The sequence below is a fragment of the Streptomyces viridifaciens genome (genome assembly GCF_001888885.2).
Classification (GTDB): domain Bacteria; phylum Actinomycetota; class Actinomycetes; order Streptomycetales; family Streptomycetaceae; genus Kitasatospora; species Kitasatospora aureofaciens.
The window spans coordinates 287,142-1,209,887 of the sequence record NZ_CP090840.1; the positions used below are offsets into that span (position 1 = coordinate 287,142).

The 922,746-nt window shown below is 71.3% G+C and carries 697 protein-coding genes, 68 pseudogenes and 1 riboswitch (1 of these 766 cut by a window edge); of the genes and pseudogenes, 341 read left to right on the forward strand and 424 right to left on the reverse strand.

What is annotated here, in order from left to right; genetic code table 11:
• Together BOQ63_RS01185 and BOQ63_RS01190 are read left to right on the forward strand one after the other, a co-directional pair.
• Nucleotides 1-459 carry the end of an NsdA family TPR-like regulatory protein gene (locus tag BOQ63_RS01185; RefSeq protein WP_465398220.1) on the forward strand. Its footprint begins 894 nt before the window's first position, so 459 of the gene's 1,353 nt are visible here — the last part of the coding sequence; its start codon lies beyond the left edge, outside the window; it ends in the stop codon at nucleotides 457-459.
• A 33-nt stretch (nucleotides 460-492) separates the two neighbouring features.
• A complete protein-coding gene (locus BOQ63_RS01190) occupies nucleotides 493-1,398 on the forward strand; it encodes an aminoglycoside phosphotransferase family protein (RefSeq protein WP_072653100.1) in 906 nt (301 codons plus the stop codon).
• An 825-nt stretch (nucleotides 1,399-2,223) separates the two neighbouring features.
• Here the strand turns inward: BOQ63_RS01190 and BOQ63_RS01195 are convergent.
• Both BOQ63_RS01195 and BOQ63_RS01200 read right to left on the reverse strand, forming a co-directional pair.
• Entirely contained in the window at nucleotides 2,224-2,913 is a 690-nt protein-coding gene (locus BOQ63_RS01195; RefSeq protein ID WP_465398219.1) for a hypothetical protein, read from the reverse strand.
• Nucleotides 2,910-3,476 carry an RNA polymerase sigma factor gene (locus BOQ63_RS01200; RefSeq protein WP_072653102.1) on the reverse strand — a complete coding sequence of 189 codons (567 nt, stop codon included), beginning with the start codon at nucleotides 3,474-3,476 and terminating at the stop codon, nucleotides 2,910-2,912. The genes BOQ63_RS01195 and BOQ63_RS01200 overlap by 4 nt, the downstream gene beginning before the upstream one ends.
• Before the next feature lie 381 nt (nucleotides 3,477-3,857).
• Between BOQ63_RS01200 and BOQ63_RS01205 the strand changes: the two genes are divergently transcribed.
• The 8 genes from BOQ63_RS01205 (at nucleotide 3,858) to BOQ63_RS01240 (ending at nucleotide 17,907) form a co-directional block, all read left to right on the forward strand.
• Nucleotides 3,858-4,700 (forward strand): SAM-dependent methyltransferase, encoded by an 843-nt coding sequence (locus tag BOQ63_RS01205; RefSeq protein ID WP_072653103.1) that lies wholly within the window; start codon nucleotides 3,858-3,860, stop codon nucleotides 4,698-4,700.
• Nucleotides 4,701-5,227: 527 nt separating this feature from the next.
• A complete protein-coding gene (locus tag BOQ63_RS01210; protein ID WP_499503267.1) occupies nucleotides 5,228-6,100 on the forward strand; it encodes an aminoglycoside phosphotransferase family protein in 873 nt (290 codons plus the stop codon).
• A gap of 364 nt (nucleotides 6,101-6,464) precedes the next feature.
• Nucleotides 6,465-6,938, forward strand: coding sequence for a hypothetical protein (locus BOQ63_RS01215; RefSeq protein WP_072653105.1), 474 nt, complete (start codon nucleotides 6,465-6,467; stop codon nucleotides 6,936-6,938).
• A gap of 564 nt (nucleotides 6,939-7,502) precedes the next feature.
• A complete protein-coding gene (locus BOQ63_RS01220; protein ID WP_072653107.1) occupies nucleotides 7,503-7,904 on the forward strand; it encodes a hypothetical protein in 402 nt (133 codons plus the stop codon).
• A 560-nt stretch (nucleotides 7,905-8,464) separates the two neighbouring features.
• Nucleotides 8,465-9,976, forward strand: coding sequence for a DUF2397 family protein (locus BOQ63_RS01225; RefSeq protein ID WP_072653108.1), 1,512 nt, complete (start codon nucleotides 8,465-8,467; stop codon nucleotides 9,974-9,976).
• Nucleotides 9,976-11,286: a DUF2398 family protein gene (locus BOQ63_RS01230; protein WP_454129674.1), complete on the forward strand. Its 1,311-nt coding sequence runs from the start codon at nucleotides 9,976-9,978 to the stop codon at nucleotides 11,284-11,286. The genes BOQ63_RS01225 and BOQ63_RS01230 overlap by 1 nt, the downstream gene beginning before the upstream one ends.
• Nucleotides 11,286-16,652: an SbcC/MukB-like Walker B domain-containing protein gene (locus BOQ63_RS01235; protein ID WP_143174580.1), complete on the forward strand. Its 5,367-nt coding sequence runs from the start codon at nucleotides 11,286-11,288 to the stop codon at nucleotides 16,650-16,652. Before BOQ63_RS01230 ends, BOQ63_RS01235 begins: the two co-directional genes overlap by 1 nt.
• Nucleotides 16,645-17,907 (forward strand): DUF2399 domain-containing protein, encoded by a 1,263-nt coding sequence (locus tag BOQ63_RS01240; protein ID WP_072653110.1) that lies wholly within the window; start codon nucleotides 16,645-16,647, stop codon nucleotides 17,905-17,907. The genes BOQ63_RS01235 and BOQ63_RS01240 overlap by 8 nt, the downstream gene beginning before the upstream one ends.
• Before the next feature lie 47 nt (nucleotides 17,908-17,954).
• Here BOQ63_RS01240 and BOQ63_RS01245 read toward each other — a convergent pair whose 3' ends face one another.
• The gene (locus BOQ63_RS01245) at nucleotides 17,955-19,187 is read right to left on the reverse strand and encodes a hypothetical protein (protein WP_072653111.1); all 1,233 of its coding nucleotides are present in this window, start codon (nucleotides 19,185-19,187) and stop codon (nucleotides 17,955-17,957) included.
• Complete coding sequence (locus tag BOQ63_RS01250) at nucleotides 19,184-20,335, reverse strand: HesA/MoeB/ThiF family protein (RefSeq protein ID WP_072653112.1); 1,152 nt, start codon at nucleotides 20,333-20,335, stop codon at nucleotides 19,184-19,186. The genes BOQ63_RS01245 and BOQ63_RS01250 overlap by 4 nt, the downstream gene beginning before the upstream one ends.
• A gap of 314 nt (nucleotides 20,336-20,649) precedes the next feature.
• On the opposite strand from BOQ63_RS01250, the gene BOQ63_RS01255 reads away from it, so the two are divergent.
• Nucleotides 20,650-21,960 (forward strand): M14 family zinc carboxypeptidase, encoded by a 1,311-nt coding sequence (locus tag BOQ63_RS01255; protein WP_072653113.1) that lies wholly within the window; start codon nucleotides 20,650-20,652, stop codon nucleotides 21,958-21,960.
• 103 nt (nucleotides 21,961-22,063) lie between these two features.
• Nucleotides 22,064-22,363: a hypothetical protein gene (locus tag BOQ63_RS01260; protein WP_072653114.1), complete on the forward strand. Its 300-nt coding sequence runs from the start codon at nucleotides 22,064-22,066 to the stop codon at nucleotides 22,361-22,363.
• Nucleotides 22,364-23,508: 1,145 nt separating this feature from the next.
• Here BOQ63_RS01260 and BOQ63_RS01265 read toward each other — a convergent pair.
• Together BOQ63_RS01265 and BOQ63_RS01270 are read right to left on the reverse strand one after the other, a co-directional pair.
• Complete coding sequence (locus BOQ63_RS01265) at nucleotides 23,509-24,513, reverse strand: IS3 family transposase (protein WP_072653115.1); 1,005 nt, start codon at nucleotides 24,511-24,513, stop codon at nucleotides 23,509-23,511.
• 20 nt (nucleotides 24,514-24,533) lie between these two features.
• Nucleotides 24,534-24,917 carry a transposase gene (locus BOQ63_RS01270; protein WP_072653116.1) on the reverse strand — a complete coding sequence of 128 codons (384 nt, stop codon included), beginning with the start codon at nucleotides 24,915-24,917 and terminating at the stop codon, nucleotides 24,534-24,536.
• A 173-nt stretch (nucleotides 24,918-25,090) separates the two neighbouring features.
• On the opposite strand from BOQ63_RS01270, the pseudogene BOQ63_RS01275 reads away from it, so the two are divergent.
• Nucleotides 25,091-26,063: pseudogene (locus BOQ63_RS01275) on the forward strand (winged helix-turn-helix domain-containing protein).
• Nucleotides 26,064-26,379: 316 nt separating this feature from the next.
• On the opposite strand, the gene BOQ63_RS01280 reads toward BOQ63_RS01275, so the two are convergent.
• The 4 genes from BOQ63_RS01280 to BOQ63_RS01295 form a co-directional block, all read right to left on the reverse strand.
• On the reverse strand, nucleotides 26,380-27,723 hold the full coding sequence (locus BOQ63_RS01280) for an allantoate amidohydrolase (RefSeq protein WP_072653117.1): 1,344 nt from the start codon (nucleotides 27,721-27,723) through the stop codon (nucleotides 26,380-26,382).
• Nucleotides 27,720-33,326 (reverse strand): non-ribosomal peptide synthetase, encoded by a 5,607-nt coding sequence (locus tag BOQ63_RS01285; protein WP_072653118.1) that lies wholly within the window; start codon nucleotides 33,324-33,326, stop codon nucleotides 27,720-27,722. Before BOQ63_RS01285 ends, BOQ63_RS01280 begins: the two co-directional genes overlap by 4 nt.
• An 86-nt stretch (nucleotides 33,327-33,412) precedes the next feature.
• Complete coding sequence (locus BOQ63_RS01290) at nucleotides 33,413-35,203, reverse strand: non-ribosomal peptide synthetase (protein WP_072653119.1); 1,791 nt, start codon at nucleotides 35,201-35,203, stop codon at nucleotides 33,413-33,415.
• Nucleotides 35,200-35,421, reverse strand: a complete 222-nt coding sequence (locus BOQ63_RS01295) for an MbtH family protein (RefSeq protein WP_072653120.1) — start codon at nucleotides 35,419-35,421, stop codon at nucleotides 35,200-35,202. The genes BOQ63_RS01290 and BOQ63_RS01295 overlap by 4 nt, the downstream gene beginning before the upstream one ends.
• A gap of 516 nt (nucleotides 35,422-35,937) precedes the next feature.
• Here BOQ63_RS01295 and BOQ63_RS01300 point away from each other — a divergent pair.
• Nucleotides 35,938-36,873: a hypothetical protein gene (locus BOQ63_RS01300; protein WP_143174581.1), complete on the forward strand. Its 936-nt coding sequence runs from the start codon at nucleotides 35,938-35,940 to the stop codon at nucleotides 36,871-36,873.
• On the opposite strand, the pseudogene BOQ63_RS01305 reads toward BOQ63_RS01300, so the two are convergent.
• The 4 genes and pseudogenes from BOQ63_RS01305 to BOQ63_RS01320 all read right to left on the reverse strand — a co-directional run bounded on the left by BOQ63_RS01305 (nucleotide 36,856) and on the right by BOQ63_RS01320 (nucleotide 44,135).
• A pseudogene (locus BOQ63_RS01305) lies at nucleotides 36,856-37,682 on the reverse strand (transposase). The gene BOQ63_RS01300 and the pseudogene BOQ63_RS01305 overlap by 18 nt on opposite strands.
• 109 nt (nucleotides 37,683-37,791) lie before the next feature.
• Nucleotides 37,792-42,345, reverse strand: coding sequence for a non-ribosomal peptide synthetase (locus tag BOQ63_RS01310; RefSeq protein ID WP_072653123.1), 4,554 nt, complete (start codon nucleotides 42,343-42,345; stop codon nucleotides 37,792-37,794).
• 269 nt (nucleotides 42,346-42,614) lie between these two features.
• A complete protein-coding gene (locus tag BOQ63_RS01315; RefSeq protein ID WP_079183330.1) occupies nucleotides 42,615-43,499 on the reverse strand; it encodes an AfsR/SARP family transcriptional regulator in 885 nt (294 codons plus the stop codon).
• Nucleotides 43,500-43,556: 57 nt separating this feature from the next.
• Complete coding sequence (locus BOQ63_RS01320; RefSeq protein ID WP_072653125.1) at nucleotides 43,557-44,135, reverse strand: LOG family protein; 579 nt, start codon at nucleotides 44,133-44,135, stop codon at nucleotides 43,557-43,559.
• A gap of 1,589 nt (nucleotides 44,136-45,724) precedes the next feature.
• Here BOQ63_RS01320 and BOQ63_RS01325 point away from each other — a divergent pair.
• Nucleotides 45,725-45,841 (forward strand): transposase, encoded by a 117-nt coding sequence (locus BOQ63_RS01325; protein ID WP_072653807.1) that lies wholly within the window; start codon nucleotides 45,725-45,727, stop codon nucleotides 45,839-45,841.
• A gap of 386 nt (nucleotides 45,842-46,227) precedes the next feature.
• Here the strand turns inward: BOQ63_RS01325 and BOQ63_RS01330 are convergent, their stop codons facing one another.
• The 5 genes from BOQ63_RS01330 to BOQ63_RS01350 all read right to left on the reverse strand — a co-directional run bounded on the left by BOQ63_RS01330 (nucleotide 46,228) and on the right by BOQ63_RS01350 (nucleotide 52,954).
• Nucleotides 46,228-47,565, reverse strand: a complete 1,338-nt coding sequence (locus BOQ63_RS01330) for an MFS transporter (RefSeq protein WP_072653126.1) — start codon at nucleotides 47,563-47,565, stop codon at nucleotides 46,228-46,230.
• Entirely contained in the window at nucleotides 47,562-48,227 is a 666-nt protein-coding gene (locus BOQ63_RS01335; RefSeq protein WP_072653808.1) for an ArsR/SmtB family transcription factor, read from the reverse strand. The genes BOQ63_RS01330 and BOQ63_RS01335 overlap by 4 nt, the downstream gene beginning before the upstream one ends.
• Nucleotides 48,228-48,375: 148 nt before the next feature.
• Nucleotides 48,376-51,054, reverse strand: coding sequence for a DUF4365 domain-containing protein (locus BOQ63_RS01340; RefSeq protein WP_072653127.1), 2,679 nt, complete (start codon nucleotides 51,052-51,054; stop codon nucleotides 48,376-48,378).
• 320 nt (nucleotides 51,055-51,374) lie between these two features.
• On the reverse strand, nucleotides 51,375-52,274 hold the full coding sequence (locus tag BOQ63_RS01345) for a DUF1963 domain-containing protein (RefSeq protein WP_072653128.1): 900 nt from the start codon (nucleotides 52,272-52,274) through the stop codon (nucleotides 51,375-51,377).
• A gap of 98 nt (nucleotides 52,275-52,372) precedes the next feature.
• A complete protein-coding gene (locus tag BOQ63_RS01350; protein WP_072653129.1) occupies nucleotides 52,373-52,954 on the reverse strand; it encodes a hypothetical protein in 582 nt (193 codons plus the stop codon).
• Nucleotides 52,955-53,323: 369 nt separating this feature from the next.
• On the opposite strand from BOQ63_RS01350, the gene BOQ63_RS01355 reads away from it, so the two are divergent.
• Nucleotides 53,324-53,656, forward strand: coding sequence for a CPCC family cysteine-rich protein (locus BOQ63_RS01355; protein WP_454129558.1), 333 nt, complete (start codon nucleotides 53,324-53,326; stop codon nucleotides 53,654-53,656).
• Nucleotides 53,657-53,707: 51 nt separating this feature from the next.
• On the opposite strand, the gene lexA (BOQ63_RS01360) is transcribed toward BOQ63_RS01355, so the two are convergent.
• From lexA (BOQ63_RS01360) to BOQ63_RS01385, 6 genes are all read right to left on the reverse strand, one after another.
• A complete protein-coding gene (gene lexA / locus BOQ63_RS01360) occupies nucleotides 53,708-54,394 on the reverse strand; it encodes a transcriptional repressor LexA (RefSeq protein WP_072653130.1) in 687 nt (228 codons plus the stop codon).
• 111 nt (nucleotides 54,395-54,505) lie between these two features.
• Nucleotides 54,506-57,784 carry an error-prone DNA polymerase gene (locus BOQ63_RS01365; RefSeq protein WP_079183331.1) on the reverse strand — a complete coding sequence of 1,093 codons (3,279 nt, stop codon included), beginning with the start codon at nucleotides 57,782-57,784 and terminating at the stop codon, nucleotides 54,506-54,508.
• Between the two features lie 81 nt (nucleotides 57,785-57,865).
• Nucleotides 57,866-59,407, reverse strand: coding sequence for a DNA polymerase Y family protein (locus BOQ63_RS01370; RefSeq protein ID WP_454129561.1), 1,542 nt, complete (start codon nucleotides 59,405-59,407; stop codon nucleotides 57,866-57,868).
• Nucleotide 59,408: 1 nt separating this feature from the next.
• Nucleotides 59,409-59,567, reverse strand: coding sequence for a hypothetical protein (locus BOQ63_RS01375; RefSeq protein WP_454129562.1), 159 nt, complete (start codon nucleotides 59,565-59,567; stop codon nucleotides 59,409-59,411).
• Nucleotides 59,536-60,090 carry a DnaE2-dependent mutagenesis accessory factor ImuA' gene (gene imuA' / locus BOQ63_RS01380; protein ID WP_454129563.1) on the reverse strand — a complete coding sequence of 185 codons (555 nt, stop codon included), beginning with the start codon at nucleotides 60,088-60,090 and terminating at the stop codon, nucleotides 59,536-59,538. The genes BOQ63_RS01375 and imuA' (BOQ63_RS01380) overlap by 32 nt, the downstream gene beginning before the upstream one ends.
• A 224-nt stretch (nucleotides 60,091-60,314) precedes the next feature.
• On the reverse strand, nucleotides 60,315-60,713 hold the full coding sequence (locus BOQ63_RS01385; RefSeq protein ID WP_072653133.1) for a hypothetical protein: 399 nt from the start codon (nucleotides 60,711-60,713) through the stop codon (nucleotides 60,315-60,317).
• 155 nt (nucleotides 60,714-60,868) lie between these two features.
• Here BOQ63_RS01385 and BOQ63_RS01390 point away from each other — a divergent pair, with 155 nt between their 5' ends.
• The 4 genes from BOQ63_RS01390 (at nucleotide 60,869) to ku (BOQ63_RS01405) (ending at nucleotide 67,437) form a co-directional block, all read left to right on the forward strand.
• Nucleotides 60,869-61,780, forward strand: coding sequence for a DNA-3-methyladenine glycosylase family protein (locus BOQ63_RS01390; protein ID WP_072653134.1), 912 nt, complete (start codon nucleotides 60,869-60,871; stop codon nucleotides 61,778-61,780).
• A 116-nt stretch (nucleotides 61,781-61,896) separates the two neighbouring features.
• Entirely contained in the window at nucleotides 61,897-62,298 is a 402-nt protein-coding gene (locus BOQ63_RS01395; protein WP_072653812.1) for a trypco2 family protein, read from the forward strand.
• Nucleotides 62,299-62,346: 48 nt separating this feature from the next.
• Nucleotides 62,347-65,892, forward strand: coding sequence for a tetratricopeptide repeat protein (locus BOQ63_RS01400; RefSeq protein WP_072653135.1), 3,546 nt, complete (start codon nucleotides 62,347-62,349; stop codon nucleotides 65,890-65,892).
• Nucleotides 65,893-66,390: 498 nt separating this feature from the next.
• Entirely contained in the window at nucleotides 66,391-67,437 is a 1,047-nt protein-coding gene (ku, locus tag BOQ63_RS01405; RefSeq protein ID WP_454129567.1) for a non-homologous end joining protein Ku, read from the forward strand.
• A 404-nt stretch (nucleotides 67,438-67,841) separates the two neighbouring features.
• Here ku (BOQ63_RS01405) and BOQ63_RS01410 read toward each other — a convergent pair whose 3' ends face one another.
• Both BOQ63_RS01410 and BOQ63_RS01415 read right to left on the reverse strand, forming a co-directional pair.
• A complete protein-coding gene (locus BOQ63_RS01410) occupies nucleotides 67,842-68,609 on the reverse strand; it encodes a hypothetical protein (RefSeq protein WP_072653136.1) in 768 nt (255 codons plus the stop codon).
• A gap of 462 nt (nucleotides 68,610-69,071) precedes the next feature.
• On the reverse strand, nucleotides 69,072-70,418 hold the full coding sequence (locus BOQ63_RS01415; protein WP_072653137.1) for an NsdA family TPR-like regulatory protein: 1,347 nt from the start codon (nucleotides 70,416-70,418) through the stop codon (nucleotides 69,072-69,074).
• Nucleotides 70,419-70,617: 199 nt separating this feature from the next.
• Between BOQ63_RS01415 and BOQ63_RS01420 the strand changes: the two genes are divergently transcribed.
• The 4 genes from BOQ63_RS01420 (at nucleotide 70,618) to BOQ63_RS01435 (ending at nucleotide 73,842) form a co-directional block, all read left to right on the forward strand.
• On the forward strand, nucleotides 70,618-71,217 hold the full coding sequence (locus BOQ63_RS01420; RefSeq protein ID WP_079183333.1) for an ATP-binding protein: 600 nt from the start codon (nucleotides 70,618-70,620) through the stop codon (nucleotides 71,215-71,217).
• 500 nt (nucleotides 71,218-71,717) lie between these two features.
• Nucleotides 71,718-72,695, forward strand: a complete 978-nt coding sequence (locus BOQ63_RS01425) for a hypothetical protein (RefSeq protein ID WP_143174584.1) — start codon at nucleotides 71,718-71,720, stop codon at nucleotides 72,693-72,695.
• Nucleotides 72,692-73,294, forward strand: a complete 603-nt coding sequence (locus BOQ63_RS01430; RefSeq protein WP_072653140.1) for a helix-turn-helix transcriptional regulator — start codon at nucleotides 72,692-72,694, stop codon at nucleotides 73,292-73,294. The genes BOQ63_RS01425 and BOQ63_RS01430 overlap by 4 nt, the downstream gene beginning before the upstream one ends.
• A complete protein-coding gene (locus tag BOQ63_RS01435; protein WP_072653141.1) occupies nucleotides 73,291-73,842 on the forward strand; it encodes a helix-turn-helix transcriptional regulator in 552 nt (183 codons plus the stop codon). The genes BOQ63_RS01430 and BOQ63_RS01435 overlap by 4 nt, the downstream gene beginning before the upstream one ends.
• Before the next feature lie 14 nt (nucleotides 73,843-73,856).
• Here BOQ63_RS01435 and BOQ63_RS01440 read toward each other — a convergent pair whose 3' ends face one another.
• Entirely contained in the window at nucleotides 73,857-75,167 is a 1,311-nt protein-coding gene (locus BOQ63_RS01440) for a M14 family zinc carboxypeptidase (RefSeq protein ID WP_167395625.1), read from the reverse strand.
• A gap of 375 nt (nucleotides 75,168-75,542) precedes the next feature.
• On the opposite strand from BOQ63_RS01440, the gene BOQ63_RS01445 reads away from it, so the two are divergent.
• A complete protein-coding gene (locus BOQ63_RS01445) occupies nucleotides 75,543-76,145 on the forward strand; it encodes a PqqD family protein (protein WP_454129570.1) in 603 nt (200 codons plus the stop codon).
• 46 nt (nucleotides 76,146-76,191) lie between these two features.
• Here the strand turns inward: BOQ63_RS01445 and BOQ63_RS01450 are convergent.
• From BOQ63_RS01450 to BOQ63_RS01465, 4 genes and pseudogenes are all read right to left on the reverse strand, one after another.
• Nucleotides 76,192-76,602 (reverse strand): annotated as a pseudogene (locus BOQ63_RS01450) (type I-E CRISPR-associated protein Cse1/CasA); the annotation flags it as partial.
• Complete coding sequence (gene casA, locus BOQ63_RS01455) at nucleotides 76,559-77,200, reverse strand: type I-E CRISPR-associated protein Cse1/CasA (protein ID WP_072653143.1); 642 nt, start codon at nucleotides 77,198-77,200, stop codon at nucleotides 76,559-76,561. The pseudogene BOQ63_RS01450 and the gene casA, both read right to left, overlap by 44 nt.
• Nucleotides 77,201-77,263: 63 nt before the next feature.
• Nucleotides 77,264-77,884 (reverse strand): hypothetical protein, encoded by a 621-nt coding sequence (locus BOQ63_RS01460; RefSeq protein WP_072653144.1) that lies wholly within the window; start codon nucleotides 77,882-77,884, stop codon nucleotides 77,264-77,266.
• Between the two features lie 145 nt (nucleotides 77,885-78,029).
• Entirely contained in the window at nucleotides 78,030-79,232 is a 1,203-nt protein-coding gene (locus BOQ63_RS01465; RefSeq protein WP_072653145.1) for a hypothetical protein, read from the reverse strand.
• Nucleotides 79,233-79,621: 389 nt separating this feature from the next.
• Here BOQ63_RS01465 and BOQ63_RS01470 point away from each other — a divergent pair, with 389 nt between their 5' ends.
• On the forward strand, nucleotides 79,622-80,227 hold the full coding sequence (locus BOQ63_RS01470) for an SMI1/KNR4 family protein (protein ID WP_072653146.1): 606 nt from the start codon (nucleotides 79,622-79,624) through the stop codon (nucleotides 80,225-80,227).
• 86 nt (nucleotides 80,228-80,313) lie between these two features.
• Nucleotides 80,314-80,574 carry a hypothetical protein gene (locus BOQ63_RS01475; protein ID WP_072653147.1) on the forward strand — a complete coding sequence of 87 codons (261 nt, stop codon included), beginning with the start codon at nucleotides 80,314-80,316 and terminating at the stop codon, nucleotides 80,572-80,574.
• Between the two features lie 63 nt (nucleotides 80,575-80,637).
• On the opposite strand, the pseudogene BOQ63_RS01480 reads toward BOQ63_RS01475, so the two are convergent.
• Nucleotides 80,638-80,904 (reverse strand): annotated as a pseudogene (locus BOQ63_RS01480) (SDR family oxidoreductase); the annotation flags it as partial.
• Between the two features lie 337 nt (nucleotides 80,905-81,241).
• On the opposite strand from BOQ63_RS01480, the gene BOQ63_RS01485 reads away from it, so the two are divergent.
• Nucleotides 81,242-81,469, forward strand: a complete 228-nt coding sequence (locus BOQ63_RS01485; protein ID WP_107488399.1) for a hypothetical protein — start codon at nucleotides 81,242-81,244, stop codon at nucleotides 81,467-81,469.
• 10 nt (nucleotides 81,470-81,479) lie between these two features.
• On the opposite strand, the gene BOQ63_RS01490 is transcribed toward BOQ63_RS01485, so the two are convergent.
• From BOQ63_RS01490 to BOQ63_RS01520, 7 genes are all read right to left on the reverse strand, one after another.
• Nucleotides 81,480-82,049 carry a hypothetical protein gene (locus BOQ63_RS01490; RefSeq protein ID WP_072653148.1) on the reverse strand — a complete coding sequence of 190 codons (570 nt, stop codon included), beginning with the start codon at nucleotides 82,047-82,049 and terminating at the stop codon, nucleotides 81,480-81,482.
• Complete coding sequence (locus tag BOQ63_RS01495) at nucleotides 82,046-83,005, reverse strand: hypothetical protein (protein WP_143174585.1); 960 nt, start codon at nucleotides 83,003-83,005, stop codon at nucleotides 82,046-82,048. Before BOQ63_RS01495 ends, BOQ63_RS01490 begins: the two co-directional genes overlap by 4 nt.
• A gap of 797 nt (nucleotides 83,006-83,802) precedes the next feature.
• Nucleotides 83,803-84,036 (reverse strand): hypothetical protein, encoded by a 234-nt coding sequence (locus tag BOQ63_RS01500; protein ID WP_072653151.1) that lies wholly within the window; start codon nucleotides 84,034-84,036, stop codon nucleotides 83,803-83,805.
• Entirely contained in the window at nucleotides 84,033-84,881 is an 849-nt protein-coding gene (locus BOQ63_RS01505; protein WP_072653152.1) for a hypothetical protein, read from the reverse strand. The genes BOQ63_RS01500 and BOQ63_RS01505 overlap by 4 nt, the downstream gene beginning before the upstream one ends.
• Nucleotides 84,882-85,097: 216 nt before the next feature.
• Complete coding sequence (locus tag BOQ63_RS01510; RefSeq protein WP_072653153.1) at nucleotides 85,098-85,847, reverse strand: hypothetical protein; 750 nt, start codon at nucleotides 85,845-85,847, stop codon at nucleotides 85,098-85,100.
• A 319-nt stretch (nucleotides 85,848-86,166) separates the two neighbouring features.
• Nucleotides 86,167-86,571 (reverse strand): site-specific integrase, encoded by a 405-nt coding sequence (locus BOQ63_RS01515; protein WP_072653154.1) that lies wholly within the window; start codon nucleotides 86,569-86,571, stop codon nucleotides 86,167-86,169.
• A gap of 26 nt (nucleotides 86,572-86,597) precedes the next feature.
• On the reverse strand, nucleotides 86,598-87,638 hold the full coding sequence (locus BOQ63_RS01520; protein ID WP_072653155.1) for a hypothetical protein: 1,041 nt from the start codon (nucleotides 87,636-87,638) through the stop codon (nucleotides 86,598-86,600).
• Between the two features lie 131 nt (nucleotides 87,639-87,769).
• Between BOQ63_RS01520 and BOQ63_RS01525 the strand changes: the two genes are divergently transcribed.
• The 3 genes from BOQ63_RS01525 (at nucleotide 87,770) to BOQ63_RS01535 (ending at nucleotide 89,772) form a co-directional block, all read left to right on the forward strand.
• Nucleotides 87,770-88,537, forward strand: a complete 768-nt coding sequence (locus tag BOQ63_RS01525; RefSeq protein ID WP_072653156.1) for an AbrB/MazE/SpoVT family DNA-binding domain-containing protein — start codon at nucleotides 87,770-87,772, stop codon at nucleotides 88,535-88,537.
• 90 nt (nucleotides 88,538-88,627) lie between these two features.
• Nucleotides 88,628-89,488, forward strand: a complete 861-nt coding sequence (locus tag BOQ63_RS01530; protein WP_072653157.1) for a hypothetical protein — start codon at nucleotides 88,628-88,630, stop codon at nucleotides 89,486-89,488.
• Nucleotides 89,485-89,772 (forward strand): hypothetical protein, encoded by a 288-nt coding sequence (locus tag BOQ63_RS01535; RefSeq protein ID WP_072653158.1) that lies wholly within the window; start codon nucleotides 89,485-89,487, stop codon nucleotides 89,770-89,772. Before BOQ63_RS01530 ends, BOQ63_RS01535 begins: the two co-directional genes overlap by 4 nt.
• A gap of 86 nt (nucleotides 89,773-89,858) precedes the next feature.
• Here the strand turns inward: BOQ63_RS01535 and BOQ63_RS01540 are convergent, their stop codons facing one another.
• Nucleotides 89,859-90,929 (reverse strand): DUF8094 domain-containing protein, encoded by a 1,071-nt coding sequence (locus BOQ63_RS01540; RefSeq protein WP_465398234.1) that lies wholly within the window; start codon nucleotides 90,927-90,929, stop codon nucleotides 89,859-89,861.
• A 726-nt stretch (nucleotides 90,930-91,655) separates the two neighbouring features.
• Here BOQ63_RS01540 and BOQ63_RS01545 point away from each other — a divergent pair.
• Nucleotides 91,656-92,111 (forward strand): hypothetical protein, encoded by a 456-nt coding sequence (locus tag BOQ63_RS01545; RefSeq protein ID WP_072653160.1) that lies wholly within the window; start codon nucleotides 91,656-91,658, stop codon nucleotides 92,109-92,111.
• Nucleotides 92,112-92,124: 13 nt separating this feature from the next.
• Here the strand turns inward: BOQ63_RS01545 and BOQ63_RS01550 are convergent, their stop codons facing one another.
• The gene (locus tag BOQ63_RS01550; protein WP_072653161.1) at nucleotides 92,125-92,307 is read right to left on the reverse strand and encodes a hypothetical protein; all 183 of its coding nucleotides are present in this window, start codon (nucleotides 92,305-92,307) and stop codon (nucleotides 92,125-92,127) included.
• 185 nt (nucleotides 92,308-92,492) lie between these two features.
• Nucleotides 92,493-92,777: a hypothetical protein gene (locus BOQ63_RS01555; protein WP_046385941.1), complete on the reverse strand. Its 285-nt coding sequence runs from the start codon at nucleotides 92,775-92,777 to the stop codon at nucleotides 92,493-92,495.
• A 243-nt stretch (nucleotides 92,778-93,020) separates the two neighbouring features.
• Here BOQ63_RS01555 and BOQ63_RS01560 point away from each other — a divergent pair, with 243 nt between their 5' ends.
• A complete protein-coding gene (locus BOQ63_RS01560) occupies nucleotides 93,021-93,197 on the forward strand; it encodes a helix-turn-helix domain-containing protein (protein WP_465398236.1) in 177 nt (58 codons plus the stop codon).
• A gap of 61 nt (nucleotides 93,198-93,258) precedes the next feature.
• Here the strand turns inward: BOQ63_RS01560 and BOQ63_RS01565 are convergent, their stop codons facing one another.
• Nucleotides 93,259-93,702, reverse strand: a complete 444-nt coding sequence (locus tag BOQ63_RS01565; RefSeq protein ID WP_143174586.1) for a hypothetical protein — start codon at nucleotides 93,700-93,702, stop codon at nucleotides 93,259-93,261.
• Between the two features lie 119 nt (nucleotides 93,703-93,821).
• Between BOQ63_RS01565 and BOQ63_RS01570 the strand changes: the two genes are divergently transcribed.
• The 6 genes from BOQ63_RS01570 to BOQ63_RS01595 all read left to right on the forward strand — a co-directional run bounded on the left by BOQ63_RS01570 (nucleotide 93,822) and on the right by BOQ63_RS01595 (nucleotide 99,376).
• Nucleotides 93,822-94,085, forward strand: coding sequence for a hypothetical protein (locus BOQ63_RS01570; protein ID WP_143174587.1), 264 nt, complete (start codon nucleotides 93,822-93,824; stop codon nucleotides 94,083-94,085).
• A 52-nt stretch (nucleotides 94,086-94,137) separates the two neighbouring features.
• Nucleotides 94,138-94,455 carry a hypothetical protein gene (locus tag BOQ63_RS01575; RefSeq protein WP_072653164.1) on the forward strand — a complete coding sequence of 106 codons (318 nt, stop codon included), beginning with the start codon at nucleotides 94,138-94,140 and terminating at the stop codon, nucleotides 94,453-94,455.
• Nucleotides 94,456-95,124: 669 nt separating this feature from the next.
• On the forward strand, nucleotides 95,125-96,366 hold the full coding sequence (locus BOQ63_RS01580) for an IS110 family RNA-guided transposase (protein WP_072653165.1): 1,242 nt from the start codon (nucleotides 95,125-95,127) through the stop codon (nucleotides 96,364-96,366).
• 183 nt (nucleotides 96,367-96,549) lie between these two features.
• Nucleotides 96,550-97,755, forward strand: a complete 1,206-nt coding sequence (locus BOQ63_RS01585; RefSeq protein ID WP_072653166.1) for an IS110 family RNA-guided transposase — start codon at nucleotides 96,550-96,552, stop codon at nucleotides 97,753-97,755.
• A gap of 103 nt (nucleotides 97,756-97,858) precedes the next feature.
• Nucleotides 97,859-98,212: a hypothetical protein gene (locus tag BOQ63_RS01590; RefSeq protein ID WP_143174588.1), complete on the forward strand. Its 354-nt coding sequence runs from the start codon at nucleotides 97,859-97,861 to the stop codon at nucleotides 98,210-98,212.
• Between the two features lie 9 nt (nucleotides 98,213-98,221).
• Nucleotides 98,222-99,376, forward strand: coding sequence for a site-specific integrase (locus BOQ63_RS01595; RefSeq protein WP_072653168.1), 1,155 nt, complete (start codon nucleotides 98,222-98,224; stop codon nucleotides 99,374-99,376).
• A 61-nt stretch (nucleotides 99,377-99,437) separates the two neighbouring features.
• Here BOQ63_RS01595 and BOQ63_RS01600 read toward each other — a convergent pair whose 3' ends face one another.
• The 3 genes from BOQ63_RS01600 to BOQ63_RS01610 all read right to left on the reverse strand — a co-directional run bounded on the left by BOQ63_RS01600 (nucleotide 99,438) and on the right by BOQ63_RS01610 (nucleotide 101,132).
• Nucleotides 99,438-99,638, reverse strand: coding sequence for a hypothetical protein (locus BOQ63_RS01600; RefSeq protein ID WP_072653169.1), 201 nt, complete (start codon nucleotides 99,636-99,638; stop codon nucleotides 99,438-99,440).
• A gap of 457 nt (nucleotides 99,639-100,095) precedes the next feature.
• Nucleotides 100,096-100,818, reverse strand: coding sequence for a DnaE2-dependent mutagenesis accessory factor ImuA' (imuA', locus tag BOQ63_RS01605; protein ID WP_072653170.1), 723 nt, complete (start codon nucleotides 100,816-100,818; stop codon nucleotides 100,096-100,098).
• A complete protein-coding gene (locus tag BOQ63_RS01610; protein WP_143174589.1) occupies nucleotides 100,815-101,132 on the reverse strand; it encodes a hypothetical protein in 318 nt (105 codons plus the stop codon). The genes imuA' (BOQ63_RS01605) and BOQ63_RS01610 overlap by 4 nt, the downstream gene beginning before the upstream one ends.
• A 204-nt stretch (nucleotides 101,133-101,336) precedes the next feature.
• Here BOQ63_RS01610 and ku (BOQ63_RS01615) point away from each other — a divergent pair, with 204 nt between their 5' ends.
• From ku (BOQ63_RS01615) to BOQ63_RS01625, 3 genes are all read left to right on the forward strand, one after another.
• Nucleotides 101,337-102,272 carry a non-homologous end joining protein Ku gene (ku, locus tag BOQ63_RS01615; RefSeq protein WP_465398237.1) on the forward strand — a complete coding sequence of 312 codons (936 nt, stop codon included), beginning with the start codon at nucleotides 101,337-101,339 and terminating at the stop codon, nucleotides 102,270-102,272.
• A 1,194-nt stretch (nucleotides 102,273-103,466) separates the two neighbouring features.
• Nucleotides 103,467-103,715, forward strand: a complete 249-nt coding sequence (locus BOQ63_RS01620) for a hypothetical protein (protein WP_072653172.1) — start codon at nucleotides 103,467-103,469, stop codon at nucleotides 103,713-103,715.
• Between the two features lie 9 nt (nucleotides 103,716-103,724).
• Nucleotides 103,725-104,549: a helix-turn-helix domain-containing protein gene (locus tag BOQ63_RS01625; protein ID WP_072653173.1), complete on the forward strand. Its 825-nt coding sequence runs from the start codon at nucleotides 103,725-103,727 to the stop codon at nucleotides 104,547-104,549.
• Between the two features lie 105 nt (nucleotides 104,550-104,654).
• Here BOQ63_RS01625 and BOQ63_RS01630 read toward each other — a convergent pair whose 3' ends face one another.
• The 11 genes from BOQ63_RS01630 to BOQ63_RS01680 form a co-directional block, all read right to left on the reverse strand.
• Nucleotides 104,655-104,810 (reverse strand): hypothetical protein, encoded by a 156-nt coding sequence (locus BOQ63_RS01630; RefSeq protein ID WP_167395626.1) that lies wholly within the window; start codon nucleotides 104,808-104,810, stop codon nucleotides 104,655-104,657.
• Between the two features lie 212 nt (nucleotides 104,811-105,022).
• Nucleotides 105,023-105,175: a hypothetical protein gene (locus tag BOQ63_RS01635; protein ID WP_167395627.1), complete on the reverse strand. Its 153-nt coding sequence runs from the start codon at nucleotides 105,173-105,175 to the stop codon at nucleotides 105,023-105,025.
• Between the two features lie 417 nt (nucleotides 105,176-105,592).
• Complete coding sequence (locus tag BOQ63_RS01640) at nucleotides 105,593-106,477, reverse strand: hypothetical protein (RefSeq protein ID WP_072653174.1); 885 nt, start codon at nucleotides 106,475-106,477, stop codon at nucleotides 105,593-105,595.
• A 1,152-nt stretch (nucleotides 106,478-107,629) separates the two neighbouring features.
• Nucleotides 107,630-107,794: a hypothetical protein gene (locus BOQ63_RS01645; protein ID WP_167395628.1), complete on the reverse strand. Its 165-nt coding sequence runs from the start codon at nucleotides 107,792-107,794 to the stop codon at nucleotides 107,630-107,632.
• A 120-nt stretch (nucleotides 107,795-107,914) separates the two neighbouring features.
• A complete protein-coding gene (locus BOQ63_RS01650; RefSeq protein ID WP_072653177.1) occupies nucleotides 107,915-108,685 on the reverse strand; it encodes a hypothetical protein in 771 nt (256 codons plus the stop codon).
• Entirely contained in the window at nucleotides 108,682-109,350 is a 669-nt protein-coding gene (locus BOQ63_RS01655; RefSeq protein WP_143174591.1) for a sigma-70 RNA polymerase sigma factor region 4 domain-containing protein, read from the reverse strand. The genes BOQ63_RS01650 and BOQ63_RS01655 overlap by 4 nt, the downstream gene beginning before the upstream one ends.
• A gap of 586 nt (nucleotides 109,351-109,936) precedes the next feature.
• Entirely contained in the window at nucleotides 109,937-110,785 is an 849-nt protein-coding gene (locus BOQ63_RS01660; RefSeq protein WP_072653179.1) for an SDR family oxidoreductase, read from the reverse strand.
• A 159-nt stretch (nucleotides 110,786-110,944) separates the two neighbouring features.
• Nucleotides 110,945-111,280, reverse strand: a complete 336-nt coding sequence (locus BOQ63_RS01665) for a hypothetical protein (RefSeq protein WP_072653180.1) — start codon at nucleotides 111,278-111,280, stop codon at nucleotides 110,945-110,947.
• Between the two features lie 52 nt (nucleotides 111,281-111,332).
• Complete coding sequence (locus BOQ63_RS01670) at nucleotides 111,333-112,670, reverse strand: UDP-glucose dehydrogenase family protein (RefSeq protein WP_072653181.1); 1,338 nt, start codon at nucleotides 112,668-112,670, stop codon at nucleotides 111,333-111,335.
• Between the two features lie 71 nt (nucleotides 112,671-112,741).
• Nucleotides 112,742-113,020, reverse strand: coding sequence for a hypothetical protein (locus BOQ63_RS01675; RefSeq protein WP_465398239.1), 279 nt, complete (start codon nucleotides 113,018-113,020; stop codon nucleotides 112,742-112,744).
• Entirely contained in the window at nucleotides 113,017-114,072 is a 1,056-nt protein-coding gene (locus tag BOQ63_RS01680) for a hypothetical protein (RefSeq protein ID WP_499503298.1), read from the reverse strand. The genes BOQ63_RS01675 and BOQ63_RS01680 overlap by 4 nt, the downstream gene beginning before the upstream one ends.
• Nucleotides 114,073-114,300: 228 nt before the next feature.
• On the opposite strand from BOQ63_RS01680, the gene BOQ63_RS01685 reads away from it, so the two are divergent.
• A complete protein-coding gene (locus tag BOQ63_RS01685; protein WP_072653182.1) occupies nucleotides 114,301-115,062 on the forward strand; it encodes a GntR family transcriptional regulator in 762 nt (253 codons plus the stop codon).
• 187 nt (nucleotides 115,063-115,249) lie between these two features.
• Here BOQ63_RS01685 and BOQ63_RS01690 read toward each other — a convergent pair whose 3' ends face one another.
• Nucleotides 115,250-115,447, reverse strand: coding sequence for a hypothetical protein (locus BOQ63_RS01690; RefSeq protein WP_072653183.1), 198 nt, complete (start codon nucleotides 115,445-115,447; stop codon nucleotides 115,250-115,252).
• A gap of 145 nt (nucleotides 115,448-115,592) precedes the next feature.
• Nucleotides 115,593-115,751 (reverse strand): hypothetical protein, encoded by a 159-nt coding sequence (locus BOQ63_RS01695; protein WP_167395629.1) that lies wholly within the window; start codon nucleotides 115,749-115,751, stop codon nucleotides 115,593-115,595.
• Between the two features lie 109 nt (nucleotides 115,752-115,860).
• Here BOQ63_RS01695 and BOQ63_RS01700 point away from each other — a divergent pair, with 109 nt between their 5' ends.
• Entirely contained in the window at nucleotides 115,861-117,534 is a 1,674-nt protein-coding gene (locus BOQ63_RS01700; RefSeq protein WP_072653816.1) for an IS1182 family transposase, read from the forward strand.
• Here BOQ63_RS01700 and BOQ63_RS01705 read toward each other — a convergent pair.
• Together BOQ63_RS01705 and BOQ63_RS01710 are read right to left on the reverse strand one after the other, a co-directional pair.
• Nucleotides 117,443-118,405, reverse strand: coding sequence for an IS3 family transposase (locus tag BOQ63_RS01705; protein WP_499503646.1), 963 nt, complete (start codon nucleotides 118,403-118,405; stop codon nucleotides 117,443-117,445). The genes BOQ63_RS01700 and BOQ63_RS01705 overlap by 92 nt on opposite strands.
• On the reverse strand, nucleotides 118,336-118,647 hold the full coding sequence (locus BOQ63_RS01710; protein WP_030558521.1) for a transposase: 312 nt from the start codon (nucleotides 118,645-118,647) through the stop codon (nucleotides 118,336-118,338). Before BOQ63_RS01710 ends, BOQ63_RS01705 begins: the two co-directional genes overlap by 70 nt.
• A 69-nt stretch (nucleotides 118,648-118,716) precedes the next feature.
• On the opposite strand from BOQ63_RS01710, the pseudogene BOQ63_RS01715 reads away from it, so the two are divergent.
• Nucleotides 118,717-119,480, forward strand: a pseudogene (locus BOQ63_RS01715) (IS630 family transposase); the annotation flags it as partial.
• On the opposite strand, the gene BOQ63_RS01720 reads toward BOQ63_RS01715, so the two are convergent.
• The 3 genes and pseudogenes from BOQ63_RS01720 to BOQ63_RS01730 all read right to left on the reverse strand — a co-directional run bounded on the left by BOQ63_RS01720 (nucleotide 119,472) and on the right by BOQ63_RS01730 (nucleotide 121,966).
• Entirely contained in the window at nucleotides 119,472-120,503 is a 1,032-nt protein-coding gene (locus BOQ63_RS01720; protein ID WP_072653184.1) for a tyrosine-type recombinase/integrase, read from the reverse strand. The pseudogene BOQ63_RS01715 and the gene BOQ63_RS01720 overlap by 9 nt on opposite strands.
• Before the next feature lie 158 nt (nucleotides 120,504-120,661).
• Nucleotides 120,662-120,853 (reverse strand): annotated as a pseudogene (locus BOQ63_RS01725) (hypothetical protein); the annotation flags it as partial.
• A 141-nt stretch (nucleotides 120,854-120,994) separates the two neighbouring features.
• Complete coding sequence (locus BOQ63_RS01730) at nucleotides 120,995-121,966, reverse strand: TetR/AcrR family transcriptional regulator C-terminal domain-containing protein (protein WP_072653185.1); 972 nt, start codon at nucleotides 121,964-121,966, stop codon at nucleotides 120,995-120,997.
• A gap of 178 nt (nucleotides 121,967-122,144) precedes the next feature.
• Here BOQ63_RS01730 and BOQ63_RS01735 point away from each other — a divergent pair, with 178 nt between their 5' ends.
• A complete protein-coding gene (locus BOQ63_RS01735; protein ID WP_072653186.1) occupies nucleotides 122,145-123,254 on the forward strand; it encodes an FAD-dependent monooxygenase in 1,110 nt (369 codons plus the stop codon).
• Between the two features lie 284 nt (nucleotides 123,255-123,538).
• Here BOQ63_RS01735 and BOQ63_RS01740 read toward each other — a convergent pair whose 3' ends face one another.
• The 14 genes and pseudogenes from BOQ63_RS01740 to imuA' (BOQ63_RS01805) all read right to left on the reverse strand — a co-directional run bounded on the left by BOQ63_RS01740 (nucleotide 123,539) and on the right by imuA' (BOQ63_RS01805) (nucleotide 140,203).
• The gene (locus tag BOQ63_RS01740) at nucleotides 123,539-125,446 is read right to left on the reverse strand and encodes an AAA family ATPase (RefSeq protein WP_072653187.1); all 1,908 of its coding nucleotides are present in this window, start codon (nucleotides 125,444-125,446) and stop codon (nucleotides 123,539-123,541) included.
• A gap of 435 nt (nucleotides 125,447-125,881) precedes the next feature.
• A pseudogene (locus BOQ63_RS01745) lies at nucleotides 125,882-126,856 on the reverse strand (IS630 family transposase); the annotation flags it as partial.
• Between the two features lie 27 nt (nucleotides 126,857-126,883).
• Nucleotides 126,884-127,702, reverse strand: coding sequence for an IS21-like element helper ATPase IstB (gene istB, locus BOQ63_RS01750; protein ID WP_223886207.1), 819 nt, complete (start codon nucleotides 127,700-127,702; stop codon nucleotides 126,884-126,886).
• Nucleotides 127,702-128,970, reverse strand: a complete 1,269-nt coding sequence (gene istA, locus BOQ63_RS01755) for an IS21 family transposase (RefSeq protein WP_072653819.1) — start codon at nucleotides 128,968-128,970, stop codon at nucleotides 127,702-127,704. The genes istB (BOQ63_RS01750) and istA (BOQ63_RS01755) overlap by 1 nt, the downstream gene beginning before the upstream one ends.
• A gap of 104 nt (nucleotides 128,971-129,074) precedes the next feature.
• Nucleotides 129,075-129,230, reverse strand: a pseudogene (locus tag BOQ63_RS01760) (helix-turn-helix domain-containing protein); the annotation flags it as partial.
• 320 nt (nucleotides 129,231-129,550) lie between these two features.
• On the reverse strand, nucleotides 129,551-129,835 hold the full coding sequence (locus BOQ63_RS01765; protein ID WP_465398271.1) for a hypothetical protein: 285 nt from the start codon (nucleotides 129,833-129,835) through the stop codon (nucleotides 129,551-129,553).
• A gap of 194 nt (nucleotides 129,836-130,029) precedes the next feature.
• Entirely contained in the window at nucleotides 130,030-130,197 is a 168-nt protein-coding gene (locus BOQ63_RS01770) for a hypothetical protein (protein WP_167395631.1), read from the reverse strand.
• 219 nt (nucleotides 130,198-130,416) lie between these two features.
• The gene (locus BOQ63_RS01775; protein WP_072653189.1) at nucleotides 130,417-131,160 is read right to left on the reverse strand and encodes a hypothetical protein; all 744 of its coding nucleotides are present in this window, start codon (nucleotides 131,158-131,160) and stop codon (nucleotides 130,417-130,419) included.
• Entirely contained in the window at nucleotides 131,157-131,825 is a 669-nt protein-coding gene (locus tag BOQ63_RS01780) for a sigma-70 family RNA polymerase sigma factor (protein WP_072653190.1), read from the reverse strand. Before BOQ63_RS01780 ends, BOQ63_RS01775 begins: the two co-directional genes overlap by 4 nt.
• 910 nt (nucleotides 131,826-132,735) lie before the next feature.
• The gene (gene ligD, locus BOQ63_RS01785) at nucleotides 132,736-133,680 is read right to left on the reverse strand and encodes a non-homologous end-joining DNA ligase (RefSeq protein WP_072653191.1); all 945 of its coding nucleotides are present in this window, start codon (nucleotides 133,678-133,680) and stop codon (nucleotides 132,736-132,738) included.
• A gap of 129 nt (nucleotides 133,681-133,809) precedes the next feature.
• The gene (gene lexA, locus BOQ63_RS01790; protein ID WP_072653192.1) at nucleotides 133,810-134,502 is read right to left on the reverse strand and encodes a transcriptional repressor LexA; all 693 of its coding nucleotides are present in this window, start codon (nucleotides 134,500-134,502) and stop codon (nucleotides 133,810-133,812) included.
• Between the two features lie 110 nt (nucleotides 134,503-134,612).
• Nucleotides 134,613-137,906, reverse strand: coding sequence for an error-prone DNA polymerase (locus tag BOQ63_RS01795; RefSeq protein ID WP_072653193.1), 3,294 nt, complete (start codon nucleotides 137,904-137,906; stop codon nucleotides 134,613-134,615).
• Nucleotides 137,907-137,979: 73 nt separating this feature from the next.
• The gene (locus tag BOQ63_RS01800) at nucleotides 137,980-139,515 is read right to left on the reverse strand and encodes a DNA polymerase Y family protein (protein ID WP_465398272.1); all 1,536 of its coding nucleotides are present in this window, start codon (nucleotides 139,513-139,515) and stop codon (nucleotides 137,980-137,982) included.
• 1 nt (nucleotide 139,516) lies between these two features.
• Complete coding sequence (imuA', locus tag BOQ63_RS01805) at nucleotides 139,517-140,203, reverse strand: DnaE2-dependent mutagenesis accessory factor ImuA' (protein WP_454129573.1); 687 nt, start codon at nucleotides 140,201-140,203, stop codon at nucleotides 139,517-139,519.
• Nucleotides 140,204-140,378: 175 nt separating this feature from the next.
• Between imuA' (BOQ63_RS01805) and BOQ63_RS01810 the strand changes: the two genes are divergently transcribed.
• Nucleotides 140,379-141,290, forward strand: a complete 912-nt coding sequence (locus BOQ63_RS01810; RefSeq protein WP_072653194.1) for a DNA-3-methyladenine glycosylase family protein — start codon at nucleotides 140,379-140,381, stop codon at nucleotides 141,288-141,290.
• Here BOQ63_RS01810 and BOQ63_RS01815 read toward each other — a convergent pair whose 3' ends face one another.
• Complete coding sequence (locus BOQ63_RS01815; protein ID WP_454129575.1) at nucleotides 141,291-141,758, reverse strand: hypothetical protein; 468 nt, start codon at nucleotides 141,756-141,758, stop codon at nucleotides 141,291-141,293.
• A gap of 133 nt (nucleotides 141,759-141,891) precedes the next feature.
• On the opposite strand from BOQ63_RS01815, the gene BOQ63_RS01820 reads away from it, so the two are divergent.
• The 3 genes from BOQ63_RS01820 to ku (BOQ63_RS01830) all read left to right on the forward strand — a co-directional run bounded on the left by BOQ63_RS01820 (nucleotide 141,892) and on the right by ku (BOQ63_RS01830) (nucleotide 144,469).
• Nucleotides 141,892-142,008, forward strand: a complete 117-nt coding sequence (locus BOQ63_RS01820; RefSeq protein ID WP_318277768.1) for an ATP-dependent DNA ligase — start codon at nucleotides 141,892-141,894, stop codon at nucleotides 142,006-142,008.
• Nucleotides 142,009-142,158: 150 nt separating this feature from the next.
• Nucleotides 142,159-143,163, forward strand: coding sequence for a hypothetical protein (locus tag BOQ63_RS01825; protein WP_454129577.1), 1,005 nt, complete (start codon nucleotides 142,159-142,161; stop codon nucleotides 143,161-143,163).
• A gap of 247 nt (nucleotides 143,164-143,410) precedes the next feature.
• Nucleotides 143,411-144,469 (forward strand): non-homologous end joining protein Ku, encoded by a 1,059-nt coding sequence (ku, locus tag BOQ63_RS01830; RefSeq protein WP_454129579.1) that lies wholly within the window; start codon nucleotides 143,411-143,413, stop codon nucleotides 144,467-144,469.
• A 240-nt stretch (nucleotides 144,470-144,709) separates the two neighbouring features.
• Here ku (BOQ63_RS01830) and BOQ63_RS01835 read toward each other — a convergent pair whose 3' ends face one another.
• Both BOQ63_RS01835 and BOQ63_RS01840 read right to left on the reverse strand, forming a co-directional pair.
• Complete coding sequence (locus tag BOQ63_RS01835; RefSeq protein ID WP_072653196.1) at nucleotides 144,710-145,249, reverse strand: hypothetical protein; 540 nt, start codon at nucleotides 145,247-145,249, stop codon at nucleotides 144,710-144,712.
• Between the two features lie 327 nt (nucleotides 145,250-145,576).
• The gene (locus BOQ63_RS01840; RefSeq protein WP_167395633.1) at nucleotides 145,577-145,747 is read right to left on the reverse strand and encodes a hypothetical protein; all 171 of its coding nucleotides are present in this window, start codon (nucleotides 145,745-145,747) and stop codon (nucleotides 145,577-145,579) included.
• A gap of 295 nt (nucleotides 145,748-146,042) precedes the next feature.
• On the opposite strand from BOQ63_RS01840, the gene BOQ63_RS01845 reads away from it, so the two are divergent.
• Nucleotides 146,043-147,287, forward strand: coding sequence for an outer membrane protein assembly factor BamB family protein (locus BOQ63_RS01845; RefSeq protein ID WP_143174592.1), 1,245 nt, complete (start codon nucleotides 146,043-146,045; stop codon nucleotides 147,285-147,287).
• 3 nt (nucleotides 147,288-147,290) lie between these two features.
• Here the strand turns inward: BOQ63_RS01845 and BOQ63_RS01850 are convergent, their stop codons facing one another.
• From BOQ63_RS01850 to BOQ63_RS01860, 3 genes are all read right to left on the reverse strand, one after another.
• Nucleotides 147,291-148,058 carry a hypothetical protein gene (locus tag BOQ63_RS01850; RefSeq protein WP_072653198.1) on the reverse strand — a complete coding sequence of 256 codons (768 nt, stop codon included), beginning with the start codon at nucleotides 148,056-148,058 and terminating at the stop codon, nucleotides 147,291-147,293.
• Nucleotides 148,055-148,732 carry a hypothetical protein gene (locus BOQ63_RS01855; RefSeq protein WP_072653199.1) on the reverse strand — a complete coding sequence of 226 codons (678 nt, stop codon included), beginning with the start codon at nucleotides 148,730-148,732 and terminating at the stop codon, nucleotides 148,055-148,057. Before BOQ63_RS01855 ends, BOQ63_RS01850 begins: the two co-directional genes overlap by 4 nt.
• Nucleotides 148,733-148,825: 93 nt before the next feature.
• Nucleotides 148,826-150,253 carry a helix-turn-helix domain-containing protein gene (locus BOQ63_RS01860; RefSeq protein WP_072653200.1) on the reverse strand — a complete coding sequence of 476 codons (1,428 nt, stop codon included), beginning with the start codon at nucleotides 150,251-150,253 and terminating at the stop codon, nucleotides 148,826-148,828.
• 93 nt (nucleotides 150,254-150,346) lie between these two features.
• On the opposite strand from BOQ63_RS01860, the gene BOQ63_RS01865 reads away from it, so the two are divergent.
• Nucleotides 150,347-151,261: an ATP-dependent DNA ligase gene (locus BOQ63_RS01865; RefSeq protein WP_167395634.1), complete on the forward strand. Its 915-nt coding sequence runs from the start codon at nucleotides 150,347-150,349 to the stop codon at nucleotides 151,259-151,261.
• Between the two features lie 15 nt (nucleotides 151,262-151,276).
• Here BOQ63_RS01865 and BOQ63_RS01870 read toward each other — a convergent pair whose 3' ends face one another.
• Nucleotides 151,277-151,450, reverse strand: a complete 174-nt coding sequence (locus BOQ63_RS01870; protein ID WP_167395635.1) for a hypothetical protein — start codon at nucleotides 151,448-151,450, stop codon at nucleotides 151,277-151,279.
• A 405-nt stretch (nucleotides 151,451-151,855) separates the two neighbouring features.
• Between BOQ63_RS01870 and BOQ63_RS01875 the strand changes: the two genes are divergently transcribed.
• From BOQ63_RS01875 to BOQ63_RS01900, 6 genes and pseudogenes are all read left to right on the forward strand, one after another.
• Entirely contained in the window at nucleotides 151,856-152,020 is a 165-nt protein-coding gene (locus BOQ63_RS01875; protein ID WP_167395636.1) for a hypothetical protein, read from the forward strand.
• 118 nt (nucleotides 152,021-152,138) lie between these two features.
• Nucleotides 152,139-152,264 (forward strand): annotated as a pseudogene (locus BOQ63_RS01880) (HU family DNA-binding protein); the annotation flags it as partial.
• An 86-nt stretch (nucleotides 152,265-152,350) separates the two neighbouring features.
• Nucleotides 152,351-153,432 (forward strand): IS630 family transposase gene (locus tag BOQ63_RS01885; protein ID WP_454129583.1). Its coding sequence is split into 2 segments (ribosomal slippage): nucleotides 152,351-152,836 and nucleotides 152,839-153,432, totalling 1,080 coding nucleotides; the frame shifts between segments, so codons are not numbered across the junction.
• Nucleotides 153,433-153,439: 7 nt separating this feature from the next.
• A pseudogene (locus BOQ63_RS01890) lies at nucleotides 153,440-153,595 on the forward strand (HU family DNA-binding protein); the annotation flags it as partial.
• Between the two features lie 386 nt (nucleotides 153,596-153,981).
• Nucleotides 153,982-154,278, forward strand: a complete 297-nt coding sequence (locus BOQ63_RS01895) for a hypothetical protein (protein ID WP_072653201.1) — start codon at nucleotides 153,982-153,984, stop codon at nucleotides 154,276-154,278.
• The gene (locus BOQ63_RS01900) at nucleotides 154,278-155,735 is read left to right on the forward strand and encodes a hypothetical protein (protein WP_072653202.1); all 1,458 of its coding nucleotides are present in this window, start codon (nucleotides 154,278-154,280) and stop codon (nucleotides 155,733-155,735) included. Before BOQ63_RS01895 ends, BOQ63_RS01900 begins: the two co-directional genes overlap by 1 nt.
• Before the next feature lie 296 nt (nucleotides 155,736-156,031).
• Here the strand turns inward: BOQ63_RS01900 and BOQ63_RS01905 are convergent, their stop codons facing one another.
• A complete protein-coding gene (locus BOQ63_RS01905; RefSeq protein WP_072653203.1) occupies nucleotides 156,032-157,192 on the reverse strand; it encodes a MalY/PatB family protein in 1,161 nt (386 codons plus the stop codon).
• Between the two features lie 112 nt (nucleotides 157,193-157,304).
• On the opposite strand from BOQ63_RS01905, the gene BOQ63_RS01910 reads away from it, so the two are divergent.
• Nucleotides 157,305-158,060, forward strand: a complete 756-nt coding sequence (locus BOQ63_RS01910; RefSeq protein ID WP_072653204.1) for an AraC family transcriptional regulator — start codon at nucleotides 157,305-157,307, stop codon at nucleotides 158,058-158,060.
• A gap of 97 nt (nucleotides 158,061-158,157) precedes the next feature.
• Here BOQ63_RS01910 and BOQ63_RS01915 read toward each other — a convergent pair.
• The 3 genes and pseudogenes from BOQ63_RS01915 to BOQ63_RS01925 form a co-directional block, all read right to left on the reverse strand.
• Nucleotides 158,158-159,688, reverse strand: a pseudogene (locus BOQ63_RS01915) (ISL3 family transposase).
• Nucleotides 159,689-159,839: 151 nt separating this feature from the next.
• Nucleotides 159,840-160,754, reverse strand: coding sequence for an alpha/beta hydrolase (locus BOQ63_RS01920; RefSeq protein ID WP_072653824.1), 915 nt, complete (start codon nucleotides 160,752-160,754; stop codon nucleotides 159,840-159,842).
• 161 nt (nucleotides 160,755-160,915) lie between these two features.
• Nucleotides 160,916-161,233 (reverse strand): putative quinol monooxygenase, encoded by a 318-nt coding sequence (locus BOQ63_RS01925; protein ID WP_072653205.1) that lies wholly within the window; start codon nucleotides 161,231-161,233, stop codon nucleotides 160,916-160,918.
• 150 nt (nucleotides 161,234-161,383) lie between these two features.
• Between BOQ63_RS01925 and BOQ63_RS01930 the strand changes: the two genes are divergently transcribed.
• The gene (locus BOQ63_RS01930; protein WP_072653206.1) at nucleotides 161,384-162,289 is read left to right on the forward strand and encodes an AraC family transcriptional regulator; all 906 of its coding nucleotides are present in this window, start codon (nucleotides 161,384-161,386) and stop codon (nucleotides 162,287-162,289) included.
• A gap of 157 nt (nucleotides 162,290-162,446) precedes the next feature.
• Nucleotides 162,447-163,205, forward strand: a complete 759-nt coding sequence (locus BOQ63_RS01935; protein WP_072653207.1) for an SDR family oxidoreductase — start codon at nucleotides 162,447-162,449, stop codon at nucleotides 163,203-163,205.
• A 2,016-nt stretch (nucleotides 163,206-165,221) separates the two neighbouring features.
• Here BOQ63_RS01935 and BOQ63_RS01940 read toward each other — a convergent pair.
• Nucleotides 165,222-165,686, reverse strand: a complete 465-nt coding sequence (locus tag BOQ63_RS01940) for a hypothetical protein (RefSeq protein ID WP_141763891.1) — start codon at nucleotides 165,684-165,686, stop codon at nucleotides 165,222-165,224.
• A 771-nt stretch (nucleotides 165,687-166,457) separates the two neighbouring features.
• On the opposite strand from BOQ63_RS01940, the gene BOQ63_RS01945 reads away from it, so the two are divergent.
• The gene (locus BOQ63_RS01945) at nucleotides 166,458-166,883 is read left to right on the forward strand and encodes a hypothetical protein (protein ID WP_143174593.1); all 426 of its coding nucleotides are present in this window, start codon (nucleotides 166,458-166,460) and stop codon (nucleotides 166,881-166,883) included.
• A 992-nt stretch (nucleotides 166,884-167,875) separates the two neighbouring features.
• On the opposite strand, the gene BOQ63_RS01950 is transcribed toward BOQ63_RS01945, so the two are convergent.
• Entirely contained in the window at nucleotides 167,876-168,673 is a 798-nt protein-coding gene (locus tag BOQ63_RS01950) for a hypothetical protein (RefSeq protein WP_454130771.1), read from the reverse strand.
• Nucleotides 168,674-169,275: 602 nt separating this feature from the next.
• Between BOQ63_RS01950 and BOQ63_RS01955 the strand changes: the two genes are divergently transcribed.
• On the forward strand, nucleotides 169,276-170,472 hold the full coding sequence (locus BOQ63_RS01955) for a HEAT repeat domain-containing protein (protein WP_072653210.1): 1,197 nt from the start codon (nucleotides 169,276-169,278) through the stop codon (nucleotides 170,470-170,472).
• 196 nt (nucleotides 170,473-170,668) lie between these two features.
• On the opposite strand, the pseudogene BOQ63_RS01960 reads toward BOQ63_RS01955, so the two are convergent.
• Nucleotides 170,669-171,271, reverse strand: a pseudogene (locus BOQ63_RS01960) (IS5 family transposase); the annotation flags it as partial.
• Between the two features lie 70 nt (nucleotides 171,272-171,341).
• On the opposite strand from BOQ63_RS01960, the gene BOQ63_RS01965 reads away from it, so the two are divergent.
• The gene (locus BOQ63_RS01965; RefSeq protein WP_454130951.1) at nucleotides 171,342-172,040 is read left to right on the forward strand and encodes a hypothetical protein; all 699 of its coding nucleotides are present in this window, start codon (nucleotides 171,342-171,344) and stop codon (nucleotides 172,038-172,040) included.
• On the opposite strand, the gene BOQ63_RS01970 is transcribed toward BOQ63_RS01965, so the two are convergent.
• From BOQ63_RS01970 to BOQ63_RS02020, 11 genes are all read right to left on the reverse strand, one after another.
• On the reverse strand, nucleotides 172,041-173,936 hold the full coding sequence (locus BOQ63_RS01970; protein ID WP_072653826.1) for a tyrosine-type recombinase/integrase: 1,896 nt from the start codon (nucleotides 173,934-173,936) through the stop codon (nucleotides 172,041-172,043). It abuts the gene before it with no gap.
• Nucleotides 173,937-174,361: 425 nt separating this feature from the next.
• Nucleotides 174,362-175,396 carry a tyrosine-type recombinase/integrase gene (locus tag BOQ63_RS01975; protein ID WP_454130954.1) on the reverse strand — a complete coding sequence of 345 codons (1,035 nt, stop codon included), beginning with the start codon at nucleotides 175,394-175,396 and terminating at the stop codon, nucleotides 174,362-174,364.
• The gene (locus BOQ63_RS01980) at nucleotides 175,285-175,674 is read right to left on the reverse strand and encodes a transposase (protein WP_454130947.1); all 390 of its coding nucleotides are present in this window, start codon (nucleotides 175,672-175,674) and stop codon (nucleotides 175,285-175,287) included. Before BOQ63_RS01980 ends, BOQ63_RS01975 begins: the two co-directional genes overlap by 112 nt.
• A 269-nt stretch (nucleotides 175,675-175,943) precedes the next feature.
• A complete protein-coding gene (locus tag BOQ63_RS01985; RefSeq protein ID WP_454130945.1) occupies nucleotides 175,944-176,306 on the reverse strand; it encodes a hypothetical protein in 363 nt (120 codons plus the stop codon).
• Between the two features lie 399 nt (nucleotides 176,307-176,705).
• Nucleotides 176,706-177,650, reverse strand: a complete 945-nt coding sequence (locus BOQ63_RS01990) for a phosphotransferase family protein (protein ID WP_072653214.1) — start codon at nucleotides 177,648-177,650, stop codon at nucleotides 176,706-176,708.
• Complete coding sequence (locus tag BOQ63_RS01995; RefSeq protein WP_072653215.1) at nucleotides 177,647-178,720, reverse strand: hypothetical protein; 1,074 nt, start codon at nucleotides 178,718-178,720, stop codon at nucleotides 177,647-177,649. The genes BOQ63_RS01990 and BOQ63_RS01995 overlap by 4 nt, the downstream gene beginning before the upstream one ends.
• 51 nt (nucleotides 178,721-178,771) lie before the next feature.
• Nucleotides 178,772-179,506 carry a methyltransferase domain-containing protein gene (locus BOQ63_RS02000; protein ID WP_079183346.1) on the reverse strand — a complete coding sequence of 245 codons (735 nt, stop codon included), beginning with the start codon at nucleotides 179,504-179,506 and terminating at the stop codon, nucleotides 178,772-178,774.
• A gap of 26 nt (nucleotides 179,507-179,532) precedes the next feature.
• Nucleotides 179,533-180,804, reverse strand: coding sequence for an MFS transporter (locus tag BOQ63_RS02005; protein WP_072653217.1), 1,272 nt, complete (start codon nucleotides 180,802-180,804; stop codon nucleotides 179,533-179,535).
• Nucleotides 180,801-183,080: a lantibiotic dehydratase gene (locus tag BOQ63_RS02010; RefSeq protein ID WP_072653218.1), complete on the reverse strand. Its 2,280-nt coding sequence runs from the start codon at nucleotides 183,078-183,080 to the stop codon at nucleotides 180,801-180,803. The genes BOQ63_RS02005 and BOQ63_RS02010 overlap by 4 nt, the downstream gene beginning before the upstream one ends.
• Before the next feature lie 337 nt (nucleotides 183,081-183,417).
• Nucleotides 183,418-184,317, reverse strand: a complete 900-nt coding sequence (locus BOQ63_RS02015) for a PHP domain-containing protein (protein WP_072653220.1) — start codon at nucleotides 184,315-184,317, stop codon at nucleotides 183,418-183,420.
• Nucleotides 184,314-186,851 carry a lantibiotic dehydratase gene (locus BOQ63_RS02020; protein WP_079183348.1) on the reverse strand — a complete coding sequence of 846 codons (2,538 nt, stop codon included), beginning with the start codon at nucleotides 186,849-186,851 and terminating at the stop codon, nucleotides 184,314-184,316. Before BOQ63_RS02020 ends, BOQ63_RS02015 begins: the two co-directional genes overlap by 4 nt.
• A gap of 1,070 nt (nucleotides 186,852-187,921) precedes the next feature.
• Between BOQ63_RS02020 and BOQ63_RS02025 the strand changes: the two genes are divergently transcribed.
• Both BOQ63_RS02025 and BOQ63_RS02030 read left to right on the forward strand, forming a co-directional pair.
• Complete coding sequence (locus BOQ63_RS02025; RefSeq protein ID WP_454130941.1) at nucleotides 187,922-188,260, forward strand: tyrosine-type recombinase/integrase; 339 nt, start codon at nucleotides 187,922-187,924, stop codon at nucleotides 188,258-188,260.
• Between the two features lie 20 nt (nucleotides 188,261-188,280).
• The gene (locus BOQ63_RS02030) at nucleotides 188,281-188,571 is read left to right on the forward strand and encodes a tyrosine-type recombinase/integrase (protein ID WP_072653222.1); all 291 of its coding nucleotides are present in this window, start codon (nucleotides 188,281-188,283) and stop codon (nucleotides 188,569-188,571) included.
• 271 nt (nucleotides 188,572-188,842) lie between these two features.
• Here the strand turns inward: BOQ63_RS02030 and BOQ63_RS02035 are convergent, their stop codons facing one another.
• Both BOQ63_RS02035 and BOQ63_RS02040 read right to left on the reverse strand, forming a co-directional pair.
• Complete coding sequence (locus BOQ63_RS02035) at nucleotides 188,843-189,211, reverse strand: transposase (protein ID WP_499503320.1); 369 nt, start codon at nucleotides 189,209-189,211, stop codon at nucleotides 188,843-188,845.
• Nucleotides 189,147-190,064, reverse strand: coding sequence for an IS701 family transposase (locus tag BOQ63_RS02040; protein WP_499503322.1), 918 nt, complete (start codon nucleotides 190,062-190,064; stop codon nucleotides 189,147-189,149). Before BOQ63_RS02040 ends, BOQ63_RS02035 begins: the two co-directional genes overlap by 65 nt.
• A 211-nt stretch (nucleotides 190,065-190,275) precedes the next feature.
• Here BOQ63_RS02040 and BOQ63_RS02045 point away from each other — a divergent pair, with 211 nt between their 5' ends.
• The gene (locus BOQ63_RS02045; RefSeq protein WP_370863245.1) at nucleotides 190,276-191,562 is read left to right on the forward strand and encodes an IS256 family transposase; all 1,287 of its coding nucleotides are present in this window, start codon (nucleotides 190,276-190,278) and stop codon (nucleotides 191,560-191,562) included.
• Nucleotides 191,563-191,759: 197 nt separating this feature from the next.
• Here BOQ63_RS02045 and BOQ63_RS02050 read toward each other — a convergent pair.
• Together BOQ63_RS02050 and BOQ63_RS02055 are read right to left on the reverse strand one after the other, a co-directional pair.
• A pseudogene (locus BOQ63_RS02050) lies at nucleotides 191,760-192,521 on the reverse strand (IS630 family transposase); the annotation flags it as partial.
• Nucleotides 192,406-193,041: pseudogene (locus tag BOQ63_RS02055) on the reverse strand (helix-turn-helix domain-containing protein); the annotation flags it as partial. The pseudogenes BOQ63_RS02055 and BOQ63_RS02050, both read right to left, overlap by 116 nt.
• Nucleotides 193,042-193,063: 22 nt before the next feature.
• Here BOQ63_RS02055 and BOQ63_RS02060 point away from each other — a divergent pair.
• Nucleotides 193,064-194,212: an IS630 family transposase gene (locus tag BOQ63_RS02060; RefSeq protein WP_454130939.1), complete on the forward strand. Its 1,149-nt coding sequence runs from the start codon at nucleotides 193,064-193,066 to the stop codon at nucleotides 194,210-194,212.
• Here the strand turns inward: BOQ63_RS02060 and BOQ63_RS02065 are convergent.
• A complete protein-coding gene (locus BOQ63_RS02065) occupies nucleotides 194,193-194,696 on the reverse strand; it encodes a P-loop nucleotide/nucleoside kinase family protein (RefSeq protein ID WP_454130937.1) in 504 nt (167 codons plus the stop codon). The two genes, BOQ63_RS02060 and BOQ63_RS02065, sit on opposite strands and share 20 nt — an antisense overlap.
• Nucleotides 194,697-195,273: 577 nt before the next feature.
• Here BOQ63_RS02065 and BOQ63_RS02070 point away from each other — a divergent pair.
• The gene (locus BOQ63_RS02070; RefSeq protein ID WP_072653224.1) at nucleotides 195,274-196,512 is read left to right on the forward strand and encodes an IS110 family RNA-guided transposase; all 1,239 of its coding nucleotides are present in this window, start codon (nucleotides 195,274-195,276) and stop codon (nucleotides 196,510-196,512) included.
• A 10-nt stretch (nucleotides 196,513-196,522) separates the two neighbouring features.
• Here the strand turns inward: BOQ63_RS02070 and BOQ63_RS02075 are convergent, their stop codons facing one another.
• A complete protein-coding gene (locus BOQ63_RS02075; RefSeq protein WP_072653225.1) occupies nucleotides 196,523-196,942 on the reverse strand; it encodes a hypothetical protein in 420 nt (139 codons plus the stop codon).
• Between the two features lie 374 nt (nucleotides 196,943-197,316).
• On the opposite strand from BOQ63_RS02075, the gene BOQ63_RS02080 reads away from it, so the two are divergent.
• From BOQ63_RS02080 to BOQ63_RS02195, 24 genes are all read left to right on the forward strand, one after another.
• On the forward strand, nucleotides 197,317-197,460 hold the full coding sequence (locus tag BOQ63_RS02080) for a hypothetical protein (protein ID WP_454130936.1): 144 nt from the start codon (nucleotides 197,317-197,319) through the stop codon (nucleotides 197,458-197,460).
• Nucleotides 197,461-197,466: 6 nt separating this feature from the next.
• Complete coding sequence (locus BOQ63_RS02085) at nucleotides 197,467-198,015, forward strand: transposase (RefSeq protein WP_079183350.1); 549 nt, start codon at nucleotides 197,467-197,469, stop codon at nucleotides 198,013-198,015.
• A 567-nt stretch (nucleotides 198,016-198,582) separates the two neighbouring features.
• Entirely contained in the window at nucleotides 198,583-200,145 is a 1,563-nt protein-coding gene (locus BOQ63_RS02090; protein ID WP_167395637.1) for a class I adenylate-forming enzyme family protein, read from the forward strand.
• 99 nt (nucleotides 200,146-200,244) lie between these two features.
• On the forward strand, nucleotides 200,245-201,267 hold the full coding sequence (locus BOQ63_RS02095) for a radical SAM/SPASM domain-containing protein (RefSeq protein ID WP_072653227.1): 1,023 nt from the start codon (nucleotides 200,245-200,247) through the stop codon (nucleotides 201,265-201,267).
• Between the two features lie 80 nt (nucleotides 201,268-201,347).
• Nucleotides 201,348-202,322: an NAD-dependent epimerase/dehydratase family protein gene (locus BOQ63_RS02100; protein WP_072653228.1), complete on the forward strand. Its 975-nt coding sequence runs from the start codon at nucleotides 201,348-201,350 to the stop codon at nucleotides 202,320-202,322.
• A gap of 525 nt (nucleotides 202,323-202,847) precedes the next feature.
• Nucleotides 202,848-204,188 carry an ABC transporter ATP-binding protein gene (locus BOQ63_RS02105; protein WP_167395638.1) on the forward strand — a complete coding sequence of 447 codons (1,341 nt, stop codon included), beginning with the start codon at nucleotides 202,848-202,850 and terminating at the stop codon, nucleotides 204,186-204,188.
• Nucleotides 204,185-205,993: an ABC transporter ATP-binding protein gene (locus BOQ63_RS02110; protein WP_072653230.1), complete on the forward strand. Its 1,809-nt coding sequence runs from the start codon at nucleotides 204,185-204,187 to the stop codon at nucleotides 205,991-205,993. The genes BOQ63_RS02105 and BOQ63_RS02110 overlap by 4 nt, the downstream gene beginning before the upstream one ends.
• A 36-nt stretch (nucleotides 205,994-206,029) precedes the next feature.
• Nucleotides 206,030-207,481 carry an AMP-binding protein gene (locus BOQ63_RS02115; RefSeq protein WP_072653231.1) on the forward strand — a complete coding sequence of 484 codons (1,452 nt, stop codon included), beginning with the start codon at nucleotides 206,030-206,032 and terminating at the stop codon, nucleotides 207,479-207,481.
• On the forward strand, nucleotides 207,482-208,021 hold the full coding sequence (locus tag BOQ63_RS02120) for a phosphopantetheine-binding protein (RefSeq protein WP_072653232.1): 540 nt from the start codon (nucleotides 207,482-207,484) through the stop codon (nucleotides 208,019-208,021).
• A complete protein-coding gene (locus BOQ63_RS02125; RefSeq protein ID WP_079183354.1) occupies nucleotides 208,018-208,893 on the forward strand; it encodes a tyrosine-protein phosphatase in 876 nt (291 codons plus the stop codon). The genes BOQ63_RS02120 and BOQ63_RS02125 overlap by 4 nt, the downstream gene beginning before the upstream one ends.
• Complete coding sequence (locus BOQ63_RS02130; protein ID WP_072653234.1) at nucleotides 208,890-210,254, forward strand: glycosyltransferase family 4 protein; 1,365 nt, start codon at nucleotides 208,890-208,892, stop codon at nucleotides 210,252-210,254. The genes BOQ63_RS02125 and BOQ63_RS02130 overlap by 4 nt, the downstream gene beginning before the upstream one ends.
• Entirely contained in the window at nucleotides 210,254-211,234 is a 981-nt protein-coding gene (gene galE, locus BOQ63_RS02135) for a UDP-glucose 4-epimerase GalE (protein WP_072653235.1), read from the forward strand. The genes BOQ63_RS02130 and galE overlap by 1 nt, the downstream gene beginning before the upstream one ends.
• The gene (locus tag BOQ63_RS02140) at nucleotides 211,231-211,845 is read left to right on the forward strand and encodes a histidine phosphatase family protein (RefSeq protein WP_072653236.1); all 615 of its coding nucleotides are present in this window, start codon (nucleotides 211,231-211,233) and stop codon (nucleotides 211,843-211,845) included. The genes galE and BOQ63_RS02140 overlap by 4 nt, the downstream gene beginning before the upstream one ends.
• Nucleotides 211,842-213,401, forward strand: coding sequence for an alkaline phosphatase family protein (locus tag BOQ63_RS02145; protein ID WP_072653237.1), 1,560 nt, complete (start codon nucleotides 211,842-211,844; stop codon nucleotides 213,399-213,401). Before BOQ63_RS02140 ends, BOQ63_RS02145 begins: the two co-directional genes overlap by 4 nt.
• 80 nt (nucleotides 213,402-213,481) lie before the next feature.
• Nucleotides 213,482-215,572 carry a S9 family peptidase gene (locus tag BOQ63_RS02150; RefSeq protein WP_167395639.1) on the forward strand — a complete coding sequence of 697 codons (2,091 nt, stop codon included), beginning with the start codon at nucleotides 213,482-213,484 and terminating at the stop codon, nucleotides 215,570-215,572.
• A complete protein-coding gene (locus BOQ63_RS02155) occupies nucleotides 215,569-217,197 on the forward strand; it encodes an AMP-binding protein (protein WP_072653239.1) in 1,629 nt (542 codons plus the stop codon). Before BOQ63_RS02150 ends, BOQ63_RS02155 begins: the two co-directional genes overlap by 4 nt.
• Nucleotides 217,198-217,255: 58 nt before the next feature.
• Nucleotides 217,256-218,182, forward strand: coding sequence for a transglutaminase-like domain-containing protein (locus BOQ63_RS02160; protein ID WP_072653240.1), 927 nt, complete (start codon nucleotides 217,256-217,258; stop codon nucleotides 218,180-218,182).
• 39 nt (nucleotides 218,183-218,221) lie between these two features.
• A complete protein-coding gene (locus BOQ63_RS02165; protein ID WP_072653241.1) occupies nucleotides 218,222-219,220 on the forward strand; it encodes a biotin synthase BioB in 999 nt (332 codons plus the stop codon).
• Between the two features lie 71 nt (nucleotides 219,221-219,291).
• Complete coding sequence (locus BOQ63_RS02170; protein ID WP_499503332.1) at nucleotides 219,292-219,771, forward strand: NUDIX hydrolase; 480 nt, start codon at nucleotides 219,292-219,294, stop codon at nucleotides 219,769-219,771.
• 50 nt (nucleotides 219,772-219,821) lie between these two features.
• A complete protein-coding gene (locus BOQ63_RS02175) occupies nucleotides 219,822-221,126 on the forward strand; it encodes a condensation domain-containing protein (RefSeq protein ID WP_072653243.1) in 1,305 nt (434 codons plus the stop codon).
• A complete protein-coding gene (locus BOQ63_RS02180) occupies nucleotides 221,123-222,745 on the forward strand; it encodes an amino acid adenylation domain-containing protein (protein ID WP_079183355.1) in 1,623 nt (540 codons plus the stop codon). Before BOQ63_RS02175 ends, BOQ63_RS02180 begins: the two co-directional genes overlap by 4 nt.
• A 22-nt stretch (nucleotides 222,746-222,767) precedes the next feature.
• Nucleotides 222,768-223,007, forward strand: a complete 240-nt coding sequence (locus tag BOQ63_RS02185; RefSeq protein ID WP_072653244.1) for a phosphopantetheine-binding protein — start codon at nucleotides 222,768-222,770, stop codon at nucleotides 223,005-223,007.
• A gap of 55 nt (nucleotides 223,008-223,062) precedes the next feature.
• Nucleotides 223,063-223,449, forward strand: a complete 387-nt coding sequence (locus tag BOQ63_RS02190) for a cysteine peptidase family C39 domain-containing protein (protein WP_499503651.1) — start codon at nucleotides 223,063-223,065, stop codon at nucleotides 223,447-223,449.
• A gap of 8 nt (nucleotides 223,450-223,457) precedes the next feature.
• Nucleotides 223,458-224,129 (forward strand): PIG-L deacetylase family protein, encoded by a 672-nt coding sequence (locus BOQ63_RS02195; protein ID WP_072653829.1) that lies wholly within the window; start codon nucleotides 223,458-223,460, stop codon nucleotides 224,127-224,129.
• Between the two features lie 863 nt (nucleotides 224,130-224,992).
• On the opposite strand, the gene BOQ63_RS02200 is transcribed toward BOQ63_RS02195, so the two are convergent.
• From BOQ63_RS02200 to BOQ63_RS02220, 5 genes are all read right to left on the reverse strand, one after another.
• A complete protein-coding gene (locus tag BOQ63_RS02200) occupies nucleotides 224,993-225,790 on the reverse strand; it encodes a PIG-L deacetylase family protein (protein WP_072653246.1) in 798 nt (265 codons plus the stop codon).
• On the reverse strand, nucleotides 225,787-227,619 hold the full coding sequence (locus tag BOQ63_RS02205) for a carbamoyltransferase C-terminal domain-containing protein (RefSeq protein WP_072653247.1): 1,833 nt from the start codon (nucleotides 227,617-227,619) through the stop codon (nucleotides 225,787-225,789). The genes BOQ63_RS02200 and BOQ63_RS02205 overlap by 4 nt, the downstream gene beginning before the upstream one ends.
• A gap of 550 nt (nucleotides 227,620-228,169) precedes the next feature.
• On the reverse strand, nucleotides 228,170-228,424 hold the full coding sequence (locus BOQ63_RS02210) for a hypothetical protein (protein WP_072653248.1): 255 nt from the start codon (nucleotides 228,422-228,424) through the stop codon (nucleotides 228,170-228,172).
• Nucleotides 228,425-228,600: 176 nt separating this feature from the next.
• Nucleotides 228,601-228,855 carry a hypothetical protein gene (locus tag BOQ63_RS02215; RefSeq protein ID WP_454130929.1) on the reverse strand — a complete coding sequence of 85 codons (255 nt, stop codon included), beginning with the start codon at nucleotides 228,853-228,855 and terminating at the stop codon, nucleotides 228,601-228,603.
• Between the two features lie 233 nt (nucleotides 228,856-229,088).
• On the reverse strand, nucleotides 229,089-229,427 hold the full coding sequence (locus tag BOQ63_RS02220) for a hypothetical protein (protein ID WP_072653250.1): 339 nt from the start codon (nucleotides 229,425-229,427) through the stop codon (nucleotides 229,089-229,091).
• Between the two features lie 22 nt (nucleotides 229,428-229,449).
• Between BOQ63_RS02220 and BOQ63_RS02225 the strand changes: the two genes are divergently transcribed.
• From BOQ63_RS02225 to BOQ63_RS02235, 3 genes are all read left to right on the forward strand, one after another.
• A complete protein-coding gene (locus BOQ63_RS02225; protein WP_072653251.1) occupies nucleotides 229,450-230,790 on the forward strand; it encodes an IS630 family transposase in 1,341 nt (446 codons plus the stop codon).
• Between the two features lie 78 nt (nucleotides 230,791-230,868).
• Nucleotides 230,869-232,209 carry an IS630 family transposase gene (locus tag BOQ63_RS02230; RefSeq protein ID WP_072653251.1) on the forward strand — a complete coding sequence of 447 codons (1,341 nt, stop codon included), beginning with the start codon at nucleotides 230,869-230,871 and terminating at the stop codon, nucleotides 232,207-232,209.
• Nucleotides 232,210-232,428: 219 nt separating this feature from the next.
• The gene (locus tag BOQ63_RS02235) at nucleotides 232,429-232,632 is read left to right on the forward strand and encodes a hypothetical protein (RefSeq protein ID WP_499503653.1); all 204 of its coding nucleotides are present in this window, start codon (nucleotides 232,429-232,431) and stop codon (nucleotides 232,630-232,632) included.
• Here BOQ63_RS02235 and BOQ63_RS02240 read toward each other — a convergent pair.
• The 7 genes from BOQ63_RS02240 to BOQ63_RS02270 form a co-directional block, all read right to left on the reverse strand.
• Nucleotides 232,550-233,110, reverse strand: a complete 561-nt coding sequence (locus BOQ63_RS02240) for an ATP-grasp domain-containing protein (RefSeq protein WP_465398274.1) — start codon at nucleotides 233,108-233,110, stop codon at nucleotides 232,550-232,552. The genes BOQ63_RS02235 and BOQ63_RS02240 overlap by 83 nt on opposite strands.
• The gene (gene rfbB / locus BOQ63_RS02245; protein ID WP_072653254.1) at nucleotides 233,107-234,078 is read right to left on the reverse strand and encodes a dTDP-glucose 4,6-dehydratase; all 972 of its coding nucleotides are present in this window, start codon (nucleotides 234,076-234,078) and stop codon (nucleotides 233,107-233,109) included. The genes BOQ63_RS02240 and rfbB (BOQ63_RS02245) overlap by 4 nt, the downstream gene beginning before the upstream one ends.
• 36 nt (nucleotides 234,079-234,114) lie before the next feature.
• Nucleotides 234,115-234,669, reverse strand: coding sequence for a dTDP-4-dehydrorhamnose 3,5-epimerase family protein (locus BOQ63_RS02250; protein ID WP_072653255.1), 555 nt, complete (start codon nucleotides 234,667-234,669; stop codon nucleotides 234,115-234,117).
• Entirely contained in the window at nucleotides 234,666-234,887 is a 222-nt protein-coding gene (locus BOQ63_RS02255; RefSeq protein WP_072653256.1) for a hypothetical protein, read from the reverse strand. The genes BOQ63_RS02250 and BOQ63_RS02255 overlap by 4 nt, the downstream gene beginning before the upstream one ends.
• Nucleotides 234,888-234,989: 102 nt before the next feature.
• Nucleotides 234,990-236,303 (reverse strand): helix-turn-helix domain-containing protein, encoded by a 1,314-nt coding sequence (locus BOQ63_RS02260; protein ID WP_072653257.1) that lies wholly within the window; start codon nucleotides 236,301-236,303, stop codon nucleotides 234,990-234,992.
• A 310-nt stretch (nucleotides 236,304-236,613) separates the two neighbouring features.
• The gene (locus tag BOQ63_RS02265) at nucleotides 236,614-237,099 is read right to left on the reverse strand and encodes a hypothetical protein (RefSeq protein WP_072653258.1); all 486 of its coding nucleotides are present in this window, start codon (nucleotides 237,097-237,099) and stop codon (nucleotides 236,614-236,616) included.
• A gap of 195 nt (nucleotides 237,100-237,294) precedes the next feature.
• Nucleotides 237,295-237,777 (reverse strand): ATP-binding protein, encoded by a 483-nt coding sequence (locus tag BOQ63_RS02270; protein WP_072653259.1) that lies wholly within the window; start codon nucleotides 237,775-237,777, stop codon nucleotides 237,295-237,297.
• A 266-nt stretch (nucleotides 237,778-238,043) separates the two neighbouring features.
• Here BOQ63_RS02270 and BOQ63_RS02275 point away from each other — a divergent pair, with 266 nt between their 5' ends.
• The gene (locus BOQ63_RS02275) at nucleotides 238,044-239,234 is read left to right on the forward strand and encodes an IS110 family RNA-guided transposase (RefSeq protein WP_072653260.1); all 1,191 of its coding nucleotides are present in this window, start codon (nucleotides 238,044-238,046) and stop codon (nucleotides 239,232-239,234) included.
• A gap of 41 nt (nucleotides 239,235-239,275) precedes the next feature.
• On the opposite strand, the gene BOQ63_RS02280 is transcribed toward BOQ63_RS02275, so the two are convergent.
• A complete protein-coding gene (locus BOQ63_RS02280; RefSeq protein WP_072653261.1) occupies nucleotides 239,276-239,647 on the reverse strand; it encodes a hypothetical protein in 372 nt (123 codons plus the stop codon).
• Nucleotides 239,648-239,905: 258 nt separating this feature from the next.
• On the opposite strand from BOQ63_RS02280, the gene BOQ63_RS02285 reads away from it, so the two are divergent.
• The 6 genes and pseudogenes from BOQ63_RS02285 to BOQ63_RS02310 all read left to right on the forward strand — a co-directional run bounded on the left by BOQ63_RS02285 (nucleotide 239,906) and on the right by BOQ63_RS02310 (nucleotide 244,407).
• Nucleotides 239,906-241,180, forward strand: coding sequence for an NsdA family TPR-like regulatory protein (locus BOQ63_RS02285; protein ID WP_072653262.1), 1,275 nt, complete (start codon nucleotides 239,906-239,908; stop codon nucleotides 241,178-241,180).
• Nucleotides 241,165-241,689: a GNAT family N-acetyltransferase gene (locus tag BOQ63_RS02290; protein ID WP_072653263.1), complete on the forward strand. Its 525-nt coding sequence runs from the start codon at nucleotides 241,165-241,167 to the stop codon at nucleotides 241,687-241,689. Before BOQ63_RS02285 ends, BOQ63_RS02290 begins: the two co-directional genes overlap by 16 nt.
• A gap of 159 nt (nucleotides 241,690-241,848) precedes the next feature.
• Nucleotides 241,849-242,400 (forward strand): GNAT family N-acetyltransferase, encoded by a 552-nt coding sequence (locus BOQ63_RS02295; protein ID WP_454130923.1) that lies wholly within the window; start codon nucleotides 241,849-241,851, stop codon nucleotides 242,398-242,400.
• 313 nt (nucleotides 242,401-242,713) lie between these two features.
• Nucleotides 242,714-243,804, forward strand: a pseudogene (locus BOQ63_RS02300) (integrase core domain-containing protein).
• A 32-nt stretch (nucleotides 243,805-243,836) separates the two neighbouring features.
• Nucleotides 243,837-244,001 (forward strand): hypothetical protein, encoded by a 165-nt coding sequence (locus tag BOQ63_RS02305; protein WP_167395641.1) that lies wholly within the window; start codon nucleotides 243,837-243,839, stop codon nucleotides 243,999-244,001.
• A gap of 52 nt (nucleotides 244,002-244,053) precedes the next feature.
• The gene (locus BOQ63_RS02310) at nucleotides 244,054-244,407 is read left to right on the forward strand and encodes a hypothetical protein (protein ID WP_072653265.1); all 354 of its coding nucleotides are present in this window, start codon (nucleotides 244,054-244,056) and stop codon (nucleotides 244,405-244,407) included.
• Here BOQ63_RS02310 and BOQ63_RS02315 read toward each other — a convergent pair whose 3' ends face one another.
• Complete coding sequence (locus BOQ63_RS02315; RefSeq protein WP_072653266.1) at nucleotides 244,408-245,646, reverse strand: RNA polymerase sigma factor; 1,239 nt, start codon at nucleotides 245,644-245,646, stop codon at nucleotides 244,408-244,410.
• Nucleotides 245,643-245,999 carry a YciI family protein gene (locus BOQ63_RS02320; protein WP_072653267.1) on the reverse strand — a complete coding sequence of 119 codons (357 nt, stop codon included), beginning with the start codon at nucleotides 245,997-245,999 and terminating at the stop codon, nucleotides 245,643-245,645. Before BOQ63_RS02320 ends, BOQ63_RS02315 begins: the two co-directional genes overlap by 4 nt.
• Before the next feature lie 1,741 nt (nucleotides 246,000-247,740).
• On the opposite strand from BOQ63_RS02320, the gene BOQ63_RS02325 reads away from it, so the two are divergent.
• Complete coding sequence (locus tag BOQ63_RS02325) at nucleotides 247,741-248,001, forward strand: hypothetical protein (RefSeq protein WP_143174596.1); 261 nt, start codon at nucleotides 247,741-247,743, stop codon at nucleotides 247,999-248,001.
• Between the two features lie 744 nt (nucleotides 248,002-248,745).
• On the opposite strand, the gene BOQ63_RS02330 is transcribed toward BOQ63_RS02325, so the two are convergent.
• The 4 genes from BOQ63_RS02330 to BOQ63_RS02345 all read right to left on the reverse strand — a co-directional run bounded on the left by BOQ63_RS02330 (nucleotide 248,746) and on the right by BOQ63_RS02345 (nucleotide 251,164).
• Nucleotides 248,746-249,171 carry a helicase-related protein gene (locus BOQ63_RS02330; protein ID WP_072653269.1) on the reverse strand — a complete coding sequence of 142 codons (426 nt, stop codon included), beginning with the start codon at nucleotides 249,169-249,171 and terminating at the stop codon, nucleotides 248,746-248,748.
• Between the two features lie 350 nt (nucleotides 249,172-249,521).
• Nucleotides 249,522-250,253, reverse strand: coding sequence for a hypothetical protein (locus tag BOQ63_RS02335; RefSeq protein WP_143174597.1), 732 nt, complete (start codon nucleotides 250,251-250,253; stop codon nucleotides 249,522-249,524).
• A 55-nt stretch (nucleotides 250,254-250,308) separates the two neighbouring features.
• Nucleotides 250,309-250,911 (reverse strand): hypothetical protein, encoded by a 603-nt coding sequence (locus BOQ63_RS02340; protein ID WP_079183362.1) that lies wholly within the window; start codon nucleotides 250,909-250,911, stop codon nucleotides 250,309-250,311.
• Between the two features lies 1 nt (nucleotide 250,912).
• Nucleotides 250,913-251,164, reverse strand: coding sequence for a hypothetical protein (locus tag BOQ63_RS02345; protein ID WP_143174598.1), 252 nt, complete (start codon nucleotides 251,162-251,164; stop codon nucleotides 250,913-250,915).
• Nucleotides 251,165-251,234: 70 nt separating this feature from the next.
• Here BOQ63_RS02345 and BOQ63_RS02350 point away from each other — a divergent pair, with 70 nt between their 5' ends.
• Together BOQ63_RS02350 and BOQ63_RS02355 are read left to right on the forward strand one after the other, a co-directional pair.
• The gene (locus BOQ63_RS02350; RefSeq protein WP_370863245.1) at nucleotides 251,235-252,521 is read left to right on the forward strand and encodes an IS256 family transposase; all 1,287 of its coding nucleotides are present in this window, start codon (nucleotides 251,235-251,237) and stop codon (nucleotides 252,519-252,521) included.
• Nucleotides 252,522-252,559: 38 nt separating this feature from the next.
• Nucleotides 252,560-252,766, forward strand: a pseudogene (locus BOQ63_RS02355) (IS630 family transposase); the annotation flags it as partial.
• A 28-nt stretch (nucleotides 252,767-252,794) separates the two neighbouring features.
• On the opposite strand, the gene BOQ63_RS02360 reads toward BOQ63_RS02355, so the two are convergent.
• The 3 genes and pseudogenes from BOQ63_RS02360 to BOQ63_RS02370 form a co-directional block, all read right to left on the reverse strand.
• Nucleotides 252,795-256,595, reverse strand: a complete 3,801-nt coding sequence (locus tag BOQ63_RS02360; protein WP_072653273.1) for a WD40 repeat domain-containing protein — start codon at nucleotides 256,593-256,595, stop codon at nucleotides 252,795-252,797.
• Entirely contained in the window at nucleotides 256,592-257,011 is a 420-nt protein-coding gene (locus tag BOQ63_RS02365; protein ID WP_072653274.1) for a hypothetical protein, read from the reverse strand. The genes BOQ63_RS02360 and BOQ63_RS02365 overlap by 4 nt, the downstream gene beginning before the upstream one ends.
• 1,203 nt (nucleotides 257,012-258,214) lie before the next feature.
• Nucleotides 258,215-258,694, reverse strand: a pseudogene (locus BOQ63_RS02370) (transposase); the annotation flags it as partial.
• Nucleotides 258,695-259,023: 329 nt separating this feature from the next.
• Between BOQ63_RS02370 and BOQ63_RS02375 the strand changes: the two are divergent.
• A complete protein-coding gene (locus BOQ63_RS02375; RefSeq protein WP_454130918.1) occupies nucleotides 259,024-259,863 on the forward strand; it encodes an IS5 family transposase in 840 nt (279 codons plus the stop codon).
• Here the strand turns inward: BOQ63_RS02375 and BOQ63_RS02380 are convergent.
• Nucleotides 259,860-260,054 (reverse strand): hypothetical protein, encoded by a 195-nt coding sequence (locus tag BOQ63_RS02380; RefSeq protein WP_143174601.1) that lies wholly within the window; start codon nucleotides 260,052-260,054, stop codon nucleotides 259,860-259,862. The genes BOQ63_RS02375 and BOQ63_RS02380 overlap by 4 nt on opposite strands.
• A gap of 95 nt (nucleotides 260,055-260,149) precedes the next feature.
• Between BOQ63_RS02380 and BOQ63_RS02385 the strand changes: the two genes are divergently transcribed.
• A complete protein-coding gene (locus BOQ63_RS02385) occupies nucleotides 260,150-260,926 on the forward strand; it encodes a helix-turn-helix domain-containing protein (protein ID WP_232543272.1) in 777 nt (258 codons plus the stop codon).
• A gap of 162 nt (nucleotides 260,927-261,088) precedes the next feature.
• Here BOQ63_RS02385 and BOQ63_RS02390 read toward each other — a convergent pair whose 3' ends face one another.
• The 3 genes from BOQ63_RS02390 to BOQ63_RS02400 form a co-directional block, all read right to left on the reverse strand.
• Nucleotides 261,089-262,027: a sigma-70 family RNA polymerase sigma factor gene (locus tag BOQ63_RS02390; protein ID WP_030556381.1), complete on the reverse strand. Its 939-nt coding sequence runs from the start codon at nucleotides 262,025-262,027 to the stop codon at nucleotides 261,089-261,091.
• Between the two features lie 10 nt (nucleotides 262,028-262,037).
• On the reverse strand, nucleotides 262,038-263,228 hold the full coding sequence (locus BOQ63_RS02395; protein WP_072653276.1) for an NAD(P)/FAD-dependent oxidoreductase: 1,191 nt from the start codon (nucleotides 263,226-263,228) through the stop codon (nucleotides 262,038-262,040).
• Between the two features lie 124 nt (nucleotides 263,229-263,352).
• Entirely contained in the window at nucleotides 263,353-263,496 is a 144-nt protein-coding gene (locus tag BOQ63_RS02400) for a hypothetical protein (RefSeq protein ID WP_167395642.1), read from the reverse strand.
• Between the two features lie 344 nt (nucleotides 263,497-263,840).
• Here BOQ63_RS02400 and BOQ63_RS02405 point away from each other — a divergent pair, with 344 nt between their 5' ends.
• Nucleotides 263,841-264,458 carry a hypothetical protein gene (locus BOQ63_RS02405; protein WP_454130915.1) on the forward strand — a complete coding sequence of 206 codons (618 nt, stop codon included), beginning with the start codon at nucleotides 263,841-263,843 and terminating at the stop codon, nucleotides 264,456-264,458.
• A gap of 490 nt (nucleotides 264,459-264,948) precedes the next feature.
• Nucleotides 264,949-265,800, forward strand: a complete 852-nt coding sequence (locus BOQ63_RS02410; RefSeq protein ID WP_167395643.1) for a helix-turn-helix domain-containing protein — start codon at nucleotides 264,949-264,951, stop codon at nucleotides 265,798-265,800.
• Between the two features lie 81 nt (nucleotides 265,801-265,881).
• Here BOQ63_RS02410 and zwf read toward each other — a convergent pair whose 3' ends face one another.
• From zwf to BOQ63_RS02445, 7 genes and pseudogenes are all read right to left on the reverse strand, one after another.
• Nucleotides 265,882-267,327, reverse strand: coding sequence for a glucose-6-phosphate dehydrogenase (gene zwf, locus BOQ63_RS02415; RefSeq protein WP_046385940.1), 1,446 nt, complete (start codon nucleotides 267,325-267,327; stop codon nucleotides 265,882-265,884).
• A gap of 35 nt (nucleotides 267,328-267,362) precedes the next feature.
• Nucleotides 267,363-268,169, reverse strand: a complete 807-nt coding sequence (locus BOQ63_RS02420) for a Cof-type HAD-IIB family hydrolase (RefSeq protein ID WP_072653277.1) — start codon at nucleotides 268,167-268,169, stop codon at nucleotides 267,363-267,365.
• A 162-nt stretch (nucleotides 268,170-268,331) separates the two neighbouring features.
• Nucleotides 268,332-268,637, reverse strand: a complete 306-nt coding sequence (locus tag BOQ63_RS02425) for an RNA-dependent RNA polymerase family protein (protein ID WP_072653278.1) — start codon at nucleotides 268,635-268,637, stop codon at nucleotides 268,332-268,334.
• 115 nt (nucleotides 268,638-268,752) lie between these two features.
• Nucleotides 268,753-269,961 carry a cytochrome P450 gene (locus tag BOQ63_RS02430; RefSeq protein WP_072653279.1) on the reverse strand — a complete coding sequence of 403 codons (1,209 nt, stop codon included), beginning with the start codon at nucleotides 269,959-269,961 and terminating at the stop codon, nucleotides 268,753-268,755.
• Between the two features lie 39 nt (nucleotides 269,962-270,000).
• Complete coding sequence (locus BOQ63_RS02435; RefSeq protein WP_072653280.1) at nucleotides 270,001-271,395, reverse strand: NAD(P)/FAD-dependent oxidoreductase; 1,395 nt, start codon at nucleotides 271,393-271,395, stop codon at nucleotides 270,001-270,003.
• Nucleotides 271,385-271,612 carry a ferredoxin gene (locus BOQ63_RS02440; RefSeq protein WP_030556398.1) on the reverse strand — a complete coding sequence of 76 codons (228 nt, stop codon included), beginning with the start codon at nucleotides 271,610-271,612 and terminating at the stop codon, nucleotides 271,385-271,387. The genes BOQ63_RS02435 and BOQ63_RS02440 overlap by 11 nt, the downstream gene beginning before the upstream one ends.
• Before the next feature lie 250 nt (nucleotides 271,613-271,862).
• Nucleotides 271,863-272,036, reverse strand: a pseudogene (locus BOQ63_RS02445) (glutathione-dependent formaldehyde dehydrogenase); the annotation flags it as partial.
• Between the two features lie 533 nt (nucleotides 272,037-272,569).
• Here BOQ63_RS02445 and BOQ63_RS02450 point away from each other — a divergent pair.
• From BOQ63_RS02450 to BOQ63_RS02460, 3 genes and pseudogenes are all read left to right on the forward strand, one after another.
• Nucleotides 272,570-272,854 carry a hypothetical protein gene (locus tag BOQ63_RS02450; RefSeq protein ID WP_454130910.1) on the forward strand — a complete coding sequence of 95 codons (285 nt, stop codon included), beginning with the start codon at nucleotides 272,570-272,572 and terminating at the stop codon, nucleotides 272,852-272,854.
• A gap of 233 nt (nucleotides 272,855-273,087) precedes the next feature.
• Nucleotides 273,088-273,507: a hypothetical protein gene (locus BOQ63_RS02455; protein WP_072653282.1), complete on the forward strand. Its 420-nt coding sequence runs from the start codon at nucleotides 273,088-273,090 to the stop codon at nucleotides 273,505-273,507.
• A 73-nt stretch (nucleotides 273,508-273,580) separates the two neighbouring features.
• Nucleotides 273,581-274,581, forward strand: a pseudogene (locus BOQ63_RS02460) (IS5 family transposase).
• Nucleotides 274,582-274,943: 362 nt separating this feature from the next.
• On the opposite strand, the gene BOQ63_RS02465 reads toward BOQ63_RS02460, so the two are convergent.
• Complete coding sequence (locus BOQ63_RS02465; RefSeq protein ID WP_072653283.1) at nucleotides 274,944-275,147, reverse strand: hypothetical protein; 204 nt, start codon at nucleotides 275,145-275,147, stop codon at nucleotides 274,944-274,946.
• Between the two features lie 690 nt (nucleotides 275,148-275,837).
• Between BOQ63_RS02465 and BOQ63_RS02470 the strand changes: the two genes are divergently transcribed.
• Nucleotides 275,838-277,406, forward strand: coding sequence for an IPT/TIG domain-containing protein (locus BOQ63_RS02470; RefSeq protein WP_454130908.1), 1,569 nt, complete (start codon nucleotides 275,838-275,840; stop codon nucleotides 277,404-277,406).
• Between the two features lie 922 nt (nucleotides 277,407-278,328).
• On the opposite strand, the gene BOQ63_RS02475 is transcribed toward BOQ63_RS02470, so the two are convergent.
• The 3 genes from BOQ63_RS02475 to BOQ63_RS02485 form a co-directional block, all read right to left on the reverse strand.
• On the reverse strand, nucleotides 278,329-280,509 hold the full coding sequence (locus BOQ63_RS02475; protein WP_499503351.1) for an IPT/TIG domain-containing protein: 2,181 nt from the start codon (nucleotides 280,507-280,509) through the stop codon (nucleotides 278,329-278,331).
• Between the two features lie 65 nt (nucleotides 280,510-280,574).
• Nucleotides 280,575-281,318 carry an IPT/TIG domain-containing protein gene (locus BOQ63_RS02480; protein ID WP_030556430.1) on the reverse strand — a complete coding sequence of 248 codons (744 nt, stop codon included), beginning with the start codon at nucleotides 281,316-281,318 and terminating at the stop codon, nucleotides 280,575-280,577.
• Nucleotides 281,319-281,446: 128 nt separating this feature from the next.
• A complete protein-coding gene (locus BOQ63_RS02485; RefSeq protein WP_454130904.1) occupies nucleotides 281,447-282,127 on the reverse strand; it encodes a hypothetical protein in 681 nt (226 codons plus the stop codon).
• 458 nt (nucleotides 282,128-282,585) lie between these two features.
• On the opposite strand from BOQ63_RS02485, the pseudogene BOQ63_RS02490 reads away from it, so the two are divergent.
• Nucleotides 282,586-283,174, forward strand: a pseudogene (locus BOQ63_RS02490) (transposase); the annotation flags it as partial.
• Nucleotides 283,175-283,837: 663 nt separating this feature from the next.
• Here the strand turns inward: BOQ63_RS02490 and BOQ63_RS02495 are convergent.
• The 3 genes from BOQ63_RS02495 to BOQ63_RS02505 form a co-directional block, all read right to left on the reverse strand.
• Nucleotides 283,838-285,430 carry an IPT/TIG domain-containing protein gene (locus BOQ63_RS02495; RefSeq protein WP_046385673.1) on the reverse strand — a complete coding sequence of 531 codons (1,593 nt, stop codon included), beginning with the start codon at nucleotides 285,428-285,430 and terminating at the stop codon, nucleotides 283,838-283,840.
• A 239-nt stretch (nucleotides 285,431-285,669) separates the two neighbouring features.
• Nucleotides 285,670-285,975, reverse strand: coding sequence for a hypothetical protein (locus BOQ63_RS02500; protein WP_030556434.1), 306 nt, complete (start codon nucleotides 285,973-285,975; stop codon nucleotides 285,670-285,672).
• A 141-nt stretch (nucleotides 285,976-286,116) separates the two neighbouring features.
• Entirely contained in the window at nucleotides 286,117-286,314 is a 198-nt protein-coding gene (locus BOQ63_RS02505; protein WP_030556436.1) for a hypothetical protein, read from the reverse strand.
• Nucleotides 286,315-286,319: 5 nt separating this feature from the next.
• On the opposite strand from BOQ63_RS02505, the pseudogene BOQ63_RS02510 reads away from it, so the two are divergent.
• Nucleotides 286,320-286,533: pseudogene (locus BOQ63_RS02510) on the forward strand (transposase); the annotation flags it as partial.
• A gap of 635 nt (nucleotides 286,534-287,168) precedes the next feature.
• On the opposite strand, the gene BOQ63_RS02515 reads toward BOQ63_RS02510, so the two are convergent.
• On the reverse strand, nucleotides 287,169-287,588 hold the full coding sequence (locus BOQ63_RS02515; protein ID WP_030556438.1) for a MarR family winged helix-turn-helix transcriptional regulator: 420 nt from the start codon (nucleotides 287,586-287,588) through the stop codon (nucleotides 287,169-287,171).
• A gap of 62 nt (nucleotides 287,589-287,650) precedes the next feature.
• Here BOQ63_RS02515 and BOQ63_RS02520 point away from each other — a divergent pair, with 62 nt between their 5' ends.
• Nucleotides 287,651-288,445: an alpha/beta fold hydrolase gene (locus tag BOQ63_RS02520; protein ID WP_079183473.1), complete on the forward strand. Its 795-nt coding sequence runs from the start codon at nucleotides 287,651-287,653 to the stop codon at nucleotides 288,443-288,445.
• 534 nt (nucleotides 288,446-288,979) lie between these two features.
• Here the strand turns inward: BOQ63_RS02520 and BOQ63_RS02525 are convergent.
• From BOQ63_RS02525 to BOQ63_RS02535, 3 genes are all read right to left on the reverse strand, one after another.
• Nucleotides 288,980-289,225, reverse strand: coding sequence for a hypothetical protein (locus BOQ63_RS02525; RefSeq protein ID WP_305953113.1), 246 nt, complete (start codon nucleotides 289,223-289,225; stop codon nucleotides 288,980-288,982).
• 400 nt (nucleotides 289,226-289,625) lie between these two features.
• Nucleotides 289,626-290,057, reverse strand: coding sequence for a hypothetical protein (locus BOQ63_RS02530; RefSeq protein WP_143174603.1), 432 nt, complete (start codon nucleotides 290,055-290,057; stop codon nucleotides 289,626-289,628).
• Nucleotides 290,058-290,175: 118 nt separating this feature from the next.
• On the reverse strand, nucleotides 290,176-290,418 hold the full coding sequence (locus tag BOQ63_RS02535; RefSeq protein ID WP_030556446.1) for a helicase associated domain-containing protein: 243 nt from the start codon (nucleotides 290,416-290,418) through the stop codon (nucleotides 290,176-290,178).
• Between BOQ63_RS02535 and BOQ63_RS02540 the strand changes: the two genes are divergently transcribed.
• Complete coding sequence (locus BOQ63_RS02540; protein ID WP_072653287.1) at nucleotides 290,417-291,163, forward strand: phosphotransferase family protein; 747 nt, start codon at nucleotides 290,417-290,419, stop codon at nucleotides 291,161-291,163. The genes BOQ63_RS02535 and BOQ63_RS02540 overlap by 2 nt on opposite strands.
• Nucleotides 291,164-291,433: 270 nt before the next feature.
• Here BOQ63_RS02540 and BOQ63_RS02545 read toward each other — a convergent pair whose 3' ends face one another.
• The gene (locus BOQ63_RS02545) at nucleotides 291,434-292,051 is read right to left on the reverse strand and encodes a TetR/AcrR family transcriptional regulator (RefSeq protein ID WP_072653288.1); all 618 of its coding nucleotides are present in this window, start codon (nucleotides 292,049-292,051) and stop codon (nucleotides 291,434-291,436) included.
• A 154-nt stretch (nucleotides 292,052-292,205) separates the two neighbouring features.
• Between BOQ63_RS02545 and BOQ63_RS02550 the strand changes: the two genes are divergently transcribed.
• Together BOQ63_RS02550 and BOQ63_RS02555 are read left to right on the forward strand one after the other, a co-directional pair.
• On the forward strand, nucleotides 292,206-293,066 hold the full coding sequence (locus tag BOQ63_RS02550) for an enoyl-CoA hydratase/isomerase family protein (RefSeq protein ID WP_072653289.1): 861 nt from the start codon (nucleotides 292,206-292,208) through the stop codon (nucleotides 293,064-293,066).
• 299 nt (nucleotides 293,067-293,365) lie between these two features.
• Nucleotides 293,366-294,207, forward strand: a pseudogene (locus BOQ63_RS02555) (IS5 family transposase).
• Between the two features lie 34 nt (nucleotides 294,208-294,241).
• Here BOQ63_RS02555 and BOQ63_RS02560 read toward each other — a convergent pair.
• Nucleotides 294,242-294,620, reverse strand: a pseudogene (locus tag BOQ63_RS02560) (transposase); the annotation flags it as partial.
• A 343-nt stretch (nucleotides 294,621-294,963) separates the two neighbouring features.
• Here BOQ63_RS02560 and BOQ63_RS02565 point away from each other — a divergent pair.
• Nucleotides 294,964-295,251 carry a hypothetical protein gene (locus BOQ63_RS02565; RefSeq protein ID WP_143174604.1) on the forward strand — a complete coding sequence of 96 codons (288 nt, stop codon included), beginning with the start codon at nucleotides 294,964-294,966 and terminating at the stop codon, nucleotides 295,249-295,251.
• A 71-nt stretch (nucleotides 295,252-295,322) separates the two neighbouring features.
• On the opposite strand, the gene BOQ63_RS02570 is transcribed toward BOQ63_RS02565, so the two are convergent.
• The 6 genes and pseudogenes from BOQ63_RS02570 to BOQ63_RS02595 all read right to left on the reverse strand — a co-directional run bounded on the left by BOQ63_RS02570 (nucleotide 295,323) and on the right by BOQ63_RS02595 (nucleotide 300,607).
• Nucleotides 295,323-295,850, reverse strand: a complete 528-nt coding sequence (locus tag BOQ63_RS02570) for a hypothetical protein (RefSeq protein WP_072653291.1) — start codon at nucleotides 295,848-295,850, stop codon at nucleotides 295,323-295,325.
• Complete coding sequence (locus BOQ63_RS02575) at nucleotides 295,847-296,458, reverse strand: hypothetical protein (RefSeq protein ID WP_030556453.1); 612 nt, start codon at nucleotides 296,456-296,458, stop codon at nucleotides 295,847-295,849. Before BOQ63_RS02575 ends, BOQ63_RS02570 begins: the two co-directional genes overlap by 4 nt.
• Nucleotides 296,455-298,737 (reverse strand): hypothetical protein, encoded by a 2,283-nt coding sequence (locus BOQ63_RS02580; protein WP_072653292.1) that lies wholly within the window; start codon nucleotides 298,735-298,737, stop codon nucleotides 296,455-296,457. Before BOQ63_RS02580 ends, BOQ63_RS02575 begins: the two co-directional genes overlap by 4 nt.
• 13 nt (nucleotides 298,738-298,750) lie before the next feature.
• Nucleotides 298,751-299,185: a hypothetical protein gene (locus BOQ63_RS02585; protein WP_072653293.1), complete on the reverse strand. Its 435-nt coding sequence runs from the start codon at nucleotides 299,183-299,185 to the stop codon at nucleotides 298,751-298,753.
• Nucleotides 299,186-299,444: 259 nt separating this feature from the next.
• Nucleotides 299,445-300,032 (reverse strand): annotated as a pseudogene (locus BOQ63_RS02590) (transposase); the annotation flags it as partial.
• Between the two features lie 83 nt (nucleotides 300,033-300,115).
• Nucleotides 300,116-300,607 carry a carboxylesterase family protein gene (locus BOQ63_RS02595; protein WP_072653294.1) on the reverse strand — a complete coding sequence of 164 codons (492 nt, stop codon included), beginning with the start codon at nucleotides 300,605-300,607 and terminating at the stop codon, nucleotides 300,116-300,118.
• A gap of 110 nt (nucleotides 300,608-300,717) precedes the next feature.
• Here BOQ63_RS02595 and BOQ63_RS02600 point away from each other — a divergent pair, with 110 nt between their 5' ends.
• Nucleotides 300,718-302,175 (forward strand): FtsX-like permease family protein, encoded by a 1,458-nt coding sequence (locus tag BOQ63_RS02600; protein ID WP_072653295.1) that lies wholly within the window; start codon nucleotides 300,718-300,720, stop codon nucleotides 302,173-302,175.
• A 284-nt stretch (nucleotides 302,176-302,459) separates the two neighbouring features.
• On the opposite strand, the pseudogene BOQ63_RS02605 reads toward BOQ63_RS02600, so the two are convergent.
• Nucleotides 302,460-302,804, reverse strand: a pseudogene (locus tag BOQ63_RS02605) (helicase associated domain-containing protein); the annotation flags it as partial.
• Nucleotides 302,805-303,125: 321 nt separating this feature from the next.
• Here BOQ63_RS02605 and BOQ63_RS02610 point away from each other — a divergent pair.
• Together BOQ63_RS02610 and BOQ63_RS02615 are read left to right on the forward strand one after the other, a co-directional pair.
• Nucleotides 303,126-303,920: a MerR family transcriptional regulator gene (locus tag BOQ63_RS02610; protein WP_030556469.1), complete on the forward strand. Its 795-nt coding sequence runs from the start codon at nucleotides 303,126-303,128 to the stop codon at nucleotides 303,918-303,920.
• Nucleotides 303,917-305,155 carry a glycosyltransferase gene (locus tag BOQ63_RS02615; RefSeq protein ID WP_072653297.1) on the forward strand — a complete coding sequence of 413 codons (1,239 nt, stop codon included), beginning with the start codon at nucleotides 303,917-303,919 and terminating at the stop codon, nucleotides 305,153-305,155. The genes BOQ63_RS02610 and BOQ63_RS02615 overlap by 4 nt, the downstream gene beginning before the upstream one ends.
• Nucleotides 305,156-305,472: 317 nt before the next feature.
• On the opposite strand, the gene BOQ63_RS02620 is transcribed toward BOQ63_RS02615, so the two are convergent.
• Nucleotides 305,473-305,637 (reverse strand): hypothetical protein, encoded by a 165-nt coding sequence (locus BOQ63_RS02620; protein ID WP_157881776.1) that lies wholly within the window; start codon nucleotides 305,635-305,637, stop codon nucleotides 305,473-305,475.
• A 543-nt stretch (nucleotides 305,638-306,180) separates the two neighbouring features.
• Between BOQ63_RS02620 and BOQ63_RS02625 the strand changes: the two genes are divergently transcribed.
• Nucleotides 306,181-306,579 (forward strand): hypothetical protein, encoded by a 399-nt coding sequence (locus tag BOQ63_RS02625; RefSeq protein WP_072653298.1) that lies wholly within the window; start codon nucleotides 306,181-306,183, stop codon nucleotides 306,577-306,579.
• Nucleotides 306,580-306,855: 276 nt separating this feature from the next.
• Here the strand turns inward: BOQ63_RS02625 and BOQ63_RS02630 are convergent, their stop codons facing one another.
• The 4 genes from BOQ63_RS02630 to BOQ63_RS02645 form a co-directional block, all read right to left on the reverse strand.
• A complete protein-coding gene (locus BOQ63_RS02630; RefSeq protein WP_360466502.1) occupies nucleotides 306,856-307,425 on the reverse strand; it encodes a DUF3159 domain-containing protein in 570 nt (189 codons plus the stop codon).
• A 41-nt stretch (nucleotides 307,426-307,466) separates the two neighbouring features.
• A complete protein-coding gene (locus tag BOQ63_RS02635) occupies nucleotides 307,467-307,793 on the reverse strand; it encodes a hypothetical protein (protein WP_030556478.1) in 327 nt (108 codons plus the stop codon).
• A 46-nt stretch (nucleotides 307,794-307,839) separates the two neighbouring features.
• Nucleotides 307,840-308,520 (reverse strand): DJ-1/PfpI family protein, encoded by a 681-nt coding sequence (locus tag BOQ63_RS02640; protein WP_030556481.1) that lies wholly within the window; start codon nucleotides 308,518-308,520, stop codon nucleotides 307,840-307,842.
• A 206-nt stretch (nucleotides 308,521-308,726) separates the two neighbouring features.
• The gene (locus BOQ63_RS02645) at nucleotides 308,727-309,680 is read right to left on the reverse strand and encodes a GlxA family transcriptional regulator (protein ID WP_030556483.1); all 954 of its coding nucleotides are present in this window, start codon (nucleotides 309,678-309,680) and stop codon (nucleotides 308,727-308,729) included.
• A 193-nt stretch (nucleotides 309,681-309,873) separates the two neighbouring features.
• Here BOQ63_RS02645 and BOQ63_RS02650 point away from each other — a divergent pair, with 193 nt between their 5' ends.
• A complete protein-coding gene (locus tag BOQ63_RS02650) occupies nucleotides 309,874-310,986 on the forward strand; it encodes an FAD-dependent oxidoreductase (protein ID WP_072653300.1) in 1,113 nt (370 codons plus the stop codon).
• A gap of 479 nt (nucleotides 310,987-311,465) precedes the next feature.
• Here the strand turns inward: BOQ63_RS02650 and BOQ63_RS02655 are convergent, their stop codons facing one another.
• Nucleotides 311,466-312,272 carry an SDR family oxidoreductase gene (locus BOQ63_RS02655; protein ID WP_030556488.1) on the reverse strand — a complete coding sequence of 269 codons (807 nt, stop codon included), beginning with the start codon at nucleotides 312,270-312,272 and terminating at the stop codon, nucleotides 311,466-311,468.
• 63 nt (nucleotides 312,273-312,335) lie between these two features.
• Between BOQ63_RS02655 and BOQ63_RS02660 the strand changes: the two genes are divergently transcribed.
• On the forward strand, nucleotides 312,336-313,121 hold the full coding sequence (locus BOQ63_RS02660) for a helix-turn-helix domain-containing protein (RefSeq protein WP_030556490.1): 786 nt from the start codon (nucleotides 312,336-312,338) through the stop codon (nucleotides 313,119-313,121).
• A gap of 615 nt (nucleotides 313,122-313,736) precedes the next feature.
• Here the strand turns inward: BOQ63_RS02660 and lspA are convergent.
• From lspA to BOQ63_RS02680, 4 genes are all read right to left on the reverse strand, one after another.
• Nucleotides 313,737-314,324 (reverse strand): signal peptidase II, encoded by a 588-nt coding sequence (gene lspA / locus BOQ63_RS02665; protein WP_030556492.1) that lies wholly within the window; start codon nucleotides 314,322-314,324, stop codon nucleotides 313,737-313,739.
• A gap of 245 nt (nucleotides 314,325-314,569) precedes the next feature.
• Nucleotides 314,570-314,701 (reverse strand): helicase associated domain-containing protein, encoded by a 132-nt coding sequence (locus BOQ63_RS02670; protein ID WP_232543270.1) that lies wholly within the window; start codon nucleotides 314,699-314,701, stop codon nucleotides 314,570-314,572.
• Between the two features lie 46 nt (nucleotides 314,702-314,747).
• Nucleotides 314,748-315,218: an HIT family protein gene (locus BOQ63_RS02675; protein WP_072653301.1), complete on the reverse strand. Its 471-nt coding sequence runs from the start codon at nucleotides 315,216-315,218 to the stop codon at nucleotides 314,748-314,750.
• 152 nt (nucleotides 315,219-315,370) lie between these two features.
• Nucleotides 315,371-315,589 carry a hypothetical protein gene (locus tag BOQ63_RS02680; RefSeq protein WP_141763729.1) on the reverse strand — a complete coding sequence of 73 codons (219 nt, stop codon included), beginning with the start codon at nucleotides 315,587-315,589 and terminating at the stop codon, nucleotides 315,371-315,373.
• 4 nt (nucleotides 315,590-315,593) lie between these two features.
• On the opposite strand from BOQ63_RS02680, the gene BOQ63_RS02685 reads away from it, so the two are divergent.
• The gene (locus BOQ63_RS02685) at nucleotides 315,594-315,752 is read left to right on the forward strand and encodes a DUF1330 domain-containing protein (RefSeq protein WP_232543274.1); all 159 of its coding nucleotides are present in this window, start codon (nucleotides 315,594-315,596) and stop codon (nucleotides 315,750-315,752) included.
• A gap of 12 nt (nucleotides 315,753-315,764) precedes the next feature.
• Here the strand turns inward: BOQ63_RS02685 and BOQ63_RS02690 are convergent, their stop codons facing one another.
• Nucleotides 315,765-315,974, reverse strand: a complete 210-nt coding sequence (locus BOQ63_RS02690; protein ID WP_046385670.1) for a hypothetical protein — start codon at nucleotides 315,972-315,974, stop codon at nucleotides 315,765-315,767.
• Between BOQ63_RS02690 and BOQ63_RS02695 the strand changes: the two are divergent.
• A pseudogene (locus tag BOQ63_RS02695) lies at nucleotides 315,894-316,301 on the forward strand (NUDIX hydrolase); the annotation flags it as partial. The gene BOQ63_RS02690 and the pseudogene BOQ63_RS02695 sit on opposite strands and share 81 nt — an antisense overlap.
• A gap of 125 nt (nucleotides 316,302-316,426) precedes the next feature.
• Here BOQ63_RS02695 and BOQ63_RS02700 read toward each other — a convergent pair.
• From BOQ63_RS02700 to BOQ63_RS02730, 7 genes are all read right to left on the reverse strand, one after another.
• The gene (locus BOQ63_RS02700) at nucleotides 316,427-317,608 is read right to left on the reverse strand and encodes a serine hydrolase domain-containing protein (protein ID WP_454130891.1); all 1,182 of its coding nucleotides are present in this window, start codon (nucleotides 317,606-317,608) and stop codon (nucleotides 316,427-316,429) included.
• A 114-nt stretch (nucleotides 317,609-317,722) separates the two neighbouring features.
• Entirely contained in the window at nucleotides 317,723-318,793 is a 1,071-nt protein-coding gene (locus BOQ63_RS02705) for a serine hydrolase domain-containing protein (RefSeq protein WP_079183474.1), read from the reverse strand.
• A gap of 479 nt (nucleotides 318,794-319,272) precedes the next feature.
• Nucleotides 319,273-319,863, reverse strand: a complete 591-nt coding sequence (locus BOQ63_RS02710; RefSeq protein WP_465398261.1) for a ribonuclease FAU-1 family protein — start codon at nucleotides 319,861-319,863, stop codon at nucleotides 319,273-319,275.
• A gap of 1,519 nt (nucleotides 319,864-321,382) precedes the next feature.
• Nucleotides 321,383-321,853 carry a GNAT family N-acetyltransferase gene (locus tag BOQ63_RS02715; protein WP_072653840.1) on the reverse strand — a complete coding sequence of 157 codons (471 nt, stop codon included), beginning with the start codon at nucleotides 321,851-321,853 and terminating at the stop codon, nucleotides 321,383-321,385.
• Between the two features lie 20 nt (nucleotides 321,854-321,873).
• A complete protein-coding gene (locus tag BOQ63_RS02720) occupies nucleotides 321,874-322,230 on the reverse strand; it encodes an arsenate reductase ArsC (protein ID WP_232543275.1) in 357 nt (118 codons plus the stop codon).
• A gap of 103 nt (nucleotides 322,231-322,333) precedes the next feature.
• A complete protein-coding gene (locus BOQ63_RS02725) occupies nucleotides 322,334-323,086 on the reverse strand; it encodes an aquaporin (RefSeq protein ID WP_030556510.1) in 753 nt (250 codons plus the stop codon).
• Nucleotides 323,083-323,475, reverse strand: a complete 393-nt coding sequence (locus BOQ63_RS02730; protein WP_030556512.1) for an ArsR/SmtB family transcription factor — start codon at nucleotides 323,473-323,475, stop codon at nucleotides 323,083-323,085. Before BOQ63_RS02730 ends, BOQ63_RS02725 begins: the two co-directional genes overlap by 4 nt.
• An 89-nt stretch (nucleotides 323,476-323,564) precedes the next feature.
• Between BOQ63_RS02730 and BOQ63_RS02735 the strand changes: the two genes are divergently transcribed.
• The 4 genes and pseudogenes from BOQ63_RS02735 to BOQ63_RS02750 all read left to right on the forward strand — a co-directional run bounded on the left by BOQ63_RS02735 (nucleotide 323,565) and on the right by BOQ63_RS02750 (nucleotide 326,505).
• On the forward strand, nucleotides 323,565-324,071 hold the full coding sequence (locus BOQ63_RS02735; protein ID WP_030556514.1) for an ArsI/CadI family heavy metal resistance metalloenzyme: 507 nt from the start codon (nucleotides 323,565-323,567) through the stop codon (nucleotides 324,069-324,071).
• 696 nt (nucleotides 324,072-324,767) lie between these two features.
• Nucleotides 324,768-325,909 (forward strand): annotated as a pseudogene (locus BOQ63_RS02740) (IS701 family transposase); the annotation flags it as partial.
• Between the two features lie 323 nt (nucleotides 325,910-326,232).
• Nucleotides 326,233-326,331 (forward strand): annotated as a pseudogene (locus BOQ63_RS02745) (transposase); the annotation flags it as partial.
• Between the two features lie 39 nt (nucleotides 326,332-326,370).
• Complete coding sequence (locus BOQ63_RS02750) at nucleotides 326,371-326,505, forward strand: hypothetical protein (RefSeq protein ID WP_267885578.1); 135 nt, start codon at nucleotides 326,371-326,373, stop codon at nucleotides 326,503-326,505.
• Nucleotides 326,506-326,726: 221 nt separating this feature from the next.
• On the opposite strand, the gene BOQ63_RS02755 is transcribed toward BOQ63_RS02750, so the two are convergent.
• Together BOQ63_RS02755 and BOQ63_RS02760 are read right to left on the reverse strand one after the other, a co-directional pair.
• Nucleotides 326,727-327,644, reverse strand: coding sequence for a CAP domain-containing protein (locus tag BOQ63_RS02755; protein ID WP_072653303.1), 918 nt, complete (start codon nucleotides 327,642-327,644; stop codon nucleotides 326,727-326,729).
• Between the two features lie 2 nt (nucleotides 327,645-327,646).
• Nucleotides 327,647-327,815: riboswitch (cyclic di-AMP (ydaO/yuaA leader) on the reverse strand.
• Nucleotides 327,816-328,405: 590 nt separating this feature from the next.
• Nucleotides 328,406-329,866, reverse strand: coding sequence for an RICIN domain-containing protein (locus tag BOQ63_RS02760; protein ID WP_072653304.1), 1,461 nt, complete (start codon nucleotides 329,864-329,866; stop codon nucleotides 328,406-328,408).
• Nucleotides 329,867-329,953: 87 nt separating this feature from the next.
• Here BOQ63_RS02760 and BOQ63_RS02765 point away from each other — a divergent pair.
• Nucleotides 329,954-330,387: pseudogene (locus BOQ63_RS02765) on the forward strand (NF041680 family putative transposase); the annotation flags it as partial.
• A gap of 27 nt (nucleotides 330,388-330,414) precedes the next feature.
• A complete protein-coding gene (locus BOQ63_RS02770) occupies nucleotides 330,415-330,945 on the forward strand; it encodes a CbrC family protein (RefSeq protein WP_499503657.1) in 531 nt (176 codons plus the stop codon).
• A gap of 73 nt (nucleotides 330,946-331,018) precedes the next feature.
• Here BOQ63_RS02770 and BOQ63_RS02775 read toward each other — a convergent pair whose 3' ends face one another.
• The 5 genes and pseudogenes from BOQ63_RS02775 to BOQ63_RS02795 form a co-directional block, all read right to left on the reverse strand.
• Nucleotides 331,019-331,606 (reverse strand): SMI1/KNR4 family protein, encoded by a 588-nt coding sequence (locus BOQ63_RS02775; protein WP_050366990.1) that lies wholly within the window; start codon nucleotides 331,604-331,606, stop codon nucleotides 331,019-331,021.
• Nucleotides 331,607-331,642: 36 nt separating this feature from the next.
• The gene (locus BOQ63_RS02780; protein ID WP_030550132.1) at nucleotides 331,643-333,118 is read right to left on the reverse strand and encodes an NF041680 family putative transposase; all 1,476 of its coding nucleotides are present in this window, start codon (nucleotides 333,116-333,118) and stop codon (nucleotides 331,643-331,645) included.
• A 140-nt stretch (nucleotides 333,119-333,258) separates the two neighbouring features.
• Nucleotides 333,259-333,585, reverse strand: a pseudogene (locus BOQ63_RS02785) (site-specific integrase); the annotation flags it as partial.
• 217 nt (nucleotides 333,586-333,802) lie between these two features.
• Nucleotides 333,803-334,492, reverse strand: coding sequence for a hypothetical protein (locus BOQ63_RS02790; protein WP_143174606.1), 690 nt, complete (start codon nucleotides 334,490-334,492; stop codon nucleotides 333,803-333,805).
• A gap of 658 nt (nucleotides 334,493-335,150) precedes the next feature.
• The gene (locus BOQ63_RS02795; RefSeq protein ID WP_030556529.1) at nucleotides 335,151-336,233 is read right to left on the reverse strand and encodes a peptidoglycan-binding protein; all 1,083 of its coding nucleotides are present in this window, start codon (nucleotides 336,231-336,233) and stop codon (nucleotides 335,151-335,153) included.
• Between the two features lie 1,185 nt (nucleotides 336,234-337,418).
• Here BOQ63_RS02795 and BOQ63_RS02800 point away from each other — a divergent pair.
• The 4 genes and pseudogenes from BOQ63_RS02800 to BOQ63_RS02815 form a co-directional block, all read left to right on the forward strand.
• A complete protein-coding gene (locus tag BOQ63_RS02800) occupies nucleotides 337,419-337,811 on the forward strand; it encodes a peptidoglycan-binding domain-containing protein (protein ID WP_030558375.1) in 393 nt (130 codons plus the stop codon).
• Between the two features lie 737 nt (nucleotides 337,812-338,548).
• Nucleotides 338,549-339,697 carry an SMI1/KNR4 family protein gene (locus tag BOQ63_RS02805; protein ID WP_072653308.1) on the forward strand — a complete coding sequence of 383 codons (1,149 nt, stop codon included), beginning with the start codon at nucleotides 338,549-338,551 and terminating at the stop codon, nucleotides 339,695-339,697.
• Nucleotides 339,698-340,460: 763 nt separating this feature from the next.
• A complete protein-coding gene (locus BOQ63_RS02810) occupies nucleotides 340,461-341,258 on the forward strand; it encodes a DUF1963 domain-containing protein (RefSeq protein ID WP_072653309.1) in 798 nt (265 codons plus the stop codon).
• A gap of 377 nt (nucleotides 341,259-341,635) precedes the next feature.
• A pseudogene (locus BOQ63_RS02815) lies at nucleotides 341,636-341,734 on the forward strand (transposase); the annotation flags it as partial.
• Nucleotides 341,735-341,902: 168 nt separating this feature from the next.
• Here the strand turns inward: BOQ63_RS02815 and BOQ63_RS02820 are convergent.
• Complete coding sequence (locus BOQ63_RS02820) at nucleotides 341,903-342,289, reverse strand: DoxX-related protein (protein WP_072653310.1); 387 nt, start codon at nucleotides 342,287-342,289, stop codon at nucleotides 341,903-341,905.
• 3 nt (nucleotides 342,290-342,292) lie between these two features.
• Here BOQ63_RS02820 and BOQ63_RS02825 point away from each other — a divergent pair, with 3 nt between their 5' ends.
• Both BOQ63_RS02825 and BOQ63_RS02830 read left to right on the forward strand, forming a co-directional pair.
• Nucleotides 342,293-343,030, forward strand: coding sequence for a helix-turn-helix transcriptional regulator (locus tag BOQ63_RS02825; RefSeq protein WP_360334661.1), 738 nt, complete (start codon nucleotides 342,293-342,295; stop codon nucleotides 343,028-343,030).
• Nucleotides 343,031-343,109: 79 nt separating this feature from the next.
• Nucleotides 343,110-343,358: pseudogene (locus BOQ63_RS02830) on the forward strand (glycoside hydrolase family 15 protein); the annotation flags it as partial.
• A 51-nt stretch (nucleotides 343,359-343,409) separates the two neighbouring features.
• On the opposite strand, the gene BOQ63_RS02835 reads toward BOQ63_RS02830, so the two are convergent.
• Nucleotides 343,410-343,952, reverse strand: a complete 543-nt coding sequence (locus tag BOQ63_RS02835) for a CGNR zinc finger domain-containing protein (RefSeq protein ID WP_043481032.1) — start codon at nucleotides 343,950-343,952, stop codon at nucleotides 343,410-343,412.
• Between the two features lie 80 nt (nucleotides 343,953-344,032).
• Between BOQ63_RS02835 and BOQ63_RS02840 the strand changes: the two genes are divergently transcribed.
• A complete protein-coding gene (locus BOQ63_RS02840; protein ID WP_072653311.1) occupies nucleotides 344,033-346,153 on the forward strand; it encodes an FAD-dependent monooxygenase in 2,121 nt (706 codons plus the stop codon).
• Nucleotides 346,154-347,189: 1,036 nt separating this feature from the next.
• Here BOQ63_RS02840 and BOQ63_RS02845 read toward each other — a convergent pair.
• Entirely contained in the window at nucleotides 347,190-347,510 is a 321-nt protein-coding gene (locus BOQ63_RS02845; RefSeq protein WP_072653313.1) for a hypothetical protein, read from the reverse strand.
• 383 nt (nucleotides 347,511-347,893) lie between these two features.
• On the opposite strand from BOQ63_RS02845, the gene BOQ63_RS02850 reads away from it, so the two are divergent.
• The 3 genes from BOQ63_RS02850 to BOQ63_RS02860 all read left to right on the forward strand — a co-directional run bounded on the left by BOQ63_RS02850 (nucleotide 347,894) and on the right by BOQ63_RS02860 (nucleotide 350,308).
• Nucleotides 347,894-348,061 (forward strand): hypothetical protein, encoded by a 168-nt coding sequence (locus BOQ63_RS02850; RefSeq protein WP_157881751.1) that lies wholly within the window; start codon nucleotides 347,894-347,896, stop codon nucleotides 348,059-348,061.
• Nucleotides 348,062-348,208: 147 nt separating this feature from the next.
• Nucleotides 348,209-349,684, forward strand: coding sequence for an NF041680 family putative transposase (locus BOQ63_RS02855; protein WP_030550132.1), 1,476 nt, complete (start codon nucleotides 348,209-348,211; stop codon nucleotides 349,682-349,684).
• Nucleotides 349,685-349,720: 36 nt separating this feature from the next.
• On the forward strand, nucleotides 349,721-350,308 hold the full coding sequence (locus BOQ63_RS02860) for an SMI1/KNR4 family protein (RefSeq protein WP_050366990.1): 588 nt from the start codon (nucleotides 349,721-349,723) through the stop codon (nucleotides 350,306-350,308).
• Between the two features lie 300 nt (nucleotides 350,309-350,608).
• Here the strand turns inward: BOQ63_RS02860 and istB (BOQ63_RS02865) are convergent, their stop codons facing one another.
• Nucleotides 350,609-351,427 carry an IS21-like element helper ATPase IstB gene (gene istB / locus BOQ63_RS02865; protein WP_223886207.1) on the reverse strand — a complete coding sequence of 273 codons (819 nt, stop codon included), beginning with the start codon at nucleotides 351,425-351,427 and terminating at the stop codon, nucleotides 350,609-350,611.
• Entirely contained in the window at nucleotides 351,427-352,695 is a 1,269-nt protein-coding gene (gene istA, locus BOQ63_RS02870) for an IS21 family transposase (RefSeq protein WP_072653819.1), read from the reverse strand. Before istA (BOQ63_RS02870) ends, istB (BOQ63_RS02865) begins: the two co-directional genes overlap by 1 nt.
• Nucleotides 352,696-352,939: 244 nt before the next feature.
• Between istA (BOQ63_RS02870) and BOQ63_RS02875 the strand changes: the two genes are divergently transcribed.
• Entirely contained in the window at nucleotides 352,940-353,308 is a 369-nt protein-coding gene (locus tag BOQ63_RS02875; protein WP_030555073.1) for a hypothetical protein, read from the forward strand.
• A 954-nt stretch (nucleotides 353,309-354,262) separates the two neighbouring features.
• On the opposite strand, the gene BOQ63_RS02880 is transcribed toward BOQ63_RS02875, so the two are convergent.
• Together BOQ63_RS02880 and BOQ63_RS02885 are read right to left on the reverse strand one after the other, a co-directional pair.
• On the reverse strand, nucleotides 354,263-354,829 hold the full coding sequence (locus tag BOQ63_RS02880; RefSeq protein ID WP_030555075.1) for a Uma2 family endonuclease: 567 nt from the start codon (nucleotides 354,827-354,829) through the stop codon (nucleotides 354,263-354,265).
• A 438-nt stretch (nucleotides 354,830-355,267) separates the two neighbouring features.
• Nucleotides 355,268-355,543, reverse strand: coding sequence for a hypothetical protein (locus tag BOQ63_RS02885; protein ID WP_454130830.1), 276 nt, complete (start codon nucleotides 355,541-355,543; stop codon nucleotides 355,268-355,270).
• Between the two features lie 269 nt (nucleotides 355,544-355,812).
• On the opposite strand from BOQ63_RS02885, the gene BOQ63_RS02890 reads away from it, so the two are divergent.
• Both BOQ63_RS02890 and BOQ63_RS02895 read left to right on the forward strand, forming a co-directional pair.
• Complete coding sequence (locus tag BOQ63_RS02890; RefSeq protein WP_072653842.1) at nucleotides 355,813-356,448, forward strand: PadR family transcriptional regulator; 636 nt, start codon at nucleotides 355,813-355,815, stop codon at nucleotides 356,446-356,448.
• Nucleotides 356,445-357,863: an FAD-dependent monooxygenase gene (locus BOQ63_RS02895; RefSeq protein WP_079183370.1), complete on the forward strand. Its 1,419-nt coding sequence runs from the start codon at nucleotides 356,445-356,447 to the stop codon at nucleotides 357,861-357,863. The genes BOQ63_RS02890 and BOQ63_RS02895 overlap by 4 nt, the downstream gene beginning before the upstream one ends.
• Here BOQ63_RS02895 and BOQ63_RS02900 read toward each other — a convergent pair.
• The 3 genes from BOQ63_RS02900 to BOQ63_RS02910 form a co-directional block, all read right to left on the reverse strand.
• Nucleotides 357,758-358,111 carry a hypothetical protein gene (locus BOQ63_RS02900; protein ID WP_072653316.1) on the reverse strand — a complete coding sequence of 118 codons (354 nt, stop codon included), beginning with the start codon at nucleotides 358,109-358,111 and terminating at the stop codon, nucleotides 357,758-357,760. The genes BOQ63_RS02895 and BOQ63_RS02900 overlap by 106 nt on opposite strands.
• Before the next feature lie 280 nt (nucleotides 358,112-358,391).
• Nucleotides 358,392-358,622, reverse strand: a complete 231-nt coding sequence (locus BOQ63_RS02905) for a GNAT family N-acetyltransferase (protein ID WP_197697932.1) — start codon at nucleotides 358,620-358,622, stop codon at nucleotides 358,392-358,394.
• Between the two features lie 4 nt (nucleotides 358,623-358,626).
• A complete protein-coding gene (locus tag BOQ63_RS02910) occupies nucleotides 358,627-359,574 on the reverse strand; it encodes a LysR family transcriptional regulator (protein WP_072653317.1) in 948 nt (315 codons plus the stop codon).
• 70 nt (nucleotides 359,575-359,644) lie between these two features.
• Between BOQ63_RS02910 and BOQ63_RS02915 the strand changes: the two genes are divergently transcribed.
• Both BOQ63_RS02915 and BOQ63_RS02920 read left to right on the forward strand, forming a co-directional pair.
• Entirely contained in the window at nucleotides 359,645-360,379 is a 735-nt protein-coding gene (locus BOQ63_RS02915) for an SDR family oxidoreductase (RefSeq protein ID WP_072653318.1), read from the forward strand.
• A 268-nt stretch (nucleotides 360,380-360,647) separates the two neighbouring features.
• Nucleotides 360,648-361,103 carry an alpha/beta fold hydrolase gene (locus tag BOQ63_RS02920; RefSeq protein ID WP_465398270.1) on the forward strand — a complete coding sequence of 152 codons (456 nt, stop codon included), beginning with the start codon at nucleotides 360,648-360,650 and terminating at the stop codon, nucleotides 361,101-361,103.
• Between the two features lie 247 nt (nucleotides 361,104-361,350).
• On the opposite strand, the gene BOQ63_RS02925 is transcribed toward BOQ63_RS02920, so the two are convergent.
• Both BOQ63_RS02925 and BOQ63_RS02930 read right to left on the reverse strand, forming a co-directional pair.
• Nucleotides 361,351-361,914: an MFS transporter gene (locus BOQ63_RS02925; protein WP_072653320.1), complete on the reverse strand. Its 564-nt coding sequence runs from the start codon at nucleotides 361,912-361,914 to the stop codon at nucleotides 361,351-361,353.
• Between the two features lie 10 nt (nucleotides 361,915-361,924).
• Complete coding sequence (locus BOQ63_RS02930; protein WP_454130833.1) at nucleotides 361,925-362,050, reverse strand: hypothetical protein; 126 nt, start codon at nucleotides 362,048-362,050, stop codon at nucleotides 361,925-361,927.
• 174 nt (nucleotides 362,051-362,224) lie between these two features.
• Between BOQ63_RS02930 and BOQ63_RS02935 the strand changes: the two genes are divergently transcribed.
• The gene (locus tag BOQ63_RS02935) at nucleotides 362,225-362,935 is read left to right on the forward strand and encodes a DUF1062 domain-containing protein (RefSeq protein ID WP_078938426.1); all 711 of its coding nucleotides are present in this window, start codon (nucleotides 362,225-362,227) and stop codon (nucleotides 362,933-362,935) included.
• 80 nt (nucleotides 362,936-363,015) lie between these two features.
• Here BOQ63_RS02935 and BOQ63_RS02940 read toward each other — a convergent pair whose 3' ends face one another.
• The 3 genes from BOQ63_RS02940 to BOQ63_RS02950 all read right to left on the reverse strand — a co-directional run bounded on the left by BOQ63_RS02940 (nucleotide 363,016) and on the right by BOQ63_RS02950 (nucleotide 366,411).
• A complete protein-coding gene (locus BOQ63_RS02940; RefSeq protein WP_072653321.1) occupies nucleotides 363,016-363,501 on the reverse strand; it encodes a hypothetical protein in 486 nt (161 codons plus the stop codon).
• Between the two features lie 505 nt (nucleotides 363,502-364,006).
• On the reverse strand, nucleotides 364,007-364,135 hold the full coding sequence (locus BOQ63_RS02945) for a hypothetical protein (protein WP_454130835.1): 129 nt from the start codon (nucleotides 364,133-364,135) through the stop codon (nucleotides 364,007-364,009).
• Between the two features lie 200 nt (nucleotides 364,136-364,335).
• The gene (locus BOQ63_RS02950; protein ID WP_079183371.1) at nucleotides 364,336-366,411 is read right to left on the reverse strand and encodes a hypothetical protein; all 2,076 of its coding nucleotides are present in this window, start codon (nucleotides 366,409-366,411) and stop codon (nucleotides 364,336-364,338) included.
• Nucleotides 366,412-366,760: 349 nt separating this feature from the next.
• Between BOQ63_RS02950 and BOQ63_RS02955 the strand changes: the two genes are divergently transcribed.
• On the forward strand, nucleotides 366,761-367,117 hold the full coding sequence (locus BOQ63_RS02955) for a hypothetical protein (protein ID WP_141763726.1): 357 nt from the start codon (nucleotides 366,761-366,763) through the stop codon (nucleotides 367,115-367,117).
• A gap of 103 nt (nucleotides 367,118-367,220) precedes the next feature.
• Here BOQ63_RS02955 and BOQ63_RS02960 read toward each other — a convergent pair whose 3' ends face one another.
• A complete protein-coding gene (locus BOQ63_RS02960; protein ID WP_030555101.1) occupies nucleotides 367,221-367,619 on the reverse strand; it encodes a hypothetical protein in 399 nt (132 codons plus the stop codon).
• A 254-nt stretch (nucleotides 367,620-367,873) separates the two neighbouring features.
• On the opposite strand from BOQ63_RS02960, the gene BOQ63_RS02965 reads away from it, so the two are divergent.
• Complete coding sequence (locus tag BOQ63_RS02965) at nucleotides 367,874-368,044, forward strand: hypothetical protein (RefSeq protein WP_167395645.1); 171 nt, start codon at nucleotides 367,874-367,876, stop codon at nucleotides 368,042-368,044.
• A 266-nt stretch (nucleotides 368,045-368,310) separates the two neighbouring features.
• On the opposite strand, the gene BOQ63_RS02970 is transcribed toward BOQ63_RS02965, so the two are convergent.
• The 4 genes and pseudogenes from BOQ63_RS02970 to BOQ63_RS02985 form a co-directional block, all read right to left on the reverse strand.
• Nucleotides 368,311-368,664 (reverse strand): hypothetical protein, encoded by a 354-nt coding sequence (locus BOQ63_RS02970; RefSeq protein ID WP_030555103.1) that lies wholly within the window; start codon nucleotides 368,662-368,664, stop codon nucleotides 368,311-368,313.
• Nucleotides 368,665-368,935: 271 nt separating this feature from the next.
• Nucleotides 368,936-369,406, reverse strand: coding sequence for a VOC family protein (locus tag BOQ63_RS02975; RefSeq protein ID WP_030555105.1), 471 nt, complete (start codon nucleotides 369,404-369,406; stop codon nucleotides 368,936-368,938).
• A gap of 311 nt (nucleotides 369,407-369,717) precedes the next feature.
• The gene (locus BOQ63_RS02980) at nucleotides 369,718-369,999 is read right to left on the reverse strand and encodes a hypothetical protein (protein WP_143174608.1); all 282 of its coding nucleotides are present in this window, start codon (nucleotides 369,997-369,999) and stop codon (nucleotides 369,718-369,720) included.
• Between the two features lie 214 nt (nucleotides 370,000-370,213).
• Nucleotides 370,214-370,654: pseudogene (locus tag BOQ63_RS02985) on the reverse strand (alpha/beta fold hydrolase); the annotation flags it as partial.
• Between the two features lie 114 nt (nucleotides 370,655-370,768).
• Here BOQ63_RS02985 and BOQ63_RS02990 point away from each other — a divergent pair.
• A complete protein-coding gene (locus BOQ63_RS02990) occupies nucleotides 370,769-371,560 on the forward strand; it encodes a maleylpyruvate isomerase family mycothiol-dependent enzyme (protein ID WP_072653324.1) in 792 nt (263 codons plus the stop codon).
• A gap of 531 nt (nucleotides 371,561-372,091) precedes the next feature.
• Here the strand turns inward: BOQ63_RS02990 and BOQ63_RS02995 are convergent.
• The 3 genes from BOQ63_RS02995 to BOQ63_RS03005 form a co-directional block, all read right to left on the reverse strand.
• On the reverse strand, nucleotides 372,092-372,625 hold the full coding sequence (locus tag BOQ63_RS02995; protein WP_143174609.1) for a hypothetical protein: 534 nt from the start codon (nucleotides 372,623-372,625) through the stop codon (nucleotides 372,092-372,094).
• 1,030 nt (nucleotides 372,626-373,655) lie between these two features.
• Nucleotides 373,656-373,811 (reverse strand): hypothetical protein, encoded by a 156-nt coding sequence (locus BOQ63_RS03000; protein WP_157881747.1) that lies wholly within the window; start codon nucleotides 373,809-373,811, stop codon nucleotides 373,656-373,658.
• The gene (locus tag BOQ63_RS03005) at nucleotides 373,784-374,167 is read right to left on the reverse strand and encodes an NUDIX hydrolase (RefSeq protein ID WP_050366280.1); all 384 of its coding nucleotides are present in this window, start codon (nucleotides 374,165-374,167) and stop codon (nucleotides 373,784-373,786) included. Before BOQ63_RS03005 ends, BOQ63_RS03000 begins: the two co-directional genes overlap by 28 nt.
• A gap of 298 nt (nucleotides 374,168-374,465) precedes the next feature.
• Here BOQ63_RS03005 and BOQ63_RS03010 point away from each other — a divergent pair, with 298 nt between their 5' ends.
• On the forward strand, nucleotides 374,466-374,885 hold the full coding sequence (locus tag BOQ63_RS03010) for a hypothetical protein (RefSeq protein WP_072653326.1): 420 nt from the start codon (nucleotides 374,466-374,468) through the stop codon (nucleotides 374,883-374,885).
• A gap of 41 nt (nucleotides 374,886-374,926) precedes the next feature.
• Nucleotides 374,927-375,266, forward strand: a pseudogene (locus BOQ63_RS03015) (IS5 family transposase); the annotation flags it as partial.
• Nucleotides 375,267-376,386: 1,120 nt separating this feature from the next.
• On the opposite strand, the gene BOQ63_RS03020 reads toward BOQ63_RS03015, so the two are convergent.
• Nucleotides 376,387-377,319, reverse strand: a complete 933-nt coding sequence (locus tag BOQ63_RS03020; RefSeq protein ID WP_072653328.1) for an alpha/beta hydrolase family protein — start codon at nucleotides 377,317-377,319, stop codon at nucleotides 376,387-376,389.
• A gap of 132 nt (nucleotides 377,320-377,451) precedes the next feature.
• Between BOQ63_RS03020 and BOQ63_RS03025 the strand changes: the two genes are divergently transcribed.
• Nucleotides 377,452-378,069: a TetR/AcrR family transcriptional regulator gene (locus BOQ63_RS03025; RefSeq protein ID WP_030555122.1), complete on the forward strand. Its 618-nt coding sequence runs from the start codon at nucleotides 377,452-377,454 to the stop codon at nucleotides 378,067-378,069.
• A 111-nt stretch (nucleotides 378,070-378,180) separates the two neighbouring features.
• Here the strand turns inward: BOQ63_RS03025 and BOQ63_RS03030 are convergent, their stop codons facing one another.
• The 3 genes from BOQ63_RS03030 to BOQ63_RS03040 form a co-directional block, all read right to left on the reverse strand.
• Complete coding sequence (locus BOQ63_RS03030; protein WP_072653329.1) at nucleotides 378,181-378,600, reverse strand: hypothetical protein; 420 nt, start codon at nucleotides 378,598-378,600, stop codon at nucleotides 378,181-378,183.
• A 366-nt stretch (nucleotides 378,601-378,966) separates the two neighbouring features.
• Nucleotides 378,967-379,335, reverse strand: a complete 369-nt coding sequence (locus tag BOQ63_RS03035) for a hypothetical protein (RefSeq protein ID WP_435823448.1) — start codon at nucleotides 379,333-379,335, stop codon at nucleotides 378,967-378,969.
• 49 nt (nucleotides 379,336-379,384) lie between these two features.
• Nucleotides 379,385-379,978 carry a hypothetical protein gene (locus tag BOQ63_RS03040; RefSeq protein ID WP_030555126.1) on the reverse strand — a complete coding sequence of 198 codons (594 nt, stop codon included), beginning with the start codon at nucleotides 379,976-379,978 and terminating at the stop codon, nucleotides 379,385-379,387.
• 46 nt (nucleotides 379,979-380,024) lie between these two features.
• On the opposite strand from BOQ63_RS03040, the gene BOQ63_RS03045 reads away from it, so the two are divergent.
• The 3 genes from BOQ63_RS03045 (at nucleotide 380,025) to BOQ63_RS03055 (ending at nucleotide 385,034) form a co-directional block, all read left to right on the forward strand.
• Nucleotides 380,025-380,549: a hypothetical protein gene (locus BOQ63_RS03045; protein ID WP_072653330.1), complete on the forward strand. Its 525-nt coding sequence runs from the start codon at nucleotides 380,025-380,027 to the stop codon at nucleotides 380,547-380,549.
• A gap of 1,580 nt (nucleotides 380,550-382,129) precedes the next feature.
• Entirely contained in the window at nucleotides 382,130-383,488 is a 1,359-nt protein-coding gene (locus tag BOQ63_RS03050) for a M48 family metallopeptidase (RefSeq protein WP_079183372.1), read from the forward strand.
• Nucleotides 383,489-383,747: 259 nt separating this feature from the next.
• On the forward strand, nucleotides 383,748-385,034 hold the full coding sequence (locus BOQ63_RS03055) for an IS256 family transposase (RefSeq protein WP_370863245.1): 1,287 nt from the start codon (nucleotides 383,748-383,750) through the stop codon (nucleotides 385,032-385,034).
• 71 nt (nucleotides 385,035-385,105) lie between these two features.
• Here the strand turns inward: BOQ63_RS03055 and BOQ63_RS03060 are convergent.
• Both BOQ63_RS03060 and BOQ63_RS03065 read right to left on the reverse strand, forming a co-directional pair.
• Nucleotides 385,106-385,463, reverse strand: a pseudogene (locus tag BOQ63_RS03060) (integrase core domain-containing protein); the annotation flags it as partial.
• Between the two features lie 292 nt (nucleotides 385,464-385,755).
• Complete coding sequence (locus BOQ63_RS03065; RefSeq protein WP_072653844.1) at nucleotides 385,756-386,454, reverse strand: SDR family NAD(P)-dependent oxidoreductase; 699 nt, start codon at nucleotides 386,452-386,454, stop codon at nucleotides 385,756-385,758.
• 105 nt (nucleotides 386,455-386,559) lie between these two features.
• Between BOQ63_RS03065 and BOQ63_RS03070 the strand changes: the two genes are divergently transcribed.
• The 3 genes and pseudogenes from BOQ63_RS03070 to BOQ63_RS03080 form a co-directional block, all read left to right on the forward strand.
• Nucleotides 386,560-387,438, forward strand: coding sequence for a helix-turn-helix transcriptional regulator (locus BOQ63_RS03070; protein WP_030555136.1), 879 nt, complete (start codon nucleotides 386,560-386,562; stop codon nucleotides 387,436-387,438).
• 90 nt (nucleotides 387,439-387,528) lie between these two features.
• Nucleotides 387,529-387,843 (forward strand): annotated as a pseudogene (locus BOQ63_RS03075) (IS110 family transposase); the annotation flags it as partial.
• A 791-nt stretch (nucleotides 387,844-388,634) separates the two neighbouring features.
• A pseudogene (locus BOQ63_RS03080) lies at nucleotides 388,635-389,404 on the forward strand (IS110 family transposase); the annotation flags it as partial.
• A gap of 31 nt (nucleotides 389,405-389,435) precedes the next feature.
• Here BOQ63_RS03080 and BOQ63_RS03085 read toward each other — a convergent pair.
• The 4 genes from BOQ63_RS03085 to BOQ63_RS03100 all read right to left on the reverse strand — a co-directional run bounded on the left by BOQ63_RS03085 (nucleotide 389,436) and on the right by BOQ63_RS03100 (nucleotide 395,260).
• Nucleotides 389,436-390,029, reverse strand: coding sequence for an NADPH-dependent FMN reductase (locus BOQ63_RS03085; RefSeq protein WP_030555141.1), 594 nt, complete (start codon nucleotides 390,027-390,029; stop codon nucleotides 389,436-389,438).
• Between the two features lie 178 nt (nucleotides 390,030-390,207).
• Nucleotides 390,208-391,677, reverse strand: a complete 1,470-nt coding sequence (locus tag BOQ63_RS03090) for an MFS transporter (RefSeq protein ID WP_072653332.1) — start codon at nucleotides 391,675-391,677, stop codon at nucleotides 390,208-390,210.
• A 485-nt stretch (nucleotides 391,678-392,162) separates the two neighbouring features.
• Nucleotides 392,163-393,938: a S9 family peptidase gene (locus BOQ63_RS03095; RefSeq protein ID WP_030555145.1), complete on the reverse strand. Its 1,776-nt coding sequence runs from the start codon at nucleotides 393,936-393,938 to the stop codon at nucleotides 392,163-392,165.
• Nucleotides 393,935-395,260, reverse strand: coding sequence for a M20/M25/M40 family metallo-hydrolase (locus BOQ63_RS03100; protein ID WP_078938418.1), 1,326 nt, complete (start codon nucleotides 395,258-395,260; stop codon nucleotides 393,935-393,937). Before BOQ63_RS03100 ends, BOQ63_RS03095 begins: the two co-directional genes overlap by 4 nt.
• An 83-nt stretch (nucleotides 395,261-395,343) precedes the next feature.
• Between BOQ63_RS03100 and BOQ63_RS03105 the strand changes: the two genes are divergently transcribed.
• The 5 genes from BOQ63_RS03105 to BOQ63_RS03125 all read left to right on the forward strand — a co-directional run bounded on the left by BOQ63_RS03105 (nucleotide 395,344) and on the right by BOQ63_RS03125 (nucleotide 400,011).
• Nucleotides 395,344-395,886, forward strand: coding sequence for an ArsR/SmtB family transcription factor (locus BOQ63_RS03105; protein WP_043481043.1), 543 nt, complete (start codon nucleotides 395,344-395,346; stop codon nucleotides 395,884-395,886).
• A gap of 236 nt (nucleotides 395,887-396,122) precedes the next feature.
• Nucleotides 396,123-396,794 (forward strand): SDR family oxidoreductase, encoded by a 672-nt coding sequence (locus BOQ63_RS03110; RefSeq protein ID WP_030555151.1) that lies wholly within the window; start codon nucleotides 396,123-396,125, stop codon nucleotides 396,792-396,794.
• A 466-nt stretch (nucleotides 396,795-397,260) separates the two neighbouring features.
• The gene (locus BOQ63_RS03115) at nucleotides 397,261-398,529 is read left to right on the forward strand and encodes a helix-turn-helix domain-containing protein (protein WP_030555153.1); all 1,269 of its coding nucleotides are present in this window, start codon (nucleotides 397,261-397,263) and stop codon (nucleotides 398,527-398,529) included.
• Nucleotides 398,526-399,341, forward strand: coding sequence for a class I SAM-dependent methyltransferase (locus BOQ63_RS03120; RefSeq protein ID WP_050366205.1), 816 nt, complete (start codon nucleotides 398,526-398,528; stop codon nucleotides 399,339-399,341). Before BOQ63_RS03115 ends, BOQ63_RS03120 begins: the two co-directional genes overlap by 4 nt.
• Before the next feature lie 7 nt (nucleotides 399,342-399,348).
• Nucleotides 399,349-400,011 carry an O-methyltransferase gene (locus BOQ63_RS03125; RefSeq protein ID WP_072653333.1) on the forward strand — a complete coding sequence of 221 codons (663 nt, stop codon included), beginning with the start codon at nucleotides 399,349-399,351 and terminating at the stop codon, nucleotides 400,009-400,011.
• Nucleotides 400,012-400,219: 208 nt separating this feature from the next.
• Here the strand turns inward: BOQ63_RS03125 and BOQ63_RS03130 are convergent, their stop codons facing one another.
• The 14 genes and pseudogenes from BOQ63_RS03130 to BOQ63_RS03195 all read right to left on the reverse strand — a co-directional run bounded on the left by BOQ63_RS03130 (nucleotide 400,220) and on the right by BOQ63_RS03195 (nucleotide 419,095).
• On the reverse strand, nucleotides 400,220-401,317 hold the full coding sequence (locus BOQ63_RS03130; RefSeq protein ID WP_030555159.1) for an HAD-IIIC family phosphatase: 1,098 nt from the start codon (nucleotides 401,315-401,317) through the stop codon (nucleotides 400,220-400,222).
• Nucleotides 401,314-402,450, reverse strand: coding sequence for an acyl-CoA dehydrogenase family protein (locus BOQ63_RS03135; protein WP_072653334.1), 1,137 nt, complete (start codon nucleotides 402,448-402,450; stop codon nucleotides 401,314-401,316). Before BOQ63_RS03135 ends, BOQ63_RS03130 begins: the two co-directional genes overlap by 4 nt.
• Nucleotides 402,443-402,739 carry an acyl carrier protein gene (locus BOQ63_RS03140; protein ID WP_030555163.1) on the reverse strand — a complete coding sequence of 99 codons (297 nt, stop codon included), beginning with the start codon at nucleotides 402,737-402,739 and terminating at the stop codon, nucleotides 402,443-402,445. Before BOQ63_RS03140 ends, BOQ63_RS03135 begins: the two co-directional genes overlap by 8 nt.
• Nucleotides 402,736-403,590, reverse strand: a complete 855-nt coding sequence (locus BOQ63_RS03145) for a 3-hydroxyacyl-CoA dehydrogenase family protein (protein ID WP_030555165.1) — start codon at nucleotides 403,588-403,590, stop codon at nucleotides 402,736-402,738. The genes BOQ63_RS03140 and BOQ63_RS03145 overlap by 4 nt, the downstream gene beginning before the upstream one ends.
• Nucleotides 403,572-406,058 carry a type I polyketide synthase gene (locus tag BOQ63_RS03150; protein ID WP_072653335.1) on the reverse strand — a complete coding sequence of 829 codons (2,487 nt, stop codon included), beginning with the start codon at nucleotides 406,056-406,058 and terminating at the stop codon, nucleotides 403,572-403,574. The genes BOQ63_RS03145 and BOQ63_RS03150 overlap by 19 nt, the downstream gene beginning before the upstream one ends.
• Nucleotides 406,059-406,131: 73 nt before the next feature.
• A complete protein-coding gene (locus BOQ63_RS03155; protein WP_454130843.1) occupies nucleotides 406,132-410,514 on the reverse strand; it encodes a MupA/Atu3671 family FMN-dependent luciferase-like monooxygenase in 4,383 nt (1,460 codons plus the stop codon).
• Nucleotides 410,511-415,493, reverse strand: a complete 4,983-nt coding sequence (locus BOQ63_RS03160; protein WP_072653338.1) for a non-ribosomal peptide synthetase — start codon at nucleotides 415,491-415,493, stop codon at nucleotides 410,511-410,513. Before BOQ63_RS03160 ends, BOQ63_RS03155 begins: the two co-directional genes overlap by 4 nt.
• A gap of 14 nt (nucleotides 415,494-415,507) precedes the next feature.
• Nucleotides 415,508-415,732 carry an MbtH family protein gene (locus BOQ63_RS03165; protein ID WP_030555172.1) on the reverse strand — a complete coding sequence of 75 codons (225 nt, stop codon included), beginning with the start codon at nucleotides 415,730-415,732 and terminating at the stop codon, nucleotides 415,508-415,510.
• A gap of 903 nt (nucleotides 415,733-416,635) precedes the next feature.
• Nucleotides 416,636-417,034, reverse strand: coding sequence for a hypothetical protein (locus tag BOQ63_RS03170; RefSeq protein ID WP_360465738.1), 399 nt, complete (start codon nucleotides 417,032-417,034; stop codon nucleotides 416,636-416,638).
• Nucleotides 417,034-417,207: a hypothetical protein gene (locus tag BOQ63_RS03175; protein WP_359795737.1), complete on the reverse strand. Its 174-nt coding sequence runs from the start codon at nucleotides 417,205-417,207 to the stop codon at nucleotides 417,034-417,036. The genes BOQ63_RS03170 and BOQ63_RS03175 overlap by 1 nt, the downstream gene beginning before the upstream one ends.
• Entirely contained in the window at nucleotides 417,123-417,536 is a 414-nt protein-coding gene (locus tag BOQ63_RS03180) for a helicase-related protein (protein WP_079183375.1), read from the reverse strand. The genes BOQ63_RS03175 and BOQ63_RS03180 overlap by 85 nt, the downstream gene beginning before the upstream one ends.
• Before the next feature lie 131 nt (nucleotides 417,537-417,667).
• Nucleotides 417,668-418,093, reverse strand: a complete 426-nt coding sequence (locus BOQ63_RS03185) for a DUF4267 domain-containing protein (protein ID WP_030555275.1) — start codon at nucleotides 418,091-418,093, stop codon at nucleotides 417,668-417,670.
• Nucleotides 418,094-418,264: 171 nt separating this feature from the next.
• Nucleotides 418,265-418,612: pseudogene (locus BOQ63_RS03190) on the reverse strand (VOC family protein); the annotation flags it as partial.
• A gap of 132 nt (nucleotides 418,613-418,744) precedes the next feature.
• The gene (locus BOQ63_RS03195; RefSeq protein WP_030555175.1) at nucleotides 418,745-419,095 is read right to left on the reverse strand and encodes an antibiotic biosynthesis monooxygenase family protein; all 351 of its coding nucleotides are present in this window, start codon (nucleotides 419,093-419,095) and stop codon (nucleotides 418,745-418,747) included.
• Nucleotides 419,096-419,224: 129 nt separating this feature from the next.
• Between BOQ63_RS03195 and BOQ63_RS03200 the strand changes: the two genes are divergently transcribed.
• Entirely contained in the window at nucleotides 419,225-419,806 is a 582-nt protein-coding gene (locus BOQ63_RS03200; RefSeq protein ID WP_030555177.1) for a TetR/AcrR family transcriptional regulator, read from the forward strand.
• 12 nt (nucleotides 419,807-419,818) lie between these two features.
• Here BOQ63_RS03200 and BOQ63_RS03205 read toward each other — a convergent pair.
• Nucleotides 419,819-420,105, reverse strand: a pseudogene (locus tag BOQ63_RS03205) (ATP-binding protein); the annotation flags it as partial.
• Between the two features lie 875 nt (nucleotides 420,106-420,980).
• On the opposite strand from BOQ63_RS03205, the gene BOQ63_RS03210 reads away from it, so the two are divergent.
• From BOQ63_RS03210 to BOQ63_RS03220, 3 genes and pseudogenes are all read left to right on the forward strand, one after another.
• On the forward strand, nucleotides 420,981-421,856 hold the full coding sequence (locus BOQ63_RS03210; RefSeq protein ID WP_072653339.1) for an alkaline phosphatase family protein: 876 nt from the start codon (nucleotides 420,981-420,983) through the stop codon (nucleotides 421,854-421,856).
• 2 nt (nucleotides 421,857-421,858) lie between these two features.
• Nucleotides 421,859-423,166, forward strand: a complete 1,308-nt coding sequence (locus tag BOQ63_RS03215) for an MFS transporter (RefSeq protein ID WP_454130847.1) — start codon at nucleotides 421,859-421,861, stop codon at nucleotides 423,164-423,166.
• Nucleotides 423,163-424,181: pseudogene (locus BOQ63_RS03220) on the forward strand (TolB family protein). The gene BOQ63_RS03215 and the pseudogene BOQ63_RS03220 overlap by 4 nt, the downstream one beginning before the upstream one ends.
• A 96-nt stretch (nucleotides 424,182-424,277) precedes the next feature.
• On the opposite strand, the gene BOQ63_RS03225 reads toward BOQ63_RS03220, so the two are convergent.
• Nucleotides 424,278-425,267, reverse strand: coding sequence for a helix-turn-helix domain-containing protein (locus BOQ63_RS03225; protein ID WP_072653846.1), 990 nt, complete (start codon nucleotides 425,265-425,267; stop codon nucleotides 424,278-424,280).
• A 325-nt stretch (nucleotides 425,268-425,592) separates the two neighbouring features.
• On the opposite strand from BOQ63_RS03225, the pseudogene BOQ63_RS03230 reads away from it, so the two are divergent.
• Nucleotides 425,593-425,715, forward strand: a pseudogene (locus BOQ63_RS03230) (DIP1984 family protein); the annotation flags it as partial.
• An 801-nt stretch (nucleotides 425,716-426,516) separates the two neighbouring features.
• On the opposite strand, the gene murJ reads toward BOQ63_RS03230, so the two are convergent.
• Nucleotides 426,517-428,199, reverse strand: a complete 1,683-nt coding sequence (gene murJ / locus BOQ63_RS03235; protein ID WP_030555190.1) for a murein biosynthesis integral membrane protein MurJ — start codon at nucleotides 428,197-428,199, stop codon at nucleotides 426,517-426,519.
• Nucleotides 428,200-428,389: 190 nt separating this feature from the next.
• Nucleotides 428,390-428,974, reverse strand: a complete 585-nt coding sequence (locus tag BOQ63_RS03240; protein ID WP_079183379.1) for a TetR-like C-terminal domain-containing protein — start codon at nucleotides 428,972-428,974, stop codon at nucleotides 428,390-428,392.
• Between the two features lie 104 nt (nucleotides 428,975-429,078).
• On the opposite strand from BOQ63_RS03240, the gene BOQ63_RS03245 reads away from it, so the two are divergent.
• Nucleotides 429,079-430,305, forward strand: a complete 1,227-nt coding sequence (locus BOQ63_RS03245) for an alpha/beta hydrolase family protein (protein WP_030555194.1) — start codon at nucleotides 429,079-429,081, stop codon at nucleotides 430,303-430,305.
• Nucleotides 430,306-430,771: 466 nt separating this feature from the next.
• On the opposite strand, the pseudogene BOQ63_RS03250 reads toward BOQ63_RS03245, so the two are convergent.
• A pseudogene (locus BOQ63_RS03250) lies at nucleotides 430,772-431,104 on the reverse strand (zinc-binding dehydrogenase); the annotation flags it as partial.
• 385 nt (nucleotides 431,105-431,489) lie between these two features.
• On the opposite strand from BOQ63_RS03250, the gene BOQ63_RS03255 reads away from it, so the two are divergent.
• From BOQ63_RS03255 to BOQ63_RS03265, 3 genes and pseudogenes are all read left to right on the forward strand, one after another.
• The gene (locus BOQ63_RS03255) at nucleotides 431,490-433,697 is read left to right on the forward strand and encodes an MMPL family transporter (RefSeq protein ID WP_072653340.1); all 2,208 of its coding nucleotides are present in this window, start codon (nucleotides 431,490-431,492) and stop codon (nucleotides 433,695-433,697) included.
• A gap of 5 nt (nucleotides 433,698-433,702) precedes the next feature.
• Nucleotides 433,703-434,890 (forward strand): sensor histidine kinase, encoded by a 1,188-nt coding sequence (locus tag BOQ63_RS03260; RefSeq protein WP_072653341.1) that lies wholly within the window; start codon nucleotides 433,703-433,705, stop codon nucleotides 434,888-434,890.
• Between the two features lie 4 nt (nucleotides 434,891-434,894).
• A pseudogene (locus BOQ63_RS03265) lies at nucleotides 434,895-435,215 on the forward strand (response regulator); the annotation flags it as partial.
• Nucleotides 435,216-435,246: 31 nt separating this feature from the next.
• On the opposite strand, the gene BOQ63_RS03270 reads toward BOQ63_RS03265, so the two are convergent.
• A complete protein-coding gene (locus BOQ63_RS03270; RefSeq protein WP_370863245.1) occupies nucleotides 435,247-436,533 on the reverse strand; it encodes an IS256 family transposase in 1,287 nt (428 codons plus the stop codon).
• 50 nt (nucleotides 436,534-436,583) lie between these two features.
• On the opposite strand from BOQ63_RS03270, the pseudogene BOQ63_RS03275 reads away from it, so the two are divergent.
• Nucleotides 436,584-436,937 (forward strand): annotated as a pseudogene (locus BOQ63_RS03275) (LuxR C-terminal-related transcriptional regulator); the annotation flags it as partial.
• Between the two features lie 244 nt (nucleotides 436,938-437,181).
• Here the strand turns inward: BOQ63_RS03275 and BOQ63_RS03280 are convergent.
• The 5 genes and pseudogenes from BOQ63_RS03280 to BOQ63_RS03300 all read right to left on the reverse strand — a co-directional run.
• Nucleotides 437,182-437,346 (reverse strand): annotated as a pseudogene (locus tag BOQ63_RS03280) (IS630 family transposase); the annotation flags it as partial.
• 14 nt (nucleotides 437,347-437,360) lie between these two features.
• Complete coding sequence (locus BOQ63_RS03285; RefSeq protein ID WP_072653342.1) at nucleotides 437,361-438,419, reverse strand: MerR family transcriptional regulator; 1,059 nt, start codon at nucleotides 438,417-438,419, stop codon at nucleotides 437,361-437,363.
• A complete protein-coding gene (locus BOQ63_RS03290) occupies nucleotides 438,413-438,631 on the reverse strand; it encodes a DUF6480 family protein (protein WP_030555207.1) in 219 nt (72 codons plus the stop codon). Before BOQ63_RS03290 ends, BOQ63_RS03285 begins: the two co-directional genes overlap by 7 nt.
• Nucleotides 438,632-438,892: 261 nt before the next feature.
• On the reverse strand, nucleotides 438,893-439,324 hold the full coding sequence (locus tag BOQ63_RS03295; protein WP_359795719.1) for a DUF427 domain-containing protein: 432 nt from the start codon (nucleotides 439,322-439,324) through the stop codon (nucleotides 438,893-438,895).
• Nucleotides 439,325-439,374: 50 nt separating this feature from the next.
• A complete protein-coding gene (locus BOQ63_RS03300) occupies nucleotides 439,375-440,046 on the reverse strand; it encodes a sigma-70 family RNA polymerase sigma factor (RefSeq protein ID WP_107488457.1) in 672 nt (223 codons plus the stop codon).
• Between the two features lie 217 nt (nucleotides 440,047-440,263).
• On the opposite strand from BOQ63_RS03300, the gene BOQ63_RS03305 reads away from it, so the two are divergent.
• A complete protein-coding gene (locus BOQ63_RS03305; protein WP_043481050.1) occupies nucleotides 440,264-440,797 on the forward strand; it encodes a DUF4383 domain-containing protein in 534 nt (177 codons plus the stop codon).
• Nucleotides 440,794-442,320: a cryptochrome/photolyase family protein gene (locus BOQ63_RS03310; protein WP_030555215.1), complete on the forward strand. Its 1,527-nt coding sequence runs from the start codon at nucleotides 440,794-440,796 to the stop codon at nucleotides 442,318-442,320. The genes BOQ63_RS03305 and BOQ63_RS03310 overlap by 4 nt, the downstream gene beginning before the upstream one ends.
• Before the next feature lie 36 nt (nucleotides 442,321-442,356).
• Here the strand turns inward: BOQ63_RS03310 and BOQ63_RS03315 are convergent, their stop codons facing one another.
• A complete protein-coding gene (locus BOQ63_RS03315) occupies nucleotides 442,357-443,709 on the reverse strand; it encodes a glycosyltransferase family 4 protein (protein WP_072653344.1) in 1,353 nt (450 codons plus the stop codon).
• Here BOQ63_RS03315 and BOQ63_RS03320 point away from each other — a divergent pair.
• From BOQ63_RS03320 to BOQ63_RS03350, 7 genes are all read left to right on the forward strand, one after another.
• Nucleotides 443,642-444,091 carry a glycosyltransferase gene (locus tag BOQ63_RS03320; RefSeq protein ID WP_454130854.1) on the forward strand — a complete coding sequence of 150 codons (450 nt, stop codon included), beginning with the start codon at nucleotides 443,642-443,644 and terminating at the stop codon, nucleotides 444,089-444,091. The two genes, BOQ63_RS03315 and BOQ63_RS03320, sit on opposite strands and share 68 nt — an antisense overlap.
• 111 nt (nucleotides 444,092-444,202) lie before the next feature.
• Entirely contained in the window at nucleotides 444,203-444,505 is a 303-nt protein-coding gene (locus tag BOQ63_RS03325; RefSeq protein WP_454130856.1) for a DUF3040 domain-containing protein, read from the forward strand.
• A 157-nt stretch (nucleotides 444,506-444,662) separates the two neighbouring features.
• Nucleotides 444,663-444,944 carry a hypothetical protein gene (locus tag BOQ63_RS03330; protein ID WP_030555224.1) on the forward strand — a complete coding sequence of 94 codons (282 nt, stop codon included), beginning with the start codon at nucleotides 444,663-444,665 and terminating at the stop codon, nucleotides 444,942-444,944.
• Nucleotides 444,945-445,509: 565 nt separating this feature from the next.
• Complete coding sequence (locus tag BOQ63_RS03335; RefSeq protein ID WP_079183382.1) at nucleotides 445,510-447,165, forward strand: molybdopterin-dependent oxidoreductase; 1,656 nt, start codon at nucleotides 445,510-445,512, stop codon at nucleotides 447,163-447,165.
• 71 nt (nucleotides 447,166-447,236) lie between these two features.
• Nucleotides 447,237-447,902 carry a fasciclin domain-containing protein gene (locus BOQ63_RS03340; protein WP_030555227.1) on the forward strand — a complete coding sequence of 222 codons (666 nt, stop codon included), beginning with the start codon at nucleotides 447,237-447,239 and terminating at the stop codon, nucleotides 447,900-447,902.
• Nucleotides 447,903-448,489: 587 nt separating this feature from the next.
• The gene (locus tag BOQ63_RS03345; protein ID WP_072653346.1) at nucleotides 448,490-449,173 is read left to right on the forward strand and encodes a GNAT family N-acetyltransferase; all 684 of its coding nucleotides are present in this window, start codon (nucleotides 448,490-448,492) and stop codon (nucleotides 449,171-449,173) included.
• A 300-nt stretch (nucleotides 449,174-449,473) separates the two neighbouring features.
• Nucleotides 449,474-449,776, forward strand: a complete 303-nt coding sequence (locus BOQ63_RS03350) for a hypothetical protein (RefSeq protein ID WP_143174611.1) — start codon at nucleotides 449,474-449,476, stop codon at nucleotides 449,774-449,776.
• Nucleotides 449,777-449,835: 59 nt separating this feature from the next.
• On the opposite strand, the gene BOQ63_RS03355 is transcribed toward BOQ63_RS03350, so the two are convergent.
• Nucleotides 449,836-450,117: a hypothetical protein gene (locus tag BOQ63_RS03355; RefSeq protein WP_072653347.1), complete on the reverse strand. Its 282-nt coding sequence runs from the start codon at nucleotides 450,115-450,117 to the stop codon at nucleotides 449,836-449,838.
• Nucleotides 450,118-450,136: 19 nt separating this feature from the next.
• On the opposite strand from BOQ63_RS03355, the gene BOQ63_RS03360 reads away from it, so the two are divergent.
• From BOQ63_RS03360 to BOQ63_RS03370, 3 genes are all read left to right on the forward strand, one after another.
• Nucleotides 450,137-450,268 carry a hypothetical protein gene (locus BOQ63_RS03360; protein WP_360465773.1) on the forward strand — a complete coding sequence of 44 codons (132 nt, stop codon included), beginning with the start codon at nucleotides 450,137-450,139 and terminating at the stop codon, nucleotides 450,266-450,268.
• A gap of 252 nt (nucleotides 450,269-450,520) precedes the next feature.
• Complete coding sequence (locus BOQ63_RS03365; protein ID WP_051835596.1) at nucleotides 450,521-451,288, forward strand: hypothetical protein; 768 nt, start codon at nucleotides 450,521-450,523, stop codon at nucleotides 451,286-451,288.
• A 45-nt stretch (nucleotides 451,289-451,333) separates the two neighbouring features.
• Entirely contained in the window at nucleotides 451,334-453,496 is a 2,163-nt protein-coding gene (locus BOQ63_RS03370; protein ID WP_454130859.1) for a bifunctional polysaccharide deacetylase/glycosyltransferase family 2 protein, read from the forward strand.
• 182 nt (nucleotides 453,497-453,678) lie between these two features.
• Here the strand turns inward: BOQ63_RS03370 and BOQ63_RS03375 are convergent, their stop codons facing one another.
• Complete coding sequence (locus BOQ63_RS03375; protein WP_157881900.1) at nucleotides 453,679-453,834, reverse strand: hypothetical protein; 156 nt, start codon at nucleotides 453,832-453,834, stop codon at nucleotides 453,679-453,681.
• A 31-nt stretch (nucleotides 453,835-453,865) separates the two neighbouring features.
• Here BOQ63_RS03375 and BOQ63_RS03380 point away from each other — a divergent pair.
• Together BOQ63_RS03380 and BOQ63_RS03385 are read left to right on the forward strand one after the other, a co-directional pair.
• A pseudogene (locus BOQ63_RS03380) lies at nucleotides 453,866-454,711 on the forward strand (helix-turn-helix domain-containing protein); the annotation flags it as partial.
• Between the two features lie 686 nt (nucleotides 454,712-455,397).
• On the forward strand, nucleotides 455,398-456,309 hold the full coding sequence (locus BOQ63_RS03385; protein WP_072653348.1) for a ribosome-inactivating family protein: 912 nt from the start codon (nucleotides 455,398-455,400) through the stop codon (nucleotides 456,307-456,309).
• 318 nt (nucleotides 456,310-456,627) lie between these two features.
• Here the strand turns inward: BOQ63_RS03385 and BOQ63_RS03390 are convergent, their stop codons facing one another.
• The 3 genes from BOQ63_RS03390 to lanKC form a co-directional block, all read right to left on the reverse strand.
• On the reverse strand, nucleotides 456,628-458,388 hold the full coding sequence (locus BOQ63_RS03390; protein WP_043481053.1) for an ABC transporter ATP-binding protein: 1,761 nt from the start codon (nucleotides 458,386-458,388) through the stop codon (nucleotides 456,628-456,630).
• A gap of 219 nt (nucleotides 458,389-458,607) precedes the next feature.
• On the reverse strand, nucleotides 458,608-458,745 hold the full coding sequence (locus BOQ63_RS03395; protein ID WP_094743007.1) for a SapB/AmfS family lanthipeptide: 138 nt from the start codon (nucleotides 458,743-458,745) through the stop codon (nucleotides 458,608-458,610).
• Between the two features lie 124 nt (nucleotides 458,746-458,869).
• On the reverse strand, nucleotides 458,870-461,431 hold the full coding sequence (gene lanKC / locus BOQ63_RS03400) for a class III lanthionine synthetase LanKC (protein ID WP_072653349.1): 2,562 nt from the start codon (nucleotides 461,429-461,431) through the stop codon (nucleotides 458,870-458,872).
• A 948-nt stretch (nucleotides 461,432-462,379) separates the two neighbouring features.
• Between lanKC and BOQ63_RS03405 the strand changes: the two genes are divergently transcribed.
• From BOQ63_RS03405 to BOQ63_RS03415, 3 genes are all read left to right on the forward strand, one after another.
• Nucleotides 462,380-462,898, forward strand: coding sequence for a MarR family winged helix-turn-helix transcriptional regulator (locus tag BOQ63_RS03405; RefSeq protein ID WP_030555244.1), 519 nt, complete (start codon nucleotides 462,380-462,382; stop codon nucleotides 462,896-462,898).
• 119 nt (nucleotides 462,899-463,017) lie between these two features.
• Nucleotides 463,018-463,461: a hypothetical protein gene (locus tag BOQ63_RS03410; protein WP_360334195.1), complete on the forward strand. Its 444-nt coding sequence runs from the start codon at nucleotides 463,018-463,020 to the stop codon at nucleotides 463,459-463,461.
• 31 nt (nucleotides 463,462-463,492) lie between these two features.
• Nucleotides 463,493-464,359 (forward strand): NmrA family NAD(P)-binding protein, encoded by an 867-nt coding sequence (locus BOQ63_RS03415; RefSeq protein WP_030555247.1) that lies wholly within the window; start codon nucleotides 463,493-463,495, stop codon nucleotides 464,357-464,359.
• A gap of 1,073 nt (nucleotides 464,360-465,432) precedes the next feature.
• Here the strand turns inward: BOQ63_RS03415 and BOQ63_RS03420 are convergent.
• From BOQ63_RS03420 to BOQ63_RS03440, 5 genes are all read right to left on the reverse strand, one after another.
• Nucleotides 465,433-465,999 carry a hypothetical protein gene (locus tag BOQ63_RS03420; RefSeq protein WP_072653351.1) on the reverse strand — a complete coding sequence of 189 codons (567 nt, stop codon included), beginning with the start codon at nucleotides 465,997-465,999 and terminating at the stop codon, nucleotides 465,433-465,435.
• Nucleotides 466,000-466,212: 213 nt separating this feature from the next.
• Nucleotides 466,213-467,427: an aromatic acid exporter family protein gene (locus BOQ63_RS03425; protein WP_030555254.1), complete on the reverse strand. Its 1,215-nt coding sequence runs from the start codon at nucleotides 467,425-467,427 to the stop codon at nucleotides 466,213-466,215.
• A gap of 89 nt (nucleotides 467,428-467,516) precedes the next feature.
• Nucleotides 467,517-467,912: an SsgA family sporulation/cell division regulator gene (locus BOQ63_RS03430; protein ID WP_359795419.1), complete on the reverse strand. Its 396-nt coding sequence runs from the start codon at nucleotides 467,910-467,912 to the stop codon at nucleotides 467,517-467,519.
• 209 nt (nucleotides 467,913-468,121) lie between these two features.
• Nucleotides 468,122-468,508 (reverse strand): hypothetical protein, encoded by a 387-nt coding sequence (locus tag BOQ63_RS03435; protein ID WP_072653353.1) that lies wholly within the window; start codon nucleotides 468,506-468,508, stop codon nucleotides 468,122-468,124.
• Between the two features lie 755 nt (nucleotides 468,509-469,263).
• Nucleotides 469,264-469,836 (reverse strand): PH domain-containing protein, encoded by a 573-nt coding sequence (locus BOQ63_RS03440; RefSeq protein WP_072653354.1) that lies wholly within the window; start codon nucleotides 469,834-469,836, stop codon nucleotides 469,264-469,266.
• A gap of 227 nt (nucleotides 469,837-470,063) precedes the next feature.
• On the opposite strand from BOQ63_RS03440, the gene BOQ63_RS03445 reads away from it, so the two are divergent.
• Nucleotides 470,064-471,332, forward strand: a complete 1,269-nt coding sequence (locus BOQ63_RS03445; protein ID WP_072653355.1) for a YncE family protein — start codon at nucleotides 470,064-470,066, stop codon at nucleotides 471,330-471,332.
• Nucleotides 471,333-471,889: 557 nt separating this feature from the next.
• On the opposite strand, the gene BOQ63_RS03450 is transcribed toward BOQ63_RS03445, so the two are convergent.
• From BOQ63_RS03450 to BOQ63_RS03460, 3 genes are all read right to left on the reverse strand, one after another.
• Nucleotides 471,890-472,471 carry a TetR/AcrR family transcriptional regulator gene (locus tag BOQ63_RS03450; protein ID WP_033355760.1) on the reverse strand — a complete coding sequence of 194 codons (582 nt, stop codon included), beginning with the start codon at nucleotides 472,469-472,471 and terminating at the stop codon, nucleotides 471,890-471,892.
• Between the two features lie 9 nt (nucleotides 472,472-472,480).
• Entirely contained in the window at nucleotides 472,481-473,431 is a 951-nt protein-coding gene (locus BOQ63_RS03455) for an SDR family NAD(P)-dependent oxidoreductase (RefSeq protein WP_079183383.1), read from the reverse strand.
• Nucleotides 473,432-474,335: 904 nt separating this feature from the next.
• Nucleotides 474,336-474,650, reverse strand: a complete 315-nt coding sequence (locus BOQ63_RS03460) for a barstar family protein (RefSeq protein ID WP_030555268.1) — start codon at nucleotides 474,648-474,650, stop codon at nucleotides 474,336-474,338.
• A 351-nt stretch (nucleotides 474,651-475,001) separates the two neighbouring features.
• Between BOQ63_RS03460 and BOQ63_RS03465 the strand changes: the two genes are divergently transcribed.
• Nucleotides 475,002-475,154 (forward strand): hypothetical protein, encoded by a 153-nt coding sequence (locus BOQ63_RS03465; protein WP_360467006.1) that lies wholly within the window; start codon nucleotides 475,002-475,004, stop codon nucleotides 475,152-475,154.
• 32 nt (nucleotides 475,155-475,186) lie between these two features.
• Here the strand turns inward: BOQ63_RS03465 and BOQ63_RS03470 are convergent, their stop codons facing one another.
• From BOQ63_RS03470 to BOQ63_RS03490, 5 genes are all read right to left on the reverse strand, one after another.
• Nucleotides 475,187-475,480: a hypothetical protein gene (locus BOQ63_RS03470; protein ID WP_072653356.1), complete on the reverse strand. Its 294-nt coding sequence runs from the start codon at nucleotides 475,478-475,480 to the stop codon at nucleotides 475,187-475,189.
• Nucleotides 475,477-475,758: a hypothetical protein gene (locus tag BOQ63_RS03475; protein WP_072653357.1), complete on the reverse strand. Its 282-nt coding sequence runs from the start codon at nucleotides 475,756-475,758 to the stop codon at nucleotides 475,477-475,479. The genes BOQ63_RS03470 and BOQ63_RS03475 overlap by 4 nt, the downstream gene beginning before the upstream one ends.
• Nucleotides 475,759-476,176: 418 nt before the next feature.
• Nucleotides 476,177-476,572: an aggregation-promoting factor C-terminal-like domain-containing protein gene (locus tag BOQ63_RS03480; protein ID WP_030598418.1), complete on the reverse strand. Its 396-nt coding sequence runs from the start codon at nucleotides 476,570-476,572 to the stop codon at nucleotides 476,177-476,179.
• A gap of 782 nt (nucleotides 476,573-477,354) precedes the next feature.
• The gene (locus BOQ63_RS03485) at nucleotides 477,355-477,759 is read right to left on the reverse strand and encodes an STAS domain-containing protein (protein ID WP_072653359.1); all 405 of its coding nucleotides are present in this window, start codon (nucleotides 477,757-477,759) and stop codon (nucleotides 477,355-477,357) included.
• Between the two features lie 175 nt (nucleotides 477,760-477,934).
• Nucleotides 477,935-478,495: a MarR family winged helix-turn-helix transcriptional regulator gene (locus BOQ63_RS03490; protein WP_072653360.1), complete on the reverse strand. Its 561-nt coding sequence runs from the start codon at nucleotides 478,493-478,495 to the stop codon at nucleotides 477,935-477,937.
• A gap of 81 nt (nucleotides 478,496-478,576) precedes the next feature.
• Between BOQ63_RS03490 and BOQ63_RS03495 the strand changes: the two genes are divergently transcribed.
• The 3 genes from BOQ63_RS03495 to BOQ63_RS03505 all read left to right on the forward strand — a co-directional run bounded on the left by BOQ63_RS03495 (nucleotide 478,577) and on the right by BOQ63_RS03505 (nucleotide 481,132).
• On the forward strand, nucleotides 478,577-479,770 hold the full coding sequence (locus BOQ63_RS03495) for a PP2C family protein-serine/threonine phosphatase (protein ID WP_359795424.1): 1,194 nt from the start codon (nucleotides 478,577-478,579) through the stop codon (nucleotides 479,768-479,770).
• A 368-nt stretch (nucleotides 479,771-480,138) separates the two neighbouring features.
• Nucleotides 480,139-480,663 (forward strand): AAA family ATPase, encoded by a 525-nt coding sequence (locus BOQ63_RS03500; RefSeq protein ID WP_072653361.1) that lies wholly within the window; start codon nucleotides 480,139-480,141, stop codon nucleotides 480,661-480,663.
• Between the two features lie 217 nt (nucleotides 480,664-480,880).
• Nucleotides 480,881-481,132, forward strand: coding sequence for a hypothetical protein (locus BOQ63_RS03505; protein ID WP_072653362.1), 252 nt, complete (start codon nucleotides 480,881-480,883; stop codon nucleotides 481,130-481,132).
• A gap of 276 nt (nucleotides 481,133-481,408) precedes the next feature.
• On the opposite strand, the gene BOQ63_RS03510 is transcribed toward BOQ63_RS03505, so the two are convergent.
• Nucleotides 481,409-481,915, reverse strand: coding sequence for a DUF308 domain-containing protein (locus tag BOQ63_RS03510; protein ID WP_499503410.1), 507 nt, complete (start codon nucleotides 481,913-481,915; stop codon nucleotides 481,409-481,411).
• Between the two features lie 329 nt (nucleotides 481,916-482,244).
• Between BOQ63_RS03510 and BOQ63_RS03515 the strand changes: the two genes are divergently transcribed.
• The 4 genes from BOQ63_RS03515 (at nucleotide 482,245) to glpK (ending at nucleotide 489,077) form a co-directional block, all read left to right on the forward strand.
• Nucleotides 482,245-483,828 carry an FMN-binding glutamate synthase family protein gene (locus tag BOQ63_RS03515; protein WP_072653365.1) on the forward strand — a complete coding sequence of 528 codons (1,584 nt, stop codon included), beginning with the start codon at nucleotides 482,245-482,247 and terminating at the stop codon, nucleotides 483,826-483,828.
• Nucleotides 483,829-483,847: 19 nt separating this feature from the next.
• The gene (locus tag BOQ63_RS03520; protein ID WP_030558185.1) at nucleotides 483,848-485,575 is read left to right on the forward strand and encodes a thiamine pyrophosphate-dependent enzyme; all 1,728 of its coding nucleotides are present in this window, start codon (nucleotides 483,848-483,850) and stop codon (nucleotides 485,573-485,575) included.
• A gap of 1,040 nt (nucleotides 485,576-486,615) precedes the next feature.
• Entirely contained in the window at nucleotides 486,616-487,470 is an 855-nt protein-coding gene (locus BOQ63_RS03525; RefSeq protein ID WP_072653366.1) for an MIP/aquaporin family protein, read from the forward strand.
• A gap of 77 nt (nucleotides 487,471-487,547) precedes the next feature.
• Nucleotides 487,548-489,077: a glycerol kinase GlpK gene (gene glpK, locus BOQ63_RS03530; RefSeq protein WP_072653367.1), complete on the forward strand. Its 1,530-nt coding sequence runs from the start codon at nucleotides 487,548-487,550 to the stop codon at nucleotides 489,075-489,077.
• Nucleotides 489,078-489,185: 108 nt separating this feature from the next.
• On the opposite strand, the gene BOQ63_RS03535 is transcribed toward glpK, so the two are convergent.
• Entirely contained in the window at nucleotides 489,186-490,001 is an 816-nt protein-coding gene (locus BOQ63_RS03535) for a helix-turn-helix domain-containing protein (protein WP_030558190.1), read from the reverse strand.
• 151 nt (nucleotides 490,002-490,152) lie between these two features.
• Here BOQ63_RS03535 and BOQ63_RS03540 point away from each other — a divergent pair.
• The 3 genes and pseudogenes from BOQ63_RS03540 to BOQ63_RS03550 all read left to right on the forward strand — a co-directional run.
• A pseudogene (locus BOQ63_RS03540) lies at nucleotides 490,153-490,818 on the forward strand (alpha/beta fold hydrolase); the annotation flags it as partial.
• Between the two features lie 235 nt (nucleotides 490,819-491,053).
• Complete coding sequence (locus tag BOQ63_RS03545) at nucleotides 491,054-492,886, forward strand: glycoside hydrolase family 15 protein (RefSeq protein ID WP_046385551.1); 1,833 nt, start codon at nucleotides 491,054-491,056, stop codon at nucleotides 492,884-492,886.
• Nucleotides 492,887-492,975: 89 nt separating this feature from the next.
• Nucleotides 492,976-493,410, forward strand: a complete 435-nt coding sequence (locus tag BOQ63_RS03550; protein ID WP_072653368.1) for a MarR family winged helix-turn-helix transcriptional regulator — start codon at nucleotides 492,976-492,978, stop codon at nucleotides 493,408-493,410.
• A 119-nt stretch (nucleotides 493,411-493,529) separates the two neighbouring features.
• On the opposite strand, the gene BOQ63_RS03555 is transcribed toward BOQ63_RS03550, so the two are convergent.
• Nucleotides 493,530-494,813, reverse strand: a complete 1,284-nt coding sequence (locus BOQ63_RS03555; RefSeq protein WP_079183385.1) for a vanadium-dependent haloperoxidase — start codon at nucleotides 494,811-494,813, stop codon at nucleotides 493,530-493,532.
• A 417-nt stretch (nucleotides 494,814-495,230) separates the two neighbouring features.
• Between BOQ63_RS03555 and BOQ63_RS03560 the strand changes: the two genes are divergently transcribed.
• From BOQ63_RS03560 to BOQ63_RS03575, 4 genes are all read left to right on the forward strand, one after another.
• Entirely contained in the window at nucleotides 495,231-495,833 is a 603-nt protein-coding gene (locus BOQ63_RS03560) for a sigma-70 family RNA polymerase sigma factor (RefSeq protein WP_167395647.1), read from the forward strand.
• Nucleotides 495,834-495,858: 25 nt separating this feature from the next.
• Nucleotides 495,859-496,665: a zf-HC2 domain-containing protein gene (locus BOQ63_RS03565; protein WP_072653854.1), complete on the forward strand. Its 807-nt coding sequence runs from the start codon at nucleotides 495,859-495,861 to the stop codon at nucleotides 496,663-496,665.
• 176 nt (nucleotides 496,666-496,841) lie between these two features.
• Complete coding sequence (locus tag BOQ63_RS03570) at nucleotides 496,842-497,963, forward strand: PP2C family protein-serine/threonine phosphatase (protein ID WP_072653369.1); 1,122 nt, start codon at nucleotides 496,842-496,844, stop codon at nucleotides 497,961-497,963.
• Nucleotides 497,964-498,323: 360 nt separating this feature from the next.
• Nucleotides 498,324-499,253 carry an NmrA family NAD(P)-binding protein gene (locus tag BOQ63_RS03575; RefSeq protein ID WP_030556549.1) on the forward strand — a complete coding sequence of 310 codons (930 nt, stop codon included), beginning with the start codon at nucleotides 498,324-498,326 and terminating at the stop codon, nucleotides 499,251-499,253.
• 459 nt (nucleotides 499,254-499,712) lie between these two features.
• Here BOQ63_RS03575 and BOQ63_RS03580 read toward each other — a convergent pair whose 3' ends face one another.
• The 8 genes from BOQ63_RS03580 to BOQ63_RS03615 form a co-directional block, all read right to left on the reverse strand.
• Nucleotides 499,713-500,540 (reverse strand): alpha/beta fold hydrolase, encoded by an 828-nt coding sequence (locus BOQ63_RS03580; RefSeq protein ID WP_072653370.1) that lies wholly within the window; start codon nucleotides 500,538-500,540, stop codon nucleotides 499,713-499,715.
• 455 nt (nucleotides 500,541-500,995) lie between these two features.
• Nucleotides 500,996-501,187: a peptidoglycan-binding domain-containing protein gene (locus BOQ63_RS03585; protein ID WP_078938496.1), complete on the reverse strand. Its 192-nt coding sequence runs from the start codon at nucleotides 501,185-501,187 to the stop codon at nucleotides 500,996-500,998.
• A gap of 49 nt (nucleotides 501,188-501,236) precedes the next feature.
• Nucleotides 501,237-501,602, reverse strand: a complete 366-nt coding sequence (locus BOQ63_RS03590) for a peptidoglycan-binding domain-containing protein (RefSeq protein WP_050366104.1) — start codon at nucleotides 501,600-501,602, stop codon at nucleotides 501,237-501,239.
• Nucleotides 501,603-501,649: 47 nt separating this feature from the next.
• Nucleotides 501,650-502,021 carry a peptidoglycan-binding domain-containing protein gene (locus tag BOQ63_RS03595; RefSeq protein ID WP_030556556.1) on the reverse strand — a complete coding sequence of 124 codons (372 nt, stop codon included), beginning with the start codon at nucleotides 502,019-502,021 and terminating at the stop codon, nucleotides 501,650-501,652.
• A 146-nt stretch (nucleotides 502,022-502,167) separates the two neighbouring features.
• Nucleotides 502,168-503,244, reverse strand: a complete 1,077-nt coding sequence (locus BOQ63_RS03600; RefSeq protein WP_030556558.1) for a C40 family peptidase — start codon at nucleotides 503,242-503,244, stop codon at nucleotides 502,168-502,170.
• 84 nt (nucleotides 503,245-503,328) lie between these two features.
• Nucleotides 503,329-503,721: a peptidoglycan-binding domain-containing protein gene (locus BOQ63_RS03605; protein WP_030556559.1), complete on the reverse strand. Its 393-nt coding sequence runs from the start codon at nucleotides 503,719-503,721 to the stop codon at nucleotides 503,329-503,331.
• Between the two features lie 25 nt (nucleotides 503,722-503,746).
• Nucleotides 503,747-504,163 carry a peptidoglycan-binding domain-containing protein gene (locus BOQ63_RS03610; RefSeq protein WP_030556561.1) on the reverse strand — a complete coding sequence of 139 codons (417 nt, stop codon included), beginning with the start codon at nucleotides 504,161-504,163 and terminating at the stop codon, nucleotides 503,747-503,749.
• A gap of 25 nt (nucleotides 504,164-504,188) precedes the next feature.
• A complete protein-coding gene (locus tag BOQ63_RS03615) occupies nucleotides 504,189-504,605 on the reverse strand; it encodes a peptidoglycan-binding domain-containing protein (RefSeq protein ID WP_030556563.1) in 417 nt (138 codons plus the stop codon).
• A 422-nt stretch (nucleotides 504,606-505,027) separates the two neighbouring features.
• Between BOQ63_RS03615 and BOQ63_RS03620 the strand changes: the two are divergent.
• Nucleotides 505,028-505,189 (forward strand): annotated as a pseudogene (locus BOQ63_RS03620) (IS5/IS1182 family transposase); the annotation flags it as partial.
• 152 nt (nucleotides 505,190-505,341) lie between these two features.
• Here BOQ63_RS03620 and BOQ63_RS03625 read toward each other — a convergent pair.
• The 6 genes and pseudogenes from BOQ63_RS03625 to BOQ63_RS03650 form a co-directional block, all read right to left on the reverse strand.
• Nucleotides 505,342-505,746 (reverse strand): peptidoglycan-binding domain-containing protein, encoded by a 405-nt coding sequence (locus tag BOQ63_RS03625; RefSeq protein ID WP_078938495.1) that lies wholly within the window; start codon nucleotides 505,744-505,746, stop codon nucleotides 505,342-505,344.
• 69 nt (nucleotides 505,747-505,815) lie between these two features.
• Entirely contained in the window at nucleotides 505,816-506,187 is a 372-nt protein-coding gene (locus BOQ63_RS03630; RefSeq protein ID WP_072653371.1) for a peptidoglycan-binding domain-containing protein, read from the reverse strand.
• Between the two features lie 121 nt (nucleotides 506,188-506,308).
• The gene (locus BOQ63_RS03635) at nucleotides 506,309-506,707 is read right to left on the reverse strand and encodes a peptidoglycan-binding domain-containing protein (protein WP_030556571.1); all 399 of its coding nucleotides are present in this window, start codon (nucleotides 506,705-506,707) and stop codon (nucleotides 506,309-506,311) included.
• Between the two features lie 347 nt (nucleotides 506,708-507,054).
• Nucleotides 507,055-507,405, reverse strand: a pseudogene (locus tag BOQ63_RS03640) (ATP-binding cassette domain-containing protein); the annotation flags it as partial.
• Entirely contained in the window at nucleotides 507,402-507,824 is a 423-nt protein-coding gene (locus BOQ63_RS03645; protein WP_072653372.1) for a GntR family transcriptional regulator, read from the reverse strand. The pseudogene BOQ63_RS03640 and the gene BOQ63_RS03645, both read right to left, overlap by 4 nt.
• Before the next feature lie 458 nt (nucleotides 507,825-508,282).
• Complete coding sequence (locus BOQ63_RS03650) at nucleotides 508,283-508,789, reverse strand: anthrone oxygenase family protein (protein ID WP_072653373.1); 507 nt, start codon at nucleotides 508,787-508,789, stop codon at nucleotides 508,283-508,285.
• A 316-nt stretch (nucleotides 508,790-509,105) separates the two neighbouring features.
• Between BOQ63_RS03650 and BOQ63_RS03655 the strand changes: the two genes are divergently transcribed.
• A complete protein-coding gene (locus BOQ63_RS03655; protein ID WP_079183388.1) occupies nucleotides 509,106-510,104 on the forward strand; it encodes an AraC family transcriptional regulator in 999 nt (332 codons plus the stop codon).
• Nucleotides 510,105-510,238: 134 nt separating this feature from the next.
• Here BOQ63_RS03655 and BOQ63_RS03660 read toward each other — a convergent pair whose 3' ends face one another.
• Nucleotides 510,239-510,601 carry a carboxymuconolactone decarboxylase family protein gene (locus BOQ63_RS03660; protein ID WP_030556579.1) on the reverse strand — a complete coding sequence of 121 codons (363 nt, stop codon included), beginning with the start codon at nucleotides 510,599-510,601 and terminating at the stop codon, nucleotides 510,239-510,241.
• A 134-nt stretch (nucleotides 510,602-510,735) separates the two neighbouring features.
• On the opposite strand from BOQ63_RS03660, the gene BOQ63_RS03665 reads away from it, so the two are divergent.
• The 3 genes and pseudogenes from BOQ63_RS03665 to BOQ63_RS03675 form a co-directional block, all read left to right on the forward strand.
• Nucleotides 510,736-511,698 carry a LysR family transcriptional regulator gene (locus BOQ63_RS03665; RefSeq protein ID WP_063737849.1) on the forward strand — a complete coding sequence of 321 codons (963 nt, stop codon included), beginning with the start codon at nucleotides 510,736-510,738 and terminating at the stop codon, nucleotides 511,696-511,698.
• Nucleotides 511,699-511,922: 224 nt separating this feature from the next.
• Nucleotides 511,923-512,246: a hypothetical protein gene (locus BOQ63_RS03670; protein WP_232543203.1), complete on the forward strand. Its 324-nt coding sequence runs from the start codon at nucleotides 511,923-511,925 to the stop codon at nucleotides 512,244-512,246.
• A gap of 26 nt (nucleotides 512,247-512,272) precedes the next feature.
• Nucleotides 512,273-512,591 (forward strand): annotated as a pseudogene (locus BOQ63_RS03675) (ISKra4 family transposase); the annotation flags it as partial.
• A 114-nt stretch (nucleotides 512,592-512,705) separates the two neighbouring features.
• Here the strand turns inward: BOQ63_RS03675 and BOQ63_RS03680 are convergent.
• The 5 genes from BOQ63_RS03680 to BOQ63_RS03700 form a co-directional block, all read right to left on the reverse strand.
• Nucleotides 512,706-513,611, reverse strand: coding sequence for an endo alpha-1,4 polygalactosaminidase (locus BOQ63_RS03680; protein WP_072653375.1), 906 nt, complete (start codon nucleotides 513,609-513,611; stop codon nucleotides 512,706-512,708).
• Between the two features lie 200 nt (nucleotides 513,612-513,811).
• The gene (locus tag BOQ63_RS03685; protein ID WP_360331547.1) at nucleotides 513,812-515,071 is read right to left on the reverse strand and encodes a sensor histidine kinase; all 1,260 of its coding nucleotides are present in this window, start codon (nucleotides 515,069-515,071) and stop codon (nucleotides 513,812-513,814) included.
• A complete protein-coding gene (locus BOQ63_RS03690; protein WP_030556589.1) occupies nucleotides 515,068-515,742 on the reverse strand; it encodes a winged helix-turn-helix domain-containing protein in 675 nt (224 codons plus the stop codon). The genes BOQ63_RS03685 and BOQ63_RS03690 overlap by 4 nt, the downstream gene beginning before the upstream one ends.
• 741 nt (nucleotides 515,743-516,483) lie before the next feature.
• Nucleotides 516,484-517,440 carry an AraC-like ligand-binding domain-containing protein gene (locus BOQ63_RS03695; protein ID WP_030556591.1) on the reverse strand — a complete coding sequence of 319 codons (957 nt, stop codon included), beginning with the start codon at nucleotides 517,438-517,440 and terminating at the stop codon, nucleotides 516,484-516,486.
• Between the two features lie 85 nt (nucleotides 517,441-517,525).
• Nucleotides 517,526-520,252, reverse strand: a complete 2,727-nt coding sequence (locus BOQ63_RS03700) for an AAA family ATPase (protein WP_454130585.1) — start codon at nucleotides 520,250-520,252, stop codon at nucleotides 517,526-517,528.
• 586 nt (nucleotides 520,253-520,838) lie between these two features.
• On the opposite strand from BOQ63_RS03700, the gene BOQ63_RS03705 reads away from it, so the two are divergent.
• On the forward strand, nucleotides 520,839-521,012 hold the full coding sequence (locus tag BOQ63_RS03705) for a CsbD family protein (protein ID WP_030556595.1): 174 nt from the start codon (nucleotides 520,839-520,841) through the stop codon (nucleotides 521,010-521,012).
• Here BOQ63_RS03705 and BOQ63_RS03710 read toward each other — a convergent pair.
• The 3 genes from BOQ63_RS03710 to BOQ63_RS03720 form a co-directional block, all read right to left on the reverse strand.
• Nucleotides 521,002-521,412: a hypothetical protein gene (locus tag BOQ63_RS03710; RefSeq protein ID WP_072653377.1), complete on the reverse strand. Its 411-nt coding sequence runs from the start codon at nucleotides 521,410-521,412 to the stop codon at nucleotides 521,002-521,004. The two genes, BOQ63_RS03705 and BOQ63_RS03710, sit on opposite strands and share 11 nt — an antisense overlap.
• 535 nt (nucleotides 521,413-521,947) lie before the next feature.
• Nucleotides 521,948-522,691 (reverse strand): anti-sigma factor, encoded by a 744-nt coding sequence (locus BOQ63_RS03715; RefSeq protein WP_072653378.1) that lies wholly within the window; start codon nucleotides 522,689-522,691, stop codon nucleotides 521,948-521,950.
• A complete protein-coding gene (locus BOQ63_RS03720; protein ID WP_232543206.1) occupies nucleotides 522,688-523,272 on the reverse strand; it encodes a sigma-70 family RNA polymerase sigma factor in 585 nt (194 codons plus the stop codon). Before BOQ63_RS03720 ends, BOQ63_RS03715 begins: the two co-directional genes overlap by 4 nt.
• Before the next feature lie 169 nt (nucleotides 523,273-523,441).
• Between BOQ63_RS03720 and BOQ63_RS03725 the strand changes: the two genes are divergently transcribed.
• Nucleotides 523,442-523,570 carry a hypothetical protein gene (locus BOQ63_RS03725; protein ID WP_267885580.1) on the forward strand — a complete coding sequence of 43 codons (129 nt, stop codon included), beginning with the start codon at nucleotides 523,442-523,444 and terminating at the stop codon, nucleotides 523,568-523,570.
• Between the two features lie 376 nt (nucleotides 523,571-523,946).
• On the opposite strand, the gene BOQ63_RS03730 is transcribed toward BOQ63_RS03725, so the two are convergent.
• Nucleotides 523,947-524,930: an aldo/keto reductase gene (locus BOQ63_RS03730; protein ID WP_030556604.1), complete on the reverse strand. Its 984-nt coding sequence runs from the start codon at nucleotides 524,928-524,930 to the stop codon at nucleotides 523,947-523,949.
• 71 nt (nucleotides 524,931-525,001) lie between these two features.
• Entirely contained in the window at nucleotides 525,002-525,847 is an 846-nt protein-coding gene (locus BOQ63_RS03735) for an SDR family NAD(P)-dependent oxidoreductase (protein WP_030556606.1), read from the reverse strand.
• 129 nt (nucleotides 525,848-525,976) lie between these two features.
• Between BOQ63_RS03735 and BOQ63_RS03740 the strand changes: the two genes are divergently transcribed.
• Both BOQ63_RS03740 and BOQ63_RS03745 read left to right on the forward strand, forming a co-directional pair.
• Nucleotides 525,977-526,567 carry a TetR/AcrR family transcriptional regulator gene (locus tag BOQ63_RS03740; protein ID WP_072653379.1) on the forward strand — a complete coding sequence of 197 codons (591 nt, stop codon included), beginning with the start codon at nucleotides 525,977-525,979 and terminating at the stop codon, nucleotides 526,565-526,567.
• 806 nt (nucleotides 526,568-527,373) lie between these two features.
• Nucleotides 527,374-527,520 (forward strand): annotated as a pseudogene (locus BOQ63_RS03745) (LLM class flavin-dependent oxidoreductase); the annotation flags it as partial.
• Here BOQ63_RS03745 and BOQ63_RS03750 read toward each other — a convergent pair.
• The 8 genes from BOQ63_RS03750 to BOQ63_RS03785 all read right to left on the reverse strand — a co-directional run bounded on the left by BOQ63_RS03750 (nucleotide 527,519) and on the right by BOQ63_RS03785 (nucleotide 538,438).
• Entirely contained in the window at nucleotides 527,519-528,001 is a 483-nt protein-coding gene (locus BOQ63_RS03750) for a hypothetical protein (protein WP_050366167.1), read from the reverse strand. The pseudogene BOQ63_RS03745 and the gene BOQ63_RS03750 overlap by 2 nt on opposite strands.
• Before the next feature lie 332 nt (nucleotides 528,002-528,333).
• The gene (locus BOQ63_RS03755) at nucleotides 528,334-530,031 is read right to left on the reverse strand and encodes a Vgb family protein (RefSeq protein WP_107488412.1); all 1,698 of its coding nucleotides are present in this window, start codon (nucleotides 530,029-530,031) and stop codon (nucleotides 528,334-528,336) included.
• 494 nt (nucleotides 530,032-530,525) lie between these two features.
• Nucleotides 530,526-530,981 (reverse strand): hypothetical protein, encoded by a 456-nt coding sequence (locus tag BOQ63_RS03760; protein ID WP_030556612.1) that lies wholly within the window; start codon nucleotides 530,979-530,981, stop codon nucleotides 530,526-530,528.
• 320 nt (nucleotides 530,982-531,301) lie between these two features.
• On the reverse strand, nucleotides 531,302-532,486 hold the full coding sequence (locus tag BOQ63_RS03765; RefSeq protein WP_030556614.1) for a cytochrome P450: 1,185 nt from the start codon (nucleotides 532,484-532,486) through the stop codon (nucleotides 531,302-531,304).
• 30 nt (nucleotides 532,487-532,516) lie between these two features.
• Nucleotides 532,517-533,872, reverse strand: coding sequence for an NAD(P)/FAD-dependent oxidoreductase (locus BOQ63_RS03770; protein ID WP_030556616.1), 1,356 nt, complete (start codon nucleotides 533,870-533,872; stop codon nucleotides 532,517-532,519).
• Nucleotides 533,862-534,071, reverse strand: a complete 210-nt coding sequence (locus BOQ63_RS03775; RefSeq protein ID WP_030556618.1) for a ferredoxin — start codon at nucleotides 534,069-534,071, stop codon at nucleotides 533,862-533,864. The genes BOQ63_RS03770 and BOQ63_RS03775 overlap by 11 nt, the downstream gene beginning before the upstream one ends.
• A 177-nt stretch (nucleotides 534,072-534,248) precedes the next feature.
• Nucleotides 534,249-535,535, reverse strand: coding sequence for a hypothetical protein (locus BOQ63_RS03780; protein ID WP_499503661.1), 1,287 nt, complete (start codon nucleotides 535,533-535,535; stop codon nucleotides 534,249-534,251).
• A 509-nt stretch (nucleotides 535,536-536,044) separates the two neighbouring features.
• On the reverse strand, nucleotides 536,045-538,438 hold the full coding sequence (locus tag BOQ63_RS03785; protein ID WP_072653381.1) for a phosphoketolase family protein: 2,394 nt from the start codon (nucleotides 538,436-538,438) through the stop codon (nucleotides 536,045-536,047).
• A gap of 606 nt (nucleotides 538,439-539,044) precedes the next feature.
• On the opposite strand from BOQ63_RS03785, the gene BOQ63_RS03790 reads away from it, so the two are divergent.
• Together BOQ63_RS03790 and BOQ63_RS03795 are read left to right on the forward strand one after the other, a co-directional pair.
• Nucleotides 539,045-539,320, forward strand: a complete 276-nt coding sequence (locus BOQ63_RS03790) for an HU family DNA-binding protein (protein ID WP_030556625.1) — start codon at nucleotides 539,045-539,047, stop codon at nucleotides 539,318-539,320.
• 58 nt (nucleotides 539,321-539,378) lie between these two features.
• Nucleotides 539,379-539,576: pseudogene (locus tag BOQ63_RS03795) on the forward strand (transposase); the annotation flags it as partial.
• 168 nt (nucleotides 539,577-539,744) lie between these two features.
• Here the strand turns inward: BOQ63_RS03795 and BOQ63_RS03800 are convergent.
• The 3 genes from BOQ63_RS03800 to BOQ63_RS03810 form a co-directional block, all read right to left on the reverse strand.
• Nucleotides 539,745-540,095, reverse strand: a complete 351-nt coding sequence (locus tag BOQ63_RS03800; protein WP_050366168.1) for a hypothetical protein — start codon at nucleotides 540,093-540,095, stop codon at nucleotides 539,745-539,747.
• A gap of 232 nt (nucleotides 540,096-540,327) precedes the next feature.
• The gene (locus BOQ63_RS03805) at nucleotides 540,328-540,927 is read right to left on the reverse strand and encodes a hypothetical protein (protein WP_030556629.1); all 600 of its coding nucleotides are present in this window, start codon (nucleotides 540,925-540,927) and stop codon (nucleotides 540,328-540,330) included.
• A gap of 9 nt (nucleotides 540,928-540,936) precedes the next feature.
• A complete protein-coding gene (locus BOQ63_RS03810) occupies nucleotides 540,937-541,371 on the reverse strand; it encodes a hypothetical protein (RefSeq protein ID WP_030556631.1) in 435 nt (144 codons plus the stop codon).
• A 133-nt stretch (nucleotides 541,372-541,504) separates the two neighbouring features.
• Here BOQ63_RS03810 and BOQ63_RS03815 point away from each other — a divergent pair, with 133 nt between their 5' ends.
• The 4 genes from BOQ63_RS03815 (at nucleotide 541,505) to BOQ63_RS03830 (ending at nucleotide 545,219) form a co-directional block, all read left to right on the forward strand.
• On the forward strand, nucleotides 541,505-542,116 hold the full coding sequence (locus BOQ63_RS03815) for a DJ-1/PfpI family protein (protein ID WP_072653382.1): 612 nt from the start codon (nucleotides 541,505-541,507) through the stop codon (nucleotides 542,114-542,116).
• Between the two features lie 66 nt (nucleotides 542,117-542,182).
• A complete protein-coding gene (locus BOQ63_RS03820; RefSeq protein ID WP_232543208.1) occupies nucleotides 542,183-543,472 on the forward strand; it encodes a lycopene cyclase family protein in 1,290 nt (429 codons plus the stop codon).
• A complete protein-coding gene (locus tag BOQ63_RS03825) occupies nucleotides 543,469-543,666 on the forward strand; it encodes a hypothetical protein (RefSeq protein WP_360331527.1) in 198 nt (65 codons plus the stop codon). The genes BOQ63_RS03820 and BOQ63_RS03825 overlap by 4 nt, the downstream gene beginning before the upstream one ends.
• A complete protein-coding gene (locus tag BOQ63_RS03830; protein ID WP_454130587.1) occupies nucleotides 543,663-545,219 on the forward strand; it encodes an FAD-dependent oxidoreductase in 1,557 nt (518 codons plus the stop codon). Before BOQ63_RS03825 ends, BOQ63_RS03830 begins: the two co-directional genes overlap by 4 nt.
• Nucleotides 545,220-545,293: 74 nt before the next feature.
• Here the strand turns inward: BOQ63_RS03830 and BOQ63_RS03835 are convergent, their stop codons facing one another.
• Genes BOQ63_RS03835 through BOQ63_RS03850 form a run of 4 tightly spaced genes read right to left on the reverse strand, consistent with a single transcriptional unit; the run spans nucleotide 545,294 to nucleotide 549,219 of the window.
• Nucleotides 545,294-546,307, reverse strand: a complete 1,014-nt coding sequence (locus BOQ63_RS03835; protein ID WP_030556639.1) for a DUF5914 domain-containing protein — start codon at nucleotides 546,305-546,307, stop codon at nucleotides 545,294-545,296.
• On the reverse strand, nucleotides 546,304-547,311 hold the full coding sequence (locus tag BOQ63_RS03840) for a phytoene/squalene synthase family protein (RefSeq protein ID WP_030556641.1): 1,008 nt from the start codon (nucleotides 547,309-547,311) through the stop codon (nucleotides 546,304-546,306). The genes BOQ63_RS03835 and BOQ63_RS03840 overlap by 4 nt, the downstream gene beginning before the upstream one ends.
• Nucleotides 547,298-548,893: a phytoene desaturase family protein gene (gene crtI / locus BOQ63_RS03845; RefSeq protein WP_078938773.1), complete on the reverse strand. Its 1,596-nt coding sequence runs from the start codon at nucleotides 548,891-548,893 to the stop codon at nucleotides 547,298-547,300. Before crtI ends, BOQ63_RS03840 begins: the two co-directional genes overlap by 14 nt.
• The gene (locus BOQ63_RS03850; RefSeq protein ID WP_030556643.1) at nucleotides 548,890-549,219 is read right to left on the reverse strand and encodes a histone H3 family protein; all 330 of its coding nucleotides are present in this window, start codon (nucleotides 549,217-549,219) and stop codon (nucleotides 548,890-548,892) included. The genes crtI and BOQ63_RS03850 overlap by 4 nt, the downstream gene beginning before the upstream one ends.
• Before the next feature lie 571 nt (nucleotides 549,220-549,790).
• Here BOQ63_RS03850 and BOQ63_RS03855 point away from each other — a divergent pair.
• Complete coding sequence (locus tag BOQ63_RS03855) at nucleotides 549,791-551,608, forward strand: glycoside hydrolase family 15 protein (RefSeq protein ID WP_072653857.1); 1,818 nt, start codon at nucleotides 549,791-549,793, stop codon at nucleotides 551,606-551,608.
• A gap of 43 nt (nucleotides 551,609-551,651) precedes the next feature.
• Here BOQ63_RS03855 and BOQ63_RS03860 read toward each other — a convergent pair whose 3' ends face one another.
• Nucleotides 551,652-552,491 (reverse strand): SDR family oxidoreductase, encoded by an 840-nt coding sequence (locus BOQ63_RS03860; RefSeq protein ID WP_234355612.1) that lies wholly within the window; start codon nucleotides 552,489-552,491, stop codon nucleotides 551,652-551,654.
• Nucleotides 552,492-552,925: 434 nt separating this feature from the next.
• Here BOQ63_RS03860 and BOQ63_RS03865 point away from each other — a divergent pair, with 434 nt between their 5' ends.
• From BOQ63_RS03865 to BOQ63_RS03875, 3 genes are read left to right on the forward strand one after another with little or no spacing between them, the layout of a single operon-like run.
• Nucleotides 552,926-553,153, forward strand: coding sequence for a ferredoxin (locus BOQ63_RS03865; RefSeq protein WP_072653384.1), 228 nt, complete (start codon nucleotides 552,926-552,928; stop codon nucleotides 553,151-553,153).
• Entirely contained in the window at nucleotides 553,150-554,541 is a 1,392-nt protein-coding gene (locus BOQ63_RS03870; RefSeq protein WP_072653385.1) for an NAD(P)/FAD-dependent oxidoreductase, read from the forward strand. The genes BOQ63_RS03865 and BOQ63_RS03870 overlap by 4 nt, the downstream gene beginning before the upstream one ends.
• A gap of 13 nt (nucleotides 554,542-554,554) precedes the next feature.
• Nucleotides 554,555-555,781: a cytochrome P450 gene (locus BOQ63_RS03875; protein WP_072653386.1), complete on the forward strand. Its 1,227-nt coding sequence runs from the start codon at nucleotides 554,555-554,557 to the stop codon at nucleotides 555,779-555,781.
• A gap of 10 nt (nucleotides 555,782-555,791) precedes the next feature.
• Here BOQ63_RS03875 and BOQ63_RS03880 read toward each other — a convergent pair whose 3' ends face one another.
• Together BOQ63_RS03880 and BOQ63_RS03885 are read right to left on the reverse strand one after the other, a co-directional pair.
• Entirely contained in the window at nucleotides 555,792-556,535 is a 744-nt protein-coding gene (locus BOQ63_RS03880) for a GAP family protein (RefSeq protein WP_454130588.1), read from the reverse strand.
• 747 nt (nucleotides 556,536-557,282) lie between these two features.
• On the reverse strand, nucleotides 557,283-558,494 hold the full coding sequence (locus BOQ63_RS03885) for an alpha/beta hydrolase family protein (RefSeq protein WP_072653388.1): 1,212 nt from the start codon (nucleotides 558,492-558,494) through the stop codon (nucleotides 557,283-557,285).
• A 251-nt stretch (nucleotides 558,495-558,745) separates the two neighbouring features.
• Between BOQ63_RS03885 and BOQ63_RS03890 the strand changes: the two genes are divergently transcribed.
• Nucleotides 558,746-559,285, forward strand: a complete 540-nt coding sequence (locus BOQ63_RS03890) for a hypothetical protein (protein WP_454130589.1) — start codon at nucleotides 558,746-558,748, stop codon at nucleotides 559,283-559,285.
• Nucleotides 559,286-559,436: 151 nt separating this feature from the next.
• The gene (locus tag BOQ63_RS03895) at nucleotides 559,437-561,110 is read left to right on the forward strand and encodes an IS1182 family transposase (protein ID WP_072653816.1); all 1,674 of its coding nucleotides are present in this window, start codon (nucleotides 559,437-559,439) and stop codon (nucleotides 561,108-561,110) included.
• A 153-nt stretch (nucleotides 561,111-561,263) separates the two neighbouring features.
• On the opposite strand, the gene BOQ63_RS03900 is transcribed toward BOQ63_RS03895, so the two are convergent.
• From BOQ63_RS03900 to BOQ63_RS03910, 3 genes are all read right to left on the reverse strand, one after another.
• The gene (locus tag BOQ63_RS03900) at nucleotides 561,264-561,713 is read right to left on the reverse strand and encodes a nuclear transport factor 2 family protein (RefSeq protein WP_030556660.1); all 450 of its coding nucleotides are present in this window, start codon (nucleotides 561,711-561,713) and stop codon (nucleotides 561,264-561,266) included.
• A 525-nt stretch (nucleotides 561,714-562,238) separates the two neighbouring features.
• A complete protein-coding gene (locus tag BOQ63_RS03905; protein ID WP_050366170.1) occupies nucleotides 562,239-562,862 on the reverse strand; it encodes an LppU/SCO3897 family protein in 624 nt (207 codons plus the stop codon).
• Between the two features lie 305 nt (nucleotides 562,863-563,167).
• Nucleotides 563,168-564,244 carry a PP2C family protein-serine/threonine phosphatase gene (locus BOQ63_RS03910; protein WP_043388132.1) on the reverse strand — a complete coding sequence of 359 codons (1,077 nt, stop codon included), beginning with the start codon at nucleotides 564,242-564,244 and terminating at the stop codon, nucleotides 563,168-563,170.
• A gap of 323 nt (nucleotides 564,245-564,567) precedes the next feature.
• On the opposite strand from BOQ63_RS03910, the gene BOQ63_RS03915 reads away from it, so the two are divergent.
• The 4 genes from BOQ63_RS03915 to BOQ63_RS03930 all read left to right on the forward strand — a co-directional run bounded on the left by BOQ63_RS03915 (nucleotide 564,568) and on the right by BOQ63_RS03930 (nucleotide 567,259).
• Entirely contained in the window at nucleotides 564,568-564,999 is a 432-nt protein-coding gene (locus tag BOQ63_RS03915) for a hypothetical protein (protein ID WP_072653389.1), read from the forward strand.
• A 77-nt stretch (nucleotides 565,000-565,076) separates the two neighbouring features.
• On the forward strand, nucleotides 565,077-565,562 hold the full coding sequence (locus tag BOQ63_RS03920) for a hypothetical protein (protein WP_232543212.1): 486 nt from the start codon (nucleotides 565,077-565,079) through the stop codon (nucleotides 565,560-565,562).
• A gap of 562 nt (nucleotides 565,563-566,124) precedes the next feature.
• Nucleotides 566,125-566,778: a TNT domain-containing protein gene (locus tag BOQ63_RS03925; RefSeq protein WP_050366172.1), complete on the forward strand. Its 654-nt coding sequence runs from the start codon at nucleotides 566,125-566,127 to the stop codon at nucleotides 566,776-566,778.
• Nucleotides 566,779-566,851: 73 nt separating this feature from the next.
• Nucleotides 566,852-567,259, forward strand: a complete 408-nt coding sequence (locus tag BOQ63_RS03930) for a hypothetical protein (RefSeq protein ID WP_072653390.1) — start codon at nucleotides 566,852-566,854, stop codon at nucleotides 567,257-567,259.
• 151 nt (nucleotides 567,260-567,410) lie between these two features.
• Here the strand turns inward: BOQ63_RS03930 and BOQ63_RS03935 are convergent, their stop codons facing one another.
• From BOQ63_RS03935 to BOQ63_RS03950, 4 genes are all read right to left on the reverse strand, one after another.
• The gene (locus BOQ63_RS03935; RefSeq protein WP_030556673.1) at nucleotides 567,411-567,776 is read right to left on the reverse strand and encodes a hypothetical protein; all 366 of its coding nucleotides are present in this window, start codon (nucleotides 567,774-567,776) and stop codon (nucleotides 567,411-567,413) included.
• 642 nt (nucleotides 567,777-568,418) lie between these two features.
• Complete coding sequence (locus tag BOQ63_RS03940) at nucleotides 568,419-568,664, reverse strand: hypothetical protein (protein ID WP_030556675.1); 246 nt, start codon at nucleotides 568,662-568,664, stop codon at nucleotides 568,419-568,421.
• Nucleotides 568,661-569,812, reverse strand: coding sequence for an inorganic phosphate transporter (locus BOQ63_RS03945; protein ID WP_072653391.1), 1,152 nt, complete (start codon nucleotides 569,810-569,812; stop codon nucleotides 568,661-568,663). Before BOQ63_RS03945 ends, BOQ63_RS03940 begins: the two co-directional genes overlap by 4 nt.
• 243 nt (nucleotides 569,813-570,055) lie before the next feature.
• A complete protein-coding gene (locus BOQ63_RS03950) occupies nucleotides 570,056-570,451 on the reverse strand; it encodes an aggregation-promoting factor C-terminal-like domain-containing protein (RefSeq protein WP_046386667.1) in 396 nt (131 codons plus the stop codon).
• A gap of 690 nt (nucleotides 570,452-571,141) precedes the next feature.
• Between BOQ63_RS03950 and BOQ63_RS03955 the strand changes: the two genes are divergently transcribed.
• Entirely contained in the window at nucleotides 571,142-571,906 is a 765-nt protein-coding gene (locus tag BOQ63_RS03955; protein ID WP_030555668.1) for a maleylpyruvate isomerase family mycothiol-dependent enzyme, read from the forward strand.
• A gap of 67 nt (nucleotides 571,907-571,973) precedes the next feature.
• Here the strand turns inward: BOQ63_RS03955 and BOQ63_RS03960 are convergent, their stop codons facing one another.
• The 7 genes from BOQ63_RS03960 to BOQ63_RS03990 all read right to left on the reverse strand — a co-directional run bounded on the left by BOQ63_RS03960 (nucleotide 571,974) and on the right by BOQ63_RS03990 (nucleotide 582,383).
• Complete coding sequence (locus BOQ63_RS03960; protein ID WP_046386666.1) at nucleotides 571,974-572,903, reverse strand: acetoacetate decarboxylase family protein; 930 nt, start codon at nucleotides 572,901-572,903, stop codon at nucleotides 571,974-571,976.
• Nucleotides 572,900-573,970, reverse strand: a complete 1,071-nt coding sequence (locus BOQ63_RS03965) for an alpha/beta fold hydrolase (RefSeq protein ID WP_030555672.1) — start codon at nucleotides 573,968-573,970, stop codon at nucleotides 572,900-572,902. Before BOQ63_RS03965 ends, BOQ63_RS03960 begins: the two co-directional genes overlap by 4 nt.
• Complete coding sequence (locus tag BOQ63_RS03970) at nucleotides 573,967-575,808, reverse strand: hypothetical protein (RefSeq protein WP_072653392.1); 1,842 nt, start codon at nucleotides 575,806-575,808, stop codon at nucleotides 573,967-573,969. Before BOQ63_RS03970 ends, BOQ63_RS03965 begins: the two co-directional genes overlap by 4 nt.
• 13 nt (nucleotides 575,809-575,821) lie before the next feature.
• Nucleotides 575,822-578,254 (reverse strand): GMC oxidoreductase, encoded by a 2,433-nt coding sequence (locus tag BOQ63_RS03975; protein WP_046386665.1) that lies wholly within the window; start codon nucleotides 578,252-578,254, stop codon nucleotides 575,822-575,824.
• 1,172 nt (nucleotides 578,255-579,426) lie between these two features.
• Nucleotides 579,427-579,978 (reverse strand): hypothetical protein, encoded by a 552-nt coding sequence (locus tag BOQ63_RS03980; RefSeq protein ID WP_046386664.1) that lies wholly within the window; start codon nucleotides 579,976-579,978, stop codon nucleotides 579,427-579,429.
• A 527-nt stretch (nucleotides 579,979-580,505) separates the two neighbouring features.
• The gene (locus BOQ63_RS03985; protein ID WP_030555681.1) at nucleotides 580,506-580,784 is read right to left on the reverse strand and encodes a hypothetical protein; all 279 of its coding nucleotides are present in this window, start codon (nucleotides 580,782-580,784) and stop codon (nucleotides 580,506-580,508) included.
• 423 nt (nucleotides 580,785-581,207) lie between these two features.
• On the reverse strand, nucleotides 581,208-582,383 hold the full coding sequence (locus tag BOQ63_RS03990) for a glutathione-independent formaldehyde dehydrogenase (protein WP_030555682.1): 1,176 nt from the start codon (nucleotides 582,381-582,383) through the stop codon (nucleotides 581,208-581,210).
• A 571-nt stretch (nucleotides 582,384-582,954) separates the two neighbouring features.
• Here BOQ63_RS03990 and BOQ63_RS03995 point away from each other — a divergent pair.
• Together BOQ63_RS03995 and BOQ63_RS04000 are read left to right on the forward strand one after the other, a co-directional pair.
• Nucleotides 582,955-586,983 (forward strand): DNRLRE domain-containing protein, encoded by a 4,029-nt coding sequence (locus BOQ63_RS03995; protein WP_072653393.1) that lies wholly within the window; start codon nucleotides 582,955-582,957, stop codon nucleotides 586,981-586,983.
• The gene (locus BOQ63_RS04000; protein WP_072653394.1) at nucleotides 586,983-587,435 is read left to right on the forward strand and encodes a hypothetical protein; all 453 of its coding nucleotides are present in this window, start codon (nucleotides 586,983-586,985) and stop codon (nucleotides 587,433-587,435) included. The genes BOQ63_RS03995 and BOQ63_RS04000 overlap by 1 nt, the downstream gene beginning before the upstream one ends.
• A 205-nt stretch (nucleotides 587,436-587,640) precedes the next feature.
• On the opposite strand, the gene BOQ63_RS04005 is transcribed toward BOQ63_RS04000, so the two are convergent.
• The 4 genes from BOQ63_RS04005 to BOQ63_RS04020 all read right to left on the reverse strand — a co-directional run bounded on the left by BOQ63_RS04005 (nucleotide 587,641) and on the right by BOQ63_RS04020 (nucleotide 592,497).
• Complete coding sequence (locus BOQ63_RS04005) at nucleotides 587,641-588,453, reverse strand: C1 family peptidase (RefSeq protein WP_030555689.1); 813 nt, start codon at nucleotides 588,451-588,453, stop codon at nucleotides 587,641-587,643.
• A 196-nt stretch (nucleotides 588,454-588,649) separates the two neighbouring features.
• Entirely contained in the window at nucleotides 588,650-591,307 is a 2,658-nt protein-coding gene (locus tag BOQ63_RS04010; protein ID WP_141763720.1) for a DUF6185 family protein, read from the reverse strand.
• Complete coding sequence (locus BOQ63_RS04015; protein ID WP_030555694.1) at nucleotides 591,277-591,663, reverse strand: hypothetical protein; 387 nt, start codon at nucleotides 591,661-591,663, stop codon at nucleotides 591,277-591,279. The genes BOQ63_RS04010 and BOQ63_RS04015 overlap by 31 nt, the downstream gene beginning before the upstream one ends.
• A 252-nt stretch (nucleotides 591,664-591,915) precedes the next feature.
• Nucleotides 591,916-592,497, reverse strand: coding sequence for a PASTA domain-containing protein (locus BOQ63_RS04020; RefSeq protein WP_072653396.1), 582 nt, complete (start codon nucleotides 592,495-592,497; stop codon nucleotides 591,916-591,918).
• Nucleotides 592,498-593,364: 867 nt separating this feature from the next.
• On the opposite strand from BOQ63_RS04020, the pseudogene BOQ63_RS04025 reads away from it, so the two are divergent.
• From BOQ63_RS04025 to BOQ63_RS04040, 4 genes and pseudogenes are all read left to right on the forward strand, one after another.
• A pseudogene (locus BOQ63_RS04025) lies at nucleotides 593,365-593,700 on the forward strand (protease pro-enzyme activation domain-containing protein); the annotation flags it as partial.
• A 97-nt stretch (nucleotides 593,701-593,797) separates the two neighbouring features.
• Nucleotides 593,798-594,463, forward strand: a complete 666-nt coding sequence (locus BOQ63_RS04030) for a phytanoyl-CoA dioxygenase family protein (RefSeq protein ID WP_030555701.1) — start codon at nucleotides 593,798-593,800, stop codon at nucleotides 594,461-594,463.
• A gap of 299 nt (nucleotides 594,464-594,762) precedes the next feature.
• Complete coding sequence (locus BOQ63_RS04035; RefSeq protein WP_030555703.1) at nucleotides 594,763-595,224, forward strand: hypothetical protein; 462 nt, start codon at nucleotides 594,763-594,765, stop codon at nucleotides 595,222-595,224.
• A gap of 378 nt (nucleotides 595,225-595,602) precedes the next feature.
• Entirely contained in the window at nucleotides 595,603-596,064 is a 462-nt protein-coding gene (locus tag BOQ63_RS04040) for a hypothetical protein (protein WP_465398251.1), read from the forward strand.
• Between the two features lie 232 nt (nucleotides 596,065-596,296).
• Here BOQ63_RS04040 and BOQ63_RS04045 read toward each other — a convergent pair whose 3' ends face one another.
• The gene (locus BOQ63_RS04045) at nucleotides 596,297-596,578 is read right to left on the reverse strand and encodes a helix-turn-helix domain-containing protein (protein ID WP_078657083.1); all 282 of its coding nucleotides are present in this window, start codon (nucleotides 596,576-596,578) and stop codon (nucleotides 596,297-596,299) included.
• 909 nt (nucleotides 596,579-597,487) lie between these two features.
• Here BOQ63_RS04045 and BOQ63_RS04050 point away from each other — a divergent pair.
• On the forward strand, nucleotides 597,488-597,694 hold the full coding sequence (locus BOQ63_RS04050; protein WP_030555711.1) for a hypothetical protein: 207 nt from the start codon (nucleotides 597,488-597,490) through the stop codon (nucleotides 597,692-597,694).
• 234 nt (nucleotides 597,695-597,928) lie between these two features.
• Here the strand turns inward: BOQ63_RS04050 and BOQ63_RS04055 are convergent, their stop codons facing one another.
• Complete coding sequence (locus tag BOQ63_RS04055) at nucleotides 597,929-599,182, reverse strand: alpha/beta hydrolase family protein (RefSeq protein ID WP_107488415.1); 1,254 nt, start codon at nucleotides 599,180-599,182, stop codon at nucleotides 597,929-597,931.
• A gap of 42 nt (nucleotides 599,183-599,224) precedes the next feature.
• On the opposite strand from BOQ63_RS04055, the gene BOQ63_RS04060 reads away from it, so the two are divergent.
• The gene (locus BOQ63_RS04060; protein ID WP_030555715.1) at nucleotides 599,225-599,794 is read left to right on the forward strand and encodes a helix-turn-helix domain-containing protein; all 570 of its coding nucleotides are present in this window, start codon (nucleotides 599,225-599,227) and stop codon (nucleotides 599,792-599,794) included.
• Between the two features lie 229 nt (nucleotides 599,795-600,023).
• Here BOQ63_RS04060 and BOQ63_RS04065 read toward each other — a convergent pair whose 3' ends face one another.
• Complete coding sequence (locus BOQ63_RS04065) at nucleotides 600,024-600,410, reverse strand: hypothetical protein (protein ID WP_072653401.1); 387 nt, start codon at nucleotides 600,408-600,410, stop codon at nucleotides 600,024-600,026.
• Between the two features lie 122 nt (nucleotides 600,411-600,532).
• On the opposite strand from BOQ63_RS04065, the gene BOQ63_RS04070 reads away from it, so the two are divergent.
• The 3 genes from BOQ63_RS04070 to BOQ63_RS04080 all read left to right on the forward strand — a co-directional run bounded on the left by BOQ63_RS04070 (nucleotide 600,533) and on the right by BOQ63_RS04080 (nucleotide 602,540).
• Nucleotides 600,533-601,129, forward strand: a complete 597-nt coding sequence (locus BOQ63_RS04070) for a TetR/AcrR family transcriptional regulator (RefSeq protein WP_030555719.1) — start codon at nucleotides 600,533-600,535, stop codon at nucleotides 601,127-601,129.
• A 4-nt stretch (nucleotides 601,130-601,133) separates the two neighbouring features.
• The gene (locus tag BOQ63_RS04075; RefSeq protein WP_030555721.1) at nucleotides 601,134-602,312 is read left to right on the forward strand and encodes a GDSL-type esterase/lipase family protein; all 1,179 of its coding nucleotides are present in this window, start codon (nucleotides 601,134-601,136) and stop codon (nucleotides 602,310-602,312) included.
• A gap of 93 nt (nucleotides 602,313-602,405) precedes the next feature.
• Nucleotides 602,406-602,540: a hypothetical protein gene (locus BOQ63_RS04080; protein ID WP_267885574.1), complete on the forward strand. Its 135-nt coding sequence runs from the start codon at nucleotides 602,406-602,408 to the stop codon at nucleotides 602,538-602,540.
• Nucleotides 602,541-602,750: 210 nt separating this feature from the next.
• Here the strand turns inward: BOQ63_RS04080 and BOQ63_RS04085 are convergent, their stop codons facing one another.
• Nucleotides 602,751-603,533, reverse strand: coding sequence for a type IV toxin-antitoxin system AbiEi family antitoxin domain-containing protein (locus BOQ63_RS04085; protein ID WP_454130591.1), 783 nt, complete (start codon nucleotides 603,531-603,533; stop codon nucleotides 602,751-602,753).
• Nucleotides 603,534-603,850: 317 nt separating this feature from the next.
• Here BOQ63_RS04085 and rfbB (BOQ63_RS04090) point away from each other — a divergent pair, with 317 nt between their 5' ends.
• On the forward strand, nucleotides 603,851-604,873 hold the full coding sequence (gene rfbB / locus BOQ63_RS04090) for a dTDP-glucose 4,6-dehydratase (protein ID WP_072653403.1): 1,023 nt from the start codon (nucleotides 603,851-603,853) through the stop codon (nucleotides 604,871-604,873).
• Between the two features lie 170 nt (nucleotides 604,874-605,043).
• On the opposite strand, the gene BOQ63_RS04095 is transcribed toward rfbB (BOQ63_RS04090), so the two are convergent.
• The 6 genes from BOQ63_RS04095 to BOQ63_RS04120 all read right to left on the reverse strand — a co-directional run bounded on the left by BOQ63_RS04095 (nucleotide 605,044) and on the right by BOQ63_RS04120 (nucleotide 612,616).
• On the reverse strand, nucleotides 605,044-605,424 hold the full coding sequence (locus tag BOQ63_RS04095; protein ID WP_030555728.1) for a DUF6009 family protein: 381 nt from the start codon (nucleotides 605,422-605,424) through the stop codon (nucleotides 605,044-605,046).
• Between the two features lie 217 nt (nucleotides 605,425-605,641).
• Entirely contained in the window at nucleotides 605,642-607,186 is a 1,545-nt protein-coding gene (locus BOQ63_RS04100; RefSeq protein WP_072653404.1) for a DNA primase family protein, read from the reverse strand.
• 1,120 nt (nucleotides 607,187-608,306) lie between these two features.
• Nucleotides 608,307-608,978 (reverse strand): VC0807 family protein, encoded by a 672-nt coding sequence (locus tag BOQ63_RS04105; protein ID WP_143174616.1) that lies wholly within the window; start codon nucleotides 608,976-608,978, stop codon nucleotides 608,307-608,309.
• Nucleotides 608,979-609,175: 197 nt separating this feature from the next.
• A complete protein-coding gene (locus tag BOQ63_RS04110; protein ID WP_033354673.1) occupies nucleotides 609,176-609,829 on the reverse strand; it encodes a response regulator transcription factor in 654 nt (217 codons plus the stop codon).
• Nucleotides 609,793-611,826, reverse strand: coding sequence for a sensor histidine kinase (locus tag BOQ63_RS04115; RefSeq protein WP_360465183.1), 2,034 nt, complete (start codon nucleotides 611,824-611,826; stop codon nucleotides 609,793-609,795). The genes BOQ63_RS04110 and BOQ63_RS04115 overlap by 37 nt, the downstream gene beginning before the upstream one ends.
• 166 nt (nucleotides 611,827-611,992) lie before the next feature.
• Nucleotides 611,993-612,616, reverse strand: coding sequence for a helix-turn-helix domain-containing protein (locus BOQ63_RS04120; RefSeq protein ID WP_232543214.1), 624 nt, complete (start codon nucleotides 612,614-612,616; stop codon nucleotides 611,993-611,995).
• 119 nt (nucleotides 612,617-612,735) lie between these two features.
• On the opposite strand from BOQ63_RS04120, the gene BOQ63_RS04125 reads away from it, so the two are divergent.
• Nucleotides 612,736-613,725: an alpha/beta fold hydrolase gene (locus BOQ63_RS04125; RefSeq protein WP_030555733.1), complete on the forward strand. Its 990-nt coding sequence runs from the start codon at nucleotides 612,736-612,738 to the stop codon at nucleotides 613,723-613,725.
• Between the two features lie 176 nt (nucleotides 613,726-613,901).
• Here BOQ63_RS04125 and BOQ63_RS04130 read toward each other — a convergent pair whose 3' ends face one another.
• Nucleotides 613,902-615,995 carry an APC family permease gene (locus BOQ63_RS04130; RefSeq protein ID WP_454130592.1) on the reverse strand — a complete coding sequence of 698 codons (2,094 nt, stop codon included), beginning with the start codon at nucleotides 615,993-615,995 and terminating at the stop codon, nucleotides 613,902-613,904.
• 513 nt (nucleotides 615,996-616,508) lie between these two features.
• Here BOQ63_RS04130 and BOQ63_RS04135 point away from each other — a divergent pair.
• Both BOQ63_RS04135 and BOQ63_RS04140 read left to right on the forward strand, forming a co-directional pair.
• Nucleotides 616,509-617,162 carry a DUF4232 domain-containing protein gene (locus BOQ63_RS04135; RefSeq protein WP_030555737.1) on the forward strand — a complete coding sequence of 218 codons (654 nt, stop codon included), beginning with the start codon at nucleotides 616,509-616,511 and terminating at the stop codon, nucleotides 617,160-617,162.
• A gap of 140 nt (nucleotides 617,163-617,302) precedes the next feature.
• Nucleotides 617,303-618,613, forward strand: a complete 1,311-nt coding sequence (locus tag BOQ63_RS04140) for an alpha/beta hydrolase family protein (protein ID WP_030555739.1) — start codon at nucleotides 617,303-617,305, stop codon at nucleotides 618,611-618,613.
• Nucleotides 618,614-618,638: 25 nt separating this feature from the next.
• Here the strand turns inward: BOQ63_RS04140 and BOQ63_RS04145 are convergent.
• Nucleotides 618,639-619,501 (reverse strand): annotated as a pseudogene (locus BOQ63_RS04145) (cytochrome P450).
• 107 nt (nucleotides 619,502-619,608) lie between these two features.
• Nucleotides 619,609-620,223: a TetR/AcrR family transcriptional regulator gene (locus tag BOQ63_RS04150; protein ID WP_030555740.1), complete on the reverse strand. Its 615-nt coding sequence runs from the start codon at nucleotides 620,221-620,223 to the stop codon at nucleotides 619,609-619,611.
• Between the two features lie 155 nt (nucleotides 620,224-620,378).
• Between BOQ63_RS04150 and BOQ63_RS04155 the strand changes: the two genes are divergently transcribed.
• The 3 genes and pseudogenes from BOQ63_RS04155 to BOQ63_RS04165 form a co-directional block, all read left to right on the forward strand.
• Nucleotides 620,379-621,830 carry an amidase gene (locus BOQ63_RS04155; RefSeq protein WP_072653408.1) on the forward strand — a complete coding sequence of 484 codons (1,452 nt, stop codon included), beginning with the start codon at nucleotides 620,379-620,381 and terminating at the stop codon, nucleotides 621,828-621,830.
• Between the two features lie 178 nt (nucleotides 621,831-622,008).
• A complete protein-coding gene (locus BOQ63_RS04160; protein WP_030555743.1) occupies nucleotides 622,009-622,263 on the forward strand; it encodes a hypothetical protein in 255 nt (84 codons plus the stop codon).
• Between the two features lie 137 nt (nucleotides 622,264-622,400).
• Nucleotides 622,401-622,499 (forward strand): annotated as a pseudogene (locus BOQ63_RS04165) (DUF1048 domain-containing protein); the annotation flags it as partial.
• An 11-nt stretch (nucleotides 622,500-622,510) separates the two neighbouring features.
• Here the strand turns inward: BOQ63_RS04165 and BOQ63_RS04170 are convergent.
• The gene (locus BOQ63_RS04170; RefSeq protein WP_072653409.1) at nucleotides 622,511-623,152 is read right to left on the reverse strand and encodes a nucleotidyltransferase domain-containing protein; all 642 of its coding nucleotides are present in this window, start codon (nucleotides 623,150-623,152) and stop codon (nucleotides 622,511-622,513) included.
• Nucleotides 623,153-623,212: 60 nt separating this feature from the next.
• Nucleotides 623,213-624,034, reverse strand: a complete 822-nt coding sequence (locus tag BOQ63_RS04175) for a MurR/RpiR family transcriptional regulator (RefSeq protein ID WP_167395649.1) — start codon at nucleotides 624,032-624,034, stop codon at nucleotides 623,213-623,215.
• A gap of 64 nt (nucleotides 624,035-624,098) precedes the next feature.
• On the opposite strand from BOQ63_RS04175, the gene thrC reads away from it, so the two are divergent.
• The 5 genes from thrC to BOQ63_RS04200 all read left to right on the forward strand — a co-directional run bounded on the left by thrC (nucleotide 624,099) and on the right by BOQ63_RS04200 (nucleotide 630,030).
• Nucleotides 624,099-625,184 (forward strand): threonine synthase, encoded by a 1,086-nt coding sequence (thrC, locus tag BOQ63_RS04180; RefSeq protein WP_050366247.1) that lies wholly within the window; start codon nucleotides 624,099-624,101, stop codon nucleotides 625,182-625,184.
• A 307-nt stretch (nucleotides 625,185-625,491) separates the two neighbouring features.
• Complete coding sequence (locus tag BOQ63_RS04185) at nucleotides 625,492-626,679, forward strand: methyltransferase domain-containing protein (RefSeq protein ID WP_360466968.1); 1,188 nt, start codon at nucleotides 625,492-625,494, stop codon at nucleotides 626,677-626,679.
• 387 nt (nucleotides 626,680-627,066) lie between these two features.
• Nucleotides 627,067-627,726: a ParA family protein gene (locus BOQ63_RS04190; RefSeq protein ID WP_046385887.1), complete on the forward strand. Its 660-nt coding sequence runs from the start codon at nucleotides 627,067-627,069 to the stop codon at nucleotides 627,724-627,726.
• Nucleotides 627,726-628,922: a ParB/RepB/Spo0J family partition protein gene (locus BOQ63_RS04195; RefSeq protein WP_072653412.1), complete on the forward strand. Its 1,197-nt coding sequence runs from the start codon at nucleotides 627,726-627,728 to the stop codon at nucleotides 628,920-628,922. The genes BOQ63_RS04190 and BOQ63_RS04195 overlap by 1 nt, the downstream gene beginning before the upstream one ends.
• 436 nt (nucleotides 628,923-629,358) lie before the next feature.
• The gene (locus BOQ63_RS04200; RefSeq protein ID WP_072653413.1) at nucleotides 629,359-630,030 is read left to right on the forward strand and encodes a hypothetical protein; all 672 of its coding nucleotides are present in this window, start codon (nucleotides 629,359-629,361) and stop codon (nucleotides 630,028-630,030) included.
• Nucleotides 630,031-630,366: 336 nt separating this feature from the next.
• On the opposite strand, the gene BOQ63_RS04205 is transcribed toward BOQ63_RS04200, so the two are convergent.
• The 3 genes from BOQ63_RS04205 to BOQ63_RS04215 all read right to left on the reverse strand — a co-directional run bounded on the left by BOQ63_RS04205 (nucleotide 630,367) and on the right by BOQ63_RS04215 (nucleotide 633,737).
• Nucleotides 630,367-631,218 (reverse strand): polysaccharide deacetylase family protein, encoded by an 852-nt coding sequence (locus tag BOQ63_RS04205; protein ID WP_046387215.1) that lies wholly within the window; start codon nucleotides 631,216-631,218, stop codon nucleotides 630,367-630,369.
• 527 nt (nucleotides 631,219-631,745) lie between these two features.
• Nucleotides 631,746-632,489: a dienelactone hydrolase family protein gene (locus tag BOQ63_RS04210; RefSeq protein WP_072653414.1), complete on the reverse strand. Its 744-nt coding sequence runs from the start codon at nucleotides 632,487-632,489 to the stop codon at nucleotides 631,746-631,748.
• 336 nt (nucleotides 632,490-632,825) lie between these two features.
• Nucleotides 632,826-633,737, reverse strand: coding sequence for a S41 family peptidase (locus BOQ63_RS04215; protein ID WP_046387214.1), 912 nt, complete (start codon nucleotides 633,735-633,737; stop codon nucleotides 632,826-632,828).
• A gap of 57 nt (nucleotides 633,738-633,794) precedes the next feature.
• Here BOQ63_RS04215 and BOQ63_RS04220 point away from each other — a divergent pair, with 57 nt between their 5' ends.
• The 3 genes from BOQ63_RS04220 to BOQ63_RS04230 all read left to right on the forward strand — a co-directional run bounded on the left by BOQ63_RS04220 (nucleotide 633,795) and on the right by BOQ63_RS04230 (nucleotide 636,500).
• Nucleotides 633,795-634,301 (forward strand): ArsR/SmtB family transcription factor, encoded by a 507-nt coding sequence (locus tag BOQ63_RS04220; RefSeq protein ID WP_072653415.1) that lies wholly within the window; start codon nucleotides 633,795-633,797, stop codon nucleotides 634,299-634,301.
• A gap of 175 nt (nucleotides 634,302-634,476) precedes the next feature.
• Nucleotides 634,477-635,892, forward strand: coding sequence for an alpha/beta fold hydrolase (locus BOQ63_RS04225; protein WP_079183394.1), 1,416 nt, complete (start codon nucleotides 634,477-634,479; stop codon nucleotides 635,890-635,892).
• Nucleotides 635,893-636,002: 110 nt separating this feature from the next.
• On the forward strand, nucleotides 636,003-636,500 hold the full coding sequence (locus tag BOQ63_RS04230) for a phosphoribosyltransferase (protein ID WP_030555770.1): 498 nt from the start codon (nucleotides 636,003-636,005) through the stop codon (nucleotides 636,498-636,500).
• A 464-nt stretch (nucleotides 636,501-636,964) separates the two neighbouring features.
• Here the strand turns inward: BOQ63_RS04230 and BOQ63_RS04235 are convergent, their stop codons facing one another.
• A complete protein-coding gene (locus BOQ63_RS04235; RefSeq protein ID WP_072653416.1) occupies nucleotides 636,965-637,534 on the reverse strand; it encodes a hypothetical protein in 570 nt (189 codons plus the stop codon).
• Nucleotides 637,535-638,802: 1,268 nt separating this feature from the next.
• Between BOQ63_RS04235 and BOQ63_RS04240 the strand changes: the two genes are divergently transcribed.
• The 5 genes from BOQ63_RS04240 (at nucleotide 638,803) to BOQ63_RS04260 (ending at nucleotide 642,742) form a co-directional block, all read left to right on the forward strand.
• Nucleotides 638,803-640,734, forward strand: a complete 1,932-nt coding sequence (locus tag BOQ63_RS04240) for an ABC transporter ATP-binding protein (RefSeq protein WP_063737845.1) — start codon at nucleotides 638,803-638,805, stop codon at nucleotides 640,732-640,734.
• A complete protein-coding gene (locus BOQ63_RS04245) occupies nucleotides 640,731-641,297 on the forward strand; it encodes an NUDIX domain-containing protein (RefSeq protein ID WP_072653417.1) in 567 nt (188 codons plus the stop codon). The genes BOQ63_RS04240 and BOQ63_RS04245 overlap by 4 nt, the downstream gene beginning before the upstream one ends.
• The gene (locus BOQ63_RS04250) at nucleotides 641,297-641,677 is read left to right on the forward strand and encodes an NUDIX hydrolase (protein ID WP_143174618.1); all 381 of its coding nucleotides are present in this window, start codon (nucleotides 641,297-641,299) and stop codon (nucleotides 641,675-641,677) included. The genes BOQ63_RS04245 and BOQ63_RS04250 overlap by 1 nt, the downstream gene beginning before the upstream one ends.
• Nucleotides 641,674-641,856, forward strand: coding sequence for an NUDIX hydrolase (locus tag BOQ63_RS04255; RefSeq protein WP_030555775.1), 183 nt, complete (start codon nucleotides 641,674-641,676; stop codon nucleotides 641,854-641,856). Before BOQ63_RS04250 ends, BOQ63_RS04255 begins: the two co-directional genes overlap by 4 nt.
• A gap of 91 nt (nucleotides 641,857-641,947) precedes the next feature.
• A complete protein-coding gene (locus BOQ63_RS04260; protein WP_030599174.1) occupies nucleotides 641,948-642,742 on the forward strand; it encodes a hypothetical protein in 795 nt (264 codons plus the stop codon).
• Nucleotides 642,743-642,774: 32 nt separating this feature from the next.
• On the opposite strand, the gene BOQ63_RS04265 is transcribed toward BOQ63_RS04260, so the two are convergent.
• The 4 genes and pseudogenes from BOQ63_RS04265 to BOQ63_RS04280 all read right to left on the reverse strand — a co-directional run.
• The gene (locus BOQ63_RS04265; protein WP_050366242.1) at nucleotides 642,775-643,242 is read right to left on the reverse strand and encodes an NUDIX hydrolase; all 468 of its coding nucleotides are present in this window, start codon (nucleotides 643,240-643,242) and stop codon (nucleotides 642,775-642,777) included.
• Nucleotides 643,243-643,244: 2 nt separating this feature from the next.
• Complete coding sequence (locus tag BOQ63_RS04270) at nucleotides 643,245-643,685, reverse strand: NUDIX domain-containing protein (protein WP_030555778.1); 441 nt, start codon at nucleotides 643,683-643,685, stop codon at nucleotides 643,245-643,247.
• On the reverse strand, nucleotides 643,682-644,611 hold the full coding sequence (locus BOQ63_RS04275; RefSeq protein ID WP_078939075.1) for a DegT/DnrJ/EryC1/StrS family aminotransferase: 930 nt from the start codon (nucleotides 644,609-644,611) through the stop codon (nucleotides 643,682-643,684). Before BOQ63_RS04275 ends, BOQ63_RS04270 begins: the two co-directional genes overlap by 4 nt.
• A pseudogene (locus BOQ63_RS04280) lies at nucleotides 644,539-645,387 on the reverse strand (Gfo/Idh/MocA family protein); the annotation flags it as partial. The gene BOQ63_RS04275 and the pseudogene BOQ63_RS04280, both read right to left, overlap by 73 nt.
• A gap of 75 nt (nucleotides 645,388-645,462) precedes the next feature.
• On the opposite strand from BOQ63_RS04280, the gene BOQ63_RS04285 reads away from it, so the two are divergent.
• Complete coding sequence (locus tag BOQ63_RS04285; RefSeq protein ID WP_072653421.1) at nucleotides 645,463-646,779, forward strand: helix-turn-helix transcriptional regulator; 1,317 nt, start codon at nucleotides 645,463-645,465, stop codon at nucleotides 646,777-646,779.
• Between the two features lie 136 nt (nucleotides 646,780-646,915).
• Here BOQ63_RS04285 and BOQ63_RS04290 read toward each other — a convergent pair whose 3' ends face one another.
• The gene (locus tag BOQ63_RS04290; protein ID WP_141763718.1) at nucleotides 646,916-647,128 is read right to left on the reverse strand and encodes a hypothetical protein; all 213 of its coding nucleotides are present in this window, start codon (nucleotides 647,126-647,128) and stop codon (nucleotides 646,916-646,918) included.
• Nucleotides 647,129-647,277: 149 nt separating this feature from the next.
• Between BOQ63_RS04290 and BOQ63_RS04295 the strand changes: the two genes are divergently transcribed.
• Nucleotides 647,278-648,359 (forward strand): IS630 family transposase gene (locus tag BOQ63_RS04295; RefSeq protein WP_454130594.1). Its coding sequence is split into 2 segments (ribosomal slippage): nucleotides 647,278-647,763 and nucleotides 647,766-648,359, totalling 1,080 coding nucleotides; the frame shifts between segments, so codons are not numbered across the junction.
• A 143-nt stretch (nucleotides 648,360-648,502) separates the two neighbouring features.
• On the opposite strand, the gene BOQ63_RS04300 is transcribed toward BOQ63_RS04295, so the two are convergent.
• From BOQ63_RS04300 to BOQ63_RS04315, 4 genes are all read right to left on the reverse strand, one after another.
• On the reverse strand, nucleotides 648,503-648,952 hold the full coding sequence (locus BOQ63_RS04300; protein WP_050366302.1) for a hypothetical protein: 450 nt from the start codon (nucleotides 648,950-648,952) through the stop codon (nucleotides 648,503-648,505).
• A gap of 598 nt (nucleotides 648,953-649,550) precedes the next feature.
• Nucleotides 649,551-650,147, reverse strand: coding sequence for a restriction endonuclease (locus BOQ63_RS04305; protein WP_141763717.1), 597 nt, complete (start codon nucleotides 650,145-650,147; stop codon nucleotides 649,551-649,553).
• A gap of 189 nt (nucleotides 650,148-650,336) precedes the next feature.
• On the reverse strand, nucleotides 650,337-650,696 hold the full coding sequence (locus BOQ63_RS04310) for a DoxX family protein (RefSeq protein ID WP_030556065.1): 360 nt from the start codon (nucleotides 650,694-650,696) through the stop codon (nucleotides 650,337-650,339).
• Between the two features lie 67 nt (nucleotides 650,697-650,763).
• Nucleotides 650,764-651,258, reverse strand: coding sequence for a cupin domain-containing protein (locus BOQ63_RS04315; protein ID WP_072653422.1), 495 nt, complete (start codon nucleotides 651,256-651,258; stop codon nucleotides 650,764-650,766).
• An 81-nt stretch (nucleotides 651,259-651,339) separates the two neighbouring features.
• Here BOQ63_RS04315 and BOQ63_RS04320 point away from each other — a divergent pair, with 81 nt between their 5' ends.
• On the forward strand, nucleotides 651,340-652,191 hold the full coding sequence (locus BOQ63_RS04320) for a LysR family transcriptional regulator (protein ID WP_360334207.1): 852 nt from the start codon (nucleotides 651,340-651,342) through the stop codon (nucleotides 652,189-652,191).
• Between the two features lie 175 nt (nucleotides 652,192-652,366).
• Here the strand turns inward: BOQ63_RS04320 and BOQ63_RS04325 are convergent, their stop codons facing one another.
• The 6 genes from BOQ63_RS04325 to BOQ63_RS04350 all read right to left on the reverse strand — a co-directional run bounded on the left by BOQ63_RS04325 (nucleotide 652,367) and on the right by BOQ63_RS04350 (nucleotide 659,042).
• The gene (locus tag BOQ63_RS04325) at nucleotides 652,367-653,122 is read right to left on the reverse strand and encodes a carbonic anhydrase (RefSeq protein WP_191898885.1); all 756 of its coding nucleotides are present in this window, start codon (nucleotides 653,120-653,122) and stop codon (nucleotides 652,367-652,369) included.
• A gap of 233 nt (nucleotides 653,123-653,355) precedes the next feature.
• Complete coding sequence (locus BOQ63_RS04330; protein ID WP_072653424.1) at nucleotides 653,356-654,576, reverse strand: ABC transporter ATP-binding protein; 1,221 nt, start codon at nucleotides 654,574-654,576, stop codon at nucleotides 653,356-653,358.
• Between the two features lie 34 nt (nucleotides 654,577-654,610).
• Nucleotides 654,611-655,444, reverse strand: coding sequence for a carbohydrate ABC transporter permease (locus tag BOQ63_RS04335; protein ID WP_072653425.1), 834 nt, complete (start codon nucleotides 655,442-655,444; stop codon nucleotides 654,611-654,613).
• Nucleotides 655,441-656,373: a carbohydrate ABC transporter permease gene (locus tag BOQ63_RS04340; protein ID WP_033351319.1), complete on the reverse strand. Its 933-nt coding sequence runs from the start codon at nucleotides 656,371-656,373 to the stop codon at nucleotides 655,441-655,443. Before BOQ63_RS04340 ends, BOQ63_RS04335 begins: the two co-directional genes overlap by 4 nt.
• Complete coding sequence (locus BOQ63_RS04345) at nucleotides 656,370-657,647, reverse strand: ABC transporter substrate-binding protein (protein WP_072653426.1); 1,278 nt, start codon at nucleotides 657,645-657,647, stop codon at nucleotides 656,370-656,372. Before BOQ63_RS04345 ends, BOQ63_RS04340 begins: the two co-directional genes overlap by 4 nt.
• Before the next feature lie 411 nt (nucleotides 657,648-658,058).
• Nucleotides 658,059-659,042, reverse strand: coding sequence for an aldo/keto reductase (locus BOQ63_RS04350; protein WP_030556083.1), 984 nt, complete (start codon nucleotides 659,040-659,042; stop codon nucleotides 658,059-658,061).
• Between the two features lie 205 nt (nucleotides 659,043-659,247).
• Between BOQ63_RS04350 and BOQ63_RS04355 the strand changes: the two are divergent.
• A pseudogene (locus BOQ63_RS04355) lies at nucleotides 659,248-659,422 on the forward strand (RNA polymerase subunit sigma-24); the annotation flags it as partial.
• Nucleotides 659,423-659,567: 145 nt separating this feature from the next.
• On the opposite strand, the gene BOQ63_RS04360 reads toward BOQ63_RS04355, so the two are convergent.
• A complete protein-coding gene (locus BOQ63_RS04360; RefSeq protein WP_072653427.1) occupies nucleotides 659,568-660,254 on the reverse strand; it encodes a 2'-5' RNA ligase family protein in 687 nt (228 codons plus the stop codon).
• A 423-nt stretch (nucleotides 660,255-660,677) separates the two neighbouring features.
• Between BOQ63_RS04360 and BOQ63_RS04365 the strand changes: the two genes are divergently transcribed.
• Nucleotides 660,678-661,634: an alpha/beta hydrolase gene (locus tag BOQ63_RS04365; protein ID WP_167395651.1), complete on the forward strand. Its 957-nt coding sequence runs from the start codon at nucleotides 660,678-660,680 to the stop codon at nucleotides 661,632-661,634.
• Between the two features lie 87 nt (nucleotides 661,635-661,721).
• Here BOQ63_RS04365 and BOQ63_RS04370 read toward each other — a convergent pair whose 3' ends face one another.
• Nucleotides 661,722-662,093 carry a hypothetical protein gene (locus tag BOQ63_RS04370; protein ID WP_030556091.1) on the reverse strand — a complete coding sequence of 124 codons (372 nt, stop codon included), beginning with the start codon at nucleotides 662,091-662,093 and terminating at the stop codon, nucleotides 661,722-661,724.
• A complete protein-coding gene (locus BOQ63_RS04375) occupies nucleotides 662,090-662,224 on the reverse strand; it encodes a hypothetical protein (RefSeq protein WP_360334216.1) in 135 nt (44 codons plus the stop codon). The genes BOQ63_RS04370 and BOQ63_RS04375 overlap by 4 nt, the downstream gene beginning before the upstream one ends.
• 1,546 nt (nucleotides 662,225-663,770) lie before the next feature.
• Here BOQ63_RS04375 and BOQ63_RS04380 point away from each other — a divergent pair.
• Genes BOQ63_RS04380 through BOQ63_RS04390 form a run of 3 tightly spaced genes read left to right on the forward strand, consistent with a single transcriptional unit; the run spans nucleotide 663,771 to nucleotide 667,002 of the window.
• On the forward strand, nucleotides 663,771-664,874 hold the full coding sequence (locus BOQ63_RS04380) for a bifunctional DNA primase/polymerase (RefSeq protein WP_454130596.1): 1,104 nt from the start codon (nucleotides 663,771-663,773) through the stop codon (nucleotides 664,872-664,874).
• Nucleotides 664,871-666,601 (forward strand): DNA primase family protein, encoded by a 1,731-nt coding sequence (locus BOQ63_RS04385; protein ID WP_078656756.1) that lies wholly within the window; start codon nucleotides 664,871-664,873, stop codon nucleotides 666,599-666,601. Before BOQ63_RS04380 ends, BOQ63_RS04385 begins: the two co-directional genes overlap by 4 nt.
• Nucleotides 666,598-667,002, forward strand: a complete 405-nt coding sequence (locus BOQ63_RS04390; RefSeq protein ID WP_030556097.1) for a DUF6009 family protein — start codon at nucleotides 666,598-666,600, stop codon at nucleotides 667,000-667,002. Before BOQ63_RS04385 ends, BOQ63_RS04390 begins: the two co-directional genes overlap by 4 nt.
• Before the next feature lie 85 nt (nucleotides 667,003-667,087).
• Here the strand turns inward: BOQ63_RS04390 and BOQ63_RS04395 are convergent, their stop codons facing one another.
• The 3 genes from BOQ63_RS04395 to BOQ63_RS04405 all read right to left on the reverse strand — a co-directional run bounded on the left by BOQ63_RS04395 (nucleotide 667,088) and on the right by BOQ63_RS04405 (nucleotide 669,866).
• Nucleotides 667,088-667,474: a hypothetical protein gene (locus tag BOQ63_RS04395; protein WP_072653429.1), complete on the reverse strand. Its 387-nt coding sequence runs from the start codon at nucleotides 667,472-667,474 to the stop codon at nucleotides 667,088-667,090.
• A 428-nt stretch (nucleotides 667,475-667,902) separates the two neighbouring features.
• Entirely contained in the window at nucleotides 667,903-668,310 is a 408-nt protein-coding gene (locus BOQ63_RS04400; RefSeq protein WP_072653430.1) for an Imm7 family immunity protein, read from the reverse strand.
• 11 nt (nucleotides 668,311-668,321) lie between these two features.
• On the reverse strand, nucleotides 668,322-669,866 hold the full coding sequence (locus BOQ63_RS04405) for an amino acid adenylation domain-containing protein (protein WP_454130597.1): 1,545 nt from the start codon (nucleotides 669,864-669,866) through the stop codon (nucleotides 668,322-668,324).
• Nucleotides 669,867-670,096: 230 nt separating this feature from the next.
• Here BOQ63_RS04405 and BOQ63_RS04410 point away from each other — a divergent pair, with 230 nt between their 5' ends.
• Both BOQ63_RS04410 and BOQ63_RS04415 read left to right on the forward strand, forming a co-directional pair.
• On the forward strand, nucleotides 670,097-670,549 hold the full coding sequence (locus tag BOQ63_RS04410) for a DUF6210 family protein (protein ID WP_072653431.1): 453 nt from the start codon (nucleotides 670,097-670,099) through the stop codon (nucleotides 670,547-670,549).
• A 148-nt stretch (nucleotides 670,550-670,697) separates the two neighbouring features.
• Nucleotides 670,698-671,021, forward strand: a complete 324-nt coding sequence (locus BOQ63_RS04415; protein ID WP_072653432.1) for a hypothetical protein — start codon at nucleotides 670,698-670,700, stop codon at nucleotides 671,019-671,021.
• A 389-nt stretch (nucleotides 671,022-671,410) separates the two neighbouring features.
• On the opposite strand, the gene BOQ63_RS04420 is transcribed toward BOQ63_RS04415, so the two are convergent.
• The 3 genes from BOQ63_RS04420 to BOQ63_RS04430 all read right to left on the reverse strand — a co-directional run bounded on the left by BOQ63_RS04420 (nucleotide 671,411) and on the right by BOQ63_RS04430 (nucleotide 674,056).
• The gene (locus BOQ63_RS04420) at nucleotides 671,411-672,208 is read right to left on the reverse strand and encodes an alpha/beta fold hydrolase (RefSeq protein ID WP_072653433.1); all 798 of its coding nucleotides are present in this window, start codon (nucleotides 672,206-672,208) and stop codon (nucleotides 671,411-671,413) included.
• A gap of 79 nt (nucleotides 672,209-672,287) precedes the next feature.
• Nucleotides 672,288-673,193 (reverse strand): aldo/keto reductase, encoded by a 906-nt coding sequence (locus tag BOQ63_RS04425; protein WP_030556107.1) that lies wholly within the window; start codon nucleotides 673,191-673,193, stop codon nucleotides 672,288-672,290.
• Nucleotides 673,190-674,056 (reverse strand): helix-turn-helix domain-containing protein, encoded by an 867-nt coding sequence (locus BOQ63_RS04430; RefSeq protein ID WP_072653434.1) that lies wholly within the window; start codon nucleotides 674,054-674,056, stop codon nucleotides 673,190-673,192. The genes BOQ63_RS04425 and BOQ63_RS04430 overlap by 4 nt, the downstream gene beginning before the upstream one ends.
• A 387-nt stretch (nucleotides 674,057-674,443) precedes the next feature.
• Between BOQ63_RS04430 and BOQ63_RS04435 the strand changes: the two genes are divergently transcribed.
• The 3 genes from BOQ63_RS04435 (at nucleotide 674,444) to BOQ63_RS04445 (ending at nucleotide 677,600) form a co-directional block, all read left to right on the forward strand.
• Nucleotides 674,444-675,040 carry a DUF6939 family protein gene (locus BOQ63_RS04435; RefSeq protein ID WP_072653435.1) on the forward strand — a complete coding sequence of 199 codons (597 nt, stop codon included), beginning with the start codon at nucleotides 674,444-674,446 and terminating at the stop codon, nucleotides 675,038-675,040.
• A 166-nt stretch (nucleotides 675,041-675,206) separates the two neighbouring features.
• Nucleotides 675,207-675,584, forward strand: a complete 378-nt coding sequence (locus BOQ63_RS04440; protein WP_072653436.1) for a bleomycin resistance protein — start codon at nucleotides 675,207-675,209, stop codon at nucleotides 675,582-675,584.
• Between the two features lie 723 nt (nucleotides 675,585-676,307).
• Nucleotides 676,308-677,600: an MFS transporter gene (locus BOQ63_RS04445; RefSeq protein WP_072653437.1), complete on the forward strand. Its 1,293-nt coding sequence runs from the start codon at nucleotides 676,308-676,310 to the stop codon at nucleotides 677,598-677,600.
• Nucleotides 677,601-677,844: 244 nt separating this feature from the next.
• Here BOQ63_RS04445 and BOQ63_RS04450 read toward each other — a convergent pair whose 3' ends face one another.
• Nucleotides 677,845-678,006, reverse strand: coding sequence for a hypothetical protein (locus BOQ63_RS04450; RefSeq protein ID WP_157846621.1), 162 nt, complete (start codon nucleotides 678,004-678,006; stop codon nucleotides 677,845-677,847).
• On the opposite strand from BOQ63_RS04450, the gene BOQ63_RS04455 reads away from it, so the two are divergent.
• Both BOQ63_RS04455 and BOQ63_RS04460 read left to right on the forward strand, forming a co-directional pair.
• Entirely contained in the window at nucleotides 678,005-678,499 is a 495-nt protein-coding gene (locus BOQ63_RS04455; RefSeq protein WP_072653438.1) for a hypothetical protein, read from the forward strand. The two genes, BOQ63_RS04450 and BOQ63_RS04455, sit on opposite strands and share 2 nt — an antisense overlap.
• A 543-nt stretch (nucleotides 678,500-679,042) precedes the next feature.
• Nucleotides 679,043-679,300: a hypothetical protein gene (locus BOQ63_RS04460; RefSeq protein ID WP_072653439.1), complete on the forward strand. Its 258-nt coding sequence runs from the start codon at nucleotides 679,043-679,045 to the stop codon at nucleotides 679,298-679,300.
• 71 nt (nucleotides 679,301-679,371) lie between these two features.
• Here BOQ63_RS04460 and BOQ63_RS04465 read toward each other — a convergent pair whose 3' ends face one another.
• Together BOQ63_RS04465 and BOQ63_RS04470 are read right to left on the reverse strand one after the other, a co-directional pair.
• A complete protein-coding gene (locus BOQ63_RS04465) occupies nucleotides 679,372-680,067 on the reverse strand; it encodes a hypothetical protein (RefSeq protein WP_143174619.1) in 696 nt (231 codons plus the stop codon).
• Between the two features lie 396 nt (nucleotides 680,068-680,463).
• Nucleotides 680,464-680,880 carry a nuclear transport factor 2 family protein gene (locus tag BOQ63_RS04470; protein ID WP_072653442.1) on the reverse strand — a complete coding sequence of 139 codons (417 nt, stop codon included), beginning with the start codon at nucleotides 680,878-680,880 and terminating at the stop codon, nucleotides 680,464-680,466.
• A gap of 536 nt (nucleotides 680,881-681,416) precedes the next feature.
• Here BOQ63_RS04470 and BOQ63_RS04475 point away from each other — a divergent pair.
• The 3 genes from BOQ63_RS04475 (at nucleotide 681,417) to BOQ63_RS04485 (ending at nucleotide 683,320) form a co-directional block, all read left to right on the forward strand.
• A complete protein-coding gene (locus BOQ63_RS04475) occupies nucleotides 681,417-681,707 on the forward strand; it encodes a DUF4287 domain-containing protein (protein WP_030556123.1) in 291 nt (96 codons plus the stop codon).
• Nucleotides 681,704-682,612, forward strand: coding sequence for an alpha/beta fold hydrolase (locus tag BOQ63_RS04480; RefSeq protein WP_107488418.1), 909 nt, complete (start codon nucleotides 681,704-681,706; stop codon nucleotides 682,610-682,612). Before BOQ63_RS04475 ends, BOQ63_RS04480 begins: the two co-directional genes overlap by 4 nt.
• Before the next feature lie 72 nt (nucleotides 682,613-682,684).
• Nucleotides 682,685-683,320, forward strand: coding sequence for a dihydrofolate reductase family protein (locus BOQ63_RS04485; RefSeq protein ID WP_030556127.1), 636 nt, complete (start codon nucleotides 682,685-682,687; stop codon nucleotides 683,318-683,320).
• A gap of 168 nt (nucleotides 683,321-683,488) precedes the next feature.
• Here BOQ63_RS04485 and BOQ63_RS04490 read toward each other — a convergent pair whose 3' ends face one another.
• Nucleotides 683,489-684,568, reverse strand: coding sequence for a hypothetical protein (locus BOQ63_RS04490; RefSeq protein ID WP_072653443.1), 1,080 nt, complete (start codon nucleotides 684,566-684,568; stop codon nucleotides 683,489-683,491).
• A 178-nt stretch (nucleotides 684,569-684,746) separates the two neighbouring features.
• Here BOQ63_RS04490 and BOQ63_RS04495 point away from each other — a divergent pair, with 178 nt between their 5' ends.
• The gene (locus BOQ63_RS04495) at nucleotides 684,747-685,247 is read left to right on the forward strand and encodes a rhodanese-like domain-containing protein (protein WP_046386390.1); all 501 of its coding nucleotides are present in this window, start codon (nucleotides 684,747-684,749) and stop codon (nucleotides 685,245-685,247) included.
• Between the two features lie 470 nt (nucleotides 685,248-685,717).
• On the opposite strand, the gene BOQ63_RS04500 is transcribed toward BOQ63_RS04495, so the two are convergent.
• Both BOQ63_RS04500 and BOQ63_RS04505 read right to left on the reverse strand, forming a co-directional pair.
• Nucleotides 685,718-687,385 carry an eCIS core domain-containing protein gene (locus tag BOQ63_RS04500; RefSeq protein WP_107488459.1) on the reverse strand — a complete coding sequence of 556 codons (1,668 nt, stop codon included), beginning with the start codon at nucleotides 687,383-687,385 and terminating at the stop codon, nucleotides 685,718-685,720.
• Nucleotides 687,386-687,843: 458 nt separating this feature from the next.
• A pseudogene (locus BOQ63_RS04505) lies at nucleotides 687,844-688,359 on the reverse strand (PadR family transcriptional regulator).
• 226 nt (nucleotides 688,360-688,585) lie between these two features.
• On the opposite strand from BOQ63_RS04505, the gene BOQ63_RS04510 reads away from it, so the two are divergent.
• From BOQ63_RS04510 to BOQ63_RS04535, 6 genes and pseudogenes are all read left to right on the forward strand, one after another.
• Nucleotides 688,586-689,068, forward strand: coding sequence for an HIT family protein (locus BOQ63_RS04510; RefSeq protein WP_033351277.1), 483 nt, complete (start codon nucleotides 688,586-688,588; stop codon nucleotides 689,066-689,068).
• A 191-nt stretch (nucleotides 689,069-689,259) separates the two neighbouring features.
• Nucleotides 689,260-689,466: a hypothetical protein gene (locus BOQ63_RS04515; RefSeq protein WP_141763714.1), complete on the forward strand. Its 207-nt coding sequence runs from the start codon at nucleotides 689,260-689,262 to the stop codon at nucleotides 689,464-689,466.
• A 508-nt stretch (nucleotides 689,467-689,974) separates the two neighbouring features.
• A pseudogene (locus BOQ63_RS04520) lies at nucleotides 689,975-690,118 on the forward strand (helix-turn-helix domain-containing protein); the annotation flags it as partial.
• 661 nt (nucleotides 690,119-690,779) lie between these two features.
• Nucleotides 690,780-691,379, forward strand: coding sequence for a hypothetical protein (locus BOQ63_RS04525; protein ID WP_072653445.1), 600 nt, complete (start codon nucleotides 690,780-690,782; stop codon nucleotides 691,377-691,379).
• A 586-nt stretch (nucleotides 691,380-691,965) separates the two neighbouring features.
• A complete protein-coding gene (locus BOQ63_RS04530) occupies nucleotides 691,966-693,444 on the forward strand; it encodes a purine-cytosine permease family protein (protein ID WP_030556141.1) in 1,479 nt (492 codons plus the stop codon).
• A 135-nt stretch (nucleotides 693,445-693,579) separates the two neighbouring features.
• The gene (locus BOQ63_RS04535) at nucleotides 693,580-693,918 is read left to right on the forward strand and encodes a hypothetical protein (RefSeq protein ID WP_072653446.1); all 339 of its coding nucleotides are present in this window, start codon (nucleotides 693,580-693,582) and stop codon (nucleotides 693,916-693,918) included.
• 4 nt (nucleotides 693,919-693,922) lie between these two features.
• On the opposite strand, the gene BOQ63_RS04540 is transcribed toward BOQ63_RS04535, so the two are convergent.
• Nucleotides 693,923-694,543 (reverse strand): TetR/AcrR family transcriptional regulator, encoded by a 621-nt coding sequence (locus BOQ63_RS04540; RefSeq protein ID WP_030556145.1) that lies wholly within the window; start codon nucleotides 694,541-694,543, stop codon nucleotides 693,923-693,925.
• A 74-nt stretch (nucleotides 694,544-694,617) separates the two neighbouring features.
• Here BOQ63_RS04540 and BOQ63_RS04545 point away from each other — a divergent pair, with 74 nt between their 5' ends.
• Complete coding sequence (locus BOQ63_RS04545; protein ID WP_072653447.1) at nucleotides 694,618-695,457, forward strand: class I SAM-dependent methyltransferase; 840 nt, start codon at nucleotides 694,618-694,620, stop codon at nucleotides 695,455-695,457.
• An 89-nt stretch (nucleotides 695,458-695,546) separates the two neighbouring features.
• On the opposite strand, the gene BOQ63_RS04550 is transcribed toward BOQ63_RS04545, so the two are convergent.
• The 4 genes and pseudogenes from BOQ63_RS04550 to BOQ63_RS04565 all read right to left on the reverse strand — a co-directional run bounded on the left by BOQ63_RS04550 (nucleotide 695,547) and on the right by BOQ63_RS04565 (nucleotide 700,120).
• Nucleotides 695,547-698,264 carry a molybdopterin-dependent oxidoreductase gene (locus tag BOQ63_RS04550; protein ID WP_072653448.1) on the reverse strand — a complete coding sequence of 906 codons (2,718 nt, stop codon included), beginning with the start codon at nucleotides 698,262-698,264 and terminating at the stop codon, nucleotides 695,547-695,549.
• Entirely contained in the window at nucleotides 698,261-699,088 is an 828-nt protein-coding gene (locus BOQ63_RS04555) for an FAD binding domain-containing protein (protein ID WP_030556150.1), read from the reverse strand. The genes BOQ63_RS04550 and BOQ63_RS04555 overlap by 4 nt, the downstream gene beginning before the upstream one ends.
• Before the next feature lie 131 nt (nucleotides 699,089-699,219).
• Nucleotides 699,220-699,375: pseudogene (locus BOQ63_RS04560) on the reverse strand (trypsin-like serine protease); the annotation flags it as partial.
• A 28-nt stretch (nucleotides 699,376-699,403) separates the two neighbouring features.
• Nucleotides 699,404-700,120: an SDR family NAD(P)-dependent oxidoreductase gene (locus BOQ63_RS04565; protein ID WP_072653449.1), complete on the reverse strand. Its 717-nt coding sequence runs from the start codon at nucleotides 700,118-700,120 to the stop codon at nucleotides 699,404-699,406.
• Nucleotides 700,121-700,301: 181 nt separating this feature from the next.
• On the opposite strand from BOQ63_RS04565, the gene BOQ63_RS04570 reads away from it, so the two are divergent.
• Together BOQ63_RS04570 and BOQ63_RS04575 are read left to right on the forward strand one after the other, a co-directional pair.
• Nucleotides 700,302-701,354 (forward strand): Lrp/AsnC family transcriptional regulator, encoded by a 1,053-nt coding sequence (locus BOQ63_RS04570; RefSeq protein WP_072653450.1) that lies wholly within the window; start codon nucleotides 700,302-700,304, stop codon nucleotides 701,352-701,354.
• 190 nt (nucleotides 701,355-701,544) lie between these two features.
• Complete coding sequence (locus BOQ63_RS04575; RefSeq protein ID WP_030556153.1) at nucleotides 701,545-702,174, forward strand: DUF4360 domain-containing protein; 630 nt, start codon at nucleotides 701,545-701,547, stop codon at nucleotides 702,172-702,174.
• Here the strand turns inward: BOQ63_RS04575 and BOQ63_RS04580 are convergent.
• Nucleotides 702,159-702,824 carry a hypothetical protein gene (locus tag BOQ63_RS04580; RefSeq protein WP_072653451.1) on the reverse strand — a complete coding sequence of 222 codons (666 nt, stop codon included), beginning with the start codon at nucleotides 702,822-702,824 and terminating at the stop codon, nucleotides 702,159-702,161. The genes BOQ63_RS04575 and BOQ63_RS04580 overlap by 16 nt on opposite strands.
• A gap of 344 nt (nucleotides 702,825-703,168) precedes the next feature.
• On the opposite strand from BOQ63_RS04580, the gene BOQ63_RS04585 reads away from it, so the two are divergent.
• On the forward strand, nucleotides 703,169-704,020 hold the full coding sequence (locus BOQ63_RS04585) for a class I SAM-dependent methyltransferase (RefSeq protein ID WP_030556159.1): 852 nt from the start codon (nucleotides 703,169-703,171) through the stop codon (nucleotides 704,018-704,020).
• Nucleotides 704,021-704,056: 36 nt separating this feature from the next.
• Entirely contained in the window at nucleotides 704,057-704,506 is a 450-nt protein-coding gene (locus BOQ63_RS04590) for a hypothetical protein (RefSeq protein WP_072653452.1), read from the forward strand.
• Between the two features lie 6 nt (nucleotides 704,507-704,512).
• On the opposite strand, the pseudogene BOQ63_RS04595 reads toward BOQ63_RS04590, so the two are convergent.
• The 3 genes and pseudogenes from BOQ63_RS04595 to BOQ63_RS04605 all read right to left on the reverse strand — a co-directional run.
• A pseudogene (locus tag BOQ63_RS04595) lies at nucleotides 704,513-704,634 on the reverse strand (helix-turn-helix transcriptional regulator); the annotation flags it as partial.
• A gap of 215 nt (nucleotides 704,635-704,849) precedes the next feature.
• Entirely contained in the window at nucleotides 704,850-705,761 is a 912-nt protein-coding gene (locus BOQ63_RS04600) for an SDR family oxidoreductase (protein ID WP_072653453.1), read from the reverse strand.
• A complete protein-coding gene (locus tag BOQ63_RS04605) occupies nucleotides 705,758-706,378 on the reverse strand; it encodes a TetR/AcrR family transcriptional regulator (RefSeq protein ID WP_191898887.1) in 621 nt (206 codons plus the stop codon). The genes BOQ63_RS04600 and BOQ63_RS04605 overlap by 4 nt, the downstream gene beginning before the upstream one ends.
• Nucleotides 706,379-707,356: 978 nt before the next feature.
• On the opposite strand from BOQ63_RS04605, the gene BOQ63_RS04610 reads away from it, so the two are divergent.
• Nucleotides 707,357-707,707 (forward strand): hypothetical protein, encoded by a 351-nt coding sequence (locus BOQ63_RS04610; RefSeq protein ID WP_072653455.1) that lies wholly within the window; start codon nucleotides 707,357-707,359, stop codon nucleotides 707,705-707,707.
• Nucleotides 707,708-707,874: 167 nt separating this feature from the next.
• Nucleotides 707,875-708,000 (forward strand): annotated as a pseudogene (locus tag BOQ63_RS04615) (SDR family oxidoreductase); the annotation flags it as partial.
• Nucleotides 708,001-708,242: 242 nt separating this feature from the next.
• Here BOQ63_RS04615 and BOQ63_RS04620 read toward each other — a convergent pair.
• Complete coding sequence (locus BOQ63_RS04620; protein WP_454130600.1) at nucleotides 708,243-708,998, reverse strand: hypothetical protein; 756 nt, start codon at nucleotides 708,996-708,998, stop codon at nucleotides 708,243-708,245.
• Between the two features lie 252 nt (nucleotides 708,999-709,250).
• On the opposite strand from BOQ63_RS04620, the gene BOQ63_RS04625 reads away from it, so the two are divergent.
• The gene (locus BOQ63_RS04625) at nucleotides 709,251-709,763 is read left to right on the forward strand and encodes a SigE family RNA polymerase sigma factor (protein WP_072653458.1); all 513 of its coding nucleotides are present in this window, start codon (nucleotides 709,251-709,253) and stop codon (nucleotides 709,761-709,763) included.
• A complete protein-coding gene (locus BOQ63_RS04630) occupies nucleotides 709,756-710,598 on the forward strand; it encodes a hypothetical protein (protein ID WP_143174620.1) in 843 nt (280 codons plus the stop codon). Before BOQ63_RS04625 ends, BOQ63_RS04630 begins: the two co-directional genes overlap by 8 nt.
• A 288-nt stretch (nucleotides 710,599-710,886) precedes the next feature.
• Here the strand turns inward: BOQ63_RS04630 and BOQ63_RS04635 are convergent, their stop codons facing one another.
• Complete coding sequence (locus tag BOQ63_RS04635; protein ID WP_454130601.1) at nucleotides 710,887-711,645, reverse strand: zinc-binding dehydrogenase; 759 nt, start codon at nucleotides 711,643-711,645, stop codon at nucleotides 710,887-710,889.
• A 2-nt stretch (nucleotides 711,646-711,647) separates the two neighbouring features.
• On the opposite strand from BOQ63_RS04635, the pseudogene BOQ63_RS04640 reads away from it, so the two are divergent.
• From BOQ63_RS04640 to BOQ63_RS04655, 4 genes and pseudogenes are all read left to right on the forward strand, one after another.
• Nucleotides 711,648-712,024, forward strand: a pseudogene (locus tag BOQ63_RS04640) (transposase family protein); the annotation flags it as partial.
• A 507-nt stretch (nucleotides 712,025-712,531) separates the two neighbouring features.
• Nucleotides 712,532-714,313, forward strand: a complete 1,782-nt coding sequence (locus BOQ63_RS04645; RefSeq protein WP_191093617.1) for a reverse transcriptase/maturase family protein — start codon at nucleotides 712,532-712,534, stop codon at nucleotides 714,311-714,313.
• Between the two features lie 108 nt (nucleotides 714,314-714,421).
• Nucleotides 714,422-714,592, forward strand: a pseudogene (locus BOQ63_RS04650) (IS5/IS1182 family transposase); the annotation flags it as partial.
• Between the two features lie 280 nt (nucleotides 714,593-714,872).
• Nucleotides 714,873-716,540, forward strand: coding sequence for an alpha-galactosidase D (locus tag BOQ63_RS04655; RefSeq protein WP_158876611.1), 1,668 nt, complete (start codon nucleotides 714,873-714,875; stop codon nucleotides 716,538-716,540).
• A gap of 269 nt (nucleotides 716,541-716,809) precedes the next feature.
• Here the strand turns inward: BOQ63_RS04655 and BOQ63_RS04660 are convergent, their stop codons facing one another.
• Nucleotides 716,810-717,448 (reverse strand): response regulator, encoded by a 639-nt coding sequence (locus BOQ63_RS04660; RefSeq protein ID WP_030557852.1) that lies wholly within the window; start codon nucleotides 717,446-717,448, stop codon nucleotides 716,810-716,812.
• Nucleotides 717,449-717,456: 8 nt separating this feature from the next.
• Nucleotides 717,457-718,659 carry a sensor histidine kinase gene (locus tag BOQ63_RS04665; RefSeq protein WP_072653460.1) on the reverse strand — a complete coding sequence of 401 codons (1,203 nt, stop codon included), beginning with the start codon at nucleotides 718,657-718,659 and terminating at the stop codon, nucleotides 717,457-717,459.
• A gap of 151 nt (nucleotides 718,660-718,810) precedes the next feature.
• On the opposite strand from BOQ63_RS04665, the gene BOQ63_RS04670 reads away from it, so the two are divergent.
• Together BOQ63_RS04670 and BOQ63_RS04675 are read left to right on the forward strand one after the other, a co-directional pair.
• Nucleotides 718,811-719,398: a VanZ family protein gene (locus tag BOQ63_RS04670; protein WP_046386355.1), complete on the forward strand. Its 588-nt coding sequence runs from the start codon at nucleotides 718,811-718,813 to the stop codon at nucleotides 719,396-719,398.
• A gap of 419 nt (nucleotides 719,399-719,817) precedes the next feature.
• Nucleotides 719,818-720,615, forward strand: a pseudogene (locus BOQ63_RS04675) (transposase); the annotation flags it as partial.
• Nucleotides 720,616-720,924: 309 nt separating this feature from the next.
• On the opposite strand, the gene BOQ63_RS04680 reads toward BOQ63_RS04675, so the two are convergent.
• A complete protein-coding gene (locus tag BOQ63_RS04680; protein WP_072653461.1) occupies nucleotides 720,925-721,698 on the reverse strand; it encodes an enoyl-CoA hydratase-related protein in 774 nt (257 codons plus the stop codon).
• 179 nt (nucleotides 721,699-721,877) lie between these two features.
• On the opposite strand from BOQ63_RS04680, the gene BOQ63_RS04685 reads away from it, so the two are divergent.
• Nucleotides 721,878-722,228 carry a hypothetical protein gene (locus BOQ63_RS04685; protein WP_072653462.1) on the forward strand — a complete coding sequence of 117 codons (351 nt, stop codon included), beginning with the start codon at nucleotides 721,878-721,880 and terminating at the stop codon, nucleotides 722,226-722,228.
• Between the two features lie 146 nt (nucleotides 722,229-722,374).
• On the opposite strand, the gene BOQ63_RS04690 is transcribed toward BOQ63_RS04685, so the two are convergent.
• From BOQ63_RS04690 to BOQ63_RS04700, 3 genes are all read right to left on the reverse strand, one after another.
• Entirely contained in the window at nucleotides 722,375-722,860 is a 486-nt protein-coding gene (locus tag BOQ63_RS04690) for a hypothetical protein (protein WP_072653463.1), read from the reverse strand.
• A gap of 306 nt (nucleotides 722,861-723,166) precedes the next feature.
• Nucleotides 723,167-723,736 carry a hypothetical protein gene (locus BOQ63_RS04695; protein WP_143174621.1) on the reverse strand — a complete coding sequence of 190 codons (570 nt, stop codon included), beginning with the start codon at nucleotides 723,734-723,736 and terminating at the stop codon, nucleotides 723,167-723,169.
• A 289-nt stretch (nucleotides 723,737-724,025) separates the two neighbouring features.
• Nucleotides 724,026-724,409, reverse strand: coding sequence for a hypothetical protein (locus BOQ63_RS04700; RefSeq protein WP_072653464.1), 384 nt, complete (start codon nucleotides 724,407-724,409; stop codon nucleotides 724,026-724,028).
• Nucleotides 724,410-725,311: 902 nt separating this feature from the next.
• Here BOQ63_RS04700 and BOQ63_RS04705 point away from each other — a divergent pair.
• Entirely contained in the window at nucleotides 725,312-726,970 is a 1,659-nt protein-coding gene (locus BOQ63_RS04705; RefSeq protein ID WP_360466437.1) for a hypothetical protein, read from the forward strand.
• Between the two features lie 19 nt (nucleotides 726,971-726,989).
• Here the strand turns inward: BOQ63_RS04705 and BOQ63_RS04710 are convergent.
• Nucleotides 726,990-727,990, reverse strand: a pseudogene (locus BOQ63_RS04710) (IS5 family transposase).
• A gap of 1,086 nt (nucleotides 727,991-729,076) precedes the next feature.
• Between BOQ63_RS04710 and BOQ63_RS04715 the strand changes: the two are divergent.
• From BOQ63_RS04715 to BOQ63_RS04725, 3 genes are all read left to right on the forward strand, one after another.
• Nucleotides 729,077-730,699, forward strand: coding sequence for a hypothetical protein (locus BOQ63_RS04715; RefSeq protein WP_143174623.1), 1,623 nt, complete (start codon nucleotides 729,077-729,079; stop codon nucleotides 730,697-730,699).
• A gap of 445 nt (nucleotides 730,700-731,144) precedes the next feature.
• Nucleotides 731,145-731,312 (forward strand): hypothetical protein, encoded by a 168-nt coding sequence (locus BOQ63_RS04720; protein WP_232543338.1) that lies wholly within the window; start codon nucleotides 731,145-731,147, stop codon nucleotides 731,310-731,312.
• Nucleotides 731,313-731,321: 9 nt separating this feature from the next.
• The gene (locus tag BOQ63_RS04725) at nucleotides 731,322-731,498 is read left to right on the forward strand and encodes a helix-turn-helix domain-containing protein (RefSeq protein WP_232543337.1); all 177 of its coding nucleotides are present in this window, start codon (nucleotides 731,322-731,324) and stop codon (nucleotides 731,496-731,498) included.
• Nucleotides 731,499-731,837: 339 nt separating this feature from the next.
• On the opposite strand, the gene BOQ63_RS04730 is transcribed toward BOQ63_RS04725, so the two are convergent.
• From BOQ63_RS04730 to BOQ63_RS04740, 3 genes are all read right to left on the reverse strand, one after another.
• On the reverse strand, nucleotides 731,838-732,050 hold the full coding sequence (locus BOQ63_RS04730; protein WP_030557867.1) for an MbtH family protein: 213 nt from the start codon (nucleotides 732,048-732,050) through the stop codon (nucleotides 731,838-731,840).
• Between the two features lie 119 nt (nucleotides 732,051-732,169).
• The gene (locus BOQ63_RS04735) at nucleotides 732,170-732,751 is read right to left on the reverse strand and encodes a cysteine dioxygenase family protein (RefSeq protein ID WP_079183399.1); all 582 of its coding nucleotides are present in this window, start codon (nucleotides 732,749-732,751) and stop codon (nucleotides 732,170-732,172) included.
• A gap of 90 nt (nucleotides 732,752-732,841) precedes the next feature.
• Nucleotides 732,842-734,188 (reverse strand): cysteate synthase, encoded by a 1,347-nt coding sequence (locus BOQ63_RS04740; RefSeq protein WP_072653471.1) that lies wholly within the window; start codon nucleotides 734,186-734,188, stop codon nucleotides 732,842-732,844.
• Nucleotides 734,189-734,561: 373 nt separating this feature from the next.
• Between BOQ63_RS04740 and BOQ63_RS04745 the strand changes: the two genes are divergently transcribed.
• From BOQ63_RS04745 to BOQ63_RS04775, 7 genes are all read left to right on the forward strand, one after another.
• Nucleotides 734,562-735,887: an aminotransferase-like domain-containing protein gene (locus BOQ63_RS04745; protein ID WP_030557871.1), complete on the forward strand. Its 1,326-nt coding sequence runs from the start codon at nucleotides 734,562-734,564 to the stop codon at nucleotides 735,885-735,887.
• Nucleotides 735,888-735,906: 19 nt separating this feature from the next.
• Nucleotides 735,907-736,989, forward strand: a complete 1,083-nt coding sequence (gene dpgA / locus BOQ63_RS04750) for a 3,5-dihydroxyphenylacetyl-CoA synthase DpgA (RefSeq protein WP_030557872.1) — start codon at nucleotides 735,907-735,909, stop codon at nucleotides 736,987-736,989.
• Nucleotides 736,990-737,063: 74 nt separating this feature from the next.
• Nucleotides 737,064-737,726, forward strand: a complete 663-nt coding sequence (dpgB, locus tag BOQ63_RS04755; RefSeq protein WP_072653472.1) for an enoyl-CoA-hydratase DpgB — start codon at nucleotides 737,064-737,066, stop codon at nucleotides 737,724-737,726.
• Entirely contained in the window at nucleotides 737,723-739,027 is a 1,305-nt protein-coding gene (gene dpgC / locus BOQ63_RS04760) for a (3,5-dihydroxyphenyl)acetyl-CoA 1,2-dioxygenase DpgC (protein ID WP_050366174.1), read from the forward strand. Before dpgB ends, dpgC begins: the two co-directional genes overlap by 4 nt.
• A gap of 77 nt (nucleotides 739,028-739,104) precedes the next feature.
• Nucleotides 739,105-739,914, forward strand: coding sequence for an enoyl-CoA-hydratase DpgD (gene dpgD / locus BOQ63_RS04765; protein WP_072653473.1), 810 nt, complete (start codon nucleotides 739,105-739,107; stop codon nucleotides 739,912-739,914).
• Between the two features lie 90 nt (nucleotides 739,915-740,004).
• Complete coding sequence (locus BOQ63_RS04770; RefSeq protein WP_499503478.1) at nucleotides 740,005-759,159, forward strand: non-ribosomal peptide synthase/polyketide synthase; 19,155 nt, start codon at nucleotides 740,005-740,007, stop codon at nucleotides 759,157-759,159.
• Nucleotides 759,159-772,730, forward strand: a complete 13,572-nt coding sequence (locus tag BOQ63_RS04775) for an amino acid adenylation domain-containing protein (RefSeq protein WP_499503480.1) — start codon at nucleotides 759,159-759,161, stop codon at nucleotides 772,728-772,730. The genes BOQ63_RS04770 and BOQ63_RS04775 overlap by 1 nt, the downstream gene beginning before the upstream one ends.
• Before the next feature lie 1,230 nt (nucleotides 772,731-773,960).
• Here the strand turns inward: BOQ63_RS04775 and BOQ63_RS04780 are convergent.
• Nucleotides 773,961-775,094: an IS110 family RNA-guided transposase gene (locus tag BOQ63_RS04780; RefSeq protein WP_079183400.1), complete on the reverse strand. Its 1,134-nt coding sequence runs from the start codon at nucleotides 775,092-775,094 to the stop codon at nucleotides 773,961-773,963.
• 742 nt (nucleotides 775,095-775,836) lie between these two features.
• On the opposite strand from BOQ63_RS04780, the gene BOQ63_RS04785 reads away from it, so the two are divergent.
• On the forward strand, nucleotides 775,837-776,568 hold the full coding sequence (locus BOQ63_RS04785; protein ID WP_143174624.1) for a hypothetical protein: 732 nt from the start codon (nucleotides 775,837-775,839) through the stop codon (nucleotides 776,566-776,568).
• 403 nt (nucleotides 776,569-776,971) lie between these two features.
• Here BOQ63_RS04785 and BOQ63_RS04790 read toward each other — a convergent pair whose 3' ends face one another.
• The 6 genes from BOQ63_RS04790 to BOQ63_RS04815 form a co-directional block, all read right to left on the reverse strand.
• Complete coding sequence (locus tag BOQ63_RS04790) at nucleotides 776,972-777,169, reverse strand: hypothetical protein (protein ID WP_072653478.1); 198 nt, start codon at nucleotides 777,167-777,169, stop codon at nucleotides 776,972-776,974.
• Nucleotides 777,166-777,516: a hypothetical protein gene (locus BOQ63_RS04795; protein ID WP_030557222.1), complete on the reverse strand. Its 351-nt coding sequence runs from the start codon at nucleotides 777,514-777,516 to the stop codon at nucleotides 777,166-777,168. Before BOQ63_RS04795 ends, BOQ63_RS04790 begins: the two co-directional genes overlap by 4 nt.
• A 208-nt stretch (nucleotides 777,517-777,724) precedes the next feature.
• Entirely contained in the window at nucleotides 777,725-778,132 is a 408-nt protein-coding gene (locus BOQ63_RS04800) for a hypothetical protein (RefSeq protein WP_072653479.1), read from the reverse strand.
• A gap of 5 nt (nucleotides 778,133-778,137) precedes the next feature.
• Complete coding sequence (locus tag BOQ63_RS04805) at nucleotides 778,138-779,019, reverse strand: alpha/beta fold hydrolase (protein WP_072653480.1); 882 nt, start codon at nucleotides 779,017-779,019, stop codon at nucleotides 778,138-778,140.
• A 58-nt stretch (nucleotides 779,020-779,077) separates the two neighbouring features.
• The gene (locus BOQ63_RS04810) at nucleotides 779,078-779,542 is read right to left on the reverse strand and encodes a winged helix-turn-helix transcriptional regulator (protein WP_072653481.1); all 465 of its coding nucleotides are present in this window, start codon (nucleotides 779,540-779,542) and stop codon (nucleotides 779,078-779,080) included.
• 267 nt (nucleotides 779,543-779,809) lie between these two features.
• Complete coding sequence (locus tag BOQ63_RS04815) at nucleotides 779,810-780,559, reverse strand: FadR/GntR family transcriptional regulator (protein WP_232543296.1); 750 nt, start codon at nucleotides 780,557-780,559, stop codon at nucleotides 779,810-779,812.
• A 335-nt stretch (nucleotides 780,560-780,894) separates the two neighbouring features.
• Between BOQ63_RS04815 and BOQ63_RS04820 the strand changes: the two genes are divergently transcribed.
• From BOQ63_RS04820 to BOQ63_RS04845, 6 genes are all read left to right on the forward strand, one after another.
• On the forward strand, nucleotides 780,895-782,376 hold the full coding sequence (locus BOQ63_RS04820; RefSeq protein WP_107488460.1) for an amino acid permease: 1,482 nt from the start codon (nucleotides 780,895-780,897) through the stop codon (nucleotides 782,374-782,376).
• A complete protein-coding gene (locus BOQ63_RS04825; protein WP_030557231.1) occupies nucleotides 782,373-783,731 on the forward strand; it encodes a glutamine synthetase family protein in 1,359 nt (452 codons plus the stop codon). The genes BOQ63_RS04820 and BOQ63_RS04825 overlap by 4 nt, the downstream gene beginning before the upstream one ends.
• 41 nt (nucleotides 783,732-783,772) lie before the next feature.
• Nucleotides 783,773-784,504, forward strand: a complete 732-nt coding sequence (locus BOQ63_RS04830) for a gamma-glutamyl-gamma-aminobutyrate hydrolase family protein (protein ID WP_072653865.1) — start codon at nucleotides 783,773-783,775, stop codon at nucleotides 784,502-784,504.
• Complete coding sequence (locus tag BOQ63_RS04835) at nucleotides 784,501-785,874, forward strand: aldehyde dehydrogenase family protein (protein ID WP_030557235.1); 1,374 nt, start codon at nucleotides 784,501-784,503, stop codon at nucleotides 785,872-785,874. The genes BOQ63_RS04830 and BOQ63_RS04835 overlap by 4 nt, the downstream gene beginning before the upstream one ends.
• A gap of 5 nt (nucleotides 785,875-785,879) precedes the next feature.
• Nucleotides 785,880-786,647 (forward strand): 3-oxoacyl-ACP reductase, encoded by a 768-nt coding sequence (locus BOQ63_RS04840; protein ID WP_030557237.1) that lies wholly within the window; start codon nucleotides 785,880-785,882, stop codon nucleotides 786,645-786,647.
• 252 nt (nucleotides 786,648-786,899) lie between these two features.
• Entirely contained in the window at nucleotides 786,900-788,825 is a 1,926-nt protein-coding gene (locus BOQ63_RS04845) for an SMI1/KNR4 family protein (RefSeq protein ID WP_072653485.1), read from the forward strand.
• Between the two features lie 407 nt (nucleotides 788,826-789,232).
• On the opposite strand, the gene BOQ63_RS04850 is transcribed toward BOQ63_RS04845, so the two are convergent.
• The 3 genes from BOQ63_RS04850 to BOQ63_RS04860 all read right to left on the reverse strand — a co-directional run bounded on the left by BOQ63_RS04850 (nucleotide 789,233) and on the right by BOQ63_RS04860 (nucleotide 792,346).
• Nucleotides 789,233-790,495 (reverse strand): serine hydrolase domain-containing protein, encoded by a 1,263-nt coding sequence (locus BOQ63_RS04850; protein WP_079183402.1) that lies wholly within the window; start codon nucleotides 790,493-790,495, stop codon nucleotides 789,233-789,235.
• A 277-nt stretch (nucleotides 790,496-790,772) separates the two neighbouring features.
• A complete protein-coding gene (locus BOQ63_RS04855; protein WP_360334014.1) occupies nucleotides 790,773-791,900 on the reverse strand; it encodes an AI-2E family transporter in 1,128 nt (375 codons plus the stop codon).
• A 275-nt stretch (nucleotides 791,901-792,175) separates the two neighbouring features.
• Entirely contained in the window at nucleotides 792,176-792,346 is a 171-nt protein-coding gene (locus BOQ63_RS04860; RefSeq protein ID WP_030557243.1) for a hypothetical protein, read from the reverse strand.
• A 125-nt stretch (nucleotides 792,347-792,471) separates the two neighbouring features.
• Between BOQ63_RS04860 and BOQ63_RS04865 the strand changes: the two genes are divergently transcribed.
• The 4 genes from BOQ63_RS04865 to BOQ63_RS04880 all read left to right on the forward strand — a co-directional run bounded on the left by BOQ63_RS04865 (nucleotide 792,472) and on the right by BOQ63_RS04880 (nucleotide 795,788).
• Nucleotides 792,472-792,645 (forward strand): CsbD family protein, encoded by a 174-nt coding sequence (locus BOQ63_RS04865; protein ID WP_072653486.1) that lies wholly within the window; start codon nucleotides 792,472-792,474, stop codon nucleotides 792,643-792,645.
• 226 nt (nucleotides 792,646-792,871) lie between these two features.
• Entirely contained in the window at nucleotides 792,872-793,567 is a 696-nt protein-coding gene (locus BOQ63_RS04870) for a TetR/AcrR family transcriptional regulator (RefSeq protein WP_030557245.1), read from the forward strand.
• Between the two features lie 269 nt (nucleotides 793,568-793,836).
• Complete coding sequence (locus tag BOQ63_RS04875; RefSeq protein ID WP_072653487.1) at nucleotides 793,837-794,979, forward strand: FAD-dependent oxidoreductase; 1,143 nt, start codon at nucleotides 793,837-793,839, stop codon at nucleotides 794,977-794,979.
• A gap of 71 nt (nucleotides 794,980-795,050) precedes the next feature.
• Nucleotides 795,051-795,788, forward strand: a complete 738-nt coding sequence (locus BOQ63_RS04880; RefSeq protein ID WP_079183403.1) for an alpha/beta fold hydrolase — start codon at nucleotides 795,051-795,053, stop codon at nucleotides 795,786-795,788.
• A 200-nt stretch (nucleotides 795,789-795,988) separates the two neighbouring features.
• Here BOQ63_RS04880 and BOQ63_RS04885 read toward each other — a convergent pair whose 3' ends face one another.
• The 5 genes from BOQ63_RS04885 to BOQ63_RS04905 all read right to left on the reverse strand — a co-directional run bounded on the left by BOQ63_RS04885 (nucleotide 795,989) and on the right by BOQ63_RS04905 (nucleotide 802,862).
• Nucleotides 795,989-796,474, reverse strand: a complete 486-nt coding sequence (locus tag BOQ63_RS04885; RefSeq protein ID WP_107488422.1) for an ATP-binding protein — start codon at nucleotides 796,472-796,474, stop codon at nucleotides 795,989-795,991.
• 356 nt (nucleotides 796,475-796,830) lie between these two features.
• Nucleotides 796,831-797,277 (reverse strand): hypothetical protein, encoded by a 447-nt coding sequence (locus BOQ63_RS04890; RefSeq protein WP_143174625.1) that lies wholly within the window; start codon nucleotides 797,275-797,277, stop codon nucleotides 796,831-796,833.
• A gap of 650 nt (nucleotides 797,278-797,927) precedes the next feature.
• Nucleotides 797,928-799,181: a glycine-rich protein gene (locus BOQ63_RS04895; RefSeq protein ID WP_072653489.1), complete on the reverse strand. Its 1,254-nt coding sequence runs from the start codon at nucleotides 799,179-799,181 to the stop codon at nucleotides 797,928-797,930.
• Between the two features lie 468 nt (nucleotides 799,182-799,649).
• On the reverse strand, nucleotides 799,650-801,260 hold the full coding sequence (locus BOQ63_RS04900; protein WP_454130605.1) for a hypothetical protein: 1,611 nt from the start codon (nucleotides 801,258-801,260) through the stop codon (nucleotides 799,650-799,652).
• Between the two features lie 66 nt (nucleotides 801,261-801,326).
• Complete coding sequence (locus tag BOQ63_RS04905) at nucleotides 801,327-802,862, reverse strand: FAD-dependent monooxygenase (RefSeq protein WP_454130606.1); 1,536 nt, start codon at nucleotides 802,860-802,862, stop codon at nucleotides 801,327-801,329.
• A gap of 70 nt (nucleotides 802,863-802,932) precedes the next feature.
• On the opposite strand from BOQ63_RS04905, the gene BOQ63_RS04910 reads away from it, so the two are divergent.
• Nucleotides 802,933-803,598 (forward strand): TetR/AcrR family transcriptional regulator C-terminal domain-containing protein, encoded by a 666-nt coding sequence (locus BOQ63_RS04910; protein ID WP_072653491.1) that lies wholly within the window; start codon nucleotides 802,933-802,935, stop codon nucleotides 803,596-803,598.
• 246 nt (nucleotides 803,599-803,844) lie between these two features.
• Entirely contained in the window at nucleotides 803,845-804,249 is a 405-nt protein-coding gene (locus tag BOQ63_RS04915) for a YfbO family protein (RefSeq protein ID WP_050366851.1), read from the forward strand.
• Nucleotides 804,250-804,774: 525 nt separating this feature from the next.
• On the opposite strand, the gene BOQ63_RS04920 is transcribed toward BOQ63_RS04915, so the two are convergent.
• On the reverse strand, nucleotides 804,775-805,173 hold the full coding sequence (locus tag BOQ63_RS04920) for a hypothetical protein (RefSeq protein ID WP_072653492.1): 399 nt from the start codon (nucleotides 805,171-805,173) through the stop codon (nucleotides 804,775-804,777).
• Between the two features lie 472 nt (nucleotides 805,174-805,645).
• On the opposite strand from BOQ63_RS04920, the gene BOQ63_RS04925 reads away from it, so the two are divergent.
• The gene (locus BOQ63_RS04925; protein ID WP_030557259.1) at nucleotides 805,646-806,683 is read left to right on the forward strand and encodes a GDP-mannose 4,6-dehydratase; all 1,038 of its coding nucleotides are present in this window, start codon (nucleotides 805,646-805,648) and stop codon (nucleotides 806,681-806,683) included.
• 57 nt (nucleotides 806,684-806,740) lie between these two features.
• Here the strand turns inward: BOQ63_RS04925 and BOQ63_RS04930 are convergent, their stop codons facing one another.
• Entirely contained in the window at nucleotides 806,741-807,058 is a 318-nt protein-coding gene (locus tag BOQ63_RS04930; RefSeq protein WP_079183405.1) for a chorismate mutase family protein, read from the reverse strand.
• Between the two features lie 317 nt (nucleotides 807,059-807,375).
• Between BOQ63_RS04930 and BOQ63_RS04935 the strand changes: the two genes are divergently transcribed.
• The 7 genes and pseudogenes from BOQ63_RS04935 (at nucleotide 807,376) to BOQ63_RS04965 (ending at nucleotide 910,306) form a co-directional block, all read left to right on the forward strand.
• Nucleotides 807,376-835,641, forward strand: coding sequence for a type I polyketide synthase (locus BOQ63_RS04935; RefSeq protein WP_499503667.1), 28,266 nt, complete (start codon nucleotides 807,376-807,378; stop codon nucleotides 835,639-835,641).
• A gap of 10 nt (nucleotides 835,642-835,651) precedes the next feature.
• Nucleotides 835,652-845,875 carry an SDR family NAD(P)-dependent oxidoreductase gene (locus tag BOQ63_RS04940; RefSeq protein ID WP_499503491.1) on the forward strand — a complete coding sequence of 3,408 codons (10,224 nt, stop codon included), beginning with the start codon at nucleotides 835,652-835,654 and terminating at the stop codon, nucleotides 845,873-845,875.
• Between the two features lie 54 nt (nucleotides 845,876-845,929).
• Nucleotides 845,930-860,137, forward strand: a pseudogene (locus tag BOQ63_RS04945) (type I polyketide synthase); the annotation flags it as partial.
• Between the two features lie 312 nt (nucleotides 860,138-860,449).
• Nucleotides 860,450-861,553, forward strand: a pseudogene (locus BOQ63_RS04950) (thioesterase domain-containing protein); the annotation flags it as partial.
• 273 nt (nucleotides 861,554-861,826) lie between these two features.
• The gene (locus BOQ63_RS04955) at nucleotides 861,827-878,407 is read left to right on the forward strand and encodes a type I polyketide synthase (RefSeq protein ID WP_454130611.1); all 16,581 of its coding nucleotides are present in this window, start codon (nucleotides 861,827-861,829) and stop codon (nucleotides 878,405-878,407) included.
• A 73-nt stretch (nucleotides 878,408-878,480) separates the two neighbouring features.
• On the forward strand, nucleotides 878,481-909,218 hold the full coding sequence (locus BOQ63_RS04960; protein WP_465398211.1) for a type I polyketide synthase: 30,738 nt from the start codon (nucleotides 878,481-878,483) through the stop codon (nucleotides 909,216-909,218).
• A gap of 227 nt (nucleotides 909,219-909,445) precedes the next feature.
• The gene (locus BOQ63_RS04965) at nucleotides 909,446-910,306 is read left to right on the forward strand and encodes a N5-glutamine methyltransferase family protein (protein WP_051835652.1); all 861 of its coding nucleotides are present in this window, start codon (nucleotides 909,446-909,448) and stop codon (nucleotides 910,304-910,306) included.
• A 124-nt stretch (nucleotides 910,307-910,430) separates the two neighbouring features.
• Here the strand turns inward: BOQ63_RS04965 and BOQ63_RS04970 are convergent, their stop codons facing one another.
• The 8 genes from BOQ63_RS04970 to BOQ63_RS05005 all read right to left on the reverse strand — a co-directional run bounded on the left by BOQ63_RS04970 (nucleotide 910,431) and on the right by BOQ63_RS05005 (nucleotide 922,729).
• Nucleotides 910,431-910,844: a GNAT family N-acetyltransferase gene (locus BOQ63_RS04970; protein WP_360329283.1), complete on the reverse strand. Its 414-nt coding sequence runs from the start codon at nucleotides 910,842-910,844 to the stop codon at nucleotides 910,431-910,433.
• Nucleotides 910,845-910,963: 119 nt separating this feature from the next.
• Entirely contained in the window at nucleotides 910,964-911,830 is an 867-nt protein-coding gene (locus BOQ63_RS04975) for an ABC transporter permease (RefSeq protein WP_232543197.1), read from the reverse strand.
• A complete protein-coding gene (locus BOQ63_RS04980) occupies nucleotides 911,827-912,804 on the reverse strand; it encodes an ATP-binding cassette domain-containing protein (protein ID WP_030557702.1) in 978 nt (325 codons plus the stop codon). The genes BOQ63_RS04975 and BOQ63_RS04980 overlap by 4 nt, the downstream gene beginning before the upstream one ends.
• A 61-nt stretch (nucleotides 912,805-912,865) precedes the next feature.
• Nucleotides 912,866-918,148 (reverse strand): type I polyketide synthase, encoded by a 5,283-nt coding sequence (locus tag BOQ63_RS04985; protein ID WP_454130613.1) that lies wholly within the window; start codon nucleotides 918,146-918,148, stop codon nucleotides 912,866-912,868.
• 33 nt (nucleotides 918,149-918,181) lie between these two features.
• Entirely contained in the window at nucleotides 918,182-920,437 is a 2,256-nt protein-coding gene (gene pabB, locus BOQ63_RS04990) for an aminodeoxychorismate synthase component I (protein ID WP_454130614.1), read from the reverse strand.
• Between the two features lie 56 nt (nucleotides 920,438-920,493).
• Nucleotides 920,494-921,243 (reverse strand): thioesterase II family protein, encoded by a 750-nt coding sequence (locus BOQ63_RS04995; RefSeq protein ID WP_030557706.1) that lies wholly within the window; start codon nucleotides 921,241-921,243, stop codon nucleotides 920,494-920,496.
• 26 nt (nucleotides 921,244-921,269) lie between these two features.
• A complete protein-coding gene (locus BOQ63_RS05000; RefSeq protein WP_030557707.1) occupies nucleotides 921,270-921,464 on the reverse strand; it encodes a ferredoxin in 195 nt (64 codons plus the stop codon).
• An 86-nt stretch (nucleotides 921,465-921,550) separates the two neighbouring features.
• On the reverse strand, nucleotides 921,551-922,729 hold the full coding sequence (locus tag BOQ63_RS05005) for a cytochrome P450 (protein WP_030557708.1): 1,179 nt from the start codon (nucleotides 922,727-922,729) through the stop codon (nucleotides 921,551-921,553).
• Nucleotides 922,730-922,746: the final 17 nt, after the last annotated feature.

Sequence of the window (922,746 nt, forward strand, 5' to 3'; positions counted from 1 at the left end):
CTCGCCCGGCTCGGCGATCGCGACAACGCGAAGGCGGCCATTCGCCTTGCGCAGGATCTCTTCGAGCACTGCCAGGAGACGCCCCAGGACGACGCCTGGGCCTTCCCAGAGCGCCGCCTGTGGCTCTACCTCTCCGGAGCCCACACCGCTCTTGGGAAGACCGCTCAAGCCCGTCACGCCCAGCAGCAGGCGCTGTCGCTCTATCCCGAGGGGCACACCGGCATCGACCCGGCTCTCCTTCGCCTTGAGGAGGCGATGTGCCTGGTGATGGACCACAGCCCAACGGAGGCGCTGCAGATGGCCGTCCACGCCTACAGTGAGGTGCCAGCCTCGCATCGCACCGCCATCCTCGGTGCTCGGGCCCAGGACGTCATCGACATACTGCCCGCCCAGCTCCAGTCGGGCCGTCCGGCCCGGCAGCTCGCCGAGATGCTCGCCCTGCCTGCCGGGCAGGGATGACAGCGGCCTACGACGTAGGAAAACCTGACCCACATGACCATCACCGACGTCACCGCCGGCGGCTACAGCGGCGTGCACTTGTCAGCTCTCCTCGACCGGGCATGCCGCTCAGTTGGGCTCAGCCCTGAAGGCGCGGTCCTGCTGCGAGGTCACACGAACGCCGTATACCACCTACCCGGCGAAAGCGTCGTGGTGAAGATCGCCCGGCGCGGCACACCCGCCGAATCCGTCCGGCGAACTGTCGCCCTGGTCGCGTGGCTCACTGCGGAGGGCTTTCCGACGGTCGGCCTGCACCCTGTCCGCCAGCCGGTCGAGGTTGATAGCCACCTCGCGACGATCTGGACCCACCTGCCTCAGCCCAGCCACCCCGTTGCCGCCGAGCAGCTAGCCGGCCCGCTGAAAGCCTTGCACCAACTGACCGCCCCGCCCATGGCACTGCCTCCGGTGGACATGGTGACCGCCATCCGCCGCTCCTTGGCTGTTGCCAGCGCCCTGACCGCGAATGAACTCAGCTACCTCCAGGGACGTCTGGACCAGCTCGAGACGGATCTCGCTGGCGTCACCTACCTGCTGCAGCCCTCGGTCATCCAGGGCGATCCCCAGCACCGCAACGCCCTGCACACCAGCGACGGCCAGGCCGTCCTGTGTGACTGGGACACCGCAGCCTTCGGGCAGCCGGAATGGGACCTGACCACCATCGAGATCCACTGCCGGCGATTCGGCTACAGCCCGTCGCACTACGCGGCGTTCGCCCACCAGTACGGCCTGGACATCACCACCTGGGACGGCTACCCAGTCCTGGCCGGACTGCGAGAACTGCGGATGATCACCACCAACGCCAAACGTGCTGCGCCTGGGTCTACCACCATCACCGAAGTTCGGCACCGCATCGCGGGCATCCTCAGCAACGACCCCCACCAGCTCTGGACCATTCTCTGACTCATCCCGCCATCCGCCGCATCGACCATTCGGTCGCACTCGGAGCGCGTCATATTTGCTGTCCCCGCCCGAACGGAGTGGCCCGAGGGCCCGCTGGTGCCCGGCCCGCGCCGGGCTGCCCCGTACACCAGCCCGCCGTCAGCCCAGCTTTGGCTTGGCCGGCTTCTGGACCGGGCGTCCACGAGACGGCGGCTGGCCGGGGCATCGTGACACACCCCGGCCGACCGCTGGGCTTCGCCCGGACGGTCTCGGCGACGGCCGGGTCGACGTCGCCGGCCAGGCCGCCGTCTGCGGTCGGGTTGGTGCCCACATCGATCACGGTGGCGCCGGGACGCGCGTGCGCCGAGCATCTTTGACTGCTCATCAAATACATGAGAAAGCCGGTGGGGCCCCGGGGAAGCCAGGCGTCCCACCGTAGTTGCTTCAAACGGACTGCCTTGCTGGTCCCAGCCAGGCCCTGGCCCAAGCGCTCGCCCGGACCTGGTCCGCTGCCAGCGCCGCCCTGCCGGAGCTGGATACCCCGGCACGACGGCGAGCTCGCGGGCTGGGGCGGCCCGGCCGCTTGCCGATTGCCCGTATTCGACTGGGCTGGCGGTGCTCCCTCGGTCTGAGTCCGCTATCCGGCCTGCTGAGCGAGTGCGGTATCCCGCCGGCCGCGACGAGGTCCACAACGCCACCCTGCGCACCTACCGGTCCTTCTGCGACGTGCGGCCCACCGCGGAAGTCCTCGACGTGATCCGGGACGGCCGGTGACCGCGCCTCAGGCCGGCCCGCGCACCGCCGTCGACACTCGGTCGCCTGTCCCGGAGGCTGGCGAGGCTCGCTTCACGCGGGCTGGGCGTGGGTGGCGGCGAGGGTGAGGTCGGCGACGAGTGTTGGGGAGGGTTGGGGGATTTCGCCGTGGTCCGTGTCGTCGGAGTCGACGGGCAGTTGGTGGACTACGGCCGCTACGCGGGGCGGCAGGCGTAGGGAGAGGCCGTCGTGGCAGGCGGCGAGGGTATCGGTCCACAAGCTGTCTGGCAGGGGCTCTTGCAGCTGGCGAGTAGTCGGGGCGGGGCTGTGGTGGGTGGCGGCGAGTTGGTCGGCCTGGGCGCGCCAGAAGTCGGAGTCGCGGTGCTCGCCGCGGCTGGCGTGCAGGAGGGAGAGGCAGCTGGCGGCCGTTGGGCTGCCGCCGCCGGCGGCGAACTGCAGCCAGAACTGGCAAGCGTCGGTGTGGCCGGCGAGGTGAAGTAGCGCGGCTAGGACGAGCGCGCCGCCGGGGTGGATGCGTCGGCGACTGTTGGTCAGAAGCTTGAGGGAGGTCGCGGCCTGCGGCTGGGCGATGACCAGTGTGGCGGCGAGGTTGAGTTCGTGGAGGGCCTGCTCGTGTTCGGTGCCCAGGGGTGCGGGTGGACGGATAAGGCGGCGCAGGTCGGATGCGGACGCGCCGTCGGGCAGCCTGCTCGGCCGGTCGGGTGAGCTATGGTGCTCGCGTTCCCGGGGAGCGGCTGCCCGGCGGTCGCGTCCGCGTGTCATTTCATGTCCTCCGTCGTGGTGCTGGCGCCGAGGAGGCGGCGCAGCTTGGCCAGGCCCTGGCTGGTGGTGGATCGCGCGTTGGCCTCGGTGATTCCGAGGTAGGCGGCGATCGTGGGGTAGTCGATGTCGAGCATGTAGCGCAGCACGATCAGGTCGTACTGGCGGTCCGACAGTCTCAGGATCGCGGCGTAGAGGTCGTCGTAGCCGTCGAGGTTCTCGAGGCTGATGCGGGCCTGGGCGTGAGCGCGCTGGATGGCGACCACCCAGTCCGGGAGGACGGTCCGGGGCGGGGTCTCGCCGTTGGCGGTTCCGAGTGAGAGTTCGGCGATGCGCTGTTTGGCGATCATCGACGCGTAGAAGGCCGGTTCGGGCTGGCGCAGGGCTCGGGCCCAGTCCTGCTTCAGGTCCTCGCGGATGCGGCGGACGGCCTCCTCCACGAGTTCGTGCTCGTGCAGCCGCGACCAGGCCAGCCCCCGCCAGGCCCGCTCGTGGGCGTCGCAGAACACCTCGTAGGACAGTCGGTGAGCGGGTCGGACCGCCGCCCACTCGTCGTCGCTGGTCATGAACCTCCTCGTCGACCTGCGTGGTCGACGCTCGGCCGCTCCCGGGGGCGGGAGCGGTGGAGCCTGGCGGAGAACTGCTGTCCTCCACACGCACATCGAAGCGCAGCGGTCAGCTGTATGTGAAGACGATCACAAATGGGCTTGTGTTATCAGAGAGGAGTGTCAACTCGGCTTATGTTCCGTCATTTTCGGTCACGGACCAGCGGTACTGGTCCGTGATCCGTCAAGGTTCGGCAGCGGGGCGGGGCGGGCCTTGATTGCCCGCGCGAGAGTGTGGGCATAGTGGGGGAAGGCCCGCGCCAGGGGTTCGCCATACCGCGCCACGCGGTCGTTGGCGCGCGCCAGCCTGCGGGCGTCACACGCCGACGCAGGGGGCACGCATTGGGAGCCGAGCAGCATACCGACGAGGACAGGGAGCTCTCCCCGGACGTCGAGGTGAATCTCGCCATCCACCGGGCGCACTCAGCGCGGATCTACGACTACTTCCTCGGTGGCACCACCAACTTCCCCGCCGACCGGGAAGCCGCGGCCAACGCCCTGGCGGTCTTCCCCCAGGCCCAGACAGGCGCCCGGGCCAACCGGGCTTTCATGCAGCGTGCCACGCGCGCGCTCGCCCAGGCCGGCATCGCCCAGTTCCTCGACATCGGCACCGGCATCCCCACCTCGCCGAACCTCCACGAGATCGCTCAGCAGGTCAACCCGCGTGCGAGGGTCGTCTACGCCGACAACGATCCCATCGTTCTCACCCACGCCCAGGCGCTCCTGCGCAGCGCCCCGCAGGGACGCACCGCCTACGTGCAGGCTGATGTTTGCCGCCCCGAGTCTCTCCTGGAGGCGGTCCGCGCCACAGGCGTCCTCAACTTCACTGAGCCGATCGCGCTGAGCCTTGTTGCTCTGCTCCACTTTGTTCCTGATGGCGCCGCACACGAGGTCACGCAAACACTGAAGGAAGCCCTTACCGCGCCCGGGTCCGCGCTCGTGATAAGCCACTTCACCCCTGATTACGCGCCACTGGAAGCGGCCCGCGTCACCCGGGTCTACCGGGACACTGGAACATTTGTCCAGCCCCGTCCCCGTCAGGAGTTCGCGCGGTTCTTCGCCGGTTGGAACCTCCTCAATCCCGGCATCGCTTCCACCCTTCGTTGGCGTCCGGATCCATCCGCCGTCGTGCCGGCCACGGACGCCGACGCGTCCGCCCTGGCCGCCGTAGCCCTGCGCCCGTGATGTCAGTCTGACAGCCGGCCTGCCATGATGTGAAAGCCCGCACCACCATGTCCGGTGGCCGCCGTCGGCCGCCGCCTCGTGCCCGGCCCAGCGACAACCAACGCTTGTACATGGCCGCCGTCCTGCCTGGGTTCGAGCGCAGCCGAGCTGGGACCCGGCGACCCGCCATTCTGACCGTCAGGCCCGGGCCGTGGCTGGCTGCGGTCCGGAGCCGGGTCGCCTGGAGGCGGTACCGCGTCGTTGCGGGTTCGCAGTCACGGACGAGTTGCGGGCCCGGCTTTCCGAGCAGGCGGGAACGTGGCGGCGTTGCACCGCGAGCTGACCGGGTCAGGCCGCGTGCGATCCGGGACAGGGGTCCGCATGCCCTTTCTTCAGAGCATCGACGCACTGCTCAATCCAGCAGCCGGCACGGGAACCAGGTGGCACGGCCAGGGGGTTCTCAGAGCGCACCGGGGAAGCCGCCCCGCTGCGCGTGGAGCCAGCCCAGAACACCCGGCGGCTCCGCGCCTGGAACACCAAGGAGCTCCGTGCCCGACGAACTCACCGGCGCCGCCGCACCGGTCATCCGGCTACGACCGGACTTCCGCCCCACGGCATTCCTTTCCCGAACCGACAAGTCCCTGCTCATCGCGGGGGACTGCGAGGACGGACCGGCCGTCGCGAAGCTGCTGACCACCCGAGAACCACTCTGGGCCGAGAAGTTCAGCGCGGAGATCGAGGCCTACCGGGCCTTCGCCGAGACACCACCGCCAGTGCCGGTCCCCGGCCTCATCGCCGTGGACGACCGGCACCACGTGCTGGTCATCGAGCACGTCCCAGGCCATTCGCCCGCCCCGGGCCGCGACCGGTGCCCACCACAAGCACTGGACCCCGCCCACGTCACCGCCATGCTGACGGCCATGAGCGACCTCAGCCGATGGAGTCCCCCCACAGGAGCGTTCACCCGCACCCTCGACTACCTCGCACGCCTGGACCGAGACCACCGCCAGGGCCTGACCACCCCGCAGGAACACCAGGCCCTGACCGACCTGTTCCACCGGGCCGGCACCGACCTCGTGCCAGGCCACGGAGACCCCTTGCCGACCAACTTCGTCGTCAGGCCCGACGGACGGGTCACAGTGATCGACTGGGAGCACGCGGGACACTACCTCCCAGGACACGACCTGGCGGTGCTCTGGATCGTCCTGGCGGCCACCCCGAAAGCCCGTCCACAGATCGAGGAACTGGTGGCCGCCGGACCCCAGTCCGTCCGCGCCGCCTTCACCCTGAACCGGGCCATGCTGCTCGTACGAGAACTCCGCAACCACCGTGCGGTACCCCCGTCCACCTGGAGGGACCAACGGATGGCGGCAATCGAACGTGACTGGCATGACGTGCGCGCACTGGCGCAGGCCGGGTGACAAAGAACTGACCTGGCGTCACAGAGGGCCGGTGGAGCGCACCACCGGCCCTGGCGCTGACGACGACGAAGACCGCAGCGCCCTGCCAGGCCCACGCGGTGGTGCTCGTCCTCGGGGATCCGGCAGGCCGCCCGCCGACCGTCGGCCCCGGGTCCGTCCCAGGACTCGGGCAGGAACAGGCGCTCGCAGGTGCCGGTCCGGGTAGGGAATCCGGTCCGGGAAAGCCAGCGGTGAGCACAGAACCCACGAGAACCTGGCCCGGCTGCGTCAGCAGGCCGGGCTCACCCTGGCCGAGTTGGCCGCAAGGTCAAGGGTCGGGCTGCCGCTCTTGGAGGTAGCGGGGTGTGGAAGCGATGATGATCGCGTGACGACGCATCTGACGCTGTTCGCGGACTACCACCAGATCCAGGTCAAGGATGAGGCGTTCGACGGAGATCTGGGCGTGGCGTGGACTCATGAGGCCTGGGTCGATGGGATCGCCGTCGCTGGTGGCGCTGTGGCGGTCGGTACTGAGGACAACCTCGACGTTTGCGTCGATGTGGAGATCCTCGGCGCCGAGCCGGCCGATGTCGGCCACGCCTTCGACCACGTTGTGGAGGCGAGCCTGTCGATATCGTCCGGGCGCGTTGTCGTGATGGGGTGCACCGACTACCTCCCCGATGCCGCGAGATTCGAAGTCCCTGCCGGGGCGATCCGCGTCAGGGCATCCCGCTCGTACCTGGACACGCCCGACTGCACCGACGGCGCGGACGCCACCGAGCTCGTTCGACTGCAACTCTGGCCCGCCCCGCTGGCCGGCCCCCGCGTGGTCAAACGGCGCGCTACTCCCCAGCCGTAGCAATGGCTGGCCGGCTGGTCCAGACCGTCCACATGCCCGCTGCGCGCAGCCAGTGAGCCTTTCAGCGGTGCAGCTCCAGGGTGAGGACTGCTTTGGCTGCTGCCGCAGCCAGCTCGGGCTGCATCGTGCGTGGCGGAGGAATCGCCAGCGTTTGAGTGTGGCGATGCCGCGTTCGACGGGGTAGTGGAGTCGCGCGTGGGTTCGGTTCGGCGATCTCTGGCCGATGCTGAGTTCCTTGCGCGGCTGGTGCCTGGTGGGACGGCGACCGTGCTACCGGCGCGGGTGTACGTCATGTCGGCCAGGGTCGGGATGCGGAGCCGGATGCATGTCTTCACCATGCGGTGGGTGCGGGCGGCGGTCAGCTCGTGGGTGCGGCCGCGCAGAGCGCTGGAGATCCACACGAGCTTGCCTGTCGGGCCGGTGATGCCCTGGTGGTTCACGCCGTGGCGGCGGTGTTTGCCGGATTAGGCTGCGCGGCCGTCACCGACCGGGTCGCGTTCCGCGAGAGTACCGTCGACCAGTTGTACTCCCGGTCGGCCTCACCCAGAGCCTTGGTCAGACCGGTTGTCCTGCCCGGTCGCGGTCAGCTGGTCGACCGCCGGCCCGCCCGAGGAGAGCAACAGCGGCGGCATCCCTCGCGGCACCGAGGGCCCGGGCGTACGCCTCGGCCACGATCCCGGCGGACGCGGTCAGCGCCTCGATGTCGAGGATGACCGCCAGTACGGCCGCCGTTTCTGCGAGCAGATCGCGGACCGCCCCGCTGCCTGCGTCGACCCATTCCGCCATCGCCAGGTCGGCGGCGATCCGGTCATCCTCCTGCGCCTGGCGGGCATACTCCTCCAGGGCGACAACCTGAGCCTCGACCCCGCCGACGACCCGGTCGAGCACCTTGCTGTCGACGTCCAGGAGGCCGCCGCCTGGGCGGCGGCCTACCTGCGGCCCGGCGGACCGGTCTCAAACTGGTGAGGCGTACGTCACATTGCAGTCGCCGTCCGGGACGAGTCGCGCATGGTGTGGCGCTCAATCGCCCGAGCGGTGGCGAGGCAGTCCACCGGCCTGCTGATGCCCATGAGTGATCAACGCCTCATGTATCACGGCTGCCCTGCTCTCCGTAACCTCCACAGCAAGTTCTGTGGACCGCTCTGCCGTCAGCCCGTCGACGTACATCAATATCTGACGAACAATCTTACCGATGTCGCCTCAGTAATTGATGGCACGACTGGACATCAGATAGGCCAAAAAGGATTCACTTATCAGATCCCGGACAACTGCGGAATTTGCACTAACCGGCAATTTTGATCTTGGCGTTCGATGAGAGGAAAGATCCTTATCGGCGGCGCAGCCGCCTCCCTGGGCATGAGCGGCCCCGTTCCATTCAATGGAGATTGTCAGCGCCCGTCTTTACGGTGCTCCATATCGTTGTGTGGGCAGCCACGGAATGGGGTTCTGCCGTGCCCATTTCCGGTTGGATGTCCGGCTCGACCATCGGCATACCCGTGAGATGTGAGCGTGGAAGGAGGGCCTGGATGGATGGCGTGTGGTGGCGCATGCTCGATACGGACCTTTTCGGTGTCTTCGCCGACAAGGACGACGAGCGGCGCGAGCTGTCGGCTGCAGTGCTCGGAGCTTTGTTGTTGGCAAGCAGCCGGGGGCCGATGTGGACACTGTCCGACATTCGCGGTCTGCTGGTGGAGGTTGGATACGGCGATCCGGTCGGCAATGAGGTGCTGTCGGACGTCGTCGAGCGGCTGACGGACACCGGGTATGTGACTCGCTTCCGGGACTACAGCGCTCCGGTGGGAAGCTACGCGGAAGGTGCTCGTCGGCGTGAGGCGTGGTCGCTCACCCGGGAGGGTCGGGTGATGGTCGCGGCTGTGCGGGATGCGGTGAGCCGCCTGGATCGGACGCTGCAGCTGCCGCCCCGGCTGCTCGATGCGGTGGAGCAGACGCTGCGCGGGCTGCTGCACCACTATCGCGAGGACGCGGGGATGCTGGCGCCTGCCCTCGAGAAGCACATTCATGCGCACCTGGAGCAGTTGCAGGAAGCCGGCGGTGACTTCTACAGCGCGGTGGGGGCGCTGGCCCAGAACGACGTCAGCGACGATGTGGTGTTCGCGACCAGCCGCCGGCACATCCTGCTGGCTCTGCAGCACTTCGCGCGCCGTACCGAGCACTCGCTGGGCCGGGTACGTTCGGCCTTCGACGAGCTCGAAGCAGTGGGCCTCGACGTCTTGGCACGGCAGGCGCTGCCCGACGCGGGTGTGCTGGAGCCTGCGGCGCAGGACCGCTGGGTCGAGGAGAAGGTGCGTGAACTGCGTGATTTGAAGGCGTGGTTCGCTCCAAGGGGGTCGATCGAGCGGCTGGTGGCTGCCGCTGCGGATGCCATTCACGCCCTGCTTGGTGCCATCGACCGCCGCTACTACGCGACGACGCGAGGCAGTGATGTGGGCGCGGACTTTCGGCAGATCGCGCGGATGCTGCACGCCCAGCCCACCGTGGCCGATGCCTACCAGGTGTTCGCCGCCGCGTTCGGGATGTGGCCTGCCCGGCATCCGCTCGCGCCGGGTGAGGAGGACGTCGCGGTGTACGACCGCGCGCAGGACGGCGGGTGTCACGAGGTGAAGGTGGTCCTGCGCCGTACGGAGCGGGGAGCGCACGCGACGGGGGCGCCGCGCAGGATTCCCGATCTGGACCAGGAGCGGCAGCGGGGCGAGGAGGAGAACGACGCCGAGCTGGAGCTTCTGGAGATCATCGCTCGCGGCCTGGTTACCCCCGGCCCCGTGCAGTTGTCCTTCTTCGAGGGCCTGGACGCCGACCACACCGCCGTGTTGATCGGGCTGCTGGAGGAGGCGTTGAACGGGTTCGACGACTCGGTGGGCTGCGGATCGACCTCCACGGTGGGGGCGAGCCTGACGCTGTGGCCTGGCGAGGTGGGGCGGATGGTGACGGTGGAGTTCGAGGACGGCACGTTGACGGCACCCGATGTCCTCGTCGAGATCCGCCTGCTGGAGGGCGGCGTGGAAGGGATGGCCTCGTGATGGCCGCAGGCTCTGTGTCGATGTCACGCGGGGCAGGCGTCGGGCTGGAGCCCGAGGCCGGGCTGGTGGTGGCGCGGATGCTGCGACAGCAGATCCACTGCGTGGAGGCGGACCCGGAGACGTTCCGCTTGGCCGTGAACTACCAGCGGGAGGTTGCCGCCTGGTTCGACCGCACGGCTGGCTGGCGTTTCGAGGTCTACCGCTCGGAGGGGGTGTGCCGGCTGTACAAGCGGCGCCACGATCCGCCGGGCGACCGCGCCCCTGTGGTCCAGCGCAGCAAGTCCTCCACCGCGGCCTCCCCACTGGTGCTGGTCCTGGCGAGCCTGGTGTGCGAGCAGCTGTGGCGCGGTACACAGGCCACGTTCAACGACCTGCAGCGCGCCGTGGTCCAGGCGTGCGGGACGGAAGCCGATGCGGGTCGGCTGCCGCGCTTTCGGCCGGCTGCCGCCGCTGGGGAAAAGCTGGCGACCGCGGCCTCCCACCGGCTGGCGTTCATCAATGCTCTTCGGCTCCTGGAGTCGTGGCATGTCATCGCCTCGGATGTGGCGCTGGACCTTCTGGAGCATGATCAGGGGCTGGACCTGGTCATCACGGCGCGCCGCGAACGCCTGGCCCTGTTGATCGCGTCCGTCGCGCCGTCGCTGCTGGACATCGACCTCGATGCGCCACACACGCATGTCGACGCGCTGTGTGCGGACCAGCGGGAGCTGCCCGAGGACGCACCGGCGAAGGCGCACGAGAGGCGCCGTCGGCATCTGGCGATGCGGGCAGTGCTGGATGACCCCGGCCTGACGCCGGACCCCGACACGGAGGTGGGGCGGTACCTGTCCTCCTACACGGGGCGCGAACGTGCTCTGGACGCGGCTGCGGTGGCCGGGCTGGCGTGCACCGTGCGCCGGGACTGGTGGACTGTGGCCGACCCGCAGGGGCACACCACTGACCTGACGTTCCCTCACGGCCGCACTCTCGAGCAGCAGGGTGCGCTGCTGCTGTTGGATGTCCTGGCCGGGCGGGACGATCCGATGGGGTGGTTCGGCATCGAGTGGGCGTGCGCCGAGCTGCGCAGGGTCCTGGCCGAGCGCCCGTGGTGGGCCCGCAGGTACCAGGGCATCAACGGGGATCGCTCGTTGGCCGAGGCGGCGATCGGACAGCTGCTGTCCGCCGGCATTGTGGCCGCCGATCCGCCGCCGGGCTCGGGCTGGCGGCCCACGCCTGCCCTCCATCTGTGGCAGGTCCACATTTCCCACGCCGCGAACGCGGTCCAGGACACGGCTGGTGCCGACGGCGCCGCTGAACAGGAGAATCAGTGATGACTGAGCAGCACCGTACGCTTGAGAGCCTGGCCAGCCGCACGGGCAGGAAGACCGTCGTGGTCGATCCGCACCCCGCTGCGGTGGGCCGGTGGCAGCCGACCCGGGCCGGGGCGGTGAACTCCTGGCAGTGGAGCGAGGAGCAGTTCCTCTACAGCTCCGGATGGCTCGCCCTGGTGGGGATGAACGGCTCCGGTAAGTCCTTGACCAGCGGGGTCCTGTGCCCGACGTTCATCGACGGCGAGATCAGCTCCAAGAGCCTGTCGGCCTCGGGCGAGGCGGCCGGCACCCTCACCTCCATCCACACCCAGGGCCGCTCCGGCCCGGCGAAGACCGGCGCCTGGTGGCAGGAGTACGGCCGCACCGATCCCGGTCCCGACGGCCGCAACTGCACCCAGTGGCTGACCGCCGGGCTGTGGCTGAAGACCGGCGGCGGCGAGCGCGCCAGTCTGGAGCGGGCCTGGTTCCTGGTCCCCGCGCGCGTGGACGCCGGTCTGACGCTGGCGCGCGAGGGGATGCCGGTGGATATCGAGGACCTTGCGGCTCAGCTCGCCGAGTACGGCGGCCTGCTGTTCACCTCGAACAACCGCCTGGAGAACGCGTGCAAGGACCACGCCGCCGTCGTGCGCGGGGAGGACGAGTATCCCGAAGCGGTCCGCACGGCCATGTACCAGCCGCTGGACGCCTCGCAGATCGAAGCGCTCGGGTCGGTCCTGCGAGCGCTGCGCAGCGTCCAGGCCAACGACAAGGTCAGCCCCGGCTCGATGCGGGCCACGCTCACCTCCGCGCTGCCTTCGCTTGACGCGGCGCGGGTGCAGAGCCTCGCGGACGCGCTGGCCAAGACGGAGCAGTTGCAGAACCGCCTTCGGGACGCCCGCCGGGAGCAGGAGGTTCTCAACAGCATCCGCAAGTTCTACCGGCGCTACGTCGCCGCGGCAGCCGCCAGCGCCGCCGTCGGGTTGCGCGACGATCATGCGCGGCACGGCGAACTGGTCGCCGCCGAAGCGGCCCTGAAGGAGCGGAGGGCGCAGCAGGAGGGGGGCCTGCAGGCGGCTGGTGAGGCGATACGCGATGGCGAGCAGCAGCTTGTTCTGCTCGGGCGGACCATCAAGTCGCTGGAGAGCCGGGTTCATGGACACCCGGGCGCGAACCTGGACGAGCTTGCCGTTTTGGCACAGCAGCAGGAGGAGCGGGCGCTCCGGAGCGTTGAAGAGGCCCAGGTCGGGGCCGCGGCACAGCAGCAGGCGGAGGCGGTGAGCGTTGCCGCCTCGGGTGAGGCCGAGAGCGCCGTCGGGCAGCTGGGGACGCTGACGCGCCAGCTCGGCCAGGCGGCGGGCGCGGTGGGTGGCGGTGCCTTCCACGCTTCGCTTGACGAGGTGGCCGGGCGGCTCGCGCAGACGCGCGACGAAGCGCCGGCCGCTGAACTGGAGCGGGAGGCTCGGGCTGCTCGTGAGCAGGCCGGTATCTGGCTGGACGCTCAGGCGACGGCCGGCGAAGAGGTGAGTGCGGCCATCAGCCATCTCGCCGCGAAGCTCGATGCCCAGGAGGCGGCCCAGGAGCGCCACGATGCCGCTCGGTGTAAGTCAGAGGCGGCCGTTGAGTGGGCGCAGAGCCGGGCGGATGTGGCAGAGCAGGCAGAGGATGCCGCACGTCAGGCGCTGCAAGGGTTCGCCGCTCGTCTGGTACGTCTGTCGGCTCCGCCGCACGAGCTCGTGGGTGGCGCCGTGCTGGACCCGCAGGCCATCAGTACCTGGCTCGAGGACGCGTCGGCCCAGGCGCTGGCTGACTTGGACCTGACCGGCGTGCAGGCGCACGCCCGTGCGCTGGCCGACGGGGCTGCATCGGCCGCTGCGCGGGCCGAGGTCGCGCAGATCACCAGTGACGAAGCCGGAGGGCGGCTTGCCGGTCAGGCGGATGAACTTGCCCAGCACGCTGACGGCTTGGCACAGGCACCCGAGGCTGTTACGGGCCTGGTCGAGAAGTCGCGCGTGGTCGCCGAGTTCGCCGCCGCCCCTGTTACTGCTGGGATGGAGTCGGCGCTCGTTGTTCGGGAAGATGCCCTGTGTGAGCTGGCCGAGGCTGCCCGCAGCGAACTCGGCCAGCGGCGAGAGCTGCTGCACGCGGCCTCCAGGGCACTCGACGCTTCGGCCGTCGCCGCCCACGACTGCGCGCGCCTGGAGACCGAGGCCGCCGAGGCACAGAGTGTCGCGGAGCAGGCGCGGCGCCAGGCAGACGAGACGAGCGCCAAGTCGTCCGAGGCTGGGCAGACGTGGGCGGTCGGGGTCCGGGAGTGGGCCGACTCCCTGACTGTCCTCGAGCGCGATCGCCTGCGGCTGCCTGCTGTGAACGGCCGACCGGTGCCGCCGGACGCGCAGAACCTGCGCGACGATGCGGCCACCGCATACCAGCTCGCATCCACGCGGATCACTGCCGATCTGACCGGTGCCCGCATGGAGGTTTCCGCGTGCGATGACCGTCTGGCCGACCTGGACGATGCGATTGCCGAAGCCAAGCGCAGCGAGGCCCGCCCGGGCCAGCCTGCCTGGCGGCCCTCGCGGGCAAACCGAGCCGGCGCACCGCTGTGGGCACTGGTCGACTTCGCCGGGCATCTGCCGGAGGAGGAAGCCGGTCGTCTCGAGGGTGCGCTGCTCACGGCGGGGCTCCTGGACGCCTGGGTGTCACCGGGTGGTGAGCTGTCAGCAGGCGATGTCTGCCTGGTCGCGGCCACCGTGTCCGATGGCTCCTCGCTTGCCGACCTGCTGGTGCCTGATGCGCACGGGCCGCTGCCTGCGGAGCTCGTCCAGCAGGTGCTGGCCGGTATCCGGGTGGTGGAGCATGGCGAGCAGCCCGCGGCCGGGCAGGCCGCCTTCGCCAAGGACGGCACCGTCCACCTTGGCCCGTTGATTGCCCAGAGTCCCAAGGGCTGGATCCCGCGCTACATCGGTGCCTCCGCCCGTGAGCGCATGCGTCAGCTCCGGCTCACCGAGCTGCGCGAGCAGCGCGCGGAAGCGGCCGACGCCCTCGATGCTGCCGAGGACCGCGTCGAGGCGCTCGCCACCCAGCTGGCCGCCGCCGAATCAGAGCAGACCTCCTACCCTGACCCGGGCGCCTGGCTGCAGCTGGAGACGGCGGCGACGACCACCGCTGGCGACGCCGAGCGGCACGAGGGCGCGGCGCAGCAGGCCGTCCACGCCGCCGAGATCGCGGCCGGCAAGGCCGCGCAGGCGCAGCGTTCTGCCACCGTGGCGTGCGACAACGCCTTCGTCGATGCGACCAGCGAGGCCGTGCGGGCTGCGCAGGAGCGGTGCGCCGACCTTCCCGGTTTGGTCGCCGCGTGCCTGGAGGCCGCTCGAACGGCCATCGCCTGTGCGATGGCCATGCACCACGCCGCAGCGCAGGCCAGGAGCGTGAAGGCCGCGCATGCCGAGGCCGAAGCCGCATGGCAGGCCGCCCGCCGAGCCGCGGAGGAAATCGAGAAGGACCGCTCCAGCCTCCCGGCCGAACTCGCCGACGTGCTGCCAACGCGGGCTGGCGCCGATGAGGCGCAGCGTTCGGCCGCCGTAGCCGCCGGTGCCCTGATCGAAGCGGAACAGGACCTCGGGCGGCACAGCACGCTCGTTCGCGAGGCCACCAGCGACCTGCACCACAAGGCGCGCATGCCGCACGGCAGCCTGCCACTCGAGGAGGAGGCCCTGCGCGGCTACCGGTCGGCGGTGCGCAATCTCCAGGGCCTGCTGGGCGAGTGGGCGGCTGCGGCCACGCGCGCCTATTTCACTCTTGCCACTGCGGCCACGCGCCGCGCCGCAACCGTTGAGGCACAGCGCCACGCCGACGCTCTGCGCGGCCGCGCCGAGGCGGACACCGCCGCCGCCGCCACGGCCCGCCACCACTACAACGAGGAACTGCGCCAGCACGACCAGTCCTATCGGGACCTTCAGGCCGAACTGGACCAGCGTCGCGACGACGAGGTGCAGCTGCGCGGGCTTCTGGCGGGCCACCGGCAGCAGGAGAAGGCGGCGGAGGTGGGCCTCGCCCTCGCCACCCAGGAGCTGACCGCCAACGCGCAGGCGCTTCACAGTGCTTCACGGTCGGTCGGCACGGCGGTGGCGATCCTCCAGGACCTGTTCGACCAGGGTCTCGTCGATGAACTCGCCGAAGGAGAACTCCTCAGCCGTCCCGAGGACGCGCCCGAGGGCATCCATGTAGCCCGGCTGATCCTCGAGCAGCGGGGCCTGTCGGCCGAGCTGAGGGCCGAACAGGCGCGCCTGGACGAGCAGTCGGCCCGCGGTGCCCTGGAGGGGCGTATCCGTAAGGCCCTTGAGCAGCTGCTGCGGATCCGCCGGCATGTGACCACCGAGGAGGCTCCCGGCACCGGCTGGCGGCGCATCGTGGTCACCGAGCACGGCCACGACATCGAAACCGGAACCTCCGCCCTCGGAGCCAAGACACTGCGCCAGGCCCTGGACGAACTCGAGAGCACCATCGCATCGCTGGAGGCGGACTTCAACGACCAGGTCCAGAGCGAGGTCAAGGGCGTGGTCTTCTCCGAGCTGCGCAAGGACATCAACGTCCGGATCCACACCGCGGAGCAGATCGTCAACGACATCCGCACCACGCTCAAAGACGTACGCACCGGCGTGGCCCGGGTCGGCGTGAAGCTGGACTGGATACCCAAGACCGACGACCCCGTCGCTCTCAAGGCCCTGTCGCTGATCCGTGACGCCAACCACGAGGGCAGCTTCGACCAGATGTACGACTTCTTCGTCGAGCAGCTGAAGAACGAGGAGAGCAACCACCCCACCTGGGCCAAGCGCGTCGAGCACGTCTTCGACTACCGCAACTGGTACACGTGGGAGATCTCCGTCACCCACCGCTCGTTCTCCGAGGACCCGAACAGCGACGACGAGGTGTTCAAGGCCGTCACCCCGCGCCGCAACCCCCTCGCGAAACTGTCGGCGGGTGAGCAGCGGCTGGCCACCATGCTTCCCCTGCTCGCCGCAGCGCACGCCTTCTACTCCACGGCCGGCTACGAGGGCCCGCGAGCGGTCTTCATCGATGAACTCAACGCCGCGTTCGATGCCCCGAACCTGCGCATGCTGCTCAAGCTCCTGCGCATCTGGGACTTCGACGCCATCGTCACCCTGCCCGCGATGCAGCCGCTCCTGGTCGCCGAGACCGGGGCCGTGGGCATCCACCGCATCCACCAGAAGAGCGACACCATGCGCTACACCATCCCCAGCGTCTGGACCGGACGAGGCACACCGCAAACCGCCCGTATCCGGGTCGGCCAGCCCGCGACCGACACCGACGCACCCGAGCGCGGCACTGTCATCTCCATGACTTCCCCTGAGGCATCCGATGTCTGATCTCACCGATCCCGACATCCGCCCGCTCTGGGAGGCGATCGCCGCCCGCCTGGCGCGCGGGGACGGGCCAGCCTCAATCAAGAACGTCACCGCCGCACTCTCCCGAACCGGCCAGGCGATGGTCTCCGGCTGGCTCGCCCACAACCGGCGTGCCGGCAGCCGGGCAACCCCGCTGCGGGCAGTCCGAAGCGGCTTCGCCGTCCCCGTCCCCCGCCTGCTGGAGGCCCTCGGCCACACACCCGGCGACCTACGCGCCCTGGTCGAGGCCGCCGGGGTAGAGGTCCCGGATACCGCGGACGTCCGCCGGGCCACCGAGCAGATGCGCACGGACATCAACCGCTACGCCGGACTCGCTCTCCCCGATACGCCGTCGCTGACGGCCCGCCTGTGCTACGGCATCAGCGACGACACCATCGCCGAACGGCACCGCCTCATCGACGCACTGGCCCTGGCCCGCGCGCTGCTGCCGCTGCCCAGGCCCGTGACGCTCGCCCGGCTCGCCCACCACTGCACCGGCGACCCGCACTACTTCGACCTCAACGACAACGGGCATGGAGACAAGCTGCTGCTCCTTGCCCGGGACCTCCTGCAGGCCGAACAGCCAGACACGCCGGCCGCCGACCGCGCGCTGCTGGCGCGGCTCGGCATCGCCGCCGACCGTCTCTCCCAGACCGTCCTCGTCCTGGGCGTCGGCGCCACCGGCGACGGGCCGACCGACCGCGCACTCAACCTCGCCCGGGCGGACAACCGCCCGCACCACCTCACACTCCACGACCTGACCGCCCAGCCGCCAGCCCTGGATCCCAAGCGGGCCTGGCTGGTAGTAGAGAACCCCTCTGTCATCGACGAGGCCCTCATGCGCCAGTTCGACCGGCCGATCGTCTGCACCTCCGGCACCCTGACCGCCGTCGACCACACCCTGCTCGGCCTCGCCCGCAACTGCGGCGTACCGCTGGAGTACTCGGGCGACCTCGATCCCGCCGGCCACGCCATAGCCGCCGCCGTACAGACGCGGTACCAGGCCACCATCAAGTACATGGACAAAGCCACAGCACCCAAATCGACCGATGGCATCGCCACACCAGAGGAGCAGAGCCCGGACACGACCGTGATCTTCCAGGAGCACCCGGCGCTCCTCGACCTGCTACTCGGCCCCAGTCGAACTGACCCGCTGGCGCAGGTGGTGCTGCATGGACTCGGGCAGGTTCCTCGGCACGGCCCCATCCTGCCGTCCCGGCCCGCCTCTGCGCCGTGATCGCAAGTGGGTCGGTCGATTCGTTCCTACGTCCAGTGGCTGACCGGTCAGTCACCTCGACGGTTCCTGCGTCGGTGCCGCGCGTACCGCCATTTGGTCCTCGCCCAGAGGGCTTGGGAGCCACCGAGGATGATCAGTACGGTCGCACCATCCAGGCGTTCGACCAGGGAGTGGTCTGGGCCGACCCGGTGTGCGGCGCGGACGAGGAGAGCCAGGTCTGCGGGCGCCGTGACCGACGCCAGGGCGGCGAGGCACAGCGCCGTGCCTGTCACAAGAACGGCGGTGTAGAGCTGTACGACGCGGCGCTGGGCCGCGGGCAGGTCCGAGGTCGGGTCCGGCGGCGCGCTGCGATGCAGGGGGATGACCCGGTGGGCGAGGTAGCGGGTGTAGGCGAGGCCGTCGCCGTACAGGTCCGCAGTCTCGGTGAGGTCTTGGAGGACGAAGTAGACGTCAGTGCGCATGAAGATCAAGAACTGCCACGCGAGCGGTAGCAGCGACAGGAGGGCCAGGAGCTGCAGAGCCGGGCGCTGGGAGGACCAGGGCCCGGCGGCGGCAAGGAGGCAGAGACAGGCCACCGCGAGGTTGACGGCCATGCCGGACAGGTAGGCGGTGAGCCGGTGGCGGCGGGGTGCGAGTTCGATGCCGCTCATGTCGGTCTGGGCCACGAGGAACTGCAGGCGGGTGCCGAGTTCGACTCTGGCCGGAACACCGCTGGCGCGGGCCGTGACGAGGTGAGCAAGCTCGTGCAGGAACACCAGCGGCCAGCCGACGCCGAACCCGACGAGGAGTACCAGGCTGCCGTGCGGGCTCCACAGCACGCTGTGGTACCCGGGCATCAGGCTGGAGTCGTGGGCAACGGCGACGACCGTCGTGATGGCGAGGATGCCCACGGCCCATGGCAGGAGCGGACTGAGCGACCACGCGGCGCGCTTCGGAGTGATCCAGGCAAATGCTGGGCGTCGGGGTGCAGGGCCTGGCACGTCGACGTCGTCGACGCTTGCGACGAAGCCGAGATCGGTCAGGTCGGTGACGAAATCGGCAACGTCTTTGGTGTCGACGTCCTCGCCTGTCTCGTGAGCGACGCGTCGAGCGGTCTCGGCTACCGTGAGGTGCTGGCTGAGGTGCCCGATGATGTGCGCTCCCACCGGGGGCAGCTCCACCACATCGCCAGTGGCGAGACGGCCGACGATCACGGCATCGCCGTGGGGACGGCTCTGAAGCTCATGCAGGCGCACCCGGCTGGAGCCGGTGATCGGCGGTAGTGAAGGCAGGTCACTCACCTGTCGTCACCGTCGGACGGCTGTGGCAGGGACTTCGCACTGGTGCCGCAGGCCGGGCAGTCGGGCAGGCGGCCGGAGTGCAGCAGCACCGGGTCGTGCAGGGCTCCCAGGTTGATGCCGAACATGGTGCCTGGCTCCATCGGTGGGGCACCGGTCAGTAGCGAGAGGGCGGCGTGGGCCACCAGGAGGCCGGACAGTCCGGCGGTGACCGCGGTCACCGGATTCCAAGGCCGGCGCGGCGAGGCGACCGCCGGGTCCTCCCCCGGGGACAGCCCGAGTTCGCGGCGCCGGATCTCTGCAGTGCGTATGCACTCCCAGCAGCCCCCCGTTGCGGGCACGTGGACACCGGCCGTCGCGACCGGCCCGCGGTAGCCGCCGTCAACCCACGCCGTTCCGGTGCGCAGGCACACTTCGTTGGCCCACCGGCGGATCTCCGGCGGGTTGTCGGCGCACATCAGCAGCAGGTCGTACGGGCCGGCTCCGGATCGGAGCAGGTCCGCGATGTCCTCGGGGCCCTCCACCAGGCGCCGCTCGCAGGTGACTTCGACGTCGGAGTTCAGGGATGCGAGGTCCGTCGCCGCAACCTCCGCCTTGTACTGGCCGATATCCCTCTCCCGGTACAGCGGCTGCCGGTTGAGGTTCGACAGGCTGACGGTGTCCGGGTCGACGCAGTGCAGGTGCCCGATCCCGGAGGCGACCAGAGCCTGCGCCGCGTAGCCACCCGTGCCGCCCAGTCCCACCAACAGCACCCGCGCCTGGCCCAGTTGCTCCTGCATTTGCCAGGCGCTGGGCCGGGGACTGCGGTCGAGCCAGCGCAGCAGCGGCACACCCCGGCTGTAGCGCTCTTTCTGCCGAGCAGAGAGATCCGGGCCCGCAGCGGCACCGTCATCGAGATGGCCGGCCTCGTACAGATCCGTTACGGCCTGGGTGACGTCGGCTCGCGTGACCTGCGGGTGCGACGTACTCACGAGGTCGGCCAGCTCGGGCACCGAGCGTGTGCCGTCCATGGCATCTACCAGCGTCCACACCCAGCCCTCAGGGTCATCGATTTCCACCCCGATCCCGTAGACGACGCTCCCCAGTCGAACTGTCCCGTCCTGCGCCTGATATCCGGAATGCTCCGGCTTGACTCGTGGACGCCCCAGCATGGAAACCCCCCGTTCCCCTCAAACCGCTTGACGCCCACGAATCACATATGACGTACTGACATTCAGTCAACCGTGCATCCACGGCTGATTCTCTTCGAACCCAAGATTGGGGGGACGGCATGAAGATCGTGATCCGGCCGCTCGACAAGAAGAAGACCACCGCGGTGAGCGGCCCCAGCGGGGGCTGACCAGCAAGCCGGGACGGGCGTAGCTAGCGCCTCCGTCCCGGTCGGGGCGGTTGTCGGCGTGTGCCGACGACCGCCCCTTCGCATGGACGCCCACCAGAGGGCAGGCGCATAGCTATGGGGAGGACCATGTTCACCGACGCCTCGACCGCCGCGGGCCAGGCAGTGCTCGACGACCGCTACCCCGCGTTGCACGACCTCGCCGACGCGGCGCACCAGCTCGCCGCCCGCCATCCGAACATGTGCCGAGTGCGCACCCTCGGCACGTCGCGCGGTGGCCGTCCCCTGCTGCTGCTGACCATCGGCCACGCCAAGGAGCACGCCCTGGTCGTCTCCGGAGCGCACGCAGACGAGTTCTCCAGCCGCGCGACCGTGCTGGAACTCGCCCACCGGATCCTCGCCCAGCCGGCCCAGCACACCGTCACCTGGAACTTCCTGCTCTGCCTCGACCCGGACGGCGCCCACATCGCCGAGGACAGCCGCCACGCCCGCACCCTGCCGCAGTACTTCGCCACGTTCTACCGCCCCGCCGCCGAGGAGCAGCCGGAATGGGCCCCGGCCATCGGCGCTGATCTGCCCGAGAGCCGCATCCTCCTCGACCTGATCGATGAGCTCCGCCCCCGCCTGCAGTTCTCCCTCCACAGCACGGACATCGGCGGCACCTTCGTTCAGGCCACCTGCCACCTGCCCGGCCTTGCCGAACCGTTCGCCAAGTCCGCCGCCGCTCTCGGCATCCCCGTCGACTCCGGTTCCTTCGACACCTTCTGGCTCCAGGAACCAGGCCCTGGGGTCTTCACGATGAACGCCGGCGACATCGACCGGCAGGAGAGCACGACCGGAATGCTGACCGCACCAACCGGCGACGAGGAACCAGCCGCAGGTGTCGCGGCCACCACCTGGTTCGCCCCTCAGCGCCACGGCGGCGACACCCTCATCATCGAAGTCCCGGTCTGGGCCTCCCGACCCAACAGCCAGGGCGCCGCAGACCCCCGTATCCACCTCACCACCTGCTCAGACCACCTCCGAGACCGCGCACGCCAAATCACCACCCTGTTCGACACCATCCGCCCTCACCTCGCGGACACACCCCTGCTCCGCGCCGCCCACACCCCCCTGACCGCCATGAGCCAGCTGGCCGACCAATGGGACCCCAACGGCGACGGCAAACGTCTCCTGCACTCCGGCCTCATGACCCCAGCACGCCTCGAAGGCATCGAACTGTGGGCACACCGCCTCCCCATCCGCACCGCCGCCCTGCTACGCCGCGCCCTCACGCCCGACGACGCTGGCTCGGCCCAGCAGCTCGACATCCTGCTGCACGACTGGTGTGCCCATTACGAGAAGCGGTTCGAGCCCACCTGGATCCCGGTTGCGCACCAGTCCGTCCATCAGGCCAACACCGTTCTGGCCGCCGTGGAAGCGAGTCTGCACGTCGCGTAGATCCGCCCTGGGCAGCATCCGGGGAGCTGTTCCACAGCCCAACGGCGGCAACGCGGACGCCGACGTCGTCTACGACGGTGATCTGCTCGACTACAAGTGCACTGTGCGCCCCGACCGGCTCGGCGTGCGCGAACTCCACCAGCTCGCCGGCTACCTCCTGCTCGACTACTCGGACACGTTCGCGATCCGTCAGGTCGGCCTCTATCTGTCCCGCCAGGGTGCCTGGATCGGCTGGGGTGGCGAGGAGTTCCTGACCTGCCTCGGCGCCACCGTCCCGATCCACCGGCTGCGCGCCCAACTGGCCGACGCCCTCCGATCGAAGAGCTTTCCCGCCAAGCGGAAGACCGGCGCGCTCCGCCGGCCCAAATCGGCCATAGTCAGTACCCCGGGCCGCGACGGATGAGACCGCACGCTCCGCAGGCGGGCAAGGAGGATACTGTCGTTGAGGACTTTACGACTGTCAGTGTCGGTGGCGGCGGATACGTTGCCTCCATGACTTCTGTGAACACCGTGGCCGCTCGTGTTCGAACGGGCCGCCCGGTCACTGCCGCCGGTCGCACCGCCAAGAACTACCCGTACGGGTCTGCTGCCGCCATCAAGGTGATCCCGCTGTGGGCCGCACCGTGCGCCCTCGTCTTGCCAGCGGCACGCGAGCGCTGAAAAGGGTGGGACGGCCGCGCCCCCACCCGGACACCTGCCCGCACACGCACGGTCGACCAGACCTGGCTGACAGCCCTGCCTCGGGAACTCCAGCCCTCAACAGGCAAGCGGGCCGCCGCGACGTCTGGTACCTGGAACAGGACCTCGTCCGGGAGTAACGGGCCGTGGTGACCGCGGTCACCCCCGACGAAGACCCGGCACGCGAACCGACGGTGCGCTTCGATCCCAAGGACGGCACCTGGACGTCCCGTACGAGGCCATGCGCTGCGGCGCCTGGACGAGAACGCCCGCACCTACGGGTAGGGCCAGCCAGGGAACAGGACCCGGCTCTCCGGCGCCCGCCGACACCTGGGGCGTTGAGATGTGCAGGAGGTACCCGGAGGCCTCGGCCGACCGCCGCTCCTGACCATCGACCCAGCGGGGGCTTGGCGCACACTCGCGGAACGGGCGGCCGACGTCTTGGACAACGAGCTGCTCCCGACCGGCTGCTAGTCCGCGCCCGCGCCCGCACGGGGCGCCTATGGGGTTTCGCCCTTGGCCGCCGTTCCCGATTGCTCCCCGAGCCACCGCCGCATAGGTAGTGACGTATCTGACCCGCGGTGCCTAGAGTGGGCGCCCCGATCACGAACTACCTGGGAGGTTGCCATGGCTCGCGAGCGCAGGGACTCAGTGTGGGGTGCGACTCCGGACACGATCTGGGGCTGCCGGGCGGACTCGACGTGGGACCTTGCCGGCGACACGAACTGGGGCGGGTTCACCACCGACTCGTTGTGGTAAGCCAATTCAGGCTGGGCCGCCGACTGCGGCACCTGCACCAGGGCATAGCGCGCTATGCCTGGGCCGCCGGGCAGTTCGGAAGATTTCAAGTCAAGTGAGACGGTCGTGACGCTATGAGGTTTGTGGTGCGGGTTCCCTGCGCTTGGCTGGGTCGTTGATCCATGCCGTCTTCGGGATCTCGGGTGGTCGGGGGTGGCGGCCGAAGCGTTCGGGATGCCGTGCGTAGGCCTCGGCGAGGGTGACGGCCCGCTGGTCGCGGACCTGTTCGGCGGTGCCGAAGTGGACGCTGGCGGGCGTGTGAAGTCCGATGCCCGAGTGCCGGTGCTCGTGGTTGTAGTACGAGATGAAGGCGTCGAACCATTCGCGGGCGTGGGCCAGGGAATCGAACCGTTCGGGATAGTCGGACATGTACTTGGTGGTCTTGAACTGGGCCTCGCTGTAGGGGTTGTCGTTGGAGACCTTGGGGCGTGAGTGACTCCTGGTGACGCCGAGATCGATCAGCAGCTGGGAGACCTTCTTCGACGTCATCGAGGTGCCCCGGTCGGCATGCACGGTCTCGGGGACGATGCCGTTGCGCGCGATGGTCTCGCGGATCAACTCCTCCGCCCGCTCGGCCGACTCGGCCAGTTCGACGGTGTGGCCGACGATGTAGCGGCTGAAGATGTCGATGACGACGTAGGCGTGGTACCAGATGCCCTTCCTGGGGCCGGCGGCTTTGGTGATGTCCCAGGTGAACACCTGGGAGGGGCCGTCGGCGACCAGTTCGGGCACCGTCTTGGCCGGGTGGGTGGCCTGGCGGCGGCGCTCGCCCGACTGCCCGCGCTCGCGCAGGATCCGGTACATCGTGGAGACCGAGCAGTGGTAGCGCCCGGTATCCAGCTCGCGGGCCCAGATCTGTGCTGGTGGCAGCTCGGCGTACTCGGGGCTGTTCATCAACTCCAGTACCGCGTCACGCTCTTCGGCCGTCAGGGCCGACGGCTGGACCTGGGACGACCTGGGCCCGCGCACGGGTGGCGGTTTCAGCTTGCGGTAGTGGGTGGCCCGGGAGCGGCCGGTCAGCCGGCACGCTGCCGTGATGCCCAGCTCGTGTTCGAGGCCGGCGAACGCCTCGTCCACGACCGGGTCGGCGGCGTGGTTCAGTCCGCGCCCTCGGAGATCATTTCCAAGAGCGCCGACGCTTTTCCCAGGACCTCCAGCGCGGCCTTGTTCCGGGCGAGTTCCTTCTCCAGTCGTTCCACCTGCCGACGCAGCTTCTCGTTCTCGACCTCGGTGGCGGACTTCTTCGGGCGGGCCGGGCTCGTGCGGCGGTCGACCAGGTTCTCCAGGGCCCCGGCGTCCCGCGCGGCCCGCCACTCGGTGACGTGCGAATGGTACAGGCGCTCGCGGCGCAGGACCGCGCCTTTCTCGCCCTCGGGCGCGGCGTCGTACTCGGCGACGATCCGCAGCTTGTACTCGGGGCTGAACGTGCGGCGCTTCGGCCGGGGAGCCGGGTCGGCTGCGGACGGATTGCTGCTGGTCATCAGGGGTGGAACTCCTACTCGGGCCCTCTCAGGCTAACCCGACAAAGCGGGATGTCTCACCCAAGGCTGACAGAGAGGGGTTCAGGCGGCCGCGCTTACTGACGTTGGCACTTCGAGGTGATTGGCCTGTTTGTGTGGCTGACTGACGGCCATGTGCGCGCTATGCCGTTGGTATGCGCTATGCGGATGGGGGCGGGCTGACGGCGAAGGCACGTCAGCGCCGCGAGACGGTGCGGCTGGAGGCCGCTGCGTTGTTCGACGAAGGCGTCCCACCGATGGAGGTTGCCCGCAGGTTGCGGGTGAGCGCGAAGTCGGCCTATCAGTGGCACCAGGCCTGGCGTGAGGGCGGGGCCGGTGCGCTGGCTTCACGGGGACCGGGTGGGCAGCGATGCAAGCTGTCGGCGCGGTGCCGGGTGAAGCTGGCCGAGTACCTGGAGCAGGGGCCGGCCGTGCATGGCTGGGACGAGGACCAGGTGTGGACCGGCGCGCGGGTGGCGACGCTGATCGGGCGGAAGTTCCACGTCACTTACAGCGTCTCGGGAGCCACCCGCCTGATGCACCGACTCGGCTTCACCCCGCAGGTTCCCGCGCGGCGTGCCGCGGAACGCGACGAGCAGGCGGTGTCCGCGTGGATGGAGGTGACCTGGGCGGAGGTAAAAGCGCCCGGGCGGCCGGGGCTCCGGACGGGTGTCGGTCGCCGGGCTGATCGCGATGCGGCCGGGCTCGCGGACCCGGCTGTGTCACCGGCTGCGGCGCCATACCGGGCGCAAGGGCGAGCGCCGCAGCCTGTCCGAGCGCGACTACATCGGGCTGATAGACGGGGTCCACCAGCTGGTCAAGGCGCCGATCGTGCTGGTCTGGGACCGGCTCAACACCCACGTCTCCCATGCCATGCGCGACCTGATCAACGCGCGGGACTGGCTGACGGTGTTCATCCTGCCCGCATACGCGCCCGAGCTGAACGCGGTCGAGTACCTATGGGCCCACGTCAAGCGCAGCCTGGCGAACCTCGCCAGCGTCGCTCTGGACCGACTCGCCATGCTCGTCCGCAACCGGCTCAAACGGCTCCAGTACCGCCCCGACGTCCTCGACGGCTTCCTCGCCGGGACCGGACTCTCCCTCGACCTCCCACCGCCATCACCTTGAAGCGCCGAAGTCAGTATGTCCTTCCACAGGTCTCGCGCCCGCGTCCCAGGGGTCTCGGCGAGCACGATCTCACAGGTGCAGTCGGCCATGCTGGAGCGCGGCGGCTCCGGGAGGGGGAGCCCTCCGGGCACCGCCGAGGCTCTCGGCGGCGCCTACTCTTTCCGCTTACAGTAGTAGTGCGGCCACAAGCCAAGCTGGTCGGTTCTCCAGCCTCACCACGGGACCGCTGCGAATGCGGAACTGGGTGGCGTCGTACCCGAACGACATGTGTTCACAACCACCCACCGAACATCACCAGGTGGATCGCCAGCCGACCCTACTGGCCTTCGCGCCCGGTCCGAACGCGCAAGTCAGCGGGTCCTGCCAAAGCAGGCACAGCACCCGATCGCACGTCTGTCCGGCCGGCAGCCGCGCCAGCCCCGTCTCTCACGTCGTAGAGACGCGCGATCTCCAGGACCGTCTGCTCATACGCGTCGATACCGCGCACAACGTCTATCTCGCGGACGTCCTCGGCGGGATGATGGCTTACGCCCTCCCGACACCGGATGAACAGCATCGCAACGTCACAGATCGCTCCCATCGCCATCGCATCGTGGCCAGCCTTGCTCCATAGACTCCGCGGATCGTCATCGCCGGTCCTGCGAATGCCGGTCGCAATGGCATCGCGCAGCCACGAGGCACATTCACATGCGGGGGCTGAGTGTGTCTCGAACACCTCCAGGCGTGTCCCTCGGCTCGAACACATCCGCTCGATCTCCACACGGATGCCGTCCCACATCGCGTCCCGTTGCACGTCTGTCGCGGCGCGTAGGTCGAGCGTGAAGTCGGCTTGCCCCGGGATCACGTTGACCGCACCCGGCTGGACCTGGATCTGTCCAACCGTCGCGATGCACCCGTTCTCACCGCTCTCACGGGCCACTCGTTCGATCATCGTGATCGCTTCACAAGCGCTCACCAGAGCGTCCCGGCGACGCGGGTAAGGCGTCCCTCCGGCGTGCCCAGCCTCACCGAGAATGCTTAACCGGAATCGTCGTGCTCCGGCGATAGCGGAGACTAAGCCAAGGGAGCGATCCTCGGCCTCGAGGTACGGCCCCTGCTCGATGTGCGCCTCGAGATAGCCGACAAGTTCAGCAGGCGTGCGCGCAGCCTCGCTCACCCGCCCCGGATCCAGACCAAAGTCAGTGAACGCGCGGCGCAGTGTGAGTCCGTCGCGCCCTTTCTGGTCCCACCAGTGGTCCTGCCACCTACCGGCGACCGCCTGGCTGCCCAGGAGTGCGGTGCCGAACCGGCTACCTTCCTCATCGTTGAAGGCGATCACCTCGAGCGCGAACGGCAGGTGGTGGTCACGAAGCCGTTCCGCGACTGCGATGGCCATCAGCACGCCCAGCGGCCCATCATACGCACCAGCGTCGGGGACGGTGTCGAGGTGGGAACCGATCATGAGTGCGGGCAACCCGTCAATGCGGCCCTCCCGGCGCCCACACAGGTTCCCTGCCGCATCTTGCCAGGTCCGCAGCCCTGCCCGTTCCATCCACTCGGCCACGAGCGTGTTGGCGGCGGCGTGCTCGGCGGAGAGGTAGACGCGTTCGATGCGTGGCGCGTCCGCCGTGATGCGCGCCAGTTCAGTACAGCGGTCCAGGACTGTCCGGGCACCGATCATTCCGCCTCCTCCGTCGAATCACCTTGCGGGAGCGCGTCGTTCATATCCGATCCCCAGAGCCGAGCCACGATCCCCGCGATCTCTGCCGCATGTTCCTTCTCCTGAATCATCGACATGTGCCCGCCGCCGACCCGGTGCACGTTCAGCGCGCCGGTGGGGAACGCAGCGCGCCAGCGCTCGAGATAGGCGGAGTGGGAGGTGCCAGCGACCTTGGACGGGCGGGCCGGCCCCGCGCCAGTCACCTCGGCACTGACGACCAGCTCCGCCGTTCCCTCGTACGGCCGGAGCGTGTAGGACAGCTGTGCCAGCTCGATGGCCGCGGACATCCGCAACGGACCGGACGAGGTCAGCTCCGGAACCGAGGCGGCCAGCACGTCCGAGCTCGCGACGAGGTCTTCGAGCTGCTTGCGCAGCAGGGTCCGATCATGTGTCGAGATGCCGTCCTGGTGGAGCTCGTCGACCAGGTCAGCCGCCTGGCTGAAGTCGCTCCAAGCCCGGCGGATCGCCGCTCGTCCGGCCACGTCCGGCAGGGCGGGCTCAACTAGGACCAGCGACTCGACAGGGACGTTCCGGGCCCGGAGCTGGCGCGCCAGCTCGACGGCCCAGACCCCGCTCGCCGACCAACCCAGGATGGTGAACGGAGTACCTTCCAGCTCCCGACAGAGCTCGTCCGCGAAGGTCTCGGCCATCTGCTCGACCGAGACCTGGGTCTCACCGAGCCATCGGTCCTCCAGCGCCACGAAGGCCGACAGGCCAGCCCCGTCGGGCAGCACCTCGGCGAGCGTGAAGTACCAGGGCACGGTTCCACCACTCGGCTGGATGCAGATCAGACGTCGACCCCCAATGGGTGCTCGCAGTTCCACGAGGCTGCTCGGCTGCGCAGACTTCGCCGTAGCCGGCGAAGCAGTACGCGTCGGCGACTCAGCAGCCAGCTCTGCGAACGACGCACGCCCCACCAGGTCACGAACCGTCAAGTTGAATCCCCGCTGCGCGGCCCTGGCGACGTAGGCGACCGCCTTGACCGAGTCGCCACCCAGGTCGAAGAAGTTGTCCACCGCCGAGACGGAGCGCACATTCAGTAGGTCGGCCGCGAGCTCGACCAAGACGTCTGCCGGGCTGTCACCCTGGCCCTCGACGCCCTGACCGGGCTCTGACGTGCTCGGCAGAGCCTCACGCGTCAGCTCGGAGATCCGACGGTCGGTGAACGACTCGACTACGTCGGCCAGCCGGATGAACCGATCCCGGAGTGCTTCGGCCGTACGTTGCTCGAACAGGCTCGCGCGGTACGCCACGCTCACCTCGACGCCCGCCTGGCACTCGCGCAGGCTGAAGACCAGATCGTTCTTCACCTCCACAGTGGGCAGCACGAACTCGGCCACCGTGAGGGCCGCCGGGAAGCTGCTCGCACCTTCCTCCGGCTCCATCTCGAACCACACGCTCTGAGCGGGGGCCGGGCCGCTTCGCTCCGCCGTGTCCGCGAGTCGAGCACGAGTGTCCGACATACCGGCGGCAACCCTGCCGATCAGCTCGGTGAGTGTCGGCTCACCACGCAGGTCGGCCACACCAACCGCATGCTTGAAGAACGGCCCCACAACATCGAGAACCCGCGGGTCGTCGCGGCCGGCGTCGGAGAAGCCGAAGCTGAAGGACTCTGTCGAGGAGTACTCGGCGATCACCACCTGCGCACACGCGAGGAGAACGACGAACGGTGTCGTTCCGCGTGCCCTCGCAACCTTCCGCACCCCCTCCCAGCAACGGGCTGGTATCAGCCCGCGTACGACCTCGCCAGCCGATGGCTCGTCCGCGCGGCGAGGGCGGTCTGTCGGCAGGACCACGGGTTCGGCCACTGCTGCCCGCAACGGTGCGGGCGACGCCGCGGGTGCATGGTCCGGGGGACCACCTGCGGCGAGTCCGGGAAAGCTAACCCTCAGGGCGGGGAGGTCAGCGTCGCGCCCCTCGCTTAGAGCGGTGTACAGCTCTCCCAGGTCTCGGAGGAGCAACCCCATCGACCAGCCGTCAAGCAGCATGTGATGGCCAGCCATGACGACAGCGTGTTCGGTCGGGGCCAGCCGGACCAACCGGATCCGGACCAAGGAACGGCCCAGGGCAAACTCAACCCGGTCCAGCTCCTCGACAAGCCGCCGGAGACGGCGCCGCGCCGCCTCGCCGTCCCTGGAGGTGAGGTCGACGTGGCGGATGTCGGTCTCCTGCGTCGGGCCCACCACCTGCACAAACGCGCCGTCACCCGGCTCGATCCGGGTCCGCAGCGCCGCGTGCCGGGCGACTAGGAGCCGGACCGCCTGGTCGAGGACGTGAACGTCCAGCGGTCCAGAAAGCGTCCATGCGCTGACGATGTTGTACTGGGTGGCCGACCCTGAAGCCTCCTGAGCGAAGAGGATGCGAGTCTGGTCCGGGGTGAGCGGATGGACGCCCTCCGGACCAGCCGCACTGACCTCGGGTTCCTCTCTCACTGAGTCCTGTTCCCGGCCGAGTGCGGCGGCCATTTCGGCAACGGTCGGCGACTCGAACACCTCGCGCAGGGTGATCTTCTTCCCCGTTGCTTCCTCGACCCGAACGATCAGCTTCAGCGCGAGCAACGAGTGGCCACCCAGCTCGAAGAAGTTGTCGTGCGGCTGAACATCGTCTACATCGAGGACATCGGCCCAGATCCGTTGGAGCGGTGTGGTCACGGCGTCGCGGCTTGCCTCGGCCCTGCCGACGTCACCACTGGGCAGGGCGGGATCCGGCAGCCTGCTGGTCTCGACCTTGCCGTGCGGCGTCAACGGGATCTCTGGCACACGCAGAAATCGGCTCGGCACCTGATAGTGCGGGAGGCTGTCACGCAGGCGACGCCTGAGATCGCGGTCCTCGATCGGGCGATCTGTGACAATGTAGGCGATGAGCTCGGTGGTGCCGTCACGGGACGTGTGGCCTGTGACGTGTGCGGCAGCCACCTCATCCTCTGAGGTCAGGGCGTGCTCGACCTCAGCCGGCTCGATACGGAATCCACGGACCTTGACCTGATGATCGCGTCGACCGCGGAACTCGAACTGTCCGTCTGGGCCGACCCGCCCGTAGTCGCCAGTCCGGTAGATCCGAGCACCACTGTCCGGTGACAGCGGATCGGGGACGAAGACCCCCGCCGTGGCACTCGGACGATGCAGGTAGCCACGAGCGACACCCACTCCCCCGATACAGATCTCGCCGACCCCTCCCGGAGGAACGGGCCGGAGATCCTCGTCGAGGATCCACATGCTCGTCCCTGGGATGGGCCGGCCGATGGGCAGCACTTCGGCGTCGATGGCGCCGTCCACCTCGTACGTAGAGTTCGCCACAGTGATCTCGGTCGGCCCATATTCGTTGAGAATCGGGGTGTCCGGGTCGAGCGCTCGCCAGCGCTCAAGCGTCGACCGCGAGAAGCGGTCCGCCCCGACCACCAGGCGGCCGCAGAGGGCAGAGGCCTCTGCGGCAGACAATTGGGTCGCCAATACGTCGAGGTGTTGCGGTGTCAGCTTGATGTAGTTGTATGGTCCGCCGCGCACCAGCTCGTCACCGAGATCACCGAGATCTGTGACCGCCGGCATCATGTGGACCGCCTCCCCGAACAGAAGCGGGCCGAAGAGGTTCGGGATCACGGCATCGAAGGCGACCGAGGTGAAGACCGGGGCGCCGTTCCCTTGCCAACTGTCGTACCCACGGGCACACCAGTGCACGAAGTTCGTCAGGCCGGCGCGCTCGATCATTACGCCCTTGGGCTTGCCTGTCGAGCCAGACGTGTACATGACGTAGGCTAGATGGGCGCCCTCGACGCTCATCCCCGGGTAGTCATCCAAGGTGCGGTCGGCGCCCAGCACCTCACTGACCAGCACCGTGTGCTGTGCCCAGGCCGAGACCGACCCGTCCGAACGATCGGTGATGATCACTCGCGGCGCGGCGTCCTCGACAATGGTGGTCAGCCGTTCGCTGGGCAAATCCGGGTCGAGCGGGAGGTAGGCACACCCCGCCAGCATCGTGCCGAGCATGGCCGGAAGCATCTCGGGCCTGCGAGCCATGTAGATCGCTACTACGTCCTCGGCGCCGAGCCCGCGCCTGAGCAGGATGTCGGCCACACCCCGGGATTTGTCCAGCAGCTCACGGTAGCTCAGGCCGACATCACCCTGGACAACCGCAAGCCGGTCTGGGTACTCCTCCGAGCCGCGGAAAATGTCGGAGAGCAGGTCGGAGCCCACCTCCCGCGCTTCGCCGACACAGATCTCACGCATCCGCGGATCGCGGAGCCAGTCCATCCGCCCCAACTCGCCGATAGTCATGTCCTGATGGCGCGCCATCGACTCCAGGACCTGGGCGAAGACCGCGCCGATACGCTCCACCGACTCCAGGCGGAACTTGTCGGAACGGTAGTTGAACCGCGCGACGAGCCCCGTGTCGCGCACCTGGACCGTGACGTCCAGGTCGGATCGCAGCGCCGGACGACCGTCTGCAACGGGCGTCGCCTCGATGCCGGGCAGCGCAAGGAGGCCAGCGCCGTTATCCTGCTCGATCTCGAACCAGCTCTGGAACAGCGGCGCCGAACCGTCATTGCTACGCCGGGGGTTAAGCGCGGCAATCACGTCGTTGAAGGGGGCGTTAGCGTACTGAAATGCATCCAGCGTGGCGTCACGCACGGCCTCCAGGAATGCCGCGACCCGTAGGTTCTGGTCGACTCTCCCCGGAATGAGCACCGGGTTGAAGAAGAGCCCGATGACTTCGTCCAGATCGGTCCGGTCCCGTGTCCCGACCGGTGTACCGACGATGACGTCAGCCGCTCCCGTGAAGCGGGAGAGTGTCACCTCCAACCCGGCCAGAGCAACCATGAACAGCGTGCTGCGCTGCTCACTGGCCATCGACCGCAGTGCGTCAGAGGTCTTCGGGGATATGGAGATCGAGTGCGTACCCATCGTCGCGCCGCCCACCGACGGCGGATAGTCCATCGGTAGCTCCGCCGGCTCAACCCCACGCAACACGTCTGTCCAGTGCTCCACGGCCTGGACCCGGGTGGAGTCGGAGCGTTCCGCTACGGCGTACTCGGCGTAGGAGGACTCGAGCGGCGCGGGCCCCGCAGCGCCGGACTGTACCGTGACGTACAGGCGCGACAGGTCGCGGGTGAAGATCTCCTGTGACTGCCCGTCGAAGGCGATATGGTGCACGACTATGTAGAGCACATGCGTCGAGGGCCGCTCACGAACGACCAGCAAACGCATGGGCGGGCCCGCGCTGAGGTCGAACACTCGGTTCGTTGCCTCATCCAGCAGTGCACGGGTGCGGTCGTGGATGTCGTCGTCCGGTACGGTCGCGAGGTCATGCTCGACCAAGTCCAGCAGCGTTTCGCTGCCGGACAGCGCCGTTGGAGAGCCGTCTACCTCTGCGAACCGCTGCCTCAACACCTCGTGCCGCTCGACCAACCGCTCGAGCGCCTCGCGAAGTGCGACTGTATCGAGCCCACCCTCCAGCCGCCAACCGAAGGCCATGTTCCAGCCCGGGTTGTCGGGTTCGGCTCGCTGGCTGATCCACATCCGCGTCTGCGCGTCGCTCAGGGCAATCCTGTGCACCGGATCGGGTTGCATTCGTCAGTACCTCCTCAGTTCGAGGTCGCGGTGTCGGGGAGCACCAGGCCAGCGGGTTGAGGGCCTGGCCCGACTCATCAGCGCCGTCACGTCCGCTCCGTTTCGACGAGGAGGGCTTCCACCTCCGCGGTGAACTCGCCGAGCTTCGGTGTGTCGAACAGCGTCTTCGCCGGGACGTCGACGGCAAGTTGCCGACGGATGTTGCTCAGGATCCGGAACGCCAGCAGCGAATGTCCGCCAGCCTCGAAAAAGTTGGTCTCCATTGTGACGTCGGGAACCCCGAGCACATCGGACCAAATCCCGCTCACGGTGGCCGCTGTCGACTCCGGGGCCACCTTGGTCGGCACTACCGGCTGCGCCGCCGCCAGCGCACTCTCCGCGTCGCGAGCGGCCAGCGCGGCCCGGTCAACCTTGCCGTGCGATGTCAGAGGGAAGGAAGTCAGGAATCGGAAGACGTGCGGGACAGACCAGGACGGCAGCCGTCCCTCCAAGTGCCTCCGGGCACCGTCGGCGTCCACCTGGTTGCCCGGTGCCGGATCGGTCACCAGGTAGGCGAGGAGCTGCCCCTCCGTCTTCGCCGACTGGACGGCAGCCGCCCCGATCACGCCTGGGAGCGACGTCAGCTCGGCCTCGATGGAGCTGAGGTCTATGCGGTACCCACGTACCTTCACCTCAAGGTCTCGTCGGCCCCTGAAGAAGATGCGGCCATTGTGCTCCTCGGTACAAACGTCACCGGTTCGGTAGAGGCGGCCGCCAGGTGTGGACGCGTACGGGTCTGGCCTGAACTTGTCTGCTGTGAGGCCGGCCTCGCCGAGATATCCCCATGCGACGCCGACGCCACCAATGCACAGTTCGCCGGCACTGCCGGTGGCCGTCGGGTTCAGGTCGTCGTCCAAGATGCGCGTCGTCGTGCCGTCGATCGGGCTGCCGATCGGAACGTCGGGCTGGGCATCGTCCTCCTCCACCAGACACCAGGTGCTCGTGATGGTGGACTCGGTCACGCCGTAGCTGTTGATGAGCGGAATCCGGACGTCCCTGACCCACTTGGTTGCAAGCTCGGCGACTGCCCCTTCGCCACCGATCACGACGGACCGTACGCTTGCCAGGCCCGTCGTGAGCGACTCGGTGTGTTCGGCGGCCAGCTGGTGCCAGTAGCTGGTCGGCAAGTTCAGCACAGTGATCTGGTGCTCCTGGCAGAACACGATCAGCTCGTGGGGAGCGGGGACTTCATCGAGCGTGACCAGCGTGGCCCCGGCCGCGAGGGTCGGGTAGATCTCCTCGGCGGCGGCATCAAAGTTGATGGTGTGGAACTGCAGGGCACGGTCGTGTGGCTTCAGCTCGCACGCGTCCCGCAGTGCACGCGTGTGTGCCGCGAGTCCGCGGTGGCCGACCGCGACCAGCTTTGGCCGGCGTGTGGTTCCGGAGGTCGGGATGACGTACGCCAGCGCGTCCTCCACGGCGGCAGACCGGTGACGCTCAGCGTCAGCGCCGCCCTCACTACGCAGTACTTCGTCGTACCGGACCAGCGTCCGTCCGCTGCTGGGGATGTTGTCCGGCTCCCGGTCGGAAAGGACCGTTCGAACGGAGCACTCGGCCAGCCACGTCCCCACCATGTCGGCGGACACTGCGGTGTCTACGGGCAGGTACGCGGCGCCTGCCGCCATGATCGCCAGAACCCCCGCAGGCAGGTGCGGACGGCTCAGTGCCATCGCCACCACATCACCCTCACGGACTCCCGCTCGCTGCAGTGCGGCGGCGACCGTGTCCGCGGCCGCGACGAGCTCTGCGTAGGTCATCGCCCCTTCCGCGCTGCTGACCGCTACCGCATCTGGAGACGCCGATGCAACGCCGCGGATCATCTCGAGGACCGAGCTCAACTCCGAGACTCCTCGCCGAGCGCTGCACGCACCGATGCGGGCCTCATATCGGTCCAGACCGTGTCGATATGGTCCAGACAATCAGCCCGTGTGCCTTGCTTCCCCTCAGCGTGCCATCCGTCCGGACGCTCGCGGCCAACCCACCAAATCGAATACTGCCCCTCGTCGTTCACCACGACTTCGTACTGCACAGAATCCTTAGGCGCACTATCAGCCATCGGGCTGCTCTCCTCTCCAATCGCTCCGGTAATTACGGACACCGCCCGCCGCATTCCCCTTCCCACACGCGCGAGGGCCAACTGGCAACCAAAGAACCGTCGTCGAGTGGTGGCAAACCTTGCACGACGCACCGGACGGATCACGCCGTGCGAAGTGCCCATTTCGTCCACCAAGCCGCGGCGGCACACTCAACCGTTGGTGCGCGGTCGGCAGACTGGCAGACTCGGCTATCGGACCGGTATTCGTTCGGCATCCATCCAGGTCACGCTGACCTGACCGGACGATCCCTCAGCCGATCCAGCCCGCTCTGCCTAACGCTCGGAGTCGTAGAGCGCGGAATCTACGCCAGATCCCATTCACCCTGTCGAACAACCCGTCGTCTTGGTAGGTTCGAGAGTGCTTGCACGATCCGGGCGACGTCATGGCGGCATCGAATTGCGGATCGCCACGTGCAACGCTCGATTCAGGAAACCGAGGGGAATCCATTGATGAACACGGCTCGCAACGCCCTATCCATGATGGATGACAAGGCGCTGTGCGCACTCGATGTCAGGTTCGACTACTTCGAGGTCCAGGCTCGATCGGGACGTGGGCGCGGGCGGTTGCCCGTCGTGGTGGTCAAGCAGGTCGGCTCCCTCAACGACAACTACCGCCGCTATCTCGGGCTGGCCTCGCACAAGGGATCGGTAGCCATCGTCGGCGGTGGGCTGGCCCGTATGCGGTCCGGTAGCTCTGTCACGGGGATTGCGGACGAACAGCGTCGCGACCTAGTCGCCGCGCTAGTCGCGGATGCCGTCGACCGTGCAGCACAGACAGCCGATGCAGTCGTGTCCCCCTTCCTAACCGCCGCCGATCTGCCAGCGTACGTCGACGCGGTGCCGTCGGCCTCCGTCCGCGAGCAGGGCGTCTGGAGCACGCTGGAGATCGGCGAGGTGGCCGACATCGCGGAGTTCCTCCAGCACCTTCCCAGGCGATGCCGGCAGAACTGGAACCGGGACATCCGCGATGCCGAAGCGCTCGGTCTGGAGCACGATTTCGCTCCGTTCTCGGATGAGATCGTCGCAGAAGCCGCAGCCGGTATCGCCAACGTTTCGCAGCGGAACGGCATGGGCGAATCCGCCGACATCGTCGTGTGGAGGATCAACAACTTCCGCCGACGCCCAGGGAGGCACTTCTTTGTCCGGACCTGGTGGCAGGGAAGTGTGGTCGCCCACACGATGTGCCGGACGTTTGATGATGCCTTGGACGCACATACCATCGGAATCTCTGACACGCCCGGTCTCGACCGCCGAGCGGTCTACCACATCGCCGCCATGCTAGGCCCGCTGCGGGCGGCCATTGACCAAGGGGCACGCCGCCTGGAGCTCGGCCTCGGACATGAGGCTCCGAAACTTCGCCGGGGGTGCACGGGCGAAAACATATACTTCGCCGATCTACTCCCGGTCGGGTGATGAACTTGAAAGCGTGATGTCGGGTCTGGTCGTGATCAGACCCGCGCTCGTAAGGCAGCCGTCGATCAGATGGGGCGGTACTGGATCTTCTTGAGGCACCGCTCGACGACCTTGGCTAAGTCGTCGATGTTGACAACCGAGAGGTTGCCGATTCCTCACTTCGTCAGTGCCAAGATCCCCTTCCTGCGGGTTGAGATCCGTGGCGTGCGACGGAAGTTGGAACACCGTGGACCACGGGGTTCGGCCCGCGCGGCCCCAGATTCCGGCACGCGGTGGTCTCAGCGTTTGCGCGGCTTCGCCCTCGAAGAAACAGCCACGCTCCGCGAGCCGCCGCGGTGCTCTACCGTGGACCACATCTACAGCTTCCATAAGTCGACGGCTGCCTCGTCGCGTTCAAACGCCCGGCGGGCCGGCTGCTGCCACGCCAGCCGGGGCGCTTGAACAGGGCCACGCCCTTCACTGTGTAGGTCACGTGGAACATCCGCCCGATGAGGGTCTTGATCCTGGCCAGCATCCAGCGCTGGTCTCCCATCAGTGGGCCAGCGGTCCACGTCCAACTCGCGCTGAAGCCCATTGCCTTGCGCGGCGCTCAGCTTCTGTCTGCCCGGCGATCCCTTCGGGATAACCGCGGCCTCACCGTGCTCCCGTCATCGCCGACGCCGGCGCTCCGCCAACCGCTCCGAGACCTGCAACGCGGCCGCGATCTACCGATTATTCTCCCGCGCCTCGCACCAGGCCACGGCGTGCAGCCACACCCGTTCCCGAGCGGCCCTCCCAACGCCGGTCAAGCCGCCGTGTGCGTATCTCACGGCCTGAGAGCTATCAGGCCCAGCCCCCGCCGTCGGGCGAGCGCCCCGGCTTCACCCTTTCAAGTTCAGTAGCTGACGTCGCACGTCGGGCGCAATGTACCGGACCTCCTCACGACATCGTCCGGAGTGAGTGCACCGGGCCAGGTGGGTTCGAAGCCATGAGCTCAAGTGTCTTCACCACGTGGTCCGCCAACGTCTGGACCGTCTCGCGGCTGAGCCTTCCGTCGCGGAAGGCGAACTGAAGTGAGACCGGCTGACCGCCCTCCACCAGGAGAGTGAGCGAGAGCGGGTAGTGCACTTCCTCGCGCCCCTGCGGCCCTCGCCGGAACATCCGAGTGGAACTCGCGTCCGACAGGTCCTCTACGACGAAGATGTTGTCGAAGGGCTCGCCCTTGGCGTCCGACACGGTCCGCTGGACGTCGGCCAGGGAGTAGTAGCCGTAGCGGACGGCGTTGCTCAATTGCTCCCTGAGGTCGTCCAGGGCCTTACCCACCGTCGCCGACCTGGCTGGATCCCAGATGATCGGCACCGTATTCATCACCAGCCCCACGATGCGGTCAACCCCCACGAGGTCCCAGCTCCGCCCGTCAACCACGCATCCCACCATGACGTCATCGCGGTCGACGACAGTCGACACTGCGACTGCCCACGCCGCAAGAGTCGCCACAGCAGGCGTCACACTGTGCTGGATCACAAGGTGCTGAAGGTGCGTCCTGGTTGCCTCAGACAAGCCAACGGTAAGCAAACTCTCCCTTCCCCCAGCAACATGGCTGGACGGATCGAGGTAGCACGCACGGCTGTCCGTAAGCAGCCCAGACCAGTGCCTGCGGGCCGCGATCTGCCGCTCCGGGTCACGCAGCCACTCCACGTAGCGGCGATAGGGAACCGGCGCTGGAAGCGTCTCTCCGCCCCCCGCGCGCGCCTCATACAGCTGACACGCCTCGTCAGTCAGGACACTGACACTCCAGCCGTCGATCCACAGGTGATGGCAGTTGAGCACCACCCTCAACCGGTTTTCGCCCGCGCGTGCCACAGTCACCCGGGGCCGCCAGCCCCGGCTCTCGTCGGTCTCCGTGTCGACGAGGGCCTCCGACCAGTCGGCGATCTCGATGTCCACCGACCCCACCGGGTGCACGACCTGGACCGGATAGTCAAGGCCGTGCCACTGCACGCTGCTGCGGAGTACGGGGTGTCGTCGGATCAGCTCGCGCCACACGTCGACCACCACGGACTCCTCGAGGCCGGGAACGCACTCGATAACGTGACAGGCGCCGTACTCACCGCCCATCAGGCTGTGCAACAGCATCCCGCTCTGGAGGGGCGTGAGGTCGTAGAGGTCATCCGCCCCACCGGCCTTCTCTATGACCCAGTCCAGCTGCTCCTGGGTGAGCGACGCCAGCGGGAAGTCCGACGGCACCCGCGCGACGCGTACCTCAGGCCCACGTCGGACCAGGAGTTCCAGAGTGTTCACACAGCGCTGTGCAACCGACTCGATCGTCTGCCGCCTGTGAAGCGCCGACGCATAGAGCCATCGGAAGGTGAGCTGATCGTCGGCGACATCGACCTCGAGTTCGATGTCGTGGCTGCGCTCCTGGCGGGCCGACCTCTCCTCGCCGGCGGCTCCCATGGCCACACCGAAGCTCTCCGCCTGGAATTGAGTCTGCAGGTGGCCCGAGTAGTTGAACAGGATGGTGCCCGGGTTGGTCGTGGCGGCCTCTATATCGCACTCCAATCGGTCCGGACGCCCGGCGGCCATCGCCATCCGCACCCTATGGACCGCGTCGCGCAAGGACGGGTCGCTCTCCACGTCGAGGGCAAAGGAGTCGAGCGCCACCCGGTGGATCCCCGCGAACCAACCCACCGCATCGGAGCGGTCGGGACCGGGAAGGCGACTGTCCCGACCGTGCCGTTCGACATCGAATACCACCGACGGCAGGCCATGGGCCGAGCCCAAAGCTTCGGCGAGTGCGGTCAAGAGCACGACCTCAACCGGACTGCTGTAGTCGCTCGGCGTCTCCCGCAACAGCGTTCGCGTGGCGGACGCCGCCAGACGTACCTCGACGCACTCGATGTCCGCCACGGTGTTGGCGCCGTCCAGGACGTCCCGGGGTAGGGAGACCGGCTCACGTGCCGCGTCCTCCCTCCCGTCGGACGTGGCCGCCCTCCGCGGACGCGCGGCAGCGAGCGCACCTGCCCACTGCGAGAAGACGAAGGAGTCCTTGGGTAGGCCGGGCTCCCGTCCGGCAACAAGGTTTGAGTACGCGGTGGCCAGATCTCGCACGATCCTCGGCCAGGAGAAGGTGTCGACCGACAGGTGGTGGACGGCGATCACGAGAAGACTCGGGCGGTCAGCGCCAGAGATCAGCGCGGCACGAATCACCCGCCCGCTTTCAATGTCGAGCGAACTCTGCAGCCGTGTGGCCGCTTCCTGGAACTCGGGGTCCGGATCGGCGTCCTGATCGAGATAGACCTCGGACAGCAGCTCGAACCCGGGCGGCGTCTCGCCGACATGCTGCTGCCACCCATTCTCAGTGCGTGTGAAGCACAGCCGGAGCGCATCGTGGGTACTGACCAGCGCCTCCAGCGCGGTCTCCAGCGCGTAGACCTCGGGCTCGTCCTTCCACTCCAGAACGATGGACTGGTTGTTGTGGTCTTGGTCCACCAGTGCGCGGTCGATGAACCACTGCTGCACTGGTGTCAGCGGCAGTGGCCCACTGACGTCGACGGTGATCTCGGCCGTTACGTCCGATCGGACCACCAAGGATGTCTGGGCGCTGAGCGTCGGACAGCGAAACACGTCAGTGAGGCTCAGCTCGTAACCCTGCTTCCGCAGTGCTGACGCGAGGCGGACCGACGAAATCGAGTCGCCGCCGAGTTCGAAGAAGTTCGCATCAGGGCCCACCGTGCTCACGCCCAGGACCGACTTCCACGCCTCGCGCAGCACATCCTCCACGGTTTCCGCAGCCGGGTCGCCGGCGGTCGACGCGGCCTCAGCGTTTCGCTCGGTCTCCTGCCGGGCCAGTGCGGAACGGTCGACCTTCCCGTTCGCATCGAGCGGGATCGAGTCCACCGTGGCGTAGTGCCGCGGGACCGCGTAGTCCGGAACCTGATCCGCCATCCACTCGACCAAACCGTCCGGCGCTACCTGGTCGACGACCAGGTAGGCCTTCAGAACCATCGGCGCGTCGGGTTCGCTGGTGTGACCCACGACGGCCGCGTCACGGATGTCCGGGTGCCGCCGGAGCGCCGACTCGACCTCACCCGGTTCCACACGGTAGCCACGGATCTTCAGCTGACGATCCGACCTGCCCAGGAAGACCGCGTTGCCCTGGTCGTCCCAGGTCGCCCGGTCGCCCGTGCGGTACATCCGGGCCCCGGGCTCAGCAGCATAGGGGTCGGGAACGAACTTCTCGCTACTCAGGGCCGGTCGGCCCAGGTAGCCACGGGCACAGCACACCCCTCCGATGAAGATCTCTCCCTCCATGCCGGCCGGAACCGGCTGGAGATCGTCGTCCAGGATGTACATCGAGGTGTTCTCGATGGGCCTACCAATCGGAATGATCTCCCCAGAAAAGGAGTCCTGGATCACGAAGAAGGCGTTGGCCACCGAGGCCTCGGTCGGCCCGTACTCGTTGAGTACCGGTGTCGCGGAGTCGAGCTCGCGCCATCGCTGCAGCGACTGCACCGGGAAGAGGTCTGCCCCGACGGCGAGCAGTCCCGCAAGGCTCGGCGCGGCGCCGGAATCGATCATCGACGTGATCAGGTCGAGCTGTCCCGGCGTCAGTTTGATAAATCCGTAAGGACCCGAGGACAGCACCTCCGAGATCTGCGCTGGCAGGTTCTGGTCTTCAGGGATGAGCTGCACGGCCTGGCCACACCACAGCGGAGCGTAGATGTTGGGCACAACCATGTCGAAGCCGACCGAGGAGAAGAGCGGGGCACCGTCGTCGCCGCGCATGGTGTAGGTCTCGACGGCCCAGTCGATGTAGTTCGCGATCCCATGGTGGTGGCACATCACCCCCTTGGGTCGTCCGCTCGACCCGGACGTGTAGATGACGTAGGCCAGTTGCTGTGGCCGGACCTCCTCATTCAGGTCCGCTCGCTCGGCCGGTCCGGCGGTCGCGAAGTGCTGCTCCAACGGCTCGTCGAAGCACAGGGCGGTCAAGCCTGCGAACTCGTCGTTGCCGACGTGATCGGGGTCGGTGATGACAACTGTGGGCCGGGAGTCCTCCACGATGTGCCGCCGCCGCTGGTCCGGATCGGTCGGCGACAGCGGCACGTACGCGCCGCCGGCCTTCAGCACCGCGAGGAAGCTGACCATCAGCTCCTCCGACCGTGGCAGACACACGACGACGAGCGACTCGCCCCTTACTCCGTGGGCATTCAGCCGGCGCGCCAGAATGTTCGCCCGGGCGTTGAGCTCCTCGTACGTCAACGTCAGACCACGGGTGCGTAGCGCGATGCTCTGCGGAGTGCGGGAGGCTTGAGCCTCGAACCCTCCGTGGATCGTCTTCGCCCGGATCGCTCGCCGTGGGGCCCACCCTGCAGGAATGTTGAGTACCTCCGGGGGTTCGCCAGCACCACCCTCCCCTGCTTGGGAGGCGGCCGTCAGGCCAGGCCCAGCTGACGCATCCACATATTTCGACCCGCTGGACTCCGTCATCGTTTCTCCAACACTCTGATCGGCCGACGCCAGAAACAGCCAGAAATAAACCGCCGCCCTGCGGTTAGGGCCCGCGAAAATCTGAAGCCCGAGATTCCGTCGGCAGCTCGCACTCCGGTCTTGCTTCCATACAGATGCCAGCTCCACTACTGGTGCCGGGAAGGATAGGTCACCCGCCTATTGATGCATTATCGTCAAATCTAGCCAGTCGCTTCCCGCGCCGCCGTAGGACGCTACCGGCCCAGGTGGCCGTCCCGTATGTCCGTAGGCTAGGCGGCTCGCCCGTCGGTCAGGATCTGTTCCATGAACGTGACTAGGCGACGGCCGGGTGGAATCCCGAGCTCGTCATTGAGGATTCGCTTCGCGCGCTTATAGGCCGCTAGCGCGTCCGCTCGCCGACCTGCGAGAAACAGAGCTTCCATCAACTGGGCGTGCAGGCTCTCACGGAGGGGGTTCTGGGCCACTAGGACTCTCAGCGCAGCGATGACCTCTGTCGTGGCACCGCGCTGCAACTTGATCGCATGGAGCTCTTCCATCAACGCAAGTCTCTGGTCGGCAAATGAGACTCGGTACGATTCGACCACCTCGTTGTCGATGTCTTCGAGAAGGGGGCCGACCCAGAGGTCGAGCGCGCCGGCCAGCGCGGTCTCCGCAGCGCTGATCCGGTTATTCTGCAGCGCGACGTCCGCTTCCCGCGCAAGGGTACCAAGAAGGTGGATATCGATTGATTCCGGCGCAACACAGAACCGGTAGCCAGGGGTCCGGGTCTCCACAACGTCCGGCAGGCCAATTTTGGCCAGCGATCGACGAATAACCGAGATGCAGATCTGGATCTGGGATCGCGCGGTAGCAGGCGGGGAAGCTGCCCATAACGCCTCGACCATGCGGTCAATCGACACAACGTGATTTACCTCGAGCAGGAGTAGAGCAAGAACTGACCGCTCTCTCGGAGCCGTAAGGATGAGGTGCTGTCCGGAATTCTCGATCTCCAGCTGCCCCAGCAATCGAATGCGCAAGATATTCCCTCTCTGACATCCGTCCAGATCCCATGTTCCCGCCCGCAGCTCCGAATAACCGATGCCCTCTCTCCTTAACCTCTTCCGGCGCGAATCTCTCCCTAGTGAGAGGTGATTTTTTTGCGGAAGCTGAGACACACTGAAAGGGTCGCCGCTAGCACTGTCATGCGGTACGCCAGCGGCGACCGTTGACTACTATGGGGCGACGGATGCGGACGTGCAGCCGAGCAGATCGAGTGCCTCTTCAACATCGACCGCCATGTCTATGCAGGATCGTTCCTGCGGGGATAGGAATCCCTCCTTGACTACATGGTCGAGCAGCGCAGCCAGCGGGTCGAAGAAGCCTTCGTGGTTGACCAGGACGATGGGTTTTTGGTGGAAGCCGAGCTGGTTCCATGTCGCAACTTCCATGAGCTCGTCGAGCGTACCCAGCCCTCCAGGCAGGACGGCGAACCCTTTCGAAAGCTTGTACATGAGGGCTTTGCGTTCGTGCATCGTCCGCACGACGAAGAGTTCTCCACGGCTTCCTTGGGGGCGCTCCCGCTCGTAGAGCCGATGCGGGATTACACCAGTAACGGGAGCACCACCCGATAAGACGGCATCAGCGACAGCTCCCATAACACCTACTCCGCCGGCGCCGTAGACAAGTCCTGCTCCACGACGAGCGAGTGCGGCGCCGAAGTCCTTTGCGAGCTCGACGTACTGCGGTCGGACTCCTGTACGCGCACCACAGAACACAGCAATTCTGTCGAATGGCTGACGGGTGACAGTCATGAGTTCCCTTTCACGTCTTGGGCTACGGGCATGCGAGATAAGACTGACACGATCACTGGCAAAGCACGGAAGATCAATTCCACTATCCCTTCGCAGCCCCCTTAAGGCAGTGGAGAATCGCCAGAATATGGCACCTGCCACAGACTCATTTGAGAATTGGCAGCACGTCTTGCATGGCTGCCCCCGCCACACGGCCTTCTTGCGCCCCAGTCGATTACCGTCCACCATGCGCCTTTTCTCGGCAGGGCAGCGACGGGCACACTGGCAAATCACCCTATTGGCTCGCTTTTCCGGCACCAACGCCCTGGCTGACTCTGTGCACATTGGCGGTGTGGGAATGCTCCATTGCGGGATAGCAAGATGGCAGCCAACGTCGGGAATGCTGGTGCAGTTCACATAGCCCTGCGTTCAGGAGACGCAGGCCATACCGGGGGGAGGACCAACGTCCATCCACCCGCCGGATGGTTAAGCTCGGCGCTCAGCACTCGGTCGATCGATTTGCTGCAGATATCAGCCCGAGCGCGTGGAATCGGCCACACTCAGTCACTTTCCTGCGTCGCATGACGACCGCTCCACCCGGCCGGCCAAACGGCATGGGGTAGGGCGTTTGGGGCGACTCAGCACGCGCCGAACTAAGCGGATCTCTTCCCGCCACAACACAACTCCGCCAGTTCGCCGACCCAACCGGACTCTGGGCAACGAACGGCAAAGCCGCAGTATATCAACTTAAAATAGGACAGACAGTCCGGAAAGTGCACGTTCTCTCCCGTGGGGCTTCCTGACTCTTGTGATGCAGGAGCGGGGCGAAGGCTTCACCGCCTCGCTAGTTCGCGCAGGGACGAGACTGGCCGCAAGTGATAAACGTTCGATAAACGCCCATGTGATCGTGCTGTTACGGACCATCAGGGGAGGGTGTGCTTCGACGGGAGTTGCCTGGGGTTCGTGGAGACCGACGATCTTGCTTCAGGCGGACTCCGGGCTGGGATCCATCGAAGATCCTTCATGCCCGCCCGGTGCTACCTGGTCTGTCGGCGACGGGTGAACGAGGTTCTGGATCACTTTTCCGTGCCAGAGCCACAGAGGGTCACCGGAATCGCGATCATGAACGATCATGACTGACGACCTCCTCCGAGACCCCTGGCCCCACCGGACCACCGACGTCGCGGTCAACACCGACCATCCGCGCCGACCGCGTCACCGTCCACGCCGCCACGACCAGCGACGAGGCGGGTTGTCCGTCGTACGGGGTTGTCTCGAGCCGGGTGCACAGCAGCTACGTGCGGCGCTTGGATGACAGGGCAGCGGGCAGGCGGCGGATGGTGGTCGACTTAAGGGTCCGCCGGTTCCCCTGACGTGAACGAGCTTGCGCCCGGGCCACATTCGTCGAGCAAGGGCGGACCTGACGTTCCATCACGGACGGCGGAGTCAGGGCCTGCAGATCGCGCTGCAGCAGCTCGCCTTGGCCCTGGCCGGCCGGGTCGGCTCTCGGCTGGCCGAGACCTTCGCGGTCCCGGTGAGCCGCTCTACGCTCCTGCGGCTGATACGCGTCCTGCCCGATCCGGCACCCGCGGTGCCGGATCGGGCAGGACATCGACGAGTTCGCCCTGCGTAAGGGCCACGTCTACGCCACCGTCCTCGTCGACATCGAGACCCGCCGCCCGGTTGACCTGCTGCCCGACCGCACGGCCGAGACCGTACGCTCCTGACTGGCCGATCCCCTGGGCCTGAAGGTCGTCTGCGACGACCGCTCCGTCTCCTACGCCGACGCCGCCCGGCTCGGCGCCCGGACGCGATGCACGTCGCCGACCGGTTCCACCTGTGGCAGCACCTCGCCGACGCGGTCGAGACGACCGTGCTGCAGCACCGGGCCCTGCTTCCCGAACCAGCCCTCCACCCTGCCTTGCCACGGCAGTTGTCCTTCCACCCGTCAGCGCCGAGCCCCGCCGGGCCGGACGCCTGTCCGACCGAGTCCGCGAACAGCACGGCGCCGTCCACGGCTCGTGAAGGACGGGTTCAGCCTCACTTGGGCACCGCCGCTTGGTGGTGGCAGGGAGCATGCACCCAGATTGGTGCCCCTCCCACCGGCAAAGCGTCATGTTGTGAGATTCGTCCTGGTTGACTGGGCAGCTTCATCAAGCTGGGGCTTCGCGGCGCCCCGCCCACCCGCACGGTCCATTTCGCGCCATTCCGACCGCAGCCCAGTAAGGTTGGTGGCAACGAAGTACGCAGCCCCGCCGGCAAGCAGCACTGGCACAAGTCCAACAGAGGCCACCGCCGCTCCAGCGATCAGTCCGCCGAGGGGGATGCCGGCCCAGGACAACGAGTCACCGAGCGCGTTGACCCGTCCTAGCATGCGGCGCGGCACCCGTTCGAAGAGCAGGGCCCCCAGCACCGGGTTGACGAAGCCCGCCCCGAATCCACTGACGGCGAATACGGCCAGTACCGCTCCCATCGGAGCGTCAGAGGCGAGGATCAGGAATCGCGGCGCCCCAGCCAATAGGAAACCAGTGAAGAACACCACCCGGCGCCGTAGGCGATGCGCGGCAACCGCAGCTAACAGGCTGCCCACGACCGCGGCGCCTCCCATCACGCTGCCCGTCAAGCCGATCGCAGTCGGCCCGTTGCCGGATTCTTTGGCCCAGACGGGCGTGAGCACCGTGGTCAACCCCGCGTCCAGCAGATTGGTAACCCCGACCACAACGATGACGGTCAGCAGCAACGGCTCGCCACGCAGGAAGGTGAAGCCCTCGCCGAATCGTCGCCAGTAGCCGGTTCCCGTCTCCCCTCCCGGGGGTGGGATTTCCTCAACGGCATCGCCCATCTTGCGAGGTAGCGCCAGTCCGATGAGCACCGACCCGAGAGCAAAGCAGCCCGCGTTGACGACAAGCCCTGTCATAGGGCCAAGCAGTGCCACCAGGGAACCGCCGACCGCCGGGCCAATGGTCGATGCGAGCCGTTCAGTCGCGCCGGCCAGACCGGCGGCCCGCTCCAATGGCACCCGCCCGCGCTCGGCCGCTTCCGGGACCATGACCTCCTTGGCCAGGTCGCCGGGGCCGCGGACCGCGCCGATCAGTGCAACCAGGGCCAGCAGGAGCGGAAAGGAGAGCAGGTCGAGGGTGTGGAAGAGAGGGATCAAAGCGGCGGCGGTTGCACTGGCCAGATCAGTGGTCCAGGAAACGGCCCGCGGGCCGATCCGGTCCACCAGCGGCCCAGTGAACGCCTTGACCGCCACGTAGGGAGTCATCTCACAGAAGGCGACCAGTCCCGTCTGAGTGGCACTGCCGGTCGTGACGAGCGCGAACCAGGGCAGCGCGACCGCAGAGATCCGCGTACCAGTCAGCGATACGGCAATGGCCGCCAGGACCCCGCCCAGTGGTCGTAAGGACCGCTTGCCGGGTATGCCGTCGGCGCCATGGACGTCTTCCATCATTCCGCCTCCACTTCAGTCGCTTTCTGAGGGATGGAGAGGACCTCCGACGCGGCAGACCTATCCAGTTCAGGCAAGAGGTGCGTGATAAAGGCGACCCGCTCGGCTCCCTCCGGGGCCTTCGCGGCTTCCTCCGGCGTATCTACCCGGTAACGGGCAGCGACTGCCCGCAGCTCCTGACGCAAGGCGGCAGTCTCCTCGGGGGTGAGCCGAAAGGCCCAGTCGCTCATGTCGAAGACGTTCCGCCACACACAGGGCATCGTCTGAAGCTCGTTGACTGCCTGCTGTGTACGAAGGGTGTAGGTTGCGGCAACGGACTGCAGATAGGCCAGGGCGGCCTCGGGCTCTCGCTCGGCCAGCTCCGGGTCGTTGAGCTCCGTTACTTGATGCAACGAACGCCACCAGCGCTCTCGCGCGTTGCCACGTTCCGTGTCTTCTTCGACGAAACCGGCCGCGCCGAGCTGGCGCAGGTGATAGCTGGCTGTGCCGGAGTTCACGCCCAGTCGCTCCGCGAGGCGGGTAGCGGTCGACGGGCCGTACTGCCGTAGCAGCCCGACCAACTGCACGCGCACCGGATGCGCCAACGCACGCAACCCCTTGGCATCCAGAACGACCACATCCGCTGCGGCCTCCAGGCTATCCGGACCTCCATTTGCGTTTGCCATGTCGCCCACTTTAAACCGCCAAGGGTTCTTCGCGAAGGGTTCTTCGCGAAGAACTGTCCGGAGTCGCGGCCGCTTTGAAGACGCCCCGACCACGACTGGCGCGGGCAACTACATCGCGACCGTCAGCCATGACGCCGCAGGCACGTTGCTACTGGAGGCCGTTGAGGGTGCTGGCGGCCAGGCCCAGGACGGCGTCCCCGTCGCGGATGGCCTGCAGGACCTGGCGGTGTGTCGAGGAGCGGGCGGCCGCGGTGGTGTGTAGGGCTTTCAGGGTGTCGGCGTCGGGGACGCCGACTACGGTGGTCAGGCTTCCGTTCGGGTGGCGTGCCTGATGGTCGTCCATGGCCTGGCCGGCCAGGGTCCGCAGCTCGTGGAGGATGTCGGCCGTCGGCGCCTGGGCCCAGGGTGCTCCCCACTGGGGTTGTGCGGGGTCGTCGGCGACGGCCAGGGCGCGATTGATGGCGTCCAGCACCTGGCTGGAGACCTCGTCGTCGTCGGCGAACCGGGTGCGCACGTCGAGCAGCGCGCGGACGCCGCGTTCGGTCCACGGGTGGCGGCGTATCAGGTGGAGCCAGATGAGTGCCTGCTGGGTGCTGACCGGCTGGGGCTGGTAGCGCTCCCAGACGGCCCAGGCCTCGTTCCACCGGCGCAGGTTGTACAGGTCGCCGGTCTTGGCCCAGGCGAAGTCCTGGGCCGCCTCGTTGCTGCGGACGAAAGCGGGGGCGTCGGTGTCGGGGTTGGCGGTGAGGAGGTCGTTCAGGCCCATTTCGGCGTGCTCGCCGGCCATGGCCCAGTCTCGCATCCGGTAGGCATGGTCCAGAAGGTGCTGGCGCAGCCGCTGCCGAATCGTGCTCGGCAGGCCGGGGCGGGCCAGCAGGAGCAGGGCTCGCTGGACGAGGGCCTGATCGTCACCGCAGCGGCGCAGGACGTCCAGGGCTTTCAGCTCCAGGTTCAGGTCGGCGAAGCGGTCGGCCGCTTGCCGCAGCACGGTTGCGGCTTCGTGTGGCGTGCCGGCCTGTTCCAGGATGTCGGCGAGCTCCATGACGGCCAGGACGCTGGTGTGCTGGAGCGGGCGGAGTGTGCGGGCGGCCTGCGGCAGGTCGCCGAGCTGTGTGTGGGCCTTGGCGGCGAGCACGGCGTAGACGTCGGGTGGGATGGTGGCGGCTGCGCGGCGCTCCTCCAGCGCGGGGATGGGCCACTGGCCGGCCTGGGCGAGGTACTGGATGGCGATGAAGCGCTGGTCCTCGCTGGGCGCGTCGTCGAGTGCCGTGGTCCACAGGCGGCGCAGTTCCTGGGCCTGGGCGCCGCTGGCCTGGGCGCGGAAGGCGGCCATCTGGGCGGTGTACAACGGTGAGGCCGCCGCCGAGGCGGCGGCGAGCGCATCGCCCGTGTCGAGCTGGCCGGCCAAGTAGGCGCCGCGGGCGGCGAGCGCGGTCAGGCTGGCTGCCGCAGCTTCCCGTGGGGTTGCTTCGCCGTCGGGTGCCGGGAGAGCGACGGCCAGGGCCGCCTCGACGTCGGCCTGCAGCAGTCTCGCCTGCATCAGCACTTCGGCGGCGGTCTCGCTCGGCCCGTCCCAGCACCGGCGCGCTGCTCGGGCATCGGAAGCCAGCTGCAGGACCCGGCGCAGGTCCTGATCACGCCCCGGCGACAGGTGGGTATTCAGGCGGGCCAGGAGGGCTCGGGCGATCAGGATCTGCGCGGCCGAACTTCCGGGAGAACGCGACAGGGCGGCCTCGTAGTGGGTCAGCGCCCCGTCATAGTCGTTGCGTGCCGCGCACTGGTCGCCCAGGAACATGCGGGCTGTCGGCGACGTCCGCCAGGCGTCGATGTTGTGTGCGGACAGGCTCTGCGGCACCTCGGCCGGGCCTGGCCTGCCCCGGTGGGCGAGGATGGCCAGGCCGATGTCGGCGAGGATCTGCCCGCCCTCCAGATCGCGGGCCGCGCGCAGGGTCTGCTCGGCCTGCGGCAGACCGGCGTTCATTTCGAAGATTCCCGCGCTGGCCTGCCAGTGCCCCGGCGGCTGTGCGCCTGCTGCGGCCGCGCGGGCGAACGCGTCGGCGGCGCGCGCAGGCAGCTCGTGCTCGTTGGCGTAGCCGCCGATCGCGCACCAGACCTCGCGCTCGTCGGGCCCCTGCCACTTCGGGTTGGTCTTGGTTCGCCCGGTCAGCCAGTTGGGCGTGCGCTCCAGCAGAACCGCGCAGCAGGCGTCCGGGTCATGGCGGCCACCCGCGAGGGTGGCGGTGAGGCGCTCGACGGGCCTGCGGGCTTCCAGGTTGGTGCGGGGGACCTGGGCGTGCAGGCGCACCAGCGCGGTGACGGCCTCAGGCGGCAGGTGGCCAAGGTGGTCGTGGAAGGCAGTGAGCGCGGCGTCGCCGTAGACCCGCGGTGCGTCCGCGAGCCCGGCGAGCGTCTCCCGGGCACTGGCGTCGAGCACCTGGGCGGCCGGGACCTCGAGTTTCCAGTTCTCGCCCGCGGGCACGGCGGTGTCGGCGGTGACCTGCTGCCAGTACGCGCACCGGCGCTCGAGGTCGACGAGGACCACGATGATCGGGAAGTCGTGGTGCAGCCAGTACTGGTAGTGGTCGTCACCGAAGCGGAACCACCAGCCGGCCGACGATCGCTCATCGAACCAGCTCGGGCCGGACTTGACCTGGACGCCGAGGTGGCGGCCCCTGGTCTGTCCCTCGGTTACGACCTCGACATCGAAGTCCACCCCGAGATCAGTGTCGTGGATCTCCCGGGGAATCCAGGCGAAGGTTTCGAGGAACAGGTCCTGCACGATCGTGGCGCCCCGGCGCCCGGTGAACTCCGTGGTGGCAACCCGCACCGTGCACTCCTCCCACCGGTTTCACGTTCGGCTTCGTCCCGTGCCGACCGGATACCGCGGTGGTGCCACAAGGAGCTGAACGTCAGGTCAGCGTTCTACCAGTCACCGCCAGTCCCGTCCAACCTGACGTCAGCGGTAAGGCGTTGCCGCGAACAGCCAAACCCACGTTGCGGCCGCCCATTGACGAGGGAGACCGAGGAGGCCGAGCGGGACACCGCAAAGGTGGCTCAACTGCCACCCAAGATCATCAACGTTCAGCCTGAAGACCTTGGGACTCCTCGCTGGCATCGCCGGTCCGTGCCGGACGCGATCATGCTGCCTCACGAACAGTCCCAGTGGTGGTCCACCGGACGGTCCGGGCACAAGCGGCACTCGAAGATGTAGACGCCGCCCGCGTCCCCGAACATCACCTGGGCAGGACTGTGCGCCCCGCGGCCCCCGGTGGCATCCCGGCGTTCCTCGCCGGTCTCGCTGTCGCGGTCCTCCAGCGGAAGCCAGGTGCGGTACGACAGGCCGTCGTACTCCCAACTGCTCACCGTCAGGAGGTGGTCCATCGTCCGCCCGCAGGTCGGGCAGTCCGGCCAGCAGGGCTCCTGGGTCCAGCTCGGGTATCCACCGAGCTTGATCCCAGGGGCCTCGGCCAGGTGGTAGCTGTACCGCAGGCCGGTGCGGGCCTTCAGTTCCTCCATCCGGACGCGCAGCTCCTCGCCCAGTTCCTCCGGCATGTCCCAGCTCGGGTAGTCGACTACCGGCTCGGGGTGCAGGACGCACGGGGCCGGGATGCTGTCCTCGGGCGCGGTGCTGACGGTCGACGGCGCGGTGTCGAGGACCGGGCTGACCGAGTCGGAGCTGCGCCAGACCACCCTGGGCGTCGGCTCCGGGCAGAGGTCGACGATGAACGGGCACCAGAGCACCTGGAGCAGGTCGGTCCCGGCGGGGAAGTCGAGTTGGGGCACGTCCTGGCGGTGGATCTGGACGACGGACACCATCGGCACCGGCCCCTCCATGGCGGGCTTCCCCCACGCCCCCGGGTGGCTGATGCTCGGGCAGAGCGGCCACGGCTCATCTGCGGGCCACAACAGCGGCCCGCCGACCGAGCTCTCGGCCGGGGACGGACTGCCGGCGCGAGGGTGAAGGCGTATCGCGTCGCGGCGCAGCGGCACCAGTTCGGGGAAGAGCTGCTCCACGTCCACGGGGCGTTGCGGGGTCGTGCGGGTCATGGTCGTCTCCAGCGTGCGGTGTGTCGGGGCGCCTGGCCGGGCGGGCCGATAGGCGTGGAGTTGGTTCAGGGGAGGTACGGGTCGGCTCGCTCGCGCGGTCAGGGGATGAAGTGCGCTCCGAGCAGGCCTCGCCCGGCTTCTGCTGCGGCGCGCCAGACCGGGGGTACGCCGTCGAGAAGGGCGTCGATGTCTTCCCGGTCGCCTTCGGGGTAGAGGGCGGCGGTGAGGAGCTGCTCGGCTTGGCGTCGTGTGTGAGGGGTCCAGGTGAAGGCTCGTTCGACGGCGGGGAGGGTCTGGCGGACCTGTTCAGGGGTGAGGATGAGGTCTCCGAACCAGCCGGGTAGTTCAGCGTTGCGCTGGGGTCCGAGGGCGAAGGCCATGGCGGCTGCCGGGTAGCCCTTGCGGGTGGAAACCGCGAGGTGGGGCAGGGCCTTGTCGTAGCCGCGTTCCCATGCCTCGTAGACGAGGCAGATCCTCTCGTCCAGTGCGGACGGGGCCGCGGCGTCGAGGAACTGGTGCATGAACGCCTCTGTGCTGCCCTCCTGCTGCCACCACTGGAGAAGGTCCCTCGACTTGGGGAGTGCGGCTTCGGCCTCGATGGCCGGGGCCAGGTCTGTCCCGTATTGCGTGATGATGTCGGCGTGCACGGGTATCAGGCACCACATCCCCAAGAAGCTCACCGCGGCTCCCCTTCTCTCCTCGTGGTGGTGTGATGTTGGCATGCTGGCCTGACATCGGGTTGCCGCCCTCTTCCGAACCGCCTCACGGGCGCTCCAGGCAGCCATACGAACATCAGGCAGGGTGTCAGGACATTGGCTGTTCAGGGACGGTCTACGACCTGGGAATCCCCTTCACCTCAGTGGGAACGTCTCAACAACGGGGCATAGTGGTCGGGCCCAGAGGTAGCTCCGGCGGTAGAGCGGGAGAAGCATCCGCGGCGGCCACCATGACAGTCCCCAAGTAGCCGCCGCACCAGTCGCCTTGCCGTCTAGTCTGCGACCGCGCTCGTACTGTGCCGACTGTCGTTGGGTGCTGCTATCTGTGGCAGCGTGACCAGCGATGACAAGGGCTCCGTGCCGCAGAGGTTCAACGTCGTGCTCGGGCCGGAGAGCGGCCCGTACGCGTGCCCGTGCTGCGGCTACCTGACCCTGGAAACCCGCGGGGCGAACGAGACATGCCTCGTGTGCTACTGGGAGGACGACGGGCAGGACGAACACGACCGCGGCGAGGTCCGCGGCGCTCCGAACGGGACACTGAGCCTTGCCGAGGCACAACACAACTACGAGACGATCGGCGCCTGCGCACCTCAGTGGGCCAAGTACGTTCGCGCGCCCTTCCCCGAGGAACGGAAGTACAAGGACCCGGAGTACCGCTGGCTCTAGAAAGCTGGCGATCCCCCAGGGCCAGGGTCGCAGCTCGATGCTCCGGCCACTTCAGAGGCGGCGCAGGACCGCGACGACCTTGCCCAGGATGATGGCGTTGTCGCCGCTGATCGGCTCGAATGCCGGGTTGTGGGGCATCAGCCAGATCCGCCCCTGCTCGCGCTTGAGGCGCTTGACGGTGGCCTCGCCGTCGATCATCGCAGCCACGATGTCGCCGTTCTCGGCGACGGGCTGGCGGCGGACGACGACGGTGTCCCCGTCGGTGATGGCCGCCTCGACCATGGAGTCGCCGCGCACGGTGAGCGCGAACAGCTCGCCCTCGCCGACCAGCTGGCGAGGCAGCGGGAGGATGTCCTCGACTGTTTGCTCGGCCAGGATCGGACCGCCGGCGGCGATCCTACCCACCAGCGGCACGGGGATGGTCGCGCCGGTGTTCTCGGTGGTGTCGGTGAGTGCGGTCTGGCGGTCGGCCCACACGCGGTAGGCGCGGGGCCGGTGCGGGTCGCGGTACAGGAACCCCTTGCGTTCCAGCGCCTTGACCTGGTGGGCGACGGAGGAGGTGCTGGTCAGGCCGACGGCCTGGCCGATCTCGCGCATGGACGGCGGGTAGCCGCGGCGCTGGACGGAGTCGCGGATGACCTCGATCACCCGGCGCTGACGTTCGGTGAGGCCGTCGGCGTCGGTGCGCACGCCCTTGGGCCGGCCGCCGCGGGTGCGGGTCGTCGTGGTGTCGGCCATGGTGCCCTCTCGATCGTGCGGGTGTTGACTGTATCCGGCGTTTTGCGGGTCCGTCACCGGGCTTGCCGGTTTGCTGACCTCCTGGGATGACTGCTCGGGGGTCGCGCCGTGTCATCGGAAGTCGCGGCTGCGGGCGCCGGGGGCGAGGGTGAGCGGGACGAGGCGGGTGGCGACGAGGTTGGCGGCGCCGTCGCGGCGCTCCGCCGTGCCGTGGACGAGCAGGCCCGCTGACTGCAGGGCGGCACGGCGCTGGCGCTCCCATATGTGCGGCTGACAGATCACGTTGACCAGGCCTGTTTCGTCTTCGAGGCTGAGGAAGAGCACTCCGCCGGCCGTCGGCGGGCGCTGGCGGTGGGTGACGAGTCCGCCGACGGCGACGAGCGTGCCGGGGGCGGCGCCGGTTTTGAACGCGTCGGCGGTCAGGGCGCCGCAGCGTTCCAGGTGGGCGCGGGCGTGCTGGACGGGGTGTGCGGTGGCGGAGGTGCCGGTGGCCCACAGGTCCGCGATGGTCTCCTCGACGGCGGTCATCGGCGCGAGGTCAGGGGCGGTGAGGGCCGGGGCGGTGCCCGGGAGCATGCCCGCGCTGGTGCGGGCGAGCGGTGCGGCGGACCACAGGGCCTGGCGGCGGTTCACGCCGAGACTGGCGAAGGCGCCAGCGGTGGCGAGCGCTTCGAGGGCGGGTTCGGGCAGGTCGGTGCGGCGGGCGAAGTCCTCCAGATCGGTGTAGGGCTGGCCGGCGGCGATCGCCTCGGCCTGCTCATCACCGAGGCCGCGGACAGCCGCCAGGCCGAGGCGGATCGCGGGCTGGCCCTCTCCCCCGCCGCCGGGCGGCGCGGGTTCGAGGGTGGGCCGGGCCTGGCTGTGGTTGATGTCGGCGGCCAGCACCGTGACGCCGTGGCGTTTGGCGTCGGCGATCAGGGTGAGCGGGGAGTAGAAGCCCATCGGCTGGTTGGCCAGCAGCGCGCAGGTGAAGGCGGCTGGGTAGTGGAACTTGAGCCAGGCGCTCGCGTACACGAGCAGGGCGAAACTGGCGGCGTGGCTTTCGGGGAAGCCGTAGCCGGAGAAGGCGTCGATCTTGGCGTAGACGTCTTCGGCGATGTCCTGGGGGATGCCGCGTTCGGCCATGCCGGTGAGCAGGCGCTCGCGCAGCTCGGCGACCCGTTCGTGGGAGCGTTTGGCGCCCATGGCCTGACGCAGCTTGTCGGCTTCGGTGGGGGTGAATCCGGCGCAGTCGATGGCCAGTTGCATCATCTGTTCCTGGAACAACGGGACGCCGAGGGTCTTGGCGAGCGCGCGTTCCATGAGGGGATGGGGGATGACGGCCTTTTCGCGTCCGTTGCGGCGGTTGATGTAGGGGTGGACGGATCCGCCCTGGATCGGGCCGGGTCGGATGAGAGCGACCTGGACCACGAGGTCGTAGAAGCGGCGGGGTATGAGCCGGGGCAGGGCCGAGGCCTGGGCGCGGGACTCGACCTGGAACAGGCCGATGCTGTCGGCGCGGCAGAGCATCGCGTACACGTCGGGGTCGTCCGGCGGGATCGTGGCCAAGTCGAGGCGGCGGCCGTGGTGTTGGGCGATCAGGTCGCAGGCGTCGTGGAGGGCGGAGAGCATGCCGAGGCCGAGCAGGTCGATCTTGACCAGTCCGGCTTCGGCGCAGCCCTCCTTGTCCCACTGGAGCACGCTGCGGCCGGGCATGGTGGCCCACTCGGTGGGGCAGGTCTCGCTGATCGGCTCGCGGGTCAGCACCATGCCTCCGGAGTGGATGCCGAGGTGGCGGGGCAGGCCGCGCAGCTGGGTGGCGAGGTCGCGCACGTCGGCGGGGACCGGGGCGTCGGGGGGCGGCATGTCCCGCCAGGCGGTCTCCTTGCTGAAGCGGTCGAGGTCGCCGGGGGCGTAGCCGAGGGCGCGGGCGGCGTCGCGGATGGCCATGCGGGGCTGGTAGGTGATGATGTTGGCGACCTGGGCGGCGTGGTCGCGGCCGTAGCGCTCGTAGACGTACTGGATGGCCTCTTCGCGGCGTCGATTTTCGATGTCAAGGTCGATGTCCGGCGGCCCGTCCCGTTCGGGGCTGAGGAAGCGTTCGAAGAGCAGGCCGTAGTGGATCGGGTCGACGCTGGTGATGCCGAGGGCGTAGCAGACGGCGGAGTTGGCGGCCGAGCCGCGGCCCTGGCACCAGATGTCGGCCCGGCGGCAGAAGTCGACGATGTCGTGGACGATCAGGAAGTAGCCGGCGAGGTCGAGGTGCTCGATGACGTCGAGTTCGTAGGCTATCTGGCGGTGGGCCTTCTCGTTGTGGGGGTCGAAGCGGGTGGTGGCGGCGCGCTGGGTGAGGTGGCGCAGCCAGGTGGCCTCGGTGTGGCCGTCGGGGACCGGGTAGCCGGGCAGGCGGGGTGTGATGTCGCGGAAGTCGATGGCGCAGGCGCGGCCGAGGTTGACGGTTGCCTGTTGGACGCCCGGCCACGGGGCGAGGCGTGCGGCCATTTCGCTCGGGGAGCGCAGGTGGGCGGTGCCGGCCGCGGTGAGGTAGGGCTCGGCTTCGGCCAGGGAGCGGGACTGGCGCAGCGCGGCGAGGGTCTGGGCCAGGCGGGCCTGGGCGGGGGATGCGTGGTGGGCGGCGGTGGTGGCCACCAGGGTGAGGCCGGTGCGGCGGGCGAGGTCGGCGAGGGCTTCGTTGCGGTCGTCGTCGCCGGGCAGGTGGTGGTGGGTCAGCTCCACGTAGACGTTGTCGCTTCCGAAGCGCTCGGCCAGGGCGCGCAGTTCGCGCTCGGCCCCGGCTGGTCCTTCGGTTGCCAGGGCGCGGCGTACGGCGCCTTTGCGGCAGCCGGTCAGGATGGCCCACTGGTTGTTGTGGGTGTTGGCGAGGCGGTCGGTGTCGTAGCGGGGGCGGCGTTTGCCCTGGCCGGCGAGGTGGGCGTCGCCGATGGTCTTGGCGAGGCGGCGGTAGCCCTGGGGGCTGCGGGCGAGGACGAGGAGGTGTTCGCCGTCCTGGTCCGGGATGCCGGTGGGGGCGGTGGTGGCGTCCAGGGTCAGCTCGGCGCCGAAGACGGTGCGAAGGCCTGCGGCGCGGGCGGCGGTGGCGAGCGCGGGGGCGGCGTAGAGGCCGTCGTGGTCGGTGACGGCGATGGTCTCGACGCCGAGGCGGGCGGCTTCGGTGACCAGGTCGGCGGGGTCGCTGGCGCCGTCGAGGAAGCTGTAGGAGGAGTGGACGTGCAGCTCGGCCCAGGCCTGCCCGGCCATGCCGTGGGACAGCTGGGAAGCAGCCGCGTCCCTGTCGGTGGGTGTCTTGGCGGGGAACGGCACGACCGTGCGGTCGCCGTCTGCCGTGGGGGTGCCGGCGAGGCGGCGGTGCAGCTCGCTCCAGGGGGTGTGGGGGTGGCTGGTGAAGCCCATGACGGTGGTTCCGTTGTTCCGTGGTTCGTTGTTCCGCGGGCCGTGGTTGGTGTCCGGCGGGGCGCTCTGCCCGGGTGCTGGTCAGGTGTCGTAGTCGCCCTCGACGTGCCAGCGCCCGGCGGTGACGGCCAGCAGTAAAGCCCGGCCGTCGTGGGTGACGACCTGCATCCGTGCGGTGCGCCGCGCCTGCTCGGGGTCCCACCAGCGTTCGTGCTCGGGCCACGGCCCGGCCCAGGCGGCCACCTCGGCGTTGTCTCCGGGCAGCACCAGGCGCACCGGGGCGGCGCTGACCTCCGCTCGGGCGGTGACCTGGATGTCGTGGCCGTCGGCGTCCAGCAGTCGCACCGGCCGGGGCTTGTCGGGCACGTGGGTGGGGGACGGTGCGGGCAGCTGTCCGGGCCAGGGGCCGTCCGCGCGGCGCTCCTGGTGAGCGTCACCCCAGGGGGTGCGCACCACGCGGTCGCCGGGGGCGCGGCCGCCGGCGAGTTCGGCGGTGGCCGGTGCCGCGTGGCCGAGGATCGCCTGTACCCGGGCCACCGCCCGCTCCGCCCGCGCGGTGGCTTCCTGGTCGCCGTCCTGAAGGGAGAGCTGGCGGCCCGGGTCGCGCACCAGGCCGTCGGGCAGCAGGCGCAGGGCCACCACCCCGCCCGCCCGCTCGTCGAACACCGGGCGCCGCTGCCAGGCCTGCAACTGCCAGCGGACCCGCTCGGCCACCGCCCCCACCGACAGCACGCCCTCGTGCCGCCACGCCCGGGAGGCAGTGGTGCCGTCGGCGCACTCCACCTCGATCTCCACCCGCTCGCATGCCAGCCCGGCCCCCGCCAGGCGCGCGTGCAGGCGCTCCGCCAGGCCGCGGGCGGCGAAAACCAGCGGCTGCGCCAGCGTGGAGGGCTGCGCGAAGTGCTCCTCCACCGCCAGGTCCGTGCCGGGCGGCCGCGTCACGACCGGCCGCGCCTCAAGGCCGCGCGCCAGCCGGTGCGCCACCACCCCGCCGGCGCCGAAGCGGTCCGCGACGCTACCGGGCGCCAGCGCCGCGAACTGCCCGAGCGTCACGACCCCCAGCCGCAGCAGCAGGCCCGCCAGCCGGCCGTCGCCGAGCTCGGCCACCGGGTGCGCGGCCAGGAACCGGGCGCTGTCCCCCGGCGGGACGATCCGCTCGGCCCGCGCGGCCAGCTGCGCGGCGAACAGCCCGTCCGCGACGCCGACCCGGCACGGGTGACCGGCCGCCTCGACCGCATCCACGATCCGCTCGGCCAGGACGTCCTCACCGCCGTGGAAGCGCGCCGCACCCGCCGCAGCGACCGCCAGCAGACCCGGGCGCACGACCTCCAGGTGCGCGGCCAGCGCGCCGACCGCATCGGCGACCGGCTCGAACGCGGCCGCCTCCGCGTCTGGGTCCCGCTCGAACACCTCCAGTCCCTCCACCAGGGCCTGCGCCGAGCGCACCTTCTGTCCGCGCCGCACTCCCGCCGACCGCGCACCATCACTCGCCGCCACGATCCGGCCGCGCTCGACGACCGCCGCCAGCCGCTGCGGCTCCGGCTCACCACCGAGCACCGCGACCACCGGCCAGTCGGGCACCCACCCGACCAGCACCCGCGGCGCACCCTCACGTCCCGCCATCTCAGACCACCACCAGCGAACCGCGCCCAGCAGCCACCGACCGCACCGGCGCCTCGGACACCACGACCGGCGCCTCGGCGCTGCGGACCGCGCCCTGCTCCTCCGGCAGCCACAGCCCGACACGGCGCTCACGCGCCGCCGCACCACGCCCGCCGGCCACCACCACCATCCGCCGCGCCCGCAGCCGACCCCGCCCCCAGCCCGCTCCACACCCGCGACTCCACCCGCAGCCGCACCTGCGCCCCCGGCCACTCACTCCCCACCACCACCGCACACCCGCTGCGCCGCGCCACCGTGGCCAGGCGCTCGCGCTGCGGAGCGGACGGCGCCGCGCCGCGCAGCAGCAGGACGCCGACACCGTCAGCCAGTGCCAGGGCCACCTCCGCCTGCCTCTCACGCGGGGCCTCGACCACGACCAGGCGGCGCAGATCGACGCCGAGCTCGGCCGCCGCCAGCAGCCCCAGCCCCTCGAAGCCCACCGCGCCGCACCAGGTGCCGGCGGATGTGGCCGCAGCCGCGAGAGCGAGCAGCAGCGCGGTTCCGCCGCCGGTCACCGACACCACCGCGCCCGGGCGCAGCCCCCGCTCCGGCAGCAGCTCCTCCATCGCGGGCAGCACCGGCACCAGCGGCCCGGGACGGGACAGCTGGAGCTGGGGGGCGAGCGCGGCAAGAGTTGCTTCCACACCACCAGAATCGAGCACGCGTTCGAAAATGGGAAGTCCGAGCAAATCGGTCACTCGTTCGAACCAGTCGCATCACAGCAGGTCACGGCCGGTGATGGGCTACGCTCGGCGCGCCAGACCCCCACCGCTCGCATGCCCCGTGTCCTGTGCCACCGATCCTTGACCGATTGCCACTGAAGTTGGACCACTGGGCGGTTCGTGCCATCGAACCTTGACCGCCCTGGTCAGACCGGTTCCGGATCAGTCGACGGCTTCGTGCCGCCGGACGGCTCCGGGGATTCGCAGTCGATGGGGCCGAACTGCTCACCGATGTTGTTCCACATGAAGCCGTCCCGCCAGCCCGGCTTCGCGCCAGCCCAGCCGAGCAGCGCCCCGAGGACCTTCTCCGGGGAGATCGTCAGTGTCTGATAGTGCAGCTCAGCCACGCCGTCCCTGTATTCGAGCTGGAAGGTGTTGTTCTCGCGGAGCCGGACCTGGATGTACCAACTTCCGGGCTGCCTCTCGTCCACCCGCTCCAGGACCATGTGGGCGTTACCGCGCCGCAGGTTGGCCAGCATCGTCCCGATAGCCGGCTTGGACGGGCGTTTCACCACGTGGCCGCGCTCGTTGGTCGCAATCAGCATGGCCAGATCATCCAGCAAGGGGCTGACACCGCTCGGTGAGCCCTGACCAGGGCGGTCAAGGTTCGATGGCACGAACCGCCCAGTGGTCCAACTTGAGTGGCAATCGGTCAAGGATCGGTGGCACAGGACACCCCGGAGAGGAGCCGAACAACCCAATGGAGCCACTCCACCGCATCTGGCGGCCCCCCTTTCCCCTCGACCTCTCCGGGACCCTGGCCCCGCTGAACCGCGGCACCGGGGACCCCGTCTCCGCATGGGGCCCGGACGGAATGTGGCGTGCCTTCCGCACCCCATGCGGGAGCGGCACCCTGCACGTCACCGCCCGCCCCGCTGACAGCGAGGTCGTCGCCACCGCGTGGGGCGAGGGCGCCGACTGGCTCTTGGAGCGGCTGCCCGTCCTGCTCGGCGCGAACGACACCCCCCAGCAACTCGTCCTCGCGCCCGGACCGCTGCGCGAGGCCCAGCGCCGCAACCCCGGGCTACGCCTGCCGGCCACCGGACTCGTCCTCGACTCCCTGATCCTCGCGATACTGGAACAGAAAATCACGGTCCTCGAAGCAAGACGTGCCTGGAGAATCCTTCTGCGCCGCTACGGCGAGCCCGCCCCTGGCCCCCGCGCGGACCTGCGTGTCGCCCCATCAGCCCGGCAGTGGGCCCTGATCCCGTCCTGGGACTGGCACCGCGCGGGTGTGGACAGCAAGCGTGCTGACACCATCCAGCACGCGGTGCGGCTCGCACCCCGACTCGAAGAGGCCTCGGCCATGGCCAGCGCAGACGCCCACGCGCGGCTAATGACCGTGCCCGGCATCGGTATCTGGACCGCCGCCGAGACCCTCCAGCGCTCCAACGGCGACCCGGACGCGGTCTCCGTCGGCGACTACCACCTCGCCAACCACATCGGCCACTTCTTCACCGGACGCGCCCGCAGCACCGACGAGCAGATGCTCGAACTCCTCGCCCCCTACGCAGGCCCGCGCCACCGCGTCTGCACACTCGCCTTCCTCGCCGGCGCCAGCGCCCCCCGGTTCGGCCCCAGACTCACCCCCAACGACCACCGGCGCAGGTGAACGCGCTCTCCGTGCCCCCATGGTGAGAGGGTTCGGATGCATCTGCCCTGTCCGTCCTGAGACAATCGGAAGTAGCCGGCACGTGGCGGTAATGCCGGGTGTCGAAGGGGCTTGTGATGAACCACACGAGCAATTCGGACACGGACTGGCTCGACCTGGCGGACGCGATCACGCTGCTCCGCGATCAGATCGTCGAGGCCCAGGCTCGTATCGCCGGCCCACCCGGCGAAGACGACAACTCGCCCAGCGAAGACAACAGCCCACCCAGCGAAGACAACAGCCCGCCCGGCGATAGCGACAGGGGCGTGCGGTTCGAGCTGGCTGAGATCACTCTGGAGCTCAGCATGGAGCTGACCCGGACCAATGAGGGCCGCGGAGGGCTGCGCTTCGCCGTCATGGGCGTCGGCCTGGACCTGGGCGGCAAGCGCGAGAGAAGCAATGCGAGCGCCCACACGGTGACGGTCCGACTGATCCCGCGACAAGGAGGCGGTCCGGTGGAGGTCAGGGACCTGGACTGAACCCAAGGGCGCCGGCGGAGCAGAGCAAGACGGCGCCTGGAGACAACCGTGGAATTCGACCGACGGGTCCAAGTACGGCTGCACCGCGAGGGCGGCGGACGCCCGTATTTCGGGTCCGGATACCTGATAGCTCCCCGTCTGGTCCTGACCGCTGCACACGTCCTCGGCGGCAAGGCCTCGGGACCAGACCCTGGCCACATCAAAGTCAGCGCGCCGCCGTCAAACGCCCGTGCCAGCTCGGACGTCGTGCTGGCACGGGAGTTCCCCGCTACGCTGCGCTGGTACCGCAAGACCCAGACCGTCGACGCCGCCTTGATCGAGCTCAAGGAGAACAGCGGCTGGGCGGTACCGGAATCGCTGCTGGATACGGCAGCCCGTGCGCCACAGCGCTGGGGCCGCATGATCGGTACGCGCCCCCACCCGGTCTCTCTTGTCGGCTTCCCCCGTCTGCAGAAGGATCCCGGCAGCCAGGAACGTTCGGGCCGCCAGCTCAACGGGCACATCGATCCCGGTAACCAGTCCCCAGACCGCCGCTACGAGATCTCCAGCACCGAACCCGTCCGAATCTCCGAGGCGTCCTGCGGAACGCGGTGGTCGGGCATCTCCGGCGCCGCCGTCCTCGCCGAAGCCACCGAGGGCGACCTGCTGTGCGGAGTGGCACGCCACGACCTACAGGCCGACGGCGGCACCATCCTCACCGCCACCCCCACGGCCCTTCTGCTGGAAGACCCTGACTTCCGTACCAAAGTCGCAGCCGGCTCCGACGGCTGGGAACCGGTCCTGGAGCCCGTGGAGCCCGCAGACCTGCTCACTGCGGCCGTGCGGCCACGCGACCTGCACTCCCCCGCCGCCCTGCTGCGGGCCGACATCGAGGCCGTTGCATTCCACGGCCGCGAAAGGGAGCTCGGTGACCTCCGGGCCTGGTGCGACAGCCCGCCGGCAGCCCTGTCGGTCCGGGTCCTGGCCGGCCCCGGCGGCCAGGGCAAGACCCGCCTCGGCCGCCAGCTCACCCATCTCCTCGGCCTCGCCGGATGGGCTACCGGGCATCTGCGCTCCGACCTCACCGACTACGACCCGCCGCCCAACTTTGCCGCTCTGATGACAGAGCTACCCCTGCTCCTCGTCGTCGACTACGCCGAAACCCGCCCCCGCCTCGTACGCCGCCTCATCACCGCCCTGTCCTCTACGCGCCACCGAATTCGGGTGCTCCTGCTCGCCCGGTCCGACGGCGAGTGGCGCACCGACGCCCTCAACGCCGCGCGGAGCACCCGCGACCTCCTCAAACAAGCGGCCGTGACAGAGCTTTCCCCGCTCGCGTCCCACGCCCACGCTGCCGACAACCCACCTGAGGCGGAAGAGAAGCCTGTTGGCCATGAGGCCGCCTTCCGCCGTGCCGTGAGCGACCTGGCACGCCTGCTGCCCCACGTGGCATCGCTGACCCCGTATGACTGGGCCGCCCTCGCCGCCACCGTTCAGCCCCCCGACGACCTCGCCCACTCCCGTTACGACAACGCCCTCACGCTCCAGCTGGCCGCTCTGACTGGCCTCCTCCAACAGGGCCCCGCCCCTGCCGCGACCGTCGCCGCCGCACCGGCCGAGGAGATCATTCTCGATCATGAGGAGCGGTTCTGGGCCGACAGTGCCGCCGCACCGGCCTTCGAATTGACCATGCCCACCAGCGCCCTGGCCCGCTCGGTCGCCGCGGCGGCGATCTGCGGCGCCGCCGACCGAGACGAAGCGCTGCGGATTCTGAGCGCCGTCCCCGCTCTACCGCCCGACCAGGTGCCGGGCGTCGCCGCCTGGCTCGGGTCCCTGTATCCCGCCGAACCAGGCCGCTACTGGGGCGCTCTCCAACCCGACCGCATCGCGGAGTACCACGCCTCGCAAGCCGTCACCAGTCACGGCCTGTCGGTCACCGACCTGCTCACCCACGCCTCCCCCGGACAGCAAACCCAGCTCATCACGGTCCTGGCACGCGCCGCCGAAGCGCACTACAACGCCGACCGCACCACCGACAGCACCCAGGTGCTCCACCTCGTCACCACCGCGCTGGAGAGCCTGAACCTGGATCATCAAGTCCTTCGATCCGCCGCCAGCGCGATCCCCCAATCCCGCGTCACCAACTCTCTCGCCCTACGACTCAGCACGCTCCTCGTCCACGCCGGACGCCAGCTGGCGGCGCAAGACGCGCCGAGTGGCGACTCCGCCCTTGCCCGATCGCTCAGCAACCTCGGCATCCGCTTGTCCGACGCCGGCGAGTGGGCGGACGCCCTCAAGGTCACCAAGGAGGCCGTCGAGATCTATCAACGCCTGGCGGCGGAGAACCCCGCGGCCTACACACCCGACCTCGCCGACGCGCTTGCCAACCTCGGCGCCCGCATGTCCCACACCGGGCAGCTGCGGGACGCTCGCGACGTCACCGAGGACGCCGTGGGAATGTGGCGACTCCTGGCGGCGGAGAACCCCGCGGCCTACGAACCCGACCTCGCCCGCTCACTGAACAACCTCGGCGTCGCCCTGTCGATGTTGGGATTGCGGCGGGACGCCCTCAAGGACACAAGGCAAGCTGTGGCGATCTACCAGCGGATGGCGGCCGAGAACCCCGGTGCCTATGAACCCGACCTTGCCAGCTCGCTGAACAACCTCGGCACTGATCTGGCAGCAACGGGGCAGAGCTCGGAGGCCTTCACCGCTACCACGGAAGCCGTGCGAATGTGGCGGCTCCTGGCCGCACAGGACCCCGCGGCCTACGAACCTGATCTCGCCAACACGCTGAACAACCTGGGGATCCGCCTGTCCGAGGCGGGAGCAGTGGAAGAAGCTCTCAAGGCCACCAGGGAAGCAATGAAGATCAACGACCGCCTGTCGGAACTGGACCCGGAGGCTTTCAAGCCCAGCCGCGCTCGATCACTGACCAACCTCGGCGCCCGTCTGTTCGAGGCAGAACAACATTCGGAAGCCCTCGCAGCGACCCAAGCAGCGGTCCAGGTCTACTCCCAGCTGGCGGCCGCCAACCCAGCCGCCTACGAACCCAACCTCGCCGACGCGCTGGTCAACCTCGGCACCCAACTCTCGCACGCGAGCCAGCATGAGGAAGGCATCACCGTCACCGCCTCGGCCGTCGACATCTACCGCCGTCTGGCGGCCGCCAACCCAGCCGCCTACGAACCCGACCTCGCCGACGCGCTGATCAAGCTCAGCTCCCAGCTTTCGACGGCGTTCCCGCTGACAGGATCGTCTCCGGCGGCAGCGAAGGCCCTGGAGCTGACCGAGAGAGCCGTGGAGATCTACCGCCGTATGGCCGCGAACGATCCCAGCGCCTACGACTACGACCTCGCCAGCGCATTGAACGGGCTCTGCTGGCATCTGCAGAGGGCCCAGCGATGGGGCGACGCCCTCACGGCCGGCGGGCAGGCGGCAGAGATCTGCCGCCGCCATATAACGGCCGAGCCCGCCCAATTCGGCGCTCTGCTGGAATATGCCCTGAAAATGCAGGTCCACCTGCTCTTCAGGCTCGATCGCCCCAACGACGCCAGAGAAATCATACGCTGGCTCGAAGCCAACGCCTCCGCCCTCAAGCCGTCCCAGCCTTGACCCCGCACGAATGAAGCAGCACCCGTGCCACCGACAGGGCTACCGGCTTCGTTCAGGTGAATGCTCTGGCACATCTTTCGCGGCCTTGCACGGTAAGTCCTCCATGCGGGGGCGGGTAGCGGCAGGCATGGTGATCAGCCTGATCTGCGCAGGTCGGGGAAGCCAGGAGACGCTCAAGGCCGTCCTGGTGGCCCGATGTCGTGACGGGAGTCGCCGCCGAGTCGCCCGCGGCACAGCCGGCACTTGGCGTCACCGCCGTCAGGACGCACCGCCTCCGGTACCGACGTCGGCGCCCAGGACGTCCCACCGCTCGGCGAACCGGATAGGGACACGGGCACGCCGGGGCAAGTCCGGTCGACAACCGACGGCCTACACCCCAGCAGGGCGGCGAGCCTGTCGGCCCAACACCACGTGCGCGACGGCGGCAGCACAGCGAGTCTGGCCGTGACCCGTCCACGCACTGGCACGGCGGACACGGCGTGCTGAAAGGAGTCCCTGATGGGCCGACCGATGTGGACCGGGGTGCTCACCTTCGGCCTGGTCAGCGTGCCGGTCGCGCTGTACACCGCGACGCAGTCCCACGATGTGCACTTCCACCAGCTGCAGCGCGGTACCTCCGACCGGGTGCGCAACAAGCGGGTCAACGAACGCACCGGCAAGGAGGTCGACTACGCGGACATCGTCAAGGGCTATGAGGTCACCGAGGGCGAGTACGTCGTTGTCGAGCCCGATGAGCTGGAGCAGATCTCCCCCGGGCGCTCGCGCACCATCGACATCGCCGGGTTCGTCGACCTCGCCGACGTCGACCCCATCTTTTTCGACAAGACCTACTACCTCGGTCCTCGCGGCAGGGAGTACCAGAAGGTCTACGCCTTGCTAGTCGAAGCCCTGGAACATGCGGGCAAGGCCGGGCTCGCGATGTTCGCGATGCGCGGCAAGGAGTACCTGACCGCCGTCCGCTCCGAAGGCGGGCTCCTGGAACTGCACACGATGCACTTCGCCGACGAGGTCCGCGACCCCCACTCCGAGGTCGGTGACCTACCAGAGAAGGTCAAACTCTCCCCGCAGGAGGTCAAGACCGCCGAGCAGCTCATCGGCATGCTCGCCATCGAGTGGAAACCCGACGAGTGGCACGACACCTACGAGGAACAGGTCAAGAAGCTCGTCCAGGACAAGCTCGCCGGCCGCGAGATCGCCGTCTCCACCGGACCCGCCCCCGAGGCCACCAACGTCATCGACCTCATGGACGCCCTGCGCCGCAGCCTCGAGACCGCCCGCAAAGGCGGACCGGGCCGAGGAGCCCAAGAAGACGCGCGCCGACCGGGCGCAGACCGCCCGCGCCAGCCGCTCCCCCAAGCCAACCGGCGACAAGAAGAGCACCGCCACCAAAGCCAGCCCGGCGGCGAAGACCACCAAACGCGCCAGCGCCACCGGCAAACAGCAGCTGTCCCAACTCACCAAGGCCGAGCTCTATCAGCGCGCCGCCGACCTCGACATCCCGCACCGCTCCACCATGACCCGCGACGAACTCCAGCAAGCCGTTGAACACGCGGGCCGGCCACGACGCAAGGCATCCTGACCATCCGGAGCACCGTGCGGTGGCCGCAGGCGGGCCGCCGCGGTGTCCGCTGCGCGCTGGTCGTGGTCGAGCAGCATCAGCCGGTCCCGCTCCAGCCAGGACTCGAACCCCACCAGTGACGCCGTGGTCGCCGCCCAGTACCAGCCTGGGAAGTGCCGCTGTCCGCAGTACGACGCAAAGCGCCGCACCGGACTCGCGGACTCGAAGGCAACCCGGGCAACCTCCTCCAGAACGGACCGCCGCAGGCCGCCGCCGTCAGCATCGGCCCACTCGACATCGACCAACCCCAGGTCCATCAACACATGGGCCGTCTGGGCAGGCCAGCTGGCATCTGGAGCCGTAAGACACATAGGCAGGCCGACTACTCCGGCTAGTCCAGGTACCGGTCGATCGTGGCGCGGGACATGCCAGTGAGCTGGTGGAGCTGCGACTTGCCCATGCCCGCACCGACCGCCCAACGGACCATAGGGCCCCGGGAGTCCTCCACCTCGTCACGGGCGGCGGCCCACGCCTGCGCGCAGAGCTCGAGCAGCGGCCGGGTCCAGGAGCGGGCGACATGGCCGGAGTCGGTCGCCACCCAGTTGTCCGGGGTGGGGGGCAGGGTGCCCAGGGGCGGCAGGGCGGACATGGCCTCGGCGCGGAGGTCGAGGCTCTCACCATGGACGACCATGGCCTTAATGCTGAGCCCGTTGCGGACCTTCTGGATGTGCGCGTGCCAGAGCCTGCGCTCGCCGGAAGTCAGCAATCCGGGATAGCAGTCGAGCAGCCAGTCGATCTGCTCGTCCGGGGTGTCCCTGGTGATTTCGTCGCTGAGCTTCAGGATCTTGTCGTGGCTCGCGTCGAGGCGGTCAGCCCGGGCGAGGGCCGCGACGGCCGGCGCCCAGGGGGTCATCTGCGCAACCAGGCGTTCCACCTCGGCGTCCGCCTCGGCCCGGCCAACCACCTCCTGCGCGCACGCGACGGCATCGATGCCGTCCATCAGCCACACCCGGACACCGTGCTGCACCGACCGCGCGGAGTGGAATCCGCTGCCGCCGAATTCACGGAAGCCGTTGTTGAGGAAGTACAGGCCGGGGCCGTACTCCGCCAGGGCCTCCTCCCGCATGTCTTTGCTTGTGTGCAGAGGCAGCTCCACCATGACGAACCCTCTCGTAGGGCCGGACACCGGCCGATCGATGTATCGCGCGCTACACGATACGCCACGAGACGTATCGCACGATACATTCGCGTGAGTGTTGGTGCCCTGGCTGCCCACCAGCGATGTCTGAGGCGGGAACTCGCTGCGCCTGCAGCTGCCTGGCCCCGATGGCACCGCCCAGCCCCTCGCCCAGGCCGTCGAGCAGACCACGCGGGCGGTGGAAGCCACCACGGCGTAGTCCGCGCGCCGCCACGGGAACTCGCGGCCCCGTGGACAGTGGCGGCGCCCTGGTCCTGAACCCCCGAGCAGGCCGGGGCAGCGCACCAACGACGACGGCTCCGACGAGCAGACACTCACCAGGGCCGACGTCGGATCTTCTCGGGACCGGCTGACGTGTACGGAGGCGAAGTCGGCCGGACACCGGAAGCAGGACCCGCGAAGGGGGTGACGCCCCTCAACCCCTCAGGCTTTGGTGGCGACCAGGGCGCGGGCGCGTTCGTTCAGCTCGCGGACCCTCGCGTTGCCAGTGTGGGGGCGAATGCCAGCAAGCATCTGGCGGAAGTGGTCATCGGCCCTGGCCGATGACAGGGTCTCGTAGTCGTCCAGGAAGTTGTGCCAGGTCAGAGCCGCCCGTTCGACGTGCCCGACCTCCAGCTGGCGTTGAGCGAGGACGCCGTTGGCGTGCGCGCGGCCCTGCTTCTCCGTCGGGGGCCGCAGCCGCTGGGACTGTTGCATCGCGGTGATGGAGCCCGGCACGTCCCCAAGGGCGTAGAGGACGCTGGACACATGAAAGTGGTATGCGGCGATGTCGTATCCGCCGACGTGGTCGTTGCGGCCCTCGGCCTTCGACAAAGCCTTCTCCGTCTGCTGGAGGCGTGCGAAGGCAAGCGGCTTGTCCTTCACGAGGGCTGCGCCGTGTGCCTGCTGGCCGGCGAGGAAGGCGACCAGCCGGGGGCCTGCCTTCGGAGCCGCCTCTGCGGCTGCATCGGCGAGGTTCAGAGCCTTCTGCCCGTATTTCAGGTTCGCGGCCTGCAGCGCCATCCCACGCAACGTCCGGCAGTACGTGATGTGGTCGTCGGCGTTCCTGGCCAGCTCCAACGCCCGGTGGTAGTAGCTCTGCCCGAGGCCGTGTTCGATCTCGTACATCGCCATCCAGCCCATGAGGTAGACCAAGTCGGCCGCGGCGGTCAGCATCTCGGCCTTGACCTTTCCGGTGGCGTCAGCGCGCAGGTAGGTGCCCACCGTGTTCGTCAGGAAGGCGGCGGCCATCGGGCGGGCGTGGCCCGCACCGAGCTCGTCCAGGATGTCCGCGATCCGCTCGGTCATCCTGCGGACAGTCGCGACCTCATTGGGGCCGACACGGACTGTCCGCCCTGCCAGGGTGGCACTGGCGTTAAGGCGGTCACCCAGCTCCGTGAACGCCGGGATACCCAGGGCAGCCGAGTACAGGCCGGCCTTGAGCAACTTGCGCCGTGATGGGTCCATGTCGGCCCTCCCGAGATTCACGATCCTGTCCACGACATCACCCGAACTAGGGTGCAGCAGATCCTCGTTGGAGCGGGAGAACCCCGCCTCCACTGACGTTACAGTTCGGCCGAGCTTGCGGGTGAGAACTGCGCAGATGACCGGTTGAACCCGGTCAGTGGGCTGGGTGCCCCGCACCCAGTGGGAGACCGCAGAGTAGTCATAGTTGAGATCCAGCTGGATCTCCCGACCGGCGCGGTTTACGGCTTGGGCCAGCTGCGTCTTGGTCCACTGGGCCTCCTCGAGCAAAGCGGCCAGGCCAGCGTTCGGAGCTTTGGCAGTCATCCTCAGCTACTCCGTCTACGAGCGTTCACGGCGTTCACGCTGCTGTCCAGCATGACCGGTTCCGGCCTCCCATGTACGGCAGTTGAATGAACAGCAGCACCTGAGGCGGGCAGTCGAGCGACGGCCTCCGCCTCATTCCCGGCGTGACACATCCGGGAACCTCTGTGCGACCACTTCTGGCTACCCGAGTGAGTGAGGCATGCCCGTGAAAGCGCAACTCACACCGCACGAAGCTCGCTTGAGCTTTGCGATCCCGGCCGAACTGGTGCAGATCGGGGCCCTTCGCCGCTGGGCGCAGGCCGCACTGGCCGAGTCCGGCCTGCACCTGGACGATCCGCTGGTGGGGGACGTACAGCTGGTGATAGCCGAGCTCGGGGCCAACGCCGTACTTCACGGCTGCGGGGGTGAGCGGCCGGATGTGGAGTTGACCGCATGCCTGCAGCACAGCGGGGGCGTGCTGCGGATGTCTGTGACCGACCCGGGCCACGCCAAGCCCGTACAGGGCCGTGCCGATACGGAGGCCACCAGCGGCCGCGGCCTGCAGCTCGTGCGCCACGTCGCCGACCGATGCGGTGTGGATGACCTGGGGGTGGTCGGCAAGAGTGTCTGGGCCGAACTCGACTTGCCCGAAGCCGTGGTGGTCCAGGCCCCAGCGGCGGCGGTCACCGGCGAGGCGGTCGAGCCGCAGACCGCGGTCCTTCGCGCGGTCAGCTCGGTGCGGGTTCTGCGGCCCCAGCCTGCTGTCGGCACGATTCCGGTGCGCCCGACGCTGCGTCAGCGCCCGATACCTGCGGCGTGAACGCCACCTCATAGACCTCCGGTGGCGGCCTGCAGCCTCCCCGTGCGCAGACGCCACCGGACTCAAGACGCCCGCCCGGCTGGGTGGGCAGCGGAAGAGCAACGCGGCCCCGTCCGCGTCCGCGTTCACCGCGCGGCCCCGTGACTGCCTCCCCTTTTCCCGTGCCTCCGGGGGAGACGGCTGCGGGGCTTCTGCCGGCCGTCAACCATGGGGGTGGCGGCCTGGCAGGACCGGCGGCCGAGGGTCCGCCAAATGCGGGCCCGGCCGACCGGTCGGGGACCCTGGCCGGGCCCGCACCACCTTGAGACCACCCGCCCGGGAGCTGGGCGGGTGAAGGCCGGGTGCGGGCGCCACCCCCTGCGCCCGCACCCGGCCGAACCGGACGACGCCGTGACTGGGGATTGCTGCACCCGTCGTCCGTACCGGCACGTGCCACCCGGCACAGGGCCGGCCGGTCCGGGACAGTGACACGGGAGGCGCTGTCCCGGACCACCACGACCTTGTCCACCGACTTCGTACCCGAGGACTCCGTGAGCGTCGGACCGACCACCACCGCCCTGCTCAAGGTCACCAAGGCAGCGCGCAGACAGCAGATCACGGCCGGCTACTCGGCCCTGACCCAGGTCTGCGTGGTCACCGGCGACAACCCCGACCGGGCCGAGTTGGTCAGCGAGCACCCGATCCAGGCGTGGTCGCTGCCCGCTTCGGCCGCCGTCGCCCTCGTGCACACGGACCTGGACGAAGCATGGGCGCTGCTGCGCGCAGCCCGGCTGCTGGAGCAGGAGTCGGTGGCCGTCGTCCGGCCGCACTACGACTGCGTGCGTACCGCCGGCGGGCGCGCCGTGACCTTCTGGCACCAGCCCGGCAGACGGCAGGACGATCCCGCGGTGAGTGCGTGGGCAACCGCTTCCGTCCACGGCGTCCACCCGAAGCTGGCGTTGTGGCTGGAGCCTCACGACCCGTTCGACGGTCTGCTGGAGGGCCTAACCGATGCCGACGTGGACGAGGCCGGCCAGTGGTTCCTGCGGGAGCACGCCGCCTGGCTGCGTGAGGAGTGGGAGCGCATCGACTGGCCCACCCCGCCCACCGTCATCCTCGGCGACACCCGCATGGCCCGCTGTTACGACGACGGCCGCTGCCCGCGGCTGCTCCTGCGGCGCCCGCCGCGGCTCGGCCGCCGGGAATGGGACCTGGTCGCCGCCCGCTGGCGGGCGGAGTTCCTGCGCGGGCGCCCCGTCGACCTCCAGGCCTACACCGCCGCCTACACCTCCCGCGCCCGGCCCGACGTCGCCCTGCCCTACGACCGGATCGGCACCTGGGACGGCTACCAGAGCGTGCGCGATGTCGTCGCGCTCACCGCGGTGATGGACACCGTCCGCCGCTCCCACCTCGACGGCCGCGCCCGCCAGCTGGCCGCGCACCAGATCGCGTGCCTGCGCGGAGCCCACCAGCGCCCGTGGGACTGGGGGCGTGGATGACCTGGCCGTCGCTGTTCCTGCTCCACCCGGCCCAGTACCCGCAACGACGCAGAACCCCGGCCAGGCGCCCCGTGCGCCCCGGCCGCCTGCTGCCACTGCTGATCGCCGGAACCCCCTGCCCGGCCTGCGGCGGCCGGCTCCTGGTCACCCAGCCGCAGGCCCAGCTGCTCACCCTCACCGCGCACGGGCACACCCCGCGCGCCATCGGCGGACACCTGCGCAGCACCAAAGCGCAGGTTGAAGGTGATCTCCAGGCCCTGGCAGCCGAACTCGGCGCGGCCAACCCGGTCCACGCCATCGACATCGCCTACCGGGCCGGGCTGCTTCGCCGCTCAGCGCGGTTCCGGCGGCTGGAGCGCCCGCCCACCGACAGCGCACTGGCCGCACTGCAGGGCATGGCCGCAGGCCTGTCCGACAGCGAGATCGGCCGGCAGACCGGGCGGACGGCCCGGGCGGTGGACGAGGCCCTGCGGCGCTTCATGCGCATGCACAGCCTGCATACCCGTCCCCAGACCGTCAGCCTGCTCCACTGCGTCCGCCTGCTGGACGACACCCACCCCTGCCCCTGCCAAAGCGACCCCGAGGCCACCACATCATGACCCTCACCGACCCCGGGCCGGCCGTGCTCGCGGGCCTGCCCTGCCCGGACTGCGGCACCACCCTGACCCTCACCGGCAGTCAGCACCGTGTGCTGACCGAGGTAGCCAGGGGCACCTCGACCGAGCGGATCAGCCAACTGCTCCGCGCAGGCCGGAACACCGTCAGCACGAGCAAGGACCGGGACCGTGCCGGCGCCGAGGCGATTCGCGACGTCGTGCACGCGCTCCAGGCCACCGGGCGCCCCCACGCGGTTGCCATCGCGTGCCGGACCGGACTCCTGACGCCGCCCCGCCTGCGCCCGCCTGAGGACGGAATCCCGGACCCGCTGCGTCGCACCGCCGAGCTGCTCGCCGAAGGGCTGACGGTCCGGGAGATCGCCCGCACACTCGCCATCGCCGCGGACACCGTCACCGCCAGGCTGGGCCGCCTGCGCAAAACGCTCGGCGCTGAGAGCGGCGCCCACGTGATCTTCGGCCTGTATGCCATCAGCGAGCTCCCGGCCCACCACCCCTGCCCGTGCCGCAGGATGCACAGGGCCAAGCGGTGAGCAGTGCCCGGCCCCTACCGGGTGAGCTCGACGGCGGCCAGCGCCGCACTCGCCTGGACCGCCACCAAACGGCGCAGCTGGAGCGGGGTGACGCGCAGTTCCCGCTCGCTGCGCTGGGAGCGTTCGAACAGCAGCCTTTCCAGGCGTGCGCGGGCCTGGTGGCTGGTCCGGCTGGGTGGAGCCTCGCACACGGATCGCAGGGCCATCCCGGCCGAGCGCAGCGTCAGCATGACCCGGGTGTAGTGCGCTTCGGCCAGTTCTCCGCCCGGCACGGTGTCGCCGTTGGCGGCGCGCTGGTGCCAGGACCGGGCCTGGCTGTCGGCGACCGCGGCGGTGTCGGCGGCCGCGCGGGCGAAGACGTCGTCCAGGCGGCGGGCCTGCTCCATCAGCTGCCGGACTTCGGCCACCTCGCCGGTCAGGGCCTCGGCCAGGACGGCGAGCGCCACGGGCGGCGAGGTCTCGAAGGCGGTGGCCGCCTGCCAGCGGGGGACCTCCGGCAGCAGGGTGAGCGTGCCGTACCGGGCGGCGTAGTGGGTCAGGTGCGCACCGAAGGCCGGAGCGTCGCCGTCGTGGTCGCGGATCACCAGCTCCTCCACCGGAGGCATCCGGTACACCCCGGGGCCGAGCACCGGCCAGCCGACGACGTCGCCGGACGCGGCGTCGGAGACCGGCAGGCCGTGCCGGGCGGTGGCGGCCGCCAGCTGTTCGGCCAGGCCCGGGACCTCGTGGGACGCGGTGTAGAAGGGCGCGCCGAGTTCCGAGTTGTGCAGGCTCACGGCGACCGCCGGCTCCAGCTCGTCCACCAGGTCGGCCAGCGCCTGGTTCTCCGGCAGCCCGAACCGGTGCTCGCCGCCCCGCCACGGAATGGGGAACGTCCATTCCGGCTGCTCGGCCAGCGCTGGCCGGTAGAAATAGCGATGCTGGGTGAACAGGTCGAGCGTGACGCTCGTCCACTCCGAATTCAGGGCGGCGGCGTCCGGGTCCACGCATGGCAGGAAATGCCACGAAACGCCGTCCCGCAGTTCCGGCCGTGCGGCCACCAGCTCCGCCAAAAACACGACTGTCGCATATCCGACCGGCTCGTTCGGATGCGGGCCGCCCACCATCAGCACGCGCCGCCGCCCCGACCCGACTGACAGCACATGCAGCGCCCGCCCCTCACGTGACTCGCCGATCCGCCGCATCCGGCACAGCCCCGGTTCCCGCCGGGCCAGATCGCCCAGTCGCCTCACCACGTCCTCCACCGAGGGCACCAGCTCCCCGCCCGGCACCAGCTCCGCCCAGCCGGCCAACCGCTCATTCAGACCGGAAAGGACATCAGTCACAGCGAACACCCTTCTCTGAAACCGGTCCGGAAAACACCGGACCGGAATATTGTGCTGCCCGAAAATAGACGCCAAAAACGTTCGGAAATTATCCCCGGAAACGCCTTCCGCGACTATTGGAAGCATGCTTCCATAGGACCCGGCGAATCCGCCACAACCTCGTCCAGAGAAACGGAAGGAGAACATCGTGGAGAACATCACCACGGCCGTCGACCCCGAGGACACCGAGCAGGAGGAGACCGGCCTGCGTCCGGCCGCCGACAGCGCACTGCTGGCCCTCACCGTCTCCGGCCAGTAACACCGCACCACCTGACGGGCCCGGCCACCGGCTGGGCCCGTCCCCGCTCCCTGCCTACCCACACCTGAGGAGGCCCGGTGACCCCGCGCCTGCGCCTGCGCACCGAGCACCAGCCCAGCAGCCGGCCGGACGGCGACCTGCAGATCGGATCGCTGCCCGGCATCGCGAGCATCCTGCCCGACCCCGAGGGCTGGCGCCGCACCCTCCTGCAGCTCCTGGACGGCACCCTGACGACAGACCAGATCATCGCCACGCTCGCCACGGAACACCCCGGCGCACCGGCCGCCGCCGTCAGGAACCTGCTCACCGACCTCGCCCGGCACGGACACCTGCAGCCTCGGCGCCGCGAGAGGTTCTGGGCAGGGCCCGCATGCACCGCTGCACGTCGTGCGTCAGCAGATGCCTGTGCCAGGAGTCGTAGAGGCTGGGGTCTGGTGCGGTGTCCACGGCGTCGACCAGTCGGCGCCAGGCCGCGTCGTCGGGGTTCACGTGGAGGTTCTCAGCAGCGAGGTGCTTCGGTAGCTCTGCGGCGCGCACGGCCATCTCGGGCATGCCGGCCGCCCAGGCGAGCAGATCCCGCCGCTGCGCGTCCTCGCCCCGCCAGACCCGGGCAGGACCGATCACCACGGACGCGGCCGGAACACCGATCACCGTCGTCCGGTGCTCGTTGCCGTGCGTGAGGCCGGACACGGCCAGGCGCAGCGGTGTGTCGCCGGGGACGTCGCCGCGTTCGCAGGCGGCGCGCAGGTGCTGCAGGACGGCGGGGCCGTGGTGGGAGGACATGAGCAGGACGCCGGTCCAGGGCGGGATCATGCCGCGCTGGTCGGTGGCGCGCGCGGGGGCGGTGATGCCGCGGGTTTTCGTCGTGCGCCAGGCGGTGAGCGGGTCGAGGGTGTGTTGGGTGGCCCATCGCTGGGCGGCCTTTCCCTCCAGCCGTGTGCCGTCGTGCCAGGCGACGGCGGTGACGTCGCCGTTGTCGTCGGCGTGCAGGCGCAGGCTGCGCGCGGGCCAGGTCCACAGGTCCAGGCGGCCGAGGGGCGCCCGGGCCTCGCCGACGGCCGGCGGGTGCGGTGCCTGTTCCCAGACCGGCCGGTCACCGGGGGCGCGCGGCTGTGGTGGCAGGTTCAGCAGCAGCAGGTCCTTGAGCGTCTGGGCGTCGACGCTGACGTGGACGCTGTCCGCGACCGGGGGGGACCTGGGCGCCGTAGGTCAGGCCGCCGTCGGGGGCGGCCTTGAGGCTCGAAACGTCGTACGCGAGCAGGACCAGCAGGCGGCGGGCGGCCTGCGGTGCCGGCATCGGCGGTGCCCCGGGACCGGTCTGGTTCCGGGCGAGGAAGGTGCGTGAGGTCTCGCCCATCAGGTAGGAGGGGTGCAGGACCTCGGGGCCGCGTCGGCATTCCGTCAGGTGGGCGCTCTGGAAGGCGGGGTGTTGCGGGTCGAGCAGGTCGAGGCGGTCGTGCCAGCGGTCGAGGTAGGCGTCGACGCGGGCGGTGTCGAGGGTCTCGGCCCGCCAGGCCTGCTGCCACTGGGTGGTATCGGCCGGTCCGGCGGCACTGTCGTAGGCGGCCAGTAGCACTCGCAGCACCACCGCGAGCTCCTGGCCGGGGGGCAGCGCGAGGCGTAGGCGGTGCGCCCGTACCAGGGCCTCGCGCAGACCGGCCTCGCGGTGTGTGCCGGTGTCGAGGTCGTGGACGGGCAGCCACCCGCGGTCGACCAGGTTGAACGACGGTGTCACGGCTCTCCTCAGGAAGCGGGCGGGCTGCCGGGCACCGCCCGCGGGGCGGGTGGTGGCGGGAGGTCAGACCCGCTGGGCGATCGCGAGGGCCGGGCGGCCGCTGCGCATCGCGGTGCCGGCCTCCTCGGGGCTGGTCCCTGTCCAGACCTGCAAGCGCCAGGGTGCGGGCTCGACGCCGGGGCAGAGGAGGTGGCTGGCGAGCAGGTCGTTGGCGAGGGTCTGTGCGCTGCGGGCCTCGACGCTCTGGGCGATGACGTCGCTGCGCAGCTCGGTGTCGGGGGTGCCCCGGTCGATGCGGTAGGCGAGGTGGAACGCGCCGTCGTAGCCGGGCACGCCGGGGACGTCGGTCTCGGCCGCCCGGGTCTCGTGGCCGTCGGCGCCCACGTCGAAGGTGGTGCTCATGCGGACCGTCTCCAGGTAGTGCTGCTCGGCCTCCGTCTCGTCGGCGGCTTCCTGGACCTCGTAGGAGTTGTCGTCCCAGTAGACGAGGGCGACCGTTGCTTCGCCGGTGCCGGGCCTGGGGTAGGAGACGATCTCGATGCGGCACAGGTCGGCGTCGTCGGCGTCGGTCCACAGGGTGCGTCGCAGGGTGTCGACGCGGCCGCGGTTCAGGAGGTCGCGGACCCGGTCGGCGTACTCCTGGGCGACGTCTACGCGGTCGTTGCTGTTGATGACGTTCTGCATGACGGGGGTCCCTTCACCGCCGGGACCGTCGTCTCGGCGTTGATGTGCTGAGCGGGGCAGGTGGTCGTGTTCGGGAGGCTGGCCGCGCCGGGCGCCGCCGGGGCGGGCGTTGCGCAGCGCGGCCTGGCTGGTTCGGCCGGTGCGGTCAGCTCTTCCAGGCGTTGCCGTTGCGGATCTCCTGCACGGTGTCTCGGCTGACGCCGAGGCGGTGGGCGACCTGGATCCAGGTGAGGTCACGTCCGCGGCCGTAGAGGCCTTCCTGGTCGGCGCGCCGGATCGCGTCGCCGAGCCGGGCCTCGCAGCCGGTGAGCGCGGCGATGGTGTCCTGGAGTACCCGGCGGTGCAGTGCCTGGTGCTGGATCTGCGCCTGGGTGCCGTCCGCCGCGACGGGCGCGGGCCTTTGGGCGGCGTACTCGGCGAGGATCCGGGTCGCCCTTGCGACGGCCTGGGGCCGACCATCGACGGTCAACAGCTGCGCGTGCTCGCCGAAGACCGCCACGACGGCGTAGGTGTCGCTGTCCTCGGAGATCCGGGTGGCGCGGACGAAGAGCGTGCGGTCGAAGGACCTCCACTCGTAGGCGCTCTTGGCGTGCCCGTAGTAGCGGTCGATGCTGCGGATCAGTTCTGTGCGGGCCTCGTCCCGGTCCTCGTGCAGCGAGAAGGCGAGGTAGTTCTTGTTGACGCTGTCGTTGACGGCGACCACCCACCACCGGTCGACCTGGGTCATGGCCACGCCCAGGTGTTCGTTGGGGAACCAGGTGTCGTCCTCGTCGGCGTCGAACCGCTCGCAGAAGCCGTCCGGGTCGGCGAGGCCCTGCCCGGAGCTGAGGGCCAGGTAGACCCGGGCCTGGGCGAGGTAGGACGGGAGCTCCGACTGCGGGCTGGCGGAGAGCGTGTCGTCCAAGAGGTCGGCGGCCAGCTCCAGGGCCGTCTCCACGGCCTTCTCCCTCGAGGTATGGGTGGACCACGACAGCGTGCCGTCGATGAGCGAGACGCAGTACGTTCCGTCGCCGTACTCCTCGAAGCCGACCGTGCCGATGAGGGCGTCGTCGGCGCTGTACCACAGGAAGTCGCTCCCGCCCTTCTCGAAGGGGTCGGAGCAGTCCCGGACGAGCTGGACCAGGTCCCGGTCGAACAGGTCGTTGGCCTCGGCCTCGCTGTCGCACAAGATGGTCTCCTGGCCGTCGTGCCAGATCCAGCCGCCCTCCACCTCCGCCACGACCAGGTCCGGCGGGTAGCCGTTGGCCATGGTCCCGATGTCGATGTGCCGACGCGCGCGGGCGGCCGGGTTGGAATGGTCGAAGCCGAGGGCGAGGGCCTCGGCCGTGGTCAGTGCGCGCGTCACCATCAGAGACCTCCCAGATTGAGTGACGGAATATCCGTCACTCATGACGCTAGCACTCGCCAAGTAGCGAAACAACCACGAATGACGGACGTTCCGTCATTCGAGCTCGGTGGTGGATGGATGTTGACGCACGGGGTTTGACACCGACTGGCTCGGGGGGCGCCCCCCTGCGCAAGCGCGTCCTTCTGGCCTGACGCTGCGTGACCAGCTTCGGAGGGCCCACACAGGTCTGATGCTCCAAGTCCGAGTGAGGATCAGCGTCCAGCTGACCAGCAGGACCTCGTCGGAGGCGCACTGCTTGGCTGATGATGGCACCCGCGTCCCTGGCTCGGCTATGGTCACATTCGCGCGCCGTGTCACGGCAATTCGGCACAGGTGATCAGGAGATCGACGTGGGCAGCGAGTCCGAGGACATGTCCTCTGTGCTTCAGATAATTCGCGGGCTTCGACCTCTTGCCGCCCCACCGGCCAGCGGCGGGAACGCCATCGACTGGTCGCACATGACTGCTGAGTACGACCACGGCTTCCCCGACGACTACCGAGCCTTCATGCAGGTTTACGGCGAGGGGACGTTCGACAACTTCCTATACGTGGATCCTCCTGTTTCCGAGGTCTACCCCAACTCACCGTTCCCGGTGAAGGAGGAGACCGATATGGCTTGCTACACGGCCCAGGAGGAGGACTTCGATGAGCCCGACCTGCTGATTGCGTGGGGCGGCACGGTGGACGCCGATCTGTTGTGCTGGTATGCCTCTGACCCCGATCCCAACCAATGGACGACGGTCATCTTCCGTCGCCACTGGGCACCACCGGAGTGCTGGATGCGCTTCGACTGCGGGATGGTCGAACTCCTGCACCGGTACGTGCAGCGCGAGATCCCCGACTTCTGGATCAGCGATCTGCGCTACGAGGGCTCGCGGTTCGTCCACAGCCGGGACGGGCGCCGCTGGCGCAGTATGGGCCTCGACCCCTGGGGAACCGTGCCTCTGGGGGCATAGCGAAGGCCCTTCCATGGCTGGCCATCCTCGATAACGCAGCGTGTCAGCGCCACACGACTTTAGCCAAAACCCACTATCGTGACGCCGTGACCCCCAGCCCCGACGACTCGTACCACGTCACCGGACACCCCACCCTCGCCCTGGACGGCGTCACGATCCACCAGCGGTACGGCGGCCGGACCGAAGACGGGAACTACTACGACGGCTGGTACCGGATCGCCCCTGGCGACCCCCGCTACGACGAGTTGCTCCCGCAGGCCCGCCGGCACCCCGAAGGCACCCGCCTGCAACGCTGGACCAGAATCGCACTCACCCCGAGCCGCTGGCGACTGCGAGCGAACCGCTAGCCCATCGACAGCTCTCCGACCCGTTGACAGCCGTCGCGCGGCCCGTCGCGCGCCCGCCCGGCCTCACCAGGGGATCGGACAGCCCTGGCGGAAGAAGCCGCCGGTGGGGCCGGAGTCGGGGAGGGTGGCGGCCCACAGGACGCCTGCGGCGCCGGTGGAGGCGGGGGCGCCGCTGGCGCCGCCCATGTCGGTGGCGGTCCAGCCCGGGCAGACGGCGTTGACCAGCACGCCGTCGGAGCGCAGTTCGCCGGCCAGGGTGCGGGTGAGGGCGTTGAGGGCGGCCTTGGAGACGCTGTACGCCGGGGTCCCGCCGCCCATGGAGGCGAGGGAAGGCCGGCTGAACCACAGGAAGTTCAGAAAGCCCCGCAGGTCCCGCGCAACGGCGGCCTGCGTGTTCCGCGGGCTCGCGCTGAGCACTGTGGCGAAGCACCGGTTGAGATCAACGTCGTACGCACCTGCCGGACTGATCAGGAACGGCTGACCGTCCAGAACGCCGTGTCCGTCCAGCCACTCGTCCAACACGTCCGGGTCCGTGTACGCCAAGCTCTCCGTACATGGCCGAAGCAGACCGCGACGCGTGAAGTAAACCCGCCAACCGAGGATCGACATGAACCCGGACTTTAGCGACGGACATGTTCATACCCGCATAACCCAGGACACTTCCGCGGTGCAGGAGACGGCGGACGCGATGCTGCGGGCGCTGCGGGCCTCGTCCGAGCTGCAGGTCGGCGACGTGTCGGTGGTGCCGAACAAGCGCGGCCCCGGGGTGCGGGTGTACGTGGAGCTGCTGCTGCGCGAGGCGGCCGCTGCCGACCAGCCGGTGACGTCCTCCGCCCGGGCGGCGCGGGTGCGCGGAGGGCGGACGGCGCTGCCGCCGGCGGCGCCACGGCGGTGAGCCGGCCGGTTCAGCCGGCGCGGTCGGCGAGGTAGCCGTCGACGCGGTCGGCCTCGTAGGCCATGAGCCGGGCGAGGTTCTCGCCAGCCCACAGGGCGAAGGTCAGGGCGACTTCGCGGGCGTCCTCGACCTCGTGGCCCGGCCGGAGGTAGCTCAGATAGGGCACGGCAATCTGGACAAGGCGCTCGGCCGGCTGGTCCGGGACGCCGATGCTGGCGGCGATGACCGAGATGATCTCCACGGCGGTGGGACCGGCCGGGTGCGGGTGCTGCTGGGTCTGACACACCCGGTCGCCCTGGTCAAGCAGCCAGCGGGCGAGCCGTTCCCGGTCCTGGTCCAGCATCTGGAGGACGTACGCGACCAGCTCGGTGGCCAGCCACTCGGTCAGCAACAGCGAGTCCTCGGCCAGGGCGCCGTCGGCGTACCAGCTCTCCAGCGTCGCGGTCAGCTCCTGGTACATCTCCCAGTTGGCCGGTGGCAGACCGCTCCCGCCGTGGTGGGCGGCCTCGTCCAGCGCAGTCGCCCGGATCAGCCGGATCGCGGCGGCGCGGGGCTCAGTGCGGGCAGTGGTGTCGGTCATCGCGGGACCTTCCGAGGGCGGGGCGGGTGGATCCGAGCAGCGGCGGACCCCGCAGGGGTGAGCTCGCGGGCGAGAGTCTGCCTCAGCTCGGCGAGCGGCTTGGTCGCGCCGAGCACCGCCAGGAACTCCTCGACGCCCCACCCGATCAGGGCGCCCTGGCGCGAGAGGTACAGGCTGAGCACGCGGACTTGGTGTTCGTCGTCGTAGTCGAGCAGCAGGTAGCCGGCGAGCTGGTAGAGCTCACGGGCGCCGATGTTGGCCGGCCGGACCGTCGCCTTACAGTCGATCAGCTCTCCGTCGGCGATCACGTCGGCGTCCGCGCCGCCGACATGGCCGCTGCCGGCGAACACCGGCCCGCACACCGTCTCCCGACCGGTCAGCCAGCCCAGGGCCTCCGAATCGGCGGCGAGCTGCAGCTGGGTGCCGATGTCCTCGACCGCGTAGTCCGGGACGGCGGCCAGGAGGCTCTCCAGGGTGCTGTCGGCGGTGGCGTCGGCGAGCAGCCCCTGGACGTCGCCGGAGCGGAAGACCACCTCGAAGTGGCTGGCGAGGTGGCAGAGCCGGATCAGGCGTCGGCCGTCCGGACCGGACAGGGCCAACGGCGGCCGCACGTCCGTGCGGGCGGTGAGCTCCTCGATCATCTGCTGACCGGCCTGGTAGATCGCCTCGCTCACGGCGGGCGGCGGGCCACCGACCGCGCGGCCGGCGAAGGTGTCCACACCGATGCGGATCGGCGGTCCGTAGGGGTGGCCCAGGCTGACGCGGATGCGGTGGTCGATGGTGTGGCCCAGCACGGGCCAGTCGATCTCCCCTCGGGTACGCGGGCGAACCGGCCTTCGCAGTTGCCCGGCCCAGTGCCCGTACCGGGCTGCCAGCTCGGCGGCGTTCGGCAGTTCCCGAGCGAGGAACTGGGAGATCGGCGAGTCGGGCCGGCGGAGTTCCGAGGTGAGGCTCACCACGCCATTCTCGGTTGCCGAGTCCAGTCGTTGACGGGCTTTCCGGCATATCGTCGGCCTCCTGCCCGCAGACCGGTGATCACCAATACTCGAGTTCTGGCCTGAGCCCTCGCCCGGTCACCCCCGCTGGGGCCGGCCGTACGGCAGCACGGGCCGGAGAGCGCCGAGCCGGGCCGCCCGCGGCCCGGCGGCCCACCCTCGGCGAGCAACCACGCCTCCCCCTTCACGTCTCCTCCGTTCACCCCCGCGCCTGCCCCAGCCGATCGTTCGCTTGTCAACGGCGGCGTACCCAAGGCACGGGCAGTCAGCGCGGAGCGGGCCGTAAGGTGCGTCAGACCTCCCATGCACGACGCGCGCCCGGCGACGGCGATACAGACCAGCCCAGCGTCAGCGGCCCGGTCGGCGTTCCTGCTCGGCGTCGGCGGTGGCTATGGAGGAAAACTCCACCTGGCGCCGCAGCTCCTCACCGTCCTCCAGCCGGGGTCGGCGCTGAGCGCTTACGTCCGATCGCTCCCGCCCGGAACGTTCAGGAGTCCGCCCCGGCCCAGCGCCCGCCGGCCCGTTCCGGCGGCGGTCGTCGCCGGTGCCTCGGTGGTCACCGCCGGCGCTTCGCTGGGCGGCGGGACGAGCACTCGCTCAAGGGCCGTACCTCGCCTGGGCGGCGCGGCAATCTCGGTCTCGGGCAGGGACGGAGTGGGATGGCTCAGCGGGCGTCGGGGGGTCGGCATTCCGGAAGTCTTGCACTATCTGACCGGCGCCGACCGCCCGGCGGACGCGTCAGTCAGGCCCACCGCGATCTAGCGCCGGAGTGCGCGGGCCCCCAGGTCGTAGGCCATGGAGCCGAGGGCAAGGACAACGAGCGGCCACACCAATGGGGAGTTGGGCGGAACGGTGCCGCTGATCAGGATGGTGCCGACCGAGCCGCTGCTCAGTACGGCAGCGCACGTCGGCACGCTCGGCGCGACGACGCGCACCAGAATTCCACGGTGCTGTTGGTCCTCTGACTCGTGACCGGTCAGGTGATCGTTCACCGCATGCCTCCCACGGTCAGGGCGGCGGCTTGGGCCCGGTCGTTGTACTGCTTGCCGAGCCGCTTGAGCTTGGCGCGCACCCGCTGTCCGAAGGCGTACGGATTGGAAGCGCCGGTAAGCAGGGCAGCCTCCTCCCAGGATGTTCCCGGGCTCTGCGACCACACCCGGGCTAGCGCCTGCTCCTCGGACGACAGACTGGCGAAGACCACAAGAGCGCGCGGTTCGTCGGGCTCCCAGGGCAGCACGTCGTCCTGGGGGTGTCGCCCGTCGGAGAGTACATCGCGCAGCGTCAGGTCGTGGCCGCCGCATACCGGGGCGTCAAGAAGGGCCACGCGCCGGCCATTGGCCTTACGTTCCCAGACCGGCTGCAACTGCCGGTGGACCGTGTGGCTGTTCTTCCGCAGCGCGGCGACCAGGCCGTCGTCCTCGACGTCCAGGCCGTCTTCCCAGTCGTCCATCAGCGCTGCCGACACGGCCTCTCGCCAGTCCGGGGTCACGTTCGGAATCTTCAGCCAGTGGCGCGCGAAGGAGTCGACCGCCTCGTGTCGACCCTCGATCGCAGCCCGCCGGGCTCCCAGCGCGGCGTACAGGGCGGACTGCCCGCGCCATGCCTTGAGCACTCTGATCAGGCTCCGCAGGCGGCCTCGGGCCCAGCGCTCCATCTCTGCAGGGTCACGCCGCACTGGCAGCCAACCGTCGGAGAACGTCTCGGGGGCTCCCAGCTCCTTGAGCAGCCGAGCGAGCTCACCCGCCGGAAGGCTGGCCAACACCAGCTCCAAGCCAGCGGTGACCGGGACGAGTTCGGTCGACGGCTTCCGCGCCGAAGGGGAAGGAGTGGTGGACACGAACGGGCGCTCCTTGCGCTTTGGGCTGCAACTTCCACCTACGGGACCGGCAGAGCTGCGATCCGTCAAAGTATTAAAGGAGAGATTGTATGACGCTCGTCACTCTGGAAGTCCCCCTGCTCAATCTCCCTCCCTTCGAGGTTGAGGAGGAGCGAAAACCAGCGCTGCTGCCGCAGTCGGCGACGGAGCTGTGCCCGATCCGACCGTGCTGGAGGATCAGCTGCCCGCTCGGGCGGTCGTCAGTTTGGCCAGCCAGACGGAGGCGACGGCAGAGGCTCGGCGGACGGTCTCCTCGTCGGCGCCGACCCGGCTACGGACGCCGACCTCACGGTTGATGCGAGCGTTGACTTCGCGGTGGGTGTCCCCGGTGGCGGCGGCGATCTCGTTCACGAGGCGGGTGAGACGCCCGCGCGGGTCCGGACCGTGGTCGACGTCGTCCGTGTCCAGGTCGAGTTCGTCGTCCCAACTGCCGGGGGCGCGGTCCCACCTGCCGTTGTCGTCGCAGGGCAGGCTGTCGCACGACCGGCACAGCGTGTCCTCGTACTCGACGCTGGCCTTTCCGCAGCCGTAGCAGACGGAGCTGTCGCAGTTCGCGCAGTAGAAGGGGCAGACGTCGTCGTCGGAGCTACGGCCAGGGATCTTGACGAACTCGCACTGCCGCCGGCACTTCGACGACTCGATGTCGTCGTTGCCGTCATCGGGTTCGGCCGGGGGCTTGACCTCCGCGAGGGCCGCGCGCTCGATCAGTGTGGGGTGATTGTCGCGCCACACGGCGTTGCGCCTCTTGCGGGCTTCCAGGCAGCGTGCCCACTCGTCGTCGGTGAGGTGGCTGCGGCAGGCGACCCGTACGGGGAGGTCGTCGTAGCCGCTCGGCCAGTCGGTCGCCTCCCTCCGGCAGGGCCTTCCGGCCCGGGTGCGACGGGAGCAGTAGGTCACGGGGGAGGTGTAGTCGGCCGGCAGGTCCATCGCATGCTCTCTCTTCGACGTCGGTGCTCGCACATCGTCTCGACTCGGGCAGCGCCCGCGCAGCCGAACTCCGGCCATCACCCGACCGTGCTGTCCCAGAACGGAAAGCTGACCGAGGAGATCCTGTGACGCCCCTTGCCACCCGCTTGTTCTCAGGGACGGAAGGGGCGTTGCCGGGCGTCCCGCCGCTCGGCGGAGGAGTAGGTCCCCCAGCCGAGCCTTCTACAGGCCGATGCCCTCGGTGACCGGGTCGTCCCAGGCCTGGGCGTCGCGGACATAGCGGTGGAAGACCGGGCTGTCGTCGGCGTGGCCGGACTGCTCACGGAGCTTGTACTCGGGCTTGCGCCTTCGTTCCGGCGGTGATCAGCCCGACCCGCTGCGAGTGGCCGGTGTGCCGAACGTCGAGCCGGGCGCGCTTGCTGATCCGCGTGATGATCCGGCTGCAGCTGTCCGGGGTCAGACGGGCGCTGCCGAGGTGCCCCCACTGGTCGACCTCCCGGAAGGCCGGCCCGTCGACGATGCCGGACGCCTCCGTCCAGGCGAGCCAGCACCGGACCGGGCAGCTGTCCTCGTGCTCGCCGTAGCCGACGACCACGGTCCGCCCCTCCTCGCCCTTGACCGGGTCCGGCCCGGCTGGGTGCACCAGCGCGACGGTAGAGCCGGTGCCGGTGGGAAGAATCTCGCCCTCCAGCACCGGTTCGGCCCCGATCGGCTCGGCGGTCATCGCGGAGTCCTCCTCCAGGTCGCAGGTCAGCTTCCGTCGTTGATCGCGTCGTACATGCAGGTGTCGCAGGCGAGTTCGTTCTCGGTGGGCTGGAACGGCTCACCGCACATGGTGCACTCCTCCAGCTCCGAGAAGTTCTCGCCGCAGAAGAAGCACAGGGCGACCGGGTTCTTCGGGTCGGCGGCGGTGACCGCTTCGAGGACCAGCGCCTCCGTGTCGCAGTTTGGGCACCACTCGACCGGCTCCCGGCCACCGCGAGCCACCGAGGTCCAGTCGTGGCCGAGGACATCCTCCGCATAGGACACCGCCGCAACATCGGGATCCCGCCGGTAGTGGCAGTACAGGCAGCGGGCGTCTTCCTCGTCTCCGACGACCAGGGCGAACTGGTTGCAGGTGGGGCACTGGACGGTGCGGGGCTTCACGGGGTCCAGCTCGGGGCGGAGCCGCGCCATCCGGGCCTTCACGTAGCCGCGGATATCGTGAAGGCCATCACGAAGGCGTGCCATCTCCATGTGTATGTCCGCGTCCGGCGGGGAGATGCGGTCCATCAGCTGGGTGTCCAGGAAGTGGATCAGGAACTCCAGGACGTACGCGGCGTTCGCCTCGATCACGTACCGGTTGGCCTTGCTCTTCGGGTCGTGGTGGCGGCCGTAGTGCTGGAGCCGGTTGCGCAGGTCGGCCAGCTGCGTGAGCTTGGTCTTCTCCGCCTCCTTGATCTCCACGCCGACGATGTTGGTGAGGCGGGTGATCGTCTGCTCCACGGTGCAGGTGGTCAGGCTGCCGTCGTCCAGCTCGCTGCGCTTGGCCTCGCCCGGGTTCTTGAAGACCAGGCTCCAGTGCTCCAGCTCCAGCCGGTGCTTGAGCAGGCACTCGACGGCGGCCTGCAGGTGCACCACCGCGTACTTGAGGTTCCGGCGGCCGACGTTGTCGCCCTGCAGGTTCTCGACCACGCTGACGAGATAGTCCAGGCCGTTCTCGACCGGCGGGTAGTGCACCTCGTCGGTCAGGTCCGGCGTGCTGCCGGTGTCGTCTCCGGCTGGCGTCTCGTTGCTCTGGTCGTCCGTCATGGCGTGCGCTCCCCTTCGCTCCGCGACCGGTGGTGACGGGTCGTCTTGTCCCGGTTTATCGCGTCGGATATTGCAGTGAGCAAGATGACTGTTGCTCACTGATAGGCCATCATGCGGCCTAAGATCCGCTCATGGACCAGAACACCAGGGCCGCCACCATGACCGTGGTCGGACAGCGCGGGCGCCTGATTATCCCTGCGGCGCTCCAGCGCGCCGCAGGAATCGCCGAGGGCACCCGGGTGGCGATCCGCGCCACCGAGGACGGCACCACCATCCTGGAGCCGACCTGGGCCGTGGCGGCCCGGCTGCGGCGCACGGTCGGACCGCTGTTGCGGCCGCAGGGCGAGGTGAGCGTCCGGTGGGGCGGGCGGCCCGGGCGGCCGGACGGCGTGCGGCCCACCGACCTCCTGCTGCCCGCGACGGCTGCCAGAAGCGCGGTGGAGCGCGCCCTCGGATTCGCCGAGGGCGGCGGCACCGACCTGCTGGTGGTGCTCACCGCCTCCGCGGTGCTGGGCTGGCTCACCGGGGCGGACGGCACCGGCCCCGGCAGCGCGATGGCCGGCACGCTGCCGTACGCGGTGCTGCCCGAGCAAGCAGTCGCCCAGCTGGTCACCGTCCTGGTGAGGGCCGGCGGCCGCGACGAGGTCGACATGGTGCTCGCCGACCTGCAGCTGCTCGGCCTCAAGCTGACCGCCCCCGGGGAGGGGCACGCCGACCTGGCCCACGACACGGCCACCGCGCTGGCGCTGGTCACCGACGCCGCCCGCGACGGCGTCGCGCTCGACTTCACCGACGCGCTGTGCACCGCCGTCGCCCTGCGGCTCGGCCTGCTCCTGCTCGCGGCCGGCCCCGCCCCGGTGCCGTCCGAGCGGGGGGATCAGCCCGAAAGCGGTGAGTGACGCAGATCACACCAGGTGCGGCGAGATTTTCTGCCTCTTCCCCGCCGTCCCGCGCCCAGGAGGTGAACCCACCGTCCACGGAGGCAGTCCATGACCACCCCGCGCACCGCGCACCCGAGCAGCCCAAGCGGCATCCCGACCCGCACGGCCGACCCGGACCCGACCCTTCTCCACCTGGTCGACGGCCGGGAGAAGTACTCGGTCCCCGTTCCCGGCGGGGGCGGCAGGAAGTTCTTCCGGACGTACGACATGGATGCAGACGGGGGCCTGGCCCTGTGGCTTCGCCTCGCCCAGCCGGGCTTCCCCGGTTACCCGTTCAACCGGGTCCGGGCCGGTCTCGTCGCCCGCCGGGATGCCGTCCTGACCGGGGGGAGCCCGGACCTGGCGCGGTTCGGCCAACTCGTCCTGGGACTGGCGCGCGGCGACCGCTGGAGCGAAGCCCTCTCGACGGCGCTGCTGGGCGACTGGGCCGACCCGCTCCACGACGGAACCGGCCTCGGCCTGCCCGCGCTCGACCGCCTGCGGTTGGAGACCCGGACGATCCACGCCCAGCTGGGAGAGCTGTGGGAGAAGCGGACGTACGGCAATAAGAGGGTCACCTCACTGGATGCCCCGGTAGGCAACGGCGCGACGCTGCGGGACCTGCTGGCCGACCGGCACCTGCCCGACGATCCGCTGCTCGACCAGGTCCCCGGCGACCGGCGCCTGGCCGCCCTCCTGACCCGCCTCACCCCGGCCGAACGGGACGTTGTCCTCGCCCTCGGCCACCCCGGCGTGGCCACCTGGGCGGATGCCGCCGAGTACACCGGCAGCGCCCAGCCCGGGCAGGACGGGACCAGGGTCCGCCGCAAGGTCGGCCGTGCCGTCCGGGAACTGCGCCGACGCGACGGACAACGCACCGACGACCCGACCGGGCTGTGGACCCCCGCCCGGAACGGCGGCGCCTTGTGACGGAGTTCCTGCTCTCGGCCAGCGCCGACTACCTCGGCGGCCTGGCAGCCACCGGGCTGATCGCGCTCAACGCATGGGCGATCAAGGTGATCCGTCGGAAGCGGGCGGGTGGGCTCCCGGTGCTACCAACGGTGACACGGCTGGTGCGGCAAGTTCCCACTGGGGCTGAGCCGCCTGCCAATTCGCACCCTCGGGTGCCGGACGGCGCATTCTTCCACCTGATGGCGAACCAGTCGGGCCATGGCCAGGTGCGGTCGGACACCTCAACTACGACGAGGGTGTGACCCCCGATACGGGCTTCCAGGACTGGTACTTCGGCGGGCTGGCGCGGCCACCCAGCCGCTGAGGACGCGCCCCGCGATTGGTCCCACTACTTCCACTCCACACCCGTCACCGACAGCTTCGTCGCTCCGTACGCCTCCGAGGAGAGCACCGTTGCGGGGCGGCCCCCTTGCGGCACTTCCACGACGGCCTCCGCGGACCACACCTCCTCGATGCTGGACCACTTGCGGCCCCGTCCCAGCAGGGCGTCGGTGTCGTCGCCCGGTTTGATCCAGTCGGCCGGCGTCCGGCCACGGTCCCGGTACGTGCCCTCCAGTGTGCAGGTGACGAGGGAGCCGCCATCCTTCAGCCGGAACGTCGGCAGCGCGTTCGTCAGCGAACGGAACGAGAGGCTGCGCTCGAGCACCTTCTGGTCCCATCCGTTGAGGTAGTCCACCAGGCCGTTGGTGAAATCGCCTCGTTCGAAGTCGGTGCTCTCCGGCTTCCCGTCCGGCACGGTGAAGCTCAGGTACTGGGCGTAGCGCCCGCACACAGCAGTGTCCGTCTCCGCGGTCGGCGACAGCTCCACGCCTCCGGACGTTGTGCGGGCCAGGGCCGGCATTACCTTCGGCCGCACGGATCGTTGGCCCGGCACCGGTGTCGAGGAGGGGGCGTCGGTCGGAGCTGTCGTCGGCGGTGCCTCGGTCACCACCCAGGTGGCCACGACCGCCTTCCACTCCCCGCTCGCCCGGTCGCGCGTGAAATAGGTCAGGGTGGAACTGCGGTCCGCTTCCCGCCCCTCCGTCTTGTTCAGGACGGCGAAGCTCTGCGGCTCTCCGGAGTCGGTCTGCGGGATCAGGTACACCGGGCGGACAGGCCGGATGGGCTCATTCTTGGTTCCGTTGGTCTGGTGCAGCTGTGCCGTGGCCCGGTTCTCCTTGAGCAGCTGCCCATCCTCCACCCGGGCGAGCGCCTCGGCATCGCCCTTCTCGGTAGCCGCCTGCCTCTCTTTGACGTACCGCTCGAAGACCTGCTGGGCCTGCGCTTCGGTGAACGACGGTGCTGCGTTGGTCGTGCCGTTGCCCGAGGTGCCGGAGACGGACGACCCCGCAGACGCCCCGGACCCGCTTCCGGAAGAACAGCCGGCCACGCCCATCGCGAGGAGAGCTGCAGCCCCCATTGCGCTCCACCCCCGTGCCCGATTCCGTGTGATCACTGCGGCTCCCCCCGTTGGTCCATCAATCCGATCGCAGGGATCCTATTGGGTCCAACTAGGGCACCGGCCAGGGACACTGTCACGGATCAACGACTCCGTCGGCACCCGGTCCCGGGACCAGATGGACGACGAACAGGCCCGCGACGCGCTGCGACAGGTCCAGCGGTGGCTTCGCAGCCTGCGCTCCTACCACCACCCCGACCCGCCCACCGCGCCGCACGAGGCCGCCTCGCCCGCGCCTACTTCGACCTCGGCCTGGAAGCGGGCACCAACGCGGCGGGCACACGCTGAACGGCACCGAGCCGGCCTCGCCGATTGCTCCCGGTACCGGCGCGCACGGCCCGCCCGATGCGAGCCGGCCGCCACGAACTCACCCGCAGGGCGCGCACGGGCCCGGGGCGGCTACCGGGTCCGCCGACCTCGAAGAACCAACCCCAGCCGAGCACAGGGGCTGGAAGACTTTCCCTGCGGCGGGCGTACTGCTCGGAACCGGGCCACGGAGAGGATCACCAGTGGAAGCTGAGCGGCTGGGACACCGGGTGCTGGACGGGACCGCCTGCTTCGTCCGGAAGCTCCCTGAACCGCCCGCTATACCCGACCAGGCCTGGATCAACAGGCCTGGATCAACAGGCCTGCCGACGACGCGACCGTCAGGTAGGAGTTCCCGGCCGAGCATCCACAGGAGATCCGATGATCAAGATCGAGTACCGCCGGACTGGCCCCTACGTGGACCGTGGTCGCGAGCACCAGGACGGAGCGGACCTCGCTGCGGTGACCCGTGCCGAACTGCGCTGGTACTACTTCCTGTCCGACCTCTCGTTCACGATCGGCGAGACCGAGCTGGCCCCGCCGTGGTCATGGACGCCCGTGTTCGACTTCCTGTGGTCGATGCAGGGCGTTCTCGAACAACTGGAGAGGGGCGAGCGCTCTACGATCGGCTTCACCGAGAACGCCGAGCTGATCGAGTTCGTCCCGGAGGACGGGAAGGTGCGGGTCTCGTGCACGTACGCGACGGCCGAGGCGGTCTGCGAGCTGGCTGACCTCAAGGACGCCTGGCAGGGCTTCCGGCAGGCCGTGCTGAGCGAGCTCAGCGCCAAGCACCCGCGTCTCGCGGCCAACCCAGCGCTCGCGGCACCCAGGCTCTGACCGGAGGGAGGGCCTACCGGGTCGCGGGCAGGCCCGGTGTTCCAGGCCCAAGGCAGTCGGGATCGCGGGCGAGCAGCGCGGCGACGCCCGCCTCGTCGTCCGTGATGCTGTTGCCCTTGGCCGCCCGGGCCCAGAGGGCGAGCAGGGCGGGGATCTCGTCGGGGGTGGCGGCGCGCAACAGGATCTGATCGGTCATACGGGCCTGTCTAGCCGCCCCGGTTCGCACCGGCACCGGGATTTTGGACGGCCCGACGGCACGGGCCCGCAGATGAACCGGGTTACGCACGGACGGCGCCGCCCGCGCTGGCCCGGTAGGGCGGAGCGGACGGCACCGGTCGCGTGGCGGCCGCCGGAACCGGCGACCGCCGGGAGCGCCGGAGATCAGAAGTGGTGGGTGGTGTCCCGCTCGGCCGCTTCGATCTGGTTGATCCGGCGCTGCAGCGCGTCGGCCTGGGCACGGGTCTTGCGCGCCGCGTCGTGCTGGCCCGCGCGGTCCAGTCGGTCGGCCTTCTGACGCAGTTCGGCGACCTGCTGGCGCATCTTGTTGAGGTCGACCTTGATCGAGGCGGCAGCCGCCGGCTGGGCGGAGGCGACCTGGGCGACCGTCGCCAGGGCGCCGCCGGCCAAGGCTGCGGTCAGGACGAGGGCGGTCATGCGTCGACGCATGGGTGACTCCTTACGGTATTGCACGGTTCACTGACTGGACATCATCCGATTACCAGTCAGTAATCATGATGGCACGATCTTCTGCCGCCCCCTGCGCCCGAACCGTCTTACCCTGCGCACCGCTACAACCCGCTCCCCCGACCACTACAACCCACCCTTCCCCCCTCCACATCGCTCCGCTCCGGCACCCGTGAGGGCCTGGCCGCCGCCCGCGCCCGCGGCAGGGCCGGCGGGCGACCCACCATGGTCAACGCGGACATCATCCGGGCCGCCCGCGACATGCTCCCCGACCCCGAGTACTCGATCACCTCGATCGCCAAACTCCTCGGCGCCAGCCCCGGCACCCTCTACAACCACATCCCCGACCTGCAAGAACTACGTGCCTCCGGTCGCATCCCGGGGCAGCTCAGCGTCGGATGACTGATACCCCAATAACCGGTACGGGTGAAGCCGGTCGGCTACAGCTACCCCATCGCGTACGTCATGAGGAGGTCGACCGGGGCCTGCCGTCGCTCTTCAACGCCTCCCGGAAGGCGAGCAGCGGATCCGGCTCCTGCCTGATCAAGTCGAAAAACTGGAGTTGGCCCCCGATGATGACCGACTCCACCGGGACGGGCAGTTCGGCCGGCCATCGTCCCGCGCGCGCACCATCGTTGAGTACCCGGCGGAACGCGCCGGTCGTACCCCGCAGATTCTTCCCATCCTCCTTCACCACGTCGGCGTCGCAGCGGCCGTCGCCGTCCACGACGGCTCGCAGGATCTGCTTCGCCCTCGGAGGGAGATGTTCGTAGTAATCGAACGCCCGCTCAGGTGTCCACCTGTCGGCTGGCACCGCGGAGATGGTGGTCTCCGGGAGTGCGGCCAGCGCAAGCAGCTGTTCCAGCGCCTCGGGGGTCGGGTCTTCGATCGTGATCGTGATCCTCATGGCGGCGACCATCTCACGCTGAGTGTTGTGAAGACAAAGAACGGCATTAGACGTCACTAAACCGGGTGAGGTTCCGCGTCCAGCCTCCTGCCGGGGCTGGGCCTGGCTACGCTGCCCCCATGACGACCAACAAGCCGCATCGCTGCGACGAGAGCTGCGTGTGTCCGGACCATGGCACCCCGCTCATCTACTCGCGCTACACCGCCGACCATGCCTGCCGAGACGTCGACTGCCGGTACGGACACGGCGGGGCAGTGAGCCCGATCCGGCAGCTGTGCGAGGACGCCAGCCGCCGGGCCGAGGCCATGGAACGGCGCGCCGCGTGGCCGGCCGTCGACCGTGATTCGCAGCAGGACGCAACGGCCTGGCGCTCGATCGGGTGAGCAACGGCGCGGTGGCGGGACCGAGTTGGGAGCGTCCCCGTACGCTCCCGGCATGACCGCCGTGAACGCCCGCCAGGGCACCGCCTACCTGTGTCCCTCGGAGGTCGGCGCGCTGGGCGCCTTCATCCGCGCTCGTGCCGCGGAGCACGAGGCCCGGTTCGGTGACGAGAGCTCCGAGCGGGTCGCCGAGGCGCTGCGCAACGCCTCCAACTTCGCCGGGAGCATGCTGAGCCCCCCGGTGGGTGAGGTCTCGAAGGACCGTGCCCGGCTGCAGTGGGATGTGCTGCTGGAGATGGCGGCGCCCTGGGCCGATCACCGGGACTACGACCCGCGGTGGTCGGTGAACTCCGCCGGCTGCAGCCTCCTGTAGGCGGCGGATCCCGAGTACGGCGCGAGGGTTGTTGTACCGACCTCTGTGTTGCGTCCTCTAATTTGCCTTGCCTTAGAGGACGCAACACAGACCCTGGTACAGATAGGCTGTCCGCACGGGTCGTCAGCCCCCGTTACCTAATGGGGACCGAAGCCGGCGGATCGCTACCCGTTACTCGGTCCCGCGAGACCTCGAAAAAGAGCGCGGCCGCTGGCTTCATCTCGGCGGTGATCAGCTGACGTCCGGTGAGTCATACGACTTATCCGGGTCTTGAGCCCTCCAGAAAGAGTTGGCCCCGGGTGTCGGCCGACCGCCGCCGAGGAAGGAACGAGATCGTGAGGGTGCCCGGCGTCGGGGCCACTCCTGCCAGACATACGAGGCCCTGATCTTCATCAAGAGATCAGCGGGCCCCGGCGTCCGGCCCCCTCACGGCCGCCATCGAGCGGATGATCGAATGTCCGTGGTCCGAGCCCGCCGCAGGGTACACCTCTCACTTCTCCGGGACGCCTCCGAGCTCCTGCACAGACCGAGGCCCCTGCGGTCAGCTGGGGTCACGAACGACTAATCGGATGACGGGCCCGGAGCCCTTCCATTAGGGAGTCGCGTGCCTCCACGCAGGTCTTTGACCAGCGGATATATACATCGGGTGGAAGGACAAGGAGGACGCCCGTGAAGGTGTTCTGCGGGATCGACTGGGCCAGCGACCACCACGACGTCGCCGTGGTCGACGGCGAAGGCAAGCTCCTCGGCCGGGCCCGGATCGGCGACGATGCGGCGGGCCTGCAGCAGTTGCTCGACCTCCTGGCCGAGCACGGCGATGGCCCCGGCGAGCGGATACCGGTGGCGATCGAGACCTCCCGCGGCCTGCTCGTGGCTTGCCTCCGGGCGACCGGCCGACCGGTTTACGCCGTCAACCCGATGGCCGCCGCCCGCTACCGCGAGCGGCACAGCGTCTCGCGCAAGAAGTCCGACCACCTCGACGCGATGGTGCTGGCCAACATCCTGCGCACCGACGCCGACGCCCACCGCCCGCTGCCGGCCGACAGCGAACTCGCCCAGGCCGTCGCCGTCCTGGCACGCGCCCAGCAGGACGCTGTCTGGGATCGCACCCAGGCCGGCAACAAGCTCCGCTCCCACCTGCGCGAGTACTTCCCCGGCTACCTCGCCGCCGTCCAGCCGATCACCGGCGGCTTCAAAGCGCCACTGGCCCGCACCCTGCTGGCCGCCGCACCCACCCCCGGCCAGGCCGCCCGCCTCACCCGCACCCAGCTCAAGGCCGTGCTCAAGCGCGCCTGCCGCCAGCGCGGCATCGACGCCGAGGTCGAACGTCTGCACGCCGCCCTGCGCGTTCCGCAGATGCGCCAGCTCCCGCAGGTCGAGACCGCGATGGGTCGCCAGGCCATCGCCCTGCTGGGCAAGTTCGAGGCCGCCTGCACCGCTGCGGACGATCTCGCCGAAGCCTCGGTCGAGCTGTTCGAACAGCACCCCGACGCCGCGATCATCACCAGCTTCCCCGGCCTCGGCGCACTCAGCGGCGCCCGCATCCTCGCCGAGATCGGCGACGACCGCACCCGCTTCGCGGACGCCAAGGCGCTCAAGGCCTATGCCGGATCAGCACCGGTCACCCGTGCCTCCGGCAAGAGCCACGCCGTCATGGTCCGCCGGGTCAAAAACCAGCGGCTTGCCGCCGTCGGCTACGTCTGGGCCTTCGCCTCGCTCACCGCCTCGCCCGGCGCCAGGGCCCACTACGACCGTCGACGCAAGGCCGGCGATCGCCACAGCTCCGCCCAGCGCAACCTCTACAACCGGCTACTCGGCTGCCTCCACCACTGCCTGGCCACCGGCACTCCCTACAACGAGCTCACAGCCTTCCCGGCGCCGCCCAAGCTCGAACTGGCCATCGCAGCTTGACCCACTAACCCCATCGGATGTCTTTTTCGTGGCCCTGAAACGGGGCTCCTGGCCTCCGGGTCCGGCATGCCCGGCCGAGCGCAACGCCCGGCCGCTGACGGGTGCCGGGTCTGCGTAACGTGGATGCGCGCGAACGGTGCCGAAGGGCGAGGCCAGGACGAACGAGCGACCTTCGGGGGTTCAGTGTTCGACACGAGTGACATCGCGGTCTTCCTCGGCCTGGACGTCGGCAAGGGCGACCACCACGGCCACGGCCTGACCACCGCCGGCAAGACCGTCTTCGACAAGCGACTGCCCAACAGCGAACCGAAACTGCGGGCCGTCTTCGACAAGCTCACCGCCAAATTCGGCCGCGTCCTGGTCATCGTCGACCAGCCCGCCTCGATCGGCGCCCTGCCGCTCGCAGTGGCCCGTGACGCCGGCTGCGAGGTCGCCTACCTGCCCGGCCTGGCGATGCGCCGCATCGCCGACCTCTACCCCGGCGAAGCCAAGACCGACGCCCGCGACGCCCACGTGATCGCGGACGCCGCCCGCACCATGCCCCACACCCTGCGCGCCCTCGAACTCGCCGACGCGACCGCAGCCCAGCTCACCGTCCTGACCGGCTTCGACCAGGACCTCGCCGCCGAGGCCACCCGCACCAGCAACCGCCTGCGCGGCCTGCTCACCCAGTTACACCCCTCCCTCGAACGCGTCCTCGGCCCCCGCCTGGACCACCCCGCCGTCACCCACCTGCTCGAACAGCACGGCTCACCGGCCGCCCTGCGCAAAGCCGGCCGACGAAGACTCGTGACCCTGATACGGCCCAAAGCCCCGCGCATGGCCGAACGCCTGGTCGACGAGATCTTCAACGCGCTCGACGAGCAGACCGTCGTCGTCCCCGGCACCACCACGCTCGACACGGTGGTGCCCTCCCTGGCCCGCTCGCTCGCCGCCGTCCACGAACAACGACGCACCGTCGAAGCCCAGATCGGCGAACTGCTGGAGGCCCACCCTCTTTCCAAGGTCCTGACCTCGATGCCCGGAGTCGGAGTCAGGACCGCCGCCACCCTTCTGGTCACCGTCGGCGACGGCACCAGCTTCCCCACAGCCGCTCACCTGGCCTCCTACGCCGGCCTGGCGCCGGCGACGAAGTCCTCCGGATCCTCCATCCACAGCGAACACGCCCCCAGAACCGGCAACCGGCTCCTGAAACGGGCCATGTTCCTCTCCGCGTTCGCCGCCCTCCACGACCCCGACTCCCGCGCCTACTACGACCGACAGCGAGACCGCGGCAAGACCCACACCCAGGCCCTCCTCCGCCTCGCCCGCCAACGCATCAGCGTCCTGTTCGCCATGCTCCGAGACACCCTCTACGAAACCCGCACCCCCGAAACCGCGCCAGCATGACCCGCACAGCCTTGACGAAAGACATAGAGGCACCCCCCCCGCCTACGCTGGTCCCGTCCGCCGCACCCGACCCGGGCCGGCGGCCCGCACCGAAGGGATGCCCGTGTACATCACGCTCGCCGAGCTCGACGCCGTGCGCGACTTCGTCACCGCCCGCTTGGTGGAGCAGTCCAGGGCCCTGGCCAGCGCCCTGGGTGAGGACTACCCCTCGCTCGACCTCGCCCGCGCGCTCGATGCCGCCCTCCGCGCCGCCGCCGGCGGCGTCACCGACCTGGTCCACCTGCAGCAGGGCGCCACGGACACCCGCGAGACCATCAGCGTCGGCCTGGCCAGCACCGGCTGGAGCACCCTGGTGGCCGCGGCCCGACAGTGGCGCGAGCACCCCGACTACCCGGAGGTCGCCGACCGGGACTTCACCGACTTCGTGAACGGCGCCGTCCGCGCGGCCGCCCACTGAGGAGTACCCGTGAATCTGCCGGTGCTGGTCGAGGAGGTGGTGGACGCCGAGCTCGTCGAGGACGACGGCCAGGTGCTCGTGCAGTTCGCGCTGCCCGACGGCGGCCCGGACGATCCGGACAACGTGCTCACGGAGGAAGCGGCCGACGACCTCGCGGACGCCCGGCCGGCACGCACATCCCAGACCTACGCCGAGCAGTGGCTGTACTTCGCCCGCTGGTGCGCGGCCAACGGGCGGCGCCCGGGCCCGCGCACCAGCGAGGCGACCATGGTGTCCTACCTCTCGCATCTGCGCCGCCACGGCGGCCGGGACAAGACGGGGGCGCCGGTCAGCTCGCTGCGCTTGGCGATGGCCGCGATCCGGGACCGCAACGCCCGGGCGGGGTACGAGAACTGGCCGCTGAAGAAGGCGGCCTCCGAGCTGATCCGCAAGCAGGCCGCCGAGCACGCCCGGGCCCGGCGCACGCCGAGGTCGAGCCCGCCGGTCGACGCGGCCCGGGTTGGGCAGCTGCAGCAGGGCGCGACCGCCGGGGTTCCGCTCGCCCAGTGGCGGGACCTGACGATCCTGCACCTTGGCTACCGCACCCGGGCCCGGCGCAGCGAGCAATCCGCCTACCGGATCGACTCGATCGCCTTCGAGCGCCTTGAGGACGGCACCGAGCAGATGGTCGTCGGCAAGCGCACGTCGAAGAACGACCACTGGTCCACGGGCAAGGAGTACACCGTCCGGGACCCGCTGGCGATCTCCGTGGTGCGGACCTACATCGCGATGCTGGCCGAACTCGACCAAGCCGAGCCGGAGATGCCGCTGCTGCGCGGCGTCACGCAGTGGGGCGAGCTGATGCCCATCTCCGCCTCCGGGCTCGGGATGACCGGCGCGTCCGTGAACCGGGCGTTCCGGCGGATCGTCGCGCGCACTCCGGGCTTCGATGCGCCGCACGCGACCAGCCACGGCCTGCGGGCCGGGGTGCCGGCCGACCTCGCCGCCCAGGGCTACAGTCCTGCGGAGATTCTGGTCATCACCGAGGACTGGAAGTCGACCAGCATGGTGGAGAAGTACGCCAAGGCGGGGCTGCGCCGGGCGGGCAAGGACGACCGGGGCCGGACCCAGGCCGCGCTGGACGCCTTGGTCGTCCCGCCGCTCGACGCTGCCGACGGCCGGTAGCCGTACGACGCCTTCGTCGTGCCCGGCCAGGCAGGGTTGCCCGGCCGGGACGCGGTCGCGGCTACCGCTTGCGGCGCACCGCCCAGAACAGCACCGGGCCGGTGGTTCCCGTGGCAACCGCGCTGGCGCCCGGGTACCGCGGCTCCAGGACGGCGCCCGTCAGCACCACCAGGCCACCGTGGAGGACGACGACGACGTCCCGCACGGTGATGGGCCGGTCGCCGAAGGAGGGCAGGCCGGAGGGCGGGGAGAGCTGTGCCATGATGGACAGGTGTCCTTTCTTGCCAAGAGATGGGCTGGACAAGGCACCACCGGCGGGCCACCTCTTCCCAGGTGGCCCGCCCTTCTTCGGCGCCCTGGAAAGGGAGTCTCCTGCTGTTCCGGACGTTCCGTCAAATCGGCTTGGCGGCAGCTCGTTGGCACTCGAATCGCCGCAGTTCAGGGCCAGTAGATTTAGGTCATCGAATAACTGACACCGGTGCAATGTTGGATTTTTGCTGGATGTCCACCATCGGTCATGCAGATTCGTTCTTAGACATCCGTCGTGGCATTTCGGTAAGCTCGCATCGGTCCCGAGAAGACTGTCGTTGGCCCCCGGTGAGCATCTGCTCGTCGGGGGCCGTCGTCGTTGGTGCGGTGCCCCGGCCTGCTCGGGGGTTCAGGACCAGGGCGCCGCCGCTGTCCACGGTGCCGCGAGTTCCTCGCGGCGGCGCGCGGTGCTACGCCGTGGCGGCATCCACGGCGTCGGTGGTCTGCTCGACGGCCGGCGCAAGCGGCTGGGCGGTGCCATCGGGGCCGGGCAGCAGCAGGCGCAGAGAGCGCGGGCGGACGCGGCCGCGGCCCGAGCAGTGAACGGTCACCTCCCTGTGGCTGACCATCCCCCACCCGTCGCCGACACCGTGGGTCCGGATGTCGGCGACGGACAGGGTCAGGACGGCACCCTCCCAGGGGTCCGGCGTGAGGAGGGTGGTCCCGGTCTCACGCAGGATCGCCTCCAGGCGGCGAAGCTGACGGGGCGGGGCCGGGCTGGTGCGCTGGAGCAGCATCAGGGGCGTGGCGGGGGCAAGCTCGGCCGCGGCGAGGGCCCAGTGCTGGGCAGGGTCCTCAACCAACACGGTGCGGTCCAAGGGGATGCCGTAGGCCTCGGCCGCGCTGAGGCCTACGGTCGGCATTCCGATGATGCTGACCCAGTCGTGCCTGGTCACCGCTCCGCCCGCGAGGGCCAGGAGCAGGGACATGTCGCGCTGGACGGTGACGACCGCGCCGCGTGGGAGCCGGCCGTCCGGCAGGACCGGGGCGAGCGCGGGGTGCGCTGGCCGGGTGGCGGCCTCCACCCGGGCGAGCCGCGCCTCGGGCGAGGTCTCGTTGAGAAGTGCCGTGAATCGGTCGCTACGGTCGCTTCGCCCGCCGCTGGGGACGATCGTGAGCGGGGCGGCGTTCACCGGGCCACCTCGCTGTCGGGCAGCGCGACGCGCAGCTCAGCCTCGCGCAGGGTGCCCGGGGAGTAGATCACCCACTCGTGGGTCAGCGGTGGGCCCCAGAGGACGTGGGCGGCCCACCGGCCGTGGGCCAGCGGCCGCCAGGCCGTGACGATGCCGGTCAGCCAGGTACCGCCGACCCGGATGGCGGCCGGGCTCCAGACCGCCCGTTCCCGAACCGCGGCCTGCTCGACTTCCTCCTGGGGTGCCCGGCGGGCATCACGCCAAGACTCGACGGCGCCGGGTGGGGTTGGTCGGCGTGATGGATAGGTGGGCACGCACATAGGATCGAACAGATGTTCGGTGGCGACCAAACGTCAGATGATCATGGCTCTACTGGGCGCCGAGGGGCGGTCGAGGCGGTCGGCCGCGACCCGCCGCAGCCGAAGGACGTCGGGTGGACCGGGCGCCCGGGTGCGATCACGGGAACCGGCGAGTTGAGTGGTGAGGGGGCCCAAGGGGGCCGAGCGGTTGGAGTTGCGGTGCCCACGGTGATCGCGAAGAAGGCACTGACGTTCTCGCTGGTCAGCATCAACGTCGGAATTGTCTCCGCGACGGGCGAGCACCGGGTGCCGCTACACAAGGTCCACGCCACGGACGGCGGCCGCATCCGCCAGCGCCGCGTCTGCGAATACGACGGCCAAGAAGTCCCGCCCGACCAGATAGCCCGCGGCTACCAGGCCCCCGACGGCCGAACCGTCGTCCTGACCCCCGACGAGCTCGACCAGCTGCCCCTGCCCACCACCCGGGAGATCCACGTCCTCGGGTTCATGCCGGCCGAGAGCCTCGACCCCACCGCCTGCGACAAGCCGTACTACCTCGGCCCCACCACCGCGGCCGCCGCCCGCCCGTACGCCCTGCTGCGCCAGGCACTGCTCGACACCGGCCAGGTCGCCGTCGTACGCACCGCCCTGCACACCCGCGAAGCCCTCGCGGTACTGCGGGTACGCGAGAACGCCTTGGTCCTGCACACCTTGCTGTGGCCCGACGAACTCCGCTCCCCCGAGGGCATCGCCCCAGCCGACATCGAACTACAGGAAAAGGAGCTGTCGCTGGCCCGCACCCTCATGGACACGATCTCCGAGTACCTGCACCTGGAGAGCGAGCACGACGACTACGCCCAGGCCCTGGAGGACGTCGTCGCCGCCAAGCTGCGCGGTGCCGAGCCCCCACGCGCCGTCGGCGCCCTGCCGCCTGCCCCCGGCACCGCCGTCGATTTCATGGCCGCGCTCGAACGCGCCCTCGCCGACGCCGAGCAACGCCACCCCAAAACGGCCGCCCGCGCCGTCAAGAACACTGCGGCGAAGAAGACCACGACCAGGCGCAGCGCGACCAGCAAGGCTCTGCCCGCGGCCGGAAAGCTTTCCCCGGCGGCTGAGGAGGCGAAGAAGCCGGCCTCGCGCCGACGCCCCGGGTAAGGCTGGGGCCCCCTGTGCTGGCGGATCGGGGTGGGGCTGCGGGGGGGCAGCTCTCGGCCTGGCTGATGAGGACGGCGTCGTGTTGGTGAGACGTTCTGGAGCAGGTGCGCCGCGGCGGCCACGACGTCGTCGTCGTTGTTCGGCAGTCGGCGATGTCCGGGTTCTTCGGTGTCCTATCCCTGCCAGCACCGGCACCGCGGGACGAGCCGAGGCCGGCCTGTGCCCGCTCGGGGGTTCGGGCAGCGGGCCGGACCGTCTTCAGCGTGCGGGGACGCGGACCGCCGCGCATCCGTTGCTACGCCAGAGCGGCGAGGCAGCCAGTCGCCCCACGCCGACAGCGGCGGGAGCAGCGGGAGTGTTGATGATCTGGTGCTGGGATGTCCGGCCGGCCGCGTGGGCGGGTGAGGCCGTGGCGGTCGGCCGGACGTCCTGGCGTTGTAAAGCTTCGGTGCGGCGGTGCCGCACCTGGCCGGCCCTGCTGGAACAAGGCAAGCCGGTCCCCTATTTGTGTCGAGTGGCAACGGCCGGGGAGACCGCGTACAGGGGGCCCTGAAGGGGGGCAGGAGAGGGCGCTCTATGTCCGGGACGGGTGCCCTGAGGGCATTCGGACATGGCGCAGGAGAGGCCTATGCCGGCGGAGCTGGCATGGCGGTGCGAGCACTATCGCGTGCTGCGGCGTTTGGGCATGCCGGGGCCTCCCAGGGCATGCGCGCGTCGTGCGGGCGGCTCGGGGACGGCCGCGCGGGCGGAACGGCGGAGACTGCTGGCGGAACTCCGGCCGTGTGAAGCACATTTTGACGTTCATTCCGTCCTCCAATCCCGTTGTCCTTGCGCGCCCGCCCTGGAGGGCGCCCGCGGTCGCGCGGGGCCCTTCTGCTTCGACCCCGCTTGGTTATCCCGAGGATTGCGTCTCGGAGGCGCTGAAGCAAGCGCCGCCGTCCCAGCAAGGTCGGACGAAGTTGCCATTGCGGACACTCATGTGGCCCGAGGACTGAGTGCTGTGAGCTGCTGCTTCTCACTGACGTCATGTCAACTTGCAGTGGGACAAAGCGAGAAACCGAACTTGGAGCGGCTGGACTGTCCCTACGGGACACAGCACGCTGTGCCATGGGAGTCCATCCCGCTCGGCTCTGGAAGGCCGGGCGGGCGTCATGTGGGCCCCCTGTCGAGTGGCACCAGATAAGGGGAGATCGCTTGCGCAAGAAGCACACCAACCAGGCCGTCGCGTCCGCGGCGTGCGTGGAGGTCCAAACGACGGCCGGCACCCAGGTGCCGGTCTCGGCCGCGATCGTCGTGGTCGTCGTCCTCCTCCTCACCACCGCACTCACCGCGCGGGGCATGGCGGTGCAGACCGTCGTCACCACCCTGGCCACGGCCGGCCTGCTCGGCATCGAGCTCGTCCGCCGCCTGGTCGAGGCGCTCACCACCCGCCGGACCCGCTAGGAGAGCGCGGTGGGGCGCCTGAACAGCGCCCTGGCTGAGCAGAACAAGGAGACCGTGGCGCTCGCGCAGTGGCTTCGCAAGCTGCGCGAGCGCTCCGGCCTCACCTACAGCCAGATGGCGCAGAAGACCACCGAACTCGCGCTGCCCGTCTCCATCGCCACCCTCTCCCGAGCCGACGAGGGCCGCACGGTCCCCACCTGGCCGGTCACCGAGGCCTACACCCGAGCATGCGGCGGGTCGGTACGCACTGCGGAGCGGCTGTGGCTGCGTGCCGACGCCAACCGGCCCGGCCGCAGGAAGCGGAGGACGGGCGCGGTGACCGTGCCCACCTCGGGCCAGGCCCTGCGGTACATCACGCAGCGCTGCGAGCTGCACTTCGCGATGAAGCGGCTGCGGCTGCACGCCGGGAGCCCGTCCCTACGGGAGCTGGAGGCCCGGGCCGTGCGCGACGGGGTCAGCCGGTTGCCGAAGAGCACCGTGCACGGGGTGCTCGCGGGCGAGCGGGACTGCACGGAGAGGATTCTCGTCGAGTTCGTGCGGGCCTGCGGGGTCGCACCAGAGGAGGAGGCCGAGTGGGTTGAGGCGCTGCGGCGCGTCAACGACTACGAGCGCAACGGCGGTACGCCACTGTCCGTCGAGCGGCGGCTCGCCGAAGCCGAGGCGGAGATCCTGCGGCTGAAAGAGTCGATCGGCCGCGGCCTGGGCGAGCCCCTGGTCCGGGAGCCGGTCACGGCCGTGGACACCCCGGTCCCGGTCCGGCGCTGGCGCTCGCGCCCGCCAGCCGTGCCCCAGCAAGCCCGGCCCCCGCAGCGGCCGGTCGAACGGACCCCGTAGAAGGAGGTTGACGGGTGTGGTGCGGCCGCCGTCGGCCGCACCACACGCCGACGCGGGCATGAGATCCGGGTCTCGCCCGGGGGCTCCGTCGGCTCTCCCGCTCCCTCATCGGCCGCGGCGAACGAGGACCTTGAGCACCTCCCGGGCGTCGCGACGGCGGGTGTCGCTGCGGGCCACGACCGCGGTGATGGCGGCGGCGGAAACGGCGAGGGCGTACCAGCTGGCGCTCGCCGAGGTGATGAGGGCGGCGTGCTGGAGCACCGTGGACGACCCGAGGGTCCAGCCGCTGACAGCAGTGATCGGACCGCGCCAACAGTGGCAACGCGTGGACGGCGCGTCCGGCGCGATAGGTGACGTCCCGCAGGTGCAGGAAGCGCCGATCCACCTCACGACGGCGAGAACTCGTGGGCGTGCGCGCCCGAGACGACCAGGACGTTGTCCGCGCTGTGGCCGATCGACAGGAGTAGCAGCGGCTAGCCGGCGCGGGAGGCGCCGAGGGTTCGCACTCGGCAGAGGTCCGGATGCCGGGCGGCAAGCTGGTGCACCCTGTCGGAGAGCTCCTCCAGTGTGGGATAGCCGTCGGGGAGCAGCACCGCCCTGCCCGCACCGGTCGAAGCATCGGTCAACACCGCGGTTTCTCCTCTGGGTGTCTGTCTTGGTGTCCGCGCCAAGGGGCGGCCGCCAGCACAGGCCACAAACCGAAGGTGCGGCCCGGACGGTCGAACCGTCTGGGCCGCACCCTTGGATGAGCGTCAGCGAGGGGGACCGTAGCGGAGATCCACGAAAGCACCCGCCAGTCCACCGAGCGCGACAGCGGGTATGACCGCCGCCCAAAGCTGGCCGTCCATCGCGCCTGAGACCGCCACCAGGACGATCACGACCGACGCGACCACCCAGGCCTGCGGCGATCGCGGCAGCAGCGGGACGGGCTTTCCGGCCCTTCTCCGGCGGGCCCACTTCACAGCGAGCAGAATCCCCGCCACCGCAAGAGGTGGTACCAGCACATGCGCGGATGTCCCCATAGCGTTCGCCCTTCTGGACTGCTAGTTGCAGTACCCGCCACTGTACTCGTACGGCAGGAATGTCGGTATCTTGATTTCCACGCACTGGCCGTCAGTCACGGCGTTCCAGGCAACACGCGAAATGTTCGCGGAGTTCAGAATCCCGTACACGTCGAACGGCGGCGGGGCCGCCGCGAAGACGGCTACCAGGAATCCGGAGTCCGCCGCCACGTGGCCGGTCCCGTTCTTGTCGAAGTACACGGTCCCGGTGACCCAGCCCCAGGTCCACTTCGGGTCCGCGACGACGGGGAAGGCCGTGTTCTTGTCGGTCTCGATGGACTGGACCAGGGTGTTGCCTTCCAGACGGTAGCTGGTGTGCAAGGACTTGCCGGTGGCGTCCTTGGCCCAGGGAGCGTCGATGTGGCCCATCGAGAAGGCGGCGCCGGCTTCGCCCTTCTGCACGATGTCGTAGCCGCCGTCGGCCGGAACAAGACGGGTGTTGATGGGCAGCCCGAGGTCGAAGCGCTGCTCGGTGGAGGCGCTGGAGTCCTTCAGCGTGACGAGGGCGCGAGCGCCGCCGTCGGTGGTGGCCTGGACCGCCAGGTCGGTACCCCGAGCCGCGCCCGGGTAGACGGTGGTGCCCTCGGCCGTGGTGACGCCAGCAGCGCCGTTCGTGGCCGGCAGCGCCAGCGTCACGGTGCTGCCGTTCGCGGCGGTGACCGCGACGTTCCCCGTGGCCGTGGTCGGCGCCGTCACGACAACGTTGCCGCCGGGCTTGGAGACCTGGGCCGTGGCGCCCCCCGCGCCGGTGGTGCTGCGGGCGATGTCTGCGGTTCCGGTGGCTCGCTGGACGACGTCGGCCGCGCGGGACGCCTGGCCGGTTACCCCGGCCTGCGGCGCCGCCTGGGCGCCTGTGGCACCCACCATGCCTGCGAGCGCGAGTGCGAATGCCGTGGCGCTGATAACAGCCACGGAACGGCGTGTACGCATTGAGATGTAACCCCCTCTTGGCCGCGAAAGATCTGAGGCCCCCTGCCTCAAGTGCGGCTGATGTGATTCGAACGTACACGCCTATCGAGAGATTGGCACGAATTTTCGGATACGAATACAGAGAATATCCCGGACGGGATATTTCCGGATCGCCAGACTTTAGGGGACGCTTCAATTCCGGATGATCCTGCGAGTTCGGAGGAAGGGCATCAGGGTGATGCGCCAGATCGGGCCGCGGGCGGTGGAGAGGCTGGCCTGTCCGAAGCCGCGGGGTGAGTCTGGCCTTGGTCGGCGCAGCACCCGGCCGGGCGCTCGCCCTCGAGGTTGCGCGGAGCTGTGGTCAATCGGAGCCGAACGCGGTTCCGGGCGGCCACGCCTCGGTGACGCTCGGCTCCGCACCCGAAGCGCACCCGCTGGGTGAGGGTGAGAAGCCGAAGGCCGGTTCTGAGGCCAAGGCCTCCGGGCTGCCGGTCACGATCGCGCCGCTGGTCGGCTCGTCGGCCGCGGGGCAGACGATCCAGGTCGAGATGGCCGACGCCAAGGCCTCGGCGAGTGCCGGGATCCCCGGTGTGGCGGTGACCCTCACCCGCCCTGGCTCGGGTGATGACGCACCTGTGCGACTGGGTGTCGACGCTTCCAGCGGGTCGCCAAGGCGAGGCGGAGATCCTGGCGCTGAAGGAGTCGATGGGCCGCGACCTGGTCGAGCCCTCGGTGCGGGAGCCGGTCACGGCCGTGGACATCCCGGTCCCGGTCCGGCGGTGGCGGTCACGTCCGCCGGCGGTGCCGCAGCAGGCTCGGCCCCCGCAGCGGCCAGCCGAGCGAACCCCGTAGAAGGAGGTTGACGGGTGTGGTGCGGTCATGTCGGCCGCACCACATGCTGACGCGGGAAGGGATCCGGGTCCTGCCCGGGGAGCGGACCGATCCCCGGGCAGGACCCTCTGTTCGGCCGGCTGCGGAGCGCGGTCGGCCGACCGGTTCCAGGAGAGCATCCTGGGCACCAAGACGAACAACGGCCGCCTGGCGGTCGCGCGCGGCCTGCGGCGGGCGCCTGTTTACGTGAGCCAGGGCTCCGCCGGGACTCCTGCTCCGTCACCGACTGCGGCGAACGAGGACCTTGAGCACCTCCCGGGCGTCGCGGCGGCGGTCGGCGGTGCGGGCCACGACCGCAGTGATGGCGGCGGCGGAGACGGCGAGGGCGTACCAGCTGGCGCTCGCCGCAGTGATGAGGGCGGCGTGCTGGAGCACGGTGGACATCGGGGTTGCTCTGGTGGGTCGAGGCCGGACGAGGTCGCGGTCCGGCGGTAGCGGAAGTGGTGGCCCGGGTGGAGGCCGACCGGGGGCCCGCCGGACGAGGGGCGGCGGGCCGATCCGGAATCAGTGGCTGGCGAGTTGTTCGATCTGAGTGGCGAGACGGGGGCCGGGACGTCCCGCGACGCCGTCGATGACGGGTGCGTCGCCGGGGCCGGCACGGACCACCAGGCGCTCGACCTCCGGAGCCAGCTGCTCGGTGGGCTCGGCGTTCTCGGGGCTGGTCCATGGCACCAGGTGGGCGGGCAGGGCGCGCATGTAGCCGGCCATGTCCGGCACACCTGGCGGAATCGTGCCGGCGCTGGCGGGCAGGTCGAAGAAGGACTGCGCTTCCTGGAACCAGCGGATGGCCTGGCGCAGTTCGCCTCGCTGCAGGTGGAGCAGGTAGATGAAGGTGGCCGAGAGCTGGTCGCCGGCACCGGCCGCCATGCCCCACCAGAAGGCGGCAGAGGTGGGGTGTCCCGCCAGGTACAGCAGGCAGCCGAAGATCTGGAAGCCGGCGATCTCGGCGTCGATCTCGCTGACGTCGATCGAGTGCTGCAGCTGGGGGGGCCGGTCGTTGACCTCGTCCTGCTCGGCGAGTTCGACGACCATGGCCAGGGCCTCGTCGGTGAGAACGGAGCGGACCAGGGAATCCAGGCCCAATCGGGCGCGCGAGTGGTGGGCCCACCAGGCGGGCTGCTCATACTCGCCGCGCCGGTGGGCCGCCAGGTCGTGGGCGATGCGCCGGATGACCCGGGGGTAGTCATCCGTGGTCTTGCGCTGGGTGCGGGAGCGGGCGAGGAGCTGCTCGACCCGCTCGGGGGCCAGCGGGTCGATGGGGTCGGGGGTCGTCACTGGCGTCCTCCTCTGGCGCGGTTCTGGTGGTCCTCGAAGAGCCGGAGCGGGGCCAGGTCGTCGTGCAGGAGCTGCTTGGCCCGGCGCAGGTTCCGGTCGACGGTGGCCGGGTGGACGTTGAGGATCAAGGCAGCGAGCTTGCTGGTGAACCTCATCACCTGCTTGATCATGACGGCGGCGAACTCGCCGCGGGTCAGCGGCTTCATGGCTTCGTGGACGGCTCCGAGCTCGCTGTAGGGATCGTGCAGGAGCGCGAACATGTCCTCGATCAGCCGCCGCGCGGTGTCCAGGTCCCGCTGCAGGCGCGGGTCGCGCCCCATGCGGTAGGCCCTCCCCAGCACGGCCGCCCCCAGCACCTCCCAGATCTCGTCCTCGGCGTTGCGCGAGGAGAGGATCTGCTGCCAATGGGCGCCGAGGTAGACGGTGACCTCGTGAATGACCTCCTCGGCCGCCAGCTCCGACTGGAGGACCTCCTCAGCGAAGCGCAGCATCTCCGGGCGCTGGCCGAGGACGTAGCCCTCGAACTCGACGCCGACCACGGCGTCGACCACGTCGGTGGTGACCTCCAGGTCGAAGGGGTCAGGAAGGGCCGACACCGCGTCGGCCGCGGCGTCCCACAGCGGCGCGTCGTCCGCGCCGGTCACCCCCGGGGAGTCCTCGCTCAACGCCCCTCCCCGCTGTGCGGCGGGTGGCCGACGCGCGACTTCGCGCCCCCCGCACACTGCCGGGGGCCACCGGCGTCGAGCGTGAGCCGAAGGTGCCGAAGCCGGTAGTGCGTACTGCTGTCCATGTGCTCGTTTCCGGTCGGATTGCGGCGCTCCCTGCCTCGCTGGAGCCGCCTTTCGGCTCGCTTCCAGCTAACCGGCGCGGCCCCCGGATTCACGCACGAGGTCCGAACGGATTTCACTAAGAGATCATCCATGGTTGCTTGACGTAGCCGAAACCCGCAGCCCACGGCGTCCCCGATGGCCGCGAGCTCGACATATGCCAACAACCCGGTTGATATGATCAATAACTCACCGTAGTCAGAGTGGCGCAGATCACACAAGCTGCCCACGGTGAACGGGTTTGACTTGCCGTCAGGCACCAAGGCTCAACCGCCGCGAACGCTGGCAGAAACGGTCAGCCTGCCCCGGGCACGCGAATCCTGGGGCCACCAGCCCGTCGGCATCCGCCAGCCTTTCCCGGACTCTCCCAGGTATGCCGCGATGATCCGCCACCCGCCATTGTGAGCAGCAAGGGGGACCGAGATCATCTGAGCGCCAACCGGCTGGAGGTTCCCGCGGTAAGGAACTGGTGGGCGCCGCGCAGCCTGGTGCGCAGCCTGCTCTGGGTGGTTCGGCTGTCGAGGCGGACGTCGAGCGCGCCAGGTTGCGCGCTGTGGGCCCGTAGGCCGGCCGGGAGCTGGGTGGCGTTGAGTCCGTCGCGCTGGGCGATGAGGACGCCGAGTTGATGGCGGCTTACGGCGTCGGGTCCGGCCAGGTGGTGGACGCCGGAGAGGTCGCGGGAGGCAACCTCGAGGAGGGCGGCGGCCAGGTCGGTGACGTGCACGGGGCAGCGGATGTCGTCGGTGAACAGGGCGCCGCTGCGGGTGCCGGCGGCGAGGTCGTGCACCAGGGCGACGTGCTGGGAACGGCGGTCGCCGATGATCAGCGACGTGCGGGCGACGACGGCGCCGGGGTGGACGAGGCGGACCCCGGTCTCGGCCGCGGCCTTCGCCGCGCCGTACGGGGTGATGGGGTCAGGGAGGCTGGATTCGTCGTAGTGGACGTGCGTGCCGGAGAACACCGCGTCACTGGAGACGTGGACCAGGTGGCTACCGTGCCGTGCGGTGGCCATCGCCACACGGACAGGGCCTTCGGCGGTGACCGCCCAGTCGGCCCCGCCGCTCGCCGCGTTGACGACCACGCGGGGCTTTACCTCGGCCACGAGGGCCTCGATGCGGTCGGGGTCCCGCAGATCGAGGGCGTGCCAGGCGACTTGGGGGATGTTGCTGGGCCTTGTGGCGAAGGTCGCGGCCACCGGATGGCCTGCCGATGCCGCCTGGCGGATCAGCTCGGTGCCCAGGAATCCGCTACCGCCGATGATCAGGACTGTCACGCCATGACGGTAAAGCAGAAGCAGGTCCAACTCCGCCGAGGCCTGCCCGACTTCGCCAAGACGGAAACGACAGTGTGCTCGCCTGGCGGCCGCACGGTGCAGCGCAAACGGCCCCCGGCCGGGAGCAAATCCCTGCTGGGGGCCGCCGCGCTGGTGCTGTCAGGCCGCTTCGGTGTTCTCCCGCAGGGCCCGCTGGTAGCCGTAGGCGAGGTAGTCGGCCCAGACCTGGGCGGCGTCGCCGTCGGGGCACAGCCGGTCGAGGGCGACCAGCCCGGCCATGATCGCAGCGCACATCTCGTGCTGGGTCTGACGGGTGGTGGCGGTGACCGGGCCGTCGGTCCCCCACCCCTTGGAGCGCCGGTACAGCTCCCCGGCTTCGCAGGCCTCCTCGGCGACCTTGGTGACCAGCAGGAGCTCCAGCACGTGGTCGGGGGCGCCGCTGCGCCGTTCGTCGCGCCGGCGCAGTTCGCGGATCTGCTGGAAGAGGTCGTTCACGGTCTTCTCCCTCCGTGGTTCGGACTGGTGGCTGCCTGGCCCGGGGGCTGGGTCAGGCGGTGGGGGTTCGGGTGGGGCGGCCCAGCTGGTGGACCGTCCAGCCGGCGGCCAGCCAGGGGCCGGCGTCCAGGGCGTTGCGGACGTCGACCACGGTGCGGGTCGTCACGTGTTCGGCGGCGTCGGCGGGCAGCTTCGGGTCGGTGGTGAAGGCGGGCCACTCGGTGGCGATGACCACCAGGTCGGCTTCGTGGGTGGCGTCCAGGGCGCTGTTGGCGAAGGCGAGGTGGGGGTGGGTGCGGCGGGCGTTGTCCTGGGCCTCGGGGTCGAAGAGGCGCACGGTGCCGCCGAGCTGGTGGAGCCGGTCGGCCAGGCGCAGTGCGGGGCTGTCGCGGACGTCGGAGGTGCCGGCCTTGAACGCACCGCCCAGGAAGGCGATGGTGCGGCCGCGGACGTCGCTGTTCAGGGCCTGGGTGATGAGGGCGACGGCGGCGTGCTGGCGGCCGCGGTTGACGGCCTGGACGGCGTCGAGCAGGCCGGCCGCCCCGGCGGCGCCCATCTCGCCGGCGGCGTAGGCGAAGGCGGCGATGTCCTTGGGCAGGCAGCCGCCGCCGTACCCGAGGCCCGGGCGCATGCCGGCGTGGCCGATGCGCTTGTCGATGCCCATCACGTGGGCGACGTCGTCCACGTTGGCGCCGGTCAGGTCGCAGACCTCGGCGACGGCGTTGATGTAGCTGATCTTGGCGGCGAGGTAGGAGTTGGCGGCGGCCTTGGCGACCTCGGCGGTCTGCGGGTCGGTGACGACCATCTCGATGTCGCCGCGGGCCATGATCGGCGCATACACCTCCTCGATCGCCGCCCGCGCCGCCGCCGTGGTGAGGCCGACGAGGATCCGGTCGGGGAACAGGGAGTCCTGGACGGCGTGGCCCTCGCGCAGGAACTCGGGGTTCCACACCAGCTCCACCCCTGCCACCTTGGCATGGGCGGTGACGATGCGCTGCAGGGTGGCGACGGTGCCCACGGTGACGGTGGACTTGCCGACGATGGTGGCCGGTCGGTCGATCAGCGGGACCAGGGTCTCGATGGCGCTGATGACCTGGGTGGCGTCGTAGCCGCGGCCGTCCTCGCGTAGCGGGGTGCCGGTGGCGATGAAATGCAGGTCGTCGAAGGCGGCGGCCTCGCCGGGGTCGGTGGTGAAGCGCAGTCGGCCGGTCGGGACGTGGCGGGCGAGCAGGTCGTCCAGGCCGGCCTCGTAGAACCAGGACTTGCCGGTGTTGAGGACGGCGCACTTGTCGGGGTCGATCTCGACGCCGATCACCTCGTGGCCGAGTTCGGCCATCGCGGCGGCGTGGGACGCTCCGAGGTGGCCGCAGCCGATCACTGAGACATGCATGTTGATCAAAGTCCTTGATTGGGTGGGCATTTGGGGTGCGGCCCGGGGTTCCGGGCCGCACCCCCGGAACGCTATCGGGTGATCGGTCCGTCACTGACCGCGTTCGGGACGGTGATGCCGGCCAGCTCGCACAGCCGCCCCAGCGCCTTGATGGCGCCCTGGCGCACGATCACGTCCTCGTCCCGGGCACCCTCGATCGGGTACTCCTTGAAGACGCTGTTCTCCTCCAGCCCCTCCGGGTCGACGTAGAAGACGCGCATGCCGCGCTCACGGGCGCGCGCCTGGACCGCGCGCCGGTCGGCGTGCAGGCCGATGACCAGCAGCGCCTTCGCCCGCGGGTCGAAGGTCACCGGTGGGATCTTCTGGTCGTAGCGGCGCAAGAACAGCTCGGGCAGGCCTGGCGGGCGGACAGGACGTCGAAGTTGTGGGTCAGCACCGGCCCGACCAACAGCCCGGCGTCGGAGAGCGCTTTGAGGGCGCGGTGGGCGTAGGTCGGCTCGGCCAGGAAGCAGGCGCGGAACATCGCCACCAGGTCGGGGGCTTTGAGGTCGGCTCCGAGCACCATCTCCTGCACCAGCGAGTCGGCCGCGGGCGAGAGGGTGAAGGCGTGGGACTGGGTGAACTCGTTGCTGCGGCGCTGGGTGACCCGGTACACCTCGTGCAGGAAATGCAGCGGCGGGATGCCGGCCTCGATGCTGGTGCCGCAGCCGACCTCGACCATGAACGGCCCCGTCTCCAGCAGACCCGCCAGGTCCGGGGCGATCGTCGGGTTGCCGCGCCGCTCCTTGACCCGCATCCCGCCGGCCAGCACGTCCCAGGGCAGGTTGCGGACCGTGCGGTGCAGCTCGTGGCCGTCACTGGTGAACACCACCTCCAGTGAACGGAAGCCGTCGGGGGTGGGGCGGCCGGCGCGCAGGTCCTGCGGGTGCTCGTCGAACTCAGCGAGTTGCAGCACCAGGTCGCCCTTCTGCCAGCCGCCCTGCGGCAGCTGGCGCCAGCGCCCCTCGGCCAGCCACGTCTCCAGGTCGCAGCGGTAGTCGGCGATCTCGCCGGCCGGGGCGAGGTGGGAGACCATCAGGTACAGGTTGTCCAGCGTCAGTCGCGGCTCGGGGAACACGTAGTTCAGCCCGTAGCGCAGGTTGTAGTGGACGATGCGGCGCCGGCCGTGGGTGTCCTTCGACCAGCCGGACTGCTCGGCGTTGGCGGGCTCCTGGGTGCGGCGCCAGATGCCCTCCTCGACGCTTCGCGGCCGCTCGTGCCGGTCGCCGGCGAAGTGCTTCTCCCAGACCTCCACCTGCGGGGGGGTCAGCTGCTCAATGACGGGGTGCGGGAAGAACATGGAACCCTCCAGGTTCACGAAGACGTGGCGGGGGCGCGGGAAGAGGGGTGGTGTCCACGGCACCGTTCCCTCCATCGGGTCCCAGGCGGGCGGACCGGTATCCCGCCCAGGCCGCGCAGGCATGCGGGCATGACGGGGAAGCCGGTTGCGCCGGCAGGGGAACAAGGAATGTGCACCCACCGCAGGAGCTGCGATAGGACTAGGACTATGCTCACCCGGCCCTGACATGCCGTCAATAGTCCTAGTCCTATATGGTCCTGCTGTGACGCCTGCGAGCCAAGGAGGAACCAGATGACCGCCCCCGCCTACCGGCAGGTCGCCGCCGAGCTACGCGCCGCCATCGAACGGGGCGACTACCCCGAGGGCAGCGTGCTGCCGAAACTGGAGGAGATCGCCCAGCAGTACGGCATCGCCAAGCAGACCGCCCGCGAAGCCATCGGCGAACTGGAGAACGAGGGCCTGGTCGAACCGGTACGCCGCCGCGGCACCGTGGTCCGCCCCGCACCCAACCGACAGCACCTGGTCCGCGCCCGCCAGGTCTTCCGCGACGAGCGCGGCTACTACTTCGACCCCACCGCCCAGCCCTGGATCGCGCTCGAGCAGCCCACCATCTCCTTCGGGGCCGCCCCGCGCCACATCGCCCCGCTGCTCGCCGTCCACCCCGGCGACGACGTCCTCATCCGCGACCGACTCATCGGCCACCCCGACACCCGCCAGCCCACCCAGCTCGCCACCAGCTACCTGCCCGCCACGCTCGCCCGCGGCACCCGCCTCGCCGAAGCCGACACCGGCCCCGGCGGCATCTACGACCTGCTCGAGCAGATGGGCCACGGCCCGCTGCAGTGGAGCGAGAGCATCAGCGCCGCCATGCCCACCCCCCGCGAAGCCGAACGCCTCACCCTGCCCCGCGGCGTCCCGCTGCTGCGCATCACCCGCACCACCACCAGCCCAGCGGGCACAGTGCTCGAGGTCAACGACACCCGCATGTCCGCCGAAGCCTTCGAGATCGGCTACACCCTCACCCGCCACCCCAACGCCACACCGGCCACGTAGACGATTCGACGGCCGGCTCTCCGCCGGCCGCCGCTAACTCAACCCAACCGAGTTACACCGTTCACTGACCTATCCGCGCAGGTTGCCCTTCGCGTCCACAAGGTGGCCAGCTCTCCACCGAGCTTCCGGAGGATCTCGGCCAGCTGTTTCCCGCCGAAGGCGTGCCCCTGGGGCGTGGCCGACGGGGTCACAGGTCGCTCAGGTGCTCGCGGAAGATGGCTTCGAGTCCGGCGACGGTGTGCTCGGCCAGGATCTCGTCGGGCAGTGCCGCCTCCATGCCGGCCCTGGTGTTGAAATCGACCTGGCCGTTCGCGGGCACGAGTTCCTGGCTCAGCCAGGCGGCGAACTCGGCAGCGGCGCCAGCGGTCGCGTTGCGCAGGGACAAGAGCGGAAACGGAAACGGTCATGCAGTTCCCCGATGAGCCGATCTATACCGGGCTCGCCCGTCGGTGGCATGCAGCCGGCCGAACCACACCTGGCCGACCGGACCCAGTCTGGGTGAGCTTCCCCCGCTGCACGGGAGGCGTTGATTACCTGGTCAGGACGGGTGTGGGTGGTTCGACGGTCACCGGTTCGGCCGTCGCCTGGTCGGCGTAGAACTTCGCCTCGTACTCGTCGGGGCTGAGCCAGCCCAGGCGCTTCTGGATGCGGCGGGTGTTGTACCAGCCGTCGATGACCCTGTTGCCCAATTGGGTGAACCCTTCGCGATCTCGCACTTGGATGTGTGCTGGACGGAAAGATCGCTCTTCAGCGGTCTGATCCAGGGTGCGTCGTTCGGCCGCGGAACGGGGTGGAGTGGTGTCGATGGGGTCGAGGCCAGGGGTAGAGGTCCCGCAGGTGACACGGCAGGTGGCCCTCGCTGCCTTCCCCAAAGGCTGTCTGGCGATGAGGGTCCGGGACGAGCTCGGCCCGCTATTCGAAGACGAGGAGTTCAGGTCCGCCTTCGGTGTCCGAGGCCGTCCTGGTGTCTCGCCGGGACAGTTGGCGTTGGTCTGCGTCCTGCAGTTCGCTGAGAACCTGACCGACCGCCAGGCCGCGCACGCCACACGCGCAAGGATCGACTGGAAGTATCTCCTCGGCGTCGAGCTGTCGGACCCGGGGTTCGACTTCACCGTGCTGACCGGGTTCCGCGACCGGATCCTGGCGTACGGGTTGGAGGAGAAGGTCCTGGACCTGCTACTGCAGCGACTGATGGAGCTGGGACTGGTCGCCCCTGGCGGTCGACAGCGCACCGACTCCACGCATGTCCTGGCCGCAGTACGGGACTTGAACCGTTTGGAGTTCGTTGGAGAGACACTGCGGGCGGCTTTGGAGGCGATCGCGGTCGCCGCGCCGGCGTGGCTGAGGACGTGGATGGACCCGTCCTGGCAGCAACGCTATCGGGCGCGGGTGGACGCCTACCGATTGCCCAGCGCCCAGGACGAGCGGGACGAGCTGGCGCGACAGATCGCCACCGACGGATACCGACTGCTCGAAACGGTCTTCACACCCACGGCGCCGCGCTGGCTGCGGGACGTCCCCGCCGTCGCCGTCCTGCGGACGGTGTGGATGCAGCAGTTCAGCCGCACGGTGACCGACGGAGCCCAGGAGGTGGCCTGGCGGGGGAAAGGCGATTGCCCGCCCAGCAGTGCCAGGATCACCTCCCCCTATGACGTCGACTCCCGCTATGCCATGAAGCGCGGGTCCGGCTGGGACGGCTACAAGGTCCACCTCAGCGAGACCTGCGACGACCCCGGTGAGGTCGGGCGCCCGCACATGATCACCCACGTTCTCACCACCGATGCCACGGTCCACGACGCGGTGGTCGTCGAGCAGATCCACGATCGCCTCGACGACAAAGGCCTGCTGCCGTCCGAGCACCTTCTGGACTCCGGCTACGTCTCCGCCGAACTGCTGCTGACCTCACCGGTTGAACGCGGTGTCGAAGTCATTGGTCCGGTGAGACCGAACAGCACACGCCAGGCCGTCCAGGCCGCCGGCTACGGCAAAACGTCCTTCAGCATCGACTGGGACGCGCGGCAGGCGACCTGCCCGAACGGCGCCAACAGCAGGTACTGGACCGAGGGTTACGACAACAACGGTCGTCCGGCCGTCCGGATCCGCTTCGCCACCCAGACATGCGCGCCGTGTCCGGTCCGCGACCAGTGCACCCGCTCGACCCAGTACGGCCGACAGCTCACCGTCCGCCCCCAGGACCAAGACGTCCTCCTCGAACGCGTCCGGGCCGAACAGGCCACCGAGGACTGGAAGGGCCGCTACGCGGCCCGCGCAGGAGTGGAAGGAACCATTCACCAGGCCGTCGCTACCACCGGAGCCCGCCGCACCCGCTACACCAGCCTGGCGAAGACGCACCTGGCCCACATCTTCATGGCCACCGCCATCAACCTGATCCGACTCGACGCCTGGTGGAACGGAAGTCCACTCGCACCGACGCGCACTTCCCATCTCGCAGCCCTCGACCTCGCCGCGTGAGATCAATTGGGCAACAGGGTCCGTCGATGTAGGCGAACAGGGCCAGGTCGGCGTCAGTGCGGGTCTCGAAGGTCGTGCGACGCACGCACTCGGTCTTCAGCACGCTCCAGAAGTTCTCGGCGAGGGCGTTGTCGAACGAGTCCCCCACGCTTCCCATGCTCGGCTCGATTCCCGCCTTCAGCAGTCGAGTTGTGAGCTTGATGGACGTGTATTGACACCCATGGTCGCTGTGATGGACCAGTTGGCCGGGTTCGACGGGGCGGCCGTGCAGGGCGTACTCCAGCGCGGTGAGCACGAGGTCGGCGTCCGCCCGCTCGGAGGTGTGCCAGCCCACGATCCGGCGGGAGAAGGCGTCGCGGATCGTGGCCAGCCACCACGGTCCCTCGCCGGTGGGGATCAGCGAGATGTCGGCGACCCACAGCCGGTTCGGCGCGACGGCGGTGAAGTCGCGCTGGACCAGGTCCGGGGCGAGATCCGCCGCCGGGTCGCGGCGGGTGAAGGAGCGGGGCCGGCGCGGGCTGACGCCCTGGATGCCGGCCTGGCGCATGAGGCGTTCGACCCGCTTTCGGCCGACCCGGGTGCCCTCGCGCCGCAGGACGGCGTGGACGCGCGGGGAGCCGTACGTCTCGTCGGAGTCGGCGTGGATGCGGCGGATGTGCTCGGTGAGCTCGGCGTCGTGGCGCTTGCGCTCGCACGGCTCCGCCACGTCGCGGCGCCAGCGGTAGTAGGTGGAGGCGGGGATGTGCAGTTCCCGGAGGACGGGCTCGGCCCCGAAGCGGTCCTGGTGCTCGTCGATGAGCTTCAGTACCGTCGCCGGGTCGGGTCGAGCTCCTGGGCGAAAAAAGCCGAGGCGGCCTTGAGGATCTCGCAGGACCGGCGGAGCTCGGCGTTCTCCTTCCGCAGAGCGGCCAGCTCCTCCTTCTCCGCGGTGGTCAGCCGGTCGTCCCGCTCGCCCCGGTCCGCCTCGTCCTGGCGGATCCAGTTGCGCAGCGCTTCGTGGTGCACGCCCAGGTCGCGGGCCATCTTGCGGATCACGGGCTTCGGGTCGGCGGTGCGGTACATCTCCACCGCACGCCGTCGCAACTCGGGCGGGTACTTCATCGGTGCGGCCATGGCAGAGGCTCCCTTCTCATGGCCAATCAGGCCATCTCCGGCAACCTTCCGCACGTCGGGGGAACCTCAGTGGCGACGCTGATCGGCCGCAAGTTCCACGTGTCCTACAGCGTCTCGGGAGCCACCCGCCTGATGCAGCGACTCGGCTTCACCCCGCAGGTCCCAACGCGGCGTGCCGCGGAACGCGACGAGCAGGCAGTCGCCGCGTGGATGGAGGTGACCTGGGCGGAGGTAAAAGCGCCCGGGCGGCCTGCGACGGATGGCTCTGCTTCGAGGATGAAGCCGGGTTCACCCGCAGACCGCCCAAGGCACGCACGTGGGGACGCCGTGGCATCACCCCGGTCGTGAGGGTGGGCGGCCGGGGCTCCGGACGGGTCTCGGTCGCCGGGCTGATCGCGATGCGGCCGGGCTCGCGGACCCGGCTCTGTCACCGGCTGCGGTGCCATACCGGGCGCAAGGGCGAACGCCGCAGCCTGTCCGAGCGCGACTACATCGGGCTGATAGACGGGGTCCACCAGCTGGTCAAGGCGCCGATCGTGCTGGTGTGGGACCGGTTGAACACCCATGTCTCCCATGCCATGCGCGACTTGATCAACGCGCGGGACTGGCTGACGGTGTTCATCCTGCCCGCATACGCACCCGAGCTGAACGCGGTCGAGTACCTATGGGCCCACGTCAAACGCAGCCTGGCGAACCTCGCCAGCGTCGCTCCGGAGCGACTCGCCGCGCTCGTCCGCAACCGCCTCAAACAGCTTCAGTACCGCTCCGACGTCCTCGACGGCTTCCTCGCCGGGACCGGACTCTCCCTCGACCTCCCACCGCCATCACCTTGAAGCGCCGAAGTCAGTAGCCGCACTGTGCCGCAGGTCGTGCAGGGTCCAGTTCGCACCGAGCGGCTGGTTGGCACGGGTGAAGACCATCCGGGCCGCGTCGTACTCCAGCGGGCGGAAGGGCCGTCGCAGCGTCCACCACAGCGGCTCCGACGGGTGCTTGGGGAGCATGCCACGCAGTTCTTGCTGGTAGAGCCGCAGCCACACGAATGCGTCGGCGGAGGCGGGAAGGTGCTGCAGGACCTGGCTGCCCTTGCGGAGCACGCCGATCGTCTGGTCCCCGGGCGAGACCAGGCCCTGCAGGACGCCGAGCAGTTCAGAGGCGCGGGCGCCGGTGGAGATGTAGAACGCGATCAGGGCCCTGTCCCGGTTGTACTTCAACCCGGCGAACAGGTCGTTGAACGCCTGGTCAGGAATGATCCTCGGGGTGGGCTTGGGCTCCTTCGGCTGATAGGTGCCCCGGCGTGAGGGCCGCCGGAACGGCTGCATCGGGTTGTGATGCGCATTCAGACTCCCCTCGTCAACAGCCCCACCCTGCGGGAACGGGTTGATCAGCGGCCGGCCGTGGGTCTCGCGGTGGTACTCGTAAAACGACCGGATCACCGCGCGAGCGTGCCGCCTAGTCCGAACGGCATAGTTCTCGCCGGGCGCGGCCTTCCCCGTGACCGGATTCACCGAACCCGGGGCGGGCGCATCGGGCCGGCGCTGCCGCGGCGGCTTCTTCGTGGTCTTCAGCCACAGCGCGAAGTCACGGGCCTCGACCCGGCTCGCCAGATCCCAGGGAACGTCCACGGCGCGTAGGAACCGGACCCACGCCAACAGCTCATAGGCATAGGACCGCAACGACGTCGGACTCGCGTCGTCGGCGAGCATGTGGTGCAGGAACTCACTGACCGCCGCCACCTCGGTGCCATCAGCGTCTACGATCCGGAACGGCCGCAGCGGGTCATCGCTCTTCTCGACGCGGCCGACCCTCGCCACCTTCAACGCCGCCACGTCCCGGACCGTCGTGCTCTGCTCTGGCATCCATACCTCCACGGGCCGACCTACTCGACGACACGCGATGAAACCAGATCCACCACCACACGCGCAGTCACCGCCACCCGCCAGCGGTAGCCCTAACCCCCCTGTCGTCACTATGAGTTGACCTGGAGGGGAGCCCAAACTAGTTCGGTCAACGGGACGTGCTCGTGGATGCACGAGGTTCCGAATGCGCGAGCGCAGGTGCCGAGCGAGAGTTTGCGCTTCTCGAAGTGGGCGAGGAAGGCGTCCCACTCCTCGCTCGTCGGGGTTCGGTATTCCTCGCTGGGGCGGAGCGTTCGCCGGCGCGCGATGAACGCTCGATGGGCCTCGATGGCGTCGGCCGGATAGATGGCTAATGGTGGAGTCGGGTATTGGAACTGTCCGAATGGGTCGGTCAGGGGCGCCCGTGGCAGGCGTGGTTGAGGGGCTGGCTTCTGGCCGTCACGGGGCTGTGGCGTAATCGAATGAGACAAAACAGGGCGGTCCTCTCCCAATCACAAGGTCGTGTGGCGGGGCGGTGGGTCCTCGATGATGGCTGCGATGCCGTCGAGGAGTGGCTTGAGGCCGAACTCGAACAGCGCGTCCAAGTCGAGGTCGTAGCCGTTTTTGAGGCTGCCGGTGACCCTGGCGAACACGGGGTACTGGGTTGCCGCGGTGATCGCCTGGAGAGCGGGAGTCTGATGGTCCATCCACTGGTCCTCGGACAGGCCGGTGGCGGCCTCGGCCTGGGCCTCCCGCTCCAGGTGGACGGCGATGCCCTGAACGTAGCTGTAGAGCAGGACGTGCAGGTCGAGCATGGTCGTCGGATCGAGGCCGTGGCCGTCGAGGGCGGCAAGCGCCCACTCAGCGTGGACCATCAGGGCGGGCAGCATCAGGGGGCGGGTCAGCGTGCCAACCTGCGCGAGCCAGGGGTGCCTGCGGTAGATCCCCCACAGGGTGCGTGCCCCGAACTCCAGGCGCACCCGCCAGCCCGTCGGCGGCTCGACTGGATAGACCTCCTCGCCGAAGACTGCATCCGCCATCAGAAGAACCAGATCGTCCTTGCTGTTGACGTACCGGTACGGGGACATGGCGGCGACGCCGAGCCGGGCCGCGACGCTGCGCATGGAGAGCGCGGCCAGCCCTTCGCCGTCGGCGATGTCGATGGAGGTGCGGATGATCCGTTCCCGGGTCAGTTCGTGATCGGCGGTGGCCGCAGGCTTGTGCCTCGACGGGGGCCGATCACCTGACGACGGCGCACGGTTCCCGGTGGCCACCACTGTGCCGACCCGGGGGCGGGCTTCGACCAGCCCTTCCAGACGCAGTGCGGTGAGGGCCTTGGTGGCGGTGGCGAGCGCGACTCCCCATTCCCGTGCGATCTGACGGGTGGAGGGCACACGATCGCCCGGGGCGAGTGTGCCGTTGGCGATGCGCCGCCCGATCTCGTCGGCGATGCGCCGGAACGGCGGATCGGATGCCGAGGCCATCTTGTCGACTCCTTGAAATTCTTTCGGTGCCCGCCAAATCTGTACTAGATCAGACCTTACCAGCGCGGAGTGCCGAAACGGGCCCACTGTCCTAGGACACGAACCCAAAATAGCAGTTGGAAGCCACGCGTGTACGGCGTACATTCAGGGTGCGTACAGCGTATTAAGGAGCTTCCACATGAAGACTGTGCTCATCTCTGGCGCCGGTATCGCGGGGTCCGCGCTCGCGCACTGGCTGCGCCAACACGGCTTCGCCCCGACAGTGGTGGAACACGCGCCGGGCCCCCGCAGTGGCGGACAGGCCGTCGATATCCGCGGCGCCGCACTCGACGTCGTCGAGCGAATGGGCCTCCTGGACCGGGCCCGAGCCCACCGCACCAGGATGCGCGGCATGTCAGTGCTGGACGGTGATGGCAAGGAGATCCACCGATCAACCGAGACGACGTTCAGCAGCGGCCGGCTGGACAGCGACGACATCGAGCTGCTGCGCGAAGACCTGGTACGCATACTTCACGAACGGGCGAGCAGCAAAGCCGAGTTCGTGTTCGGGGACAGCGTCACCGCACTCGACCAGGACGAGGACGGCATACGGGTCGCCTTCGAGCACGGCCACCCGCGCACCTTCGACCTGGTCGTGGGAGCCGACGGCCTGCACTCGGCCGTGCGGCGACTGGCCTTCGGGCCGGAAGAGCAGTTCGCCCGCCACCTGGGCATGCATCTGGCGATCTTCAGTGCGGACAACTTCCTGGCCCTGGAGGACTGGCAACTGTGGCTCAGGGACGGCGAGGCCGGCTACGGCATCTATCCGGTGCGCGACAACAGCGAGCTGAGGATCACGTTCGGCTTCGCAGCTGAGCCGCTTTCCGCCGGCCAGCGCAATGCCGAACAGCAGAAGAAGCTCGTCGCCGGGCGGATGGCGGCCCTGCGCTGGGAGACGCCCCGGCTGCTGAAGGCCATGCGGAATGCGCCCGACTTCTACTTCGACGCCATGATGCAGATCCGCATGGACCGCTGGTCGCAGGGCAGGGCGGTCCTACTCGGTGACGCGGCCTACTGCGCGTCTCCTCTGTCAGGCCAAGGGACCAGCCTGGCCCTCGTGGGCGCCTACGTACTGGCCGACGCCCTCGGCCGGGCGGGGGGTGACCATCGCACAGCCTTCGCCTCCTATGAGGGGCGAATGCGGTCGTTCGTCGAGCTCAACCAGGCACTGGCCACCGAAAATCCCGGTGGTCCGGCCGCCGAAGCCTCGGTCGAGCGAGCCAAAAACGCGATCGCACTCGATGGCTAACTGACCAAGGCTCAGCCGCCAGCCGTTCGTCGGTGGCGGTGCGCTGGCCCGGTTGTCACCGGGCCAGGTCTAGCCGGTTGGCCGTGTCCAGCGCGGACCGACCCCTTCCTGCTGGTGGAGGCGACTCCAGTCGATCCAGGCTAGGGCCTCTCGGCCATCAGGGCCCCGTGACGCCTCCAGCTGCCCGCGCAGCCGGTCCAGCTCGTCGGTGACCGCCTGGTCCTCGGCCACACCCGCGCGGCGGCCTGGCCCTCGACGAGACGCGACGCGGGCAGCGGCTTGGGTCAGCTCAGGGTGCCGTTCACGGCTTCGAAGAGCCCCTCGAACCGGGCGAGCGTCGTCTCGCTCAGGCTCTGCATAAAGGTGCTCCGCTGTCGGAGAAGAACCTCAGCGGGACGCCCGTGTTCGGTGAACGGTTGTCCGGTGGCGCGACCGATACGGGCGATGATCCGGTCCGCCCCGTTGAGATCGGCGACCTTCAGACTGGTACCGAAGGCGGTGTTGTAGAGCTTGAGGTAGTCGCCCGGGCTGAAGAGGTCCTCAATGTCGCTGGGATCGATGCCGCTGAACGTGTCGGTCAGCAGAAGTCGCTTCTTGGACAGGAGGCCGCGGTCGGCCAGGTTCTTCAGTTTGGTGACACCGGACGGGCTGCCGTCGATGAGAACGGTGACCTGGAGGGCGCGGCCGACCAAGGCGACGAAGGCGGGGATGTTGGTCGCGCCGCCGGCCGGAAGCACCCGCCAGCGGGGGTCGAGATGGGCGCGGCCGATCTCCTTGAGGTGGTCGCTGAACAGCGTGAGGTAGGTGAAGTCGCTGGTGCCCTCGACCAGGAGGTTGTCGGGTCCGACGAACAGGTTCTGGGCGATGTCGTAACCGAGGGCTGCTTCGAGGGGAAAGAGGGAGTCTCCGGCCACGGCGAGGGCTTCGTCGGTGACGACGGCTCCGGTCGCCGGTCCTCGGTCTTCCACGATGCGCACCCGGTCCAGGTGGGCGACGTCCACCATGAAGGGGGAGTGCGTGGTGTAGACGACCTGGGCGTGCGGGGCGAGGCGTTCCTCGATGAAGCGAAGGAAGTCGGCCTGGGCTTTCCCGTGGAGGGTCAGTGCGGGCTCGTCGAGGAGGACGACCACGCCGTGCGGGTAGTCCTCGAACTCGGAGAAGGCGGCCAGGAAGCTGAAGAACCACTGAAAGCCACTGGAGCGCTGGCCGAAGTTGTTGGTGAAGCCGTGCCTGCGGTCCTTGACCCGGACGTCCAGATAGCGGGCGACCGCGGCCTGACCGTTGGGGGTGTTCTGGGTGGTCTTGTCGATGTCGATCTCGACCGACAGATCCGGGTTCTGGGTCCAGTACTCGAAGACTTCCTCCGAGAGCTGGTTGCTGACCGCCTCCAGCTCGGCCTTGCGTTCCTCGAAGTTTTCCTCGGTCAGCGCGCCCGTATTGGTATCCGCGAGCCGCAGGAGGGCACGCGCGGTCTGCAGAGCCGTGGCACCGGGCTCCTCGCCGCCCCCCAGCGCTTGAAGATCAATGCGTCCGGGCAGCGTCTGGTACTCACCGAAGTAGAAGAACTTAGGCAGACGCGCCCGCAGAATCCCGACGACACGGTGCCAGGTGCTTCCCGCCTCAGCGAGACGGGTCCGTGCAGCCGAGGCGACGCTCTGGACCTGCTCAGCGGTGAACGAGCCGTCCTCCGGTTCAGTCAGGGACTCCGCCTGTTCGGCGAGGTCGTCGAGGCACTCGTTGCTGGCCAGGACGGTGCGCAGCGCATCGGGAGCTCCGGTGTCCTTGAGTACGTTGACGCAGGCGGCACTTCCGTCCAGATCAACTGTGACGCTCGCCCGCTTTTTGTAGGACAGGCTCATCTGGAAAGAGCGGCTGGTGACGACACCCGGTCCGAGCTCGTCCTCCACCGCTTTGAGGTCCTCATCGCTCAGCTCGAACACGCAGGTGATCGGCTTGACCTCGTCGAGGTCGGACGCCTTCCGGTCCTTGATCAACCGCCACCGGGGGTAGTCCTTCGAGACCTCGAACACATCTCTCGGGTAGACCGGGTTGAAGCGGTAGAGCGCTGACAGTAGCGCGGTCTTCCCGCTCTCGTTCTTGCCGACCAGGCAGGTGACGTCAGGCTGGATGGACACCTTCCCGCTGTCGACGATGTTGCGGAAGAGGCGCGCATGGACGTGTGTGAGCTGCATCACGCAAGTGTGGCGAATTGTCCGATCTACGACTAGTGGTTTTGCCATACCAATGCCTGTCCGCAGGTTCCGAGTCGTGGCCGAGGGCTTGCGCCTTTCCTGAACCCGGCAATTTCGCCGCTGATAGTCCGTGCGACCGCTGGCTCTGCCAGTAGCGGGGCGCTCTCCTGGGCGGCCTTCCACTGGCTCTTACTGGTGCTGCGCAGGTTCGGCGGTGGGCCGCTGACCTGCTAATATTCTTCTCGTCGCGAGGGAGATAATTCCTCGTCAGGCGTCAGCGGTGCTACCAGAGCACGTCCTACTTTCAGTAGGGAGAGTCCGTGCAACCCGGGCCTGGCGCTCCACTGTCGGACGAGGTCCGGTGCCCACTCGGGCGCCGCGCCTCGTTCGCGTTTTCGGGCGGTCTGCCACCAGCACGTTACTGACTTCGGCGCTTCAAGGTGATGGCGGTGGGAGGTCGAGGGAGAGTCCGGTCCCGGCGAGGAAGCCGTCGAGGACGTCGGGGCGGTACTGGAGCCGTTTGAGCCGGTTGCGGACGAGCATGGCGAGTCGGTCCAGAGCGACGCTGGCGAGGTTCGCCAGGCTGCGCTTGACGTGGGCCCATAGGTACTCGACCGCGTTCAGCTCGGGCGCGTATGCGGGCAGGATGAACACCGTCAGCCAGTCCCGCGCGTTGATCAGGTCGCGCATGGCATGGGAGACGTGGGTGTTGAGCCGGTCCCAGACCAGCACGATCGGTGCCTTGACCAGCTGGTGGATGCCGTCGATCAGGCCGATGTAGTCGCGCTCGGACAGGCTGCGGCGTTCGCCCTTGCGCCCGGTATGGCACCGCAGCCGGTGGCACAGCCGGGTCCGCGAGCCCGGCCGCATCGCGATCAGCCCGGCGACCGACACCCGTCCGGAGCCCCGGCCGCCCACCCTCACGACCGGGGTGACGCCACGGCGTCCCCATGTGCGTCCCTTGGGCGGCCTGCGGGTGAACCCGGCTTCGTCCTCGAAGCAGAGCCATCCGTCGCAGGCCGCCCGGGCGCTTTTACCTCCGCCCAGGTCACCTCCATCCACGCGGACACCGCCTGCTCGTCGCGTTCCGCGGCACGCCGCGCGGGTACCTGCGGGGTGAAGCCGAGTCGGTGCATCAGGCGGGTGGCTCCCGAGACGCTGTAAGTGACGTGGAACTTCCGCCCGATCAGCGTCGCCACCCGCGCGCCGGTCCACACCTGGTCCTCGTCCCAGCCATGCACGGCCGGCCCCTGCTCGAGGTACTCGGCCAGCTTCACCCGGCACCGCGCCGACAGCTTGCATCGCTGCCCACCCGGTCCCCGTGAAGCCAGCGCACCGGCCCCGCCCTCACGCCAGGCTTGGTGCTGTCGGCGGCGGTTGAACCGTGACCCGGTTCCGGCGGTTGAGTTCTGACCCTCGCGTCTTCTGTTGATCTTGTTAGTCGTTGCTGGTCGGTGTGCGGCCGAGGTCCCCGCGGCCTCGCATGCGGTAGGACTCGCCCTTGAGGGAGTGGACCTCGGCGTGGTGGACGAGCCGGTCGATCATGGCGGCGGCGACGGTCTCGTCGCCGAAGGTTTCTCCCCAGCGTCCGAAGGGCTTGTTCGAGGTGACGATCACGCTGGCCCTTTCGTATCTGTTCGAGACGAGCTGGAAGAACAGGTTCGCGGCCTCGGGCTCGAAGGGGATGTAGCCGACCTCGTCGACAACGATCAACGGGTAGCGGCCGAGTTTGACGAGTTCGTCCTGGAGGCGGCCGGTGTGGTGGGCGGCGGCGAGGCGGTCGACCCATTGGGAGGCGGTGGCGAACGCGACCCGGTGGCCGGCCTGGCAGGCCCGGATGGCGAGTCCGGTGGCCAGGTGGGTCTTGCCGGTGCCGGGCGGCCCGAGGAAGACCACGTTCTCCTTCGCGGCTATGAAGTCCAGTGTGCCCAGGTGGGCGAGCTGTTGGCGCGTCATGCCCCGCAGATGGGCGGTGTCGATCTCCTCGATGGTCTTGACCGCGGGGAATCGGGCGGCCCGGATGCGCTGTTCGCCGCCGTGGCTGTCACGGGCGGAGACCTCGCGCTGCAGGCAGGCGACCAGGTATTCGAGGTGGGTCCAGGACTCGGTGCGGGCCCGCTCGGCCAAGCGCTCGGCGGCGTCCAGCAGAGCGGGTGCCTTCATGGCGCGGGCGAGGAACGCGAGGTCTGCCGAGGTCTGCCGCCCTTCCTTGGGCGTCTGCTCTGCGGTGGTCGTGGCGGTGGCGGTGCGAGCCATCAGGTGTCCTCCTTGCCGGCGCCGCCCTCGATGAGGGTGAAGATGCGGTCGTAGGAACCGAGCTCACGCTGTTCGACTTCAACGCCGAGGTCATCGGGGGCGAGAGCGGTCAGGCTCGAGGCCCAGGCGCGTGAGGCCCGCTGCCGGATCGCCTGGCCGCGCAAGGTCTGGGCCGCGGCGGTGTGCTCGGGGTCGGTGATGGTCTGGTGCCGAGCCCAGCATCGGCTGTGGCGGGCGACGACCTCGCCGGTGCGGTTGGTGGCGACGATCTCCTCGGTGTCGGCCCGGACGGTGATCTGCTGCCCGATCGCGCGGGGGTGGACGGAGTAGTCGCAAGTGTCGACGCGGATGTAGTGGTCGCGTCCGAGCCGGGTCGTCTGGGGCCACCAGTTGGGCGGTGCGACCGGTGGCAGGGTGAGCATCTCGGACCGGTCGGCTTCCCAGCGCTCGGCGGGCCGGCAGCCGATCGTGCGGTGGTGCCGGCGGTTGGCGACCTGCAACCAGGCGGTGAGCTGGGTGTTGAAGTCGCCCGGTCCGGCGAACGTGCGGCCAGGCAGGAAGCTGGTCTCCAGATAGCCGTTCACCCGCTCCACCAGGCCTTTCGCCTCCGGGTCACGAGGCCGGCAGAGGTGGATCCTGGTCGCGAGCAGGCCGGCGAACGCTGCGAACTCCGACGTCAGCTTTCCCTGGCCGACGCCGCTCTCATTGTCCCAAACGAGCGTCTTCGGGACGGCGCCCCAGCCGGTCAGCAGCCGCCAGTGCCCGTCGATCAGGTCGGCGGTGGAGCGGGACGGCAACATCCGCGCGGTGATCACCCTGGAATAGCCGGACACGACGACGAGCACCGGCGGGCGTCCCGTCTGCCCGTAGCCCAGCGGGATCTCGGCCGGCGGAAACCACAGATCGCACTGCGCGAGCTCGCCCGGCGAGTAGACCGTCCGAGAGACCGGATCGACCGGCAGATAGGCCGGCCGCAGCTCGCGCACCCGCTCCTTGAGAATGGTCAGCCCACGGTCCCAGCCGATCCGCTCGGCGATCACCGTCGCCGGCATCGCCGGCGTCTGCCGCAGCAGCTCGCGGATCGCAGGCTCGACCGCATCAACCGCCGATCCCTTCAACGGCCGCTGATAGACCGGCGGCCGGTCCGTCGCCAACGCCCGCTTCACCGTGTTCTTCGAGATCCCCAGATGCCGGGCGATTGCCCGGATCGGCATCTGCTCGGCCCGGTGCAGCCGACGGATCTCAGCCCAGTCCTCCACGCGAATCACCCTCTCCTCCTGACCCTCGATGAAGATCAGGATGAACAGAAGATCGCGAAGTGGGTCCCGTTTCATCCGCCGATCAGCGGTCAGTTTTCACCCGTCGCCGACAGGTGCCACTGATAGGCCGACTTCGCGCTCACCCGCAACCTGTGGGCAACCTCCTTCGGTGGGACGCCTTCGTCGAACAACGCGGCGGCCTCCAGCCGCACCGTCTCGCGGCGCTGACGTGCCTTCGCCGTCAGCCCGCCCCCATCCGCATAGCGCATACCAACGGCATAGCGCGCACATGGCCGTCAGTCAGCTACACAAACAGGCCAATCACCTTGAAGCGCCAACGTCAGTAGCGGCCTCTGGGACCGACTGGCCTCGTACGTGGTCCTAAGGAATCCGGCAGTGCCGCGTACGGCGGCAGTGGGCGGGCGGCCCCTCGGTGACCGTGATCGGCTCCTGCCTGCTTCCGGCGCTGATCTTTGCGGCCCGGCATCGGGACCGATCCGCTGCCCGCTCGGGGGTTCGGGCGCGGACCGGTCCTTTCAGTGTGTGCGGTCGGGCGCAGCGATGCCGCTGGTGTTGGTCCGGGTGGTGTTCAGGGGGTGTCCCCCTGCCAGTCCCAGCGGGAAGGGTCCGTGAGGCGGGGTTCGTAGTGGGCTCGGCCGCCGGCGCCGTACCGGCCGATCTCAGTGGCCAGCGCGGCGCCGTCGGCGAGCTGGTCGGCGGGCCAGCCGGTGACGTCCAGCAGGAGGCCGTCGAGTGGCCCGCCGACGAGCTCGCGGTATTCGTGCCCCGGCTGGGGTCCGGGTTCGGGGTCGTCGTGGTCGGCTCCGTAGACCCGGCCTCGCATCAGCGCCTCGTCGTCCATGAAGCTCAGCATTCCAGCCGCCACCGACACCACACGGGGCGGATCCGGGGGCCGTTCACTACCAGGCCGGTTCGGCGCCGCACGGCCGCGCCCTGGCCGGGTGCTCGGGGCGTAACGAACGGTAGGAGGTGCGGGCACGGACGCCACGTGGATGTCCGTGCCCGGGTTGCTTCATCCGCTGCCGAGGGCTGGCGGGCGTGGTGGCGTTAGCGGGCGTGGCGGCGCAGGAGGACCTTGAGGACCTCCCGGGCGTCGCGGCGGCGGTCGGCACTGCGGGCGGCGACGGCGGTGACGGCCGCGGCGGTGATTGCCACGGCGTACCAGGCGGTGCCGGCTGCGGTGATGAGCGCGGCGTTGTGTAGGACGGGGGACACGGGGGTTCTCCTGGTCGGGTCGGTGGGTGGGCTACTGGCAGAGGAGGCCGTGCAGGTGCCCGGCATGGGACGGCGATGTCGAAGCCGTCGTCTTTCGCGGTCGGTGTCGGCCGTGTTGCGCAGCTTGTGGTGTCGTCGGACGGGCCGACGCGGGAAGAAGGTGTGGGCCCGGGAGGCTGTCCCGTCGGACCTGACGGGATAGCCGGGGCCGGTGAGGGGTCAGCGGCGGCTGGTAAAGGCGGACAGGGTGTCCACCAGGCCCTGGTCGGGGAGGCCTGCGATCCCGTCGGTACCGTCGGGCCCGTCGGCCTCGGTTCCAGTGTCGCGGTGGATCAGCCGCTCGATGGCGGCGAGCAGGTCTGCGTCGGGCTGCGCGGCGGTAGTGCCGTAGGCGTCGGCGTTCTTGGTGAACAGGGACAGGAGCCGGAAGTAGTTGTCGACCGGCGGCAGGCTCGGGCGGATGGTGTCGCCGGCCTCGCAACCGGCCATCGGCAGGGTGGCGCGTTCGAACCAGGTCTGGGCCTCGCCGAGGTCGCCATGGTGGAGGTTGTACAGGTAGAGGCAGTAGCTGGCCGTGTGGTTGTCGGCGCCGGCGGCGTAGCCCCACCAGAATTCGGCGCTGCGCGGGTGGCCGGTGAGCAGCAGCAGGCAGCCGAAGACCAGGGCGCCGTCGCTCCCTTCGCCTTCTTGGGCGAGGAGGGCGATCTGGTGGGGGGCGTCCGCGCGGTTGATGACCCACCGGGACAGGGAGTTGAGCTTGGGCCAGGCGGCGGCCTTCGCCTCCCACCAGCCGGGTTGGGCGTATGTGCCGGCGCCGAAGTCGGCGTAGTCGTAGGCCAGGCGCCGCAGGCCTTCGGCCTGCCAGCCCGGCGGGCGTGGGCTGCGACGGGCCCGGGCAGCGGCGCCTGCGGCGGCGAGCATGGCGTCGAGGTCGAGCGGGGCGTCGGTTCCCTTGTCGGTCACCTGGTCTCCTTCGTGGGACGGGGCCGCTCGGCCCGGGGTCGGGTAGAACTTTTCGGCGCGGTGGTGGGGTCCTCGGCCAGGCCGAGGTCGCGGCGCAGCTGCTGCTTGGCGCGGCGGTGGTGGTGGTCGACTGTCACGGGCTTGATGCCCAGCAGCCAGGCGATCTCGTCGCGGCTGCGCTCCATGAAGTGTTTGAGCACGATCACGTCGAACTGGCGGGGCGGCAGCTGCGCTATGGCCTGGCGCAGCTCGTCGGGTTCCCGGGAGAGCCGGACGCGGCTGCGGATCATCGCGTGGCCGAAGGTCATCTTCCAGAAGAAGGAGGGTGCGCCGGCGGGTCCCTCGGGCCTGCTGCGGCGGCGCTTTTCGTAGGCGACGGCGGCGCGCAGCACGTCCCAGGCGGCTTCCATGAAGGAGCGCTCGACGAGCATGTCGTCCCAGGTCACCAGGATGTACAGGAAGACCTCGTGGATCAGTTCCCAGGCCGCCCCGCTGTCGGCGAGGCCGATCTCGGCGTACTCGAGGTAGGTCTCGCTCTTCGCGAGGTAGAAGGCCTCGAACTCGATCGGCAGGGCGTAGGAGCGCGGCGCCTGCCAGGGTGGTGCGTCCCAGTCCGACCAGGCGTCGGGCCCGGTGCCGGTGGAGAAGATCTCGCCGCCGCTCATGCCGCACCGTCCGCGCTCTCGCGGTGCCCGGTACTCGGCTCCAGCGGACCGGCGCAGGCTGGCCGCCCGGACCGCGTGTAGCCGGCGCGGCCCTGGGGGCCCGCCTGGAGCACTCGACCAACGGTGGTGTTCAACTCGCCTCGCTTCACTCACAGGGCAGGGAAGTGGGGCTGTGACCCGGAAGTTCTCGGATGCCCCGCCAACCAGCTAAGTGCGTACGGGAGCTGGACACTCATGCGCCGGGCAACGAATTTCACGGGTCGGATGCGACCGGATACGACCAGTGATCAAACTACCGTTGGGTATTAGTGGTTGCCGGACGCAACTCCGCTGATCACCGCGCCGCCGCGCCGCTCCTCACCATCCCGACTCGCCGCCAACCGCCCGGGAGGTGCAGCCTCGTGATCTGCCTCACATCAGCACTCTCGCCTGTCGGGGGACGGACAACTCGGGCCGCCGTAGGGCGAGTTGCCGCAGTGCCGGTGCGGTGCACCACAGCCCGCCCCATGCCCCCGGCTGCCACACGTGGGGGATCCACGGCACGTCACGGCAACCTGTCAGCCGACGACCACAGCGCCAGCCGACAGACGGCGTCATCCGCCCACCGCTTAGCCGATCAGCCCGCGCGGGCCAGCGCCGTTAGGGAGGTGGGCGCACCGCCCACTGCCTCAGTGCCGTCAGTCCCACCCCGCCCGGCCCGTCGTCCGGCTCTCGCCCTGCACGGCCCTGCTCCATTGACGGAGGCGGTGGCAGGGCGCTCCGGACGACGGCCCCACGCCAGCCCGGGGCGTTGCCGGGCGACGTGGGCCCGTTCCGCTCCCACGAACTCCCGGCCTGTCGCGACCGCCGCTCCCGGCTGTCCCGTTCAGCGTCTGCTGATCGGATGGTCGGTGCCATGGTCGGGCGGCGGTCAGCCGCGCAGACCTCGCCACACCGGCTGACGGAGCCGGCCGGCGTCGGTGAGTTCGAGGAACTCGACCTCGGCGCGCAGCTCAGGGCGGACGAAGTGGACCAGGGTGCCGCGTGGCAGTCCCAGCCCGGCGGCGGTGAACGGGGACACCGGGGAGTCGATGCGCCGCAGCACAGCAGCCAGGGCGCGGCGTTCCGCCCCGGTGAGTCCGGTGCCGACCGAGCCGACGAAGGTCAGTCGACCTTCGGCTTCGACCGGAACGCCGACCAGGACCGCGCGGACCGATGCTTCGCCGGGGGCGGGCAGCCAGCCGCCGATCACGACGTCGGCGGTACGCAGGTGCTTGATCTTGACCCAGTCCTGGGAGCGTGTGCCTGGCCGGTACGGGGAGTCGGATCGTTTGGCGACGACACCTTCCAGCCCGTGCTCCCGTGTCCAGCCGAACGCCTCGGCGACCGAGTCCCACACCGGCGGCACCCGCAGGCCCGGCCGCTCCAGCTCCAAGCCCTCCAGCAGCTCTCGCCGCCGCGCGTACGGCTCCATGAGCAGTGATCGCTCCCCGCTGTGCGGGAGGTCGAACGCCACGAAAACGGCGGGCGCAGCGGCTGCCGCGGCCCGTACCGCGGCGAGACGCGTGCGGTGGACACGGCCCTGCAGGGCCGCGAACGAGGGGCGGCCTCCCCGCATGACCACGAGCTCGCCGTCCAGGACCAGCGGGCCCCGCACCGTCAGGGCCTCGGCCACCTCAGGAAACCGGTCGGTAAAGTCCGTTCCGTGGCGGCCGAGCAGCCGGACCGGCGCGGCCTCGGGTACGTACGCCACGCACCGCACCCCGTCCCACTTCACCTCCCCCATCCAGCCCGGCCCGGCTGGCAGTGGGCCGGCCGTCGCGAGCATCGGCTCGACATGCGGCAGCGTCACCTGCGCCGATCCCCGGGGACTCATGCTTCCAGAGTGCAGCCAGCCGAACCCGTCGTGGAGCCGGATGGGGCCGGTCGGCCGACACCGCAGCCCGGGCACGCCACGACGGACTCATCCAGGGATCGGACGTCCTGGGGCATGGGCTGCGGTGGGTCAGAGGCGGCGTAGGACGGCGACGACCTTGCCCAGGATGGTGGCGTTGTCGCCGTTGATCGGCTCGTACGCCGGGTTGTGCGGCATCAGCCAGGTCCGGCTGTGCTCGCGCTTGAGCCGCTTGACGGTGGCCTCGCCGTCGATCATCGCGGCCACGATGTCGCCGTTCTCGGCGACCGGCTGGCGTCGGACGACGACGGTGTCCCCGTCGGTGATGGCCGCCTCGACCATGGAGTCGCCGCGCACGGTGAGCGCGAACAGCTCGCCTTCGCCGACGAGCTGGCGGGGCAGTGGGAAGACGTCTTCGATGGTCTGCTCGGCCAGGATCGGGCCGCCGGCGGCGATCCGGCCCACCAGGGGGACGGGGACGGCTCCGGAGGCGATGGCGTAGGCCGCTGTGGTGGGTGCTTGGGGCTGGTCGGCGGTGACGCGGTAGGCGCGGGGGCGCTGGGGGTCCTGGTAGAGGATGCCCTTGCGGGCGAGGGTTTTGACCTGGTGGGCGACCGAGGAGGTGCTGGACAGGCCGACGGCCTGGCCGATCTCGCGCATGGACGGCGGGTAGCCGCGGCGTTGGACCGAATCGCGGATGACCTCGATCACGCGGCGCTGGCGGTCGGTGAGACGGTCGGCGTCGACGGCGGTGGGGCCCTTGGGGCGGCCGCCGGCGTTGCGCGGTGTGCTGGTGTCGGCCATGGTGCCCCTCCGGTGGTTCGGGTGGTCACGGTATCCCGTGCGCGGCGGGCTGGTCAGCGGGGTTGTGCCGCTGACCGGTACGGACGCGGACCGGGTCGGCGGGTCGGGGGTCATTGGAAGTCGCGGCTTCTGGTGCCGGGGCCGAGGGTGAGCGGGGTGAGGCGCGTGGCGACCAGGTTGATCGCGCCGTCGCGGCGTTCGGCGGTTCCGTGGACGAGCAGGCCGGCGTTGCCGAGGGCGACGCGGCGTTGGCGTTCCCAGACGTGGGGCTGGCAGATGATGTTGACGAGGCCGGTCTCGTCTTCGAGGGAGATGAACAGGACGCCGCCGGCCGTCGGTGGGCGCTGGCGGTGGGTGACCAGGCCGCCGACGGCGACCATCGTTCCGGGGGTCGCGGCGTGCTTGATGTCGGAGGCGGTCATGGCTCCGCAGCGCTGCAGGTGCGGGCGGGCGTGCTGGACGGGGTGGGTGGTGGCGGAGGCGCCGGTGGCCCACAGGTCGGCGATGGTCTCCTCGACGGCGGTCATCTCCGGCAGGCCGGCCGGTGCGGTGAGCGCGGGGGCGGTGCCGGGCAGCATGGCGTCGCTCGTGCGGGCGAGCAGCCCGGCGGACCACAGGGCTTGGCGGCGGGTCACGCCGAGGCTGGCGAACGCGCCGGCGGTGGCGAGGGCCTCGAGGACGGGGGCGGGCAGGGCGGTGCGGCGTGCGAAGTCCTCCAGGTCGGTGTACGGCTGGCCGGAGGCGATCGTCTCGGCCTGGTCGGGGCCGAGGCCGCGTACGGCGGCGAGCCCCAGGCGGATCGCCGGCCGTCCGGGGGCCGTCGCTTCCGCGCTGTGTTCGGGGGCGGGTTGGAGGGTGGGCTGGGGGCTGCTGTGGTTGACGTCGGCGGGCAGGACGGTGACGCCGTGGCGTTTGGCGTCGGCGATCAGGGTGAGCGGTGAGTAGAAGCCCATCGGCTGGTTGGCCAGCAGGGCGCAGGTGAATGCCTCCGGGTAGTGGTGCTTGAGCCAGGCGGAGGCGTACACCAGCAGGGCGAAGCTGGCCGCGTGAGATTCGGGGAAGCCGTAGCTGGAGAACGCGTCGATCTTGGCGTAGACGTCCTCGGCGACGTCCGTGGGGATGCCGCGTTCGGCCATGCCGGCGAGCAGGCGCTCGCGCAGCTCGGCGACCCGCTGGTGGGAGCGCTTGGAGCCCATTGCCTGGCGGAGTTTGTCGGCTTCGGTGGGGGTGAATCCGGCGCAGTCGATGGCGAGTTGCATCATCTGTTCCTGGAACAGGGGGACGCCGAGGGTCTTGGCGAGGGCGCGTTCCATCAGGGGGTGGGGGATGGTGGCTTCTTCGTGGCCGTTGCGGCGGCGGATGTACGGGTGCACGGATCCGCCTTGGATGGGGCCGGGGCGGATGAGGGCGACCTGGACGACGAGGTCGTAGAAGCGGCGCGGGCGCATACGCGGTAGGGCGGAGGCCTGGGCGCGGGATTCGACCTGGAAGACGCCGACGGTGTCGGCGCGGCAGAGCATGTCGTAGACGGCCGGGTCGTCCGGGGGGATGGTGGCGAGGTCGTAGCGGATGCCGTGGTGCTCGGCGATCAGGTCGCAGGTGTCGTGCAGGGCGGAGAGCATGCCGAGGCCGAGCAGGTCGATCTTGACGAGGCCGGCCTCGGCGACGGAGTCCTTGTCCCATTGGAGGACCGAGCGGCCGGGCATGGTGGCCCACTCGGTGGGGCACGTCTCGGCGATGGGTTCGCGCGTCAGCACCATGCCGCCGGAGTGGATGCCGAGGTGGCGGGGCAGGCCGCGCAGTTGGGCGGCGAGGTCGCGCACGTCGGCGGGCACCGGTGCGTCGGGTGGCGGCATCTCGTGCCAGCCGGTCTCGCGGGCGAAGCGGTCGAGGTCGCCGGTGGCGTAGCCGAGGGCGCGGGCGGCGTCGCGCACGGCGAGGCGCGGTTGGTAGGTGATGACGTTGGCGGCCTGGGCGGCGTGGTCGCGGCCGTAGGTGTCGTAGACGTACTGGATGACCTCTTCGCGGCGGCGGTGCTCGATGTCGAGGTCGATGTCGGGCGGCCCGTCGCGCTCGGGGCTGAGGAAGCGTTCGAAGAGCAGGCCGTAGTGGATGGGGTCGACGGAGGTGATGCCGAGGGCGTAGCAGACGGCGGAGTTGGCGGCCGAGCCGCGGCCCTGGCACCAGATGTCGGCGCGGCGGGCGAAGTCGACGATGTCGTGGACGATGAGGAAGTAGCCGGCCATGCCGAGCTGCTCGATCACCTGCAGCTCGTAGGCGACCTGCCGGTGGGCCTTTTCGTTGCGGGGGTTGAAGCGGGTGGCGGCGGCGCGCAGGGTGAGCTCGCGCAGCCAGCTCGCTTCGGTGTGGCCGTCGGGGACGGGGAAGCCGGGCAGTTGCGGGGAGAGGGTGCGGAAGTCGAAGGCGCAGGCGCGGGCGAGGTCGACGGTGGCCTGCTGGACGCCGGGCCAGGGGGCGAGGCGGGCGGCCATCTCGGCCGGGGAGCGCAGGTGGGCTGCGCCAGTGACGGCAAGGTACGGCTCGGCCTCGGCCAGGGAGGCGTTCTGGCGCAGTGCGGCGAGGGTCTGGGCCAGGCGCAGCTGGGCTGGGGAGGCGTGGTGGGCGGCGGTGGTGGCCACCAGGGGGAGGCCGAGGCGGGTGGCGAGGGCGGCGAGGGCGTCGTTGCGGTCGTCGTCCTCGGGCATCCGGTGGTCGGTGAGTTCGACGTAGACGTTGTCGTGGCCGTACTGGTCGGCGAGCGCGCGCAGTTCGCGCTCGGCGGCTTGCGGGCCCTCGGTGTCGAGGGCGCGGCGTACGGCGCCTTTGCGGCAGCCGGTGAGGACGGCCCAGTGGCCGTCGTGGGCGTTCGCGAGGCGGTCGCGGTCGTAGCGGGGGCGGCGCTTTTGGCCGCCGGCGAGGTGGGCGTCGCCGATGATCTTGGCGAGGCGACGATAGCCTTCGGCGCCGCGGGCCAGGACCAGCAGGTGCTCGCCGTCCTGGTCCGCCACGCCGGTCGGCGCGAGCTCGGCGTCCAAGGTCAGCTCGGCGCCGAACACGGTGCGCAGGCCGGTGCGGCGGGCCTCGGCGGCGAACACGGCGGCCGCATAGAGGCCGTCGTGGTCGGTGACGGCAAGCGTCTCGATGCCCAGGCGGGCGGCCTCGTCGACGAGGGCCGCCGGGTCGCTGGCGCCGTCCAAGAAGGAGTAGGTGGTGTGGACGTGCAGCTCGGCCCAGCCCGGCCCGAACGGCGGCGAGGCAGGCCGCATCGGTGGGGCGGGCTCGCTGGGCGGGGCCTGGGCGGGGACGGGAAAGGGCACGACGGTCCGCCCGCCCGGGGCAGGCGCGCCGGCCAGGCGGCGGTGCAGCTCGCTCCACGGGGTGTGGGGGTGGTTGGTGAATCCCATCGTGCTCGTCCAGGTGGTGGTGCTTCGGTGGTGAACAGGCCGCGGGCGGTAGGCCCTGGGCGGTGAGGGGCTGTCAGGTGTCGTAGTCGCCCTCGATGGTCCAACGCCCGCCCATGACGGCCAGCAGTAAAGCCCTCCCGTCGTCGACGACGACCTGCATCCGCGCGGTGCGCCGCGCCTGCTCCGGGTCCCACCAGCGCTCCTGCTCCGGCCACGGACCAGCCCAGGCCACCACCCGGCTCACACCGCCGGGCAGGACCAGACGCGCGGGAGCCGAGCGGACCTCGGCGCGGGCGCTCACCTCGACGTCGCGCCCGCCCGCGTCCAGCAGCCGCACCGCCGCGGGCTGCGCCGGGACATGGGTGGGCGACGGCGCGGGCAGCCGTCCGGGCCAGGGCCCGTCCGCGCGGCGCTCCTGATGGGCGTCCCCCCACGGCGTGTGCACCACCCGGTCGCCCGGGGCCCGCCCACCGGCCAGGTCGACAGTCACCGGGGCGCTGTGGCCGAGGATCGCCTGCACCCGCGCCACCGCGCGCTCCGCCCGGGCCCGCGCTTCCTGGTCGCCGTCCTCCAGGGACAGCTGGCGGCCCGGATCCTTCACCAGGCCGTCCGGGACCAGGCGCAGTGCCACCACCCCGCCGGACGCCTCGTCGAAAAGGGCGCGCTGCTGCCAGGCCTGCAACTGCCAGCGCACCCGCTCGGCCACCGCCCCCACGGACAGCACGCCCTCGTGGCGCCAGGTGCGGGAGGCGGTGGTGCCGTCGGCGCACTCGACCTCGACGTCGACGCGCTCGCACGCCAGCCCGGCCGCCGCCAGGTGCTCGTGCAGGCGCTCCGCGAGGGCGCGCGCGGTGAACACCAGCGGCTCCGCGAGCAGGACGGGCTCGTCGAATCGCTGCTCAGCTGTCAGGTCCGCCCCCGGGGGCCGGGCCACGACCGGACGGGCCTCCAGCCCGCGGGCCAGGCGATGCGCGAGCACGCCGGCCTGGCCGAAGCGGTCCGCGACGCTCGCGGTCGGCAGCGCGGCGAACTGGCCGATGGTCGCCAGCCCGAGCCGGCCCAGCAAATCGGCGAGCCGCGGCTCCCCCAGCTCCGCCACCGGATACGGCGCCAGGAACCGGGCACTCGCCCCCACGGGGACGATCTGCTGCACGCGAGCGGCCAGCCGCGCGGCGAACAACCCATCAGCGATCCCGACCCGGCACGGATGCCCCATCGCCTCGACCGCGTCCATCACCCGCTCGGCCAACGCCTCCTCACCACCGTGGAAGCGTGCCGCGCCGCCTGCGGCCAGGGCCAGCAGGCCAGGCCGCACCACCTCCAGATGCGCGGCCAGGGCGCCCACCGCATCCGCGACCGGCTCGAACGCCTGCACCTCAAGATCGGGATCCCGGTCGAAGACCTCCAGGTCCGCAACCAGGGCCTGCGCCGAGCGCAGCTTCTGCCCGCCGCGGACACCGGCCGCCCGGGCCGCGCCGCTCGCGGCGAGGATCCGGCCGCGCTCGGTCACCGCCGCCAGGCACTGCGGCTCCGGCTCCCGGCCGAGCACCGCCACCACCGGCCAGTCCGGAACCCAGCCGGCCAGCACACGCCGAACGCTCTCGCTCATGTCACACCACCACCAGCGGGCCCCGGCCGGCGTGGGCGCGCCGCTGCGGTGCCGCCGCCGGTGCGGCGGGCCGTTCGACCAGGCGCACCGCGCCCTGCGCGTCCGGCAGCCACAGCTCCGCCCGCCGCTCCCGCGCCGCCGCGCCCCGCCCGCCGGCCACCACCGCCAGTCGCCGCGCCCGCAGCCGGCCACGCCCCTGCCCCAGCCCCTCCCAGACGCGCGAGACCACCCGCAGCCGCACCCGAGCCCCGGGCCACTCCCCCGCCACCACCACCGCGCACCCGCTGCGGCGGGCCACCGTGACCAGACGCTCGGCCACCGGGCCCGCCACCGGGGCTCCTTGCAGCAGCAGGAGGCCGAACCCGTCGGCCAGCGCCAGGGCGACCTCGGCCCGCCGTTCGCGCGGGGCGTCGACCACCACCAGGCGGCCGACGTCGACGCCGAGTTCCGCCGCCGCGAGCGCGCCGAGCCCGTCGAAACCGAGCGCCGCGCAGTACATGCCGGAGGCGGTCGCGGCGGCCGCGAGCGCGAGCGCCAGCGCGGTCGCGCCGCCGGTCACCGACACGACCGCACCCGGGCGCAGCCCCCGCTCCGGGAGCAGGCCCTCCAGGGCGGGCAGCACCGGGACCAGCGGTCCGGGACGGGACAGCTGGAGCCGGGGGGCCAGCGCTGCGAGGGTTGCTTCCACACCCCCAGCATCGAACATTCGTGCGAAGCCAGGCAAGCGGAATCGCCACTCTCACTAAATCGGTCACCCGTTCGAATGACTGTCATTACTGCAGGTCACGGACTTGCCGGTGCGGTAGTGTCCCCGCATGCCGCAGCCCCGCGGCGCGGGACGCTCATCCGAAGGAGGCCGGAACATGGGGCCCCTCGGGCGCACCTGGCGGCTGCCGTTCCCGCTCGACCTCGCCCACGTCATCGGCCCGCTCCACCGCGGTGCCCGCGACCCCGTCTCGGCATGGTCACCCGGCGAGCTGTGGCGCACCTTCCGCACCCCGGCCGGCACCGGCACCCTTCGCATCACCGCCCGCCCCGCGACCGGCGAAATCCATGCGACCGCGTGGGGCGAGGCGGCCGACTGGCTTCTCGAGCGCCTGCCGACCCTGCTCGGCGCGACCGACACCCCCGAGCAGCTCGTCCTGCCACCCGGGCCGCTGCGCGAGGCCCAGCGCCGCAACCCGGGCCTTCGCCTGTGCGCCACCGGCCTCGTCCTGGACTCCCTGATCCCCGCGATCATGGAGCAGAAGGTCACCGTTCTCGAGGCGCGGCGCGGCATGCGCTACCTCGTCCGCCGCCACGGCACCCCAGCGCCCGGGCCCCGCCCCGACCTGCGGGTAATGCCTTCGGCCCGCCAGTGGGCCGCGATCCCCAGCTGGGAATGGCACAAGGCCGGCGTCGACCCCAAGCGCGCGGCCACGATCCTGCGCGCCGTCCGCCTCGCACCGCGGCTCGAAGAAGCCTCGACCATGGCCGGCGCGCAGGCCTTCGAGCGCCTCATGACCGTGCCCGGCATCGGCATCTGGACCGCCGCCGAGACCCTCCAGCGCTCCAACGGCGACCCCGACGCCGTCTCCGTCGGCGACTACCACCTCGCCAACCACATCGGCCACTTCTTCACCGGCCGCGCCCGCAGCACCGACGAGCAGATGCTCGAACTCCTCGCCCCCTACGCGGGCCAGCGCCACCGCGTCTGCAAACTCGCCTTCCTCGCCGGCGCCAGCGCCCCACGATTCGGCCCCCGCCTCTCCCCCAACGACCACCGCAAAAGATGATCACCCCGCCGAACGGCCAGCAGGCGGGAAGGCCTGCCGCACGAGCGACACCGTCTCGGCCGGGCTCAGCCGGCGCCCGTCGTAGCCGACGGTCGCGCAGTAGGCGATGACCAGATGCATGATCGCCTGCCGGCGCAGCTCGACGGGGGCAGCGTGCCACACCTCGGCGGCGCTTTCCTCGCCGCGCTCCCACAAGGCGAGCCTCAGCGACAGGACCAGCGCGACGTCGGGCTGAGCGGTACGAGCGGTCAGCCGCAGCCGGTCGGCTGCTTCGTGCGGCGGCAGCCCGTAAGCGGGCCGGACGGCCAGGGCGGAGAGCAGTCGGCACGTGCCTTCCCACATGGCCTCGGTGCCGCGTTGCTCAAGCTGGGCGGTCAGCCATCGGGCCGCCTCGGCGTGGGCTGTTGCCACGGTGTCCTCGAGGGCAGCCGACAGGAGGTCCTGGAGCTGGAGATCGCTGCTGCTCATCCTGGGACCGTACTGCGCCGGTCGTCGCGCTGAGACGGCGGCATCCGCCGTGCTTCGCCCTGCGGATTCATTCTCGGCCGGCTGGGGAAGCCGTGACAGACTCGACGTCGTCCTGGCGGCACCCGAGGTCGTGATGGAGGTCGCTGCCGACGTCGCCCGTGACAGCGCCGGCCGGTGGCGCCACCCCGTCCGCCCGCACCGCATCCGCACGGACATGGGCGGCCGGGACGTCCCGCTCTTCGGCGCGTAGGACCGGGATGCGCCATCCAGCGAGAACAGGCGCGAGTTCGCCGATCGGGATCGACCCCGCCAGGTGCGGGCGCGCCGCCGGCTCCGAGACCTTCCCTTGAACGGAGGACGTCCGCCGGACTCGAGGCCGCACCGGCCATACAGTTCGAAGGTGGCCAGCAAGCCGCCGACCGACTTCGACGCGATCGCCGACGCGCTCTACGTCCTTGCTCCGACCGCCTTCACCGCCGCCCGAAACGAACGCGCCGACGAGGTCAAGAAGTCAGACCCGCAGCTCGCCAAGGCGATCCGTGCCCTGCACCGCCCCACGCTCGCCGCGTGGGCCGCGAACCTCCTCGCCCACCGGCACCACGACCTGGTCGGGCAGCTCATGGACCTCGGTCAAGCCCTGCGGGAAGCTCAGGAGCACCTCGCCGGCGAGCAACTGCGTGGCCTCGCCGACCAGCGCCGCCTGCTGATCCGGGCGCTGACCGAGCAGGCAAGGCGGGACGCGGCGGCGGCCGGTCACCCGCTCGCCTCGGACGCGGTCGCCGACCTCGACCGGACACTGTCCGCCGCGCTCGCCGACCCGGACGCCGCCCGGGCCCTGGCCGAAGGCCGGCTGACCGCCGCCCTTGAACCGCCGCTGTGGCCGGGCGCCGCTCCCAGCAGGACGGAGGCCGGACAGCCGGACCTTTCGACCGACGTCGGCGCCAGCCCGGACACCGGCACACCGCCAGCCAGAAGGCGGCCGGCCGCGGAACGACGCTCGCACCGTGCCAGTGCCACCGACGCGCCGCCCGGCGACAGGCAGGACGCGGCCGCACAGGCCCGGGCCGAACGCGAGTGGGAACGAAAGCGTGAGAAGGCCCGGATCGCCGTGGCCGAAGCCGAACAGGCCGAGCGGGAAGCCGCCGATCGGGCCGCCGAGGCCAAACGGGAGCTGCGTAGCGCCAGAGCGTCCCGGCAGCGGGCGCAGGACGAGGCCGATCGTGCCGAGGCCGCGCTCGTTCAGGCACGGGAGCGCGACGACCGTGCGCGGGACGCCCTCGCGCGGGCCGATGCCCTGGTGCGGGACACCGAGACCGCGAGCGACTTTGCCCGCGGCCGGGTGGCCCGTGCCCGGGAGGCCGCTCGGGAGGCAGCCGAGCGGCTGCGGCGACTGGAGAACGACTGACCGCAGAAGCCCGGCTGGACGCGGCTTGCGGGGGGGGTTGGGTGGGCGGCGACTGCCCAGGCGTCCGGTAGGGCGTCGTCGTACCGCTGCCGAGCGGGGCCCAGCAGGGCGGCGACGCCCGTCGGCCCAACACCGCGTGCGGACACGCCGGTCTGGCGGCGACGCTGGCCGTGACCCGCCCTCGCACCGGCTGGCGGGCGCGCCAGGTCGAAGGGAGCCCATCATGGCTCGACCCATGTGAACTGGAGTGCTCACCTTCGGCCTGGTCAGCGTGCCGGTCGCCCTGTACACCGCCACGCAGTCCCACGACGTCCACTTCCATCAACTTCAGCGTGGTACCTCCGACCGGGTCCGCAACAAGCGCGTCAACGAACGCACCGGCAAGGAAGTCGACTACGCGGACATCGTCAAGGGCTACGAGGTCACCGAGGGCGAGTACGTCATCGTCGAGCCCGACGAACTGGAGCAGATCTCCCCCGGCCGCTCGCGCACCATCGACATCGCCGGCTTCGTCGACCTCGCCGACGTCGACCCCATCTTCTTCGACCGCACCTACTACCTCGGCCCCCGCGGCAAGGAGTACCAGAAGGTCTACGCCCTCCTGGTCGAAGCCCTAGAACATGCGGGCAAGGCCGGGCTCGCGATGTTCGCGATGCGCGGCAAGGAGTACCTGACCGCCGTGAGATCCGAAGGCGGGCTCCTCGAGCTGCACACCATGCACTTCGCCGACGAGGTCCGCAACCCCCACTCCGAGGTCGGTGACCTGCCGGAGAAGGTCAAACTCTCCCCGCAGGAGGTCAAGACCGCCGAGCAACTCATCGGCATGCTCGCCATCGAGTGGAAACCCGACGAGTGGCACGACACCTACGAGGAACAGGTCAAAAAGCTCGTCCAGGACAAGCTCGCCGGCCGCGAGATCGCCGTCTCCACCGGACCCGCCCCCGAGGCCACCAACGTCATCGACCTCATGGACGCCCTGCGCCGCAGCCTCGAAACCGCCCGCCGCAAGGGCGGACCGGCCGAGGAGCCCAAGAAGACGCGCGCCGACCAGACCCCAGCCGCCCGCGCGAGCCGCTCCCCCAAGCCCACCGGCGGCAAGAAGACCACCGCCGCCAAGGCCGGCCCCGCGGCGAAGACCACCAAGCGCGTCAGCGCCACCGGCAAGCAGCAGCTGTCCCAGCTCACCAAAGCCGAGCTCTACAAGCGCGCCGCCGACCTCGACATCCCCCACCGCTCTGCCATGACCCGCGACGAACTCCAGCAGGCCCTCGAACACGCCGGCCGGCCACGACGCAAGGCATCCTGACCGGCCGGATCAAAAGCGCGAGCAGCCACAGGTGCGCGGTGGCGGGCGGAATCGCAGTGCACGATCACCGTGCCGGTCGTGACACGTCACCGCTCAGGAGCGGGAAGCACTCTTCGACCAGTGCAGTCAGATGAGCGGCCCGAGATGGGGAGAGGCCATGGATGTACTCGAACACGTAGATCTCGCTTTCAACAACCAGGCCGATGGGTCTCCTACTCGTTGAACGGTGATCTCGACGTCTCACTCACCAGCCAGCTCGTCCAGGATCTGGCTGTAGTACCGACGCCGTTCGGTCAGCGTCTGGGCGACCTCGTCGTCGATGTTCTCGTCCATTTGCCTGAGGTGCTCCCGGAGGTTGTCCCGCTGAGGATGCTTCGAGGCACTGACGTACTCAACGGTGTGAGCCACGCCAGCAGCGACCAGCAGGCGGTGCGGCAGTCCGCACCAGGTGTCGAAACTCCGGCAGATTGCGTTCCACAGGAGCCAGACGTCCTCGACCCGGCGCTCCTCGGCGACCATCAGGGCTGCGAGCTCAATGCTGTGGCTGAATCCCCAGGAATGCCCGTGGCGCCGTGTCTCCTGGACCAGCAGGTATCGGGCGAAGTCCCCAACGCTGAGGTCGGGGGCGAGGATCAAGGCTTCGAGGACCTGCTGCCGGTCCTCCCAGCGGATGTCGACGGGCAGACCGTCATCATCGTGTCGTCCATCGAACTCCAGAAGCTCCCACCGTTCTGGGTCCTCGCACCACCAGGCCAGGTCGGGTACCGCGGGACGGCTCATCGGTGATGCTTCCGTTCAACTGAGGGAGCGCTGGCTCGAAGGCCTGGGCCGGATGCAGAGGTTCGCGCCTAGCATGGGGCCGTGGGGTGCACCGCCACAGTTTCGCGCCTGCCCCGAGGAATACGCCATCGGATTCGGACGGAGCCACCCCGCCATGGATCTGGACTCCTTCACGAATCCACGGTCAGCGCTCCGGCCCGGTCACCCTGACCCACCCAGGCAACAAGCCGGCAACCATCACGGTCAATCGCGACGGCAACCAGATCGCCGTCATCCCCGCAGCCCGGCATCACGGCGTCCTTACCATGATCGACAGCGGCCTCGACCTCACCCGCCACCTTGAGGCCAGTTGGTCACCACCTCGGCCGCGGCCAGCTTATAGAGCGCCGAGGTTGCATCGGCGACGGCGGCCGTGGCCGCCGCGCGCTCAAGAAGCAGCGCCTTGTCGTGGGCCCGGCCCGGCGGGCCGTAGACGGTTGGGCAGCGGTCGGCGCGCACCCTCCACCCGCATCACCACGCCCACGTTCCTCTTCCTCGACGTGCTGGCCGGGCAGTACGCGACAGGAATCCACGACACCACGCCCGCACCGTCGAAGCAGCGCCGTGCCGCTGCCGACTGCGGCAGACAGGCGATCAGCCATCAAACCCGGGAGTCTGGGCAGTCCGGGAGCCCTCCCGGGCATCTCCCGATCAACCCTCGGGCCCTCACCCAGCGCGATAGAGTGATCACTTATCCTCCGGGCGGTCACGTCTGCGGGGTGGATGAGGGGGTTCACACATGACGACGCGGAGAATGCCCGCGCATCTCGCAGTGGCTGCCGCCGCTGTCGTGCTGATGGCGGGCTGCACCAGCGGAGCAGCGGGAGGCGGCGAAGGCATCGCAGCTGGCGGGGTGGCTGCCACCTCGCCTGCCGCACATTCTCCAACGCCTTCGCCGACCCTCAAGGGCTACGACCCGCCGACCAAGTTTTCCCAGGGCCGATTCTCCAAACCCCTGCCGGAGAACACGCGCGCCGCCGATGTCCTCCTCGATGGCACCACCTACTACATCGCCGACAACCACGGCCTCGAGGCCGACGTCCTGTATGGACACGACATGGTTGGCATTGCGAACTCCACACACTCCGGCAACCTGCACTCGCCGCCGGTCCTCGCCCAGGTCGGCGACAGGCGGGTGGTCCTCACCGCGGTACGGATGGTTATCGAGGGCCAGGGCACGTCCGTGGACCGCACCGGTGTCGAGCTGGTCGCTCTGTCCACTTCGAAGGGCTCGGACTCCTGGACCGTCCCGATCGACCTTCCGCAGGACTACACCAGCATCAGCTCCCTCACGGTGCTCGGGGTACGCGGTACGACGGCGGTGGTCGCCGGGGCGGATGCGGACCACGGCCTCGTCTGGGCCGTGGACCTTGCCGCGAAGAAGGTCCTCTGGACGCAGAAGGGCTTCACCGGCGCCCAGCTCACCGACGACCAGGTCGTCGGTCTCGTCTCGCCGGAGTACACCAAGCACCGGGTGTCGGCTCTGAAGATCGTGGACGGAAGCACCGCGTGGACTGCGGATCAGACCTACGACCTGCTGGACACGACCCTCACCCCGGCCGGACCCAACCGGGTAGCAATCCAGGGGCGCAGCTTCGTCGGCTTCAAGAGCTCCGCCTGGATGCTCGACAGCACGACCGGCAAGCAGATCTTTGACTTCAGCGGCGGCTCGACGCCTTTCGGCTGCGCCTACGACGAGCGCTCGGTGACCGTCTGCGCGGACAAGGACATCGCCTTCGCCTTCGACACGGCAAGCGGGAAGACCCTGTGGCGCCTGCCCGACGACGCCAAGACCCGGTTCGCTCCCCGCGTGAGCACCGCCTGGCACGGCGTCGTCTACGGCACGACCTCAAGGGGCCCGGTGGCCCTGGACGCCGTCACCGGCCAGGATCTGCCCAGCCCGCCGACGCTCGCCCCGCTCCTCGTCAATAACTACATGAGCATCGGGAGCCCCGACACCGACGGCACCGCGCTCTCGGTTTACCCCGCAGTTGGCTGACCATCAAGCCTCCGGCATCGCCAACTCGGTAGGGCCCGTCAGCGAGCCCTCCTTCCCCAAGAGAAGCGCATTGGAGCAGCTGTCATCCCGGTGTGTCACGTTGGCCGCGAGCGAGCCATCGATGCCCACTGTGCGGTGACGAACGACAAGGAGGCGCGGCTCACCATGATGGCGATGCTCGGCCGCCTCGCTTCCGGCGACGCTGACAGCGCCGCCCCGGTGGTGCGCTGGCGCCGGGCCGCCTTCGGCCTGCCCGGCGCGGTGGCCTAGAAGCGGCCCGCCTTTGGGAGACAGCAGTGTCGTGCCGTGTCCTACTGCGGTTCGGGACGCGCGGCGAGGATCTCCTCGTGCAGGACGATGAGGGCGCGCTCGGTGTGCGCGGATGCTGTCCCAGGCCATGGCGGGATCGGTGATCGGGTATGGGAGGCCGAGCTGCTGGTAGGCCTCCAGGAGGTCGCGGCCGGGCTTCGGGTGGACGGTGCTGTTGTGTATCTCCCGGACGCTGTCCAGGGTCTTGACCGCGCGCCCGACCGCGTGGGCGTCAATGGTTGGCAGCGTGTGGGTCAGCCAGTCCTTCAGCCGCCCGAGCACGTGGTCGGTCTTCACCCCGGGGACCTTGCCGACCCTGAGCCTGCTGAGCATCTCGGTCAGAACGGTGATCCCGGTCTGGAGGCCGTCTTCGTCGTCGACGTCGAAGGCCAGGAGTGCCGAGCGGTCCACCGGCGGCCGCGGCGCGAACCCTTCGACCTTGAGGACCATCTCGGCGGTCACGTCCAGGACGCTGAAGGCCCGCAGCAGCGCACGGGCGTCGGTGTAGGGCAGTGGCTTGACGGTGGGGTGGGGATGGCTGCGACGACGACGGCGGAGAGGTACTCGGCGACGGAGGCGAAGTCAGCCTCCGGCAGCAGGGAGCCGGGCTGCACCGACTCGATCCGGGCGTTGGCGTCCTGGCCGGATATGCGCAGCCCCGGCCACTCATGAGCTGCGATGAGCTCGGCCCGCCTCGCGATCTCATCCGATGCCCCAGCGCGGGCGAGTACCTTCGCGAACGGCGCCTCGGCGGCGCTGGTGGCGTGGGGGTTGGTGAGGATGTACTCCTGGGCCTTGCTGGCCGTGCGCATGGCCTCCAGCAGGATCTCGCAGATCCCGGCCGCGGTCTCGTCGCCCTGTAGGTGGTACAGCGCGGCCAGCGTCAGGCGCACCTCACCGTCCGTCCTGGGGTAGCCGTCGCGATCGGAGAGGACGGCGCGGTAGCCGGCGTTCCAGCTACTCAGCTGGGCCACCGGGACATTGCGCAGCACGGTGTCGGCGTCGATCCCCTGGAGGCGCAGTACGTGGGCGACGTTTCCGAACATCGGGAACCGCCCGTTCGCCGCGAAGGGCTCCCAGACGGTTCGCAGGAGAACGCTCTCCTCGGGGGTGAGCGGGTCCATCAGCGTGCGCACGTGCTGCCTCCGTTTCGGCTTGTCCGTCGGAGCCTACTGCCGCGCTGCGGGCCGGGCGGGACCGACCGGTGAAGGCGGTCCCGAGGAGCCGGGTCAGCAGTGGGTGACGAGCTTGGCGGCGATGTCGGCCAGGGACGCCGGGTTGGGCGCCGCCGCGATGACGTCGGCAGCTTCGGCCGCGTCGACGTTCTCGGCCAGCAGGTAGACGGGCGCGCCTGACACCTCGCCCGGCAGATCCAAGGCGGCGACGACGTCAGCCGTCGGCTTCCGCTTGGATGCGGTAGCCGCAGTCGGGCAGGTGATGGCGATCCGCCACTCGCGGCCATGCTGGTCCTGCACACGCCGCCCGTCGCGCTCGTACAGATGCGGGGTGCCCTCCTCCGGCTTCGCCTTCTCTGCCGGCGGCCCCGCAAGGCGGCGGCGGTCCTGGAAGAAGCTGCCCTGGTCCGGGTAGATCCTCGGCGGCACCAGAGCCGCAGCCAGCTGGCCGTCCAGCCACGCGTCGTACAGCGGATCGACCTTCGCGTGCTCGCTGCGCCAGGCGCCGAACGACGGATGCTCTGCGAGCCGGCCGAACAGCGTGCGGGCCCGGTCTGCGAGCTCGCCGAGTTCGACGGCGAGGTAGCGCTCGCCTGACAGGCCGACGTCGACGGAGCCGCCGTTGCGACTGAGGGCGGCGCAGCGCCGACTGGCGCTCTCCAGCTCGGCTTGGGCCCCTTCGATGTCGGGACCGGAGCCGCTCGACGCCAGCATCTCGGCTTCCTGGAGGCGGTCGATCGCCCGCTGGCGGCGGCGGGCCGCTTCCAGGGCCTGGTCCATGCGTGCGACGCGGTCACGGCAGATCGCCTCCTGGGCCCTGAGACAGCACACGATGTGGGCCCAGACGTTGCGCGTGATCCGGGGCTCCTCGGTGCCGTCCTTGCGGCCCCGGCGCCGGGTGGCCCGGGCGGTGCCGTGGTCGATGGTGCGGGCGAGGACCGCCGCGGCCTGGCTGGCGGAGACGCCGACCGAGAGCATCTGGTGGAACAGGTCCCGGTCGCGTTCGCTTCCGTAGCGCTCGTAGGTCTGCTGGAGCCGCTGCTCCGGGCGCAGGGCGTCCCGGGCGAGGTCCTGGATCTCGTAGAGATACAGCAGTGCCTCGGCCAGACTAGGGCCGTCGGCCTGGGAGGGCGTGAACCGGCCCGCCGGTGCGGCGAGCTGGGCGGGCAGGCGGCACCTCAGGTTCAGGTCCGAGACCTCGAAGCGCAGCGGGTCGTCGCGGAGCAGGCGCTCGACCGGGCCGAGATCCCGCGGCTCATGGCGCAGCGTCACTTCCAGGCGGTAGTCGGTGTTGGCGACGATGCGTTGCAGGTCCTCGAACGACGGTGCGCTCCGGCCGGTCTCGTAGCGACTCAGGGCCGTTTGCCCGACGCCGCTGTCCTCGGCGAGGGCGGACTGGCTGAGGTTCCCCGTCCTGAGCCGGGCTTGCGTGATCAGCCAGCCCGCGGGGATGACTGCGTCCGGGTTCGGGTGTCGGGCCATACTTCCTCCAGCGTTATGCCACTTGGAACTAGCGCTATGCTATTTTGGCATAGGCGGAGCTGTGGAGTCAGGAATTTGGCGCATCCTGGGGATGTGGCAGGGAAGGTCTCGCGGGCGCCCGCGCACGCCGTGGTCATCAGGCCGCCGTTCGAGCTGATGCGGCCACGGCCCGCAGCGGTGCTGCCCGCGCAGGACGCGTTCCCTGGCGGGGTCCTGTACGAGGTGAAGCTGGACGGCGTCCGCGCGGCCGCGTGGCGCGGGGACGGCGATGTCCAGCTATGGTCGCGCCAGGGCAACGAGCTGTCCGCCCGCTTTCCCGAACTGCTCCCCTCGCTTCGGGCCGTCGTGAAGCCGGGCATGACCCTGGACGGCGAGATCTGCGCTTGGTCCAAAGGGCGGCTCGACTTCCGGCAGCTCCTGCGCTCCCCCGCCCGGCGCCGTGCGGAGGGCGCCGCCCTGAGCTGCGTTGCCTGGGACGTGCTCTCGCGCCCGGGCGAGGACCTTCGCGATCTTCCCCTCTCCGTACGGCGGCACCTCCTCGAGGAGCTGCTCGCCGACGCGGGCGCCCAGGTCCAGCCGGTGATGGCCACCCAGGACAGGCAGCAGGCGCTCGGCTGGTTCGAGGGGCTCGTCCAGGCTGGCGTCGAGGGCATCGTGGGCAAGTCGCTCGCCGGCCGGTACGCGCCCGCAACGCCGGCGCGCGTCTCCTGGGTGAAGGTGCGCCACCAGGCGACCTCGGACGCCCTGCTGCTCGGAGTGACCGGCTCGGTGCGAAGACCGGACGCGCTGCTGGTCCAGCTCCCCGATGGCCGGCGCGAGTTCACGTCGCCGCGCCTCACCCCGGCGCAGGCCGGCCAGGTCGCCGAGGCCATCACCGGTCTCCTGCGGCCGCCCGAGACCGACGCCCCGGTGCGCCGGCTCACCGAGCCATATCCCGTGGCCGAGGTCCTCACGGGAAGTGGGCGCCACGCCACGGTTCGCTTCGTCCGCCTCCGGCCACCGGAGTAGACCCGGCCGGACCGGTCAGTCGTGATCCAGGGCGCCGCGAGCCACGCCGTCGGCCCAGCTGCCGACGACCGCCACCGAGTAGCCCACCGCGAGGAACTCCGGCACCTGGGAGGTGCGCACCTCCATCCGCCAGTGCGCCGCCGGGCAGCCGCTGCCGTCGGCCTGGTCCGGGAGCCACCGGAAGGTCAAACCCCTGCGTGGGGAGCCGGGCATCCGGGCGCAGCGGCCAGGCGGTTACAGCTGCCCGCTGGTGACCTGGCCGCTGTCGGCCCTGGTCCGAATGGGGGATCCGCACAGGAACCATTCCCGGCCGGCGTCGTTCGGCAGAGGCGATCCGCTCATGCCGATTCGAAGGGACGATCCGCACGTGATTTTGAAGGCCTCTGCCACCACAGCCGCTCTCGTTTTCCTCGCCCTGTCGATGGCTCCACCCGCCGCCGCGGCGCAGCGCTCCTCCGATGCCTGCACCCACAACTTCTACGGCACCAACACCACGCGCCCGGACGTGTGCATCGAGATCCATGGGAGGGGCACCTGGGCCGAGCGGGTGTCGCCCGCTGGGTCAACGGCAGTGGTCAGCTCGACCGGTGGGGCGTGCTGCACGAAGGGAACGGCAGGTCCGTCCACGGCGATGTCCGGGCCCACGACGCGGGCAGGGACCTGGTGGCCGAGTGGCGCGACATCCGCCTGGAGAAGGGGAAGGCCTGTGTCTCGTTCACCGGGCTCGAGAGCTGGGCCTGTCAGGAGGTCAAGCCGTAGCCGCCCTTCGAGCAAGGGGTGGGCCCCGCCTGGTGCTTGGCGGTACAGCGCTCCTATTCTCCCCTGTCTGCCAGGGCCTCTGGCAGCATACGGCTGGATCCGAGTTACATGATCGAAAGTGAGAACGACGAACCGCACTGAACTGGTCGCAGCTCTCGCCGACCGCGCTGAGGTCGCGAAGAAGGATGCCGAAGCGGTCCTCGCGGCGTTCGCTGAGATCGCCGGGGAGACCGTCACAAAGGGCGGGAAAAGCTACTGACCTTGGCGCTTCGAGGTGATTGGCCTGTTTGTGTAGCTGACTGACGGCCATGTGCGCGCTATGCCGTTGGTATGCGCTATGCGGATGGGGGCGGGCTGACGGCGAAGGCACGTCAGCGCCGCGAGGCGGTGCGGCTGGAAGCCGCCGAGTTGTTCGACGAAGGTGTCCCACCGAAGGAGGTTGCCCGCAGGTTGCGGGTGACCACGAAGTCGGCCTACCAGTGGCACCAGGCCTGGCGGGAGGGCGGGGCCGGGGCGCTGGCTTCACGGGGACCGGGTGGGCAGCGTTGCAAGCTGTCGGCGCGGTGCCGGGCGAAGCTGGCCGAGTACCTTGAGCAGGGGCCGGCCGTGCACGGCTGGGACGAGGACCAGGTGTGGACCGGCGCTCGGGTGGCGACGCTGATCGGGCGGAAGTTCCACGTCACTTACAGCGTCTCGGGGGCCACCCGCCTGATGCACCGACTCGGCTTCACCCCGCAGGTCCCCACGCGGCGTGCCGCGGAACGCGACGAGCAAGCCGTGTCCGCGTGGATGGAGGTGACCTGGGCGGAGGTAAAAGCACCCGGGCGGCCTGCGACGGATGGCTCTGCTTCGAGGACGAAGCCGGGTTCACCCGCAGACCGCCCAAGGCACGCACGTGGGGACGCCGTGGCATCACCCCGGTCGTGAGGGTGGGCGGCCGGGGCTCCGGACGGGTCTCGGTCGCCGGGCTGATCGCGATGCGGCCGGGCTCGCGGACCCGGCTCTGTCACCGGCTGCGGTGCCATACCGGGCGCAAGGGCGAACGCCGCAGCCTGTCCGAGCGCGACTACATCGGGCTGATAGACGGGGTCCACCAGCTGGTCAAGGCGCCGATCGTGCTGGTGTGGGACCGGTTGAACACCCATGTCTCCCATGCCATGCGCGACTTGATCAACGCGCGGGACTGGCTGACGGTGTTCATCCTGCCCGCATACGCACCCGAGCTGAACGCGGTCGAGCACCTATGGGCCCACGTCAAACGCAGCCTGGCGAACCTCGCCAGCGTCGCTCCGGAGCGACTCGCCGCGCTCGTCCGCAACCGCCTCAAACAGCTTCAGTACCGCTCCGACGTCCTCGACGGCTTCCTCGCCGGGACCGGACTCTCCCTCGACCTCCCACCGCCATCACCTTGAAGCGCCGAAGTCAGTAATGCTCCCGGGCTTCCTGACCCTGGAGCGCACCCACCGCGCTGCGCGAACCGCGCGTAACCCGCAGACCGGCGAGCCGATCTCGATCCCGGCCGGCTACAGCGTCAAGGCGACGGCCGGCTCCAGGCTCAAGGAGGCCGCGAAATAGCAGCGGGTTCGGCGATGGCCGTGCGACCTCAGGGGTCGCACGGCCGACGTGGCCGCCAGCGCATACGGGACCGGCCACTCCGGGCGGTCCAAGCGGACACCACGGCAGCTTCCCGGACTACCAGGGCGCTGGCGCCCACACCGTTCGAAGGAAAGCGTCCTGCCGAAGACCTGGCTGGGCGGACACGACGGGGCACGCGTGGGACTAGCTGTAGGGCCGCTGGCGCGTCACCAGCACTGCTCCGCGCCGATCCAACAGTGGGTTGACGTACTATCTGGGCGCCGCACCCTTGCGTCGTCTACCCTGAGCGCCGGATGCATCATGCAACTGGCGTGCCGGAGGGGGCTGAGGGAATGCCAGGGACAACAGGGGCAACAGGGTTCGGGGTGAACCCGCAGGATCTGCGCGACGCAAGCGCCGCCGGGCGTGCGGTGGCGGCGGGCATGCGGCAGGACCTGACGCAGGACTTCGGCCAGATGCCGGACCTGGGCATGCCGAACTGGGTGTTCGCGGGCCCAGCCAAGGTCGCTGTCAAGGACCTGAGCGACCACATCGAGCGCGTCACCACCACCATGCTGGAACACGCCGCCGGTGTTCTGATCGACATCGCGAACTCCTACAAGACCACGGACGCGAACGTGGCCTCGTCGCTCGCCGTTCCGGCTCCGGAGGGCCAGGGCTGATGGCGTACTACTGGGGGATGCTCAGGGCGGCCGATCTCGGCGGTCTCAAGGCAATGACGAACGCCGTGTCCACGTTCGAGGGCCACTTCAAGACGCGAATCACCGAGTGGCAGAAAATGCAGCGGGACCTGGCCTCGTGCAGCTGGCACGGGCCGGCCTCGGATTCGACCGACACCGCCTTGCAGGAGCGCACCAACCAGCTGTTCCTGGTCGACCAGGCGATCGAGGACCTGCGCGTGGTTCTGACGGATGCCATGGACACTCTCCTTCTCCTGCAGGCCCGGCAGAAGGCACTCGTCGAGAACGCGGCCGCCAGCGGCCTTCGGATCGCGGAGGGTGACGAGAACACCGCGCCTGTGGTGGAGATCCTGCCGCCCGGCAAGGGTGATGAGGCCGCGCGGCACGACCCCGAGTGGGTCAAGGCCATGGAGGCGGCCCGGGACAAGCTCGCGAAGGCGGTCGACGACCTGGGCGGCGAGGTGAAGACCATGGACGACACCGTCACCGCGGCGCTGGGGCGGCTCGACAACACCTACCTGAGCGCCGGGGACTTCACCCCGGAACGGCTCGCCGACGTCCAAAAGGACATCGACCGCCTCGACAAGGACACGAACCTGAAAATCGGGGCGCCCCCCGGAAGCCCTGGCGGGAACCGGCAGTGGTGGGACTCCCTGCCCGAGTCCACACGCCAGCAACTCCTCCATGACCACCCCGGCCAGATCGGGGCCCTGCAGGGCCTGCCCGCCCAGACACGGGACGAGGCCAACCGGCTCTATCTGCCCCAGCTGCGCGACCAGATCGCGCAGAGCCTGGCCGGCACCGGCCCCCAAGTGCACGCCAGCCAGACCGATCTCGACGGCCTCAACGCCTTGCAGAAGCAGCTCGACACCGTCACGCACCCGCCGCAGCTTCTGCTCAGGGTCGATACCCCGATGAATCAGCCCGGCCCGTCGGCCGCCGTCATCGCCTACGGCAATCCGGACACGGCTACCAACATCGCCGCCTACGTTCCTCCGAACCCGGCAGCGGGAACCGTGGCCGGCGATGCGGCGACTGCGCGCGCCCTTGCTGTGGCTGCGGGGAAGGCGGATCCCACGAAGACCACGGCGAGCCTGGTCGCCCTGAGTCTGGGCCCTCCTGGCGACCCGGGCCTGACCCCCAGTTCCCGGCCGGGGCGCCCGCTGCGGGAGTCCTCCACCGCCGTGGACATGTTCCGCAGCCTGGCGGATTCCCATCAGGGCAATGGCGCCACGGTGAGTGAGATTTCCGCCGTCCCGGAGGGGCAGGGCTCCGGGTATGCCATCGCCCGCACTCCGTTGGACAAGTACCGGTGGAACCTCTCGGACCTCAAGGAGGACCCGTGTACTTCTGATGCGGTTGTGGCCAGGACACCGGGCGGCCTCGACGATCCCTCCTCCCACCACGCCGTCGTCAACGCGATCATCGGCTACCCGTAGGAGGACGCAACGTAGGTTGTCACGATGACCGAATTCCTGTCGCGGTGGATCACCATAGAGGCTCCGCCGCAGTAAATCCGGCATTTACTGCGGCACCGCCTGACCAGCCGTCGGCGAGAGGAAACCGATACGACCCGGAAGCGGAATCACTGTTACCGCTAATCGCTGTACCGCCGACCCTCGCCATGAGCTCAGTCCCAAGCCCTACTCAGCGCTGCACGTCCGTTCACCGTAGCTGTACGAGAACAGGGCCGACCCGGTCGGCGGCCCTCTGCCGACGGCTGACCGGACACCTGTCAGCAGGACCCGGCGATACGGGTGATGGCTTCGGTGAGGGTCTGCGGTGCGCAGCCGAAGTTGAGCCGGGCGAAGCCGGAGAAGCCGTAGCGGTGGCCGGAGTTCAGGGCGACTTTGGCGGTGTCGAGGATGCGGGCGGCGGGGTCGTCGCCCCAGCCGAGGTCGCGGAAGTCGATCCAGGCCAGGAAGCTGGCCTGTGGCGGCGTGTAGTGCGCTGCGGGGAGGTGCTTGTCGAGGAGTTCGGCGAGCAGGGCCCGGTTGCGGTCGAGGACGTCCAGGACTTCGGCGAGCCAGGGGTCGCCGTTGTTGAAGGCGGCCACGGTGGCGATCACCCCCAGGTGTCCGGTGCGGTAGAGGCTGTGGGGTGACATGCGGTCGACGTACCGCTGCGGTGCCGGGTCGGCGGTGATGATCGTGGCGGCCTTGAGGCCGGCCAGGTTCCAGCCCTTGCTGGCGGACAGGAACGCAAAGCCCCAGCGCCTCGCCTCGTCCGACACCGACAGGAAGGGAACGAAGTCCGCCCCGGGAAGGACGAGCGGGGCGTGGATCTCGTCGGCGAGGACGAACACGCCGTACTTGTCGGCCAGTTCGGCGAGCGCGACCAGGTCCTCGCGCGGATGTACCAGGCCGAGCGGATTGTGCGGGCTGCACAGCAGGTACGCCCTGGCCCCGCCGGCGAAGGCCCGTTCCAGGGCGTCCAGGTCCAGACGCGGACCCCGTACGGTTCCGTCAGCCAGGGGCGCTTCGGTCAGCGGCGCCTCGACGACCCGGGCGCCCACCTCCTGCACCCACCAGGAGAACGGCTCGTAGACCGGCGGGCTGATCACCACGCTGTCGCCGGGGGCGACGATGCGGCGCAGGGTCTCGACGATGCCGATCCCGACATCGGCGACGGTGTGCACGCCCTCGGGGTCGATCGGCCAATGCCAGGTGCGGTGGGCGTAACCGGCGACCGCTTTGGCGAGATCAGCCGTGGGCGCCGCGTAGCCGGTGTCGGAGTGGCGGATGGCCTGGTGCAGCGCGGCGGCGACCGGCCCGGCGAGCGGGAAGTCCATCTCGGCGACCGGGAGCGGGAGCACGTCGTGGGGGAAGGTCTGCCATTTCGCGCTGCGGCGCCGGCGGAGTTCGGCGAGCGGCGGTATCCGGAAGGTGCTGCTCATCGGGGGACTCCTCAGGGGCTGAGACGGCTGAAGGGGCGAGACGGCGGATCCGCGGCACATCGCCATGCTCGCCGCCGGAAGACGTGTCGCACTTCCGGTAATCTGCCAACCAATGACAGAAATCCGCCACGAGCCCGTCGCGCCCACCCGCACCCAGTGGCTGCCCCCCGGAGCAGCCATCAACGCCCACCGGCACGACGACCACCAGATCGTCTACGCGGGCCGCGGCGTGCTGGCCGTGACGACCAGCACGGGCTCATGGATCGCGCCCGGCACCCGCGCCATCTGGGTACCGGCCGGCACAGTCCACGCCCACCAGGCGCACGGCGAGCTCGAACTCCACCTCGTCGGGCTGCCCGCCGGCGACAACCCTCTCCTCCTGGACCGGCCGACCGCCCTGGCGGTCGGCCCCCTCCTGCGGGAGCTGATCCTCGCCTACACCCACGCCCCGCACGACGACAGCCCCGAACGCGGCCGACTGCGGGCCGTACTCCTCGACCAGCTGCGGGCCTCACCCCAGCAGCCCCTGCACCTGCCCACCCCGACCGCCCCGCAACTGAAGACCATCTGCGGGATCCTGCGCGCGAACCCGGCCGACAACCGCACCCTGGCCGCCCTCGGCCGGACAGCCGGCGCAAGCGACCGCACGCTCTCCCGCCTCTTCAAGACCGACCTCGGCATGACCTTTCCGCAATGGCGCACCCAACTGCGCCTCTACCACGCCCTCGTCCTGCTGGCCGAGAACACCCCGGTCACCACCGTGGCCCATCTGTGCGGCTGGTCGTCCGCCAGCGCGTTCATCGACGTCTTCCGCCGCACCTTCGGCCACACCCCCGGAACCCACCTGAACCAGCCCTCGACAGGCTGACTAGCGGCCGGGAGTCAGGGATTGCGCAGCCTGGGGGTCTGTACGGTCTTCGGCTCTTACAAGATTTTCGTAGTCGGTGATCGCCCTCGGCTCTGGGTCAGCTGAGCAGGATGCGCTGGCGTAGAAGGCGGTGTCCGGCGCGGCCATAGGTCTGCCGTTTGAGCAGCTTGATCTTGTTGTTGACGCCCTCGGTACGGCCGTTGTGCCAGGGCAGGGTGAGGGCGTGGTCGACGCCGGTGCGGTCGCGCTCGAGGCCGGTGGCGTAGGCGTGCAGGAACGGCAGGTCCGTGGCCCGGACCCGTGTGATCCATTCGGTCAGCGCCTCGGCGTTGGCCGATTTCGGGGTGAGGAGGGCGGCGAAGTCGCCTACAGCGTCTGCCAGGGCAGTCATCTCCGGGCAGGCTCCGGCGAGTTGGTCACGCAGCACTCGCTGGTCCTCGCGCAGGTGGTCGGGGTTGGTGAGCAGGAGGCGGGCGGCCTTGCGCGGGGAGAGGTTGGCGTGGTCGGCCTCGACCCGGCCCTGGTTGATGTAGCGGACCAGAAGGTTCGCGCTGCCGGTGTAGCCCAGTTCCTTGATCTCGCGCAGGAGGTGGGTGACGGGCACGGCGGGGTCCTGGGCCCGGCGTCGGCGCAGGTGCTCGCGGTAGGGGTCGACCAGGGTGGGCCGGTAGAGGGGCGCCCGGACCAGGCGTTCGGGCTCGGTGTGGCGGGCGTAGCGCTTGACCGTGTTCAGCGCGAGGCCCAGACGGCGGGAGCATTCCAGCAGGCCGACCCCGGCCTCGAGGAGTTGGTGGACCTGCTGCCACCGCTCGAGGGTGGTAGCGGCGCGGGTGCCTTCCCGAAGGGGCGGGCCGGCCTTGGCCCAGCATGCGCTGTGGGCTGCGATTTCCTTCTGAGCGGCCTCGGCCAGTCCGTGCCACAGGTGCCAGCGGTCGCAGACTTGAGTGATCCCGGGGTCGGCATCGGTGGTGGCCTGGGCGAAGCCCCCAGCTCCGTCCCGGCAGACGGCCTCGATGCCGGGGTGGGCCTTCAGCCAGGCGGTCACCGTCTCCATCTTGCGGTCCGGCAGGACATCGATGCGCTCGCCGGTGGCGGCGTCGATCAGGATGGTGGCGTAGCGGTGGCCCCGGCGCAGGGCGAACTCGTCGATGCCCAGCACCCGCGGGACGACCCGGGCGGGCAGGCTCATGCGCATCAAGCAGTTCAGCACGCCCGCCCAGGTCAGCGCGTGGTGCAGCACGCCCAGCAGGCGGGCCCCGGCCGACCCGGCCAGTGCCACGGCGACCGCGTCGACCACCTTCTGCAGGGCTGGCGTGCGACGCTGGTAGCGCCGCGTCAGCCCGTCGATCTGCTCGGCGAAGGTGACCTTCTCGCAGGCCGGGTTCTCGCAGTACAGGCGGCGCACCGATAAGTCGATCACGACCGCCCACCGCTTCGTCTGCGACATGCCGCTCGTATCGAGAGTGCACCCAGTCCGACGACTGCCCGCACAACGGACACGCCGCCGGCAAGTCATCCCTGGTCCGGGCTGTGATCCTCAGCAGATCCCCGCTGGCCTCCACGCGCTTGACCTGCACCGCGGCCAACTGCGGCAGCAGGTCCCCCACCACGACAACACACCCAGACAGCGTCTCACCGCCAACCAAGATACGCCATAGGCGAGTTGAAGCGATCACCGGTTACGAAAATCTTGTAAGAGCCGTTCGCTGGACAGACCCACAGCAGGCGCTGAGGTCTCAGCCAAGGCTGAGGCGTACGACCGAAACTCGTCGACTTCACCTATGCGGCGGGGTTCGTGGGCAGGAGCCGGGCGAGCCAGTCGGTGCGGGTTCGACGGGCTGTGGACGAGATGTGTGCCTGCGGGTACAGGGCGTCGAATCCGTGGAAGCCGCCTGCCCAGACGTGGAGTTCGGCCTGGCCGCCGGCCGCCCAGATGCGGGTGGCGTAGGCGGTGTCCTCGTCGCGGAAGACTTCGGCGGAGCCGGTGTCGATGTAGGTGGTCGGCAGGCCCGCGAGGTCGTCGGCCAGGGCGGGTGAGACGTATGCGGGTACCTCGTCGTCGGTGAGGTCGCCGAGGAGGCAGCGCCATCCGAATCCGTTCATCTCGCGGGTCCAGACGCCGGGCCCGTTCGAGTACTGGAGGCTGGAGGTGGTGGTGTTGCGGTGGTCGAGCATGGGGCCGATCAGGACTTGGGCGGCGATCGTCGGGGTGCCGAGGTCGCGGGCCAGCAGGGTGACGCCGGCGGCGAGGCCGCCGCCCGCGCTGGCGCCTGCGACGATGATCCGGGCGGGGTCGATGCCCAGTTCGGCGGCGTGGTCGGCGATCCAGAGCAAGCCCTGGTAGCAGTCGTCGACCGGGATGGTGCCGGTGGACTCGGGCGCGAGCCGGTAGTCGACGGAGACCACGACGGCGCCGAACTCGTCGAGCCACTCCAGGGGGATGTCGATCTGTGAGAAGCGGTCGCCCATGACCATCCCGCCGCCGTGCATCCAGTAGACGCAGGGTGCGGCAGCGGTGCGATCGCTGTTCGCGGGGCTGAAGACGGACAAGGAGATCGGGGTGCCGTCCGGACTCGCAACGGTGGCCTCGCGCCGGTCGACGGCGCGACCTTCGAGGAGCGGTTCGACGGGCATCGAGGCGAAGGGGCGTACCTGCGCCAGCGCTTGCGGGCTGAGCTCGGACATCAGCGGCATGTCGGCCAGGAGTTCACGCAGTTCGGGGTCGAGGGAGGGGCGTGCTGTCACGGTCGTTGCCTCTCGTGGGTGGTGGAAGGACGGTCGGGCGAGGACGGGGGCCGCCTCGGTGGGCGCCGAGGCGGCAGAGGCCGGGGGTGGGGTGCCGGCGGTCCGGCGGGTCAGAGGGCCGATTTGCCGCCGATCGGAACAAGGTCGGTGTACTCGGAGTCCTTGGCGAGCAGCGGGTCGATCTGCGCCACTATGGCCTGGGCGGTCTTACCGGCGAAGACGCGGTGGTGGTCCTCCTCACTGGTCCAGCCTTCGGCGACGTGGACGACGTCGGGGTCGGACGCGGAGCGGGAGACGAGGTAGACGAGGCAGTATTCGCTCGCGCCGGGGTTGCCCTCGTTCAGTCCGGTCAGCAGTAGGTCGACGAGCCGGTCACCCATACCAGGCCTGGCGGTCAGGGTGGCGCCGAAGCCGTAGTCGGCAGTCATGGATTCCTTCTCTTCCTCTTCAGTGAATGGAGTGCGGTGATTCCATTCAAGTGGGTTGAACTGCAGAAACGTTAGACCGATACTCTTTTGCACTTGCACGATCCTCGCGACTTTGGGAACAGCAGCGCGGAATGGTGCTGCAATGGACGCATGCACCTCGAAGAACTCCGCACCCTGCTGGCCCGCCATGCGCGGCCCGACTGGACCACCGCCGTCGACGGCGTCCTCATCTCGAAGGTCGACCGCCCTGATCCGCCGGCGCCTTCGATGTCCGGCACGCTCCTGGCGGTCATCGCGCAGGGCGCCAAACGCCTCGCCCTGGGTGAGAGGGTGTTCGAGTACGGACCCGGGCAGTACCTGGTCGCATCCGTCGATCTGCCCGTCACAGGGCAGTTCACCCGGGCCGACCCCAAGCAGCCGGCGCTGGGGTTCGGCCTCGTCCTGGAACCCTCCGCCATTGCCGAGCTGCTGCTCGAGGCCGGGCCAGGAGACGCCCCCCGGAACAGCGGGGGCGCGCCGTCGGGGATCGCCGTCAGTGACGCTCCGGCCGCGCTGCTGGACGCGGTGGTCCGGCTGTTGCGCCTGCTCGACGAGCCCCGCGACCGGGCCGTACTGGCCCCGCTGGTCAAGCGCGAGATCCTGTGGCGTCTGATCACCGGCGAGCAGGGTGCGACGGTTCGCCAGCTGGGCCTGGCCGACAGCAGCCTCAGCCACATCTCGCGGGCCGTGCGCTGGATCCGCGAGCACTACGCGCAGCCCTTCCGGGTCGAGGACGTGGCGCGGCAGTCCGGCATGGGCGTCTCCGCCTTCTACCGCAACTTCCAAGCGGTGACCGCGATGAGCCCCATCCAGTTCCAGAAGCAGATCCGGCTCCAGGAGGCCCGGCTGCTGCTCGCCACCCATCCCGGAGACGTCACCGGAGTCGGCCACCGCGTCGGCTACGACAACCCGTCGCAGTTCAGCCGGGAGTACCGCCGCCAGTTCGGTGCGCCCCCCAGCCAGGACGCCGCCCGCCTGCGTCAGGCCGTACGTGCGCCGGCAGGTCTCCTGTCCTGAGCTGATGGCCCCTTCCGGAGGATCATGCAAGGAACAGCGAGGATAGTTCTACTGTCTCCGCAGGTCAGAGCGATTCAATGGGATTACCGATTCTCCCGTGGAGCAGGAAAATGCCTGCCCGCCCGTATGGATCCCACCACACGCAAAGGGGCACAACATGAAGACGGTTCTGATCACTGGTACCTCATCCGGGTACGGGCGGGAGACCGCCCGCTACTTCCACTCGCAGGGGTGGAACGTCATCGCCACGATGCGGACGCCGCGTCCAGACGTCCTTCCTGAGTCGGACCGGCTCCGCGTCATCGAACTCGACGTAACCAGGCCCGAGAGCATCGCCGCGGCGTTCCAGGCAGCCGGGCCCATCGACGTCCTGGTCAACAACGCGGGCGTCCCATCGATCGGCGTGTTCGAGGGCACCCCCATGGCCCGGGTACGGGAAGTCTTCGAAACCAACACGTTCGGCGTGATGGCGGTGACCCAAGCGGTGCTGCCCCGGTTCCGTGAGCGCGGCTCCGGGGTGGTGGTCAACGTGACCTCGAGCGTGGTGCTGGGGCACATGCCGCTCACAGCCGTCTACAAGGCGAGCAAGATGGCCGTCGACGGGTTCACCGCATCCCTCGCGCTCGAACTCGCGCCCTTCGGCGTCCAGGCGAAGACGGTCGAGCCGGGCGCCTGCCTGACGACGAACTTCGCAGCCAACGCGGCCAAGGCGGCGGACGGGGCACCGCTGGACGAACTGATCCCGGCGCCCTACGCGTCATGGGCGCAGAAGGCCATGGACGACTTCACGGCGCAGGACCTGTTCACCAGGGAGAGCGACGTCGCCGAGACAGTGTGGCGAGCCGCGCACGACACGACCGGCCAGTTGCGATTCCCCGCCGGCCCCGACGCGGTGTTGCTCTCCCAGGCGAAGTGATCAGCCGGCGGGCACGGTCACGCCGCCCTGGACCCAGGAGCCGACCTCGCGCCCGCGCACGGGTCACAGGACACTCCAGCCGGTCCGGGCTGGCCTTCTCGGTCAGCTCCGGCTTCGAGCCCTCCTTACCACCGATCGAGCCCCGGCACGTCCACCACGGGCGCAGCACGGCATTCGCCGCCCTGAGGGCGATCCTCGAAAACGGCCGTTCGCCGCCCGAGCGGCTTCCAGTAGCTCTTCGGACGACTGCGGCAGGGGAAAAGCGCGTGATGCTGTCAGGCCGGTTGCGGATACTGAGGGGGACTCGGAGGTGAAGCGTGGAGTACTGGGATGTCGAGAGCGCCGACCCACAGCAGCAGGTGGGTGCGCGGCACCATACGGTGCCGGCCGGCCCCTGCCGGGGCCTCCACCACCCACCCGTCCGGCGGCCCCGTGCCGAGCCCCCGGGCAGCCCTCTCCAGGCCTCTCGCCCCGTGCCGGGGCGAGGCAGAGACGGGGCCGTCGAAGATGCAAGAGCTGTCACCGACCCGACCCCCGTACCACCCCGGGAATCCAGCCAGAGCACTCCCCCGAAAACAGCCACCGAACCGTCACACCCCACCCCGTCAAAAAGCCCCAGGCACGGCGCAGCACAGGGCGCATCGCGGGGCGTGGCACGGGCCCCCTGAAACGCACGGGGATGTCACCGTGAACCGGTCTCTAACGTCACCGGGCAGACGCGCGGGAAAGAGGCTGGACATACACCCCGGCATCCGGTCCTAAACCCCAGCGCCAGCCACCTGGAATCCCGCTCCTAATGCCACAACAACAACCAACCCGCCACCCGCTGCTACCGGCCAACAATGACCGGTCCCGGCACCCTCCCGAACTCCGAGACCCAACACAACGAAAACAACCAGAACAGGCACCGGAAAACAGCGCGGGCCTTCGGCGAGGGTCGGGGCCTGACGGCCCCTCGAAAAGGGCTGGGGGTGTCGCCTGCGGCGCCACCGAGAAACAGGGGCGGCCGGTATTCGGGTGGGGCCTGGCGGCCCGGCGCCGAGGTCGTCCCGGTGGCGCCTGCGGCGCCCCGGGCGCAGGCGCCGGCCAGACCCGCGACGAGGGCGCAGCCACCCTTCCCGAGGGCCGGCGGCGCACCCGCCTCCCGGACGGCGGCCTGACGGCCACCCACACCCGGTGCCCGGGGCCCGGGGCCCGGGCACCGAGACGACGGGACGGCGGCCAGGACGGCGGCGAGATGACTGCGGGCAGCGGCCACCACCCGGCTCCATACGACGCGCGAGGCATCAACCGACGACATCGACCAGGCGCAGCGACCCAAGCGACCCGCACGGCCACTGCCGGCCCCGGACGGCCCGGACGGCACCCGGACGACGGTGGGCCGGGCGCGCATCCATGGCACGCGCGAGGCACCCAACATCGCCGGCCGGGCTCCGCCGACGGCGGCCCCGGGCGGGCGCTGCCCTACAGGCCACACAGCCCCACAGGCCGCCCTACAGACAAGCGCCCCTACCAGGGCGAACACGGGCCCTGCCTCACAACCCCCACAGGGCATACCGGACAAGAAGGGCATGCCCGGCTCACAGAACCCACACCCAACCCCACAACCCCACAACCAGGTTCACCACGGCTGTCGCGCCCACCTCGCGCCCCCACCACACACAAACAGCGGCCGGAGCAGGGCACAGCACCACACAGCGGCGCCCCGGACAGCGGGCACGGCGGCGCCCCGGACAGCGGGCACGGCGGCGCCCCGGACAGCGGGCACGGCAACCCCCGGACGGCGGGCACGGCAACCCCCGGGAACGGCCGCCAGGGGGCGGGATACGGCAGGGACAAAGACGGCGGCCGGCCGACCGGTGTCGGCGTACAGGTTGGCGTGCACAGCCAGGTACGGCCGAACGTGCACAACTGGTCGTATCGGTATGGCTGGCAGATCACCCCGAGATCGACGCGGGTCGGACGCATGGATCGCTTGTCCGAGATCAGGTTTGTGCTGCCGCGTGAGTGACTGTGCTACTCGACGCGGAACCCGCCGTGAGCCTCGGCGCGCCGCAGGTAGTCGATCCACTCATCCCAGCGCGAGTCCTCGGCCATCGTCCCGGCCTTGGCGGATTCGGGCTGACCTTCAAGAGCGATCAGGGCCGCACGGATTTCCGCAGGCGTCACCAACCAGCCGTCATTGCCATGGCCGATCTTGTACTCGGGAATGCCGGTCGGCTGCTCGGCCTGCCACTCGACTGCGGCCGCCTGGGCGGCCAGGTAGGCGCGCACGGGCTCCGGCCACTCAGGCGCCCCAGGGCGCTGCGCTGCGTAGACCTCAGCCATCGTCAGCCCGAAATCCTCCAGGCGTGGCCACGGCGCTTCATGGTCGTGCGACAGCATTCCCAGACGATCCATGGCCGCCTTCGCGGGGCCCATGCTCCACGCGTTGAAGCGGTAGTCGGGATCACCCGCTCCGTCCGGCTGCTCGATGGTCATGTCCCAGCCCACTCGACGCCACTCCTCAATCTGTCCAGTCGGAGAGCCAGCGCCGAGCACGAAGGCGCCGTGGTGCCGCTGGCAGGGACACCCGAAGATCCCGGCGCCACAGTAGGACAGGCAGGATGGCGTTGTCGCGCTCGTTAAAGGGGCCGTGCCCACCTTCCTAGCGCACAACCTCAGCCGATGGCAGCGGCACATGGTCGGCCACGGCCGGGGACCGGGCGGGCCGCCTACCTGTGCACATCCGGGTGTACCTGGCTGTGCACGTCACTCTGTACGCCGACACCCGGCCACCACCAAGCTTGATGGCACGCGCGAGGCATCCAACCACCTCCCGGACAAGCCCCCGACGCCCGACCTGACAGGATCACAACCCGGTGCGCGTCACACCCCATTGCCCGTGACGCGCACCAACCGGACCCCGAAAAGATCCGCCGAAAAACCCCGCCGGAAACCCGGCAGACAACACGCCGCTAAAACACGCCGGAACCCCCGAAGAAAAACCCTCAGGGAACACCCGGAAATCCCTCGCCTCTGATGCCTCGCCCTCCATCACATGGCATGCCCACGGCAAACACACACAGCAACCAAAACCAGCCCCACCATCCGGACCTAAACAGGGGCGCGGCCACCACAGGACCACCCCCACACCGGTCCAACCAAAACCGGCAAAACCCCCAAAACAACCCAGCCACGCCAACCAACCCTCCAACAGGTCACACCCCAGCAGAGCCTCATGTCGCCCGAAAACGGTCATACCCTTCGAATATGGGCGACAGATGCGGGTGGTGCGGGGACGTCCTGCCGAGCGGACGGGGCCGCCGGTACTGCCCACGCCCGCGTCCCTGCCGACAGACCGCCTACCGGGCCCGCAGACGCGCCAAGGCCGCGATCCGCGCGCGCGTGGCCCTGCTCCAGATCAGCCAGGAACTCCAAGCACACACACTCGCCCTGGACGAGCTGATCGCCGAGGCGCTGCACGCGCAGCAAGGGCTGCCCGGCGCCCACAGCATCGCGGCGGCCAACTTTCAGCAGCTGACCCGCGAGCTGGTCCGGTGCGCGGTGATCGCCGACCGCGAGGCCGGCGCGACCTGGGCCACGATCGGCAAGGCGCTCGGACTCAGCGCGGACGCCGCCCGCGCCCGCTCCGGCAAAGTCCGCCTCCTGTGGCCACCACCCCCAGAACCCACCTGACCGCCACCGAGCGGCCGGCATCAGCCGGACGCGAGAACAGGAGCACAGCGCAGCGCCCGGCCACACCGACCAACGCCCACAACCCACCCGCCCAACCACCAGGCAGGGGCCCAGGGCTGCGGCACCCGCTGGGCGGCTCGAGGTCTGGGCGGCCCGGTTGCGGGCCTGCTGTGTGGCGGTGCTGAAACCGAGATGGAACTGAAGCGGGCCGCCCGTCCGGACACCTCCCAGCTGGCTGAGTGACCGGCCGCGAGGCCCCGCCCGGGGATTCAGGTTGTGGCGGGAATGGTCCAGCGCAGGCAGGCAGGCTGATGGCGGTGGATCACGAAGACGGTGCCGCCGAGGCTGACGAACCGTTCGGTGCGCACCCGGCAGCACGGCTCCTCCCGCACACGGGCCGGGGCGGGGATGACGGGCACGGGCGCCTGCGGTGCGGGCCGCTGCGCCGCCGGCGCGGGCATGCGGGGAGGTGCGGGGACCGCGGGTGGGCGCTGCATATCCAGCGTGCCCAGTGGCGCTCCCAGGGCCTTGGCACGGGAGAGGCGCCGGCTGCGACGGGGTCGAGGTGTCGTCATGGACGACAGCGTGCCCCCGCCGGGAACGGTCATGCGGGCCACGACACGCCCCCGTATCGCGTCGGCCGCGCGATGCGGGGAGGTCAGCGGTGACCGGGGAAGGAGACGGTCAGGGTCATCCGTACTCGAAGACGTCCTCGCGGTGCCGGGCGCGCACGCCCAGGTGGTGGCGTGGACCTCGGCACCGGCCGCCCGAGGGCGGCCGGTCGCGGGCCCGCTCCCAGGCGATGTCCGGGGTCGGCGGTAGGCTGCCGAGGCCCCGAGAAGGCACAGGAGGCCGCCACCCGCAGGTGGCGGCCCTCCGGCATCTCAGACAGGAACGGCGACGACACGACAGTCCGGATGCCGCACCCGGCGATCTCACGCGACCGGCCGGCGGTGAGGCGGGGGCAGGGTCGGGAGCCGGCCCCCGTCGGGTCAGCCGTCCAGTTGCGCGTACAGGCCACGGCCCGGGCGCTGCGCCCGGTCGGCCTTCGTCAGGCGCTCCAGCGCGGTGCGGACCGCGTTCACGTTGTCCGCCGATTCCTCGATCCCCAGCCGGGCGGTCACCTCCCGGGCCCGCAGCGGACCCTGAGCGCCGGCCAGCACGCCCAGCACACTGTCGGCGGTGGCACCGGTCGTTCGGCGCCCGGGGGCGGGTGCAGCCGTTCCGCGCTTTGCGGTGGGCGGCTCAGCGCCGGTGCGCACGGGCCCGGCCCCCTTGGCTGCGGCGGTCTTCTTCGCCGCGGCAGGCCGCGCGCCGTCGGTGGTCTTCTTCACCACCGTCTTCTTCGCCGCGGTCTTCTTCGCGGGGGCCGCCTTCTTCCCAGCGGCCCTCTTCGCGGGTGTCGCTTTCTTCGCCGCGGTCTTCTTCGCAGGGGCCGCCTTCTTCCCAGCGGCCCTCTTCGCCGTCTTCGTGACCGTGTCCGTGCCCAAGGCGCCCTCTTCGGCCGGCTCCCCGCCCCGCTCCAGCGCCGCCCCTGTCTCGGCCGCGAGCTGCTGCGGCCGAACCCCGACGATGGCGTCCGCCTCCGCCCGCACACCGCCCACCGGCGTCATGTCCTGCGAGGCCACCAGTTCGGTCAGGGCCCGCAAGCCCTCGATGGCGCCGCGTACGGCGTTCTCCCGCGCCACAGCGGCGGTCAGCTCGTCCTCCAAGCGCCGCCGCCGCGCCTCGATGCCGGGAAGTTCCGCCTCCAGCTGGGCGATGGTCTCACTGAAACGGCTCTCTGCCACGATTCCTCGTCTCCTCCGCCCCTGCGATCTGCCGCAGGGACTGTGCGATCTTTACCCCGCCACCGCGTCCGCCAACAAGAAACCGCGCACACGAAGGCCGCGGAAGAGGCTCACCACCGGCCTGCAAGCCGCGGCCGGGACGGGCTGACAGCGGGGCCCGGCCGGTCGCAGCCCCGGCCAACGGTCCTCCCTCGGCGGCCCGCCCAAGGAGGACCGCTGGCAGCAAGGCACTGAGGTAGGCAGGTCGCACGTGGGGGCGGTCTCCTGAGATGGCCATTCGCCCCTGGCTTCTTCGTAACTGAAGCAGCCCCGCGGACACACCTCCTCAGCGCCAGTCAGGCCGGTTGAGGTCAGGGCTTCGGCGTAGTCCAGGAGTGACCGATCTGTGACTCTGTGAGGATGAAAGGCACTCACGGATCCTGATGTCCTGCCGTTTAGAGCCTGTTTCCGAAGGTCTGGGCAACATATGGCCAGGTCAGGAATCGAACGGGGTTGGGTTCAGAGGTCTTTGGAGGAACGGATCACGGTGCTGAGGAGGGGGTCAGCCTCTGAGGCAGGCTAGAAGCCGAAGTCGAACTCCTGATGTGCCAGGATCTACTGCTGTGACTAGCGACCCTCTTGCCGGCCTGGACGATGTGCCCTGGGCTGAACTGCAGCACTCCTACGGCAAGGCCGACGACGTCCCCGGACACCTCCGGGCGATGCAGGCTGGGGACTGGGAGGGCCAGTACCCGCCGAGTGTGCAGCTCGCGAACCACATAGTGCACCAGGGCACGCGATCGCAGGCTGCGGTGTACACCGTTCCGTTTCTCGTGCGGATGGCGCTCGACCCGAGATTGGTCAACAGGCACCGGTTCGTAGAACTGCTGGTCGCCATCGCGATCGGGCTGGACAACAACCATCTGCCGAACGGCTACGACCCTCGGGAGGACCGCGACAACCTGGCAAGCCTGCGAGGTGAAGCCGAAGACTGGGCCCAGTGGATCGCCGAAGCCACGGACGACGATCAGCGAAAGCAGCGCAAGGAGAGCTGCGAGCAGGTGCTCATCGACGCCGAAGCGATTGTGTCCTCCTACAACGCCGTTCGGGAGACACTTCCCGCCCTCGCCGTCCTGCTGACCTCGGACAGCCCTGAGCTGCGCGCCGAGACGGCGAACCTGTTCGCATGGTTCCCCGAGTCCGCGGCGACGTCGATTCCGCTGCTGAAGGCGTTCGTCGCCGATGAATCCTCGCCCGGCGCCGCGGCGACGGGCGTGGTCGCCCTCGGGCTGCTCGGCGATCCGGCGGCCGCCCCCTTCATCCAGGGCTATCTGGACAGCCCTGTCGTCGAGTTGCGCTGGGCCTCCGCCTTCGCGCTGACACGGCTCGGCATCGCAGGCCCGGCCGTCGTCGACGTGCTGATCCAGGTCATCGCCTGGCCGGCGGAGAAGACCGAGACCATGACTTTCCTGAGCGGCTCCTACAGAAGCCTCGCAGTGATGGCCCTGGCCGAGACGTCCGAGGCCACGACACTCCGGGCGGTCGAGGCCATGCTTGTCGGCCTGGCTGACTGTACGGGCGTCGAGAGGTACCACGACAGGTACTACACGGCGCACAGGCTGTTCACGCTGGTCTTTCCGGGCGAACCCACCGAACCGCCGCAGTCCTTCGGAGACCTGAGCGACGTGCAGCAGCGGGTCGTGCGGTTCCTCGCCGACCAGGACGACGTCGGCTGGCCGTACCACGTAGCGGACGCTCTGAACCGGTGGAAGGTGCCGACCGGGCGCTCCGACCTACGCGTATACGTCGGGAGTGTCTAGGCCAGCCGACAGGCTGACATCTGATGTCGGGTGCCGGTGAGGCCGAATCGGCTGACGGGCGGCCGGGGTGGTGGCAGAGTGGTCGCCGGACACGTGCCGCGGGTGGGACCGGCCTGGGTGGTGGCGGTAACCGTGAGAACGATCAGTCCCGCTGGGCTTCGCGGGAGGCTGGCTGTCCTGACCGCTTGGACTGCCGCTGGGCAATGCGCCTGCTCATCAGGGTGATCGCGGCCCAGGTGATCAGCGACTCGGAGTGTTGGACGAGGCGTTCGTAGTCCCGGGCGTGACGGCGCGCGTGCATCACCCAGGCGTGACTCCGTTCGACCACCCAACGACGGGGCAGGACGACGAAGCCCTTCGCGTCCTTGGGGCGGTTGACCGTCTTGACGGTGAGGTTCAGGTACTTCTTCGCCCAGGTCACGAGCTGCCCGGCGTAGGCGGAGTCGGCCCAGACGATCGTGATCTCCGGGTGCATCAACCTGAGGCGGAACAACACCTCCTTCGCGGCGTCGCGGTCGGTCATGTCGGCGGGGGTGACCATGACGAACAGCGGCAGGCCCGTCGTGTCCACCACCAGGTGCCGCTTCCTGCCGTTGATCTTTTTCGCCGCGTCGTAGCCGCGCGAGTCGCGTCCGACCGTCTCGGCGGCCTTCACCGACTGCGAGTCGATGATCGTGGCGACCGCGCCCGGGGCCCGGCCCATGTCGCGGCGGACCCGGGCGCGGAGCTGGTCGCGGAGCTGCCCGATCACACCGGCCGCCGCCCAACGCGCCATGAACCCGAAAACGGTCCGCCAGGGCGTTATGTGGAATCCGCGATGTCAAGCGGGCGGTGGGAGTGTTGTCAGTGGGATCAGCTTGGATAGAGCTGTGTCTGTCAATGAACTCATCCGTCAGCTGCCGGAGATCTCGATCGTTCGCGACCGCTCCCGAGCCATGGCCGTCCTCGACGCCATCATGAGCCCGGACTGGGAGTCCCGGTTCTACTCGTTCGACTCACGGTGGTCGCCGACCGAGGAGATGGCCTCCATGCGTGACGGGTGCGGCAATGACTACTCGATCGTCTTCTCTCTGGCGGGTACGTATGCCCGCGGCTTCGACCACGAGTCGCCCATGAGCCCGTACCGGGTCACGCCTCCGGTTCCGTGGCCAGGGCTGTTCGACGGGGTGCCGGAGGCGTTTGTCCACAACGTCTCGGAGCCGGCGTTCAGCGGGCACGACGGGATGCCGCGGGTGACCGTGTGCTTCTGGCGTGAACAGGCAGACTCCCTATGGAGGGCCGGGAGCGTCGAGGCCCTGCCTGCAGGTGTGGAGGACGGCGGCAGTGCAGAGTGGTTGTTCGATGTCTTGGTGGATGGCCGCCCCGAGGCGTATCAGCAGTTCGCGGAGGAGTACTACGAGGTCACTGTGGACATCGAGGCCATCCGCCACGTCTATGAGCTGCAGCCCCTCACCCAGAGCGTCGTATCGGCGATGAATCCGGACGTGAGCCTCGCTGACCTTGCCGAGGATCTGAGGCAGATCGGATATCCGGTTCCGGGGCCGGAAGCTGACCCCGGAACCGCGTGATCACGGGGTAGGCCCGTTTCTCACCTCGACGATCGGCAGCAGGGTTGCGGTGGCCAAGGTGCCGAGCTGGCGTGGTGTCGGTCCGGCGGGGGTGGGGACGTCGGTGAGTCGTTCCAGGAGCTGGTCCAGGGTGGCCTGGCCGTCGTCGACAGCGGCGCGTTCGTCTTCGGTGAGGGGGATGTTGGCCAGCATCTTCTGGAGGTTCTCCTTCGCCTCCAGCAGTTGACCCTTGCTGGAGGTCTTCGGGGTGTAGAAGTCGCAGCGCGCGCAGGCCATCCGGTGCTGGCACTGCTCGAAGAAGGTGTAGGTGCACCAGCCGTGGCCCAGGTCGTAGTACTGCCAGGGCTCGCCGGTCGCGGCGGCGCCGGAGGCGACGGCGTCTCGGTCCACGAGGACTTCGATGGTGCGGACGTTGCGGGCGAAGTATCCGGCGTCGTTGTAGGCCCTGGCCAGGGTATTCGGGGTGATCTTCGCGTAGTGGGCGGTCGCTTCCGGGGTTCGGTGACCGAGCCATTCCTGCAGCTCGAACAGCGTCATGGGCTCCTTGGCGTTGTAGAGCTGGCTGGCGATCGTGGACCGGGCCCGGTGGCTGGTGATGTTGCCGCGGACGTCGGCGGTGGGGACGCCGGCCTTGCGGCAGAGCATGGGGATGATTGCCGTGTTGATGTAGTGCTTGGCGACCCGGCGGGCGCGGTGAGCGAACAGGAAGTCGGCCAACTCGCTGGTCTTGTGGTCGAGCATCTGCGGTTGGGCGGGTCTGACGGCCTGCCACGCTTCGATGGCCTTGCCAAGGAGCGGGTCGACGGGCTTGGTGAACGCGGTGCCGGTCTTGTGAGTGGGGACGTCCAGCAGGCAGACCGCGTCGCGGGCCAGGACCTCGCCCGAGTCGCCGGGGATGGGCAGGCCGTCGTACTGCCAGCGGATGCAGCCCACCCGTAGCCGGGCGATCTCGTCACTGCGCTGGCCGGCGAAGAGCCAGGTCAAGGTGATGGCCCGGATCAGCTCGACCGGGTAAGTGCGGCCGTCCGAGGTCGGCAGGTCACCGGCTTCCACGTTCAGGCCGGCCCACAGCAGCTTCGCCCAGATGTCGTCAGCGATCACCCGCGGGTCCGGTCCCATCAACGCGCGGACGCTTCGCGGGGTCCGCAGGGCGTGGGCCGGGTCGAAGCGGCGCGGGATCAACTCCCATTCGTGCAGGTCGCGGAAGAACGCGCGGGGCACCTTGAGGTAACCGGACTTCGACTGCGCGGTGAGCGGTTTGCCGATGCGGCCTTGCGAGCGCATGCCGTGCGTCCATTGGGAGAAGTCGCCGACGGCCATCCGGTCCACCGTCGCGACCCAGGACGCGCAGGTCTGACGGGTCCACTGACCTGGTTCGGTGACCTCGGGGTGCTCAGCAGCCAGCCATCGGCCGATCTTGGCGAGCACGCTGCGGTAGCCCCTGCGGATCTTCGGTGTCAGCGTCGAGGTCGCGTACCACCGCTCGACCCAGGCGATCCATTCGCCCGGCACTCCCACCATCACGGCTGGCCCGGCGTCGTGGCTCGACGCCGGTGGGTCCGCGTGGCCGAGCGCCGCAACCGCCCGGTGGACGCCGTGCAGGTCCTTGCCCCACTGGCCGCCCATCGCCGGGCTCGCCCGCAGGTCGGTCAGGGCCTCGGTGGACAGGTCCTCCAGGCGTGGGCTGCGGTTCAACAGCAGCACTTGGCAGATCACAGCCTCGAGCTTCTGGGCGTCGCGGCGATACCCCCAGTCGGCCAGCACTGTGCAGACCTGCTCGACGGCCGCGTCCACGGGCCCGGCCCCGAAGACCCGGCGGGCCAGGCTCGGCCGCACGAACCGGCCGAGCCGCTCGAAGGCCGTGAACTCACCGAGCAGGTATGCGTAGGCGATCAGGAACGGCCGGGCATTGGGGCCGATCTGCCCTCCCCAGGAGCGCCGGAACTCGGCGCCGTCCGCGTTGATCAGGTCCGCCCACTCCTGCACCGACCAGCCCCAGAAGGCCCGGCGGAGCTCACCGCAGCGAAGCAGCACGACTCCTGCCGCATCCCGCGCAAACCGCCGCTGATGGCGGTCCTCCGCCGGCCAGTTCAGGTCAGCGAGGACATCAGCCAGGGGCCGCACCAGCCGGGCGACCGGCCGCAGAGGCTCCAGGTCTGTGGCCAGGCCGTGACGGCGGAGCCGATCGATGCTGAAGTTGCTCAGTGCTTCCACCTCGGCCGCGGTCAGCAGGCCGCGCCGGTCGTAGCGGTCGAGGTCGGTCTGCCCTGCCCAGTTCGGAGTACCGGTCCGAGGTGCGCTCGCTGGGTTCGAGTGGGTCGTCACTCGGCGACCGTCCCTGCCGCCTGGATGGTCCGGGTGAGCATGTCCACGCGCCAGGAGTGGATCTGCTGCATGCCGCGGTTCAGCTTCTCCGCCAAATCCCGACCGGACAGATGGATGTAGGTCAGCGTCGACTCGGTGCTGCGGTGCCCGGCGAACGTGGCGATGGCGTGCAGTTCCCAGCCCATCCTCGCCAGGTCGGTCAAGCACAGGTGCCGAGTGGTGTGCGTCGAGAAGCGCGGCAGGTCAGCGGCGAGGGCGACGCGTCGGATCACCTTGGACCAGGTCCACAGGGTCAGCGGCTGGCCGAAGTTGCGGCGCGACTCCGACAGGAACAGCGGACCGCGGGCCCGGCTGATCGTGGCCCGGTGCGCGAGGTAACCCGACAGCAGGATCCCGGTCGCCGCCGAGTACGGAACGACGCGCTCACGCCGGGTCTTGGTCGTCTCCGCGCGGACCCGCAGGGTCCGGTGCGCGGGGTCGAGGTCGTCGGTCCGCAGGGAACACAGCTCCTCACGCCGCAGGGCCGCGTCGTAGGCCAGCGCGAGCATGACGCGGTTGCGCACCGGCTCCTCCCGCACGACGTCCAGCAGGTCCAGCCACTGCTGTTCGCTCGGGATCCACGGCAGCTTCGTCAACCGCGGCACCAGTCCCCGCTGATGGCCCCCGAACTGGCGGCCCGGCGTGTAGCGGCCGCGGCCCACCGGGTTGGACTCCCGCAGTCCCTCCTCGATGAGGTAGTCGTAGAACAACCGCACCGGCACCAGCCGCTGCTGCAACGTCGCGTTCGCCAGGCCCACCCCGGAGTCCAACGCGACCACATTGCTTCCCCGACGGCTCGGCCGGGTGGACAGGTCCTTCACGAACGCGGCCACCTGCAGCCGGTTCGCCACGACCGGCTCGACGCCGTCCCGCTCACATATCAGCAGGTACTCGGCCAGACCCCGCGCATACGCGTCGATCGTCCGCGGAGCCCGCCCCAGATCCGTCCACACCTGCAACCACTCGGCCGCCCGCTCGTGCCGGCCCAGCACCGGCCACTTCTCCTCCAGCACCACCGCGCTGCCCAACAGATCTCCTCAAGTACGTGGGAACGCCGCAGGATACGAGACGAATCCTGCGGCACCAGATTCCACGTAACTTGTAGGAAGTCGGCCGGCATGGCCCGCCACTTCGTTCCGTTGTCGACCAGGTAACGGACCGCGTCCAACATCGCGCGGTGGCAGTACGCCTCCGGCTGCCCGCCCCGCCCGCGCAGCCAGCCCGGCACCGGCAGCAGTGGCCTCACTACCGCCCACTCCGCATCCGACATGTCCGACGGATACCGGCGCTCGCGGACCCCGCGGTCGCCGGCGTTCCCGAACCGGTGAGCCAGACAGTCACACGCAAGAGTGGCCGAAGTGGACTCCGCCCCGGCGATGCCGTACAAATGCGACAACAGGGCCTCCTGGAGCGCTCGTTGGCTTCGACACCATGTGAGCTACCAAGAGGCCCTGCTCTCATGCACGGCTGCCGCCGCAGTCACCCGATCGAGTCTCCCGTTCGACCGGCACCCCTCAAGATCGGAGCGATACCAGTCGCTCAGGGCTGGCCGGCAGTGTCAGCTGCATGCTCCTTGAGGAATGCGCCCGCATGGGCTGCGGCTTCCTCCGCGGTCGCGTAGAACGCCCCGTCGTCGGCCGCACCGAATGCTCCGTCGGCGCCCTCGCCCGTCCAGCTCCAGCCGCCGGATGGCGCCTGGACCAGTTCGGCAGTCCCACCGAAGATTTCAAGGTTGGTCGGGCGCACTGTCACAAGCGCCGGGCGGGTGATGGCGTCGGGCCACTTCTTGCGGGCGCCCTGGCGGGTGATGCCCCACACGGCTCCCAACTGCTCGTAACTTGCCCCGTAGGAGCCGGCCGTCGCTGCCGCGTTCGCGGTCAGTCGCTTGACCTCCGCGTCCACCGTTCTCCAAGCGGCAAGGACCGACAGAGCCACCGCTACGGGTCCGCGTCCCACATGCGGTCCGCGGAAAGCCCGGTCTCTCGAGAGCGAATGGCCGAGGCCAATGGGTTCAAGGCGTCATACAGGGCCTTGTCGAGTTCTACCTGCTTCTTCTCGGGTGATCTCAGGCAGCATCATGCGACAACTATAGTTCACGACCTCAGGGATGACAACTATAGTTACCGCCTGGCGATGTGATCGTGCCCCAGCTCGGCCCAGATCTGCTGCTGACCGAGGCCCTGTCGCCAGGCATCGCACCCGCCGAAGCCGCCCGATCGAGACTCCCGTTCGATCAGCGCCGCCCAAGATCGGAACGACAACAGCCACTAAGGCCCAGTGGCGGGCCTCACCCCGGATCCGTCACCACACGTCGTTGAGGATCTGCAGAAGTTCGACCACCCGTGCCGTCTGGACCGGCCCGAGGCGGGGATCCGGTGCCACCGAGTTGAAGACCAGGGCGAGCATCACCGCCGTGTCCAGCCGGTAGAGTGCGTCGGCCGCAGAGGTGACGGCCAGACTTCCTCCCGCAGCTTCGTACCCCCGGCGAATGGCTTGCTCGTCCAAGCCGTTCTCCCGGATCAGCGCATATTCGGACAAACGCGCCAGTTCCATCGCGGGATCCCCGATCAGCACGTTGGACCAGTCGATCAGCGCGGCGATCCGCCCGCGGCTGCACAGCAGGTTCTGCCGACGCAGGTCCAGGTGGAGCAGTGCGGGCCGGACCGGGGTCTCGGCGAGCCGGGCAGTAATCGACGAACGTTCGGGCAGTTCGCCCAGGTCCGGGCGCAGGGCCAGCAGCCGGGCGAACCGGTCGGGCAGTCGTTGCGCGAGCAGTTCGGGAACCGACTGGCCGTACTGGACGACGGGCGCGATGTCCGGGACCGGCTTCTCATGCAGACTGGCGAACAGTGCCCCGACCTCGGACCAGTCCGGCGCCTGGGGGTCAGAGTCCACGAAGGACGAGACCAGCACCGGTGTGCCGGTCCGGGTGTGCTCGATGCCCAGTGCCCGGGCGACGGGGAAGCCGTCCGCGGCCAGCCACTGGGTGAGTCGGAGCTCCTGCTCCAGCAGGGCGTGCGCGCCGACGCCGACGTTGTTCGCGGTGTTGAACGTGCGAGCGCGCGGCACTCGCAGGACCACGTCCTTGCGCGCCGTCCCGGCCGTCGGGCTTGCCCGGTAGACGAGGAACTCCACGCCGCTGCTAAGAACCGCGGGCGGAGTGTAGCCGAGCGACGCCGCCAGTTCGGCGAGCCCGTCCGTGACGTCCTGGTCCCCGGCCGGTCCGGTGGTCGTCTTCTCGGTCACCGGGCGACCTCCGCGAGCGCTGCGGCGCCGGGGACGGCCGCGTGCTCGCCAGCCGTACGCCGCCACATGCGGTGGAGCCAGTCCTCGTAGGCCGGGCCCCGCGGCTCGTCCAGCACCAGGCACAGCGGCTCGATCACTCGCCCAGGGCCGCCCGCCAGCCCGCCGTGGTGCATTGTCAGGTTGTCGCCGATCAACAGATCGAAGCGCTCGCTTGGCGCCATGATCTCATAACGCTGGCGGAACTCCCGCCAGTTGAGCCCGGTCCCCAGGGTCGTGACGTGGCAGAACACCCGTCGCACCTCCCCCTCACAGTCCCCGCAGGGGCACCGGGTACTGAGCAAACGCAGCAGCGGGAAGCGCTCCTTGGCCGCATCCGCGAGCGGACGCTCGCAATGCAGCAGCGGAGTCGCCAGCAGCGCTTCCTCGGTCAGCCCGAGGAACCCAGCCACGGTGGGGTAGGAGGATCCGTGGCGCTGAGCTGCGGCGAAGGAGTCGCGGATGTTGCGGGCGAGCCAGCGCGGAGTGCTCACACCCTCCGCGTCGCCGCGCGACCGCCGGACGTCGTCGAGGACGCGCAGCCAGTCGTAGTACGTGGTAACGCTCAGGCCCTCCCCAGGGCTGGCGATGAAGATGCCCTGGTACAACTTGTGCGGGTGGGTGGTGGTGTACCCGGTGTCCGAGAACGTGCGCAGCGCCGGATCCCAGTCGGGGTCGTCGAGGAGGCTCGGCGTCAGATAGGAGGAGTGTTGGCCGTCGTGGTGCGGCAGCAGCGTGCGCACCTGCCGCTCGCCCGGGACAGGCGTGGGCTGCGCCGTGTCCACCTCCAGGTAAAGCTCTTTGGGGGCTCCGTCCCGCACCAACCGGTCGCGCAGCTGCGACGCAAGGCGGTGCGCCACGTCCCGGCTGTCCTCCACGCTCCAGCGCAGCGCCCCGATCCGGAAGACGACAAACCCGTGCCGCCGCAGCGCCGCCGCGCCCTCGGCGGCCACCGCCGGCAGGGAGTGATCCCGCCGGGCCCGGTCGCCCAAGGCCGCGCAGTCGATCAATTGCTCAGTAACGGGAAACCTCACCTGATACCTTCCTCAAGTCCTTCTCCGTGCATTGCCTGGCATTGCTTGGCACTACTTGACGGCCAGGAACCCCTCAAAGCAGATGTACTTCTGCATCGACATGACCTGGCTGAACCCGGCCCCGCGGAGCATCTCCACGTTCTCTTCACTGGTGAGACAGTCCAGGACCCCCTTCAGGCTCCGGGACTTTCCGAGTATCTCGTCCGGGGTGTACCCCTGGTTCACCTTGAATTCCTGGTACGTCTGCTGCATGAGATCCTGCAGCATCGGGGTGGCAGACCGTACTTTCTCGAACACCACGACGGCGCCTCCCTCCGGGAGCGCGGAACACAGGGAGGCCAGCAGGGCCCTGCGCCGTTCCCGCGGCATGAACTGGAGGGTGTAGTACAGGGTCGCGAAGTCCAGCCGGTCGAACTCGATCGCAGCGGCGTCCGCCTCCAGGATCGAGATCTCCGGGTACTTCGCGCACTGCTCCGCGGCCGCCGCCGCCATGCTGGGCTCCACGTCGACCCCCAGGAACCTGGCCCCGCTGCCCCGGTGACGCTGCGCCAGGGTTCGGATCAGGGTGCCGGTCGAACAGCCCACGTCCAGGACTAGCCCGGCCGGGCGGACGAAGAAGTCGGACAACTGGGCAACGAGTTCATGACCCTCACGGTAGAGCGGGACACTCTTGCTCACATGCTCGTCGAACGTCTGGAAGACGTCCCCGCCGAACGTCCACCGGGCGGATTCGGCGTGGATCCCGTCCCCCACTGGTAAGGGCGCAACGACCGTCCTTGACACCATGTCGATCTCCCATCACTTTCCTCTTCTCACGATTCGCGAGCGTCGGTTCCCCGCTCGCGAGTATCGGTGGGCAACGCCTCCCGGTGCAGGACGTGGGCGACGGCCAGGGCGGTCAGTACAGTGGCCACACCGCCCAGGACGAAGGGCGCCCGCAACCCCCAGACACCGGCGGCAGCTCCCGCCAGCAGGCCGCCCAGCGGCATCGCCCCCCAGCCCAGCAGCCGGTAGACGCTGTTGGCGCGTCCCAGGAAGTCCGCCGGAACCATCATCTGCCGCAGGGACACGACGACGACGTTCCACACCGTCATCGCGAACCCCATCAGCACGAACGCGGCCAACGCGGAGAACAGTTCGGCGGCCAGTCCCAGAACCAGGGAGGCGGCGCCGATCGCACCGAGCGCGCCGACCAGCGCCGCCCGGCGCTCCAGCCGCCGGACCAGCCGTGGGGCGAGCAGGCCGCCCGCGACGCTCCCCACCGCCATCGCGGTCAGCAGCACACCGTAGTACCGCCCGGCCAGGCCAAGTTCCCGGGTAGCGAACAGCACGAGAACGGCCAGCTCGCCAAGAAAGACGGCGTTCACCACCGCCGACGCCAACGCGAAGGACCGCAGCACCCGGCTGCTGAGGACCAACCGCCAGCCCGCCGCGATCTGCGCCGCCATGGGCTCCTTGGCGGCCCGCTCCGGCAAGGAGCCCCTGGCGCGCACACCCGTGATCAGGAACCCCGAGGCCACGAAGGACAGCAGGTTCACCACGAACGGAAGGACCTGGGACAGCGCGAAGAGCGTGCCTCCCACGAGCTGCCCGACGAAGTCACGGCCCGCCGTCACCCCGGTGAACAGCCTGCCGTTGGCCGACTCCAGGTCCTCCTTGGCGACGATAGCGGGCAGGAAGGACTGCGCGGCACACTCGAAGAAGACCTCTCCGACGCCCAACAACGCCGACACGACGAGCAGCACCGGCAGGTTCGGCCCGTCCGCCCACAGCGTAGCAACCAGCGCGACGACGGCCAGCGCACGGCCGAAGTCCGCAGCAACCATGATGCGCCCGGGGTCCGTCCTGTCGACGAGCACGCCAGCGGGCAGCGCGACGAGCAGCCAGGGCAGACTGCCCAGGACCGTCACCAGCGAGAGCAGGCCGGGATCCGAGGTGACCTGCGCGGCCAGGACCGGAAAGGCGGCGAAGTGCATGCCCGTCCCGACGGCCGAGATCATGGCGGCGGCCCAGGTCCGGCGGAAGCCGGCGCCCAGCCCGCGCTTGGCGCCGCCCCGGACCCCCCCGCGCAGGCCGGTGCTCATGCGCTCGCTCCCGGGTTCTCGCCCGGGGAAAACACCGTGCACCGCAGTTCGCAGGTGTACCGCTGCCCGTCAGGGGAGAACCATAGCGCGTCCGGGCCGGGCAGCATCTCTGACAGAGTGACCTGCCCACCGTCCCGGCGCGCCATGCGCAGCAGCTGGCGCACCAAGAGCGGCGCGTCCCAGTCCACGTAGACGGGCTTGGGCTCGGAGGCCACCTTGGCGAAAACCTGGGCGGGCAGCTCCAGTTCGGCGCGCAGCCGCAGGGCCGCGGCGAAGTCGGCGCTATCGTCCCCGCCGGGCCGCCCACCGGTGAGCCGCTCGGCGGGGACACGCCACTCCTCCCGTTGGAGGACCACCCGCCCGCACGTGATCCGGGGGGTGTGCGAGCGCGGCCGCACCGGCAGGACGCCGCCGCCAAAGTGCCGGGGGAAGGCGAACACGCTGAGCGGGTCACCCAGGATGCTCGGCGTGCCGGCCGGCGCGGCCATCAGCCGCAGCCGTCCCGACAGCGAGGCGTCGCGCAGTTCCAGCCGGTGGTCGGTTACCCGAACGAACACCGACTCTGGTGTGATCACTTCGTCGCGTGGCCTTGGCGAGCGGCCGGCCACCTCGAAGTCGGACAGGCCCAGGTCCACCCGGGCCGACGTCTTGGCGCCGTGCTCGCGAACGATGTCGACCACGACCTCGTCCTCAGCCACGATGCCAGCGTATTGCCGGGCGACCAGCTCCGGCAGCTGCGGGAACTCCTTCGCCAGCAGCGGGGCGATACTGGTATGGGTCTGGAGGTCACGGACGGCGTGGCAGTCTCCGATGACCGCCAGGAAGTCGCCCGCCGCAAGTTCCGCAGCGCCGTCCGCCACGAACATCACATCAGGGTTGAGCACTGCGCCGGGCCAGGTTCGGCAGCCTGCGAGCAGGTCCCGCACCGCGTCCTCGCCGACCTCCACTCGGTGCCCCCGGGCGTTCTGCGGCAGCAGGACGGCGGTGATCTCCGCGGCCTTGTCCGCCAATTGCTTCTCGACGGCCGCGACCTCGGCGGTCAGCTCGGCCACGTCGGCGAAGAAGTCCTCGTACAGCGTCCTGAGGGGGATCTCGCATCCGGGGCCGTACCGGCTCAGGCACCAGTGGTGCAGGAGTTCGCTCTCCAGCTGGATCCGTAGCCGGGGCAGCAGCAGGGCCAACTCGTAGGCGAGCGTCAGCTCCTGGGAGAGGAAGTCGGTGATCGCGGGGCCGAAAGTCAGGTCTCGCAGGGCGCTGCGGCACTCCTCGAACAGAACACTGCGGTCGGCGTAAATGTCGCCCTGTCCGCGGTTCGCCGACCGCCCGGTGGTCTCCTCGAAGCGGCGTTTGATCCGGTCGAGCAACACGGGTCTGGCGTCGGGACCGGCCTGCGCGAACTCAGCCAGCAGGCAGCCGAGTTCATCGGTGGTACGCACGAGGTCGTCGGCGGCCGGGTGCTGCGGCAGTGCCGCCCGGAGGTCGCCGAGGGCGTCGACGGTGCCGCTGGGTATCTCGAACTCCGTGATCAGCCAGCCGTCGGCCTTCAGATCCGCGACCACCGCGTCAAACGCGGCGGGGTCGGCCCCTTCCCGCAGATACTGACCGCACCACAGTCGGCGCAGGTCGTGCAGCTCGCTCCCGCCGTCGCTGTGCCTCAGGACCCATTCCTCGACCGGCGTCAGGAGGCGCTCCGCCGCCTTCCTGAACTGCCAGTTGCCGAAGTCCGACACGGCGGCTGTGGCGAACTCGAAGCGCTCCACGCGGCCGTCGCGCAGGAAGGTGAGCGGACGGCGCCTGGGCCGCACCCGATCGGCCAGCCGCGCGTCGGACAGGGCGGTGCGAGCCAGTTCCTGGGCCGCCCAGTGTGTCAGGAAAGCCGTACGGACGGTGTCGGCGCCTGCGGACCAGCCCAGTTCGCCGCGGTCGGTGAGCCGGGCTGGGGTGAAGGGCCCGAAGTGGGAGTGGGTCTCGTTCTTCGTGCAGGCCCGCTGCAGGTAGCGGGCGAGCGTGTCGACCCGGCTGCGCTCGGCTGCCGAGATCGGTCCGCTGCGGGTGTCCAGCCAGTCGATGAAGAAGGCGTACTGAGCGTCGTTAGATAGCAGCAGCATCTGCCGCAGGGCATCGTTGTCGAACGCGGCGAGGACGGCGGAGCGGCCCGCGTCCAGCGCGGCGCGGTGGGCGCGGGCGAAGTCCTGCCCGGCCACCCGGCTTAGCCGTGCGGCCTCCTGCCACTCCTCTACGGCCTGCGCCGTGTCCGGGCCCAGTTCGCGCAGCATCCTGAGGTGCCGTGCCCTGAGTTCCCGGCCCTGGCCGAGGCGCCCGGCAATGTCTGGGTGGGCGTCGCCCAGGGCGTCTCGGTGGAGCAGAGCGCGCAGCCTGCCAGCCGCCGCGCGTTCCGCCGCCTCTGCCTCCTCGGTCCGTGCCGCCCGTCGGCCCACTTCCGGTGCCCGCAGAGGGTCTAACAGGACCAGCGGGAAACCCGCCTGGCGCAGGAAGGCGAGGGGCAGGACACGCCATGAGGTCGCGGGACCCGCGTTCGGTGTGCCCAATACCATGCGTTGGTTCTCCTCGGTGTTGGTAAGTCGGTTGGGGTGGGCCGGTGTCAGGCCGCTATCACGCACAGAGCAGCGCCTCCACCAGGGCCTGCGGGTCAGGGGATCCGCCACCAGGCACGAGTCCCGGGCCGGTGGCCCAGGGTTTGATCCGGGTGCCGTGGAAGTCCGAGCCCTGGGTGGCCACTAGTCGCAGCCGGGCGCACAGATCCAGCACAGCCTCGGTCTCGGCCCGTGTGTGCCAGGTGGTCCAGGCCTCCAGGCCGGCGAGGCCGGCATCGCGAAGCCCTGGCAGCGCGTCCAGGCCTGCTGGGAGCTGCGCGAGGACCCGGGCCGGATGGGCGAGCACGGGCACGCCCCCCGCAGCCCTGGCCCAGCCGATCACATCTAGCAGGGGCGGCCACCCGGGCTCTGGCACGTACAGCGGACGGCCTTCCTCAAACCAGTCGCGCTGCAAGTCCAGCAGCGTGTCCGGCGTGTAGTGGGCGAACCGCTCATCCGCCGTCGCCTTGCGCTGCACCAGGCGCAGGATCTCCCCAAAGTAGGGGATCCGGTCCGCTCCGACCAGCGACTCGACCTCTGCCCAGGAGACGGGGACCCCGATGGCCCGCGCCGCCTCCACCCGCTGCCGTAGACAGGCGAGGTGGTCGTCGTGGATGCGGCGCACCCGGCGCGCGAAGTCGGGGTGCGGGGCGCCGTAGACGAGCAGGTGCGTTTCCATTCCCAGCCAACTCGTGGACACCTCACAACCGGTTACGCAGCGTCCGCCGAGCGCCTCGAACGCCACACGGAAAGCGTCGGCAGAGGCGAAGGTGTCGTGGTCCGTGCACGAGGCCACCGCAACCCCGGCGGCCACGGCGCGCTGTGCGAGCTCCTCCGGGGCAAAGTCTCCGTCTGAGGCGCGGCTGTGCAGGTGCAGGTCGACCGTGGCGGGCCGCAGGGCGGCGTCGGCGGCGCTCATGAACGCTCCCGGGCCTCTGCCCCCGGGCCTCTGGAGAAGACTGCGCAGCGCAGCTCGCTGGTCCGCCGCCCGCCGTCGACGTCGAGCCACAGTTGGTCCGGCGCGGGCAGCATCTCCGTGAACTCGACGGCCCCCTCCGCCTTCCTGGCCAGCCGGAAGAGCTGGCGCACCAGTAGCGGCGACGTCCAGTCCACGAACACCGGCTTGGGCTCGCCCGGGATCTTCGCGAAGCCGTGGCGCGGAAGACCCAGCTCGGCGCGCAGTCGGCAGGCGGCGGCGAACTCGGGCGCGTCCCCGGCCGCCCGATGGACGCCCGGGCTCCAGCCGCGCAGGGCACCGGACGGTATCCGCCACAGTTCCCGCTGGAGCACCACCCGGCCGTACCGAATCCTGGGCAGGTGCGCGCGGCCCGGCCCGCGCAGCCCGAGGCCGCCGAAGTGCCGGGGGAACGAGAACGGGACCAGGGGATCCCGGCGGATGCTGGGCCCCCCGGCCAGCGGCGCCATGAGCCGCAGGCGCTGCGCGACTCCCTCCGCACGCAGCTCCAGCCGGCCGCCGCGCACGACGACGTGGCACTGTGCCGGGTGCAGCACCCGGTCCCGCGGCTTGCTGGACAACCCGTGGACCTCGAAGTCGGGGCAGGGGTGACTGAGGGCCGTGCCGGTCTTGTCTCGGTGGGAGCGCACCACATCCACCAGCAGTTCGTCCTCGGCCAGCAGTGCCCTGTAGCGGCGGTGGATTTCTTCCAGTAGCTCCGGGGCGTCGGACTGGAGCATCGGCGCGAAGCTGGAGTGGGTCAGCAGCTCCCGGACCGCGTGACACTCGCCCACGACGGCGAGGTAGTCGCCCCGACCCAGCGCCTCGCGGTCCCGGGCGGCCAGCAGTACATCAGGGTTACAGACCGCAGGCAGAGGATCGGGCTCCCGCGCGATCAGCTTCTCCAGCAGACCGGCCTCGAGCACGACCTCCTGTTCTCCGCCGTCGTCCTCGCCAAGCAGCGCCCCGGCGATCTCAGCCTCCAGGCGTAGCACGTCGCGGTCGACCTCCTCGCACGCCCGGTCCAGGGCCGGCTTGTGCTCGAAGAACCGGGCATAGAACCGCTCCAGGGGCACCGGGGTGTCCGCACCGAACGAGCTCACCACCCAGTCCCGCAGCAGCTCGCCCTCCCGCCGCAGCCGACGGCGGGAGGGCAGCAGCGCGAGGTCGTACGCCGGTGCCAGCTCCGCGCCCAGCGTGGCGGCGACATCGGCGCCGATCGTCATGTTCCGCACCGGTCCGAAGGCCTCCTCGAAGACCACCGTGCGGTCGGCGTAGTGCCGTCCGCCAGCGCGGTTGGCGGACTGCTCCGTCACCGCCGAGAACTCGGCCTTGATCTCCTCCAGGGCGGCCGCCCGCCGGTCGGGCGAAGCACTCGCAAACCGCCCGAGGGCGCGCTTCAGCCGCTCGACCAGCGCGCGTTCGACCGCGCCAGCTGGACCGGCCTCGTCCAGTAATCGGGCCAGCACGCCCAACGGGTCCGGTGCGCCGATCGGGATCTCCCAGCGCGCGACGACCCAGCCGTCCCGGTCCAGACCGTCCAGGACCCGGTCGAACTCACCAGCCGCGGCCTGGGGATAGCGCTCGCGCCAAGCGCCACGCAGCTCGGCCCGGCTCAGCCGAGCCTCGCAGCGCTCCCATACCCAGCGCTCCTCAGACGTCGGCTCGGCGGCCCCCTCCGGCAGGAAGCGCCAGTCTCCCGCCGTCCCGCTGCTGGTGCGGAAGGCGTACCGCCGCAGCTCGGCGCCCTCCAGGAAGGCCAGCGGGCGCCGCCTGGGCCGTACCAGGTCCCGCAGCCCCGGCCGGCCGCTGAAGACCTCCGCCAGCGCCTCCCCAGCCCAGTGTGCGAAGAAGGCCCGGCGCTCGAGCCCGCCCTCCGACCAGGCGAGGCCGCCGGGCCGGGCGGTGACCCGGACAGTGGACAGCGGCCCGAAGTGTGAGTTGGTCTCGTTCTTCGTCGTCACCCGCTGCAGGTACATCGTCAGCAGATCTGTCATCCGCCGCCGGTGCCCGGCGGATCCGGCGCCGCCGTGGTCGAGCCAGTCCGTGAACTCCCGATACCCGGCGTCGTTGGAGAGCAGCAGCACCTGGCGCAGGGCCGGATCGTCGAAGGCGTCGACCACGTACCTCCGCCCGGCTTCCAGCCGCGCCGCGTGCTCCTTGGTGAAGTCGCTCCAGGCGCCGTCCAGTTCGGTGACGCCCCGGTTGTAGGCGTCCAGGGCCTCGCGCCCTGCGCCGTCGAGCTGGAGCCGGATCAGGACACAGTTCTCCTCGGGCACAGCCCGCAGCATGCCCAGATCGGAGGCCAGATCGCCATCCTTCCCGATCCCGTACTCCCGGAACGCCGCCTTCACCCGCTGGGCCAGCCCGGCCACTGCACGCGTACGTCCCAGCAGCGCTTGGGCCTGCTCGGCTGCGGCTTCATCAGCGAGCGGCCTCAACAGGTCGAACGGAAAGCCCGCATAACGCAGCAGGCCGACCGGCGCGAGATCCCACATGGTCACTCCTACCACCCACCCCGACACATCTCGTCACTCAAGCCATGTGAAACGCCCACTCCGGAACTCAAATTGACCCTTCTAAATAAACTTTCACTAAAGACCCCCAATGTCAGATCCGATTCCGAAGACATGCTTCCACCACCCCAAATCTTCGAGAATAAGAAACTCGAAAGCCAGCGAAAACAATCCGGCCCGACACGCACCCCTGATTGCCAGATTCACCTACTGGCCATCGCCCGAAGATGCCCCCTCTCGCACCACCACCTGCAGAGATGAGCATGAATCCGACCGACCCTATCTCGAATTTCACGCCGTCTTTCGACATTTCACCGGGGGATGGCAAGTCCACATATCGCTAATGATCGGGTTCGGGGTGATCTAGCGTTCGACCGAGCAGATACTGGCCTGATTCTCGGTACCATCGCCCCCAACCCGCCGCTTTTACCGCTTCTGGATTTAGCAGTGAGGTCGAAAACGCTGTACATCCGCCACTCTGTGAAGAGCAGAACGCCTCGCACAAATACAAGGAGACCGGAAGCCTGAACGCTCATGCGACATCCGCGATCAGGTCATTCAGGCTGGTTGAGCAAGCACCCTTTAGCCTTTGCCTTCGCCGCCCGACGGTGACGAGCGAGACATCACCAAAGAGACCTCGAAGTCGCCCTTCGCAAGCTCCTCAACCGCGCTGCGATCTCCTGCACCTGATCAGGCAATTGCACTCTCCCAACTGCACATAGAGGGACCGTCACGCTCGTCGAGCGCAATTTCACGCTACGCCTCATGCTGATCTACGTCCAGGGCATTTCCACAATGTCCGTTTCATGTCAAATGTCAATTAAACATAACTTCACCAACAATGCCCCGGTGTGCGATCTATCGACTTGCTACTCATTTAAAATTGTTGATTCAGTTCTTGTCCGGACGAATCAGGCGGCCGTATCGGCGCGCCCACTCCTCGTCGACTAGGCCGGCCAGCAAGTGCGAAGCGCGGTGTTCTACGACTACCTCGTCGAAGAGCGGCTGAGGGAGTCGAACCCGGTCGGCCGCGGTCGCTACACGCGCGCCTGGTGAAGCTTCCCTGGATCCCAAGCGAACAGCAGTCGCTCGACCTGCTGGACGCCCGGCGCCAGGAACGGGCTCGGAACCGGGCGATGCTCGCCCTGGCCTACGACGCCGCATTGCGTGGCGAGGAGCTGTGCTCGCTGCGGACTGAGAACGTCGATCCGGCCCACCGGAGGCTGCGGATCAGGGCGGAGACGACGAAGACCCGACGCGAGCGCGTGGTTCCCTACTTCGCACCGACCGGCGTGCTGCTGTCCGGCTACCTCACGCACCGAGCCACGGTCAGCCGCGCCCGCCCGCTGTTCCTGTCGGAGTCGCACCGCAACCACGGGCTGAGCCGCTGAGTCTGTGGACCTGGTCACAGGTGATCCGCCGGGTCGCACTGGCCGCCGACCTACCGCGCTTCTCGACCCACACCACCCGGCACCTCCGCACCCGGCACCTCTGCCTGACCGACCTGGCCCGGATGGGGTGGCAACCGCACGCCATCGCGACCTTCACTGGTCACAGCAGCACCGAGTCGACCATGACATACATCCACCTGTCGGGCCGGGACCTCGCGGAGAAGCTGAACCGAGGCACGCAGCAGGTCCATTCCTGCCGCGTGAACATGCTCACCCGCGTCGGCCACCCGGGCAGGGTGAACGGCCGGTGACCGCGACGAACTCATCGGCCGCGTTGGACAACGGTCGGGCTGCTGTTTGAGCCTGGCCGCTCGACGCCCGCTACGACCGTCGAGCGCTCCTGACCGGCGCTGAAGCGCAAGCGCTCAAGGCCCTGGAGATCGAGCAAGTCAGGCGCCTGGGACTTACTAGTAGGGCTTGGTCAGGTTCGTATGGGTGTGGGTATGTCGCGGTGGCAGGTCGGGCAGTGGCCGGCCCAGGTGGCGAGGATTGTCTGTAACTCGCGGACGACCTGGTAGAGGCTCAGGCCGCTGCCGTTCCTTTTGGGGCCCGGGCCAGCCTCCGCAGGGTGCAGAAGGCGTGGGCGAGGGCGACGAGGGTGACGTGGTGGTGCCAGCCGGTGAAGGTGCGGCCCTCGAAGTGGGCCAGTCCCAGGGCCTGCTTCATCTCGCGGTAGTCGTGTTCGATGCGCCAGCGGAGCTTGGCCAGGCGGACCAGGGTGGTCAGCGGGGTGTCGGCGGGCAGATCGGAGAGCCAGAACTGCACCGGCTCGGGCTCTGTGGCCGGCCACTCGGCCAGCAGCCAGCACTCACGTAGCTCGACGCCGTCAGTGGCGTCGCGGATCTCGCGTCCGGCAGGACGGATCCGCAGTGCGACGAACCGCGAGTACATCCGCTTGAACCCGGTGCGGCCCTTGCCCGGGCGGGAGCCTTCGCGCCGGCCTGGCCGCCTTCCGCCCCGCCTCCGTCACCAGGGCCTTCACGCTCTTCGCCGGATCGGGATACCGAGCAGCCGGCGGGCGGCCGGTCCCACTGTAGGGCGGGGTGAACGGCCGCGCGGAGCCCGGCTGGGCACTGAGGGTGGTAGAGATCCCCACCACGTAGTTCAGAGCGCGCTCGCCCAGGCCCAGGCGCAACGCCACCGCGTCGCCGTAGCCGGCGTCCGCGACGACCAGTGGCACGTGAACGCCCCAGGAACGGGTCTCATCGACCATGTCCAGGGCGAGTTGCCACTTCTCCACATGGCCCAGGTCCGCGGGGATCTGACAGCGCTCGCGACGGGCCACCTTCGCGGGCTCGGCCTTCCCGGAGGCCGGGTCCCAGGACTTGGGGAGGAACAGCCGCCAGTCGATCGCGGTTGAGGCACGGTCGGTGGCCAGGTGCAGCGAGACACCTACCTGGCAGTTGGTGACCTTGCCAGCGGTGCCGGTGTACTGCCTCGACACACACGCGGAAGCGTCGCCGTCCTTGAGGAATCCGGTGTCGTCGATGATCAACGCCGTCGGCTTCAACTCGGTCTGCATCCTCCACGCCAGCCGGGCCCGCACATGCGCCGGATCCCACGGACTACTGGTCACGAAGTGCGCGAGCGCCTGCCGGTTGCCGTCCTCGCCCAGCCGGGCCGCCATCGGCTCCACCGACTTGCGCCCGCCGTCCAACAGCAGCCCACGCACATAGACCTGCCCCCAACGGCGCTGATCGTTGCGGGTGAACGCCTCGAACAGCTCCGCCGTGAACGCCTCCAAGTCCTCCCGGACCTCAGCCATCTCCCCAGGTGTCACACACCCTCAACGACACAACCCACCAACGGACACGCCACACCAAGACGAACCTGACCAAGCCCTACTAGTGTCCTGCGCCAGAAGTCACACAAGTAATTATTCCTCTGTTGGTCGGCTAGGGTCTGTACGGTCTTCGGTGTAACTCCCGATCAAGAGAGAACACCTGATGAGCGACGTGATCGTCTCCGCGGAGGCGGTTGAGGAAGTCCGGCCGGTCGAGCTCGCGCCGGACGTACTGGACGAGCAGTTGATCGGGCAGTTGGTCGACCGGGCCCGCGCCGGAGGCGTCAAACTGACCGGCGAGGGCGGGCTCCTGCAGCAGCTCACCAAACGCGTCCTGGAGGCCGCCCTGGAGGGCGAGATCACCGACCACCTCGGCTACGAGAAGCACGACCCGGCCGGCGCCGGCTCGGGGAACTCCCGCAACGGCACCCGCTCGAAGACCGTGGTCACCGACGTAGGGCCGGTCGAGATCGACGTGCCCCGCGATCGGGAGGGCAGCTTCGAGCCGCAGATCGTGCGCAAGCGCCAGCGCCGGCTGACCGGCGTGGACGACATGGTCCTGTCCCTGTCCGCCCGGGGCCTGACACACGGTGAGATCTCCGCCCACCTGGCCGAGGTCTACGGCGCGAACGTGTCCAAGCAGACCATCTCCACCATCACCGACAAGGTGATCGACGGGATGGCCGAGTGGCAGAACCGGCCCCTGGACCCGGTCTACCCAGTGATCTTCATCGACTGCGTCCACGTGAAGATCCGCGATGGTCAGGTGGCGAACCGCCCGATCTACGTCGCGCTCGCGGTCACCGTCGAGGGCACCCGCGAGATCCTCGGTCTGTGGGCCGGCGACGGCGGCGAGGGCGCCAAGTACTGGCTCCACGTCCTCACCGAGATCAAGAATCGCGGCGTCGGCGATGTGTGCATGGTCGTCTGCGACGGCCTCAAGGGCCTGCCCGACGCCATCGAGACCGTCTGGCCGCAGGCCATCACCCAGACCTGCGTGGTCCACCTGATGCGCGCGTCCTTTCGATACGCAGCTCGCCAGGACTGGGACAAGATCTCGAAGGCACTCAAGCCCGTCTACACCGCCCCGACCGCGAAAGCGGCCGAGGACCGGTTCCTGGAGTTCCAGGAGGCCTGGGGCGACAAGTATCCGGCGATCGTGAAGATGTGGTCGGACGCCTGGGCCGAGTTCGTCCCCTTCCTCCAGTTCGACACCGAGATCCGCCGGGTCGTCTGCACCACCAACGCGATCGAGTCGGTCAACGCCCGCATCCGCAAGGCCGTCCGAGCCCGCGGCCACTTCCCCAACGAGCAGGCCGCGTTGAAGTGCGTCTACATGGCCATCATGGCGCTCGACCCGACCGGAGCCGGCCGCAAACGCTGGACCACCCGCTGGAAGGCCGCACTGAACGCCTTCGAGATCACCTTCGACGGCCGACTCTCCATCGGCCGCCGGTAGTACAAATCAACCTGAGTTACACCGTTGGCTGGACACACCCGTCGGCTAGGCGGATTGATCTTGGCGAGATAGTCGGCGAGGGACTTGAGGATCTCGTCGGCGGTCTTGGTCCAGGTGAAGGGCCGGGGGTTGTCGTTCCAGGTCGTGATCCAGGCCTTGATGTCGTCCTCCAGGGCCTGGACGGAGGTGTGGACGCCGCGGCGGATGAGTTTGTCGGTCAGCAGGCCGAACCAGCGCTCGACCTGGTTGAGCCAGGAGGAGCCGGTCGGAGTGAAGTGGACATGGAAGCGCGGGTGTTTGGCGAGCCAGGTCCGGATCTCGGCGGTGTTGTGGGTGGCGTAGTTGTCACACACCAGATGCACGTCGAGTTCGCGCGGGACGGCCTTGTCTATGGTGACCAGGAACTTCCTGAACTCGATGGCCCGGTGGCGGCGATGGAGTTCGCCGATGACGGTGCCGTCGGCGATGTTGAAGGCGGCGAACAGGCTGGTGATGCCGTGCCGCAGGTAGTCGTGGGTGCGTCGCTCGGGCATGCCCGGCATCATCGGCAGCACGGGCTGGGAGCGGTCCAGCGCTTGGATCTGGCTCTTCTCGTCGACGCATAGCACGACGGCCCGTTCGGGCGGGTTGTGGTAGAGGCCCACGACGTCGACGACCTTGTCGACGAACTGCGGGTCGGTGGACAGCTTGAAGGCGTCCTGCAGGTGGGGCTTGAGATCGAACTTCTTCCAGATCCGTCCGATGGTCGACTTCGAAAGGCCGCTGCGTTTGGCCATGGAGGCGCGACCAGTGCGTGTCCTTGCCGGAGTTCGACTCCAACGTCGCGACCACGACATCCTCGACCTGGTCGAGCAGGATCGAGGGCGGCCGGCCCGGACGGGGCTCGTCCTGCAAGCCGTCCAGCCGCCCGTCGACGAACCGGGCCCGCCACCGGTCGACCGTGGACTGGTCCACCCCAAGTTCGGCCGCCACCTGCTTGTTGGTCACCCCATCGGCACATCGCAGCACGATCTTCGCCCGCAGAGCCAGGAACTGTGCGGTCTTCGCCCGCCTTGCCCACCGTGTCAGCTGAGCCCGCTCATCCTCGGACAGGACAAGCGTGGACTTCGGCCGACCGATCGGGCCTTCGTCCACGAGCCCGGCCAGGCGCTCAGCGGCGAACTTCCCGCGCCACTTGCGCACCGTCTTGACGGCGACGCCAACAGCTTGGGCAGCACCGGCATTCGACATCCCGTCAGCGCACGCCAGGATGATCCGGGCCCGTTCCCCCGACCGCCGATCCGGCGACACTGCCAGACGAGCGAGCTCAACGCGCTCTTCCCGGGAAAGGACGATCTCTACAGCAGCAGGTCCTCGATGCGCCACAAGGAAAACAGTACCAACTAACTTGCTTAACTTCTGGCGCAGGACACTAGTGCTCTGACCGGGAAGGTTCGCCGGGTTGGTGGTTGTGGCGGTTGGATGTGCGACGACGTCCATTCGTCTGATCGCTGGGGGTGTGGTGGCTGAGCCTGTCCGTGTGCGCAGGTTGACCGACCAGGAGGGGCAGAAGCTGCAGCAGATGGTGCGCCGGGGCAGCACCAGTTCGGTGCGGTACCGGCGCGCGATGATGCTGCTGGCCTCGGCCGGCGGGAACCGGGTCCCGGTGATCGCGCAGCTGGTCCAGGCCGACGAGGACACCGTCCGCGACGTGATCCACCGGTTCAACGAGATCGGCCTGGCCGCTTTGGACCCTCGCTGGGCGGGAGGCCGTCCCCGCCTACTCAGTCCTGACGACGAGGACTTCGTCGTCAAGACGGCCACCACCCGCCCGACCAAGCTCGGCCAGCCCTTCACCCGCTGGTCCATCCGCAAACTCGCCGCCTACCTGCGGAAAGTCCACGGCCGCGTGATCCGCATTGGCCGCGAGGCGTTACGGTGCCTGCTCGCCCGCCGCGGCATCACCTTCCAACGCACCAAGACCTGGAAGGAGTCACCCGACCCTGAGCGCAACGCCAAGCTCGACCGCATCGAGCACGTCCTGGACCGCTTCCCGGACCGCGTTTTCGCGTTCGACGAGTTCGGCCCGCTCGGCATCCGCCCCACCGCCGGATCCGGCTGGGCCAGGGCCGGTCACCCCGAGCGACACCCCGCGACCTACCACCGCACCCACGGCGTTCGCTACTTCCACGGCTGCTACTCCGTCGGCGACGACACCCTGTGGGGCGTCAACCGCCTCAAGAAGGGCGCCAACAACACCCTTGCCGCGCTTAGGTCGATCCGCGCGGCCCGCCCGGACGGCGCCCCGATCTACGTCATCCTGGACAACCTCTCCGCCCACAAGGGCGAGACAATCCGGCGCTGGGCCAGGAAGAACCGGGTCGAGCTGTGCTTCACCCCGACCTACGCGTCCTGGGCCAACCCGATCGAGGCCCACTTCGGGCCGCTGCGGCAGTTCACCGTCGCGAACTCCAACCACCGCAACCACACCGTGCAGACCCGGGCCCTGCACGCCTACCTGCGTTGGCGCAACAAGAACGCCCGCCACCCCGACGTGCTCGCCGCCCAACGCCGCGAGCGAGCGCGCATCCGCAGCGAGAAGGGCGTCCGCTGGGGCGGCCGTCCTCTCCCTGCCGAACAGCTTCAGATCCTCAGTTCGAGGGCTGCATGACGACCTGCTCACCCTCTCCGTTAGGTTCCTCGAAGCTGGCCATGTACCGGTTGAACAGCGTCTCATCCACGGTGACGGAGTTGGCGCCTTCCACGCTGTTGCGTCGCTCAAGGCGACGCTCCAGCGTTGTCCGGTCGGCCTTGAGGTGGACCAGTTCCCAGCGGCAACCGTGGCTTTCAATCAGCGTCTTGTAGTCGTCGCGGGCGGCGCGACTCCAGAAGCTGTAGTCCACGACTACGTCATGCCCGGCCTGCATCAGCTCGACCAGCTCCTGCCGCTGCTCGCGGCGGACCTCCTCCTTGAGCTGGTCGAATGCCTCGGCTTCCAGCACCAGGCCAGCGTCACGCTGCCCGAGTCGTTGCCAGACCGCCTCGTCGATCGACAGCCGAACGAAACCGCGTCGCACCAGCTCCATCGCGTACGTGGTCTTGCCCGCTCCAGGAAGACCGCACATCAGGACCACCGTGCTCATCTGCTGCGTCACGGGGCCCAGGTTAGACCCCAGAACGCACTCAACTCCGTGGCAACAAAGGCACCCGATGGCTGCGAACCCGCTGCGGCCTGCCAACCCGGTGAACCTAATTCGTTGTTAACGGTCCGTCGGAGCTGAGGAAGCTGTGGCTGGACCGTTCGAATGCCGGGGCCGTGACGCCTTGGCCGCGCCGGGCTGGTGACGCCTATCGTTAGTGCGGCGCTCGGCTCTCAGGCATTCGTGTGGTGGCGGTCGCGTGGGCGCCGGACGGATGCCTTCGGTGAACAGGGCGATGATGCCTCCGCATAGAGCGGCGACGCCCGGTGCCTTCGTGGCCGCCACCACTGTCAACACCGCACACTTGATCACTCGTTGGTGTTTGTGGTGCGAGCCCGCTGCACGGTGACCTCTCGATACGCCCGAGCCGTCTGAGCTCCCGTAATAGAACGAGACCCGTGCGGTGCGCTGGTGCCACGAACGGCTACTGAGGTGGCGGACCGACCCTTCGGTCGAGTCCTGGAATTAGGTCGCCGCGTGGCCCGCATGCGCTCGTAACCAGCGCAGACATCCGCACACCGGGGAGGACATCTTGATCTACTGCGGCATCGACTGGGCGGAGAAGACGTATGACGTCGCCCTGGTCGACGACAGCGGCCAGCTGCTGGCCAAACGCCACATCACCGACAACGCGGCCGGCTACAAGATTCTTCTGGACCTGCTCGCCGAGTACGGCGACACCCAGGAGAACCCGATCCCGATTGCGATCGAGACTTCCCGCGGTCTGCTGGTCGCGGTTCTACGGACCGGCAAGCGGCAGGTGTTCGCGATCAACCCGATGGCCGCCGCCCGCTACCGCGACCGGCACAGTGTCTCCCGCAAGAAGTCCGACCCCGGCGACGCCTTGGTGCTTGCCAACATCCTGCGCACGGACATGCACGCCCACCGCCCCCTGCCGCAGGACAGCGACCTGGCTCGCGCCGTCGCCGTCCTCGCCCGGGCCCAGCAAGACGCCACCTGGAACCGTCAGCAGATCGCCAACCAACTCCGCTCCCTGCTCCGCGAGTACTACCCATCCGCTCTGGCCGCCTTCGAGCCCTGGAAGAACGGCCTCTGCCGCGCCGAAGCCCGAGAAGTCCTCAAAGCGGCACCAACACCGTCCCGAGCCGCGCGCCTGACCCGCGCTCAGCTCCAAGCCTCCCTCAAGCGCGCCGGCCGCAAGCGCGGCATGGAAGTCGAGGCCGACCGGCTCCGTGAAGTGTTCCGCGCCGACTGGGCCCACCAGCCGCCGCTGGTCGAAGACGCGCTCGGCAAGCAGATGCTCGCCCTCCTTGGCCAGCTGGAAGCCGCAGCCAAGGCCGCCGACGACCTCGCCCAGGCGGTGGAGGAAACATTCCCGCAGCACCCGGACGCCGAGATCATCCTCAGCTTCCCCGGCCTCGCCACCCAGCTCGGAGCCCGAGTTCTCGCCGAACTCGGAGACGACCGCACGCGCTTCGCCGACGCCCGCGGCCTCAAAGCCTACGCCGGTGCCTCGCCCATCACCCGGGCCTCCGGCAAGAAGTCGAGCATCACCCGCCGCTGGGTGAAGAACGACCGGCTCAACCACGCCGGCTACCTCTGGGCATTCTCCGCGATCACCGCTTCACCCGGCGCCAAGGCCCACTACCGGCGACGACGCGACCACGGCGACTGGCACGCTGCCGCCCAGCGCAATCTCTTCAACCGCATGATCGGCCAGCTCTACCACTGCATCAAGCAGCGCAGGCACTACGACGAGGCCTTGGCCTTCCCGACCCCACAAGACGAGCTGGGCATGGCGGCCGCCTGACCCGGCATCGTCACCGACCTGGGATCTGAACCCACGGAGCGAAGCGTTGGTCGGAAGCCGCGTCCTCGCGCCAGTACCTCAGGACGGACTCCTGCACGATGTCGAGCCGCTCTGCGGCGACAAGGCACGAGACGGGCTCCGATCCGCCAGCGTCGGCTTCGAAGGCGACCAGCACAGGCGGCCTTCCATCAAGCTGCCGGGTGACCCTCAGCACCTCCTCCGGCGTGGGCGCGCGGAAGACGGGATCGTGAAAGGCCGCCGGGCAGCTGACGAAGATCGGGGCGGTGAAAGCAAGTTCCAGCCCGTGGTGATAGGTGAGGTCGGAACCGGCGGCAAGCCGGAACTGACCGCCGTCCCAGGCGATGACGTCCCAGTCCCACCACGACCCTTCAGGGAGCTCGATCGCGGAATGCGGTCGATCAACGTCCACTTTCAGACCCTCAATCTGTTCGAACAGACCGACAGGCTACACAGAGGTGTGGAGCACCCAGCTTGACGAGATAGACCCCTGAGGTGTCTATGCGGTCAGAGCACTAGCCGTTGCTCTATCGATCTTGGTGATCATGAGTTCGAGCCTGCCGGCCCGGTCGGGTGATCTTCTGGTCGGCAGGGCATGAAAGTGGGGCCTCCCGCACAGCTCGTGGGTGTCGAATCCAGCCGAGCAACAGGAGGCCCCTGGTGCCGCAGTCTTCCGTCTCCGTGACGTTGCCGTCCAACTCCGCACCCCTGTCGTGTGATTGCCTCGCTCACCGGTTCGGGAACGCCGGGGACCGGCCGCACAGGCGTCCGAGGTACCCGTCGGACATGACCGACGCGGACTGGGCCGTCGTGCGCGACGCGATGCCCGTGCCCGCCTGGCCGGCGGGAAGGGGCGGGCAGCCGGAGAGCTACTGCCACCGGCAGCTGGTCGACGCGGTGCGCTACCTGGTCGCGGGCGGCATCACCTAGAGGGCGGTGCCCGCGGACTTCCCCGCACGGGACCGCGTCTACGCCTTCTTCCGACGCTGGCGGGACAAGGGCCTGGTCGCCGAGTTCCACGACCGACTGCGCGACAGGGTCCGTGAGGCGGCGGACCGGGATCTGGAGCCGACCGCCGGGATCATCGACGCGCAGTCGGTGAAAGGGGCCGCGTCGGTGCCGGCCACGAGCCGAGGATTCGACGGCGGGAAGAAGCTGAACGGCCGCAAGAGACACATCGTCGTGGACACCCTCGGGCTGCTGCTGGCCGTGATGGTCACCGCCCCATCCGTCACCGACCGCGAGACCGGCCGGACGCTGCTCGAGCGGCTGCGTGAGCGGCACTGGCGCATTTCGCTGGTGTGGGCCGACGGCGGCTACACCGGACGTCTGGTCGACCTCGCCCGCGGCAGTCGACCTGCGCAGGCTTCCCAGTGGGCCTGGGATCGAGCGGGTCCATTCTCAAGGCCGTCAGAACCGACCCGCTCAGGCTCATCGGCGTCGGACACGTCGCCGGAGGTACGGCTTTCGCGAGGGCTGACATAAAAGAGACCGGACGGTACGGTTCCGCTTCCTCTTCGGCGATTCTGTTGCCTTCTCATGCGAGACGAACCTCACAGTACAGATAGGGCTAGACGTAGAACCACGTTCGCAAACGTAGGAGAGTGGCATTCCCCATTGGACGTAATGCCACAAACTCGGACAGAATGAAAGCCGCCTATCCGAATAGAACCACCAAAACGCCCACTCACACGACGCCACTGGACAATCCCCTCGCCTCGCCATACACAGCTGGCGCGGATTCGAGGCCGACCCTAAAAGCTGTTGACCGTGGCACCACAAGCCCATAGGATGATCAACATAATAGAGAATGGAGGTGATCATAGATGGAAATCGTCGATTTTGACGAGATGCAGCTGGAGGCCCTTTCCGAGGAGGAGCTCGACGGCTTTTTCGGGGCCGCTGCAGCCGTGCGCCTTAACGTGATCAAGGATTAGTAGTTGCCGATTCCGGCACCCCGAGCATTCAGTCATGAATGCACGTGCCTGAATGCTCGGGGTCACAATCGGATCTGCTCGAAATAATTTCGACCCGGCCACAGAAACCTCTGGCATGCATTCCATTGACCGTCACCACCCCGGCGACTTTGACACCGCACAGAAGCAACGACGCCCGGAATATCCGGAAACCGTTCTGGATCTTTTATTGTTCAGAGCGAAGCATGACACTACGGTCGTCGCTATTCGTGACGGCTGTGGAAGTCAGCTTACCTACGGCCAGTGGGAATCTCACTCCGCGGTAGTACGCGACGCATTACGCGGTGCCGGTGTGGAATCTGGTCAGCATATCGGGCTGATATTTGACCGCAGAGACTGGATAGAGTTCGCCATTGCGTATTTTGGCGTAATGCGCTCCGGTGCCATTCCGGTCTCGATCGAGCATCATCCCGAGCGCATCAGCGCCCGAGTCCGCCATTCCCGGGTCTCCATGTGCCTCATTGGCACTCGGGTGCAACGGACCGACCAGACGTGGCTGCCGCTGGAGGAACTGCTCACGATGTCGGCCGCGCACACTCCGGATGTCGAGCTGAGCGGGGATAGTGTCCTCGACATCGTCTACACGTCAGGCACGGTTGGTGGGCAATACAAAGCCGTTCGGTGCAGGCACTCCGACTGGGTTACAACTGATCGACTCCGGCCGATCCGTCGGAACCAATCATGCGTGCACGCACTCTTTCAAACGCACAGTTCAGCCGGACTACACGGGCTGCTGCTTGGCCATCTGGAGCGCGGCGTCACCAGCATCGCCACCGCCGCACCGATCCTTTATGCTGGCGAGCAGGACGCTCGCCAGGTGGCAGCCGCAATCTCCGAGTTCGGGCCATACGAGGTCATGGCCACTCCGCCATTGCTCGGCAGGATGCTCGATCTCGACCTGATAGACAAGAATTCCTTTTCGACAGTTCGGTACATCAAGGTCGGCGGTTCGCCTCTGCCGGCTCCCATCGGAAGACGAGTCCTTGAGGCATTGCCGAGCGCTCGGATCGTGTCCCTCTACGGAACGACGGAGAGCGCCAAAGCGCTGCTGACGACTTTCTGGGACCAGCACGAAGTGGATGTGCTCGGTGCCCCCGGCGGGATTACATCGGCAAAAGTGGTGGATGACGCGGGGAACGACCTCCCAAGTGGTGAAATCGGCGAGATCTGTGTGAGAGCCGAGGGTGGGTCGGGCAAGCTCGAGTACTTCGAGGACGCGGAAACCACGGAGGCCGTTTTTGAGTCGGGATGGATCCACACTGGTGATCTCGGCTATTGGGACGACCGGCGGCGGATCCGGTTGGTGGGCCGGACGAAAGAGATGCTGATTCTACCGACTGGAATGAAGGTCAACTCCTTTCGGATCGAACAAATTCTACGGGAGTCCCCAGAGATCAAGGATGTGAGCGTCGTCGGCCTTGAGCAACCCGACAAGCCGTATGACCTGATCGCGGCTGCCATAGTGCCGAAAAAGGACGATCTGACGACCTCCGAAGTAAAATCCATATTCGCCGCTCTTGAGCCAGAACTTGTGCCGGGTAGATACATCCTGGTCGATGATCTGCCATTGAATGGCATGGGTAAAGTAATACGACGAGACGTCAAGAAACTCTTCGAGGAGCACTCGATCGGCGCATAGACCTGCGCCGATCGGTCGAACTCCGAACGAGTTGGCTAAACATCAACTACGCAGCCTAACCGGGCGACTTAGAACGGAACTTCGCCTGAGGGGACGACGATGAACGGATATTCCGCGCCCATCCGGGCAAGTATAGATGTCACATACGCGTGTGACCTCCGCTGCATTCATTGCCGGACAAACACCGGCGAGATTCCAATCCACATTCGCAAGCGCATGCTGACGATTGATCAAATCAAGGATGTCATGCGTGATCTGGACGCCATGGGCACCTTCGAGATCACTCTCACCGGTGGCGAGCCGACCATCAGAAAGGGATTCTGGTCACTCATCGACATCGTTGATGAACTGTCCGTATCCACCGTGACCTTGATCACGAACGCGGCAAACATCACCCAGGCGCAGATGGACCAAATCGTTGACAGCGGAATCGGCTCTATCCGTGTCAGCCTGGACGGAACCCGCAAGACCTTCGAGGCCGTACGGCTAGCGGACGCCTACGACCAGGTGCTGGCCAACTCCATCTATCTCAACGAGCGCGTCATGAGCTTCAAGGTCCTCACCACCGTCATGCGGACAAATCTGCACAACGTCTTCGACCTGACGGACGCGCTCCGCCAGGTCGGGATCAGCCGGCAGGACTACATTCTCGTCCGGGCGCACGGCCGCGGCGGCCGGAATCGACTTCTGCTGACCGAACCACAGGTTATGGAACTTAGCGACGCGGTGGCGGAGTTCCGCCGAAGGGTACCGGCCGACGAATTCGACCTGAATCTCAACGCGCCCTACTTGGTGCCAGGCCAGCGGAACAAGGCCAGCGAGGACGTCGTGATGTTCCCCTACATTGTACGTGATAGCAGTATCGCTATCTCGGCCACCGGTGATGTGACCATGAGTCGCCTCTATAGCTCCAAGCCGCTGGGGAACGTGAAGGATAAATCAGTGACGGAGATATGGCGCGAGGCGCAGGCGGCCGTACGCGAAGAGGTTGTCGAGTACTCAGAGGCCGAATTGCGCAACATCTTCTGGGAATTCGCTGCGGCTGACTCGCAGGATGCAGTCCCGCTGAAGCTTTCCGCATTGCTCGATCGACAGATCTTCGAAGGATACGAAGTCCGCTGAGCGTGGGCGAGCCTGCGGCCGGCACCGCAGGCCATCCGTCGGCACCGGTTCTACACGCACCCAGAAATGAGACACCTGGTATGTCCATCACACTGATTACTGGCGGCGCGGGGTTCATCGGCGGCCACTTGGCGCGTGCGCTGACAGCGGCGGGAACGGCCGTCCGGGCGGTGGACGATCTGCGTGTGACACCGCTGATCAAACCGGACAACGGTCTGTTGAGAAAACGTGTCCTGGACTTGACTAGCGACGACTTGCGGGGGGTGGATGTCGTCTATCATCTGGCCTCGGAAAAGAACGTCCCGCTCTCGTTTGAGATGCCGTTGAAATATCTGGAGAACCTTACATCGACGGAGCATCTGCTGCGGCTGTGCGTCGAGGCCAACGTCCGCAGGGTAGTTGTGGCGAGCACCTGCGAGGTATACGGCCGGGCGCGACGGCTGCCGACTGCAGAGAGCGAGCCATTGGCTCCGCTGTCGCCCTACGCGGCATCCAAGGTCGCCATGGAGATGGTCTCCCATATCTATCAGCGTGCCACCGAACTCGGCGGCCGTATCAGTGTCGTGCGGTTGTTCAACGTGTTTGGTCCAGGTGAACGGCCGGACGCGGTGGTGCCGCGATTCTGCGCCGGGGCGCTGGCCGACTCGCGTCTACCCATTGAGGGCGACGGGACCCAGCGGAGGGACTTCTCCTATATCGACGATGTGGTTGACAGGCTGCGCCACATACCGCTCGTGAAATCGGTGCCGTTCCTAAACATCGGCTCCGGCCGGTCCTTCTCCGTTCTGGAGATCGCGGACATACTCAAGGAAATCAGCCCGATGACGACAGTGACTCATTCCAGTGAACGGCCCAACGAAATCCCTGAGTTCCGAGCGGACACCACACTGCTCGACCGCTTGCTTCCGCTCGACAGATCGATGACGGAATTCCGTGAGGGTATGATAAAGACTCTCGAGTGGTGGTCGTCGAACTCCGCTGCCCTGTCCGATGCCATGTGGACCTTGCCCACCAGTCAGGAAGGGCTGCAGGATCTGTTGCAGCCTACGCAGTGATAACTGCTCAGCGTTTCTGAAACATCCGCAAACGGAGTCCCGATCGTGCCCTTCCTAAAACATAGTTTCGACCTGGTCCCACTTCTACTTCGGGCACCCAAGAGGTACATGTGGCCGATCGTCGCCTCGTTTCTGCTGGCTGCTTGCCTCCCCACCTTGTCGGCTCTCAGTACGGGCTGGCTGGTGCAATCGGTCCTTGAGTCGAATCGCAGCAGCTCACACAGCCGTGTCTGGGCTCTGCTGGTAGTATTCGCAGCCGTTACGTTGGCAGGTTGGGCAGCAACCGCCTTGCTGTCTCCACTTACCCTGGCGATCTCCCGCCAGGCCGAAGGGGCAATCCGGGACCGGCTGGCTGTTCTGACTGAGAATCCCCGACTTTTCCCGTACCTAGAGTCGCCAGTTTTCGCCGACGATATTTCTCGGGTCTTGGAGAGCACGGACGGACCCAACAGGTGCTTGGGGCCAGCTGCTATCACCCAGATAGAGAACATATCGAAGATAGTCAGTGCCGTCAGCCTGGCGATCGTGATCGGCCAGGTCTCCCCCGCTCTGGCGACGTCACTGCTCGTCGCGGTGTTCGCAGTCAGGTACAGCTTGGTGAAGGGATTGCGGGCCAGCCTCACTGTGATGGATGAGCACATCGGAGCCAGACGGCGTGGCCGGTATCTATACGACCTTGTCTGTACGGTTGGGCCGGCCAAGGAGATCCGCACATTCGGGCTCGGCGAGTGGATCGTGGATCGTTTCCGCACAGAAATGCATAAATATCATAAGTCTATCTTCACCCTGCACCATGGAATGGCCCGCCGCGAAGCGTGGCTCCTACCCGTTTGTCTGGTGATCTCGACCCTTGCGTTTCTATGGTCCGCACTCGCGGCATTCCATGGTCTGGTCCCCGTGAAGGTGATGACCTCGGCGGTCATGGCCTTTGCCGCCCTATGTACCACGGTTCAGGCTGGACAGGAGCAGGTTTACATCACCCCGGCCAGGCTTGCTCTGCAGGCGCTTTGCCGAATCGAGAGGATGGCGGCCGACGGCGGAGAGCAGGCGGGCGCCGCGACACTGCCTGGCCGAGAGTGCCCTCCACTAATCCGGTTCTCGGGCGTGTGTTTCGGATATGAGCGATCCGCTCCGGTCATCAACGGCCTCGACCTCGAGATCCGGCCGGGCGAAGTTCTTGCGATCGTCGGAGTGAACGGGGCGGGCAAGACAACACTGACCAAGTTGCTAGCCGGTCTCTACCCTCCCCAGGAGGGACAGATCACGGCCGACGGGGTCGATATCGGGACACTCGACACTCGCGATTGGCAGAGTCGGCTGGCGATCGTCTTCCAGGACTTCGTGAAGTATCAGCTCTCGCTCCGGGAGAACATCGCGCTCGCCTCACCGGCACACGCAAATGACGAGGAGATGATCCGCGCCGCAATCCGGGAGGCCGGGGCGAGCGATCTGGTCGACGGATTGCCGAAAGGTTGGGACACACCGCTGTCCCGCTCGCTTGCTGGTGGGATCGACCTGTCCGGCGGTCAATGGCAGAAGGTTGCCATCGCACGGGCATTGTTCGCGGTTCGCGCTGGCGCGTCGGTGCTCGTCCTCGACGAGCCGACTGCCCACCTGGACATTCGAGCGGAACTGGCCTTCTTCTCTCAGGTCATCGCACGGGTGACCGGCATTTCGGTGGTCCTGATCAGCCATCGGCTATCGACTGTGCGCCAAGCAGATCGGATCGTCCTACTCGAGGAAGGACGTGTATCGGAGTCGGGAACTCACGAGGAACTACTTGCGATGAACGGCACCTACAGCGAGATGTTCGAGCTTCAGGCCGCCAGATTCCGGCAGATGGACCCTGCTGGCGGTGGTCGATGACCAGCCCAACTGCGGCTGCACGCCGGCCGCTCATCGAGCGCCTGGGAGTCTTCGGAAACTCCTTGAGCTTGTCTTTCCGGGCCGACCGTCGCGGCAGTGTGGCTCTGTTGGTCGTCATGACTGTAAATGCGGTCGGGACCTCAGTAATCGGTCTGGCGCTCAACCGCCTGGTCGACGCGGTCACTCAGAGGAACCTCACCGGCGTCATCATCGCAGTTATCCTCGGCGCGATCTCCCAAACGCTACTGGAGGTTGGCTTCCGCCTGCAGTTCAGCCTCCGGCTGGAACTGACGGAACGCGTCAACGTCTTGGTTCAGGAGGAAATCGCCCTCACTGCGGCCTCGCTTTCTACGCTCGAACACCTCGAGGATCCGGTCTACCTAGACCGCATTACGACGCTGCGGCAGGACTCGACCTGGCTTGCCGACTGCTGCTGGTCACTGGTGGACACTGTCTCTATCATCGTCCAGATCTGCTTCGCCGTATCACTGCTCGCGCTTCTCTCGCCACCGCTGACCGGATTGCTGATCCTGGCCCTGCCACCGGTGTGGTTCACCCGCCAAGCGCAGCGGGTTGCGCAGAAGGCGACGGACGCCGCTGCCGAGAAGGCACGCTTGTCGTCCCATCTACTCGACACCTGTACGCGCGCTTCCTCGGCGAAGGAGGTGTGTGTCACCTCCGCGTCACCGGCCCTGCGCACGATCGCGACCGAGGCGTGGAACGATTCGACATCCGTACGAGTCCGCGGCGAGTTCTACTCCGCCCTCCTCAACCTCTGCGGGTTTCTTATCTTCACGGCTGGCTTTCTGGCCGCCCTCGCCTACGCCGTTGAGGATGCGCTCAACGGCCATGGCAGTGCTGGCGGGGTCATCCTGGTCATCACTTTGGCGGGTCGGCTGCAGGGCCAGGTCGGCCACGGGGTGTGGCTGATCGGTAAACTCATGAAGTCAGTGCTGGTTGCCGACCGTTACCTCTGGCTGCGGGACCTGCGTTCGGCAGGCACTGATAAGGGGCACCCGGCGCCGAAGCGGATCGAACGCGGCATCAGGCTGCGCGACGTGGACTTCCGATACCCGGGGACCACCGAGTACGTGCTCAAGCAGGTCAACCTTGAGCTTCCTGCCGGAAGCGTGGTGGCAGTGGTCGGCGAGAACGGGGCCGGCAAGTCCACGCTCGTCAAGCTCCTGGGCAAGTTTTACGAGCCAACCTCGGGGTCCGTGTTGGTCGATGACCAAAAGCTGGCCAGCATCGACACCCTCCAGTGGCGGGCTAGCCTCAGCGCCGCCTTCCAGGATCACACTCGATTCGAGTTCCAGGTCCGGGAGAGCGTGGGTATCGGTGACCTCAGCAGGATTGATGACGAGGATGCCGTCCTGCGCGCGCTGCGCGGCGCCGGGGCGCTGAGCCTGGTGTCGAAGCTGGAACAAGGGATCGGGACCCGGCTCGGGCGTACGTTCGGCGGCATCGACCTGTCGCTGGGCCAGTGGCAGCGGCTGGCACTGGCCCGTGCCACCATGCGCACCACTCCGCTGCTCCTCATCCTGGACGAACCCACCGCGTCCCTGGACGCACGGACCGAGCAGGCCCAGTACGAACATTTCGCTGCGTTGGCCCGGGAAAGTGGGAAGCGAACCGGAGCGATCACCTTGTTGGTCTCCCACCGGTTCTCCACCGTCCAGATGGCGGATCTAATCGTGGTCGTCAATGACCACGGGATCTCCGAAACTGGTACCCACGCCGAATTGCTCGCTGCCGGCGGCCTCTACAGCGAGATGTTCCGTTCCCAGGCGCGAGCCTATGCCTGACGACGTCCCACGAGCACGACTTGGAGGGGAGGTGCGATGGAATTCCTCCGCATTGCCGCGAGCGATCGAGTCGCTGTCGTGCATCCAGATGGTTCTGCAGTCACCTATCGAGAACTACTCCGCTCTGCGGACCAGGCCGGCAGGCTGTTGCCTCACCGCCGAAAGGCACTCGTAGCTTTGTTCGGCGACCGAGAACCGGGAACACTAGTAACCTACGTGGCGGCGCTGCGTCAGGGGCACGCCGTCGGGTGGTTCGGCTCGGTCCCTGACCCTGCCCAGCGCGTCGCCCTGGTCCGACGTTTCCGTCCCGACGTGATCGTGGCCCCACCGCACCAGTTGGCAGATTCCGTCCCCGGGTCGACGTACCGTCCGGTGGGAAGTGCCTTTCTCGGAGTCGCGGTCGCACGGCAGGTCGGAGGCCCGAGGCCCGACGTTCACCCGGACACCAGCGTCCTGCTCATGACATCGGGAAGCATGAGCTCTGGCCGGGCGGTCCGGCTATCCGGCGCTGCGATCGCCGCCAACTCGCGCGCGATTGCCGAAGCGCTGGATATCCGCCCTAACAGTCGCGCGGCGACCGCGCTTCCACTCTTCTATTCCTATGGTCTATCGGTCATCAACAGCCACTTCGCCATGGGCGCCAGTGTGCTCCTGACGGATGCTCCGGCAAGCGGGACCAGGTTCTGGCGTGAGTTCGCGGCAGCCGGGTGCACGATCTTCCCGGCCGTGCCTCTGCATCTGCAGTGGCTGACGCGTACCCGGCGGGCCTGGAACCTCGTTCCCACGCTCCGGGCTGTCACCGTCTCGGGCGCACGAACCAGCGCCACCCTCGCGAAGAGCATTCACGAGCAGGCGGAGCGGATCGGCTTCCAGTTCTTCAAGATGTACGGGCAGACCGAGGCCACCGCCCGAATCAGTGTGCTGCAGCATGAGGATCTTCCCGCCCGACCAGATTCGGTTGGACGCGTGGTTCCGGGAAGCACCGTGGTGATCGAAGGCGACGACGGCGGACAGGTCCCGGACGGGACGGAAGGCCACATCATCTACCGGGGGCCCAACGCGATGCAGGGTTACGCCGATTCGGCGGCGGATCTCTCGCGCCCGGATGAGATGGCCGGAACGGTCGACACCCGGGACCTCGGCTTCATGGCAGACGGATTCCTGCATGTAACTGGCCGGACCGGCAGGTTCGTCAAACCCGGTGGCCGGCGACTGGAACTGGATGTCGTGGAGGAGCTGTTTTCCGAAGTCGCCTCTTCGGCCGTGGTAGGGACCGACGACGAACGGGCACATGTTTTCGTCGAAGGTGGGCCGTTGCCGGCGATCGAGGAGGTGAGGTCCGGGATCCTGCGGCAAGGCCGAGTAGGTCCGGACGACCTACGGATCCACTTCGTCGCCAGCTTGCCGCGAAGGCTGAACGGAAAAGTTGATTACCGCGCGCTGTACGAAACAGCCATGGCCCAAGGCCCAGACAAGGCGGAATTCTAGATGACACACAAGTCAGCTCTCCCGGAGACTCCTGCTATCGCGGCAGCTGTCGACGAACACCCCGAGATTGTCGAATTCCGCTACGTTGACGATATCCCGGGCGCAAATCCCATGGTCGTGGCGAAGACGACCGGCTTTCTCGGTGGTTCTGAGTTGCGGCGTTACTGCCGTGAACGCGGTGGCTCAGCCGAATTCGATGTCCTCGTTGTGGACGAGATGCCCAAGCCCGATATTTCCGCCGCAGACCTGCGCTCGCTGGCCGAGCAGGCTCAGGAGGGGGCGTTCTCCGCCTTCGCCACACCGCAAGGACCGGTCGAGACCGCGCTGGTCGAGATGTGGGAACGGCTCTTGGAGTTCGCTCCGATCAGTGTGCTGGACGACTTCGTGGAACTGGGCGGTGACTCGCTGATCGCGCTTGAGGTCGCAGTGGAGATCTCTCAGACCTGGGGAAGGAATCTCAGCCTAGTCGACCTGATCGACGCCTCGTCCATCCGCCGACTCGCCCGAATCCTAGATACAACCACTGACGGCAGCCGATGAACGACAGCCATCGGATGTGCAACTTCCGCGACGTCGGACCGCTCACTCGGGCGGACGGAAGTACCCTGCCGGCGGGGTGGCTCTTCCGATCGGACGCTCCGTCCGCTGACTCAACGTCCGATCTCGAGCACCTGCGGACTTTCGGCATCACCACGATCGTCGACCTGCGATCAGATGGGGAAGATCCGGTCCGCCCGGTGGGAATCGCATCGTCGTATGCCTACGTGCAGGCCGGCATCGACCCGGTCGACTGGGCGGACGAGGCTCTGGGGCACGACGACATGGCGACATTTCTTTCCGAACGCTACCTTGCCATCGCTGATCGATGCCTGCTGGACGACAGTCCAATGGGCCGGGCGCTGACCGTGCTCATTGCTCCCCCGGACGAACCGCGGATCGTCTGGTGTGCCGGCGGCAAGGACCGGACAGGCATCGTCATGGCCATCGCGCTACGACTGCTGAAAGTGACGGACGACGCGATCCAGGCGGACTATGCATGTAGCTCGGCCGCCGCAGCTGAGCTGCGCCGCAGGGCGAGGACGGCGTCCCCATCGGTCGCGCTTTCCGGACCGACCTCAGCGTCCGGGGCTGCAGGGTCAGCCGTAGAGCGTCGCGCAGCACTTCGGCAGAGCGTTGCGGCCTTTCCTGGGGGAGTCGGCCGTTTTTCAAACCCGGCCCCGCCGCAGGCTGTGACGCGCTTTCTACACGGCCTCTGCGAGCGTTACGGCACGGTAGAGCGTTACGCGGAGCTGACCGGTGTCGATCTGCGAACGGTTCATGCGACGAACCAGATCTTGTCCTCGAGGCCCGTTCGGCCGCCGCTCACGCCGACCGCGTGGAACCCCGATTTGCAGAAGGAGTTGGGAGAATGAAGATTCTCGTCTCGATATCCGATCAGGTGTGGGGTGGCAAGCACCGGTACATGGTTGACGCTATAACCGGCATGCTCGCCGACGGCCATCGGGTACTGCCCGTGGTTGAGGAGGGCGGGAAGGTCGTCGCGGAGCTGGAGCGGCGAGGTTTGCCGTGCATCGCAGTCCCCCCATTCGCCACTGACCCGGCGGCGGCCGCTGCTGCCCTTGCCCCCATACTGTCGGCTCCTGGGGAGATCGACGTAGTGTGCGTGACCGGTCGGCACGATGCCGCAGCGGTGCGCCAAGCGCTGTCGGAGGGTGATGCCGACCCGATGGTTGTCTTCTATCGCCACTCCGCCTTCCCCCTTGACGACGACGGGGACGCCCAGCGCCTCCTGCGACGCGCCGATCTGGTGATTAGTACGTCCTGGGAACAGGCGGACCGACAGTTTGGCAGCTCCGCCAAGCTAAGCGGCGATGTCGTGGTCATCCCGAGCGCAGTGGAGCGAGAGTTCATTGATCTGGTTGCCGGTCTGGACGCCCGGTCCGTTCGCTCGGACCTGTCCATCGGCGAGGACACCTTTGTGTTCACCGTCCCCGCCAGGCTCTCTTGGGAGAAAGGGGTCGACCGGGTCGTCCGGGCGATGCCGAAGGTAGGCGACCCGACCGAGGAGGCCGTACTGCTCGTCGTCGGCGACGGACCGGAGCGCTCCAAGCTCGAGGAACTCGTGACCGAATTGGACCTGTCCGACCGGGTCATCTTCACCGGGCATGTCACGGATATGGCGCCGATCCTGGCGGCAAGTGATGCGGTTGTCCTCGCCAGTATCGTGCCGGAGACCGGCCCTCTGGCGTTGAAGGAAGCGATGGGCGCCGGGAAGCCAGTCGTCGCCTCGCGGACCGGCGGGATACCGGAGTTCATCACCAATGGCGTCAGCGGGCTTCTCGTTGAGGACGACGACGAGTTGGTTCACGCCATGAACATGCTGTTGGCCGACCCGGCACGATCCGGGCAGCTCGGGCGGCATGCCCAGGAGGCAATCCTCTGCGGGCACCTCCAGGAACACCGTAGGTGTCACTTGATGCGTTGCCTGGACCGTCAGGCCATAAGGTCGCTACCTCTGGAGAACATACTGCCGGAACTGCGCTGGTCCGACGTGCGGGTGCGTCGGGAGAAGGAGACCGGCTTCGTCTTCGTTCCAGCCACCTCGCAGATATCAGAGCTCTCGTTGTCCTGCTACCGATCCGTCGAGGCGGCCGTAGCAGCCGACAACCCTATGGCCCTCCTGGACTTGACTGCCGACCAGGTCCGCGACGTCACAGGGCTGCTCTACGACATGGGCGCGCTGGTCCCGAATCGTGAGGGAGCGAGGCTCTGATGCGTGTCCTGGTAACCGGCGGGGCCGGATACATCGGTTCCTTCCTCGTACGATGGCTGCTGGCCCAGGGACATACGGTGCGGGTGCTGGACAATCTGAGCACAGGACGACGCGAAGCCATACCCGATGTCCCAGTCGACGTGTTTGACGTGCGCGACTCCGATGCCGTATCCGCGATCACGCGAAACTTCGCCCCGGAAGCCATCATCCACCTGGCGGGCGTCAAGTCCTCCGCGGAATCGGTTCAGCGCCCCCATGTGTACTACGACATCAACGTCACTGGCACTGCGGTGTTGTTGAGGGCTGCGGTCCTGCACGGCGTCGAGCGTTTCGTCTTCTCGTCGTCGTGCGCTGTGTACGGCAGCCCGCAAGTGTGCCCGGTCGACGAACGCACCGCTCCCCGCCCCCAGAGCCCGTACGGCGACACGAAACTAGCGTGCGAGCGAATGCTGGACTGGCACGCCCGGGTGAGTGGCATGCGCTTCGCCAGTCTCCGGTACTTCAACGTGGCCGGCGCTGCGGAGGACGGTTCTCTGGGCCAATTCACCGGCCCGGAAACCGTCCAGCTTGTTCCGTTGGCAATCAAGGCGGCCCTGGGCGGCAAGCCCCTACAGATCTTCGGCGGAGACTACCCGACGAAGGACGGTACAGCCGTTCGGGACTACATCCACGTCGAAGACCTCGCGGCGGCACACGTGCGGGTGCTCGAGAGATTGGACACCTCGGAGGTGAGCGGTGTGTACAACCTGGGCACCGGTCAGCCTGCAAGCGTGCAGGAGATCGTGACGGCCGTCGAGGAGGCAGCTGGCCGGCCCGTTCCGCACACCATGACATGCCGTCGTGCCGGCGACCCGGCGGTCTCGTGGGCTGACGCGGCACAGGCACGCCAGGTATTCGACTGGGCTCCTAAACGGGACTTGCGCGACATCGTCTCCTCCTCCTGGCTCTGGCACACCTCAAGCGCGCGGAGCAATGGATGATGGAGCTATTGGTGATCAGGCACGCGCATGATCTGCACGAGAGGTCGGGCGACCGGCGGCTGTCGCCAGCCGGGCGCTCACAGGCCATCGCGCTCGCCAAATCGCTAGCCGACGCGGGCGTCACCGAACTCTGGTCATCGACCAGCACCCGGGCCGTTCAGACGGCGTCGGAAATCGCCAGCACCATTCGACTGCAGCTACGGACGGATCCACGCCTGGACGAAATCCGAACTGCTCGCCCGGACGACCCCGACGTTCCTCCGCCCCGCGAACGTGCCGCGGGGCGAACGTTCGCCTACGGGACCGAGGACTGGACGGCTTTCCTCACCCGGGTCTCGGCGTTCGTCAGTGAACTGCTTCCGGCTCGCCACGCGCACCACCGGGCGGCGGCGGTTACGCACAGCGGCGTGTTCGACGCAATCCACGAGGCACTCACCGGCGCGGGCCGGCGTATCGAACTCGAGGTCGCCCACACCGGCGTGAGCGTGTGGCGTCACCGTCCCGGTTCACCGGCCGGAGCTTGGCTGCTGCGCTGCCACAACGACACTGGCCACCTGGCCACCGGACTCCTCTCCGACGGCACCGCCTGCAACGGACGGAAACTTCCATGACAGCAAGCCCACGGCTCGTGGTGCTATGTATCGACGGTGGCCTGCCGGGCACTGTGGCCACCTGGAACTTCTTCTCGCCACACCGACGGCTGCCAGGAGTACCCGACAGTGGTGCGAGAGCGCTGCGTTCCATCTTTCCCTCCTCCACTGCACCAGCCCATGCCTCGTTCCTTACCGGTACCCACCCGGACGTGCACGGCATCGTCGGGAACCGGTTCTGGACCGACGAGTCAGTGAAAGAGATCCGGGACCGCGCCAGCAACCCAGTGTTGACCCTGCACCCATACGAGACCGATTCTCTGCGTGCTCCCTCCCTGCTGGAGTGGTTCGCGGACCAGGGCCTGCGCAGCGCTGCGGTTCACTTCCCGCATACCTTCTCCAGGCACCGGCCAGTGCCGGCGGTCTCAAGCCTGTACTGCCTGTACGCACCGAGCCGGTCGGTGCAAGGGTCGGTCACCGGAAACGGCTCCGCCTTCACCACGCCGCTGGCCTACTTCGACGAGACAGTCGAACTCACTGTCCGGATGCCAACCAGCCATTACGAGCGAGCGCTGTCGGCGTCACTCGGCCATGGCGGCACGGAGATCGCGATACCGCTGGACGGCAGCGCGGTCCGGATGGAGGCAACCATTCGGTCGGGGCATCTGTCACTGTCGATCGCCTGCACGAGCATCGACGACGGGCGGGTGGACCTGAAGATCGGCACCGCCGTGCTCACGTTGTCTTTCGGCGCCATCGCCACTCGGAAAGGTCACGGTGAATCCGGACCGGGGCCCGCTTCGCTCACGTCGGAGTACACCGCCAATCCCGATCACGACTTCCACGAGGCGCCGAACGCCGAATGGATCTGCCGCACCGCGCTCGACGTCATCGCCAATGACGAGCCTGATGTCCTGTTCCTGCGGTTCAACCAGGCCGATCACGCCCAGGAGCTCCTCTATTGGCACGCAGCACGCGCCAACCGTAAAGAGGCGGCTCTGGCCCGCGACCAGATCCTGGGCGTCTACCAGACCATTGATGCGTATGTCAGTCAGATCATGCGGGCGGTAGGGCCGAAAGCCGACTACGTACTGTTCTCCGATCACGGCATCGACTACGTCGAGACCCAGCTACATCCCAACTCCGTACTTCGGGAACTCGACCTTGCCGGAAAGATGATCTTTCAAGGGGACAGTAATATCGCATATCTCTACGCGGACGAGCCGTTGCGAGCCCCGGACCGAGACCGGATCCTGGCGGCGCTCTCTGCCGCCGACCCGACCGTCCGGCCAGCCAGCTCGTCGGCACGCGTGCGGCTGCCGCTGGCCAGCGGGCGCACCGGTGAACTGGCGATCGTCTGCGGCCCCCACCGGGAGTTTGACTACGCGGAGTCGGGTTCGCCCCGGCTGGCGGTCCGTTCCGCATCGCATGGCCATGTCCCCACCGATCCCGCCATGAACGGCTTCTTCCGCATGTTCGGCCCGGGAACCGACGGCCTCGACGCGCCGGATGCCCTGACCGGCGCAGCGGATCTGATCAAGCGCCTTTGGCTGCGGCGGTGGGGACCGGCGCGATAGCCGGCATCGACTCCTCGCGCCCAGCCGCTGCACCAAACACGCCCCCTCTCTGTAACACGGGAAGCGACATGCGTTCACTCTTGGACACTCTCATTCTCGCCGACGGCGAGACCGCGCCGACACGGACCGAGCTGAGCCTCACCGACATGAGCAGGTTTCGGTTGCCAGAACAGGTAGCGCTCAGCCCTGACGGGTCGCTGTGCGCGATCACGGTGCGCCGGATCGATGAGGCCCGTGACAAATGGGCGACCTGTCTCATGGTCGTAGACCTCTCCTCGCCGTCCGATGAGCCGAAGACCCTGATAGTCGTGGATAGCGCCGACTCACCCAACTGGTCCCCTGACGGCCAGCGCCTCTCGTTTCTGTCGACGCCAGGGGACCGCTCGGGACCCGGCCGGGCGATCTACGTCTGGAGCGCCCGTGATGGCGTCGTCCAGCTCACCGAAGGCCTGACCGCGCCGGCTTCGCTTACCTGGGCACCCGATGGCTCGGCACTTGGTCTTGTCGCGGCCTTCCCGGACGCCACAGCCGAGGGACGGCGCGATCGTACCGCTCCCACCGTGGTCCGTGATTTCGGATACAAAATGGATGGTGTTGGGATACTCCCGTCGGCCCGCCGCCAGTTGGCGGTCGTGGACCCGCTCAGCGGGGATGTACGAGTTCTGACGAACGCCGACTTCGATGTCCAGGCGCCCTCCTGGTCGACCGACAGTCGGACGATCGTCTACGCCCGGGTCGTCCGGCAACCGCGTGGCTCGGTCATCACATCCGATCTGTTCGACATCGACACCGTCACCGGTTCCGGTGCCCGCATAGGCGCTTGGGGCGGAACGGTTCACTGGACAGGGCGCGACCCCGACGGGTTTGTCGTCTTCGCCGGTCACGTACGTCCGGGTCCCAGCCAGCCTGGAAGCCTCTATCGGCTCCGCCCGGGGGATCTGGAGCCTAGCGATCTACTCGCCGGATTCGACCGGCGGGTCATGGCCTCGGCGCGCGGAACCACGCCTGGAGCGATCTTCATCTCCGGCGATCGGGCTCTATTCTGCGCCCGCGAGAGGGGCTGCACCTGGGTATTCGCGTTGTCTCTCACTGCCGGAACCGTGACGCCCTGGCTTTCGGGCGACTCCCTCGTGGTCCAGAGCATGGACCACTCACCCGCCGCAGGCCGGCTCGCCTTGGTCCTCAGCGACGCACAATCCGCCGGTGAGGTGTACATCGTCGATGAGGGAGATCAGCGGCAGCGAGCCGTCACCCGTTTCAACCGTTGGACGGATAACTGCAAAGTCACCGAGCCCGAGGACTTCCACGCCTTGCTGTCCACAGGCGCCCGGGTGCACGGGTATCTGCTGCGCGGCCGACCGGCCGGAACACCCGGGCCTACGCTGATCGACATCCATGGCGGACCGGACAATGTCTGGCGGCCGTCTCTCTCTCCTTACTACCTGTACCGGCAACTGCTGACGCACCGCGGCTGGAACGTCCTGCTGCTCAACCCGCGTGGCAGCGACGGGTACGGAGCTGATTTCATCAAGGAGCCGCTGGGGCGGCTCGGGTGGAGCGAGGAGGAGGACTTCACTGCGGCCGTCGACGCCTTGGTACGCGACGGCTCGGCTGACGAGGGCAAAATAGCCGTCATGGGGGCGAGTCACGGCGGATTCATGACGAACTGGCTCACCGCCCGCACAGACCGATTCGCCACCGGAATCAGCGTGGCCGGTGTGTGTGACTGGATGAGCCTGTACGGCACGTCATCGCTCGGCGACATCTCCGTACCGATCCTGCTGTCCGGAACCCCTGACGTCGCTTTCGACCGGTACGCCTCCAGTTCACCACTAGCCTATGTCGCTGGTGTGACCGCGCCAACTCTGCTGATCCACGGGGAGGACGACCTCATGAACCCGATCGGGCAGAGCGAGCAGTGGTTCACCGCTTTGCGTCGCATGGACCGCGAGGTGGAGTTCGTCCGCTACCCATCTGCCGGCCACCTGTTCATGTACAACGGCGCCGTCAGCCAGCAGAAGGACTACTCACGTCGCATTGTCCACTGGCTGATCGAGCACGTGGAGAACACCGCCGTCGGCTGTCGCGCCGCCTGTGACGGCAGATGTGTGACAGAGCGAGGAGCCATCACTGGCACCGTTGCAGCGACAGACGAGGAGGCTGATCAATGAACACCTTTGACCAACAATCGCTCTGTGATGTCGTCCAAGAGCGCGCCGAGCGTGATCCCCATGGGCTCGCGCTCGTCGAACTGCGCGACGAACATGACCTGTGTCTTAGCTGGGGCCAACTGGCTGAACAGGCCGATCGCGCGGCCACGACGCTCCTCGACCTAGGCGTGCGGCCTGGCGAAAGCGTCATGGTCCAACTGCCCAACTCCATCGACTTCGTGGTCATGTCCTTGGCGACACTGCGGATCGGCGCCGTTTGCTGTCCGGTGCTGCCCATCCTCGGACAGCGCGAACTCGTTTACGTGCTGGAACGCTCCCGGGCGCGGGTGCTGGTGACTCCAGCCGACTTTCGCGGTCGCCAACACGCCAGGGAGGCGCTCGAACTCGCGGCCGCCGGCCGGACGGCGCACCTACGTCACCTGCTGGTCACCGGGGGAACCGCCTCTCTGACCGACGAGAGGTGTGGCATCCGGCAAGTCCCGCGTCTCGGCGTCCACGACTTGGCCGCACGGATCGCCGCCACGCCCGCCGGGCCACTCACCGGCGTGGGCGAGCGCTCTCTTCATGATGTCGCCCATCTCCTGTTCACCTCCGGCACCACCGGAGAGCCCAAAGGCGTGCCGCACCGCATGCGCACCTTGAACCAGGCGGTCTCCCTGATGAGTCGCCGGGTCGGACTGACCGCAGACGACCGGGTGCACATCGCCTCACCCATGGCCCATCACAGCGGATTCCTCTACGGCATGTGGCTCTCCCTCCTGTTGGGCTGTGTACAGGTGATCCAGCCGGTCTGGAACGCGCCGCTTGCGCTGCGGGCGTTCGCACAGTGGCGGGGAACCTTCATGCAGGGCGCCGCGCCGTTCCTGCTTGACATGGTGACTGCGGTACACAACGCTCAGCCGGCTCCACACTCATTGCGGACCTTCGTCGTCACCGGTGCTGCGGTTCCACGTCGACTCGCGGCCGAGGCTCGCGATGTGCTGGGGGCACGGATATGCGCCGCCTGGGGCAGTACCGAGACTTGCATGGCAACCTTATCGGCCCCGCAGGACGACCTTGGAACGGTGGCGGATGGACGTCCCCTGGACGGCGTTCGCGTCCGAGCGGTCGACGAGGGAGGCATCGACGTCGGCACGGGACGCGAAGGCCTGCTAGAGGTGACGGGCCCGTTCGTCTTCGACGGATATCTCGACCGGGACGACCTGACCGCGGAGGCCTTCACCGCAGATGGGTGGTATCGGTCCGGCGATCTGGCGGTCATCGAGCCCTCCGGTTGCGTGCGAATAACCGGCCGAGTCAAGGATGTCGTCAATCGCGGCGGCGAGAAAATTCCCGTCGGCGAGATCGAGCAAATCTTGCTCGCCCATCCAGCCATACGGGACGCAGCTATCGTTGCGATGCCTGATCTGCGGCTCGGTGAGCGCGCCTGCCTTTTCGCGGTGACGCATCCTGGCCGAGTTATTAAATTGGAAGACGTTCAAAGTCACCTGGCTACCCATATGGTCACAAAAAGCTTCTGGCCCGAACACATCGAGTTCATCGACGAATTGCCGAGGAATCCGGCTGGAAAAATCCAGAAATACCTGCTACGCGAGATCGCCCGCGGCGTGGCTGCATCGGCATGACGGCCGAACGGATCACCGGCGATTCGGTACCCAGGTCGATCAAGGCAGGAGGTATTCAGTGGAGTTGACAGACGATGCCGTCCAGGCGGTCATCAGGCGCATCCGGATGGTCCCGGACAAGTACCGTACGTTCACCGAGGGCCCGGAAGAGGTCGCGGCCATTCACCAGATATCCGACGACCTATTCGCCCAGTTGATGGACCTCGGGCTGCCCAGCACGTCCGGTGGCCGTGTCCGCCTCTTCGATCGCACCGATTTGGAGAACGTGGGCCTCTCCCTGGGCCTTCCCTGCCCTCGCCGCATCGCGATGCAATGGTGGTCTCGATCACTGGACACCATAGTTAGCCAGCCAAACAGTGAATTCCACCTGCGGGTGTCCACGAAGTGCCCGCAGGACCATGACGGGGCATGCAAGTTCGCTCCCAGCCCCTACCTGGAGGCGGCCGTGGCTTCGGGCAGCCTGGCCACCGTTCAACCCGGCCTCGTGACAGCCCGGGTGCGGCTGGAGATCCAGCACGTGATGTTCGATGGCGCGTATGCCGAACTCTTCGACCGACTAGATTCCCTGACTTTCCACATCATTCCGGAAACCATGCCGCCAGAAACCGTGTTCGCCGCCGATACGGGGCTCGCCGATTGCCGGATTGCCGCCAAACTGCTCGTTGACAACGCCGCGGATCACGGTCTCCGCGCCCGACCGGCGGCGGGCTTCTTCATGTCACCGCCCTTCCCCATGCGGCATGTCTGGACAGAGTTTTGGTTGTCGGGCTCCTGGGTGCCGGCGGATCCATTTCTGTTGCGGTCGCTGAGTCGTTGGGGAATCACAGACCTCGAGAAGTGGCCGGTCCATCGATCTCCTGCAGGATTGCTGTGGGCGTTGCAGTCAATCGACTCGATAGACACTCCCGTGATGTTCCACGGGGGCCGCGATGCCCCGGCCTCCCTCGTAATCCGAAAACAGGTATTCACAGCCGCCCGGGCCTGAACACACCAAACGAGCCCAGATACGGAGAGACACACGGAAATGCTCAATGAGCGGGATGTAGAAGAGCTGCTGACCTTGCGCGGGCACGAGCAGGAAGAGCTGTTCGAAAGGGCAAGGCAAGAGCGGGAGAAGGTCTTCGGAACGCGGGTCGTGCTCCGCGGTGTGACGGAGATCGGAAACTCCTGCCGGGTGAACTGCGAATTCTGCCCAATGCGGCGCGACAACACCCGGGAAAACGAAACATTTCTGGCTGACACCGAGGCACTCGTAGAAACCGCCAAGACGATCAGCGAGCACGGCATCAATGTCGTGTTCTTCCAAGCTGGCGAGATCCCCCAGACCACTAAGATTGTCGGGGAGGCGATTCCGCGAATCCGAGAGCTCTACGACGACGACGTCGAGATACTTCTCAATCTAGGAAACAAGAAGCGGAGCGAATACGAGTATCTGCGGGAGCAAGGCGCGACTAGTTACATCCTCAAGCACGAGACCAGCGACCCGGACCTGAACCTGCGTATGCGCCACGAGACGCTGGAGAGCCGCTTGGCATGCATGTCTGACCTTCTCGAACTCGGGTTCAAGACCGGATCGGGCGGCATCGTCGGACTGCCCGGACAGACGCTCCGGAGCATCGCTCGCGACATCGTCCTCGCCCGCGACATGGGAATTCACATGTGCAGCTTCGCGCCGTTCGTCCCGGCTCCGAATACTCCGCTCTCGGACTGGCCATCAGGCGATGTGGATACCACGCTCAACGCGCTCGCGGCCAGCCGGCTCGTGAACCCGCACTGGCTCATACCGTCGGTCAGCGCGCTGGCCAAGAACCGGGAGGGTGGTCAGAAGAGCGGATATCTTGCTGGGGCCAACGTCATGACCGTAAATTTCACGTCGCAGCGGAATAGCGACCGCTACCTCATCTATGGCAAGGACCGGTTCGTGGTGCGCCCCAACTACGGATCCGGACTGCTCGCCGAGCTCGGTCTCACCCCAGGACGTTCGGTATTCGCTGGCAAAGACGCGCTGATAGCGCTGGGCTGACGCGCACCGCCCCAGCCTCGTCTAGGTCGAGGCCTACCGCTCCGGAGAGATCCATCGGAAGGAATAGCATGATGACCGACGCCGCATCCGGCTCGTACATACTCGGAGCCACCTGTGTCGCTTTTGACGCCCAAGGCAGGGTGCTCATCAGCCGGCGGCGCTCACCGGTTCGGTGGGAACTTCCCGGCGGGCTGGTGGAACCCGGGGAGTTCATCTTCAAGGCCGCAGAGCGAGAAACGCTTGAGGAGACCGGGGTCGTTGTGGCCGTGCGCGGCCTGGTAGGGGTATACCAGCATCCCAGTCGCCGCATTCTCGCCGGGCTGTTCGTCGCGGATCACGTCACTGGAGAGCCAATTCCCACGAAGGAAGCCGACGCGGCACGGTGGTCCGTTCCGGACCAGGCCCTGGAAATCCTACACCCGCTCTACAAGCCACGCCTCCAAGACGTGTTGGCGGCCGAGCGGACGGCCGTGCTTCGCATTCACGAGGGACAGAATCTGGTGGCAATGCTGAGCGCAGCAGAAAATCCAGCACCACAGACCACGACTTGACTACCCAGACACGCGAAACACATCACGGGGCGTTTGAGAGGGAAAAGAATATGAGCAGTCGCGCCGCGCTGTCCGGGCCCGTCGAATACTATCCGCTCACCACAGCGCAACGTCGCCACCTGTCGTCGCTGTCCACACCACGCGATTCAGGAACGGCTTCCTACACCCACTACTTCTCATGGCGCATTTCCGGCGAGCTCGACGTACCGCGTTTCATCGGCGCGGTCAGAAAGACGGTCGATGCATACGACGCACTGCGGATCGGCCTCTCCCCTAGTGACCCTGGACGCCAGTGGGTCCGCGCGGTTCCGGACGGGAGGTCCCTGATAACTTGCGAGCGGGTAAATTGCGCTTCCGAGGCCATTTTTGACGGTTATGTGAAGCGGATCCTCGCTCGGGAGATCAGCACGGCGTGGGCGCTTGACGCGCGGTATCCTTTCACCTTCCACCTGTTGCAGTATTCTCCACGACTTCATGCCTTCGTTGCCGCATTCTCCCACCTCAGCCTCGACTACCGTGGCCGCGAACTGGTGAAGGCAGACATCTGGCGCCGCTTCGTGTGTCCGCCCGATTCTGATGCGGCTGACCACAGCCAGAGCCTGGGCGGACTACGGTTCGTCGACGCCGCCGAACGCTCCGGGGAGAACACGTCCGCCCGCCACCGCGCGGACGCCTACTGGGCCGCGAAGAAGAAAGCTCTTCCAGCGAAGGAAGGTGCACGCAACACCGACGAAAAGCCCGGCCGGCTCGACGATACAGCCTGCTGGTTGCGAGTTACGGGGGCGGCCCTCGACGCCCTGCGGACCCGCGCCCGGCAGCGGCGGGCGACAGAGTTCCATCTCCTGATGGCCGCTGTCGGCGCAGCGATCTTCGACTTCGTGCCGCAGGACAGCATCGTCGTCGCCGTCCCCGTCGACACGCGAGCACTGGCCGAGACCGAGGTGCCAGGTATGTACGCCGTCGTCCTGCCGGTCCTCCTGCGTCGCTCGGACCCGGATAGTCTGCTGGCGCAGGCCAGGGACGAACTCCTGGGTTTGGTCAAGCACCGGAACCTCAGCGCCGAGGCGCTGACCGATCTGCACGACGGATCGGTCGACACGGGCGGCGGCATCGCGTTCACCTATGTCGTCGAGCCAGATGGTGAGCCAATCGCCGCCGGCGCCGCCGGGGTTGTCGCCGATGAGTCGTACTACTCGCCGCAGGTGGCGCGTGTCTCCTCGGGGATCGGGCTGATCGCGATCAGCAGGAATGACATACTCGAACTGCAGGTCGTCTTGAACCCCGATCTGTTCTCAGAATCCGATGCCCGAACCTTTATGCACACCCTCGAACGACGGTTGGGTAGCAACGGATGATAGGGGAACCCGACCTGGGTCTGCTCCAGAACCAGTTCCTTCTCTCGGCACAGCGCTTTCCCCTTCACGCCGCCATTTCCCTGAACGGGGTCACGCACACCTACCAAGAAATCGACCACCTGGCCGCTACCTGGGCGGGTGCCCTTCGAGAAGCGGTAGGTGGGCGGCCCCAGCGGGTTGGGGTGTTGGCGAACAAGGACCTGACGGCGTATGCCGGGATCTTGGCGGCGCTGGGTTCCGGCGCCACCGTTGTGCCCCTGAACCCAGGGTTCCCTGCGACACGGTCACGGGCGATGCTTCGGGCGGCCCGTCCGGACGTAATCATCACGGGTGATCGGAGCGCAGACCGGATACGTGAACTCGTCTCGGGGCTGGACGATCCACCGCAGTTGGTGATGCCTTTCGCACGTTCGCCATTCCCCGCCGACCACGCGGCCAGAGCACCCGTCCTGGACGCCGCGGCGGTCTCCGCCCACGCTTCCACGAAACTCCCGGAACCCGCCGATGACGGACGCCCGGCGTATCTGCTGTTCACCTCCGGAACCACTGGCGAACCCAAGGGCATTCCGATCAGTCACGCCAACGTGACACATTTCCTCCAGGTGGCGGCGGAACGCTACGGCTTCACAGCAGACGACCGGTTCAGCCAAACCTTCGACCAGACCTTCGACCTGTCGTTCTTCGACATGTTCATGAGCTGGCGAAGCGGCGGCTGCCTCTTCCCAATGGGCCCTGGCCAGTTACTGGAGCCGGTGCGTTTCATCCAGCGGAACGATCTCACCGTCTGGTTCTCCGTTCCATCGGTGGTCGCCCTAATGAGACGGCGAGGACTCCTGCGGCCGGGGAGGCTTCCCTCGTTGCGGTGGAGCCTGTTCTGCGGCGAGGCGCTACCCGATTCGTTCGCCCGGATGTGGCATGAGGCGGCCCCCCACTCGGTGGTAGAGAACCTGTACGGGCCTACGGAAGTCACCATCGCTTGTCTGCGCCACCGCTGGCGACCGGAACGCTCGCCCGGGCTGGTGCGCAACGGAAGCGTTCCCATTGGGAAGGCGAACCGCGGCCTCAGGTGCGCAGTGGTCGACGATGCTCTGCGGCCTGTTTCCGCAGGTACGGACGGTGAGCTGTGCGTGGCCGGCCCTCAGGTTTTCGCCGGGTACTGGGATCAACCAGAGGCAACCCGTTCCGCTTTGGTGCGGATTGCGGACGGTGCGGACGCTCTGGAGTCGGTCTGGTACCGGACCGGCGACATCGTCCGGGAGCTGGACGGTGGCGAGTACACCTTCGTCGGTCGCCGCGACGGCCAGGTGAAGGTCGGCGGCTACCGCGTCGAGATCAGTGAGATCGAAGCCACGCTCAACGCCCAGCCGGGCGTGTCGCAAAGCGTCGTTGTCCTGGCCGCCACCCCGGAGGGGGAGGCGAGTCAACTCGTGGCGTTCGTCGTTCCAGAGTCGCCAGGGACCGGACTCAGCAATGACCTCGCCGCAGCGGTGCGGGCGGTCCTGCCCCATTACATGGTCCCCTCCCGGTGGGTCTCAGTCGACCAGCTTCCGCTGAACGTCAACGGAAAAGTCGACAGAACGGCTTTGCGCGAACTCGCGGAGCGGGACGGGCGGCAATGAGTTCGACTAAAAGGAGAGAAAATTGAGCGGAGACACCGCGAAGACGAAGAGCATCGACGTGATACTGCTAGCGGCGAGCGAAGTCTTTCAACGCCCGGTGGCGGCCAGCGACAACTTCCTCGAATTGGATGGCAACTCACTCAAAGCGGTGCATATCGCAGCGCGGGTCGAACAATTACTGGAAAGGGAGATTGATCTTTCGATACTGTTCGATGTGGGAAGCTTCGCAGAATTCGCGGAACTCATCGATGAAGATGCCTGAATCGCTGCGCGGGTATCTGCGGACCTGGAACGAGTGGCGGCGTGTGCCGGTCGTTATGCAAACCAGGTCGAACGACTGCGGTCCAGCCTGTGCGGTCATGACGCTTGCCCGACACGGACACCTCGTAGACCTGGACTCGGTTCGGCGACGGACCAGGCCAGGGCTGTCGGGTACATCGGCAAAGACGATACTCAAGGTCATGGAGTCCTACGGGCTGCCTGGCCTGGGGATCAAGGCCGCGCTGGAAGACCTACCCACCTTGCCGCCTGCGTCAATTCTCTTCTGGGGAAGTGATCACTTCGTAGTTCTGGTGAGCGCGGATACCAGATACGTGCGCGTTATCGATCCAGCGATCGGCCGCCGCAAGCTTTCACTGCCCACCGCGTCACAGCTATACGCCGGATCGGCCCTTATATTCCGAGGTGAGGGGAGGCTCACGTGATGCCCAATATGAACGCACTGGTGATCGCGGCGCATCCAGATGACGAAGTCCTCGGCGCCGGAGGGACGATCGCCTCGCTGGCGGCGCGGGGATGGCACGTTTCGATTCTCATTCTCGCGGAAGGGATCTCTCTGCGGCACGCCGGAATGTCCCTAAAGGCGGCTCGCCGGAACTGTCGGACGGCCGCCAGCAGGCTCGGTGTGGAGGACGTGCAGTTCGGCGGGTTTTCCGCAGACAACAAGCTCCTTGCGGACGGCGAGCAGCGGCCTGTGGTAGCCACGATCGAGCGGGCTTTGACCGAGAGCGAGCCCAGTCTGGTTCTCACCCATCATCCGGGCGACATTCACGCGGATCACCGGATGGTCGCTCACTCGGTTTCCTATGCGACGCGTCTGCTCGGCCTCGGCTCGGTCAGTCGGGTTCTGCACTTCGAGGTACTCTCCTCTACGGAGCAACAGCCGGGCCTGGTGGCTCCCTTCACGCCGAACGTCTTCGTGGATGTCACTGGGTTCATCGACGCGAAGTGCGACGCCCTAGAGGTCTACAGCTACGAGACCTTCGACGTCATTCATCCTCGTTCGGTGAACGGTATTCGGGCACTAGCCAACTACCGCGGCGTCCAACTGGGGGTTCGCGAAGCGGAGGCATTCGCACTAGGCAGGGAACTTGTTAGGTTTTAATCTTCAGCCACCAGGCGCGGTTTCCAACTCATCTATCCTATGGCTTGTAAATAATCCAGCCGAACTTCTGCATTCCCGACAGTCGACGGCCTGTGGGGCGGTCTTTGCCGCCCCGGCTCACCTACGGGTTACCGCTCTCCATGTAATGAGCCAGCGTTGAAGTTCGAGGGTGAGGGCGGCCCTGGCTGCTGACGTCAGCTAGTTTGGGCTGCAGCGAGCATGGCGGAAGATCCGCCACCGCTTGAGTGTCGCCACGCCTCGTTCGACCGCGGGTACCAGAACCGGGAGTAGGCCCGGATCAGCGATCTCTGGCCCGCGGTGAACTCATGGTGGGACTTCCGCCTGAGCGATACGGCGAAAGTCCCACCGGCGCCTGCACCAGCGTAGGCCAGGCCGGCCAGGACGGGAATACGGAGTCTGACGCAGGTCTTCACGATGCGGTGGGTGCGGCCCGGCAGTGCCCGTGGAACCCACACGAGTTTCTGCGTCCGGATTTGCTAATGACCTGGAGGTTCACGCCACGGCGGCGATTTTTGCCCGAATAGTCGGCGCGGCTGTCGCCGACGCGGTCGCACTCCGCGAGAATGCCGTCGACCAGCCCCCGGCACGTCAGTTGAGACTTCAGCCATCTCCCTCAACTGCTGGGGAGCCTCGTTGATTCTGCTCTCACACCAACAGTGCAGCCCTCACCCGATCGATGCCCGGTCCGAAAAGGCCCACTGAGACCAGAAGCATCAACGTTCAGCCGTCCCGACCAACGCCCCGGGGGCCTCTCCTGCGCGGTTGCTGCCAGCCGGCTCACTGGTGAGCCCTACCGGTCGGATAGCCGCCACAGCGACGACGCCTGCGGCCTGCTCGCACCGCTACTGGTTCACCGAATGTCGGCTCCTGCTCCACTCCATCGGACCGGGCCCCAGGCCGGCTCGCCAGCACAGGTAATACTCAGTCCCCAAGGCGAGCTCGCGGAGGTCCGTACGCTCCAGTGCGGTTAGCGCACCGCCGCGAGCGAACTCCGAGACATGTGCACTGAGTGCTTGCCATTTAATGTCGAGCCACGGGCGCACGTCGACGATGGTGTCCACCTGATCATCCGGCACGAACGTACGGTCCGGCTGCAATCCCGCTCGGCCCAGCTCCGCCGCCACTGACATCGGGACTGTGGCCAGCCATAGCTCGCCGACCGTCCACACCGCGCCCGCATCCGGGTACAGCTTGGGAAGAGCTGCGGCTTCCACCGCAGCGACTGCCACCTCATGGGTTCGGATGTGGTCGGGGTGACCGTAGATCCCGTAGGCGTCATAGGTCACCACGACGTCCGGCTGCTCCCGCCGCAAGACCTCGACAAGCTGCCCGACGACCTCCTCCCGTGGTGCCGAGCACAAGCTTCCGTCACCCGACCCGCGAGAACCTGAATCGCGATAGCCCAGGACTTGTGGCTCGCCGGCCCCGAGAATCCGCAGCGACCGGCCCAGCTCATCGAGCCGTGTCCCAGGCCTCGCGAACGACTCGCCTTCCGCAAGTACGCCGTTGGTACAGGTCACTACCGCTGTGCGTGTCCCGTGAGCTGCAGCGCGGGCGAGTACGCCGCCGGTCCAGAGTGCCTCGTCATCGGGGTGGGCATGGATGCACAGAAGCTTTGGCTGTCGAGATAGCGAGTTCACGCCCCTCCTCCGTACTGCGTGAAATAGCGCAGGCCGCGGCCCATGGAACCCCGCGCCCGCTCGAGGAGATCCGGGTCATCCTGAGCCATTCCTGCGATTCTTTCCCTTACCGCCTTGGCGCCCTCTGTGGTCCGGATGTCGAAGGTGTACGCCAGCTCAAGATCCTTCAGATAGAGGAAGACCTCAACATCCGACAGACCGTGAGGGTTGTGTTCACGGCGTACGTTGTCCGCGCGGTTCCCGGGAACATTTGAGAACAGTTCGTTGTCGCGCGGGTATGGATCCTTTAGGTCATAGGCTGCGTGGTTCTTGAAAGCCACTCGACGGCCGTTGAAGTAGCCAACGGATACGCCGCGCCGCAAACAGAAGTTCATCGCCTCCCGGATGGTATCGATGATCGGTTCCCCCTTGTCGTTCAGAGAGGTGTTGCAGAGCATCGGAATTCCGATGCGTCGCTCAACGGCCGTAAGCAGGCTATAAATCAGCTCGTTCTGCTGTGCGGAGACAGTCTGAACACGCGCGGAATTATCGAGATGAGCCACGGCCGGGATGCGGTCACGTTGATCCGGCAGGACCGTGAAGGTTTCCAGCATATGAGGCGAGATCCGGCCGTTCTCAAACCACTCAGCGACCTTCTCCTCAATCACAATAGGGGCGACTGGCCGCCACCATTCCCGGCGCTTGAGATCGTTCAGGGACTCCTTAGCCAATCGAGAGGAGGGGTCGGCCAGAATGCTCCGGTTTCCCAATGCACGGGGACCGGCCTCGGAGCGCCCGTTGAACCAGACCACAGGACCGCGCAGAATGTCATCGACGAAGAGCTCGGCATCCAGCTCGGTGACCTCGGAGATGAATTCTTCATTTTCCTTGACAGCGCCTTCGAGGTCGTCGTCGTCGCGGCCGAGGTAGGGACCTGGGAAAGAGAAGTCGAACCTGGCGCGGCCAAGCTTCTTGCGGAATGCTCCCAGCGCCATTCCGAGCGACTGTCCTGCATCGCCAACGCAGGGAGGCGCCAAAATTCCCTTGAAGCCAAACATCTCCATGAGATGACTGTTAGTTGGGCAATTCAGCGCAGATCCACCAGATAGGGCCAGATATGATTCCCGCGGATCAACGCCGTAGCGCTCTATTATCCTCTCGATGTTTCGCTCCATCAGCATGACGGAGATTCCTTGCACCTCCTTCATCGCCGCGCTGACAAAATTCTCGTCCGCAGAGAATCGGGGGTCTGCCGTGTGTCCGTTGACCTTGACCTCTGCCAGGAGCCGTTCCATAGCCTCTTGCGCCTGGACGAGGGCTTCGGGTCCGCTGAAGTCGAAGGAGTCCAGGTAAGCTTGGCGCGAACTAGAGGTGGTGGCGTCGGTTGCGCTTGCCAGTGCCATCAACGACCCCTCCCGCATCTGGAATCGCCACCGCGCTTCGAAATAGAGCGGGCCCGGCGATTCGACGGGAAAGATTTCCACCTCGCCCTTGCGTACCACGCATCCGGCGAACCATTTATCCTTCTGCCCCCGGTCGAGGACTATATCAGGGCCTCGGTCCACGGCGAGGCCAATGATCTGACCGTCGAAGAAGATGTCGCTGTCCAGAAGGATGGAGCTGTACAGGTGGGCGATGCTGTGCTGCGCCAGGCCCGGAATATCGTCAACAAAATGATAGTCTTCGACCGTGGCTATACCTGGGGTGCCCCATATTTCCACCATATTGCCGAGATTCAGCCCGAAAGGCGCCAGTAAGCCATTGATGAACTTGTGGGCATCATCCAAATCAATGAATGGCGTGCGGTGTTCCTTTTGTCCGGTAATGCGCTCAAACTCCCAGTATCTCACTAGCTGAATCTGCGATCCATCTTTCCTCCATAGTGATATATTGTTGTCATGGCGTAGCCACACACCTGCCAGCCTATGCATTCCAATTGGATTGAAATAGCATGATAGATAGAATCCATCTTTCATTTATCTGCCATCCTTGGGGAGCCTAAAAATGCCTCTAGTGCGTTCCCGTGGCAGGCGACAGGACCTCGGTCTCAGCAGGCACTGGAGGCCCCTGGCCGGTCGATACGAGTCAAGGATCTGGCGTCGACCCACGGGCTTCTTGTTCGATCAAATGGTGCGGCCGCTTTTCCACTCCCAATCGGCCTTATATGGGCGCTACGCCCTCAAAGACTTCTCACATGAGCCCAGGAGGTAGATGAAGATGCGGGAAGGCGGCGATCACCTCATGAGTATATAGGTGCAGCTTTCCGCATGCGCTATGTGAAATAAGTCACGCGGAGCGGACTGCAGGGCGGCAAAGTTGGACAAATTCGTAATTTATCGGACTTGGTCTTCCTATTACTGAAGTGAATACGTGATTTCGGCAGCGACCGGGGCCAGTCTTTCAAGCCAGGCCAGCCTGGCTGAGGCAGCCGTCGATCAGGTGCGGGCAGTACTGGACCTTCTTGAGGTGCACGACGGCCACCTCGCCTCCACCACCGAGAGTCTCCGCCATCCTGTCCGCCAGCCTCGGCTTCCCCGCCCCCGCGCGGCCGTCAAGGGCCACCAGCGCGCAGCCACCCGCGGTTGCGGCCATGGCAGTAGTGATCGCCGCAGCCAGGTCCGCGGCTCCGTGGGCCGGGTTCCGCGCTGCGGTCATCTCGGGAGCCTCCGAGTGGCTACGGACTGTTGTAGTCGAAGCAAATGAAGTGCCATGCCGGGAACCTACGACCGGCGGCACGGCTCGGCTCGTCACCGGACTCCGCCCGGATGACACTCGTCCAGGAGGATCACCGGGCAGGAGGGAGTGGTCGCCGTTCACCGGCTCGACCCGCTTCAGCGCCGCACAGACCAGTTGCCGACGGCTCCCGCGAATCGCGACAGAAGCTGAGCAGCGCCGCCAGCGCGCTGCCCGAGAGGGACCGCGACCATGCCGTTGCCCTCGTCGGTGATGTCCTGAGCGGCCGGAGAGCGGAACGCCTGCCCGGCGCCATGCGAGCGGCTGTCCTTGGCCAGGGCGTCGGTGAAGTACGCCCAGGTGTCCTTGTGGCAGCCCAAGCGGGCCACCCCGATGCCGGCGACGTTCACCAAGTCCCGGTGATGTACGAGGTCGCTGAGGAACCGCTCGTGCTTGTCGTTGTCCCTGCGGAACCAGTCCAGGTCCCTGCGGAACCAGTCCAGGATCGTCCAGGCTCCACCCGACCGTCGCCGTGATGCCGTGCGTCTGCGCGAGGTGGGCGATCGCCCGCGCCACCGCGGACAGCCCAGGACCTTCTCCCGGGCCGCGGTCGCCACCGCAGTACCACGCACCACGCCCTCAGTCTTCATCGCCTGGAACCGTTGCCTCTCCCGGCTGACCTCGTCAGCTCGCAGATCTGGGCAGGCCGGGCCTCCAGCCGGCGCTGGCTCGCCTCCCGCTTTCGCTGCCGGGCGGCGTTCTCCGCGTCCTGGGCCACCTGTTGCCGCTCTGCCTCTTCCAGGTGCGCCTGCTCGGTCCCGATGTACGCCGGCGCCGTCCACACCATCTTCAGCTCCCGCATCTCGTAGTCGAGCGGGGTCCGTCGCTCATGGGTCACCACCCGCCTCGCGAACGCCCACCGCAGGAAGTCCGGCAGCGTCGCGGCGCGACCGCCTTCTAGTGTCCTGCGCCAGAAGTTAAGCAAGTTAGTTGGTACTGTTTTCCTTGTGGCGCATCGAGGACCTGCTGCTGTAGAGATCGTCCTTTCCCGGGAAGAGCGCGTTGAGCTCGCTCGTCTGGCAGTGTCGCCGGATCGGCGGTCGGGGGAACGGGCCCGGATCATCCTGGCGTGCGCTGACGGGATGTCGAATGCCGGTGCTGCCCAAGCTGTTGGCGTCGCCGTCAAGACGGTGCGCAAGTGGCGCGGGAAGTTCGCCGCTGAGCGCCTGGCCGGGCTCGTGGACGAAGGCCCGATCGGTCGGCCGAAGTCCACGCTTGTCCTGTCCGAGGATGAGCGGGCTCAGCTGACACGGTGGGCAAGGCGGGCGAAGACCGCACAGTTCCTGGCTCTGCGGGCGAAGATCGTGCTGCGATGTGCCGATGGGGTGACCAACAAGCAGGTGGCGGCCGAACTTGGGGTGGACCAGTCCACGGTCGACCGGTGGCGGGCCCGGTTCGTCGACGGGCGGCTGGACGGCTTGCAGGACGAGCCCCGTCCGGGCCGGCCGCCCTCGATCCTGCTCGACCAGGTCGAGGATGTCGTGGTCGCGACGTTGGAGTCGAACTCCGGCAAGGACACGCACTGGTCGCGCGCCTCCATGGCCAAACGCAGCGGCCTTTCGAAGTCGACCATCGGACGGATCTGGAAGAAGTTCGATCTCAAGCCCCACCTGCAGGACGCCTTCAAGCTGTCCACCGACCCGCAGTTCGTCGACAAGGTCGTCGACGTCGTGGGCCTCTACCACAACCCGCCCGAACGGGCCGTCGTGCTATGCGTCGACGAGAAGAGCCAGATCCAAGCGCTGGACCGCTCCCAGCCCGTGCTGCCGATGATGCCGGGCATGCCCGAGCGACGCACCCACGACTACCTGCGGCACGGCATCACCAGCCTGTTCGCCGCCTTCAACATCGCCGACGGCACCGTCATCGGCGAACTCCATCGCCGCCACCGGGCCATCGAGTTCAGGAAGTTCCTGGTCACCATAGACAAGGCCGTCCCGCGCGAACTCGACGTGCATCTGGTGTGTGACAACTACGCCACCCACAACACCGCCGAGATCCGGACCTGGCTCGCCAAACACCCGCGCTTCCATGTCCACTTCACTCCGACCGGCTCCTCCTGGCTCAACCAGGTCGAGCGCTGGTTCGGCCTGCTGACCGACAAACTCATCCGCCGCGGCGTCCACACCTCCGTCCAGGCCCTGGAGGACGACATCAAGGCCTGGATCACGACCTGGAACGACAACCCCCGGCCCTTCACCTGGACCAAGACCGCCGACGAGATCCTCAAGTCCCTCGCCGACTATCTCGCCAAGATCAATCCGCCTAGCCGACCAACAGAGGAATAATTACTTGTGTGACTTCTGGCGCAGGACACTAGTGTCCTGCGCCAGAAGTTAAGCAAGTTAGTTGGTACTGTTTTCCTTGTGGCGCATCGAGGACCTGCTGCTGTAGAGATCGTCCTTTCCCGGGAAGAGCGCGTTGAGCTCGCTCGTCTGGCAGTGTCGCCGGATCGGCGGTCGGGGGAACGGGCCCGGATCATCCTGGCGTGCGCTGACGGGATGTCGAATGCCGGTGCTGCCCAAGCTGTTGGCGTCGCCGTCAAGACGGTGCGCAAGTGGCGCGGGAAGTTCGCCGCTGAGCGCCTGGCCGGGCTCGTGGACGAAGGCCCGATCGGTCGGCCGAAGTCCACGCTTGTCCTGTCCGAGGATGAGCGGGCTCAGCTGACACGGTGGGCAAGGCGGGCGAAGACCGCACAGTTCCTGGCTCTGCGGGCGAAGATCGTGCTGCGATGTGCCGATGGGGTGACCAACAAGCAGGTGGCGGCCGAACTTGGGGTGGACCAGTCCACGGTCGACCGGTGGCGGGCCCGGTTCGTCGACGGGCGGCTGGACGGCTTGCAGGACGAGCCCCGTCCGGGCCGGCCGCCCTCGATCCTGCTCGACCAGGTCGAGGATGTCGTGGTCGCGACGTTGGAGTCGAACTCCGGCAAGGACACGCACTGGTCGCGCGCCTCCATGGCCAAACGCAGCGGCCTTTCGAAGTCGACCATCGGACGGATCTGGAAGAAGTTCGATCTCAAGCCCCACCTGCAGGACGCCTTCAAGCTGTCCACCGACCCGCAGTTCGTCGACAAGGTCGTCGACGTCGTGGGCCTCTACCACAACCCGCCCGAACGGGCCGTCGTGCTATGCGTCGACGAGAAGAGCCAGATCCAAGCGCTGGACCGCTCCCAGCCCGTGCTGCCGATGATGCCGGGCATGCCCGAGCGACGCACCCACGACTACCTGCGGCACGGCATCACCAGCCTGTTCGCCGCCTTCAACATCGCCGACGGCACCGTCATCGGCGAACTCCATCGCCGCCACCGGGCCATCGAGTTCAGGAAGTTCCTGGTCACCATAGACAAGGCCGTCCCGCGCGAACTCGACGTGCATCTGGTGTGTGACAACTACGCCACCCACAACACCGCCGAGATCCGGACCTGGCTCGCCAAACACCCGCGCTTCCATGTCCACTTCACTCCGACCGGCTCCTCCTGGCTCAACCAGGTCGAGCGCTGGTTCGGCCTGCTGACCGACAAACTCATCCGCCGCGGCGTCCACACCTCCGTCCAGGCCCTGGAGGACGACATCAAGGCCTGGATCACGACCTGGAACGACAACCCCCGGCCCTTCACCTGGACCAAGACCGCCGACGAGATCCTCAAGTCCCTCGCCGACTATCTCGCCAAGATCAATCCGCCTAGCCGACCAACAGAGGAATAATTACTTGTGTGACTTCTGGCGCAGGACACTAGTGCTGTGACCGCATAGGTTTGCCGGGTTGGCGGCGGTGTGCCTGAACCGCGACCGGCCGCTGAAATACCGACAGATCGGCCTTCCCCGAGGCGAGACGGCGCGTAGTGACCCGTGACACAATCCTTACCTGCCGACAAGTAAGGACGCCTTATGACCAGTCCCGATCCTCGTCACCTCGCACAGCGCATGCACGAGGCTTTCAACACGCGTGACATCGCGGCTGCGGACGAGATCTTCGCGCCCGACTTCTACAGTCACCCGCTACAGGGAGGCGTCGAAGCTGTGAAGGCAGCCTGGACGGCAATGCTCACGGCGTGTCCGACCGCCGGGCCTGTTCGCGGGACCGGCAGAAGTACACGTCCTTGGAGCCCTGGCCGCGACGCGGCTTGACGACCAGCTCGATGCCCTCGGGGACCCGGTCGATCTCTTCGGGCAGCCACGTCTGCGGGGTGGGCACCCGCGCGCCCCGCATCGCCTGGTGGAAGTCCCACTTGTCGCCCGCCGCGGTGACGGTGTCCGCAGGCGGCAGCCAGGTCCGGACCCCGGCGCGTTCCAGGTGGCCGCGCAGGTGGACCAGCTGGGGCAGCTCGTTCTCGACGCAGCAGATCAGGGCGTCCGGCTTGAGGTCGTGTACCAGCTCCATCAGGTCCGCGCCGTACAGAGGGCTGTCGGCGCGCGCGATGGTGCGGGCGGTGATGCCGGGTGCGAGCAGGCCCGGGGCGAGGGGGTGGGAGTCGGTGCCGATGACCTCGTGGCCGAGCTTGAGGAGCGTGAGCGCGAGATCCAGGCCGGGGGCTCCGCCGACGCCGGTCACCAGGATGCGGCGGGGCTCCTCGGGTTCGGTCGTCCTCAGGTCGCGGCGGCTCACGCGGCGGCCCGAGCAACGCCGGTCTGCCACCAGTCCGGGTTGCAGCGGTACCAGTCCACGGTCTCGGCGATGCCCGCCGCCAGGTCCTGCCGAGGCCGGTAGCCGAGCTGGGCGAGCTTGCCCCAGTCCATGGAGTAGCGGATGTCGTTGGCCGCCCGGTCCGGCACGTAGGTGACCTGGTTCCAGGCCGCGCCCGTGGCTCGCAGGAGCATCCCGGTCAGCTCGATGGTGGTCAGGTCGGTGCCGCCTCCGATGTTGTACGCCTGGCCGGGGATGCCCTTGCGGAGGACCAGCTCCACGCCGGCACAGTTGTCGGTGACGTGGAGCCAGTTGCGGACGTGCTCACCGTTGCCGTGGACGGTGACCTGCTCACCGGCCAGCAGCCGGGTGACGAACAGCGGGATCAGCTTCTCCGGGTACTGACGGGGACCGTAGTTGTTGGAGGAGCGAGTCACGCACACCGGCACGCCGTAGCTGGAGTGGTAGGCCAAAGCGATCATGTCGGAGGCCGCCTTGGACGCGGAGTACGGCACGGTGGGGCGCAGCGGGTCGGCCTCGAAGGCCGTTCCGGTCGGCAGGGAGCCGTACACCTCGTCGGTCGAGATGTGGACGAACTTGCGGATGCCGATGCGGCGAGCCGAGTCGAGGAGCGTCTGGGTGCCGAGCACGTTGGTGGAGACGAAGCCCCCGGCGTCGGCGAGGGAGCGGTCGACGTGCGACTCGGCGGCGAAGTGGACCACGGCGTCGTGGGTCTCCATCAGGGCGTCGACCAGAGCGCGGTTGAGGATGCTGCCCTGGACGAAGGTGAACTTCTTGGAGTCGGTGATGCCGTCGAGGTTTCCGAGGTTGCCCGCGTAGGTGAGCGCGTCCAGGACGGTCACCTTGGCGACGTCGTCGGCGTTGATGAGGCGGCGGGCGAAGTGCGATCCGATGAAGCCGGCGCCGCCGGTGATGAGGATGTTCTCCATGGGAGTCACCGATTCTGGGTGAGGTGTGGTGGAGGTTCAGCCGGTCTGGGCGGGCAGCAACTTGCGGTCCAGGGCCTCGGCGAGGCTCAGGCTGTTGCCCACGACGATGGAGGCGGGCTCGGGCGGCCATTCGATGGCCAGGTCGGCGTCGAGCGGGTCGATCGTGAGGAACTGCTCGGGCCGGTGTAGCTCGTTGAGCAGGTAGGTGACGGTGGAGCGGTCCCAGAGGGCGAAGGTGGCGTGGCCGACGCCGGGCGGCACGTACAGCGCGGTGCGTCGCTCGGCGTCGAGGTGTTCCAGCCGCCAGGTACCGAAGGTCGGCGATCCGGTGCGCAGGTCCACCAAGGCATCGAGAACCGCCCCACTGGTGCAGGTGACGTACTTGGCGTGACTGGTGGTGGCGACGCTGATGCCGCGCAGCGCGCCGAGGCGGGAGACGACGGTGTTGGCTTGGGCCAAGCTGAACGACTGGCCGGTGGCCACGCGGAACACGTCTTCCCGATAGACCTCCTGGAGTTCACCTCGGACGTCGCGGTGCGCGTTCGGTTCGAAGGCGAATGCCCCTGGGATTTCGAGGGCGCGGGCCTTCACCGGTGGCCACCCTCGATGAGCCGGTCCGGGGCGGTGGCGGGGAGCGCTGTTGCTTCGGGCTGGGCGTCGATCTGGTGCTGAGCCGCGAAGCCCAGCAGCGCGAGTACGGGCAGGTGTAGGGCTGCCCAGGAGGCGGCGAGAAACGCGCCGAGTCGGTCACGGCTCGGCGAGGTGGCAGTCAGCCCGGCAAGGGCCGGGCTGATGCTGAATGTCGGCATGGCGGGAGCCTCCGCAGCATGGGACGGGTTGACGATCCCAGTGAACTGCCGAGGCGATGCCGCAATCCGTAGCCGGGCTACGGGCCGTAGTCCGGCTACGGGTCAGACGATCTGTACGCCCGCTCGCCCCGCGAAATCCCGCACTCCCGGCAGCTTGCGGTCATGCCGCAGTAGGCCGGCGGCGAGGTCACGGACCACACCACGGCGCACCTCCTGGGGGGCCGCCTCCTCAGCGGCGAGCAGGGCCTGGAACGTCTGCTCAGGCTTTCCCCATTGGTCGAACGCGCGGGCCACGTCGGTGAAGAAGCGGGCCTGCCGCTCGGCGGTCGGCAAGGCGGTCGGGTCGACCGTGCGGGCGAACTCGATCGCGCGGCCGGCGTCACCGAGTTCGTAGTGCACCGACAGCTCGTGCAGCGCGACACCCTGGATACCGTCCACCAGGCCAGAGGCACGTCCGGCAGCGGCAGCGCTGTCGGCGGCCTCCCTGATGAGAGCGTGTGCATAGGCCCGATCGCCGGCCTTCGCCGCGGTGTAGGCAGCGGTGGCGTACAGGTCGCCACGGGTGGCCAGGCGGGCGCCCTCGGACACCGAGGTGTCAGCGAGCAAGTCCTCGGCGGCGACCACCACGATGTCCGTCGCCCTGGCCAGGCTGCCCTGGCGGCGCCAGGAGCTGGACACCATCCGCTGCGCCTCGGCGGTGACCAGCGGGTCGCCGCCCGACCGGGCTGCGGTCAACGCCCGATCGGAGGTGATCGCCACCAGGTTGTTGTCACCGATCTTGATGCACAGCCGAGCCGCGAGGTTATAGAGCCGGGCGACTTGGCGGGCGCGCTCATCCGCCGTTCCGACCATCCCGGCGGCGACGATCCGGGCCGGCAGCGCCTCAGCAAGGGCGTCGTACCGGGCCGCTTTGAACTCTCGGCGTGACGCCACCAGCGAAGACGCGACGGACTCCGGGGTCGGCTCGTAGCGCGGCGCAGGAACTCGATCCGCCCCGTACAGCAGCAGATCCTCCAGGCCGGCGAGCGGCGACGCCGCCTCGGCCCGCGCTACCTGCTGCCCGACAGCCGGGGCGAAGAGGGCGGCAGCCGCCATGGTCAGGAACGGGCGGCGTCGCACATCGTCCTCCTCGGCACCGGAAGTCGTCGCCAGCGTAGCCGAGCTGACACGGCGTCGCCGAGATCTCGACTCGTTCGGGACGGGTTGCGGCAACGCCATCAGGTCGTCGATCTTGACGTCCAGAGCGTCGGCCAGCAACCGTAAGAGCCGGACGTCCTTGACCTGCTGGAGGTCCCGCTCGACCTTCGACATCCACTCCTCGCTACGGTCGAGTTCGGTCGCCAGCCGCAGCTGCGTCCAACCCTTCTCCGAGCGGTGCAGCGAGACGAACCTGCCGAACGTGATGCCATCGGTCACCGTGGCCCCCGGTGGGTAGCCGACCGCCGCCGGAGCAGCGGGCGGATGCTCCTGGTAGGGCCCCGCACGCCCACATGCGGCGCGCTGGGGCTGATCCCCGTTGTTGCCACCGTGTTCCGGCGGCAGCGCTCGCCCTCCTCGACGCTAGATCGGGGAGGGGCCGGCCGACTCACTCATCGGTCCGGCCCGGCGTGCGGTCGACGTAGCTGAGGGCCTGCTCACCCGGCGGCCAGGACACCTCGACATCAGCCGCGATCGCCTCTCCCACGTCACCGCAGCCCGAGCCGCGCCGACGTCGAGCGGCAGGTCCTCACGCACGGCAGCCGCCTCTCCGGAGCCCGAGCCTGGCGACGTGCGCGACGTCGTCCGGTAGGCAGAGCACCCCAGGGGACTCCATCGGTACGGCCCAGTACGCCCCGGCGGTACGGTCCCGCGTGAGGCCGGGCACCGGCACCATCATGGTGGACCCCCGGCCGAGGAAGGCGACACCTGCCACGGTCCAGGTGCGGACCGCGCTCGGCGGCAGCAGCGCCACGAAGAGGCCGCGGTCCCCCGTGCAGAACACCGGCCCGTCGAACGACACCGCGAGGTAGCGATCGATGGTCGCCCAGTCCGCACTGCCCGCCGCGCTGGCGACGATGTCGGACGGCAGGCGCGCCGCCGAGAACAGCATCCCGCAGGGCAGCACCGTGACGCCGCGCGTCGCCCAGTCGGCGGCGGCGGCCGTCCGCTCGCCATCGGGGAGGGCCGCCAGGAGCCAGTGGCGCACGGCGGCGGTGCGCTCGGCACCGGTCACCAGGCGGCCTCTCAGTCCTCCACCCGAAGCAGCCGGGTCGGGATCAGCAGCCAGCGCCGGCGCAACGTCAACTACGTCGCCACACACGATTTCCTCCGGAGGGAGCTCAAAAGCGATCGACGGGAGATCCAGCCAGGGAAGGCCGGGCCTCCCGGCCTGGTGTCGTTGGTCTGGCCGGGGAGGAGACTCGGGGACCTACCCGGTCGCGTGCCAGCGGGGAACCGCGAACAGGCGGGAGACACGGACGGTCTCCGAGATGATGCGTGCGCGTTCGGCGGCACGGCTCGGCGGCGACACCCGCACGGCCTTCCCCAGAGCAAGCTCGGCCCACACCTTCTTGCCACCAGAGGTCACCACCGCGCCCCAGCTGACCGAGAGAGCCGCGACCACGAGCAGGCCTCGGCCGGACTCGACGTCGTCGTTGCCCAAGGCGTCCGCCGACAGCCGGGGCATGACCCTGCTCAGGTCGTGGACCGTCACCACGATCCGGTCTCCGTCCGGCGACAAGTGCAGAGAAACGTGGTGCCTGCCCGGCGGGCTGTGTCTCGCGGCGTTGGCCACCAGCTCGTAGGCGACGAGCAACACGTCGCCGAGGTCGGGTTCAGTGACGCCCCAACGAGACAGGCCGGTTGCGAGCACATCCCGGACCGGGTTTACGGCCGCCAGGCGGCCGTCCAACTGAGTAGCTGTCGCGTTAATAGTCAGGCGGTCCTACGTTGTTGGCATGGGTTGAACGGGCCGTCGTAAGGTCCAGAGGCCCAGAGACGCCGGGTATGGCTTTCAGGCGGTTGCACGCGATGGTTCACGTCACCTGGCCGCCCGGTGTCTCACGACGACTCGGCCGCTGATTAGGAGCTGCGAGCCCCTCGGGTGCATCGCTGAGTAGGACCACGCTGGCGAGGTCGTCCGGAGCACGGAGTGGGATCGAACGACCGGAGGAACAGGTGGCCCAGATCTGGGCGGGCACGGACATCGGCAAGACCTACCACCACTGCGTGGTGCTGGACGCCGAGGGCAGACGGTTGTTGTCGCGCCGGGTGCTGAACGACGAACCGGAGCTGCTGGCTCTGCTCGCCGACGTCCTCGCCCTGGACGAGGACGTGGTCTGGGCGGTAGACGTCGCGGACGGCATGGCCGCCCTGTGGATCAACATCCTTCTCAACCACGGGCAGCAGCTCGTCTACATACCCGGCCTGGCGGTCAATCGGGCCTCGGCCGGCTACCGGGGCACCGGCAAGACCGACGCCAAGGACGCGACCGTCATCGCCGACCAGGCCCGCATGCGCCACGACCTCACGGTGCTGCGGCCGGACGACGAGCACGCCGTCGAGCTGCGGATCCTCACCGGCCGGCGGGCCGACCTCAGCGCCGACCGCACCCGCCGGATCAACCGTCTGCGCGGTCAACTCACAGGCATCTTCCCGGCGTTGGAGCGCGCCCTCGACCTGGACAACCTGGGGCCGCTGATCCTGCTGACCGGCTACCAGACCCCGGCCGCGCTGCGGCGCACGGGCCGCACCCGGCTCACGACCTGGCTTCGCAATCGCAAGGTCCGCGGCGCCGAGGCCCTGGCCCAGGCCGCCACGGAGGCGGCCGAGCGCCAGCACACCGCCGTCCCCGGGGAGAAGATCGCCGCGCAGGTGGTCCACACCCTGGCCAAGGAGGTGATGGGCCTCAACGAGCAGATCGGCGAGATCGACAAGCTCATTGCGGCCCGGTTTCGCGAGCACGAGCTCGCCGAGGTGATCGCCAGCATGCCCGGCATCGGCCCACTGCTGGACGCGGAGTTCCTCGCCGCCACCGCCGGCGACATGAGCCGGTACGGCAGCGCGGACCGCCTTGCCAGCCTGGCCGGAGTCGCGCCGGTCCCGCGCGACTCCGGCCACGTCAGCGGCAACCTGCACAGGCCCCGGCGCTACCACCGCGGCCTCCAACGCGTCTTCTACACCTCCGCGCTGATCAGCATCCGCAGCTGCGAGGCGTCCCGCCGCTTCTACGAGCGCAAGCGCAACGAGGGCAAACGCCACACCCAGGCCGTGCTCGCACTGGCTCGCCGACGAGTGAACGTCCTGTGGGCCCTGATCCGTGACGGAAAGTGCTACCAACGTGAACTCCCGGTCACATCAGCGGCTTGACAACAGCATTAGGAGGTGGTTGAGACCTCGCTGCGCGCCCTTCACAGCTGCGCCCCGAGGATGGTCAGGTCATCGCCGTCCCGCAGCGCCTTGCCGGGGGGCCGCATGGTGAGCAGGGTGACGCCCTGCTCGGCGAGGCGGTCCGCGAGGCGTCGCCAGGTGCGGAAGTCCGGAGCGACCATCGACCGGATCACGGTCACCACCGCCGCAACGGAGCCGGCGGCGGCGAGTTCGGTGACACGCTGCCAGCCGACGCGCTCGACGGCTGGCAACAGCTCGTCGTGGTCGGTGATGACCTCACTGACCGGGAGGTCTTCGGCGGTGGCGCGATTGGTGCACCAGTTGATGTAGAGCTGACGGCTGGTGGTGTCGTCGGCGGTACACAGGTAGACGACGGCGGCGGGGGTTCGCATGGGTAGCTCCAGCGGACGGCACAGTTGGAGCCGCGCCCGGCGCACGACGGGGGGGCATGGCCGGGCGCGGCCGCCGACGAGGACTATTCCGTGATCCGCTTCCGCGGGTTGTCCGGTCGGCTGCAACCAGTCAACGGCGACCGGCCGAAACCAGGCAGGGTGGTTTCCGTGCCGTCCGCGTGCGAGCACCCGGAAGTTTTGACGTCCCCTTTGCCTAAAGTCCGGCACGGCAAGTCACGCCATCGCTACTCTCGGCGCGTGGGGGACAACCAGGAAATCCGACGCCGGATGCGGGAACTCAACATCACCCAGGTCGAGTTGGCCCATCGCGTGAACTCCAGGATCGGGGCAATCACCGGCCGTTACGGCACCTGCTCCGAGCGAACCGTCCGTGACTGGGTGACGGGCAAAATCACCTGGCCACACGAGCGACAACGCCTCGCTCTAGAGGCAGTATTCGACTGCACAGCCGAACAGCTCGGCTTCAAGCCGCGGCGCAAGAACCCCGCGCCCCCACCGACGGAGAAAGACGTGAAGCGTCAGACCTTCCTCAAGGGGCTCGCTGCCACCGCAGCAGTCGGTCTCACCTCAGCCCCCGCTGCCGCGACCACTCGGACAACCATCGGCACGTCCGACGTGATCCGGCTGCGCGCTGGCCTCGAAACGCTCGACGCCCTGGACGACCATCGGGGCGGCCACGGCGCCCTGGAGAGAGCAGCACTCGCTGGCGCCAACCAGGTCCAGGCCCTCCAGCGAAACGGCACGGCCAGCGAGCGTATCCGGGACCGCCTGTTCAGCGTCGCCGCCGACTACACCGCCGTCGCGGCATGGTCCTGCATCGACGCCCGGGAACTCGAACGAGCCCAGCAGCACCTCGACACCTGCATGCGACTGGCCGGCCTCGCCCGCGACCCGATCGCCACGTTCCGAACCTGGAACATGATCGCCATTCTCGCTTACCAGCTAGGCAACTACCCCGACGCCGTCGCGGCGGCCCGCGCAGCCCAGCGCACAGGGATCACCCGACGCGACCCCATGTTCGCCTCCCTCGCCCACGCCCGCACGGCCATCGGCAACGCCGGCCTGGGCGACCGCCAAGGCGCCCTCCGCTCCATCGGGATGGCGCAAGACGCCCTCAGCCGGGCACGAAACGAGCCCCGCCCAACCTGGTTCGCCTTCTACGGCCCCGCCGAGCTGCAAGCTCTCACCTCGGTCGTCCAAGACCACCTCGGCGACGCTGCAAGCGCCGAAGGCGCCTCCCACCAAGCACTCGCCCTCCTGTCAGCGCAGTTCCGGCGAAACCGCGGCCTCGCCACCGCCCGGCTCGCCCTCGCCCAACTCCACCAGCGAGAAATGGAGCTGGCCGTCCACACCGCATCCGCGGCCTTCGACGTCATGGCCGGCGCCCCGATCCCGGGCCGCATGCGCACGCTGCTCGGCGACTTCCACCGCGAACTGCTGACCCTTTCCACGAACGCTCCAGCTGCGCAAGAGTGGGCAGACCGCTACCGCGCCGAATGGAGCCGAACGTGATCCACCTGCGTCACTACCGCGCCGACGAAGTGACCGCCGAGTTCCGCGAGATGCTGATCGCCGTGCACGCGGACGCCTACGCCGACGCGTTGGACGACGAGTTCAACCAGCGCTTCCCGTGGTTCGTCAACCACTGGACCAGCATGGACGGCTTCAGCAGCGTGGTGGCGTACGACGACGACGAACCGGCCGGATTCGCCTACGGCGCGCCCCTGGCCGCCGGCCGCGAGTGGTGGCGAGACCACCTGGACCCCGCACCGGAGCCCTCCGCCACGTTCGCGGTGTCCGAACTGATGGTCCGCCCGAAGTGGCGCAAGACCGGTCTGGCCACCCGCCTCCACGACGAGCTGGTCTCCGGCCGGGCGGAGGACCTGGCCGTCCTCCTGGTCGACACCGAACACCCCAAGGTGCAGGCGCTCTACGAGAGCTGGCGATACAAGAAGGTTGGCGACCGCCAGCCGTTCGCCGACAGCCCGGTCTACGCCGTGATGGTGCGGCCGCTCTCCTGAACTCGCCGACTGATGCGGCCGGACCTCTGCGCGCAGTGGCCCGGCCGCACCGAGGAAGATCAGCTCGCCGCCTCGGGAGTGATCCAGCTCAGGGGCGCGTCGCCACGGGCCGTCGCCCTCGGAACCGCTTCACCGACTCCCACCATCAGGAGCTACAGCGTGACGCCCCAGCCCGAGACCCTGACCGTCAGCTACCACACGGCCGAGAACCTGCCCGCCGTCGAACCGCTGCTGCTCGACCTCTACGCCGAGATCTACGCCACCGAGGCCGCCGAGGACCCGTTCGTCTCGAGCGGTTCACCGACCGCCTCCACCACCACGCCGCTGCCCCCGCGCTGGGGCTGCGCCCTCGGGGAGGTGGACGGCGTCCCCATTGGCTACGCCTACGGCTTCGCCCGCACCGCCGACTACAAGTGGGCCGGCCTCGTCAGCATGGTGCCCGGCGTGGACCTGACGGAGCACGACACCCGCACCTTCGCCCTGTGTGAGGTGATGGTCCGCGCCGACTTCCGTGGCACCGGCACCGCCCGCACCCTGCACGAGGAGCTCCTTTCCCACCGGGTCGGGGAACGCTCGAACCTCCTGGTCGACGAGGAGCACCCGAAGGTCCGGGCCCTATACGAGCGGTGGGGCTACACCGAGATGGGGATCATGCAGCCGTACCCGGACTCTCCCCGCTACGTCTCCATGTGGCGCCCGATCACTCTCTGAGCGGATTGTCCCGACTCGTCCCCGGCCTATGCCCTGCCATGGTGCCGGGCGGAGATCCGTTCAGCTGAGTTGGTAGCAGCCCCAGCCTCTGGCGTCCAAACGGCGACTGGGCTGAGGTCGACATCCACGGCCGGCCGGTCGCCTCGGCCACTGGTACCTGCTGGTCCGCCGCAACCGTCGCACCGGCGAACTCTGCGGGTGCCGATAAATCATCCGGCCTGGTCACAGCCTTGTCTGCCTGATCGCGGGTCGTGTCTGCAGGCCTCCTGGTTGTCTTCCCCAGGGGTCAGTGCAGACGGCATGATGATCTGTTGTGCTGCTGCGTCTGGCCTACCTCGCCGCGACCAACACCTTCGCGCTGCTGCGGATCCTGCCGATGAGCGACAGAGAGAAGGACATCGAGATCCTCGCGCTCCGGCACCAGCTGCTGGTCCTGCGGCGCCAGGTCGACAGGCCCGTCTTCACCGATACCGACCGCGCCGTGCTCGCCGGCCTGCTCCACCTCCTCCCGATGGAGAAGCTGCGGCGCTTTTTGCTGCTGGTCCGCCCGGACACGGTCCTGCGGTGGCACCGCGACCTGCTCAAGCGACGCCATGCCGCGACCTGCGTGCCGAAGCGCCGCGGGCGCCCACCCACCGTCCGCTCGGTCCGTGCCCTGGTGCTGCGCCTGGCCAGGGAGAACAGCTCGTGGGGCTACCGCAGGATCCACGGCGAACTCGCCGCGCTCGGTATCCAGGTCGCCGCCTCGACCGTCTGGGAGATCCTCCGCGAGCACGGCATCCCGCCCGCGCCCGAGCGGCAGAGCACGCGCTGGGCCGACTTCCTGCGCAGCCAGGCCGAGGCCCTTCTCGCCTGCGACCTCTTCGAGGTCCGCACGCTGGCCGGGGCCCACCTGTACGTCTTCGCCGTCATCGAGCACGCCACGAGGCGCGTCAGGATCCTGGGCGCCACCGCACACCCGCCGCCGACTGGATCGTGCAGCTCGGACGCAACCTCCTCATGGACCTCGAGGACGCCGGCAGCCGGGCCAGATTCCTCATCCGCGACCGCGACTCCAAGTTCACCGCCGCTTTTGAAGCGCTGCTGACCGACGCCGGAATCGAGATCGTGACCACCGGCATCCGGATACCCCGGACGAACTCCCTCATCGAGCGCTGGATACAGACCTGCCGCAGGGAGCTCCTCGACCGCATCCTCATCTGGAACCAGAGCCACCTCCTCTACACGCTCCGCGAGTTCGAGACCCACTACAACGAGCACCGGCCACACCGAACACTGGGACAAGCCGCACCCCTGCGCCCACTACCCGAACCAATCAACCCGCCAGCACCGCTCGGCAACCTGGACGTCCGTCGACGAAACCGGCTCAGCGGAACCCTCCACGAGTACCAACATACCGCGTGACCAGGCCGGATGATTTTTCGGCACCCGCAGCGTTGGCACTGCCGGCATCGTTGGCGCTGCGGGACACCGTCTGGCAACTACTCGGGTTCGGCGACCAGGTCGACTCCATCGGGCAGTGGGCAGCCGTCTCGCTCGCCTGCGCGCTGCTGACGGGCACGCTCACCTTCGGTGTGGCTACGACCGCAATCAGGAAGTGACGGTGGGGGATGTCTGATCGGTTGCCGGAGCGGGGAGACGCTGCCACTGAGGTTGGACATCCAGCGGATCCGCAAGCTGCTCGACGGGCCGGGCGGGCCGGTCCTGCCCAGGGCCGCGCAGCGCGAAGGCCGCGGTGCGAGTGCGCTCCAGCCAGCTCATGACCTGGCGCAGCGTGGCGGGGTCGAGGGTGCGGGTGAGGTCGCGGAGGGCCTGGTGGTCGTCGTCGGTCAGGGTGTAGAGGCCGGCGCGGTCGAGTGCGGTGTAGAGGGGCTGGGCTACGGTGCCCGCGAGACGGCGGTGGGCCAGGTCGGTGGTCTGGCGGGCCTGGTGGGCGGCCTCGCGGGCGCAGGCGGCGACGTCCTGCCGTGGGTTCGCCCCGTACGCGCCGGACCTGATTGTCAGTGATCAGAGGTCGGCCAGTCTTCTGCGCAGGAAGGTCCGCTCCCGCTCGTTGTCGACGAGTTCGAGCGCGGCCCGGTAGGCCGCGGCCGCCTCGGCAGTGCGGCCGAGTCTGCGCAGCAGATCCGCCCGCGCCGCCGGGAGCGGGTGGTAGCCCCGCAATGCGTCGGCGTTCAGCGCGTCCAACGCCGCGAGGCCGGCCTCCGGGCCGTCGCGCATCGCCACGGCTACCGCCCGGTTGAGCTCGACCACCGGAGACGGGGACACCCGCAACAGCACGTCGTAGAGCGCCACGACCTGCGGCCAGTCGGTCGTGGCGACGTCAGCGGCCTCATCGTGCACGGCCGCGATCGCCGCCTGCAGCGCGTACGGGCCGGGGCGAGGCCCGCACAAGGCGGCGATGACCAGGCCGCGGCCCTCGGCGATGCGGTCGGCATCCCACAGAGCGCGGTCCTGGTCCTCCAGGGACACCAGCTCCCCCGCCGCGTCGACGCGGGCGGCGCGACGGGCGTCGACCAGGAGCAGCAGCGCGAGCAGCCCGTTCACCTCGGGTTCCGCGGGCAACAGCCGGTGCAGGATCCGTGCCAGCCGGATCGCCTCGTCGGTCAGGTCGTGACGTACCAGGTCCTCGCCCGCGCTGGCGGCGTAGCCCTCCGTGAAGATCAGGTAGACCACGCGCAGCACACCGGGAATGCGCCCGGCCAACTCGTCGGCCTCGGGCACACGGAACGGGATCCGTGCGTCGCGGACCTTGCGCTTGGCCCGCACGATCCGCTGCGCCATCGTGGCCTCGGGTACCAGAAAGGCCCGCGCCACCTCGGGTGTGGACAGCCCCGCGAGACACCGGAGCGTCAGCGCGACCTGGGCCTCGACCGACAGTGCGGGATGACAGCAGGTGAAGAACAGGCGCAGCCGTTCGTCGGGGACGCCGTCGCTCTCCCGCTCGGGCACCGCGGGGACGAGGTGCCGCGCCTCGGCGTGCATGATCGCGAGCCGCTCGGCGTAGGCCCTGTCCCGCCGCAACCGGTCGACGGCCTTGCGCCGTGCGGTGGTGAGCAACCAGGCCACGGGTGTCGTCGGCACCCCGTCGACGGGCCAGCGCTCCAGGGCAGCCTCGACGGCCTCGGACGCGACATCCTCGGCGAGGTCGAGGTCACCGAACTGGCGCACGAGCATGGCGAGCAGCCGGCCCCGCTCCTCACGAAACACCGCCTCGACCAGGCCGGCCGCCCGCCCGCCGCTCATGACAGGTTGAAGTCCTGGATCGGGCGCACCTCGACCCGCCCGGCCCGGGCCCCGGGGCAGCGGGCAGCCCAGTCGATCGCGGCATCCAGATCGGGGAGGTCGAGGATGTAGTAGCCGCCCAGATACTCCCGGGTCTCGGCGAAGGGCCCGTCGGTGACGATGCGCTCCCCGTTCTTGTCCACCTGGACTGAGGTGGCGGTCTCGAAGGAGTCCAGCACGTTGCTGTCGACCATGACGCCAGCGTCGTAAACCGCCTTGTGGTATGCCATGAACGCCTCCATGAGGCCCTGGTCGGCTTCGGCCGCCGGGGGCTCGGCGTCCTGGGTGCCGATGATGAGCAGCATGTACCTCACGGTGAACTCCTCTTTCGTCTTTCGTCGGGTTCGTGTGTTGCCCGTGGTGCGGCAACACCGGGATGACGAATGGCGAGGCTGCAGATCGACAACCCGCACAGAAGAATTTTGCAGCACGACGGCGGCCGGGACGGCGCCGAGGACGGCGGCCAGGACGGGGCCACGCCATCGGGCGCCCGCTTGATGGCTCGCGCGAGCCATCCTCACCAGGCCGACGGACGGCAGCGGCGGACCCGGACCGACTGGGAGGCCGCGTGCCAGCGCTGGAACCGGCAGAAACCCGGACTTCGCGGCAGACTTCGCTTACGCCGCCGAGCACGCCCGCTGCTGTACCGTACGTGCCTGACGAACCCTCGGATATCTGTAAGGTACGGACTGATCGGGCCCACTTGCCTTACGTGCCTTCTCTGAACTAGCGCGATTTGCTGTGTGCTTGGCCGTAGGAGGGGCATACTGGCCGTCAGAGGGAGCTTCGGCTTGCTCAGTCCCTGCCAGCGCCACCATTGGCGTCGGCGGCCAGTAGGCCAGACATCGGGCACGCGCCGCGTGAACCACGCTGGCCCGTCGCGACAGCGGCTCATGGCAAGGGGACGGGGGGAGACACCTATCGGTGGTCTGCGCCCCCGCCATCTCTGTGCTGAGGCCCGAACCGCCGTGTCCGAAGGGCCCGCCATGACAGATGTCCTGTCGGTAGTTGCTGGCGTTCTCAGTGTCCTCAGCTCGGCGCTGAGCCTGGCCGTCGAAGCTCGTCGATCCCGGCGTCGCGACGACGACCAGGAACCTCGCGAGACATCCAAGCAGGGAGTTCAGAGTTCGCCATCGGTCTGATCACGGTGCCGGGTCGGGGTGCTCCAGACCCACTCCGACCCGGCACCCTGATCACTCGGCGAGTGACTTCACTACTGCAGTGCCTCATCGAAGCGTTGAATCGCGTCTCTAGTGCTGTGACCTGCGGGGTTCACCGGGTCGGTGGCTGCCTTGCTGCCCTGGGAGCGGGTCGACTCCCATCTGCTGGGCGGTAACAGTCCCGAGGAAAATGGATTGCCTTGGGACCGCGGCCCACCGTTGGCTTAGCGGCCATAGAGCGCGTCATTCGGGACGCCGAACAGCAGCTGGCGGAGGGGACATGGAGTCTCGTCGCCGATGACTCAGCCCTGGTCCGGGGCACCGCGGCCGCTCTGGGCGATGCGATCGGCCCCGCCGACCGTCATCAGGCGTGCCGACGATCGAGCGGCTCGCCGCCCCGCGCGAGGCGATCGCCGCCCTCGCCATGACCATCGCCCGCACTCACGGCCACCTCGGGCTCCTCGCCCAGTGCACCAGCCACCTCGACCCGATCCTCCACTGGCGCGCCCTCGATGCCCCCGAGGGCCGCACCTTCGGAGCCACCTCCCCACCGACGACGAGCTCACCGACGCGGAAACAGCCCTCCGCCTCCTCGCCACCATGCTCAACCGCACCATCTGGCCCGCTGACCACCGATCCCCGTCCCACCCGACCCGGACCTAACGCGATACACGGCCACCGGACCACGCCCCATCCCGGCGACCCACCGACACCCACACGAGCGGCCGGCACCAGCCGGACGCGAGAAACCGAACCCGCCCTGGACCCCGGTAAGGCACGCGCGCGGCGGGCCGGCCCCGGACGAAGCAGCAGTGCAGCCACGCACGTGAGCTGACGGCCCTGTGGTCACGGGTGCTTGTCGTACCGCTCACCAGTGCCGGTCGTTGTACCGAACATGGCGATCGCAGAACGGAACTGGTGGACGCAGGCGCGGGCGCGTCCCCTGGAGGAAGTCGACGTCCAAACGGTGCACCCACGGCGCCGGCGGGTCTTCCGGCTGGGAGAAGAGGAGGTGATGGTCCAGTGGGGCCTCGCCGGACACCGAGTGGACCGGGGCACCTGGTGGACAAGCATCGACGTCAACGGCGCGTACATCGTGATGACCCCCTCGGTCGAGGTCCTCGAAGTACTGGAGGACCAGCCGCCCACCAGCTGATGAACCGGCGGGCGCGCATCCCGAGGTCCCGGGATACGCGCCCGCGTGCCACTACGGAACGGGGGGAGCCGTAGGTGCCCGGCCACTGCAGCGGACCGCAGCCACGACAAAACAGAGCGCCAGGAAGACGGAGGGCGCCCAGCACGGGGCGGCCCACCGAGCGATGGCATCCGGTAGGCCGGGCCGGGCCGAGCTGGCGATGCCCGGGCTCAACGACGCACCACCCCGCCGAACACCGGCGGCCCAGCCGGGACCACGAAGGCCGCCAGGCCGCCGGGCAGGGTCCCGCCAGCCAGCGCCGCAGGGCACCCCGAGCCGAGGACCTGGCCCAGCGCCGTGCTTCTCGCGGTCGCTGGGGTCGAGGTGGCCGTGCTCCAGGTGGAACACGGCGGCAACGGCGTTCATGCGCTGCCACTCGACGGCCCGCGGGTTGAACGCCCGGAGCTCCACCGTCTGGAGGATTCGCGCCGCATGCCGGCGGGCATCGATCTGCAGCCAGTCGACCGGCGACCGCTCCGCCGTCGCCGGCGGCTGCTCGCCCGCCCCGGCCTCTGCGGCCGCGCCGTCCTCAGAGACCTGCGCCATGGCGTGCTGGGGCTGGGCGCGGTGGGCACGCAGCTCGGTGTCCGGCCCATGACCCGGGCGTCGTGCGCGGCCAGGGCCCGCAGGACCCGCCAGATCGTGCGGAAGCCGGAGGCCTCGATCTCGGTGTCGGCTTCGGCCTTCACGACTTCGCGGCGTCCTTCACGTCGGCCGTTTTGTCGGCGCCGGCTGTCTCGTCACCGACCAGCGGGGTGGGAGGTATACGGGGATGATCCAGGAGACGTTGCCCTGCCGGTAGGACAGGCGCAGCGTGCGGCCGACGGCCTGGACGATGTCGATCACCGAGCTCTTGGGGTCGGCGAAGCAGACCGCGTCCACGGCGGCGACGTCGATCCCCTCCGTCAGCAGCCGGCTGTTGCAGAGGATGCCGCACTCTTCGCCGTCGTCGCCGGTGTGGGCCTTGAACTCCGGCGATGGCGCCCAGCGGGCCCGCAGTCGGTCGGTGCCGGCCACCGCCTTCGCCCAGATCCGCTCCGGACGGTCCGCATCCTTCAGCAGCGCGGCCGCCGCCGGCAGGTCCGCGGCGAACTCCCGCGCCCCGGCCACCCGCGAGTGGAACGTGATCACCCGGCGCAGGTCCAGGACCCGGGGCAGCCCTTCCGCGGTCGAGGACGCCGCCGGGCAGCGGGTGCTGGCCGGTGGGCCGCCAGCCGACCGCGACGGCCAGGTCGCGCGGCCCGGGTTGGAGCACCGCGCCGGAGCGGCCGTCCCCGGCCTGGACGACGTCGATGCCGACGGCCGCGAGCGCGGCGACGGTCGCGTCCCACAGCGGCCGGTCGGGGCCACCGTTCGGGCCGGCTGTCTGGTTTTCCAACCAGCAACGACAGCGTGCGGGCCGATCCGCGGCCCGGGGTAGCCACCAGCCGGATCGTTGGCACATGCAGGGACACGGTGGCGAGGGGCTCTGCCCGCCCGTACTACTCCACTGACGAAACGTTCAGCCCCGAAGGCCTTGGCACTCTGGCCGGTTGACAGGCCAGTTCCCAGTAGTGACGCACTCGGAACACCCCGGACAGGCTTGCTGTTGCGGTCACAGCGACCGCCAGCCACAGAGCAGCGCCCGCCATGGCTAGCGCCCCGGAGACCTGGTCGGCTGCTGTAAGGCCCAAAAAGAAGATCACCACTGACGGGGGAAGCGACAGCACAACGGGCAATGCAATCCAGGTCGAATTGCGTGTGGTCTCTCCGCCATGAGCCTTGAACGCCTGTCGGGAAGTCTGCATCGCCTCACGGACCCCAATGCCGTCGATCATCATCGCTGGTAGCACTAGGTAGGACGCCATCGCCCATGGGATTCCAATCAGTAGCAGCGTCCCAAAGAAGACCACCACAACACCAACCAGTGCCCACATCACGATCGCCGGAAGCCGCCGAACCGCTCGCCTGTAGCTGGACCTGACCCCTACTTTCCGTCCCTGTAGAGCGTCATACGCCGCGACAATCAATACCGCGTTGAAGAACGTGGCGAGGGTCGACATGACGAGGATCGCGGTCATGCCCAGCGCGAGGTTTCCCACGATGGCCCCCGGCCAGAGCCCCACCACCGCCATGACGAGCAATCCACCTACACCGGCTAGCACCACGCCCGCGATCCCAGGCAGCAGCAGCAGTGCCTTATGCCCTCGGATCACTTGCGCGGCCTGCCTCACCGGCCGCTTCGCGCTCAACAATCCACCCCAAATGCTCTCAATCCGGCGCAGGCTGTCACTCCCAGGGCCTCTCCTGCAGCTCCCAGCCCGCTTCCTCGTCTTTGTCGTGCAGGAACCGGGGTTGGGAGACCGTCCGCAGTCCTACGTCACTGATCGGCCATTCGTCGAAATCGTCACGCAGCAGCCTCGACAGAAATTCCGCCATCCCGAAGGGGTACACCGACCAGGCCGCGTGAAAGCGCGAATAGACGGCCACTGGCCAGCAGTCCGGATTTTCGTCAAAAGTAATCCAACAGAGGGAGTCCTGCTCCGTCCATCCCCAGAGAAGCATGTCCTCAAGGCGGTACAGGCCAGCTTGGGCTGGGTCTCTCCAGCTGTCCGCGCCCCCGCTGGCCAGCATGCCAGCGGGAAGCGTCGATACCACGTTTCCGGCGAGTTCGGCAGTCGTGGTGGCAGGCGCTTGGACGTACAACGCCTGTTCAATCGAACCACTCCCGAACGCGGCGACGAATCGCTGGTAGTCGGAGGGGAGCCTCCGCCCGTACACCGCCTCCACCGCATCCCAGTCGACGCTGTCTCCACGGGTGGGCCCGAAACACGACAGGAGCTCCGTCAGCTCGAACATGACTTCCCTGCCATCCCCTGTGTAGCCGATCACGCTAGTACCTGAATTCCGTCGGTGCGTACTGCCCCATGTTGTGCCATTGCTGATCGTAGAGGCTGAACATCTCGTTGGGGACGTACTCATCGAAGGAGATTCCGGGTGCACCACCCGGCTTGTAGCCCGTGGCCTTCATCTCGAACCCGATGGGCACCACCCTGTCCCCGTCGTACCTCGGAGTCACTTGGTAGTGCACCACCTGATGCTCCTTCTCCACCGCATACTTGACCTTCTTCTCCCAGGTGTCCATGTTGGCGACCCGAGGGTCTGTACGGTCTTCGGTGTAACTCCCGATCAAGAGAGAACACCTGATGAGCGACGTGATCGTCTCCGCGGAGGCGGTTGAGGAAGTCCGGCCGGTCGAGCTCGCGCCGGACGTACTGGACGAGCAGTTGATCGGGCAGTTGGTCGACCGGGCCCGCGCCGGAGGCGTCAAACTGACCGGCGAGGGCGGGCTCCTGCAGCAGCTCACCAAACGCGTCCTGGAGGCCGCCCTGGAGGGCGAGATCACCGACCACCTCGGCTACGAGAAGCACGACCCGGCCGGCGCCGGCTCGGGGAACTCCCGCAACGGCACCCGCTCGAAGACCGTGGTCACCGACGTAGGGCCGGTCGAGATCGACGTGCCCCGCGATCGGGAGGGCAGCTTCGAGCCGCAGATCGTGCGCAAGCGCCAGCGCCGGCTGACCGGCGTGGACGACATGGTCCTGTCCCTGTCCGCCCGGGGCCTGACACACGGTGAGATCTCCGCCCACCTGGCCGAGGTCTACGGCGCGAACGTGTCCAAGCAGACCATCTCCACCATCACCGACAAGGTGATCGACGGGATGGCCGAGTGGCAGAACCGGCCCCTGGACCCGGTCTACCCAGTGATCTTCATCGACTGCGTCCACGTGAAGATCCGCGATGGTCAGGTGGCGAACCGCCCGATCTACGTCGCGCTCGCGGTCACCGTCGAGGGCACCCGCGAGATCCTCGGTCTGTGGGCCGGCGACGGCGGCGAGGGCGCCAAGTACTGGCTCCACGTCCTCACCGAGATCAAGAATCGCGGCGTCGGCGATGTGTGCATGGTCGTCTGCGACGGCCTCAAGGGCCTGCCCGACGCCATCGAGACCGTCTGGCCGCAGGCCATCACCCAGACCTGCGTGGTCCACCTGATGCGCGCGTCCTTTCGATACGCAGCTCGCCAGGACTGGGACAAGATCTCGAAGGCACTCAAGCCCGTCTACACCGCCCCGACCGCGAAAGCGGCCGAGGACCGGTTCCTGGAGTTCCAGGAGGCCTGGGGCGACAAGTATCCGGCGATCGTGAAGATGTGGTCGGACGCCTGGGCCGAGTTCGTCCCCTTCCTCCAGTTCGACACCGAGATCCGCCGGGTCGTCTGCACCACCAACGCGATCGAGTCGGTCAACGCCCGCATCCGCAAGGCCGTCCGAGCCCGCGGCCACTTCCCCAACGAGCAGGCCGCGTTGAAGTGCGTCTACATGGCCATCATGGCGCTCGACCCGACCGGAGCCGGCCGCAAACGCTGGACCACCCGCTGGAAGGCCGCACTGAACGCCTTCGAGATCACCTTCGACGGCCGACTCTCCATCGGCCGCCGGTAGTACAAATCAACCTGAGTTACACCGTTGGCTGGACACACCCCTCATACGCACCGGACCTCAATCCGGTCGAAGGCCTCTGGTCACTCCTGCGGCGCGGCCCGATGGCGAACACCGCCTTTACTGACGCCGACCACCTCACTCACACCCTCCGCCGCGGGCTACGGCACATCCAACTTCGATCCACCCTCATTGAGGGATGCCTGGCCGGCACCGGCCTCTCACTCACCCCACCGACCCCGCCCTGAAAACCTCAGTAACGGCCTGCGGGCACCGTCACGACGGGCAGGTGTCCCGGTAGGCCTGGCCGGGGAGGTAGCGGGACCAGTCGGTCCGGCTCAGGCCCTGGCCGACGCGGGCGCAGGCGCGGTCCACGGCGTGGGTGCGCAGGTCGTCGAGGGCGCTCAGGTCCGTCAGATGGACCGTGCCATCCTGGTCGGCGCTGGCGAGCAAGGGTCCGCCGGGGGCGAGGGCCAGGGCGACGACGCTGCTCGGATAGCGGTCCGAGGTCGAGATCGCCTGTGGCTGGGTCCGGTCGGTGGTGTCCCAGATGATGAACGTGCCATCGTTGCTTCCGGAGATCAGCGTGTGACCGTCGGGACTGAACACCACCGAGCGTACCCAGCTTGCGTGTTGGGTGAGCGGCTGGCCGAGCTGCTGGGCGTCGTGCAGCTTGGTGGTGTCGTACAGGATGATGCTGGCGTCGGAGCTGCCGACGGCGAGTGTGTGTCCGTCGGGGCTGAACGCCACCGTGTCCACGCCTGCGGTGTGCCCGGGCAGCTGTTGAAAGTCGTAGTGTCGGAGCGCCGCGTGGAGGGCGTACAGCGTCACCGTGCCGTCAACTCCGCCGGATGCCAGTTGGCGTCCGTCCGGACTGAACGCTAGCGCGCCGACGGCCTCGCGGGCGGCGGAGTGGCTCAGCTCGTAGCGGACGGGCTGCGCGGGGTCGGTGACGTCCCAGACGGTCACCCCGCCGTCGCCGTCACCGTCGGCCAGGCGGTGGCCGCCGGGTTGGAACGCCAGTGTTCGGACTCCGGCGGGCGCCGTCACCCGGGAGATCTCGCGTGGGTGCTCGGGATCGCGGGTGTCCCACAGCGTGATGGTGGCGTCGGTGCTGCCGGTCGCCAGGGTGGTCCCGTCCGGGGCGAACGCCATAGCGTCCACGTAGGTGGTGCCGCCGGTGAGCTGGGCCAGTCGGCGGGGCCTGTCCGGGGCCTGGACGTCCCACAGCACCACCGATCCGTCACCGCCGCCGACGGCCAGGGTGTGTCCGTCTGGGCTGAAGGTCACTGCCCATGCCCCGGCTCCTATCGGATCCAGGGCTGCCCGGTCACGGATGTCCCGCTGGTCCCTCCACAGCACAACGGTGTTGTCGGTGCTGCCCGTGTTGCCGGTGGCGAGCATATGCAGGTCCGGGCTCATGGCCGCCGCCGTCGACCAGGCGGCGCCGCCGAGTTGCTGACCGGTGTGGCGGGGCTGGCTCGGGTTGCCGAGGTCCCAGGTGTCCAGGCGGTGGCTCTCCCCCAGGACGTTGAGCTGGTTGGCGGTAAGCCGCATAGCCGCAACCGGGCTGTCGGTGACGACCTGGGTCAGGAAGGCGGGCCTGCTCAGATCGCTGACGTCCCAGAGCGTCGCCACGCCATCGCCGCCGCCACTCGCCAGACGGTGACCGTCCGGGCTGAAGGTGAGCGCGGTGACCCAGTCGGAGTGGTCGGTGAGCGGTTGGCCAAGTCGGCGCGGGACGTGCGGGTCGGCGATGTCCCACAGCAGTTCCGTTCCGCCGTCGTTCCCGATGGCCAGCGTGCGGCCGTCCGGGCCGAACGAGACGGCACTGACGCCGCCGTCTCCGCCCGTGACCGAACCGAGCGGCTGAGGCTCCCCGATGCCATCGAGGCTCCAGAGCACCGCCGTGCCGTCCTCGTCGGCGGTCGCGAGAATGCGCCCGTCGCCGCTGAACCGCGCCTGCCACACGCGCCCGTGACCGGTCCTGAGTCCGTTTCCGGACACCGGCTTGTGCGGGTCGCTGACGTTCCACAGGTCGACGGAGTCCTTCGCGCCGACGGCCAGCGTGTGCCCGTCGGGGCTGAAAGCGAGTGTGTTCACCCCGCCGGGTGCCGCATGCAGCGTGCCGACCGGCTGTTCCGGGTGCGGGGTCGAGGTGTCCCAGAGCAGCACCGTGCTGTCCGCTCCCCCGGTGGCGAGCACCCGGCCGTCGGGGCTGAACCTCGCCGCGCGCACCATGCTCCCATGCCCCACCAGGGTGGCCGCGTACGGGGTGAGCAGGCTGCGGAGCACGCTGTCGGTGGACTCGGGGCTGTGGTCGATCCGATCGGCCGCGATGCTCAGTTGCAGGGCCAGTCTCGGATCGTTGGCCTGTGCGCCGCTCGCCTTGCCGACCAACTCGTGGGCGAGGATCCGACGTTGCCGTTCCTGGGCGGTGTCCAGTTCCCGAATTGCCAGGACGGTCGCGGCCAGCGATGCCACCAGCAGCCCGACCAGGGCCGTGACCGTACCGACCAGCCACCGCCTACGGCGCCGACCGGCGCGATCGCTCGCGGCCAGGAACTCGCGTTCCACCGGACGGAGTTCGCCCGGATGACGGGCCGCCCAGTCACGGGCGAGCTCCAACCGGCTGCCCCGGTAGAGCGCGGCGTTGTCGTGGTGCCAGCTGTCCGCGTCCTCGCCGAGCCTCTGCTGGACCAGCAGACCCGCCCGGTCAGCGTCGACCCAGGAACGCAGCCGGGGCCAGGCGGTCAGCAGCGCCTCATGGGTGATCTCCACGGTGTCCCGCCGCATGGTCAGCAGCCGCTGCTCGGTGAAACCACTCAGCACGGCCTGCGTGCCCTGCGGGTCCAGTCCCTCGGTCAGCCGGTCGGCCCGCACGGTGCGCCGGGTGTCGGCGGTGTCCTCCCCGATCCGCACCAGACGCCGGAACAGCGGCTCCGCGACGCGCCGCGCTTCGGCACTCAGCCGGCGGTACGCCCGTTCGGCGGTCTCGGCGACCGCCCCCTGGATCCGGCCGGCCGCCCGGTAACCAGCCACCGTCAGGGTCGAGCCGTGCCGCTGCTGCCAGGTGACGCGCAGCGCGTGGGCGAGCAGCGGCAGGCGGCCGGACTCGTAACCTGACTCCGGGTGCTCGTCCTGTGTCGCGGTGGCGGGTGAGCCCTGGGCAGTGGCCACGCCGAGATCGGTGAGCAGCAGCTCGACCAGCCCCTCCTCGAGGTCCAGGCCGACCGAGCGCGCCGGATGCAGGATCGCCTCCCGCAGCTCGGTGGCCGACATCGGACCGACGAACACCTGCCGGTGCTCCAAGGCCTCCCGCAGCGACGGATACGGCGCGCAGCGGGCGTAGAAGTCGGCCCGTACCCCGTACACCACCAGGGCCAACGGCCCGTCCTGGCCACGCGCCTGGGCCAGCGAGCCGAGCGCGGCGAGGAAGTCCTGACGATCCGGCCCGATGGTGTCCTCGGCACCCTGTGTGAACAGTTCCTCGACCTGGTCGACGATCAGCACCAGCCGGTCCGCTCCGCGCTCCTCCAGAACCTCGCGCAGCCGATCCGCCAAGGCGGTGGGCCGCTCGGCCAGCTCGGCCCCGATCTCGGCCGGATCGGCCTGGGTGAGTGCGGCCAGGTGCATCGTCAGCGCGACGAGCGGTTCGGCGGTCGGCGTGAACACCAGGCAAGGCCAGCGCCGCGAGCCCGGCAGGGCGCCCCGGGCGAGGGCAGGCACCAGGCCGGCCCGCAGCAGGGAGGACTTGCCCGCGCCCGAGGGGGCGACCACAGCGACTGCACCACCCTGCCGGAGGGATTCGTCCAGCAAGCCCACCAGTCGCGCCCTCACCCGGTCGCGGCCGAAGAACCACGCCGCCTGCTCGGCCGTGAAGGCGGACATGCCGGGATAGGGGCAGTCGTCCGGACCGTCCGAACCGGGTCGGACGCGACGCACCCGGTGTACGCCGTCCCAGTAGTGCAGGTGGAGATCCCGCTCGGCGATGTACTGGTCGCCTGCCGCCAGGTAGATGGTGCCCGATCCGGAGGCGAACGCCTCCAGGTGGACCGTGGGCCCCCGATCGGTCATGAACCGCTGATGTGCATGGAGCCGCCGGACATGTAGATGTTCGCTTGGTCCGACGCGGTGCCGTGCATCTCCACCCGCGCGCCGGACTCGGGCTGGTCGGGGCGCAGTTCGGTCAGCAGCGCGCGCAGTTCCTCGGCCAGCGCCGGTTCGGCGGCGAGCAGACCGCGCAGCCGGCCACGCCACTCGATCGCCATCTCGCGTGCCGCGGCCTGGCCTTCTTCGGACTGGCCGGAGGCCAGGAGTTCGCTGCGGCACTCCTCCAGCTCGCCCGCTACTACCTCGGCCTCGTTCGCCCGGCCGGACCGGCGCCACAGGGCGACCACCGCCCGCTTGGCCTGCTCCCAGCCATCAGCCGCAAGTCGGCCCACCAGCGCCGTGGCAGCGGCAGACGCCAGACCTATCAGCTCCGGATCCATTCCTTGCCCCTCCCGTCCGATCCGATCCCTCCCAACAGGCCCAGGGTAGCCGTCGAACCGCTCTTAGCGTCAGCAGAACTGATGCTTGCTCAGTTGATATGCCGGGCCGGTTCCGGCAGGGCGGCGGCATCGCACGCCGAGTGCTCAGGGACACCGGGTACGGCATCCCGCACCGGGGATTCCAGTGGCCCCTTCTGTGGTGCCGGGCCGTGGACCGGTGAGCGCGACCCCGTCGCCGCCTTCGAGCGCGCCAGGGCCATCGCGGCGACCAACACCAAGGCCAGCAAGCCGGTCGCGACCTGAACCTGGAATCCAGGATCAACGGGTTCGTCTTCGCCGGCCGGTCGCACAGCCTGCCCGGCACGCCGACCAACAGCGCCCCAGTTCTTTCGGGAAACGATCACTCGCCATTTGGGAAGCGATCTTCAACCCTGCTCTCGCCCCGCTGGTCAGCCCCACTCGTGAACACCCCGGTGGTTCACCGCCTGGCGCAGCTTGCGGCCGGCGGGCCAGCGGGAGCCGCGGGCGTGGCGGCGTACGGCTCTGGGGGGGCACATCCAGGAGAGCCGCAAGCACGCGGATCACCCGCTGGGTGGTCGTCCGGGCTGAACCGGTCGTCCATGCTCAGCGGGCCGTCGGCGTACCGCTCCAGTAGCGCCAGGAGCCGTGTCTGGGCGGTGCGCAGTTCTGCCACCGGGCAGTTGCCCCAGCTGTCGGCGGTGTGGGCCTGGCAGGGCGCTGTGGTCTTCTTCGTCGTCGTCATGGCGCCACCTGGCCGGGGTTGGCTGTGGACAGCGCGACGGTGACGTCGGAGCAACGCGCCCCCAGCCGGAAGTCACCGGCTGGGGGCGCGCAACGGAAGGGGCAGGTGCCTTGGGGCCCGCTCGGTCGGTCAGAACTGGCTGCGGCGCGCCCTGGGACGGACGGGCGAGGCCTGCTCGGTGCCGCGCAGCGCGAGTGCCGCGGTACGGGTGTGCTCCAGCCAGCTCATGACCTGGCGCAGCGTGGCGGGGTCGAGGTGGTGGGTGAGGTTGCGGACGGCTTGGCGGTCGTCGTCGGTGAGGGTGTGGATGCCGGCGCGGTTGAGGGCGGTGTAGAGGGGTTGGGCTGCGGTGCCGGCGAGGCGTCGGTGGGCGAGGTCGGTGGTCTGGTGGGCCTGGTGGGCGGCCTCGCGGGCACGGTCGGCGACGTCCTGCCGGTGGTGCTCACGGCGCAGCGCGTGTTGGAGGTGATCAGGCCCAGCACATCGACCACGAGCCCACGCTTACGGCCCGGCACCTTCTTGCCGGCGTCCAGTCCCGTCGTGGTCTTCGGGACACCGGCCGCCGCACGGACGGACTGGGTGTCGATGATCACGAGGGACGGGTCCTCTAATCGCTTGGCTCTCTCCCGCACCTGGCAGCGCAGCAGCTCCTGTATTCGCTGGTCAAGGCCGTCCTGCCGCCACAGCGTGAAGTAGTAGAACACCGCCGACCACGGCGGCAGGTCGTGCGGGAGGTAACGCCACTGACAGCCCGTCCGGTTCTGGTAGAAGATCGCGTTCACGACCTCCCGCAGGTCGCAGGACCCAGGATCTCCGGTCGCCGACCGGGCCACCCGCTCCTGCTTCCACGACTCGATCACCGGTCTGACCAGTTCCCACTGCTCGTCTGTCACGTCACTCGGATACGCCGGTCTCTCCATACGCCGCACAACATCACCTACCCCCCCGGCCAGCACGCCAGTTCGTCGAACGATCACACGAACGAGTGATCCCCAACCATGAATAAAGGGACTTAACGTCCTCTCAGTGGGCATTTTGATAGCGATCATCCGCTATACGGCCTTCGTCCATGTCATGATTTGCCCCGATCTACGGAGAAGACGAGGTATGCCCTCGCAGGGGCAGCGAAAGCCAGAGTCCGTCTCATCCGCTTCTGGGCTCTGAGACCCGTCTGGTTTGAAGAAGTCATAGAAACGCCCAACAGGCAGCGGAACGAGATCCTCCGCGCCATCCGTGCTGACGCTGTGTCATGACCGAGCGCAAGCAGTACCCGAGTGATCTGTCCGACGCCCGATGGGCCCTGATCGAGCCGATTCTGACGGCATGGAGAAAGGCTCGGCTCGACCGGCGGCCGACCGGTCAGCCGGCGAAGGTCGACTTGCGCGACGTCTTCAATGCGATCATCTACGTCAACCGCACGGGAATCCCCTGGAAGTATCTCCCGCACGACTTCCCCAACCACGGCACCGTCTATGCCTACTACGCCGCCTGGCGTGACGAGGGAATATTCGCCCAACTCAACTACGACCTCACCGGACTGGCCCGAGTAAAGGAAGGCCGCAAACCCGAGCCGACCGCCTCGGTGATCGACACCCAGAGCGTGAAGACCTCCACCAACGTGCCCCTGACCAGCCAGGGAACCGACGCCGCGAAGAAAATCGTCGGCCGGAAGAGGGGCATCCTCACCGACACCATCGGACTCATCCTCGCCGTCGCCGTCACCGCCGCGAGCCTGTCCGAGAACGCCCTGGGAATACGCCTCCTCAACCAGGCCAAGAAGACCTACCCGAGCATCTCCAAGAGCTGGGTCGACACCGGCTTCAAGAACGCCATGATCGAGCACGGCGCAAGCCTCGGAATCGACGTCGAGGTCGTCCACCGGAAGTCCGACGTCCCTGGATTCCACGTGGTGAAAAGGCGATGGGTGGTCGAACGGAGCTTGGGGTGGATCATGCAACGCCGCCGTCTCGCCCGCGACTACGAGACCCTCCCGACCAGCTCCGAAGCCATGATCCACATCGCCTCGATCGACAACCTCACCAAGCGCATAACGGACGAGACCACACCAACCTGGCGAGGAACTTACTAGAACATAAAGGGCAAACTACTCTCACCAAATGCCCTCTCAGGGCCGGCGACGGCGTGTGCGTGCACGGCTGCTCCCGGAACATCGTCAAGCCGTGCCTGGCTGCCCACCGCGTAGACCAGGGTGTCGTAGCCGATCACCCGGGGCTCGTCGCCGATCCACACGGTCCGGGCAGTGGTGTCGATCGCGGTCACCTGACCGACGACCAACTCGACCGGAGTACCGCTGAGCCGTTGACGCAACGACAGCGTCGCCCCAGGGCGACGGCAGCGATAGCGTGCATAGGGTGATGATCCGATCGCCCCGCGCCTGGGAGCTTGAACAAAACGATCGCCGCATCGTCTTCGCTGCCGGTACCGAGGCGACGATGTTCGCCGAGTCCCGCCCATTTCGCGTCTCCGAGCACCGGTTGCCCGCGTGGAAAGCCGTGCTCTCCATCGGCGGCCACGCCGAACTCCTCCAACCGGGACTACGCATGGTGGCAGCCCCCGGGCTGATCGTCCCGCCCCAGCTGGCCCACGTCTGCGCGGCCACCTCTCCCTACATCGCGCTGTTCGTCGACTCCTGGCTGTTGCCCTCCTGCCCGGGGCCGATACGACTCGATGCAGGCGAGGTCCGCCGCCTGCTCGCTGCGCTCGGGACCGCCGGTCCCGACGGCCCCGGCACCCAGGTGGATCTGGCCGCCGGATTCACCGAACTGCGGGCAGTCGCAGGGCGCCCAACACCGCTCGACCCGAGAGTCGCCCACGCCCTCTACGTATGTATGCTCCGCGATTCGGACATGCCCCTCGCGTCCATCGCCGAGGAGGTCGGCCTGTCGGCACCGCGGCTGCGCACCTTGGTCCGGCAGGACGTGGGCATCACGCTCACCCGCCTGCGGCGATGGGGCCGGCTCCGTACCGCAGTCGCCGACCTGCCGGCTGGGGCTGCCGCCGTTGCCGCAGCCACTGCAGGCTTCGCCGACCAGGCCCACCTCACCCGTACCGCACGGGACTTCATCGGCCGTACACCCGCCTCCCTGCGACGCGATGGAGCTACCCTGGCAGCCCCCCGTGACGATTCGTAGGTGGCCACTGTGCCGACCGATGGTTGGCCATCGGGGGTCAGAACTGCATGGCCGGTCTGATTCGGGAGACCAACGTGCTTCGCCCCCCTCCGCTGCTGTGCAGCGCGGCGCCGAAGGGGCGTCCTCGCTCCGACTCAGTTCACCGGATTCCGATGGCTCTGGTCACCATGCGTTGATGACCGGCGCGTCGGGTTCGTGCTGCCGCCAGGCCTCGTTGAGGCGCGTGAGCCGGTCCGCGGCGGCGATGCCGCGCAGGGACGCGACCTTGCCGTCACTGACCTCGAACGCCACCACGCCCACGACCCGGCCCTCGATCACGGCCATGACGGCCGGGGAGCCGTTGAGCAGCGCGATATGGAGCGCGGGGGAACCGCCGGCCATCCGCCGCTTCGCCGGCGTGGGCTTGAAGCCGGCCCGCACGTAGGAGGCGATCCGCTCGCGCGTGTTGTACCACAGCAGCCGCCTGGCCAGTCCGGCGCCGTCCGAGACCGCGACCGCGTCGTCGGTGAGCAGCGCCACCAGCCGTTCGGTGCGCCCCGACGTGGCGGCGGCGAGGAACTCCTCGACGACCCGGCGTGCGGACGCGGGGTCCACCACGTCGCCGCCACGGCGCTCGGTGGCGACCCGGCGCCGGGCCCGGTGGACATGTTGCTGGCTCGCGGACTCGCTTATGTCGAGGATCCTGGCGATCTCGGCGTGCGGGTACGAGAACGCCTCGCGCAGGACGAAAGCGGCCCGCTCGACCGGCGAGAGGCGCTCCATCAGCGTCAGTACGGCCAAGGAAACGGATTCGCGCTGCTCGAAGGTGTCAGCCGGGCCGAGCATCGGGTCGCCTTCGAGCAGCGGCTCGGGCAGCCAGTCCCCGGCAGCGCGCTCATGGCGTGCCTGCGCCGAACGGAGCCGGTCAAGGCAGAGGTTGGTGACGACTTTCGTCAGCCACGCCTCCGGCACCTCGATCTGGTCCCGGTCCGCGGCCTGCCAGCGCAGGAACGCCTCCTGCACGGCGTCCTCGGCATCGGCGGCCGAGCCGAGCAGGCGGTACGCGAGCGGGGCCAGCAGGCCCCGGCTGGCCTCGAACCGATCGATGGCGACGCTGTCCATGAGGCACAGGCTATGCGGAGACCGGCGCATCGGACCGGTCCTTCGCGATGGCCAGGCGGCGCTTGCGCTTCGGCATGCCGAAGGTCGGGTGGGCGATGCTCCACCGGGACCCCTTGAGCACACTCGACTTGAGCCGCGCGGCGGGCCTGCCGCCCAGGTACCAGGACTTCGATCGGGCCTCCTCGTCCACCGTCTGGAAGATCGCGTCCCGCTGCCCGAGGCTGATGGTGTTGCCGTAGTACTTCAGCGCGGTGGTCGGGACCTTGCTGCCGGTCAGGCGCGCGATGATCGCGGCGGTTGCCTGCATGTTGGTATAGCCGGCCGAGCCGCAGGACATCGGCAGCGGCCGACCGTTGTCACCGATCGCGTAGGCGCTGTCGCCGGCGGCGTACACGTCCGGGTGCGAGACCGAGCGCATGGTGCGGTCGACGACGATCTGGCCGGTCTCGGCGACCTCCAGGCCGCTGGCGGCCGCATTCGGATGCACGGCGAACCCGGCCGACCACACGGTTACGTCGGCAGGGACGGCCGTACCGTCGGCGGCGATCGCCCGTGTCGGCTCGACCGCTTCGATGGCGGTGTGCTCGTGGACAGTGATGCCGAACCGGTCGAAAGCCTGGCGCAGGTGGTGGCGGGCCTTCGGGGAGAGCCAGGCACCCAGCTCGCCGCGGGCGGCGAGCGCGACCGAGAGATCGGGCCGCGACTCGGCGAACTCGGTGGCGGTCTCAATGCCGGTCAGCCCCTCACCGACGACCAGCACGGTCCCGCCCTCGCCCAGGCCGGCCAGGCGCTCGCGCAGACGCAGCGCCGAGGACCGGCCCGTCACATCGAAGGCGTACTCGGCCACGCCGGGCACGCCATGGTGAGCGACCGAGCTGCCGAGCGCGTAGAGAAGCGTGTCGTACGCCAGCTCGCCGTCGCCGTCCTCGCCGGTCACGGCGACAGTCCTGCGCTCGGGGTCGACGCCGGTGACGCGTGCCAGCCGCAGCCGCACCCCGGTGCCCGCGAATACGTCGGCGAGCTTGCGGAACGCGAGGTCCTGGCCGATCGCAAGCTGGTGAAGCCGCATCCGCTCAACGAAATCGGGCACGGCATTGACGACGGTGATCTCGGTGTCGGCGGGTGAGAGCCGCCGGGCCAGGTTTCCGGCGGCGAAGGCCCCGGCGTATCCAGCGCCGAGTACCACGATGCGGTGCTTCATGGCGATGCTCCTGTCTCGTTCACGTGCCCCTTGAACGAGACGGCGCCCCGATTGCTGACAGAAGTCAGGTGTGACGCGCGTCACCAACGTCCGACAGTTTTATAGCTAGGTGACCCGTCGACGTCTACCAGTACACCTCGCCGTCCTCGTTCAGCATGGGGCGGGAGACCGTGCCGCCATAGTGCCGGTTCTCCATGTGCTCCAAGGCCTCGGCCGCGCCTTGGAGGAAGGCGCCCAGGGTCGGGGGGGTGCCCGCCTGCGCTGTCACCGGAAGCCGATACCCTCCGGCGGTTACGGGCGGCTGACGGGAGCAGACGTGGACATCGAGGCGATGCTGGACCGGCTCGGCGCCGTGATCGGGTCGCCGCCCGCGGGCGGAGTGGTCCCGGTCCCGTGGGAGCAGGGGCCCAAGGTGCTCGGTTTCCAACTGCTGCGGACTACCGGGCGTTACGGATGTCCTGTGACAGATGCCCTTGACCGATTGCCAGGTGAGTTTGACCGATCGAGACGCCGTCCCCGGGTCAGGTGTAGACGTTGCGGCCATACTCCTCACGGCTCACCTGGAAGTCGTCCGGCTGGTCGCAGCGGAGCTGCTCATACCGTTCTCCGAAGATGTCGATCGCCTCGTGGAGCGTGCAGCCGGACGCCTCCAAGGCGGAGGAGGCACGAATCCGTGACCTGATCGATCGCCTGGGCCGGGTGGAGGGGCTGGAGCCCGTAGTGACCCTGCTCGAGGACACCTGCGAGAGGGGTTCCCAGAACCTTCTCGAGCCAGGTACGCAGGTGGTGTTGAACTGCAAGATGCACGCCACCGCGGACTTCGGTGTCCGGGGAGACATCACCTCGGTGCTGCCCGGGATCCGCGCGGCCGGCCTCACCAGGTGGGGTCCGGTGGACGAGAAGGGCCAGGACGGACCGTACGCGACCGGCACCGTCCGCTACGCCCTGGAGTACCAGCGCACCCGTGGTCACTATCCAGACGGCCGGCCGATGCCCAGCCCGCGGCTGACGGCAGACGGGCTCGCGATCGACTGGGACCGGCTGGATCTGCCGCTCGTGAACCGGATCGAGGAGCCCGCGCCCTGTCTGTCGCCGTCCGGCGGCGGCACGTACCACCGTTGCGCGCAAGTTCCGGAAGGGGCAGGGAAAGGGGCCGAGGCGCGCGCCCGCTACGGCACCGTGCTCGAGCTGACAGTGGATGGGCGCGACTACTTCACGGTGAAGAGGTAGGGCCGTACGCGCGGAGCTCGTCACCGACGGGCCGCAGGCGCTCATGCCTCGACTTCGCCGCCGTCCGGCCCTCCGGTGCTCGCCCCGCACGGCCACCTCGCGAAGGGCGCCGTCGTCGCGCCACTGGCCGCCGCGGTGGGGTTGACGCAGGACAAGGTGTCCCGACGTCAGCACGGACGATCCAGTTCCCGTCGCCCGGCGTCCAGTCCAGGCCGGGCATGGATATCGCCGTAGGCGAACTCGACGGCCAGTCGCGGCAGGTCCGGTGCAATGTCGGCCAGAGAGTCGTAGACCCGCTGCCGAATCTCGCCTGCCCCACTCAGCTCGGCCTGCCGAGCCCGTCCCCGCTCGTACCGTGTCGGCATGTCCAAACCTCCCGGGCTCGTGCGATGCGTGCAGGTGAGAGCCTGCCGCCTCGTGGCGGAACGCTCCAGGCCCTGCCTGTACGGGTACTGCGAGGGCCACCATGCGCCTTGCCATAATGGAGTTCATGGAAGATCTGGGGGCTTTCCCGCACTCACGCCGGGCCCGCGTGACCCCCGAGTCCGTCGGTCTGCGGCCCGGCGCCCGGCGCCGCGTGTCCGGTCTGCGCCGCGAGGAGGTCGCCCAGCTCGCCGGGATCAGCGTGGAGTACTACCAGCGCCTTGAGCAGGGCAGGTCGTCCAGCCCCTCCCCGGAGGTGCTCGGCGCCATCGCGCGCGCACTGCGCCTGGACAAGGTGGAAAGCACCCACCTCAGCTCCCTCGCCCACCCTCCGCGCCATCCGAATGGTCACCAGCCCGTACAGGTCCGGCCGGAACTGCTGCGCATGCTCGACCGCATGGCGTCGGTCGCCGCCCTCGTCATCAACGACCGCTTCGACGTCCTCGCCTCGAACGAACTGGGCGCGCGGCTCTTCGAGCCGGTACTGGCCGAACCGGACTCGCAACGCAACCTGGCCCGCCACCTCTTCCTGAGCCCGACCGCCGCGGACTTCTACCTTGACTGGGACGAAATAGCCGCAGCCACCGCCGCTCAACTACGACTCGTCCGCGCCCGTCACCCGGCGGACAGTGAACTGGCACAGCTGATCGACGTCTTAACCGCCGCCAGCCAGTCCTTCCAAACCCACTGGTCAGCCGGCGATGTGGAACTGCGGGCCGCCGGGGTCAAGAACCTCAGACACCCCGATGCCGGCGTGCTGGCCCTGCACCTCGAGAACCTCGACCTGCCCGGTGACCCCCGCCAACGCATCGTCGCGCTGAGCCCGGCACAGGATCCAGCCACCGAGACGGCCTTGAGGTGCCTCGCTACGTCGCCCCCCAGCGCAACCGTCCCAGCAGGCACGCCGACAAAGCCATGACGGCTTCGACAGCTGACAAAGGCCAAAACCACGCCGAGTACGCCAGACACCTCCCTCAGAACGAGCTGCACCCAAAAAGGTTCAGCCGGTCCGGCCCGGCGTGTCCAGCTGCGTACGGTGTTGGCTCATGGCGCGGGAGTGGAGCCAGGGGTCGCGCCAACGCGGGTGTCCCGCGAGCAGCTTGTCTGCGCCGGCCGGTCCCCAGGACCCCGACTTGTACGGCTCCACCGGGGGCGGGGCGTCCAGCAGTGGCTGGACGATGCGCCAGGTCTCCTCCACGCTGTCCTCCCGGGTGAAGAGGCTGGAATCCCCTTCCATGGCGTCGCCGAGCAGCCGCTCGTAGGGCTCCGGTGCCTCCCCGAGCTCCTCGGAGAAGATCAGCGACAGATCCACCGTCCGGGTCGCCCTGGCGCCGGGCTGCTTGGCCTGCACGACCAGGTCGACACCCGGGTCGGGGTCGATCCGCAGGATGAGCTCGTTCGGGTCCGGCGCGCACGTCGGCGCGAACGCGACCCCGGGGGGCCGCTTGAAGACGACCCGTATCTCGGTGACTCGCTCCGGGAGGGCCTTACCGGCCCGGATGAAGATCGGGACGCCCGACCAGCGCCAGTTGTCGATCTCCAGCCGCAGCGCGGCGTAGGTCTCGGTCTGCGAGTCCGGGCTCACCCCCGGCACGGCCAGGTAGCCGTCGTACTGGCCGCGGACGTAGTGCCTCGGGTCCGCCGACGGGATAGCCCGGAACACCTCTACTCGCTTGTCGCGCAGCCCGTCGGCGTCGGCGGTGCTCGGCGGCTCGGAGGCGAACAGCCCGATGAGCTGGAGCAGGTGGTTCTGCACGACGTCGCGGAGTGCCCCGACCGGGTCGTAGAAGCTGCCCCGGTCCGCCACGCCGAAGTCCTCGGCCATGGTGATCTGCACGCACTGGATCCGGTCGCGGTTCCACAGCGGCTCCAGGACGGAGTTGGCGAACCGGAGGAACAGGATGTCCAGGGACGGTTCCTTGCCGAGGAAGTGGTCGATGCGGAGGATCTGCTGCTCCTCCAGAAGCCTACGCAACTGGGCATTCAGCGCCCGGGCCGACGCCAGGTCGTGGCCGAACGGCTTCTCCACGACGACCCGGGCCTGAGCGGTGAGGTTGGCACCGGCCAGGCCCTCAACCACGCGGCCGAACAGCGACGGTGGGATCTCCAGATAAAAGACCGGAGTGTGCCGGGTCTCGATCGTCCGGGCGAGGCGGTCATAGGTGCTCGGATCCCCGAAGTCGCCGGAGGTCATCGACAGCCGCTGCGCGAACCGCTGGAACACGTCCTCGTCGATCGTCTCGCCCGTGTCCTCGATGGCGTGGCGGGCGTGATCCAGTAGAGCCGTGGCCGACCACTCCTGGCGGGCCACGCCGACGACCGGGCAGCGGAGCAACCGGCGGCGCTCCAGGCGGTACAGGGACCGGAAGGTCATCTTCCTGGCCAGATCTCCGGTGATGCCGAAGATCACCAGGACATCCGCGGCCGTGCTCGTCGGTGCAGTCATGGCACTCCTTCTCGTCGGCCTTGGCAGCGCCGGGGTCAAGGCAGGATGAACCGCTCCACCGCGTTGGCGAAGCCCTCGTCCTCATTGGTTGTGGTGACACGACGGGCGGCCCGCTGGACCTCCTGGCTCGCGTTGCCCATGGCGATACTGAGTCCCGAGTGGGCGAACATGAGTACGTCGTTGGGCATGTCGCCGATCGTGGCGATCTCCTCGGCCGGGATCCGGTAGGCCCCGGAGAGGTAGCGGACCACGCAGCCCTTGTTGGCGTGGGGGTGGGTGACGTCGGCGTAGTAGGGCTGAGACCTGGACACCGACACGTGGTCGCCGAAGCGCTCGCTGGCCGCCGCCACCGCCTTCTGGACCACGTCGTGGTCATCGCTCACCCCGACGACCTTGGCCACGCCGTCCGAGACCGGGGTGAAGCTGTCGACGGGCGTCGGGTCGAACCGGACCGTCCAGGACTCGCGGGCCACGTGTGGTCCCTGAGGGTCCAGGACCAGCCAGTCCGCGCCCCGGTAGACCCACACGCTCAGCCCGTGGGCGGTGAGCAGTTCGATCGCTGCCGGCGTCACGTCGTCCGGTACGACCTGCTGCTCGATCACCGACATGTCGGGGCGGGCGAACAGCCCGCCGTTGAACGCCGCGATCGGCGTGCTGAGCTCAAGCGGCTCGATGAGCATGGACATGCCGCGTGGCGGGCGGCCGCTGGTGACGGCGAAGAGTATCCCGGCCTGCCGCAGGTTCGCGACCGCGGCGATGGCCCGCTCGGTGAGGACCTTGTCCTGGGTGACGAGCGTGCCGTCGACGTCGGCGAGCAGCAGTCGGATGGATTGGGGGGCCATGCCTGCCTCCGGGTTGGTCCGGTGGGTCCAGGAGCTGGGCGGCTGACCTCGGGGACAGGACCGAGTAGCGCGGGACATCGCCCACGGGGTATGCCCACCGCTGACTGCGAAGGCGTCGTGCCTACGCCTTCTTCTCGGCGTGGCTGCCGAATTCGCTGCGCATCACAGAGAGGACCTTGTCGGTGAACTCGCCCCGGCGCCGAGACTCGACACGGGGTTGAACTCGGCCACGACGGCGGCCACCGGCCGTTCGGTCTTCGAGCGGGAGGCGGCTGCGCGGATCTTGTCCCGCAGCACCCCCAACGCTCGTTGCGAGGGCCAGCGTTGCAGGTAGAACCTGCCCCGCCATTTCCACGACTCCACCTTGCGATGGTGGAAGCCGAGAAACTCGAAGCCCTGTCCGCCCCGGGTGAGGCAGACGATGCCGGACTTCTCCGGATGCAGCTGCATCCCCAGCCCGCCCAGCACCTCCGCCGCCAGCTCCCGCGCCTGTTCGGCGACAGGACCACGAGACGGTCTACTGCGGCAGGTGACCGTCCATCATCGAAACGGCAGATGTCGCTCGGCCCTCGTTCCGTGGTGCTCAAGCCGTCAGGCCCTCGATCGCCACGGGAAGATGGCGTGGGCCGCGCAGTACGGCGTTGGTGCGGTACGGCGGCGGGTCCTCGAGCAGCCCGGAGAACTTGACCCGGCGGAACAGTTCGGGCACGGCCGCATGTAGTTCTATGCGGGCGAGCGGGGCGCCGAAGCAGTAGTGGATGCCGGTGTAGAAACCCAGGTGCTCGTTGTCCTTGCGGTCGGGATCGAACCGGTCGGGGTCCTCGAAGCGTTTGGGGTCACGATTGGCCGCGGCCAGCATGAGCCAGACCGGCGAGCCCTTGGGGATCGTGGTGCCGGCGACGTCGATGTCGGCCAGGGCGGTGGTCCACGGGACGAACTGGACCGGGGGCTCGAACCGCAGCACTTCCTCGATGAGCGGGACGGCCAGGTCCGGGTCCTTCTGGAACCGCTGGAGGACGTCGGGGTGGCGCAGCAGAGTGAGGGTCGTATTGGTGATCGCGTTGACGGTGGTCTCGTGGCCGGCGACCAGGAGCAGCACTGCGGTGGCCTCCAGGTCTGCCGGTGTCATGTCGGGGGCGAGGGCACTGAGTATGCCGGGGCCGGGGTGGCGGCGTTTGGTCTCGATCAGGTCGGACAGGTAGGCGCCCATGTCCTGGCGTGCCCGCTGTGCCTTTTCCTGGCCGTCGTCGCCGCCGGGGCGGGGATCGAGTGACGACGCCAGGGCATCGGCCCAGACGTGGAAGCGCGGTTCGTCCTCGCGCGGCACGCCGAGGACCTTGCAGATGGCGGTGACGGGTAGGGGGTAGGAGAAGTCCTCGACGATGTCGACCTGGTCCTTGCCTTCGAAGGCGTCGAGCAGCTCGGTGACGACCGTGGCCAGGTCTGCGCGCAGGCCGTCGAGGAATCTGGGGCTGTGCGGGGGACCGAACGGCCGGTTGATGGTGTCGCGCAGCCGGTCGTGCACGGGCGGGTCGGTGAAGATGAAGCTCGGCGGCAGACCGGTCTCCTCCGCCGGGTGCCCGACGCGGGCGTAGCCGGGCGGGCGGTTGCGTGTGTCGTTGCTCAGCCGCGGGTCGTTGGCAAGGTTCCGCACCTCATAGTAGGTGCTGACCAGGTAGGTGCCGTCGTCCTCCCGCCTGACCGGTTGCTCGCGCAGTTCCGCGTAGAGCGGGTACGGATCGGCTCGGTTGGCGTAGTCGGTGATCTGCGCGGTGATGGTGCCGGGCGTCATGGTCTCTCCTGAGGGCTCCGGGCGGCACAGGGCCGGTGATCAGGCATGCGACGGAACGAACTCGACACGCCGCTCGCTCGGTGAGTGACCCGTCAGCGTGACGGTGGGCCCGTGGGTGGGCAGGTGGGGGTCGGGGAAGGCCGGGTCGACCGGCTCCAGCGTTTCGGTGCGACGGTCGACCGTGCCGTACTCCGGCGGGAACGGCGCGGCGGCCTCGATCTGCTGCTGGTAGAACCCCAGCCACTTGGCTCCGTCGAAGGACGCCGCGGCGATGACGCGGCCGTGGTACCCGTACACCGCGACGAACCGCTCCTCGGCGAGCGTTCCCTGGGCAACAACCAGTTGGTCGCCCAGCGAGGGCACGCCCACGGACTTGATGTTGACGCCGAACTGGGAGGACCAGAACATCGGCAGCCACAGGTGCGGACGGCGATCGGGACCCGCACAGATCATGTTGTGGGCGGCGATCTCGGCCTGTTCGACCGCGTTGCCCCAGTGCTCCAGCGACAGGAACTGGTAGTCGAACAGCGGGTGCGGGCTGCGTGCGACGTCGCCGGCGGCGTAGATGTCGTCGGTGACGATGCCGTTGACGTCGAAGACCCGGCACCCGGCGTCGCACGCGATCCCCCGGGGGCCCGCGGCCAGCCCGGAGCCGGCGAGCCAATCGGTGTTCCTGATGGCTCCGAGCGAGACGACCGCCACCTCCGCCTCGATCGCCGAGCCGTCCGACAGATGGGCGCGCCTGAGTCGTCCGGCGTAGTCGCCTTCCAGAGCGGTGACGCTGATGCCGCAGCGCAGATCGACTCCCTTCCTGCGCTGCAGCCGGTCCGCGACCGCGCCGATCACCCCGCCCAGTGCGCCCACCAGCGGTGCAGGACCGCGTTCGGCGACCGTGACCTCAAGGCCCCGCTCCCGGCAGGCGGAGGCGACCTCGGAGCCCGTGAAACCGGCGCCGATCACCAGCACCCGGGACGGGCTGCCGGCCAGCTTCCGGTCCAGGCGTACGGAGTCGTCGCGGGTACGCAGCACGAATACCCCGTCCAGCGCGGCCTCGTCCGGGTGGATCCAGGGTCGCGCTCTGGTCCCGGTGGTGATCAGCAGGCGGTCGTAGGGGACGGTGTCGCGGTTCGCCAGGCGTACCCGCTTGGCCTGCCGGTCCAGGCCCTCGGCGGCGACGCCCAGACGCCATTCGGCATCGATCTCGCGCCGTCGCGGCAGCGCGGTGTCCTCGGCCCGCGCTCGCCCGAGCAGCGCCTGTTTGGACAGCGGCGGCCGGTCGTAGGGCTCGTACGGCTCATCACCGATCATGGTCAGGGACCCGGTGAAGCCCTTGTCCCGCAGGGTCTCCGCCGCGCGCAGACCGGCCAGCGAAGCACCGACGACGACGATGCGGCCCTCCCGCCGCAGGACCTCGACGTCCGCGTCAGCCGACATGGGGCTCCGCCCCCCTCGTCGGCTCGTCGGAGTAGTCGACAAGGATGGCCTGGACCGGGCAGGCGGCAGCAGCCTCTTCCACCCGGTCGCGCTGCGCCTCGTCGAAGCGAGGGGAGAACAGCAGTGCCTCATCGCCATGCAGGGCGAAGACGTCCGGGGCGAGAAAGACGCACTGCGCGTATCCCTGGCACCGGTTGAGATCGACGACAAGCCTCATGGGGAACCCGCTCCCTGCGCGGGCCGCGGTGTCCGAGCCCCGCAGCCGTCCGCGCTCGGTCCATGTGGTCAGTAGGCATGCCTCACTTTCAGGTTCAGCCCTCCGCAGAGCCCCCGCAAGGCAAGGACAGTGCTGGGCAGGTCAGGCGCCTATGGCACCTCTCGATCGCAGCGGATGTTCGCGCACGTTCTGCAGGACCGGCTCGGCTTGTCGGCGTTAGCGAGGCATGGTGCCGCATCCATCGCGGCTCTCATGGCTTGAGGACGACCTTCTCGCAGTGGTCCTTCTTGTTCTTGAACAGGTCGTAGCCGGTCGGTGCCTCGGTCAGGGGCAGCCGGTGGGTGATCACCGAGGTGGGATCGATCTTGCCCTGCTCGATCAGGCCCAGCAGCGGCTTCATGTACTTGTGCACGTGGCACTGCCCAACGCCCCAACCCACCCACCACACCCACCAGACAGGGGCCCAGAGCTGCGACACCCGCTGGGCGGCGCCGAGGTCTGGGCGGCCCGGTTGCGGGCCTGCTGTGTGGCGGTGCTGAAACCGAGATGGAACTGAAGCGGGCCGCCCGTGCGGGCACCTCCCAGCCGGCTGAGTGACCGGCCGCGAGGCCCGGGGATTCAGGTTGTGGCGGGAATGGTCCAGCGCGGGCAGGCGGGCTGATGGCGGTGGATCACGAAGACCGTGCCGCCGAGGCTGACGAACCGTTCGGTGCGCACCCGGCAGCACGGCTCCTCCCGCACACGGGCCGGGGCGGCCAGGCCCTCACGGGTGCCGGAGCGGAGCGATGTGGAGGGGGGAAGGGTGGGTTGTAGTGGTCCGGGGAGCGGGTTGTAGCGGTGCGCAGGGTAGGACGGTTCGGGCGCAGGAGGCGGCACAGGATCGTGCCATCATGGTTACTGACTGGTAATCCGATGATGTCCAGTCAGTGATCCGTGTAATACCGTAAGGAGTCACCCATGCGTCGACGCATGACCGCCCTCGTCCTGACCGCAGCCTTGGCCGGCGGCGCCCTGGCGACGGTTGCCCAGGTCGCCTCCGCCCAGCCGGCGGCTGCCGCCTCGATCAAGGTCGACCTCAACAAGATGCGCCAGCAGGTCGCCGAACTGCGTCAGAAGGCCGACCGACTGGACCGCGCGGGCCAGCACGACGCGGCGCGCAAGACCCGTGCCCAGGCCGACGCGCTGCAGCGCCGGATCAACCAGATCGAAGCGGCCGAGCGGGACACCACCCACCGCTTCTGATCTCCGGCGCCCTCGGCGGTCGCCGGTTCCGGCGGCCGCCACGCAGGTGCCAGTGGGCGGCGGCGTCGGGGCCGACGATCGTGGGCCAGTGGTCGCGCAGGCCGCCGCGTCCGACCCGGCCCGTCCAGCAGACCGCGCCCCGGCGCGGCCCTCGCGAGCCGCTGCCCGCCGCCGATCAGCGGCGACCGCTAGCGTGCGGCGCAGCCAGGACGGGTGACCAGGGAGGGTTTTGCGTGGGTGGCAGTGGATGGGCGGAAACCGGGCCCTACCAGGAGGATCTGGGAGCGGCATTCCGTCAGGCTCAGGCGCGGGAGCTGGCGAAGGACGATCACGGTTTTCCGGGGCAGAGCATCAGTGAGCTGTGGCGGGACGAGGACTGGCAGGAGTACATCCTGACGGGAGGCACCGGCACAGTGCTCGACTTCTACGCGCTGATCGACGCCGAAGGCGGCGACGACGTCGCCATGATGCGCCCACTGACCGGGGGCGAAGTCCGAAGCTGGGCTCCCAACGGCCGGCCCACGCGCGAACAGTGGGAGGCCGCGCTACCGCAACTCCTGAACCCTGTCGGCCGAGGAATCGGCCGGTGCACGGTGCTGTACCAAGATGGCGAACCAGCCGAGATCGCCTACTGGGGCTGTACCGCGGACTAGGGCGCGTATTCGGTCGTGATCAATCTGCCCGATTCACCTTCGCGGCGGGTCCCGATCCGGTAGACCGTAGTGCGTGACACGAGCGCAACTTACGGATGCGGAGTGGGTGTTGATCGAGCCGTACTTGCCGATCGGCGAGTACGGCCCGTACCCGGAGCGGCTGCGGCAGCAGTTCGAGGGCGTGATCTGGCGATTCCGGACGGGCGGGCAGTGGCGGGAGATGCCGAAGGAGTTCGGTGCGTGGTCAACCGTCTCCAATCGGTTCCGGCAGTGGAGGGACGCCGGTGTCTTCGAAGCTCTGATGGAGGGCGTGATCGCGGAAGCCGCGAAGCGCGGCGAGGTGGACTTGTCCCTGGTCAGTGTGGACTCCACCACCGTGCGCGCTCACCACGACGCCGCCGGGATGCACCTCGATTCCGACACCATGGCCGCCCTGGAGAAGGCTGCCGAGGAGGCGGAGAAGGCCCGGCAAAAGGGGGAGGCCCGGAGGAACAAGACGGGCGGGACGCCTCAGGTGACCCGAAACGGGCAGAACGGCGACGCATCCGGCGCCGGCGCAAGCTCCGGCTGAAGGAAGCCCTGCTCGGGCGCTCCAGGGGTGGGCAGACCAGCAAGATCCACGTTGCCGGTGAGCGCAAGTGCCGCCCGCTGGTGTTCATCCTGACTGAGGGCCAGACCGCGGACAGCCCGCAGTTCATCCCCGTGCTGAAGAAGGTCCGGGTCCGGGTGCCGGTCGGCCGTCCTCGCACCCGGCCCGACGCGGTCGCCGGGGACAAGGCCTACTCGTCCCGCGGCAACCGTGCCCACCTGCGCAAACGCCGCATCAAGGCGGTCATCCCGGAGAAGAAGGACCAGGCCGCCAACCGGAAGAAGAAGGGCAGCCGGGGCGGCCGGCCTGTCAGCCACGACGCCGAGCTCTACAAGGAGCGGAACACCGTCGAGCGCCTGATCAACAAGCTGAAGGCCTGGCGAGGCATCGCGACCCGGTATGACAAGACCCCGGAAAGCTACCTCGCCGGCCTCCACCTCCGCGGCGCAATGATCTGGATCAAGGACCTCACCCGAACCCACTGATCACGACCGAATACGCGCCCTAGGTCATCTGAGACGGCACTGGCGGTTTCGCGTCTGGAACCAATCAGCCGACGATCTGAGCCGACAACGATGAAAACGTGCCACGGATGAATTCCGGCCGTCCTAGGATTCTCGCACCACGCCCTGCGCGACAGGTTCTGCGACATGCGCCCCCGGGCCCAGACGACAACAGCATCACGCCCGCAGCCGGCTCAAGCACATCGACGACGAGCCGGCCGGGGAAGCGGCGGCGTAGCGGGCGGGGTCGTTGAACGCGATGGCGTCGACTGTCTGGTGCTGGTCGACGCCATCGGTGCCTGCCGGATAGCTCTTGAACTGTCATCAGAACGTCGGGCCGGTGGTCACTGGGGTCGTGGGAAGTGCCGGTCGAGGATCTGCATCCAGGTCGGCAGGCCGACGAAGCGGCTGGTGTCGTCGGCCTGGGCCTGGACGAGTTCGAGGAGGGCTGCGGCGAACGGGGCAACGAGCCGGCCGACCGTCCACCGGCACGTCCGCCACCGTTTCGATGGTGGAAGCCGTGCACCCGCCCCACCGGCGTACCGCACGCGGGAGACGGCATTGGATCCTCCCGGGTGCGCGCGGTCACCCGAATCACACCACACTCGCCCGTCACGCCCTCGACCGCCAGCGCCGACAACCCCGAAAACACCACGTCCACAAGCCCATTGAATCTCGCACACCACGCCAAAGATGCCGGTCACCTCTGCTTACCACCGATTGCGGGACAGAACCGGTCACCGTACAGACCCAGGCTTGCGGAGCCCACCGGCCGGCGGGTTGGTTCCTCGGGGGGACGAAGGCTGACTCGTGTGCTGCGCCGTTCGGGTGATGCTGCGTCGAGGGCTCTTGCTGACTGTGTGAGCGTCCTGCACGGTTTGCTGTATTGGAATCGGCGGGTTGCCCATCCCCCGGAGGAACGTGGCAGGGATGGGCCGCGCCGGTCTTTCGCTGGGGCGTCGGCGTCGCGGGGCGGCAGCCGAGATTCCCGCGGGGAGGGATCTCGTTCTCTCAGTCCGGTCTGTCAGGCGTGCCGCGGGGACTGCTCCGGGCTGGGCCGCCTGTGCTGCCGTGCCTGCGGGCGCGGCCGGAGGGAGGACGGCGTGAACGCTGGACCAGAACCGGGACGTGGGCGCTGGCCCTCCCCGATAGTGACCGGGGCGTCGTCGGCCCTGGACCGCTCGGCGGCGCCGGCGGCCACCGCTCCGGTGGCTACCGTGCCGGTGGGTGCGGGTCCGGTGGGGGTGGTCATCACCCCCAACGGCCGGTGGGCGTACGTCAGCGACTTCGGTGACGGCACCGTCAAGGTGATCAGCACGTCGACCAGGGCGGTCACCGCCTCGATCGACGTGGGCTCCGGTCCCTGGGGTCTCACGGCCACTCCGGACGGGCGGCAGGTGTACGTGGCGAACTACGCCGCGAATACCGTCCAGGTGATCGACACGGCCACCAACACGGTCAGCGGCGCCGTCACCGGCATGGCCAACCCGGTTGGGCTGGCCGCCACCCCGGACGGCAGCCGCGTGTACGTGGCCTGCCAGGGCCTGAACAGGGTGCGCGTGATCGGCACCGCGACCCTGACGGTCCTCGGGGAGATCGCCGTCGGCACCGGGCCGCGGAACGTCACGGTCTCCCCCGACGGGCGGCACGTCTACGTGAGCGAGGAGGGCGACAACGCGATCAGCGTCATCGACACCGCCACCGGCACCGTCACCGCCCGCCTGACCGGCTTCCTCTTCCCCCGGGTCTGCGCCGTCACCCCGGACGGACGGTACCTGTACGTCCCCAACTACGGCGGCAACATCGTGGACGTCATCGACCTGGCGACCGGCACCATCATCGCCGCCATCCCGGGCTTCAGCCTTCCCTTCATGGTCGCGATCACCAGGGACGGCACGCTCGCCTACGTCTCCGACAGCGGCAACGACACCGTCAGCGCCATCGACACCGCCACCCACACCATCGTGCGCACCTACGGCGGACTGAACACCCCCTACTTCCTCGCCGTGACCCCGGACGACCTGCAGATCTACGTCGTCAACAACGGCGCCAGCACCGTCAGCGTGCTCCCCGGGCTCACCGGCCTGTTCCCGGACCAGGGGCCCACCGGCGGCGGGACACCCGTCACGATCATCGGGACCCACCTGACCGGGACCACCGCCGTCCACTTCGGCAACCGGCTCGCCACCCACGTCGTGGTCGTCGACGACAACGAGATCACCTGCGTCACCCCGGCCGGCCAGGGCGTCGTCAACGTCACCGTCACCACCCCCGGCGGCACCAGCTTCCCCGTCCCGTTCTACTACATCCCCCCGCCCCGTATCACCGCGCTCCACCCCAGCGCCGGACCGGTGGCGGGCGGCACCACCGTCACCATCGAGGGCCGCAACCTGCAAACGGTCACCACGGTGACCTTCGGAACCGCCACCCTGGTCCCGACCGTGCTCTCCGACAGTCAAATCACCGTCACCACCACACCCGCGGCGCCCGGCACCGTCCCTGTCGTCGTCACCACCGTAGGCGGCGTCGCCGATGACGCCACCTACACCTACCTCGCTCCCCCGTCCGCCACCGCCATCAGCCCGGTCACCGGCCCCGCGGCCGGAGGCACCACCGTCACCCTCACAGGCACCGGCCTGGCCACCACGACCAACGTGGCCTTCGGCACCACCTCCGCCGCCTTCGTCGTCGTCTCCGACACCCTGATCAACGCCACCGCCCCCGCGCACACGGCGGGCGCCGTCGAGGTGACCGTCGCCACCCCCGGAGGCAGCGCCACCGCACCCGAGCCCTACACCTACACCTGAGGACCCCGGCGCAACGGCCCGGGGGCAGCGGCTGGGAATCGCCGGGGCCCTGACCCGTCGAAGCGTCCAGCGCGGTGGGCTGTATCGGAATCGGCGGGCTGCCCGTCCCGGCCGCAGGAGCGTGGCAGGAATGGGCAGCGCCGGTTCTTCGCTGGGTCGCCGGCGTCGGCGGGGCGGCGCGACGGCGCGACGGCGCGACGGCGCGACGGCCGAGATTCCCCCAGAGGGCCGGATCTCGTTCTCTCGGCCCCGACCGTCGGGCAGGCCGCCACTCCTCCGGGCTGGACCGCCTGCGCTGCGCCGGCTGACGTGACGACGCCGGCGCCAGGTGTCCACGATCTGCTGGGCCACCGCCCCCACCACCAGGGCGCGCGGGGGCCGGGCTCCCTGTGGTGAGGGGCCCGGCCCGGTCTGCGGTTGGTCTCAGTCAGGCGCAGGGGAGCAGTGCCGTCCCCCTGCTCGCGGTCAGGTGTAGGTGTAGGCGCCGGGGAGGGTCGCGGTGCCGGCGGCGGTAGTGATGGTGACGTCGGCGGGGCCCGTGGTGGGGCGGGGATGTCGATGGCCACGGTGGTGTCGGATCCGACGCTGAACCGGGTGCGGATGCCGCCTACGGCGGCAGTGGTCGTGGTGGCCAGGTGCGGGCCGGTGACATTGTGTTCTTGCCGAAGACGGAGCCGGTGGTGGTGCTCAGGCCGCTGAGGACCGGTGGGTCGAGGTAGATGTAGGAGACCGTGCCGGTGGTGAGGCCGCCGCCGGTAGTGACGGTGAGAGGTAGCGCGCCCGTGGGGCCGCGGTGTCGGCGGCGGTGGAACCCTGGTCCGGGGAGACAGGCGTGGACAAGCTCCTGGTGTGAGTGGCCGGCCCGCCGGACGCGGTGACGGTAGGTCGGCCATCCGGGGGCTGCCGGTGCAGGGGGCTGGTGTCAGATACCGGGCGCGGGGAGTCGGGTGTAGGGGTTCGCGGCGCTGGGGCCGCCGGGGGTGGTGACGGTGACGCCGACCGGACCGGCGGGGCCGGGCGGGGCGTCGGCGACGAGGTGGGTGTCGGAGACGACAGTGAACGCCGCGGGCACCGCGCCGAAGAGCACCTGGCTCGTCTGAGCAAGGCCGGTGCCGGTGAGGGTGACGCTGTTCCCGCCGGAGACGGGACCTTGGCTCGGGCTGAGCGCGGTGACGGTGGGCGCGGCCAGGTAGGTGTAGGTGACCGCGGCGCTGGTGCCGCCGACGGTGGTGACGGTGACACCGACCGGACCGGCGGACCCGGCGGGGACCACCGCGGTGATCTGGGTGTCCGAGACCACGGTGAACGCCCCGGCGGGGGTGGACGCGAAGCGCACCGCGGTGGCCTCGACGAGGTGGGTGCCGGTGAGGGTGACGGTGTTCCCGCCCGCCAGCGGGCCCGCGGCCGGGGTGACACCGGTGAGGACCGGGGCGGCGACGTAGAAGTAGGCGCTGGCGAGGGTGCTCGCGCCGCCCGGGGTGGTGACGGTGACGCCGACCGGACCGGCGGATCCGGCGGGGGCCACAGCGGTGATCTGGGTCGGGGACACGACGGTGAAAGCGGCGGCCGCCGCGGCGCCGAAGGCGACCGCGGTGGCTCCGGTGAACCCGGTGCCGGTAAGGGTGACGGTGTTCCCGCCGAAGGTGGGCCCCTGGTTGGGGCTGACACCGCTCAGGACGGGGGCCGCGGAGTAGGTGTAGGGGATCCCGTTGCTGGTGCCGCCCGCCGTGGTGACGGTGACCTGCACGGTGCCGGTCCCGGCGGAGGCCACCGCGGTGATGTGGCTGTCGGAGACGACGGTGAACGAGGTCGCGGGCAGCGCGCCGAAGCGCACGGCGGTGGCGGTGGCGAAGCCGGTGCCGGTGAGGGTGACCGTCGTACCTCCGGCCGCCGGACCCGAACTCGGGGCCACCGACGCGAGAGTGGGGAGCGGGGCGGTGGTGTAGGTGAAGGGAACGCCGTTGCTGGTACCGCTCCCGGTGACCACCGTGACCTGGACCGTCCCCGTCCCCGGGGGTGTCGTCGCGGTGATCTGCGTGCCGGAGACGACGGTGAAGGAGGCCGCCGCGGTCGTACCGAACAACACGGCGGTCGCGCCCGTGAACCCGGTGCCGGTAAGGGTGACCGTCGTACCCCCGGCCGCCGGACCCGAACTCGGGGCCACCGACGCGAGAGTGGGGAGCGGGGCGGTGGTGTAGGTGAAGGGGACGCCGTTGCTGGTACCGCTCCCGGTGACCACCGTGACCTGGACCGTCCCCGTCCCCGGGGGTGTCGTCGCGGTGATCTGCGTGCCGGAGACGACGGTGAAGGAGGCCGCCGCGGTCGTACCGAACAACACGGCGGTCGCGCCCGTGAACCCGGTGCCGGTAAGGGTGACCGTCGTACCCCCGGCCGCCGGACCCGAACTCGGGGCCACCGACGCGAGAGTGGGGAGCGGGGCGGTGGTGTAGGTGAAGGGGACGCCGTTGCTGGTACCGCTCCCGGTGACCACCGTGACCTGGACCGTCCCCGTCCCCGGGGGTGTCGTCGCGGTGATCTGCGTGCCGGAGACGACGGTGAAGGAGGCCGCCGCGGTCGTACCGAACAACACGGCGGTCGCGCCCGTGAACCCGGTGCCGGTAAGGGTGACCGTCGTACCCCCGGCCGCCGGACCCGAACTCGGGGCGACGGAGGCGAGGGTCGGTCCGGAGGTGGTGCTGTAGGTGTAGGTGACGAACTGGGTGCTGATGCCGCTGGGGGTGGTGACGGTCACCTGCACCGTGCCGGTCCCCGGGGGTGCGGTGGCGGTGATCTGGGTGTCGGAGACGACGGTGAAGGACGCCGTGATGGCGCCGAATCGCACGGCGGTCGCACCGGTGAAGGCGGTGCCGGTCACCGTGACACGGGTGCCGCCCGCAGCGGGCCCCGAAGCCGGCGAGACGGAAGTGACGACGGGGGTGGCCACGGACAGGGGCCGCGCGCCGGACGAGGCGCGCGATGGGGCGGGGTGGTTCAACAGGTGCTCCTTCGGCAGCGGCCGGAGCCTTGGCCCGACCCGGGTTGCGGGCCGGGGCTGGTGGGGGTGGGCGCGGGTGGACGCCGACCCGGTCGGGGGAAGGAGCACCCCCCACCGGGTCGGCGGTTCACGGGCCGTCGTGGTGACCGGACGTCAGCGGCCCGGTCGCCCGGTCAGATGCCGGGGCCGGCGACGTAGGTGAAGGCGCCGGTGCCGGTGGCGCTGCCGCCGGTGGTGGTGACCACGATGTCGGCGGCGCCGGCGGTTCCGGGCGGGGTGACCGCGGCGATCTCGGTGTCGGAGACGACATCGAACGGTGCCGGGGCGCCGCCGAAAGTGACCGACTGGGTGGTGGTGAACCCGCTGCCGGGGATGGTCACCGCGGTGCCGCCGGAGGTCGGCCCCGCCGCGGGGACCGGGGTCCCGATGGTGGGCCCGTCGACGTAGGTGTAGGACAGGCCGTTGTTGGTGCCGCCCGCGGTGGTGACGCTGACGCCAACCGACCCGGCCGCCGTGCCCGCCGGCACGGTGACGGTCAGCTGGCCGTCGCTGACCACGGTCGGGGTCGCGGAGGCACTGCCGAAGTGCACGGCGGTGGCGGTGGACAGCCCGGTGCCGGTGATGGTGACGGTGTTGCCGCCCGCCGTCACGCCGGAGGTGGGGCTGATGCCGGCCTTGAACGGCGCGCCGATGTAGTAGAACGACAGCGGGTTGCTGGTGCCGCCCGGGGTGGTCACGGTCACCGGAACCGTGCCGTTGCCGGACGGGGAGATGACGGTGACCGAGGTGGCCGTGTTGGCGGTGATGGTGCCGAGCTTGGAGCCGAAGTGCACGGCGGTGGCACCGCTGAGGTTGGTGCCGGTGATGGTGACGGTGGTTCCGCCTCCGGTCGATCCCTGGTTGGGAGAGATGGGCATGGCGCTGCCTCCTTGGTTGGATGGGTGTTGCGAGGGCATGACGAACCGCGACCGCATGGTCGTGTTCGCCGCTGGTGGCGACGGATGTCGCGTGAGGGGGCCTGCGGCCGAGGGCGTCGGCCGGGCCGTCAGCTGCAGCCGGGCACGCTGCCTGACGGGGCACAGTTGTCCGGGGTGTTCCCGCTGATCGTGCTGACCAGCGTCGTCACGCCGCCGGAGTTGACGTAGATGCCACCGCCGCTGTCGGTGGCGCTGTTGCCGGTGACGGAGCTCGTGGTCAGCGACACCGCGCCGTTGTCGGTGTAGATCCCGCCCCCGGCGACTGCGGTGTTGCCGGTCACGGAACTGGCGACCAGGGAGAGCGTGCCGCCCAGGTTGGCGATCCCGCCGCCCGGATAGGGCGTCACCGCGCTGCCGCCGCGGATGGTGACCCCCGCCATGCTGAGCTGGCCGTGGGTGTCCGGCACGTTCGAGGCGCCCTCGACCTGGAGGATCCGGAAGGGCGGCGCGCCCGGGTCTCGGGCGATGGTGTTCCCCAGGCCCAGCAGGGTGATCGGGGCGGTGACGGGCGGCAGCCCCACCGGTCCGTCGGGTCCGCCGCCGTGGGCGCTGGTGAGCGTGTAGGTGCAGCCCGGCGTCAGCGCCAGGATGTCCCCGCCGACGGCGTTCGCCGCGTTGATCGCCGCCACCAGAGCGCGCTCGCTGCACAGGACGGGTGTCTGGGCATGCGCGGTGGCCGGGACGGCGGCCAGGCCCACGCCCAGGACGCAGACACCGAGGACGGCTCGCCAGGTGCGGACAGTTGGCATGACGCCTCCACAAGAGGTTGCGCGAGCCACCGCACCATCCGGTGCCGACCAGCGGCACCGGATGGCGAACCACGTCCTTCCCCAGGGGAGCCCAGCGGGCACCAACCGCCCGGAAGCACAGTCGCGTCACAGGCGGGCCGACGTCCACTCCCCGGAGAGGATGGGCGGCCCACCGGATTGACACCACCAGTAAGCCGTCGGAGTGAGCCAGCCACAAGAAGGTTGACGATACGTCACCGTAATGGAGCAGCACGTGACGGCCGTAGCGTCTCGCGTGCACCACCGGCCACGCACAGCCCCACCACCGGCCACGCACCCAGAACGCCGCACACACTCCCCAAGAACCCGACCGCAGCGGCACCGCGCCGCGGTCTGAGTAGAAAATGCAGCCGCGCTCCAGGCCACCGCGGCCAGCCGCCTTCCACAGCGCGGCCACCGGCAGCTCGGCGCGGTGGTGGCTGGTGGACCTGGCGCTGGCGCCCGAGCACCGGCGCGGGCACGGTGCTCTATACGGCGCGCTGAACCGGGGCCGCCTGGACACCAGTCGGCTGCTGGACCGCGCTGGCTGGCCTGTCGCTGCCGCGGGCCGCCGGCGGGCGTCTGGTGCTCGCGGTGGACGTCTCCCCGTGGCTGCGGCCGGGCGCCGGGACCTGCCCGGACCGCTCGTTCTGCCACACCTATGGCCGCGGCGACGCCAAGCACCAGATGATCCCTGGCTGGCCGTACTCGTTCGTCGTCGCGCTGGAGACTGGCCGCACCTCTTGGACCGCCGTCCTGGATGCGGTGCGGCTGGAGCCCGGCGCCGACCTGGCCGCCGTCACCACCGCCCAACTCCGCAACACCGTAGGCCGGTTAATTGAGGCGGAACAGTGGACGGCGGGCGATCCGGAGATCCTGGTGGTGATGGACGCCGGCTACGACGCCCCGCGCATCGCCCACCTGCTCGGCGACCTGCCGGTGCAGGTCCTCGGCCGACTCCGCTCGGACCGGGTGATGCGCCGGCCGGCGCCCAGCCGCGCGGAGTTTGCCGCGGGACAGCGGGCGGGACAGTCCTCGACCGCACCGGACGGGGACGGCGGCGAGCAGCACGACGCCCTGGACGGCCCGGACGGCGGCGAGCACGGGCAGCGAGCCGGACACCGACGAGCGGCCAGGCGGCAGCCGCCGATCCGATCTGACAGGAGGACAAACCGGTGCGTGTCACAAACCATTGCCCGTGACGCGCACCATCCGGCCCCCGAAAAGATCCGCCAGGACCGCACGGTGCCCACCCCGCCCGCGGCCCCGGGCGCGCTGCCGCCGAGGACGAACGCGGCGATCGTCTCGTTGACCGCCATCGCGTGCTGGGCACCAGAACGGCCGGCGCCCCGAGCCGTGCCGCCCATCTCCGGGCGGGGCAGGCCGAGCACCTGCCCGGCCGCCCCCAGCCCGGCAGAGCCTTCGAGCCGCCAGGTCTTATGCCGGTCCCGGGTGTTGCCGTCGGAGGCGACCAGGCCGTGCAGCGCGAGATCGCCGAGCGCCTGCCGGATCACGGTGTTCGACGCCGCCCGGGGGCGCAGCAGTCCGTCTTCCGGACGGGCACCACCGCTTATGACGGTGTCGCGGAGCTGCTGTCCTGGCCCGCCCGCCTCGACCTCGCAGCGGGCCACGGTGCCCGGCCCTCGCGTTGCGAGCGGTGGCGAGGCGGCTCGGGAGCCTACGGACGTGAGGTCAGATGTTGGGATCGGCGGTATAGGTGAACGTTCCGGCAGAGCTGCCGCCGGGGCCCGTGATGATGACGTCGACGGTGCCGTCGGCTCCGCTGGGCGGGGCGGTGGCGGTCAGGGTGGTGTCGGAGACGACCTCGAACGGTGCCCGGATGCCGTTGAAGGTGACCTGGTCGGTGGATGCGAGGCCGGTGCCGGTGATGGTCACCTGGGTGCCGCCGGCGGTCGGTCCGGCGTTGGGGCTGACGCCGGTTTCGGTGGGCGGGTCAACGTAGGTGTAGGACAGCCCGTCGGTGCTCCCGCCGGGGGTGGTCACGGTGACGGCGACACCGCCCGGCGCCGGGGCACCGGCGGCCCTGACCGTGATCTGGGTGTCGGAGACGGTTTGGATGACGGCTCGGGTGGGGCCGAAGTACACGTCGATGGCTCCGGCGAGGTTGCGGCCAGTGATGACGATCTCCTGGTCGCTGCCTGCGACGGGGCCCGCGACGGGGCTGATGTCGGTGAGGGCGGGGACCGGTGTGTAGTAGAAGGATCCGAGGGTGCCGGTGCCGCCCGGGGTGGTGACCGTCACGGGGACGGCACCGGATCCGGCGGGGGTGAGGACGGTCATCGATGTCGTTGTGTTGGCGGTGATAACTGCCTGGGCGGTACCGAAGTGCACGGCGGTGGCGTTGGCCAGGTTGTGGCCGGTGAGAGTCACGGTGGTCTGCCCTCCCGTGGACCCGTGGCCGGGGATCACGGTCGTCGCCATATCGCTGACGCTATTTGCAGGCGCGTTGGTCACGTAGGCGTGCGTACCGTCGGGGAAGACCGCGATAGCGGTGGGGCCGCCTCCCACGCCGCTGTTCTCGACGACGGTGTTGGTGGCGGTGTCGATCACACTCACCGTGCCCGGGCCGGAGTTCGCCACGTACGCGTGGGAGCCGTCCGGGCTCACTGCCACGAAGCGCGGCTGGGCGCTGACACCGACGACGGCAGTGACCGTGTTCGTTGCGGTGTCGATCACGCTCACCGTGGAGTTGCCGACGTTGGTGACGTAGAGGTGAGCCCCGTCGGGGGTAAGCCCCAGCAGGATGGGGACGGGACCGACGGTGATCGTGGCGGTGACGGTGTTGGTGGCGGTGTCGATCACGCTGACGGTATTCGAGGCGAGACACGCGACGTAGGCGCGAGTCCCGTCCTGGGTAATGACCAGGCCGGTCGGGCCGTCCCCGACGGTGATGGTGGCGGTGACGGTGTTGGTGGCGGTGTCGATCACGCTCACCGTGTTCGTGGTCTGCCGTGTCACGTAGGCGCGGGCGCCGTCCGGGGTGAGCGCTACGACCGTCGCTCCCGCCCCTACGGGGATGTCCGTGACGATGGCGTTGGAGACGGTGTCGATCACGCTGACGAGACCGTCGTCGTAGACGGTCACATACGCCCGGGTGCCGTCCGGACTGATCGCCACGAAGGTGGGACCGGCCCCCGCGGCGATGGTGGCGGTGACGGTGTCGGTGGCGGTGTCGATCACGCTCACCGTATTCGAGCCCCGGTTGGCCACATACGCACGGGCCGCATCGGGGGTGAGGGCGACTCCCTCCGGTGTGTCACCCACGGGAATGGCGGTCCCTGCCGCGAACGCGGCATTCAACCCGGAGCGACGCACCTGGGCAGGCAGCAGCGGCGAACGCGATGGAAGGGTGAACATGACACTCCCTGAGGTAGGTGGGGGCGCTCTTGTCCCGCACACGGAAATGTCTGCTCCACCGCATGGGCCGGCAGCAGGCAGGCAACCGGCCCAAGACCGGACCGGCGAAGTACACGCCGTGCCAAGTACCCTCCCCATGAAGGCTTTTAACATCCGCTCGATATGTCCAATTTTCCGATGACCGCCTTTTCGGGGCCTAATTCGAGCGCTCGCTGGGCCGCGATGGCCGTCTCGGCGGCCAGGCTTGTCACCGCGTAGAGAGTCTTGATGGTGGTCTTGCCGGTCTTGCGGGGGCTGCACACGAGGGGGGTGGCGTGGGTCTTGCTGACCACCGACCCCTTCACCGCCGCCGCATCCTTGAGCGCGGCGGCGGTCAGGCAGACCATGCCGTCGCCGCCACCTCCGGAGGCCGCGAGCGCCCGCTTCCAGTTCCTCGCCTCGCTCATCAGCATGGACGCCAGCCACGACTGGCGCCGCGCCCCCTGGCCCGGCGAGTTCCTCCTCGCCTCCTGTGGGGCTACGACCACACCGGCCTGGCCGCCGAGATACAGCAGAAGATCACCACCGCCTGGCCCCTCCTGCGCGCTGGCGCCTTAGGCAGCGACATCGCACGGGCCCAACGCGAGCACTGCGGTGCGGGTGCGCTCGAGCCAGCTCATGACCTGGCGCAGCGTGGTGGGGTCGAAGTGGTGGGTGAGGTCGCGGACGGCTTGGTGGTCGTCGTCGGTGAGGGTGTGGAGGCCGGCGCGGTCGAGGCCGGTGTAGAGGGGTCGAACCCCGGCGTCGGACACGTCATTTGGTGCTCGGGCTACTGGCGGATCTGCCGCGCAAGCTGCTTGACCCTGGCCGAGCACGCGGGGGATGCCACGCCGGACGGCATGCAGCACCTGCTGCACCGCGCGAAATGGAACGCCGACGCGGTCCGCGACGACGTGCGCGCCTACGTGGTCGAGCACCTGCACGACGACGAAGCGGTGGCCGCGGTGGGCGACCAGGTGGGCGGGATCCGCGGTCAGAGGTGCTGGGTGCCGGGGATGGATGGGGAGGTCGGCCCAGACGGTCTTGCCGTGCCAGTGCGGCCCCCAACCCCAGTTGCGGGCCAGCTGCTCCACGATGAGCAGTCCGTGCCCGTGGATGGCGTCTCGACGGGATCGGAACTGGTCGCGGAACTCCTCCGGTCCCCGAGCTGCCCACTGGTGAGAGCGGGTGTACAGGCCTTGCCGCCCACCTCGCCTACACCGCAGGCCAAGGCGACGAACGGCGCCGGCTGCGGGCGTTCATCGATCGGCACCGCCCCGGCGCCGGAGACGAGCAGACCGCGGCGCAGCTGGCGGCCTGCGCCCGGGGGTGGGAGCAGGCAGGCGAGGGCGGGCCGGGCCGGACGTGGCCGCCAACCCCGTCCAGCAAGCCGCCGTCCTCTCCGCCCACCCCACGGCCGGCTGCGCCCGGTCGGGGTGAGCCCGCCCCTCTGGCAGCGGCCACCTGGGGTTCCCCACGGACGGCCAGTTGCGATGTAACAGTCGGTGACGAACATGTGGGTGGCCGAGGCGCACGCCAGCCATCTGTTTCGGGCCGCACCGAAGCGGCCGCTCAACGGGCAGCGAGGGATGGATACACCCGCGGGAGGTGTGTCTGGCGGTCGGGTCTACGTGTCCCGTCCTGCGGTGAGGCGCTGAAGTAGGTCGAGCAGGGTTGCGCGGTCCGCGTCGGACAGGCTGGAGAAGCAGGCGGCGAGCACCTCGTCAGCAACCTTGTGGCCGACCGTCAGGACTTGCTCGCCGGCGGGCGTGAGGTGGTGCTCGATGCGCCGGCCGTGTCCCGGTCGGCGCTCCACGAGGCCCTGTGCTGCGAGGCGGCCGACGAGGGTTCCGAAGGCCTGCCCGGTCTGAAATGTCGCCTCGGCCAACTCGCGGGCCGACGCCCCGGGTGAGCGACTGATCGCACGCAGGGCATCCCACTGGGCCAGCGTCGTGCCGATGGCCGAGAGCGCGCTGTCGAGCGCCCGATGCTGTCGATACTGGGCTTGTTTGACCGCTCTGCCGAGTTCTTGCAGCTCACCATGCATGGAGCGAGTCTACGCCATAACCAAGCTAGCTTATATAAAGATGTTTAGTTATGGTGGTGGGCATGCCCACAGACGCATCAGCCGAGTCCGCTGACCTGTCCCTCACTCTGTCCGAGGCCGGAGCTGGCAGGCCGGTCCTCATCCTGCACGGCGGCGGAGGCCCCGCCACAGTGGCCGGCCTCGCCCAGCACCTCTCCCGCATCGCCCACACCATCACGCCTGTGCACCCCGGCTGGGACGGCACCCACCGCCCCGCATGGCTCACCGGCATCGACGACCTCGCCCTCGCCTACCTGCACACCCTGCGCGAACGTCGACTGCGCGACGTTCTCGTCGTCGGCTCCTCGCTCGGGGGCTGGATAGCCGCCGAGATGGCCGTACGCGACAGCGCGGGAAGCATCACCGGCCTTGTCCTGATCGACGCCGTCGGCGTGCAGGTCGAGACGGAACCGATCACCGACTTCTTCGCCCTTGACGCCCGCGGCGTTGCGGAGTACTCCTGGCACGACTCAGACCGGTACCACCTCGACCCGGCCGACATCCCGGCCGAAGAACTCGCGCGCAGACAAAGCAACATGGCCACCATGCGCATCCTCGCCGGCGACCCCTACATGCATGACCCCAAGCTGCTGCGTCGGCTCGGACATGTTCAGACGCCTGCCCTCCTGCTCTGGGGTGAGAGCGACCGCATCGTCACCCCCGCCTACGGCGCGGCGTACGCCGACGCCTTCGGCAACGGCCGACTCGAGGTCATCCCCGAGGCCGGCCACCTCCCGCAGATCGAACAACCGGAAGCCACCTTCGCTCTGATCGACGCCCACCTGCGCCGGACGAGCGACCCGTCCCATCAACAGTGAGTAACCATTGACGGCCAGTTACCCCACCATCAACCGGCCACCAGTGGGGAATCGCAACAACTGGCCGCTGACACCCCTCACATCCGAGCTGCGGTGCGATCTCGCCCCCGGCCTGCAACCTCCCGGTGACCAGCTCGCCGAGCTGCGGCACCGTGGACGGCCTGCCCGGCAGCCCTCTGTCTCCTGTCTCCCCGTCGTCCCCGAGATCGTCGTCGAGATCCTCACCGACCAGGACCGGCCAGAGTCCGGCCGCTACCGCCGCCGACCCCGTACCACCCGGGTCCGAGCCGGCCCCACCCCGAATTGCTGACGCCCGGGAAGTCTGCAGTTCGGCCGGGGCACTGGGCGGCGCTCGGCCGAGATCGAGCACGCGCAAAATGCGCTGCGGAACGGGGTGGCGCGCGAGTCCAAGGGGGGTGACCCGCGCGCCGCCGATCCGCCCGCGGCCACCGGCTACCCCCGATAGTGCGGCCCATGGCCTTGGGTTCGGGACACGGTGATCCGGCGGCAGCCGGCCCCCCGTGGCGTCGGCCCTCAACCGGGTGCGCCGCTCTCGCCTCCGGCCTCGACCGCTTCGACGACCCGCTGGTGGTAGGCGGCGAGGCTCTGGCCGGCGGGCGGGAACAGCGGGGTGCCGTCGAGGGTGTACCACTCGTCGGCGCCGCGGTACTGGATAGCGACCCACGCCCGGCCGTCGGGCAGGCCGGTGGTCACGACCGTGAGGTCACCGGTGATACAGCCGACCTCGACGGTCATCACCCCGCCCGGGCCGGCGCACACCTGTGCCTCGTACCGTTCTCCGGACGCCGGGACGGTCACTGCGCGCAGGTGTCGAGCATGTCGGACAGGGCCTGCCTCTCGCCGGTGGTGACGTTGAGCCGGTAGTGGCTCTTCACCTCCACCCACGTTCTCTAGTGCTGTCAACCCATCCCCGCTGGTCAGCCCGAAGTCTGCTGATGAGGTACGTGAGGCACCTGGGGACCGCAGATGATGTCGCCGCCAGGCACTGAGCCTTTTCAGAGCGGCCACCGATCGGGTGACGGCGGTGCTGTTGGCGTGAGAAGCCGTTATCAATCCGGGCATGATCGTTTGATTTCCGCTGCTCAGGCATGGCGTCGGCGGGAGGGCGGTTGGGGTGGCGGCCTCTCTACGCGGGGGCGCGAGGTCGTGGCTGGCTGAGTCAGTCGAGGTCGTCCTCCCGGTCTGGTGCGTCAACCAGCGGGGCGGGCAGGAGTATCAGCGCATAGAGCAACTGGAAGCTCAGGATGCCCACCACCGGCCATAGCGGGTGCACGATCCGCAAGCACAGGGCGAGGAAGCCGCCAATCGCGAAGAGGCCGGTGGCGGCCGTCGCGGTCGCCCATCGGCTGGCCCGCACCGGCGCGATGACGGTCAGCCATCCGAGTGAGGGCAGGACCCCCAGCAGGCCGTACAGAACGCCTCCCATGACAACGTCGTCGGCGTAGGTGTAGGCGGTGTCGGGGCGCACCGCTGGGAGGACCAGCATGGTCAGCACGAACAGCACCAGGTACCGGCCGGCTGCCCGCAGGAACCAGGCCGACCCACTCTCTAGCCCCGTCATCGTTCCCCCTCTTGTCGGCGCGATCATCATGCCAGATATTTTGAACGCGTTCAGAGTCGGGGCGTCCCGGGCTCCAGCGCATGGCGTCCCACCCGCCATTGCACGCTGGAGCGGACGTACCGTCCGGGTTTCGCTGAACGGGGCAGGGTCAGCCTGCGACGGTCTCGGCGTGCCGGTGGAGCGCGTCCAGGAGGGCGGTCTGCTGCTGGGTCAGCTTTCCGTCGGTGCGGGCCTTGTCCTGCTTGCGCAGCCAGGTGCCGGGTCGGAAGGTCGGGTCCGCTTCGCCGCCGGTGCGGTTCGCCGGGTCGGCCTCCTCCGTCATCCGGTCGATCAGCGAGTAGAAACGGGTGAGTTCCTTCGCGGGCCGGTCCCCGGGATACTGGTCGCCCATGGATGAGGTCAAAGTCATCGTCGCCCATTCCGAGCGCGCGACTCTGCGCGTCGGCGACGTGTTCCTGAAGGTGGACGCCGATCAGGCGCGCATCGACGTCGAGGTCGAGGCTATGTCCCTCGCGCCGGTCCCGACCCCGGAGGTTCTGTGGCGCAAGGCGCCCGTCCTCGCGATCGCCGCACTCTCGGGGACGGTGCTCGGCCGTCTCGGTGAGCCGTCAACCGCGTCGCCGGCGGCGTGGGCCGCGGCGGGCGCCGCCATCCGGAAGCTGCACGAAGCACCGTTGCCGCCCTGGGCCGGTCGGCGCCGCCGGAGTCCCGACGAGTTGGTGGCGGAACTCGACGGCGAGTGCGACTTGCTGGTGACGAACGGCATCCTGCCCGCCGACCTGGTCACCCGCAACCGCCAGGTCGCCGAGGCCGCGCTCCGGCCGTGGATTCCGGCGTTCACGCACGGCGACCTGCAGATCGATCACGTCTTCGTCGACGGCGACGAGGTCACGGGCATCATCGACTGGTCCGAGGCGGGCCGGGGTGATGCCCTGTTCGACCTCGCCACCTTGACGCTCGGACACGAGGAGCACCTCGACGACGTCATCGCCGGTTATGGCACCGATGTCGACCTCGACGTGATCCACGCCTGGTGGTCGTTGCGAAGCCTGCTGGGGGTTCGCTGGCTGGTCGAGCACGGCTTCGACCCCTTCGCGCCGGGCTGTGAGGTCGACGTGCTGAGATCCCGGATGTGAGGCTGTGGGGGCCGGACTGGCCACGTATGCGTTCTGACGCATCGAGCAGGCCATCCCCTGGAGCGCATCGCTTGCCCTTAGAGGTCGCGCAGATAGGTGCTGCGGGGGCGCCGCACGGCTGCGAGTGGACACCGTCCGCTTCGGCCGGATCGACACCCCACTCCTGCACTCGCGGCCGGGGCTGGACTCCAACGACGCGATCACCGCCGCCGGGTCGATCACTCCTTTCGGCCGCTTCGGCACCGCCGAGGAAGCCGCCGCCTCGGCCCTTTACAACGGAGCGTCCGTCTGCTGGCATGCCGGGGTCGAGAAGGCGGCGAACGCAGCGTCCAGCAGTTTGCCGAGGTCCTCTTGGCCGTCGCTCGCACCCCATTGCCCGAGGACGATCCACAAGATTTCGAGCGCCGCCGCTACGCGAACGTTGGCGATGACCGATGACCCGTCGGTCGAGGAGGTTGTCTTCTGCAGTCGGGCGACGATCTCTGGTCGCCATTCAGCCTGCTTCTCGCGGAGGCGTGCGCACAGGGCTGGGGTCTGCTCGATGAGGCCGAGGATCGTCACGAGTTCCTGAACGTCGCCCACGAGGAACCTCACGGCTGACTCCAGGGCGTTGCGCAGCCTGCTCCAGTCGTCCTGGTTGGCCCGCTCGGCATCGAGCGCGTCAGTGATGACGCCACCGACAGGGTCGAAGACGAACAGGACCACGTCTTCCTTGGTGCCGAAGTAGCGCAGGAAGGTGCTCCGCGACACTCCGGCGGCTTCGGAGAGGTCGGCGAAGGTGACCTGGTTGAAGCCGGTGAGGCAGAACCGGTTGAACGCGACGCGGGCCAGCTCTGCTCGCACCGCGTGGCGGCTGATCTCACGGGTACCGACTGGCGCTGCGCTCATGGGGACGAGTGTACTCCGACACACTCGTTTGCTTCTTCGGATGCAGGTTTCTAATCTGATACTCAGTGTCAGTCACGATGCTGAGATTCGCGACACTGTCCCCAGCCGGCGGCCCGGTCACGGACCGTCCCTCAACGCGATATGGAGCCACCTCATGAGCTACGAAGGCCTTCCCGCCCTGACGATCGACGTCTCGGACGGGGTCGCGACAGTGACAATCGATCACCCGCCGCTCAATCTGATGGACGCGGTCCTCCTGCCGTCACTCCGGGCATTCGTCGCACGTGTGCGGGACGATGCCGACGTCCGCGTCATTGTCTTCGAGAGCGCTGACCCGGAGTTCTTCGTTGCGCACGGTGACATGGCGTACCTCACCGACCCTGACGCGCTGCCTGCAGCCACTCGCGCTGCGATCGCGGCCGCGCCGGGCTCGACCGTCCCGGAAGGCCTGAACATCCTCCAGGCGATGAGCGAGGAGGTCCGCTCGCTGCCGCAGGTCACCATCGGCAAGCTGGCGGGCTTCGCGCGCGGCGCGGGCAACGAGTTCTTCATGTACCTGGACATGCGATTCGCGGCAATCGGCAAGTCGGGGCAGGGGCAGCCGGAGTCCTTGATGGGGATCCTCCCCGGAGGCGGCGGCACGGTGAATATGACGCGCCTGGCAGGAAGGGCCCGCGCGCTGGAGCTCATCCTCGGCGCCGAACTCGTGGGTGCGGAGCTCGCGGAACGGTACGGCCTGATCAACCGTGCCCTGCCCGCCGCAGAACTCGATTCCTTCGTCGACACCCTTGCCCGACGGATCGCCGGCCTCCGGCCGGAGGTGATCTCCATCACGAAGGCTGCGGTCGACGCGGTCGCGCAGCCGATTCCGCATGCGGCGTATGCCGTTGAGAACGAGGGCCTGTTCGCGGCGTTCGGCGATGAGGTCACCGAGCTCGCCCACAAGCTGCTCGCCGCTGGTATCCAGACCCGCGAGGGCGAACGGGACCACGAGCGCATCGCCAACAGCATCTGAGTGCCCAAGCTCTCGCCATCCGTGCGCAGAGGCTTCGTGGGAAGAGTTCCTCAGCCATTGCCGGCACGCGCGTTGTCGAGTGGTCAGGTGGACCACCCTGGTTCGCCGGGCCTGTCGGGACCACGACCGGCTGAAGCGCCGGAAACGGCGGGCAGGTGAGTGGATGGCACAAGTAGCCGTAAGCTTGACAACGCTGTTCGGCCGCGCGGATAGGCGCGGTTGGGAAGGTAGGTAGCCGAGCGGGCACAGGTCCCGTTAATCATGGAGTTGCTGACGCTCTGTGATCACCGAGGAGACCCGTGCCTGCGCTTCCATCATGGCTGACCGAGCCGCTCTGGGACCAATTCGCGGTCCTGCTGCCCGAGCGGCCGGAATACCACCCGGACCATCCACTTGGCTGCCACCGCCGACGCATCAGCGACCGGATCATCTTCGACAAGATGCTGCAACTGCTGCGCTTCGGCTGTTCTTACGAGGCGATCGCCGACACAACCTGCTCGGCCACCACGATCCGCAGCCGCCGCGACGAATGGATACGACTGGGCGTCTTCGCTCGACTCAAGCAGATCGCGCTCGACGCCTACGACCGGATCGTCGGTCTCGTCCTCGACCAGATCGCCGTAGACGGCTCCATCACCAAAGCTCCAGGAGGCGGTGAGGTGGCCGGGCGTTCCCGGTCGACCGCGGCAAACAGGGCCCGAAACGCTCGAACATGACGGACGGATACGGCATTCCACTGGGTCGTGTTCTGGCCGGCGCCAACTGCCATGACTCCCCGCTGCTCGCCCCGACCCTGGACCGCCTGGACGACCTGGGTCCGTTGCCCGACAAGATCACCGTCCACCTGGACGCCGGCTACGACTCGAACAAGACTCGCACGATGCTCGACGAACGCGGCCTGCACGGCCGCATCGCGCACAAAGGCGAGAAGGCGCCCGTCCGGGCCAGTCAGCGCTGGCACGTCGAACGCACCCATGCATGGCAGAACGCCTTCCACCGGCTCGCCCGCTGCTACGAGCGGCGCGCCCCCGTCGTCAACGCATTCTTCGACCTCACCGACACGATCATCACCGTGCGCAGCCTGATCCGGCGAGCATGGATGACTCATCGCTGGGACGAACGCCCGAACCGCCGACCATGACCGCACCCCTTTCCGCGCCACCTCTTACTTACGCTCAACAGCGTGTGGTGCGCAGTCGTCGCCAGCAGATGACGGCGCAGCCGAGGGTGACGAACGCGTGGTGGATGTCGTCGCGGATCTCCCAGCGGATGCGCAGTCGGCGGAACCAGTGCAGCAGCGCGATCGCTCCTTCCACGACCCAGCGGTGCACGCCCAGGCCGGATCCGTGCCCGGTGCCGCGCCGGGCGACGTGGGGGGGGTGATCTGGAACCGGCGGACCTTGTCCCGGTAGACCTCGTGGCCATAGCCGCGGTCGGCGTACAGGTGCTTGGGGCGGCGCAGTGGCCGGCCGCGCTGCCGCGGATCGGCGGGACGGCCTGGATCAGCGGGATCAGTTGGGTGACGTCGTTGCGGTTGCCGCACAAGACTGTGATCAAGGCCAAAACACGGCCCACGCTTCGAGCAGGTCACGGTATACGACGCTCCCGGGCCGTCATTGCACAGCAGACGATGCCGGTGCCTGGCGGCCCCTGTGTGGGGATGTGGGTGGCGCCTACGGCGTCAGCAGGGGTGGACGCAGCGCGGTGGGTTGGTAGGCGGGGAGGCCTTGCGGCCCGCCGGAGGCTACGGCACCGCGATCCCTTCGAGCTGTACATGGGCAGCAGGCTGGGTGCAGCGGCGCGATCCGGCCGGGTCTGCGGCCCGAGTGCGGCATGCCGCCGGGGAATGAGCGGCCAGGCGCTGCCGACCTGTCGCTGGCGTGGCAACGCGCAAGAGGTGCCCCAGAAGGACACCAAGGACGTCTGCGGCGTCAACGACGTCGGCTTCGAGCCGGTGGGCGCCGACAAGACCGCCGCGTTCGCGCCGACCGCCAAGGGCCACCTGAGCTCGGTGCTGGTCGCGCCGAAGGACGTCAACCTGGCCGACCTGGTGAAGCACATCAACGAGTGCCTCGCCACCCCGTACAACGAGAAGGGCTCGTACCCCTGCTCGGCCGGCGACTACAAGGTGGCGGTCGACGCCTCCGGCAAGGTCACCGAGCTGTGGGAGCGCGCGCACAGCTGACGGGCCCACGGCAGTGCGCCGGCTGCCGGCGCGCCCGCAGTCGGCGACCGCCGGGAGCGGCGCCGGTCGGCTCACCTTGGGATGACCGATTCGGCGCCGCCCGCGCAGCCCAGCTGCTTCCCGGCGGCGCGCTCGGCGAAGCCGCGGGCGAGCTCGTTCATCCGCGCCCGGCCCGGTCCGTCCGCGAGGACCTTTCCGTCCTTGCCGGTGAGGGTGACGACAGCCCGGTAGCCCGTGGGCTTGCCGTCCAGCGTGCATGCGAAGCCGATCGCCCCGGCACTGTTGCCGCCGGGCAGCACGGCGCCGAACGCCGCCTCGGCGGTCAGCAGCCGTCCGTCCTCGCCGTTGACGGAGCACCGTACGGAGGCCGGGTTGGTCTCGTCCGCCGTACGGTAGTCCGTCCGCACGGAGACCCGGGGAGCGCCGCCCAGCACCTCGGCGACGCCCGGGTCGTCGAGCAGGCCCCGGCACTCGCCGTGCGACAGGGTGACGGCCGGCGGGCGGTAGGACGTCTGGTCGAGGTACACGTGCCAGCCGAGCAGGCCGGCGCCGAGCAGCAGCGCGGCCCCGCCCGCGATCAGGGCCCGGGGGTGCCTCATGAGCACTGCTCCTTCCTCGTCTCCGTCAGCGCGGCCCGGGCGAGCTGTTCGAGGTCGGCCTGGACGCCGCCGGGGCCGCCGGAGGTGCGGACGGCCTCCCCGGCGACGATCTCCAGCTCGAAGTAGTCGTACCGCTCGTACTTCCCGGTCAGGCAGCCCGCGGCCGCGGCGGCGCCGCCCGGCCACGAGGCGCCGAGGCCGCCGGCGTCGAAGGTGCGCGCGTCCGGCCGCTTGGCGGCCTCGGAGGCCAGGGCGAGCTCACCCCGGCGTCCGATGGACGTGAGGGTGAGCACGGTGCGCCCGTCGACCCGGATGACGCAGGTCCGCGGGTCGTCGCCGACGACGGACTTCGTCCGGTCCTCGGAGTCCTGGTCGCCGTCCGGCAGCAGCCGCCCGAGCGGGGTGTCGGGGCCGGTGGGCAGGTGGCAGAGGTGGGTGGACCGGCCGACGGCCTCGGCCGGGCGGTGGTCCTGCCAGTCTCGGTAGCCGACGAACCCGGCGGCCGCCACCGCCACGACCAGCACGCCGGGCAGAAGCAGCGGATCCTGCAGGCGCCCGGCCCACCGGTCCGCGAGGGACCGGGCCCAACGGGCCGGGAGCCCGCTCACGCGTCGCCCTTCGCGTTGGTGCTGACGTTGTTCGCCGTTCCGCGCGACATGCCCTGGAGCGCGCTGTCCCGGGCGCTGTTGGCGAGCCGGTCGAGGTCCTGGCGGGAGATCCCGGTGCCGCCGCCGGCGTCCCGGACCGCCTGGTCGGCCCCCCGGGCCACCCGGCCCTCGGCTTCGGCGGTGTGGTCGCGGCTCTCCTGGCGGCCGTCCTCGGTGGTGTCGTGCTTGTTGGCCTCGATCACGCTGTCGGCGATCTCGTCGAGCAGCGCGCCGGCGAGCTCGCCGCCGAGCGGGACCTTCTCGGTCACGGTGCCGATGACGGCGTTGAAGGCGTCCTTGCCGTAGCCGACGTTCTTCTCCAGCGCGTCGTTGAACTCCTTGTCGGAGACGGCGTGCTGGTTCTGCACCTCGTCCACCCGGGCCTGGTTGAGGTAGCCGCTGACGACTCCGCCGGACTCCGCGTTGTGCTTGATGTCCGACTCCAGCCGGGCGAAGTCGGACTGCCCGCTGTCCAGGTGGCCGCGGATGAGCGCGGTGGTGTACGCCTGGTTGGCGTTGGCCACCGCGCCGTAGGCGTCCGGGTCGCGCCCGAGGGCGTCGAGCAGGCCGGCCACGGACGAGGCGTTGAGCGCGGCCGGGGAACCGTTGACCGGCAGGTCGTGCCCGTGGGAGAGCGAGTTCTGCACGTCCCCGATGTACTCGGCGGTCATGTGCCCGAGGCTGCCGCGCATCGCGGCGAGCTTGCCGTCGCCCTTGATGTCGTCCAGCGCGCCGTCGCCACCGTGCCGGCCGAAGGTGTCCACGACCTTCTGCATCAGGTCGGCCTGCTCGGTGGTGTGCCTGGTCGGCGGGACGGGGCCCGGCTCGTCGTACGGGTGGCCGGTGGTGGCCGCCTCCAGGGCGCGGCCGAGCGCGGCGGGCCCGGCCTGCTTGCTCGCGTCCCAGACCTTGGAGTCCCGCGAGGTGGTGTCCGGGATCCAGTCCTTGTCGTGTACGTAGTAGTCGAAGTAGTCGGCCGGCTTGGGCTTGCCGCCCTGGTTGACCGTGCCGTCCTCGTTGTACGCGGTCGGCTTCTCGGTGAAGAACTTGGTGGAGGCCTCCGGGCTGTGCGCGAGTGCCTCCAGCACGGCCGTGGTGGGCCGAAAGCCGGAGCCCGCCTCGTCGCCGCCGGTCAGGTTGAAGCCCTGGATCTTGGAGCCGGGCGGCGGGGCCGGCCAGTACTTGTCCTGGGTGTCGAGCTGGGTGACGTGCTCGGCGATCGGGTTGATGAAGTGGGCGTCGTAGTTCCCGTTCATCAGGATGCCGGAGAGTACCTGGTAGCCGTACGGCACGTAGTCCAGACCGGAGGCCCGGTACGGCTTGTCCCAGACCGGCTGGGAGCCGGCCTTGCGCAGCGCGGCGGACCACTCGTCCGACAGGTGCGGCTCGTTGGTGGTGCGGGTGGCGGTGGCGAGGGTGAGCCCGAGGTTCTTCTGGAGGTCCTGGTAGGCCTTCCAGCGCGGGGACTTGTCGTCGCGGGGGTGCGCCGGGTCGCCGACCATGCCGTTCCAGGACTTGATCAGGCCGTCCGGGCCGAGGTCCTGGTAGAACTTGGTGGAGAACTTCGGGTCGTTGCCGTGCGAGGCCAACAGCGAGTTCAGCTCGGTGAGTTCGGCCTCGGTGATGTCCCCGCCCTTGGCCGCGAGCTGGGCGGCGCGCCTGCCGTCCGCCTCGGGGCCGCTGCCGATGGCCTTGTTGTTGAAGGACTTCTGCCCGTCCGTCATGCTGTCGGAGCGCAGTGCCCAGGCGATCCGCTCGTCGGCGGCGGCGGCCTCCGCGACGGCGGCGTCGATCGCCTTGCGGGCTGCCTCGGCCTTGTCGCCCCACTCCTTCTGGTAGTTCCGCATGGCCTCGTAATCGTGCCGGGTGGCGTTGTCGGCCGGGGGCCAGCTCACGGTGCCGTTGTCGGTGACGGTCAGTCCGGCGGTGCGGGCGTCCGCGACCGCCTTCTCCAGCTTGGTCCTGGCCGCCTTGAACTCGGTGGACGCCTCCTTGAAGGTGGAGGCGAGGGCGTTGGCCTCGGTGACGGCGGCGGTCAGCTGCTCGTTGGTGCGCTGCAGGCCGGGGCGGGCCTGGTCGGCGGCGGGGCCGGTCCAGCAGGCGAAGTTGACCTGGGCGATCACCGTGGTGTCCCAGTCGCCGTCCATCGCCTGGAGCTTCTGGGCCACGGTGGTCCAGGCGGTGGCGGCGGCGTCCAGGACACCGAAGTCGGCAGTGCTGAGCTCGTGGAAGTCGACCATCGCAGCTCTCCTCTCAGGCGCCGAGGTCGTGCTGGACGGCCGACTCGTTCTGGCGGTAGTTGGTGGCGGTGGCGCGCAGCGCCTGGGTGGTCTGCCCGATGGTGCCGCCGAGCGCGGCGACGCACTGGTCCCAGGTGCCGGCGGCGCCCGCGGCGGCCTTGCCGGTGCTCCAGTTGGCGAGCGCGGTGGAGACCTTGGCGGTGGCCTCGTCGGCGCCGCGGCCGTCGGTGTTGAGGCGGACGTGGATCTGGTCGGAGTTGTTCCCCGCGGTGGTGAGCGCGTTGGGGTCGGCGTTGAAGCCGCCCCCGCCTCCGCCGCCCGACGCCGAGGTCGAGTTGATCTGGGTGCGGGCCGCCTCCTGGGCGCGGGCCTGGGCGGTCAGGTTCCCGTCCGCGTCGTAGGCCCAAGGATTCATCATCCGGTCGAACGCGGTCGCCCGATCAGACATGTCGCTCGCTCCCTCTCCGTGCCGGCACGCTGCTCCGGCACCCCCGTCGGCAAAGATTTCGTCAAGTAAGTCAAGAGTTCGACAAGGGTACAGCTGGGCTACACCTTTGCCGAACCCCTGGTAGTACTTCGTCAGGTTGGGGCGGGCTGTCGGGTGCGGTTTGTGGATTTTCTTGGGGGAAACGGGCGTTGGCAGGTGTAGCAGACACCGGTCCAGCAGCTCAGCAGGTCCTGGAGCTGGTCGAGGACCTGGTAGAGGGTCAGGCCGGTGCTTGGACTTTGGGGTCGAGTCGGCGGAGGGTGAGGAAGGCGTGGGCGGCGGTGACGAGGGTGACGTGGTGGTGCCAGCCGCGCCAGGTGCGGCCCTCGAAGTGGTCCAGCCCCAGGCCGTGCTTCATCTCGCGGAAGTCGTGCTCGAGGCGCCAGCGCATCTTGGCCAGGCGGACGAGGTGGCGGGTCGGACTGTCGGCGGGCAGGCTGGTGAGCCAGTACTCGGTGGGCGCCTTCTCGCCGGTGGGCCACTCACAGAGCAGTGTGGCCTCGGGCAGGACGCCGTCCCAGGTGCCCGCCCCGCCGGCCTGGGCCATGGCGTGGGTGCGGGCCGCGACACCCGCCGGCCGCACCGTGAGCACCCGGAATCGGGAGCGCATCGGGCCTTTCGAACCGTGGCGCCACGTGGACTGGCGGAAGGCCTTGCGTCCACTGTCGATGGCCAGGGCCTGCAGCGAGCCGGGCCTGGTCCGGTAGCGCGAGGCGGGTTTGCGGCCGTTCCCGCTCCAGGCCGAGGCGCTGGGCACCGCGTCGTGCGGGTGTGCGGACTCGTCCGAGCGGACGGCCACACCGACCCCCCCTGCCGCACAGCGGCGCCTGCCACGTCCGACGGCGGCGACCGGCCGGGCCGCTCCCGTGCGATCAGCCGCGGCCGCTGTCCTTAGCCGAGGTCGTAGGCGGTGGGAGTGTGCCCCGCCCAGATGTCGCGGGAGGACTGCTCGGGGTACCGGACGCTCTCCGAGCGGCTATCGAACATCCGGGTGAGCTGCCTCGTCGGCTCGTAGGCGGGCCAGCCGGGGTCGCCGGTGGAGACGAACCGGATCCAGGCCTGCTGCAGTTCGCAGGACACCTCGACGGCCTCCGGGCCGGGCGGGTCGCCGAGGAAGTGCCGGCCCATCGGGGTGTCCAGGGTGCCGAAGGACAGTGGGATGTCCAGCCCGTGACAGGCGCCGAGCACTCCGCCCATGGCGGGGGCCGGGTAGGTCAGCTCGAAGACGTACGAGGTGCCGCCGGCCGCCGCGTTGCCTTCGGCCAGGTGGAGCGAGGGCATCCGGAAGAGGGCGTCGGAGGTGACGGCTTCGAGCAGGTCCTCGGCGGTGGCCCCAGGGTGGGCGGCGCGGTAGGCGTCCGGGCCGGTCCGTCGGCTGATCAACCGTCAGGGCCTGCTTTTCGGCGCGGGAGCGTCGGCCGTCGGGGTGCTGCTCGGCGTGGGGCTGTGCGCGGTGGCGACGGCCGTGGCTCGGGGGGGTCGACCTCGGACCGGTGCGCCTGCAGCTGCTGCCGTCTCCGGTCACCTGCGGGCTGGCCGGCCTGTTCGGGGTGCTGCTCACACTGCTGGCCGTCCGCGGGCCCGCGAAGAAGGCCTCGGCCGTGCCGCCGGTGGCCGCGCTCGGCGCAGCGCCCGACCCGGGAGGCACGGCGGTCCGGCTGCGGGCCGCGGCCTGGTCCGTGGTGCTGCTGCTGTCCGGTACCGCCTCGCTGGTGCTGGGCGTGGTGGCACCGCCGCCGCTGTCACTGCTCGCCGTCACGCTCGGAGCGATCTGCAGCTTCTTCGGGGTGCTGCGGCTCAGCCACCGGCTGCTGCCCGCCGTGGTGGCCGCGCTCGGTGCCCCGGTCCGCCGGCTCGGCGGCACGGCCGGACGGCTAGCCACCCAGCAGCTGCGACTCAATCCGGCCAGGACCGGGGCCACCGGGTCGGCCCTGCTCCTGGGGGTCACGGTGATGGTCGGCGCGGTGACCGCCCTCCACATCACCTCCAACTCGCTGCTGCCGGTGCTCTCCGCACGCCAGCCCGCCGTCTTCTCGGCCTCCGCCGGCAGTGGGGAGCTGCCCGCCGGGGCCCTCACCGCGCTCGGCGAACAGCGCGGGCTCACCGTCACGCCGGTCCGCTCGGCCACCGTGGCTGTCGACGGACACCCGACGCTGGTGGCGGCCGTCGACCCCGCCGAACTCAACTCCTCTGCCGACGGGATCGACCGGACCCGGGCACTGACCGACGGGGCGGCGCTCAGCGGGCTCGTCGACGGACGCGGCAGCATCCGGATCACCGTCCCGGGACGCCCGGGCACCAGCCTGCGGATCGAACCGGGGCGCAGCAGCCTGCCGTTCACGCTCCAGAGCGGGGCCGTCCTGCTCGTGACGCCGGCGACCCTGGAGCGGATCGCCCCCGACACGGCCGTCACCACGGTGTGGGTCGGCCCGACCGACGGCACCGACCGGCTCACCGGCCGCCGCGCGATGGACCGGGCGCTGGCCGGCTATCCGCAGGTGCAGGTCACCGACACGGCCGCGCAGGCGCACACCCTGCGGTCGCTGCTGGACCGGATGACGCAGATCACGATGGTGCTGCTGTCCTTCTCCGTCGCGATCGCCGGGCTGGGCGTGGCGGCCACCCTGATGCTCAGCGTCAGCGAACGCGCCCGCGAGATCGGCATGCTGCGCGCGATCGGCATGTCGCGCCGGCAACTGCGCCGGATGCTCACGCTGGAGGCGCTGCTGCTCTCGCTCGCCGCGGCGCTGGCCGGTACCGCCCTGGGGCTGAGCTACGGCTGGGCAGCCGCGCGCTCGGTCACCTCCACGGTGGGGACGGCCGGTGGCGCGCCGGTGCCGCTGGTGCTGGCGGCACTCGCACTGACGGTGCTGATCGGGCTGGCCGCCGCCGTACTGCCGGCGCGGCGGGTGGGGCGGATGACCGTCGTGGGCGCGCTGCACTCGGCGTAAGCACGGGCGCTTATGGCGTGCCGGGTGAGCGCGTCCAAGAGGGCGGACTGCTGCTCGGTCAGCTTGCCGTCGATGCGGGCCTTGTCCTGCTTGCGCAGCCACGCGCCGGGCCTAAACGCCGGGTCGGCTTCGCCGCCGGTGCGGTTGGCGGGGCCGCCCAGGGTGCCGCCGCCGGCGAGGTGAGCGAGCAGGCGCCGGTAGGAGCGGTTCCAGTCCGGCTCCAGGCGCCACAGCTCGTCCAGCGCGTCCAGCGCGTCCAGCGCGTCCAGCGCGTCCAGCGCGTCCAGCTTCGCAGCGTGGCCCGCGCCGAGAGCCTCGGCCTTGCGCTGGCGGCGCATCCACGCCCCGACCGCGTAGCCGTCCAGTTTCTCGGTCGCCGGGATCGCGAGGTGGCCGTGGTGGCCCGCCCGCGCGCGGGCGTAGGCGTAGCCGCGTTCCCAGGCGTTGGCGTGCTTGGACCAGATCATGCCGAGCGCGTCCAGCTCCGAGACCCGGGCCGCGTCCAGCAGGTGCTGGCCGTTCAGGTAGCGCTGGCGGTCGAGCCAGGAGATCAGCTCCCCGTGGCGGGTCTTGTCGGTGGGGTCGAGGTGGCCGTGTTCCAGGTGGAACTTGGCGGCGACGGCGTGCATGGGACGGGCGGGCCGTAGATCGTCTCGTCGTCCATCGAGCACGACGCGGGCAGCTGCTCCGCGCCCTCGCGGTCTGCGCCGTCGGTGTCGGCGCCGAGGTCGGCCAGGATGTCCCGGACGAAGTGGCAGCGGCGCACCGTGCCGTCACCGTCGACCGACAGCCCGGCGCAGGTCGGCAGGCTGCGAGTGTTGACCCTCCCCCCACGTCAGGCCGCACGGTGGGGCACGGCGGAACACGCACGCGCACGGCACATTGGCGGACAACGCGGATGCGCGGGCGCGCACGGATGTACGGACGTCACGGATCGTCGGGAGGGAACCATGAGCTGGTCGGTCGGACAGGTCTCCGGATTCGCCGGAGTCACGGTGCGGACCCTGCACCACTACGACCGGTCCGGGCTGCTGTCGCCCAGTGAACGCAGTCCGGCCGGCTACCGGCTCTACAACGCGGCGGACCTCGCCAGGCTCCAGCAGATCCTCTTCTACCGGGAACTCGGCTTCCCGCTCGAGGAGATCGCCACCATCCTGGCCGATCCACTCGCCAACGCGCTCGACCACCTGCTCGCCAGGCGCGACGCGCTCACCGAGCAGATCGCACGGCTGCAGAAGCTGGTGGACGTCGCCGAGCGGGCGATCGAGGTCCAGCGCACCGGGATCGAACTCACCCCCGAGGAACGGTTCGAGGTCTTCGGCGACGTCGTCTTCGACCTCAGCTACGCCGCCGACGCCCACCTCAAGTGGGGGAACCAGCAGGGCCACCAGGAAGCCCTGGCCCGCGCCGCCAACCACACGAAGGAGGACTGGCGGCGCCTGATGGCCGAGGCCGCCGACTGGCGCGGGCGGTTGCTCGCCGCCTTCGACCAGGGCCTGCCCGCCGACGGTGAGGAGGCGCTGGACCTCGCCGAGGAGCACCGGCAGCACATCACCCGCTGGTTCACGCCCTGCCCTCCCGAGACGCACTGCCGGATCGCCGACGACTACGAGGCGGACGCCCGCGCCTTCGCCCTCGTGGTGCCACCGGCCGAGCAGCGCCCGGGCCTGGCCGGATACCTCCGTGCCGCCATCGGTGCCAACGCCGAGCAGCGGGCGGCGACCGGATCGGAGGCGGCACGATGAGGATCCTGGTGATGACCGCCGGTTCGTACGGTGACGTGGCGCCGTACACCGGGCTCGGCGTCCGGCTCCGGAACGAGGGGCACGAGGTCGCGCTCGCCGCGCCGGAGACCTTCCGTGAGCTGGTGAGCGGCAGCGGCCTGGGGTTCCGGCCGTTGCCGGTGGACCCGCGCGGGACGCCGTCGGGGGTGAGGGAGGTGACGGAGGGGCGCCCGGCTCTGCTGGCGCGGGCGGCGGCGTTCATCGACCGGCTCGGCGACGGGCTGGCCGACGCGGCCGCACCTGGAGCCGACCTGCTGCTGCTCGCCACGACGACGGCGCCGCTCGGGTGGCACCTGGCGGAGGCGATGGAGGTGCCGAGCCTCGGGGTCTACCTGCAACCCACGCTGCCGACCGGGGAGTTCCCGCCGGTCGTCGGCCCGAGCCGCTCGCTCGGGTACTGGGGCAACCGGGCGGCGGGCGCGCTCGGTCAGCGCGTGGTGGACCGCTTGCACGCGCGGTCCGCGCGACGACTGCGAGCCCGGCTGGGGCTGCCCGGCCGCTCCCAGACCGCGCGGCGGCGGGCTGGGGAACGGGCGAACTGGCCGGTCCTGCACGGGTTCAGCCCCACGCTCGTGCCGCGTCCGGCCGATTGGCGCGAGGGGCTGACGGTGGTCGGCAACTGGTGGCCGCACGTCGCGGGCGACTACCGGCTTCCGGCCGAGGTCGAGGACTTCCTGCGGGCCGGGCCGCCGCCGGTGTTCATCGGCTTCGGCAGTATGGCGGGCGGCCAGGGCGAGCGCCTGGGCGCCCTCGCGGTGGAGGCGCTGCGGCGCGCGGGAGTGCGGGGGATCGTGCAGTCCGGCTGGGCCGGCATCGCGGTGGACGGCGACGGCGTGCTGTCCGTTAGCGAACTACCACACTCCCACCTGTTCCCGCACATGGCGGCGGTGGTCCACCACGCCGGCGCCGGTACGTCGGCCGCCGTCCTGCGCGCCGGGGTTCCGAGCGTGCCCGTCCCGGTGACGGCCGATCAGCCGTTCTGGGCCGGCCGCCTCACCCGACTCGGCGCGGCCACCGGCCCGATACCGTTCGCCGACCTGACCGCAGCCCGGCTGGGCGAGGCCATCCGACAGGCCGTCGAGGACCGGTCGTACCGGGAGTGGGCGGAGGCGGCGGCCCGCGCGATGGCTCGCGAGGACGGCGCGGCGCGCGTCGCGGAGTCGGTGGCGGCGCTATCGGCGCGGCGATCGGGCTGACAGGGTTGGAACGACGGCACCGATCAGGTGGTCGAGAACCTTGACAACTCAAGGGAGAAGCCGATCGAGCGGAGAGCGTGATGCCGTCGTGGAGAGCGCATTCACGTGTTGCAACGACCCATAGAAAATTGTGCGCGATGCCCTCGGCTGCGAGGGCATCGCGCCAGGCCGGGAGCGGTAGCAGGAGCCGTTGTCGGTCGGGTACCAGGAGTCCTGACAGACACTCTGGCCTGCGCTCTTGCGCGCCAGTGACGGGCCCGCTCGACGGGCTGATAGCAGGACGTATTTGCGACGTGCGGCATTCAGCCTGGTGGGGGTCATCCGGTTGCTGTGAGGGCGGTGGCGGGGGTGTCGATGGTGGTCCTTTCGGTGCCGTGGCCGGTCCATCGGGTGATGGTTTGGTGATCGGTGGAGAGCCGGTAGACGGTCTGGTCGTCGACGGCGAGGTCGGAGCCAGTCTCGCCGATGGGTGTCCAGTTCATGGACGGTCACGCGGCCGCCGTCCTCACCGCGCGCACGGCGGCCGCCACCGCGTCCGGCGCCGGCCGGCCGGACGCCGGATGGGTGCATGTGACACCACGCACCGACCACACGTCCCAGGGGACACCAACCTGCTGTCGCCACAACGACTTTCGGAACATCCCGGCGGACCATCATCGGTCGCCGCTCGTCGGCGTCCAGCTCGTTCGTCCTCGCCCGCTCGTTCCTCGCGGGCTCCGGGCGCTCCAACTGGACCTCTCCCACCCGGCGACCTGGCCGAACAGCTGTCGGGAAGCCCCAGAAGATCGCCCCGGGAAGCCATCACACCTTCCCGGATGAACCAGCCTGCCAATTGACAGGCCCGGCCCTCATGGGTGCGGTGGGGAGTTTCTCCGGGACGGAACTCACAAGAGGCCACGGCGAAACTCACCGGCAGCCGAGGGCCAGACACCTTGACGAGGCGAAAGTGGCACCTTGACGGGGCGAAACTCACCCGGTGCGCGTGACCTTGATGAAGGTGGTGAAGTTCACCGGTCATAAGGAACATGAGCGTCCTGCTGGCAGCGGAGCCGCTTGCCGAGGACGAGCACCAGGCGCAGCGGGAGCGGCAGCGCGCGGTGAACGAGGTGCTCGCCGAGGCGGGCGAGGTGGGCCGCGTGGTGGCCGGGTGGGTGCGCTCTCTCGCGGCCCGGCAGGCGGAGGGCAGGCACTGCGCGGTGCTGGAGCAGGCCGCCGACGCGATCGAGCGGGCCGCCGGCCGGGAGGTCGTCCCGGGCGGCGACGGTCAGCTGGCCGAGGAGCTGGCGTACGACCTGGCCGCCGGTGTCGTCACCGGCAGCCCGTACGCCCAGGCGCTCCCCGACCTGGTGATGGGCGAGCGGATCGCGCTGGTCGCCACGATGGACGCCGCCGTGACCGCCGGCCAGACAGTGCCCTACAGGTAACACAGCCCGCCTGTGAACCGCTCCCACCTGGGGAAATGGCCGGTCAATAACACAACCCCTACAACCCTCACAGGGCATGACACAGGCCGGCGCCGGGTTCGGGCAGCCGCTGGCGGGCAGGGGAAGGGTGTGGGCGAGCGGCGGCACAGGAGCCGGCCGTCCCGGTCGACGAGGCCGAGGCACGGCGGCTGACCGGCGCGCTGCGCGGAGCCGGTCCTGCCCGGGGCCGCGCCGCGCGAAGGCCGCCGTGCGGGCGCGATCCAGTCGGCCACCGGTTCAGCGAGTGCGGCCGTCAGCGTCGGCGGCGTTCCGCTCACGGGTGACCGTTCTGCGGGCGAGCAGGAGGGACAGTGCCGTGATGGCGGCCCATAGCGGTCCCATGAGGACGTGCAGGAGTCCCAGCCAGGTGACGTCGCTCCAGCGGTACAGCGCCACCTGCGCGGCCAGGCTCGCGAAGCTCACCAGCGCGATCACCACGGTCGACACCGCGTAGAAGCGGTGCAGCACGCGGTTCGAGCGCCACCCGGGCGGGCCGCCCACCACCCTGTTCGCGACCAGACCGGCCAGCGGGCGGTCGGCCGCGAGGGACAGCAGGCATGCCGCCGTCGCCGCGGCCGGGACGGCCATCGGGAGCAGGAAGAACCCCCGTGCCTGACCCGTCCAGGCGGCCACGGCCGCGCACCCGGTGGCCAGCAGCGCGCCGAGGACCGCGTGCGGGACATGCTGCCGGGCGCGCAGCCGCCACCCGAGGACGAGCACGGCGGTCACCGTCGCGGCCACCGAAGCGGCGCGTGGGCCGCCCGTCCCGTTGGCGGCCAGGAACACCAGGGTTGGGGCGCCTGCCACAGCAGTGGCGGTGGCCGCCGACCTGGCGCGTGGTGCGGCCGTCACGCCGGCTCGGCTTCGTCGCTGCGGCGGCGTCGGCCGGTGACTTTCGAGGCCGGCAGGCGACCGGCCTTGGAGGTACCGGTGAGCGTGTCACCCTCGACGGTGACGGTGAAGGTCAGATCGAGTCGCACGGGCCGGGTGACGGACTGCTTCCAGGTCAGCCGGTCACCGTCGAGGACGATGTCCCGGAGCGGCAGGTTCTCACCCGCGCCGCGGGCGGTGCCGACCAACTTTCCGTCCTGGAGACCCAGTTCGACGACGGGCCGGACCCGACCGATGGGCGTGACGATGGTGAGATCCCAGACACCTTGGATGTGGGTGGGCATGAAGTGGCGTTTCCTCACTCGTGACGTGCGGGGTGGTGCGGAGCGTTCAGAAGGCGGCGGGCGCGAGACCGCCGGGGCGCCAGGTGGTGCCGCGGCGCTCGTGGGCGAACAACTCCTCGACGGCATGGGCGATCCGCGGGCCCACCTCGCGTTCCAGCAGGTACAGGCCGAGGTCGAGTCCGGAGGTGACCCCGGCGGCGGTGACCAGGTCGCCGTCGTCGACGACGCGTGCGCGAACGGCGTGGACGCCGGTCGCGTCGAGGAGGTCCAGACCCAGGTGGTGGGTGGTCGCGTGGCGGTCCTGGAGGAGGCCCGCCATGGCCAGGACGAGCGCGCCGCCACAGACCGTCGCCACGGTGATCCGCGTGTCCTCCATGGCGGCCCCGAGCAGCGACCGCAGCTCGGTGTCCAGCGCACGAGCCAGCCGGACCGCAACGGTGTCCTCCTGCCCACCGTCGTCCTCGAGGTCCGCGCCGTCGTCGGGATCGCCGAGGCGTCCGGAAGCGCCGGGCACGAGGACGACACCGGGACGACGGGGGTCGAGCAGGCCGGTGGCGCGCAGCGACAGTCCGCCGGTGCCGCTGACCACCTCCCTCGGACCCTCGGCACTGACCAGTTCCACGCTGACCGCGCCGCCGGAGGCGGTTGCGCCGGCGTGGAGGACTTCGAACGGTGCGATGGCGTCGAGCGGGTCGAACCCGTCGAACAGCACGATCTGGACGTGCACGTGAGCGCCTTTCATCGGGCGGGAAGCCGGTGGTCACCGGCTTCGCCTCGATGCTATGAGCGCGTGCGCGCAGTGGAGACGGGCTCGAATGACACATTCCAACGGGATCTCGCCAGGAGCGCGCCCCGCTGCCCGGAACGGCTCGCCGGCCGCGTCCGGGCACCGCGTCGACGCGGATCCGGCGTCCTCCGGCCGGCGAAACCCGCTCAGCTGCGCTCGCGGCTGCGGAAGGCGGCGCGGTAGCCGTACGGGGTCGTGCCGGCGACCCGTTTGAAGCGCTCTCGGAAGGCGGTCGGGGAACCGAACCCGGCCTGGTCGGCTATGCGCTCGATGGTGTGGTCGGTGTTCTCCAGGAGGAACTGCGCCCGCCGGATCCGGGCCCGCAGCAGCCACTGCAGCGGTGTGGTGCCGGTCTGCTCACGGAACCGTCGGCTGAAGGTGCGCCCGCTCATGCCGCTGCGCCGGGCCATCACGTCGAGCGTCAGCTCCTCGTCGAGGTGCTCCTCCAGCCAGGCGAGCACCGGTTCGAGTGCGGAGCCCCGCGGAACCGGTGGCTGGGGATGGACGATGAACTGCGCCTGGCCCCCTTCGCGTTCCAGCGGGGTGACGGCCAGCCGGGCCGCATCGGCGGCCACCGCGGAGCCGAAGTCGCGACGGACCATGTGCAGGCACAGGTCGAGCCCTGCCGAGGCGCCCGCGGAAGTGAGCAGTTGCCCGTTGTCGACGTAGAGGACGTCGGGGCACACCTCGACCGCGGGGAAGCGCCGGGCCAGCTCGGCGGCGGCAGCCCAGTGGGTGGTCGCCGCCAGTCCGTCGAGCAGTCCGGTCAGGGCGAGGTCGAAGGCACCGGCGCAGATCGAGGCGATCCTGGTGCCCCGGGCCGCCGCCGCGCGCAACGCCTCCAGCACCTCCTCACCCGGTGGGGGCGCGGCCTCCGCACGCCCGGGAACGATCACGGTGTCGGCGTCGGCCAGCCCTTCCAGACCCCAGGGGGCGGTGATCACGAATCCCGCGGCGGGGATCCGGGCCCCGGGTCCGCACACACGCACCCGGTAGGGATGGCGCCCGTCCGGCAGCCGGACCCGGGTGAACACCTCCAGGGGCGTGGCGAGGTCGAACGGGATGACCTGGTCGAGCGCCAGGACCGCGACGGTGTGCACGACGACTCCTCAACTCCGGACGGGGCCACGACGGCTCCCCCTGTCCTACGGGTCCGCCACGGCATGAGTCAAAGGATCAGCGGGGCAAGCGCCGTGGGACGACTGATAATCGTTGGCCCCGCGCGGACGATCTGTGTTTCCGTGGCGGAGCGCCGGATCCCCGGCACCCCTGGACCTACCGAGAGACAGTCCCATGCGCTCCACCACCAACGCCCGCATCGCCGTCGTCGGCGCCGGCCTCGGCGGCCTCGCCTGTGCCCGCGTCCTGCACCGTCACGGCCGGCCGGTCACCGTCTTCGAACGTGAGAACTCCGCCGACGCCCGCCCCCAGGGCGGTAGCCTCGACATCCATTCCGGCACCGGGCAGGTGGCGTTGCGGGCGGCGGGTCTGCTAGACGGGTTCCGTGCTCTGGCCCGCCCGGAGAGCCAGGAGTGGCGCATACTCGACCCGGCCACCGCCGCCGTCCTGCCCGTCCCGGGGCCGCCGAGCCACGATGACGACAGCCCCGAGATCGACCGGGGCCGGCTGCGCTCCCTCCTCCTGGACTCCCTTCCCGAGGGCACCGTCCGGTGGGGCCGCGCGGTGACCGCCGTCCGTCCGATCGGAGACGGCACCTGGCGGCTGGTGTTCGAGGACGGGAGCACGGAGGAGGCCGACCTGGTGATCGGCGCCGACGGTGCCTGGTCGCGCGTCCGCCCGTCCGTGTCCGACGCCACGCCCGCCTACAGCGGCGTCACCTTCATCGAGACCGGATTCAGCGACTGCGACACCCGCCACCCGGCGCTGGCCGCCCTCGTCGGCAAGGGCACCATGCTGGCGACCGCCGACGGCAGGGCCCTGCTGGCCCAGCGCAACGGCGAAGGCCACATCCGCGTCTACATCGCCTTCCGTGCTCCGCAGGACTGGCAGGCGGCGGCGGGTGTGTCGTTCGACGACGTCGAGACCGTACGCGCGCACGTGGTGAACCTGCTCGACGGCTGGGACGGGAGCCTGCTCAACTTCGTCCGTCACAGCGAGTCCGGCTTCACCGCCCGGCCCGTGTTCGTCCTGCCCGTCCCGCACACCTGGGAGCACGTGCCCGGCATCACCCTGCTGGGCGACGCCGCGCACCTGATGCCGCCCGTGGGCCTCGGCGCCAACCTCGCCATGCTCGACGGCAGCGACCTGGCCCATGCCCTCGTCGCCGAGACGAGCATCGAGGAAGCCGTCCTCGCCTACGAGCACACCGTGCATCCCCGCTCCGCCCGGGCCGCCCTGGACTGCGCGAAGGCACTGGAGGACATCCTCCCGCCGCAAGACGCCTGATCGGGCAGCGCCAAGCTGAGCGGCCACCACGAAGGCCACTCCACCGCCGGGGGTCCTCCCGCCGCCCGGCGTGACGGCCGCTCCCCCTCTCCGCGGCGGCCCGGCGACGGCCCCGGCTGCGCTGGTGGGTCGGCGGGGGGATCGACTGTCCGCTACTGGGGAAATTCCCTGCCCGCCAGCGGGCAGACCAACTGACCGCCGTTCGGGAGTCTGCCGGGGCCTCCACGCGGGCAGGGCTCAGTGGCCTTCTTCGAACCCGCCCGGGGGCTGCTCCGACCGAACCACGGCGAGCCGCTCGGCCAAGTCGACGACCTGGCGACGCAACGCCGCCCCCTCTGCGGTCAACGCCTCCAGGGCGGCACCGTCGAGCGTGGCGGTAGGCGATGGCGACTCGCCAGTCGCCTCAGACGCCGTCCCATGCCGGCTTCCTCCGCGCCCACGACGGCACGGCACGACCGCGGTTGGCGTGCCCGGACCGGTCATGCACGGGACGCGAGGTGCCGCCAGTCGTTCCACGTGTCGAGCCGCTTCCGATAGGCCGCCTCGACCACCGGATAGGGGTAGGTGCCGAGGAAGAGCCGCAGGGGAGGTGCGTCGGTGTCGACGAGTTCGAGGACGACGGCGGCCGTGTCCCGAGCGTCCTGGGGCGTACGGGCGGAGGCACCGGCCCGGCGCGCGGCGCGGACGGGTTCGTAGGCGGGGAGCGGCTCGGTGTGCACGGCGGAGGCCCCGGACCAGTCGGTGCCGTAGGGGCCGGGTTCGACCAGGGTCACGTGGATCCCGAAGGGGGCGACCTCCTGGGCCAGGGCCTCGCTCATCCCCTCCAGGGCCCACTTCGAGGCGTTGTACAGCCCGAGCGTGGGGAACGCGGCGAGGCCACCGAGGCTGGAGACCTGCAGGATGTGACCGCTGCCCTGGGCCCGCAGGTACGGCAGGGCCGCCTGCGTCACCCACAACGGGCCGAACAGGTTGGTGTCGAGCTGGGCGCGGGCCTGTTCCTCGGTGGTCTCCTCGACCATGCCGAACAGGCCGTAGCCCGCGTTGTTGACGACCACGTCCAGGCGGCCGAAGGTCTCGGCGGCCGACCGCACCGCGGCAGTGACGCCGGTGCGGTCGGTCACGTCGAGTCTCAGGGGGAGGACGGCGTCCCCGTGGGCGTCCAGGAGGGGCCGCAGCGTTTCGGGGTCACGTGCGGTAGCGGCGACGCGGTCGCCGCGGTCGAGAGCGGCTTCGGCCCAGATGCGGCCGAAGCCGCGGGACGCGCCGGTGATGAACCAGGTCTTCATGACGTCGAGCCTGCGCCGTTCGCACCTCGGCAGCCAGCACCCCCGCAGGGTTACCCTCACGGCATGGTGGCCGACAATCTTCTGGGAGACTTCCTCAAGGCCCGGCGCGCACGGGTCGCTCCGGCGGATGTGGCGGTGCCCGCCGGCGGACGCCGCCGGGTGGCGGGACTGCGCCGGGAGGAACTGGCCCGGCTCGCCGGAATCAGCGAGCCGTACCTGGTCCGGCTCGAACAGGGCGTCGACCGGCATCCGTCTCCCCAGGTGCTGCGCTCCCTCGCGCGGGCGCTGCAGCTGGACGCCGACGCCTCCGCCCACCTGTACGCCCTCGTCGGTCCGGCCCCTGAGCCGCCGTCACGGACCGAGGTCTCGCCGGACGTGCACCGGCTCCTCGACGCGTGGACCGGCCTCCCCGCGTACGTGCGGAACCGGTACTTCGACGTGCTGGCGGCGAACAAGCAGGCCCGCGCGCTCGCCCCGATGTACGAGGCCGGCAGCAACCTGGTCCGAGCGGTGTTCCTCGACCCGGCGTCCCGGCGGCTCTTCCACGACTGGGCGCAGGTGGCGGCGCAGACCGCAGCGGCCCTGCGCGCCGAAGCCGACCCGCGCGACCCCAGGACGGTCCGCCTGGTCGGCGAACTGGAGACGGACGAGGAGTTCCGTCGTCTGTGGACGCGGCACGAGACGCGGCCCGCCCGGGACGAGCTCAAGCGCTTCACGCACCCGGTCGTCGGCAGCCTCGCTCTGCGGAGGCAGGCCCTCACCGTCGGCGGCGCCGAGCACCAGGTGGTCATCGTGTACCAGGCGACGGCCGGTAGCCCCTCCGAGGCGGCCCTGGCACGTCTCCTGTGACGCACCAGACGCCTGCCACCGGCCAGGGACCCTTCGTCCGGCCCTGCCGACCCAGGCATGGTGCCGCAATGCCCGCCGAGCAGGCCCTCAAGGATGAACGTCGGCTGCCCCGAAGACACGGGACATGTCGAGGAAGCGGGACCACTGGTGAGTCCGCGCACGGTGGCTCTGGCCCGTGCGGACAGCGCCGGTCGTGGCGCACTCCCGAGCACACCAGCGGCCCAGGAGGCCACTGAGGGCGCCGGGCGGCACCCCGGCCCTGAAGGGGAGCCGGGGTGCCGCCGCGTTCGCGGGTGTGATGCCGGGGGCAGGATCCCCCCGCGGCGGCCGCCCCGCTGCTGACCGGGCGCCAGGCCGAAAGGACGGCCCGCTGGACCCACCTCCACTCGAACAACAAGCGCCTCACAGCGCACACTCCGGTAAGCACAAACGCCACGGCCTGCCGCGCTCACCGACAACAAGGGTCGCTTGGTCTGGGTCTCCTCGGTCCGGCCCGGATGCACCCGGGCGCCTGGCCTTCGTCCACCCGTATCTCTCACCTCGCCTGCTTGCCCGGTCACGCTGCGGATGGGGGACAGAGCCGTTGGCGGCTGCATCGGGACAGGACTGCGGATCTCACCGCGGGAAAAGAATGCTCCGGCTCTGCCGATCCTGGGGGGCTGAGCCGTCCAGAGAAGTGCCCCGGATCGTCATGAGGACCATCAGGGCACCGCCGCAGACAATGCCCGAATCTGCGAGATTGAACACCGCGAAGTGCTCGACGGAGATGAAGTCGACGACGTGCCCGCGAAATACCGCGGGCTCTCGGAAGGTCCGGTCAGTCAGATTGCCGAGCGCGCCCCCAAGTAGCAGGCCCAGAGCGACAGCCCAGGGAAGGCTCTGAAGCCTACGCGCGGCACGCGCGACGACCACGACAACCGCGACCGCAATCGCCGTGAACACAACAGTGAAGGCCTGCCCGCTGCTGAAAGCCGCACCCGAGTTCCGGAACACTTGCAGCGTCAGCACGTGGCCCGTTATGGCAACGGGCTCTTGGCCTTCCAACCGCGAGACAGCCACAAGCTTGCTGCCGAGATCCAAGGCATAGGTGAGAACGGCCGCCGTCACGAGAGCGGTCAGAGCCAGTGTGCGCTTGCCAACAGCCCGCGTCACGGTCTCGGGCTGGGATTGCGAGGCATTGTGGGTAGTAATGATCCGCTCCATGGATGCCGAGCCGCCCTAGACGAGGCCACGTTACAAGAGCCTGCGAGGGAAAGCATCGGGCAGGCGGTTGGCTCCAGTTTTCAGTCGCGCCGGCCTGCCACGCTTCGGCGTGCAAGACGGGCTCCGGCAGGCCGCCCGAGCTGGCGCGATGGACGATCCGGCCTTCCACCAGGGCCACCCAGGTGTCGGTCATCGCGTGCTTTCCGAGATGTCGGAGCCGGGACGGCGGGATCTTGCGGGGCGGGTCAGCCGGTGACGGTCTCGGCGTGCCGGGGGAGCGCGTTCAGGAGTGCGGTTTGCTGGTCGGTCAGCTTGCCGTCGGTGCGGGCCTTGTCCTGCTTGCGCAGCCAGGCGCCGGGCCGGAAGGCGGGATCCACTTCGCCGCCGGTGCGGGTGGCGGGGCCGTCCTAGGCTCGCGGGAACCTACCGCAGCGCTGCCTTCAGGCGGGCCAGCTGCGCCAGCAGCTCGGCCGGGGCGAGCGAGTGGGCGCCAGCGAATGCCTGGTCCGGGAGCATGGTGCGCGGTCCTGAGTCGTCCAGGTAGCGCGGCAGGACGTGGGTGTGCACGTGGGCCACGGAGTTGTTCATGCACTGGTAGTTGATCTGCGCGGGCGCGTAGACGCGATGAATCGCAGCGCCGACAGTCCGAACCGCGGACCAGTAGCCCGTGACCTCCGCGTCGGTGAACAGTGCGGGATCGGGCACGTGCCGCCCCCGGAACACCACCACGCTGTACCCCGGGCTCGCGGGCCGCTTCAGCAGGTAGGCGTCAGCGAACGAATCGGCGTACCAGCGGACGCCCCACTCGTCCTCGTCCGGGCGACCCTGTGCACACTTGGCGCACCCCTCGCCCGCCCATTCCGCTTCCCACGAATCCGCCCATGTCCTGGCCACGGACAAGAGGTTATGGCACTGCGGCAGCAGGGAACGGGTGCCGGACTTCGTTCGGCCAGCATTGGTCGTACTACCGAATCCGGTGCCGCGTTCGCCCCGTCATGCCGTGTCGCCCAGTTGCTATGTCGGGCGGTGCCGGGCCGTCAGAATGATCACGTGGCTGCATTGCCGCAGTCGATACAGGCCAGGACGCACATCCAATCTCGGTGGTCCTGGCGGCCCTTCTGGCGCTGGTTGTAGGCGGCGAGGTTGTTCGGGTTCTCCAGCGCGTTGAGCAGGCAGTGCCGACCGGGGCGGCCGTAGCGCCACCACACCGGCCCCATACGTCCGTGTTCGGCCAGCAGCTCCAGTTGGGGACCACTCGGTCTCATCCTGATCGAGTTCCCCGACTACGAGCGGGCCCGCGCCTGGTACGACTCGCCCGCCTACCGGGAGATCCTGCCGCTGCGCACCCGGCACATGGTCGCCGACGTGATCACCGCCGAGGGCGTGCCGGCCGGCTACCAGGGCGCGGACAGCCTCAAGGAGCACTGAGCCCCACGAGCCTCAGGGCGCAACCTCCTTGATGTGCTTGGCGATCGGGGCCGCGAGGTCCTTGATGTGCGGCAGCCGGTCCACGATGTTGTCGCCATCCAGGAAGAGGACCTTGTCGCCGATCCGGACGGCCAGCACCTCCTGGGTCGCGTACGGGCCCTTCGGGGCGTTCACCAGGTCGATGGCCTCGTCGCCGAGGCCGGGCACCGGGGTGACGGTCACCTCTGCCCCAGGTCGTCGCCCGCGCCTACGCCCTCACCTGGCGCATCGAACCCCGCTCCGCCGCGCTCCTGCTCACCTGCCGTCGCCAACGACAAAGCCGTGGTGCTGGTGACGCACCGGCTCCCGGACGACGTCCTGCCGGGCATCCGGGACTACCCGGCCGGCGGACTGGACCCCGACGAGGACCCCCTGCTCGGCGCGGTGCGGGAGCTGGCCGAGGAGACCGGGATCGTCCTCGATCCGGCGCAACTCGAGTACGCCAGACACCTGGACTTCACCAACACGCGGGAGCGCAGGACCCGGCAGTTCGTCTTCACCGTCACGGTGCCCGCCGACACACTGGTCACGCTCACCGAGCATGAGTACTTCGCGGACGGCTCCGCGGCTCCCGATAACGGAAGCTGCGGGGCCGTCCGCCCGGTGTCCGGCAACCCGAACGCGCCGGAGGTGGTTCAGTGGCAGAGGGCCGCGTCCAGGGCCTCCGCCATGTGCTGCGCCCCGGCGTCGCCGGGGATGGTGGTGACCGTGATGCTGGCGGCGCGGCCGTCGTCGGTGACCCCGCCGCGGGAGCGGTAGCCCGGAATGGTCCCGCCGTGGCCCCAGAGGAGGCCGCCGCAGGAGAGCGGCTTGCTCTGCAGGCCCAGCCCGTAGCGGATCCCCGGGCCCAGGAGCTCGGCGGGGACGGTGGTGCGCATCTCGGCGAGCTGCGCCGCGGGCAGGAGCCGGCCGCCGAGGAGCGCGGTGAAGAACGAGTTGAGGTCGCTGTTGGTGGAGACGATCGCCCCCGCCGCCCAGGCCATCGAGGGGTCCATCTCGCTGAAGTCGTGGAGTGAGCCGTCGGCGCCCTGGTTGTAACCCTCGGGGTGGGCCTCGTGGATGGTCATGTCCCCCGGGGTGGGGAAGTAGGTGTGGCGCAGGCCGATGCGGTCGATGACGCGCTTGGTGATCTCCTCACCGACGGGCCGTCCGGTGACCTTCTGAATCAGGAGTCCGGCGACGATGTAGTTGGTGTTGCTGTACTCCCAGCGCGCGCCCGGGGCGAAGCGGGCCTTCTGGGCGAGGGCGCCGTCGAGGAGCTCGCGGGGCTCGAAGTAGCGGTGCTGGATCGTTCTGAAGTCCGAGAGCGCGGGGGCGTCCGTGTAGTCGGGCAGGCCACTGGTGTGCTGGAGCAGTTGACGGACGGTGATGTTGCGTCCGTCGATGCCGTCGCCGCGCAGCAGGCCGGGGAGGTAGGTGTCGACGGACGCGTCGAGGCCGATCTTTCCTTCGGCGACGAGCTGGAGGACGACGACGGCGGTGAAGGTCTTGGTGTTGCTGCCGATCCGTACCTGCCCGTCCACGGGGACCTTGGCCCCGGTGGCGAGGTCGCCGACGCCGGCGGTGTAGCTGCGGGTGTGGCCGTCGCGGCCCTTGACGGTGGCCAGCGCGGCGGGCAGGCCGTCGTCCTTCACCAGCGCGTTCAAGCTCGACTGGACGCTGTCCGGCCTACCACCCGCGAACGCCGCGGTCGGTGCCAGCGCCGAGGCCGCCACGACGCCGGCGGCCACGGCGGCCACGGAGGCCACCGCGACCGCCAACCCGCGCCGGCCACGGCGGTGTCGGTGGGCCCGGTTGTGCTGTACGTGCTCGTTCACGGAGGAACTCCTCTGCTGCAGGGGGGATCAGTAGGGCGCGCGGGTTCTGCGCACAGATGTGCGCAGAACCTGCTGGTCGTACCGGTGCGGGCGCTCAGGCCGGATCGGGGAGAGTCAGCGGCACAGGGCGGAGCCCACCGCGGCCTCCAGGTGCTGCCCGGCCGTACCGCTCGGGAGCATGGTCACCGCGATGCTGGTGGCGCGGCCGTCGTCGGTGGCGCCCCCGGCGGTTTCATAGCCCGGAATGGCCCCGCCGTGGCCCCAGTACAGGCCACCGCACGGCAGTGGCCGGCTCACCAGGCCCAGCCCGTAGCGGACCCCCGGGCCCAAGAGCTCGGCGGGGACGGTGGTGCGCATCTCGGCGAGCTGCGCCGCCGGGAGGAGGCGACCGCCGAGCAGTGCCGTGTAAAAGCGGATGAGGTCGCTGTTGGTGGAGACGACGCCGCCCGCCGCCCAGCCCCAGGACGGATCCAGCTCGGTGTAGTCGCGGAGCGAGCCGTCGGCGTCCCGGTTGTAACCCTCGGGGTGGGCCTCGTGGATGCTCATGTCCCCGGGGGTGGGGAAGTAGGTGTGGCGCAGGCCGATGCGGTCGACGATGCGCTGGTTGACCTCCTCACCGAGCGGCCGCCCGGTGACCTTCTGGATGATCAGACCCGCCACCAGGTAGTTGGTGTTGCTGTACTCCCAGCGCGCGGTCGGGGCGAAGTGAGCCTTCTGAGAGAGGGCCGCGTCGAGAAGTTCACGCGGCTCGTAGTACCGCTTCGGACTGGCGAGTATCGAGCTCGTGTCAACATACTCGGGCAGGCCGCTGGTGTGCTGAAGCAGTTGACGGACCGTGATGTTCCGTCCGTCGATGCCGTCGCCGCGCAGCAGGCCGGGGAGGTAGGTGTCGACGGACGCGTCGAGGCCGATCTTTCCCTCGGCGACGAGCTGGAGGACGACGACGGCGGTGAAGGTCTTGGTGTTGCTGCCGATCCGGATCTGCCCGTCCACGGGGACCTTGGCCCCGGTGGCGAGGTCGCCGACGCCGGCGGTGTAGCTGCGGGTGTGGCCGTCACGGCCCTTGACGGTGGCCAGCGCGGCGGGCAGGCCGTCGTCCTCCACCAGCGCGTTCAGGCTGGCCTGGACGCTGTCCGGCCTGCCGCCCGCGAACGCTGCGGTCGGTGCCAGTGCCCCGACCGACATGACCACGGCAGCCACGGCGGTCACGACCGCCACCGCCCGATGTAGGCCGCCCCGGCGGGAGAGCGGGAAGCAGCTGTGCGGTGCATGGTCGTACACGAGAGGACCCTTTCAATGAATGGAGCCGGTGCTTCCCGGCCTCGATCAAGAGGACCATTCCGGGGCAGGGGAGTTCGTCCGCACCCGGGACGAGACCGCGCCCGGGAGCAGACTCCGGGAGCGAGCCCCGGCCAGGGCCGTACTCCTACGCCGGGTCCCCTCAGCCCCTCGTCAGTGGCGCCCACCCCCGCCCGCTCCAGCGCCTGGACGACGTTCTCCGCAAGAACGTTGGTGTCGACGTCCTCGTAGTCGACCTCCTCGACATAGGACTCGATGACGCGCTCGACGATCTCGATCATCCGATACCGGTTCACTGATCCTCCAAGTCGGGGCCGCACAGGCGTGAACCAGCACCGCGCACACCCGCACGGGGATCGGCGCGGTCACCGCCCGGCGGCCGGGTCGTCGGCGTCGTCGGGCAGGGTCGGCAGCGGCCAGGACGGATCCGGTGCCCAGGTGGGCCAGCCGGCGGCGAACGGTCCGGTGTGGTTGTCGAGCATGGCGATCGGCCGCCCTTGGGCTTGCTCGACCTGGTGGTGGAGGTAGTCGTCGATCAGGCCGAGGCGGCGCAGTTGGCTGTACTCGTCGCGGTCCTTCCAGTGGTGCCCCGACTGGTCGGGGGTGACGACGAGGTCCAGGCACAGGTCGAGGGTGTCGATGCCGCCAGGACGGCGCTGGTAGGGCTTCTCGAAGTTGACGTACCAGCGCAGCGGCTCGTGGGTGGTGGCGTCCTGGAAGCAGTGCACGGAGAACCACTCGCCGGCCAGGAAGTGGCTCAGCAGCTCGGTGCCGGTCCACCGGTAGCGGCCGAGGGTCCAGGTGCCGGCCGCCAGGTCTTGAAGGCCCTGCTTGCGGGTGGTGTCGTCGCCGGTGCGGGTCGCGGTGATCCAGGTCGTCGGGGCGAGGCTCTCGATCCCCGGCCAGTAGGCCAGGGTCACCACGTGGCCGGTGTCGGCGATCACCCGCTGGGGCATCGCGGTCCACACGCGGCCGGCACCAGCCGGACGCAGAGAAAAGGGGCACAGCGCAGCGACCGGACACACCGACCAACGCCCCAACCCACCCACCACAACCACCACCACCAGCCAGGGGCCCAGGGAGGTAAGTCGAGGTGGTGAGTTCGGCCCGGCACCCCCGATGAACAGCACAAACAGGCAACAAGCGGGACGGACGGCGGGCTGCCGAACCGAACCACGAGCCGACCCCCCCGACCCCCATGCCGAACCACGAACCGACCCCCCAGCCGCTAGAGTCTGTCCGGCCGATCTTGGGTTGTGGGAGGATGCCGTCCATGACTTGCATCCGAAGGGGCCGTGCCTCGTAGAACACCAGCTTCACTTCGGCCGCGGGAACGCGGCGGGGATAGGCCCTGGCTGCGGCATCGCGATGTCCCAGGTCTGTCGGGAGCGGCGAATGCCGCTGTCCGTGTGCTCGAACGGGAGCGATTGTCTCCGGGCATCATTGCGGTGGCGCTGAGCGTGTGGTCCGTGCGCGTCCACGGCACGAGGCGCCGGTGGAGGCAATGGGAGGCGGAGTTCACCTGCCTCTGCTGCGGGGAGGGTTGGGCCCGGGACAAGCTGCAAGATGCTCTGTTCATGCTTCCGCCAAGGGCCGCCAGCGAACTCCGGGTGCAGGTCGAGCGCCTGGACGCGGCGCTCCTCGAGCGAACGCATCACGAGCCGATGGAAGACCCGGAGTTGGCGTGGTGGCATCGCAGGTGCTGACAAGCAGACCCAGAAGCGGCTGACCCGCCTGCACGCCGACGGCCTGGCGGACTTCGTGACCCTGCCCCGGGCTGGCCGGGCGAAGGCCTGGCACCTCACCGCCCAGGGCGCGGCGGTGGCGGCCACCTTCCCCGAGGCCCGCCGCCCTGCAGCCGTGCCGGAGACCAAACAGCTCGCCGTGCGGCACGGACGCGAGCACCTGCTCGACGTCGGCCGGATCCACGCCGCCTTCGCCACCGACGCCCGCACCCGCGGCAAGGCCTGCGGCCCACTCGACCTCCTCCCCCACCCTGAGCTGTCCGCCGGCGGTGGCGTGTACCGGCCCGCCGCCGAGCTCGCGTACACCGCCGGCACCGGCGAGGAGCGGCACCGGCTGCGGGCGTTCGTCGAACGCCACCGCCCCGGGGTCGGCGCCGAGGAGACCGCGGCGCAGCTGGCGGCCTGCGCCCAGGTCTGGGAGCAGGCCGGCGAGGACGGGTCGGGTCGGGCGTGGGAGCGGCGCTGGCGGTCCTTCCCGCGGCTGCTGGTGGTCATGGTCGGCACCGTGGCCTCCGGGGTGCGCTCGGCGGTGACGGACCTGCGCCTGGCCGCCGAGGAGAACCCGGCCACCGCCGAGATGCTCACCGCCGTCCCGGCCGGCGCCGCCCGGATCGAGGACCTGCTGCAGCGCGGACCGTCCGCACCCGCCCGCTCAGCAGCAACGGCCGGGCGTGCGGGTGGACCGAGCTGTAGGCGCGGGCCAGGACCGCAGGGTGGCCTGCTTACCGGCTCAGGCCACAGTTGGGCTGCGGCGCTCCACAAGGACGACGTCGCGCCAGCGGCCCAAGTGGCGGCCGAGCCGTTCGCGGGTGCCGACGATACGGAAGCCGGCCTTGGTGTGCAGGGCGAGGCTGGCGGTGTTCTCGGGGAAGATGCCGGACTGGACGGTCCAGATGCCGGCGGCGTCGATGGAGTCCAGCAGCGCGGTCAGCAGAGCCAGGCCGACGCCTTGGCCTTGGGCGTCGGGGTGGACGTAGACGGAGTGCTCGACCACGCCGGCGTACGCGCACCGGTCGGAGACCGGCACCACGGCGGCCCAGCCCAGCACCCGGTCGCCGTCAAGGGCGACCAGGCGGTGCTCGGGCAGGCGGGAGGCGTTGAAGGCCTCCCAGGTCGGTGCGGTGGTCTCGAAGGTGGCGTCGCCGCCGTCGATTCCGGCCTGGTAGATCGCCAGCACCTGCTCGGCGTGCTGCGGGAGCATCCCGGTGACCGTCACGGTGGTCACGCGGCGGCCTCGATGCCGAGCTCGGCGAGCAGGCCGCGGATGCGCTGCTCAATCTGGTCCCGGATCGGGCGCACGGCCTCGACACCCTGGCCGGCCGGGTCCTCCAGCTTCCAGTCCAGGTACCGCTTGCCGGGGAAGTACGGGCAAGCGTCGCCGCAGCCCATGGTGATCACCACGTCGGACGCCTGGACGGCCTCGACGGTCAGCACCTTCGGGACCTCGGCGGAGATGTCGATGCCGACCTCGGCCAGGGCCTCGACCACGGCCGGGTTCACGGTCTCGGCCGGGGCGGAGCCAGCGGAGCGGACCTCGACCCGGCCTGGGCCGAGGCGGGTGAGGAAGGCGGCGGCCATCTGGGAGCGGCCGGCGTTGTGGACGCAAACGAACAGCACGGACGGGACGTCGGGGAGAGTGCTCACGGGGTCTTCCTTCGAGGCGGGAACGGCGGGGCGGGGCTCAGCGGCCGGAGACGGCGGTGGGGTGGTGCTCGCCGTGCGGGACGACGACGTCCTCGGCGGCGGCCGCGGCGGGGGGGCCGAACAGCGCGGCGAGCAGGGCGACGCCGACGACCAGGCCGACGAGCTGGGCGGCGATGAACGGCAGCACCGAGGCGGGCGCGATGCCGGCGAAGGTGTCGGTGAACGCCCGGCCGATCGTCACCGCAGGGTTGGCGAACGAAGTGCTGGAGGTGAACCAGTAGGCGGCGCCGATGTAGGAGGCGACCGCGACCGGGGCGAAGTGCGCCCGGCCGGCGCGGGCCAGACCAAAGATCAGAAGGATGAGCCCGGCGGTGGCGACGACCTCTCCCAGCCACAGGTGCGGTGCCCAACGGGCGTGGGTCGACCAGCGCACCAGCGGTTCGGCGAACATCGCATCCGTCAGCACCGCCCCGCCGATCGCACCGAGGATCTGCGCGGGGACGTAGGCCGCGACCTCGCGCGAGCTCGGCCCGTCACCGTCGTGGCGACCGGTCCACCAGGCGGCCAGGGTGACCACCGGGTTGAAGTGCGCGCCGGAGACCGGGCCGAGCAGGACGATCAGCACGCCCAGGCCGAACACGGTGGCCAGGGAGTTGGCGAGCAGTTGCACGCCGACGTCCTGGGACAGCTTGGTGGCCTGGATGCCGGAGCCGACCACGACGGCGACCAGCGCGCCGGTCCCGAAGAACTCGACCGCGGTCCGGCGCCCGAGCGGAGCCATCTCGGTCATCTCCCACCTCCGCCCGTCGCGGGGACGGTGCCGGCCGGGGTCTGGAGCAAAGCGGACAGCTTGGCCAGCGCGGCGGGCAGGACCCAGTAGTAGACCCAGGTGCCGCGTCGCTCGGAGCCGACCAGACCGGCCTCGCGCAACACCTTCAGGTGGTGCGAGATGGTCGGCTGGGACACGTCGAACGGGTCGGTCAGGTCGCAGACGCACGCCTCACCGCCCTCGTGCGAGGCGATCAACGACAGCAGCCGCAGCCGCACCGGGTCCGACAGAGCCTTGAACATCTTCGCCAGGTCGGCGGCGGCTTCCTCGCCCAAGGGCTCGCGGACCATCGGCGAGCAGCACGCCACCGCGTCGTCCTGGCCGAGCACCGACAGTTCCAGATTCGACATGTGTCTATGTTGACAGCCATCTATTCGGAGAGACAAGCTCGCTGTATCGACAGATGTCGAATCAAAGGTCTCGGATCGGGGAGACCGCCATGTCCCGTGTTCAGCTCGCCCTTCGTGTCGCCGACCTCGAAGGCTCCATCGCCTTCTACTCCAAGCTCTTCGACGCCGAGCCCGCCCAGCGCCGCCCCGGCTACGCCAACTTCGCCATCACCGAGCCCCCGCTCAAGCTCGTCCTCATCGAGGGCGAAGCCGGCGAGGACACCCGCCTGGACCACCTTGGCATCGAGGTCGAGACCACCGAGCAGGTCACCGCCGCCACCAGGCTGCTCAAGGACGCCGGCCTGGCCACCTTCGAGGAGAACGACACCTCCTGTTGCTACGCCCTCCAGGACAAGACCTGGGTGACCGGCCCCGGCAAGGAGCCCTGGGAGGTCTACGTCGTCAAGGCCGACGCCGACACCCTCGGCAAGTCCGACGCCGCGCCGGAGGCCTGCTGCGGCACCACCGCCTGCTGCACCCCCGACGAGCAGGCCGTCGACCCGACCCAGAGCCCGGCCGAGGCGAAGGCTGCGGCGGGCTGCGCCTGCGGCAGCTGACCGATCAGATCGAACGCCAACGTCGGCGCCGGCCGGGTCTCCTCCTCGCCCCTCCTCCCGGCCGGTGGCGCCGCGCAGCGGGGCCGCCGGGCCACCGCGCAGCGGACAACCCGTCACGCCGTCGGCGCGCAGCATCAGGTGGCCGGGATCCTGTCTCCGCTCCTGCTCTGCGCGCCGGCTCTCCTGCTCCTGTTCTCCTTCGGCGCTCCGGTGCTCGGACTTCACCCGGCACTGCCGAAGGTGCCCGGGGAGAAGTAGTCGGCGCCCGCCAGCCTATGGACAACGGGCGCTGAACTGCGCAAACCCGCCTCCGGCGGCACCGCCTGACGCAACCCCGAGTAGCAACTTCAAGCAGCAACCTCAGATGCAACCTCCGCCGGGCCGACTACGGCCTGCTGTGCCGGGACACGCCAGTTGGCACCCGGGCACGCCTATTGTCACCGCGCGGCCCGAGACAGGCCGTCGCTGTGCTGGTCGGTGATCTCTTCATGGGTGGCGTGGCCGCCGACTGGGTCCATCACACCAGTAAGACAACGGCGCCTAGTACTCCAGCAGGACTTCGACGTTTTGCCTGGTCAGAGGCTGCGCGCGGCGAGTGTAGCGGGATGATTTCCGTCAGGGGCGGTCTTCATGGAACCGCCCCTCGATCGTGTGCAGCCGACGTTGGTAGTGACAGCGGCGGGGCAGTCTCTCGTCGTGATCAACGAGCCTGCGGCCGAGACCTGGGACAACGAACTCGAAGACCTCTTCCTCCGTGTCGGCCACCGCTTCAGGCGCGTGGAGCCACGCCGCCGGATGCGCGGCTACGTCCGAGGCTTGCTCGGCCCGGTCGGCCGCAAAAATGGCTGGCAGCTGGCCGAGTACGCCGGTCACGCCACCCCCGACGGGCTGCAGCACCTGCTCGCCGGTGCCCGCTGGAACGCGGACGAGATCCGTGACGAGCTCCAGCACTACGTCGCCGAACGCCTCGGGAGGAGCGACGGAGTCCTGATCATTGACGACACCGGCTTCGTCAAGAAGGGCACCACCTCCGCGGGCGTGCAGCACCAGTACTCCGGGACCGCCGCCCGAACCGAGAACTGTCAGATCGGGGTGTTCGCCGCCTACGCCACCAGCCGCGGACGGGCCCTGGTCGACCGCGAGCTCTACCTGCCCAAGTCCTGGACTGAGGATCGGGACCGCTGCCGCGCGGCGAAGTCCCCGACGAGCGGGAGTTCCACACCAAGGGTGAGCTGGCCAAGGCCATGGTGCTACGCGCACTGGCCTCCCCACTGCCCATCGCCTGGGTCAACGCCGACTCGGCCTACGGACAGGAGGGGCGCTTCCGCCGGCTGCTGGAGCAGTCCGGCGTCGGCTACGTCCTTGCGGTGCCCAAGTCCCAGTTCAGCGTAGGCTGTCCACGCATCGACTGGCTGTTCTCCCAGGCCCCGGCCGAGGCCTGGGAACGGATCTCGTGCGGCCACGGCGCCAAGGGGCCGCGTGTCTACGACTGGGCGGCCATCCGACTGCCTGCTGTGGCGGAGTACGACTACCAGGGCGAGACCCAGGTCCGCCAGCGGTGGGCACTGGCCCGCCGCAGCCTGGGCAGGCCCGACGAGATCGCCTACTACCTTGCCTACTCACAACTCGACACGACAGTAGAGCAGTTGGTGCGGATTGCCGGGATTCGCTGGACGATCGAGGAGTGCTTCCAGGCCGCGAAGAACGAGTGTGGCCTGGACCAGTACGAGGTCCGCCGCTACACCGGCTGGATGCGGCACATCACCCTGGCCATGCTCGCCCATGCCTTCCTGGCCGCGATGGCTGCGGTATCAAAGGGGGCTGCAGAAACGGTTCCCCCATCTTGGTGGACCTCACCGTGGCAGAGATCCGGCGGCTCCTGGCGGCTGGCCGCCCCCACGGCCTACACCCGCCACGGTCCTCGCCCCGCGTTCACGCCTAGAACTGGTCCGATTGGCGCCGACGGCTGCGGGTGGGATCGCTTCCCCGACGGGTGGTGTGGCGGAGTTTTCAGACCACCGCCCCGGCTGTACGACGCGCTGGTGCGCTACGCCGCCGACCTCGACGCCGGCGTCGCCGACGCGCACGGCCAGGGCGGCGGGCGGGCACGGGCGGACGACGAGATCCCGGTTCAGGCCTGCGGACGGAGCGGCAGTGGCCGGTGCGCCACCGGCTCAAGCGCCTTCAGTACCGGCCCAACATCCTCGACGGCTTCACAGTCGGCACCGGGCTGACCCCCGACAGCCCTACCTCACCCTGACGAGCTGAAGTCAGTAGATCCCAAGCTAAAGAGGAGGCGATGCCTGCCCGCAGCGCCGCGGTGGCGCTGATCACCGCGCACCGCCTGCTGGGCCGGGAGGCCAAGAGAGCACGACGCTCAGCGGGCAGCGCGTCGATCGCCGTCTTCGCCTCGACGGTGTACCGCACGCGGTGAGTCATGACCCACACGACAGCCAGGACGGCGTCCGAACGGGGGACTCCTTCCGGCTGTGGCCGCCCGGGCGATCTGGTCCGGCCACCCGGTGGGCGCGCTCGACATCCGGTCCTGATCCTCCGGCCGCCTCCGTCTCACGGGCCGGGTGCCCGCGGGACGGAGGCGGCCGACCCGCCCGGACGGGGTCGGTCCGGCCTCGGCCTACGTCCTTGACGGACGGGTCAGTTGGAGAAGTCCTGGGTGAGCCAGACGGTTCCACTGGCATCCCGGTGGACGGCGATGCCGATGTGGGTGAATACGCTGCTGAGGATGTTCTTGCGGTGGCCGTCGTCCGGCGGCGTCTCGTTCAGCATGCCCTGGGTCAGGCTGACCGCCAGGGCGGCGATGTCCTGGGCCGAGGTGGAGACCCCGCTGCCGTAGCCTATGTTCTCCCCGGCGGCGTTCCACTGGACGCCCGCAGCCGTCTCCCGTGCCCCCAACTCGGCCTCGCCAGGGCACTGGTGGGACATGCCGCAGCCGCCGGCCATCGTCTGGTTGTGGGCCTCGGCGCTGTCGGTCAGCCCCGACGTGATGGTGTAGGCGGGCAGACCCTGCGCGGCCCGCGCCCGGTTGATCAGATTGAGGACCTGCTGCACGGCGTCCGAGTTCGAACCGGTCTGCGCGGCCGGGGTGGCGGGTGCGGCCGCGGGGGCGGGGGCGTGCGTGACCGAGGCGGACGGGGAGGACGGCGCGGACGTGTGGGACGCCGGGGCCGGGGTCGAAGCAGAGGGCCACGCTGGATGGGAGCCCTGGGACTCGCCGCCGGGGCGCGCGGCCGCGGATTCCGGGGCGTGGGAGGCCGGGGCGGACGGCGACGGCGAGGCGTGCGAGGCGTGCGAGGCGTCGGGCGAGGCTGGAGCGGAGGGTGGGCCGGCCTGGTGGCGGTGCTGATTATCGGAGTCGCTCTGGTGCCGGTGCTGATGGTGCTCCTGCCAGCCGGCGTGGCTCGCGTGCGTGTGGGAGCCGGGCGCGGCGGAGGCTCCGCTCGCGCTCAGCAGCGGCAGCATGAGGCCGGCGCCGGCGATCCCGGCGGTGGCGGCCAGACGCGGGGTGTGTCTCCGGCGCGCACGGCGATGCCGGCCGGTACCTGAAATCAGCATGGGGCGTCCCTCTGCGACGCCTGCGGGGTGAGCTGTCGGGTTCGGGCCGTGAGGTAGCCCGGCCGCACGTAGCGGCTTCACCCCTAGCCACACCCATCTCGTCCGTGAACGGGCCGAGCAGGGCGCGGCGAACTACCTGGTTCCCCCGCTCCTGCCCGGTGCACTGCTCGACGTCCGGCCGACCGGTGGACAGGACTCGGCGTCCCGGCGGCAGGGTCCGCAGGTGCGAACAGCCTGAACGCTAGGCAGACCGACCCCGAATACACAAGTTCGTATCATGCAGATCACATGGACATCCGACGAAGAACTGACGGAATGCCATATCAGCTGATATAACGTCGCATAAGTGTTTTAATCGGACAATTCTCCTGACCGTCGAGCCGGTCGCGACGGCCGCCGTCCCGGGAAGGGCTGGGGCGCAGTCGGGCGAGGTCGCCGCTGGGCCACGGTCTTACCCGGGTTCGCGTTGACACGGCCCGCATGGACGGCTGCGCGGCGTTCCTTCGGTCTCCGCCTCTTGCACGGCAACTCGGGCCCTGGTCCGTCCAGGTCGGTGGGCGAGCCCCCGGAGCCGGGTGGAGCAGCGCTTGAGCCGGTCAGCGGCCAGGCCCTGGATGGGCGCGGAGCCGCCGGCCAGATGCGGCACCCGGGGTCCGTCGGAGCGCGTTGGAGTATGCACAGGCAGCGGCGGCGGGTCATTTCTCCGCCGCCGCAGAAGACTTCCGGCCCCTGTCTCAGCCGTAACGGCAGCGGGGTGCAGATCAGGCCGTGCCTGTCGCGCAAGCGGTTTCGAGAGCGATGAGGCGGTGGGCGAGGGTGCGCGCCGGGCCGGTGAGGCCCTTGAGGATTTCCCGGGCGTAGGGGCTCCGAGGGTGGTGGGCGAGATCCTGGACGGCGCTCCAGAGTTCCGCGATGCCGGCCAGGCTGTGCTGGACGTGGCGGATGGCGTCGTGGCGCTGGGCGAGGTACTGCTCGGCCATCTGATGGGCGTGGCGCCAGTCGACATCGCCCGCTTCGGCGGTCCGGGCGAAGGCCGGCGTGGTGTCGCCGTCGGCGAGGCGGATGGCGTCGATCTCCTCGACGCGCCGGCGGAGGTGTTCCTCCTCCTGTCGGGAGTCGAGGGCCGCGGTGGCGTCGGTGACGGCGAGGTGGCCGGCGATGACCTGCTCGGCGAGGTCGGGGGCGTGCTGGCGCAGTCGTGCGTGCTGGGCGAGGAGGGCCTTGGCGTCAGCCTTGCGTCTGCGGACGGCGGTGTAGGCGGCGTTCAGGGCGAGGGTGCCGATGCGGACCTGTTCGGCGAGGTCGGGGGCGTGTTCGAGCACGGTGGTGGCGATGGACAGCCGGGTGACGTTGATGCCGCACCGGGCCGTGTCGGACGGGAGTGAGCCCGGGGACAGTGAGCGTGCCATCGCGGCGATCATGGCGTGCTGACTCGCGGTGGTGTTCGGGTGGTGGCGGTTGGCGGACACGATCAGGCAGACCGGATCGTCGCCCTGATAGGTGGTGAAGCGGGGTTCGACGTCGGCCAGTTCGCAGGCGGCGAGTCGTCCGCGGCCGTCCAGGAGGACGCCGTCGGCGTCCAGGATGACGGGCTCGGTCAAGCCGTTGCTCTCGATGTCCTGGGCGAGGTCGAGGAGTTCGTCGGGGCCGAGCATCGGGAACAGAGCGGTAACGGGGTGGACCTTCACAGTGGGATCTCCTTGATCGGGATGGGTACGGGGCAGAAGACGCCACAAAGGGGCATATGGTTCAGCGGCTGCGCCCGGGCCTACGGAGCTTTGACCTCGTGGCCGCCCGAGGGTTCTTCCCACGGCATGACGAGTGTTGACGATGGACATGCCGCCGCCGGTGAGGTCGAGGTGGCCCCAGCGCTGGTTGTCGCCCTGGTTGCAGGTCCACTGGTCGATCGCCGTGCCCGCGTTGCGGTTCCAGCCCGGCAGGTCCAGGCACTTGCCGCTGTGGACGTTGAAGACGTAGCCGTTGGTGATGTTCCACTGCTGGTTGCTGGCGCCGGTGCAGGTCGCCTCGACGATGGGCGCGCCGTCGTCGGTGCGCGCGTCCGCGACCTCCAGGCACTTGCCGCTGAAGTCGGCCTGGATCTCCACCGTGGAGTTGGACGACAGCGGCGGGAACGACGACGCCGAGGCCGGCGCGGCGGCCAGCAGGCCGGCGCCGAGGCCGAGGGCGAGGGCGAGCACAGCGATGCTGGAGCGGATGTTCATGGTTCCCCCCATGGAGCCATACGTATCTGGTGTGATGTGAGCGGCACTTGGGATCCCCCCGGCCTCTCACTTCCCCAGACGTGCGGGCGAAGATTCGACCTGGAGCACACCTTCCGCCTCTTCAAGCAGACGCTCGGCTGGACCAAGCCCAGACTCCGCAGCTCCGAGGCGGCTGACCGGTGGACCTGGCTGGTGATCGCCGCCCACACCCAGCTCCGGCTCGCCCGCCCCCTCGCCACCGACCTCCGCCGCCCGTGGGAAAGACCGGCCGAACCGAACAAGCTCACCCCCGCCCGTGTCCGACGCGGGTTCAGGAACCTCCACACGAAGACCCCATCGCCGGCGCGTGCACGGAAACCGACCCGACCCGGCCCGGCCCCGGCCGACCACCAGGCTCCCCGAACCGCACTCCGGCACCCCGTCACGGCGTCGGCAAAGTCCTCGCGACCGGCGAGGCGTACGCCCGCCCGGCTCATCACAAGAGGGGTACCAAGCCCCGGAGGACTGACAGACCCGCCTGAGCGGCAGGGACTGCGGTGATACGGTCGCTGCCCGTGAGAGAGCCGCTTCCCGTGTTTCCGTATCACCCCGACCCCGTGGCCACCGGCGCCATCGTCCAGTCCGACACGGAGTGCAGTTGCTGTGGTCGGGCCCGCGGCTACATCTACGCCGGCCCCGTCTACGCGGCCGAGAATCTCCGCGATCGACTCTGCCCGTGGTGCATCGCGGACGGGAGCGCGGCTGACCGCTTCGAGGCCCAGTTCACCGATGTCGTCGACGACGTCCCGATGGATCGGCTTTTCGCGATCACGCAACGCACGCCAGGATTCAGCGGCTGGCAGCAGGAGCGATGGCTGATCCACTGCGCAGACGGCGCGGCCTTCCTCGGCCCCGCCGGAGCCGCCGAGCTTGCCGCCTACCCAGATGCATCGGCATCCCTTCGACAAGAACTCACCTCCTGGCCCAAGCCACAGGCCGAGCAATACCTCAACGCGTTGACCAGGGACGGCCAGCCAACCGCCTACCTCTTCCAGTGCCGAGCCTGCGGCACCCACCTCGCGTACGCGGATGCCACGTAGGCCCGGCTCCGGGCGAGAGGTTAAAGAACAAGCTCAGCTTGTGGTTTATCCAGACCCTGGTTGGTCGACTGGTCTACCAGTCGACTGTTCCGTCCTTCCGGAGCATCGGTCGGTAGGCCGTTCCGCTCCAGTCACGGTCGTCGTAGTGCGCCATCGCCTGGGTGATGCCGTGGAGCCATGCGGCGAGGCTCGGCCAGCCGACGAAGTAGGCGGAGTCGTCGTGCGGAGCCCGGCCGAGGTGGTTGTGCCACAGGCCGGGACCAGCGTGAATGAAGTGTTCGTCGCCGTCGCCGCCGGCGAACGGCACCCACAGCATTCCCCACCATGGATCGTCCTGCTGGTCCGGATCGTCGGCATCCCAGATCCTCATCCGCATGTCGCGGATCTCGACAATCCTCTCGGTGGAGTACATAGGGCCGCACGGGAGGACCCCGACGGACGAACCGTCGCCGTTGTGACAGAGCAACGACTCCCGTAGATCAGCGGGAATCGGGAATCCGAGCCGCTCCTCCGCTCTGCTGATGGCTTCGGGCGATGCGGGCAGCTGGAGCTCGGCCAGGCTTGCCGGCGCGTGCTCCGCCAGCCAGGCGTCAATGAAGGTCCAGGACTCGGTCACTGAAGCGATCACCGGGCTGATGCCGATGCGTGGAGGCTCGATCATGGGTCATAGCCTCGCAGGACGCTGTGACACAACCACCTACCCCGTGCGGCGGGGTTTGGTGCCGACCTTGTGGTGGGTCGGTTTGCGGTAGGACTCGCCGGTGGCCAGGAGCAGGCCCACGTCGTAGCGGGTCGCGGGGCGGCGGTTCTTCGAGCCGGGTGGGCGGCCGGGGCCGGGCCGGGAGGGTTTCGGCACTGTTGCCGGTGTTGAGGCTTTGGCACGCAGGTGTCGGAACCCACGGCGGACCCGGGCGGGAGTGAGCCTGTTCGGTTCGGTTGGCTTCTCCCAGGGGCGTCGTAGGTCGGTCGCCAGGGGCCGGGCGAGGCGTAGTTGGGTGTGGGCGGCGACCATGATCCAGGTCCAGCGGTCCGCTGCCTCGGGGTCGCGGAGTTTCGGTGTGGTCCAGCCGAGCGTTTGCTTGATCATTCTGAAGAAGTGCTCGATGTCGAACCGTCGCAGGAAGGTCTGCCAGGCCAGGTCGGTCTCCGCCGGACCGGCTGTCGGTCGTGACCACCACAGCCACAAGGGCTTGGGGTCGCCGCCGCTGGGCAGGTGGTCGACCTGGAGGCGGATGACGGTGCCCTCGATGACTGGGAGCTTGCCGGGGTGGTCCCGCCAGGCGGCGCGCTGCTGGAGTTCGGGGTGGAGCCGGTCCCAGCTCTGGGCATGGGCGGTGCCGTAGCGGGTGGTCTCCACCTTCGTCTCCGCGTCCGGGGTGCCCCAGGTCCGGGAGTCCTTGAAGATGAACTCGCCGCCGTGCTTGGGCGGCCGGCCCCCGGCCGGGTTGGCCAGCGCGAACTCCGCGCGGGTCGGTGCCGGGCGGCGCATCACCCGGTCCGAGCGCAGGCGTCCCAGAATCTCGACGGGCAGGTCGCGCAGGAGCCAGGACAGGCGCATCACGTCGTAGCCGGCATCGGTCACGATCCACACCGCAGGGTCGCCCGGGCGCCACTGGCCTGCGGCGATCAGGCGCTCGACCAGATCCCGCAGCTGCGAGGCGGTCACCGCGGCGAGGTCGTCGCCCGGCCGCAGCCGGACGGCGTCCAGCGGCGCGACCCACGAGGTCCGGCCCGATTCCAGGGCGACGACCCAGGAGTAGGGCCAGCCCGGGATCATCAGGTGCTTGTTCTCACCACGGCCGTAGGTGTGACAGAACGAGCGGGCGTCGCTGGTGGCGGCGTCCGGCCGCAGCCACGGGGAGACGTCTACCGCCAGGACCAGGCGGCCGTCGGCGGCGCGCGGCAGCGGCAGACTGGCCAGCTCGGTCCGCAGCCGCTCGACGTCCAGGCGGCCGCGGTTCAGCGCGCCGTACAGGGCGCCGTGGCCGCGCCGGTGCTCGGGAGCCAGCGCCAGGCCGACCAGGGTCTTGACCGGGCCGTCGGTGCACAGCACCGCGTCCGCGAGCTCGAACAGCGCGTCGCGCCGTCCGATCAGGCAGTCGTAGAAGACCCCCCGGAAGCGTGACAGTTCCGCGAACGGCTCGCACTGCACGCCCTGTTCCACCACACTCATTACTACGGCCTTCGCGTCAAGTCCTGCACCTCTTGGTCGAGTTCAGGATCACGCGAAGGCCGCTTCCGCGTCCCGTGAACACCCGGACGAGTGATCAGCAGGTCCGCCTGTTCGAGACCGCTGGATAAATCACAAGCTCAGACGTTGTGTCGCAACTCCAGGAACAGGAAGTACGTGCTCAGCGCCTGGGAGCGGGCCAGACGGGTACCGCTGGGCGAGCCCCGCAGCACCCGCCCGGAGTACGCGTCCGCGTCGGCTGGCTCCATGTCCCACAGCGACCGACCGAACCACGTGCGGATCTCTTCCAAGTGGCCGACGTCGCCACGGATCGTGCTGTCCGCCAACCCGGCCGACGTCCGAGCCAGCACGAAGCCGGCCAGCGCGTCGGTCTCGAACTGCTCCAGTTCCTCCGCCGAAACCGGATCCCGATGCTCACGCAGATCCCGCACCACCGCCAGCGCCGCCAACCCGCGCCTCCTCACCTTCGGCTGATCGGCCGCCACGACGTCCACCTCCGGGAGAAGGCGCTGTGGCGGACGCTCTGCGAGACGTGCGCCCGCTCCGAGGAGATCGTGGACGTCAACATCGAGGAGCTCGACCTGGACCTGGCCGGCCAGGACGCTGGCCTGGTGCTGCAGTTCGAGCAGCATCAGGCCGCCGTCGCTACGGCCGGGCGGCTCGCACTCAGTTCGCCTTCGCCGCGGCTGTCGCCAGGCCGGCGGCGATCAGCCAGGCCAGCGCGGGCAGGCCCATGGTCAGGGCCTGCGGCCAGTGCCAGAGCAGTAGCCGCGCACCGAGGCCCCAGGTGAGGAGGAACAGCGGGACCAGGATCACCGCCTGGATCCTCCACCGCTCCAGGAACACCCCGGCCAGGCCGCCGGCCAGCAGCGCCGTGCCCGCCGTGACCAGCAGGCTGATCCGGAACGCCGCGGCCCACGGGGTGGACGGCGGGTCACTCCGGTGCTTCTGCTGGACGATCTCGGCCACCCGCCCCCGCCAGGAACGCAGTTCCACGGTCGAGCCGACGTCCACCGCCTCGTAGAACGACCTATCCACCTTGTAGGTGCGGGCCGGCGTGTTCTCCCGCAGGACGGTGAGGCGGTACGAGGCCGTGTCGATGTTGATGTCGACCCACTTCTTCGTCACCCGGCCGCTCTCGGACCGCAGGCAGTCCACCTGTGCCTCCCCGTCGGCCCGGGCATCGCAGACAGGTGCGTCGAGGTAGGCCCCGCCCTCGTCGTAGGCATCGTGGTAGCGGACGAAGCCGAACACCACGATCGCCAGCCCCAGCACGGCAACCAGGCCCCGCAGCAACACCCCACCCGCCGGACCGCGCCCCGGGCGCCGGTCCCGCCGGCCGTCCCCTTTCCCCATGGGCCCCTCCTCCCCAACCAGACCAAGTCATTGTGCCTCGCTGCCGGGAACTCGGGGGTCTGCGTGGGCAGGACGAGGTCGGCGACCCTCAGGATGGCGTCGCACACCTGGCGGCTGCGAAGGTCCAGGTCGACAGGCGGACTGGCCACCAGCACGCCGCGCACGTCGGTGACCGGCACGCGCACCCGTGTGACCCGGGCGAGATCCTCCGGCGGAACCCACAGGTCGTCGGTCCGCAGCGGGGGGTGGGTCATGTCGATCCACCAGCTACCGGGCGTCATCGCGGCGAGGACGCGGCGGGTCTCCTCGAAGATGTGCGGGCTGGGCTCCGCGACGGCGAACCCGGTCACGAGCACGTGGGCACCGCCGGTCGGCGGGGTGCTGGGCGTCAAGCCGGCGTCGGCCAGGCGGTCGGCGACGCTGCGCGCCACGTATCCGGTGCCCATGACCGTGACGAACTCAGGTCGCATGATGTCCCCCTCAGTACCGCTGCCGCGCAATTCGAAGAACGAACGCAGGGCGCGGGCGCCGGTGAAACCGAACCACCGCGCCATGACGCCGACGGTGGCGGCGTGCTGGAGCGGAAAGCTGCCCTGGGCTGGTGGTGTCGGGCGCTGCGCGGGTGACGGCAGCCGTCACCCGCGCGGCACCCGGGTGGTCAGGCCGAGACGTGGTACCAGTAGCCGCCGGTGCGCAGGGTGACGTAGTGGACGTTGGTGTTTGTTTCCTTCGCCTCGTACATCATGTCGGCGCCGGTGGTGGGGTCGGTGCCGGCGTAGAGGACGACGTGCACGGTGTTGTGAGCGTCCGCGCCGAAGTACTCGACGTCGCCGGGGCGTCGCTGGGACTCGGTGATCGGGGTGAGGTGGCTGTCCAGGGTCTGCTCGGTCGTGCCGCCCCCATGGGCGAGGTCGATGCCGGCGCCGAACCAGAAGGCCGCGCGCACCAGGCCCGAACAGTCCAGGCCGACGGTCGTGTTGGCCGCGCAGGGCTGGGGGCCGGTGTATTGGTCGCAGGTGCCCAGGGAGGGGCCGGGGCCCTCGCCGCGCAGGGAGTGGCCGCCGCCCCACACGTACTTGACGCCCAGGTAGGACTTCGCCGCGTTCAGGACCTTGATGGGGTCGACGGCGCCGCTGGGCAGCGGGGCGGGGGTGCTGGTGTAGAGGGCGTTCTTGACGGCCGTGCCGGCGATGCCGTCGATGGTCAGGGTGTGGGCGGCCTGGAAGTTGCGCACGGCCGTGTCGGTGGCCGGGCCGAACTGCCCGTCCACGGTGAGGCGGCCCGCGTGGAAGGTGTTGAGCATCGTCTGCAGGGTGCTGACGCACGCGCCGCCGGCGCCGGTCTGCAGATCGCCGCACTGGGTGCGCAGGTCCACGGTGGCGGAGGCGGCGGCCGCCGCCGCGTCGAGCGCCGACTTGGTGGCCGGGCCGACGATGCCGTCCGCGGTCAGCGAGTGGGAGGCCTGGAAGGTGCGCACGGCCGTGCCGGTGGCCGATCCGAACTGCCCGTCCACGGTGAGCTGGGCGCCGGTCAGGTTGAGCTCCAGCTGGAGCTGGGTGACGCAGCCGTCGGCCTCACCCTGCTGCAGGTCGGCCGGACAGGCCGAGGAGGTGAGGGGTATCGGGGCCGGCGCGGCCGCGGCGGGCGCGGCCGCGGCGGTGTACGCGCCGACGCCCGTCAGTACGGACGCCAGGGCCAGGCCCAGCGACACCCGGCATCGGGTGGACAGGAGGGTACTCACAGAAGGCTCTCCAGATTCATGATGTTGTCGGGTTAGGGCGCGAGGATCTCCGTCAGTTCGTCTCCGCCTGCAGCGTCCGCGTTGCGCTCTGCGCGGCATGTTCCACTCCGCCTTGCAGGAGGACTTCGCCCAGCAGTGTGATGTGGTGCAGCACTGTGCCGCCTTGTCGCTGTTTGGTGGTGAGGCCGGCGTCGGCCTGGATGCTGGCGTGCTGGCTGGCAGGGGGTAGATGAGCACGGGCGGGTCTTCCGGACGCTCGAAGCCGGCGATCACCAGGCGGCCGGACGCGAAGACGGCCGGCTGAAGCACCAGGCCGCGACCCGCCAGGGGAAGCTCGGTCACGCAGGGCGACGACATCGGCAGGCTCAGGACAGGTGGCTTCCACCGGGCGGCCGGGTGCAGTGTGGCCAGTACCGCGTTCAGGCCCCCGGTGGCCAGCTGCCTCGTCCGGTACTGGTGCTCCGCGGCCACCACAGCGTCGATCTGCTCCCAGTACGGCGTGATTGCCGCCGACTGGTACTCCGCCGTGAGGTCGCCGAGCAGCACACGCGACCGGTGGTCACCGTTCGGCAGATCCCTGGCGAACGGTGTCAGCCGGCGCAGGCGGCCCAGCCCTCGCAGATAGCCGCGACCGTCCCGGTCCATCCCGTCCGCCGTGGCCTCGGCCGTGTCCCGGCCCTCTGGCCGCGCGATCAGGAATTCCGGAAGGTCGGTCGCCGCGAACAGGTCGAACAGCATGGCCGAACGCGGCTTCCAGCGCCGCCCGAGTTGCTCGCGCCACTTCCCGAGCCTGCTCTCCGGCCGGCGGGTCGCCAGCAGGCGGAGACTCAAGGACAGTTCCGCGGACATGTCGGCGGCCGGCGCGACCCGGGTGAGCGCCAGATCCCGGTCGATGAAACGGATCCTCAACACCTGCTGATCCTGGACCCCGCCAGACAGCCGCGGCAAGGGATTCGTCGAGAGACGAATCCCTTGGCCCAGGAAATGAAATGACGCATCGTCATCGGCAGCGAGAGACCCCAACGGCCCCGCAACGGCTCCAGGCGACCCGCTGCAGAGCCGGGAACTGACAGCACCTGTGGCCTCGCCCCGCGCCCAATGGGGGCGGGGCCACACGAATACGACGGGAGCGACCCGACAACGCTCCCGTGACCAGAGTGACTTGAGCGATTGAGGAGACTCGACATGCAGAAGAAGTGGGCCCTTCGTGCGGCCACCCTCACCATCGGCGCTACCGCAGCCCTCGGCCTCGCCGTCGGCACGGCCAACGCCGCCTCCACGATCCAGTGGGGCTCCACCGGTCAGCCGGTAAGGTGCGTCCAGCAGGCCATGAACTACCTCGACAGCGCCGGCCTCTCGGTCGACGGCCAGTTCGGCCAGAACACCTACAACGCGGTGGTCGCCTACCAGGGCTCGAAGGGCATCCAGCAGGACGGCCAGGTCGGCCCGCAGACCGGTGGCGACATCAAGGCCGACATCTACAACGTCTACCTGGCCGCCCACCACTCCGGCGACTACTCCACGCAAAGCACCATGAGCGCCTGGATGAGCAACTGCAACAGCCAGCTCCCCGGCTGATCACCGCCCCCCGAGACCGAGTAGCCGGTCAAGGGTGGTCTCGCGTCGTGCACACGACGCGAGACCACCCCCGCGGCGCATCAGACGAAACCCCCCGGGCATAGCTGCACTCGACGCAGAACCCGTTGCCCTCGGCGTCGAAGACAGGCACACCACCGTTGCCCGACCGACAACTGCCGGCCGGGGCGCGCCCCGTGACATCCGCCACGAGCTCTTCCGCGCTCTCGGCCTGCCTGGCGACCCGCCCGCACGGCCGATCGAGTTCGACGCCGTCCTCGAGGACGCCCTGCTCCGCGGCCTCCGCGTGCCGGTCTGTGACGTGGCGGCGGGTCAGCCTGGCGACCAGGACCCGGCGGCTCGACCAGTGCAGCTCATGCGCCTGGGCTGCGCCATCGGCTGCGGAGAGGGAATGATCATCTCTCGCGTGCCGCTGAAGTCGAGCGGATCGAAGAAGTACCGCAGGGTCAGGTCGGCATCTCTCCCAGCCGCAGGTGCCGGTCGGCCGAAGGACGGCGTTGCGGGAGGGCGGTGATGGGCGGGGCTGGCTGAGCGGCCGTTCGGGCCGGCATGGTGGGTGTCTGCGCACCCCCGCTGGGCGGGTGCCCCTGAGAAAAAAGCAACGCGACGTGGATGAACGTCTCCGCAGAATCACCGCCAAACTGGCGCGAGTTCCCCGCCTTCCCGCTCGTGGACGATCCTTCGGCGAGGAGCGTCACGGTTTCTATCTCGGCCCGCCGTTGACCGAACGTCAGGTCTCGGCTTTCGAAGCACAGCACGGCGTCAGGCTGCCCGCGGCCTATCGGCGATTCCTGACCGAAGTGGGCCACGACGGCGCCGGCCCCCACTACGGGCTGCTGCCGCTGACGGACTGGAACGTCGACGGGTCGACCGCGACCGGACACCTGGCCCGACCGTTCCCCGTCGAGCCCGCCGTCCGCGTCGGGCAGGACTGGTGGCAGCGACTGGGACGCCCGAGACCGCCGTTCAGCGGCACCATGGCCATCACCAGCCAGGGGTGCAGCTACCTCACCGCGCTCGTGGTCACCGGCCCGGCCCGCGGCCGGGTCGTCAACATCGACCTCGACCCCGAGCGGGAGCTGTTCTTCAGCCCCGACACCGACTTCCTCGCCTGGTACGAGCGCTGGCTCGACGAGACCGCGGACGGACTGGACACCGGCGGCTTCTCGTTGTCCATCCCGGGCACCGAGCCGACGCTGGCGGACACCCTCACGACATCACCGGACCCTGAGCTGCGCATCGCCGCTGCCAGGACCCTCCGTCGCCGCCCGTACCTCGCCCCCGCCACCAGAGCCGTCCTGCGCGCGGCCGTAGCGAGCGACCCGGAGCCGGTGGTCAGGGCGAGCGCGATCACGACTCTGAACGTCGCGCCCACGGACGAGGACCTGCGGGTCCTTTATCATGCCCTGGCCGATCCGGCGCCGGCCGTCCGCGAAGCCGCCGTCCGCACCCTGGCCAGACGAGGCACATTCTGGCAGGCCAAGGCCCGCTGGCTCCTGCGGGACGAAGACCCTGAAGTGAAGAAGGCAGCTCTCAAGGCGCTGGAGGACTCCCAAGTACTGACAGAGGAGGACGTGCTACCACTGCGCGACGACAGCGCCGCCTCCGTGCGGGCCGCGGTGATCAGCCACCTCTCGCTCCTCGACGCCCCCAGCGCCCCGGCCACGACGCGCGCCGCCCTCGCCGATCCGGACTCCCTTCCGCGCGTCACCGCGGTCGCCATCGGGATCAGGCGACGGTGGCTGACGGAGACCGACCTGAGAGCGGTGGAGCACGACCTCGACGACCAGATCCGAAAGCGAGTCACCTCGGCACTGACACGGATGACCCGCAGATCTGCGGGATCGGCCTCCCCACGAACACGGTGATGGACACCGTGCGTCCCCCCAAGCCGGCCCCGTACCCGCCCGTCGCGCCGCTCCTCGACGATCCCGACGCCGCACATGCGCGAGACCGCGCTGCCCGCCGCCCTGGCGTACGCCGAACACCCCGGCCCAGCCAGGCACCGTGACGACCTGGCCGGACGCGCCCCCCGTGCGGGCTGGTTCCGCCGGCCGCCCGGCCGTCGTCCTGGCTGTCCGGTCGCTTGGGTCGCTGTTCCTGGTCGGCATGGGCCGGGGATGGCTCGCGCGTCGAAGCGAGGTGGCGGGCCGCCGCGGGAGCCCCGGCTCGGGTCGGGCCGGAGCTCCCACACACCCGGCCCGATCGGCAGCGGCAGCCACAGCGGCCCGACGGCCTCCTCCCGCACAGTCCGCGGCGCAGTCCGGGTACTCGGCAGCCTCCGGCGCCGTCTCGGCGCGCAGTTCCCGCTCCGAACCCTCGGGGCCGCGGGCCCTTGCAGGTCCAGCAGGACGGCCGCTCCGCGTGGGCGGAGCGGCCGGCATGAGGTGGCCGGCCTCACCGGCAGATGCGAGTCTCGCACCCGGCCGGGCAGCGGACCGTCCCCAGGGAGGGCCTGCTGACCACGATCGCGGGCGCGGTGTCGCCGCTACTGAAATGATCACCCCAGCGGAACCGTCCCACACAACCCCGGCTCACTGGCTCCGGACCCGCGGCTTCCCCACCCGGACCATGGTGCTGCGCCGCAAGGGGCCGCGCTGTGGGGCGCGCATAGGTTGAGAGGATCGCCTCATGGAGTTCGACGACCCGGCTGTCATGCGCCGGCTGTGTGTAGAGCGGCTCGGCCCGGAAGCCGGGCCGCAGTTCGCAGCGATGGCCCGGCGAGGCTTCCGGCTGGCCGCGGCCTCGGAGAAGACGCCTGCCACAGGCCGGTCACAGCTCGGCGGGTCCGCGCTGCTCGAACCCGGCACCCCCTGGCCGGTGCTGGCAGATGTCCCGCTGTCCCTGCACGCCGTGCTCGACACCGATGCGCTCGCCGGGTGGCTCGGAGAGCAGCTGCCCGTTCGGCCGGGCCTGCTCAACTTCTTCTACCTCGACCCCGACGTGCCGTACGAGGAGTACTGCAAGCTGGACTCCTCCAGTCCCGACGCGTGGCGGGTGATTCCCGCCGATCCCGCGCGGGCGGTCACGACGACCGCCCCCGAGCCCGCCCGATGCTACCCGGCACGGCCCGTCTACGCAGTCGAGGTGACCATGCTCCCGGACAGCTGGGACGTTGAGGACGGCGACCTCACGTACGACAAGGACCAGCACTGGGGCGCGCCCGCACTCATCCTCGACGAGATGCACGACCTCGACGGGAACACCGATGGCGACCACTGCGCGTTCGGGTGGCCCGCCACCTCGTACACAGTCCCGGTGACCTCCCGCGACGGCGACGGTGCCGCCGTCCATCTGCTCCAGCTCGCCGAGGACACCGACCTCGGGTGGGGCTGGGGCGACGCCGGCACGCTGTACTTCACCATTCCCGCCAGGGCGTTCGCGGCGGGGGACTTCAGCAAGGCCGAGGCGACCGGCCAGTGCTGCTGAGCGGACGCCGGACCGCACGGCCGCAAAGCCGCCGTCGCACAGCTGATGTCATGCAGTTCGCTCCAGAAAGTCTCGAACCGATGCGACCTGCCGGTACGGCTTGCGGCCAGCGGCTTGGCGACCTGGTTGAGGAACTCCCCGTAGTCCTGAAGGGTGTCAAAAGTCCGATCAGGCCGCTGAGCTGGGTGTTTCCCGCAGGCCATGGGGCGGCCTGATCGGGGTGGGGTGGTACTCGTTGAGGAGTCCGCCGAGTACTTGGTGGCGTCGGACTGCGGCCATGGGCAGGAGGATGACGTTGGGATCGTCGTCTGGTGCTCGTAGATCCAGGCCGCGGTGGGCTCGTCCGGCGTTGTAGGTCGTGTCTCATAGTTGATCTTGTGGCGGGTCGAGGAGAGATAACGGATGCTGCGTGGGCTCGGATCGAGCCGTTGCTGCCGCAGCGGGATGGTGCCGGGCGTCCTTGGCGGGATCACCGAACAGGGCGCGCAGAAGGGTTCCCGGCGCCCTGACGCACTGTCCGGCCCCGGGCAGTGCGACCCGGCCCCGGGAGGCCGGGGAACCGAACCAGACTTCTGGATCGTCGCTGGTGCGCCGCGCCCTCCCCGGTGAGCGCCGGCGCCGCGCAAACCATGGGCGAGAGCTTGTCACGCCGCGGTCCACCCGATTGCGATCGCCCACGCGATATAGCCGAGGTTGACCGCCAGCCGGACCGTCGGACCGCCGAGCCGTCGTGGGTGGTCGTTGAACGACCTGGTCAAGGCGTCCACATGGCAGACCAGGTATGTCATGACCAGACCGGCGGCGGCCCACCCGCCCACGGCCCGTGCCTGTGGCACGAGGATCAGACCCCCGACGACGATGTCCGCCACCCCGCTGGCCACGACGAGGAACTCGACCCGACCCAGCAAGGGAGGAAGCAGGCCTGTCATCCACGACGGGATCAGACGACGCATGTACGCGGGGAACAGGAAGTGCGCCGCACCCGAGACAATCATGAAAATGCCAAACGTGATGGCCGCGATATCGTGCATGACATGACCGTGGCCCCGACACGCAGCTGGGCGCTTGAACGAAACGATCGGCGAGTCGACTTCCTCACCGATCCCACCGCCACGATGTTCGCCGAGTCGGGCCCGTTCCAGGTCACCCGTCATCGCCATCCCGCATGGAAGGTCGTGCTGTCCCTCGCGGGCCCGATCGAGGTCAGGCATGCCGACGGGGTCATGGCGTCGACCGGCATGATCGTGCCCCCGCAACTGGTGCACACCTGCGCCACCTCCTCGGCCTATGTCGCCCTCTTCCTCGACCCCTGGAAACTCCGTTCCGCCCCCGGACCGTGCCGCCTCGACGTCGCCGAGACCCAGCGTGTGCTGGACGCCCTCGGCCCCACCAGCGAGGCCAGCGCTCATGCCGACCTCGCCGCCGCGTGCGCCGAACTCACCCGTCTCCACGGGGAGGCGGCCTCCCTCGACCCCCGGCTCGCCCATGCCGTGGGGGAATACACGAGGCCCGACCACGATGCCGGCATCGAGGCCGTTGCCGCCGGCGTGGGAATCTCGCCATCACGGCTGCGCGCCCTGGCCCGTGACGCGGTGGGCATCCCGCTCACACGGCTGCGGCAGTGGGCGCGGCTGCGCGTGGCAGTCGCCGACCTGCCCCGCGAGACCGTGGCAGCCGCAGCGGCCTCCGCCGGCTTCGCCGACCAGGCTCACTTGACCCGCACCGCCCGACGCCTGACGGGCCGCACGCCTTCATCCGTGTTTCCCCGCTAGGGCTCCCGGCCTCGTCGCACGAGCCAGTCCTGCGTTTCGCGCAGGTCGGCGGGGCGGCCGGCCGCGTCCGGAGGAGACCGACCTGTCCCACCTCGAAGGCCATCTGGGATCCGCTCCCGTGCGGGTGGGCAACGCCGCGACCAAACAGCTCCAACTCGACATCTACGGAGCCCTGATCGACTCGGTCTACCTCTACGACAAGTGGGGTCAGCCGATCAGCAGCGACCGCTGGGATGAGGTCGGCGCCGTCGTGGGCTGGCTCTGCGACCACTGGGACCAGCCTGACGAGGGCGTCTGGGAGACCCGGGGCGGCCGGAAGAACTACGTCCTACTCGCGCGCCCGAGAGCGCGCCACCCTGCCTATGGAACGTGTGGACGGTCACGTGGTGGCTTGGTGGGCCCGGTGGGCGGCGACACGGACCCGGGTGGCGCAGCGGGGGGTGCAGAAACGTTGTGGGGTGCGGCGGCCGGTGTCGATGTAGAAGCGGTTGCAGCCGGGGGCGGCGCATTGGCCCCAGGCGCAGGTTTGGCGTTCGCTGAGCCAGATGCCGAGGGCGAGGGCGCAGGTGGAGAGGAGCCAGTGGGTGAGGTCGGCGGTGGGGGGTGTCTGGGTGTGCATGGACCAGGGACGACCGGGGAGTTTGACGAGGCGGGGGCGGGCTGGGTAGCGGTCGAGGAGGGTGTTGATGGCCTGCGCTGCGTTGTCGGGGTCGCGGGTGGTGAGGATGGCGATGAGGTGGGTGGTGGCCTGGCGTAGTTCCTGGGCGTCGGTGTCGGTGAGTTGGAGCGCTGGGCCGCCGTGGCGTTCCAGGACGGCTTGGAGATCGGCGGTGGTGGCTTCGGGGTGGTCGCGGACGGTGTTGGCGAGTTCGGTGAGGAAGTAGAGGCCGCGGGGGTTGCGGCCGTTGAGGTCCTGGGTCATGGGGGGTGCCTTTTCTTGATCGGGTTCCACTTCCCCATGGTAACGTCAATATTCAGCCTTTGACGTTACGGAGGGGTGGTATGCGATTTCCGGCATCGACGTCGGTTCTGATCGTCGGCGCAGGTCCGGTCGGCCTGACGTTGTCGGTCCTGTTGTCCGAGCACGGCGTGCGGCATCTGCTCGTCGAGGCACATCCGGGCACCTCGCACCATCCCAAGGCCCGGGGCGTGTCGGCGCGTTCGATGGAGATCTTCCGGCGGTGCGGTTTGGAGGCGGACATCCGGCGGGCGGGGCTCCCGGCCTCGCAGATCTTCTTCTACCGGGGCCGCAGCCTCGTCGACCCGGACTTCGTCCGCACCGGGCTGCCGGACGGCCCGGCGCAGGGCGCCGAGCGCACCCCGTCACCGGGACTGATCTGTCCCCAGAACGCCCTGGAGGCGCTGCTGCTGCGACGAGCCCGTCAACTCGCCCCGGACGGCGTGCGATTCGCGACCCGACTGCTCTCCTTCTCCCAGGACGGCGACGGCGTGCACGCGGTGGTGGAAGAGACGAACACCGGCCAGCGGCACGCGGTCCGTGCCGATTGGCTGGTCGGCTGCGACGGCGCATCCAGCGGCGTGCGCTCCGGTGCCGGGATCGCGATGGAAGGACCGACGGGCCTGGGCCACTTCCTCAGCATCCGCTTCGAGGCGCCGCTCGGTGACGTGGTGGCCGAGCGCGCCAGCGCCTCGTACTTCCTCACCGAGCCGGGCCGAGGCGGCTTCCTGGCCGTGGACAACGACCGGCACTGGATCTACCAGCACCCGTTCGACCCGCAGCGCGACGACATCGCCGACCTCATGAGCGACCAGCTGCAGTTGGCCCAGCTCGTCCGGGAGGCGGCCGGCCTGCCGAACCTGGAGGTCACCGTCCAGGACACCATGACCTGGCGGATGGACGCCCAACTCGCCGAAACCTACCGCAGGTCACGGGTGCTGATAGCGGGCGACGCGGCCCATGTGATCCCCCCGACCGGCGGGCACGGCATGAACACCGGCATCGGCGACGCGGACAACCTCGCCTGGAAGCTCGCCGCCGTCACCGCCGGCACAGCCGGCCAGGCGCTGCTGGACACCTACGAGAGTGAACGCCGCCCCGTCGCCCGCCAGGTCATCGACCTGTCCCTCGCCAACTCCCGCGCCCGCACCGGTTACCGGATCGACGACGAGCTGCTGCTCACCGCCGCATATCGCTCCACCGCCGTCATCGCCGACACCGGTGAACCCCCACGCCCGCCGCTGGACCCGGAGCGCGAGCACCCCGGCGGTGGGCCGGGTGCCCGCCTCCCCCATCTTCGGCTCCCGGACGCGGCCCCCATCGCGTCCACGCTGGATCTCACCGACCGCGGCTTCACCCTGCTCACCCACACCGGCGACACCGCCTGGCAACGGCAGGTGGACACCGCCAGAGCAGCCGGCCTGCCCGTCGCCCTGCGGTCGCTGGCGGACCCCGCCACCGCGAGCGCGTGGGACGACGGGGGCTGGACCACCGCGTTCAACCTCCCCGCGACCGCAGCCGTCCTCGTCCGTCCGGACACCCATATCGCCTGGCAGGCGCCGAACCCGCCCGCCGACGACACGGAACTGCTCGACGCCCTACACCGCATCCTCTCCTCGCAACAGCCCCGACGACCGCGGCAACCGCCGGGGCAGTACGAGCGCGCCGACGGAACCATCCTGGAGGAGCGCTCGTGGCTGTGGCAGGGCCACGCAGGGCCACAGGGCTGGCAGGCCGCGTGGACGCGAACGCGCGACCTGCTCGCCCCCGTCGTCGGCGACGACCGCTTCGGCATGGAAGGCGACCCCTTCCGCGGCAAGATCGCCGACGGCGCGGCCGGACTCGCCACCGCCTTCTACCTCCTCGCCGACGGCTGCGGCCCCCAGGTCCCGCATGTGCGACGGGCCCAAGTCGAGGAGCTGATGCGACCCGGGCCCGGCCAGAGCGACGGCGACGTCGTACAACGGTGGGAGGAACTCCTTCAGGCCCTGGGCCACGACCCGGACGCCGACAACGACCCAGTCAGCAAGCGGTGGCGCATCCTGCGCACCGACTACGGCCAGGAGGACGACCCCACCGTCATCGGAGAGGTACTGATCCGACAGGGATACGGCCTCCTGGAAGGCCTCGCGACCGTGCTCACCATCATGCGCCAGCCCTTCTAACCTGCGCGTTTCACTTGCGATCATGACCGGGAACGCGAAAGTGGCTTAGAGGGCGAGGGGCGCGACGAGCGACCAGGCGATCACGCGCCCCGTCTCCCCCGCGCGGGGGCGCGGGAGCGTTCCACGGTCGGGCAGGACCTTCAGCAGCTTCCGTACGAACAGCACCGACCACCCCTCCGACACGCCGCACCCGTGACTTCCCGCCAGCGACGTGTCCCGGGGCACGGCTCGGCGAGCAGAAAGGGAACCGGTCCGCTGCCCGCTCGGGGGTCCGGGCGCTCCGGGCGCGGACCGGTCCCTTCCAGTGTGGCCGGGTGGCAGCCGGGCTGCTGCCGGGGTTGGTCCCGATGGGGGCAGACAAGGGGTGGCGCCTGGGGATCCCAGCGGGTCCGCTGGCCGCAGTTCTCTGACCTCACCGTCGGGATTTCCGGTGTACGGCCTTCGCCTGTCTGATTTGGAACTCCTAACGAAATGCGGTCCTTGATCCTTCGGTGGGTTGGTTCCGCTGCAGCTGTGCAGGGGCGGCGTGGTCAGTGGCGGGTGGAAGGATCGGCCCGTGACGTGTGACGTGTGCGGGCATGAGATGCGACAAGTGCCAAGAGCGGACTCGCGGGTGAGGGAGGCGTGGGTCTGCCCCTGGTGCTACGCATGGACCGAGCTGGGTGCTCATCCGGGCTTGGTCGGCCGGTCGTGGTACGAACCCGTGCACATGCGGTGGGAGCGCGCCGATGCCGCAGAACCGCCCGCTGGCGTCTCCCATGCATACGGCCACTTCGGTGCAACCTTGTGCGGTATGCAGCAGGAGGGCGTGGTTCCCTCTCCCTACCCGTGGGGCCCCGATTGGGACGACGCGTGCCCAGAATGCAGGGAGGCAGCCATCGTCATCGACGGCCGCTGGCCTGTTGACGTACGCGGCGAGAAGCGCAAGCGGCTACGTCCTACGCCTCCGCCTGGTGCCGACTGGCCGCTCTTCTGAGATGCCCGGTCGGCAGAGACGAGCCGCCTCGACGAACAGCATCCGCAGATCGCCGAGGCGCTACGGGCGGAGAAGGACGCCCGCACCCGCCGGTTCCTGGAGACCGACTGCGCCGAACCGCGCGTGCCAGTCCACGGCGGCCATCGCCTGCCAGCGCACACCGATCTCGATCTCGGCCGGCGTCAGCCCGGTCGCCTCCGCCAGCTCGGTCTCGCTCAGCCCCTCCGAGTGCTGGTCGAGTGCCCGCATGATCTTGGCCGCCCACTGCTCGGGCTCCACGACCGGCCTGCCCCGGGACTGGTCGACCAACTGCCGCCCGTGCTCGCGGCCGCACGCCACCACCAGCCGCCGGCCGTCGAGCTTCGGGTCGGTGCGGTGCACCACTCACTCCATGCCTACCCCGAAACGGCCCGCTCCCCAGCTCGCACTGCTCCTGTCCCGGGAAGATCACCGGTCAGTCCTCCTCAGGCGGCGGGTCCCAGTCACAGAGCGTGCACCAGTCCCGCCCGGGCGGATCGCCTCGGAAGTGCACCGTGACGTTCCCGCAGCGCGGGCACGGATAGCCCGGCTCCAGCTCCTCCGCCGACGCGGTAAGAACGCCGACCTGGTGCCGCAGGCGCCGCTCGTCTTCCCGGGGACCCATGTCCGCGGCCGCCCGGGGCATCGCGAACCTCATGGACGCGTGGCTCGCAGCTGCGGCTGGCCGTCACAGCCGGACAGTGGTTCGGCCTCGGCGACGGGTACGGCCTCTTGTCGATCGTCAGGTGAAAGTCGAGGCGAGCGGGCGCGGCCGCGCCGCCGCCGGCACCTGCGTCGAGGTATGGCTGCCCGACACCGACGGCCGCATCCGTACGATCGAGCCCCACGAGAACCGGCTGCCCGGCCGACCCGGCGCCGAGCAGGCCCCGCTGCGCCCGGTCGCCGTGCTCTGATCCGGCCTCATCTTGTGATTTATCCAGCGGTCTCGAACAGGCGGACCTGCTGATCACTCGTCCGGGTGTTCACGGGACGCGGAAGCGGCCTTCGCGTGATCCTGAACTCGACCAAGAGGTGCAGGACTTGACGCGAAGGCCGTAGTAATGAGTGTGGTGGAACAGGGCGTGCAGTGCGAGCCGTTCGCGGAACTGTCACGCTTCCGGGGGGTCTTCTACGACTGCCTGATCGGACGGCGCGACGCGCTGTTCGAGCTCGCGGACGCGGTGCTGTGCACCGACGGCCCGGTCAAGACCCTGGTCGGCCTGGCGCTGGCTCCCGAGCACCGGCGCGGCCACGGCGCCCTGTACGGCGCGCTGAACCGCGGCCGCCTGGACGTCGAGCGGCTGCGGACCGAGCTGGCCAGTCTGCCGCTGCCGCGCGCCGCCGACGGCCGCCTGGTCCTGGCGGTAGACGTCTCCCCGTGGCTGCGGCCGGACGCCGCCACCAGCGACGCCCGCTCGTTCTGTCACACCTACGGCCGTGGTGAGAACAAGCACCTGATGATCCCGGGCTGGCCCTACTCCTGGGTCGTCGCCCTGGAATCGGGCCGGACCTCGTGGGTCGCGCCGCTGGACGCCGTCCGGCTGCGGCCGGGCGACGACCTCGCCGCGGTGACCGCCTCGCAGCTGCGGGATCTGGTCGAGCGCCTGATCGCCGCAGGCCAGTGGCGCCCGGGCGACCCTGCGGTGTGGATCGTGACCGATGCCGGCTACGACGTGATGCGCCTGTCCTGGCTCCTGCGCGACCTGCCCGTCGAGATTCTGGGACGCCTGCGCTCGGACCGGGTGATGCGCCGCCCGGCACCGACCCGCGCGGAGTTCGCGCTGGCCAACCCGGCCGGGGGCCGGCCGCCCAAGCACGGCGGCGAGTTCATCTTCAAGGACTCCCGGACCTGGGGCACCCCGGACGCGGAGACGAAGGTGGAGACCACCCGCTACGGCACCGCCCATGCCCAGAGCTGGGACCGGCTCCACCCCGAACTCCAGCAGCGCGCCGCCTGGCGGGACCACCCCGGCAAGCTCCCAGTCATCGAGGGCACCGTCATCCGCCTCCAGGTCGACCACCTGCCCAGCGGCGGCGACCCCAAGCCCTTGTGGCTGTGGTGGTCACGACCGACAGCCGGTCCGGCGGAGACCGACCTGGCCTGGCAGACCTTCCTGCGACGGTTCGACATCGAGCACTTCTTCAGAATGATCAAGCAAACGCTCGGCTGGACCACACCGAAACTCCGCGACCCCGAGGCAGCGGACCGCTGGACCTGGATCATGGTCGCCGCCCACACCCAACTACGCCTCGCCCGGCCCCTGGCGACCGACCTACGACGCCCCTGGGAGAAGCCAACCGAACCGAACAGGCTCACTCCCGCCCGGGTCCGCCGTGGGTTCCGACACCTGCGTGCCAAAGCCTCAACACCGGCAACAGTGCCGAAACCCTCCCGGCCCGGCCCCGGCCGCCCACCCGGCTCGAAGAACCGCCGCCCCGCGACCCGCTACGACGTGGGCCTGCTCCTGGCCACCGGCGAGTCCTACCGCAAACCGACCCACCACAAGGTCGGCACCAAACCCCGCCGCACGGGGTAGGTGGTTGTGTCACAGCGTCCTGCGAGGCTATGACCCATGATCGAGCCTCCACGCATCGGCATCAGCCCGGTGATCGCTTCAGTGACCGAGTCCTGGACCTTCATTGACGCCTGGCTGGCGGAGCACGCGCCGGCAAGCCTGGCCGAGCTCCAGCTGCCCGCATCGCCCGAAGCCATCAGCAGAGCGGAGGAGCGGCTCGGATTCCCGATTCCCGCTGATCTACGGGAGTCGTTGCTCTGTCACAACGGCGACGGTTCGTCCGTCGGGGTCCTCCCGTGCGGCCCTATGTACTCCACCGAGAGGATTGTCGAGATCCGCGACATGCGGATGAGGATCTGGGATGCCGACGATCCGGACCAGCAGGACGATCCATGGTGGGGAATGCTGTGGGTGCCGTTCGCCGGCGGCGACGGCGACGAACACTTCATTCACGCTGGTCCCGGCCTGTGGCACAACCACCTCGGCCGGGCTCCGCACGACGACTCCGCCTACTTCGTCGGCTGGCCGAGCCTCGCCGCATGGCTCCACGGCATCACCCAGGCGATGGCGCACTACGACGACCGTGACTGGAGCGGAACGGCCTACCGACCGATGCTCCGGAAGGACGGAACAGTCGACTGGTAGACCAGTCGACCAACCAGGGTCTGGATAAACCACAAGCTCATTACCTGTTTCTGAACCCCCCGACAGCAGCATCCCGGAACACGCGGCCCACCTGATGGAGACGCTGCAGCGCTCCGGCTTCCCCCAAGACAGCCCCGAGACGTGAGCCCGACAGGCCTCGCGTCGAAGATGCAAGAGCTGTCACCGACCCGGCCCAGACCAGCGGATTTGGTCTCGGAGTGGTCACGCTGTCGGCGGCGGTTGAACCGTGACCCGGTTCCGGCGGTTGAGTTCTGACCCTCGCGTCTTCTGTTGATCTTGTTAGTCGTTGCTGGTCGGTGTGCGGCCGAGGTCCCCGCGGCCTCGCATGCGGTAGGACTCGCCCTTGAGGGAGTGGACCTCGGCGTGGTGGACGAGCCGGTCGATCATGGCGGCGGCGACGGTCTCGTCGCCGAAGGTTTCTCCCCAGCGTCCGAAGGGCTTGTTCGAGGTGACGATCACGCTGGCCCTTTCGTATCTGTTCGAGACGAGCTGGAAGAACAGGTTCGCGGCCTCGGGCTCGAAGGGGATGTAGCCGACCTCGTCGACAACGATCAACGGGTAGCGGCCGAGTTTGACGAGTTCGTCCTGGAGGCGGCCGGTGTGGTGGGCGGCGGCGAGGCGGTCGACCCATTGGGAGGCGGTGGCGAACGCGACCCGGTGGCCGGCCTGGCAGGCCCGGATGGCGAGTCCGGTGGCCAGGTGGGTCTTGCCGGTGCCGGGCGGCCCGAGGAAGACCACGTTCTCCTTCGCGGCTATGAAGTCCAGTGTGCCCAGGTGGGCGAGCTGTTGGCGCGTCATGCCCCGCAGATGGGCGGTGTCGATCTCCTCGATGGTCTTGACCGCGGGGAATCGGGCGGCCCGGATGCGCTGTTCGCCGCCGTGGCTGTCACGGGCGGAGACCTCGCGCTGCAGGCAGGCGACCAGGTATTCGAGGTGGGTCCAGGACTCGGTGCGGGCCCGCTCGGCCAAGCGCTCGGCGGCGTCCAGCAGAGCGGGTGCCTTCATGGCGCGGGCGAGGAACGCGAGGTCTGCCGAGGTCTGCCGCCCTTCCTTGGGCGTCTGCTCTGCGGTGGTCGTGGCGGTGGCGGTGCGAGCCATCAGGTGTCCTCCTTGCCGGCGCCGCCCTCGATGAGGGTGAAGATGCGGTCGTAGGAACCGAGCTCACGCTGTTCGACTTCAACGCCGAGGTCATCGGGGGCGAGAGCGGTCAGGCTCGAGGCCCAGGCGCGTGAGGCCCGCTGCCGGATCGCCTGGCCGCGCAAGGTCTGGGCCGCGGCGGTGTGCTCGGGGTCGGTGATGGTCTGGTGCCGAGCCCAGCATCGGCTGTGGCGGGCGACGACCTCGCCGGTGCGGTTGGTGGCGACGATCTCCTCGGTGTCGGCCCGGACGGTGATCTGCTGCCCGATCGCGCGGGGGTGGACGGAGTAGTCGCAAGTGTCGACGCGGATGTAGTGGTCGCGTCCGAGCCGGGTCGTCTGGGGCCACCAGTTGGGCGGTGCGACCGGTGGCAGGGTGAGCATCTCGGACCGGTCGGCTTCCCAGCGCTCGGCGGGCCGGCAGCCGATCGTGCGGTGGTGCCGGCGGTTGGCGACCTGCAACCAGGCGGTGAGCTGGGTGTTGAAGTCGCCCGGTCCGGCGAACGTGCGGCCAGGCAGGAAGCTGGTCTCCAGATAGCCGTTCACCCGCTCCACCAGGCCTTTCGCCTCCGGGTCACGAGGCCGGCAGAGGTGGATCCTGGTCGCGAGCAGGCCGGCGAACGCTGCGAACTCCGACGTCAGCTTTCCCTGGCCGACGCCGCTCTCATTGTCCCAAACGAGCGTCTTCGGGACGGCGCCCCAGCCGGTCAGCAGCCGCCAGTGCCCGTCGATCAGGTCGGCGGTGGAGCGGGACGGCAACATCCGCGCGGTGATCACCCTGGAATAGCCGGACACGACGACGAGCACCGGCGGGCGTCCCGTCTGCCCGTAGCCCAGCGGGATCTCGGCCGGCGGAAACCACAGATCGCACTGCGCGAGCTCGCCCGGCGAGTAGACCGTCCGAGAGACCGGATCGACCGGCAGATAGGCCGGCCGCAGCTCGCGCACCCGCTCCTTGAGAATGGTCAGCCCACGGTCCCAGCCGATCCGCTCGGCGATCACCGTCGCCGGCATCGCCGGCGTCTGCCGCAGCAGCTCGCGGATCGCAGGCTCGACCGCATCAACCGCCGATCCCTTCAACGGCCGCTGATAGACCGGCGGCCGGTCCGTCGCCAACGCCCGCTTCACCGTGTTCTTCGAGATCCCCAGATGCCGGGCGATTGCCCGGATCGGCATCTGCTCGGCCCGGTGCAGCCGACGGATCTCAGCCCAGTCCTCCACGCGAATCACCCTCTCCTCCTGACCCTCGATGAAGATCAGGATGAACAGAAGATCGCGAAGTGGGTCCCGTTTCATCCGCCGATCAGCGGTCAGTTTTCACCCGTCGCCGACACACGCGGGGGCCGGTGCCGTCCAGCGGCGTCCGGGGGTGTCCAGATTCTGCTCGATCAGTTGCGTCCCGTGCTGTCGGCTGCTGAGCTTCGGGTGCGCCCCGGCGCCGGCTCGGGGCGGGACCGACGAACCGGAGGACTCCATGCGATTCACCAGGACCAGGAAGCGTGCCTCGGCCGCCGCGCTCGCCGTGGTGGCGATGGGCGTGATCGGAGTGGGGAGCGCGACCTCGGCGCAGGCCGCCGAGGGCTCCTGGTATATCCGCAGCGGCGGCTGCACCGCGTTGGAGAAGGTCGAACTCCAGAGTGGCCACGACCACATGGCGATCGATCCGACCGCCGCCCCCAATGGCTGTGAGTTCGGCATCAAGAACGTGAACACCGGCGGGTGGGTGTACGGCCCGACCACCAGCCCCAGCCAGTCGCCGTGGGAGTACGACGGCCCGGGTATAACCCTGGAGGCGTGTTTGTGGGGGCCGTTCAGTGCGGAGGTGTGCGGCCCGGCCAACTGAGCCGCCAACAGCGCGCGGTGCTCGGCCAGGTAGTTGGTGGGCAGTACTCGCCACACCGCTCGATGGACCGGTCGGCCAGCGCCTGGCGCAGTGCCGACTCGGGGTCGCAGAACGGGGCGGGCTCGGGGTGTTGGTCCTGGCCGAGGTCTCGTCGCCCACGGCGGCCTGGCGCAGCCAGTGCTCAGACGCGCGCAAGCAGAGCCGGTAGCTTGGTTGCAGGTGGGGTGGGTTCTGGGCCCTGTTAGTGGCCACCACCGTGAGGAATGATCAGGGTGGTCCGGTCCACCGACCTTCCCCGCCCGGACTCCGGGTCGGGTTCCCGGTGGGGAACGTCCCGCCCGCTCCACACGCCCCCGCAGTTCCGTTTGCCGAACGGTCACAGTGACCGTTCGGCAAACGCTTCCGCGAACTTCGCGATTCGGACACTATGGTGCCCAACATCGCCAGCACTCTGGGAACTGGCTTTACACGCCGCCCGGTTCGGCCGGACCTCTGGATATTCTCATCAGCCATCCTGCCAGTGTGACGTCTCGGTTGCTCTCCGTGCCGGGAATTGTCAGGATCCGAGCGGGCGGCGCACGCAGTCAGCCCCCGCGCACGCGAGGGTGGTTCCGGTTCGAGCTGCGGAAGGCCCTACAGGCGGTCGCCGGCCCCCGCGCTCGCGGGGGTTGCTCCCAGATCTTCCCGCACCTCATCAGGCCCAGGACGTCGGCCCCCGCGCTCGCGGGGCCGGCGTCCTGGTCGACCCTGGAGCTGTCGGTCCTGCGCTCGCGGGGATCGCTCTCGCCTCCCGGGTTGCGCCCCCCGGCTGAGACATCGACCCACGGGAGCGGGAGGTGACCGACGTCGCCGCCGAACTCATGCTCAACCCTGCCCGCTGCGCCCATGCGGAGGTGCTAAGCCTTTGGTGTTCTGCCCTAAATGCAGGCTCCTCGAGCCTGCCCTCGCGGGTGCTCAGAAACCTGCTGTATCGAGTTCGAGGTTGAACGGTGACGGCAGCTGCAGTGGCGTACCGAAGGGGTGGGGGCCTTCGACCCGGGTGTAGCCGAGCTGACCCGGCTGGGAGAAGAGGGTGCAGGTGCGTTCCTGTCGGTCGACCAGGAGGTACACGGGAGCACCGAACTGTGAGTAGCGCCGGCGCTTGGAGGTTCGGTCGGTGTCGCCGTTCGACGGCGAGGTCACCTCGACGACGAGTACGGTCTGGTCGGGTAGGAGGGCTCCTTCGGTCTTCGCGAGCTCGGCGGGTACGACAGCAAGGTCGGGCACGTAAAAGTTCTCTGTGCCGGGTAGGTCGAGGTTTCCGGAGCCAGCGCGCAGGCCGAGTTCGCGCATACGGGGCCCGATCTGTTCGCGGATCAGATCTACGGCGGTCTCGTGGGCCCAGGACGGTGACACGGGGGTAATGACTCCCTCGACGATCTCGACGCGGTCACCCGCAATATGCTGAATCGCGTACTTCAGTGCCTGCTCTGGATTGGGCACTTGGCTGTAGTCACCCGGGCTGGCATGCGCCGTGCTCACCTGCTGCTCTCCTGTCCGGATCTCAGTCCTCGGAACGGACCAGTGACAGTTGGTATGGGTCGGCTGTGGTCCGGCTGTCACGGCCGGAGTGCTGAGCCGGCCCTGGCACGCGGCGGTATGAGCGGGGTCCAGGGCACTTAGTAACGTTACTAGGTGCCACCTGGGTCACCGCCACATCGGCGGAGCGATTGGAGAAAACCCGCTAAGGAGCCCGAACTACGTCTCAGGATCGGCGGGCTGGTCCGCTCAGCGCGGCTGACCCCCGCTCGTGCGGGGGCCAGCCGGTGTACTGCGCGCTGGCCTACCGGGAGCACCTGTCCTCCCCGCGCAGGCGGGGGTCAGCCGGAGCTCGTCGATCGCGGGCATGGCCTCTTCCTGGGGTCCGGCCAAGGTGCCTGCAAAACCCACATTGAGATGATCTTGTAGGCCGATCCGCCGTCAGCCGGTTCGGAGAGCCGCGAGCTCGGCTTCGGCCTGGGCGACGGCTTCGGGGTACGCCTGGCGCTTCTCGTGCTCGGCCAGCGCCCGGTGGATGCTGGCCAGGCCGGGGTTCTGGCCCTTGCGCTTGCCAGTGGGGATGATCAGGTCGGGGCGAATCTGCTCGACGGACTCGCCGGCCGCCCGGCGCCGCAGCACGGTGTGCAGCATGTCGTCGGTGATGACCGGCGGCCGGCCGCCGTGCTTGCCCTTGCGGGCGCGGCATGAGCCCTTCAAGGGTGGCTTCGCGGATGCTCTCGCGCTCCGTCTCGGCCGTCGCGGCGAAGAACCCGAAGAGAATCCGGCCGGGGCCGGACGGGTCGTAGATGCCACGCAGGGCCGGCCAGCATCTCCAGGACCAGGCCGTGGGCGGTCAGATGGTCAGCCAGCGCGGCGTTTGTGGGAGATCTCCGTTCGCCGTCGATCTGCTCGTGAATCCACAGGTGCTTGCCTCCAGTAGCCGGTACCGTATAGTCGGTTCCTACTATTAGGGGTCGGTGATGTGGATGGCGCAGCGGAAGATCTCCAACACACTGGCGCTGGCCGTGCTGGGCCTGCTCCGAGAACAGCCGATGCACCCGTACGAGATGGCGGCCACCCTGCGGGAGCGGCACAAGGACAGCAGCTTCAAGGTCAACTCCGGGTCCCTGTACGACACGGTCGAGGCGTTGGTTCGGCATGGCTGGATCGAGCCGGTGGAGACGGCGCGCGATGGCAGGCGGCCGGAACGAACCGTGTACGCGACAACCGAGCTGGGCCAAGGCGAATTCGTGCGCTGGATCGACGAGCTCCTGCGCATCCCCGTCGCGGAATACCCGAAGTTCAGGGCCGCGGTGTCCTACCTCGGCGCTCTCGGTCCGGACAGGGCGGCGGAGGCACTGGTCGAACGGGCGGGGCATCTGGCCCAACGGATCGAGGAGACGAACACGGTGCTGGCCGACACGGTCGGCTCAGGCAAGGTCCCCCGCTTGTTCATGATCGAAACCGAGTGCGCGCTGCACGCCTGGGAGGCCGAATTGGCCTGGACGCGGCGGACCATCGCCGAGATCCGCGACGGCAGCCTGTTCTGGCCCAAGGTCGAGCAGACCGAACAGGGATGGACCTGGTCCGCCCCCACGTCCCCGGAAGGAACTACCCGATGACCGAGGTGCTGATCGTCGGAGCCGGCCCGGCCGGACTGTTACTCGCGAGCGAACTCCGACTCGCCGGCGTCGACACGGTCGTCGTCGAACGCCACGCGCAGCGGCCGGACTACTGCCGGGGCTTCAACCTCAACGCCCGCGCCCTGGACCTGCTGGCGCGGCGCGGCCTCGCCGAGAGGCTCGTCGGCGAGGGCTGGCAAGTGCCGCACGCCGCGTTCTCCGGCCTGCCGGTGACACTCACCCTCGCCGGCACGCACACCGACCACCCGTACTCGCTGGGCATCCCGCAGACCCGGGTCGAGGAGATACTCGAGGCGCACGCCCTCGACCTGGGAGCCGACATCCGGCGCGGACACGAACTGCGCGCCCTGGAACAGGATTCCGAATCCGTCACCGCCACCGTCACCACCGGCGGCCGCGAGTACCGCGTCCGGGCCGCGTACGTGGTCGGCTGCGACGGCGGCCGCAGCACCGTCCGCAAACAGGCCGGCATCGACTTCCCCGGTACCGCGGCGACCCGCTTCTCCCTGCTCGGCGACGTCGAGCTCGCCGACCCCGAGGCATTGCCGTTCGGCGCGACCCCCGGCCCCGGCGGGACCGTGGTCGCCATCCCCCGCCCCGGCTACGTCAGGATCATCACCTCCGACCGGCAACCGCCTGCGGACAAAGACACCCCGGTCACCCTGGACCTGCTCCAAACCGCCGTGGACGAGGCGCTCGGCCGCCACGTCGAGTTGCGTGCCGCACGCTGGCTGACTCGGTTCGGCAACGCAGCCCGGCAGGCGTCCGAGTACGTCCGAGGCAGGGTCATCCTGGCCGGAGACGCCGCACACATCCACCCGCCGGCCGGGGCGATCGGCGTCAACGTCGCCCTGGACGACGCGTTCAACCTCGGCTGGAAACTCGCCGCCACCGTGCGCGGCACCGCCCCGACACACCTGCTCGCCAGCTACCACGCCGAACGCCACACCGCCGGTGCGCACGTGCTGGCCAACACACGAGCCCAGGTGCTGCTCGGCGACGCCGACGACCGGCTCGCTCCGATCACCGACCTCCTCACCCGCCTCGCCCGCCACCCTGCGGGCAACCGCGCTCTCACCGAGACCATCACCGGACTGGACACCCGCTACGAGATGCGCCCCGGCTCCGACCACCCCTGGCTGGGCCGCCTGGCGCCCGACCTCGCCCTGACCACAGGCGACGGCCGTACGCCGCCGGGGGCTTGTGAGAGCACCTGCCGGACCGGCGCGGGGCTCAGTCCTGTGCCCGGGGGCTCTCCTCGCCAGCGCATCCGGGGCAGCGTCCGCGTTCAGGGTTGCTGTTGGAAGACCACCTCCGGGTCGACCGGCGAGGGACCGTCGAGCAGCGGCTGCGGGATGCCCTTCAGGTGCTCGTCGAAGAAGGCCGCGACGTAGTCGCGGGTGAGCTGCTCGGCACGCACCGACGGGATCGAGCCGTCCACACCGGTGATGCCCGCCTCGTCGACGAGTACGGGGACGTCGGTGAAGCTGACGTGGTTGGAGCCGGTGATGGTCAGCCAGCGCTTCCGACCGTCGAGACTGGGCCAGTTCGCGGCCCAGCTCGACTCGTCGCCGCCCACCGCATGGTTCTCCGGGTTGCCGAGCAGCAGCACCGGGCGGCCACCGAGCCCGCCGGACGGCACCGGGACGAAGAGCCTGCCGTCCAGGCTGAGGGCAATGCCGTTGAGTCACGGGGGTAGGACCGCGACGGCTTCGTGAGGTGGTCGGCTGGGTTGAGGGCAGTTGCGGTGGCGGCTGGCCTTGGCCGGGTAGGGGTCCAGCCAGAGTGAGCCCAAAAGCCGCCATGGGATGATCTTGGTGAGATAGCGGTCGGGCCAGGGTACCCGGCTTGGGCAGGCGTCCGGAGCCGGTCGTTCAGGTGCCGCTCGCTGAGGCGGCACACCGACCGGGAGCGGTGGGGGGTCAGACAATGGTGGTGCAGACGAAGCCGAGGTCGGCCAGTCCTTCGGCCTGGCACAGCTGGTCGGAGGCGCCGCTGGCAGTGGTCTGCAGCAGTTGGTAGTCGGCGCCGTTGGCGTGCTCCCAGTGCATGGCCGCGCGCCACAGCCGGCGGCCGGGCCTGAGGCCGCGGTACTCGGGCAGGACGCCGAAGTACTGCGGCAGCTGCCGGGCCTGGCCGATCGGGTCGGGCATGGTGTCAGTAGGCCAGTGCGGTCATGTGGTCGGGGTGGTGGGCGGCGACGTCGTGGGCGGCTTGGACGAAGGCAGCGACGGCTGCGGATCGCGAGGTCTCCGGCCAGGCGACCATGACCGCGCTGGGGCTGAGGCCGGTAACCGGCCGGTATGCGATGTCCGGGCGCTGGTGCCGCTTGGTGGTGGAGAGTGACAGGAATGCCACCGCCTGTCCCAGCGCGACCACCTCCAGGAGTTGCTCGACGCTGTCCACGAGCGGCCCTTCAGGAGTGTCGGCCTGCGCCGAGCCGATGTGGCCATCGCCCGCTTCCGCTCCGTCGCATCCTGTGTAGTAGGCGGTGTTGGAGGGGGCGGCTCCTTTCCAGCGCGGGATCGGTTCGCCCTCGAGGTCGGCCAGCCGCAGTCGCCGACGTCCGGCCAGGGGATGCCCGGCGGGGAGAACGGCCAGTCGCGGCTCGACCACGAGCGTCTGGGAATCCAGCCCTTGACCGTCGAACGGGCTGCGCAGCAGTGCCACATCGGCACGGCCGTCCCGCAGCATGGCGATCGGCTCTCCGCTGCCGGCGACGACGACTTCGGGCGGCGGCAGATGCGAACCCGTTCCCCGGTAGGCGGCGAGGACCTCCCGCAGCAGCCCGGCATCGCCTTCCGGCTTGACCGCCACGACGAGCTTGGGTGCCGGCTGACCGGCCCGGCGTGCACGCCGGGCCGCCGCGTGCACCGCGTCGACCGCGATCCGGGCCTGGTCGAGCAGCACCTGACCGGCCATGGTCAGCCTCACCTGCCGGGTGGTGCGCTCCAGCAGGCGTACGCCGACCCGGGACTCCATCTGAGCGATCGCCTTCGACAGTGGGGGCTGCGCCATCCCCAGGCGTTGCGCGGCCCGGCTGAAGTTCAGTTCCTCGGCGACCGCGATGAAGTACTTCAGCTCCCGCACCTCTAGCTCACTCATATCCGTGGACTATAGATCCAGAGTCTTCTGGTCTTTCCCTGACGCCCGTGGGTGAGGGGAGGCTGGGGCCATGACGACTTCGCAGAAGACTGCTCTGATCACCGGCGCTAACAAGGGCATCGGCATGGAAACGGCGCGCAGGCTCGCAGCCCTCGGCATTACCGTGCTGATCGGCGCCCGCAGCGCCGAGCGTGGCGAGGCTGCGGCCGAGGAGCTTCGGGGCGAGGGCGCCGACGTACGGTTCGTTCTGTTGGACGTCACCGACGAGATCTCGGTCCGAGCCGCCGCCCAGCACATTGACGCCACGTTCGGCCGCCTCGACATCCTCGTCAACAACGCCGGGATCGCCGCCGGACCGCAAGCACCGAGTGAAGTCTCCGCTGCCACCGTCCGGCAGGTCTACGAGACCAATGTGTTCGGTGTCATTGCGGTGACCCACGCAATGCTTCCCTTGCTCCGCCGTTCCGCCGCCGCACGCATCGTCAACATGTCCAGCGAACTCGGCTCCCTCGCCCACATGGCCGACCCGGGCAGCCCGTGGTCCGCCTACACCTCGATCCTCCTCCCTTACTGCAGCTCGAAGAGCGCGCTGAACGCGATCACCGTGCTCTACGCCAACGAACTGCGCGGTGAAGGGATCCTGGTCAACGCGGTGAGTCCCGGCTACTGCGCGACCGACCTCAACCGCCACAGCGGGATACGCACGGCGGAGGAGGGCGCCGCCGTCGCGGTCGACCTGGCGACCGTGGGCGAGGACGGCCCGACGGGTACCTTCCTGACCGAGGACGGGCCGATTCCCTGGTGAGACCATGCCGCGCCGACTCCGCCCGAAGCCTGCCGGGTGTTTTCAACCTCCACAGTGACGATCACTGGCCTCGTGCGCGGCGCCCTCCCCACGGGCCGCCGCAGGTGGGCCGCCGTGCGGCCGGGTGTTTCACGCGCGACCGCCTATGAAACAGCGGCCAAGCCCACACCGTGATCAATCTCAGCGCCAACCACGGTTCCATTGACCGAGCCGCCATCGGCGCCAACGGACCGACCGGCACCTTCACCGACGACGAGAACCCAGCGCCCTGGTAAGCCGTCAGGCGGCTGGGCGCGGGCCTCACCCGGCGCGACAGGAAGACCCGCGGGCGACCATCACCTCCCGCGCCGGCTCCTCAGCCACCCCAGTCACACCAGTAGCGATCTACGGCACCGTACTAAGGAGTCCAACCCATGTCCGAAACCCTCCAGCCGACCAGTTCTGCGCCGACCTTCCCGCCGAGCTTGCCCTGGCCATGAGCCTCGCCCAACGGCCGATCGCGGCGGCGGCGTTCGCTGAGGAGGCCACCGGGACCGGTTGGAAGACCGTCCCGTCCTGGTACCAGATCGCCCGGCACGACAACGCCCTCTCCCCTCAGGCACAGCGCTTCATGGCCGAGCGGATGGGCGCGACCACCGAGGAGGTCGACGGCTCCCATGTGGCCTTCATCGCCCAGCCGCGCCGCACGGCGGGCCTCATCAAGGCGGCGCTGAGCAAGCTCTGAACTGCGCGAGCGGCTGGTCGCCCAGCGCGCCCATCTCACCGCCGCCGACCGCGAGGAGGTGCGACCGTGATCCCGGGGCTGCACCGGGTCAAGGGCGGCACGGGCCGGGGATCACCGTGAGCTGCCTTCGCTCTGGGCCGGGATCGCGGTGCGGCCGGCCTCGCGCAGCTCCCGCAGGGGTCCAGCAAAGATGAGCCCAAAGGGCCAGTGGGATGATCTTGAACAAGTGAGTCTTGGTCTTCGGCCCTCACGCTCTGTCTGCGGCCGGCCTCAACACCGCCGTTGTCATGGACGCGCCCCGCATCCCGCCGCAGAAGGCCTCCCGGGCCGCCGCCAGCACCGGACCGCGCACGGCCTCCGGCAGCTGGGCAAGCACGCCCTCGGTGCCGCCCGGCGGGTCGCGCACCGCGCCGCGGGCCGTGGCGGGCAGGTCGGCCGGCAGCTGCCCGCCGATCCGCGAGCGGTAGAGCGCGGTGCCCACGCTGCCCAGCACCGCCATCCCGAGCGGCCCGCCCAGCTCGGTGCCGGACTCCAGCAGGGCCGAGGGGGTACCGGCCCGCTCGGTCGGCGCGGCGGCCATCACCACCTCGCTGACCTGCGACATCAGCCCGACCCCGCCGCTGGCGTAGAGGCTGGCGGCGACCAGCACCACCGAGAGCTGGTAGTGCGCGCCGACCACCGTCAGCAGCGCGAACCCGGCCACCATCACCGCGAAGCCGCCCGTGATCACCAGCGCCCTGCCGACCCGCCGACCCAGCGGGAGGCCGGCGGAGCCACCCCGCCGACCGCCACGCTCGGCAGCACGCTCCACAGCGCGGCCGTCAGCGGGATCTGCCGCGCACCAGTTGCAGGTACTGGGTGAGGAAGATCGCCATGCCGACCACCGGCGAAGAGGACGGGGAAATTCGGTTGCCGCGGGCCACCGTCTCGATCATGATCGCCCGCATGGACTTTTGATGACTGCCACGTAGTACGTACCTGTCGCGCGATCGACCTCGGAGCCTGAAGACCCGGCCCCGGGGTGATGGGTCGCGCCCCTCGTGAGCATCCGTCAGAGAGCGGGAGCCGCCGCGTGAGTTCGGCATGCCCTCCCTGCTGAGTCCTGAAAGCGTCCAACACACATGAATACCGACCGCAAGGCCCTGTGGGCCGTGCGTCAGTCCGCCCTGCCCACCGTCGTCCGGTCCTGCCCGGACTGTCCCGGCATGCGGCACCGCGCCTCGGGCAAGATCCGCGCCAACGCGAACGGCAAGCTGCTCGACGTCTGGCTGCTGCTGAGCTGCGCGACGTGCGACCGGACCTCGAAGGTGCCCGTCCACGAACGCGTCCACGTCTCGACGCTGGAGCCGGCCCGACTGGTGGCGTACGAGAACAACGACCCGTCAGCGGTACGGGAGTTGGTGATGAGCGCGTCACTCGCGGCGAAGAACCGGTACCGGCTCGACTGGACCGGGACGTGGGAGCTGGAGACCCGCACGCCGCTGTACGCGCTCGACGACCCGAACCCGCTCTCGGTGCAGGTGCGCTTCGAGCTGCCCGCGCCGGTCCGGGTGGAGCGGCTGCTCCAGCTCGGCCTCGCCCTGAGCCGGGCCGAGGTGCGCCGTCTGGTCGCGGACGAGCGGATCCGCCTGCCGTTCGCTCCGGACGCCAAGGCGCACCAGGACTTCGAACTCACCGTCCACGGACCCGGTTTCGTCGATGCGGCCAAGCACGCGAAGTCCCTCGATGCGCCCGGTCCCGAACACCCCGGCCTGACTCGGATCGGGCTCCGCCCGCACCCGGCCCGGAGCTCCCACACCGGGCCACGGCGCACGCGTAGAAGTCTGATGTAGATCTTGCTGATGGAGAGGCTGTCCCGCTTGGGGACAGCCTCTCCCGGGGCTATGCGGTCGCGTCGCCGGCAGGAACGGCCTTAAGCCGCAGGAGAGCCGGCCACCGCCCCACGCGCGAAGCGGGCGCGGCCGTCGGGCGGCAGGACCACGAGGTACTGCCGGTCCGTGTCCTCGACGCGGGCCAGTGTGATGGAGTTTTTGGCCGCCGCGAGCGCCTCGGCGGCCGGGCCGGCCTCCTCCGTCATCCGGTCGATCCGTGAGTGGAAGCGGGTGAGGTCCTTTGCCGGACCGGTGATCCAGATCGCGATCCGCGCGCCCCGGCGCAGCGCGGCCAGCAGGTCCGTGCGCAGCGGCCCGTCGTCGGCTTCCTGGAGGAGCAGGTCGTGCAGGCGTTCCTGCCCGCACGGCCGGGACGGCGCCCCTTCGGCCAGCGCTCGACACTTGCGGCACGAGGCCAGAGCCTGCGGCTGGAAGCCCGCCGTACCCCCGGCCCTGCCGTCACCGCCCCCGCCGTATGCCCCGGCCACGCCACCGCGCCCCCGCCCGGCCAGGGGCAGGACCGCCACCGGCTGCTCCTGGTGCTTCTCGTGGCAGGGCCCGCAGCCGCTGCCCGGGCGGCGGGGCCACCCTGCTCTCCCTCCGGGCCCTACCCCCAGCTGCTCGCCTGCTTCGGCACGTTCCCGCAGCCGGCGCAGGCCAAGGTCCGCATCGCTCGCGGTGGACCTGGCGGGCCTTCGTCTCCCGGGCCTTCTGGCGCTCGTCGTACGCCTCGCGGGTGTCCGGGCTCTCCAGCGCGTCCAGCAGGCGTTAGCGGGCTTGGTCGACCGACACCGGCGGGATCTTCGGCCCAGGACAACTCCTACCGAAGCAACGCCCGCCGGATCTCTGACTCAGCTCACTGGCCGGACACGGGTGTCAACTGCTCATCCGCCCACTCGGCGAAGGTGGTGAGCGGGATGCCCAACTCCCGGGCGAACTCGGGCCGGGCGGGCTGGCAATCGCCCACCGCACCATCCGCCACCACGTCTCGACGAGGCCACACCGGACCGCCCCCAACGGCCCGTTCGAAACTCAGGGGCCGACCCGGTCGAAGCGCAGCGACGTGTGGCCGGCGTTGTCGTCGTAGATCTGGGCGACGAGCGCAGTTCCGACCGCGTCGGATCGGGTGCCCTGCAGCCGGATCGTGGTCGGCTTGTTCACCCGGATCAGCTCGCTGATCGGTGCGGTCGCGTTACCGCCGGCCTGCGCGTTGCCGGGGTTCAGGTCGATGACCTGGTAGACGAGCCGCTCGCTCTCCGCAACGGCGGGGCCCCGGACGCGCGCCGACCAGCCGGCACGAAGTGCCTGCTCCGCCGGGAGATCGTTGTCCTGACGGTTCAGGACAAGTGACTTCGGTTCAGTCAGGACAGACGGGCCAGGATGGTTCGGCAGGTGCGCTGCAGTTCCTCGTCGTTGGCGACGCGCCCGAAGCGCCCACTGCGGCGGGCCTGCGCCAGTTCCGCCCGGATGCGGGGCAGGGCGGGTGCGGCGGCCGAGCCCATCCGATCCAGGCAAGCCAGCACGTGGTTGGACGTCGCGTCGTTCTTCTCCCAGGCGGCCAGCAACGTCCGGACCACGACGTCGGCCTCGACCTCGCCGACGATGTCCCACAGGGCGGTCGCGGCGTGGATGCGGGTCCACTCGTACCCGGCGGTCAGCATCGTGCGCAGGCGCGGCAGCGCGGCAGCGGCGGACGGGCCGATCAGACCAAGGACGTCGGCCGCGTCGTGGTGCGCGTGGGTATCGAGCAGGTCGCACAACCGGGGCACGACGTCGGCCGGGTCGCGTTCGAGCGCCCAGAGCGCGGCCGTGGCGGCCGCGCGCAGGTTCACGTCCGCGGCGTCGGCCAGCGGGCGGACCGCGTCCAGGGCGGACGCGGCCTCGGTGCCGAAGGCGGCGAGTGCCTTCAGCGCGGAGGCCCCGAGGCGCAGTTGGTCATGGCGGATGGCGGCGGTGACGGCGTCGGTGAGCGCGGGAACGGCGGCCGCGTCACCCAGTTCGGCCAAGGCGGACATCAGGGCGCCTGTGCCCATGTCGGCCCACGGATTCGACATGTCGGCGTCCGCCAGGTGCCGGGACAGTCGCGGCACCAGCTCACCGGCTCCCGGGCGCAGCCGGCCGGCGACCTGCACCGCGCGCCAGGCGTCGGTGCCGCCGTCCAGTGCTGTCAGCAGGCAGGGCACGGCGCGGGGATCACCGAGGGCGGCCAGGGCCATGACGGCCTCCTGGTGCGCGCGTCGCGGAAGCGTCTTCGTAGCGGCCCAGGCGTTCGGCCCGTAGGTGGTGCGGTTGGCGGCGACGAGGGCGGCGAGCGCCTCGCGGGCGGCTTCGCCTGCGGGCCCCAGGACCCGCAGGCTCTCGGCTGCCGCGGCGGCGGTGTACGGGTCCTGGGGCGCCAAGCAGTCGGCGAGGAGCAGGACGAGGCCGGTATGCTCGCCCCGCCAGGACGTGATGAGGTCCTGGGTCATGCGGATCGCATCGTAGCGGATGGCCGGGTCCGGGCTGCTGAGTTGTTCGGTGAGCAGCGCCGTGCGCTCGGGCACCCGGGTGTCCAGGACGGTGTGGAAGGTGCGCAGCAGGGTCGTGGTGGGGGCGTGCAGCCGGCCGTGCCGGTCGAGGTCCTCGAACGCGGCGGTGACCTGTGGCGGAACGCCGTCCTGGGCGACCGCTTCTGCCTCGGTGTCGGTCTCGCCGTCGGCCCGCGTGTCGGTCTCGCCCTCGCCCTCGCGCCCGTTCCGGCACGCGCAGGCTCCGGAGCCGGTTCCCGACCGGCATCCGTCCTCATCGCTCCTGCGCTCCGGTGCGGTCGCGAGCCGGCGCAGCAGGGCGATCGCGGTCGGCACGGCGTCGTCGCGGTCCTGCCCGCAGCGGGCGTGGTGAACGAGGGCGGCGAGCCGGATGTCGGGTTCCGCCGTCGGGTCGTCGGCCAGGGCGGCGAGCCAGGCCGTCGCGGTGGTACGCGCCGCGGGGAGCCGCAGTGCCAGGGTCGCCGCCGTGTGGACGGCGAGCAGCCGTTCCACGGTCCCGTCCTCGGCAGGCAGCCGCTCGCGCAGCGCCCCGAGCGCCCGGTCGGCGTCCTCGACGAACAGGCCCAGGCCCTCGATGCCCGGCCGGCGCACCCACGGGTCTGGGTCCTGCGCGTAGGCGAGGAAGGCGCCGGAGCGCTCGCGCAGCATGGCCACGCTGTCCGCGGCGGCCGTCGACTCGCTGCCGTCCGGCGCGACGATGATGTCGTCGCCGCAGTCGACGGCCTCGCGCCCGATGCTGAGCAGCAGGTGGACGACCGCGCCGCGGTCGGGGGTTGCCGGGTCGTCGGCCAGGGCGAACAGGAACGGCAGGCTCGCCACGGTGCACGGGTACACGTCCCCTTGGTGGTGGGCCGCGCCGTAGTAGTCGCCGAACGCCTTCTCACGGGTCCCGGCGTCGGCCGATGCCATCGCCCGCAGCCAAACCGGCACCTCGTGGGCTGGCCCGTACGCATGGCTCATCGACGACCAGTCGACACTTTCAAGATCGTTGATCACACGGACCACAGTGCCAGCCACCACCGACAACGACACCCCGCGTCCCTCACCGCGGGAGCGGTTCCGGCCCGGGGCGCCGCAGGCCACCCGACCCGACAGCAGCGCACCACCCCCACCACCAGGAGAACAAGGGCGCAGGAAGACATCTCAGGGTGCTAAGGCGTCAAGCTAGGGCGCCCTGACGTGCGGTGGGTTGCCAGGCGAGATCGAGTTCGCCGTCGACTGCGGCAATACCAGGCGCCTGCGAGCCACCCTGGGCCGCGTGGCACAGGAGCCGGCCGTCCCGGTCAGCGATGCCGAGGCGCGGCGGCTGACCGGCGCGCTGCGCGAGTCGGTGGAACAGGTGCGCAGCGCCGTCCTGGTGTTGACCGAGCGGGTGCGCGCCGCGTACCGCCGCCGGGTGTGGGTCGCCTTGGGCTATCCGTCGTGGGGTGCGTACGCGGCCGGGGAACTCGAGGTCTCCCGGTCGACGGCGTACCGGCTGCTGGACCTGGCGGCGGCTGCCGAGGCGATCGAGGACGTCGCCGAGCGGGACGCCGAGGAGGTTCTGCACGTCCTGGCCGAGGAGATCGGCGCAGCAGCGCCGAGGAACTACTCGCGTGCCGCCGGTACGCGCTGACCGGCGACGCGCGAGCGACCGAGCGGTTCTGACGGTGTGCTGCCACCGGGCGGTGGCAGCACACCCAGGCCTGGCGGTCAGCGGGTGCGGTGCGGGGCGGCTGTCAGCCGAGGTAGATCGGGTCGGTGCCGAAGGTCCAGGAGCTTCCGGACCTCGCGTAGACCTGGATCGGGGTGCTGCCGTAGTCCTCGCCGGAGATGTAGTCGCACTGGCCGGGCGCGAGGACGGGGGTGATGTGCCCGGGGCTGGTGACGTTGTCGCCCGCCGTGTCCTTGATCCAGAAGTAGAAGCTGTTCGCCGAGCTCTGGTAGTTGCACAGCCGGGCGGACACCCACGGGTTGTCGTCCAGTGTGTGCCAGCCCGTGATCTCCACGCCGTGCGCGGAGTTGGAGTCGGATCCGGTTGCGGCGGACGCGCTTCCCGACGCGAGCCCCAACCCCGTGACGGTCAGTGCGGTCACCGCGGCGAGGGAGGCGACTCGGCGCCCCAGCTTGAACTGCATGTCTTCCCCTTCGATTCGGACGGGAGGAACGATCCGTTGCGAGCCGACCGTGCCGCCGGTGGCGCCAACTGCCGCGCGGTGGCGGGCGGTTCGGCGTCCATCCTTGCCGTGGGACGTGTCTGCCCACCACGACGTTGACCCGTCGTTGACCGGACACTCCGGTACGGCGGGCGGGGCGGGCGGGTGGGTCCGGGGAAGGGAAGGGAGCGCGCCGGGCGGCGTGGGCGGTCGCGGGCGGGGTTCCTGCCGGGCCGGTGGGGAGGGAGAACCTGACCTCGGGCCGGGCTCGGGCCGCCGAGGCAGACCGCCAGGAGTTGCTGCGGATCGCCGAGCGAGTGCGGGCAGCCGACCTGGCCGCCTACGACCCGCGGGCCGATCCGGACACTGTGGAGCATCCACCGCTGATCCGCTTCCGGCAGACCTGACCCGGTGCCCGTCCCCGGAACACAGGCCCCACAGAATGGCCTCTCCACCTGGGCAAACACGACCCCAGTAACACAACCCCCACAGACATAAGAGGGCAAACAGCTTTCAGCGAGGCGGAACTCACCGGCAGCCGGCGTTCGCGGGGCGCCGGTCGCAGTAGGCGGCCGGCGGCCGGCGGCCGGACACGGGTGCGACTGCGAATGCGACTGCTCCACGGATCGCATCGTGTCCCTGACCTGCAGTGGGGAGTTCGACGGGGCGAGGCTCACCGGCCTTGCGGGGCGGAACTCACCGGGTGGGCCTTGGCGTCCCCTGCCGGCTTGATCTCCGAGACTTTCAGTCCGGACCACTTCCACGCGATCTTCGCCAGGCGGGTGGTGTGACAGCGGTTGTGCAGGTAGACGGTCGTGCTCCACACCCCCGGGTCGTACGACCACGCGATACAGCCGTCCACGCCCCAGTGCATCATGGAGAGCAGGAGCGCGCGGTCGTCGGCGTCGACGACGACCGCGCCGCCGACGAGCAGGCCCGATCCGTCCAGGCCGCCAACGTCCAGGCCGCCGACGTCCAGGATCGGGCGGGCCGGGTCCGGGCGGCGGGCGCGACCCAGCTGCTGCACAAGGCCAGTGCCAGCCGTCGGGCACGGTGGGGTTCGGGTCGGGGCGGGTGGCGGCCTTGACCCGAGCTGGCCGGGACGGTGAGGTGCGACGGGTCAGCCGGTCACGGTCATGGCGTGCCGGGTTATAGATTTGACCCTCTGCATGTATGCCATTACCTTGCGACAGCCTGCTCTCTGAAATTCCGATGCGTTTCTCGGCCCGGATCGGGCTTCCATCTCCCGCGATTCCCGGACAGGCGGGACTCGCCGAGTGTGGCCGGGACCCTGGCATTCACTCCGAATCGCCAGCGCGCGTACTTGGCGGCCAGTGAGCGGGCGACCAGTCTCCCTCGGGGTCGGTAGTCTGCCCTACTTCGATCAGGTGGCCGTCGGGATCGCGGATGTAGCAGCGGATCTCGTACTCGTGCTGTTTAGGCGGTGTCAGAAACCGGGCGCCCCGGGCGCTCCACTCCGCGTACAAGGCATGGACGTCCTTGACCCGGATATTGAGGAAACTGCTGACCCGGTCGGGATCGCGTGGCGTGTCCAGGGTGACCGTCGGCTTGTCGTCGGTCGGCCCTCCGCCGACATTGATGATGATCCAGCTGTTGGCCAGGGCGACATAGGTCAGCCCTCCGGGGCCGGAGTAGGCCACCCGGCCGCCGAGTACTTCGGTGTAGAAGCGTCGAGAGCGCTCTACATCGTCCGAGACGATGAAGTGGGCCAGCACAATTCCTTCTGGCGGTGGGGGGAGCTCGGCCATCTGGTACCTCCGTACGTCGGTCTCATGGCCCGTTGACGACGAGGCCTGCGGGCGGCGGCGCCATGAGCGGGATTCAGCGGTGCTCCAGCATTCCCTCGAAGAAGCCAATAATTCACGGCATCACCCTCCTGACTGATTCGCGGGCTGTCGCCGCAAGTCACCGAACGCCGGCACTGGCCGGGGCCGCTCGGCCAGGATCGCGTTGTGACCCGCCTTCAGAAGGCGGGTAACGGCTGGCGGACCTCGCACACCCGTCGTGGCTGCGGGCGGCCGGTCCCTCGCGGACGAGGAAGGTCGGTCCGGCGGCAAAATCATACCGGGCGAGCGGTATTCGGGCACCGAGGTCCGGTCCGGTCCGGGCCGTATCGGTAAGTCATTTCGGCGGTGACGATCGGCACGCCGTCACCGCGGATCGCGGACTGCAGTTGCCGCGAGAACACGGAAGCCCTGCTCAGCAACCAGAAAGCGCTGCTCGTGCCGACGCCGTAGGCGAGGTGGGCGGTCGGATCATCACCCAGCGTCTTGGCATCGTAGGTCCAGATGGGTTTGTGGAGTCCCGCGATCGGAAGTACCACGTATCCGCTGAGCCACACGACCCCGCCGTACGGGAGCCCTTAGAGGACGCGGGGCTTACGCAGCGAGGCGCTGACAATGCGGTAGAAGGTACAGCCTGCTACTGCTTGCCGTCCTGCCGAGGCTGGCGCGTCTCCGACGCCGGCCCACCGACAGCTGACCACCGGAGCAGGACGGTCAGCGACGTCCGTCCCCTGCGATCAGCATCGGCGCTTTGCGGTGCCCAGGATGCCCTCACCGATCGTCGGCGCTGATGAAGTCGGTCAGAGCGGCAGCGACGGCTTCGGGCTGTTCATCGGGGATGAAGTGACCGGCGTCCGGCACGACGACTCCGGTGGTGTTCTCGGTCCACGGCCTGATGGAGGCCGCCATGTCCGGAACGGAGCCGTGACTGCTGGAGATCCCGAGGACGGGCACCGTCAGGCGCCGCCGCTCGAGCGCCTGGTGGTTCTTGCGCGCCGACTCGGCGGCGTCCCGGTAGTAGGCGAGACTCGCGCGCAGGCCGCCGTCGGCGGCGACGGCCGCCGCGTAGTAATCGAGCTCGGCGTTGTCGAACGTGCCGGGATCAAGGGCCTTGACCTTGAGGAACCAGCTCACGTACTCCCGCTCACGGCCTGCGAGCAGCGTCTCAGGAAGTTCGGGCACCAGGTGGAACGCGAAATGCCACGTCTTCCATCTGGCCACCTTCGACGACAAGCTCACCAGCCTCAGAGGCCGGCAGGCGGCGGATGCGGGTGGCGGCCGGGAAATTCGCTTTCGGCCGCCGGAGTGCGGTGATAGACAGCCGTAGTGCAGAAGAATCTTGAACTCCCTGACCTGCTGCGACTGATCGACGAGCGGGCGACGGCCTTCCGGGCCGCGATCGCCGCCGCGCCCAGCCTGGACGTGCAGGTGCCGACCTGTCCTGAGTGGACGCTGTTCGACCTGGCGCGGCACCTGGGCTCGGGCCGCCCGTTCTGGGCCGCCGTCGTCGAGGCCGGTCCGGCCGACGCCCCGCCGGCCGAGGCCGTGGCGGCGCGCGCCGAGGCGCAGGCGCCCCGGGAGCGCGAGGCGTTGGTGGCCTGGCTGGCCGCGTCGACGCAGGAGCTGCTGGACACCCTGCGGGAGGTCGGCCCGGACGCCGAGTGCTGGACGTGGTGGGGCGCCTCGCAGTCGCCGCGGACCAGCGGTGCCGTCGCCCGGCACCAGCTTCAGGAGATCGCGGTGCACGCCTATGACGCCCAGCTCACCGTGGGCGCCGCGCAGCCGCTGCCGGCGGAGGTGGCGCTGGACGGCGTCGAGGACTTCCTGTTCACCTGCTGCGCGTGGTCGGGCGTCTGGCCGCACGAGCCGGCCGTCGTCGACTACCACGCCACCGAGGGCCGCTCCTGGCGCTTCACGGTCGAGGCGGACGGCGCCCGCGCCGTCCGCCTCCCGGCGGCCGGCGAGGGCGAGGCCCAGGCCCCGGCCGACGCCTCCGCCCGGGGCACGGCCGGTGAGCTGGTCCTGTGGTTCTACGGACGCACCCCGCTGGACTCGGTGAAGATCGACGGCGACCGGGTCATCTTCGAGCGGCTCTTCGCCTGGGACCCGAACGCTTAAGGCGTAGTCGACGACGCGGCGCCCGGTCGCGTCGTCGACTCATGCAGTGGCCGGCGTCCGGCCTCCTGCGGTCGGCAGAACGCGTACCGGCCGAGGAGGTTGTTATCTGGACAGCGCCCAAGTGGTGGCCGCACCGGTGCGGTGGCGACAGAGGATGCTGACTCTACGTAATGAGCGGCTGGCCTCAGCCTTGAATACGCGACACCTCAACACGCGGGCCTACCAGTCCCGAGGCCGGACATGCCATCCGGCAGCGCTCCAACAGCGGGCGGACAGGGCTGTCGGTGGTTTGGGAAGCGGCGCGTGGATGAGGGGCGCCGGTCCGCTGCCCGCTCGGGGGTTCGGACGCGGACCGGCCTGTACCAGTCTGTGCGTGCCCCCGCCGCGCTGCCGCCAGGGTTGCTCCCGGCGGGTCCAGGGGGTGTCTTCCGACCAGTACGGGCCGGGTCCGCAGGGCGGGCGTGGGGGGATGCGTTCTGCCAGGCCGGCCGGTCAAGGGACCCTGTCCTACCGGTTTGTCCGGGAGCGGGTTCATTCCTCTTGCGCGTCGCCGATGGCCACCCGCAGGTCGTGCATGCTCTGCTGGATCTCGATGACGGACGCCTCCGCCCGGCCCAGCGCTTGCCGGACACCGTCGATGTCACCGGACTGGAAGTTCAGATCGGCGTCCAGAGTGTCCGCCGCGGCGACCACGGCCATGGACGACGCCATACGGCCCGGCGACGTTTCCCCTCCTTCTTCGACCTCGTCCAGTCCCATGAGCTGGACAGTGCGCTGCAGACGGTTGGCCAGCACGTTGGCGAACAGACCAGGAGTCGCTCCCACCTCGTCGGTCCACCCGGGCAGCACTTCGGCGACATCCGTGTCCTGGTCGCTTCCCAGCCGGGTGGCAGCGGTGATCTCCAGCTCCACCACGGCCAGCAGGACACCCAGCAGCCTGCGCAAGTCATCCTGCTGAGGGCCGTCCGGCCACAGCTCCGGGTCGAGAATCGGTTCCCTCCTCAACGCCACCAAGGCCGCGTACACCTGATCAGGGCTCACCGGGTCCTCGCTCATGATGCTCACGCACCCGGCCTCGCCGCCCGGCCATGCGAGTGCACGCACCTCCCGCGCCCGTCCTCCTGCGTGCCGAGGTTTCGGGCGAGGCCTGGCGCAGCAGGGTGAGGGTGTTGGCGGGGTTGATGAGGATTCGCGAAACAAATCCCCACCCCATGCTCGGTATGCGGGACAGACCTGCTCGCTGCCGGACGGTATCGGGAGCCGCAACGCTGTCGGTGGCGTCCGGCACTATCGCGGCGTGTATACCAAGACGGCGGATGCTGGCGCCCGCCAAGGCCGGAACTTCCATGCTCTGGTCGAGGCTGGCGCTGTGTTGTACATCGCAGAGTGCGACGAGCTGGATGCCCTGAAGGTAGGTGTCACAAGCCGGGCTAGTCGCACCAGCCGGGTTCGACAACATGCTCGACACGGGTGGCGCACGACGGGCGAGACCCTTTCGACGTAGGACCGCCCTGGCCGCCGAGATGACGCCCAACGTCGAGGGCGTGACGCCGTCCTTCAGGTCGATGTGCAGCGGCGGTTGCACGACGAGCGGGCCCGCCTGGGGCGGCGCGCCCGTGATCCTGGACAGGGACGCGGGCGGGAGCTCGACCGTCGACTACGACTCCCATGTCGCCAAGGACGGCATCGAGCAGATCCACCCCGCTTACCACGTGTCCGGCGAGACCCTGGGCGCCTACCCCCTCAACACCGAGGGGGACTTCTACGGGCCCGACCTGCGCTGTGACGCGGCGGTCGGTGGCAAGGCCGGCTGCATCCTCGACCACGAGTGGTACCAGGTGATCATCACCCCGTATTGGCACCCCGCCTCAAAGCACACGGCAGGGGACGAGCGCCGCGCGAGTGGCGCTGGCGCAGGAGACACTGGCAGGGCAGGACACGGGTCGGGCCGTCCCGGCTGGCGTAGCCCGTATCAAAGACCTCGTCCAGCACGGCCCGGCTGCCCCCGCGGCCGGCACGAGCGAGCATGCGGGTGGACGGAGCCGCAGGCCTCCGGCTTTCACCCCGTGGCGCGCACCGGCAGGTGGTCAGTTGCTCAGTCGAGGTCGGCGGACGCCAGGGCCACCGCGAGCACCAGGTACGGGACGGCTTGCAGGCACTGCTCGGCCATCAGGCTCGGGTCGCACGCCGTGCCGGCGTCGTTCAGCGCCAGCAGGCCGGCACCTATGGCCGCGTCGACCGCCGCGTCCAAGACCTCGACTGACCTGCCCGCCCGCCGGCGACGGCCTGCACCAGGTGGGCGGGCAGGTGGGCGGTGAAGACCAGGCGCCGGCGCCGGAACGGCGTGGTCTCGCCCGGCCGCTCGGTCTCCTGGTCGAAGCGCAGCACCGGCGGCGCGGGCAGCACCGCCAGGTCGAGGCCGAGCTCCTCGCGCAGTTCCCGGCGCAGCGCGCCAATCGGGTCTTCGCCGTCCTCGACCAGACCGCCGGGCAGCAAGTGCTGGTGGCCGGCTTCCCGCTGGCGGCGGATCAGACACACCCGGCCGTCGTGGACGAGCACCGCGCGCACCCGCACCCGGACCGGCCCGGCCACCGTGCCAGCGGTCACCGCAGGGCCCAGGTCGGGCAAGCGGGCTCGTGCCAGGTCGTCCGGACGACCAGACCGCCCGAGGTCAGGTACGTCTCCGCCCTGCTCGTCGGACTTTCCCCCGGTGCCTGCGACGACCGTTGAACATGCAGTGGGCCGACGGTAAGCAGGGCCCGAGGGGCACTGAGCGGGCGCGTCGACGTCCGGACCTGCAGATGGACGAGTTTCGCCGGAGCTCTCTCCCGTGGTGCTGACAGCGCCCGGCCCGTGCGGTATCCCCATAGCAGAGCGCTACGGGGACGCGTCGGGGGGACGAACGATGGCGGGTGTATTGCGGTTGACGGTGATGGGGGCGGTCCTGCTCCTGGGGGGCCTGCTCTGGGGCGGCATGCCGGTCGAGGCGAAGGGCGGGGACTGCGGGTCGCTCTGGTCCCACAGCAGGATCCACACGACCATGACCAGGGACGAGAACGGCATGACCATCACCAGCACGCCGGAGCCAGTGGAGTGCCCCGATGCACGCGAGCACCGGAACGTCCTGGTGATCCTGGTGATCATCATGGGTGCGGCGGCCCTGGCCGCCGGTGTCGCCGAGACGGTCCGCAAGCTGCTCCTGTGGAGCCGCTCCGTGCACCGGAGGACACCACCGGGCCCTCGGAGCGCCCCGAACCCACCGACGGCCCCGCCCCTCGGCACCGCGCCCTTCGACCCGAGGACCCCGAAGCCCCCGAACGGCTAGGTTCTGTACGGCGGACCTTGTGACCGTCGCAGCTCGTCGTACTGGGTCACAGGGCGGGAGAACTGAGCAGGGACGAATGGGAGCGGCTGAAGCCGCACCTGCCGGAGAACGGGCGGCAGGGCGGCCGGGTGGGCCGGCCAGCGACGGGTGATCAACGGGATCCCCTACCGGGCGCGCACCGGCGTGCCATGGCGGGATCTGCCCCCGTTTCGGGCCGTGGACGACGGTGTACGACCGGCATCGCCCCTGGTGTGCCGACAGTGCCTGGGACCGGATCCTGACCTCCCTGCAGGTCAAGGCAGACGCCAAGGGTTGTCTCGACTGGAGCCTACGAGCGTGGACTCCACATCGTGCCGCGCCCACCAGCACGCGGCCAGCGCCTGACGCCGAGGCTGCGCCCGGCCAGCCGCTGGCGCCACCGGCTCTCAGCGACCGCGATGTACTCGGTCGCCTGGCTCCCGCCGGGAGGGCGCACCACCGTGTAGCAGTCGGCCGGGTCCCGCGGGGTGGGAATGGCCCTTGCTCTCCACCGCGTGTGCGGTGGAGAGCAAGGGCCCCGAAATCCGCACCGGTGCACGGCCCGGTGGGCGGCCTCCCGGGCGCAGTCGGCGACGTCGCGGCGGTGACGCTGGGCGCACGCCCGCGTCGCCCCAGGAGCGGGTTCACTGTGCGCATACCGGATGGGATGGCCGAAGCCCCTCCAGACGTCGTTGTCAGCGGCCGCGATCGCCCGACGCCCCATGGACAGACGGCCCGCACCGTCTCGCTAGGGCGCATTACGGCCAGCTTCGCCCAGGCCGGGATCACCCTGCGCTGCGGGGGAGCACCCAGCCGGGCGCGATGCCGCTGAGGCCTCGCTCGACGGCCAGGCGCAGGAGGGTGAGGGCGTCGGTGGGGTTGGTGGAGTAGGGGGAGGTTGTCGGCGGCGTCGGCGATGGGGTGGCCGTTGATGAGGGTGATCCAGGAGTTGTTGTCGTCGTCGACCTCGGTCCAGCCGAGGAGGCGGCCGCGGCGTTCGAGGGCCTGGATGTGCGGGGCGGTGGGCCAGGTGAGGTGGACCAGGCCGTCGCCGAGGGCGTAGTCGCGGTGTGCGTCGCCCAGGCCTCGGTCGGTGGGTGCGGTCCGGCCGGTGGTCTGGCCCAGGGTGAGGTTGGGCATCGGTACCGCGGGCGTGCGGGCGGCGGTGGCCAGGGGTGCGGGGTGGGACGGCGTCGGCCAGGTGCCGGCTGGACTGGTGGAACACGTCCAGGGTGAGGTCGGCGGTGGCGAAGGTCTGCGGTCGGCCAGGGTGCCCACGACGACCCGGCCGGGCTTGCCGGGACCCTGGTGCTCGACGGCGATCCAGCCGCCGAGCGGCATGAGGTGGACGAACAGCCAGGCGTGCTCGATCTGTTCGATGCCGTCCGCTTCACGCCAGACCCGCAGGATGTCGCCGTAGGCGACCTGCGCAGGGGCGGTCATGATCCAGAACTGGGCGTGCCGGTCGGCACGAGGAGGATGGTCACTTCGAGTCGATGCTTCCCAGCGGGGCATCAGCCGCGGCCAGCGCCCGACGGGCGGTGGGCCATGCGCTCTGGTCGAGGCCCAGCGCGGTACGCAAGTACGCCAGAGTGGCCTGCTGCACGAGCGCGACACGCTCGGGGCTTTCGTCGGTGGTGCGCGTGTCGTTGGCTCCCTGGATGCCGCCGAGTCCGTGTTCCGCCCCGAACAAGGTCAGCAGATCGGTGGCGCCCGGGCTGAGCCGGTAGCCGTCGGTGAACCAGTCCGGACCGCGTACCGTCAGCGGGGACTGGTCGCGGTCGCCGGCGACCATGAGGCTGGGCGTCTTCAGCTCGGCGAAATCAGGGTTCATGAACGGGAAGTACTGGGTGGCGAGCGGGCTCAGGTCGGCGCCGCCGGTGCCGGGCAGGCACAGCAGCACGGCGGCACTGACACGGGGGTCGGCCATGCTCTCACCGGGAAGGCCGTCGGCGCCTACGACCCGTGCACCCGCGAGGGTGCTGGCGGTCTGTGCGCCCCAGGAGTGTCCGGCGACCGCGATGCGGTCGTGGTCGACGCGGCCGGCCAACCCGGGCACAGCGGCTTCGATCGTGTCGAGCTGGTCGAGGACGGCCGTGAGGTCGGCGGTACGGATGCGCCAGATGAGCGGGGAGCGCGGGTCGTCGGGGGCGAGGCCGAGGGAGTCGAGATGGGTGGGCTGGACGACCATGAACCCGCGGGCGGCCCAGTAGCCGACCAGCGGTACGTAGGCGTCCATGGTCAGGCTCATGCCATGGGAGAAGACGACGACGGGCAGGTTGCCGCCGGTGGTCGGCGCCGTGATCCGGACCTCCAGATCCTGACCGCGGTCCGGAGCGGCCAGCGAGATCGGGTTGACGGAGATGACCGGGGTGGTGAAGTCGTTGCCGCCGTCGGCGGACGTGTTGTCGCTCACGAAACGAATGCCTTTCTCGGACGAGCCCAGTGGGCCCCTGCTGCGCGGTGTCTGGCAAAATGAGAATCCGGAGCGCCGCTCCGGATCACGATACGGAGCGTCGCTCCGCTTTGCAAGCAGGAGGTGCGCACGATGTCCACGGCCGACACGCCGTCAGCATCTGCAGGACGTAAGCGAGCCGACGTACGCCGCAACGAGCAGAAGCTCCTGGACGCGGCCGCGGCCGTTTTCGTCCGCATGGGGATCGACGCCCCCGTGCGGGAGATCGCCGCGGAGTCGGGCCTCGGCATGGGCACGATCTACCGCCATTTCCCCACCCGGGCGGACCTGGTGGTGGCGGTCTTCCGGCATCAGGTCGACGCGCTCGCCGCCGCCGTCGACGCGGCGCCGACTGCCGGCACGCCGTACGAGGTCCTGCGGCAGTGGGTCCACCAATTCGTCGACTTCCTGGTCACCAAGCACGGCCTCGCCGAGGCGCTGCACTCGGACCAAGCGGGATTCGAGAGCCTGCACAACGAGTTCGTCGAGCGCCTGATGCCCGTGCTCGACCAGCTGTTGAAGGCGTCCACCGCCGCTGGATACACGCGCTCCGACGTACGGGCCTACGACTTCATGCTCGCCATCGGCAACCTGTGCATCGGAGTGGAGAACTTCCCCGACTACCAGGCCCGCCGCATGATCGACCTGCTGCTCGCCGGCCTTGCCCGGACCGCCCCGGCATCGACCGGCGAGGAGCCGGAACAGCCCTGACGCTGACCGCGGGCGGCCCGGTGCGGGCAATGAGAAGGCGCACGTCTCCCTGCCGACCGCGGCCATCCGCCTGCCAACCCAAGGGACCTCACCCTCGTCGGAGACGAGCCGTCACCAAGGGATCTCGCCTTCGTCGGAGACGCGGCGGTCCCTGAGGCGGTCGGTGCCGGCCATCGCCTTCGCCCAGATCCGCTCCGACCGGTCCGCGTCCTTCAGCAGCGCGGCCGCCGCCAGCAGGTCCGCGGCGAACTCCCGCGCCCCGGCCACCCGCGAGTGGAACGTGATCACGCGGCGCAGGTCCAGGTCCGCGACCGCCCGCAGCGCCGCGACCTGCAACGCGAGGCGCAGCAGGTCCTCGTTCGAGCGCTGGGTGCGCAGGTCGGCGACGGCGGACAGGTTGAGCAGGTCGCGCAGATCCTCGTCCGTGACCACCGGGACCAGGACCCGGTAGTCGGCGAGGTAGCCGTGCTCGATCCCCTGGCCCAGGGTCCAGGCGTAGACGGTCGGGCCGCAGATGGTCTCGTCGTCCATGGAGCACAGCGCGGGGAGGGCCTGAGCAGCTCAGTGGCCCGACATCACGAGTTCAGCCTGAGTACCCCGCCCGGGAGGCCTGATCCGGCCCGTTGAAGATTTTTTTGAAACATCCTGCTGCCCTCACGACGCCATAGGGCGGATATCGCGAGGGGACAGGAGAACACAGTGGGCAAGGCTCGACGGCGGGCGGCCATGCCCGCTTCACGTATCACGAGCTGCGGGAGCGTCGCCTCGGCGCGCCCACCGGGAAGGACGGCGGCCCCATCGGTGAGCCGCCAGCAGAACTGCTGACTCCAGAGACACCGATCCAACACGCGAGCCGAGCCCAGCCCGGCAAGGCGATCGTGATCGAGGAGCGGGTGCTCACCCGTGCCGAGCGATTGCTTGGCCACGTTCCCGGGAGAAGCCCCGTCCACCGAAAATGCCGACCAGGCCAGCCCGAAGCGCCACATCGGCAACCACCGACTTCGGCTTCGCCGCGCCCGGGGCCTCGGGCCGCATCCCCGGGTCACCCGGATCCCGCAGGTCCTCCGAGGAGCCGAGGCCTGCAACACCACCGTCGGTCGGGGCCAGCACCTCGCCGACCCGGTAGCGGGCGATGACCCACTCCTTCCAGTCCCGCTCGGCCACGGCCAGCTCAGCCTGGATACGGTCGGCCTCCTCCAGCAACTCGTCCACACGACGGCGAACAGCGAGTTCTCGCTGTTCCAGCAACCCCACGACCGACGGCATCTGCGGCCTCCACCTTCTCTGCACCAATGGGAGCGGCGGCCAGCAGGTTTTATGTGGTGGGCGTGGCCGTAGGCGCGTGGACTTCCAGGACGACAGCCGTTCCGGCGACGGTCCGGTCCTCGTGCATGGCGATCGTTTGGCCGGACTGAAGGTGACGCCACTGCGAGGGGTCGAGGGGCGCGAGTCGGACCGAGGCTCGCTCGCCGGGCCCCAGGAAGGGTGTGGATTCGACCCAGAGGGCCGCGATGTTGAGGGTCGGTTCGCCGGTCGGGGTTCGGTTTCCGATGTTCCACATCGGCCGGAGAACGCCAGCTCCGGAGAAGGGGATCTGCCGTCGGCTCTCGCTGGCCGGTCGGAGGGTGAGGTCAGCTCGGATGATCCCGTTGCGAGTTTCGTAGCAGCGCCAGTGGCACCATGCCGCGCTGTTCTTCAGCTGCATGTGCTCGGCGGCCGTGGCGAGGGTCTCCCAGAAGCTGAGCGGGAGCGGGTGGACGTCGCCGAGTTCCTCCAGAAGCCCAAGGGCCACTTCCCACTCATCGTGGGTGAGGTAGTCCCAGACGTCGTTGATCGTGATGTCGTTTTCGGTGGCGATCTCTTCGGGGACCAGCAGGGAGGCGGCTTCCAGCAGCTTGGGGACGTCCATGCCCTGATTCTGGACCACGGTGCCTAGCCGCGGCTGGGGGTGCCCGATGACGACGATCGAGCAGCCGGCGACGCTGGCGGCGTTCGGACCGATCTGGGCCGTGCTGGCAGTCGGTCACAATGTCGCGGATCGCGTCTTTGGGCAGAGCGACCACCAGGCGGCGAACAAGAGTACGCCGACGTCGGAGGACGTGGCTGCCGGGGCGAATCCGCGCCGGGGCTGGGCCGCGTGTCTGGCCCACGTCGGCCAGTACCACATGGTCATGGCCGCGGTTCTCGGCCTGGTGTGGCTCTTCGTCCCGTTTCATCTGTCGGTGACCGGGGTGGCCGCCGGGTTCGCGTGGTCGGCGGCCACCCATGCCGTGCTGGACCGGCGGTGGCCGGCGCGCCGGCTGTTGCAGCACACCGGCTCGCCGGTCTTCGCCGAGCTGCGGACGGCTGGGCTCAACGGGATGTACTTGGCCGATCTTCTCTGCACCAACGGCAGGGCTGCTCTCACGCTTCGATGCGAAGCCAAGTGTCGCCAGCGCGAAGCCACAGGAGACCGTCACGACCCTGACCGCAGCGCATGACCACCCGTCCGGGCACTCGAATCCTGCGCCGCTCGGTCACACTCCAGGTTTCACCATCCAGCTCAGCTCGCACCACTTCGGTTGACCGCTGGTTGTGAACGCGCTTGGTCAGGACTGCTCGACGGCCGCGCACGGCGAACCCGTCCGGGTCACCTACGGGGCTGCGCCAACTGGTCACCTCACCGGTCGACGGGGTGATCCGCGTCAAGAACGTGCCTCCCCGCCGACTGCCGGAATACCAGATCAGCCAGACCCGGTCCCCCTCGGTGGCAGCGGTGCATCCCTCCAAAGGCACGTCAGGAAGGCGGCCTCCCGGGGCCCAGGTTGCCTGACCTTCGGCACTCCAACCGGCAAGACCGGCTGCAGACTCCGGATGCCCTCCGTAGATGCCTTCGTCTCCGTAAGCCGTCCAGATCGATCCCCCGCGATCGGTCACCAGAGCAGGGATGTCGTCGCCGATGCAGAAGGTGGTCTCTTGGTTACCACTTTCCAGAGAAAACACCACGGCGTTCGGGCTCCACGCTCCCGACTCCTCCTTGCCCGCTCGACCGCTTGCTATGAGGAGTCGGGATTTCGGGAGAAGAGCGATGTGGCTCGGCCTGACCGGCACGTCCTTGATCGGTCGACGTTGAAGTGACCCATCAGCCTGGCGAATCACGAGCACCCCATCGAATGGGACCTGCGGGCCCCATCCCACCCACCCCTTTACGTAGCGGCTTCGGCGTAGGCACTGCCGATGGACGAGCAGAACAGCCAGCTCCCCCGTCGGGCCAACCGTCCACCACAGAGGGCGTCGTCCCGCCCATAGTTCCGTTACAGACGGCTTCCAGACTCTCTGCACGTCGACCGTCGACACCACGTCCCCCTGCTCTCGGCCACACCACCCGAACGTGAGCGCTGATGAGAGGAGTCTATTCATGCCAGAACAAGACACGGCCCCAGCGGCGCCCGGCTGCCCCGCGGTGAGTTCACGGACGCTATTCCGCACAGTCGAATATCCGAACCTGCCGATACTGTTGCAGCGCACCGGCTCGCCAGCCTTCGCCGAGCTATGGAAGTCTCGGTCAAACCCGGCGCGGTTCACACCGGCCATCCCGGCGCATACAGGGCTCTCATCCAGACCGCGGAAAACCCACTACTTCTCACGCCATCCCGCAACTCTCAACCGACCACCAAAACACGCAGGTCAAACGACCCAAGGCACCCGGTCGACAACACCACCAGAACCAGGCCCACCCCCGAACCCGACCCCACCACGAACCGGTCCGTCTCAACCAACCCATGAACCCCCAGCCGACCAACACCCACCACCGAACAACCGACCCGTCACACCCTGCACGCCTGGACCGCCGAGGCGGTCCGACAGAGGAAGACGGGCGAGCCGTCGAACACCCCGCAAGCCGACGGCAGTCCACCGGCACGGTCACCGCGGACCGTACCTGGCCGTCGGGGAGAGCCCGGCCGTCGCCGAGATGCTCACCGCCCTCCTGGCCAGGGGCAGCCCGAAGGGGAACGGGCATGGTCACGATACGAATAACCCCTCTGCCCATCGGCGCTCCGGCCCGCCATCATGATCAACCGTGTCGACCTACCCCGAGCCGCCCGCCGCGGCGTCCGCCGACAGGCCCGTCCACGGTTCGCCGTGCCCGCGCTGTGCCGTCCCCCTGACCGACGACCCGCGCTTCCTCGTCTGGTGCCCGGCCTGCGACTGGAACCTCGTTCCCGGCGAGGACGCCGCCCCCGGGCCCACTCGGCGCGAGCGGGCCGCGGCCGCCCGCACCGACCGGCTCTACGAGGAGCAGGCCGCCGGGGGCCACTCCCCCACCGCCCGCCGGGACTGGCTGCTGGCCTCCGCCGCGGCCGGGGTGATCCACCTCGTCACCGTCGGCACCTTCGCCCTGGCGCTCTGGCTGCTGATCACCGGGACCGTCGTGCAGCGCTGCGTCGGCGCGGTGGTGCTGGTGATCGCGGTGACCCTGCGGCCCCGGCTCGGCCGGCTGCCGAAGGACGTGGGCGTGCTCGACCGGGCCGGGGCGCCGGCCCTGTACGGTCTGGCCGACCGGGTGGCCGCCGAGGTCGGCGCCCGCCCGGTGGACGTCATCCAGGTCACCGACGAGTTCAACGCCTCGTACGGGCTGGTCGGGCTGCGCCGCCGGTCAGTGCTGCGGATCGGCCTGCCGCTGTGGGAGGTACTGGACGACCGGGAGCGGACAGCCCTGCTCGGCCACGAGTTCGGCCACCGGGTCAACGGCGACCGCCGGCGCTCGTTCTGGCTGTACAGCGCCGTCTCGGCGCTCTGGGCCTGGTACGACATGGCCCGCCCGGGCCACGACGGGCCGGTCGCAGGCCGGGACGAGGTCTCGATGCTGGTGCGGCTCGGCGCGGTGTTCGGCCGGCTGGTGCTGCGGGGCGTCGCCTGGGTGCTCTACCAGGGGCTGGTGCTGTTCGACCGGCTCACTTCCCGGGCCGGCCAGCAGGCCGAGTACCACTCGGACGTGCTCGCCGGCCGGGTAGCGGGCGGCGAGGCGGCCCGGGGCATGCTCGCGGCGCTGCTGCTGCCCGGCTCGGTGGACACCGCGATCCACCGAATCCGGGCCGAGGAACGGGGACGGCCCCGGATCGGCCGGTCCCGGAGCCGCCGGACCGAGGAGGCGCCCGCGCCACCCGCGCCACCCGCGCCGGACCTGCTCTGGGAGCGGGTGCGCGAGCACCTCGCCTCCGTCCCCGCCGTCGAGCGGGAGCGCCTGCTGCGGCTCAGTGCCCGTGACCGGTCCGCCGTGGACGGCTCCCACCCGCCGACCCACCTGCGGATCGCCCTGGCCGCCCGCGCCGGGGACGGGGACGCCGCCGTCACCGTCACCGCCGCCGAAAGCGCCTCGATCACCGCCGAACTGGCACCACACCGCGCCCGGATCGCCGCCGAACTGCTGGCCGGCTGACGAAGCAGGCCCGCGCCGGAGCGCCGACCGCCCTCCTGACCACCAACCACAAAAGCGTCGGCCGGGACAGCGAACTGTCCCGGCCGGCCCCCTTGTCACGCCTTCTCTTCGGGTCACCAGTCCATGCGACGGCCGGTGTAGCCGTCCCTATAGGCGTCGGCGGCCAGCTCGTCCGGATCCCGGCGGCCAACGAACGGCGTCCGGGTCTGTACGGTCTTCGGTGTAACTCCCGATCAAGAGAGAACACCTGATGAGCGACGTGATCGTCTCCGCGGAGGCGGTTGAGGAAGTCCGGCCGGTCGAGCTCGCGCCGGACGTACTGGACGAGCAGTTGATCGGGCAGTTGGTCGACCGGGCCCGCGCCGGAGGCGTCAAACTGACCGGCGAGGGCGGGCTCCTGCAGCAGCTCACCAAACGCGTCCTGGAGGCCGCCCTGGAGGGCGAGATCACCGACCACCTCGGCTACGAGAAGCACGACCCGGCCGGCGCCGGCTCGGGGAACTCCCGCAACGGCACCCGCTCGAAGACCGTGGTCACCGACGTAGGGCCGGTCGAGATCGACGTGCCCCGCGATCGGGAGGGCAGCTTCGAGCCGCAGATCGTGCGCAAGCGCCAGCGCCGGCTGACCGGCGTGGACGACATGGTCCTGTCCCTGTCCGCCCGGGGCCTGACACACGGTGAGATCTCCGCCCACCTGGCCGAGGTCTACGGCGCGAACGTGTCCAAGCAGACCATCTCCACCATCACCGACAAGGTGATCGACGGGATGGCCGAGTGGCAGAACCGGCCCCTGGACCCGGTCTACCCAGTGATCTTCATCGACTGCGTCCACGTGAAGATCCGCGATGGTCAGGTGGCGAACCGCCCGATCTACGTCGCGCTCGCGGTCACCGTCGAGGGCACCCGCGAGATCCTCGGTCTGTGGGCCGGCGACGGCGGCGAGGGCGCCAAGTACTGGCTCCACGTCCTCACCGAGATCAAGAATCGCGGCGTCGGCGATGTGTGCATGGTCGTCTGCGACGGCCTCAAGGGCCTGCCCGACGCCATCGAGACCGTCTGGCCGCAGGCCATCACCCAGACCTGCGTGGTCCACCTGATGCGCGCGTCCTTTCGATACGCAGCTCGCCAGGACTGGGACAAGATCTCGAAGGCACTCAAGCCCGTCTACACCGCCCCGACCGCGAAAGCGGCCGAGGACCGGTTCCTGGAGTTCCAGGAGGCCTGGGGCGACAAGTATCCGGCGATCGTGAAGATGTGGTCGGACGCCTGGGCCGAGTTCGTCCCCTTCCTCCAGTTCGACACCGAGATCCGCCGGGTCGTCTGCACCACCAACGCGATCGAGTCGGTCAACGCCCGCATCCGCAAGGCCGTCCGAGCCCGCGGCCACTTCCCCAACGAGCAGGCCGCGTTGAAGTGCGTCTACATGGCCATCATGGCGCTCGACCCGACCGGAGCCGGCCGCAAACGCTGGACCACCCGCTGGAAGGCCGCACTGAACGCCTTCGAGATCACCTTCGACGGCCGACTCTCCATCGGCCGCCGGTAGTACAAATCAACCTGAGTTACACCGTTGGCTGGACACACCCCGGCGTCCCGGCCGCAAACCGGGCCGGGCCCTTACTGACACACCGCTCGCGGTTGCGGCCCGGCGCTGCACCTCGTCCCACCGCTCCGGCAGGTCGTGGCCCGCGTCGCCGTGGCGGTGTGTCCGCGGTGGTGATTGTAGGTGTGCAGCCAGTCGGTGAAGGCGTCGCGGCGTTCCTGCTCGGTTCGGTAGGGCCTGGCGTAGGCCCACTCGTCGAGCAGGGTGCGGTTGAAGCGTTCGACCTTGCCGTTGGTCTGCGGGTGGTAGGGGCGGGTGCGCTTGTGGGCGATGCCCTCGGCGGCGAGGGCATCGCGCCAGATGTGTGAGCGGTAGCAGGCGCCGTTGTCCGGTCAGCACCCGCTGGACCGTGATCCCGGCCCGGGTGAAGAACGGCCCGTCCGCCACCTCGCGAGTGGCGGACGGGCCGTCGCCGGTAGGGACTGAGTGCGTCGGCGCAGCAAGGTCGGTTCGGCCGTTCTGCGCTTTTGGGGCCCGGACGCGACGGCGGAGGGCACCGGGTCCGAGGCGGTGGAGGGCACTGGATGCGGGACGGTGGAGGTAGGGGCGACGGTAGGGGTGGGATGAGCCTCCGCTAACTTGAAGAAGCAGGTCAAAGGGCTGGCGTGACAGTCGCCCGGGGTTCCCACGCTGGTCGGAGGCGGCAGTCTCCGGGCCGCCGGTGTCAGGACCAGGCGATCTCGCCATGGCGGTCGACGAAGCGTCCGGTGCCGGCACCGGGCCCCTCGGTGGCGAGGGCGACGATCGCGTCCGTGCCCTCGGTGACGGTCTGGGAGCCGCTGTGACCGTTGATGTCGGTCGCGGTGTAGCCGGGGTCGGCGGCGTTGACGCGCATGCCCTTGAGCCCCTTGGCGTACTGCGTGGTCAACATCGTCAGCGCCGCCTTCGAGGAGGCGTACAGCGGCACGGCGACGAGCGACTCGGTTCGGCCGGGGTCGTGGGTGAAGGCGAGGGAGCCCATGCCGCTGCTGACGTTGATGATCACGGGGTCGTCCGAACGGCGTAGCAGCGGCAGGAACGCGGTGGTGGTGCGGACGACGCCGACGACGTTGACGTCGAGGACGGCGCGGGCGTCGGCGGCGGTGAGGTCGCCGGGATCACCGAAGGGACCCTGTACCCCCGCGTTGTTGATCAGGACGTCGATCCTGCCCTCGCGCTCGGCGACGTCCGCGGCGGCGGCGGCCACGGACGCGTCGTCGGTCACGTCGATCGGGACGAAGCGTGCGCCCAGCGCGGCGGCCGCCTCCTCACCCCGCTCGCGGTCGCGGGCTCCCAGGAGAACGGTGTGGCCGCAGGCGATGAGGCGGCGGGCGGTCTCGCGGCCGATGCCCTTGTTGGCTCCGGTGATGAAAGTGATCGTCATGCCGTCGATGGTTGCCTCGGCGAGGGAGCTGGACCAGAGACGCTTCGACGGTGGGAAGACCAGTACCACCCTTGCGTCCCCACAGGCGATCGGGGATGCCGGAGGATGGAGAGCATGACGACGACACCTCCGGGGGCCGGACTGGGCGCGATGATCCGCACCTGGCGGAACCGGCTGCCCCCGTCGGCCGCCGGGGTGTCGGTCGTCCGCAAGCGCCGGGCGGTCGGGCTGCGGCGCGAGGAACTGGCCGACCTGGCCGGGGTGTCGGTCGACTACGTCGTGCGCCTGGAGCAGGGGCGGGCCACGACACCCTCGGTGTCGGTGGTGGCGTCCCTGGCACGCGCCCTCCAGCTGTCCACCGCCGAGCGGGACCACCTCTACCGGCTGGCCCAGATCGTGCCGCCGGCCGACGGCACGATCTGCGACCATCTCCCGCCGGGCATGCAGCGCGTGCTCGTCCGCCTCGGAGACGTACCGGTTGCCGTGTTCGCCGCGGACTGGCAACTGGTGTGGTGGAACCACGGGTGGGCCGCCCTGCTGGGAGACCCCTCGGTCGCGCCGCCGCGGATGCGCAACTTCGCCCGCGACAGGTTCCCGGTGGGCGCCGATCACACCCCCCTCGTGATGTGGCCGGTCACCGAGACGGACCCCGACACCACCGACGCCGCCCTCGTCTCCGACCTGCGCCACGCCACCGGCCGCTTCCCCCGGGACAGTCGCCTGGCCGCGCTGGTACGCGACCTGAACGCAGGCAACGAGAGGTTCGCCGAGTTGTGGGCGAAGGGAGAGGTGACCGCGAACCGCGAGGTCCGCAAGACGGTCGACCACCCGTCGGTGGGCCCGGTCACGGTGGACTGCGATGTCCTGACCGACGGCGACACCGAGCTCAAGATCGTCATCATGACCGCCGCGCCGGGCAGCGAGGACGAGACCAAACTCCAGCTCACCACCGTCGTCGGCCCACCGGCCGGCACACGCAACTGATCCGCCCCGCGCGTCGGCCGACCGACGCCTCACAGTCCCCTGATAAGACCTACCCAGGCTCCGTCCGGCAGACTCGGTGTCCGGTACGAGTTGCCGTTCGTTGGGGACGACTGGGCCCAGGACAACCACGACGTCGAGCTGATGGACGCCATGGGCCGTCGGCTGTCCAAAGCTCGGCTGCCGGAAGACGTGGCCGGGATCGAGCGCCTGCACGCGATGATCGGTGCCGAGCTCGGCGAGGACAGCAAGGCCGAGGTGGTGATCGGGATCGAGACCGATCGGGGTCCGTGGGTGCAGCCGCTGATCGCCGCGGGCTACACGGTGTATGCGGTCAACCCGCTGCAGGCTTCGCGGTATCGGGAGCGTCTGGCGGTGTCGGGGGCCAAGAGTGACGCGGCCGACGCTGCAACGACCGGATCATCGACGCCCTGATCGCCCAAGCCTTCTCCGCACTTCGGATCTCCCCCGGAGCCAGGGACTACTACGAGCAACAACGGGCCCGCGGCATCGAGTTAAACGCAGCCCTGCGCCAACTCGCCAACCGCCTCGTCGGCATCCTGCACGGCTGCCTGAAAACCGGTAACACCGTACGACGAGGCGACAGCCCGGTCCCACCGGGCCCACGCACTCGCCGCTTGACACTCCGGCTCGTGGGTCTGTCATGGCCCCCTGCGATGATCACCGGTAGGGCCGACAGAACCGGAGCAGACCATGGCCGAGCTGATAGAGCAGGGCGTTGCGCGGGTGGCCGAGAAGATCACGGCAACCGCCCCCCAAGGATGGGCGGAGGCAGTGCAGGTCAGCACCCAAGGCCCGTACGGCCTGGGCATCTCCACTCGCTACACCACCCCGGTGCGAAGCCGCAGGCGACCTCGGCGACCCAGTCGATCCAGCTGGCCGGAACCTTCCAGGACCTGGAGGAGGTGACGGCGGCGGTGGGCGCGACCCGCGGCTGGGAGCGCACCAGGCTGGAGATACGGTGCCGGCCGTCCGGGGAGTTCGATGGGGGGTGGTGTCACCGGGCCCGGAGCACCGTGTGACCGCTGATGAGAGGCCTGACCGGCACCCGGCCGAGCGCAACGCCCGGCCGCTGACGGGTGCCGGGTCTGCGTAACGAGGAGGCGCGCGAACGGTGCCGACGGGCGAGGCCGGGACGGACGAGCGACCTTCGGGGTTCGGTTTTCGACACGAGTGACATCGCGGTCTTCCTCGGCCTGGACGTCGGCAAGGGCGACCACCACGGCCACGGCCTGACCACAGCCGGCAAGACCGTCTTCGACAAGCGACTGCCCAACGGCGAACCGAAACTGCGGGCCGTCTTCGACAAGCTCACCGCCAAGTTCGGCCACGTCCTGGTCATCGTCGACCAGCCCGCCTCGATCGGCGCCCTGCCACTCGCCGTGGCACGCGACGCCGGCTGCGAGGTCGCCTACCTGCCGGCCTGGCCATGCGCCGCACCGCCGACCTCTACCCCGGCGAAGCCAAGACCGACGCCCGCGACGCCCACGTGATCGCGGACGCCGCCCGCACCATGCCCCACACCCTGCGCGCCCTCGAACTCGCCGACGCGACCGCAGCCCAGCTCACCGTCCTGACCGGCTTCGACCAGGACCTCGCCGCCGAGGCCACCCGCACCAGCAACCGCCTGCGCGGCCTGCTCACCCAGTTCCACCCCTCCCTCGAACGCGTCCTCGGCCCCCGCCTCGACCACCCCGCCGTCACCCACCTACTCGAACGCCACGGCTCGCCGGCCGCCCTGCGCGAAGCCGGCCGCCGAAAGCTCGTGACCCTGATACGGCCCAAGGCCCCGCGCATGGCCGAACGCCTCGTGGACGAGATCTTCGACGCACTCGACGAACGGACCGTCGTCGTCCCCGGCACCACCACCCTGGACGTGGTGGTGCCCTCCCTGGCCCGCTCGCTCGCCGCCGTCCACGAACAGCGCCGAGCCGTCGAAGCCCAGATCGGCGAATCTGTGCGGCGGGCGGCGGTGACGGTCACCGGGCGCTTTGCGCCCTGGACGTCGCGAGGGCGCGCATGGTGGCGAACTCGACGACCTGCGCCGCCATTTCCTCCAGCTGTCCCTGGACGTGGGCGTCCATGCAGGCCCCGGCGGGTGAGAAGCGCGCCGCCGACGTGTTGATCGCGGCACCCAGCGGCGTGGGCCAGCCGCGCAGCGCGTGGGTCACGTCGCGCAGCGCGGCCAGTGTCGAGACGGCGCCCTGCCAGCCGTTGGCGACCGCCACGCATCCCACGGCCCGCTCGCTGAAGTAGGGCCGTATGTCCTCGCTCAGTTCCTCGACGTGGTCCAGGGCGTTCTTCACCAGGCCGGATATCCCGCCGTGGTAGGCGGGGCTGGCGAGCACGAGGGCGTCGGCGCCGGCGACGGCTGCCAGGAGCCGTCGGGCCTGCGGTGCGGTGGCACCGTGCCGGGGGTCGTACAGCGGCATGGCCAGGGCGGGGCCGCTGATCAGCTGCACTGCCGCGCCGCGTCGTTGCGCCGCGTCCAGTACCACCCGCAGGGCCTTCTCGGCGGTTGATCCGGGTCGGCTCGAACCGCCGACACCGACCACGTTCACGATCTGGTCCATGGAGTTGCGCCTCCTTCTCTTTCGGCTGCCTGAGGGTGTTCGCGGTGCGGTCTTCGGGGTGGTGCGGGTCCGTACTGCGCCGCGGTCAGGGTGCGGGGCGGCCCGTTCGGCTCGGTCGGACTCGGTGCCGACCGGGCCGAACGGGCCGCCCGTGCTTTTACTTATTCATGTCAGGAGTTCAGACAGCCGACGCCACGCCGTCCTGCTTCTCGGACACCTCGGCGGCCGGAACCGCTGTGCTGCGCCTGAAGTTCAGCGCGACCAGCACGATCGCCACCATGCCGACCACGCTGGCCCACATGGCCGTGCGCACACCGTCGGAGGTCGCCACGCGCAGTGCCTCGCCGGTCAGTCCCTCGTGACCGGAGTTGGCGATCGCCACCAGGACGGCGAGACCGACCGCGGCACCGACCTGCTGCCCGGTGGACGCGACACCCGAGGCGATGCCCTGGTCCTCCGCCGCGACGCCGGTGGTCGCCGCCGCGTACATCGCGGTGAACACCGTGCCCTGACCGAGGCTCAGGACGAGGACACCCGGGACGAACTCCAGGTACGTGCCGCTCGGCGAGACGGAGAAGGCGAAGGCCACGGTGCCGACGACCCCCGTCAGGAGCGCGCCGATCAGCGTGGCGCGCACCCCGAAGCGGGTGGCCAGCTTCCCGCCGGACAGGTTGCCGATGAGCACCCCGACACACGGCACGAGGAAGGCGAGACCGCTCTTCGTCGCGGAGTAGCCGTGCACGCTCTGGAAGTAGAGGGTGTAGAAGTAGGGCAGCGCACCGAACGTCCCCATGAAGATGAAGGTGACGACCGAACCGGTGCTCAGGTTGCGGTTGCGGAACAGGCGCAGCGGCAGCAGCGGGTCGCGGCCGCGGCCCTCGATGGTGAAGAACGCCGTGAGGACGATCACCGCGATGGCCGCGGTGATCAGGATCGTCGGCGAGGTCCAGCCCGACACCGGTCCCTGGACGAGGGTGAACACCAGCAGCGTCGAACCGATGGTCGCGGTCAGCGCACCGGGCAGGTCGAACTTGCGACCGGAGGTCCCGTGATCGGTGTCCTTCGGGATGATGACGAAGGTGAGCAGCATGGCGCCGCCGGCGAGCGGGACGTTGGCGTAGAAGATCGACGCCCAGCCGAAGGCGCCCGTCAGCACACCGCCGAGCAGCGAGCCGAGGATCATGCCGCTACCGCCGGCACCGCCCCAGATCGCCAGGGCGCGGTTGCGCTCGGGGCCTTCGGCGAAGGTCGTGGTGACCAGGGAGAGCGTCGCGGGGGCGAGGAAGGCGCCGCCGATGCCCTGCACGGCACGTGCGACGATCAGGGTCGTCGGGTCGCCCGCGAGCGCTCCGGCGAGCGAGGAGGCCGCGTAGAGGAACAGGCCGAAGGCGAACATCCGGCGGCGGCCGAAGAGGTCCGCCGCGCGGCCGCCGAGGAGCAGGAAGCCGCCGAAGGCGACCGCGTAGGCGCTGACGACCCACTGGAGGTTCTGCGCGGAGAAGCCGACACCGGTACGGATCTCGGGCAGTGCCACGAAAACGATGCTGTAGTCAATGGCGTAGATGCACTGGGCGAAAGCCAGCAGTGCCAGGATCAAGCCGAGGCGTCGACGGGGGGGCGCCCCGGCGCGGGCGACTGCAGGAGGCATTTGTGTGCCTATCCCTTCTGGGTTTTTCGGGTGTTGATCAGTGACGCAGGGAGCCGGACAGACCGGTGGCGATCGACAGCGCCCCGGTGGTCGTGCTCGTGCCGGCCGATTAGGCGCCGGATGTGTCTGCTTCGATGCTTGTGCCGCGTCTCATGGGTGCGCCTTGGGTAGGAGGAATCGAGATTCGAAGGGGCCGGAGGTTCGGCCCGGAGGTTCGGCGGCGCCACGCTTGACCATGCGGGAGGGGGCCGGTGGAGGATTCGGTTCCGGTCAGCGGAATTCGGCCGGAAGATGCACCGCGCACGGCTTTCTTCGACGATCCGCTCCGCATTGCGCCATGACTGCGTACCCCCTCGGTCGTTTTCGGTGCGGGGTGGCTCCGCCGGTTGTCCGGCGGCCGGTTCGGAATTCTTGACCTGTTTCTTTGCGCGGCATTCAACCCTAGCCGTGTTCCGTCGGCGGGGCTGGGGTTTTTCACAGTCCGGCTATTGGTGTTCGCCGGTCGTTTCCGCACCGTTGGGGCGCGGCCCGAGGTGATCGCGGAACCATTGCACGACAGCGGCGTCGAGGTCGTCCCTTTCCTCCCGGTCGTCCGGAAGGTGGCCGCGGGAAAGGCGGATGAACCGCACGGTCTTGCCGAGTTCGGTCAGTGTCCGGTAGAGCTGCTCGGTGCCGCTGATGACGACCGTGGTGTCGCCTTCCGCGTGTGCCAGCAGCAGCGGTGCCCGGGTGTTCGCCACATGGGTCAGCGGACTCGCCGCCCTCAGTCTCGCCAGGTCCTGCGGGTCGTCGACGTCCCCGATCCACTCCACGACCCGTCTGTTCCACGTCGGTGGCAGGGCCCGGACGTCCGATTCGAGGTCCGCCGGCCCGCAGATCGCGACTCCGGCCCCCCAGTGGTGCGGCAGCCTCGTCAGGCAGCTGAGCGCCGCGAACCCGCCGTAGGACATCCCGTGGACGCCGAGGCGGTCGCCGTCCACCCAGTCCAGGCTTCGCAGGAACCGTGCGGCGGCCTCGAAATCGGCCAGGTCGCCGCGTCCCCAGTCGCGGTAGATCAGCCGCTGGTAGGCCAGCCCCCGCCCGGTCGAGCCGCGTACGTTCGGTGCCAGCACGGCGAATCCGGCTCGCACCAGCCGCTGGATCAACGGGTCGTGGACCGGCAGCGCGGCCCACTCCGGACCGCCGTGGATGGTCAGCACCGCGGGGACGGGACCGGCCGTCGTACGGGGGCGATACAGCAGGCCCGATATCTCCAGCCCGTCCGCTGCGGTGAACCAGACCGTTTCCGGTGCGACGAGGTCGTCCGGCAGTTCGCCGCTGAAGTCGGTGAGGCGGTGCGTCCGGCCGGACGCGAGGTCCGCCAGGAAGAACTCGGTCGCCCGGTCGCCGGCGCCGACCTGGGCGAGCAGGCGCTCCTCGGCGAACCGCGGCACGAAGCCGTCGTAGCCGAACGGCTGGGAGGCGAACCCGGGCAGTTCGAGCGTGGTCTCCGACGTGCACAGCAGTGTGCGCTGGTCCTGGGGCACGGCCCAGACGACCTGCGGGCCCACGATCACGTTCTCCACGTCGGTGTCCGGTGTGGCGATCCACTCCAGCGGCCGGCCGGGGACGAGCAGGGCGACGCCGAGGAAGTCGCGGCCCTCGGTGGTGCACACGTAGATGCCGTCCTCGTTCCAGCCGCCGGGCTGGTACTTCGCCGGGCCCTCGTGCGGGGTGAGGTGCCGGGTGCGGCCGGTCACGAGGTCGCACGCGAACAGGTCCTGGTCGGTGTTCTGGTGGAACTTCAGGACGAGCAGGTGGCGGGAGTCCGGCGAGAAGCACACCGGCACGTACCGGTCATCGCCCTCCAGGACCATCCGGGAGGCGCCGGTCGTCAGGTCCCGCACGTAGACGTCGAGACAGGTGGCGTCGCGCGCGCTGGTCGCGTACGCGAGCAGTCGGCCGTCCGGGCTGTAGGGCTGGCTCGCGCTCGAGTACGGCACGCCTATCTCGCGCCGGATCCCGGGCTCCGTCGCTATCCACTCCAACTCGCCGGTTTCCGGGTCGAGTTCGGCCAGCCGGTAGTCCTGGCCGCCGGTCACGTCCGTCACGACGAGCAGGCGCGTCCCGTCGGGTCGCCATGCCAGCCGGGTGACCGCGCCGTCGACCGGGAACATCCGCCGCTCCCCCGCCCAGGTCTGGAACCAGGGCTGCGGCCGGCCGGACTCGTCGCTGACGTACGCGAAGCCCTCCTTCGCGGGCCAGGCCCCCCAGACGGTCATGAGTGCGCCGCCAGTGCGAGCTGGATCGTCGCCGCGGCGACGATCCCGTGATGGAACCGGTCGAGTTCGAGGTTCTCGTCGGCCGCGTGGTTGGCCTCGTCGACGTTGGCCAGCGGCACACCGTAGCAGGGGCAGGAGAGCCCGTCGCTGAGCACGGCGATCGGCAGGCTTCCGCCGAGTGAGGGGACCAGCAGCGGCCGTTGCCCGAGCACGTCCTCGACCGCCTTCAGGATCGTCGCCGTATAAGGGGTCTCGGGCAACGTGGTGGACGGCGCCATCGCCGCGTCCGGCACGAACTCGACATCGGGGGCGTACCTGGCGACGTGGCGCCGGATGGCCTCGGCAACCTGCTCCGGTGTCTGGCCGCCGACCAGCCGGGCCTCGCAGCGGGCGATCGCGACGTCGGGGATCACCGCGCGGTGGTCGCCGGAGTCCTCGCAGCTCAAAGAGTTCACCGTCAGCGTGGGTCTGGCCAGGCGTTCGTGGAACCCCAGCCCGGCCGGCGGCTCCATGTCGGCCGCCCCGATCGAGGCGAGCACTCCGGCCACGTCGACCGGGAGGTCCGCCAGCGCGGCCAGCTGACCGTCCGTCAGCGGCGGTACTTCGTCGGCGAATCCGGGAACGGTCACGGCCCCGTCCGGCGACCTCATCGTGGCCAGCAGCTGCACCAGCCTCCACGCCGGGTTCGGCGCGACCCCGCCCCAGTTCCCCGAGTGGAGCGGCCGGTCCGCGCCTCGCGCCCGCAGTTCGAAGGTCAGGATCCCGCGCACACCGAGGACCACGCACGCCCGGCCCGAGTCGTGCACGGGCCCGTCGCTCCAGACCACCAGATCGGGCTGACCGACCTGGCGCACCGCCTCGGCCAGGTTGGGACTGCCGATCTCCTCCTCGCCGTCGAGCAACACCGTGACGCGGCAGGGAAATCCGCCGGTGAGCTCCCGCAGGGCACGAAGCCCCAGCAGTTGCGCGAGGTGCTGCCCCTTGTTGTCGCCCGTGCCGCGCCCGTACATCCGGCCGTTGCGGATCGACGGCACGAACGGCGGCGTCGTCCACAGTTCCAGCGGCCCGGCCGGCTGCACGTCGTAGTGACCGTAGATCAGCACGTGCGGCCCGGGCCCGTCCGCCGTTCCCACCAGGGCGGGCCAGCCGCCGGTCTCGACCTCGCGCGCCTGCAGACCCGACGCACGTAACAGGCGCAGACCGTAGGCCGCGGCCTCGGCCATGCCCTCACCGGTCCGGCTCACGCTCGGCCGGGAGATCCAGTCCGCCAGCTCACGATCCAGGTCCTGGGCGCTCACCCAGTCCCGGAGCTGCTCGATCACAGACCCTCCAACCGATTGCACGGAATGAAATCGATAGCAGTCAAGCAAACCAGAGCGGGGTTTGGCAAGGTACAGTCCGAGTTGTGGAAGCGACGATCGAAGATCTCAAGGCCCTCGGACATCCCCTCCGCTGGCGCATCCTGAGGCTGTGCCTGGACCGCGCCCTCACCAACAAGGAGCTTTCGGTCGAACTCGACCTCGCTCCCGCGACCACGCTGCGCCACGTCCGCGCCCTGGTGAAGACGGACTTCCTGGTCGCCGAACCGGTCAGCACCGGGGAGCACGGCGCGCTGCAGCGGCCCTACCGAGCGACCGCGCGCACCCGGGGTCTGATCATCACGCCCGACGACTCCGGCCTGGCCCAGCAGGTCGACCTGGCCGTGCTCGGCGCCCATCGCACCGAACTGATAGCTGCGGGCAAGGACTCCGGCCGCGGGGCCAACCGGGGCGTGCTGCGGTTGCGGCCCGAGTCCGTGGAGTCACTGCGTCGCCGGATCCAGGACCTGATCGCCGAGTACCCCGACGAACCCGACGGCGAACCGCTGAGCTACCTGTGGTCTCTCGCGGCCCGGCCCCAGCCCGACCCCGACTCCCGGGAGAGCGCCGAAGACCCGATTGACCAATAGGCACGAGCGATGCTTGACTCATTCACCATTCGAGTGACGCGTCTGGGGTCGCCGTGGCGGCCGGCAGGACGATTGCACCAGTTGCTTGTCGGAAACCTGTACGTCAATGACCGGCCTGGGCAACGTCGCCGGCACTGATCATTCGGCACGGCGCAGGCTTGGCGGGACGACACCACGTGCCCGCAGCACCGAATCCGGGGAAACCCGAAGCACCGAATCCGGAAAAAGGGTATCGAATGAAGATTGTCATCGCCGGCGGCCACGGCAAGATCGCCCTGCGGTTAACCCGGCTCCTCGCCAACCGTGGCGAATCCGTCGTGGGCATCGTGCGCAACCCCCGCCACGTCGACGACGTCAGGGCCGCGGGCGGAGAGGCCGTCGTGCTCGATCTCGAGCGCGCGACGGTGGACGAGGTGGCCGCGACCATGGTCGGCGCGGACGCCGTCGTCTTCTCCGCCGGCTCGGGCAACAGCGCCACCTCCGCGCGCCGGGACAAGGTGGACCGGGGCGCCGTCGTGCTCGTCATGGACGCGGCGCAACAGGCCGGTGTGCGACGGTTCCTGCACGTCAGCTCCATCAACGTGGGCTGCGCCGACGACCGCGGCATCGGTGAGGGGTACGCCATCTACCTGCGGGCCAAGCGCGCCGCGGAACAGCACATCTTCGCCAGGACCGAGCTCGACTGGACGGTGCTGCGGCCCGGCGTGCTCACCGACGGTAACGGCGAGGGCACCGTCGAACTCACCCTCGGCAACAGGGTCGGGCCCAAGCACGCCAGATTCGACCAGGTCGCCCGGCAGGACGTCGCCGCCGTGCTCGTGGCGCTCATCGACCGGCCCGAAACCGCCCGCCGCATCTACGTCGTGGTCGGCGGCGGGACTCCCATCGAAAAGGCCATCGACATCTAGGACCCGTCCCGTGGATGACGGCCGTGCGCTCCGGGAATCAGTGGGGATTCCCGGCCGCACCGCGGGGAATCCGCGAATTCCGGTCGTTATTTCCGGCGTCCCGGGTCGGCTGCGGAACTCGGGAGACCGATCCGGGACGCCGCCACGGATGATGACGTCACACGGCTCCGCCTGAACAATCGGGCCGGCGCGGCGTCGTTCACGCACGCACGGTCCGATTCCGGACGGTGGGCTCGGCACGAAGGATCTCTTTTTTTCGACACAGGGGGGTTACTTTGTTGTGCAGTCATGTGCAAAGACAAGACCGGCGGCGCGAGCCGGCGTCGTGATCGCCGGCGGGAGCACCGTCGGCACGGCTCTGGCGAGCACATCGGCCGGACGCCGATTACCTTCCGTGGTGGCCGCCGACCCACCGCCCCACCAGCCCTCAGGCGCCGCCCCGACAGCGCGGTGCACCCACTGGGCGGTGACCGCGGCGACCATCCCGCGCTGGGCGGCGGAGGATGTTCGGTCCGCGCACCGGAGGCTGGACGACGCCGGCAATACGGCGGCCGGGACACCCTGGGCCGGCTTGCTGCTGCTGGACGGCCCCACCCACGCGGCAACGGCCTCGAGCGGGAAGGGGTTGCGCGGCTGGCAGGTGCCCGACGGCGCGATCCGGTCGGCGGTGACCACCGTGGTCGTCGCGGCCAGCCCGGCCGGCCGGTTCGACCAGGCTTCGGCGGCGCCCGACCGGCGCGGCCCGGGCCAGCCCTGGTTCGCCGAGATCGGCTACGCGCACTGCTTCGCGCTGCTGATGGCCGGCCAGGTGCGCCACGCCTGCCGGATAGCCGAGAACGGGTACCGGGACGAGGTGGCCGCCGGGAACACCGCGGTGGCCGGCGGCTGGCTGGCACTGCGCGGCCAGGTCGCCAACGTGGCCACCGCCATCGCCGACGCTGAGGCCGCTTCGCTCCTGTTCGACGGCGGCAACTCGTGCCTCATGGTGGCGCCGCGGCTGGCCGAACTCGCCGTGTTCGGCGATCAGGCCGGCAACCAGCAGACTCGGCGGCTCGCCGACCAGGAACCCGAGAACCGCCTGTTCGTCCCGTGGTTGACCCTGAGCCAGGCATGGACCACGGCGGCCGGCGGGGACACCACGCTCGCCGCCCGGCAGGCACTCGCCGCGGCCGACATGGCCATGGCCCTGGGCCAGTACGCGGTCGAAGCCACGGCGAGCTACGACGTGGCCCGTCTCGGCAACCCCAACGCCGTACGGCACCGCCTGGCCGCGCTCGCCGACCTGGTACCGGGACCGGTCGTGCCGACCATGGCCGGCGCCGCGGCCGCGTTGGCCCGCTCCGATCCCGGCGCCCTGGACGTCGCCACGGCGAAGTTCACCGAACTCGGGATGGACCTGCTCGCCGCGGAGACCGCCACCGCCGCGGCCGCCGTACGGCACACCCGCGTCTCCCCCAGCACCATCGCGTGTCCCAACGCGACGACCCCGCTGCTGCAGCTCACCGCCCCGCTGGTCGAGCTCACCAGCCGCGAGCGGGACGTGGCGCTGCTGGCCGCCAACGGACTCACCAGCCCCGCCATCGGACACCGGCTGGGGCTGTCCGCCCGCACCGTCGACAACTACCTCGGCCGCGTCTACCAGAAGCTCGGGGTGACCGGCCGGCGCGATCTGGCGCCGCTGGTCGTCGGCGGCCGTCCACACCCACCCATCCAAGCCGAAGGGAAACAGCGATGACCTCCATGAGCGACCTCGACAAGATCTCGGCCAACCGAGAAGGCTTCAACCTGCGAGCACGGGCGCATATGCAGTCCTCGTACTACGACGTGGAGAGGTTCAAGCAGGGGCACAACATGCTGCGCCGGCTGGAGCGGGAGGAGCTCGGCGACGTCAGCGGCAAGTCCCTGCTCGAACTCCAGTGCCACATCGGCGTCAACTCCCTCTCGCTCGCCCGCATGGGCGCGAAGGTGACCGGCACCGACATCGCGGACGACGCGATCGACATCGCCCGCGGCCTCGCCACCGAGCTCGACCTCGACGCGAACTTCGTCCAGGCGAACCTCTACGACCTGCCGAAGGTGCTCGACGGCCAGTTCGACATGGTCTTCACCGGGTACGGCACCCTCTCCTTCCTGCCCGACATCGCCGGCTGGGCCAAGATCGCGGCGCAGTACGTCAAGCCGGGCGGCACCCTCACCATCGTCGAGATACACCCGATCCTCACCCTCTTCGGCGACGTCGACGGGGAGCTGCGGGTGGCCCGCTCGCTGTTCCAGTCCCGGGACGTGCACCACGAGATGTCCGCGACCTACGCCGACCGGATCGAGGACGAGGTCGAGGTCGAGACGCACTCCATCTACGGCTGGCGCTGGACCATCGAGGAGGTGCTGAACTCGCTCATAGACGCCGGCCTGACCATCGAGCGCGTCCGCGAGGTCCCCTACGACGCGCGCCAGCGCCTGCCCCTGATGGTGCCGGACGGCGACCACAACTGGCGGATCCAGGGCGACCCGATCCCGCTGTCCTTCGCCTGCGTCGCGAGGAAGTGAGCCCGGCATGGCAGATCAGATCGAGGCGACACCGGAGATCCGCGAGTACGTCCGCGCCGTCTCCCTGCGGGAGGACCCGATCCTGACCGAACTCCGCGAGGAGACCGCGGGGCTGCCGGCCGGAACGGCCATGCAGCTGATGGCCGAGGAGGGCCAGCTGCTGGCGCTCCTGGTCGGCCTGTGCGGTGCCACGTCGGTGCTGGAGGTCGGCACCTTCACCGGCTACAGCACCCTGTGCATGGCGCGGGCGCTGCCGGCGGGCGGCACGGTCGTCACCCTCGACGTCAACGAGCGGTGGCCGGCGATCGGCGCCGGCTACTGGAAGCGCGCAGGGGTCGCCGACCGCATCGACGCCCGCATCGGTGACGCCACGAAGACCCTCGCCGCCCTCGCCGACGAGCGCGGCGGCGAGAGCTTCGACCTCGTGTTCATCGACGCGGACAAGGCCAACTACGGGACGTACTACGAGGCCGCGCTCGACCTCACGCGGGTGGGAGGGCTGATCGTCATCGACAACACGCTCTTCTTCGGCCGCGTGGTCGACCCGGACAGCCAGGACCCGGACACCACCGCGGTCCGGGCGCTCAACGCCTCGCTGCGCGACGATCCGCGCGTGGAGGTCTCGATGCTCACGATGGCCGACGGAATCACCCTCGCCCGCAAGAAGTAACCCCCCGGGCCGCAGCCGGTCGGACGGCGGTGGGACGCGATGCGTCCCACCGCCGTCCGACGCTGCGTTCGCGCGGGCTCCCACGGCGCCCGCCGTCGACGAGGGCGCGGCCGACCGCCGACCACGCGCAGGTCCGCACCCGGGGCACGGGAAAACGCCCGCCGCCCCCGCGAACGAACGGGGGCGGCGAGCGTTCCGGCTCGGTGTGCTAGCGGGCCGTGGCCAGTCGGACCGCGTCCAGACGCAGCGTGCCGGGCGCCGGCCTGGGCTCCGGGATGATGTGCAGTCGTTGCGTCTGCCCGCCCTCGGGTAGCGGCAGTTCGGCAAGACAGGCGCAGTGTTCGTCGGTGAACCCGGCGAACCGGTAGGCGACTTCCATCACCCGGTTGCGTGCCGTCGGCCGGAAGTCCGCGACCAGATGGGCGCCGGCCGCCGCCGCCTCGCCGATCAGCCAGTTCAGCACCGTGGCGCCGGCACCGAACGAGACGACCCGGCACGAGGTGGCCAGGAGCTTCAGGTGCCACACGGCCCCACCGGTCTCCACCAGCGCGACACCGACCGCGCCGTGCGAGCCGAAGCGGTCGCTCATCGTCACCGCGAGGACCTCGTGGCGTGCGTCGTCCAGGAGCGCGCGCAGGTCGGCGTCGGAGTAGTGGACACCGGTCGCGTTCATCTGGCTCGTCCGCAGCGTCAGTTCCTCCATCCGGGAGAGGTCGCCGGCCGTGGCCCGGCCGATCTCCATCACGAGGTCCAACGAACGCAAGAACTCCTCCGACGGCCCGTCGAACGACTCCTGCTCGGCCTGGCGCCGCACGTTCGCCTGGTACATCTGGCGGCGGCGACGCGAGTCGACCGTCACCGTCGCCGGGGTGAACTCGGGCAGCGTCAGCAGCTGCGTCGCCGACTCGGCCGGGTAGCAGCGCACCTGCGGCAGGTGGAACTCCACCTCCGCGCGTTCCGCCGGCTGGTCGTCGACGAAGGCGATCGTGCCGTGGGCGAACTTCAGCTCGTCGGCGATCTCGCGGACCGACGCCGACTTCGGGCCCCACCCGATCCTGGCCGCCACGAAGTACTCGGCGACGCCGAGTTCCTCCAGTCGCTGCCAGGCTGGGCCGTGGTCGTTCTTGCTGGCGACGGCCTGGAGGATGCCGCGGGAGTCGAGACCCACGACGGTCTCGTAGACGTGGTCGTCGATGACCACGTCGTCGCCCTCGAGCAGGGTGCCCTTCCACAGCGTGTTGTCCAGGTCCCAGACGACGCATTTGACGGTGGTGATCGGTTCGCTCGGTGGCAACGGTCCGCTCATTGCGCCTCCTCCTGCCGGGCTGTGCCGTGACCGGTCGCCAGGGCGTGTCTGGCGAGTTCGAGCTGACAGATCTCGCTGCTGCCCTCGATGATCTCCATCAACTTCGCGTCCCGGTAGGCGCGGGCGACCACGTGGCCGTCCGACGCACCGGCCGAGGCCATGATCTGCAGGGCCGAAGCGGCCCCGCGCACGGCCTCGGTCGCGCCGACGTGCTTGGCGAGGACGGTGGCGATCACCTGGTCCGGCGAACCCGACTCCCAGCACTCACTGGCCTGCTGGCACACCGCGGTGGCGGTGCGCTCCGCGGCGTAGAGTTCGGCGATCCTGCGGGCGACCAGCTGGTGCTCCGCGATCGGCTTGCCGAACTGCCGCCGTGAGCGGGCGTGTTCGGTCACCGCGCCGAGACAGCCACGCAGGATGCCGACGCAGCCCCACGCCACCGACATCCGGCCGTAGGCCAGGGCCGTCGTCACCAGGAACGGCAGTGACAGCCCGGTGCCGCCGAGGACGTTCGCGGCCGGCAGGCGTACGCCCTCCAGCTGGACCCGGGCGTGCCCGGCCGCGCGACAGCCCATCGGGTGGGGGACCTTCTCGATCCGGACCCCCTGGGCGTCGGTCGGCACGACGACCGCCGCCGCGGTGTCGCCCGCCTTGCCGATGACCACGATCAGGTCGGCGTAGGCCGCGGCGGTGATCCACGTCTTGCTGCCGTCCACGATCACCGTGTCACCGTCGAGGCGCAGCTGGGTGGTCATCGCGCCGAGGTCGCTGCCGGCGTCGGGCTCGCTGAAGGCGACGGCCGCGAGCCGGCCGCCGGTGAGCTGCGGCAGGAACGCCGCCCGCTGCTCGCGGGTGCCGAGGCGTTGTACCGTCCACGCCGCCATGCCCTGCGAGGTCATCACGCTGCGCAGCGAACTGCACAGGCTCCCGACGTGAGCGGTGAGTTTCCCGCTCTCCTGGCTGCCCAGGCCGAGTCCGCCGTGTTCCTTCCGTACTTCGGCGCAGAGCACGCCGGCCGCACCGAGTCCGCTCAGGACGGTTCGCGGGATCTCGCCGGCGATGTCCCATCCGCCGGCGTTCTCCTTGACGAGACGCCAGGTGGCCTCGTGCTCCGCGAAGTGCCCGTCAGACATCGCTGTCTGCGGCAGACTCTGCCTGGAGTCGGCCGACGAGCGCGGCCATGCTCTTGATCGTGCGGAAGTTGGACAGTTGCAGGTCCGGTCCGGCGACCGTCACGCGGTAGGCCTGCTCCAGGAAGACGACCAGCTGCATGGCGAACATGGAGTTGGCGATGCCGGTGGTGAAGAGGTCCTGGTCCACGTCGGGGGTGGTCCGGGTCTGCTCGGCCACGAACCTGGTGATCTCGTCGACGACGGCGTCCGTGTCGAAGGGCGCCTTTTCGGTCTGCTGCTCCGGGGTCATGACTGTGCCTCACTGTAGTTGTAGAAGCCACGGCCGCTCTTTCGGCCGAGTTCGCCTCGCCGGACCTTTTCGAGAAGGAGTTCACTGGGGCGGCACCGCTCGTCCCCGGTCCGCGCGTACAGCGCCTCCAGGGCGTCGACGAGGTTGTCGATGCCGATCAGGTCCGCGGTGCGCAGCGGACCCGTCGGGTGGCCGAGGCAGCCCTGCATCAGGGTGTCCACGTCCTCGACGGTGGCGGTGCCGGCACGCACCACCTGGGCGGCGTCGTTGATCATCGGGTGCAGGAGCCGGCTCGTCACGAAGCCGGGCGCGTCGTGGACCACCACCGCGCGCCGGCCGATCCGGGTCAGCAGCGAGAGCACCGACTCGACGGTCCGGTCGGCGGTCTGCGGGCCGCGGATCACCTCGACCATGGAGATGAGGTACGCGGGGTTCATGAAGTGCGTTCCGATGAGGTCGTCCGGGTTCTTCACCCATGCGGCCATTTCGTCGATGGGTATGCCGGAGGTGTTGGAGATCAGGGGGGTTGCGGGGCGGACCAGTGCCGATACGGCGGAGAGCACTTGCGCCTTCTGATCGGGCAGTTCGGTGACCGCCTCGATGACCACGTCCGCGGCGGCGACGTCGCTCAGCGAGAGGGTCGTGCGCAGTTCGCCGGGTGTGCGCCCGGGTGGCAGTGCGCCCGTGAGCTGTGCGTGCCGCAGGCCGTTGGCGATCGCCGTGGTGGCGCGCTCGAGCACGCCTTGGTCGACGTCCACCAGTACGACGGGCAGGCCGGCTCCGACGACGAGCGTCGAGATCCCGGTGCCCATGACGCCGGCTCCTACGATGGCTATGAGCTGCTCGTCCATGACTCCTCCTCCAGACCCAGTGGTTCGTAACTGCCGGAGTCGGGCCCGATCCAGTACCGGCTCCGCTGGAACGGGTAGCCCGGCAGGGAGACCCGCCGCGGTCGCGAGGTGCCGCGCAGGGCTTCCCAGTCGATGTGCACGGTGGACTGCCACAGCGTGCCGACGGCGTGGAGCAGAGCGGCGTGGTCGGACCGGTTCCCGTCCGCGGGTGGCAGTGACGCCACCGCCGCCGGTTGCTTCGCCGTGTGCTGCCGCGCGGCGGTGTCGGTCAGCGTGCTGCCCGGTCCCATTTCGAGCAGGATCCGGCCGGGTTCGCCGGCCAGTTCCCGTAGGCCGTCGGCGGTCCGGGAGGGCTGGCGCAGGTGGCGGGCCCAGTGGGCGGGGTCCACGGCCTCCTGGGGGCTGGTCCAGGTTCCGGTCGCTGCGCTGATGTAGGGCACCTGCGGGGGCTTGAGTGCGTGGCGCGCCATCTTGGCGGCGAACTCGGAGGCGTGGGCGTCGAGCAAGGTGCCCGCCCCGGCGCGGGAGCGCAGCTCGGCGGCGGTGATCGTGACGTCGATGGCGTCCGCCAGGTCGATCACGCCGGCCAGGCAGGCTGCCACGTACTCGCCGTCCCCTTCGCCGATCATCGCGGCGGGGCTCACGCCCCAGGACTGCCAGAGCTGTGCGAGGGACCACTGCAGGATGAAGGCCGCGGCTGCCGTGCCGCGCGGGTCGTCGTGGCGCTGCTGCGGGCCCTCCCAGGTGGAGGGCAGGAGCAGGGCGCGCGGGTCGTGGCCGAGCAGGGGCCGCGCCAGTTCGGCGCAGCGGTCGACTTCCTGGGCGAAGGCCGGTTCGCTGCGGTGGATCCGTGCGGCGGCGTCCGGCCGGTGGGAGGCGCTGCCCGGGAACATGAAGACCACCTGGCGGGCGTCCGGGTTCGCGGTGGTGTCCTCGGTGCCGGGGTGTGCCAGGGCCCGGAGGGCGGTGATCGCCTCGGTGCGGTCGCGGCACACCAGGTGCCGGCGGTGCGGGAACGCGCGCCGGCCGACTTGCAGCGTGTAGGCGACGTCGGCGAGGTCGAGGTCGTCCTGCTCCAGGCGGTCGGCGAGGTTGTTCGCCGCGTCCGTGAGGGCCTTGGCGGTGCGCGCGGACAGGACGAGCAGCTGGTGGTCCCGTGCGGGCGGCTCGGCGGCTCGCGGTGCCGGTGCTTCCTGGAGCACCACGTGGGCGTTGGTGCCGCCGACGGCGAAGGCGCTGACGCCGGCCCGTCGCGGTGTCGTGCCGCGCGGCCAGGGGCGGGCGGTGGTCGGGACGTAGAACGGTGTGCGCTCCAGCAGCAGGGCCGGGTTGGGTGCGTCGTAGTTGATGCTCGGCGGGATCTCTTGGTGTTCGAGCGCCAGTACGGCCCTGGCGAAGCCGGCGGCTCCTGCGGCGGCGTCGAGGTGACCGATGTTGGCCTTCGCCGAACCGATCGCGCAGTAGCCGCGCTCCTTGGTGTTGAAGGCCTTGGTGAGTCCGGCCAGCTCGATCGGGTCGCCGAGGGGGGTGCCGGTGCCGTGGGCCTCGATGTAGCCGATGCTCTCCGACGGCACGCCGGCGACTGCGTGCGCCGTGGCGATCACCTCGGCCTGTGCCTGTCCGTTGGGTGCGTTGAACCCGAACTTCGCCGAGCCGTCGTTGTTGAGCGCGCTGCCGAGGATCAGTGCGCGGATGTGGTCGTTGTCCGCGAGCGCGTCGCTGAGCCTGCGCAGGGCCACGACGGTGACGCCGTATCCGGGGACGGTCCCGCTGGAGGAGGCGTCGAAGGGCCGGCAGTGGCCGTCACGGGCGAAGATGCCGCCGGCGACCACCGGGTAACCGCCGATCAGCGGGACGGGCAGCGCCACTCCTCCCGCCAGCGCCATGTCGCACTCGTGCCCCAGCAGTGCCTGGCAGGCGAGGTGGATGGCGACGAGCGAGGTGGAGCACGCCGACTGGACGGTCATCGCGGGGCCGCGCAGGTCGCACAGGTAGGCGGCCCTGGTCGCGAGGAAGTCCTTGTCGTTGTACGGGCGTGCGGAGAAGGCCGCCAGCGATCCGCGGAACTTCGCGTTGGCGAGGAGGTTCAGCGGCAGGTACTTGTTGGCGAACTGGCCGGCGTAGACGCCCACGGCGCCGTCGAAGTGCGAGGGGTCGTGTCCGGTGTCCTCCAGGGCGTGCCAGACGGTCTCGGCGAAGATCCGCTGCTGCGGGTCGCTGATCTCGGCCTGTTCGCGGCTGTAGCCGAAGAACTCCGCGTCGAAGTGGTCGGCGTCCTCGATGACCGCGGCGGCGGGCACGTAGTCGGGGTGGGCCACCATGTCGGCCGGCCATCCGGCGTCGGCCAGCTGCTGGGGGGTGAACCGGGTGACCGACTCGACGCCGTCGCGCTGGTTGCGCCAGAACGCCTCGATGGTGGCGGCTCCCGGCAGTCGTCCGGCGAGTCCGACGACCGCGATCGGCTCCATTCCGTCTTCCATCTCGGTACTCACCCAAGGCCCCCCGTGGCTCGATGCCGTGTCGAAGTGTTGATTGGCACTGTCACATCCCTGTCCTGCCGGCGCGGCGTGCCGCCTGTCCGGCGGCGCGGCGGGCGGCTGCCCGGGCGGTGGCCGCGCCGACCGCCCCGTCGGGTTCATCGGTGTGCTTGCGGTCGATGGCCTCGGCGAGGGCCCGTGCGGACGGGTACCGGAACATGTCCACCAGGGAGAGCCCGCTGTCCCGGTGTTCGAGGAGCTTGGCCCTGGCCACCACCACGAGCAGCGAGTTGCCGCCGAGTTCGAAGAAGCTGTCGTCCAGGCCCACCCGCTCCACGCCGAGGACCTCGCGCCACACGTCGGTGACCAGTCGTTCGGTCTCGTTCGTGGGAGGTGCGTACGCCGTCGCGCTTCGCGGGCGCGCGTCCGACAGGTCGGGCAGCGCCTTGCGGTCGACCTTCCCGTTCGGGGTCAGCGGCACGGTGTCGATGGGGTGGAGCGCGCTGGGCAGCATGTAGCCGGGCAGCCGTGCAGCGAGGAAGCCGCGCAGTTCGGTGACGGCTGTGGAGCGGTCCTGGGCCGGTACGTAGTAGCCGATGATCCGCTGCTCCGCGCCGGTGCCCCGGATGACGGCGACCGCCGAGCGGACCCCCGGGTGTGCGGCGAGTGCCGTCTCGATCTCGCCGAGTTCGATGCGGTGGCCGTGCAGCTTCACCTGGTCGTCGAGCCGGCCGAGGAACTCCAGTTCGCCGCCGGAGGTCCAGCGGGCCAGGTCGCCCGTCCGGTAGAGCCGTGCGCCGGGCAGGCCGACGAACGGGTCGGGCTGGAAGCGTTCGGCGGTCACGTCGGCGCGGTCGAGGTAGCCGCGGACCACGCCCGCCCCGCCGAGCAGCAGTTCTCCGGGGACGCCCGTGGGGCACAGCCGTGCGTCGCGGTCGACCACGTAGGCGCGGACGTTGGCCAGCGGGCGCCCGATGGACACCGCGCCGCCGTCGGGGCGGATCTGCGAGGTGGTCGCCCAGACCGCGGCCTCGGTCGGCCCGTACATGTTGTGGACCGTGCCCTTGACGGCGTCGGCGAGTTCGCGGGCCAGGTCGGCGGGGAGCGCTTCCCCGCCCACCAGCAGCCGGCTGAGCCGGGGCAGTTCGGCGCGGGTGTCCTGGTCCGCCAGCAGCGCGCGGGCCAGGGACGGGGTGCACTGCAGGTGCGTCACCGCGTGCTCGCGCATCTGGTCGGCGATCGGCTCCTCGGCCTTGGCCAGGGCGGCGTCCCTGCGTTCCTCGCTGATCTCCCGGACGGTGGTCAGGTGGGTCAGGGCGTCCAGTGCCGCCTTCTCGTCGACGCCGAAGTCGATCAGGCAGGCGACCTCGTCGACGCCGGCGGCCTTCATCCGGTCCACCATGTCGGCGCACACCTGCGGGGTGCCGAGCAGGCTGGCGGTCGCGAAGAACCGTTCGAAGGCCCGGTCGACCAGCTCCCGCAGTTCCTCGGGCGGCAGCGCCTTGAAGTCCTCGGCGCTGCCGGTGGTGGCGCCGAGCGAGGCGATCAGGTCGAAGGAGGTCTCCAGGTACCGGCTCATCGGCTCCCGGACCAGCTCCCGGACCTCGTCGAGGTCCGGACCGACGAAGGTGTGGACCATGACCGCCACGTGGCCGTCCCCGGCGTGCCCGTGCTCGCGCCAGGTCTTGCGGTACAGCGCGATCTTCTCGGCCAGCTCCTCCAGGTTGTGCCCGAGGAGGTGGGTGAGCACCCCGGTGCCGGCCTCGCCGGCCATCCGGAAGGTCTCCGGATGCTTGGCGCTGGTCAGCCACACCGGCAGCTCCGACTGGACGGGCCGGGGGAACACCCCGACCTCGACCTCGGCGCCGACGCCGTTGGGGCGCGTCACCTTCTCGCCGCGCCACAGCTTGCGGACCTGCGCGAGGCCGTCCATCATCAGCTGCTTGCGCTGGTGGAAGCGCTCCGGTGCCAGGACGAAGTCGTTGGCGTGCCAGCCCGAGGCGAGGGAGATGCCGACCCGGCCGGCGGAGAGGTTGTCCACGGCGGACCATTCCTCGGCCACCCGCAACGGGTCGTGCAACGGCATCACCACGCTGCCCGCGCGTACCTGGACCCGCTCGGTGGTGGCGGCGACGGCCGCCGCCATCACCGAGGGGTTCGGGTACAGCCCGCCGAACTGGTGGAAGTGGCGCTCGGGGGTCCACACGGCCGTGAAGCCGTTGCGGTCGGCGAACTTCGCGCCCTCCAGCAGCAGCCGGTAGCGGTCCTCGGAGCTGGCCTCGGAGTCACTGCCGAAGTAGAGCAGGCTGAAGTCGATCTCGCGGGTCCGGGCGCCGGCCACCGCGGCGGAGGCCGCGGCGACCGCGGCCGAGGCCAGGGGCGGCTCGGCGCGCAGCACGATGCGGTGGCCGTGCGTCAGGGCCCACAGCAGCTCGACCACGGAGATGTCGAAGGAGACGCTGGTCACCGCGAGCCAGGTGCTGGGCTCGTCGGTCCCGAAGGCCTCGTCCATCCCGGCGAAGAGGTTGGCCACGTTGCGGTGGGTGACCATGACTCCCTTCGGCCGTCCGGTGGACCCGGAGGTGTAGATCACGTACGCCAGGTTGTCGGGGGTGGGCGCCGACGGCTCGCCGTCGGCCGGGCCCTGCGGCTGCCCGGTGAGGTCGGGCACCACGACCTGGGCGGCGCCGAGCCGGCCGGCGGCCGCGGCGGACCTGGAGTCCGCGACGACCAGCCGCACGCCCGCGTCGGCGACCATGAAGGCCAGCCGGTCGCGCGGGTAGCCGGGGTCCAGCGGGAGGTAGGCGGCGCCCGCCTTGAGGATCCCCAGCAGGGTGACCATCAGCAGGGAGGTGCGGCCCAGGTGGACCCCGACCGGCTCGTCCGGTGCCACGCCGAGGCGGCGCAGCTGGGCGGCGAACCGGTCGGCGAGGTGGTCGAGTTCGCGGTAGGTCAGGGTGGTGTCGGAGGCCACCAGGGCGACCTCGTCGGGCGTCGCGGCCACCCGCTGCGCCAGCAGCAGGTGCACCAGGGCGGCGTCGGGGACGCCGGCCGGGGTGCCGGACTGCCAGTCGGTGAGGGTGGCGAGTTCGCCCGGCGGCAGCACCGTCAGCTCGTCGACGGGCCGGTCGGGGGTCTGTGCGGCGGCGGTCACGACCTGGACGTAACGCTGGGCGATCCGCTCGGCGGTCGTGGCCTCGAACAGGTCGGTGCTGTACTCCAGGCGGCCGGTCACGCCGGCCGGGTTGCGGGTGAGGCTGAGCGTGAGGTCGAAGCGCGCCGCGCCGGTATCGCCCAGTACCTGCCGCACCTGGCAGCCGTCCAGGCGCAGGCCCGATCCCTCGTCCTCGTAGCGGTAGCTGAACAGCACCTGGAACAGCGGGTTCTGGGCGAGGTCGCGGTCGGGGTGCAGTTCTTCGACGAGTTTCTCGAACGGCAGGTCCTGGTGGGCCAGCGCGCCCTTGACCTCCTCCCACAGGCGCTGGATCAGCTCGCGGAACGTCGGGCCGGACCCGAGGTCGCAGCGCAGCACCAGGGTGTTGGTGAAGAACCCGATGAGGCGGGCCAGTTCGGGCCGTTCCCGTCCGGAGACCGGGGTGCCGACCACGACCTCGTCCTCGCCGACGTGCGCCCGCAGCAGGACCGCGAACGCGGCGAGCAGGACGCTGTAGAGCGTGACGCCCTCCGCCCGGCCCAGCTCTTCGAGCCGCTGGACCGCTGTCGGTGGCAGGTCGAAGGTGAGCGCGGCGCCGCGGTAGCTCTGCACCGGCGGGCGCGGGTGGTCGGTGGGCAGGTTCCGGGCGGGCATGTCGGCCAGCCGGTCCGTCCAGTACGCCAGCAGCCGGTCGAGTTCGGGCCCGGCGAGGGTGTTCTGCTGCCAGTCGGCGAAGTCGGCGTACTGCATGGGCAGGTCGGGCTCGGGCCGTACCCGGCCGCCCAGGGCGGCCAGGTACTGGACCTCGAGTTCCTTGCCGAGCGTGCCGACCGACGGCGCGTCGCAGGCGAGGTGGTGCACGGTGAGCAGCAGGCGGTGCTGCTGCTCACCGAGGCGCAGCAGGCGGGCCCGGATGACCCGGCCGGCGACCAGGTCGAACGGGGCTCCGGCTTCCTCGTCCGCGAGCCGTGCCACCTCGTGCGCCGAGCGGCCGGGTGCGGTCAGGTCGACGACGGGGATGGACACCGGCGCGGGTGGCAGGACCACCTGGCGCGGGGTGCCCGCGGTCGAGCGGAAGGCGGTGCGCAGGATCTCGTGGCGCCGCACGACTTCGGTCAGCGCCTGTTCGAGGGCGGTGTGGTGCAGCGGGCCGGTGATGTCGTAGCCGAGCGGGACGTTGTAGACCGCGCTGCCCGGCTGCAGCTGGTCGAGGAACCACAGTCGCTGTTGCGCGTACGACAGCGGGGCCCAGTCGTCCTCTCCCCCGGTCCCGGGTTCGATGGCTGTGCTCACTGCTGCACCTCGGTTCCGGTGCGGCGGGCGCGCGGCTTGATCGGGGCGGTCCTGGGCGCTGCGGTCGCCGTGGTCACGGCGTCCGCCAGGCCGGCCACCGTGGGCCGCTGGAGGAACGCGGCGATCGGCACCTCGACGCCGAAGGCCTCGTTGACCTGGGCCACCAGTCGGGCTGCCATCAGGGAGTGGCCGCCGGCGCGGAAGAAGTCGTCCGCGCGCCCGATCGGCTGGTCGTGGAGCAGCGCGGACGCGAGCTGTGCGACGCGTTCCTCGGTGGGGGTGCGCGGCGCCTGCTCGGCCTCGGGTTCGACCGGGGTGCTCGGGGTCAGGGCGACCAGCGCGTCGTGGTCGATCTTGCCGTGCTCGGTGAGCGGCAGGGTGTCGAGCACGACGATCCGGTCGGGCACCATGTACACGGGCACCCGGTCGCGCAGAAACGCCAGCAGCTTCTCCTCGGCGAGGGACTCGTCCTGGCCGTCGGCGCAGGCGTAGGCCACCAGTGAGGCCTCGGCGCCCGGTGCGAAGGCGCGGGCGACGACCACGGCGTCGCGCACGTCCGGGTGTTCCCGGAGCGTGGCCGCGACCTCTTCGGGCTCGATCCGGAAGCCCCGGATCTTGACCTGCTCGTCCGCGCGGCCGAGGAACTCCAGCTGCCCGTCGGGGCGCCAGCGCACGACGTCGCCGGTGCGGTACAGGCGTGCGCCGGGCCGGTCGGTGAACGGGTCGGTGGGGAAGCTCTGGGCGGTGAGCTCGGAGCGGTTGACGTAGCCGCGGGCCACCGCGGTGCCGCCGAGGTACAGCTCGCCGCGAACACCGGTGGGCACGGGTTGTCCCTCGGCGTCCAGGACGTGGGCGTCGATGCCGCTGATCGGCCGGCCGATGGCCGGGCGCAGCCCGTCCGGGTCCGGCGGCACCGGGCCGGCCGTGGCCACGACGGTGTTCTCGGTCGGTCCGTAGTGGTTGTGGAGGCGGAACGGCAGTCCGGCGGGGGGCGCGGCCGGCAGCACGTCGCCGCCGGTCAGCAGGGTGCGCAGCGCGGTGTCGGCCGGCCACGGCTCGTTCAGGACGGCCGCGGCGACGGGGGTGGGCAGGAACGCCGCGGTGATCCGTTCCTCGGTGAGCCAGCGCACCAGTTCGGCGGGTGCGGCCCGCAGGTGCGGCGGGACGACGCTCAGGGTGGCGCCGGCCGCGAGGGTGGGCCAGATCTCCCAGGTCGACGCGTCGAAGCCAGGGCTGGCGAACAGCGTGGTGCGGTCGTCCGGGCCGAGGGCGTACTCGTCCACGTGCCAGGCGACCAGGTTGGCGAGCCCGCGGTGTTCCAGGGCCACGCCCTTGGGCCGGCCGGTGGATCCCGAGGTGTAGATGAGGTACGCCAACCGCTCGGGGGTGGCGGGCTCGGTGCGGAGCGGCGCGTGCGGGTTGTCGGCGGCCAGGTCGAGGATCTGGAGGTTCTGCGCGGAGGCGGGCAGCTGCGGGCGCGTACGGGGGGTGACCAGGACCGTGCGCACGCCGGCGTCCTGCAGGATGTAGGCGGCCCGCTCGGCCGGGTAGCTCGGGTCCACGGGCAGGTAGCTGCCGCCGGCCAGGAGTGCCGCGAGTTCGCCGATCACCAGCTCGGCGGAGCGGTCGGCGTAGACGGCCACCGGCTCCTCGGTGGTGAGGCCGGATTCGTGCAGCTCGTGGGCCAGGGCGCCGGCGCGGCGCCACAGTTCTCCGTAGCTGAGCTGTCCTCCCGGCCAGCGCACCGCGACGGCCTGCGGCCGGGCCTGTGCCTGACGGGCGATCAGGTCGGTGACCGGCTGGGAGGCGGCCGCGGCGGGCCCGTGGGTCCAGCGCTCCAGCTGTCGCGCCTCCTCCTGCGGGAGCAGGCGCAGCGCGCCGATCCGGGTGCCCGGCTCGGCGACCGCGTTGGTGAGCAGGGTCAGGTAGTGGGTGACCATCCGCTCCATGGTGGCTTCGTCGAACAGGTCGGAGGAGTGCTCCCAGATCATGTAGAGGTCGTCGTCCTCGGGACGGGCCTCCCGGCCGAGGCGCTGCTCGGCCCGCGGGATCACGATCACGTTGAGGTCGGCCTTGGCGGTGCGGTTGGAGCGTTCGGTGACCCTGCCGGTGAGTCCGCCGAAGTCGATGTCGGGGACCGCGGAGTCGTGGAAGCTGAACATGACCTGGAACAGCGGTGTGCGGGAGGGGTCGCGGACCGGGTCGATGGCGTCGATCACCGAGTCCACCGGGGTGTCGGACCAGGCGAGCGTCTCGGCGACGCTCTGGCGCACCTGGGCCAGCAGGTCGTTGAACGTCTGGTCGGGCGACACCTTGGTGCGCAGGACCAGCGTGTTGACGAGCATGCCGAGCAGTGGTTCCAGCTCGGGGATGGTGCGGTTGGCCGCGCCGGTGCCCACGAGCATGTCCTGCTGTCCCGTGTAGCGGTAGAGCAGGGCCGCGAAGCCGGTGTACATGGTGGAGAACAGCGACACCCGGTTCTCGCGGCTGAAGGAGCGCAGCGCGCGGGCGAGTTCGGCCGGGATGAGGATGCGCGGGGCCCGGCCGCGGAAGGTCATCACCGGTGGGCGCGGCCGGTCGGCGGGCAGCTCCAGGATGTGCGGGGCGCCGGCCAGTCGGGCGGTCCAGTGGTCGACGTGGGCGCGCAGTACGTCGCCGCTCATGAAGTCGCGCTGCCAGAGCGCGTAGTCCGCGTACTGGACGACCAGCTCGGGCAGCGGTGAGGGCTTCCCGGCGAGGAAGGCCGGGTAGATGGCGCGGAACTCGGACAGGAACATCGACAGCGACCAGCCGTCGTGGACGAAGTGGTGCTCCACGTGGAGGAAGGTGTTCTGTCCGTTGCCGTGCCGCAGCAGGACCCAGCGGGCCAGCGGTGGCTTGGTCAGGTCGAACGGCTCGCGCAGTTGCTCGGCGACGACCTCGTCGGCCTGTTCGGCGGGGACGTCGAGGACCTTCAGCGAGGCCTTGACGTCCGCCTGCGGGAGCTGGCGGCCCACGCCCCCGACGGCGACGAAGACGGTGCGCAGGACCTCGTGCCGGCGGACGATCTCGTCGAGCGTGGCGCGCATGGCCTCGACGTCGACCTCGCCCTGCATGGACACGGTGGCCTGGAAGTTGTAGGCCAGGTTGCCGGGCGAGAGCTGCTCGAAGAAGAAGACGCGCTCCTGCGGCAGGGACAGCGGGATCGGCCGGCTCCGGTCGCCGCGGCGCACCGGCGGCGGGACCGGCGCGATCGCCGGGGCGGGGGTGTGGCTGCCGTCGGTGACGGCGGAGCGCTGGTCGATGATCGCGGCGAGGGCGGCGACGGTGGGCGCGTCGAACAGCTCTGGCACGGTCACCACGGTGTGCAGCTCGGCCCCGATGCGGCCCGCCAGGCCGGCGACGAGCAGCGAGTTGCCGCCCAGGGCGAAGAAGTCGTCGTGCGCGCCGACCTCGGTGCCGCCGAGCAGCCTGGACACGATCCCCGCCAGGGCCACTTCGGTCGGGGTGCGGGGTGCGGCGGCGACGTCGGCCAGGCCGGCGGCCGTGCGGTCGGGGGCGGGCAGCGCGGCGCGGTCGACCTTGCCGTTGGGGGTCAGCGGCAGGGCGGGCAGTACTACGAGCGCCGCCGGCACCATGTAGCGGGGCAGTCGGGCTGCGACGAAGTCGACCAGTTCGGCCGTGGGAGCGCCGGTGACGACGTAGCCGACCAGGCGCGCGTCGGGGCGGCCGGAGTGCTCGACCGCCACGAAGGCGTCCCGGACGCCGGGGTGCTGCTTGAGCACCGTGGCCACCTCGCCGGGCTCGATGCGGAACCCGCGGATCTTGGCCTGGTCGTCATAGCGGCCGATGTACTCGAAGACCCCGTCCGGGCGGCGGCGGACCTTGTCGCCGGTGCGGTACATCCGCTGCCCGGGGGCGCCGATGTCGGGTACGAACGCCGCCGCCGTGGCTGCCGGGTCGTTCAGGTATCCACGGGCCACGCACGCGCCGGCCAGGCACAGTTCGCCGGCTTCGCCGTCGGGCACCGGGTCGAGTCCGTCGAGCACGTAGCAGCGCACGCCGTCGACGGGCACGCCGATCGGCGGCGGCACGGGTCCTCCCGCCACCACCTCGCCGGCCGTCACCTTCACGGTGGCTTCGGTCGGCCCGTAGAGGTTGATCACGGTGAACGGCAGGCCGTCCGGCACGCCGCGCTGCATCGCGGAGCCGCCGGTGTGCAGGAACCGGAGCACGGTGTGCGCCGGCCAGGTCTCGTCGAGGACGGCCTCGGCCAGCGGTGTGGGCAGGAAGGTCACGGTGATCTGCTCGTCGGCCAGCCAGGCGGCGAGCGCGGGGGGCGAGGTGCGCACCTCGGCGGGCGGCACCACCAGCGTGGCGCCGGCGGTCAGGGTGAACCAGATGTCCTGGACGGACACGTCGAATCCGGGACTGGCCAACAGGGTCGAGCGGTCCTCCCGCAGCGTCCGGTAGGTCCGGTGGTGCCAGTGCATCAGGTTGGCCAGGCTCGCGTGGGTCACCGCGACGCCCTTGGGCTGGCCGGTGGAACCCGACGTGTAGATCACGTAGGCCAGTTCGGCGCCGGTCAGCCGGGGCGGTGCCAGGACGGTGGCGTCGGACGGTTCCTTCGTCAGGTCGACCACCAGGACGTCGTCGCCCAGCGGTGCCCCACCGGACACCAGCGCCTCGGTGCTGAGGACCGCGACGGCGCCGGAGACCTCCAGCAGTTGGCGGATGCGCGCGGCGGGGTGGGCCGGGTCCAGCGGCAGGTAGGCCGCGCCCGCGAGCAGGACGGCCAGCTCGGCGACCACCAGTTCCGCCGACCGGTCGGCGTAGACGGCCACGACGCTGTCCTGGCCCGCCCCGCGCTGGTTGAGCTCGGTCGCCAGGGCGGAGGCGTGTGCGGCGAGGCTGCGGTAGGTCAGCCTCCGGTCGCCGTCCTGCACCGCGATCGCGTCCGGTGCCTCGGCCAGCCGGGCGTGGAATTCATTGAGCACCATTTCGCACGTACCCTTCACTGCTGGGAGTGGGCGGCTGCACCGGCTTGCTCCACGGCTTGGCGCAGGCTCAGCGGGCGCATGTCAGTCCAGACCTCGCCGATGTGGGCCAGGCATTCGGCCTTGGAACCGCTGACGTCGGCGCCGCGCCAGCCGAGGGGCAGGTCCCGGTCGGCGGGCCAGATCGAGTACTGTTCCTCGTCGTTGAGCACGACCACGTAGGACTGGGCTTCGCCGTCCATGGGTTCCTCCGGTTCGGCGGGATACGGATTGATCTGCTGCTGGTCGTGCCCCCTGCGGCCGTCATGTCGGGCGTCGCGGGCGTGGACGCGGGGATGACGGGCACGGCGAAACGCTGCGGGACGCCGCGAGGACGAGGTGGGTCCGGAGCCTCGCGACCGGGTTCCTTCGAGTGCGGCTCGGAAACGGCCGGCCGCCTCGGCACCGTCAAGGCAACCGGAGCACCGCACGTGCGCTGACCGACGAGCCGCGGTCGCGTGCGGACTCCGGGACCACGGCTGTTGGAGAACCACCACCCCTCATGCGTTCCACTCCGACAGCATGGGTCTCATTGGTTCCCGGCAATAGAGTATGGCGATTACTCCGGCAGTCCGTTAGGTCAAGGATTGGGCGGTTAGGCGGAGTTCGCCGGCCGACGGCGGGAGCCGGCGGTGACCGGCCGCGGGGTCAGCCGTGTTCCCTGCGGCCGTGCCCTTCCTGGTGAACTCGAACACCGCTGAGCGCCAGGTCCCGTCGCCGTCCGACACGCTGGTGAAGTCGGCCGGCAGGTGAGTCCGGAACACCCTCGGCAGGGCCTGGTGCCCGGCCGCGTTGACCTGCCGCTCCCACGCCGCGTGTGCGGCCTGGTCCGTGTCGGGTGGCGGTGGTGAGCACGATGACCGCCCCGGCCGGGCGCCACCTCCGGACCGACGGCTCCTCGGTGCGTCCCGGCTCCTCCACCGCGGAATGGGTCCGATCGCGCAAGCTCGGCCGGGTGGTCTCGTCACGTGCCGCGCACGGTCGGTGTCAGGGATGGCGCCACCACAAACTGAGAGCCACCTGTAGGGCTCTCACCAAACCCGCGACACGCGGAAAGCATTCCGCAGGAACAGCAACTCCCTCACCCCATCCGCGAAACCACCAGCTCAGAACCCCACCAGACAGAGCCGACCCACCCAGCCCACAACCTTCTCGACCAACCAGCGCAACCCCGGCCCACCCTCACCCAAGCCCGCGCTCGGGCCGGCGCCGTGCCGCAGATGCCTGCCCTCGGCGTCGGCCAGGAGCACCGAGACCAGGACCTCCTCCGGGGCCAGGTCCTCGATCGCGCGGGCCATGCCCTCCAGCACCTCGGTCAGGGGCGCTTGCCGGGCGATCTGCTCCAGCAACACGCGGTGCTCGGCGGTGAGCCGCTGGGCGTGCTTGATCTGGGTCGTCTCCACCCCGATGACCCGAACCCCCGTAACGTTGCCGCCGGCGTCCCGGCGCGGCTCGTAGGTGAAGTCGAAGAACGCCTCGCGCGCCGCAGCCGAAGAGCCGAGCATCACCGCGCCTCGCGCCCCACGTACCGCTGCCCGGTGCGGTAGACCCGGTCCAGCAAGGTGATGAAGCCCTGCTCGACCAGTTCGGGCATCAGCAGACCAAGCGGCTCCCCGGTGCGGATCCGCTGCGCGCCGCCGATCGCGGCGCAGAACGCGTCGTTGGCCGCCTCCACCATGTGCGCGGGCCCTGCCAGGGACGCGAAGACGGCCGTCGACTGGCCGAACAGAGACCGAAGATCCTCTTGCTGCGGAGCGGGTGGGCGCGCAGTTCGGTGATGCGGCCCACCGCCCGGGCGTCGTGCGCGGCCAGGTCGATCACCGAGGGCTTGGGGTCGGCGAAGCAGACCGCGTCCACGGCGGCCACGTCGATACCCTCGGTGAGCAGCCGGCTGTTGCAGAGGATGTCGCGCTCCTCGCCGGTGTGGGCCTTGCACTCCGCGAACGCGGCCCGCCGGTCCCGCGACGGCACCACACCATGTCCGACCCCTGCGCGCTCGGACGACACGCCGTGCTCTCAGGGGCGACTGGCGGAGCCGCTCCTCGTGGGCGCCATGCAGCCCTACCCGGACGTGCCGCCCCGGGCCGCCGCGTTATGCCCGATCGCCCGACCCGACGGAGACACGCGCCGAGGTGGCGCTACGCGGGCTGCGGGGCGGGCGGCGCGGAAGCCGCAGCGATCGTGCGGGTCTCACGCATGATCAGCAGGCCGTTGACCACCATGAGTGTCCCGGTCAGGCCGTGGACGCCGAGCGCGGTCGCCACGGAGCCGTGGTGGGCCAGCACGGTGGTCATGTCGCCGTACGCGGCGAGGGCCTCCACCAGCAGCGCCCAGCCCAGCGCCCTGCGATGGCCCGTCACCAGCAGGATGCCCAGGACCAGGGCCAGGACGACGTCGCGTATTCCCTTGATGATCAGGAACCCGCCACCGTCGCCGGACGGCCAGCTCGGCAGGCCGAAGCTCGGCGCCGTCGTCCCCGGGCTCAGGATGAACTCCCCGCCGAACCAGAGGATGAAGAGGATGAAGGCGGCGACCAGGACGGTGTTGATCTTCTTCAGTGACATTGCTCTGCTCCCTGCGAGGCTTGGTGAGCTTGTGAACTCGGTGAGTCTGGTGAGAACTCGGCGAGTCTCGTGCGGGGCCCGGTCAGCCGCCCGTTTCGCACGGGGCTGATCGAGCGGCAGCGCCGGGTCCGAGGCGGTTGGCGGCCCGGGGCGGGTGAGGATTTCCATGAGATGTCCGTCGGGGTCGCGGAAGTAGACGCCCCTGCGGCCTTCGATGTGCATGCTGCGATAGATCTGCCCGCTCTCCTGGCACGCGGGATCGCCGTAGTGGGCGATCCCGCCGTGCTGGATGCGGGCGAGGGCCGCGTCGAACTCCTGGTCTCCCACCATGAACGCGTAGTGGTGCGGCTCGAAGTCGTCGAGCCGGTCGTAGTCCAGGCTGATTTGGTTGGCCAGCGTGACCGGTGTGAAGTGCGCCACCGGCGGATCGACCCTCAGGCCCAGGATGTCGGCCAGGAACTGGGCCGAGGCTTGCGGGTCACGGGCGGGCACGATGGTGTGGTTCAGTTCCACGAGCATAGTGACTCCTTTTCGGGTACGGCGGCTGCGCGTGGCGGGGTTGCTCGGTGGCCCGGCAGGGTGCCGGATGCGGTACCGCCCGGGGGAGGGCACGGCCTCTCCGCCCGTCCTCCCGCGGCTACGGCTCCGGCGTCATACCTCGATCTGCTCGAAGACGTGCGGGTACGACACGATGTCGTCGGGGAACTCGGCGGCCATGCGCTGGAACTCCGGGCTGCCGAACGCCGCGGCGAGAGCCCCGGTCGACTCCCAGACCGCGACGTTCATCAGGAGTCGACTGCCCGCTGTTCCCCTGTGCATCTGCAGGGAGACGAACCCCGGCTGAGCCTTCATGAACTCCGACTGCCTCCGAAAGAGGGTCAGGAACGCTTCGGTCCTTTCCTTCGGAACGACGAACGTGTTGGCCAGGACGACGGACCCGGTCTTCTCCCTGAACTGCGCGAACATCGACGTGTTCGGGTCCAGACTGTGCAGCTCGGCCATCTTCGGTACTCCCTCTCGCTTTCGGTCGTCACGCGTCCAGACATGCCAACGCTTGTTGGTCAACGCGTGTTGGCAAACGTAGAGCTGCGGCCCTGGACTGTCAACACGTGTTGGCCTACTGTTGTTGGCATGACCGGCAGCACGGAGAACCAGCAGGCCGCCCGGCGTTCCGACGCCACCCGCGCCACGATCCTCGCCGCCGCCCGCGAGCGGTTCGCGGCGGACGGCTACGAGAAGGCGACCATCCGGGCCATCGCGCGCGACGCGAACATCGACCCGTCGATGGTGATGCGCTACTACGGCAACAAGGCCGGCCTGTTCGCGGCGGCCGTCGCCATCGACCCCGGGCTGCCGAGCCTGTCCGTCGAACCGCGCGAGGCGATCGGCCGAACGCTGGTGCGCCACTTCCTCACCCTGTGGGAGGAGAACGGGGAGCTCACCGCGCTGATCCGGGTCGGCGCCACCGACCCGGCCGCCGCCGAGCGCATGCAGAGCGTCCTCCGGGAGCAGCTGATCCCGCTCGCCCGCCGGGTGGGCCCGGCACCGGAGCAGGCGCCGGCGCGGGCGGCACTGTGCGCTTCGGCCGTGCTGGGGCTCGCGCTGACCCGCTACGTACTACGGTTCCCCGAGAGCATGGCACTCGGCCACAACGAGATCGTCGACTGGCTCGGGCCCACGCTTCAGCGCTACCTCACCGCACCCACCCCCTGACCAACGCACTCAGCGCAGGGCGACCAGGTCGCGGATCTGGGCCGCGGGCGGCTTCGGGGAGGCGGTGAAGTCGAACTCCTCCAGGGTGACCTGCTGTTCGAACTTCGCTTTCTGCTGGCGCCGTTGGAATGCGACGGTCTCGCGGCGGGTGATCTCGTCCTGGCAGAGGACCTTCAGGAAGTCCAGGTGGCCGAGTTCGCCGCCGTGGGCCTGGATCAGCCGCGCGTCGAGTTCTCCAGCATCCCGGACAGTCGCAGGACCTTGAGTGACTTGCGCAGGGCGGTGTCCATCACGCTCATCGACGGCCGCCTCCTCGGCGTCATCGCGGCCCGGGGTGCCCTCGGGCTCGCCGGCGATCCGGGAGGGGATGCTCGCGGCGAACAGGCCCTCGGGCCCGTGAAGGAAGGCCGCGGCCCCGGCGTCGCCGGTCTCCGGCTCGGGGTCGGTCTCGGTGCCCCGCGATCAGGATGCCCTTGACGGTCAGGCCGCCAAGTTCGCCCGCACCTGGGCGATCCTGAGTGAACGTCCAAACCCCCACACCGACAGTGCCGAAGTAGCCCGGCTGCGTCGTCAGGCGAAGTGTTCGTTCCACCGACCTGACGGTGCGACAGGCAGATGCCGCCCCAGTCGAGATCCACCACGTGCGAGACGCCACCTTCGCCGAGGACGCCCGGCGGGCCACTACCCACTACCACTACCGCTGGCCGTGATGGGACGAGAGTGTCGCCCTGCGCCGCCACAGCGGTCAACGCGCTTGGAATTCCGCATGGTTGACGGTGGAGAGCCGCTTCCCGAGGACCGCCCGCAGGGCCGCTGAACTGCGGCACGAGGCCCGCCCCGGCCCGCGGGGCGGCCAATTCTGTGGATTCGCCAGTCGAGTGGCCCTGCCGCCCCGGGACGGAGCGTCGCGCTGGGGAATCCACAGAATTGGCCGTTGCCGCAGGACCGTGATCCAGCCGCCGGCCCCTCACCACAGGTCTGCGGCATCCACACAGTTGGCGGCCGTTCGACAACAGCAACTCACTTGCCAACCAGTGGTGTTGACACCCATTCGGCGCTGCGGGACCGTCGACCCCTGCCGACGGCCCGGCACCCCGCACCCGGTGTGTCCGCCGTCCGCACCGGCGAGCCGCGCCGGAAACCCCAACCCCCCACCCCCTTCCCGGAGACAGACATGCCCTTCCCCACCGCCCGTTCCCGCACCACGCTCGTCCTGGCCGCCGCGGTGGCCGGCGCGACCACAGCCGCCGCGCTCACGGCCGGCACCAGCGCCTCGGCCGCCGCCACCCTCCCCTCGCCCGACCACATCGTCGTGGTAATGCTGGAGAACCACGCCTACGGGCAGATCATCGGCAGTTCGGACGCCCCCTTCCTCAACTCGCTCGCCACCGGAGGTGCCCTGCTCAAGGCCTCGTACGGGATCACCCACCCCAGCCAGCCGAACTACTTCGCGGTGTTCTCCGGCAGCACCCAGGGAATCACCGACGACTCCTGCTACTCCCCCGGCTTCAGCAAGGCGCCCAACCTGGCGTCCGAGCTGAGCGCGGCCGGAAAGAGCTGGGGCAGCTACAGCGAAGCCCTGCCCAGCCAGGGGTCCACCACCTGCAGCAGCGGCAACTACGCCCGCAAACACGCCCCCTGGGTGGGCTTCGGCAACATCCCCGGCTCCACCGAGCACACCTTCGCGCAGTTCCCCTCGGACTACGGCACACTGCCCAAGGTCTCCTTCGTCATCCCCGACCTCTGCAGCGACATGCACAACTGCTCGGTGGGCACCGGGGACTCCTGGCTGAAGAACAAGCTGGGCGGCTACGCCTCCTGGGCCAGGAGCCACAACAGCCTGCTGGTCGTCACCTACGACGAGGACGATCGCAACAGCGGCAACCACATCCCCACCCTGATCTACGGACAGCCCGCCAGGGCGGGTGCCACCAGCAGCACCTCGTACAACCACTACGACCTGCTGCACACCCTGGAGGACCTGGCCGGCACCGGCGCACACGCCGGCAAGTCCACCTCGGCCACCGACATCACCGGCGTCTGGAACTGACCGTGTACCTCGCGGACAGCCGTCACACCCCAGTGTCCGACACCGCCCCGGCCCCACGGCCGGGGCGGCCCGCGCGGATCGCCACCACCGTGCTCGCGCTCGGGACCGTCAGCCTCGTCACGGACGTCTCCTCCGAGATGGTCACCGCCGTGCTCCCGCTCTACCTGGTCACCGTCATGGCCGTGTCCCCCCTGGGATTCGGCGTGCTGGACGGCGTCTACAACGGCGCGACCGTCGTGATCCGGCTGCTCGGCGGGCTGCTCGCCGACCGGCCTGGCGGGCACGACGCCCACGGCCACGGCACCGACGGTCACGGGCGGCACAAGGCCGTCGCGGCCGCCGGGTACGGGCTCTCGGCGCTGTGCAAACCGGCGCTGCTGCTCGCCCGCACCACACCGGTGCTCGGCCTGGTCCTCGCCGTGGACCGGGCCGGCAAGGGGCTGCGCACCGCCCCGCGCGACGCGCTGATCTCCCTGTCCACCCCGCCCGAGCGCCGCGCCCGCGCGTTCGGCGTGCACCGGGCGATGGACACCGTCGGGGCGCTGGCCGGACCGCTGCTGGCATTCCTGATCCTGCGCGCCGCCCCGGGCGGCTACCACGCGGTCTTCACGGTCAGCGCCTGCGTCGCGGCGCTCGGCGTCCTGGTGCTCGTCCGGTGCGTGCCCGCCCGCCCCGGGGGCATGGTCGGCGGCGTACTCCCGCTGCCGGCCGGACGGCCTGTCGCCCGGCTGCTGCGCCTGCCCGGCCTGCGGCGGGTCTGCCTGTGCGCGGCACTGCTCGGACTCGCCACCCTCAGCGACTCCTTCGTCTACCTGTTCGCCCAGCGGCGCCTGGGCCTGCCGGCCGGCTGGTTCCCGCTGCTGCCGCTCGGCACGGCCGCGGTCTACCTGCTGCTCGCGGTACCGCTGGGTGCGGCCGGTGACCGGTACGGCCGGCGGCGGGTGTTCGTCCTGGGGCACCTGGCGCTGCTGTCCGGGTACGCACTCCTGTTGCTGCGCCCGGCCGGCGGGCTGCCGGTCGCCGCGGTCGTCCTCACCCTGCACGGCCTGTTCTACGCCGCGACCGACGGGATGCTCGCGGCCGCCACGGCCGCCGTCGTGCCCGCGTCCCGGCAGGGGGCCGGCCTGGCGCTGGTGAGCACGGGCCAGGCCGCCGGCCGCTTCGGCTGCTCGCTGACGGTGGGGGTGCTGTGGGCGCGGTGGGGGGACGGCGCGGCCCTGGCGGCGATGACGGCCGCGCTGGCCGGGGCGGTGGCCGTGGCGGCGTACGTGCTGCGGCCGGGCCCGGCGCGCGGGAAGGAGGCGGCGTGAGCGGCGGGCGCAGGTTCCTCGTCCTGCTCGCGGCGGTCGCGCTGCTGGCGGCGACCGGCACGCTGGCGGTGCTGCACGCCGCCGGGCAGGCCCGCGGCGCCCGGGCGGACGGGCCGCCGGTGCGGGCCGGGACGGTGACGCTCGGCGCCCAGCCGGACGGCCCCCGCCTGGTATTCCGCAGCATGACCTGGGGCCCCGACCGCGACGAGCTGGCCTCCGTCCCGCTCCGGCACCCGGACGACACCCGCACCGCGGCGTCCGCCCCCACCTGTCTGCGCTTCCACGCGGCGGCGGGAACCGGAATCTGCCTGCAGGCGGTACACGGGCTCGTCCAGGACGGCTACCGCGCCGTGGTCCTGGACGCGGCCCTGCACGAGGTGCGCCACTACGACCTGGCCGGGATACCGACCCGTGCCCGGGTGTCGCCCTCCGGACACCTGGTGCGTGGACGGTCTTCCTCAGCGGGGACTCCTACGCCGGCGGCTCCTTCTCCACCCGCACCTCCGTCCTGGACACCCGCACCTGGACGCTCCAGGAGAACCTGGAGGACGACGCCGTCACCCTCGACGGCGCGCCCTACCGCTCTCCGGACGTCAACGTCTGGGGCGTGACCTTCGCCGACGACGAACGGTTCTACGCCACCGTGGCCACCGGCGGCCGCACCTACCTGGCCGCCGGCGACGTCACCCGCCGCACGCTCACCACCGTGCACGGCAACGTCGAGTGCCCCTCGCTGTCCCCCGACGGCACCCGGATCGCGTACAAGAAGCGCGTGCCCGGCCTGCCGGACGACGCGCCCTGGCGGCTGTACGTGCTGGACCTGCGGACCATGGCGGAGAGCGCCACCGCCGAGCAGCGCGACGTCGACGACCAGGCGCTGTGGCTGGACGGGCGGACCCTCGCGTACGCACTGCCGGGCGACGACGGCACCGACGTGTGGAGCGTCCCGGCCGACGGATCCGGGGCGCCCGCCCTCCTGGTGCACGCCGCCCTGGCACCGGCCGTCGTCCGCTGACACCGCCCTTCGACACCCCTGACGTGTCGTCAACCGTGCTTCGGCGGGGCGACGTACATGCGGCGCCCCGCCGAAGGCCGCTCACGGCCGGGGTGGTCAGCCGGCCCGCGGCGGCACCGGCGCGAGGTCCTCGTTCCACTCCCACGACAGCCCGTAGATGCCGGGGGTGGCGTCCGGGAACACGGCACAGGCATGGCCGACCGGGGAGACCCTCAGCTGTTCGTCGCTGGACGGCGGCGCGTCGTGCTGCGGGCGCCAGAGCGCGGCGCACCCGGCCGGGAGGTCCGCCGGGTCGAAGAGCGCCCGCAGGACCAGGTTCTTCCCGGGGAAGCGCACCATGCGCTGGTAGTGGGTGGCGACCTGCTTCGAGGGATAGGCGTAGCTGTACTCGACGACCGTGCACTGCCCGGGCCCGAGCACCAGGTCGAGGAGCAACTCCGCTGCGGCCAGGCCGCGTTCGCGGTCCACCCGGCGCCTCCCGAGTCGGCAGCCGACCAGGTCGGACAGGCCGAGGTCGGCACCGGCGGACATCTCGGGCTTGGCCTGGGTGAGCAGGATCAGCCGGTCGACGCCCGCGGCCAGGGCACGGACCACCTGCACGACGTCCACCCGGCGCTCCTCCCGCCGAGCGCCGATGTGCACGTCGACCCGGGTGTGCAGGGTCTCCAGCCGGGCGTTGGTGCGCGGGTCGAGGTCGGCCAGGACGCCTTCCACGGCCGGATCGCCGAAGGTGCTGGCGTAGTCGAGCGAACCAGGGACGTGCTCCACCCAGCGCCCGCGTGGACGGCGCGGGCCGAGCAGGACAACCAGTTCGTCCCGGTGCAGGCCCAGCACCTCCTCCAGCACCCGCACCGCCGCCAGCGAGTCCGGCCGTTCGGGTCTGCTGCGGCCGCGCTGCCAGTAGCTCAGGCTGGAGACGCTGACCTGAACGCCACGCCGGTCGAGGCGACGCTGGATCCCTTCCAGGCTCAGCCCGCTGGCGCGGATCGCCGTGCGCAGCGCGAGGTCGAACGGCCCGGTGCGCAGGGCCTGGAGGAGTTCGGGGCGACGCGCGGGGCCGACGGGCCGAAAGGGTGGACCGGGCACGGTGTCCTCACTCTCCCCGGAGACCACTGCCGGGCGGCGGTCGCTCCGGCGGAGTCCCACGATGGCAGCGAAATCTACCGCCGGACGGCACCTCGGGAACCCCTGCTCGCAGATCCTTCACCTCCTCCGTCCGTCACCCGACCGGTCGATGTGGTCCTGGGGTATGCCTGTTGAAGTCCACGAAGCCGCGCCACATGTCCCGGCCGAACGGGACGAGTGCCTGCAGCGCGCCGCCCTGTCCGGCGCTGATGTCGATCGAGCAGTCAGGCCGCGCGTTTACGCAAAGGCTCACGTGGGGGGCCGGCCGCCGGGCTTCGACGAGAGGATCCTCTCCGCGCTGCCGGTCGCCGAGCTCCGCGCTCAGGCGGACGTCCTGGCCAAGGAGATCCGCGAGGTGGACACCTTGATCCAGCGCACCAACTGGGAGATCGACCTGATCGAGGACTGACCCCACAAGCTGGGTGTGGGAAGCAGGTAGTCGTCATGGAGGCGTGCACACACCGCGGCCGGCGGTTTATCCGGCCCTGGCGCGTGAAGAGCAACGCAGGGGGTTCAACTCCCCACCAACAGTGCAGCTCAGCATCGCGTACAGGTGACAGGGCACAACGCACAGCTCACCACCATGTGCAGATCCGGACGACGAGGGCGGGAACGGGGCGCCCACACCCGGTGCGGGGGCCGTGCACACACGGCGGGGCCGACCAGCGGTACGGCGGACGCCGAGGTCGACGCGGGACAGCCGGCTCCCCACCGACGACCACGACCACGAGCAGCGACCCAAGCGACCCACACAGCCGTCGAAGGCGGGCGGCCGCCCGGACGTCGGCATGATGACTCGCGCGAGCCATCCCCCGACGACGCCGGGGCAGCCGGGTGTTACTGGGGGATCCAGCCCCGGAACTCGAGGTACTGGATGTCGGCGTCCTCAACCGCGCGGCCGGTCTCCACCAGCATGGCCTCGGTGACGACGCGTGGTGCTCGGCGACCCGCTGGGACCACCCGGCGGCGTCGAACCCGCCCGTGGAGGAACTGCCGTAGGTGCGTTCCTCCGTGCCGTCCGCCGCGCGGGACGAAGCCGCGGCGCAGGCCCGGGGGGTCCTCCATCGAGCCGGGCGCCCGGGGCGGGCGCCGTCACACTCCCCGCCCGGCGCCCGGAGCGTACGGCGCGCGGTTCAGGATCGGGGCGGCAAGGTCGCGGCGTCGGTGCGGGAAAGATCTGCCGGTATGTCACGCGCCCCGCGGTTACTGGTCAGCCCAGGCCGGGCAGACTCCGCAGTTCCGAGACGCGGAGCAGGCGGGCCAGCAGCACGAACAGCACCAGCATCGTGACACCGCCGGCAGCCAGCGCCAGAACAGAGCCCACGACCGGAGCCGGGACGGCACCGGAGCAGATGCGTGCCACCGCCCAGCCGACGGCGCTGGCGGCCCCCGCCGCAGCCATGAGTTTCCCGTACGTACGCACGAGCCGCTTACCGTCCAGGCGGCCTTCCAAACGGCGTCGCAGTTTCAGCCCGGTGACGAGCAGACCGCCGGCGTAGGACGCTGCATAGGCGGCTGCCATGCCGATGACGACCCAGCGCGGGGGCAGGAAGAGGTGGCAGCCAGTAGCCAGGATGATGTCGAGGCCGGAAATCCAGACCGCCATCCAGAAGGGGGTGCGGGTGTCCTCGAACGCATAGAAGCCGCGCAGCAGCAGGTACTGGGCGGAGAAGGGGACCAGGCCGAGTGCGAAGGCCTGCAGCATCTGGCCGAGCGGCTGCGCCGAGGCCGCTCCGCTGCTGCTGTAGGAGAACATCACCGTGGCGATCTGCGGCCCGAAGGCCAAGAAGAAAAAGGCGGCCGGCACGATCGCCACACCGGTGACCCGCAGGCCGCGCGACAGGTCCTCGCGGACGTCGCCCAGGCGATGCTCGGCCACCGCTCGGCTCATCCGCGGCAGCATCGCGGTGACCAGGGACACCGTGATGATGCCCTGCGGGAGCATCCAGATGTTCTGCGCGAAGAAGTAGGCGCTGTTCCCCGCGCCGGCCTTCTGCAAGACTGCGTCCACCGCGTTGGCGTAGCGCGTCACCACAGTCAGGGCGACCTGGTTGACCAGCACGAACAGCAGGGTCCAGCGCGCCGCGGCCACGCTCTTGCCCAGGCCCGTGCCGCGCCAGTCGAAGCGCGGGCGCCACCTGAACCCTGTCCCGGCGAGATACGGGATCAAGCAGACAGCCTGCAGGGCGATCCCGATCGTGGTGCCGATCCCCAGCAGCCGCACCTCGGCCGGTGTCACGGACGCGGCGTCACCGGGGGCCGGCACGAGCCACCGGTACAGGCCGAACATGGTGATCAACACGATGTTGTTCAGGACGGGCGTCCACATCATCGCTCCGAACTTTCCGCGGGCGTTGAGGATCTGGCCCAGCATGAAGAAGAGCCCGTAGAAGAAGATCTGCGGCAGCAGGAACCGGGCGAAGGCCACCGTCAACTCGAACACCTGGTGATTGTCCGGCGTATCCGGCATGTAGAGACCCACGATCCACGGAGCGAGCACCACGCCGACGACGGTCCCGACCGCAAGCACGCTCAGCACCAAGGTGACCAACCGCTGCTCGTGGGCCTGACCGCCATCAGCGTGCTCGGTACGCGCCCGGACAAGCTGCGGCACGAGCACCGAGTTCAGCGCACCACCGATCAACAGCGTGTAGAGGCTGGTTGGCAGGGTGTTCGCAGTGTTGTACGCGCCCCCGACCGCCAGCGTGCCCAGCGCGGCGGCCTGCAGCGTCAATCGGAACATCCCCGTACCGCGTGACACCACGCTGCCCGCCGCCATCAATGCGGACGAGCACAGCAAGCCCCCGGACGCGGCCCCCGAACGACGCCTCGCGTGACGACGCCGCCCAGAAAGATCCGTCTCCGTGGCTGCTGTGCTCCCTTGATCAACCATGGCCTCAACTCTAGAACGCGAAGATCACTTCGGAGACTGGTGTCGAAAAACGATCGACTGCCGACACTCGGCTCCGTGATCACGAACCCGCAGGTGGGCAGTGTCGGCAACTCGCGTCGACAATTGACGTCGGTGAACGGCCCGGTCGCGTTCCCGGGTCAGCGCGAAGTCGCCGCCGCGGTAGGAGGCCTTAAGCCGTGCCCGTGGTGCCGAGCAGTCTGTCTACGAGGACTTCCGGGTAGCCGGTGGCCGGCGGGTCGATGCCGAAGATCGCCCGCAGGTAGAACGGTGCGACGAGTTGGTCGAGGATCTGCTCCAGGGGTGGTGGGCTCTCGCCCCGGGCCGTGGCCCGCTGGCGGATCTGCTCGATGGAGTGCATCCGGCGCCGGAAGTGCTGCGCACGCACGTCCTGGGCCTGGGGGCTGTTCGGCATGGACAGGATGACAGCGCGCACGAGGGCGCGTCCTTCGGGTGTGCGGATGCTCGCGACGCTGGCTTCGGCCCAGGCGAGGAGGTCGCCGCGCAGGCTGCCGGCGTCGTTGAGCGGTGAGTCGCGTTCGAGGCGGGTGGTGACCATGTCGGCCAGGAGCGCGTCGAGGCTGCCCCAACGCCGGTAGATGCTGGTGTGGTTGACGCTGGCGCGTTGCGCGATCGCGGGGATGTTGAGGTCTTCACCCTTCGGGTCGGAGAGCAGGTCGATGACGGCCTGATGGACGGCCGCTCGGACCTGTTCGGGGCTTCTGCGAATGCGGTCGGTCGGTTGTTTCGAAGTCACCCCCACATCGTAAGCACAGATGTTTGCTTCATGGCGCCCGGGGGTCTACAGTTCCCGCAGCAAGCACAGATCCGTGCTTACCGTTTTCGAGGAGAGTGTGGGCGATGAAGCAGCTGCTGTTCCCGAACAACATCCAGTTCTGGTACGAGACCCTGCGGTCGATGAGTCACATCGCCTACGGCGGAGCGGACTTCGGTGAGGTCGTCTCCACCGGCGAGCGCATCGTCGAAGGCGACTACAACAGCTGGTACACGGAGTGGCTGGCCACCGCCGACCGCGTGTCCGGCGAGGCGGAGAAGGCACTGAAGGCCGGTCACCGGGTCAGCGCCCGGGACGGGTTCCTGCGAGCGTCGAACTACTACCGGTCGGCCGAGTTCTTCCTGCACGGTCACCCGTGCGATCCGCGTCACGACAAGGCCTACAACCGGAGCGTGGCCTGCTTCCGGGCGGCGGCGGCTCTGTTCACCACCCCACGCATCGAGCCGGTCGAGATCCCCTACGAGGGCACCACGCTGCCGGGCTACCTGTACCGCGTCGACGGCTCCGGCGCTCCCCGGCCGACGCTGATCATGCACAACGGCTTCGACGGCACAGCCGAGGAGCTGCACTTCTTCGGGGCGATGGCCGGTGTCGAGCGCGGCTACAACGTGCTGGTCTTCGACGGCCCCGGCATGCCCGGGCCGCGGCACCACCAGGGCCTGGTCTTCCGCCCCGACTGGGAGAACGTCATCACTCCCGTCGTGGACTTCGCCGAGACCCTCCCCGAGGTCGACAACCGCCGGATCGCGCTCCTCGGCATCAGCATGGGCGGCATCCTTGCCCCGAGGGCCGCCGCGTTCGAGCGCCGCCTGGCCGCGCTGATAGCCGTCGACGGCCTCTACGACCTCGGCCAGACCTCGGTCCGCAACATCCCCGGCACCCGTGAGGAAGCCGAACGGCTCCTGCGCGCCGAGCACGCCCCCGAGCTCGACTCCGCCCTCGAGCAGATCATGGCCAAGGACCCGATCGCCCGCTGGGCCATCAACCACGGCATGTACGTCATGGGCGTGGACACCCCCCGCGCCTTCAACGCCTCCTACCTCGACTACACCCTCGCCGGCGGCACCGCCGAGAAGATCCAGTGCCCCACCCTCGTCTGCGACGCCGAGGAGGACATGTTCTTCAAGGGCCAGCCCGAGCAGCTCTACGACCACCTCACCTGCCCCAAGACCCTCATGGTCTTCACCACCGAGGAAGGCGCTGGCGCCCACTGCCACCCCGGCGCCATGCGCCTGTCCATCGCCCGCATCTACAACTGGCTCGACGACATCCTCGCCAACACCAGCGCCTGAGACCCCGGCCCACCAGACACCGCCGCGAGCCCCGCCTACCCGAATCCGCTGAAGGACCTCTGAAGACAGGGGGTCCCTGCTCGTGTACGAGGGGCCCAGGACCGCCTTCGCGAGGAGCGCGGTCCCGGTCGAATCGCCGACGCCACCGGCAAGGGCAACTTCTACCGCCTCGCCGATCACGGCATGAACGGCGCGTACTGCATGGACGGCGCCGTCCACCACGCCTTCGAAACCGTGGCCGCCGCCGTCCTCGCCCGCTGACACCCGCACGCCGGCATCTGGAAGGCCAGCTCATGAAGCACAGCACCGCCCCCGACGGGGTCCTCGGCCCGATCAAGCGTGCTGGTATGCCCGACTGTTCCGAAGTGCTGAGTTCGGCCCAGGCATTGTCCGGCCAGTCTCTCGGTAGGGCGAGACATACCAGCGCAGCAGCAAGCACCTACCGGCTGCTTTCCCTACCCCGTGCCTACGGGATGACGAGTAGCTTGCCGGTGGTACGCCGAGCCTCCAGATCGCGGTGAGCTTGGGCGACCTCGGCGAGCGGGTAGCGGGCCGTCACGGTGGTCTCAAGCGCCTTGGTGCGCACCAATTCAAGCACGTCGGCGGCGCGTCGGAGCAGCTCGGACCGATCGGCGATGAAGTGCCCGAGGCTTGGACGAATCAGGGTCAGCGAACCGCCCTGGGCGAGCCGGATGGGGTCGAAGGGCGGCACTGCACCACTCGCGGCGCCGAAGAGCACCAGGTGGCCGCGGGTTCGCAGGCTGGCGAGGCTCGCATCGAAGGTGTCCCTGCCAACGCCGGCGACATGAAGCCGGCCGTTCCGCGGCAACTGCCCTGGCGCCCGAGGCTGCGGCCGAGCATCGTTCAGCGGGCCAGCTCAGGAGGTTCGGTGGGCCTGTCGAAGGAGGTCCGGCGTGTCACCGCGGAGGAGCCTGCTCCGCCTGGCGCCACGCCCACCGCGCGCCTGCTCTACAACCCCTCCGGCAGTGACGCGGGCACCGACGAGTACAAGGGGAGGCCGCGCTACTACGAGCTGATCGCCGACGGCCAGGCCCAGGCCGTGGTCACCACCGTCACCCATCAACGGCGGCGACGCCTCCCCCCGCCGTCCACTGACTGGTGGACCTCAGGTTCAACCGGCTGGGCGTGTCGGGTTCTGCCCTTGGCAGACCAGGATCTCGGATATGAGTCAACTCCCTGTGCGGATAGCCCGATGGAGCGCCCGGCACGCGTGGCGTGCGATCGCCGGCTGGTTCGCGTTCGTCGTCCTCTGCCTCGGCATCGGTATCGCGGTCGGCTCCCACGAGGCCACCACTGAGGACTACCGGGTCGGTGAGGCGGGACGGGCCGAGGCGATCGCCGGCTCGGCCGGCATGCAGCAGCAGCCGACCGAGCAGGTCATCATCCACGCCAGGTCCGGACCGCTGGACACCGCCGCCGCCGCTTCGGCGGCGCAGGACCTCACCGAGCGGATGCGCAAGCTTCCCGAGGTGCAGGGCGTGGCAGCTCCGGTCAGTTCCAAGGACGGCCAGGTCGTCAGGGTTCCGGTGGTCCTCAACGGCCCCGAGCTGGACGGCAAGAAGAACGTCGGCCCGCTCCTCGCACAGACGGCGAAGGTCCAGGACGGCCACCCGAACCTCGTCGTGGAGGAGACCGGCTCCCCGTCCATCAGCAAGGGCGTCAACGACCAGCGCGGGAAGGACCTCGCACTGTCCGAGCGCATCACCCTGCCGGTCACGCTCATCACGCTGCTGATCGTCTTCGGATCGGTGGTCATGGCCGGCGTGCCGCTGCTGCTCGCGCTCTCCTCGATCACCGCCGCCCTGGGACTGTCGATGGTCGCGTCCCATCTGCTGCCCGACCCAGGGGTCGGGACCAACATGATCCTCCTCATCGGCCTGGCGGTGGGCGTCGACTACACGCTCTTCTACCTCAAGCGCGAACGCGAGGAACGGTCCCGCGCCGGCGGGCGGCTCAGCTCCGAGGCCCTGGTGGAACTGGCGGCGGCGACCGCGGGCCGGGCCATCGTGGTCTCCGGTCTCGCCGTGATCGTCTCCACCGCGACCCTCTACCTGGCCACGGACGTCATCTTCTCCTCGCTGGCGACGGGCACGATCCTGGTCGTGGCGGTCGCCGTGGCCAGCTCCCTGACCGCGCTTCCCGCGCTCCTGGTGAAGATCGGCCGCCGCACCGAGCTGCGTGCGGCCCGCCGCGCGGCCCGCGGCAAGCCGGTCCGCACCAAGCGGGCCGAGGCCGAGACGGGCCGGGTGTTCGACGCCCTACTGACGCCCGCGCGACGCCACCCCGCCCTCACGCTGGGCGTATCAACGCTGGTCATGCTCGCCCTGGCGGCACCCGCGCTCGGCCTCGAGCTCGTCGACCCGGGCAAGGACACCTTCTCCCGCGACATCCCCGCCATGCAGGTCCACGACCGGCTGAACACGGCCTTCCCGGAACTCCTGGTGAAGCACGTGGTCGTCGCCCGCTCCACACCGGACCGAGCGGCCGAGGTGCAGCACGCCCTGACGGATCTCGGCCGACGGTCGCAGGCCGATCCGCTGTTCGCCAGGGACGCCGGGCCGACGGTGCGCACCTCGCCCGACGGCCGGGTCAGCGTGCTGGAGCTGGCCGTCCCGTTCCCCGCACCCTCCGCCGAGGCGATCGCGTCACTCGACCACATCCGCAGGGACTATCTGCCCGCTACCGCCGGCAGGCTGCCCGGCGTGGAGACGGCGGTGACCGGTGACGTGGCCCGAGGCCGCGACTACGTGGACCACGAGAACGGCAAACTGCCGCTGGTCATGGGGTTCCTGCTGCTGGCGACCCTCGTGATGACCGTGTGGGCATTCCGCTCCGTCGTCATCGGCCTGATCGGCGTCGCCCTCAACCTGCTGTCCGCCGGAGCCTCGCTCGGCCTGCTGGTCGTGTTCTTCCAGGGCACGTGGGCCCAGGACCTCCTGGCCTTCCACTCCCTCGGTGCCATCGCGTCCCGGGTACCGCTGTTCCTCTTCGTGATCCTCTTCGGCCTGTCGATGGACTACCAGGTCTTCGTGGTCAGCCGGATCCAGGAGGCCATGCGGAACGGGATGTCGGCCCGCGAGGCGGTACTGGACGGCATCAGCCGGTCGGCCAAGGTGGTGACCAGCGCGGCCATCGTGATGGTGACGGTGTTCGGTGCCTTCGTCGCCCTGCACCTCACCGAGATGAAGCAGATGGGCTTCTGCCTGGCGGTGGCCGTCCTCCTGGACGCCGTCGTCATCCGGCTCATGGTCCTGCCCTCACTCCTGCTGCTCCTCGGCGAGCGGGCGTGGTGGCCGCTGCGCCCGGTCCGTCCGGCGCGACGGGCGCACGCCGCCGTCCCCCGTCCCGGCGTGCCGCAGGACGTAGGCTGACGATCATGATTCAACGGCCGCAGCCGGGCGACCGGTTCCGCATACGGATCGTCCGCCGGTGGTACGCAGTCTCCTGGGTGCTCCTGGGCGTGTGTCCCCCGGTCATCTCCGAGCTGAACCACGGCGGGGCGACGAGGTACTGGTCGTTGGCGCTGCTGGCACTGATCGCCCTCGGCTACGCGACCGTGGCGGCCTTCCCCCGCAATCGCGTGCTGCGGCCCCACGCCTACCTGGGCGTACTCGCCCTCGCTCTGGGCGCGCTGTCCCTCCTGCGTGGCGACGGCGCCGCACTGTTCATCGTGTCGCTCCCCCAGTTCTGGCTCTTCGCCAGGAGCCCGCGGCACTCGATCGCCTACAGCGGCGCCGCCGCCGCGGCCACCGTCGCCGGCATAGTCCGGCACCAGAGCTGGCACGTGGAGGACTTCTCCACCGGCAACATCGTCTTCACCCTGATCGGCTACACGGCGGGCGTGCTGCTCGGACTGGGGGTGGTCCGGATCGTCGAGCAGAGCGACGAGCGCGCCCGCCACCTCGCCGCCGAACTGGCGAGCGCCCAACGGCGCCTGGCCGAGGCCCACAGGCTCCAAGGCGCCACGGAGGAGCGTGAGCGGCTCGCGCGGGAGATCCACGACACCCTCGCCCAGGGCTTCGCCTCCATCATCGTGCTGGCGGAGGCGGCCCGCTCCGGCCTCGACACCGACCCCGGCAGGAGCGCCCGGCAACTGCTCTCGATCGAGAACACCGCACGTGAGAACTTCGCCGAGGCGCGAGTGCTCGTCGGCTCCGCCCCGCGGAGCGGTCCCGCGCTCGGCTCGATCGCCGGGACCCTGCGCCGGACCCTGGAGCGGTTCGCCGAGGACACCGGGCTCGCCGTCACCGCGGACCTGCCGGACGTCGAGTGCGACCAGCCGACCCGGATCGCGCTGCTGCGCTGCACCCAGGAGTCCCTGGCCAACGTCCGCAAGCACGCGGCCGCCTCCACGGTGGAGATCGTGCTCACGCCTTCCCCGTACGGCGTCGAACTGGAGATCACCGACGACGGCAGGGGCTTCGTGGTGGAGCACGCCCACGGCTTCGGGCTCAACGGCATGCGCAACCGCCTCGCCGAACTCGGCGGCGAACTCACCGTCACCAGCTCCCTCGGCGACGGCACCCGCATCCTCGCCGCGATACCTACCGACAGTCAGGTGTGACGACATGACAGCCCGAACAGAGCCGGCCGGACTCCGCATCATCGTGGTCGACGACCACACGGTCATGCGCGCCGGAGTCGTCGCCCTGCTGGCCTCGGAACCCGCCATCGACATCGTCGGCGAGGGCGGCGACGGCCGTGCGGCCGTCGAACTCGTCGAACTGCTGAAGCCGGACGTGGCACTGATCGACCTGCGGATGCCGGTCCTCGACGGCGCGAGTGCCACCGCTGAGATCGTCAGACGCCACCCTGGTACCCGCGTGCTGATCCTGACCACGTACGACACCGACGCCGAGATCGAGCGCGCGGTCGAGGCCGGGTGTGTCCAGCCAACGGTGTAACTCAGGTTGATTTGTACTACCGGCGGCCGATGGAGAGTCGGCCGTCGAAGGTGATCTCGAAGGCGTTCAGTGCGGCCTTCCAGCGGGTGGTCCAGCGTTTGCGGCCGGCTCCGGTCGGGTCGAGCGCCATGATGGCCATGTAGACGCACTTCAACGCGGCCTGCTCGTTGGGGAAGTGGCCGCGGGCTCGGACGGCCTTGCGGATGCGGGCGTTGACCGACTCGATCGCGTTGGTGGTGCAGACGACCCGGCGGATCTCGGTGTCGAACTGGAGGAAGGGGACGAACTCGGCCCAGGCGTCCGACCACATCTTCACGATCGCCGGATACTTGTCGCCCCAGGCCTCCTGGAACTCCAGGAACCGGTCCTCGGCCGCTTTCGCGGTCGGGGCGGTGTAGACGGGCTTGAGTGCCTTCGAGATCTTGTCCCAGTCCTGGCGAGCTGCGTATCGAAAGGACGCGCGCATCAGGTGGACCACGCAGGTCTGGGTGATGGCCTGCGGCCAGACGGTCTCGATGGCGTCGGGCAGGCCCTTGAGGCCGTCGCAGACGACCATGCACACATCGCCGACGCCGCGATTCTTGATCTCGGTGAGGACGTGGAGCCAGTACTTGGCGCCCTCGCCGCCGTCGCCGGCCCACAGACCGAGGATCTCGCGGGTGCCCTCGACGGTGACCGCGAGCGCGACGTAGATCGGGCGGTTCGCCACCTGACCATCGCGGATCTTCACGTGGACGCAGTCGATGAAGATCACTGGGTAGACCGGGTCCAGGGGCCGGTTCTGCCACTCGGCCATCCCGTCGATCACCTTGTCGGTGATGGTGGAGATGGTCTGCTTGGACACGTTCGCGCCGTAGACCTCGGCCAGGTGGGCGGAGATCTCACCGTGTGTCAGGCCCCGGGCGGACAGGGACAGGACCATGTCGTCCACGCCGGTCAGCCGGCGCTGGCGCTTGCGCACGATCTGCGGCTCGAAGCTGCCCTCCCGATCGCGGGGCACGTCGATCTCGACCGGCCCTACGTCGGTGACCACGGTCTTCGAGCGGGTGCCGTTGCGGGAGTTCCCCGAGCCGGCGCCGGCCGGGTCGTGCTTCTCGTAGCCGAGGTGGTCGGTGATCTCGCCCTCCAGGGCGGCCTCCAGGACGCGTTTGGTGAGCTGCTGCAGGAGCCCGCCCTCGCCGGTCAGTTTGACGCCTCCGGCGCGGGCCCGGTCGACCAACTGCCCGATCAACTGCTCGTCCAGTACGTCCGGCGCGAGCTCGACCGGCCGGACTTCCTCAACCGCCTCCGCGGAGACGATCACGTCGCTCATCAGGTGTTCTCTCTTGATCGGGAGTTACACCGAAGACCGTACAGACCCTCGAGGCCGGCGCGATCGGCTACCTGCTCAAGGACACCACGCGCGACCAGCTCGTCGACGCCATCCGATCCGCCTCTCGTGGCGAGACCGTCCTGGCTCCGAGGGTCGCGGAGCGGTTGGTCGCCCGCATGCGGCGGCCCGCTCCGGTGGCTCTGACCACGCGGGAGGTGGACGTACTGAGCGCGGTCGCCGACGGGCTGTCCAACGTCGAGATCGGCCGGCGGCTGGTCATCGCGGAGGCCACGGTGAAGACCCATCTGCTGCGGGTCTTCGCCAAGCTCGATGTCAGAGACCGCACCCATGCGGTGGTCGTAGCTCTCGAGCGCGGGCTGCTGGACAAACGTTAGCCAGCCCCCGAGCGGCACGTCATCGTTGGCGTGCCGCTCGGGATTGAAAGCCGGTGAGAAGTGAGTGGCTGATGTCTCGTGCGCGCGGACCTCAAGCAGGCTCATGAGTACCGGCGTCGACTGGCGGCCGAAACCGTCGACTTGGTCAGGCAGGCCGCTGCGGTGAGCTGAGCCGCGCTGCAGAGAGGGTGGTCGGAGCCAGTGGAGCTGGCTCCGACCACCCTCGATGACTTTACTGAGGTTTTCAGGGCGGGAACGGCGGGGTGAGTGAGGGGCCGGTGCCGGCCAGGCATCCCTCGACGAGGGTGGGTCGAAGTTGGATGTGCCGTGGCCCGCGGCGGAGGGTGTGGGTGAGGTGGTCGGTGTCAGTGAAGGCGGTGTTCGCCATCGGGCCGCGCCGCAGGAGGGCCTCGCGACGGGGATTCAGTTCGTCACCGTCTCTTCCAGGAAGTCGACGGCGTCCGCCAGGGTTCGGGGACCGGCGGCGCCGATTGGCAGCCGGGAGCGGGCCCAGCCAGGGCCTGCGGCGACGACGACCGCCCCGCCGCGCGAGCCCCGCGGCCCCCAGACATTGGCGCTGATGCGGCGTGCCAGCTCGTGGTCCGCGCTGCGCCGGTCCTGGGACCAGATCATCACGGCTGCCGGACCGAGCCGCTGGACGGCGTCGAGCAGGGCCCGGGGCGGGACGGCAGCGCCCAGGATGCGGAAGGGGAGGCCGCGCTCGGCCAGCGCCGCGGCGGTGGCCTCCAGCGGGAGCGTGTGCAGTTCGGTGGGCGTCGCGGCCAGCAGGACGGGCGATACGGGCCGGGTGGCAGCCGTTGCCACCGCGACGCCACGCAGAACGCTTGAGACGTGCCAGGACAGCAAGTGTTCGACCTCGACGTACTGCTCGCCGTCCGCCGCCCATTTGCGGCCGGCGGCGCGCAGCGCGGGCATCATGACCTCGGTCCACGCGTCGATCACCCCGAGGGTGGCTACCGCTTCGCGCAGGATCGCGACGATCTGCGGCGCGTCGAGGCGCACCGCCGCACGCGCCAGGCCGCGGCACTCGGGGCGTACCGTTCCGACGCCCAGAGCGCGGCTTCCTCCCGCGCTGGGGCGGTGGAAGGCCTGGACATCGTCCCGAGAGAGCGGATCCGGCCGGCTGAGGACAGGACTCGCTGTGTTGATCTCGGTGGCCGATCCCTGCTCGGCCAGGGCCGCACGGGCCGCCTCGCCGGGGGGTATCCCGCGGGCGGTCAGACGGCACATGGCCTCCAGGACGGCGACGTCCTGCGGGCTCCAGCGGCGGTGGTGTCCGGCTTCCCGGTTGGCAGGGCCGATGCCGTACCGGCGTTCCCACGAGCGGACCGTGGTGGGGGACACGCCGAGCCGCTGGGCCACTCTCCCGGTCGCCAGACCCACGTCCTGCGGTGTGTCGTGAGCGGCGGCGGGGCCACCGCCGCGTGCTCCGGCAGCGCGCTCGGCGGACGGTGTCACCATCCCGCGATCCTCCCCACGGCGAACCCCACGCAGCACAGCACCATGACGGCGATGACCAGTAGCGGGATCCAGCCGGGCCAGGCCGTGTGCAGTTCGACCGACTCAGGGGTCGAGATGCCCGAGCACGTCGACGACTCGCACTCGGGCGTCTCCGTGGGAGGAGTCGCGGGCACGGGGCGCTCGTGGGCGGAAATCCGGTGATTGACGGTCATGACGTCCTCCGGCTACTGGGAAGTGTGAGGAAGAGGGGAGTTCAGCTCCTTCCGTTCGTTGCGCCGAGGTCCCGCCTCGCGCCCCACGGGGCAGGGGTTCGGCTGTTCCCGACCGGCTGGCCTGCCCAGTGGATCCACTACTCCATGCTGGTCCTCTCGATACTCCGTTCACAATCGCAGCGTTCTCGCAGCGCTTGATGAGGAACGTGCCGCGCGTTCGGCGGCACGACCTGCCAACGTGCGGGTCCGGGCGGCGCACGCTCACCAGCCCGACGTCCCCGGGCCTCCCTTGAACGGGCCGGCGATCTCGCCCGTGATCCATCCTCCGTAGAAGTCGCCATCCTGAGCACGCACCGTTTCGCCGTCCACCGTGCAGCGGTCCACCCGTGCCGGGTAGAACGACAACCGGCCGCTCAGTTCCCGGTAAGCAGGAAGCGGCCGGGGATAGCTCCAGGCAGCCTGGACTGCCCTGCTTCCCTGAACCAGCAGGTCCCAGTACCGGGCCTGTCCCTTCCACTCGCAGAAGCTCGTACCATCTGACGGAACCAGGAATCGGCCGGCCACATCACTTGCCGGCAGGTAGTACACCGGCGGGTGGCTCGTCTCCAGCACACGCACGGCCTGTGTGGTGGAGGCGATCAGCGTTCCGCCGAACCACACCTGAACGAGTCTGCCGCGGGCGGTGCGGATCACAGGCGGACGTGGGTAGTCCCACACCGATTCCGGACTCGGCCCCGCCGCTGTCATTGCCGGGCCCCTGCCGCACGGCACGGTCCGAGGAGCGGCCCGGCCGACAGCTCGCCCACTCCAGGACAGTCGCCAGCGGGCGTGAGTACAGCCCGGAGCCGGATGAGGCCGTCGCGGATTCGGGTCTTCACGGTTCCCAGCGGCACACCGACCCTGTGTGCGATCTCCCGCTGCGTGTAGCCGCCGAAGTAGGCCAGCACCACTGCCTCGCGCTGCAGCGCACTCAGTTCGGCGAGAGCGGACCGGACCCGCTGCCGGTCGAGTGAGCGGACTGCCTGGACCTCAGGCGGATCGCTCTCCGACTCGGACAGGTTCCGGACTACGACACGGAGGTCACGCTCGGTGGAGGCCCGCACGGACCGCACACGGTCCACCGCCCGGCGGCGCGCGATCGTCAGCACCCATGCCATCACGGATCCCCGCTCGGGCCGGTAGCACGGGGCGGTGCGCCACACTTCGAGGAGGACCTCCTGGGCGACTTCCTCGGCGTGGGCCGGGCTGCGCAGCGTCCGCAGCGCGACGCCGTAGACCGGCCCGGCAACCGCTTGGTACAGCGTTTCGAACGCGGTCTCGTCGCCGCCGCCCGCCCTCTGAAGGAGGGTGGGCATGTCATCAGACGCCGGCGCGGTGCTGCTGGCGGAACCGGCGACGCTGATGCTCTTCACCATCGAAGTCACAGCCTCAAGGTGCATCGCTTCGCACCCCGCCGACGAGTCGCACCGTTTGTGCAGCGCTTTTTTACGGCGGGGGCGCGGTGGCCGCCTTCGGCGGTCCACAAACGATGCGGCACCGCTGCGACTGTTCCGGTCGGCCACCGCGGCCGATGCTCTGGGAAGGGTCGCGTGCTGCGCGGCTCGGCACGATCACCGAGGAACGGAGCGGACCATGAAACTCCACGAGGAACTGCCCGTCGACCACCGCCTGTCCCGGGTCTACCGCGCTGGAGCCGGTCTCTGCGGCGCCGCCCTGCTGGCCTTCGGCTGCCTCGGCCTGTCGGACGGACTGCCTTTCTTCAGCACCGACGGCGAGAAGATCGCCGGTCTCTCCAGCAACGGCCTGCTCAGCCTCGTCTCGGTGGTCACGGCCGCGGTACTTCTCGGCGGCGCCCTGATCGGCGGAAACATCGCCTCCACGGTCAACATCACCGTCGGCGCACTCTTCGTCCTCAGCGGCTTCGTCAACCTCGCACTGCTGGACTCGTCGGCCAACATCCTGGCCTTCCGCATCCAGAACGTGCTCTTCAGCTTCGTCATGGGCCTGGTGATCGCCACGTTCGGCATGTACGGCCGTGTGAGCGGCAAGCTTCCGCTCGACAACCCCTACTGGCGTCACCGCCACCCGGGGCCCAGCGAACGCCATGATGCTCCGGCGCTCCCCCTCGGCTCCCCGGCGGCCGGCCTTCCCGGGCGCCCGGCGTGAGCGGGCCGCGCCCGCACTGGCTCTTCGGCGACCAGCTCGGGCCGCACTTCCTCACCGCCGGCCTCACCCCCGGCGGGGACGGTCCCGACCCGGACGCCCCGCTCGTCATGATCGAGGCTCGCTCGGTGCTCCGCCGGCGGCGGTTCCACCGGGCGAAGGCCCACCTGGTGCTGTCCGCGATGCGCCACGCCGCGGACGCCCTGGGCGACCGGGTGCGCTACGTCCAGGCCGACACCTACCGCGAGGGCCTGTCCCGGGCCGTCGGACGCCGCCGGGTCACCGTGTGCCACCCGACGTCGCGCGCGGCCCTCGGCCTGGTGGACTCCCTCCCCCACGTCACGGTGCTGCCGCCGCGCGGCTTCCTCGTGCCCTTCGCCGACTTCCGCCGCTGGGCCGGTGCACCCGGTGAACGGCGCCTGCTGCTGGAGGACTTCTACCACCGGGTGCGCCGCGCCGAGCACCTGCTGCTGGAACCGGACGGCAGCCCGGCCGGCGGCCGCTGGAACCTGGACCGGGACAACCGCGAACCCCCGCCCGAAGGCGCCGCCACCCTGCCGCTCCCCCCGCCCTTCGAGCCCGAGGAGGACGGCATCGACGAGCGCGTCCGGGCCGACCTCGACCGCTGGGAGCGCGACGGGGACGTCGCCTTCGTCGGCCGGGACGGCCCGCGCCGCTTCGCCGCGACCCGGCCGGAGGCCGAACGGGCGCTCGCGCACTTCGTCGCCCACCGCCTCGCCGACTTCGGCCGGTACGAGGACGCGATGCTGCACGCCGACCCGTGGATGGCCCACAGCGCGCTGTCCGTCCCGCTCAACCTCGGTCTGCTCGACCCCGGCGAGTGCGTGCGCGCGGCCGAGGCCGCGTACCGGTCCGGGCAGGTGCCGCTCAACAGCGCCGAGGGCTTCGTGCGGCAGGTGGCCGGCTGGCGCGAGTACGTGTGGCAGCTCTACTGGCACCTGGGCGAGGGCTACCGCGACGCCAACCGGCTGGGCCACCACGAGCCGCTGCCCGCCTGGTTCCGCGACCTGGACGCAGACGCCGTCGCCGCCCGCTGCCTGTCCGGCGTCCTCGGGCAGGTCCGCGATCACGGCTGGGTGCACCACATCCCCCGGCTGATGGTGCTCGGCAACTGGGCCCTGCAGCACGGCTGGGACCCGCACGAGCTCACCGACTGGTTCCACCGGTGCTTCGTCGACGGCTACGACTGGGTGATGACCGCCAACGTCGTCGGCATGTCCCAGTTCGCCGACGGCGGCCTCGTCACCACCAAGCCCTACGCGGCGGGCGGCGCCTACCTCCACCGCATGGGCGACTACTGCGGCCCCTGCCGCTACCGCCCCACCGAACGCCTCGGCGACCGGGCCTGCCCGTTCACCACCGGCTACTGGGCCTTCGTCCACCGCCACCGCGACCTCCTCGCCGCCAACCACCGCACCGCGCGGGCCGCCGCGGGCCTGCGCCGCCTCACCGGCCTGCCCGAGGTGCTGGCCGCCGAACGCGCCCGCGGCCAGTCACCCCCGTGACGGCAGGCGGAGACGGTGCCGCCACTGCCCGCTCGCTCAGCCGCTTCCCGCGACGTCCGGCAGAGGACCTTCGCGGTCCGTGTCCTGCGACCGATCCGCGAGGCGGCCCGTTCGGCACGTGTCCCGGTAGGCGTCGGCCAGGGACGCGGCCATGGCGTCGATGGCGAAGCACTCGCGCACCGTCGCGGCCCCTGCCTTCGCCATCGCCACCAGTTCCGGCGCGGGGGTGACGACCAGGGAGCGCAGGCCGTCGGCCAGCCGCCCCGCCGATTCGGTGGCCAGCAGTCGTCCGTTGACGCCGTCGCACAGGTAGTGCGAGGCCCCACCGCGCTGCGGGGCGGCCACCGGGAGGCCCGCTTCCATGGCCTCCAGCACGGCCAGCCCGAACTCCTCCTTGGCACTGGGGCACACGTACAGCGCGGAGCCCGGCCGGCCCTGCGCCAACGCCCGTTCCAGCAGCCGGACATGCCGGTTGGACAGCGCGGGCCACAAGGCCGCCCGACGCCGCGCGACCGGGTCCGCCGCCAGGAGCTCGGTGAGCCGGCGGCGAACCTCCGCCTCGACGGCGGTCGGGTCCGCGGGAGACCCGCCCACCAGCAGCAGGGTCGTGCGGTGGTGGAGGCCCGCGAGCATCCAGGCCCGGACCAGTTGCTCCTGCTGCTTGACGGGGTGAAGCCGTCCCACGCACAGCAACAACGGCAGGTCGCGGTCGGCGGCATCCAGTCCGCCGCCGGTCCCGCCGCCACCGAAGAGACGGGCGAGCAGTCCGTAGGCCGTCGCCCCGTCGCCCACCGCGGGCCGGAACGGGGCGATGCCCTCGGGCTGCACGTGGACCCGCCGGTCCCGCAACTGCGGGAAGTACGCGGGGAGTTCCTCCGGCCCCGGCCTCCCCGGCATGGCCACCAACAGATCTGCGCGGGCCACGAGGCAGTCGGCGACGAAGACCCGGTGCAGGTCCAGGCGCAGCGCGCGTGCGGCATGACCGGTCTGTTGCGGTGGCAGGCCCGCGTGCCGTTCGTCCATCGTGCGGTGGGGGTCGGGGGTGACGGTGAACGCGAGCTTCGAGCCGTGGCGGCGTGCGGCCCGGGCGACAGCGAGGGAGGCGTCGTCGGCGAACCTGACGTGCGCGATGTCCGGTCGGGCGCCCGGGAGTTCGAAGAGCCGGCCGGACCACCAGGCCAGCGCCGTCTGGTGGCCGGCGGCGTTCTCCGGATCGAGCGGTTCGGACGCGTCCACGGGCAACCGCACCAGCACGTGTGCGCGTCCCAACCGGTGGACCAGGTCCGTGCGTTCCGCCTCCCCGGTCCGGGCCGTGGTCAGTGTGAGGACCCGTGCGACGCCCGCGCCGGCCGTCAGAGCCTCACCCAGCCCGGTCAGCAGGACGCTCATTCCGCCGCTGAGTCCGGCGCCGGGCTCCTCCAGGCGGCCCGTCGCTGCGACGATCCCGCAACAGGAACTGCTTCCGCACGCCGCCGCCATGGTCCACCACGGCGGCAACAACTCGTTCACCGAATGCCTGCACGCCGGCGTTCCCGCACTGGTCCTGCCGTTCTCCAGCGACCAGTTCGCCATCGCCCACGACGCCGAACGCGCCGCGGCCGGCCGATGCCTGGATCCCAACACGCTCACCCCCGCCGCCGCCGGCCACGCCGTCGCCGCCCTCCTCGCCGACCGGGCGCACGGCACCGCCGCACTCGGCGTCCGCCTCCGCCCGCACGGCCCCGCCCGGGCCGCCTCCGCACTCCTGCGGTGCATGCCCTCCCGCCGCTGAACCGTCGGCCGGCCCCGGTCGACGCACCACCGATGCGACCGGCGCCCCGGCGCCGTGGGCGGAGGGTGTAAGACGCTGACACGCGAGGGGCGACCGAAGGGCGGCCGCGCCGTGGACGGACACCTGACCGGCCGGGAGCAACGTCTGCTGGACGACGTCGAGTCCCACCTGCGGCGGGAAGACCCGGCACTCGACCGCCTGCTCGGGGCCCGCCCGACTCTCCTGGCACGGCTCTGGCACCGGCCCCGGATCCTCGCCGCCCTGGCCTCGGCGCTGGCCGCCCTGACCGCCGCGTGCGCCCTGTACGCGGCCGCGGACACACCGGCCGCTCCCGCGGCCGCCACCACAGCGGCCCCCTCAGCGTTCATGCTCGCACTCGTCCTCCGCCGCCTCGCGGCGCTCGGAGCGGCCTGAGACGGACGCCCGCGCGCCGGCCGAGCGGCCGGGAGCGCATCCCGCCGACCCCCTCGCCGAACAGGACGCTGCACCAACGATGCGACTGACGCGTTGCGGGCGACGGTCCGACAGTAGAGGAACAGGAACGACGGCACAGCCCCTTTGGAGGGTCGTCATGACCATCGTGCGCAGGATCCACGAAGCCGGAATCACCAGCGAGCACGCCTACGCGGCGGCGTTCGGGTCCATCGGCCTGTCCCTGCTGAGCTGGATCGCGTCGATGAAGGCCGAACAGGCCGGAGTCGAACGCGCCGACCGGTGGGGCATCTTCGTGGGCGAGTGGGCGCCCACCTTCTTCGGACTCGGGCTGGCACTCGCCGGCTACGAACGCGAAGCGCCCGCCGCCAAGGGCTCGCGCAGCGCCTGGCTCGACCACCCGGGCGGCAAGACCGCCTGACCGGCCCACCCGTGGGCCCCGAAGCCCGCCTCCGGGGCCCACGCCTTGCCCCGCTGCCCCGGAACCGCACCCGCGGATCCGGGGCAGGATGCCCGGATCCTCCCCGCTGCAGGAGCGATGCGGGCAGTCCGGGCCCGGCTCTCAACGTTTCGGCCCGGGTGGAAGGGGAATCCCTCACCGCCCGCCGGATGGGCACCGTCGATGACGTCCCTCAGCCGGTGCCGGACCCCGCGGTCGAACCAGGCACTGCCGTGGTGCGCCGCTCCGCCGGTGACCTGTCCTCGTAGGGCACGACAGCCCGCTCCAGGCCGACGAAGTCAGGTCTCCTTCCTGCTCGCGCCGACGGGCCATCATTCGAGGATCGCGTGCCGCCCGCCCGGACCGCCAGGAGGCCGCAGCCCAGCACACCAAGACACATCAACGACCGGGCCGGGCAGGCCGGTCCGGGTAGCAAACCTCGTGCCGCTTCCGTTTGTGTGGCCTGTCGCGTCGCAGCACGGATTGCGGGCAGCCCAGGAGAAGAACTCGCACCCATCCGGCCCGCCGGTGGCCGCGAATCCCGGATGTGAGCAACGACGTACCCCATCTCCCGCCTCGTCCCGGGCATCGCTGCGGGCGGCTCCTGCGGGCGGGCGCGGCCGCGGCGACCGGGTGGGCAGCGGCGGCGGCCGCGCTCGGAAGCGGTGAACTGGTCGCCGCCTTCACCGGACCCGGGACCGCGCCGGTCATCGTGGTCGGCGCCGCAGCGATCGACCTGACGCCAACATCACTGAAGGAGTACGCCGTTCGCACGTTCGGCACCGACGACAAGCCGGTGCTGCTCGGCGGGATCTACCTGGCGACGGCGCTGCTCGCCGCGTTCGCCGGCGTGCTGGCCGCGTGCAGGCCGGTGCTCGGGGCAAGCGTCTTCGCGGCCTTCGGGCTGCTCGGCACCTGGGCCGCGCTCTCCAGGCCCGAAGCCGGTGCCGCGGATGCTGCACCCGCTCTGGCCGCCGGTCTGGCCGCCACGGCAACCGCCCTCGTCCTCGCCCGGATGCTGCGCGCCGCCACACCGGCGGCCTCCCCCACGACCGCGCCCCACCAGGTGACGCCGGAACACCCGGTGAGTGGGGACGGGCCGGGCGAGCATCCCGCCGAACGCGACGGCGGCACGTCCCGCCGGGCCGTCCTCACCGCCACCGGCGCGACGATCGCCGTCGGTGCGCTCGCCGGCCTCGGCGGCCGCACGCTCTCGGACCGCCGCTACGACATCGGTGCCGCCCGCACCGCCGTCCGCCCTCCCCCGGCCGCGCGGCCCCTGCCGCCCCTGCCCGCCGCCCTGCACCCCGACGTCCCGGGCCTGTCCCCGTTCGTCACCCCCAACCCGGACTTCTACCGGGTGGATACCGCTCTCACGCTGCCCCGTATCGACCCGCGGCGCTGGACCCTGCGCATCCGCGGCATGGTCGACCACCCGCTCCTCATCACCTTCGACGACTTGCTGCGCGAACCGCTGGAGGAGCTCGACCACACCCTGTCCTGTGTGTCCAACGAGGTCGGTGGCCCCTATGTCGGCACCACCCGCTGGCTCGGCGCCTCCCTCCCGGCCCTGCTGCGCCGGGCGGGCGTGCGCCCGGGAGCGGACCAGCTCGTCGGCCGGTCCCAGGACGGGATGACGATCGGCACCCCGCTGGAATCCGTGCTCGACGGACGGCGCGCGCTGCTGGCAGTCGCGATGAACGGCGAGGCCCTGCCCGTGGCACACGGCTTCCCGTGCCGCAGCGTCGTCCCCGGCTTCTACGGCTACACCTCCGCCACCAAATGGCTCGTCGACCTGGACGTCACCACGTTCGCCGCGTTCGACCCGTACTGGGTGCGCCGGGGCTGGGACCGCACCGGCGCGGTCGGCACCGCCTCGCGCATCGAGGTTCCGGCCCCGTTCGCACAGGTGCCCGCCGGGAACGTGACCGTGGCCGGCACCGCGTGGGCCACCCACCGCGGCATCGCCGCCGTCGAGGTCCGCGTCGACGGCGGCCCCTGGCAGGAAGCCCTGCTCACCGCCGAGCCGGGGCCCGACATGTGGCGGCAGTGGTCCCACACCTGGACCGGGGCGGCGCCCGGCACCCACCGGATCGAGGTCCGGGCCACCGACGCCACCGGCACCGTCCAGACCGAGAACCGTGCGGCCCCGTTCCCCGCCGGCGCCACCGGCTGGCACAGCACCGTCGTCACGGTCACCTGAAAAGCCACTGCGCACCCACCACGTCCGGGCCGCCGGCCCGGACGTCACCACCTCACAAGGAGATCCGACCCATGTCCACCACCACCCGCCGCCGCAACACCGTCGCCGCCCTCCTGACCGCCACCGCGCTCGCCGTGAGCCTCGGCGCCTGCAGCAGCAGCGGATCCGGATCCTCGGCCGCCACCAAGGCCGCCGCCGCCGTGCCGTCCACGGCCCCGGGCAGCACGGCCCCGGGCAGCGCCGCCTCCGGCACTGCCATGGACGACCAGCCGTTCGGCAGCGCCTGCACGGCCGTGCCCAAGGACGGCGCCGGCTCCTTCGCGGGCATGGCCAAGGACCCCGTCGCGACCGCCGCCTCCAACAACCCGCTGCTGTCCACCCTCGTCACCGCCGTCAAGCAGGCCGGCCTCGTCGACACCCTCAACTCCGCGCAGAACATCACCGTCTTCGCGCCCACCAACGACGCCTTCGCCAAGATCCCCAAGGCCACCCTGGACGCCGTCCTCGCCGACAAGGACAAGCTCACCAAGATCCTCACCTACCACGTCGTCCCCCAGCGCCTGACCCCCACCGCCCTCACCGGCGCCCACAAGACCCTGGAGACCGACGACCTCACCGTCACCGGCACCACCCCCGACTTCACCGTGAACACCACGGCCAAGGTGCTGTGCGGCAACGTCCAGACCGCCAACGCCACCGTCTACATCGTCGACACCGTCCTGATGCCCGCCTCCTGACCCACCCCGAGCGTTCCCGGGCCGGGGCCCGCCCACCAGGCGGACCCCGGCCACCACCCGCCACCCCGGTCCAGCCGAAGGAGCCGACAGCGTCATGCCGGCCGACGAACCGGCCGCCACGACGAACCCGCACACGGACCCCGCCGTACTCCTCCTCCGTAGAGGCAAGGCCGAAAGGCCTCGGCCGGCCTTCACCGTGACTGACAGCTGAAGCAACGACATTGCCCGGCACTGCGGCCCGGGACCCGGCCTGCGGCACCGGCTTGGCGGGTGGGGCGGTGCTGACGAGCCGTCCGCGGGCCCCTTCTCCCCGGACGCCGGTAAGGCCGGTAACCACCCCCGCCCAGACCGGGAGGTCTGCCGTTCCGTCTCCAGTGCCTGACACTCCGGTACCCCATCCACACCGTAGAAGCCCCCGCCGACACACCTCTGCGGCCACGCGGCCCAGACGGGGACCAAGCCGGTCACCAGGACAACCACGGGCGCACCTCGGAAAGGGCTGGCTTCTTGTCCCGGGAGCGGAAGGTGACCTGAGCCCGCCCTGGAAATCAGATGACCGCAGCTGCCCTCGTCTTCGACAATGGCGCATGTTGATTGATCACTGGCCGCTGTTAGGCCTTCGCCTGAACACTCCCCGCCTGGAACTCCGGCTGCCCACCGACAGTGAGTTGGCCGGCTTGGCCGCCCTGGCGGCAGAGGGTGTCCACGAGCCGGACCGCATGCCCTTCCTCGTGCCGTGGACGGACCTCCCTCCAGCGGAACGGGCACGCTCGGTGGTGCAGCACCACTGGTTGCGCCGAGGGAACTGGTCACCGGACAACTGGGCCCTGAACCTGGCCGTCTTCGAGAACGGCCAGGTCGTCGGCCTGCAGACCATAGCCGCCCGCGACTTCGCCGTCCTGCGGGAGGTCACCACCGGCTCCTGGCTCGGTGCACGGCATCAGCGACAAGGCATCGGCACCGAGATGCGCGCCGCCATCCTGCACCTGGCCTTCGCGGGACTGGACGCGCTGGAAGCGACATCGGGTGCCTTCGAGGACAACGCCTCCTCGTTCGCCGTGTCCCAGAAGCACGGCTACGAGTCCGACGGCATCGACCGTCATGTGGTCCGCGGCCGGCCTGTGACGAACAGGCGGCTGAGACTGACACGTGATCGCTGGGAGACGCATGCGCACATCCCCGTCGCGATCAGCGGACTGCTGCCCTGCCTGCCGATGTTCGGACCGCCGAACCAGGGCGGTTCGAATCATCAGCGGTCGGCTGAGCGCTGACAACCAAGGGACGGTGAACAGACCCGCCGACGGCCAGGCCGAGCAGACGAGCGTGACGGACCGGGACCGGGCGCCCGAGACCGGAGAGCGCCCCGGCACCACCCACCAACGCGGCCGGCACCAGCCGGACGCAGAGAGAAGAGGGGGCACAGCGCAGCGACCGGACACACCGACCAACGCCCAACCCACCCACCACAGCCACCACCAGACAGGGGCCCAGGACGGTAGGTCGAGACGGTGAGAAAGCCGTCATCGCCCATCTGACCAGCGGAAACACGCATCAAGCAGCCCCAAGCGCCGGTGGCTGAACCGAACCGCGGACCGCACCCCCGCCCGACCCCGACCCGCCAGACAGCGGCGAGCGGAACGAGCGGCGGCGAGCAGCCGTACGGGCCGCACGTCGATCAGGAGCGGGCCATCGAGACCGAGCAGCGCCCCGAGCCCCACCCGATCCACCAACGCGGCGCCCCGGCGCAGCACGGCCATGGCAGCGGCCAGGAACTGCCAGGACGGCAGCGAGCAGGCAGGCGGCCCCGCCCCGCGTGCGGCGCCCGGGCCCTGTACCGCCGGTCGGCGGTACAGGGCGTCTCCGGTTCGTTCTGAAGCGGCAGGCTTCACCGGCAGGGTCCGCCGGCCCAGCGATCCGGTGATCGAAGGACACCTCAGATGCGGTCGGTGGCCTGCCGCAGCAGATCCGTCGACGAGGCCAGGACGGCGTACCAGGTGTTCGCAGTCTCATCCGTAACCGGAGCCCAGGCAGCCACCACCGGGAGTTCGCAGTGGTCGCCGGGCTCCAGAGGGGGCAGCGTCCAGGTCATGCCGTGATGGTGACCGAAGTCCACACCCCACGTACTGTGCGAGCGGTCGTACACGTCCTCGATCAGCTCAGCCCACCGACTGGGGACCTCCGCGCCGGCAGCCCAGCAGATCGCCTCCTCATCCATACCGCCGAGGGTGAGCTTGGTGGTCGCCCCCCTTCCGTTGCCGCTGGGCGTCCTCGGCCACGAGGGCTCGACCGTCATCGTCGGCCTCAACGGCCTGCGGCTGCTGCGCGAGGCCGTCTGGACCAGGGCCCGGGCCGACGGCGGCCGCTGAGCCGACGCCGGAAGGCCGACGTCGGAACGCCGTGGCGGAAGGTCGTCGCCCCCCGAGCCAGGGACGGCGGGCTTCCGCGCGTTCGCCGCCTTCCGCGGAGCACGGCTCGCTCGAAATCAGCTGGAAATCAGGTGTGACGATCCGGCCGGTGTCGACGCTGAACAGTCACGACCGGTGCACCGCTCGATCCACCAGTGATCGGCCGGTGCCCTCGTGGCAGCACGCGAACCGACAACACCTGGACCCGACACCGTGACCGTCAAGCCGTACGATCCGTCGCCCACCGCCGAGCAACAGCCCCACCTCTCGGGGGTCCCGGGACACCTTTCCGGTTCGGCGCACGGCGAACCGGTCGGCGAAGTCCCGACCGAGCACTTCGCCGTTCCGGCCTACGTCGCCGAGCACTTCGCCGCTCCGGTCCGCTCCGCCGAGCACCGCCGCGAAGCCGACGACGCGGATCTGCCCACCGCCGAACTGCCCGCCGTCGTGTCGCTCGGAGAACCGCCCACCGACCCCACCGGCCCCGAAGCCGTCCCCCCGCCCCCGCCGGTGTTCGTGGACGCCTCCGGCCGCCGGCAGCGCCGGATCCGCCGACTCGGAGCGGTGCTGGCCGTCCCGGCGGGCGGGTACCTGGCCCTGCTCGCCAGCGCGCTGCTCGGCGGTCCCACCGTGAACGCACCGTTCCTCCCGCTGCCCCAGCCGCCCGCGCCCAGCGCCCCCGCCCCGGAGGCCACGCCTACCGAGGCGCCGTCCGCCGCCCCGGAGGCCGCCGCCCTGCCCGGCGCGGGACGCACGGAGGCACCCGCCCATCAGGGCGGCACCACCCAGGTCGTCCAGCACCCGCGGCCCACGGCGGCGGCCGCGCGGCCCGCGACCGGTACGGCCCCCGGCGCCCCGACGGCCACCACCGCACCCGCCCCGGCCACCACGCCCGCCACCCAGCCGAGCACCGCTCCCACCCCCACCCCCGGGCACGGCCGCCCGACCACCGCACCGGGCAAAGGGCCCGGCAAGCCCTGACACCCGACCGCCCTCGAAACCGTACCCGTCTCAGAAAGCAGCACCATGAGCTCCGCCCGCCGCCGACGAGCCCCAGCCCCCGACCGCACCCGCCGGGGCCGACGCGGGGTGGTCCGCCAGGGCCCGCTGCGCACCCACTGGCTCCTGCTGACCGCCCTGCTGCTCACGCTCATCGGCGCCCTGGTGCTCCAGGGCTACGCCCAGCACAGCTTCGACGACCGCCCCGACCAGGCGGCCGCCCCAGCGGCCGCGGACGCCGTCCCGGCGGCGATCCACGAGGGCGGCCCGGTGATCGACGCCGCCGTCCCCCAGCCGCGCAGCGCCGCCCCCGAACCCGGCACCATCGCCCTGACCTTCGACGACGGCCCGGACCCGACCTGGACCCCGAAGATCCTGGACGTCCTGCACCGGGCCGGGGTGCACGCGACCTTCTTCGTGGTCGGCACCCAGGCCGCCGCCCACCCGGACCTGATCCGCCGGATCGTCGCCGAGGGCCATCAGATCGGCATCCACACCTTCACCCACACCGACCTCGGCGCCGCCCCCTCCTGGCGCCGCACGCTGGAGCTGCGCGAGGCCCAGCTGACCGTGGCCGGGGCCGCCGGAGTCACCAGCTCACTGCTGCGCCCGCCGTACTCCTCGACGCCCGAGGCCGTGGACGACCCCGGATGGTCCGCCATCCAGCAGGCCGGCCGCGAGGGCTACCTGACCGTGCTCACCACCCAGGACAGCGAGGACTGGCAACGCCCCGGCGTGCCCTCGATCATCAAGTCGGCGACCGCGGGTACCGGCCACCAGGGCCAGGTCCTGCTGATGCACGACGCCGGCGGCGACCGCTCGCAGACCGTCGCCGCCCTCGACGGCGTGCTGAGCACGCTGAAGTCCCGCGGCTTCCGCTTCACCACCGTCAGCGACGCCGTCGGCCTGCCCGACCCGGTCCGCCCGGCCGGAGCCGGCGACCACTGGCTCGGCCTGGCCCTGATCTGGCTGCTGACCGGCGGCAACCGGGCCATCACCGCGCTGGGCTGGCTGCTCTGGGCGGCGGGCGCGGTCAGCGTGCTGCGCGCGGTCGTCGTGCTCTACGCCGCCCGTCGACACGTGCGGCTGCGCCGCCGCGGCTGGGGTCCGCCGGTCACCGAGCCGGTCAGCGTGATCGTCCCGGCGTACAACGAGATCGCCGGGATCGAACCCGCCGTCCGCTCGCTGCTGGCCTCCGACCATCCGGTCGAGGTGATCGTGGTCGACGACGGCTCCACGGACGGCACCGCCGACCTGGTGGAATCGCTGAACCTGCCGTACGTCCGGGTGATCCGGCAGGAGAACGCCGGCAAGCCCGCCGCCCTCAACACCGGCATCGCCGCGGCCCGCGCCGAACTGCTGGTGATGGTCGACGGCGACACCGTCTTCGAGCCGGACGCCGTCCGGATGCTGGTGCAGCCCTTCGCCGATCCCACCGTGGGCGCCGTCTCCGGCAACGCCAAGGTGGTCAACCGCGGTGGCCTACTGGGCCGTTGGCAGCACATCGAGTACGTGGTCGGCTTCAACCTGGACCGCCGGCTGTTCGACCTCGCCGAGTGCATGCCGACCGTGCCCGGCGCGGTCGGCGCCTTTCGCCGCTCCGCGCTGCTGGCGGTCGGCGGCGTGGGCGAGGAGACCCTCGCCGAGGACACCGACCTCACCATGGCGATGTGCCGGGCCGGTTGGCGGGTGGTTTACGAGGAGCGGGCCAAGGCCTGGACGGAGGCCCCCGCCTCGCTGAGCGCCCTGTGGCGCCAGCGCTACCGCTGGTGCTACGGCACCCTCCAGGCGATGTGGAAGCACCGGGGCGCACTCACCCAGGGCGGGCAGGCCGGCAAGCTGGGCCGGCGCGGCCTGCTCTACCTGCTGATGTTCCAGGTGCTGCTGCCGCTGCTCGCCCCGGTCGTGGACGTCTTCGCGCTCTACGGACTGGCCTTCCTCGACCCGGTCCGGATCATCGGCCTGTGGGCGGCCTTCCTGCTGGTCCAGATGCTGATGGGGGCGTACGCGTTCCGGCTGGACAAGGAGAAGCTCGGGCCGCTGTGGAGCCTGCCGCTCCAGCAGTTCGTCTACCGGCAGCTGATGTACCTGGTGGTGATCCAGTCGGTCTTCACCGCGCTCGCCGGCTCCCGGCTCCGCTGGCAGCGGATGCAGCGCTACGGCACGCTCCGGGTACCGGCGGGCGGCTGAGCCGGGGCGGACGGGGGTGGATAGGGGTGGACGGGGGTGGACGGGGGTGGACGGGGGTGGATAGGGGTGGACGGGGGTGGACGGGGGTGGACGGGGGTGGACGGGGGTGGACGGGGGTGGACGGGGGTGGACGGGGGTGGACGGGGGCCGCGCCGGCTTGCGCGGCCCCCGTCCACCGTCCGTCAGCTGTGCTTCCAGGTCACCGAGAAGGAGCCGCCGCCGCTCAGCGAGGAGGTGGTGGTCTTGGTGGTGCCGCCGGAGGCCATGGTGATGTTGCCCGGGTTGTGCTGCCCAGGGCCGTCTGAGTGGGCCCGGCGAGCCGCGGCAGCCCTCGTCATCTGGCTTCGCACATGATCGCCCGGACAAGTCCTAGAACCCGACCACGGACTCGAACACCTCGCCCGAGCCGACACGGTGATCGTGCCCGGGTGGGCCGACACGGACCGCGAACCGCCCTCCGACCTCGTCGAAGCGGTGCGAGCCGCCCACGCGGCCGGCGCCCGCGTCGCTTCCCTGTGCACCGGCGCCCGCGTCGCTTCCCTGTGCACCGGCGCCTTCGTCCTGGGCGCGGCCGGACTCCTCGACGGGAAGCGCGCCACCACCCACTGGGCCCACACCCGGGAACTGGCCCGCCGCCACCCCAAGGCCACCGTCGATCCGGACGTCCTCTATGTCGACAACGGCGACGTCCTCACCTCCGCTGGCAAGGCCGCCGCCATGGACCTGTGCCTTCACCTGGTCCGCCTCGACCACGGCTCGGCCAACGCCAACAAGATCGCCCGCCGTCTGGTGATCCCACCCCACCGCGACGGGGGCCAGGCCCAGTTCATCGCCACCCCGCTGCCCGAACCCGGCAACCACCCCCTCGCAGACCTCCTGCCCTGGGCGCTGGAGCAACTGGATCAGCCGCTCATCGTGGAGGACCTGGCCCGCCGGGCCGGCATGAGCTCACGCCACCTCGCTCGCCACTTCAAACACCTCACCGGCACCACACCCCTCCACTGGCTCCACACCCAACGCATCCGCCACGCCCAAGAACTCCTGGAAACCACCATCGCCACCGCCACCGCCACCGGCATGGGTACCGCCACCACCCTGCGCCGCCACTTCCACCGCAGCGTCGGCGTCCCGCCCGACACCTACCGCCGCACCTTCCGCCCCTCGGAACCAGTCCCAAACCCCGGCCGAGAGGCCGATGGGCGTAACGGCCAGTAGCCATCAGCGGCCACACAACTCCCCAGCAATGGGCCGCCGATGGGGATTCTGCAGCTCTTGCAGGACTTTCGTGATGCGGTGACCGAGCGTTGCTGGACCGGGCGAGCAGGACGCGGTGACGCAGGAGACGGTGCCCGACCCGGCCGAACATCTGGCGCTTCCACCACCCGGCGCTCCTCCGTACCGTCCGCGCGCGGGACGAACCCACACCGCAGGCCCGGTGAGTCCTCCGTCGAACCGGCCGACACCGTGAACTGATCGGCGTGCATCCGCACCGTGCACGCCAACCGCCCGCCGGCTCGGCCGGTCGCGTGGACACAGGAGCCGGATGCGGGACACCGAAGCGGGTGGCCTTCGCGGGCCCGGCCGGCGGGAGGCCAGCAGCGCCGGCAGAGGACGCGGCCCTCGGCGGCTGCGGGTCGACGAGAGTCGAGGTCGAGGGTGTTGCCCGGTGGCGGGGCGCGCCGGACGCCCACACTGCCTTGTCGATGCGCACATCGACAAGGCAGTGTGCGCCGCGCGGCAACAGAAGGCGGGTGGACTCCAGCATGCTGAACCCGACGCGGACCGCACGCGCGGCGCTCCGGACGATCACCGTCCCACCGTCGGACGGTCATCCGCGTCCCGATCCGGTTCGGGCACTCGGCCGGTGATCGGCACCTCGTAACCATCCCGAAGGAACCGCCTTGAAGAAGAATCACGTCGCACTGCTGTCACTCTCGGCGGCCACCGCTCTTCTTGTCTCCCTCGCCGGCACCGCCTCCGCAGCGCCTACCCTCACCGGCAAGCCCGCAGGAGGAGACCGGGTCCGGTCCGCACCCGCCACCCGCGCTGCGGCACTGCAGAGCTGGCCCATCATCGACTGGGACATCACCGACATCACCGCCGGCCGGGGCGAACACGCGAACCGCTACTGGAACCTGATCGACGCGATCCACCGCAACACCTACGGCGATGCGACCAATGTCGGAAGCGGTCTCGTCCAGCAGACCACCCGCAACGAGAACCGGCTGATCCAGATCCGGGTGATGAACCAGGGCGCCCATCTCGTCTCCGTCTACATGTGGGCCGACAACCTCTACATCGCGGGCTTCTACTCGCCCGCCGCCAACCGCCACTGGGCGTTCCAGGACGGCCGCCAGCAGCAGTTCCAGAACGACCTGGGCGTGCAGGCGCAGTTCATGCCCCGCACCGGCAACTACAACGGCATCACGGGCGGGAGCGCCCGCGAGAACCTCTACCTCGGATCGACGAACATCTTCAACGCGCTGCGGGACCTCAACAACGTCCCGCAGTGGGACGAGACCCGCATCGACCGGGGCATGCTGATGGCCATCACGATCTTCTCGGAAGCCGCCCGCTTCGGGCCGATCTTCAACCGGATCTACGGCAACATCAACGCGTGGACCACCAACCAGCTGAGCGTCGACTACCGCGACATGGAGAACCAGTGGGGCCGGCTCTCCCAGGCCGCACACGCCTGGCGCCAGGGCCGGGCCGCCTCGGTGAGGCTGATCGGCAACAACGTCAGCAGCTTCGACGACCTGCGGCGAGTCGTCGGATTCGTGGAGCTCCACGGTTCCGAAGCACTGCTGTGACGACGTCCGGCGGGGCGAGACCCTGCCGGTGCCGGCATGCGCTGCCCCCACAGGGGCGGGCGAGTTCAAGCAGGTCGCGGTCGAGCGGCTGGTCGACCGTGGCATGGAGGTGGGAAGACGGCTGGGACAGCGGGCGTCGCACCGCACGCGCCAAGTGATCACTCATGCGGTTGAGTCTGTCACCGTCACCGCCGGGCAACCCGGGCGGCGGGAGGGGTGGTCAGAAGCGCCCGTGTGTACCGGGTCAGATTGAACGGCACCGGCAGTCGGCTCATCCGCGACCTCCGGCACCAGGCCGCCCGAGGGGGCCGGCCCCGTTCAGGGGGTGAGGATCGCCTGGCTGGTGACGAGTTCCCGGTACGGGGGGCAGCGTTCCAGCAGGGTGAGGTGGTCGCCGGCGTCGACGACGGTGCCGTGGTTCATCATGATCACGTGGTGGGCGTCCTGGACGGTGGATAGCCGGTGGGCGACCACGATCACGGCGCGGGTCGCCGCCAGGTCCGCCACGATCGTGCGGAAGCGTTGCTCGTTGAGCCCGTCCAGCTGGCTGGTGGGTTCGTCCAGCAGCACGATCTCGGCGTCGGACAGCAGTGCCCGGGCCAGAGCCATCCGCTGGCGCTGGCCGCCGGACAGGTCGCACTCGCGGCCGAGGGGGGTGTCGAGGCCCCGGGGCAGGCGGGCGATGTCCTCGGTGAGGCCGACGGCGTCCAGCGCGGCGGCCAGTTCGACGTCGTCGGCCGGCTCGGTGCGGCCGAGTTGGAGGTTCTCCCGGGCGGTCGCCTCGATCAGTGTGAAGGCCTGGTCGACGTAGGCGATGCGGGCGCGCAGCGCGTTCAGCGGCCAGTGGGCGGTGTCGCGGCCGAGGACGGTGACGGAGCCCGAGGCGGGCCGGACGAAGCAGTCGATGAGCGAGAGGGTGGTGCTCTTCCCGGCTCCGGAGGGGCCGACCACGGCGGTCAGACCGGTGCGCCCGGTGCTGAAGGAAACCCCGCGCAGCGCGGCATCGCGCGAGCCGGTGTGGGTGAAGGACACGGATTTGAACACCACCGACGGGACGTCCAGCGGTGGGGGCGGCACCGTGCGTTCGGCGTCCTGCGGCTCGGCCTCGGGCGCTATGGCCAGCAGGTCGGTGCAGCGGTCGCGGGCCGCAAGGCCGGATTGGAGCCGGCCGAAGCCGGTGGCCAGTGCGCTGATCGAGGGCACGGTCTGCAGGAGGTAGAGCAGGAAGGCGGCGAACGCGGCGGCCTGGAGTCCGCCGGTGGCCATCCGGGCGCCGCCGGCGAGGATCACGGCGATCAGCGCGAGCTGGTTGCCGAGCGTCAGCACGGCCGGGATCAGGGAGTTCAGCCGCCCGCCGACCAGGGAGACGGCGCGCAGCCGTTCGGCGTCCTCGGCCAGCGCTCGGGCGGCCATCGGCTCGGCCCGGTAGGCCTTGATCGTGCTGAGTGCTTCCAGGTCGGCCGTGAAGCGCTGGGCGATCCGGCCCACGGCGTCCTGCTGGCCGGTCACGTTGGCCTTCATGCGGCGCACGATCAGCAGGACCAGGGCGGTGAGCGCGGCGAACGCGACGACGGTGACGACGGTCAGGATCCAGTCGATCCACACCATCACGAGCAGTGTCGCCGTCACCGTCAGTGCGGCCAGCGGCAGTTGGGTGGCGACGTCGACGACTTGGCGCAGCAGCAGCGCGTCGGAGGTGATCCGGGCGGTGAGTTCGCCGGTGCCCTGGGCCCGGACCACGGCGAGCGGCAGGCGCAGGGTGTGCTCCATGATCCGTGTGCGCAGCCGGTAGGTCATCCGTTCGCCGATGCGGGCGAGCAGGAAGCTGGAGAGCGCCTGGGCGAGCGCTCCGGCTGTCGCGGCGGCGCACATCAGCAGGACGTCGGTGCCGAGCGGGCGGTGCGCGGAGAAGTCGGTGATGATCGTCCGGACCAGGAGCGGCAGGGCCAGGGCGGCGCCGGTGGAGGCCAGCGCGAGCAGGAGCGCGAGGGTCAGGGCCCACGGCTCGGCGGTCAGCTCGCGGCGCAGTCGGATCCGCTCCGCCGGGCGGGGGGTGGTGCGAGCGGGCTGGTCGACCACGGCATCCTCTCGGGCGGTGCGGCGAACGGGCGGTGCGGCGGTTCCGCGCCGCCCGATGGCAGGGGCTGGTGGTGCCGGGTGCGGGTGCGGGTGCGGGTGCGGGTGCGGACCGGGCCGCAGCGATGGCTTCGTCGCTGCGGCCCGGCGCCGTGGCCGGCCCGGGTCGAGGCCCGGGCCGGCCCGCTACCGTCTGTCCGATTCACCGGACAGGCGGCGACGTCAGAGACAGAGCAGGGTGCTGACGGTGCTGACCGTGCAGTTGAGCGCACTCAGCGAGCTGACGCTGGCCAGGGTGTCGTCGATGTCGGCCACCTCGGTCTCGGCCAGCTCGATGGTCTGCAGGTCCAGGATCGCCATGACTGTTCTCCTTCACTCTGGGTGGATCGCCCGGCCGGCGGCCGGGAGTCTGTGGGGCGCGCGCAGGGCGCGCGCGGGGGTGTGGCCCGTGGCCCGGGACGTCCGGGCGGGTCGACCGGGCCCGTCAGCCGGACCGGCCGGTCCAAGGCAGGAAGGGCGTGCCGGCCAGCGCGGTGCCGAGCGCCAGCAGCACACCGGCCGAGCCGGTCGCCAGGTCCGCGGAGAGCCGCAGCAGCTGGTCACCGGGGAAGGCGAGCTCGCCCCGGTAGGAGACCTGGTGCCAGGCCAGCAGCGCCCGCTGCCGGTCGAGCAGCGCCGCGGCGCCCGGCTCGGCGGCACGGTGCCGGGTCAGCGCCGCGTAGCCGATGAGCCCCGCCCGGCCGTTGAACAGACCGGACTGGATGACGAACTCGGGGGCCGCCGCCAGGCGGATCGCCGGCTCGTGGCGCGCCGACGGACTGTCCGGGCGGTGTTCCAGCAGCGCGTGCAGCGCCAGGCCGATCCCTGCGCTGCCGGTCTCCACGTACGGGAGCACCCGGCGGCCGTCGACCACCTGCAGGCTGCCGTCCGCGACCTTCCTGCACCGGTCGAGGTCGAGCTCCAGCAAGGTCTCCGCCTGGTCGAGCAGCGCGCTCTCGCCGGTGTGCTCGTAGAGCCGGACCAACGCGAGCGCGGTACCGGAGCCCCCGCCCAGCAGTCCCGCGCGGCGGGCGGCATCGCTGCGGCCGGCCTTCTCCAGCGCGGCGGCCGAGGCGAGGGCGAGCGCGAGCGACTCGTCGAGCAGCCGTCGCTCGCCGGTGGCCCCGGCGAAGTGCAGCAGGGTGAGGGCGATGCCCGGCGCGCCGGTGGCCAGAGCGGGCCGCGGTTCGTCGTCCGGGGCCGTGGCGAGGCGGCTCAGCAGGTCGAGCGCCGCGTCGCGTTCGCCGAGCAGGTCCAGCACGTACGCCACACCGTGTCCGCCGTGGTACAGCCCCGGCTCGACCGGGCGGTCGGCGGCACGCACCAGCCAGCGGACGTGCTCGGGATCGACCGCGGCGCCGGTGGCGTGCAGAGCGTAGAGCACGCCGGCCGCGCCGTGGGCCAGGCCCAGGCCCCCGTGGGTGAACTGGGCCACGTCGCCGGGGAAGAGCCGGTCCGCCCGCTCGGGGGTGGCCATCGCCGCGATCCCGGCGGCCAGCGAGTCACGGATCCGCGGCCAGTCGGCTTCCGGCGCCCCCAGCAGCGCGCCGAGCTCCGCGCGGCGCGTGCCCAGCTCGGCGCGGAAGGCCCGCCCGTCCGCCGGCGCCGGCCCGAGGAGACGGCGGATCGGGGCGGTGTAGCCCTCGGGCACCGGGAAACGGCTCTCGATCGCGTCGGCGAGCTCCTGCGCCTTGCCCGGGTCCAGCGCGGGAAGCTGGGTCAGCGGCAGGAAGAACCACAGCCGCAACGCCGCCAGTGCGTACCGGTCGATCTGCTGACCGGTGTAGCCGGGCGGCGCCGCGAAGCCCGCCGCCCCGAGCGCCGGGCGGACGAACTCGTCCACCGTGCTGGCGAGTTCGAAGTCGATGAAGCACACCTCGCCGTTCGGCCGGATGAGCACGTTGCGCGGATGCAGGTCGCCGAAGACCACGCCGCGGTCGTGGATCGCCGCCACCACCTGCTCGATCCGGTCCACGAGCGCCAGCGCCTCGCGGGTGTAGTCCGCGACGGCGGCCTCGTCGACGCCCGGATGGACCAGCGGGTAGCGGCCCGCCAGCCACTCGCTCAACGACGTGCCCTCGACGTACTCCTCGGCCAGGAACTCGTGTTCCCAGGCCGTCAGCAGCCCACGCTGCTCGGGGACGCCGGGCACGCCCGCCAACCGGGCCAGGACGGCGTGCTCGTTGCGCAGCCTGGTCACCGCGTCGGTCCCGCGCTGGTCCAGGCCCGCGTACGGCCGGGCCTCCTTCAGCACCAGCCGCGGTCCGTCGGCACCGTCCCGCGCCAGGTACACGCCCCCGGCATTGGAGAAGTGCAGCGCACGCTCGATCGAGTAGGGCAGCCCGGTCTCCTGCTGCGCCGCCCGCGCGGCCAGGGCCGGCGCGATGACGGCCGGCACCGGTGCCCAGGACGGCACCGCGAACCCGGGGCCGCGCACGTCCGGCACCAGCCGGCCGTCCGGCCCGGCCAGCGCGAGCACCTGCTCGCCCGCCTCGTTGCGGCAGTGCTGCTCCGCGAAGCCGCCGTAGCGCAGGTAGAGCGGCCCCTCGCCCCAGCGCAGGTCACTGAGGATGTACGGCCCCTTGCGGCCGGCCAGTGCGCTGCCCAGACCGTCGAGACATCGCTCCAGATGCGCGTCGTCCACCGGGTACAGCGTGCAGAACTTCCCGCTGGCGCCGCGCGGCGCGTACTTGGAGTTCTGCATCTGGAGGACCGGCAGTCCGCGCAGGAACTTGAACGTGAGGCGTTCGCGCAGGCAGAACGCGAAGACCTGCTCCAACACCTCCTCGGCGTCCTCGACCCGCGAGGACACGTGGATCTTCCAGCCCTGCTGGGGCAGTTGGACGTCCGCTGGCCGTACCACGGCCCAGATCTCCTGGTCCCCGCGCTGCCAGCCCGCCGGCAGCGGCCGGCTGACGGCGTCGAACTCCTCCTGCGCGCCCCAGCGCCGGGGCGATTCGTAGAAGACCGGGTCGGCGAACGCGTAGACCTCGTAGCGGTTGTCCAACGAAAGCCCTCCTCGGAACGCGGATCACGGGGCACGAAGCACGGGGGCCACAGAGCACGGAGCACAGCGGCACAGAACACAGAGCACGGGGCACAGAACGGGCGACGTCGGCGGAGAACGGGCCGCCGCCACGGAGGGACCGTCGGGCGGGGCGATTCTCACCGTCATGCGGCCCGGAGTCCCGGCCGCGAGATGACCATCCGAAATATGCCGTCAGCCGGGTCCGTTCACAACAGCGCGAACGGGGATGTTCCCACGGCATGTGCACAACGGCGCACCACGCGACCCGTGAACGAGCCGGCAGACGCCTGCTCGCGCCCGTTCGACCGCCAGTGCCACCTTGCGACGGAGCCCGAAAAGGACTCCAACCGCTCTCGCCTCCACCCCGGCAGCGCCCGAGCTGCGCAGTCTGGGCGGTGGGGAGTCCGCGGCACCGGGTGGGACGAGCGATCCCGGCGGCGCCGAAAGGGGGGCGCACACTCCCGACGGACCGGCCGCGTCAGGGCGGGCGCGGTGGCCGCCGTCAGGAGCCGTCCAGAGGCATCGGTGAGGTAAGGGGGCCCGTGGATCCGGTCGAGGTGGCCCCGCTCGGCGCCAGGACGGCGGAGCGGTACGCGACCGGGTCGGCGGAGCGGGCGCCGCGTACGGTGACACGTCCGGGTCGCCGGCCGCCGCCCCGAGCAGGGCTTGCCAGCCGGTGGCGTTGGAAGTGCTGGCAGCGGGCGGCCGCGAGCGGCGCGGGTGGCGAGCCAGTCCAGGGCGAGGTCCAGATGGCGGTGCAGTAGTTCACCGTCCGGGCCCACCAGTGGCACTTCGCCTGTGAGTTCCTCACCTGGCTGCAGGCCGCCCATGACGCCGGCCGGGCCCCGGCCGCTCGGCGGGACCGGCGGGCGGACGGCCTCACGGAAGACGTTTGACAGGAAACTGATTAGGCGCCATATTACTTGCATGGCACAGCAGGACGCGGCGCACGGCGCCCCCAGTCTCGACCAGGCCCGCCGGCAGATCGCCCGGTACGGCCTCACGGCCGATCCGCAGGCGGTCCTGGTGGCGGCGCGACTCATGGCCGCGGGTGCCCGGCTCGGCCAGGCGGGGGAGGCGCACTTCGCGCGATTCGGCCTGTCCACCGGGCGCTACCGGCTGCTGGCCGACCTGGAGGACCACGGCGGCGAGAAGTCGCCCTCCCAGCTGGCCGCCAGTCTCGGCGTCTCACGGGCGACCGTGACCGGGCTGGTCGACGGCCTGGAGCGCGAGGGTCTGGTCGCCCGCCGGCCGGCGGTCGAGGACGGGCGGGGCAACGTGGTCATCCTGACCGCGCGCGGTGCCCAGCGCCTGCGCGAACTGGCCCCCGAGCACTACCGGCGGATGCAGGCGATGGTCGGCGGGCTCTCGCCCGAGGAGCGGGCGGTGTTCCTCGACCTGCTCGCCAGGCTGGTCGACGGCATGGACGCACTGACCGCCGACTGACACACGCCCCACGGCGGGTCGGCACGCTTCCCCAGGGTGCCGCCCGCCGCCTTTTTCACGGCCATATAGTTAGGCATCTAAGCATTAATAGTTAGCTACCTAATCACTTTGGAAGGTCCATGTCCACGAAACACCGATCAGCCGGCTCACCACCCCCGTTCGTCCTGTGGCGCGAGGTGCTGGTCGCCTACGCCATGCCGGCCGTCATGGCCGCGGCCGGCGGAGTGGCCAGCGGTCAGCCGCAGCTGGTGATCGCGGCCCTCACCACCATCGCCGGCACGTCGGCCGTGGTCGCCGGCGCCCTCGGCGCCAGGTTGCGGCGTCGTCCGGACGGCTCCTGGGCGGCCCGCGCGCCACGCCTGCCGCTGGCGGCCGGGGCGGGACTCGGTGCCGCCGTGCTCGCGGCCCTGCTCGGCTGGGCGGGCGCGCGCTGGCTGCCGGACGTTCCGGCGCTGGCCGGCAGCCCCTGGCCCGCCCGGCTCCGCCTCGACCTGCCGATCTCCGCCACCATCGCCGCGACCATGATCACCTGGCGCTGGCGCGGCACCCGCCGTCACCCCTGACGAACCCCCACCCATCCCGAAGGAACACGACATGATCGTCATCATGGGAGCATCCGGCGCCACCGGCGGTGCCACCCTGCGCAGTCTGACCGGCCTCGGCGTTCCGGCACGGGCGCTCAGCCGGGACCCGGACCGCCTGCTCGGAGGCCTGGACGGGCGCACCCGCCACCTCGTGGAGGCGGTGCCCGCCGACGCGGGCGACCCCGTATCCCTGCGCGCGGCGTTCCACGGCGCAAGGCAGCTCTTCCTCACCATGGCCAACGGCCCCCACCAGGTCGAGCACGAGCTGCGCGTCGTCGACCAGGCGCTGGCGGCAGGCATCGACCACATCGTCAAGGTGTCCGCCCCGGCCGCCGAACCGGACTCTCCCGTCGCCGTCTCGCGCGGCCACCACCGCATCGAACAGTACCTGCGGGCATCCGGCGTCACCGCGACGGTCCTGCGGCCCTACGCGTTCATGCAGAAGCTGCTCCTGCTCGCACCCGGTGTCGCCCACGCCGGCCTGATGCACGGAGCGATGGGCGACGCGCCCTGCAACTACATCGACTGCCGCGACATCGGCGACGCGGCGGCGGCCGTCCTCACCCGCCCCGAGCTCGCCGGCGGCACGTACCCGCTGACCGGTGGACGGGCGTACAGCTACCCCGAACTCACCGCCTTGCTGAGCGAGTTGATCGGCCGACCGGTCAACTACCTCGACCTGCCGCCGGCCCTGTTCCACGCGCACCTGGTGGAGCGGGCCGGGATGCCCGCCTGGCTGGCCGCCCATGTGGTGGAGATCCAGCAGCTCGCCGTGCTCCGCCCGGAGAGCCCGGACGACACCGCCACCCGGCTGACCGGGCGTGAGCCGCGCACCCTGGAGGCGTTCCTGCGCGAACACCTCGACGCCTTCCGCTGAGCCCGGACGCGCCCGTCCGCCGAGGCTCCGGGCCAGCCGGGCAGCCAGCCGGGCAGCCGGCCGGTGAGCAGGAACGCGGTGAACGGGCCACGCACCCGGGGATCGGCGGTGGCGGGGTCTCGAAGGTTCTGCAGCAGCAGGATGTTGCCGACGAACCCGTGCCTGCCCCGGACACGCGACAGACCAGGCCGGCCGCCAGCGGCCGGCCTGCGCACGTGCCAGCACCGGCCCGGCCAGACCGTCCCGGGCCGTGACCGTGAAGACACCGGTGTCGTCGATCCAGCGCTCCCCTCGCGGTGCCGTCCCCCGCGATGACCGCTGTAGGCCGCGGCCGTGCGGGCCCGCACCAGTGCGTTTGCGGGAGCGGAAGGTGTTGCGCGTGGTTCCGCCCGGGCCGCCGGCCACGGCTGTGGTGGCGCCAGTTTCAACCGGTCTCGCGCCGGGGACCGGTTCGGGTCCCCCGGCGCCGCCCAGGGGACCGGACTCCTCGAGATGGCGTGTTCGCGGCCGAAAGATCGCAGATCGCGGCCCTTTTCACCATCGCGCTCGGGGGCTAGCATTCCCGGCACGGCGGCCCACCACGGCACCACCGGGCCGCCGGCCAACGCAGCCACGCCGTGCCCCGGGGTGCCCCCGGCGTGCCCGGCCTGCCACGGCCGGGTTCCGCGGAACGCTTCTCCCGCGTTCCCCGGGGCCCGGCCGCCTGCGCCTCACCGACCCGGCTTCCGGGGCTGGGATGACTCTCCTGCCGCACGTGGGGGCGGCGGATGCTCACTCGATCTCATCCGTGTCGTCGGATTCTCATTCCGCTGGAGGCGGGCCGGGCGACTCCTCGATCGAGGTGGCGAAGCCCGCGCAGAGGAGGCGGATGCTGCGGAGGAACCCCGCGTCCCGGTCGAGGAGGGGCGTTCGCGCCACGATCGGCGGGAAGCGGGTCGGCGGGTCGGCGAAGTCCGTCGGCCGCACGCCCGCGCCCGGTCGCAGGGCTTGGCCCGGTGTGATCGGGGTGCCGGAGGTGGCGCTGTCCTCGGTCCGCGCGCTGCGGTGGGAGTGCGGCGGGGTGACGCCTTCGGTTACGCCTGGTTCCCGGTGGTCTGCGGTGCGGTGTAGAGGATGGTGCGGGGCTGTACGGTCAGGTGCCGCGGTGCGGTGGGCAGGTCGTGCTGGAGGGTGATCCGGTAGCGGATGGCCGTGTCACTGCCTTGGGTGAGGATGCGGCCGGTGAGCGGGATCCGGGTGTAGAGGGTGCCGGTCTGCGAGTCCAGGGCCGCGGGCTCCCAGTGCCGGGTTGCGTCGTCGAACCACTCCAGGCGGATGTCTTCGCTCTGGAGGTAGGGGCCGTGTTCGGGGGAGAGGACGAGGATCTGCTGGGCCTGGGCGAGGCGGGTGTCGCCGGCGTAGCGGACGGTGAACTCGTGCGGGCGGTGGTCGGCGGCGATCCGCTGGGCGGGCAGCGAGGCGATCCGGAGGCCGGTGTCGGCGGTGGCGGCGGATGACGACGACGGGTGCGAGGGCGCGGCCGCCGCGGGGACGGGGGCGGGGGCGGCCATGGCCTGGCCGGAGACGCCGAGGGCGGCGGCGCTGGCGAGGAGGAGGGAGATCGTCGCGGTGGCGGCCCGTCGCGTGGTCGTGCGGTTCATGTTTCTTCCTTCGGGGCTATCGGATGCCTGGCTGCGTTCGGCACAGGCCGGAGGAGGGGGCACTCCGTCGATCGAAGAGCGATGTTGAAACTTCAACCAACACCAACCACCGTATTGGCCGCGAATTCGAGCGTCAAGTGATGGAACGAAGTTGATGAAGTGAAGTAATCGTGATGAACCAGGGCGAGCTCGAACGGATTCGAGCCGGGCGCTTCACGAGGGGCGGGGACGGGGCCCGGGCGTGGTCGGGGCGGGTCGGTTCGCGCGTTCCAGGTCGGCGAGCAGGCGTTCGATGTCGGTGATCAGCGATCCGTAGACGTGCCAGGCGCCCGGTTCGGCCAGCGTGCCGTGCCTGATCTCTTCGGTCATCGTCCTGTGCCAGGTCGTGGCGTCGTCGATCGCGCGGCGCAGCGGCCCGCAGAAGCTGTCGAGACCGGGGCCGGCGGCATGCCCGGGGGCGGCGAACGACTCCATCGCCCGTTCCGCCGTTTCCAGGGTCGCCGCGTACCGGTCGAGGAAGAGTCGGTTCAGGTCGTGGCCGGTGGGCCGGTCGTCGACGGTGTCGGCCAGTGTCCGTGCGATGCCCCGGACCTGGAAGGAGACCCGGTGCAGGGCGCGCAGCGCCTTGCTGTGGTCCGTCGGCTCCTGTTGTCCGTGGACGATGCACCGCGTGTTCCAGCGCAGGCTCTCCTGGCTCTGGCGCAGGTCCTCCTCTGCCTGGAGTGCCAGGGCGTCGAGGCGTCTGCCCCGCTCGAGCCACAGGTGGGCGCGGTCGGCGTGCTGCCGTTCACGCAGTCCGCGGCCCATGTCGCCGAGCAGTTCTCCCATGGCCGCGGCGAGTTCGCGTACCGAGGCGTCGGAGGCGCCGAGGTGCACGGGCGGAAGGATGAGGGCGTTGACCGCGATGCCGGCGGCCGCGCCGGTGAGGGCGGCCAGGGTCAGGGTGATGACGTGGCCCACGGGGAAGGCCGTCGCCGCTGCCAGGGTGAGCGTCGCCGTCGAGGCGATCTGCAGGCGGCTGTCGGAGCCCCGGCGGCCTCCGGCGACCAGTGCGATGGCCGGGATCGCGGCGATGCTTCCCGCGGCTGGGCCGAGCAGCCACACGACGACCACGGCCAGTGACAGCCCCGCGGCCCGGGCGGCTACGCTGCGCAGCGCCTGCGTCACCGATCGGTAGATGGTCGGGGCGTTGACCATGGCCAGGGCGGTGGCCACGGCGAGGTACTGCTGGTGCCCGGGGAGCCACCACGACGCGGTCTGCCAGGCGAGGAGGGCCGCCATGAGTCCCTTGACACTGCGGGTGAGGGCGGTGGTCGACCATTCCGGGAGCGACAACCAGGGCGCACGCGGCAGCCGCAGGGTGCGGCTTGGCGCCTCCCGCCACCGGACGATGGCGGCCGGACGCGGCACGAAGGCCGGGGCTCTCATCTCTGTCCTCCTGCTCCGTCTACTGCTCACTTGTTGCGGCGGTGTCCCCGCCGGGGTCGTCGGGCCGCTGGCGGGAAGCGGCCAGGGCCTCAGGCAGTACCCGGCAGCAGCCGCGACAGCTCGGCGTCCAGGTCGTGGCCGTCGGTTTCCCGGCCGGCGGGTACCAGCCGGTAGGTGCGCTCCAGCCACTCGGCCACCCCGTGGAGCGGAGCCCGGAGCCAGGCGGTCCCCTCCCGCGAGGAGAGGGCGAGGTTCAGTACCTCCTCATGGCCGACCGCTCCGACTGCTCCCGGCCAGACCTGTACGTCCCCTTGCCCGCTGGGCCTGCGCAGGCCCTGCGCCAACAGGTCGCGGGCGAAGACCCAGAGGACCTGGCCGTCCCCGTCGGTATGGAAGACGATGCGTACGGCGAGCGGGTCGTGGGAGCGGTAGGACAGGAGGGTCGGCAGTGTGACCGGTTCCCCCGAGGGGAGCAGGAGTTCCATGTCGAGCATTTGATCTGCACAGCCGTTCACGGCATGACTCCCTGTGTGGGTGGCGTCCCCCTGACGGGCGGATGCGAGCGGCCCGGCCGTGGGCGCCGCCGCCCGGCCGGACGCCGGTGTCCGGCCGGGCGGCGGCGCGAGAGGGCGGCCGGGAGCCGCGCGGTGTGCCGGCACCGAACTGGGCGCACTCTCCCCCGAGTCGTCGCAGGTCAGCGGAAGACGTGCGGGTTGAACCCGTACACGTTGATGACCTGGATGATCTGCCAGCCGTTGTCCCACCGGTAGAACCGGTGGCCGTCGTAGCGGTACCGGTGGCCGTGGTCATTGCTGTACCAGTAGCTGCCCTGACGCTCCCAGGAGCGGTGGCCGTCCCAGCGGCTCGCGTGCCCGCCGCCGTAGCGGTCGAAGCGGTCGGAATGGTCGACCTCGTCATCGCGGACCTGGAAGGCCGCCGAGGAGACGGAGACGGTGGTGTCGTGGTGGACGGCCTGAAGCGGTGCGGCCGAGGCGGTGCCGCCTGCGAGCAGCAGCCCACCGAGCGTCGCGGCGAGCGCGGCGGCCGCGGTGGCGGCCCGGCGTCCGACGGACTTGTTCATGATCTTTCCTCCGTGATCGGCCCGGAGCCGTGGGGTGATGGCCCCGGGCGGCACCCCGCTGTGGTGGGGCAAGAACGACGCTACCGGAAACATGTTGAAAGTTGTACATTTTTGCTGTGGGGTATGTCATGCCCATCGGGAAGGCGGGGCAGGGAATACGGGGCGGGGATGACGAATCCGGCCGTTCGCAGCGGATCAGGCAAAGGCGTCATGGATCAGGACCGCGCACATCCGCACGCGGACCGGCCCGGCGCAAGCGTCGGTGGTCACCGTACGGTGTCAGGTCGTCGGCAGCGAGCACGAACAACTCCGCGAACACGTGCGGTTCCCCGAAATCGCCAACCGCGCACCCCGCCGGCCGTCGGCGAGATCCCCTCGTCCCCGGCCGGGGGGTACCTGCCCATGCCGACAGACGTTGATCACGGTATGAACATCCGTTTCACCGCCGCCGTCATTGGTACCGCGGCAGTCGTTGCAGCTCTGGCAGCGCCCGCTCACGCCGAGAAGCCGACTCCGCTGGCCACAGCGACTGCCGGATCGACCACCGTGACCACCGAAGCAGCCTGCTACAACCACGGCGATGCGCTCGCCGGCGACCTGCCGGAGGGGGCGCCCTACGGCGGCAAGCCGGGCTACCCGGGGCAGTGACCCGACGGTACCGGCGGCAGGCGGCCCGGACGCACCTCGGCCCCGGCTCCCCTCGTGGGGGGGCCGGGGCCGAATCGATTCTGCGACTCAGCGAGCGGTCAAGCCCGCTACGGCTGCCGCAGGATGACGACGACGAGGATCACCGCGGAGGTCAGGAATCCGAGCAGGACGCCCGCCACGGTGGGCGTCACCCGGTCCCGGAGCCGCTTCGCCGGCTTCACCCGCTGCGTCGGGTGCGTGCTGTACTCCCACCAGTTCACCAGTCGCTGGAAGTCCGTGTCGAAGTCCGCGGACGGGTACAGCCGGCTGGACTGGAGGCCCGGCAGCGAGCGGCGCCGCCCGTCGGTCAGGAAGACCCGCGCCGCGTACGCCATCGAGCCGTTGCTCCTGGTCTCCCGGACGTCGACCCATCGGATCTCCTGCCACGGGTACGTCCGGCCGCGCCCGAAACCCCAGCAGACGCTGACACCATCGGCGCCGACCCGGCTCCAGGAGCGCCAACTCAGGACGGCGGCCGGCACGCAGAGCGCGACGGTCACGAGGACCATCCAGAACGTGGGCCAGGCGCCGAGGTTCATCCCGCCGAAGACGAGCTGGGCCGTGAGCACGAGGAGGAGCGGGAGGAAGTTCGACCACGAAGGACGGAACAGGTCTTTCCCCCGGAAGATCAGTTCGTTCACAGGCGCACACTACGCCCGAGCCCAGGTCCGGACCAGGGGGTTTCACGGTTTCCGTGCGGTGGGCGGGAGACCGGCGGACCGGCCGGCGGCGACGGGCGGACGGCCCCACCGCGAACGCGTCGGCCGCCGACGTCTTGCCAGCGGACCGGACCCCTCCCTACCGTCGAATGGCGCAAGCTGACAGACCGTCTCACAACCCGTCGTGCCACCCCCACGAAGGAGCGACGATGTCCAGGACAGGTCCCCGGCGCCGACTCGGCGTCCGATCCCTCTGCACCCTCGCGGTCGCGCTCGGCCTGCTCGCCCCGGCCGCCGCCACCAGCAGCGCCGCCCCCGGAGCCACCCCGGCGCTACGGGAGGTGATGTTCGTCGGCAACAACTGGGACGGCACCGCCGACGTGATCGAATCCTCCGGCGCCCTCAGCAAGGTCGGACGGATCGACGTCATCCCCGACAAGGACCAGCGGCTCGCCGAGATCTACCTCAACCCCGTCAAGCTCGGCTACTTCCTCGGCATCAGGCTCGGCCCCGGTGAGGGCCACGACCAGTTCGTCGACGACATGTACAGCACGCCGGACGGCACCGCCGTGGTCGTCTCCCGGCCCAGCTTCGCCGACGTGGTCTCCCTCGACCTCGCCACCGGGCGGGTCAACTGGCGCTTCCCTGTGGCGGGTTACCGCGCCGACCACATGGCGCTCTCGCCCGACGGCACCCGGGTGGCGGTCTCCGCCTCCACCGCCAACACCGTGCACGTCCTGGACGTCCGCACCGGCGCCGAACTCGGCTCGTTCCGCACCGGGGACAAGCCGCACGAGAACATCTTCACCGACGGCGGCCGGCAGCTGTGGAACATGTCCATCGGCAACGTCGAAACCGCCCTGGACGCGCCCTGGTTGGACTGGACGAAGGGCGACCGGCACATCACCGTCGTCGACGCGGCCACCCTCACCCCGATCCGCGAGATCGACATGCGCAAGCGCCTCGACGACGCCGGCCTCGGCGGCCTCTCCAACGCCGTCCGGCCCGCCGTCTTCTCCCCGGACGGCACCCGGCTCTACTTCCAGGTGTCCTTCTTCAACGGATTCCTGGAGTACGACGTGGCCGCCGACCGGATCACCCGGGTGAAGACCCTCCCGGTCGACCCGGCCGCCAGTACCGACCGCACCACCTGGCCCAACGACTCCCGCCACCACGGCCTGTCGATGAGCCCGTCGGGCGACCGGATCTGCGTCGCGGGCACCGTGGACGACTACGCGACGGTGGTCGACCGCGCCACCCTCCAGGAGGGGCCGCTGGTGCCCGCGTCCAAACCGTACTGGGCGACGGTGAGCGGGGACGGCAAGTCCTGTCTGATCTCGGAGAGCGGCGCGGACCAGGTCACCGCCATCGACTTCGCGACCGGCCGCAAGACCGCCTCGGTCGCCGTCGGCCGCCACCCCCAGCGTGTCCGCCTCGGCCACGTCCCCACCGGCTGGACCGGGCCCACGAGGCCGTAGCGTGCCGAGCCCGTGGCGGAGCGTCCGTCCTCTTCGGCGTGGCGGCGCGTTCGTCCCGGGCCCCGGTGAACTCGGGCGGGGGCAGGACGTGGAGCGCGTCGGCGATCGCCTCGAAGTCGGGCGGCTCGGCCACGTCATGGGACCTCACGCCGGGCCGCCCGCCGGGCCTGCCGGGGCGGTCCGCCTGGGACTCCGGTCGGGGGACACGGAGTTCCCGTCGGGGCGGGCGGGTCGTTGACCCGTCGTGGCTGACGGGACGGACAGTCGACCTCTGCACCGCCGCCGGCGTCTCGGGCCGGCACCTGCGCCGCGACCGCATCCTCGACGAGGCCCGCCACACCGGCGACCCGGTCCACCTCATGCACCCCGTGGGGCAGAGATACCGGGCCCGAGGCACTCAGGCCAGGTGGAGCCGTCACACGATCAGCGACAGAGCCCGGAATTTTCCACCCCTGTGGTCACGATTCCCCAAGGGGAAGCCGGTCGTGGACGTGCGCGGGAGCGCCCGGTGTCACCGCTGGGCGCAAGGATCCCCCGGGCCGCGGCAGAGGGGGATCTCACACCGTTGTCGGCGTGGCTCGCAGGCCGCCGAGCAATGCGGCCAGGTAGCGGTGCGCGGTGTCGATCCGGTCTGCGGGGGCGCTGCCGTGTACGTCTACGGCGTAGGCGATGCCGCACATGAGCGGGACCAGATCGGCTGCGGCCAGGTCGGGGCGGACCGCCCCGGCGGCGCGGGCCCGGTCGAGGAGTGCGGTGCCTGTGGACCACAGGGACTCCTTGAGTTCCGTGGTGCGCGGCAGGGCGTCGACGGAAGCGGCGGCGACCGGCGCCACGGAGGCGTCGGTGACCTGCGCCTCGACGGTGCGGGTCAGGAAGCTCTCCAGCGCCCGCCAGGCGTCGGTGTCGGCCAGCGCCTGCCTGCCGTGGGCGGCCAGGGCCTCCAGGCAGGGGGTGGCGACCGCCTCCAGGAGCGCCTCGGGCGTGGCGAAGTGGCGGTAGACGGTTCCGACTCCGAGTCCGGCGCGGCGGGCGACGTCGTTGAGCTGCAACGGCGTGCCCTGGTCGACCAGCTCGCGGGCGACGGCCACGATCCGCTCCCAGTTGCGGGCCGCGTCCTTGCGCAGGGGTGTCGTCGTCATGGGGACATGCTAATCGGATGGCTCATCCGGATGGCCCCGTCGCCCGTGCGAGGCCGGGCCCGGTACGGGCGACGGGGCCACGAGGGGCGCGTACTGCCGGCTGAGTCGGCGCACGGCATCGGTGACGCGGGGGTCGGTGGCCGTGCGCAATGGCGCCGCCGGGCGCGCCGTGGCGCCGATGACGATGCCGGTCCGGCCCGCCAGGGACTCGTCGGTGGCGGCGATGATGGAGGGCTTTGCGGCCTCGGATGCCGGGCCCGCGGTGGAGCGTTCGAACTTGCGGCGCACGAGCGGCCACAGCAGCCGCAGGGCCGGTGAGACGATCTTCGGGTCGGTCAGGGTGCCGTTGGTCATGTCGGTCGCGGCGCCTCCGGGGTCGGCGGCGAAGACCGAGACGCCCGTACCGTCAAGCCGCGACGCCAGGTCGAGCGTGTAGGCGAGGTTCGCGAGCTTGGCGCGGCCGTACCAGTGGAAGCCGTAGTAGCCGCCGGGCGGCTCGACGGAGTCGAACACCCGCTTGGCGACACCGACCGCCCCCGAGGTCACGTTCACGATCCTGCTCGGCGCACCGGCCGTGAGCGTGGGCAGCAGCAGTTCCGTCAGCAGGTACGGCGAAAGGTGGTTGACGACGAACGACGCCTCAACGCCGTCCAGCTCCTGTCGATCCGCGAACATCGCCCCGACGTTGTTCACCAGCACGGTCAGCGGATCGCCGGAGGTGGCGTGGTCGTCGGCTATCCGGCCGGCGAGCGCGCGCACGCCGTCGAGCGAGCCGAGGTCGGCGGGCAGGAACCGGCCAGGGCGCGCCGGATTCACCGCGTTGATCCGGTCGACCGCCCGGGCGCCTCGGTCGGCGCTGCGCCCGACCACGGTGACCGCGAATCCGGCGGCGGCCAGTCCCAGAGCCGTCTCCAAGCCGATGCCGGCGGTCCCGGCCGTGACCACGGCTGTCTTCCTCATGCGTTCCTCCAGTCCGGTGATTCGGATAGGTCATCCGCTTAATGGCGACGATAGCACAATCGGATGGCTTATCCGCTTGTGGTGGCAGGCGAGGTCCTGCCGCCCGCGCCGAAGCCCCCGCGAGCACCCAGGCCCCGGAGCCCCAAGGAGCGCGGGTGCGGCGCTGCCGCAGCGACGGTCGTCTCACGAGGCGGCGTGGACATCGAGCGGGCACCTGGGGAATTGCGTGACGTCGCACGGGGCAGAGTTCCTCCTCCGTGCGGTGGTTCACCGCCTGGCGCAGCTTGCGGCCGACGAGCCGGCGAGAGCCGCCGGCGTGGTGGCATACGGCTCTGGGGGGCACCTTCAGGAGGGCCGCGAGCAGGCCGATCGCCCGCCGGGTGGTCTCCTCCGGGCTGAACCGGTAGTCCATACCCAGCGGACCGTCGGCGTACCGCTCCAGCAGCACCAGAAGCCGTGTCTGGACGGTGCGCAGCTCTGCCGCCGGGCAGTTGCCAGCTGTCGGCGGGGTGGGCCTGGCGGGGCACTGTGGTCTTCTTCGTCGTCGTCATGGCGCCACCCTGGCCGAGGCCGGCTGTGGACAGCCGGGCGCACTGTCACAGACCAACGCGGCCACTACGAGTTGCTCGGGGCCGGGCCGGGCCGGGCCCCCCGGGGTCCCGGGGGCAGCGTCGTGGCGGATTCACGCGTCGTCCCCCGAGCGTCGCGGTCAGCCGGTCACGGCCCAGACCGTACGCGGCGCAGCCAGTTCGGGACGGCCACGGGTGCCGCGGCGAGCAGGAACAGGTCCGTGCTCGCCGGGGTGCCTGCCGCGATGGTCTCGAGGACGAACCTCGCCACGCCCGTGTCGACGATTTCGCCCGCGCCGGCGGCGGCGAGGCCCGTCGGGGGGTGTGGGGCCGGGTCAATCCGTTGCCGCAGGCCAATCCGGTCCGTGGACGATGAGCTGGTTCTGCTCTCCGTCGAAGGTGTCAGCCAGGACGTCGGCTTCCCTCCGGTGCCCTTCGAAGAGACCCCGCTGGTCGACGTGCACGACCAGGATGTCGTGGCTGTCGATCACCTCGGAGATGCCCCGGGTCTCGATCGTGTCCGACCACGCGTCCAAATTCCGGCCGAACCACTCCGGCAACCCGCAGGGCTCGCTCACTGCGTCCCAGAAGTCGTTCAGTGTCTCGATCTGCCGGCCCCGAAGGTCGACGATCAGCTCGTTGTCCGTCATCCCGGCAGAGTAGCGAGCCAACTGCCAGTCAAGAGACAGGCCGTAGACCGACTCCGGGTGACCATGTCAACCAGATCGTCGCCGGACGCCTGAACCACGTCGGCATCACCGCACACGGCATACCCGCCGACCCCGCCGACGGCCGTCTGCCCGTCACCCCCTCGACCTCGACCTCACCGGCGGGCGGCAGTCAGACAACGAGCAGGCGGCCCGCGCCGACTCCGCCAAGGCCAGCGCCTTTCCTGTCCTACGACGACCTCTCCAGCGCCCTCGGCCTCGGCATCACCGCCGGCGACCGGCCCGGCTACGTCGACGCGCAGCACCACCCACCTGATCGCGTGGCGGGTCGTCATGGGCATCGGCAGGACCTTGCCGTGCTCCGCGAGAACGCTCGCCCTGCCCGACGACCAGCGCACCGACCGCCTCGGCCAGCTTCGTCAGTGTCTGGCGCTGCTCGATCTGGTCCTCACGGATCGCGTTCAGCACCTGGGTGTGCCCGCGTAGCAAGTCCCAGACCTCCGTGGCACCTCGCACGGTCAGTCAGCCCGCAGAATCCGCGAGACATAGATCTGCGGCGGGTCCGAGCCCTCGTTCACTGCGTACTCCACGAGCCCCTGGTCCCGGCGCAGTGGCGCCGAGTGCATTCCGGGACGGCCCGGGACGGGCAGGCTCAGGTGGGGGAACGCGTTTTGTCGCAGGTCGATGAGGAAGGCCACCACGGCGGAGAACACGTCGGCCGGCGTGCCCGGGTCGCCGAGGAACTCCTCGACGACCGGGGAGAGAGTGATCGGGTCGTGCTCGTCGTCGGGGACGTCACTGAAGTCGCTCACACGGCCCCGAACCGACGCAGAACCGCGGACGCGGAGGTACCGGGGGCCGTGCCGGCCTGGACGGCAGCGTGGATCCGGTCGCCCTCCGGGTCGCGGTACAGCTCCGCACGCAGCCACCACCGCTTCAGCACGCCGCCGATCGCCTCGACGTCGGCCTCACCCATCTCCCGGTAGAACTCCATCCGCTGCGCCGGCGGCAGAGCGGCGGCGACAGCATCCTGGGTACGCGGGATGGGCTGCCGGCCATCGTGGTGGCCGTGCAGGGGCGCTGCGCTCACCGTGTCCTCCGGGCGTCTCGTGCGAGCTGGACCGGTACCAGTGTCCCCCGTCGAAGGCTCCTGGTGGTACCCGGGTACCCATGCTTGGCGTAGGCCGGGTCGACAGGCCGCCTTGCCCAACAAGGACGCCAGCCGCTTCACGAAGGCCAACTGCCCAGGCCGGACCGTCCACGGTCCGGCCTGGGCGGTGACGGTCCGCAGTTGCCGCCCGCTCCCGGGCTGGTCGGCAGGGCAAGTGGCGGGCCGTGCCTGGACGGGAAGAACGAGGCGGAGGATCCGGTCGGCAGTTCGTGGACGTGCCGACTGCGGGGAAACGGCACGAGGGCCTGTGCCCGCACGTTCGCGCGGGTACAGGCCCTCGTGGTCACCTCGGTGGCCCCTGTCCGGCCCCGGGGCACGGGGGGAGCCGGAGGTCGGCTCAGTACCAGTGGTGGGTCTGCCAGAAGGCCCAGGCGGCGTTGGGGCTGCCGTAGCGGGTGTTCATGTAGTCCAGCGTCCACTTGATCTGGGTGGCGGGGTTGGTCTTCCAGTCCGCGCCGGCGGAGGCCATCTTGGAGGCCGGCAGCGCCTGGCCCAGCCCGTAGGAGCCCGAGCTCGGGTTCGTCGCCGTCACGTTCCATCCCGACTCGTGCGACACGACCTGGCTGAACGAGGCCAGCTGGTCCGCGGGGACGATCCGGGCGGCGACGGCCTGCGGGGAGGCGTCCGCGGCCGAGGCCACGGCGGGGACCACGGCGGCACCCAGGGCGGTCACACCGGCGGCGCCGGCCAGGATCGCGGCGGAGGTACGCATACGGAGCTTGAAAGCGGGCATGTAGAGCAAGACCTCAATCGGGTTGGGCCGAGTCGCGTCCCGTCCTGGACCGTGGCCGGACAGGGGCCATGACGGTCACGGGGCGTGACTCGGCAGTAAGCCGTTCACCGGCGGGACAGGAGCCGGTGTGGCTGACGACGAATGCCAACGTGCCAGACCGGATCGGCGCTCGCCAAGACCCCCTTCTTACGATCCGCGGTCGTAGCCCAAGTGAGCCGGCACTGATCCGAGAGGCGGGCCGCTCCGGGCCCCCGATCCCCGTCGGCCCTTCTGGCCTGCGCCAACACCCCTCAGCCACTGATCAAATGGTCTCAAAATAGAACAAAACGGACACCACTATTCGCCGTCGTGCACCGCATTCACGTGTGAGCGCACTCACTGGACAGGCTCCCCGCCCCGTCACCGGTCCGGCCACCGCCACCACGCCGAGTCAACACCAGCCGACCGCCCTTGAGACCGCCACCACACCTGACCGACGCAACGCGGCCGCCAGGCGCAGCGTCCGGTCCTTTCGCGGGCCGGGGAGGTCGACGGCGTCGGTGGTCGCGGCGTCCACGCTGGTCTCCGGTTCGATGCGGTCCCGGCCGGCAAGGGCGGAAGGTTGCGGGCGTACGCTGACGGCCGGGCCCCTCACGTCGACGAGCGTGAGGGGCCCGGCCATCTTCCCGGGTTGCGCTGATACGGCCCGCCGGGGCCGGCCCGGCGCGCCCCTCCCCCGGCCGGCGGAGGTTCGGCGGTCCTTCGGCGGGCACCCGATCCCCGCCCCGGGCCCCTCAACGTGGTCAGGGGGCGACGCCTACGGGTTCACCGTCGTTGAGGGGAGCGGGCTTGGTACGGGCCGTCGGTAGCTGCGGCGAAAGGCCAAGGGCACCGCGAGTACGGGTGAGATCGGCGAGACGTAGCAGAGCGTGTGACGGGTCGGCGAGATGGAAAGTGGCGGGTGCTTCCGTGATGCGCTTCTTCGCCCGGAGCAGACCGCCGAGACTTGCGCAGTCGCAGAACGTGAGGTTCTTCGCGTCCACGATGACGATCCGGGCGTGCGCGAGCAGTACGTGACGGACCGCTTCCTCGAACTGCGGAAGGGTGTCCAGATCCATCTCGCCCGACAGTTCGATTTTGGCGACATCCGTGCCGATCGTTACGTCGACCGTCAAGCAGCCCGGCGCCGTGCGGGGTCGTTCGGCCACAACGGCCTCCCTTCACCGGGCGGTGCGCAGAGCGGCCCGGGACCGCAAAGTGCGGCATATGGCCCACCCTAGAGGCAATAGTTGCGCTTCGACAACAATCGCCGCTCAGCAATGATCCGCTGCTGCTTCGTGAGCAGGGTGGTCCGAGCGGGGCCGGCCGTGCGAACGCCCCGGTTCAGGCGCTACGTGCGGGTCCGACACCCCGTACGACGTCGTGTCCGGACGCATCCGCGACCGGCTCCACGCCCGGTACCCCGTGCGAGCCCGCTGAGGTGGTTCGCTGCGCCGTGACGCCCATGGCCGCTGCGCGGAAGGATGTCAGCCCAGACATCAGCGCGCGGCGGTCCGCGTCGGGCATGGCTTCGAGGACCCGCTCCAGGGACTGCTCCCGGTCCGCCCGCAGACCGGCGAGAAACGCGCGACCGGAGGCTGTGAGGTGGAGTTCGAGCTCCCGTCGACTGGCCGCACTCGGGTTGCGCTGCACCAGACCGATCGCTTCCAGCCGATCGCAGAGCCGACTGGCGGAAGAGGGCCGGGTGTCCAGGGCCTGCGTGAGGGTGCGCAGGTTGATTCCGTCACTGGCCTCCAACACGTAGAGCACCCGCAACTGTGACACCGAGACCGGCGCGGCGACCAGGTCGCGGCCACCGCCCCATAGCACCTCCAGCAGTTCCACCACGGACGACGCGATGGCCGCGGCGTCTGGGCGGCCCGGCAGGGGGGAGACTGTGTCCATGGGGCCATCTTGGCACCCGTGCCACCACACAAGACACATCGCCAACGGAACGGTCGGCGGTCGAACGAGAGGGCGAACTGATTGGCGGCCAACCTGTCGGCGGTAGAACGCGCATTGCGCGTCGCCGCACCCTACGCCCTGCTGGACACCATCCGTGCCAGCCTCACCAACCTCTACCGTGCACACCAGGTTGAGCTGCTTCTGGCCGACTACAGCCTGACCGTGCTGCAGCCGGTCACGGAACTGCCTCACACCGAACGACCGCTCCCAGTACACACCAGTGCTCCGGGCCGCGCTTTCGGCTCGCAGGAGCCCTTCGCGGAGCCGGGCGCCTTCGAGGGAACACGTCTGCTGCACCTGCCGGTGACCGTCCGGGGTGACCGTCTCGGCATCCTGAGCGTCGGCCTCGCCAGTTCCACCCTCACCCCCTCCGTGCAGGACGAATTGTGGGAAATCGCCGAAATGCTCGGCTACCACATCATCGTCGCGGAACGCGACACCGACCTCTATCTCCAGGCCCGCCGCAAGAACCGACTCACTCTCGCCGCCGAGATGCAGTGGCAGCTCCTGCCTGCCCGCGCCTGTGCCCGTGACGAGTACGCGATCGGTGCCCAGCTCGAACCGGCCTACGCGATCCGCGGTGACAACTTCGACTGGTCGGCTACCGAGGACCACCTGACCCTGACCATCACCAACGGCATGGGCGAGGGCATCGAGGCGTCCCTGCTCACCAACCTGGTCGTCAACTCCCTGCGCAACGCCCGGCGAGCGGGCGTCAGCATCGCCGACCAAGCGGCCCTGGCCGACCAGGCCGTGTACGGGCAGTACCGCGGCGAGGCCCACGTGTCGGTCCTGCTCCTCGAGTTCCACCTCGACACCGGCCTGGTTGAGATCGTCGACGCGGGCTCGCCCCAGCTGCTCCGGCTCCGAGCCGGAGCGGTCGAGCACATTCCGTTCGAGGCGCAGCTACCGCTGGGTCTCGCCGACGAGACCCCGTACGAGGCGCAGCGCATTCGGGTCGAACGAGGCGACCGGCTGATCTTCGTCAGCGATGGCGTGCACGCGGTCACCTCCAAAGCAGGCGAGCCTTACGGCGAGCGAGCGCTGGCCAGGGCGATCTTGGCCACCCAACTGCTGCCCGCCACCGAAGTCCCCCGAGCGGTACTGACTGAGCTGGGCCGCCACCGCGACGACGATGCCCTGGACGACGCCCTGGTCGTCTGCCTCGACTGGTACGGCCGCCATCCGGCGTCGGCCGATGCCACGCCGGCGTGAGCCGCCGCCATCCTGACCGTCGCGAGGACACACGCCGCGGACCGCGCATCCACCTCGATCCGCAGGGCCTGATCACGGATGGCTGCGGCTGGTCCGGCAAGACACCCTGCCGCGCAAGCTCGAAGCCCCCCTCGCCGCCGCCGAGCAGCGGCCCCGTCAGTGGGGCGCCGGGATCGGCGCGGGCGAGCGGCTGCTGCCGGTGCGGATCGACCTGGGGTCCAGCCAAGGTGAGCCCGGAAGGGGCAGTGAGATGATCTTGAAGGCGTGGGAGCCGACCGTAGGCTCGCCCGGGTGCTCGACGTCGAAGTCGTACCGGATTTCTGCCGTGCCCGTTCCTGCGGCCGCGCACAACGCTAGCGTTGGGTCTCATGATCGTATGGCTCAACGGCACCCACGGCGCGGGCAAGACGACGACCAGTGCACTTGTGCAGCAGTTGATCCCGGATTCACGGGTGTTCGACGCCGAGAAGGTGGGCGAGACACTCATGGACATCACGCCAGGGCTGCCCGCGACGGACAACTTCCAGCACTGGCCGCCATGGCGATCACTCGTAGTCGAGACCGCCCGCCGCGTACTCGACTACACCGGCGGTACTCTGGTGATGCCCATGACTGTCCTGGTCGAGTCGTACTGGCGCGAGATCAGCTCGGGTCTCGCCGAACATGCCATTCCGGTACGGCACTTCGTCATTCACGCAGACCAGGAGACCCTCCGCGGGCGCATCGCGGGCGACACTGTCGTCGGTCCCAACTCCTGGTTTCGTCTCAAGTACCTTGAGCCCTACGCCGAGGCAGCCCGCACGTGGCTACATAGCGAGGCCGAGGTCGTCGACACCACGCACCTCACGCCCGCCCAGGCCGCCCTGCAGATCGCGGAGGCCGTCAAGAGTTGAGGTTCGGCTCGCCACTGAGACGCTCAGGCGGGTCAACCTTGACGGCCCTGCCGCTCGGGAAGCCACGGCGAAGTGACAAGTGGCGCTCTCTGGCCGACGTGACCTTCTGTTACCCCGCCGAGCATGACGTAGAGGCGTGGTACCACCGGTAGGGGTACGGTCGAAGTGAGCCCCTGGCCGGGCGGGTACGCGGCTGCGGGCACTACTGTCCTCAGCTGTGAAGAAGGCGAAGGCGGAGCTGGAGGAGATCCGCCTTCGCCAGCAGGAGCTGGTCGAGGCCCTGATCGGGGACTACCGGGTGGTGCTCAAGGACATCGATGACGGTGGCCCGGCCCAGCTGGCGCTCGCGAAGGCCACTGAGATGACCGAGATCTTCGCGGACAGGACGCCCGGCAAGGGCGAAGCTGCACGGGAAGCCGGCGGGGCCGACTTCCCGTGCGTGGTGGAGGCGGCGGGCCTCAGTGGATGAGGAGGGCCTTGACGCCGGAGAGGATCGGGACGAACTGGTACCGCCCGTCGCCCGGCCGCAGCTGACCGCGGTGTCACGGGTGTCGGAGACGTCGGTGCCGGCGACGAACTTGACGTCGGTGGTGCCCACCGCCGTGGTGAGGTGGTCGAGGTCGAAGTCGCTCCAGAACATGCACTGGTGCAGGTTGAGGTAGCGGCCGGACGTCAGGTCGTACGGTTCGGCGGCCGTGTAGACGTTGGGCTCGTACCTCCCGTCCCCGGGGCCGCACATGCCCGACTACGCCGCGGGCTCGGGCATCGCCGTCGCCGCACGCCAGGTGGCGATGACGTCAGCCGCCTTGGTCTCGAAGTCCGGGTCGCGCCAGGCGCCCGGCATGCCGATCACCGCCGGCAGCTTGGAGTCACCGTGCTCCCGGTGGGTGACCCGCACGACGTCCCCGGAATCGGGGCGGTTACGGTTCTTCCCGACCTCGACGTTGGTGATGTCCGCCCAGGCGAACCGCTTGCGGGAGCCCAACGCCCCGGTCCACCAGATCTCACGCTCGTCGAAGCTCACGCTACTGAAGGCGCCCCTCACCTGGAGGAGTCCACCGACGATCAGGAGAACACCGAAAGCCATGGCGGCGGCAGTCCGGACGTCCACCGGGACGAGCGAACCGCGGTACAGAAGGTAAGCACCCTGGGCCAGGAAGAGCGCCGAGAAGATCCACTGGCGGCGAATCTGTGCCGGCTGGAGACGGTAAGTCACGTGTTTCACCAGCGGATCTTGGCAGGTCGGGCGCATCTGAGGAAGCGTCACGTCGATCCCTGCCCGTCTCACTCCCCCGAGCGGATCGGCTCCCCGGCGCGGTTCAGGTAGGCGGCCGACGCCGAACGCCGGCTCTCCTTCGTGATCGCCCGCTACAGTGCCGGCCGTGGTGGAGGAACCCGTGCGTGTGGTCGGGGCGGTGCCCACGGGCCCAGTGCGGCAGGAGGTGGCGCAGCTGGCCGCGGTCAGCATCGACTGGTATCCGGCTGGAGCAGGGGCGGCTCGGCATGCGGGCCTGGACTGGATCGGCTACTGGCCGAGCAACTCGCCTGACTATCTGCGCCGTTCGGGGTTAGACGGCTGCTGTGCTGAGATTCCTGTGGGTTGCCGGGCCGGTCGGTGGAGCGGCCGCCGCCACGGCCGCGGCCGTTTTCGGGTCCCCGTGGTGGTGGTGTGCGGCCGTCCCCTTGCTGGTGGTGACGGTGCTGGCGTCGAAGGACCTGCTGCAGACCCGGCATTCGATCCTGCGGAACTACCCGGTCATCGGGCGTCTGCGGTTCGCGCTGGAGGGCATCCGACCCGAGGTGCAGCAGTACTTCGTCGAACGCAACGTCGACGGGCGCCCCTACGACCGCGACACCCGCAGCATCGTCTACGAGCGGGCCAAGGGAACGGACGCGGAGGAGCCGTTCGGCACGGAGCTGGACCTGTACGAGAGCGGGCGCGAGTTCCTGGTGCCGTCGATGGCCCCCGTCGCGGTGCCGCAGCACCTGCCCAGGGTGCGGGTCGGCGGTCCCGACTGCTCCCAGCCGTACGCGATGGCACTGCTCAACGTGTCCGCGATGAGCTTCGGCTCGCTGTCGGCCAACGCGGTGCTGGCCCTGAACACCGGTGCGGCGCTGGGCGGTTTCGCCCATGACACCGGTGAGGGCGGGCTGTCCGAGTACCACCTGCGGCCCGGCGGAGACCTGGTGTGGGAGATCGGCACCGGCTACTTCGGCTGCCGCACCGAGGACGGAGACTTCGACCCCGGCCAGTTCGCCGAGAAGGCGGCGCACCCGCAGGTCAAGTGCGTCTCACTGAAGCTCAGCCAGGGCGCCAAACCCGGCATCGGCGGCGTGCTGCCCGGATCCAAGGTCGACGCCCGGATCGCGCGGGTGCGCGGCGTCCCGCAGGGGAGGACCGTGGTCTCCCCGCCCTACCACCGGGTGTTCTCCACGCCGCGCGAACTGGTCCGCTTCATCGGCCGGATGCGCGGGCTGGCGGGCGGCAAGCCGACCGGGTTCAAGCTCTGCGTCGGCTCGCGCCGCCAGTTCCTCGCGGTCTGCAAGGCCATGCTGGAGGAGGGGGTGACGCCGGACTTCGTCATCGTCGACGGAGCGGAGGGCGGGACCGGCGCCGCCCCGCTGGAGTTCGCCGACCACGTCGGAATGCCGCTCACCGAGGGACTGATGACGGTGCACAACGCGCTGGTCGGCACCGGTCTCCGGGACCGGATCCGGATCGGCGCCAGTGGCAAGGTGGCCACCGGCAGCGACCTGGTGAAGCGGTTGATCCAGGGAGCCGACTACACCAACGCCGCCCGGGCCATGATGTTCGCCGTCGGCTGCATCCAGGCCCAGCGCTGCCACACCAACACCTGCCCGGTCGGCGTGGCGACCCAGGACCCGCGCCGGGCCCGCGCCCTGCACGTGGGGGACAAGTCCCAGCGGGTGCGGCGCTACCAGGAGGCCACCGTCAGGAGCGCCCTGCAGATCATGGCCGCGATGGGAGTCGACGACCCCTCGCAGCTGCGCCCGCACATGCTCCAGCGCCGCATCGACCCGCAGACCATCCGCTCCTACGCGGACCTCCATCTCTGGCTGGAACCGGGGCAGCTGCTCCATGACCCTCCCGCTTCCTGGGCGCGCGACTGGGAGGCCGCCCACCCCGACCGGTTCACCGTCTGACACTTCGAAGGGAAGCCCCGTGGCACGTACCGTCGCCCGTGTGATCGTCGACGCCCTGCAGGAGCTGGGGGTGCGCCATGTGTTCGGCGTCGTCGGCGACGCCCTGAACCCGCTGACCGAGGCCATCCGCACCACCGAGGGCGTGGACTGGATCGGCTGCCGCCACGAGGAGGCCGCGGCCTTCGCGGCCGGCGCCCAGTCCCAGCTGTCCGGAACCCTGGGCGTGTGCATGGGTACCGTCGGCCCCGGATCGGTGCACCTGCTCAACGGACTGTACGACGCGGCCAAGAGCCGGACCCCGCTGCTCGCCATCGCCGGACAGGTCCCGTCCGCCGAGCTGGGCAGCGACTACTTCCAGGAAGTCGACAACGACCTGCTGTTCCGGGACGTCGCGGTCTTCCGGGCGACCGTGACCTCACCGGACCAACTGCCGAGGATGCTGGAGACCGCCGTCCGCTGCGCGATCAGCGAGCGCGGTGTGGCAGTGCTGACGGTCCCCGGCGACCTCGGCGACCGGGAGCTGACGGACGACCGCCCTGCCCGCTTCCCGCGTGTCCGCCCGGTCACCCGCGCCGACGACGCCGGCATCCGGGAAGCCGCCGACCTCGTCAACGCCGCCGACCGGGTGACCCTCCTGGTCGGCCGGGGAGCCCGGGACGCCCGCGGGGAGGTGCTGGAACTCGCCGAGCGCCTGTCCGCACCCATGGTCCTCACCCTGAAGGCCAAGGAGGGCTTCGAAGCGGACAACCCCTACCAGGTCGGACAGACCGGCCTGATCGGCAACCCCGCCGCCGCCGCGGCGCTGGACGCCTGCGACACCCTGATCATGCTCGGCACGGACTTCCCCTACCGCGACTGGTACCCCACCGGCCGCAAGGTCGTCCAGATCGACCTCCTCGAACGCAACCTCGGCCGCCGGGTACCCGTCGACGTGGGACTGGCGGGCGACACCGCGGCCACCCTCCGGGCCCTCCTGCCGCACCTCAGGCCCACCGCGGACCGCGCCCACCTCGAAGCAGCCCGTGAGCGCTTCGAGCAGTGGACCGCCGGCCAGCGGCGCCTGGCGGACCCCGAGCACGACCACCACCTGCTCGGCCGCCTGCGCAGCGCGCTGGACAACCGGGCCCACGACGTCCGCCCGGAAGCCCTGGCCGCCGCCGTGAACGACTGCGCGAGCGACGACGCCGTCTTCACCTCCGACACCGGCATGGCGACCGTCTGGCTGTCCCGGTTCGTGACCATGCACGGCCGCCGGCGGCTGCTGGGGTCGTACAACCTCGGCTCGATGGCCAACGCCATGCCCCAAGCCCTCGGCGCGCAGCTCTGGGCCCCCGACCGGCAGGTCGTGGCGTTCTGCGGCGACGGCGGCCTGAGCATGCTCCTCGGCGACCTGATGACGATCAGGACCCACCGGCTGCCGGTGAAGCTCGTGGTGTTCGACAACCGCCGCCTGGGCATGGTCAAGCTGGAGCAGGAGCAGGCCGGGCTCCCGGAGTTCGGCACGGAGCTGGACAACCCGGACTTCGCCGCGGTCGCCACCGCGCTCGGCCTGACCGGCATCCGGGTCACCCGGCCCTCCGAACTGCTCGACGGCGTGCGACGGGCCTTCGAGACGCCGGGACCGGTGGTGCTCGACGTCCTGACCAACCCCCGGGAACTCGCGGTTCCGGGCAAGCCGACCGTCGAGCAGGGGTGGGGCTTCGCGATCGCCAAGGTCAAGGAGACGCTGCGCAGCCACGACGGCTGACGGTCGGCCGCCGGGGCGGTGGCCTCCGCCCCGGCCGTTGCCCGCCCCGGGGGCATCCACCGGTTCGCCTCCGGGCCCGGGCACACCCGGCCGCCACGGGCGGTATCAGGCCGCCCACCCGAACCCCTGGGCACCGAACACGAGCAGGCCCTCCACGAACTCAACCTCGCCGCCACACGTACTCGCCGCTCCTCGCTGGCCCGTTTGGCCTGGTGCTCACGGTGTTGCGTCCAACGCCGCCGCCTGCTCGATGTACGTGGTGGTCCACAGCGCCGGTGGTCGTCGTCCCCTGTCGGCACCTGGTGCGGGACGATTCGGTCGCCCAGCACCCAGGCACGTCGCGGACACCGCGCGGTGCGGGCGGCCGGACCGCTCGGGGGTTCGGCCGGCCGCCCGGTTCCACAGTGCCGCCGCTCGGCTGCGGATGCAGCCCGGGCTACGCCGACCCGACGTCAGCAGCGGCCGGGCCTGCGGATGGGCCGAGCGGCAGCAGAGCAGCGGGAACGCGCCGACGACCGGCGGCGAACCGGTCGGGAGTCAGGTCGGACAGGCGGCGACGCCCATCGGTCCAGCACCGCGTACGGACCGGGAACCCGGCAACGAGGCTGGCCGTGACCCGGCGTCCTCGACGGCTGGCGGGACGCGGCCGCAGTCGAGCATGCCGTGCAGCGGCACCCCGCTGGGGAAGAGGCGCTCGGCATCACGAGACTTCGCAGCCGGGTCCAGCAGCCACGGCGCCGACGCCGTCCCGGGCCTGCCCGCTGCGCTCCCCGAGCCCGTCGACGTCGTGATGCGCCCCGATCGTTCGTGTTGCCACCTCTCGTAGAGGCAACCCTGACACTCAGGACGCCAGCACACCGATCCACGAGCACGCCGAGCCGGATGCGGCCGTCACTGTCTGACCGACGCCGAGCAACCCCTGCAAGCCCGAGCGTCTGTGGCTCGAACGGCCGTCTCCGCAGGCCACCGTGCCGGTTCTCGCAGAGGCTGGGTCGCGCACAGCCTGTACGGATGACCCCGGTTGGCGGGAATCGGATTCCATGACGGAGAACACGGGAAATACGCCGAGCGCGAGCAGGGCCACGCACAGTTCCGGCCGAAGACTGCTCGGTGAACTCAGCGCGGAGTTCGCCGGTACGATGATCCTGATCCTCTTCGGCGTCGGCGTGGTGGCTCAGGTGGTCGCCGGCGGCATCGGCAACCACGACAGCATCTCCTGGGCCTGGGGCCTTGGTGTCACGTTCGGTATCTACACGGCCGCCCGGATCAGCGGAGCCCATCTCAATCCGGCGGTCACCGTCGCGCTCGCCGTCTTCAAGGGATTCGAGTGGCGCAAGGTGCTGCCGTACGTGCTGGCCCAGACCGCCGGGGCGTTCGTCGCGGCGCTGCTGGTGCGCTGGAACTACACCGAGGTGCTGAACAAGGTCGATCCCGGCCACACCCTCAAGACCCAGGTCGTCTTCTCCACCCTCCCGGGCAACGGCACGGCTCCGGTCAGCGACTGGGGTGCGCTGCGCGACCAGGTCATCGGCACCGCCATCCTGGTCTTCCTGGTGCTCGCGGTGACCGACGTGCTGAACACGCCGCCGGAAGCCAACCTGGGCCCGTTCGTCGTCGGCCTCATCGTGGTGGGAATCGGCATGGCCTGGGGCACGGACGCGGGCTACGCGATCAACCCGGCCCGCGACTTCGGACCGCGCCTGGCCAGTTACCTCACCGGATACTCGCATGCCTGGCGGGACCAGTACGGCCATCTGTACTTCTGGGTACCGATCGTCGGCCCGCTGATCGGCTGTCTGGTCGGCGGTGTTGCGTACCGCTACCTGGTCACTCCCCATCTCGGGGCCGAGGGGCCCGAGGAGCCCGGCCAAGCCCCGATCGAGCCGATCGGCTGAGTCGTCCTCGTACCGGCCGGCATCACCAGCCCCACCCGGCGGACGCAAGCGGAAGCACAGAAGCAGAGGCGGCAGCCATGCCAGAGTTCGTCGGAGCGGTGGATCAGGGGACCACGAGCTCGCGATTCATGATCTTCGACCACGCCGGCAACGAGGTGGCGATGCAGCAGTTGGAGCACACCCAGATCCTGCCCCGCCCCGGTTGGGTGGAGCACGACCCGGTGGAGATCTGGGAGCGGACCGACTCGGTGATGCGCAACGCCGTCCGGCAGGGCAGCCTGTCGCCGGCCGACCTGGTGGCGATCGGGATCACCAACCAGCGTGAGACGACGGTCGTCTGGGACCGGCGCACCGGCCGACCGTACTACAACGCGATCGTCTGGCAGGACACCCGCACCGACTCGATCGCGGCCGCGCTGGAGCGCGACGGGCACGGTGAGGTGATCCGCCGCAAGGCCGGGCTGCCGCCGGCCACGTACTTCTCCGGCGGCAAGATCAAGTGGATCCTGGACAACGTCGAGGGCGTCCGGGCGGACGCGGACAAGGGACACGCGATCTTCGGTACTACCGACTGCTGGGTGCTGTGGAACCTCACCGGCGGCCCGGAAGGCGGGATCCACGCGACCGACGTGACCAACGCCAGCCGCACCATGCTGATGAACCTGGAGACGCTGGACTGGGACGACGAACTGCTGGCGCTGTTCGGCATCCCGCGCGCGATGCTGCCGGTAATCCGCCCGTCCTCGCACGCCGGGGCGTACGGCACAGCCCGCACCTCGGGGCCGCTGCGCACAGCCGTACCGATCACGGGGGTGCTCGGTGACCAGCACGCGGCGACCGTCGGGCAGGTCTGCTTCGCGCCCGGCGAGGCGAAGAACACCTACGGCACCGGCAACTTCTTGGTGCTCAACACCGGTACCACGCTGGTCCGTTCACGGCACGGCCTGCTCAGTACGGTGGCCTACCAGTTCGGCGACAGCCCGGCGGTGTACGCGCTGGAGGGTTCGATCGCGGTCACCGGCTCGGCCGTCCAGTGGCTGCGGGACCAACTGAAGATCATCGACAGTGCCCCGGAGGTCGAGCGGCTCGCCCACACGGTCGACGGCAGCGAGGGCGTCTACTTCGTGCCCGCCTTCTCCGGGCTCTTCGCGCCCTACTGGCGCTCGGACGCCCGCGGCGCGATCGTCGGCCTGGCCCGGTATCACACGAACGGGCACCTGGCCCGGGCCACGCTGGAGGCCATCTGCTACCAGAGCAGGGACGTGGTTGAGGCGATGGAGCAGGACTCCGGCGTCCACCTCGAGGTGCTCAAGGTGGACGCCGGGGTGACCGCCAACGACCTGTGCATGCAGACCCAGGCCGACGTGCTCGGCGTCCCCGTCAGCCGTCCGGTGGTCGCCGAGACCACTGCGCTCGGCGCCGCGTACGCAGCCGGCCTGGCTACCGGATTCTGGCAGGACGAGGACGAACTGCGCTTGCACTGGCAGGAGTCGAAACGCTGGGAGCCCTCGTGGACCGAGGAGCGGCGGGCCGAGGGGTACGCGGGGTGGCAGAAGGCCGTGCAGCGCACCCTCGACTGGGTCGACGTCAGGCAGTACGCCGAATAGCACCTCAACGAGCCTAAGGGCCGGGAGCGTAGGCCCGACGCTGACCGCGAACCAGCGGATTTCTCTGCGCCCCGGCGCCATGGCCGGCGCCCCGGGTCGGCCCCCGACTCAGCGTCCCCCGATACCGGTGTTCCCGCGCATGGCGCGGTGGCGGCCCGGAGTCGTTCCGACGATGTCGGTGAACGCGGCGATGAAACTGCTCGGGTTGGCCCAGCCGCAGGCGTAGGCGGTGCGGATGGTGTCGTGGCCGTCGGCGAGTAGCACGAGCGAGTGGTGGATGCGCAGTTGCGTGCGCCACTCGTAGAAGGTCATGCCGAGTTCGCTGCGGAACAGTCGGCTGAGGGTGCGGGTGCTGGCCCCGATCGTCGCCCCGAGTTCGGCCAGGGTGGCGTTGTCTGCCGGGTTCTCGTGCAGGAGGCGGGCAAGGGCCTGCAGTCGATCGTCCTGCGGCTCCGGCAGGTGCAGCGGCTGTTCGTCTGCCTCGCAGAGGTCGTCGACGAGGACCCGCAGCAGGCGAGCGCGCGCACTGCGGCTGTAGCCGGGTGCGTCGTCGTGGTTGCGGGGGCCGGTCAGAGCGAGCAGGACCTCGCGGGCGAGGCCGGAGGCCAGAAACACGGCGGGGTGGTCCGGGACGAGCCGGGCGAGGGACGGCGTGAGGAAGACGATGCGCATGTCGGTGTCGCCGTGGGCCCGGTGGTGGTGCGTGAACCCGGCGGGGGTCCAGGCGACTCGGTTGGCCGGAACGATCGACGTACCGCGCTCGGTGTGAACCGCCAGGACGCCGCTGGCCGCGTAGACCAGGTGTCCGCGCGTGTGCGACTGCGTCTTGCTTGTCTCGCCGGACGGCCAGAGGTGGCGCCCGCCGGACGGCCACACCTGCGAGGTCACACCGGCGGTCGGAGGAGTTTGGCGGTGAACAGGCATCGGTTGGCAGCCTATCGGTAGCAGGCCACACCACGGCCCGGTGAGACTTCCTCGTGCGGAGCGGTCGCCGGTCGCGCAGCGCGCCGACCGAACCGCGGCGCATCGGGGCAGCGTGCCTCGATGCCGCGGCCTGAGGGAGTAGGAGAAACGCATGGCTACGTTCATCCTCGTGCCGGGTGCTTGGCACGGCGCCTGGGCGTTCGAGGCGGTGGTTCCGCTGCTGGAACGTGCCGGACACACCGTTCACGCCCTGACCCTGACCGGCCTGTGGCCGGAGGACGACGACGCGACGGTCGCGACCGCCAACCTCGACACGCACGCCGACGACGTGTTGCGGCTGCTCGATCGCGCCCACATCACCGAAGCGACGCTCGTCGGCCACAGCTACGGCGGGATGGTGATCGCAGCCGCCGCCGACCGCGCCGGCGGCCGGGTCGCCCGACTGGTGCATCTCGACGCCTACGTGCCGCGGGACGGCGAGTCGTGCTGGTCGTCGACGAGCGAGGGCTACCGGGAGGCGTTCGTCGCCGGTGCGGCGGGCACCGGTTACGCCGTCCAGCCGTCAACTGGCGGCGATCCCCGCCGGCGGCCGCACCCCCTCGCCTCTTTGCTGCAGGGGATCCGGCTCACCGGCGCGTTCGCCCAGGTGCCCCGTCGGGAGTTCGTCTACTGCTCGGGGTGGGAGGACAGGACGCCGTTCGCCGACCTCCGAACCCGGCTCCGGGCCGATCCCGAGTGGCAGGTCCACGACCTCCCGACCGTCCACAACGCCATGCGTGAGGACCCGGAGGCGGTGGCCGCGCTCCTGCTGGGCGACGAGCAGCGCCCCGGGGCGGCCTGGGTCTTCCACGGCGTCGCCGGCCTGGTCTCCGAGCATCGAGGCCCGCGCGCGGGCCTCGCGCTCGGCGCCAGTGCGCCACCACCAACGAGGGACCTCGGCCCCCACCCGGCTGCCCTCGGGCCGACTGGCCGCAGGCCGGACGCGATCTACCATGGAGGGCGAGGTCCTGAGAGGCCGCACCTGCCCACAGCCGAACGGTAGGGAGGCGGGCATGGCCATCGGAAGCGTGTCCGGCTGGGTGGACGACCCGCGCTACATGCCGATCTCCGAGCACGGTCTGATCGGCGACCTGCGCACCGCCGCACTGGTCGGTACCGACGGCACGATCGACTGGTACTGCTGCCCCCGCTTCGACGCGCCCAGCGTGTTCGGCGCCATTCTCGACGCCGACAAGGGCGGTTCGTTCCAGCTGGCCGCCGACGTGCCGGCCCGGACCCGGCAGTTCTACTTCCCCGACACCAACGTGCTGATCACACGGTTCTACGCAGCCGACGGGGTGGCGGAGATCCAGGACTTCATGCCGGTCGCAGACGAGTCCCGCGAGGCGGCCCGGCACCGGCTGATCCGCCGGGTGGTCTGCGTACGCGGCACCCTGCCGTTCGCCGCCCGGATCGCTCCGCGCTTCGGCTACGGGGCCGAACCGCACACCGTGCGCGTGCGGGGACACGAGGCCGTCTTCGAGTCCCCGTCGCTCTCCCTCGCGCTGACCTCCACCGCACCGCTGGAACCCGACGCCATGGACGTGGTGTCGCATTTCAAGCTGCTCGAAGGTGAGTCCGTGGTGTTCGCCCTCGACCGGATCGGCGACGACGTGCGGCCCCGGGCCTGTCCGGCCGCCGAGGCGGAGGCCGAGTTCGGGACGACGGTCCGGTTCTGGCGCCGCTGGCTCTCGCAGTCGCGCTATCGCGGCCGGTGGCGCGAGATGGTGCACCGCTCCGCCCTGGTCCTGAAGCTGCTCACCTACGTGCCGACCGGCGCGATCGTGGCCGCGCCGACGACCAGCCTGCCCGAGCAGGTCGGTGGCGGGCGCAACTGGGACTACCGCTACGTGTGGGTCCGCGACGCCGCCTTCTGCGTCTACGCCATGCTGCGGCTGGGCTTCACCTCCGAGGCCGAGGCCTTCATGGGCTTCCTGTCCGAGCGGGGCATCATGCGAGGCTCCGGCCCCACGGGACCGCTGCAGATCATGTACGGCATCGACGGGCGAAGCGACCTGCCCGAGACCGACCTGTCCCACCTCGAAGGCCATCTGGGATCCGCTCCCGTGCGGGTGGGCAACGCCGCGACCAAACAGCTCCAACTCGACATCTACGGAGCCCTGATCGACTCGGTCTACCTCTACGACAAGTGGGGTCAGCCGATCAGCAGCGACCGCTGGGATGAGGTCGGCGCCGTCGTGGGCTGGCTCTGCGACCACTGGGACCAGCCCGACGAGGGCGTCTGGGAGACCCGGGGCGGCCGGAAGAACTACGTCTACTCGCGCCTGATGTGCTGGGTGGCAATCGAACGGGCCATCCGGATAGCGAACCGGCGGGGCCTGCCGGCCGACCTCCCCCGCTGGCAGCGGTGCCGCGACGAGGTATACCGGCAGATCATGCGACAGGGTTGGTCCGAGGAACGCGGGGCGTTCCTCCAGGATCTGGACGGTGACGTCCTCGACGCCTCGGTCCTGATGATGCCGATGGCCAAGTTCATCTCCCCGACCGATCCCAAGTGGCTGTCGACCCTGGACGCGCTCAGCACGGATCTGGTCTCCGACTCGCTGGTCTACCGCTACGATCCGCAGGCCAGCCCGGACGGGCTGCAAGGACCCGAGGGCACCTTCTCGATCTGCTCCTTCTGGTACGTCGAGGCGCTCACCCGCGCAGGACGCGTGGAGGAGGCCCGGCTGGCCTTCGAGAAGATGCTCACCTACGCCAACCACGTCGGCCTCTACGCCGAGGAGATCGGACGCACCGGGGAACAGCTCGGCAACTTCCCGCAGGCGTTCACTCATCTCTCGCTGATCAGCGCCGCGTTCAACCTCGACCGCGCGCTGGGATAGGGCCTGCCGGGCCTGCCACCGGGGTCAGCCGGCAGCCGGAGAGCCGTGAAGCGCCCCGCCCAGCACGGGGACCAGCCACTGCTCGATCCGTGGGCCCGGCCTTCGGCCGGCTGCGCCGCACCTCACTGCTGGAGGTCGAGAACCCCATCTCGGCCAAGGACCTGAGCCGCACCCTCGTCCTGAACCTCGTCCAGCAGCACACCCAGGACTCCGGGAAGGAGGTCACCGTCGGCGCGATCGCCGAACTCCTCGGCGTGGACCCGTCCGTCGCCAGCCGCATGGTGAGCGACAGCATCAAGACCGGCTACCTGACCCGCGCCGCCTCCCAGCAGGACGGCCGCCGCACCGTCCTCCACCTCAGCCCGGCCGGCACCGAACTCATGGCCCGCCTGCGCCGCCACCAGCGCGACGCCTACGACTGCATCACCGCCGACTGGAACGAACGCGACCGCCTGGAGTTCGCCCGCCTGATGCTCAAGTACGTCGACTCGCTCGACCGCCTCGCCGAGCGCGCCAAGCAGTAGCCGGGGCGGTGCGAGCCCACTGCTCCGCCAAATGATCGTCACCCGACCGGGGCCGCCTCCACCCGACGTGTCGGGTGGAGGCGGCTCCTGGTCCCGGCGCCCTGGCGCCGCGCGGGCGGTCAGAGCTGGTGCGCCACGAACTCGGCCACCTGCGTGCCGAGTTGCTGGCCGGCCTGGTTGTCGATGGCGGTGTGCTGGCCGGACCAGACCCGGCTGAGCCACGCCTCGGTGGCGGCGTCCTGGAAGCCGGCGAAGGTTCGGGTGACGCCCTTCGAGGTCACCGTGAGCCGGTGCTGCGCACCGTAGATTCCGGCGAGCGTCGTTGCCGCCGCCTGGCTGAGAGCGCCGTGAGCGCCGGGGTAGGACGGGTCCGGGGCGGTCGGCAGCAGCGGGGTCCAGCCGGGATCGCCGACGATGCCCGGGTTGTCGTGCGTGTCGCCGAGCCGGATCGCGGTGACGGGCCGCCACACGTGGTAGGCGTACTTGGCGTCGTACATCGCGATCGCGGTGTCGGCGAGGGACAGGTCGAGCCGGGCGAAGACCTTCACCGCCTTCTCCAGGCTCGCGTTCCCGGAGGTGACAAGGCCCTGCGCGACCTGGTTCCACACGTTCCAGACGGGCGCCGCCGCCCAGAACTTCGCGGCCGCGGTCTGATCAGGAGTGCGGGTGGTACTGGTCTTGCTCCCCAGGCCCTTGACCTCGTTCAGGGCGGCGGCGTACTCGGCGGAGCCGACGGCCGGCGGCGCTGCCGGGCGGAACTGGTTACCGCTCGTCAGCACGAACGGCTTGACCGAGCCCCAGTTGGTGAACACCGGCGCGGGGAAGTCGGGCGGCGTGGGCCGGTAGTCGCCGGGCTGGCTGCCGGGAGTGAACCGCGGCGGCTCGGCCGAGGATCCGTCAGCGGACCGCAGACTGATCAGTTGGCGCGCGACCGCCGCTCCCACGCCGATGCCCGCCTGCTTACGGGCGCCGTCGGCGACTGCGGACAACTGGCTGCTCAGCTGCCGGTCCACGCCGGCGCGCTCGGCCGGGTACAGGGCGACCAGCACATCGTGGGCGGCCTGGTCCGCTGCGACGTCCGCACGGGCGCCCTGAGGTGCCGGCACCGAGAACAGGTACGCGGGAGCGGTCCGGGTGATCGACACCACCGCGTCGTACTCGGCGGCCTGGAGCAGCGCGAAGCTGCGCGTGGGGTGGACGGTGGACGGTTGGGCTTTCGGACCGCTCAGGATGGTGATGAGCTCGCGGTTCCACTCCACGACCGACCTCCCGGACCCCGGGGCGGCCGTGCTCGTGGTCGGTGGCAGAGCGTCGACGGCGGTGGAACCGAAGGCCGGGCTGGTGAGTCCGGCTGCCAGGACGGTCCCGGTCAGGACGGCGAGCGTCTTCTGCTTCCCACTCATTTCAGTGGCTCCTTCTCGCTGGTGGCGGGCCGTGGCAGCAGGTGGCCGTAACGCTCGGACCACTCGGGTGCACCACTCGGGCCGCTGCGGACCAGGGAGTACAGGTACACGGGTGCGGGTGTGTGCTCTCTGCTGATCAGCCCGCGACGGGGGCGGGCATGGGTCGGTCGTTCGCTCGGTGTGTTCGCCGGTAGCCGCCCGCGGGCGGCACCGGTCGCTGTACGTGACGACGGGTGTGCCTTGAGGGGCGGCGGAACCATCTCGGCCGTCCCGGCTCACTCCGTGCGGAATGGGGAAGGAGGGGATCCCGGGGATCGGTGCTCGTCAGGTTCCACGGGCGCCGGGCACCGTACGGTTCGGTGCGCGAGCACCTTTTGCGAAATTTCACGGATCAGTGGCATATGCGATGATCGATTTATGCCGTGGAGTCTTCGGAGACGCGGTCCACCGAGTGAGCCGGATCGCTCCGGGAACCGTGTCTCTGGTACGGGGACCATCTCCCGCGCGGACGAGGAACTACTCCGCACGCTGTACGCGGAGCACGCCGGGCCGCTGCTTCACTTCGTCCTGCGACTGACCTCAGGAGACTGGCAATGGGCCGAGGATGTCGTGCAGGAGACACTGCTGCGGGCCTGGCAGCACCCCGCGGCGTTCGACCCCGAGCGCGGGCCGGCCCGGGCGTGGCTGTGCACGGTCGCCCGGAACCTGGTCATCGACGCCCACCGGGCCCGCCGGGCCAGACCTACCGAGGTCGACGGGCAGGCGCTGGAACGGCTCGCGGAGCAGACGCCCGGAGAAGACGAAATCGAGCAGACGCTGCAGAGCTGGGCGGTGGCCGAGGCCATCCGGACCCTCTCCGCGGAGCACCGGGCCGTGCTGCTGGAGACGTACTACCGGGGCCGGACGATGGTCGAGGCCGCGGAGATGCTCGGCATTCCGGTGGGCACCGTGAAGTCGCGCACGTACTACGCCCTGAAGGCGCTTCGGCTGGCGCTGCAGGAACGGGGTATCGAGCCGTGACCGCGTCGTGAAGGAGGTGCGGACCATGAACGGCGACCGCGACGCCATCCGGTTGTCCCTGGGCGGATACGTGCTGGGAACGCTGTCCCCGGCGGAGGCCGAGCAGGTCCGCGCCCACCTCGCAGAATGCGCCGAGTGCCGGGCCGAGCATGCTGAACTGGCGGGACTGCCCGCGCTACTCGCGAGGGTCAGCGAGGCCGAGGCCGAGGCCGCAGGCGAGGCACCGCCCGCGCCCAGCGGGGAACTGGCCGACCGGCTGGTACAGCGGGCCGCCGCACGCGAGCGAGCGCAGCCGGAGCCGCCGCCTGCGGCCACTGCCGCAGCGGGCGTACAGCAGCAACCCGGCCAAAGCCGGCTCGACCGGCTGCTCCAGCAGGCCGCGTCCCGGCGTCGTACCGCCGTGCGGAGGCAACTGGTCGGGGTCACTGCCGCAGCGACGATCGTCGCTGCAGCAGCGTCGGGCGGTACCTGGCTGGCCACCGTCGCGACCACGAGCAGCCAGGTGGCGCAGCCCGCACCGACGTCACCGGCCCCGGTCCGCACCTTCTCCGGAACCGACCCCACCACCGGCGTGTCCGCCTCGATCAAGGTCTCACCCGCCGCCTGGGGCAGCGCCCTGCAGGTCTCGGCCAAGGGAGCGCCCGCCGGGATCACGTGCAGCCTGCAAGCGGTCGGGATCACGGGCAGCACAGCAACCGCCGCCACCTGGCAGGCCGGCGATTACCCGGGTGGCGCCGCGATTTCCGGAACCGTACCCATGTCCCCCGGAATGATCAGTCACTTCGACATCTACGCCGGCAACGGCCAGCGGCTGCTCACCGTCCCGGCGTGACGCCCGGCCTGGTCGGCCTGCCGTGATCCAGTCGGTCGGCTCGGCGTCGTTCCGTCGGCGGGAGGCCGCCATGGTCATGGCGCAGGCGCAGTGGCGCGTTCAGTCGTAAGGTGCAGCGGATGGCCCCTCCGGGGCGGCGCGTTCCCGCAGGGGAAGGTGGGTGGAAAGCTTGGGGCATGGCCTTGCGAGCATGGCGGGTGTTCTGGCATTCCTGGCAGCCGGGTCACGCACCCGCGCTGATGGTGATCCCTCTGGGGCTGATCGGCGCGGTCTGCGTGGTGGACGTGCTGGCTCCGCCGCACATTCACCTCGGGCCCCTGCTGGTGGCGGCACCGGCGATCACGGTGGCGTTCGCGGGCGCCCGCGTGACGGCACTGATGGGGGCGCTCGCCGTGACGGCGCAGATGCTGATCGGTGTGCTGAGAGAGGGCCTGTCCGCCGGCAACATCCAGGCTCAGATCGCCGCTCTGGTCGTCGTCTCGGCCGTCTGTGTCGGCATCTGTGTGCTACGGGACCGGCGTGAGCGCCAGCTGCACCGGGTGCGGTCCGTCGCCGAGGCGGCGCAGAGCGTGCTGCTGCAGCCCTTGCCCGACCGCGCCGGTCCGCTGCGGATCGCCGGCCTGTACATTCCCGCCGAGGAGGAAGCCGATCTGGGCGGAGACCTGTACGCGGCCGCACGCACGGACCACCACAGCACCCGGCTCCTCATCGGTGATGTCCGCGGCAACGGCCTGGCCTCGATCAACAACTCCGCCCTGCTGCTCGGCGCCTTCCGCGCGGCCGCCCATCGGCAGGCCACCCTGCCTCGCCTCGCCATCCACCTGGACGCCGCCTTCCGCTGGGACACCAGCCAGTGGCGGTCACCGTCGGAGCAGGACACCGACGAGGACTTCGCCACGGCGATCCTGCTCGACATCCCCGACCACGATCCGGTCGTCCACCTCATCAACTGCGGCCACCCACCGCCGCTGCTCCTGCGGGGAACCCGCGTCACCCCCCTGACGCCGAGGGCGAGCCACCTTCCGATCGGACTCGGCTGCGCTTTCGGCATCACCGCCTACGACGTCCAGACCTTCCCGTTCGAGGTTGGCGACCTGCTCATCCTCTACACGGACGGCGTTATCGAAGCGCGCAACACCGACGGGCTCTTCTACCCGTTCACCGAACGGGCGCCCGTGTGGGCCAAGGACGACCCTGGCGAGCTCCTGCGCGCTCTCCACGACGATCTGCTGGCCCACGTCCACGGTCACCTCGACGACGACGCGGCCGCAGTCGCGATCAGCCGCCTGGCCCTCTGATTCGGTCCTGGTCAGCCCCCGGGAGGGCCGACTTTCGAAGGATGGTCAGCCGCCGGGAGTCTTCCCGGGAGCGGGCGTAGCGTGGAGGGACGGAGTCAGGGTGGTGCGCTGCGGCGAACGGTCCTGATCACGTCCCCTCCGAGGCCGCGCGACGCCAGCACGCCGAGCCGTCTCGGACGCTGTGAGACGGAGGGCCACCGCGGAGGTGCCGGCTCATGACTCCGCGTGCCCGGGAGAGACGGCGACCGAGGGGACGGGCCAGCAGTTCGGGCCGCGGACGCATGCCGATCGCCTGACCTTCACCGGGGCCGGACGTCACCCCGGTTTGCGCCCGGGCCGTACGGGCCGCAGGCTGCCGACATGGACTCCAGCCCGGAAGCAGGCATGCGGCCCATTCTGGTGACCGGTGCTGCGGGCAGCGTCGGGGCCGTCGGCAGAACCGTGGTCCAAGGGCTGCGGCGCCGGGGCTTCCAGGTGCGTGCTCTGGTGCGCCAGGACGACGACCGTGCCCAGGCGCTGCGCGCCACGGGTGCCGAAGTCGTGGTCGGAGATCTGACGCATGCCCGTGATGTCGCCGACGCCCTCGACGGCTGCGGCCGGATGTACTTCGGCATGGCCGTGTCGGCCCAGTATCTGCTGGCCGCTGTGACCACAGCGGCGGTCGCGCGCACCTACGGACGCCTGGAGGCGTTCGTGAACATGTCGCAGCTGACCGTATCCGAGATGGACGCCACCAGCGGCTCCGACTCGCATCAGCATCGTCAGCAGTGGCTGGTCGAGCAGGTTCTCGGCTGGTCAGGCCTGCCCGTGGTCCAGGTCAGGCCCACCGTCTTCATGGAGAACCCGCTCTTCCAGACCGTGTTCGCCTCGGTCGCCAAGGACGGCGTGATCAGATGGCCCTTCGGCGAGGCGAGAACCTCCCCGATCGCGGCCGGTGACGTTGCCGCGGTCGTCGAGGAGATTCTGGCCGATCCGGCCGGGCGCATCGGCCGGACCTACGAGCTGACCGGTCCCCGATCACAGGACGTCACCGCTCTGGCCGCGGAGATCTCCGATGCTCTGCACCGCACGGTCGGCTACACCGACGTCCCGTTGCAGGAATGGCTCGACAATGATCTCGCGGCACTGGGACTGCCGGCCCATGTGCTCCAGCACATCTCCACCATGGCTCGCCTCCACGTGGCCGGGCGCTATGACCGCCAGACAGACGGCATGGCGGAGATCACCGGGCGGCCCGCCGAAGGAGTATCCGGGTTCGTCCGCAAGAACCCCGGGCTGTTCACTCGCTGACGCCGACAGCCGCCGTGAGGAACCACGCACCACGCTGCGACGGCCGCGCCCAGCCGTATCCGAGGATGCGGCGGCGCTCACCGCGCGCAGCACGACCGTCACCGTACTCACAGGAGCGGTGTACGACGCCGACGGAAACAGGCAGCTCATCGTCCGACCGCGTCGTGCGCCCCGTGCTTCGCCGCCGGGCCGTCAGCATCGCACCGCATCAGACCCATGCCATGGGCGGATCCCTCCCGGCCCGCATGCCGAACCAGGAACCGAACCCCCAGCCGCACAGTGAAGCGGCGAGTGTTGCCGCGGTCTCGGGGCGCAGGGTGAGGCCGCCGTGCAGGAACTGCTCGGTGTCGGCCGGCCCGAGTACGAGGGCTCGGGCGGCGGCCGTTCCTTCGTCGTCCTGGGCGAAGGCGAGTAAGACCTTGCGGCTGTCCGGGTCGGCTGAGACTTCGCCTGGGCCTTCTACTTGTTGAGGAATTCCAACAGGTCCCGGTTGAACTTCTCCTTGTCGCCCGGCACCATCGCGATGCCGTGGGAGCTGCCCTCGTACACCTTCAGCTCGGCGTTCGGGATGATCTGGGCGGACCTGCGGCCGGTGGCGTCGATGGGCACGACCTGGTCGTCGTCGCCGTGCACCACCAGGGTGGGAATGTCGAACTTCTTCAGGTCTTCGGTGAAGTCGGTGTAACCGAAGGCGTCCACGCACCGCACGCCGCCTTCGATGGTCTGCGCCATCGCCATGTACCAGAAGGCATCCTTGTTGCCCTGGGTGACCTTGTTCCCGGGGCGGTTGGCGGAGAAGAAGCCCTCCGCAGTGTCCTTCCAGAACTGGGAGCGCTCGGTGAGGACGCCGTTCTTGAGTGCGTCGAACACCTCGTCCGGCACGCCGTCGGGATTCTTGTCAGATTTGATCATCACCGGCGGGATGGCGGACAGCAGCACCGCCGAGCGCAGCCGCCCCGTGCCGTGTCGGCCGACGTAGCGCGCGAGCTCGCCGCCCCCCATGGAGTGCGCGACCAGGGTGACATCTCGCAGGTCGAGGTCGGTGAGCAGGTCGTTGAGGTCGTCGGCGAAGGTGTCGAAGTCGTAGCCGTCCCAGACGGGCGTGGAGTGTCCGTGGCCGCGGCGGTCGTGCGCGATTCCGCGGTATCCGGCGTCGACGACGGCCTTGAGCTGGTCCTGCCAGGCGTCGCCGTTGAGCGGCCAGCCGTGGATGAACACCACGGGACGTCCCTGGCCCCAGTCCTTGTAGAAGATCTCGACACCGTCGCGGGTGGTGCAGATGGGCATGTGGTCTCCATAAGGTGTTGGGTGGCCCGGGAGGAAGAGGGATGCTCGGGCATCCGCTTGCCAGCCGAACGCATGCCCGCACCAGGCGCAAGCGCCGACCCCCAGATGGCCTACGTGACGGGGTGGTGCCCGCCCGCCGATCGAGCCGACACTCGCCGAAGCACGACGACAGCTGCCTCAAGGACCTACGGAGATTCGACCTCATGGCCGCCTGGAGGCGCCACCGGTACCCCGGTGCCCGAGAGCCAGTGGAAGAAGTACGCCGGCCACCACCCCTACCGGCGGCCGTGCTCCTGACGAGGACGGGGCAACGAACGGCTGGCAACGAGTACGGTCGTATCCCTCCCGCGGGCAGGCTGGTGGGTCGCCGCCCGGTTCGACGGGCCGTACGCGAAAACGCTCGGCCGGGAGAATCCGGCCGAGCGTCTTCGTCAGTCCCCTGCGGCGACGGATCGTCAGCAGGTCGCCCCTTTCCACGCGGTGGCGTAGAAGTCCAGCTCGGACCAGGTGTTCGGGCCGACGATGCCGTCGGCCGGGAGCTTGACGCACACCTGGAACCTCTTCACCGCGGCGAGGGTGTTCTTGCCGAACTGCCCGTCGACGTCCAGGTTGAAGGGGGTGGGGAAGAGGGCGGAGGAGGCGTTCAGTTCGCGAGCTGGGTGGTCATTCGGGGCGTACGGGCCCCAGGGGTGGGGCCTAGCACCAGACCGGGGTGGTGCCCTGGCTGCTCTGGTAGTCCAGCTTGGCCCAGGTCAGCGGGCCGACGATGCCGTCGGGCTTGAGACCGGTGCAGGTCTGGAACTTCTGCACCGCGGCGAGGGTCTTGGGGCCGAAGTACCCGTCGACGTCCGGGCCCATGTAGGCGAGGGAGTTGTAGAGCTCGCACTGCAAGGCCTTGACCGCGTCACCGCTGTCGTCCTGGGAGAGCATCGGCTCGCTGGTGCTGTAGCCGCCGCAGAGCTGGCTCGGGGACGTCGCGGCCGAGGCGCTGCCGGCGGTGGTCACACCGAAGCCGGCGGCCAGGAGGGTGGCGACCGCAACGGCCGCAAGCTTGTTGCGCATGGTTCTTCCTTCGGTACGGGTGACTGGGAGGACTTGGTCGGACCGGATCAGCAGAGGTAGTTCGCCTCGGTGTCGATGTCGCTCTGGTAGTCCAGCTTGGCCCAGGTCAGCGGGCCGACGATGCCGTCGGGCCTGAGACCGGCGCACCCCTGGAACTTCTTCACGATGGCGAGGGTGTTCTTGCCGAAGACCCCGTCCACCTGGAGACCGGCGCCGCGCACGCTGTAGTTGAGCTCGCACTGCAGCGCCTTGATCTCCGGGCCGCTGTCGCCGGAGCTCACCTCCGCCTCGTTGTCGCTGCTGTAGCCGTAGTAGGAGCACGCGGCGGGGGTGCTGGCGGATGCGGTGGTGGCGGTGCCGATTCCGAGGCCGGTGAGCACGACGGCTCCCGCGGCGACGGCAGCGAGCTTGGTACGCATGGGCGTTTCCTTCACAGGGGTCAGGTCGATGGTCCGGGACGGACGGTGAGGTCCCCGCCGGCATGGCCGGGCGAACAGCCCCGGGGCGGGTGGTTTCGGGTGTCGCGCGGGTGGCGGTTGCCGTCCCCCGCACGGTGGCCGGGCGGTCAGGCCGTGACGTGGTACCAGTAGCCGCCGGTGCGCAGGGTGACGTAGTGCACGTTGGTGCCCGTCTCCTTGGCCTCGTACATCATGTCCGCGCCGGTGGCGGAGTCGGTGCCGGCGTAGAGCACCACGTGCACGGTGTTGTGGGCGTCGGTGCCGAAGTACTCGACGTCGCCCGGCTGCCGCTGGGCCTCGGTGATCGGGGTGAGGTGCTTGTCCAGGGTCTGCTCGGTGGTGTCCCCGCCGCCTGCGAGGTCGATGCCGGCGCCGAACCAGAAAGCCGCCCGGACCAGGCCCGAACAGTCCACGCCCACCGTGGTGTTGGCCGGGCAGGGCTGGATCGAGCCGGTGTAGCCGTCGCAGGTGCCCAGCGACGGGCCGGGGCCCTCGCCGCGCAGCGAGTGCCCGCCGCCCCACACGTACGGAACGCCCAGGTACGACTTGGCCGCGTTCAGGACCCTGGTGGAGTCGATCGGGCCGCTGGGCAGCGGGGCGGGGGTGCCGGTGTAGAGGGCGTTCTTGACGCCGGTGCCGACGATCCCGTCGATGGCCAGGCCCTGTGCGGCCTGGAAGTTGCGTACGGCGGTGTCGGTGGCCGGCCCGAACTGCCCGTCCACGACGAGGCGGCCGGCGTTGAAGGTGTTCAGCATCGTCTGCAGGGTCGAGACGCACTGCCCGCTCGCCCCGGTCTGGAGGTTCCCGCACTGGGTGCGCAGGTCCACGGTGCCCGAGGCGGCGGCCGCCGCCGCATCGAGCGCCGACTTGGTGGCCGGGCCGACGATGCCGTCCGCGGTGAGGCGGTGCGCGCCCTGGAAGGTGCGCACGGCGCTGTCGGTGGCGGGCCCGAACTGGCCGTCCACGGTCAGGTGGGCGCCGGTCAGGTTGAGCTCCGCCTGGAGCTGGGTGACGCAGCCGTCGGCCTCGCCCTGCTGGAGGTTGGCCGGGCAGGCCGGGGAGGTGATCGGGATCGGGGCCGGCGCGGTTGCGGCGGAGGCGGTGTAGGCGCCGAAGCCGGTCAGTGCGGCCGCCAGGGCCAGGCCCAGCGACCAGTGGCGCCGGGCAGGAAGGATGGTCTTCACAGGGGGTTCTCCGGATCCGTGGTGATGCGTCAGGGGGCGGGCAAACTCCGCCCCCTGACGCCCGATGTGCTCGACGGGCGGGCGCTACTCGAACAGCCCCGAGTCGCTGGGCACGTAGGCGAAGCAGGAGCCGGACTTCCCGCCGTACTTCTGATCACCGCGGTAGAGGATGTTGTCGCCGGTGAAGGGGCCGACTATGCCGTCCGGCTGCACGTGGACGAAGGCCTGGAACCACAGGACCTGGTCCTTGGTCTGCGGGCCCCAGATGCTGTCCTCGTCGATGGTCGCCCGGTTGTTGTTCCGGGCGACGTCGTTGATCAGGTGCTGAACGCACCAGACCGCCTGGCTGTTGTTGGCGTAGCCGTCGCCGATGTAGCCGGCGGTGTCGGACGCGCTGGCGGAGCCGGCCAGACCCAGCAGCGCGGTTCCGGCCACGGCCCCTGCCAGCACGGCGCGGCCGAAGGACTTCGCGGTCATGTGTTGCTCCTCGCGGTACGGGTGATCAGGGGCCGTAGGTGGTGGGGATGTACTGCCAGCAGTAGGCGTCGTAGCTGCCGACGTAGTACGGGTCGCCGTCGCCGATGATCGCGTTCCCGGTGAGCGGGCCGACGAAGCCGTCGGCGAGGAGCGACCGGCCGCTGAGGATGGTGTGGGACTGCAGCCACTGGACGGCGGACTTGGTCTGCGGGCCCCAGATCCCGTCCTCCGCCACCGGCGCGGGGTGGTCGGCCTGAGTGGTGACGTTCAGGAAGTGGTTGAGGTTGTGCTGGACGCACCACACGGCGTGGGTGTTGTTGGCGTAGCCGTCGCCGAGGGTCGGGGCGCTGGGGCTGGCGCTGGCGGGCCCGGCCAGGGTGAGCAGGGCGGCACCGGCCAGGGCCAGTGCCGCCGCGGCGCGGCCGAAGGGCTTCGAGGTCATGTCTTCCCCCTCCCGTGGCGGACGATCAGCCGCCGAAGGTGGTGGGGATGTACGGCCAGCACGGGGAATCCTGCTCGCCGTTGCCGTACTGGTATCCCTCGCCCATGATCATGTCGCCGGTGAGCGGGCCGACGATGCCGTCGACCTGGAGCTTCTGGCCGTCGACGTAGGCGTCCTCCTGGATCCACTCGACGGCGGCCTTGGTCTTCGGACCCCAGAGGCCGTCCTCGGCCAGCGGCGCGGGGCGGTCGGTCTTGGTGGTGATCCCGATGAAGTGGTTGATGTTGTGCTGGACGCACCACACCGCCTGGCTGTTGTTGGGGTAGCCGTCGCCGATGTACGGCGCGCCCTGGGCGGCGCTGGCGGTGCCGGACAGGCCCAGCAGCGCCGAGCCGGCAACGGCCAGTGCCGCCGCGGCGCGGCCGAAGGTCTTCCTGGTCATGTGTTTCTCCTCGCGAGACGGTGTCGGGGCGGTGTGCCCTCGGAACGGACGGCGCCCGGTGGTACGGGGCGTGATGCCTGGTCGGGTCGCCGCGTCGGACTCCGCCGCACGGGGCGCGGCTCGGTCGACGGTCGGGTGTGCTGCCGCCGGTACGCGTCGAACGGGTTGGCGCCGCCGACGCGTGGCCACCCTGTTGCGGCAGGACTCTGCCGTACTCTGCCGTGCTCCGCGGTCCCTCCGGAAGGTGTACGGACGTCCCATCCGTCCCAGGGACGTGTCCCCCGGACCGGGCCCGCGTCGTGGGACGGGTTTCCGTCCGGCGCGGGCGCTTGGCGGGGCGCGGGCCCGGGCTTCGGGGAACGCGGACGTGCCGGGCGGCCCCGCAGGAGGGGTCGCCCGGCACGTCGGTGCGGGGGTCGTCAGTGCTCTACAAGGAGCGCAACACCGTCGAGCGCCTGATCAACAAGCTGAAGGCCTGGCGAGGCATCGCCACCCGGTATGACGAGACCCCGGAAAGCCACCTCGCCGGCCTCCACCTCCGCGGCGCAATGATCTGGATCAAGGACCTCACCCGCACCCATTGATCACGACCGAATACGCTCCCTGGAAAGCCCCGAAGGCCTGACAGCACTGAGCGGCGCAGCCCCTTCACCGGGGGCTGCGCCGCAGCGTCGGCGCGAAGGTCAGGGGCCGCCGGGCTCGCGGACCCGGCCGCCGCCCGCGCCGTCCAGGAGGCCTACTCGAACTCGGTACGTGCGATCAGGCCGTGCCAGGTGTTCCGTCCGACCAGGCCGTCCACGCCGCCGGCGTCGGAGTACTTGCGCTGGTAGGCCACGACCGCGTCGTACGTCTTGCCGCCGAAGTCGCCGTCCACGAAGTTGGCGACGTCCTGGCTCGGGACGAGGCCCAGCTGCACGAGATCGGACTGCAGCTCCTTGACGCAGACGCCGCCCGAGCCCTTGCCGAGCGTCACGTCCGGGAGGTCCCAGCCCAGGTAGTGGTAGCTGCCGACCTCCTGCATGCAGGCCTGCCAGTAGCCGTACTGCGCCTGGGCCGGCGTCGCGGTCAGTCCTGCGACGGCTGCCACCACCGCGCCGAGCATCGCGGTGTTACGTACGGCACGCTTGCCTGCTGCCTTCATGAGTCTGCCCTTCGAGTGGTGGGTGGGCCGGGCGGTTCCCGCGCCGGCCGTCGGTGCTGCCCGGAACGGTCAGTTGTCGAACCGCTGGCACGCGTAGTTCGGGTTGTAGAGCTTCTCCCAGGTCTTGGGGCCGACGATGCCGTCCTCCGACAGCCCGTTGCAGTGCTGGACCCAGATCACGCCGGCGTAGGTCTCCTGGCCGTACTTGCCGTCTATCTGCACCGCGTGGTTCATCCCGAAGCCGCTGTAGAAAAGGATCAGGCACTGGGCCTGCCTGACCGCGTCGTTGCTCTGGTTCGGGTACACGTAGGGCCTGGAGTTGTCCGGGACGTAGCTGCAAGCTTCGTCCGCGGACGCCTGCGGGGCCAGAGCCACCACGCCTCCCAGGGCGATGGCAGCAGATGCGGTGACGGCGGCCATCCGGCGCCGGAACTCGGTCATGACGAACTCCCTGAAAACAGCTGTCGTGCACGGCATTTCGGGCGGACTCTCGCGACTTTCGGCCGGCCGGAGGTGCCCCACCGGCGGCCCAGGTCCTGGGCCGCCGGTGCCTGAGGTGGGATCACCAGGCGACGAAGCGCAGCGCGGGCCAGGTGTCGGGGCCGACAAAGCCGTCCTGGGTCAGGCTCTCCCCACGCTGGACGACACGAACAGCGTCCTGCGTCTTCGGCCCGTAGTAGCCGTCCACGGTCAGGTTGCTGCCGATCGTGTTGAGCAGGCACTGCGCCTCGACGGTGGCCCAGCTGAAGGTGTCCGGGGACGGGGTCTCGGTGTAGCCGTTGTAGAAGCCGAAGTGCTTGTCCGACTCGGAGGGCTTGAACGGCGCGCCGCCCTGCTCGTACTCACGGCCGGCGCAGCTGATCGGGGTCGCCGCCGACGCGGTGTTGGCGGTGGCGATGCCACCCGTGGCGAGGAGCAGGGTCGCGGCCACCGCGAGAGTGGCCTTCTTCATGATGTTCATCGCAATCCTCCGTAGCCAGGACGCCGGCCGCTGTCACCCGGCTCGCCCTGTGATCCGTCGGTCCACCCCGGAGCCGACAGCGAGGATTCTGCACCAGGCCCGCGCCCGATTGGCCCGCTGGGACGTTGACAGGGGACGTCTCTGACGTCCCAGGGCGAGGACCTGCGGCTTGGGACACCCGACCGGTCATCCGGGGACGGGGGAGGGACAGGGAAGGGACAGGGAAAGGACAGCGCCAAGGGTTCTAGTGACCAGCTCTCACAGCCCAGCCGACGAGCCTCCGTCCTCGCGGGCCGGCGGTTCGGACCAGCAGCGTGGACTGGCGGTCGGTATGGCTGGCGCGGGTCCAGACGCCGACGGGCGACGTCCGCGTCCCAGCGCCGGTTGAGCTCGCCGCCCATGGTGATCAACTCGGTGGCGGTGAAGTCCCGCTACAGCGGGGTGTCCTGGGCGACGAAGCCGATGTCCGCCAACGCGCGGGTGTTCCCGCGCGGCTCCTCCCCGAAAACCCGAACCCGCCCCTCGTCCGGCTGCAGCAGGCCGACCGCAAGGTGTAACAGCGTGCTCTTGCCCGCACCGTTCGGGCCGACCAGCGCGGCGATACGGCCGGCCGGCAGCTGCATCGAGCAGTCACGCAGCGCCCACATGCGCCCGTACCGCTTGCCCAGGGCGTCGGTTTCCAACGCCAAGTCCGTCATGTCTCTCCCCCGGTTGTCCGTGCTGCTACTGCCGTCGGGGCGTCGAACGCGGCCCGTACCGTGGTGTCGATCAGCGCCGAAAGATCGTCCCGGCTGAGCCCGGCCACCCTCGCCCTGTCCAGCCACGCCACCAACTCGGCGCGCAGCTCGGCCTGGTGCTGCAGCGACGGACCGGCCAGCGTCCCCACGAGGAAGGTTCCGACCCCCGGCCGCCCCTCGGCCAATCCCTCGTGCTCCAGTTCCCGGTACGCCTTCAGGACCGTGTTCGGGTTGATGGCAAGGGCTCGCGCCACCTCCCGCACCTTGGGCAACTGATCCCCGGGCTGTGCCAGCCCGACCCGCAGCGCTTGTTTGACCTGCAGTACCAGCTGCATGTACGTGGCCACCCGCGAGCGGCCGTCCAGTACGAACTCGATCACGAGCAGTTCTCCTACTGTCTTATGACAGTAAGACGGCTTCGGCATCGCAGGGCCAACTGTCAAGCGGGAGTGGAGAAACAGCGTTCCTCAGAACTGCCGCTGCGGCGGTGCCGCCCCGTTGATCAGCCCGGGGAAGCGGCAAACGGCCACGATGCAGGCCCGCTGCGCCCAACGGGTGACCAACAGGGCGGCACCGGCGTCGTTTGTGGCGGCGGGCCCGGTTCACCGCACAACAGCATCACTCCGACGCCTGCCCTACTGGCCAGGCCGAAGGGAGCCAGCTCACCGACTGGACGAAGGCGGCCCCGCCGGGTGGCGAGGGTGAGTTGGGCGGACGCGACGCGGCGGCCGCGCTGCGGTGCCGGCGAAGGAGTCCGTCGTACGCGGCCTGGGGACCGTGAACGGCGTCGGCGGCGACCAGGCCGGGGCAGACCCGGTAACTCTCGGTCCTACGCCACTCACGCCCGGCCCACACCGCGGGCGACACGTATCGCCCAGACGAGGCAGACCAGCGATGCGGTGGTCACCAGGGTGCGAGCAACGTTCCAGTGCACCCACGTCGCCTCGAACCGCGCACGAACGGCCGCGAGATCGTGGATCCTGCCCGGGGAGCCGGCCTCCGCCAACTGGTTGTTGAGCGGCACACTGAGGCCCATCGTGATCAGCAGGGAGATCACATAGAGCACGACTCCGGCGACGATCCACGCAAGGGCGGGGCGGCCCTCACCGTGCCGATGCTGGAACGCGGCGACCAGGCCGAGCACCAACGCACCGCCGAAGGCCAGAACGAACCAGCCGTTCTGGATCGCCACGTTGATGCGCTGCATCGCCTCGACGAACGTACGGTCGTCCGACTGTCCGAGCCCTGGCATCACCGCGACGGAGAATACGAAGTAGGTCCCGGCCATCAAACCGGTGAGGACCGTCGCGGCGAGCAGAACGATGCCGCGGATGTCACCGTTCACGGATACTCCCCAGGTGTATCGCGGTTGAGCTGTCGGATTCCGTGCGGCGGGAGTGCCCCACTGCGGTGGACACCCCTGAGGCTCCCGGGACAGAAGTCCAGGCACCCGGTGGTGCGGGTGGTCCTCCGCGCGCGCCATGGCGATCGTGCCCATGTTCCTCGTGCGGGGGTCTTCCTGATGGCGCGTGCGCGGGTAAGGGGGGACGGTGGCTGGCGGATCCGGTGTCATGCCTGTCAGTACAGCCGCACGGCCCGGTGCCGGACCATCGGCGAAAAGCTCATCGCCATACGCGATCGTCCACTCCTAGGCTGAGCGCATGGATCCACTGGCGACCCTGCTGGACGGCCCTCGCGCCCGCGGCGCCTTCCTGCTGCGCTCGATCCTCAGCCCGCCCTGGTCCCTGCGGATCGCCGACCGCGCGCCGTTGACGCTGATGTACCTGGTCAGCGGCGAGGCATGGGTGGTGCCCGATGCCGAACCGGCCGTGCGCCTGCGGCCCGGCGACATCGCGGTGGTACGCGGCCCGGAGCCGTACACCGTCGCCGACGACCCCGCCACCGCGCCCCTCATCGTCATCCAGCCCGGCCAGGTCTCCACCGGCCCGAACGGTGAACTGTGCGACGAGATGGACCTCGGCGTCCGCACCTGGGGCCACGACCCCCAAGGCTCCGCCGTACTCATCAGCGGCACCTACCAGATGGACGGCGAGGTCAGCCGCCGTCTGCTGACCGCCCTGCCGCACGTCCTGCACCTACCGAGGGACGCCTGGCACAGCTCGCTGCCCGCGCTGCTGTCCGAGGAGGTCGTCCTCGACCAGCCCGGCCAGGAGATCGTCCTCGACCGCCTCCTGGACCTGCTGCTCATCGCGGTACTGCGGGCCTGGCTCTCCCGGCCGGAGGCCGGCGCGCCCGGCTGGTACGCCGCCCGGAGCGACCCGGTCGTCGGGCTGGCCCTGAACCTCCTGCACGATGACCCGGCCCACCCCTGGACGGTGGCGTCGCTCGCCGCGCAGACCGGGGTCTCCCGCGCGGCGCTCGGCCGCCGCTTCACCGAACTCGTCGGCGAACCACCCATGTCCTACCTGACCAGCTGGCGGCTGGCCCTGGCGGCCGACCTTCTGCGCGAACCGGACGCCACCGTCGCGGCGGTGGCCCGCAGGGTCGGGTACAGCACTCCCTTCGCTTTCAGCACGGCGTTCAAGCGCGTACGGGGAGTCAGCCCGCAGCGGCATCGGGAGGGTGCGGTGGCGGCGGATGCAACCCGAGAGCCGATGAATGGATCACTGCGCAGGCCTGACGGCTGGCGTCAGCGGTAGGCGGCCAGGCATACACGGGCGCCTTCGTCCGCGAGGCGTTCGAGGTCGGCGGAGGGCCGGGTCCGGTCGTAGCCGTGGAACATAGCCTCGGTGATCATGTGAGTCCGCCGGCCAGAGGCGGTGCGTGGTACGGCCTACGAGGGTGACGACGTGACCGGGTGTCCGTCGTAGAGCTTCATCGCCTGCAGGCCGTGAGCCAGCGCCCCGCCGGCACGCACCGCTCCGGCAACGAAGATGACCTCCGCGAGTTCCTCGGCGGTGACGCCGTGCCGGCGGGCCTGGGCGGTGTGCACGTCGAGGCAGTACGAGCACTGGGTGGTCAGTGCCACGGCGATCGCCACGAGTTCACGGTACTTGCGTGGCACGGAGCCGTTTCCGCGGTCGACGACCTCCTGGAAGGACTGCCAGGCGGCGAACTCCTCGGGAGCGAGGCGGCCGACCTGCCGGGCGCGTTGCAGGTCGGACGGCTCGGCGTAGCCGTGGCTGTGCTGGTGCATGTGAGTGCCTCCGTTGGTGAGCAGGAGTCGGGCGAGAACCATTCGATCGCGCCGGGACCAGCTCACCAGCGCACCCGCACGGCCGTCCAAGACTGTTTCGGTAGTCCTCGGACCGTCTCGATATGGTGCACGGTATGGATCTTCGCCGCCTGCGGTATTTCGTCGCCGTGGCCGAGGAGTTGCACTTCGGTCGCGCGGCTGCGCGGCTGCACATGTCGCAGCCCCCGCTCAGTCAGCGCATACGTGAGCTCGAGAACGAGCTCGGCTGTCAGTTGTTCCAGCGGTCCGCGCAGGGCGTACGGCTCACTGAGGCCGGTTCGGTTCTGCTGGGCGAGGCAAAGGAGTTGCTCGACGCGGCCGAGCGGGCGCGGGAACGGGTACGGGAGACGGGCCGGCGGCGCACCATCGTGGTGGGCACCGTTGCCGGAGCCGGTCTCGAATTCGGCCCCCGCGCGGCCGCAGCCTTCCGCCGTACCCATCCCGACGCGCAAGTACGGCTGTGCGAGGCGGATATCAGCGACCCGACGGCGGGGCTGCGGTCCGGTCGGGTCGACGTCGCTCTGACTCGGCTCCCGTTCGACACCGCGGGCCTCGCGGTCCGGCTGCTGGAGACCGAGCCGCTGGTCGCAGCGGTTCCGGCGGACGACCCCGTGGCGCGGCGGCCCCATCTGCGGGTCGGCGACCTGCTGGGCCGACCGTGGATCCGCCTGCCCGAGGACGCCGACGCCGCCTGGCGGCGGTACTGGCTCGGCGAGGCCGACAGCGGCGAGGCGGTGGAGCGGTCTGCGGGCACCGGCTCGGGGCCGGTGGTCCGCACGGTGTCCGAGTGCCTGCATGCCGTCGTGTGGCAGGGTGCCGTCGGCATCCTCCCCGCCGGTGCGACCCACCGCCACCGAACCGAGGGCATCGCCTTCGTCCCGCTGACCGACTACCCGCCGAGCCGAGTCGTGCTCGCCTGGCCGTCAGAGGTCCCCGACCCTGCGGTCCTCGCCTTCGTCGAGGCGGTCGGTGCGAGGCCCGTTCCGGACACGGACGGAGCGCCAGGTACCGCCTACGACCTCTTCAACCGGCCGCCGGACCTGCTGAACATCCCCTGACCTGCGCGTCCCCGGCGGCCGGTGGCGATGGGTCAGCCGCCGTGGGGGGTGGTGTGGTAGTGGAGTTGGTCGAGGTGGTCGGCCAGTTGGCGGTGGCAGGCGTCGACTGCCCCGCGTCGGGCGGCGGGTGCCGGCAGGCGTCGTCATACCTCCTCAGTACGCTCGCGGCATGAGCGTCTCTCTACTACCGCGCAAGCCGGGCGATGCCACTGACGAATGCCGAGATGGCCACTGTCGAGCGAATTGTCGCCGCCCACATGTCGTCCTTCCCGTACCAGGACGAGGAAAGCCTCTACCTGTACGACAGCTCTGGCAGCGAGCCGGACGAGATCGTGGCCGGGTCCACGAAGATGCCGCTCGATCCCAGCCGCGCACTGCCGGTGATCGCCCATGTGCTGGACGCCGTGACCGAGTTGCACCGTGCCCTGCCAGGAGCGCAGTGGCACGTGCACATGGACGACCTCGACGTCCCCTGGGACGAGAACGACGGATACGTTTTGCCAGGCATGCGTGATGAGGGTCTCGCAACAGCGCTGGACAACCCTTGAGGGCGCTGCCCGAGGCCGCCGATGGGGTCGAGACGACTGGGCGGGAACTGTTACGGCAGCTACTGCAGGACCATCTGGACCTGCGGGCCAGGCGGGAGGAGGAAGAGATGGATGGTCCGGGTCGCCCGGGTCGCCCACTGGGGCCGGGGTGTGGGCAACGTTCTTCCCGTCGACCGGGCGCTGTCCCTGCCGGCGGGCCGGCACTCGACCGGCTTACAACGGCTCGCGGTCACCGAAGCCGTCCGCGGCTCGTTCGACCAGGCCCACGACGCGGTCGAGCGCCGCTGCGGGAACGTGCGCGGCAAGCGCAGGCTGGAAGGACTCGTGGTCGCCGCCGCGGTCGACGACGACTTCTGCCGGACCCGAATCCCATTCGTCAGAGGACGTCAAGTCCGCTTCTGGTAGCAGCCGCGTCCGGGTTGGCTGCGCCATACGCCCCACCGGCCTCGTTCTCGGGGATCACGACGTGCCGCATGTCCGGCGGAGGTGTCCCGCGTTGCCCGCAGGCACGAGGTTCTTGTCCCGCCGCACGATGCTGCCCTTGTCTCCCCAGCCTCGACACGCGGTCTTCATGCCGGAGTCGGTGTACTCGATGACGATCACGTTGTCACCGAACGCGGCGGTGTAGTCGCCGCATTCGTTGTACTGGCCGCACTCCTCCACCACGGCGAAGTCGACGCCGACCTCCTTGCGGACCGGGGCGAGCTCCGGCGTGTTCTTCTGGCCGATGGCCAGGCCCTTCTCGTGCGCGCGGGCCGCGAGCAGGGAGAGGAACGCCTTGGCGTCGTCCGCGGTCAGCAGCCCGCCCGGCACCCGGGTGTAACTGTCGTAGTTGTCGGGATCGACGGCCCGGTATCCCTTGGCCGCGCACTCGTCGATCCAGGTGTTCACCTTCTGCGCGATCCGCTTGCGCTTGGCATCGGTGTGGACGTCCAGCACCGCCTCCCCCCATTCCTTGTCCATCACGACCGCGTCCGCCTTGTCACGGAGCAGCAGGTCGGCGTCCCACTCCTTCTCCGCACCGGGCTGGGCCTGGAAGCCGTTGATGTAGCAGATGTTGTAGATGCCCTGCGCGGGCGGCGCCGTGTGGTCACGGGCGACGACGGTCACGCCCGGCGCAGGGGTGGAGGGACCACCGAGCTGGTAGTCGAAGCCCGCGTGTACCGGGGGAAGCGTCACCTGGGACGGTCGCCCGCCGGGTTCACCCGAAGGCGTGCCGGGCGCAGCCGGCGCCCCCTGGGACGACGAGGGCGCCTCCTCGGAACTCCCGCCGCTCGAACAGGCGGTGGTGAGAAACGAGGTGATGACGGCCGATGCCGTCAGCGCCACGACCGAGCGCTGGGAGAGAACCCTGTTCACATGCATGATCGATATTCCGGTTGTCGGGGGACCGTGCCTGCTTCGGGCGCCGCGACCGGCGCGGTGTCACAGCCGCTGCCGCCTGGCGCGTCATCGCCTCCTGCGATCCCTTGGGACGAGTGGACGGCTCTACTGTCTCCGACGCCGGATGAGCGGAGGATGAGGTACCGGAACGGTGTCACCGGTGCCCGGTCGGCCCTCGCGGTTCAGCCGCTCGTCCGCTCCGGCAGGCACAACTCGGCCACGGTCCCGCCTCCGGGGGCTTCGGACAGCCGAGCGGTGCCACCGTGGAGTTCGGCCACCCAACGTACGATGGCCAGTCCCGTGCCGGTGCCGGTGCTCCCCGCTCCGGCGACCCTGCGCTCGAAGACCCGCTCGTGCTCCCCTGCAGGCACGCCGGGGCCGTGGTCGCGCACCGCGACCCGGCCGGCGGTGACCGTGACCTCGACCGGAGTGCCGCCGCCGTGGCGGAGGGCGTTCTCGACGAGATTGCGGACCGCCTGGGCCAGCAGTTCGGGATCTCCCTCGACGACGACCGCCTCGGCGCTGACCGTCACCCCGTCCGTGTCCGGCAGCTCCTCCACGGTCTGCTCGACCAGTTGGTCCAGACGCAGTGGGGTGCGTTCTATCTCCTGGGTGCCCGCCTCGACCCTGGCCCGGGCCAGCAGTCCGGTGACCAGGCGCCCCAGCCGGTCGACCAGCCGGGTCGCCTCGTCCAGGGCTGCCGGTGCCCCACCCTCGGCGGTGTCGCCCTGCTCCACCACCACGCGCAGGGTGGCGAGCGGCGTGCGCAGTTCGTGTGCGGCTTCGGCGAGGAACTGTTCCTGCTGTTCGAGTCCGCGCAGGGCGGGTCGCATGGCGCGCCCGGTCAGCAGGTGGCCCACCGCGGCCGCCACCAGCACGAGCACGGCGCAGCCGGCGGCCAGCCACTCGACCAGCCGCACGTGGTCCGCCTCGCTGCGCGCGGGGTCGGTCCCGACCAGGACGGCGGAGTCGAGGACCTTGCCGTCCCAGACCGGGGCCACGGCCCAGCGGTACGAACGGCCGTCGGCCGCGGGGGCGGTGACCACCACGGTTTCCTGCTCGCGCTGGACCGTCCGCCAGAGTTCCTCCAGCCGGGTCTGGTCCGGCAGGGCGGTTCGCGCGGGCTGGGCGTGGCGGAGCTGCGGAGCCGCGCCCGGGGCGGCCTGGATCACGCCGAGGGCCATGGCGTGGTCGGCGAGGCTGTCGTCGTAGATCCCGTCGAGGCGCAGTACTCCGCCGTCGTCGTAGTAGAGCACTCGCGCCAGGCCGTCGGCGCCGTGGCTCACCGTGTCGTCCAGGCCACGGGCACGGGACCGGCCGTCGGTGTGGACGGCGACGGCGGCGAGCACCACCAGGCAGGCCGCGGTCGTGGTGGCGAAGAGCAGGGTCATCGCCCACCGGACGCGGTACAGGCGTGCGACGGCGGGCGTACGCCCGGTCACGGGCGATCGGCCGGATCGGCGAGGCGGTACCCGGCGCCGCGGACCGTCTCGATGAGTTCGGGCGGCCCGAGCCGGCGGCGCAGCTGGCCGATGAGGACGTCCACGACATTGGAGAGCGGCTCGGTGTGCTCGTCCCAGCAGCGCTCGATGAGCTCGCTGCGGGTGACCACCTCGCCGGCCCGCAGCATCAGCACCTCCAGCACCGCGAACTCCTTCGCGGTCAGGGTGAGCAGCACACCGGCGCGGCGCACCCGACGGCGGGGGAAGTCGAGTTCCAGATCGCCGACCCGCAACTCGGGCAGCCGCGCGGGCTGGTCCCGACGGCACAGCGCCCGCACCCGGGCGTTCAGCTCGGCGAACGCGAACGGTTTGACGAGATAGTCGTCAGCGCCGTGCTCGAAGCCGGCCACCCGGTCGGCGACGGCGTCCAGTGCAGTGAGCAGGAGGACTGGAAGCCTGGAGCCCGCCCTGCGCAGGGCAGCGACCAGCGTGAGCGCGTCCCCGTCCGGCAGGGAGCGGTCGGCCACCATGCAGTCGTAGGCGTTGACGGCCAGTTTGAGGTCGGCCTCGGCGAGATCACCGGCCAGATCGACGGCGAATCCCGCCTCCCGCAGCCCCCGCACAACCACCGGGGCCAGGCCCGCATCGTCCTCGATCACCAGTACGCGCACGACAGGTGAGCCTACCGGGCCGAGATCGGCCTCACGCTCGGCCGGGCGGGCCGCACCCGTGAAGCGAACCCGGACCAACGGCACCGTCCCAGCGGCCGTTGCGATCAGGACGATGCCGTAGTGATGGCCCTTGCGCAGGGCGAAGTCGTCAACCCCGAGCACGCGGACCCGCCCGGGTGCCGGATCTGGCAGCGCGCGGATCACCAGGGCATCCCGGCCGATCCCGACTGACAGACGCTCGGCCAGGCGGGCTCCGGCTCGGCCGCCGGGAGCGAGGGCTACGGCACCACGAACTGCACCACCGACCAGCTGGAGACGGCCGCGAAGACCGGCGCCGTCACCGTCCGCGTCACCTTGGACTCCTCGTTGGGCCTCGCCCAGACCGTCGCGGAGAAGTACCACCCGTAAACAGGGCGAGTTCGTGGTGGCCGCCAGCAGGACTGCACGGCGCGGGGTCCGGGAGCAGCGGCTCCGCGGTCGCATTCTTCACCCACGGCGGGACCGGACCCGGTCCTTGGGGTGGGGGCGGTGCAGCCTGTCGCGGTGAGCTCGGCGTTCAGCGAGCTCGGGCGACATGGTCCGGCACCCACCCCGCTGATTCGAGGGACTGGGCACACAACCAGCAGCTCAGAACCCCACCGGCTACGGCACGACGACCTCCTCACCGCGTCGCCGCCGTCATGCCGCCGGGGGACGACGGGGGCCTGCTGCGGGCTCCCGCATCGGGGGGGCAGGCCGTCGTCAGGTCATGGCCTGCCATTCGCGCGGGGACATGCCGTAGGCGGCGCGGAAGGAGCGGCTGAAGTGGGAGGTGCTCACGAAGCCCCAGCGGGCGGCCACTCCCGAGATGGTCGGTGCCGCCCTGGCCGGGCGGGACAGTTCGCGCCGGCAGCGCTCCAGTCGCTGGCGCTGTACCCAGCGGCTGACCGTCGTCCCCTGGGTGTGGAACAGCTTGTGCAGGTAGCGCACCGAGATGTGGTTCGCATGGGCGATCCGGGCGGGCGAGAGGTCGGGCTCACCCAGGTGGCGCAGGACGTAGTCCTCGACCCGGGCGAGCATGCTCCGGGTGCCCTCCGGCAGCTGGCGGGCCGGCAGCCCACCGCGCTCGTGGACCAGTGCCGCCAGGAGGTCGGCGGCGGTCAGGGCGAGCCGGTGTGCGGTGCCGGGGTCGAGGTCCGCCGGCTGTGCCGCGAGCTGCTTCAGGTAGGCGGCGACGAGCCCGGCGGTTGCCGAACCGCCGTCGAACGCCGTGCCGGTGACGGTGCGCAGTTCGTCGTCCGTCACCCCGAGCGCCGCCTTGGGCAGCCGGAACGCGGTGAAGCGGAAGTGTTCACGGTGTTCCCGCAGGTAGGGGCGGCCCTCGTCCGCGAGGGTGAAGCCGCCCGGGCCCACCAGCGCCTGCCGGCCGTCCTGCGTGAGCCTCGCGGTGCCGCGGTGCTGGAGGGTGACCGTCAGGAACTCCGCACCGCCCTGGGAGATGCGGCGCCGGCTACGGGACACGGTCTGCGGACCCGCCTCGACCTCGGCGATCCGGAGCCGGCCGAGCTGTCGGCTGGTGATCGTCCCGACCGGGGAGGCGTCCTCGTGCACGATCACGTCGAGCGGGACGAACGTGCCGGACACCAGCGCGCGCCAGTGCCCGGCACGGTCGCGAGGTGACGCCGTGGCGGAGGTGTGCGCGGTCAGGATGACGGACATGGAGGGCTCCGGGTGCTGTGCGGGTGGTTCTCCCCCACTCTCGGACCGGTCCGAGCCTGGGCCATCCGTCACATGACTGGCGTCGTCAGCGGCCCGGACCGGCGCCGTCCTCCCGCTCCACCACGTCGCGCAGCTGGCCGCGCGAGGTCACGCCGAGGGCCGGGAAGGCCTGGTAGAGGTGGGTCCCGACGGTCCTGGGCGACAGGAACAGGCGCTGGCCGATCTCCCGGTTCGTCAGGCCCTGGGCCGCGAGCCGTACGATGCGCTGCCGCTGCGGGGTCAGCGAGCGCAGCGCGCTGTGCCGGGCGGCGTCGACGCTGACGCCGGCCGCCCGCAGTTCCGCCTCGGCACGCTGCGTCCAGTGGACGGCGCCCAGACCGCCGAAGATCTCGCGGGCCTTCGTCAGGGCGGCGCGGGCGTCCGCGATCTGCCGCTGCCGCCGGAGCCATTCGCCGTACTCCAGCCAGACCTGGCCCCGTTCGAACGGCCAGCGCTGTCCGGCCGGGTCCTCCAGCGCTTCGCGGAAGTGCGCACCGGCCGCGTCCGGTTCGGCCAGCAGCGCGGTGGCCCGGAGCAAGATCTGTCGCAGCCGCGCCGACGCTCCCGCACCGACGGCGGCGGTCACCTCGTTCAGGGCGGCGCGCGCCTGTTCGGCGTGACCGGTGAGGACGGCGGCCGCCGCGTGGTCGGCGACCGCGTAGCACGACAGGTGGTAGTGCACCGGTACCCCCGAGCCGCTGAAGAGGGAGCCCGCGTGCAGGTGGGCGGCGTGGTGGTCGCCGAGGGCGGTGGCGGCCAGGGCGGCCGCGCGGCCGGCCCGGACCACGGTGGCGAGCGCTCGGGCCGGCTCGGTGACGGCCAGGGCGGCCGAGGCGTGGCGCAGCGCCGTCTCGGGCTCGCCGGTCACGGCGCACACGGTGGCGAGTGCGGTGAGCGCCCGTGCCGAGCCCAGGTTGCGGTGTCCGGCCAGGAAGCGTTCGGCGAGCCGCTCGACGCCCAGGCGTGCGTCGGCCCAGCGGCCGCAGTCGAGGTTCGCCCAGGCCAGGTCCACGGCAGTCATCCCCCCGTGGAAGTCGGCCGCGTCTTCCCATTGCGGGTTGACCACTTCCCCGAGCAGGCTCACCGCCGTCTCGGTCTCGTCCAGGAGCATGCTGAGGACGCCGAGGGTGTGGGTCTCGGTCGGGACGAGGCCGGGCCTGGCGGTGAGGGAGGGCAGCAGGGCGCGCACGGTGTTCCCGTGGACGAAGGGGTCGGTGACGCCGATGTCCCACAGGTGGAAGGGCCGGCCGCCGGCATCGTCGTCCTGCGCCCCGCGGGCCGCGAGCATCGGCCGGATCCGTTCCCGCTGCGCGGTCAGGCCCGAGTGGTACGCGATCCCGGTCGCGATCGTGGACACGTCCTCGGCGAGCTGCGGCACGGGCAGCGGTTCCTCGCCGACGACGAGGGCGAACGCCCGTTCCAGGCGCAGCATCAGCATGGCGATCAGTCCGTTCAGGGCGCTGATCCAGCTCGTCGCGGCCGGGTCGGGATCGAGGTGGGACGCCTCTGCGCCCAGGGTCTCGGCCCGGTCCAGGTCCCCGACCAGGACGGCGGCGTAGGCCGCGGTCGACAGGAGCCTGGCCCGTTCGCCCGCGTCCGGGTGGAGCTGGGCGGCCCGTTCCAGCCCGGCCAGGGCTTCGGCGACGGCGCCGCGCCCGAAGGTGCGCACGGCGGTGGCTTCCAGGGCGACGGCGACCGCGGTGTCGGGGGCCACGGTCGCCGCCGACAGCTGCCAGGCCTGTCGGTCGGGGTCGCCGCCGAGCACGGCCGCCAGGGCCAGATGCGCGCGCCGTCGCTCGGTGAAGGGCGCGGCGCCGTAGACGGCGGAACGGACCAAGGGGTGGCGGAACTCGACCCGGTCGGCCCGCACGTGCACCAGGCCCGCCTGCTCGGCCGGCAGCCACACCTCCGTGTCCGAGCCCGGCGGCAGGGCCGCCAGGACGACCGACAGGGCCGCGCCCTCCGCCGCGGCCGCGATCAGCAGTGCCTCACGGGTGGCCTGCGGCAATCCGCCCGCCTGGGCGGCGAAGGTTTCCTCCAGCAGGTCGGTGAGCGGCACGGGCCCCACCGGCGGGAGCCGGCCGTCCCGTGCGGCCTGCCGGGTGAGCTCGATGAGGGCGAGGGGGTTGCCGGCGGCGGCGGCCAGCACCTGGCGCCGGGTCAGGCCGACGGGCGGATCGGGTTGGACACCGAGCAGTTCCTCCGCTTCGGCCGAGGACAGCGGAGCCACCACCACCTGCGACACCGTCGAGTCGAGCCAGTCGGGCCGGCGGGTGCCGCGCACCGAGACGACCAGCCCGATCGACTCGCCCGCGAGCCGCCGGGCGAGGAAGCCCAGGACCTGGCAGGTGCCGCGGTCGAGCCACTGGGCGTCGTCGACGGCGAGCAGCACCCGGCGCGCGGACGCGAACTGCGAGGCCAGGGTCAGCACGGCCAGGCTCACCATCATCGGGTCCGGCGGAGCGGGGTCCTCACCGAGTCCGAAGGCGCCGAGCAGGGCCGCCCTTTGGCGGGCGGGCAGGTCGTCGGCCGCGCCGTCGAGGACGGGCAGCAGGAGCTGGTGGAGGCCGGCGAACGCGAGCTCGCTCTCGGCGACGCTGCCCCGCACCCTCAGGACGCGGGAGCCCGCGTGTTCCGCCTCCTCGACCACGGTGTCCAGCAGCAGGGTCTTGCCCACCCCCGCCTCCCCGAGCAGGAGAACTGCGGGCGACGCCGACCGGGGAGAGAGCGCTTCGGCGATGATCGCCCGCTCTCGTTGACGACCGATCACCATGAAAATCCTGGGACTCCGTTCCGAACCGAGACCGTCAGCCGTTCGGACGAACGGACGAGGTACGTCACCGCCGGAGCATATCCGCTGCTTGGACGGGGTCCGGCACGGGCAGTGGCGCGCTGGGAGACGGGCGGCGGCACCGGCACCGCCGCCGCACCGGTTACGTCGAAACCCGCGCCGTTCGGTGTGTTGGGTTCGCCTGGGCCGTCCCGGCGGTCTCTTCGGTCCGGGGCGACGGCTGGAGGGTGGCGGTCGCGTACGCGCTGCCACCCGGTGCGGATGGCGGCGGCGGCGGTGAGGGCGGTCTCGTGGTCGTCTCACCAGCCGCCCCTGGCGAGGCAGGTCAAGGTTCGGGACTCCAGTGGTCAAGATCGCTGGGCAAACGGTCAAGATCATCTGTCACGGGACACCCGCGCCCTGCTCGGAACAGCCCTCCCCGGGGTCCGGCCCGGCCAGGTCCTCAACCCGATCACCACAGGTCCCCCCAATGCGGCATACGGCTGGACGGCGCCGGTCGGGCGGCATACCAATGGACTGGCTGGGCACACGGCCAACGGACAGACCGTTGGCGGACAAGGAGAACGCCATGAGCGCTTCAAACAAGGCTTCGAACATCGGTGACAAGGTCAAGGGCAAGGTCAAGGAGACCGCGGGAAAGGCGGTCGGCAACGAGCGTCTGAAGGCCGAGGGCAAGGGCGACCAGGTCAAGGGCGACGTGAAGCAGGCCGGCGAGAAGGTCAAGGACGCCTTCAAGCACTGACCGCGCCCGCGGTAGAAGGGCTGGGCACCTCGGGAGAGGGGGTACCCAGCCCTTCGCCATGCCGCTCGACGAGCGCCGCTGTCGCCCGCGGGTCGCTGACCTGGATCACGAGGCGGGCGTACCGCTCGTCGGCCAGTTGGATGACCACCGCCTTCGCCGGGTCGCGGACGTCCCAGAAGATCCGTTCGCCGTCGATGTGGAAGGTGCCGGCGGTCACGACGCCCGGAACGCGGGTGCCGGGCGCCCGGAGCCCCTTGGGCTCCTTGGCGATCCCGGGGTCCTCGGTGGCGCCGCGCACGTGTGCCAGCGGAATGGTCAGACGGCTCTTGAGCGCCCAGAGTTTGTCCAGTCCCTCGATCTCCACGATCAGGTTGCCGCCGTCGACGCTGACATGTGCCATGGTTTGTCCCTTTGCAGTGGATGGGTGTCTCAGGAGCGGCCGAGGTGCTGCGCGAGAGCGGCGCCGGCGCGGATGCCGTCCTTGGGCCGGCGAGCTCGGCACCGTGCCCCGGCGGTCGCCTTCATCACCACCGCCATGGCCCAGCACGCCGACCACGCCAAGGCCTGGAACGCGGTCCTCACCGGCGCGGGCAAGCCGGGCCGTCACGGGCGTGCCGCCGTCCAACCAGGCCGCCACCGTGCAGGCGCTGAACGCGGCCACCGACGTGGGCGCGTCCTTGTGCCCCGACCGGAACAGGAGGTGGTGCAGTTCCAGCGGCCCCGCCGCTGGGCAGCGGGCCGGGTTCGAAGACCACGGCCAGCGCGGCGGCGACCCTCAGTTCCCCGTCGTACCCTCCCCCACCGTGGCGATCCCTCGCACCGACACCGGTGGCCGAGTCCACGACCGCCCGCCCGGCCCGGATGTCCGGCGGGGGCGTGAAGCGGGCCACCCCCGCCCGAGCGGCGACGCCCCTCCCGATGTGGCCCGGTCGAGCTCAGGTCAGGGGCAGCAGCATGAGGGGTTGCCCGGTGGGGCGGGCGGAGCCGCCGGCCGGCTCCTGCGTTACCCCGACGCCCACGGCGCCGTTGATGTGGCCGGTGAGGAGCAGCTGTCCGTGCCCGGTGGGCAGCAGGCCGGCCGGGCGCATCGTGCCGGAGTCGTCGAACCACAGCTCGTAGGTGCGTCCCTGGGGCAGGGCAGGCATGCCGGTGGCGAGGAAGGCGGCCTGCCCGCGCGCGGTGGACCAGACCACCGTGGCGACGGCCGATCCGGACACCGTGGTGGTGGTGTGCGCGTCCGGGGCGGTCAGCAGGCTTGCCACGGCGGCTTGCTCAGCGCGCAGGCGGCTTGCCTGGGCCTGGGCGCGGCCCGCTTGGTCGTGCTGCTGGACGGCGACGGCTCCGAGCGCGGTGGCCAGCGCCAGACACGCTGCGAGCGCGAGCTCGGGCCACTGTCGCGCCAGGTGCGAGGTGCGCCGGGGCCGGCCGGTGGGGCCGGTGACGGGCGGTAGCTGCCGCACGTCGCCGATGCCTGCCATCACCCGGCTCTTGAGCCCGGGTGGCACGTGAGTGGACTCGGCGGAGCCGAGGCGGGCCAGGGTCGCCTCGAACTCGGCGACCTCCTGCGCGCAGGCCGGGCACTGGGCGAGGTGGCGCTCGAAGGCGAGCCGTTCCTCGTCGGGCAGCGCGTGAGCGGCGTAGGCGCCGGTGAGGGTGTGCAGGTCGGGGGCGGCGTTCATGATCCAACTCCGAGGCAGTCGCGCAGGCGGATCAGCCCGTCCCGCATCCGGGTCTTGACGGTGCCGAGCGGGGTGCCCAACAGCTCGGCGACCTCAGGGTAGGTGTACCCCCGGTAGTACGCCAGGGTGACCGATTCGCGCTGCAGCTCGGTCAGCGCCTCCAGGCAGCGGCGGACCTGCTCGCGTTCCAGCCGGTTCTCGACCTGCTCGGCGACCTCGTCGAACGCGGGCGTGTGCGAGCGCGCGGCCGCCCTCTGGTCGCGGTCCGCACTGGCCTGCGCCGCGCGGACCCGGTCCACCGCGCGCCGGTGCGCCATCGTCAGCACCCACGGCAGCACCTCGCCGCGCTGCGGCTCGTACCGGGAGGCGGTGCGCCACAGTTCGAACATCACCTCCTGGGTGACCTCCTCCGACTGCGCGGGATCGCGCAGGACCCGCCGCACCAGCCCCAGCACCGGGCCGGCCACCGCGTCGTAGAGCCTGGAGAACGCCTCCTGGTCGCCGAAGGCGGTCTTGGCGACCAGATCCTTCAGGTCCGGGCCCCGGAACCGTGGGCTCGACAGGTGCACGACGGAGTTCACCGGAGCGTCCTCCCCGAGCCGGTGACACGGCCGGACGGACGCGGTGTCCGCGGCCTGCCCCAACGCCGGCAGCTGTGCATGAGAACCTCCTGGATCGAACAGCGGGCACCACCAGTCGCTCGGCATTCGCTACCGGCCACCTCCCGGATTGGCGCCGAAACCGGCCGACATGACCTGTCTGCCGGCTGAGGAGGACTGGCTCTACCCGGCCACCGCGATCGACCTCGCGACCCGCGAGGTGGTCGGCTACGCGATGGGTGCCCAACCGCAGGGTGGAACTTCACTCATCGCGGTCTGATCAAACCGACCACGTGTTGCAACGACCCGTGGAAACCGCCCCGCCTGGGCGGGGCGTAGGCGTATCTGCCTGCTCTGTGTCAAGCATCTCCGTGTACGGTTGCGCAGTCACGCGCCCGCGTGACCGGCAGGCCATGACCTGACTACGGCCTCCCGTGCGGGAGTTCGCCGCGAGCTCGGTGCGGCACATCCCGGGCCGGTGGCTGCCGCAGCCCCGCCACCAGCCGGGCGCCCGGATCGATCCGGAAGCCGCGCAGCGTGACCTGCGTGTCCGCGCGGCCCGCGTACTCCGGCAGTGGTGGCGCGCAAGTACCGTACTCACGGGCGGACATGAGCGTGGAGCGCGCCACCGGCTCGCGGTCCGGGGCGAGCTCGGATCAGCCGTTGAGGGTCCGCATCAGCTCGGGGGCGTAGCGGTCGCCGGAGACGATGCCGCGCGGGGCGACGGCTTCGATGGCGGCCAGGTCCTCGTCGGTGATCGTCACGCTGGTGGCGGCGACGTTCTCCTCCAGGTAACGGCGGCGCTTGGTGCCGGGGATGGCGACCGCGCCCTGGTGCAGCACCCAGGCGAGCGCCAGCTGGGAGGGCGTGACCTGCTTGGCGGCGGCGATGCGGCGGACCTCGCCGACCACGGCCAGGTTGTGGGCGAAGTTCTCGCCCTGGAAGCGCGGATCGGTGCGGCGGAAGTCGTCGGCGGCGAAGTCCTCCGGGCTGGTGATCGCGCCGGAGAGGAATCCGCGACCGAGCGGTGAGTAGGCGACCAGGCCGATCCCGAGCTCGTCCAGGGTGGCCATGACCCCGTCGTCCTCGATGCCGCGCTCGAAGAGCGAGTACTCGGTCTGGACCGCCGTGACCGGGTGGACCGCGTGGGCGCGGCGGATGGTCTGCGGGGCGGCTTCGCACAGGCCGATGTGGCGGACCTTGCCGGCGGCCACCAGCTCGCCCATCGCACCGACGGTCTCCTCGATCGGCACCTGCGGGTCGACGCGGTGCAGGTAGTAGAGGTCGACGTGGTCGGTGCCCAGGTGGCGCAGGGAGCGGTCGAGGGCGCGACGCAGGTACTCGGGACGTCCGTTCAGGCCGACGAGCGTTCCGTCGTCGGTGAACTCGACGCCGGTCTTGGTGGCGAGGACGGCCTGCTCGCGGCGGCCGGCGAGAGCCCTGCCGAGGAGCTGCTCGTTGATGAACGGGCCGTAGCTCTCGGCGGTGTCCAGCAGGGTCACGCCCAGTTCCAGGGCGCGGTCGATGGTGGCGAGGGACTCGGCCTCGTCGGTGCTGCCGTAGAAGGCGCTCATGCCCATGCAGCCGAGTCCTTCGACGGAGACGGTCAGGCCCTGGTTGCCGAGGGTGCGGAGTTCCATGGTGATCTTCCTTGCCGTTGCGGGGTCGCCCCGCGGTGTGCGGATGGTGGGTTGCGTCGCCGGGCGTCCGGTCAGCGCACCCAGGCGCCGGTGAGGGCCCCGACCGCGGAGCCGTCGAGGTCGGCGAGGCTGGTGGCGGCGAAGTCGCGGGCCCACTGGGAGGTCTGGACGCGGAACGGCGGGCGGGGCAGGGCCAGGGCGTCGACGATCGGGGCGGCCGCCTCGGCCGGGGTCTGGGCGTTGTCGAACGACTGGCGGGTGCGGGCCAGGTAGGCCTCGAGTGCGGGGGCGTAGGGTCCGGCGGCGGCGAGCAGCGCGGGGAGGTCGAGTCCGAGGTTGGCCACGAACTCGCTCGCCACCGCGCCCGGTTCGACCACCGTGACGTCGACACCGACGGTGGCGGCGACCGGCGCGAGGGACTGCATGAAGCCCTCGACGGCGAACTTGGCTGCGCAGTACGCCTCGTTGAAGGGCTGGCCGACGACCCCGCCGACGCTGGTGACAGTGATCACCCGGCCCCTCGACGCGCGGAGGTGGGGCAGCGCGGCCCGGGTCACCGCCACCACGCCGAAGAAGTTGACCTCCATGGCCGCGCGGACGTCGTCCAGGCTGCTCTGCTCGATGGTGCCGACCTGGGCGGCGCCGGCGTTGTTGACCAGCGCGTCCAGACGGCCGTGTTCGGCGACGACCTCGTCCAGGCAGGCGGTGATGCCGGCGGAGTCGGTCACGTCCAGGCGCTTGACCCGGACCAGGTCCTCGACTCCCGCCTCGGCGGCGGCCTTGAGCAGGGCCTCGGCCTTGCCGGTGTCGCGCATGGTGGCGATGGTCGTCCAGCCGGCCCGGGCGGCCCCGATGGCGGCCGCCAGGCCGATGCCGGAGGAGGTACCGGTGATCAGAACCGTCTTCGAGGAGGTCATGAGGGTCTTCCTTGCATGGGGGGGAGAACGGGCCGACACCCGTAACCGGGGAGTTCCCCGGTTTCTTCACGGTAAGCGGGGGACTCCCCGGTTGTCCAGCTAGACTGGTCCCCGACGAAGGGAACAGCCTTGACGACCAAGCCGAGCGCGTTGCGCGCCGATGCCCGCCGCAACCGGGAACGCATCCTCGAAGTGGCCGTGCGCGCCTTCGCCGAGAAGGGCCCGAACGTGGCGATCGACGCGATCGCCAAGGCCGCCGGCGTCGGCTCGGCCACGCTCTACCGACACTTCCCCACCCGCGAGGCGCTGGTCGAGGCGGCCTACCGCAACGAGCTGGCGCGTGTCTGCGACAGCGCCGGGAAACTGCTCGCCGGCCACGCGCCGGACCGGGCACTGCGCCTGTGGATGGACGACTTCATCGACTACGTGGCCGCCAAGCAGGGCATGGCGGACGCGCTCCGGGCCGCGGTGGCATCCGGTGCGGACCCGTTCGCCGAGACCCTCGACCGACTCGGCGCCGCGCTCGGCACCCTGCTGCGCACCGGGGCCGAGGCCGGTCTCCTGCGCCCGGACGTCGACCCCCTGGACGTCGGCTTCAGCCTGGCTGGCGTGGCACTGATCACCAGCGTCCCCGACCAGCGCGAACGGGCCGGCCGCCTTCTCGACCTGCTCCTCGACGGCCTCCGGTACGGAGCGGACCGGCCCGCGTCCAGCGCGTGACCCGGATCCCCCCGGGAGACGTGCGACCTGCGCGGGCGACGGCCACCAGCGCGAGCGCCTCGTCCGGGGCGGCCCCGCCCAGGGCATCACCGCCGAACACGTCCGGGCCTTCGCCCCCACCCGCGACGGCGTCCTCGTCCACACCGAGGAGTCCTGGACCGGCGAGCCGGTCACCGTCCACCGAGCCGTGCTCCGGACCGGCCTCGACAACTCCCCCACAACTGGGCCACCAACCTCGAGCACGAGGCCGGGGCGGTGCCGGCAGGCGCCCCGCCCCTGCCGTTTCCCCGGTGACGGTGACCGCCGCTCATCGCGCTCCGTCCAGCCGCGGGCGCGTGCCGGGCCGCAACCGGATCCGGGGCGGCGGCGTCCCAGCGGATACGAACGGTCAGCCGACCGCCGTACCGCTGGGGGAACTTCCGCACATGCCGATCCACGACGCCGTGCCGGTACCACCGTCTGGTACTGCGACCGGTGCGGCACCGCCCACTTCCCGCCCACCGCCGGCCAGGGCACCGGCGCCCTGAGCCTCGCGGACTTCCGCCGGACGGTCTGGACAGCGGGCGGCTACGGCGACCTCGCGGAGCGCTACCGGGTCTGAAGCGGGTTCTGTAAGGCGGAGGCGTGGTGTCCCGTTGGCGCACCTGCGCAACCGGGTCGAGCAGAACATCGATCGCTTCCCCTGACGGGCCCTCCGTCGCAGCCCGGCGGCCGGGCTGCGCACCGATCTGCGGTGACTCCGGCGGCGGACCGGGTCATGGTGGTGACCACCGTGACGACGCGGCCCTCAGCGGACCGGCGCTGACCCCGGCACCCCTGCCCAGGAGTTGACGACGCTCGACGACATCTCGGGCGGACGGCTGACGGTCGGCATCGGCGCCGGCGGCACGGGCTTCGACGCCCAGGTCCTCGGCGGCGGGAAATGGACGCCGAGGCAACGGGCCGACCGCTTCACCGCACCCCCACAGCACGCCGGGGCGGCGCCGAAACGTCGGGGCCTGCGGCTGGCGCGGCGGGCGCGGCCCACGGCAGCGCATACCAGGAGAGCATGGCGAGAATGGCTGCACTCGGCAACTCGGCCACGTAGGCGAGCAGTTGCGCGAGCTGGTAGTCGGAGCCGCGATGTGCCGACCACAGGTCGAAGAACGCGTCCAGGCCCAGGAGGACGGCGGTGGCCGAGGCCGTCGGACTGGTGGCCGGGTGGCGGCGACGCACCAGTCGGGCCAGCAGGAAGAGCGCCGCCACCTCCATGACGTCCAGCCACACCCAGGAGTTGGAGAGGTTTCGTGCGCCGAAGCGCCCCTTCACCGACATCGCGAGCACGACGATCCATGGCATCAGCAGGACGCCCGCCGTACGGAACGCCGTCGGCAGCCAGCGCCGGACAGCCCGCTCGCGGACTGCGATCCGCCTCCGAAAGGTGTGTGTCGGCATCGTTGGGTGCTACTTCCTTCGCGCTGGTCGGGTTCCATGATGTGTGTCGGCCGCCCGGCCTGCGGCCCCTGGTCCACAAGGCAACGGCCTAGGCTGTCCGGGAGAGAGATGGTACGGGGTACGGGGGATACGTTGCTCGGGGTGTTCATCGGCGGGGTCGTCGTCGGCCTGCTGCTCGCCGGCGGTGCGGTGGGAGGGTTCCCGCTCGGCAGGGGGCACGGCGGGCGGCTCCAGGCGCAGAGCGTCGAAGCCACCGAGGCGCGGCCGGTCCGATCGGCGCCGCCGGCTGAGCCGGTCCGGCTGGCCCGACCTGGCGGCATCGCCGGGCGTGGTCAGCCGATCTGCGTGCTGGTCTGCGAGGGGCAGGCGGTTGAGCTGGTCGTTGCCGGGCGGGAGGGTACCGGGGTCAGGGGTGTGCAGACAGGTGTGGCGACTCCGATGAGTTCGACCAGGCCGTTACCGCCGGTGGGCGGGGCGACTTCGGACCAGTTGTTGGCAAGCCAGACGTTGCCGGACTGGTCGAGTTGGACGGCGGTGAGGTGCTGGATGGAGCTGCTGCGATAGCCGTTTGGCGGCGTCAGCAGCGAGCCGGTGGAGGAGCCGGGGGGACAGGTGCTGGTGTTCACGCCGCACAGGACGGAGACGGAGGGGGCGCCGAATCCGGCGACCCAGACGCGGTCGGAACCGTCGATGGCCACGGACCAGGGAGCGATGGCGGTCGGCAGTCCGTACACGCCTGTGATCTTGCCGCTCGGCCCGATCTCGGTGACCGAGTTGCTGACGAAGTCGGGCACCCAGACGTTGTTCTTGGAGTCGACGGCCAGGCCGAGGGGCCAGTCGAGCGAGGCGTCCTTGATCGGCGAGAACGAGGTCGGCTTGAAGTCGGGCCCGATCACGGTGACGCTCCCGCCCGCGTGGCCCTCGGGCACTCGTGTGTCCAGGAGCCTTGCCCCGTTGAGGCGGGCGTTGGTGACCCAGGCCCGGCCGAAGCCGTCGATCTGGATGGAGAACGGGTGGTCGAGGCCGCCGCCCTCGATGGTGATCGCCTTCGAGGGGTCCCCGTGCGGATAGACGATCACGCTCCCCTGGCCGCGGTTGCCTTTCAGACCGTAGAAGTTGGCGATCCAGACGTTGCCCTTCTGGTCGACTGCGGTGCCCTGGGGGTGGTTCAGGTCGCCGTTCTTGAATCCTGTGCCGGGGGAAAGCGGCTTTCCGGTCGACGAGTACTTCGACATGGCATCGCCGCCGTAGCTGGGCACCCACACGGAGCCGTCGTGGTCGATGGCGATGCCCCAGGCACCCGCCTTCATGCCGCCGCCGCTGATGGGGCTGTTCAGGATGGGGTCACCCACCGGATCCTGCACGGTGACGTAGGGGCTGGGGTTCCGTGTTCCGGGCAGCCAGTTGTTGGAGGCCCAGACATTGCCCTTGGCGTCGACGGCCATCCGGCCGGGGGCGTAGACATCGGGTGGGGTGTAGTGCAGGGCCAGGACCCAGGCCTCCGGGGCCGCGGTGAGCGCGGGGGTGTACGTGTGCGCCCGGCCGGCCAGGGCGTACAGCTCTCCGGTGGCCAGTCTCGGGTTGTGGGCGAGGTTCAGCACGGCTTGTGCCGTGTCGGCGGGAGTGGTCCCCTGCTGCGGTGTTGCCAGACGCAGCACCTCCTGGCACAGTCCGGTGTCCGCCTCCGGCGCGCAGAGGGAGACGAGGTCGGCCAGGGTGCCCAGGGTGGCCAGGGTCTCGTTGCTGGTGCCGTTGTTCTGGTCGGTGACGACCTTGCCGGGTTTTCCCGAGGCCGGGTCGGCGAGGTTGTAGGACGTCGCCGCAGCGTTCTCCAGGCCGGGGCTGGGCCCGGCGATGCCGTGCTGGTCGGTGAACTGGGCCAGTGCGTAGGTGGCGGCGACCGTGGTGAATTCGTTGACGGTGACAACGGATTCCCGGCGTTGTGGCGCGCCGCCGCCCGGGCCGATCCCCACGACGGAACGCAGCCGCAACGACCGGTCGCCGTGGGGCGCGGCGTCGACGTACAGCACCGAGCCCGTGGGCTGGGTGGACCGGATCTGGAAGGCTCCCCCCCGCGTCGGTCGTGGCGCGGCCCAGGTTCCGAACGCCCAGGCGGTCTCCGGTGAGGAGGGTGACGTCGGCGTGGGGCAGCGGTCTTCCCGCGCTGGTGACTGTGCCGTGCAGCGTCGGCGGCGTGCTGGGGGGCGGGGCAGCAGGTAGCGCCGCCAACACCAGTGCCGCGGTGGCCGATGCCGCCACGACAGTGACCGGCCGGTGCCGGGAGAGCTTGGCCGGTGCCGTGACGCGTGGCGGGTGGGGCGCGCTTCTGCGCGGGCGGTTCATAGCGGGAGGCACGGTCAGGTCCTCTCATGATGTCGGCATGGTGCCGAGCCTTCGCCTGCCGACCGACTACCCGACGCGACGCGCTGAAGGGTCTCGCTGCGTGTCGCGGGGGGCACGCCCTGTCGAGGCGGGCCCTCGGAGCGACGGTGATCAGGCACCAGGGGTTCCGGCGCGGTCCGTCCTATGTGCTGCTGTTCTCCGCGTTGGCCGGGTCGCGCAGCGTGAACCATCCGATCTTGCGGCCGGCCAGCCAGATCAGGCCGAGGTACAGGCCCGGGCCGACCTGACGGAGTTCGTCGCGCACGCCTCCGAACACCAAGGACGTGTGGGAATAGTCGATGACGATGCACTCCTGGTCGTCCAGACGGCTCGGACCCGGTCCGACCGTGGCGACGATGGACAGGATGTCCATGGCGGTGAGCCGGTTGCTGAGGTAACCGTCCGGGCTGAAGACCTTGCCCCGCCACGCGGTCAGGTTCACCAGACTGGCGAGCAGCCGTGCTCCCGCCCTCCCTGCCGCGGGGAAGACAGCCAGGCCCTCCATCGGACCTCTGGGGATCTCACCGGCCGAACTCTTGCGGAACAGCTCCTCGAGCCGCTGATCGTCGGAGGTGAGCAGTTCAGCCTCTGTAGTCATCGCAGCCTTCCTCGCTCCCGCGCCCGTGCGGTCATGGACTGGTCTGCGAGCGACCGGCACGCCGTGCGCGCTCAGCGGAAATCCGCTCGACCCGCGACCGGACCGGCACTCAACCAAGCCACCAGGCGCACGCAGCGGAACACACCATGAATCCCGACATGGACGCTTGATCGCTGTTTTGGTGTGCGATCCGCCGCTGAATCCATCCTGGCCCACCGCGGCGGGGCTCACCACCGCTGCCTACGGTCGAGGTCCGCGCCTTCGCGCACGGGCGAAGGAATGACAGCGCCCACTCCGGAGCCGTGCCCCTGACTCGAACTTCACAGGCGGACGGGCAGGTGGCGGGGTCCGCGGAGCATGGCGTTCTGCCGGTAGGGGGGCGGGTCCTGGACCAGGCTCGCCGTCGCGAGGTGGGGAAGCAGCGCGCCAAGCGCCGCGTAGGCCTCGAGACGGGCCAGGGGGCCGCCGTAGCAGGCATGGATGCCACTGCCGAAGCCGAGGTGCTGGTTGTCCTGGCGGGCGGGGTCGAACCGGTCGGGGTCGGGGAACCGCTGGGGGTCGCGGTTGCCGGAGGCGAGGGCCAGGATCACCGGGACGCCTCGGGGGACGGGCGTACCGGCGATGTCCATGTCGGCGTGCGGGATGCGCTCGCGCATGTGGACCGGGGGCTCGTAGCGCAGCAGTTCCTCCACCGCACGCGGCAGCAACTCCGGTTCCCGCCGCAGCCGGTCCAACTGCTCGGGCTGGCGCAGGAAGGTGAGGGCGCCGTTGGCGATCAGGTTGACCGTCGTCTCGTGTCCGGCGATGAGGAGCAGTACGGCGGTTTCCGCGAGTTCCTCCGGGGTGAGCCGCAGGGCCGGGTCCGGCTCGTTGACGAAGGCGGAGAGCATGTCCTCGCCCGGCTTGCCACGGCGCTGCTCGGCCAGGTTCAACAGATAGCCGCCCAACTCCATCCGTGCCTGGTCGCCGCCCTTGTCCGGCTCGGCGGATTCGTCGTCGGGCCTGACGTCGGCGGCTGCGACGATCGCGTCCGACCAGGCCCGGAAGAGCGGCTCGTCCTCGTGCGGCACGCCGAGCAGGCGGCAGATCACGGTGACGGGCAGCGGGTAGGCGAAGTCGTCGACGATGTCGACCTGGTGCCCCGCCTCGAACGGTTCCAGCAGTGCCTCGGTGATTCGGTCGATCTCGCCGCGCATGCCGTCGACCCGGCCAGGGCTGTGCGGAGGCCCGAAGGGCCGCATGGCCAGGGTGCGCAGCCTGTGGTGCTCGGGGTCGTCGAGCCGCAGGAACGGCGGCTTGTGGGTCATCTCGCCGCGGGTGCGGGGATCGGCGCTCATCCGTGGGTCGTGGAGCAGAGCGGCGATGTGGTGGTAGGTGCCGATCAGGTAGCTGCCGTCGGCCTGCGGCACCACAGGACCGGCCTCGCGCAGTTCCGCGTACAGCGGATAGGGGTTGGGACGGCTGGCGTAGTCGGTGATCCGTGCGAGCAGGGTCGCGGAGTCCATGGTGGCTCCTCACAGGGGGCGGGATGTGGGCTACACCACCGTCAGCCGGCGGTCCGGAAGGTGCCCGGTGAGTGCGACGGTCGGACCGTGGGACAGCACGGAGGGGTCCGGTACGGCGGAGGGGATCGCGATGTCGGCCGCGATCGCACGGTCCTGGGCCCCGGGCGGGGGCGGGAAGGGGGCGGCGGTCTCGATCAGGTGTCGGTAGTAGTCGAGCGCCTTGGCCATGTCGACGGTGACGGCGGCGGTGACCCGGCCCTGGTAGCCGTAGACCATCGCCAGACGCCGTGCCTCCAGGGACCCTTGTGCGATGACCACGTGGTCGGAGTAGGTGGGGACGCCCACCGACTTGATGTTGAGTCCGAACTGGGTCGACCAGAAGACCGGTAGGGCCAGGTGCGGGCGCTGCAGCGGGCCGGGGTTGACCATGTTGTGGGCCGCGACCGCGGCCTGCTCGACGGCGTTGCCCCAGTGCTCCAGGGAGAGCATCTGGTAGCCGAACAGCGGGTGGGGGAAGCGGGAGACGTCGCCGGCCACGAAGACGTCGTCGGTGACGATCCCGTACATGGTGAAGGCCCTGCAGCCTGCGTCGCAGGCGATGCCGCGTGGGCCCGCCGCCAGCCCGGACTCCGCCAGCCACTCCACGTTGCGGATCGCGCCCAGCGCCACGACGCACACGTCCGCCTCGACGCGGCTGCCGTCGGACAGCTGCGCGCCGGTGAAGGCGCCGTTGCCGTTCAGGGCGGTGACCGTCACCCCGGTGCGCAGGTCCACGCCGTGGTTGCGCTGCATGACGGCGGCGAGCTTGGACAGGGTGCCGCCGAGCGCACCCACCAGGGGTGCGGGGCCGCGTTCGGCGACGGTCACCGCGAGGCCCAGTTCCCGACAGGCGGAGGCGATCTCGGAGCCGGTGAAGCCGCCGCCGATCACCAGTACCCGCTCCGGTCTCGCGGCCAGCCGCTCGGCCAGTCCCGCGCCGTCCTCGCGCGTGCGCAGGGTGAACACCCCGTCCAGGGCGCCTTCCTCCGGGTTGGGCCAGGGCCGCGCACGGGTTCCGGTGGCGATCAGCAGCCGGTCGTAGGGCAGCGAGTCGCCGTCGGCCAGCAGTACCCGTTTCGCCAGCAGGTCCACACCGGTGGCGCGCACGCCGAGGCGCCACTCGGCGTCCGGGTCCCGGCGCATCGGCAGCTCCAGGGTGTCCGCCGTCGCCTGGCCCAGCAGCACCTGCTTGGACAGCGGCGGCCGGTCGTAGGGGGCGTGGGGCTCGTCCCCGACCACGGTCAGGGACCCGGTGAAGCCCTCCTCGCGCAGCGCCTCTGCGGCTCTCAGCCCGGCCAGCGACGCGCCGACGATGACGATGAGGCCGTCTTTCAGATCACCGGCCACCGGTGCTCACCTCTTCCCCGAGGAGGATCGCCTGCACCGGGCACGCTGCCGCGGCCTGGCGTACCCGCTCCACCTGGTCGTCCGGGACGGCCGTGGCGTACAGCAGCCCCTCCTCCCCGTGCAGTTCGAACACCTCCGGGGCGAGGAACACGCACTGTGCGTAGCCCTGGCAGCGTGTGAGGTCGACAACGGTCCTCATCTCCACCACTTCTTCCTCCGTTGTCACACCCCCCTCATCTCCAGCATGGGGCCAGACCCGGGTGGCTGCATGCCTCGTGGCGAGAGCTGTGGTTCGGGCCGGCACGATGGAAGAAGTGGATGAACTCCCGAGGACGGCCTTCCCGTTGCTCGCGCATGCCGCAGGTGCCGGGACGGATCAGGCGTTGGCCGGGGGCGGCCCGCCCGTGGTCGTGGGGGTTGGTGCCCGGTCACCGTCCCCGCCGGTGTCCAGGAACTCCCGGATCGCGAAGGCCAGTGCCACGAAGAAGGTGATCCACAGCACCACCGCCCAGGTCGGGTAGGACCAGGTCGCCAGGATCACGGCCGCCACCAGCAGGATCAGCGCACCGATCCACCGCTTGAAACGGTGCACGAACGGGCCCACCGGGCCGAGCCTCATGCCGAGCGAGTACAGCGCACCGCGCAGCGAGCCGATGATCCGCCGGCAGCCGGTGCGCACCGCGACCGCCGGTCGGGAGGGACCGATCAGGGCGGCGCCGACGGCGGTGACCACGGCGACGGTGCCGACCGCGCGGACGGTGGCGCGCATGAACCGGATCAGGGTGTCGTAGACCGTGCCGGCGGCTGCCTGGTCGGCGCCGGGGGGCAGGTGGTCGAGGTAGAACGCGCGGAAGACCGTGAGCGCGATCCCGAGCAGGAGCATGGCGAGCGCCACCCCGACGGCGGCGCCGACCAGTGCCCGGCGACGGTTGACGGCGAGGAACACACCACCGGCGGCGATCAGGACGGTGACGACCGGCAGCCAGGCGCCCATGATGTCCAGCAGCCGCAAGTACGACTTGACCTTGCCGATGTCGTCGGAGGCGAACACCACGAAGTTGGTGTGCACGTCCGGGATCTTCGCCGCGACCCCGAGACCGGCGTTGACGAGTTCGTCCTTCACCTTGGCGATCACGGGCGCGAGGTCGATGGCGACCTGGTTGTTCTCCAGTTTGATCGCGCCACCACCCTGGCCGGTGAGTGCCTTGTCCAGGGAACTGTGCACCGCCCGGTTGGCCTCCACCCACACCGTTTCGAAGGCACTGCTGGTGACCACCTTGTTCACGACGGAGCCGACCAGCTGGGTCAGGCCGCTCTTGATCGGGCCGCTGAGGTCGTTGATGAGGTTCGCGGCGTTCTGCGGCACGCCCTGCTGGGCGGCGGCGTCGGAGAGCTCCTTCACCAGGGCGTTCACATCGATCTGCTCCAGCACGACCTGGGTGACCCGGTTGGTGACCGCCGTCTGGACGTCGGGCTGGCTGGCGAGCGGAGCGACGGTCCGGACGTACCGGTCGGTGTCGCCCACGAAGTCGGACGTCCACACCGCCAGCACCGACAGCAGGGACAACAGCGACGCGATCACGATCAGCACCACCGCGCCCGAGGTCCGCCACCGGCGGTGTTCCCTACCGCGCGGCGGCGTGGCCGCCTCAAGTGCGGCGATCCGCGCACTCAACTGAGCGACGTCCTCCCCTACGCCGCCCTGCACGCCCTCGCCTCCGGCCCCGGCCCCGGCCGGGGATGCGTGAGCGGACGGCACAGGTTCGCCGGATCCGGGCGCGGCGGAGCCCTCGGGCCCCGGCGCTCCTCCGTCCTCGGGACCGCGAGCGGGTTCGCTCGACGCCATCGCACACTCCTCGGGTCAGGGCACCATGTCAGGTCAGAGCACCATTCCGCTCACCCCACCCAGGAGAAACGCTGCGTCACCGGTCCGCCAACCGATCCGGGCATCCAGGTATCGCCCATCCGGCTAGCGCCGGTCCACCTTCGACCCGGTATCCCGGCACCGGGTATCCCGGAACGCGAGGCGTTCGGCGAGCTTCTCAACGCGTCCGGATCGCCGGGGCGCAGCTCGGTCTCCTCCAGCCCCTCCCGCTCATCCGGAGTCGTCATCCCGGCCGCCCGGCGGCGGCGCGGGTGCGGGGCCCGGGCCCGGGCCCGGGCCCGGGCGGGTCAGTGGGGCCAGGTCCAGTCGGTGACTTCGGGCAGGTCGGTGCCGTGCGCACGGATCCAGGCGTCGTGGCGGGTGCGGACGTCGGCCATCCGCTGGCGGACGTGGGCGGCCCGCACGGCCAGGCCGGGAACGCGGTCGATGACGTCCATGACCAGGCGGTAGCGGTCGAGGTCGTTGCGCAGCACCATGTCGAACGGCGTGGTGGTGGTGCCGATCTCCTTGTAGCCGCGCACGTGGATGTCGGGGTGTCCGGCGCGGCGGTAGGTGAGGCGGTGGATCAGCCACGGGTAGCCGTGGTAGGCGAAGATCACGGGCTTGTCGCGGGTGAGGACGGCGTCGAACTCGCGGTCGGGCATGCCGTGCGGATGCTCCTCGGCCGGCAGCAGGCGGGCGATGTCGACCACGTTGACGACCCGGACCGCGAGATCGGGCAGGTGCCGGCGGAGCAGGCCGGCGGCGGCCAGCACCTCCATGGTGGGTACGTCCCCGGCGCAGGCGAGGACCACGTCGGGCTCGCGGGCGCCGTCCTCGGTGCCGGCCCAGTCCCAGATGCCCAGCCCGCGCGCGCAGTGCACCCGGGCCTCCTCCAGCGTCAGCCAGTCGAAGCAGGGCTGCTTGCCCGCGATGACGACGTTGACGTAGTCCTTCGAGCGCAGCACGTGGTCGGCCGTGACGAGCAGCGTGTTGGCGTCCGGCGGGAAGTAGACGCGCACGGCTTCGGGACTCTTGTTGAGGACGTGGTCGACGAAACCCGGGTCCTGGTGGGAGAAGCCGTTGTGGTCCTGGCGCCACACGTGCGAGGTGAGCAGGTAGTTCAGCGACGGGACGGGCGCGCGCCAGGGCAGTCGGCGGGTGGTGCGCAGCCACTTGACGTGCTGGTTGACCATCGAGTCGATGATGTGGACGAACGCCTCGTAGCAGGAGAAGAGGCCGTGTCGGCCCGTCAGCGTGTAGCCCTCCAGCCAGCCCTGGCAGACGTGCTCGGAGAGGATCTCCATCACCCGGCCGCCGCGTTCCAGGTGCTCGTCGGTCGGCAGCAGCCCCGCCTCCCACGCCTTGCCCGTGGCCCGGTAGACGGCCTGGAGCCGGTTGGAGGCGGTCTCGTCCGGGCCGACCAGGCGGAAGTCGCGCCGCTCGGCGGTGTCGGCCATGACCTGCTCCAGCAGGTCGCCGAGCACCCGGGTGGGTTCGTGCGTGGTCGCGCCGCGCTCGTCCACCGTCACCGCGTACTTCTCCAGTGGCGGGATCGGCAGCTGACGGGTGAGCAGCCCGCCGTTGGTGTGCGGGTTCGCCCCGAGCCTGCGCCGACCTGCGGGCAGGCAGGCGAGCACGTCCGGCACCGGGCGGCCCCGGTCGTCGAAGAGCTCGTCGGGGCGGTAGGAGCGCAGCCAGGCCTCCAGCTGGGCGAGGTGTTCGGGGTTGTCCCGCACGTGGTCGAGCGGCACCTGGTGGGCGCGCCAGGTGCCCTCCACCGGTACGCCGTCGACCTCGTGCGGGCCGGTCCAGCCCTTGGGTGTGCGCAGCACGATCACCGGCCAGCGGGGGCGCTCGGTGGTGCCGTCGGTGCGGGCCGCGTGCTGGGCATCGGCGATCCGGTCGAGTGCGGTGTCCATCGCGGCCGCCATCGCCCGGTGCACCTGCGCCGGTTCGTCGCCGGCGACGTGCAGGGGTTCGTGGCCGTAGCCGCGCAGCAGTGCGTCCAGTTCCTCGTGCGGGAGGCGGGCGAGCACGGTGGGGTTCGCGATCTTGTAGCCGTTGAGGTGCAGGATCGGCAGCACCGCGCCGTCGTGGACCGGATCGAGGAACTTGTTGGCGTGCCAGGAGGCGGCCAGTGGGCCGGTCTCGGCCTCGCCGTCCCCGATCACACAGGCGACCACCAGGCCGGGGTTGTCGAGTGCGGCGCCGTAGGCGTGGGCGAGCGAGTAGCCCAGCTCGCCGCCCTCGTGGATGGAGCCCGGTGTCTCGGGGGCCACGTGGCTGGGCACGCCGCCGGGGAAGGAGAACTGCCGGAACAGCGCGGCCATCCCCGCCTCGTCGCAGGTGATGTCGGGGTAGTGCTCGGTGTAGCTGCCGTCCAGCCAGGAGCCGGCCAGCACGGCCGGACCGCCGTGGCCGGGGCCCCAGATGCAGATCGCGTCCAGATCTCGCGCCTTGATCACCCGGTTGAGGTGGGTGTACACCAGGTTGAGGCCCGGCGATGTGCCCCAGTGGCCGAGCAGGCGGGGCTTGGTGTGCTCCGGCCGCAGCGGCTCGCGCAGCAGCGGATTGGCCATCAGGTAGATCTGCCCGGCCGCCAGGTAGTTCGCCGCACGCCAGTGGGCGTCCAGCTCGGCGAGTTCCCGCTCGCCCGGCGCGGCACAGGTGCGGGGACTGTTCGACTGCTCGGTGCGCATCGGGGCCTTTCTCCGTCGGTGGTCAGTCGTAGCGTCCTCCGGCTGGTTCCCCGTTGAGCGACTCCGCCCCCGGCGTCAGCGGCACGCGGTGCCGATTCACCCGTTCGGGCGTATCGGCGTGGGGCACACCCCGCCGACCCCGCCGCACCCGTCCGCACCCGCGTCCGCGCCCGTACGCCGTCACCGACCGGCCAGGGGGCAGCCCTCGGGCACATGCGAACCTTCGGTCGCTCCGGTCGCTGCCTCCACGGCCACGGTGGGTCTCTCCCCGCACCGCCCAGCGCGTGTTCGGGCCGATCCGTCGTCCCGCGACACTCACCCCACCGCGGCGCGGCCGCGCGGGCACGCCTGCGGTCGTCCTGGCCCGGCAAGCCGGTCGCAGGCGCACCGCCGCCCGGGCCGTGCGTCCGTCCCCGTTCAGCAGCCCGGCCGGGTCCGTCCCGGACCGTGACAGCCAGCAGTGCCGCGAAAGCGGTGACCTCGATCAGCACGGTTCGCCGATGTCCTCTTCGACTGCACGGCGCGCCGCTTCCTCTTGCGGACCGGCTTGCCCGGAGGATCTGGCAGCATGCGGTGGGACCAGTACCGTGATCGAAAGCAGGCACGATGAACCGCACCGAACTCGTGGCAGCCATCTCCGAGCGGGCCGGCCTTCCCAAGAAGGACGCCGACGCCGTCCTCTCGGCGTTCGCGGAGATCGCCGGAGAGATCGTCTTCAAAGGCGACGAGAAGCTGCTGATCCCCGGCTTCCTGACCCTGGAGCGCACCCACCGCGCTGCCCGTAAGGCCCGCAACCCGCAGACCGGGGACCCGATCGAGATCCCGGCCGGCTACAGCGTCAAGGCCACGGCCGGCTCCAAGCTCAAGGAAGCCGTGAAGTAGCAGCAGGAGCGGCCCGGGTGCCCAGGAGTTCCCGGGCCGCTGTCGGCGGAGTCCCGCACTGCGCCGGATCGAGGCGGGACAGGCAGATCCCGTCCATGGGCGGCGGTGGGCGGCGGACCACCGCCGCACTCTGGAGGCGATCGCGTGGAAGTACCGCGCGTGCTCACCGTGGCGGGATCTGCCGGACGAGTCGGGCCCGTTCCAGACCGCGCACAAGCGGTTCCTGTGCTGGGCGATCGATGGCACTCGGGCGAGGGGTGTTCGCCGCCCGCTCGGGGGTCCGGGCGCGAACCGGCCTCTCTCCGCGTTCACGGCCTCGCCACCGCCGCGCCCTTCACCGTCCGTGCGGTGCGCCCAGTGCGCCCGGACGCCACCGTGCCGCACCCGGGATCCGGGCGGGCCTGGGCGGCGCCCCCGAGCCGGGTCAGTTGCGGAGCAGGACCCAGGAGCCCAGGCCCGCGCAGCCCGCACTGTTGTAGGTGCCCAGGTGGTAGCCGGCCGGGACCGCGTTGCCGGGGCAGATCGACAGCCCGGGCGCAGCCACCTGCTGGAACCAGGAGCCGATGCCCCGGCAGCCGGTGCGGTAGTGGCCGGTCATGACGTACCCGGCCGGGATCGGCGAGCCCGCGCAGGTCCAGATCCCGTCCGTGACCAGCCGCATGAGCCAGGCGTCGCCGAGACAGGGGCTGCTGCTGGGGTTGTGGTCGGTGAGCACGTAGCCCGCCGGGATCGGCGAGCTGGCGCAGATCCACAGCGGGTCCTGCGCGGGCTGCACATAGGAGCCGCCGGCTCCGTTGCAGTGGCCGGCGTCGTACGCGGGGCCCCGCCCCCGGCCTCTTCCGGCCACATGACGCCGGGTCAGGCCCAGCGCACAGCCCGCGTTGTCCCCAGCGCAACACCGCATTGCACCAGGCCGTCGAGCCCACCCCTACGAAAGGCCGGCCCCGGCAGCGGCCCGCCCTCCCGGCCGCCCCGGCCCGGCCCACGACGGCCAGCGCGGGCACTGCCTAGGAGGTTTCGCCGTCCGTCTCCTCGAAGTCGCCGATCATGGCCGGGTCGTCGGCCGAGGTCGACTCGGGCCAGGGGGCGGCGCCCGTGACGCCCAGGTCGGCGCGCATCGCTTCTCGGGTGGCGCGGATCAGGGGCCAGAGCGCGTGTTGTCCCTCGGCGGCCGACCGTAGCGTCTCACCGCGCCGGGGGTTCCCCTGTTCGATGCGCTTGATCTGCCCGTACACCCGGGTCAGTGCGTCGTTCAGTTTGTTGGCCGGACCGATCACGGTGTCCGGAGCGATCATCAGGGTCTCGGACCAGCGGTCCCGGTGGGCGTCCTTCACCCTTTCCAGCGCCTGCACGTCCTCGTCCCCGGGCGCGCGGTCCCGCATGACGTACAGGTGGCGGCTCAGCGCCGTGGCGAACTGTCGGGCGTCCCGGTGGAGTTCGGTGTAGCACCGCCGCCGCAGTTCGCGGTTCTCGCGGCGTTCCTGGATGGCGTGGCTCATCTCCAGCTCACGCTTCTTGACCCGGTCCGCGCCGCGCTGGGTCAGCAGCGCAGCGCCCAACGTACCCGCCACCCCGGTCATCGCGATCAGTACCGCCCCCACGTCCATGGGATCACCCTAGGATCCGCCCTCAGCCGTCCTGGCGGCGGGCTGGGAACGGGAGATGCCCGGCGTCGCGAACCCGCCAAGTGCGTCGACGGCGAGGCCGATGTGGGAGAGGTCGAGCGAGATTGAGCACTCGGGCGGCAGGAGCCGGGCGGCGGCGAGGAACGTGTCGGTCTCTTCGACAGCCCGCTGCGGGTCGCGGCAGCTCTCGCCCATGTACTCGACGTTCACACGGTGGCCGGCGGCCAGGATCTGCTGCGCGCGGTCCAGGGCGTCGGCGAGGGTTTCGCCGGCCACATACCGCCGGGCGACCTTGCGGGCCAGGGGGCCCAGAACGGGGTCGCCGGGGATGCGCCACTTCAGCTCCTCGTCGAGCGCCAGTGTGCGCAGGACCTGGGCCGCCTGTGACGAGAGGGCGGCGTTGGTGGTGTGCGTGTGCGTGGTCATCCGGTGCCTAGCTGTTCGCGTGGTGGGGGTAACGCCTGCGAGCTTTCCAGGACGGGGCACCCGCCGGGAGTGGCGGAAACGACGGATAGGCTGAAATTGCTGCCACCGTCGTGAGAGAGAGATCAGGAGCCCCGTGCTTCGCGATGTTGCCGTCCTGGCCCTCCAAAGCGCCCACGCCTTCGAGTTGGGTGTGTTCTGCGAGGTCTTCGGCATCGACCGCGGCGACGATGCGCTCCCCGTCTACGACTTCGCTCTTGTCTCAGGAACCGGCGACAGCGTGCCGATGCGGCACGGCTTCGAGGTGCGGACCCGGCACGGCCTGGAGCGGCTGGCCTCGGCGGACCTCATCTGCATCCCGGCCTACGACCTGCACGTGCGGCAGCCGGACCACCTGACCGAGGAGCCACGGGCCGCCGTCGAGCGCGGCGCCCGCGTCCTGAGCATCTGCACCGGGGCCTTCCTGCTCGGCGAGGCCGGGCTGCTGGACGGGCGGCGCTGCACCACCCACTGGCGCCACACCGACGAACTCGCCCGCCGCCACCCGCGCGCCCGGATCGAGTCGGACGTGCTCTACATCGACGAGGACCCGAGCTGGCGCCCATCCGCTGCACCCCCCGGCCCCTTCGCCGTCGGGCGCCCACCGTTCTCCGGCACACCGGCTCCGCCGCACGTGACACGCCCGGAACGCGCCAACGCCGTCGCCACCGCCGCGCGCCTGGGACGATGCCCGCCGGGCCTGTCCTGACCGCCTGTAGGCGGTGCCGGGCGCCGCCCGCCGTCGGACCCCGTCCAGCCGGAAGGTGGAGGCAGGTTGAGGTTGAGAAGGACCGCTGAAGCCGAGCCCCTTCCCCTGGTCGTCATCGGTGGAGGAGCCGCAGGACTCAGTCTCGCCGACTGCCTGGTCGGACACGGGCACGAGGGACACCGGCCCCGCCCCCGGCTCGACCTGACCGTCGTCGAACCCCCCGAGGGTCCGCTGCGCCCGCCGCCACGGACCTGGTGCTTCTGGGACGACGGCCCGGGGGAGTACGAGCGGGCTGTCACCGCGCAGTGGTCCCGGCTGCGGATCACCGGCCCCGACGGGAACGCCGTCGAGACGGAGCCCGCCCCGCTGCGCTACCGGATGCTGCGCTCCACCGCGTTCGAGGAACTGGTCCACGACCGCCTCGGCGGCCACCCCGGGGCCAGGATCGTGCGGGCCACCGTCCACCGGGTGCAGACCCGGCCGGACGGACGCCCGGGCGCCCGCGTGCTCGCCACCGACCCAGCCGGACGGCCGCTCACCCTCGACGCCCGGTACGTCTTCGACTCCAGACCGCCCGTGCGGCCGCCGCTGGCCCGGACCACCCTCCTGCAACACTTCCGCGGCTGGTTCGTGCACACCGACCGCCCGCGCTTCGACCCCGGCACGGCAGACCTGATGGACTTCCGCCTCCCGCAGCCCGCCCACGGTCTCGCCTTCGGATACGTCCTCCCCCTGGCCCCCGACCGCGCCCTCGTGGAGTACACCGAGTTCTCCCGGCGCCCCCTGACCACCGCCGGATACGAGCACGCGCTGCGCGACTACACCCGCCGCGTCCTCGGTCTGGGCGCACTCACGGTGGAGGAGGCCGAGCAGGGCGTCATCCCCATGACGGACGGCCGTTTCCCCCGCCGTGCCGGTCCCGCGCACGTGCGCATCGGCACCGCCGGTGGCGCCACCCGCCCGGCCACCGGCTACGCCTTCGCCGCCATCCAGCGGCAGAGCCGGGCCATCGCCGCCGCCCTCGCCCGGCAACCGACACCCGGCCGGACCGCACCCGCGCCCGCACCCCACCGCCGACGGGCGCTGGTGATGGACGCCGTCCTGCTGCGCGCCCTGGACACCGGCCGGATCGACGGCCCCCGTTTCTTCACCGACCTGTTCCGCCGCACCCCCGCCGAACAGGTCCTGCGCTTCCTCGACGGCAGGAGCACCCCCGCCGAGGACCTGCGCATCGGCCTGCGCTGCCCCGTCGGCCCGATGCTGCGCTGCGCCGCCGAACTCCCCCTGCTGCCCCGCCGGGCCCTGCCCGGTACCGGACCGGAACCCGCCCCCGACTCCTGCGAGGAGAGCCGTTGACGTCGCTCCTGCACGGCCGTGACCTCGTCCGTGCCTTCGACCACGCCGCACCGGCCTACGACCTGCTGACCGCCCTCGACCCGGGCCACCTCGGCGCCCTGCGCCGCTCGGCCCGCCGCCTGCGCCTGGCCGACGGCGGGGCCGGCGCCGCCGCGGCGCACCCGCGCTCCGCCCACCCGGAGGCGCACGCGTGAGCAGTACGACACCCGCTGCCCGGCGCGGCCGCGACCGCCGGGCCGAAACGGTGCCGGCCGCACCGGGCCACGCCCGCTTCCCCGGAGCCGAACCGCCCCGGGTCGCCGTCGTCGGGGGCGGCATCGCGGGCCTGGCCGCCGCCACCGCACTCGCCGAACGCGGCATCGCGGTGACCCTCCACGAACGGGAAGCCGTCCTGGGCGGCCGCGTCGCCGGCTGGCCCGTCCGCCTCGCCGACGGCTCCACCGCGACCATGAGCCGCGGCTTCCACGCCTTCTTCCGTCAGTACTACAACCTGCGCGGCCTGCTGCGCCGCACCGACCCAGGGCTCATCAGACTGGCCGCGCTGCCCGACTACCCACTGCGTCACCGCAGCGGGCTGACCGACAGCTTCGCCCGGGTACCGCGCACCCCTCCGCTCAGCGCAGCCGGATTCGTCCTCCTCAGTCCCACCTTCGGTCTGCGCGACCTGGCCGCCCTACACGCACGGGCGGCCCTGCCGCTGCTCGACGTCCGCGTACCGGAGGTGTTCGAACGGTACGACGACACCAGCGCCCACGACTTCCTGGAGAGGATCAACTTCCCCCGCGCCGCCCGACACCTCGCCTTCGAAGTGTTCTCCCGCAGCTTCTTCACCGACCCGCGCCACCTGTCCGCCGCCGAACTGCTGCTGATGTTCCACATCTACTTCCTCGGATCCTCCGAAGGCCTGCTGTTCGACGTCCCCACCGAGCCCTATCCGCAGGGCCTGTGGCAGCCCCTCGCCGGCTACCTGGGCAACCTCGGTGTCGATCTGCGGACCGCGTCCCCCGTCGACCGGGTCCGGCCGCTGGCCGACGGCGACATCGAGGTGGTGACCGCGGGCCGGGGAGCCGAGCGCCACCAGGCCGTCGTCCTGGCCCTGGACGCCGGTGGCCTGCGGCGCCTGGTCGCCGCCTCGGAGCACCTGGGCGGCCCGCGGTGGCGCGCCGACATCGCCGCCCTGCGCACCGCGCCGCCGTTCCTGGTCTCCCGGCTCTGGCTGGACCGCCCGGTCGCCGCGCACCGGCCCGGGTTCCTCGGCACCAGCGGCTACGACGGGCTGGACAACGTCAGTGTCCTCGACCGCTGGGAGGGGGAAGCGGCCCGGTGGGCCGCCCGGACCGGTGGATCGGTGGTCGAACTGCACGCCTACGCCGTGGACGGGGACGCCGACCGCGCAGGGGTCCAGGAGCGCATGACGGCCCGGCTGCACGAGGTGTACCCGGAGACCCGTGGCGCCCGCCTCGTGGACGTGCACCACGAATGGCGCGGCGACTGCCCGGTGTTCCCGGTCGGCGGATGGTCCCGCCGCCCCGGCGTCATCACCCCGCACCCCGCCGTCGTCCTGGCCGGGGACCTGGTCCGCACCGACCTGCCCGTCGCCCTGATGGAACGCGCCGCCACCACCGGTTTCCAGGCCGCCAACGTCCTGCTCGCCCGCTGGGGCGTGGCCGGCCAGACCCTGTGGTCCGTCCCCCGTGCCGGCCGGTGCCGCCCGCTGCGCGCCGTGGCCCGCCGGGCGGCCCGCTGACCGCTGGCCGGGCTGCTCGGTCCCGGGCACGCCCGTCCGCGAGGCGGCCGGCTTGCCCCCGGGCGCGCGGAGCCTCAGCCGGGGAAGCGGCCGGTGCTGCGCAGAGCCCAGCGGCGCTCCGCGTAGGCCAGGTCGTCGCGCCACAGCCGCCCCGCCGTCCGACGCACCACCGGCCGCAGGAACGGAGCGAGCGCCCGGGCCACGGCGAAGCCGCGCCGCCCGGACGCGGCGACCACCGCCTCCACGACCGCCGTACGCGGGGCGGAGGAGGAGGCGGCGGTGAGCGCCGTGGCATGGGTCTCCACCACCGACCCGGCCCCCTCCCCCTCCGCGATGCGCATCACGACGGTACGGGGGCCGGGCGCGGTGAACACCGCACGCACCGGCACGACCAGCCGCCCGGCCACCCGGAACGACACGTCGACGGCGAACCCGTCCTCCCCGTCCCCGGCGACGAGGTCCGGCACCTCCACCACCCTGAGGTCCGTGAACGCGTAGGGGTGCAGCCAGGCGCCGTGCCACGGGTCCAGCCGATTGGCCACCACGTCCTCGGGCTCGCAGCGGCCCCGCCCGGTGTACACCGCCGTGACGGCTCCCTCCAGGGCGGGGCGCCGCGGCACCGCCGGCCGTGGCCAGGGCTCCTCACCGCCGACGGCGTCCAGCCGCACCCAGGCCAGAACCCCGTCCTCGTACACCGGGTAGCGCTCCCACCCGGCGGACGCGCCGCCGCCCAGGGCCAGACCGTGCCAGTGACACACCAGCGTGCCGCCCACCACCCGGCCGTCCTTGAGCGGTGCGCCCAGGTGCGGGCAGATTCCCGAACCGGCCCGCAGCGTCCCGCCGTCGTCCCGCCAGAGCACCACCTCCGTCCCGCCCACCAGGCGCCCGCACGGGCGGCCGTGGGAGGCGGTGCTCCCGGCCGGGCCGACGACGTACCAGTTCCCGAAGGGCCGGGCCGTCGCCTGTTCCAGGGCGGAGGCGATCAGCGCCGGCTTCGCCGCCCGCCAGGACGGCTCCTGCCCTGCCCAGGCGGGGCCCTGGCGCAGCCGCAGCGGCGAGGTCCGGTGCCGTCCGGGCGACGCGCTCACCGCGCTGCCCTCCGGCCGTCCGGGCCCGCCGGACGGTGGTGCGGCGGGCCGGAGGGAAGGCCGCCCCGCACGGCCGCCGGCACCCGGGCGGCCAGGACGCGCGCCAGCCCCGCCGCCGCGACCGCAGCCCGTCGGCGCAGCGGCACCGCCGACCGCCGGTGCAGCACCGCGTACCCGTCCCGGGCGATCGCGTCCAGGATGCCGCCGTAGAGCACGAAGGCGGTCCCGATGCAGGGCCGGACCCTGGGCTCCAGCATCGCGATGCCCGGCTCCGCATCGCGGTAGACGCCGCGGGCCAGCCCGGCGGCGGCGACCAGGGCGGCCCGGATGCGGGCGTCGTCACGGCCGGTGCGGCGGCTCCACTCCAGCAGCGGCCGGTCCACTCCGTGGGCCGCGAGCAGGTCGCCGGGCAGGTAGACCCGGCCTCGGTCCAGATCCTCACCCACGTCGCGCAGGAAGTTGGTCAGCTGGAACGCCACTCCGAGGGCCGCCGCGTACGGCTCGGCCTCGGCCCGGCCCGTCACCGTCCCGAGGACGGGCAGCATCTGCAGACCGATCACCGCCGCCGAACCGTGCATGTAGCGGTAGAGGTCCTGGTAGGTCGGATAGTCGGTGACGGTGAGGTCGGCGCGCATCGAGGCGAGGAAGTCGGTGAACAGCCCCGGGTCGATGTCGTACCGGCCGGCGGTGTCCGCGACCGCCCGCACCACCGGGTGGTCCGCGCCACCGCCCCGCAGGCCCGTGGCCAGGTCCTTCTCCAGCAGGCCCAGCAGCCGGTCGCGCTCGGTGGGCGTCTCGCGCCGGTCCAGCCCGTCGACGATGTCGTCCGCCCAGCGCGCGAAGCCGTACAGGGCGTGGACGGCGCACCGGCGCTCCACCGGCAGCAGTCGGGCGGCCAGGAAGTAGGTACGGCCGTGGCGGGCGTTGAGGTCGCGGCAGGCGGTGTACGCCGCGCGCAGGGCCGGTGCCGTGACGCCCGCGGCGTCCAGTTCACGGGCCGTCATGCGCGGCTCCTGTGGTCGAGGAGGACGGGAGCGGGCCCGGTACGCCCGTCGCCGCACCGCTGCCGGCCGGGCGGGCGTCCACCGGCGCGCGGTGGCCCGGGCGTGGCGTGCCGGTGATGCGGGCGGCGGCGAGCTTCCCGCTGATCAGAACCGTGGGAACGCCGACGCCGGGGGTGGTGCCGCAGCCGGCCACCACCGCGTTCTCCAGCCCCCGCACCAGGTTGCGCGGCCGGAAGGGCCCGGTCTGGGCGAAGGTGTGGGCGGCGGAGAAGGGCGTGCCCGCGGCGTGTCCCCGGGCCGCCCAGTCGGCCGGGGTCACGATGAACTCCTCCTCGACGGCCCCGGCGATGCCGGTGAGCCCGCGCTGCTCCAGGGTGTCGATCAGGTGGTCGCGGTAGCGCGGCGCCAGGTCACCCCAGGCCGCGGCGTCCGGGCCGACGACTGTGTTGGGTGCCGGCGCCAGGACGTAGTGCGTGTGCCGGCCGGCCGGGGCCAGCGACGGGTCGGTGCTCGTCGCACGGGTGACCAGCAGTGAGGGGTCCGTCATCACACGGCCGGTGCGTGTGAGTTCGTCGAAGGTCTGGTTCCAGGCGTGGCCGAAGGACAGGGTGTGGTGCGCCAGTTGGGGCCAGGTACGGTCCGTGCCCAGGTGGAGGACGACCGCCGAGGGCGAGAAGCGCAGCGGCACCGCCCGGCGGGGGGCCCGCCCCAGCAGCCGGTACGTCACGGGCAGGTCGGGCGTGAGCACGACCGCGTCGCACGGGATGCGCTCGCGGTCCGTGACGACGGCCGTCACCCGGTGCCCCGACCGTTCCAGGCGCACCACCGTGCTCCCGTACCGGAACCCGGCGCCCGCCGCCGCGGCCGCGGCGGCCATCGCGCGGGGTAGGGCGTGCATGCCGCCGCGGGGGAACCACACTCCGGCCACGGTGTCCATGTAGGCGATGACCGCGTAAGCGGCCAGTGCCCGGCCCGGAGCCACCCCGGCGTAGAGGGACTGGAAGGAGAAGACCCGGCGCAGCCGCTCGTCGCGCAGATGGCGTCCGATCCGCGGGGCGAGCCGGCCGAACCCGCCCAGCGCCGCCAGGCGGGCCAGGTCCGGGTTGAGCAGCTGCCAGGGAGAGTCGAAGTTGGTGTCGATGAAGCGCCGCATCTGCACCTGGTAGAGCCGGGTGAGCCAGTGGCGCAGCTCCCGGTAGCCCGCGGCCTCCCGCGGCCCGGCGAAGCGCTCCACCTCGGCCTCCATCGTCTGCGCGTCCGTGTGCACGTCCAATGCGCTGCCGTCCGCGAAGCGGGCCCGGTAAGCCGGTTGCAGCGGCAGCAGTTCGACGTGCTCGCGCAGCGAGGTGCCGACGGCCCGGAACGCCTCGTCGGCCAGGTGCGGCATGGTCAGCACGGTCGGTCCGGTGTCGAAGAGGTAGTCGCCGCAGCGGATGCGCCCAGCTCTGCCGCCGGGTGCATCGTCCCGCTCGACCACGGTGACGCCGCGTCCCGCCCCGATCAGATGACAGGCTGCCGCCAGCCCGGCCAGGCCGGCCCCCACGACGACGACGTGGTCGGCCGCCGGCGCGGCGCGGCTCATGCGCCGCCCTCTTCACCGCGGAACGGACCACGCGCCAATCCCGCCGCCACCCTCGGCAGGGCCGCCGGCCGTTCGGCGCCCCGAGCGTGTGGCCGGACCCTCTCCAAGTGCTCCAGGCTGCGCTCGGACAGGCGCTCGATCCGGGCCTGGACAGCCGCCCGGGCCCCGGTGGCGACCAGTACCCGCCGGACCTCCGTCAGGCCGCCGTCGTCCAGGGCCGGATCGCCCGGGCGGCGGCCGAGCACCTCCGAGGAGGCGCTGTCGCGGCGAGCGACGGCCCGGGCGTGCGCCACCGCGACCAGGAACGTGGGTTTAACCGCCCGCACGTCGTCACCGCAGGGCTTGCCGGTGTCCGCCGGATCCCCGAAGAGTCGGGGCCGCGCAGCGGGTGCCGGCCGGGGCCGGCCGGGCGAGGAGGCCGGCGCCGCCGGCGAGGACGGACAGGACATCGGGCTCGCTTTCCACGTCACGTGCCGGGGGCCGTGCGCATGCGGGCCCCGGGCCGCCGCGCGGCCACGACGGCAGCGGGCCCTGTCCGTCTATCCCGGATCCCGGCGCGCCAGTCGTCCGCGGCGCATGATTCGTCCGCTTTGGTGCCCGAAGGCCCTCCATTGGCACATTCGTCGCCGCAGCGAATCGGGGAGGCCATCAGAAGGCTGCCGCGGGTCGAAGCTCCTGTGCCGAGGCGGCCGGTCGCCCCGATGCGGAGCCGTGATCGAACGCAGCCCCCACCGCTCCGACAGCGGCGTGCCCGGGTGCGTCCGACGATGCGGACCGCCCCCTTGACCGACTGCCGGGCGGCCGTCTTCTGGTCTCGCCTCTCGTTCCAAAACCCGTGGCAGCCTCGTCACCGAGGGCGGACAGTGGAATCAGGGATACCAGGGAAGCGAGATGATCATGGACCGTTATCCCTCCATTGCCGACCATGGACTCGTCGGAGACCTGCAGACCGCTGCTCTGGTGTCGTCGCAGGGGGTCGTCGACTGGCTCACGGCTCCCCGGTTCGACTCGCCGACCGTCTTCGCTGCTCTGCTCGACCATGACCGCGGTGGCTACTTCCTGTTCGCGCCGGAGAGCCGGAACGTCACCTGCAAGCAGCTCTACTACCCGGACACCGCCGTCCTGGTCACGCGGTTCATGTCGCCGGACGGAGTCGGCGAGGTCTTCGACTGCATGCCGCCGGATCGCACCGGCACCCCCACTGACAGGCACGTGCTGCTGCGCGGCGTGAGGGCGGTACGCGGCACAGTGCACTTCACTCTGGAGTGCCGTCCGCGTTTCGACTACGCCCGTGCCACCCACCATCTCGACCTGCAGGACAGGACCGCGACGTTCCGGGCGCCGAACGGCACCGCCTGTCTGCAGAGCACCTTCCCCCTGCAGCAGGACGGCAACGACGCGCGGGGGGCGGTGACCCTGAGGCCGGGTGAGGTGGCTGCGGCGGTGTTCACCGTCGGCGGTCCCGATGGTGACCCTCCGCCGCCGGTCACCCCAGGCCTCGCGATGGAGCAGTTCTGGGACGTGGTGGACTTCTGGCAGCGCTGGGTGCGCCACTCCAGCTACCGCGGCCGGTGGCCGGGCATGGTGCATCGCTCGGCCATCACGCTCAAGCTGCTCACCTACGCGCCCACAGGCGCTCCCGTCGCCGCGGCCACCATGGGGCTGCCCGAGCAGATCGGGGGTGAGCGCAACTGGGACTACCGCTACACCTGGGTCCGCGACGGCTCCCTGTCCGTGCGTGCCCTGCTCGACCTGGGGTTCGACGAGGAGGCGGCGCAGTTCACGCGTTGGATGGGAGATCGCCTCCAGGCCCGCGAGGGCGTCGATGGCGAGCCGCTGCAGATCATGTACCGCGTCGACGGTGACCCCACGCTGCCGGAAGAGGTTCTCCCGCACTTCGAGGGCTACCGGGGTTCGTATCCGGTGCGGGTGGGGAACGCGGCGGCCGATCAGTTGCAGCTCGACATCTACGGGGAGGCGCTCTATGCCCTGTCGGAGGGCCGTGAGGTCACCATGCAGGGCAGCTACCACGGCTGGAAGAACACCGCACGGACGCTGGACTGGCTCGCCGATTCCTGGGACCGCCCCGACGAGGGCGTCTGGGAGACCCGTGGCGGGCGCAAGGACTTCACCTTCAGCCGGGTGATGGCGTGGGTGGCCTTCGACCGGGGGTTGCGCCTGGCGAGGGAGCACAGCCGTCCTGCCGACGCTCCCCGGTGGACCGCGGCTCGCGACGCGATCCTGGAGCAGGTGATGGAACGGGGCTGGAACGAGAAGGAGCAGGCCCTCGTCCAGCACTACGGAAGCGATGTCCTCGACGCTTCGCTGCTGCTCATTCCGCGTGTCGGGTTTCTGGCGCCCAGGACGGTGAGCTGGCTGTCGACGCTGGACGCGATGGAGCGCAGGCTGGTGTCGGACAGCCTCGTCTACCGCTACGACCCTGCGGCCTCCCCGGACGGGCTGCGCGGGGCCGAAGGCACCTTCAGTCTCTGCACCTTCCTCTATGTCGACGCTCTTGCCCGCGCCGGGCGGATTCGTCCGGCGCGCTACGCGTTCGAGAAGATGCAGACCTACGCCAACCACGTCGGCCTGTTCGCCGAGGAGATCGGTCCCAGTGGCGAGCAGCTGGGCAACTTCCCGCAGGCTTTCACGCACCTGTCGCTGATCATGGCCGCCACCACCCTGGACGGTGCCCTCGATCAGCAGCGCGACTGAGAGTCGGCCAGGGGCCCGCCTGCCGGCCGTGGTCGCACAGCGGTCAGCCTCCGGTGGCGAAGCCGGGGAAGAGGGTCATGCCACCGTCCACGTAGAGGGTGGTGCCCACCACGTAGTCCATGAGATCCGAAGCGAGGCCGACAACCGCGTGGGCGATGTCCTCCGGATCGCCGACACGCCCATAAGGAATCAGCTGCAACAGGTCCTTCTCGGCGTCGGGGGTGTCCCAGGCGTCGCGGTTGATGGGTGTTCTGATGGCTCCCGGAGCAATCGCGTTGACCCTGATCCGGTGGGGCGCGAGTTCCTGGGCGAGTGTCGCCATCATCATCTGCACGCCGCCCTTGGAGGCCGCGTAGTTGACGTGGCCGGCCCAGGGGATGAGCTGGTGCACCGAGCTCATGCAGATGATCTTCCCGGCGGCTCGCGACACCTCGGGGACAACCCCCCGCCGGAGGAATTCCCTGGTCGCCTCCCGAGCGCACAGGAACTGGCCGGTGAGGTTGACATCCAGCACCTTCTGCCACTGGGCCGTCGTCATCTCGGTGAACGGGGCGTCGCGCTGCAGCCCGGCGTTGGCCACGAGGATGTCGATGGTCCCGAACTCCTGCACCATCCGCGCGATCATCGCGACGACCTGATCCTCCTGGGACACATCGGCCTCGTACGCCGCCGCCCGCACTCCGAACCCGGAGATCTCCTCGACCACCTGCTCGGCCTCCTCACGCCCGGCGACGTAGTTCACGACCACATCGGCTCCGGCACGGCCCAGGCCGATGGCCGTCGCCCTGCCGATGCCCGAGTTCGCGCCGGTGACCAGTGCCTTCTGGCCTCGCAGCAGATGCGCGGGAATGACGCCCGGCGGGGCTCCCTGGGCTACGCTCACGCTGGTTCTCCTCCAGACTGCCGACCCCAGGATTCGGGTGAGTCCTGTCGGCTCTTGCCGACACCGAACCATCCGAAAGTCCGGGCCACATCCCGGGTGCGGGCTGATTGCGCCGAGCGGCCGAACACGGCCGGCCTTCGACATGGAATCGGCGCCGATCGGCAAGAGAGCCCGTTTCCCGGCGTGCGGGCGATATGCGCACGGGATAGCCTGATCAGCAGGAAGTTCGTGATCTTTGGGCGGTTCCACCCGCCGGTCGCCTCGTAGGCGACGACCAGATTCTTTCTGCGGCGACCCGACGGGCGCGGCGCGCACCCTCGCAGTTGGCAGAGGTGGGCAACAGCCCAGTCCCTTTCTCCCCAGCCGTGCCGCGTTGCGCGCCGAAATGGCGCCGGCTGCCGGGCCCGCAGCTTGCAGCCCCTGTGGAGGTCGGGATGCGAGTCGTCGTTGATCTTTCCCGATGCCAAGGGTATGCGCAGTGCGCCTTTCTCGCTCCGGACGTGTTCCGAATGCACGGCGAGGAGGCACTGATGTACGACCCCAACCCCGACGACGCCCGACGCGACCAGGTGCTGCGCGCCGCGGCGGCCTGCCCGGTCCAGGCGATCCTGGTCGACCAGTTGGAGGGACGGGACGCACCGGCGGAGGCATCGCCGTCATGACCAGCGCAGACAACCTGCAAGCGTTCAAGCGTGAGGGCCGCATCGTGGTCGTCGGGGCGTCACTGGCGGGACTGCGGGCCGCGGAGGCGCTGCGCGACGAAGGCTTCACCGGCTCGTTGACCATGATCGGTGACGAGCTGGGCGAACCCTACGACCGGCCTCCCCTGTCCAAGCAGGTGCTGACCGGGTGGGTGCCGGCCGAGAACACGAAGCTGCCGCGACGTCGGGAGGTCGACGCGGAGTGGCTGCTGGGTGTGCCCGCCAGCGGGCTGGACCTGGCGACCAACCACGTGCGTCTGGCCGACGGCCGAGAGGTGCCCTTCGACCGGGTACTGATCTCCACCGGGGTCCGGGCCCGGCCCTGGTTCGTCGAGAGCGAGGCGGCGCTGGACGGAGTGTTCGTCGTGCGAACGCGCGAGCACGCCGCGGGCCTCCAGCGAGCACTCGCCGCCGGACCCTCCCGGGTACTGGTCATCGGTGCGGGATTCACCGGCTCCGAGATCGCCTCCATCTGCCGGGAAAGGGACATCCCGGTGACCGTCGCCGAACTCGCGCCGGCGCCGCTGGTCGGGGCGCTCGGGGCCATGATCGGCGAGGTCGCGGCGGACATGCAGCGAGCTCACGGCGTCGACCTGCGCTGCGGGGTCAAGGTCACCCGGCTGGAGGGCGACGCACAGGGGCGGCTTCGCCGGGCCCACTTCGACGACGGCAGCACGATCGACGCCGACGTGGCTGTCGTGGCACTCGGGGGCATCCGCAACACCGACTGGCTGCAGGGCTCGGGGCTGGCGGCGGGCGTCTGGGGCATCGCCTGCGACACGGGCTGCCGCGCCCTCGACCTCAACGGCCTGGTCACCGACGACGTCTTCGCCGCCGGAGACGTGGCACGCTGCCCGAACCCGATCTACGAATACCGGCTCATCTCGCTGGAGCACTGGGCCAACGCCGTGGAGCAGGCCGAGGTCGCGGCGCACAACATGGTCAGCGGCCAGGCGGACCGCTGGCCCCACCTGTCGATCCCGCGGTTCTGGTCGATCCAGTTCGGGGTCAACATCAAGTCCGTCGGCGTGCCGACCTTCGCCGACGAGGTGGTCGTCACCCAGGGATCAGTGCCCGACCACCGCTTCGTCGCCGCATACGGCTATCGGGGCCGTGTCACCGCGGCGGTGAGCTTCAACAACGCGAAGTGGCTGGACCACTACCAGGCACTCATCGAGACGGCCGCGCCCTTCCCACCTCCCTGCCCCGCCCCCGATCAGCCCGCCGACGCGAAGCCGGTGCCCGTCGACTTCCCCGGCCCGACCCTGCTCGCCCAGGGCGCCACCGTGGTCGTCACCGGCCACGACCCGAGTGAGAGGCGCGTCACGGCCGCGTACCAGCACCGGTAGGAGGGAAAGCGAGATGACCACGACCGAGACGCCCAGCACGTTGCAACGGATCCTCGACTACTCCTCCCGAGCCGACCCGTACCCCCTGTACGCCGAACTGCGCAGGACGCCCGTGGCCCGGCAGGAGGACGGCAGCTACGTCGTCAGCACGTACCGCGAGATCACCGACCTCCTGCACAACCCGCACCTGAGCTCGGACACCCGTAACCTCTCGCATCCGACGGCCGGAGCCGAAGAGCAGGCCACCCCGGCGTTCATCAACCTCGACCCGCCCGCGCACGACCGCCTGCGACGAATGACCATGCGCCACTTCGGCCCCCCGCACACTCCGGGACTGGTGACCGGCATGGAGGACGACCTGACCGGCATCGTCGGCAGCCTGATCGACGACTTGGCGGGCAAAGAGCAGATCGACCTCGTCGACGACTTCGCCTACCCGTTCCCCGTGACCGTCATCTGTCGTTTGCTCGGCGTGCCGCACGAGGACGAGCCGCGGTTCCACCTCTGGGTCGACGACGTCGTCAACGCGATCGACTACAACCCCAAGGCCGACCCGAAGGAGAAACTGGAAAAGGGCATACAGGCCCGCAACGAGTTGCGCCGGTACCTCGGCGGGCTGGTGGACCAGCGCCACGGGCGCCCCGGCGGCGAAGACCTGCTGGCCCGGCTGGCAAACGATGACGGCCCCGACGGGCGGATGACCGACGAGGAAATCGTCGCCACCGCCAACCTGCTGCTCATCGCCGGCCATGAGACCACCGTCAACCTCATCACCAACGGCATGCTGACGCTGCTGCGCCACCCGCAGGTGCTGCAGCGACTGCGTCACGAGCCCGACCTCGTCGTACCACTGACAGAGGAGCTGCTGCGCTACGAACCCCCCGTGCACATCATCCCCTGGCGGGCGGCGTACAGCGACATCACCGTCGCCGACACCGTCATCCCCAAGGGCTCGCGGATCATGCTGATGTTGGCCTCGGGCAGCCGCGACCCGAACCGCTTCCACGAGCCCGACCGCTTCGACCCTGACCGGCGGGACAACCAGCACCTCGGCTTCGGCAGCGGCATCCACCTGTGCTTCGGCGGCCCACTGGCCCGGCGGGAAACCCAGATCGCGCTGACCGAGCTGGCACGCCGGCTCGACCGCCCCAGGCTGGTCGCCGACCCGCCACCGTACCGGCGCAGCCCCGTTCTCCGCGGGCCGGTCCACCTGCACATCGAGCAGGGCGACGGTTACTAGCGCGGCAGTCTCAGGTGGCGAGGATGCTGATGCCGTCACCCAGGAGTTTGAGGCCGAACACGAAGAACAAGGCGGCCAGGACAGCGACGTTGTGCTGCGCAGCCCAGTCGCGCCAGCTCCGCAGGATGCTTTTGGCGCGGTCGCCCATGACCAGGTAGACGACGAGTGGAGCGAGCACTCCCAGAGAAGCGATGACCACGAAGATCACGAGCGTGACGACCTGCTGCGTCGCGGGGAGCCCGGAAGAGCTGATCGAGGCGCCGGCAGCGATGGTCAGGGGCGCGTTCTTGAGATTGCCCGCCGAAAACAGCAGCGCCAGGCCGAGGATCTTGATCGGCGTGAAGCCGTCGATCGCCGTCATCCACTTCGGGAGCTGCGCCTGGGAAGCGTCTTTGGGGCGGCGCCGCCACTGACGAGCGCCGAAGACGACAAGGAGTGCGCCCAGAGCGAGCTTGAGTGCTCCGACCCAGGTGGCCGGGTTCTTGTGGGTCGAGGCTCCTCCTGTGCCACCGACGGCCAGCATGAGCGCCCCGAGCGCCGCGAGCCCCAGAACCCATCCCAGAGCGAACAGCAGTCCGTTGAGTCGACCCCGCGGGGTGGCCAGGATGAGGATGATCGCCACGATCGGCAGCGGGCTGACCGCGATACCCGCGGCCAGGCCCAGCACATCACCGACAGCGTGTCCCACTACGGCCTCCGGGGAGGAGAGACGGACGATCCGGAGCGGACTGCCGAGCCGGCTCGAAGCTGACATGGCTGGGCTCCGGTACGGGCGCAGCCCACTTCGTCATCATGAAGGGCGCCTGGTCCGGCATCCATCGGCCGGTGGTGAACGGGTGACCCGGCCACCGGGCTGGGAGGCCCTCTCGGTCGGGTCGCCCGGGAGAAGGCGGTCGACGAGGTGTTCCTCGCCTCGCCGTTCTGCGACGCGCGGGACGTGGTGCAGGTCGAGTACGAGATGGTGCGGCGGGTACGCGGCGAAAAGGTGCCCGTCGCCCAGGGCGCCCGTGCCTTCGGCCACCGCCGCCAGGCGGTCTACGAGATCGCCGCCGCCCTGGACGCCGGCGGGCCGGGCACCGTGGTCTCCGGCAAGCCCGGCCCGAAGGGCCCGACCAAGCTGACCGATGAGGTCATGGGCAGCGTCGACGCCTGGCGTTCGACCGAACCAGCCATCGCCGCATGGCAGTTGGCTGCCCGACTGCGTGACGAGGTCGGGCTCGTCGTCCACCCGCGCTCGATCGAGCGTGCGCTCGTGCGCCGCCGCGAGCCCCAAGGCGCCGGTGGTGAGGTGCCCGTAGCCCGCCGCGCTGCCCGGCCGTTCCGCACGCACTCGCTGCGCCGGTTCGTCTCCCTCGACGAACTGGCCGCGGCCATCGGGCCGCGGCCATCGACACCTTCGTCTCGGCCTATGACGAACACGACGCCGGGCCCTACCGCTGGACCTACGACGGCAGCCCACTCAAAGCCGCATGAACCCCCGAAGGATCAAAGCGGCGCTGCACTACTGCTGGAAGAGCACTTCCGGATTGTTCGGCGAGGGGCCGTCCAGCAGCGGACTGTCGCTCCCCTTCAGCGTCTGGTCGAAGAACGCCGTCACGTACTCGCGGGTGATCTCCACCCCGCGTTCCGGTGAGAGGGGCGACGCCGACGGGACCCCGGCCTGCTCCTGAAGCACGTCCTGGTCGGCGAAGCTGAAGTGGTCGGCGCCGGCGACCGTCAGCCACTTCTTGTAGCCGCCGAGGGCGTCCCATGCCTGCTTCCACACGACGTCGTCGCCACCCCCGCCGGGTGTGTGGCCGTCGGCCCTGCCCAGCATGAGGAACGGCCGGTTGATCTGGCCGGGCGTCGGGACCGGGAAGAAGGTGCCGTCCATGTCGACCCCCGCCCCTACGCGCGGGTCGGCGACCATCGTGGCGGCCGTCGCCGCTCCGCCGAGGGAGTGTCCGGCCATGCCGATCTCGTGCTTGTCGATGAGGTGGGCCAGGCGCCACGCGCTGTTGCCGTGCGTCAACTGGTCGATCACGAAGGACACGTCCCGCGCGCGGCTGGCGGCGACGGAGTCGAAGTCGAGCGTTTCCGGGTGATCGCAGATCGCGCACGGCGGCGTCTGGCCGTCCGCCAGCGTCTCGCCGGTGTCCTCGTAGGTGTGGCCGACGAGCGCGACGACGTAGCCGTGACTGGCCAGCTCGGTCGCGAGCGAGGTGAGCATCATGCGCGGGTTCTCGGCCGCGGCTGAGAGGACCACCAGCGGATGCTTGCCGCGTTGCGGCCGCGCGCCGTCGAAGGCGTGAGTGGTGACGCCGGCAAGGTTCTGCGGGGTGATGCCGGAGCTCGCCGGCATCTTCCGGTGCTGGAGGATTCCGGCTGCCTCGCCGAGGGTCATGTAAGGGGCCGGGGTTCCGGTCCCGGGGACGGCCGGGTAGACCATCGTGACGGTCAGTTGGCGCGGGCCCGATGACGGCACCCACGGGTCGGGACGGCTCTCGTCGGTGAGGTGGATGACGTCCTCGCCGGCGGCGTAGGGGCCGGTCGGCGCGGGGAGCGTGCCTTGGAAGGACCGCGGGGGCGCGGCGGCAGCTGTGACGGCGGTCGCGTGCACGGTGGACGGCGGGGTCGTGGCGGCGAGTCCGGTGCCGGTCGCGGCCACCGATGCGGCGAGACTCAGGATCGCGACAGCGCTGAGACGGCGCTTGCGGTTCGAGGTGGTGTTCACGGGAACGATCCTGCCCGGCGCCGCCCTGACGCTCGATCACACTGGTTTCCGTCTTGACGGTGGTACTGGCTACACCCTGCGTGGGCTGTTGTCCGTCCGATCTTGGGCGGTGCCGATCGAAGGGGAGTCTCGAGCGGGCGGCTTCGGCAGGGCCTCGGGCAGCAGCAGATCTGGGCCGAGCTGGGGCGTGATCACACCGCCAGCCGGTAACTTTAGTTGTCGTCCTTGAAGTTGTGAACTATAGTTGTCGCATGATGCTGCCTGAGATCACCCAAGAAGAACAGGTAGAACTCGACAAGGCTCTGTACGACGCCTTGAACCCATTGGCCTCGGCCATTCGCTCTCGAGAGACCGGGCTTTCCGCGGACCGCATGTGGGACGCGGACCCCGTGGCGGTGGCTCTGTCGGTCCTTGCCGCCTGGAGAGCGGTGGACGCGGAGGTCAAGCGACTGACCGCGAACGCGGCAGCGACGGCCGGCTCCTACGGGGCAAGTTACGAGCAGTTGGGCGCCGTGTGGGGCATCACCCGCCAGGGCGCCCGCAAGAAGTGGCCCGGCGCCATCACCCGGCCGGCGCTTGCGACAGCGCGCCCGACCAGCCTTGAAATCTTCGGTGGGACTGCCGAACTGGTCCAAGCTCCATCCGGCGGCTGGAGCTGGAGGGGCGAGGGCGCCGACGGAGCATTCGGTGCGGCCGACGACGGGGCGTGCTACGCGACCGTGGAGGAAGCCGCAGCCCATGCGGGCGCATTCCTCAAGGAGCATGCGGCTGACACTGCCGGCCAGCCCTGAGCGATGCTGCGTTTCCTCTGCATGAATGACCCTGTTGCCCAATTGGGTGAACCCTTCGCGATCTCGCACTTGGATGTGTGCTGGACGGAAAGATCGCTCTTCAGCGGTCTGATCCAGGGTGCGTCGTTCGGCCGCGGAACGGGGTGGAGTGGTGTCGATGGGGTCGAGGCCAGGGGTAGAGGTCCCGCAGGTGACACGGCAGGTGGCCCTCGCTGCCTTCCCCAAAGGCTGTCTGGCGATGAGGGTCCGGGACGAGCTCGGCCCGCTATTCGAAGACGAGGAGTTCAGGTCCGCCTTCGGTGTCCGAGGCCGTCCTGGTGTCTCGCCGGGACAGTTGGCGTTGGTCTGCGTCCTGCAGTTCGCTGAGAACCTGACCGACCGCCAGGCCGCGCACGCCACACGCGCAAGGATCGACTGGAAGTATCTCCTCGGCGTCGAGCTGTCGGACCCGGGGTTCGACTTCACCGTGCTGACCGGGTTCCGCGACCGGATCCTGGCGTACGGGTTGGAGGAGAAGGTCCTGGACCTGCTACTGCAGCGACTGATGGAGCTGGGACTGGTCGCCCCTGGCGGTCGACAGCGCACCGACTCCACGCATGTCCTGGCCGCAGTACGGGACTTGAACCGTTTGGAGTTCGTTGGAGAGACACTGCGGGCGGCTTTGGAGGCGATCGCGGTCGCCGCGCCGGCGTGGCTGAGGACGTGGATGGACCCGTCCTGGCAGCAACGCTATCGGGCGCGGGTGGACGCCTACCGATTGCCCAGCGCCCAGGACGAGCGGGACGAGCTGGCGCGACAGATCGCCACCGACGGATACCGACTGCTCGAAACGGTCTTCACACCCACGGCGCCGCGCTGGCTGCGGGACGTCCCCGCCGTCGCCGTCCTGCGGACGGTGTGGATGCAGCAGTTCAGCCGCACGGTGACCGACGGAGCCCAGGAGGTGGCCTGGCGGGGGAAAGGCGATTGCCCGCCCAGCAGTGCCAGGATCACCTCCCCCTATGACGTCGACTCCCGCTATGCCATGAAGCGCGGGTCCGGCTGGGACGGCTACAAGGTCCACCTCAGCGAGACCTGCGACGACCCCGGTGAGGTCGGGCGCCCGCACATGATCACCCACGTTCTCACCACCGATGCCACGGTCCACGACGCGGTGGTCGTCGAGCAGATCCACGATCGCCTCGACGACAAAGGCCTGCTGCCGTCCGAGCACCTTCTGGACTCCGGCTACGTCTCCGCCGAACTGCTGCTGACCTCACCGGTTGAACGCGGTGTCGAAGTCATTGGTCCGGTGAGACCGAACAGCACACGCCAGGCCGTCCAGGCCGCCGGCTACGGCAAAACGTCCTTCAGCATCGACTGGGACGCGCGGCAGGCGACCTGCCCGAACGGCGCCAACAGCAGGTACTGGACCGAGGGTTACGACAACAACGGTCGTCCGGCCGTCCGGATCCGCTTCGCCACCCAGACATGCGCGCCGTGTCCGGTCCGCGACCAGTGCACCCGCTCGACCCAGTACGGCCGACAGCTCACCGTCCGCCCCCAGGACCAAGACGTCCTCCTCGAACGCGTCCGGGCCGAACAGGCCACCGAGGACTGGAAGGGCCGCTACGCGGCCCGCGCAGGAGTGGAAGGAACCATTCACCAGGCCGTCGCTACCACCGGAGCCCGCCGCACCCGCTACACCAGCCTGGCGAAGACGCACCTGGCCCACATCTTCATGGCCACCGCCATCAACCTGATCCGACTCGACGCCTGGTGGAACGGAAGTCCACTCGCACCGACGCGCACTTCCCATCTCGCAGCCCTCGACCTCGCCGCGTGAGATCAATTGGGCAACAGGGTCATGAATGTGGCAGCGGCCATCGGCGGTGGCGGGCCCGTTCGCCCGGCGGGCCGACCGCTGGCCAGCCGGCAGCGGACCCGCCGGGGCAGCGCGCCCGGCCTCGACCCCGGACGTGGTCCGCGGCAGCCCAGCTCACTCCTCCGGTGACGGCGCCGCGCAGGCGTCGGCGATAGCCCGCGTGTCCCAGTAGAACGGGCGGACCTCCGTGATCCGCCCGCCCTTGACCGTGATCGTCTGCAGAACCGGGAAGTTGAGCACTCGGCCGGTCGCACGAGCGCGGGCGCGGACCTGCGTGAGCACGACCGCGGTCTCACCGGTGGCGAGGAACTCCTGCTCCACCATGTCGAAGGACTCCCACACCTGCCCCATCGTGAGGAAGAACCGCGTCATGCCCGCGTGCCCGCGCCAGATGCCCCCGTAGGGCAGTGCAGCTGCTTGGTGCAGCTCGACGTCCGGAGCGAAGAAGGGGGCGAGCAGGTCGAACGACGCCTCGCCGGGGCCTCCGGCCGCGAAGTACTGCGCCTCCGCCGCGTACATGCCGGTGAGAACTCGCACTGATTCCGTAGCGGATGACCTCGTCATGCCGCCAGCATGGGTGCCGCAGCCGAAACCCGCTGGCGGCAATCCGACATCGAGCTCCTCGCCGCCACGCTCAACCGCACCGGCCAGCCCGCCTGATCACACCCGGCGGCCATTCGCCGGGGAGGGCGTGCAGTACGCGGTCCTCCCACCACGGGTCATCCACCTTCTCGGCACGGACCCGCTCGCACCCGCTCGCACTGCGGGCACTCCAACCGTTCCGGACCGGCCATCTCCCGCAGCTCCAGCGTCGAGCCTCCCTTTCCGCCGATCGAGCCCCGGCACGGCCAGTACGGGCGCAGCGCCGCGTTCACCGCCCGGTGCGCTCATGGGGGCCTGAACGTCTTCGCGAGTTGCTCCGAGCAGCGACGGGCGGGCCCCGCAGGCGGGCCCGCCGGTCGCTGTTCAGGGGTGGGCGCGCAGGGCTTGCGTGAACCGACGTGCCCGCGTTCTGCGACGACCTGGTCAAGGACTCTCCCGCCCACGCGGACGTCTACCGGGAGTCCCCGCCCGCCCCCGGCCGCCCGGTCACGGGGTGAAGGTCAGCTTCGGCCGCGGCTTGAGGCTCGTCAGACACAGCAGGTACTTGTCGCTCCCCCGCTTGTACGTGAAGTAGCTGTCGGCGTCGGGGTACTTGCGGCACTCCGCTTCACCGTCGGTGGTGTCGTCGGCCCGGCCCACGACGCGGGCGTCAGCCTGCGGGTCGGAGCAGGGGACCACCTTGACGTCCGGGTTGTTGTCGTTCAGGCCGGACATGGCGAGCGGGCTGCTGTTGTGGACGCAGTCGCCGGCCTTGGCGAACTCGGGGTCGTCCTTCAACAGGGTGAAGAGCAGCGCGATCAGGACCGCCGGGATCAGCAGGCCGACGATCGTGGGCCGCAGGTAGACCGGTTTGCCGGTGTCCATCGGCGTGCCGGGGGCTCCGGGCAGCGGCTCCGCCAGCTTGTTGATCTTCAACCGCTGCGGGATGTTGAACAGCATGACGATCGGGTTGACGATCATCGACGGAATGCCCCACCAGCCCTGCCAGAGGGTGTCGGAGGTCATCTCCCGGTGGGTGGCGATGCCGCAGGTGCGGCAGAACGGACCTCGTCGCTTGAGGTAGCGCATGACGATGACGAAGCCCTGGTGGCCGCGGATGGTGGCGTCCACAGCCGGGACGGAGCCGCAGACGGCGCAGGTGAGGTGCCCCTCGCCGTACCCGGGCGCTCCCTGGACCGGGGCCGCGGAGGCGGTCTCCGTGGGCGCGGTGGCGTCGGGCAGCTCGGCAGACTGAGTGGAAATGGTGAATCCCCCGTGGTGGTCAAGAAAGTGTGTTCGGAAACCTACCGCCCTGCGAACACCGAGAACGGGCCATGGGCCTCCCAAGGGCCGGAAGGTCACCGAACCGTGATCATGGGGACAGCCTCCGGGCGGCCCGGATCCCGGACCCGCCCCGTCCGGGCGACGGCCCGGGGTCAGGACTCGGCAGGGTGGCCGGCCGTGGGCGTGCGTCGGATCGCGATGATCGCCGCGTCGTCGCCGAGGCGCCCCCCGCAGTGGGAGAGGAGGTCCCGGCGCAGGTGGGCCACCAACGCCTCGGGGGCACAGGTCGCCCAGCGGGCGGTGCGCTCGGCCAGTGGGTAGAAGACTCCGTCGCGGTCGCGTGCCTCGGTCACACCGTCCGTGTAGAGCAGCAGGGTGTCGTCGCTGCGGAAGGGGGTGGTCCGGCTTCGGTGCGCGTCCGGGGCCGCGACCGGGACGCCCAGGGGCGGTGCCGCCTCGGTGTCCTCCAGCACCCTGACACGGCCCTGCCGCAGCAGGAGCGGTGGGGGGTGGCCGCAGTTCGTCAGGCTGACGACCGGCTCGTCATCGGGAATGTCCAGGAGCAGTGCGGTGATGAAGTGCTCGCCGGTCTCGTCGCCGCTGTCGGCGAAGTCGACCAGGTAGCGTTCCACGTGCCGGTGCAGGGTGCGGGCGAGGTCGGCCAGGTCGCGGTGGCGCGCTGCGACCAGCCGGAACGCGCTCAACAGCAGCGCTGCCTCGCCGACGGCGGCCAGGCCCTTGCCGCGCACGTCGCCGATCAGGACCCGGGTCCCGTCGTCGGTGCGGGTGGCGGTGTACAGATCGCCGCCGATGTGGGTCTCGTCCTCGGCCGCGAGGTACGTCGTGGCGAGTTCCAGAGGGCCGATCCGGTCGGGCAGCGGTCGCAGGAGAGCGCGCTGCGCGGCCTCAGAGACCGACTGCGCCCGTACGAGCTGGCGGTTGCGGTGTTCGCGCACCAGCGTGAAGACGACGATCAGCGCCGAGAGGACGGTGAGTGCGGCGATCTGCGCGAGGTGGTTGCTGGTGGTCAACCCGCCGTGCAGGACCGCGATGAACACCTGCGCTGCCACCGCGAGTGCCCCGATCGCCGCTGTGGCCCTGGGTCCGGCGAAGGACGGCGTGAGCGCCGGAGCGATCACCAGCAGCGGGCCGAGGTGGATGTCCTTGGAGGAGTGGATGTCGACCACGGTGATCAGCACGATCAGGGCGACCGGGATCAGCACCAGCATCCGATTCCGCCGCCCGAGCCTCTCGTCGTCAGCCCGACGCACCCCGACACCCATCCCCCAACTGTGCGCCGGACCGGCTCCAGCCGCACACCCTGTCCGCCCGTCGAGGGGTGACCGGTCACCGCACGACGCCGTTCGCAGCCATGCGCAAGCTTCGACGGAGGGCTCCTCCGGACCCCGCCCGGGCCACGAGCAGGACGCGCCCGTCATGGTCGATCACGGCGGCGGCGCGGGCGGCGGGCCGACTTCCTGTGCTCGTCCCCGCTGGGCACCCCGCTCGAATTCGGTTGCTTCACCGGTGTGTCCTGCGCCGATACTGCCGCATGACCAGAATCGCGCAGGTCCTCGTGCTGGCTCCGTGGGATGAGGAGGCGATGGCGCCGCTGTGTCGGCCGGATGCCTCGCGTAGTTGGTACGGGTGCTTCGTGCCGCTGCCCACGTTCACTGAGGCCTGGGCGGCCGAGTTCGACCGGATGGGGCAGCGGACGGGGTTGCTGCGCCACTTGGAGTCGCTGCCGTGGAAGGCGCCGGAGAGTGTTCAGGTGTTGATCCCTGACGAGGAGGACGACTGCTTCGGGTTGTGGATGATGCGGGACGGGCGGTTGACCGAGATTCCCGTCCCGGGGCATCGGCGGCTCCATCCGCTGGCGCCCTCTACCGAGTTCGTGCCCGCCCCCGGGCTGCTGTGGCGCGCTGCGACACCGGTGCCGGCGGGGTTCTCCGAGGAGCGGAGGGATCCGCGGCCGGCCTGGTAGGGCATCAATGTCAGTGGGGCCTGCTCTACTTCCCGTGACGCACGAGACGCGCAGGGGAGGGCAGGACGATGGGTGTGATGACCGACTATTTCCGCGCGGCGGACGCGGCTGTGGTCCGGCGGGTGCTGGAGGCGGCCGACGGGGGATCGCCGCTCCTCGGGCCGCAGCGGGCGTTGGACGGGGTCGAGGCCAAGGGGCTGGATCCGACCGTCGTCCTCGGGCAGCTGGTGGCCGCTGTCCGCCAAGTGCCGTGGGCCGTCGACCTCGTGGGCGACACGCCGGTCTGGCCGGCCACGCCACCTCCCGGCCGGGACGGGCCCGAGGACGAGGACGACCCCTGGCTGACGGGCCCGTGGGTGTTCGAACTCGACGCCGGCACCCGCGACACGCTCGCCGCGATACCGGATGAGGACATTCCGGCGGTCGCCGCCCGCTGGGCGCGGGCGGAGGAGTTGCACGGGGCCTCCGCCGAGAGCCTGTGTCCGGTGGTCGGGGATCTGGCCGGGCTCGCGCGGCGTGCCCGGGTGGCCGGCGACCTGCTGTACTGCTGGACGTGTCTCTGAACCGGTGGATCCGGGGCCACCTGTTCGGTCGCCCAAGCCGTCACCGTCACGCGGGTCGTTGTTCGGCGACCCGGCATCAGCGGCCGTGCCGGCTACCGCCGCTTGCACGTCGGAGGAGCCTCACACGAATGTTCGGCGCGCCGCTCGTCGTGTCACCCGGGCGGCGCGTCAGGTCGTACTCCCGCCGGACCCGTTCGGACGCGGGTGCGGCACGTCTGCTCGCACTCGTCGATCCCGTCGGCTTCAGTGATCTCGTCATTCCGGCCGTTCCACGGTCGTCCCGGCGGGCCGGGCGGCCTGTGCCGGACGCCGAGTTCCCCTGGGAGGTTCAGTGAGATCGTCAAGGTGGTGTGTCGGCTTCGCCGCTGCGGTCGGCCTGGTCGGTTCCGTGGTCATGGGCCCATCCGTGTCGTCGGCCGCGCCCGCGGTCGAGGACGGCGCTCGTCGAGCGGGCGCCTTCGGGCAGGTCGGGTCGGGCGTGCCGGCGCCCGGGCCGGTGGGGTTGCCCGTACAGCGGGGGGACGAGGACGGCGATCACGGTCCGCGTGCGTGCAAGGGACTGGTGCCGTATCCCATCCCCGAGGAATTCCGCCCGTACTACTACTGCGGCGACTGGCGGCTGGGCCCCAAGCGGCTGCCGACCCGTGGGCTGCTGGGCAACATCCTTGAGGGCTACGACCGGCTCGGCGGGCTGACCGCCGTGGAGTTCCTGAACAGGTGGTGGGACCCCTCCCTGGATTCGGGCGAGGGCGACTGGAAGTACCCGAACGACGACGGCTTCGAGCACGACTCGATGGGCGGCGTGCTCGCAGCGCCGTTGCTGCTCCAGGCGGGCCAGAACCTGATGGTCGACCGGTTCGGCAACGAATCGGGCCGGTTCTTCTCCCCGGCGGGCACGAAGTACGGCCAGCGGGCGATCCCGCCGTCGAGCCTCAACACCATCGACCCCCGCTACCCGTACGACTACAACCTGTACCGGGTGGCGAAGGACGTCACCGTGTGTGCGGGGCCGGCCGCCCCGGCGTTCGAGCAACCGGGCGGGGCCATCCAGTACGTGGCGTCGAGCAGGTTCTGCCCGAGCATCCCCTTCGCCACCGTCGCCACGCTGGTGAACAACGGCACCCTGGTGAGGGTGAAGACCACGCCGGTGGACGAGGACGAGGCACAGATGGAGCGGGAGTCCGCGCCGGTGGCGGGGAAAGCCACCTCGCGATGACGTCGTGACGCCGAGGCCCGGCCCTCAGGGGCCGGGCCCCCGGTGTTTTGCCGGCGGGAGGGAGACTGGCTTCATGGACCGGTTCCAACTGCGCCGGGCCCTTCGAGCGGCCGGGGTCCCGCAGCCGTACTACGAGATCCCCGGTTGTCCCGGCGGCCCTCAGCGGGCCGACCGCTACTTCCTCGAAGAACGCGCCGGCGTGTGGGTCGTGGGAGTCCATGAGCGCGGCGAGCGAGCGGTGCTCGAGCGGTTCACGGACGAGGACCGTGCGTGCCGATGGCTCTACGACCGCCTGACCGACGGGGGACCGGCCCCCGTCCCGGCCACGCCGGAGGAGATGGACGCGCTCCTGCACGACAGCGACGGAATCCAGCGGCGGGCCCGCGAGCAGTTCGAGCGGGCCCTTGCCGAGGCCCGCCGCCGGACCCTCCAGGAGCCGGCCGCTGCCGACGGTCCCGCCGAGCCACCGCCCTCGCCGTGACCGCGGGAGGACGACTGACCGGCCACACCCGGACCGCGCGCCGGTGGCGCGCCCGCGGCGTGTGCGCGGCGGGTGCGCGGACGGACCCGGGGAGGCCCAGGGCGGACGGGCAGGGGCCGTCATGCCCAGGCCCCTGCCGCCGCGATGGGCGTCAACAGTTGATGTAGCGCATGCTGAGGCTGGTGAAGTGGCTGTTCGAGGGGGCGAGGAGGGTGATGGAGCGGGACTTGCCCTTTCCACCGGCCCAGTCGCTGTCGACGTGGCCGCCGTTGGAGAGGTCTCCGCGCACGTAGGGGCAGCGGCCGTCCGCCTTGGTGTCGTGCACCGTGCCGATGACCTTGGTGTCGTAGTTGCACCACTTCCCGTTCGCGTAGCCTTCGGCGGAGCTGATGCTCCAGTTGTTGGTGCACGAGTCGGCGCGCGGTGCGGCGTGGGCGCCGGCGGCCGGGAGGAACAGGGCGGCGAGGGCGAGAGCGGCGACGGCGGCTCCGGGAACGGCGAGACCGCGGCTGGACATGGTGGTACCTCCACAAGGGGTGCGGGGTGGACATCCGGCCGGGGCGTCGGGACGGCGCTCCGCAGCGCGGCCGACGGCCCGCTCCGGGCTGTCCACCGAGCGTCACGTACTCGAACTACTTCCGTCAACGCCCTTGCGGGGAAAGGGCATTGCCGCGCGCCCCCGGGACACCGGGACGGTGCGGGCGCCCCATCGGCACGTCCAGCACCACGGACGCGGGGCCGGTCGGTCGCTCTGGTGCACGTGGTGGGGTCTGGAGTTCGAGTATTCGGAGCACCGCCCCTGCCCGGCTCCTGGCGGGGCGGGGCAGGGACGGGACGACGTCCGGCCGGTCCCGGCGGGGTCGGCCGCGGCCCAACCGTAGCGAGCGCGCACCTGCTCCTTCTCCGTCTCCCCGCCCCGACCCGGTAGGCGGCTTCCAGGAGGTTGCTCATCGACGTGCCCCGGGAACGGCACGGTGCGCAAGTGCCCTGGCCGGCCCGACTGGTGAGGCCACCGACCGGACGGCTGAGCCCATCGCCGTTTCCGCCCCCCCTCGGGCCGTTGGCGGCGGTCGGCGCGCCGCGGGGAACGTCGGCCGACGCGGTGCGGGTCAGGGCGCGCGAGGGGTTCTTCGCTGCTCGGGGACGACGCCGGCGCCGGTCAGCGGTGGCTGACGATGACGGACACACCCCACCCGATCGCGGCGAGGACCACCGCGAAGCACACCGCGGCGACGAGGTAGCCGATCGGTCCGGCGGCCGGAGGCGTGGCGGCGGCCCTGTCCGTGCGGGCCGGCGGGTTGAGGGCGCGCACGCCGATGGCGAACAGCGCGGGCAGCCCGGCGCCGACCAGCACTCCCACCACGATGATCTTCCACAGCGCGTCGAGGTTGATCCAGGAGTTCACGGGCCGCTCCTGCGCGCGGCGCGCGGGACGACCGAACCCGTCCACGCGGCGTTGACGTTCTCCGGGGTGACGGCCGGGTGGCGGGAAGCGGCGTAGAAGGCGATCGCGGCCAGCACCAGCACGACGTCGATCGCCACCACCCCCGCGGTCCCCCCGATCCCGTCGGCGCCCCAGTAGGCGAGCGCGCCGACCACCGCCGCGGCGGGAAGGGTGAGCAGCCAGGCGACCACCATCCGGTTGGCGATCTGCCAGCGCACCACCGCGCCCTTCCGGCCCACCCCCGCACCGAGGATCGACCCGGTGGCCACGTGCGTGGTGGAGAGCGAGTAGCCGAAGTCGGTCGAGGAGAGGATCACCGCGGCCGACGCCGACTCGCTGGCCATCCCCTGCGGCGCGTCGATCTCCACCAGTCCCTTGCCCAGCGCGCGGATGACGCGCCAGCCGCCGATGTAGGTGCCGAGGGCGATCGCCCCCGCGCAGGAGGCGATCACCCAGGTCGGTGACTTCGCTCCGGCGGACAGCGTGCCGTTGGCGATCAGCGCCAGGGTGATCACGCCCATGGTCTTCTGTGCGTCGTTCGTGCCGTGGGCGAGCGAGACCATGCAGGCGGAGCCGATCTGGCCGAGCCGGAAGCCGTGCCGTTGCGAGTCCTCGGACACGCCGCGGGTGAGGCGGTAGACCAGGTAGGTGCCGAGCGCGGCGACCACGCCGGCGATGACCGGCGACAGGGCGGCGGGCACGATCACTTTGGAGACCAGCCCCTGCCACTTGACCGCGGAGCCGCCCGCCGCCGCCATCGTCGCCCCGACCACACCTCCGATCAGCGCGTGGGAGGAGCTGGAGGGGATTCCGAGGAACCAGGTCGTCAGGTTCCACAGGATGCTTCCGGTCAGTCCCGCCATGACGACCGTCAGGGTCACGTCGTGGCTGTTCACCAGGCCACCGGCGATGGTCGCGGCGACCGCCGTCGACAGGAAGGCACCGACCAGGTTCAGCAACGCCGACACGGCGACCGCGAGACGCGGCCGGAGGGCGCCGGTGACGATGGAGGTCGCCATGGCGTTGCCGGTGTCGTGGAACCCGTTGGTGAAGTCGAAACCCAGCCCGGTCGTGATCACCAGTGCCAGGACCACGTCATTGCCGGTCACGGTAGGAACCTAACCGGCCGCCCGGCCCGCGCCGGTGCACGACACTCCCCGGCCGTTCTCCCCGCTGCCGAGCGGGGAGGTCCAGGATGCCGGTGGCCTGGAGGGACGCGCGGCCCAGGAGGGGGAGCCGGTCGGAAAACGGCACGAGGGCCCGGGCCGCGCGGTTGCGCGGGCCCGGGCCCTGGTGGGTTGCCACGGTGGCCCCTGTCCGGCCCCGGGGCACGGGGGGAGCCGGAGGTCGGCTCAGTACCAGTGGTGGTTCTGCCAGAAGGCCCACGCGGCGTTGGGGCTGCCGTAGCGGGTGTTCATGTAGTCCAGCGTCCACTTGATCTGGGTGGCGGGGTTGGTCTTCCAGTCGGCGCCGGCGGAGGCCATCTTGGAGGCCGGCAGGGCCTGGCCCAGTCCGTAGGAGCCCGAGCTCGGGTTCGTCGCGGTCACGTTCCAGCCGGACTCGTGGGAGACGATCTGGCTGAACGAGGCCAGCTGGTCCGCGGGGACGATCCGGGCGGCGACGGCCTGCGGGGAGGCGTCCGCGGCCGAGGCCACGGCGGGGACCACGGCGGCACCCAGGGCGGTCACACCGGCGGCGCCGGCCAGGATCGCGGCGGAGGTACGCATACGGAGCTTGAAAGCGGGCATGTAGAGCAAGACCTCAATCGGGTTGGGCCGCGCTCACGCCCCGCCTCGACCGTGGCCGGACAGGGGCCGAACAGTCGCGGGGCGTGAGTCGGCGGTTAGCCGCATCCGGCGGGACAGGAGCCGGTGTGGCTGACGACGAATGCCAAGCTGCCAGACCGCAACCGCCCCCGCCAAGACCCCCTTGCTACGACCCGCGGTCGTAGCCGCCGTGGCCGCATCGGTTTGGGGGAAGCGGCCACCCGTAACGCGCCCACCCTTCCGACCCGGGAAAACACCTTCCCAGCACGGTCCACATGGGCTTAAAAGAGAACAAAACGGACACCACTATCCGGCATCGTGTCTCACATTCCGATGTGAGGGCACTCACCCCGCGAAGCCTGCCGGCATCACCCACGCCTCCCCCGCCGTCACACTGGGTCAACACGGTAGTGGTGGCAGGTCCGCTCACCCACCTGTGGTCAGAATCGCCCTGATGGTGTCTTTCAAGGCCCGGGGCCAGTTCGGTGCGGCGGCTTGAGCGGAGATCCATCTGCTGTCGCTGCGCTTCAACCGGCTTACGGCGGACATGAGGATGTCGTCGTCGAAGATCCACGGCTGCTCCTCATAGCTGAGCCTGCCGTGGAGATGCTCGAGTTACCGGTCAGTCTTAATCGAGTGCGGACGTCCCAGTCCCGGTGATACAAGTTCCACGTGACTGAACATCTCCACTTCTCCACCCTGCTGCGGATGATTGACGAGCGGTCCGCCGCGTTCCGCGCCGCCGTCGCGGAGGCCCCCAGCCTCGACGCCGACGTCCCGTCCTGCCCGGGGTGGACGCTGTACGACCTCGCGAACCACCTCAGTGAGGGTGACCGCTTCTGGGCCTACATCGTGCTGAACACCGCGCCGGGCGACGAGCGGCCGAGCAAGGACGGGCTGGCGGCGCCCAAGGAGCGCGAGGCCCTCATAACCTGGCTGGCCGACTCGACGGAGCAGCTGCTCACCGCTCTGCGCGAGGCCGGCCCGGACCGGGGCTGCTGGGCCTGGTGGGAGCCGCTGGCCTCGCCGCACACGGTGGCCGCCGTGGCCCGCCGCCGCGTCCCGGAGTCGCTGATCCACACCTACGACGCCCAGCTGGCCTCCGGTACACCGCAGGAGCTGCCGACGACCGAGGCGGTCGACGCCATCGAGGAGTTCCTCGCCACCGTCTGCACCGTCACGGTCCCGTGGCCGGACGAGCCCGCCACCATGGACTACCACGCAGCCGAGGCCGGCTCCTGGCGCCAGACGGTGGACGCCGCCGGTTCCCGCTTCACCCGCCTCAGCGCGGCGGAGGCCGCCGAGAGCAAGCCCACCGCCGCCATCTACGGCACGGCGAGCGAGATGGCCCTGCTCATGTACATGCGCATCCCGGCCGAATCGCTGCGGATGGAGGGCGACGCCGACCTGCTCCAGCGGCTGCAGAACTGGGGCTGAGACCGGTCCCCTGGCTGCCCTTCTTTCACACGGGCCGTCGTCCCAGGACCGTCGTCCCAGGACTCCTTCACGGCCGGGCGCCGACGTCGATGCGCGGCGGGTCCAGCCACTGCTGCGACAGGCCGAGGTCGACGACGCTCTTCATCGGCTCGCCGTAGCTCTGGCCGGGCGCCTCGCTGGTGAGGAACCAGCACTCGAAGTGGTCGTCGAGCACGCCCCGGGTCGACGGCAGGTAGATGGTGAACAGCGGGTTCGAGGTGATCCCGAGGTCGTGAAGGGCCACGACCTGCGGGGCGTCGCCGAGGAGCAGCCGGGCCCGGGCGCGCTTGCCGAACGCGATGTCGGCCTCCCCCTCGAAGTAGATGGACGACTTCATCAGCATGCCGCGGAACGCACAGTAGTTCGCCGCCTTGACGCGCAGCGGCAGCGCCGTCGCGGGCGGGCGGTCGATCGAGATGAACGTCCCCAGCTGGCCGTCGACCTGGTACTCGCTGGACACCGTGGCGTCGGTGACCCGGAAGTCGAGGTTGGCCTGGTGCTTGGGCATCCCCCAGATGCCCTTCCCGCCCTTGACCGAGATCTCGCTGCTCACCGGAAGGTCCAGGACGTACTGCCCGGTGCCGAAGACGCCCCGCAGGAGCCCCGGGAGCAGCGGCGGCGCGGGCCGGTTGCCGTGGGTGCAGGCGAGCGCGATGGAGTACTCGATGTAACGGCCGATGTCGGTGCGCACGTAGTTGACGACCGTGATCATGAGCAGCCCGCGGCCGCCCGGGAGGGTCACCGGGTGGAGTTCGCCGCCGGGCAGCAGCCGGGCGGCCGCCGCTCGGTCGACGGTGAACGCGGCCATCAGACAGGGGGTGTCCGCCGAGTTGACCGGCATCTCGAACGGGATGCCGTCGACCAGCGCGTTGCGTCCGGCGAGCCGCCGCTGCCGCCTCGGGTACGGCGACGGCACGAGCGACAACCCCAGCCGGGCGAGGGACAGGATCGGCTTCATCGCCCGAGCTCCTTCAGGATCAGCGGGTAGGTGTCGGCCGCCGCGCGGCGGCCGAGGAAGACGTCGAGGTGGCCGTAGCCGGGCAGCAGGTGGAGGCTGTCGCGGCCGGGGCGGTGCCGTTGCAGGAAGTCGAAGGTGCGCTGCTGGCTCTCCGCCAGGAAGCACTGGTTCTGCTCGCCGGCGAGCAGGACGATCCGCGCGTCGGTGCTGGGCGCCCGGTCGACGACGGACCGCGGCAGGGTGGCGACGGGCTCCGTCCGCACCAGGTGGCCGGCCCGGATGCACCGGTTCATCTGCGCGAAGAACGTCATCGGGACGTCGGCGAACTCCCCGCGGATCCAGTCGTGCGTCCGCTCGTCGAGGTTCTCGTGGGACCACAGGGCCGGCCAGCCGGTGCCGTAGGTGAAACTGACCATCCGGCAGACCCTGTTCCCGCACTCCGGGTGGGTCGCGCGGACGAAGCCGACGATCAGCCGGGAGAGCGGGCCCTCCGGTTTGTCGCCCCAGCCGGGCGAGATGGCCGGCAGGGCACGGGCGATGAGCGGGGCCAGACGGCCGATCTTGAACCTGGACCAGCCGGGGACGACCGGGTGCAGCGACACCGCGTTGCTGACCACGGTGTCCACCTCGGGCAGGAGCCCGGCCGCCAGCGCCATCATGAACGAGGTCGAGCCCTGGCAGTGCACGACCGCCTTGAGCCGGTCCGCGCCGGTGGCCGCCAGCACGTGGGCCACCGCGGCGGGGTGGTCGTACGCGGCCGCCTGGTCGAGCGTCCAGGGCACCGGGTCGAGGTCGATCGAGGCGCGCCAGTTGAACAGCCAGACGTCCCAGCCGTCGTCGATCAGGGCGTCGACGAAGGTGCGCGGCAGCGGCGGGCGGAAGAGTTCGGCCCGGACCCCGGCGCCGTGCGCGACCAGCACCGGGCCCCGGGTGGGAGGGTGGCGGCCCTGGACGTGCACCAGGGTCAGCGGCCGGCCGTCGAGGGCGGTCAGCGGGCGGACCTCGGTGACGTGGTCGCGGCGCGTGGTCCGCCCGGCCGCCGTGGTGGGTGGTGGAACGGTGGTCATGGCGTCCTCGCGTTCCGCGCGATCACGACGGGGTCCTCGATCAGCCGTACGGTCGGCGGCGCGGCGGGCACCGGCCGCTTGCCGAGGGCCGGGTCGTCCTGCAGGTCCCATTCCCGGCAGATGCCGTCGAGCGCCAGGGGGTAGATCGTGATGTCGCCGTCCGGCGCGAGGTGCAGTCGCAGGAAGCCCTTGTGCTCCTCGATCGACTGGCCCGACATCTGCCAGTCGGTGGCCGCGCCGCTGCGCGCCGACAGGATCCAGAGCGCGAACGCCTCGGAGCCCAGCACCGCGCCCACCAGCGCGGCCAGCACCAGGCAGGCCATCAGCACCGCCCACCCGGACCAGGAGTCCGGGAACGGCACGCCCACGGCGACGGCGAGGACCGCCAGCGCCACCGCGACCTGCATCAGCAACGCGACCAGCGTCGTGGACGGCTTCGCCCGCACATGGGGGCGCAGCAGCCGGTAGAGCAGACGAAGCAGGAACAAGACCGCCACCGCACCGCAGAAACCGCCGACGAAACTGCCGAGGGCCCCACCGTCGGCGTGGCGCACGGCGTCGACGGGCTTGAGCACGCCCTGCGACAGGGCGAACAGGAAGCCCAGGAGCAGGAACAGCACGGCGTGCACGCCCGCTGTCAGCTCGGCGAAACCGGGGTTGCGGCGCGGCAGCCAGTACGGGGACCAGGGCCGTGCGAGGCGGCGCGCCATCCGGCGGGAGTCCGCGGCGTCGGGGTCGGTCGCCCGTGCGCGGTCGAACACCACCGGCGGGTCGTCCCTCTCCCGCAGCCGCGACCCGCTGGGCGGCAGCGGCAGCGCGGCGGGCAGCCGGTGCGTCGCCGAGAGGTACGCGCCGCCCAGGCCGCAGGTCACCATCTGGCGCCGCCGCGGGTCGGGCGGCAGGTGGCCGGTGGGCGCCGTGTCCTCGGGCAGCCGTTCGGCGTACCGGGCGTAGTGGTGCCGGTCGCCGGTCAGCCAGAGTCGGATCGACGCGCCGGTCGGGCGCTGCTCGCCGGTCTGCGGATCGGTCCTGGTCCGGACGTAGTTGCGGTCGAACCAGTGCAGCGCGTCGAAGGCGTCGGCCGACCTGTCGGCGCTCTTCACCCAGGTGGGCTCCGCGGAGCAGACGATCACGCCGTCCCCGGGTTCGAGGTTGGCCGACAGGTGTTTCTGGAAGTAGCGCAGCTGGGGGTCGTCGAAGTACTCCCCGAGCTGGCTGTCCAGGCCGATCAGCCACCACCGTTGCGGCAGCTGCACGACGAAGTAGCTGCGGCTCTGTGCGGTCTGCCAGCCGCCGATGGGCCGTTGCTGGGCGAAGATCCGCAGGAAGGCGGTGAGGCCGTCGTACCAGTCGTGGTTGCCCGGCAGCGCGACCAGCAGCGGATGGTCGTCGGCGGTCGGCAGGGCGGCGCGGTACGGGCCCTTCATCTTGTCCTCGTAGCCGCGCGCGGATGCCACCGGGTACACCTCGTCACCGCCGAGCACCAGCAGCGCGCCCCGGCTCGTCAGGCCGGGCGGCGCCGGACCGGGTGCGTCGACGGTGAGCTTCTCCGCCGCCAGCGTCCAGGCCACCGAGCTCGTCGCGTCGAAGCCGTCGCCGAGGTCGGCGACGAAGTCGATCCACAGCTCCTGCGCCCCGGGCTCGCACAGCGGGGCGTGCAGCGGACGCTCGGAGAGCGCGCCCTGGATCTCCCTCTTGTCCGCGTAGCCGGCGAAGACCGTGGCCAGGACAACCTTCACGGCCGTGCGGGCCAGCTCTCCCGGGGCCAGCCACCGGGTCTGCTCCTGCGGGGTGAAGCCGATCTCCTCGGCGTGCTTGCGGAGCTCGTGCGCCTTCATGTCGGCTCCTCGGTCAGACCGGCTGCCGGGCCCGGGCGAGCTGCGGGCCGTAGACGGCCCACAGCTCGCCGAGGAACAGCCGGCCGAAACGCTCCAGCGCCCGCGCGGGGTGCGGGCCCGCGGTGCGGAAGGTGGTCAGCTGGCGGACGAAGTCCCTGACCAGGATGTTGACGACCCCCGCGCCGAGCACCGGCGCGGCGGCGTCGCCGTCCGGGAGGACGTGCCCGGAGAGCAACCGGTAGTAGAGCGTCGAGGTGTCGCGCCACAGGTCGAAGCCGGGGTCGTCGTGCACGTCCTTGTGCCCGACCAGGGTCAGCGGGTTTCCGCCCGGATCGCGCAGGTGCAGCCGGTACGGCATCAGCCGCCGGCTCGGGTCGTCGCCGCGGGTGAACAGGTTGAACCATCCGCGCTCGACGGGCAGTCGGCCACCGAGCAGGTCGCAGTCGACGTAGCCGGCGGCGGTGGCCGGGTGATCCGGATCGACGACGAAGCGGTCCACGTCGGAGGCGGTGATGGTGAGCCGGAACATCAGCCGCTGGTGCCGGGAGCGGCCGAGCGCCCGCCCCTGCTCGGGGTCCTCGGTGTCGAGGGCGACGTAGCCCTTCATCTCCTCGGTGAAGGACAGGCTGGTCGCCCGCGGCCCGTCGGCCTGCGGCTGCGGGTCGGAGGCCGACGCCACGGCACCGGCCGGCAGCGGCGCGGCGGCCGCGGTCGCGGGCACGGAGGACTCGTCGAGGATGTGCTCGCAGGCCCGGTCGGCGAAGGCGGCGATCGTCAGCGACGGGTTCGCTCCCACCGGCCCGGGCAGCGCCGAGCCGTCCAACACGTACAGCCCGGGAAAGCCGAACACCTCGCCGTAGGAGTCGCAGACGCCCTCGGCGGGGTGGCGGCCCATCGGAGCACCGCCCAGCGGGTGCACGGTGATCACCCGGTACGTCCACCACAGCGGGTTGTCGGCGAACTCGCCGCCGAGTGCCTCGGCCACCTCGCGCATGGTCGACCGGACGCGCTCGAAGTACCGCAGCGAGGTCTCCGCCGTCCAGTCGACCTCGAGGTAGTCCCCGGACAGGCTCAGCCGGCCGTCCGGCACGTCCCGGCCCATGCCGAGCAGCGGCAGCGCCGAGGCCGAGAACACGCCCGGGCCGAGCAGCAGGGCGAGTTGGCGGCTGACGTGGCTGTGCCGGGTACCGCCGAACCGGGACAGCAGCCGGTGCAGGCCGAACTCCACCGTCCGGCGGACCTCGCCCGGGACCTGCACCCCCTCGGCCAGCCAGTCCACGAAGCCCGGGTACCCCGCGTCCTCGACGTAGAAGCCGCGCCCCGAGGAGCCGTCCCCGTCAAGCTCGTCACCGACCCGGATGGCGCTGGTGATGACCGGGCCGGTGCTGCTGTCCAACCGGCGCGGACCGCGCCCGGCCGCGCCGTCGGTCGCGTTGAGCACCAGTCCCAGCAGGTCGCCGTTGCCGCTGAACCGGTTGCCCAGGGCCGGGCTGATGCCGCGCAGCCCGGCCCGGTTGCGCAGCAGCAGGTAGGTCGTTCCGAACGTGCCGGCCGCCAGCACCAGGCGCCTGCACCCGATCCGTTGCAGTGGGAGGCGGTCGATCGCTGTGGGATGGCCCTCGCGGGCGGGGTCGTGGACCACGTAGCGGACCTCCCAGCCGCCTCCGGGCCGGGGCGCGAAGCCGCGCACCTCGCAGCGGGTGCGCAGGTCGGCGCCGTGGTGCCGGGCGGCCGAGAGGTAGGTGTGGTCCAGGGTGTTCTTGGCGCCGAAGTTGCAGCCGACGTCGCACTCGCCGCACAGCCGGCAGGTGCTCCGGGGCAGGCCGTGGAGGTTGCCGTACTCGGGTTCGGGGATGGGGGCACCCGGGACGGGAGTGCCGGCCGGCCGGGGCGCGAAGGTGACGGCGAGCGGCGGCCGTTCGATCGGGACACCGAGCCGGTCGGCGGCCTCGTGCATCGCGAGGGTCTTCGGCGTGTCGTCGTACGGGTAGGGCGTTGCGCCGAGCATTTCCTCGACCGCGGTGTAGTGCGGATCGAGGTCGGCACGGCTGACCGGCCAGTTCTCGTAGCCGCCGCCGGGCAGCGGAGACTCCTTCACGAACCACTTCTCGTCCTTGCGCAGCAGCACGTTGGCGTAGATCAGCGAGCCGCCGCCCAGGCCGCTGGAGACCACCCCCTCCAGACCGCGGAAGGACCAGACGTCGAACAGGCCGTACAGACCCCGGCCCGGATCCCAGAAGTTGCGGGCCATCGCGGCCGGCGAGCGGGCGAAGCCGTTGGGCGGGTACGGCTTGCCGCGTTCCAGCACGACCACGGACCGGCCGCGCTCGGCGAAGCGGTAGGCGGCGACGGAGCCGCCGAAGCCCGAGCCGACCACGACGACGTCGACGTCATCCCCGGCACGGTCCCGGTCCGAGGAGCGGGTGGGCAGTCGTTCGTTCGACATCGGTGTTCCCCTTGTCGGGTCCTCAGGGGCATCGGCGCCACCGGGTGGCCCCGTTCCGACAGTCCATCCGTATGCGAATTGTCGAGGTCCGGCGCGGGACCGGACATCGGAACCGACGCCCCCTCCCCCGCGCCGCCCCTTACTTCCACCATGCGCCGGGCCGGGCGCGATGTCACCCGGGGCTCGCCCCGCCTCATAACGGTGCGGCGGTTCCGTAGCGGCCTCGGCGCCGGAGGCCTCGCCTGACGGCCCGGCCATCCCGTCCTCGCGGGCGTTCGCGCGGGCGGAACCGGCATGTCCGCTGCCGCGACTCCAGTGGTCGGGCAGAACGTCGTGGGTGTGGCGCGCGTCCTTCGGAAGCCGGCCCTCGAGTCGCCGGGTCGAAGACGAACGGCCCGTCGGCAACCGGACTTCCGTCGTAGCCCACGCAGGCGGGCGTGAACTCCTGGACGGTGGCGCGTGAGCCGAGGCCGCCGCCCCCGTCCGGTCCCCGCACGGCAGGCGAAGTCCGGCTTCATTACGGCTTCTCGGGTGCGGGCGAACCGTCCCGGTCGATCTCCGCGAGGGGACGAGACCCTTCGAGTGAAGAACCGGGACAAGGCCGCCTGATTGGCGGTTCGCTGGCTGCCGGGGAGTTTTCCAGACCATACGTTCAACTCCGGCGCTCACGGCGGCGGCACTCGTGCGCAGAGTTCGTCCGCACCTGCCACAGACCACGAAGCCAGGAGGAACAGTCATGCGCCTGACCCGCTGCGCTCTCGCTGCCGCATCGGTGGCGGCTTCCGTCTCGGCCTTCGGCCTGCCCCTCTTCCTCATGGACCGGACATCCCACGGTTCCGATGCCACGCGGGTCCGCATGGTCGGAGCCTCCGGCACGTCGCTGGGCAAGGCCGAATCGTCCTGGCCACTCTCCACGAATCCGGGCCCGCAGGAATCAGTGCGCCCCTGTCACTCTTACGGCGGCCCGTACTGCGATCGGGTCGCAGCATACTGGGGCGGCTGTGACAGGGAGTGGGGCCTGAGCTTCGGAATCAAGAACCCCAACTGGATCTGCCCCCACGACCCCCGCCCGACCTCCTCGGCCACGCCGACCTCCTCGGCCACGCCGACGTCCTCCGGAAGCGGCAGTTCCTCCTGACCGGTTCCGCCGGGACGCCGGCCGTTCCCCCTCGCTACGGCTGGGCCGGCGGCACCTCGGGCTCCTGATCCGATGCACCGTCAGGGGTCGGAGGTGCGGCCGGTCCCTGTTCCGGCCGAGTGGCACGCTTCCGACGGCGTCGGCGAAGCCAGGCCGCAGCCAGCGCTCCCAGAACCATCAGCAGGCCGCCGGACGCGATCCCGATGCGCTTCGCGCCCAGGCGCCCAATGCTTTCACCGAAGGTCTCGCCACCGGGCGGAGGAGAGAGGCTGGTGCCGCCGGAGGTGGAGGTCTCCGGTGCGGGCTGGCCGTTGTGCCCCTGGTCCCCTCCCTCGGGTGACGGGGCGCCGGACGGGCCACCTCCGTCGGCAGCCACACCGTCGTGCGGACGCGCGTGGTCATCGCGGTCACCGTCCTCGTGGTGGCGGTGGTCGTCGTCGTAGAAGTCGTCGACGCAGCGGGCGGCTGCGAAGGGGAAGGCTCGCTCGTGGCGGTCGAAGGCCTTGACCACGAAGACCGGGTGTTCCCTGAAGAAGCCACGGATCTGGAACTCGTACTGGTTGCTGGTCTGGGTGGGATAGTTCACGTCCAAATACGTTGAAACGGAGAAGTTGTCCCATGGCGCCTCCGGCGACGAGGACGAGGACGGCGGACTCCCCTGGAGAACGAGAGCCTCCGGCCCACGCCGGCTGTTGGTCAGAATCGCCCTGAGGGTTCTGTCGATGAGCACGACGCGGCGGGCGCTGAAGCAGTGGCGCCAGGGACTGTAGTGACGGCGGTGCCCCTCCCCGTGCCCCTCCCCGTACCCCTCCCCGTACCCCTCCCCCTCCCCATACCCTTCTCCTGCCCCTTCCCCGTCCTCTTGCCGGGGCCACGGGGAACCGGGCGCGTGCAGTGTGGACGCCTGCGCGGCGACGCCTGCAGGCGCAGGAGCAAGAGCGATGGCCACACCGGCCAGGGACGCTGCGGCCCAGGGTCGAAGATTCACGAGGATGACCTCCAGGGGTGGCGGACGCGGGCAACCGCCTTCCGGGCGACACAGTCGAGTGTCAGAAGAAGTTAAGAGGGCCCGACTCGTCACATCGTGAACATTTCCGGGGAGCCGCCCCCTTGTCACTCAGCCGCAGCAGCTTCGTGCCCGCCGGCCGGGACTCCGAGGCCCTGGCCCCGGGCCTGGCCGGTGACGTGTGGGCCGCGGTCGACGTCCAGGCACATGCGCTCTGTCCGCCGGTCCAGCCCACGGGCGGCCTCGATCCGCTCTGCGGCGATCCCGTGGGCCTCGTCGTGCGTCCCCAGCTGCACCGGAGCGGTGCCCACGGCGGTCCACAGCCGCAGGCGGACAGCGGATCGAGGGTTCGCCAACCCCATCGCCCGCGCCGTCGGCAAGGACATCGAACTTCCCGAGTGGATCCGTCCGCGCCTGAAGAGCCGCTGGCCGGACACACCCGGCATACGCTGCGGCCTGGCTGCCGGTCCTCCGGTCCTCTAGTCCTGGTCAGTACGGATGGCGGTCGGGCTTGTCCGTCCACGCCTGGTAGGCGGGTTCGCCGAGTTCGGGGTGGATCTGCTCGATGGATCCGGCGCTGGTCGTACGGCCGTTGGAAGTCCTCGTACTGGAGAGCCACCCACCTCCTCAGGGGCGCCATGCCCCGGGCTCGGCGAGCGCCCTGTGGTACGAGTGCGCGCACGTCGAGCTGCTGGACCGCAGGTGGCGACGGCCCGTCCAGCCCCCGGCCGAAGCCGGGGGCTGGACGCACTTGTCGGCCGGCCGGTCCTGGAGACCAGGCGGCGAGGCGGCCGGCGGCCCTGGATCCATCACCGCTTGTGGCCGTTGCCGTGTCCGTTGGGGTGCAGGACCACCTTGGTCCAGCCCTCGTCACGGGCATCGAAGTGCTCGTAGGCGGTGGGGGCCTCGTCCAGGCTGAGCTCGTGGGAGACCACGAAGCTCGGCTTCGCCTTCCCGCCGACGATCAGGTCCCGCAGCGCCCGGTTGTACCTCTTCACCGGAGCCTGCCCGGTCCCCATGTGCTGGCCCTTGAACCACATCATCCCGAAGTCGATCGGAACCTTGCCCTGGGCCTCCAGCTCACCCTGGGCCTCCGTGCCGCCGGGATCATGGGGCAGGAAGACGCCCACCACGCCGATGTGGCCGGTGAACCTGACCGAGTCGATCAGTCCGTTGAGCGTGAGGCTGGCGTCCTCGTGTCCCTGAGGGTCGTGGGCCTGGTAGCCGACGCATTCGCAGCCGTTGTCGGCGCCAAGGCCGAGGGTGGCCTCCTTGACGACCTCCGCCGGATTCTGCTCGGCGGTGTTGATCGGGATGGCCCCGATCTCCTCCGCCTTGCGCAGCCGGTCGGGCTGGTGGTCCGCCGTCCAGACGCGGCCGGCGCCCCTGAGGAGGGCGGAGTAGGTCGCCATCAGCCCGACGGGACCGGCCCCGAAGACGATGGTCTGGTCGCCCGGTTTGACGTGGGCCATCTCGGTGGCGTGGTAGCCGGTCGGGAAGATGTCGGCGAGCATCACGTAGTCGGTCTGCCGCTCGGCGGCGTCCTCGCCCAGGCGCAGCGCGTTGAAGTCGCCGTAGGGCACACGCAGCAGCTCCGCCTGGCCGCCCTGGTAGGGGCCCATCTCGGCGAATCCGTAGGCGGCTCCCGCGAGGGCCGGTTCCGGCTGCATGGTCAGGCAGTAGTTGGTCAGACCCTGCTCGCACTGCTTGCAGAAGCCGCAGGCGATGTTGAAGGGCAGGACCACGTACTCGCCGACCTGCACCTTGCGGACGGCCGGGCCGACCTCCACCACCTGCCCCATGTTCTCGTGCCCCAGAGTGCGGCCGGACTCGAACGAGGTGCGGCCCTCGTACATGTGCAGGTCCGAACCGCAGATGTTGGTGGTGGTGATCTTGACGATGATGTCGCAGGGGTGTTCGATCTTCGCGTCCGGCACGTCCTTCACTGTGACCGTTCGCGGTCCTTCATATACCGCTGCTTTCATGATGACTTCCCTTGCTGCCACGGCATGACCGCGGCACGGCGATGACGAGTCGACGCGAAGAGCCCGACTCTCGGAAGGTGCTGCGCGGTCCCGGAAGTTGATGCGCGGGTCCGTGGCCGCCGGCCCTCCGGGCGGAGCTTCGGCCGACCCGGCCGCACACCTGCGGGTCCCCGTCGGCCTCCGACGCGAAACAACCCTTCACCGGTCGATCAGCCGATTTTTTTGCCCCCGAGCCACGGCACGGGCGGCCAGGCAGTGTACGGGCCCAGCCGCCCGGGGGGCTTCACCGTGCGGGGGTGCGGGGGCCGTCGCGGACGTTGGTCCGCACACGCCGTCAGCGGTGACGGCCGCCCACCCCATCGCGTAGACCCGGATTCGGCTCGCAATCCGTAAGAGGACAGCGCCGGGCCCATTCGAATTCGTGCGTACAAGATGCGTCACGATCTCATCAACTTCTTAAGGAAAGATTCAGAATCTCGACTACTTTGCCCCGAATTGGTGCGATGCCACCCCTGGACGGTCTTGCCTATGCTCCGGATCTCTTCAACCAAGAGCGAGTCAAGGAACCCTCATGCATATTCCAAGGCGGACCTTCGCCGGTCCGCTGTCCCTCGCGGTGGCACTGTCACTGGCGCTGGCCGGAGGAGCGCCGGTCGCGTTCGCCGCCAAGCCGCAGCCCAAGCCCTCCCCCGGCACGCCGTCGACGGCGGCCGCCGTCGACCCGACCGGCAGCATCGCCGCCGCCCGGGTCGCCGCGCGCTCCACCGGCCGGCGCGTCGAGGCGGTGTCCGAGCGCAGCGAGGTGTCCACCACCTGGGTCAACCCGGACGGCACGCTCACCACCGAGCTCGCCGCCGGACCGGTGCGCTTCCTGCGCGACGGCACATGGACCGACGTCGATCTGACTCTCAAGCGGGCGCCCGACGGCTCGGTGGCCCCCGCCGCACACCCGCACGCGATGAAGCTGGCCGGCCCCGGCGGCAAGCGGCCCCGCACCCTCGCGGAGTCACAGGCCGTCACGGCGCCCGCTGCCGCGGAGCCCTCCCGCACCCTGGTGTCGCTCGGCTCCGGCGACGACGAGCTGGCGCTGGAGTGGAAGGGCGGCCTGCCCGCGCCCGAGCTGGACGGCCCGCGCGCCGTGTACCGGGACGCCATCGGCGACGGCGACGGGGACCTCGTCGTCGAGGCCAACCGGAACGGCTTCGAGCAGTTCGTCACGCTCAAGAAGCGCCCGTCGACCGGGACCTACTCCTACACCATGCCGTTCCGGGCCAAGGGCCTGAAGGCCGTGGCCCAGCCGGACGGCGGCGTGCTGTTCGCCGACCGGAAGAACGGGCGCAAGCGCGCCGTACTGCCCGCGCCGGTGATGTGGGACGCCACCACCGTGACGGGGTCGAGCGAGCACCCCCGGCAGGCGAGGGTCGACCTCAGGGTCGTCCAGCACGGTGACGACGTCGACCTGGTCTTCACCCCCGACGCCGCCTTCCTGGCCGACCCGGCCACCGTCTACCCGGTAACCGTCGACCCGTCCACCACCGGGCTCGGCAACGTGCTCGACACCCGGGTCCAGAAGGGCGAGACGGTCGACTGGTCGGCCGACGTCGAGCTGTACTGGGGAAACTCCGGCACCAAGAACGCCGACGGCAGCTCGCGCGAAGCCCGTTCGCTGATCAACTGGAACACCTCCTCGATCGCGGACGCGCTGGTCCAGAACGCCACGCTGTCGCTGTACAACATCCACTCCGGCAACAGCGACTGCCTGCCCTACACCTGGGAGGTGTGGGACACCGGGCTCGCCTCCACCGCCTCGCGCTGGACCAACCAGCCCTCCTGGAACGCCAGGAAGGCCACGTCCACCGAGACCAAGGGCCGCGACGCCTGCGGCGGTGACGGCTGGATCACCGCCAACGTCACGGACCTCGTCCAGGCCTGGGCCTCGGCGAAGAACCAGGTCTCCGGGATGGGCCTGCGGGCTCCCGACGAGGTCAGCACCAAGTACTGGAAGGAGGTGAACTCCGCCAACGCCGCCACCAACGTCCCCAAGCTGACGGTCAACTACAACTACCGCCCGCGCACGGGGACCAAGCAGGAGGCCGGTCCGCCGTTCCGCCAGGACGGCACCGGCACCTGGCGGGTCGACACCACCACCCCGGTGCTCCGGGACACCTTCATCGACCCCGACGGTGACAAGGTGACCGGCACCTTCCAGCTGGTCGACGCCATCTCCGGCGCCCAGGTCGGCAACGTCAACGTCTCCGGCTACGTGCCCAGCGGCACCCCCGCCGAGGTCACCGTGCCGGCGGGCCTGCTCCAGTACGGCCACACCTACCGGTTCCGCACCTCGCCCTACGACGGCCTGCACTACAACCTGGGCTGGTCCGCCTGGGCCACCTTCAGTGTCAGCCCACTGCCGGACGTGCCGAGCCAACTGCGGACCGGTGCCCAGCAGACCCTCACGCCGGTGCTCTCCGCCCTGGTCACCAACCCCAACCAGGGCCGGCTCCGGACCGAGTTCGTGCTCAAGGGCAGCAACGGCCAGCCGCTGCCGACCTCGATCGCCCCGGCCTGGGCGGAGAGCGGCACCCGCGCCTCCGTCCAGGTGCCGGACGGCGCGGTGACCGACGGCGGCGACTACACCTGGGCCGCGCGCGCCTGCGCCGCGGTCGGCTGCTCAGCGTGGACCGCCGACCAGCCGCTGGCCGTCCGCGTCCAGGCCCCGCCGACGCCGCCCGCGCCGACCACCGTGGTCCTCACCGGTCCCACCCTCGCCGACGCCTCGGCGGCCACCGGAGGCGGCTGCGACACCGGCGCGTGCCCGGCCGCCGACCCGGCCGAACTGCGGATCGGCACCATGCCCGACGGCAGCAGCTGGACCAGCTGGCTCAAGCCCGACCTGTCGGCCGTCCCGGCCGGCTCCCGGGTGATCGGTGGCAAGCTCGCACTGACCCGCTCGGACTGCGCGACCGGTACGGCCGGCTGCGACGAGGCCGCCGTGGACGTCTTCCAGCTCGGCGGCGCCTGGGCTCCGGGCCAGGGCGGCACGGCGCTGACCGCGTCCGCCGGGGCCGAGAGCTACGCCTCCGCAGCCAAGCTGTCGGAGACCGACCTGTCCGCGCTGGTCGGCTCGTGGATCGAGAAGGGCGAGGCCTACGGCCTGGCCCTGCGCCCGCCGGCCGGCTGGACCGGCGCGGCCCGCTACTCCTCGGCCACCGCCGCCGACCCCACGAAACGGCCCGAGCTGAGCCTCGACTACCTGGCGCCGACCGCGCCGGGTGCGGCCGAACAGGTCACCACCGTCAGCGGCGACGGTGCTCTGGTCGTCTCCTGGAACGCCCCGGCCGACCGCGGTTCGGTCGGCGAGGTCGGCTACACCGTCCGGGTCGAGACCTCGGCCGGCGTCCCGGTCCAGGAGGTGACCACCGGCGATCTGCGGGCCACGTTCACCGGCCTGGACAACTCCCGCTCGTACCGCGTGGTGGTCACCGCCAGGAACAGCTACGGCGCCGCCGCCCCGGTCGCCTCGGCGGTGTCCCAGGGCACGCCGACGGCCGGCGGCCCGGACCAGTACCGCGGCTACGTCCAGGAGTACCTGGACGCCCGCAACAAGATCAAGGTGAAGGCCGGCTTCACCGCGCCGGACGCCGCCGCCGAGGCCGCGCACGGCACCGTCTTCGTCGACCTGCTGGCCACTCAGGAGGCCTCGCTGGTCGCCAACCGCGAGGCGCTGGCGACCCAGAACCAGGTGTACACCGCCGCGGCGGTCTCCCTGACCGACGTGGTGGTCGACCAGCAGACGGCCGGCAAGGTCGTCGTACGGGCCACCGTCAAGGACTCCGTGATGATCCGGTCGGGCGGCGCGGACTCGCCGAGCGAGAGCGTGGGCGCGAAGCGGTTCGAGTTCACCGTCGGCACCGCCGCGGTCCTCGTCTCCGAGGCCGACGACCTCGCGGCCCAGCAGCGGCTGTCCTCCTCCGCGGCCGCGCAGGCCCAGGTGGAGGTGGCCGACGGCACGCAGCCGGACCCGGCGGACGCCCAGAAGGCCGTGCCGCTGGACGCCAACGGCTTCCCGGTCCAGCCGGCCCCGCCGGCCGCCGGCGCCGTCCAGGCCGGGTACAACTACAACGGCACCGCCGACTGGGCCCGCCGCAACGTCAACATCGGCTGGGACTTCCCCCAGGACTGCACCAACTTCGTCTCCAAGGCGCTGTACTACGGTGGCGGCATGCGCCCCCGATACGGTTTCAAGACCTGGGACGGCGCCTGGTGGACCAACGACTACTGGCTGTTCGGCTGGCACAAGAACCGCAGCTACACGTGGGCCGGCGCGGCCAACCTGCACCGGCACCTGCTGAACTACCGGTACTCGACCTGGTTGCGCTGGACCTCCGAGGCCCGACCTGGTGACGTGGTGTTCTTCAAGTGGCGCGACGAGCCGCGGATCAACCACGCCGCGGTCGTGGTCAGCTGGGGTGCCCAGATGGAACTGCGCCAGCACGGCCGCAAGGGTGTCACCACCCTGAACGAGGTGTTGTCCTACTACCGGCAGAAGGGCGAGCCGATCGAATGGTTCGTTGTGGTGCGTCCGCTCGGGACCAACTGATGGCGGGGGGACGGCCGGTGGCGGCCGTACTGGCGGCCGTGCTCTCGGCCGGCCTCCTGGCCGGCTGTTCGAGCGGCGCCGAGGAGGCCCGGCTGGAGCACTCGGCCGACTATTCCGCCCATCCGCATCTGAAGGTCACCGGATACCCGGTGCCGGAGACGCTGGGCCTGGTACAGCAGGTGGTGTGGCGCCTGGCCGACGGCTCGGCGGACCGGCTGGTGAAGCTGGCCGCTGCGGAGGGCACGGCCGACGCGCGCCGGGCGGCGGCCGAGGTGTGGATCCGCGACTACGGCCCGGCAGCCGCCGGGGAGGTCACCGCCGACTTCGGTGACGACCCGGCGAACCGGCAGACCGTACGGATCACCTTCCACGCGACCGGCCGGGTCAAGGAGCTGACCCTCCGCCTGGACGGCCGGGACGGCTCGGGCGGCTGGCGGGTCATGCTGACCTGATCCCACCCCCACGGCGGCCGGTCGTGGCCCGGACGCGAAAGCGAGTGGTCGGGCACTCCTTCAGGAGTGCCCGACCACTCGCGGTTCCCGGCCCGGACGAACCCGGCCAGGAGGTCCGGGCAGGGTTCGGAGCATTGGCCCAATCAGCCGTACACGTTGCCGTTGACCAGTGGAAATGGAGAACTCCTGGTCGAACGAGGCGGATTCAGGTGACGATGCGGATCGTCCAGAAGTCCGATGCGAGTCCCTGCTCGGTGAGGTAGGCATACGGCATGGTGAAGTAGCCGTCCATGCCCCAGCCGGGCCCCCAGGAGTTCCGGACGATGAAGCGTTCGGTCTGGTCGTCGTAACCCACGGCCATCACGGCGTGTCCGCCGATCACCTCCTCGTCCGTCGTCGGCAGCTGTGCGACGCCGGTCTTCTTGACCTCAGCGCTCTCGAAGTCGGCGTAGACGGTGAATCCGAAGACGAACGGGAAGCCTGACGCAAGACAGGCCTTGAACTGGTTGATGTCCCGGGTAACGCGTTGGTAGCCGGTCACCGTGGACTTGAGGGCCTCCGTGTAGCAGTTCGCCGGAGGCTTCTGGCCGGCCCGTGCGGTCGGCGGGAAGGGGCCTCCGTCGGAGAGTGCGGGTGTGCCGTCGTAAGGCCACTCGTCCTCCGGGCACACACCCAGGTTTGCCACGGACTTGATCCCGTCACGCAGCTGTGCGCCCGAGTCGGTACTGGTATGACCCTCGATCACCCGCTCGTTGTAGTAGATGAACAGCCGCGACGGAACGAAGGCCTGCAGGTTCTGCCGCATGAGCTCGAACTCGAACGCCGCGGCGATGGCGTTCGCGGTACAGCTGCCGATCTCGCCCTGGTCGTAGACCGGCGGGCACTGGCCGCGCAGATCCGCCGCGGGCGGCAGGCTGATGAGCGAGAGACGCGGTGCGGAGTAGAGGAAGTCGCGGGCGTCGGGCAGATCCGGTGCCCAGCCGTAGCGGGCCGTGCGACGCGTGGTCGGATGTGGCATGGCACTCCTGTCAGATCGGTCTGTCGGCGCGCGATCGGTGACCGGGCGCGGGTGTACCGTCTGTATCCAGACCATGCCGAGATCAACCGCTCTCCAACGCACGTCCCTCGGGCAGGTCAGTACCGTGTTCGCCTGCGGGCCGTGCATCGCCGAACTCCGAGAGCGGGTCCGGAAGTAGCAGGAGCGGCGCCTGAATTCAGAACTTCATGGTCCGGATATCAGGGCCGATGAAGAACTTCGCGATCGCGATCAGCACGGCCAACTGGGCCAGTACGTAGGCGATCTGTGCGGAGAAGCCGCGGAGCTGGTAGATCGAGAGCAGCAGTCCGAAGCGGCTGGGCCACAGACGCCGCTCGGCGCGGAAGGTGTCCGCGTCCATGGCGAGGCTGGTGAGGGTCAGCACCAGGAGCATTTGGCAGATGGCGATGGCCCAGTTGCCGAGTGGCTGGTCGGTGAGGAGGTTGCCCAGGATCCCCAGGATGATCAGCAGGGTGTAGACGGCGGTCAGGCTCAGGGCGCGTGTCGGACCGCGGCGGCCGGGCAGCAGGCGCCAGAGCGCTCCCAGCACCAGGCCCGCGCCCGCCGCGGTGAGCTCCCAGAGCAGGAACTGCCGGATCATCTCGGGTGCCCCGAAGGAGTCCTGCGCGGTGTGCATCCACTCGGTCTGCTCCCCCTGGTAGAGGAACCAGAGGATGAGGAGAGTGCCGGGAAGGCCGAAGGCGGCCGCCAGCAGGGCGGCCCTGCGGGCGTTCTCCCACCACCTGGCATGCGGGCCCCAGCTCAGGGCGATGTCCATGACCGTGAACTGGACGGGCAGCCAGGGCCGTGCCGTGTTGGCGGTTCCGGTCGGCGACCGCCAGCGGTGCAGCCCGCTCAGCTCCCGTTCGACCGCGTGCCGTTCCTTCTCTGCCGCATGTCTGCTCGCGGCTCCCTCGCTCTTCCCCGGCTCCATGTCACGGAGCTCGTCGGTCAGCTCCCGGTAGCGGCGGGCACGCGCGATGAGGTCGGAGTGGCCCGCCTCGGTGATCGCTTCGCTCAGCCTCGGAGTGTCCCCGCTTCCCTCGAGGTGCTGGGCCAGGACCGCCCACCGCTTGCCGACCGCCAACAGGGCGTAGAACCCGGCGATGTCCAGGACGAGCCAGAGGACAGCCCCGGCCTGGCTTCCTGCGTACGAGCCCTGGCGGTAGGCGACCACGACGGCGAAGAACACGGCGAGCAGGAGGCAGTCCAACCTGGTGGGATCCGCGCACGGCACGGGGAACGCCAAGTCCCTGGCCCGTAGCAGGGCCATGATGGCGATGCCGGTCAGCACCCAGGTCCCGGCGACGCACCATGCGGGAAGCTGGATGGTGTAGGACACCAGATGCTCGCTCAGGAAGGAGCGGTGCAGCCAACCGTACTCCTGCACGGAGCGGTCGCTCAGCCAGCTGGCCCGCTCCCACCCGCGGTCCTGGGTCCACCACTCCCACCCCAGCAGGAGGATGGTGATCACGGCCAGGACCGGCCCGAGGCGGCGCAGCCGCCAGGGTGACGCCGGTGTCCGGATCAGTCCGCCCTCACACGCGAGCCGCCAGGTCCACAGCGCCAGGCCGGCCAGCCACAGCCACAGGAGCGCCGCGGTCATGGCCACCAGCGGGGCGAAGCTGTGGACGGACCCGGTACCGGGGGGGAACAGCTTCTGGGGAAGGCCGAACAGGGACGGCCAGCCCGCTACCAGACCGCCGACCGCCGCCACCAGCGAGGCGGCCAGCAGCACCGACCTCTTCGGACGGGCGGTGGCCGTCAACGCCCAGCCGACCAGAATCCCGATCAGGATCTTCCAACGGTCCTGACCGAGGAGTGTGTACTGCGGTGGCAGGAACGTCAGGCTGACGACAGCGCTGACCAGGCCCCACTGCAGCAGGACCGTGCTGCTGCGGATTTCGAGCCCGGTGGCCTCGATGTGGGCCGGCCGGCGACGGGCGCGTAGAGCGGCCAACGCGACGATGGCGGACATGGCCACCCACCAGGCGGCCATCCCGATCTTGTTGCTGACGAGAAACGCGCTCTTCCCGCTCACCGCCGCCCATGCGCGCTGCCACGGGGGAGCCACCCGAACCGTCAGCAAGGAGCTCGACTCCTGAGGCCGGTCAGGGTCGCCCCACCGCATGGTCCCGTTGCCGGCGGCCGAGGGTTCGGGTGCCACGCTGGATGCCTCCAGGCCGCCCAGATCGACCGCGACCGAGTCCCAACGGGCCCCTGCCAGAGCCGTCGGCGGAACGAGGGACAGCTTCCACTGGCCCGGCTGCACATCGACTTCCCACGGCCCGACGCGGAACATACCGGGTTGGTCGAACCAGAAGATCGTCGGGTACTCGACCTCGACCCAGTCAGGCTCGACGCTCACCGCCGGATTGGACGAACGCCACTCGCGTCCGCGCAGGTACTGTTGCGGAGGCCGCCCCGACTCCTGCTCGTCGCGCAGGAGACAGCGCATCGCATTGCGGTAGGAAACAGAACTCTTCTCCAGCAGCAGGCCTTCGGCGTACTCCCAGGACCTGGGTACGCGGACGGTCGTGACTCCCCGGCCCTCGACCGTGGTGTGGGCGTGGTTGGCGAGTCTGAGTTCGACGTTCACATGGGCGGCGGTCAACTGCTCCGCATGACAGCTGCTCGCGGACGGGGCATCCGCTCGGGCGGGCCGTCCGCCCCAGAGCGCCAGTAGAACCAACAACGGCACGGCGCACAGTCCCCACCGGTACAGCGCGGCGCTGCGGACCCCTGTGTTGCGACCGTGCGACGGCGGCGAGGTGTTCGTGTTCACCTCGCCGCCGTCCTCGTACTTCAACGCGCCGTGCCCCTGCTTCCCGGGCACCCGCTGATCGGACTGCACTGCAGGATCACCTGGTAGGCGTGGCTCTCGACCTCACCGCTGTCGTGTCCGGTCTTCACGAACCGCCACTGCGAGGGCTTGGTGTGACCGGTCGCGCCCGCCTTCTCGACCCGGATCTGGAGCGTGCGTGCCGCGAGGTCATGGGTCTCGACCAGGACCTCGTCGCCCGCGACCGGAAAGTGCTCGTGCAGCAGGCACAGGCCGAAACGGTCGAGGTTACCGTGCTTTTCCAGTACTTCCACGAGATCGCGAACGAACTGGCTGTCCTGCGGACCCAGTCCCTTCGCTTCCTCGAATGTCGGAAGCGTCTGCTCGGGAGCGGCCTCCTGATTTCCCATGAATTGCTCCTCGATGTCATCTGAGCGGCTTTCGGAAGCCTAGGTTCGGTGGCGAACGGCTTCAAGCCGACACCCCGCAGGGACGGCCGGCAACACCGGCGGCCCCTACTCCGGTCGGCCGAATGCGGGTGCCGTCCGGTTGGCATTCGACGAGCCGCATGCCCGCACAGGGGTGGAGGGCGTGAGCACCAGGCCGGCGGCAGCGAGCGCCCCGATCCCCTTCCCGCCGACTTCCCACGCAACCGGGCCGTGTCAGCCGTAGGTCACCAGGACTGTGGTTCCCTTGGGTGCCACCGCGCCGGCGAGGGGTTGTTGCTTCACGACGTTCTTGCCGGCGGCCGGAGCGGGTGAGGTCGGGTCGACCATCAGTCTCAGCGTGGTCGTGCTCAGCACCCGCATGGCGTCGTCCGCGGTGCGTCCGGTCAGGTCGGGTACGGTTTCGGTTCCCACGGACGTGGTGAGCAGGTCATGGGCCTGGTCGGTCGACTTTGAGGAGAAGTAGAACGCGGTGGCCGCGCCGACGGCTGCGCCGAGGGCACCGATGAGGGTGCTGCGGGTGGTGGAGTCGTTGACCGCGAACGCGAGTACGCCGACGGCCAGGAGTCCGGCGGTCAGGGCGAGCGCGATCCAGCTGCGTGCGACGCTGCCCGTCACGCCCTTCGCGGCGGAGGCTCCCCAGAGGATCAAGCCGATCACGGTGATCATCCCGGCGATGATCAGCAGTGCGGCGAGGGTCTGGCCCCAGGTGAGTACGGTCGAGCCGCCTGGCGCGGGACTGGGGGAAGGCGTGGGCGTCTCGGCTGGAAATGCGGCCGGGAGCGGAAGTCGGAGCATGGCTACCCCTGGCGTCTTTCGGCGTCGTCATCGCTCCCCCGCTCCGATGCGGGGGCGACGGCATCACTCCATGCGGACAGGGCGTGGGTCTGTCGGCAATTGCCCTGCCCTTACTCCTCTTTACTCCATTTGATCACCGTCGAAGGGTGTGAGCCACCGGAGAGCCACATCGGTGAGAACGAAGCACCCGGGGGGACAGCTGGCGCGCCTACGTCGAGCAGGAGATCCACCGCCGCGGGACCGCCGCCTGCGGCCGCCCCTTTCGGGGGTCTGTGCCCGGCCCCGGTCACCGCTCGGCAGCGACGGACATAACTTCCAACAAAAGGATCGATTACGATCAGTTAAAAACTCTCCGAATTCCTTTCCCCTGTGTCGCGTCGATCGGCTTCGACACCCCGGGCGCGCCGTCCCTTCCCGCCGGCGGGACGGTGGGCGGCCGGCTTCACCGCCTGAAGTATCAGAACTACCCGAACTGCCTTGATTGCCTCATGACGTCCACGCTGCCGGCTGCCGGTCACAGCCGACGTTCCCTCCAGTGCCGGGCCGGGCGACGGCCGCCAGGACGGACCGCGGTCGCCGGTGCGAAGCCTGGAGCCGGTGGGGATCGACGACGCGCTGGACATCATCGAGTGGTCAACGCCTGGCCGTACATGGCGCTGCCAGGGGGCTGTTGAGCGCGAGTCGGTTCAAGGAGACGACGATGACTGAGCAACATGTGGTGCTGGAAGGAAGCGAACGGCCCTCCATGGCCGATGCGACTCGAGTGGCGGACGCGGACGCCCGGGCTCCGGTGAGCGTGACCGTCACGCTGCGCGGGAAGGTGGTCACCGACGGCCGGATCCCCCCGAGCGGTGCGAGGACGCCGAGAAGACCAAGGCCGTCCTGGAACGCTACGGACTCACGGTCGACGAAGTCCGGCTCCAGCCGGGCAGTGTCGTGGCCAGCGGTCCGGCGAGCGCCATGAACGCCGCTTTCCAGACGGACCTCGGCATCTACCGCAGCGCCGAACAAGGAGAACTCCGCGGCCGTGAGGGCGAGTTGCAGATTCCGTCCGAGCTGGCAGGGGTCGTGACCGGGGTCTTCGGCCTGGACGAGCGGCGGGTGGCACGGCGGGCCACCGCACAGGACACGAGCACGGGCGTCCAAGGACCGTTCACGCCGGCAGACCTCGAACGCCACTACGACTTCCCCGACGGCCTCTGAGCCAGCCGTCCCAGGTCCTACCGCCATCACTCGACTGGTCCATGTAGACGGACCAGGACTGCCCGTTGGTGGAGGAGCCCCTCGCCATGGCCCACTCGTGGTGGTCGATGAGGTCCGTCGCCAGCTGGACCAAAAGCTCCTGTCCGCAGTGGGCGCGGTCCTCCGCACCCCGGACGTGCGGATCTACCAGGCGTGCCTGTGGGCCAAGTACGGCGGCCCGCACACCTACGACCAGCGCCTGCACCTGGACTCCCGCAACCAGAGCCTGCTGGTGCCGTCCGAGGACCCGGCCTTCCACCAGGTCAACGCCTTCGTCTGCCTCAACGACGTGGACGACGACAGTGCCACCCGGGTGGTGAGCCGTCAGCACACCAGCGGGCTCGCCTACGACGAGGCCGACCTCGACCGCGCCCGGCGCCCGAAGCTGTACGCGCTGGAGCAGAGCACGGTCGGGCCGGCCGGCTCGCTGCTCCTCTTCGAGGCCCGCACCTACCACCGGGCCGTCGACATCTCCCGCCCGGGCGCGGCCCGCTTCGTGCTCAACACAGCCTTCCGCACGGCACAGGCGGAGTGGGTCGGCTACCACGCCTGGCCGTTCCGGGGGAAGCGGCCCGAGTGGGTCGCATGGTTGGCACGGTCCTCCCCCGCCCAGCTGCAGGCACTCGGCTTCCCACCGCCGCACCGCCCGTACTGGACGCCCGGCACCCTGCGCGCCGTCGGCCTGCGCTACCCGGGCATCGACCTGAGTGCCTGGGAAGCCTGACCGGAAGGCCAGTCGGTACGGGAGGCCGAAGAAGAGCGGCGGATCGGTGCCGACGGCGCGGAGGCAGTACACCCCGGGTTCAACGAGGCGACGCCCGCGGCTCGACGGGTGTTCGCCCGTCCAGGTGGGAACGCGTCATCGAAGGCCTTGTTTCGGACATGACTATGAGTTCCAAGGCAAAATCGGCACCACCCCTTCGAAACGTATGCCAAAGTTCTGGTCGTGGCGCGAATGAAATATCACATGTGCCACACCGTGAAAGTTCGCGAACGCATCCCAGCTCTCGAAGGAAGAAGCCCATGAACCCCGTCTCGCGTATCGCGGCCGCCGCGACCGGTGCCGCCGCGCTCCTTGCCACCCCCGTTCCGGCGCTCGCTGACGCGCCGCAGCCCCCTGCCGCCACCACAACCACCTGCGGCTGGTCCGGCCAACAGGCCGGCCTGTCCACCAAGGTGTGCGCGGAGGTGACCGGCGACCGCGTCGTGGTGTACGGCCAGATCGGGCTGGCGGGGCCGCCCTCGCCGGGGACGCCGTGGCCGCCGGCACCGCAGGAACTGATCACCGGGCTGTCGGCGGAGACCGTCGGTGGGGGATCGCTCGGCGCGGTGTCCGGACGCACCGTGTTCACGGTCAGCACGGTGCGGGTGGACGGCATCGTTGCCACGGTGCCGTGCGGCTCGGTCCTGCACGCCTCCTTCGCGGTGTCGAGCGCCTACCGAGGTCCGGTCCCGGTCACCCTGGAACTGCCGGTGAACTGCTGACACGCCTCGCGGCGGCCGAGCCCGGGAGCCGGCAACGACCCGGGCTCGGCCCTCGCCTCGCGGCACGGGCGCGGCGCGAAAGAGGTCACCGTCGGCTGCGACCCCAGCCGACTGACGCAGCACAGGCGGCCGCGAGGGGCAGACCCACAGCGCGATCACCGGAGGGCTTCCCCATCTAGGCCGAACACGGTGAGTACGCCCACGCCCTGGAGCAAGGCGTCCAGGCCCGCCTCGCCGACCTCGAACCGCTGCACGTGACGCGGGTGGCCCGGCCGGTGGCCCGCCGGGGGTATGGTCGGCGAACCGGTCGGGGCGTGGTCGGCGGCCTGGTCGGCGGCGTCATCGGCAGTGGAGTCGGCGAGAGTGCGGTGAAGGGTGGTGAAGATCTTTTCGATTGGTAAGACCGGCAAGTCCGGTCCTCAGCAGCCCCGGCGCGAGCCGGCGCAGCGGGCGGCTCGACGCACCTATCAGCCGGGGGAGCGGGAAGCTCTGCTGATCGGGATCCTGCGCGGCACAGCTCCCGGGGGCGTCCAGATGCACGAGCGGTACGACGCGGCCTCGGACCTGGAGGACTTCCCCAGCGACGAGGTGACGGCTGCCCTGACCGAGATCGCCAGTGATGCGCAGGAGGACGAGACACTCGTCGCGCTCTGCGCCGAGTCGCTCGCGGGGATCTGGATCGCCCGCGGCGCGGTCGAGCGCGATGTGCTGGCCCGGCTGCCCCCCTGGGGTCGGCGGGAGGTGGAGCAGCGGGTGGCGAGGAGCGCACCGGAGCTGCTGACATCGCAACAGGACGCGGTCGCCGAGGTGGGCGACCGCGATGGTCGGACACTTCGGTGAGACGGGGCGACGTCCGGCCGGACCGCCTGCCCCAGGTGATGCAGCTGGTCTGTGAATCGCTCTCACCTGGGGAAATGGCCGGTCAGTGACATAGCCCCTGCAGGTAGGACACAGGCCGGCCCGGGGTGCGACTTCTCTGGATCCGCTCGGATGGACGACGACATGGCGGCGCCCGCCGGTGATGGCCCGGGGGTGTGCGTCCCGGGTCCGGCGGGCGCGTGCCGATTGGTGGTCAGGTGTCCGAGGGCGGTTCCTGGCCGTGCCGGGAGCGGCGGAGTTGTTCGTTGAGGCGCAGGGCTTCCTCGAGTTGGTCCTCGAGGACGACGATGCGGCAGGCGGCTTCGATGGGCGTGCCCTGGTCGACGAGGTCGCGGGCGCGCATGGCGATCCGCAGTTGGTAGCGGGAGTAGCGGCGGTGGCCGCCGTCGGAGCGCAGAGGGGTGATGAGGCGGTGTTCGCCGAGGGCGCGTAGGAAGCCGGGGGTGGTGCCGGTCATCTCGGCGGCGCGGCCCATGGTGTAGGCGGGGTAGTCGTCGTCGTCGAGTTTGTCGGGTGTGTCGGGGCTGGCCGTTGTAGTCACTGCACCTCTCTGGTTCTCGGGGAGAACGCGTCGAGGGGCCCCGGGGCCGTGTCGGCTCCGGGGCCCCGAAGGGGAACAACACCATCTACCGGCCTGGGCCGGTCCTTCAACTTCCGCACTGCCCCGGGAGAGGGGGGTACGGGGATCGCGTATGCGTGACCGGAAACCACCGTCCTTGCGTTGGGGTCTGCGGTGTCCGCCCGGGCGAGTGTTCACGGGCCGGGCGATCCTGATGGCGCTTGCGCCCTCCGTTCATCCTCTGTACTGAACTGTCACTTTTCGTACTGCTGGTACTGCACCTGCTGAACTGCGTACTGCTGATCGGTGGCCGTGAGGGCCCACCCGGTCCGGCAGCCGGCCCCGCCGGTCGTCCTGCACCTGCGGTGGCCCGGAACCTGCCCGGACCCCTCGGCACGCGCGCCGCAGTCATGGCGCCTTTGCCGAGGTCCTGCCTCTCTTGCGACTGCCGATACCTCACTCACTGAACTGCGTACTGCTGGTACCGCTGGTGGCGGCCCCTGATACCTGCGGGCCGCCCGGTCCGGCAGCCAGCCCCGTCGCCGTCCTGCACCTGCCTGGCTTCGGAACTCCACTGCCGGACCGAACCGCGAACTTCTGTCCAACAACCCCGGCCAGTTCGTGTCTGGCCGGTATCGCCGACTGCTGTCTACGACAAAAACGTTAGACCCGCCCGCGAGCAATGTCTACTCCGGCGCGCATAGATTTTGCGGCACCCGCGAGTGAGGTAGTCTCCCGCTGCGCGGCGGCGGCACCCCCCGAGCCGCCGCCGCGCCCCCGAAGAGACGAGCGGCACCGCGCAGGGAGGCGACAGTGGGACACCCCGTGCCCGTGGCACCGGAGGCGGTCCGGGACGGGCAGGCGGACCTGATCGAGGCGATCACCGAGGCCGTGCACGACGGGGACGACCGCACCGTCCGCCGGCTCCTCGCCCGCTTCGCGGAAGTGGCCGGCATCGCCGACCTCTACGCCCTTCGCGACGCCCTCATCCACGCCGAGCGTCCGGCTCGCCCCCCGCAACAGCCCGCCTGAACCGCCGGGCCCGGTTCCGGCGTGATCTGGTCCAGCTGCGTCGTTCACGGCCGCCGGGGATCGTCCGGCGGCAGCACCCTCCCCCGTCCGCTCGTACTGCGACAGCGCCGGACCCGTGCAGAAGAACGTCGGCGCCCACTCCCCCACGAAGATCCCCCCAATCGGCGGCCACCCGGCTCGATGGGACGTGTGAGGCATGGTGACGGCGGCCAGGCGGGGCGCCGCCTTCTCCTATCACGGCGCCAGCCAGGCCGCGATCTCGTCCACCACTGCGAGAGCGACATGTCCTGGCTTGCTGTAGTCGGCTGGGGTGGGAGCGCCGTCGCCCGGGAAGAAGAGGTGGTTGAGGTCCTGGTGGATCCGGATCCTCACTCCGTGCCGGTGTGCCAGGGCCTGTTGCCAGAGCGCCAGGTCGTCGGTGACGGTGACTTGGTAGTCCCGCCCGCCCTGCAGGATCAGCATCGGGTGGGTCAGTGCGGCCGCCGTGGCCAGCGGGTCGTAGGCGCGCAGGTCGAGCCAGTAGGCGGCGGAGAAGCCCAGGGGCAGAAGTTCCGGGGGTGTGTCGGGGGTGAGTTCCGGTGCTGCCACCAGCTCGGCCTTGCGGGTGAGCGCGGCCACCGCCTGGTCAGTGCTCGGGCCGGGGGTGAGGGCCGCGAGGTGGCGGGCGACCCGGACGGCGGCCTGGTGCATCGGCTGCGCGTCCGCGGCGAGGAGGACGAGGCCCGCGATCGACGGATCGGCGGCGGCGATCCGGGGCGCCGCCTTGCCGCCCATGCTGTGCCCGAGCAGATGGATCCGGTCGGGGTCTATGTCGGGGTGGTGCCGCAGCAGGTGGAGGGCGGCGAGCGCGGGTGGCAGGTACTCGTCGGCCATGGTGAAGTCGGCGGGCAGGCGGTCCGGGTGTGCGAAGGTCGGTTTGTCGAAGCGCAGCACGGCCACCTGGCGGCAGGCGAGGCCCCAGGCGAGGTCCTTGAGCGGTTTGTTCGGGCCGCTGGTCTCGTCCCGGTCGAACGGTCCGCCGCCGGCGAGCAGGACCGCGGCGGGCCACGGTCCTGGGCCCTGGGGGAGGGTGAGCGTGCCGGGCACGGCGAACGGCCCGGTGCCGAGCAGGACGTCCCGTTCGGTGAACAGGTCCTGCTGCGTGTAGTGCGGAGGCTGCCACGCGGCGCCTCCGTGCGGGTCGAGTCGCAGTCCGTGCAGCCGGCCGTCGTCGCCGACTGATGTGACCACGGTGAAGCTTCCGTCGGCGCAGGTGATCGCGATGCGCACGCGGAGCAGGTCGGTTTCACCGGCCTCGACCTCCGGCTCCTGGACCGCCCGGATCCCGCCGCGCGCGGCGGCCTCGGCCGCCCATGCCAGCCGGAGCGCTTCGGAGGAGACCGCGGCCCGCAGCGGGGGCGCGAAGAGTTCCACGGTCTGGTCGAAGTGCTCGTCCAGCAGCAGCGCGGCGAAACGGCGCGCCACCTCCAGAGCCCCGTCCCCATTCATTCTCATAGTTGAGAACGGTAGCAGTTGTGAGAAGATTTGAATATGGACTCGCTGAAGCTGCTCGCCCACCCCATCCGGCTGCGGATCGTGCATGCGATGGGTGGCGGACGGCTGCTGACCACCGCTCAGCTGTGCGCGCGCATCCCGGAAGCCTCCAAGGCCACCGTCTACCGGCACATCGATCTGCTGGTGAACGGCGGGATCCTGGAGGTGGCCGAGGAGCACCGGGTGCGCGGGGCGGTGGAACGGCACTACCGGCTGTGCCAGGACCGGGCCGCCGTCGGCGCCGGAGTCGTCCGCACGCTCACCCCCGAGGACCATCGGCAGGCGTTCGCCACCGCGATGACCGCGCTGCTGGCCGAGTTCAACGCCTACCTCGACCGCGAGGAGGCGGACCCGGTGGCCGACCAGGTGGGCTACCGACAGCACGCCCTCTGGCTCAGCCCGGCGGAACTGGCGGAGCTGATCGGCGAGCTACGTACGGCCATCGTGCCGAGACTGGCCAACTCGCCCGGCCCCGAGCGGGCGCAGTACCTGCTCAGTCCGATCCACTTCCCGGTCGAAGCCCCGCAGCAGCCGGCCGGGCGACCGGCCACCGGCACCGGACCCTGACTCCGTCGACGACTACGCGGTTGTGACATCCGCAGCCGGACGACTCCCCGCCGACCGGCAGCGGCAGGGAACCCGAGTCCGAACCGGCCGCCGACAGGATCCCCCGACGACGTCGCCCAGGAGCAGCGACCCGAGCGACCGGGACCGCCCCCATCGCCCCCGGGCAGACGGGACGGCCGTCACCTGCGGTCGCTGCGGATCCGGGCGAGACCGGCCTCGGCAGCGGCCTTCACCTGCGGGACTCCGGGTCGCCGGAGCGGGCCGCGGCGGCGAACTGCGCCCGGGCTCCCGCCACGTCCCCGCGGGCCCGGAGCATGTCGCCGAGGTGGAAGGCGGCCTGCGCGGCGGCGTGAGGCACCGCGCCGTGGGCCGCCTCGCGGTGGCAGAACTCCGCGAGGTCCCGGTCGCCGATGCGGTAGGCCATCAGCGCCTGGACGAGCTGGGCCGGGCCGACGACCTCGGGAAAGCCGCTGTTGATGGCGGCGCCGAGGTTGTCGAAGGCGTCCTGGTCCCAGCCCTGGGTCTCAGGTACCAGCATCGCGCCCATGGACAGCCGGCGTTGCCGCAGCAGGACACCGCCCGGCGCATCGGCTGCCGCGGCCAGGGCGGCTTCCACCTCGCACTCCGCAAGGAGTGCGGTACGACACCCGGCGACCAACCTTAACGAGTACAGTATTTGCCTATAGGTCATAGGTAGATACACACTGGCCATAGGCATACTGAGAGTGGGTGATGGTTTTGGTTCGGGCAGGACTGAATCCGGAACGGCTGACGCTCGCCGGCGCGGAACTCGCCGATGAGGCCGGTTTCGGCCAGGTGAGCCTGTCCGCGCTCGCCCGGCGTTTCGACGTCAAGCCGGCGAGCCTGTACGCGCATGTGAAGAACTCCCACGAGCTCAAGACCCGGATCGCGCTGTTCGCACTGGAGGAACTCGCCGACCGGGTCGCCGACGCCGTGGCCGGGCGCGCGGGCAGGGACGCCCTGACAGCCTTCGCGAACGCCTACCGGGACTACGCCCGGGCGCACCCCGGCCGGTACGAAGCAGCGCGGTACCGGCTCGACCCGCAGACTGCCGCGGCCAGCGCCGGCGTCCGGCATGCACAGATGACACGGGCGATCCTGCGCGGCTACGACCTGGCCGAGCCGGCCCAGACGCACGCGGTCCGCATGCTGGGCAGCGTCTTCCACGGCTATGCCTCCCTGGAGGCGGCCGGCGCTTTCGACCACACGGACGTAGCCGCTGAGCAGTCCTGGGCCTGGACCCTGGACTGCCTCGACACCGCACTGCGGAGCCGGTCCCAACCGGCCGCCCCGACCGAGGATCAAAAGGCTTGAGGCGATGAGCACCGAACAGAACCTGATCACCACCCCCATCACTGCCGACTTCCTGCGCGGGCACCTCGACGTGGAAGAGACCGCCCACGGCCTGCTGCCGCACCGGCTGCCTGCGTGGGCGCGCCGCCGGATTCCCGACGACCGGCTGGCCGTGGCCGAGGCCCAGCCCTCCGGTGTCCGGCTGGTCTTCCGTACCAACGCCACCACCATCCGCCTGGACACCCTGCCCACCAAACGCGTCTACCGGGGCTTCCCGCCCCCGCCGGACGGCATCTACGACCTCCTGGTCGACGGCCGCCTCACCGCCCAGGCCACCGTGGACGGCGGGAACCTGCGCACCATCACCGACATGCAGACCCAGACTGCGGACTTCACCCCGGGCCCCGCAGGCACCGCCCACTTCACCGACCTTCCCCCGGGCGAGAAGGACATCGAGATCTGGCTCCCGCACGCGGAGATCACCGAGGTCATCGCCCTGCGCACCGACGCCCCCGTCGAGCCTGCCCCGGACAAGGGGCGCCGGGTGTGGCTGCACCACGGCAGCTCCATCAGCCACGGATCCAACGCCGTCTTCCCCAGCACCATCTGGCCCGCCCTGGCCGCCTCCGCAGGCGATGTGGAGCTGATCAACCTCGGCTTCGGCGGCAGCGCACTGGTCGACCCGTTCATCGCCCGCGCGATGCGCGACACCCCCGCAGATCTGATCAGCCTCAAGCTCGGCATCAACATCGTCAACAGCGACGCCATGCGCCTGCGCGCCTTCGCCCCCGCCATCCACGGCTTCCTCGACACCATCCGCGAGGGTCACCCCACAACCCCCTTGCTCCTGGTCTCCCCCATCTTGTGCCCGACCCACGAGAACACCCCCGGACCTCTCATGCCGGACCTCTCCAGTGGAACCCTGAAGTTCAGGGCCACCGGTGATCCGGCCGAGACCGCAGCCGGACGGCTGACGCTCACGATCGTCCGCGAGGTCCTGGCCGACATCGTCGAGCAGCGGTCCGTCGAGGACCCCGACCTCCACTACCTCGACGGGCTCGACCTCTACGGCGAGAGCGACCACGACGAGTTCCCCCTGCCGGACGCGATTCACCCCGGTCCCGAAGGACACCGCCGCATCAGCGAGAACTTCGCCGAGCGCGTCTTCGCGAACCACGGGCCTTTCGCCATCACGACCGGCTGACCGGATGACGTGTGCCGGGCGTGCAACCGACAGCGCCACGGTGGCCGCGCTCAGGCGGCGCGGTCCCTCACCGGGTAGAGGGCGGACGGGATCGTGGACCAGCTGGCCAAGAACCCGCCGCCGCAGCCCCGCCCTGCCGCCACCCTGGCGGACCTGGCGGTGCTCGACCGCAGCGCCGAGCTTTGCCCGTCCGTCCAGGAGCCGTGCCGCCTCGCGGACGTCTACTGAACACCCTGCGCCGGCTCCGACAGAGGCAGTGACCGAACGCTTGGGCAGACCGCTTGTACGGGGTCTCCGACCAGCGACGGGGCCCGCCCGTTGCTCCCGGAACCCGGGCAGCCGAGGCCCCGAGAAGGCACAGGAGGCCGCCACCCCCAGGTGGCGGCCTCCCGGCCTCTCAGATTCGCGAACTGGCCCTCGGCAGGGCCGGCCCGCGGGTCAGCTGTCCAGTTTCGCGTACAGGCCACGGCCCGGGCGCTGCGCCCGGCCGGATTTGGCCAGGCGCTCCAGCATGGTGCGCACCGCGTTCACGTTGTCCGCCGACTCCTCGATCCCCAGCCGGGCGGTCACTTCCCGGGCGCGCACCGGTCCCTGGGCGTCGGCCAGCACGCTCAGGACGCTGTCGGAGGTGGCACCGGTGGTTCGCCGCCTGGGCGCGGGCGCAGTCGTCTCGCTCTTCCCGGTGGCCGGTTCGGCGCCGGTCCGCACCGGCCCGGTGCCCGTGGCTGCGGCCTCCTTCTTCGCCCTGGTGCGCGGCCGCGCGCCGTCGGTGGTCTTCTTCGCCGCGGTCTTCTTCGCGGGTGCCGCCTTCTTCGCTGTGGCCTTCTTCGCTGTGGCCTTCTTCGCTGTGGCCTTCTTCGCGGGTGCAGCCTTCTTGGCGGTGGTCTTCTTCGCCGTCTTCGTGGCCGTGTCCGTGCCCGTGGTGGCCTTCTCGGCCGACTCCCGGCCCAGGTCCAGCGCCGCCCCGACTTCGGCCGCGAGCTGCTCCGGCCGGTCCCCGACGATGGCGTCCGCCTCCGCCCGGATACTGCCCACCGGCGTGATGTCCTGCGAGGCCGGCAGTCCGGCCAGGGCCTGCAGGCTCTGGATGGCGCCGCGTACGGCGTTCTCGCGCGCCACGGCAGCGGTCAGCTCGTCCTCCAGGCGCCGCCGCCGCGCCTCGATACCGGGAAGCTCCGCCTCCAGCTGGGCGATGGTCTCACTGAAACGGCTTTCTGCCACGGTTCCTCGTCTCATCCGCCCACGCGATCTGTCGCTGGGACTGTGCGATCTCTACCCTGTTCCCGTGTCTGCCGACAAGAAACCGCGCCGACCCGCGCGGCCCGGGCCGGGCCGCTTCCGAACCCCTGACCGGCCTCCGGGCGGTGAACGGGGCAAACCTCGCAACGCCGCCCGGCGAGTCGGCAAACCGTCTGAGGAGAAGGCTCGATGAAAGCGCTGGTCCTGTCCGGGGTGATCGGCCGGGGCGCCGCAGTCAGTTCCGGCCGCTCGCGCCACCGGCTGCTGGTGGGCGACGACGCCCGGGTGGAGGTGGCGGTGTGAGGCTGCTGGTGACCGGTGCGGCCGGTTTCATCGGGTCGCACTACGTGCGCACCCTGCTGGCCGGCGGCTACGCGGGCTACGAGGACGCCCGGGTGACGGTGGTGGACAAGCTCACCTACGCGGGCAACCGGGCCAACCTGCCCGCCGCACACTCCCGGCTGGACTTCGTACGGGGCGACGTGTGCGACACCGCCCTGCTGCGCGAGCTGCTGCCGGGCCACGACGCGGTGGTGCACTTCGCGGCCGAGTCCCATGTGGACCGGTCCATCGCCGGGGCCGCCGCCTTCACGACGACCAATGTCGGCGGGACGCAGAGCCTGCTGGAGGCATGCCTGGCCAGCGGCGTGGAGCGGGTGGTGCACGTCTCCACCGACGAGGTGTACGGGTCGATCGCCACGGGCTCGTGGACGGAGGACTGGCCGCTGGCCCCCAACTCGCCGTACGCCGCGTCCAAGGCGGGGTCGGACCTGATGGCGCGCAGCTACTGGCGCACCCACGGGATGGACGTGTCCATCACGCGCTGCTCCAACAACTACGGGCCGTACCAGCACGTGAAGAAGCTCATCCCCCGGTTCGTGACGAACCTGTTCGAGGGGCGGCCGGTGCCGCTGTACGGGCAGGGCGCCAACGTCCGCGAGTGGCTGCACGTCGACGACCACTGCCGGGCCGTGCAACTGGTGCTGACCTCGGGCCGGGCCGGTGAGGTCTACAACGTGGGCGGCGGGAACGAACTGACCAACCGGGAGGTCACGCAGCGGCTGCTGGAGCTGTGCGGGGCGGGTCCGGAGATGGTCCGGCACGTCGCCGACCGCAAGGGGCACGACCTGCGGTACGCGCTCGACGACTCCAAGATCCGTGCGCAGCTGGGGTACGCGCCCCAGGTGCCGTTCGAGCGGGGCCTGGCCGAGACGGTCGGCTGGTACCGCGACCGCCCCGACTGGTGGAAGCCGCTCCTGGAGGGCGGCGCCGGGGACGCGGGCGGGCCCAGGGCCTTCGCCGACGGGGCGGGCGCCGTGTGAGCGCCCTGCGCCAGGCCTCCGCGCCGGCCCGTACGGGGACCGCGTACCCGGCCGACGGCGTGCCGGGGCCGCGCCCGGACTCCCGGTGATCCCGTGAAGACCCCGGCCGAGAACGACTGCTTCGTACTCCACCCGAGCCGTTCAGGGACCAGAGGGACCGGATCCCCGAATCAGGCGGTGGTACGCGCGGCGGCGGATCCCTGCTGCGAGCGCTCGGTCTTCATGCCCACGTGCCGCGGCTCGATCGTGCGGGGGTCCACGGCTTCGCCGGGGGCTCCGGCGCGGTAGAGGCCGTCGGGCTCCGCGTCGCGGTCGTGCGGCAGCAGGTAGAACACCCGGCGTTTCTGCAGACCGCTGTCGGGGTCGGCTTCCGCGGTGTCGCAGAGTTCGGCGAACCCGACCATGCGGCCGTCCCGGTAGTAGCGGGGCTTGCCCCGCCGGCGCGGGGTCTTGTCGAGGGCCTGGCGTACGTAGTCGAGTTCAGCGGGATCTTCCAGCCACACCACCTTGTCCTCGTGGGTGATGTCACTTGCTTGCAGTAGCGAGCTCATGGCTTTCGCCCCTCCTCGGTTTCGGTGCACGCCGTGCTCGTCGAACTTCCTGCCCACGCTACCGAGCGGCACGCGCGCGCTGTGACGGTGCGCCGGGTGACGGCCCGTGCCTGGCTCATTCGCTGTGGTCGCATGGTAGGTGGTGGCTGGTGGGGTTCCGGACAGTGGTACCGAGCCGGTCCAACACCGGGAACGGTCCCATCGCCCCGTGCTCTCATCAGTGTTCGTCGGCGAGCAGGGCGAGACCGGGATAGAACTTGGCGCCGTTGGAACGAAGCATCTCGCTGGGTGAGGAAATGCCGACCTCGGCACGGATGCGCATTGCGAAGGCGCGGGTGGTCGCGGGCCGGAGCCCTTCGTCATCTTGGCACCAGTTGCTGTAGGCGCGGTAGAGCGCGCCTTGTTCGACCTTGAGGTCGCGGGGTTCCTCGGAACCCTCCCCGGCGGTGCAGCATTCGGCGAGAAAGCGCCCGATGTGGTCCTCGGTGGTGGCGTAGGCCTGGGTCGCGGTGCGCACGACGGCGGGTCCGTCGAGGGGGGGCTTGGTCCGGAGGTAGGACATCGCGCCCTGGATCATCCAGTGGAGGATGCCGGCCCCCTCGTGGTTGACGAGTTCCTCGGCAAGGTTGTCGATCTTGCGGTGGTCCGGGACGACCTTGTCGAACGGGATCAGGCGGATGCGGCGCCAGAAGGCGTGGCCGCCGGTCCCGACCTCGGGGCGATGGTTGCCGAGCAGCCACAGCTTGTGGGTGGGCTCGAAGCTGAAGTAGTCCTGCCGCATACGGCGTGCCTTGAGGCGGTCGCCACCGGTGAGGAGCTTGACGCGGGCCTCGTCGAACTTGTCGTGCGGCTTGAGCTCGCTGCAGACGAACAGACGGCGGCCGTGGAGCTCGGTCAGCTCGGTGGAGTGCTCGTTGAACCTGCCCCGCTCCATCAGGAAGCCGGGCGGTGCCACGTCGGCGTAGTCACCGAGGATCTTGATGACGATGTCCATGAGGGCGGACTTGCCGTTGGCGCCGATGCCGTAGAGGAAGGGCAGGACCTGGCCGCCGACGTCGCCGGTGATCGAGTAGCCGAGCAGGAGGTGAACGAAGTTGATCATCTCCCTGCCCTTGTCGTCGTCGCCGAAGGTCTCCGTCAGGAACCGGGCGAAGCGGGGCGCGGGACTGGGCTCGGGCGCGAGGTAGGTCGCACGTGAGTGGAGGTCCCTGAGCGGATCGGGCTTGTGGAGTTCGCCCGTGCGAAGGTCGACGACGCCGGCGGGGGTGCACAGGGCGTACTTGTCACCGTCGAGGGCGTCGGGGTCCAGGGCCAGTTCGGGTGAGGCCTTCGCCTGGGCGAGCATCGCCTTGACCCCGGACGTCGACATGGCCCGCTTGCGGTGCTGGACGAGTTCACGGTCGGTGAAGTGGCCCCTGGGGTCGTGGAGCGGCATCTCCTCGGCCATGTCACCGGCCGCCCAGATCGCGGCGTTCTCGCCTCCTGTGCGCTTCCACCGGTACTCGTCCCACACGTACCAGCCGAGGCCCTCGACATGGCGGAAGCGGTGGTTGTGCAGGTGGGCGAAGAGCTTGGCGTTGCCCCGGTCGGTGAGGTTGACCAGCAGGCCGGACTGGACGAAGTCGTCGGGCCGGCTCCCAGCCGAGGGAGCGGAGACCTGCTGGGCGGGCAGCTTGGCGGTCGGGCGGGGTTCGGCGGCGAAGACCGCGAGCTGCTCCGCGGCGGCGTGCGCGTCGAAGCCGGTGCTTGCTTCGCTGCTCATGAGCGTCCCCCGGGGTGGATAGGGCGGTGGCTGCCTGCGCGGAGCGCGGAGTCGATGACGAGTTGGTCACGGCGCGGTTGCGTGGGGCGTCCCGCGTACGCGGCCCCGGGGAGGAGGGTGGCGCACGCGGGCAGGGCGATGTGGCCCGCGGCGGCGAGGCCGCCGCCGGTCGAGGCCGCCCGGTTGAGCCTGTCGCTGAGGGCGGGTCCCGACGGCGCGTGGGCGCAGCCCCGCACCTCGTCCAGAAGGGGGCTGAGGATGCGTCGGGCCGCGCCCCGGCCGGACGGCGTGCTCCGCCGGGTCGTCCGGGGCACGGGCGAGAGGGTGCACGGGCAGTTCCCGGGACGCCGGCCGCAGGGCGACCTCGAGTCCCTGGCCCGCCTCGACTGCCGCTGGTGACGGCGATGGGCTGCGGGCTGGCACGTGTCTTTCCTCGGCTGTCAGAGCTGCTGGCTCGGTTGTCGCGGGATGGTGGGAGACCGGTCCATCGAACCCCTGTTCAGGGACTGAAGGGACCAAAGTTTCACAGTGTCTGACCCTAACTCAGGACACGCCCGCAGCTTCGCAGAGCGTTGACCATTTCGTTTTCCTGGTCCCTTGAGTCCCTATAAGTCCTTGAGATCCCCGGCGCCGGGGACGGCCCGTGCGGGGCGGTCGGGTCGGACCCTCCGGGCCGCTGCCGCCGGGTGGCAGGGCCTGGTGGTGGGGACGGCCCTCGGGGCCCTCTGCCCGGGACCCCGACTCCCCCCGGGCCAGGGGTGGAACCGTCGTTGGGGACAGTGCGGCCCCTGCCACTTCGGTCACTGATGAACCTGCAGGTCAGCGGGCTGGGCTCGAGTCGAAGGGACTGAAGGGACTCAACTTCCCGGCTGTGAGGCGAACAACGAACATGTGGCTCCTCACGCCCGCGCGTACGCACACGCATGCCACGGCCGGAACAGTGGGAATTGAGTCCCTTCAGTCCCTGTCCTGCTTGTTGGAAGTGCTCTGACCTGCGGAAACATGGAGGGACTGAAGGAGGAAGGGGCCGAGGGACCGAAGGACGCGGATGGGTGCCGGTACGACGAAGTGGGCCGCTTCCCGAGGGGGCGGCCCACTTCATTCGGGGGGGGTGGGGGGATCAGGTGAGTTCGGCCATCATGCGGCGTCCGTACGACTTGCTGATCTTGACGACCGTCATGAGCATGCCGATGAGGAGGACGACGGAGAGAACGGGGACGAGGTCGACGGGGAGGGTGTAGGCCATGACGATGCGGGCGGCGGAGTCGATGAGGAAGGCGGCGCCCCAGGCGACGGACATCCAGCGCATGACGTTGCGGAAGCGCGCGTGGTTGTCCCAGTTGGCGTGCCAGGTGCGGGCGGTTTCCTCGGGGAGCATCTTGATCATGGTGGTGAACATGAAGGGTCGCTTCGCGAGGAGGGTGCCGATCATCCAGAGGCCGAGGAGGCCGGTGAGGTAGCTCTCGCGGGCGAGCAGGAGGCGGACGTCGCCGGTGAGGAGGGTGATCGCGGTGCTGGAGGCCATGACGCTCAGGGTGAAGAGGGTGACGGTGGCGACGCGGCCCTCGGTGAGCATCTTGTAGACCAGCTGCGCGAGCGGTACGGCACCGCTCACCAGCAGGGACAGCCACTGCCCCAGACCGACCTCCCGCAGGCCGTAGTACAGACCGAGCGGGACGCCGACCTCCATGAACGCGGTACGGATCAGATCGGCCTTCGGGTCCTTCGGCTTCGCCGAGGCCGCCGTCCGCCGTCCGCCGCTCTTCTGCCCGTCGGTCCCCTGCGGCTCCATCGTCATCACCGTCTGATCTCCCTCGCCCGTGCCCGGTCCTTGCCCGGACCCTTCGGCCCGCCTTCAGACACGAAACTACGGCCCGCACCAAGGCCGCGGAATGAAGCTGCGAGCACACCTGCGGTGCAGAAAACTCCACCCCCGCGGCCATGGGGCCGACGGGGGTGGAGAAGGGCCGCCGCCAATGGGGCCGCCGCTCAGTTCTGCGGCGCGTTCAGGTACGCCAGCACCGCCAGCACCCGCCGGTTGTCGCTGTTGTCCTGCGTCAGCTCCAACTTGGTGAAGATGCTCGCCGAATGCTTGCTGACGGCGCTGTCGCTCAGGTGCAGCTCCTGCGCGATGCCCGCGTTGGACCTCCCCTGCGCCATCAGCTCCAGCACCTGGAGCTCACGCCCGGTCAACGAGGTCAACGGCCCGCTGTGTTCGTTCCGCGCCACCAGCTTGGAGATCACCTCGGGATCCATCGCCGTCCCGCCTCCCGCCACCCGGCGCACCGCGTCGACGAACTCCTCGTCGCTGAAGATCCGGTCCTTCAGCAGGTACCCGGTACCGCCCCGCCCGTCGGCCAGCAGCTCGCGCGCGTACAGCTGCTCCACGTGCTGCGACAGCACCAGCACGGGCAGCCCCGGCACCTCCCGGCGGGCCGCCAGCGCCGCCTGCAACCCCTCGTCGGTGAACGTCGGCGGCAGCCGCACGTCGACCACCGCGATGTCCGGCCGGTGCCGCGTCAAAGCCCGCGACAGCTCCGGTCCGTTGTCGACGGCCGCGACGACCTCGAACTCGTACGACCTCAGCAGCCGCACCATTCCCTCCCTCAGGAGGAACTGGTCCTCGGCGAGGACAACACGCATGGCAGCTCCATGGTCACAAGTGTCGGGCCGCCCACCGGGCTGCTCACGAACAGATCTCCGTCGAACGTACCCAACCGGCGGCGCACGCCCGAGAGACCCGTTCCCTTGGCCGGATCGGCCCCGCCCCGGCCGTCGTCGCTCACCGTCATCCTCAGCACCCCGTCGGAGTGCCGCAGGTCGATGCGCACCCGGGAGGCCCCCGAGTGCTTGGCGGCGTTCGCGAGGACCTCGCACACCGCGAAGTACGCGCACGCCTCCACCGGCGCCTCCGGCCGCCCGGGAACGTCCACCGTCACCTCGACGTCCAGCGGGTAGTCCAGCGCCACCGCGCGGACCGCATCGCCCACGCCCCGTTCCGCGAGGACCGGCGGATGGATGCCCCGCACCAGGTCCCTCAGCTGGGACAGGGCCGTCGCCGCCTGCCGACGGGCCTCGGCCACCAGCTCGCGCAGTTCCGGAGCCTCCTCGCCCAGCTGCCGCTCCACCACCCGCAGCGTCATCCCGATCGCCACCAGCGTCACCTGGGCCCCGTCGTGCAGGTCCCGTTCGATGCGGCGCAGTTCGGCGGCCTGGACACCGGTGGCGTCCGCGCGGGTCTCGGTCAGCCGTTCCACCCGCCGGGCCAGCTGCGCGTGCCGGGTCGGCCGCAGCAGCAGCAGAGCGAAGCGGGCGTGCGCCTTCAGCGCGTACGGCGCAACCCACGACACCGCCGCCATCAGCACCGCGCCCACCGCAACCGCCGCCCACGGGATGCCCGCGAGGGCCTCGCTCGCCGTCAGCCGGCGCAGCGCCCCGTCCCAGAAGGTGTACGGGCCCGTCCCGTCCGTCACCAGGTTCAGAACCCCCGGCACGATGAGCCCGAACAGCGAGAACCCGACGACGACCAGCGGCACCGACAGCAGCACGGCGGCCACGAGCGGGTTGACCGTCGACCACAGCAGGTCCCGCCACACCGCCGGATCGCGCGAGGTGTGACGCATCAGCTGCAACTGCCGCACCAGATAGGGGGTCCGGTACAGCCGCCGCCCGTACTGGTAGTAGCCGTCCGCGCCGCGCCGCACCGGCTCCGGCGCGGGCATGTAGGGCGCCTCGATCTCCACGCCCAACCAGTCCCCGGCCAGTCGCCGGCTCAGTGCGACGAAGCGGCGGGCGAAGCCCACGGCCTTCGGGAAGAGCAGCACCAGCCCGGTGCACAACCCGGCCACCAGCGCCACCACCTGTACGGCGGCCAGCACCAAACCGACCATCGACAGCAGCGAGAGCAGGGCCCCGGCGCCCAGCATCCGCAGGCGCCTGCCCAGCGCGCCCCCACCGGCCACCAGCGACGGCACCGCCCGGCGGGCCAGCAGCAGCCGCGTCCAACACCCGTGCACCCACAGCACCAGCGGCCCGACCGTCAGCCCCGTCGCGAGCGACACCAGCCCGGCCCCGGCCACCACCACCGCGCCGGCCCACGCCGTCCCCGGCGGGCTGACGTCGCCGACCGCCCGGCACAGGGCGGCGACCACCATGTACAGACCACCGGCCATCAATGCCACGGGCAGCGACGCCACCGGAACCCCGACGAACGGGTCGAACAGCAGGAAAGCCAGGTCCCGTCTCGTCGCCGGATCCCGCCGCACCTGCCGCACCCGCCTCCGTCGCAACGCCGAGCCGTAAGAGGCGTACAGTTGCCTGCCGTCGCGGTACAGCCCGCTGTCCCTCGGGCGGGGCTCCGGCGGCTCGGGGAGGTAGGGATCGTCGACGGGCACCTCCGACCACTGCCCGGCCAGCTCCCGCCGCAACCGCGGCAGCCGACGGGACAGGTCCAGCACGCCCACCGCGCCCACGCCCGCCGCGACCGCGGCCGGCAGCAGGACCACCAGCCCCAGCAGACCCAGGACCGCGAGCGCCGCGCCGCGCAGCGGCACCATCGCGTGCGCCCGCAGGCCTGTCAGGGCGCCGACCGCTCCGGTCGGCCCCTCATGTCGTTCTTCCTGGGCGTTCGGAGCCAGCACCGGGCCAGTCTCCCACGGTCCGTTCGAGCGTCGATCGTGCCGATCTCGTGCGGAGTGCGGCCGGGCGGCTTCCGGGGGGACCAGCAGCGATGGAAGGCCGTGTCCACCACGCCTGTGGGTGAAGGCGAGTCAGGACCGGCGCCACCGAGCACCGCGCCGCTTCGCCTCAGCGGCCGGGGACTGGGGTGCGCGGTCGGAGGCGCTCTCCCTGCGGCCCGAACATGACCAGGTATTCGACCGGTCCGCCGGGACCGGCGTTGGCGACGCCGTGGGCGGTGCGGGTGTCGAACTCGGCCACCTCCCCGGCGCCCAGGACGAGGTCCTGGTCACCGAGCGCCAGCCACAGCCGCCCGTACAGGACGCACAGCCACTCGTACCCGTCGTGGGAGACCTGCCGCGGCCGCGCCGGTGGCGCGTCGACGGCGGGCAGGACGTGCTTGTGGGCGTGCAGGCCCCCCACGAACCGGGTCAGCGGCAGCACCACCTTGTCGTCGGCGGGGCGCTGCGGCACCCGGATGCGCGGTCCGGCCGCGGCGACCGGTCCGGTGCCGGCAAGCTCGTCCAGGGAGACGTCGTACGCCTTCGCGAGCCGCAGCAGCACCTCCAGGGTCGGCTTGCGCCGACCGGTCTCGATCCGCGACAGCGTGCTCAGCGAGATGCCGGTCGCGCGGCTGACGTCGGTGAGGGTGGCGCCGCGCTGCTCGCGCGCGGTCCGCAGTCGAGGGCCCATGACCGCCAGCGTGTCGGCAATGCCGTCGTCCGTCACCATCGCCCCACCCCCTCCAGCCATGCCGCCTCCACCGCCCTGTCCTGCCAGTTTGCCAGGATGACAAGGGTTCTCGCGTCGGGCGCCCGCCGCGCCGCAAGATCGGTGGGTAACCGCGGCCGCCCGTGAACCGAGGAGAAGCCATGCACCAGCCCGCGCCGTCCGCCGACCTGCGCCACCGCACCATCGAGGCACCCGCCGGGCGCCTGCACCTGGTCGAACAGGGCACCGGACCGCTGGTCCTGCTCGTCCACGGCTTCCCCGAGTCCTGGTACTCCTGGCGCCGCCAGCTCCCGGCCCTCGCGACGGCGGGGTACCGGGCCGTGGCGCTTGACGTGCGCGGCTACGGCCGCTCCTCCAAGCCGGCCGCGACGGACGCCTACCGGATGCTCGACCTGGTGGAGGACAACGTCGCCCTGGTGCGCGCCCTGGGCGAGGAGAAGGCGGTGATCGTCGGGCACGACTGGGGTTCCGGCATCGCCGCGGCCTCCGCCCTCCTCCACCCCGAGGTCTTCCGCGCCGTCGGACTGCTGAGCGTCCCCTACGCGCCGCCCGGCGGCCCCCGCCCCACCGACGTCTTCGCACAGATGGGCGGCGACCAGGAGTTCTACGTCTCGTACTTCCAGGAGCCCGGCCGGGCCGAAGCGGAGATGGAGCCCGACCTCCGGGGCTGGCTCGCGGGCTTCTACGCAGCCATGTCCGCCGACACCATGCCCACCCCGGGCGAGCCCGACCCCCACTTCGTGGCCCGCACCGGCGGCCGGCTGCGCGACCGCTTCCCCGGCGGCAGCCTGCCCGCCTGGCTGACCGAGGACGACCTCGACGTGTACGCCGGGGAGTTCGAGCGCACCGGCATGACCGGAGCCCTCAACCGCTACCGCAACATGGACCGCGACTGGGAGGACCTCGCCCCCTACGGCGGCGCCCCGATCGAGCAACCGTCCCTGTTCATCGGCGGCGCCCTCGACGCCTCCACGACCTGGATGGCCGACGCGATCGACGCCTACCCGGCCACCCTCCCCGGCCTGACCTCCAGCCACATCCTGGACGGCTGCGGGCACTGGATACAGCAGGAGCGTCCCGAGGAGGTGAACCGCCTGCTGACCTCCTGGCTCGACTCCCTCCAGGGCTGAACCGCCGGGCGTCACCGGTCCTACGGGGACCGGTACTGGGCACTGCTGACCGGACGGCGGTCCGCCCGCTACGGTTTGCCACCGCTCCGTCGGGTAGTTGACGAATCCGGCGGACGCCGGCGCCCGCCGCGTGGTCGCGCGGTGTCGGCGCCTGGTGGGCCATCGCGGTTGCGGGGTCAGTGCCCGCCGGGTTCGGGCGGCGTCGACGGCGCGGTTCCCTGCCTCGCCACCGAGGGTTCGCCCTGGGCGGACGTTCCTCCTTCGTCTTCCCGCCCGGCTGCGCGTACGGCCGCCGCACGGCACTGGTGTTCCCTGAGGGCCGCGGAGACGTCGAAGGGCACAATGGTGGCCGCGACGTGCGGGATCCGACTGACGGCGTGCGCGATCGCGTCGCCGCGGCGGGCGTGCAGGAGCCGTCCCACGAGGGGCCCGTAGGCGCGGCGCGGGATCAGCAGGGTGACCTCGGTGCGGCCGTCGGCACTCGTGCGGGAGGCGAGGCCGGCGACGGCCCGGTGCAGCCGCCGGTCCGGACAGTCGACCAGGTCGAGGGGGATGTCCGCGGCCTGGCTGGCCTGCCACGCGCGCTGGAGTTGCTCGGCGTGTGCGCTGTCGAGCGCGATGTGGACGGCCCGGAGGTCGGCGGGCCGCAGGGTGTGCGCGTAGCGCAGGGCGGTGATGACGGCCAGGTCCAGGCGGTCGACGAGGAGGAGGACGACGTTGCGTGACCGGGTGGCGGTTGTCGCCGTGGCGGGCGCCGCGTTCAGGACGGCGCTCTCCGCGCGGTAGCGCTCGTTGGTCCGGATGAGGGCCCACACCCCGATCGGGAAGACGACGACCACCGCCCAGGCGCCTTCGGTGAACTTGGTGACGGCGAAGACGACGACCACGGCGGCCGAGGCGGTCGCGGCCGCCGCGTTGACGGCGGCCTTGACCGTGCGGTGCTTCTCGCGACGTCGCCAGTGGTACCTGGTCAGGCCTGCGGTGGCCATGACGAAGCCGGTGAACACGCCGATGGCGTAGAGCGAGACGAGCCTGGTCACGTTTCCGCCGGTCACGAGCAGCAGCCCCAGGGACACGGCGGCGAGCACCAGGATCCCGTTGGAGAACGCGAGGCGGTGGCCGCGCAGGGTGAGCCGGCGGGGCAGGAAGGCGTCCTCGGCGACGAAGCTGGCCAGGAACGGGAACCCGTTGAAGGAAGTGTTCGCGCCGGTGTACAGGATCAGCGCCGTGGCCACCTGGACCAGCGCGAACATGACCTGTCCGAAGCCGCTCTGTCCGAAGACCAGGTGCGCCTCCTGCGCCAGCACGGTGGGGCTGCCGGACGTGAAGGGGACCGCATGGGTCTGCCAGGCGAGGGTGGAGATCCCCAGGACCAGGGCCCCGAGGGTGGCGCTCATGATCACCAGGGTGCGGCGGGCGTTGGCGCCCTGCGGCGGCCGGAAGGCGCCCACGCCGTTCGAGATCGCCTCCAGGCCCGTCAGCGAGGACCCGCCGTTGGCGAAGGCCCGCATCAGGACGAACAGCGAGACACCCGCCGCCATCCCCCCGCCGGGGGCGCCGACCGGCACGGCCCCGGCCGCGTGCAGGTCCGCGTCGCCCAGGCGTGGCAGGCTGCCCGTGGCCAGCCGGACCAGGCCCACGACGACGGTCAGGCCCGCGGCGAGGACGAACAGGTAGGTCGGCACGGAGAACGCCCGACCCGCCTCCCGGATGCCCCGCAGGTTGCCGTAGCACAGCAGGCACACCACGCCCAGGGTCACCCACAGCTTGTCCGGGCCGATGTCCGTGTGGAAGAGCAGTTGCAGCATGGAGGCGACCGCGTCCGTCCCCGCGGCGGTCTGCACCGCCACCGTCACGACGTAGTCGATCAGCAGCGCCACTGCCGCGACCTGCGCGACGCGCGGGCCGAAGTTCTCCCGCGCCACCACGTACGAACCACCCGCACGGGTATAGGTCATGACCACGTCGCGGTAGGACAGCGTGAGCAGGACCAGCAGCGCCAGGATGACCCCGGTCACCGGCATCACCAGGGCGAAACCCGCCACCCCCGCCACCGGCACCAGCTGCGTCAGCATCTGCTCGGTCCCGTACGCGCTGGAACTGATGCAATCCGGCGCGAGCACCCCCAACGCCACCGGCTTCGACAGCTTCTCGGCCCGCAGCTGCGCCGTGACCAGCGGCGGCCCGAGCAGCAACCTCTTCACCCGGTAGCCAATGCGCTCCGGCACACCGGCCGCCACCTGCTCGTTCGCCGGTGCCTTCCCCGTCACAGCCGCCACCTCGAACCGCCCTTCGTCCGCCCGCTCCCAGCGCGTCGCGCCACCGGCCAGTGGACGACTGCCCCCGCAGCCGCGGAACAGTCCCCGCGCGGGGCCCGCTCGGTCGCCTCGCCGCCGGTCCCGGAGGACGGGGCCGGAGGACGGGGCCGACGGTTCCGCCCCGGTGACCGTGCCGGTCCGGGCACATCACGGGGGCGTCGTCCGGGAGTTGGTGCCGCGCCCGTGTCCGTGGTCAAGATCGTCCAGGTCACGGGTGTGTACCGACGATCGGCGACGCCGTCGACGGGGCGCGGCAACGCTGCGAACCGGCATCCGGGCAGGTCGGCAGCAGGATACGGCGCGGCCCGGCGGGCGACGGCGCGGGTGGTCTCCGGCCGTACATGTCACAGCACTGTCCTGGGGGCGGTCCGGGTGGAACGGTCCGCCCCGGGCGGCGGTCCCTGCCTTCGGAAACCCGCTCACACCGAGCACCAGGCGCCACCGACCCGTCCGGAGGAAAACACCGTGCACGCTCGCAAGCTCGCCTTCGCCGCCCTCGCCGTCGCCGCCGCCCTCTCTCTCACCGCCTGCCAGAACGACGACACGGACACCGCACAGGGCACCTCGACCGCCGGCCCGACGGCGTCCACCGGCACCGCCCCCGTCGGCGGCCCGGCTTCGAACGCACCGGCCACGAGCAAGCCGGGGAAGCCCGGCACGGCCCCCACCACCGCACCGGCCGGCTCCACCGGCGCCGGGAAGACCGCCAAGTGCCGGACCGCGGACCTGACCATCACCGCCGCGGACCACACCATCACCGGCGACCCCACCAACACCGTCGTGGTCGAGCTGAAGAACCACAGCGGCAAGGACTGCACGCTGTCCGGATACGCGGGCGTCGACCTGACGACCCCCTCGGGCACGCTGTCCGCGAAGCGCTCCGGCGAACCGGTCGTCACGGGCGTCGTGGCGAACGGCAAGTCGACCTACTTCGGCATCAGTTACCCGGCCAACAACACGGGCGGCTCGGGCCTGCGGATCACCGGCCTGGTGGTGACCCCGCCGGACGAGACCCAGTCGGTCACCCTGCCCTGGCCCGGCGCCGGCTCGCTGCCCGCCGCCGACGACAGCGCCCCGGTGAAGATCGGCCCGATCGGAAGCGCCGGCCAGGGTCAGTGACCGCGGCTGCCCCTCCCGGACACCGTCATACCGGGGTAGCACAGCGAACTTGACACCCCGGTATGACGGTTTCCGCCCCTTCCCGCCCGTACCGTCGCCCCTGCCGAGGGCGAGACGGAACCGAACGAGGAGGAACGGCGATGAACGGGCGAGGACGGGCCGTGGCGGCGGTGCTGCTGGCGGCGACGGCGGTCTTGGGCGTGGTCGCCGCACCGGGGGCGGTCGCCGCACCGGGCGCGGTGGCGGAGCCGGAGCGGGGCACCGAACGGCAGGCGAGTGCCTGGCTGCCGCAGCCCACCGGGCCGTACCCGGTCGGCACGACGTCCCTGCAGCTCACGGACGACCGCCGGGACGACCCGTGGAAGCCCGGACAGCACCGCAAACTGATGATCAGCTTCTGGTACCCGACCACCCGGCCCGCCACCGGCGACGACCGTACGCCGTACATGCTCCCCCCTGCCGCCGATCACTTCGGCAGCGCCGGGAGCGTAGGCCAGAGCGAACACGGATTCGAGCCAGGCCGCACCGACTGGAAGGGCATCCGCACCCACGCCCGCGCCGACGCGCCCGCCGTCCCCGGCGGCCGGCGGCCCGTCGTGCTGTACTCGGCGGGGTTCGGCGACCCGCGCACCTGGGGCACCGGCCTGGTGGAGGACCTCGCCTCGCGCGGCTACACCGTCGTCACCGTCGACCACACCTACGACGCCTCCGAGGTCGCCTTCCCCGACGGGGACCTCGCGACCTCCGTCCTCCCCGCGCTGATGGAGCAGCCCGGTCTCGACATGGGCGCCCTCCTGCGCAAGGTGCTGCAGACCCGGGTCGACGACACCCGCTTCGTCCTGGACCAGCTCGCCGGACTGCACCACGACGACGGGCGGCACCACGACCAGCAGCTACCGGCCGGCCTGGCCGCCTCCCTCGACCTCGACCGGATCGGCATGGTCGGCCACTCCGGTGGCGGCTCCACGGCCCTCCAGACCATGCACGACGATCCGCGCCTCAAGGCCGGCGTCAACCTCGACGGCCAGCTGCACTTCCCCGGCCCGGACGGCAGGACCGGCGTCTTCCTGCCCAGCGTCGCCGAGGACGGCCTGACCAGGCCCTTCCTGCTCATGGGCACCCAGGACCCCGACTCCGGCAGCTACCACCGGCAGCCCGGCTGGGACGCCCTGTGGCAGCACAGCACCGGCTGGCACGCCGACGTGACCCTCACCGGCTCCCGCCACGGCTCCTACACCGACGCGCAGTCCCTGCTGCCCCAGCTCGCCCGCCAGGGCGCGATCAGCGGCGCGAACCTGACCGCCGACGTCGGCGACGTCCGCCCGGACCGCGCGGTGCTCGCCACCCGCTCGTACGTCGCGTCGTTCTTCGACCGCTGGCTGCGCGGCCACGACGACCACCTCCTTGACGGCCCGTCGCCGCGCTTCCCCGAGATGATCTACGAGCGGTGACGCGCCATCGGAGCGATGTGGGGTGTCAGGAGGTCAGGTTGATGACGAAGCCGCTGCGGGGGCGGGCGATCACCCTGCCGAGCGCGATGGTGAGGTCCTGGTCGGGGACGGTGTAGTCGAGCCGTGCCAGCCGTGGTGCGAGGGATTCCAGCAGCCCCACCATGACGCCCGCGCCTGGGCAGCGGTGGCCGGTGGCCGCATCGCCGCCGCCCTGCGGGATCAGCTTCTGCGGGTCGGCGGGCACGTCGAGGAAGCGCTGGGGGTGGAAGCGGTAGGGGTCCTCCCACAGCGCCGGGTCGTGGAGGTGCCCGTAGAGATCGAGCAGGACGAGGGTGCCGGCAGGGCCCGCAAGTGGCGCGGGCCGATGGTGGCGAAGCCGTCCACCATGGCAACCAGGTCGCGGGCCAGCGGCGCCACCTCGTCATCGTGGAGGGTGAGGCCGGCCCAGCGGGCGACACCCGCGGTCAGCACCCCGGCCACCGCGTCGAGCACGACGACCTGTCCGCGTTCGCGCCAGCGCGGAACCGCCGCGGCCCAGGCCTCGCCCACGCTCCCGACCAGCCGCTCCAGCCGGCGCGGATCGGCGAGCAGGCCGAGGAACATCGCCTTGCGCAGCTGGTGCGCAGCCCCGTCGAGGCCGTGGACGGCGCCGTGGCCGAACAGGGTGGCGCGCACCGGCTCCGGCAGCGCGCCGGCGCGGCGGATGTGGCGCTCGTCGTAGAAGAAGCGCACCGCTTCCGGGCCGTGCAGGGCCACGGCCGGGCGGCCGAGCAGCCGGGTTCGCAGCACCGGCCCGGGACGGCGGCGCAGCCGGTTCGGCAGCCACGCGTAGCCGCGCAGCAGCAGCGGCAGGGTGCTGTCGGCCCTGGGGGAAGATCGTCGGTCCATGGGCCTCGGCTGCCCGGGGCGGGGGTGCGAGGCGAAACCGCGGGTCGCCCGGATGCCCCCCGGTCGCGGGCCGGGGCGTCCCGGCCCGCCACCGACCCCGGAGCCCGTCAGCGGGCGGCCGGGGCGGGTGTTCCGGCCCGGTTGACGATCCCCTCGACGATCCGCATCAGGCGCTCGCCCGTCCGGTCGATGCTGCCGTTCTGCTTGCTGACCTGGGCTCCTTCGAGGACGAAGGTGATCTCGGCCGCGGTCTGTTCGGGGTCGGGCAACCCGGCTCGCGCGCACATGTCGACCAGCCGGCGGGTCTGACGCTCCTTGTGCTGTTCGATCACCTGCCGTGCGGGGTGGGCGCGGTCGGGCAGTTCGGCGATGGAGTTGATGAAGGGACAGCCCCGGTGCGAGACCGCCGGCAGCCCCTCGGCGATGAAGCGGGCCAGGCCGAGGATCTGCTCCCCGGGCCGGCCGGGATGCTCGGCCTCGACCCGGTCGAACGCCGCCTGGTAGTCCGCGGCGACGATCCGCAGCCACTCGGCGACCAGTTCGTCCTTGGTCTCGAAGTGACGGTAGATCGCCATCTTGGTGGTCTCGGCCTTCTCGGCGATCGCCTGGACGCCCACGCGCCGGATGCCCTCGCTCTGGAAGAGCTCCTCCGCGGCGTCGAGGATGCGCTCACGGGGCGGCAGTTTCGCCACCCGGCTCGGTCGTCTGTCGGGCGATGTCATGGCGGTTACGGGCCTCCGGTCGCTCGCGGGTCTTCCGCTTCCCGCTCTTGCTGTTTTCTCCGTTCTTCCTGCTACGGTACCAGTCCGTTCCATGCGATACCGATCGGTATCGTCAAAGACCGAGCGGTATCGCTCTCGATTCCAGGAGTGACCCAGTGGACGTCAAGGACTACGTGGGCTTCGACGCGGTCGGGCTCGCCGAACTGATCGCCCGGGGCCAGGTGACCCCCGCCGAGGTGGAGGCGGCCGCGCGGGAGGCCGTACGGGCCGTCGACCCGCAGCTCAACGCCGTCGTGGAGATCTGGCCGGCCGACGACGGGCCCCGCCCCGGCAGCGCGCCGCTGGCCGGGGTCCCCTTCCTGATCAAGGACCTCGGAATCACCATGGCAGGCCGGCGCACGGAGCTCGGCAGCCGCCTCGCGGCCGGGAACGTCGCCGCCGCCGACTCCACCCTGATGTCACGCTTCCGCCGCGCCGGCCTCGTGACGTTCGGACGGACCGCGACCCCGGAGATGGCCTACAGCACTACGACGGAATCCGTGTTGTACGGCCCGACCCGCAACCCGTGGGACCTCACGCGCAGCGCCGGCGGCTCCAGCGGCGGCGCGGGCGCGGCCGTCGCCTCCGGGATCGTGCCGCTCGCACACGCCACCGACGCGGCGGGCTCGATCCGCATCCCCGCCGCCTACAACGGCCTGTTCGGGCTGAAGCCGACCCGTGGCCGCATACCCGTCGGCCCCGACGTCGACGAGATCTTCAACGGCCTGGCCGTGCAGGGCTGCGTCAGTCGCACCGTGCGCGACAGCGCACTCCTGCTCGACCTGGTCAGCGGCCCGGCGGCGGGTGACCCCTACGTCGCCCCGGAGCCGCCCCGGCCGTACGCGCAGGAGGTCTCCCGGGACCCGGGCTCCCTGCGGATCGGCGTCCTCGCCCAGCCGTGGGGCGGGCACCGAACCACGGCGCCCGTGGCCGAGGCGCTGTCCCGCACCGTGCGCCTGCTGGAGTCCCTCGGGCACCGGGTGGAACAGGCCCAAGCCGAACTCGGCGTCGACTGGGAGGAGTTCGTCCTGGCCAACGCCCGCCAGTGGACGGCGAACCTCACCGCGTGGATCGACGAACTGGCCGCCGCCTCCGGCCGGCCGGTCGACTTCTCGACCCTCGAACCGCCGATCCTCGCCAGCTACCACTACGGGCGGCGGGTCACCGGCACCGAGCTCGTGACCGCTCTGGCCGTCCGCAACCGGGTCTCCCGGAGCCTGGCACGGTCCTTCGACGCGTACGACGTCCTGCTCACCCCGACCATGCCGGACCTCCCCGTGCCCCTGGGCACCCACGGCCGGGGAGCGGAGACGCTGGACGGCCTCGGCTGGCTCCGCCGGCTCCTCGACCTCTCGCCCTTCACCGCGGCGTTCAACGTGGCGGGCACACCCGCCATGTCGGTGCCGGTGACGGCCGACCCCGGCACGGGGCTCCCGGTCGGCATGCAGTTCGCCGCCGGCTACGGGCGCGAGGGCCGCCTCTTCCGCCTCGCCGGGCAACTCGAACAGGCCGCCCCGTGGTCGGACCGCATCCCCACGGTGTGGGCGGGAAGCCATCCGGGCCGCTGAGGCCGCCCCACAAGGGGATGCGGCCTGCGACAGGTCGGGAACCAGGTCGGGTCCCGGGCTGCCGAAGCCAAGGGCAAAAGATCCGAGGTCGCCCTGAGAGGCCCGACAACTCCGACGGGGCCGCCGGGACAGGCACCGGGTTCGACGATGATCGCCAACGCTGACTACCCTTCCGGGGATGTGGACAGCCATTGCCGCAGTCGCGGTTCTTCTCGGTTCGATCAACCTCGTACAGGTCTTCACCGGCCGTCAGTTGGTCCGGCCGTCAGCCAGCCGACGCTCTGCGCTTGAGATCCGCCGGCAGTCGGCCGCCGCAGCCGTCATGATGCTCGGCATGTTCCTCGTCGGGCTGCGCATGTTCTGGGGTCTTCTGTTCGTGGTGATCGGCTACGTGGCGCTCCAGCTCGTCCGGAAGCGCGCACCGAAACACTGAAAGCGGCGACGGCAACGGCGGCTGCGGGCGCGCGCGGGCGCGGGCGCGGGCGGGCGCGGGCGCGGGCGCGGAGATCCCGGGGCGGCGGCCGGGCACGAACGTGTCCGGCCGCCGCCCCACCCCGTCGCTCTCCGATCGTCACCGCGTTCTGCGACGACCTGGTCAAGGACTCGCCCACCTACGCGGACGTCGACCAGGAGTCCGTCGGCGGGGGACCCGGCGCGGACGGGAAGTGACGTCCCGCCGGCTACAGCTCGGCGATCCAGGGGTGCCCCGGGTGCACGCGGATGAGCAGCCCGGCCAGGCTCGCGCGCTGGGCCGCGCTCAGGTGGGGGACGGTCGCCTCGAAGTCCGCCCGATCCTTGGGGCGGGCGTGCTTGGCCTTGAACAGCACGACCGGTTCGGGTGCCAGGTACGGGATCCCGTCCGGGGTGCGGTGGACGATGTCGCCGTAGGGCAGCCGGATCGTCGGATCGCGTCGGCAGATCCAGGTGTCGCCGTCGTGCGGTTCGCGGAACACGTCGAGCAGGTAGTCGCCGGTGGCCGGATCGCGGAGCCAGGTCTGGTGCACGGCGCCCAGCACCTCCGGCGCGGCGTCCTCCCAGATCCGCCCGCCGCCCGCCGCGTCGAAGACGTGGCCGGGGAAGCGGTCGCGGACCTCGGGGAAGCCCGCGGCCGGGACCGCGATCTCGATGTCCCCGTGAGCGCGCGTCCGCCCGCCGCGGAACAGGTCCAGCGCCCAGCCCGCGGCCACGTACCAGGGCGTGCTGATCCCGGCCAGCCGCTGCGCGACCTCCCACGGGGTCCAGCAGGACGACCACCTGGCGGGAAGTGCCTCGATCTCCGCGGACGTCAGTTCCAGACCGCCGCTGGGCAGTTGCTCGCTCATCGCAGGAATCTGTCAGCGGCCCGACGGGTCCCCGGGGCGTGGCGGCCGCGGCCCGGGGGCCTACGCCCCGTCGCGTTGCAGGGAGGCTGCGAGGGCGTCGAGTTCGGCGAGCCGTGCTGCGGTGTCGAGGCGGGACGCGGTTGCGACGAGAAGGAGTTCGGTGACGGCGATCTGGTGGGTGAGGGGGGTGATCGGTCCGGCAGCTTCGTGGGGCAGGGGGATGAGGACCTGGGCGTGGTCGGCCAGGGGTGACCTCCAGGCGTCGGTGACGAGCAGGAGGCGGGCGCCGCGTTCGCGGGCCGTACGGGCGTAGGCGGACGTGGCGGCCGAGTAGCGCCTGAAGTCGTAGGCGACGACGAGGTCGTGGGGTGTGATGTCGAGGAGGGAGCGGGCTCGTTCGTGTGCGGGCCCGGGGACCATGCGCACCTCCGGGCGCAGTGCGCCCAGCTGGCGGACCAGGTAGTCGGCGGCCAGTTCGCTGAGCGGGCCGCCCAGCGCCCGGACCGAGCGGGCTGCGGCGAGGGCGTCGGCCGCCGTGTCCAGCAGGGGGGTGTTCACGGCCGCGAGCGCGCTGGCCAGACCGTCCTGCAGTTCGCGTGCGGCGCTGCCGGGGTCGGGGGTCTGGGCGGCGAACTCGCGCAGTCTCGACCGGTCCTGGGCTTCGGCCCGGACGCCGGCCTGGAAGTCGGGGAACGAGTCGTAGCCGAGCCGGTCGACCAGGCGGGAGGCGGTCGGGGGGCTCACCTCCGCGCGGTCGGCGAGGGTGCGCAGGGATTGCAGCGCGGCGAACGGATAGTCGTCCAGGATGACCCGGGCGACCGCGCGCTCACCCCGCGGAAGCCCCGGGTAGGCGGCTTCGAGTCGGGACACCACGGATTCCATGACCCGAATGTTACACCAGATGGTCATTGACAGGCTTGATGAAACGAGTGTTACGTTCTGGGTCATGGAAACCTGGCAAGGGCTCATCGACAGCCCCTACCGGCGTTGGCTGCCGGTCACCGACCGCACTCCGTCCATCTCGCTCAACGAGGGCAACACTCCGCTCCTGCGCTCCCGGCACCTCTCCGACCTCACCGGCTGCGACGTCCGGCTCAAGCTCGACGGGGCCAACCCCACCGGCTCCTTCAAGGACCGCGGGATGACGGTGGCGATCAGCAGGGCCGCGGAGGCCGGCGCCGAACTCGTCGTCTGCGCCTCCACCGGCAACACCAGCGCCTCGGCCGCCGCCTACGCGGCGCGGGCCGCGATCGCCTCGGCCGTCCTGGTGCCCGCGGGCCGCGTCGCCCTCGGCAAGCTCGGCCAGGCGGTTCGCTACGGCGCGCGGATCGTCGAAGTGGCGGGCACCTTCGACGACTGCCTGCGCATCGCCCGCGACCTCGCCGCCCACCACCCGGTGGCCCTCGTCAACAGCGTCCGCAACGAACTGCGCCTGTCCGGCCAGCAGACCGTCGCCTACGAGACCGTCGACGCGCTCGGCACCGCCCCCGACATCCACTGCCTGCCGGTCGGCAACGGCGGCAACATCACCGCCACCTGGCGCGGGTACCGCACCTACCACGCCGAAGAACGCGCCGCCCGGCTCCCGCGCATGTGGGGCTTCCAGGCCGCCGGAGCCGCACCGCTGGTCCACGGCGCTCCCGTCGCCGACCCGCAGACCGCCGCGAGCGCGATCCGCGTCGGCAACCCGGCCACCTGGCAGGGAGCCGTCGACGCCCGGGACCAGTCCGACGGCCTGATCGCCGCCGTCACCGACGAGCAGATCTTCGCCGCCTACCGACTCCTCGCCCGCCACGACGGCGTCTTCGTCGAACCTGCCTCCGCGGCCGGTGTCGCCGGGCTCCTCGACCAGCACGGCCGCGGCCACCTCGCCCCGGGCCAAACCGTCGTCATCACCCTCACCGGGAACGGCCTGAAGGACCAGGACGCCTCCCTGCGCGACGGCTACACCCCGCTCGAAACCGGCTCGTCCACCGCCCAGGTCGCCCGTGCCCTGGCGCTCACCGCCCCTACCGGCTCAGCCCGCGTCTGAGCGCCGGTGGCGGCAGCCAGCGCGACGACAGTCAGCGCGACGGCGGCCGACGCGACGGCGGCCGAAGCGCGGACGCTCCGCCACGCGCTCCCCCGGCGCCCCCGCACGCCCTCTACCGTCCGGTACGGGGGCCGCGTGAGGATGGCGGACGACCGTGTCCCGCACACGACCGAAGGGAACCGCCATGGGTGATCACTCGAAGCCGGCACCCGATCCGGGGAAGGGGTCGCCGCCCCCCGGCAACGCCGACAGCAAGGTGGACAAGCCGGCCGGTGGCACGGGCAAGCACAAGAAGGGCTGAGCGAGCGTGAGCAGCAACGGCGACGGCGGCAGCAACGGCGGCGACGGCCTGGCCGGGCACCGCGCGCGCCTGGACGCGGAGATGGAGCGGTGCGGCCAGTGGCCCGCCGATTCGCCGTGGCTGCGCGAGGCCTTCGCCGCGCTGCCCCGCGACCGGTTCGCGCCGCAGCGGCTGTGGCGGTGGGACGGCTGGGCGTACGTGCCGGTCGACCGCGCGGCCGATCCCGACGGCTGGGCCTCCGAGTTGTACGGCGGTGTCAGCTCGGCCGCCGTCACCCAGCTCACCGGCGGGCTGCCGTCGTCGTCGCTGTCCGCACCCGGGGCCGTGGCCGACATGCTGGACAGCCTACGGCTCGAGCCCGGGCACCGGGTGTGGGACGTCGGCACCGGCCAGGGGTGGACCGCGGCGCTGTCCGCGTGGCGGGCCGGTCCGGGCCTGGTGGTATCCAGCGAGGTGGACGAGCGCCTGGCCGGGTTCGCCCGCGAACGCCTGGCCGCCGCAGGGCTGGACGCCGAGGTGCGGACCGGCGACGCCACCCGCGGCGGAGTTCCGGGCGGCGGTCAGGTCGACCGCCTGCACGCCACCTACGCGGTGGAGTCGGTGCCGTGGTCCTGGGTGGAGGCGGTACGGCCGGGCGGACGGATCGTCTACCCGTGGGGCCGGCTCGGGTACGTGGCGCTCACCGTCGCCGACGGCGGCGCCGGGGCGCGCGGCTGGGTGCACGGCCTCGCCCAGTTCATGGGCGACCGGCACGCTCCCGCCCAGGCGACCGACGGACCGGCCGCGCACGTGGCCGTACGGGCGGGCGCCGATCCGCAGGTGCGGCGGGTGCTGGACCGCGACCCGGCGGACCTGGAGGACTGGGACCTGCGCTTCGCCGTGCGGGTCGCCGTGCCCGACGCCGTCCTCACCACCGAGCAGGGGCCGGAGGGTCCCGCCGTCCTGGTGCACGACGGCGCCCTGTCCTGGGCGGAGTTCCGTGCGGGGGCGGACGGCCGGCCCGTACTGCTGCAGGGCGGACCGCGCCGCATCGGCGACGAGGTGATGGCCGCGTGGGACCAGTGGGAGCGGCTGGGGCGGCCCGAACTGTACGACTACGGAGTCACCGTCACCCCCGACGCCCAGTGGGCCTGGCACGGCAGCCCGGACGGCCCGCGCTGGCCGATCGCGCAGCCCGCACCGGCCGGGCGTTGAACCGGCGCGCCTGCCCGCGCGCGTTGCCGGGGAACCAGATGACTCCGTGAGCGCCACACCACTCCGACACCACTCCACGCCACGGCGCACCGTCCGCGCGCACATTCGCGAGCCGTCGCTCTCCCGCTTCGTTTCCCCCCTCCGCCGGCCGCGGATCCAGCACGCACCGGAAACCGATTACGGGGAAGGGGACCAGACGAACAGTCGCGCTTCCGGGAAATCCAGGACCCGGAATCGCGGCCATTGTGCTCCGACACACCCGGGGCGTGTCAGACCCCGAGTCGATCATCTGGAATGCTGTTCCAGTCCGCCGCCACGGCTTTGAGCGGCGGGCATCCGCAGTACCGGGCAAGCCGCCCGGGAAGCCCACGGAGAGAACGGAACATCATGAAGCCATCTGTGCTTGTCGTGTCCACCGACCCCCAGGGATCGGCGGTCGTCTGGGCCGAGCGGGTGGGGGAAAACCTGCCCTTCGATTTCATGGCGGCGCACGACCAGGCCGAGCAGCTGGTCCACCTCAAGAAGACCGGCGCGAAGATCCACGTGATCGCCAACCAGAAGGGCGGCGTCGGCAAGACCACCACCACGGTCAACCTGGCGGCGTGCACCTTCGACGTCCTCGGCGCGAAGGACGAGTACGAGCACATCTTCATCGACACGCCGGGCACCCTGGCCGACGAGGAGATCCTGCGCCGGGCGCTGGAGATCGCGGACGACGTCCTGGTCCCGATGATCACCGAGCCGCTGTGCTTCGACCCCACGGCGCGCACCATCAAGAAGGTCATCGAGCCGATGGACATCCCGTACCGGGTCGTCGTCAACAACTGGGACCCCCGGGACGGCCGCGCCGACCTGGAGGACACCGAGGCGTACATCGCGGCGCGCGGATGGCCGCGTGCCAAGACCGTCCTGCGCCGGTACAAGATCCACTCCCGGGCGGTCGCCGAGGGAACGGTCGTCACCCAGTACAAGGAGAGCGGCACCGCCTACCGGGCCCGCGAGGACTTCTTCCGGCTGTCCCTCGAACTCGGTTACGGGGGTCGCTGATGGCAGGCCGTCGCGTCTCCTTCGCCTCGATGGCCGCCGACCCGGTCGTCGACACCCCCGGTGTGGACAGCCCCCGTTCGGGCAGCCCCGGTTCGGCCGTCCCCGGCGACACCCCGGCGAGGTGGATCCGTACCGCCAACTGCCTCCCCAACCCGCGCAACCCGCGTGACGACCTGGGCGACCTCTCCGACCTGGCGAGCATCAAGGACCGCCAGCTGCAGAGCTGCCTCGCCGTCACCCCGGCGGCCTACCTCCGGCTCTGGCCGGAGGACCGGCAGGCGCTGGGCGCGGGCCCGGACGACGTCGTCGTCATCAACGGCAACCGCCGGCGGGCCGCCGCACAGCTGTACGGGCGCGAGCAGCTGCTGGTCGTCGTCGACGACTCGGTGGCGGAGTCCAAGGCGACCCTGCTGCGGGCGGCGCTCGACGAGAACATGGCGCGCAAGGACTTCGACCCGATCGAGGAGGCCAACGCGGTCCTGCTCATCGTGGCGCAGTACCCGACCGCCAAGGAGGCCGCCGAGGCGGAGGGCTGGTCCCAGAGCTGGATCTCGCACCGCAAGAACCTGCTGAAGCTCCACCCCGAGCTGCAGCGCCAGGTACGGGCCAAGGCGCGCGGCGAGGAGGGCGTCTCCATCAACGTCGCGCGGCGGCTCGGGTCGGTGAAGGGCATCGAGGAGATGTCCCTGGCCGAGCAGACGGCGCAGCTGGAGCAACTGCTCCAGGCCGACGCCGACGCCGTGGCGGCCAGGCGCGCGGCGAAGCTGGAGGCGAAGGCGGCGGCTCCGCAGGCGGCTGCACCCGTGGTGACGCCGACTCCGGTTCCAGCGCCGACTCCGGCGTCGACTCCGACTCCGACTCCGGCTTCGGCTCCGGCTCCGGCTCCGACGCCCACGCCTGCTGCCGACCGGTCGGGGCCCGCCCCGCGCAGCCCGCAGCCGACGAACCCCGAACCGGCTCCGAGCGCCGACCGATTTTCCGCGGAAAATTCCGAGCCCCGCCCGATGCCGGAACAGCGCGCCGTCGCCCCGGTGGACGAGGAGCCGACGCCGGCCGCCCCGCAGCCTGGCCTGGGCAACGTCGACTGGCACAACGTCGAGGAACTGGCGGACGCCATCTGCCGCACCCTCTCGGCCGACGAGGCCTACCGCCTCGCCGACGCCCTGGCCAACCGCCTGCTGACGACCAGCAGCTGACAACAGGCCCTGGTGCCCTCACCGCCCCCGGGCGGTGAGGGCACCAGGGTTTCTGCCGCCACCGCAGCCCGTGGGGCGGCCGGGGACCCGCGAGCAGCCGTTCGGCCTCGGCCACGAGTGCTCCGGCGAGTTCCTCCTGCGTGTGCAGCTGCCTCCCGTACCCGTTGTCGTACTCGATGACCGGCCTCGCCAGGGGCAACAGTGCCCGGGACCGGGCCAGTTCGCCCCGACTGTCGTGCGCGATGACGTCGCCGCCGGTTGCGGGTGCATGCCTCCGTTCACGATCAGCCGGAGCCGCCAGCGGGCCAGCTCCCAGCGGGCCGACTCGTTCGCGGCATTTCCTCCCCCCGGAAACCCGCCCGACCGCACCCGTGGGAACATGATCGCCTTTGGAGGAGGCGGGTCTACGGGATCGCGCCGGACGAAGGGTTGCACCATGGGGGACATATCGGCCGAGCGGCGTCGCATCCTGCAGTCGCCGCCGCCGGAGCTGGTCGCGGAGGCCGCCGCGAATCCCGGCGGGTCGGTTGCCGCGATCGACCCCGATCTCATCGGCGACCCCGACGGCTACGTTCCGAGCGAAGCCGTCCAGGGTGTGTGGCGGGTCGGAGCGGACGGGAAGCTGACCGGGGAATTCGTGGAGAACCCGAACTACGGCCCGTCCAAGGACGACTTCACCAGGCTCACGGAGTCCGAGCACTGGCTGGGCTGGCTGGGTGAGGAGCCCGCGGTCGCGGTGCGCGAGTCCATCTCGGGGATCCTGCGTGAGCAGGTGCCGGACGCGGTCCTGGAGTGGCTGAAGATCACCGACTCTCCGCGCTACCTCACCGGAGGCCGCCCGCGGCAGGACGACCCGAGCCACCTGATCGTCACGCGGACCGGCCTCGCCGTGGCGTTCGCCCTCTCCGTGACCTCCCCAGGGCGCCGGCGGGACGTCCTTCAGGGCGTCTTCTCCTGGGTCGCCGTCGGGCTCGACCAGCCCGACGGCCGCAAGGACCGGCTCTGGTTCGACCTGCGCGCCGACCTGGACTGGGCCGAGGCGGAGCTCCGCAACCGGATCTACCTCGTCGGCCAGTCCCCCGAGCCCGGTTCCACGCCGCTTTCCTGAGTCCGCCGCCGCTGCGGACGGCGCCCCTGTGGACGGTGGCACGCGCTACGACGCTCGCGGTGCCGTGTGCCCGGGCCCGCTGGTGAAACCGTCAGAGGCGGCCTGGCACGGGCGGCGGCCCTGCTGCAGCAGGGCCGCCGCAGCGGAGGTGACGGCGTACCAGGTGTTCTCGGTGGCGTCGGTGGCCGGGGACCAGGCGACGATGACGGGGAGTTCGCAGTGGTCGCCGGGGGTCAGCGGGGAAGAGTCCAGGAGATGCGCTGGGGGTGGTCGAGGTCGACACCCCAGGGGAGGGGGGCCACGGGACGGTGGGGAGCAGCGCCGGGGGGCGGGTGGTCACGAGGTGGTGCGGACCGGGAAGCCGGTGGGGCGGCCCTGGGCCTTCAGCCAGCTGAGCACCTGGCCGAGGGCCTCGACGGTCTGCTGGCGGTCGCCGCCGCCGTCGTGGAAGAGGAGGGTCGGACCGTTGCCGATCTCCTTCTTGACGGTGTCGACGATCGCGGCGGTGCCGGGCTTGGTGAAGTCCTTGGAGTCGACGTTCCAGCCGAGCGGGCGCATGCCGTTGGCGGCGGCGATGCGCCGGCTGTCGGGGGTGAAGGAGCCGCCGGGGGCCCGGTAGTACTGGACCTGGGCGGCGCCGCCGGCGGCCTCCTCGATCATCTTCTTCGCGTCCAGGATCTCCTTCTCCTGGTAGGCGACGGGCTTCTTGTCCATGGTGGTGTCGTGGTCGACGGTGTGGTCGCAGAGCCGGTGGCCGCCCGCGACGACCTGCTTGACCAGCTCGGGGTGGGCCTTGGCCTGCGGTCCGATCATGCAGAACGTGGCCTTCACGCCGTACTGCTTGAGGACGTCGAGGACCTTCGGGGTCCAGACGGGGTCGGGGCCGTCGTCGATGGTGATGTTGACGGCGTTGCCTCCGGCTTCGGAGGCGTGGGCTATGCCCTCGGGTACGGCCCCGGCCGGCTGCGCACCGCCGCCGGCGCTGCCGCTGCCCTGGGCGCCGTCCTGGCCGTTGTGGCCGCCGTCGGCGGTCGTGTTCCGGTCGTGGGCGGCGGTCGAGTGGGGAGCGGCGATCGACTCGGTGACGGTCGGGATCGCCCACGCGGCCGCCACCGTGACGACGACCGCCGCGGCGACGGCCGCCCATGAACGCTTCCGCTCGTTCCCCGTGCGCGCCTTGAACTCCATCAACGACCACTCCCCCCAACCCCGCTGCTGCCTGCTTTCTGAGGTCCATGACGTCAGCGGGGTCGACGGGGTTCCCCGGTTCCACGCGCGTAGCCGGCCGGTGACGAACTCGGGAAATTTGCGCGGGGGCCGGCGCGGGGACGAGCGCGGGCGTCAGCCGGGAAGGCCGGTGCGCCCGAGGAACTCGGCACGGGAACGGGCGCCGTCGCGCAGGGGACAGACGCCCGGAGCATGCTGCGTCCAGCTGCGCCCGGCCGCGCCTGGTGGCACGGGAGACAAGGCCAAAACCGACGAGTGAGCGGAACCCCGCCCGCATGGATCCACCCCCTTCCGAACATGCCGCTGCTCCCGGCCCGCAGGCCGGGAGCAGCGGTAGATCCGGAGCAACGGCGTGCCGTGGCTCGGTTCAGGACTGTCCGTCAAAGGACTGTCCGTCAAAGGACTACCCGTCAAGACAGTCCTGGCGCTCTTTCCGATCTGGTGAGGCAGACACCGCTATCGCCTGCTGGCGGCCTGGCGGCCCGGCCTCATTTCAGGTGTCGGGCGAAGAACCGGGCCCCGGCGTCGAGCTCGAACTTCGGGACGCCGGTGTGCCCGCCCATGTTGGCGTGCAGGGTCTTCTCCCTGGAGCCGAAGGCGTCGAACAGGTCCAGGGCCGCCTGTCGGTCGTTCCCCTCGTCGTCCCACTGCAGCAGGACCTGCAGCGGGACGGTGACCTCGCGGGCCTCCTCGACGATGGTGGCGGGCACGAAGCTCCCGGCGAAGAGACCGGCGGCCGCGATGCGCGGCTCGATCGCCGCCAGCCGGACACCGATGGAGATGATGCCCCCCTCGTACCCGACCGGGCCGCCGATCTCGGGCCGCGCAAGGAGGGCGTCCAGGGTGGCCCGCCATTCCGGGACGGCCCTTTCGACCAGGGGGAGGATGAGGGCGTCGACGATCTCGCCGCTGACCGGCTCTCCGGCCTCGACCGTCCGGCGCAGGTCGGCGCGGGCCTGGTCGAGGACGGCCAGACGGGGCCGGTCACCGCTCCCGGGGAGTTCGATGGTGGCCACGGCGAAGCCGTACTCCGCCGCGTAGTACCGGGCCCGCCCGGCCAGCCGGGGGTACGTCTTGTCCAGCCCGAGCGGCGGCGGGCTGATCACGATCAGCGGCGCCGGTGCGGATGCGGACGCGGACTCGGGCGTCCACAGGAAGCCGGGGATCCCGTCGAGGATGAATTCGCGTTCGAGGACGTCGTCGTCGAAGCGCTGCTCAGAAGTGATGTGCACAGTCGTGCCTTTCGGGAGTGCTCTGAAACGGCGCTCCCGGACGACCTATCGCCCGACCGTGACCCCGGAGGGGAGCACCCATGTCGATACTGCGTTCACGGGTACCACCTCCTTGTTCTCTCGCACGGCCACCGGAAACGTAGCAGTGACCTTCGTGGTCCGCCAAACGGTTTTCTCGCACAGGACTCCGTGGCCGGACGGGCGGCGTGCCCTGAGCACTCTCGCGGGCGTCAGTCCCGGCGGTCGGCGCGCAGGCAGTGCCCTCCTGTGCTCCAGCAGAGAGTGCCGTGGAAGCCGTGGAAGCCGTGGGCGCGGACCGCCTGACCGAGGCAGGCCTCAGGCCGAGCGCGTCGCGGCCAGGGACAGCGCGCGGTCGAGTGCCGCCTCGGCGTCGCACGGCACGTCGGGCCGGACGCCGGTGCCCTCCCAGTTGGTGCCGGAGACCGGGTTGACCGCACGGGCCACGGGCACGCTGAGTTCCAGGTTCGGGTGCACCGTCCAGCCCTCGCGCGGGTGCGCGCCGCCCCGGGTGGCCTCGCCGACGATCTCGGCGCGCCCGAGCTGCTGCAGGTCGTAGGCGAGTTCCTCGGCAGCGGAGAAGGTGTTCGCGCTGGTCAGCACCCAGAGCGGCTTGCTGCCGCCGAAGCGGGCGCCGGGTACGAACGGGGGCGTCCAGAACTGCTCGGCCACCTCTCCCTGCCGCGAGAGCAGAGTGTTGAGGTGCGTCCGGCGGTCGAGGAGGTAGCCGCAGACGAAGGCGACCGTGTTCGGATCGCCGCCGGTGTTGCGGCGCAGGTCCAGGATGAGGGCGCGGGCGGGGGCCACCAGGGAGAGCGCCGCGGCCAGCGGCTGCGCCGCCCAGTCCAGTGGGAACATCTTGGGTGCGATCTCCAGGACCGCGACGCCGTGATCGAGGAGTTCCACGCGGGGAACACCGTTCAGGGAGGTGTCGAACTCCCTCCGCATCGCCGCGAGTGCCGCCTCCCCCTTGTCCGGCGGCACCGGTACGGCGTGGTGCTTGAGGGCCAGGTGCAGGTCTCCGTTGACGGACCGCAGGTCCGTGGTGACCGCTTCAGCCAACTCATCGGCGGATTCGGCCCGGTAGGCCCCCTCGACGCTGCGGCGCCGCAGCAGGGCCGCCAACTGCCCGGCGGCGTCGGGGAAGACGTAGTTCTCGCGGACCAGGTCGGCGATCGACTCGACGACGGCGGTGGTGTCCAGCGCGGGTGGCACGGTGGTGGAGGTCATGCGAGGGAGTACACCAGCGACTTGCCAAAGCGTCAAACATACTTAACGCTTGATCTGGTGAGCCACCAACGAGACGCAGACGTCCAGCGGGTCAGCACGCCCGTGCAGCACACCGCACTCGCCCACCCCGTCCGCCAGCGCCTGCTCTTCGCCCTGAGCGCCCGGCCGTCGACGATCAGCCGGCTCGCCGCGCAGCTGGGGGTGAACAAGGGCAGCGTCTCCCACCACCTCAAGGTGCTGTGCGAGGCGGGGCTGGTCCGGGACGCGGGAACACGGACGGTGCGCGGCGGCACCGAGAAGTACTACCGGCGCACCGCCGAACGACTCCTCGTCGACGAACCGCAACCCGAGGGCACCGCCGCGCTGTTCGGCGCCGTCGCCCAGGAGCTGGACCGCTCACCCTCCGACCACCTCCTCACACTGCGCCACGTCCGGCTCAGTCCGGCCAAGGCGGCGCGGCTCGCCGAGGCGCTGGCCGCACTGGTCGACGAGACGGAGGAGGACGCGGAGGGCGAGCCGGTGCACGGCCTCCTGGTGACGCTCTACCAGCAGGCCGGGGCGTAGGGCCGGTCCCCCGGTCCCCGCGGGCTCGGGCTCCCGGGTCGTGACGACCCTGACGGCCGTGACGGTTTGTTCCCGGCCGAATCCCGCCCGAGTGCTCGCCATCGAAGTCCCCCGGTGCGCAGGCTGGTTCCATGACCGCGTCAGTACGGATGCGGAGCGACCGGAAGGACGAAACATGACGAGCACGCGCGGCCGCGTCGCCGCCCTGGTGGGCGCCGTCGCGGTGGCCGCCTGCACCACCCTGGCCGCCCCCGCCGCCGGCTTCGCCGCCACTGCCGGACCGGACCGCGCCGGCCCCGGCATCAGCACCGGCGGTGGGATCACCGGGCAGGCCCCCTGCCCGGACGCACCCGAGTTCGTCTGCGGGACCCTCACCGTCCCGCTCGACCACGGCGGCCGGACCCCGGGAAACCTCCAGCTCGACGTGGCGATGACCGGCAACGCCGACGCCCCCAAGGGCGACCTGCTGTTCCTCACCGGCGGCCCCGGCCAGCCCGGCGTCCCGACGATCAAGCGGATGGCGAGCAAGCTGGAGCCCGTCCTCAAGGACTATCGCCTGGTGGTGTACGACCAGCGCGGCACCGGCCGGGGCGCACTCCGGTGCCCGGGCCTCCAGGAGGACATGGGCTCCTCCGACCTCGCCGTGCCGCGCAAGCGGTCCATCGCCGACTGCGCCACCGCCCTCGGCCCGAACGCCCGCTTCTACAGCACCGCGGACACCGTCGCCGACATCGACCAGCTGCGCCGCGCACTCGGCGCCCGGCGCCTCACCCTGGACGGCGTCTCGTACGGCACCTTCGTCGCCGAGCGCTACGCCCTCACCCACCCGGCGCACGTGGCCCGGCTGGTGCTCGACTCGGTGGCACCGCAACAGGGCTTCGACCCGCTCGACCTGGCCGCCCTGCCCGCCACCGCCCGGGTGCTGCGCACCGCCTGCCGGGCCACCGGCTGCACCACCGACCCTGCCGAGGACCTGGCCGCCACCGTCCGGCGGTACGGCAACGGGGCGCAGATCCTGAGCGCGCTCACCGGCTACGAGTTCATCGACCCGGACTACGGCGGCGTCCCCGAGATCCTGCACGAGGCCGCCGCCGGGCAGCCGGCGAAGCTCCAGGACTTCTTCGACCTCGTCCACCGGGAGGTCGACGCCGCCTCGGCCGAGGAGCTCAGCCAGGGCCTGCACTCCGCCGCCCTGTGCGCCGACTCCCGCTTCCCGTGGGGCACCACCGACACCCCCGTCGCGGACCGCACGACGGCGCTGGAGCGCACCCGGCAGCAGCTGACCGTCGAACAGACCTGGCCGTACGACCCGGCGACCGCGACCGGTCTCGGCAGCCTCCTGGTCTGCCTCGACTGGCCGCGCGAGCAGGTGCCGCCGGCGCCATCGGTCCACCGCAAGCTGCCGAACGTGCCGGTGCTGCTGCTGGGCGGCGACCGGGACATCTCCACCCCGTACGAAGTCCTCCAGAAGGTGGCCGAGACGGCGCACGACCCGCAGATCGTGATCGTGCCCGGGGCGGCACACTCGGTGCAGAACCGGGCGGCCAACCCGGCCGGACGGCAGGCGGTGTACGACTTCCTGCTGAAATAGCAGGAGCCCTGCGGGGCGGGCCGTTCCGAACGAGGGACGGAACGGCCCGCTTCCGGTCCTCAGCGCGCCGCTGCTCACCGACCGGCCGACTGCCAAGGAGACTGAACGCCGTGACCGATGCACGCGAGATCCTGGACTACCAGACCTTCGGCCGGGCGGTGCGCGAACTCGCGCAGACGATCGCCGACGACGGCTACGTGCCCGACCTCGTCCTGAGCATCGCCCGCGGCGGCGTGTTCGTGGCGGGCGGCCTGGCGTACGCGCTGGACTGCAAGAACATCCACCTGGTGAACGTCGAGTTCTACACCGGCGTGGGCACCACCCTCGACATGCCCGTCATGCTGGCACCCGTCCCCGCGGCGATCGACTTCACCGACAAGAAGGTCCTGATCGCCGACGACGTCGCCGACACGGGCAAGACGCTGAGGCTGGTGCACGACTTCTGCCTCGACCACGTCGCCGAGGTCCGGTCCGCCGTCGTCTACGAGAAGCCGCACTCCCTCGTGAAGTGCGAGTACGTGTGGAAGAGGACCGACGACTGGATCGAATTCCCGTGGTCGGCGGAAGGCCCGGTAGTCCGGCGCGCCGGCCAGGTGCTCGACGCCTGACCGGAGGAGGGCGCGGCAACGACGGCGGGGCGGACGGGCAGGTCCCTGAGCAGGAATGCCGGGCGGGGAACGTCGTAGACCGCCGGGGGCCGCCGTGGGCCGGCGGGCGCCGAGCAGGCGGCTGCAGATGGCTGCGGGCGCAGGATCGCCGGATTTCGCCGGACGCAGTGCGGCTGCGTCGATATCGGGACCTCTGCGCATTCTTCGACGGATGTGCTGTGGGTGTGGCGAGCTCAGCTCTCCCGTGGTGGTGAACGGTGACGGCCCCCGCCCGGTTGGTTCCGCCGGGCGGGGGGGATCGGATAGGTGTTGTTCGAGGTCGGACTATGGATTGGTCGCCGTTGCGCTGTCCCGGCGGACATCATCGTGGGGCGGGCTGCAGCGACTTGTGGAAGGATGCTGGTGTCGTGCCCCGGCCCGATTACGGCGGGCCGGGGCGCCGGATTATGCCGTTGGAGTCAGTTCTACTTCTCGCCGCGCTCACCGCCGCGCTCGCCGCCGCGGCCGCCGAAGCCGTAGTCGTGGTGCACGACCCGGAAGCTGCCGACGACGCCGTCGTCGACCTCGACACCCTCGTGGACGCGCTTCGGGTGCACGCCGTCGCTGGAGCTGTGCGGCCCGACGGTGGCGATGGGGGCGCCGTTGTCGCAGACCGCGCCGCTGAAGACCTCGACGGTCCGGTGGCTGTCGTTGCGGACGTTGAGCGATTTGGCACCCAGGCCGCTGACCACGGTGATGCAGCCGAAGTCGTCGGCGGAGTACGACCGCTCGTTGACGTGGATGACGCCCCGGTGCTCGCGGTGCCCGCGGTGCTCGCGGTGCTCGCGACGCTCGTGGCCCTCGTTGCCCTTGCCCTCGTTGCCCTTCGTGCCCCCGTCGAGCGGAGCCTGGGCGGGAACGGCCGCCGGGGCGGCCTTCTCAACGACCGGGGCCGCCTTCGTCACGGGCTCGGAAGCGGCCGACGCGTAGCTGATGCCGGTCACGGCCACGGCCGCCGACGCCGCGAGGACAATGGCGGTGGTCATCTTGTTCATGGACCTTCTCCTGTTTCTGGACTGAATCGGCTTGGCGCCGACATGAATGAACGTACCGGCCGCCTAAATGACTGTCATATTAGTCCGTGCCAAATGGATGACGAGCAGGTCTAAATGAGTGTCAGGTGGGTCTCGGAACCACTGCCGCAGCCGGCCGGGGACGGTCGGCTTTGTGTTCCAAATCGGCTTCGGATCAACGAAGTTGACGGCCAGGTTGGAGTTCTCGGAATGGCACTTGACCTCTCCTCACTCATTCGGCCGATCTCGGCTTTCGTTCGCGGAAGCGGGGCCGGAATGACGGTGGGCCAGATCGCCGCATCGGCCGGACGTGCCGAGGGCCGGGCCGCCCGCGGCGGGCCTGCCGGGCTCCGTGCCAGCGGGGGCCTCGGGCCTCCTGGGGAGTGGGCCCGAAGCGGACTGGTGAGGGCGTACGCGCCGGGGGGTTCGGCTGCCGCCGCGGTCACGAGGCTCGCCGCGGCTCGCGGTCGAAGGCCACCGGGCGGCCACCGAGTCCCCCCGCGCCACGGCCGGTCGGCGATCTGGTCAGCCCGCTCGGGGATGGTGCGGCCGATGCCGCGGCGCCGCAGCAGGGCACGGATCACCTTCCAGCTGACGGCGACGAACTGGGTGCAGCCGTCGACGTTCCCACCGGTCAAGACCGGAGCCAGGGATCGGCCGAGTCCGTCGACGGCCAGCTGAAGCTTGGCGGTCAGCCCACCCCGGGAGCGGCCGGAGTGGGTGGCTACGTGCTGGGCGGCAGGGCTGAGAACCCCGCTGCCCGAAACCTCGTCGAGCAGCTGTCCCACCGAACGGGTGAAACCGGCGACGGCTACGCCCGCCCGGCCGCCTCGCCGACCAGTGCGTCCGAGACCGCCTCGGACCCGGCCGGACGGCTGGGATCGAACAGGCTCTCGCCCGCCTGCGCACTGGGTTCCGCTGCTTCATCGCCTCCGTGCGCGACCGGCCGGAGGACACCTGGCCCGCGCCCGCGAGGTAATCGAAAAGTACCCGTTCGACCCGGGCTCGCCCGGAGGTAATCCGCTTGAACGGCGCACTCGAACAGCACCATCATCGACGCCACCCCGTCGTGACGATCCGCCAACTCACTGTAATACGAGTCGACTTGGGCTGTTGGGTCGGCTGCTTCGGCGCTTCCTCACGTCCACGCACCGCTCTGCGTCTGGAGGATCTGTGGCCTGTCCCCCCGCCCCGGCGATCCACGTCCCACCCACCCCGCGCGCGTCCGCGTCACGCGAGGAGGCGAACGCGTGAGCACCACGACCACGGCGTCGGCCGGAGCCCCCGACGAGGAACTGCAGTGGCTCGCCGACGGGCGCCGCATCGCGGCGATCGAGGCGATCAGCGTCAGCGCGATGGCCCGCCGCCTGCCCGCGCTCGTCGTCCGCGCCTTCCGCCTCGGCTGGCGCATCGACCGCGCCTCCATCGCGCTGCTGCTGACCTGCCAGGCGGTGTCCGCCGTGCTCGGCGCGGCGGGGCTGTTCGCGACGACCGGCACGATCTCGGCGCTGTTCGGCCCCGGCCGGCTCGACGACAAGCTCGCCCACGCCGCGCCGTCGATCCTCGTGATCGCGGCGGCGGCCGGCGCCCGCTCCCTGCTGGCCATCACCATCCGGACCGTCACCATCCACCTGTCGCCGCGCATCTCCCGGGAGGCGGAGGCCGCGGTGCTGCGCGCCACCGTGGCGGCCGAACTGACCGCCTACGACCACGCCGGCTACAACGACGAACTGGAGGCCGCCGACCGCGGCGCCGAGGTCTGCGTGGACATCGTCGGGGAGGCGCAGAACCTGCTCGCCGCCCTCGCCTCGCTCGTCGGCGCGGCCGGCGTGCTGACCGTGCTCCACCCCGCCCTGCTGCCCCTGCTGGTGCTGGCGGCGCTGCCACAGGGGATCGCGTCCGTGCACGCCGCCCGGGTGCAGTTCCTGGCGAACCGGGCGGCGATCGGCGACCGCCGGATCATGGCGAACCTGCGCTGGTACATCCACCTCAAGCGCAACGCCGACCAGGTCCGCTCCGACACCATGGGCGACTTCCTGCTCGCCAAGTACGACCAGGTCGGCCGGCGGCTGGACGCCACCTCGCGGCGGGCGGCCCGGCAGAGCGCCCGGGTGTCGGTGATCGGGGCCGCCGCGTCCGGCCTCGGGACCGCGGTGGTGTGGGGGGCGATGCTGTGGCTGGTCAGCACCGGCCGCATGAGCCTGCCGCGCGGCGGCGCGGCGGTGTTCGCCCTGACCGCGGTCAGCACCAGCCTGCACGGCATCGTCGGCTACGGAGCGGACCTCTTCCGCACCGGCATGTACCTGGACGACTGGTCGAGCTTCCTCGACACCGCCGGCGGCCACCGCCCCCGGCGCGGCACCGAAACGCCCGAGCCGCCGCGCCGGATCACCGTGGAGAACCTCGGCTACGCCTACCCCGCCTCCGACCGCAAGGCGCTGGACGGGGTCGACCTCCACGTCGAACGCGGCGAGATCCTCGCCCTGGTCGGGGAGAACGGGTCCGGCAAGACCACCCTCTCCAAACTCCTCGCGGGCCTCTACCTGCCCGACACCGGATCGGTGTGCTGGGACGGCCGCGACACCCGCGACCTCGACCCGCACGCCCTGTGGCGCCAGGTCGCCGTGGTCCCGCAGGACTACGCCCGCTGGCCGCTCACCTGCCGCGAGAACATCACGCTCGGTCAGCCCACCGCCGAGGGCGACGCGGCGGTCCTGCGCGCCGCCGACGCCTCCGGGGCGGCCGACGTCGTCGCCAAGCTCCGCCGGGGCCTGTCCACCCTGCTGGCAGTGGAGTGGATGGGCGGCGAGGAACTCTCCGGCGGGCAGTGGCAACGCCTGGCCATCGCCCGCGCGTTCCACCGCGAGGCCGGCCTCCTCGTCCTCGATGAGCCCACCGCCGCTCTCGACCCGCGCGCCGAGCACCGCATCTTCCAGAACCTGCGGGCCGTCGCCCGCGAGCGGGCCGTCGTCCTGGTCACCCACCGGCTCACTAACGTGGCCGTCGCCGACCGGATCGTCGTCCTCGAGGACGGCCGGATCCTCCAGCAGGGCACCTTCGCCGAACTGGTGGCCGACCAGAACGGCCGCTTCCGGGAACTGTGGGACCTGCAGAACGAACGCACCGGCCTCCCCTCCCAGAGGGGCGTGCCGGTCGGGGAGAACAGGGAGCCCCTCCAGTGATCGACTTCGATGTGCTGACCGGCCCGGCCCTGCGCGAGGGCATCGAGCGGATCTGCGTCGGCGTGGTCGCCCGCGACGCCTCCGGCCGCGTCCTCGGGATGCGCTCGACCGCCGACCCGGACGTATGGGACATGCCCGGCGGCACCGTCGAACACGGCGAGAGCCCCTTCGACGCCGCAGTGCGCGAGGCCCGCGAGGAGCTGGGCCTGGACCTGGCCGCGGAGAACCCGCAGGCGCTCCGGCGGCGCCTGGTCGCCGTGATCCACACCCAGGCCGACGCCGACCACCCGGTTCCGGCTGCCGGCTACGTGTTCGACGGCGGCACGCTGACCGCGGAACAGCAGGCCCGGATCCGGCTCGATCCGGCCGAGCACACCGAGTTCCGGTTCGAGGCGGCCCACGACTGGCGCCACCACATGACCCCACCCACTACCAGCGGCTCCGGCAGGTGCTGCGCGCCCACCGCTCCGGTGTACCGCTCTGCCCGGAGCGCCCCGCCCCCGACGGCGACGGCTTCGAGGGCGTCCTGCTCTTCGTCACCGACCGCGCGGGCCGACTGCTGATGCACCAGCGCGAAGCCGGGCCGGGCATGGCCTGGCCCGGCTACTGGACCCCGATCGGCGGCCGACGCGAGGCCGACGAGAGCGCCCGGGAGAGCGCGGTGCGCGAGGTCCGCGAGGAGGCCGGCATCGAGATCACCGGACTGCGGCCCCTCCCCGGCCCACGCCCCGACCTCGACCTCCCACTCACCCGCGCCCTGCACGCCGTCTGGACCGGCCCCGAGGGCGACCTGCGGCTCGGTGACGGGGGCCTGGCCGTGCGCATGGTCCCCTTCGGCGAGGTGCTCGACCTCAAGGTCCCGCCGTACATGCACCACTACCTGCCGCTGCTCACCGCAGCGACGGCCGAACAGCCCGACCAGCCCACGGGGAGGAACTCGTGACCCAGCCCGACCACACCGGCCACCCGGCGGAAACGGTGACGGCCAGGCCCGCGACGGACCCGCTGACGCTGGTCGTCGGGGTCCACCTCGTCCTTGCCGACGACGGCGCGGTGCTTCTCGGTCGGCGCCGCAACACCAGCTACGCCGCCGGCCTGTGGCACCTCCCGGCCGTTCACTAGGCAAGCCGTGTGTCGTGATTGAAGTTGTCGGCTTTGCGTTCCACAGCGTATCCGGCTCTACCTTCGAGAAGGGTTGAGATCAGTCTTGAACGTGGACACTTCGAGCGATGCGCCCGTGTTGGGCGACGTGCTGCTCGGCTTCTGGTCGGCTCGGGACCGCTTCCTGGAGGCGGGCTTGGCGACCAACCGCAGCGACCCGATCGGCGGCCTCGCGGAGTCTCTTGCCGCTGCAGCGTTTTGGTCGAGTGCCTCGGTGCGGGCGACCTGCGAGAGGGCACGCGGCGTCCGCACTGGGATCGACCGCTCAGGCGAGTTCGGGCCGGCGCTTGGCTCCATGCCGGTGGCGGGGAACGGTCGTAGGAACTCACTGGCTGTCGACCTTGCGGTGCCCTGGCGGTCCTTGGTGGAGCGGGTGCCGACGTTGGCGGACTTCGCGCGCCAGCGCCAAGGCGAGCGGTGGGCATGGGATGTGGCTTCAGGCGGGGCGTACGGCATCGGATCCGACGGGCCGCCTCAGAACCAATACGCGGGGCTGGCCCGACTGCAGGTCAAGGCCCGCTTCGCACCTGATGCGCCGAGCCACGGCCCGTTGGATGCGGTGCCCTTCGAGCTGGTGCGCGACGGTCCGGTGCCCGCGAATGACCTGTACGTGCTGGTGATGTTCGCCCGGATCGACGAGGAGTACCGCGACCTGAGAGCGCATAACTTCGTCTGGACGGCGGTGATCGTCACGAACGAGTGCCTGCGTGCTCTGGACCACGGTGTCTCCTCGGCAAAGCTCGACTGGAAGGAGATCCACTCCTGGTGGGGTGAGGGGAGATCGTTGCCGGCTGGCGTCCACGACGTGACCGGACTTCTGAGGTCCGTTCCGATTCCGGGCTGGTAGGTGTGTGGGTCCGTCCAGCCGCATCCGGGCGTTCACCAGGGCTCGGGGGCACTCCGGGACGTAAGCGCCAGCCGCCGGGCGACGAGAGCACGGAGATCAGGCCGTGTCGACCGGACACCGTCAGGCCTGGACCAGGCGAAACGATCGTGTTCTGTCTGGTTGATCCGGACTGGCCCGCGACTGGGCGGTTCCTCGGCGGCGAAGAAGAACCCCCTGCTGGCGGGCAGCAGGGGGTTCTCGTGGGCTGGGTAGTCCAGGTGGCCGATGTACAGCGCGCTGGCGATGGCCAGCCCGGCCTCCTCCTGGACCTCACGCGCGAGAGCTTCGGCGAGAGATTCGCCGGTCTCGACGCCGCCGCCGGGCGGTTCCCAGCGGCCGGCCCAGGAGTCCGACGCCGCGCGTCGGAGCATCAGGAGCCGGCCGTGGCGGACGATGAGTGCACCAACGCAGAAGGCGTCGTATCCGTCTACGCGGGCCTGGTCGATGAGCTCACGGTGCACGATCAGCGGGTGACGAGTTCCCGTACGGCGTCGCTGACGGCGGGGATCTCGTCGGGTCCGGCCCACTCGTGCGCGTCGTGCTCGGTGAGGGTGACCGGGCCGGTCCGGGTGACGGTGACCTCGAAGGTCAGCTGCCGGGTGAGGGCGCCGCTGCCGGAGGTGTAGTCGAAGTGCCCGAGATACTTCTCGACCGCGTCGATCCGCAGGCCGGTCTCCTCGTCGACCTCCCGCAGCAGGGCCTGCTCGATGCGCTCGCCCCTCTCGACCTTGCCCGACGGCAGCTCCCACAGGCCGGCCATGAACTCGCCTGCCGGGCGCCGCAGGAACAGCATGCGGTCGCCGTCGGTGATCACGGCGGCCACGACGAACCGTTCCACCCCGTCCGTCTCGGCGGCGGCGCGGATGGTGTCCTCGAACGTGGGGTCGGCGAAGGGAGAGTTCATAGCAGCTCCTTGTGGTGGTCGCTCACCTTGATGGCCGCGCGGATGTACTGCTCGGCCAGCGGACGATCCTGTTCACGATGCCAGACCGGGAGCTTGATCGTGTGCGCGTGGGTGTGCTCGGCGACCGGGAAGTCCCCTGCCCGGTAGCGGCGGTGAGCGTGCGGGTGGCCAGGGAACAGCATGGCCGGGCTCTGGTACAGCGGCAGCTGGTTCATGGGGCAGGTGGAGCCCGGCCGGTCGAACTCGACCGCGCCCTCGGCGACCAGGGCCTGGTGGAACCGCTCGACGCTGAGGCCACCGAGCTCCTGGGGGCGGTAGGTGAGCGTCAACCCGTACCAGGACGGGACCACTCCTTCGGGCATCGGGATGACCTCCAGCCCGGGAATCCGGGCGAACTCCTCGGTCAGGTAGCGGGCGATCTCCGCCCGTCCGGCGAGGTAGCCGTCGAGGCGGCCGAGCTGGTCGTGCGCGATGGCGGCGGCCAGCGGGTGGATGCGGAGCTTGAGGCCGGACCCGGTGACCGCGTACTTCGCGAGCGGGTGCTTGGCCGGGATCTCGGACTTGGCGCGCTTGTTGTAGTGGCCGAACGTCAGGAGCCGGTAGTACGTGTCGTCGTCGTCCGTGAGGACGAACCCGCCCTCGCCGCCGGACAGCGGCTTGGGGCCGTTGAGCGAGAAGGCACCGGCCAGGCCGAAGGTGCCGACCTTCTTGCCGCCGTGGGAGGCGCCGTGGGCGTGGGAGCCGTCCTCCAGCAGGAGGAGGGGTAGTCGATCTGGGCGGTAGCCGCGCTGGCCGGGGCTTGCGGGCGCGACAGCTCGTCGACGACCTTGCCGTGCACATCGAGGCGCTGGACCTGGCCCTTCGTCAGCAGGACGGAGCCGAGGGTGCCGACCACGTGCAGTTTCTCGGTCTTCGGGGCCATCCAGCGGGACAGGAGCACGGTGCCGTACAGGTCGTTGTCGTAGCCGAGCTGGATGACGGCGGTGTCCTCGGCGTCGTACCCGCCGTCGGGCAGCGCGGCGGTCGAGAAGTCGGCCATGATCCGGTTAGGCATCCCGAAGTACCACAGCAGCAAGTCAACGATGTGGTAGCCCATGTCGATGATGCAGCCGCCGCCGGCCTGGCTGACGTCTCCGCGCCAGCCGGCGCCGGGGTCGTCGGTGTGGAAGGTGTACTGGCCGTCGATGAGGAACGGGGTGCCGATCTGGTCCAGGAGCTGGACCACGGACGCGTGGAGCGGGTTGAAGCGCCGTTGGAGCGTGACCATCAGCTCCACCTGGGCCTGCTGGCAGATCGCGGCGAGCTCGCGCGCCTCCGGCAGGGAGGTGGCGAACGGCTTCTCCTTGAGGACGTGCACGCCTCGGACGGCGCACTCCTCGATCACGGCCCGACCGGCGTGGTGCGGGACCGCGACGATGACGAAGTCCGGCGCCACGTTGTCCAGCAGGTCGGCGGCCCGGGTGAAGCCCGGAACGTCGTGCGTGTCCTGCTGGGCCCGCAGGGTGTCCGGGTCGTTGTCGCAGACCGCGACCAACTCGGCCCGGTTGGAGGCGAGCAGGCCGGGAAGGTGGTCTTCGAGTGCCTGGTGTCCGAGGCCGATGACCGCCGCGCGTCGTTTCATGGGCTGACTCCTTCCGCTTCGTGAGGGAACTTGTCGATGCGTGTCGAGTACAGCGCCAACTCCGCTTTCCTGGACAGGCATTGTCTGTAGTCCCGGGGTTGTCCCGCGCTCGCGCGCAGTAGGCTGCCTGTCACTGTCGATGATGGAATTGGCCCCGTGGACGACCCGATCCGGCACCCCCTCGCCTACGCCCGCGAACTGCGCGGGTGGTCACAGAACGACCTCGTCGTGTTCCTCGACCGGGCCGCCCGCAAGCACGGGCTCCGCTCCGGCGCGGACAAGACGGCCGTCAGCCGGTGGGAGAACTGGCGCAAGCAGCCGAACCTGGACTCCCAGATCCTGATCGCGGAAGCCTTCGACGTTCCGATCGCCGACATGGAGCTGTTCGGGTGGCCCGACTGGCTGCCCGGCCGCGAGGTTCCGCTGCCACTGGGATCGGCGTACACCGTCCAAGCACTTCGAGATGCACAGAGAGCCGCCATGGACCGCCGCAGCTTCATGACCTTCAGCGCCGTCTCACTGGCCGGCCTCGCCGCCCAGTGGGCCACGATCGAGCCCGATCGCCTGACTTCCGCCCTGGACGGCAGGACGGCCGTGGACCCCGGGCTCGTGGACTGGCTGGAGGAAACCAGCGCGAAGCTGACGACGCTGCCCACCGAACAGCGCCAGCACACGATCAAGCTGATGGACGCTCATCTCGCCACCGTCACTGACCTGATCGAGGGCGGCGGCCACGCCGAGCACGTCTCCAAGCGGCTGCACCTCCTGGCCGCGTCACTGGCCACCACCTGCGGCTGGTACCGCTTCGACCAGGGAAAGCACTTCGCCGCGGGAAAGCTCTGGGCAGGGGCCTTGCAAGCCGCCAACGCCGCAGGTGACCGCGACTTCGGCGCCGGTGTGCTCTCCGACTTCGCCTACCAGTCGAACTGGATCGGCCAGCCGAACATCTCGGTGGACCAGCTCGGCCACGCACTGTCCGGTACCAAGCACCCCACCGCCCGGTCGCTGCTGTTCCTCCGGCGGGCCAGGGCCTACGCCGCGCTCGGCGAACGCTCCGCGTGCTACCGCGACCTGTCCGACGCCGAGACCGCACTGTCGACGCGGGCCAGCGACCCCGCGCCAGGCTGGTGCGCGTGGATGAGCCCCGCGGACCTCGCGGTCGACTCCGGCCAGTGCCTGCTCGATCTCGGCCGGGCCGACGAGGCGCACGTCAGGATGGCCGAGGGCCTGGCCCTCCTACCCAAGGCCCGGGACAAGACGCGTGGCATCTTCCTGACCTACCAGGCCAAGGGCTTCCTGCGGTCCAACGACGTCGAGCAGGCTCTCGCCGTCACCACCGAATCCCTCGATCTGGCCACCCGCATCGGCGCCGAGCGGTGCGTCACCCTGGTCCGCGAACTCGCGCCGGCGTTCAAGCCGTACCGCCAGGTTGACGGCGTCGCCGATCTCATCGAGCGCGTCCGGGCTGCGTGACGGGCGCTCGGATCAGAGTCGCGGTGATCAGCGGCCCGGAGAGGATGATCCGAGCCGCCGTCGTCAGGAGGCTGCCAAGCGCCAGTCTGCGAGGCCCGGCCCGATGCGGGTCGCGGGGCCGGGCTTCGCGCCGCTGTCAGCGAGAAGTGCTGGATGTGCTCGCAGGAGCGCACGTCTTGGGGGTGGCGTCGTGGTGGTGTCCGGCGAGCCAGAGCCCGGCGAGGAGTCCTGCGATCGCCAGGACCTTGTGCCGGTTCTGCTTCCACCATGACGGTGATCCGGCTGCCATGAAGCACAGTTGCGTGAACTCAGGATGCTCGCGGGGCGGCGTGTCCTTGAACAATCCCATCTCTGGTGAACCTCCTCTCCCCCTTGGGAGGTTCATGACCATACGGCGCTCTCTGCCTTGATCGCAGACATTTACTGACCTTGGCGCTTCGAGGTGATTGGCCTGTTTGTGTAGCTGACTGACGGCCATGTGCGCGCTATGCCGTTGGTATGCGCTATGCGGATGGGGGCGGGCTGACGGCGAAGGCACGTCAGCGCCGCGAGGCGGTGCGGCTGGAAGCCGCCGAGTTGTTCGACGAAGGTGTCCCACCGAAGGAGGTTGCCCGCAGGTTGCGGGTGACCACGAAGTCGGCCTACCAGTGGCACCAGGCCTGGCGGGAGGGCGGGGCCGGGGCGCTGGCTTCACGGGGACCGGGTGGGCAGCGTTGCAAGCTGTCGGCGCGGTGCCGGGCGAAGCTGGCCGAGTACCTTGAGCAGGGGCCGGCCGTGCACGGCTGGGACGAGGACCAGGTGTGGACCGGCGCTCGGGTGGCGACGCTGATCGGGCGGAAGTTCCACGTCACTTACAGCGTCTCGGGGGCCACCCGCCTGATGCACCGACTCGGCTTCACCCCGCAGGTCCCCACGCGGCGTGCCGCGGAACGCGACGAGCAAGCCGTGTCCGCGTGGATGGAGGTGACCTGGGCGGAGGTAAAAGCACCCGGGCGGCCTGCGACGGATGGCTCTGCTTCGAGGACGAAGCCGGGTTCACCCGCAGACCGCCCAAGGCACGCACGTGGGGACGCCGTGGCATCACCCCGGTCGTGAGGGTGGGCGGCCGGGGCTCCGGACGGGTCTCGGTCGCCGGGCTGATCGCGATGCGGCCGGGCTCGCGGACCCGGCTCTGTCACCGGCTGCGGTGCCATACCGGGCGCAAGGGCGAACGCCGCAGCCTGTCCGAGCGCGACTACATCGGGCTGATAGACGGGGTCCACCAGCTGGTCAAGGCGCCGATCGTGCTGGTGTGGGACCGGTTGAACACCCATGTCTCCCATGCCATGCGCGACCTGATCAACGCGCGGGACTGGCTGACGGTGTTCATCCTGCCCGCATACGCACCCGAGCTGAACGCGGTCGAGTACCTATGGGCCCACGTCAAACGCAGCCTGGCGAACCTCGCCAGCGTCGCTCCGGAGCGACTCGCCGCGCTCGTCCGCAACCGCCTCAAACAGCTTCAGTACCGCTCCGACGTCCTCGACGACTTCCTCGCCGGGACCGGACTCTCCCTCGACCTCCCACCGCCATCACCTTGAAGCGCCGAAGTCAGTAGCCTCCAGATGACCGACCTTGGTGGTGCCGGTCAGGACGACGGCTCGGCAGAAGGCCGCCACATGGACTTTCCGCCGAAGCCGAGGGAGCACCGCGGTCGTGCTGAATCTCTCCCGGACGAACACCGTCAGCAACCGTCTCGCCCGATGGGCAGCAGGTCGCGCAGTCCTTCGGCGAAGACCGGGTACGTGTACCGGTCGGTGCCGGAGCCCGGCATCTCCAGCTTCTTGAGCTGGCCGCCGACGATGTGGGAGACAAGTGGCACGGGCAGGGCGTCCGGCCAGAGGCCGGTGCGCTTGCCCTCGGTGAGCACGCGGCGGAAGGCGCCGGTGGATCCGCGCAGGTTCCGGCCGTTCGCCTTCAACTCCTCTGCGGCACATTCGCCTTCGCCTTCGACGACCTGGAGCAGGATCTGCTGGGCACGGGGCGGGAGCCGGTCGTAGTACGAGCGGGCCCGCTCCGGTGTCCAGCGGTCGTCGGGCACTGCGGTCACGACGGCGGCGGGCATGGCGGCGAGGGCGAGCAGTTTCTCGAGGGCCTCGGGGGTCGGGTCCTCCACAGTGATCGTGATCTTCATGGCTGACACCTTTGCAGCGCGGGGCCTTGAACACAAATAACATCACTAAACGCGCGCCGCCGACGACCTCGCCACCGCCCGGCCGGCACCCACCAGCCGGACCTACGCCGAACAGTGGCGCTCCTTCGCCCGCCGCACCGAACAGACCGCCTACCACCGCATCGACGCTATCGTCTTCGAACACCTGGAGGACGGCACGTGCGGCAGTACATCGCCCGGCTCACGACGCCGTGGCGGCCGGCAGCCACTGCCGCCGGGAACGTACCACGGCGCTCACAGTGCCAACGAAGCGTTGGCACAAGGTGATTGAGAAAACGTCCCTGCAGTTCATCGGGTGTCCGGGCCTGCACGAATGAGTAGCCGTACTCATGCACCTCTCCCCGTTCGGCTGGCGCAAGCCGGAGCCTGGTTCTGGGCCATCGCGCCGCGCTACCTCCTGATCCTGCGGCCCCGGTCGTCACGACCCTGGGCACCGTGCTCCTGGCCGTCGCCGGCACCAACCGCATCTTCCACGGCCTGCTCGACGCCCGTACCCTCGGCTTGCTCGTTCCGCTCATGTGCGCAAGCCGGGCCACCCTGGCGGCCACCTCCGTCCCCCTCAGGCCCAGGGCGGCCCGCCCGTCCCCTCCGCCCACAGGGCGAGGGCCCGCCGGTCGACGGCCCTGATGCCGACCTGGGCGCAGAACGCGGCCGCGGCCTTCGTGAAGGAGCTGGTGGTCACCACGGCGGCCAGGTCGCAGCGGTGCACGTCGCGGTAGGTGCCGTTGACCCTCTGGACGTCCTGCGAACCGACGAAGGTCCGCGGGCCGTAGCGCTTGGCCTGGATCAGGATCCGCTGCCCGGTGGGCGTGGTGGCCAGCACGTCCGCGGCGAGGTCCCCGGCTCCGCCGACCACCGACACCTTCGTACAGCCGTCCCGCCGGCACAGGTCCGCCAACGCGTGCTCGAACGCCTTCGGGGTCATCGACAGGAACGGCTCGATGTGCCGCAACTGCGCCGCCCGCACGTCGAGTTCCCGCTGCCGCACGCGCACGCGCGAACGCAGCACGGCCACACCCGCCCCCGCCCCGACGACCAGCAGCCCGGCCACCAGCACCAGGTGCTGGACCAGCCAGTGCACCGCCACCGACACCACCGCGAGTCCGGCCACCGCGGCGATCCCCACCAGCAGCATGTTGTCCCCGGCCTGCCGCACCCAACGGGCGGTGCTGCGCGACCGACGCCGCCGAACAGGCCTGCGAGCCACGGCATTCCCCCTCACACCCCGGTATCCGTGCGAGCGTAGAAGCCCTCGCCACCGCGCCGCCGGGTTGCGGCACCGAGTTGGCCGGAACCCGGCGCCCGACGGCCAGTACCAGCTCCCGGTCGTCCGCCCGCCGTCGCGTCACAGCCCGGTGGCCAGCCAGACGGTCACGGCGGCGGTGACGACGAGCCCGGCGTTGAGGGCGATCCGGCGGTCCTCGCCGGTCAGGTGCACGGCGATCGCGCCGGCCTGCAGGAGTACGAGGCCGATGGCCGCTGCCGGCGCCAGCGGGACGGCGATGCCGGTCAGCGGTGGCAGGACCAGGCCCGCCGCGCCGAGCACCTCGACCGCGCCCAGCGCCCTGACGGCGGGCAGGGGTACGCGGTCGACCCAGGCCATCATGGGCCGCAGCTGGTCGCGGCTGCGGATCAGCTTCAGCGTGCCGGCGTAGAGGTAGAAGAGCGCGAGTAGCCCCGCGACGATCCAGTAGGAGATGTTCATGGTTTCCGTTCATGGGCCACCGGGGTCACGGGGGCCGTGGCGACGTCGGGTTCGGACGTGCTCGGCTTCAGGCGAGGTCGGTGGCGGGCTCGGTCGCGTAGCGGCTCATCGCGTCGATGTTCGCCTGGGGTGTCAGCGGCCGCCCGCCGTCGAGCGCGTCCTGGAGGTCCCGGAAGTACTGGACGTACAGGGCGGGGGTGAAGGTGCTGAGCAGGACGGCGGGTTCGTCGGTCAGGTTGGCGAAGGTGTGCGGGGTGCCGGGCGGAACCATCACCAGCGTGCCCGCGGCGGCCTCGTGGTCCTGGTCCCCCACGGTGAACCGCACCGTCCCGGAGAGGATGTAGAAGCCCTCGTCGTGCCGGGCGTGGCGGTGCTGCGGCGGCCCCTGGGTGTGCGGGGCGAGGACGGACTCGGCGATCGCGAGGCGGTGCCCGGTGTGGCTGCCGTCCTCCAGGACGCGCATGCGCGTGGTGCCCAGAACGATCGTCTCGCCCTCGCCGGGGCCCACCACCGACAGGGCGGGGCGGTTCTGCGCTTCGCTGTTCTTCGTGTCTTCGGTCATGCCCCCGAGTCCACCGCCGCAGGCCCGTCGGCGTCCAAGACCCGTTCCGGGGCCCCGATACCTCCCGGGTATCGTTGCAGCGTGGAGCTACGCACCTTGCGCTACTTCGTGGCGGTCGCCGAGGAACTCCACTTCGGCCGGGCCGCCACCCGACTGCACATCAGTCAGCCGCCGCTGAGCCGGGCGATCAAGCAGCTGGAGGCGGAGGTCGGGGCCCTGCTGTTCACCCGCTCGCCCACGGGGGTCATGCTCACCGCGGTGGGCTCGGTGCTGCTCGACGAGGCGCGGTCCCTCCTCGACCATGCCGACCGCGTCCGGGTGCGCGTGAGCGCGGCAGCCGGCGTCGCGACCCTGACCGTCGGCATCCTGGGCGACGGCACCGACCCGGGGGTGGCCAGGTTGGCCGCCGCCTTCCGCCGGAGCCACCCCGGCGTCGACATCCGCATCCGCGACGCCGACCTGACCGACCCGACCTGCGGGCTGCGCGCCGGACTGGTCGACATCGCGCTGACCCGGGCGCCCTTCGACGAGACCGCCCTGACGGTGCGTGCGCTGCGGACCGACCCGGTCGGCGTGGTCCTGCGCGCCGACGACCCGCTGGCCCGCCGCGACGGGCTGCGCCTGGCCGAGCTGGACGACCGCCGCTGGTTCCAGTTCCCGCCGGGCACCGACCCCGAGTGGCAGTCGTACTGGAACGGCGGCACGCCGCGCGAGGGGCCGGTTGTGCGCGCCGTCCAGGAATGTCTGCAGACCGTGCTGTGGAACGGCACGGTCGGTCTGGCCCCGCTCGGGCACGACCTGCCTGCGGAGCTGGCCGTGGTGCCACTGGTCGACATGCCGCCGAGCCGCGTGGTGGCGGTGTGGAACGAGGGCGACACCAACCCGTTGATCCGGTCCTTCGTCAGGACCGCGACGGCCGCCTACCGCCGCTGAGCTTCCTGTTCAACATCCCATCCGGCCTCGTCGGCGGCCACCTGGCCCGGCGCAACCTGCCAGCTGACCGCCCGTCGGAGGACGGCGCGAGCGGGACGGACGGGATGAACGGGATGAACAGTACGGACCGGACGGTTTCGGCGTCGTCCCCGTCGTACCCCGGGACGAGGCGCGGTCAGGGCGCGCCGGACAGGACTTCGACCGCGCCGGTGTCCAGCGAGTAGTAGGCGCCGACGACGGCGAGGGAGCCCTTCGCCACGAGGGGGGCGAGGTCCTGGTTGGAGCGCAGGTCGGCCGCCGTCAGCGTGACCTGGGCGCGCGACATGGTCTCGACCGGGTCGGCGCCGCCCTCCTTGACCGCCTGGTCGTACGCCGGCCGCAGGGCCTTGGCGATCGCGTCCAGGTTACCGGGCAGCGGCTTGCCGTCCCGGAAGGACTCGTACGCCGCCTTGACCGCGCCGCAGCGCTGGTGCCCGAGGACCACGATGAGGGGGGTGCCGCTCGTCATGGGCCCGTACTCGACGGATCCGGTGACCACCGGGCCGACCGCCTCCCCGCCCGTGCGCATCACGTACAGGTCGCCGAGGCCGGTGTCGAAGAGCAGCTCGGGCGGCACCCGGGAGTCGATGCAGGAAAGGATCGACCCGAAGGGCTCCTGCTCCTGGGCCACCAGCTGACGCCGGTTCGGGTCCCGGTCGGGGTGCTGGAGGTCTCCGCTGACCCAGCGCTTGTTGCCGTCCATCAGCCTCGTGAACGCCGCAGCGGGCGTGGTCGGCCGTGCCTCCGCCGAACCGCCGCTGCCCGTGGGCGTGGCGGGAGCGGCAACTCGCGAGTCCGCCCTCGTCGTCGTACACCCCGCGAGCGCGACCGCAGCGCTCATCAGCCCACCGGCGAGCAGCGCTCGACGACTCGGGCTACCGGCTCCGTCCATCGGTTCGTTCCCCTCACTGCCACTCGGACTCGTCCTGTGTCCGGACCAGGACGATTGTTCGGCCTGGTCGGGGCGACGCGGCGGCAGGCGCAAGGGGGCGCGCGCCACATTGCTGCGGACGGCCCACACCACCCGCCACCCACCGGGGTCACGTCGTCCGGCGGGATACGCGGGCATCACCCCGCGGATGCGGGAGAGGGTGAACACCCGCGCGTCCTCCCGCGGGGGCCGTGCTACCGCGCCGGGCGTTCCGGGTGGGTCAGGTTGGCCCCGCTGCGGGGGTCGAAGACGTGGATCCGGGCGGTGTCGATCCGAAGGTCCAGGGGGCCGCCCTCGGTGGCGCGGGTGGCGGGGGCGAGCCGTGCCACGACGTGCTGCTCCTGCATGCCCGTGTCGGCCCGGCCCGAGTCGGCGGCGAGTTCGGCGAGTTGGTCCAGTTCGTCGAGATGGGTGAGTTGGGTGAGTCCCGCCGTCGGCGCCGGTCCGCCCCCCTGCGTGAAGTGGACGTAGACGTCGGAGCCCACGGACTCCCTGACCTCGACGGTGACGGTGCAGGTGACCCCGCCGCCGTGTTCGGTCAGGGCGGCGTCCTCGAAGTTCTCGGGGCGGATGCCGACGATCAGCTCGCGCGGGGCGTCCGCGCGTTCCAGGGCGCGCCGGGTACGGTCGTCCAGCGGCAGCGCGCCCAGCGAGGTGTGCAGCGTGTTCTGCTCCAGTGCGGCGCCGAGGAAGTTCATGCCGGGCGAGCCGATGAAGCCGGCGACGAAGAGGTTCACCGGCTCGTCGTACAGGTGCTGCGGCGAGCCGACCTGCTGGACGACGCCCGCCCGCATGACGACCACCCGGTCGCCGAGCGTCATCGCCTCGACCTGGTCGTGGGTGACGTAGACGGTGGTGGTGCCCAGGCGGCGCTGGAGCGCGGCGATCTGGGTGCGCATCTGCACCCGGAGCTTGGCATCGAGGTTGGAGAGCGGCTCGTCCATCAGGAAGGCCTTGGGCTCGCGGACGATCGCCCGGCCCATCGCGACCCGCTGGCGCTGCCCGCCGGAGAGGTTGGCGGGTTTGCGGTCGAGGTGCTGCGTCAGGTCCAGGATGCGGGCGGCCTCCTCGACCTTGGCGGCGATGGTCGCCTTGTCCGCCTTGGCCAGGCGCAGCGCGAAGCCCATGTTGTCGCGCACGCTCATGTGCGGGTAGAGGGCGTAGCTCTGGAAGACCATCGCGATGTCGCGGTCCTTGGGCGCGCGGTCGTTGACGACCTGTCCGGCGATGCGCAGGGTTCCGTCGGTGATGTCCTCCAGCCCGGCGATCATGTTGAGCGTGGTGGACTTGCCGCAGCCGGACGGGCCGACCAGGATCACGAACTCGCCGTCGGCGATGGTGAGGTTGACGTCGCGGACGGCGAGGGCGCCGTCGGGGTAGCGCTTGGTGATGCCGTCGAGGACGATCTCGGCCACGGTCCGCCTTCCTGGTCCGCCGGGTGGGGCGGTCTCATCCTTTGACTGCGCCGGCGGTGAGGCCGGCGACGATGCGGCGCTGGAACAGCAGTACGAAGACCACGATCGGGATCGTGATGACCACGGCGGCGGCCGCGATCGAACCGGTCGGCTGCTCGAACTGGGAGCTGCCGGTGAAGAAGGCGATGGCGGCCGGTACGGTCCTGGCGGCGGTGGTGGAGGTCAGCGAGATGGCGAACAGGAAGTCGTTCCAGCAGAAGATGAAGACCAGGATGGCGGTGGTGAACACGCCCGGTGCCGCCAGCGGTGCGATGACCAGACGGAACGCCTGCCAGGGCGTGGCGCCGTCGACCTTGGCCGCCTTCTCCAGGTCCCAGGGGATCTCGCGGAAGAACGCCGAGAGCGTGTAGATCGCCAGCGGGAGCGAGAAGGTCATGTACGGGATGATCAGTCCGGGCCAGGTGTCGAAGAGGCCGAGCACCCGCTCGATGTCGAACAGCGGTGAGACCAGCGAGATCGGCGGGAACATCGCGATCAGCAGGGAGATCCCGATCAGCAGCCGTTTGCCGGGAAAGCGCAGCCGGGCGACCGCGTAGGCCGCCATGGTGCCCAGCACGACGGCGATGGTGGTGGCGATCACCGCGATCCCGATCGAGTTCACCAGGGCCCGGGTGAACTCCGAAGTCCGGAAGATGCCGCGGTAGTTGGCCACTGTCCAGGTGCGCGGCACGAAGTTGCCGTCGGTGAGGGTGGCGGGGTCCTTGAAGGAGAGCGCCACGATCCACCACACCGGGAAGAGCGCGTAGAGGACGACCGCGAGATTGACGATTCCCCAGCCGGTCAGGGTCCGGGTGCGGCGGGTGCTCATCGGCGCTCCGCTTCGGTGCCCGGCGCGGCCGTGCCGAAGAGCTTGACGAAGACCAGTGCGATGAGCGCCACGCAGACGAAGATCAGGACGGAGATCGCCGAGCCGATGCCGAGGTTGAGCGCGGTGAAGAGGTTGTCGTAGCCGAGGATCGAGACCGAGCCGGTGCCGTTGGAGCCACCGGTCAGCACGTAGATGTCGTCGAAGATCCGGAAGGCGTCCAGGGTGCGGAAGAGCAGGGCGACCAGGATCGCCGGTTTCATCAGCGGCAGGATCACCAGGCGCAGCCGCTGTCCGGAGGTCGCGCCGTCCACCATCGCCGCCCGGACGGTCTCGTCGGGCACCAGCGCGAGGCCCGCGAGCAGGAGCAGGGCCATGAACGGGGTGGTCTTCCACACCTCCGCGAGGATGACCAGGCCGATGGCGGGCCACTGCTCGGTCAGCGGGGCGCTGCCCCCCGGCAGCAGGGCGGCCAGGTAGCCGGTGCCCGGTGTCCAGGCGTACTGCCAGGAGTAGGCCGCGACCACGGTCACGATCCCGTACGGCACCAGGACCGCGGTGCGGACGGTGCCGCGGCCGAAGACGGCGCGGTGCATCACCAGGGCGAGGGCGAGTCCGAGGGCCAGCTCGACGGCCACCGACACGACGGTGATCAGCACGGTGACGCCGAGCGCCTGCCACCAGACGGGGGAGGTCAGCACGGCGCCGTAGTTGGCGAGTCCGACCCAGTGCGCCTGGTCGGGGAACCGCAGGTCGTAGCGCTGCAGCGAGAGGTAGACGGCGTAGCCGACCGGGTAGGCGGTGACCGCGAGCATGACGACGGCCGCGGGCGCGCACAGCAGCAGGCCGAGCCTGCGTTCCTGGCGGGCGCCCCGGGAGGGCCCGGCCGCCTTCGGAAGGGCGGCGTCGCGGGCTCGGGTGGGTGGTGTCACGGAATCAGCCCCTTCGAGCCGAGGGCGTCCTGGATCTGCCCGCGGAGGTCGGCCACGTCCTTCTCCGGGCGGATGCCGGCGGGCGGGGAGAGGGTGTGGGAGATGGCGATGGACACGTTCTGGTAGGCGGGCGTCTGCGGCCGGACGCTGGCGCTGTCGAGGGCGGCGAGCACGTCGGCGGCGAAGGGGTAGCTCCGGGTGAGTTCCTCGGTCCGGTACAGGCTGCGCAGCGACGGCGGGAGACCGCCCTTCAGCGCATTGGTGAGCTGGTTGTCCCGGCTGCGCAGGCACAGGGTGGCCTCGAAGGCGAGGTCGGGGTGCCGGCTGTAGGCGCCCACCGCGAGGTCGATCCCGCCGATGGTCACGCCGGCGGGGCGGTCGGGCGTCACGGCGGGATAGGGCGCCCAGTGGAAGTGCGGGAACAGTGCGGGCTGGTTGGCTTTCATCGACGGGTAGACGAACGGGTAGTTGAGTTCGAAGGCGGCGGTGCCGGACTCCATGGCGAGCCGGTTCTGGTCCTCCATCTGGTTCGGCAGCGAGGGGTCGGCGGCAGCGGAGGTCGCCAGGTCGTGCATGACCGTGGCGGCCGCGACGGCGGGCGGCCCGAGCGAGGGGGCCTGTGCGTCCGGGGTGAGGACGGAACCCCCGGCGCTGGCGACCAGGGTGTTGAACCAGACCGTCAGTCCCTCGTACTGGGCGCCCTGGATCTCCACGTAGTGCGGTTTGCCCGCACGGGCCAGGTCCTCCGCCGTGGCCAGCATCTCGGCCCAGGTCCTGGGCGGGGTCCGGACCAGGTCGTCGCGGTACCAGAGCAGTTGGGTGTTGGAGTTGTACGGCGTCGCGTACAGCCGGCCCCGCCAGGTCGCGGTACGGACCGCTGCGTCGAGGGTGTCGGCGGTGCCCCGGTCGCGTAGCTGCCCGGTCCACTCCCGGATCCATCCGGCCTCGGCGAACTCGGCGGGCCAGGTGACGTCCAGACCGAGGATGTCCACGTCGGTGTCGTGGGCGGCCATCCGGCGCACCAGTTGCTGGCGTTGGCCGTCCGCGCCGCGGGGCAGCTTGTCGTACCGGATGGTGTAGCGCCCGCCGGACTGCTGCCCGCAGCGGTCGGCGGCTTGCTGGAGCGCGCCCGAATCGTCCGGGAAGTTGTACCAGTTCAGCGTGACCGGGCCGTTCTGCCCGCCGCTGCCGCAGCCGGCCAGGGTGGACACGACCACGGCCAGCCCGGCGGCGGCACTCGCCCACCGTGAACGGAGGCTGGGGACCGTCGGCATCGTTCTCCCGTGGTGGGGCGGAGTCGTTCTCCCGTGGCGGGGCGGAGTCGTTCTCCCGTGGCGGGGCGCTCCCGTCGGGGCGCTCCGGTAGCGGGGCGGACCGGCCCCGACGACCCTAGCCCGCCGCCCCGGCCGAGTCCCCGCGTGCCGCGCCGTCGACCAGCCGGACGGCCCAGCCTCCGGAGACCGGCGAACCGTGACGGGGTTCGACCGGTGGCGGGGTTCGACCGGTGGCGGGGTTCGACCGGTGGCGGGGTTCGACCGGTGGCGGGCTCGTCGGCGTAGGAGATCCGGGTGCCGGTGGTGGAGATGCGCACCTTCACCACGACCGAGGCGCTGCCCGCGATGAATCCCCGGGCGGGCGGACACCACCACCCCGGTGGTGTCCGCCCGCATGCGGCCGGGCCTCGGCTACCAGCGGTCGTGCACCTGCGGCCGGATGCGGCGGTCGTACAGCTCCCGGACGGCGTCCAGCGTGGCCGGCGGCAGCGGCGCCAGTGCCGCAGCCGCGGCATTGGCCCGTGCCTGCGCCACGTTGCGGGCACCGGGGATCACCGTCGTCACCCCGGGCTGCTGGACGACCCACCGCAGCGCGGTCTGGGCCGCAGTCGCGCCCTCGGGTGCGAGCGCGGCGAACTCCCGTGCCGCTTCGACGCCCGTCGCGAAGTCCACGCCGGAGAAGGTCTCGCCCTGGTCGAAGGCCTCGCCGTGACGGTTGTAGGTGCGATGGTCGTCCGGGGCGAAGACGGTCCGCTCGCTGTAGCGGCCCGAGAGCAGCCCCGAGGCGAGCGGCACCCGAGCCAGGATCGCGACCCCGGCCGCCTCGGCGGCCGGCAGCACACGCTCCAGCGGCTTGAGCCGGAACGCGTTCAGGATGATCTGCACGCTCGCGACGCCCGGGCGCGCGATCGCGGTCAGCGCCTCCGCGCACGACTCCACGCTCACCCCGTAGGCGGCGATCCGCTCCTCCGCCACCAGGGTGTCCAGGGCGTCGAATACCTCGTCCGAGGAGTAGACGGGCGTCGGCGGGCAGTGCAGCTGCACCAGGTCCAGCCGCTCCACGCCCAGGTTTTCTCGTGAACGGTCCGCCCAGGCACGGAAGTTGGCGAGGTGGTAGTGCTGGGGACGCTGCTCGACCCGGCGGCCGAACTTGGTGGCGACGAACACCTCCGCGTCCGGGCGCTCCTTCAGGAAGCGGCCGATCAGCCGCTCACTGCGGCCGTCGCCGTAGACATCGGCGGTGTCGAAGAGCGTCACACCCGCCTCGACGGAGGCCTCCAGTACGGCCAGGGCGTCCTCCTCCCGCACGTCACCCCAGTCGGCACCGAGCTGCCAGGTGCCGAGTCCGACGATCGAGACGGGACGGCCGGTGCGGCCGAGTACACGCTGTTCCATGGCACGAGCCTCTCACGACCTCCGGGGACAGCCCCTCCGGCACCGCACAACCGGCCCGTGACCCAGGTCACCACCCCCGTCCACGCGCTCGGCAGCGTCGCGGGCACGGAGTCGGTTCCCGGCGCCGACGGGCAGCGCTCACACGCTCGGCACCGCCCACGACGCCTCCGTGTTCGCCGAGCGGGTCCACACGCCCCGTGTTCGTGTTAAGGAGGTGTTCGACTTCAGCCACGCGGAGATCGGCGAGGCCGTCGAACGCTCGGAGTCGGCGGTGCGTCAGGTCGCCCATCGGGCGCGAGCACGTGCAGGCCCGCCGTCCGCGCTTCTCCGGCGACCGGGCGGTCAAGCAGGACGCGACCGAGCGCTGCAGGGCCGCGTCCTGACGGTGCACAACGTCGCCAGTCCCGAGAAGCTGCGGGCCGTCAGCGAGGGCACCGTGCACGACCTGCGGGGTTGAAGCAGAGCGCGTCCCCGGCCATGAGGCCCCGGGAAGATCCGCCGGACGGGCCCGGTGCTGGGGCTCCCTCAGCGTGAATCGGAAGTGGCGTGCAGTCCGGCGGTGGGCACGTCGTCGAGGGGGACGGCCGCGACGGTGTCCCAACGGATTCGTCGGCCCGAGGCGTCCGACCCGTCCACCGGCACCCGTTGCCAGTACACCTCGATCAGCTCGATCCGGCGCACCGTGAAGGGCGCGTGACCGGGCCGGACGCGGTGGATGACCTGCGCCAGCTCGTCGGTGTCGACGTCCGCGGCGGCATACCCCGCGGTCAGGTGGAGGACGCCGAGGGGGTAGGCGGTGGAGTCGGGGCCGCAGACCTGGTGGATCGCGGAGCGGACCCGGTGCTGGAGGACGGCGAGTTGGTGGTCGGGGTGGAGGTCGAGCCGTACGCCGGTGCGGTACGCGAGCGGTGATCCCGCCTGGAGGACGAGCGGTCCGGTACCGGCGACGGCGGTGCGCAGTCGGTCGGCGAGTTCGCGGCGTTCGGCCTCGCCGATGGCGTCGGCCGGCGTGGAGGTGATCATGTCGAGCGTGATGTGCGCGTGGTCGTCGGGCACCGGGACCACGGGGAAACCGGCCAGTGACTTGCGCAGGTCGCCGAGCAGCGTGCGCAGGGCCGATCCGGCGGAGAGATCCGGCAGCGCGTACACCTGGAGGACCCGGACGCCGTCGGGCCACGGCTGCCGGCCGAAGGTGGGGTGGAACGCTTTCACTACCGCCTCCTCGTGGTCGGGATCGGCCGGGCTCGGGCGCCGGGTTCGGTCCGGTCGGCCTGGGTCGGCCTGGGTCGGCCTGTCCGATCCTGGCGCATCGGGCATCGGTGGGAGGAGGTTGAGCGGTCGAGTCACACGATCGTGCCAACGGAAACCAGGTGGTCTGATCCCTCGTCCACTACGATGATCGTTTTTGCTTGGGCCGGCCGACTGGGGGGACGTGCCGACATCTGGCCATCCGCCTGCGCTCAGCCAGGCCGCCGCCGCCACGTTGCCGATGCCGCGGTTCTGAGTGGCCACTGCTCTCAGTGGCCACGGGCGCCCGTGGCGCCCGTGGTACTCAGCCGTACGTCGCTCCGGAAGCAGGGCTCGCGACCGCTGGCGGCCGCGCGTACGAATCCGACCGGCGAAAGGCCGACAGACATGACCACAGACACCGACAACACTACTGAGCGGCCCTCAGCGGCCCCCGACGACCGAGCACCGTCACGGCGGCGGCTGCTGCGGATCGGGGCCGGCGTCGCGGGCGGCGGCGCCCTGCTCGGGGCCGCGGCCGGGGGCGGGATGCTCGCCGGGTGGGTGCCCGGTGGGGTGACGCTGAAGAAGGCGCTGGGGATGACCGGGACGGACGGCAGGATCCCGGACGTCGCCCCGGGGCCCGTGCGCGTCGAGAAGGTGCGTTCGGCGGCGCGGGGCCGGGAGGTCACGATGGTGACCATGCTCCCGCCTGGTGCCGCGGCGAGCACGAACCTGCCGGTCTGCGTCCTGCTGCACGGCCGCGGCAACGACGCACAGGGCATGGTGACGCTCGGGGTTCCCCAGTTCCTGGCGGCCGCGGTCCAGGGCGGTGTGCCACCGTTCGCCGTCGTCGCGGTGGACGGCGGGGACGCCACGTACTGGCACCGGCAAGCCGCCGGCGGCGATGACCCGCAGGCGATGCTCCGCGAGGAACTTCCCGGCTGGCTGCACGCCCGCCAACTGCCCACGCCGCGTGCCGTGACGGGAATCTCGATGGGCGGATCGGGCGCCCTGCAGTACGCCGTCGGACGCACCCAGGCCGGCCGCAACCTGGACGCCGTGGCGCTGCTCAGCCCGGCCGTCTTCCGCACCTGGGCGGACGCCCGCACCACCGGCGGGTACGTCGACGAGACGGACTGGCAGGCCCACGAGCCGACGCTGCGTCTGGACCAGTTGCAGACCGGCACCCTCGGCGTGTGGTGCGGTCAGGAGGACCCGTTCTGCCCCGCCGCCCGCCAGGTCGCCCGGCAGGCGCGAGCGCGGGTCGGGCGGTTCCCCGACGGGGAGCACACGGACGGCTTCTGGCGGCGGGTGATGCCCGACGCGATGTCGCTCCTGGGGCACGCGCTCGCCACCGCCTGAAAAGTCCCGCTCGCGGAACCCGTCGCGGTCCGGAGCGGAGCCAGAGCCGGAGCCGGAGCCGGAGCGGAGCCGGAGTCCGGAGCGCCGTCAGCGGTACCAGGTGCGGATGACTGCCGCGGCCTCCCGCACGTCGGCGTGCCCGGCGCGGATACGGGCGGCGAGGTCGACGGCCTGTTGGGGCTCGGCGGTGACGATGACACCGGAGGCGCTGAGGTAGGAGGCGGCCACGACGGCAGCGAAGTGCTCGTTGGCGGACTCCAGGGCGGGGACGCGGATCAGCTGGTGCATCAGCGCGGCGGCGCGCTGGTTCACGGCCTCGTAGACGGGAACGCCCATGACCTCGTCGGCGTGCCGGGCGACGGCGGCGGCGAGGGTGCCGTAGTCGGTGACGTCCGGGTCGCCGGGTACGAACTGGTGGGCGATGTCGAGCAGCCAGGCCCGATCGATCCGCAGGATCACGCCGCGCCCGCCGCCACGCCACGGGCGGGGGCCGGGCCCGGGTGCCATCCCGGGTACTGGCCGCGTTCCGCCTCGAGGACCGTCCCCCGGGCCTGCCCGGCGTTCTCCGGTCGCGCGCTCAGCTGCTTCATGTGCGCGAGCGTAGCGGTGAGTAGCGGGCGCTACCAAGACACGGGGGAACGCGGGGGAATGCTGCCCGGCCGACCGACGGACCGTGCCGGAATCCGCAGCATTGGCATCACCCGCGCATCCGGTGGCCGAGCCCTTGCGACGCCACTCCCCCGGTGTCGGTGGGTCGATCTGTGAGCGAACTCCTTTCCCCCCACCTGAGCCTGCCCGTGCCCCGCCGGCCCCGGCACGCATTCGGCGCTGCTGAACCGGGACCTGGGGCCGGTGGAGTACGCGGTGGACGAGGACGCGGAACCACCGCGCCTCTACGTTTCCCGGATCCTGCGCTCCGACTGACGCCCCGGCCCTCCGCCGGGTGGCGCGCGGCCGCCGTCGTCGTGTCACAGCGCTCTGGAAGGCTGCGGCCCGTGATCGATCTTCCCCGTACCGGCATCAGCCCGGTGTTCGCCCCGGTGAGCGAGTCCTGGAGCGTTATTGACGCCTGGCTGGCCGACCACGTTCCCGCGAGCCTGGCGGAGCTCGGCCTGCCCGCGACTCCCGAGGCCGTCGCGAGGACCGCGGTACGGCTCGGCCTCGTGCTCCCCGCCGACCTGCGTGAGTCGCTGCCCTGCCACGACGGGGACGATTCCTACCTCCGCATCCTGCCCTGCGGCCCGCTGTACTCGAATCCGTCCGCTCCCGCCCGCAGGACCTGCGGGGCCAGATGCCGTCAGCCCGGACGGTACGGCCGTCGCTCCCGTCCGCGAGCGAGTCCGTGGTGGGGGCATGTCCGTACCAGAGTCGCTTCGGTCGCTTGGGTCGCTTCGGTAGCTGGCTCGACAGTTGGCGTCAGGGCCTCCAGCCCCGGGCGGTTTCCTGCCGGGGAGGCAGCGACCGAGCGACTGAAGCGACTGAAGCGACCCAAGGTCGGAGATCCTGGCGGCGCGCGTGAGCGCGCCGGTGGTTCTTCCTCGGTCGGCGACCGGAGCTACCGAAGCGACCCAAGCGACCGAGCCGGCGACTTGCAACCGGGTCCGACACCCGCGACACGCCGGGGGACGGGCCCCGCGAGACTCAGTCGCTTTCGGTCGCTGGGCTTCAGTCGCTGGACGAAATCCCAGGTCAGAGCACATGCACCCACCCCATCAGCGACCCAAGCGACTCAAGGTCGGGTATATGAAGACATTCCCGTGTGCGTGTGCGCGTTATAGACCCGGGCTTCAGTCGCTTCAGTCGCTGTTTGTTGGGAAAATCGGCTCCGACCTGCGAAAACGCCGGTGGACCGAAAACAGCGACCGAAGCGGCTCGGTCGCTGGCCCCGGGTTCGGTCGCTCAGTTTCCTCGCAAGTACCGGCGGTCCGGGACGGTATGTGCTCGCTCGGCTAGTCTGTGTGAGCTATCTTCTGGACTTCGGTCGCTTCAGTCGCTGATCCGGCACCTTCCAGTGCTCTGACCTGGCTTTTTGCCGTCAGCGACTGAACAAGCGACCCAAATCCGGGCAGCTACCCAGCTACCGAAGAAGCTGGGCGAGAGCTGCAGCAGCTACCGAACCAAGGGGAAGGGACCAGCGTGACGGCGCCGAAGGCCGTGGGGAGCGACCGAACGGAGCGTCAGCCGGACGCGCTGGCCGTCGCGCGCTGGTGTGCCGCCCAGGGATGGCCCGTCCATCCGCTGGCTCCCGGGAGAAAGACCCCGCCGGCGAATTGCCAGCCCTGCCAGGAGTCCCCGCACTCCCCCGCCGAGTGCCTCTGCCCACGGGTCGGTCGCTGGTGTCACGGCTTCCACGCCGCCACCACCGACCAGGACGTCATCAGTGCCTGGTGGCGGGTCAACCCGGGCTTCGGCACCGGCGTCGCCTGCGGGCCGTCCGGCCTGGTGGTCATCGACGTCGACAGCCACCCCGCGGACGTCCCCGCCAGGGACCGGATCCTGCCCGGGATCCCGATCCACGACCGGGTCGACCTCGAGGGCCTGGAGAACGGGTACCACACGCTCGCCCTGCTGGCCGCCCTGCGCAAGGCTCCCGACCCCTCCGCAGACGCCGGGACCCTGCGCGTGCGCACCCCTTCCGGCGGCCTGCACATCTGGTACCGCGACGACGCCCACCACCGCTTCACCTGCTCCACCGGCTCCTCCACCGGCCGTGCCCTCGCCTGGCAGGTCGACGTTCGCGCGCACGGTGGCTACATCGTCGCGCCCAGCACCGTCACCACCAGCGGCACCTACCGGCCCCTGCCCGGTGCCACCGTCCCGGCCCCGCTCCCCCGGTGGCTCGCCGAGGAGCTCATCCGCACCGGCCATCTCAAGGACCGCCCCCAGCAGCCCGGCAGCCCGCTGCCGGCCGTCCCCGACCGGGCCCGCCAGGCCGTGGTCGCGGCGGGCGGCGGCAGGCGGGGCGCCGAAAAGGTCCTCGACACCGTCCTCCAGGACGTCACCGACTGCGCCACGATCCCCGAGGGAGCCGGGTTCACCGGCAAGCTCAACCGCGCCGCCTACACCGTCGGCGGCCTAGTCTCCGCCGGACACCTCACCCACGCCGCCGCCGAGCGGCTGCTGACCGACGCCGCCCGCACCGCCCGTCCCGCCCAGGACCGGCAGAGCTCCGCCGTCATCCGTTCCGGCCTTGAGGCCGGAGCCCGGCAGCCACTGCACATCGGGAAGGCGCGAGGATGAGCGACAGCCCCCGCAAGAGGACGGTCTTCGATCCCGTGGCCGCTGCCCAGCAGATCCTGGAGTACTCGCCCGTCCCCGGGCCCGCGCAGGCCCCCTGGCACGGCACCGCCGTCCAGGAGAGCCTCCTCGACGCGCCCGCCGCCCCTGCCCCTGCTTCCGCTCCTGGTCACGGCCCCGGCGCGGCTTCGCAGGCGCCCGTCCAGCCCTTCCACGACTCCCAGGAACTGCCGAGCGTCCGGGCCCAGGCGGGCCCCGTTTCCCAGGCGGGCTCGAAGGCTGTTCGGCAAGAGGGCCGGCAAGAAGGTAGAGACGGTCGGCAAGAAGGTCCGCAGGCGAGTCAGCACGGCCTCCTGCCCGACTCCCTCTCCGACCGCGGCAACGCCAAGCTCTTCGTCCACCTCTACGGACGCGACTACCGCCACGTTCCCGGCATCGGCTGGTACCGCTGGGCCACCCACCGCTGGCAGCTCGACGAGGACGACACCGTCCTGTGGGCCGCCGGCGAGATGGCCGAGAGCATCGCCACCCACGACGCCCGCGGCCTCTACACCAACACCGACCTGCGTCGGCACCGCCGCCGCGCCCTGTCCACCTCGGGCATGAACGCCATGCTGGCCCAGGCCAAGTCCGCCCCCGGCATGGTCCTCAACGCCGCCCTGCTGGACGCCGACGCCTACGCCCTCTGCACCCCGGGCGGCGTCGTCGACCTGCGCACCGGCGCCATCGTCCCGCCCGACCCCAAGGTCCACCACCACTCGCGCTCCACCACGCTCGCCCCCGCCCGGATGCCCACCCCCCGCTGGGACCGCTTCCTCACCGACACCTTCGGCGACGACAAGGAAGGCCGCCAGACCCGCGACTTCCTCCACCTGCTGCTCGGCTACTCGATCAGCGGCGACGTCGGCGCCCAGGTCATGCCGTTCCTCTACGGCCAGGGAAAGAACGGCAAGTCCGTCCTCCTGGACGTCATGATCCAACTGCTCGGCGACTACGCGGACGCGGCCCCGCCCGGCTTCCTGATGGCCAAGACCTTCGACGGCCACCCCACCGACCTCGCCGAACTCCACGGCCGCCGCATCATCGTCTGCTCCGAGCTCAAGCCCGGCGACCGCTTCGACGAGGCCCGGGTCAAGCTCCTCACCGGCGGCGACAAGATCAAGGCCCGCCGGATGCGCCAGGACTTCTTCTCCTTCGAACCCACCCACAAGCTCTGGCTGCTCGGCAACCACCGCCCCGAGGTGGGCACCGGCGGCTTCGCCTTCTGGCGCCGCATGCGCCTCATCCCGTTCGAACGGGTCGTCCCCGAGGAACGCAAGATCGACAACCTCGCCCACGTCCTCGTCGCCGAGGAGGGCCCCGGTATCCTCGCCTGGCTCATCGACGGTGCCCGCCGCTACTTCGCGGGTGAGAAGGACCTGGCCGGACCCCAGGCCGTCCAGACCGCCACCACGGCGTACGCGGAGACCGAGGACCACGTCGGCCGTTTCCTCAAGGAGGCCTGCGTCACCGGGGAGGGCATGCGTGCCGAACAGTCCCAGCTATTCGGCGCCTACACCCGTTGGTGCGGCTTCGAGGGAGCCAATCCCGTATCCGGCCGCGCGTTCGCCGCACGAGTCCGCGAGACACTGGGTATGACCTCTCCCAAGGAGATGGTCCTGTCCAACAGCCGCAAGTACTACCCGGGCATCGGCCTGATCACCGACGACACAGAGGAGCAGAACGCGTGAGCGCGCTGATCGACCCGGCCGAGCTCGCCCACGAAACCGATCTCGTCTGGCTTGAGGACACCACCGACCTCGACTACGTGCGCCAGTCGCTCGACCGCCTCACCACCCGGCGCGGCCGCCCGGCCTACCACCGCGACGGCCGCATGGTCGGCTACGCGATCCTCGGCCCCGACGCCAAGTCCTCCCGCGCCTCCGGCACCTTCCGCCGCCGCGTCTTCTGGCTGCTGCCCCACGACCGCGACCAGGACCCGGACGGCCTCTACACCACCGGCGCCCCCTCCGAGGCCGTGGACCCGCGCACCGTCGCCCCGGGCGTCAAGGGCTACAAGACCGAGCGTTCCGAGGGCGGGCCGGCCTCACCGGCCATGCTCGAACTGGGGATAACGCTGCCGAAGGCGTGACGGCCCCGGAACTGTGCGGGGGGCGACCCCGAGAACTCGGGGTCGCCCCCCGCACAGTTGTCCGGCTGCTTGTCGGCGGGCGCAGTTACTGCTGGAGCGCCGGTTGGCCGGACAGGAGGCTCTCCAGGAACTGGCCGCCGCTGCGCGCGGGGGCGGGGGCGGGGGTGTTCCGCGGTTCCAGGGTTTTCGGGGGCTCCGGGGGCGCCAGGGGCTCGGGGCGGGTCCGCAGAACCTGGGTCCGCTCTTCGGTTCGTTCCTCCGCCCGCTTCCCGGTCCGCTCCTCGGTCCGAGCGGAGACCATGACACCGAGGGCATCGGCGATACGGGTCATCGACTGGGGCTGCCCCGGCTGGTCCTCGACGGTCACTGCCGCCGTACCCGTCGCCGCAGCCGCACCGCGCAGCCGACTGACCTCCGCCTCCAGCGACTCCAGCCGCGCCCGCAGGTCGTCCAGCTCGCTCTTCTTCCCCATGCTCCAGGACCCTCCCCGGCCGTCCACGGCCCTCTGACGTGCTGTTCCAGCCTATCCGGGCCCCTCCCCCGCCTCCACGGCCGTCCGGCACCTCCGCTCCCCGGTAAGTTGACCTGATCAAAAGTCAGTCGGGGTAGTGCCCGACCGTGGGGCCGTCGGTCGCTGGCGTCGCCGGCGGCGTCATCCCGGCCGGCCGGTCGCACCGTCGGCTCGCCGACGACCCGGCGACACGCCTCGCAGCGGCACTGACTGCAGGAAAGCACCACGGCAGTTGAGCCGTAGCCGGTCCTCGTGAACAGGGCGACGTGGGCGAAGGGCACTGCGGGCGTGTGCGTTGAGGGCGCCCCGGCGGCGCCTGTTGAAGCGACCGGCAGGGGCGAGACCCCGCCGGTCGGGGTGCCGAAGGTCAGTCACGTCTCGCTGTCCGATCAGCCGTGCAAGGGATCCTCGAGGACGGGGACGCAAGGAGACAGCATCGGCTCCGCGTGCTCGCTGACCTCGCCCCGGACCATCCGGAGGACGTAGACCTCGTTCTCGTGAGCCGGGTTCTCGTCATCGCGCACGTGCAGGAGGCCGTACGAATTCGGCGCCCGGCGGCCGACCTCGCGGAAGAAGTCGAGGACCTCCGGATCGCGGTGGTTCCGCTGGCCCCCGAAGTGGAGGAACAGCGCACCGTTCATCCGGCGCAGGTCCAGGAGGTGGGGGCTCGCGATCTCCTCGACCCGCTGCTGGATGCCTTCCGCGATGACGTTCAGGCGGCCCTCTTCGAGGCGGATGTCCTCGTCATCGGCGCCGGCGGTCTCCAGAACGTTGATCCAGCCGTGGTACTCGAACACGGGTCGGCAGCCTACCGCCGGGCCCGACCTGGTGCCGCTTTCCCATGCGGAGCAGCGGCCGGCAGTCCGCCGCGGTCGAGCAGCTCGTGGAGCCGTGCGACGGGCAGCGACGGATTGGCCGCGGCCCCCTCGGCCAGCTCCGGGCGGTCCAGGAGGGAGGAGATCAGCCCCAGCGGAAGCAGTGGGTTGGCGGCCGCTGCCCGGCGGACACCAGGGTCCGGGTCGGACAGCAGCCGGAGCGGCGGCTCGGCGAGGGTCCGGTCGGCGGCGGCCAGGGCGCGGACCTCCGCGTCGGCGTGGTCGAGGAGGTGACCCAGCCCGGTACGCGGCAGCCGGGGCAGCGTCAGCAGGTACGGGCGGTGGCGCGGTACGGCGGTGAAGGCGTCGAGGACGATCGCCGGCGGTGCCAGCGGATGGTTGAGAGCGAGCAGGTGCCGTACGTCCGGGTCGGGGTCGGCGGCCAAGCGCCGCACCGACTCCCCCGGCAACCACGCGCACGTCGCGGCGACCCGGCGCAGCCGGGGCTCTTGCGACGCCGCGCACGCCTCGTACCAACTCGTCCCCGGCGCCAGGAACATCTCGCCGACCGGGCCGACGCACTCGACCGTGTGCCCGAAGGCCCGGTCGAGCGCGGCGCGCTGCGGCCAGGTGCGCGGGAGCGGCTGCAGCCGGGCCCGGGTCCGAACGGTCTCGTCCGGGTCCTCGGAGAGCACCGCCAGCAGGGCCGAATCCAGGTCGGCCCGGGCGGCCACCCGCTCACGCACCTCCGGATCGGGGTCGTGCGCCAGCCGGGCGACGACGTCGGCGGGCGTGTGGTGGTTGGAAGCGAGCGCCCACAGATCGCGCCCCTGCATGAGGCACCGCTCGGCCACCGCCCGGGACACGGCGTAGTTGACGAGCAGCAGGGCCCGGTGGTGGCAGTCGGGTTCCGGCAGGTCCGCCTCCATCGCCGCCGGATCCAGGATCCGGCTCTGCTCGCGTGCCGTCTCCGACACCGCCGGATCCGGGTCGGCCAGGAGCGTTTCGCGCTGTTCGGGGGTGAGCCACAGCCACAGGCTCGTGGCCTGGGCCCGCAGGTCCGGGTTCGGGTGCTGAAGCATCCCGCGACGGAACGACTGCGGGATCTGCCCGGATGACGCCAGCTCCTCCTTGATCTCGTCGGCGGTAAGACGCTGCTCCGACCAGTCGTCGTTGTGCGCGGTCAGCAGCGTCTCCAGCACCTCGTCGGGGAGAGGCCCTGCCACCCCCAGGCGCGGACGGGGGCCTGCGGCCAGGGCCGCGCGAACGAGGGAATCCGGGTCGTCGACCAGCCGCCCGCGCTGAGCGGGATCGGCGTACCGGTTACGGGCGAAGGCGCGGCGAACCGCCCTCTCGGGGTGGGCGAGCACCGCCTCGACGACCTCTGCGGGAAGCGCCCTCTCCCCGCAGAGGAGCGGCCAGGCGGTGTGCGCCTGCGGGGCGAGAAGTCGCAGCAGGACCTCAAGAAGGGGCGGCCGGGTTGGCGGCGACGCCGCGCAGCCACAGGTCGGGGAGAGGTGAGGAGGACATAGGAACATCGTCGCAATGATCAACACGCGGCGTGGGCGGGAGGCCCGCTCTCGCTCCCGCTCCCGCTCCCCCGAATTTTCCGCGGAAAATTCCGGAGTCCGGCGGCGGCCGGATCCGGCCGCCGCCGGACTCCGCTCCCACCGAAATCCAGTGGTTCCGTGGACGCCATCCGAGGTTCGATGGCTCCGCCGCCGCCCAGGCCGCCGACCATCCCCCACCCACACCGGAGACCGACCTGATGACGGACCAGTCCCACGACGCGACACCGGCAAAGCGCTACGTCTACCTCGACCCGGACGGATGCGGCGGCGGCTGGATGTTCGTCATCGTGGCGGCCCCCACCGGCGTCGTCTACCAGAACCAGTGCGGCGGCTACGCCTGCGCCCAGTACGAGCAGGAGGGCTACCTCGTCCCGCTCTACGGAACGGACCTGGACGAGGGTATGAACGAGATCTTCGTCGGCGAGCTGAAGGGCTACGGCATGCGCGGCCGGGAGTGGCCAGCCGGGGTGCTCGACCGACTGCGGACCGCCGTCGACTCCCTGGGGATGTACGGCTCCGGCCGTAGCGACGATCTCCGCCCGCCGTCGCTCATCCTCGATGAGTCCCGGCTGTCGGAGGCGGCAGAGGCCTGGATCCCGGTCATCACGCCTGACGGCCCGGGCGTACTGGTCTGGGAGAACTCGGACTAGCCGCCGACCGGTCCGGGTTCCGGCGACCGATTTTCCGCGGAAAATTCGCGAGCCGCAGAACCCGGGCCCCGGTTCGAGGGATGTCGCTCCCAGGAGGATTCGGACGGTTCGCGCCCCGCTCCCCCGGCGCCGCAGATAGCGTCGTCCCATGGCGGAGCATTCGTACGGCGACATCCGAATCGAGGCGCCCGAGTCCGGTGCCCTGGTACGCAAGCGCCTGCACATGTTCTTCGCGGTCGGACCCGAGGACCCGCCACTGGGTGCGAACGTGCTCTCCGTTCTGGGCGAGGGCCCGCTCCACGCGGCGAACGCCGAAGCCCCGGCGCACATCGGACCGGACGTCACCCTCCCCACGGAGTTCGACAGCTTGGACCTGCACGGCCCACTGTGCTCCGCGCCTCCCGGCCTCGGCTCGCTCCTGATCCGGGACCACCGGCGCGGCCCTGCGGTACGGGAGGTGCGGTACCACTGACCACTCCCCCACCACCTCGGCGACCCCTTCCGTAGGGCCTCCGAATTTTCCGCGGAAAATTCGTGACCCACCGGCCCCGCGGACTGCCCATCGCGGACGAGCCGTCCGCTGGCCGGACGGCGGGCGCGAATTTTCCGCGGAAAATCGAGCGACGGCCGGGTTGTCCGGGCCGCTCCCTACGGTCGCCGGGTGACGGACGACGAGATCCCCGGAGCAAGCCTGCCGAAGGGTTGCTCGGGAGCGGAGCGCGCCGGTCGGCGTGGGGGAGTGGTGCGAGTGCACCGCAGATGCCTACGAGCACAGCCCGGATCGGTCGCCGAGGCGGCGAGGGACCAGTACCTGGGTCCGCGACCGGCGGACCACCTCGGCGGCTGCTACCTCGGCGGGTGCTACCTGTGCGCGGGCGACGACTGCTGGGGGAGGCGGCGGACGAAGTCCAGCAGCAGGGTGCAGAACGCCGCGGGCTGTTCCAGGGGCGCGAGGTGTCCGGCGTCGGGGATGACGGTGATCCGGCCCGCGCCGAGGTCGCGGGCCAGGCTCTCGCCGCCTTCGTGGAAGTCGGGCATGTCGTGCTCGCCCACGCCGACCAGGGCGGCCACGCCCCTGAGCGCGCGCAGCGCCGCCGGGCCCGTGCCGAGGGGGTCCGTCGCCTGCGGCGGTTCGCCGTGGGTGAGTTGTTCGGTCAGCTGGCGGTGGAGCATGCGGGCGGCGTGGGTGCGTACCTCCTCGGTGGCTCCGGTCGAGGTCCACGCCTCGACGCCGGCCTTGACCGCGGCCTCCAGGTCGCCGGCGGCCAGTGCCGTCCGTTCGGCTTCCCAGGCGGCGTCCAGCCGTGGGGAGGCGGGCTGGTCGTGGGGCCGGTACCCGACCAGTGCCAGGCCGTCCACCCGCTCGGGTGCCGTGACGGCGACTTGGAGTGCCACCAGGGCGCCCAGTGAGTTCCCGGCGAGTACGAAGCGGTCGGCCCCGAGGTGGTCGAGCGTGTCGAGCACGTCCGACCAGGGAGCCACCACGCGGCGGTCAGGCACGGTCGCGTCGCCGTGGCCGGGCAGGTCCAGGGCGATGGCCCGTACGCCCGCCTCGGCGAGCAGTGGGAGGTGGGCGTTCCACATGGTGCGGTCGGTGGGCCGCGCGTGGAGCAGGACGACGGGCCGTCCCCGGCCTGCCTGGGTGGAGGGAAGCAGCATGGTGCGAGGTGCCTTCTTCAGTGGGTGGGTGGGGGAGGGCCGGCCGGTGTGAAGGGCAGCGCCCAGTCCCGAGGGGAGATCATGTGGCGTCGGCGTCGGTGAGTTCGCCGAGTTCCACGTCGGTCAGGCGAAGCGTCGCCGCGGCCAGGTTCTCTTCCAGGTGTGTGACCTTGGAGGTGCCGGGGATGGGCAGCACGACCTCGGAGCGGGCGAGCAGCCAGGCCAGGGCCACCTGGGACGGCCGGGCGTCGTGGGCGGCGGCGATGCGGTCGACCGGCCCGCCGGGGCGGGTGAGCTCGCCGGCGGCCACCGGCGCCCAGGGGATGAAGCCGATGCCGTGGCGGGTGCAGTGCTCCAGGACGTCGGCGGAGCTGCGGTCTGTCAGGTTGTAGCGGTTCTGGACGGTGGCGATCTCCGCGATCGCGCGCGCCTGCTCGATCTGGTCGACGGTGACCTGGGACAGGCCGATCGCGACGATCTTGCCCTCGTCCTGGAGCCCTTTCAGCTCGCCGACCTGGTCCTCCAGCGGGACCTGGGGGTCGACGCGGTGCAGCTGGAAGAGGTCGATGTGGTCCAGGCCGAGCCGGCGAAGGCTCAGCAGGGCCTGTTGGCGCAGGTACTCCGGGCGCCCAAGGGGCGGCCACGCCTTGGGGCCCAGGCGTACCAGCCCGTCGCGGGTCCTGATCGTGTCCGGGCCGTTGCGGGTCAGCCCGGCCTTCGTCGCGATGAGCACGTCGTCGGGGTAGGGGTGGATCGCCTCCCGGATGATCTCCTCGCTGACGTGGGGGCCGTAGGAGTCCGCGGTGTCGATCAGCTGCACGCCGAGTTCGACGGCCCGGCGCACCACGCGGACGCACTCGTCGCGGTCCGCGGGCTCGCCCCACACACCGAGCCCGGTCAGGCGCATGGCGCCGAAGCCGAGGCGGCTGACTTCCTTGCCGGCGATCTTGAAGGTGCCGGCGGTGTCGAACAGGGCGGTGGTCATGATCGGGCGTCTTCTTCCTCTGCGGGGGAGTCCTGGTCGGTGGGAGCCGGGCCCTGTTCGGCCAGTCGGCGCAGCAGGACCAGGGCATCGGCACTGGCGCTGCCGGGTTCCGCGCTGTAGACGGACAGGTGCTGGCCCGGGGCGCTGGTGACGGCCAGCGCCTCGAAGTGCAGCCGCACCTCACCCACACCGGAGTGCCGGAAGTGCTTGTCCTCCTGCGTGCGGGGACGGACCTCGTAGCGTGCCCACAGGCCGGTGAAGGCGGGGCTGCGCACGCCGAGCTCGCCGACGATCCGCTCGATCCGCTCGTCCTGGGGGAACTGCGAGGAGGACGCCCGCAGGTTGCCCACCGCGGTGTGCGCGGCCTTGTCCCAGTCGACGTAGAACTCCCGCGCGAACGGGTCGAGGAAGATCATCCGCAGCAGGTTGTCGTACCGGGTGAACCCGCGGTACAGCTCGCGCGCCATCGCATTGGCGGCCAGCACGTCCTGTGCCGCGCCGACCACGAAGGCCGGCACGTCGCGCATGCCGTCCATCAGCCGCACCAGCTCCGGGGCGACGGTGGGTGCCGCGGCCTCCGTGGCGAAGACGGGCAGGCCGAGCCGGAACAGGTGACCCGCCGCGGCACCGTCCAGCCGCAGTGCCGCGGCGATCGCCCGGAGCACCTGCTCGGACGGGTTGCGCTCACGGCCCTGCTCCAGGCGGATGTAGTAGTCCGTGCTCACCCCGGCCAGCAGCGCCACCTCGTCCCGTCGCAGGCCCGGCACTCGCCGTTCCCCGCCGTCGAACAGCCCGACGTCCCGCGGCGTGATCATCGCGCGGCGAGCACGCAGGTACTCACCGAACTCGTTGTTGCTTTCCATGTCCGCCACGCTAGACCGACCGCACGGGTCGGGGCGTGGGTGCGGTGCACCCACCCGGGACTGCGGCCACAGACCAGCTGCGTGCCTCGGCTCCGTCGGTCGACAGGCTTCGGATTTTCCGCGGAAAATTCCGCGGCTCGACGACGACCGATAGACGGCGCGGCAGCGGCAGCCGACCACAGCGCGCCACCGTGCCGTCGGCAGCCGTCCGCACGGTTGGCCAGCGGCTGGTCCGGATTTTCCGCGGAAAATCGAAGCCGGGGGAGTCGCGCCCTGGCCGATGCCGGCGCCGGCTGTCCATCAGTTCCCCCGGATCCATGGGCGGCTGGACTGTCAGTGGCATCGGGGATGCTCGGTGGTTGTTGCTATCGACCCAGGGGGCCTCAGATGTCGATCCGTATTGCCAGCCGCCGCCGCGCAATGGCGTCACTGATCGCGGCCTTTCCCGGCGCCGAGATCATCGACGTGACCTCCAAGGCACCGGAGCCGTGGGTGCGGTTCAGCCCGTTCTTTCCGCACGGCGGCATCCCGGTCCCCTTCTCCGACGGAGTGACCAGCCAGTCGGTGGAGGGTATCTGGCAGGCCCTCAAGGTCTTCCACGACTCCGACGTCGACCCCGCGAAGCTCGGAGTCACCACGATGAAGGGCCTGAAGCGGACGGTCCGCCGGTACGGCCCCGTCCAAGGCCACCGAACCGGCCTGGACGGAGACCGGCTGCTGCCCTACGAAACCGCCCGGCGCCGGATCTACCTGCCGGCCTACCGGTGGATCCTGGAGCACCGAGTGGCCGACCTGGTCGAGCAGCTCAGGACCGGGAGCGACGTCGTGCTCCTGGACTACACCACCAACGGGGACGTCACCGACCCCACCACCCCGCTCTCCCACGCCGCGCTCATCCAACTGCACATAGAAGGGCGCTGGCCCACCGAGGACGACGAAGACGACCCCGACGCTCCCGGCAGCCTCAGCCATCGAACCCCATGACCGATCCGAGAGAGACTCTGTCCTTCGCCCGAGCGCGAACAGGGTCCCACCGATTTTCCGCAGAAAATTTTCCGACCGGGTTCGTGCACCGGAACCGCCGCCCGGACACCAGAAGGTGGCGGCCGGATCCGACACGACCCCCACGACACTTCCTTGAGGCGGAGCCATGGATGAGTACGCAGTCCCGATCCTTCCGAGCCGGGACCTGGACGAGACACAGGAGTTCTACGGCCGCCTCGGCTTCGAGCCCCGCGGCCGCTGGGACGGCCCGGCCGGCTACCTGATCGTCGTCCGTGGCACCGTGGAACTTCACTTCCGTCACGACCCCGGGGTGGACCCACTGGCCACCGCCGGCAGCTGCTACCTCCAGGTCCGGGACGCGGACGCACTGCACCGCGACTGGGCCCGAATCGGCATCCCCACCGACCCGGGCACCGGCAGCCGCCTGACACCGGTGGTCGACACCGACTACCGGATGCGGGAGTTCGCCCTGGTCGACCGCAGCGGCAACCTCCTCCGGATCGGCAGCCCGCAGAGTTCCTAGGGAGTGTCGAATGGTCAGGCAGCGCTTGGAGACGGAGTCCGCGGTGGCGGCCTCCCCCTGCTGAGGCCGGTGACTTCGCGAGCAGGCCGACCAGCGCAACACGGGACGATGGGGCGGTCGTCGCGGGACTGCTTCGTGGCCCCGATTTTCCGCGGAAAATTCCAGCCCCCGGAGTCGGGTAGATCTGACGTGGGGGAGAAGCGGAACTCCTCGCCGTCTCCAGGCGCCTGGTCCGGCAGAACCACCCGGCTCCCGGCCAGGCAACGGTCCGGCTCTTCTTGACCACTCGCGCGCGAACCAGCGATGCTGCCAACGGCACAGGTCGAGCGGTTGCGGTTGCGGACGCGGCTACCCGATGCCGATGTTCGATTGCCCGAGCTGTGGCGAGTGCCGGTCGCTGGAGCGATGTCCGGAAGGGGAGGCTGACATGGGGCCCATCGAAACGCCAGGTCCGGAACTGGGCTGAGAGCCGGCCCCTCGTACGAGGGCGATAGGCCGCCCGTTCTCCCGGATCAAAGGACTCGGCGCATTTCGCGCATGCCGTGCTTCGAGCTCTGAACACAAATGACGTCAGTAAACCTGCAGTAGATCGGGCTCGTGGCGATGGCCGGCTCACCGGAATCAGCGACGCGCGGGTCAGGAGTCCCGGAGTGACTTCGCCCTGCCGCCCGACCGTGAGGTCCGCCGCGACCCACCGACCCAGAGGCGAGGGAAAGCACGGAAATGACGAACGTCGACTCCGGTCTCGAACCGGCAGCAAGCGTTGCCCGGCCGATCAGTGTGTGGCGGCAGCGCAACTTCCAGGCCATGTGGTCTGCGCACACGGTCAGTCAGTTCGGCACCCAGATCACGTTCTTCGTCATCCCCGTGCTCGCCCTGACGAACCTCTCCGCATCGACCGGCCAACTCGGCCTCATCTCGGCGATGGAGACCTTACCGTTCCTCTTGGTCGGCCTGCAGGCGGGCGCACTGCTCGACCGCTGGGACCGCAGGCGCGTGATGGTCACGGCCGACATCGGCCGGGCCGTGGCCATCGCCGTACTGCCCATCGGCCACCTCTCCGGGCTGCTGAACGTACCCCTGCTCTGCGCGGTCGGGTTCGTCATCGGGCTGTTCACGGTCTTCTTCGACATCGCGGACCAGGCGTTCCTGCCGAGCGTCGTCGCCCGGGAGCAGACCCCGGACGGTAACAGCAGGCTGGAGTTCTCCCGTTCGACGGCGGAACTGGCGGGCCCCAGCCTCGGCGGCCTCCTGCTGCAACTGGTCACCGCGCCCCTGATCCTCGTGGTCGACTCCGTGAGCTACCTGGCGTCCGCGCTGCTGCTCAACCTCATCCGAACGCCCGGGGCGCAGGCACCGCAGCCCCGAACGAAGACCAGGATGCGCACCCAGATCGCCGAGGGACTGCGGTTCGTCTTCCGCCACCGCACCCTGCGGTCCCTGGCTCTGGCGACGGGCATCAGCAACCTCGTGGGGCTGGGCGGCGCGCTGGGGGCCGTACTGACCGCGTACGCCCTGCGGGATCTGAAGCTCTCCCCGGGAGAACTCGGGCTGGCTCTGACCGTCGGCAACTGCGGCGCGTTGCTCGGCGCCACGCTCAGCAGCCGCCTCATCAGGACCGTCGGACTCGGCCCGGTCCTGATCGCGGCCAAGTCCATGTCGGGAATCGCCGTGATCATCCTGGCGACGGCGGCCCCGGCCCGCGCCGTACCCACCCTGATCGCCACCACCGGCATCATGGCGTGCGGCATCACCGTCTACAACATCGGCCAGGTGAGCCTGCGTCAGGCCATCACACCCACCGGCATGCAGGCCCGGATGAACGCCTCCGTCCGCTTCGCCATCTGGGGCACCCTCCCGATCGGCGCGCTGGCCGGCGGCTACCTCGGCTCCGTCCTCGGCACACGTCCCACGCTGTGGATGATCGCCGCAATCGGGCTCCTCTCCTGCCTGCCACTGATATTGACCCCGGACGTCCGAACGCTGCGGGTGTTTCCGGTGCAGGCTGCCGAGTGACAGGAATCGGGACTCCGTGATCCACATCGGCCGAGTCGGCCACGAGACGCTCTGCCCGTAGGAGGCGAACCTGCGGATCCGGCCGGGAACTTCGATGAGCTCCTCGACTGGCTGAACCGGCTCCGAGGAGAGGTGGAAAGCGCGCGTTCTTCTCCCGCAGGACGACGACATCGCCAGGCGCCTACTCGGGGCGCTTCGGTGTGACTGACCCGACCGTGCGCTTCCTACCGCCGCCTACCGCCGCCTAGCGCCGCCGTTGTCCGCCGTCACCGCTCATGGCCGGGTAGCGCAGCTCCAGACCGAGCACGGCGGCCGGAGGCTGCTCGTGGTAGCGGACCCGGAAGGGGGCTGCGGCGGGTTCGGCCTGGGGGTGGCAGTGGTGGCAGAGCTGTAGTCTGCGGGCCATGACGCTGGCGATCGGGGCGGTGCACGGCTTTGCGGCACGCAACTTGCTCGCGCACGCGGGTGTGGATCCGGACGGTCTGCGGCTGGACGCGTACGAGCAGGTGGACCGTGGGGTCGCGCTGAGCGGGTTCGACTCCGAGCGCTCCGAGCTGGTCGAGGGCGCGGTCGCCATCGCCTCGGAGATCCTGCGGCGATGGCGCACACCCCGGCCGGAGTTGGTGGCCGGCCTGGTGCGGTGCCTGGAGTCCCGTCATCCTCACGCCAGGGGCGACGCGGCGATGCTTCTGGTGTGGCTCGTGCGGGCGGACTCCACGCAGGACGTCATGCAGGACGTCACGCCGGCCGTTCCGGCCTGGTCGTGGCCGCCGGTGACTCGTACGACCGGGTCGCCGGGCCGGCGGCGCTGGCCCTCGCCCGTTTCGGCCATCCGGGGGCCCTGGGCCCGGTGCACCGGTGGCTGGCGTCGAGCAGCAGGCTCCCGTTCTTCCAGGTGACCTCCCTCGGAGAGGTACTCCTGCCGCTGGTGGGACGTGCCGACGAGTTGCTCCCCGGGATCCGCCGCATGCTCGTGGACTCGGCCGACGCCGAGCAACTGCGTCCGGTCCTCAGAGCGCTGGCCGAGTGGGGCCCCGCCGCGAGCCCGGCGGTTCCGGAGCTGGTGTCCGCACTCGCCACCGGCAACGCCCGGTGGGCCTGTGACGTGCTCGGCGCCGTCGGCGCGGCGGCCTCGCCCGCGGCCGACATTCTCGACGGCTTCGCCCGCGGCCTTGCGCGGCCTCCGCGCCTCGGAGGCGGGGCCCTGGGGCCGGGCGGCGTACGGCGGTGGCACGGCGCCCAGAACGCGGCGTGGGCCCACTGGCGGATCACCAGCGGACCGGGTGTCTTCCTGGCCTTCCTGGAGGACGCGTCATCCCGGGGCCTGGCCGCCGCCGACCTCGGCCGCCTGGCGGAGCTGGGGCCCCGGGCGGCGGGGTGTGCCGGCGCACTCCGGCCGTTGCTGGAGTCGCCCGGCCCGTGGACCCGGGTCCAGGCCGCCCATGCCTGGTGGAGCATCACCGGCGACGCGGGAGACCGCCGTCCCGGTACTGCTGGCGGCACTGGAGCCGCTGAGGGCGGCCCGGGCCGACGAGCCCTGCCGCGCGGCGGTCCGGTACGTCGCCCGTATCGGTGCACCGGCCGCCGCCGCGGCACCGCTGCTCGAAGCGGTGCTGTCGTCCGAGCGGTGCTTCCCGGCGGACGTCTACCCCGCAGCCCGCGCGGCCCTGGCGGCCTTCGGGGACCACCACCGACGGTAGACCGTCGGTTCTCCCGTCGGTTCTCCCCCTCGGCCGCCGGCGTCCGGAGGGGTCGGTCACGGGCACGACCGTCAGCTCGCGGCTTCCCCGGCCGCCCCGTACTCGCGGTGCATGTCGAGGTAGGGCAGCCGGACCTGCTCCCGCCAGTCGTCCACCTGCTCGTGGGCGGCCGTCCGCACCGCGGCCGCCTCGGCCGCGTCCTCGGCCCAGCCGTACGGGTACGGGCTGCCCAGGGCCACCGCCGCCGCGGCCAGGTAGCGGGCCATCGCCGCATCGTCCGGCACGGACAGGGTCTCGACCTCGCCCCGGTCGACCACGATGCCGATCTCCCAACTCCCTTGCGCCACCCGCCGCGCGTCCCAGCCCCGCACCCAGTGCACGTGGTCCGCGGTGACCTCGCCGCCGGGCCTGGGGTCCAGTCCCACGTCGAGCAGCGCGGGGGCCACGGCGGCGGGGGAGGCCCAGGGGATCGGCAGCCGGGCGCTCACCGCCACGCCGAGCACCGTGCGGCACGGGTAGGGCGTGCGACAGCACGCACAGCGCGGCTGCTGCGGCCCGGCGTCACCGTCCTCCGCCCGGGCGGGCTCGTGCAGCTGCACCACGGCACCGAGCAGGTACTGGTGCCGGCCGACCGGCTGTCCGGCCTCCTTCAGGTCCCGAAGGAAGAGCTGCAGCAGCCGGTGGAAGAGCCGGCCGGACTCGTAGCTGCCCAACGGCGGCACCGGCACCTGGACCATGCTGTCACTTCCCTGTCCGTCGAGACCCATGTGGGCGAGCCTAGAGCCTCCGGCGCTGCTCACCGAGGGGCTGGAGGTCTCGGACGCCCGTGCTGCCGACGACCGGTGCCGGCGTGCCCGTGGGCGTGAGCGGCGCGCGCCGCAGCCTCAGCGCGTGCTCCTCCCGGGGCAGCGGCGTGACGGCAACCTCGCGGAGGTGTCCGAGGCGCTGTGCGCGGTGGGCATCGCGCACGGCCTGGTGCCCGACCGGCCGCCGTGTCATCGGTTGGTGATCGCCCCCGGCGACCGCACGGCCGTGCTGGAGGCGCTCCACCGCCTTCCACGCCCCGCGCGGCACAGCTGCGCGGTGCGTTGCGGTCGGTTCGGTGCTGCGCGGGCCGCTCTTCTGCTGCGACCCGCTGCCGGGAGGCCGTTGTCGTCGCCCGGTCAGCCGGGATTCGTCATCCCGCCCAAGGGAGTTCGGCGTGCCGAGACCCTGCGGCAGCTGATCCGCCAGCCGTCAGCGGTGCGCACGACGGTGTCGTCGTAGGTGACGGAACCGCAGGAGCCGTCCGCCTTGATGCCCAGCCCCTTGGAACGGACCTGCACCCGGCCGTCCGCCCCTGCGGTGACGACGACGTTGGTGACGTGATGCGCGACGGGGTTGGCCCCGCCCAGCGCCCAGGCCGCTTCCCGGACGGCGGCCACCCCTGACAGCGACTCCTGGCCGAAGTCGGTGAGGTCGTAGACCACATCGGCGGTGAACAACTCGTCCAAGCGGTCCAGGCTTCCGTCGTCAACGAGGTGACCGTGCAACGAGACCAGTTCGATGACGGCCAGGCGATCTTCAAGAGCGAGTGACACGCGCGTCCTCTCCGGCCCGACGTGGATGGCGCCGAGCCGAGTAGTCAGGGGGATCCGACGTCAGCACGGGCACTCCGCGCAGGAGCAGGGCCGTGCACGTCGTGATCGTCCCTCACCGGCGGTCGGCCTGCCACCGACTTCCCCAACCCGCGCCCTGCCACGGTCAGCCGAGGCACGGCTGCTCCGCCGCCCTTCCGCTTGATCCACTCGCTGTTGCCCAGCGGGTAGGCCTCGGGGTCGGACTCGCTGACCTTGTACGGGAACACGCTGGCCGCCCTTGACGGTGATCACGGGACTGCCCCGGTCGAGGTCGATGTCGAAGGACTTGGTCTCTGCACGCCAAGGGCCGGTTCTCCACACGCATCTGACACCGCCGAACCGCCCGACGACGTCCCGCGAGCGCCCGTCGACGTCCCGCGAGCGCCCGTCGACGTCCCGCAAGCGCCCGCCCGAAAGATTTTTCACCGGCGAGCGATGAGTTTCCCTCCCGGGCCCGGTCTACCTTCCAGAACACCGACACGAGAGGGAGAGCGCACATGTCCTTTCAGGCGTACCTGGACACCATCGAGACCAAGACCGGCCTGACCCCGCGCCAGTTCGTCGCGCTCGCCGCGGAGCGCGGCTTCGACGACCCGTCCACGAAGGCGGGCGTGATCCTCACGTGGCTCAAGGAGGACTACGGCCTGGGCCGGGGGCACGGCATGGCCCTCGTCCACGTCTTCAAGCACGGCGCGAAGATCGACGCCAAGCACGTCGGCACGACGGGCTCGCACCGCGACGCCTCCGACACGCTCTGGCTGGACGGAAAGGCGACCCGGCCCGCATGACCCCCCACACGCAAGCCGCCACCAGGACCGCCACCGGGACCGCCACCAGGACCGCCGCATGGACGGAGCGCACGGTGGTGCGCGACGGGGTCCGGCTCTCCTGCCGCGACTGGGGAGGCCCGGGCCCGTCCGTGGTCCTGCTGCACGGACTGGCCGGCCACGCGGGCGAATGGGACGCGTCGGCCCGGGCCCTGAGCGACCGGTACCGGGTGATCGCCCTCGACCAGCGCGGCCACGGCGCCAGCGACCGCACACCGGAGGACCTCTCCCGTGCGGCCCACGTCGCCGACGTCGTCGCCGTACTGGAGCAGCTCGACCTCGGGCCGGTGGTGCTGGCCGGCCAGTCGCTGGGCGGGCACACCGCCATGCTCACGGCGGCGGCCCACCCCGAGCACGTCCGCGCCCTCGCACTCGTCGAGGCCGGGCCCGGCGGGCCGAACCCGACTATCGCCGCCGAGGCCGGGCGCTGGCTCGACTCCTGGCCGCTGCCCTTCCCCTCGCGGGGGGCGGCGGTCGCGTTCCTCGGCGGCGGCCGGGTCGGCGAGGGCTGGGCCGCCGGGCTGGAGGAGCGCGACGCGCAGTGGTGGCCGCGCTTCGACCGGGACGTGATGGTCGCCTCGCTGGCCGAGAACGCCCGGCGCTCGTTCTGGCAGGAGTGGGGGCAGGTGGCCTGTCCGGCCCTGCTCGTGCTGGGCCAGTCCAGCTTCATCCCCGTGCGGGAAGTGGACGAGATGCTCGCGCGGCGCCCGGGCACGCTGGCCGCGAGCGTCCCGGGAACGGGGCACGACGTCCACCTGGAGCAGCCCGAGGTCCTGCACCGCCTGCTCTCGGAGTTCCTCGACGGGGTCGACCCGGCCGCGGAGTCCGCCCCGGCGTTTGCCGCAGCGGCCCGCGCCGCCGGATAGGTGAAGGGTCGTCACGACGCGGTGGCGACCGGGTATTCCGACCGGAACAACCGACTGAACGGGAGCAAGGGCATGGGCCTGATCCACATCGAGCTGTTCGCGACCCTCGACCTCGTCGGGCAGGCGCCCGGCGGCCCCGACGAGGACCCTGAGGGGTTCCCGTTCGGCGGCTGGCAGGCGCCCCTGCTGCACGAGGTCACCGGGGCGCAGATCGCCGCCGCGTACGAGGGCACCGACGCCCTCCTGCTCGGCCGGCGGACGTACGACCTCTTCGCCTCCTACTGGCCGCACCAGAAGGAGGGCGAGATCGCCGAACTCTTCAACAGCGTCCCGAAGTACGTGGCTTCCCGCGGCCGGGCGGACCTTTCCTGGGCCGGGTCCACCCAGCTCGGCCCGGACCTGGCCGCGGCGGTGCGCGAGGTCCGGGACCGGCACCGCAACGTGAAGGTCGTCGGGAGTCTCAACCTGGTGCAGACCCTCCTGCGCGAGAAGCTCTTCGACCGTCTCGATCTCTGGCTGCACCCGATCGTGCTCGGCGTCGGCAAGAAGGTCTTCGACACCGGCGCCGTCCCCACGAACCTCACCCTCCTCCACCCCCCGGCCGCCAGCCCCACCGGCACCGTCCACCTCCGCTACGGCCTCGCCGAGGGCACGCCCCGCACCGGAGACATGTCCGCCCCCGACCGCGGCCTCGGCGACGACGCCTGAGCCCGACCCGTCCCGTACGCTCCCGCCCCGCCGTCGCTGCCGGTGGCCGTCGGCCACCGGCCACCGGCCACCGGCGGGCGGAGGGGGGAGCCTGCGCGCCGCGCACCGGCGGTGCTCGGCCACCTGCTGGATCCCGTCACCGGGTCCGCGTTGGGCGAGGCCCTGGTGTCAGCGCCGCCAGCGGTGGTAGGCGTCCCACTCCTGGGTGATCCAGGTGCCGTCGCCGAGCGGTGTCACGTTGTCGACCTCGGGCACCGGGTACTCGACGCGGCCGTGCAGGGTGCCGGTGGCGGGGTCGGCGAGCCAGTGGCTGTGCTGGCGCCAGCGCTCCTCGCCGAACAGGTACACCGCGGCCTCGTCGTACGGGTTGTAGAGCGCCACCAGCGCCGTGTCGTCGTCCACGAAGCCGCTCGGGGAGGAGATGTACGGGTCGTTGTGCACCGAGCAGTCGCCGGTGCCGGGGGCCGGGAAGTCGCTGAGGGTGAGCGAGGCGGTGACCTGGTAGCTGGGGAGGTCGTGCCAGCTGACGTCCCGTCCCCTGGGGTCGAGGGTCATGCAGCGGGTGCGCTGTGAGTCCGTGCCCAGGTGGTCGCGTCCGCTCGGGGGCCGACCGTCGCCGTCCTGCGGCAGCCGCCTGCCCAGGACGATGCCACCGTTCTCGCACCGCGCCTCGTAGTGGGTGGCCGGCGCCCGCCCGTCGGACACGGACACGCCGCGGATCTCGCCGTTCCCGTCCCGGAGCAGGCCGACGAACTGCCCGTAGCCGCCGCACTGGAGCATGCTCCGCGCCAGCTCCGCCCCCTCGGCGTCGAGGGTGAGGATCAGGGTGCTGTCGGGCAGTCCGGAGGGCAGCCGCAGCCAGGTCCGGGGCTCCTGGCCGGTGCCGGTCATCGCGAGGTGGGCGGGGTCAGCGAAGTCGACGTAGCCCCAGCGCCCCACCTCCCACGTGCCGTACGGCTGCTTCCACACCGTCCTGCCGTTCCGGGCGACGGCGACGTACTCGGTCGCGGTGCCGAAGACGGCGAGCGACTGGTCGGGGGTCACCCACTCCCTCGTCCACCGGTCGGGCGTCGGGGCCGGGAACCGTGCCGTCAGTTCGGCCTGTTCGCGCAGCTCGTAGATGTGCAGGGACTCGGCGCTGCGCACGTGCAGACGGGGTACGGGGCCGGAGGGGTTGAGAAGGGTCCGGGTGTCGGCGTCCCGGTCCGGGATCGGGTACGTGGCCACCAGTGTGGGTGTGATCGTCACACCGGAATCTTCCCGCAGCGGTTGCCGGGCGCCGGGCGCCGGTTGGCGGTCGCCGATTGGCGGGATCTTGGCGACCCAAGGCGTTGACGCCACTCGTCGGGCGGGCCCGGGGACCAGAGGATGGAGCCATCGCCGACCGGGGGAGCCCGGTACGGCCCCCGAAACCCGAAGGACCCCCATGTCTGCGACCGCCGCTCCCGCCGCCGCGCCCACCGAGAGCGCCAGCGCCGTCCTGAACGTGCCCGCCGCCGCCCCGGCCGAGGCCGCCGCCCACTACGCCGCCCGTCTCGCCTTCGAGGCGGACGTATCCGACGTCCACGCCGACCTGGAGTCCGGCGCGCCCGGCATCGTGGTGGTCGACACCCGCGGCGAGGCCGCCTGGGAGCAGGGCCGCATCCCCGGCGCCCTCCACATCCCCACCGCGCGGATCGCCGAACTGGCGCCGCAGCTGGTCGACCCGTCCCTGACCGTGGTCACCTACTGCTGGGGCCCCGGCTGCAACGGCGCGACCCGCGGGGCGCTGGCCTTCGCCCGCCTCGGCTACCGGGTCAAGGAGATGCTCGGCGGCTTCGAGTACTGGGCGCGCGAGGGCTTCGCCTACGAGACCGCCGCCGGGACCGACCAGCGCCCCGTCGACGACCTGACCGCCCCGCGCTCGGGCATCACCTGCGCATGCTGACCGGCACCGCACGGCCGGGCGGCGTGATCCGCCCGGCCACCGCGGCCGACCTGCCGGCCGTCGCCCGCCTGTGCGCCGCTCACGCCGCCTTCGAGCGCGCCGAACCCGTGCCCGCCGACCTCGCCGCCCGCCTGGAGCCCGTGCTGTTCTCGGCCCACCCGCGGGCCTGGTGCCTCGTGGTCGACCACGGCGGCGAGCTGATCGGCTACCACTGGCGTCGGCACCGGCACCGGCACCGGCCTCGGCACCGGCACCGGCACCGGCCTCGGCACCCGCACCGCCACCGGCACCCGCATCGGCACCGGCCTGACGCTTCCGCAGGGCCACGACCGCGCCGACCAACGACAGGAGCACGACGGCCACCGCCAGGGCGTACGCGCTGAGCAGTTGTCCGGCCTCGGCGACGGTGACGTGCAGGTCCAACGAGACGTCGAGCAGCAGCCCGATCAGCGCGAACTCCGCGTCAGGCGTCAGGAACGTGGGCCGCGTGACGTGTCCAGCTTCTCGATCTCCTCCTTGAGGACCTGGTAGGCCTCCCGTTCGTCGCTCGTGCGGGGCCGTCCCGCCTCGAACGACTCGAGTTCCTGTTCCAGGAGCTTGTAGGAGCCGTACTGGGAGTACTCGTCGAACAGCTCCCGCCGGAACGCTTCCGCGAGCGGGGTGTTGTCCCCGACGTTCCTGGAGGCGAACCGCTCTCCCCAGGTCGCGCGTTCGTCGGCGAGGTCTTCGATGACGTCGAGATCGGTGGGGCTGTACGGCATCGGCACCTCCTCGTCGACGGTGACGGCCTCGTACACGGCCCGTACCTGCGCCTCGTGCCGGTCCTCGTGCAGGGCGAGGCCGTACACGGGTGTCTTCTTGCCGAGGTAGCGCTGCAGGTAGTGCTGAGCCGAGACCAGCGACTGCGCCGACTGCGTGTAGTCGACGAGGAGGACCTTGCCCGGCAGGTCCTTCGGCAGGAACTCGGCGAAGTGGGCGTCCAGCATGGCCTGCTGCTGTTCGGACGGCGGGGCGCTCGGCCGCTTCACCGTGGACTCACGGCCGAACCAGTTCTTCTCCCGCGACTCGGTGGTGAGCACCTTCCCGAGGATCGAACCCGGGTCCTCCGGTCCGGGGCGGAAGCTCGACAACGGAATCGAGTAGGTGATGCCGGGGTTCCTGCTCTGGAGGTGCGCCATGACGGCGGCCGGGCTGCGGCCCAGCCCAACGTAGACGAACTTGCCGGGTGGGTACGTCTTCTCGATCCAGTCGCCCAACTCCACTACCGACGTCAGGAGTTCATCCTGCTTCTCGGCGTCCTTGCCCGCGCTGAAGGCCGCCAGTTCGTTCATGAACGGCGCCTGGTCGTTCGGCTCGTACTCGCGTTCCGGACCTGACTTCAGGAAGGTGTCGAGAGAGCGGTACGCGGTGCTCTTGTAGTACGGCGACCGTTTGTCGTTCTCACCCAGGCCGCCCGCCTCGAGCCACTTCTTGGCGAGCTCCGGCCTCAGCTTCTTCGTGTCGCCCGTCGCTTCGTGCAGCGAAACCTGGAACACGGAGTCGTCGTCCTCGACGAACTCGTACTTGCCGTCCCGCATCTCCCAGGCGCCCTGAACAGTCGCCGCGGAGGACAGCTGCGCTTCCTTCCGCACCGCATGACCGGGCCGCGCCGTGTCCGCCGTGGCGGTCGTGTCCGTCGCATGCCGCGCGCCCGTGGACATCAGGCGGGTCGCGTTCGCCTCGGCCTCCCGCTCGAAGCGGTCCGACGGGTCGGAGACCCGCAGGCCCGTGCCGTTGTCCGTTCCCGCCACCGGGCCCTGCCGCTGCTGGATGACATGGGTCAGTTCGTGCGCGAGGGTGTGGCGATCGCCCCCTCCTTCGCCGATCACCACATGGCTTCCCGAGGTGTACGCGCGGGCGCCGACCTCGGCGGCGGAGATCCTGGCGTGGTGGTCGTCGTGGATGCGGACGTCGGAGAAGTCGGCGCCGAACCGGGACTCCATGTCGTCACGGGTCGCCCTGTCCAGCGGGCGGCCGGGGGAGCGCAGGACGTCGTGCACGGTGGAACGCTGCACCGGTGGCTGCCTGCCCTGACGACCGTCGTCGACGAGGAGCTGGAGCCGGCTTCCGGCCGGGAGGTGCCCGGCCCGCCGGAGCATCTGCACCACCGCGGCGTTCCCGACAGTGCCTTGCAGGAGCTGCAAGGGCTCCAGGGGCTGCGGCGCCGGCCCGGTGCGGCGCGGCCGACCCGGTCCGCTCGCCTTGTCGTTGACAACGTCCGTCTGCTTGCCGCTGTGGAACACGCCCGCTCCCGGATCCGTCCTCAATCCGCCGATCTCCACCCACCAGGGTCCCGGCGTGCACGGTGCACCGGCCAGAGCCGCACATGCAGCCCGAGGGCAGAGTTCGGTGCCCTTCCGGACAGACCGGGAGCCCGAAGGGTGGCGGCGGCGCCGGGAGAGCAGTGCAGGGCGCGCGACCTCGTGCCGGATCCCGTGCACGAACTTGCGGCCGTGGCGGGGCCAGCAGTCCACCGAGCCGGCCGCGGTCGACGCCGGCTGCGCCTGTGCCTGCGGCTGACCCCACCGACCGGTCCACGGCCGGGCGCCCTTCGGCGTCAGTCGTGGACCGCCTGCGCGGCCTGCGGTCCGTGGTCGGCCGCGGCGGCGGCCGTCAGGTCGTCGAGCGGGGACGGGAGCCACTCCGGTTCGGTGCGCGAGGTGGCCCGGGCGATCAGCAGTACACCCTTGCGGAAGGGGTCGTCGACGTCGGCGACCCTCAGCGGGTGTCGCCGTCGTAGAAGTAGCTGCTGGGTTCGCCGAGGAAGGCGAGGCGGCGGCGCAGCACGGTCGCCTGGGCGGCGGGGTCGGGCAGGTGGCGCAGGAAGGCGAGGAGTACGAACCAGCCGGTTCTCGTCGGTGATGAACGGCTCGGCGGGCTCCCGCAGGTTCCGCAGCAGTTCGGCCCGGCCGGCCTCGGTGGGGCTGAGCACGTGCCGGGGTGCGGCCACCGCGCCGGGCTGCGCCTCGCGGGTCAGCAGTCCGGCCGCCTGACAACCGGGCGATCCGGACCCGCAGTTCGTAGCCGTGCAGCGGCTCCTCGTACAGAACCCGGGGATGGCAAGATCCAGCATGCTCGACATGGTCGGAGTACAGGCCGGAGCCGCCATATGCCGGTCCGACGCGTGCTGCGGTGGCGTCAGCGGCCGCGGCGGTCAGGCCGGTTCGACGCCCAGCCGGGAGCCGCGCCCGCTGAACCCGAGGCCGGGTGTCACCTTCCGCGACCGGGGCCCGGGCCCGCCGGTGAGGGAAGCAGGCCTGCCCGGGCCCGTACGGAGCGGGTCGGTAGGGTGCGCTGTCATGGCGGACGATTGGCGGGACGACAGGATCGGCAGTGCCCTGAAGGGGACGAACCCCACCGTGCTGCGGCGACTTGACGCCGGATTCGCGGTGATCGGCGATGTGCAGTTCCTGCCCGGGTACTCGGTCCTGTTGACGGACGAGCCCGGTGTGGAGCGTCTGTCGGATCTTTCACGGGGCAGGCGGACGGCCTTCCTGGCCGACATGGACCGGCTGGGCGAGGCCGTGGAACGGGTCTGCCGGCGTCTGGACCCGGAGTTCCGGCGGGTGAACCTGGAGATCCTCGGCAACACCGACGGCTTCCTCCATGCGCACGTGTGGCCGCGGTTCGAGTGGGAGCCCCCGGACCTCGTCCGTCGCCCGGTGTGGCTGTATCCCGCGGAGAACTGGTGCGATCCGGCGAGCGCGCTCGGACCGGAGCACGGCCTCCTGCGCGAGGCGATCGGCCGCGAGCTCGATGTGCTGTCGGCTCCGACGGGTTGACCGCCTTCGGCTGTCCGGTTACGGCGCGCGAGCGGGGCGGCCCCGCAGCAACGCCACCGGGCTGCTGAGCTCAGGGCACGGAGGCGGAAAACGTCCAACTCCGGGCCGGCGGCAGGTGTGAACCCGCGTCATTGCTCCGAACGGGTGGCGGCCGGGTTCGGCGCCGGGGTGGGCTGGGCAGAGCCTTCGGCATGACGACTCCCACCCGGCGCCACCGCCGCGGCCACCGCCCGGACGCCTTCACCGCCGCCGCTCCGGCCCGTGCCGCGCGGCCGTCGGTACCGGCCCGGCCGCGCGGCAGCGGATGCTGCCGCACCTGGTCCAGCGAGCACCTCACCCCGGGCGGCACGGTGGTGCGCACCACCTGGCACGAGCCCGCCTGCAAGACCCGGGACTGAGCCGAGCCGCCGCGTCCCGTCGCCGCCGCCCACCGCCCGCCGCCCGCTGCCGCGCCCGCCGCCCGATGCGGCGGGGCGCAGCGGGCCGGCCCCGTGGGCGTCACGGGAGGCTGCGACCAGCACGGTGGCAATGCGCCTCAGTGGACGCAGAACTCGTTGCCGGCCGGGTCTCCGGAAACAACTCCATCACGCTGCCTTCGCGGTGCAGTTGGCGCACGTGCACGGCGGCCAGCCGTTCGCCGGGTGCCTGCCGACTCGGGCGCTGGTCTCGGGGTCGTACTCGTCCAGGGGGTTGCCCGCTGCAAGCCGCTTGCGCTGCTCGGCCTTGTACTCCTCGTACGTCTTTGGCGTGGCTGGCCACCTCTGGTCATGCGTTGCTCCGATTACTGACCCCCTGATCGTGTCCTGTCCGCCCGAGCCGTTGCGACGGCGGGAAGGCGTCTCTCAGGCTTCCTGACAAGACGTCATTTCCATGCCATTGGACGACGTTTGGACGTGCCTTGGAGCCATGACGACGCCGAACGAGACTCCGCGGGCCGTGCGCCTTCGCCTGCGCCTGAGCCAGGACGAGTTTGCGAAGCGCCTGCGCGCGGCGGGAACGGAACAAGGGGAGCCCAACGAAGCGAGCAAGCGGCTTGTTCAGCGCTGGGAATGGTTGGCTTCGGCAAGGAATTCGATGTGAATACCGGCCCCTGGGAGTTTCTCCTGTTGGAGAAGTCCACAGTCGACGAAGTCCTTGCGCAGTACAGCTCTCCCCCTGCGGAGTAGCGGAAATCTGAAAACGCAGTCCAATTGTTGTACCTGCTCTACAAGCCGTTCATCCACAGCCGCACCTTACCTGCCGCAGGCAGCTCCCGGGCCGCACCGTCAAAACGGGCCGGGAGGGTGCTCCGGCTGTTGCAGCAAGCCGCTTCCTGGATTGGCAGTGGGGATCCTCGAGAAATAGCATGGGTCGGCGTTGTCGGCGATGAGCGTACCCAGTCCCAGGCCCCCGTGGCTGCCCAGCGCGACGAGCATCGCACCAGAATCCCCGTCCTCGGGCCTGCGAGTTACGGGGCCGATGCGTATGGTGTCCCTGAACAGACAAATATATGTCGGCCTAAGAACCTTCAGTAGTGAATTGACAGATTTGACGCGCCCTCCGTGGAAACCGGTCATCACTCCCGCGAAAGCCACGTCGAGCCCATAGGCGGGACTCCGGTGCCTTCGCCGCCGTCCTGCAGAACCCGCGGGGGAAGAGCACCCTCACCTTCTCCGGGGCCGACCTGCTGGACCCCAACGACATCGGACCGATCCCCGAGCCCGCCGCCGACATGCTCATCCCGCAGGACGGCCCCAGCGTCCTGGTGGCCACCGGTCTCGTCCAGCACGGCACCACGTCCCGCACCCCGGTGAACACGGGAACGAACGAGCAGGTCGGGCTCGGCGTGGCCGTCACCCGCGAACAGTTCTGGCACTCGACGGGAGAGTCCTACAGCCTCGCGCCCGGCGAGACCAGGACCGTCAACTACAGCGTCACCCAGGGCATGCAGGAAAGCAGCTCGGAATCCGAGACCACCAACGCGTCCGTCGGCGTGAGTGCCAGCGCCGGATGGGGCCCGTTCAGCGCCTCCGTCTCCGCCTCCCTGAGCGAGTCCTCCACCACCACCCAGCAGCTCACCGTGTCCACCCAGACGACCACCTTCGTCTCCACCACCTACCTGAACCTCAGCAAGCACCCCGAACTCAACCTCTTCTGGCAGCTGACCGACGTCGCCACCGTCTACGACGAGAACGGCCTGCCCCTGGCCTCCGTGATCTCCGGCGAGGCCCCACCGGTCGTCTCCGGCCCCTGGGACGTCCAGGAGATCGAGGGGACGAAGCAGCGGAAGCTGGAGCGGAAGTCGAGCCACGACCGGCCGGCCAAGGCGTGAGCACACAGGGTCAGTGGCGGTGGGTGAGGCGGTGCAGGACGGTGGCCGGAGTGAGGCTGCGTTCGACGGGAAGCAGGTAGGCGACCGGCCCCGTGACGTTTTTTGACGGCAAGCTCATCGCTCGACTTCCGCGGTTCTGATGGGCGTGGTGTGATCATGCCGCGTGGTCGATGCCTGCTCGGGCCCAGGCTTACTGGACGGCCCGGATTTCGGCGTGGGCCGGCCTTCGGTGGCCAAGGCGTGAGCGTTCGCCCTGGTCGAGGCCAACCACCCGACCCTCCACACGCAGCTGAAGCAGCTGCCCTGGCGGGACATCCCGCTCATGGCCCGTACCCGCGCCACCGCCCACGGCCGCGACGAGATCCGGCGACTGAAGGTCGCAACCGTCCCCGGCCTGCCCTTCCCCCATGCCGACGCGCCTCGGCCATACAGCGAAAGGTCCCGGCCGCCCATAGGACAACCGCATCAATCAGGACACATCTTGAACAAAGTAGGATGACTCAACTCCCGCGCTACGCGCGAAGAGTTCCATATATATGTCATTTGCCCGAATTATCTCCCGCTTCACACGCACGGAGCCACCCTCATGGACAACACGTCCAGCGCCGTCACCGACGGCGCGATAGAGACGCGCGGTATCGAACCCGTCCCCGACCACGAGCGCCGGGGCAGAGTCCGCGAGCTCTTCCCGACCTGGGTCGCGGCGAACATCAGCGTCCTGCTGCTCACCATGGGTGCCGCCCTGGTGGTGTTCAACCAGCTGAACTTCTGGCAGGTCCTGATCGTCGCGGCGTGCGCCGCGCTCGTCTCGTTCGGCCTGGTCGGGGTGCTGTCGGTCTCCGGCAAGTGGGGCGGGGCGCCGGGCGCGACCCTCTCGCGGGCCACCTTCGGGGTGCGGGGGAACCTCTTCCCCGGCGCGATCCTCTGGATCGCCCGCTTCGGCTGGGAGACGATCAACGCGGTCACCGGCGCCTACGCCGTGCTGACCGTCCTCGACCTGCTCTTCGGCATCAAGAGCAACACCGCGCTGATCGTGATCACGCTCTTCGCCTTCGTCGCCTGCACCTTTCTGGTGTCCGGCATGGGCCGCAAGGCGCTGAACGTCTGCAACACCTGGTCGACGTACCTCTTCGGCATCTTCAGCGTCCTGGTGCTGGGCTACCTGGTCGCGACCATGCACTGGAGCGAGGTCTTCTCCAAGCCCGCTGGCACCACCGCGATGATGATCGCCGGCATCGGCACCATCGCCGCCGGCGGCATCAGCTGGGTCCCCACCGGCCCGGACTTCGCCCGCTACCTTCCGCACGCCGCCTCCGGCCGCAAGATCGTCGGCGTGACGGTCTCCGGCGCCGGCCTGGTCATGGTGCCGATGGTGCTGATGGGTGCCGTGATGGCGGTGGCCTCGCCCGGACTGGCCCAGGCCGCCGACCCGGTCTCCTTCCTCGGTGACCTGCTGCCGACCTGGCTGGCCGTGCCCTACCTGCTGACCGCGATCGTGGGCATGCTGCTGATCAACAGCCTCTCCATGTACTCGGCCGGCTTCACCGCGCAGACCATGGGCGTCAAGCTGCCGCGCGCCATGGCCGTCAGCATCAACGCCGTGATCTCGCTGGTCGGCGGCCTGATGCTGATGCTGGTCGCCAAGAGCTTCCTCGGCTCCTTCATCACCTTCCTGATCCTGCTCGCCGTCTCCTTCTCGGCCTGGATCGGCGTCTACGCGGTGGACATGTTCCGCCGCCGGACGCGGGCGGTGCGCTACGACGCCGTCGCGCTGATGGACACCAGCAAGGGCAGCCGGTACTGGTACGCGGGCGGCTTCTGCTGGCAGGCCATGGTCTCCTGGGTCCTGGCGCTGCTGATCGGGCTCGCCTTCACCAAGTGCGACTGGTTCTCCGGCCCGCTCTCCGGCACCCCCGTCGGCAAGTACGGGCTCGCCTGGGCGGCGACCATCGTGATCTCCGCCGTCATCATGGCCGTCCTCCCGACGCCCCGGGAGAACACCCGGGCCGCCGACGCCGACGCCGCCGACGCCGAGGCGAAGCAGGCCGAACGGGTCACCGTCTGACCCGCTCGACCTGACGTCCGTCGCAGGAAGCGCCCGGTCCTCCGCTCAGCCGAGCGGAGGACCGGGCGCTTTGGCGTCCGGCTCTGAGTGCCGGTACTCAGGCGGGGAGGCCGTCCGCGCCGGTGCAATGGGGACGTGAGCACAGCGAAGAACGCCCTGGACACTCCCGACCCGAAGTGGTGGCACTACCCGACGGCCGCCGCCCTGCTGATCCCGCTCTGCTGGGCGGCTCTGCTGGTCGTCATCGTCGGGAACGGCCTGTTCGGCTACTGCGCCCTGCACGGCGGGTGCGACCACGGGCACCAGGAAGCCCGCCGGCACCTCGCCCTCGGCCTCGGCTACGCCCAGCTGCTGCTCGCCGCGGCCTCGTGGCCGATGCCCCGGATCCGCCGCTGGACGATCGCCCGCTTCGTCCTCTGCGCCTTCTCGGCCCTCTGCGGCCTCAGCGCCGGCCTGGCGGTCGTTCTCGCATGAGCCCTCAGCCCCGTTCCGTTCCCGGGCCCGGCCGTCGCTGTACGACGTCGGCGAGCACCGCCGTCACCAGCTTGTTGACGGTCTCCGTGGTCGGCGGGCCCGGGTCGCGGTCCGCGAACAGCAGGTGGCCGCCCCCGACCAGGGAGAGCGTGAGGGAGTCGATGTCGGCGTCGGCGGCGATCCGGCCCGTCGCGCGCTCGTCGGACAGGTAGGCGGAGACGGCAGTCGCGACCTGGGAGAGGACCGCGATGCCGCCTCCCGGCGTGGCCCGGCGCAGCCGCGTGCGCAGCTCGTCCCGGAAGGTGATGAGCGGGATGATCGCCACCGGGACCGGCCCGAACAGGGCGGTCAGCGCATCGGTGAGGTTGTCGGCCACGGTGCCGGTGCCGGCGGTCTCGCGCAGTGCCCGCGCCTGCGCGTCGAGCTGTGCGGCCCGGTCGAGCACCAGCTCGGTGAGGAAGGCGTCGAAGTCGGCGAAGTGCCGGTGCAGGACGCCCTTGGCGCAGCCCGCCTCGTCGGTGACGGCCCGGCTGGTCAGCCCGTTGGGGCCGTCCCGCAGCAGCACGCGTTCGGCGGCGTCGAAGAGCTGCTGGCGAGCGTCGCGAAGGTGCACCCCGGTTGGCACGGACGGATCCTCTCGTGGGTCTGGCTCCTGGTGCGCCCCTTGGCAGGTGGGCGATTGCCCACTAAAGTGAACGCATGCCCACTTTACCGCGGGAACGCCCTGAGCCGCCGGAGCCCCACCAGCCCTCCCAGGCGCATGAGGCCCGCCGGACGGCCGAATCCTTCGGCGCCGACGCCCACCGCTACGACCAGGCCCGGCCCCGTTACCCCGACGACCTCGTGGCGCGCACCGTCGCCGGAAGCCCGGGACCCGAGGTGCTCGACATCGGCTGTGGCACCGGCATCGCGGCCCGCCAGTTCCAGGCCGCCGGCTGCACCGTCCTCGGCCTCGACCCGGACGTCCGGATGGCCGACCCCGCCCGGGCCCGCGGCCTGCCGGTCGAGGTGGCGACCTTCGAAGCCTGGGACCCGGCGGGCCGGACCTTCGACACGGTCATCGCCGCCCAGTCGTGGCACTGGGTGGATCCGGCCGTCGGCGCCGCGAAGGCGGCCCGCGTCCTGCGGCCGAACGGACGCCTGGCGATCTTCGGCCACGTGTTCGAGCCGCCCGCCGAAGTGGCCGAACCCTTCGCCGCGGCCTTCCGGCGGGTGGCCCCCGAATCCCCGTTCAGCAGCCAGCCCGCCCGACGCCCGCTGGAGACCTACCAGGCGGGGTACGCGAAGATCGCCGACACGATCCGGGAGACCGGCCGGTTCAGCGCCCCCGAACAGTGGCGATACGACTGGGACCGCCCCTACACCCGCGACCAGTGGCTGGACCTCCTCCCCACCACCGGCGCCCTCACCCGCCTCCACCCCGACCAACTGACCGAAATCCTGGCCGCGGTCGGCCACGCCATCGACACCCTCGGCGGCCGCTTCACGATGCACTACACCACCCTCGCCACCACCGCCACCCGCACCGCCGCCCCCTGACCCCGGCCGGTCGCACGCCAGACTCGCTCATCCGTGGGGGCATCCGACGGAGCGCCGGGCGCGTCGGGTCGCCGGGCGCGTCGAGGTGTTCAGCGTTCCGGTGCCGGCCGGCTGTCGTTGAGCCTGCGGTAGATCCGTTCCGGGGTCAGCGGCAGGGCGCGGAAGCGGACGCCCGTGGCGTCGTGGACGGCGTTGGCCAGGGCCGGGGCCACCGGGTTGATGCAGCACTCCGCCATTCCCTTCGACCGCAGGGGCCCGAGGGAGTCCGTCGACTCCACCAGGAGCACGTCGGTGCGGGGGACGTCGGCGTAGGTGGGGATGCGGTAGTCGCGGAGGTTCGGGTTGACCATGACGCCGTGCTCGTCGATCCGGTGGTTCTCGGTGAGTGCGAAGCCGATTCCCTGGGCGACACCGCCCTCCACCTGTCCCCGGACCTGGGCGGGATTGACGACGGTGCCGGCGTCGGTCGCCTGGACGCTGTGGAGGACGCGGATCTCACCCGTCACCGGGTGGACGGCGACGCGGAACCCCTGGGTGTTGGAGAGGACGCTGCGCGGGGAGCCGTAGGCCTTGCGGGCGGCGGCGAAGCGGATCCCGCGCGCCCGGGCGAGGGCGACGAGCTCGGCCAGCGGCACGCGCCGGTCGCCGCACAGGACCCCGTCGTCGTCCATCGAACACAGCGCGACCTGGACGCCCGTGCGGGCGGCGGCGAACTCCAGGATCCGGTCGCGTACGGCGTCGGCCGCCCGGAGCACCGCGTTGCCCGCCACGAAGAGGCCCGTGCTCGCGAAGGCGCCGGTGTCGAACCCGGTGCGGTCGGTGTCGGACTGCACCAGCCGGATCCGCGACGGCGTGGTGCCCAGCCGCTCGGCCGCGATCTGGACGTGGGCGGTGGAGGTACCCTCGCCGAACTCGGCCGTCCCCACGGCCAGTTCGTACCGGAGGTCGTCGCCGAGGGTGAGCCGGGCCTCCGAGCGGTGCTCGGTCGTGGGCGCGGTCTCGTGCAGGGAGCTCGCCACGCCGACCCCGACGAGCCATTCCGGGCCGGGGGAGGGCCGGCCGGCCGTACGGGCCAGGGCCTCCTCCACGCGGTCGATGCACGCGGCGAGACCGTCCTCGGCGAACTGCACGTCGTCGGGCCCGTCGTGCAGGGCGACCAGCGGCTCTCCCGGCCGTACGATGTTGCGCCGTCTCAGCTCCAGCGGATCGAGGTGCAGCGCACGGGCGAGTTCGTCCATCGCCGACTCCACGGCGAACACCGGCTGCGTCGTGCCGTAGCCGCGCAGCGCACCGCTCGGGAGGGTGTTCGTGTAGACCGCGTAGGCGTCGTACTTCTTGTTGGGGCAGCGGTAGATCATGACGGCGGCGCCGCCCGTGTACAGCGTCTCGCCGCCGTGGTTGCCGTAGGCGCCCGTGTTCGACACGTTGCGGACCTGCAGGGCCGTCAGCGTTCCGTCGGCCTTGGCGCCGAGCCTGACCGTCAGCGTCATCGGGTGCCTGGTCGGGGCCGTGGTGAACTCCTCCTCGCGGGTGTACTCGAAGCAGACGGGCCGTCCGGTGTCCAGGGCCGCGAGGGCGGCCAGGTCCTCCGAGAGCAGCTCCTGCTTGCCGCCGAAGGCGCCGCCCACGCGCTTGCAGAACACCCGCAGCTGCTCCGGGCGCAGCGCGAACAGGTGGGCGAGCTTGAGCCTCGCGATCGACGGCGACTGCGTACTGGTACGGACGTTCAGGCGGCCGTCCTCGAGCCACGCGATCGACCCGTGGGTCTCGAGGTGCGCGTGTTGCACGCGCGGCGAGGAGTACGTGCCCTCGTGGACGACGTCGGCCTCGGCGAAGCCCGCTTCGACGTCGCCGATGTGGGTGTGGAGTTCCAGCAGGACGTTGCGTCCGGGGTCGTGGGCGAAGGTGACGTCCGCGCCGTGCAGCCGCGGGGCTCCCTCGGCCATCGCCTCCACGGGGTCGAGGACGGCCGGCAGCACCTCGTACTCGACGGAGACCCGCCGGCAGCCCTCCTCGGCCGCCGCCGGGGTGTCGGCCAGGACCGCGACGACCCGCTGGCCGACGAAGCGGACCGTGTCGTCGAGGATGCGGGTGTCGTCCGGATCGACCAGGTGGTCGTTGTGCAGCGCCGTGCTGAAACGCCTGCGCGGTACGTCCTGCCAGCTGTAGACGCGCCGCACGCCGGGGACCGCGAGCGCGGCGCTGCGGTCGACCGAGACGATCCGGGCGTGCGCGTGCGGCGAGTGCAGCACCTTGAGGTGCAGCATGCCGTCGAAGGAGGTGTCCATGGTGAACTCGGCGCGGCCGGTGACCACCTCCTCCGCGGCGGGCGCGCCGACGCTCGTCCCCACGACCCTTCCCGGCGCGGCGGCCTCGACGCCGGCGACGCCCTTGACGGCGTCCTCGATCGCCCGGTATCCGGTGCAACGGCACAGGTTGCCCTTCAACGCCCGCGGCAGGTCCTCCCGCTGGGCCTCGGTGAGCGCCGCCGACGTCATGATCATCCCCGGGGTGCAGAAGCCGCACTGGAACCCCGGGGCGTCGCGGAAGCGCCGCTGCACGGGATGCAGGTCGCCGGGCGCTCCGAGGCCCTCGATCGTCGTCACCGCACGGTCCTGGGCGCGGAACGCGGGGGTGATGCAGCTGTGGACCGGGGCGCCGTCCAGCCACACCGTGCACGCGCCGCAGTCGCCCGTGTCGCAGCCCTTCTTGACGCCGTGGTGGCCGAGCGAGCGCAGGAAGGTGCGCAGGCACTGGCCGGGGGCCGGCTCGTCCTCGAACCGCCTGCCGTTCACGACGTAGGTCATGCCGGGCCCCGCGCCATGAGTTCGCGGCGGATCTCCTCGGCGAAGTGGTGCGTCAGGTGCCGGCGGTGCTCGGGCGTCCCGTTGGGATCCGCGAACCAGACGTCGCCGGGCACGGCGTCGATGCTCCGGGCCAGGGCGCGGGCGCCGGGCGCGGTGTCGAAGGCGAGCCGCACCGGCCGGGTGGTGCCGGCCGTGACGGTGAGCAGCAGGTCGTCCCTGCCGGGCGTCCGGGTACCGACGAGGAACACCGTGGAGCGGCCGAGACGGGTCAGCGCGAAGCGGCGGTACGCGGCGTGCTTCCTCAGCGCGCCCACCGGAACGGTGATGCGCCGCAGCACCTCCCCGGGAGCCAGCACGTTCCGGTGGTCGCCGGTCACGAAGTCGAGCGCGTCGACCACCCGCGCCGACCCGTCCGGGGCCCACAGCTCGTACCTCGCCTCGAGGGCGACGGTCAGCGTGATCATCGGTCCGGCCGGCAGGGACAGGCAGACGTTGCCGCCGACGGTCGCCGCGTTCCACACCTTGAAGGAGGAGAGGAACGCCTCGCAGCTCCGTGCGAGGAGCGGGCCCGCACGCCAGTCGGCCGGCGGCACGAAGGCGTACAGATCACGGACCGTGCACGTGGCGCCGATCTCCAGGCCCGTGCCACCCGGCACGAGCGCCGCCCAGCCCAGCGCCGTCAGATCGATCAGGCGGCGCGTACCCGGCTGCTCCGCGGAGTACAGCCAGGTGCCCCCGGCGAGCCAGGCATCGCCCTCCCGCCAGAGCGAACCCGGCTGGGCGGGCGGGCGCCGCACGACCTCGGTGACGGTGTTGAGATCCACGGGAACCGGTCTCCCTCGCGACGGTGGGCGCGCGGCGGACGTCTTCCAAGGCTAGGCAGAACGGGCCAGGCCCCGCCAACCCGACCGACGCCCCCGCGTCCGTCCCGGGCGTTCCGGTTCACCCGGGTGCTTCAGTTCAGGCGGGCGGCGGGGACGTGGGTGGCGCGGGTGAGGACGGAGACCGGGTACCGGGTGTCGCAGTACTCGCTCCCGGTCGACACGACGCCGGTCGCCACGCCGTTCGCCACCAGCGGCCCGCCGGAGTCGCCCTTGCAGATGCTGTCGGTATCGGGCCCGGGCGGGCCGCAGACCCGGCTACCAGGGGACGGTCCGGCCGAAGCGGTCCAGGTACGCCAGGCCGGGGGTGCCCAGGCGGGAGAGCAGGACGTCGACCAGCAGGGGGACGGTCTCCTCGATGGTGAACGGCGCGTCCGGGCCGCCCAGGTCCGTACGGATCCAGCCCGGCGCCAGGAGGACGAAGGCGCGCCCCGTCCCGCTCTGCCGGGCGGCGAAGCTGCGCAGGAGCATGTTCAGGGCGGCCTTGCTCGCCCGGTAGACCTCCCGCCCGCCGGCGGTGTTGTTCGTGATGCTGCCCTGTCCGGAGGACATCGCCCCGATGAGTCCCGCCGGGGGCACCAGGTCTTCGAGCGCCTCGATGACGCGCATCGGGCCGAGCGCGTTGGTGACCATCACGTCGACGAAGTCGGCCGTCGCGACCGCGCCGATGGGCGTCCGCTGGTTGTTGGTGATGCCCGCGTTGACGAAGAGCACGTCGAGCCGGCGGTGCGCCAGGCGTTCGCGCAGCGGGGGCAGGCAGCCGGGGTCGTTGAGGTCCAGGTGCTCGATCGTCAGCCGCCCGTCGGCGCGCTCCGCGAGGTCGTGCAGCGGCGTCCGGGCGGCGGTGTCGCGGACCGTGCCGACGACGTGCCACCCCCGGTCGAGCAACTCCGCCGCCATCGCGTGTCCGAGGCCGCGCGAGGCGCCGACGACGAGGGCGGTCGGGGGGTGCTGTTCGGTACCGGTCGATGACATCCGGCGTCATCTCCTTCTCGGGTGTCGTACTGCGTGCGTGGGTGGGTGCGTGCGTGGGTGCGTCCGTGCCGACGTGAGAGCGGCACGTCGAGTGGACCCGCGTCGCGTCGCGTCGAGCCGAGTGTTCCGTCCGCACCGCACCGCGGGCGAGCCACGGGCGCCGGTTTGTAGGATTGCCGCCATGTCGAGGGTGCTCATGACGGAATCCGCTGCGCTGCAGCCCGACGATGTGCGAATCATCCGGGCGCTGCAGATCGCCCCACGGGCGTCGTTCGCCTCGATCGCCGCCGCCCTCGGCCTGACCGAGGGCGCCGTCAACCGCCGCTACCGCCGACTGCGCGCCGACGGTGTCATCCGCGTCGCCGGCGTGGTCAACCCGGGCGCCCTGGGGCAGAGCAGGTGGCTGGTGCGACTGCGCTGCCGCCCCGGCAGCGGCTCGGCGATCGCCGACGCGCTGGCCGAGCGCGACGACGTCAACTGGGTGGCCCTGAGCGCGGCTGGCTGCGAGATCACCTGCGCGACGCAGTCCCGGACGCGGGAACAACGCGAGGACCTCCTGGGGCAGCGGCTCCCCCGTACGGCCGCGGTGATCGACCTCAACGCCTTCGCCATGCTCCGTCAGTTCCTCGGCGGTCGCGGCCACTACTGGTCCGCCCTGCAGGGCACCCTGACCCCGGAGGAGGAAGCGGCGCTGGGCAGCGACGGGCCCCCGTTCACCGAGTCCCCGGTCGTCACCCGCGAACCGCTGCGCCTCACCCCCGAGGACGAGAAGCTGCTCGCCGCGCTCGCCGCGGACGGCCGCGCCGGTCTCGTCGACCTCGCCGCCGCCTCCGGCCTCACCCCGGGGCGCGTCTCCCGACGCCTGGACGCCCTGCTCCGGCGCCGCGCCGTCCACATCGACGTCGAGATCGCCGCAGCGGCCCTGGGCTATCACGCCCGCGCGAACCTGTGGCTGCGCGTGCACCCGTCGGCCCTGAAGAGCGCGGGCCGCGCTCTCGCGCAGGAACCCGAGATCGCCTTCGCCGCGGCCCTCTCCGGGCCGTGGAACCTCCACGCCGTCGCCCACTGCCGGGACCTCGACGAACTGTTCGAGTTCACCTCGGACCGCATCGGCTCCCTCACCGGACTGCAGAGCATGGAGGTCTCACCCGTGCTCAGGCACGTCAAGCAGGCCGGCACCCGGCTCTTCGGCGACCGCCTCGTCGAGCCGCCCGGCGCCCGCACGCGCCGCTGAGGGCCCCCTGCCGCCGTGCGCGGCGCAACGGGGTCTCCACCTTGGAGGCCGTCCGGGTGACTGTTCGGTCACGTTCTGTGCTCGGGCGGGCGGGTGTGTGGTGCGATGCCCACGTGAAATCCAGGAGTCGGCCCCGCTCGGTGAGCGCCGGCCCGTCCCGGATCCGTGGACGATGGAAGGGAAGTCCATGCTGCTCCGCGCGCTGGCCGCGACGGGTGTCGCCACGTCACTGTTCGGCTCGCCGGCCTTCGCCGGCAGTCCGCCCCCGCCGCAGGACCGGATCGTCATCGACAGCGTGACGGCCAGCGGTACCGGCTGCCCGACCGGGACGGCCGCCGCGGCCGTGTCCCCGGACGGCACCGCCTTCACCGTCACCTACAGCAACTACCTCGCCCAGATCGGGCCCGGGGCGTCACCCGCCGACGCCCAGAAGGACTGTCGGCTCAGCCTGCACGTGCACGCCCCCGGCGGCTTCACCTACGCGGTCGTGTCCGCGGGCTACAGCGGCTTCGCGTCGCTGGCGCCGGGCGCGTCCGCGACCCAGCGGGCCAGCTACCACTTCCAGGGCGACCCCCGTACCACCACCTCGAACCACCACTTCAAGGGCCCGTTCGACAACACCTGGCGGACGACCGACACCGTGCCCGTCACCGCCGTGGTCTTCGCCCCCTGCGGGGAGGAGCGCAGCCTGGACATCAACACCGAACTGCAGGTCGCCCAGGGCACGTCGAGCCCGAGCGCCACCAGCTTCATGGAGATGGACTCGACGGACGGCAGGATCAGCACCGTGTACCGCGTGGCCCTTCAACGGTGCAAGTGACCTCCCGGCGCAGCGTCCGGCCGGTGCGTTCGGGCCGTCAACGGATCATGCGGGAGCGCCCGGGAGTCCGGCGTGCCCGGGTCGGACGGCGCGGGGAAGTCGGAGTCCTCCAGCGCTGCCCACAGCCGGCCGGCCAGGTCGGCGGGGGAGGAGACCCCCTGGGGTACGAGGCGGGACAGTGACGGCACGCCCGTGACCCACTTGCCGTCCAAGGACTCGCCGGAGGTGCCCCCGGGCAGGCTGCCGAGCAGGGACGTCGGGGGTTTGACGTACGTGCGCCCGTCGACCACCAGGACGGGGATCCGGGTGCCGGCCTCGTGGACCTCACCGGTGACCGCGCCGTCCCCGGTGACCTTCAGGTCCCAGCCGGGCGCTCCTGCGGCGGGGGCGCTGCGGTAGTTCACGACCGGTTCGGTGAACAGGCTCTGCACGGCGCGGTAGAACGGCGCCCGCTGTGCGGCGGGTATCTCCGGCTCCGGCGACGGCCAGGCCAGGTAGCCCGCGACGACGGCGAGGACGAGTGCGAGCAGTCCCGCGACCGGGATCCACCGGCGCCGCCACCAGCTGCGGGGCGTCGTCGGCGGCGACGGCGGGGGCGGCGGGGGATCGGCGGTGTACTGCCACGGATTGCTGTCGTTGATGCCGTTCACGGCCCGTGCACCTCCGCGCGCATGTGCGTGCCGCCGTTGCGCATGCGGCTGACGTCATGTCAACTTCACTGTTTCACAGTTGACATGGCGAAACCCGGTGATTGCGGAAGAGGAGGCCCTGCGTCAGCTTTCGGCGGGCCGGCCTGAGGCGGGGCGGGAGAACGGGCGTTCCCGGAGCGGCCGCGACCGCGCGGGTCGGCGCCACCGACCCGCGCCCATGCCGTGAAGTCCGCGTCGACGCCGTGAAGTCCGCGCCGTCGCCGTGAAGTCCTCGTCGAGGGCCGCGTTCAGGCACCCGGATCCCCTCATCGGGCCGCTCGCGTAAGGTCGCCTAGGCTGGCGCGGTGACTGATGAGCAGGAGCGGGTGCAGCCGTCGGGAGTGTGGGCCACGGCGGTGGGGGTGGCCAGGGTGCGGGCGCTGGAGACCGAGCGCGAGAACGCGCTGTTCCGCGACCCGCTGGCACAGGCCTTCGCCGCCGCCGGCGGGCTGTGGCCCGCCTCGCCCCCGCTGCCCGATGACGAGGCCGCGCGCCGCCGCCGGCTCGCCGTGTCGTTCTCCATCGTCATCAGGACGAAGTTCCTCGACGACCTGCTGCAGCAGGCCTGCGCGGCCGGGGTCCGGCAGGTCGTCCTGCTCGGCGCCGGCATGGACAGCCGGGCCTTCCGGATGGACTGGCCCGAGGGCACCCGGCTGTTCGAGGTCGACACCGCCGCGCCCCTGGACTTCAAGGCCTCGGTGCTGCAGCAGGAACGGGCCGTCGCACGCTGCGAGCGGATCACCGTCCCGGTCGACCTGCGCGAGGACTGGCCGGCCGCCCTGGCCGCCGCTGGCCACGACCCGTCGGCGCCGACCGTCTGGATCGCCGAAGGGCTGCTGATCTACCTGCCCCAGGACGCGGTGGAACTGCTGCTGGCCCGGATCGGCGCGCAGTCGGCGACCGGCAGCCGGATGGGGCTGACGCTGGGCTCGCGCGGTGTCATCGAGCGCTTCGGTGCGGACGCCGCACCGGGATCGGCGGCCTCCATGTGGGTCTCGGAGATGCCCGACGACCCGGTGGCCTGGCTGGCCGGCCACGGCTGGGAAGCCAGCTGCCACACCCTGCGCGAACGCGCCGCCGCCTACGGCCGCCCGATCAACACCCCGCCGCAGCACGAGGAGCGGCCCGGCGGCCTGATCGCGGCGATCCGCCGGTAGCGCCCCTCCGGTTCGGCTCAGTGCGACCCTCTTGGCATGAGCCTCGACGGAAACGACCACTGGCAGCGCTTGATGACGAGGTTGCTGGCCGTCCTTGCAGCTGATCCTTCCGACCAGCTGGCGTGGGCCGGCGAGCACCGAGTGACAACTGCCGCCGTCGCCGACGACGTCGAGTTCGTCCTGCGGCTGGCCGAGGGCATGGCCGAGGGGGGAACTCTCGATCCGGACGCCCTCCATGACCTCCGGGCCATCGACCGGCTGCTCGGTGAGCCGGATGCCCGCACTCGTGCCGGTCGGTGGGCCGATGCGCTGGCTGCCGATGCGATCTGGAGTGAGGCGAGGACCGCGGCTCGCCGGATCCTCACCGCCGAGCTGGGCGATTGGCACCTCCCCCTGCCACGCCGCGTGCCTTCGCCCGCTGTCGACGTGCACCCGGACGTGCCCAGTTGTGTACAGGGTGAAGGTGCTCACGGCTCCTGCAGCTGATTCAGCTCAGCCGCCGGTATGCCCCGGGGCGAGACCGTGGGTGCGCTTGAACGCGTTGGCGAAGGCGGACTCGGAGGCGTACCCCACTGGGCGGCGATGGATCTCAACGGCGCTTCCGTCGCCTGCAGTCTCGCGCTCGGCTGAAGTGGGCTGGGCGGTCAACTGCCGGGCGCGGTTCGTGCGATGCCAGGTACACGCGCTGAGGGTCTCCAGCAGTCCCTGCGGGACACCGGTAGCGACCACAGCTGGCGCCGGCGCGGGGCTGTGTGCGGACGAGTGTGGCAGGAGTGGACTCCGGAAGACGTGGGCTGGTGGTTCCGGCTACCGGCTGGTCAGGCCGCGGTCACAGCGCCTCTCCGAGGGGCCCGTATTCGTCTTCCAGACTGTTGGCCCAGTGGGCAGCGAAGTCCGGCTGGGTACCGTCGATATCGGTGAAGCCGTACTCCTGGTACAGGCCCCAGGTGGCCAGTGCCCGTCCGGTCTTCGTCATGACGTCGGGGTCGGCAGCCAGCGCGGCGACTGCTCGACCCAGGTAGGCGGGGGTCTCGGAGTGGGCGAAGTTCGGGTCCTTGGCCGCGCCGTCGCGCCAGTTGGCCTCAGTGACACCGAAGTGCTCCAGCACGGCCTCCGAACGCAGGAAGCCTGGCGTGACCGCCACGGCCGCCACACCGTGCGGCTTGAGCTCGGCGGCCTGTGCGACGGCGAGCCGGATGACTGCCGACTTCGCCAGGTCGTAGAAGAACGAGCCCCGGTAGCGGGCGGTGTTGCCATCGGTGACCTCCACGACCAGTCCGCTCTTGCGGGCGACCATCAGCGGAAGCGCGAAGTGGCTGGTGACCACGTGGGTCTCCACCGCCTGACGCAGCAACCGGAGCCCGGTCTCCAGGTCCTGTTCCCACAGGGGGTGCTCCCAGTCGGTCAGCGGGTCCCCGCCCCACACGGAGTTGACCAGGATGTCGAGCCGCCCTTCCTGCTCGCTCGCGATCCGGTCGACCAGGGCGCGGACCTCGTCCGGGCGGCTGTGGTCGGTGCGGACCGGGATGCCGAGGCCACCGGCGGCGGTGACCTTCTCGGCGGTCTCCTCGATGGTCTCCGGGCGGTCCAGGGTGGAGCGTCCTGAACTGTTGCTGCGGCCGGTGACGTACACCGTGGTGCCGGCGGCCCCGAGTTCGACGGCGATGCCCCGTCCGCCACCGCGGGTGCCGCCGGCGACCAGCGCCACCTTTCGGGCCAGCGGCCGCTTGCTGATCGTCATGATTGCTCCAGGTCGTCGTGTCCGGGTGGCATGTGCGGGGTCAGCACCGCCCTGAGTTCGTGCCGCAGCCGCTGGGCAAGGGCGCCGCGCCGCTCCAGGGCCCAGACCAGGCCCGCACCGGCGGTGATCGCCTGCACGGAGCCGGCCAGCACCGCGACGTTCGTCCCGGCGTTGAGCTCTCCCGCGGCGACGGCTTCCGCGAGCAGTGACTCGATCGCCCGGCGCTGGGCCAGGTGCGCGGCCAGGGCGGGCTCGTAGAGCTGCGGATCGGCAAGATCCGTGCACAGGAAGGCCAGGTGATTGGCGAAGCGCTCGGGCGTGTCCATGGGAGCAAGCCACCGCACGACCAGTGCCGCCAACGCGCCGAGGGCCGTTTCGTGTTCTGCGCGCACCCGCTCGGGCAGCGCGTCCGCGTCCTTCGCGGACTGCTCGGCGAGTGCCACGAGCAGACCGCTCTTGGAACCGAACCGCTGGATGAGGGTCCCGGGCACCAGGCCGACCTCCCGCGCCACTGCGGCAAGGGTCAGCCCGGCGGGACCCACTCGGCCCATCACCTCGGCAGCCGCACGCAGGATCACCGCATCATCGACCCCACGGGGGCGTCCAGCCACTGTCACCTCCATTAATAAATGCTTGTTCATTCATTAAATAGTCCACGCCGCCGGGCGGCAAGGCGCAGCCCACCGCCGGGCGTCCGCGCTCGCCCAGGTTGGCGCCGAGGGCGACGAGGTGGAGGACGGGGAGGGAGCTCCGGTCGCCAGGCCGCTGTGCAGCCGTTGTCGTACCGATCTCGGCGAGCGTCGGTTCGAGTGAGGAGGCCGGGTTGGGTGACGTCCGGTAGGCGCGTGCACGAAGGCAGGGCCTCCGGCTTCGGCTCTGGATTGTCGAAGTCCGAGCGCGGACGTCGTACCGGTGTGACGACCCGTACGACACGTGCGCGGACGCGCGGACGCGTGGACCCCTGTGCCAGCCGGCCGATTACTCAGCGTCGGCCCCGGGGCACATGCAAAGATCCGCTCATGCAACGGGGGGCGGACGAGGCACGGAAACGGCACTGGGCTGCCGGTATACCGCTGGCCGTCCTCGGGATCTGCCTGCTCGGAAGTGCGGTGCACCTGGAGAAGCAAGGCCACGACTTCGAAAGCCGCGCCGTACACGCAATGGCGACGATCATCCAGACCGTGCAAGAAGGGAAACGGTCGAACCAGAACAGGTCCGCTACCGCGCTCTCGACGTGGTCGGCGTAGCGCTCGATGTCGTCGACGCCTTCGGGCAGGCGCAACGTGCGCTTGGGCGCGTCGCCGTAGGGCGCGAGCTGCTCGGCGCTCCACGGAGCGCCGGAGAAGCAGGGGATGAGGACGAGGGTCGGGGTCTTCTCGGAAGTTCTCATATCGGACACATTGCACAGTACATGTGTCGTGACACAACTTATCTGGGTCACATCACCCCGGCGTCTGGAGGAGCGGACCCGTCGGTGGTGAGGCGGTCCGTCGAGCGGTCGAGGGCCGCGTACGGGCACGCCTGGGAGATCCGCGACGCCTACGGCTACTTCGTGTCCCGGGAACCAGCACTGTCGCTTGACCGTCATAGATGACATGCCGTCAGTTCTCGTTCTCGGAATCGACCCACACGCAGCGCCTGGCATGGACGGGGCCGTCATCCGCGCGGCCCTCGACCAGGAGCTGGCACGGTTCGGCGCACACGCCATCGACGCGTCCATGGCGCTCATCGCGTTGGACGAGTCGGCCGAGTCCACGATGATCACCGCGCTGTCCGAGCGCGAGTGGGACGTCGTCGTCATCGGCGGTGGAATTCGCAAGCCGGAACCACTTCTGCCGCTGTTCGAGCAGGTCGTGAATCTGGTCCGGCGGCACGCACCGAAGGCCTCGATCGCGTTCAACACCAGCGGAGGTGACAGCGTCGAAGCGGCCAAGCGGTGGCTGTGAACCCGGGCTCGGCTGACCTGTCCACGTAGGGAACCACCCGTTCTTCCCTCCTGCGGAGGTGCTGGGACCGCAGGAAGGGCTCGGCCTCACCAGACGTTGCCGCGGTGAAGCCCCGCAGAAGCGGGCCGATGCGCGTCGAGCGGCGGCTGGGTCGAGATGGTTCTCGCGCCTGGAACGAGCACTCACCCGGCGTCCTCGACCAGCTCAACGCGCGCACCCCACTGCGCCGTGCGGCCGACCCCGACGAGATCGCCCAGGCCGCCGCCTGGCTCCTGAGTGACCGCGCCTCATGGGGGTCAGCGCTGGGTGCGGCGGAAGGCGCCCGGGGGTTGGCCGGTCCACGCGGCATGACGTCGCCGGTGGTTGCGGCGTGGATGGTCACGTGCTGGTGGTGGATGGTGATGGTGTTGAGCTCGACGTTGTCGGTGTGGTGGAACCAGAGGTTCTGGAGGAGAGCGTGAGCCACGATCGTTCATGATCGCGGCTCTGGTGACGCTCCGTAGCTCTGGCACGGAAAGTGATCCAGAACCAGTTTTCACCCGTCGCCGACAGTGCCCTTGACCGTGGGCTGTGTCTTCTGGTTGTAGATCTCCTTGCCGTCCGCGTCGTAGGCGTGGACGTAGGGGGCCGGGGGGAAGGAGTTCCCGTTGGGGCTGGTGGAGATGGCCGCCGTGTGGACGAACGCGCCGCCTGCCATGACGGCCGGGTACTGCGTCGGGTCGTCGCCGTAGCTGATGGTGACCTTGGCGACATCGGGTGTGTAGTGCCCGGCGCCCAGCGAGAGGGACTGCCCGGCGCCGGCCGGCGCGCTGAAGCTGTCGAAGTACTCGATCAGGTGACCGGTGCCCCACAGGCGATCGTTGATGAACGTCGGGGGGACGGACCTGCTGTTGCCCTTGTGGCCCTTCGACTCGCATTGCACGTACTGGTTGGCGGAGTTGACGGCGATGACCACGCCGTCGGTGGTCGACGAGGCGACGGGCGCGCGGACCGCGATCACCGCGTGGTACTGCGACGCCTCGGAGCCCAGGCAGGAGGCCAGGATCTCGGCGACGGCCCCAGCGTCGATCGGGGCTGTCGTCGTGCTGGTGACGGTGGAAGCGGCCGGGGTGGCAGTCACACCGGTGGCGGACGAGCCGGCGCCATGGGGCGTGGCGGTGGGCGCACCGGAGGGCTTGCCGTGGGCCGTGGGGGTGGGTGTGGAGGTGCCGGTTGCGGCGGTGGCCATTCCCCCCGCGGTCGCGATGGCTGCGGCGGTGGCGGTGATGAGCATGATCGGGCGGATGCGCATGAATCCGTGTCCTTTCCTGCGGGCGTCCGGTTGATGCCAGCACCCCTGTACGCCTCCCGGCGCCCGGCAGGTCGCACCCAGTACAGGTGATCCAGGTCATAGACCGTCGGTGCAACCCCGGGACGGCGCTCGTGCGTACAGGGCGGGAGGCTCCGCCCAGGACGCACGGCTGCCCCGCCGCGGCCGAGGAGTGCTTCCTCGCGTGCCGCGCGTGCCGCGAGCTGACGGACAGCCCCGGAGGAGAGGCCTTTGATGACGCCACAGGAGTTCGACGCGTTCTACGCGGCGTCCTTCTCCCGCCTGACCGGGCAGCTCTACGTGATAACCGGCAACTGGTCCGAGGCACAGGACGTGGTCCAGGAGGCCTTCATCCGTGCGTGGGGCCGAAGGCGTACCTTCGACCCGGGCAATGCCCCGGAGGCATGGATCCGGACCACGGCCCGGCGGCTGGCCCACTCCCGCTGGCGGCGTCTCGCCCGGGGCCTGCTCCTGGCCGGACGCCACCACCGCCAAGAACCATTCACCGTCGAGCCGCTCACCGAGGAGCACCTGATACTGGTCACCGCGCTCCGCGACCTGCCCGAGGCACAGCGGAGCGCCCTGGTCCTGCACCACATGTGCGACCTCTCCGTCGAGCAGGTCGCGGCCGAGACCGGCGCCAGCGTCAGCGCCGTCAAGAGTCGCCTCGCCCGCGGCCGGACCGCGCTCGCGGCCATACTCGCTGACCAGGCCCCGACCAGCGAGGAAGGAAAGCTCCGTGTCTGACCCCATCCATGAGACCCTCGCCGACCGGCTGCGGCTGCTCGGCACGCAGATGCCCGCACCGACCCTGCCCGCTGCGGAGATCCGCCGACGCGCCGACCAGCGCCGCCACCGTCGGCACGCTCTGGGCGCGACCGCGGCCTGCACCGCAGCAGTCCTGTGCCTGGCTCTCCCGTCCGTGCTGCACTCACCGGGACCACAACACTCACCGGGACCACAACAAGGAGCAGCCACCACAGACGTCCCCTCCGTGTCGGCTTCCCCCCACACCCCGGCCGCTTTCACCGTCACCAGCACGACGACAGCCCCGATCGACGCTGGGGCCGTCGCCGAGATCCTGGCCTCCTGCCTGGGCTCCGAGGCGTCGCAGTACCACGCGGTGATCGCGGTCCGCGCGCCCGTCGCCTCGTCGACCACCGACGGCGTGGTCATCGCCGTCAACTCCGCCAACCAGTACGTGCAATGCGAGTCGAAGGGCCACAAGGGCAACAGCAGGTCCGTCCCCCCGACGTTCATCAACGATCGCCTGTGGGGCACCGGTCACCTGATCGAGTACTTCGACAGCTTCAGCGCGCCGGCCGGCGCCGGGCAGTCCCTCTCGCTGGGCGCCGGGCACTACACACCCGATGTCGCCAAGGTCACCATCAGCTACGGCGACGACCCGACGCAGTACCCGGCCGTCATGGCAGGCGGCGCGTTCGTCCACACGGCGGCCATCTCCACCAGCCCCAACGGGAACTCCTTCCCCCCGGCCCCCTACGTCCACGCCTACAACGCGGACGGCAAGGAGATCTACAACCAGAAGACACAGCCCACGGTCAAGGGCACCCGTCAGTAGGCGGTCTGTACGAAGAACGGCTCTGCCTCGCAATGGGCGGTACGAACGGTGACGGTCGTCGTTGGCATGGCATGCACGATGTCAACGGATCTGTGGGCGCTCGGGATACGGGCGTACCCGCCGACCGGCAGGTGCGGCCCGATGAACTCCCACTCTTCGTCCGTCAGCTGTATTCGTGTCACGCACAGCGGTCTACCGGATCAGGCCTCGAAGCGCAGGCAGAACCACAGGACGATCACGACGCGATACGCGCACGCGTCCTGGTCGCTGAGTCAACCTTGTGCCGGTTCACAGTGCGATCACGATTTTGCCGTGAACATGCCCCTCGGCCTGCATCGGCACGGCTTCGCGAATCCGCTCGACCGGGAAGGTCGCCGCGATCGGCACCGTGATCTCGCCGGAACGGATCGCGTCTGCGATCCGTTCCAGGGCGCCCGGACCCGCATCGAGGGCGCCCGTCTTGCGCACACCGGGCGGTGGGGCGGGGCCGTCGGCTACGACGGAGATCCGCTCGGGTGCCACACCGAGCTCGAGCGCGGTCTCGGCCGCCTCCCTTCCGAACAGGTCGGTTGCGGCGGTGATCCCCTCGGGTGCCAGGGCCCGAACCCGGTCCGCCAGGCCGGGGCCGTACGCCACGGGTTCGGCGCCGAGCCCGCGCAGGAATCCGAACGTGCCCTTGGAGGCGGTGCCGAGCACCCGGGCACCCGCAAGCTTCGCCAACTGCACGGCGAAGACGCCCACGCCGCCCGCCGCCCCACCGATCAGGACGGTGTCCCCGGCGCGGAGCCCGATCGCGGCGAGCGCGGCGGAGGCCGTCAGGCCGGACACCGGAAGCACGCTCGCCACCTCGTCGGCGACGCCCTCCGGGGTGGGCCACAGGTGGGCGGCGGGGGTCTCGACCAGCACGAAATCGGCGACGGACCGGCCGATCGCAGCCCCGTACACCCGGTCGCCGGCCGTGAATCCCGTGGCTTGGGCGCCCACCTCGTCCACCACTCCGGCGAAGTCGCTGCCGAACCCGGCCGGCAAGGTGATGCCGAACCGCACCGGAAAGCCCCTCCGGAGGCGAATGTGCCGGCAAGTGTCCGGTCGGCCGGTCCGAACTCGGCCTGAAACGCTTCCAGTTGACCGCCGCGCGCGGCATACCGCCGGTCACGGAACCGGCACCGGCCAGCATTCGCGACGGCACCCTGCTGCCTGCCACCCTCGACCGCTACACCGCCCTGGAGACGGCCCTGGGGCCGCTGTCCGAACACCCGCTCCGACCCTGGATGCCGGATACGACTACCGCCCGGTCCACGACGACCTGGCCGACCGCCGGATCGAGGCCCGCATCGCCCCACGCGGCGTGAAGGCCCCGACCCAAAGCGGCGGCCGATGGGTCGTCGAACGCACGAAGTGCGCCACGAGGCGCTCTGTTTGTATCCCCGGCTCAGCCGGGAGGAACTCGGAAGGAGGTTCCTGGGCCGAATGACTCACCTGGATCCGAAAGGTGAAGGGGACAAGAGCATGTCAGGAAACCGGTGACCGGGTCCAGTTGTCTGGGACGGTGTGCCGGGCGGCCCGCGCGATATGGCGAAGACTGGATTGTTTGAAGCCCAATCTCCAGAAGATGCAAGTTCCCATCCGTCGGAAAGACAGCTGAAACCGACGCCGACCCTGCACCGGTTTCGATTGTGTCAACTGGTGCAACTTCCGGGGCCCGGAGCGATGTCCAGCGAGGACATTCAAGGAGATGAGTGGGACGCCTGTGTCGCGCTAGAACGTACAGACAGGGACGAACGTGGGATCGCCTACGGGACGCGAGTCCTATGGCGACGGAGGTCCCGTAGTAGTCGCCGGAGTCACGCCCGGTCAGGGAGGACGGGAAAGCCGTCCGCAGGGCGAAGGGGGCCAGGTGATTCGGACACCCGGATATGGGGAGGTATGCGAAATGCAGAGCGCCGCAACGGTGCTGGGTGTCCTGCGTGAGCGCGGCAGGCGCCGTCTGCCGTGCAATGAACTGTATCGACAGTTGTTCAACCCGCAGTTGTATCTGATGGCCTACGGTCGCATCTACGCCAACCACGGCGCGATGACGCCCGGGGTCACGCCGGAAACCGTGGACGGCATGTCCCAGCGGAAGATCGACCGGATCATCGAAGCGATGCGCCACGAGCGCTACCGCTTCCGGCCGGTCCGGCGCGTGCACATCCCGAAGAAGAACGGGAGCACGCGACCGCTGGGGCTGCCGACCTGGTCGGACAAGCTCGTCGGCGAGGTGGTCCGCCTGATCTTGGAGGCGTACTACGAGCCGACGTTCTCCGACCGATCGCATGGATTCCGTCCCCGAAGGGGCTGTCACACCGCCTTGCGGGAGGTGGCCCACACCTGGACCGGGACGTCCTGGTTCGTCGAAGGGGACATCGCCGACTGCTTCGGCAGCCTGGACCACCAGGTCCTGCTGTCGATCCTCGGCGAGAAGATCCATGACCAGCGGTTCCTGCGGCTGGTGCGCAACATGCTCACAGCCGGATACCTGGAGGACTGGAAATGGGGAGCCACGCTCTCCGGAGCGCCGCAAGGCGGAGTGGCTTCCCCGATCCTGTCCAACATATATCTGCACCGGCTGGACGAGTTCGTCGAGAAAGTTCTGATCCCGGAGTACACCCGTGGAGAGCGCCGGGTTCGCAACCCGGCATATCTGGAGTTGCAGAATCTGCTGGCGAAAGCCCGCCGGCGCGGCGACCGGGCCCAGGCCCGGGCACTGCGTCAGCGGATGGTGAGCCTGCCGAGCGCGGATCCCAACGATCCGTCATATCGCAGGCTTCGCTATGTCCGCTACGCAGACGACCACCTCCTCGGATTCACCGGACCGAAAGCCGAGGCTGAGCAGATCAAGCACCGCCTGGCGGAATTCCTGCGCGACGAACTCAAGCTGGAACTCTCCCGGGAGAAGACGCTGATCACCCACGCCCGCACCCGGGCGGCGAGGTTCCTCGGCTACGAGATCACGACCCAGCACAACGACACGAAGAAGACCGGCCGCTACCGCAGGGTGAACGGCCAGATCGCCCTTCGTGTCCCCAGGGACGTGATCAAGGCCAAATGCGAGCCCTACCTCGTTCGCGGCAAGCCCGCGAAGCGAACGGAACTGACCAACGGCAGCGATCACGCGATCGTCGCCACGTTCGGGGCCGTCTACCGGGGCATCGTCCAGTACTACCTGCTTGCCGGAGACGTCTTCCGGCTGCACCGCCTGCGATGGGTCATGGAGACCTCGATGCTCAAGACCCTTGCGGGCAAGCACCGTTCGACCGTGACGAAGATGGCCGCCAAGCACAAGGCCAGGATCGACACACCAAACGGGCCCCGAGTCTGCTTCGAGGCCTGCATCGAGCGGGAGAACAGGAAGCCGCTGGTGGCGCGGTTCGGTGGAATCCCTCTTCAACAGCAGCGGTCGGCGAAGGTCGTCGACCGTCGGCCTGTCTGGGTGGACTATCCGCACAAGGAGCTGATCACCAGGCTCCTGGCGGACACGTGCGAGGTCTGCGGGGCCACCGGTGATGTCCAAGTGCATCACGTCCGGGCCCTCGCCGATCTCGCACGTGCTGGATGGCCGCCGTCCGACTGGGCGCGCGTCATGCTCGACCGGCGGCGCAAGACCCTCGTGGCCTGCGCTGCCTGCCACGACCGCATCCACGAGGCACGAACAGCCGGATCACACACGCCGTGATCACTGGAGAGCCGGATGACAGGGAAACCGTCATGTCCGGTTCGGCGGGAGGCCGCGCGGAAAAGGACCTGCCACGGGCAGGCACCTCGCCGCGCGGCCGACCCAACCTCCTGGATGAACAACTTCGGCAAGCTCCGACGCCGCACCGAGCGGCGCAAGGCGGCGGTCCAGTTCTTCCTCGCACCGGCCTGCACCGTCGTCACCGTCCGCTGCCTCATCCGACGCGCCTGGACCCACCGCCGCTGGAACGCCCGACCTCGTAGCCCACGCATCCGATGACCTGCTGGCGGAGCCTCCGAGCGCGGTGCCGGTGATGACGGCCAAATACGCCAACTACCCGGCGTTGTGAAACGTCCCTGCCCCGACATCCTTCCCCGGACGACCGCCGCATTGTGCCGGTGCGCCCGCCGCGGAGCCGACGGGCTTCGTCTGAAGCCTTGACACGGCGGCGAGCCAGGCCGTTCGATATCCCTCGCCATGTTCGAACTAGTCGGATTCTGGCGAGTTCTGTTTAGTTTTGACGATCCGTTAGAGGCTGGGGAAGCGCATGGCGCCGAGGGTGAACCGGAGTACGCGGATGCGGCGGGCGGCGGCGGCGGTGGCGGGGGTGCTGGTGGCGGGGCTCGGTGCGGTTCCGGCCGCCGCCGACACCGCCGCGCCGCTGCTGCAGGTGCCGCCGATGGGATGGAACGCCTGGAACACCTACGGGTGCAACGCGACCCAGGCGCTGATCGAGTCGGTTGCGGACAGCATGGCCGCCAACGGCATGCGGGACGCCGGGTACCGGTACGTCAACGTGGACGACTGCTGGATGACCCGGGACGCGAACGGCCACCTGACCGGCAACTCCAACTACCCCGACCTGAAGGGCCTCGGCGACTACCTGCACGCGCGGGGCTTCAAGTTCGGCATCTACGAGTCGCCAGGTGCCAAGACCTGCGCTGGGTACTCGGGGAGCGCCGGGCACGAGACCGACGACGCCAACACCTTCGCGTCCTGGGGCGTCGACTACCTCAAGTACGACTACTGCGAGAGCGCCTCCTCGCTCTCCGGCCAGGCCGCCGACTTCGCCCGGATGCGCAGCGCGCTGCGGGCCACCGGCCGGCCGATCGTGCTCAGCATCAACCCGAACAGCGGCAACAACACCGGCGCGGGCGTCGTGCGCTCGTGGGGCGACGTCTCCGACCAGGCGCGCAGCACCGAGGACATCGGCAACCAGTGGTGGAGCCAGAGCTGGCCCAACGGCATCGCCAACATCGTCAGCGAGAACGCCACCCTGGCGTGGCGGGCCGGCCCGGGCTCGTTCAACGACGCGGACATGCTGGAGATCGGCAACGGAGGGCTCAGCACGACCGAGGAGCGGACCCACTTCGCCATGTGGGCGATGATGGCCTCACCGCTGATCGCGAGCGCCAACCCGGCGAGCGTGAACGCGACCTCGCTGGCACTGCTGAAGAACCCGCGGCTGATCGCGATCGACCAGGACTCCCTGGGCCTCCAGGGGCGGGTCGTCGCCGGGAGCCGGCTGGTCAACTCCTCCGGCTCGCTCGTCCTGGCCAAGCCGCTCAGCAACGGGGACGTCGCCTTCGCGCTGTACAACGGCTCCGACAGTGCGCAGACGCTGAGCACTTCGCTGGCCGCGGTGGGCGTCCCGGGCACCGGGACCTGGACCGACCAGTACAACGGGGCCGTCGTCCAGAGCGGCGCCGCGAGCGTCGCCACCCAAGTCCCGGCCCACGGCACCGCCGTGTACCGCGTCACCACACCCGGCGCACCGGCCTCCTGGTACACCTCGTTCGTCGCCGCCACGGCGGGCGCCCACGGCTACGAGGCCGAGGACCCGGCCCGCTCGATCGTGGCGGGCCGCTGGACCACCAACTCCGGCGCCGTCTTCTCGGCCTGCTCGGTCTGCTCGGGCGGTGAGAAGGTGGGCTGGATCGGCGGGACGAACAAGCTCCACCTGAACGGCATCTACGCCCGGAATGCAGGCACCTACCCGGTCACCGTCCAGTACGTGAACGGGGGCGGCGACCGCTACGCCACGATCTGGACCAACGGCGACAACCCGCAGAAGGTCTCGTTCCACGGCAACGGCGACTGGAACTCGACCCAGACGACCACCGTCCAGCTGGCCCTGCAGGCGGGCTACAACACCGTCAGCTTCGGCAACGAGTACGGCGGCTGGGCGCCCGACATCGACAAGATCTCGGTGCCTGCCACCGGCTGATCGCCCGCCGCATTCACCGGGCCGTCTCGTCCTCGATGTGACGGGGCCGGACGGCCCGGGAGCAGGTGAGGGTCTGGGGCACCAGCAGCGGGGCCAGTAGGCCCGGCGGCAGGTACCAGGTGCACGTGCACATTTCAGGAACACCGGACCTGCTCGAGGGTCTGGGCACCGCCGAAGTGTCCTCGCAGCGGTGCGGGCACGTGATCCGATCCCGTGACACGGTGATTCGCTGGTTCCCGGGAAGGCACACGGTCGCCGCGCCGACGCCGTCACGTCTCATGGTGGGCGTAGCCGTTCCGCCACGCCCACGCGGCGACCTCCACACGGTTGCGAGCCGACAGCTTGGCCTGGATGTTGGTCAGGTGCGTCTTCACAGTGCCCACGGTGATGTGAAGCGCCTCGGCGATCTCGGCATTGGTCAGCCCCTGGGCCACCAGGCGGACCACATCGAACTCGCGCGGCGAGAGAACTGCTTGCGCGCCTTGTGGAGGGGGCGTCCGCATCATCCGTTCCAGCAGACGGACGGTGATGGCGGGGCTGATGAGCGAGTCGCCGACCGCCGCCGCACGTACCGCCTCGACCAGGAGGCGGGGGCCGGCGTCCTTGAGGACGAAGCCGCAGGCGCCGGACTGAAGGGCCCGGGTGACGTACTCGTCGTCATCGAACGTCGTCACCATGACGACTCTCGGCATGTGAAGCGCGCCGGGCCGGGTCAGGGCCCGCAGGGCGTCGAGCCCGTCGAGGCGGGGCATGCGGATGTCCATGAGGACGACGTCGGGACGGTGGCGTGCGGCCAGGGCGACGGCCTGCACGCCGTCCTCGGCCTCGGCCACGACGGTGATGTCATCCTCCACGGACAGGATCATGGCCATGCCCGTGCGGACGATGGCCTGGTCGTCCACGATCATGGTCCGGATCACGCGGCGTCCGCCCGATGAAGCGGGAGGGACAGTGGCAGGCGTGCGTGGACCTGCCAGGTGCCGTCGCTCCCGGCACCGGTTCGCAGGCTGCCCCCCGCGCTGGTCACCCTCTCCTTCAGGCCCGTGAGGCCGTAACCGGGCGGGGCCGTGGGCCCGGCCACTCCGTCGTTGTCGACCGAGACGGCGACGTGCCGCTGTTCGGCCTGCACCCGCACGGCCACCGTGCGGCAGGCGGGAGCGTGCTTGCGGATGTTGGTCAGGGCTTCCATCACCACGCGGTGGACGATGGCTGCCACGTCCGTCGGAAGCTGCTCAGTGGGTCCGTCCTCGACAAGTCGCACGGACACACCGACGGGGCCGAAGCCCGCTACCAGTGCGCGTACGGCGGTCATGCCGCCGGGCGGGGTGAACGGGGCACCCGGATCGTCCGCCCTGAGCGCGCCGACCATGCGGCGCAGGGACACGAGCGCTTCCGCGCCGGTGTCCTCAATGCGCCGCAGAGCGGCCGGCACGAGGTCGGGCCGCTTGTCGGCGATGGCGCCGGCGCCCTGGGCCTGGACCACTATGCCCGTCACGTGATGAGCGACGTAATCGTGGAGGTCCCTGGCCAGTCGCAGGCGTTGTTCGAGGCGGATGCGGTACTCCCGTTGCCGCCGGTCGGCCACGACGAGTCGGGCGGTCACGGCGGCGCCCGCGACAGCCACGGCGATCAGCGTCAGGATGAAAGCGACGATGACGCTGCCCTCGCGGACCTCCACCGCGAGGGGGCGCGACACGACGGCGGCGATCAACGCCACCGTCCCCACCGCCGCGGGGGCGGCTGCACCGCGCCGGGCCGTGAACGCCAGCACGATCAGCAGCGCGACAGGCTCGAAGGCGCCGTACGCCGTGGACGCGCCGTGGTCCGCGCGCAGGTGCACCGCCGTGGTGAAGGCCAGCGACGCCACCGCGGCGCAGAGGCCCGCACAGGCCGTGCTCCAGGGACCGGCGCCACACAACGTGGTGAAGGGCAGTGCGAGCAGGACGACTGCCGTCGTCATCGCCGACAGCCCCAGCAGCAGACCGGTGACCGGCTGGTGGAAGGTTCCCCACCGCAGGTCGAGTCCTGCGGCCGCCGCCGCGAGAAGGAGCAGGGCTGACCACCGCAGTGTGACCGCACCGCGCAGGAGGGCCGGCAGCCGAGGTCGAGGGGAGGACATGCAGTGAAGGGTAAGACAGCCAGCTCGCCTCGCCCTCTGCCGAAAGTCGTAAGTATCGCCCGAGAAACCTGTCTTTCGCGGGATCCGCACAGTGACCGGCGTCCGGGAAGGTTGCCACCGATACCCCGTCGGACCCCGGAGCGACTGACGCATGAATGTGAACCTGACCATCGAAGCGACGTACGTGCTGGGCCCCGCCCTCGCCGCCTTCCTCGCTTTGGCCGCCGTGCGCCACCACCGTGCACAGCCCGGCTGGACGGGCCGGCACGTGGTACTTCGCGCCGCCGCGTGTCTCTACGCCGCGGCCGTGCTGTCGATCACGGTCTTCCCCCTGGAGGTGACCTGGGGCAAGTACGCCAACCAGATGCCGTGGTGGAACCAGATCAACTTCGTTCCTCTGGTCACCGCCGACATGACCGCGATGCCCAACATCCTGATGTTCGTGCCGCTCGGCGTCACGCTGCCTCTCCTCACGCGCGTGAGCAGCACGGTCCGGGCCGTCGGGGTGAGCGCGCTGGCGAGCCTGTGCATCGAGTCGACGCAGCTGCTGTCGTACGTGCTCTTCAACAACGGCCGCGCCGTCGACATCAACGACCTGCTCGCCAACACCCTGGGCGGGCTGTTCGGCTACCTCCTCGTGCGCCTCTCCCTCGGCAGGCCCTCGGCACGTGAGCTGCTGCGGCGCTTCGCACTGCCCGGATCTGCCGCGGGGCGGCCGGTCGTGGCGGCGGCCGCTTGACAGGTTGGGTGACGGAGCCGCGCCGGCCGTCTGCCGTGCCGGGCCGGCGCCGCGGGTGAACCTGGCCCTGCACGTCACCGTTGTGGTCCACGGAGCGCCGACAGCGGGTGGACCACCGTAGGCGTACGCCCGGCGCGTTCCATGACCTGGGAGATCAGAAGTAGCACGTGCCATCGGTCCGACCGGTCCGTCGGGCACGATCCGCCGCACTCCGCACACACCGTGCTCGCCGTGCTCTCCATACGCTCCGCCACCTGCCCGAGACCGTGAACAGAGGCTTCTTCCTCTTTCGCGTGGCCCGCCGGCCTGTGACGTAACTTCGGGATTCCTGAAGCGTTCTCAGCTCGTGCGACCGATCTGCGGTCCGGTCGAAGGCGAGGAGGCGCGGTCCTCGATGCCTAGCTTGCCCGTATGGAGGCCGATCAGAAGAGCTCGAAGGGCTCCGCTCCCTGCTGCGCGAGTACTACCCGGCCGCCCTGGCCGCCTTCGAGCCGTGGAAGAACGGCCTGTGCCGCCCCGAGGCCCGCGAGATCCTCAAGGCCGCCCCCACCCGCGCGAAAGCCGCACGGCTGACCCACACGCAGCTCGCCGCCGCGCTCAAGCGCGCTGGCCGCAAGCGCGGCATCGACGCCGAGGCCGAGCGACTGCGCGAGGTCTTCCGTGCCGACTGGGCCCATCAGCCCCCGCTGGTCGAGGACGCGCTCGGCCGGCAGATGCTCGCCCTCCTGGGCCAGCTCACGGCGGCCTGCACCGCCGCCGACGACCTCGCCCAGGCCGTCGAGGAGGTGTTCCCGCAGCACCCGGACGCCGAGATCATCTGCAGCTTCCCCGGCCTCGGCACCCAGCTCGGCGCCCGGGTCCTGGCCGAGATCGGCGACGACCGCGAGCGCTTCGCCGACGCCCGCGGCCTCAAGGCGTACGCCGGGGCGTCCCCGGTCACCCGGGCCTCCGGCAAAAAGTCCAGCATCACCCGGCGGTGGGTGAAGAACGACCGGCTCAACCACGCCGGCTACCTCTGGGCGTTCTCCGCGATCACCGCCTCGCCCGGCGCCAAGGCTCACTACCGGCGCCGCCGCGACGACCACGGAGACTGGCACGCCTCCGCCCAGCGCAACTTGTTCAACCGCCTGCTCGGGCAGCTCTACCACTGCCTCAGGAACCGCCGTCTGTTCGACGAGCAGACCGCCTTCCCCACCGAGCTGGCCGTCGCCGCTTGACGGCTTGGCGCCGTGAGGTGTCTTGATGCCCGTCCCGGAAGGCCTGGGGCGGGCATCAAGGTGTCCGGCCCGCGCACCAATGCTCTGACCTGTGGCGTTATCGACCCGTGACCTGGCCATCAAGGTATTGCCGACTTGTCCGGGGCGGTCATCAAGGTATCGCGACTCTGTCGGCGGGGCGCAGCCGGGCGCCGGATCAGGTCGCACGTACGATTCCCTGCCGTGGGCAAAGAGCGGAAGACTGCACAGAGCCCACGCGCGGAACGACCCCGCACTCTTGTACAGGGTGGAAAGAGCCGGCGGCCGTCCTCATTCGGGCCACTCGGGCTTCCGCTTCTCGAGGAAGGAGGCGATGCCTTCGCGAGCCGCCGGGGACTGGGAGGAGACGGCCATGACCTCCCCGGTGATCTCGTATGCGTCGGTCTCCGGGCGGTCCAACTGGGCATAGAGGGCCTGTTTGCCCAGCGCCTTGCTGGCTGGGCTGCCGCGGGTGGCGCGGGCGAGCAGTTCTTCGACGGCCGAATCCAGCTCTCGGTCGGGTACGGCGCGATTGATCAGTCCCCAGTCCGCGGCGGTACGAGCATCGATCACGTCGCCGGTGAGGGCCATCTCCATGAGCCTTTTGCGCCCGACCGAGCGGGCCACCGGCACAGCGGGCGTATGGCAGAACCAGCCTCCCTTGCCCCCGGGAAGCGCGAAACCGGCAGACTCTCCGGCCACCGCCAGATCGCAGGTCGCCACCAGTTGGCATCCAGCGGCCACGGCCAGGCCGTGCACCCTGGCAACCACGATCTGCGGCACGGAGTGGATCAGCTGCATCACGCCGGTGCACAGTTCGAGCAGGTCGTGGATGTCATCGGGGCCCGCGTCCAAGACGTCGGCGAAGTCGTGCCCGGTGCAGAAGACGGGGCCGTTCGCGGCCAGCGTGATGCCGGTGGCGGAAGAGCTGGCCACCTCGGTGAGGGCCTTGTGCAGGTCCCGGAGCATGCTCCAGCTCAGGGCGTTTCTGCGCTCGGGGTGATTCAGGGTGATCCTGGCAGTTTTACCTCGAGCCGCCACAGTGAGGTGCTCGTACGCGGCCATGCCCCCACCCTACGCCGGAGTAATGCGCCGCGCCCCGGCTCCTCACCTGCGGTGAGGAGCCTCGAAGCCGTCCTGCCCCTCGTCGTCTGAAGAGCGCGCCGCTGCCGTTCGGCCAGTGGGGTGACAGCCCACCGCTGATCCCCGTCCTCGAACGAATTCGGATCAGGCGCCCGGCCGGTGTGGACGGTGCCGTCACCGCGTTCACGAAGGCTGCTGCTGTGGAGGAGCGGCACGCCCATCGGGAGGCTGCGTGGATTCTCTTGAAGTACCTCGGCTGGGCCGCGGCTGCGGCCTGGCTCCAAGCCCGCGTGGCGGCGGGCGACCGCCGGGCTCTGCGGGAGATGGCGGACTTTCTCCGGGAAGCCGGCCGGACCGAACAGGCGCTGGAGTGGTACACGAAGGCGGCTGAACAGGGAAGCCGTTCATCGGCCAGTCATGCCTTGCGAATCCGAGCGCAAGGTGCGCTCGGCGGCGCCACTGCCGAGCGCGTCCCCGGTGAGGGTGACCTTGGCAGCGACCGAAGCGACTGAACCCGGATCAGCGCGGCTTCCCGACGCTCCTCCAGCAACCCCAGCGGCGACGGCGGCATCACACACTCCGTTCCGACCTCGACAACTCGACGCCGAATCCCTGCCGCCCAACCCCGCACACCATGCTTGAACAGCGAGAAGTGAAGTCACACGCCGCAAGCGGATTGCGGATGCCTTCTCAGTGGGAGAGCGCGGCGAGGGTGTGTGGGTGTCGCCGTGCGGTTGAGGCTGTAGAGGACGTCGTCGGTCAGCGTGAGCGTCAGGCCGCCGGGTTGGGTGACGTATCCGGCGTTGATGAGGCCGCAGATCGCTTGGTCGTGGAGGGGGTTGGTGTGGTCGGTGTCAGCAATGTGCCAGATGGTCAGGAGGGTTTCGGCTTCGGTGGGGGTGAGGGGGTCGTGTTGGTAGCGGGTGGGCTGGTCGGTGTCGTCGGTGTCGTGGGGGGCGATGAGCTGGGTTTGCTGGCTTGTGACGAGTAGGTCCAGACGGGGTGAGGTACTGAGGTAGCCGCCGGGTTCGCCGCGTAGGGCTACGGTGCCGCCGATGGTTGGGTGTGCGAGGGCCTGGGCGGCTGCGTCGTCGACTCGCTTGAGGGGCCAGCTGAGGGCGCGGGCGATTTCCTCGGGGAGCATGGGCCGGTCGGCGAGGGTGAGGGCGTTGACCAGCCGTAAGGCGTCGTGGGCGAGGCCAGGGATTTCCTGCCGGGTGGACGGGTGCGGGGGAGCGAGGAGAGGTCGTCGGTGTCGCGCAGGATGTCGGCGGGGTGGAGATCCAGTCGTCCACGCGACAGCACGCACACGCACCGGACAACCCCCTCCGTAGCCCCAAGATCGCGCGCATCCTCTCACGCGCCGGTGCGGTCCCGGACCCTCGGCCCACACGTTCCCGCACCGCCGCCACCCGCGCCGAACGCTACGACCCGGTACTGCCAAGGACGATCAGGAGTGATCTCGGTGACCCGTAACATCGACCTCGACCGGCTGCTGGAGGCCGCCGGTTCCACTCCCGATGCCCGTCCCCGGTACGACCTCGAAGCGGGCTGCCGGCACATCGCCGACCGGCAGGCCGTCCGCCGGGTGGCGGCCGCGGCGCAGGGCGGCAGGCGCCTGTCGCGGCCCGCCCCGCCCGTGCGGCAGGAACCGTCGGTGCGGTACCTGCTCGACGACGCCGGTCGGGACCTGAAGGCCCTGACGAAGCTGGTGATCAACGAACCGGACGCCTGCACCTGGCTCGACGGCCTCGTGACCAGGTGGGAGCCGCGCGGCGGCCTGGTCTTCGGCTGCCTGCTCGACCTCACCGGCCAGCCCTTTGACGCTCAGTGGTGGTGGCAGTACGCAGCCGGCGCCGGGAACCTCACCGCCGCGTACTGCCTCTACCTGCACCACATCTGCATGGGCGAGCTGCGCGACGCGGAGCACTGGTTCCACCAGGCCGCCCGCCTTGACGAAGACGCACCGCCCCTGGTGCCGCCCGCGATGCCGGACCTGCCCGGCTACCCATACCTGCACGACTCGCAATCCTCGCCCTGGCCTCCACGGCCGCCTGCTACCTGCCGTCGCCGGACGCGCTGGTCGACGAGGTCAGTCAGCTGGTGGCCCGTGCCGACGACAGCGACGACACCACCGACGGCATTGTCGCGCGTCCCTCCCGGCGCACGCCCAACCGCATCGAGGAGACGACAGGCAAGCGCTGATCTGACCCCCGGCCCTACTCCGAGAAGTCCGTTGGGGTGGTACGCGCGGTCCCCGTGGGGAGCTGAGCTGCGGCGAGACCGCGGTGGGCGGCGTCGCCGATGCGTCACGCGCGTTGCGCGCCGGGGCACTCCCTGGTGCGTTTCCTCGTCCAGCCGATCAGAACCGGGACCAGGAGGACGGCGAGGGCGGTGTCGACCCGGCTCAGCCACAGCTGCGTGGCCGCGCTCGGCAGTTTGCCCAGTTTCGGGGCGACCTGGCCGGACGGGTCGGTGGTGACGGTGATGATCGTGCCGGCCTCTCCCGAACCGCCGTGGCCCTGGGCCGTCTCGTTGATCGGCGGGCCGTCCAGGGCTTCCAGGGTGTAGACCTGGTAGTCGCTGTTGTCGGCGTTGAACTTCGTTTGCACCTGGGTTATCCGGGCGTGCTGCTCCAGGCCGTGCTCGCGCAACGCCCGGGTGTCCAGCAGGGAGATGTGAACGTACAGCATGACCGTGGCGATGGCGCAGAGCGAGGGTCCGCACCATCCGGGTGATGTAGACGGCCATCACGACAAGCAGCACCAGCAGCGGGACGCCCGCTTGACCGTGGCTACGGTGGGCGAGGTTCGCCGGCTTGCGAACGGCGAAGAACACCACTCCCCCCGTCGTGGCCGTGTCCATCGTCGGGGCCCTGGCCGTGCTCGTCGGCACCGTGCTGGCGGTGTCGGGGCGGTGTTCTCACCGCCTCGACTTACCTGCCTGGGCCCGTGTCTAGTGGTGGTTGTGGTGGGTGGGGTTGGGGCGTTGGTCGGTGTGGCCGGGCGCTGCGCTGTGCTTGTTGTTCTCGCGTCCGGCTGGTGCCGGCCGCGCGCGGTGGGGTGGGGGCGGGCGGTGTGCGGGTGACCCAGAAGGCCACCAGGCCGCCTTCGCCGAGCCCCGCCGCCCGCGTTCCGTGCCGACTTCGGTTTCAGCCGCCGGGGGCTCTGTTCGGGCCAGTTATGCAGAATCGTGGTTCCTGGACCGCCCGCCGGGACGATTCTGTTGGTGCTACCCCAAGTAGCAGCACGGACCTGGGAGATGACACGCCCGGTCGAGACGCCGCGTGAAGAGTTCGTACAGGCGGAAGCGGCAGCAATGCGGCGATGAATTCATGAGCGTCTGCTGAGGTGCCGACGGGAGCCGGTGTCGAGCCCTTATGGCGCCTGAACCAGCTCCGAAGAGCCGCGACGACTGACGAACGAGCCGTACCGACGGTCACCGGCGGCGTATGCCTACCGCTGGCTCTGTCGGCTGCCCGCTTGAACCGCTGCCACCGCACTGCCCCAGCACCTGCCAGCACCGAGCCTCAACTGCGCGTTTCCTGCCCGCATCGCGTGAAACGTCGAAGTAGGGAGTCCTGACCGTGCCGTCCTTGCTGAACTACGCCATCCTCACCGACCCGACCTCGCTCCAAGCGTCGCAGCCCGGGGCACCGTCCATGGGAACGGTGTACGTGATCGTCTCCAACACCCACCAGTCCGAGGTGCGGTGGGACTTCATCGATGTGGAGATACCGGTCGGCAGCGGCCCCAACGACCTGACGGGTAACCCCACGGCGATCAGCGCGAGCATCGAAAAGGACTACAAGGTCAACCGGGAGCCGGAGCCTACCTTCGACTGGGACAGCACCCTCGGCCGCTTCCGGGCGCATGACCCCTCCGGGGGCAGGCTGACCCTGCCTGAGGAGGAGTCGCTGGTCCTGAGACTGGAGAACATACCGGTTTCCGACATGGCGGGGCTGGTCCGCCTGAAGATCTACGAGCGCTCCGGCGGCGGCGACAGCAACCTCCCCGTTCGGCGGGCGAACTTCATCACCACTCTCGGGCTGGTGAAGCAGGCTCCGAAGATCCCACGCAACTTCCGTCCGGAGAAGAACTCCCTGGTGGATGTGGACGCGAGCCAGAACGTCGTGCTGACGTGGGAGGGGCCGGACAACCTCGACTACTGGATCCGCGATCCGCAGGGGAACGAGGTACTCGTCCAGTCGGCGGTCCAGGGGCCACAGGTGACCCAGCAGCCCTACACCTGGTCACCCCCCTCCGCGCCAAGGCGAGGCACCACCTACACCCTCATCGCCGGCACGACCACCGCCGCGCAGCAACACCACGGGTACTTCCTCACCACCACGGTCCACGCACTCGTCCCCGAGTTCGACAGCGGGACGCGCACTCCGTGGGTCGAGCAGGCGCCGAGCAAGAGCCGTGCCACCTTCTCCACGGCCGGGATGGAGATCCACAATGGGGCCGGCGCCCTGGGAACCGTCACGGCCGACAGGGTCGACGTGGACCGCGTGGACACCAGGGCTGTGCACGGCCGCACCGCCAGCGACGGCTGGATCGACTTCCCACAATCGGGCCTGAACGTGCATCAGGGCGGCTCTACCCAGCTGGGCACCCTCTCGGCCGAGAAGGCCGAGGTGGACCGTGTGAACACCAAGTCAGTGCACGGCCGCAACCTCGGCGACGGATGGATCGACTTCCCGCAAGGCGGAGTGCACGTGCACAAGGAGGGCAGGCAGGACCGGGGGACCGTCTGGGCCGACAGGGCGGACGTGAACGGTGTGAAGACCGCATGGGTGCAGGGGCCGAGCGACAGCGACGGGTGGATCGAGTTCCCGCCGTCCGGGCTGAACGTGTTCCACGGCCAGGGGAAGGCCTGGGGAACCGTCTGGGCCGACAGGGCCGACCTGAACAGCGTGACCACACACTGGACAGAGGGACCGGACGGGAAGAAGAGCCGCATCACCTTCACCGAAACGGGCGTGAAGATCACCGACCCCGAGAAGAAGCGGGGCACTGTGGTTGCCGGCGAGACCAACGTTCGCAGCGTGGTCACCCCTTGGGTGTCGGGGCCCCAGGCTGGAGCGGGATGGATCTCCTTCCCGAACGAGGGGGTGGACGTGCACCGGGATGGCGAGGTTTCCTTCGGAAGGATTCGATACGCCTCGTACAAGGAATCGCAAACGGTGAATGAACGCCCCGTGCACCGCAGGCTGCCCCCTTACGAGTGGCCGCCGCGGTCCGGGAACTAGGGCGCGTATTCGGTCGTGATCAATGGGTTCGGGTGAGGTCCTTGATCCAGATCATTGCGCCGCGGAGTTGGAGGCCGGCGAGGTAGCTTTCCGGGGTCTTGTCATACCGGGTGGCGATGCCTCGCCAGGCCTTCAGCTTGTTGATCAGGCGCTCGACGGTGTTGCGCTCCTTGTAGAGCTCGGCGTCGTGGCTGACGGGCCGGCCGCCCTTGCTGCCCTTCTTCTTCCGGTTGGCGCTCTGGTCCTTCTTCTCCGGGATGACCGCCTTGATCCTGCGTCGACGCAGGTGGGCGCGGTTGCCGCGGGACGAGTAGGCCTTGTCCCCGGTGACCGCGTCCGGCCGGGTGCGGGGACGACCGACCGGCACCCGGACCCGGACCTTCTTCAGCACGGGGACGAGCTGCGGGCTGTCCGCGGCCTGGCCCTCGGTCAGGATGAACACCAGCGGGCGGCACTTTCGGTCGCCGGCGCAATGGACCTTGCTGGTCTGCCCGCCCCGGGAACGTCCGAGCAGGGCTTCCTTCAGCCGGAGCTTGCGCCGGCGCCGGATGCGTCGCCGTTCTTCCCGTTTCGGGTCACCTGAGGCGTCCCGCCCGTCTTGTTCCTCCGGGCCTCCCCCTTTTGTCGGGCCTTCTCCGCCTCCTCGGCGGCCTTTTCCAGGGCGGCCATGGTGTCGGAATCGAGGTGCATCCCGGCGGCGTCGTGGTGAGCCCGCACAGTCGTGGAGTCCACGCTGACCAGGGACAGATCCACCTCGCCGCGCTTCGCGGCTTCCGCGATCAGGCCCTCCATCAGGGCTTCGAAGACGCCGGCGTCCCTACACTGCCGGAACCGATTGGAGACGGTTGACCACGCACCGAACTCCTTCGGCACCTCCCGCCACTGCCCGCCCGTCCGGAATCGCCAGATCACGCCCTCGAACTGCTGCCGCAGCCGTTCCGGGTACGGGCCGTACTCGCCGATCGGCAAGTACGGCTCGATCAACACCCACTCCGCATCCGTCAGTTGCGCTCGTGTCACGCACTACGGTCTACCGGATCGGGACCCGCCGCGAAGGTGAATCGCGCAGATTGATCACGACCAAATACGCGCCCTAGTCGCGGGCGATATGCGAGTTTGGCGGCTGTGGTCCTCCGGCCGCTGGCTCGCATTGGCCATCGGCCAGGCCGATCCGAGCGACCACCGGGCAGGCCGCTGACCTGCAGTGGGGAGTTTCGCCCCAGGGCGGTGAGTTTCGCCCCGGGGCCGCCGGTGAGTTTGCCCGCCCAGGCACGAGCCCGCCTGCCCGACCTGGGCCCGGCAGTGACCGCCAGCGCGGTGACCGGGCCGGTCCGGGTGCGGGTGTGCGCGGTGCTGGTCCACGACGGCCGCGCCTGTCTGATCCGCCAGAGGCAGCCAGCCGACCACGACCACCAGGTGACGCCCGTGAGCACCCATCAGCGCCCCGCCCAGCCCGGCGACCAGGACGACGCCGTCGAACCGGCCGAGCCGTCCCGGCCGGGACGGACCGCGTTCCCCGCTCCGAGATGGGCTCCACGGCCCGGGGCGCCGGACGGGCTGGTGCCCAGCACGCGACGCGGTAGGCGGTGAACTTCGCCGCCACCCGCGCCGCCCGGCAGCGTGAACTCGGCCTCGGTCGCCCAACAGTCATGCCGGGGTCGGCGGCGTTGATGCGCAACGCCGGACGCTCATCGGCATCGAGGCGACCGAGCTCCAGTTCAGCCATGGGCGTACTCCGCGCTGTTCCTGGGCTTGGGGACCAGCGTCCTGACACTTCCTCAACTCGCGGCAAGATTAGCCTAATTATGACGATATGTGATGCAGCGGTGAGTTTTCGAACGGCCGTCATGGAGGCGGCGCCATACGGCTGAGCCGCGCCCGACACGGCACCGATCACCCCGGCGTCGGGCGGAGGAGGTGGATAACTGGGTTCTGCCACACCCACAGATGAGTCGCCCGCCCTCACACCGTGGCCTGGAAACGTCCCCGGCGTGCCCGGGGCGCCGGGAGGTCACGACCGCCGCCGCACGCGGGTGGGGGCTGCCTCGGACGATGCCGTCGCCAGACGGCCGATCGGGTTGGCTCACCGACCCGCTCGGAGGATTGATGCACCTATCCCGTGCCATGCGTTCGGTCGTCGCCGTCGCCTCGATGGGAGCCACGCTGGTGGCCGCCCCGGCGTGGGCCGCCCCGCCCGCCGCCGGAGCCGTACTCAAGCCGGCTGTCCACGGGCAGGCTCCTCGGTCCGATGACTCCGGACCCGCACTGCACCACGACACCTCGCCACCGCTGCGTGAACTGGGGCAGACATCCGGACAGCACCGGTCCGCCCCCGGCGTCACGCGCCCCGGCAACGCGCCGCACCCGTCCCTCACCAAGGGCGCCCGTCCGGATCGGGTGGTGCAGGACCGCGACGGCAACCGGGACCAGATCCACTTGGACGTCAGTTTCGACGGCATCCGGGAAGCCGGGGGCGTCCCCCCCGACCCCAACGCCTCGGTGGGCTCCAGCCAGATCGTGGAGATCACCAACTACGACCTCGCGGTGTACTCCAAGACCGGTGCCACGCTGCTGGGGCCGCTGAGGACCCAAACCCTGTTCAGCGGGTTCGGCGGACCGTGCGAGACCTCTCAGAACGTCGACATCGGAGATCCCGTGGTCCGCTGGGACTCCCTGGCCCACCGCTGGATCATCAACCAGTTCGCCCTCGACGAGACGGGCACCACGAATCGGCTGTGCGTGGCCGTCTCCACCACCGAAGACGCCACCGGCGAGTACTACCGGTACGACTTCGGGTACCAGCACTTCATCGACCACCCGAAGGTCTCGGTGTGGCCGGACGCCTACTACGCGGCCTTCACCGGCGGGGCGTTCTTCGAGGCGTGCGCCTGGGACCGGCAAAGGATGCTGCGCGGAGCCGACGCTGACCAGCAGTGTTACACCATCGCGTCACCGACCATCCCGCTCGGCTCGGACCTCGACGGCACGACCCCACCCCCGCAGGGCGAGCCCAACCTCCTGATGGCCCTCAACCCGGCCAGCAACAGCCTGCAGTACTGGCGGTTCCACGTCGACTGGGCCGACCAGACCCGCACCGCCGTCACTGGTCCCGGGGAGCTACGGGTGGCCCCCTACAACCCGGCCTGCGTACGTACCGATCCCACCCGATGCGTCCCCCAGGCCGGAACCACCCAGAAGCTGGACTCGCTCTCCTACTCCGCCATGTACCGGCTCGCCTACCGCAACTTCGGCGACCACCAGTCCCTGGTCGTCAACCACGCGGTCGACGTGCCCGGCAGCGTGGGGGTGCGCTGGTACGAACTGCGGCTGGACCACGGCCGACCGGTCGTCCACCAGCAGAGCACCTACGCTCCGGGGCCCTCGTACCGGTGGATGGGCTCCGCGGCCCAGGACAAGGACGGCGACATCGCGCTGGGATACTCGGCGTCGTCCTCCCAGGACCATCCGTCGATCCGCGCAACCGGACGCCTGGCGCACGACCCGCGGAACGAGATGACATTCCGAGAGACCACCGTGTGGACCGGCACGGGCTCCCAGACCGGGAGCAACCGCTGGGGTGACTACACCTCCATGGCGATCGACCCGGTGGACGACTGTACGTTCTGGTACACCAACCAGTACCAGCCGGCCGACGGTACCGGAAACTGGAACACCCGTATCGCCTCCTTCCAGCTCTCCGACCGCTGCGACCACCACCGCCACGGGTGACGCCCTGGGCGGACGGCGCACAGCCTTCCGCCCCGGACCCCCATCGGGAGAAGACAACTGCCACAGGCCCGAACCTCAGCGGCGGTCTCGGCGGCGACCGGCTCCTGGTCCTCGGCCCCGGGCGCGCGCCGAGCAGTCACGAGACCGGTGACCGGCAGGAGTCGCTCCGGCCATCCGGGTCGGCCCGTCACACCTTGCGTAACAGAAGGCCCGGTCCGCCTCAACTCCTCTTGTGGCGGTCCGGGTGACGGTCCGCCGACTCCGAAGAGATGCGAGGGGGACCGAACGATGAAGCGGATACTGCGCCGGGCGGCAGGGACACTGGTGGTTGCCGCGGTGACAGTACTGGGGCCCCGCCGGCCCTGGCCGCGGCCGCACCGGCCGCACCGGACGCCTCCGGGGCGGTCGTCGCCGACGGCTGCTCCTCGGTCCGGCCCGCCGGGCCGTGGTCGACCGCCGGCTGTTCGCGGGCGGGGTGATCGCCGCGCTGCTCGTGCTGCCCGACCTGTGGTGGCAGGCGCACCACTGCGCACTTGCCGCGCTGCTGGAAGTGTCGCCCTATCGACTGAGCCGGGTGTTCTCACAGGAAATGGGTGTCTCGCTGACCCGCTAGCGCAACCGCGTGCGCGTCACCCGGGCTGTGGACCTCATCGCCGAGGGCGCATCCAGCCTCGCCGACCTGGCAGCCCAACTCGGCTTCGCCGACCAGGCGCATCTGACCTGTACCGTCCGCGAGCACGTCGGACACACGCCCACCGCCCTGCGCCGGCTGCTCGTTCCCGACGCGCGTGGGTCATGAGCTGCGGCTCGAACACCTCTGACCGGGAGGCGGATGGCGGCCGAACGTTCAGGTGGTGCCCGGCTCGGTGATCCCCGTCGGTGCGGTGCGCAGCCGGGAGAGCCGCGCCCGGGACTGCTGCCGGCCGGGCGTGCCTGCCGACGACGTGCTGCGCAACCTGGTGCTGCCGCGCGGTGCCGAGATGCCAGCCCCGATCACGTCCGTGTCCGGTCCCCGGGTCCGCGCTCCGGTCGGGCGGGGCACGGCGGTGCCGGGAGGCCGTGGGCCCGGGGGCGGTGCTCCGGGTCCACGGCCGGCGGGGACGCCGGCTCGACGGCGCGGCGCGGAACGGTGCCGCGCTCAGGCCTCGGCCATGGCGGCGACGAGGCTCGCGGGACGCATGTCGGTCCAGTTCGTCTCGACGTAGTCGACACAGGCCTGGCGGTTGTCGGGACCGTGGGCGATGGTCCAGCCGGCCGGGACGTCGATGAAGGCGGGCCACAGCGAGTGCTGATTCTCCTCGTTGACGAGAACGAGGTAGGTGCCGTCGGCGTCCTCGAAGGGATTAGCCATGGTGGGTTCCTTTCTGGATGGTGGTCGGGGCGGGAGTGTTCACCGGCCGACCAGGACAGACCATGATCGACGGTGGTGAACGGAACAAGGTCCTGGCATGACCGTCGGGTGAACTTGCTTCAGACGGGGAGGTCGTAGCGGCGGCGGATGCTGCTGCCGTGGCGCCGGACGTCAGTGCCGTAGACGTGGAGCGAGACCGCGAGGTCGTCGCCGCCGTTGCGGACCAGGTGGATGTCGCCGGGCGGGGTCAGGTAGGTGACGGTGCCCGGCGGGTTGACCGTCGTCGCTACCGGCTCCAGAGCGGAGCTGCCGTCGGCGTGACGGGTGAAGCGGTAACTCGTCTCCTCCTCGGTTCCGCGGTAGGTGCCGACGACGCACCAGGTGGTGTGGTCGTGGACGGGCGTGGCCTGACCGGGGAGCCAGACCAGAGCGACGAGGGAGAAGCGTCCCTCGGGGTCCACGTGCAGCACGTGCTGCCGGTAGCACTGCGGGTCCGGTGCCAGGTGCGCGGGAGCGAGCAGATCCCGGCGGTCCAGGAAGCCGGCGAGCCCGCAGGCGACCCGGTCGGCGGTTCTGTGGGCGGGCTCGGTGCTCGGGGCGGCTCGCACGGCCTTGGTGAGCACGTCGCAGAGCTCGACCGTTCGTGAGGACGCGCCGGGCGCCGTAGCGTGCAGGGGTGACGGTAGGGAAGCGAGGGACATGGGGACGGCCGCTCCTCGGCGCTGGGGTCCTGGCTGAGGTGGTGGGGCTGAGGTCGTGGGTTGCGGTGTGGATGACCGGGTGTCGCGGGTCTAGGGCCCGACGGAACCAGCCACCTGACGGGCCATCCGCTCACTGCGGTTGACGACGGCCGCGATCTCGGCGACCGACCGTGCGTCGTGGGCGGCCTCGCGCGGGACGACGAGCGTCGGTGCGTTGGCCTCGAGGCGGTGCTCACGGCGGTATCGGGCCCGGCCTCCGCCCGTGATGTTGAGCAGGACCGCGGCTCCGGGGGCGACGCGCCCGTCTTTCAGGGCCGAGCGCAGGGCGGCAAGCGCGATGCCCGCCGGCGGTTCGATGTCGGGCCCCTCCAGTTCGGCGAACGCGTCCATGGCGCCGCGGGCGGCGGCGGCGTCCTCGGTCAGCACGTCGCCGCGGCTGTCCCGCAGCGCGTCGGCGAGTCCGCCCGCGATGTCGTACGGCGGGCGGCGGTTGGTCAGCTCTGGGGCGAACGCCCGGTGGACCGCGTCCGGTTGGCGGTCGGCTCCCTCCCAGGGCCGGACACCGGTGTGCCAGGCGGTGTGGACGGGGGCGAAGCAGGAGTTCTGGGCGAGGACGAGACGGGGGAGCGGCCCGGCCTGCCCGCCGCTGGTACATCGCAGCCGCAGGGCGGCCTCGTGGGCGGCGATCGCGCCGGCCCCGCTGCCGATCGCCTGCACGTAGACGTCGGGAAGGCGGCCGAGCTCCTCGTAGGCGGCGAGCATGACCGTGCCGAGGCCGTCACGTCGGCCGACGTTGCGGGTGCCGCCTTCCGCGGTGAAGCCCGGCAGCGCGGCCAGCGCGTCCGCCAGGGCGATCGCGTCGGCGTACTCCGCGTCGGCCACGGCCACGAGCCGCACCGACGGACCGTAGGGGGTGCGCGAGCACAGCTGTCCGAGTGCGCTCTGCGGCACCACCACCACGACGGGGACGTCGTGTCGTGAGCAGAGCTCGGCGAAGGCGGCGGCGGTGTTCCCGGCCGAGGCGACGACCAGGGTGCCGGCCGACTCAGGTAGCCTGCCCAGAACGGTGGCGGCCTCCAGCTCCTTGAACGAACCGGTGGTCAGGTCGGCTTCCCACTCGGGATGGTAGCCGTTGAAGGCGATCCACAGCTCGCGCAGGCCGAGCATCGCGCCGAGCCGCTCAGCGCGGCGGACGACGGTGCGTCCGGTGTCCGGCAGACTGCGGCGCACCGGCAGCCACCGGTGGTAGCGGTAGACGCCCGTCGCCCGGTCGTCCGGTGTGAAACCGTCTCGGGTGTACTCGGTTCGCAGCAGGGAGGGGCCGTGCGGGGCGGGACAGGCGAGAGCCGTCCCGTCGTCCTCGCGGCGGTCGCCGCATTCGCAGCAGACGAGCCGGTAGTGACCGGCGTCGGTCTGGGGCAGTCGGTCAGCGGGCATGGTTACCAGTCGCCTCGGGGATCAGGGTGCTTCGCAGGGGTGCGTCGGGGGTCCGGCGTGCGCGGACCGGGCGTGGAGCGCCGTCGGTCGAGCAGGACGCGCGGCGGTCACGCACCGTGGCAGTTGTCAATCTAGCCTGTGCCGTTCGGAGGAACCCCGGCCGCAGCCGTCGAACACATGAAGATCATCTGAATGGAAGATCAATTTCCGCTTTCCCGTGCCGTGGGGAAGAGTCGCTGGCCAGTGCAAAGTGCCACCTTGGCAGCGGTGTTGGGCCAAATCTCGGGCTCCGGCGGGCGACTGTCGCCGCAGCTCCCGGGCCGCTACTGTCCGGATCACTGACGTCCCCTCGAAGCAAGCAGAGGAACTGATCATGGGTTCCCGCCCTTTCGCCGATTACGCACAGTTGCTGGTCGGCGATCTCCACGCGTCTCTCGCCTCGCCGGTGAGCGAGTCGATGAACTTCCTCAACGAGATCGCGCTGCGCTACCCCGGCGCGGTCTCGCTCGCGGCAGGGCGGCCGTACGAGGGCTTCTTCGACCTCGACGACCTCCCGCGCTACCTGTCGCTGTACCAGCAGCATTTGACCGAGCGCCTCTCCGGCGACGAGGAGCGCGTGCGCCGCACCGTGCTGCAGTACGGCCGCACCAAGGGGGTCATCCACGAACTGGTTGCCGAGCACTTGCGCCTGGACGAGGGCATCAACGCGAACCCGCAGGACCTCGTCGTCACCGTCGGCTGCCAGGAGGCCCTCTACCTGACCCTGCGCGCTCTGCGCCGCGACGAGCGCGACGTGCTTCTCGCCGTCGCGCCCAGCTACGTCGGCGTGCACGGGGCCGCGGGCCTGGTCGACATGACGCTGGTGCCCGTCCGTGATGCGGCTGACGGCATCGACCTGAACGACCTGGTGATGCGGATCCACGAGGTCAGGGCCCAGGGCCGCAACCCCCGCGCCTGCTACGTGATCCCCGACTTCGCCAATCCCAGCGGCACCCGTATGAGCCTGGAGACGCGCCGCCGGCTGCTGCGCATCGCCGCCGAGGAGGACCTGCTGCTCCTGGAGGACAACCCCTACGGGCTGTTCGGCGACCCGGACGGGCCGCCCACCCTGAAGGCCCTGGACACCGCCGCCCGCGTGGTCTACCTCGGCAGCTTCGCCAAGACCGGCCTGCCGGGCGCCCGCGTCGGCTACGTCCTGGCCGACCAGCGCGTCGTCGAAGCCGGCAGCACGGCGGCGGACGGCAGCGCCGGCACGCTCGCGGACCAGCTGGCCAAGATCAAGAGCATGCTGACGGTGAACACCTCGCCGATCGCCCAGGCCGTCATCGGCGGCAAGCTGCTGGCCCACGGGTGCAGCCTGCGACGCGCCAACGTCCGTGAGATCGCCACATACCGCGACAACCTCACCCGGATGCTCGCCGGCCTGGAGCGCCGCCTCGGCAACGTCCCCGGCGTCAGCTGGAATGCCCCCGAAGGCGGGTTCTTCCTGCTGCTCACCGTCCCGTTCCCAGCCGGTGACGACCTGTTGGAACTCTGTGCCTCGACGTACGAGGTGCTGTGGACGCCGGTGCACCACTTCTACGCCGACACCCGCCCCCGGAACGTCGTGCGGCTCTCCTTCAGCCACCTTCGGCCGGAGGAGATCGAGACGGGCCTGGACCGGCTGGCCCGGTTCGTCCGGGACCAGCAGCAGAACTGACGACGGGACGGACCCACCGATGACGAACACCACCACGACCGACCTGGCCCGCATCGTCGCGGTCAGCACCGCCGTCCCGGAGACCTCCTACTCGCAGGCGGAGCTCCTGGACATCTTCCGGATCGAGGACTCCCGGGTCCGGTCCGTCTTCCTCAACAGTGCCATCGACCGCCGACACCTGACCCTGCCGCCCGAAGGCCCCGACGGCACCCGGGTGCCGGAAGTTCAGGGGCAGCTGCTCGCCAAGCACAAGACCCACGCGGTCGACATGGGCGTGCGCGCCGTTCAGGACCTGCTCAAGCGGACCGGCGCGGACCTGTCCGACATCGGCTACCTGTGCTGTGTCACCACGACCGGCTTCCTCACCCCGGGGTTGAGCGCCCTGATCATCCGCGAGCTGGGCATCGACCCGCACACCAGCCGCCTCGATGTCGTCGGCATGGGCTGCAACGCCGGCCTCAACGCCCTGAACGCCGTCAACGGCTGGTCCCGCGCCAATCCGGGCCGCCTGGCGGTCATGGTGTGCGCGGAGGCCTGCTCCGCCGCCTACGTCTTCGACGGCACCATGCGCACCTCTGTCGTCAACAGCCTCTTCGGCGACGGCGCCGCCGCGGTCGCGCTGATGGCGGGCGAGCCCGAGCTGCCGCTCACGCAGGTCGAGGGCCCGCGGATCCTGAAGTTCGCCAGCTACATCATCACCGACGCCGTCGACGCGATGCGCTACGACTGGGACGACACCCAGGACCGGTTCAGCTTCTACCTTGACCCGCAGGTCCCCTACGTGGTCGGCGCCCACGCCGAACGCGTCGTCGACCGCCTGCTCACCGGCACCGGCCTGCGGCGCAGCGACATCCGGCAGTGGCTGGTCCACTCCGGCGGCAAGAAGGTCATCGACGCCGTGGGCGTCAACCTCGGTCTGACCCGCCACGACGTGCGGCACACCACCGGGGTGCTGCGTGACTACGGCAACCTCTCCAGCGGCTCGTTCCTCTTCTCCTACGAGCGCTTGCTGCAGGAACAGGTCGTCGAACCCGGCGACCACTGCGTGCTGATGACCATGGGCCCCGGCTCGACGATCGAGACCGCCCTCGTCTGCTGGTGACCGGGCCACCAACCTGGCCGACCGCGCCGGCAGAACCCCCCGCATCCCTCCCCGAGCAAGAAGGCCGCACCCTCATGAACAGCATTCCCGAGCCCCAGCTGACGCTCGACGGCAGCGAGCCGCTGACTCCGGCGACCGTGCGGACCCTCGACGCGCTGTGCGACGCCGCCGAGAACGCCACCGGAGCGACTACGCCGCTGGTTGTCGCCGTCACCGGCGCCCCGGCCGCCCGGATGGACGTGCCGCTGCCGCTGGTCAACAAGTGGGAGCGGGCCGTGCGCCGGCTGGAGAAGCTCGCCGTGCCGACCGTCGCCCTGGTCACCGGGGACTGCGGTGGCACGGCCCTGGACGTGCTGCTCGCCACCGACGTGCGCGTCGCCACGCCCGACGCCCGGCTCCTGCCGCTCGCCGGCGCCGGCACCGATGAGGTCTGGCCCGGCATGGCCCTGTACCGGCTGGCCAACCAGGCCGGCGTCGCCGCCACCCGGCGCGCCGTCCTCTTCGGCGACGCCCTCGACGCCGAGCGTGCCCTCGCCCTGCACCTGTTCGACGAACTTGCCGCCGACCCGGCCGCCGCATTCGCCCCCGTGTTCGAGAAGCTGACGGGCGGCGCCGGGACGGGCATCCGCCGCCAGCTGATGCTCGACGCCAGCACCACCAGCTTCGAGGAAGCGCTCGGCCGTCACCTCGCCGCCTGCGACCGGACGCTGCGCGCCGCCGTGGAGGCCGCCTCGTGACCGCTCCCGTGGTGCCCGCCCAGGAGGCGGGCCTCGCCCGGGCCGCCCGCGAACTGGCCCGGATCGCCGAGCGGACCGACGCCGTACTCGCCGCCCTCCCCGTTCCCGCCCAGCGCGATCCGCGGCATCGCGAGCGGGCCGCCGACGCCAAGAACACCGCCCGCACCGCGCGCGCCCGGTTCCTCGACCAGTACGCCGAGGCCGTCTACCGCCACCTCACCGCGGATCTCACGCTCCACCTGCGCCTGCCCGAGCTGCTCGCCGCCGCGGGCGAGGAATGGCCCGGCTTGGTGCCCACCGCCGAGCAGTTGGCCTCCGAGCGCGGCCGTCTCCAGGCGGAGAAGGAAGGCCACGAGATCGACCAGGGCCTCTTCCTGCGCGCCGTGCTGCGCTCGCCCGTCGCCGGGCGCCACCTCATCGACACCATGGCGCTGCCCACCGAGCGAGCCCTGAAGCTCCTGCCCGAGTTCCTGCGCACCGCCGAACTCGACCTCGGCTCGGTGCACCTGGCCCGCCGCGACGGTGCCGCGCACCTCACCATGACCCGGCCCGACTGTCTCAATGCCGAGGACAACCGCCAGGTCGACGACATGGAGACGGCCGTCGACCTCGTGCTGCTCGACCCGGGCGTGCGCGCAGGCGTGCTCCGAGGCGGTGAGATGACCCACCCGCGCTACCGCGGGCGCCGGGTCTTCAGCGCGGGCATCAACCTCAAGAGCCTGCACAGCGGCGACATCTCGCTCGTCGACTTCCTGCTGCGCCGCGAGATCGGCTACATCAACAAGATCATCCGCGGCCTGCGCGTCGACCACGACGGCGCCTGGCACACGCCCATCGTCGAGAAGCCCTGGGTGGCGGCCGTCGACACCTTCGCCATCGGCGGCGGCGCCCAGCTCCTCATGGTCTTCGACCGCGTCATCGCGGCGGCCGACTCCTACATCACCGTCCCCGCCGCCCAGGAGGGCATCGTCCCTGGCGCCGCCAACCTGCGGCTCGGCCGGCTCGCCGGCGGCCGGGTCTCCCGTCAGGTCGTGCTGTGGGGACGCCGCCTCCGCGCCTGCGAGCCCGACGCGCGCCTGCTCGTCGACGAGGTCGTGGAGCCCGCCCGGATGGACCAGGCCATCGCCGAGTCCCTCGCCCGCCTCGACGGCCCCGCCGTGACCACCAACCGGCGGATGCTCAACCTCGCGGAAGAGCCGCCGGAGCAGTTCCGGCAGTACATGGCCGAATTCGCGATGCAGCAGGCGCTTCGCCTGTACAGCGCGGACGTCATCGGCAAGGTCGGCCGCTTCTCGGCCTGACCGCCGCACCGCCTCCGGGAGCCCGAACCCCCGTCGGGCTCCCGGCCCCACCTCTTCTTCCCCAGGCAGGACAGCAGATGGAAGCCGCCGACCTCACCCGCGTGCGCTACGAGAAGCGCGGCCGCGTCGCCCACGTGACCCTCGACCGGCCCGACCGCGCCAACGCGATGGACCTGCGCATGCACGAGGAACTCGCCTTCGTGTGGGACGACTTCGATTCCGACGACGAGCTGTGGCTGGCCGTCCTCACCGGAGCCGGGCAGCGCGCCTTCTCGGCCGGGCAGGATCTCAAGGAACTCGCCGCCAGCATCGAAGAGGGCAGCAACGCCCCCTCCACCTTCGGCAGCCGCGGCAAGCCCGGCTGGCCGAGGCTGACCGAGCGCTTCGACCTCGCCAAGCCCGTCGTCGCCCGCGTCAACGGCGCCGCCTTCGGCGGCGGCTTCGAACTCGCCCTCGCCTGCGACGTCATCGTGGCCGCCGACACCGCCACCTTCGCCCTGACCGAGGCGAAGCTCGGGCTGACGGCCGGAGCGGGCGGCGTGTTCCGCCTCACCCGGCAGGCCCCCTACCGGGTCGCGCTCGGCCACCTGATCAGCGGCCGCCCGATGACCGCCGACCGCGCCTACGAGCTCGGCCTGGTCAACGAGGTCGTTCCCGCCGCGGACCTCGACTCCGCCGTCGACGCCTGGGTCGCGGACATCCTCGGCTGCGCCCCGCTGGCCGTGCGCGCCGTCAAGCAGGCCGCTGCTGCCGCCGCCACGATGCCGCTCCAGCAGGCGTTCCAGACCCGGTTCCCGTGGGAGGAGCGCCGCATGCACAGCGAGGACGCCGACGAGGGCCCGCGCGCCTTCGTCGAGAAGCGCCCGCCGCGCTGGCAGGGCCGCTGACGGGGCCTCCCGCCGTCGCCCCACTCCTCGTCGCGGCCGCGACCGCCGCACCGCACTGACTCGCACCTGACACGAACGGGAGCACTGACCATGTCGGACACCACCCCCGCCACCTGGCCGCTGACCGCCGCCCAGGCGGGCGTCTGGTTCGGCCAGCAACTGGACCCCGCCAACCCGGCGAACCAGGTCGCCGAGTGCGTGGAGATCCACGGTCCGGTCGACGCCGCCCTGTTCGAGAAGGCGGTGCGTCAGATGGCGGCGGAGGCCGAAGCCCTGCGGATGCGGTACCGCGTAGAGGCCGGGGTGGTGTGCCAGTTCACCGCCTCCGACGAGGGCGTCCTGCTCCACGTCCAGGACGTCAGCGGCGAGAGCGACCCCGAGGCGGCCGTCGAGCGGTGGATCCGCGCCGACCTCGCCCGTCCGGTCGACCTGGCCGAGGACCCGACCACGGCGCTGGCCCTGTTCCCCGCAGGACCGGACCGCTTCTTCTGGTACCAGCGCGCCCACCACATCGCCTGCGACGGCTACGCCGGCTCGCTCGCCTCCGCCCGTGTGGCCGAGATCTACTCCGCCCTCGCCGCAGGCAGCGACGACCTCGGTACCCCGCTGCCCACCTTCCGCTCCCTGCTCGACGAGGACCTCGACTACCGCGCCTCGGACCGGTTCGAGGCCGACCGCGCCTACTGGGCCGAACGCCTCGCCGACCGCCCCGAGCCGGTCACCCTCGCCGGGCGCCACGCCCCCGCGGGCCATCACCACGTGCGCCACGAGCGCCCGCTCGCCCTCGAGCACGCCGAGCGCCTGCGCGCAGCCGCCCGCCGCCTCGGAACCGGCCTGCCCGTGCTCGCCGCCGCGGCGGCCGCCCTCCACCTCGCCAGGCTCACCGGCGCCGAGGAGGTTGTCCTCGGCCTTCCCGTCACCGGCCGCGCGACGGCGCTGCAGCGCCGCTCGGTGGCGATGACGGCCAACGTCCTGCCGATCCGGCTCTCCCCGCGCCCCGAACTGAGCGTGCGTGAGTTCGTCCGCCAGACCTCGAAGTCGATGCGCGAGGCACTGCGCCACCAGCTGTTCCGCTACGAGGACATGCGCCGCGAGCTCGGTGTCCCCGTGAGCGGCGCGCTGGTCGGGCCGAGCGTGAACGTCATGTCCTTCGACCGCGACGACATGACCTTTGCCGGGCACCGAGCCACCTTCCGCAACCTCGGCAACGGGCTGGTCGAAGACCTGGCCTTCGTCCTCTACGACCACCGAGCGGGCGCGGGCGGCAGGCTGGTCGTCAACGGCAACCCGGCCCTGTACACGGCCGAGCAGCTGCCCGGCCACGCCGACACCTTCCTGCGGGTCCTCGACGCCTTCGCCGACCAGGCGCCGGAGACACTGCTCGGCCGCATCGGGCTCGCGGCGGACGCCGACACGCAGGCCGCGCTGACGCTGGGCACCGGCCCGCGCGTCGAGCGGCCGCGCACCACCCTCACCGCCGCCTTCGAGGAGCGCGCCGCCCGCACGCCCGGGGCGACCGCCCTGGTCTGCCGCGACGAGGCAGTCGACTACGCGTCCCTCAACGCCCGCGCCAACCGGCTCGCCCGCCTGCTCGTCGAGCGCGGCGTCGGTGCCGAGACCCTGGTCGCCCTGGCGCTGCCCCGCTCCCCCGAGCTGGTCGTGGCGCTGCTGGCGGTGCTGAAGGCCGGCGCCGCCTACCTGCCCGTGGACCCGACCTGGCCCGCCGAACGCGTCCGCTTCATGCTCGGCGACGCCCGCCCCGTCCTCGCCCTGACCGTCGCCGAGACGGCCTCCGTCCTCACGGACACCGACGTCACGGCACTGGCGCTGGACGCGCCCTCCGTCGTGGCCGATGTGGCGGGACGTCAGGCCGTCGATCTCATCGACGCCGAGCGCCGCACGCCGCTGCGCCCCGAGCACCCCGCCTACGTCATCTACACCTCCGGCTCGACCGGCCGCCCCAAGGGCGTCGTGGGTGTCCACGCGGCCGAGATCAACCACCTGGCCGCCATCGCCGCCCGCGACCCCTACCGGACCGGCCGCCCGGCGCTCGCCAAGAGCTCGATGAGCTTCGTCGACGGCTCCACCGAGATCCTCGGCTCGCTGCTGCACGGCGAGGGCCTCGTCCTCGCCGACAGCGACCAGGCCAAGGACCCCGTCGCCCTCGTCGCGCTGATCGAGCACCACGGCGTCGGCCGCATCATGCTCGTCCCGAGCCTGCTCGCTGCCCTGCTCGACATCGCCGGCCCGGAGCGGCTGGCCACCTGCGAGCTGTGGGTGACCACCGGCGAGACCATCCCCGCCTACCTCGCCGCCCGCTTCGCCGAGGCGCTGCCGCACGCGCGCCTCACCAACTACTACGGCGCCTCCGAGATCAGCGGCGACGCCGTCACCGGCGACGTCAACGGTGAGCGGCAGCCCATCGGCCTGCCGCTGGACAACATCGACGCCCACATCCTCGACGCCGCCCTGCGCCCCGTCCCGGCCGGCGCCACCGGTGAGCTCTACGTCGGCGGCGACGCCCTCTCCCGCGGCTACCTGCGCCGCCCGGCCCTGACCGCCGAGCGCTTCGTCGCCGATCCGTTCGGTGCCCCAGGCGCCCGCCTGTACCGCACCGGCGACCTGGCCCGCTGGACGGCCGAGGGCGCCCTCGAGCTGCTGGGCCGCGCGGACGCGCAGGTCAAGGTGCGCGGCCAGCGCGTCGAGCTCGGCGAGGTCGAGGCCGCGCTCTGCGCCCACCCGGGCGTGCGGCGGGCCACCGCCGTCGTCCGCGAGGACCGCGCGGACGACCCCCGCCTGGTCGGCTACGTCGTGTACGAGGACGGAGCACAAGTCACGCCGGAGGAGATCCGCGCCCACCTCGCCGCGACCCTCACCGATGTCATGGTGCCCAGCGCCGTCCTCGCGCTGGACGCACTGCCGCTGACCCCGAACGGCAAGATCGACCGACTGGCCCTGCCCGCACCCGAGTTCACCGCCACGACCGGCTACCGCGCGCCCTCGACGCCGCGCGAGAAGGTTCTGAGCGAGGTCTTCGAGCAGGTCCTCGGCGTCGACCGCGTCGGCGTGGACGACAGCTTCTTCGCCCTGGGCGGCCACTCGCTGCTCGCCGTCTCTCTGGTGGAGCGGTTGCGCTCGCACGGACTCGGCGTTGACGTGCGAGCGCTGTTCGGCGCGCCCACCGTCGCCGGGCTGGCGACCGTTGCCACGGGCGTCGTCGGCGGTGAGGAAGACGACTTCGCCGTCCCGCCGAACCTCATCCCCGCCGACGCGAAGCGCGTCACGCCCGAGATGCTGCCGCTGGTGTCGCTGACGCAGGACCAGATCGACCGGATCGCCGAAGCGGTCCCGGGCGGCGCCGCCAACATCGCGGACATCTACCCGCTGGCACCCCTCCAGGAGGGCATCCTCTTCCACCACCTGACGGCCGCCGAGGGCCGCGACGTCTACGTCCTGCCCGTGGTGCTCGCCTTCGACGGTCGCGAGCGGCTCGACGGCTTCCTCACCGCGCTGCGGTCCGTCGTCGACCGCCACGACGTACTGCGCACCGCCGTGCTGTGGGAGGGCCTGCCCGAGCCGGTCCAGGTCGTCGTACGCCACGTCACCGTCCCGGTCGAGGAGGTCGACCTCACGGCGGTCCCGGCTGCCGACGGCGCCGCGGTGCACCCGCTCCTCGCCGCCTGCCCGACGACCATGGACCTCGGCAGCGCCCCGCTGCTACGCGGCCACGTCGCAGCCGAGCCCGGCACCGACCGATGGCTGCTGCTGCTCCAGCAGCACCACCTCGTCGTCGACAACACCGCCCTGGCCGTGCTCCTCGCCGAGGTCCAGGCGCGCCTCGCGGGCGAGGCGGACCGCCTGCCGCCGCCCGCGCCCTACCGGGACTTCGTCGCTCAGACCCGCCTGGGCTGCCAGGACGCGGACCACGAACGCTACTTCGCCGGGCTGCTCGGCGACGTGGCCGAGCCCACCGCGCCGTTCGGCGTGCTGGACGTGCGCGGGGATGCGGGCGGCCACGCCGAGGCGACGTTCCTCGTCGAGGCCAGGGAGGCCGAGCGACTGCGCTCCCTGGCGAGCCGCCACGGTGTCAGCGCCGCCGCGCTGTTCCACCTCGCCTGGGCCCGGGTCGTCGCGGCCACCTCGAACCAGGACGACGTCGTCTTCGGCACCGTCCTCTTCGGCCGCGCGGCCGGTGGCGGCGACGTTCCGGGGCTCTTCATCAACACCCTGCCCGTCCGCCAGGCCACCGGCGCCGTGGCCGTGGCCGACGCCCTGCGGGAGATGCAGACCCAGCTCGCCGCCCTGCTGGCCCACGAGTGTGCGCCGCTGTCGCTGGTCCAGCGGACCTCCGCCGTCGAGGGCACCGCGCCTCTCTTCACCGCGCTGCTCAACTACCGCCGCGTACAGGGCTTCGCCCTGCGCGCGGGCACGGTCGAGGCGTTGCCCGGTGTCGAGCTGGTCCACCTGGAGGACCGCACCAACTACCCGCTCGCGCTGACCGTCGACGACCGCGTCGACGCGTTCACCTGCTCCGTCCAGGCCGTCGCGCCGATCGATGGGGCGGCCGTCGCAGCCCTGGTCGAACAGACGCTCGCCTCGCTGGCCGACGCGCTCGACCACGCCCCGCGGACCGCCGTCGGCGACCTCGACGTGCTCGGCTCGGAGGAGCGTCAGGGCCTGCTGACGCAGGGCAGTGCAGGCGGTCCGGTCGCGCCCGCGCTGTTGCCGGAGCTGGTCGCCGCGCAGGCGGCGCGCACGCCGGAGGCGACCGCGCTGGTCGTCGGCGACGCCGCGATCTCCTACGGCGAGCTGGAGGCCCGCGCCAACCGCCTCGCCCGGCTGCTCGTGCAGCGCGGCGTCGGCCCCGAGGAGCGTGTCGCCGTCGTGCTGCCGCGCACCGCGGAACTGCTGGTCGCCCTGCTGGCCGTGGTGAAGGCCGGCGGCGCGTACGTGCCGGTCGACCCCGAATACCCCACCGACCGCATCGGCTACGTCCTCGACGACGCGGCACCCGTTCTCGTCCTCGCCTGCGCCGAGACCGCCGAGCGGCTCGGCCACCGGGCCCCGGCGCGCGTACTGCTGCTGGACGGCGACCCGGCCCGCGACCACGCGGACGCCCCCGTCACGGACGCCGACCGTCGTGCGCCGCTGCGTCCCGCGCACCCCGCCTATGTGATCTACACCTCCGGCTCCACCGGCCGCCCCAAGGGCGTCTCGGTGCCCCACGCGAGCCTGGCCAACTTCCTGGCCGACATGGCGCTGCGCTTCCCGCTCACGGAGGCGGACCGATGGACGGCGGTCACGACGATCTCCTTCGACATCGCCGCGTTGGAGCTCTACCTGCCGCTGGTCAGCGGCGCCGTGGTCGACCTCGCTCCGCGCGACGTGGTCGTGGACCCGGCCGCGCTCATCGCACTGCTCTCCCGCACGGGCACGACCGTCATGCAGGCCACGCCCTCCCTGTGGCAGGCCCTGGCCGAGCACGCCCGTGAGACCGGCGCCGCGCTGCCCGCACTGCGCGTCCTGGTCGGCGGCGAGGCCCTGCCCGGCCCGCTCGCCGCCTCCCTCACCGCCGCCGGCGAGGTCACCAACCTCTACGGCCCGACCGAGACCACCATCTGGTCCACCTCCCAGCGCGTGGATCCGGCGGACGGGGCTTCCACCCCGCGGATCGGCGTGCCGATCGCCAACACCCGCGTCCACGTGCTGGACCGCCGCCTCCGCCCGGTCCCGGCCGGGGTCATCGGCGACCTGTACATCGCGGGCGACGGCCTCGCCCGCGGTTACCTCGGCCGCCCCGCGTTGACGGCGGAGCGTTTCGTCGCCGATCCGAACAGCTCCCGTGGCGAACGCATGTACCGCACCGGCGACCTCGCGCGCTGGGACGCGGCGGGTGAGCTGGTCTTCGTCGGCCGTGCCGACACCCAGGTGAAGGTGCGCGGCCACCGCATCGAACTCGGCGAGATCGAGGCGGCGCTGCTGTGCCACCCGCGCGTCGCGCAGTCCGCGGTGATCGTGCGGGAGGACCAGCCGGGAGATGTGCGCTTGGTGGGCTACGTCGTCCCGGCAGGCGGGGGCCTGGATGTGGCTGAGTTGCTCGCGCGCGTCGCGGCCACGCTGCCCGACTACATGGTCCCGGCCGGGCTGGTCCTGCTGGAGGCGATGCCGCTGACGCCGAACGGCAAGCTGGACCGGCGGGCCCTGCCGGTGCCGCAGCTCGCGCAGAGCGCCGTCGGCCGTGCCGCGCAGTCCCTGCAGGAGGAGCTGCTGTGTGCGGTGTTCGCGGAGGTGCTTGGCCGGCCGTCGGTCGGCGTGGACGAGGACTTCTTCGCGCTGGGTGGGCACTCGTTGCTGGCGACGCGGCTGGTGAGCCGGGTGCGGTCGGTGCTGGGGGTGGAGGTGCCGATCCGTGCGGTCTTCGAGGCGCCGACCGTCGCCGGGCTTGCGGCGCGGTTGGGTGAGTCGGGGGAGCGGCGTCCTGCGTTGGTCGCGGGTGTACGGCCGGAGGTTCCTCCGGTGTCGTTCGCGCAGCGGCGGCTGTGGTTCCTCGCGCAGTTGGAGGGCCCGAGTGCGACGTACAACATTCCGATGGCGGTCCGTCTGACCGGCGCGCTGGACGTGGCGGCGCTGGAGGCGGCGCTCGGGGACGTGGTGGAGCGGCACGAGGTGCTGCGCACGGTCTTCCCGTCCCTCGACGGCGAACCGCACCAGCACGTCCTGTCCGCGCAGGAGATCGGCTCGCGGCTGACCGTCCACCCCTACGACGCCGACGCCGTCGCGGCCGCGACGACGCACCGGTTCGACCTGAGCCGTGAACTCCCGGTCCGTAGCTGGCTGTTCGAGCAGGGCGAGTTCGAGCGAGTGCTGGTCGTTGTGGTGCACCACATCGCTGGTGACGGCTGGTCGTTGGCGCCGCTGGCGCATGACGTGTCGGCTGCCTACGCGGCGCGGGTCCTCGGTGAGGCTCCCGTGTGGGAGCCGCTGCCGGTGCAGTACGCGGACTACGCGCTGTGGCAGCGTGCGCTGCTGGGTGAGGAGTCCGACCAGGGCAGTGTGCTGGCGCGGCAGTTGGAGTACTGGCGCGGCACCCTGGCCGAACTGCCGGAGGAGCTGGCGCTCCCGGTGGACCGGGCGCGTCCGGCGGTGGCGAGCTATGAGGGCGGGACGGTGGAGTTCTCCGTCCCGGCGGAGCTCGACGCCCGGTTGCGGGAGGTGGCGCGCGCCGAGGGTGTGACGCCGTTCATGGTGCTGCAGGCGGCGCTCGCGGTGCTGCTGTCGCGCCTGGGCGCGGGGCAGGACATCCCGATCGGCACGCCGGTCGCGGGGCGTACGGACGAGGCGCTGGACGAGCTGGTCGGGTTCTTCGTCAACACGCTCGTGCTGCGCACGGACCTGTCCGGTGATCCGACCTTCACGGAGTTGCTGACCCGTGTCCGTGAAAGGAGCCTGGGCGCGTTCGCGCACCAGGACGTGCCGTTCGAGCGGCTGGTGGAGGAGCTGGCGCCGTCGCGGTCGATGGCCCGGCACCCCCTGTTCCAGGTCATGCTTTCCGTGCAGAACAACACCGCCGCCGCGCTGGACCTGCTGGGCGTGGACGCCCAGGTGATGGCTGCCGGGGAGCTCGCGGCCAAGTTCGACCTCGCCTTCACCCTGGAGGAGCAACCCGGCACCGACGGACTGCGCGGCCAACTCACCTTCGCCACGGCCCTCTTCGACACCGACACCGCCTCCGCCCTCGCCGCCCGGTTCGTGCGAGTCCTGGCGGCCCTGCTCGCCGACCCGGCGCAGCCCGTGGCCCAGGCCGAGATCCTCAACGCCGCCGAGCGCCACCGCATCTCCGTCGAGTGGAACGACACCGCCGTCGACCTGCCCGCCGCCACACTCCCGGAGCTGTTCGCCGCCCAGGCGGCGCGGACCCCGGACGCGACGGCCCTTGTCTTCGGCGACGAGAGCCTCAGCTACGCCGAACTCGACGCGCGCGCCGAGCGGTTGGCGCGGCTGCTGGTCACGCGGGGCGCGGGTCCGGAGCGCACCGTCGCGCTCGTGCTGGAGCGCTCCGTCGAGATGGTCCTCGCGCTGCTGGCGACGGTGAAGGCCGGCGCGGCCTACCTACCGGTGGACCCGGAGTACCCGGCCGACCGCATCACCGTCGTGCTCGCGGACGGTAACCCGGCGCTCGTGCTGGCTACCCAGGCGACCGCCGCCGTCGCGCACGCGGCCGGCGCCGATCCGCTGCTGCTCGACGCCGAGGAGACCCTCGCGGAGCAGGCCGACACCAACGCTGCTCTCGAGGTCGCGCTGCGACCCGAGCACCCCGCCTACGTCATCTTCACCTCCGGCTCGACCGGCCGCCCCAAGGGCGTCGCGGTCCCGCACGCCGGCATCGTCAACCGTCTCGCCTGGATGCAGCACGCCTACGGCCTGACCGCCGAGGACCGGGTCCTCCAGAAGACGCCGTTCGGCTTCGACGTGTCCGTGTGGGAGTTCTTCTGGCCGCTGCTGGAGGGCGCCACGCTCGTCCTGGCCAAGCCCGGCGGTCACCGCGACCCGGCCTACCTGGCCGAGCTGATCCGCCGCGAGCGGATCACCGTCACGCACTTCGTGCCGTCGATGCTCCAGGCCTTCGTGCAGGAGCCGGCTGCCGCCGAGTGCACGGACCTGCGCGCCGTCATGTGCTCCGGCGAGGCGCTGCCGGCCGACCTCCGCGACCGGTTCTTCGCCGTGCTGCCGCAGGTTCCGCTGCACAACCTCTACGGTCCCACCGAGGCATCCGTCGACGTCACCGCCTGGGCCTGCACTCCCGCCGACACCGGCACGAGCGTGCCGATCGGGCGACCGGTCTGGAACACCCGCGTCCAGGTGCTCGACGCCGCGCTGCGGCCCGTGCCGGTCGGCGTCGCGGGAGAGCTCTACCTCGCGGGCGACCAGCTTGCCCGTGGTTACCTCGGGCGCCCCGCGTTGACGGCGGAGCGTTTCGTCGCCGATCCGAACAGCTCCCGTGGCGAGCGCATGTACCGCACCGGCGACCTGGCCCGGTGGAACGCCGACGGCGCCCTGGAGTACCTCGGCCGCACCGACGACCAGGTCAAGCTGCGCGGGTTCCGCATCGAGCTCGGCGAGATCGAGGCGTGTCTCGCCGCGCACCCTGCGGTCGCGACCGCCGCGGTGATCGTGCGCGAGGACCAGCCCGGCGACCGCCGCCTGGTGGGCTACGTCGTCCCGGCAGGCGGGGGCCTGGATGTGGCTGAGTTGCTCGCGCGCGTCGCGGCCACGCTGCCCGACTACATGGTCCCGGCCGGGCTGGTCCTGCTGGAGGCGATGCCGCTGACGCCGAACGGCAAGCTGGACCGGCGGGCCCTGCCGGTGCCGCAGCTCGCGCAGAGCGCCGTCGGCCGTGCCGCGCAGTCCCTGCAGGAGGAGCTGCTGTGTGCGGTGTTCGCGGAGGTGCTTGGCCGGCCGTCGGTCGGTGTGGACGAGGACTTCTTCGCGCTGGGTGGGCACTCGTTGCTGGCGACGCGGCTGGTGAGCCGGGTGCGGTCGGTGCTGGGGGTGGAGGTGCCGATCCGTGCGGTGTTCGAGGCGCCGACCGTCGCCGGGCTTGCGGCGCGGTTGGGTGAGTCGGGGGAGCGGCGTCCTGCGTTGGTCGCGGGTGTACGGCCGGAGGTTCCTCCGGTGTCGTTCGCGCAGCGGCGGCTGTGGTTCCTCGCGCAGTTGGAGGGGCCGAGTGCGACGTACAACATTCCGATGGCGGTCCGTCTGACCGGCGCGATGGACGTGGCGGCGCTGGAGGCAGCGCTCGGGGACGTGGTGGAGCGGCACGAGGTGCTGCGCACGGTCTTCCCGTCCGTGGACGGCGAACCGCACCAGCAGGTGCTGCCCGCCGATTCCGTCAAGGTCCCGCTCGCCGTCGCGCCGTACAGCGGGACGGCCGTGAAGCGGGCCACTTCCCACGCGTTGGACATCAGCACCGAAATCCCTTTCCGCGCCTGGCTGTTCGAGGAGGCGGAGGACACCCGCACCCTCGTCGTGGTGGTGCATCACATCGCCGGTGACGGCTGGTCGTTGGCGCCGCTGGCTCGTGACGTCTCCGTCGCCTATGCAGCCCGCGTGCGCGGCGGCGTCCCGGTGTGGGAGCCGTTGCCGGTGCAGTACGCGGACTACGCGCTGTGGCAGCGCGAGTTGCTGGGCTCGGTCGAGGACGGGGGCAGCCTGCTGGCTGAGCAGTTGGGTTACTGGCGCGAGGCGCTGGCCGAGCTGCCGGAGGAGCTGGCGCTGCCCACCGACCGGCCGCGTCCGGCCGTCGCGAGCCACTCGGGCGGAACCGTCGCCTTCGCCGTGCCCGCCGACGAGCACGCGCGCCTGCTGGAGCTCGCCCGCGCCGAGGGTGTGACGCCGTTCATGGTGCTGCAGGCGGCGCTCGCGGTGCTGCTGTCGCGCCTGGGTGCGGGCACGGACATTCCGATCGGCACGCCGATCGCGGGCCGCACCGACGACGCGCTCGAGGAGCTGGTCGGGTTCTTCGTCAACACGCTCGTGCTGCGCACGGACCTGTCCGGTGATCCGACCTTCACGGAGTTGCTGACCCGTGTCCGTGAAAGGAGCCTGGGCGCGTTCGCGCACCAGGACGTGCCGTTCGAGCGGCTCGTGGAGGAGCTGGCCCCGTCGCGGTCGATGGCCCGGCACCCGCTCTTCCAGGTCATGCTGGCGGTGCAGAACAATGCCGCCGCGCTGCTGGAGCTGCCGGGCCTGGACGCCGAGGTGGTCGGGGCCGGGGAGCTGGCGGCCAAGTTCGATCTCGCCTTCACCCTGGAGGAGCGGCCGGCCACCGACGGGCTGCGCGGCCACCTCACCTTCGCCACCGACCTCTTCGACCGGCGCACCGCGGAGGAGCTCGCCAACCGGTTCGTGCGAGTCCTGGCGGCCCTGCTCGCCGACCCGGCGCAGTCCGTGGCCCACGCCGAGATCCTCGACGCCACCGAGCGCCACCGCATCCTGAGCGACTGGAACGACACCGCCACCGACCTCCCCACCGCCACACTCCCGGAGCTGTTCGCCGCCCAGGTCGCGCGGACGCCCGACGCCGTGGCGGTCGTCGGCCCGGACGGCGTCGAGCTCACCTACGCCGCGCTCGACGCCCGCGCCGAGCGGCTCGCACGACGCCTAGCTGCCGAGGGCGTGGGCCCGGAGCGTGGCGTGGCGGTCCTGATGGAGCGTTCCACCGAGCTGACCGTCGCCCTGGTGGCGATCGTCAAGGCGGGCGGCTTCTACGTCCCGCTGGACGCCCGCTACCCACTCGCCCACCGCGAGGCGATCACGGCGGAGACCCGCGTCGGCGTCGTCCTGACCGACGAGCCGCTGCGCGCGCAGGCGGACGACCTGGGCCTCACGGTCCTGACCGTCGACTCCGACACCGGTGACGAGGGCAGCCCCACTGCCGTCGCCCGCGACCCGCGTCAGCTCGTCTACGTGATGTACACCTCCGGCTCGACCGGCCGCCCCAAGGGCGTCGCGGTCACCCACCGCGACGTCATCGCGCTCTCCTCCGACCGGCGCTTCGCCGGGCCGGACCTGGGCGCGGTGCTGATGCACTCGCCGCACTCCTTCGACGCGTCGACGTTCGAGCTGTGGACGCCGCTGCTGACCGGACGCCGCGTGGTCGTGGCGCCGGCGGAGGACCTGACGGCGCAGTCGCTCGCGCGGCTCGTCGCCGAGCACGGCGTGACCTGGCTCTTCCTCACCATCGGCCTGTTCGGCCTGTTCGCCGAGGAGGACGCGGCCTGCTTCGCCGGGCTGCGCCAGGTGTGGACGGGCGGTGACGTGGTGTCGCCGACGCTGGTCGCGCGGGTCCGGGCGGCCTGCCCGCGGACCGTGGTCGCCAACGTCTACGGCCCGACGGAGACCACCACGTTCGCCACCGCCGAGCCGGTGCGCGGCACGGACGCCGCGCTGCCGATCGGCGGCCCGATGGACAACATGCGCGCCTACGTCCTCGACGACCACCTGCGGCCCGTCCCGGTGGGCTGCGTGGGTGAGCTGTACCTCGCGGGCGCGGGCCTGTCGCGCGGTTACTTCGACCGCCCGGCGCTGACCGCGGAGCGCTTCGTCGCCGACCCCTACAGCACCCAGGGCGACCGCATGTACCGCACGGGTGACCTGGCCCGCTGGAACCGCCGCGGTTCGCTGGAGTACGCGGGCCGCGCCGACCAGCAGATCAAGCTGCGCGGCTTCCGTATCGAGCTGGGCGAGATCGAGGCCGTGCTCGGCGCGCACCCCGCCGTCGGGCAGGTCGCCGTGGTGGTCCGTGAGGACCTGCCGGGCGGCAAGGGCCTGGTCGGCTACGTCGTCCCCGCCGGGGAGGTGACGGCCGAGGAGCTGCGCGGCCACCTCGCCGAGCGGCTGCCGCAGTACATGGTCCCGGCCGCCTTCGTGCTGCTGGACACGCTGCCGCTGACCGTGAACGGCAAGCTGGACCGGCGGGCCCTTACGGCGCCCACCGTCACCGTCACGCCCGGCCGCGCGCCGCGCACGCCGCGCGAGGCGATCCTGTGCGAGCTGTTCGCGCAGGTCCTCGGCCTGCCGCAGGTCGGGATCGACGACGGCTTCTTCGAGCTCGGCGGCCACTCGCTGCTCGCGACCCGCCTGGCCAGCCGGATCCGCACGGCGCTTGACGCCGAACTGCCGATCCGCGTCCTGTTCGAGGCGCCGACCGTCGCCGCCCTCGCCGAGCGTCTGGGCGGCCTGGAGGGCGTGCGGGCGGACCGTCCGGCGCTGACGGCGGGGGAGCGGCCCGAGCACCTGCCGGTCTCCTCCGCGCAGCAGCGGCTGTGGTTCCTCGGCGAGCTGGAGGGGCCGAGCGCCACCTACAACATCCCCCTCGGGCTGCGCCTGACCGGCCCGCTCGACACCGAAATGCTGCACCAGGCGCTGCGCGACGTCGTCGCCCGGCACGAGGTGTTGCGCACCGTCTACCGGTCGCAGGACGGACGGCCGGTGCAGCGAGTGCTGCCGATGGACGAGGTCGGCGCGCTGCTGACCGTCACCCGCACCGAGGGTCACGACGAACAGGCCCTCGCGCGCGCCGCCGCGCACGTCTTCGACCTGCGTCAGGACGTACCGCTGCACGCCTGGCTGTTCGAGGAGGGGGAGGACACCCACACCCTCGTCCTGGTGGTGCACCACATCGCGGGTGACGGCTGGTCGATGGCGCCGCTGGCCCGCGACGCCTCGACGGCCTACGCCGCCCGCCTGCGCGGCGAGGACCCGGTGTGGGAGCCGCTGCCGGTGCAGTACGCCGACTACGCGCTGTGGCAGCATGAGCTGCTGGGCTCGGTCGAGGACGAAGGCAGCCTCTTGGCCGAGCAGTTGGGCTACTGGCGCGAGGCTCTGGCCGAGCTGCCCGAGGAGCTGGCGCTGCCGGCCGACCGGCCGCGTGCGGCCGTGGCCACGCACCGCGGCGGGTCCGTGGCCCTGGACGTCCCGGCCCACCTCCACGAACGCCTGCGCCTGCTCGCCCGCGCCGAGGGTGTGACGCCGTTCATGGTGCTGCAGGCGGCGCTCGCGGTGCTGCTGTCGCGCCTGGGCGCGGGGCAGGACATCCCGATCGGCACGCCGGTCGCGGGGCGTACGGACGAGGCGCTGGACGAGCTGGTCGGGTTCTTCGTCAACACGCTCGTGCTGCGCACGGATCTGTCCGGTGATCCGACCTTCGCCGAGTTGCTCGGCCGTGTCCGCGAGACCAGTTTGGGCGCGTTCGCGCACCAGGACGTGCCGTTCGAGCGGCTCGTGGAGGAGCTGGCCCCGTCGCGGTCGATGGCCCGGCACCCCCTGTTCCAGGTCATGCTGTCCGTGCAGAACAACGCCGAGGCCTCGCTCGACCTGCCCGGCGTGCAGGCCTCCCCGCTCTCCCTGGAGGCGGACGTCGCCCGCTTCGACCTGGGCTTCACACTCACCGAGTCCTTCGCCGCGGACGGCGCCCCGGCCGGCCTGGCCGGCACCCTCACCTACGCGGCGGACCTCTTCGACGCCCCGACCGTCGAGACGCTCGCGCAGCGCTTCGTCCGCGTCCTGGAAGCGGTCCTCGCCGCGCCGGACCAGCCGGTGACGCACGCGGAGGTCCTGGCGGACGAGGAGCTCCACCGCATCCTCAACGAGTGGAACGCCACCGGTCGCACCGTCCCCACGACGACCCTGACAGCGCTCTTCGAGGCCCAGGTGGCCCGCACGCCGCAAGCGGTGGCGCTGGCCCACGAGACCACCGAGCTCACCTACGCCGAGACCGGCGCCCGCGCCAACCGCCTCGCCCATCTGCTCGCCGCGCGCGGCGTGCGCCCGGAGGACCGCGTCGCGGTGCTGCTGGAGCGCTCGAACGAGCTGGTCATCAGCCTGCTGGCGGTGCTCAAGGCGGGTGGCGCGTACGTGCCGGTCGACCCGGAGTACCCGGTGGACCGGATCGCGTACATGGTGGCCGACTCGGCGCCTCGGGTGCTGCTGACCAGTCGCGCCTGCGTGGAGCGCGCGGGTGACACGAACGGTGTCGAGGTCCTGCTGCTGGACGAGCTGTCCACCGACGGCTTCGACGACACCGACCTCGGTGTGGCCATCGAGCCGCAGCACCCGGCGTACGTGATCTACACCTCCGGCTCGACCGGCCGCCCGAAGGGCGTCGTGCTGCCGCACGCCGGTCTCGTCAACTACGTGCTGCGTGCCCAGGAGGCCTACCTCGAAGTCCAGGGCAATACCCTGCTGCACGCCTCCATGTCCTTCGACGCGGGTGTCACCGCCCTCTACGGCGCGCTGACCTCGGGCGGTCGCGTCCGCGTGGCGGCGCTGGACGAGCGTCTCCCGGGCGTCCTGGGCGCGGAGCGGCTCACCTTCCTGAAGGTGACGCCGAGCGGTCTGGCGTACCTGGATGCGATGTCGGACGCGCACGTGCCGACGGGCCGGCTGATGGTCGGTGGCGAGGCCGTACAGGGCGCGCAGCTGGAGCAGTGGCGCAAGGCGCACCCGGGGGTCGCGGTGGTGAACCACTACGGTCCGACGGAGGTGACGGTCGGTTGCACCGACTACCTGGTGGGCGACGACGTCGAGTCGGGCACCGTCGTCCCCATCGGGCGCCCGATGTGGAACACGCAGGCCTACATCCTGGACGCCGGGCTGCGCCCGGTGCCGGCGGGTGTGGCCGGTGAGCTCTACATCGCGGGCGCGCAGCTGGCGCGTGGCTACCTCGGCCGCCCGGCGCTGACGTCCGAGCGGTTCGTCGCCAACCCCTTCGGCGCCTCCGGCACGCGGATGTACCGCACGGGTGACCTGGCACGCTGGCGTGGGGACGGGAACATCGAGTACCTGGGCCGTACCGACGACCAGGTGAAGATCCGCGGTTACCGCATCGAACTCGGCGAGATCGAAGCCCAGCTGGCCGCCCAGCCCGGCGTGGTGCAGTCCGTCGTGGTTGTCCGTGAGGACGTGCCGGGCGACAAGCGCATCGTCGGCTACGTCGTCGGCGACGCGTTCCTCGACACGGCGGATGTCCGCGCCGGCCTGGCCGAGACGCTCCCGGAGTACATGGTCCCGGCGGCGATCGTGGCGCTGGACGTCGTGCCGAGGACGGTCAACGGCAAGCTGGACCGCCGGGCGCTGCCCGCGCCGGACTTCGGGTCCGCCGTCGCGACCGCCTACCGTGCGCCCGCGACGGCGCATGAGGAGGTGTTGTGCGAGGAGTTCGCCCGCGTCCTGGGCGTGGAGCGGGTCGGTGTGGACGACGACTTCTTCGAGCGCGGCGGGCATTCCCTGCTCGCCGTGTCGCTCGTGGAGAAGCTGCGCGCCCGCGGCGTCCCGGTGGACGTGCGCACCCTCTTCACCTCCCCGAGCCCGGCTCGGCTCGCCGCCGCGACCGCAGCCGGTGACGCCTCGGGCGTCGTGGTGCCGCCGAACCTGATCCCGGCCGGCGCCGGGCATCTCACCCCGCAGATGCTGCCGCTGGTCGAGCTGAGCGAGACGGAGATCGACCGCATCGTCTCCGCCTTCCCGGGCGGCGCGGCGAACATCGCCGACGTCTACCCCCTCGCCCCCCTCCAGGAAGGCATCTTCTTCCACCACCTGATGGCTGCCGGCGAGGGCGGACGTGACATGTACGTCGTTCCGGCCCTGCTCACCTTCGACTCGCGCGAGCGCCTCGACGCCTTCCTCGGCGCGCTCCAACAGGTGATCGACCGTCACGACATCCTGCGTACGGGCGTGTTCTGGGACGGCCTGGCCGAGCCGGTGCAGGTCGTCGCGCGCCATGCCCAACTGCCGGTCGAGACCGTCAACTTGTCAGGCCCCGTCGAGCAGGCGATGGGCGAGCTCCAGGGGGCCTGCCCGCCCGTGATGGACCTGACCCGGGCGCCGCTGCTGCGTGCCTTCGTCGCGGCCGAACCCGGCGGCGGGCGCTGGCTGCTGGCGCTCCAGCGCCACCACCTGGTCACCGACCACACGGCGCTGGACATCCTCCTCGGCGAGATCCGGGCCGTGCTGGCGGGGGAGCAGGACCGCCTGCCCGCGCCGCTGCCGTTCCGCGAGTTCGTTGCCCAGGCCCGGCTCGGCGTCTCCCGCGAGGAGCATGAGCGGTTCTTCGCGGGCCTGCTGGGTGACGTGGCCGAACCGTCCGCGCCGTTCGGGCTGCTGGACGTGCGAGGTGACGGCAGCCGGGTCAGTGAGGCGGAGCACGTGCTCGCGCCGGAACTGGCCGCTCGTATCAGGGAGCTGTCGCGGGTGCTGGGGGTGAGCCCGGCGACGCTGTTCCACGTCGCCTTCGCCCGCGTCGTGGCCGCGACCGCCAACCGCGACGACGTGGTGTTCGGCACGCTGCTCTTCGGCCGGATGAACGCGGGCAGCGGTGCCGACCGGGTGCCGGGGCTGTTCATCAACACCCTGCCCGTTCGCCTCGACACCGCCGCCCACACCGTCGCCGACGCGGTCGGCGCGATGCGCGGACAGCTCGCCGACCTCCTCGTCCACGAGCACGCCCCGCTCGCGCTGGCCCAGCGAGCCAGCGGCATCACCGCCCCCGCCCCGCTGTTCACCGCCCTGCTCAACTACCGGCACAGCCAGTTGGTGGACGAGGAGGTCGAGGGCAGCGGCCTGGCCGGCGTCGAGCACGCCGAGCACGGCAAGGACCGCACCAACTACCCGCTCACGGTCGCGGTCGACGACTTCGGCTCGCGACTCCAGCTGTCCGTCCAGGCGCTCGCGCCGATCGACCCCGAGCTGGTCTGCGCGCTCGCGCTCACCACGCTGACGGGCCTGGTCGACGCGCTGGAGACGGCCCCGGAGACGCCCCTCGCCGCCGTTGACGTCCTCGACGAGGACCGTCGCCGGACGGTGCTGCACACCTGGAACGACACGGCGGCCGGCATCTCCGCCGTCAGCCTCACTGACCTGTTCGAGGCCCAGGCGGCCCGCACTCCGGACTCCGTCGCCCTCGTGGCCGACGACATCGCGCTCAGATACGCCGAGCTCAACGGCCGGGCCAACCGCCTCGCCCGCGTGCTCGTCGAGCGCGGCGTGACCCCGGACTCGCTGGTCCCGGTGCTGATGCGGCGCTCGGCCGAGCTGGTGGTCACCCTGCTGGCCGTACTCAAGGCGGGTGGCGCGTTCGTGCCGATCGACGCGCGGGCGCCCGAGTCCCGGATGGCCGTGATCCACGCCGACGCGGGCGGCGGGCTGCTGCTCGCCGACACGCTGACGCGCGAGCACGCCTTCGTGCGCGGCGTCGAGGCGGCCGGCACCGACGTCCTGGTGATCGAGCCCACGGCCGGAACCGGCCCCGGCGACGACACCGACCTGGACGTGCGCAACCTGCCGGACCAGCGCGTCTACGTGATGTACACCTCCGGCTCCACCGGCGTCCCGAAGGGCATCGCCAACACCCACCGCGGTGTGGTCGACCTCGTCTCGGACCGCTGCTGGAGCGAGACCGGCCAGCACCGGGCGCTGTTCCAGGCCCCGCACGCCTTCGACGCGTCCACCTACGAGCTGTGGGTGCCGCTGACCTCGGGCGGCACGGTGGTCGTCGCGCCGGACGGGCGGACGGACGCCGCGGCGATCCGGTCGCTGAAGGAGCGCCACCAGCTGACCCACCTGCACCTCACGGCCGGCCTCTTCCGGGTGCTGGCCGAGGACGACCCGACCGCGTTCGCGGGCATCCACGAGGTCGGCACCGGCGGCGACATCGTCCCGGCGAGTGCCGTGCGACGCGTTCTGGAGGCCTGCCCCGGCATCGTGGTCCGCAACACCTACGGGCCCACCGAGACCACCCTGTGCACCACGCAGGTCCCGGTGACGGACGTGGAGCAGATCCCGCCGGTGCTGCCCATCGGGCGGCCCATGGACAACAGCCGCGCCTACGTGCTGGACGCGGCGTTGCGGCCGGTGCCGGTCGGCACCGTGGGCGAGCTGTACCTGGCAGGGACGGGGCTGGCCCGCGGCTACCTGGGCCGACCGGCACTGTCCGCGGAGCGCTTCGTGGCCTGCCCGTTCGGTGCCGCAAACGCGGCAGGCGCCTCGGGCGAGCGCATGTACCGTACCGGCGACCTGGTGCGCTGGACGCAGGACGGCCAGCTGGAGTTCGTCGGCCGCGCCGACGACCAGGTGAAGATCCGCGGATTCCGCATCGAACTCGGCGAGGTCGAGGCCGTGCTCGCCGCGCACCCGGCGCTCGCCCACGCGGCCGTCGTCGCCCGCGAGGACCGGCTCGGTGACAAGCGCCTGGTCGCCTACGCCGTCCTCGCCGACCCGGCCGACGCGGCCACCGTCACCGGCGAGGACCTGCGGCGCCACGTGGCCGCCTCGCTGCCGGACTACATGGTTCCCTCGGCGGCGATCCTGCTGGACGCGCTGCCGCTGACCCCCAACAGCAAGCTCGACCGCAAGGCCCTGCCCGCCCCCGAGCTCGGCTCGACGGTCGCGCACCGCGCGCCGACCACGCCGCGCGAGGAGCAGCTGTGCGAGGCGTTCGCGCAGGTGCTGGGCGTCGAGGTCGAACGGGTCGGTCTGGACGACGACTTCTTCGAACTCGGCGGTCACTCGCTGCTGGCCACCCGACTGGTCAGCCGGATCCGCACCGCCATGGGCGTCGAACTGCCGCTCCAGGCGCTGTTCGAGACGCCGACCGTCGCCGGCGTCGCCGCGCGGATCGAGAGCCTCACCACCACCAAGAAGAAGGCACGGCCCGCGTTCCGGCCGATGCGCGGGCACAAGGAGTCCTGATGATCCCGGTTTCTTTCGCACAGCAGCGGCTGTGGTTCCTCGGCCAGCTGGAAGGACCCAACGCCACCTACAACATCCCGCTCGGCCTGCGGCTCACCGGCCACCTCGACGCCGACGTGCTCGACGCCGCCCTGCGGGACGTCGTCGGCCGGCACGAGGTGCTGCGCACCGTCTTCCCCGCCGTCGACGGCGAGCCCTGGCAGGACATCCGGCCCGCCGACAGCGTCGGCTCGCTGCTGACCGTCGTCGACGCCACCGGCCTCGACGAGGCGGGGCTGCGCGAGGAGGTCGCCCACGCGTCCCGGCACGCCTTCGACCTGGCCGACGAACTTCCGCTGCGGGCCTGGCTGTTCAGTCGGAGCCCTGACAGTCACGTGCTGCTGCTGGTGGTGCACCACATCGCCGGTGACGGCTGGTCCATGGGACCGCTGGCCCGCGACGTCTCCACCGCCTACGCCGCACGCCTGGCGGGCGGCGAGCCCGAGTGGGACGAACTGCCCGGCCAGTACGCCGACTACGCACTGTGGCAGCGCGAACTGCTCGGCGACGAGGACGACCCGGAGAGCCTGCTCAGCGAGCAGCTCGCCTACTGGCGCGAGACGCTGGCCGACCTCCCCGAGGAGCTGGCCCTGCCCTACGACCGTCTGCGCCCGGCCGCCGCCGGGCATCGGGGCGGCACCGTCGAGTTCGCGGTCCCGGCCGAGCTGCACCAGCGCGCCGCCGACCTCGCCCGCGCCCAGGGCGGCACCCTGTTCATGGTGCTCCAGAGCGCCCTAGCCGTCCTGCTCTCGCGTCTCGGCGCCGGAACCGACATCCCCGTCGGCACCGCCGTCGCCGGCCGTACGGACGAGGGCCTGAACGACCTCGTCGGCTTCTTCGTCAACACCCTGGTTCTGCGCACCGACCTGTCCGGCGACCCCACCTTCGCCGAGGTGGTGCGCCGTTCCCGCGAGGCGGGGCTGGGCGCCTTCGCGCACCAGGACGTGCCGTTCGAGCGGCTGGTCGAGGACCTCGCCCCGTCGCGGTCGATGGCCCGGCACCCGCTGTTCCAGGTCATGCTGTCGCTTCAGAACAACGCCCAGCCGCAGCTGGACCTCCCGGGCCTGACGGTCGCGGCACTGGAGGGCGGCGAGGCCCCCGCCAAGTTCGACCTCGCCTTCACCTTCGGCGAGCAGCCGGCCTCAACCGCCACGTCCGTGTCAGGCCTGTGGGGCAACGTCACGTTCGCCGCCGATTTGTTCGACGCCGCGACCGCGCAGCAGCTCGGTGACTGCTTCGTCCGCGTGCTGGCGGCCGTGGTCGCCGACCCCCGGCAGCCTGTCTCCCGCGTCGCGATCCTGGACGCCTCCGAGCGCGACCGCCTCCTCGCCGACTGGAGCACCGGTGTCGCGCCCCGTCCGGAGGCGGCCGGGACGCTGCCGCAGAGTTTCGCCGCCCAGGTCGCCCGCACCCCGCACGCCGTCGCCGTCGCCGCGGCCGACGGTGTCGAGCTGACCTACGCCGAGTTGGACGCGCGCGCCAACGGCCTGGCCCGGCGCCTGGCGGCCGAGGGCGTCCGCGCCGAGAGCGCCGTCGCGGTGCTGATGGACCGCTCCGCCGACCTGGTCGTGGCGCTGCTGGCCGTGGTGAAGGCGGGCGGCTTCTTCGTGCCCCTGGACTCCCGCTACCCCCTCGCGCACCGTGAGGCGATCGTCGCCGAGACCGGCGCGAAGCTGGTCCTCACCGACGCCGCCTCGCGCGACGGTGCCGAGGCGCTGAGCCGCACCGTCGTCCTGGTCGGCGACGAGCGCGGCGAGGTCGGCGACGCCGTGGAGGTCGCCTGCGACCCGCGCCAGCTCGCCTACGTGATGTACACCTCCGGCTCAACGGGCCGGCCCAAGGGCGTGGCCGTGACGCAGCGGGACGTGGTCGCGCTGGCGTCGGACGCCCGCTACGCCGGGTCGGCGGCGTTCGAGCGGGTGCTGGTGCACTCGCCGTACTCGTTCGACGCCTCGACGTTCGAGCTGTGGGTCCCGCTGCTCAACGGCGGCTGCGTGGTCGTCGCGCCGGCCGGCGAGCTGTCGGCGGCTGCGCTCGGCCGCGTGGTGGCCGAGCAGGGCGTGACGGCGCTGTGGCTGACGGCGGGCCTGTTCGCCGTCGTCGCCGAGGAGGAGCCGCGCAGCCTGCACGGCGTCCACCAGGTGTGGACCGGTGGCGACGTGGTCTCGCCCGTCGCGGTCGCCCGTGTCCTGGACGCCTGCCCCGGACTGACTGTGGTGAACGGCTACGGCCCGACCGAGACGACGACCTTCGCCGCCACCCACGCGGTGACGCGGGCCCCCGAGGGCGCGTTCCCCATCGGGCGCCCGCTCGACGGCATGCGCGCCTACGTGCTGGACGACCGCCTGCGGCCGGTCCCGGTGGGCTGTGTGGGTGAGCTGTACCTCGCGGGCGCGGGCCTGTCGCGCGGCTACTTCGACCGCCCGGCGCTGACGGCGGAGCGCTTCGTCGCCGACCCGCATGGCACCAGCGGTGAGCGCATGTACCGCACCGGTGACCTGGCCCGCTGGAACCGCGGCGGGCTGCTGGAGTACGCGGGCCGCGCCGACCAGCAGGTCAAGCTGCGCGGCTTCCGCATCGAACCCGGCGAGATCGAGGCCGCGCTCGGCGCCCACCCCGCCGTCGGGCAGGTCGCCGTCGTGGTCCGCGAGGACACGCCGGGCGTGAAGCGCCTGGTCGGCTACGTCGTCCCCACCGGGGACGTGGCGGCCGAGGAGTTGCGCGCCCACCTCGCCGAGCGGCTGCCCGAGTACATGGTCCCGGCCGCCTACCTGGTCCTGGACGCGCTGCCGCTGACCGTCAACGGCAAGCTGGACCGCCGCGCCCTGCCCGCCCCGGACCTGGCGGTCACCGAGGACCGCCCGCCGCGCACGCCGCACGAGCAGGTCCTCGCCGACCTCTTCGCCGAGATCCTCGGCCTGTCGTCCGTAGGCGTCGACGACGACTTCTTCGCCCTCGGCGGCCACTCGCTGCTCGCCACCCGGCTCGTCAGCCGTGTGCGCACCGCGCTCGACGTCGAGCTGCCGATCCGGGCGCTCTTCGAGGCGCCCACCGTCGCCGCGCTGGCCGCCCGTCTGACCGGCCGGCAGGACGGCGCCGGGCGCCGCTGCCCCGCGCTGACCGCCGCCGAGCGACCCGAGCACCTCCCGGTCTCCTTCGCACAGCAGCGCCTGTGGTTCCTCGGCGAGCTGGAGGGCCCGAGCGCCACCTACAACATTCCGCTCAGCCTCGACCTCACCGGTCCGGTGCAGGCCGACGCGCTGGAGGCGGCCCTGCGGGACGTCGTCGCCCGGCACGAGGTGCTGCGCACCGTCTTCACCACTGTCGCCGGCCGGCCGTGCCAGCGCGTCCTGCCCGTCGAAGCGGTCGGCCCGCTGCTGACCGTCGGCGCCCACAACGAGGAGGTCGTCGCCCGCGCCGCCCGGCACGTCTTCGACCTCAAGGCCGAACCGCCTTTCCGCGCCTGGCTGTTCTCGAAGGACGCCGAGCGGCACAGGTTCGTCGTGGTGGTGCATCACATCGCCGGTGACGGCTGGTCGTTGGCGCCGCTGGCTCGTGACGTCTCCGTCGCCTATGCAGCCCGCGTGCGCGGCGGCGTCCCGGTGTGGGAGCCGTTGCCGGTGCAGTACGCGGACTACGCGCTGTGGCAGCGCGAGTTGCTGGGCTCGGTCGAGGACGGGGGCAGCCTGCTGGCTGAGCAGTTGGGTTACTGGCGCGAGGCGCTGGCCGAGCTGCCGGAGGAGCTGGCGCTGCCCACCGACCGGCCGCGTCCGGCCGTCGCGAGCCACGCGGGCGGAACCGTCGCCTTCGCCGTGCCCGCCGACGAGCACGCGCGCCTGCTGGAACTCGCCCGCGCCGAGGGTGTGACGCCGTTCATGGTGCTGCAGGCGGCGCTCGCGGTGCTGCTGTCGCGCCTGGGTGCGGGCACGGACATTCCGATCGGCACGCCGATCGCGGGCCGCACCGACGACGCGCTCGAGGAGCTGGTCGGGTTCTTCGTCAACACGCTCGTGCTGCGCACGGACCTGTCCGGCGACCCGACCTTCACGGAGTTGCTGACCCGTGTCCGTGAAAGGAGCCTGGGCGCGTTCGCGCACCAGGACGTGCCGTTCGAGCGGCTCGTGGAGGAGCTGGCCCCGTCGCGGTCGATGGCCCGGCACCCGCTCTTCCAGGTCATGCTCTCGCTCCAGAACAACGCGCAGGCCGTGCTGGACCTCCCCGGCCTCGACGTCCGCCACGTCCCGGGGGACGACCTGGCCGCCCGGTACGACCTCGCCTTCACCCTCGGCGAGCGACACGACGCCGACGGCGCCCCGGCGGGCCTTCACGGCACGGTGACCTTCGCCCGCGACCTCTTCGACGAAGCCACCGCAGAGCGGCTCGCCGCACGCCTGCTCGCCGTCCTGCGGACCGTGCTCGCCGAGCCCGGCCTCCCCGTCGCCCGTGTCGAGGTGCTGGACGACGACGAGCGGCATCGCATCCTCACCGAGTGGAACGCCACCGGCCACACCGTCCCGGACACCACACTGACGGGCCTGATCGAGGCTCAGGCGGCCCGCACCCCGGACGCCGTTGCGCTCGTCGACGAGAGCGCCGAGCTGACCTACGCCGAGATGAACGCGCGCGCCAACCGCCTGGCCCGCCTGCTCGCCTCGCGCGGCGTGGGCGCGGAGACGGCGGTGGCTCTGCTCATGGAGCGCTCGGCGGACGTGTTCGTCGCCATGCTGGCGGTGCTCAAGGCGGGTGGCGCGTACGTGCCGGTCGACCCGGAGTACCCGGTGGACCGGATCGCGTACATGGTGGCCGACTCGGCGCCTCGGGTGCTGCTGACCAGCCGTGCCTGCGTGGAGCGCGCGGGTGACACGAACGGTGTCGAGGTCCTGCTGCTGGACGAGTTGTCCACCGACGGCTTCGACGACACCGACCTCGGTGTGGCCATCGAGCCGCAGCACCCGGCGTACGTGATCTACACCTCCGGCTCGACCGGCCGCCCGAAGGGCGTCGTGCTGCCGCACGCGGCCGTGGTCAACTACCTCTCCCGCGCCGTAGAGGCGTACCCGGAGGTGCGCCAGAGCACCCTGATGCACTTCTCGGTCTCTTTCGACGCGGGTGTCACCGCCCTCTACGGCGCGCTGACCTCGGGCGGTCGCGTCCGCGTGGCGGCGCTGGACGAGCGTCTCCCGGGCGTCCTGGGCGCGGAGCGGCTCACCTTCCTGAAGGTGACGCCGAGCGGTCTGGCGTACCTGGATGCGATGTCGGACGCGCACGTGCCGACGGGCCGGCTGATGGTCGGTGGCGAGGCCGTACAGGGCGCGCAGCTGGAGCAGTGGCGCAAGGCGCACCCGGGGGTCGCGGTGGTGAACCACTACGGTCCGACGGAGGTGACGGTCGGTTGCACCGACTACCTGGTGGGCGACGACGTCGAGTCGGGCACCGTCGTCCCCATCGGGCGCCCGATGTGGAACACGCAGGCCTACATCCTGGACGCCGGGCTGCGCCCGGTGCCGGCGGGTGTGGCCGGTGAGCTCTACATCGCGGGCGCGCAGCTGGCGCGTGGCTACCTCGGCCGCCCGGCGCTGACGTCCGAGCGGTTCGTCGCCAACCCCTTCGGCGCCTCCGGCACGCGGATGTACCGCACGGGTGACCTGGCACGCTGGCGTGGGGACGGGAACATCGAGTACCTGGGCCGTACCGACGACCAGGTGAAGATGCGCGGTTACCGCATCGAACTCGGCGAGATCGAAGCCCAGCTGGCCGCTCACCCCCTCGTGGCGCACGGCGCCGTGGTTGTCCGTGAGGACGTGCCGGGCGACAAGCGCATCGTCGGCTACGTCGTCCCCGAGCCCGGATTCGACGCGGCCTCCGTCCGGACCGATCTCGCCGCGGTCCTGCCGGACTTCATGGTGCCCGCGGCGATCGTGGCGGTGGACGTCGTGCCGAGGACGGTCAACGGCAAGCTGGACCGCCGGGCGCTGCCCGCGCCGGACTTCGGGTCCGCCGTCGCGACCGCCTACCGTGCGCCCGCGACGGCGCATGAGGAGGTGTTGTGCGAGGAGTTCGCCCGCGTCCTGGGCGTGGAGCGGGTCGGTGTGGACGACGACTTCTTCGAGCGCGGCGGGCATTCTCTGCTCGCCGTGTCGCTCGTGGAGAAGCTGCGCGCCCGCGGCGTCCCGGTCGATGTGCGCACCCTCTTCACCTCCCCGAGCCCGGCTCGGCTCGCCGCCGCGACCGCAGCCGGTGACGCCTCGGGCGTCGTGGTGCCGCCGAACCTGATCCCGGCCGGCGCCGGGCATCTCACCCCGCAGATGCTGCCGCTGGTCGAGCTGAGCGAGACGGAGATCGACCGCATCGTCTCCGCCTTCCCGGGCGGCGCGGCGAACATCGCCGACGTCTACCCCCTCGCCCCCCTCCAGGAAGGCATCTTCTTCCACCACCTGATGGCTGTCGACGGCGAGGACCCCTACGTCCTGCCGTCGCTGCTCACCTTCGACTCGCGCGAGCGCCTCGACGCCTTCCTCGGCGCACTGCGGTTCGTGATCGACCGACACGACATCCTCCGTACCGCGTTCTTCTGGCAGGGCCTGCCCGAGCCGGTACAGGTCGTCGCCCGCCGGGCCGAGCTGCCCGTCCAGACGGTCGAGCTGAGCGGGGAGCAGGATCCGGTCGCCGAACTCCACGCCGCCTGCCCGGCCCGCATGGACATCGGCGCCGCCCCGCTGCTGCGCGCGTTCTTCGCCGCCGAAGTCGGCACCGGGCGCTGGCTGCTGGTGCTCCAGCGGCACCACCTCATCAACGACCACACCGCCCTGGACGTGCTGATGTCCGAGATCCGGGCGGTCCTGGAGGGCGCGGCCGACCACCTGCCGGCGCCGCTGCCGTTCCGCGACTTGGTCGCGCAGGCCCGGCTCGGCATCTCCCGTGAGGACCACGAGCGCTACTTCGCCGGCGTGCTGGGCGACGTCGCGGAGCCGTCCGCGCCGTTCGGGCTGCTGGACGTGCGCGGCGACGGCAGCACCGTGGACCGCGCCCGCCTTCCGCTCGCGCCCGAACTGGCGGCCCGCGTCAGGGAGCAGGCACGTGTGCTGGGGGTGAGCCCGGCGACGCTGTTCCACGTCGCGTTCGCCCGCGTCGTGGCCGCGACCGCCAACCGCGACGACGTGGTGTTCGGCACGCTGCTCTTCGGCCGGATGAACGCGGGCAGCGGTGCCGACCGGGTGCCAGGGCTGTTCATCAACACCCTGCCCGTTCGCCTCGACACCGCCGCCCACACCGTCGCCGACGCGGTCGGCGCGATGCGCGGACAGCTCGCCGACCTCCTCGTCCACGAGCACGCCCCGCTCGCGCTGGCCCAGCGAGCCAGCGGCATCACCGCCCCCGCACCGCTGTTCACCGCCCTGCTCAACTACCGCCACGGGCGTGGCCACGGCGACGAGCCCGCCGCCGACCTCGGCATCGGCCTCGAACACGGCGAGGACCGCACCAACTACCCGCTCACCGTCTCCGTGGACGACCACGGCACCGCGCTCAACCTTTCCGTGATCGCCGTCGCGCCCATCGACGCGGCACTGGTCTGCACGCTGCTCGGCACCGCGGTGGAGGGCCTGGTCACCGCACTGGAGACGGCGCCGCACACCTCCCTGCGGGCCGTGGACGTGCTCGACGACGCGCTGCGGCGGCGCATGCTGACGGAGTGGACCAAGCACCCCGTCCGCATGCCCGTCTCGACCGTTCCCGAGCTCTTCGAGGCGCAGGCCGCGCGTACACCCGAGAACGTCGCCGTCTCCTTCGACCGTACCGATGCCGACCGCACCGAGCTGACCTACGCCGAGCTCAACGCGCGGGCCAACCGCCTCGCCCGCGTCCTGGCCGACCGCGGCGTCGGACCGGAGACGCTGGTCGCCGTCGCCATGCCGCGCTCGGCCGAGCTGGTCGTCGCGCTGCTCGCCGTCCTCAAGGCCGGCGGCGCCTACCTGCCGATCGACCCGGACTACCCGACCGACCGCATCGCCTGCATGCTCGACGACGCCCGCCCGCTGCTGACCCTCACCGTTGCGGGCAGCAACGAGACGCCCGGAGAACGCCTGGTCCTGGACGACCCCGAGACGCGGCAGCTCCTCGCGGCCGTCTCCGACGCGGACCTGACTGCGGACGAGCGGCGCGGCCGGCTGCTCCCCGAGCATCCCGCCTACGTGATCTACACCTCCGGCTCCACCGGCCGCCCCAAGGGCGTGCTGATCCCGCACGGCAACGTCGCCCGCCTGTTCGGCGCCACCGACGACTGGTTCGGCTTCACCGCCGACGACGTGTGGACGTGGTTCCACTCCTTCGCGTTCGACTTCTCGGTGTGGGAGCTGTGGGGCGCCCTGCTCGTCGGCGGTCGGCTCGTCGTCGTGCCCGCCGACGTCTCCCGCTCGCCCGCCGACTTCCTCGCACTGCTGGTCCGCGAGCAGGTGACGATCCTCAACCAGACCCCTTCAGCCTTCTACCAGCTGATGCAGGCGGACGCGCAGGACCCGGAGCTCGGCGCGCGGCTGCGGCTGCGCGGCGTCGTCTTCGGCGGCGAGGCGCTCGACCTGCCGCGCCTGCGTTCCTGGTACACGCGCCACCGTGACGACGCCCCGGTGCTGGTCAACATGTACGGCATCACCGAGACCACGGTGCACGTCAGCTACGCCGAGCTGGATGCCGCGCTGGTCGGGGGCGGCGCCACCGGCAGCGTCATCGGCCGCGCCATCCCGGACCTACGCGTCTACGTCCTCGACCCGTCGCTGCGGCTGTGCCCGCCCGGGACGGCCGGCGAACTCTACGTCGCCGGTGCCGGACTGGCCCGCGGCTACCTCGGCCGCCCGGCCCTGACGGCCGACCGCTTCATCGCGGACCCCTACGGCACGACGCCCGGTGAGCGCATGTACCGCACCGGCGACGTGGTGCTGTGGAACCGCGACGGCGAGCTGGAGTTCGTCGGCCGCGCCGACGACCAGGTGAAGATCCGCGGCTTCCGCATCGAGCTGGGCGAGGTGGAGAACGCGCTCGCCGCGCACCCGTCCGTCGCCCAGGCCACCGCCCTGGTCCGCGAGGACGTGCCGGGGGACAAGCGCCTGGTCGCCTACGTCGTCCCGGCGGAAGCCTCGGCCTCCCCCTCGGCCGTGCCCGACCCGGTCGAGCTGCGCCGCCACGCCGCCGCGTCGCTGCCGGACTACATGGTCCCGGCCGCAGTGGTACTGCTGGACGCGCTTCCGCTGACCGTCAACGGCAAGCTGGACCGCCGGGCCCTGCCCGCCCCGGAGTTCACCGCCGCCGCCGGGTACCGGGCGCCGTCCGGTGCCCGCGAGGAGGTCATCTGCGAACTCTTCGCACAGGTCCTCGGCGTCGAACGGGTCGGCGTGGACGACGACTTCTTCGAGCTCGGCGGCCACTCGCTGCTGGCCGTCTCGCTCGTCGAGAAGCTGCGCACACGCGGCGTCCAGGTCAACGTCCGGGCGCTGTTCTCCACGCCCACGGTGGCCGGGCTCGCCGGCGCCGCTACGGTCGCCGAGGTCGCAGTGCCGCCGAACCTGATCCCGGCAGATGCGACCGAGCTGACGTCGGACATGCTGCCGCTGGCGGCCCTGACACAGCCGGAGCTGGACCGCATCGTCTCCGTCTTCCCGGGCGGTGCCGCCAACATCGCCGACATCTACCCGCTGGCGCCGCTCCAGGAGGGGATCTTCTTCCACCATCTGATGAACGCGGGCGGGCGCGACGTGTACGTGCTCCCGACGGTCCTCTCGTTCGACTCCCTCGCCCGGCTGCACGGCTTCCTCGGCGCGCTGCAGACGGTCGTCGACCGCCACGACGTGCTGCGCACGGCGGTCGTGTGGGAGGGCCTGGCCGAGCCGGTGCAGGTCGTCGCCCGAACGGCGGAGATCCCCGTCACGGTCCTCGAACTCACCGGCTCCGACGACCCGGTGGTCGAGCTGCACGCCGCCTGTCCCGGGTCCATGGACCTCGGCGCCGCGCCGCTCATGTGCGCTCACATCGCCGCCGACCCGTCCCGGGAGGGGCGCTGGCTGATGCTGCTGCAGCGCCACCACCTCACCACCGACCACACCGCCATGGAGGTCCTGCTCGCCGAGATCCAGGCGGTCCTGGCGGGGGAGGGCGACGGCCTTCCGGTCCCGATTCCGTTCCGCAACTTCGTCGCCCAGGCCCGCCTGCGGGTCACCCGCGAGGAGCACGAGCGGTTCTTCGCCGAACTGCTCGGCGACGTCACCGAGCCGACCGCCCCGTTCGGCCTGCTCGACGTGCGCGGCGACGCGGCCCAGGTCGCCGAGGCCCGGCTGCACCTCGCCGACCCGCTCGCCGAGCGGCTGCGCGGCCAGGCCCGCCGCCTCGGCGTCAGCCCGGCGACGGTGTTCCACCTCGCCTGGGCCCGCGTGGCCGCAGCGACCTCCAACCGCGAGGACGTGGTCTTCGGCACGGTGCTCTTCGGCCGTATGAACGGCGGCTCCGGCGCGGACCGGGTCCCGGGGCTCTTCATCAACACCCTCCCCGTCCGGGCCCGCACCGCGGGCGTCAGCGTCACCGACGCGCTCGCGGCGATGCGCGGGCAGCTCGCGGACCTGCTCGTGCACGAGCACGCGCCGCTCACCCTCGCGCAGCGCGCGAGCGGCATCGGCGGCACCGCTCCGCTGTTCACCTCGCTGCTGAACTACCGTCACAGCGCAGGCGTGGAGGAGCCGGCTCGTCCGGCGGCACCGGAGGGCATCGAGCTGCTCATGAGCCAGGAGCGCACCAACTACCCGCTCACCGTCTCCGTCGACGACCTCGGCGCGGGCTTCCGGCTCACGGCCCAGGCCCTCGCCCCGATCGATGCGGAGCGGGTCTGCCGACTGCTGCACACGACTCTCGACGCGCTGGTCGACGCCCTGGAGAACGAGCCCGGCACGGCGCTCGGCACGGTGCCGGTCCTTGACGGGGCCGAGGCGCGGCAGCTCCTGGACGCAGGGAACGGTACCCCGCGCGAGCGCCTCCTCGGCTCCGTGCCCGAGCTATTCGCCGCCCAGGTGGAACGCACGCCCGATGCGGTCGCGCTCGTCGGCGACGGCGGTTCGACGTGGACGTACGCGGAGCTGGACGCCCGGGCCAACGCCCTGGCCTGGCGGCTCCGTTCCGAGGGCGTGGGGGCAGAGCGAGCCGTCGCCGTGCTGATGGAGCGCTCACCCGAGCTGATCGTCGCCCTCCTCGGCGTCCTGAAGGCGGGCGGGTGTTTCGTCCCGCTGGACGCCCGGTACCCGCTGGCGCACCGCGAGGCGATCGTCGCCGAGACCGGTGCCGTGCTGGTCGTCACCGACGCGGCGATGCCCACCGAGGCCGCGCGGCTGGGCCTTCCCGTCGTCCAGGTCGGCACTGAGGAGCGCACCGACGCGCCGCGGAACTCGAGTGACCCGCTCCAGTTGGCGTACGTGATGTACACCTCGGGGTCCACCGGCCGCCCGAAGGGCGTCGCGGTCACCCACCGCGACGTCGTGGCGCTCGCCACTGACTCCCGCTTCGCCGGGGACGCGTTCGAGCGCGTGCTGGTGCACTCGCCGCACTCCTTCGACGCGTCGACGTTCGAGCTGTGGGCACCGCTGCTGGGCGGCGGTCGCGCGGTCGTCGCTCCGGCGGGCGAGGTGACCGCCTCCACGCTGCGACGGATGGTGACCGAGCACGGCGTCACCGCGCTATGGCTGACGGCGGGACTGTTCTCCCTGGTCGCCGAGGAGGAGCCGAGCTGCCTGCGCGGGGTCGCACAGGTGTGGACGGGCGGCGACGTGGTGTCTCCGGTCGCCGTCGGCCAGGTGCTCGCGGCCTGCCCCGGCACCGTCGTCGTCAACGGCTACGGCCCCACCGAGACCACGACCTTCGCCGCCACCCATGCCGTCTCCGACGCGCCCTCGGGCTCCCTGCCGATCGGCCGCCCGCTGGACGACATGCGCGCCTACGTCCTCGACGCGGGCCTGCGCCCGGTGCCCGCCGGCTGCGTCGGAGAGCTCTACCTGGCCGGCGCCGGCGTGGCCCGCGGATACGCCGAACGCCCGGGCCTCACCGCCGAACGGTTCGTCGCGGATCCGTTCGCTTCCGACGGCGCGCGCATGTACCGCACCGGTGACCTGGCGCGCTGGTCCACGGACGGCCTGCTGGAGTACGCGGGCCGCGCGGACACGCAGGTCAAGCTGCGCGGCTTCCGGATCGAGCCGGGCGAGATCGAGGCCGTCCTCGCCGCCCATCCGTCGGTCGGCCGGGCGGTGGTCGTCGTCCGCGAGGACAGGCCGGGCGTCAAGCGCCTTGTCGGGTACCTCGTCCCGGCAGGGGCAGTGGCGACCGACGCGCTGCGCGCCCACCTCGCCGAGCGGCTGCCCGACTACATGGTCCCCTCCGCGCTCGTGGTGCTCGACGACCTCCCACTGACCGGCAACGGCAAGCTGGACCGTCGCGCGCTTCCCGTCCCCGAGACCCCTGTCGGGTCTGGCCGCGAGCCGATCACCCTGCGGGAGGAGGTGCTCGCGACGCTCTTCGCAGAGGTGCTCGGCCTGCCGAGGGTCGGCGTGGACGACAGCTTCTTCGAACTCGGCGGCCACTCGCTGCTGGCCACCCGCCTCGTCGGGCGCATCCGCGCGAGCACGGGTGAGGAGCTCTCCCTGCGCGACCTGTTCGAAGCCCCCAGTGTGGCCGCGCTAGCCGAACGGCTGGCGAACGGACCCGAGTTGGGCGAGAAGTTCGCCGAGCTCATGCCCCTGCGCGGCGAGGGCACCCTGCCTCCGCTGTTCTGCGTACACGCGGGCTACGGCGTCGGCCTCGGCTACAGCCGCTTCCTGCCCTACCTGCCGGACCGGCCCGTCTACGCCCTCCAGGCACGCAGCCTCACCCGCACCGACGGCTTGCCCGCGACCGTCGAGGAGATGGCGGCCGACTACGTCGCCCTCATCCGCGAAGTGCAGCCGCAGGGGCCCTACCACCTGCTCGGGCACTCCTTCGGCGGCCTCGTCGTCCAGGCGATGGCCACCACGCTGGAGGCGATGGGCCAGGAGGTCTCCCTGCTCGCGGTCCTCGACGCCTACCCGTACGCCGACTACACGGTCAAGGGCACCGAACGGGACGAGCAGGAGACCCTGGCGGTGTTCCTCCAGATGTTCCGGGCACCCGCTGCCATCCCGGACGGCACGCCCGACGGGACTCCGCTGACTCGGGAACAGGTCATCCAGACACTGGTCGAGCACTCCTTCGGCTCCTTCTCGGGGCAGGACCTTCTGGCCATGGGTGAGGCCTGGGAACGCCACGTCGCGATGATGCGTGCCTTCGCGCCGGCCCGCTTCACCGGCGACGTGCTCTTCTTCACCGCGACCCGGCAGCGGCCCGAGGGCACCCCGTCGTCCTCGGCGTGGGCCCCGCACACGGGCGGCACGATCACCGACCTCCACCTGGACGTCACCCACCACGGCCTGATGGACCCGCGACCCGTGGCGAAGATCGCCCGGGAGATCCTGACGTACCTGGAGGCGCGGGACTGAGCCGAGCCGCTGCCTCGCGTCCAGACGCCGCTTGGTCGGGCTCGCCGCGCCGTACACCCGATCGACGGGAACGCACGTTCGTGGTCCGTCGGCATACGCGCCTCTCAGCTCCGGGTCGCGTCGGTGCCGGCTGCCACGTCCAGCCCGCGCCCGAGCATCGCGCGGAGCGGCGGGGCCGCCGCCGCGGCGGCGCCATACCGGCACGCGAAGGTCGCGCCCTGGTACCCCGGCCGGTGCTGGACCCGTCGGGCGTCGCCGGTCCCCGGTGTGGACAAGCGCGTTGCGGACGACCGGATCAGCGCGGTCGTTTACCGGGCGGTCCGCAGGCCGGCCACGGGCATCGATGTCATCGGAGCTCCTCGCTGCGGTGGGTGCTATCCACAGCAGAGCACCGGGCCCGGTCCGTTCGAACCGTGGAAAGACCCCAGTCCCGACCGGTCGTTGGCGCGTGGCACGTCTGGGGGCCGGCCCCGGTGCGAAGCCTCGGTGAGGGGCGAAGCTCAAACTGCTGGCAGGTTGCATGGAGTTCGGCGGCGTGGTCAGCCAGGAGCGGCAGGAGGACCGAGTACGGCGAGCGGGGCTTGTCTCGTCACACCTCAGCGCTGCCAGAGACCGCACATGACCACTACTCAACGTGACTCGACCGGCCCCGGGACCATCGCTCGCAAACTACAGCTCGCATTCGCAATCTATCGATCGGAGTCACAGCCGGCTGCGCAACCGCCGACCGGAATGCGACGGTGCGACCGGCGTCGCAGCCGCCCGGCCCCGGGCGCGCAAGGACCGGTGAGTTCGCCGCACACCGGGTGCGGCGCAAGCTCCCCACCGCACCCATGAGGGCCGGGCCTGTCAATTGGCAGGCTGGTTCATCCGGGAAGGTGTGATGGCTTCCCGGGGCGATCTTCTGGGGCATCCCGACAGCTGTTCGGCCAGGTCGCCGGGTGGGAGAGGTCCAGTTGGAGCGCCCGGAGCCCGCGAGGAACGAGCGGGCGAGGACGAACGAGCTGGACGCCGACGAGCGGCGACCGATGATGGTCCGCCGGGATGTTCCGAAAGTCGTTGTGGCGACAGCAGGTTGGTGTCCCCTGGGACGTGTGGTCGGTGCGTGGTGTCACATGCACCCATCCGGCGTCCGGCCTCGGCCGGCGCCATGACCGTGGTTCGGGGGACCGGGCTGCTCAGTCAGGTCATCGAGAACGGCGGGTTGCGTCTCATGCGGTGGATGCGAGCTCACCCGGAGTGTGTGGCTGTCTGTGTGGAACGGTGGACGCCGGGTTTGTGGTGGGAGGTGGCCTGCTGGTCGTGGACCTCGCGCAGGACGTGGTAGGCGTGGGTGAGGAGCTTGCGCGCCACGGCGGTGGTGGCGATCTTCTTGCCCCGGCGGCGGGTCATGTCCTGGTAGCCGGGGGCGAACAGCGGGTGGCGTTTGGCGGTCTGGGCGGCCTCGCACATGATCCAGCGCAGCCACGGCGAGCCCTGCTTGGAGATGTGCCCGTGGTGGACGGTGCGGTCGGAGTTGCGGACGGTGGGGGTGAGTCCGGCCCAGGAGGCGAGGTTGCGCGCGGAGGGGAAGCGACTGATGTCGCCGACCTCGGCCACGATCGCCAGCGCGGTGAGGGTGCCGATGCCGGGCAGTCGCATCAGCGCGGTGGTGCGGGGGTCGCCGCGGGCGAGTGCGGCGAGTTCTTTGTCGAGGACGCCTATGGGCGGCTGCAGGGCGTCCATGACCGCCAGGAGGTCGTCGACGACATGGCGGGAGGCGTCCGGTAGAGGCAGTCCGGCCAGCCAGACGCGGCCTGGGCCGGTGAAGCAGCCGCCGGTCGGTCGGGTGTGGCCGAGGTCGGCCAGGACGGCGTGGATCCGGTTCCTGAGCAGGGTGCGCAGGCGAACGAGCTGGAAGCGGTGGCGGAGCAGGGCACGCTGCTGGCGCACGTCCAGCGGGGCGATCCATGCCTCCGGCAACAGGTCGGCGCGCAGCAACTGCCCGAGGGTGGCGGCGTCGACCTTGTCGTTCTTCAGCCTGGCGGAGGCGATCGCTTTGCACTGCAGAGGGTGGACGAGGTGGGGTTCGTATCCGTAGTCCTCCAGGAGTTCGACCAGCCAGCCCCATCCGTAGGCGGCCTCGAACGCGACTGGGGTCCCGATCGGCAGATCGCCGATAACTCCGAGTCCGTCTCGACGCTGTTGGGGACGTTCCGGTTGACCTGGACCTCGCCGTCCTGGCCGACCAGCGCGATCTGGGACCGCTTGCGATGCACGTCGATCCCGACGTAGACAGACATTGCCGGGCCTCCTTCCCGAGCTCGTGTGTACCCGGACGATAAGCACCGCCGGGCTGAGCACGGAAGGGGGCCCGGCCCTCATAGGGTCAGGTCAAACCGTGGAGCTATCCCCGCGCACGCGGGGCCGACGGGCCGGCCGTCCCACCGCCTACCGTCGCGGGAGCTATCCCCGCGCATGCGGGGCCGACGATGACCGGCGCGACGATCTGGTTCAACGCCAGGAGCTATCCCCGCGCATGCGGGGCCGACACTTCCTGACCTGCTGTGATTCGCTCAGAGTACGCCCATCCCATTCAGTACGAATGCATGCCCCCCAGGTGCGGGGCCGAGACCGAGTAGTGGGCCGAGGCGCTGCTGCCGGCGGAGCCATCCCCGCGAGCGCGGGTCCGACGGCCGGGAGCGTGATCGGCTCTAGGAGCCCGTCGTGGCACTGTCAACGGTTCCGGCCGGGGGAGGGCATGGTGTGCGGTGACAGCTGCCGCGATCCGGCACAACCGCGAACGCCGGCGCCGCGTCTTCGAGGGGATGTTCGGCGTCCGCGAGCGTCCTGTCCCCGTGGACGGACGTCACCCGGTCCGGCGGCACCATGACCACCCACCCTGCGGACCTTCCCCGGAGCGCCGCACGTCTTCCAGGGCTTCGCCCCGCTCGTCGACGAGGCGGCGCAGGCCCTCGACCAGGTCGCCGCCTTTATCAACGGCCATGTCCAGTCGGACGGACGCGAGACCGGCGTGTCCGAGGTTTCCGAGCTGCCCTGCGCCTGACCGGCTGACGGGCCGGAGCGGCTGCGCGCGCCGCTGCGACCCGTCCTCTACGGTCGCAGGATGACCGATCGGCCTGTAGTGATCCGTCCTCCCGAGACGCTCCTGGAGGAGCCCGGGAAGCGGCTGTCCCATGGGGGCGTCCTCGACACGCCGTCGGGGTTGTTCACCGTTCTGGTCCTCGAGTGTCCGAGTCCGCCGGCGCCCGAGGAGTCGGTGCCGTCGTGGACCGTCTACCTGACCGAGCCCGGTACCCGGCACGCCGTGCTCGCGCTTCCGCGGGCCATGGCCGCCCCGGACCACGGCGTCCACTTCATCGCCTGCAGCTTCGGTCCGGTGCCCGACCCGACTCGGATGCTGATGGTCGTGCAGCACCGCGATCTTCCCCGGGTGCGGACCGTCGACCTGCGTACACTGCCGTCGGCCGGGCACGGGGCCCTGTCCTGGCTCGCCACACCTGGGGCGCTGCGGGGGACCGGACCGGAGCCCGCCCACGTGTGGCACTGCGGGCTTCTCCGGACTCCCTCGCTGGTCTTCACCCACCTGGAGGCCAACCCGAGCGTGCCGGACGCGCTCGCGGCGCCGGGGTGGGAGCTCTCGCCGTACCGGAGCGGGGGCCGCTCCGGGCCGCTGGCCGCCGACTTCACGCCCAGCCGGCTCCTCCACGGCACCTCGACCGGCGGGGACCGGTTCTCCAGCTACGACGCGATCTTCGAAGCACCGGAAGCCGCCGCGTCCTTCACCTGGACCTGCGTCCCTCTCGAACTGTCCACCACCCAATCGACACGGGGGTAGGCCGGAGGGCGGCGTCGGACACGCCCCGAACACGCGTGAGCCGCGCGTAGAGGGCCCGGGCCGCACCCGTGGCTGCGGGGACAGCGACCGAAGCGACCGAAGGCCCGGCTTCCGTCGGGCGTTGGGCGCGCAGGAGGTCTCCGGTACCGCGTCGCCCGTAGCGGTACCGGCGGGCCGACCCCGGCCCTGTCGGGTGTCGGGGAGGGCGCCACCGGCCGCGATGATACGGATCCCCGACGACCGACCGAGCGGCCAGCAGGTCGGAGGGCAGGGTGTCCTGACCGACCGGTCCCGGGCCGCCTGGTGTCGGGGAGGGGCGCCGTACGCCGGTGGCGAGGTCCCCAGGTCGACGAGCGCGGGGCCCCTGCCACTCCGCCGGCGCGGCGCGGCAGGGCCAGCCAGGTCACACGGGTGGCGTGAGCTGGCAGACCACCACGAGTTCCAGACGCGGGACGCCCTGGTAGGAGGTGCCGTCCAGGTAGAGCACCTCGGCGGCACGGACGAGTTCGGCGGCCCGCTCCTCGACCGCAGTGAGGAAACCGGCCGGGCATCCGGCGGTGACGTGCTGCTCGCTGGGAAGGTACTCCCAGCTCCAGGTCACGTATTCACCGCCGCGTAGGCGGCGCGGTAGAGCTCGGCGACGACAGCGGCGTGCTCGCGGCACTCCTGGGCGGTGCCGGCGTGGTTGGCGAGGTAGTTCGCCCGGTGGTAGACCTGCGCGGTGGCCGGGTGCCGCTCGATCTCCACGACGGTGGCCCAGTGCGCGACGAAGGCCCGGATCGGCTGGACGCTGCCGGTGGTGATGGCCTCGGCCATCGCCCTCGTCTGCCCGTCGATCATCTCGGGGAGGCGGTCCGCGGCGACGACGGCCAGGGCGGCCTTGAGCGCGGCCGGGCTCTGCTCGGGCCGGGGGATCAGCTCGACTCCGTCGTGCACGGGCTGACTCATGGTGTCACTCCCCTTCTCGTCTGCTGCGAGACTACTCGCTCCGCGACGTACGGTCGGCGCCCTCATGCGGCACCCGAACGGGTGCAGGCTCCGCGGACGAGCGGTGCGCAGCGGGGTCGCCCCGGCCCGGGTGCCGCGGGCGGCCGGGCCGGCTGCGCGGTGGGCCGGTCGTCGCGCCGGGTGGGCCGGTCGTCGGCCCACGGGATGCTCAGAGCAGGGCGTCGGTGTCGACGGGCCCCGCCGTGATGTGCAGGCTGCGGATCCGCGGTGCCGCTTCGTCGCTCCGGTCGAGGTGGAAGATGTGCGTGAACGGGGCGCACACGACGGTGTCGGGCTCGGTCTTCTTGGCGACGGTCGCCTCGCCCCGAAGGATCAGCACGTCGCCGACGGTCCACGTCTCGATCACCTCGTGCGTGGTGACGAGCGGGGCGTCGATCCTCACGAAGAAGTCCTTGATGGCCTCGACTCCGTGCACGCGGGCCGTGCCGAAGATCATCTCGGTGTCCTGGTCGAGGTGAGTGGCGAACGCGGTCGCGAACTCGAGGGTGTCGATCTCGTGCAGGAAGTCGTTGATCCAGGCGGGGGCTCCGCCGTGGCCGGTGATGGTGGCGGTCATGCTCGTCAGATCCTTTCCAGCGCGGGCGGCGCGGGCGGCGCGGGCGGCGCGGGCAGCTCGGCGAGGAAGGCGTCGATCTCGGCGTTGACCGCCTGCGGGTTCTCGCGAGCGGCCAGGTGGCCGGTGCGCAGCAGCACTTTGAAGGTGGCGGTGGGGATCGCGTCGGCCATCCGGCGCACGGCGTGCACGGGGAACTGGCTGTCCTCCTCGCCGGCGATCACGAGGACGGGCACGTCCTTGATCGTGGCGAGCAGGCGGTGTTCGTCGCGGCGGCCGATCAGGATGCTGCGCAGCGCCCAGGCGACCGACTTGGGGTCGTTGGTGAGCACGAACTCCAGGAACTCGAGGAACTCCGGGCGTTCGGCCTCGGCCGTCGGCCCGGCGAACGCGCCGCGGGCCGCCTTCAGGGCCAGTTGCGGCATCTTCGAGTTCAGCGACAGGTAGCCGGCCAGCGCGGTGGCCCAGATGCTCTCGAAGGTCGTGGGGAGCGAGGCCGTGCAGTTGATACCGACCGTCCCGGCCGAGCGGTCCGGGTGGTAGGCGGGGAAGACGCCGGCGAGCATGCCGCCCCAGCTGTTGCCGATCAGCACCGCCTTGTCGATGCCGAGGGCGTCCTGGACCTCGACCAGCGCGTCGGCGCACTGCTCGAGGTCGATGATCCGGCGCAGGGCGTCGGACTTGCCGTGTCCGGGGCTGTCGAGGAGCACCACGCGGTGGGTGGGGGAGAAGTGCTCGTACTGATGGCGCCACATGGTGCCGTCCATCATCAGGCTCGGCCAGAAGATCAGGGCCGGGCCGTCCGCCTTGCCGCCCTCGCGCACGTTGATCAACCCGAGCGAGGTGGGGACGAGCCGCTCGGTAACGCCGTCGAGCCAGGTCGTGGTCATGACGTTTCCTCCCGCTATGGGGGTCGTTCCCCGGCCCCTTACTGGAAGCGTATTGCCACTAGTTCTCATCTGCAACCAGTGGGATCAGGTTCGACGCCTGGATCGGCTGATGGCAGACACCGCACGCCAGGTAGGGCTCGGTCTCCTGGCCGCACACGGTGTGCAGCAGTGGCCGACGCGGGCCGGCGCCGGCGGCCTGCGCATCCGGCCCGCGCTCCTCGGCCCAGCGGGTGATCGCCACGATCGCCGGCACGACCAGTTCGCGAGCGGTGTCCGAGAGCTCGTACTCGAACCACTGCTTGTCCTCGCGGTAGGGCCGCCGCGTGAGCAGGCCCAGCTCGGTCAGGGCGTTCAGGCGCGTGGTCAGGATGTTCGCCGAGATGCCCAGCGCCCGCTTGAGTTCGCCGAACCGCGCGGTGCCGAAGAAGACCTCGCGCAGGATCTGGTAGTTCCAGCGCTCCGAGATCGTCGCGAGGAACGCCTGGCCGTGCTGGAACGCGACGGGTTTCGAGTCGTTCGTCATGGCACCTCGTAATTTCATTTCGAGACTGGTTTCACCACGATGCTAGTGATGGTCCGCCTGGACTGCGGCCGCGCGGGAAGTCGAGATGCCGATCCCCCGGGAACGGTCGGACCAGGTGTCCGATCGCGTTCAACCCGTCGGCGGCGCCGGCGCCGTCGCGTGGCCCGCTCCGGCCGGGCCGGGCAGCTGCTCCCGGTTGCCGGTGGGGAACGGCCCACGGGCGCCTTGGTGGCCGTCGGGCCAGGAGCCACCGCGGCAGCGAGGCCGTCAGGCCAGGAACCCCCGCAGCAGCGAGGCCGTCGCGGCGAGGTGTTCCTCGGTGGCGCGCCGGGCGGCGTCGCCGTCGCCGTCGAGGATCGCCCGGACCATCGCCCGGTGCTGCTCGGCGGCGTGCTCGATGTTGCGGTCCAGCATGGGGATCGCGTTGAGCAGGTCGTTGAGGCGCATTCTGGCCTCGGCGATGGCCGCGGCGAGGGAGGGGGAGCCGGTGAGCTCGCCGATGGCGAGGTGGAAGCGAGAGTCGAGCTGGCGGTACTGCTCGGCCGGGGCTGCGTCCAGTTCGGTCAGCCGGTCCTCCAAGTGAGCGCGCTGCTCGGGGGAGAGGGGGCGCCGGGCGGCGGCCTCGGCGGCCCCGACCTCCAGGACCTGCCGGTAGGTCAGCGCGTCCTCCAGGGCGCCGCCGAGGTCGCGGGCGGCGCGGCGCAGGTCGGCCACGTCCGGTTCGGGCATCCGGTAGGTGACGAAGGTTCCGCCGTAGCGGCCGCGGCGGGGGGCGACGCAGTCGGCCTGCTGGAGCGTGCGCAGCGCCTCGCGCAGGGTCTCGCGGCTGACACCGAGCCGGGCGGCGAGGTCGCGTTCGGCGGGCAGCCGGTCGCCGGGGCCGAAGACGCCGAGCTTGATCGCCTGGAGCAGCCGCTCGACGGTCTCCTCGAAGGCGTTGCCGGTCCGGATCGGGCGGAAGATCGTCCCGGTCTCCCAGTCGAGCCGTGCCTGCTCACGCGTCACGTCCACGTCCACGCCGGAATCGTACCTGCGAACGGATCCCACGCACTCGTTCCCGTCCCACCCTTGACGCGGCCGCCGTCCAGCCGGAACGATGCTGCTCACCCACCCAATGGTCCGACTTCAGACCATTGACGAGCCGTCAGACCGTCGAACCCGCCGGGGCGGGTGCGCCACGCCGTCGTGGCCGCGTGCACCCGGCACACCCTCAACCCCCAGGGGTGCCCATGACCGACGCACGCTCACCCGACCACCCTGGCCCCGCCGTGTTTCCGGTGGACTCTTCCCCCGTTTCCGCCGACGAACAACGCCTCCGCGAGCTGGGCTACACCCAGGAGCTGGCCCGCTCGATGTCGGGCTTCTCCAACTTCGCCGTCTCCTTCTCCATCGTCTCGATCCTGTCCGGCTGCCTGACCCTCTACGGGACGGGGATGAAGACCGGCGGCCCCGCCCTGATCATCTGGGGCTGGCCGGTGGTCGGCCTGCTGACGCTCTGCGTCGGCCTCGCGATGGCCGAGATCTGCTCCAGCTACCCGACGGCCGGCGGGCTCTACTACTGGTCCGCCAAGCTGACCCGCACCCGCGGCCCGGCCTGGAGCTGGTTCACCGGCTGGTTCAACTTCCTCGGCCAGGTCGCGGTGACCGCCAGCGTCGACTACGGCGCCGCCTTCTTCACCAACGCGTTCCTCGAACTGCGCTACGGCCTGGCGGCCACCCCCGCCCACACCATGGAGATCTTCGCGGTCATCCTGCTGGTGCACGGCCTGCTCAACACCTTCGGGGTGCGCCTGGTCGCCGTCCTCAACAGCGTCTCCGTGTGGTGGCACCTGGCCGGCGTCGCGATCATCGTCGGCGCCCTCGCGCTGCTGCCCGAGCGGCACGCCTCCGCCTCCTCCGTCTTCACCGAGTTCGTCAACCGGACCGGCTTCCACAGCCAGTTCTACGTCGCGATGCTCGGCCTGCTGATGGCCCAGTACACCCTCACCGGCTACGACGCCTCCGCACACATGACCGAGGAGACCCAGGACGCCGCCCGCTCCGGCCCGCGCGGCATCGTCAACGCCATCACCGTCTCGCTGGTGGCGGGCTGGATCCTGCTGCTCGGCATCACCTTCGCGATCCGCGACTACGACGGCGCGCTCGACAGCACCACCCAGGTCCCGCCCGCGCAGATCTTCATCGACGCGATCGGCTCCGGCGGCGCCCAGTTCCTGCTGCTCATCGTCATCGGCGCCCAGTTCTTCTGCGGCATGGCCTCCGTCACCGCCAACTCGCGCATGATCTACGCCTTCTCCCGCGACGGCGCGCTGCCCGGCTCCCGCCTCTGGCACCGCATCTCCCCGCGCACCCAGACCCCGACCAACGCGGTCTGGCTGGCCACCGGCGGCGCCCTGCTCCTCGGACTGCCCGCGCTCTGGAACAACACCGCCTACACGGCCGTGACCTCGATCTCCGTCATCGGCCTCTACATCTCCTACGTCATCCCGGTGTACCTGCGGCTGCGCCAGGGCGAGGACTTCCCGCGCGGCCCCTGGCACCTGGGCCGCTGGAGCACGCCGATCGGCGTCGTCGCCGTCGCCTGGACGGCGGTGATCAGCGTCCTGTTCATGCTGCCCACCGCCAGCCCGATCACCGCCGAGAGCTTCAACTACACCCCGGTCGCCGTGGTCGTCGTCGGCGGCTTCGCCGGCGTCTGGTGGCTGGTCTCCGCCCGGCGCTGGTTCACCGGGCCGCACGTCAGCACCACGCCGTCCGCGCGCCCCGGCCTCCCGACCGGAGGCCCGGTGAGCAGCCCGCAGCCCACCCCCGACACCGAACCGGAGACCCGATGACCACCCCCCGGCTCACCCTCGACGAGCTGCGCACCCGCGTCGCCGACGGGTCCGTCGAGACCGTCGTGCTCGCCATGACCGACATGCAGGGGCGCCTCCAGGGCAAGCGCGTCGCCGCCGACTACTTCCTGGACGACGTCGTGACCGGCGCCGCGGAGGGCTGCGGCTACCTGCTGGCCGTCGACGTCGACATGAACACCGTCGACGGCTACGAGGTCTCCTCCTGGGACAACGGCTACGGCGACCTGACCCTGCGCCCCGACCTGACCACCCTGCGGGCCGTCCCCTGGCACCCCGCCACCGCCATGGTCCAGTGCGACGTCGTCCACCACGACGGCACCCCCGTCGCCGTCTCCCCGCGGCAGGTCCTCCGGCGCCAGCTCGACCGCCTGGCCGGCTACGGCTGGCAGGCCCAGGCCGCGACCGAGCTGGAGTTCATCGTCTTCCGGGACAGCTACGAACAGGCCTGGGACAAGGACTACACCCGCCTCACCCCGGCCAACCAGTACAACGTCGACTACTCCATCCTCGGCACCGGCCGGATCGAGCCGCTGCTGCGCCGGCTGCGCAACGGCATGGCCGGCGCCGGCCTGACCGTCGAGTCCGCCAAGGGCGAGTGCAACCTCGGCCAGCACGAGATCGCCTTCAAGTACGCCGACGCCCTCACCACCTGCGACAACCACGCCGTCTACAAGACCGGTGCCAAGGAGATCGCCGCCCAGGAGGGCTGCAGCCTCACGTTCATGGCGAAGTACGACGAACGCGAGGGCAACTCCTGCCACATCCACCTGAGCCTGCGCGACGAGCGGGGCGCCCCGGTGTTCGCCGGGGACCGCCCGCACGGCTTCTCCCGCACCATGGAGCACTTCCTCGCCGGCCAGCTCGCCTGCCTCGCCGACTTCGCCCTGCTGTTCGCCCCCACAGTCAACTCCTACAAGCGCTACGTCCCCGGCAGCTTCGCTCCCACCGCCATCGCCTGGGGCCGCGACAACCGCACCTGCGCCCTGCGCGTCGTCGGCCACGGCCCGTCGCTGCGCTTCGAGAACCGCGTCCCGGGCGGCGACGTCAACCCCTATCTCGCGGTCGCCGCCCTGATCGCCGCCGGACTGCACGGCGTCGAGCAACAGCTCGAGCTCCAGCCGGAGTTCACCGGCAACGCCTACGCCTCCGACGCGCCCCGGGTGCCCGCCACCCTGCGGGACGCGGTCGACGCCTTCGAACGCAGCGCCGTCGCCACCGAAGCCTTCGGCAAGGACGTCGTCCGGCACTACACCCACGCCGGACGCACCGAACTCGCCTCCTACGAACGGGCGGTGACCGACTGGGAGCGGCGCCGCGGATTCGAGCGACTGTGACCGGCACCGACGTGACACGCACCGCCCCGACCGGCACCAGCGTGACCGCCACCGGCACGACACCACCCGACGGCCACCGACGACCACTCATCGGCATCAGCAGCTACCAGGACGACGCCGCCTGGTCGGTCTGGAACCAGCGTGCCTGCCTCGTGCCCCAGACCTACGTCGACGCCGTCGTCCGCGCCGGCGGCACCCCGGTCCTGCTGCCGCCCCAGCCCGGCGGGACCGGCCACCTGCTCGACGCCCTCGACGGACTCGTCCTGGCCGGCGGACCGGACGTCGACCCGTCCCGCTACGCGGCGGCTCCCCACCCGCGCACCGGCCCGCCCCACCACACCCGTGACGACTGGGAGAGCCGACTGCTGCACGCCGCCCTCGCCCGGGACCTCCCGGTGCTCGGCGTCTGCCGCGGCATGCAGCTGCTCAACGTCGAACTCGGCGGCACCCTCGTCCAACACCTGCCCGACGACAGCCACCAGATCGTCCCCGCCCGCTTCGTCCGCCACCGGGTCACCCCGGTGCACGGCAGCCGGCTCGCCGCCGTCCTGGGGCCCGCCACCGAGGTCTCCTGCTACCACCACCAGGCCGTCGACCGGATCGGCACCGGCCTCAGGGCCACCGCGCACAGCGCCGACGGCACGGTCGAGGCGCTCGAACTGACCGGACACCGCTTCGCCCTGGGCGTCCAGTGGCACCCGGAGACCGATTCCGACGACCTGCGCCTGTTCCACGCGTTCATCACCGCAAGCCAGAGGGAGACCGCCCGATGACCGAACCGGACCTCTTCGAGGTCGTCAACCCCGCCACCGAGGAGGTGATCACCACCGTCGAACTGGCCGGCACCGCCGAGACCGACGCCGCCGTCGCCCGCGCCCGCGCCGCCTTCGACACCTGGCGCCGGGTGGCCCCCGCCGACCGCGCCCGGCTGCTGCGCGCCTTCGCCGCCGCCGTCGACGCCGACCGCGAGCACCTCGCCGCCCTGGAGGTCGCCAACGCCGGACACACCATCGGCAACGCCCGATGGGAGGCGGGCAACGCGCGGGACGTCATCGAGTACTACGCCGCCGCCCCCGAGCGGCTGTTCGGCCGCCAGATCCCCGTCGCCGGCGGCATCGACGTCACCTTCCAGGAACCGATCGGCGTCGTCGGGGTCATCGTGCCCTGGAACTTCCCCATGCCGATCGCCGCCTGGGCCCTCGCCCCGGCCCTGGCCGCCGGCAACACCGTCATCGTCAAGCCGGCCGAACTCACCCCGCTCACCGCGCTGCGCCTGGCCGAACTCGCCCTGGAGGCCGGGATCCCCGAGGGCGTGCTCCAGGTCCTGCCCGGCCGCGGCCCGGTGGTCGGACAGCGCTTCGTCACCCACCCCGACGTGCGCAAGGTCGTCTTCACCGGCTCGACCCGGGTCGGCAAGGAGATCATGGCGGGCTGCGCCGCCCAGGTGAAGCCGGTCACCCTCGAACTCGGCGGCAAGAGCGCCAACATCGTCTTCGCCGACGCGGACCTCGCCAAGGCCGCCGCGACCGCGCCCTACGCCGTCTTCGACAACGCCGGCCAGGACTGCTGCGCCCGCTCCCGGATCCTCGTCGAACACTCCGCGTTCGACGACTTCATGGCGCTCCTGGAGCCGGCCGTGCGCGGGGTGCGGGTGGGTGATCCGGCCGACGAGAAGACCGAGATGGGCCCGCTGATCTCGGCCGCCCACCGCGAGCGGGTCTCCTCGTACGTCCCGGACGCCTCGGCCGTCGCCTTCCGCGGCAGCGCCCCCGACGGGCCCGGCTTCTGGTACCCGCCGACCGTCCTCGCGCCCGTGCGGCACGAGGACCGCGCCTTCACCGAGGAGGTCTTCGGCCCGGTCGTCGCCGTCGTCCCGTTCCGCGACGAACAGGACGCCCTGCGCATCGCCAACGCCACCGAGTACGGCCTGTCGGGCTCCATCTGGACCAGGGACCTCGGCCGCGCGCTGCGGGTCTCCCGCGGCGTCGAGGCCGGCAACCTGTCCGTCAACTCGCACTCCTCGGTGCGGTACACCACGCCGTTCGGCGGCTTCAAGCAGTCCGGACTCGGCCGCGAACTCGGCCCGGACGCCCTCGACGCCTTCACCCAGACCAAGAACGTCTTCATCTCCACGGAGGAATGATCAGCATGACCCAGCGACTCGACGGCCGCGTGGCCGTCATCACCGGCGCCGGCAGCGGCATCGGCCTGGCGACCGCCCGCCGCTTCGCCGCCGAGGGCGCGAAGGTGGTCTGCGTCGACCTCGACCCCGAGACCGGCGCCAAGGCCGCGAACGAGGTCGGCGGCCTGTTCATCCAGGCCGACGTCACCGACGAGGCCGCGGTGCGCGACCTCTTCCAGCGGGCCGTCGACGAGTACGGCCGCCTCGACATCACCTTCAACAACGCGGGCATCTCCCCGCCGGACGACGACTCCATCCTCACCACCGGCCTGGAGGCCTGGAAGCGCGTCCAGGAGGTCAACCTCACCAGCGTCTACCTGTGCTGCAAGTACGCGATCCCGCACATGCAGCGCCAGGGCAAGGGCTCGATCATCAACACCGCCTCGTTCGTCGCCGTGATGGGCGCGGCCACCTCCCAGATCTCCTACAGCGCTTCGAAGGGCGGCGTGCTGGCCATGTCCCGCGAACTGGGCGTGCAGTTCGCCCGCGAGGGCATCCGCGTCAACGCCCTGTGCCCCGGCCCGGTGAACACCCCGCTGCTCCAGGAGCTCTTCGCCAAGGACCCGGAGCGCGCCGCCCGCCGCCTGGTCCACATCCCGCTGGGCCGCTTCGCCGAGCCCGAGGAGATCGCCGCAGCGGTGGCCTTCCTCGCCTCCGACGACTCCTCCTTCATGACCGCCAACACCTTCCTCGTCGACGGCGGCATCTCCGGCGCCTACGTGACCCCGCAGTAGCCGCGCCCGCCCGGGAGGACACCGGCGGCACCGCCCCGGCCCCACCCGGCGCGGGTGGGACCGGGGCGGCCGGGCGGCGGTCACGGCCGCCGGGCCGCCCCGGTGCGCGTGGAGCCGCCCGGCGTCGGGCAGCCGATTCCGACGCCGGGCGCCGCGCATCCCTGACCCGGCACGCGGAGGGCCCCGCACCGCCCGGGGCCGTGCACGGCCGGGGCCCCGGGTGTGTCAGTGGTGCGTGCAAGGATCGCCGACATGACCGAAGAGACCTTCGACTGGCGCTCGTTCCTGACGCGGTGGAGCGAGGAATGGGCCGGCGCGTACGGGAGCCCGGACGAGCTTCCGGCCGCCGGCGACGGGGCGGCGTGGCGCGCGCGGTGGCTCGGCTCCGAGCCCGCGTCCGGGGAACGCATCGCGGCGGTCGAGGAGCGGTTGGGGTACCGGCTTCCGCCGTCCTACCGGGCGTTCCTGGAGGTCACCGACGGCTGGCGGCACGCGGGCGGCTTCGTCCACCGGCTGGCCGGCAGCGGTGAGGCCCGCTGGCACGAGGACGCGTTCGGGCTCAGCGAGCACTACGGCGAGGGCGAACTCGAGGGCATGTGGGCGCGCGCTCTCCAACTGGACGTCGAGTCGGACATGACGACCGTCCTGCTGGACCCGCTCGCCGTCGGCGAGGACGGCGAGTGGGCGGTCTACTGCCACAAGTCGTGGGCCCACGGCGCACCCACCAGGTACGGCTCCTTCCGGGAGTTCATGCTCGACATGTACCGGGAGTTCCACCGCCTCACCGCTCGCCGCCGAGGCCCGGCGTTCGTCAACGACACCACCCGTCGACTGGACGCCCAGGTGGAGACGGCCCGGCAGGACGCGCTGCGCGGCGAGCACGAGCGGGCGGCCGCCGCGCTCACCGAGGCCGCCGGATTCGGCCGGCCCCGGGCACACGGCATGGCCGACCAGCTGCGCCGCTTCCACGGGCAGACGTACAGCGTGCACTACGGCGGGTTGGCCCAGGACCCGCTCTACTCCGGCGAGTTCGTCCCCCTCCTGGCGGTCGAGCACGTGGAACGGAGCTGGGACGCGGCCTCCTGGACCAGGCAGATGAGCTCCGGGTCCGACGAGTACCGGGAGGCGGCCGAGGAGATCCTGCGCGAGGTGACGGAGCGGACGTTCCGCTACACCGCCGGAGGTCCGTTCGGCGAAGCCGTCGAGCGGGCCCGCGAACAGGCCCGCTGGGGGCGGACGGAGACGGCCTGGCGGACGCTGCTCGCCGCGATCCCCCGGTGGGCACCGCTCGGGCCCGACCACCTCGCGCCGGTCGGTCTGCTCGCCGACCCGTTCCTCGGTCCGCTGATCACACCGGACCGGGGCCGGGAGCTGCTGGCCACCCCTCGGGGCCCGGAGGCGGTGGAGCACAGCGGGGAGGCCGACGAGGCCCGGGAGGCCGAACCGGCGGACGGTCTCGTCTGGTTGGCTGATCCGCCGCCGAACAACAGCCGCCCCGAGTCGTACCGCTTCGTCCTCGTGGAGGAGGCCGGACCGGCCGAGCTGCCCGCGCGGCTGGGCGGTCAGGACGCGGTGCTGGACGCACCGGTGACGTACTGGGAGCTCAACCGGCGCAGGTTCGGGGGAAGGGTGAGTTCGACCTACGAGGACTGCGCGGTCGTCACCGTCGGCCACGCGGGCGACTCGCGGTGGAGCTTCGCCCTGGACCTGTTCGCGCAAGGTCACATCGCCTCCCGCTTCGTGTCTCCCGCCGTCGCCGCCTCCCTGGGCGCGGCCCCGCGGGGCGCGGCCTTGCCGGACGGCACCGCGCCGTCCGGGGCCCGGGCTGTGGTGGTGTGGTGCGTACCGGAGCGCGGACTGTTCCACCTCTCCGTCGCCGAGCGGGGCATCGAGCGGTACGCCTTCACCGTCGACGGCCCCGAGGTCCGCCGCAGCGGCGGCCCGATACCGCCCGGGCTCGACCCGGACACCCTGTTCACCGCCCCGGCCGCTCCCGGCGAGGGCGCGTTGGACCGTACGGGCGAGCGCCGGGCGCTGACGGCGATCGCGGCCGAGTTCGGTGTGAGCCTGCCCCGGTTCGCGATCACCGAGGGCCGGCTGCACACCTTCACCACCCGCTCCTGGACCCGCCCGCCGGGCCCGGACGAGACGTACCTGGTCGTCACCTTGGGGGACTGATCGGGTAGCCGGTCCGCCACGGGGATGCGATGTCCCCGCCGCCTGCCCGCACAGCTGCGCCATCCCGCCGACGCCGGTCCCACCGTCGCCGAGCTCCTAGCCGTCCTCCTGCCCCGGCCCGCCGACGGCCGGCGCGCCTTGCCGTCGACGGCCCTGGAGCCGACGCGGCAGTGACCGCCACCGCGGGCCCGTGAACCGGGGGGACGCCGGATTCCGCGGCACGCTGCCGGCCCGGCCGGCGGCACCCATTCCCGCGCGGGACGGGACGGCGCCGGCAGCTGCGGGGCATGACCGACACGCATGCCCTGGCGCCCCGGCAAGCCCTCGACGTGCTGCCGGCCGGCAACGGGCGGTTCGTCAGTGGGTGATCAGCAGGCGGGGTGCCGGACAGGCGTGCTGAGGTGCCGTCAATGTCCGGTCGGGTCCGTGAAGGTGGCGGAGAGGATCCGGTTGACCAGGGCGAGATCGTTGCCGCCGCCGGTGGTGGGGTTGAAGGAGTACGTCAGGCGCCGGCGCAGGTCGCGGGTGGTGAACATGCCGTCGGTGTATCCGAAGGTGCTGCCGGTCTTTCCCCACACGGTCACTCCGTTGGGGAGGGTCGCGCGCAACAGGCCTGCGCTGTAGTAGGCCCGGCCGTGGCCCGGGTCGTGGTCGGTGCCGCCGAGGTAGGGGACGTCGGGGACCTCGAAGAGCTCGGCCTGTTCGGTCGGGGGGAGGAGCCGTCCTCGGAAGAGGGCGGTCAGGAAGCGGTCGAGGTCAGCGGTGGTGGAGACCATGCCGCCGGCGCCCGGGTTCTGTTCGGTGATGTCGACCAGTTGCGTTCCGCCGGCCGGTTGCGGCACGGCGATGTAGCCGTGGGAGTGGGGGCCCGGGATCGTGGTGCCGGTCTCTGGGGCGGTGGTGTCGCGCAGGTGCAGCGGCTGCACGATGCGGGTGGTGATCTCCTGCTGGTAGGGGTGCCCGGTGAGGTTCTCGACCAGCATGGCGGCGACGTAGTAGCCGGTGGCGCCGTAGACCTGCATGCGGCCCGGGTCGCTGAAGGGACGCTCGTGGCGGACGGCCTTGGCGACGAGTTCGGCGAGCGGGTGGTCGTCGAAGCGGTGCTCGACGATGCCGTCCGGGGTGGTGGGCAGGTCGTCCGCGGTCAGTTCGGGGAGGCTGCTGGTGAAGTTGAGCAGGGTGCGGACGGGGATCGGCGGGTAGCTGTCGGGCAGGACGTTCGGCAAGTAGCGCTGGACGGGCTGGTCGAGGTCGACGCGGTCCTCGGCGGCCAGTTGCAGCACCACGGTGGCGATGAAGGTCTTGGTGACGCTGCCGAGGCGGAACCGGCCGTCGACCGGCACCGGCGCCCCGGTGGTGACGTCGGCGGTCCCGTACGTCCCGGTCCAGTGACCGTCCGGACCGCTCACCCGCGCCAGCACGCCCGTGACCCGGTCGGGCGCACTGGACAGTGCCTGCTGCAAGGCCTTCGGATTCAGGTCCGGCAGCTGGTCACGGGTGTGCTCGACAGACACCGCGGCCCGGGTGGCGGGGGCCGCCACCGCCGGGACAGCCGTGCCCAGCGCCACCGCGGTGAGCAGCGCGCAGGCGAGCGCCGCCACCGGCACCCGCCTGCGCCGGGCAGCTGTCGCCGTGGTTTCGGCGTCGGAAGAAGAAGGCTTGAGAGTCATGCCCACGACCGTGCCGTACAGCCACGGTGCGACTCATCAGGGATCGCCCCCGACAACACCCCCATCGATCCCTGAGACCGTCTCAGCCGCCACGGCCGGCCGGACAGGAGATCCAGTGGGTGCAGGGCCGGTAAGGGGTGTTGCCGTCGGTCGTGCACATCTAAAGCTGGTGCACTCCGTCACCGCGGTACATCGACTGCGTGGCGGTTTCCACGGCCGGCGGCCGGGGCTGCGGTGGAGGCCGGGGCCGCGACCGCGGCGGGTTCGTGCCCGACTCTCAGGCGCCGTCCAGGCGGGGGAAGACGTACTCGTCCAGGACCAAGCCCAGCGCGACTGCGGCCGGGACCGCGACCAGGGCCCCGACGAGACCCAGGAGCGCGCCGCCCAGCAGGACCGCGATCACCGTCACGACCGGATGCACGTCGACCACGAACTTCATCGCCCGAGGCATGATCAGGTAGTCCTCCAGCAGCCGGAAGGCGATGTAGAAACCGGCGGTGGCGAGGGCGATCGGCAGGGACACCGACAGTGCGACCAGACTGACGACGATGCCTCCGATCGTCGAGCCGACCATGGGGACCAGGTCCATGAGGGCGACGAAGACCCCGAGCGCCCCCGAGTAGGGCACGCCGGTGGCCGCGCACCAGGCGAAGGTCGCCAGACCCGCGACGGCGGAGGTCAGCACGTTGCCCAGCATGTAGCGGCCGGTCCGGCTGAGGATCTCCTCGGTGATCTCCTCCACCCCCGCGCGACGGCTGCGCGGGACGAACCGGTAGCAGAACGCCTTGATGTCCGGCAGCGCCGCCATGACGTACAGGGTGACGCTGATGACGATCACCGCGTCCGTCACGGTACTCAGCAGGAGCCGGCCCGCGCCGAGCACGCCACCGAAGAGACCGGAGGCCGAACCGCCGGAACCCAGCTGCTCCTTGGCCCGCTCGACCAGGTGGTAGTGGTCCTCGATCCGGCCGAGCGTCGACTGGCGGTCGTGCAGCTGCTGGAGCCAGCCCGGGACGGCGTCGACCAGCGCGCTCACCTCCTCACCGACCGGCGGGATGACCACCGCGAGCAGACCGGCCAGCACCGCCGCCAGCCCTGCGACCACGACGGCCACCGCCCGTCCCCTGCGCAGGCCGCGGTGCTCCAGCCACGTGACCACGGGTTCCAGGCTGACCGCGATGAACACGGCAAGGAGCAGCAGCGTGAGCAGGGAGGTGAGTTGGAGGACGGCGTCCACCGCGTGCCACGCCAGCAGCGCCCCCACACTGAGCGCAAAACCCACCCGGAACCACGACTTCACCCGCGGGGCCCTGCGCCCGGTGGTCCTGATCCGGGCCCGCGGTCCGCTGGCCCGCCTGCCCGGCGGCAGATCCCGGGGGTTGATGCCTGGGGGCGCCTCGTCCACGGCTGCTCCTCGGTCTCCGGTTCGGTCGGCAGTCGGCTGACCGCTGGTTGCCCGTCTGCCCGCAGTGCCTTCGGAAAGCGCCGCTGCCGGCTCGGGGTTCGGAGGCGGGCGGGCTCCATGCCTGCGGCCCCGGGGTGCTGTTCCCCTCGGAGCGTTCGGCGCGACGACCGGACACCGCCCAGCGGTCCGCACGTTTGCGGCGCCCGGTGGACGCGGCGACGTGTCGTGCACACCGGTGTGCACGACACGTCGCCGGTCCCGCGTTCGTCCGGGCCCTACCAGCGGTACCAGCGGCCCCGGCTGCCCGATGCGCCGGTGCCACGGGCCACGAACCCGAGCAGCCACACGACCAGGACCACGATCGCCACCCACCACAGGGCCTTCAGTGCGAAGCCGGCACCGAACAGGAGCAGAGCCAGTAGCAGAACGAGCAGAAGGGGAACCATTTCGACCTCCGTAGTCAGCGTCAGCGATCCGGTTGCCCCGCGCCACGGAACATATTCGGAGGAATATCCCCACCGGACGGGGGCAGTCGGCGGAGCAACGAAGTTCCGACGAACCGGAGGCCGGGATGAGTGCCAGCGACAAGATCGAGAACGCCGCCGAGAAGGCCAAGGGCGCGGTCAAGGAAGGCGTCGGCAAGGTGACGCGCAACGAGCGGCTGCAGGCCGAGGGCAAGGCCGACAAGGCCAAGGGCGACGTCAAGCAGGCGGGCGAACACGTCAAGGACGCCTTCAAGGACTGACCCTTCACGGTCCGCGGCGGTGGTCCCACCCGACTCCAGGGCGGGACCACCGCCGCGCGCTTCGTGGCAGGTCCGGCGTCACGGCCCGTCAGGCCGGCTCCGGCAACCGCCCGCCCGCCGGAGAACCCCAGCGTGCGTCGGCCTCGTCGATCAGGTACCGGAGTTCGTCGAAGACCCCCGACCGGGCCCGAGCCGCCACTGCGAACATGTTCGTTACGATCGGACGATGACTGCGAGAAGAGAGCCGATCAGCCGCCGGGAGCGCCCGGCGAAGCCTGCCCTGTCCCGACGCTGGATCGTGGACACCGCCGTGCGGATCATGCGGGCGGAGGGGCTGGGGAAGGTCACGATGCGCCGCCTGGCACAGGAGCTGGATACCGGGCCGGCGTCTCTGTACGTCTACGTCGCCAACACCGCCGAACTGCACGCGGCCGTTCTGGACTCCCTGCTCGGCGAGGTCGACCTGACCGGGCGTGAGGGCGGCGAGGACTGGCGCGAGCAGCTCCGTGCCGTCATGGCGTCGTACACCCGAGTGCTGTTCGAGCACCCGCAACTGGCACGGGCCGCGCTCGTCGCCCGCCCGAGCGGGGAGAACTACCTGCGCCTGGTGGAGCGCATCCTCGATCTCCTCTCGCGGAGCGGCGCCGCCCGCGAGCAGGTCGCCTGGGGGGTGGACAAACTGCTCCAGGACGCGACTGCCACGGCCGCCGAGCACTCGACGCGTGAGCACGACCCCGCCTCCGAGGACGACTGGAACGCCACCGTGCGTGCGCTGCACGCCGTGGACGCCACCACGCACCCGGCGATCACCGCGCACATGCCCGCCCTGATCGGTGGCTCGGTGGCGGAGAGGATCCGCTGGAGTTTCGACGTTCTCGTCGACGGCATCGTTCACACCCCTGTCCCGGACGCGCTGGACTGATCCCCCGGCGGGGCGGCCGGCCCCGGCGACGGACGTGTCCGGGGGGACGGCGGGAACGACAGCGCTCCCCAGCGCCCGTCGCGGGACACGAGAACCATCGGGCGAACTTGTTCGCAACGAACATGTTCGTTACGGTGGGCGGAGTGAACGAGGCGTTCCTCGCTTCCTCGCCTGCCCGCCGAGCGGCCACCCCCACCGGGAGCCCTGCGGCGCACGCGGTGATGACCCGGCGCGCCGAGGTGTTCCCCCTATCCGCTTCAGGAGGCCCCATGAGCACCAGCCACGTCCCGATCGCGATCATCGGCGCGGGTCTCGGCGGCCTGACCGCCGCCCGCGTCCTGCACGTCAACGGCATCGAGTCGACGATCTTCGAGCGGGAGGCGTCAGCCGCGGCCCGTACGCAGGGCGGGATGCTCGACATCCACGAGAACAACGGGCAGAAGGCCCTGCACGCCGCCGGCCTCCACGACGACTTCCTCGAGATCGTCCACGAGGGCGGTCAGGCCATGCGCCTGCTCGGCGCCGACGGCACGGTGCACCTGGCCGAGGAGGACGACGGCACCGGCGGCCGGCCGGAGGTGGACCGCGGCGACCTGCGGGACCTGCTGCTGGGCTCCCTGCCCCACGGCACGATCCACTGGGGACGGAAGGTCACCGGCGCCCGTGCGCTGGGCGACGGGCGTCACGAGGTGACGTTCGCCGACGGCTCGGCCATCACCACCGACCTCCTGATCGGCGCGGACGGCGCCTGGTCCCGGATCCGGCCCCTGGTCTCGGACGCCACGCCCGTCTACACCGGGATCTCCTTCGTCGAGACCGACCTGTTCGACGCCGACACCCGCCACCCGCGCAGCGCCGCGGTGATCGGCGGCGGGTTCTTCATCGCCCTGGGGGGCGAACACGGTGTCCTCGCGCACCGGGAGAGTGACGGCAGTCTCCACGTCTACACGGCGCTCAAGGTCGACGAAGGCTGGCTGGACACGGTCGACTTCACCGACCACGCAGCCGCCAAGGCCGCGGTGCTCGCCCACTTCGAAGGCTGGGCCGAGGACCTGCGCGCCTTGGTCGCGGACGCGGAGACGATCACCCCGCGCCGTATTCACGCCCTGCCCGTCGGGCACCGCTGGGACCGCGTCCCGGGCGTGACACTGCTCGGTGACGCCGCCCACGTGATGTCCCCCTTCGCCGGGGAGGGCGCCAACCTCGCCATGTTCGACGGCGCCGAACTCGCCCTGGCCATCGCCGCCCGTCCCGGCGACACCGAAGCCGCGCTGGCCGCGTACGAGGAGGCCCTCTTCCCGCGCAGCGAGGCGTCCGCCGCCGGGTCCGCCGCCAACCTGGACACGATGTTCGGCGAGAAGGGTCTGGAGCGGACGGTCGAGTTCTTCACCTCCGGCCCGGAGGCCCAGTGAGGCCCGCGCCGACGGCCACCCCCGCTCAGTCCCCGAACCCCACCCCGCCTCGGCCGATCCGGGAGGAACCCATGACGACGCCCTTTGGCCGCACCATCCCGCTACGGCCCGGCCTGAACCTCGAAGTGCGCGAGGCCGGCAGGGGCGGCAGCCCGGTCCTCGTCCTGCACGGCGGCCCCGGACCGGCCGGCGTCGCGCCCCTGGTCGAACTCCTCGCCTCGGACCACAGGGTGGTGGCGCCCACCCATCCGGGCTGGGACGGCACCGTCCGGCCCGGCGACCTGGACTCCGTGCCCGCACTCGCCGCTGCCCACCTGGGCCTGCTCGGCCGCCTCGGGCTGAGGGACGTGACGGTGATCGGCACGTCCTTCGGCGGCTGGGTCGCCACCCAGACCGCCCTGGACGACCGCGAGGGCCGGATCTCCCGGCTCGTCCTCGTGGACGCCATCGGCCCCGTCATACCCGGCCAGCGGATCACCGTGCCAACCGGTCCACCGGCTCCGGCGTCGCAGGGCGGACCGTCCGCACAGGCGATGGCCGCCCTGCGCGCCTACGCCGGGCCGACCATGGCGGACGCCGACCTGCTGCCCCGCCTCTCCACCGTCACCTGCCCGGTACTGGTGCTCTGGGGCGCCGACGACACGGTCGTCACCCCCGACTTCGGCCGCGCCTACGCCGCGGCGTTCCCCCACGCGCGGTTCGAACTCGTCCCCGGCGCAGGACACCAGCCCATCCGCGAGAAGCCCGAGACGGTCTTCACCCGTCTCGACTCCTTCCTCACCCCTCGCACCTCGGCGACCGGCCACTGAACCCCGGGTGCCGCACGCTGGACGGAGATCCGCGTCCGGGTGCCGGTTGCCGGAACCGCGCCGGCCGGAGTGCCGTTGACGGGCACGATCGTCACGGCCACCAGGCGTGCCCACGGACGGGTCGCGAGGACACACCGGATGAAGACGTCGTCGGCGTCGCCGGTCTCCATGCCGCACACGAGCGGAGGGCTCACCGCACGTCAGGTCTCCGCGCCGGCCGAGGGGGACCTTCGGCCGGCCGTTGCCCGGCCGAGGGGGAAGGTGACGCGGATCCGTTTCCCGCCCTGCGGCAGGGCGTCGATGTGGCAGGTGGAGGCGAGGATCTGGACCAGGGCCCAGCCGCGGCCGCCGGCGGCGGTCGGGTCGCGCCGGTCGAGCGGCTCGCCGACGGGGTGCCGCTCGTCGCCGTCCTCGACGTCCACCACGAGACAGCCGCGCTCCAGGTCCAGGCGTGCGCCGAAGCCGGTCAGCCCACCCCCGTGCCGGTGGGCGTTGACGACGAGTTCGGTCACCGCGAGCTGCGCGTCCGCGAGGAGCCGGCCGAAGTCCCCCTCCAGTCGGCCGAGGAGGTCGGCGAGGTGGGCGCGGGCCTGTCCGGCGGTTCGGACCGGAGGCCGCCCGTGGGTCGTCCCCCTGCGGCGCTCGGGCCCCGCGGGGCCTGTGGCCGGCGCATCTGCAGGAGACATGTGGCGGCCTCGCATCAGGGGGTGGGTGGTGTGCGCGGATCGGTGGGGTCCCGTGCGGGTGCTGCGGCTCGTGTACCCGCTGGGTCCGCCGTGATGCCCGGACGTGCCAGGGGCGATCACGAGCGGCCGGTGCCGTGCCCGAGGAGGACGTCCGCCACGGCCTCGGCGGCGGCCATGTCCTGTGCGATGGTGAAGTGCTTGTCGGTGGAAGGGCACGGGTCGGTACGGCGGAACCGCGCTTTTTTTGGCGCGGTCGGCCGGAAGCGGCGACCGGCCGAAGCCGAGCGGTCGCAGTCACTCGGCCACCGGTCGGGATCGCCTGTCGGAGGGCACCGGTTCCGCTGCGCGGGACGCCGTCAGTGAAGCCGCGGCAGTACCAGGAGGGCGGTCTGCCGGGCGTCCTCGGCCGTGGGCGCCGTGATCTGCACGAGCCTGCTGCCCTTGAGGATGTCGAGCAGGACGAAGTCCCTGGACTCCTCCTGCACGTGGAAGCTGTACGCCGCGTCGGCGAGCCCCGCCTCCGTCGCTGGTTGGCCCTTGGTGCGGTCGACGACGTCGCGGAAGGACTGCCTGTCGTAGGAGGCACGGGCAACGCTGACGTAGAGCTCCGCTTCCTGGTAGGCGCATTCGCTCACCTCCTCCTGCGTGATCTCCTTGGCCGGGCCGGGCGAGCGGTGCAGCACGTCCGTGGCCTGGGAGGCGCTCAGCAGGAGGCAGGGATGACTCAGCGGGTCGGGAGCGGGTTCGGGATCGCCGGCGCATCCGCTGAGCAGCCAGCCCCCACCGAGTAATGCGATCGCCAAGGCACCGGTCGCACGCCGGAGATCGATCCCCTTCACTTCGCCCCACTTCCCCTGCCGTCGAACTCCCAGGCGCAGCATGCAAGGTGACTCCTCTCCCGTCAACAAGCCGTGGTGGCGGGCCCGGACGTCCGGGAACGTGGAGCACCGGCGCGGGACACGGGCGCCGCCTGACAGTGGGGACTCATGAGCGGTTCCCGGGACCGCTGCGTCCATGCCCCGGCCGTCAGGTCGGGTGCATGAAGTGGATGGGCGGGGGTAGCCGGAGGTCGCGGGCAGGGCTGGCGGCGCGCGGGACACCCCCCCGGACACCGCGCGCCGTCAGGTGCCCGGTGCCGTCGCCCGGGGCGGGGAGTCCGCGCGAGTGGGGATTTCGAACCGACCGGCCGTCGGCCCTTCGTCCGCCCGGCGTCGAGGTCCGGGCAGCGGTGTTCAGCGTCGAGCCGGCCTGACCGGTCGGCCCCGACGGGGACCTGGGGGTCCGCCCCTGCGAAGGGGCGGACCCCCAGGTCCCGAACACGACGTCACGGCGTCGGTCCGCCGGCCGACCCATCCGCCCGGTTGACACCGGCGGAACAGGCCCGGAAGCGGCGACGGTACGCGTCAGCTGCGCTTCACCGGGGCCTCGCGGGGAGCCCGCGATCTTCCTCTGGTCAGGGGTTCACCGTCACGGTGATGTTCTCGGGGCTGCCGCCGTTGCCCTGGTAGACCGAGTCGCCGCTGTAGACGGCCGTGATGACGTGCGGGCCGGTGGTCCGGAAGAAGACGACGCGCCCGGCGGCGGCGCAGTTCCCGAGGTTGAGGACCAGGCGCGCGGTGCCCAGAGTCACTCCGGCGGTGGTGTCGGTGAACGTCACCGTGCCGGTGGGCGGGGTCGTGGCGCCCGCGCCGGCCGGGCAGACCAGGTCGTCGAGGACCACCGGTCGGCCGAGCCGGACCTGCTGGGGGATCGCGATCAGACGGGTGGTCACCGGTTTGCCCGGGGTGGGGTAGCTGATGGTGATGCCTGCGGCGGCGCCGGTCACGGCGGGGCCGGTGCCGCCGGCCGGGACGAGGGACGATCCGCCGCCTCCGCCACCAGCGCTCCCGAAGGGGCTGACATTGGCGTTGAGGCTGCCGCCGCCACCACCCCCGTAGTAACCGCCGCCGCCCGCGCCGCCCGTGCCGGCGCCGCCGTCGCCGCCGGTGCCCAGGGTGCCGGGCGAGCCGTTCGTATTGCCGGGGCTGACGCCGCCGGGCCCGCCCTGGGTGGCGGTGCCCGCCCCGCCGCCGCCTCCCCCGGTGCACATCCCGTTCGCACCCGGCTGGCCGGCGTCCCCGCCCTGGCTGCCGCCCGTGCACGACGAGCTGAAGACCTCACCGGCCCCTCCGCCGCCCGCGGCCACGATGAGGCGGGAGTCGGTGGTGGTGAGGGGGGTGGTCCGGGGCTGGGTGCGGACGTCGGAGGCTCCGCCTCCACCGCCGCCGAAGTGGCTGCTGCCACCGCCGTTGAAGCCGCCGACGCACGGCGAGAAGGGGTAGCAGCTGGAGGGGAGCGTGGGGACGCCACCGACCTCGACGTACAGGGTCTGCCCGCCGGACAGCCCGGTGAGCGTGCCCGAGACCTGGGCGCCCCGGCCGCCCGGGGTGGTGTTGACCCCCGACAGACCGCCGGCCGCGCCGATCGCCGTGACGTCGACCTGGCTGACGCCGTTGGGGACGGTGAACGTCTGTTCGGCGCCGGTGAAGGCGAACGTGCAGGTGGTGGTGGGGCCGGAGACCGTACAGGTGCCCTGCGCGCGGGCGGGCACGGACAACGCCACCGGGGCGAGGGCCGCGGCGCCGAACACACCGGCCGCCACGGCCAGCACCCGACCCCGACGCCCGGCAGCGGGCCGGCCGATGGCCCCCGACAGTGAGAACGTCACGCTCAACTCCAAAAGACGGAAGAAGGACTCGGCGAGGTTTCGCCTTGCGCCACTGTCGATCACGCAAACGGAGGTCAGGGCCCTCACCGGACTGACACACCGTCGGTTCACGCCGACGGGCCTGCGGACCACGCCTTCGCCGGCATCCGAGCCCGAGCGCACGACCACGGTCCGCTAGCACGGACCCGGGTGCTCCGAAAAGCCGGCGCCGGCGCCCAGGCGGGGCGAAACCCCTCCAGGGCGCTCCGGCCCCGATCTCGTGGCAGTCACCGAAGCGTGGCCCCGGCGTGCTCGTTTCCCGGAGTCCGGCCGGGCGCGTGGTGGTGATTCCCCCGTCGACGTAGAGGGTGGTGCCGTGGATCATCCGGGCCGCGGCCCGTGGCGTCGTCCAGCAGCAGTCTGCGGGCGGACCGGCCGTTCAGCCCGGCAGAGGCTCGCGGCTCGGGCCGGCGGCCCCGGCGGGTGCCGTCAGGTCCGGATGCGCACGGGTGTGGCCACCGAGGGCGGTGAACACCGCTGGGAGGTCCGGCAGACGGTCAGCGGCCGTGGATTGGGACCGTCGAGGACCTGTACGGCCCACAGGACCGGGTAGCTGACGCCGCAGATGGCGCAGGTCGGGGGTGGGGGAGGGGCGAAGCCTTCGGACGGCGGCCCGAAGCCGGGCGGGGCGGTGGGTGCGGTGGGTGCGGTGGGTGCGGTGGGTGTCGGGACGGTGGCCGGCATCGGCGGGACGGCGGGCGGTGCGGGAACCGCCGGGCGCGGGGCGACGACCGGTGAGGGGGGTGCCACCGGGGCGGGGGGCGCGACCGGCGGAACGGGAGGAACGAGAGGAACGGGAGGGATGGGAGGAACGGGAGGAACGAGAGGAACGGGAGGGATGGGAGGCGCTGGGGGAACCGCCGGCGGAACGACCGCCGGTGGCGGCGCCACGTTCCAGACCGCGAGCCCGGCCACCAGCGCCTCGAAGTCGTACCCGCACTCACCGCAGGAGATCAGCGCTCCCTCGGTGCGCATGTCCCCGCAGCCGGGGCAGAACGTCACCGGTTGCTCGTCGGCCTCCGTGCTCTCGCAACGTGAGCAGATGAAGTCGGGCTCGACCTTGCCGTGCTGGAAGAACGCCCCGAAGATCTGGAAGGGGTGGATCTCGCCGTCCTTGCTGTGCGCCGCGCGCAGCACCGACTGGATCGTCTTCAGCCGCCGTCGCCGCTCCCGCAGGCGCTGGAGGTCCAGGTTGACGACCTTGGTCTGCCGGCAGTCCCGGCACGTGCACAGGGTCCGAACGGGCAGCCGGGAGCGGATACCGAACTGCCGGTACAGGAACTCGAAGGCCGCTCGGTGCTCCTCCCCGACCGGGACGTCCGCCACACCCACGCCGAGGGCCGCGAGGAAGCCCTCGACGGTGGCCGCCAACTGCGCCACGCCGGAGCCGAGTCGCTCGGGTACGCCGTCCGGTCGGCGGCTCATCATCACCGGGATCGACAGCAGGCCGGGGAGTGCGTTGCGGTCCACGGCGACGAAGCCCTCCCGGGAGCGGAAGACGACGCCCTGGATCCCGGCCCACAGGGACGGCCCGGTGGCCCGGGGGCCGCCGGAGAGCCGCTCGTTGATGAGGGAGGCCACGCCTCCGACCACGCGCTCGCCGGTCTGGTGGTGGCGGGCCAACGTCTCCGCCTGGGGTGCGCGGGCCCACCAGCGCGGCTGGGGGAAGTCCGCGTCCGGATCGAGGCCGGCCAGCGTCCGGTCGAGCGTGAGCAGCGCGCTCCGGTAGGCCTCCACGTAGGGGGACTGCACGCCCAGCGCGACGACCGAGACGGCCCGGTCGGTGAGGTGCACCGACACCGTGGTGTGCGGGTCGGCGCCGTCCGGCTCGCCGGCGAACAGCACGCGTATCGCGAGCGGGACTTCGTCGGGCAGGAGCATCGCGGAGCGGACGGCCGAGCCCCGCTGGGCCTCCACCACGGTGGCCATCTCCGAGGTGACCCGGAAGCCGAGCGAGCGCAGCGCGTCCACGGCCGCGACCCGAACCCGTGCGGCGTCGGCACGGACGCGGCGCTCGGCGTCGAGGGTGATCGAGACCAAGGCTCCTCCGCGGGCGGACGGCGTGACGGATCGACCGGTCGGACGACCGCACGACGGTCCGGGAGTCTAACCAGGAAGGCCGGCGTGCGCAGACGGAACGTCAGGAATGGCCCGCCGCTCCCGGCTCCGCCGCGGCGACGCGCCGTCAGGCTCCGGGGGGCCGGCCGGGGCCGGATCCCCGGGTCGGCGGGCGAGGAGGCCCTGGCCCGCGGCGTAGGCGGCGAGGCCCTCCGGGGTGTGACCGGCCCAGCCGAGGTAGCCGTCGGGGCGGACCAGGAAGACGCCGGTGCCGTACGCCTCGTACGCCGGGATGCGGACCACGGGGGTGGTCAGGGTGGGCAGCGGGTCGTCGGTGCCGACGGTGACCAGGGTCCAGTGCGGGCCCCGGAAGGCGTCGAACAGGCGGGTGCCGCCGCGGCGGCCGTCCGGGGCGCGGTCGCCGGCGCGCAGCGCTTCCTCGGGCAGGTCCGGGCGGGTGTCCACGGTGAGAGAGGACCCGCGGTAGCCGAGGCCGAGTTGCCGGGTCGCCCGGCCGCGGCGCTCCTGGCCGCGGTGGACGCGGGTCGACAGGGCGAGCATCGCGGCGGCGTTGGGGCGGCGTTCCTCCTCGTAGGTGTCCAGGAGGAAGGCGTCCGCCCGGCCGGCGAGGACGGCGGCGAGTTTCCAGGCCAGGTTGTAGGCGTCCTGGACGCTGGTGTTCAGGCCCTGTGCGCCGGCCGGCGAGTGGACGTGGGCGGAGTCACCGGCGAGGAAGACCCGGCCCTCGCGGAAGCGGTCGGCGAGCGCGGCGCGGGGGCGGAACTCGGAGATCCAGCGCAGTTCGGTGACCTGGTCGGTGGTCAGGTGGGAGCGGGCGGCCACCACCGTGCGCAGGCCGTCGAGGGTGAGGTCGACGGCCGTGCCCTCGGGGAACTGCGCGACGAGCTGGAAGTCCTCGGTGCCGCCCATCGGGCAGATCGCCAGCAGGCCCTCGTCGGCTGGGAACACGTGCCAGTGTGCCCGGCCGAGCCCGGAGATCCGGACGTCGGCGACCAGCAGTGGGTCCGGGTCGACGGTCTCACCCGTCATCCCGATGCCGAGCAGCCGCCGGACCGTCGAGCGCCCGCCGTCCGCGGCGACGAGGTACCGCGCCCGGACCGGTGCGCCGGTGGCGAACTCGGCCGTCACGCCCTCCCCGTTCTGGGTCAGGTCGACCAGCTCGCGGCCGAAGGCGACCTCGCCGCCGAGTTCGCGCAGCCGTTCGTGGAGGATCCGCTGGGTGCGCCACTGGGGCACCATCAGCGTCTCGGTGTACGGCTCGGCCTCGGAGGGCTCGGCCGGGTCGTACATGGTGCGCTCGCCCTGCGGCTCGCCGTCCTTCCAGAACAGATTGGGCGGGTAGTGGCCCGCGACCGCTCGGATCCGGTCGAGCACGCCGAAGTCCTCCAGGACCTCCAGGGTGCGCGGCTGGAGTCCCTTGCCGCGCGAGCCGGGAAAGAGCCCCGGACCGCGTTCGACGGTCAGGGCGGTGACGCCGTGCCGGGCGAGGTCGAGTGCGAGGGCGAGGCCGGTGGGCCCGGCTCCGATGATCAGGACGTCCGTGTGCGTGCCGTGAGAGGCCACGACAACCCCCTTAACGTTGTTAAGTAGCCGTTGCCGGAAGCGTGCACTTAACGGCGTTAAACTGTCAAGCGTGACTCCGCAGAGAACCCCCAAGCTCGACCGCGCCCAGGTCGTCGACGCCGCGCTCCGCCTGCTCGACCAGGTCGGCCTCGACGGCCTCACCCTTCGTGCCATCGCCTCCGAGCTGGACGTCAAGGCGCCGGCGCTGTACTGGCACTTCAAGGACAAGCAGGCGCTGCTGGACGAGATGGCGACCGAGATGATGCGCCGGATGACGGCCGGGGCGACCGCGGCGGGCGGCGACCGGCCGGAGCGGGACGGCGACTGGCGGGCGCTGTACCTCACGACCATGCGCACCCTGCGCGCCGAGCTGCTGCGCCACCGCGACGGCGCGAAGGTCTACAGCGGCGCCCGGTTCACGGACACCTCGTACGCGGCCGGCCTGGACGCCTCGCTGCGGGTGCTCACCGAGGCCGGCTTCACCCTGGCGGCGGCCACCCGGGCCTGGTACACGGCGTACAGCTACACCGTCGGTTACGTCATCGAGGAGCAGGCCATGGCCCCGAACCCCTTCGACGGCGACGAGGGCTACGACGTCGAGGCCCGCGCCGAGCGCCTGGCCGCCCACCCGCTGGCCGCCGAGGCGGGCCGGGTGATGTTCCAGGACTTCGACGAGGGCTTCGAGCAGGGCCTGGCGGCGGTACTGGCCGGTGTCGAAGCCACGCTGCTCGGCTGATCACGGTCGATCACCGGTCCACCAGCGACGGCTGGTCGCCCCACAACGCGTCCAGGCCCCGCACACCACGGGCGCCATCTGCCGGTCACCACCTGGCAGGACGCCCTGGTCGGCCGGCGCGACCAGCAGGCCCTGCTCGACCACTGCCCCCGGATGGCGGCACCGGTGCTCGATGCCTTCGGCAAGCTGCCCGCCCCCCGCTCCGGGCCGGTGGGCTGTCACCCTGTCATGCGAGGATCCGTGGCCATGATCTCCGCTGAGCAAGTGATCCACCGTGCCGGTGACGAAGGCGTGATGCCGTTGATCACCCTGAACGAGTTCTTCGACGGCAACGACAACGAAGGAAGCATCGCGCCGAACCAGTGGGGCTACGGGCGGCCTGCCCTCGCGGAACTGGCCGAGCGCCTCCGCGTCATCGAGCAACGCGAGGACGTTGCCTGGGTCCGGGTGCAACTGCACCCGGAGACGATGGAGATGGAGGAACTCGCCGGGGAGGCCGTCGCCATCTGTACCACGGCCGGGGAGAGCGTCCGTGCCGCGTGGATCGAGGGACTCGAAGCCAGCGGCACGATCCCGGAGTTGGTGGACGTCTACCGTGACATCCCTGCTGTGCCGCACGGCGCCACCGTATGGTCCGTGATGTGGGACTAGCCAGGCTCCGCGGCGCCGGTGCCGGTCACAGCCACTCATCGCGCCGGGCCGGCGTTGCCCGTGGTGATCGCGGAGTCCACCACCCCGTCGACCTCGCCCAACCAGTGCCTGACGCCTTTGGCAGGCGCCAACGTGACTTTTCCCAAGGGAGTTCGGGCGCGATGCCGCTCGCCTCACCGGCGCCCGGGGCGGCTCCACCACTGGGCGGAAGGGCGGCGGACGGGCCCGTGAAGCTGTGGTGCGGCCCCGCTGCGGAGTGCGCGGCTCACCGCGGGCCACAGCGCCTCACGGGCCTGGCTGTTCTGCCTCGGTCTGCGCTGAGCCGGTCCGGCGCCCGGCCCGCACCGGCGGAGTTCCGCACGGCCTGCCCGCCGCCGCCTTCCTGCTCAGGCCGCTGACCACCCGGGAGAACCGGGCCGGCGCCGCAGGGCCCCGGCGCCGGACCGGCGGACGCGCCCGCAGCATCCCGCCGACGCCGCCCGCGTCCTCACCGACGCCCACTACCTCCTCGACCGCGGGTCCGGCTCACAGCTCGGGGTCCCCGGGATAGGTGGGGATGTCGTATCCCTGGTCGCGAAGCCACTGGCAGGTCACCGCGGCACGGTAACTGCTGTCGAAGGAGGGAAAGGACTCGTCGGCCTCTTCCCGGGGCGGGGTGGTCTTCTCGTCGTGCTCCATTCTCTCGACCACGGCGTCGGCGATCCGGGCTGCTGTGTCGCCGCCGAGGTCGCCCCTTTCCCGCCAGCGGGTCAATTTGTCCTTGGCCTGCCGGGCCAGGCGGGCACTTTCGGCGGCGTACTCCGAGCCGACCGCGGCCACCGCCGCCTCATTGGCCGATCGCAGCCATTGGCCCAGGCAGTCGGTGATGACCTGCTTGGCGAAGGCGGCTCGCCACTCTTCCCGCTGCTGATAGTCATCCGTCATAACGGCAGCCTAGCGAGAAAGGGAAATCGGTCAGGCCCCCTCCTGTATTGATTTTCGAGCTCGTTCGGGAATCGTCGTCCACCGCCATGCGCTCGGCGTACGTGGCCGCGTTCCCGGGTGTTCGCCCGCCTGGACCGGATCATGCCGGAACCGCGCCCCTCCCGGCAGACGCGTTCTCCCCGAGAACCGGAGAGGCACCCCTCCCGCAGCCCCGCCGGTCCTCGTTGTCCCCGCTCCGCGGGGCCACCGGCCGGGGCGGCCCGGTTTCGTGATCCGGTCAGTCGGCCGCGATGTCGCGGAGTCGCTGCCATCCGTGCGCCCGCCGCACAGCCCAGCACAGCCCGGCACAGCCCCGCGCGGTTCCGTCGGCATCCGCGCACCGCGCGGGAAGTCTCGCAAATTCCTTAGCCCGGCCGGTGGTTCGCTGGCTGTTGCCGAGAGCGGACCACGAGCAGTGGCTGAAGGGGAACGGATGTCCAAGCGAGCACTGATCACCGGGGTGACCGGCCAGGACGGGTCGTACCTGGCCGAGCACCTGATCTCCCTGGGGTACCAGGTGTGGGGCCTGAGCCGGGGGCAGGCGAACCCCCGGAAGGACCGGGTCAGCCGGCTGATCCCGGAGCTGCGGTTCGTCGACGGCGACCTGATGGACCAGGGCAGTCTGGTCTCCGCGGTCGACACGATCCAGCCGGACGAGGTGTACAACCTGGGGGCGATCTCCTTCGTCCCGATGTCCTGGCGCCAGCCGGAGTTGGTCACCGAGGTCAACGGCACCGGCGTGCTGCGGGTGCTGGAGGCGATCCGGATGGTCAGCGGGATCAACAAGCCGGCCGCGACCGGCGACGGTACCGGTCAGATCCGGTTCTACCAGGCCTCCAGCTCCGAGATGTTCGGCATGGTCGCGGAGACCCCGCAGCACGAGACCACCCGGTTCCACCCGCGCAGCCCGTACGGCGTGGTGAAGACCTACGGGCACTACATCACCCGCAACTACCGCGAGTCCTACGGGATGTACGGCGTCTCCGGGATCCTGTTCAACCACGAGTCGCCGCGCCGCGGTGCGGAGTTCGTGACCAGGAAGATCTCACTCGCGGTCGCCCAGATCAAGCTCGGCCTGCAGGACCGGCTGCTGCTCGGCAACCTCGACGCCGTCCGCGACTGGGGCTTCGCCGGGGACTACGTGCGGGCCATGCACCTGATGCTCCAGCAGGACGAACCGGGCGACTACGTCATCGGCACGGGCCGGATGCACTCGGTCCGCGACGCGGCCCGGATCGCCTTCGAGTGCGTGGGTCTGGACTGGGAGGAGCACGTCGAGGTCGACCCCGCGCTGGTGCGGCCCGCGGAGGTGGAGACACTCTGTGCCGACGCGCAGAACGCACGCCGCGTTCTGGGCTGGGAACCGACGGTGGACTTCACCGAACTGATGCGGATGATGGTCGAGTCCGACCTCGAACAGGCCCGGCTGGCCCGCGACTACGGCGAGGTGCTGACCGGCGCGCGCTGGTGACGGCGGGTACCGGCGAGAGGGCGGTGGGGGACCGGACGGAACCGGGCCCCCACCGCCCTAGGGGCGTTCCGGGGCCGGCGCAGGGGAGGCCGGCGGGCGGGACAGCTCCAGGATCGCCAGCGCGATCCCGGCGCCCTGGTCGCCGAGCCGGGCGGCGTAACGGAGCAGCATGGCGTTCTCCTGGGCCAGGCTGGTGGTCGGCAACCCGGCCGCGCGGCGGCTCAGTTGGTGGCCGCGGGCCAGCCGGATCCGGTGCACCAGCTGCGCGATCAGCTGCTCGTCGAGTGCGCTGAGCTGCTCCGCCGTAACGTCCGCGATGCCCTCGGTGGCCCGCGGCGGTCTCGGCTGGTCCCCGTGCGGGACGGATTCGGGCATGGCGGTCATCCTCGTCGACGTCGGTGGCCCGCGGCGCGCCCGACGGACCGCACCCATGGCTCGCGCATCCGACGATCCAGCCGGAACGCCCGGCAATTCCCTAGAGTCCGGGCACCGTTCGCCGACCACCCGGACGACTCCCGCCCGCCCTGCGGCCCGACGGGGGCCGACGACAGACCCTAGGGATTTCCCGCGCCGGGCCGATCGAGACTGATCGCCGAAGTGCGGGAATGCGAGCGCCGCGCGTGCGGAGCACGCGGGCCGTCCACAGCGGACCCCCTGCCGTTCGCCGGTCCTCCAGATGGGTTGCGTCGATGATGGACAAGGAACAGAAGCTCCGGGACTACCTCAAGCGGGCCAGCGCGGACCTCCAGCGCTCCCGGCAGCGGGTGGACGAACTGGAGGCCGCCGCCCGGGAACCGATCGCCATCGTCGGCATGGGCTGCCGCTTCCCCGGCGGGGTGGCGAGCCCCGAGGACCTCTGGGCGATGCTGGTCGACGGCCGGGACGGCATCACCGGCCTGCCGGCCGACCGCGGCTGGGAGCTCGACCCGGCCGACGGTCCGACCGACGTCCGGGGCGGCTTCCTGCGCGGCGCGGCCGACTTCGACCCCGGCTTCTTCGGCATCTCGCCCCGCGAGGCGCTGTCCATGGACCCGCAGCAGCGCGTCCTGCTCGAGACCGCCTGGGAGGCGTTCGAGCGGGCCGGCATCGACCCCACCGGGATCCGCGGCACCCGGACCGGCGTCTTCGTCGGCGCCATGCCGCAGGACTACCGCACCGGCCCGGACGACGACGTCCAGGGCTTCGTGCTGACCGGCAACGCCACCAGCGTGATCTCCGGCCGGCTCTCGTACGTCTTCGGCGCGGTCGGCCCCGCGGTCACCGTGGACACCGCCTGCTCCTCCTCGCTGGTCGCCCTGCACCTGGCCGCCCAGTCGCTGCGGGCGGGGGAGTGCGGCCTGGCGCTCGCCGCAGGCGTCACGGTGATGTCCACCCCCACCACCTTCGTCGAGTTCGCCCGCCAGGGCGGGCTGGCCGCCGATGGCCACTGCCGGTCCTTCGCAGACTCCGCCGACGGCACCGGCTGGTCCGAGGGTGTCGGCGTGCTGGTGCTGGAGCGGCTGTCGGTGGCCCGGCGCAACGGCCACCGGGTGCTGGCCGTGCTGCGCGGCTCGGCCGTCAACCAGGACGGCGCCTCCAACGGCCTGACCGCCCCCAACGGCCCCTCCCAGCAACGGGTGATCGAGCAGGCGCTGCGCAACGCCCGGCTCTCGGCCGACCAGGTCGACGTGGTCGAGGCGCACGGCACCGGCACCGTGCTCGGCGACCCGGTGGAGGCGCAGGCGCTGCTCGCCACCTACGGGGCGAACCGGGAGGCGCCGCTGCTGCTCGGCTCGGTGAAGTCCAACCTCAGCCACACCCAGGCGGCGGCCGGCATGGCCGGGGTGATCAAGACGGTGCTGGCGATGCGGCACGGCCTGCTGCCCCGGACGCTGCACGTGGACGCGCCGTCCTCGCACGTCGACTGGGAGTCCGGGGCGGTGCGGCTGCTCACCGAGGCGACCCCCTGGCCGCAGGGCGCCGAACCGCGCCGCGCCGGGGTCTCCTCCTTCGGCCTCAGCGGCACCAACGCCCACGTCATCATCGAGGAGGCCCCGGAGGTCCCGGCCCCGGACGCCCCGGGCGCGTCGGAGGGCCAGGCCCAGGCCCAGGCCGAGGCCGAGGCCGAAGCCGGCTCCGGGGCGCTGCCCTGGCTGGTCTCGGGCCGGACCGTGGAGGCGCTGCGCGCCCAGGCGGAGCGCCTGCGGGACTTCCTGGAGTCCGGCCCGGCCGGCTCCGACGCCGAGCTGGCCGGCGCCCTCGCCACCACCCGGGCCGCCCTGGAGCACCGCGCGGTGGTCACCGCTCCCGACCGGGCCGGGGCGGCCGCCGCCCTCGCCGCGCTCGCCGCCGGCACCGGCGACGGACGGCTGGTCCGGGGCACCGTCCAGGGCCGCGGCAAGCTCGCCTTCCTGTTCGCCGGGCAGGGCGCCCAGCGCCTCGGCATGGGCCGCGAACTGGCCGCCCGCTTCCCGGTGTTCGCCGCCGCGCTGGACGAGGTGCTGGCCGCGCTCGGCGACCGGCCGGGCCCGTCGCTGCGCGAGGTGATCCTCGGCGCCGACGAGGACCTGCTCAACCGCACCGGACAGGCCCAGCCCGCGCTGTTCGCGATCGAGGTCGCGCTGTTCCGGCTGCTGGAGTCCTGGGGCGTCACCCCGGACTTCGTGGCCGGCCACTCGGTCGGCGAGATCGCCGCCGCGCACGTCGCCGGGGTCTTTTCGCTCGCCGACGCCGCCGCCCTGGTCTCCGCCCGGGCCCGCCTGATGGAGGCGCTGCCGGAGGGCGGCGCGATGATCGCGCTCCAGGCCGGCGAGGACGAGGTCCGGCCGCTGCTCGGCGAGGACGTGGCGCTGGCCGCCGTCAACGGCCCGCGGGCCGTGGTCGTCGCCGGCGCGAGCGCGCCCGCCGAGGCCGTCGCCGCGCACTTCGAGGCACTCGGGCGCAAGGTCCGCCGACTGCGGGTCTCGCACGCCTTCCACTCGCCGCTGATGGACCCAATGCTCGACGGGTTCCGCACCGTCGTCGCCGGGCTCTCGCCGCAGGCGCCGGTCATCCCGGTCGTCTCCACGCTCACCGGTGCGCCCGCCACCGTCGAACAGCTCACCTCCGCCGGCTACTGGGTCGACCAGGCCCGCCGGACCGTCCGCTTCGCCGACGCCGTCGACCGGCTCGCGGCCCACGGCACCGCAACGTTCCTCGAACTCGGGCCGGACGGCACCCTGGCCGCGCTCGCCCAGACCTGCCTCGACGAGTCGGCCGCCGACGGCGTCGGCGCCCTCGCGGCGCTGCGCCCCGGCCGGGACGAGACCGAGGCGCTGACCGAGGCGCTGGCCGGGCTGCACGTCCGGGGTGTGCCGGTCCGCTGGGACGCCTACTTCGCCGGGACCGGCACCGCCCGCCACGTCGACCTGCCCACCTACGCCTTCCAGCACCGCCGGTACTGGCCGAAGAGCGCGCTCGCCCGCACCGGCGACGTCCGGGCGGCCGGGCTCGGCTCGGCCAACCACCCGCTGCTGGCCGCCGCCGTGTCGCTGGCCAACACCGACGGCCTGCTGCTGACCGGCCGGCTGTCGCTGCGCACCCACCCGTGGCTGGCCGACCACGCCGTGGCCGGCACCGTGCTGCTGCCCGGCACCGCGTTCCTGGAACTCGCGGTGCGGGCGGGCGACGAGACCGGCTGCGACCGGGTCGAGGAACTCACCCTCACCGCGCCGCTGCCGCTGCCCGCGGAGGGCGGCGTGCAGGTCCAGGTGTGGGTCGGCCGGCCGGACGCCACCGGGCGGCGCGGCATCGGGATCTACGCCCGTCCCGAGGGGGACGAGGACGCCCCCTGGACCCAGCACGCCGACGGCCTGCTGGCCGTGGACGAGCACCCCCGTCCGGCCGGGGAGTCCGGCGCCTGGCCGCCGGCCGGTGCGGAGCCGCTGGACCTGACCGGCCCGGACGGCCTGGACCAGCGGCTGGAAGGCGCGGGCTTCGGCTACGGGCCCGCCTTCCGCGGGCTGACCGCAGCCTGGCGCCGGGACGAGGAGGTGTTCGCCGAGGTCGCGCTGCCGGAGACGGTGCGCGGCGAGGCCGGCGGGTTCGGCATCCACCCGGCACTGCTGGACGCGGCGCTGCACGCCGCGGGCTTCCTGGTGCCGGGCGGGGTGCCGTTCTGCTGGCAGGACGTCAGCCTGTACGCCGCCGGGGCGTCGACCGTCCGGGTGCGGCTCTCGGCGACCGGCGAGGACACCGTCGCCGTAGAGGTCGCCGACGCCGCGGGCGGCCCGGTCGCCTCGGTCGGCGCCCTGGTGCTGCGGGCGCTGCCGAGCGGTGCGGGCGCGGGCACGGGCCCTTCGGCGGAGGCGCTGTTCGAGCTGCGCTGGGCCCGTCCGCGCGGCGGCGGGGCGCCGGTGCCGGCCGCGGTGGCGGTCGACGGGCCGGACCCGCTCGGCCTCGGGACGCTGCCGCCCGCCGGGGACGGGCCGGCCGGGGTGGTGCTGGTGCCGCTCGCGGGCGACCCGGCCGACCCGGTCGGCGCGGCCCACGAACTGACCGCCCGGGCCCTGGCCAGGCTCCAGGCGTGGCTGGCGGACGAGGCGACGGAGGACGCCCGGCTGGTCTTCGTGACCCGCGGCGCCGTCAGCACCGGGGCGGACGAGGAGGTCACCGACCCGGCCGCGGCCGCCGTCTGGGGCCTGGTGCGCTCCGCGCAGGCCGAGCACCCGGGCCGGTTCGGCCTGGTCGACCTCGATCCGGCCGGCGGTCCGCTGCCCGAGGCGGCCCTCGCCGGGGACGAACCGCAGCTGGCGGTCCGGGCCGGCGGCGTGCTCGCGGCCCGGCTGGCCCGGGCGGGCGCCGTCGCCGGTGCGCTCGCGGAACGTTCCGGGGCGGCCCAGGAGCCGGCCGGCGCCGGGTGGGACCCGGCCGGGACCGTGCTGATCACCGGCGGCACCGGCGGGCTCGGCGCCGTCCTGGCCCGACACCTGGTGGCCGAGCGCGGCGTCCGACACCTGCTGCTGGTCAGCCGGCGCGGCGCGCGGGCCGAGGGCGCCGCCGAACTGGCCGCCGCTCTCACCGAGGCGGGCGCCGCGGTCACCGTCGAGGCCTGTGACCTGACCGACCGGGCGGCCGTGGACCGGCTGCTGGCCGGCGTTCCGGCCGAGCACCCGCTGACCGCGGTCGTGCACGCCGCCGGCGTGCTCGACGACGGCGTGGTCACCGCGCTGACGCCCGAGCGGCTCGCCGCCGTCCTGCGGCCCAAGGCCGACGCCCTGTGGCACCTGCACCGGGCCACCAGCGGCCTCGACCTGGCCGCCTTCACGGTGTTCTCCTCCTTCTCCGGCACGGCCGGCGCGCCCGGCCAGGGCAACTACGCGGCCGCCAACGCCTTCGCCGACGCACTGGTGCACCACCGCCGCGCCGCCGGGCTGCCCGCCCAGTCGCTCGGCTGGGGGCCGTGGGCGCCCGCAGGCGGGATGACCGGCGGCCTCACCGCCGCCGACCTCGACCGGCTGGCCGCGGCCGGCACCCCGGCGCTGTCCGCCGCCGACGGCCTCGCCCTGTTCGACGCCGCGCTCACCCGGCCGCAGGCCGTGCTGCTGCCCGTCCGGCTGGACCTGCCGGTCCTGCGGGCCGGCCGGGAGGTGCCCCCGCTGCTGCGCGGACTGATCCGCACCCCCGCCCGGCGCGCCGCCGCGGCCGCCACCGAGGCGGCCGGGACGCTCGCCCGCCGGCTCGCCGGGCTGGACGCCCGGGCCCGCACCGAGGCCGCCGTCGAGCTGGTCCGCGCCGAGGTCGCCGCCGTGCTGCGGCACGCCGACCCGGCCGAGGTCGACCCGCAGCGTCCGTTCCAGGACCTCGGCTTCGACTCGCTCACCGCCGTCGAACTGCGCAACCGGCTCGGTGCCGCGACCGGCCTGCGGATCCGCGCCACCGTCGTCTTCGACCACCCGACCGTGGCCGCGCTGGCCGAGCACGTGCTGGACGGACTGACGGGTGCCCAGGCCCCCGCGGCCCCGGCACCGGTACGCGCCGCCGACGCCGACGATCCGATCGTCATCGTCGGCATGAGCTGCCGCTACCCCGGCGGCGTCGCCTCGCCCGAGGACCTGTGGCGGCTGCTCCACGAGGGCACCGACGCCGTCTCCGGGCTGCCCACCGACCGCGGCTGGGACCTGGACGCGCTCTACCACCCGGACCCGGACCACCTGGGCACCAGCTACACCCGGTTCGGCGGCTTCCTGCACGAGGCCGCCGACTTCGACCCGGCCTTCTTCGGCATGAGCCCGCGCGAGGCGCTGGCCACCGACGCCCAGCAGCGGCTGCTGCTGGAGGCCTGCTGGGAGGCGGTGGAGCGCTCCGGGATCGACCCGGTCGCGCTGCGCGGCAGCCGCACCGGCGTCTTCGCCGGCGTGATGTACAACGACTACTCCGCGCTGCTGGCCGGCGGCCGGTTCGAGGGCCACCAGGGCAGCGGCACCTCGCCGAGCATCGCCTCCGGGCGGGTCTCCTACACCCTGGGCCTGGAGGGTCCGGCGGTCACCGTGGACACCGCGTGCTCCTCCTCGCTGGTCGCCATGCACTGGGCGATGCAGGCGCTGCGGACCGGCGAGTGCACCCTCGCGCTGGCCGGCGGCGTCACGGTGATGTCCACCCCGACCTCGCTGATCGAGTTCTCCCGCCAGCGCGGCCTGGCCCCGGACGGGCGCTGCAAGGCCTTCTCCGACCGGGCCGACGGGGTCGGCTGGTCCGAGGGCGTCGGCGTGCTGGTGCTGGAGCGGCTCTCCGACGCCCGGCGCAACGGGCACCCGGTGCTCGCGGTGGTGCGCGGCTCGGCGGTCAACCAGGACGGCGCCTCCAACGGCCTCACCGCCCCCAACGGGCCGTCCCAGCAGCGCGTCATCCGCGCCGCCCTCGCCAACGCCGGGCTGACCGCGGGCGAGGTCGACGTGGTCGAGGCGCACGGCACCGGCACCCCGCTCGGCGACCCGATCGAGGCCCAGGCGCTGCTGGCCACCTACGGCCAGGACCGCGAACTCCCGCTGCTGCTCGGCTCGGTGAAGTCCAACCTGGGCCACACCCAGGCCGCCGCCGGCGTCGCCGGGGTGATCAAGACCGTGCTCGCCATGCGGCACGGCGTGGTCCCGCGCACCCTGCACGCCGCCGAGCCGTCCTCCCACGTGGACTGGGAGGAGGGCGCGGTCGAGCTGCTCACCGAGGAGACGCCCTGGCCGGAGACCGGGCGTCCGCGCCGGGCCGGCGTCTCCTCCTTCGGCTTCAGCGGCACCAACGCCCACGTCATCCTGGAACAGGCCCCCGCCGCCGTCAGCGCGCCGCCCGTCCCGAGCGTCGCGGAGCCCGTCCTGCTCTGGCCGCTGGCCGGGCGCAACCCCGCCGCGCTGCGGGACCAGGCCACCCGGCTGCGGTCCTTCGTCACCGCCCGCCCCGGACTGCGCCCGGCCGACGTCGGGCTCGCGCTCGCCACCACCCGCTCCGCGTTCGGCCACCGCGCGGTGGCCGCCGGCGCCGACCGGGACGAACTGCTCGCCGCCCTGGCCTCGTTGGCGGCCGGTGAGCCGGCCGCCGGGCTGGTCACGGGCGAGAGCGGCGGCGGGCGGCTCGCCCTGCTGTTCGCCGGCCAGGGCGCCCAGCGCCTCGGCGCCGGGCGCGAACTCGCCGAGCGCTTCCCGGTGTTCGCCCGGGCCCTGGAAGAGGTGCTGGCCGAGTTCGGCCCCCGGCTGGAGCGCCCGCTGCGCGAGGTCCTGTACGGCGACGACGAGCAGCTGCTGAACCGGACCGGCTGGGCCCAGCCCGCCGTCTTCGCGGTCGAGGTCGCGCTGTTCCGCCTGCTCGACTCCCTGGGCGTGCGGCCCGACCTGCTGCTCGGCCACTCGATCGGCGCCGTCGCCGCGGCGCACTGCGCCGGCGTCCTCACCCTGGCCGACGCCTGCGCGCTGGTCGCCGCCCGGGCCCGGCTGATGGACGCGCTGCCCGAGGGCGGCGCCATGGTCTCGGTCGAGGCCGCCGAGGAGGAGGTGCTGCCCCGCCTGGTGCCGGGCGTCGCCCTCGCGGCCGTCAACGGCCCCCGGGCCGTGGTGCTCTCCGGCCTGGCCGACGAAGTCCTGCGGATCGCCGGCGAGTTCGCCGCCGAGGGCCGCCGGACCAAGCGGCTGGCCGTCTCGCACGCCTTCCACTCGCCGCTGATGGAGCCGATGCTGGCGGAGTTCCGCGAGGCCGTCGCCGCCCTGGAGTTCCACCCGCCGCGCATCCCGTTCGTCTCCGACACCACCGGCGAACCCGCCACCGAGGCCGAACTGCGCTCCCCGGACTACTGGGTCGAGCACGTCCGGCAGGCCGTGCGCTTCGCCGACGCGGTACGCACCGCCCGCGCGGCCGGCGCCGTCACCTTCCTGGAGCTCGGCCCCGACGGCGTGCTGTCCGCACTGGCCGAGGACGTCCTGGCCGGCGACACCGCCGTGACGGCCGTCCCGCTGCTGCGGGCCGGCCGCCCCGAGGAACGCTCCACCGCCGGGGCCCTGGCCGCCCTGCACGTGCGCGGCCACGCCCCGGACTGGGCCGCCCTGTACGCCGGCACCGGCGCCCGGCCCGTCGAACTGCCCACCTACGCCTTCCAGCACGAGCGCTACTGGCCCGAGGCCGAGCCCGGCACGGCCGCCCCGGCCGCCGACCCGGCCGACGCCGCCCTGTGGGGAGCCGTCGAGCGCGGCAGCGCCGCCGAACTCGCCGGGCTGCTGGGCCTGCGCGACGAACAGCACGCCGGCCTGTACGCCCTGCTCCCGGCCCTCGCCGACTGGCGCCGCACCCGGCACGAGAAGACCCTGCTGGACGCCGCCCGCTACCGGGTGCGCTGGCAGCCCCTCCGGCCCACCGCCGCGCCGGTGCTCGACGGCAGCTGGCTGGTGGTCACCGCCGAGGGCGTGGACGACGCCGAGCTGCTCGCCGCGCTGCGCGGCCACGGGGCCCGGCTGGAACGGCTGGTGCTCGACGAGGCCTGCCACGACCGGGCCGAACTCGCCCACCGGGTCGAGGGGTTCGGCGAACTGGCCGGAATCCTGTCGCTGCTCCCGCTGGCCGACCGGCCCACCCCCGGGCCCGGCCTGCCGGCCGGCCTCGCGCTGGGCGCCGTGCTCGCCCAGGCCCTGGGCGACCTTCGCTCGGCCGTCCCGCTGTGGACCGTCACCCGCGGCGCGGTCTCCACCGGACCGGCCGACCCGCTCACCAACCCCGTCCAGGCCGCCTCCTGGGGCTTCGGCCGGGTGGCCGCCCTGGAGCGGCCGCAGGCGCCGGGCGGCCTGGTCGACCTGCCGCCGGTGCTGGACGCGCCGACCGTGCAGGGCCTGGTCGGCGTCCTGGCAGGCGGCGGCCGCCGCAGCGGCGAGGACCAGGTCGCGCTGCGCGGCACCGCCGCGTACGGCCGCCGCCTGGTGCGCCATCCCGTCGACGAGCTGCCCCGGGCCGAGGAGTTCACCGCCGACGGCACCGTGCTGGTCACCGGCGGCACCGGCGCCCTCGGCGCCGAGACGGCCCGCTGGCTGGCCCGGGCCGGCGCTCGGCACCTGCTGCTGACCGGCCGTCGCGGCCCGCAGGCGCCCGGCGTCGACGAACTGGTCGCGGAACTGGCCGAGCTGGGCGCCACCGCCACCGTGCTGGCCTGCGACGCGGCCGACCGGGACGCGCTCGCCGCGGCCCTGGCCGCCGTTCCAGCCGAGCAGCCGCTGACCGGTGTGGTGCACGCCGCCGGACTCGGCCAGGCCGCCCCGCTGGCCGACACCCCGGCCGAGGAGCTGCACCGCCTCACCGCCGCCAAGCTGCACGGCGCCGCCCACCTCGACGCCCTGCTCGCCGACCACGACCTGGACTTCTTCGTCCTGTTCTCCTCCGTCGCGGGGGTCTGGGGCAGCGCCGGTCAGAGCGCCTACGCCGCCGCCAACGCCTACCTGGACGCGCTCGCCGAGAACCGCCGGGCGCGCGGCCTGACCGCCACCTCGATCGCCTGGGGCCCGTGGGCGGGCGCCGGGATGGCCTCCCACGAGGCGGTCTCCGACGGCCTGCGCCGCCAGGGGCTGCGCCTCCTCGCCGTGGAGAGCGCGCTCACCGAGCTGCGCCGCGCGATCGTCCACGAGGACACCGCGGTGACCGTCGCGGACGTCGACTGGGAGCGTTACGCCCCGGTCTTCACCGCCGCCCGGCCCAGCGCGCTGTTCGACGAGATCCCCGAGGTCCGGGCACTGGCCCGGACAGCCGCCGACACCGGCGCCGCCACCGACCTGGCCCGCCGGCTGCGCGGGCTGGCCGGCCCGGAGCGGGACCGGCTGCTGGTGGACCTGGTGCGCCGCGAGGCGGCCGTGGTCCTCGGCCACGGCTCCGCCGACGGGGTGCCGGAGAAGCGGGCCTTCCGGGACGCCGGCTTCGACTCGCTGACCGCCGTCGAGCTGCGCAAGCGGCTGGCCGCCCTGACGGGGCTGTCGCTGCCCAGCACGCTGGCCTTCGACTACCCCAACCCGCTCGCCCTGGCGGCGTTCCTCGGCGAGGAACTGCTCGGCGTGGAGGCGGAGACGGCGGACCGCCGGACCACCGTGGCCGACCCCGCCGAGCCGATCGCCATCGTCGGCATGGGCTGCCGCTTCCCCGGCGGCGCCGCCGGCCCCGAGGAGCTGTGGCGGCTGGTCGCCGAGGGACTGGACGCCACCTCCGAGTTCCCGGACAACCGCGGCTGGGACGACGGACTCTACGACCCGGACCCGGACGCCAACGGCCGCACCTACTCCACCCGCGGCGGCTTCCTGCACCAGGCCGGCGAGTTCGACGCCGCCTTCTTCGGCATCTCCCCGCGCGAGGCCCTCGCGATGGACCCCCAGCAGCGCCTGCTGCTGGAGACCACCTGGGAGGCCTTCGAGTCCGCGGGCATCGACCCGACCTCGGTGCACGGCAGCGCCACCGGCACGTTCATCGGATCCACGTACCAGGAGTACGGGCTCGGCATGGACGACAGCTCGGCCGGACACGCCGTCACCGGCACCAGCCCGAGCGTGCTCTCCGGCCGGCTCGCCTACCTGCTCGGCCTGGAGGGCCCGGCCGTCACAGTCGACACCGCCTGCTCCTCCTCGCTGGTCGCCCTGCACCTGGCCTGCCAGTCGCTGCGCGGCGGCGAGAGCAGCCTCGCGCTGGCCGGCGGTGCCACCGTGATGACCAACCCGAACGCCTTCATCGCCTTCAGCCGTCAGCGCGCGCTGGCCGCCGACGGCCGCTGCAAGGCCTTCTCCGAGGCCGCCGACGGGATGACCCTCGCCGAGGGCGTGGGCGTCCTGGTGCTGGAGCGGCTCTCCGACGCCGAGCGCAACGGCCACCCGGTGCTCGCCGTGATCCGCGGCTCGGCGATCAACCAGGACGGCGCCTCCAACGGCCTCACCGCCCCCAACGGGCCCTCCCAGCGACGCGTCATCCGCCAGGCCCTCGAGAACGCCGGGCTCACCGCGGCCGACGTCGACGCCGTCGAGGCGCACGGCACCGGCACCGCCCTCGGCGACCCGATCGAGGCCCAGGCGCTCCAGGCCGCCTACGGGCGCGACCGCGACCCGCAGCGCCCGCTGCTGCTCGGCTCGGTGAAGTCCAATCTCGGGCACACCCAGTCGGCGGCCGGCGTGGCCGGGGTGATCAAGATGGTCCAGGCGCTGCGGCACGGACTGCTGCCGCGCACCCTGCACGCCGACCAGCCCTCCTCGCACATCGACTGGACCCCGGGCACCGTCGCCCTGCTCCAGGAACCGGTGGCCTGGCCGGCCGGCGAACGGACCCGCCGCTGCGCGGTCTCCTCCTTCGGCATCAGCGGCACCAACGCCCACGTCCTCCTGGAGGAAGCCCCGGCGGCCGTCCCGGCCCCGGAGCTCCCGCAGGCCCCGGACGCCCCGGCCGGCGGCCCGGTCCCGTGGGTGCTCTCCGCCCGTACGCCCGCCGCGCTGCGCGCCCAGGCCGCCCGGCTGGCCGAGCACCTGGAGGCCGAGCCGGGCCCGTGCCCGCGCGACGTCGGACACGCGCTGCTGACCACCCGTACGCTGTTCGAGCACCGCGCCGTGGTGCTCGGCGCCGACCCGGCCGAACTGCGCGCCGGTCTGGCCGCGTTCGCCGCCGGTGGCTCCGCGCCGAACACCGTGCACGGCCTCGCCGAGGGCACCGGCCGGACGGTCTTCGTCTTCCCCGGCCAGGGCTCCCAGTGGGCCGGCATGGCCGCCGAACTGCTCGACGAGTCACCGGTGTTCGCCGAACGGCTGGCCGAGTGCGCGGCCGCGCTGTCGGCGCACGTCGACTGGTCGCTGCTCGACGTGCTGCGGCAGGCCGACGGCGCGCCCGGCCTGGACCGGGTGGACGTGGTACAGCCGGCCACCTTCGCGGTGATGGTGGCGCTGGCCGCGCTGTGGCGCGCCCACGGGGTGCACCCCGACGCGGTGATCGGGCACTCCCAGGGCGAGGTCGCCGCCGCCGTGGTCGCCGGGGCGCTCTCCCTGGAGGACGGCGCCCGGGTGGTCGCCCTGCGCAGCCGGCTGATCGGCCGCGTACTGGCCGGCTCCGGCGGGATGGTCTCGGTGCCGCTGCCGGCCGCCGAGGCCGAGGAGCGGATACGCCCGCACGGCGACGGGCTGGGCATCGCCGCCGTGAACGGCCCGCGGACCGTCGTGGTGTCCGGACCGGCCAAGCAACTCGACTCGCTGATGGCCGAGTTCGAGGCCGAGGGGATACGCGCCCGGCGGATCAGCGTCGACTACGCCTCGCACTCCGCCCAGGTCGAACTGCTCGCCGGGGAACTGGTGGCGGTCCTCGCCCCGATCCGCCCGCGCGCCGCGGAGGTGCCGTTCCACTCCACCGTCACCGGCGAGCGGCTGGACACCACCGCCCTGGACGCCGAGTACTGGTACCGCAACCTGCGGCAGCCGGTGCGCTTCGACCCCGCGGTCCGTGAACTGATCGCCCAGGGCAACGAGTTGTTCATCGAGGTCAGCCCGCACACGGTGCTCAACATGGCCATCGAGGCCACCGCCGAGGACTGCGCCGGCCGGGCCGCCGCCGTCGGCACCCTGCGGCGGGACAAGGGCGGCGCGGCCCGGTTCCTCGGCTCGCTCGCCGAGGCATTCGTCCGCGGCGCCCGGGCCGACTGGTCCGGCCTGCTGGCCGGGGCCCGGCCGGTCCCGCTCCCCACCTACGCCTTCCAGCACGAGCACCTGTGGGCTGTCGCCCCCCGGCCCGGAGGGGAGCCGGAGGACGGCGAGTTCTGGAGCGCCGTCGAGGAGGCCGACGTCGAGTCGCTGGCCGCCCGGCTGCGCATCGACAGCGGCGCGCTCGCCCCGGTGCTGCCCGCGCTCTCCGACTGGCACCGGCGCCGCCGGGACCGCTCCACCGTCGGCACCTGGCGCTACCGGGCGGCCTGGAAGCCGCTCGGCAACGCCGCCGCCACCGCCCCCACCGCCGCCGCCCGGCTGGAGGGCACCTGGCTGCTGGTCAGCACCGCGCCGGACACCGTCCCCGGCACCGGGCCGGACACCGTGCCGGTGGCCGGACAGGACGTCGTCGAGGCGCTGGCCGCCCACGGCGCCCGGATCGAGCACCTCGTCCTGGACGGCGAGTGCACCGACCGGCAGCGGCTCGCCCATCGGCTCGCCGCCCTGGACGGTACCGAGCTCACCGGGATCGTCTCCCTGCTCGCCACCGCCGAACGGCCCGCCGAGCGCCACCCCGCGCTGCCCGAGGGCCTCGCGCTCACCCTCGCGCTGATCCAGGCCCTCGGCGACACCGGACGGGACGCCCCGCTGTGGTGCCTCACCCGGGACGCCGTCGCCGCCATTCGCGGCGACCGGCTCGCCCACCCGGTGCAGGCGCAGGTCCACGGCCTCGGCTGGACCGCCGCGCTGGAACACCCCCAGCGCTGGGGCGGCGTGATCGACCTGCCCGAACGGCTCGACGAACGCGGCGGCGAACGGCTGGCCGCCGTGCTGGCCGGTGCCCTCGCGGGCTCCGACGAGGACCAGGTGGCGATCCGCCCGTCCGGCGCGTACGCCCGCCGGATCGTCCGGGCCGAACCGGCGACCGCCCGCCCGGCGGCCGCGCCGCGCGGCACCGTCCTGATCACCGGCGGCACCGGCACCCTGGCCCCGCACCTGGCTCGCCGGCTCGCCGCCGACGGCGCCGAGCGGATCGTGCTGACCAGCCGCCGCGGCCCGGACGCCCCCGGCGCCGCCGAGCTGCTCGCCGAGCTCGCCGCCCTCGGCTGCGAGGCCGCGATGGTCGCCTGCGATCTCACCGACCGGGACGCCGTTGCCCGGATGCTCGACGCCCTGGCCGCCGACGGCCACCCCGTGCGCACCGTGGTGCACACCGCCGCCGTCATCGAGCTGCTGACCATCGAGGAGACCACCCCCGAGGCCTTCGCCAAGGTCCTGCACGCCAAGGCCACCGGAGCCAGGCACCTGGACGAACTCCTGCCCGACGACCAGCTCGACGCCTTCGTGCTGTACTCCTCCACGGCCGGGATGTGGGGCAGCGGCCGGCACGCCGCCTACGTCGCCGGCAACGCCTACCTCAACGCGCTCGCCGAGCACCGCCGCGCCCGCGGCGGCCGGGCGACCGCCGTCTCCTGGGGCATCTGGGCCGACGACCTCAAGCTCGGCCGGGTCGACCCCGGGCAGATCCGCCGCAGCGGACTGGTCTTCATGGACCCGGCCCTCGCCCTGGACGGGCTGCGCCAGGCCCTCGACGGGGACGAGCGGGTGCTGGTTATCGCCGACGTCGACTGGGAGCGGTACCACCCGGTCTTCACCTCCGGCCGCCCCACCGCGCTGTTCGAGGACGTCCCCGAGGTGCGACGGCTCGCCGAGGCCGGCCGGCAGGCCACCGGAGACGGCGAGTTCGCCGCCCGGCTGCGCGCCCTGCCGGTCGCCGAGCAGGAGCGCCGGCTGCTGGACCTGGTCCGCGCCGAGGCGGCCACCACGCTCGGCCACGCCTCGCCCGAGGTGCTGTCCGAGCAGCGGGCCTTCCGCGACGTCGGCTTCGACTCGCTGACCGCCGTCGACCTGCGCAACCGGCTGGCCGCCGCCACCGGACTGACCCTGCCCAGCACCCTGGTCTTCGACCACCCCGACCCGCGCGCCCTGGTCCGCCACCTGCGCGAGCGGATCGCCGGGACGGGCGCCGCCGCACCCGTGCCCGACACCGGCCCGGCCACCACGAACGAGCCGATCGCCATCATCGGCATGAGCTGCCGCTACCCCGGCGGCGTCGCCTCCCCCGATGACCTCTGGCAACTGGTCGCCGCCGGCGGCGACGCCATCACCGAGTTCCCCGCCGACCGCGGCTGGGACACCGAGGGGCTCTACGACCCGGACCCGGACGCGCCCGGCCGCACCTACTCGGTGCGCGGTGGGTTCCTGCGCGAGGTCGCCGACTTCGACGCCGCCTTCTTCGGCATCTCCCCGCGCGAGGCGATCGCGATGGACCCGCAGCAGCGCCTGCTGCTGGAGAGCGCCTGGGAGGCGGTCGAGCGGGCCGGGCTCGACCCGGCCGCGCTGCGCGGCAGCCGCACCGGCACCTTCATCGGCGCCAGCTACCAGGACTACACCCCCGGCGACTCCGTCCAGGACGGCGCCGAGGGCCACCTGGTCACCGGCACCATCCCCAGCGTGCTGTCCGGCCGGATCTCCTACACCTTCGGTTTCGAGGGCCCGGCCGTCACCCTCGACACCGCCTGCTCCTCCTCGCTGGTCGCCCTGCACCTGGCCTGCCAGTCGCTGCGCAACGGGGAGAGCAGCCTCGCACTGGCCGGCGGCGTCAGCGTGATGGCCACCCCGAACGCCTTCGTCGGCTTCAGCCGCCAGCGCGCGATGGCCGCCGACGGCCGCTGCAAGGCCTACGCCGAGGCCGCCGACGGCATGAGCCTCGCCGAGGGCGTCGGCCTGGTCCTGGTCGAGCGGCTCTCCGACGCCCAACGCCTCGGCCACCCGGTGCTCGCGGTGGTGCGCGGCTCGGCGGTCAACCAGGACGGCGCCTCCAACGGCCTCACCGCCCCCAACGGGCCGTCCCAGCAGCGCGTCATCCGCGCCGCCCTCGCCGACGCCCGGCTGGCCGCGAGCGAGGTCGACGTGGTGGAAGGGCACGGCACCGGTACCGCCCTCGGCGACCCGATCGAGGCCCAGGCGCTGCTGGCCACCTACGGGCAGGACCGCGAACTCCCGCTGCTGCTCGGCTCGGTGAAGTCCAACCTGGGCCACACCCAGATGGCCTCCGGGGTCGCCGGGGTGATCAAGACCGTGCTCGCCATGCGGCACGGCCGGGTGCCGGCCAGCCTGCACATCGACCGGCCGTCCAGCCACGTCGAGTGGAGCGACGGCGCCGTCGAGCTGCTCACCGAGGCCCGTGACTGGCCGGACACCGGCCGCCCCCGCCGGGCCGGCGTCTCCTCCTTCGGCCTCAGCGGCACCAACGCGCACGTGGTCCTGGAACAGGGCCCCGGCATGCCGCCGGCCGCCGCGCCGGAGGAGGGCCAGGCCCTGCCCGTCGTGCTCTCGGCCCGCACCGACGAGGCGCTGCGCGACCAGGCCGCCCGACTGCTCGCCGTCCTGGACCGGCAGCCCGAACCGCCGCTCGCCGACCTGGCGTTCTCGCTCGCCACCACCCGGGCCGCGCTCGACCGGCGGGCCGCCGTCAGCACCGCTGACCCGGTGGACCTGCGCCGCGCCCTCACCGCCCTGCGCGACGGGCTGCCCGACGCGGCCCTGGTCACCGGCCGGCCGGTCGGCGGCGGCCTGGCCTTCCTGTTCACCGGCCAGGGCAGCCAGTACGCCGGCATGGGCCGTGAGCTGTACCGGCGGTACCCGGTCTACGCCGAGGCGCTGGACGCGGTGCTGGCCCGCTTCGACCTCGTGGGACCGGACCCGGACGGTGCCGGCCCCGACCGTGGACTCCCCCTCCGTGAGGTGTTGTTCGCGGTGGAGGGGTCGGTGGAGGCGGGGTTGCTGGATGACACGGGGTTCGCGCAGCCGGCGTTGTTCGCGCTGGAGGTGGCGTTGTTCCGGCTGGTGGAGTCGTGGGGTGTGCGGCCGGACTTCGTGGTGGGTCATTCGGTGGGGGAGCTGGCGGCCGCGCACGTGGCCGGGGTGTTCTCGCTGGAGGACGCGTGCACGCTGGTGGCGGCCCGGGCGCGGTTGATGTCGGCGCTGCCCGGTGGGGGAGCGATGGTGTCGGTCGAGGCGGCGGAGGAGGAGGTGCTGCCGTTGCTGACGGACGGCGTGTCGATCGCCGCCGTCAACGGCCCGCGCGCCGTCGTCCTCTCCGGCGACGAGAGCGAAGTCCTGCGCATCGCCGCCGGGTTCGGCGACCGGCGGACCAGGCGGCTGCGGGTCTCGCACGCCTTCCACTCTCCGCACATGGAGCCGATGCTCGACGCCTTCGCCCGGGTCGCGGCGGCCCTCACCCGGCACGCCCCGGCGATCCCGCTGATCTCCACCGTGACCGGAGCGCCCGCCGGCGCCGAGGACCTCGGCGCCCCCGACTACTGGGTCCGGCAGGTGCGCGGCACCGTCCGGTTCGCCGACGCCGTCCGCGCCCTCGCCGGGCGCGGCGCCGGACTGCTGCTCGAACTCGGGCCGGACGGCACCCTCACCGCCGCGGCCCGGGACACCCTCGGGGACGACGGCGCGCTCCCCGGCGCCGCCGCGCTGCGCCGCGGCCGGCCCGAAGTCCCCACCCTCGGCACCGCGCTGGCCACGCTCTTCGTCCACGGCACCCGGCCGCACTGGCCCGCCGTCTTCGAGGGCACCGGCGCCCGCCGCACCGACCTGCCCACCTACCCCTTCCAGCGGCAGCGCTACTGGCCCGAGGCCGGCCGGCCCGCGCCGGCCGGCACCGATCCGGTGGACGCCGCGTTCTGGGCGGCCGTCGACCAGGGCGACCTGAGCGCCCTCGACGCCGGACTGGACCTCGACCGGGACACCGTCGCCGCGCTGGCCGGCTGGCGCCGGGGCCGGCGCGAGCACGCGGCCGTCGACGCATGGCGCTACCGCGCCTCCTGGACCCCGCTCGACGCCGCCGTCAGCACCGGCAGCACCGGCAGCGGCCCGGCGGCCGGCCGCTGGCTGGTCCTCGCCACCGAGCCCGTGCCGTGGCTGGAGCGGGTCGTTGACCAGCCCGTACCGCTGATCACCCCGGCCGGTGCCGACCGGGCCGCGCTCGCCGAACTCCTGCGCGCAGCCGCCCGGGAGAGCGACGGGTTCACCGGCGTGCTCTCCCTGCTCGCCCTCGGCAGCGACCCGCTCGCGGCCACCGCCACCGCCGTCCAGGCCCTCGGCGACGCCGACCTGTCGGCCCCGCTGTGGTGCCTCACCCGCGGCGCCGTCTCCACCGGCCGCTCCGACCGGCCCGCCGATCCCCGGCAGGCCGCCGTCTGGGGCCTCGGACGCTCCGCCGCCCTCGAACTGCCCGCCCGCTGGGGCGGCTTGGTCGACCTGCCGGACCTGTCGGAGCCGTCGGAGCCGTCCGGGCAGCGGGACGGCACCGCGCAGCCGGACGACACCGTGCTGCGCCGACTGGCCGCCGCGCTCACCCGCACCGACGGCGAGGACCAGCTCGCCGTCCGCGCCTCCGGCACCTTCGCCCGCCGCCTGGTGCGGCACCCGATCGGCGACCGGCCGGCCACCCGGCCGTACGCGCCCCGCGGCACCGTGCTGATCACCGGCGGCACCGGCGGCCTCGGCGGCCATCTCGCCCGCCACCTGGCCGAACGGGGCGCCGGACACCTGTTGCTGCTCAGCCGGAGCGGCGCCGACGCCCCGGGCGCCGACCGGCTGCGCGCCGACCTCGCCGCCCTCGGGACGGAGGCCACCCTGGTCGCCTGCGACGTCGCCGACCGCGACGCCCTCGCGGCCGTCCTCGCCGCCGTACCGGCCGACCGGCCGCTCAGCGCGGTGTTCCACACCGCCGGCGTGGTGGCCGACGGCACCCTCGACACCCTGGACGCCGACCGCTTCGCCGAGGTGCTCCGGCCCAAGGCCGACGCGGCCCGGCACCTGGACGACCTGACCCGTGAGGCCGACCTCGACGCCTTCGTCCTGTTCACCTCCACCGCCGGCACCCTCGGTGCCGCGGGCCAGGCCAACTACGCCGCAGCCAACGCCCACCTCGACGCCCTCGCCGAACAGCGGCGAGCCGACGGCCGTCCCGCCACCGCGATCGCCTGGGGCCCGTGGGCCGGCGAGGGGATGGCCGGGGCCGGCAGCGGGGTCGAACAGCGGGTCCGCCGGGGCGGATACGCGCCGATGGCGCCCGGGCGCGCCCTGGCCGCCCTCGGCCACGCCCTCGACCACCAGGACACCGCGCTCACCGTCGCCGACATCGACTGGCAGCGCTTCGCCGCCGTGTTCACCGCCCAACGCCCGTTCCCGCTGATCGCCGACCTGGCCGGGCCGGCCGGGCGCCGCGCCGACGCCGCCCCGGAGTCCGGGCTGCGGCAGCGCGTCGCCGAGCTGCCCGAGCAGGCCCGCCGACGCTTCCTGCTGGACTTCGTACGCAGCCGGGTCGCCGCCGTCCTCGGCCACGCCGGCGGCGACGGAATCGGCGCCGACCAGGCCTTCACCGAGCTCGGTATGGACTCGCTGACCACCGTCGAACTGCGCAACACGCTCACCGCCGCCACCGGGCTCACCCTGTCCGCGACCCTGGTCTACGACCACCCGACCCCGGCGGACCTCGCCGCCCACCTGCTCGCCGAACTCCTCGGAAGCCTGCCGGAGACGGGCCGCACCGCGGCCCCGCGCCCGGTCGCCGAGGACCCGGTGGTGATCACCGGCATGGCCTGCCGCTTCCCCGGCGGCATCGAGACCCCCGAGGACCTGTGGCGGCTGCTGGCCGACGGCGCCGACGCCGTCCGCCCGTTCCCCACCGACCGCGGCTGGGACCTCGACGCCCTCGGACAGGGCGGCTCGGCCACCCTGCACGGCGGCTTCCTCGACGACGTCGGCCGCTTCGACGCGCGCTTCTTCGGCATCTCGCCGCGCGAGGCCCTGGCGATGGACCCGCAGCAGCGGCTCCTGCTGGAGACCTCCTGGGAGGCGCTGGAGCGCTCCGGCATCGCCCCCGACCGGCTGCGCGGCAGCGACACCGGCGTGTTCGTCGGCACCAACGGCCAGGACTACCTGACCGTGCTGCGCCGCGGCACCGCCGACGTGCGCGGCCACGCCGCCACCGGGAACACCGCGAGCGTGCTCTCCGGCCGGCTGTCCTACACCCTCGGGCTGGAGGGCCCGGCCGTCACCGTGGACACCGCCTGCTCCTCCGCCCTGGTGGCGCTCCACCTGGCCGCCCGCGCGCTGCGCGCCGGCGAGTGCTCGCTGGCCCTGGCCGGCGGCGCCTCGGTGATGTCCAGCCCGGACGCCTTCGTCGAGTTCACCGCGCAGGGCGGACTGGCGGCCGACGGCCGCTGCAAGGCCTTCGCCGACGCCGCCGACGGCACCGCGTGGTCCGAGGGTGCGGGCGTCCTCGTGCTGGAGCGGCTCTCCGACGCCCTCCGCAACGGGCGCCCGGTGCTGGCGGTCCTGCGCGGCAGTGCCGTCAACCAGGACGGCGCCTCCAACGGGCTGACCGCCCCGAACGGCCGGGCCCAGCAGCGGGTGATCCGCGCGGCGCTGGCCGACGCGGGCCTGACCGCCGGTGAGGTGGACGCCGTCGAGGCGCACGGCACCGGCACCGCCCTCGGCGACCCGATCGAGGCGCACGCCCTGCAGGCCGCGTACGGGCGGGAGCGTGAACTCCCGCTGCTGGTCGGGTCGGTGAAGTCCAACCTGGGCCACACCCAGGCGGCGGCCGGTGCGGCCGGGGTGATCAAGACGGTGCTGGCCCTGCGGGCCGGCGTCCTGCCGCGCACCCTGCACGTCGACACGCCCTCGCGGCACATCGACTGGACGGCCGGCGCCGTCGAGCTGCTGGCCGAGGCCCGGGAGTGGCCGGAGACCGGCCGCCCGCGCCGGGCCGGCGTCTCGGCCTTCGGGGTCAGCGGCACCAATGCGCACGTGCTGCTCGAACAGGCCCCTCCGGCCGAACCGGCTCCCGAAGCCGCACCGGCCGCCGTTGTTCCGGTGCGGGCCGGTGCCGCGCCCTGGGTGGTGTCCGCCAGGTCCGAGGCCGCGCTGGACGCCTCGCTGGCCCGGCTCGGCGCCGCGGTCGAGGGCGTGTCCGCGCTCGACGTGGCCCACTCGCTGGCCGCCGGCCGGGCCTCCCTCGCCCACCGGGCGGTGCTGCTGGACGGCGTCGAGGTCGCGCGCGGCCTCGCCACGGACCGGGCGGTGGCGTTCCTGTTCTCCGGGCAGGGCTCGCAGCGGCTCGGCATGGGCCGCGAGTCGTACGCCCGGTTCCCGGTGTTCGCGGAGGCCTTCGACGCGGTCTGCGCCCGGCTGGACCAGCACCTGGACCAGCCGCTGCGGGAGGTGGTGTGGGGTGCGGACGCGGAGCTGCTGAACCGGACGGACTTCGCCCAGGCGGGGTTGTTCGCGGTGGAGGTGGCGCTGTTCCGGCTGGTCGAATCACTTGGCGTGCGGCCGGAGTTCGTGGCCGGTCACTCGATCGGTGAGATCGCCGCCGCGCACGTGGCGGGGGTGTTCTCGCTGGCGGACGCGTGTGCGCTGGTGGCGGCGCGTGGCCGGTTGATGCAGGCGCTTCCGGAGGGTGGCGCGATGCTGGCGATCGAGGCGACGGAGGAGGAGGTCCGGCCGCTGCTGGGCGAGTCGGTGTCCATAGCCGCCGTGAACGGGCCCACCTCGGTGGTCGTTTCCGGTGCGGAGGAGGCCGTGGAGGCGCTCGGCGAGCACTTCGCCGAGCGGAGGACCAGCCGGCTTCGGGTGTCGCACGCCTTCCACTCGCCGCTGATGGACCCGATGCTGGCGGACTTCCGTGCCGTCCTCAACGGTCTGACGTACCACGCGCCGTCGATCCCGCTGGTCTCCAACCTGACCGGAGAGCTGGTCAGCGGCACGACCGACGCGGACTACTGGGTGCGCCACGTCCGCGAGACCGTCCGCTTCGCCGACGGCCTGGCCACCCTGCTCGGCGCCGGCGCCGGCGCCCTGCTGGAACTGGGCCCGGACGGCGTGCTCAGCGCGCTCGCCCAGCGCTCCACCGGCGAGCACGACTGCGTGGTGGAACCGAGCTGCCGTCGCGACCGGCCGGAGGAGCACACCCTGGTCACCGCGCTCGCCCGGCTGCACGTCGCGGGCGTGCCGGTCGACTGGACCGCACTGCTCGCCGGCACCGGCGCGGCCCGCGTCGACCTGCCCACCTACCCGTTCCAGCGCGAGCGGTACTGGCCCGAGCGCGCCCCCGAACCCGCCGCGGCCGGTGGCGACCCGGCGGACGCCGCCTTCTGGTCCGCCGTCGAACGCGCCGACACCGCCGCGCTCGGCACCGCCCTCGGACTGGCGGACGACAGCTCGCTCGCCGAACTGCTGCCCGCACTGTCCACCTGGCGCCGCCGGCAGAGCGCCCGGACCGACGCCGACCGGCTGCGCTACCGCGCCGCCTGGCGGCCGTACGCCGTCCCCGCCGGACCGGAAGCCCTGCCCGAGGGCTGGCTGGCCGTCCTGCCGGCCGGCCGGGCCGACGACCCGTGGACCACGGCGGCGCTCACCGCCCTCGGCCCGGACGTGCTCCGCCTGGAGACCGGCCGGGACGGCCGCGCCGCGCTGGTCGAACGGCTCGCGCCGCACGCCGGGGCGGTCACCGGCGTGATCTCGCTGCTCGCCGCCGAGGACACGCTGCCCACCGGGCTCGCCCGGCCGGACGAACTGCTCGCCGCGCTCGGCGAGGCCGGCATCGAGGCGCCGCTGTGGTGCCTCACCCGGGGAGCCGTCGCCGTCGGCGACACCGAGGCCCCGGACCGCCCCGCCCAGGCCGCCGCCTGGGGCATCGGCCGGGTCATCGCGCTGGAGCACCCGCGGCGCTGGGGCGGCCTGGTCGACCTCGCCGAGGCCCCCGACACCCGCACCGCGGCCCGGCTGCGCGCCCTGCTGACCGCTCCCGACGGTGAGGACCAGCTCGCCCTGCGCCCCTCCGGCGCCTTCGCCCGGCGCCTGGTCCGCGCCACCACGGACGCCGACGCGCGCCCCTGGACCCCGCACGGCACCGTCCTGCTGATCGGCGACCCGGACGGCCACGCGGCGCCCACGGCCCGCTGGCTCGCCCGCAACGGGGCCCGGCAGGTGGTGCTGCTCACCGCGGAGGACACGGCCGACGGCTCGTCCGCCGTCGAGCGGATCGAGGCCGAACTCGCCGGGCACGGCGCCGGACTGAGCGTCGTCACCGGTGCGCCCGGCGACCCCGCCGCCCTGGCCTCCGCGCTCGGCCGGCCCGAGCTCACCGCCGTCCTGCACACCGGCCGCACCGCCGCGCCGGGCACACCCGACGAGCAGCTCGCCGGGCTGCTCGCCGAACTCGCCGCGCTCGACACCGCGCTCGGTGACCGGCCGCTCGACGCCTTCCTGCTGTTCGGGTCCATCGCCGGCACCTGGGGCGTCAAGGGCCGGGCGGACGAGGCCGCCGCCGGCGCCCTCCTGGAGGCCGCCGCCCAGTCCCGCCGGGCCGCCGGACGGGCCGCACTCGCCGTCGCCTGGGGCGCCTGGACCGGCAGCACCCCCGACTCCCTCGCCGCTCACCTGCGCGCCAACGGGCTGCCGCCGATCGCCCCCGAGCGCGCGCTGACCGCACTGGCGGCGGCCGCCGACGGCCCGGCCGCCGTCACCGTCGCCGAGGTCACCTGGGAGCGGTTCGCCCCCGCCTTCGGCGAGACCCGGACCACCCGGCTGTTCGCCGAACTGCCCGGGGCCCGGCGCACCGCGGAGCCGCAGCAGCCGGGCGGTGGATCCGCCCGGGCCGAGGCACTGCGCGCCGACCTGCGCGACCGGTCCGCCGCCGAGCGCACCGAGGCCCTGCTCGCACTCGTCCGGGCCGAGGCCGCCGCCGTGCTCGGCCACGCCGACGCCGACGACGTCCCCGCCGGGCACCCCTTCAAGGACCTCGGCTTCGACTCGCTGACCGCCGTCGACCTGCGTAACCGGCTCGGCACCGCGACCGGCCTGAAGCTGCCCGCCACCCTGGTGTTCGACTACCCGTCCCCGGCGGCCCTGGCCGCCCACCTGCGGGCCGAACTCCTCGACGAGGCGGGGGAGGCCGAACGCCCGGTCGCGGCCGTCGACACCGACGACCCGATCGTGATCGTCGGCATGGGCTGCCGCTACCCCGGCGGCGTCCGCTCGCCCGAGGACCTCTGGCAGCTGCTGCTCGACGGCACGGACGCCATCGGGCCGTTCCCCACCGACCGCGGCTGGGACCTCGACCGGCTCGCCCACGGCGACCGCGACGGCCGCGGCCGCAGCGTCACCGGGCACGGTGGATTCCTGTACGACGCCGCCGAGTTCGACGCGGCCTTCTTCGGCGTCTCGCCGCGCGAGGCGCTGGTCGTCGACCCGCAGCAGCGCCTGCTGCTGGAGACCGCCTGGGAGGCGCTGGAGCGCGCCGGGATCGACCCGGCCGGCCTGCGCGGCGGCGACACCGGCGTGTTCGTCGGCGGCGGCAGCGGCGACTACCGGCCCGCCATCGGCCAGCTCGGCCACGTCGAGACCGCCCAGTCCGCGAGCCTGCTCTCCGGCCGGCTCTCCTACACCCTCGGCCTGGAGGGGCCGTCGGTGAGCGTGGACACCGCGTGCTCCTCCTCGCTGGTCGCCCTGCACCTCGCCGCCCAGGCGCTGCGCGCCGGCGAGTGCTCGCTCGCCCTGGCCGGCGGCGTGACGGTGATGTCCAGCCCGGTCGGCTTCGTCGAGTTCGGCGAGATGGGCGCGCTGTCCCCGGACGGGCGCTGCCGGGCCTTCTCCGACGGGGCCGACGGCACCGGCTGGTCCGAGGGCGTCGGCGTCCTGGTGGTCGAACGGCGCTCCGACGCCGAACGCCTCGGCCACCGGGTACTGGCCGTGCTGCGCGGCTCCGCCGTCAACCAGGACGGCGCGTCCAACGGCATCACCGCGCCCAACGGGCCGTCCCAGCAGCGCGTCATCCGGCGCGCGCTGGCCGGCGCCGGCCTGACACCCGGTGAGGTGGACGCCGTCGAGGCGCACGGCACCGGCACCCGGCTGGGTGACCCGATCGAGGCCCAGGCGCTGCTGGCCACCTACGGCCAGGACCGCGAGCGGCCGGTCCTGATCGGCGCGCTGAAGTCCAACCTGGGCCACACCCAGGCCGCCTCCGGAGTGGGCGGGGTGATCAAGATGGTGCTGGCCATGCGGCACGGCCTGCTGCCGCGCACCCTCCACCTGGACACGCCGTCCGCCCACGTCGACTGGACCGCCGGCGCCGCCGAGCTGCTCACCGAGGCCCGCGACTGGCCCGAGAGCGGCCGCCCGCGCCGGGCCGGCGTCTCGGCGTTCGGCGCCAGCGGCACCAACGCCCACGTGATCCTCGAACAGGCCGCCGAGGAGCCGCCGCCGGCGGCCGGGGACCGTCCGGACGACCGGACCCTGCCCGTCCCGCTCTCCGCCGCCACCCCGGAGGCGCTGCGCGAACAGGCCGCCCGTCTGCTCGACCGGCTCGCCGGCCACCCCGGCCTGACCGTACGGGACCTCGGCCACTCGCTGGCCACCACCCGCGCCCTGCTCGACCACCGGGCCGTGCTGCTCGCCGCCGACCGGGAGGAACTCGTCCGGGGCCTGCGCGCCCTCGCCGACGGGAACCCCGGCGGCGAGGCCGTCCAGGGCTCGGCCCGGAGCGCGAGGACCGCCTTCCTGTTCCCCGGCCAGGGGTCGCAACGCCCCGGCGCCGGAAGCGGGTTGTACGCCTCCGAGCCCGTGTTCGCCGAGGCGCTGGACGCCGTGCTGGCCGGCTTCGAGGGCCGGCTCGCCGGCCCCCTCCGTGAGGTGTTGTTCGCGGTGGAGGGGTCGGTGGAGGCGGGGTTGCTGGATGACACGGGGTTCGCGCAGCCGGCGTTGTTCGCGCTGGAGGTGGCGTTGTTCCGGCTGGTGGAGTCGTGGGGTGTGCGGCCGGACTTCGTGGTGGGTCATTCGGTGGGGGAGCTGGCGGCCGCGCACGTGGCCGGGGTGTTCTCGCTGGAGGACGCGTGCACGCTGGTGGCGGCCCGGGCGCGGTTGATGTCGGCGCTGCCCGGTGGGGGAGCGATGGTGTCGGTCGAGGCGGCGGAGGAGGAGGTGCTGCCGTTGCTGACGGACGGCGTGTCGATCGCCGCCGTCAACGGCCCGCGCGCCGTCGTCCTCTCCGGCGACGCCGACGCCGTCGAGCGCATCGCCGCCGGCCTGGCGGCCGACGGACGCAGGACTAGGCGTTTGCGGGTGAGCCATGCGTTTCACTCCGTACACATGGACGCGATGCTCGACGACTTCGAGCGGACCGCCCGGGGCATCGCCTACACCGCCCCGCGCATCCCGCTCGTCTCCAACCTGACCGGTGAGCTCGTCACCGGGGAGACCGGGGCGCACTACTGGGTCCGGCACGTCCGGGAGGCCGTCCGCTTCGCCGACGGCCTGGCCACCCTGGCCGCCCGCGGCGTGCGCCGCCACCTGGAACTCGGGCCGGACGGCGTGCTGTCCGCCCTGGTTCAGGCCGGCGGGGCCGACCAGGCCGACCCCGCCCGCCCGGTGGTCACCGCGACCGCCCTGCGGCACGGCCGCGACGAACGGACCACCCTGCTGACCGCCGTCGCCCGGCTGCACGCCGACGGGCTGGCACCGCACTGGCCCGCCGTCTTCGAGGGCACCGGCGCCCGCCGGGTCGACCTGCCCACCTACCCGTTCCAGCGGCAGCGCTACTGGCCCGAGCCCACCCCGGCTCCGGCCCCGGCCACCGCCGACGGGGAGTTCTGGACGGTGCTGCGCACCGAGTCCCTCGACGCGCTGGCCGACACCCTCGACGTCGACGGCGACGCGCTCGCCAAGGTCCTCCCAGCGCTGCGCGACTGGCACGACCGGCGCGAGGAGCAGGCCGCCGTGGACGCCCTCCGTCGGCGGATCGTCTGGCAGCCGCTCGACCGGGCCCGCTCCGGCGCCCCGGCCGGCACCTGGCTGGCCGTGCTGCCGGCCGGCCACGGCGACGACGTCTGGGCGCAGACCGTGCTCGGCGCGCTCGGCCCGGACACCGCCCGGCTGACCGTCGCGGCCGGCCTCGACCGCGCCCGCCTCGCCGAGAAGCTCGCCGAACTCCCGGACGCGGGCCGCGGATTCAGCGGAGTGCTGTCCCTCCTGGCGCTCGACGAGAGCACCGCGGACGGCACGCCCGCCGGACCGGCCCGGACCGCCACCCTCCTCCAGGCCCTCGGCGACGCCCGGATCGGCGCCCCGCTGTGGTGCCTCACCAGGGAGGCCGTCGCGGCCGCCCCCGGCGACCGCGTCACCGGCCTGCCGCAGGCCGCGGTCTGGGGACTCGGCCGGGTCGCCGCCCTCGAACTCCCGCAGCGCTGGGGAGGGCTGATCGACCTGCCGGGAACCGTCGACCGGGACGCCGCGGCCCTGCTGGCCGCCGTCCTGGCGGACCCGGCCGGTGAGGACCAGCTCGCCGTCCGCCGCACCGGCCTGTTCGCCCGCCGGCTGGCCGCCACCCCCGGCGGATCCGGCGACGACCAGGGCCTCTGGGAACCCACCGGCACCGTGCTGATCACCGGCGGCACCGGCGCGCTCGGCGGCGAGGTCGCCCGCGGCCTCGCCGCCGCCGGGGCCCGGCACCTCCTCCTGCTCAGCCGCCGGGGCCCCGACGCCCCCGGCGCGGCCGGACTCCGCGAGGACCTCACCGCCGTCGGCGCCACCGTCACCATCACGGCCTGCGACGTGGCCGACCGGGAGGCGCTCGCCGCCGTCCTGGCCGCGGTGCCCGCCGACCAGCCGCTCAGCGCCGTCGTCCACGCCGCCGGCGTCCTCGACGACGGCGTGATCGACGGCCTCGACCCGGACCGCTTCACCGCCGTCCACCGGGCCAAGGCCGCCTCGGCGCTGCTGCTCGACGAACTGACCGCCGACCAGGACCTGGCCGTCTTCGCCCTGTTCTCCTCCGCCTCGGCCGCCGTCGGCAACCCGGGCCAGGGTAACTACGCGGCCGCCAACGCCCTCCTCGACGCCCTCGCCGAGCGCCGCCGCGCCCACGGGCGGGCGGCCACCTCGATCGCCTGGGGCGCCTGGGGCGGCGGCGGCATGGCCGCCGACACCCGGGCCGCCGAGGCCGCCCGCCGCACCGGCATCCGGCCGCTCGACCCGGCCGCCGCGGTCAGCGCGCTGCGCCGGACCGTCCTGGACGACGCCCCGACCACCCTGGTGGCCGACGTCGACCCGGAGCGCTTCGTGCGCGCCTTCACCGCCGTCCGGCCGAGTCGTCTGCTCGCCCAGCTGCCCGGCTACGCCGAGCCCCAGGGCCCCGGCGGCGACACCGGGAACGGCCGCGAACTGCGCGCCGAACTCGCCGGACTGCCCCCGGCGCGCCGCGCCGCCACCGTGCTCGGACTGGTCCGCGGCCGGGCCGCCGAGGTGCTCGGACTGCCCGGTATCGAGGCGGTCGGCCCGGACAAGGCCTTCCGGGACCTCGGCTTCGACTCCCTCGGCGCCGTCGAACTGCGCAACCGGCTCGGCGCCGCCACCGGCCTCGACCTCTCCCCGACGCTGGTCTTCGACCACCCGAGCCCGAGCGAGCTCGCCGAGCACCTGCTCGGCCTGCTGCTCACCGGACCCGGCCAGGACAGCAGGGACGCCGAACCCGAGCGGGACCGCCTGCGGGCCCTCCTCGAGTCCGTCCCGCTGGACCGGCTCCGGCGCAGCGGGGTGCTGGACGAGCTGCTGAAGCTCGCCGACGGCGCCGCGGACGGTGAGGCCGCCGAGGACGCCGAGGACGACGACGCCATCGACGCGATGGACCTGGACGACCTGGTGCAGGCCGCCCTGCGCAACGACCCCGACCACGCCCAGGACTGACGGAGCTCCCATGACCACGCCCCACGACAAGGTAGTCGCCGCTCTCCGGTCCTCGCTGAAGGAGTCCGAACGGCTGCGGCAGCAGAACCGCCGGCTGCTGGCCGCAGCCACCGAACCCGTCGCCGTGATCGGCATGGGCTGCCGCTACCCCGGCGGGATCGGTTCGCCCGAGGACCTCTGGGACCTGGTGGCGAGCGGCGCCGACGCCACCGGGGACTACCCGGAGGACCGCGGCTGGGACCTCGGCGCCCTGCGTGACACCGGCGTCGACGAGCGCGGCACCCGGGTCTCCCGGCGCGGGGGCTTCCTCGACGCGGTGTCCGGCTTCGACGCGGACTTCTTCGGGATCTCCCCGCGCGAGGCCGTCACCACCGACCCCCAGCAGCGGCTCCTGCTGGAGACCTCCTGGGAGGCGTTCGAGCGGGCCGGCCTCGACCCGACGGCCCTGCGCGGCAGCCGCACCGGGGTGTTCCTGGGCACCAACGGCCAGGACTACGCCTATCTGCTGGTGCGCTCGCTGGCCGACGCCACCGGCGACATCGGCACCGGCATCGCCGCCTCCGCGCTGTCCGGCCGGCTGTCCTACACCCTCGGGCTGGAGGGCCCGTCGGTGACCGTGGACACCGCCTGCTCCTCCTCGCTGGTCGCCCTGCACTGGGCGGTCCAGGCGCTGCGGGCGGGCGAGTGCACGCTGGCGGTGGCGGGCGGAGTCAACGTGATGTCGACCCCGGGAGCACTGCTGGAGTTCAGCCGGCAGGGCGGGCTGGCCCCGGACGGGCGGTGCAAGGCCTTCGCGGACGGGGCGGACGGCACCGGCTGGTCGGAGGGCGTGGGCGTGCTGGTGCTGGAGCGGCTCTCGGACGCCCGGAGCAACGGGCACCGGGTGCTGGCCGTGGTCCGGGGCTCGGCGGTCAACCAGGACGGCGCCTCCAACGGGTTCACCGCGCCGAACGGGCCGTCCCAACAGCGGGTGATCCGCCAGGCGCTGGCCAACGCCGGGCTGTCCGCCGCCGAGGTGGACGCGGTCGAGGGGCACGGGACGGGCACGCCGCTCGGCGACCCGATCGAGGCCCAGGCGCTGCTGGCCACCTACGGGCGAGGACGGGAGGCCGGCCGGCCGCTCTGGCTCGGCTCGGTCAAGTCGAACCTGGGCCACGCCCAGGCGGCAGCCGGGGTCGCGGGTGTGATCAAGACGGTGATGGCGATGCGGCACGGGGTGCTGCCGAAGACCCTGCACGCGGAGCGGCCGTCCGCGCGGGTGGACTGGTCGGTGGGCGACGTACGGCTGCTGACGGAGGCGCGGGAGTGGCCGGGCGGGGAGCGGCCCCGGCGGGCGGGGGTTTCCTCGTTCGGGATCAGCGGCACCAACGCCCACGTGATCGTGGAGCAGGCGCCGGAGGAGGCCGTGGAAGAGGAGCCCGCGGCCGTGGTCGCCGGGCCGGTGGTGGTGCCGTGGGTGGTGTCGGCGAAGTCGGAGACCGCGCTGGACGCACAGCTGACCGCGCTCGCCGGGTCGGCCGGTTCACCCGTGGACGTGGGTCTGTCGTTGGCGGGCCGGTCGCGGTTCGGGCACCGGGCGGTGCTGGTGGACGGCGTGGAGGTCGCGCGGGGTGCCGCGACCGAGCGCTCGACGGCGTTCCTGTTCTCGGGTCAGGGGTCGCAGCGGTTGGGGATGGGGCGGGAGTTGTATGCCCGGTTCCCGGTGTTCGCGGAGGCTTTCGACGCGGTGTGCGCGGGGTTCGAGCTGCCGGTGCGGGAGGTGGTGTGGGGTGAGGACTCGGGGCTGCTGAACCGGACGGACTTCGCTCAGGCGGGGTTGTTCGCGGTGGAGGTGGCGCTGTTCCGGCTGGTGGAGTCGCTGGGCGTGGAGCCGGAGTTCGTGGCCGGTCACTCGATCGGTGAGGTGGCCGCGGCTCATGTGGCGGGGGTGTTCTCGCTGGCGGACGCCTGCACCCTGGTGGCCGCCCGTGGCCGGTTGATGGAGGCGCTGCCCTCCGGTGGCGCGATGCTGGCGGTGCAGGCCACCGAGGAGGAAATGCGGCCGCTGCTGAACGGCGAGGTGTCGATAGCCGCCGTGAACGGGCCGTCCTCGGTGGTCGTTTCGGGCGCGGACGACGCCGTCGCGGTGGTCGAGGCGCACTTCGCCGACCGCCGTACGACCCGGCTGCGGGTGTCGCACGCCTTCCACTCGCCGCTGATGGACCCGATGCTGGACGAATTCCGGCAGGTCCTCAACGGGCTGACGTACAGCGAGCCCTCGATCCCCCTCGTCTCCAACCTGACCGGTGAGCTGGTCACCGGCGCGACCGACGCGGACTACTGGGTGCGCCACGTCCGGGAGACCGTCCGCTTCGCCGACGGTCTGCGCGCCCTGCGTGCGGCCGGGGCCACCGCCTTCGTCGAGCTCGGCCCGGACGGCGTCCTGTCGGCCCTCGCCCAGGAGGCCGCCGCTCCGGCCGTCCCGCTGCTGCGCCGGGACCGGCCGGAAGAGACCGCGCTGGTCACCGGTCTGGCCCGGCTGCACGTCGCCGGTGTGCCGGTGGACTGGGCACGGCTGTTCGACGGCACCGGCGCCCGGCCCGTCGACCTGCCCACCTACCCCTTCCAGCACGAGCGCTACTGGCCCGCCCCGGGCAGCCTCACCGGGGACGTCGTCGCCGCCGGACTGCTGGCGGCGGACCACCCGCTGCTCGGCGCGGCGGTGCCGCTGGCCGGCACGGACAGCGTGGTGTTCACCGGACGGCTCTCGCCCGGCACGGTGGCCTGGGACAGTGACGCGGACGTCTTCCCGGCCGCCGGGTTCCTGGAGCTGGCACTCCGGGTCGGCGACCACGTCGGCTGCGACCGGGTCGAGCGGCTCACCGTCACCAGCCCGCTGCCCCTGGGCACCGGCGACGGCACGATGGTCCAGATCCGCGCGGGCGCGCCGGACGGGACCGGCGCCCGGGCGGTGACGTTCTACTCGCGCCCCGACGGCCCCCTGGACGAGCCGTGGACCGAACACGCCACCGGGCTGCTGACCACCGGAGCGCGCACCGCCGACTTCGACGCCACGGTCTGGCCGCCGGCCGGCACGGCACCGCAGGGCGAGGGCGTCTGGCGGCGGGGCGAGGAGACCTTCGTCGAGGCGGTGCTCCCGACCGAGGCGGCGGGCTTCGGCCTGCATCCGGCGCTGCTGGCGGCGGTGGTGCGGGCGGACGGCCGTGGGTTGGTGCCGGTGGCGTGGTCCGGGGTGTCGCTGCATGCCTCGGGGGCGTCGGTGGTGCGGGCCCGGCTGGTGCGGACGGGGGCGGAGACGTTGTCGCTCGCCGTGGCGGACGCTGCCGGGGAGCCGGTGCTGTCGGTGGAGTCACTGACGTTGGGTGAGCCCCCGGTGGTGGTGCGGGGTGCTGGGGCGGGCGGGTCGCTGCTGCGGCTGGAGTGGGTGCCGGCACCGTCCCGTACGGGGGCGGCCGTCCGTTCGGTGTGGGTGGAGTCGCCGGCGGAGCTCGACGCGGAGGTGCCGGAGGCGGTGGTGGTGTCCGTGCCGGCCGGGCGGGTTCCGGAGGTGGTGCATGAGGTCACGGCGTGGGCGCTCGGGCTGGTGCGGGAGTGGTTGGCGGAGGAGCGTTTCGGGGGTTCGCGGCTGGTCTTCGTGACCAGGAGCGCGGTGCCGGGGGGTGGGGTCTCGGACCTGGCCGGTGCGGCTGTGTGGGGTCTGGTGCGGGCGGCGGAGTCGGAGAACCCGGGCCGCTTCGTGCTGGTGGACACCGACGGTGACGTGCCGCTGGACGCGGTGCTGGCCGTGGGTGAGTCCCAGGTGCTGGTACGTGACGGCGTCGTCCGGGTCGGCCGGTTGACCCGGACCCCGAGCGGCGGGGCGTCCGGCGGCTGGGGCCCGGGCACGGTGGTCGTCACGGGCGGCACCGGCGGCCTGGGGCGGCGGGTGGCGCGGCACCTGGTGGCCGAACACGGTGTTCGGAAGCTGCTGTTGCTGAGCCGCCGGGGCGGTCGCGGCGACTGGGTGGAGGAACTTCGGGAACTCGGCGCCGAGGTCGAGGTGCTGGCCTGCGACGCGGCCGACCGGGAGGCGCTGGCCGGGGCACTGGAGGGCCGGACGATCACCGGCGTGGTGCACGCGGCCGGTGTGCTGGACGACGGCGTGGTCACCGGACTGACGTCCGAACGGCTCACCGCCGTCCTGCGGCCCAAGGTGGACGCGGCCTGGAACCTGCACGAGCTGACGGCCGGCCAGGACCTCGAGGCCTTCGTGCTGTTCTCGTCCGTGTCGGGTGTGCTGGGCAGCGCCGGCCAGGGCAGCTACGCGGCGGCGAACGTCTTCCTGGACGCCCTGGCCGCCTGGCGCCGTCAGCAGGGCCTGCCCGCCCAGTCCCTGGGCTGGGGCGCCTGGGCGCCAACCGACGGCATGACCGGGACGCTCTCCGAGACGGACCTGCACCGGATCCGTTCCGCCGGGGTGCCGCCGCTGACCGAGGAACAGGGCCTGGCCCTGCTCGACGCCGCCATGACCGTGGACGAGCCCTACCTGGTGGCGACCGGCCGGATGGCCGCCGGAACGCGCCCGCCCAGCGAGGTGCCGAGCATGTTCCGCGCCCTGTTCCCCGCCGGGCGCCGGACCGCCGCCGGAAGCACGGGGACGGGCGCCGCCCTCGCCGCCCGTCTGCACGCGCTGCGCGAGGCCGACCGGCCGCGCCACCTCGTGGACCTGGTCCGTACCGAGGCCGCCGCCGTCCTCGGCCACGCCTCCGGCCGGGCCGTCGACCCGGAGCGGGAGTTCCGCGACCTCGGGTTCGACTCCCTCACCGCGATCGAGCTGCGCAACCGCCTCACCGCCGTCACCGGGATCCGGCTCCCGGCGACCCTGGTCTTCGACCACCCGACTCCGCACGCCCTCGCCGCGCACCTCCTCGGCGAACTCCTCGACGGGGGCGCCGCCCCGGCGCTCCCGGCCGCCACCACGACCCCCGCGGCCGGAGAACCGGTCGCGATCGTCGGCATGGCCTGCCGTTTCCCGGGCGGCGTCGCCTCACCCGAGGATCTCTGGCGGCTGCTGAGCGAGGGCCGCGACGGCATCTCCGGCTTCCCGGCCGACCGCGGCTGGGACCTGGACGCGCTGTTCGGCACCGGTCACGGCGTCAGCGCCACCCGTCGGGGCGGCTTCCTCACCGGACTGGGCGACTTCGACGCGGGCTTCTTCGGGATCTCCCCGCGCGAGGCCCTCGCGATGGACCCGCAGCAGCGGCTGCTGCTGGAGACCTCCTGGGAGGCGTTCGAGCGGGCCGGCCTCGACCCGGTGGCGCTGCGCGGCAGCCGGACCGGTGTCTTCGTCGGCACCACCGGACAGGACTACGCCTCGCTGGTGATGAACTCACGGGAGGAGGTGGAGGGGCACGCGAGCACCGGGCTGGCCAACAGTGTGATCTCGGGCCGGGTGTCGTACTGCCTCGGTCTGGAGGGGCCCGCCCTCACCATCGACACCGCCTGCTCCTCCTCGCTGGTGGCGATGCACCTGGCCGCGCAGTCCCTGCACAGTGGCGAATGCTCCCTCGCCCTGGCCGGCGGGGTGACCGTGCTGTCCACGCCGATGAGCTTCCTCGGCTTCACCCGGCAGGGCGGGCTGGCCCCGGACGGCCGCTGCAAGGCCTTCGCCGACGGGGCGGACGGCACGGGCTGGTCCGAGGGCGTGGGCGTGCTGGTGCTGGAGCGACTCTCGGACGCGCGGCGCCACGGGCACCCCGTGCTGGCGGTCCTGCGAGGCAGCGCCGTCAACCAGGACGGCGCGTCGAACGGGCTCACCGCGCCGAACGGGCCGTCCCAGCAGCGGGTGATCCGCCAGGCGCTGGCCAACGCCGGGCTGTCCGCCGCCGACGTAGACGCCGTGGAGGCGCACGGCACCGGCACCGCCTTGGGCGACCCGATCGAGGCGCAGGCGTTGCTGGCGACGTACGGGCAGGACCGTGAACAGCCGCTGATGCTGGGCTCGGTGAAGTCCAACCTCGGCCACACCCAGGCGGCCGCCGGTGTGGCGGGTGTGATCAAGACCGTCGAGGCGATGCGGGCGGGGGTACTGCCGAAGACCCTGCACGTGGACGCGCCCTCGTCGCACGTCGACTGGTCGACCGGCGCGGTGGAACTGCTGACGGAGGCGCGGGAGTGGCCTGGCGGGGAGCGGCCCCGGCGGGCGGGGGTGTCCTCGTTCGGGATCAGCGGGACGAACGCGCACGTGATCGTCGAGGAGGCACCGCGGGAGACGCCGCAGGAGGAGGAAGCGGAAACGCGGCCGTCGGTCGAGCCGGGCACGGTGCCGTGGGTGGTCTCGGGCGTCTCGGGGGCGGCGCTGGACGCACAGTTGACGGGCCTCGCCGGGCGGGGCGGCTCGCCCCTGGACGTGGGGCTGTCGTTGGCGGGCCGGTCGCGGTTCGGGCACCGGGCGGTGCTGCTGGACGGCGTGGAGGTGGCCCGGGGCGTCGCCGGTGAGCGGCGGCTCGCGCTGCTGCTCTCCGGTCAGGGGTCGCAGCGGTTGGGGATGGGCCGGGAGTTGTATGCCCGGTTCCCGGTGTTCGCGGAGGCTTTCGACGCGGTGTGTGCGGAGCTTGACCTGCCGGTGCGGGAGGTGGTGTGGGGTGAGGACGCGGAGCTGCTGAACCGGACCGAGTTCGCCCAGGCGGGGTTGTTCGCGGTGGAGGTGGCGCTGTTCCGGCTGGTGGAGTCGTTGGGGGTGCGGCCGGAGTTCGTGGCCGGGCATTCGATCGGTGAGATCGCCGCGGCGCATGTGGCCGGCGTGTTCTCGCTGGCCGACGCCTGCACCTTGGTCGCCGCTCGTGGCCGGTTGATGCAGGCGCTTCCGGAGGGCGGCGCGATGCTGGCGGTGCAGGCGACGGAGGAGGAGGTTCGGCCGCTGCTGGGCGAGTCGGTGTCCATAGCCGCCGTCAACGGGCCGTCCTCGGTGGTCGTGTCGGGTACGGAGGAAGCGGTCGCGGCGGTCGAAGCGCGCTTCGCGGACCGCCGCACGACCCGGCTGCGGGTCTCGCACGCCTTCCACTCGGCGCTGATGGACCCGATGCTGGACGACTTCCGGGACGTCCTCAACGGCCTGACGTACCACGCGCCGTCGATCCCGCTGGTCTCCAACCTGACCGGCGAACTGGTCACCGGCACGACGGACGCGGACTACTGGGTGCGCCACGTCCGCGAGACCGTCCGCTTCGCCGACGGCCTACGCACCCTGGACGCCGTCGGCGCCACCGACTACCTGGAGCTGGGCCCCGGTGGCGTGCTCACCGCCCTCGCCGAGCAGACCCTCGGCCAGGGTGAGCGCGAGGACGATGGCGAGGGCGAGTCCAAGGCCGAGGCCGAGGGCACCGGTCGGGTCGCCGCCGCGGCGCTGCGTGCGGACCGCCCGGAGGAGGTCGCCCTGCTGACCGGCCTCGCCCGGTTGCACGTCGTCGGCGTGCCGGTGGACTGGGCCCGGGTGTTCGACGGCACCGGCGCTCGGCGGGTCGACCTGCCGACCTACGCCTTCCAGCGCGAGCGCTACTGGCCCGCGCAGGCCGCCCGCACCGGTGACGTGGCCGGCGCCGGTCTGGCGTCCGCCGAGCACCCGCTGCTCGGGGCGGTCGTCTCCCCGGCCGATTCGGCGGGCGTCCTGCTGACGGGACGGCTGTCGCTGGCGGCACAGCCCTGGCTGGGCGACCACCGGGTGGGCGGAGCCGCGGTGTTCCCGGCCGGCGGGCTGCTGGAGCTGGCCCTGCGGGCCGGGGACCAGGTCGGCTGCGACCGCGTCGAGCGGTTGACGGTCACCGAGCCGCTGGTGCTGCCGCAGGACGGTGCCGTCGCCGTCCAACTGGTGGCCGGCGCGCCCGACGATTCCGGCACACGCCCGCTGAGCTGCTACGCCCGCCCGGCGGACGCCCCGGAGGAGCCGTGGACCTGCCACGCCACCGGCACCCTGGCGGTCGGCGGCCGCGACGGCGGGTTCGACACCTCGGTGTGGCCCCCGGCGGGCGCATCGGCCGTCGAAGCGGAGAGCTGCCACGACCCGCTGGACCACGGCCCGGCCTTCCGCACGCTCCGCGCGGTGTGGCAGCGGGGCGACGAGGTGTTCGCCGAAGCCGTCCTGCCCGGCCGGGCCGAGGACGCGGCGCCCTACGGGCTGCACCCGGCGCTGCTGGAGGCCGCCGTCCAGGCGGCCGGTCTGCTCGGCCCCGAGGACGGTGCGCGACTGGTGCCCGTGGACTGGCGGGAGGTGGCGCTGCACGCGACCGGCGCAGCCGTGGTGCGGCTGCGCGTCGCCCGGACGGGTGGGGATTGCGTGTCGGTCGAGGTCATGGACGCGGCCGGCGGCCCCGTGCTGTCGGCAGGGTCGCTGACCCTGGCCGAGCCGGCCGCCGTCCGCGCGAACGCGGTGCCGGCCGGGGCGCTGCTGCGGCTGGACTGGGTGGACGCGCCCTCGTCAGCCGACGGGACGGTACGCTCGGCGACCCTGGACGGGCCCATGGCCTCGCTGGCCGAGGTGCCGGACGCGGTGCCGGAAGTCGTGCTCGCGCCGGTCGTGGGCGGCCAGGTTCCGGAGGTGGTGCACGAGGTCACGGCGTGGGCGCTCGGGCTGGTGCGGGAGTGGTTGGCGGAGGAGCGTTTCGGGGGTTCGCGGCTGGTCTTCGTGACCAGGGGTGCGGTGCCGGGGGGTGGGGTCTCGGACCTGGCCGGTGCGGCCGTGTGGGGTCTGGTGCGGGCGGCGGAGTCGGAGAACCCGGGCCGCTTCGCCCTGCTCGACGTCGGCTCCACCGCGGACACCACGGCCGCGCTGCCCGTCCTCGCCGCTCAACCGGCCGGCGGTGACTTCCAGTTCGTGGCCCGCCGGGGTGTGGTGCGGGCCGGTCGGCTGGCGCGTGCCGTGGCTGTGGGCGGGTCCTCTTCCGGTTGGGGTGGGGGGACGGTGGTGATCACGGGTGGTACGGGTGGTCTGGGTCGTCTGGTGGCCCGGCATCTGGTGGTGGAGCACGGGGTGCGTGATCTGCTGTTGCTGAGCCGCCGGGGTGGTGGCGGTGACTGGGTGGAGGAACTTCGGGAACTCGGCGCCGTGGTGGAGGTGCTGGCCTGTGACGCGGCCGACCGGGTGGCGCTGGCCGGGGCACTGGAGGGCCGGGCGGTCACGGGGGTGGTGCATGCGGCCGGTGTGCTGGACGACGGTGTGGTCAGTGGGCTGACTCCGGAGCGTCTGGCGGCTGTCCTGCGGCCGAAGGTGGATGCGGCGTGGAACCTGCACGAGTTGACGGCGGGGCAGGAGCTGAGGGCTTTCGTGCTGTTCTCCTCGGTTTCGGGGGTGATGGGCAGTGCGGGGCAGGGCAACTACGCGGCGGCGAACGTGTTCCTGGACGCGTTGGCGGCGTGGCGCCGTCAGCAGGGCCTGCCCGCCCAGTCCCTGGGCTGGGGGGCGTGGGTGCCCACGGCGGGGATGACCGGGACGCTGAGCGATGCGGACCTGCAGCGGATCCGTTCCGCCGGGGTGCCGCCGCTGACCGAGGAGCAGGGCCTGGCCCTGCTCGACGCCGCCATGACCCTGGACGAGCCCTACCTCGTCCCCATCGGCCGCGCCGCCGGCCCGTCGAGGATGCCCGGCGCCGTGCCCGCACTGCTGCGCGGCCTGGTCCGCGGCGCCCGCCGGGTGGCCGAGTCCGGAGGCGGCAGCACCGGGACGGTCACCGCGCTGGCGGCCCGTCTGGCCGGACTGCGCGAGGGCGACCGGCTGCGCCACCTCACCGGCCTGGTCCGGACCGAGGCCGCGGCCGTCCTCGGCCACGGCTCGGCGCAGTCCGTTGAGGCCGACCGGGACTTCCACGACCTCGGCGTCGACTCCCTCACCGCCCTGGAACTGCGCAACCGCCTCACCGCCGTCACCGGCCTGCGGCTGCCCGCCACCCTGGTCTTCGACCACCCCACCCCGGCCGTCCTGGCCGCCCACCTCCTCGGTGTGCTCCTGGACCGGCGGGACACCGCGGACGGTGCCGCGCTGCTCGGGCAACTCGACCGGCTCGACGAGGCCCTGGCGGACGGAGACACCGACCGGGCGACCCGGGACGCTCTGTCCCTCCGGCTGCGCCGAATGCTGGAGAAATTGCGAATCCTCGACGCCCAGAATGCCGAGGACGGCGTCGCGGAGCGACTCGAAGCGGCGAGTGCGGACGAGGTCCTCGCCTTCATCGACAACGAGCTCGGCCGTCTCAGCGACCGCTGACCGCACCTGCCTCTACACAGGAAGGCACCACCTCCCATGTCGAACGACAGCAAGCTCGTTGACTACCTCAAGTGGGTCACGGCCGACCTGCACCAGACCCGCCAACGGCTGCTGGAAGTCGAGTCCGGCCGGCACGAGCCGATCGCCGTCGTCGGCATGGCCTGCCGTCTGCCGGGCGGGGTGACCACCCCCGAGGAACTCTGGCGGCTGGTCGCGGACGGGCGGGACGGCATCACCGCCTTCCCGGCCGACCGCGGCTGGGACCTGGCGGCGCTGTCCGGCGAGGGCGCCGGGAGCAGTGCCGCGATCGAGGGCGGATTCATCGCGGCGGCCGACTTCGACGCGGACTTCTTCGGGATCTCCCCGCGCGAGGCCCTCGCGATGGACCCGCAGCAGCGGCTCCTGCTGGAGACCTCCTGGGAGGCGTTCGAGCGGGCGGGCATCGACCCGGCGGGCCTGCGCGGCACCCGGACCGGCGTCTTCGTCGGCACGGCGGGCGTCGACTACGTCGGTGTGGTCATGAACGCAGAGGAGGACATGGAGGGCCACGCGACCACCGGCCTGACAGCGAGCGTGCTGTCCGGCCGCCTGTCGTACACCTTCGGGCTGGAGGGCCCGGCGGTGACGGTCGACACCGCCTGCTCCTCCTCCCTGGTGGCGATGCACCTGGCCTCGCAGGCGCTGCGGGCCGGCGAGTGCACCCTCGCCCTCGCGGGCGGCGTGACGGTGCTCTCCACTCCGATGAGCTTCGCGGGCTTCAGCCGGCAGGGCGGGCTGGCCCCGGACGGGCGGTGCAAGGCCTTCGCGGACGCCGCCGACGGAACGGGCTGGGCCGAGGGCGCCGGCGTGCTGGTGCTGGAGCGGCTGTCCGACGCCCGGAGCAACGGGCACCCGGTGCTCGCGGTGCTGCGCGGTTCGGCCGTCAACCAGGACGGTGCCTCCAACGGGCTGACCGCGCCCAACGGGCCGTCCCAGCAGCGCGTCATCCGCGCCGCCCTGACGGCTGCCGGACTCTCCGCCGCCGAGGTGGACGCGGTCGAGGGGCACGGGACGGGGACGCCGCTGGGCGACCCGATCGAGGCGCAGGCGTTGCTGGCGACGTACGGGCAGGACCGTGAACGGCCGCTGCTGCTGGGCTCGTTGAAGTCCAACATCGGCCACACCCAGGCCGCCGCCGGGGTCGCGGGCGTGATCAAGACGGTGATGGCGATGCGGCACGGGGTGCTGCCGCGGACCCTGCACGTGGACGCGCCGTCCGGTGAGGTGGACTGGTCGGCGGGGGCGGTGGAGCTGCTGGCCGAGGCCCGGGACTGGCCGGAGACCGGTCAGCCGCGCCGGGCCGGCGTCTCGGCCTTCGGGATCAGCGGCACCAATGCCCATGTGATCGTGGAGCAGGCGCCGGAGGAGGCCGTGGAAGAGGAGCCCGCGGCCGTGGTCGCCGGGCCGGTGGTGGTGCCGTGGGTGGTGTCGGCGAAGTCGGAGACCGCGCTGGACGCACAGCTGACCGCGCTCGCCGGGTCGGCCGGTTCACCCGTGGACGTGGGTCTGTCGTTGGCGGGCCGGTCGCGGTTCGGGCACCGGGCGGTGCTGGTGGACGGCGTGGAGGTCGCGCGGGGTGCCGCGACCGAGCGCTCGACGGCGTTCCTGTTCTCGGGTCAGGGGTCGCAGCGGTTGGGGATGGGGCGGGAGTTGTATGCCCGGTTCCCGGTGTTCGCGGAGGCTTTCGACGCGGTGTGCGCGGGGTTCGACCTGCCGGTGCGGGAGGTGGTGTGGGGTGAGGATGCGGGGCTGCTGAACCGGACGGACTTCGCTCAGGCGGGGTTGTTCGCGGTGGAGGTGGCGCTGTTCCGGCTGGTGGAGTCGCTGGGCGTGGAGCCGGAGTTCGTGGCCGGGCACTCGATCGGTGAGATCGCCGCGGCGCACGTGGCGGGGGTGTTCTCGCTGGCGGACGCCTGCACCCTGGTGGCCGCCCGTGGCCGGCTGATGCAGGGGCTTCCGGAGGGCGGCGCGATGCTGGCGGTGCAGGCCACCGAGGAGGAGGTCCGGCCGCTGCTGAAGGACGAGGTGTCGATAGCCGCCGTCAACGGCCCGTCCTCGGTGGTCGTTTCGGGTACGGAGGAGGCGGTCGCGGTGGTCGAAGCGCACTTCGCCGACCGCCGTACGACCCGGCTGCGGGTGTCGCACGCCTTCCACTCGCCGCTGATGGACCCGATGCTGGCGGACTTCCGTGCCGTCCTCAACGGTCTGACGTACCACGCGCCGTCGATCCCGCTGGTCTCCAACCTGACCGGTGAGCTGGTCAGCGGCACGACCGACGCGGACTACTGGGTGCGCCACGTCCGCGAGACCGTCCGCTTCGCCGACGGCCTGGGCGCCCTGCGCGCGGCCGGGGCCACGGCCTTCCTGGAACTCGGCCCGGACGGCGTGCTCGCCGCGCTGGCCGAGCGGAACCTCGACGAGCACGAGGGCGGCACGACCTCCCCGGCCGTTCCGCTGCTGCGCCGGGACCGGCCGGAGGAGGCCGCCCTGGTCACCGCCCTCGCCCGGCTGCACGTCACCGGTGTGGCGGTGGACTGGGCGCGGATGTTCGACGGCACCGGCGCCCGGCCCGTCGACCTGCCCACTTACCCCTTCCAGCACGAACGCTACTGGCCGCGCCCGGCCCGGCGTCTCGGTGACCTGACCGGAGCCGGACTGGCCTCCGCCGAACACCCCCTGCTGGGCGCCACCGTCGCCCTGGCGAACGCCGAGGGCACCCTGCTGACGGGCCGGCTGTCGTTGGCGGCGCAGCCCTGGCTGGGCGACCACCGGGTGGGCGGAGTGGCCGTGTTCCCGCCGACCGGGTACCTGGAGCTGGCCGTGCGGGCGGGTGACCAGGTGGGCTGCGACCGGGTCGAGCGGCTGACCGTCACCGAGCCGCTGGTGCTGCCGGAGGACGGCTCGGTCGTGGTCCAGATCCAGGTGGGTGCGCCGGACGGCTCCGGCGCGTGCCCGGTGCGGGTCTTCTCCCGCACGGACGCCGAGCCCGACGCGCCGTGGACGGAGCACGCCGTGGGCGCACTCGTCCGCGGCGAGCGGCCCGCCGGCTTCGACGCCTCGGTCTGGCCGCCCAAGGGGGCGGTGGTGGCCGATCCGGCGGCGGTGCGCGAGGAGGCGGAACTGGGCGAGGCCTTCGAGGGGCTGCGTTTGCTCTGGCGGCGGGGCGAGGAGACCTTCGTCGAGGCGGTGCTCCCGACCGAGGCGGCGGGCTTCGGCCTGCATCCGGCGCTGCTGGCGGCGGTGGTGCGGGCGGATGGCCGTGGGTTGGTGCCGGTGGCGTGGTCCGGGGTGTCGCTGCATGCCTCGGGGGCGTCGGTGGTGCGGGCCCGGCTGGTGCGGACGGGGGCGGAGACGTTGTCGCTTGCCGTGGCGGACGCTGCCGGGGAGCCGGTGCTGTCGGTGGAGTCACTGACGTTGGGTGAGCCCCCGGTGGTGGTGCGGGGTGCTGGGGCGGGCGGGTCGCTGCTGCGGCTGGAGTGGGTGCCGGCACCGTCCCGTACGGGCGGGCCGGTGTCGGCGGTGACGCTCGGCGCGGAGACGGCCTCGTCGGCCTCGTCGGCCTCGTCGGCCTCGCTGGCGGAGGTGCCGGATGCGGTGCCGGAGGCGGTGGTGGTGTCCGTGCCGGCCGGGCGGGTTCCGGAGGTGGTGCACGAGGTCACGGCGTGGGCGCTCGGGCTGGTGCGGGAGTGGTTGGCGGAGGAGCGTTTCGGGGGTTCGCGGCTGGTCTTCGTGACCAGGGGTGCGGTGCCGGGGGGTGGGGTCTCGGACCTGGCCGGTGCGGCTGTGTGGGGTCTGGTGCGGGCGGCGGAGTCGGAGAACCCGGGCCGCTTCGTGCTGGTGGACACCGACGGTGACGTGCCGCTGGACGCGGTGCTGGCCGTGGGTGAGTCCCAGGTGCTGGTACGTGACGGCGTCGTCCGGGTCGGTCGGCTGGCGCGTGCCGTGGCTGTGGGCGGGTCCTCTTCCGGTTGGGGTGGGGGGACGGTGGTGATCACGGGTGGTACGGGTGGTCTGGGTCGTCTGGTGGCCCGGCATCTGGTGGTGGAGCACGGGGTGCGTGATCTGCTGTTGCTGAGCCGCCGGGGTGGGGGCGGTGACTGGGTGGAGGAACTTCGGCAACTCGGCGCCGTGGTGGAGGTGCTGGCCTGTGACGCGGCCGACCGGGTGGCGCTGGCCGGGGCACTGGAGGGCCGGGCGGTCACGGGGGTGGTGCATGCGGCCGGTGTGCTGGACGACGGTGTGGTCAGTGGGCTGACTCCGGAGCGTCTGGCGGCTGTCCTGCGGCCGAAGGTGGATGCGGCGTGGAACCTGCACGAGTTGACGGCGGGGCAGGAGCTGAGGGCTTTCGTGCTGTTCTCCTCGGTTTCGGGGGTGATGGGCAGTGCGGGGCAGGGCAACTACGCGGCGGCGAACGTGTTCCTGGACGCGTTGGCGGCGTGGCGCCGTCAGCAGGGCCTGCCCGCCCAGTCCCTGGGCTGGGGGGCGTGGGTGCCCACGGCGGGGATGACCGGGACGCTGAGCGATGCGGACCTGCAGCGGATCCGTTCCGCCGGGGTGCCGCCGCTGACCGAGGAGCAGGGCCTGGCCCTGCTCGACGCCGCCATGACCCTGAACGAGCCCTACCTGGTGGCGACCGGCCGGATGGCCGCCGGAGCCCGCCCGCGCGGCGAGGTGCCGACCATGTTCCGCGCCCTGCTGCCCGCCGGGCGCCGTACCGCCTCCGCCACCGGCACGGGCGCCGCCGCCATGACGGCCCTCGCCGCCCACCTGTACGGGCTGCGCGGCACCGACCGGCTGCGCCACCTCCTCGACCTGGTGCGCAGCGAGGCCGCCACCGTCCTCGGCCACCCCGGACCGCAGTCCGTCGCCGCCGACCGGGACTTCCACGACCTCGGCGTCGACTCCCTCACCGCCCTGGAACTGCGCAACCGCCTCACCGCCGTCACCGGCCTGCGGCTGCCCGCCACCCTGGTCTTCGACCACCCCACCCCCACGGCCATCGCGGAACTCCTGCTCGCCGAGGTGCTCGGCGGCCGGGACGAACCCGAACTCCCGCCGCTCGACCCCGCAGCCGCCACCGACGACCCGATCGCGATCGTCGGCATGGCATGCCGACTGCCCGGCGGGATCGGCACGCCCGAGGAGCTGTGGGAGCTGGTCGCCGAAGGGCGCGAGGGCATATCCGACTTCCCCACCGACCGGGGCTGGGACCTCGACACCCTGCTCGGCGGCGGCCCCGGCGACCGGGGGCGCAGCGCCACCGCCAAGGGCGGCTTCCTGCACGGAGTGGCCGACTTCGACGCCGCGTTCTTCGGGATCTCGCCGCGCGAGGCCCTCGCCATGGACCCGCAGCAGCGGCTCCTGCTGGAGACCTCCTGGGAGGCCGTCGAGCGGGCCGGCATCGACCCGGTGGCGCTGCGCGGCAGCCGGACCGGTGTGTTCGTCGGCACCGGCGGCCAGGACTACCTGACCCTCGTCATGAACTCCGCCGAGGACATCGAGGGGCACGCGAGCACCGGCCTGGCGGCGAGTGTGGTCTCCGGCCGGATCTCGTACACCTTCGGGCTGGAAGGCCCGGCGGTCACCGTCGACACCGCCTGCTCCTCCTCCCTGGTGGCGATGCACCTGGCCGCGCAGTCCCTGCGCAGCGGCGAGTGCACCCTCGCCCTGGCCGGAGGCGTGACCGTGATGTCCTCCTCACTGGGATTCCCCGGCTTCACCCGGCAGGGCGGGTTGGCCCCGGACGGGCGGTGCAAGGCCTTCGCCGACGGGGCGGACGGCACCGGCTGGTCCGAGGGCGCCGGCGTGCTGGTGCTGGAACGGCTGTCGGACGCGCGCCGCAACGGGCACCCCGTCCTCGCCGTGGTGCGAGGCTCGGCCGTCAACCAGGACGGCGCCTCCAACGGACTGACGGCGCCCAACGGGCCGTCCCAGCAGCGCGTCATCCGCCAGGCCCTCGCCAACGCCCGGCTCTCGCCGGCCGAGGTCGACTTCGTCGAGGGCCACGGCACGGGCACCACCCTGGGCGACCCGATCGAGGCCCAGGCGCTGCTGGCCACCTACGGGCAGGACCGTGAACAGCCGCTGCTGCTGGGCTCGTTGAAGTCCAACATCGGCCACACCCAGGCCGCCGCGGGAGCGGCCGGCGTGATCAAGGCGGTGCTCGCGATGCGGCACGGGGTGCTGCCGCGCACCCTGCACGTGGACGCGCCGTCCTCACACGTCGACTGGACGGCCGGGGACATCCGGCTGCTCACCCGGGCGGAGGAATGGCCGCAGACCGGCCGGCCACGCCGGGCGGGCGTCTCGGCGTTCGGGATCAGCGGCACCAATGCGCACGTGATCGTCGAGGAGGCGCCGTCGGTCGACGCCCCCGCCGCGGATCAGGTGCCCGTGCCCGTGACGGTGCCGGCCGTGGTGCCGTGGGTGCTGGCGGGCAAGTCGGAGGCGGCGCTGGACGCGCAGCTGACCGGGCCGGCGACGGTTGAGGGCTCTCCGCTGGACATCGGCCTGTCGCTGGCCACCGGGCGCTCGCGGTTCGCGCACCGGGCGGTGCTGCTGGACGGCGTCGAGGTGGCCCGGGGCGTCGCCGACGGCGAGCGTCGGACGGCACTGCTCTTCTCCGGTCAGGGTTCCCAACGGCTCGGCATGGGGCGGGAGTTGTATGCCCGGTTCCCGGTGTTCGCGGAGGCTTTCGACGCGGTGTGCGCGGGGTTCGAGCTGCCGGTGCGGGAGGTGGTGTGGGGCGAGGACGCGGAGCTGCTGAACCGGACGGACTTCGCCCAGGCGGGGTTGTTCGCGGTGGAGGTGGCGCTGTTCCGGCTGGTCGAATCACTTGGCGTGCGGCCGGAGTTCGTGGCCGGTCACTCGATCGGTGAGGTGGCCGCCGCGCACGTGGCGGGGGTGTTCTCGCTGGCGGACGCGTGTGCGCTGGTGGCGGCGCGTGGCCGGTTGATGCAGGCGCTTCCGGAGGGTGGCGCGATGCTGGCGATCGAGGCGACGGAGGAGGAGGTCCGGCCGCTGCTGAACGACGAGGTGTCGACAGCCGCCGTCAACGGCCCGTCCTCGGTGGTTGTGTCAGGCACGGAGGAAGCGGTCGCGGCGATCGAAGCGCACTTCGCCGACCGCCGCACGACCCGCCTGCGGGTCTCGCACGCCTTCCACTCACCCCTCATGGACCCGATGCTGGAGGACTTCCGGCAGGTCCTCGACGGCCTGACCTACCAGGCGCCGTCGATCCCGCTGGTCTCCAACCTGACCGGCGAGCCGGTCACCGGCACGACGGACGCGGACTACTGGGTGCGCCACGTCCGGGAGACCGTCCGCTTCGCCGACGGCCTCCGCACCCTCCACGCCGCCGGTGCCACCGACTACCTGGAACTGGGCCCCGACGCTGCGCTGTCCCCGGCCGTCCGCCAGACCCTCGCCGAGGCCCCGGGCGCCCCGGGCGCCGTCGTGGAACCGGCCTGCCGTCGCGGCCGAGCCGAGGAGAGCACCCTGCTGACCGCGCTCGCCCGGCTGCACGTCGTCGGCGGAGCCGTCGACTGGGCCCGGGTGTTCGACGGCACCGGCGCCCGGCGGGTCGACCTGCCCACCTACGCCTTCCAGCGCGAGCGCTACTGGCCCAGGACGCACGCTCCGGCCGGACGGCCGGGCGCCGCGCCGGAGGACGCGCTGGACGCCCGGTTCTGGGCGGCCGTCGAGGGCGAGGACCTGGACGCGCTCGCGGCCGACCTGGCCGTGGACGGCGCGGCGCTCGGATCCGTCCTCCCCGCGCTGTCCGCCTGGCGGCGCCACCACCGAGACCAGTCCCTGCTGGACGCGCTGCGCTTCCACGAGTCCTGGCCCGCGCTGGCGGGCGGCTCGACGGCCCGCCCGGCCGGCCCGTGGCTGGTCGTGACACCGGCCGAGGGCGGCGACGAGGCCTGGGCGGCGGCAGCCTGCGAGGCGGTCGGCGCGGAGGCCCTGTGCCTGTCCGTGCGCACCACCGAGCGGGCCGAGCTGGCCGCGCTGCTGCGCGAACTGCCGACGGCCGGAAGGCCGTTCGCCGGTGTGCTGTCCCTGCTGGCGCTCGGCGCCGCAGACCTGCCCGCCGCCGGCACCCTCACCCTGCTGCAGGCCCTGCGCGACACCGGCCTCACCGCCCCGCTGTGGTGCCTGACCCGCGGCGCGGTCGCGGTGGCCCGCACCGAGGCACCGGCCGCGCCCGAGCAGGCCGCCGTCTGGGGCCTCGGCCGGGTCGCCGCCCTGGAACACCCCCAGCAGTGGGGCGGCCTGATCGACCTGCCCGAGGCGCCGGACCCGGCCGCGGTGCGCCGGCTGGCCGCCGTGCTCGCCGCGACCGACGGCGAGGACCAGCTCGCGATCCGGGCCACCGCCGTGCACGCGCGCCGGCTCACCCCGGCCCCGGCCGGCTCCCCGGACGCCGGCTGGACCCCGGGGGAGAGCCGCGGCACCGTGCTGATCACCGGCGGCACCGGCGGGCGCGGCGCCGCCGTGGCCCAATGGCTCGCCGACGCGGGCGCCGACCACCTGCTGCTGGCCGGCCGCCGGGGCCCGGACGCCCCCGGCGCGGCCGACCTCGCCGCCCGGCTGCGCGCCCGTGGCGCCCGGGTGACCGTCGCGGCCTGCGACGTCGCCGACCGGGCGGAGCTGGCCGTCCTGCTCGCCGGGCTGCCCGAGGACGCCCCGCTGACCGCCGTCGTCCACGCGGCGGGCACCGTCGACGACGGCGTGCTGGACGACCTGACGCCCGAACGCCTCGCCGCCGCCCAGCAGGCGCGGGCGCAGGGCGCCCTCCACCTGGACGAGCTGACCCGCGGGCTCGACCTCACCGCCTTCGTGCTCTGCTCCTCCGTCGCGGGCACCGTCGGCACCGCCGGCCGGGCCGCCCTCGCGGCCCCGGCCGCCGTCCTGGACGCGCTCGCCCACCGCCGCCGTGCCGAGGGCCTGCCCGCCACCGCCATCGCCTGGGGCGCCTGGGTCGGCGCCGAGTACAGCGCCCCGGCGGACCCCGACGGCCGGACCCAGCGGGCGGCCGTCCCCGCCCTGCACCCCGACCTCGCGCTGGCCGCGCTGCGCCAGGCCGTCACCCGGCCGGCCCCGGCGCTGGTGCTCCTGGACCTGGCCCAGCCGCAGGTCCTGGAGAGCCTGGTCGGTCTGCGTGGCAACCCGCTGCTGCGGGACCTGCCCGCCGCCCGCCCTGTGCTGGAGGCCTCCGCCGAGACCCGCCGGGGCTTCGCGACCGCCGCCTCCGAGCTCACCGGACGCCTCCGCGCGCTGGCCCCGAACGAGCGCACCGCGCTGCTCACCGACCTGGTGCGCACTCAGGTCGCGGCGGTGCTCGGCCACGCCGACCGCTCCGCCGTCGCGCCGGACCGCAAGTTCCGCGACCTCGGCTTCGACTCGCTCACGGCCGTCGAACTGCCCGCCCGGCTCGGGGCGGCCACCGGACTGAAGCTGCCCGCCACCTCGGTGTACGACTACCCGACCGCCCAGGCGCTGGCCGAGCACCTGCTGGCCGAGCTGCTGGACATGCCCGCCGTCCCGGCCGCGACCGCCGCGGGCGGACCGGCGGCCGCCGGCGACCCGATCGCGATCGTCGGCATGGCCTGCCGGCTGCCCGGCGGGGTGACCTCCCCGGACGACCTGTGGCGCCTGGTCGACGCGGGCGGCGACGGCATCGCCGGCTTCCCCGAGGACCGCGGCTGGGACCTGCGCACCCTGCTGGCCGGCGACCGGGACGGCCGCGGGCGCAGCGCCACCCTGGAGGGCGGCTTCATCGACGGCGTCGCCGACTTCGACGCCGGGTTCTTCGACATCTCGCCGCGCGAGGCCCTCGCCATGGACCCGCAGCAGCGACTGCTGCTGGAGACCTCCTGGGAGGCGCTGGAGCGCGCCGGGGTCGACCCCCAGCAGCTCGGCGGCAGCCGGACCGGGGTCTTCGTCGGCACCAACGGCCTGGACTACGCCACCCTGATGATGAACTCCCGCGAGGACATCGGCGGCCACTCCGGCACCGGCCTGGCGTCGAGCGTGCTGTCCGGCCGGATCTCCTACACCCTCGGCCTGGAGGGCCCGGCCGTCACCGTCGACACCGCCTGCTCCTCCTCGCTGGTCGCCCTGCACCTCGCGGCCCAGGCGCTGCGCGCCGGCGAGTGCTCGCTGGCGCTCGCGGGCGGCGTGACGGTGATGACCACGCCGGTGAGCTTCGCCGGGTTCACGGTGCAGAACGGGCTGGCCCCGGACGGCCGCTGCAAGGCCTACTCGGACGCCGCGGACGGGACCAACTGGTCCGAGGGCGTGGGCGTGCTGGTGCTGGAGCGGCTCTCCGACGCCGAGCGCAACGGCCACCAGGTGCTGGCGGTGGTGCGCGGCAGCGCCGTCAACCAGGACGGCGCCTCCAACGGGCTGACCGCGCCCAACGGCCCCTCCCAGCAGCGCGTGATCCGCCAGGCCCTGGCGAGCGCCGGACTCTCGGCTGCCGAGGTGGACGCGGTCGAGGGCCACGGGACGGGCACGCCGCTCGGCGACCCGATCGAGGCCCAGGCGCTGCTGGCCACCTACGGCCGTGACCGTGAACGGCCGCTGCTGCTGGGCTCGTTGAAGTCCAACATCGGCCACACCCAGGCCGCCGCCGGCGTCGCGGGCGTGATCAAGACGGTGCTCGCCATGCGGCACGGGGTGCTGCCCAAGTCGCTGCACCTCGACCAGCCGTCCGGGCACGTGGACTGGTCGTCGGGCTCGATCGAGCTGCTCACCGAGGCCAGGCCGTGGCCCGAGGCCGGCCGCCCCCGGCGGGCCGGGGTCTCCTCCTTCGGGATCAGCGGCACCAACGCGCACGTGATCCTCGAACAGGCGCCGAGCCCGGCCGAGGGCATCGGGGAGGAGGGCCCCGAGGAGCACCGGGTGCTGCCGGCCGTCGTCCCCTGGGTGGTCTCCGCCCGCTCCGGGGCGGCGCTGGGCACCCACCTGACCCGGGTCTCGACCCTCGAACTCTCCCCGCTGGACATCGGGTTCTCGCTCGCCGCCGGCCGCTCCGGCTTCGAGCACCGGGCCGTGCTGCTCGCGTGCAGCGAAGGGCTGACCGAGGTCGCCCGCGGGGTCTGCGCCGATCGCACGACGGCCTTCCTGTTCTCCGGTCAGGGCTCGCAGCGGCTCGGCATGGGGCGGGAGTTGTATGCCCGGTTCCCGGTGTTCGCGGAGGCTTTCGACGCGGTGTGTGCGGAGCTGGACCTGCCGGTGCGGGAGGTGGTGTGGGGTGCGGACGCGGAGCTGCTGAACCGGACCGAGTTCGCCCAGGCGGGGTTGTTCGCGGTGGAGGTGGCGCTGTTCCGGCTGGTGGAGTCGCTGGGGGTGCGGCCGGAGTTCGTGGCCGGGCACTCGATCGGTGAGATCGCCGCGGCGCACGTGGCCGGCGTGTTCTCGCTGGCCGACGCCTGCGCCCTGGTGGCCGCCCGTGGCCGGCTGATGCAGGGGCTTCCGGAGGGTGGCGCGATGCTCGCCGTACAGGCCACCGAGGAGGAGGTCCGGCCGCTGCTGAACGACGCTGTGTCCATAGCCGCCGTCAACGGGCCCACCTCGGTGGTCGTTTCCGGCACGGAGGAAGCGGTCGCGGCGGTCGAAGCGCACTTCGCGGACCGCCGCACGACCCGCCTGCGGGTCTCGCACGCCTTCCACTCCCCGCTGATGGACCCGATGCTGGAGGACTTCCGGCAGGTCCTCGACGGGCTGGCCTACCACGTGCCCTCGATCCCCGTCGTCTCCAACCTGACCGGCGGGATCGCCGTCCCCGCCGACCTGCGGTCGCCCGAGTACTGGGTGCGCCACGTCCGGCAGACCGTCCGCTTCGCCGACGGCATCCGCGCCCTCCGCGCGGCCGGCGTCACCGCGCTGCTCGAACTCGGCCCTGACGGCGTGCTCACCGCGCTCGCCGAACAGACCCTCGCCGACGAGGGCTCGGCGGGCACGGACCACACCGGCCCGGGCTCCGGCGGGTACACCGCCGACTGCGTCCGGGCCGTGGCCCTGCGCAAGGACCGCGCCGAGGAGCGCAGCCTGCTGACCGCGCTCGCCGAGCTGTACGCGGCCGGCGTCCCGGTCGACTGGGTGGCGCTGTTCGACGGAACCGGCGCCCGCCGGGTCGAGCTGCCCACCTACGCCTTCGAGCACCGCCGCTACTGGCCCCGCCCCGCGGCGCTCTCCGGTGACGTCGGCTCCGTCGGGCTGGTCTCGGCCGAGCACCCGCTGCTCGGCGCCGCCGTCCCGCTCGCCGACGCCGACGGCGTGCTGTTCACCAGTCGGCTGGCGCTGCGCGTCCACCCCTGGGTCCTGGACCACCGCATCGCCGGCCGCCCCGCCTTCCCCGCCGCCGGCTTCGTCGAGCTGGCCGTCCGGGCGGGCGACCAGGTCGGCTGCGGCCGGATCGCGGACCTGACCCTCGGTGACCCGCTGCCGCTGGCCGAGCACGACGAACCCGTCGTGCAGGTGCGGGTCGGCGCTCCCGACGACGCCGGCGCCCGCCCGGTGGCCTGTTACGCCCGCCCCGGTGACGCCGCCCCCGACGAGCCCTGGACGCGCTGCGCCACCGGCACCCTGCTGCCCCAGGAGGACGACCTGCCCGACCACGCCCAGGCGGTCTGGCCACCGGCCGGCTCGGTCGCCGTCGACCTGGACGGGTTCTACCGCGACCCCGGGCGCGGCCCGGCGTTCCACGGGTTGCGCGCGGCCTGGCTGCGCGGCGAGGAGGTCTTCGCCGAGGTCGCGCTGTCCGCCGAACCGGCCGACGACGCCCGCTACTTCGGCCTCCACCCGGCCCTCCTGGACGCCGTGCTGCACGGCGCCGTGCTGCTCGGCGTCGGCGACGAGGCGCAGCTGCCGGAGCCGCACGCCTGGCAGGGCGTCGCTCTGCACGCCGGGGGAGCGGCCGCCCTGCGGGTGCGCATCGTGCGCCTGGACGGGTCCACGGTGTCGGTCACGGCGACCGACCCCGCGGGCGGGGCCGTACTCACCGTCGACTCGGTCGCCCTGCGCCCCCCGCAGGACGCCCCGGAGGCCGTCCGGGCCGGCCGGGACCCGCTGTTCCGGATCGACTGGATCCCCGCGCCCGCCGCGCCGGTCGCCGCCACGCCGCCGCGCTGTACGGCGCTCGGCCCGGACGACTACGGCACCGGCTCCTCGATCGCGGCCCTCGCCGACCTTGGCCGTCCGGTGCCCGACCTGGTCCTGGTCGCGCTGCGCGGCCCGGACGGCGACGTGCCCGAGGCCGTGCACGCGCACACCGCCCGGGTCCTCGCCCTGGTCCAGGAGTGGCTCGCCGAGGACCGGGCGGCGGCCGCCCGGCTGGTCTTCGTCACCCGGGGCGCCGTCCGGGCCGCCGACGGCGAGACCGTCCGCGACCTGCCCGGCGGCGCCGCCTGGGGCCTGGTCCGCTCGGCGAACTCCGAGCACCCCGGCCGCTTCGCCCTGCTCGACGTCGAAGGCCCCGGCGACGTGACGGCGGTCCTGCCGCTGCTGCCCGGCCTGCTGGCCGACGGCGAGGCCCAGTTCGCCGTCCGCGGCGGGGAACTGCGGGTCGGCCGGCTCGCCCGGCTGGCCGACCCGGCGGACACCGCCCGGGACACCGGCGGGGAACCCGCCGACCGCACCACGCCGCCCGCCTGGCACCCCGACGGCACGGTGCTGATCACCGGCGGCACCGGCGCCCTGGGCCGCCACCTGGCCCGGCGCCTGGCCCGCACCGGCACCCGGCACCTGCTGCTCACCAGCCGGCGCGGGCCCGACGCGCCCGGCGCCGCCGAGCTGGCGGCCGAGTTGGCGGAGCTCGGGGCCGAGGCCCGGGTGGTCGCCTGCGACACCTCGGACCGGACCGCCACCGAAGGGCTGCTCGCCGGCATCGCCGCCCAGCACCCGCTCACCGCGGTGATCCACACCGCCGGTGTGCTGGACGACGGCATCATCACCTCGCTCACCCCCGAACGGCTGTCCGCCGTCCTGCGGCCCAAGGTCGACGCGGTCTGGCGGCTGCACGAACTCACCCGCGACCTCGACCTCGCCGCCTTCGTCACCTTCTCCTCCATCGCGGGCGTCATGGGCAGCCCCGGCCAGGGCAACTACGCCGCCGCGAACGCCTTCCTGGACACCCTGGTCGACCACCGCAGGTCGCTCGGCCTGGCCGGCACCTCGCTCGCCTGGGGCCCGTGGGCCCAGGACGCCGGCATGACCAGCGAGCTCAGCGAGACCGACATGCGGCGCATGCAGTCCGGCGGCATCCCGCCGCTCTCCGTCGAACAGGGCCTCGACCTGTTCGAGGCGGCACTCGGCTCGGTCGAACCCCTGGTCATCCCGATGGGACTGACGGTCGGCGGGATGCGGCCCCAGGGCGAGGTACCCCCGCTGTTCCGCGGGCTGGTCCGCGCCGCCCGGCGCACCGCGGCGGGCGCCGCGAGCGGAGCCGACACGGCCGCCGACTTCACCCGGCAGCTGCTGGACCTCGGCGAACGCGACCGGATGCGCTACCTGGTCGACACCGTCCGGGCCGAAGCCGCCGCCGTCCTCGGCCACCCCACCCCGGACGCCGTCGACGCCGAACGGGACTTTTACGAACTCGGCTTCGACTCGCTCACCGCCGTAGAACTGCGCAACCGGCTGGCCGCCGTCACCGGCCTGCGGATGCCCGCGACCGTCGTCTTCGACAGCCGCTCGCCGGGCGAGCTCGCCACCTGGATCCGCGGCGAACTCGCCGACCAGCGCACCGCGGACGGCCCGGACGGGACCGTGCTGGTGCCCGGCGGCGAAACCGAACTCGACTCCCTGGAGCGGCTGTTCACCGACGCCCTGGCCAACGGCAAGGTGCCCGAGGCGCAGCGGATGCTCGCCACCGTCGCGGCGCTGCGCCCGACCTTCGAGGCGACCGCCGAGCTGGAGGACCTGCCCTGGGCGACCCGACTGGCCGAGGGGCCGCGCCCGACCAGGCTGATCTGCGTCAGCGCGCCCACCGCCAACGCCGGTGTGCACCAGTACTCCCGGCTGGCCGCCCACTTCCGGGGCGAGCGCGAGGTGTCGGCGCTCCCCCTGGTCGGCTTCGCCACCGGCGAGCGGCTGCCCGCCAACCCCGAGGTCGCCACCCGGGTGATCGCCGAGAGCGCCCTGCGGGCCGCCGACGGCGAGCCGTTCGTGCTGGCCGGCCACTCCTCCGGCGGGTCCTTCGCCTACGCCGCGGCCGGCCTGCTGGAACACACCTGGGGCATCCGCCCGGCGGGCGTGGTGCTCTTCGACACGCTGAGCTTCCAGCACAACGCCGACGAGGGCACCGACTACACCGGCATGATGCGGCTCAACTTCACCGGCGCCGACTCACCGGTGAGGCTGACCAACTCCCGGCTGTCCGCAATGGGCCGCTGGATGGTGCTGCTCAACCAGCTGGAGGTCCAGCACACCTCGGCACCCGTCCTGCTGGTCAGCTGCGAGCGGGCCCTCACCGGCGCCGACGCGGCCCCGATCGAGCAGCGCGCCCAGGCCGAACCGCTGGTGCCCGGCGCCCAGGTGGTCGGGGTGGACGCCGACCACCTGTCGATGATCCGGGAGGACTCGGAGGGGACCGCGAGGATCGTGGAGGAGTGGCTGCGCGGCCGGGAGTGAGCGCGGCGGACGGGCGGGCGGGCCCGGGCACCGGTGGGTGCCCGGGCCCGCCCGCCCGCGTCGTGCCGCTGCGGGGCGCGTGCCCCAGCGCCGCCCCGCAGACGCGGGTGTGAAGACAGGTCCTAGGGAAAACCGGGGCCGAGCGTGGCGAGACTGGGCGGGCCACGGGTCGGACCTGACGTCAGGTGTCGGCGGTCGGCGCCGGACCGGGCGCGCGGCAGGGCCCTCCCCGGCACGGTGTTCCTGGCGACCCCCGGAGAGGCTGACGTCCCGATGTCGAACGAAGACAAGCTCCGCGACTACCTGAAGCGGGCGATCGCCGATCTCCAGGAGACCCGCGAGCAGCTGCACGAGGTGACCGAGCAGCAGCGGGAACCGATCGCGGTCGTCGGGATGGCCTGCCGGCTGCCGGGCGGGGTCGCCTCGCCCGAGGAGCTGTGGGAACTGGTCCGGGACGGCGTCGACGCGGTGTCCGACTTCCCGGCGGACCGCGGCTGGGACCTCCCCGAGGGCTCCGTCACCTCCCGGCAGAGCGGATTCCTGCACGACGCCGGGGACTTCGACGCGGACTTCTTCGGCATCTCGCCGCGCGAGGCGCTGGCCATGGACCCGCAGCAGCGGCTGATGCTGGAGACCGCGTGGGAGGCGGTCGAGCGGGCCGGCATCGACCCGGACTCGCTGCACGGCACTCGGACCGGGGTGTTCGTCGGGGCCGGCCACGGCGGCTACGACAGCGCCTCCACCGCCCGCGGGCGGATCGACGGTGACGCCTCCGGGCACCTGCTCACCGGCAACACCGTCAGCATCGCCTCCGGCCGGATCTCCTACGTCCTCGGGCTGGAAGGCCCGGCCGTCACCGTCGACACGGCCTGCTCGTCCTCGCTGGTCGCCCTGCACCTGGCCGTGCAGTCGCTGCGCCGCGGGGAGTGCACCCTCGCGCTGGCCGGCGGAGTGACGGTGATGTCCACCCCGCAGATGTTCACCGAGTTCTCCCGTCAGGGCGGCCTGGCCGCCGACGGACGGTGCAAGCCCTTCGCGGCCGCGGCGGACGGTACCGCCTGGGGTGAGGGCGCGGCCGTGCTTCTGGTCGAACGGCTCTCGGACGCCCGGCGGAACGGGCACCCGGTGCTGGCGGTGGTGCGCGGCAGCGCCGTCAACCAGGACGGCGCGTCGAACGGGCTCACGGCGCCGAACGGCCCGTCCCAGCAGCGGGTGATCCGGGCGGCCCTGGCCGACGCCGGGGTGCCGGCCCGCGAGGTCGACGTGGTCGAGGCGCACGGCACCGGGACCCGGCTGGGTGACCCGATCGAGGCTGCGGCACTGCTGGCCACCTACGGGCAGAACCGTGAACGGCCCCTGCTGATCGGCGCGTTGAAATCCAACACCGGGCACACCCAGGCCGCCTCCGGCGTGGCCGGGGTGATCAAGACCGTGCTGGCCATGCGGCACGGCCTGCTCCCGCGCACCCTCCACCTCGACGAGCCGACCCCGCACGTCGACTGGACCGCCGGGTCCGCCGAACTGCTCGCCGAGGCCCGTGAGTGGCCGGAGACCGGACGGCCGCGCCGGGCCGGGGTGTCCTCCTTCGGGGTCAGCGGCACCAACGCGCACGTGGTGCTGGAGGCGGTCCCGGAGCCGGTGGAGGCCGAGCCGGCGGCGGAGGAGCTGCCGGGGGCCGTCCTGCCCTGGGTGCTGTCGGCCCGTGGTGACGCCGCCCTGCGCGCCCAGGCCGGACGGCTGGCCGCCCACCTCAGGACCCACCGTCCGCTCGCGCCGGCGGACGTCGCCCACTCGCTCGCGACCGCCAGGGCGGGGCTGGAGCACCGGGCCGTCGTCCTCGGCCACGGCCCGGAGGAGCGGCTGCGCGCCCTGGACGCCCTGGCGGGCGGGGAGAGCGCACCCGATGTCGTCCTGGGGACGGTGGACAAGGGGGCGACGGCGTTCCTGTTCTCGGGTCAGGGGTCGCAGCGGTTGGGGATGGGCCGGGAGTTGTACGAGCGCTTCCCGGTGTTCGCGGAGGCTTTCGACGCGGTGTGTGCGGAGCTGGACCTGCCGGTGCGGGAGGTGGTGTGGGGTGCGGACGCGGAGCTGCTGAACCGGACGGACTTCGCTCAGGCGGGGTTGTTCGCGGTGGAGGTGGCGTTGTTCCGGCTGGTGGAGTCGTTGGGGGTGCGGCCGGAGTTCGTGGCTGGGCACTCGATCGGTGAGATCGCCGCGGCGCACGTGGCGGGGGTGTTCTCGCTGTCCGACGCCTGCACCTTGGTGGCCGCCCGTGGCCGGCTGATGCAGGCGCTGCCCTCCGGTGGCGCGATGCTCGCCGTGCAGGCGACGGAGGAGGAGGTCCGGCCGCTGCTGGGCGAGTCGGTGTCCATAGCCGCCGTCAACGGCCCGTCCTCGGTGGTCGTTTCGGGCACGGAGGAAGCGGTCGCGGCGATCGAAGCGCACTTCGCCGACCGGAAGACCAGCCGCCTGCGGGTCTCGCACGCCTTCCACTCCCCGCTGATGGACCCGATGCTGGACGACTTCCGTACCGTCCTCAACGGCCTGACGTACCACGCGCCCTCGATCCCCGTCGTCTCCAACCTGACCGGCGAGCTGGTCACCGGCACGACCGACGCGGACTACTGGGTGCGCCACGTCCGCGAGACCGTCCGCTTCGCCGACGGCCTCCGCACCCTGCACGACCAGGGCGTCACCCGGCTCCTCGAGCTCGGCCCCGACGGCGTCCTCAGCGCCATGGCGGCCGAAACGCTGCCCGGCGACGCGGCGCCGGTGGCCCTGCTGCGCAAGGACCGCCCCGAGGAGACCGCCCTGCTGGCGGCCCTCGCCCGGCTGCACGTGCGCGGTGCCGGGCCGGACTGGACGGCGGTGCTCGCCGGCACCGGCGGCCGCCGCACCGAGCTGCCCACCTACGCCTTCCAGCGGCAGCGCTACTGGCTGCCCGGACTCCACCAGCGGGAAGCCGGCACGCCCACGGCCGACCCGGTCGAGGACTCCTTCTGGGCGGCCGTCGAGGCGGGCGACCTGCAGGAGGCGTCGGCGGTGCTGGGGATCGCGGAGGAGGCCACCGAGGCCTCGCTCGACCGCCTCCTGCCGGTGCTGTCCGCCTGGCGCGGGCAGCGGCGGCTGCTGAGCACGCTCGACTCCTGGACCTACCGGACCACCTGGGTACCGCTACCCGGTCCGACCGACGCCGTGCCCACCGGCCGCTGGCTCGCGGTCCTGCCGCAGGGCCCGGCGAGCACGCCGAGCACGGAGGGCACGGGGGCCGAAGGGCTCACGGACGGCACCGGGGACACGGAGGCCGTGGCGGGCGCGCCGGCGGGGGACTGGCCCGCCGCCGTCCTGGCCGCCCTGGCCGCCCGGGGCCTGCGGATCGAACGGGTGCCGGGGGCCCACGCCCTGGCCGCACGGCTGGCCGGGGGAGCGGACGAACCGGTCGCCGGTGTGCTGTCCTTCCTCGCGGCCGACGGCCGCCCGGACCCGGAACATCCCGAGGTCCCCGGGTACCTGCCCGCGACCGTCGACCTGCTGCGGGCCCTGGAGGCCGCCGGTGGGCCGGCGCGGCTCTGGTGCCTCACCCGGGGCGCCGTCGCCGCCGACGCCTCGGACCGGGTGGCCGCGCCCGAGCAGGCCCAGCTCTGGGGCCTCGGCCGGGTCGCCGCGCTGGAGCACCCCCAGCGCTGGGGCGGCCTGATCGACCTGCCCGCGACGACCTGCTCCCGGACGGCGGCCCAGCTGGTTGGCGTGCTGGCCCAGGCCGCCGAACAGCAGACCGCCGCGCACGGCGCCACTGGACACCGCGCCGCCGGACAGCGGCCCGTCGAGGACCAGGTCGCCCTGCGCGCCTCCGGTGCCCGGGCCCGTCGGCTGACCCGCGCCGCCGCCCCCGTACCGCCCGCCCCCGCCGCCCCGGGAGCGGCCGACGGGACGGGCTGGGCCGCGCCCGCCGGCACGATCCTGATCACCGGCGGGACGGGCGCGCTCGGCGCCCACGTCGCCCGGTGGCTGGCCGGGGCCGGCGCGGAACACCTGCTGCTGCTCGGGCGACGGGGCCCGCAGGCCCCCGGGGCGGGGGAGCTGGGCGAGGAGCTGGCCGCGCTCGGCACCCGGGTGACCGTCGTCGCCTGCGACGCGGCCGACCGCGAGGCGCTGGCGGCCGTGCTGGCCGCCGTTCCGGCCGAGCTGCCGCTGACCGGCGTCGTGCACGCGGCGGGGGTGCTCGACGACGGGGTGCTGGACGGACTGACGGCCGAGCGGTTCACCTCCGTGCTGCGGGCCAAGGCCGTCCCGGCCCGGCACCTCCACGAGCTGACGGCCGGGCAGGACCTCGCCCTGTTCGTGCTGTTCTCCTCGATCACCGGGGTCCTCGGCAACCCCGGCCAGGCCAACTACGCCGCCGCCAACGCCTACCTGGACGCCCTGGCCGAGCACCGCCGGGCGGCCGGCCGGCCCGTCACCTGCCTGGCCTGGGGCCCGTGGGCCGGCGGCGGCATGGCGGGGGACCACCCGGCCCTGACCGGGCGGATGCGGCGCAGCGGCCTGACCCCGATGGACCCGGCGCCGGCCGTGGCGGCGCTGGGCCGCGCGCTCGGCGCCGGCGCCTCCGGTCTGACCGTGGCCGACGTGGACTGGAACGTGCTCGCCCCCGCCCTCACCGCCGCCCGGCCGAGCGCGCTGATCGCGGAGCTGCCGGAGGCCCGGCGGGCCGGCGCCCCCGCCGTCGGCGCGCAGGAGCGCTCCCCGCTGGCCGGGCGGCTGTCCGGCCGTGACGCCGCGGAGCGGCAACGCGTGCTGCTGGAGTTGGTGCGCACCGAGGCCGCGGCCGTGCTGGGGCATACCGGCCCCGCGACGGTGGACGCCGCCCGGGCCTTCCGGGACCTCGGCTTCGACTCGCTGACCGCCGTCGAACTGCGCAACCGCCTCGCCGCCGCCACCGGTCTGGGGCTGCCCGCGACCCTGCTGTTCGACCATCCGACGCCGTCGGCCCTGGCCGGTCACCTGCGCACCGAACTGGACGGCACCGAGGCGGGACCGGCGGCCGCCGCCACGGTGACCGCCGCCGACGACGACGAGCCGATCGCGATCGTCGCGATGGCCTGCCGCTTCCCCGGCGGTGTGGACTCGCCGGAGGGCCTGTGGGAGCTGCTCGCCGAGGGGCGGGACGCGGTGGGCCCCTTCCCGGCCGACCGCGGCTGGGACACCGAGCGGCTGCACCACCCGGATCCGGACCACGAGGGCACCAGCTACGTCGCCGAGGGCGCCTTCGTCACCGGCGTGGCCGACTTCGACGCGGACTTCTTCGGGATCTCCCCGCGCGAGGCGCTGGCCATGGACCCGCAGCAGCGGCTGATGCTGGAGACCGCGTGGGAGGCCGTCGAGCGGGCCGGCATCGACGCCGGGGCGCTGCGCGGTTCGCGGACCGGCGTGTTCGTCGGCTCCAACTTCCAGGACTACCAGGTGGTGCTGGACGCGGCCCGGGAGGGCGTGGCCGGGCACGTGATGACCGGCAACGCCGCGAGCGTCCTGTCCGGCCGGATCGCCTACACGCTCGGGCTGGAGGGCCCGGCCGTCACCGTCGACACGGCGTGCTCCTCCTCGCTGGTGGCCCTGCACCTGGCCGCCCAGGCCCTGCGCCGGGGCGAGTGCGGGCTCGCCCTGGCCGGCGGCGTGACGGTGATGGCCACGCCGCAGGTGTTCGTCGAGTTCTCCCGGCAGCGCGGGCTGGCCCCGGACGGCCGCTGCAAGCCCTTCGCCGCCGCGGCGGACGGCACCGGCTGGTCCGAGGGGGCCGGGGTGCTGCTGGTCGAGCGGCTCTCGGACGCCCGGCGCAACGGGCACCCGGTGCTGGCGGTGGTGCGCGGCAGCGCCGTCAACCAGGACGGCGCCTCCAATGGCCTGACGGCGCCGAACGGCCCGTCCCAGCAGCGGGTGATCCGGGCGGCCCTGGCCGACGCCGGGCTGTCGCCCGCCGAGGTGGACGCGGTCGAGGCGCACGGCACCGGGACCCGGCTGGGCGACCCGATCGAGGCGCAGGCGTTGCTGGCGACGTACGGGCAGGAGCGTGAACTCCCGCTGCTGCTGGGCTCGGTGAAGTCCAACCTGGGCCACACCCAGGCCGCCGCCGGGGTCGCCGGGGTGATCCGGACGGTGCTCGCGCTGCGGCACGGCGAACTGCCGAAGTCGCTGCACATCGACACGCCGACCCCGCAGGTGGACTGGACCGCCGGCGCCGTGGAACTGCTCGCGGAGGCCCGGCCGTGGCCGGAGACCGGGCGGCCGCGCCGGGCCGGGGTGTCCTCCTTCGGGGTCAGCGGCACCAACGCCCACGTGATCCTGGAGGCCGCGCCGGCTGCCGAGCCCGCGTCGGAGCCCGTGCCCGAGTTCCCGCCCGCACCGGAGCGCGGGTCCGCGCCGCAGCCCGAACCCGCCGCCCCCGCCCGCCCGTTGCCCTGGCTGCTGTCCGCCCGCACCCCCGGGGCGGTGCGCGAGCAGGCCCGCCGCCTGGCCGCCCGGGTGCGCGCCGCCGGGCCCGCCCCCGACGACGTCGCCCACGCCCTGGCCACCACCCGGGCGGCCCTGGAGCACCGGGCCGCCGTGGTCGCGCCGGACCTGGACGGTCTCCTGGGCGGTCTGGACGCGCTGGCCGAGGGCCGGGCCGTCCCCACCGTGCTGGAGGGCCGGAGCGCGGGCGACGGCGACCCGGTCCTGGTGTTCCCCGGCCAGGGCTCCCAGTGGGCCGGAATGGCCCTCGAACTGCTGGACACCGCGCCGGAGTTCGCCCGCCGCTTCGCCGAGTGCGAGGCCGCGCTCGCGCCCTACACCGGCTGGACGGCCGGCGCGGTGCTGCGAGGTGACGCCGGGGCACCCGGCCTCGACCGGGACGAGGTGGTGCAGCCGGTGCTGTTCGCCGTCATGGTGTCGCTGGCCGAGCTGTGGGGCTCGTACGGCGTCCGGCCGGCTGCCGTGCTCGGCCACTCCCAGGGCGAGATCGCCGCCGCCTGCGTGGCCGGCGCGCTCTCGCTCGACGACGCCGCCCGGGTGGTCGCACTGCGCAGCCGGGCGCTGCGGCAGCTGGCCGGCCTCGGCGGCATGGTCTCGGTGGCCGAGCCGGTCACCGCCGTCCGCGAACGGCTCGGCCGCTGGCGCGAGCTGATCTCGGTCGCCGCCGTCAACGGCCCCGGCTCGGTGGTGGTCTCCGGCGAACCCGGAGCGCTGGACGAACTGCTCGCCGACTGCGAGCGGTCCGGCGTACGGGCCCGCCGCATCCCGGTCGACTACGCCTCGCACTCCGCCCAGGTCGAGCGGATCGAACGCGAGCTGCTGGACCTGCTGGCCCCGATCGCCCCGCGCAGCGCCGACATCCCGTTCTGCTCCACCGTCACCGGCGCGGTCATCGACACCGCCGGGCTCGACGCCGCCTACTGGTACCGCAACCTGCGCCGGACCGTCGAGTTCGAACAGGCCACCCGCACCCTGCTGGCGGCCGGACACCAGCTGTTCGTCGAGGTCAGCCCGCACCCGGTGGTCACCACCGGCCTCCAGGAGACGATCGAGGACGCCGGCCTGCCCGCCGCCGCCCTCGGCACCCTGCGCCGCGACGAGGGCGGGCTCGGCCGCTTCCTGCTCGCCCTGGCCGACGCCCGGGTGCACGGCGCCCGGGTGGACTGGCAGCGCTGCTTCGCCGGTGCCGACCCCCGGCCCGTCGAGCTTCCGACCTACCCCTTCCAACGGAAGCGCTACTGGCCGCGCCCCGGTGCCGCCGGCGGCGACGTGACCACGGCCGGCCTCGCCGCGCCGGAGCACCCGCTGCTCGGCGCCGCCGTCGAACTCGCCCGGGACGGCGGCCTGCTGGCCACCGCCCGCTGGTCGCTGCACACCCACCCCTGGCTCGCCGACCACGCCGTCGCCGGCACCCTGGTCGTTCCCGGCGCGGCGCTGGTCGAGGCGGTCGTCCGGGCCGGGGACGAGCTGGGCTGCGGCCGGATCGAGGAACTGACCCTGCACGCGCCCGTCCTGCTGCCCGAACGCGGCGCCCTCCAGGTGCAGATCGAACTGGGCGCCCCCGACGGCGCGGGCCTGCGCCCGGTCGCGGTGCACACCCGGCCCGCGGAGGCGGACGCACCGGACGCCTGGACCCGGCACGCCGAGGGCCGGGTCGGCCCGGCCGGCGCCGAGCCCGCACCGGAGAGCGCCGCTTGGCCGCCGGCCGGGGCCGAGCCGGTCGACCTGGAGGGCTGGTACCCGGGCCTGCGCGCCGACGGGTACGGCTACGGCCCGGTGTTCCGGGGCGTGCGCGCGGCCTGGCTGCTCGGTGACACCGTCCACGCCGAGGTGGAGCTGCCCGAGCCGGCCCGCCCCGACGCCCCCCGCTACGGACTGCACCCGGCCCTGCTGGACGCGGCCCTCCACCCGGCCGGGCTCGGCCCGCTGCGCGGCCGCCCCGGACTGCCGTTCGCCTGGACCGGCGTCACCCTGCACGCCGCCGGGGCCACCGCGCTGCGGGTCACGCTCACCCCGGCCGGACCCGACGCGGTCCACGTCCGGATGACCGACCCGGCCGGACGGCCGGTGGCCACCGTCGACGCCCTGGCCGTGCGCCCGCTCACCGGAGCCGCCCTCGACCCGGCCGCCCGGGTGGCCCGCGAGGCGCTCCACCACCTGGACTGGCCGGCTCTGCCCGCCCCGCAGGCCGCTCCGGCCGCCGCCCGCTGGACCGTCCTCGGCGAACCGCCCGCCCACGCGGCCGCGCTCGCCGAGGCGGGGATCAGCTTCGGCCCCGGGGGCGGCGTCGTCCTCCACCAGGCCACCGGACCGCACCCGCGGGCCGCGCTCGAAGGCGCCCTCGCCGTGCTGCGGGATCACCTCGCCGCGGGCGCGGGCGCGGGCGCGGGCGCGGGCGCAGGCGTGGACGCAGACGGGGCCGGCGGCGGGGACGCCACCCTGCTCGTCGTCACCCGCCGGGCCGTCGCCACCGACCCCGCCGAGGGCGTCCACGACCTGCCCGCCGCGGCGGTGCACGGACTGGTCGGCTCCGCCCAGAACGAGCACCCCGGCCGGATCGTGCTCGCCGACCTGGACGACGACCCCGCCTCCTGGCGCACCCTGCCCGCCGCCCTCGCCGCAGCCCTGGCCGCCGGCGAACCCCGGCTGGCCCTGCGCCACGGCACCGTCCACGCCCCCCGGCTGGTCCACGCCCACACCGCCGCGCCGCTGCCCGTCCCCGTCGGCCCGTGGCGCCTGGACGTCCGCACCAAGGGCACGGTCGACAACCTCGAACTGCTGCCCTGCCCGGACGCCGCCGAACCGCTCGCCGACGGCCAGGTGCGGATCGAGGTCCGGGCCGCGGGCCTCAACTTCCGCGATGTCCTCAACGCCCTCGACATGTACCCCGGTGGGGCGCGGCACCTCGGCTCCGAGGCCGCCGGCATCGTCCGGGAGACCGGACCGGGCGTCACCGGACTCGCCGTCGGCGACCGGGTGATGGGCATGGTCCCGGGCGGCTTCGGCCCGCTCGCCGTCACCGACCACCGCCTGCTCACCCGGATCCCGCAGGACTGGACCTTCGCCCAGGCCGCCTCCGTCCCCGTGGTCTTCCTCACCGCCTACTACGCGCTGCGCGACCTGGCCGGGCTCCGGGCCGGCGAACGCCTGCTCGTCCACGCCGCCACCGGCGGCGTCGGCATGGCCGCCGTCCAGCTCGCCCGGCTCTGGGGCGCCGAGGTGTACGGCACCGCGAGCGAGGCCAAGCAGCACCTGCTGCGCGCCGACGGCCTGCCCGGCACCGCCATCGCCTCCTCCCGCACCCTCGACTTCGAGGAGCGCTTCCGCACCGCCACCGGCGGCGCGGGCGTGGACGTGGTGCTCAACTCCCTCGCGGGGGAGTACGTCGACGCCTCGCTGCGGCTGCTCGCCCCCGGCGGCCGGCTGATCGAGATGGGCAAGACGGACGTCCGCGACGCCGAGGAGGTCGCCGCGGCCCACGGCGGCGCCCGCTACCGGGCCTTCGACCTCCAGGAGGCCGGCCCGGAGCGGATCGGGCAGATGCTCGCCGATCTGGTGGAGCTGTTCGAACAGGGCGCGCTGCGACCCCTCCCGCTCACCTGCTGGGACGTCACCCGCGCCCGGGAGGCCTTCCGGCACATGGCCCAGGCCCGGCACACCGGCAAGATCGTGCTCACCGTGCCGCGCCCCTGGGACCGGGAGGGCACCGTGCTGATCACCGGGGGCACCGGCACCCTCGGCGGCGAACTCGCCCGCCACCTGGTCACCGAACACGGCGTGCGGCACCTGCTGCTGGCCGGTCGCCGCGGCCTCCAGGCCCCCGGAGCGCGGGAGTTGAGCGAGGAGCTGGCCGCCTCGGGCGCCGAGGTCACGGTCGCCGCCTGCGACACCTCCGACCGCGCCGCCGTGGCCGCCCTGCTGGCCGGGGTGCCCGCCCGGCACCCGCTGACCGCCGTCGTGCACGCCGCCGGCATCCTCGACGACGGCGTGGTCGACGCCCTCACCCCCGAACGGCTCGCCGTCGTGCTGCGGCCCAAGGCCGACGCCGCCCACCACCTGCACGACCTCACCCGCGGCCTCGACCTCGCCGACTTCGTCCTGTTCTCCTCCGCCGCCGGTGTGTTCGGCTCGCCCGGCCAGGGCGGCTACGCCGCCGCGAACAGCTGGCTGGACGCCCTCGCCCAGCACCGCCGGGTCTGCGGCCTGCCCGCCACCTCCCTGGCCTGGGGACTGTGGGCCCAGGCCAGCACGATGACCGCCCACCTCGGCGCGACCGACCGCGCCCGCGCCGAACAGTCCGGCGCGCTCACCCTCGACACCGCCGACGGCCTCGCCCTGTTCGACGCCGCCCTCGCCGCCCGCCGCGCCCTGCTGGTCCCCGTCCGGCTGGACACCGTCGCCCTGCGCGGCCGCGGCCCGGCCGAACTCCCGCCGCTGCTGCGCGACCTGGTCCGCACCCGGGCACGCCGCACGGCGCAGTCCGGGCCGGCCGCAGGCGGACTGCCCGCCCGCCTGGCGGCACTCGGCCCGGCCGAGCGCCACGCGGCGCTGCTCGACCTGGTGAGCGGCTGCACCGCGGCCGTCCTCGGCCACGGTTCGGCCGAACAGGTCCACGCCACCCGGCCGTTCCGCGACCTCGGCCTGGACTCGCTGACCGCCGTCGAACTGCGCAACCGGCTCAACACCGCCACCGGCCTGCGGCTGCCCGCCACCCTGGTCTTCGACCACCCCACCCCCGGCGCGCTCGCCGGGCACCTGGCCGAGGGCCTCGGCGGCCGGACCGCCGGCCCCGCGGCCGGCACCGCGCCGGGCGCCGCCGACGAACCGGTCGCGATCGTCGGCATGGCCTGCCGCTTCCCCGGCGCCGTCACCTCCCCCGAGGAGCTGTGGACCTTGCTGGCCGACGGCACCGACGCCGTCGCCGGCTTCCCCACGGACCGCGGCTGGGACCTCGAACGGCTCTACGACGGCATCCCCGACCACCCGGACTCCTCCCGCACCCGCCAGGGCGGCTTCCTCGACGACGCCGCCTGGTTCGACGCCGACTTCTTCGGCGTCAGCCCCAACGAGGCGCTGGCCATGGACCCGCAGCAGCGGCTGCTGCTGGAGACCGCGTGGGAGGCGGTCGAACGGGCCGGCATCGACCCCGGCACCCTGCGCGGCAGCCGCACCGGAGTGTTCGCCGGCCTGTCCTCCAGCGACTACCTCGACCGGGTCGCCCGCATCCCCGAGGAGGCCGCCCCGTACGTCAACACCGGCAACGCCGTCAGTGTCGCCTCCGGCCGGGTCGCCTACACGCTCGGGCTGGAGGGCCCGGCGGTGACGGTGGACACCGCCTGCTCCTCCTCCCTGGTGGCGCTGCACCTGGCCGTGCGCGCGCTGCGCGGCGGCGAGTGCTCGCTGGCCCTGGCCGGCGGCGTCACCGTGATGTCCACGCCGATGATCCCGGTCGACTTCGCCCGGCAGCGCGGCCTGGCCGCGGACGGCCGCTGCAAGCCCTTCGCCGAGGCGGCCGACGGCACCGGATTCTCCGAGGGCGTCGGCGTGCTGCTGGTCGAGCGGCTCTCGGACGCCCGGCGCAACGGGCACCCGGTGCTGGCGGTGGTGCGCGGCAGCGCGGTCAACCAGGACGGCGCCAGCAACGGACTCAGCGCCCCCAACGGGCCCTCCCAGCAGCGGGTGATCCGGGCGGCCCTGGCCGACGCCGGGCTGTCGCCCGCCGAGGTGGACGCGGTCGAGGCGCACGGCACCGGGACCCGGCTGGGCGACCCGATCGAGGCCCAGGCGCTGCTCGCCGTCTACGGGCAGGAGCGTGAACTCCCGCTGCTGCTGGGCTCGGTGAAGTCCAACCTGGGCCACACCCAGGCCGCCGCCGGGGTCGCCGGGGTGATCCGGACGGTGCTCGCCCTGCGGCACGGCGAACTGCCGAAGTCGCTGCACATCGACACGCCGACCAGCCACGTGGACTGGTCCCAAGGGGCCGTGGAACTGCTCACCGAGGCCCGCGCCTGGCCGGAGACCGGCCGGCCCCGCCGGGCCGGCGTCTCCTCCTTCGGACTCAGCGGCACCAACGCCCATGTGCTCCTCGAAGCGGCATCCGAATCCGAAGGCGTCCAGCCCGGTGCCGTTGAGCCCGGTGCCGTTGAGCCCGGTGCCGTGCCGGCCGGCGCCCCGGAACCCGGTGCCCCCGAATCCGGCGCCCTGCCCTGGCTGCTCTCCGCCCGCAGCGCCCAGGCGCTGCGCGGCCAGGCCCGCGCCCTGCTCGGCCACCTCGACGCCGCCGCCCCGGCGCCGCTCGACCTCGCCCACTCGCTCGCCACCCGACGCGCCCTCCTGGAGCACCGGGCCGCCGTCATCGGCACCGGCCCCGAGGAGCTGCGCGCCGGCCTGACCGCCCTCGCCGACGGCGCCCCCGCCCCCGGCGTGGTCACCGGCCGGCACGCCGCCGGGCGGGACCGCAGGGTCGTCCTGCTGTTCCCCGGCCAGGGCTCCCAGTGGGCCGGCATGGGCGCCGAACTCCTCGACAGCTCAACGGAGTTCGCCGAGACCATCGCCGCCTGCGAACAGGCCCTGGCGCCCTGGACGGACTGGTCGCTGAGCGCCGTCCTGCGCGGCGCGCCGGACGCCCCGGCACTGGACCGGGTCGACGTCGCCCAGCCCGCGCTCTGGGCCACCATGATCGCGCTCGCCGCCTGCTGGCAGGCCCACGGGGTGACCCCCGCCGCCGTCCTCGGCCACTCCCAGGGCGAGATCGCCGCCGCCTGCGTGGCCGGCGCGCTCTCCCTGGAGGACGGGGCCAAGGTGGTCGCCCTGCGCAGCCTGGCCATCGCCCGCGCACTGTCCGGCCACGGCGGCATGGTGTCCGTCCCGCAGACCCACGCCGAGGTCCTGGCCCGGATCGAACCCTACGACGGCCGGATCTCGGTCGCCGCCGCCAACGGCCCCGCCGGGGTGGTGGTCTCCGGCGAGCCCGAGGCCCTCGACCGGCTGCTGGCCGGCTGCGAGCACGACGGCGTCCGGGCCAAGCGGATCCCCGTCGACTACGCCTCGCACTCCGCCCAGGTCGAGCGCATCGAGCGGACCCTGCTCACCGAACTCCACGGGATCACCACCCGGGAGGCCCGGATCCCGTTCTTCTCCACCGTCACCGCCGACTGGCTCGGCGACACCCCGCTGGACGCCCGGTACTGGTACCGGAACCTGCGCCGCACCGTCCGGCTGGAGGAGTCCGTCCGCGCCCTGCTCGCCCAGGGCCACGACGCCTTCCTCGAATGCAGCCCCCACCCGGTACTGGCCATGGCCGTCGAGGACACCGCCGCCGACGCCGGGGCCCGGGCCGTGGTGCTGGGCACCGTCCGGCGTGAGGACGGCGGCCCCGCGCGGCTGCTGACCTCGCTCGCCGAGGCGCACGTCAGCGGGGTGCGGATCGACTGGGCCCCCGCCCTGGCCGGCGGACGCCCGGTGGACCTGCCGACCTACGCCTTCCAGCGTCGCCGCTACTGGCTCGCCCGGGACACCGCCGCCGCCGGCACGACCGACCCGTCCGGACTGGACCGCGCCGTCCACCTCGCGGGCGGTGACACGGTCCTGCTCACCGGCCGGATCGGCACCGCCACCCACCCCTGGACCGCCGACCACCAGGTGCGCGGCACCGCCGTCGTTCCCGGCACCGCCCTGCTCGACTGGGCCGTCCGGGCCGGCGACGAGGCCGGCTGCCCGGCCGTCGCCGAACTCACCGAGCACAGCCCGCTGGTCCTGCCCGAGCACGGCACCCTCGACCTCCAGCTCACCGTCGGCCCGGCCGGCGAGGACGGCCGGCGGCCCCTCACCGTCCACGCCCGCCGCACCGACGCACCCGGGTCCACCCCGTGGACCCGGCACGCCGCCGGCACCCTCGCCCCCGCCGGGGCGCCGTCCGCCGCCCGGCCGGCGTCCCACGACGCCCTGCCGCCGGACACCGGCACCGGGACCCCCACCGACACCCACGCCGGACCGGACGGGTACGGCGAGCGCTTCCGCACCGTCCGGTCGCTCGTCCGGCGAGGCGAGGAGCGGTACGCCGAGGTCGCCCTGGCCGAGGAGCACCGGGCCGAGGCGGCCGGCTTCCGGCTCCACCCCGCGCTGCTCCAGGGCCTGCTCGCCGCCACCGGGGCCGGCGCGGACGCCGGCGCCGCCGCCCAGCCCGCCGACTGGCGCGGGGTCACCCTGCACGCCACCGGCGCCACCCGGCTCCGGGTCCGGCTCACCCCGGGCCCCGACGGCAGCCACGCGCTCAGCGCCGTCGACCCGGACGGCGCCCCCGTGCTCACCGTCGAGGCCGTCACCGCCCGCCCGATCGCCGCCGACCGGCTCGGGCCCGAGCCCGAGCCGCTGTACGCGGTCGAGTGGTGCCCGGTGACCCCCGGCGAACCGCGCGGGACCCTCGCCCTCCTGGGCGCGGACCCGGCAGCCACGGACCCGTCGGTCTCGGTCCCGTCGGCCACGGATCCCGGTCCGGCCGCCGCGCCCGGTGCCCCCGGCTACGCCGACCTGGCCGAGCTCACCGCCGCCCTGGACGCCGGCGAGCCGGCCCCCGACACCGTCGTCCACCGTCTCACCACCGCCGACGGCGACGACCCCGTCACCGCCACCCACCAGGCCGTCCGGGCCGCCCACCGCCTCGCCCGCGCCTGGCTCGCCGAACCGCGCCTGGCCGGCTCCCGGCTCGCCCTGCTCACCCGGGGCGCCGAAGCCGCCGCCCCCGGAGAGGACGTGACCTCCCTCGCCCAGGCCGCCGTGCACGGACTGATCCGCTCCGCGCAGTCCGAGGAGCCCGGCCGGTTCCTGCTGCTCGACCTCGACGACGACCCGGCGTCCGCGGCGGCCCTGTCCGCCGCCCTCGCCGTGCCCGACGAGCCCCGGCTCGCCGTCCGGCACGGCCGGGTGACGGCCCCCCGGCTGCGCCCGCTGCCGGTCCCCGGGCCCGGGCAGACGTCCACGGACCGTCCGGCCTGGTCCTGGAACCCCGCCGGCACCGTCCTGATCACCGGCGGCACCGGTACCCTCGGCGCACTGGTCGCCCGCCACCTGATCACCGCACACGGCGTGCGCCACCTGCTGCTCACCGGCCGGCGCGGCCCCGCCGCCCCCGGCGCGGAGGCCCTGCGCGATGAGCTCACCGCCCTCGGTGCCACCGTCACCGTCGCCGCCTGCGACACCGCGGACCGGGCCGCCCTGGACGCCCTGCTCGCCACCGTCCCGGCCGAGCACCCGCTCACCGGGGTCGTGCACGCCGCCGGCGTCCTGCACGACGGGCTCCTCGCCAACCTGACGGACGAGCAGCTCACCGAGGTGCTGCGCCCCAAGGCCGACGCCGCCTGGCACCTGCACCGCGCCACCGCGCACCTGGACCTCTCCGCCTTCGTGCTCTTTTCCTCCTTCGCAGCCACCGCCGGCGGACCGGCCCAGGCCAACTACGCGGCCGCCAACGCCTTCCTCGACGCGCTGGCGCACCGGCGCCGGGCGGAGAGCCGCCCGGCCGTCTCGCTCGGCTGGGGATACTGGGGAGAATCGAGTGCGATGACGTCCACGCTGGACGCCGTGGACATCGCCCGCTTCGCCCGCTCCGGCATGCTGCCGCTCCCGGCCGCCCAGGGCCTCGCCCTGCTCGACGCCGCGAGCACCGTGGACCGCCCGCACCTCGCCCCCGTACGGCTCGACCGGCACGCCCTGGCCACGGCCGGCGCTCCGCCGCTCTTCGCCGACCTGCTGCCCCGGCGCGCCACCGCGCGGCCCACGGCCGCCGGCACCGCCACCGGCGGCGAGCGGGGAGTCCCGGACCGGCTGGCCGGCCTCGGCGCCGCCCAGCAGGAGCAGCTGCTCCAGAGCCTGGTGATCGGCCACCTGGCGGCCGTGCTCGGTCACGCGGAGCCCGACGCGCTCGAACCGGAACGCGGCTTCCTGGACCACGGCATGTCCTCGCTGGCCGCCGTCGAACTGCGCAACCGGCTGAACGCCGAGCTCGGACTGCGCCTGCCCACCACCACGGTCTTCGACCACCCGTCACCGGTCGCCCTGGCCGGCCGGCTGCGCGAACTCCTGGGCGCGCCGACGGACGCCGCGGCCCCGGCCCGGCCCGTCTTCGCCGAACTGGACGTCCTGGAGACCGCGCTCACCGGCGCGCTCGACAGCGCCGCCCTGGACCCGGCGTCCCGCGCCCGGCTGCTCACCCGCCTCAAGAGCCTCCAGTGGCGGCTCGACGACGGCGCGACGGAGCCGGCCGACGGCGACTCCGAACCGGACGCCGGACTCGACGGCAGCACCGACGACGAGATGTTCGACCTGATCGACCGCGAGCTCGGACTCGCCTGACCGCCGCAGGCGCACCCCGCCGCGCACCGGCCGCCGACCCGTACCACCTTCCGAACTGCGAGGTTTCCCACCCATGGCCAGCACCTCCGAGGACAAGCTCCGCGACTACCTCAAGAAGGTCACCGCGGACCTGCGGCGAACCAGGCTGCGGCTGGAGTCCGTCGAGGCCAGGGACGCCGAGCCCATCGCGATCGTCGGGATGGCCTGCCGCTACCCCGGCGGCGTCCGCACCCCGGAGGACCTGTGGCGGCTGGTCGCGGACGGCACCGACGCCATCGGTGAACTCCCGGCCGACCGCGGCTGGGACACCGAGGCGCTCTACGACCCCACCCCCGGCACCCCCGGCAAGAGCTACGTGCGGCACGGCGGATTCCTGGACGGCGTGGCCGACTTCGACGCCGAACTGTTCGGCATCGCCCCCCGCGAGGCCCTCGCCATGGACCCGCAGCAGCGGCTCCTGCTGGAATCCGCCTGGGAGGCGATCGAACGCGCCCGGATCGCCCCCGCCTCGCTGCGCGGCACCGACACCGGCGTGTTCATCGGCGGCGCCGACACCGACTACGGCTCACTCGCCCGCCAGACCGAGGAGACCGAGGGGCACCTGCTCACCGGCGGAGCCGTCAGCGTGCTCTCCGGCCGGATCTCCTACACCCTCGGGCTGGAGGGCCCGGCCGTCACCGTCGACACCGCCTGCTCCTCCGCCCTCGTCGCCCTCCACCTCGCGGTGCGCGCGCTGCGGGCCGGGGAATGCTCGCTGGCCGTCGCCGGCGGCGTCGCCGTGATGCCCACCACCCGGCTGTTCACCGAGTTCTCCCGCCAGCGCGGCCTGGCCCCGGACGGGCGGTGCAAGCCCTTCGCCGAGGCGGCGGACGGCACCTCCTGGGCCGAGGGCGTGGGCGTGCTGCTGGTCGAACGGCTCTCGGACGCCCGGCGCCACGGCCACGAGGTGCTGGCCGTCGTCCGTGGCACCGCGGTCAACCAGGACGGTGCCAGCAGCCGGCTGACCGCCCCCAACGGGCCCTCCCAGCAGCGGGTCATCCAGGCCGCCCTGGCCAATGCCCGGCTCACCCCGGACCAGGTCGACGCCGTCGAGGCGCACGGCACCGGCACCACCCTGGGCGACCCGATCGAGGCCCAGGCCCTGCTCGCCACCTACGGCCGGGACCGGCCGGCGGACCGGCCGCTGTACCTCGGTGGCATCAAGTCGAACATCGGGCACGCCCAGGCGGCGGCCGGGGTCGCGGGCGTGATCAAGACGGTGATGGCGATGCGGCACGGGGTGCTGCCGCGGACCCTGCACGTGGACGCGCCGTCCGGTGAGGTGGACTGGTCGGCGGGGGCGGTGGAGCTGCTGGCCGAGGCCCGGGACTGGCCGGAGACCGGCCGCCCGCGCCGGGCCGGCGTCTCGGCCTTCGGGATCAGCGGCACCAACGCCCACGTGGTACTGGAACAGGCAGAGGACACGGCGGTGGCACCCGCGCCGGAGGAGGCCGCCCCGGCGCCGGCCGTGCTGCCCTGGGTGGTCAACGGCCGGACCGGGGACGCACTGCGCGCCCAGGCCGCACGGCTGCTGGACGGCGCGGCCGGACTGTCCGCCGGGGACCTGGCCTGGTCGCTGGCGACCAGCCGCTCACCGCTCGGCCACCGGGCCGTGGTGGTCGGATCCGACCGCGAAGCGCTGCTGCGCGGCCTCGGCGTGATCGCGGCGGGCGAGGGCGCGGGCGCGGGTACCGGCGTGAGCCCGGCGGTCGTCGAGGGTGCGGTCCGGGGCGGCGGCACGGCGTTCCTGTTCTCCGGTCAGGGGTCGCAGCGGTTGGGGATGGGCCGGGGGTTGTATGCCCGGTTCCCGGTGTTCGCGGAGGCCTTCGACGCGGTCTGTGCCCGGCTGGACCAGCACCTGGACCTGCCGCTGCGGGAGGTGGTGTGGGGTGAGGACTCGGGGCTGTTGAACCGGACGGACTTCGCTCAGGCGGGGTTGTTCGCGGTGGAGGTGGCGCTGTTCCGGTTGGTGGAGTCGTTGGGGGTGCGGCCGGAGTTCGTGGCCGGGCACTCGATCGGTGAGATCGCCGCGGCGCACGTGGCCGGCGTGTTCTCGCTGGCCGACGCCTGCACCCTGGTGGCGGCGCGTGGCCGGTTGATGCAGGCGCTGCCCTCCGGTGGCGCGATGCTCGCCGTGCAGGCGACGGAGGAGGAGGTCCGGCCGCTCCTGAAGGACGAGGTGTCGACAGCCGCCGTGAACGGGCCCACCTCGGTGGTCGTTTCGGGCACGGAGGAAGCGGTCGCGGCGATCGAAGCGCACTTCGCCGACCGGAAGACCAGCCGGCTGCGGGTCTCGCACGCCTTCCACTCCCCGCTGATGGACCCGATGCTGGAGGACTTCCGGCAGGTCCTCGACGGCCTGACGTACCAAGCGCCGTCGATCCCGCTGGTCTCCAACCTGACCGGCGAGCTGGTCACCGGCACGACCGACGCGGACTACTGGGTGCGCCACGTCCGCGAGACCGTCCGCTTCGCCGACGGCCTCCGCGCGCTGGAAACGGCCGGCGTCAGCCGCTTCCTGGAGCTTGGCCCGGACGGTGTGCTCACCGCGATGGCGGCCGCCTCCCTCACCGGTGACGCCGTGACGGCCGCGCTCCTGCGCAAGGGCCGGCCCGAGGAGCCCACCGCGCTCGTCGCGCTCGCCCGTCTGCACGTCACCGGGGCGAACGTCGACTGGGCCGCCCTGTTCGCCGGCTGCGCCGTCCGTACCGTCGGGCTGCCCACGTACGCCTTCCAGCACCGCCGCTACTGGCCCACCGTCTCCGCGGCCGTCACCGGAGACCTCGGCGCCGCCGGCCTCCATGCAGCCGACCACCCGCTGCTCACGGCCGCCCTCGAACTGTCCGACGACGACGGCCTGTTGTTCACCTCCCGGCTCTCCCGGCAGTCCCACCCCTGGCTCGCCGACCACGTGGTCCGGGGCGAGGTCCTGCTGCCCGGCACCGCCTTCCTCGAACTCGCCGTCCGGGCGGGCGACGAGGCCGGCTGCGACCGGGTCGAGGAACTGACCCTGGCCGCGCCGCTGGTGCTGCCCGAACACGGGGGCGTCCGGCTGCAGCTGCGCGTCGGCGCGGCCGACGAGAACGGCCGGCGCGCCTTCACCGTCGCCTCCCGTCCCGAGGACGCCGACGGCGGACCCTGGGACCAGCACGCGAGCGGCATTCTGGGGACGGGCGCGGCACCGGTGGCGTTCGATGCCTCGGTGTGGCCGCCGGCCGGTGCGCAGGCGGTGGACCTGAGCGGCCTCTACGAGGGCATGGCAGACGGTGGGTACGCGTACGGTCCGGTGTTCCAGGGCCTGCGGGCGGCCTGGCGGCGCGGTGACGAGGCGTTCGCCGAGGTCGCCCTGCCGGCCGGGACCGAGGGCACCGGCTACGGCCTGCACCCGGCGCTGCTGGACGCGGCCCTGCACGTGACGGCCGTGAACGGCATGCCGCACGGTGTGGTGCCCTTCTCCTGGGAGGAGGTGTCGCTGCACGCCTCCGGCGCCTCGGCGGTGCGGGTGCGGGTCACCCGGACCGGCGAGGAGTCCGTCGCGGTGGCGGTCACCGACAGCGAGGGCCTGCCGGTGGCGTCGATCGGGTCGCTGGTCCTGCGGGCGGCGTCGGCCGCCGATGCGAGGGTCTCCGCCGGTGACGCGCTGTTCCGGGTGGACTGGGTGCCGGTGGAGCCGGTGGTACCGGTTGTCGGGTCGTTTGTGGAGGTCGGGTCGCTGGCGGAGGTGCCGGGTGAGGTGCCGCCGGTGGTGGTGGTGCGGTCGGTGGCCGGTGGTGGGGTGCACGAGCGGTCGGCGTGGGCTCTGGAGTGGGTGCAGGGTTGGTTGGCGGAGGAGCGGTTCGCGGCTTCGCGGTTGGTGTTCGTGACGCGTGGTGCGGTGGACGGCACGGATCTTTCCGCTGCTGCCGTGTGGGGTCTGGTGCGGTCGGCGGTTTCGGAGGAGCCGGGTCGGTTCGGTCTGGTGGATCTTGCGGGGGAGGAGGAGTTGCCGGCGTCCGCGTTGGGTGTGGACGAGCCGCAGTTGCTGGTGCGGGAGGGCCGGCTGCTGGCTGCCCGGCTGGTGCGCGTCCCCGCTCGGCCCGAGGCTGTGCCGGTGGTGTGGCCGAGTGAGGGCACGGTCCTGGTGACCGGTGGGACGGGTGGTCTGGGTCGGGTGATCGCCCGGCATCTGGCGGGTGAGCACGGTGTGCGCCGTCTGTTGTTGGTGAGCCGCCGGGGTGCGGAGGCCGAGGGTGTGGGGGCGTTGCTGGCGGAGTTGGAGGTGCTGGGCGCGCGGGCGGTGGTCGAGGCCTGTGATGTGGCGGACGAGGCGGCGGCGGCGGGTCTGTTCGCCCGGCACGAGATCCGTGCGGTGGTGCACGCGGCCGGGGTGATCGATGACGGGGTGGTCGGCTCGCTGACTCCTGACCGGGTCAGTGCTGTGCTCCGTCCGAAGGCGGACGCCGCGTGGAACCTCCACGAGGCCACGAAGGAGCGCGAGTTGGCGGCCTTCGTCCTGTTCTCCTCGGTCTCCGGCGTGTTCGGGGGCCCGGGCCAGGCCGCCTACGCGGCGGGAAACGCCTACCTGGACGCCCTGGCGGTGCACCGCCGTTCGCTCGGCCTGCCCGCCGTCTCCCAGGCCTGGGGCCCGTGGACCCACGACGGCGGCATGACCGCCACCCTCACTGAGGTCGACCTGCACCGGATCGCCCGCTCGGGCCTACCGGAACTGACCCCCGCCGAGGGCACGGCCCTCTTCGACGCCTCGCTCGCGGCCGACGAGCCGACGATCCTGCCCGTGCGCCTGGACCTCGCCGCGCTGCGCTCCCAGGAGCCGGTGCCCGCCCTGCTGCGCGGGCTGGTGCGCGGCCGGGTCCGCCGCGCCGTGGTGGCCGGGCCGGCGGGATCCGCCGTGACGGCGGGGCTGGCGCAGCGCCTGTCCACGCTGGGCGGCGACGAGCGGCGCGCGGTGGTGCTGGAGCTGGTGCGCGAGCAGGTCGCGGTGGTGCTAGGGCACGAGGGCGGGTCCGCGGTCGATCCGTCGCGGGCGTTCCAGGACCTCGGGTTCGACTCGCTGACGGCGGTGGAGCTGCGGAACCGGCTGCGGTCCGTGACCGGGCTCCAGCTCCCGGCCACCGTCGTCTTCGACTACCCGACCGCCCGTGCCCTGGCCGGCTTCCTGCTGGAGGGCCTGCTCGGTACCGAGAGCGTGGTCCACGTCCCGGAGGTCCTGCCGTCACTGACGGACGACCCGGTCGTGATCGTGGGGATGGCCTGCCGCTACCCGGGCGGGGTGACGTCTCCCGAGGACCTGTGGCGGCTGGTCGCCGACGGGGTGGACGCGGTGTCGGACTTCCCGGCCAACCGTGGCTGGGACCTCGACGCGCTGCACAGCGAGGACCGGTCGGCACCGGGCACCTCCTACACGCGGATGGGCTCGTTCCTCCACGACGCCGGGCAGTTCGACCCCGAGTTCTTCGGGATGAGTCCGCGGGAGGCGTTGGCGACGGACGCGCAGCAGCGGTTGCTGCTGGAGACGTCCTGGGAGGCGTTCGAGCGGGCGGGCATCGACCCGGTGTCGCTGCGGGGCAGCCGCACCGGCGTGTTCGCGGGCGTGATGTACACCGACTACCGCTCGCTGCTAAACGGCGACGAGTTCGAGGGCTTCCGGGGCAACGGGAGCGCCCCCAGCGTGGCGTCCGGACGCGTGTCCTACACCTTCGGGTTCGAGGGCCCGGCGGTGACGGTGGACACGGCGTGCTCCTCCTCGCTGGTGGCGATGCATCTTGCGGCGCAGGCCCTGCGCGGTGGTGAGTGCTCGTTGGCGCTGGCCGGTGGTGTGACGGTGATGTCGACGCCGGGCACCTTCGTGGAGTTCTCGCGGCAGGGCGGGTTGTCGGCGGACGGGCGGTGCCGTTCGTTCGCGGAGGCGGCGGACGGGGTCGGCTGGGGCGAAGGCGTCGGTGTGGTGGTGCTGGAGCGTCTTTCGGATGCCCGGCGCAACGGTCACCGGGTGCTGGCGGTGCTGCGGGGCAGTGCGGTGAACCAGGACGGTGCGTCCAATGGTCTGACGGCGCCGAACGGTCCGTCGCAGCAGCGGGTGATCCGGCAGGCGCTGGCGAGCGCGGGGCTGTCGGCGGCCGAGGTCGACGCGGTGGAGGCGCACGGGACCGGGACGACGCTGGGTGACCCGATCGAGGCGCAGGCGTTGCTGGCGACGTACGGGCAGGACCGTGAACTGCCGCTGCTGCTCGGTTCGATCAAGTCGAACATCGGGCACGCCCAGGCGGCGGCCGGTGTCGCCGGTGTGATCAAGATGGTGCTGGCCATGCAGCACGGCACGCTGCCGAAGTCACTGCACATCGACCAGCCCTCCTCGCACGTGGACTGGTCGGCGGGCGCGGTGGAGCTGTTGGCGGAGGGTGCCGAGTGGCCGGCCACCGGTCATCCCCGCCGGGCGGGTGTGTCGTCCTTCGGGATCAGTGGGACGAACGCCCATGTGATCCTGGAGCAGGGTGAACCCGAGGCCGTGCAGCACGGTTCGGTCGCCCCGGCCTCGATGCCCTGGGTGGTATCGGCCAAGTCCGCCGCCGCGCTCGACGCGCAGCTCGTACGGCTGACGGAGGCGGGTGAACTTCCCTCCACTGATGTGGCGTTCACTCTGGCGGGCCGGTCGCGGTTCGGGCACCGGGCGGTGCTGGTGGACGGCGTGGAGGTGGCCCGGGGGGTGGCTTCGGAGGGCAAGCACGCCTTCCTGTTCTCCGGTCAGGGGTCGCAGCGGTTGGGGATGGGCCGGGAGTTGTACGAGCGCTTCCCGGTGTTCGCGGAGGCTTTCGACGCGGTGTGTGCGGAGCTGGACCTGTCGGTGCGGGAGGTCGTCTGGGGTGAGGACGCGGGGCTGCTGAACCGGACGGACTTCGCCCAGGCGGGGTTGTTCGCGGTGGAGGTGGCGCTGTTCCGGTTGGTGGAGTCGTTGGGGGTGCGGCCGGAGTTCGTGGCCGGGCACTCGATCGGTGAGATCGCCGCCGCGCACGTGGCGGGGGTGTTCTCGCTGGCGGACGCGTGTGCGCTGGTGGCCGCGCGTGGCCGGCTGATGCAGGCGCTTCCGGAGGGTGGCGCGATGCTGGCGATCGAGGCGACGGAGGAGGAGGTCCGGCCGCTGCTGGGCGAGTCGGTGTCCATAGCCGCCGTGAACGGGCCCACCTCGGTGGTGGTGTCCGGCGCGGAGGAGGCCGTGGAGGCGCTCGGCGAGCACTTCGCCGAGCGGAGGACCAGCCGGCTGCGGGTCTCGCACGCCTTCCACTCCCCGTTGATGGACCCGATGCTGGACGACTTCCGGCAGGTCCTCGACGGCCTGACCTACCGTGCGCCGTCGATCCCGCTGGTCTCCAACCTGACCGGTGAGCTGGTCAGCGGCGCGACCGACGCGGACTACTGGGTGCGCCACGTCCGCGAGACCGTCCGCTTCGCCGACGGCCTCCGCGCGCTGGAAACGGCCGGCGTCAGCCGCTTCCTGGAGCTTGGCCCGGACGGTGTGCTCACCGCGATGGCGGCCGCCTCCCTCACCGGTGACGCCGTGACGGCCGCGCTCCTGCGCAAGGGCCGGCCCGAGGACACGAGCGTGCTGACCGCCCTGGCCCGTCTGTACGTCGCCGGAGCCGACGTCGACTGGGCGGCCCTGTTCACCGGGACCGCTGCCCGTACCGTCGACCTGCCCACGTACGCCTTCCAGCACCGGCAGTACTGGCCGGCAGTCACCCTCACCCGCGGCGGGGACGTCCGGCTCGCCGGTCTCGGCGCCGCCGAACACCCGCTGCTCGGCGCTGCCGTCGAGCTCGTGCACACCGACGGGTACCTCTTCACCGGCCGGCTGTCGGCCGGGACGCACGGGTGGTTGGCGGACCACGTGGTGCTGGGTTCGGTGCTGGTGCCGGGGACGGCGCTGGTGGAGCTGGCCGTCCGGGCCGGGGACGAGGTCGGCTGCGACCGGGTCGAGGAGCTGACCCTGGCGGCGCCGCTGGTCCTGCCCGAACGAGGCGCTGTCCTGGTGCAGGTGTGGGTCGGCGAGCCGGACGCGTCCGGGCGGCGCGCCGTCACCGTGCACGCCCGGCCGGAGGCGGAAGAGGGGACGGACTGGACCCTGCACGCGAGCGGCGTGCTGGCCGCGGGTGCGGCGCCGGTGGAATTCGACGCGTTGGTGTGGCCGCCGGCCGGTGCGCAGGCGGTGGACGTGAGTGGTCTTTATGAGGGGCTGGCCGGGGCCGGGTTCGGTTACGGTCCGGCGTTCCGGGGCCTGCGGGCGGCCTGGCAGCGCGGTGATGAGGTGTTCGCCGAGGTGGCGCTGCCCGAGGGTACCGAGGGTGCGGGCTTCGGTCTGCACCCGGCGCTGTTCGATGCCTGTCTGCACGGCTTCGCGTTGGCCGGTTCCGATGGGGAGGTCGGGTCCGAGGGCGGGGCCGGGGTGCCGTTCGCTTGGGAGGAGGTGTCGCTGCACGCCGCGGGCGCGTCGGCGGTCCGGGTCCGGCTGACCCGGACGGCGGCCGGTGCGGTGTCGCTGGCGATCGCCGACACCGAGGGACGGCCGGTGGCCTCGGTCGGGTCGCTGGTCGTCCGCCCGGTGGCGGCGGGCGCGGTGGCCTCGGTCGACCGGAACGCGCTGTTCCGGGTGGACTGGGTGCCGGTGGTGCCGGTTGTCGGGTCGTTTGTGGAGGTCGGGTCGCTGGCGGAGGTGCCGGCTGAGGTGCCGCCGGTGGTGGTGGTGCGGTCGGTGGCCGGTGGTGGGGTGCACGAGCGGTCGGTGTGGGCTCTGGAGTGGGTGCAGGGCTGGTTGGCGGAGGAGCGGTTCGCCGGCTCCCGGTTGGTGTTCGTGACGCGTGACGTGGTGTCGGGTGGGGACCTGGCGGGGGCGGCGCTCTGGGGTCTGGTGCGGTCGGCGGTTTCGGAGGAGCCGGGTCGGTTCGGTCTGGTGGATCTTGCGGGGGAGGAGGAGTTGCCGGCGTCCGCGTTGGGTGTGGACGAGCCGCAGTTGCTGGTGCGGGAGGGCGAGGTCCTTGCGGCTCGGCTGGTGCGGGCGGAACCGGCGGTGGTGCCGGTGGTGTGGCCGGGTGAGGGCACGGTCCTGGTGACCGGTGGGACGGGTGGTCTGGGTCGGGTGATCGCCCGGCATCTGGCGGGTGAGCACGGTGTGCGCCGTCTGTTGTTGGTGAGCCGCCGGGGTGCGGAGGCCGAGGGTGTGGGGGCGTTGCTGGCGGAGTTGGAGGTGCTGGGCGCGCGGGCGGTGGTCGAGGCCTGTGATGTGGCGGACGAGGCGGCGGTGGCGGGTCTGTTCGCCCGGCACGAGATCCGTGCGGTGGTGCACGCGGCTGGGGTGATCGATGACGGGGTGGTCGGCTCGCTGACTCCTGACCGGGTCAGTGCTGTGCTCCGTCCGAAGGCGGATGCGGCGTGGAATCTGCACCGGGCGGCCGAGGGTGTGGATGTGTTCGTGTTGTTCTCGTCCATGGCGGGGACGTTCGGCAGTGCGGGGCAGGCGGCGTATGCGGCGGGCAATGCCTGTCTGGACGCGTTGGCGGTGCACCGGCGTGCGCTGGGTCTGCCGGGGGTGTCGCTGGCGTGGGGTCCGTGGTCCGGGGTGGCGGGCATGACCGGCACCCTCACCGAAGCCGAGTCCGAGCGCATCGCCCGTCACGGCCTCCCGGCGATCTCCCCGGAACAGGGCACCGCGCTCTTCGACGCGGCGCTCTCCACCGGGCACGCGGCCGTGCTGCCGGTCCGGCTCGACCCCGCGGCGGTGGTGGCGCACGGCGACGTGCCTGCGCTGCTGCGGGGCCTGGTACGGGGGCGGGTGCGGCGTGCGGTCGTGGCGCGGTCGGCCGTGACGGCGGGGCTGGCGCAGCGCCTGTCCACGCTGGGCGGCGACGAGCGGCGCGCGGTGGTGCTGGAGCTGGTGCGCGAGCAGGTCGCGGTGGTGCTGGGGCACGAGGGCGGGTCCGCGGTCGATCCGTCGCGGGCGTTCCAGGACCTCGGGTTCGACTCGCTGACGGCGGTGGAGCTGCGGAACCGGCTGCGGTCGGTCACCGGCCTCCAGCTGCCGGCCACCGTTGTCTTCGACTACCCGACCGCCCGTGCCCTGGCCGGCTTCCTGCTGGAGGGCCTGCTCGGTACCGAGAGCGTGGTCCACGTCCCGGAGGTCCTGCCGTCACTGACGGACGACCCGGTCGTGATCGTGGGGATGGCCTGCCGCTACCCGGGCGGGGTGACGTCTCCCGAGGACCTGTGGCGTCTGGTCGCCGATGGGGTGGACGCGGTGTCGGACTTCCCGGCGGACCGAGGCTGGGACGTCGAGTCGCTGTACCACCCGGACCCGGACCACACCGGCACCTCCTACACGCGCTCGGGCGGATTCCTGCACACCGCAGGGGAGTTCGACCCCGAGTTCTTCGGGATGAGTCCGCGGGAGGCGTTGGCGACGGATGCGCAGCAGCGGTTGCTGCTGGAGACGTCCTGGGAGGCGTTCGAGCGGGCGGGTATCGACCCGGTGTCGTTGCGGGGCAGTCGTACCGGTGTGTTCGCGGGCGTGATGTACGCCGACTATGCCGGCCTGCTGGGCGGTGGTGAGTTCGAGGGTTACCAGGGCAGTGGCAGTGCGGGGAGCGTGGCCTCGGGCCGGGTCTCCTACACGCTCGGTCTGGAAGGCCCGGCGGTGACGGTCGATACCGCCTGCTCCTCCTCGCTGGTGGCGATGCACCTGGCCGCCCAGGCCCTGCGCAGCGGTGAGTGCTCGTTGGCGCTGGCCGGTGGTGTGACGGTGATGTCGACGCCGGGCACCTTCGTGGAGTTCTCGCGGCAGGGTGGGTTGTCGGCGGACGGGAGGTGCCGTTCGTTCGCGGAGGCGGCGGACGGGGTCGGCTGGGGCGAGGGTGTCGGTGTGGTGGTGCTGGAGCGTCTTTCGGATGCCCGGCGCAACGGTCACCGGGTGCTGGCGGTGCTGCGGGGCAGTGCGGTGAACCAGGACGGTGCGTCCAATGGTCTGACGGCGCCGAACGGTCCGTCGCAGCAGCGGGTGATCCGGCAGGCGCTGGCGAGCGCGGGTCTCGCACCCGCCGAGGTCGACGCAGTGGAGGCGCACGGGACCGGCACCACGCTGGGTGACCCGATCGAGGCACAGGCGTTGCTGGCGACGTACGGGCAGGACCGTGAACTGCCGCTGCTGCTCGGTTCGATCAAGTCGAACATCGGGCACGCCCAGGCGGCGGCCGGTGTCGCTGGTGTGATCAAGATGGTGCTGGCCATGCAGCACGGCACGCTGCCGAAGTCACTGCACATCGACCAGCCCTCCTCGCACGTGGACTGGACAGCGGGGGCGGTGGAGCTGTTGGCGGAGGGTGCCGAGTGGCCGGCCACCGGTCATCCCCGCCGGGCGGGTGTGTCGTCCTTCGGGATCAGTGGGACGAACGCCCATGTGATCCTGGAGCAGGGTGAACCCGAGGCCGTGCAGCACGGTTCGGTTGCCCCGGCCTCGATGCCCTGGGTGGTATCGGCCAAGTCCGCCGCCGCGCTCGATGCCCAGACCGCGCAACTCGCCCGCCTGGACGGCCCGTCCGCCCTCGACGTGGGACTGACGCTCGCCGGCCGGTCGCGGTTCGGGCACCGGGCGGTGCTGGTGGACGGCGTGGAGGTGGCCCGGGGGGTGGCTTCGGAGGGCAAGCACGCCTTCCTGTTCTCCGGGCAGGGCTCGCAGCGGCTTGGTATGGGGCGGGAGTTGTATGCCCGGTTCCCGGTGTTCGCGGAGGCTTTCGACGCGGTGTGTGCGGAGCTGGACCTGCCGGTGCGGGAGGTCGTCTGGGGTGAGGACGCGGGGCTGCTGAACCGGACGGACTTCGCTCAGGCGGGGTTGTTCGCGGTGGAGGTGGCGCTGTTCCGGCTGGTGGAGTCGCTGGGGGTGCGGCCGGAGTTCGTGGCCGGGCACTCGATCGGTGAGGTGGCCGCCGCGCACGTGGCGGGGGTGTTCTCGCTGGCCGACGCCTGCACCCTCGTCGCCGCCCGTGGCCGGCTGATGGAGGCGCTGCCCTCCGGTGGCGCGATGCTGGCGATCGAGGCGACGGAGGAGGAGGTTTGGCCGCTGTTGGGCGAGTCGGTGTCGATAGCCGCCGTGAACGGGCCGTCCTCGGTGGTCGTTTCGGGCACGGAGGAAGTGGTCGCGGCGGTCGAGGCGCACTTCGCCGACCGGAAGACCAGTCGCCTGCGGGTCTCGCACGCCTTCCACTCCCCGCTGATGGACCCGATGCTGGACGAGTTCCGTACCGTCCTCACCGGGCTCACGTACAGCGAGCCCTCGATCCCCGTCGTCTCCAACCTGACCGGCGAGCTGGCCACCGGCACGACCGACGCGGACTACTGGGTGCGCCACGTCCGCGAGGCCGTCCGCTTCGCCGACGGCCTCCGCACCCTCCACGACCAGGGCGTCCGCCGGTACCTCGAACTGGGCCCCGACGCCGTCCTCACCGCCCTCACCGCGAACGCGCTGCCCGAGGCCGACGACACCGTCACCGCCCCGGCCCTGCGCCGCAACCGCCCCGAGGAAGCGACCTTCGTGGAAGCCCTCGCCCGACTCCACGTCCACGGCACCGACGTCGACTGGCGCGCCCTGCTCGCCGGCACCGGCGCCCGGAGCGTGGACCTTCCGACGTACCCCTTCCAGCGGCGCCGTTTCTGGCCGGCCGTGCGCCCCGCACACAGCGGTGACGTCCGCTCCGCCGGCCTCGCGGCCACCACTCACCCGCTGCTGGCCGCAGCCGTCGACCTGGCCGACGAGGACGGGCTGGTTCTCACCGGTCGCCTGTCGACGGCCGCCTTCCCGTGGCTGGCCGATCACGTGGTCCAGGGCCGGGTCCTGCTGCCCGGTGCGGGCCTGCTCGAGCTCGCTCTGCGTGCCGCGGGCGAGACGGGCTGCGAGCTGGTGGAGGAGCTGACGCTGGCCGCGCCGCTCGTGCTGCCGGAGCAGGGTGCCGTCCAGCTGCAGCTCAGGGTGGGAGCGCCCGATGCCGCCGGTCGTCGGGAGTTGGGGATCCACTCCCGGCCGGACGGTGATCCGGAGGCCGGCTGGGTGCAGCACGCGTCGGGTTCGCTGGCCGTTGCGGCGCCCGGAGAGCCGTCCTTCGACGCCTCGGTCTGGCCGCCGGCGGGTTCTGAGCCGCTGCCGGTGGAGGGTGCGTACGAGCGGATGGCGGAGGCCGGGTTCGGTTACGGTCCCGCCTTCCGGGGGCTCCGCGCGGCCTGGCGCCGTGGCGACGAGCTGTTCGCGGACGTCGAACTCCCCGAGGGCGCCGCGCCCGACGGCTTCGGCATCCATCCCGCCCTCCTGGATGCCGCCCTGCACGTCGCCATCGTGGACGCGGCGAGCGACGACACCGTGGTCCCGTTCGCGTGGACGGGCGCGGCGCTCCGTGCCGTCGGTGCTTCGGCCGTGCGGGTGCGGATCGTCCGGCTGGACGGTGGCGGGCTGCGGCTCGACCTCGCCGACCCGGCGGGTGGCCCGGTGCTGACGGTGGAGGCCGTGCAGGGCCGGGCGGTGTCGGCGGACCAGTTGGGCTCGGCCGACCCGCTCTACGCGGTCGACTGGTCGGAACTGCCCGGTTTCCCGGACCAGGGCACCGAGTGGACGGCCTGGGACGCCCTGCCCGCCGAGGGCCCGGCTCCCGACACCGTCGTGCTGGACTGCTCGACCCTGTCCGCCCCTGCCGACGACCTCCCGGCCGCCATCCGCGCGGTGACGCACGGCGTCCTGCGCGTGGTGCAGGAGTGGTTGGCGGAGGAGCGGTTCGCGGGTTCGCGTCTGGTGGTGGTGACGCGGGGTGCGGTGGCGGTTCGTGCGGGTGAGCCGGTGGGGGTGGCGCAGGCTCCGGTGTGGGGTCTGGTGCGGTCCGCGTCGGCGGAGAACCCGGGCCGGTTCGCGCTGGTCGACACGGACGGGGAGGTGGTGGTGTCGGCGGAGCCGGAGTCGGCGGTGCGTGCCGGGGCGGTCTTCGTGCCGCGTCTGGTGCGACTGCCGTTGCCGGACGGGCCGTTGGGTGTCGGTGGCGACGGCACGGTCCTGATCACCGGTGGTACGGGTGGTCTGGGTGCGGTGGTGGCCCGGTACCTGGCCGGTGAGTGCGGGGCGCGGAAGCTGCTGCTGACGAGCCGTCGTGGCCCGGCGGCCGCGGGTGCGGCCGAGTTGGTGGCGGAGCTGGCCGGGTTGGGTGCGGTGGCCGAGGTCCGTGCCTGTGATGTGTCCGACCGTGGGTCGGTGGCGGCGTTGATCGAGGCGGTTCCGGATCTGTCCGCGGTGGTCCACGCCGCCGGGGTCGGTGACAACGGTCTGGTGGGGGCGTTGACGCCCGAGCGGATGGACGCGGTCCTGGCTCCGAAGGCCGATGGCGCCTGGTTCCTGCACGAGCTGACCCGCGAGCGCGACCTCGCCGCTTTCGTGCTGTTCTCCTCCGCCGGTGGCCTGGTGCTGACCGCTGGTCAGGGCAACTACGCTGCGGCGAACGTCTTCCTGGACGCCCTGGCCGCCCACCGTCACGCGCTCGGCCTGCCCGCCACCTCCCTGGCCTTCGGCCTGTGGGACGTCGGCGCCGGCCTCGGCCGTGACCTCGCCGAGGTCGACCGCCACCGGATGGCCGTGCAGGGCGTCCCCGTCCTCGATCACGCCACGGGCCTCGCCCTGTTCGCGGCCGCCCTGCGCAGCGAGCGCGCGGCCGTCGTCCCGATCCGGGTCGACCGGGCGGCCCTGCGCACCCGCACCGACGAACTCCCGGCGCTGCTGCGCGGCCTCGCCGCCCCGCGTGGCCGCTCAGCGCTCCCCGTGAGCGGCCGCGCCGCCGGCACCGGCCTCGCGCAGCGCCTCGCCGGGCTGGGGGAGACCGAGCGCCGCCGCCTGGCGCTGGAGATCGTGCGGACGGAGGTCGCGGCCGTGCTCGGTCACGCCTCCTCCGAGGAGGTCACGCCCGAGCGCGCGTTCCAGGAACTCGGCTTCGACTCCCTCGCCGCGACGGACCTGCGCAACCGCCTCAACCAGCGCACCGGACTGCGGCTGCCCGCCACCCTCGCCTTCGACCACCCCAACGCGCGGGCCGTGGCGGCCCACCTCCTCGACCTGGCCGGGGCCGGTGAGACCCCGGCGCAGGCAGTCGGCGCGCACCGCCGCCCGGACACCTCCCCGGACACCTCCGGCGAACCGATCGCGATCGTCGGGATGGCCTGCCGCTACCCCGGCGGCGCGGCCTCGCCCGAGGCGTTGTGGCAGCTCCTGGCGGACGGCGTCGACACCGTGACCGAGTTGCCGGCCGACCGCGGCTGGGACCTCGGGAACCTCTACGACCCCGAGCCCGGGAAGGAAGGCCACAGCTACACCCGGCACGGGAGCTTCCTGCACGACGCCGGAGACTTCGACCCCGGCCTGTTCGGGATCTCCCCGCGCGAGGCGCTCTACATGGACCCGCAGCAGCGGCTACTGCTGGAGACCTCGTGGGAGGCGCTGGAGCGGGCGGGCATCGACCCGCTGTCCCTGCGGGGCAGCCGGACCGGCGTCTTCGCCGGCGTGATGTACCACGACTACGCGCTCAACACGAACCCCTCCGGCACCAGCGGCGGCAGCGTGGTCTCGGGCCGGGTGTCCTACACGCTGGGCCTGGAGGGCCCGGCGGTGACGGTGGACACCGCCTGCTCGTCCTCGCTGGTCGCCCTGCACCTGGCCGTCCAGGCCCTGCGCAGCGGTGAGTGCTCGATGGCCCTCGCGGGCGGTGCCACCGTGATGTCCACGCCGGGCATGTTCATCGAGTTCTCCCGGCAGCGGGGGCTGTCGGCGGACGGCCGGTGCAAGGCGTTCGCGGGCGCGGCGGACGGAGTGGGCTGGTCCGAGGGCGTCGGGGTGCTGCTCGTGGAGCGGTTGTCCGACGCGCAGCGCCACGGCCACCGGGTGCTGGCGGTGATCCGGGGCACGGCCGTGAACCAGGACGGCGCGTCCAACGGATTCTCGGCGCCGAACGGTCCGTCGCAGCAGCGGGTGATCCGGCAGGCGCTGGCGAGCGCGGGGCTGTCGGCGGCCGAGGTCGACGCGGTGGAGGCGCACGGGACAGGCACGACGCTGGGTGACCCGATCGAGGCGCAGGCGCTGCTGGCGACGTACGGGCAGGACCGTGAACTGCCGCTGCTGCTCGGTTCGATCAAGTCGAACATCGGGCACGCCCAGGCGGCGGCCGGTGTCGCTGGTGTGATCAAGATGGTGCTGGCCATGCAGCACGGCACGCTGCCGAAGTCGCTGCACATCGACCGGCCTTCGCCGCACGTGGAGTGGTCCGAGGGCGCCGTCGAGCTGCTCACCGAGGCCCGGGACTGGCCGGAGACCGGCCGGCCCCGGCGCGCGGGCGTGTCCGCGTTCGGGATCAGCGGGACCAATGCGCACGTGATCGTCGAGCAGGGGCCCGCGCTCGCGCCCGCCCTCGTACCCGCACCGGCGTCCGAACCGGCCGTTGAGCTGCCGGAGCCGGACACGACGGGGCCGGACCCGCTGCCCTGGCTGCTCGCCGGGGCGACACCGGAGGCCTTGCGTGCCCAGGCCGGTCGGCTCGCGGCCTTCCTCGGCTCCCGTCCGGAACTCGAGGTTTCCGACGTCGCACACTCGTTGGCGACCACGCGGGCGGCACTGGAGCACCGCGCGGTGGTGCTGGGTGCGGACCGTGCCGAGCTACTGGCCGGACTGGACGGGCTGGCCCGGGGCGAACTCCTCCCCGGCGTGGCGGTCTCCTCGGTCCGGGCCGGTGGGGCGACGGCGTTCCTGTTCTCGGGTCAGGGGTCGCAGCGGCTCGGCATGGGGCGGGAGTTGTATGCCCGGTTCCCGGTGTTCGCGGAGGCTTTCGACGCGGTGTGCGCGGGGTTCGGGCTGCCGGTGCGGGAGGTGGTGTGGGGTGAGGACGCGGGGCTGCTGAACCGGACCGAGTTCGCCCAGGCGGGGTTGTTCGCGGTGGAGGTGGCGCTGTTCCGGCTGGTCGGATCACTCGGTGTGCGGCCGGAGTTCGTGGCCGGGCACTCGATCGGTGAGGTGGCCGCGGCGCACGTGGCCGGCGTGTTCTCGCTGGCCGACGCCTGCGCCCTGGTGGCCGCCCGTGGCCGGCTGATGCAGGGGCTTCCGGAGGGTGGCGCGATGCTCGCCGTACAGGCCACCGAGGAGGAGGTCCGGCCGCTGCTGAACGACGCTGTGTCCATAGCCGCCGTCAACGGGCCCACCTCGGTGGTCGTTTCCGGCACGGAAGCAGCGGTCGCGGCGGTCGAAACGCACTTCGCGGACCGCCGCACGACCCGCCTGCGGGTCTCGCACGCCTTCCACTCCCCGCTGATGGACCCGATGCTGGACGACTTCCGGCAGGTCCTCGACGGGCTGGCCTACCACGTGCCCTCGATCCCCGTCGTCTCCAACCTGACCGGTGAGCTGGTCAGCGGCGCGACCGACGCGGACTACTGGGTGCGCCACGTCCGCGAGACCGTCCGCTTCGCCGACGGCCTCCGCACCCTCCACGACCAGGGCGTCCGCCGGTACCTCGAACTGGGCCCCGACGCCGTCCTCACCGGCCTCGCGCAGGGCGTCCTCGACGACCCGGATGCCACCGGAACCTGTGCCGTCCCCGCCCTGCGCGCGGACCGGGGCGAGTCGGCGTGCCTGGCGGCCGCGCTCGGCCGGCTGCACGCGGCCGGGGCGGAGGTGAGCTGGTCCACCCTCTTCGCGGGCCGCGGCACCCGGACGGTCGAGCTGCCCACCTACGCGTTCCAGCACCGCCGTTTCTGGCTCGACGCGACGGCCCCGCTCGCTGATCTGGGCGCGGTGGGCGTCGGCGCCGTCACCCACCCGCTGCTCGGGGCGTCCGTCGACCTGTCGCACACGGACGGCTTCCTGCTCACCGGACGGCTGTCGCTGGACTCGCACGCGTGGCTGGCGGACCACCAGGTCCTGGACACCGTCCTGGTGCCGGGCGCGGCGCTCGTCGAGCTCGCTCTGCGTGCCGCGGGCGAGACGGGCTGCGAGCTGGTGGAGGAGCTGACGCTGGCCGCGCCGCTCGTGCTGCCGGAGCAGGGTGCCGTCCAGCTGCACGTCCGGGTCGGCGGGCCGGACGCCGCCGGTCGTCGGGAGTTGGGGATCCACTCCCGGCCGGACGGTGATCCGGAGGCCGGCTGGGTGCAGCACGCGTCGGGTTCGCTGGCCGTTGCGGCGCCCGGAGAGCCGTCCTTCGACGCCTCGGTCTGGCCGCCGGTGGGCGCGGAGGGCCTGTCGGTGGAGGGTGCTTACGAGCGGATGGCGGAGGCCGGGTTCGGTTACGGTCCCGCCTTCCGGGGGCTCCGCGCGGCCTGGCGCCGTGGCGACGAGCTGTTCGCCGAGGTCGCGCTGCCGGAGGGTGTCGAGGCGGACGGCTTCGGGGTGCACCCGGCGCTGCTCGATGCGGCGATGCACGCCGCGATCCTGGTCGGGGGTGAGCGGGAGACGATGATCCCGTTCGCCTGGACCGGCGTGTCGCTGCGCGCCGTCGGCGCTTCGGCGGTGCGGGTGCGGATCGTCCGGCTGGACGGTGGCGGGCTGCGGCTCGACCTCGCCGACCCGACGGGAGGCCCGGTCCTGACCGTGGCCTCGATGGTGGGCCGGGCGGTGTCCGCGGAGCAACTGGGCTCGACCGATCCCTTGTACGGGGTCGACTGGTCGGAGCTGCCGGACTCGCCCGCCGCGTCGGATTCCTGGGCACGCTGGGAGGACGTCTTCACATCCGCGGAGCCCGTGCCCGACGTGGTCGTCCTCGACTGCGGCGACCCCGGCCGGGCCGACCCCGGGGCCGCTGCGGACGTCCCGGCCGCGGTGCGCACGTACGTCCACACCGTGCTGGCCGCCGTCCAGACCTGGTTGGCGGAGGAGCGGTTCGCGGGTTCGCGCCTGGTGGTGGTGACGCGGGGTGCGGTGGCGGTTCGTGCGGGTGAGCCGGTGGGGGTGGCGCAGGCTCCGGTGTGGGGTCTGGTGCGGTCCGCGTCGGCGGAGAACCCGGGCCGGTTCGCGCTGGTGGACACGGATGGTGAGGTGGTGGTGTCGGGCGAGCCGGAGTCGGCGGTTCGGGGCGGGGTGGCGCTGGTGCCGCGTCTGGTCCGGTTGCCGGTGCCGGAGGGACCGTTGGGTGTCGGTGCGGGTGACACGGTGCTGGTCACGGGTGGTACGGGTGGTCTGGGTGCGGTGGTGGCCCGGTACCTGGCCGGGGAGTGCGGGGTACGCAGGCTGGTGCTGACGAGTCGTCGCGGTCCGGCGGCCGGAGGTGCGGCGGAGCTGGTGGCGGAGCTGTCCGCGCTGGGGGCGGAGGCCGAGGTCCGGGCCTGTGACGTGTCCGACCGTGCCGCGGTGGCGGCGCTGGTCGACTCGATCCCGGATCTGTCGGCGGTGGTGCACGCGGCCGGTGTCGGTGACAACGGCCTGGTGGGAGCGTTGACGCCGGAGCGGATGGATGCCGTGCTGGCTCCGAAGGCCGATGGTGCCTGGTACCTGCACGAGTTGACCCGGGACCGGGGTCTGAGCGCGTTCGTGCTGTTCTCCTCGGCCGGGGGGCTGGTGCTGACCGCGGGGCAGGGCAACTACGCTGCGGCGAACGTGTTCCTGGACGCCCTGGCCGCCCACCGTCACGCGCTCGGCCTCCCCGCGACGTCCCTGGCGTACGGCATGTGGGACGTCGGCGCCGGCCTCGGCGAGCACCTCCGGGAGCTGAACCGCCACCGGATGGCCGCCCAGGGCGTTCCGCCGCTCACCCGCGAGGCCGGTCTGGCCCTGTTCTCCGCGGCTCTGCGCAGTGAGCGTGCGGCCGTCGTCCCGATCCGGGTCGACCGGGCTGCCCTGCGCGCCCGTACCGACGAACTCCCGGCGCTGCTGCGCGGCCTGGTCCCGACGGTCCGCCGGACGGCGGCTCGTGCGGACGCGCTGCCGGCCGCGCCGACCGGTCACCTCACGGCCCGGCTGGCCGGGCTGCCGGAGGCCGAGCGACGGCGGACGGTCCTCGAACTCGTCCGGGCCCGGGTGGCCGCCCTGCTGGGGCACGAGTCCGGCGACGCGATCGAACCGGACCGGGCGTTCCAGGAACTCGGCTTCGACTCCCTCGCCGCGACCGACCTGCGCAACCAGCTGAACGGCCTCACCGGGCTCCGGCTGCCCGCCACCCTCGCCTTCGACCACCCCAACGCGGAGGCGGTCACGGGCTTCATCCTCACGGAGCTGGGGGCGGCGACCGAGGTCGCGAACGGCGACGGACTCCGCGCAGAGGCCGAGGTGCGCGCCGCCCTGCAGTCGATCCCGACCCGCCGGCTCCGCGACGCGGGCCTGGTCGAGGCCCTGCTCGACCTCGCCGACGACCGGGTCCGCCCCGCGCTCCCGGCCACGGCCACGACCGCCACGGAGACGGACACGGAGACGGAGGCGACGGCGGGCGCCGTGACACCGAGCGCCGTCCGGCACGAGCCGATCGCGATCGTCGGCATGTCCTGCCGCTACCCGGGCGGAGTCAGCACCCCCGAGGACCTCTGGCGCCTGGTGACCTCCGGCGCGGACGCGATCTCGCCGTTCCCCGCCGACCGCGGCTGGGACCTCTCCGCCTTCCGCGCCGAGGACGCCGCCCACGCCCTGGAGGGCGGGTTCCTGGACGGCGCCGCCGAGTTCGACCCCGAGTTCTTCGGGATCTCCCCGCGCGAGGCCCTCGCCATGGACCCGCAGCAGCGGCTCACGCTGGAGCTCTCCTGGGAGGCCCTGGAGCGCGCGGGCATCGACCCGACCGGCCTGCGCGGCAGCCGGACCGGGGTCTTCACCGGTGTGATGTACCACGACTACCCGGGCAGCGACGGCAACGGCAGCGTGGTGGCCGGCCGCGTCTCGTACAAGCTGGGCCTGGAGGGCCCGGCCGTCGCGGTGGACACCGCCTGCTCCTCCTCGCTGGTCGCGCTGCACCTGGCCGTCCAGGCGCTGCGGCAGGGCGACTGCTCGCTCGCGATCACCGGCGGTGTGACCGTGATGGCCACACCGGGGGTGTTCGCAGAGTTCGGCCGACAGGGCGCGCTCGCCTCCGACGGGCGCTGCAAGTCCTTCGCCTCCGCCGCCGACGGCACCGGCTTCGCCGAGGGCGCCGGGTTCCTGGTCGTCGAACGGCTGTCGGACGCCCTGCGGCACGGGCACCCGGTGCTGGCACTGGTCCGCGGCAGCGCCGTCAACCAGGACGGCGCCTCCAACGGCCTCACCGCTCCGAACGGACCCTCGCAGCAGCGGGTGATCCGGCAGGCCCTGGCCAATGCCCGCCTCGGCGCCGACCAGGTCGACGTGGTCGAGGCTCACGGCACCGGCACGCGGCTGGGCGACCCGATCGAGGCCCAGGCCCTGCTGGCGACCTACGGACAGGACCGTGAACTGCCGCTGCTGCTCGGTTCGATCAAGTCGAACATCGGTCACACCCAGGCCGCGGCCGGGGTGGCCGGTGTGATCAAGATGGTGCTGGCCATGCACCACGGCGAGCTGCCGTCGACGCTCCACGTCGACGAGCCGAGCGGACAGGTCGACTGGACGGCAGGCTCCGTCCGGCTCCTGACCGAGCGCCGGCCGTGGGCCCCGGGCGACCGGCCGCGCCGGGCGGGCGTGTCCTCCTTCGGCATCAGCGGGACCAACGCCCACGTGATCATCGAGGAGGCTCCGGCCGTACCGGCCGCCGATCCCGCCCCGGAGACCCCGGGCGGCCCCGGGACCGTTCCCTGGCTGCTTTCCGCCGCGACCCCGGAGGCCCTGCGTGCGCAGGCCGAACGCCTGCTCCCGGCCGTGGGCGACGCCCGTCCGGTGGACGTCGCGTACTCCCTGGCAACGACCCGCGCCGCGCTGGAACACCGGGCGGCCGTGATCGGCGACGATGCGGAACAGCTGCGGACCGGCCTGCGCGCGATCGCGGACGGCCAGGCGCCGACCGGTGTCGCCACGAGCGGGCGCAGCGCCTTCCTGTTCTCCGGTCAGGGGTCGCAGCGGTTGGGGATGGGCCGGGAGTTGTACGAGCGTTTCCCGGTGTTCGCGGAGGCCTTCGACGCGGTGTGTGCGGAGCTGGACCTGCCGGTGCGGGAGGTGGTGTGGGGTGAGGACGCGGAGCTGTTGAACCGGACGGACTTCGCTCAGGCGGGGTTGTTCGCGGTGGAGGTGGCGCTGTTCCGGCTGGTGGAATCGCTGGGGGTGCGGCCGGAGTTCGTGGCCGGGCATTCGATCGGTGAGGTGGCCGCCGCGCACGTGGCGGGGGTGTTCTCGCTGGCGGACGCCTGCACCCTGGTGGCGGCGCGTGGCCGGTTGATGCAGGCGCTGCCCTCCGGTGGCGCGATGCTGGCGGTGCAGGCGACGGAGGAGGAGGTTTGGCCGCTGCTGGGCGAGTCGGTGTCGATAGCCGCCGTGAACGGGCCGTCCTCGGTGGTCGTTTCGGGCACGGAGGAAGTGGTCGCGGCGGTCGAGGCGCACTTCGCCGACCGGAAGACCAGTCGCCTGCGGGTCTCGCACGCCTTCCACTCCCCGCTGATGGACCCGATGCTGGACGAGTTCCGTACCGTCCTCACCGGTCTGACGTACCACGCGCCTTCGATCCCGCTGGTCTCCAACCTGACCGGCGAGCTGGTCAGCGGCACGACCGACGCGGACTACTGGGTGCGCCACGTCCGCGAGACCGTCCGCTTCGCAGACGGCCTCCGCACCCTCCACGCCGCCGGCGTCCGACGCTTTGTCGAAATCGGCCCAGATGCCGTCCTGACCGCCCTGACTGCGAACGCGTTGTCCGACGGCGAGACCGAGCCGATCGCGACGCTCCGCCGCGGACACGAGGAGGAGCGGACCTTCGTCGGCGCCCTGGCGCGGCTCCACGTGCTCGGCGCGTCGGTGAACTGGTCCGCCTTCCTCGCCGGGACGGGCGCCCGGCGGATCGCCCTGCCGACGTACGCGTTCCAGCACCGCCGGTTCTGGACGGACGCCCCGGCCTTCCTCCCCACGGCGGAGTCCGCCGGGCTGGCGAACGCCGGGCACCCGCTGCTCACCGGCTCGCTCGAACTGGCCGACGCGGCCGGGATGGTGTTCACCGGCCGGTTGTCCGCCCGGTCACAGGACTGGCTGTCGGACCACGTGGTGCTGGGCTCGGTGCTGGTGCCGGGGACGGCGCTGGTGGAGCTGGCCGTCCGGGCCGGGGACGAGGTCGGCTGCGACCGGGTCGAGGAACTGACCATGGCCGCGCCGCTGGTCCTGCCGGCGGAGGGATCGGTCCGCCTCCAGGTGAGGGTGGCCGAACCGGATGCGTCCGGCCGCCGCGCCGTCGGCATCCACTCCACGGCGGACAGCGGCCCGGCGCCGGTGTGGACCCTGCACGCGAGCGGCGTGCTGGCCGCGGGTGCGGCGCCGATGGCGTTCGATGCCTCGGCGTGGCCGCCGGCCGGTGCGCAGGCGGTGGACGTGAGTGGTCTTTACGAGGGGCTGGCCGGGGCCGGGTTCGGTTACGGTCCGGCGTTCCGGGGCCTGCGGGCGGCCTGGCGGCGCGGTGACGAGGTGTTCGCCGAGGTGGCCCTGCCCGAGGGTACCGAGGGTGCGGGCTTCGGTCTGCACCCGGCGCTGTTCGATGCCTGTCTGCACGGCTTCGCGTTGGCCGGTTCCGAGGGGGAGGCCGGCGGGGTGCCGTTCGCTTGGAAGGAGGTGTCGCTGCACGCCGCGGGCGCGTCGGCGGTCCGGGTCCGGCTGACCCGGACGGCGGCCGGTGCGGTGTCGCTGGCGATCGCCGACACCGAGGGACGGCCGGTCGCGTCGGTCGGTGCGCTGGCGGTGCGGCCGATCGCGGCCGAGCAGCTCGCGGCCGCACCGCGGGTGGGCCGTGACGAGCTGTTCCGGGTGGACTGGGTGCCGGTGGAGCCGGTGGTGCCGGTTGTCGGGTCGTTTGTGGAGGTCGGGTCGCTGGCGGAGGTGCCGGGTGAGGTGCCGCCGGTGGTGGTGGTGCGGTCGGTGGCCGGTGGTGGGGTGCACGAGCGGTCGGCGTGGGCTCTGGAGTGGGTGCAGGGTTGGTTGGCGGAGGAGCGGTTCGCGGCTTCGCGGTTGGTGTTCGTGACGCGTGGTGCGGTGGACGGCACGGATCTTTCCGCTGCTGTCGTGTGGGGTCTGGTGCGGTCGGCGGTTTCGGAGGAGCCGGGTCGGTTCGGTCTGGTGGATCTTGCGGGGGAGGAGGAGTTGCCGGCGTCCGCGTTGGGTGTGGACGAGCCGCAGTTGCTGGTGCGGGAGGGCGAGGTCCTTGCGGCTCGGCTGGTGCGGGCGGAACCGGCGGTGGTGCCGGTGGTGTGGCCGGGTGAGGGCACGGTCCTGGTGACCGGTGGGACGGGTGGTCTGGGTCGGGTGATCGCCCGGCATCTGGCGGGTGAGCACGGTGTGCGCCGTCTGTTGTTGGTGAGCCGCCGGGGTGCGGAGGCCGAGGGTGTGGGGGCGTTGCTGGCGGAGTTGGAGGTGCTGGGCGCGCGGGCGGTGGTCGAGGCCTGTGATGTGGCGGACGAGGCGGCGGTGGCGGGTCTGTTCGCCCGGCACGAGATCCGTGCGGTGGTGCACGCGGCCGGGGTGATCGATGACGGGGTGGTCGGCTCGCTGACTCCTGACCGGGTCAGTGCTGTGCTCCGTCCGAAGGCGGATGCGGCGTGGAATCTGCACCGGGCGGCCGAGGGTGTGGATGTGTTCGTGTTGTTCTCGTCCATGGCGGGGACGTTCGGCAGTGCGGGGCAGGCGGCGTATGCGGCGGGCAATGCCTGTCTGGACGCGTTGGCGGTGCACCGGCGTGCGCTGGGTCTGCCGGGGGTGTCGCTGGCGTGGGGTCCGTGGTCCGGGGTGGCGGGCATGACCGGCACCCTCACCGAAGCCGAACGGGTGCGGATGACCCGCGCGGGAGTGCCGCCGTTCGACCCGGAGCACGGGCTGGCGCTGTTCGACGCGGCAGTCGGCGCGGCGGAAGCGGCCGTCCTGCCCGTCCGGCTCGACCTGGCCGCGGTCCGGGACCGGGGCGAGGTCCCCGCCCTGCTGCGCGGCCTGGTCCGGACACCGGTGCGTCGGGCGGCCTCGGCCCCCGCCGCGATCGACCTGACCCGGCGGCTCTCGGGCCTGGGCGCGGAGGACCGGCACGAAGCCGTCCTCGACCTGGTGCGTGACCAGATCGCGCTGGTGCTGGACCACCGGAGCCGGGCGACGGTCGACCCCTCCCGGGCGTTCCAGGACCTCGGCTTCGACTCGCTGACGGCGGTGGAGCTGCGGAACCGGCTGCGGTCGGTCACCGGGCTCCAGCTCCCGGCGACCGTCGTTTTCGACTACCCGACCGCCCGTGCCCTGGCCGGCTTCCTGCTGGACGGCCTGCTCGGCACCGAGCGGACGACGGAACTCCCGGCGGTGGTGACCACGCCGTCCGACGACCCGATCGTGATCGTCGGCATGGCCTGCCGCTACCCCGGAGGCGTCGCCTCACCGGAGGACCTGTGGCGGCTGGTCGCCGACGGGTTGGACGCGGTGTCGGACTTCCCGGCGGACCGCGGCTGGGACGTCGAGTCGCTGTACCACCCGGACCCGGACCACACCGGCACCTCCTACACCCGCACCGGCGGGTTCCTGCGCGAGGCGGCCGCGTTCGACGCGGGCTTCTTCGGGATGAGTCCGCGGGAGGCGTTGGCGACGGACGCGCAGCAGCGGTTGCTGCTGGAGACGTCCTGGGAGGCGTTCGAGCGGGCGGGTATCGACCCGGTGACGTTGCGGGGCAGTCGTACCGGTGTGTTCGCGGGCGTGATGTACGCCGACTATGCCGGCCTGCTCGGCGGTGGTGAGTTCGAGGGTTACCAGGGCAGTGGCAGTGCGGGGAGCGTGGCCTCGGGCCGGGTCTCCTACACGCTCGGTCTGGAAGGCCCGGCGGTGACGGTCGATACCGCCTGCTCCTCCTCGCTGGTGGCCATGCACCTGGCCGCCCAGGCCCTGCGCAGCGGTGAGTGCTCGTTGGCGCTGGCCGGCGGTGTGACGGTGATGTCCACCCCGGCGACGTTCGTCGAGTTCTCCCGGCAGCGCGGTCTGGCCGCCGACGGCCGCAGCAAGGCCTTCGCGGAGGCGGCGGACGGGGTCGGCTGGGGCGAAGGCGTGGGCATGGTCGTGCTGGAGCGTCTTTCGGATGCCCGGCGCAACGGTCACCGGGTGCTGGCGGTGCTGCGGGGCAGTGCGGTGAACCAGGACGGTGCGTCCAATGGTCTGACGGCGCCGAACGGTCCGTCGCAGCAGCGGGTGATCCGGCAGGCGCTGGCGAGCGCGGGGCTGTCGGCGGCCGAGGTCGACGCGGTGGAGGCGCACGGGACCGGGACGACGCTGGGTGACCCGATCGAGGCGCAGGCGCTGCTGGCGACGTACGGGCAGGACCGTGAACTGCCGCTGCTGCTCGGTTCGATCAAGTCGAACATCGGGCACGCCCAGGCGGCGGCCGGTGTCGCTGGTGTGATCAAGATGGTGCTGGCCATGCAGCACGGCACGCTGCCGAAGTCACTGCACATCGACCAGCCCTCCTCGCACGTGGACTGGACAGCGGGCGCGGTGGAACTGCTGGCCGAGCGCACGGAGTGGCCGGCCACCGGTCACCCGCGCCGGGCAGGCGTGTCCTCCTTCGGGATCAGCGGCACCAACGCGCACCTGATCCTGGAACAGCCCGATCCGGTGGCGGACCCGGAGGCCACCGAGGCCGGTGGCCTGGTGCCGTGGGTGGTGTCCGCCAAGTCGGAGGCGGCGCTGGACCTCCAGCTGGCCCGGTGTGCCGGAGCAGCCGGACTCCCGCTCACAGATGTGGCGTTCACTCTGGCGGGCCGGTCGCGGTTCGGGCACCGGGCGGTGCTGGTGCACGGCGTGGAGGTGGCCCGGGGGGTGGCTTCGGAGGGCAAGCACGCCTTCCTGTTCTCCGGGCAGGGCTCGCAGCGGCTTGGTATGGGCCGGGAGTTGTACGAGCGCTTCCCGGTGTTCGCGGAGGCTTTCGACGCGGTCTGTGCGGAGCTGGACCTGCCGTTGCGGGAGGTCGTCTGGGGTGCGGACGCGGAGCTGCTGAACCGGACGGACTTCGCTCAGGCGGGGTTGTTCGCGGTGGAGGTGGCGCTGTTCCGGCTGGTGGAGTCGTTGGGGGTGCGGCCGGAGTTCGTGGCCGGGCATTCGATCGGTGAGATCGCCGCCGCGCACGTGGCCGGGGTGTTCTCGCTGGCCGACGCCTGCACCCTCGTGGCCGCCCGTGGCCGGCTGATGCAGGCGCTGCCCTCCGGTGGCGCGATGCTCGCGATCGAGGCGACGGAGGAGGAGGTCCGGCCGCTGCTGAACGACGAGGTGTCGATAGCCGCCGTCAACGGGCCCACCTCGGTGGTGGTGTCCGGCGCGGAGGAGGCCGTGGAGGCGCTCGGCGAGCACTTCGCCGAGCGGAGGACCAGCCGGCTGCGGGTCTCGCACGCCTTCCACTCCCCGCTGATGGACCCGATGCTGGACGACTTCCGGCAGGTCCTCGACGGCCTGACCTACCGTGCGCCGTCGATCCCGCTGGTCTCCAACCTGACCGGGGAGCTGGTCACCGGCACGACCGACGCGGACTACTGGGTGCGCCACGTCCGCGAGACCGTCCGCTTCGCCGACGGCCTCCGCACCCTGCACGACCAGGGCGTCCGCCGGTACCTCGAACTGGGCCCCGACGCCGTCCTCACCGCCCTCACCGCGAACGCGCTGCCCGAGGCCGACGACACCGTCACCGCCCCGGCCCTGCGCCGCAACCGCCCCGAGGAAGCGACCTTCGTGGAAGCCCTCGCCCGGCTCCACGTCCACGGCACCGACGTCGACTGGCGCGCCCTGCTCGCCGGAGCCGGTCGGCACCTCGCGGAGCTCCCGACCTACGCCTTCGAGCACCGGGACTACTGGCCGACCGGGCTGCCCGTCGGCCGGGGCGTCGAGTCCGCCGGCCTCAGGACCGCCGAGCACCCGCTGCTCACCGGTTCGCTGGAGCTGGCCGACAGCGACGGCGTCCTGTTCACCGGCCGTCTGTCGACCCGCTCGCACCCCTGGGCCGGGGACCACGTCGTCCTGGGCTCCGTCCTGGTGCCGGGGACGGCGCTGGTGGAGCTGGCCGTCCGGGCGGGTGACGAGGTCGGCTGCGACCGGGTCGAGGAACTGACCCTCGCGGCGCCGCTGGTTCTTCCGGGGACGGGCGCCGTACAGCTCCAGCTCGCCGTCGGCGCGCCGGACGACGCGGGCCGACGGCCCGTGACCGTGCACTCCCGTCCGGGCTCGGGCGGCCTGCAGCCCTGGACCCTGCACGCGAGCGGCATCCTGGGGACGGGTGCGGCGCCGGTGGAGTTCGACACCTCGGTGTGGCCGCCGGCCGGTGCCGAGCAGATGGATCTGAGCGGTCTTTACGAGGGGCTGGCCGAGGCCGGCTTCGATTACGGACCGGCGTTCCGGGGCCTGCGGGCGGCCTGGCGGCGCGGTGACGAGGTGTTCGCCGAGGTCGCCCTGCCCGAGGGCATCGAGGGTGCGGGCTTCGGCCTTCACCCGGCGCTGTTCGACGCCTGCCTGCACACGCTCGCCGCGGGTGGCGGGCAGGGCGAGGGCGGGGCCGGGGTGCCGTTCGCCTGGGAGGACGTCGCGTTGCACGCCTCCGGTGCGTCGGCGCTCCGGGTCCGGCTGGCGCCGTCGGCATCCGGCGGACTGGCGTTGGCCGCCGTCGACGCCGACGGGCGCCCGGTGACGTCGGTGGGCTCGCTCACGGTCCGGCCGGTCACCGCCGAGCAGCTGGGCGCCGTCGACCGCCCGGCCGGTCATGACGCGCTGTTCCGCGTCGACTGGGTGCCGGTGCCACTGCCGGCCGACGCAACCGGCAGCGCCGTTGCAACCGGCACCGCCGCCGCAACCGGTTCCACCGGTGCGGCCGCCACCTCGGACCGGACCGACCCGGACACCCCCTTCCTCTCGGTCGAGCCGACCGCAGAGGCGTTGGCCGCGCTCGCCGGGCACTCCGAGTTGCCCGCCGTGGTGTTCACCGAACTCCCCGCCGGCGGCGCCGAGTCGGTGCACGACCGGGCGGCCGAGGTCCTGGACCTGGTGCGGACCTGGCTCGCGCACGACGAGTTCGCCGCCGCGCGGCTGGTCTTCGTGACGCGCGGCGCGGTGTCCGGTGACGACCTCGCCGCCGCCACCGCCTGGGGCCTGGTGCGATCGGCGGCCTCGGAGGAGCCGGGCCGGTTCGGCCTGCTCGACCTGGCCCCCGGCGAGACCGGCTTCCGGCCCGCCGTCGCAGCCATCGACGAGCCGCAACTCCTGCTGAGTGGAGGCGAGTTGTTCGCCGCCAGGCTGGTCCAGGAGGAGCTCGCGAGCACGCCGCCGAGCTGGCCCACCGAGGGCACCGTGCTGATCACCGGCGGCACCGGCGGCCTGGGCCGTCTGGTGGCCAGGCACCTCGCCGCCGAGCACGGCGTGCGCGGCCTGCTCCTGGTCAGCCGCAGCGGCGCCGCCGCCGACGGCGTGCCCGAGCTGGTCGCCGAGCTGGCCGAAATGGGCGCCGAAGCGGTGGTGGAGGCCTGCGACGTGGCCGACGAGGCCGCCGTCACCGGCCTGTTCGCCAGGCACGACATCCGTGCGGTGGTGCACACCGCGGGCGTCCTGGACGACGGGACGATCGGCTCGCTCACGCCCGAGCGGATCTCCGGAGTCCTGCGCCCGAAGGCGGACGCCGCGTGGCACCTGCACCGCGCCACCGAGGGCCTGGACCTCACCGCCTTCGTCCTGTTCTCGTCGGCGGCCGGGACGCTCGGCAACCCGGGCCAGGCCAACTACGCCGCGGCCAACGCGTTCCTGGACGCGCTCGCCCGGCACCGGCGCTCCCTCGGCCTGCCCGCGGTCTCGCTGGCCTGGGGCCCGTGGACCGGTGGCGACGGCATGACCGGCGCGCTCACCGGGGCCGAGGCCGAACGCCTGGCCCGGGCCGGCCTGCCGCCGCTCACCCCGGACCTGGGACTGGCGCTCTTCGACGCCACCACGGCAGGCCCGGAGCCCGTCGTCCTGCCGCTGCGACTGGACCCGGCCGCCCTGCGGCAGCGCGGCGAGCTCCCGCCCCTGCTGCGCGGACTGGTCCGGATGCCGGTGCGGCGCGGTGCGGCCGCGGGTGCGGACGGTGTGCCGGGCGGCGGCGCCGCGTTCGTCCGACAGTTGTCCGAACTGCCGGGCACCGAGCGGGGCGAGGCGCTGCTGGAGGCGGTCCGCCGACAGGTGGCCGCCGTCCTCGGGCACACCGATCCGTCCGGGGTGGACCCGCAGCGGGCCTTCCAGGACCTCGGCCTGGACTCGCTGACGGCCGTCGAGCTGCGCAACCGCCTGGGCTCGCTGGTGGGCCTGCGACTGCCCGCCACCCTGGTCTTCGACCACCCGACGGTCGCGGACCTGGCCGAGCATCTGTTCGACCGGCTCGGCCTGGCACCCGAACCGACCGCCGGGCCGGCCGCGATCCTGGCCGAACTCGACCGGCTGGAGAAGGCGTTCGGCGCGGGCGAGGCCGAGGGAGCGGACCAGGAGCTGTTCGACCAGGTGGCCGCCCGCCTGGACGTGCTGCGCTCGAAGTGGCTCGCCGCCGGGAGCGCCGCCGCGGCCGGGCCCGCAGGCCCGGGGGCCTTCGACTTCGACACGGCCTCGGACGACGAGATGTTCGAGCTGCTGGACAACGAACTGGGCCTGTCCGACTGACCGGTCCGCCGCCCTTCCCGTCGCGGGAGCCCACTCGGTGGGCTCCCGCGATCTCCGTTGCGCCCACGGCGGCCGACCGTCGGTCGGCGGTGAGCGGCGCCGCATCGTGCCCCCGCCCGTCCGGACGCCAGTTCTGGGAGCTCACCTAGCGCCACCGGCCGCACAGTGGGCGGCATCGTGCGGCGGCGGACGTCGCTCCACACGGCCGGGAGGCAACGATGGGACCGATGGTGCTCGGGGACCTGCTCGACGAGGCGGAGCCGGCCCTGCGGGGTGTGGCGCGGTCGGCGGCCCGGCGGGAGGTGGTGGAGCTGGCCGCGCGGGTGCTCGGGGCGGAGCCGGACGGGCTGGATCCGGCACGGCCGCTGGACGGCCGGGCGGTGCGCCGGCTGCGCGAGCTGGTGCGCCGCAGAGCCGACGGTGTCCCGCTCGGCCATCTGACCGGGCGAGTGGTCTTCGCCGGCCTCGAACTCGCCGTCGGACCGGGGGTGTTCGTGCCCCGGGTACACAGTGAGCTGGTGCTGGCGGCCGGTCGGAAGGCCGTCGAGGGCATCGCCGGGCCGACGGTGGTGGACCTGTGCGCCGGTTCCGGCGCGATCGGGCTGGCACTCGCCCACGCGCGGCCGGACGCCCGGGTGCACGCGGTCGAGTTCGATCCCGTCGCCGTGGACTTCACCCGCCGCAACGCGGCCCGGCGGGCCGCGCTCGGGGACGCCGAGGTCACCGTCCACGAGGGGGAGGCGGCCCGGGCGGGCGCCCTCACCGGGCTGGCGGCCGGGGCCGACCTGGTGCTCGCGAACCCGCCGTTCATGCCGGACGCGGCAGAGGTGCCGGACGAGTTCGGCCGCTACCAGCCCCGGCAGGCGGTGTTCGGCGGCGCCGACGGCCTGCGGGTGGTCCGGCAGGTGGTGGAGGCGGCGGCCGGTCTGCTGCGGCCTGGCGGTGTGCTGGTGGTCGAGCACGGCCACCTGCACGGCGCGACGGTCCCGGGGCTGTTGCGGGAGTCCGGCCGCTTCGCCGACGTGTCCTGCCGCCCCGACCACGACGGCTGGCCGCTCTACTCGTCCGCGGTGCGGACGGCCTCCTGACCCGGGCCGGCGCCGGGGGCCGCGGAGCCGTCAGGAGGCCGCGCCGTGGTGCCGGTCGGGGCGCCGGACGCCGGGCCCCGCCGCAGGCGCCCCCGGCCCCGCCGCAAGCGCCCCGGGGTACGGTTCAGAGCCGCAGGAGGCCGGCGGCGGTCGGCCGGAAGCCGCACTCGCCGTAGAAGGACTCCAGGTGCGGCTCGTAGTCGACGTGCAGCCACTCCGCGCCGCACGCCCTGGCCTCGTCGGCGGCCGCCCGCACCAGGCGCACCCCGAGCCCCCGCCGGCGCTCGTCCGGGTGCACGGTGGTGTCCAGGACGAAGGCGTGCGCGCCGCCGTCACCGACGACGTTGACGTATCCGATCAGCCGGCCGGCCCGTCGTGCCGCGATCCAGGTCAGGCTGCGGGACAGCACCGGGGCGAAGGAGGTCGGCCGGTGATCCGGCCAGGCCGCTCCGAACAGCTCGTTGAGCTCGGCGTCCGTCAGACCGGGACGGACCGTCAGGACCTCACCGGCGGTCGGCGACGCATCGTTGATCACCATGCGGGGCAGCCTGCCATGACCTCGCGGCCGCGGTCGCCCGGTTTCCGTCCCCCGGTGCCCACACACCCGCGCACGGGAAAGTCGGCCGGTCCGACTTCCCGTGCGCGGGCGGGGTGCCGTCAGCGCGGTGTGAGCGGCCGGCGGAAGCCACGCGCCGCCAGCCAGGCACCGAGCCCGGCCACGGCTGCGCCGAGCAGCAGGGCCGGCCCGGCGGAGCCGGTGCCGGGCAGTCCGAGGGCCAGGGCGCGGGTGGTGTCGATCGCGTAGGTGAGCGGGTTGACGTGGGCGACCGCGGCCAGCCAGCCGGGGAGGTCGGCGGTGGGGACGTAGGCGCTGGAGGCGAACATCAGCGGGAGCACCGCGATGATCGCCAGGTTCTGGATGGGTTCGGCCCGGCGCAGCCAGGCGGCCGCGGCTATGAAGAGCCAGCCGAGCGCCCAGCTCATGAAGAGGGTCAGCCCGATCGAGGCGGCGACGGCACCCGCCCCGCCGCGCGGGTGGTAGCCGAGCAGGAGCGTGCCCAGCAGCAGGATGATCACGGCCTGCACCGCGGCGCGCACCAGGGTGGTGAGGCTGCGCGCGAGCAGGAGGGAGCCCGGGGCGACGGGCAGGCAGCGCAGCCGGGCGACGATGCCGTTCTGGAGGTCCTCGACGAGCCCGACCCCGGACTGGACGGCGGACTGCACCGCGTTGTCCACGAGGACGGCGGGCAGGACGAAGTCGAGATACGTGACGTCGGGCGGGAAGTGCGGGGGCAGGCCCATCCGGCTGAACACCTGGGAGAGCACCACCAGAGTGATGACGGGTTGGAGCAGGCCGAACAGCAGCACGGCCGGGTCCGTGACGAGTGCGCGCAGCGACCGCCCGGTGAGGATACGAACCTGGGTCGGCCGCGAACTGCCCCGCCAGGCCGGGGCGGTGGGCATCGGGGTGCGGGGCGGGCGGCCGGTGTCGAGGCTGCTGGCCGGGGTGGTCGGGGTGGTCACCGGGCGGGTCCTTCCGAGCGGTCGGGGCGGTGGGCCAGGGCGAGGTAGACGTCCTCCAGGCCGGGCTCGCCGAAGGTCAGTTCGGCGGCCTCGACCCCCACCCCGTCGAGCGCCCGGACCACCGCCGCGACCTCGCGGGTGGCCTCGATGGGGACGACCAGTGCGGTGCCCTTCCCCCCGGTGGCGGGCGCGAAGCCGGCCTCGCGCAGGGCCCGGACGGCGCGGTCCGGGTCGTCGGAGGGCTCCAGGACGAGGGTGACGGTGCGCCGCCCGACCCGGGCCTTGAGCTCGGCCGGGGTGCCGTCGGCGACGACGGTGCCGCCGGAGAGCACGGTGATGGAGTCGGCGAGCCGGTCGGCCTCGTCCAGGTACTGGGTGGTGAGCAGCACGGTGGTGCCCTCGGCGACCAGGCCCTCGACGATCTCCCACAGGCCGAGCCGGCTGACCGGGTCCAGCCCGGTGGTCGGCTCGTCGAGGAACACCACCTCGGGCCGCCCGACCAGGCTCGCGGCCAGGTCGAGGCGGCGGCGCAGCCCGCCCGAGTAGCCGCGGGCGGGCCGGTCGGCGACGTGTCCGAGGTCGAACAGGCCGAGCAGTTCGTCGGCCCGGGCCCGGCCGGCGCGGCGTCCGGCCCCGAGCAGCCCGGCGAGCAGCAGCAGGTTGTCGCGGCCGCTCAGCCGTCCGTCGACGGTGGCGTACTGGCCGGTGAGGCCGATCCGCCGGCGGACCTCGGCCGGCCGGTCGCGGACGTCGTACCCGGCGACGCTGGCCCGGCCGGTGGTGGGTGGCAGGGCGGTGGTGAGGACGTTGACCAGGGTGGTCTTGCCGGCCCCGTTGTGGCCGAGCAGGGCCAGCACGCTGCCCCGGGGGACGGTGAGGCTGACCGAGTCGAGGGCGCGGACGTCGCCGAAGGTCATGCCGACGTCGACCGCCTCGATCACGGGGTCGTCGGCGCCCGGGGGCGTGGGGGTCATGGCCGGTTCTCCGTAGGGCGGTGGTGGTCGGACAGGTCGGGTGAGCCGCTCGTGACGGGTGTCAGTCGAGGGCGTCCATGAGGCGGAACAGCTCGTCGTCGGTGGCCGTGCCGAGGTCGGTGCCGAGGCCCGTACCGGCGCCGGAGCCGGAGCCGGCGTCCGGGCGCGCGGCCCCGCCGGCCGCCGCGCCGCGGCGGGCGAGCTCGCGCAGCCGGGTGGCGTCGGCCGGTTCGAGGGTCGCGCCGCTGGTGAGCAACTCGGCCAGCAGATCCACCAGTTCACCCGTGGTGTGCGGCCGCCCGGGGCCTCCGTCGAGGTGGGCTCCGACGGCGCGGACCACGGCGTCCGGGGACGGGTGGTCGAAGACCAGGGTGGCCGGGAGCACGGTGCCGGTGGCCGCGGCGATCCGCTCGCGCAGTTCGATCGCCTTGACGGAGGTGACGCCGAGGGCGGCGAAGGGCTGAGCGGGGTCCAGTTCGGCGGGGGACCGGCCGAGCACGCCCGCGGTCTCGGCGAGGACGAGCCGGCGCAGCACGGCGTCGCGCTCGGCCGGGCCGCCCGCCGCCAGCCGGCCGGGGAGCGCGGCCGACGGACCGTCCGGCGCGGGCACCACGACGGGCAGCGCCGACGGCGAGGGCGCTGCGGCCGCCAGCCAGTACGTCTGCCGCTGGAACGGGTACGTCGGCAGCGGCACCGGCCGGGCGCCGGGCAGCACGGCGTCCCAGTCCACCGGAACGCCGTGCAGGTGGAGCCGGCCGACGGCGGCCAGCAGCGAGCGGGTCTCGTCGGCCTGGTCCGCCGGCGCGGTCGTCAGTACGGCGGCGCCCGCGTCCCCGGTCGACCGCCCCGCGCCCCCGGCGGCCAGGCACTCGCCGACCATCGGCGCCAGCGCGGCGCCCGCGGCGAGTTCGAGGTAGGCGTCGACACGTTCGGTGCGCAGCCGTTCGACGGCGTCCCGGAACCGGACGGGTCGGCGGGCCTGGCTGACCCAGTGGCCGGGATCCAGGGCCTGCTCCCGGGTCAGCGGCTGTCCGGTGACCCCGGAGACCAGCGGCACGGCGGGAGCGGCGAAGGCCAATCCCTCGACCACGGCCCGGAACTCGGCCAGCATCGGTTCCAGCAGCGCGGAGTGGAAGGCGTGCGACACGCGCAGCCGGGTGGTCCTCCGGTCGGCGAACCGGGCCTCGATCGCCGCGACCGCGTCCTCGGTGCCCGAGACGACCACCGAGGACGGCCCGTTCACCGCCGCGAGCGAGACCGACTCGCCGAGCAGCGGCCGGACTTCGTCCTCGGTGGCCCGGACGGCGAGCATCGCGCCGCCGGCCGGGAGGGCCTGCATCAGCCGCCCGCGCACGGCGACCAGCGCGCAGGCGTCCGGCAGCGACAGCACCCCGGCCACGTGCGCGGCGGCGATCTCGCCGACCGAGTGCCCGGCCAGCAGGTCGGGCCGGACGCCCCAGGAGTCCAGCAGCCGGTACAGCGCGACCTCGTGGGCGAACAGCGCGGGCTGGGCGAACTCCGTGCGGTCGAGCGCCTCCGGCTCCTCCCACAGCACCGGGCGCAGCGGCCGGGCCAGCAGCGGGTCGAGCAGGGCGCACACCTCGTCCAGCGCGGCCGCGAACCGGGGGTGGTCGGCCGACAGCTGCCGCCCCATGCCGGGCCGCTGGCTGCCCTGGCCGGCGAACACGAAGGCGAGCCGACCGCCGCCGTCCCGCCGGCCCGTCGCCGGTGCCACCGGACCGGGCTCGGCGGCGGCGAACCTCTCCAGTGCGTCGACGAGTTCGGACCGGTCGGCGCCGACCAGCAGGGCCCGGTCCCGGTGCACGGCACGGGTGGTGGCCAGCGCGTGGGCGAGGTCCGGCAGGGCGAGCCCGGGGTGGGCGGCGAGGTGCGCGGCCAGCCGCCCGGCCTGCTCCCGCAGGGCCCGCTCGCCGCGTGCGGAGAGCGTCAACGGCACCGGTCGGCTCGCGGAGTCCGGTTCGGCCCGGTCGTCGGACGCGGCCGGCACCGGGCCGCCGTCGGCCGCCGGCCCGGTGCGGTCCGGCCCGGGCGGCGCCTCCTCCAGCACCACGTGGGCGTTGGTCCCGCTGATCCCGAACGAGGACACCCCGGCCCGCCGCACCCGGCCGGCCTCCCGGGGCCAGGGCCGGTCCTCGGTCAGCAGCCGGACCGCGCCCGAGGACCAGTCCACCCGGGTGGTCGGCTCGGTGACGTGCAGCGTCCTCGGCAGCAGGCCGTGCCGCAGTGCCTGTACCGTCTTGATCACCCCGGTCACCCCGGCCGCGGCCTGGGTGTGCCCGAGGTTGGACTTGACGGACCCCAGCCACAGCGGCCGGTCCGCCGGGCGCGCGCCGTCGTGGACGGCGAGCAGCGCCTGGGCCTCGATCGGGTCGCCCAGGGCCGTCCCGGTGCCGTGCGCCTCGACGGCGTCCAGGTCGCCCGGCCCGAGCCCGGCATCGGCGAGCGCGCGCCGGAGCACCCGTTGCTGCGCGGGGCCGTTGGGTGCGGTGATGCCGTTCGAGGCGCCGTCCTGGTTCACCGCGGAGCCGCGCACCAGGGCGAGCACCGGGTGTCCGTTGCGCCGGGCGTCGCTCAGCCGTTCCAGCACGAGCAGGCCGACGCCCTCGGCCCAGGCGGCGCCGTCCGCGTCGTCCGAGAAGGACTTGCAGCGGCCGTCGGGGGAGAGCCCGCGCAGCCGGGAGAACTCGGTGAACGGGGCCGGGGTGGCCATCACCGCGACGCCGCCGGCCAGCGCGAGCGAGGACTCGCCGGAGCGCAGCGAGCGGCAGGCGAGGTGGAGCGCGACGAGCGAGGAGGAGCACGCGGTGTCGACGGTGAGCGCCGGGCCCTCCAGACCGAAGGAGTACGAGATCCGGCCGGCCAGCGCGCTGCCGGCGGTGCCGATCCCGAGCAGCCCCTCCAGCTCGGCCGGGGCGCCGGCGCCGTAGTCGTGGTACATCGCGCCGGTGAACACCCCGGTGCGGCTGCCGCGCAGTCCGGTCGGGTCGATGCCGGCGTGCTCCAGCGCCTCCCAGGCCGTCTCCAGCAGCAGCCGCTGCTGAGGATCGGCGGCGACCGCCTCGCGCGGGGAGAAGCCGAAGAAGGGGGCGTCGAACCGTCCGGCGCCGTCCAGGAATCCGCCCCGGCGGACGTAGGAGGTGCCGGGGTGCTCCGGGTCGTCGTGGAACAGGCCGTCGAGGTCCCAGCCGCGGTCGGCGGGGAACGCCGAGTCGGTGTGGGCGCCCTCGGCGAGGAGCGCCCACAGGTCGTCCGGGGAGGCGATGCCGCCGGGCAGCCGGCAGGCCATCCCGACGATCGCCACCGGCTCCTCGGAGGCCGCCCAGGGCTCCTCCTCCGCCCGCTCGGGGGCGGAGCCCGAGAGCAGCAGGGCGACGGCTGCCGGAGTGGGGTGGTCGAAGCCCAGGCTGACCGGCAGCGCCCGGCCGGTGGCCTCCACCAGCAGGTTGCGCAGCCGGATGGTGCGCACGGAGTCGAGTCCGTACGCGCGGAACGCGGTGTCCGGGCCGATCGGCGGGTCCGCCGGTCCACGGCCCGTCACCTCGGCGGCGAAGCCGCGGACGAGGTCGAGTGCCGCACCGTAGCCGAGCGGCGGCGCGCCCTCCGGCACGGCCCCGGCGGACGGCCGCGCCCCGGGCCCGGGCGCCCCGGAGCCGGGCGCCACGGGTTCCTCCGGCGCCACCAGCTGCTCCAGCCCGCGCCGGTGGACCTTCCCGGCCGGGGTGCGCGGCAGCTCGTCGACGGTCACCAGCTCCAGCGGGATCTTGTAGTCGGCGACCCCGCGCCCCTGCAGGTAGGCGGTCACGGCCCGCAGGCCGATCCCCGGGGCGGCCCGCCGGGTGAGCACCAGGCAGGGGATCTCGCCGAGCCGTTCGTCCGGCCGGGCGACGACGGCCAGCGGACCGATGCCCGGCAGGGCGGCCAGCAGCTCCTGGACCTCGGTGGCGTCGAACTTCCGGCCGCCCACGTTGATCAGCTCCGCCGACCGGCCGTGGAAGGAGAGCCGGCCGTCCGGGCCGAGGCTCGCCCGGTCGCCGGTGCGCAGCCAGCCGTCCGCCGTGATCGCGGCGCGGGTCAGCTCGGGCTCCCGGTGGTAGCCGCGGAACATGCTCGGGCTGTGGTACTGCAGTTCACCGGCCTCGCCGGCCGGCAGTTCCGAGCCGTCCTCGCCGACGACCCGGAGCCGCGCGCCGGGGGTCGGCCGGCCGACCCCGCGCGCCGTGGCCGGGTCGCCCGGCGCGGTGCGGGTGCCGGTGCCCAGTTCGGACATGCCCCAGACCACCACCAGCTCGCCGCCGAGCGCCGACCGGACGTCGGCGGCCAGCGCGGCCGGGATCGCCGCCCCGGCGGTGCGCACCTGCTGCGGCCGGAAGCCGGCCGGCCGCCCACCGCGGGCCAGCGCGGCGACGACGTCGTACAGCTGCGCCGGGACGGCGAAGACCGCGCTCGGCGCGGTGCGCCGGGCCAGGGCGAGAAAGCGCTCGGGGTCCCAGGAGCGCAGCAGCACCTGCCGGCAGGCCCGGAACAGCGCGGTGTGCAGCGACTGCAGGCCGAACAGGTGGGTGAGCGGACAGGCCGTCAGGATCGCCCCGGCGAAGGCCTCACCGCCCTCCTCGGCGACGGGGGCGGTGTTGGAGAGCAGCCCGTCGTGGCTGTGCAGGCAGATCTTGGGCCGGGCCGAGGTGGTGCCGGAGGAGGGCAGCACGACCAGTGGCTGGTCCGGCCGGACCTCGACCGGGTGCGGCTCCCGCCCGGCCCGTTCGGCCATCGCCCGGGCCAGCGAGCGCACCCCGGGCGGCAGCGCCGCCGGGCGCCCCGCCACCTCTCCCGCGCGGTCCGCCGTGCCCGTTCCCGCTCGGTCCTCCGCGACGTCCCCCGCGACCAGCACCGCCCGCAGCGAGGGTACGGCGGCCGCCAGCGCCTCGGCGGTGTCCGCGGCCTCCGGCGCGAGCAGGACGGCGGTCGGGTCCACCCGGCCCAGCAGCGCCCGTACGTCGGCGGCCCCGTAGCCGGCGTGCACCGGCAGCATGACCGCGCCGATCGTGGCCACGGCCAGGTGCGCGGTCGGGTACTCCCAGCAGTTGGGCAGCTGGACCGCGACCACGTCGCCCGGGCCGGTGCCCAGGTCCTGGAGCGCCCGGGCCAGCGCGGCGACCTCGGAACGCCACTGACGCCACGTCAGTTCGCGTTCGCCGTCCACCAGCGCGACGGCGTCGGGAGCGCGCCGTACGGCCGCGGCGAAGACCCCGGGCAGGGTGTGCCCGCCCAGGGCCCCGGGAGCCCCGGCAGCCGGATCGATCGCGTAGTCATCGCTGTGGACGGACACCTTCACTCCCGGGTTCGGTGGCGGCTGCGCCTGTCATCCTCGGCCGGTCGCCGCCGGGAAAGCCCTAGAGCCTTCCTGGGCAGCGGCAGCGGCAGCGGCCGCGGAGTCGGCGTCGGAGCCGGGCCAGGCCCCCGTCGCCGCCTCGGAGCGGGCGGACCCGGCGGACCCGGACACGGCGCCGTGCTGCGCCCGCGGGGACGTGGCCGGCTGCTCCCCGGGGAACGGGGCGCCCAGCAGCGACAGCAGCGGCCGGGCCTTCACCACCGTCTCCTCGAACTCGGCCTCGGCGTCGGACAGCGCGATGATCGCGCCGCCGACCCCGTAGCGCAGTCGCCCGCCGCTCAGCACGACGGTGCGGATCACGATGCTCAGGTCGGCGGCACCGGTCAGCGAGACGTAGCCGATCGCGCCGGAGTAGATCCCGCGCGGGCCGTTCTCCAGCCGGTCGATGATCTGCATGGTGCGGATCTTCGGGGTGCCGGTCATGGAGCCGCCGGGGAAAGCGGCGCGGATCCCGTCGACCGCGCTGCGCCCGGAGCGCAGCCGGGCCCGGACGGTGCTGACCAACTGGTGGACGGTGGCGTAGGTCTCGACGTCGAACAGCGGCTCGGCGACCACGGATCCGGTCTCGGCACAGCTGCCGAGGTCGTGCCGGACCAGGTCGACCACCATCAGGTTCTCGGCGCGGTCCTTCTCGCTGGCCGCCAGGTCGACGATCAGCACGGCGTCCTCGCCCACGGTGGCGCCGCGCGGCCGGGTGCCCTTGATCGGCTTGGACTCCATCGTCCCGTCGGGGCCGATCCGCAGGAAGCGTTCGGGGGACGAGCTGAGCACGGACAGCCCGTCGAAGTCGAGGAAGGCGGCGAAGGGGGCGGGGCTGATCCTGCGCAGGGACCGGTAGGCCTGCCAGGGGTCGAGGGCGGCGGGGCCGTCGATCATGTTGGTGAGGCAGACCTCGTAGGTCTCGCCCGCGCTGATCTGGTCCTGGCAGGCGTCGATGAGGTCGAGGTAGGCGCGGCGGCGGTGGCGCAGCCGCAGCGGGGCGGCCTCGCCGGGGCGGACCGGGGCCGGGTCGGCGAGGACGGGTGCGGGCCCGGCCAGGGTGGCGGCGGTCGCGGCCAGCCAGGTGTCGGCCGGTCCCGTGCGGCCGTCCTCGGCGAGGGCGAGCAGGTGGACGGTGCCGGTGTCGTGGTCGAGCACCACCGCCCGGTCGGCGAACACCATGACCGCGTCCGGGTCGGGCGAGCGGTGGGCGCGGTCGCCGCCGCACTCGGCCTTGAGCTCGTAGCCCAGGCAGCCCACCCAGCCCAGCGCGAAGTGGAAGGGCAGCTCGGGCAGTTCGGTACGCAGCGTGCGCAGGTCCGCGTCGAGCCAGTCCAGGAAGGCGCCGTGCACCACCTCGGCGGTGTCCCCGGAGCGCACCGTCACGGTGCCGCGGGAGACGTCGGCGGTGGCCACCCGGGCGAGCGGGCCGGAGGCGTCGCCCAGCACGGAGATCCGGCCGAGCCGGCCGCCGGGGAGGCTGCTGTCGAGCCAGTACGGGTGGCTTCCGGTGCGGAAGAGCCGGTCGAAGACGGTCTCCGCGTCCCACCGGGTGTCGACCGTGCGGCTCAGCACGGTCAGCCGCCGGGTGGCCGGTGCGGCCGGGGCGTCCGCCGGCACGCGGCGCGCGGCGGGGACGTGCCGGGGGCCGGGCCGGTGCGTCCGGTTGAACTCCTCGGCGAGGTCCCGGAAGTTCGCGAGCAGGTGGTGCCCGGCCTCGGTGCCGATCGACTCGGGGTGGAACTGCACGCCCCACAGCGGGAGTTCGTGGTGCTGGAGGGCCATCACCACTCCGTCGTCGGTGGCCCAGGCGATCGGCTCCAGTCCGGGGGCGAGCGCGGTGACGGCCAGTGAGTGGTAGCGGACGACCTCCAGCGGGTTGGGCAGCCGGCGGAAGAGGCCGGTGCCGGTGTGCCGCACGGCGGAGGTCCGGCCGTGCCGGGGCGCGGGCGCCCGGCCGACGGAGGCGCCGTGGGCCAGGGCCAGGCCCTGGTGCCCGAGGCAGACGCCGAGCACCGGCAGGCGTCCCTCGCGGGCGATCTCCGCGCAGTGGCCGAAGTCGGCGGGGTTGTGCGGGGTGCCGGGGCCGGGGGAGAGGACGACGGCGTCGAAGCCGTCGAGCAGTCCGGGCCGCCAGGACGGGTCGTCGTTGCGGATCACCTCCGGCTCCCTGCCGTTGACCTCGGCGAGGTAGTGGAAGAGGTTGTAGGTGAAGGAGTCGTAGTTGTCGACCAGGAGAGTGCGCATCAGGGATCCTTGTCCTGCCGGTGCCGCCTGCGGGGCGTGGGTCGGCGGGCGGTTGGTCAGCGGAGCTCGGCGAGCTCGGTGGTGATCTCCCGCAGGACCGCCGCCTGCTGCTCGGCGAGGAAGAAGTGGCCGCCGGGGAGCACCCGGAGGCGGAAGCCGCCGTTGGTGTGCTCCTGCCAGGCCTCGGCCTCGGCGACGGTGGTGCGCGGGTCGGCGTCGCCGGTGAGGGCGGTGATCGGGCACCGCAGCACCCGGCCGGGCTCGCAGGTGTAGCGTTCGACGGCGCGGTAGTCGGCGCGGATCGCGGGCATCGACATCCGCAGGATCTCCTCGTTCTCCAGGGCCCGGGTGTTGGTGCCGTCGAGCAGTCGGAGTTCGGCCAGGACGCCCGCGTCGTCGCGCTGGTGGACGGTTTCGGCCCGGCGGGTGGAGGGCGCCCGGCGGCCGGAGGCGATGATGCCGCGGGGGGCGGGGCCGCCCTTCTGCTCCAGTCGCCAGGCGGTCTCGAAGGCGAGGACGGCGCCCATGCTGTGGCCGAAGTACAGGGTCGGCCGGTCCTCGAGGGTCAGCAGTTCGTCGGTGATCCGGTCGGCCAGGGCGTCGATGGAGTCGAGGCAGGGTTCGGTGCGGCGGTCCTGGCGGCCGGGGTACTGCAGCGCGATCACCTCGGTGTCGGCGGACAGGGCCGCGGAGACCGGGTGGTAGTAGCTGGCGGAGCCGCCGGCGTGCGGGAAGCAGACGAGGCGTACCGGCCGGCCGGCCGCCGGATGGAAGCGGCGCAGCCACAGGGTGCTGGGACTGGTCATGGGGTCGGTCCTCTCGAGGGCGCGAGTCAGTCCCGGTGGACGGTGATCGCGGCGGACGGGCAGAGCGTGGCGGCCAGGGCGACGGCTTCCGGGTCGGCCGCGGCGGCCGCGGGGTCGTGGACCTCGACCACGCCGTCGTGGTCCTGGTCGAACACCGCGGGGGCGTTCAGCACGCACTGGCCCGCGCCGACGCAGCGGCCGGTGTCGACGGTGATGCGCATGATCGGTTCTCCTGGGGCGTGGTCGGGAGCGTGGGTGGTGGCGTGCCGGGGGCGTGCCCGTCACGGTCCGGCGGCGGCTGCCGCGGTCACCAGCGGACCGGCAGCGCGTGCAGCCCGCACAGCACACCGTCGTACTTGTACGGGAGTTCCTCGGCCGGCACCGCCAGGCGCAGGCCCGGGATGCGTTCGAAGAGCCTGCGGTAGGCGATCTCCATCTCGACCCGGACGAGGTTCTGGCCCAGGCACTGGTGGACGCCGTAGCCGAAGGCCACGTGGTGGCGTTCGGTGCGGGCAGGGTCGAAGGCGTGCGGGCAGGCGAAGGCCCGCTCGTCGTGGTTGGCTGCGGCGACCAGGGCCACGATGCCCTCGCCGGCCCGGACCTGCTGGCCGGCGATCTCGACGTCCTCGACGGCGACCCGCAGCGAGACCAGGTCCGCCACCGAGTGGAAGCGTAGGGTCTCCTCGACCACCCGGGGGTCGCCGATCCACTCCGGGTGGGCGAGCAGCGTCACCACACCGAGCGCGATGTTGTTGGCGGTGGTCTCGTGGCCGGCGATGAGCAGCAGCATCAGCACCCCGGACATCTCCCGGGGGTCGATCGCGCCGGTCGCCAGCAGCCGGCTGATCAGGTCGTCGCCCGGCCACTTCTGCTTGATGGCGACCAGGCGGTTGATGTAGCGCAGCAGTTCGCGCGAGGCGGTGTCGCGCTGCTGGTCGGTGGAGGAGCGGATGGCGACCAGCGTGCGGGTGCGGGACTCGAAGAAGTCCCGGTCCGCCGGGGGGACGCCGAGCAGCGCGGAGATCACCAGGGAGGGGACGGGCAGGGCGAAGTCGGCGACCAGGTCGGCCTCGGTGCCCGCGGCCAGCAGGCCGTCGATGCACCGGTCCACGGTCTGCTCGACCGCAGGCCGCAACTCGCGGACCCGGCGGACGGTGAACTCGGGGATCAGCGCCTTGCGGAAGCGGTCGTGCTCGGGCGAGTCCAGGCCGACGAACCAGCCGGGGATCTGCTCCTGGCGGGGCACGCCCATGGTCTGGCTGATGTTGGGGAATCCCGGGTGGTCGGGGTTGGAGCTGATCCGGCGGTCGGTCAGGACGGCCCGGACGTCCTCGTGCCGGGTGACCAGCCAGACCCGGTTGCCGTTGGGCAGGTGGCACACCACCAGGCCGCGCTCGCCGCGGTAGTCCTGGTAGTGGGGCGGTGGAAAGGCCTCGCCGGGCCGGCGCAGCGGGAAGTCGACCACCCGCGGTCCGGTGCTCGTCATGTCGTCGGGTCTCCCTC

Bases quoted from the DNA above. Each gene is read 5' to 3' on its own strand.
- BOQ63_RS01190 (WP_072653100.1), top strand. From the start codon at position 493: ATGACCATCACCGACGTCACCGCCGGCGGCTACAGCGGCGTGCACTTG.
- BOQ63_RS01195 (WP_465398219.1), bottom strand. From the start codon at position 2,913: ATGACACGCGGACGCGACCGCCGGGCAGCCGCTCCCCGGGAACGCGAG.
- BOQ63_RS01200 (WP_072653102.1), bottom strand. From the start codon at position 3,476: ATGACCAGCGACGACGAGTGGGCGGCGGTCCGACCCGCTCACCGACTG.
- BOQ63_RS01225 (WP_072653108.1), top strand. From the start codon at position 8,465: ATGGATGGCGTGTGGTGGCGCATGCTCGATACGGACCTTTTCGGTGTC.
- BOQ63_RS01230 (WP_454129674.1), top strand. From the start codon at position 9,976: ATGGCCGCAGGCTCTGTGTCGATGTCACGCGGGGCAGGCGTCGGGCTG.
- BOQ63_RS01235 (WP_143174580.1), top strand. From the start codon at position 11,286: ATGACTGAGCAGCACCGTACGCTTGAGAGCCTGGCCAGCCGCACGGGC.
- BOQ63_RS01240 (WP_072653110.1), top strand. From the start codon at position 16,645: ATGTCTGATCTCACCGATCCCGACATCCGCCCGCTCTGGGAGGCGATC.
- BOQ63_RS01250 (WP_072653112.1), bottom strand. From the start codon at position 20,335: ATGCTGGGGCGTCCACGAGTCAAGCCGGAGCATTCCGGATATCAGGCG.
- BOQ63_RS01255 (WP_072653113.1), top strand. From the start codon at position 20,650: ATGTTCACCGACGCCTCGACCGCCGCGGGCCAGGCAGTGCTCGACGAC.
- BOQ63_RS01270 (WP_072653116.1), bottom strand. From the start codon at position 24,917: ATGACCAGCAGCAATCCGTCCGCAGCCGACCCGGCTCCCCGGCCGAAG.
- BOQ63_RS01280 (WP_072653117.1), bottom strand. From the start codon at position 27,723: ATGATCGGTGCCCGGACAGTCCTGGACCGCTGTACTGAACTGGCGCGC.
- BOQ63_RS01285 (WP_072653118.1), bottom strand. From the start codon at position 33,326: ATGCAACCCGATCCGGTGCACAGGATTGCCCTGAGCGACGCGCAGACG.
- BOQ63_RS01295 (WP_072653120.1), bottom strand. From the start codon at position 35,421: ATGGCTGATAGTGCGCCTAAGGATTCTGTGCAGTACGAAGTCGTGGTG.
- BOQ63_RS01300 (WP_143174581.1), top strand. From the start codon at position 35,938: ATGATGGATGACAAGGCGCTGTGCGCACTCGATGTCAGGTTCGACTAC.
- BOQ63_RS01310 (WP_072653123.1), bottom strand. From the start codon at position 42,345: ATGACGGAGTCCAGCGGGTCGAAATATGTGGATGCGTCAGCTGGGCCT.
- BOQ63_RS01320 (WP_072653125.1), bottom strand. From the start codon at position 44,135: ATGACTGTCACCCGTCAGCCATTCGACAGAATTGCTGTGTTCTGTGGT.
- BOQ63_RS01330 (WP_072653126.1), bottom strand. From the start codon at position 47,565: ATGATGGAAGACGTCCATGGCGCCGACGGCATACCCGGCAAGCGGTCC.
- BOQ63_RS01335 (WP_072653808.1), bottom strand. From the start codon at position 48,227: ATGGCAAACGCAAATGGAGGTCCGGATAGCCTGGAGGCCGCAGCGGAT.
- BOQ63_RS01345 (WP_072653128.1), bottom strand. From the start codon at position 52,274: ATGACCCGCACGACCCCGCAACGCCCCGTGGACGTGGAGCAGCTCTTC.
- lexA (WP_072653130.1), bottom strand. From the start codon at position 54,394: ATGGCCGACACCACGACGACCCGCACCCGCGGCGGCCGGCCCAAGGGC.
- BOQ63_RS01365 (WP_079183331.1), bottom strand. From the start codon at position 57,784: ATGGGCTTCACCAGCCACCCCCACACCCCCTGGAGCGAGCTGCACCGC.
- BOQ63_RS01370 (WP_454129561.1), bottom strand. From the start codon at position 59,407: ATGGCGGGACGTGAGGGTGCGCCGCGGGTGCTGGTCGGGTGGGTGCCC.
- BOQ63_RS01385 (WP_072653133.1), bottom strand. From the start codon at position 60,713: ATGCTGATTGCGACCAACGAGCGCGGCCACGTGGTGAAACGCCCGTCC.
- BOQ63_RS01390 (WP_072653134.1), top strand. From the start codon at position 60,869: ATGGAGCCACTCCACCGCATCTGGCGGCCCCCCTTTCCCCTCGACCTC.
- BOQ63_RS01395 (WP_072653812.1), top strand. From the start codon at position 61,897: ATGAACCACACGAGCAATTCGGACACGGACTGGCTCGACCTGGCGGAC.
- ku (WP_454129567.1), top strand. From the start codon at position 66,391: ATGGGCCGACCGATGTGGACCGGGGTGCTCACCTTCGGCCTGGTCAGC.
- BOQ63_RS01410 (WP_072653136.1), bottom strand. From the start codon at position 68,609: ATGGTGGAGCTGCCTCTGCACACAAGCAAAGACATGCGGGAGGAGGCC.
- BOQ63_RS01415 (WP_072653137.1), bottom strand. From the start codon at position 70,418: ATGACTGCCAAAGCTCCGAACGCTGGCCTGGCCGCTTTGCTCGAGGAG.
- BOQ63_RS01420 (WP_079183333.1), top strand. From the start codon at position 70,618: ATGCCCGTGAAAGCGCAACTCACACCGCACGAAGCTCGCTTGAGCTTT.
- BOQ63_RS01430 (WP_072653140.1), top strand. From the start codon at position 72,692: ATGACCTGGCCGTCGCTGTTCCTGCTCCACCCGGCCCAGTACCCGCAA.
- BOQ63_RS01435 (WP_072653141.1), top strand. From the start codon at position 73,291: ATGACCCTCACCGACCCCGGGCCGGCCGTGCTCGCGGGCCTGCCCTGC.
- BOQ63_RS01460 (WP_072653144.1), bottom strand. From the start codon at position 77,884: ATGCAGAACGTCATCAACAGCAACGACCGCGTAGACGTCGCCCAGGAG.
- BOQ63_RS01465 (WP_072653145.1), bottom strand. From the start codon at position 79,232: ATGGTGACGCGCGCACTGACCACGGCCGAGGCCCTCGCCCTCGGCTTC.
- BOQ63_RS01490 (WP_072653148.1), bottom strand. From the start codon at position 82,049: ATGACCGACACCACTGCCCGCACTGAGCCCCGCGCCGCCGCGATCCGG.
- BOQ63_RS01510 (WP_072653153.1), bottom strand. From the start codon at position 85,847: ATGGACCTGCCGGCCGACTACACCTCCCCCGTGACCTACTGCTCCCGT.
- BOQ63_RS01515 (WP_072653154.1), bottom strand. From the start codon at position 86,571: ATGACCGCCGAGCCGATCGGGGCCGAACCGGTGCTGGAGGGCGAGATT.
- BOQ63_RS01520 (WP_072653155.1), bottom strand. From the start codon at position 87,638: ATGACGGACGACCAGAGCAACGAGACGCCAGCCGGAGACGACACCGGC.
- BOQ63_RS01525 (WP_072653156.1), top strand. From the start codon at position 87,770: ATGGACCAGAACACCAGGGCCGCCACCATGACCGTGGTCGGACAGCGC.
- BOQ63_RS01530 (WP_072653157.1), top strand. From the start codon at position 88,628: ATGACCACCCCGCGCACCGCGCACCCGAGCAGCCCAAGCGGCATCCCG.
- BOQ63_RS01540 (WP_465398234.1), bottom strand. From the start codon at position 90,929: ATGGGGGCTGCAGCTCTCCTCGCGATGGGCGTGGCCGGCTGTTCTTCC.
- BOQ63_RS01545 (WP_072653160.1), top strand. From the start codon at position 91,656: ATGATCAAGATCGAGTACCGCCGGACTGGCCCCTACGTGGACCGTGGT.
- BOQ63_RS01550 (WP_072653161.1), bottom strand. From the start codon at position 92,307: ATGACCGATCAGATCCTGTTGCGCGCCGCCACCCCCGACGAGATCCCC.
- BOQ63_RS01555 (WP_046385941.1), bottom strand. From the start codon at position 92,777: ATGCGTCGACGCATGACCGCCCTCGTCCTGACCGCAGCCTTGGCCGGC.
- BOQ63_RS01560 (WP_465398236.1), top strand. From the start codon at position 93,021: ATGGTCAACGCGGACATCATCCGGGCCGCCCGCGACATGCTCCCCGAC.
- BOQ63_RS01565 (WP_143174586.1), bottom strand. From the start codon at position 93,702: ATGAGGATCACGATCACGATCGAAGACCCGACCCCCGAGGCGCTGGAA.
- BOQ63_RS01570 (WP_143174587.1), top strand. From the start codon at position 93,822: ATGACGACCAACAAGCCGCATCGCTGCGACGAGAGCTGCGTGTGTCCG.
- BOQ63_RS01575 (WP_072653164.1), top strand. From the start codon at position 94,138: ATGACCGCCGTGAACGCCCGCCAGGGCACCGCCTACCTGTGTCCCTCG.
- BOQ63_RS01600 (WP_072653169.1), bottom strand. From the start codon at position 99,638: ATGGCACAGCTCTCCCCGCCCTCCGGCCTGCCCTCCTTCGGCGACCGG.
- BOQ63_RS01640 (WP_072653174.1), bottom strand. From the start codon at position 106,477: ATGGTGGGTGCCACAGGCGCCCAGGCGGCGCCGCAGGCCGGGGTAACC.
- BOQ63_RS01645 (WP_167395628.1), bottom strand. From the start codon at position 107,794: ATGTCCACCGTGCTCCAGCACGCCGCCCTCATCACTGCGGCGAGCGCC.
- BOQ63_RS01670 (WP_072653181.1), bottom strand. From the start codon at position 112,670: ATGCATGTCTCAGTGATCGGCTGCGGCCACCTCGGAGCGTCCCACGCC.
- BOQ63_RS01685 (WP_072653182.1), top strand. From the start codon at position 114,301: ATGACCGCCCCCGCCTACCGGCAGGTCGCCGCCGAGCTACGCGCCGCC.
- BOQ63_RS01710 (WP_030558521.1), bottom strand. From the start codon at position 118,647: ATGGCCGCACCGATGAAGTACCCGCCCGAGTTGCGACGGCGTGCGGTG.
- BOQ63_RS01720 (WP_072653184.1), bottom strand. From the start codon at position 120,503: ATGCCAGAGCAGAGCACGACGGTCCGGGACGTGGCGGCGTTGAAGGTG.
- BOQ63_RS01730 (WP_072653185.1), bottom strand. From the start codon at position 121,966: ATGGCCTCGGCATCCGATCCGCCGTTCCGGCGCATCGCCGACGAGATC.
- BOQ63_RS01735 (WP_072653186.1), top strand. From the start codon at position 122,145: ATGAAGACTGTGCTCATCTCTGGCGCCGGTATCGCGGGGTCCGCGCTC.
- BOQ63_RS01740 (WP_072653187.1), bottom strand. From the start codon at position 125,446: ATGCAGCTCACACACGTCCATGCGCGCCTCTTCCGCAACATCGTCGAC.
- istB (WP_223886207.1), bottom strand. From the start codon at position 127,702: ATGGCTCGCACCGCCACCGCCACGACCACCGCAGAGCAGACGCCCAAG.
- BOQ63_RS01765 (WP_465398271.1), bottom strand. From the start codon at position 129,835: ATGCTGAGCTTCATGGACGACGAGGCGCTGATGCGAGGCCGGGTCTAC.
- BOQ63_RS01780 (WP_072653190.1), bottom strand. From the start codon at position 131,825: ATGAGCGGCGGCGAGATCTTCTCCACCGGCACCGGGCCCGACGCCTGG.
- ligD (WP_072653191.1), bottom strand. From the start codon at position 133,680: ATGAGTCCCCGGGGATCGGCGCAGGTGACGCTGCCGCATGTCGAGCCG.
- lexA (WP_072653192.1), bottom strand. From the start codon at position 134,502: ATGGCCGACACCAGCACACCGCGCAACGCCGGCGGCCGCCCCAAGGGC.
- BOQ63_RS01795 (WP_072653193.1), bottom strand. From the start codon at position 137,906: ATGGGATTCACCAACCACCCCCACACCCCGTGGAGCGAGCTGCACCGC.
- BOQ63_RS01800 (WP_465398272.1), bottom strand. From the start codon at position 139,515: ATGAGCGAGAGCGTTCGGCGTGTGCTGGCCGGCTGGGTTCCGGACTGG.
- BOQ63_RS01810 (WP_072653194.1), top strand. From the start codon at position 140,379: ATGGGGCCCCTCGGGCGCACCTGGCGGCTGCCGTTCCCGCTCGACCTC.
- BOQ63_RS01815 (WP_454129575.1), bottom strand. From the start codon at position 141,758: ATGAGCAGCAGCGATCTCCAGCTCCAGGACCTCCTGTCGGCTGCCCTC.
- BOQ63_RS01820 (WP_318277768.1), top strand. From the start codon at position 141,892: ATGGAGGTCGCTGCCGACGTCGCCCGTGACAGCGCCGGCCGGTGGCGC.
- BOQ63_RS01835 (WP_072653196.1), bottom strand. From the start codon at position 145,249: ATGAGCCGTCCCGCGGTACCCGACCTGGCCTGGTGGTGCGAGGACCCA.
- BOQ63_RS01845 (WP_143174592.1), top strand. From the start codon at position 146,043: ATGCCCGCGCATCTCGCAGTGGCTGCCGCCGCTGTCGTGCTGATGGCG.
- BOQ63_RS01860 (WP_072653200.1), bottom strand. From the start codon at position 150,253: ATGGCCCGACACCCGAACCCGGACGCAGTCATCCCCGCGGGCTGGCTG.
- BOQ63_RS01900 (WP_072653202.1), top strand. From the start codon at position 154,278: ATGGCGTACTACTGGGGGATGCTCAGGGCGGCCGATCTCGGCGGTCTC.
- BOQ63_RS01905 (WP_072653203.1), bottom strand. From the start codon at position 157,192: ATGAGCAGCACCTTCCGGATACCGCCGCTCGCCGAACTCCGCCGGCGC.
- BOQ63_RS01910 (WP_072653204.1), top strand. From the start codon at position 157,305: ATGACAGAAATCCGCCACGAGCCCGTCGCGCCCACCCGCACCCAGTGG.
- BOQ63_RS01920 (WP_072653824.1), bottom strand. From the start codon at position 160,754: ATGCCGCTGATGTCCGAGCTCAGCCCGCAAGCGCTGGCGCAGGTACGC.
- BOQ63_RS01925 (WP_072653205.1), bottom strand. From the start codon at position 161,233: ATGACTGCCGACTACGGCTTCGGCGCCACCCTGACCGCCAGGCCTGGT.
- BOQ63_RS01930 (WP_072653206.1), top strand. From the start codon at position 161,384: ATGCACCTCGAAGAACTCCGCACCCTGCTGGCCCGCCATGCGCGGCCC.
- BOQ63_RS01935 (WP_072653207.1), top strand. From the start codon at position 162,447: ATGAAGACGGTTCTGATCACTGGTACCTCATCCGGGTACGGGCGGGAG.
- BOQ63_RS01940 (WP_141763891.1), bottom strand. From the start codon at position 165,686: ATGACCATCGAGCAGCCGGACGGAGCGGGTGATCCCGACTACCGCTTC.
- BOQ63_RS01945 (WP_143174593.1), top strand. From the start codon at position 166,458: ATGGGCGACAGATGCGGGTGGTGCGGGGACGTCCTGCCGAGCGGACGG.
- BOQ63_RS01980 (WP_454130947.1), bottom strand. From the start codon at position 175,674: ATGTCGGATGCGGAGTGGGCGGTAGTGAGGCCACTGCTGCCGGTGCCG.
- BOQ63_RS02000 (WP_079183346.1), bottom strand. From the start codon at position 179,506: ATGGTGTCAAGGACGGTCGTTGCGCCCTTACCAGTGGGGGACGGGATC.
- BOQ63_RS02005 (WP_072653217.1), bottom strand. From the start codon at position 180,804: ATGAGCACCGGCCTGCGCGGGGGGGTCCGGGGCGGCGCCAAGCGCGGG.
- BOQ63_RS02010 (WP_072653218.1), bottom strand. From the start codon at position 183,080: ATGCTGCGCGAACTGGGCCCGGACACGGCGCAGGCCGTAGAGGAGTGG.
- BOQ63_RS02015 (WP_072653220.1), bottom strand. From the start codon at position 184,317: ATGAGCGCCGCCGACGCCGCCCTGCGGCCCGCCACGGTCGACCTGCAC.
- BOQ63_RS02020 (WP_079183348.1), bottom strand. From the start codon at position 186,851: ATGTGGGATCTCGCGCCGGTCGGCCTGCTGCGTTATGCGGGCTTTCCG.
- BOQ63_RS02035 (WP_499503320.1), bottom strand. From the start codon at position 189,211: ATGTACTCGCGGTTCGTCGCACTGCGGATCCGTCCTGCCGGACGCGAG.
- BOQ63_RS02080 (WP_454130936.1), top strand. From the start codon at position 197,317: ATGACCGACGCGGACTGGGCCGTCGTGCGCGACGCGATGCCCGTGCCC.
- BOQ63_RS02090 (WP_167395637.1), top strand. From the start codon at position 198,583: ATGCATTCCATTGACCGTCACCACCCCGGCGACTTTGACACCGCACAG.
- BOQ63_RS02095 (WP_072653227.1), top strand. From the start codon at position 200,245: ATGAACGGATATTCCGCGCCCATCCGGGCAAGTATAGATGTCACATAC.
- BOQ63_RS02100 (WP_072653228.1), top strand. From the start codon at position 201,348: ATGTCCATCACACTGATTACTGGCGGCGCGGGGTTCATCGGCGGCCAC.
- BOQ63_RS02110 (WP_072653230.1), top strand. From the start codon at position 204,185: ATGACCAGCCCAACTGCGGCTGCACGCCGGCCGCTCATCGAGCGCCTG.
- BOQ63_RS02115 (WP_072653231.1), top strand. From the start codon at position 206,030: ATGGAATTCCTCCGCATTGCCGCGAGCGATCGAGTCGCTGTCGTGCAT.
- BOQ63_RS02120 (WP_072653232.1), top strand. From the start codon at position 207,482: ATGACACACAAGTCAGCTCTCCCGGAGACTCCTGCTATCGCGGCAGCT.
- BOQ63_RS02125 (WP_079183354.1), top strand. From the start codon at position 208,018: ATGAACGACAGCCATCGGATGTGCAACTTCCGCGACGTCGGACCGCTC.
- BOQ63_RS02130 (WP_072653234.1), top strand. From the start codon at position 208,890: ATGAAGATTCTCGTCTCGATATCCGATCAGGTGTGGGGTGGCAAGCAC.
- galE (WP_072653235.1), top strand. From the start codon at position 210,254: ATGCGTGTCCTGGTAACCGGCGGGGCCGGATACATCGGTTCCTTCCTC.
- BOQ63_RS02140 (WP_072653236.1), top strand. From the start codon at position 211,231: ATGATGGAGCTATTGGTGATCAGGCACGCGCATGATCTGCACGAGAGG.
- BOQ63_RS02145 (WP_072653237.1), top strand. From the start codon at position 211,842: ATGACAGCAAGCCCACGGCTCGTGGTGCTATGTATCGACGGTGGCCTG.
- BOQ63_RS02155 (WP_072653239.1), top strand. From the start codon at position 215,569: ATGAACACCTTTGACCAACAATCGCTCTGTGATGTCGTCCAAGAGCGC.
- BOQ63_RS02165 (WP_072653241.1), top strand. From the start codon at position 218,222: ATGCTCAATGAGCGGGATGTAGAAGAGCTGCTGACCTTGCGCGGGCAC.
- BOQ63_RS02170 (WP_499503332.1), top strand. From the start codon at position 219,292: ATGACCGACGCCGCATCCGGCTCGTACATACTCGGAGCCACCTGTGTC.
- BOQ63_RS02175 (WP_072653243.1), top strand. From the start codon at position 219,822: ATGAGCAGTCGCGCCGCGCTGTCCGGGCCCGTCGAATACTATCCGCTC.
- BOQ63_RS02180 (WP_079183355.1), top strand. From the start codon at position 221,123: ATGATAGGGGAACCCGACCTGGGTCTGCTCCAGAACCAGTTCCTTCTC.
- BOQ63_RS02190 (WP_499503651.1), top strand. From the start codon at position 223,063: ATGCAAACCAGGTCGAACGACTGCGGTCCAGCCTGTGCGGTCATGACG.
- BOQ63_RS02195 (WP_072653829.1), top strand. From the start codon at position 223,458: ATGAACGCACTGGTGATCGCGGCGCATCCAGATGACGAAGTCCTCGGC.
- BOQ63_RS02210 (WP_072653248.1), bottom strand. From the start codon at position 228,424: ATGACCGCAGCGCGGAACCCGGCCCACGGAGCCGCGGACCTGGCTGCG.
- BOQ63_RS02235 (WP_499503653.1), top strand. From the start codon at position 232,429: ATGCACGAGGCTTTCAACACGCGTGACATCGCGGCTGCGGACGAGATC.
- rfbB (WP_072653254.1), bottom strand. From the start codon at position 234,078: ATGGAGAACATCCTCATCACCGGCGGCGCCGGCTTCATCGGATCGCAC.
- BOQ63_RS02255 (WP_072653256.1), bottom strand. From the start codon at position 234,887: ATGCCGACATTCAGCATCAGCCCGGCCCTTGCCGGGCTGACTGCCACC.
- BOQ63_RS02280 (WP_072653261.1), bottom strand. From the start codon at position 239,647: ATGCGAACCCCCGCCGCCGTCGTCTACCTGTGTACCGCCGACGACACC.
- BOQ63_RS02290 (WP_072653263.1), top strand. From the start codon at position 241,165: ATGGAGCCGAACGTGATCCACCTGCGTCACTACCGCGCCGACGAAGTG.
- BOQ63_RS02315 (WP_072653266.1), bottom strand. From the start codon at position 245,646: ATGAGCGGCGGGCGGGCGGCCGGCCTGGTCGAGGCGGTGTTTCGTGAG.
- BOQ63_RS02325 (WP_143174596.1), top strand. From the start codon at position 247,741: ATGGCGATCGCAGAACGGAACTGGTGGACGCAGGCGCGGGCGCGTCCC.
- BOQ63_RS02345 (WP_143174598.1), bottom strand. From the start codon at position 251,164: ATGGACACCTGGGAGAAGAAGGTCAAGTATGCGGTGGAGAAGGAGCAT.
- BOQ63_RS02360 (WP_072653273.1), bottom strand. From the start codon at position 256,595: ATGACCGATCGGGGGCCCACGGTCCACCTGGAGGCGTTCGCCTCCGGA.
- BOQ63_RS02365 (WP_072653274.1), bottom strand. From the start codon at position 257,011: ATGGATCCGGAGCTGATAGGTCTGGCGTCTGCCGCTGCCACGGCGCTG.
- BOQ63_RS02375 (WP_454130918.1), top strand. From the start codon at position 259,024: ATGACCGAGCGCAAGCAGTACCCGAGTGATCTGTCCGACGCCCGATGG.
- BOQ63_RS02385 (WP_232543272.1), top strand. From the start codon at position 260,150: ATGATCCGATCGCCCCGCGCCTGGGAGCTTGAACAAAACGATCGCCGC.
- BOQ63_RS02390 (WP_030556381.1), bottom strand. From the start codon at position 262,027: ATGGACAGCGTCGCCATCGATCGGTTCGAGGCCAGCCGGGGCCTGCTG.
- BOQ63_RS02395 (WP_072653276.1), bottom strand. From the start codon at position 263,228: ATGAAGCACCGCATCGTGGTACTCGGCGCTGGATACGCCGGGGCCTTC.
- BOQ63_RS02405 (WP_454130915.1), top strand. From the start codon at position 263,841: ATGTCGATCGCCTCGTGGAGCGTGCAGCCGGACGCCTCCAAGGCGGAG.
- BOQ63_RS02410 (WP_167395643.1), top strand. From the start codon at position 264,949: ATGGAAGATCTGGGGGCTTTCCCGCACTCACGCCGGGCCCGCGTGACC.
- zwf (WP_046385940.1), bottom strand. From the start codon at position 267,327: ATGACTGCACCGACGAGCACGGCCGCGGATGTCCTGGTGATCTTCGGC.
- BOQ63_RS02420 (WP_072653277.1), bottom strand. From the start codon at position 268,169: ATGGCCCCCCAATCCATCCGACTGCTGCTCGCCGACGTCGACGGCACG.
- BOQ63_RS02430 (WP_072653279.1), bottom strand. From the start codon at position 269,961: ATGACGCCCGGCACCATCACCGCGCAGATCACCGACTACGCCAACCGA.
- BOQ63_RS02435 (WP_072653280.1), bottom strand. From the start codon at position 271,395: ATGTCGGCTGACGCGGACGTCGAGGTCCTGCGGCGGGAGGGCCGCATC.
- BOQ63_RS02440 (WP_030556398.1), bottom strand. From the start codon at position 271,612: ATGAGGCTTGTCGTCGATCTCAACCGGTGCCAGGGATACGCGCAGTGC.
- BOQ63_RS02450 (WP_454130910.1), top strand. From the start codon at position 272,570: ATGCGTCGACGCATGACCGCCCTCGTCCTGACCGCAGCCTTGGCCGGC.
- BOQ63_RS02480 (WP_030556430.1), bottom strand. From the start codon at position 281,318: ATGCCCATCTCTCCCAACCAGGGATCGACCGGAGGCGGAACCACCGTC.
- BOQ63_RS02485 (WP_454130904.1), bottom strand. From the start codon at position 282,127: ATGCCAACTGTCCGCACCTGGCGAGCCGTCCTCGGTGTCTGCGTCCTG.
- BOQ63_RS02500 (WP_030556434.1), bottom strand. From the start codon at position 285,975: ATGCTGATGAGCGAGGCGAGGAACTGGAAGCGGGCGCTCGCGGCCTCC.
- BOQ63_RS02515 (WP_030556438.1), bottom strand. From the start codon at position 287,588: ATGCATGGTGAGCTGCAAGAACTCGGCAGAGCGGTCAAACAAGCCCAG.
- BOQ63_RS02520 (WP_079183473.1), top strand. From the start codon at position 287,651: ATGCCCACAGACGCATCAGCCGAGTCCGCTGACCTGTCCCTCACTCTG.
- BOQ63_RS02530 (WP_143174603.1), bottom strand. From the start codon at position 290,057: ATGATGATCGCGCCGACAAGAGGGGGAACGATGACGGGGCTAGAGAGT.
- BOQ63_RS02540 (WP_072653287.1), top strand. From the start codon at position 290,417: ATGGATGAGGTCAAAGTCATCGTCGCCCATTCCGAGCGCGCGACTCTG.
- BOQ63_RS02535 (WP_030556446.1), bottom strand. From the start codon at position 290,418: ATGGGCGACCAGTATCCCGGGGACCGGCCCGCGAAGGAACTCACCCGT.
- BOQ63_RS02545 (WP_072653288.1), bottom strand. From the start codon at position 292,051: ATGAGCGCAGCGCCAGTCGGTACCCGTGAGATCAGCCGCCACGCGGTG.
- BOQ63_RS02550 (WP_072653289.1), top strand. From the start codon at position 292,206: ATGAGCTACGAAGGCCTTCCCGCCCTGACGATCGACGTCTCGGACGGG.
- BOQ63_RS02570 (WP_072653291.1), bottom strand. From the start codon at position 295,850: ATGAGGCACCCCCGGGCCCTGATCGCGGGCGGGGCCGCGCTGCTGCTC.
- BOQ63_RS02580 (WP_072653292.1), bottom strand. From the start codon at position 298,737: ATGGTCGACTTCCACGAGCTCAGCACTGCCGACTTCGGTGTCCTGGAC.
- BOQ63_RS02585 (WP_072653293.1), bottom strand. From the start codon at position 299,185: ATGTCTGATCGGGCGACCGCGTTCGACCGGATGATGAATCCTTGGGCC.
- BOQ63_RS02610 (WP_030556469.1), top strand. From the start codon at position 303,126: ATGAGCTGGTCGGTCGGACAGGTCTCCGGATTCGCCGGAGTCACGGTG.
- BOQ63_RS02615 (WP_072653297.1), top strand. From the start codon at position 303,917: ATGAGGATCCTGGTGATGACCGCCGGTTCGTACGGTGACGTGGCGCCG.
- BOQ63_RS02620 (WP_157881776.1), bottom strand. From the start codon at position 305,637: ATGAACTGGACACCCATCGGCGAGACTGGCTCCGACCTCGCCGTCGAC.
- BOQ63_RS02625 (WP_072653298.1), top strand. From the start codon at position 306,181: ATGAGCGTCCTGCTGGCAGCGGAGCCGCTTGCCGAGGACGAGCACCAG.
- BOQ63_RS02635 (WP_030556478.1), bottom strand. From the start codon at position 307,793: ATGCCCACCCACATCCAAGGTGTCTGGGATCTCACCATCGTCACGCCC.
- BOQ63_RS02650 (WP_072653300.1), top strand. From the start codon at position 309,874: ATGCGCTCCACCACCAACGCCCGCATCGCCGTCGTCGGCGCCGGCCTC.
- BOQ63_RS02655 (WP_030556488.1), bottom strand. From the start codon at position 312,272: ATGAAGACCTGGTTCATCACCGGCGCGTCCCGCGGCTTCGGCCGCATC.
- BOQ63_RS02660 (WP_030556490.1), top strand. From the start codon at position 312,336: ATGGTGGCCGACAATCTTCTGGGAGACTTCCTCAAGGCCCGGCGCGCA.
- lspA (WP_030556492.1), bottom strand. From the start codon at position 314,324: ATGGAGCGGATCATTACTACCCACAATGCCTCGCAATCCCAGCCCGAG.
- BOQ63_RS02680 (WP_141763729.1), bottom strand. From the start codon at position 315,589: ATGAGACCGAGTGGTCCCCAACTGGAGCTGCTGGCCGAACACGGACGT.
- BOQ63_RS02705 (WP_079183474.1), bottom strand. From the start codon at position 318,793: ATGTCGGTCGGGGCACTGGCACCGACCGCAGCGTTCGCGGGCGGCAGG.
- BOQ63_RS02710 (WP_465398261.1), bottom strand. From the start codon at position 319,863: ATGCCCCAGCGGGTGATCGCCGACACCGGCCACGTGGTGACCCTGGCC.
- BOQ63_RS02715 (WP_072653840.1), bottom strand. From the start codon at position 321,853: ATGCTCCCGCAGCACGCCGAGCAGGTGCTGGCGATCTACCAGGCCGGA.
- BOQ63_RS02720 (WP_232543275.1), bottom strand. From the start codon at position 322,230: ATGGCCGCCGCCTTCCTCACCCGCCTCGGCCCAGGCCGGGTCGAGGTC.
- BOQ63_RS02725 (WP_030556510.1), bottom strand. From the start codon at position 323,086: ATGACCGAGATGGCTCCGCTCGGGCGCCGGACCGCGGTCGAGTTCTTC.
- BOQ63_RS02730 (WP_030556512.1), bottom strand. From the start codon at position 323,475: ATGTCGAATCTGGAACTGTCGGTGCTCGGCCAGGACGACGCGGTGGCG.
- BOQ63_RS02735 (WP_030556514.1), top strand. From the start codon at position 323,565: ATGTCCCGTGTTCAGCTCGCCCTTCGTGTCGCCGACCTCGAAGGCTCC.
- BOQ63_RS02750 (WP_267885578.1), top strand. From the start codon at position 326,371: ATGCCTGCCCGCAGCGCCGCGGTGGCGCTGATCACCGCGCACCGCCTG.
- BOQ63_RS02755 (WP_072653303.1), bottom strand. From the start codon at position 327,644: ATGCTGATTTCAGGTACCGGCCGGCATCGCCGTGCGCGCCGGAGACAC.
- BOQ63_RS02760 (WP_072653304.1), bottom strand. From the start codon at position 329,866: ATGAACATCCGCTCCAGCATCGCTGTGCTCGCCCTCGCCCTCGGCCTC.
- BOQ63_RS02775 (WP_050366990.1), bottom strand. From the start codon at position 331,606: ATGATCGAGCCTCCACGCATCGGCATCAGCCCGGTGATCGCTTCAGTG.
- BOQ63_RS02780 (WP_030550132.1), bottom strand. From the start codon at position 333,118: ATGAGTGTGGTGGAACAGGGCGTGCAGTGCGAGCCGTTCGCGGAACTG.
- BOQ63_RS02790 (WP_143174606.1), bottom strand. From the start codon at position 334,492: ATGGGGAAAGGGGACGGCCGGCGGGACCGGCGCCCGGGGCGCGGTCCG.
- BOQ63_RS02800 (WP_030558375.1), top strand. From the start codon at position 337,419: ATGCAGAAGAAGTGGGCCCTTCGTGCGGCCACCCTCACCATCGGCGCT.
- BOQ63_RS02810 (WP_072653309.1), top strand. From the start codon at position 340,461: ATGGAGTTCGACGACCCGGCTGTCATGCGCCGGCTGTGTGTAGAGCGG.
- BOQ63_RS02820 (WP_072653310.1), bottom strand. From the start codon at position 342,289: ATGCACGATATCGCGGCCATCACGTTTGGCATTTTCATGATTGTCTCG.
- BOQ63_RS02825 (WP_360334661.1), top strand. From the start codon at position 342,293: ATGACCGTGGCCCCGACACGCAGCTGGGCGCTTGAACGAAACGATCGG.
- BOQ63_RS02835 (WP_043481032.1), bottom strand. From the start codon at position 343,952: ATGACCCAGGACCTCAACGGCCGCAACCCCCGCGGCCTCTACTTCCTC.
- BOQ63_RS02840 (WP_072653311.1), top strand. From the start codon at position 344,033: ATGCGATTTCCGGCATCGACGTCGGTTCTGATCGTCGGCGCAGGTCCG.
- BOQ63_RS02855 (WP_030550132.1), top strand. From the start codon at position 348,209: ATGAGTGTGGTGGAACAGGGCGTGCAGTGCGAGCCGTTCGCGGAACTG.
- BOQ63_RS02860 (WP_050366990.1), top strand. From the start codon at position 349,721: ATGATCGAGCCTCCACGCATCGGCATCAGCCCGGTGATCGCTTCAGTG.
- istB (WP_223886207.1), bottom strand. From the start codon at position 351,427: ATGGCTCGCACCGCCACCGCCACGACCACCGCAGAGCAGACGCCCAAG.
- BOQ63_RS02875 (WP_030555073.1), top strand. From the start codon at position 352,940: ATGCGATTCACCAGGACCAGGAAGCGTGCCTCGGCCGCCGCGCTCGCC.
- BOQ63_RS02890 (WP_072653842.1), top strand. From the start codon at position 355,813: ATGGCGCAGCGGAAGATCTCCAACACACTGGCGCTGGCCGTGCTGGGC.
- BOQ63_RS02895 (WP_079183370.1), top strand. From the start codon at position 356,445: ATGACCGAGGTGCTGATCGTCGGAGCCGGCCCGGCCGGACTGTTACTC.
- BOQ63_RS02905 (WP_197697932.1), bottom strand. From the start codon at position 358,622: ATGCCCGACCCGATCGGCCAGGCCCGGCAGCTGCCGCAGTACTTCGGC.
- BOQ63_RS02910 (WP_072653317.1), bottom strand. From the start codon at position 359,574: ATGAGTGAGCTAGAGGTGCGGGAGCTGAAGTACTTCATCGCGGTCGCC.
- BOQ63_RS02915 (WP_072653318.1), top strand. From the start codon at position 359,645: ATGACGACTTCGCAGAAGACTGCTCTGATCACCGGCGCTAACAAGGGC.
- BOQ63_RS02930 (WP_454130833.1), bottom strand. From the start codon at position 362,050: ATGCGGGCGATCATGATCGAGACGGTGGCCCGCGGCAACCGAATTTCC.
- BOQ63_RS02935 (WP_078938426.1), top strand. From the start codon at position 362,225: ATGAATACCGACCGCAAGGCCCTGTGGGCCGTGCGTCAGTCCGCCCTG.
- BOQ63_RS02950 (WP_079183371.1), bottom strand. From the start codon at position 366,411: ATGGCATCGGCCGACGCCGGGACCCGTGAGAAGGCGTTCGGCGACTAC.
- BOQ63_RS02960 (WP_030555101.1), bottom strand. From the start codon at position 367,619: ATGCAGTTCAAGCTGGGGCGCCGAGTCGCCTCCCTCGCCGCGGTGACC.
- BOQ63_RS02975 (WP_030555105.1), bottom strand. From the start codon at position 369,406: ATGGCCGAGCTCCCCCCACCGCCAGAAGGAATTGTGCTGGCCCACTTC.
- BOQ63_RS03010 (WP_072653326.1), top strand. From the start codon at position 374,466: ATGGCGGGTGTATTGCGGTTGACGGTGATGGGGGCGGTCCTGCTCCTG.
- BOQ63_RS03025 (WP_030555122.1), top strand. From the start codon at position 377,452: ATGTCCACGGCCGACACGCCGTCAGCATCTGCAGGACGTAAGCGAGCC.
- BOQ63_RS03030 (WP_072653329.1), bottom strand. From the start codon at position 378,600: ATGGACGACGAGACCATCTGCGGCCCGACCGTCTACGCCTGGACCCTG.
- BOQ63_RS03035 (WP_435823448.1), bottom strand. From the start codon at position 379,335: ATGCCGTCGGTCGTGGGGTTGCTGGAACAGCGAGAACTCGCTGTTCGC.
- BOQ63_RS03040 (WP_030555126.1), bottom strand. From the start codon at position 379,978: ATGGACGTCCCCAAGCTGCTGGAAGCCGCCTCCCTGCTGGTCCCCGAA.
- BOQ63_RS03045 (WP_072653330.1), top strand. From the start codon at position 380,025: ATGACGACGATCGAGCAGCCGGCGACGCTGGCGGCGTTCGGACCGATC.
- BOQ63_RS03065 (WP_072653844.1), bottom strand. From the start codon at position 386,454: ATGACGATCACTTTCATCACCGGAGCCAACAAGGGCATCGGCCGCGAG.
- BOQ63_RS03070 (WP_030555136.1), top strand. From the start codon at position 386,560: ATGGAGAGCATGACGACGACACCTCCGGGGGCCGGACTGGGCGCGATG.
- BOQ63_RS03085 (WP_030555141.1), bottom strand. From the start codon at position 390,029: ATGGACCAGATCGTGAACGTGGTCGGTGTCGGCGGTTCGAGCCGACCC.
- BOQ63_RS03090 (WP_072653332.1), bottom strand. From the start codon at position 391,677: ATGCCTCCTGCAGTCGCCCGCGCCGGGGCGCCCCCCCGTCGACGCCTC.
- BOQ63_RS03095 (WP_030555145.1), bottom strand. From the start codon at position 393,938: ATGACCGTCTGGGGGGCCTGGCCCGCGAAGGAGGGCTTCGCGTACGTC.
- BOQ63_RS03110 (WP_030555151.1), top strand. From the start codon at position 396,123: ATGAAGATTGTCATCGCCGGCGGCCACGGCAAGATCGCCCTGCGGTTA.
- BOQ63_RS03120 (WP_050366205.1), top strand. From the start codon at position 398,526: ATGACCTCCATGAGCGACCTCGACAAGATCTCGGCCAACCGAGAAGGC.
- BOQ63_RS03125 (WP_072653333.1), top strand. From the start codon at position 399,349: ATGGCAGATCAGATCGAGGCGACACCGGAGATCCGCGAGTACGTCCGC.
- BOQ63_RS03130 (WP_030555159.1), bottom strand. From the start codon at position 401,317: ATGAGCGGACCGTTGCCACCGAGCGAACCGATCACCACCGTCAAATGC.
- BOQ63_RS03135 (WP_072653334.1), bottom strand. From the start codon at position 402,450: ATGTCTGACGGGCACTTCGCGGAGCACGAGGCCACCTGGCGTCTCGTC.
- BOQ63_RS03140 (WP_030555163.1), bottom strand. From the start codon at position 402,739: ATGACCCCGGAGCAGCAGACCGAAAAGGCGCCCTTCGACACGGACGCC.
- BOQ63_RS03145 (WP_030555165.1), bottom strand. From the start codon at position 403,590: ATGGACGAGCAGCTCATAGCCATCGTAGGAGCCGGCGTCATGGGCACC.
- BOQ63_RS03150 (WP_072653335.1), bottom strand. From the start codon at position 406,058: ATGGAGCCGATCGCGGTCGTCGGACTCGCCGGACGACTGCCGGGAGCC.
- BOQ63_RS03160 (WP_072653338.1), bottom strand. From the start codon at position 415,493: ATGGTGCTCAATGAATTCCACGCCCGGCTGGCCGAGGCACCGGACGCG.
- BOQ63_RS03165 (WP_030555172.1), bottom strand. From the start codon at position 415,732: ATGGACGGCGAAGCCCAGTCCTACGTGGTCGTGCTCAACGACGAGGAA.
- BOQ63_RS03170 (WP_360465738.1), bottom strand. From the start codon at position 417,034: ATGCTCGGCTCTTCGGCTGCGGCGCGCGAGGCGTTCTTCGACTTCACC.
- BOQ63_RS03175 (WP_359795737.1), bottom strand. From the start codon at position 417,207: ATGGTGGAGGCGGCCAACGACGCGTTCTGCGCCGCGATCGGCGGCGCG.
- BOQ63_RS03185 (WP_030555275.1), bottom strand. From the start codon at position 418,093: ATGTCACTGAAGAAGATCAACACCGTCCTGGTCGCCGCCTTCATCCTC.
- BOQ63_RS03195 (WP_030555175.1), bottom strand. From the start codon at position 419,095: ATGGCCGAGCTGCACAGTCTGGACCCGAACACGTCGATGTTCGCGCAG.
- BOQ63_RS03200 (WP_030555177.1), top strand. From the start codon at position 419,225: ATGACCGGCAGCACGGAGAACCAGCAGGCCGCCCGGCGTTCCGACGCC.
- BOQ63_RS03210 (WP_072653339.1), top strand. From the start codon at position 420,981: ATGCCCTTCCCCACCGCCCGTTCCCGCACCACGCTCGTCCTGGCCGCC.
- murJ (WP_030555190.1), bottom strand. From the start codon at position 428,199: ATGGTTGATCAAGGGAGCACAGCAGCCACGGAGACGGATCTTTCTGGG.
- BOQ63_RS03245 (WP_030555194.1), top strand. From the start codon at position 429,079: ATGAAGCAGCTGCTGTTCCCGAACAACATCCAGTTCTGGTACGAGACC.
- BOQ63_RS03255 (WP_072653340.1), top strand. From the start codon at position 431,490: ATGAGTCAACTCCCTGTGCGGATAGCCCGATGGAGCGCCCGGCACGCG.
- BOQ63_RS03260 (WP_072653341.1), top strand. From the start codon at position 433,703: ATGATTCAACGGCCGCAGCCGGGCGACCGGTTCCGCATACGGATCGTC.
- BOQ63_RS03285 (WP_072653342.1), bottom strand. From the start codon at position 438,419: ATGGTGACACCGTCCGCCGAGCGCGCTGCCGGAGCACGCGGCGGTGGC.
- BOQ63_RS03290 (WP_030555207.1), bottom strand. From the start codon at position 438,631: ATGACCGTCAATCACCGGATTTCCGCCCACGAGCGCCCCGTGCCCGCG.
- BOQ63_RS03300 (WP_107488457.1), bottom strand. From the start codon at position 440,046: ATGGTGAAGAGCATCAGCGTCGCCGGTTCCGCCAGCAGCACCGCGCCG.
- BOQ63_RS03305 (WP_043481050.1), top strand. From the start codon at position 440,264: ATGAAACTCCACGAGGAACTGCCCGTCGACCACCGCCTGTCCCGGGTC.
- BOQ63_RS03315 (WP_072653344.1), bottom strand. From the start codon at position 443,709: ATGAGCGTCCTGCTGACCGGGCTGGGTGAGGCTCTGACGGCCGGCGCG.
- BOQ63_RS03330 (WP_030555224.1), top strand. From the start codon at position 444,663: ATGACCATCGTGCGCAGGATCCACGAAGCCGGAATCACCAGCGAGCAC.
- BOQ63_RS03340 (WP_030555227.1), top strand. From the start codon at position 447,237: ATGTCCACCACCACCCGCCGCCGCAACACCGTCGCCGCCCTCCTGACC.
- BOQ63_RS03345 (WP_072653346.1), top strand. From the start codon at position 448,490: ATGTTGATTGATCACTGGCCGCTGTTAGGCCTTCGCCTGAACACTCCC.
- BOQ63_RS03355 (WP_072653347.1), bottom strand. From the start codon at position 450,117: ATGGATGAGGAGGCGATCTGCTGGGCTGCCGGCGCGGAGGTCCCCAGT.
- BOQ63_RS03370 (WP_454130859.1), top strand. From the start codon at position 451,334: ATGAGCTCCGCCCGCCGCCGACGAGCCCCAGCCCCCGACCGCACCCGC.
- BOQ63_RS03375 (WP_157881900.1), bottom strand. From the start codon at position 453,834: ATGACGAGGGCTGCCGCGGCTCGCCGGGCCCACTCAGACGGCCCTGGG.
- BOQ63_RS03395 (WP_094743007.1), bottom strand. From the start codon at position 458,745: ATGGCGATCCTGGACCTGCAGACCATCGAGCTGGCCGAGACCGAGGTG.
- BOQ63_RS03405 (WP_030555244.1), top strand. From the start codon at position 462,380: ATGGCACAGCAGGACGCGGCGCACGGCGCCCCCAGTCTCGACCAGGCC.
- BOQ63_RS03410 (WP_360334195.1), top strand. From the start codon at position 463,018: ATGTCCACGAAACACCGATCAGCCGGCTCACCACCCCCGTTCGTCCTG.
- BOQ63_RS03415 (WP_030555247.1), top strand. From the start codon at position 463,493: ATGATCGTCATCATGGGAGCATCCGGCGCCACCGGCGGTGCCACCCTG.
- BOQ63_RS03420 (WP_072653351.1), bottom strand. From the start codon at position 465,999: ATGAACCGCACGACCACGCGACGGGCCGCCACCGCGACGATCTCCCTC.
- BOQ63_RS03425 (WP_030555254.1), bottom strand. From the start codon at position 467,427: ATGAGAGCCCCGGCCTTCGTGCCGCGTCCGGCCGCCATCGTCCGGTGG.
- BOQ63_RS03430 (WP_359795419.1), bottom strand. From the start codon at position 467,912: ATGGAACTCCTGCTCCCCTCGGGGGAACCGGTCACACTGCCGACCCTC.
- BOQ63_RS03435 (WP_072653353.1), bottom strand. From the start codon at position 468,508: ATGAACAAGTCCGTCGGACGCCGGGCCGCCACCGCGGCCGCCGCGCTC.
- BOQ63_RS03445 (WP_072653355.1), top strand. From the start codon at position 470,064: ATGTCCAGGACAGGTCCCCGGCGCCGACTCGGCGTCCGATCCCTCTGC.
- BOQ63_RS03450 (WP_033355760.1), bottom strand. From the start codon at position 472,471: ATGACGACGACACCCCTGCGCAAGGACGCGGCCCGCAACTGGGAGCGG.
- BOQ63_RS03455 (WP_079183383.1), bottom strand. From the start codon at position 473,431: ATGAGGAAGACAGCCGTGGTCACGGCCGGGACCGCCGGCATCGGCTTG.
- BOQ63_RS03460 (WP_030555268.1), bottom strand. From the start codon at position 474,650: ATGACGGACAACGAGCTGATCGTCGACCTTCGGGGCCGGCAGATCGAG.
- BOQ63_RS03465 (WP_360467006.1), top strand. From the start codon at position 475,002: ATGGGCATCGGCAGGACCTTGCCGTGCTCCGCGAGAACGCTCGCCCTG.
- BOQ63_RS03480 (WP_030598418.1), bottom strand. From the start codon at position 476,572: ATGCCCGCTTTCAAGCTCCGTATGCGTACCTCCGCCGCGATCCTGGCC.
- BOQ63_RS03490 (WP_072653360.1), bottom strand. From the start codon at position 478,495: ATGGACACAGTCTCCCCCCTGCCGGGCCGCCCAGACGCCGCGGCCATC.
- BOQ63_RS03500 (WP_072653361.1), top strand. From the start codon at position 480,139: ATGATCGTATGGCTCAACGGCACCCACGGCGCGGGCAAGACGACGACC.
- BOQ63_RS03510 (WP_499503410.1), bottom strand. From the start codon at position 481,915: ATGCGCCCGACCTGCCAAGATCCGCTGGTGAAACACGTGACTTACCGT.
- BOQ63_RS03525 (WP_072653366.1), top strand. From the start codon at position 486,616: ATGACGGAGAACACGGGAAATACGCCGAGCGCGAGCAGGGCCACGCAC.
- glpK (WP_072653367.1), top strand. From the start codon at position 487,548: ATGCCAGAGTTCGTCGGAGCGGTGGATCAGGGGACCACGAGCTCGCGA.
- BOQ63_RS03535 (WP_030558190.1), bottom strand. From the start codon at position 490,001: ATGCCTGTTCACCGCCAAACTCCTCCGACCGCCGGTGTGACCTCGCAG.
- BOQ63_RS03545 (WP_046385551.1), top strand. From the start codon at position 491,054: ATGGCCATCGGAAGCGTGTCCGGCTGGGTGGACGACCCGCGCTACATG.
- BOQ63_RS03555 (WP_079183385.1), bottom strand. From the start codon at position 494,813: ATGAGTGGGAAGCAGAAGACGCTCGCCGTCCTGACCGGGACCGTCCTG.
- BOQ63_RS03560 (WP_167395647.1), top strand. From the start codon at position 495,231: ATGCCGTGGAGTCTTCGGAGACGCGGTCCACCGAGTGAGCCGGATCGC.
- BOQ63_RS03565 (WP_072653854.1), top strand. From the start codon at position 495,859: ATGAACGGCGACCGCGACGCCATCCGGTTGTCCCTGGGCGGATACGTG.
- BOQ63_RS03570 (WP_072653369.1), top strand. From the start codon at position 496,842: ATGGCCTTGCGAGCATGGCGGGTGTTCTGGCATTCCTGGCAGCCGGGT.
- BOQ63_RS03575 (WP_030556549.1), top strand. From the start codon at position 498,324: ATGGACTCCAGCCCGGAAGCAGGCATGCGGCCCATTCTGGTGACCGGT.
- BOQ63_RS03580 (WP_072653370.1), bottom strand. From the start codon at position 500,540: ATGCCCATCTGCACCACCCGCGACGGTGTCGAGATCTTCTACAAGGAC.
- BOQ63_RS03590 (WP_050366104.1), bottom strand. From the start codon at position 501,602: ATGCGCAACAAGCTTGCGGCCGTTGCGGTCGCCACCCTCCTGGCCGCC.
- BOQ63_RS03595 (WP_030556556.1), bottom strand. From the start codon at position 502,021: ATGCGTACCAAGCTCGCTGCCGTCGCCGCGGGAGCCGTCGTGCTCACC.
- BOQ63_RS03605 (WP_030556559.1), bottom strand. From the start codon at position 503,721: ATGACCGCGAAGTCCTTCGGCCGCGCCGTGCTGGCAGGGGCCGTGGCC.
- BOQ63_RS03610 (WP_030556561.1), bottom strand. From the start codon at position 504,163: ATGACCTCGAAGCCCTTCGGCCGCGCCGCGGCGGCACTGGCCCTGGCC.
- BOQ63_RS03615 (WP_030556563.1), bottom strand. From the start codon at position 504,605: ATGACCAGGAAGACCTTCGGCCGCGCCGCGGCGGCACTGGCCGTTGCC.
- BOQ63_RS03625 (WP_078938495.1), bottom strand. From the start codon at position 505,746: ATGAAGGCAGCAGGCAAGCGTGCCGTACGTAACACCGCGATGCTCGGC.
- BOQ63_RS03630 (WP_072653371.1), bottom strand. From the start codon at position 506,187: ATGACCGAGTTCCGGCGCCGGATGGCCGCCGTCACCGCATCTGCTGCC.
- BOQ63_RS03635 (WP_030556571.1), bottom strand. From the start codon at position 506,707: ATGAACATCATGAAGAAGGCCACTCTCGCGGTGGCCGCGACCCTGCTC.
- BOQ63_RS03655 (WP_079183388.1), top strand. From the start codon at position 509,106: ATGGATCCACTGGCGACCCTGCTGGACGGCCCTCGCGCCCGCGGCGCC.
- BOQ63_RS03660 (WP_030556579.1), bottom strand. From the start codon at position 510,601: ATGCACCAGCACAGCCACGGCTACGCCGAGCCGTCCGACCTGCAACGC.
- BOQ63_RS03665 (WP_063737849.1), top strand. From the start codon at position 510,736: ATGGATCTTCGCCGCCTGCGGTATTTCGTCGCCGTGGCCGAGGAGTTG.
- BOQ63_RS03670 (WP_232543203.1), top strand. From the start codon at position 511,923: ATGGCCACTGTCGAGCGAATTGTCGCCGCCCACATGTCGTCCTTCCCG.
- BOQ63_RS03680 (WP_072653375.1), bottom strand. From the start codon at position 513,611: ATGCATGTGAACAGGGTTCTCTCCCAGCGCTCGGTCGTGGCGCTGACG.
- BOQ63_RS03695 (WP_030556591.1), bottom strand. From the start codon at position 517,440: ATGTCCGTCATCCTGACCGCGCACACCTCCGCCACGGCGTCACCTCGC.
- BOQ63_RS03700 (WP_454130585.1), bottom strand. From the start codon at position 520,252: ATGGTGATCGGTCGTCAACGAGAGCGGGCGATCATCGCCGAAGCGCTC.
- BOQ63_RS03705 (WP_030556595.1), top strand. From the start codon at position 520,839: ATGAGCGCTTCAAACAAGGCTTCGAACATCGGTGACAAGGTCAAGGGC.
- BOQ63_RS03710 (WP_072653377.1), bottom strand. From the start codon at position 521,412: ATGGCACATGTCAGCGTCGACGGCGGCAACCTGATCGTGGAGATCGAG.
- BOQ63_RS03715 (WP_072653378.1), bottom strand. From the start codon at position 522,691: ATGAACGCCGCCCCCGACCTGCACACCCTCACCGGCGCCTACGCCGCT.
- BOQ63_RS03725 (WP_267885580.1), top strand. From the start codon at position 523,442: ATGACCTGTCTGCCGGCTGAGGAGGACTGGCTCTACCCGGCCACCGCG.
- BOQ63_RS03730 (WP_030556604.1), bottom strand. From the start codon at position 524,930: ATGGAACTCCGCACCCTCGGCAACCAGGGCCTGACCGTCTCCGTCGAA.
- BOQ63_RS03735 (WP_030556606.1), bottom strand. From the start codon at position 525,847: ATGACCTCCTCGAAGACGGTTCTGATCACCGGTACCTCCTCCGGCATC.
- BOQ63_RS03750 (WP_050366167.1), bottom strand. From the start codon at position 528,001: ATGCCGACACACACCTTTCGGAGGCGGATCGCAGTCCGCGAGCGGGCT.
- BOQ63_RS03760 (WP_030556612.1), bottom strand. From the start codon at position 530,981: ATGACTACAGAGGCTGAACTGCTCACCTCCGACGATCAGCGGCTCGAG.
- BOQ63_RS03765 (WP_030556614.1), bottom strand. From the start codon at position 532,486: ATGGACTCCGCGACCCTGCTCGCACGGATCACCGACTACGCCAGCCGT.
- BOQ63_RS03775 (WP_030556618.1), bottom strand. From the start codon at position 534,071: ATGAGGACCGTTGTCGACCTCACACGCTGCCAGGGCTACGCACAGTGC.
- BOQ63_RS03785 (WP_072653381.1), bottom strand. From the start codon at position 538,438: ATGCGCACCGAGCAGTCGAACAGTCCCCGCACCTGTGCCGCGCCGGGC.
- BOQ63_RS03790 (WP_030556625.1), top strand. From the start codon at position 539,045: ATGAACCGCACCGAACTCGTGGCAGCCATCTCCGAGCGGGCCGGCCTT.
- BOQ63_RS03805 (WP_030556629.1), bottom strand. From the start codon at position 540,927: ATGGACGTGGGGGCGGTACTGATCGCGATGACCGGGGTGGCGGGTACG.
- BOQ63_RS03810 (WP_030556631.1), bottom strand. From the start codon at position 541,371: ATGACCACGCACACGCACACCACCAACGCCGCCCTCTCGTCACAGGCG.
- BOQ63_RS03840 (WP_030556641.1), bottom strand. From the start codon at position 547,311: ATGACGGCCCGTGAACTGGACGCCGCGGGCGTCACGGCACCGGCCCTG.
- crtI (WP_078938773.1), bottom strand. From the start codon at position 548,893: ATGAGCCGCGCCGCGCCGGCGGCCGACCACGTCGTCGTCGTGGGGGCC.
- BOQ63_RS03855 (WP_072653857.1), top strand. From the start codon at position 549,791: ATGGACCGTTATCCCTCCATTGCCGACCATGGACTCGTCGGAGACCTG.
- BOQ63_RS03865 (WP_072653384.1), top strand. From the start codon at position 552,926: ATGCGAGTCGTCGTTGATCTTTCCCGATGCCAAGGGTATGCGCAGTGC.
- BOQ63_RS03870 (WP_072653385.1), top strand. From the start codon at position 553,150: ATGACCAGCGCAGACAACCTGCAAGCGTTCAAGCGTGAGGGCCGCATC.
- BOQ63_RS03875 (WP_072653386.1), top strand. From the start codon at position 554,555: ATGACCACGACCGAGACGCCCAGCACGTTGCAACGGATCCTCGACTAC.
- BOQ63_RS03880 (WP_454130588.1), bottom strand. From the start codon at position 556,535: ATGTCAGCTTCGAGCCGGCTCGGCAGTCCGCTCCGGATCGTCCGTCTC.
- BOQ63_RS03890 (WP_454130589.1), top strand. From the start codon at position 558,746: ATGATGCTGCCTGAGATCACCCAAGAAGAACAGGTAGAACTCGACAAG.
- BOQ63_RS03900 (WP_030556660.1), bottom strand. From the start codon at position 561,713: ATGACGAGGTCATCCGCTACGGAATCAGTGCGAGTTCTCACCGGCATG.
- BOQ63_RS03910 (WP_043388132.1), bottom strand. From the start codon at position 564,244: ATGCTGGTGCTGATCCCGGTCGCCCTGATCGTGCTGATCACCGTGGTC.
- BOQ63_RS03915 (WP_072653389.1), top strand. From the start codon at position 564,568: ATGACCAGAATCGCGCAGGTCCTCGTGCTGGCTCCGTGGGATGAGGAG.
- BOQ63_RS03920 (WP_232543212.1), top strand. From the start codon at position 565,077: ATGACCGACTATTTCCGCGCGGCGGACGCGGCTGTGGTCCGGCGGGTG.
- BOQ63_RS03930 (WP_072653390.1), top strand. From the start codon at position 566,852: ATGGACCGGTTCCAACTGCGCCGGGCCCTTCGAGCGGCCGGGGTCCCG.
- BOQ63_RS03935 (WP_030556673.1), bottom strand. From the start codon at position 567,776: ATGTCCAGCCGCGGTCTCGCCGTTCCCGGAGCCGCCGTCGCCGCTCTC.
- BOQ63_RS03950 (WP_046386667.1), bottom strand. From the start codon at position 570,451: ATGCCCGCTTTCAAGCTCCGTATGCGTACCTCCGCCGCGATCCTGGCC.
- BOQ63_RS03960 (WP_046386666.1), bottom strand. From the start codon at position 572,903: ATGAAGCCGATCCTGTCCCTCGCCCGGCTGGGGTTGTCGCTCGTGCCG.
- BOQ63_RS03965 (WP_030555672.1), bottom strand. From the start codon at position 573,970: ATGACCACCGTTCCACCACCCACCACGGCGGCCGGGCGGACCACGCGC.
- BOQ63_RS03970 (WP_072653392.1), bottom strand. From the start codon at position 575,808: ATGAAGGCGCACGAGCTCCGCAAGCACGCCGAGGAGATCGGCTTCACC.
- BOQ63_RS03975 (WP_046386665.1), bottom strand. From the start codon at position 578,254: ATGTCGAACGAACGACTGCCCACCCGCTCCTCGGACCGGGACCGTGCC.
- BOQ63_RS03985 (WP_030555681.1), bottom strand. From the start codon at position 580,784: ATGTCCTTGCCGACGGCGCGGGCGATGGGGTTGGCGAACCCTCGATCC.
- BOQ63_RS03990 (WP_030555682.1), bottom strand. From the start codon at position 582,383: ATGAAAGCAGCGGTATATGAAGGACCGCGAACGGTCACAGTGAAGGAC.
- BOQ63_RS03995 (WP_072653393.1), top strand. From the start codon at position 582,955: ATGCATATTCCAAGGCGGACCTTCGCCGGTCCGCTGTCCCTCGCGGTG.
- BOQ63_RS04000 (WP_072653394.1), top strand. From the start codon at position 586,983: ATGGCGGGGGGACGGCCGGTGGCGGCCGTACTGGCGGCCGTGCTCTCG.
- BOQ63_RS04005 (WP_030555689.1), bottom strand. From the start codon at position 588,453: ATGCCACATCCGACCACGCGTCGCACGGCCCGCTACGGCTGGGCACCG.
- BOQ63_RS04015 (WP_030555694.1), bottom strand. From the start codon at position 591,663: ATGGGAAATCAGGAGGCCGCTCCCGAGCAGACGCTTCCGACATTCGAG.
- BOQ63_RS04020 (WP_072653396.1), bottom strand. From the start codon at position 592,497: ATGCTCCGACTTCCGCTCCCGGCCGCATTTCCAGCCGAGACGCCCACG.
- BOQ63_RS04035 (WP_030555703.1), top strand. From the start codon at position 594,763: ATGAACCCCGTCTCGCGTATCGCGGCCGCCGCGACCGGTGCCGCCGCG.
- BOQ63_RS04045 (WP_078657083.1), bottom strand. From the start codon at position 596,578: ATGGGCCGCGCCGCCGAGATGACCGGCACCACCCCCGGCTTCCTACGC.
- BOQ63_RS04055 (WP_107488415.1), bottom strand. From the start codon at position 599,182: ATGAATGGGGACGGGGCTCTGGAGGTGGCGCGCCGTTTCGCCGCGCTG.
- BOQ63_RS04060 (WP_030555715.1), top strand. From the start codon at position 599,225: ATGGACTCGCTGAAGCTGCTCGCCCACCCCATCCGGCTGCGGATCGTG.
- BOQ63_RS04075 (WP_030555721.1), top strand. From the start codon at position 601,134: ATGAGCACCGAACAGAACCTGATCACCACCCCCATCACTGCCGACTTC.
- BOQ63_RS04095 (WP_030555728.1), bottom strand. From the start codon at position 605,424: ATGAGCTCGCTACTGCAAGCAAGTGACATCACCCACGAGGACAAGGTG.
- BOQ63_RS04100 (WP_072653404.1), bottom strand. From the start codon at position 607,186: ATGAGCAGCGAAGCAAGCACCGGCTTCGACGCGCACGCCGCCGCGGAG.
- BOQ63_RS04105 (WP_143174616.1), bottom strand. From the start codon at position 608,978: ATGGAGCCGCAGGGGACCGACGGGCAGAAGAGCGGCGGACGGCGGACG.
- BOQ63_RS04110 (WP_033354673.1), bottom strand. From the start codon at position 609,829: ATGCGTGTTGTCCTCGCCGAGGACCAGTTCCTCCTGAGGGAGGGAATG.
- BOQ63_RS04120 (WP_232543214.1), bottom strand. From the start codon at position 612,616: ATGGCTGGAGGGGGTGGGGCGATGGTGACGGACGACGGCATTGCCGAC.
- BOQ63_RS04125 (WP_030555733.1), top strand. From the start codon at position 612,736: ATGCACCAGCCCGCGCCGTCCGCCGACCTGCGCCACCGCACCATCGAG.
- BOQ63_RS04140 (WP_030555739.1), top strand. From the start codon at position 617,303: ATGAACGGGCGAGGACGGGCCGTGGCGGCGGTGCTGCTGGCGGCGACG.
- BOQ63_RS04150 (WP_030555740.1), bottom strand. From the start codon at position 620,223: ATGACATCGCCCGACAGACGACCGAGCCGGGTGGCGAAACTGCCGCCC.
- BOQ63_RS04160 (WP_030555743.1), top strand. From the start codon at position 622,009: ATGTGGACAGCCATTGCCGCAGTCGCGGTTCTTCTCGGTTCGATCAAC.
- BOQ63_RS04170 (WP_072653409.1), bottom strand. From the start codon at position 623,152: ATGAGCGAGCAACTGCCCAGCGGCGGTCTGGAACTGACGTCCGCGGAG.
- BOQ63_RS04175 (WP_167395649.1), bottom strand. From the start codon at position 624,034: ATGGAATCCGTGGTGTCCCGACTCGAAGCCGCCTACCCGGGGCTTCCG.
- thrC (WP_050366247.1), top strand. From the start codon at position 624,099: ATGGAAACCTGGCAAGGGCTCATCGACAGCCCCTACCGGCGTTGGCTG.
- BOQ63_RS04190 (WP_046385887.1), top strand. From the start codon at position 627,067: ATGAAGCCATCTGTGCTTGTCGTGTCCACCGACCCCCAGGGATCGGCG.
- BOQ63_RS04195 (WP_072653412.1), top strand. From the start codon at position 627,726: ATGGCAGGCCGTCGCGTCTCCTTCGCCTCGATGGCCGCCGACCCGGTC.
- BOQ63_RS04200 (WP_072653413.1), top strand. From the start codon at position 629,359: ATGGGGGACATATCGGCCGAGCGGCGTCGCATCCTGCAGTCGCCGCCG.
- BOQ63_RS04205 (WP_046387215.1), bottom strand. From the start codon at position 631,218: ATGGAGTTCAAGGCGCGCACGGGGAACGAGCGGAAGCGTTCATGGGCG.
- BOQ63_RS04215 (WP_046387214.1), bottom strand. From the start codon at position 633,737: ATGACCTCCACCACCGTGCCACCCGCGCTGGACACCACCGCCGTCGTC.
- BOQ63_RS04225 (WP_079183394.1), top strand. From the start codon at position 634,477: ATGACGAGCACGCGCGGCCGCGTCGCCGCCCTGGTGGGCGCCGTCGCG.
- BOQ63_RS04235 (WP_072653416.1), bottom strand. From the start codon at position 637,534: ATGAACAAGATGACCACCGCCATTGTCCTCGCGGCGTCGGCGGCCGTG.
- BOQ63_RS04250 (WP_143174618.1), top strand. From the start codon at position 641,297: ATGCACCAGCGCGAAGCCGGGCCGGGCATGGCCTGGCCCGGCTACTGG.
- BOQ63_RS04270 (WP_030555778.1), bottom strand. From the start codon at position 643,685: ATGAACTCTCCCTTCGCCGACCCCACGTTCGAGGACACCATCCGCGCC.
- BOQ63_RS04290 (WP_141763718.1), bottom strand. From the start codon at position 647,128: ATGGGATTGTTCAAGGACACGCCGCCCCGCGAGCATCCTGAGTTCACG.
- BOQ63_RS04300 (WP_050366302.1), bottom strand. From the start codon at position 648,952: ATGAAGATCACGATCACTGTGGAGGACCCGACCCCCGAGGCCCTCGAG.
- BOQ63_RS04310 (WP_030556065.1), bottom strand. From the start codon at position 650,696: ATGAACATCTCCTACTGGATCGTCGCGGGGCTACTCGCGCTCTTCTAC.
- BOQ63_RS04315 (WP_072653422.1), bottom strand. From the start codon at position 651,258: ATGACCGAAGACACGAAGAACAGCGAAGCGCAGAACCGCCCCGCCCTG.
- BOQ63_RS04325 (WP_191898885.1), bottom strand. From the start codon at position 653,122: ATGGACGGAGCCGGTAGCCCGAGTCGTCGAGCGCTGCTCGCCGGTGGG.
- BOQ63_RS04335 (WP_072653425.1), bottom strand. From the start codon at position 655,444: ATGAGCACCCGCCGCACCCGGACCCTGACCGGCTGGGGAATCGTCAAT.
- BOQ63_RS04345 (WP_072653426.1), bottom strand. From the start codon at position 657,647: ATGCCGACGGTCCCCAGCCTCCGTTCACGGTGGGCGAGTGCCGCCGCC.
- BOQ63_RS04350 (WP_030556083.1), bottom strand. From the start codon at position 659,042: ATGGAACAGCGTGTACTCGGCCGCACCGGCCGTCCCGTCTCGATCGTC.
- BOQ63_RS04365 (WP_167395651.1), top strand. From the start codon at position 660,678: ATGACCACAGACACCGACAACACTACTGAGCGGCCCTCAGCGGCCCCC.
- BOQ63_RS04375 (WP_360334216.1), bottom strand. From the start codon at position 662,224: ATGAAGCAGCTGAGCGCGCGACCGGAGAACGCCGGGCAGGCCCGGGGG.
- BOQ63_RS04385 (WP_078656756.1), top strand. From the start codon at position 664,871: ATGAGCGACAGCCCCCGCAAGAGGACGGTCTTCGATCCCGTGGCCGCT.
- BOQ63_RS04395 (WP_072653429.1), bottom strand. From the start codon at position 667,474: ATGGGGAAGAAGAGCGAGCTGGACGACCTGCGGGCGCGGCTGGAGTCG.
- BOQ63_RS04405 (WP_454130597.1), bottom strand. From the start codon at position 669,866: ATGTTCCTATGTCCTCCTCACCTCTCCCCGACCTGTGGCTGCGCGGCG.
- BOQ63_RS04410 (WP_072653431.1), top strand. From the start codon at position 670,097: ATGACGGACCAGTCCCACGACGCGACACCGGCAAAGCGCTACGTCTAC.
- BOQ63_RS04415 (WP_072653432.1), top strand. From the start codon at position 670,698: ATGGCGGAGCATTCGTACGGCGACATCCGAATCGAGGCGCCCGAGTCC.
- BOQ63_RS04420 (WP_072653433.1), bottom strand. From the start codon at position 672,208: ATGCTGCTTCCCTCCACCCAGGCAGGCCGGGGACGGCCCGTCGTCCTG.
- BOQ63_RS04425 (WP_030556107.1), bottom strand. From the start codon at position 673,193: ATGACCACCGCCCTGTTCGACACCGCCGGCACCTTCAAGATCGCCGGC.
- BOQ63_RS04430 (WP_072653434.1), bottom strand. From the start codon at position 674,056: ATGGAAAGCAACAACGAGTTCGGTGAGTACCTGCGTGCTCGCCGCGCG.
- BOQ63_RS04435 (WP_072653435.1), top strand. From the start codon at position 674,444: ATGTCGATCCGTATTGCCAGCCGCCGCCGCGCAATGGCGTCACTGATC.
- BOQ63_RS04440 (WP_072653436.1), top strand. From the start codon at position 675,207: ATGGATGAGTACGCAGTCCCGATCCTTCCGAGCCGGGACCTGGACGAG.
- BOQ63_RS04445 (WP_072653437.1), top strand. From the start codon at position 676,308: ATGACGAACGTCGACTCCGGTCTCGAACCGGCAGCAAGCGTTGCCCGG.
- BOQ63_RS04455 (WP_072653438.1), top strand. From the start codon at position 678,005: ATGACGCTGGCGATCGGGGCGGTGCACGGCTTTGCGGCACGCAACTTG.
- BOQ63_RS04450 (WP_157846621.1), bottom strand. From the start codon at position 678,006: ATGGCCCGCAGACTACAGCTCTGCCACCACTGCCACCCCCAGGCCGAA.
- BOQ63_RS04460 (WP_072653439.1), top strand. From the start codon at position 679,043: ATGCCTGGTGGAGCATCACCGGCGACGCGGGAGACCGCCGTCCCGGTA.
- BOQ63_RS04465 (WP_143174619.1), bottom strand. From the start codon at position 680,067: ATGGGTCTCGACGGACAGGGAAGTGACAGCATGGTCCAGGTGCCGGTG.
- BOQ63_RS04475 (WP_030556123.1), top strand. From the start codon at position 681,417: ATGTCCTTTCAGGCGTACCTGGACACCATCGAGACCAAGACCGGCCTG.
- BOQ63_RS04480 (WP_107488418.1), top strand. From the start codon at position 681,704: ATGACCCCCCACACGCAAGCCGCCACCAGGACCGCCACCGGGACCGCC.
- BOQ63_RS04485 (WP_030556127.1), top strand. From the start codon at position 682,685: ATGGGCCTGATCCACATCGAGCTGTTCGCGACCCTCGACCTCGTCGGG.
- BOQ63_RS04495 (WP_046386390.1), top strand. From the start codon at position 684,747: ATGTCTGCGACCGCCGCTCCCGCCGCCGCGCCCACCGAGAGCGCCAGC.
- BOQ63_RS04500 (WP_107488459.1), bottom strand. From the start codon at position 687,385: ATGCTCCGGCGGGCCGGGCACCTCCCGGCCGGAAGCCGGCTCCAGCTC.
- BOQ63_RS04510 (WP_033351277.1), top strand. From the start codon at position 688,586: ATGGCGGACGATTGGCGGGACGACAGGATCGGCAGTGCCCTGAAGGGG.
- BOQ63_RS04515 (WP_141763714.1), top strand. From the start codon at position 689,260: ATGACGACTCCCACCCGGCGCCACCGCCGCGGCCACCGCCCGGACGCC.
- BOQ63_RS04525 (WP_072653445.1), top strand. From the start codon at position 690,780: ATGCTCATCCCGCAGGACGGCCCCAGCGTCCTGGTGGCCACCGGTCTC.
- BOQ63_RS04530 (WP_030556141.1), top strand. From the start codon at position 691,966: ATGGACAACACGTCCAGCGCCGTCACCGACGGCGCGATAGAGACGCGC.
- BOQ63_RS04545 (WP_072653447.1), top strand. From the start codon at position 694,618: ATGCCCACTTTACCGCGGGAACGCCCTGAGCCGCCGGAGCCCCACCAG.
- BOQ63_RS04550 (WP_072653448.1), bottom strand. From the start codon at position 698,264: ATGACCTACGTCGTGAACGGCAGGCGGTTCGAGGACGAGCCGGCCCCC.
- BOQ63_RS04565 (WP_072653449.1), bottom strand. From the start codon at position 700,120: ATGTCATCGACCGGTACCGAACAGCACCCCCCGACCGCCCTCGTCGTC.
- BOQ63_RS04570 (WP_072653450.1), top strand. From the start codon at position 700,302: ATGTCGAGGGTGCTCATGACGGAATCCGCTGCGCTGCAGCCCGACGAT.
- BOQ63_RS04590 (WP_072653452.1), top strand. From the start codon at position 704,057: ATGAGCCTCGACGGAAACGACCACTGGCAGCGCTTGATGACGAGGTTG.
- BOQ63_RS04600 (WP_072653453.1), bottom strand. From the start codon at position 705,761: ATGACGATCAGCAAGCGGCCGCTGGCCCGAAAGGTGGCGCTGGTCGCC.
- BOQ63_RS04610 (WP_072653455.1), top strand. From the start codon at position 707,357: ATGCCGTCAGTTCTCGTTCTCGGAATCGACCCACACGCAGCGCCTGGC.
- BOQ63_RS04620 (WP_454130600.1), bottom strand. From the start codon at position 708,998: ATGCGCATCCGCCCGATCATGCTCATCACCGCCACCGCCGCAGCCATC.
- BOQ63_RS04625 (WP_072653458.1), top strand. From the start codon at position 709,251: ATGACGCCACAGGAGTTCGACGCGTTCTACGCGGCGTCCTTCTCCCGC.
- BOQ63_RS04645 (WP_191093617.1), top strand. From the start codon at position 712,532: ATGCAGAGCGCCGCAACGGTGCTGGGTGTCCTGCGTGAGCGCGGCAGG.
- BOQ63_RS04660 (WP_030557852.1), bottom strand. From the start codon at position 717,448: ATGATCGTGGACGACCAGGCCATCGTCCGCACGGGCATGGCCATGATC.
- BOQ63_RS04665 (WP_072653460.1), bottom strand. From the start codon at position 718,659: ATGTCCTCCCCTCGACCTCGGCTGCCGGCCCTCCTGCGCGGTGCGGTC.
- BOQ63_RS04670 (WP_046386355.1), top strand. From the start codon at position 718,811: ATGAATGTGAACCTGACCATCGAAGCGACGTACGTGCTGGGCCCCGCC.
- BOQ63_RS04680 (WP_072653461.1), bottom strand. From the start codon at position 721,698: ATGGCCGCGTACGAGCACCTCACTGTGGCGGCTCGAGGTAAAACTGCC.
- BOQ63_RS04690 (WP_072653463.1), bottom strand. From the start codon at position 722,860: ATGCTCCCCGAGGAAATCGCCCGCGCCCTCAGCTGGCCCCTCAAGCGA.
- BOQ63_RS04700 (WP_072653464.1), bottom strand. From the start codon at position 724,409: ATGCTGTACGTTCACATCTCCCTGCTGGACACCCGGGCGTTGCGCGAG.
- BOQ63_RS04715 (WP_143174623.1), top strand. From the start codon at position 729,077: ATGCACCTATCCCGTGCCATGCGTTCGGTCGTCGCCGTCGCCTCGATG.
- BOQ63_RS04730 (WP_030557867.1), bottom strand. From the start codon at position 732,050: ATGGCTAATCCCTTCGAGGACGCCGACGGCACCTACCTCGTTCTCGTC.
- BOQ63_RS04735 (WP_079183399.1), bottom strand. From the start codon at position 732,751: ATGTCCCTCGCTTCCCTACCGTCACCCCTGCACGCTACGGCGCCCGGC.
- BOQ63_RS04740 (WP_072653471.1), bottom strand. From the start codon at position 734,188: ATGCCCGCTGACCGACTGCCCCAGACCGACGCCGGTCACTACCGGCTC.
- BOQ63_RS04745 (WP_030557871.1), top strand. From the start codon at position 734,562: ATGGGTTCCCGCCCTTTCGCCGATTACGCACAGTTGCTGGTCGGCGAT.
- dpgA (WP_030557872.1), top strand. From the start codon at position 735,907: ATGACGAACACCACCACGACCGACCTGGCCCGCATCGTCGCGGTCAGC.
- dpgB (WP_072653472.1), top strand. From the start codon at position 737,064: ATGAACAGCATTCCCGAGCCCCAGCTGACGCTCGACGGCAGCGAGCCG.
- dpgD (WP_072653473.1), top strand. From the start codon at position 739,105: ATGGAAGCCGCCGACCTCACCCGCGTGCGCTACGAGAAGCGCGGCCGC.
- BOQ63_RS04770 (WP_499503478.1), top strand. From the start codon at position 740,005: ATGTCGGACACCACCCCCGCCACCTGGCCGCTGACCGCCGCCCAGGCG.
- BOQ63_RS04775 (WP_499503480.1), top strand. From the start codon at position 759,159: ATGATCCCGGTTTCTTTCGCACAGCAGCGGCTGTGGTTCCTCGGCCAG.
- BOQ63_RS04780 (WP_079183400.1), bottom strand. From the start codon at position 775,094: ATGAGGGCCGGGCCCCCTTCCGTGCTCAGCCCGGCGGTGCTTATCGTC.
- BOQ63_RS04785 (WP_143174624.1), top strand. From the start codon at position 775,837: ATGACCGATCGGCCTGTAGTGATCCGTCCTCCCGAGACGCTCCTGGAG.
- BOQ63_RS04795 (WP_030557222.1), bottom strand. From the start codon at position 777,516: ATGAGTCAGCCCGTGCACGACGGAGTCGAGCTGATCCCCCGGCCCGAG.
- BOQ63_RS04800 (WP_072653479.1), bottom strand. From the start codon at position 778,132: ATGACCGCCACCATCACCGGCCACGGCGGAGCCCCCGCCTGGATCAAC.
- BOQ63_RS04805 (WP_072653480.1), bottom strand. From the start codon at position 779,019: ATGACCACGACCTGGCTCGACGGCGTTACCGAGCGGCTCGTCCCCACC.
- BOQ63_RS04810 (WP_072653481.1), bottom strand. From the start codon at position 779,542: ATGACGAACGACTCGAAACCCGTCGCGTTCCAGCACGGCCAGGCGTTC.
- BOQ63_RS04820 (WP_107488460.1), top strand. From the start codon at position 780,895: ATGTCGGGCTTCTCCAACTTCGCCGTCTCCTTCTCCATCGTCTCGATC.
- BOQ63_RS04825 (WP_030557231.1), top strand. From the start codon at position 782,373: ATGACCACCCCCCGGCTCACCCTCGACGAGCTGCGCACCCGCGTCGCC.
- BOQ63_RS04835 (WP_030557235.1), top strand. From the start codon at position 784,501: ATGACCGAACCGGACCTCTTCGAGGTCGTCAACCCCGCCACCGAGGAG.
- BOQ63_RS04840 (WP_030557237.1), top strand. From the start codon at position 785,880: ATGACCCAGCGACTCGACGGCCGCGTGGCCGTCATCACCGGCGCCGGC.
- BOQ63_RS04845 (WP_072653485.1), top strand. From the start codon at position 786,900: ATGACCGAAGAGACCTTCGACTGGCGCTCGTTCCTGACGCGGTGGAGC.
- BOQ63_RS04850 (WP_079183402.1), bottom strand. From the start codon at position 790,495: ATGACTCTCAAGCCTTCTTCTTCCGACGCCGAAACCACGGCGACAGCT.
- BOQ63_RS04860 (WP_030557243.1), bottom strand. From the start codon at position 792,346: ATGGTTCCCCTTCTGCTCGTTCTGCTACTGGCTCTGCTCCTGTTCGGT.
- BOQ63_RS04865 (WP_072653486.1), top strand. From the start codon at position 792,472: ATGAGTGCCAGCGACAAGATCGAGAACGCCGCCGAGAAGGCCAAGGGC.
- BOQ63_RS04870 (WP_030557245.1), top strand. From the start codon at position 792,872: ATGACTGCGAGAAGAGAGCCGATCAGCCGCCGGGAGCGCCCGGCGAAG.
- BOQ63_RS04875 (WP_072653487.1), top strand. From the start codon at position 793,837: ATGAGCACCAGCCACGTCCCGATCGCGATCATCGGCGCGGGTCTCGGC.
- BOQ63_RS04880 (WP_079183403.1), top strand. From the start codon at position 795,051: ATGACGACGCCCTTTGGCCGCACCATCCCGCTACGGCCCGGCCTGAAC.
- BOQ63_RS04885 (WP_107488422.1), bottom strand. From the start codon at position 796,474: ATGTCTCCTGCAGATGCGCCGGCCACAGGCCCCGCGGGGCCCGAGCGC.
- BOQ63_RS04915 (WP_050366851.1), top strand. From the start codon at position 803,845: ATGATCTCCGCTGAGCAAGTGATCCACCGTGCCGGTGACGAAGGCGTG.
- BOQ63_RS04920 (WP_072653492.1), bottom strand. From the start codon at position 805,173: ATGACGGATGACTATCAGCAGCGGGAAGAGTGGCGAGCCGCCTTCGCC.
- BOQ63_RS04925 (WP_030557259.1), top strand. From the start codon at position 805,646: ATGTCCAAGCGAGCACTGATCACCGGGGTGACCGGCCAGGACGGGTCG.
- BOQ63_RS04930 (WP_079183405.1), bottom strand. From the start codon at position 807,058: ATGCCCGAATCCGTCCCGCACGGGGACCAGCCGAGACCGCCGCGGGCC.
- BOQ63_RS04935 (WP_499503667.1), top strand. From the start codon at position 807,376: ATGGACAAGGAACAGAAGCTCCGGGACTACCTCAAGCGGGCCAGCGCG.
- BOQ63_RS04940 (WP_499503491.1), top strand. From the start codon at position 835,652: ATGACCACGCCCCACGACAAGGTAGTCGCCGCTCTCCGGTCCTCGCTG.
- BOQ63_RS04955 (WP_454130611.1), top strand. From the start codon at position 861,827: ATGTCGAACGAAGACAAGCTCCGCGACTACCTGAAGCGGGCGATCGCC.
- BOQ63_RS04960 (WP_465398211.1), top strand. From the start codon at position 878,481: ATGGCCAGCACCTCCGAGGACAAGCTCCGCGACTACCTCAAGAAGGTC.
- BOQ63_RS04965 (WP_051835652.1), top strand. From the start codon at position 909,446: ATGGTGCTCGGGGACCTGCTCGACGAGGCGGAGCCGGCCCTGCGGGGT.
- BOQ63_RS04970 (WP_360329283.1), bottom strand. From the start codon at position 910,844: ATGGTGATCAACGATGCGTCGCCGACCGCCGGTGAGGTCCTGACGGTC.
- BOQ63_RS04980 (WP_030557702.1), bottom strand. From the start codon at position 912,804: ATGACCCCCACGCCCCCGGGCGCCGACGACCCCGTGATCGAGGCGGTC.
- pabB (WP_454130614.1), bottom strand. From the start codon at position 920,437: ATGCGCACTCTCCTGGTCGACAACTACGACTCCTTCACCTACAACCTC.
- BOQ63_RS04995 (WP_030557706.1), bottom strand. From the start codon at position 921,243: ATGACCAGTCCCAGCACCCTGTGGCTGCGCCGCTTCCATCCGGCGGCC.
- BOQ63_RS05000 (WP_030557707.1), bottom strand. From the start codon at position 921,464: ATGCGCATCACCGTCGACACCGGCCGCTGCGTCGGCGCGGGCCAGTGC.
- BOQ63_RS05005 (WP_030557708.1), bottom strand. From the start codon at position 922,729: ATGACGAGCACCGGACCGCGGGTGGTCGACTTCCCGCTGCGCCGGCCC.